Origin of the sequence: Pedobacter sp. GR22-6, from assembly GCF_037402555.1 — a bacterium.
Classification (GTDB): Bacteria; Bacteroidota; Bacteroidia; order Sphingobacteriales; family Sphingobacteriaceae; genus Pedobacter.
Genome location: NZ_JBBEUC010000001.1, coordinates 346028 through 1268773, shown reverse-complemented (window position 1 = coordinate 1268773; position 922746 = coordinate 346028). Strand labels below are relative to the sequence as shown.

At 43.5% G+C, this 922746-nt stretch carries 862 protein-coding genes, 10 tRNA genes, 2 pseudogenes and 2 riboswitches (2 of these 876 only partly in view); of the genes and pseudogenes, 373 read left to right on the top strand and 501 right to left on the bottom strand.

Annotated features, from left to right (window positions below; all coding sequences use genetic code 11):
* The 3 genes from WAE59_RS05825 to WAE59_RS05815 form a co-directional block, all read left to right on the top strand.
* Positions 1-523, top strand: the 3' portion of a protein-coding gene (locus tag WAE59_RS05825) for a KpsF/GutQ family sugar-phosphate isomerase (RefSeq protein ID WP_337854994.1). It extends 443 nt beyond the left edge of the window; 523 of the gene's 966 nt are visible here — the last part of the coding sequence; the start codon falls outside the window, past its left edge; its stop codon occupies positions 521-523.
* Positions 524-541: 18 nt separating this feature from the next.
* Positions 542-1633, top strand: coding sequence for a mannose-1-phosphate guanylyltransferase (locus tag WAE59_RS05820; RefSeq protein ID WP_337854993.1), 1092 nt, complete (start codon positions 542-544; stop codon positions 1631-1633).
* 70 nt (positions 1634-1703) lie between these two features.
* Entirely contained in the window at positions 1704-2978 is a 1275-nt protein-coding gene (locus tag WAE59_RS05815; protein ID WP_337854992.1) for an Hsp70 family protein, read from the top strand.
* On the opposite strand, the gene rlmB is transcribed toward WAE59_RS05815, so the two are convergent.
* Positions 2975-3745: a 23S rRNA (guanosine(2251)-2'-O)-methyltransferase RlmB gene (gene rlmB, locus WAE59_RS05810; RefSeq protein WP_337854991.1), complete on the bottom strand. Its 771-nt coding sequence runs from the start codon at positions 3743-3745 to the stop codon at positions 2975-2977. The two genes, WAE59_RS05815 and rlmB, sit on opposite strands and share 4 nt — an antisense overlap.
* Positions 3746-3955: 210 nt before the next feature.
* Here rlmB and dnaB point away from each other — a divergent pair, with 210 nt between their 5' ends.
* A complete protein-coding gene (gene dnaB / locus WAE59_RS05805; RefSeq protein ID WP_443147248.1) occupies positions 3956-5530 on the top strand; it encodes a replicative DNA helicase in 1575 nt (524 codons plus the stop codon).
* Between the two features lie 3 nt (positions 5531-5533).
* On the opposite strand, the gene chrA is transcribed toward dnaB, so the two are convergent.
* Both chrA and WAE59_RS05795 read right to left on the bottom strand, forming a co-directional pair.
* Positions 5534-6733, bottom strand: a complete 1200-nt coding sequence (gene chrA / locus WAE59_RS05800) for a chromate efflux transporter (protein WP_337854990.1) — start codon at positions 6731-6733, stop codon at positions 5534-5536.
* Positions 6734-6744: 11 nt separating this feature from the next.
* On the bottom strand, positions 6745-7080 hold the full coding sequence (locus WAE59_RS05795) for a tetratricopeptide repeat protein (protein ID WP_337854989.1): 336 nt from the start codon (positions 7078-7080) through the stop codon (positions 6745-6747).
* A 155-nt stretch (positions 7081-7235) separates the two neighbouring features.
* On the opposite strand from WAE59_RS05795, the gene WAE59_RS05790 reads away from it, so the two are divergent.
* The 4 genes from WAE59_RS05790 (at position 7236) to WAE59_RS05775 (ending at position 11121) form a co-directional block, all read left to right on the top strand.
* On the top strand, positions 7236-7973 hold the full coding sequence (locus WAE59_RS05790) for an electron transfer flavoprotein subunit beta/FixA family protein (RefSeq protein WP_337854988.1): 738 nt from the start codon (positions 7236-7238) through the stop codon (positions 7971-7973).
* A gap of 41 nt (positions 7974-8014) precedes the next feature.
* Positions 8015-8986 carry an electron transfer flavoprotein subunit alpha/FixB family protein gene (locus WAE59_RS05785; protein WP_337854987.1) on the top strand — a complete coding sequence of 324 codons (972 nt, stop codon included), beginning with the start codon at positions 8015-8017 and terminating at the stop codon, positions 8984-8986.
* A gap of 47 nt (positions 8987-9033) precedes the next feature.
* Positions 9034-9648: a bifunctional nuclease family protein gene (locus WAE59_RS05780; protein ID WP_337854986.1), complete on the top strand. Its 615-nt coding sequence runs from the start codon at positions 9034-9036 to the stop codon at positions 9646-9648.
* Positions 9649-9735: 87 nt separating this feature from the next.
* Positions 9736-11121, top strand: a complete 1386-nt coding sequence (locus WAE59_RS05775; protein ID WP_337854985.1) for a nucleoside permease — start codon at positions 9736-9738, stop codon at positions 11119-11121.
* A gap of 61 nt (positions 11122-11182) precedes the next feature.
* Here the strand turns inward: WAE59_RS05775 and WAE59_RS05770 are convergent, their stop codons facing one another.
* From WAE59_RS05770 to WAE59_RS05695, 16 genes are all read right to left on the bottom strand, one after another.
* Positions 11183-12187 (bottom strand): DUF4973 domain-containing protein, encoded by a 1005-nt coding sequence (locus WAE59_RS05770; RefSeq protein WP_337854984.1) that lies wholly within the window; start codon positions 12185-12187, stop codon positions 11183-11185.
* Between the two features lie 15 nt (positions 12188-12202).
* On the bottom strand, positions 12203-14290 hold the full coding sequence (locus tag WAE59_RS05765; RefSeq protein WP_337854983.1) for a RagB/SusD family nutrient uptake outer membrane protein: 2088 nt from the start codon (positions 14288-14290) through the stop codon (positions 12203-12205).
* A gap of 3 nt (positions 14291-14293) precedes the next feature.
* Complete coding sequence (locus WAE59_RS05760) at positions 14294-17428, bottom strand: SusC/RagA family TonB-linked outer membrane protein (protein ID WP_337854982.1); 3135 nt, start codon at positions 17426-17428, stop codon at positions 14294-14296.
* Positions 17429-17445: 17 nt separating this feature from the next.
* A complete protein-coding gene (locus WAE59_RS05755) occupies positions 17446-18873 on the bottom strand; it encodes an IPT/TIG domain-containing protein (RefSeq protein WP_337854981.1) in 1428 nt (475 codons plus the stop codon).
* Positions 18874-19387: 514 nt separating this feature from the next.
* The gene (locus tag WAE59_RS05750) at positions 19388-20674 is read right to left on the bottom strand and encodes a citrate synthase (protein ID WP_337854980.1); all 1287 of its coding nucleotides are present in this window, start codon (positions 20672-20674) and stop codon (positions 19388-19390) included.
* Positions 20675-20798: 124 nt separating this feature from the next.
* A complete protein-coding gene (locus tag WAE59_RS05745; protein ID WP_337854979.1) occupies positions 20799-21338 on the bottom strand; it encodes a DUF3347 domain-containing protein in 540 nt (179 codons plus the stop codon).
* Positions 21339-21502: 164 nt separating this feature from the next.
* The gene (locus tag WAE59_RS05740) at positions 21503-22024 is read right to left on the bottom strand and encodes a hypothetical protein (protein WP_337854978.1); all 522 of its coding nucleotides are present in this window, start codon (positions 22022-22024) and stop codon (positions 21503-21505) included.
* A 118-nt stretch (positions 22025-22142) separates the two neighbouring features.
* Positions 22143-22652, bottom strand: a complete 510-nt coding sequence (locus WAE59_RS05735) for a hypothetical protein (protein ID WP_337854977.1) — start codon at positions 22650-22652, stop codon at positions 22143-22145.
* Between the two features lie 134 nt (positions 22653-22786).
* Positions 22787-23725: a tRNA (adenosine(37)-N6)-dimethylallyltransferase MiaA gene (miaA, locus tag WAE59_RS05730; RefSeq protein WP_337854976.1), complete on the bottom strand. Its 939-nt coding sequence runs from the start codon at positions 23723-23725 to the stop codon at positions 22787-22789.
* Entirely contained in the window at positions 23718-24527 is an 810-nt protein-coding gene (locus tag WAE59_RS05725) for a hypothetical protein (RefSeq protein ID WP_337854975.1), read from the bottom strand. The genes miaA and WAE59_RS05725 overlap by 8 nt, the downstream gene beginning before the upstream one ends.
* On the bottom strand, positions 24518-24895 hold the full coding sequence (locus tag WAE59_RS05720) for a hypothetical protein (protein ID WP_337854974.1): 378 nt from the start codon (positions 24893-24895) through the stop codon (positions 24518-24520). The genes WAE59_RS05725 and WAE59_RS05720 overlap by 10 nt, the downstream gene beginning before the upstream one ends.
* 27 nt (positions 24896-24922) lie before the next feature.
* Entirely contained in the window at positions 24923-26800 is a 1878-nt protein-coding gene (gene topB, locus WAE59_RS05715; RefSeq protein WP_337854973.1) for a DNA topoisomerase III, read from the bottom strand.
* 3 nt (positions 26801-26803) lie between these two features.
* Positions 26804-27703 carry a histone deacetylase family protein gene (locus tag WAE59_RS05710; RefSeq protein ID WP_337854972.1) on the bottom strand — a complete coding sequence of 300 codons (900 nt, stop codon included), beginning with the start codon at positions 27701-27703 and terminating at the stop codon, positions 26804-26806.
* 1 nt (position 27704) lies between these two features.
* Positions 27705-28565 (bottom strand): bestrophin family protein, encoded by an 861-nt coding sequence (locus tag WAE59_RS05705; protein WP_337854971.1) that lies wholly within the window; start codon positions 28563-28565, stop codon positions 27705-27707.
* 100 nt (positions 28566-28665) lie between these two features.
* A complete protein-coding gene (locus WAE59_RS05700) occupies positions 28666-29271 on the bottom strand; it encodes a DNA-3-methyladenine glycosylase (protein ID WP_337854970.1) in 606 nt (201 codons plus the stop codon).
* Positions 29264-29740, bottom strand: a complete 477-nt coding sequence (locus WAE59_RS05695) for a GAF domain-containing protein (RefSeq protein ID WP_337854969.1) — start codon at positions 29738-29740, stop codon at positions 29264-29266. Before WAE59_RS05695 ends, WAE59_RS05700 begins: the two co-directional genes overlap by 8 nt.
* 299 nt (positions 29741-30039) lie before the next feature.
* Here WAE59_RS05695 and WAE59_RS05690 point away from each other — a divergent pair, with 299 nt between their 5' ends.
* The 5 genes from WAE59_RS05690 to WAE59_RS05670 all read left to right on the top strand — a co-directional run bounded on the left by WAE59_RS05690 (position 30040) and on the right by WAE59_RS05670 (position 36533).
* Positions 30040-32220 (top strand): S46 family peptidase, encoded by a 2181-nt coding sequence (locus WAE59_RS05690; RefSeq protein ID WP_337854968.1) that lies wholly within the window; start codon positions 30040-30042, stop codon positions 32218-32220.
* A 77-nt stretch (positions 32221-32297) separates the two neighbouring features.
* Complete coding sequence (locus WAE59_RS05685) at positions 32298-32549, top strand: hypothetical protein (protein WP_337854967.1); 252 nt, start codon at positions 32298-32300, stop codon at positions 32547-32549.
* Between the two features lie 343 nt (positions 32550-32892).
* A complete protein-coding gene (locus WAE59_RS05680; protein ID WP_337854966.1) occupies positions 32893-33486 on the top strand; it encodes a hypothetical protein in 594 nt (197 codons plus the stop codon).
* A gap of 176 nt (positions 33487-33662) precedes the next feature.
* Positions 33663-33866, top strand: a complete 204-nt coding sequence (locus tag WAE59_RS05675; protein ID WP_337854965.1) for a hypothetical protein — start codon at positions 33663-33665, stop codon at positions 33864-33866.
* 93 nt (positions 33867-33959) lie between these two features.
* Complete coding sequence (locus tag WAE59_RS05670) at positions 33960-36533, top strand: non-ribosomal peptide synthetase (RefSeq protein ID WP_337854964.1); 2574 nt, start codon at positions 33960-33962, stop codon at positions 36531-36533.
* 1 nt (position 36534) lies between these two features.
* Here the strand turns inward: WAE59_RS05670 and WAE59_RS05665 are convergent, their stop codons facing one another.
* Positions 36535-37623 (bottom strand): glycosyltransferase family 2 protein, encoded by a 1089-nt coding sequence (locus tag WAE59_RS05665; RefSeq protein WP_337854963.1) that lies wholly within the window; start codon positions 37621-37623, stop codon positions 36535-36537.
* Between the two features lie 80 nt (positions 37624-37703).
* A complete protein-coding gene (locus WAE59_RS05660; RefSeq protein WP_337854962.1) occupies positions 37704-38618 on the bottom strand; it encodes a glycosyltransferase family 2 protein in 915 nt (304 codons plus the stop codon).
* A 33-nt stretch (positions 38619-38651) separates the two neighbouring features.
* Between WAE59_RS05660 and WAE59_RS05655 the strand changes: the two genes are divergently transcribed.
* From WAE59_RS05655 to WAE59_RS05635, 5 genes are all read left to right on the top strand, one after another.
* Positions 38652-39194: a hypothetical protein gene (locus tag WAE59_RS05655; RefSeq protein ID WP_337854961.1), complete on the top strand. Its 543-nt coding sequence runs from the start codon at positions 38652-38654 to the stop codon at positions 39192-39194.
* Positions 39187-40338, top strand: a complete 1152-nt coding sequence (locus tag WAE59_RS05650) for a SpoIIE family protein phosphatase (RefSeq protein ID WP_337854960.1) — start codon at positions 39187-39189, stop codon at positions 40336-40338. The genes WAE59_RS05655 and WAE59_RS05650 overlap by 8 nt, the downstream gene beginning before the upstream one ends.
* Positions 40313-40648: an STAS domain-containing protein gene (locus WAE59_RS05645; protein WP_337854959.1), complete on the top strand. Its 336-nt coding sequence runs from the start codon at positions 40313-40315 to the stop codon at positions 40646-40648. The genes WAE59_RS05650 and WAE59_RS05645 overlap by 26 nt, the downstream gene beginning before the upstream one ends.
* A gap of 1 nt (position 40649) precedes the next feature.
* Positions 40650-41183, top strand: a complete 534-nt coding sequence (locus WAE59_RS05640; RefSeq protein ID WP_337854958.1) for a hypothetical protein — start codon at positions 40650-40652, stop codon at positions 41181-41183.
* Between the two features lie 156 nt (positions 41184-41339).
* Positions 41340-43412: an LruC domain-containing protein gene (locus tag WAE59_RS05635; RefSeq protein WP_337854957.1), complete on the top strand. Its 2073-nt coding sequence runs from the start codon at positions 41340-41342 to the stop codon at positions 43410-43412.
* Between the two features lie 113 nt (positions 43413-43525).
* Here WAE59_RS05635 and WAE59_RS05630 read toward each other — a convergent pair whose 3' ends face one another.
* On the bottom strand, positions 43526-44311 hold the full coding sequence (locus WAE59_RS05630; protein WP_337854956.1) for a glycosyltransferase: 786 nt from the start codon (positions 44309-44311) through the stop codon (positions 43526-43528).
* A gap of 137 nt (positions 44312-44448) precedes the next feature.
* Here WAE59_RS05630 and WAE59_RS05625 point away from each other — a divergent pair, with 137 nt between their 5' ends.
* Positions 44449-45432, top strand: coding sequence for a hypothetical protein (locus WAE59_RS05625; protein ID WP_337854955.1), 984 nt, complete (start codon positions 44449-44451; stop codon positions 45430-45432).
* Between the two features lie 12 nt (positions 45433-45444).
* Here WAE59_RS05625 and WAE59_RS05620 read toward each other — a convergent pair whose 3' ends face one another.
* The 4 genes from WAE59_RS05620 to WAE59_RS05605 all read right to left on the bottom strand — a co-directional run bounded on the left by WAE59_RS05620 (position 45445) and on the right by WAE59_RS05605 (position 49395).
* A complete protein-coding gene (locus WAE59_RS05620) occupies positions 45445-46236 on the bottom strand; it encodes a glycosyltransferase family 2 protein (RefSeq protein ID WP_337854954.1) in 792 nt (263 codons plus the stop codon).
* A gap of 8 nt (positions 46237-46244) precedes the next feature.
* Positions 46245-47150, bottom strand: coding sequence for a hypothetical protein (locus tag WAE59_RS05615; RefSeq protein ID WP_337854953.1), 906 nt, complete (start codon positions 47148-47150; stop codon positions 46245-46247).
* Between the two features lie 2 nt (positions 47151-47152).
* On the bottom strand, positions 47153-48256 hold the full coding sequence (locus tag WAE59_RS05610) for an MBOAT family O-acyltransferase (protein ID WP_337854952.1): 1104 nt from the start codon (positions 48254-48256) through the stop codon (positions 47153-47155).
* A 332-nt stretch (positions 48257-48588) separates the two neighbouring features.
* Complete coding sequence (locus WAE59_RS05605) at positions 48589-49395, bottom strand: glycosyltransferase family 2 protein (protein WP_337854951.1); 807 nt, start codon at positions 49393-49395, stop codon at positions 48589-48591.
* A gap of 194 nt (positions 49396-49589) precedes the next feature.
* On the opposite strand from WAE59_RS05605, the gene WAE59_RS05600 reads away from it, so the two are divergent.
* The 4 genes from WAE59_RS05600 to WAE59_RS05585 are packed head-to-tail and all read left to right on the top strand — an operon-like array spanning position 49590 to position 53929.
* A complete protein-coding gene (locus tag WAE59_RS05600) occupies positions 49590-50537 on the top strand; it encodes a hypothetical protein (protein WP_337854950.1) in 948 nt (315 codons plus the stop codon).
* Positions 50537-51862: a flippase gene (locus WAE59_RS05595; RefSeq protein WP_337854949.1), complete on the top strand. Its 1326-nt coding sequence runs from the start codon at positions 50537-50539 to the stop codon at positions 51860-51862. The genes WAE59_RS05600 and WAE59_RS05595 overlap by 1 nt, the downstream gene beginning before the upstream one ends.
* A 2-nt stretch (positions 51863-51864) precedes the next feature.
* A complete protein-coding gene (locus tag WAE59_RS05590) occupies positions 51865-52680 on the top strand; it encodes an alpha-1,2-fucosyltransferase (RefSeq protein WP_337854948.1) in 816 nt (271 codons plus the stop codon).
* A gap of 19 nt (positions 52681-52699) precedes the next feature.
* Positions 52700-53929 carry a glycosyltransferase gene (locus WAE59_RS05585; RefSeq protein ID WP_337854947.1) on the top strand — a complete coding sequence of 410 codons (1230 nt, stop codon included), beginning with the start codon at positions 52700-52702 and terminating at the stop codon, positions 53927-53929.
* Here the strand turns inward: WAE59_RS05585 and WAE59_RS05580 are convergent.
* From WAE59_RS05580 to WAE59_RS05555, 6 genes are all read right to left on the bottom strand, one after another.
* A complete protein-coding gene (locus tag WAE59_RS05580; RefSeq protein ID WP_337854946.1) occupies positions 53910-55127 on the bottom strand; it encodes a glycosyltransferase family protein in 1218 nt (405 codons plus the stop codon). The two genes, WAE59_RS05585 and WAE59_RS05580, sit on opposite strands and share 20 nt — an antisense overlap.
* Positions 55124-56302, bottom strand: coding sequence for an acyltransferase family protein (locus tag WAE59_RS05575; protein WP_337854945.1), 1179 nt, complete (start codon positions 56300-56302; stop codon positions 55124-55126). The genes WAE59_RS05580 and WAE59_RS05575 overlap by 4 nt, the downstream gene beginning before the upstream one ends.
* Positions 56303-56390: 88 nt before the next feature.
* Positions 56391-57833 (bottom strand): O-antigen ligase family protein, encoded by a 1443-nt coding sequence (locus WAE59_RS05570; protein ID WP_337854944.1) that lies wholly within the window; start codon positions 57831-57833, stop codon positions 56391-56393.
* 9 nt (positions 57834-57842) lie between these two features.
* The gene (locus WAE59_RS05565; RefSeq protein WP_337854943.1) at positions 57843-58997 is read right to left on the bottom strand and encodes a glycosyltransferase; all 1155 of its coding nucleotides are present in this window, start codon (positions 58995-58997) and stop codon (positions 57843-57845) included.
* 17 nt (positions 58998-59014) lie between these two features.
* A complete protein-coding gene (locus tag WAE59_RS05560; RefSeq protein ID WP_337854942.1) occupies positions 59015-61138 on the bottom strand; it encodes an exopolysaccharide transport family protein in 2124 nt (707 codons plus the stop codon).
* A gap of 44 nt (positions 61139-61182) precedes the next feature.
* Positions 61183-61884 carry a TolC family protein gene (locus WAE59_RS05555; RefSeq protein ID WP_337854941.1) on the bottom strand — a complete coding sequence of 234 codons (702 nt, stop codon included), beginning with the start codon at positions 61882-61884 and terminating at the stop codon, positions 61183-61185.
* 45 nt (positions 61885-61929) lie between these two features.
* Here WAE59_RS05555 and WAE59_RS05550 point away from each other — a divergent pair, with 45 nt between their 5' ends.
* The 4 genes from WAE59_RS05550 to WAE59_RS05535 all read left to right on the top strand — a co-directional run bounded on the left by WAE59_RS05550 (position 61930) and on the right by WAE59_RS05535 (position 70994).
* Positions 61930-62586, top strand: a complete 657-nt coding sequence (locus tag WAE59_RS05550; protein ID WP_337854940.1) for an acyltransferase — start codon at positions 61930-61932, stop codon at positions 62584-62586.
* Positions 62587-62773: 187 nt separating this feature from the next.
* On the top strand, positions 62774-67912 hold the full coding sequence (locus WAE59_RS05545; protein WP_337854939.1) for an Ig-like domain-containing protein: 5139 nt from the start codon (positions 62774-62776) through the stop codon (positions 67910-67912).
* Between the two features lies 1 nt (position 67913).
* Positions 67914-68846, top strand: a complete 933-nt coding sequence (locus WAE59_RS05540) for a PorP/SprF family type IX secretion system membrane protein (protein ID WP_337854938.1) — start codon at positions 67914-67916, stop codon at positions 68844-68846.
* A 9-nt stretch (positions 68847-68855) separates the two neighbouring features.
* Positions 68856-70994, top strand: coding sequence for an OmpA family protein (locus WAE59_RS05535; RefSeq protein WP_337854937.1), 2139 nt, complete (start codon positions 68856-68858; stop codon positions 70992-70994).
* Between the two features lie 70 nt (positions 70995-71064).
* Here WAE59_RS05535 and WAE59_RS05530 read toward each other — a convergent pair whose 3' ends face one another.
* The 4 genes from WAE59_RS05530 to WAE59_RS05515 all read right to left on the bottom strand — a co-directional run bounded on the left by WAE59_RS05530 (position 71065) and on the right by WAE59_RS05515 (position 73422).
* Positions 71065-72153: a sugar transferase gene (locus WAE59_RS05530; protein ID WP_337854936.1), complete on the bottom strand. Its 1089-nt coding sequence runs from the start codon at positions 72151-72153 to the stop codon at positions 71065-71067.
* Positions 72119-72508: a response regulator gene (locus WAE59_RS05525; protein ID WP_337854935.1), complete on the bottom strand. Its 390-nt coding sequence runs from the start codon at positions 72506-72508 to the stop codon at positions 72119-72121. Before WAE59_RS05525 ends, WAE59_RS05530 begins: the two co-directional genes overlap by 35 nt.
* 192 nt (positions 72509-72700) lie before the next feature.
* On the bottom strand, positions 72701-73177 hold the full coding sequence (locus WAE59_RS05520; RefSeq protein WP_337854934.1) for a YMGG-like glycine zipper-containing protein: 477 nt from the start codon (positions 73175-73177) through the stop codon (positions 72701-72703).
* 53 nt (positions 73178-73230) lie between these two features.
* The gene (locus tag WAE59_RS05515) at positions 73231-73422 is read right to left on the bottom strand and encodes a hypothetical protein (RefSeq protein ID WP_337854933.1); all 192 of its coding nucleotides are present in this window, start codon (positions 73420-73422) and stop codon (positions 73231-73233) included.
* Positions 73423-73608: 186 nt separating this feature from the next.
* Here WAE59_RS05515 and WAE59_RS05510 point away from each other — a divergent pair, with 186 nt between their 5' ends.
* The 4 genes from WAE59_RS05510 to WAE59_RS05495 all read left to right on the top strand — a co-directional run bounded on the left by WAE59_RS05510 (position 73609) and on the right by WAE59_RS05495 (position 77702).
* Positions 73609-73815, top strand: a complete 207-nt coding sequence (locus WAE59_RS05510) for a cold-shock protein (protein ID WP_443147247.1) — start codon at positions 73609-73611, stop codon at positions 73813-73815.
* Between the two features lie 80 nt (positions 73816-73895).
* Positions 73896-74717 carry an SDR family oxidoreductase gene (locus WAE59_RS05505; RefSeq protein WP_337854932.1) on the top strand — a complete coding sequence of 274 codons (822 nt, stop codon included), beginning with the start codon at positions 73896-73898 and terminating at the stop codon, positions 74715-74717.
* A 60-nt stretch (positions 74718-74777) separates the two neighbouring features.
* A complete protein-coding gene (locus WAE59_RS05500; RefSeq protein ID WP_337854931.1) occupies positions 74778-76166 on the top strand; it encodes an MBL fold metallo-hydrolase in 1389 nt (462 codons plus the stop codon).
* Positions 76167-76388: 222 nt separating this feature from the next.
* A complete protein-coding gene (locus WAE59_RS05495; protein ID WP_337854930.1) occupies positions 76389-77702 on the top strand; it encodes an OmpA family protein in 1314 nt (437 codons plus the stop codon).
* An 84-nt stretch (positions 77703-77786) separates the two neighbouring features.
* Here WAE59_RS05495 and WAE59_RS05490 read toward each other — a convergent pair whose 3' ends face one another.
* Genes WAE59_RS05490 through WAE59_RS05455 form a run of 8 tightly spaced genes read right to left on the bottom strand, consistent with a single transcriptional unit; the run spans position 77787 to position 85231 of the window.
* Entirely contained in the window at positions 77787-78779 is a 993-nt protein-coding gene (locus WAE59_RS05490) for a TerC/Alx family metal homeostasis membrane protein (protein WP_337854929.1), read from the bottom strand.
* A gap of 57 nt (positions 78780-78836) precedes the next feature.
* Entirely contained in the window at positions 78837-79799 is a 963-nt protein-coding gene (locus WAE59_RS05485) for a hypothetical protein (protein ID WP_337854928.1), read from the bottom strand.
* Between the two features lie 9 nt (positions 79800-79808).
* Entirely contained in the window at positions 79809-80906 is a 1098-nt protein-coding gene (locus tag WAE59_RS05480) for a toxic anion resistance protein (RefSeq protein WP_337854927.1), read from the bottom strand.
* A gap of 20 nt (positions 80907-80926) precedes the next feature.
* Positions 80927-81541 carry a TerD family protein gene (locus tag WAE59_RS05475; RefSeq protein ID WP_337854926.1) on the bottom strand — a complete coding sequence of 205 codons (615 nt, stop codon included), beginning with the start codon at positions 81539-81541 and terminating at the stop codon, positions 80927-80929.
* A 5-nt stretch (positions 81542-81546) separates the two neighbouring features.
* Entirely contained in the window at positions 81547-82101 is a 555-nt protein-coding gene (locus WAE59_RS05470) for a TerD family protein (RefSeq protein WP_337854925.1), read from the bottom strand.
* Between the two features lie 2 nt (positions 82102-82103).
* Positions 82104-82940: a phosphoribosyltransferase family protein gene (locus WAE59_RS05465; RefSeq protein WP_337854924.1), complete on the bottom strand. Its 837-nt coding sequence runs from the start codon at positions 82938-82940 to the stop codon at positions 82104-82106.
* On the bottom strand, positions 82937-83632 hold the full coding sequence (locus WAE59_RS05460; RefSeq protein WP_337854923.1) for an HAD family hydrolase: 696 nt from the start codon (positions 83630-83632) through the stop codon (positions 82937-82939). Before WAE59_RS05460 ends, WAE59_RS05465 begins: the two co-directional genes overlap by 4 nt.
* A gap of 60 nt (positions 83633-83692) precedes the next feature.
* Complete coding sequence (locus tag WAE59_RS05455) at positions 83693-85231, bottom strand: SulP family inorganic anion transporter (protein WP_337854922.1); 1539 nt, start codon at positions 85229-85231, stop codon at positions 83693-83695.
* A 30-nt stretch (positions 85232-85261) separates the two neighbouring features.
* Here WAE59_RS05455 and WAE59_RS05450 point away from each other — a divergent pair, with 30 nt between their 5' ends.
* Positions 85262-86122, top strand: a complete 861-nt coding sequence (locus WAE59_RS05450; RefSeq protein ID WP_337854921.1) for an NAD(P)-dependent oxidoreductase — start codon at positions 85262-85264, stop codon at positions 86120-86122.
* A gap of 10 nt (positions 86123-86132) precedes the next feature.
* On the opposite strand, the gene WAE59_RS05445 is transcribed toward WAE59_RS05450, so the two are convergent.
* The 3 genes from WAE59_RS05445 to WAE59_RS05435 are packed head-to-tail and all read right to left on the bottom strand — an operon-like array spanning position 86133 to position 89152.
* Positions 86133-86696, bottom strand: coding sequence for a helix-turn-helix domain-containing protein (locus WAE59_RS05445; RefSeq protein ID WP_337854920.1), 564 nt, complete (start codon positions 86694-86696; stop codon positions 86133-86135).
* The gene (locus tag WAE59_RS05440; protein WP_337854919.1) at positions 86693-86905 is read right to left on the bottom strand and encodes a heavy-metal-associated domain-containing protein; all 213 of its coding nucleotides are present in this window, start codon (positions 86903-86905) and stop codon (positions 86693-86695) included. Before WAE59_RS05440 ends, WAE59_RS05445 begins: the two co-directional genes overlap by 4 nt.
* An 18-nt stretch (positions 86906-86923) precedes the next feature.
* On the bottom strand, positions 86924-89152 hold the full coding sequence (locus tag WAE59_RS05435; protein ID WP_337854918.1) for a heavy metal translocating P-type ATPase: 2229 nt from the start codon (positions 89150-89152) through the stop codon (positions 86924-86926).
* 68 nt (positions 89153-89220) lie between these two features.
* Here WAE59_RS05435 and WAE59_RS05430 point away from each other — a divergent pair, with 68 nt between their 5' ends.
* The 7 genes from WAE59_RS05430 (at position 89221) to WAE59_RS05400 (ending at position 96140) form a co-directional block, all read left to right on the top strand.
* Entirely contained in the window at positions 89221-90486 is a 1266-nt protein-coding gene (locus tag WAE59_RS05430; RefSeq protein ID WP_337854917.1) for a multidrug effflux MFS transporter, read from the top strand.
* A 63-nt stretch (positions 90487-90549) separates the two neighbouring features.
* A complete protein-coding gene (locus WAE59_RS05425; RefSeq protein WP_337854916.1) occupies positions 90550-91578 on the top strand; it encodes a hypothetical protein in 1029 nt (342 codons plus the stop codon).
* Positions 91579-91629: 51 nt separating this feature from the next.
* Positions 91630-92280, top strand: coding sequence for a GIN domain-containing protein (locus tag WAE59_RS05420; RefSeq protein ID WP_337854915.1), 651 nt, complete (start codon positions 91630-91632; stop codon positions 92278-92280).
* 9 nt (positions 92281-92289) lie between these two features.
* A complete protein-coding gene (locus tag WAE59_RS05415) occupies positions 92290-92802 on the top strand; it encodes a DUF4833 domain-containing protein (RefSeq protein ID WP_337854914.1) in 513 nt (170 codons plus the stop codon).
* 27 nt (positions 92803-92829) lie between these two features.
* Positions 92830-93429 carry an RNA polymerase sigma-70 factor gene (locus tag WAE59_RS05410; RefSeq protein WP_337854913.1) on the top strand — a complete coding sequence of 200 codons (600 nt, stop codon included), beginning with the start codon at positions 92830-92832 and terminating at the stop codon, positions 93427-93429.
* A gap of 3 nt (positions 93430-93432) precedes the next feature.
* Positions 93433-94395 carry a FecR family protein gene (locus WAE59_RS05405; RefSeq protein ID WP_337854912.1) on the top strand — a complete coding sequence of 321 codons (963 nt, stop codon included), beginning with the start codon at positions 93433-93435 and terminating at the stop codon, positions 94393-94395.
* A complete protein-coding gene (locus WAE59_RS05400) occupies positions 94395-96140 on the top strand; it encodes an LA_2272 family surface repeat-containing protein (RefSeq protein WP_337854911.1) in 1746 nt (581 codons plus the stop codon). Before WAE59_RS05405 ends, WAE59_RS05400 begins: the two co-directional genes overlap by 1 nt.
* A gap of 10 nt (positions 96141-96150) precedes the next feature.
* Here the strand turns inward: WAE59_RS05400 and WAE59_RS05395 are convergent, their stop codons facing one another.
* From WAE59_RS05395 to WAE59_RS05360, 8 genes are all read right to left on the bottom strand, one after another.
* Positions 96151-97491 (bottom strand): hypothetical protein, encoded by a 1341-nt coding sequence (locus WAE59_RS05395; RefSeq protein ID WP_337854910.1) that lies wholly within the window; start codon positions 97489-97491, stop codon positions 96151-96153.
* An 81-nt stretch (positions 97492-97572) separates the two neighbouring features.
* The gene (locus WAE59_RS05390) at positions 97573-97935 is read right to left on the bottom strand and encodes a heavy-metal-associated domain-containing protein (RefSeq protein ID WP_337854909.1); all 363 of its coding nucleotides are present in this window, start codon (positions 97933-97935) and stop codon (positions 97573-97575) included.
* A gap of 85 nt (positions 97936-98020) precedes the next feature.
* Positions 98021-98413 (bottom strand): HYC_CC_PP family protein, encoded by a 393-nt coding sequence (locus WAE59_RS05385; RefSeq protein WP_337854908.1) that lies wholly within the window; start codon positions 98411-98413, stop codon positions 98021-98023.
* Positions 98414-98525: 112 nt separating this feature from the next.
* Positions 98526-99107: a DUF6580 family putative transport protein gene (locus WAE59_RS05380; protein WP_337854907.1), complete on the bottom strand. Its 582-nt coding sequence runs from the start codon at positions 99105-99107 to the stop codon at positions 98526-98528.
* Between the two features lie 55 nt (positions 99108-99162).
* Positions 99163-100254 (bottom strand): cell surface protein, encoded by a 1092-nt coding sequence (locus WAE59_RS05375; RefSeq protein WP_337854906.1) that lies wholly within the window; start codon positions 100252-100254, stop codon positions 99163-99165.
* A gap of 16 nt (positions 100255-100270) precedes the next feature.
* A complete protein-coding gene (locus tag WAE59_RS05370) occupies positions 100271-101374 on the bottom strand; it encodes a YncE family protein (protein WP_337854905.1) in 1104 nt (367 codons plus the stop codon).
* Positions 101375-101406: 32 nt separating this feature from the next.
* Complete coding sequence (locus tag WAE59_RS05365; protein WP_337854904.1) at positions 101407-102561, bottom strand: YncE family protein; 1155 nt, start codon at positions 102559-102561, stop codon at positions 101407-101409.
* Between the two features lies 1 nt (position 102562).
* Complete coding sequence (locus WAE59_RS05360) at positions 102563-104563, bottom strand: TonB-dependent receptor (RefSeq protein ID WP_337854903.1); 2001 nt, start codon at positions 104561-104563, stop codon at positions 102563-102565.
* Between the two features lie 154 nt (positions 104564-104717).
* A riboswitch (cobalamin riboswitch) is annotated at positions 104718-104918 on the bottom strand.
* 77 nt (positions 104919-104995) lie between these two features.
* Between WAE59_RS05360 and WAE59_RS05355 the strand changes: the two genes are divergently transcribed.
* The 3 genes from WAE59_RS05355 to WAE59_RS05345 all read left to right on the top strand — a co-directional run bounded on the left by WAE59_RS05355 (position 104996) and on the right by WAE59_RS05345 (position 111418).
* Positions 104996-105544: a lipocalin family protein gene (locus WAE59_RS05355; RefSeq protein ID WP_337854902.1), complete on the top strand. Its 549-nt coding sequence runs from the start codon at positions 104996-104998 to the stop codon at positions 105542-105544.
* Positions 105545-105718: 174 nt separating this feature from the next.
* Positions 105719-108169 (top strand): penicillin-binding protein 1A, encoded by a 2451-nt coding sequence (locus WAE59_RS05350; protein WP_337854901.1) that lies wholly within the window; start codon positions 105719-105721, stop codon positions 108167-108169.
* Between the two features lie 69 nt (positions 108170-108238).
* Entirely contained in the window at positions 108239-111418 is a 3180-nt protein-coding gene (locus tag WAE59_RS05345) for a basic secretory protein-like protein (protein WP_443147246.1), read from the top strand.
* A gap of 65 nt (positions 111419-111483) precedes the next feature.
* Here the strand turns inward: WAE59_RS05345 and WAE59_RS05340 are convergent, their stop codons facing one another.
* Positions 111484-111834, bottom strand: coding sequence for a GIY-YIG nuclease family protein (locus WAE59_RS05340; RefSeq protein WP_337854899.1), 351 nt, complete (start codon positions 111832-111834; stop codon positions 111484-111486).
* A 135-nt stretch (positions 111835-111969) separates the two neighbouring features.
* Between WAE59_RS05340 and WAE59_RS05335 the strand changes: the two genes are divergently transcribed.
* The 3 genes from WAE59_RS05335 (at position 111970) to bioD (ending at position 114575) form a co-directional block, all read left to right on the top strand.
* The gene (locus WAE59_RS05335) at positions 111970-112746 is read left to right on the top strand and encodes an XRE family transcriptional regulator (RefSeq protein ID WP_337854898.1); all 777 of its coding nucleotides are present in this window, start codon (positions 111970-111972) and stop codon (positions 112744-112746) included.
* Between the two features lie 90 nt (positions 112747-112836).
* A complete protein-coding gene (locus tag WAE59_RS05330) occupies positions 112837-113967 on the top strand; it encodes an aminotransferase class I/II-fold pyridoxal phosphate-dependent enzyme (RefSeq protein WP_337854897.1) in 1131 nt (376 codons plus the stop codon).
* Positions 113964-114575 (top strand): dethiobiotin synthase, encoded by a 612-nt coding sequence (bioD, locus tag WAE59_RS05325; RefSeq protein WP_337854896.1) that lies wholly within the window; start codon positions 113964-113966, stop codon positions 114573-114575. Before WAE59_RS05330 ends, bioD begins: the two co-directional genes overlap by 4 nt.
* Positions 114576-114635: 60 nt before the next feature.
* Here the strand turns inward: bioD and rplT are convergent, their stop codons facing one another.
* The 8 genes from rplT to WAE59_RS05285 all read right to left on the bottom strand — a co-directional run bounded on the left by rplT (position 114636) and on the right by WAE59_RS05285 (position 122601).
* Positions 114636-114980 carry a 50S ribosomal protein L20 gene (gene rplT / locus WAE59_RS05320; RefSeq protein WP_008238152.1) on the bottom strand — a complete coding sequence of 115 codons (345 nt, stop codon included), beginning with the start codon at positions 114978-114980 and terminating at the stop codon, positions 114636-114638.
* A 75-nt stretch (positions 114981-115055) separates the two neighbouring features.
* Entirely contained in the window at positions 115056-115256 is a 201-nt protein-coding gene (gene rpmI, locus WAE59_RS05315; RefSeq protein WP_048905002.1) for a 50S ribosomal protein L35, read from the bottom strand.
* Between the two features lie 26 nt (positions 115257-115282).
* Positions 115283-115852 carry a translation initiation factor IF-3 gene (gene infC, locus WAE59_RS05310; RefSeq protein WP_015807729.1) on the bottom strand — a complete coding sequence of 190 codons (570 nt, stop codon included), beginning with the start codon at positions 115850-115852 and terminating at the stop codon, positions 115283-115285.
* 12 nt (positions 115853-115864) lie between these two features.
* Entirely contained in the window at positions 115865-117790 is a 1926-nt protein-coding gene (gene thrS / locus WAE59_RS05305) for a threonine--tRNA ligase (RefSeq protein ID WP_337854895.1), read from the bottom strand.
* Positions 117791-117866: 76 nt separating this feature from the next.
* Positions 117867-118604, bottom strand: coding sequence for a (Fe-S)-binding protein (locus tag WAE59_RS05300; RefSeq protein WP_337854894.1), 738 nt, complete (start codon positions 118602-118604; stop codon positions 117867-117869).
* Positions 118605-118620: 16 nt separating this feature from the next.
* Positions 118621-119937, bottom strand: a complete 1317-nt coding sequence (locus tag WAE59_RS05295; protein WP_337854893.1) for an MFS transporter — start codon at positions 119935-119937, stop codon at positions 118621-118623.
* Between the two features lie 45 nt (positions 119938-119982).
* Positions 119983-120693 (bottom strand): head GIN domain-containing protein, encoded by a 711-nt coding sequence (locus WAE59_RS05290; protein WP_337854892.1) that lies wholly within the window; start codon positions 120691-120693, stop codon positions 119983-119985.
* Positions 120694-120708: 15 nt separating this feature from the next.
* Complete coding sequence (locus WAE59_RS05285; protein WP_337854891.1) at positions 120709-122601, bottom strand: RecQ family ATP-dependent DNA helicase; 1893 nt, start codon at positions 122599-122601, stop codon at positions 120709-120711.
* Between the two features lie 71 nt (positions 122602-122672).
* Between WAE59_RS05285 and WAE59_RS05280 the strand changes: the two genes are divergently transcribed.
* Positions 122673-125915, top strand: coding sequence for an amidohydrolase family protein (locus WAE59_RS05280; RefSeq protein ID WP_337854890.1), 3243 nt, complete (start codon positions 122673-122675; stop codon positions 125913-125915).
* Positions 125916-125923: 8 nt separating this feature from the next.
* Here the strand turns inward: WAE59_RS05280 and WAE59_RS05275 are convergent, their stop codons facing one another.
* The 5 genes and pseudogenes from WAE59_RS05275 to WAE59_RS05255 form a co-directional block, all read right to left on the bottom strand.
* Entirely contained in the window at positions 125924-126550 is a 627-nt protein-coding gene (locus WAE59_RS05275) for an ATP-binding cassette domain-containing protein (RefSeq protein ID WP_337855356.1), read from the bottom strand.
* A gap of 285 nt (positions 126551-126835) precedes the next feature.
* Positions 126836-127566, bottom strand: a pseudogene (locus tag WAE59_RS05270) (ABC transporter transmembrane domain-containing protein); the annotation flags it as partial.
* A 112-nt stretch (positions 127567-127678) separates the two neighbouring features.
* On the bottom strand, positions 127679-129376 hold the full coding sequence (locus WAE59_RS05265) for an ABC transporter ATP-binding protein (RefSeq protein ID WP_337854889.1): 1698 nt from the start codon (positions 129374-129376) through the stop codon (positions 127679-127681).
* Positions 129373-131073, bottom strand: coding sequence for a hypothetical protein (locus tag WAE59_RS05260; protein WP_337854888.1), 1701 nt, complete (start codon positions 131071-131073; stop codon positions 129373-129375). The genes WAE59_RS05265 and WAE59_RS05260 overlap by 4 nt, the downstream gene beginning before the upstream one ends.
* 13 nt (positions 131074-131086) lie before the next feature.
* The gene (locus WAE59_RS05255; protein WP_337854887.1) at positions 131087-131863 is read right to left on the bottom strand and encodes an ABC transporter ATP-binding protein; all 777 of its coding nucleotides are present in this window, start codon (positions 131861-131863) and stop codon (positions 131087-131089) included.
* A gap of 87 nt (positions 131864-131950) precedes the next feature.
* Here WAE59_RS05255 and WAE59_RS05250 point away from each other — a divergent pair, with 87 nt between their 5' ends.
* Both WAE59_RS05250 and WAE59_RS05245 read left to right on the top strand, forming a co-directional pair.
* Positions 131951-133063 (top strand): serine hydrolase domain-containing protein, encoded by a 1113-nt coding sequence (locus WAE59_RS05250; protein ID WP_337854886.1) that lies wholly within the window; start codon positions 131951-131953, stop codon positions 133061-133063.
* 9 nt (positions 133064-133072) lie between these two features.
* Positions 133073-134335 (top strand): Na+/H+ antiporter, encoded by a 1263-nt coding sequence (locus tag WAE59_RS05245; RefSeq protein ID WP_337854885.1) that lies wholly within the window; start codon positions 133073-133075, stop codon positions 134333-134335.
* A 3-nt stretch (positions 134336-134338) separates the two neighbouring features.
* Here the strand turns inward: WAE59_RS05245 and WAE59_RS05240 are convergent, their stop codons facing one another.
* Together WAE59_RS05240 and WAE59_RS05235 are read right to left on the bottom strand one after the other, a co-directional pair.
* A complete protein-coding gene (locus WAE59_RS05240; protein ID WP_337854884.1) occupies positions 134339-134983 on the bottom strand; it encodes a DUF6266 family protein in 645 nt (214 codons plus the stop codon).
* Between the two features lie 204 nt (positions 134984-135187).
* Positions 135188-136417: an NAD(P)/FAD-dependent oxidoreductase gene (locus WAE59_RS05235; protein ID WP_337854883.1), complete on the bottom strand. Its 1230-nt coding sequence runs from the start codon at positions 136415-136417 to the stop codon at positions 135188-135190.
* Positions 136418-136434: 17 nt separating this feature from the next.
* Between WAE59_RS05235 and WAE59_RS05230 the strand changes: the two genes are divergently transcribed.
* Positions 136435-137574, top strand: coding sequence for a 5-(carboxyamino)imidazole ribonucleotide synthase (locus WAE59_RS05230; protein ID WP_337854882.1), 1140 nt, complete (start codon positions 136435-136437; stop codon positions 137572-137574).
* Positions 137575-138063 carry a 5-(carboxyamino)imidazole ribonucleotide mutase gene (purE, locus tag WAE59_RS05225; RefSeq protein ID WP_337854881.1) on the top strand — a complete coding sequence of 163 codons (489 nt, stop codon included), beginning with the start codon at positions 137575-137577 and terminating at the stop codon, positions 138061-138063.
* Here the strand turns inward: purE and WAE59_RS05220 are convergent.
* Positions 138060-138623, bottom strand: coding sequence for a YqgE/AlgH family protein (locus WAE59_RS05220; RefSeq protein WP_337854880.1), 564 nt, complete (start codon positions 138621-138623; stop codon positions 138060-138062). The two genes, purE and WAE59_RS05220, sit on opposite strands and share 4 nt — an antisense overlap.
* Positions 138624-138670: 47 nt before the next feature.
* Between WAE59_RS05220 and pdxH the strand changes: the two genes are divergently transcribed.
* From pdxH to WAE59_RS05195, 5 genes are read left to right on the top strand one after another with little or no spacing between them, the layout of a single operon-like run.
* A complete protein-coding gene (gene pdxH / locus WAE59_RS05215; protein WP_337854879.1) occupies positions 138671-139321 on the top strand; it encodes a pyridoxamine 5'-phosphate oxidase in 651 nt (216 codons plus the stop codon).
* 21 nt (positions 139322-139342) lie between these two features.
* A complete protein-coding gene (locus tag WAE59_RS05210; RefSeq protein ID WP_337854878.1) occupies positions 139343-140233 on the top strand; it encodes a 3-hydroxyacyl-CoA dehydrogenase family protein in 891 nt (296 codons plus the stop codon).
* A 35-nt stretch (positions 140234-140268) separates the two neighbouring features.
* Positions 140269-141291, top strand: a complete 1023-nt coding sequence (ruvB, locus tag WAE59_RS05205) for a Holliday junction branch migration DNA helicase RuvB (protein WP_337854877.1) — start codon at positions 140269-140271, stop codon at positions 141289-141291.
* Positions 141292-141338: 47 nt separating this feature from the next.
* Entirely contained in the window at positions 141339-142514 is a 1176-nt protein-coding gene (locus WAE59_RS05200; RefSeq protein ID WP_337854876.1) for a TlpA disulfide reductase family protein, read from the top strand.
* Positions 142515-142523: 9 nt separating this feature from the next.
* Complete coding sequence (locus WAE59_RS05195; protein WP_337854875.1) at positions 142524-144032, top strand: carbon-nitrogen hydrolase family protein; 1509 nt, start codon at positions 142524-142526, stop codon at positions 144030-144032.
* Between the two features lie 58 nt (positions 144033-144090).
* Here WAE59_RS05195 and WAE59_RS05190 read toward each other — a convergent pair whose 3' ends face one another.
* Positions 144091-144339 (bottom strand): hypothetical protein, encoded by a 249-nt coding sequence (locus tag WAE59_RS05190; protein ID WP_337854874.1) that lies wholly within the window; start codon positions 144337-144339, stop codon positions 144091-144093.
* A gap of 81 nt (positions 144340-144420) precedes the next feature.
* Between WAE59_RS05190 and queG the strand changes: the two genes are divergently transcribed.
* A complete protein-coding gene (gene queG / locus WAE59_RS05185; RefSeq protein WP_337855355.1) occupies positions 144421-145356 on the top strand; it encodes a tRNA epoxyqueuosine(34) reductase QueG in 936 nt (311 codons plus the stop codon).
* Here the strand turns inward: queG and WAE59_RS05180 are convergent.
* Positions 145342-150690: a carboxypeptidase-like regulatory domain-containing protein gene (locus WAE59_RS05180; RefSeq protein ID WP_337854873.1), complete on the bottom strand. Its 5349-nt coding sequence runs from the start codon at positions 150688-150690 to the stop codon at positions 145342-145344. The two genes, queG and WAE59_RS05180, sit on opposite strands and share 15 nt — an antisense overlap.
* 81 nt (positions 150691-150771) lie before the next feature.
* Positions 150772-151776, bottom strand: a complete 1005-nt coding sequence (locus tag WAE59_RS05175) for an exonuclease domain-containing protein (protein WP_337854872.1) — start codon at positions 151774-151776, stop codon at positions 150772-150774.
* A 152-nt stretch (positions 151777-151928) separates the two neighbouring features.
* Between WAE59_RS05175 and WAE59_RS05170 the strand changes: the two genes are divergently transcribed.
* Entirely contained in the window at positions 151929-153905 is a 1977-nt protein-coding gene (locus WAE59_RS05170; RefSeq protein WP_337854871.1) for a DUF3857 domain-containing protein, read from the top strand.
* Position 153906: 1 nt separating this feature from the next.
* The gene (locus WAE59_RS05165; protein WP_337854870.1) at positions 153907-155814 is read left to right on the top strand and encodes a DUF3857 domain-containing protein; all 1908 of its coding nucleotides are present in this window, start codon (positions 153907-153909) and stop codon (positions 155812-155814) included.
* Between the two features lie 118 nt (positions 155815-155932).
* On the opposite strand, the gene WAE59_RS05160 is transcribed toward WAE59_RS05165, so the two are convergent.
* The 7 genes from WAE59_RS05160 to WAE59_RS05130 form a co-directional block, all read right to left on the bottom strand.
* Positions 155933-156445 carry a C40 family peptidase gene (locus WAE59_RS05160; protein WP_337854869.1) on the bottom strand — a complete coding sequence of 171 codons (513 nt, stop codon included), beginning with the start codon at positions 156443-156445 and terminating at the stop codon, positions 155933-155935.
* 3 nt (positions 156446-156448) lie between these two features.
* On the bottom strand, positions 156449-159061 hold the full coding sequence (gene mutS / locus WAE59_RS05155) for a DNA mismatch repair protein MutS (RefSeq protein WP_337854868.1): 2613 nt from the start codon (positions 159059-159061) through the stop codon (positions 156449-156451).
* An 85-nt stretch (positions 159062-159146) separates the two neighbouring features.
* On the bottom strand, positions 159147-159872 hold the full coding sequence (locus WAE59_RS05150; protein WP_337854867.1) for a menaquinone biosynthetic enzyme MqnA/MqnD family protein: 726 nt from the start codon (positions 159870-159872) through the stop codon (positions 159147-159149).
* A gap of 5 nt (positions 159873-159877) precedes the next feature.
* A complete protein-coding gene (locus tag WAE59_RS05145) occupies positions 159878-160489 on the bottom strand; it encodes a histidine phosphatase family protein (protein ID WP_337854866.1) in 612 nt (203 codons plus the stop codon).
* Positions 160489-161682 carry an aminofutalosine synthase MqnE gene (gene mqnE / locus WAE59_RS05140; RefSeq protein ID WP_337854865.1) on the bottom strand — a complete coding sequence of 398 codons (1194 nt, stop codon included), beginning with the start codon at positions 161680-161682 and terminating at the stop codon, positions 160489-160491. Before mqnE ends, WAE59_RS05145 begins: the two co-directional genes overlap by 1 nt.
* A gap of 159 nt (positions 161683-161841) precedes the next feature.
* Positions 161842-162360: a DUF2911 domain-containing protein gene (locus WAE59_RS05135; RefSeq protein ID WP_337854864.1), complete on the bottom strand. Its 519-nt coding sequence runs from the start codon at positions 162358-162360 to the stop codon at positions 161842-161844.
* 100 nt (positions 162361-162460) lie between these two features.
* Entirely contained in the window at positions 162461-162949 is a 489-nt protein-coding gene (locus WAE59_RS05130) for a hypothetical protein (RefSeq protein ID WP_337854863.1), read from the bottom strand.
* A gap of 117 nt (positions 162950-163066) precedes the next feature.
* On the opposite strand from WAE59_RS05130, the gene WAE59_RS05125 reads away from it, so the two are divergent.
* The 4 genes from WAE59_RS05125 to WAE59_RS05110 all read left to right on the top strand — a co-directional run bounded on the left by WAE59_RS05125 (position 163067) and on the right by WAE59_RS05110 (position 168336).
* Positions 163067-164185, top strand: a complete 1119-nt coding sequence (locus tag WAE59_RS05125) for a trans-sulfuration enzyme family protein (protein ID WP_337854862.1) — start codon at positions 163067-163069, stop codon at positions 164183-164185.
* A gap of 168 nt (positions 164186-164353) precedes the next feature.
* A riboswitch (SAM riboswitch) is annotated at positions 164354-164466 on the top strand.
* Positions 164467-164693: 227 nt separating this feature from the next.
* A complete protein-coding gene (locus tag WAE59_RS05120) occupies positions 164694-166001 on the top strand; it encodes an O-acetylhomoserine aminocarboxypropyltransferase/cysteine synthase family protein (RefSeq protein WP_337854861.1) in 1308 nt (435 codons plus the stop codon).
* Positions 166002-166027: 26 nt separating this feature from the next.
* On the top strand, positions 166028-167086 hold the full coding sequence (locus WAE59_RS05115) for a homoserine O-acetyltransferase family protein (RefSeq protein WP_337854860.1): 1059 nt from the start codon (positions 166028-166030) through the stop codon (positions 167084-167086).
* Positions 167087-167094: 8 nt separating this feature from the next.
* Complete coding sequence (locus WAE59_RS05110) at positions 167095-168336, top strand: homoserine dehydrogenase (protein ID WP_337854859.1); 1242 nt, start codon at positions 167095-167097, stop codon at positions 168334-168336.
* A 61-nt stretch (positions 168337-168397) separates the two neighbouring features.
* Here the strand turns inward: WAE59_RS05110 and WAE59_RS05105 are convergent, their stop codons facing one another.
* The 3 genes from WAE59_RS05105 to WAE59_RS05095 are packed head-to-tail and all read right to left on the bottom strand — an operon-like array spanning position 168398 to position 173732.
* Positions 168398-169738: a dihydrolipoamide acetyltransferase family protein gene (locus WAE59_RS05105; protein ID WP_337854858.1), complete on the bottom strand. Its 1341-nt coding sequence runs from the start codon at positions 169736-169738 to the stop codon at positions 168398-168400.
* Positions 169739-169788: 50 nt separating this feature from the next.
* The gene (locus tag WAE59_RS05100; protein ID WP_337854857.1) at positions 169789-171036 is read right to left on the bottom strand and encodes a competence/damage-inducible protein A; all 1248 of its coding nucleotides are present in this window, start codon (positions 171034-171036) and stop codon (positions 169789-169791) included.
* Positions 171037-171047: 11 nt separating this feature from the next.
* Complete coding sequence (locus WAE59_RS05095) at positions 171048-173732, bottom strand: putative LPS assembly protein LptD (protein WP_337854856.1); 2685 nt, start codon at positions 173730-173732, stop codon at positions 171048-171050.
* Positions 173733-173788: 56 nt separating this feature from the next.
* Here WAE59_RS05095 and WAE59_RS05090 point away from each other — a divergent pair, with 56 nt between their 5' ends.
* From WAE59_RS05090 to WAE59_RS05080, 3 genes are read left to right on the top strand one after another with little or no spacing between them, the layout of a single operon-like run.
* A complete protein-coding gene (locus WAE59_RS05090) occupies positions 173789-174664 on the top strand; it encodes an N-acetylmuramoyl-L-alanine amidase family protein (RefSeq protein WP_443147245.1) in 876 nt (291 codons plus the stop codon).
* A 34-nt stretch (positions 174665-174698) separates the two neighbouring features.
* The gene (locus WAE59_RS05085; RefSeq protein WP_337854854.1) at positions 174699-175541 is read left to right on the top strand and encodes an N-acetylmuramoyl-L-alanine amidase family protein; all 843 of its coding nucleotides are present in this window, start codon (positions 174699-174701) and stop codon (positions 175539-175541) included.
* Positions 175542-175548: 7 nt separating this feature from the next.
* Complete coding sequence (locus tag WAE59_RS05080; RefSeq protein WP_337854853.1) at positions 175549-176502, top strand: MlaD family protein; 954 nt, start codon at positions 175549-175551, stop codon at positions 176500-176502.
* 68 nt (positions 176503-176570) lie between these two features.
* On the opposite strand, the gene WAE59_RS05075 is transcribed toward WAE59_RS05080, so the two are convergent.
* The 4 genes from WAE59_RS05075 to WAE59_RS05060 form a co-directional block, all read right to left on the bottom strand.
* The gene (locus WAE59_RS05075) at positions 176571-177482 is read right to left on the bottom strand and encodes a ribonuclease Z (protein ID WP_337854852.1); all 912 of its coding nucleotides are present in this window, start codon (positions 177480-177482) and stop codon (positions 176571-176573) included.
* Positions 177482-177868 (bottom strand): STAS domain-containing protein, encoded by a 387-nt coding sequence (locus WAE59_RS05070; RefSeq protein WP_337854851.1) that lies wholly within the window; start codon positions 177866-177868, stop codon positions 177482-177484. Before WAE59_RS05070 ends, WAE59_RS05075 begins: the two co-directional genes overlap by 1 nt.
* A gap of 67 nt (positions 177869-177935) precedes the next feature.
* Positions 177936-178886 (bottom strand): phosphoribosylaminoimidazolesuccinocarboxamide synthase, encoded by a 951-nt coding sequence (locus WAE59_RS05065; RefSeq protein WP_337854850.1) that lies wholly within the window; start codon positions 178884-178886, stop codon positions 177936-177938.
* 101 nt (positions 178887-178987) lie between these two features.
* Positions 178988-179953: a PhoH family protein gene (locus WAE59_RS05060; RefSeq protein WP_337854849.1), complete on the bottom strand. Its 966-nt coding sequence runs from the start codon at positions 179951-179953 to the stop codon at positions 178988-178990.
* A 102-nt stretch (positions 179954-180055) separates the two neighbouring features.
* On the opposite strand from WAE59_RS05060, the gene WAE59_RS05055 reads away from it, so the two are divergent.
* From WAE59_RS05055 to WAE59_RS05045, 3 genes are read left to right on the top strand one after another with little or no spacing between them, the layout of a single operon-like run.
* Positions 180056-180835: an SAM hydrolase/SAM-dependent halogenase family protein gene (locus WAE59_RS05055; RefSeq protein WP_337854848.1), complete on the top strand. Its 780-nt coding sequence runs from the start codon at positions 180056-180058 to the stop codon at positions 180833-180835.
* Positions 180836-180881: 46 nt separating this feature from the next.
* Positions 180882-181385 (top strand): hypothetical protein, encoded by a 504-nt coding sequence (locus tag WAE59_RS05050; protein WP_337854847.1) that lies wholly within the window; start codon positions 180882-180884, stop codon positions 181383-181385.
* A 1-nt stretch (position 181386) separates the two neighbouring features.
* The gene (locus WAE59_RS05045) at positions 181387-181533 is read left to right on the top strand and encodes a hypothetical protein (protein ID WP_337854846.1); all 147 of its coding nucleotides are present in this window, start codon (positions 181387-181389) and stop codon (positions 181531-181533) included.
* Here WAE59_RS05045 and WAE59_RS05040 read toward each other — a convergent pair.
* From WAE59_RS05040 to rpsO, 7 genes are all read right to left on the bottom strand, one after another.
* Positions 181526-182770, bottom strand: coding sequence for a DUF1015 domain-containing protein (locus tag WAE59_RS05040; protein ID WP_337854845.1), 1245 nt, complete (start codon positions 182768-182770; stop codon positions 181526-181528). The two genes, WAE59_RS05045 and WAE59_RS05040, sit on opposite strands and share 8 nt — an antisense overlap.
* A gap of 57 nt (positions 182771-182827) precedes the next feature.
* Complete coding sequence (locus WAE59_RS05035) at positions 182828-183778, bottom strand: D-2-hydroxyacid dehydrogenase (protein WP_337854844.1); 951 nt, start codon at positions 183776-183778, stop codon at positions 182828-182830.
* A gap of 33 nt (positions 183779-183811) precedes the next feature.
* Positions 183812-184876 (bottom strand): 3-phosphoserine/phosphohydroxythreonine transaminase, encoded by a 1065-nt coding sequence (serC, locus tag WAE59_RS05030; RefSeq protein WP_337854843.1) that lies wholly within the window; start codon positions 184874-184876, stop codon positions 183812-183814.
* A 47-nt stretch (positions 184877-184923) separates the two neighbouring features.
* A complete protein-coding gene (locus WAE59_RS05025) occupies positions 184924-187326 on the bottom strand; it encodes a TonB-dependent receptor (RefSeq protein WP_337854842.1) in 2403 nt (800 codons plus the stop codon).
* A gap of 7 nt (positions 187327-187333) precedes the next feature.
* Positions 187334-188005 (bottom strand): ribulose-phosphate 3-epimerase, encoded by a 672-nt coding sequence (gene rpe, locus WAE59_RS05020; protein ID WP_337854841.1) that lies wholly within the window; start codon positions 188003-188005, stop codon positions 187334-187336.
* A gap of 166 nt (positions 188006-188171) precedes the next feature.
* Positions 188172-190310 (bottom strand): polyribonucleotide nucleotidyltransferase, encoded by a 2139-nt coding sequence (gene pnp, locus WAE59_RS05015; RefSeq protein WP_337854840.1) that lies wholly within the window; start codon positions 190308-190310, stop codon positions 188172-188174.
* Positions 190311-190461: 151 nt separating this feature from the next.
* Positions 190462-190764, bottom strand: coding sequence for a 30S ribosomal protein S15 (rpsO, locus tag WAE59_RS05010; RefSeq protein WP_337854839.1), 303 nt, complete (start codon positions 190762-190764; stop codon positions 190462-190464).
* A 145-nt stretch (positions 190765-190909) separates the two neighbouring features.
* Between rpsO and WAE59_RS05005 the strand changes: the two genes are divergently transcribed.
* Complete coding sequence (locus WAE59_RS05005; RefSeq protein WP_337854838.1) at positions 190910-191329, top strand: acyl-CoA thioesterase; 420 nt, start codon at positions 190910-190912, stop codon at positions 191327-191329.
* A gap of 182 nt (positions 191330-191511) precedes the next feature.
* Positions 191512-192936: an MATE family efflux transporter gene (locus WAE59_RS05000; protein WP_337854837.1), complete on the top strand. Its 1425-nt coding sequence runs from the start codon at positions 191512-191514 to the stop codon at positions 192934-192936.
* On the opposite strand, the gene WAE59_RS04995 is transcribed toward WAE59_RS05000, so the two are convergent.
* Positions 192933-193352, bottom strand: a complete 420-nt coding sequence (locus WAE59_RS04995; RefSeq protein ID WP_337854836.1) for a DUF983 domain-containing protein — start codon at positions 193350-193352, stop codon at positions 192933-192935. The genes WAE59_RS05000 and WAE59_RS04995 overlap by 4 nt on opposite strands.
* Before the next feature lie 82 nt (positions 193353-193434).
* Positions 193435-194016, bottom strand: a complete 582-nt coding sequence (locus tag WAE59_RS04990) for a Crp/Fnr family transcriptional regulator (RefSeq protein ID WP_337854835.1) — start codon at positions 194014-194016, stop codon at positions 193435-193437.
* A 74-nt stretch (positions 194017-194090) separates the two neighbouring features.
* On the opposite strand from WAE59_RS04990, the gene WAE59_RS04985 reads away from it, so the two are divergent.
* Positions 194091-194849: a DUF3575 domain-containing protein gene (locus WAE59_RS04985; protein ID WP_337854834.1), complete on the top strand. Its 759-nt coding sequence runs from the start codon at positions 194091-194093 to the stop codon at positions 194847-194849.
* 18 nt (positions 194850-194867) lie between these two features.
* Here the strand turns inward: WAE59_RS04985 and WAE59_RS04980 are convergent, their stop codons facing one another.
* Entirely contained in the window at positions 194868-195854 is a 987-nt protein-coding gene (locus WAE59_RS04980) for a D-alanine--D-alanine ligase (RefSeq protein ID WP_337854833.1), read from the bottom strand.
* A gap of 155 nt (positions 195855-196009) precedes the next feature.
* Between WAE59_RS04980 and WAE59_RS04975 the strand changes: the two genes are divergently transcribed.
* The 6 genes from WAE59_RS04975 (at position 196010) to WAE59_RS04950 (ending at position 200136) form a co-directional block, all read left to right on the top strand.
* On the top strand, positions 196010-196777 hold the full coding sequence (locus WAE59_RS04975) for a PASTA domain-containing protein (RefSeq protein ID WP_337854832.1): 768 nt from the start codon (positions 196010-196012) through the stop codon (positions 196775-196777).
* A gap of 52 nt (positions 196778-196829) precedes the next feature.
* The gene (gene mltG, locus WAE59_RS04970) at positions 196830-197855 is read left to right on the top strand and encodes an endolytic transglycosylase MltG (protein WP_337854831.1); all 1026 of its coding nucleotides are present in this window, start codon (positions 196830-196832) and stop codon (positions 197853-197855) included.
* A gap of 1 nt (position 197856) precedes the next feature.
* On the top strand, positions 197857-198264 hold the full coding sequence (locus WAE59_RS04965) for an acyl-CoA thioesterase (protein WP_337854830.1): 408 nt from the start codon (positions 197857-197859) through the stop codon (positions 198262-198264).
* 9 nt (positions 198265-198273) lie between these two features.
* On the top strand, positions 198274-199263 hold the full coding sequence (locus tag WAE59_RS04960; RefSeq protein WP_337854829.1) for a YihY/virulence factor BrkB family protein: 990 nt from the start codon (positions 198274-198276) through the stop codon (positions 199261-199263).
* Between the two features lie 97 nt (positions 199264-199360).
* A tRNA-Ser gene (locus WAE59_RS04955) sits at positions 199361-199445 on the top strand.
* Positions 199446-199701: 256 nt separating this feature from the next.
* The gene (locus WAE59_RS04950; RefSeq protein ID WP_337854828.1) at positions 199702-200136 is read left to right on the top strand and encodes a VOC family protein; all 435 of its coding nucleotides are present in this window, start codon (positions 199702-199704) and stop codon (positions 200134-200136) included.
* A gap of 154 nt (positions 200137-200290) precedes the next feature.
* Here WAE59_RS04950 and WAE59_RS04945 read toward each other — a convergent pair whose 3' ends face one another.
* Genes WAE59_RS04945 through WAE59_RS04930 form a run of 4 tightly spaced genes read right to left on the bottom strand, consistent with a single transcriptional unit; the run spans position 200291 to position 202060 of the window.
* Complete coding sequence (locus WAE59_RS04945; protein ID WP_337854827.1) at positions 200291-200458, bottom strand: hypothetical protein; 168 nt, start codon at positions 200456-200458, stop codon at positions 200291-200293.
* 16 nt (positions 200459-200474) lie between these two features.
* Positions 200475-200951 carry a hypothetical protein gene (locus WAE59_RS04940; protein WP_337854826.1) on the bottom strand — a complete coding sequence of 159 codons (477 nt, stop codon included), beginning with the start codon at positions 200949-200951 and terminating at the stop codon, positions 200475-200477.
* Positions 200948-201247 carry a hypothetical protein gene (locus WAE59_RS04935; RefSeq protein WP_337854825.1) on the bottom strand — a complete coding sequence of 100 codons (300 nt, stop codon included), beginning with the start codon at positions 201245-201247 and terminating at the stop codon, positions 200948-200950. Before WAE59_RS04935 ends, WAE59_RS04940 begins: the two co-directional genes overlap by 4 nt.
* A gap of 18 nt (positions 201248-201265) precedes the next feature.
* A complete protein-coding gene (locus tag WAE59_RS04930; protein WP_337854824.1) occupies positions 201266-202060 on the bottom strand; it encodes an RNA polymerase sigma factor in 795 nt (264 codons plus the stop codon).
* A 547-nt stretch (positions 202061-202607) separates the two neighbouring features.
* Here WAE59_RS04930 and WAE59_RS04925 point away from each other — a divergent pair.
* The 5 genes from WAE59_RS04925 to WAE59_RS04910 all read left to right on the top strand — a co-directional run bounded on the left by WAE59_RS04925 (position 202608) and on the right by WAE59_RS04910 (position 207549).
* The gene (locus WAE59_RS04925) at positions 202608-202784 is read left to right on the top strand and encodes a hypothetical protein (RefSeq protein WP_337854823.1); all 177 of its coding nucleotides are present in this window, start codon (positions 202608-202610) and stop codon (positions 202782-202784) included.
* Entirely contained in the window at positions 202741-202851 is a 111-nt protein-coding gene (locus tag WAE59_RS25830; RefSeq protein WP_443147244.1) for a helix-turn-helix domain-containing protein, read from the top strand. The genes WAE59_RS04925 and WAE59_RS25830 overlap by 44 nt, the downstream gene beginning before the upstream one ends.
* Positions 202852-203115: 264 nt before the next feature.
* Positions 203116-203203: transfer RNA gene (locus tag WAE59_RS04920), tRNA-Ser, on the top strand.
* 732 nt (positions 203204-203935) lie between these two features.
* Entirely contained in the window at positions 203936-205543 is a 1608-nt protein-coding gene (locus tag WAE59_RS04915; protein WP_337854822.1) for an ice-binding family protein, read from the top strand.
* A 68-nt stretch (positions 205544-205611) separates the two neighbouring features.
* Entirely contained in the window at positions 205612-207549 is a 1938-nt protein-coding gene (locus tag WAE59_RS04910; protein WP_337854821.1) for an OmpA family protein, read from the top strand.
* A gap of 159 nt (positions 207550-207708) precedes the next feature.
* On the opposite strand, the gene WAE59_RS04905 is transcribed toward WAE59_RS04910, so the two are convergent.
* The 4 genes from WAE59_RS04905 to yiaA form a co-directional block, all read right to left on the bottom strand.
* Complete coding sequence (locus tag WAE59_RS04905; RefSeq protein WP_337854820.1) at positions 207709-208596, bottom strand: YwqG family protein; 888 nt, start codon at positions 208594-208596, stop codon at positions 207709-207711.
* A 104-nt stretch (positions 208597-208700) separates the two neighbouring features.
* Positions 208701-209099 (bottom strand): type II toxin-antitoxin system VapC family toxin, encoded by a 399-nt coding sequence (locus WAE59_RS04900; protein WP_337854819.1) that lies wholly within the window; start codon positions 209097-209099, stop codon positions 208701-208703.
* Entirely contained in the window at positions 209096-209329 is a 234-nt protein-coding gene (locus WAE59_RS04895; RefSeq protein WP_337854818.1) for a type II toxin-antitoxin system Phd/YefM family antitoxin, read from the bottom strand. The genes WAE59_RS04900 and WAE59_RS04895 overlap by 4 nt, the downstream gene beginning before the upstream one ends.
* Before the next feature lie 325 nt (positions 209330-209654).
* Positions 209655-210122, bottom strand: a complete 468-nt coding sequence (yiaA, locus tag WAE59_RS04890) for an inner membrane protein YiaA (RefSeq protein WP_337854817.1) — start codon at positions 210120-210122, stop codon at positions 209655-209657.
* A 130-nt stretch (positions 210123-210252) separates the two neighbouring features.
* Here yiaA and WAE59_RS04885 point away from each other — a divergent pair, with 130 nt between their 5' ends.
* The 8 genes from WAE59_RS04885 (at position 210253) to WAE59_RS04850 (ending at position 223026) form a co-directional block, all read left to right on the top strand.
* Entirely contained in the window at positions 210253-211734 is a 1482-nt protein-coding gene (locus tag WAE59_RS04885; RefSeq protein ID WP_337854816.1) for a hypothetical protein, read from the top strand.
* 80 nt (positions 211735-211814) lie between these two features.
* Positions 211815-212405 carry an RNA polymerase sigma-70 factor gene (locus WAE59_RS04880; protein WP_337854815.1) on the top strand — a complete coding sequence of 197 codons (591 nt, stop codon included), beginning with the start codon at positions 211815-211817 and terminating at the stop codon, positions 212403-212405.
* 93 nt (positions 212406-212498) lie between these two features.
* Positions 212499-213671, top strand: coding sequence for a FecR family protein (locus tag WAE59_RS04875; RefSeq protein WP_337854814.1), 1173 nt, complete (start codon positions 212499-212501; stop codon positions 213669-213671).
* 258 nt (positions 213672-213929) lie between these two features.
* A complete protein-coding gene (locus tag WAE59_RS04870) occupies positions 213930-217433 on the top strand; it encodes a SusC/RagA family TonB-linked outer membrane protein (protein WP_337854813.1) in 3504 nt (1167 codons plus the stop codon).
* A 17-nt stretch (positions 217434-217450) separates the two neighbouring features.
* A complete protein-coding gene (locus WAE59_RS04865) occupies positions 217451-219463 on the top strand; it encodes a RagB/SusD family nutrient uptake outer membrane protein (RefSeq protein WP_337854812.1) in 2013 nt (670 codons plus the stop codon).
* 318 nt (positions 219464-219781) lie between these two features.
* Positions 219782-220303, top strand: coding sequence for a hypothetical protein (locus WAE59_RS04860; protein ID WP_337854811.1), 522 nt, complete (start codon positions 219782-219784; stop codon positions 220301-220303).
* A gap of 180 nt (positions 220304-220483) precedes the next feature.
* Entirely contained in the window at positions 220484-221260 is a 777-nt protein-coding gene (locus WAE59_RS04855) for an NIPSNAP family protein (protein WP_337854810.1), read from the top strand.
* A gap of 266 nt (positions 221261-221526) precedes the next feature.
* On the top strand, positions 221527-223026 hold the full coding sequence (locus WAE59_RS04850; protein ID WP_337854809.1) for an acyl-CoA dehydrogenase family protein: 1500 nt from the start codon (positions 221527-221529) through the stop codon (positions 223024-223026).
* A 17-nt stretch (positions 223027-223043) separates the two neighbouring features.
* Here WAE59_RS04850 and WAE59_RS04845 read toward each other — a convergent pair whose 3' ends face one another.
* The gene (locus WAE59_RS04845; protein WP_337854808.1) at positions 223044-224072 is read right to left on the bottom strand and encodes a hypothetical protein; all 1029 of its coding nucleotides are present in this window, start codon (positions 224070-224072) and stop codon (positions 223044-223046) included.
* Between the two features lie 130 nt (positions 224073-224202).
* On the opposite strand from WAE59_RS04845, the gene WAE59_RS04840 reads away from it, so the two are divergent.
* The 4 genes from WAE59_RS04840 to WAE59_RS04825 all read left to right on the top strand — a co-directional run bounded on the left by WAE59_RS04840 (position 224203) and on the right by WAE59_RS04825 (position 227432).
* Entirely contained in the window at positions 224203-224325 is a 123-nt protein-coding gene (locus WAE59_RS04840; protein ID WP_337854807.1) for a hypothetical protein, read from the top strand.
* 162 nt (positions 224326-224487) lie between these two features.
* The gene (locus WAE59_RS04835; RefSeq protein WP_337854806.1) at positions 224488-224796 is read left to right on the top strand and encodes a GNAT family N-acetyltransferase; all 309 of its coding nucleotides are present in this window, start codon (positions 224488-224490) and stop codon (positions 224794-224796) included.
* 36 nt (positions 224797-224832) lie between these two features.
* On the top strand, positions 224833-225840 hold the full coding sequence (locus tag WAE59_RS04830) for a ligase-associated DNA damage response exonuclease (RefSeq protein WP_337854805.1): 1008 nt from the start codon (positions 224833-224835) through the stop codon (positions 225838-225840).
* A complete protein-coding gene (locus WAE59_RS04825) occupies positions 225837-227432 on the top strand; it encodes an ATP-dependent DNA ligase (protein ID WP_337854804.1) in 1596 nt (531 codons plus the stop codon). The genes WAE59_RS04830 and WAE59_RS04825 overlap by 4 nt, the downstream gene beginning before the upstream one ends.
* On the opposite strand, the gene tnpB is transcribed toward WAE59_RS04825, so the two are convergent.
* Positions 227424-227711: an IS66 family insertion sequence element accessory protein TnpB gene (gene tnpB, locus WAE59_RS04820; protein WP_337854803.1), complete on the bottom strand. Its 288-nt coding sequence runs from the start codon at positions 227709-227711 to the stop codon at positions 227424-227426. The genes WAE59_RS04825 and tnpB overlap by 9 nt on opposite strands.
* Positions 227712-227744: 33 nt before the next feature.
* Here tnpB and WAE59_RS04815 point away from each other — a divergent pair, with 33 nt between their 5' ends.
* Together WAE59_RS04815 and pdeM are read left to right on the top strand one after the other, a co-directional pair.
* Complete coding sequence (locus tag WAE59_RS04815; RefSeq protein ID WP_337854802.1) at positions 227745-230267, top strand: ligase-associated DNA damage response DEXH box helicase; 2523 nt, start codon at positions 227745-227747, stop codon at positions 230265-230267.
* On the top strand, positions 230264-230899 hold the full coding sequence (gene pdeM / locus WAE59_RS04810) for a ligase-associated DNA damage response endonuclease PdeM (RefSeq protein WP_337854801.1): 636 nt from the start codon (positions 230264-230266) through the stop codon (positions 230897-230899). Before WAE59_RS04815 ends, pdeM begins: the two co-directional genes overlap by 4 nt.
* Here pdeM and WAE59_RS04805 read toward each other — a convergent pair.
* Genes WAE59_RS04805 through WAE59_RS04790 form a run of 4 tightly spaced genes read right to left on the bottom strand, consistent with a single transcriptional unit; the run spans position 230871 to position 234218 of the window.
* Positions 230871-231509, bottom strand: a complete 639-nt coding sequence (locus tag WAE59_RS04805; RefSeq protein ID WP_337854800.1) for a hypothetical protein — start codon at positions 231507-231509, stop codon at positions 230871-230873. The two genes, pdeM and WAE59_RS04805, sit on opposite strands and share 29 nt — an antisense overlap.
* 32 nt (positions 231510-231541) lie before the next feature.
* Complete coding sequence (gene bioA / locus WAE59_RS04800; RefSeq protein ID WP_337854799.1) at positions 231542-232810, bottom strand: adenosylmethionine--8-amino-7-oxononanoate transaminase; 1269 nt, start codon at positions 232808-232810, stop codon at positions 231542-231544.
* Positions 232807-233244 (bottom strand): NUDIX domain-containing protein, encoded by a 438-nt coding sequence (locus tag WAE59_RS04795; RefSeq protein ID WP_337854798.1) that lies wholly within the window; start codon positions 233242-233244, stop codon positions 232807-232809. The genes bioA and WAE59_RS04795 overlap by 4 nt, the downstream gene beginning before the upstream one ends.
* Entirely contained in the window at positions 233241-234218 is a 978-nt protein-coding gene (locus WAE59_RS04790) for a cation diffusion facilitator family transporter (protein WP_337855354.1), read from the bottom strand. The genes WAE59_RS04795 and WAE59_RS04790 overlap by 4 nt, the downstream gene beginning before the upstream one ends.
* Positions 234219-234354: 136 nt before the next feature.
* Here WAE59_RS04790 and WAE59_RS04785 point away from each other — a divergent pair, with 136 nt between their 5' ends.
* The 3 genes from WAE59_RS04785 to WAE59_RS04775 all read left to right on the top strand — a co-directional run bounded on the left by WAE59_RS04785 (position 234355) and on the right by WAE59_RS04775 (position 237746).
* Positions 234355-235548: a pyridoxal phosphate-dependent aminotransferase gene (locus tag WAE59_RS04785; protein ID WP_337854797.1), complete on the top strand. Its 1194-nt coding sequence runs from the start codon at positions 234355-234357 to the stop codon at positions 235546-235548.
* A 178-nt stretch (positions 235549-235726) separates the two neighbouring features.
* Positions 235727-237010, top strand: coding sequence for a PepSY-associated TM helix domain-containing protein (locus WAE59_RS04780; RefSeq protein ID WP_337854796.1), 1284 nt, complete (start codon positions 235727-235729; stop codon positions 237008-237010).
* Between the two features lie 22 nt (positions 237011-237032).
* Positions 237033-237746: a DUF4198 domain-containing protein gene (locus WAE59_RS04775; protein WP_337854795.1), complete on the top strand. Its 714-nt coding sequence runs from the start codon at positions 237033-237035 to the stop codon at positions 237744-237746.
* Between the two features lie 55 nt (positions 237747-237801).
* Here the strand turns inward: WAE59_RS04775 and WAE59_RS04770 are convergent, their stop codons facing one another.
* Both WAE59_RS04770 and WAE59_RS04765 read right to left on the bottom strand, forming a co-directional pair.
* Positions 237802-238059 carry a helix-turn-helix domain-containing protein gene (locus WAE59_RS04770; protein ID WP_337854794.1) on the bottom strand — a complete coding sequence of 86 codons (258 nt, stop codon included), beginning with the start codon at positions 238057-238059 and terminating at the stop codon, positions 237802-237804.
* A 213-nt stretch (positions 238060-238272) separates the two neighbouring features.
* Entirely contained in the window at positions 238273-239514 is a 1242-nt protein-coding gene (locus WAE59_RS04765; protein ID WP_337854793.1) for an ABC transporter permease, read from the bottom strand.
* 149 nt (positions 239515-239663) lie between these two features.
* Between WAE59_RS04765 and queA the strand changes: the two genes are divergently transcribed.
* Both queA and WAE59_RS04755 read left to right on the top strand, forming a co-directional pair.
* The gene (gene queA, locus WAE59_RS04760) at positions 239664-240713 is read left to right on the top strand and encodes a tRNA preQ1(34) S-adenosylmethionine ribosyltransferase-isomerase QueA (protein ID WP_337854792.1); all 1050 of its coding nucleotides are present in this window, start codon (positions 239664-239666) and stop codon (positions 240711-240713) included.
* A 79-nt stretch (positions 240714-240792) separates the two neighbouring features.
* Positions 240793-241473, top strand: coding sequence for a 2-C-methyl-D-erythritol 4-phosphate cytidylyltransferase (locus WAE59_RS04755; protein WP_337854791.1), 681 nt, complete (start codon positions 240793-240795; stop codon positions 241471-241473).
* 48 nt (positions 241474-241521) lie between these two features.
* Here WAE59_RS04755 and WAE59_RS04750 read toward each other — a convergent pair whose 3' ends face one another.
* From WAE59_RS04750 to WAE59_RS04725, 6 genes are all read right to left on the bottom strand, one after another.
* Entirely contained in the window at positions 241522-241683 is a 162-nt protein-coding gene (locus WAE59_RS04750; RefSeq protein ID WP_337854790.1) for a lmo0937 family membrane protein, read from the bottom strand.
* Positions 241684-241822: 139 nt separating this feature from the next.
* Positions 241823-242044 carry a DUF2795 domain-containing protein gene (locus WAE59_RS04745; protein ID WP_008240955.1) on the bottom strand — a complete coding sequence of 74 codons (222 nt, stop codon included), beginning with the start codon at positions 242042-242044 and terminating at the stop codon, positions 241823-241825.
* Between the two features lie 110 nt (positions 242045-242154).
* Positions 242155-242703 carry a cob(I)yrinic acid a,c-diamide adenosyltransferase gene (locus tag WAE59_RS04740; RefSeq protein WP_337854789.1) on the bottom strand — a complete coding sequence of 183 codons (549 nt, stop codon included), beginning with the start codon at positions 242701-242703 and terminating at the stop codon, positions 242155-242157.
* Positions 242704-242714: 11 nt separating this feature from the next.
* Positions 242715-243491: an ABC transporter ATP-binding protein gene (locus WAE59_RS04735; RefSeq protein ID WP_337854788.1), complete on the bottom strand. Its 777-nt coding sequence runs from the start codon at positions 243489-243491 to the stop codon at positions 242715-242717.
* A gap of 71 nt (positions 243492-243562) precedes the next feature.
* Complete coding sequence (gene gatC, locus WAE59_RS04730; RefSeq protein ID WP_337854787.1) at positions 243563-243853, bottom strand: Asp-tRNA(Asn)/Glu-tRNA(Gln) amidotransferase subunit GatC; 291 nt, start codon at positions 243851-243853, stop codon at positions 243563-243565.
* The gene (locus WAE59_RS04725) at positions 243853-244581 is read right to left on the bottom strand and encodes a lysophospholipid acyltransferase family protein (protein WP_337854786.1); all 729 of its coding nucleotides are present in this window, start codon (positions 244579-244581) and stop codon (positions 243853-243855) included. The genes gatC and WAE59_RS04725 overlap by 1 nt, the downstream gene beginning before the upstream one ends.
* Before the next feature lie 104 nt (positions 244582-244685).
* Here WAE59_RS04725 and trpS point away from each other — a divergent pair, with 104 nt between their 5' ends.
* From trpS to WAE59_RS04675, 10 genes are all read left to right on the top strand, one after another.
* Positions 244686-245684: a tryptophan--tRNA ligase gene (gene trpS, locus WAE59_RS04720; RefSeq protein ID WP_337854785.1), complete on the top strand. Its 999-nt coding sequence runs from the start codon at positions 244686-244688 to the stop codon at positions 245682-245684.
* Positions 245685-245714: 30 nt separating this feature from the next.
* Positions 245715-246329 (top strand): deoxynucleoside kinase, encoded by a 615-nt coding sequence (locus WAE59_RS04715; RefSeq protein ID WP_337854784.1) that lies wholly within the window; start codon positions 245715-245717, stop codon positions 246327-246329.
* Positions 246329-247063 carry a 3-deoxy-manno-octulosonate cytidylyltransferase gene (gene kdsB, locus WAE59_RS04710; RefSeq protein WP_337854783.1) on the top strand — a complete coding sequence of 245 codons (735 nt, stop codon included), beginning with the start codon at positions 246329-246331 and terminating at the stop codon, positions 247061-247063. The genes WAE59_RS04715 and kdsB overlap by 1 nt, the downstream gene beginning before the upstream one ends.
* Positions 247060-247602 carry a hypothetical protein gene (locus WAE59_RS04705; protein WP_337854782.1) on the top strand — a complete coding sequence of 181 codons (543 nt, stop codon included), beginning with the start codon at positions 247060-247062 and terminating at the stop codon, positions 247600-247602. Before kdsB ends, WAE59_RS04705 begins: the two co-directional genes overlap by 4 nt.
* 339 nt (positions 247603-247941) lie before the next feature.
* Positions 247942-250713: an outer membrane beta-barrel protein gene (locus WAE59_RS04700; RefSeq protein WP_337854781.1), complete on the top strand. Its 2772-nt coding sequence runs from the start codon at positions 247942-247944 to the stop codon at positions 250711-250713.
* On the top strand, positions 250710-251468 hold the full coding sequence (locus WAE59_RS04695) for a GLPGLI family protein (RefSeq protein ID WP_337854780.1): 759 nt from the start codon (positions 250710-250712) through the stop codon (positions 251466-251468). The genes WAE59_RS04700 and WAE59_RS04695 overlap by 4 nt, the downstream gene beginning before the upstream one ends.
* A 157-nt stretch (positions 251469-251625) precedes the next feature.
* Positions 251626-253242, top strand: coding sequence for a CTP synthase (locus WAE59_RS04690; RefSeq protein WP_337854779.1), 1617 nt, complete (start codon positions 251626-251628; stop codon positions 253240-253242).
* Positions 253243-253262: 20 nt separating this feature from the next.
* A complete protein-coding gene (gene yidC / locus WAE59_RS04685; protein ID WP_337854778.1) occupies positions 253263-255059 on the top strand; it encodes a membrane protein insertase YidC in 1797 nt (598 codons plus the stop codon).
* Between the two features lie 150 nt (positions 255060-255209).
* The gene (locus tag WAE59_RS04680) at positions 255210-258056 is read left to right on the top strand and encodes an alpha/beta hydrolase family protein (protein ID WP_337854777.1); all 2847 of its coding nucleotides are present in this window, start codon (positions 255210-255212) and stop codon (positions 258054-258056) included.
* A gap of 47 nt (positions 258057-258103) precedes the next feature.
* The gene (locus WAE59_RS04675; protein ID WP_337854776.1) at positions 258104-259375 is read left to right on the top strand and encodes a nucleoside recognition domain-containing protein; all 1272 of its coding nucleotides are present in this window, start codon (positions 258104-258106) and stop codon (positions 259373-259375) included.
* Between the two features lie 6 nt (positions 259376-259381).
* On the opposite strand, the gene WAE59_RS04670 is transcribed toward WAE59_RS04675, so the two are convergent.
* Positions 259382-259618, bottom strand: a complete 237-nt coding sequence (locus WAE59_RS04670; RefSeq protein WP_337854775.1) for a hypothetical protein — start codon at positions 259616-259618, stop codon at positions 259382-259384.
* Positions 259619-259795: 177 nt separating this feature from the next.
* Here WAE59_RS04670 and WAE59_RS04665 point away from each other — a divergent pair, with 177 nt between their 5' ends.
* The 4 genes from WAE59_RS04665 (at position 259796) to WAE59_RS04650 (ending at position 264443) form a co-directional block, all read left to right on the top strand.
* Positions 259796-260197, top strand: a complete 402-nt coding sequence (locus WAE59_RS04665) for an OsmC family protein (protein WP_337854774.1) — start codon at positions 259796-259798, stop codon at positions 260195-260197.
* A gap of 8 nt (positions 260198-260205) precedes the next feature.
* Positions 260206-261372 (top strand): PQQ-dependent sugar dehydrogenase, encoded by a 1167-nt coding sequence (locus WAE59_RS04660; RefSeq protein ID WP_337854773.1) that lies wholly within the window; start codon positions 260206-260208, stop codon positions 261370-261372.
* A 105-nt stretch (positions 261373-261477) separates the two neighbouring features.
* Positions 261478-262065 (top strand): YceI family protein, encoded by a 588-nt coding sequence (locus WAE59_RS04655; RefSeq protein WP_337854772.1) that lies wholly within the window; start codon positions 261478-261480, stop codon positions 262063-262065.
* A gap of 341 nt (positions 262066-262406) precedes the next feature.
* Positions 262407-264443, top strand: coding sequence for a M13 family metallopeptidase (locus tag WAE59_RS04650; protein ID WP_337854771.1), 2037 nt, complete (start codon positions 262407-262409; stop codon positions 264441-264443).
* Positions 264444-264455: 12 nt separating this feature from the next.
* On the opposite strand, the gene WAE59_RS04645 is transcribed toward WAE59_RS04650, so the two are convergent.
* The 10 genes and pseudogenes from WAE59_RS04645 to WAE59_RS04600 all read right to left on the bottom strand — a co-directional run.
* On the bottom strand, positions 264456-266210 hold the full coding sequence (locus WAE59_RS04645; protein ID WP_337854770.1) for a HAMP domain-containing sensor histidine kinase: 1755 nt from the start codon (positions 266208-266210) through the stop codon (positions 264456-264458).
* Between the two features lie 21 nt (positions 266211-266231).
* Positions 266232-267362: a sensor protein KdpD gene (locus WAE59_RS04640; RefSeq protein WP_337854769.1), complete on the bottom strand. Its 1131-nt coding sequence runs from the start codon at positions 267360-267362 to the stop codon at positions 266232-266234.
* Between the two features lie 137 nt (positions 267363-267499).
* Positions 267500-268570: a porin gene (locus WAE59_RS04635; RefSeq protein ID WP_337854768.1), complete on the bottom strand. Its 1071-nt coding sequence runs from the start codon at positions 268568-268570 to the stop codon at positions 267500-267502.
* A 267-nt stretch (positions 268571-268837) separates the two neighbouring features.
* Positions 268838-269404: a K(+)-transporting ATPase subunit C gene (locus WAE59_RS04630; RefSeq protein WP_337854767.1), complete on the bottom strand. Its 567-nt coding sequence runs from the start codon at positions 269402-269404 to the stop codon at positions 268838-268840.
* Positions 269405-269424: 20 nt separating this feature from the next.
* Positions 269425-271452: a potassium-transporting ATPase subunit KdpB gene (gene kdpB / locus WAE59_RS04625; RefSeq protein WP_337854766.1), complete on the bottom strand. Its 2028-nt coding sequence runs from the start codon at positions 271450-271452 to the stop codon at positions 269425-269427.
* Positions 271453-271460: 8 nt separating this feature from the next.
* The gene (gene kdpA, locus WAE59_RS04620; RefSeq protein ID WP_337854765.1) at positions 271461-273179 is read right to left on the bottom strand and encodes a potassium-transporting ATPase subunit KdpA; all 1719 of its coding nucleotides are present in this window, start codon (positions 273177-273179) and stop codon (positions 271461-271463) included.
* A gap of 9 nt (positions 273180-273188) precedes the next feature.
* Complete coding sequence (gene kdpF / locus WAE59_RS04615; RefSeq protein ID WP_133575248.1) at positions 273189-273266, bottom strand: K(+)-transporting ATPase subunit F; 78 nt, start codon at positions 273264-273266, stop codon at positions 273189-273191.
* A gap of 292 nt (positions 273267-273558) precedes the next feature.
* Positions 273559-274662 (bottom strand): M20/M25/M40 family metallo-hydrolase, encoded by a 1104-nt coding sequence (locus WAE59_RS04610; protein ID WP_337854764.1) that lies wholly within the window; start codon positions 274660-274662, stop codon positions 273559-273561.
* 16 nt (positions 274663-274678) lie between these two features.
* A complete protein-coding gene (locus tag WAE59_RS04605; RefSeq protein WP_337854763.1) occupies positions 274679-275296 on the bottom strand; it encodes a GNAT family N-acetyltransferase in 618 nt (205 codons plus the stop codon).
* A gap of 176 nt (positions 275297-275472) precedes the next feature.
* Positions 275473-275658: pseudogene (locus WAE59_RS04600) on the bottom strand (DUF1572 family protein); the annotation flags it as partial.
* A gap of 304 nt (positions 275659-275962) precedes the next feature.
* On the opposite strand from WAE59_RS04600, the gene nudK reads away from it, so the two are divergent.
* Positions 275963-276541, top strand: coding sequence for a GDP-mannose pyrophosphatase NudK (nudK, locus tag WAE59_RS04595; protein WP_337854761.1), 579 nt, complete (start codon positions 275963-275965; stop codon positions 276539-276541).
* Between the two features lie 676 nt (positions 276542-277217).
* Here nudK and WAE59_RS04590 read toward each other — a convergent pair.
* From WAE59_RS04590 to WAE59_RS04565, 6 genes are all read right to left on the bottom strand, one after another.
* A complete protein-coding gene (locus WAE59_RS04590; protein WP_337854760.1) occupies positions 277218-277844 on the bottom strand; it encodes a hypothetical protein in 627 nt (208 codons plus the stop codon).
* Positions 277845-277860: 16 nt separating this feature from the next.
* Entirely contained in the window at positions 277861-278085 is a 225-nt protein-coding gene (locus WAE59_RS04585) for a DUF7336 domain-containing protein (protein WP_337854759.1), read from the bottom strand.
* Positions 278086-278220: 135 nt separating this feature from the next.
* Positions 278221-278700, bottom strand: a complete 480-nt coding sequence (locus tag WAE59_RS04580; protein ID WP_337854758.1) for a hypothetical protein — start codon at positions 278698-278700, stop codon at positions 278221-278223.
* Positions 278701-278703: 3 nt separating this feature from the next.
* A complete protein-coding gene (locus WAE59_RS04575; RefSeq protein ID WP_337854757.1) occupies positions 278704-278868 on the bottom strand; it encodes a hypothetical protein in 165 nt (54 codons plus the stop codon).
* 468 nt (positions 278869-279336) lie between these two features.
* Positions 279337-279410, bottom strand: a tRNA-Arg gene (locus WAE59_RS04570).
* A 141-nt stretch (positions 279411-279551) separates the two neighbouring features.
* Entirely contained in the window at positions 279552-280910 is a 1359-nt protein-coding gene (locus tag WAE59_RS04565) for an exonuclease domain-containing protein (protein ID WP_337854756.1), read from the bottom strand.
* 115 nt (positions 280911-281025) lie between these two features.
* Here WAE59_RS04565 and WAE59_RS04560 point away from each other — a divergent pair, with 115 nt between their 5' ends.
* The gene (locus WAE59_RS04560; RefSeq protein ID WP_337854755.1) at positions 281026-281391 is read left to right on the top strand and encodes a response regulator; all 366 of its coding nucleotides are present in this window, start codon (positions 281026-281028) and stop codon (positions 281389-281391) included.
* 77 nt (positions 281392-281468) lie between these two features.
* Here WAE59_RS04560 and WAE59_RS04555 read toward each other — a convergent pair whose 3' ends face one another.
* Both WAE59_RS04555 and WAE59_RS04550 read right to left on the bottom strand, forming a co-directional pair.
* The gene (locus tag WAE59_RS04555; protein WP_337854754.1) at positions 281469-283598 is read right to left on the bottom strand and encodes an FUSC family protein; all 2130 of its coding nucleotides are present in this window, start codon (positions 283596-283598) and stop codon (positions 281469-281471) included.
* Positions 283599-283688: 90 nt separating this feature from the next.
* Positions 283689-284651, bottom strand: coding sequence for an NAD-dependent epimerase/dehydratase family protein (locus WAE59_RS04550; RefSeq protein ID WP_337854753.1), 963 nt, complete (start codon positions 284649-284651; stop codon positions 283689-283691).
* Positions 284652-284854: 203 nt separating this feature from the next.
* Here WAE59_RS04550 and WAE59_RS04545 point away from each other — a divergent pair, with 203 nt between their 5' ends.
* On the top strand, positions 284855-285358 hold the full coding sequence (locus tag WAE59_RS04545) for an Lrp/AsnC family transcriptional regulator (protein WP_337854752.1): 504 nt from the start codon (positions 284855-284857) through the stop codon (positions 285356-285358).
* 57 nt (positions 285359-285415) lie between these two features.
* Here WAE59_RS04545 and WAE59_RS04540 read toward each other — a convergent pair whose 3' ends face one another.
* Positions 285416-285592: a histone H1 gene (locus tag WAE59_RS04540; RefSeq protein ID WP_108205690.1), complete on the bottom strand. Its 177-nt coding sequence runs from the start codon at positions 285590-285592 to the stop codon at positions 285416-285418.
* Between the two features lie 173 nt (positions 285593-285765).
* Here WAE59_RS04540 and WAE59_RS04535 point away from each other — a divergent pair, with 173 nt between their 5' ends.
* Both WAE59_RS04535 and WAE59_RS04530 read left to right on the top strand, forming a co-directional pair.
* A complete protein-coding gene (locus tag WAE59_RS04535) occupies positions 285766-286560 on the top strand; it encodes a GDSL-type esterase/lipase family protein (protein WP_337854751.1) in 795 nt (264 codons plus the stop codon).
* Positions 286561-286659: 99 nt separating this feature from the next.
* A complete protein-coding gene (locus WAE59_RS04530) occupies positions 286660-287394 on the top strand; it encodes an NUMOD1 domain-containing DNA-binding protein (protein ID WP_337854750.1) in 735 nt (244 codons plus the stop codon).
* A 51-nt stretch (positions 287395-287445) separates the two neighbouring features.
* On the opposite strand, the gene WAE59_RS04525 is transcribed toward WAE59_RS04530, so the two are convergent.
* The 11 genes from WAE59_RS04525 to WAE59_RS04475 form a co-directional block, all read right to left on the bottom strand.
* Positions 287446-288618, bottom strand: coding sequence for an aldose epimerase family protein (locus tag WAE59_RS04525; RefSeq protein ID WP_337854749.1), 1173 nt, complete (start codon positions 288616-288618; stop codon positions 287446-287448).
* Positions 288619-288735: 117 nt separating this feature from the next.
* Positions 288736-289920, bottom strand: a complete 1185-nt coding sequence (locus WAE59_RS04520; RefSeq protein ID WP_337854748.1) for a glycoside hydrolase family 88 protein — start codon at positions 289918-289920, stop codon at positions 288736-288738.
* Positions 289921-289932: 12 nt separating this feature from the next.
* Positions 289933-291120, bottom strand: coding sequence for an alginate lyase family protein (locus WAE59_RS04515; RefSeq protein WP_337854747.1), 1188 nt, complete (start codon positions 291118-291120; stop codon positions 289933-289935).
* Positions 291121-291128: 8 nt separating this feature from the next.
* Positions 291129-293576, bottom strand: coding sequence for a glycoside hydrolase family 2 TIM barrel-domain containing protein (locus WAE59_RS04510; protein WP_337854746.1), 2448 nt, complete (start codon positions 293574-293576; stop codon positions 291129-291131).
* A 7-nt stretch (positions 293577-293583) separates the two neighbouring features.
* A complete protein-coding gene (locus WAE59_RS04505) occupies positions 293584-294453 on the bottom strand; it encodes a hypothetical protein (protein ID WP_337854745.1) in 870 nt (289 codons plus the stop codon).
* A gap of 17 nt (positions 294454-294470) precedes the next feature.
* On the bottom strand, positions 294471-296117 hold the full coding sequence (locus WAE59_RS04500; RefSeq protein WP_337854744.1) for a RagB/SusD family nutrient uptake outer membrane protein: 1647 nt from the start codon (positions 296115-296117) through the stop codon (positions 294471-294473).
* Between the two features lie 9 nt (positions 296118-296126).
* Entirely contained in the window at positions 296127-299291 is a 3165-nt protein-coding gene (locus tag WAE59_RS04495; RefSeq protein WP_337854743.1) for a SusC/RagA family TonB-linked outer membrane protein, read from the bottom strand.
* 95 nt (positions 299292-299386) lie between these two features.
* Positions 299387-303346, bottom strand: a complete 3960-nt coding sequence (locus WAE59_RS04490; RefSeq protein ID WP_337854742.1) for a hybrid sensor histidine kinase/response regulator transcription factor — start codon at positions 303344-303346, stop codon at positions 299387-299389.
* 240 nt (positions 303347-303586) lie between these two features.
* Positions 303587-304465: a sugar phosphate isomerase/epimerase family protein gene (locus tag WAE59_RS04485; RefSeq protein ID WP_337854741.1), complete on the bottom strand. Its 879-nt coding sequence runs from the start codon at positions 304463-304465 to the stop codon at positions 303587-303589.
* A gap of 63 nt (positions 304466-304528) precedes the next feature.
* The gene (locus WAE59_RS04480; protein WP_337854740.1) at positions 304529-305110 is read right to left on the bottom strand and encodes a tRNA-(ms[2]io[6]A)-hydroxylase; all 582 of its coding nucleotides are present in this window, start codon (positions 305108-305110) and stop codon (positions 304529-304531) included.
* Positions 305111-305174: 64 nt separating this feature from the next.
* Positions 305175-305615 (bottom strand): GNAT family N-acetyltransferase, encoded by a 441-nt coding sequence (locus WAE59_RS04475; protein WP_337854739.1) that lies wholly within the window; start codon positions 305613-305615, stop codon positions 305175-305177.
* Between the two features lie 151 nt (positions 305616-305766).
* Here WAE59_RS04475 and WAE59_RS04470 point away from each other — a divergent pair, with 151 nt between their 5' ends.
* The 5 genes from WAE59_RS04470 (at position 305767) to WAE59_RS04450 (ending at position 310264) form a co-directional block, all read left to right on the top strand.
* Complete coding sequence (locus WAE59_RS04470) at positions 305767-306267, top strand: DinB family protein (protein ID WP_337854738.1); 501 nt, start codon at positions 305767-305769, stop codon at positions 306265-306267.
* A gap of 99 nt (positions 306268-306366) precedes the next feature.
* Positions 306367-306987, top strand: a complete 621-nt coding sequence (locus WAE59_RS04465) for a carbonic anhydrase family protein (protein WP_337854737.1) — start codon at positions 306367-306369, stop codon at positions 306985-306987.
* 104 nt (positions 306988-307091) lie between these two features.
* Positions 307092-308699, top strand: coding sequence for an alpha-amylase family glycosyl hydrolase (locus WAE59_RS04460; RefSeq protein WP_337854736.1), 1608 nt, complete (start codon positions 307092-307094; stop codon positions 308697-308699).
* Between the two features lie 130 nt (positions 308700-308829).
* On the top strand, positions 308830-309717 hold the full coding sequence (locus WAE59_RS04455; RefSeq protein WP_337854735.1) for a hypothetical protein: 888 nt from the start codon (positions 308830-308832) through the stop codon (positions 309715-309717).
* Between the two features lie 130 nt (positions 309718-309847).
* Positions 309848-310264, top strand: coding sequence for an SRPBCC family protein (locus tag WAE59_RS04450; protein WP_337854734.1), 417 nt, complete (start codon positions 309848-309850; stop codon positions 310262-310264).
* Positions 310265-310321: 57 nt separating this feature from the next.
* Here WAE59_RS04450 and WAE59_RS04445 read toward each other — a convergent pair whose 3' ends face one another.
* The 16 genes from WAE59_RS04445 to WAE59_RS04370 all read right to left on the bottom strand — a co-directional run bounded on the left by WAE59_RS04445 (position 310322) and on the right by WAE59_RS04370 (position 326287).
* Positions 310322-311671, bottom strand: coding sequence for an alkaline phosphatase family protein (locus tag WAE59_RS04445; protein WP_337854733.1), 1350 nt, complete (start codon positions 311669-311671; stop codon positions 310322-310324).
* A gap of 62 nt (positions 311672-311733) precedes the next feature.
* The gene (locus tag WAE59_RS04440; RefSeq protein WP_337854732.1) at positions 311734-313188 is read right to left on the bottom strand and encodes a SusD/RagB family nutrient-binding outer membrane lipoprotein; all 1455 of its coding nucleotides are present in this window, start codon (positions 313186-313188) and stop codon (positions 311734-311736) included.
* A 13-nt stretch (positions 313189-313201) separates the two neighbouring features.
* Complete coding sequence (locus WAE59_RS04435; RefSeq protein WP_337854731.1) at positions 313202-316627, bottom strand: SusC/RagA family TonB-linked outer membrane protein; 3426 nt, start codon at positions 316625-316627, stop codon at positions 313202-313204.
* A gap of 133 nt (positions 316628-316760) precedes the next feature.
* Positions 316761-317747: a FecR family protein gene (locus tag WAE59_RS04430; protein ID WP_337854730.1), complete on the bottom strand. Its 987-nt coding sequence runs from the start codon at positions 317745-317747 to the stop codon at positions 316761-316763.
* A gap of 100 nt (positions 317748-317847) precedes the next feature.
* Entirely contained in the window at positions 317848-318381 is a 534-nt protein-coding gene (locus WAE59_RS04425; RefSeq protein ID WP_337854729.1) for an RNA polymerase sigma-70 factor, read from the bottom strand.
* Positions 318382-318390: 9 nt separating this feature from the next.
* The gene (locus WAE59_RS04420) at positions 318391-318765 is read right to left on the bottom strand and encodes a hypothetical protein (RefSeq protein ID WP_337854728.1); all 375 of its coding nucleotides are present in this window, start codon (positions 318763-318765) and stop codon (positions 318391-318393) included.
* A 115-nt stretch (positions 318766-318880) separates the two neighbouring features.
* A complete protein-coding gene (locus WAE59_RS04415) occupies positions 318881-319390 on the bottom strand; it encodes a hypothetical protein (RefSeq protein ID WP_337854727.1) in 510 nt (169 codons plus the stop codon).
* 299 nt (positions 319391-319689) lie between these two features.
* Entirely contained in the window at positions 319690-321090 is a 1401-nt protein-coding gene (locus WAE59_RS04410) for an RtcB family protein (protein WP_337854726.1), read from the bottom strand.
* A 439-nt stretch (positions 321091-321529) separates the two neighbouring features.
* Positions 321530-321670, bottom strand: coding sequence for a hypothetical protein (locus WAE59_RS04405; RefSeq protein ID WP_337854725.1), 141 nt, complete (start codon positions 321668-321670; stop codon positions 321530-321532).
* Between the two features lie 348 nt (positions 321671-322018).
* A complete protein-coding gene (locus tag WAE59_RS04400) occupies positions 322019-322996 on the bottom strand; it encodes an ABC transporter ATP-binding protein (protein WP_337854724.1) in 978 nt (325 codons plus the stop codon).
* 130 nt (positions 322997-323126) lie between these two features.
* Positions 323127-323450 carry a thioredoxin gene (gene trxA, locus WAE59_RS04395; protein WP_337854723.1) on the bottom strand — a complete coding sequence of 108 codons (324 nt, stop codon included), beginning with the start codon at positions 323448-323450 and terminating at the stop codon, positions 323127-323129.
* A gap of 104 nt (positions 323451-323554) precedes the next feature.
* A complete protein-coding gene (locus tag WAE59_RS04390) occupies positions 323555-323998 on the bottom strand; it encodes a winged helix-turn-helix transcriptional regulator (RefSeq protein WP_337854722.1) in 444 nt (147 codons plus the stop codon).
* A gap of 203 nt (positions 323999-324201) precedes the next feature.
* A complete protein-coding gene (locus WAE59_RS04385) occupies positions 324202-324654 on the bottom strand; it encodes a hypothetical protein (protein WP_337854721.1) in 453 nt (150 codons plus the stop codon).
* A gap of 28 nt (positions 324655-324682) precedes the next feature.
* The gene (locus WAE59_RS04380) at positions 324683-325135 is read right to left on the bottom strand and encodes a hypothetical protein (RefSeq protein WP_337854720.1); all 453 of its coding nucleotides are present in this window, start codon (positions 325133-325135) and stop codon (positions 324683-324685) included.
* A gap of 227 nt (positions 325136-325362) precedes the next feature.
* Positions 325363-325731: a YtxH domain-containing protein gene (locus tag WAE59_RS04375; protein WP_337854719.1), complete on the bottom strand. Its 369-nt coding sequence runs from the start codon at positions 325729-325731 to the stop codon at positions 325363-325365.
* A gap of 181 nt (positions 325732-325912) precedes the next feature.
* On the bottom strand, positions 325913-326287 hold the full coding sequence (locus WAE59_RS04370) for a hypothetical protein (protein WP_337854718.1): 375 nt from the start codon (positions 326285-326287) through the stop codon (positions 325913-325915).
* 312 nt (positions 326288-326599) lie between these two features.
* On the opposite strand from WAE59_RS04370, the gene WAE59_RS04365 reads away from it, so the two are divergent.
* Positions 326600-327157, top strand: a complete 558-nt coding sequence (locus WAE59_RS04365; protein ID WP_337854717.1) for an arylesterase — start codon at positions 326600-326602, stop codon at positions 327155-327157.
* An 18-nt stretch (positions 327158-327175) separates the two neighbouring features.
* Here WAE59_RS04365 and WAE59_RS04360 read toward each other — a convergent pair whose 3' ends face one another.
* The 3 genes from WAE59_RS04360 to WAE59_RS04350 all read right to left on the bottom strand — a co-directional run bounded on the left by WAE59_RS04360 (position 327176) and on the right by WAE59_RS04350 (position 328536).
* The gene (locus WAE59_RS04360) at positions 327176-327403 is read right to left on the bottom strand and encodes a hypothetical protein (RefSeq protein ID WP_337854716.1); all 228 of its coding nucleotides are present in this window, start codon (positions 327401-327403) and stop codon (positions 327176-327178) included.
* Positions 327404-327509: 106 nt separating this feature from the next.
* Positions 327510-327725 (bottom strand): hypothetical protein, encoded by a 216-nt coding sequence (locus tag WAE59_RS04355; RefSeq protein WP_337854715.1) that lies wholly within the window; start codon positions 327723-327725, stop codon positions 327510-327512.
* Between the two features lie 394 nt (positions 327726-328119).
* A complete protein-coding gene (locus WAE59_RS04350) occupies positions 328120-328536 on the bottom strand; it encodes a DUF4385 family protein (RefSeq protein ID WP_337854714.1) in 417 nt (138 codons plus the stop codon).
* A 115-nt stretch (positions 328537-328651) separates the two neighbouring features.
* Between WAE59_RS04350 and WAE59_RS04345 the strand changes: the two genes are divergently transcribed.
* From WAE59_RS04345 to WAE59_RS04330, 4 genes are all read left to right on the top strand, one after another.
* Positions 328652-328822, top strand: coding sequence for a DUF3606 domain-containing protein (locus WAE59_RS04345; RefSeq protein ID WP_337854713.1), 171 nt, complete (start codon positions 328652-328654; stop codon positions 328820-328822).
* 49 nt (positions 328823-328871) lie between these two features.
* The gene (locus tag WAE59_RS04340; RefSeq protein ID WP_337854712.1) at positions 328872-329042 is read left to right on the top strand and encodes a nuclear transport factor 2 family protein; all 171 of its coding nucleotides are present in this window, start codon (positions 328872-328874) and stop codon (positions 329040-329042) included.
* 118 nt (positions 329043-329160) lie between these two features.
* Positions 329161-329370, top strand: coding sequence for a hypothetical protein (locus WAE59_RS04335; protein ID WP_337854711.1), 210 nt, complete (start codon positions 329161-329163; stop codon positions 329368-329370).
* A gap of 133 nt (positions 329371-329503) precedes the next feature.
* The gene (locus WAE59_RS04330) at positions 329504-329698 is read left to right on the top strand and encodes a hypothetical protein (RefSeq protein ID WP_337854710.1); all 195 of its coding nucleotides are present in this window, start codon (positions 329504-329506) and stop codon (positions 329696-329698) included.
* A gap of 247 nt (positions 329699-329945) precedes the next feature.
* Here the strand turns inward: WAE59_RS04330 and WAE59_RS04325 are convergent, their stop codons facing one another.
* The 5 genes from WAE59_RS04325 to WAE59_RS04305 form a co-directional block, all read right to left on the bottom strand.
* A complete protein-coding gene (locus WAE59_RS04325) occupies positions 329946-330161 on the bottom strand; it encodes a hypothetical protein (protein ID WP_337854709.1) in 216 nt (71 codons plus the stop codon).
* Positions 330142-330309: a transposase gene (locus tag WAE59_RS04320; protein ID WP_337854708.1), complete on the bottom strand. Its 168-nt coding sequence runs from the start codon at positions 330307-330309 to the stop codon at positions 330142-330144. Before WAE59_RS04320 ends, WAE59_RS04325 begins: the two co-directional genes overlap by 20 nt.
* Before the next feature lie 68 nt (positions 330310-330377).
* Positions 330378-331610, bottom strand: coding sequence for a GAF domain-containing sensor histidine kinase (locus WAE59_RS04315; protein WP_337854707.1), 1233 nt, complete (start codon positions 331608-331610; stop codon positions 330378-330380).
* A 295-nt stretch (positions 331611-331905) separates the two neighbouring features.
* A complete protein-coding gene (locus WAE59_RS04310) occupies positions 331906-332556 on the bottom strand; it encodes a response regulator transcription factor (RefSeq protein WP_337854706.1) in 651 nt (216 codons plus the stop codon).
* Positions 332557-333233: 677 nt separating this feature from the next.
* Positions 333234-334124: a M12 family metallopeptidase gene (locus WAE59_RS04305; protein ID WP_337854705.1), complete on the bottom strand. Its 891-nt coding sequence runs from the start codon at positions 334122-334124 to the stop codon at positions 333234-333236.
* Positions 334125-334222: 98 nt separating this feature from the next.
* On the opposite strand from WAE59_RS04305, the gene WAE59_RS04300 reads away from it, so the two are divergent.
* From WAE59_RS04300 to WAE59_RS04285, 4 genes are all read left to right on the top strand, one after another.
* Complete coding sequence (locus WAE59_RS04300; RefSeq protein WP_337854704.1) at positions 334223-334429, top strand: hypothetical protein; 207 nt, start codon at positions 334223-334225, stop codon at positions 334427-334429.
* Between the two features lie 122 nt (positions 334430-334551).
* Complete coding sequence (locus WAE59_RS04295) at positions 334552-336489, top strand: PAS domain-containing sensor histidine kinase (RefSeq protein ID WP_337854703.1); 1938 nt, start codon at positions 334552-334554, stop codon at positions 336487-336489.
* 291 nt (positions 336490-336780) lie between these two features.
* Positions 336781-337008 (top strand): hypothetical protein, encoded by a 228-nt coding sequence (locus tag WAE59_RS04290; RefSeq protein WP_337854702.1) that lies wholly within the window; start codon positions 336781-336783, stop codon positions 337006-337008.
* Between the two features lie 39 nt (positions 337009-337047).
* Entirely contained in the window at positions 337048-337566 is a 519-nt protein-coding gene (locus WAE59_RS04285; protein ID WP_337854701.1) for a hypothetical protein, read from the top strand.
* Positions 337567-337671: 105 nt separating this feature from the next.
* On the opposite strand, the gene WAE59_RS04280 is transcribed toward WAE59_RS04285, so the two are convergent.
* From WAE59_RS04280 to WAE59_RS04230, 11 genes are all read right to left on the bottom strand, one after another.
* The gene (locus tag WAE59_RS04280) at positions 337672-338118 is read right to left on the bottom strand and encodes a TlpA family protein disulfide reductase (RefSeq protein WP_337854700.1); all 447 of its coding nucleotides are present in this window, start codon (positions 338116-338118) and stop codon (positions 337672-337674) included.
* Positions 338119-338177: 59 nt separating this feature from the next.
* Positions 338178-338912, bottom strand: coding sequence for an SDR family NAD(P)-dependent oxidoreductase (locus WAE59_RS04275; RefSeq protein ID WP_337854699.1), 735 nt, complete (start codon positions 338910-338912; stop codon positions 338178-338180).
* A gap of 81 nt (positions 338913-338993) precedes the next feature.
* Positions 338994-339563: a Crp/Fnr family transcriptional regulator gene (locus WAE59_RS04270; protein ID WP_337854698.1), complete on the bottom strand. Its 570-nt coding sequence runs from the start codon at positions 339561-339563 to the stop codon at positions 338994-338996.
* 528 nt (positions 339564-340091) lie between these two features.
* The gene (locus tag WAE59_RS04265) at positions 340092-340490 is read right to left on the bottom strand and encodes a hypothetical protein (RefSeq protein ID WP_337854697.1); all 399 of its coding nucleotides are present in this window, start codon (positions 340488-340490) and stop codon (positions 340092-340094) included.
* 747 nt (positions 340491-341237) lie between these two features.
* A complete protein-coding gene (locus WAE59_RS04260; protein ID WP_337854696.1) occupies positions 341238-342473 on the bottom strand; it encodes an endo-beta-N-acetylglucosaminidase H in 1236 nt (411 codons plus the stop codon).
* Between the two features lie 421 nt (positions 342474-342894).
* Positions 342895-343218 carry a hypothetical protein gene (locus WAE59_RS04255; RefSeq protein WP_337854695.1) on the bottom strand — a complete coding sequence of 108 codons (324 nt, stop codon included), beginning with the start codon at positions 343216-343218 and terminating at the stop codon, positions 342895-342897.
* Positions 343219-343491: an AAA domain-containing protein gene (locus tag WAE59_RS04250; RefSeq protein ID WP_337854694.1), complete on the bottom strand. Its 273-nt coding sequence runs from the start codon at positions 343489-343491 to the stop codon at positions 343219-343221.
* A gap of 175 nt (positions 343492-343666) precedes the next feature.
* Positions 343667-344572 (bottom strand): alpha/beta hydrolase, encoded by a 906-nt coding sequence (locus tag WAE59_RS04245; protein WP_337854693.1) that lies wholly within the window; start codon positions 344570-344572, stop codon positions 343667-343669.
* A gap of 205 nt (positions 344573-344777) precedes the next feature.
* On the bottom strand, positions 344778-345209 hold the full coding sequence (locus WAE59_RS04240; protein WP_337854692.1) for a hypothetical protein: 432 nt from the start codon (positions 345207-345209) through the stop codon (positions 344778-344780).
* 86 nt (positions 345210-345295) lie between these two features.
* A complete protein-coding gene (locus WAE59_RS04235) occupies positions 345296-346072 on the bottom strand; it encodes a M16 family metallopeptidase (RefSeq protein ID WP_337854691.1) in 777 nt (258 codons plus the stop codon).
* A 910-nt stretch (positions 346073-346982) separates the two neighbouring features.
* Positions 346983-347363, bottom strand: a complete 381-nt coding sequence (locus WAE59_RS04230) for a hypothetical protein (protein WP_337854690.1) — start codon at positions 347361-347363, stop codon at positions 346983-346985.
* A 116-nt stretch (positions 347364-347479) separates the two neighbouring features.
* Between WAE59_RS04230 and WAE59_RS04225 the strand changes: the two genes are divergently transcribed.
* Positions 347480-347905, top strand: coding sequence for a hypothetical protein (locus WAE59_RS04225; protein WP_337854689.1), 426 nt, complete (start codon positions 347480-347482; stop codon positions 347903-347905).
* Positions 347906-348016: 111 nt separating this feature from the next.
* Here the strand turns inward: WAE59_RS04225 and WAE59_RS04220 are convergent, their stop codons facing one another.
* A complete protein-coding gene (locus tag WAE59_RS04220; protein ID WP_337854688.1) occupies positions 348017-348421 on the bottom strand; it encodes a VOC family protein in 405 nt (134 codons plus the stop codon).
* A 977-nt stretch (positions 348422-349398) separates the two neighbouring features.
* On the opposite strand from WAE59_RS04220, the gene WAE59_RS04215 reads away from it, so the two are divergent.
* The 3 genes from WAE59_RS04215 to WAE59_RS04210 all read left to right on the top strand — a co-directional run bounded on the left by WAE59_RS04215 (position 349399) and on the right by WAE59_RS04210 (position 350951).
* Positions 349399-349599: a hypothetical protein gene (locus WAE59_RS04215; protein ID WP_337854687.1), complete on the top strand. Its 201-nt coding sequence runs from the start codon at positions 349399-349401 to the stop codon at positions 349597-349599.
* Between the two features lie 205 nt (positions 349600-349804).
* Positions 349805-349969, top strand: coding sequence for a PIN domain-containing protein (locus tag WAE59_RS25825; RefSeq protein ID WP_443147243.1), 165 nt, complete (start codon positions 349805-349807; stop codon positions 349967-349969).
* Between the two features lie 628 nt (positions 349970-350597).
* Complete coding sequence (locus WAE59_RS04210) at positions 350598-350951, top strand: hypothetical protein (protein ID WP_337854686.1); 354 nt, start codon at positions 350598-350600, stop codon at positions 350949-350951.
* Positions 350952-350954: 3 nt separating this feature from the next.
* On the opposite strand, the gene WAE59_RS04205 is transcribed toward WAE59_RS04210, so the two are convergent.
* The gene (locus WAE59_RS04205) at positions 350955-351191 is read right to left on the bottom strand and encodes a hypothetical protein (RefSeq protein ID WP_337854685.1); all 237 of its coding nucleotides are present in this window, start codon (positions 351189-351191) and stop codon (positions 350955-350957) included.
* A 113-nt stretch (positions 351192-351304) separates the two neighbouring features.
* On the opposite strand from WAE59_RS04205, the gene WAE59_RS04200 reads away from it, so the two are divergent.
* From WAE59_RS04200 to WAE59_RS04175, 6 genes are read left to right on the top strand one after another with little or no spacing between them, the layout of a single operon-like run.
* On the top strand, positions 351305-351841 hold the full coding sequence (locus WAE59_RS04200) for a plasmid mobilization protein (RefSeq protein ID WP_337854684.1): 537 nt from the start codon (positions 351305-351307) through the stop codon (positions 351839-351841).
* A gap of 57 nt (positions 351842-351898) precedes the next feature.
* Positions 351899-352189: a hypothetical protein gene (locus WAE59_RS04195; RefSeq protein ID WP_337854683.1), complete on the top strand. Its 291-nt coding sequence runs from the start codon at positions 351899-351901 to the stop codon at positions 352187-352189.
* Positions 352161-352460: a hypothetical protein gene (locus WAE59_RS04190; protein ID WP_337854682.1), complete on the top strand. Its 300-nt coding sequence runs from the start codon at positions 352161-352163 to the stop codon at positions 352458-352460. Before WAE59_RS04195 ends, WAE59_RS04190 begins: the two co-directional genes overlap by 29 nt.
* A gap of 59 nt (positions 352461-352519) precedes the next feature.
* Positions 352520-353356 carry a hypothetical protein gene (locus WAE59_RS04185; RefSeq protein WP_337854681.1) on the top strand — a complete coding sequence of 279 codons (837 nt, stop codon included), beginning with the start codon at positions 352520-352522 and terminating at the stop codon, positions 353354-353356.
* Positions 353357-353392: 36 nt separating this feature from the next.
* Positions 353393-353743: a hypothetical protein gene (locus WAE59_RS04180; protein WP_337854680.1), complete on the top strand. Its 351-nt coding sequence runs from the start codon at positions 353393-353395 to the stop codon at positions 353741-353743.
* 46 nt (positions 353744-353789) lie between these two features.
* Entirely contained in the window at positions 353790-354266 is a 477-nt protein-coding gene (locus WAE59_RS04175; protein WP_337854679.1) for a DinB family protein, read from the top strand.
* 188 nt (positions 354267-354454) lie between these two features.
* Here WAE59_RS04175 and WAE59_RS04170 read toward each other — a convergent pair whose 3' ends face one another.
* A complete protein-coding gene (locus WAE59_RS04170) occupies positions 354455-354964 on the bottom strand; it encodes an ATP/GTP-binding protein (RefSeq protein ID WP_337854678.1) in 510 nt (169 codons plus the stop codon).
* On the opposite strand from WAE59_RS04170, the gene WAE59_RS04165 reads away from it, so the two are divergent.
* The 3 genes from WAE59_RS04165 to WAE59_RS04155 all read left to right on the top strand — a co-directional run bounded on the left by WAE59_RS04165 (position 354963) and on the right by WAE59_RS04155 (position 357369).
* Positions 354963-355247: a hypothetical protein gene (locus WAE59_RS04165; protein WP_337854677.1), complete on the top strand. Its 285-nt coding sequence runs from the start codon at positions 354963-354965 to the stop codon at positions 355245-355247. The genes WAE59_RS04170 and WAE59_RS04165 overlap by 2 nt on opposite strands.
* Before the next feature lie 123 nt (positions 355248-355370).
* The gene (locus tag WAE59_RS04160; protein WP_337854676.1) at positions 355371-356078 is read left to right on the top strand and encodes a hypothetical protein; all 708 of its coding nucleotides are present in this window, start codon (positions 355371-355373) and stop codon (positions 356076-356078) included.
* Between the two features lie 319 nt (positions 356079-356397).
* A complete protein-coding gene (locus WAE59_RS04155) occupies positions 356398-357369 on the top strand; it encodes a S41 family peptidase (RefSeq protein ID WP_337854675.1) in 972 nt (323 codons plus the stop codon).
* A 25-nt stretch (positions 357370-357394) separates the two neighbouring features.
* Here the strand turns inward: WAE59_RS04155 and WAE59_RS04150 are convergent, their stop codons facing one another.
* The 9 genes from WAE59_RS04150 to WAE59_RS04110 all read right to left on the bottom strand — a co-directional run bounded on the left by WAE59_RS04150 (position 357395) and on the right by WAE59_RS04110 (position 369506).
* Entirely contained in the window at positions 357395-357523 is a 129-nt protein-coding gene (locus WAE59_RS04150; RefSeq protein WP_337854674.1) for a hypothetical protein, read from the bottom strand.
* A gap of 21 nt (positions 357524-357544) precedes the next feature.
* On the bottom strand, positions 357545-359860 hold the full coding sequence (locus tag WAE59_RS04145) for a trypsin-like peptidase domain-containing protein (protein ID WP_337854673.1): 2316 nt from the start codon (positions 359858-359860) through the stop codon (positions 357545-357547).
* 22 nt (positions 359861-359882) lie between these two features.
* On the bottom strand, positions 359883-360188 hold the full coding sequence (locus WAE59_RS04140; RefSeq protein WP_337854672.1) for a hypothetical protein: 306 nt from the start codon (positions 360186-360188) through the stop codon (positions 359883-359885).
* 1335 nt (positions 360189-361523) lie between these two features.
* On the bottom strand, positions 361524-362543 hold the full coding sequence (locus tag WAE59_RS04135; protein WP_337854671.1) for an NAD(P)/FAD-dependent oxidoreductase: 1020 nt from the start codon (positions 362541-362543) through the stop codon (positions 361524-361526).
* Between the two features lie 22 nt (positions 362544-362565).
* A complete protein-coding gene (locus WAE59_RS04130; protein ID WP_337854670.1) occupies positions 362566-363342 on the bottom strand; it encodes an SDR family NAD(P)-dependent oxidoreductase in 777 nt (258 codons plus the stop codon).
* A gap of 21 nt (positions 363343-363363) precedes the next feature.
* Positions 363364-366414: an efflux RND transporter permease subunit gene (locus tag WAE59_RS04125; RefSeq protein WP_337854669.1), complete on the bottom strand. Its 3051-nt coding sequence runs from the start codon at positions 366412-366414 to the stop codon at positions 363364-363366.
* 11 nt (positions 366415-366425) lie between these two features.
* Positions 366426-367472, bottom strand: coding sequence for an efflux RND transporter periplasmic adaptor subunit (locus WAE59_RS04120; RefSeq protein WP_337854668.1), 1047 nt, complete (start codon positions 367470-367472; stop codon positions 366426-366428).
* 5 nt (positions 367473-367477) lie between these two features.
* Positions 367478-368851, bottom strand: a complete 1374-nt coding sequence (locus WAE59_RS04115) for a TolC family protein (RefSeq protein WP_337854667.1) — start codon at positions 368849-368851, stop codon at positions 367478-367480.
* 46 nt (positions 368852-368897) lie between these two features.
* Positions 368898-369506, bottom strand: coding sequence for a TetR/AcrR family transcriptional regulator (locus tag WAE59_RS04110; RefSeq protein ID WP_337854666.1), 609 nt, complete (start codon positions 369504-369506; stop codon positions 368898-368900).
* Positions 369507-370186: 680 nt separating this feature from the next.
* Here WAE59_RS04110 and WAE59_RS04105 point away from each other — a divergent pair.
* A complete protein-coding gene (locus WAE59_RS04105) occupies positions 370187-370981 on the top strand; it encodes a hypothetical protein (RefSeq protein ID WP_337854665.1) in 795 nt (264 codons plus the stop codon).
* A 242-nt stretch (positions 370982-371223) separates the two neighbouring features.
* Here the strand turns inward: WAE59_RS04105 and WAE59_RS04100 are convergent, their stop codons facing one another.
* From WAE59_RS04100 to WAE59_RS04050, 11 genes are all read right to left on the bottom strand, one after another.
* Complete coding sequence (locus tag WAE59_RS04100; protein ID WP_337854664.1) at positions 371224-371724, bottom strand: hypothetical protein; 501 nt, start codon at positions 371722-371724, stop codon at positions 371224-371226.
* Positions 371721-372302 (bottom strand): hypothetical protein, encoded by a 582-nt coding sequence (locus tag WAE59_RS04095; protein ID WP_337854663.1) that lies wholly within the window; start codon positions 372300-372302, stop codon positions 371721-371723. Before WAE59_RS04095 ends, WAE59_RS04100 begins: the two co-directional genes overlap by 4 nt.
* Before the next feature lie 579 nt (positions 372303-372881).
* The gene (locus tag WAE59_RS04090) at positions 372882-373337 is read right to left on the bottom strand and encodes a hypothetical protein (protein WP_337854662.1); all 456 of its coding nucleotides are present in this window, start codon (positions 373335-373337) and stop codon (positions 372882-372884) included.
* A complete protein-coding gene (locus tag WAE59_RS04085; RefSeq protein WP_337854661.1) occupies positions 373330-373896 on the bottom strand; it encodes a hypothetical protein in 567 nt (188 codons plus the stop codon). The genes WAE59_RS04090 and WAE59_RS04085 overlap by 8 nt, the downstream gene beginning before the upstream one ends.
* A gap of 16 nt (positions 373897-373912) precedes the next feature.
* Positions 373913-374326 carry a nuclear transport factor 2 family protein gene (locus tag WAE59_RS04080; RefSeq protein ID WP_337854660.1) on the bottom strand — a complete coding sequence of 138 codons (414 nt, stop codon included), beginning with the start codon at positions 374324-374326 and terminating at the stop codon, positions 373913-373915.
* 3 nt (positions 374327-374329) lie between these two features.
* Positions 374330-374857, bottom strand: a complete 528-nt coding sequence (locus WAE59_RS04075; RefSeq protein WP_337854659.1) for a TetR/AcrR family transcriptional regulator — start codon at positions 374855-374857, stop codon at positions 374330-374332.
* A gap of 622 nt (positions 374858-375479) precedes the next feature.
* Positions 375480-376367 carry a M12 family metallopeptidase gene (locus WAE59_RS04070; protein ID WP_337854658.1) on the bottom strand — a complete coding sequence of 296 codons (888 nt, stop codon included), beginning with the start codon at positions 376365-376367 and terminating at the stop codon, positions 375480-375482.
* 291 nt (positions 376368-376658) lie between these two features.
* Positions 376659-377795, bottom strand: a complete 1137-nt coding sequence (locus WAE59_RS04065; protein WP_337854657.1) for an alpha/beta hydrolase — start codon at positions 377793-377795, stop codon at positions 376659-376661.
* 272 nt (positions 377796-378067) lie between these two features.
* Positions 378068-378424: a hypothetical protein gene (locus WAE59_RS04060; RefSeq protein WP_337854656.1), complete on the bottom strand. Its 357-nt coding sequence runs from the start codon at positions 378422-378424 to the stop codon at positions 378068-378070.
* A 74-nt stretch (positions 378425-378498) separates the two neighbouring features.
* Positions 378499-379506: an SDR family oxidoreductase gene (locus WAE59_RS04055; protein ID WP_337854655.1), complete on the bottom strand. Its 1008-nt coding sequence runs from the start codon at positions 379504-379506 to the stop codon at positions 378499-378501.
* Positions 379507-379737: 231 nt separating this feature from the next.
* A complete protein-coding gene (locus WAE59_RS04050; RefSeq protein WP_337854654.1) occupies positions 379738-380280 on the bottom strand; it encodes an NAD(P)H-dependent oxidoreductase in 543 nt (180 codons plus the stop codon).
* A 472-nt stretch (positions 380281-380752) separates the two neighbouring features.
* On the opposite strand from WAE59_RS04050, the gene WAE59_RS04045 reads away from it, so the two are divergent.
* On the top strand, positions 380753-380887 hold the full coding sequence (locus WAE59_RS04045) for a hypothetical protein (RefSeq protein ID WP_337854653.1): 135 nt from the start codon (positions 380753-380755) through the stop codon (positions 380885-380887).
* A gap of 132 nt (positions 380888-381019) precedes the next feature.
* Here WAE59_RS04045 and WAE59_RS04040 read toward each other — a convergent pair whose 3' ends face one another.
* The 7 genes from WAE59_RS04040 to WAE59_RS04010 form a co-directional block, all read right to left on the bottom strand.
* On the bottom strand, positions 381020-383524 hold the full coding sequence (locus WAE59_RS04040) for an ATP-binding protein (protein ID WP_337854652.1): 2505 nt from the start codon (positions 383522-383524) through the stop codon (positions 381020-381022).
* 9 nt (positions 383525-383533) lie between these two features.
* Positions 383534-383917, bottom strand: coding sequence for a response regulator transcription factor (locus WAE59_RS04035; protein ID WP_337854651.1), 384 nt, complete (start codon positions 383915-383917; stop codon positions 383534-383536).
* A 392-nt stretch (positions 383918-384309) separates the two neighbouring features.
* Positions 384310-384597: a hypothetical protein gene (locus tag WAE59_RS04030; protein ID WP_337854650.1), complete on the bottom strand. Its 288-nt coding sequence runs from the start codon at positions 384595-384597 to the stop codon at positions 384310-384312.
* 221 nt (positions 384598-384818) lie between these two features.
* Positions 384819-385421 (bottom strand): DUF4136 domain-containing protein, encoded by a 603-nt coding sequence (locus WAE59_RS04025; RefSeq protein ID WP_337854649.1) that lies wholly within the window; start codon positions 385419-385421, stop codon positions 384819-384821.
* A gap of 491 nt (positions 385422-385912) precedes the next feature.
* A complete protein-coding gene (locus WAE59_RS04020) occupies positions 385913-386473 on the bottom strand; it encodes a DinB family protein (protein ID WP_337854648.1) in 561 nt (186 codons plus the stop codon).
* 55 nt (positions 386474-386528) lie between these two features.
* A complete protein-coding gene (locus tag WAE59_RS04015; protein WP_337854647.1) occupies positions 386529-387113 on the bottom strand; it encodes a Crp/Fnr family transcriptional regulator in 585 nt (194 codons plus the stop codon).
* Positions 387114-387341: 228 nt separating this feature from the next.
* The gene (locus WAE59_RS04010; RefSeq protein ID WP_337854646.1) at positions 387342-387926 is read right to left on the bottom strand and encodes a DUF4142 domain-containing protein; all 585 of its coding nucleotides are present in this window, start codon (positions 387924-387926) and stop codon (positions 387342-387344) included.
* A gap of 218 nt (positions 387927-388144) precedes the next feature.
* On the opposite strand from WAE59_RS04010, the gene WAE59_RS04005 reads away from it, so the two are divergent.
* The 5 genes from WAE59_RS04005 (at position 388145) to WAE59_RS03985 (ending at position 391394) form a co-directional block, all read left to right on the top strand.
* A complete protein-coding gene (locus WAE59_RS04005; RefSeq protein ID WP_337854645.1) occupies positions 388145-388903 on the top strand; it encodes an SDR family oxidoreductase in 759 nt (252 codons plus the stop codon).
* 52 nt (positions 388904-388955) lie between these two features.
* Positions 388956-389105, top strand: coding sequence for a hypothetical protein (locus tag WAE59_RS04000; RefSeq protein ID WP_337854644.1), 150 nt, complete (start codon positions 388956-388958; stop codon positions 389103-389105).
* On the top strand, positions 389102-389773 hold the full coding sequence (locus WAE59_RS03995) for a DUF6766 family protein (RefSeq protein ID WP_337854643.1): 672 nt from the start codon (positions 389102-389104) through the stop codon (positions 389771-389773). The genes WAE59_RS04000 and WAE59_RS03995 overlap by 4 nt, the downstream gene beginning before the upstream one ends.
* 84 nt (positions 389774-389857) lie before the next feature.
* Positions 389858-390067, top strand: a complete 210-nt coding sequence (locus WAE59_RS03990) for a hypothetical protein (RefSeq protein WP_337854642.1) — start codon at positions 389858-389860, stop codon at positions 390065-390067.
* A 55-nt stretch (positions 390068-390122) separates the two neighbouring features.
* Positions 390123-391394: an NAD(P)/FAD-dependent oxidoreductase gene (locus WAE59_RS03985; RefSeq protein ID WP_337854641.1), complete on the top strand. Its 1272-nt coding sequence runs from the start codon at positions 390123-390125 to the stop codon at positions 391392-391394.
* 20 nt (positions 391395-391414) lie between these two features.
* Here WAE59_RS03985 and WAE59_RS03980 read toward each other — a convergent pair whose 3' ends face one another.
* The 8 genes from WAE59_RS03980 to WAE59_RS03945 form a co-directional block, all read right to left on the bottom strand.
* Positions 391415-392515 carry a glycosyltransferase gene (locus WAE59_RS03980; protein WP_337854640.1) on the bottom strand — a complete coding sequence of 367 codons (1101 nt, stop codon included), beginning with the start codon at positions 392513-392515 and terminating at the stop codon, positions 391415-391417.
* Between the two features lie 99 nt (positions 392516-392614).
* Positions 392615-393577 carry a TIGR03885 family FMN-dependent LLM class oxidoreductase gene (locus tag WAE59_RS03975; protein ID WP_337854639.1) on the bottom strand — a complete coding sequence of 321 codons (963 nt, stop codon included), beginning with the start codon at positions 393575-393577 and terminating at the stop codon, positions 392615-392617.
* An 18-nt stretch (positions 393578-393595) separates the two neighbouring features.
* Positions 393596-394402, bottom strand: a complete 807-nt coding sequence (locus WAE59_RS03970; protein ID WP_337854638.1) for an inorganic diphosphatase — start codon at positions 394400-394402, stop codon at positions 393596-393598.
* A gap of 6 nt (positions 394403-394408) precedes the next feature.
* Positions 394409-394672, bottom strand: a complete 264-nt coding sequence (locus tag WAE59_RS03965; protein ID WP_337854637.1) for a hypothetical protein — start codon at positions 394670-394672, stop codon at positions 394409-394411.
* Between the two features lie 52 nt (positions 394673-394724).
* Positions 394725-394877 (bottom strand): hypothetical protein, encoded by a 153-nt coding sequence (locus tag WAE59_RS03960; RefSeq protein ID WP_337854636.1) that lies wholly within the window; start codon positions 394875-394877, stop codon positions 394725-394727.
* A gap of 219 nt (positions 394878-395096) precedes the next feature.
* Positions 395097-395609, bottom strand: a complete 513-nt coding sequence (locus WAE59_RS03955; protein WP_337854635.1) for a hypothetical protein — start codon at positions 395607-395609, stop codon at positions 395097-395099.
* 4 nt (positions 395610-395613) lie between these two features.
* Positions 395614-396765: a zinc-dependent alcohol dehydrogenase gene (locus WAE59_RS03950; protein ID WP_337854634.1), complete on the bottom strand. Its 1152-nt coding sequence runs from the start codon at positions 396763-396765 to the stop codon at positions 395614-395616.
* 57 nt (positions 396766-396822) lie between these two features.
* Positions 396823-397326: a CinA family protein gene (locus WAE59_RS03945; protein WP_337854633.1), complete on the bottom strand. Its 504-nt coding sequence runs from the start codon at positions 397324-397326 to the stop codon at positions 396823-396825.
* Positions 397327-397745: 419 nt separating this feature from the next.
* Here WAE59_RS03945 and WAE59_RS03940 point away from each other — a divergent pair, with 419 nt between their 5' ends.
* Together WAE59_RS03940 and WAE59_RS03935 are read left to right on the top strand one after the other, a co-directional pair.
* A complete protein-coding gene (locus WAE59_RS03940; RefSeq protein WP_337854632.1) occupies positions 397746-398192 on the top strand; it encodes a DUF1810 domain-containing protein in 447 nt (148 codons plus the stop codon).
* Positions 398193-398282: 90 nt separating this feature from the next.
* Entirely contained in the window at positions 398283-398801 is a 519-nt protein-coding gene (locus tag WAE59_RS03935; RefSeq protein WP_337854631.1) for a YciE/YciF ferroxidase family protein, read from the top strand.
* 251 nt (positions 398802-399052) lie between these two features.
* Here WAE59_RS03935 and WAE59_RS03930 read toward each other — a convergent pair whose 3' ends face one another.
* Both WAE59_RS03930 and WAE59_RS03925 read right to left on the bottom strand, forming a co-directional pair.
* Complete coding sequence (locus tag WAE59_RS03930) at positions 399053-400594, bottom strand: FAD-dependent oxidoreductase (RefSeq protein ID WP_337854630.1); 1542 nt, start codon at positions 400592-400594, stop codon at positions 399053-399055.
* A 412-nt stretch (positions 400595-401006) separates the two neighbouring features.
* Entirely contained in the window at positions 401007-401192 is a 186-nt protein-coding gene (locus WAE59_RS03925) for a hypothetical protein (protein ID WP_337854629.1), read from the bottom strand.
* Between the two features lie 420 nt (positions 401193-401612).
* Here WAE59_RS03925 and WAE59_RS03920 point away from each other — a divergent pair, with 420 nt between their 5' ends.
* Together WAE59_RS03920 and WAE59_RS03915 are read left to right on the top strand one after the other, a co-directional pair.
* On the top strand, positions 401613-403847 hold the full coding sequence (locus WAE59_RS03920) for a hypothetical protein (protein WP_337854628.1): 2235 nt from the start codon (positions 401613-401615) through the stop codon (positions 403845-403847).
* 401 nt (positions 403848-404248) lie between these two features.
* The gene (locus WAE59_RS03915) at positions 404249-404659 is read left to right on the top strand and encodes a response regulator (RefSeq protein WP_337854627.1); all 411 of its coding nucleotides are present in this window, start codon (positions 404249-404251) and stop codon (positions 404657-404659) included.
* Positions 404660-404683: 24 nt separating this feature from the next.
* Here the strand turns inward: WAE59_RS03915 and WAE59_RS03910 are convergent, their stop codons facing one another.
* On the bottom strand, positions 404684-406081 hold the full coding sequence (locus WAE59_RS03910) for a PQQ-dependent sugar dehydrogenase (RefSeq protein ID WP_337854626.1): 1398 nt from the start codon (positions 406079-406081) through the stop codon (positions 404684-404686).
* 65 nt (positions 406082-406146) lie between these two features.
* Positions 406147-406347 (bottom strand): hypothetical protein, encoded by a 201-nt coding sequence (locus WAE59_RS03905; RefSeq protein WP_337854625.1) that lies wholly within the window; start codon positions 406345-406347, stop codon positions 406147-406149.
* 297 nt (positions 406348-406644) lie between these two features.
* On the opposite strand from WAE59_RS03905, the gene WAE59_RS03900 reads away from it, so the two are divergent.
* The 5 genes from WAE59_RS03900 (at position 406645) to WAE59_RS03885 (ending at position 409300) form a co-directional block, all read left to right on the top strand.
* Positions 406645-407607 (top strand): manganese catalase family protein, encoded by a 963-nt coding sequence (locus WAE59_RS03900; RefSeq protein WP_337854624.1) that lies wholly within the window; start codon positions 406645-406647, stop codon positions 407605-407607.
* A gap of 115 nt (positions 407608-407722) precedes the next feature.
* On the top strand, positions 407723-407851 hold the full coding sequence (locus WAE59_RS03895) for a hypothetical protein (protein ID WP_337854623.1): 129 nt from the start codon (positions 407723-407725) through the stop codon (positions 407849-407851).
* A 344-nt stretch (positions 407852-408195) separates the two neighbouring features.
* Positions 408196-408288, top strand: a complete 93-nt coding sequence (locus WAE59_RS25820; RefSeq protein WP_443147242.1) for a hypothetical protein — start codon at positions 408196-408198, stop codon at positions 408286-408288.
* Between the two features lie 187 nt (positions 408289-408475).
* The gene (locus tag WAE59_RS03890) at positions 408476-408685 is read left to right on the top strand and encodes a hypothetical protein (protein WP_337854622.1); all 210 of its coding nucleotides are present in this window, start codon (positions 408476-408478) and stop codon (positions 408683-408685) included.
* 360 nt (positions 408686-409045) lie between these two features.
* Positions 409046-409300 (top strand): hypothetical protein, encoded by a 255-nt coding sequence (locus WAE59_RS03885; RefSeq protein ID WP_337854621.1) that lies wholly within the window; start codon positions 409046-409048, stop codon positions 409298-409300.
* 290 nt (positions 409301-409590) lie between these two features.
* Here WAE59_RS03885 and WAE59_RS03880 read toward each other — a convergent pair whose 3' ends face one another.
* Complete coding sequence (locus WAE59_RS03880) at positions 409591-409836, bottom strand: hypothetical protein (RefSeq protein ID WP_337854620.1); 246 nt, start codon at positions 409834-409836, stop codon at positions 409591-409593.
* 20 nt (positions 409837-409856) lie between these two features.
* Here WAE59_RS03880 and WAE59_RS03875 point away from each other — a divergent pair, with 20 nt between their 5' ends.
* The 4 genes from WAE59_RS03875 to WAE59_RS03860 all read left to right on the top strand — a co-directional run bounded on the left by WAE59_RS03875 (position 409857) and on the right by WAE59_RS03860 (position 412742).
* The gene (locus WAE59_RS03875) at positions 409857-410099 is read left to right on the top strand and encodes a hypothetical protein (RefSeq protein ID WP_337854619.1); all 243 of its coding nucleotides are present in this window, start codon (positions 409857-409859) and stop codon (positions 410097-410099) included.
* A 4-nt stretch (positions 410100-410103) separates the two neighbouring features.
* Positions 410104-410433: a DUF3140 domain-containing protein gene (locus WAE59_RS03870; protein WP_337854618.1), complete on the top strand. Its 330-nt coding sequence runs from the start codon at positions 410104-410106 to the stop codon at positions 410431-410433.
* A 136-nt stretch (positions 410434-410569) separates the two neighbouring features.
* Positions 410570-411769 (top strand): PQQ-dependent sugar dehydrogenase, encoded by a 1200-nt coding sequence (locus WAE59_RS03865; RefSeq protein WP_337854617.1) that lies wholly within the window; start codon positions 410570-410572, stop codon positions 411767-411769.
* Position 411770: 1 nt separating this feature from the next.
* A complete protein-coding gene (locus WAE59_RS03860) occupies positions 411771-412742 on the top strand; it encodes a gluconolaconase (protein WP_337854616.1) in 972 nt (323 codons plus the stop codon).
* 248 nt (positions 412743-412990) lie between these two features.
* Here WAE59_RS03860 and WAE59_RS03855 read toward each other — a convergent pair whose 3' ends face one another.
* The 6 genes from WAE59_RS03855 to WAE59_RS03830 form a co-directional block, all read right to left on the bottom strand.
* Positions 412991-415228: a xanthine dehydrogenase family protein molybdopterin-binding subunit gene (locus WAE59_RS03855; RefSeq protein ID WP_337854615.1), complete on the bottom strand. Its 2238-nt coding sequence runs from the start codon at positions 415226-415228 to the stop codon at positions 412991-412993.
* A 16-nt stretch (positions 415229-415244) separates the two neighbouring features.
* Positions 415245-416261: an FAD binding domain-containing protein gene (locus WAE59_RS03850; RefSeq protein WP_337854614.1), complete on the bottom strand. Its 1017-nt coding sequence runs from the start codon at positions 416259-416261 to the stop codon at positions 415245-415247.
* Positions 416254-416766, bottom strand: coding sequence for a (2Fe-2S)-binding protein (locus WAE59_RS03845; protein WP_337854613.1), 513 nt, complete (start codon positions 416764-416766; stop codon positions 416254-416256). The genes WAE59_RS03850 and WAE59_RS03845 overlap by 8 nt, the downstream gene beginning before the upstream one ends.
* A 209-nt stretch (positions 416767-416975) precedes the next feature.
* On the bottom strand, positions 416976-417497 hold the full coding sequence (locus tag WAE59_RS03840; RefSeq protein WP_337854612.1) for a peptide-methionine (S)-S-oxide reductase: 522 nt from the start codon (positions 417495-417497) through the stop codon (positions 416976-416978).
* A gap of 12 nt (positions 417498-417509) precedes the next feature.
* Positions 417510-417836, bottom strand: a complete 327-nt coding sequence (locus WAE59_RS03835) for a hypothetical protein (protein ID WP_337854611.1) — start codon at positions 417834-417836, stop codon at positions 417510-417512.
* Between the two features lie 66 nt (positions 417837-417902).
* Positions 417903-418367, bottom strand: a complete 465-nt coding sequence (locus WAE59_RS03830; protein ID WP_337854610.1) for a ferritin-like domain-containing protein — start codon at positions 418365-418367, stop codon at positions 417903-417905.
* Between the two features lie 214 nt (positions 418368-418581).
* Here WAE59_RS03830 and WAE59_RS03825 point away from each other — a divergent pair, with 214 nt between their 5' ends.
* From WAE59_RS03825 to WAE59_RS03815, 3 genes are all read left to right on the top strand, one after another.
* Positions 418582-419073, top strand: a complete 492-nt coding sequence (locus WAE59_RS03825) for a PPC domain-containing DNA-binding protein (protein ID WP_337854609.1) — start codon at positions 418582-418584, stop codon at positions 419071-419073.
* Between the two features lie 481 nt (positions 419074-419554).
* On the top strand, positions 419555-420166 hold the full coding sequence (locus WAE59_RS03820; RefSeq protein ID WP_337854608.1) for a chemotaxis protein CheB: 612 nt from the start codon (positions 419555-419557) through the stop codon (positions 420164-420166).
* A gap of 321 nt (positions 420167-420487) precedes the next feature.
* Entirely contained in the window at positions 420488-421006 is a 519-nt protein-coding gene (locus WAE59_RS03815; RefSeq protein WP_337854607.1) for a hypothetical protein, read from the top strand.
* Between the two features lie 348 nt (positions 421007-421354).
* On the opposite strand, the gene WAE59_RS03810 is transcribed toward WAE59_RS03815, so the two are convergent.
* Positions 421355-421657, bottom strand: coding sequence for a hypothetical protein (locus WAE59_RS03810; protein WP_337854606.1), 303 nt, complete (start codon positions 421655-421657; stop codon positions 421355-421357).
* Positions 421658-421829: 172 nt separating this feature from the next.
* On the opposite strand from WAE59_RS03810, the gene WAE59_RS03805 reads away from it, so the two are divergent.
* Both WAE59_RS03805 and WAE59_RS03800 read left to right on the top strand, forming a co-directional pair.
* Positions 421830-422345, top strand: a complete 516-nt coding sequence (locus WAE59_RS03805; protein WP_337854605.1) for a DUF421 domain-containing protein — start codon at positions 421830-421832, stop codon at positions 422343-422345.
* Between the two features lies 1 nt (position 422346).
* Entirely contained in the window at positions 422347-422847 is a 501-nt protein-coding gene (locus WAE59_RS03800) for a 2'-5' RNA ligase family protein (RefSeq protein WP_337854604.1), read from the top strand.
* 3 nt (positions 422848-422850) lie between these two features.
* Here the strand turns inward: WAE59_RS03800 and WAE59_RS03795 are convergent, their stop codons facing one another.
* Positions 422851-423843 (bottom strand): phosphotransferase enzyme family protein, encoded by a 993-nt coding sequence (locus WAE59_RS03795; RefSeq protein WP_337854603.1) that lies wholly within the window; start codon positions 423841-423843, stop codon positions 422851-422853.
* A 247-nt stretch (positions 423844-424090) separates the two neighbouring features.
* Between WAE59_RS03795 and WAE59_RS03790 the strand changes: the two genes are divergently transcribed.
* Together WAE59_RS03790 and WAE59_RS03785 are read left to right on the top strand one after the other, a co-directional pair.
* Positions 424091-424447, top strand: a complete 357-nt coding sequence (locus WAE59_RS03790) for a nuclear transport factor 2 family protein (protein WP_337854602.1) — start codon at positions 424091-424093, stop codon at positions 424445-424447.
* Between the two features lie 113 nt (positions 424448-424560).
* Positions 424561-424965, top strand: coding sequence for a transcriptional regulator (locus WAE59_RS03785; RefSeq protein ID WP_337854601.1), 405 nt, complete (start codon positions 424561-424563; stop codon positions 424963-424965).
* Positions 424966-425014: 49 nt separating this feature from the next.
* On the opposite strand, the gene WAE59_RS03780 is transcribed toward WAE59_RS03785, so the two are convergent.
* Positions 425015-425545, bottom strand: a complete 531-nt coding sequence (locus tag WAE59_RS03780) for an antibiotic biosynthesis monooxygenase (protein WP_337854600.1) — start codon at positions 425543-425545, stop codon at positions 425015-425017.
* Positions 425546-425673: 128 nt separating this feature from the next.
* Here WAE59_RS03780 and WAE59_RS03775 point away from each other — a divergent pair, with 128 nt between their 5' ends.
* Genes WAE59_RS03775 through WAE59_RS03765 form a run of 3 tightly spaced genes read left to right on the top strand, consistent with a single transcriptional unit; the run spans position 425674 to position 426656 of the window.
* Positions 425674-425883: a hypothetical protein gene (locus WAE59_RS03775; protein WP_337854599.1), complete on the top strand. Its 210-nt coding sequence runs from the start codon at positions 425674-425676 to the stop codon at positions 425881-425883.
* Entirely contained in the window at positions 425883-426113 is a 231-nt protein-coding gene (locus tag WAE59_RS03770) for a hypothetical protein (protein ID WP_337854598.1), read from the top strand. The genes WAE59_RS03775 and WAE59_RS03770 overlap by 1 nt, the downstream gene beginning before the upstream one ends.
* Before the next feature lie 12 nt (positions 426114-426125).
* The gene (locus WAE59_RS03765; RefSeq protein WP_337854597.1) at positions 426126-426656 is read left to right on the top strand and encodes a hypothetical protein; all 531 of its coding nucleotides are present in this window, start codon (positions 426126-426128) and stop codon (positions 426654-426656) included.
* 4 nt (positions 426657-426660) lie between these two features.
* On the opposite strand, the gene WAE59_RS03760 is transcribed toward WAE59_RS03765, so the two are convergent.
* The 6 genes from WAE59_RS03760 to WAE59_RS03740 all read right to left on the bottom strand — a co-directional run bounded on the left by WAE59_RS03760 (position 426661) and on the right by WAE59_RS03740 (position 430903).
* Entirely contained in the window at positions 426661-426921 is a 261-nt protein-coding gene (locus WAE59_RS03760; protein ID WP_337854596.1) for a hypothetical protein, read from the bottom strand.
* Positions 426922-427033: 112 nt separating this feature from the next.
* Entirely contained in the window at positions 427034-427210 is a 177-nt protein-coding gene (locus tag WAE59_RS25815; protein ID WP_443147241.1) for a hypothetical protein, read from the bottom strand.
* Positions 427211-427387: 177 nt separating this feature from the next.
* Complete coding sequence (locus WAE59_RS03755) at positions 427388-427996, bottom strand: alpha-ketoglutarate-dependent dioxygenase AlkB family protein (RefSeq protein ID WP_337854595.1); 609 nt, start codon at positions 427994-427996, stop codon at positions 427388-427390.
* Positions 427996-428451 (bottom strand): hypothetical protein, encoded by a 456-nt coding sequence (locus WAE59_RS03750; protein ID WP_337854594.1) that lies wholly within the window; start codon positions 428449-428451, stop codon positions 427996-427998. Before WAE59_RS03750 ends, WAE59_RS03755 begins: the two co-directional genes overlap by 1 nt.
* 24 nt (positions 428452-428475) lie before the next feature.
* A complete protein-coding gene (locus WAE59_RS03745; RefSeq protein ID WP_337854593.1) occupies positions 428476-430323 on the bottom strand; it encodes a helix-hairpin-helix domain-containing protein in 1848 nt (615 codons plus the stop codon).
* Positions 430205-430903, bottom strand: coding sequence for a Y-family DNA polymerase (locus tag WAE59_RS03740; RefSeq protein WP_337854592.1), 699 nt, complete (start codon positions 430901-430903; stop codon positions 430205-430207). The genes WAE59_RS03745 and WAE59_RS03740 overlap by 119 nt, the downstream gene beginning before the upstream one ends.
* A gap of 291 nt (positions 430904-431194) precedes the next feature.
* Between WAE59_RS03740 and WAE59_RS03735 the strand changes: the two genes are divergently transcribed.
* Positions 431195-431494 carry a DinB family protein gene (locus tag WAE59_RS03735; protein ID WP_337854591.1) on the top strand — a complete coding sequence of 100 codons (300 nt, stop codon included), beginning with the start codon at positions 431195-431197 and terminating at the stop codon, positions 431492-431494.
* Between the two features lie 20 nt (positions 431495-431514).
* Positions 431515-432018 carry a peptide-methionine (S)-S-oxide reductase gene (locus WAE59_RS03730; RefSeq protein ID WP_337854590.1) on the top strand — a complete coding sequence of 168 codons (504 nt, stop codon included), beginning with the start codon at positions 431515-431517 and terminating at the stop codon, positions 432016-432018.
* 451 nt (positions 432019-432469) lie between these two features.
* Here the strand turns inward: WAE59_RS03730 and WAE59_RS03725 are convergent, their stop codons facing one another.
* On the bottom strand, positions 432470-432709 hold the full coding sequence (locus tag WAE59_RS03725; RefSeq protein ID WP_337854589.1) for a hypothetical protein: 240 nt from the start codon (positions 432707-432709) through the stop codon (positions 432470-432472).
* On the opposite strand from WAE59_RS03725, the gene WAE59_RS25810 reads away from it, so the two are divergent.
* On the top strand, positions 432621-432854 hold the full coding sequence (locus tag WAE59_RS25810; RefSeq protein ID WP_443147254.1) for a tyrosine-type recombinase/integrase: 234 nt from the start codon (positions 432621-432623) through the stop codon (positions 432852-432854). The two genes, WAE59_RS03725 and WAE59_RS25810, sit on opposite strands and share 89 nt — an antisense overlap.
* A gap of 28 nt (positions 432855-432882) precedes the next feature.
* On the opposite strand, the gene WAE59_RS03720 is transcribed toward WAE59_RS25810, so the two are convergent.
* Both WAE59_RS03720 and WAE59_RS03715 read right to left on the bottom strand, forming a co-directional pair.
* Entirely contained in the window at positions 432883-434208 is a 1326-nt protein-coding gene (locus tag WAE59_RS03720) for an AlbA family DNA-binding domain-containing protein (RefSeq protein WP_337854588.1), read from the bottom strand.
* Between the two features lie 24 nt (positions 434209-434232).
* Entirely contained in the window at positions 434233-435612 is a 1380-nt protein-coding gene (locus tag WAE59_RS03715; protein WP_337854587.1) for a serine/threonine protein kinase, read from the bottom strand.
* Between the two features lie 267 nt (positions 435613-435879).
* Here WAE59_RS03715 and WAE59_RS03710 point away from each other — a divergent pair, with 267 nt between their 5' ends.
* The 4 genes from WAE59_RS03710 to WAE59_RS03695 all read left to right on the top strand — a co-directional run bounded on the left by WAE59_RS03710 (position 435880) and on the right by WAE59_RS03695 (position 441262).
* The gene (locus WAE59_RS03710; RefSeq protein ID WP_337854586.1) at positions 435880-440220 is read left to right on the top strand and encodes an NACHT domain-containing protein; all 4341 of its coding nucleotides are present in this window, start codon (positions 435880-435882) and stop codon (positions 440218-440220) included.
* A 104-nt stretch (positions 440221-440324) separates the two neighbouring features.
* Positions 440325-440654 (top strand): MGMT family protein, encoded by a 330-nt coding sequence (locus WAE59_RS03705; protein WP_337854585.1) that lies wholly within the window; start codon positions 440325-440327, stop codon positions 440652-440654.
* Between the two features lie 100 nt (positions 440655-440754).
* Entirely contained in the window at positions 440755-441036 is a 282-nt protein-coding gene (locus WAE59_RS03700; protein WP_337854584.1) for an SMI1/KNR4 family protein, read from the top strand.
* Positions 441017-441262 carry a hypothetical protein gene (locus tag WAE59_RS03695; RefSeq protein ID WP_337854583.1) on the top strand — a complete coding sequence of 82 codons (246 nt, stop codon included), beginning with the start codon at positions 441017-441019 and terminating at the stop codon, positions 441260-441262. Before WAE59_RS03700 ends, WAE59_RS03695 begins: the two co-directional genes overlap by 20 nt.
* 5 nt (positions 441263-441267) lie before the next feature.
* Here WAE59_RS03695 and WAE59_RS03690 read toward each other — a convergent pair whose 3' ends face one another.
* Positions 441268-441459: a hypothetical protein gene (locus WAE59_RS03690; RefSeq protein WP_337854582.1), complete on the bottom strand. Its 192-nt coding sequence runs from the start codon at positions 441457-441459 to the stop codon at positions 441268-441270.
* 89 nt (positions 441460-441548) lie between these two features.
* Between WAE59_RS03690 and WAE59_RS03685 the strand changes: the two genes are divergently transcribed.
* Entirely contained in the window at positions 441549-442877 is a 1329-nt protein-coding gene (locus WAE59_RS03685) for a hypothetical protein (protein ID WP_337854581.1), read from the top strand.
* 40 nt (positions 442878-442917) lie between these two features.
* Entirely contained in the window at positions 442918-443772 is an 855-nt protein-coding gene (locus WAE59_RS03680) for a hypothetical protein (protein WP_337854580.1), read from the top strand.
* Positions 443773-443793: 21 nt separating this feature from the next.
* Here WAE59_RS03680 and WAE59_RS03675 read toward each other — a convergent pair whose 3' ends face one another.
* Complete coding sequence (locus tag WAE59_RS03675) at positions 443794-447612, bottom strand: SIR2 family protein (protein WP_337854579.1); 3819 nt, start codon at positions 447610-447612, stop codon at positions 443794-443796.
* A 663-nt stretch (positions 447613-448275) separates the two neighbouring features.
* On the opposite strand from WAE59_RS03675, the gene WAE59_RS03670 reads away from it, so the two are divergent.
* Positions 448276-449175 carry a type IV toxin-antitoxin system AbiEi family antitoxin domain-containing protein gene (locus WAE59_RS03670; RefSeq protein ID WP_337854578.1) on the top strand — a complete coding sequence of 300 codons (900 nt, stop codon included), beginning with the start codon at positions 448276-448278 and terminating at the stop codon, positions 449173-449175.
* Here WAE59_RS03670 and WAE59_RS03665 read toward each other — a convergent pair.
* The 23 genes from WAE59_RS03665 to WAE59_RS03555 all read right to left on the bottom strand — a co-directional run bounded on the left by WAE59_RS03665 (position 449172) and on the right by WAE59_RS03555 (position 477728).
* Positions 449172-450065, bottom strand: a complete 894-nt coding sequence (locus WAE59_RS03665) for a nucleotidyl transferase AbiEii/AbiGii toxin family protein (RefSeq protein WP_337854577.1) — start codon at positions 450063-450065, stop codon at positions 449172-449174. The two genes, WAE59_RS03670 and WAE59_RS03665, sit on opposite strands and share 4 nt — an antisense overlap.
* A 457-nt stretch (positions 450066-450522) precedes the next feature.
* Positions 450523-451758 carry a hypothetical protein gene (locus WAE59_RS03660; RefSeq protein ID WP_337854576.1) on the bottom strand — a complete coding sequence of 412 codons (1236 nt, stop codon included), beginning with the start codon at positions 451756-451758 and terminating at the stop codon, positions 450523-450525.
* 73 nt (positions 451759-451831) lie between these two features.
* Positions 451832-453583: a hypothetical protein gene (locus WAE59_RS03655; protein WP_337854575.1), complete on the bottom strand. Its 1752-nt coding sequence runs from the start codon at positions 453581-453583 to the stop codon at positions 451832-451834.
* Between the two features lie 6 nt (positions 453584-453589).
* A complete protein-coding gene (locus WAE59_RS03650) occupies positions 453590-454846 on the bottom strand; it encodes an aminotransferase class I/II-fold pyridoxal phosphate-dependent enzyme (RefSeq protein WP_337854574.1) in 1257 nt (418 codons plus the stop codon).
* A 135-nt stretch (positions 454847-454981) separates the two neighbouring features.
* Positions 454982-455632, bottom strand: coding sequence for a hypothetical protein (locus WAE59_RS03645; protein ID WP_337854573.1), 651 nt, complete (start codon positions 455630-455632; stop codon positions 454982-454984).
* 107 nt (positions 455633-455739) lie between these two features.
* Positions 455740-456597: an RteC domain-containing protein gene (locus tag WAE59_RS03640; RefSeq protein ID WP_337854572.1), complete on the bottom strand. Its 858-nt coding sequence runs from the start codon at positions 456595-456597 to the stop codon at positions 455740-455742.
* A 32-nt stretch (positions 456598-456629) separates the two neighbouring features.
* Complete coding sequence (locus WAE59_RS03635; protein WP_337854571.1) at positions 456630-456956, bottom strand: hypothetical protein; 327 nt, start codon at positions 456954-456956, stop codon at positions 456630-456632.
* A gap of 2 nt (positions 456957-456958) precedes the next feature.
* Complete coding sequence (locus tag WAE59_RS03630) at positions 456959-458047, bottom strand: metallophosphoesterase (protein ID WP_337854570.1); 1089 nt, start codon at positions 458045-458047, stop codon at positions 456959-456961.
* 2 nt (positions 458048-458049) lie between these two features.
* Positions 458050-458637, bottom strand: coding sequence for a DJ-1/PfpI family protein (locus WAE59_RS03625; RefSeq protein WP_337854569.1), 588 nt, complete (start codon positions 458635-458637; stop codon positions 458050-458052).
* A 127-nt stretch (positions 458638-458764) separates the two neighbouring features.
* Positions 458765-459817, bottom strand: coding sequence for a 1,4-beta-xylanase (locus tag WAE59_RS03620; RefSeq protein WP_337854568.1), 1053 nt, complete (start codon positions 459815-459817; stop codon positions 458765-458767).
* 14 nt (positions 459818-459831) lie between these two features.
* Positions 459832-460236: a hypothetical protein gene (locus WAE59_RS03615; protein WP_337854567.1), complete on the bottom strand. Its 405-nt coding sequence runs from the start codon at positions 460234-460236 to the stop codon at positions 459832-459834.
* A gap of 20 nt (positions 460237-460256) precedes the next feature.
* Positions 460257-461768 carry an alpha-N-arabinofuranosidase gene (locus WAE59_RS03610; protein ID WP_337854566.1) on the bottom strand — a complete coding sequence of 504 codons (1512 nt, stop codon included), beginning with the start codon at positions 461766-461768 and terminating at the stop codon, positions 460257-460259.
* 10 nt (positions 461769-461778) lie between these two features.
* Positions 461779-464112 (bottom strand): family 78 glycoside hydrolase catalytic domain, encoded by a 2334-nt coding sequence (locus tag WAE59_RS03605; protein WP_337854565.1) that lies wholly within the window; start codon positions 464110-464112, stop codon positions 461779-461781.
* Positions 464100-464969: an alpha/beta hydrolase gene (locus WAE59_RS03600; RefSeq protein ID WP_337854564.1), complete on the bottom strand. Its 870-nt coding sequence runs from the start codon at positions 464967-464969 to the stop codon at positions 464100-464102. Before WAE59_RS03600 ends, WAE59_RS03605 begins: the two co-directional genes overlap by 13 nt.
* A gap of 86 nt (positions 464970-465055) precedes the next feature.
* Positions 465056-465502: a hypothetical protein gene (locus WAE59_RS03595; RefSeq protein WP_337854563.1), complete on the bottom strand. Its 447-nt coding sequence runs from the start codon at positions 465500-465502 to the stop codon at positions 465056-465058.
* A 6-nt stretch (positions 465503-465508) separates the two neighbouring features.
* Positions 465509-468199 carry an alpha/beta hydrolase family protein gene (locus tag WAE59_RS03590; protein ID WP_337854562.1) on the bottom strand — a complete coding sequence of 897 codons (2691 nt, stop codon included), beginning with the start codon at positions 468197-468199 and terminating at the stop codon, positions 465509-465511.
* Positions 468200-468287: 88 nt separating this feature from the next.
* A complete protein-coding gene (locus WAE59_RS03585) occupies positions 468288-468992 on the bottom strand; it encodes a hypothetical protein (protein WP_337854561.1) in 705 nt (234 codons plus the stop codon).
* Between the two features lie 22 nt (positions 468993-469014).
* Entirely contained in the window at positions 469015-470361 is a 1347-nt protein-coding gene (locus WAE59_RS03580) for a thioredoxin family protein (protein ID WP_337854560.1), read from the bottom strand.
* Positions 470362-470370: 9 nt separating this feature from the next.
* Positions 470371-471879, bottom strand: a complete 1509-nt coding sequence (locus WAE59_RS03575; RefSeq protein WP_337854559.1) for a RagB/SusD family nutrient uptake outer membrane protein — start codon at positions 471877-471879, stop codon at positions 470371-470373.
* A gap of 16 nt (positions 471880-471895) precedes the next feature.
* On the bottom strand, positions 471896-475129 hold the full coding sequence (locus WAE59_RS03570) for a SusC/RagA family TonB-linked outer membrane protein (protein ID WP_337854558.1): 3234 nt from the start codon (positions 475127-475129) through the stop codon (positions 471896-471898).
* 428 nt (positions 475130-475557) lie between these two features.
* On the bottom strand, positions 475558-476721 hold the full coding sequence (locus WAE59_RS03565; protein ID WP_337854557.1) for a FecR family protein: 1164 nt from the start codon (positions 476719-476721) through the stop codon (positions 475558-475560).
* A 96-nt stretch (positions 476722-476817) separates the two neighbouring features.
* Complete coding sequence (locus tag WAE59_RS03560) at positions 476818-477417, bottom strand: RNA polymerase sigma factor (protein ID WP_337854556.1); 600 nt, start codon at positions 477415-477417, stop codon at positions 476818-476820.
* An 80-nt stretch (positions 477418-477497) separates the two neighbouring features.
* Positions 477498-477728: a hypothetical protein gene (locus WAE59_RS03555; RefSeq protein WP_337854555.1), complete on the bottom strand. Its 231-nt coding sequence runs from the start codon at positions 477726-477728 to the stop codon at positions 477498-477500.
* A gap of 502 nt (positions 477729-478230) precedes the next feature.
* Between WAE59_RS03555 and WAE59_RS03550 the strand changes: the two genes are divergently transcribed.
* Positions 478231-478440, top strand: coding sequence for a hypothetical protein (locus WAE59_RS03550; protein ID WP_337854554.1), 210 nt, complete (start codon positions 478231-478233; stop codon positions 478438-478440).
* Positions 478441-478741: 301 nt separating this feature from the next.
* Here the strand turns inward: WAE59_RS03550 and WAE59_RS03545 are convergent, their stop codons facing one another.
* Positions 478742-479758 (bottom strand): RES family NAD+ phosphorylase, encoded by a 1017-nt coding sequence (locus tag WAE59_RS03545; protein ID WP_337854553.1) that lies wholly within the window; start codon positions 479756-479758, stop codon positions 478742-478744.
* Between the two features lie 60 nt (positions 479759-479818).
* Between WAE59_RS03545 and WAE59_RS03540 the strand changes: the two genes are divergently transcribed.
* From WAE59_RS03540 to WAE59_RS03525, 4 genes are all read left to right on the top strand, one after another.
* Positions 479819-480871: a hypothetical protein gene (locus tag WAE59_RS03540; protein WP_337854552.1), complete on the top strand. Its 1053-nt coding sequence runs from the start codon at positions 479819-479821 to the stop codon at positions 480869-480871.
* A 23-nt stretch (positions 480872-480894) separates the two neighbouring features.
* Positions 480895-481191, top strand: a complete 297-nt coding sequence (locus tag WAE59_RS03535; RefSeq protein ID WP_337854551.1) for a hypothetical protein — start codon at positions 480895-480897, stop codon at positions 481189-481191.
* A 177-nt stretch (positions 481192-481368) separates the two neighbouring features.
* Positions 481369-481599, top strand: coding sequence for a hypothetical protein (locus WAE59_RS03530; protein WP_337854550.1), 231 nt, complete (start codon positions 481369-481371; stop codon positions 481597-481599).
* Between the two features lie 66 nt (positions 481600-481665).
* On the top strand, positions 481666-482211 hold the full coding sequence (locus WAE59_RS03525) for a GNAT family N-acetyltransferase (RefSeq protein ID WP_337854549.1): 546 nt from the start codon (positions 481666-481668) through the stop codon (positions 482209-482211).
* A gap of 6 nt (positions 482212-482217) precedes the next feature.
* Here WAE59_RS03525 and WAE59_RS03520 read toward each other — a convergent pair whose 3' ends face one another.
* Complete coding sequence (locus tag WAE59_RS03520; protein WP_337854548.1) at positions 482218-482481, bottom strand: hypothetical protein; 264 nt, start codon at positions 482479-482481, stop codon at positions 482218-482220.
* A 306-nt stretch (positions 482482-482787) separates the two neighbouring features.
* On the opposite strand from WAE59_RS03520, the gene WAE59_RS03515 reads away from it, so the two are divergent.
* The 6 genes from WAE59_RS03515 to WAE59_RS03490 are packed head-to-tail and all read left to right on the top strand — an operon-like array spanning position 482788 to position 486751.
* Positions 482788-483720, top strand: a complete 933-nt coding sequence (locus WAE59_RS03515; RefSeq protein WP_337854547.1) for a hypothetical protein — start codon at positions 482788-482790, stop codon at positions 483718-483720.
* A gap of 23 nt (positions 483721-483743) precedes the next feature.
* A complete protein-coding gene (locus tag WAE59_RS03510; RefSeq protein WP_337854546.1) occupies positions 483744-484115 on the top strand; it encodes a hypothetical protein in 372 nt (123 codons plus the stop codon).
* Positions 484063-484599 (top strand): plasmid mobilization protein, encoded by a 537-nt coding sequence (locus WAE59_RS03505; protein WP_337854545.1) that lies wholly within the window; start codon positions 484063-484065, stop codon positions 484597-484599. The genes WAE59_RS03510 and WAE59_RS03505 overlap by 53 nt, the downstream gene beginning before the upstream one ends.
* Before the next feature lie 57 nt (positions 484600-484656).
* Entirely contained in the window at positions 484657-484947 is a 291-nt protein-coding gene (locus tag WAE59_RS03500) for a hypothetical protein (protein WP_337854544.1), read from the top strand.
* Positions 484919-486124 carry a relaxase/mobilization nuclease domain-containing protein gene (locus WAE59_RS03495; protein ID WP_337854543.1) on the top strand — a complete coding sequence of 402 codons (1206 nt, stop codon included), beginning with the start codon at positions 484919-484921 and terminating at the stop codon, positions 486122-486124. Before WAE59_RS03500 ends, WAE59_RS03495 begins: the two co-directional genes overlap by 29 nt.
* Before the next feature lie 30 nt (positions 486125-486154).
* Positions 486155-486751, top strand: a complete 597-nt coding sequence (locus WAE59_RS03490) for a hypothetical protein (protein WP_337854542.1) — start codon at positions 486155-486157, stop codon at positions 486749-486751.
* 347 nt (positions 486752-487098) lie between these two features.
* Here WAE59_RS03490 and WAE59_RS03485 read toward each other — a convergent pair whose 3' ends face one another.
* Positions 487099-487608, bottom strand: a complete 510-nt coding sequence (locus WAE59_RS03485; protein ID WP_337854541.1) for a hypothetical protein — start codon at positions 487606-487608, stop codon at positions 487099-487101.
* Positions 487609-487676: 68 nt separating this feature from the next.
* On the opposite strand from WAE59_RS03485, the gene WAE59_RS03480 reads away from it, so the two are divergent.
* The 3 genes from WAE59_RS03480 to WAE59_RS03470 are packed head-to-tail and all read left to right on the top strand — an operon-like array spanning position 487677 to position 488979.
* A complete protein-coding gene (locus WAE59_RS03480; protein WP_337854540.1) occupies positions 487677-488339 on the top strand; it encodes a ParA family protein in 663 nt (220 codons plus the stop codon).
* 2 nt (positions 488340-488341) lie between these two features.
* Positions 488342-488692, top strand: a complete 351-nt coding sequence (locus WAE59_RS03475) for a hypothetical protein (protein WP_337854539.1) — start codon at positions 488342-488344, stop codon at positions 488690-488692.
* A complete protein-coding gene (locus WAE59_RS03470; protein ID WP_337854538.1) occupies positions 488689-488979 on the top strand; it encodes a hypothetical protein in 291 nt (96 codons plus the stop codon). The genes WAE59_RS03475 and WAE59_RS03470 overlap by 4 nt, the downstream gene beginning before the upstream one ends.
* Positions 488980-488985: 6 nt before the next feature.
* Here the strand turns inward: WAE59_RS03470 and WAE59_RS03465 are convergent, their stop codons facing one another.
* Complete coding sequence (locus WAE59_RS03465) at positions 488986-489693, bottom strand: energy transducer TonB (protein WP_337854537.1); 708 nt, start codon at positions 489691-489693, stop codon at positions 488986-488988.
* A 52-nt stretch (positions 489694-489745) separates the two neighbouring features.
* On the opposite strand from WAE59_RS03465, the gene WAE59_RS03460 reads away from it, so the two are divergent.
* The 21 genes from WAE59_RS03460 to WAE59_RS03360 all read left to right on the top strand — a co-directional run bounded on the left by WAE59_RS03460 (position 489746) and on the right by WAE59_RS03360 (position 507935).
* On the top strand, positions 489746-490045 hold the full coding sequence (locus tag WAE59_RS03460) for a DUF4134 family protein (protein WP_337854536.1): 300 nt from the start codon (positions 489746-489748) through the stop codon (positions 490043-490045).
* Between the two features lie 62 nt (positions 490046-490107).
* Positions 490108-490413 (top strand): DUF4134 domain-containing protein, encoded by a 306-nt coding sequence (locus tag WAE59_RS03455; protein WP_337854535.1) that lies wholly within the window; start codon positions 490108-490110, stop codon positions 490411-490413.
* Positions 490413-490739 (top strand): plasmid transfer protein, encoded by a 327-nt coding sequence (locus tag WAE59_RS03450; RefSeq protein ID WP_337854534.1) that lies wholly within the window; start codon positions 490413-490415, stop codon positions 490737-490739. The genes WAE59_RS03455 and WAE59_RS03450 overlap by 1 nt, the downstream gene beginning before the upstream one ends.
* Entirely contained in the window at positions 490696-493170 is a 2475-nt protein-coding gene (locus WAE59_RS03445) for a TraG family conjugative transposon ATPase (RefSeq protein ID WP_337854533.1), read from the top strand. The genes WAE59_RS03450 and WAE59_RS03445 overlap by 44 nt, the downstream gene beginning before the upstream one ends.
* Positions 493163-493828, top strand: a complete 666-nt coding sequence (locus tag WAE59_RS03440; RefSeq protein WP_337854532.1) for a hypothetical protein — start codon at positions 493163-493165, stop codon at positions 493826-493828. The genes WAE59_RS03445 and WAE59_RS03440 overlap by 8 nt, the downstream gene beginning before the upstream one ends.
* Positions 493829-493857: 29 nt before the next feature.
* The gene (locus WAE59_RS03435; RefSeq protein ID WP_337854531.1) at positions 493858-494553 is read left to right on the top strand and encodes a hypothetical protein; all 696 of its coding nucleotides are present in this window, start codon (positions 493858-493860) and stop codon (positions 494551-494553) included.
* A gap of 154 nt (positions 494554-494707) precedes the next feature.
* Positions 494708-495382, top strand: a complete 675-nt coding sequence (locus WAE59_RS03430; protein ID WP_337854530.1) for a hypothetical protein — start codon at positions 494708-494710, stop codon at positions 495380-495382.
* Between the two features lie 10 nt (positions 495383-495392).
* Positions 495393-496169: a hypothetical protein gene (locus WAE59_RS03425; protein WP_337854529.1), complete on the top strand. Its 777-nt coding sequence runs from the start codon at positions 495393-495395 to the stop codon at positions 496167-496169.
* 74 nt (positions 496170-496243) lie between these two features.
* The gene (locus tag WAE59_RS03420; RefSeq protein ID WP_337854528.1) at positions 496244-496837 is read left to right on the top strand and encodes a hypothetical protein; all 594 of its coding nucleotides are present in this window, start codon (positions 496244-496246) and stop codon (positions 496835-496837) included.
* Positions 496838-496931: 94 nt separating this feature from the next.
* The gene (locus tag WAE59_RS03415; protein WP_337854527.1) at positions 496932-498086 is read left to right on the top strand and encodes a plasmid transfer protein; all 1155 of its coding nucleotides are present in this window, start codon (positions 496932-496934) and stop codon (positions 498084-498086) included.
* A gap of 48 nt (positions 498087-498134) precedes the next feature.
* A complete protein-coding gene (traK, locus tag WAE59_RS03410) occupies positions 498135-498749 on the top strand; it encodes a conjugative transposon protein TraK (protein ID WP_337854526.1) in 615 nt (204 codons plus the stop codon).
* Positions 498727-499161: a hypothetical protein gene (locus WAE59_RS03405; RefSeq protein ID WP_337854525.1), complete on the top strand. Its 435-nt coding sequence runs from the start codon at positions 498727-498729 to the stop codon at positions 499159-499161. Before traK ends, WAE59_RS03405 begins: the two co-directional genes overlap by 23 nt.
* Positions 499148-500362 carry a conjugative transposon protein TraM gene (gene traM, locus WAE59_RS03400; RefSeq protein ID WP_337854524.1) on the top strand — a complete coding sequence of 405 codons (1215 nt, stop codon included), beginning with the start codon at positions 499148-499150 and terminating at the stop codon, positions 500360-500362. The genes WAE59_RS03405 and traM overlap by 14 nt, the downstream gene beginning before the upstream one ends.
* Before the next feature lie 83 nt (positions 500363-500445).
* A complete protein-coding gene (locus WAE59_RS03395; RefSeq protein ID WP_337854523.1) occupies positions 500446-501270 on the top strand; it encodes a DUF4138 domain-containing protein in 825 nt (274 codons plus the stop codon).
* A 446-nt stretch (positions 501271-501716) separates the two neighbouring features.
* Positions 501717-502031, top strand: a complete 315-nt coding sequence (locus WAE59_RS03390; RefSeq protein WP_337854522.1) for a type II toxin-antitoxin system TacA family antitoxin — start codon at positions 501717-501719, stop codon at positions 502029-502031.
* Complete coding sequence (locus tag WAE59_RS03385; protein ID WP_337854521.1) at positions 501994-502491, top strand: GNAT family N-acetyltransferase; 498 nt, start codon at positions 501994-501996, stop codon at positions 502489-502491. The genes WAE59_RS03390 and WAE59_RS03385 overlap by 38 nt, the downstream gene beginning before the upstream one ends.
* Before the next feature lie 84 nt (positions 502492-502575).
* Positions 502576-503394, top strand: a complete 819-nt coding sequence (locus WAE59_RS03380) for a hypothetical protein (RefSeq protein WP_337854520.1) — start codon at positions 502576-502578, stop codon at positions 503392-503394.
* 141 nt (positions 503395-503535) lie between these two features.
* A complete protein-coding gene (locus tag WAE59_RS03375; RefSeq protein ID WP_337854519.1) occupies positions 503536-505497 on the top strand; it encodes a type IV secretion system DNA-binding domain-containing protein in 1962 nt (653 codons plus the stop codon).
* A gap of 15 nt (positions 505498-505512) precedes the next feature.
* Positions 505513-506715, top strand: coding sequence for a zincin-like metallopeptidase domain-containing protein (locus WAE59_RS03370; RefSeq protein ID WP_337854518.1), 1203 nt, complete (start codon positions 505513-505515; stop codon positions 506713-506715).
* A gap of 3 nt (positions 506716-506718) precedes the next feature.
* Positions 506719-507513: a DUF4099 domain-containing protein gene (locus WAE59_RS03365; RefSeq protein WP_337854517.1), complete on the top strand. Its 795-nt coding sequence runs from the start codon at positions 506719-506721 to the stop codon at positions 507511-507513.
* Entirely contained in the window at positions 507513-507935 is a 423-nt protein-coding gene (locus WAE59_RS03360) for a hypothetical protein (protein ID WP_337854516.1), read from the top strand. The genes WAE59_RS03365 and WAE59_RS03360 overlap by 1 nt, the downstream gene beginning before the upstream one ends.
* 598 nt (positions 507936-508533) lie before the next feature.
* On the opposite strand, the gene WAE59_RS03355 is transcribed toward WAE59_RS03360, so the two are convergent.
* The 4 genes from WAE59_RS03355 to WAE59_RS03340 form a co-directional block, all read right to left on the bottom strand.
* A complete protein-coding gene (locus WAE59_RS03355; RefSeq protein WP_337854515.1) occupies positions 508534-508872 on the bottom strand; it encodes an SMI1/KNR4 family protein in 339 nt (112 codons plus the stop codon).
* A gap of 25 nt (positions 508873-508897) precedes the next feature.
* Entirely contained in the window at positions 508898-510001 is a 1104-nt protein-coding gene (locus tag WAE59_RS03350; RefSeq protein WP_337854514.1) for a DUF695 domain-containing protein, read from the bottom strand.
* Positions 510002-510087: 86 nt separating this feature from the next.
* Positions 510088-510654: a DUF6985 domain-containing protein gene (locus tag WAE59_RS03345; RefSeq protein ID WP_337854513.1), complete on the bottom strand. Its 567-nt coding sequence runs from the start codon at positions 510652-510654 to the stop codon at positions 510088-510090.
* Between the two features lie 105 nt (positions 510655-510759).
* Entirely contained in the window at positions 510760-511146 is a 387-nt protein-coding gene (locus WAE59_RS03340) for a hypothetical protein (protein WP_337854512.1), read from the bottom strand.
* Positions 511147-511320: 174 nt separating this feature from the next.
* On the opposite strand from WAE59_RS03340, the gene WAE59_RS03335 reads away from it, so the two are divergent.
* The 4 genes from WAE59_RS03335 (at position 511321) to WAE59_RS03320 (ending at position 513780) form a co-directional block, all read left to right on the top strand.
* Positions 511321-511905: a UPF0758 domain-containing protein gene (locus tag WAE59_RS03335; protein WP_337854511.1), complete on the top strand. Its 585-nt coding sequence runs from the start codon at positions 511321-511323 to the stop codon at positions 511903-511905.
* A gap of 242 nt (positions 511906-512147) precedes the next feature.
* Positions 512148-512522, top strand: a complete 375-nt coding sequence (locus WAE59_RS03330; protein WP_337854510.1) for a hypothetical protein — start codon at positions 512148-512150, stop codon at positions 512520-512522.
* Positions 512523-512551: 29 nt separating this feature from the next.
* Positions 512552-513028, top strand: coding sequence for a hypothetical protein (locus tag WAE59_RS03325; RefSeq protein WP_337854509.1), 477 nt, complete (start codon positions 512552-512554; stop codon positions 513026-513028).
* A 209-nt stretch (positions 513029-513237) separates the two neighbouring features.
* Complete coding sequence (locus tag WAE59_RS03320; RefSeq protein ID WP_337854508.1) at positions 513238-513780, top strand: hypothetical protein; 543 nt, start codon at positions 513238-513240, stop codon at positions 513778-513780.
* Positions 513781-513867: 87 nt separating this feature from the next.
* Here the strand turns inward: WAE59_RS03320 and WAE59_RS03315 are convergent, their stop codons facing one another.
* Positions 513868-514269 carry a winged helix-turn-helix transcriptional regulator gene (locus WAE59_RS03315; protein WP_337854507.1) on the bottom strand — a complete coding sequence of 134 codons (402 nt, stop codon included), beginning with the start codon at positions 514267-514269 and terminating at the stop codon, positions 513868-513870.
* A 107-nt stretch (positions 514270-514376) separates the two neighbouring features.
* Here WAE59_RS03315 and WAE59_RS03310 point away from each other — a divergent pair, with 107 nt between their 5' ends.
* Positions 514377-514817, top strand: coding sequence for a nuclear transport factor 2 family protein (locus tag WAE59_RS03310; protein ID WP_337854506.1), 441 nt, complete (start codon positions 514377-514379; stop codon positions 514815-514817).
* Positions 514818-514967: 150 nt separating this feature from the next.
* Here the strand turns inward: WAE59_RS03310 and WAE59_RS03305 are convergent, their stop codons facing one another.
* Positions 514968-515150, bottom strand: coding sequence for a hypothetical protein (locus tag WAE59_RS03305; RefSeq protein ID WP_337854505.1), 183 nt, complete (start codon positions 515148-515150; stop codon positions 514968-514970).
* A 409-nt stretch (positions 515151-515559) separates the two neighbouring features.
* Between WAE59_RS03305 and WAE59_RS03300 the strand changes: the two genes are divergently transcribed.
* Positions 515560-515835: a hypothetical protein gene (locus tag WAE59_RS03300; protein ID WP_337854504.1), complete on the top strand. Its 276-nt coding sequence runs from the start codon at positions 515560-515562 to the stop codon at positions 515833-515835.
* Positions 515836-515947: 112 nt separating this feature from the next.
* Here WAE59_RS03300 and WAE59_RS03295 read toward each other — a convergent pair whose 3' ends face one another.
* The gene (locus WAE59_RS03295; protein WP_337854503.1) at positions 515948-516289 is read right to left on the bottom strand and encodes a TfoX/Sxy family protein; all 342 of its coding nucleotides are present in this window, start codon (positions 516287-516289) and stop codon (positions 515948-515950) included.
* 304 nt (positions 516290-516593) lie between these two features.
* Here WAE59_RS03295 and WAE59_RS03290 point away from each other — a divergent pair, with 304 nt between their 5' ends.
* Both WAE59_RS03290 and WAE59_RS03285 read left to right on the top strand, forming a co-directional pair.
* Positions 516594-517031, top strand: coding sequence for a hypothetical protein (locus WAE59_RS03290; protein WP_337854502.1), 438 nt, complete (start codon positions 516594-516596; stop codon positions 517029-517031).
* A 49-nt stretch (positions 517032-517080) separates the two neighbouring features.
* On the top strand, positions 517081-517584 hold the full coding sequence (locus tag WAE59_RS03285) for an ADP-ribosyltransferase-containing protein (RefSeq protein ID WP_337854501.1): 504 nt from the start codon (positions 517081-517083) through the stop codon (positions 517582-517584).
* A gap of 127 nt (positions 517585-517711) precedes the next feature.
* Here the strand turns inward: WAE59_RS03285 and WAE59_RS03280 are convergent, their stop codons facing one another.
* The 6 genes from WAE59_RS03280 to WAE59_RS03255 all read right to left on the bottom strand — a co-directional run bounded on the left by WAE59_RS03280 (position 517712) and on the right by WAE59_RS03255 (position 522458).
* A complete protein-coding gene (locus WAE59_RS03280) occupies positions 517712-517981 on the bottom strand; it encodes a helix-turn-helix domain-containing protein (protein ID WP_337854500.1) in 270 nt (89 codons plus the stop codon).
* Positions 517982-518119: 138 nt separating this feature from the next.
* Positions 518120-519514 (bottom strand): site-specific integrase, encoded by a 1395-nt coding sequence (locus WAE59_RS03275; RefSeq protein ID WP_337854499.1) that lies wholly within the window; start codon positions 519512-519514, stop codon positions 518120-518122.
* A gap of 413 nt (positions 519515-519927) precedes the next feature.
* Positions 519928-520001 (bottom strand) — tRNA-Pro (locus WAE59_RS03270).
* 57 nt (positions 520002-520058) lie between these two features.
* A tRNA-Pro gene (locus tag WAE59_RS03265) sits at positions 520059-520132 on the bottom strand.
* Positions 520133-520224: 92 nt separating this feature from the next.
* A tRNA-Ser gene (locus tag WAE59_RS03260) sits at positions 520225-520311 on the bottom strand.
* 68 nt (positions 520312-520379) lie between these two features.
* A complete protein-coding gene (locus WAE59_RS03255; RefSeq protein WP_443147240.1) occupies positions 520380-522458 on the bottom strand; it encodes an HD family phosphohydrolase in 2079 nt (692 codons plus the stop codon).
* Between the two features lie 183 nt (positions 522459-522641).
* On the opposite strand from WAE59_RS03255, the gene WAE59_RS03250 reads away from it, so the two are divergent.
* From WAE59_RS03250 to WAE59_RS03230, 5 genes are all read left to right on the top strand, one after another.
* Complete coding sequence (locus WAE59_RS03250; RefSeq protein WP_337854498.1) at positions 522642-523829, top strand: acetyl-CoA C-acyltransferase; 1188 nt, start codon at positions 522642-522644, stop codon at positions 523827-523829.
* Complete coding sequence (locus WAE59_RS03245; RefSeq protein ID WP_337854497.1) at positions 523822-524742, top strand: hypothetical protein; 921 nt, start codon at positions 523822-523824, stop codon at positions 524740-524742. Before WAE59_RS03250 ends, WAE59_RS03245 begins: the two co-directional genes overlap by 8 nt.
* Positions 524743-524856: 114 nt before the next feature.
* The gene (locus WAE59_RS03240; protein ID WP_337854496.1) at positions 524857-526626 is read left to right on the top strand and encodes a peptide MFS transporter; all 1770 of its coding nucleotides are present in this window, start codon (positions 524857-524859) and stop codon (positions 526624-526626) included.
* Between the two features lie 63 nt (positions 526627-526689).
* Entirely contained in the window at positions 526690-528243 is a 1554-nt protein-coding gene (locus WAE59_RS03235) for a peptide MFS transporter (protein ID WP_337854495.1), read from the top strand.
* Between the two features lie 32 nt (positions 528244-528275).
* Positions 528276-529007, top strand: a complete 732-nt coding sequence (locus WAE59_RS03230) for a polyprenol monophosphomannose synthase (RefSeq protein WP_337854494.1) — start codon at positions 528276-528278, stop codon at positions 529005-529007.
* On the opposite strand, the gene WAE59_RS03225 is transcribed toward WAE59_RS03230, so the two are convergent.
* From WAE59_RS03225 to proS, 4 genes are read right to left on the bottom strand one after another with little or no spacing between them, the layout of a single operon-like run.
* Positions 529004-529519 carry a YdeI/OmpD-associated family protein gene (locus tag WAE59_RS03225; RefSeq protein ID WP_337854493.1) on the bottom strand — a complete coding sequence of 172 codons (516 nt, stop codon included), beginning with the start codon at positions 529517-529519 and terminating at the stop codon, positions 529004-529006. The genes WAE59_RS03230 and WAE59_RS03225 overlap by 4 nt on opposite strands.
* On the bottom strand, positions 529516-530340 hold the full coding sequence (locus tag WAE59_RS03220; protein WP_337854492.1) for a TIGR02757 family protein: 825 nt from the start codon (positions 530338-530340) through the stop codon (positions 529516-529518). The genes WAE59_RS03225 and WAE59_RS03220 overlap by 4 nt, the downstream gene beginning before the upstream one ends.
* Before the next feature lie 7 nt (positions 530341-530347).
* The gene (locus WAE59_RS03215; RefSeq protein ID WP_337854491.1) at positions 530348-531487 is read right to left on the bottom strand and encodes a cystathionine gamma-synthase; all 1140 of its coding nucleotides are present in this window, start codon (positions 531485-531487) and stop codon (positions 530348-530350) included.
* Positions 531488-531523: 36 nt separating this feature from the next.
* Positions 531524-532996, bottom strand: coding sequence for a proline--tRNA ligase (gene proS / locus WAE59_RS03210; RefSeq protein WP_337854490.1), 1473 nt, complete (start codon positions 532994-532996; stop codon positions 531524-531526).
* Between the two features lie 104 nt (positions 532997-533100).
* Here proS and WAE59_RS03205 point away from each other — a divergent pair, with 104 nt between their 5' ends.
* On the top strand, positions 533101-534048 hold the full coding sequence (locus tag WAE59_RS03205; RefSeq protein ID WP_337854489.1) for a hypothetical protein: 948 nt from the start codon (positions 533101-533103) through the stop codon (positions 534046-534048).
* 18 nt (positions 534049-534066) lie between these two features.
* Positions 534067-535584 carry an OmpP1/FadL family transporter gene (locus WAE59_RS03200; RefSeq protein WP_337854488.1) on the top strand — a complete coding sequence of 506 codons (1518 nt, stop codon included), beginning with the start codon at positions 534067-534069 and terminating at the stop codon, positions 535582-535584.
* Positions 535585-535637: 53 nt separating this feature from the next.
* Here WAE59_RS03200 and WAE59_RS03195 read toward each other — a convergent pair whose 3' ends face one another.
* Both WAE59_RS03195 and WAE59_RS03190 read right to left on the bottom strand, forming a co-directional pair.
* Complete coding sequence (locus WAE59_RS03195; RefSeq protein WP_337854487.1) at positions 535638-537458, bottom strand: UbiD family decarboxylase; 1821 nt, start codon at positions 537456-537458, stop codon at positions 535638-535640.
* A 142-nt stretch (positions 537459-537600) separates the two neighbouring features.
* The gene (locus WAE59_RS03190) at positions 537601-538080 is read right to left on the bottom strand and encodes a Dps family protein (protein ID WP_337854486.1); all 480 of its coding nucleotides are present in this window, start codon (positions 538078-538080) and stop codon (positions 537601-537603) included.
* A 171-nt stretch (positions 538081-538251) separates the two neighbouring features.
* On the opposite strand from WAE59_RS03190, the gene WAE59_RS03185 reads away from it, so the two are divergent.
* Together WAE59_RS03185 and WAE59_RS03180 are read left to right on the top strand one after the other, a co-directional pair.
* Positions 538252-539391 carry a LysM peptidoglycan-binding domain-containing protein gene (locus tag WAE59_RS03185; protein ID WP_337854485.1) on the top strand — a complete coding sequence of 380 codons (1140 nt, stop codon included), beginning with the start codon at positions 538252-538254 and terminating at the stop codon, positions 539389-539391.
* The gene (locus WAE59_RS03180; protein WP_337854484.1) at positions 539381-540019 is read left to right on the top strand and encodes a uridine kinase family protein; all 639 of its coding nucleotides are present in this window, start codon (positions 539381-539383) and stop codon (positions 540017-540019) included. Before WAE59_RS03185 ends, WAE59_RS03180 begins: the two co-directional genes overlap by 11 nt.
* Positions 540020-540030: 11 nt before the next feature.
* Here the strand turns inward: WAE59_RS03180 and WAE59_RS03175 are convergent, their stop codons facing one another.
* Genes WAE59_RS03175 through WAE59_RS03155 form a run of 5 tightly spaced genes read right to left on the bottom strand, consistent with a single transcriptional unit; the run spans position 540031 to position 545486 of the window.
* A complete protein-coding gene (locus WAE59_RS03175; protein WP_337854483.1) occupies positions 540031-540690 on the bottom strand; it encodes a CoA transferase subunit B in 660 nt (219 codons plus the stop codon).
* A gap of 12 nt (positions 540691-540702) precedes the next feature.
* Complete coding sequence (locus WAE59_RS03170; RefSeq protein WP_337854482.1) at positions 540703-541404, bottom strand: CoA transferase subunit A; 702 nt, start codon at positions 541402-541404, stop codon at positions 540703-540705.
* 51 nt (positions 541405-541455) lie between these two features.
* Complete coding sequence (locus WAE59_RS03165; RefSeq protein ID WP_337854481.1) at positions 541456-542547, bottom strand: PQQ-dependent sugar dehydrogenase; 1092 nt, start codon at positions 542545-542547, stop codon at positions 541456-541458.
* A 43-nt stretch (positions 542548-542590) separates the two neighbouring features.
* The gene (locus WAE59_RS03160) at positions 542591-544966 is read right to left on the bottom strand and encodes an endonuclease MutS2 (RefSeq protein WP_337854480.1); all 2376 of its coding nucleotides are present in this window, start codon (positions 544964-544966) and stop codon (positions 542591-542593) included.
* 19 nt (positions 544967-544985) lie between these two features.
* Positions 544986-545486 carry a DUF4296 domain-containing protein gene (locus WAE59_RS03155; protein ID WP_337854479.1) on the bottom strand — a complete coding sequence of 167 codons (501 nt, stop codon included), beginning with the start codon at positions 545484-545486 and terminating at the stop codon, positions 544986-544988.
* Positions 545487-545558: 72 nt separating this feature from the next.
* Here WAE59_RS03155 and WAE59_RS03150 point away from each other — a divergent pair, with 72 nt between their 5' ends.
* From WAE59_RS03150 to WAE59_RS03125, 6 genes are all read left to right on the top strand, one after another.
* Complete coding sequence (locus WAE59_RS03150; protein WP_337854478.1) at positions 545559-546248, top strand: YggS family pyridoxal phosphate-dependent enzyme; 690 nt, start codon at positions 545559-545561, stop codon at positions 546246-546248.
* Entirely contained in the window at positions 546245-546712 is a 468-nt protein-coding gene (locus WAE59_RS03145) for a GNAT family N-acetyltransferase (protein ID WP_337854477.1), read from the top strand. The genes WAE59_RS03150 and WAE59_RS03145 overlap by 4 nt, the downstream gene beginning before the upstream one ends.
* Positions 546709-547521 carry a DUF3298 and DUF4163 domain-containing protein gene (locus WAE59_RS03140; RefSeq protein ID WP_337854476.1) on the top strand — a complete coding sequence of 271 codons (813 nt, stop codon included), beginning with the start codon at positions 546709-546711 and terminating at the stop codon, positions 547519-547521. Before WAE59_RS03145 ends, WAE59_RS03140 begins: the two co-directional genes overlap by 4 nt.
* A gap of 3 nt (positions 547522-547524) precedes the next feature.
* Complete coding sequence (locus tag WAE59_RS03135) at positions 547525-548787, top strand: aspartate kinase (protein ID WP_337854475.1); 1263 nt, start codon at positions 547525-547527, stop codon at positions 548785-548787.
* A 1-nt stretch (position 548788) separates the two neighbouring features.
* Complete coding sequence (locus tag WAE59_RS03130; RefSeq protein ID WP_337854474.1) at positions 548789-549970, top strand: hypothetical protein; 1182 nt, start codon at positions 548789-548791, stop codon at positions 549968-549970.
* Between the two features lie 102 nt (positions 549971-550072).
* A complete protein-coding gene (locus WAE59_RS03125) occupies positions 550073-553075 on the top strand; it encodes a glycosyltransferase family 117 protein (RefSeq protein WP_337854473.1) in 3003 nt (1000 codons plus the stop codon).
* 80 nt (positions 553076-553155) lie between these two features.
* On the opposite strand, the gene WAE59_RS03120 is transcribed toward WAE59_RS03125, so the two are convergent.
* The 4 genes from WAE59_RS03120 to WAE59_RS03105 form a co-directional block, all read right to left on the bottom strand.
* Positions 553156-553791, bottom strand: a complete 636-nt coding sequence (locus WAE59_RS03120) for a peroxiredoxin (protein ID WP_337854472.1) — start codon at positions 553789-553791, stop codon at positions 553156-553158.
* A 75-nt stretch (positions 553792-553866) separates the two neighbouring features.
* The gene (locus WAE59_RS03115; RefSeq protein ID WP_337854471.1) at positions 553867-554811 is read right to left on the bottom strand and encodes a DUF72 domain-containing protein; all 945 of its coding nucleotides are present in this window, start codon (positions 554809-554811) and stop codon (positions 553867-553869) included.
* A gap of 74 nt (positions 554812-554885) precedes the next feature.
* Positions 554886-555989 carry a S1C family serine protease gene (locus WAE59_RS03110; protein ID WP_337854470.1) on the bottom strand — a complete coding sequence of 368 codons (1104 nt, stop codon included), beginning with the start codon at positions 555987-555989 and terminating at the stop codon, positions 554886-554888.
* Between the two features lies 1 nt (position 555990).
* Positions 555991-556560: an RNA polymerase sigma factor gene (locus WAE59_RS03105; protein ID WP_337854469.1), complete on the bottom strand. Its 570-nt coding sequence runs from the start codon at positions 556558-556560 to the stop codon at positions 555991-555993.
* Positions 556561-556829: 269 nt separating this feature from the next.
* Between WAE59_RS03105 and WAE59_RS03100 the strand changes: the two genes are divergently transcribed.
* Together WAE59_RS03100 and WAE59_RS03095 are read left to right on the top strand one after the other, a co-directional pair.
* Entirely contained in the window at positions 556830-557039 is a 210-nt protein-coding gene (locus WAE59_RS03100; protein ID WP_337854468.1) for a hypothetical protein, read from the top strand.
* A gap of 426 nt (positions 557040-557465) precedes the next feature.
* Positions 557466-558053, top strand: a complete 588-nt coding sequence (locus WAE59_RS03095) for an RNA polymerase sigma factor (RefSeq protein ID WP_337854467.1) — start codon at positions 557466-557468, stop codon at positions 558051-558053.
* A gap of 23 nt (positions 558054-558076) precedes the next feature.
* On the opposite strand, the gene WAE59_RS03090 is transcribed toward WAE59_RS03095, so the two are convergent.
* The 13 genes from WAE59_RS03090 to WAE59_RS03030 all read right to left on the bottom strand — a co-directional run bounded on the left by WAE59_RS03090 (position 558077) and on the right by WAE59_RS03030 (position 578920).
* Positions 558077-559222, bottom strand: a complete 1146-nt coding sequence (locus WAE59_RS03090) for a TlpA disulfide reductase family protein (protein WP_337854466.1) — start codon at positions 559220-559222, stop codon at positions 558077-558079.
* A 47-nt stretch (positions 559223-559269) separates the two neighbouring features.
* Entirely contained in the window at positions 559270-560904 is a 1635-nt protein-coding gene (locus WAE59_RS03085) for a S41 family peptidase (protein WP_337854465.1), read from the bottom strand.
* On the bottom strand, positions 560894-562771 hold the full coding sequence (locus WAE59_RS03080) for a TlpA family protein disulfide reductase (RefSeq protein ID WP_337854464.1): 1878 nt from the start codon (positions 562769-562771) through the stop codon (positions 560894-560896). The genes WAE59_RS03085 and WAE59_RS03080 overlap by 11 nt, the downstream gene beginning before the upstream one ends.
* Positions 562772-562778: 7 nt before the next feature.
* The gene (locus tag WAE59_RS03075) at positions 562779-564131 is read right to left on the bottom strand and encodes a RagB/SusD family nutrient uptake outer membrane protein (RefSeq protein WP_337854463.1); all 1353 of its coding nucleotides are present in this window, start codon (positions 564129-564131) and stop codon (positions 562779-562781) included.
* 22 nt (positions 564132-564153) lie between these two features.
* Complete coding sequence (locus tag WAE59_RS03070; RefSeq protein ID WP_337854462.1) at positions 564154-567711, bottom strand: SusC/RagA family TonB-linked outer membrane protein; 3558 nt, start codon at positions 567709-567711, stop codon at positions 564154-564156.
* Positions 567712-567767: 56 nt separating this feature from the next.
* Positions 567768-568808 carry a FecR family protein gene (locus WAE59_RS03065; protein WP_337854461.1) on the bottom strand — a complete coding sequence of 347 codons (1041 nt, stop codon included), beginning with the start codon at positions 568806-568808 and terminating at the stop codon, positions 567768-567770.
* 91 nt (positions 568809-568899) lie between these two features.
* Positions 568900-569490, bottom strand: coding sequence for an RNA polymerase sigma factor (locus tag WAE59_RS03060; RefSeq protein ID WP_337854460.1), 591 nt, complete (start codon positions 569488-569490; stop codon positions 568900-568902).
* Between the two features lie 131 nt (positions 569491-569621).
* Positions 569622-570965, bottom strand: coding sequence for an alkaline phosphatase family protein (locus WAE59_RS03055; RefSeq protein WP_337854459.1), 1344 nt, complete (start codon positions 570963-570965; stop codon positions 569622-569624).
* Positions 570965-572545 (bottom strand): calcineurin-like phosphoesterase family protein, encoded by a 1581-nt coding sequence (locus WAE59_RS03050; RefSeq protein ID WP_337854458.1) that lies wholly within the window; start codon positions 572543-572545, stop codon positions 570965-570967. Before WAE59_RS03050 ends, WAE59_RS03055 begins: the two co-directional genes overlap by 1 nt.
* 11 nt (positions 572546-572556) lie before the next feature.
* Positions 572557-573990 (bottom strand): hypothetical protein, encoded by a 1434-nt coding sequence (locus WAE59_RS03045; protein ID WP_337854457.1) that lies wholly within the window; start codon positions 573988-573990, stop codon positions 572557-572559.
* Positions 573991-573998: 8 nt separating this feature from the next.
* Positions 573999-577133 carry a TonB-dependent receptor domain-containing protein gene (locus WAE59_RS03040; RefSeq protein WP_337854456.1) on the bottom strand — a complete coding sequence of 1045 codons (3135 nt, stop codon included), beginning with the start codon at positions 577131-577133 and terminating at the stop codon, positions 573999-574001.
* Positions 577134-577317: 184 nt separating this feature from the next.
* Positions 577318-578244, bottom strand: a complete 927-nt coding sequence (locus WAE59_RS03035; protein WP_337854455.1) for a FecR family protein — start codon at positions 578242-578244, stop codon at positions 577318-577320.
* Between the two features lie 52 nt (positions 578245-578296).
* Complete coding sequence (locus WAE59_RS03030; RefSeq protein ID WP_337854454.1) at positions 578297-578920, bottom strand: RNA polymerase sigma factor; 624 nt, start codon at positions 578918-578920, stop codon at positions 578297-578299.
* 319 nt (positions 578921-579239) lie between these two features.
* Between WAE59_RS03030 and WAE59_RS03025 the strand changes: the two genes are divergently transcribed.
* Positions 579240-580514: a hypothetical protein gene (locus WAE59_RS03025; protein ID WP_337854453.1), complete on the top strand. Its 1275-nt coding sequence runs from the start codon at positions 579240-579242 to the stop codon at positions 580512-580514.
* Positions 580515-580544: 30 nt separating this feature from the next.
* Positions 580545-581555, top strand: a complete 1011-nt coding sequence (locus tag WAE59_RS03020; protein ID WP_337854452.1) for a zinc-binding alcohol dehydrogenase family protein — start codon at positions 580545-580547, stop codon at positions 581553-581555.
* A gap of 53 nt (positions 581556-581608) precedes the next feature.
* Here WAE59_RS03020 and WAE59_RS03015 read toward each other — a convergent pair whose 3' ends face one another.
* Positions 581609-582457 (bottom strand): hypothetical protein, encoded by an 849-nt coding sequence (locus WAE59_RS03015; RefSeq protein WP_337854451.1) that lies wholly within the window; start codon positions 582455-582457, stop codon positions 581609-581611.
* Between the two features lie 111 nt (positions 582458-582568).
* Here WAE59_RS03015 and WAE59_RS03010 point away from each other — a divergent pair, with 111 nt between their 5' ends.
* Positions 582569-585037 carry a mechanosensitive ion channel family protein gene (locus WAE59_RS03010; RefSeq protein ID WP_337854450.1) on the top strand — a complete coding sequence of 823 codons (2469 nt, stop codon included), beginning with the start codon at positions 582569-582571 and terminating at the stop codon, positions 585035-585037.
* Positions 585038-585096: 59 nt separating this feature from the next.
* Here WAE59_RS03010 and WAE59_RS03005 read toward each other — a convergent pair whose 3' ends face one another.
* From WAE59_RS03005 to WAE59_RS02975, 7 genes are all read right to left on the bottom strand, one after another.
* The gene (locus tag WAE59_RS03005) at positions 585097-586290 is read right to left on the bottom strand and encodes a glycoside hydrolase family 88/105 protein (RefSeq protein WP_337854449.1); all 1194 of its coding nucleotides are present in this window, start codon (positions 586288-586290) and stop codon (positions 585097-585099) included.
* A gap of 20 nt (positions 586291-586310) precedes the next feature.
* Complete coding sequence (locus tag WAE59_RS03000) at positions 586311-588224, bottom strand: alginate lyase family protein (RefSeq protein WP_337854448.1); 1914 nt, start codon at positions 588222-588224, stop codon at positions 586311-586313.
* A gap of 22 nt (positions 588225-588246) precedes the next feature.
* Entirely contained in the window at positions 588247-590061 is a 1815-nt protein-coding gene (locus WAE59_RS02995; RefSeq protein WP_337854447.1) for a RagB/SusD family nutrient uptake outer membrane protein, read from the bottom strand.
* A gap of 49 nt (positions 590062-590110) precedes the next feature.
* Positions 590111-593455 carry a SusC/RagA family TonB-linked outer membrane protein gene (locus WAE59_RS02990; protein ID WP_337854446.1) on the bottom strand — a complete coding sequence of 1115 codons (3345 nt, stop codon included), beginning with the start codon at positions 593453-593455 and terminating at the stop codon, positions 590111-590113.
* Between the two features lie 261 nt (positions 593456-593716).
* Positions 593717-594799, bottom strand: coding sequence for a FecR family protein (locus WAE59_RS02985; protein ID WP_337854445.1), 1083 nt, complete (start codon positions 594797-594799; stop codon positions 593717-593719).
* A gap of 98 nt (positions 594800-594897) precedes the next feature.
* Positions 594898-595491 carry an RNA polymerase sigma factor gene (locus WAE59_RS02980; protein WP_337854444.1) on the bottom strand — a complete coding sequence of 198 codons (594 nt, stop codon included), beginning with the start codon at positions 595489-595491 and terminating at the stop codon, positions 594898-594900.
* Between the two features lie 91 nt (positions 595492-595582).
* Entirely contained in the window at positions 595583-596740 is a 1158-nt protein-coding gene (locus WAE59_RS02975; protein WP_337854443.1) for a zinc-dependent alcohol dehydrogenase, read from the bottom strand.
* A 118-nt stretch (positions 596741-596858) separates the two neighbouring features.
* Between WAE59_RS02975 and WAE59_RS02970 the strand changes: the two genes are divergently transcribed.
* The 17 genes from WAE59_RS02970 (at position 596859) to WAE59_RS02890 (ending at position 618184) form a co-directional block, all read left to right on the top strand.
* Complete coding sequence (locus WAE59_RS02970) at positions 596859-597059, top strand: hypothetical protein (protein ID WP_337854442.1); 201 nt, start codon at positions 596859-596861, stop codon at positions 597057-597059.
* A 403-nt stretch (positions 597060-597462) separates the two neighbouring features.
* On the top strand, positions 597463-598677 hold the full coding sequence (locus tag WAE59_RS02965) for a FecR family protein (protein WP_337854441.1): 1215 nt from the start codon (positions 597463-597465) through the stop codon (positions 598675-598677).
* A gap of 273 nt (positions 598678-598950) precedes the next feature.
* Positions 598951-602322, top strand: coding sequence for a SusC/RagA family TonB-linked outer membrane protein (locus WAE59_RS02960; protein WP_337854440.1), 3372 nt, complete (start codon positions 598951-598953; stop codon positions 602320-602322).
* Positions 602323-602333: 11 nt separating this feature from the next.
* Positions 602334-603761 carry a RagB/SusD family nutrient uptake outer membrane protein gene (locus tag WAE59_RS02955; RefSeq protein WP_337854439.1) on the top strand — a complete coding sequence of 476 codons (1428 nt, stop codon included), beginning with the start codon at positions 602334-602336 and terminating at the stop codon, positions 603759-603761.
* Positions 603762-603850: 89 nt separating this feature from the next.
* A complete protein-coding gene (locus tag WAE59_RS02950) occupies positions 603851-606337 on the top strand; it encodes a metallophosphoesterase (protein ID WP_337854438.1) in 2487 nt (828 codons plus the stop codon).
* A gap of 133 nt (positions 606338-606470) precedes the next feature.
* On the top strand, positions 606471-607598 hold the full coding sequence (locus WAE59_RS02945; protein ID WP_337854437.1) for a hypothetical protein: 1128 nt from the start codon (positions 606471-606473) through the stop codon (positions 607596-607598).
* A gap of 295 nt (positions 607599-607893) precedes the next feature.
* Entirely contained in the window at positions 607894-608157 is a 264-nt protein-coding gene (locus tag WAE59_RS02940; RefSeq protein ID WP_337854436.1) for a hypothetical protein, read from the top strand.
* Positions 608150-608338: a hypothetical protein gene (locus WAE59_RS02935; RefSeq protein ID WP_337854435.1), complete on the top strand. Its 189-nt coding sequence runs from the start codon at positions 608150-608152 to the stop codon at positions 608336-608338. The genes WAE59_RS02940 and WAE59_RS02935 overlap by 8 nt, the downstream gene beginning before the upstream one ends.
* A gap of 117 nt (positions 608339-608455) precedes the next feature.
* Entirely contained in the window at positions 608456-609040 is a 585-nt protein-coding gene (locus WAE59_RS02930) for an RNA polymerase sigma factor (RefSeq protein ID WP_337854434.1), read from the top strand.
* A gap of 64 nt (positions 609041-609104) precedes the next feature.
* Positions 609105-610073, top strand: coding sequence for a FecR family protein (locus tag WAE59_RS02925; RefSeq protein WP_337854433.1), 969 nt, complete (start codon positions 609105-609107; stop codon positions 610071-610073).
* 200 nt (positions 610074-610273) lie between these two features.
* The gene (locus WAE59_RS02920) at positions 610274-613684 is read left to right on the top strand and encodes a carboxypeptidase regulatory-like domain-containing protein (RefSeq protein ID WP_337854432.1); all 3411 of its coding nucleotides are present in this window, start codon (positions 610274-610276) and stop codon (positions 613682-613684) included.
* A 29-nt stretch (positions 613685-613713) separates the two neighbouring features.
* The gene (locus WAE59_RS02915; protein ID WP_337854431.1) at positions 613714-614505 is read left to right on the top strand and encodes a hypothetical protein; all 792 of its coding nucleotides are present in this window, start codon (positions 613714-613716) and stop codon (positions 614503-614505) included.
* 11 nt (positions 614506-614516) lie between these two features.
* Positions 614517-615308 carry a hypothetical protein gene (locus WAE59_RS02910; RefSeq protein ID WP_337854430.1) on the top strand — a complete coding sequence of 264 codons (792 nt, stop codon included), beginning with the start codon at positions 614517-614519 and terminating at the stop codon, positions 615306-615308.
* Between the two features lie 186 nt (positions 615309-615494).
* On the top strand, positions 615495-616133 hold the full coding sequence (locus WAE59_RS02905; RefSeq protein WP_337854429.1) for a DUF6266 family protein: 639 nt from the start codon (positions 615495-615497) through the stop codon (positions 616131-616133).
* A gap of 435 nt (positions 616134-616568) precedes the next feature.
* Positions 616569-616949, top strand: a complete 381-nt coding sequence (locus WAE59_RS02900; RefSeq protein WP_337854428.1) for a hypothetical protein — start codon at positions 616569-616571, stop codon at positions 616947-616949.
* Entirely contained in the window at positions 616868-617491 is a 624-nt protein-coding gene (locus tag WAE59_RS02895; protein WP_337854427.1) for a peptidoglycan-binding protein, read from the top strand. The genes WAE59_RS02900 and WAE59_RS02895 overlap by 82 nt, the downstream gene beginning before the upstream one ends.
* A gap of 48 nt (positions 617492-617539) precedes the next feature.
* Positions 617540-618184 carry a DUF6266 family protein gene (locus WAE59_RS02890; RefSeq protein ID WP_337854426.1) on the top strand — a complete coding sequence of 215 codons (645 nt, stop codon included), beginning with the start codon at positions 617540-617542 and terminating at the stop codon, positions 618182-618184.
* 4 nt (positions 618185-618188) lie between these two features.
* On the opposite strand, the gene WAE59_RS02885 is transcribed toward WAE59_RS02890, so the two are convergent.
* Entirely contained in the window at positions 618189-619292 is a 1104-nt protein-coding gene (locus WAE59_RS02885) for a Fic family protein (protein WP_337854425.1), read from the bottom strand.
* Positions 619293-619587: 295 nt separating this feature from the next.
* On the opposite strand from WAE59_RS02885, the gene WAE59_RS02880 reads away from it, so the two are divergent.
* Positions 619588-619842, top strand: coding sequence for a hypothetical protein (locus WAE59_RS02880; RefSeq protein WP_337854424.1), 255 nt, complete (start codon positions 619588-619590; stop codon positions 619840-619842).
* A 119-nt stretch (positions 619843-619961) separates the two neighbouring features.
* Here the strand turns inward: WAE59_RS02880 and WAE59_RS02875 are convergent, their stop codons facing one another.
* The 8 genes from WAE59_RS02875 to WAE59_RS02840 all read right to left on the bottom strand — a co-directional run bounded on the left by WAE59_RS02875 (position 619962) and on the right by WAE59_RS02840 (position 632158).
* A complete protein-coding gene (locus tag WAE59_RS02875; RefSeq protein ID WP_337854423.1) occupies positions 619962-621041 on the bottom strand; it encodes a hypothetical protein in 1080 nt (359 codons plus the stop codon).
* A gap of 9 nt (positions 621042-621050) precedes the next feature.
* On the bottom strand, positions 621051-624248 hold the full coding sequence (locus tag WAE59_RS02870; RefSeq protein ID WP_337854422.1) for a TonB-dependent receptor: 3198 nt from the start codon (positions 624246-624248) through the stop codon (positions 621051-621053).
* Positions 624249-624437: 189 nt separating this feature from the next.
* A complete protein-coding gene (locus WAE59_RS02865) occupies positions 624438-625406 on the bottom strand; it encodes a FecR family protein (RefSeq protein ID WP_337854421.1) in 969 nt (322 codons plus the stop codon).
* Between the two features lie 62 nt (positions 625407-625468).
* Positions 625469-626083 carry a sigma-70 family RNA polymerase sigma factor gene (locus WAE59_RS02860; protein WP_337854420.1) on the bottom strand — a complete coding sequence of 205 codons (615 nt, stop codon included), beginning with the start codon at positions 626081-626083 and terminating at the stop codon, positions 625469-625471.
* A 124-nt stretch (positions 626084-626207) separates the two neighbouring features.
* On the bottom strand, positions 626208-627032 hold the full coding sequence (locus WAE59_RS02855; protein WP_337854419.1) for a hypothetical protein: 825 nt from the start codon (positions 627030-627032) through the stop codon (positions 626208-626210).
* 12 nt (positions 627033-627044) lie between these two features.
* Positions 627045-630374, bottom strand: a complete 3330-nt coding sequence (locus tag WAE59_RS02850; protein ID WP_337854418.1) for a TonB-dependent receptor domain-containing protein — start codon at positions 630372-630374, stop codon at positions 627045-627047.
* 183 nt (positions 630375-630557) lie between these two features.
* Positions 630558-631493: a FecR family protein gene (locus tag WAE59_RS02845; protein ID WP_337854417.1), complete on the bottom strand. Its 936-nt coding sequence runs from the start codon at positions 631491-631493 to the stop codon at positions 630558-630560.
* Positions 631494-631576: 83 nt separating this feature from the next.
* The gene (locus WAE59_RS02840) at positions 631577-632158 is read right to left on the bottom strand and encodes an RNA polymerase sigma factor (RefSeq protein WP_337854416.1); all 582 of its coding nucleotides are present in this window, start codon (positions 632156-632158) and stop codon (positions 631577-631579) included.
* Between the two features lie 184 nt (positions 632159-632342).
* On the opposite strand from WAE59_RS02840, the gene WAE59_RS02835 reads away from it, so the two are divergent.
* A complete protein-coding gene (locus WAE59_RS02835) occupies positions 632343-632573 on the top strand; it encodes a hypothetical protein (protein ID WP_337854415.1) in 231 nt (76 codons plus the stop codon).
* Here the strand turns inward: WAE59_RS02835 and WAE59_RS02830 are convergent.
* The 14 genes from WAE59_RS02830 to WAE59_RS02765 all read right to left on the bottom strand — a co-directional run bounded on the left by WAE59_RS02830 (position 632570) and on the right by WAE59_RS02765 (position 654472).
* On the bottom strand, positions 632570-632818 hold the full coding sequence (locus WAE59_RS02830) for a hypothetical protein (protein ID WP_337854414.1): 249 nt from the start codon (positions 632816-632818) through the stop codon (positions 632570-632572). The two genes, WAE59_RS02835 and WAE59_RS02830, sit on opposite strands and share 4 nt — an antisense overlap.
* Before the next feature lie 196 nt (positions 632819-633014).
* Positions 633015-633173: a hypothetical protein gene (locus WAE59_RS02825; protein WP_337854413.1), complete on the bottom strand. Its 159-nt coding sequence runs from the start codon at positions 633171-633173 to the stop codon at positions 633015-633017.
* Between the two features lie 221 nt (positions 633174-633394).
* Complete coding sequence (locus WAE59_RS02820) at positions 633395-635575, bottom strand: IPT/TIG domain-containing protein (RefSeq protein WP_337854412.1); 2181 nt, start codon at positions 635573-635575, stop codon at positions 633395-633397.
* 23 nt (positions 635576-635598) lie between these two features.
* The gene (locus tag WAE59_RS02815) at positions 635599-638856 is read right to left on the bottom strand and encodes a TonB-dependent receptor (protein WP_337854411.1); all 3258 of its coding nucleotides are present in this window, start codon (positions 638854-638856) and stop codon (positions 635599-635601) included.
* 30 nt (positions 638857-638886) lie between these two features.
* Positions 638887-639900 (bottom strand): fasciclin domain-containing protein, encoded by a 1014-nt coding sequence (locus WAE59_RS02810; RefSeq protein WP_337854410.1) that lies wholly within the window; start codon positions 639898-639900, stop codon positions 638887-638889.
* Between the two features lie 3 nt (positions 639901-639903).
* A complete protein-coding gene (locus WAE59_RS02805; RefSeq protein WP_337854409.1) occupies positions 639904-641226 on the bottom strand; it encodes a fasciclin domain-containing protein in 1323 nt (440 codons plus the stop codon).
* A 15-nt stretch (positions 641227-641241) separates the two neighbouring features.
* Complete coding sequence (locus WAE59_RS02800; protein ID WP_337854408.1) at positions 641242-642303, bottom strand: fasciclin domain-containing protein; 1062 nt, start codon at positions 642301-642303, stop codon at positions 641242-641244.
* 13 nt (positions 642304-642316) lie between these two features.
* A complete protein-coding gene (locus WAE59_RS02795; protein WP_337854407.1) occupies positions 642317-643552 on the bottom strand; it encodes a hypothetical protein in 1236 nt (411 codons plus the stop codon).
* Positions 643552-645285 (bottom strand): DUF4397 domain-containing protein, encoded by a 1734-nt coding sequence (locus tag WAE59_RS02790; protein ID WP_337854406.1) that lies wholly within the window; start codon positions 645283-645285, stop codon positions 643552-643554. The genes WAE59_RS02795 and WAE59_RS02790 overlap by 1 nt, the downstream gene beginning before the upstream one ends.
* Positions 645285-648725: a TonB-dependent receptor gene (locus WAE59_RS02785; protein ID WP_337854405.1), complete on the bottom strand. Its 3441-nt coding sequence runs from the start codon at positions 648723-648725 to the stop codon at positions 645285-645287. Before WAE59_RS02785 ends, WAE59_RS02790 begins: the two co-directional genes overlap by 1 nt.
* Positions 648726-648958: 233 nt before the next feature.
* Positions 648959-649990 carry a FecR family protein gene (locus WAE59_RS02780; protein ID WP_337854404.1) on the bottom strand — a complete coding sequence of 344 codons (1032 nt, stop codon included), beginning with the start codon at positions 649988-649990 and terminating at the stop codon, positions 648959-648961.
* Positions 649991-650056: 66 nt separating this feature from the next.
* Entirely contained in the window at positions 650057-650653 is a 597-nt protein-coding gene (locus WAE59_RS02775) for an RNA polymerase sigma-70 factor (protein ID WP_337854403.1), read from the bottom strand.
* Between the two features lie 114 nt (positions 650654-650767).
* Positions 650768-653530 carry a response regulator gene (locus tag WAE59_RS02770; RefSeq protein ID WP_337854402.1) on the bottom strand — a complete coding sequence of 921 codons (2763 nt, stop codon included), beginning with the start codon at positions 653528-653530 and terminating at the stop codon, positions 650768-650770.
* Between the two features lie 39 nt (positions 653531-653569).
* Positions 653570-654472, bottom strand: coding sequence for a metallophosphoesterase family protein (locus WAE59_RS02765; RefSeq protein ID WP_337854401.1), 903 nt, complete (start codon positions 654470-654472; stop codon positions 653570-653572).
* A gap of 141 nt (positions 654473-654613) precedes the next feature.
* Between WAE59_RS02765 and purB the strand changes: the two genes are divergently transcribed.
* Both purB and WAE59_RS02755 read left to right on the top strand, forming a co-directional pair.
* Positions 654614-655960, top strand: coding sequence for an adenylosuccinate lyase (purB, locus tag WAE59_RS02760; protein ID WP_337854400.1), 1347 nt, complete (start codon positions 654614-654616; stop codon positions 655958-655960).
* Between the two features lie 69 nt (positions 655961-656029).
* Complete coding sequence (locus WAE59_RS02755) at positions 656030-656581, top strand: NifU family protein (RefSeq protein ID WP_337854399.1); 552 nt, start codon at positions 656030-656032, stop codon at positions 656579-656581.
* Between the two features lie 62 nt (positions 656582-656643).
* On the opposite strand, the gene WAE59_RS02750 is transcribed toward WAE59_RS02755, so the two are convergent.
* The 5 genes from WAE59_RS02750 to WAE59_RS02730 form a co-directional block, all read right to left on the bottom strand.
* On the bottom strand, positions 656644-657435 hold the full coding sequence (locus WAE59_RS02750; protein ID WP_337854398.1) for an inositol monophosphatase family protein: 792 nt from the start codon (positions 657433-657435) through the stop codon (positions 656644-656646).
* A gap of 10 nt (positions 657436-657445) precedes the next feature.
* Positions 657446-658600 carry a prolipoprotein diacylglyceryl transferase gene (locus tag WAE59_RS02745; protein ID WP_337854397.1) on the bottom strand — a complete coding sequence of 385 codons (1155 nt, stop codon included), beginning with the start codon at positions 658598-658600 and terminating at the stop codon, positions 657446-657448.
* 31 nt (positions 658601-658631) lie between these two features.
* On the bottom strand, positions 658632-659951 hold the full coding sequence (gene mtaB / locus WAE59_RS02740) for a tRNA (N(6)-L-threonylcarbamoyladenosine(37)-C(2))-methylthiotransferase MtaB (RefSeq protein WP_337854396.1): 1320 nt from the start codon (positions 659949-659951) through the stop codon (positions 658632-658634).
* Between the two features lie 23 nt (positions 659952-659974).
* Positions 659975-660538: a UbiX family flavin prenyltransferase gene (locus tag WAE59_RS02735; protein ID WP_337854395.1), complete on the bottom strand. Its 564-nt coding sequence runs from the start codon at positions 660536-660538 to the stop codon at positions 659975-659977.
* Positions 660539-660805: 267 nt separating this feature from the next.
* Entirely contained in the window at positions 660806-661240 is a 435-nt protein-coding gene (locus WAE59_RS02730; protein ID WP_337854394.1) for a response regulator, read from the bottom strand.
* Positions 661241-661444: 204 nt separating this feature from the next.
* Between WAE59_RS02730 and WAE59_RS02725 the strand changes: the two genes are divergently transcribed.
* Complete coding sequence (locus WAE59_RS02725; RefSeq protein ID WP_337854393.1) at positions 661445-662314, top strand: AraC family transcriptional regulator; 870 nt, start codon at positions 661445-661447, stop codon at positions 662312-662314.
* Between the two features lie 30 nt (positions 662315-662344).
* Here WAE59_RS02725 and WAE59_RS02720 read toward each other — a convergent pair whose 3' ends face one another.
* Genes WAE59_RS02720 through WAE59_RS02705 form a run of 4 tightly spaced genes read right to left on the bottom strand, consistent with a single transcriptional unit; the run spans position 662345 to position 666164 of the window.
* Complete coding sequence (locus WAE59_RS02720; RefSeq protein WP_337854392.1) at positions 662345-663115, bottom strand: SDR family oxidoreductase; 771 nt, start codon at positions 663113-663115, stop codon at positions 662345-662347.
* 5 nt (positions 663116-663120) lie between these two features.
* Positions 663121-664257, bottom strand: coding sequence for a DUF4861 family protein (locus tag WAE59_RS02715; RefSeq protein WP_337854391.1), 1137 nt, complete (start codon positions 664255-664257; stop codon positions 663121-663123).
* Positions 664258-664264: 7 nt separating this feature from the next.
* A complete protein-coding gene (kduI, locus tag WAE59_RS02710; RefSeq protein ID WP_337854390.1) occupies positions 664265-665107 on the bottom strand; it encodes a 5-dehydro-4-deoxy-D-glucuronate isomerase in 843 nt (280 codons plus the stop codon).
* Positions 665108-665132: 25 nt separating this feature from the next.
* Positions 665133-666164: a LacI family DNA-binding transcriptional regulator gene (locus WAE59_RS02705; RefSeq protein ID WP_337854389.1), complete on the bottom strand. Its 1032-nt coding sequence runs from the start codon at positions 666162-666164 to the stop codon at positions 665133-665135.
* A gap of 204 nt (positions 666165-666368) precedes the next feature.
* On the opposite strand from WAE59_RS02705, the gene WAE59_RS02700 reads away from it, so the two are divergent.
* From WAE59_RS02700 to WAE59_RS02690, 3 genes are read left to right on the top strand one after another with little or no spacing between them, the layout of a single operon-like run.
* Positions 666369-667106: a (Fe-S)-binding protein gene (locus WAE59_RS02700; RefSeq protein WP_337854388.1), complete on the top strand. Its 738-nt coding sequence runs from the start codon at positions 666369-666371 to the stop codon at positions 667104-667106.
* The gene (locus tag WAE59_RS02695; protein WP_337854387.1) at positions 667106-668473 is read left to right on the top strand and encodes a lactate utilization protein B; all 1368 of its coding nucleotides are present in this window, start codon (positions 667106-667108) and stop codon (positions 668471-668473) included. Before WAE59_RS02700 ends, WAE59_RS02695 begins: the two co-directional genes overlap by 1 nt.
* Complete coding sequence (locus WAE59_RS02690) at positions 668466-669050, top strand: LutC/YkgG family protein (RefSeq protein ID WP_337854386.1); 585 nt, start codon at positions 668466-668468, stop codon at positions 669048-669050. Before WAE59_RS02695 ends, WAE59_RS02690 begins: the two co-directional genes overlap by 8 nt.
* A gap of 7 nt (positions 669051-669057) precedes the next feature.
* Here the strand turns inward: WAE59_RS02690 and uxaC are convergent, their stop codons facing one another.
* From uxaC to WAE59_RS02675, 3 genes are all read right to left on the bottom strand, one after another.
* The gene (gene uxaC / locus WAE59_RS02685) at positions 669058-670467 is read right to left on the bottom strand and encodes a glucuronate isomerase (RefSeq protein WP_337854385.1); all 1410 of its coding nucleotides are present in this window, start codon (positions 670465-670467) and stop codon (positions 669058-669060) included.
* Position 670468: 1 nt separating this feature from the next.
* Positions 670469-671665, bottom strand: coding sequence for a mannonate dehydratase (gene uxuA, locus WAE59_RS02680; RefSeq protein WP_337854384.1), 1197 nt, complete (start codon positions 671663-671665; stop codon positions 670469-670471).
* A gap of 134 nt (positions 671666-671799) precedes the next feature.
* Complete coding sequence (locus tag WAE59_RS02675; protein WP_337854383.1) at positions 671800-672339, bottom strand: 5' nucleotidase, NT5C type; 540 nt, start codon at positions 672337-672339, stop codon at positions 671800-671802.
* 112 nt (positions 672340-672451) lie between these two features.
* On the opposite strand from WAE59_RS02675, the gene WAE59_RS02670 reads away from it, so the two are divergent.
* On the top strand, positions 672452-673201 hold the full coding sequence (locus WAE59_RS02670; protein ID WP_337854382.1) for a DeoR/GlpR family DNA-binding transcription regulator: 750 nt from the start codon (positions 672452-672454) through the stop codon (positions 673199-673201).
* Here WAE59_RS02670 and WAE59_RS02665 read toward each other — a convergent pair.
* Complete coding sequence (locus WAE59_RS02665) at positions 673194-675920, bottom strand: TonB-dependent receptor (RefSeq protein WP_337854381.1); 2727 nt, start codon at positions 675918-675920, stop codon at positions 673194-673196. The genes WAE59_RS02670 and WAE59_RS02665 overlap by 8 nt on opposite strands.
* Before the next feature lie 189 nt (positions 675921-676109).
* On the opposite strand from WAE59_RS02665, the gene WAE59_RS02660 reads away from it, so the two are divergent.
* The 9 genes from WAE59_RS02660 (at position 676110) to WAE59_RS02620 (ending at position 684147) form a co-directional block, all read left to right on the top strand.
* A complete protein-coding gene (locus tag WAE59_RS02660; protein ID WP_337854380.1) occupies positions 676110-677645 on the top strand; it encodes a choice-of-anchor I family protein in 1536 nt (511 codons plus the stop codon).
* 155 nt (positions 677646-677800) lie between these two features.
* Complete coding sequence (gene sufB, locus WAE59_RS02655; RefSeq protein WP_337854379.1) at positions 677801-679246, top strand: Fe-S cluster assembly protein SufB; 1446 nt, start codon at positions 677801-677803, stop codon at positions 679244-679246.
* 41 nt (positions 679247-679287) lie between these two features.
* Positions 679288-680058, top strand: a complete 771-nt coding sequence (gene sufC, locus WAE59_RS02650; RefSeq protein WP_337854378.1) for a Fe-S cluster assembly ATPase SufC — start codon at positions 679288-679290, stop codon at positions 680056-680058.
* Between the two features lie 9 nt (positions 680059-680067).
* Positions 680068-681375, top strand: a complete 1308-nt coding sequence (gene sufD, locus WAE59_RS02645; protein WP_337854377.1) for a Fe-S cluster assembly protein SufD — start codon at positions 680068-680070, stop codon at positions 681373-681375.
* 20 nt (positions 681376-681395) lie between these two features.
* Positions 681396-682610, top strand: a complete 1215-nt coding sequence (locus tag WAE59_RS02640) for a cysteine desulfurase (RefSeq protein WP_337854376.1) — start codon at positions 681396-681398, stop codon at positions 682608-682610.
* A gap of 13 nt (positions 682611-682623) precedes the next feature.
* On the top strand, positions 682624-683064 hold the full coding sequence (locus WAE59_RS02635; RefSeq protein WP_337854375.1) for a SufE family protein: 441 nt from the start codon (positions 682624-682626) through the stop codon (positions 683062-683064).
* A gap of 1 nt (position 683065) precedes the next feature.
* Complete coding sequence (locus WAE59_RS02630; protein WP_337854374.1) at positions 683066-683383, top strand: iron-sulfur cluster assembly protein; 318 nt, start codon at positions 683066-683068, stop codon at positions 683381-683383.
* A 13-nt stretch (positions 683384-683396) separates the two neighbouring features.
* Positions 683397-683894 carry an RrF2 family transcriptional regulator gene (locus tag WAE59_RS02625; protein WP_337854373.1) on the top strand — a complete coding sequence of 166 codons (498 nt, stop codon included), beginning with the start codon at positions 683397-683399 and terminating at the stop codon, positions 683892-683894.
* Complete coding sequence (locus WAE59_RS02620; RefSeq protein ID WP_337854372.1) at positions 683884-684147, top strand: hypothetical protein; 264 nt, start codon at positions 683884-683886, stop codon at positions 684145-684147. The genes WAE59_RS02625 and WAE59_RS02620 overlap by 11 nt, the downstream gene beginning before the upstream one ends.
* Positions 684148-684159: 12 nt before the next feature.
* On the opposite strand, the gene WAE59_RS02615 is transcribed toward WAE59_RS02620, so the two are convergent.
* From WAE59_RS02615 to WAE59_RS02595, 5 genes are all read right to left on the bottom strand, one after another.
* Positions 684160-684738, bottom strand: coding sequence for a PhnA domain-containing protein (locus WAE59_RS02615; protein ID WP_337854371.1), 579 nt, complete (start codon positions 684736-684738; stop codon positions 684160-684162).
* Between the two features lie 49 nt (positions 684739-684787).
* Positions 684788-687562 carry a glycoside hydrolase family 2 TIM barrel-domain containing protein gene (locus tag WAE59_RS02610; RefSeq protein WP_337854370.1) on the bottom strand — a complete coding sequence of 925 codons (2775 nt, stop codon included), beginning with the start codon at positions 687560-687562 and terminating at the stop codon, positions 684788-684790.
* A 42-nt stretch (positions 687563-687604) separates the two neighbouring features.
* Entirely contained in the window at positions 687605-688321 is a 717-nt protein-coding gene (locus WAE59_RS02605; protein ID WP_337854369.1) for an SDR family oxidoreductase, read from the bottom strand.
* A gap of 110 nt (positions 688322-688431) precedes the next feature.
* The gene (locus tag WAE59_RS02600) at positions 688432-688671 is read right to left on the bottom strand and encodes a hypothetical protein (protein ID WP_337854368.1); all 240 of its coding nucleotides are present in this window, start codon (positions 688669-688671) and stop codon (positions 688432-688434) included.
* A 116-nt stretch (positions 688672-688787) separates the two neighbouring features.
* Positions 688788-689657: an AraC family transcriptional regulator gene (locus tag WAE59_RS02595; RefSeq protein WP_337854367.1), complete on the bottom strand. Its 870-nt coding sequence runs from the start codon at positions 689655-689657 to the stop codon at positions 688788-688790.
* A 155-nt stretch (positions 689658-689812) separates the two neighbouring features.
* On the opposite strand from WAE59_RS02595, the gene WAE59_RS02590 reads away from it, so the two are divergent.
* The 3 genes from WAE59_RS02590 (at position 689813) to WAE59_RS02580 (ending at position 692903) form a co-directional block, all read left to right on the top strand.
* Positions 689813-690178: a BlaI/MecI/CopY family transcriptional regulator gene (locus WAE59_RS02590; RefSeq protein ID WP_337854366.1), complete on the top strand. Its 366-nt coding sequence runs from the start codon at positions 689813-689815 to the stop codon at positions 690176-690178.
* On the top strand, positions 690178-691704 hold the full coding sequence (locus WAE59_RS02585; protein ID WP_337854365.1) for a M56 family metallopeptidase: 1527 nt from the start codon (positions 690178-690180) through the stop codon (positions 691702-691704). The genes WAE59_RS02590 and WAE59_RS02585 overlap by 1 nt, the downstream gene beginning before the upstream one ends.
* Positions 691705-691778: 74 nt before the next feature.
* A complete protein-coding gene (locus WAE59_RS02580) occupies positions 691779-692903 on the top strand; it encodes a glycoside hydrolase family 43 protein (RefSeq protein ID WP_337854364.1) in 1125 nt (374 codons plus the stop codon).
* A gap of 101 nt (positions 692904-693004) precedes the next feature.
* Here the strand turns inward: WAE59_RS02580 and WAE59_RS02575 are convergent, their stop codons facing one another.
* From WAE59_RS02575 to WAE59_RS02565, 3 genes are read right to left on the bottom strand one after another with little or no spacing between them, the layout of a single operon-like run.
* Entirely contained in the window at positions 693005-693757 is a 753-nt protein-coding gene (locus WAE59_RS02575; RefSeq protein ID WP_337854363.1) for a LytR/AlgR family response regulator transcription factor, read from the bottom strand.
* On the bottom strand, positions 693754-695508 hold the full coding sequence (locus WAE59_RS02570) for a sensor histidine kinase (RefSeq protein WP_337854362.1): 1755 nt from the start codon (positions 695506-695508) through the stop codon (positions 693754-693756). The genes WAE59_RS02575 and WAE59_RS02570 overlap by 4 nt, the downstream gene beginning before the upstream one ends.
* Positions 695509-695511: 3 nt before the next feature.
* A complete protein-coding gene (locus tag WAE59_RS02565) occupies positions 695512-696642 on the bottom strand; it encodes a TlpA disulfide reductase family protein (RefSeq protein WP_337854361.1) in 1131 nt (376 codons plus the stop codon).
* Between the two features lie 280 nt (positions 696643-696922).
* Here WAE59_RS02565 and WAE59_RS02560 point away from each other — a divergent pair, with 280 nt between their 5' ends.
* On the top strand, positions 696923-697870 hold the full coding sequence (locus tag WAE59_RS02560; protein ID WP_337854360.1) for an erythromycin esterase family protein: 948 nt from the start codon (positions 696923-696925) through the stop codon (positions 697868-697870).
* A 243-nt stretch (positions 697871-698113) separates the two neighbouring features.
* Here WAE59_RS02560 and WAE59_RS02555 read toward each other — a convergent pair whose 3' ends face one another.
* From WAE59_RS02555 to WAE59_RS02540, 4 genes are all read right to left on the bottom strand, one after another.
* Positions 698114-699196: a DNA alkylation repair protein gene (locus WAE59_RS02555; RefSeq protein ID WP_337854359.1), complete on the bottom strand. Its 1083-nt coding sequence runs from the start codon at positions 699194-699196 to the stop codon at positions 698114-698116.
* 21 nt (positions 699197-699217) lie between these two features.
* Positions 699218-699700: a hypothetical protein gene (locus tag WAE59_RS02550; protein WP_337854358.1), complete on the bottom strand. Its 483-nt coding sequence runs from the start codon at positions 699698-699700 to the stop codon at positions 699218-699220.
* Positions 699701-699896: 196 nt separating this feature from the next.
* Positions 699897-700301, bottom strand: coding sequence for a glyoxalase (locus tag WAE59_RS02545; protein WP_337854357.1), 405 nt, complete (start codon positions 700299-700301; stop codon positions 699897-699899).
* 8 nt (positions 700302-700309) lie between these two features.
* Positions 700310-700759, bottom strand: coding sequence for an SRPBCC family protein (locus tag WAE59_RS02540; RefSeq protein ID WP_337854356.1), 450 nt, complete (start codon positions 700757-700759; stop codon positions 700310-700312).
* 144 nt (positions 700760-700903) lie between these two features.
* Here WAE59_RS02540 and WAE59_RS02535 point away from each other — a divergent pair, with 144 nt between their 5' ends.
* From WAE59_RS02535 to WAE59_RS02525, 3 genes are all read left to right on the top strand, one after another.
* Positions 700904-701914, top strand: coding sequence for a GlxA family transcriptional regulator (locus tag WAE59_RS02535; protein WP_337854355.1), 1011 nt, complete (start codon positions 700904-700906; stop codon positions 701912-701914).
* 104 nt (positions 701915-702018) lie between these two features.
* Complete coding sequence (locus WAE59_RS02530) at positions 702019-702378, top strand: VOC family protein (protein WP_337854354.1); 360 nt, start codon at positions 702019-702021, stop codon at positions 702376-702378.
* A 2-nt stretch (positions 702379-702380) separates the two neighbouring features.
* A complete protein-coding gene (locus tag WAE59_RS02525; protein WP_337854353.1) occupies positions 702381-702839 on the top strand; it encodes a MarR family winged helix-turn-helix transcriptional regulator in 459 nt (152 codons plus the stop codon).
* 77 nt (positions 702840-702916) lie between these two features.
* Here WAE59_RS02525 and WAE59_RS02520 read toward each other — a convergent pair whose 3' ends face one another.
* From WAE59_RS02520 to WAE59_RS02505, 4 genes are all read right to left on the bottom strand, one after another.
* Entirely contained in the window at positions 702917-703669 is a 753-nt protein-coding gene (locus WAE59_RS02520; RefSeq protein ID WP_337854352.1) for an alpha/beta fold hydrolase, read from the bottom strand.
* A 165-nt stretch (positions 703670-703834) separates the two neighbouring features.
* Positions 703835-705496: an FAD-dependent oxidoreductase gene (locus tag WAE59_RS02515; RefSeq protein ID WP_337854351.1), complete on the bottom strand. Its 1662-nt coding sequence runs from the start codon at positions 705494-705496 to the stop codon at positions 703835-703837.
* 24 nt (positions 705497-705520) lie between these two features.
* Positions 705521-706921, bottom strand: coding sequence for an ATP-binding protein (locus WAE59_RS02510; RefSeq protein ID WP_337854350.1), 1401 nt, complete (start codon positions 706919-706921; stop codon positions 705521-705523).
* Positions 706922-707944 carry an LLM class flavin-dependent oxidoreductase gene (locus tag WAE59_RS02505; protein ID WP_337854349.1) on the bottom strand — a complete coding sequence of 341 codons (1023 nt, stop codon included), beginning with the start codon at positions 707942-707944 and terminating at the stop codon, positions 706922-706924. It lies immediately after the preceding gene.
* Between the two features lie 191 nt (positions 707945-708135).
* Between WAE59_RS02505 and WAE59_RS02500 the strand changes: the two genes are divergently transcribed.
* The 9 genes from WAE59_RS02500 (at position 708136) to WAE59_RS02460 (ending at position 714495) form a co-directional block, all read left to right on the top strand.
* Positions 708136-708807, top strand: a complete 672-nt coding sequence (locus WAE59_RS02500) for a response regulator transcription factor (protein ID WP_337854348.1) — start codon at positions 708136-708138, stop codon at positions 708805-708807.
* Between the two features lie 2 nt (positions 708808-708809).
* On the top strand, positions 708810-710093 hold the full coding sequence (locus tag WAE59_RS02495; RefSeq protein WP_337854347.1) for a sensor histidine kinase: 1284 nt from the start codon (positions 708810-708812) through the stop codon (positions 710091-710093).
* Between the two features lie 79 nt (positions 710094-710172).
* On the top strand, positions 710173-710604 hold the full coding sequence (locus WAE59_RS02490) for a thioredoxin family protein (RefSeq protein WP_337854346.1): 432 nt from the start codon (positions 710173-710175) through the stop codon (positions 710602-710604).
* A 7-nt stretch (positions 710605-710611) separates the two neighbouring features.
* Positions 710612-711547: an FAD:protein FMN transferase gene (locus WAE59_RS02485; protein WP_337854345.1), complete on the top strand. Its 936-nt coding sequence runs from the start codon at positions 710612-710614 to the stop codon at positions 711545-711547.
* A gap of 1 nt (position 711548) precedes the next feature.
* Entirely contained in the window at positions 711549-711779 is a 231-nt protein-coding gene (locus WAE59_RS02480; protein ID WP_337854344.1) for a DUF4266 domain-containing protein, read from the top strand.
* A 12-nt stretch (positions 711780-711791) separates the two neighbouring features.
* A complete protein-coding gene (locus WAE59_RS02475) occupies positions 711792-713000 on the top strand; it encodes a DUF3570 domain-containing protein (protein ID WP_337854343.1) in 1209 nt (402 codons plus the stop codon).
* Positions 713001-713162: 162 nt separating this feature from the next.
* Complete coding sequence (locus tag WAE59_RS02470; RefSeq protein WP_337854342.1) at positions 713163-713759, top strand: hypothetical protein; 597 nt, start codon at positions 713163-713165, stop codon at positions 713757-713759.
* A 44-nt stretch (positions 713760-713803) separates the two neighbouring features.
* Complete coding sequence (locus tag WAE59_RS02465) at positions 713804-713944, top strand: hypothetical protein (protein WP_337854341.1); 141 nt, start codon at positions 713804-713806, stop codon at positions 713942-713944.
* A gap of 17 nt (positions 713945-713961) precedes the next feature.
* Positions 713962-714495 carry a hypothetical protein gene (locus WAE59_RS02460; protein ID WP_337854340.1) on the top strand — a complete coding sequence of 178 codons (534 nt, stop codon included), beginning with the start codon at positions 713962-713964 and terminating at the stop codon, positions 714493-714495.
* Here WAE59_RS02460 and WAE59_RS02455 read toward each other — a convergent pair.
* Positions 714492-714641: a hypothetical protein gene (locus tag WAE59_RS02455; RefSeq protein WP_337854339.1), complete on the bottom strand. Its 150-nt coding sequence runs from the start codon at positions 714639-714641 to the stop codon at positions 714492-714494. The genes WAE59_RS02460 and WAE59_RS02455 overlap by 4 nt on opposite strands.
* Before the next feature lie 96 nt (positions 714642-714737).
* On the opposite strand from WAE59_RS02455, the gene WAE59_RS02450 reads away from it, so the two are divergent.
* The 3 genes from WAE59_RS02450 (at position 714738) to WAE59_RS02440 (ending at position 717560) form a co-directional block, all read left to right on the top strand.
* Entirely contained in the window at positions 714738-716636 is a 1899-nt protein-coding gene (locus tag WAE59_RS02450; protein ID WP_337854338.1) for a hypothetical protein, read from the top strand.
* A 97-nt stretch (positions 716637-716733) separates the two neighbouring features.
* The gene (locus WAE59_RS02445) at positions 716734-716961 is read left to right on the top strand and encodes a hypothetical protein (protein WP_337854337.1); all 228 of its coding nucleotides are present in this window, start codon (positions 716734-716736) and stop codon (positions 716959-716961) included.
* A gap of 53 nt (positions 716962-717014) precedes the next feature.
* On the top strand, positions 717015-717560 hold the full coding sequence (locus WAE59_RS02440; RefSeq protein WP_337854336.1) for a GNAT family N-acetyltransferase: 546 nt from the start codon (positions 717015-717017) through the stop codon (positions 717558-717560).
* Here the strand turns inward: WAE59_RS02440 and WAE59_RS02435 are convergent.
* A complete protein-coding gene (locus tag WAE59_RS02435) occupies positions 717557-718015 on the bottom strand; it encodes a GNAT family N-acetyltransferase (RefSeq protein WP_337854335.1) in 459 nt (152 codons plus the stop codon). The two genes, WAE59_RS02440 and WAE59_RS02435, sit on opposite strands and share 4 nt — an antisense overlap.
* Between WAE59_RS02435 and WAE59_RS02430 the strand changes: the two genes are divergently transcribed.
* Complete coding sequence (locus tag WAE59_RS02430; protein ID WP_337854334.1) at positions 718014-718265, top strand: hypothetical protein; 252 nt, start codon at positions 718014-718016, stop codon at positions 718263-718265. The genes WAE59_RS02435 and WAE59_RS02430 overlap by 2 nt on opposite strands.
* 41 nt (positions 718266-718306) lie before the next feature.
* On the opposite strand, the gene WAE59_RS02425 is transcribed toward WAE59_RS02430, so the two are convergent.
* Both WAE59_RS02425 and WAE59_RS02420 read right to left on the bottom strand, forming a co-directional pair.
* Entirely contained in the window at positions 718307-719632 is a 1326-nt protein-coding gene (locus tag WAE59_RS02425) for an SWIM zinc finger family protein (protein WP_337854333.1), read from the bottom strand.
* Positions 719629-722733, bottom strand: coding sequence for a DUF6493 family protein (locus WAE59_RS02420; RefSeq protein WP_337854332.1), 3105 nt, complete (start codon positions 722731-722733; stop codon positions 719629-719631). Before WAE59_RS02420 ends, WAE59_RS02425 begins: the two co-directional genes overlap by 4 nt.
* A 165-nt stretch (positions 722734-722898) precedes the next feature.
* Here WAE59_RS02420 and WAE59_RS02415 point away from each other — a divergent pair, with 165 nt between their 5' ends.
* Positions 722899-724353 (top strand): serine hydrolase, encoded by a 1455-nt coding sequence (locus tag WAE59_RS02415; RefSeq protein WP_337854331.1) that lies wholly within the window; start codon positions 722899-722901, stop codon positions 724351-724353.
* Between the two features lie 170 nt (positions 724354-724523).
* On the opposite strand, the gene WAE59_RS02410 is transcribed toward WAE59_RS02415, so the two are convergent.
* From WAE59_RS02410 to WAE59_RS02345, 14 genes are all read right to left on the bottom strand, one after another.
* On the bottom strand, positions 724524-727187 hold the full coding sequence (locus WAE59_RS02410) for a PQQ-dependent sugar dehydrogenase (RefSeq protein ID WP_337854330.1): 2664 nt from the start codon (positions 727185-727187) through the stop codon (positions 724524-724526).
* Between the two features lie 6 nt (positions 727188-727193).
* Positions 727194-728075, bottom strand: coding sequence for a sugar phosphate isomerase/epimerase family protein (locus tag WAE59_RS02405; RefSeq protein WP_337854329.1), 882 nt, complete (start codon positions 728073-728075; stop codon positions 727194-727196).
* Between the two features lie 123 nt (positions 728076-728198).
* Complete coding sequence (locus WAE59_RS02400) at positions 728199-729125, bottom strand: NPP1 family protein (protein ID WP_337854328.1); 927 nt, start codon at positions 729123-729125, stop codon at positions 728199-728201.
* Between the two features lie 58 nt (positions 729126-729183).
* Positions 729184-730737, bottom strand: coding sequence for a glycoside hydrolase family 43 protein (locus WAE59_RS02395; protein ID WP_337854327.1), 1554 nt, complete (start codon positions 730735-730737; stop codon positions 729184-729186).
* Entirely contained in the window at positions 730734-732941 is a 2208-nt protein-coding gene (locus WAE59_RS02390) for an alpha-galactosidase (RefSeq protein ID WP_337854326.1), read from the bottom strand. The genes WAE59_RS02395 and WAE59_RS02390 overlap by 4 nt, the downstream gene beginning before the upstream one ends.
* Positions 732942-732969: 28 nt before the next feature.
* Positions 732970-734169, bottom strand: a complete 1200-nt coding sequence (locus WAE59_RS02385; RefSeq protein ID WP_337854325.1) for a DUF4998 domain-containing protein — start codon at positions 734167-734169, stop codon at positions 732970-732972.
* Positions 734170-734196: 27 nt separating this feature from the next.
* The gene (locus WAE59_RS02380) at positions 734197-735387 is read right to left on the bottom strand and encodes a DUF5000 domain-containing lipoprotein (RefSeq protein ID WP_337854324.1); all 1191 of its coding nucleotides are present in this window, start codon (positions 735385-735387) and stop codon (positions 734197-734199) included.
* 26 nt (positions 735388-735413) lie between these two features.
* On the bottom strand, positions 735414-737330 hold the full coding sequence (locus WAE59_RS02375; RefSeq protein ID WP_337854323.1) for a RagB/SusD family nutrient uptake outer membrane protein: 1917 nt from the start codon (positions 737328-737330) through the stop codon (positions 735414-735416).
* 10 nt (positions 737331-737340) lie between these two features.
* Positions 737341-740709 (bottom strand): TonB-dependent receptor, encoded by a 3369-nt coding sequence (locus WAE59_RS02370; RefSeq protein ID WP_337854322.1) that lies wholly within the window; start codon positions 740707-740709, stop codon positions 737341-737343.
* Positions 740710-740916: 207 nt separating this feature from the next.
* Complete coding sequence (locus WAE59_RS02365) at positions 740917-742080, bottom strand: FecR family protein (protein ID WP_337854321.1); 1164 nt, start codon at positions 742078-742080, stop codon at positions 740917-740919.
* Positions 742081-742202: 122 nt separating this feature from the next.
* Entirely contained in the window at positions 742203-742766 is a 564-nt protein-coding gene (locus WAE59_RS02360; RefSeq protein ID WP_337854320.1) for an RNA polymerase sigma factor, read from the bottom strand.
* A 159-nt stretch (positions 742767-742925) separates the two neighbouring features.
* Positions 742926-744068: a DUF417 family protein gene (locus tag WAE59_RS02355; RefSeq protein WP_337854319.1), complete on the bottom strand. Its 1143-nt coding sequence runs from the start codon at positions 744066-744068 to the stop codon at positions 742926-742928.
* A gap of 59 nt (positions 744069-744127) precedes the next feature.
* Positions 744128-744988: a helix-turn-helix domain-containing protein gene (locus WAE59_RS02350; RefSeq protein ID WP_337854318.1), complete on the bottom strand. Its 861-nt coding sequence runs from the start codon at positions 744986-744988 to the stop codon at positions 744128-744130.
* 172 nt (positions 744989-745160) lie between these two features.
* Positions 745161-745832 (bottom strand): hypothetical protein, encoded by a 672-nt coding sequence (locus WAE59_RS02345; protein ID WP_337854317.1) that lies wholly within the window; start codon positions 745830-745832, stop codon positions 745161-745163.
* A gap of 513 nt (positions 745833-746345) precedes the next feature.
* Between WAE59_RS02345 and WAE59_RS02340 the strand changes: the two genes are divergently transcribed.
* Complete coding sequence (locus WAE59_RS02340; protein ID WP_337854316.1) at positions 746346-747821, top strand: aminotransferase-like domain-containing protein; 1476 nt, start codon at positions 746346-746348, stop codon at positions 747819-747821.
* A gap of 44 nt (positions 747822-747865) precedes the next feature.
* On the opposite strand, the gene WAE59_RS02335 is transcribed toward WAE59_RS02340, so the two are convergent.
* Positions 747866-748615 carry an SDR family oxidoreductase gene (locus WAE59_RS02335; RefSeq protein WP_337854315.1) on the bottom strand — a complete coding sequence of 250 codons (750 nt, stop codon included), beginning with the start codon at positions 748613-748615 and terminating at the stop codon, positions 747866-747868.
* A gap of 213 nt (positions 748616-748828) precedes the next feature.
* Between WAE59_RS02335 and WAE59_RS02330 the strand changes: the two genes are divergently transcribed.
* The gene (locus WAE59_RS02330; RefSeq protein WP_337854314.1) at positions 748829-749362 is read left to right on the top strand and encodes a ferritin-like domain-containing protein; all 534 of its coding nucleotides are present in this window, start codon (positions 748829-748831) and stop codon (positions 749360-749362) included.
* 358 nt (positions 749363-749720) lie between these two features.
* On the opposite strand, the gene arr is transcribed toward WAE59_RS02330, so the two are convergent.
* Entirely contained in the window at positions 749721-750134 is a 414-nt protein-coding gene (arr, locus tag WAE59_RS25805) for an NAD(+)--rifampin ADP-ribosyltransferase (protein ID WP_443147253.1), read from the bottom strand.
* A gap of 1035 nt (positions 750135-751169) precedes the next feature.
* A complete protein-coding gene (locus WAE59_RS02320) occupies positions 751170-751529 on the bottom strand; it encodes a hypothetical protein (RefSeq protein ID WP_337854312.1) in 360 nt (119 codons plus the stop codon).
* Positions 751530-751606: 77 nt separating this feature from the next.
* Between WAE59_RS02320 and WAE59_RS02315 the strand changes: the two genes are divergently transcribed.
* Entirely contained in the window at positions 751607-752050 is a 444-nt protein-coding gene (locus WAE59_RS02315) for a hypothetical protein (RefSeq protein ID WP_337854311.1), read from the top strand.
* A 51-nt stretch (positions 752051-752101) separates the two neighbouring features.
* On the opposite strand, the gene WAE59_RS02310 is transcribed toward WAE59_RS02315, so the two are convergent.
* Positions 752102-752455 (bottom strand): helix-turn-helix domain-containing protein, encoded by a 354-nt coding sequence (locus WAE59_RS02310; protein ID WP_337854310.1) that lies wholly within the window; start codon positions 752453-752455, stop codon positions 752102-752104.
* A gap of 338 nt (positions 752456-752793) precedes the next feature.
* Complete coding sequence (locus tag WAE59_RS02305) at positions 752794-753018, bottom strand: hypothetical protein (protein WP_337854309.1); 225 nt, start codon at positions 753016-753018, stop codon at positions 752794-752796.
* 158 nt (positions 753019-753176) lie between these two features.
* Here WAE59_RS02305 and WAE59_RS02300 point away from each other — a divergent pair, with 158 nt between their 5' ends.
* Together WAE59_RS02300 and WAE59_RS02295 are read left to right on the top strand one after the other, a co-directional pair.
* On the top strand, positions 753177-753311 hold the full coding sequence (locus tag WAE59_RS02300; RefSeq protein WP_337854308.1) for a hypothetical protein: 135 nt from the start codon (positions 753177-753179) through the stop codon (positions 753309-753311).
* 16 nt (positions 753312-753327) lie between these two features.
* A complete protein-coding gene (locus WAE59_RS02295; RefSeq protein WP_337854307.1) occupies positions 753328-753564 on the top strand; it encodes a hypothetical protein in 237 nt (78 codons plus the stop codon).
* Positions 753565-753939: 375 nt separating this feature from the next.
* Here the strand turns inward: WAE59_RS02295 and WAE59_RS02290 are convergent, their stop codons facing one another.
* Entirely contained in the window at positions 753940-755613 is a 1674-nt protein-coding gene (locus tag WAE59_RS02290) for an IPT/TIG domain-containing protein (protein ID WP_337854306.1), read from the bottom strand.
* Positions 755614-755622: 9 nt separating this feature from the next.
* Entirely contained in the window at positions 755623-756378 is a 756-nt protein-coding gene (locus WAE59_RS02285; RefSeq protein ID WP_337854305.1) for an outer membrane beta-barrel protein, read from the bottom strand.
* Positions 756379-756734: 356 nt separating this feature from the next.
* On the opposite strand from WAE59_RS02285, the gene WAE59_RS02280 reads away from it, so the two are divergent.
* A complete protein-coding gene (locus WAE59_RS02280; protein ID WP_337854304.1) occupies positions 756735-757247 on the top strand; it encodes a hypothetical protein in 513 nt (170 codons plus the stop codon).
* Between the two features lie 354 nt (positions 757248-757601).
* Here WAE59_RS02280 and WAE59_RS02275 read toward each other — a convergent pair whose 3' ends face one another.
* From WAE59_RS02275 to WAE59_RS02250, 6 genes are all read right to left on the bottom strand, one after another.
* Positions 757602-758786: a TlpA family protein disulfide reductase gene (locus tag WAE59_RS02275; protein WP_337854303.1), complete on the bottom strand. Its 1185-nt coding sequence runs from the start codon at positions 758784-758786 to the stop codon at positions 757602-757604.
* Positions 758786-760213, bottom strand: coding sequence for a PKD-like family lipoprotein (locus tag WAE59_RS02270; protein ID WP_337854302.1), 1428 nt, complete (start codon positions 760211-760213; stop codon positions 758786-758788). The genes WAE59_RS02275 and WAE59_RS02270 overlap by 1 nt, the downstream gene beginning before the upstream one ends.
* 18 nt (positions 760214-760231) lie before the next feature.
* Positions 760232-760945: a DUF4843 domain-containing protein gene (locus WAE59_RS02265; RefSeq protein ID WP_337854301.1), complete on the bottom strand. Its 714-nt coding sequence runs from the start codon at positions 760943-760945 to the stop codon at positions 760232-760234.
* A gap of 16 nt (positions 760946-760961) precedes the next feature.
* Positions 760962-762398: a RagB/SusD family nutrient uptake outer membrane protein gene (locus WAE59_RS02260; RefSeq protein WP_337854300.1), complete on the bottom strand. Its 1437-nt coding sequence runs from the start codon at positions 762396-762398 to the stop codon at positions 760962-760964.
* Positions 762399-762407: 9 nt separating this feature from the next.
* Positions 762408-765734 (bottom strand): SusC/RagA family TonB-linked outer membrane protein, encoded by a 3327-nt coding sequence (locus WAE59_RS02255; RefSeq protein WP_337854299.1) that lies wholly within the window; start codon positions 765732-765734, stop codon positions 762408-762410.
* 149 nt (positions 765735-765883) lie between these two features.
* Positions 765884-767278, bottom strand: a complete 1395-nt coding sequence (locus tag WAE59_RS02250; protein ID WP_337854298.1) for a TlpA family protein disulfide reductase — start codon at positions 767276-767278, stop codon at positions 765884-765886.
* 127 nt (positions 767279-767405) lie between these two features.
* Here WAE59_RS02250 and WAE59_RS02245 point away from each other — a divergent pair, with 127 nt between their 5' ends.
* Together WAE59_RS02245 and WAE59_RS02240 are read left to right on the top strand one after the other, a co-directional pair.
* A complete protein-coding gene (locus WAE59_RS02245) occupies positions 767406-768014 on the top strand; it encodes an RNA polymerase sigma factor (RefSeq protein ID WP_337854297.1) in 609 nt (202 codons plus the stop codon).
* 62 nt (positions 768015-768076) lie between these two features.
* Positions 768077-769282 (top strand): FecR family protein, encoded by a 1206-nt coding sequence (locus WAE59_RS02240; protein ID WP_337854296.1) that lies wholly within the window; start codon positions 768077-768079, stop codon positions 769280-769282.
* A 196-nt stretch (positions 769283-769478) separates the two neighbouring features.
* On the opposite strand, the gene WAE59_RS02235 is transcribed toward WAE59_RS02240, so the two are convergent.
* From WAE59_RS02235 to WAE59_RS02215, 5 genes are all read right to left on the bottom strand, one after another.
* A complete protein-coding gene (locus tag WAE59_RS02235) occupies positions 769479-770696 on the bottom strand; it encodes a thioredoxin family protein (RefSeq protein ID WP_337854295.1) in 1218 nt (405 codons plus the stop codon).
* A 56-nt stretch (positions 770697-770752) separates the two neighbouring features.
* The gene (locus WAE59_RS02230) at positions 770753-772117 is read right to left on the bottom strand and encodes a RagB/SusD family nutrient uptake outer membrane protein (RefSeq protein ID WP_337854294.1); all 1365 of its coding nucleotides are present in this window, start codon (positions 772115-772117) and stop codon (positions 770753-770755) included.
* Between the two features lie 10 nt (positions 772118-772127).
* Positions 772128-775631 carry a SusC/RagA family TonB-linked outer membrane protein gene (locus tag WAE59_RS02225; RefSeq protein ID WP_337854293.1) on the bottom strand — a complete coding sequence of 1168 codons (3504 nt, stop codon included), beginning with the start codon at positions 775629-775631 and terminating at the stop codon, positions 772128-772130.
* A 213-nt stretch (positions 775632-775844) separates the two neighbouring features.
* Entirely contained in the window at positions 775845-776990 is a 1146-nt protein-coding gene (locus tag WAE59_RS02220) for a FecR family protein (protein WP_337854292.1), read from the bottom strand.
* A gap of 135 nt (positions 776991-777125) precedes the next feature.
* A complete protein-coding gene (locus WAE59_RS02215) occupies positions 777126-777701 on the bottom strand; it encodes an RNA polymerase sigma factor (RefSeq protein ID WP_337854291.1) in 576 nt (191 codons plus the stop codon).
* Positions 777702-778107: 406 nt separating this feature from the next.
* Here WAE59_RS02215 and WAE59_RS02210 point away from each other — a divergent pair, with 406 nt between their 5' ends.
* From WAE59_RS02210 to WAE59_RS02175, 8 genes are all read left to right on the top strand, one after another.
* A complete protein-coding gene (locus WAE59_RS02210) occupies positions 778108-778572 on the top strand; it encodes a hypothetical protein (RefSeq protein ID WP_337854290.1) in 465 nt (154 codons plus the stop codon).
* A gap of 17 nt (positions 778573-778589) precedes the next feature.
* Complete coding sequence (locus tag WAE59_RS02205) at positions 778590-779027, top strand: hypothetical protein (RefSeq protein ID WP_337854289.1); 438 nt, start codon at positions 778590-778592, stop codon at positions 779025-779027.
* Between the two features lie 244 nt (positions 779028-779271).
* On the top strand, positions 779272-779601 hold the full coding sequence (locus WAE59_RS02200) for a hypothetical protein (RefSeq protein ID WP_337854288.1): 330 nt from the start codon (positions 779272-779274) through the stop codon (positions 779599-779601).
* Entirely contained in the window at positions 779588-780028 is a 441-nt protein-coding gene (locus tag WAE59_RS02195) for a hypothetical protein (protein WP_337854287.1), read from the top strand. The genes WAE59_RS02200 and WAE59_RS02195 overlap by 14 nt, the downstream gene beginning before the upstream one ends.
* A gap of 16 nt (positions 780029-780044) precedes the next feature.
* On the top strand, positions 780045-780398 hold the full coding sequence (locus WAE59_RS02190) for a hypothetical protein (RefSeq protein ID WP_337854286.1): 354 nt from the start codon (positions 780045-780047) through the stop codon (positions 780396-780398).
* 65 nt (positions 780399-780463) lie between these two features.
* Positions 780464-781129, top strand: coding sequence for a hypothetical protein (locus WAE59_RS02185; protein ID WP_337854285.1), 666 nt, complete (start codon positions 780464-780466; stop codon positions 781127-781129).
* A gap of 77 nt (positions 781130-781206) precedes the next feature.
* Positions 781207-781704: a hypothetical protein gene (locus WAE59_RS02180; protein ID WP_337854284.1), complete on the top strand. Its 498-nt coding sequence runs from the start codon at positions 781207-781209 to the stop codon at positions 781702-781704.
* Positions 781705-781932: 228 nt separating this feature from the next.
* On the top strand, positions 781933-782898 hold the full coding sequence (locus WAE59_RS02175; protein ID WP_337854283.1) for a metallophosphoesterase: 966 nt from the start codon (positions 781933-781935) through the stop codon (positions 782896-782898).
* Between the two features lie 293 nt (positions 782899-783191).
* Here the strand turns inward: WAE59_RS02175 and WAE59_RS02170 are convergent, their stop codons facing one another.
* A complete protein-coding gene (locus WAE59_RS02170; RefSeq protein ID WP_337854282.1) occupies positions 783192-783653 on the bottom strand; it encodes an Lrp/AsnC family transcriptional regulator in 462 nt (153 codons plus the stop codon).
* Between the two features lie 268 nt (positions 783654-783921).
* Here WAE59_RS02170 and WAE59_RS02165 point away from each other — a divergent pair, with 268 nt between their 5' ends.
* The gene (locus WAE59_RS02165; RefSeq protein ID WP_337854281.1) at positions 783922-785004 is read left to right on the top strand and encodes an alkene reductase; all 1083 of its coding nucleotides are present in this window, start codon (positions 783922-783924) and stop codon (positions 785002-785004) included.
* A 58-nt stretch (positions 785005-785062) separates the two neighbouring features.
* Positions 785063-786055 carry a bile acid:sodium symporter family protein gene (locus tag WAE59_RS02160; protein WP_337854280.1) on the top strand — a complete coding sequence of 331 codons (993 nt, stop codon included), beginning with the start codon at positions 785063-785065 and terminating at the stop codon, positions 786053-786055.
* 45 nt (positions 786056-786100) lie between these two features.
* On the opposite strand, the gene WAE59_RS02155 is transcribed toward WAE59_RS02160, so the two are convergent.
* Both WAE59_RS02155 and WAE59_RS02150 read right to left on the bottom strand, forming a co-directional pair.
* Entirely contained in the window at positions 786101-787132 is a 1032-nt protein-coding gene (locus WAE59_RS02155) for a methionine synthase (protein ID WP_337854279.1), read from the bottom strand.
* A 32-nt stretch (positions 787133-787164) separates the two neighbouring features.
* Positions 787165-788211, bottom strand: a complete 1047-nt coding sequence (locus WAE59_RS02150; protein WP_337854278.1) for a DUF1852 domain-containing protein — start codon at positions 788209-788211, stop codon at positions 787165-787167.
* Between the two features lie 396 nt (positions 788212-788607).
* Here WAE59_RS02150 and WAE59_RS02145 point away from each other — a divergent pair, with 396 nt between their 5' ends.
* Positions 788608-791319 (top strand): TonB-dependent receptor, encoded by a 2712-nt coding sequence (locus WAE59_RS02145; protein WP_337854277.1) that lies wholly within the window; start codon positions 788608-788610, stop codon positions 791317-791319.
* A gap of 39 nt (positions 791320-791358) precedes the next feature.
* Here the strand turns inward: WAE59_RS02145 and WAE59_RS02140 are convergent, their stop codons facing one another.
* The 3 genes from WAE59_RS02140 to WAE59_RS02130 form a co-directional block, all read right to left on the bottom strand.
* Entirely contained in the window at positions 791359-792276 is a 918-nt protein-coding gene (locus tag WAE59_RS02140) for a helix-turn-helix domain-containing protein (protein ID WP_337854276.1), read from the bottom strand.
* A 40-nt stretch (positions 792277-792316) separates the two neighbouring features.
* Complete coding sequence (locus WAE59_RS02135; protein WP_337854275.1) at positions 792317-793057, bottom strand: SDR family oxidoreductase; 741 nt, start codon at positions 793055-793057, stop codon at positions 792317-792319.
* 384 nt (positions 793058-793441) lie between these two features.
* Positions 793442-794305 carry a hypothetical protein gene (locus WAE59_RS02130; protein ID WP_337854274.1) on the bottom strand — a complete coding sequence of 288 codons (864 nt, stop codon included), beginning with the start codon at positions 794303-794305 and terminating at the stop codon, positions 793442-793444.
* Between the two features lie 371 nt (positions 794306-794676).
* On the opposite strand from WAE59_RS02130, the gene WAE59_RS02125 reads away from it, so the two are divergent.
* Positions 794677-796173: a TlpA family protein disulfide reductase gene (locus WAE59_RS02125; RefSeq protein ID WP_337854273.1), complete on the top strand. Its 1497-nt coding sequence runs from the start codon at positions 794677-794679 to the stop codon at positions 796171-796173.
* Between the two features lies 1 nt (position 796174).
* Here the strand turns inward: WAE59_RS02125 and WAE59_RS02120 are convergent, their stop codons facing one another.
* The 4 genes from WAE59_RS02120 to WAE59_RS02105 form a co-directional block, all read right to left on the bottom strand.
* Positions 796175-796342: a hypothetical protein gene (locus tag WAE59_RS02120; protein ID WP_337854272.1), complete on the bottom strand. Its 168-nt coding sequence runs from the start codon at positions 796340-796342 to the stop codon at positions 796175-796177.
* 334 nt (positions 796343-796676) lie between these two features.
* Positions 796677-797528 (bottom strand): exodeoxyribonuclease III, encoded by an 852-nt coding sequence (gene xth / locus WAE59_RS02115; protein ID WP_337854271.1) that lies wholly within the window; start codon positions 797526-797528, stop codon positions 796677-796679.
* Between the two features lie 43 nt (positions 797529-797571).
* Positions 797572-797730, bottom strand: coding sequence for a hypothetical protein (locus tag WAE59_RS02110; protein WP_337854270.1), 159 nt, complete (start codon positions 797728-797730; stop codon positions 797572-797574).
* An 84-nt stretch (positions 797731-797814) separates the two neighbouring features.
* Positions 797815-798000 carry a hypothetical protein gene (locus WAE59_RS02105; protein ID WP_337854269.1) on the bottom strand — a complete coding sequence of 62 codons (186 nt, stop codon included), beginning with the start codon at positions 797998-798000 and terminating at the stop codon, positions 797815-797817.
* A 109-nt stretch (positions 798001-798109) separates the two neighbouring features.
* On the opposite strand from WAE59_RS02105, the gene WAE59_RS02100 reads away from it, so the two are divergent.
* Positions 798110-798289, top strand: coding sequence for a hypothetical protein (locus WAE59_RS02100; RefSeq protein WP_337854268.1), 180 nt, complete (start codon positions 798110-798112; stop codon positions 798287-798289).
* A 9-nt stretch (positions 798290-798298) separates the two neighbouring features.
* Positions 798299-798532, top strand: coding sequence for a hypothetical protein (locus WAE59_RS02095; protein WP_337854267.1), 234 nt, complete (start codon positions 798299-798301; stop codon positions 798530-798532).
* A 108-nt stretch (positions 798533-798640) separates the two neighbouring features.
* Here WAE59_RS02095 and WAE59_RS02090 read toward each other — a convergent pair whose 3' ends face one another.
* Both WAE59_RS02090 and WAE59_RS02085 read right to left on the bottom strand, forming a co-directional pair.
* Positions 798641-798928: a hypothetical protein gene (locus WAE59_RS02090; RefSeq protein WP_337854266.1), complete on the bottom strand. Its 288-nt coding sequence runs from the start codon at positions 798926-798928 to the stop codon at positions 798641-798643.
* Positions 798929-798991: 63 nt separating this feature from the next.
* On the bottom strand, positions 798992-799438 hold the full coding sequence (locus WAE59_RS02085; RefSeq protein WP_337854265.1) for an Hsp20/alpha crystallin family protein: 447 nt from the start codon (positions 799436-799438) through the stop codon (positions 798992-798994).
* A gap of 370 nt (positions 799439-799808) precedes the next feature.
* Between WAE59_RS02085 and WAE59_RS02080 the strand changes: the two genes are divergently transcribed.
* The 3 genes from WAE59_RS02080 to WAE59_RS02070 are packed head-to-tail and all read left to right on the top strand — an operon-like array spanning position 799809 to position 802394.
* On the top strand, positions 799809-800666 hold the full coding sequence (locus WAE59_RS02080) for a chromate resistance protein ChrB domain-containing protein (RefSeq protein WP_337854264.1): 858 nt from the start codon (positions 799809-799811) through the stop codon (positions 800664-800666).
* Positions 800667-800713: 47 nt separating this feature from the next.
* Positions 800714-801226, top strand: a complete 513-nt coding sequence (locus tag WAE59_RS02075) for a hypothetical protein (RefSeq protein ID WP_337854263.1) — start codon at positions 800714-800716, stop codon at positions 801224-801226.
* A gap of 1 nt (position 801227) precedes the next feature.
* Positions 801228-802394, top strand: coding sequence for a chromate transporter (locus WAE59_RS02070; RefSeq protein WP_337854262.1), 1167 nt, complete (start codon positions 801228-801230; stop codon positions 802392-802394).
* Between the two features lie 185 nt (positions 802395-802579).
* Here WAE59_RS02070 and WAE59_RS02065 read toward each other — a convergent pair whose 3' ends face one another.
* The gene (locus WAE59_RS02065; RefSeq protein WP_337854261.1) at positions 802580-803647 is read right to left on the bottom strand and encodes an SDR family oxidoreductase; all 1068 of its coding nucleotides are present in this window, start codon (positions 803645-803647) and stop codon (positions 802580-802582) included.
* Positions 803648-803823: 176 nt separating this feature from the next.
* Between WAE59_RS02065 and WAE59_RS02060 the strand changes: the two genes are divergently transcribed.
* The gene (locus tag WAE59_RS02060) at positions 803824-804405 is read left to right on the top strand and encodes a Crp/Fnr family transcriptional regulator (protein WP_337854260.1); all 582 of its coding nucleotides are present in this window, start codon (positions 803824-803826) and stop codon (positions 804403-804405) included.
* 675 nt (positions 804406-805080) lie between these two features.
* Here WAE59_RS02060 and WAE59_RS02055 read toward each other — a convergent pair.
* The 3 genes from WAE59_RS02055 to WAE59_RS02045 form a co-directional block, all read right to left on the bottom strand.
* Entirely contained in the window at positions 805081-805470 is a 390-nt protein-coding gene (locus WAE59_RS02055) for a hypothetical protein (protein ID WP_337854259.1), read from the bottom strand.
* 168 nt (positions 805471-805638) lie between these two features.
* On the bottom strand, positions 805639-806529 hold the full coding sequence (locus tag WAE59_RS02050; protein WP_337854258.1) for a DUF4272 domain-containing protein: 891 nt from the start codon (positions 806527-806529) through the stop codon (positions 805639-805641).
* Positions 806530-806701: 172 nt separating this feature from the next.
* Complete coding sequence (locus WAE59_RS02045; protein WP_337854257.1) at positions 806702-807319, bottom strand: hypothetical protein; 618 nt, start codon at positions 807317-807319, stop codon at positions 806702-806704.
* 349 nt (positions 807320-807668) lie between these two features.
* Here WAE59_RS02045 and WAE59_RS02040 point away from each other — a divergent pair, with 349 nt between their 5' ends.
* Both WAE59_RS02040 and WAE59_RS02035 read left to right on the top strand, forming a co-directional pair.
* Entirely contained in the window at positions 807669-808703 is a 1035-nt protein-coding gene (locus WAE59_RS02040) for a recombinase family protein (RefSeq protein WP_337854256.1), read from the top strand.
* Positions 808704-808748: 45 nt separating this feature from the next.
* Positions 808749-809165 (top strand): hypothetical protein, encoded by a 417-nt coding sequence (locus WAE59_RS02035; RefSeq protein ID WP_337854255.1) that lies wholly within the window; start codon positions 808749-808751, stop codon positions 809163-809165.
* Between the two features lie 22 nt (positions 809166-809187).
* Here WAE59_RS02035 and WAE59_RS02030 read toward each other — a convergent pair.
* Positions 809188-809261, bottom strand: a tRNA-His gene (locus WAE59_RS02030).
* A gap of 179 nt (positions 809262-809440) precedes the next feature.
* Between WAE59_RS02030 and rnhA the strand changes: the two genes are divergently transcribed.
* Positions 809441-809914, top strand: coding sequence for a ribonuclease HI (gene rnhA, locus WAE59_RS02025; protein WP_337854254.1), 474 nt, complete (start codon positions 809441-809443; stop codon positions 809912-809914).
* A gap of 16 nt (positions 809915-809930) precedes the next feature.
* Here rnhA and fbp read toward each other — a convergent pair whose 3' ends face one another.
* From fbp to gloA2, 4 genes are read right to left on the bottom strand one after another with little or no spacing between them, the layout of a single operon-like run.
* Positions 809931-810977: a class 1 fructose-bisphosphatase gene (fbp, locus tag WAE59_RS02020; protein WP_337854253.1), complete on the bottom strand. Its 1047-nt coding sequence runs from the start codon at positions 810975-810977 to the stop codon at positions 809931-809933.
* A gap of 21 nt (positions 810978-810998) precedes the next feature.
* Positions 810999-811490: a metallophosphoesterase family protein gene (locus WAE59_RS02015; RefSeq protein WP_337854252.1), complete on the bottom strand. Its 492-nt coding sequence runs from the start codon at positions 811488-811490 to the stop codon at positions 810999-811001.
* 24 nt (positions 811491-811514) lie between these two features.
* The gene (locus tag WAE59_RS02010) at positions 811515-812219 is read right to left on the bottom strand and encodes a tRNA1(Val) (adenine(37)-N6)-methyltransferase (RefSeq protein WP_337854251.1); all 705 of its coding nucleotides are present in this window, start codon (positions 812217-812219) and stop codon (positions 811515-811517) included.
* Positions 812216-812620, bottom strand: a complete 405-nt coding sequence (gloA2, locus tag WAE59_RS02005; protein ID WP_337854250.1) for an SMU1112c/YaeR family gloxylase I-like metalloprotein — start codon at positions 812618-812620, stop codon at positions 812216-812218. Before gloA2 ends, WAE59_RS02010 begins: the two co-directional genes overlap by 4 nt.
* A gap of 114 nt (positions 812621-812734) precedes the next feature.
* Here gloA2 and purL point away from each other — a divergent pair, with 114 nt between their 5' ends.
* Positions 812735-816400: a phosphoribosylformylglycinamidine synthase gene (gene purL / locus WAE59_RS02000; RefSeq protein WP_443147239.1), complete on the top strand. Its 3666-nt coding sequence runs from the start codon at positions 812735-812737 to the stop codon at positions 816398-816400.
* A 61-nt stretch (positions 816401-816461) separates the two neighbouring features.
* Here purL and WAE59_RS01995 read toward each other — a convergent pair whose 3' ends face one another.
* The 8 genes from WAE59_RS01995 to WAE59_RS01960 form a co-directional block, all read right to left on the bottom strand.
* A complete protein-coding gene (locus WAE59_RS01995; protein WP_337854248.1) occupies positions 816462-817760 on the bottom strand; it encodes a M56 family metallopeptidase in 1299 nt (432 codons plus the stop codon).
* Between the two features lie 6 nt (positions 817761-817766).
* The gene (locus tag WAE59_RS01990) at positions 817767-818147 is read right to left on the bottom strand and encodes a BlaI/MecI/CopY family transcriptional regulator (RefSeq protein WP_337854247.1); all 381 of its coding nucleotides are present in this window, start codon (positions 818145-818147) and stop codon (positions 817767-817769) included.
* Positions 818148-818187: 40 nt separating this feature from the next.
* Positions 818188-820788: a hypothetical protein gene (locus WAE59_RS01985; protein ID WP_337854246.1), complete on the bottom strand. Its 2601-nt coding sequence runs from the start codon at positions 820786-820788 to the stop codon at positions 818188-818190.
* A complete protein-coding gene (locus tag WAE59_RS01980; protein WP_337854245.1) occupies positions 820785-821639 on the bottom strand; it encodes a GLPGLI family protein in 855 nt (284 codons plus the stop codon). Before WAE59_RS01980 ends, WAE59_RS01985 begins: the two co-directional genes overlap by 4 nt.
* Positions 821640-821725: 86 nt before the next feature.
* Complete coding sequence (locus tag WAE59_RS01975; protein WP_337854244.1) at positions 821726-824212, bottom strand: hybrid sensor histidine kinase/response regulator; 2487 nt, start codon at positions 824210-824212, stop codon at positions 821726-821728.
* Positions 824209-825021, bottom strand: coding sequence for an alpha/beta fold hydrolase (locus WAE59_RS01970; RefSeq protein WP_337854243.1), 813 nt, complete (start codon positions 825019-825021; stop codon positions 824209-824211). The genes WAE59_RS01975 and WAE59_RS01970 overlap by 4 nt, the downstream gene beginning before the upstream one ends.
* An 82-nt stretch (positions 825022-825103) precedes the next feature.
* On the bottom strand, positions 825104-826090 hold the full coding sequence (locus WAE59_RS01965; protein ID WP_337854242.1) for a glycoside hydrolase family 43 protein: 987 nt from the start codon (positions 826088-826090) through the stop codon (positions 825104-825106).
* 97 nt (positions 826091-826187) lie between these two features.
* Complete coding sequence (locus WAE59_RS01960) at positions 826188-827042, bottom strand: energy transducer TonB (protein WP_337854241.1); 855 nt, start codon at positions 827040-827042, stop codon at positions 826188-826190.
* A 489-nt stretch (positions 827043-827531) separates the two neighbouring features.
* Here WAE59_RS01960 and WAE59_RS01955 point away from each other — a divergent pair, with 489 nt between their 5' ends.
* Both WAE59_RS01955 and WAE59_RS01950 read left to right on the top strand, forming a co-directional pair.
* Positions 827532-829718 (top strand): glutamine synthetase III family protein, encoded by a 2187-nt coding sequence (locus WAE59_RS01955; RefSeq protein ID WP_337854240.1) that lies wholly within the window; start codon positions 827532-827534, stop codon positions 829716-829718.
* A gap of 87 nt (positions 829719-829805) precedes the next feature.
* Positions 829806-830990 (top strand): AIR synthase related protein, encoded by a 1185-nt coding sequence (locus WAE59_RS01950; RefSeq protein ID WP_337854239.1) that lies wholly within the window; start codon positions 829806-829808, stop codon positions 830988-830990.
* Positions 830991-830992: 2 nt separating this feature from the next.
* On the opposite strand, the gene WAE59_RS01945 is transcribed toward WAE59_RS01950, so the two are convergent.
* From WAE59_RS01945 to WAE59_RS01910, 8 genes are all read right to left on the bottom strand, one after another.
* Positions 830993-831691, bottom strand: a complete 699-nt coding sequence (locus tag WAE59_RS01945; RefSeq protein WP_337854238.1) for an SGNH/GDSL hydrolase family protein — start codon at positions 831689-831691, stop codon at positions 830993-830995.
* Positions 831692-831726: 35 nt separating this feature from the next.
* A complete protein-coding gene (gene fucP / locus WAE59_RS01940) occupies positions 831727-832965 on the bottom strand; it encodes an L-fucose:H+ symporter permease (RefSeq protein ID WP_337854237.1) in 1239 nt (412 codons plus the stop codon).
* Between the two features lie 23 nt (positions 832966-832988).
* Positions 832989-834287, bottom strand: coding sequence for a glycoside hydrolase family 71/99-like protein (locus WAE59_RS01935; protein WP_337854236.1), 1299 nt, complete (start codon positions 834285-834287; stop codon positions 832989-832991).
* Positions 834287-836497, bottom strand: coding sequence for a GH92 family glycosyl hydrolase (locus WAE59_RS01930; protein WP_337854235.1), 2211 nt, complete (start codon positions 836495-836497; stop codon positions 834287-834289). The genes WAE59_RS01935 and WAE59_RS01930 overlap by 1 nt, the downstream gene beginning before the upstream one ends.
* A 159-nt stretch (positions 836498-836656) precedes the next feature.
* Positions 836657-838810 (bottom strand): S46 family peptidase, encoded by a 2154-nt coding sequence (locus WAE59_RS01925; RefSeq protein WP_337854234.1) that lies wholly within the window; start codon positions 838808-838810, stop codon positions 836657-836659.
* A gap of 35 nt (positions 838811-838845) precedes the next feature.
* Entirely contained in the window at positions 838846-841194 is a 2349-nt protein-coding gene (locus WAE59_RS01920; protein ID WP_337854233.1) for a glycoside hydrolase family 95 protein, read from the bottom strand.
* A gap of 262 nt (positions 841195-841456) precedes the next feature.
* Positions 841457-841654, bottom strand: a complete 198-nt coding sequence (locus WAE59_RS01915; RefSeq protein ID WP_337854232.1) for a hypothetical protein — start codon at positions 841652-841654, stop codon at positions 841457-841459.
* A 190-nt stretch (positions 841655-841844) separates the two neighbouring features.
* Complete coding sequence (locus WAE59_RS01910) at positions 841845-845024, bottom strand: TonB-dependent receptor (protein WP_337854231.1); 3180 nt, start codon at positions 845022-845024, stop codon at positions 841845-841847.
* Between the two features lie 340 nt (positions 845025-845364).
* On the opposite strand from WAE59_RS01910, the gene lpdA reads away from it, so the two are divergent.
* The 6 genes from lpdA (at position 845365) to WAE59_RS01880 (ending at position 851363) form a co-directional block, all read left to right on the top strand.
* Entirely contained in the window at positions 845365-846753 is a 1389-nt protein-coding gene (gene lpdA / locus WAE59_RS01905) for a dihydrolipoyl dehydrogenase (RefSeq protein ID WP_337854230.1), read from the top strand.
* A gap of 73 nt (positions 846754-846826) precedes the next feature.
* The gene (locus WAE59_RS01900; RefSeq protein WP_337854229.1) at positions 846827-847666 is read left to right on the top strand and encodes an MBL fold metallo-hydrolase; all 840 of its coding nucleotides are present in this window, start codon (positions 846827-846829) and stop codon (positions 847664-847666) included.
* A gap of 323 nt (positions 847667-847989) precedes the next feature.
* Complete coding sequence (locus WAE59_RS01895) at positions 847990-848850, top strand: sigma-70 family RNA polymerase sigma factor (RefSeq protein ID WP_008242129.1); 861 nt, start codon at positions 847990-847992, stop codon at positions 848848-848850.
* Between the two features lie 99 nt (positions 848851-848949).
* Positions 848950-849201 (top strand): hypothetical protein, encoded by a 252-nt coding sequence (locus WAE59_RS01890; RefSeq protein WP_337854228.1) that lies wholly within the window; start codon positions 848950-848952, stop codon positions 849199-849201.
* A gap of 11 nt (positions 849202-849212) precedes the next feature.
* On the top strand, positions 849213-850397 hold the full coding sequence (locus WAE59_RS01885; protein ID WP_337855352.1) for a glyceraldehyde-3-phosphate dehydrogenase: 1185 nt from the start codon (positions 849213-849215) through the stop codon (positions 850395-850397).
* A gap of 33 nt (positions 850398-850430) precedes the next feature.
* Positions 850431-851363 carry a M28 family peptidase gene (locus WAE59_RS01880; protein ID WP_337854227.1) on the top strand — a complete coding sequence of 311 codons (933 nt, stop codon included), beginning with the start codon at positions 850431-850433 and terminating at the stop codon, positions 851361-851363.
* Between the two features lie 6 nt (positions 851364-851369).
* On the opposite strand, the gene WAE59_RS01875 is transcribed toward WAE59_RS01880, so the two are convergent.
* The 5 genes from WAE59_RS01875 to WAE59_RS01855 form a co-directional block, all read right to left on the bottom strand.
* Entirely contained in the window at positions 851370-851636 is a 267-nt protein-coding gene (locus tag WAE59_RS01875; RefSeq protein ID WP_337854226.1) for a hypothetical protein, read from the bottom strand.
* Positions 851637-851763: 127 nt separating this feature from the next.
* Entirely contained in the window at positions 851764-853404 is a 1641-nt protein-coding gene (locus tag WAE59_RS01870; protein WP_337854225.1) for a S41 family peptidase, read from the bottom strand.
* A gap of 82 nt (positions 853405-853486) precedes the next feature.
* Positions 853487-854101, bottom strand: a complete 615-nt coding sequence (locus WAE59_RS01865; RefSeq protein WP_337854224.1) for an HAD family hydrolase — start codon at positions 854099-854101, stop codon at positions 853487-853489.
* On the bottom strand, positions 854101-854421 hold the full coding sequence (locus WAE59_RS01860) for a hypothetical protein (RefSeq protein ID WP_337854223.1): 321 nt from the start codon (positions 854419-854421) through the stop codon (positions 854101-854103). The genes WAE59_RS01865 and WAE59_RS01860 overlap by 1 nt, the downstream gene beginning before the upstream one ends.
* Positions 854422-854423: 2 nt before the next feature.
* Positions 854424-855074, bottom strand: a complete 651-nt coding sequence (locus tag WAE59_RS01855) for an ABC transporter ATP-binding protein (RefSeq protein WP_337854222.1) — start codon at positions 855072-855074, stop codon at positions 854424-854426.
* Positions 855075-855312: 238 nt separating this feature from the next.
* Between WAE59_RS01855 and WAE59_RS01850 the strand changes: the two genes are divergently transcribed.
* From WAE59_RS01850 to asnS, 3 genes are all read left to right on the top strand, one after another.
* Positions 855313-856914 carry a DUF4153 domain-containing protein gene (locus tag WAE59_RS01850; protein ID WP_337854221.1) on the top strand — a complete coding sequence of 534 codons (1602 nt, stop codon included), beginning with the start codon at positions 855313-855315 and terminating at the stop codon, positions 856912-856914.
* A gap of 71 nt (positions 856915-856985) precedes the next feature.
* Positions 856986-858176, top strand: a complete 1191-nt coding sequence (gene sucC, locus WAE59_RS01845) for an ADP-forming succinate--CoA ligase subunit beta (RefSeq protein ID WP_337854220.1) — start codon at positions 856986-856988, stop codon at positions 858174-858176.
* Between the two features lie 530 nt (positions 858177-858706).
* Complete coding sequence (asnS, locus tag WAE59_RS01840; RefSeq protein WP_337855351.1) at positions 858707-860155, top strand: asparagine--tRNA ligase; 1449 nt, start codon at positions 858707-858709, stop codon at positions 860153-860155.
* A gap of 68 nt (positions 860156-860223) precedes the next feature.
* Here asnS and WAE59_RS01835 read toward each other — a convergent pair whose 3' ends face one another.
* Entirely contained in the window at positions 860224-861894 is a 1671-nt protein-coding gene (locus WAE59_RS01835; RefSeq protein ID WP_337854219.1) for an FMN-binding glutamate synthase family protein, read from the bottom strand.
* A gap of 76 nt (positions 861895-861970) precedes the next feature.
* Between WAE59_RS01835 and WAE59_RS01830 the strand changes: the two genes are divergently transcribed.
* A complete protein-coding gene (locus tag WAE59_RS01830) occupies positions 861971-862597 on the top strand; it encodes an L-threonylcarbamoyladenylate synthase (protein WP_337854218.1) in 627 nt (208 codons plus the stop codon).
* A gap of 43 nt (positions 862598-862640) precedes the next feature.
* Here the strand turns inward: WAE59_RS01830 and trpA are convergent, their stop codons facing one another.
* The 6 genes from trpA to recR form a co-directional block, all read right to left on the bottom strand.
* Positions 862641-863408: a tryptophan synthase subunit alpha gene (gene trpA, locus WAE59_RS01825; protein ID WP_337854217.1), complete on the bottom strand. Its 768-nt coding sequence runs from the start codon at positions 863406-863408 to the stop codon at positions 862641-862643.
* A gap of 2 nt (positions 863409-863410) precedes the next feature.
* Positions 863411-864592, bottom strand: coding sequence for a tryptophan synthase subunit beta (gene trpB / locus WAE59_RS01820; protein ID WP_337854216.1), 1182 nt, complete (start codon positions 864590-864592; stop codon positions 863411-863413).
* Complete coding sequence (locus WAE59_RS01815) at positions 864589-865221, bottom strand: phosphoribosylanthranilate isomerase (protein WP_337854215.1); 633 nt, start codon at positions 865219-865221, stop codon at positions 864589-864591. Before WAE59_RS01815 ends, trpB begins: the two co-directional genes overlap by 4 nt.
* Positions 865218-866210, bottom strand: coding sequence for an anthranilate phosphoribosyltransferase (gene trpD, locus WAE59_RS01810; RefSeq protein ID WP_337854214.1), 993 nt, complete (start codon positions 866208-866210; stop codon positions 865218-865220). Before trpD ends, WAE59_RS01815 begins: the two co-directional genes overlap by 4 nt.
* A 246-nt stretch (positions 866211-866456) precedes the next feature.
* Positions 866457-867272, bottom strand: a complete 816-nt coding sequence (locus WAE59_RS01805) for an SDR family oxidoreductase (protein WP_337854213.1) — start codon at positions 867270-867272, stop codon at positions 866457-866459.
* A 5-nt stretch (positions 867273-867277) separates the two neighbouring features.
* Positions 867278-867895 carry a recombination mediator RecR gene (gene recR / locus WAE59_RS01800; protein WP_337854212.1) on the bottom strand — a complete coding sequence of 206 codons (618 nt, stop codon included), beginning with the start codon at positions 867893-867895 and terminating at the stop codon, positions 867278-867280.
* 83 nt (positions 867896-867978) lie between these two features.
* On the opposite strand from recR, the gene WAE59_RS01795 reads away from it, so the two are divergent.
* Both WAE59_RS01795 and WAE59_RS01790 read left to right on the top strand, forming a co-directional pair.
* The gene (locus WAE59_RS01795) at positions 867979-869487 is read left to right on the top strand and encodes a sodium:solute symporter (protein WP_337854211.1); all 1509 of its coding nucleotides are present in this window, start codon (positions 867979-867981) and stop codon (positions 869485-869487) included.
* A 20-nt stretch (positions 869488-869507) separates the two neighbouring features.
* Positions 869508-870215, top strand: a complete 708-nt coding sequence (locus WAE59_RS01790; RefSeq protein ID WP_337854210.1) for a TIGR00730 family Rossman fold protein — start codon at positions 869508-869510, stop codon at positions 870213-870215.
* Here WAE59_RS01790 and WAE59_RS01785 read toward each other — a convergent pair.
* From WAE59_RS01785 to WAE59_RS01745, 9 genes are all read right to left on the bottom strand, one after another.
* A complete protein-coding gene (locus WAE59_RS01785; protein ID WP_337854209.1) occupies positions 870212-870805 on the bottom strand; it encodes a DUF502 domain-containing protein in 594 nt (197 codons plus the stop codon). The two genes, WAE59_RS01790 and WAE59_RS01785, sit on opposite strands and share 4 nt — an antisense overlap.
* 26 nt (positions 870806-870831) lie before the next feature.
* Positions 870832-873288 (bottom strand): bifunctional UDP-N-acetylmuramoyl-tripeptide:D-alanyl-D-alanine ligase/alanine racemase, encoded by a 2457-nt coding sequence (locus tag WAE59_RS01780; RefSeq protein ID WP_337854208.1) that lies wholly within the window; start codon positions 873286-873288, stop codon positions 870832-870834.
* Positions 873289-873307: 19 nt separating this feature from the next.
* Positions 873308-873994 carry a substrate-binding periplasmic protein gene (locus WAE59_RS01775; RefSeq protein ID WP_337854207.1) on the bottom strand — a complete coding sequence of 229 codons (687 nt, stop codon included), beginning with the start codon at positions 873992-873994 and terminating at the stop codon, positions 873308-873310.
* 129 nt (positions 873995-874123) lie between these two features.
* The gene (locus WAE59_RS01770) at positions 874124-875314 is read right to left on the bottom strand and encodes an ATP-binding protein (RefSeq protein WP_337854206.1); all 1191 of its coding nucleotides are present in this window, start codon (positions 875312-875314) and stop codon (positions 874124-874126) included.
* Position 875315: 1 nt separating this feature from the next.
* Positions 875316-876323 (bottom strand): ATP-binding protein, encoded by a 1008-nt coding sequence (locus WAE59_RS01765; RefSeq protein WP_337854205.1) that lies wholly within the window; start codon positions 876321-876323, stop codon positions 875316-875318.
* Positions 876316-876762 (bottom strand): anti-sigma regulatory factor, encoded by a 447-nt coding sequence (locus tag WAE59_RS01760; RefSeq protein WP_337854204.1) that lies wholly within the window; start codon positions 876760-876762, stop codon positions 876316-876318. The genes WAE59_RS01765 and WAE59_RS01760 overlap by 8 nt, the downstream gene beginning before the upstream one ends.
* Positions 876710-877120 carry an STAS domain-containing protein gene (locus tag WAE59_RS01755; RefSeq protein WP_337854203.1) on the bottom strand — a complete coding sequence of 137 codons (411 nt, stop codon included), beginning with the start codon at positions 877118-877120 and terminating at the stop codon, positions 876710-876712. The genes WAE59_RS01760 and WAE59_RS01755 overlap by 53 nt, the downstream gene beginning before the upstream one ends.
* A gap of 7 nt (positions 877121-877127) precedes the next feature.
* Entirely contained in the window at positions 877128-877994 is an 867-nt protein-coding gene (locus WAE59_RS01750; protein ID WP_337854202.1) for an STAS domain-containing protein, read from the bottom strand.
* A 465-nt stretch (positions 877995-878459) separates the two neighbouring features.
* Positions 878460-878999, bottom strand: coding sequence for a DinB family protein (locus WAE59_RS01745; protein WP_337854201.1), 540 nt, complete (start codon positions 878997-878999; stop codon positions 878460-878462).
* Positions 879000-879093: 94 nt separating this feature from the next.
* Between WAE59_RS01745 and WAE59_RS01740 the strand changes: the two genes are divergently transcribed.
* Positions 879094-879756 carry an HAD family hydrolase gene (locus tag WAE59_RS01740; RefSeq protein ID WP_337854200.1) on the top strand — a complete coding sequence of 221 codons (663 nt, stop codon included), beginning with the start codon at positions 879094-879096 and terminating at the stop codon, positions 879754-879756.
* A 317-nt stretch (positions 879757-880073) separates the two neighbouring features.
* On the opposite strand, the gene WAE59_RS01735 is transcribed toward WAE59_RS01740, so the two are convergent.
* Positions 880074-880147 (bottom strand) — tRNA-Cys (locus WAE59_RS01735).
* A gap of 156 nt (positions 880148-880303) precedes the next feature.
* Here WAE59_RS01735 and WAE59_RS01730 point away from each other — a divergent pair.
* From WAE59_RS01730 to WAE59_RS01715, 4 genes are all read left to right on the top strand, one after another.
* Positions 880304-881638, top strand: a complete 1335-nt coding sequence (locus WAE59_RS01730; protein WP_337854199.1) for a sigma-54-dependent transcriptional regulator — start codon at positions 880304-880306, stop codon at positions 881636-881638.
* Positions 881639-881660: 22 nt separating this feature from the next.
* Positions 881661-882152: a regulatory protein RecX gene (locus WAE59_RS01725; protein ID WP_337854198.1), complete on the top strand. Its 492-nt coding sequence runs from the start codon at positions 881661-881663 to the stop codon at positions 882150-882152.
* A gap of 136 nt (positions 882153-882288) precedes the next feature.
* Positions 882289-882361, top strand: a tRNA-Gly gene (locus WAE59_RS01720).
* A 48-nt stretch (positions 882362-882409) separates the two neighbouring features.
* Positions 882410-882494, top strand: a tRNA-Leu gene (locus WAE59_RS01715).
* 68 nt (positions 882495-882562) lie between these two features.
* Here WAE59_RS01715 and WAE59_RS01710 read toward each other — a convergent pair.
* On the bottom strand, positions 882563-883579 hold the full coding sequence (locus WAE59_RS01710; protein ID WP_337854197.1) for a WD40/YVTN/BNR-like repeat-containing protein: 1017 nt from the start codon (positions 883577-883579) through the stop codon (positions 882563-882565).
* Entirely contained in the window at positions 883579-884010 is a 432-nt protein-coding gene (locus tag WAE59_RS01705; RefSeq protein ID WP_337854196.1) for a DUF2147 domain-containing protein, read from the bottom strand. The genes WAE59_RS01710 and WAE59_RS01705 overlap by 1 nt, the downstream gene beginning before the upstream one ends.
* Positions 884011-884114: 104 nt before the next feature.
* Between WAE59_RS01705 and WAE59_RS01700 the strand changes: the two genes are divergently transcribed.
* Positions 884115-884591, top strand: a complete 477-nt coding sequence (locus WAE59_RS01700; RefSeq protein WP_337854195.1) for a hypothetical protein — start codon at positions 884115-884117, stop codon at positions 884589-884591.
* The gene (locus tag WAE59_RS01695; RefSeq protein ID WP_337854194.1) at positions 884581-885078 is read left to right on the top strand and encodes a hypothetical protein; all 498 of its coding nucleotides are present in this window, start codon (positions 884581-884583) and stop codon (positions 885076-885078) included. Before WAE59_RS01700 ends, WAE59_RS01695 begins: the two co-directional genes overlap by 11 nt.
* A gap of 2 nt (positions 885079-885080) precedes the next feature.
* Here WAE59_RS01695 and WAE59_RS01690 read toward each other — a convergent pair whose 3' ends face one another.
* A complete protein-coding gene (locus WAE59_RS01690; protein ID WP_337854193.1) occupies positions 885081-885704 on the bottom strand; it encodes a M23 family metallopeptidase in 624 nt (207 codons plus the stop codon).
* A 77-nt stretch (positions 885705-885781) separates the two neighbouring features.
* Positions 885782-886099 carry a hypothetical protein gene (locus WAE59_RS01685; protein ID WP_337854192.1) on the bottom strand — a complete coding sequence of 106 codons (318 nt, stop codon included), beginning with the start codon at positions 886097-886099 and terminating at the stop codon, positions 885782-885784.
* A 96-nt stretch (positions 886100-886195) separates the two neighbouring features.
* Between WAE59_RS01685 and WAE59_RS01680 the strand changes: the two genes are divergently transcribed.
* Complete coding sequence (locus WAE59_RS01680) at positions 886196-886888, top strand: Sir2 family NAD-dependent protein deacetylase (protein WP_337854191.1); 693 nt, start codon at positions 886196-886198, stop codon at positions 886886-886888.
* A 54-nt stretch (positions 886889-886942) separates the two neighbouring features.
* Here the strand turns inward: WAE59_RS01680 and WAE59_RS01675 are convergent, their stop codons facing one another.
* The 6 genes from WAE59_RS01675 to WAE59_RS01650 form a co-directional block, all read right to left on the bottom strand.
* On the bottom strand, positions 886943-887131 hold the full coding sequence (locus WAE59_RS01675; protein WP_337854190.1) for a cold-shock protein: 189 nt from the start codon (positions 887129-887131) through the stop codon (positions 886943-886945).
* A 154-nt stretch (positions 887132-887285) separates the two neighbouring features.
* Complete coding sequence (locus tag WAE59_RS01670) at positions 887286-887801, bottom strand: ExbD/TolR family protein (protein ID WP_337854189.1); 516 nt, start codon at positions 887799-887801, stop codon at positions 887286-887288.
* Positions 887802-887870: 69 nt separating this feature from the next.
* Positions 887871-888410 carry a hypothetical protein gene (locus WAE59_RS01665; protein ID WP_337854188.1) on the bottom strand — a complete coding sequence of 180 codons (540 nt, stop codon included), beginning with the start codon at positions 888408-888410 and terminating at the stop codon, positions 887871-887873.
* Positions 888411-888412: 2 nt separating this feature from the next.
* The gene (locus WAE59_RS01660; protein ID WP_337854187.1) at positions 888413-888889 is read right to left on the bottom strand and encodes an RNA polymerase sigma factor; all 477 of its coding nucleotides are present in this window, start codon (positions 888887-888889) and stop codon (positions 888413-888415) included.
* 70 nt (positions 888890-888959) lie between these two features.
* Complete coding sequence (locus WAE59_RS01655; RefSeq protein ID WP_337854186.1) at positions 888960-889163, bottom strand: helix-turn-helix domain-containing protein; 204 nt, start codon at positions 889161-889163, stop codon at positions 888960-888962.
* A 1-nt stretch (position 889164) separates the two neighbouring features.
* A complete protein-coding gene (locus WAE59_RS01650; protein ID WP_337854185.1) occupies positions 889165-890088 on the bottom strand; it encodes a DUF2975 domain-containing protein in 924 nt (307 codons plus the stop codon).
* A gap of 158 nt (positions 890089-890246) precedes the next feature.
* On the opposite strand from WAE59_RS01650, the gene WAE59_RS01645 reads away from it, so the two are divergent.
* Positions 890247-891368, top strand: a complete 1122-nt coding sequence (locus tag WAE59_RS01645; protein WP_337854184.1) for an aminotransferase class V-fold PLP-dependent enzyme — start codon at positions 890247-890249, stop codon at positions 891366-891368.
* Between the two features lie 264 nt (positions 891369-891632).
* On the opposite strand, the gene WAE59_RS01640 is transcribed toward WAE59_RS01645, so the two are convergent.
* On the bottom strand, positions 891633-892901 hold the full coding sequence (locus tag WAE59_RS01640; protein WP_337854183.1) for an ATP-binding protein: 1269 nt from the start codon (positions 892899-892901) through the stop codon (positions 891633-891635).
* A 111-nt stretch (positions 892902-893012) separates the two neighbouring features.
* Between WAE59_RS01640 and WAE59_RS01635 the strand changes: the two genes are divergently transcribed.
* From WAE59_RS01635 to WAE59_RS01600, 8 genes are all read left to right on the top strand, one after another.
* Positions 893013-893543, top strand: coding sequence for a TlpA family protein disulfide reductase (locus tag WAE59_RS01635; RefSeq protein WP_337854182.1), 531 nt, complete (start codon positions 893013-893015; stop codon positions 893541-893543).
* Positions 893544-893547: 4 nt separating this feature from the next.
* The gene (locus WAE59_RS01630; RefSeq protein WP_337854181.1) at positions 893548-893769 is read left to right on the top strand and encodes a hypothetical protein; all 222 of its coding nucleotides are present in this window, start codon (positions 893548-893550) and stop codon (positions 893767-893769) included.
* Positions 893770-893852: 83 nt separating this feature from the next.
* A complete protein-coding gene (locus WAE59_RS01625) occupies positions 893853-894110 on the top strand; it encodes a 4a-hydroxytetrahydrobiopterin dehydratase (RefSeq protein WP_337854180.1) in 258 nt (85 codons plus the stop codon).
* A 26-nt stretch (positions 894111-894136) separates the two neighbouring features.
* A complete protein-coding gene (locus tag WAE59_RS01620; protein WP_337854179.1) occupies positions 894137-894373 on the top strand; it encodes a DUF6965 family protein in 237 nt (78 codons plus the stop codon).
* Complete coding sequence (locus WAE59_RS01615; protein ID WP_337854178.1) at positions 894366-894818, top strand: DinB family protein; 453 nt, start codon at positions 894366-894368, stop codon at positions 894816-894818. Before WAE59_RS01620 ends, WAE59_RS01615 begins: the two co-directional genes overlap by 8 nt.
* Before the next feature lie 285 nt (positions 894819-895103).
* Complete coding sequence (locus WAE59_RS01610; protein ID WP_337854177.1) at positions 895104-896309, top strand: MFS transporter; 1206 nt, start codon at positions 895104-895106, stop codon at positions 896307-896309.
* Positions 896310-896345: 36 nt separating this feature from the next.
* Positions 896346-897101, top strand: a complete 756-nt coding sequence (locus tag WAE59_RS01605; protein WP_337854176.1) for a tetratricopeptide repeat protein — start codon at positions 896346-896348, stop codon at positions 897099-897101.
* Between the two features lie 4 nt (positions 897102-897105).
* Positions 897106-897762: an alpha/beta fold hydrolase gene (locus WAE59_RS01600; protein ID WP_337854175.1), complete on the top strand. Its 657-nt coding sequence runs from the start codon at positions 897106-897108 to the stop codon at positions 897760-897762.
* A gap of 8 nt (positions 897763-897770) precedes the next feature.
* On the opposite strand, the gene WAE59_RS01595 is transcribed toward WAE59_RS01600, so the two are convergent.
* Positions 897771-898487: a YqjF family protein gene (locus WAE59_RS01595; RefSeq protein WP_337854174.1), complete on the bottom strand. Its 717-nt coding sequence runs from the start codon at positions 898485-898487 to the stop codon at positions 897771-897773.
* A 95-nt stretch (positions 898488-898582) separates the two neighbouring features.
* Between WAE59_RS01595 and WAE59_RS01590 the strand changes: the two genes are divergently transcribed.
* Positions 898583-899215, top strand: a complete 633-nt coding sequence (locus tag WAE59_RS01590) for a DsbA family oxidoreductase (RefSeq protein ID WP_337854173.1) — start codon at positions 898583-898585, stop codon at positions 899213-899215.
* Positions 899216-899222: 7 nt separating this feature from the next.
* Here WAE59_RS01590 and surE read toward each other — a convergent pair whose 3' ends face one another.
* Positions 899223-899963, bottom strand: coding sequence for a 5'/3'-nucleotidase SurE (surE, locus tag WAE59_RS01585; protein WP_337854172.1), 741 nt, complete (start codon positions 899961-899963; stop codon positions 899223-899225).
* A gap of 73 nt (positions 899964-900036) precedes the next feature.
* Here surE and WAE59_RS01580 point away from each other — a divergent pair, with 73 nt between their 5' ends.
* Positions 900037-900951 (top strand): diacylglycerol/lipid kinase family protein, encoded by a 915-nt coding sequence (locus tag WAE59_RS01580; RefSeq protein ID WP_337854171.1) that lies wholly within the window; start codon positions 900037-900039, stop codon positions 900949-900951.
* Here the strand turns inward: WAE59_RS01580 and WAE59_RS01575 are convergent.
* The 10 genes from WAE59_RS01575 to WAE59_RS01530 all read right to left on the bottom strand — a co-directional run bounded on the left by WAE59_RS01575 (position 900948) and on the right by WAE59_RS01530 (position 911575).
* On the bottom strand, positions 900948-901724 hold the full coding sequence (locus tag WAE59_RS01575; RefSeq protein WP_337854170.1) for a tetratricopeptide repeat protein: 777 nt from the start codon (positions 901722-901724) through the stop codon (positions 900948-900950). The genes WAE59_RS01580 and WAE59_RS01575 overlap by 4 nt on opposite strands.
* A complete protein-coding gene (locus WAE59_RS01570; protein WP_337854169.1) occupies positions 901702-903504 on the bottom strand; it encodes a BatD family protein in 1803 nt (600 codons plus the stop codon). The genes WAE59_RS01575 and WAE59_RS01570 overlap by 23 nt, the downstream gene beginning before the upstream one ends.
* Positions 903505-903530: 26 nt before the next feature.
* Positions 903531-904271: a tetratricopeptide repeat protein gene (locus WAE59_RS01565; RefSeq protein ID WP_337854168.1), complete on the bottom strand. Its 741-nt coding sequence runs from the start codon at positions 904269-904271 to the stop codon at positions 903531-903533.
* The gene (locus WAE59_RS01560) at positions 904268-905308 is read right to left on the bottom strand and encodes a vWA domain-containing protein (RefSeq protein WP_337854167.1); all 1041 of its coding nucleotides are present in this window, start codon (positions 905306-905308) and stop codon (positions 904268-904270) included. The genes WAE59_RS01565 and WAE59_RS01560 overlap by 4 nt, the downstream gene beginning before the upstream one ends.
* A gap of 4 nt (positions 905309-905312) precedes the next feature.
* On the bottom strand, positions 905313-906317 hold the full coding sequence (locus tag WAE59_RS01555) for a vWA domain-containing protein (RefSeq protein ID WP_337854166.1): 1005 nt from the start codon (positions 906315-906317) through the stop codon (positions 905313-905315).
* Positions 906304-907233 (bottom strand): hypothetical protein, encoded by a 930-nt coding sequence (locus WAE59_RS01550; RefSeq protein ID WP_337854165.1) that lies wholly within the window; start codon positions 907231-907233, stop codon positions 906304-906306. Before WAE59_RS01550 ends, WAE59_RS01555 begins: the two co-directional genes overlap by 14 nt.
* A gap of 4 nt (positions 907234-907237) precedes the next feature.
* Positions 907238-908113, bottom strand: a complete 876-nt coding sequence (locus WAE59_RS01545; RefSeq protein ID WP_337854164.1) for a DUF58 domain-containing protein — start codon at positions 908111-908113, stop codon at positions 907238-907240.
* Between the two features lie 3 nt (positions 908114-908116).
* Positions 908117-909145, bottom strand: a complete 1029-nt coding sequence (locus tag WAE59_RS01540) for an AAA family ATPase (RefSeq protein WP_337854163.1) — start codon at positions 909143-909145, stop codon at positions 908117-908119.
* 307 nt (positions 909146-909452) lie between these two features.
* Entirely contained in the window at positions 909453-911159 is a 1707-nt protein-coding gene (locus WAE59_RS01535) for an ArnT family glycosyltransferase (RefSeq protein WP_337854162.1), read from the bottom strand.
* Between the two features lie 5 nt (positions 911160-911164).
* Positions 911165-911575: a GtrA family protein gene (locus WAE59_RS01530; protein WP_337854161.1), complete on the bottom strand. Its 411-nt coding sequence runs from the start codon at positions 911573-911575 to the stop codon at positions 911165-911167.
* 76 nt (positions 911576-911651) lie between these two features.
* On the opposite strand from WAE59_RS01530, the gene WAE59_RS01525 reads away from it, so the two are divergent.
* Positions 911652-912971 (top strand): HAMP domain-containing sensor histidine kinase, encoded by a 1320-nt coding sequence (locus tag WAE59_RS01525; protein ID WP_337854160.1) that lies wholly within the window; start codon positions 911652-911654, stop codon positions 912969-912971.
* On the opposite strand, the gene WAE59_RS01520 is transcribed toward WAE59_RS01525, so the two are convergent.
* Positions 912972-913658: an MCP four helix bundle domain-containing protein gene (locus WAE59_RS01520; protein WP_337854159.1), complete on the bottom strand. Its 687-nt coding sequence runs from the start codon at positions 913656-913658 to the stop codon at positions 912972-912974. It abuts the gene before it with no gap.
* A gap of 27 nt (positions 913659-913685) precedes the next feature.
* Positions 913686-915125 carry an ATP-dependent DNA helicase gene (locus WAE59_RS01515; RefSeq protein ID WP_337854158.1) on the bottom strand — a complete coding sequence of 480 codons (1440 nt, stop codon included), beginning with the start codon at positions 915123-915125 and terminating at the stop codon, positions 913686-913688.
* 52 nt (positions 915126-915177) lie between these two features.
* Between WAE59_RS01515 and WAE59_RS01510 the strand changes: the two genes are divergently transcribed.
* Genes WAE59_RS01510 through coaD form a run of 3 tightly spaced genes read left to right on the top strand, consistent with a single transcriptional unit; the run spans position 915178 to position 917025 of the window.
* The gene (locus tag WAE59_RS01510) at positions 915178-916005 is read left to right on the top strand and encodes a DUF3822 family protein (RefSeq protein ID WP_337854157.1); all 828 of its coding nucleotides are present in this window, start codon (positions 915178-915180) and stop codon (positions 916003-916005) included.
* Positions 915996-916538 carry an RsmD family RNA methyltransferase gene (locus WAE59_RS01505; RefSeq protein WP_337854156.1) on the top strand — a complete coding sequence of 181 codons (543 nt, stop codon included), beginning with the start codon at positions 915996-915998 and terminating at the stop codon, positions 916536-916538. Before WAE59_RS01510 ends, WAE59_RS01505 begins: the two co-directional genes overlap by 10 nt.
* A gap of 13 nt (positions 916539-916551) precedes the next feature.
* Positions 916552-917025, top strand: a complete 474-nt coding sequence (gene coaD / locus WAE59_RS01500) for a pantetheine-phosphate adenylyltransferase (protein ID WP_337854155.1) — start codon at positions 916552-916554, stop codon at positions 917023-917025.
* A 1-nt stretch (position 917026) separates the two neighbouring features.
* On the opposite strand, the gene WAE59_RS01495 is transcribed toward coaD, so the two are convergent.
* The 3 genes in view from WAE59_RS01495 to WAE59_RS01485 are tightly spaced (at most 46 nt apart) and all read right to left on the bottom strand, a layout consistent with a single transcriptional unit that may run on beyond the window.
* Positions 917027-917635 carry an NUDIX hydrolase gene (locus WAE59_RS01495; RefSeq protein ID WP_337854154.1) on the bottom strand — a complete coding sequence of 203 codons (609 nt, stop codon included), beginning with the start codon at positions 917633-917635 and terminating at the stop codon, positions 917027-917029.
* Between the two features lie 26 nt (positions 917636-917661).
* Entirely contained in the window at positions 917662-919848 is a 2187-nt protein-coding gene (locus WAE59_RS01490) for an alpha-galactosidase (protein WP_337854153.1), read from the bottom strand.
* A 46-nt stretch (positions 919849-919894) separates the two neighbouring features.
* A protein-coding gene (locus WAE59_RS01485; RefSeq protein WP_337854152.1) for a DUF5107 domain-containing protein crosses the window boundary here: on the bottom strand, positions 919895-922746 show its 3' portion. 484 nt of this gene lie beyond the right edge of the window; the window shows 2852 of its 3336 coding nt (coding positions 485-3336); its start codon lies beyond the right edge, outside the window; the stop codon is at positions 919895-919897.

Below are 922746 nucleotides of genomic sequence, written 5' to 3'. Positions count from 1 at the left end.
TTGCCCACACAATCTTGCCCCTACCACAAGTACTACCGCACAGTTGGCTATGGGTGATGCCCTCGCAGTATGTCTGCTACATGCACGTAATTTTAATGAAGATGATTTTGCCAGATATCACCCCGGTGGCTCATTAGGTAAGCGGCTTTACCTTAAATCCGGAGATATCGCGATTCGAAATGAAAAGCCGAGTATCCATCCAACAGCTTCTGTGAAGGACGTAATCATCGAAATCAGCAAAAACCGTTTGGGTACTGTCGTTGTTATTCAGGATGATGTCATTTTGGGGATAATTACTGACGGTGACATTAGAAGAATGCTGGAAAAACATTCTAACTTAGCCGACATCACCGCCAGCGACCTGATGAGCAAAAATCCGAAGCGAATCGATAAGGACATTCTAGCAATGCAGGCACTGGAGCTGATCAAGGAGAATAACATCACACAATTACTGGTGACCGAAAATGATCACTATTTCGGCATCATACATTTACACGACCTTCTACAGGAAGGTATAATTTAAGATACGCGATAACCCGATATGAACGAGAACAATTACGCCTTAATCATGGCTGGCGGAGTAGGAAGCCGTTTTTGGCCTGTCAGCAGAACAGAATACCCAAAACAATTCATAGATTTCTTTGGCGTAGGCAAAACTTTGATTCAAAGCACCTACGAACGCTTTTTAAAAATCTGTCCCGCAGAAAATATTTTCATCGTCACCAATGAGATCTATACTGACATCATTAAGGAACAGTTACCAAATATTAAAGACAATCAGATCCTGGCAGAACCCATCATGAGGAATACGGCACCTTGTATTTCATATGGCTCTACTAAGATCGCCCAACTGAACCCAAATGCTACTATTGTGGTGGCACCATCAGATCATACCATCACCAATCCAGAAGCTTTTGTAGCCGCTATTGAGCAATCTCTGGCAGCTGCGACTGAAAATGACTGCCTCATCACCCTGGGAATTAAACCGAGTAGGCCCGATACTGGTTATGGCTATATCCAGTACACTGAAGAAGCACTGAAGACAGACACTCAAATCCATAAAGTAAAGATATTCACTGAAAAACCAAATCTGGAACTGGCCAAATCCTTTATACAAAGCGGCGATTTCCTTTGGAACGCTGGTATCTTCATTTGGTCCGCAAAATCTATCAATAAAGCATTTTCCAGACATCTGCCAGAAATGCACGAAATCTTCCAGCAGGGCAATAGCCTCTACAATACAAGCAGTGAGCTCGAATTTATAGGAAATGCTTATCAGCAATGCACCAACATCTCCATCGACTTTGGCATCATGGAAAAGGCAGACAATGTGTATGTATTGCCTGCTGATTTTTGCTGGTCGGACCTGGGCACCTGGGCATCTATCTATGATATTGCAGAGCACGACTATGTAGGAAACGCAGTCATCCCGGCAGAAAAAGTGATGATGTTCAATTCTTCTAATTGCATGGTCAATGTCCCAAAGGACAAACTGGTAATCCTCCAGGACTTACACGATTATATCGTAGTGGAATCTAACAATACCCTGCTGATTTGCCCAAGATCTGAGGAACAAAGCATCAAACAAATTGTTGCCGATGTGAAATCTAAATTCGGCACGAAATACATTTAATACCCCATCCTTCAAAGCATAGCGGCTGCACAAAAGAGATTTTGTGCAGCCTTTTTTTACAATACGATACATGAGCAATTTTCTATACGGAATAGATTTCGGAACAACCAATTCCGCACTTTCCATCTATGATGAAGACAAAAAAGAAATCCTTACTACGATTACCGTTCCATCTATACTTTATTTCCAAGAGGAGCAGTCTTCATCTGCTCCTCTAAACTATGTGGTGGGCGACGAGGCCATTGCTGCTTATCTGGAGGATGGCATGAAGGGGCGGTTTATGAAATCCATCAAACGCATACTTCCAAGAAGCAGTTTTATCGAGACGCGGGTACACAATAAAAGATTAAACGCCTCAGACCTGGTCACCTACATACTCCGGGAACTGAAACAACGTGCGGATGCATTTATTGGTCAGGATTGTCGCAAAGCCGTGATTGGCAGACCCGTTTTCTTTGACGACGACAATACAGATAAAGATGCACTCGCGCAGAGAAGACTGAGCAAGGCAGCCGAACAAAGTGGTTTTGAAGAAGTTCGTTTTCAATTTGAACCAATCGGCGCTGCTTTTGCCTACGAAAAAACCATCAGCAAGAGAGAACGCGTATTGGTGGCCGATTTAGGGGGTGGTACTACAGATTTTACCTATCTGATATTAGATCCGGAGAAGGTAGGCAGCAAAGACCGCAGAAATGACATCATTGCTACAGGTGGCATTTATATCGGCGGAGACAGTTTTGATTCGGCCTTCATGTGGGACAAAGGCACCCCGCATTTTGGAAAGGATACACAATATGAAGCAGGACCTGGTAAAATGTTAACAGTTCCGGTATCACTCTTTGCCAACATCTGTTCCTGGGAGCAGATGAACTTCTTCAATGGGCAGAAGATCAAAAATGACATCGACAACTACTATTATTACAGCAAACAAAACCGCAAATTCAAAAACCTCCTGACACTGATCAATAACAACCTTGGTTATTCTGTATTTCAGTCGATAGAACGAACCAAGGTAGAATTGTCCAAGTCTGATCAGTCTGAATTCAAATATGCAAAGATGGATATTGAAATCGACGACAAGATTTCCCTGGAGAACTATAATCAGATCATTGAAAAAGACCTCAATAAGATCAGCAGCTACTTAGACGAATTTTTACAGAATGCCCATATAAAACCAGATGAAATAGACAGTCTGTTTCTGACCGGAGGTACCTCACTGGTTTCAGCCATTCAAAGTCTGTTTCAGGCCAGATTCCCTGATACACCGGTACATTCTGGCGACAATTTCATCAGCGTAGCTAAAGGACTGGCCTACAGCGGCTATTTATTTGAGCAGGAAAACTAATTTTGTGTACGTTGCCTGATGGCTTCATATAGGATTACACCGGCAGATACCGACACGTTCAATGAACTGATCTCTCCGATCATCGGTATTTTTGCCAGGTGATTGGCCATCCGCATGATCTCGTTAGAGATTCCCTCGTCTTCTGCCCCCATCACAATAGCAGTGGGCACAGTATAGTCGGGCACATAAATCAGGTCATTTGTCTTTTCTGTGCAGGCTACGATCTGTAACCCGCAATCCTGTAGAAACAAGGCAGTCTTTTGCAGATTCGGATGCCTGCATACGGGAATAGTAAACAAAGCACCAGCAGAAGTCTTAATTGCGTCTGCATTGATCTGAGCAGAATTTTTGGTCGGTACTACGATGGCATGCACTCCGGCGCAGGCTGCCGTCCGTGCGATAGCCCCCATATTCCTGACATCAGTGATGCCATCCAGGATCAGGATCAATGGAGTCTCCCCTTTTTCATAAATGACTGGAATGATATCCTCAATTTTTTGGAAAGAGATGGATGAAATCACCGCAATCACCCCCTGGTGATTCTTCTGCGTCATTCGATTCAATTTCTCAATTGGGACGTTATGTACAGGGGCATCTACTTCCTTAAGCAAAGCCTTAAGCTCCAGGATAATACCTCCGGTAAGACCGCGCTGAATGTAAATACTTTCAATATCCTTCCCTGCTTTAATCGCCTCTATAACAGCACGAATACCAAATATAAACTCATTATTTTCTTTAGGTCTGCCGGACCTTCTGGAATTTTCCATCTCTCGTAAATTGAACCGCAAAAATACTTCAAAATTTGGGATTAACAGCAGGTATTTTTCCCCTGCGCTATGTTTTTGTTTTTCAACATCTTAATGTTGGAAGTTTTTTAAAATTCAGGATATTGGGCTCAATTTGCAATGATTCCCCAATGTGGGAATGTGCATAAACAAAATAGCGGGGGCGTTTATTTTTAGCTATTTTTGTATCCTATGATGACGGATAACGGTACACAAGGACAGGACAAAGCAAACTTCAGCGCCCGAAAAAACAGACTGAGCAACACCATGAATATGGCAGGACGAATACCTCCTCAAGCTGTGGATCTGGAAGAAGCTATACTTGGTGCTTTAATGCTCGAAAAAGATGCATTATCGACCGTTATCGATATCCTGAAGCCGGAAGTATTTTACCATGAAGGCCATAAAAAAATCTTTGAGGCCATACAGGGACTGTTTCAAAAATCTAAACCGGTAGATATCCTGACCGTTACTTCAGAACTCCGCTCGCTAGGACAATTGGAGATGATCGGCGGTGCCTATTACATCACTAACCTGACCAATCGTGTGGCTTCGGCTGCCAATATCGAATTTCACGCCAGGATCATTTCTCAAAAATATATCCAGCGTGAACTGATCAGGATTTCTTCGGAGATCATCCAAAACGCATACGAAGACACTACTGATATCTTCGACCTGCTTGATCATGCAGAAAAGAACCTCTTCGACATCGCGCAGAATAACCTCCGCAGAGATACCCAAAAAATGGACGAGATCATCAAACAATCCCTGGCCACATTGGAAGAACTGCGCAGCAAAAGTGACGGCTTAACCGGAGTTCCTTCTGGTTTTACCGACCTGGACCGGATTACCGGTGGATGGCAGGCCTCAGATTTGGTCATCATTGCAGCTCGTCCGGCGATGGGTAAAACCGCTTTCGTATTGACCTGTGCGCGAAATGCCGCAGTACAGTTCAAGCGTCCTGCTGTAGTATTCTCCCTGGAGATGTCTTCGGTACAGCTCGTAAATCGTTTGATTTCCGGAGAAGCCGAAATCGAACAGGAGAAGATCAGAAAGGGAAACCTGCAGGAATGGGAATGGCAACAACTGCACAGTAAGATTGGTGGACTTACCGAGGCCCCGCTAATGATTGATGATACCCCGGCATTGAACATCTTTGAATTCAGGGCGAAATGCCGGAGGTTAAAAGCGCAATATGATATACAGTTGATCATCATCGATTACTTGCAGCTCATGCACGGTAAAGGTGAAGGACAAAGCGGCGGTGGTAATCGTGAGCAGGAAATCGGTAGTATTTCAAGGGCACTTAAGTCGGTAGCCAAGGAACTCAATGTCCCGGTACTGGCACTTTCTCAGTTGAGTCGTGCTGTAGAGAGCAGACCTGGTGTAAATGGTAAGAGGCCAATGCTATCCGACTTGCGTGAATCGGGCTCCATCGAGCAGGATGCCGATATGGTACTCTTCCTATACCGTCCCGAATATTATGGCATTACGGAAGATGAGCAGGGACGCTCACAAGCCGGAGTTGGTGAGGTGATCATTGCCAAGCACCGTAACGGTGAGACCGGAATTGTTCCGCTTCGCTTCATAGGTAAATATGTGAAATTTGCCGATCTGGAAGAAGATTTCTCCGCACCAAGTTCATTCTCTATAGAAAGTTCAGGTGCAGGCATGCAGCCTTCTCAGGATTTCGACCGGCCATTAGGTAATGTCATCATCAAGCCTTCGCGTATGGACGACATGCATGATGAGGATGCACCTTTCTAAACTTTACAAAAAGTAACCTAATAAAATACCCGCAAGTACAATAAATGGTGGACTGATCCTGGTAAAATTCAGGATCAGAAATGTACTGATGAGGATCACGATCGCTAGAAAATCCAGCCCAATGGGCTGAACAAGTAGAATGAAAGCAGCGATGATAAAGCCCACACTTACCGCATTAATTCCCGCCAATGAATATTTAATTCTGGCAATTTTCTTCAGGTCTTCCCAGAAAGGTACGATGAATAGTACCAGCAACAGACCGGGAAGATTGATTCCCAAAACCGCAACTGCACCTCCCAGAATCTGCCCTGTCATTCCATAGCCGAAATTCTTCATACTCAAAACTCCTACATAACTCGTAAAAGAAAATGTAGGTCCGGGCAGGGCCTGCTGCAGTGCAAAACCCGACAAAAAGCCCGAAGCATGCAGATATTGCTTCATTTGCACGAACTCTGTAAACATCAATGGAACCAGCACTTGTCCCCCACCAAAAATAAGAATGCCGTTACGGTAGAAATTCTCAAATAACCTGATGGGCAAACTAAAAGGCGAAGTCCTGTTGATAATTGCGCCCAGCAGCGCTAGCAAAAGCAATACGCCCATAAAATAAATGAGCTTTTTACGGTTGATATTGGAGAAAAGACGCACACGGATCGCGCTTTCTTCATGAGGTGTTTCCAGTGCTGAAGAGACCACTCCTCCGATGAGGATGGCCAATGGGAATACATAAGCATTTCGAAGTACTAGGGTTGCAATCACCGCAGAGACAGCCAAAAATACAGAAACCTGCGACACCAACACCCTTTTTGAGAGGTTGTATGCGCCAAACGCGACGATTCCAAGTGCAATGGGCTGTATATATTCCAGAATCTCAGAAAACTTTTGCTTTTGATCGAGTTTTGCAAAACTGATGGCGGCAAAAGTCATCACCGCAGCAGATGGCAGTATCCAGACCAGAAAGCTGAGCAAAGCCAACCGTAGCCCCCCTACTTTATAAGCAATACCTACTAAAGTCTGCGTAGAGGCCGGACCAGGCAAGACCTGCGCCAGCGCATTCAACTCAAGCAACTCCTCTTCAGAGATGAACCTGAAGTCCTTGACAAAATATTTCAGCAACAGGGCCAAATGTGCCTGTGCGCCTCCAAAAGCAGTAAATGTGAATAGGAACACATTTCTGACGAATAAAAGCTGACGTTTGTTCACTTTACAAATTGTTAATCGTCTTCATAGTCCAGGCCTGCAGCCGAATTATATGCCCCCTGCAATTCAGAGAATGCATGCATATCCCGCTTGCCACGCGCAGCAACCATACCTTTCTGGTAAATGTCTAAAGCCAGGTCTTTCTGCGCTGTTTTTTCATAAAGTTTCCCCAAATGATAATAGGTGCCCACATAGTCAGGATGGGCTTCAACCAGTTTCAAATAGTAGTCAAATGCCTTTTCAATGTCATTTGATGAATTGTATTCCGTAGCCAATGCGTATAAAACAAAGGGATCATTAGGATCGCTCTCTAAAAAGTTCAATAACTTATCTATTCGGGTACTTTGCATTTTTAATCCCTGCTTTTTTAATTAGATTTGTAGGTAGTGAATCAATATGTAAACTTACAATATGTAACTTATGAAACCGTCATTCGCCTGCAAAAACCTAAAACAATTGCGGCAAATAATCGCTTCATAAAATTAAAAATCAATTATGTAAACTTATGAAAATACTAGTTTGTATCAGTAATGTCCCAGACACGACGACAAAAATAACTTTTACTAATGATAATACCGAATTCAATACAGCGGGCGTACAGTTTATCGTCAATCCTTATGATGAAATAGCCCTGTCCCGGGCCATTGAATTGTGTGAAGGCGGCAAAGGTACTGTAACTGTAATTAATGTAGGTGAAAGTCAGACCGACCCAACGATTAGAAAAGCACTCGCCATTGGTGCCGATGATGCAGTACGCATCAATGCTGCTCCAAGAGATGCTTATTTCGTAGCCTATCAGATTGCAGAATATGCGAAGACCGTAGATTTCGACCTGATCCTTTGCGGACGTGAATCTATAGATTACAATGGTTCGCAGGTAGCCGCCATGATCGGTGAATTCCTTGACATCCCTTCTATTTCTATCATTAAAAAACTGGATTATGATGGTAGTATCGCAACCATCGAGCGCGAAATCGAAGGCGGCAAAGAAGTCGTATCGGTAACTGGAAAGTTCATCGCTAGTTGTGCTGAAGGTACAGCAGAACCAAAAATACCTAATATGAGGGGAATCATGTCGGCCCGTACCAAACCGCTGCAGGTAATTGAGGCCAAAGAGATCGAACAACTGAGTAAGATCGGACAGTTTGAAACTCCTGCCCCACGTGGTGCCGTCAAACTCGTACCGGCAGAAGAAACAGCCAAATTAATTGACCTTTTACATCAGGAAGCTAAGGTCATCTAAGCCACGGACTTCCCATTCATTTAAATTTTAATTAAGATCCTATGTCAGTTTTAGTATATGTAGAACAAGTAGAGGGCAAGTTTAAGAAATCCGTTTTCGAAGCAGTTTCTTATGCAAAAGCCATCGCAGATCAACAAAACACCAACTTAACCGCAATATCCATCGGCGATGTAGCCGAGACTGAACTCAAAGCCTTAGGCACATACGGTGCATCTAAAGTGTTAACAGTAAGCAATGATCAGCTGAAAAATTTCGTCAATCAGGCCTTCGCCTCTGTGATCGCTGAAGCAGCAGGTAAAGAGCAGGCTGAAGTGGTGGTTTTATCAAATTCCTTCTCAGGAAAAGGTCTTGCTCCCCGTATCGCAGTGAAATTAAAAGCAGGTCTGGTAGACGGCGCAGTGGAACTACCAAAAACAGAGGGTGGTAAATTTGCAGTAAAAAAGACGGCTTTCTCGGGTAAGGCCTTTGCCATTACCGAGCTGAGCTCTACCAACAAAGTTATTGCGCTAAACCCTAATGCTTTTGGTGTAAAAGAATCGGCTACAGAAGCGTCGATTGAAAGCTTCAACCCTGAAGTTAAATCTACTGACCTTTCAGCCATCGTTAAAGAGATTGTGAGGGCCACCAATAAAGTATCACTCCCTGATGCCGAACTGGTTGTTTCAGCCGGCCGTGGATTAAAAGGTCCTGAAAACTGGGGCATGATCGAGGAGTTAGCTAACCTTCTGGGTGCAGCTACTGCCTGTTCTAAACCTGTTTCAGATGCCGACTGGAGACCACATTCGGAACACGTTGGACAGACTGGTATCGCAATTAGCCCCAACCTCTATATTGCAATCGGTATTTCCGGTGCCATCCAGCATTTGGCTGGTGTCAGTTCTTCCAAAGTAATCGTCGTGATCAACAAAGATCCGGAAGCTCCTTTCTTTAAAGTTGCAGATTACGGCATCGTTGGCGATGCATTTGAAGTGGTTCCCAAATTAATTGAAGCGTTAAAGGCACATAAAGGTTAATGATATAGGGTTTTGGGGTCTCGCATCCCAAAACCCTATTTTTTCATATGAAAAAAGTAAAACTAGATATCGTTGGCTTATCTTATAGCCAAACCCAGTCGGGTGCCTACGCACTTGTGCTGGGAGAAGTAAATGGAAGACGACGTTTGCCGATCATCATCGGTGCATTCGAAGCGCAAGCTATCGCCATTGAAATTGAAAAAATGACCCCGAGCAGGCCACTTACCCACGACCTGTTCAAGACGTTTGCCCAAACGTACAACATCCAGATACAGGAAGTACTCATATACAATCTGGTGGAGGGTGTTTTCTTTGCAAAATTGATCTGCACGGACGGTGAAAACACTCAGGAGATCGATGCCCGGACTTCAGATGCAATTGCCCTGGCAGTTCGCTTCAATGCCGTCATTTATACCTACGAATTTATTCTTTCTTCTGCAGGTATCGTCATCGAAGGAAATGACTTTTTATTCTTAGAGAATATGGAAGCCATTCCCAAAGAGCAAGGTACAGAAGACATCAATCCTTCGATACCCAGTTCAAGTTACGCCTCTTTGAGCATGGATGAACTACAGCAAAAACTTCAGGAGGCCATTATAGAAGAGGCCTATGAAAAAGCAGCCAAAATCCGGGATGAGATCAACAAACGAAATTCAGCTTAAGCGATAAAACCATTTGTCTATTAGAATTTATATCAAAATAGTTCTATATTCATTTTTATATACTGGATCAACTTAGATTATTGAACTATGAACGTTAAGTTTCGCTTAACCCTGATGAGCTTTTTGCAATTTTTTGTTTGGGGTGCATGGCTCATTACCATTGCCAACTATTGGTTTGGCACCAAACAATGGGATGGCACGCAATTCGGGGCGATCTTTGCAACAATGGGATTTGCTTCCCTGGTCATGCCAACACTGACCGGTATTATTGCCGATAAATGGGTAAATGCGGAAGTGCTCTACGGCATATTGCACATTTTATATGCAGCCGTGCTCTTCTATCTCCCACAGGTAGATACACCAAATGACTTTTTCTGGGTGATGCTATTGGCGATGTGCTTTTACATGCCCACCATTTCTTTGAGCAATTCCATTTCGTATACCACCTTAAAATCCAGCCAACTGGATGTAATTAAAGATTTTCCGCCCATCAGGGTGTGGGGCACTATTGGTTTCATTGCTGCCATGTGGGCCACCAACCTTACCGGCAATAAAGCTACAGCCTATCAGTTTTACATCGCCGGCCTTGCTGCACTCAGCCTGGGTATTTATGCTTTTACCTTACCAAAGTGTCCGCCACAGCGGTTAATTAACGAAAAGAAATCCTTCATTCAGACTTTGGGTCTCGAAGCATTTAAGCTATTTACTGATTACAAGATGGCGCTTTTCTTTATTTTCTCTATGTTTTTAGGTGGAGCATTGCAACTGACAAATGCCTACGGCGACGTATTCCTTGATGAATTTAAATTATTTCCAGCCTATGCTGAATCCTATGTGATCCGTTACTCTACTATGATCATGTCTATCTCACAGGTTTCAGAAACTTTATTCATCCTCGCTATTCCCTTTTTCCTGAAGCGCTTCGGGATCAAGAAAGTGATCGTAATCGCCATGTTTGCCTGGGTACTCCGCTTTGGATTTTTCGCATTTGGAGATCCGACCACCAATCTATGGATGATCATCATGTCTTGCATCGTGTACGGTATGGCTTTCGACTTTTTCAACATTTCGGGTTCTTTATTTGTAGAGACTTCTACTACACCGAAAACAAGATCTTCTGCTCAGGGTATGTTCATGATGATGACCAACGGCTTCGGAGCTGTTTTTGGAAGTCTGGTATCAGGATGGATGATCGACAAGTATTTTACAAAATCTTATACAGACATCCAGTCGCTCGCTACCTTTGCAAACACAGGCAGCGACAATGGACATTTACTTACTTTCCTGAATAACAAAGGAATTAGTGTATTAGCAGATGGTCATTTGAGCCGTGCTCTGGATGTTAAAGACTGGCACAGCATCTGGCTTTCTTTCACAGCTTACGCTTTGATCATCACAGTAGCCTTTGCCATCATGTTTAAACACAAGCATAACAAAGCCGAGACCGCCGCGATCGAAGCTATGAATCACTAGAATAAAAAAGCCTCTGTTGAATGAACAACAGAGGCTTTTTACTACCATTCTTTATTCCTTATTACCATTGAATCTGCTGATCTTCATTTGGGATCAGTGTATTGATATCGCGTTGCATAGACAAAGTTCCTTCCACTCTGTATTTTAAACGCTGTCCCGGTATTGTAGTGTAATCCTCAAACTGATATGATAGAAAAAGGGTTATGTAGATATTTTTCAGATAAGGTTTTGTTGGATTTTTTTCCTCATTAATAGTATAGTAAGACTGCTCCCCTACTATCTTAAACTTATTTTGACTTGCATTATCACTCCAAATTTCCAGCTTTCTTTTTTGAAGATCTATACGTTCATCAGTAAACCTCATCATTACCTTGTACAGGTGGCGATCTATATAATCGATATCCCTCGTACCTGCATAAGCGAAAATAGTCTTATTATCTACCACGAATGTTCTGTGATTATTTAACGTTAGTGGTTCTGTATCGCTATCTAAGTAAATTTTGTACAATGTACCACCGTATGTACCCGAATAATCATTGAATGGTGTGATATGTAACATCGCCCTCCTATATTGCTGATTTGGGTTCGCTTTGTAATCATAGGAAGGATCATTCAGAATTTGCAGTGGTAAAACCCATTTCTCCACTTGGTCTAAGTCGTCTAGGCTAAACTCTATAGGCAAAGTAACCGTAGTTGCACCTTCCGGAATCGTGACCGTCTGAGGATAACTGTAATATTTTGGATCTAATTGCTTAAAATATAGTTCCTTTCGATGTCCATACTGCTCGCGGTTTAACCTCGCTAAGGTGTCAGGATCTAGCCCAATATGGATGGTACGGGCCTTACTGTTTGGGATCGAACCACTCATGATAATTGGCAACTCGTACCTTACTTTACCTTGAGGGGTATAACGTAAATACGTTGAAGTAACCCCTTGGTTACCAGGAACTGCCTTGAAAGATGCCATCTGTTCAAATTGCTCTTTATCTTTCCACTCATCTTTACAAGATGTTATGGAGCTGGCCAAGGTCAGTATTACAAATAATATATATATATGCGTTTTCATTTTTGCTAATTTAAATTACTCGGGTCTTGTCCATCCTGGGTTTTGAATCAGGTATTTATTGCGCCTCAACTCATCATGATGAATTGGCCAAAACCACATTTTTGTTGTAAAAATAGATGGTAACGAGGGCGTCTCTACAGGCTTATGAAAAAGGTCACGCTGATCTTTTGTAGCATACGCATTATTTCCATATACAGGAGCTGACTCTTCATCCGGTGCATCTGTCCATCTTCTCAAATCAAAGTAGCGTTGTCCCTCGGCAAATAACTCAATCTGACGCTCTCTTTTGATTTTAATCCGGAATTTATTCTGATCAGCGTACACATCCGCAGGATAGTCGGCCAACCCTGCACGAATTCTTACCGGATTAGTTCCTTTTTTAATTTCCACAATATCCCTTGATATTACATGTGTTTTGCTCCCGTCCCATGAAGGAATGTTGTGTGATGCATTCAACTCATTTAGTGCCTCAGCATACATCAGTAAAACATCTGCATAGCGTATTGCGGGATCAACCTTATCTTTTGTTCGGCTTCTATCATATGATGTAACCGCTGTATTACTAATATCGTCAGGATGGACGTACTTTTTAATACCAAAACCAGTGCGAGTCCAGTAGCTCGTATTCTTATACCCATTTGGATCACCCCTATAGTAAAATACCTGCACATTTGGTTTCTCATCGCTCGCTGGGTTTGCGTTTAACAGATGCCAGGTAGAGCCGTTATAAGAAACCGATGCGTAAAAACGGGGTTCACGCTTTGCATATTGTTTACTTACATTTGTGCCTAACGGGCCAAGCTCAGGATATTCAGGCAATTCTGAAGTTGAGACGTAACCTGATGTACGCGGTTGTGTATTTGTCCTTCCCTGATAGTTTGCTCTTCCTGCATACATATCATTCATCCCTGGAACATCACTACCATCGTTCATGTAATAGGCGTCTACTTGCTTCTGTGTCATACCATGGGAATTATATCCCTTACCTTCTAAGCGTGGTAGCTGGTGTATTACCATCACATTTATTCCTTCCCCACCTTGATTCTGTCCCCGTGTAAAAATCAGCTCTGAATTTTGTGAAGCAGGAACAGTCCCATTAAACAGTGACCTGTAAGACTCAAAAGGATCAATATCAGCCCATCCTGAAGGCCAGTTAGCATTAGAAAAATTATTATCTGGTGGAGGTGTAACTGTTATTGGATAGGCAATGTCACCAGCTGTTCTTTTATAAGCTACGTGCAATTGGTAATATCCCAGGTCCATCACATCTTTGGCAGCAGCCGCTGCTCTCGCCCATTTAGACTCATCATAAGTTGACGAAAGCAAATGCTTCCCATCCTGATTCACCAACGATGCCGCAATTTCAGCAGGAGCTTTCCCGTTAGCTAGGGGGCTGGCACCATACAATAACACCTTCGCCCTAAGTGCCAACGCAGCTCCACGTGTGGGACGCACTATTTGTTGTATAGACTGCTGCATGGGAAGTGACCTGGCTGCCTCTACCAGTTCATTTGATATATAGCTAACACATTCTTCGTACGAATTTCGGGCTTGTGCGACCTCGTCATAGCTATCTGTATAATCGATTCCTTTATCAGGTACAATGGGCACCGGACCATAGGTACGCAGCAGTATCCAATAGTAATATGCTCTCAGGAAACGTGCCTGTGCCTTCATACTAGCAATCTCTGTCGAAGAAAAGACCTTATTCACATCAATGTTTTCAAGAAAAATCGAGGCTTGCCTAATTCCTTTATAACAAGCTTCCCATATTCCCTTACTTTCTCCACCCAGCCCATTCTCCGAATACTGCCCGTATTTCCACCTTCTATACTCATCGTTTTCATCGCCGTAAAACATATCGTCTCCAAAATTAAATGGAACCGTTTTTTTACTGGCAACATCTTGTAACTCGTTCGTTCCCAAATAAAAGTAAGCTCTTGCTAACCATCTATTCGCGTAATCTGGATTTGTAAAAACTTCTTCTGTAGTGAGCCGCTCATCGAACAGGTAATCCGAATCAAGGTATTTTTTACATCCTCCAATGATTATTGTAGATGTTAATAGGCTCGTGATTAACACTATTTTTGTTCTATTTCTCATTGCTTATAAATTAACTTGTAGTCCAACTGATAATACTTTAGATAATGGATAATCTTTACCATCCGAGCTACCCAACTCCGGATCCCAAAGCTTGAATTTACTGAATGTAAGCAAGTTGGTCCCTATAAAGAAAAGCCGAACATTATTAACATGAGCTCTGTTTACTAATTTCTTAGGTAGAGAATAGCCCATGTCCAGGGTTTTTAAGCGAAGGTAGGAGCCATCCCTTAACCAAAAAGTAGATGCACGGTTATTGTTGCTGTTATTATTGTAGGTTAAGCGCGGGTACGCCGCATTAGGATCTTCATTCTCCCCTAGCTTCCAACGGCTGCCTTTAGCCATCTCATCTAAAATATTCCCCCAGTAACCCGAACTGAACATGTTCACCGTCGAACCACCGATAAAGTACGTCGACTCCCCAGAACCTTGAAATAGAACGTTTAAATCAATTCCCTTCCAGCTCACAGATGCACCGAACCCATAGATCATATTGGGGCGTGTCGTGGCGCCGATCGCCACAATATCAGTGTTATTAATGATACCGTCTCCATTGACATCCTTATATTTGATATCACCCGGCATGACTTCTCCAAAGCTTTGCTGCGGACTATTTCTTATATCATCGTAATCCTTGAAAAGTCCTAAATGAATCAGTCCACGTGCTTGGTTGACCCGATGTCCTTCGTCCAATCGATAACCATATATCGTATTTTCTTCATCCCTTTCAATAATCTTACTTTTACTATAAGTCAAATTACCACGTAGCGTAAGATCTACAGTTCCCAACTTCTGCTTCACCAAGATGTTGCCATCAAATCCCTTTGCCGTCACCTCTCCAACATTGGCAGAAGGGTTGTTCTCTAAACCTACAAATCCTGGAAGAAATTCCCGGGGCATATAAATCCCTTCTCGACGTTCAGAGAATAAGTCGAAAGTACCGCCAAATCTATCACCGAAAAAAGAGAAATCAATTCCTAAGTCTTTCTTAGTCGCGATCTCCCAACTAACTGTAGGAGAAGCTACTGATGAATAACGAATACCATTCCAAGGACGGTCAGTTGACTGATAGTCTGCAAACTGATATCCCCCCGCCGGTCTTGGCGTACCGTCTGGATACAATAGTATGTTTCCATTATCATCCCTTTGGTACATTTGTTCAAGGGTGTATAAGTAGGGAAAACGCGTACCCATTAGGTCGTTTCCAGCTTTACCATAGGAATAACGAACTTTAAACATATTTACCCATCCTAGATTCTTTATGATCTTTTCCTCGCCAATATTCCATGCACCAGAAACTGCGGGAAAGAAACCATACCTGAAATCCTTATGGAAGTTTTCAGAACCTGTACGGCCGAAATTAAAGTCTACAAAATACCGTGATTTCCAGTTATAAAAAACACGTCCTGCAAAACCTTGATTACGACGAGCAATTCCATTCTTTAAATCTTCACCAAGATTCTGAGTAAAAACTCTTGCATTTTGCGAGTATCTCGCTACCCCTCCGAAATTATGATCTGCGAAAGTACGATTATAGTGCAATTCCCATTCGAAAAACTCCCTTTTCTCGCCATCTGATTTCGAGGTTTGCTTCATCTCCTGTTGCTCCGCAACGCGTCTAAATACTAAATCTCCATTCGTTCGATAACGTTCGATATCCCAAAGCTCAGGTTGCTTATATCTATTAATTGAATTATTGTTATAGGTATCGTATCCAAATCGCCCAATAAACCACATCCCCTTCGTGACAAAATCAAGCTTCTGCTCCAGATTCAGAGTAGTTTGAATGTTATTTTGCCAATTTTCGTTATATCCCGTCATCGTACCCTGCACCCAAGGATTGAACCGATCCTTATCATTGTCTTTATTACTATCTCCATCATAATCAGCGGGAATTCTTCCATTGGAATACACCAGTGGGGACATTATTGGATTATACCCCATTAAAGCGGTCCAAATAGCATTAGATCCAACTCCGGGATCATTCTGCTTTCGCAAAGAACCAGAAACTTGCCCGGTCAGTAGCGTAGTTTTTGTCACATCCATATCAACACTCAGTCGATACGTATATCTATGGAAGCTCGCATTTGTTTTATAACCCTTTAAGGATTCATCCACCTTGTACATCCCCTCTTGATTCTGGTATCCACCAGATATATAGTATCGAGCGGTTTTACCTCCACCTCGCAAATTCAATACACTACGCTGGCTACTTGAACCATTCCTAAGTAACACATCCATCCAATCTACGTCAGGAAGAAGATCTCCATCTAGACCTAGGCGAAGTATTTCCAATTCGGTTGGCGAATACAAAGGCTCCTGGTTTCTGGTAATCTTCGCTTCATTTGCCATAGAAGCATAAGTATATCCGTCCGCAAAATTAGGTAGCTTAGTAAGTCTACTGTAAAAACCTTCTACCTTGGCATTAATTTCTACCTTACCTTCCTTACCCCGCTTCGTCTTGATCAATACTACTCCATTGGCACCCCTACTACCATAAATGGCAGTTGTAGAAGCATCTTTCAAAACGCTGAAAGACTCTACATCCTCTACATTTATCTCATTGATATCTCTTTCAAAGCCATCGACCAATACTAGAGCCGCATTACTAGCTCCAAATGTTGAGATACTCCGAATCCAAAATTCAGAAATGGATCCCGGCCGACCTGATGTCTGCATTGCTAAAACACCGGGAACTACCCCCGCTAACGCATCTACCATAGATGTACTCGGGCTTGCTTTTAATTGCTCAACATTAACCGTAGTGATCGCCCCAGTCACCGAAATCTTTTTCTGTGCACCAGTCGCTGTGATCACAACCTCATCTAATGCACTGGCATCCATTTCTTGCAAAGTGATGTTCACTACACGCTGTTCCTTAACCAAAATCTCTTGCTTTTTATAACCAACATAACTGAATACCAAGGTTTGAAAAGCAGGCATTTTTATGCTATATTTTCCATCAGCATCTGAGATGGCTCCTAATCCAGGCATGTTAGCTATAGAAATGCTGACACCCGGAATAGGTAATTTGCTCGCATCCGTAATGACTCCCGTTACAGTTACCTGCTGTTGCGCAAGTGTCTCAAAGGAAAGCCCAAATAATGCGATATAGATTAGTAGAATTAATTTCTTCATCATTAAGTTTAGGTTATTAATTATTCTTCATTTGCTATTTTCCGAATTAGCCAATTTCCGGAGTCACCTATATAGAAACATTTTTTTTGATCGTCATAAGCTATGGCCTGCGGCAAGTTAAACCGCGCTTGTGTCCTTAAATCACCATTTGCATAGCCACTTGTTCCATTATTCCCCCGTCCTGCAAATGTGCTCACACGCCCCTCGGGGTTTAAGGAACGTATCGCGTGGTTACTTCGGTCACAGAAGTAAAAGTCATATTGATCGCCCCCTGCCTGCTGATAAGCTGGGTTCTTTACAAATACGCCTTGAACCGGTTGGTTTAATCTTGCAGAAGTACCCACTCCATCTGCGTAGCCACTGGTACCCGCAGCCCCGCAAACGGTATAGGGAATTTTAAAGGTTTTGTTTGTACGATCATAATCGGTACGCATGATGAAATGCCTGTCATATTGGATCAGGTAGGCATAATCCCCGGTAGGGTGAACGACCATATATACCGCAACACCACTGTATGGATTTGAGAAAACTAATTTGTCTTCTTTTGTTTGAAAGTCATATCGACGGATATCACCTGCTCTGAACCTGGAATAATACAATTCTCCGTTCTGTGGATGAACAATCGTTCCATTAACACCTCTCGCGTATGGTCCTATAGCAGCATTTTGAGTGAAATTCGATTGTCGCGAGAAAACATAGTTGCCATATCTCGTATCACTGGAATGATTATGGCAAACGATCATGTCTTTATCTCCGTCAATTTTCCAATCCATCACAGAAACCCTATCAAAACCGGTTCTAAAATAACTGACATATTGTTTATCAAAGTCAATTAATCGAGCACTGTTGTAGTTTGCTGTAAAATATAGCTGGTTTGAATTTTTTGGATCGAAGGAAAGCCATAGGATATCTTTAAAAGCCCCGCAGTCATTAAATGGGCCTTCTTTTTCAACGAAATCTGTTGCAACAGGAAAATATTTTCCTAAAAAGGTTGATACTAATAATTTTTTGGTGTAGGAAAAGTTTTCTTTCGACTCTGCTTTGGCCAACTCCTCTTTGTTGTCGTTGAGCACACTAACTTGTATATCTCCGTCATATGACTTTTCTGGGACGATGCAATAGAGGCTGTTGCCTTTTACGCCAATAATTTTAGCAGGCATACCTCCAATAGTCACTTTAATTTTAGAGATATCGGCTCCGAAATTTTCTCCATAAACGACCAAGTTGGTTCCCGCGCCTCCAGCCTTGGGAGTAAAGTCTGTTACTACCACGGGCTTATCGGGATCAAAATCAATTTGTTCCTCTACGGCATCACTTTTACAATTCATCAGAAACACAGAGATCAATCCGAGTAACAGCCAATGGAACCGCCAGGGCATTAAATTGCTTTTTGTTCTCATATTTATATTTGGTTTAAACCGACGGACGTCGGAATATTCTACATTCAATTATTTATCCCTTCTATGGGATTCCGCTAAGATCTACCGACCTCCGGACTCGCTCCCATAGCTTATCAGCCGTCTGAAATGAATACTTTACTGGTCATACTATAAAGTTTATGATTTGGTTATTATTTGATTATGAACTGAATATGATCATCAACGAAAATCGATGCTAAAGATTCAAGCATATCGGCGCTCTAGAGGTAGCTAGTACCTAGGCGACAGGAAATATGTAATACAGCCTATTAGCTGCAAACAAATAAATTAAATGAGTAAATGTATTTTCATGTGGTGGGTTTACACTGCAACGCGTTAAAGACGTAACTGAAGCGTCCGCAGCTGGTTAATATTTGGTTTATTGAAACTCAAATTAAAGGATTCTCAGCTGTAAAATTTGTTCAACTTTTTGTCGATTTGTCTCAAACACACTCCATGATGGAAATAAAATATAGCATATACAAAAACAAAAAAGCCGGTCTGCAATTATGCAAACCGGCTTCTCTACAAGAAATATAATGGATTACCTGGTGGTAATGTCCTGAAACTCTCTGTCCGTATGTCCCACATAAATCTGACGTGGGCGACCAATTGGTTCTTTGTTCTCGTGCATCTCTTTCCATTGTGCAATCCACCCTGGCAGACGACCCAGTGCAAACAATACCGTAAACATATCTGTTGGGAAACCTAAGGCCCTGTAGATAATTCCCGAATAGAAATCCACATTTGGATACAATTTACGCTCTACAAAATATGGATCGCTCAATGCAGCTTCTTCCAGTTTTTTAGCGATCTCCAAAACAGGATCGTCAATACCCAATTTTTCTAAAATGTCATCACAGGCTTTTTTAATGATCTTGGCCCTTGGGTCAAAGTTTTTATATACACGGTGTCCAAAGCCCATCATGCGGAAAGGGTCGTTCTTATCTTTTGCTTTGTTGATCCATTTTTCAGTATCGCCACCATCTTCCTTAATGCGCTCCAGCATTTCAATTACAGCCTGATTGGCACCACCATGCAGCGGTCCCCACAAAGCAGAAATACCTGCTGAAACAGAAGCATACAGGTTACAATCCGAAGATCCAACGATCCTTACCGTAGAAGCCGAACAGTTTTGCTCGTGATCTGCATGCAGGATCAATAAAGTATTCATTGCATTCACAACTACGGGATCAATATCGATCTCTTCAGTACGCTGACCGAAGATCATATTGATGAAATTACTCACGTAATCGTATTTGTTCTTAGGATAGATCAGTGGATGACCCAATGATTTTTTATAAATAAACGATACAATCGTAGGGAATTTTGCCAGCAACTTGATCATCGTCTGGTCCATCGTCTCTTCCGAAGAATTCGCAACCAGCGATTCCGGATAGAAAGTAGACAAAGAGCACACCAGGGAGGCCAGTTGAGCCATCGGATGTGATTTAGACGGATAACCATCTAAAAACTTCTTCATATCCTCATGGATCAGCGTATGCATCCTGATCTGCGATTGAAATGCATTCAATTCACTCACATTTGGCAAATTTCCATAAATCAGCAGAAACGCAACTTCCAGAAATGTAGATTTTTCCGCCAATTCTTCAATTGGATAACCGCGATATTTTAAAATACCTTGTTCTCCGTCCAAAAAAGTAATAGCGCTTTTTGTCGATCCGGTATTTTTAAAACCAAAATCTAAAGTGATGTGACCGGTTAAATCTCTAAGTTTAGAAATATCAATAGCCTTCTCCCCTTCTGTACCTGTAATAACCGGGAATTCGTACACCTTCCCGTCAATCTTAATTTCTGCGATCTCTGACATATATATATTCTTGTATGTATAATAAACAAAACTAACTAATCCATCTTGGATTAGCATTTAATCAACTATAACAAAGCTGTTAAATTATTATTAATTGTGGGTCAAATTCCCGTAAGAATACGGTTTATTGAGCTGCTGTTTTAATTTCGTCAATCACAGCCCCACATTCCATCATTTCATCCCCATAATAAGGATTTTGGATTTTCTTTTCTGATGCCAACCACTCTCCACCATCACCGTCATTGGCCATAGGGCAGCGTTGTACATAGATAGCGCCTTTTTTTAGATCAGCATGCTTAAATAAAGCAATTACATCCGAACTCAGTGATGTAAACTCTTTCCTTTGCGCTGCAATGTCTTTCGCCCCGGCTATTTTCCCTGCCAGTAATGCAGTATTCTCACAACCTTTATAACCTTCCAAACTGATCTTCAATGTAGCTGCCGCTGTTTTAGCAGCTTCAAATTCAGTAGCTACCAGGGCGTTCTTCAATAGAATATATCCGTCATAGATACTTTGTACCTTTGTGTCCTTCAATTCGATTTCAGCAGTAGCAGATTCCTGAGCGACAGCAACCGTGCTGTCCGAAGCCACCTTGCTCGTCTTTTCAGCATTCGTACAAGAGAAAGCAATTAGTATTACCCCCGCGGCAATATATCTTTTCATAGTTTCTATTTGGTTTTTTGAATAATTATGTTGTAAGCTTTTAAAATCAGTGCCCAATTCGGGCTATTCTCAGTTTTTTGGTTAAAATACCATTTTAATTTTAAATAAAAAAGAAGGCCCCCGATTTTTTCGGGGGCCTTCCTATAATATAAGCAGTTACAGTATTATAATTTGAAACCATAAGCCAGACGCAACGCGAACTGACCATTATAAGGCTGGTAAGTGGTTGAAGTCGCATCTTGCTTGTAACCTTCATATCTTGCACTGATATCCAAACCATTGTTCCAGGCATAACCTAAACCTCCTGACCAGATCAAAGAAGTTTTAGAACCGTCTTTGATACCGAAACCAGCACCTGCTTCACCTAATAAATAAGTGCCACCGATCTGAGGGAAGATTTTGATACCACCTTTGGCAGGAATGAAATCATAATCCGCTACATTATCTTTGCCCATCAACCTGGTATAACCACCACTCGCTGTCAATGACAATTCCTTAGAAAGGTCAAACTGGAAACGAAGATCTGCACCCAAGCCATATTCAAAAGGAGAACCATGATCTGCCACTCCTCCACTTACTCCTATTCCTAAACGAACTCCGGTTGCTCTTTCCTGTGCCTGAACACCAGTAGTTGCAAATGTAACCAGAACTGCTGCAGCTGCAAATAATTTAGTAATTGTTTTCATAATTGTAATCTTAAGATTGTGTGTTTAATTTATTGTATTTTTATGAACCTACGAATAAAAACCCTGCCAAGTTTTGAGGATGACAGGGTTTTTTAATTAATTTTTTTATTTATAATCGTTACAGTTTAAAACCGTAAGCGATGCGCAGGGCAACTTGACCTAAAGACGCTCCGCTCACTTCAGCACCTTCATAACGAAGTCCGAGATCCAGACCACTGTCAAATCCGTAACCTATACCAGGAGCCCATAAGAAAGCTGTTTTAGATCCTGACTCTGTACCAAATCCCGCTCCCAGTTCACCTGAGAAATAAGCACTTTCCGCAAAGAAGATTTTAGCACCTGCTTTCACAGGAATCATTCCATAACTGCCGCCGCCATAAGAATCTTTTCTTGAAAAATTATTATAACCAGCTGAAAGTAATCCTGATACGTTTGAACTGAAATCTTTTTGTAAGCGCAAATCTCCACCAATTGCGAAGCCATAAGCATCGTTTGTCGGGATTCCTGCACTTACTCCAACGCCTAAACGCAGGGCTTTAGAATCAGCTGATTGAGCGTTAACATTTGTTGTAAAGAACAAAGCAACTGCAGCTACTGCCGAAGCCATGATTTTGATAGATGTTTTCATAATATTGATCGCTTTTTAAATTAAATAATTGACAACAATGTCGAGCAGGGAAATACAAACTTCATACCAACTTGCAAAATAGACTACATAATTTAACAGTTACAACACAATGGGGTTCCTGAAAGTTAGGGGGATTAACTCTGAGTATGAAGGTAACTACTGTAAGAATCAATCACTTGTCCGAGCTGCTGTTCTACAGTCAAGCCCGCGTCAAACCAGTGAATTTGCACCCCATCTTTTTCCATCTTCCTGAAAAAAGTCATTTGCCTTTTCGCAAATTGACAAATCGCAATCGCCAATTTTTCTTTTAATTCGGAAAAACTCAGTGCTCCCGACAGATGGGATGTGATGAGTTTGTATTCCAGTCCGTAAAATTCCAGGATCTTCGGATCGATCCCCACAGACAGTAAAGCCTGCACCTCCCCGATCATTCCTTCTTCAAAGCGGCGTTCTAATCTTTCGATTACTTTATCCCTACGAAGCGGAATTTCCGACCTGAGACCGGCTACAAATGCTTTTACAACTGGCCTGTCAGGAGCCACAAATTCATGTGTACTTAAATAGGCCGCGATCTCCAGCGCCCGGATCATCCGCTTATGGGAAGACTGGTCGGCATGCTGCACGAATTCAGCCGGATATTCCGCAAGCTTTGCCCGGAGTTCTTCTACCTGGAGTGGCAATAGCTTCGCCCTGAAAGTTGCATCAACCGGAATAGCTGTATATGCATGGTTCTGCAAAATGCTATGCACATACATTCCGGTACCTCCGCAAAGTATCGGCAAGGCACCCCGTTCCAGCACCTCCGAAAACACCTTGTAAAAATCTTCCTTGAATTCATGCACATTATAAAGGGTACCGGCTTCACGGATATCGATCAGGTGATGTGGAATCTGTAATCCCCCAAATGTATACTCCTGAAGATCCTTACCCGTCCCGATGTCCATTCCTTTAAAAACCTGCCGGCTGTCGGCCGAAATGATTTCCCCGCCTAAAGCATCGGCCAACCTAACCGCCAGTCGGGTCTTACCTGAAGCTGTTGGCCCCAGCAATACAAAAAGTGGCTGATCAGACATGCGGCAAATATAAGCGGTATTTGAGATTTCCGGTATTGTGGATCATGGTATAATTTCCCTGCGCTTTGTCTTCAACAGAAAGCCGGTGCGGGAAATGTCGCTGCATTGTGCGCTGGTCCAGCCAGATCTCCAGTGGAGGAGTTGTTTCCACAAACTTAAATCCGGAATGCACATAAGCATGGCCCAGCGACCAGTCCCTGTCGGCATAACTCATGATATCATCAGGGTGGTGCAACGAAATAAAATGCTGCAATATCTTAGTAAAACCTCCAACCACCGTATATCCGCTCAGCGCGGCAAATCGGATGAGTTCAGCGGAACGGTGTCCTTCAGCACGCTCCCGCATCAACCTCAGGTTGCTAAACGTAGCCACAGCTACCAGTTGTCCATTTTCAGTCAAAGCATACTTATACCTGGCTTTGACTGATCCTTGTAAATGATTTACATTCAGAAATAAATCCGCTTCGTCCTGACTAAGGCTTATTAACTTTGTCTTCCTGGCATGGATGCGCTGATTCTTCCCCAGAATAGAGGAAATGCGACCGACTACCTGGGCGCTCCTTTGTAACCAGATGTCTTCCCAAAGCTGTACACAATACAAACCTTCCCAGTCATACCTTTCCTGCAAAACAATTAGTGTTCCTGCTGCTGGCGGAGCATCCAGTGCAATCAGATTGACAAGCAGCGGGTATCCTTTAAAAGAAAACAATGTAAAATCCGCTGAAGCTACTGCTTCCAGTTCGAATCCCAATGCAGAAAAAACAGCAACAAAATCCTGTTGCCATGACACTTTTATACCCAAGCTTTTTCTTTATATATCCTGAAGCCATTGGCCAGTGCATTTTCGATATGCAGCAGCAGTTTTTCATCCAGTTCTTTAATGTGAAAAGAAGAATCACCCTTCCGTAAATCCAACAGCGCCGGATCAAATACCTCCCCAATTTCTTCATCTCCTGACACGGGCATAAAATCCAGTAAAACCTGGTCTTTACCGATTTCCAAAGAAGCAAAACATATTTCTGTCCGCTCCTTCCCTTCTACCAGTACGTGCCTTTCACTCCAAAGGTCATACAAGGTTTCACTATTCTCCCTGTTGATGAACCCCTGTACAGTATAAGGTTGCATTACTGCCCTTATGGTTTGGAATATTTCTATAAGATCTGTTTTCATGGCGTTGTTGTTATATCCCTAAAACGTCTAGGCCTCTATTTTAGTTTTAATTATCGCATCCTCCTTTTTATCTACCGGTGCCAGTTTACTCACCAGTCCATGCCCGGCCTGGAGCAATTCATTAGTGATGTTGCGCGTGTATTCTATAATTTCTTCCTTAAACTCCTTTACAGATGCCCCGCTACGGATTTCCTCCAGACGCTTCTCCCATTGCCCAGTCAGCTCTGCCTGGGCAATCTTCTGGTCTTTCACCACATCGTAAACTGCCAATCCCTTCGGAGTAGGCACCAGATTTCTTTTTTCACGGATGATGTATTCCCTGTTTAGCAATGTCTCTATCATCGCCGCACGTGTAGCCGGGGTACCTAAGCCACCTTCTTTCATCGCATCACGCAATTCCTCATCTTCAATGTCCTTACCACAGGTTTCAAGGGCTTTCAACAAAGAAGCTTCGTTGTACATTGCCTTGGGTTTGGTCTGTTTTTCCAGCAGGGCTTTCTTAGGAATAGGCAAGAGTTCCTCAGCCTTGAGTTTAGGGAGTGAAGGATTTTCTTCATCCTTTTTCTCATCTTCAGTATCATTGAATACTGAACGCCAGCCCGGCGTATGGATTACCGTTCCGTTGGCCTGAAACACCGTTCCGGCTTCCAGCGTGATTTTAGTGATCTCTTTGATACAGTCTTGATGGAAGGCTTCCAACATACGGCCTGCCACCATATCGTATATGGCCTGGTGATGGCCTGTCAACTGATGCGGCGACTCACCTGTAGGCAAAATCGCATGGTGATCTGTTACTTTTTTGGCATTTACACTCCGCTTGCTGAGCTTAGCGGTGCTCAGTACCTCTGCCTGCTTGCCAAAGTCGGCATGAACCTTTAGTTTTTCAATCAGCCCCGGAACACCGGCGAAAACATCATCTCCGATATACCGGCTGCCCGTACGCGGGTAAGTTACCAATTTAGTCTCGTACAGGTTCTGCAGGATATTCAGAGTCTGTTCTGCTGTGAGTCCTTTTCGCTTATTGGCCTCCTGCTGCAAACTGCTCAGGTCATGCAGGAGCGGCGGCGGTTCTTTCCTGGGCTTTGCTTCTACAGACAGTACCTTTGCGCCAAGTGCCACACCGGACTCCAGATCGCCGATCTTTGCAAAGTCAAGCTCTGCTTCTTCTTTCTTGTCGTAACTGCTGACCGACATGGCCCTGAACAGTTGCCCATCTTTATCCAGTTGAATGGCCAGTTGATAATAGATCCGGGGTACAAAATTCTTAATCTCCAGGTACCTCGCGCAGATCATTGCCAATGTAGGCGTCTGCACCCTGCCAAGAGAAAGTACAGAACGATTGCCTGCAGAAATGCTCAGCGCCTGGGTGGCATTCATACCCACCAGCCAGTCAGATTCCGATCTGCAATGTGCCGAATTAAACAAGGTATCGTAATCCGTTCCCGGCTTCAGATTGCGGAAGCCCTCCTTAATGGCCTCATCAGTTTGCGAAGAGATCCAGAGCCGCTTAAAAGGCTTTTTACATTTTAAAAAGTAATAGATGTAGCGGAAGATGAGTTCACCTTCGCGCCCGGCATCCGTCGCTACTATAATCTCGGTAGCCTCGTCAAATAATTTTTTGATGATGTCCAACTGCTTGCGTACCCCCGGATCTTCGACCATGCCATCCTTGGTCTTGATCTTCCGGATGCCCAGTTTAAACTTTGGCGGCAGCATCGGCAGATGTTGCCTTCTCCAACCGATATAACCATATTCCTGGGGCGGGGCCAATTGAAGCAGATGTCCAAAAGCCCAGGTAAAGGAATAGCCCTTGCCTTCTATATACCCGTCTTTTTTTGTTGTAGCACCGAAGACTTTAGCCAACTCACGACCCACAGAGGGCTTTTCTGCAATTACGATCTTCATATATTATCCTAAAATATCTAAACCAACTTTAAAGGTGTTGCAATGTGCATCTACAATATCCCTGATTTCGGGTGAATACCCGCCACCCATACTCACCTGCACCGGCAAACCATTGCGCTTACAAAATTGAAACACCAGCTCATCCCGCTCCCGGCATCCCGCCTTCGTTAGGGCCAGCTTACCCAATTTATCGCTTTTCAGCACATCCACACCCGACAGATAAAAAACAAAATCAGGACGGTGTCCCAGCAACCCTGGCAAAACACCCTTTAGTTTACTTAAGAACAAGTCGTCTTCGGTTTCATCTTCCAATCCCAAATCCAGATCGCTCTGCTCCTTTCTGAATGGAAAATTCTTCTCTCCATGCATAGAAAAGGTGAAGGCCCGTGGTTCTTTGTACAGAAGCTCTGCCGTCCCATTACCCTGATGTACATCTAAATCTATAATTAATATGCGACTAGCTAATCCTTTTCTCAACAAATAGTTAGTGGCAACAGCCTGATCATTCAACAGACAAAATCCCTCTCCCCAGTTACTACCCGCATGATGCGTCCCACCAGCTACATTAAAGGCCAATCCTGTATCCAAAGCGCTCAGCGCCCCATCAATGGTTCCCTGCGTAATCCGCAGTTCCCGATCTAGCAATTGTTCGGTAAGTGGAAAACCGATTCGCCGCTGTTCACGCTCCGGCAAAGTCAACGTTTTCAACTGCTCCCAGTAGTTTGCTGCATGCGACCAAAGAACCACTTCTTCCTCCACTGGTTCCGCAGCGAAGAGCTGGTCGGCCTGAATCACACCCTCATGTAGTAACTGCTCCGGGATCAACTCATACTTGAGCATCGGAAAACGGTGTCCTTCAGGCAAAGGATGTGCGTACAAAGGGTGCCAGGCAATTTTGACCATACTACCTTAGGATCTCCCCAACATGCTTCTCAATATTGTTGCAGATGTCATCTACCGGAAGGTCATTGGCATCAAAGCCAAAAGGATCTTCGATCTCCTCTGCGATGAGCTCCAAACTGGCCAGCACATACAAGATAAAAGGCACTATCGGTACTACAAAATACCCGAGACTGAACACCCAGCCAAATGGCAGTGTGATCACGTAAATAAAAATAAACTTCTTAATGAAAGCACTATAGGAATATGGAATTGGTGTACGTTTAATCCGCTCACAGCCACCACAGATATCAGTAAATTGCTGAACATCTCCATTAAGTATAATCAATTGCTCCTGGCTGATCTCGCCTTTGGCCTGCATTTCAAAAATCCGGGAGGCCATACTGGCTGCCACCTGATTTGGAATGTGTTTCCCAGCATCCACCTCTATCAATAAACTATTCTTTCCAAAATACTGCTTTTCCCGCAGATGCTCTTTCAGTGCAAATGCATATTTCGGAATGGCATAGTCAAAAAACTCCAGATGCGCTGCACTTAATTTTAAGGCTTTGATTTTAATGGCCAGGTTGCGGCTCACATTGGTCAGGGCACCGATTAACCTGCGGCCTTCCCACCAGCGGTCATATGAGGTATTGGTACGGAATACGAGCAGCATGGATATTACAAAACCCAGAAGATTGTGCATCATACCAATATTTTTTACATAGGTCGTTTCTGCCAACTTCAGGTAATTCAACTCCAAATAAGCAATACAACCCGAAAACGCAGCCACACTGAGCATCAAAGGCCAAAGGATACGAATCGTATCGGCTTTATGTATATGAAATATAAAGGTGATCCAGTCTTTGGGATTGTAGTTAATCATATTGCCTAATCAAAAATCTTCGCTTCAAACTTAAAAAAAAAGGCCGAGAAATAGTTTTCAAAGCCCGATTTGTTATCCACAACGGCTGAACAAATGAAATTTAACTGTTCGGCTTGCTGACAAATTTATTGCCCTTAACGTAGTACCTCCAGGGTAGTAAAGCATGATCTCCGGCATAGTCGACCCCTACTCTGGGCACTGCAACAATATCAGCGTTTGGCAACATCAAACCCCGCTCTTCTATCCAGATCTCGTCTCCGAGCAAGTCTTTTGCATTCAGATTTCGGTCTATCCCCATCGCCTTCGCCAGAGCACCGGGTCCGGCAGTCAGATTCGGCTTTAACACAGCCATATTCCTCCTCCGCAGCATGATGTCCAATCCCTCCAGAGGCTCGAGGCCACGAACGAGTACCGCGTGCGGCGTACCCTGAGGCGCCGTAACTACGTTGAACAAATGGTGGATTCCATAACAGAGATACACATAGGAAGTTCCGCCAGCCTCATACATGATTTTGGTACGGTCTGTAAATCGTCCTCCATGTGCATGCGATGCCTTATCTTCCACTCCTTTATAAGCCTCGGTCTCTACAATAATTCCGCCAGTCAGCTCACCATCAATCCGCGTAAACAAAAGCTTGCCCAGTAGGGCTATTGCCAAGCTGTTTACATTCTGGTCCTGATAAAATGAGAAGGGCAGCTTAGACATTGATCAAACTAATAATCTCCTTCAGATAAACCTCATCAACTTCATCAAAATGAGCCAGATATTCACTATCCACATCCAGCACTCCGATAATTACTTCCCCCCGATAAACAGGCAGCACGATTTCCGATCTTGAAGCGGATGCACAAGCGATATGACCAGGGAATTCATCTACATCCGGAACAATCAAAACCTCATTGCGCTCCCAGGAAGCACCGCATACGCCTTTACCCTTCCTAATTCGAGTACAAGCTACAGGCCCCTGGAAAGGCCCTAACACAAGCTCATCTCCTTTGACGAGGTAAAACCCTATCCAGAACCAGCCGAACTGCTCTTTTAAAGCCGCTGCAATATTAGCCAGGTTAGCAACCAAATCTTCTTCTCCGGTAACTAAGGCCTCAATCTGTGGGATCAGACTTTTATATTTCACTTCTTTGTCGCCTTGCTTTGTGATGATCAGATCTTCTGCCATAAATAATTATTGATATGCACAAAAATACAAAAGATATCAGAGAAATGGCAGACTCAAACAAGAGCCGACATGACCTGTGCGCTTTGACCGTTTCCAGCCACTTACCGTCTCCGCTCCGTCTTTTGTCCGTCTTCTGTCCGTCAAAATACGGAAAAGAGACGCTCCTAAATCATTCAAGCGCACCAACGAATCGCTACTCAGGCAAAGTACCGCTATATCACGAATGTGACAGCGGCTCAGATTAAATTAATTAGATTTGCAGGATTTAATATCCAATATCAACTTATTAACTCATTAAAATGACTAAAAAGAAACTCATAACTTCTGTACTCAGCGCTTCGCTCCTTGTAGTCGGTATCCTGCAGTCAGGGTATAAGCCTTGGGAAGAAGGCATGTTTCCGCTGAGCGAAATCCACAAAGTAGACCTGAAAAAAGCAGGGCTAAAAATCAGTCAGAACGAGATCTATAACCCCAATGGTACAAGCCTCGTAGATGCATTGGTAAATGTTGGCGGCTGTACCGGCTCTTTTGTTTCCAACGAGGGACTTATCATCACCAACCACCACTGTGCATTCAGTGCAGTACAACAAGCAAGCACACCTGAACACGATTACCTGACCAATGGATTTGTAGCCAAATCACATGAACAAGAAATTGAAGCGAAAGGATTAACATGCCGCATAACTGATAGTTATGAAGATGTATCCGATAAGGTACTTGGTGCAGTAGCACAAATAGAAGATCCCGCTTCCCGCCTGCAGCTAATCAACAATGCCATGAAAAATATTGCATTGGAAGCCGAACAAAAAGACCCAAGCATTAAAGCCGAAGTCTCTGAAATGTTCATTGGAAAAACCTATGTACTCTTTCGCTACAAAACCATACAGGATGTGCGCCTGGTTTACGTACCCAATCGCCAGATCGGCGAATATGGCGGAGAGACCGACAACTGGGTATGGCCAAGACATACCGGAGATTTTTCATTCATGAGGGCATACGTAGCACCAGATGGTTCGCCTGCCAAATATGCTAAAGAAAACATTCCCTATACACCAAAAAAATTCCTGAAGGTAAATCCAAAAGGTACAAATGAAGAAGATTTTGTTTTCATACTAGGCTATCCTGGAAGGACTTTCCGTCATAGACCTGCACAATTTATTGAATATCAGCAAAAATTTGTATTGCCTTACACTTCCGACCTTTACGACTTCCAAAACACAACAATGGAAAACGTTGGTAAGAAAAATAAAGCCACAGAAATTAAACTGGCTACCCGCATCAAACGCAATGCAAACGTGATGAAAAATTACAGAGGCAAGCTACAGGGACTGCAGGGAATTGACCTGATCGGTCAAAAAAAGCAGGAAGACGCTGCACTCGCGGAATTCATCAACAACAATGTAGACATCAAAGCCAAATACGGCAACCTGATGTCTGACATCGACAAACTCTATAAACTGATCAATGGCGATGCACAACGCGACCTTTGGTTTTCACAGATTTACAACTCCACCAGTCTACTGGGAATAGCGAAGAACATCAATAGCTTTAAAAGCGCATATGATGCAATACCAGCAGCGCAGCAACAAGCATTTTTCGAGCAAAACCAGCCAAAACTGAAGCAAAACCTAACAGCCATCTATGAATCCTATGAGATAGATGCCGACCGGAGGATTTTCAAAAGAATGTTGACAGATGCCAGTCATTTTAACCTCCTTCAAAAGGTTGCAGCAGTGGAAAAGATCAGCAACAAGGGATCAAACAGCACTACTGTAATCGATCAGTATATAGACAACACCTTCGGCATCAGTAAACTGAAAGATGCCGACTATGTATTGAACACCCTGATCAGTTCAGCGAAATCCATCAGCACTTATAATGATGGCCTGATGATTTTTGAAAGCGAGATTTCCAAACAAATGGCGGAACTGAGGCCTGAAAAAGAGCGCAGAGAAGGTCAACTGAATAAGCTCATGGGAGACTACGTCAACGTGAAGGAGAAATTCCTGAGGAAGGATTTCATTCCGGATGCCAACAGTACACTGAGGTTAACCTATGGCTATGTACGCGGCTACTGGCCTGCAGACGCCACTTACATGCGGCCTTACACCACGATCAAAGGCATTTTAGAGAAAGGCAACACCAATAATCCTGAATTCGCTTACCCGGCTCAAATCAAAGCATTGTGGCAGGCAAAAGACTTTGGTCCATTCGCCAAGAAGGATTTAAATGATGTACCCGTTTCATTCTTATACAACATGGACACTACCGGCGGCAATTCAGGCTCTCCGATCATGAATGCATCGGGTGAACTGATTGGCGTCAACTTCGACAGGGCTTATGGCGCCACAATAAATGACTATGCCTGGAACGAAAGTTACAGCAGGTCGATTGGCGTAGACATCCGCTATGTATTGTGGGTAGCCGCGAAAATCGACAAAGCCAATTTCTTACTGACAGAAATGGGCATTAAATTATAAACAAAATACCAGCAAGAAAGCGGCGGCCAATAATATGGTTAGCCGCTTTTTTTGAACTCAATAGAAAACAGAAAAAAATGAGAGTAATAGCAGAACTACCACACCCAGATTGTAAGATCACTTTGTTCAGTATGAACCAAAAATACATCATCAAATTTGAACAGGGAACCCTTGAGCAAAGCTATAAATTATCGGAGCTCGACCTCTCAGGAGGAGGGGCTAACGAAGTTTTTCAAATCCTCGATGAAGCATTTATCACCACCGTAGTCGAACGGTTTAAGAGCATGAGGGCAGATTTTTCCGCGGCCTACAAGAGACAAGAACACTAATTACATAACCACCGTAAAACACTGTAATACAGAATAGAATACAGCTAAACAAAATTTTATATTGCATTTATACGGGTTACTGCTTACATCAAACTACATTTAAATAAAGTAATTAAAGAAGTAAAATTAAATAATTACATTGATTAACAACAAATTATAACATATCACAAAATATAATTTCACGAGGTAAAATGGCCAAATTTCATAGAAGTCTGGCCATTTTCAGTTCATTTTCGGGCATTGGTTCGAAACGTAACGACCAGCGCTAATATGAAATTTCAATGATGACGATATGGATATTAATTTGAATATTTGCTAAGGTCAAATACCTAGACTATCCGACATGACAAAACACCTGCTATATATCCCCCTGCTGTTACTGGCTTTTACTTATACTTCCTGTAAAAAAGTTTCAGAGGATATTCAACGCGATGCCATCATTACAGACAGTGTAGATTTTGAGATTCCCATCCTTTCTGAAATCGATTCGGCATATACGCTTAGTGACGTTAAATTGCCGCTGAATCCCGGTGCGGCAATCTCTGCTCAGTTACCGGATTTTAATGAAAGTAATATCAAGAGTATCAAGCTCACTAAAATGAGTTTGGGTTTATTCCTCTTTAAGGGTGCTAAGGATAAGGACTCCATCGACGTGATTAACAATTTCGGAAATTTTCAAAGCATCCGCTTCACCATCCCGGGCACTCCTGCCGTCGGTAGTAGTACCGCAAGCCCACTCCTGATTGCAAGTGCAATCATCAACTCTACATCAGTAAGTGGTGCGCTAAGCATGACACCGGATACAGAACTGGAATTGAAACCTTATGTAGGCGCGAATGCAGCCAATAGTACAGTAACCATTAGGACACGCAAAGTAACGAATAAAGCAGTCAAAGTACGCGTCAGAGCATCCTTCACTGTTACAGTCTCAAAGTAAGAAGTCCGAACTCTTCGGTTTTCTGATAAAAATCCGTATATTTGCATAAAACGGGGTATCAAACATTATTCTCATTTATATTTTTAAGTCCAAATCGATCTGTTGATTGGGACACCTTTTCCGCAGCCAGCCCCCCGTTGTGGCAGGAACTATTTTTTAACTAATACATTGACTCTATGGCTAAATCTCAGGCAACCTTCATGAAGAAGCAACTGGAAAAAAACAGACAAAAGAAAAAAGAAGATAAAGAACAACGTAAATTGGAGCGCCAGCAAAACTCATCCGGCGGTGACCTGGAGAGTATGATGGCTTATGTGAACGAATTTGGGGAAATTGTTTCCACCCCACCTGAAAAACCGGCAAATCAAAATAATAAATAGTATAGCCGCTTTTTACAAACTAAAGCCGCTTTTTCAGCGGCTTATTTTTTTGGCATTGTTTTAGAATCTTTGAATTAAACAATGCCAAAAATAATGATCACATCCCTACTTCAACTGATTGACCAAGCAGTAAAACTACATTCCGGACAACCGGCAATGGTGTATAGGGACACCATCCTTACATACAAACAACTAGATACCATCAGCAACCAACTGGCTGCTTTTTTCATAAAAAGCGGAATCAAAAAAGGGGACATTGTAGGTATCCTGATAGATCGATCTGCGGAGATGCTCATTACCATGCTGGCGATCCTGAAATCCGGCGCGGCTTATATCCCCATGGACCCCGACTATCCCAGAAAGCGGATTGCATACATCCTCGGGGATTGCAATGCACAGTTACTCATTACCAATGCAAAATACAAGACCGAAGTAGAAAGTCCAGTTCCCAAACTCATCATAGAAGAGATTTGGCCGGAAATTGACAGTTTTCCGGAAACAGGTTCTTTTGCCGCACCCGGACAAGCCGATCTTGCTTACCTCATCTATACTTCAGGTTCTACAGGAATGCCCAAAGGCGTGATGATCGAACACGGCAACCTGCTAAACCTACTGCAGAGCATGCAAAAATTTCCCGGCATCACGGCTGACGACAGGCTCCTCTCAGTGACTACGGTTTCCTTCGATATTTCAGTACTTGAACTTTACCTGCCGCTCACCCTGGGTGCTACGCTATACCTTGCAGATACGGAAACAGCCAAGAATGGGGAGGCGCTGATTGATTTCATCCAGAAGAAGGAAATTACCTTCTTCCAGGCTACGCCATCTACTTATAAAATGATGCTTGCTGCCGAATGGCAGGAAAAACTCGACATCAAAGCACTATGCTGTGGCGAGCAGCTCCCGAAAGACCTTGCAGAAAAAATCCTGCCCCGTGTCACCGCACTTTACAACATGTACGGCCCGACAGAGACCACCATTTATTCTACAGGCAAACAGATCTTACCAAGCGACGAGCTGATTACTATCGGCAAGCCTATAGACAATACGAGTATTTACATCCTGAATGAAGACCAGAAGGAAGTGAAAACCGGAGATATTGGCGAAATCTATATTGGTGGTCTTGGCCTAGCCCGTGCCTATTACGGAAAACCAGAATTGACCAGGCAAAAATTCATTCAGTTTGAGCTTCCAGGACAGCTCAGCCAAAGGCTCTACAAGACGGGAGACCTGGGTAAACTGCTACCCAACGGCGAGATCCTCTGTCTGGGCAGGATTGATCACCAGGTAAAAATAAGGGGTTACCGAATAGAAACTGCGGAGATTGATTATACATTACTGCAACAACCACAACTTCGTGAAGTGGTAGTTAAACCCTGGACTGACCGAAAAGGCTACGAGGTTTTGGTTGCCTATATTGTAACAGCAGACCATAGCACACCCGGCCATAAAACGATCAATCAGTGGAAGGCCCAACTCAGGTCGGCCCTTCCCGCCTATATGATCCCTACTTATTTTGTTTCGCTGGAGCGTATACCTTTGACCGACAATGGAAAGGTAGACCGGAATGCACTGCCGGAACCTGAGTTTGGCAGTCAGACAAGTGCAGATACGCTGGCCGAAAGTGAAAATGAAAGGATGTTGTCGGACATTTGGGTTAAGGAGCTGGGACTTTCGAAAGTGGGTATACATGACAATTTCTTTGACCTGGGCGGTCATTCACTGACTGCGGTGATGATCGTTTCACAGATCAAAAAGAAGACGGGTAAAAACATTCCCCTGGGCAGTCTCTTTAAAAACCCGACCATCACTGAGCTCGCCAAACTCCTGGAAAAAACCGAGCTGGATCAATACGAGTCACTCATCCCAATAAAACCTGAAGGCAGCAAGCCCCCACTGTACATTGTGCACGGAATGGGTTCTACTGTATTTAAATTCCGTGAGCTCGCAGAAAAGCTGGATCCGGAGCAGCCTGTGTACGGGCTGCAGGCGCGGGGTCTGGACGGGCGTAAACCGCCTGCTACCAGCATGGAAGAAATGGCCGGATATTACCTGGATGAAATATTAAAACACAATCCTGCAGGCCCCTACGCCATAGCAGGTTATTCTCTCGGTGGTTTCGTAGCAATGGAAATTGTGCGTCGTCTGGAACAAATGAATAAGAAGGTCTGTTTATTTGCCTGCTTTGATACGATCGTTCTTAAAAACAACCAATTGGATGAAGGATGGCAAAAAAAGTTTCGAAAGGTTTCATTTCGAATTGCCAAGTTCTTTTACACCTTTTCCCTGCTGGTTAGAGAACCCAGACGAACCGTTTTGCACAAGATAGCTTCCCTTACAAAAGGCTATAAAAAAATGATGGGTCAGGAGATTGGCCTGGAAAACAACCTGCCCGAAAATTTCGAACAGATGAGTGATGTGATCGTTAGCAATCAGACGGCCCTTAGCAACTATAAGGTAAAGCCCTACCATGGAACTATGCATTTGTTTAAGGCGCGGAAAGCCCAGACCTACATCAGTGATTTCAAATATTTAGGTTGGAAACCCTATGTAAAGGATTTACAAGTACATATGATAGACGCCGACCATATTTTCATCTTTGACAAGGAGTACAATGCACGCTTTGCACATGCATTGCAAAAAATTCTGGACGAAGCTGTCTGCTAGGTTATTTGCGCTGGGCCTTTTCCCACATGACACTTTGTTCCCCAAAGAAAAAACGATGGAGACCCGCAAGCACAGCATAATTCATCATGCAAAAATAATAGGGAATAAATAGCAGCTTGACCCTGACTTTCTTCGCTTCGAGTACTTTGCCAAGATAGGCGGAAACATAAAACAGCACTTGTCCCAGTAGCAGCAAAGTATATAAAGCTCCCGAGTTGCTCAGCACAAGGAACACATTGAGGAGCAGGGCCAATATCATCAGAAAAGGAGTTATGGTCCAGCGCAAAACCCTGTGGCTAATGTACTGAAAAGACAAAACCGGAAACTTAAAGGGATTGAGCAAGGCGCTCAACCAGATTACCGACTGCATCCCTCCTGCCGCGATGCGCACTTTTCGCTTCAACTCCTCTTTTACATTTGCGGAAGAACTTTCCTGGGCATAGGCTTCTGGTTCATATATAATGACATAGCCCTGCTCTGCGATACGCATAGAAATCATGAAATCATCCAACACGCTATTTGCCGGCACGGGCTGATATAAACTTCGACGCACGCTGAATAATTCGCCGGCTGCGCCTACTACAGAATACAATTCAGAATCCCATTCCTTTAACTTAGACTCATACTTCCAATAAAAACCCTCACCTGCCGTTGCATCAGCCTGTTCCTCTATCATTACCCTTTTCTCCCCTGCAATAGCACCGACCTTCTCATCCGCATAATGACGGCACATCAACACCAAAGCATCGCGGTTTAAAAAAGTATTGGCATCGGTAAACACCACAAGCTCTGAGCTCACTTGTTCCATGGCGCGGTGCACCGCCGAGATCTTACCTCTTCTTTCCACGGAATGCACGAGCTTAATCTGCGGGTATTTGGCAACAAGTTCAGGAGTGGCATCTGAAGAGCCATCGGTCACAAAAATCAGTTCAAGTTTTCCTTGCGGGTAGTTGAGCAACAAAGTATTGCTGATCTTTTCCTCTATGAAATCGGCCTCATTGTAAGCTGCGACGATGAGTGTACAACTGGGCAGTTCAGCAAAGCCGTACTGTCTGCGCTTTTTAGGATTGAACAGCCTTTTGATTCTCACTAGTACATAGAGAAAAATGCCGTAGCCGAAAAACGTATAAAAAACCAGAAAAATAGAAATCCAAAATACTATAACCATAATTATTTGAGTGGGTAGCCCAAGTCTGTACTGTCTTTCGCATGGGTGATATTCCAGAAAACTGCGCTGAGCAAAACCCTGGTAAAACCAGCAGATTGCCCTTTTACATATTTCAGAATATTACGAGGCATCACAAAGGCTGCAAAGTAAAGATAAAAAAATAAGCGCTGATGCAATTTTGCATTTCTTCTGATAAACAAAATCCGATTTCTGTTCATGAAGAATTCTTTCAAGGCACTGTTTTTACCAACAGCGAGCGACTCTTTATGATAAATGATGGCGTTGGTATCCAGCCAGATCTCATATCCAGCTTCTTTAATGCGCTCACACCAGTCCATTTCTTCATAGTAGAGGAAAAAGTTTTCTGCCATAGGACCTGCTTTTAGCAATGCTTCTTTTCTGACCATCATGGCAGCACCATGAATAAAGCCAGTAGGTTTCAATTGACCGCGATACTGATTTTCATCTTTTTCAAACTGTCCGATGCAAAAGTTTCTGCAGGTATAATAGTTCATGGGTGTAAAACCCGCATACTGTATAATCGAAGGGTCATCATGATAATTGATCTGCGGAGAAATGATCCCAATTCGCCCATTGGCATCCAGACTGCCGGCCAGTTGCTCGATAAGCCCGGGTGTAACTTCTGTGTCGTTATTGATCAGAAAAAGATACTTGCCGCTGGCTTCTGCAATCCCCAGGTTGTTTCCACCGGCGAAACCGAGATTGGCTTCTGAACGTATGTATTTGATATCCTTGCAATACTGTTTAAAGTAATGTTCATTATCTGTTTTGCAGCCATTATCAACTAAAATTATTTCTATATTAGCTAGAGCATAATATTTGTTTAGAGATTCCAACAGTTCCTTTGTCGCTTGATTTTGATGATAATTGACGGTGATGACAGATATTGAGCTCATAAAATTTAGTTACACACTTCAAAGTAGACCATTTTGCCCGATAAAAACAAAATTATTCATGATCTGCAGTATTTCGAGCGACTGGATTCCAGCGACAAGGAATTGATTCAGAAACTGGATGAAGTAATGGTATTATTGGAACTGAGCAAAATAGATACTGAGAACATCCGGGGAATTAAGCTAAAGCTCAATGAAGCGCTGGACAAAAAGCTAAGTAGAAAAGACCTGATCACCGAAATAAAAGAAGTGTCGTTATCTTCGGATATGGATAAAATGGCACAACTGGATGAACTGGAAATGTTATTGAATACCCACCACCTGGATTCCAAGCAAGCTAAAGGGTTCACTTTAAGAGCAACCTTAATTAGGGGGGTTAAAGTAATGCTGGGTCTTATGTTTGTGGTGCTTGGTTTTTCCATGATAATATTGCCCGCACCGCCTTATTTTGAAATGTATGTAATCTTCAATTTCACACCCGACGATGGAGTGACTTTAATGGACGTTATTTCTTTGATTATTATCCTGGCTGGTATCTATATCATATTAACCTCCATCAAGCCAAAGCAACATGAATAAGAGGATATTACTAGTGGATGATGATATTGTACAATTAAGGCTTTTTGAAAAGCTTTTAACAAGCAATGGCTATACCTGCAAGATTGCATTGTCGGTAGACGAAGCAGAACAACACCTGACCAATGACGTCCCCGATCTTATCATATCTGATTATCAGATGCCTGTAAAAAACGGATTTGACTTCAGGAAGAAACTATTGGGCAACGATCTTTACAAAAGCATTCCATTTCTGTTCCTCACCTCAGTTAATGACGATAAATTCATACAACAGGGCTTAGACCTGAAAGCAATAGACTATATTAGTAAAGGCACCCCTTCAGCTCACATCTTGTCTAAAATAGATAACTTAATGCAATCTGTCAGGGAACACTACGAAAAATCCCTCAGTGAAATCAAAATAATTGCCGAGAAGCTAAATCTCAGAAACATGCCAAAAAGCGCACCTGAACTGAAGAATTTTGAGATCAGCTATTTCAATCAAAGTTATCAAAATCATCCTGGTGGAGATTTCATTGATTTTATTAAGATCAACGATCGATTCACTTTTGTAGTACTTGGTGATGTAATGGGTAAAAAATGGGGTGCCTGGTTTTTTTCATTCAGTTTCCTGAGTTATATCAGATCTGCAATTCGTCTTTGCGTATTCGAAGGTAATTTTTCGCTATCAGAAATTTTGGGAAAACTGAACAGAGTTATCCATTCTGACGAAATCCTGAGTGATATATTTTCGACCCTCAGCATCTTGTTGGTTGATGATGATGAAGAAAGGATAAGCTATGCCGGAGCCGGGGACCTTCCCTTGTTGAAATATGAAATACAATACGACGCTCTGATCAGCTATCAATCAGATGGGATTCTGCTAGGCTTCGCGGAAAACAGTATTTTTAACGAGATTGAACTCAGTCTTCAGGCAGATGAAGAAATTTACCTGATATCTGACGGAATGATCGACTTCGAAATAGATGGAGCTATAAAATCCGATCTAAGTTTATTAAAATCCAAGTTACATGAGCTAAAGAGTAGGAAAGAAACGACAATTGAAATTAAAAACATTTTATTTAACAAAACCAATTCGCAGGTAGACGATTGCAGCATTATCATTTTAAGGAAGAAACGTCATGAAAATAAGAAAACAGCAAATTGATGAAATAATGGCCATCATTATTGAAGAGAAGGAAGCCAACCTCTCTAAATCGGAGCATTTTAAAGAACTTGTGCTGCAGGAAGTAAATGCTGGCAGGCGCAAGCTTATTATTTCATTTGTGAACGTAGACTATATAGATAGTTCATTTTTGGGAGCCCTGGTTGCCATTTTAAAAAGCCTGTTGCCACTGAATGGTAAACTCGTCCTTTTTGGAATGAATGGTGACATCTTGAATTTATTTCAATTGACCCGTCTGGATAAGATTTTTACATTGAAGAACGGCCTAGAAGATGCTCTAAAAGAATTTTAAGATGACAAATGCATTCCCAATCATCCTAGAACTCGAAACTCCTCAAAGTGTAGACGAGATATATAGCTTCACTAAAAGCGTATTGAAAGCGGTAAACGAACATAAGGAACTGAGTATGGATCAGCAACGCAGAATAAAACTGATCCTCATAGAACTGGTGACAAATTCCATTAAACATTCGGAAGATGGAACATCACAAATCAAACTCGTAATAGATCACCCCTCACTTACTATACAAAAATTTGAAAAAGGACTACAGATTGAATTCAGTTCAGGTTCCCAGCAAATCCCATTTGAAGAAATAGACAAACGGCTAAAAATTTCATTTTCAGAAGAGAACAGACATCACATTCAAACATTGGATAAATATAAATTTAAATTCCTGAACCCTTATCTGGAAGGACTTAATATAGAGCACATGCCTGAGCATTTTGGTTTTTATATCATTACAATGGCTTCAGACAGCTTTATATACCAATACGATCCGGAGAGCAAAGAAAACCGATATATTGTCAATATCGATTTTCATGAGTAACCGTGCATTTATTTTCCCAATATGAGAAAAATCATTTCCACAAAAATACACACCCCAGTTTACCTAGCCCCCTTTTAAACTACCTGTAAAGCATTTTTGAACTTGGTATTATTTTTTCTCTACGCGCGCAGAGAACCTTAATACTTAAGTATTTTTATGAACAAAAAATTACTACCATTCTTCTTCGTCACAACTATTTTATTTGCCGGTGCTTGTAAAAAGGAAATTGCAGGAAATAACGACTCAGAAAACACAGAAAAAGCAGCTCCTGATGGTTTTGCTTATCAAACTACAAAAAAGATCGATATCAATGTCAGGCTACTAACCCGCACAAACCAGCCGGTTAGTGGTGTACTTGTTTCATTTTTCAATCCCAATGCTGTGACGGATGGAAAAGAGATTACCAAAGTCTTAAGCGACAAAGATGGTTACATCAGGGCAAAAGTCATCGTACCTGGTTACTTGGACACGCTGGTGATTGATCCTGCCTATGTTGGGCTGATTAGAAATGCCAAAGGCTTCATTAAAAACAACAGCCTTTCAGCTATCATAGGTGGTGAATTTGGCTTTAGCGGAAACATCGTCACTCAAAAAACAGCTGAATCGAAAAGAGTGAGTTCAGTCATGGGTTCCAGAATCAGCTCGATTGGTGTTAACGGAGAGCTAGCTTCCGGCTATATCTATGATAGTAATCTATATGATGAATCTGGCAGACCGAAGAATCTTGAGCCGGTAGATCAGATCGATTTTAGCGATCTGATGAGGCAGATCAATGCTGCACTCCCTGAAAAAGAAAAGGTGAAAGACAAATATATTGCAACCCAGGTCCCTACAGATCTTAAAATAGAAAAGCTAGCTGATGTATGGATCACCTTTGTGCACGAAGGCGCCGACTATAGAAATTCATTGGGATATTACACCTATCCTACCGGTCAAGCTCCTACACGCCCTGAAGACATCAATGAAATCCATCTTGTATTCCCTAATGCTTCATTAAAAGGTGGCATCGGAGAGGGAAATATGTTGCAGGGAGATAAAGTAAAAATTGGTAGATTTCCATCTGGAACATCTGTTGGATTTGTATTGCTGCAGGATGCTTACAGAAACGGAAGTACTGTGGAATATAGGGCGTCGAAATTTTATTCTACAGAAGGACTTAATCCGGAAGGCGACTCTCGCTTGAAACGCCACAACGTGGTGCTAAACAACGTAGCTCAGAGAACTTTCCTGATTGGCTTCGAAGATATAAACAGAACTCCAGGGCAAGGAAGTGATCAGGATTTCAACGATCTTGTATTTTATGCGCAGTCAAATCCGGTAGAAGCGATTTCACCCGTAGATATACCTTTTCTTGACGAAAACATCAAAGATACAGATGGAGATGGCGTCCCTGATTTCCTTGATGAATTTCCTGAGGATAAAGACAGGGCTTATAAGAGATACTATCCTAGTGAAACTATATGGGGAACTACCGCTTTTGAAGATAATTGGCCAAACGAAGGTGATTATGATCTAAATGATTTGGTTGTGAGTTATAGATATACATTTGCGATGAGTTCAAGCAATCAATTGGTTGATCTGACTGCTGAATATAAACCACTGGCAGCCGGAGCCGATTTCCAAAATGGATTTGGTGTACAATTACCATTTACACCTGCTCAGGTACAAAGTGTAACAGGTCTGAATTTATCAGTTGGTTCGGTGATTAAAATCGATGGTAAAGGATTAGAGAGAAATCAAAATAAGGCAGTTATAATTCCTTTTGATAATTACAGGAATTTATTTGGTGCGAATGCAACTTTGGTCAATACTGTTCCTGGAAAATCTAAACTGGAGAGTGAGATACTTACTGTAAAGGTTTTGCTTTCAAATCCGCTTTCAGATGATTATACCGCCTCGGTACCATTCAATCCTTTTATGATCAGTAATTTGGAAAGAGGCAGGGAAATACATTTAGTGAATCAGGTCCCTACAGATCTTGCCAATTTAAATTTATTTAGAACAGGTGCTGACTTCTCAGAAATTGGAGCTGGCAAATATTATCTAACTAAGGACAACAGGCCATTTGCACTTGATTTCTATGGTCCTTTTGAGTATCCTATAGAGAAGAGCGCAATATTTGACGTATACCTTCATTTTGCAGAATGGGCAAAATCAGGAGGACAAAGGTATACTGATTGGTATGAGAACAAAACTGACTACAGAAATTTCAACCTCATTTTCAAATAGAAGATGAATGATAAGATAGAAAAAGCCTGTTGCAGAATATGCAACAGGCTTTTTCTATTTCCATGAAACCCTTCTTTATTGTTAACAATTAGTTTGTATTCAATACATGGTGTTTATCTCTTAAATTTCGGATTTAGATGCAGGTCATAATTGTATTTAACCTGTCTGTACAACCATCTTATTAAAGAGAGAATTCCATTATTACTCTGGCGCCAATTACTTCTATGTACAGTACTTGGCTCTAGAGAAGAGTTCTCCTGAATAAACAGCGTCCTAAAATCATCAAAGAACAAGGCTTTACCTTTATTCTGAATAAATGAAAGGCACATTTCATATTCAGTTTTGTCTGATTTTATACCTTCTGTATACTTTCCAAACCTTTCAAAAAAATTGGCTCTTCTTAAATGTGGGTGGTCACTGTAGTTGTAGATCTTATTTTTGTCTATAAAAAACGGTTTATAGATCATTAGGGAATATCCCTTTTTATAAGGCTTTAAATATGGATAAGCAAAATATGCATAAAAACGGGCAATATCTATATCCTCTTCTTCCTCCATCATCTGAAGCGCATCTCTAAAATGCGGTAAGAATTCATTGGTAGGGACAAAGTCTTCCTGAACATATAGAGTGTAGGGTGTACTTACTGCCATTTGCCCCTTGTTGAGATTATTACCCAATCCTCCGTTTACATTTGCCGATACCAATGTAAATTGATACTCCTCGCTCAACTCGGTCAACCTTTGATGATGTAAAGCCATGCTGGCATCGTCAGAAACTACAATCTCTTTAAATGATATTTTCTGATCCTTAAAGGTTTTCAGTAATCGCTCCAAAGAACTACTTCTATTGTAGTGTGTAATCAATAAAGATACTTTTTCAAAAAGATGGCTATTATTCATTGATGATATTTTGACCAATATGTTCAAAGATATTAAATATAATATTTCCTAAAGATTTAATTCAGTAAAACCTAAAGTAGTTACGAAGACTTTAAGTTAGAGATTTTATATATTAGAGGATCTTTAAAAAACAATAAATGATAGACCATACTGCTTCTTTACAAGGAAAATTAAAAGGTAAAAAAATTCTGTTTATTAGTGCGAAGTTCTATCATTACAATGAAGAGATCATTTCAAAAATGAAGGCCTGCGGTGCTGAGGTAACTTTTTTTTATGAGCGGGACATTTCTTTAAAATATGGGATTGCAAAGAATATATTTCCCTCATATGCAAATAAAATTCAGGACCAACATTACGAAAATATACTGTCCCGGATTGAGGGCAAACAGTTTGATTACCTCTTTGTCATTCGTGGATATAAAATGGAAAAATGGTTTACTGAAGCAATAAAAGCCAAATATCCTTCAATAAAAACTATCCTTTATCAATGGGACAGCATCCACAACTGGGAATGCGACTACAGGCATATGATTACCTGGTTTGATGTCACCAAGACTTTCGATTATAAGGATGCGGAGGACTTGTCGTTGCCCTATGTACCCACATTTCATACCGATGATTTTAAAGTTAAAAGTGCTGACAACCCTATTTATGATTTATTCTTTTTTGGAGGTTATTCTTATACAAGATATGAATTCGTAAAACGCTTAAAGGCATATACAGAAGATCATAGGATTAAATTAAAAATACATTTGGCAATCAGCTTAAAATACTACTTAAGAGAATGGGTTTCCGGAAGAAAGTTGAACTTAAGCCTGCTTTCTTTACGCCAGCTTAGTCCAAAAGAATACCATGAAGTATTCAATCAGTCAAATATCATAATTGACTATACAAATCCCTCACAAACAGGAATTACTATGCGCTCTTTAGATGCATTGGGCGCCGGGAAAAAGCTATTGACTTCAAATGGCTACATCACAAAAGAGCCGGGATACGACAATCGGCAAATTATGACATTTGATCCTCAAAATATACACATAGATACCAAATTCCTATCACATGAATCGTTCCCCCAGCAAGACTATTCTATAGAAAAGTGGCTTGACGCTATATTTGATTAATTGGCAATCTGGCTAATCCTTTTTTGGATAGCTGACAAAATCTCTATGGTATTTAAATGTTTTATATTGCAGATAAACCTTTCGCATGGCGCGAACAAATAGATTCTGGCTCAATTTCCAATCCTGACGATAAGCAGCAGTACTAGGCTCATCAGCATTATTCAGTTGGTCGAAAAGATCGCTGATCTTAGGATAAATAAATCCCTTTCCACCATTTTTCAGGAAGGAAAGACACATATTATATTCTGCAATATCTACGTTTACACCTTCTTTATATCTTCCAAATTTATCCAGAAAACTACTCCTTTTTAGATGCGGATGATCACTGTATACGTAAAATTTCAGATAGCCAGGATACCAGAATTTAAAATTCATTTTCATAAAACCTTTCTCAAAAGGCTGAACGTAAGGATAAGGAACATAACCATAAAACCTGGCAATATCCATATCCTGACGCTTTTCCATCAATTCTAGTGCATCAGCAAAATGCATTGGAAATTCTTCTTTCGGTACAAAATCTTCCTGAACATATAAGGTATAAGGCATTGTTACCATATCCTGCCCTTTATTGATGTTGTTTCCAAGCCCTTTATTGACTGGTGTCGTAATCAATTTAAACTTGAACTCGTCACTCATCTTTTCCAATTTCTGAAGATGTTCAGGTTTACTGCAGTCATCAGAAACGATGATCTCAGCGAAGCTACAGTCCAATGACTTAAATGCATTCAATAACCGTCTTAAAGAACCGGACCTGTTAAAATGAGTAATCAATAAAGATACATTGTCAAAATTTCTACTTTGCATAAGTCTTTTTATCTAAAAATTGGTAAAATGTGTCGGGTAAAATCCTCCGCTCCCTGCCTGCTGAGATGGATTTCATTATAAAATTGCTTCGGATCATTCCCATATAAATCGCCATAGTTATAATAGCTGACACCTTTGGATCTCATAAGCTTTGCAAACTGAAATGCATTTTCCTTATAAGCTTCATCTATAATGATATCTGCAACCGGAGCTGTAAATAGAATGAGTTCAACTTTGTTTGACTTACACAATTCAATAATTTGATTCAGGAATTTATATTTTCCCTTAAGATCAAAAGTAAGGTGTCTCAATTTATCCGGTCCTTTATAATGCACATTTGGATAGAAATAATCACCATACTCATCAAAATCCTGGGGAAGAATTTTAAATTGATCTATCAGCACTTCATGAATCCCCCACAGTGTATTGTACTTAGCATATCTGTAAAAAGGGACGTAACGATAAGCATACCATTCACCCCCAAATTGCTTAAAATGATCAAATACGATATCCTCCTTTAGGTAGGGCATAAATTTAGGCACTGCAAATTCAAATATCTCCTCTGTATCAGAAGAAAAAGGATCAACCTGCAGGTATAGTTTTTTAATCTTGTTGCCATTTGCCAAAAAGATCTTTAACATAAGGTATTGGTCCGGGATTGAGCTCCCGTCTACAGAAATATTGATTCCCTTTTTACCTGTGGCCTTTTCAATTGCGGGTATATCTATTGTGGTAAAAGCCCTTGAGCTTCCGTGCATGGCATAATCGTAACGTTGGTTCTGCTTTTGATACAACCACTGGATTTTAGTGTAATAGCCTTTTTGAAATACATACGTAAAAGCTTCATCCAGCAGCCAAAAGAAAGCCAATAAAATGATCAGAAGTATAAACAGATTCTTAAAAAACTTCTTCATATCTAAAACTGGAAATAAATAAAACTACTCTGTGCTACCAACACACCAAGTAAAGCTATTAATAAGATCAGGGTAAAATAGCAGGCAAATCTAAAGGCCACATACTGGTGAAAATATTTTTGTACAAATTTAAGTTCCCAGCCTTTTTCAAAAGCAATTAATAAAATGATTAAAGGAATACCCAAGGCAAGATTATACATGTCTGCTCCTGTCATTTGTTTAACCTCAGCAAGAAAAGAATGATTGAAATCAAACAGATGACGGATGATTGTAAAAGAATCCTCAACGGTATTTGCTCTAAAGAAGATCCATGCAAAGCACACAATGCTAAATGTCCAAACCATACTTAGCACTCCCGGAAGTTTAAAAGGCAAAATCTTGAATTTACTATTTAACGCTTCAGAAACAATTAATAAACCGTGAATGGCTCCCCATATCACAAAATTCCAACTTGCACCATGCCATATACCAGAAACTAAAAAAGTAATAAATAAGTTTAAAAGCCATCTGGGAACCGGAACTTTATTACCACCCAATGGTATATACAGGTAATCTCTGAACCAAGTCGAAAGAGAAATATGCCATTTGCTCCAGAATTCTTTGATGGAATGGGAATAATAAGGTTTATTAAAGTTCTTTACCAAATCCACACCCATAGTTTTTGCCACACCTATTGCAATGTCAGAATAGCCCGAAAAATCACAATAGATTTGAAAAGCGAAGAAAATGGTCGCCAGGATCACTGCCCAGCCATGATAGGATTCAGGAGCATTGTAGACAATGTTTACAAAAAAAGCTAGCCTGTCTGCCACCACTACCTTTTTAAATAAACCCCACAATATGAGCCTTCCACCCTTCACAAAATTATCCGATTTAAGTTGGTCAAACTCCTTTAATTGAGGAAGTAAAATTTGGGGTCTATTGATTGGACCAGCCACCAGTTGTGGAAAATAGGAAACAAAGAGTGCAAATCTTCCAAAATTTCGCTCAGCTTTTATGTTTTTATGATAAACCTCCACGGTGTAGCTGATACTTTGAAAGGTATAAAATGAAATACCAACAGGTAAAAGGATCCGTGCTGCATCCAGATGTAGCGGAATATTCATCAATGAAGAAGCGGAATTTACGCTACCAATAAAAAAGTTGAAATATTTAAAGTAAAATAATAATCCAAGATTAGTCACAATGCTCAATAAGAGCAGCAATTTTCGCTTGCGTTGCACCTCCGTATTTTCAAGGGCTCTCGCTACAAAGTAATCGATCGTCGCAGGAAAGAACAATAGAAATATATACTGCCAGCGCCAGCACATGTAAAAAAATAAACTGGCGATCAATAACATGACCCATCTATATTTCTGCGGCAAAAAGTAATACAGTATTAAAACTGTAGAAAAAAACAAAATAAAGTTTAGTGAATTGAATAGCATTCCTATTGGGATTATCTTCTTAATAATGTTCTTGTCAGCCGCTTCCAGATACCTTTAACCAGTCCCCCATCGAGCTGGATTCTTCTATCAGTAGTCCAGACCAGGGCCGGGATATTCTTAACCAAATGCAACCTGCCGAAGCCTTTTTCTCTGAGTTTCAGTGCCAGCCAGCCATCTTCATTAGTGCCCGGTGGGTGATTGAAACCCTCTACCGCAAGTCCCTGTTCACGGCGGAATCCCGAATTAAAGCCATAAACATTTACCGCCTCATCTTTAACTTTTTTATTGATCCACCTTGAAAACTCTGCAACATATTCATAAAAAAAATAGATGCCCCGACCAGTAGTCCCGACCGGAATTAGAGAGAACCGACCGTAAGTCAGTGCCACTTTTGAATCATCCAGAGGCCGAACCATTAACTCTATCCAGTCTTCAGGATAAATACTATCAGCATCTGCATTCAAAATATATTTTCCTTTAGCGTGTGAAAGTCCCATGTTGCGTGACACTGTAATCCCTTGTTCGGGCTGAAATACCACTTTAACCCCACAAGAAATTGCCAGTTCCTGCGTCTTATCTTTGGAATTATTATCAACAACAATAATTTCAACGCTTCTGCTGGTTTTGTTGTGACATAAGGAACTCAAAGTAGGAACTATATTATCTTCTTCATTGAACGCGGGCATGACAATACTCACCTCTGGTTCTCCCCTACTGAGATTTTTATATGCTAGCAATGCCTGACTGCACATTTCATTTTTAGAACCAACTGGCTTTAAATACTTTAATATTTGAGCGGGAATTTCTATAGGTCTCATCAAAACATGTCTAGTATGGTAAAGTTATGAATTGTACGTTTAGTTTATTATAAAGGCCTATCTTTTTTCAATTAAATTCTATATTTACCCTCGGTAAAATGTATTTTCATGCAATATTTACTTCTTATGGTTGAGAGATATTTTAGAAATTCAGCGTGCAACGGCTATATCCCTATTCAAAACAGAGTGATCTTATGTTAAAAAAAATCTTACTAAAAATCCTTAGCCTTTACGTAATAATCAGATACCCTAATGTGCCGAAGGGTTATAGTTATTTTTATAGAGATACATATATATGCCAACTTACTCAGTGGAAATACCTGATTAAAGATTATATCATCAAAAAACCTTACAAAAAAATAAGTTTTAGCGGGGAGTTTACACCAGATCTGGCTTTTGCACTTCCCTTCGCTTATTGGCATTTAAAGAACGGGACGTTACTCGCAACAGAAGGAGCTAAATACACCAATGAAATTTATTTTTTTTCACCTGCTCACCAGGAGATTTATGAAACCAGGACTACAGAAGGAAACTATAATTTTGAAACGCCTAGGATACTTTATAGTCAGGACTACAATATGAGCAAATGGCTAGAGGTACCACTCAAGGCTACTTATGCCAATGATATATACCTTTATGAAAAGCCAATATTGATTGTAGCCAATCGCTACAATATGGAATGGGATGGTCCCCCGATCAGCTTTTTAAGTATCCAACAGCTGGAAAAAATATTTAATACATATAAAGACAAGTATCAGATCATATACAACAGGCCCAGGCCGGAGAACATCACCAATGACAATAGTGATATCTATGATCTTGATGAATATGACTGGATAGAGCAAAATTTTCCTCAAGTAATCCTGATGGAAAATTTGTATAGGGAAAATAAGGGGAAAGCCAATAATTTTAATCACCTGCAGATGATGGTATATGCTAATTCCAATCATTTTGTATCAACACATGGCGGCACTGGTGCCTTGGCAAGTTATTTTGGAGGATTAAATATCATCCTCTCTAAAAAAGGAGGTGAGCATCATTTTCATTGCTTTGATAAACTTTATCCAAAATTATCCGGAGCCACGATATTTCATGCAAAAACCGATGATGAAGTTACACAATTCCTAGAGCAGCATTATTAATGGAAAAAGATCAATATTGGCTTAAGTCAGGGATCATAAATGTGGTTCAGAATTTTTCCGGTACACTCATCAATATGCTTACGTTTATTGTTCTTGTAAGATTATTGAGCAAAAATGATTACGGGGTATGGGGTATATTCGGACAAACAGTGCTGATACTGGAAATCATCCGCGGTGGATTAATCCAAAGTGCACTGATCAAGTTTATGGCAGGAGCTGAGCAAAAAGAACACTCGGCTATTTTCACGGCTTCTCTCGTTATAAGCGGAACGATGACAATACTCTGCATTGCCTTGAATTTTATGTTTTCAGGTTATCTGTCAAGGATGCTCAAAGCCCCGGAACTTGAACAAATGTTTTATTTATATAATATTGTTTTCCTGTTCTCCGGAATTTTGTCTCAGTTTAATTGTGTCGAACAAGCAAATCTGAAATATACCGGAATCTTCGTCAGCGGATTGGCCAGGCAAGCTGTCCCCTGTCTCTTTATCTGTGTTGTCTTTCTCTTTAAGCTCAATCTAAACTTAATGACACTGGTTTACGTGCAGATTGCAAGTGTGATCATCAGTATATTTATCTCCTGGTTTTATGTAAAGAAATTCATTCATTTCAGCTTTGTATTTAGCAGGCATTGGGTAGAAAAAATATTCCACTATGGCAAATATGCTTTCGCAACATCACTAAGTTCTATATTATCGGGAACGATAGATCAATGGATGTTATCAGGAATCATATCCCCTGCAGCATCCGGATCATTCAACATTGCCGTGCGTGTTACAAACTTAATTGACATTCCAACTAACGCTGTTGCAACAATCGTTTTTCCACAGAGTGCAAAACGTATCGAAACAGAAGGAAAGCAGGCAATAAAATACTTGTATGAAAAATCTGTAGGTACAATTCTGGCTATGGTTATTCCAGCTATTATTTTTATTTATATTTTCGACGGATATATCATCAGATTACTTGCAGGAGATAAGTATGCTGATGCAGTTCCAATACTTAATATCACATTATTGTATTGCATTTTTGGCCCATTTGGCAGGCAATTCGGAGTAATTATAGACTCCATCGGAAAAACCAGGGTTACCTTTATAATTGTCGTGGTAAATACTTGTGTTATCCTCATTCTGAATTATTTCCTGATTAAAAAATATGGGACAATCGGTGCGGCATATGCTACATTGATTGCAAATATATTTGGATTTACAATTGCGCAAATTGTACTATGGAAAGAATTACGCGTAAACCCACTTATGGCATTCGTATATGCGTATAAGTTTTATCCGGAGTTTATTAATAAATACATATTAAAAAAAGGATAACTATGATTGGAGTGAAGTTTATTGGCAGACTAGGAAACCAAATCTTTCAGTATGCATTTTATCAATATCTTAAGACTAATAATACGGATAAGTCTATTTTCTTTGTGAACCCTCATCATGGTTACCTCACCAAATATTTTAATTTGGGAGCTTCTCAAAACTTCAGGCTCAGTTCTAAAATCTATTCAATTTTTGCCAGGTCGATGCCCAAACTCTTTAAATTCAATGAAATCTATATAGAGAGTATACAAGTTCCAAAAATTATTGAAGTCAGGGAATCGACCATTTATAAAGGTTTCTTCCAAACTGACTTTTATGTAAAACGGATTATCGGAGGCTTAAACATATCAATAAAAAAAGAATTTACAGATCAGTTTGAACGTGATTTTGGTGAAACGTTTCGCAAGAATAAGACAATCGTCATTCATATAAGGAGAACCGATTACCTCAGTTATGGTAAAAGAGACATATCTCTACCAATTGAATATTTTCAACGGAGGTTGGAAGCACTGGGAAATACAGATGATCATCTTATCTATTTTGTGAGTGACGATATAGAATATGTAAAATCACACTTTAAGCTAAAGTCTAATTACGTCTACTCGAACAATAACGAAATAACTGACTTCCAAATCATCATGAATGCAGATATAGCGATTATTTCCAATAGCAGTTTTGCATGGTGGGCAGCTTATCTATCCAAAAAAGACAATCAGGTTTATGCACCAAAAAACTGGCTGGGCTTCAGAATAGGAAAAGAACATCCTAAAAGAGTAATGACCGATAAATTTATCTGGTGCGACGTATTTAAGGATTGATGCAAATTCATAGAACGCGATGAAAGTATTACATATAACTGGTTTTATTACCGGTGGCGCCGGAATAGCTGTAAAGAGACTTCATGAATCTCTATTAGATAAAGGAATTGATTCCAAGGTGTTATGTATGTTTTCAGCGGATGAGAACATAACACGAGAAATCTACCCTATCAACAAATCCAAAAGCCTTTGGGAAAAGGTAACTTCCCGACTGAAAATAGATAATGCCAACAGGCTGATCGGAAACCTCTCCGGAGAATTTGAAGCCTTTACATTACCTTTCTCAAGATATAAATTACATGAACATGAGCTCGTCAGAGATGCAGATATCATTCATTTACATTGGATATCCGACTTTGTAGACTTTCCCTCATTCTTCCCAAATGTGAAGCAACCTATTGTATGGACCGCTCATGATCTCAATCCGATCTTAGGTGGCTTTCACTATGAAGAAGATGTCAGGCGTAATCCTTCCTTTGGGTCACTTGAGAAGAAATTGACTGTGTTGAAACATGCTTATATAAAAAAATCAGGTTTAAAACTCATCGGGAGCAGTACAGTAACTGTTGACAAAATCAAAGCGTACATTCCTGAAGCGAACTGTACCTACATTCCTTGCATTCTGGATACGGTTCATTTCAAACCCGTTGAAAAAAAAATTGCGAAAGCTGCATTTGACTTAGCTGAAGACTACCTGATATTGGGAACAGGTGCTGATGATTTAAAAAACTACAGAAAAGGTTATTGGTTATTACGCTCTGCCCTATCAATGTTATCTAAAGAAGACCGTAGTTTATTAAAAATTCTTTGTTTTGGCACCATGAAAGAAAATGATCAATCCAACGAAGCTCCTGAAATTATACGTTTTGAACCTGTACATAACAAGAAATTACATTCCCTTTTATACTCGTGTATGGACTATTTTGTTGCTCCATCCATTGAAGAAACCTTCGGCCTTACAGGAACAGAGGCCTTGCTGTGTAATACTCCAATCATAGCATCTAAAACCGGCGGAATGATCGATTATTCGCAAAATGAAAAAAGTAACATGCTTTTCGAACCAGGTAATGTAGAGCAACTTCTCAGCAAATTAAAAGACGCCATAACGCAGAAGCGGCTAATGAAACTAAGCGGATCAAGTCCCAGAGAGTCTATATTGCAGTGGTATGAAGAACAGGATCCCCTAAACCAGCATATCAAATTATATCAGGAGATGTATCAAAAGCAGATCAGGCCTGAGTCTTCTTGATTTCTAAAAACCTGTAAAGCAATTCCCCTAACTGCATAATTCTTTTATCCCAGGTATTTTCTGAAGCTACAGCCAGACGTGATTTTAGTGCGTTATCATCATTATTTTCCAGATAAAAACGAATCGAATCTGTAAAATCAGCGGCATTGCCACAGTAGCGTACCGTAGCTTTTGTAAATTCTTTCAGATCGAGATTAAAATCAGTAGAAATTACCGGCTTACCGGCTCCAAGGTATTCAAATAACTTTAATGGAAAGATAGTGTAGCTTACATCATCCTTTTTAAAAGGTATCATAGCGATATCGAAGCCTTTTATAACGGAAGGCATATCCTCATATGGCAACCTTCCTGTAAAATAAACATTTTTATGATCTTTAAAATCAGACGGAACAAATTCCTCTGATACCGGACCTACAAATACAAAACTCCTATCCGGATTTGATAATGCTACCTCTTCAAGTAGCGGAAAATCCATACGCCTTTCAACATGCCCAAAATATCCAATAATCGGTCTTGGAATATCTGATAACGCAGAATGAATTTTTAAATCAGGATCTAACGCCTTAGAACTATGTTTTAAGTCAGCAGCATTAGCGACAAAATACGTATTGCTATTTAGTTTAAGTTTTTCGCGATATAATTGTTTACTGGTACAAACCACTAAATCTGAATCCTTTACCAGGATCTGCTCAGAAACTTCACCATGTTTTTTATCATAATCTATAATGAGCGGATCAACACATTGATAGACGGTCAGCGTAGCCCCAAGTTTTCTTCCAATAAGTGGGTAATGAAAATTAAAAGAATTTATAAAAATAAATTCAGTAATACCATTACTTTTAAGCACCGTTTTGATTTTGGTCACAATTAGATGCTCATTATATTTCAGAAAGAATCTGTATAAAGAACCTTCCGGAAGAAAATTTATAGAAATTACGGGAGGCGTGATAACTACTTTTAGTCTTGGAAGTTCAGTATCAATAACTGCAGTACCTTTTAAATCAAAATACTTTTCCCTGGTCTTGTAATCCAGTGACTTTTTCTGTCTAAAATAATCTTTAATGGTATAGGGATAATCTACGTAAAAGACGTCATTTTCCAATGCAAGATATTTTGCAGTCGTAAAACTCGTGGATTCATAGATACCATCAAATTTTGCGGCTCCAAGTATGACAACAGTAGTATTTGTTAGCTTCATCGAATTCTACCTTTTTTAAATACAGAAAAAACCTTTTGAGAAAATTTGTCCGGCCAGTTTTTATCCATAAATGGCTTCTCAAACATTAGGAAGAAGACACTGCTTAGTGCCAGAACAATAGGAATAAATAGCACCAATTGTATTAAAAGATTAACACTGTAGTTTTCTCCAATGCTAATGTTTTTTGTGAGTCTGATGAAGAACTCCGAAAATGGCAAATGAATTAGATAAATGGTATAACACATTCCCCCGATAGACATGATCCATCGGTTTGATACAAATTGATTTACTTTATGACTTTTAAACACTGCGATAAAAAACACAAGTAAAGAGATCAGTACAGCAAATCTACTGCTGAGTTCGTAACTCCAGCTCCAGGAATAAATAAGAGATACCAGGGCTAAAATTGCGACCATGTCGTACCAGCTGCTTTTCTTAATCTCAACCCAGTCAGTTATATAAAGATCTGCCAGGATAAAACCTAAAAGAAAGTAATGTAAATGTCCTAAGATACTAAAACTGTAGGGATTGAGATATAATTTAAAATACTGCTGTATCAGCACCAGCAATATGATTAAGACCACATTTACTACTCTTCTTATATTTTTTTGTTTTATAAAGAAGAAAAAATAGGCTAAAACAGGTGCAAAAATATAAAACTGAACTTCGATCTCCAGCGTCCAGGTAGGTGGATTGAAGGGAGACCATTGATTGTAAATAATTGCATGGGTATAAGTAATATTTGCTAAATAGTGTGGCAGATATTCAACGAAAGATGCATGCATCTGGAAAATAAATGCGAGAAAAAAAATGGTCATCCAAATGATATATGGTGGCTCTAAGCGAGTAAGCCTTCTCCAAAAATAGCTTCCGATATTGACCTTTTTAGTTTGTTTAAGATGGTGAGAAGCAAAAGGAAGTGCCAACACAAACCCGCTGATGACGAAAAAAATATATACACCTAAAAATCCCCGATGCGCCAGGAAATTAGAAAGTGTGCTCTCCGGTGGATTTGTGAAATTTACGGTTGTATTCCGTTCAAAGCGTTCCGTCAAATGCTGAATAAGCACTGGTATAATCGCGACAAACCTGAGGCCATCAATTTCCCTTATCAATCTCCCGCCGGATGTAACCCTAGTCAGTCTATTAGGTATAGATTGTAAAAATTGGTACATAAATTATTTTCTATGAGTTTTATAGCCACTGATAAACCCAATGACAAAGAATAAAATAGCAGGAAAAGCGATGATTGCAAAAGGCATATTATTTTTTATTTTTTTCTCCCAAAACACCTTTATCCAGGCTTGGTGATAATATAACAAAAGACCATGACATAAACATAATAACTGAGGAAGGAAAGCCATTCATGACCTCGTTTCCATAGCTGCAAAAAAATATTCCGGCTACGCCTGAAGTTAAGGCAATGCATTTAATTCTTAAGCCATCGTCTCTGAGCCTCATCACTATCCCACTACATTTTCCGATAAGATACATATTTAAGGAAAACCAGATGACTAAACCTACTACACCATACATAACCCAGATTTTCACCCAATAACTATCTGGTGGCACCTTTGAAAGATATTTATCCGAGTTAAATTTACTGCCGTTCATCCCAATAACTCCTACACCTCCACCAAACGGCAAGCCGTCCATTACTTGCTTTAATTTAGCCTGATTGATGAATCTGGCATTCAATGATGGGTCTTTCGGATCTAGAGCTGTTCTTAGTCGCACGATCTGATACACTCCACTACCTATTGAAGTATATTTAAGTATACCCAGGAAAAGCAAGCCAAATAATGAACCTATGATTAATACTTTGAAATTCTTTGTCAGGAAAATTGCAAACACTGCCGCTACAAGCAAAGCAAATAAAGCACCCCTCGTACCTGATATGAGCATCCCATAGAATAGCAAAGCACCGGCTATACCCAATAAAACGCGCTTCCACAATTTAAATGGTCCTAAGGCAAGCACAAATGCGACAACGGACATTGCAGCCTGAGAGGCACCAAATTGGCCCGCATCTGTGTAAAAAGAAAAAATCCTAAGCCGTCCGTCCACAATATGTGTAAAATCGCCTCCGTTGTCCAGCCACATTTGCTCAGGTCCTGAGACACCTATGATCATTTGTTTTAAGCCATAAACTGCTGCCAGAACAGACAACCCGATTATCATTTTGATAAATAAGTCAAGATCCTTTTTTGTATTGAACAACAAGAACGCTATGGGAGCAATAAATAACCAATTAAGGGTCGTGAAACGAATTTCCATAAGCCAGCCCATTATACTTGCACCAGCTGGATTCAAAACCTCCAATAGGTTAATTCCGAACCATATCAGGGCTACAAAAAAATGATCATTTCTTAAAGTCTTCCAATCGTAATCCATCCTGTGAACCAGTATCGACAACCAGGTGATACCAAGAAGCACCTCCATTAAAGGTCCAAAAGGAAGACCGGTGTTTTTTAGTAAGCCTGCTATGACAAAACAATAAATCAAATAGGCTATAAATCCAATTTTAGGTTGTGCAAATAATGCGTATGTAAAGACAATTGCTCCAGTAATAAGAAAAGGTATAACTACTGCTATGAGTTCCAGTCTGACAGTTAAAAAAGCAGTAATTACCGAGAAAAATATACCGACAATAGCTATTATTAGTGCTTTTTTTGTCTCTGCTGAAGAATAACGTGACCAAATCATATAGATGTTCTACTTATTGTGTTTGGTGGCTATATTTTTCTTATTTGGCAATAAAGATTTCATTAGTGAAATCAGTTGATAAAAAATAAATACAGGAATAAATCTCAATGCTTTATAGATCCTTTCATCCGTCTTATGCGACTTAAGCGCTATGATAAACCCTAAAACAAACATCGCAAAACAAAAACACAATACCAGGCTGAAAAAAGGATTTATAAATAAATTCAGGACTACCAGTACTACCCCTAATAAAAGAAACATAAATAAAGGTGGTCTTAAAAGAATAATCCCAAACAAAAGCTGATTGATACTAAAATTGGAAATGCCTTTAAATATGAGCGAAAAACCATATTTAAAAAATCTAAACCAGGTACTGATCCACCTTGATCTTTGATTCACCAGCTGTCCCGAACTGGCCGTTTTTTGATCATATACAATAGCTTCTTTGCTGAAAGCAATTCTTTGATTTCTTCCTAGTATTTGTGCCTGTAATACTTTATCAAAACCAGCACCACTCATAGTTGATTTTTCAAGGCATTCGCGATAAAGTGCAACATCAAATGCCATTCCGGATCCAGACAGCGTCGCTGATGAGCCCAAATCAAACAAAAGCTGTCCATCATAAAAGTGATAATAAATATCTCTGGCTGCATCCAGAGCAGCGAGAGTAGTATCCAGGTTTTTCGCCTCCCTTATCCCCTGGACTGCATGGAAACCTTGATTGAATTGATCGTTTAATTCTTTAAGGAGAGTGGGATGTGCCAGGTTATCACTGTCCATAATCAATAATACTTCGTGATCTCTGGAAAAATTATCAATTGCGAAAAAATGAGACCGAATGTTACTGGCCAGCACATTAGGTGGATATAAAACGATGACCCTTGGATCATCAAAAATTAGATTCTCATCTGCGATACAATTATCTGCCACGATGTAAACCATGAAATTATGGTAATCCATGTCAAGTAGAGACCTTACTACTTCCGGAATAAAAACCGTCTGTTCATAAGCCGTAACTATAATTGCATAATCGCGTTCTTCAACATTGAACGACACAGTTTTTTGAGTTCTTCCCGAAAATCTCCAGAAAATGTACAATGTAACCGGAAGCAATAAATTTAGAGCAACTATAAATTTAAGAAAATGAACCAATATATTTATCATAGTAAAGTACTATAACATCACAACTTAAAAAGCTCTTTGTCGTGAGTATTCTTTGTAACCATATTCAATATCCAGCCTCTGAAACTACCAGAGTTTTTCATTAATGAGATGTAAGCTTTATCTAGATCAGATAATGTTGTACCGGACTTAAATACAGAAATTACATCTTTGGAGAAAGATAGCCATTCCTTCGCTTGCATCACCTCACTTAATGCACCTGTTTCTATAATGACAAGATCATATTTAGTCTTTGCATACTCTAATTTTTGCCTGATCTTCTCATAGCCCGCAAGTTCCATGATTGATACGTCTGTACCCCTGTTTCTGAGTACGGTAATACTACCTTCAGTTACCTGATCGTCCAAATCAACCTTATCCTGTAGAAAATCTTCAAGATATAGTGAAGATGAAGGAGAAGATTTGCTGATGTGCGGATTGACGAAATTTCCGTCGATAAACAATATCTTTAAATTGGTCATCTTCCAGGCAAATACCAGACTTAAAGAAAGAAAGGTTTTCCCTACCTGAGGACTAATACTGGTAACCACAAGTATTTTATCTGTCATTGCAGACTCTATTTCGTATCTCAACGACCTCAATTGATTTCTGAATTCTATGAGAGTGCTGTCGTCTAATTCATCCTGCCATAATTTCTTAAGATCCACAGATTGATTATCAATTTTGCTCACCATACCCAGAACGGGACTTTCAGACGCCTTGTATAAAGAACCGACATTAACTATACTTGAATCTGAAATAAAAATTAAAAATAATGCGAGGATACAAAATATAAAACTGATTATTCCACCCAGAATAACAAGTAATAATTTTTTAGAGGGCTGTGCCAACCCGCCAACTCCCAATTGAACCAGACTCATCTTGGATTCAAATCCAGACTCTAAGCTACTTTGATTATATTTATTTAAAATATCCAGATACTCCTTACTTGCAATATCTACGTTCATTTCGAGCGTTTGAACTTCTGCTTCTTTAGGCACAAGTTTGCGAAACTGGTTGGTTAAAGACTGAATCTTATTTTCAAGGGAATTTATACTGTACCTCGAAATATCCATCTGTATTTCCAGATTCAGTTTTTGAGTAACGAGCTCCTGCTTAGTATTGAAAGGATTCGTTACGTATTGATCAGAAGATTTATTTAACTGTTCAACCAAAACATTGTTTAAGGAATCATAGCTGTCTTTATAACGTTTATCCAGATCGCTATTGATATAAAGATTATAAAGGGAACTGAGTTCTTCTCTGGTATTGATCAGCGACTGATTAACTTTAGAAAGCTTAGATTCGATGTAACTTCTTTCTGCGGGATTGAATTTAGCATCTATTTCATCAAGTGCTCCTGCATAGGAAGCCGTCTTTTCCACTGCCTCCTGTTTTTTTGTATCGTATTCCAGAATCAATGTATACAACTGCTTGGATTGTTCTGTTAGATTCAAAACCCCATTCTTTATCTTGTAATTCCGCAGTTGGGACATCCGGTTTGCAAGCGTATCTGTCTTCTCTCCCAGTAAGTTTCTCAGAAAATTATTAGCCTTTATTTGATTACTCCTTAATAATCTGGAATAACTTTCTATAAATTCTTTAGAAAGCTCATTAACAATAAATGCTGATAAGTCTGGATTTTCTGATTCTATCTGAACGGTAATGAAATCGCTTTCTCCTGAACGGAATACCTGTAATTTGTTCTTAAGTGCGTCTGAGTGATAGTCCATAGATTCAATAACTCTATATAACCCATTCTCATCGGCATTTGAAACAGACAATTCTTCATTTTTGGCGTATTTCGCTCGATATACTGCCAGCGCATGTCCCCGTGCCTCTGCGTTCAATGACTCTAATAATTTGCTTTTTGCCTTAAAAGGCTTTTCCGAAGTAAGATCATGGATGATTAGTAGATAGGAAATCTGATTCAGTACCTTTTTCATCTTAATCATCTCCATCAGGTTACTAAATTGCTGACGAACCTGATCACCCTGTATGGTTTGAACAATTACGGACTGCTGCGTTGTTTCATCTACAATACCAGTTGAGATCTGAGCCTGCGAAACATAAGAACTTTTCAAGTTACGAACCAGAAAATAAGTGATGATTACTGTTAGAATAGGAACAATAATCAATGCCAATCTGTATTGTTTTAAGAAATTTAGGAATTTATATACTTCGCCCATTATTTTATCTCTTCTAATCTTTTAACAGTCAGTTCTTCCAATGAAATCTTCGCATTTAAATAATTCGATTCCGATTGAAGTTTAGACTGGGTAGCGGCATTTAAAGTACTTGAGGCACTATTATACTCCAGGAAAGTGGCTTCCGCCTTCTGATACTTGATTTTAATTGCATTATAATTACTTAATGCATCATTATATGCATTATTAGCCGGAACCAGGGACTTCTGATACTGAAGATAAACAATATACCTATTTTTAACCATTGTCTCCAACTGCAAAAAATATTCAGCTTGTGAAGATTCTGCAATTTTCACTTGTTCTCTAGCCTTTTTTATCTGACTGGGCTTAGCAAAAAGTGAACCTGGATTAATTGAAACTCCAAATTGATAACCGGTTAACAAATCTGCTGTTTGCAAATCCACAACTGAGTTGGTTGTTGGCTGATTCGAACGTGCAACATACTGAAAAGAAAAAGGGTCAAGCCATGATGATTTGGTACCAGCAAGATCGCTTTTCGCGATATTGATCTGGCTGGTCAAAGTCTTTATTCTCGGATAATTTGCTTTGGCAGTAGCCACCAACTTCTCCATATATAGATAAGAAACGTCACTTAATATACTTTCCTGTGCATTAGCTACATTTACTTTCGTGATCATAAGCATCAAAATAAAGAGTAGTAAGGCAAGTTTTTTGTAGTTCATAAACGAGTACGGTAAAAATTCAAATATATGGTTATGATTTAAAATATGCTAATATTGTACCATATAAAGGATAAATCGCTTTTCATGGAATCTTTAATAAAAATAATAAAAAACAGCCCTAAAATTAAAAAAATAATTCACTGGATGATCGTTCCCAGCGGTGAGGCAAGGCCTCGTCTTTGGATACGCTTGTTTATCAACCCTTTTGTTCATAAAAGAGGCAGAGGAAGCGCTGTCAGATGGAGAACACGAATGGATTTACTCCCCTTCAACAAATTTGAGCTAGGTCGCCGTTCAGTGATAGAAGATTTTAGCACACTTAACAACGGCGTTGGAAACATCATTATCGGGGAAAATACGTTGATCGGAATGAGCAATGTAATCATCGGCCCGGCCAGGTTAGGAAATAACATTATCATTGCTCAGAATGTGGTAATGAGCGGATTAAACCATAACTATCAGGACATCTCAATTCCCATAGTAGAACAAAATGTAAGTACAGCAGAAATCATTATTGAAGACGACTGCTGGATCGCAGCAAACGTAGTGATTACAGCTGGTGTAAAAATTGGAAAGCACGCTGTAATAGGTGGCGGCTCAGTTGTCACAAAAGACGTACCTCCATACTCAGTTGTAGCTGGAAATCCGGCAAAATTGATTAAATTTTTTAACCAGGAAACTAAAAAATGGGAAAAACTATAAAAAAGCCGTGGATTTTTTTCCGCTAATCGGGATCTTTTTCCTCAATGAAGCAATTAACTTTAGCGATTTTTGCTCCCTATTTATGTAAAATACTGATTTTTAGTGCTTAAATTTACATTTTCAAAGATCAAGCATAATGGCTTTATATTTGAATTATAATTATACCTGTTCAAGTTATTTCAATATTATGATAAAACCAATACGAATCGTATTATTTTTTCTAGCTATATTCTTTTTTATACCAAAAAGTTACGCTCAGTTTCCCTACGTCGAAAGTTTCCGAAACGCAACTGCATCAGGAATTGTTTTCGGCGGCGCTCCCTCTGCATTCTTAACAGCATCCGGCAATTCTCCCAGTGGCGGAACTCCTATTGATGCAATAGGATCCGGATATTTAAGGCTTACAAATGCAGAGAAAAATCAAAAAGGCTATGCTTATAGCATGTCTGATTTTCCTTCCAGCAATGGATTGAAAGTAGAATTTGAATATGCGACCTATGGTGGCAGCAGGGCTGATGGAATAAGCTTTTTTCTCTTTGACGCTACTGCCAGTCCATTTACAATTGGAGGATTTGGCGGTTCACTAGGATATGCACAGATCAATACGACTACCCCTATTTCACCAGGAGTAAGTAAAGGATACTTAGCAATAGGACTGGATGAATATGGGAATTTCTCTAATAATAATGAAGGAAGACAAGGGGGTGTTGGTTTCATTCCTGGTTCGGTTACTTTGCGTGGTAAGGGTGACGGAATTGCAATGACTCCGGATAATTACCGTTTTTTAACGACTGTACATCCAGATGAGCTTGGCGTATCGCTGATCGGGGATGGATCCCAAAGAATCAGTGACCCAACAAACATCGCCTACCGTAAAGTTGCGATTGAACTTATCCCAAATCCATCAGGAGGATATAATATTAACGTATACCTGACTAAAGGTGGCTCTCCACAGGAACGAATAAAAGTAATAGATAACTATTATTATCCGGATGCAGCTCCTGAAAAACTCAGGTATGGTTTCGCTTCATCAACCGGTGATGACACGAACTTTCACGAAATCAGGAACGTAGCGATTGATTTATATACATTAAATCCGATCGTATCAAGTGACGTTAAGCAGGCATGTGAAGGTACTACAGCTACCATTGACATTACTACAAACGACAAAGCTAATGCTACCAATACCAGCATTGATAAACTGACCATTGATCTGGATCCTGCAACTCCCGGAATTCAAAATACGTTATTCCAGGCAGGCAAAGGTACTTTCTCTGTTAATTCATTAGGCATTGTACAATTTGTACCCCTTGCTTCTTTCTTTGGATCTGCTACAGCAAATTATAACCTGAGAGATACAAATGGAACACTTTCCAATACTGCTTCGGTAACGTTTACTTATTCTGCTCCGCCGGCGGCTCCAGATGCGGGAGCTAATGATGCAATTAACATTTTTACTCCTACAGGAACTTATGCTCTGCAAGGCAGTGCAACCGGAACAAATACAGGACTTTGGACGCAGGTCTCAGGACCTAACGCTGCTACTTTTGCAGATCCGACATTAAACACCACTACTGTAAATAATTTGGTTTCGGGAATATATGTATTTAGATGGACCTTATCCTCTGCTGCCGGTTGTACAGCCTCAGATGATGTTCAGCTTACTGTAAACCATCCTCCAGTTGCCGTAAACGATGTAGCCACTACGCCTCTCAATACCTCTGTGCCCATTTCCATAGTTGACAATGATACAGACGATAATGGTAATGCAAATATCGGCAGGGGCAGTATTGTTATAAAAACTCAGCCTTCAAACGGAACACTATCTATCAACTTTACTACTGGAATAGTAACGTATTTACCAAATTCAGGCTTCACTGGTACTGACACCTTTACCTATACTGTTAAAGACGCAAATGGAGCAGAATCAAATGTAGCGACTGTAACCATTGTTGTTAATAAAACGCTGGTAGGAACTAATGACGTTACGACAACCAATGTAAATACACCTGTTGTTGTCCACGTACTGGATAATGATCCAAAAAAAGCCGGCGCTTCAGTATTGAAAAATTCTGACCCGCTCCATGGATCTATAATTGTAAATCCTGATGGCACCATTAGTTATACGCCTGTAACAGGATATAGTGGTAAAGATACATTTACCTATAAGTTGGTGAACTCAAACGGAGACGAATCTGATCCGATTACGGTTACAGTGAACGTTAAGCCCACCGGACTTACTGACACTGGCAATACAAGGTCTAATGAAGCTATTATTATACCGGTAAAAGATAACGACCCTGGAAAAAGCGGCACAACCGTGGTACCTCTTACTAGTCCTTTAAATGGATCAATTTCAGTAAATCCGGCCGGAAATGTTGTTTACACTCCTACTGTTGGATTTTCAGGAAAAGATACTTTTCAATACCTTTTAAGAACTGCGGACGGTGTAGATTCAGATCCAATTATTGTAAACATTAATGTGAAGCCAGTCGGTTCACCTGATATCATAACCACTACTCCGGATGTAGCTGTGATACTTCCGATCAAAGACAATGACCTTAGTAAAACCGGCACCACTATAGTACTGTCGACCAATCCGGTAAATGGGTTAGTTTCTATTGGCCCGGATGGGACTGTAGGTTATACGCCTAATACAGGTTACTCTGGTAAAGATACTTTTACCTATCAGTTGAGAACAGCTGACGGTCTGGATTCAGATCCCATTATTGTAAATATTACTGTAAAGCCAATGGGTTCTACCGATAATGTGATTACTGCGCCAAATACATCCACTATCATACAGGTAAAGGACAATGATGTTAGCAAACTAAATACAACCCTCACAATTACGACAAATCCACTTCACGGAGCTGCAATAGTCAATGCGAACGGAACAGTTACCTATACTCCTGCTATGGGATATTCAGGCAAAGATGTATTCACTTACACATTAAGAACTCCTGACGGAATCGATTCTGACCCTATTACTGTAAACATCAATATTAAACCTATTGGCTCTACAGATAACGTATCTACAGAAATCAGTACTCCTGTTACCATCCTGGTTAAAGATAATGACCTTAGTAAAACAGGCACTACCGTAAGTTTAACCTCTACGCCAACAAATGGCACTGCTGTAATTAATGGAACGGGTAATCCGGTATATACTCCTAATCCAGGATTTTTTGGCAAAGATTCGTTCTACTATATTCTCAGAACTACAGATGGACTAGATTCTGATCCAATTTTGGTAAATGTTGATATCAGGCCAGCTGGATCGCCTGACAATGTTAGCACTCCACCTGCAACACCGATAAATATTATTGTAAAAAATAATGATGTCAGTAAAACAGGAACTACAGTAACAATTAGTTCAAATCCTACTAATGGGGCAGTAGTACTTAACGCTGATGGGAGCACAACCTATACTCCGAATGCAGGCTTTTCTGGCAAGGATACTTTCACATATTTTCTTAATACATCTGATGGAGTACAGTCTACACCTATCACTGTGACTATTACTGTAAAACCAATTGGAGTCAGTGATAATGTCGTTACACCTCCAAATACCCCGATTACCATTTCGGTTAAAGACAATGATCCAAGCAAAAATGGGACTACGGTAGTAGTTGTTACGAATGCTGCACATGGTGCGGTTGTACTGAATCCTGCAGGACTTCCGGTTTACACGCCGAATACGGGTTATTCAGGTAAGGATACTTTTACTTATATCCTACGGACCGCTGATGGTGTGGATTCAGACCCAATTACGGTTAACATAGGAATTAAACCTATAGGGCTTGATGATATCGCCAATACAATTACAAACATCCCTGTAAACATCCCTGTGAAGGATAATGATCCAAGTAAAACAGGAACGACTACCGTTATCAATACAAACCCTGCAAATGGATCTGTAGTATTGAATACAGACGGAAGTGTAGCCTATACGCCTAACACCGGTTTTTCAGGAAAAGATACATTTACATATAGATTAACCACTCCTGATGGAGGAAGTTCTGATCCAATTACAGTAACGGTAAATGTGAAACCTACCGGAACACCTGATGCTGCCACAACAAACTCCGGAGTTGCTGTTATCATTCCTGTAAAAGACAATGATCTAAGTAAAGTTGGTACTACTGTAGTAATAGGAACAAGTCCCCTACACGGAACAGTAACTATTAACAGTGCAGGTATACCAGTGTATACTCCAGCACCAGGATATTCTGGACCGGATAGTTTTACTTACCGACTCAGAACTCCGGACGGCTTGGAATCAGACCCTATATTGGTAAACCTGACGGTAAGAGTCCCTGTGGTTATACCTGCACCTAACCTAAATATTGAAACCCCGGTTAGCAGTCCAATTACCATCAACATTCCAACTCCTACCGGAGGAACGATCACCATCACGGATCCACCAGATCACGGAACCATCACATTTGATCCTTCAGGTAAACCAATTTATACACCAAATTCGGGATATAGCGGACCAGATGACTTCACTTATATCATTACTGATCCAGATGGAAATACTTCTGTACCAGGGAAGATAACGATCAATGTATTAGTTTCTCCAAAAATTGGTCTTGCAAAAAAATTGGTAAGTGCCACAAAAAACACAGATGGCAGCTATAAAATCAGCTATCTCTTCACAGTTCGGAATTATGGAGAAGTAGGTATTGCGAAAGTGAGCCTTGTAGATGAACTCGACAGAGTATTTCTTGGAAATACAATTAAAGTTACAAAGTTAACTGCGACCGGCACGTTGAAAGCAAGCAGCAATTACAATGGCATTTCAGTTAAAGAATTGCTTGATCCAAGCAGTAGCTTAGCTGCGAACGGTAAAGAAACTGTATCGCTTGAATTCAATATCACTTTAGATCAGAAGGAAGGGGACTTTTTCAATACTGCTGTAACGAGAGGTTATAACAGCGTAGGTGCAGAAGTCACATCCGATCTTTCTACAGATGGCCTGAATCCCGACACCAAGGGTGATGGTGATGTTTCACCTTCTCTATTCACTCCTGTTAACCTGATCAAACAAAATATTTTTATCCCAGGCGGCTTTTCTCCAAACAATGACGGAGTCAATGATTTCTTTGTAGTGGAAAATGGCACAGGCAAGCAAATATCTCTGGAAGTTTATAACAGATGGGGCAACAGAATATACAAGGCTGCCAAATACGAAAATACCTGGAACGGAAAAACAACTGAAGGTATCCACATAGGCGATGATGTGCCGGCTGGTACATATTACTACATCATCACCATAGACAATAAAGATAAACGCGTTGGATACATTACAATTAACAGATAATATGAAAAGGCTTACAGGAATTATACTACTATCCTATTCGATGCTGTTTTGCAGCAATGCAAAAGCTCAGCAGGATGCAATGTATACTCAATATATGTTCAATACGCTTGCTATCAATCCCGCCTATGCCGGAAGCAGAAATGTGGTATCGGCGACCGCGTTGTATAGAAATCAATGGACAGGCATAGAAGGAGCTCCCAGAACAGGAACGCTAACGGTAGATGCTCCAATCCTCAATAAAAGAATGGGTGTCGGTGTTCAGGTATTTTCCGACAAACTCGGGATCACACAAACCAATGGCGCGTCTTTAAGCGGTGCATACCGAATCAGGATGGATAAAGCATCTTTGAGTTTTGGAATACAAGGTAACTTTAGTCAATACAGGGCCAATTTCACTGAAGTACCATTGAATAGTTTACCTGCCTACGATCCTGCCTTTGCAGATAATGTAAGTAAGTTTTTGTTTAACGTAGGGACGGGTGTATACTACAATTCAGATAAATTTTATGTAGGGCTTTCCGCTCAGGACATCATGCCCAATAAACTTACTTCCTACACCTCAAATGATATTGCTATGGGAAGTAAGCAGTCATTACATGTGTTCCTGGCCACAGGTTATGTTTTTCCTTTAAATGAGGATTTCAAACTCAAGCCCTCTGTTTTATTTAAAGGTGTAAAGGGCGCCCCTCTTGAAGCAGATATCAATGCCGCGCTTTGGATCAAAGATGTTATCAGCATAGGCGCACAATACCGCACGAGTGCAGACGTGGCTGCAATGATTGAAATTCAGGCAACGCCTCAGATACGTTTGGGCTATAGCTATGACAGAAGCACAACTGCTTTACAAAATTTCAATTCAGGAAGTCACGAGATCATGCTTCGTTATGAATTCGGATTTGAACGTGGGAAAATTTTATCACCAAGGTACTTCTAAGCATTAATCATGAAACAAAGCATACATAAATTAACAGTTATAATGATCCTTCTGCTTTTTACAAGCATGCAGCAGGTGAAGTCTCAATCGGCATCCAAAGCTGATAAAGCATTAAAAAAAGCCAATACAGAGTTCTATGCATTAAAATACATCTCTGCTATACCGAAACTTTTGGATGTACTTAAACTTGATCCAGATAATGTGAAGGCCCAAGAGATGATTGCTTATAGTTATAAAATGATCAAAAACTACGAGCAATCTTTGATCTGGTATGAAAAACTCAGTAAGCAGAAAAAGCTGGATCCAAAATGGGCTTTATATTATGCAGAAGCATTGGCAAACAGCCAACAATATGAGCGTTCAGAAGGATGGTACAGAAAATACGTTTCCCTGGCACCGGGCGACAAACGTGCGAGTTCCTTTGCAACTACAAATGCAAGTAACTTTAACAAGAATATCGGCAACTGGAAAGTTAATTTCACCAACTTAAATAGCCTTGGTGCTGACTATTCCCCTGCCTATTACAAAGATGGACTCATCTTTTCAAGCAATAGAAAAAATCCAAAACTGGCGAAGACTGTATTTGGTTGGGATAATACCCCATTCACGGATATCTACAGGGTAGCTAATTTAAAAGATGTGAAAAATATCAATGCTGATAGTTTACTTTCAGTTGGTATCGGATATTCTGACAAAGATTACAAATTTAATGATGACGATACTGCTCCTACAAGCAATGACAGCAGAACATTAGGTGAGTATACTGCCTCTATTGAAAGAGATACTCTTGCATTTCTTTTAGCTAAGAAAATCAACATTCTGCCTATGCATGGTAAAATAAACACCAAATTCCATGAAGGTGCACCTGCAGTATTTCCCGATGGTTCAATCATCTTTACCAGGAACAACCATTATAACGGCACTACACAAATTAGCGAAGAAGGAATCAATAAACTAAAGCTATTTACAGCCAGCGGACCTAATCTTGATAGAATTACTCCATTCCCTTACAATAGTAACGAGTATTCGGTTGGACATCCGACTTTAAGTAAAGATGGTACAATTCTGGTATTTGCTTCTGATATGCCTAACGGCTTCGGCGGAACTGATCTTTATTATTCTGTTCGCTCAGGAAATGGTCAATGGACCAAACCAGTAAATCTTGGAAAAAACATCAACACTGAAGGGAATGAAATGTTTCCTTTCCTCGATAAAGACAACACACTTTATTTTGCCTCAACTGGCCATCCGGGTTTGGGTGGTTTGGATCTTTTCGAAGTTGAGTTAAAGGAAATGAAACCTACCTCTGCACCAAGAAACATGGGTGTCCCCATAAATTCTCCCACTGACGATTTTGCTTTGATTAAGAGCGATGACGGTAAAAGTGGTTTCTTTTCCTCAAACAGGAGAGGTAATGATGACATTTATCGTTTCTCAAGGTCTACCTATCGAATTTTATTAGAGGGTACAGTTACAGATGCCAGAACAAGGGTACCCCTACCTGGTACGCGTATTCTAATGCGTCACCTGGACGGCACGGATACGCTACGTACCGATGCTAAAGGGCAATTCAGAAGGGAGATGCCTCGCGAAATGGACTATGAAACTACAGCTCAAAAAATCGGGTATGTAAATTCTATCGGTTTTGTGAGTTCACTGGGAATCACTCAGGATACCGTCATCAAATTGGATCTCAAATTGAATAAAACTGAAAATGCACAACAGTACGTATTGAACAATTGCGATTCCCTGAAAAAAGTATTTGCTGTTCAGAACATTTATTATGATCTGGATCGCTACGAGATTCGTCCTGATGCAAAACCTGCCTTGGATGAATTGGTTGCATTAATGAGAAGGTACCCGGAAATAACCGTATTGACGTCCAGCCATTGCGACAGCAGGGCTTCAGAAGACTACAATCGTAGACTTTCCCTTAACCGTGGTGGTACAGCCAAAGCCTACCTTGTTTCCAAAGGCATAGCAGCAAGCCGCATTAAGATTGAGTACTACGGCAAAACTAGATTGGTGAACAGATGCTTTGATGGAGTTCCTTGTTCAGAAGCTGATCAGCAGCTAAACAGAAGGACTGAGTTTGATGTCATACTTAATGGCGTCAATATCACCAGACAGAACTGCGACGATAAGTAAAAGCTATAAATGCAAAAAAAGCTGGATCATCTTAATGATGATCCAGCTTTTTTTATATAAAGATGTTTTTTTATACTTTCTCTTTCTGCACAGCCGCGGGTAGAGTCTTCAATAAGATTTTAAGATCTAACCAGAATGAATGGTTTTGTGCATAAAAATTGTCCAGCTTTTTACGTTCACGTTCCGACATGTCCGCCTTGCCCCTCCTACTTACCTGCCAAAGGCCGGTTAGTCCAGCAGGCCCCAGGAACCTCATTGTCCACTCATTTGAAGTCAGCATTTCTGCTTCATATAAAGGCAAAGGTCTGTTCCCTACCAGTGACATATCGCCGATGAATACATTGAACAGTTGAGGAAGTTCATCAATACTGTACGTCCTGATGAAACCACCAAATTTGGTGATTCGGGGATCATTTTTCAGTTTCACGAAAGTGGTGGCACCAGTTTCTGATTTATCATATTGGTTGAGGTCTGATAACTGTGTCAACTCTGCACTGGCTCCCGCACGCATAGAGCGGAACTTGTAAAAATCAAAAATCTTATAGCCCGTTCCAACACGTTTACTTTTAAAAATAACAGGCCCCTTAGATTCCAGGGCGACAATAGCACCAACAACCAAAAACAAAGGGGAAAGCATCAATAATGCTGTGCCTGAAGCCACCACGTCAAAAAGCCTTTTAGGGAAAGGAATTTTATAATTAAAATCAATAGCCGAAAGATCCGACAATTGTGGTTTGATCAATTTAAATTTAACCAGAAAAAAGATGCGTTCGCTTAAATCCTTCGCTGGTACCGGAGCTACATATAGGTCATTTACTTTATGTTTCATAGCCAGGTTCCTCACCTCAGGATTCTTATCTTTGCCCAATAAAATGATCACAAGTCCCTTTAACAATACATTTTTTTTCAATTTTGTGATGTAACTAAAACAGTTGAGCTGGTCATCCACTTCCAAAATGATCACATCCGGAAGTGTATAAATAGACTGATCGTTTATATAAGCATCCAATTCATCTATATTCGACTCTGAATGAACTTCAAAGTCCTCATTCAATCGAGGCAGAAGTTCCGCAGTAAATGATTGTGCCGAAAATAACAGCGATATCGATTTATGACGATGAGAGTTAGCTTCCGACTGAATCATATTTCCTGAATACATTAATGATTGTTTCTTTTAATTGTGTTGGATTAAAGGGTTTTGGTATGAAATCATCCAGTTTAAAAGGCATCAGCGAAACCCTTTCAGACAAGTTATTCGCCCCGGAAAGTATAATAACGGGAGTGTCACGATAAAATCCACTAATTTTCAAGTTGTAGATAAAAGAACTGCCATCAAAGTAAGGCATTTCAAGATCCGACAAAATCAATGCAGGTGAATTTCCTTCTTCCAGCCAGCTTAAGGCCTCAACGCCACTGGTTTTGATCACCAGGTCATAATCGGGAGATAAGACAAAATTGAGTAATTTGAGTATGCTGACTTCATCATCCACGATCAAAATCTGTTTCTTAGCCATCTTTTTTGGGTCAATAAGTTGGGTATCTATTAGCTATAACGAACATACGAATTTTTGTATTACATTTTTAAAGAATTAGAATAATTTCCCGAAAACCACTGGTTCTAACAAAGAAAAATGCAGTTAAAACTCAATATTTTGAGTCTCAACTGCATTGTATGAATAGGAGGTAATGATCCTATAATAAAAATGTTAATTTTTAGGCTGTACCCTACCGGATTTTCTATCCTGGTCGCGGCCAATTAAATAACCTGCTCCAGCACCGACTACACCACCAATGATGGCACCTCTTCCGTCTTTTTTATCTAGCAGTACTCCACCAAGAGCACCAGCACCAGCACCAATAGCTGTTCCTTTAGCAGCTGCACTCCAGCCTTTTTTCTTTGTAGTAGTTTCGCTGTACTGTCTTGGGGCAGGGGCTGCGTCATTCCGCTCTGAAAGCAACAACGTACGTTTCTCTTCCCTGACCTGAGCAGCTACGCGAGCGTCTTCCTGCTGTTTTGCCAAAACTTCTCTCTGCGCTACTTCTGCCCTTTTAAAGCTGTCCAATTTCAAACTATCTTTTACAGCTGCAACAGCTTGTTGTTTTGCGATTGCCTGTTCCTTTGCGTTGTTGCTGCAAGCAGATAATACTGTAGCTAGTGCTAATATTGAAAATACATATTTCATGACTTTAAAATTTAAGGTTAAAAACCATACTATAGAAAAAATGATGCCAGAAATCACTTATCGTCCAAAGGAGAATTCCTGACTTCGTCGTCCTTACTATCATTCTCTCCATCCGGATTTCCGGAAATCATGTCATTGTCGTTATTCAAAGTGGCTTTAAAATCTCCGGCTTCTGAAGAGTGGTCTGCATCTAATCCCAGATTCTGGTCTTGCTCCTGATTTTCTATTTTCCGCGTGTTATCCATATCTTTCTATTTCTTATTCTCCGTTCTTTGTCATTTTATTTAATCACAACCTAGCCACAACAACAAACAAGCCTCCCTTAAGTTTCATCTTTTAATCTACATGTAATAATCTATGCCAGACGGCAAATCGCCATTTTGTATTGACCTTTATATTACCTACTTTCACCGCGATATATATTTCACATTATGCGTACAACAGGAAAAGTTAAATGGTTTAATTCTGCCAAAGGATTTGGATTTATTACTCCGGAAGATGGAGGAAAAGATATTTTCGTGCACTTCTCCGCAATCTCAGGAGATGCCTTCAGGGAACTGAACGAAGGTGACAGCGTAGAATTTGAATTGAATGAGGGCAAAAAAGGGCCGGAAGCTCAAAACGTTACTGTACTTTAACCGTCACTCGATCCATAAAAAAGGGGTATGCATCTGCATTACCCCTTTTTTATGGAGGAAATTTATAATTTTGGAATCAAATGAATCAAATCATCAGTGTTCTTGGTTGTGGCTGGTACGGTTTACCCCTGGCTCAGTCCCTCTTGGCTGCAGGCCATCAGGTAAAGGGCTCGACTACAAGTCCCGACAAATTCTCCCTACTCCAAAAAAGTGGAATTCAGCCTTTCCTAATCGATCTGCAGGAAGGTGCCGGTACTATTAATCCTGATTTTTTCAATTGTGATGTTCTGGTCATTTGTATTCCCCCCAAAAGAAGTTCAGGGGAACAAAGTACTTATCCGCTCAAAATCGACAGTATCAGGCAGGCTGCAAGAAACAGGTCTTCAAAAGTGATTTTCATCAGTTCAACTTCTGTATATGGAGAAAACAATGCCGAAATTGATGAAACGGTATTCACTGCTGCACATACAGCCTCTGGAAAAGGTATGCTGGAGGCGGAAACCTTATTGTTACAAGAGCAAAGCTTCCCAACTACAGTGCTCAGGTTTGCCGGATTGGTAGGTCCGGGGAGAAACCCAGGGAGATTTTTTGCCGGGAAATCAGATATCCCCAATGGTCAGGCCCCGGTAAACCTCATCCACCTGACTGACTGCATCCAATTGACCATTGCTTTAATCCAACAGGATGTATTTGGTCATGTGTTTAACGCCTGTAGTCCCGACCATCCTCAAAAACAACATTTTTACACCAAAGCAGCTGCAGTTTCCGAATTGCCTTTGCCTCATTTTATCGATGAACTTGGGGACTGGAAGGTCATCCGCTCGGAAAAAAGTGCCACTGTCTTAAATTATAAATACGTGATAGACAATTGGTCAGACTGGCTTGACCGACATATGTCGTAATTTAATTCCCCCCTTCTCTCATAAAATGATATATTGCTCTTTATTATAAAAAATAAATAGATGAAACTGACCGTTTGGGGAGCCGCACAACAGGTGACAGGAAGCATGCACCTTTTGCAGACAACCGACTACACTATATTAGTAGATTGTGGCCTCGATTATGAAAAAGGAACTTATCAGGAAGAAAACCAGTATTTTCCCTTTGACCCCAGTTCCATAGACCTGGTCATATTAACTCACGCACACATCGACCATTCCGGAAATCTTCCCACGCTGGTCAGAATGGGCTTTGAAGGACAGATTTTGTGCACACCGCCCACAGCCGATCTCTGCGAACTGCTGCTCCTGGATTCCGTCAATATTTTCATCAGCAAGCAAAACAAACGCAGCAAAGGGCGCCGCGGCAGTCATTCTGAACCTAAGCCGCTTTATCTGCAAAAGCACGTGATGGACACCATGGACCGCATGGTCACTGTCGGTTTCCATAAGGATTTTCAGGTTACCGACCACATCAAGCTTCAGTTCATTCCAGTAGGCCATCTACTGGGTGCCGCAGCTGTAGTACTCACGATAACGGAAAACGGAACACAAAAAAAGATTGCTTTCACCGGCGATATTGGAAGATCCAATTATCCGGTATTGCGGGATCCGGAACCGATCCCTCATGTCGACTACCTTGTCTCCGAATCCACCTACGGTGGCAGGTTTCACACTACAGAAACCACACTTCAGGAAAAACTAATAGAGACCATCAACGAAACTTGTATCAAATTTCCCGGACGCCTCATCATCCCCGCTTTTAGTATCGGACGTACACAAGCATTGGTCTATTCACTGAATAAGATTTTCAGTAAAGGTCTGTTGCCACCTGTTAAGATTTTTGTTGATAGTCCCCTGGCCAGCTTTGCGACAGACATTTACCGAAAGCATCACGATCTTCTCAATGAAGAATCACAGGAGTTTTACCGCAGTCAGGGAGATCAGTTTGAATTTGAAGAACTGACCTACGTTCACGATAAAAAAGAAAGCCTTTCTGTCTCCAATTATCATGAACCCTGCATCATCATCTCCTCCGCCGGCATGCTGGAAGGTGGTCGGATCCAGGACCACCTCTACTATAACATCCAAAATTACTACTGCACCATACTGTTCATTGGCTATTGCGCCAAAGGTACACTCGGAGATCGGCTGTTGCGCGGAGATCCCATCATTCGGTTGAGAAACCGCGACCTCATGGTATACGCCACCATCAAGCAAACAGATCTTCTGAGCGGACATGGAGATCACAAGGACCTGGTAGAAATGGTCAGTCACCAAAATCCGGGGCAGTTAAAATCTGTTTTCCTGGTTCATGGCGAATCCAGCCGAATGAAAAGCCTTGACAAGAGTCTGAGCGAAGCAGGATACGAGGTGATCATTCCTGAAAAAGGAGAATCTTACGAGCTTTGACAGCTGGAGGACCAAGCAATACTGTATCTTATACTATACACTTTTTAGGCATTTTAACCTGATCATACCTTTTTTTATCCAATGCGACAATCTTGATTAAACAACTGATTGTGAATCGATTCTCAACTTAAACGTGCTATTTTTCCCTTTGGCAGGATTATTTCATGGAGATTAGTATCCAGATTCATTACCTGGGTTACAAAACATCTAATCTATAAAAAAATGAAATCAAAAATTACAAAAGCTGCAATGGTACTGTCCTTAGTAGGATTATCGTCGCAATTATTCGCTCAAGAAGACGCTCAAACTTCGGAAAGCTTTTCCAAAAAATATTTCCGCACATGGTCTGTTGGGCTAAACGGTGGAATGCTTACCCACTACACTCCTTTCAACAGCAGAACAAATGGCGATTTCAACACGCCATATGAAAATTGGGGTTACGGTGGTTATATCAAAAAGCAAATCGTTCCCGGATTTGGTATCCAGGCAGATTTCCTTGCAGGTAAAGTAGGTGGCGCCAATGTAATCGGAGGAACTAAAACTACTTTCACCAGCAGAATCGACTGGTCTGCAGCGGTTAGCGGTAACTTCACTGTTGCCAACCTGAGCTTAAATCAAAAACGTAACATCCTTTCTCCTTATGCAACCATCGGTGCTGGTTATATGTCCTCATCGGCAAATACCAACGATCCACGTGGTGGAAATACAAACTATGGAGAGAACTGGTTTGTACCAGTTGGAGCAGGTTTCAAACTGGGTGTATCTAAAGGTGTAAATATCGATTTAGGTTACACAGTTAATTTCATGAAATCTCAGAACTTCGACGGTGTAACTGGCGGAGCAAATGACAGGTTCTCTTATGCACATGCTGGTTTAGAAATCGCATTGGGTAGAAAAGGAACTTCTCAATTACAAAACTTCAGCCCTATCGCTGCATTGCGTGAAGAAAGTGCTGCTGAATCAGCTGCTTTAAAAGCTGCTTTGATGTCTTCTGAAGAGAAAGCATTGAGAGAAAGAGAAGCAATGGCTGCTAAATATGCACAAGAAATGGGCGATGATGATGGTGATGGTGTAGCTAACAAATTCGACAAATGCCCAGGTACTCCTGCAAACACAGTAGTAGACGGAGCTGGATGTCCATTGAAAGCACCTAGACCGATTATCCAGGAGAAAGTAATCATTACTGAAGCTGACCGTAAAGTAGTTGATGAAGCCATCAAAAACTTAGAATTCGACTTAGGTAAATCTACAATCAGACAAAAATCATATCCTACTTTGGATAGAGTTGCTGCCCTGTTGGTAGAGAAAAACTTTAGCTTGAAATTGGCTGGTCACACAGATAACACTGGTTCTATGGCTTTAAACCTTCGTTTGTCTAAAGACAGAGCCGAAGCCATCAAAGCTTACCTGGTATCACAAGGCGCTAATGCATCACGTATTGAAGCAACAGGTTACGGTCCAAACCAACCTATCGCATCTAACAAAACTGCTGATGGTCGTCAGAAAAACCGTAGGGTAGAATTCACATTGTTCTAGTCTGCAACAACAGCACAAAAAGCCCAGCCTGTATGATACAGGCTGGGCTTTTTTTATTAAAAAAATATTAGTGTCCTTCAGATTTTAGTGTCCTTCAGATTTTTCCTTTGGAACAAAGATTAAAGAAGCGATTACCGACAATACCAATACACCTCCCACTATCGACAGGGACAAAGGAGAAGAAATATGATAGATCGGAGCAATCACCATCTTGATACCGATAAAGGAAAGGATCACTGCCAAACCGTATTTCAATAAGCTAAACATGTGAATGAAATTGGCCAATAAGAAATACAAAGCACGTAAACCTAAGATCGCGAAAATGTTAGAGGTATATAAGATCAAAGGATCATCCGGCGCAATCGCAAAAATAGCAGGAATAGAATCTACTGCAAAAAGCACATCGGTAAATTCAATTACCGCTACTACCACCAATAAAGGTGTAGCTACTTTAATCCCATTCTCTATGGTAAAGAACTTACCGCCATCAAATTCTTTACTCACTTTAAAGAACTTGTAGATCAGGCGCGCGCCTGCACTCTTACTGAAGTCCTTCTCTTCATCATCGTCATCGCTGCTCAGGCCAGATTTGATACCTGCATAAACCAGGAACAAGCCGAAGATCAGTAATACGATATTGATGCGCACTTCATGGCCAAACAACGTCATTTCAGGCAAATAGGTTAGATTGATCAGACCTACTCCAGCAAAGATAAATATCGCCCGGAAGATCAATGCTCCGATAATTCCCCAAAACAATACTTTGTGATGGAGCTCTTTAGGCACATTAAAAAAGCCAAATACGAGAATAAAAACAAAGAGGTTATCTACAGACAATGCCTTTTCAATCCAATAGGCCGACTGAAACTGCGTGAATTTTTCAAACCCGGATACATAATAGATAACCCCACTGAACAACATAGACAGAGAGATCCATACGATCGACCAGATGGCAGCCTCCTTACTGCTCACTGCATGCACCTTCTTATTGAATACGCCAAGATCCAGCAGTAGCATAACTACGACCAGAACGGCAAAGCCCACGATGACCCCGGGGTGATTGATTAAATTATCCATTTTTCTTATTGTGTTTAATATATATAATTTGGGTGTTATAAATCTTGCCTAAAAATGCTAAAAAAGATCGGTCTTCAGCATGGCTTTTAGAATATTCGCCTGTACATCGAAATTATTCAGATGGTTCAGGAAATTAATGTCCGATATTTTGAGGTAATTTTCTTCCAGTAAATCCAGAATCTCCCTGGGAATGAAAGTTTTCAATGCCGCGGCACTGCTCTCCAGCTTGTCGTTTTTGTAATTAAGCTCTTGAATGATCCTACCCTTTTCTGACAAATTATTGGTCCAGTCGATACCTTCCAGTTCGCTTAGCTCAAAAAACAGGAACAGATTTCTACTCGGGAAGAACAAAAAATGACGGTCGATATCCAGAAATTTATACAATTCGATGATCAGTTGGCCCGACTTCAGCCCGTAAAAGAATTCGGTTCTGAAATCATGTTTACACAACAGGCCCATCAGCTTTCGTTGGATACTTGCATGCATGTCTATATACATTTCTGCAGGATCAAATTCGATCAACGTACCCAATTGCTCTGGGCTAATGTCGTAAAAGAAATCTTTAGCGTATCGGGAACTGAAGCTATTGATTCCCTTTGCAAAGGGAAATTCCTCAGTATGGTCAGACAAAACCTCGAACAATTTCTTAAGGGACTGGTTGATTTTCAGCGATTGCCTTTGTTTATCCAATTTAAAGGCATTTTCGGACAACACGGTGTCGCTCATTTTCCGGATCATTTCCTTGTTTAAGAGCATCTCATCGTAGATCAGCGTCACATTTTTCTCATTGCTCTTCTTGATCTTTCTGAGCAATTCGATCAGGCTAGCGGTAAACTGTACATGAAAAAGCTCCAGCTTATCAATATCCAGTTCTTCATTATTTTCAAATAGCTGATGGATGACCTGGCTTCGTAAATAGATTTTATAGACGATTTCCTCCCCAAAAAAAGCAGAGAGCAGCTGTAATCGGCTGATCTCTGCGCGGGATTCCCTCAATATATTTACATGGTGTTCATCCATTTATCGAAATTAATTTACGCGGGTAACGTTCTTTTTCAACTCTGTTTCCAAAGTTTTCAGTTCCCCATCCAATACCCTGCGGCTCTGTGCTCCGGCTTCATGAATTTTCTTCACTTCATTCAATGTTTCTATCAATGATGAAGTCGTCATTTTCAGTGTTTCCAGGGAAACTACCGTTTTCTCATTCTCCTTAGCCACATCGATACTGTTCTGTTTCAGCATCTCCGCATTCTTCTGCAAAATGGTATTGGTGGTATCCGAAACCTTCTTCTGCATCTCTACATTGGCCTTTTGCCTTTGCAAAGCTACAGCAATTGTCAATTGATTTTTCCAAACAGGAATGGTTGTAGAGACAATTGACTGCGCCTTCTCTGCAATAGAAGTATTGTTGTTCTGAACCACACGGATCTGTGCCAGCGACTGCAACATGATGAAACGAACGATCTTCATGTCTGCCAGGCGCTTATCCAGACGACTAATGAAATCCCTTAAGTCAGCGATTTCATAATCCTGGTAATCAGCAGGTCTCCCTTCCATCTCTGCCAGCTTAATGCTCAGTTCATTGAACTTCAGCTGACCTGCAATGATCAGTTCTTCCATCTGATGGATATACCCCACATTGCTGTCGAACATGGTCTGTAGGGAACTGTTGTCTTTAATTGAGTTAAGACGGCCAGCTTTGATCTTATTCGTGATCTTGTCTACATTATTGACCACCACATCATATTTCTGAAACAGCTTTTTGACATCCACCACCAGATTTTTCAGGAAGGGGATCTTGGAAATAAAAGATTTAAAACCGCTCTGTTCCAGCTCTCCCACATCGATGTAGTTCAGCTCTGTGAGCAATTCATTGATCAGTCCACCCACTTCCCCACTGTTGTAGGTCCGCACGGAAGACAGGAAATCATTACTGTACTTTTCCATAGAATTCTGGGCATCCGAACCGTAGTTCAGGATAGAATTCACATCAGAAGGCTCCAGGGATTTCCCCATTTCCTGATACTTCTGCTCATCTTCTTTCGACAAAACCGTCAAATCTACATTGCCGTCCTTATCGATCTTCGCCGGAGTCAGGCTTGGTACCGTGTTTTCGTTTGTTTCCATAGTTTTATATTGTCAACAACCTATAAATAACTCATTGTTACTGTTTTCACAGTCTCTTCCAGTTTCTTATCTTTAGTAGGCTCACCTATTGCATTGAACTTCCATTCGCCGTTTTTTTTGTAGAAAACGCCCATCACCATAGAAACATGACCAGCGAATCCAGCTTCGTTGGCGATATCATATTTTGCAAAAACCTCGTTTACCCTTTTCGGTGTCCCCTCGTAGATGCGAATAGAAGCAAAAGGAATGGTCCCAAAATCATGACCGCGGAAACTGTTCAGCACAAATGCCACATAATTTACAGCAGGGTTCAGACGGGAAAAGTCTAAAGTGATTACTTCATTATCCAAGCCATCATCACCGCTCATATCACCGGTCAGGTCATCGCCGCTATGACGTACAGCGCCATCTTTAGAACCCAGGTTACCAAAATAAACCACTTCAGTCAATTGCTTTTGCTCATTGTACATCGCGCAGCTACCATCCAGATCCACAGCCTCTTTGGTCTTACCGAACCCAAACATCCCTTTTTTCTCTATAGCGCCCCAGTTGATGCCTACGCAAACACTCTGCAGTTTACTACCATTGCTTTTTTCAAGACTGATCCGTTGTCCTTTTTGAAGATTAATTGCCATAATACTTATTGATATTTGTTTAAATAATCCTGCAGACCGCCTTTCATTCCCATGCCCACAGCTTCAAATTTCCATTTATTATCACGTTTGTAGATCCTGCCAAATTCAATTGCAGTCTCGATAGAGAAATCTTCCTCCAATTCGTATTTCAATAGCACTTCATTGGTAGAGGCATCAAAAATACGGATAAAAGAATTCCTCACCTGTCCGAAGTTCTGTCTTCTGCTCTCTGCCTCATGAATTGTCACCACCAGGCAAATCTCCGATACATTCGGACCTGCCTTGGTCAGATCTACTTTAATTTGCTCATCATCACCATCTCCGTCTCCGGTCAGATTATCACCCGTATGCTCTACTGCCTCGTCCGGCGATTTTGTATTGTTGTAAAACACCAAATGCTCATCGGAAACCAATTTTTTATTCTCATTCAATATAAAAGCCGAAGCATCTAAGTCAAAGGCAGTTCCGGTTGTAGAACTGTTGGTGTCCCAACCCAAACCAATTGTAAATTTTGGGGCATCAATGTTTTCTCTCTGCCCTTTTTGTAAGTTAATGGCCATATTTAAATCAATTTATAGTTCTTATTATTTAAGTAGTTCTTGATAAAATTCAAATTCTTCGAATAGCTTTCTATAGTGTGGTAACTATTGCCAAGTGAAAGGTTATACAGTTCGGTGATGAACTCCTCCGTCTGGCGTTCCATGAACAACAGGAAGCTATTGAAATCGCAATTTAAGATATATTTAACAATCCTTGTATTAAAACGGAAATTACCGCTTTTGATCACTTCATCCAGGTCAGCTATTGATTTGATCTGGTGGTAATTTAGGTGGTTTTCTATATTCGGATGAATGTCATGATTTACCAGCTCAGCAAAGTACAGCATGAAAATGTCGTTTTTAAGGCCATACTCCTTCACCATCTTCATGATCATTTTTTCGTGGCTCCCGGTGATCTTGATGTCGTCCAGAAAAAACAGCACTTTATCTTTTATGAAGTCTTTGTCGATATGAAAAGAGTCATTTCCAATCAGTTTAAGTCGGTCCTCGGCACTCAAAGCACCATAATCTTCCTTATAGGTAATGGTTCGGTGCACTTTCGCTTCCTGTACGACCATACGGTTGTTTTCCACCAACCAATGGTTCAGGCGGTAAACAAAATAGTTCTTCATCGCAAAAGTAGCTGTCGGGATAAAGCAATACGGACTGGAGATCACAACGATCTGCTCTCCCTCCAGGTTGTCTTCCAGGAAGTTCCTGATGAAACCATCGGCGAGGGCTTCGCCGAAACGCCTGGCCACTTGGTCGTCGCCAAATTTGAATCTGCTGTAATCATCCGGATCGAAGCCAAAACTTCGTCCATCCTGAATGTGGTGTAGAGAATAGGTATAAGGTATCATAGTAGTAGATGAGAGATGGTTAAGTGATTGGAATTGATCAGGAAGCCTTTGATGCCCATCGCTTCGGCCCCACGCAAATCTGCATGTGGATTATCTCCGATATGGATTACCTCATGCAAACCCAGTTCCAGGTGCTTTTTGCGGTCTATGGTATCCAGCATCAATTGAAAGAATTGCTGGTTGGGTTTAGATAAGCGCACTTCGTCAGAATACAACTGAAAATCGAGCAATTGATCTAACCCATGGTGTTTTAGCACCTTCCTAAGCGTTACGCCTTTGATGAACCCTGTATTGCTGAGCAGGCTCAATGTACTGTTGCCATCGGCTTTCAACTGTTCCAGTACGCCAATACTGCGGTCGCAATAGATCAGGGGCATGTGCTCCAGCACCAAAGCTTCCATACGCGTGTAAACTGCTTCAATGTCAATGTCCTGGAAAGCTGTGGAAAAGTCATTGATGATACTGATCACCATTAAGTACATTTCATCGGCATCGATGTTCTTGCCGGTTTTCTCATTGATGCTGTTCACCATCAGGTCTACCTGACGGAATATCGCATTGACCTCCTCCAGCGATTTACCTGTAACATTGTAGTGATCATGAAAATACCGGGCTCTTTCCGACTTAAACGAGGGGTTGGATTTGATGAGTGTCAGCCAGAGGTCGAAGGAGTAATGTTTATATATGGGCATCTGAGCGCTCTTTTTTTGGGTATATGATCAAACTCTATGCCCAATGTTACAAAAAATCTCTCAATTTTTATCCGTTGCCACACGATAATCAGGGTCTTCCTGAATGTTCACTTCTATCACCTCGGCAGCGTTTTCAAGCAGCTGACGGCAGTCGGCACTCAAGTGTTTCAAGCGAAGCAGCTTACCTGCCTGTTTGTAACGTGCTGTAAGTTTGTTCAATGCATCTATGCCCGACATGTCGGCTACCCTGCTCTCTTTAAAGTCAATGACTACTTCCTGCGGGTCTGTTGCCACATCAAACTTTTCCTGAAAAGCAGCTACAGAACCGAAGAACAATGGCCCGAAAATTTCATAATATTTGATTCCATCCGCTCCCACATATTTCCTTGCTCTGATGCGTTTGGCACTTTCCCAGGCAAATACCAGGGCAGAAATGATCACACCCACCAGTACTGCCAAAGCCAGGTTGTGCAGCCAGACAGTAATCACCGCCACCAGTACACCCACAAAGATATCCTGCCGCGGCATTTTATTGATGATCCTGAGGCTCATCCACTCAAAAGTACCGATCGCCACCATAATCATCACACCCGTCAGCGCTGCCATCGGCACGCGCTCTATCACCGGCGCCCCGATCAGGATGATCAGGAGAATGGTGAATGCGGCGATGATCCCGGATAACCTTGCCCTTGAACCGGCCGAAAGGTTAACCAGCGTCTGCGCAATCATTGGGCAACCGCCCATCCCGAAGAAGAAACCATTGAGGATATTGGCACTGCCCTGAGCTATACATTCCTTATTTCCACGACCTTTCGTACCCGTAATCTCATCTACCAGGTTCAGTGTCAGCAATCCTTCAGTAAGCCCTACTCCGGCCATGATCAGCCCGTAGGGAAAAATCACCTGCAGCATTTCGAGGTTAAAAGGAACTGCCGGGATATGAAATGGAGGCAGTCCGCCCTTTACAGAGGCAATATCCTTCACCGTTTTAGTGTCTATTCCAAAAAGGAGCACAATAGCAAAGACCACCAGAATAGCGACTAAAGAAGCCGGAACCTTCTTGGTGATCCGAGGTAATCCGAGCACAATGGCAATGGTAAGTCCCACCAGGCCCAGCATCGTCCATAGCGGGGTACCCGAAAGCCAGGTTAGTTCGCCATTAACTACCGTTTTGAACTGCTCCATTTGCGCCATAAAAATCACGATCGCAAGGCCGTTTACAAAACCAAACATCACTGGTTGCGGAACGAGCCTCACAAATTTCCCCAGCCTGAACAGTCCTACCAGAATTTGAAACACACCTGCAAGCACAACCGCGGCAAACACATATTCAATGCCATGTGACTTCATCAAGGCAATGAGCACAATCACAGTTGCCCCTGCACCACCGGAAATGAGTCCTGGCCTGCCGCCAAAAACAGCCGTCACCAAACCCATGATAAACGCAGCATACAGTCCCACCAAGGGCGGCAAACCAGCTAGGATAGCAAAAGACAAGGATTCTGGCATCATGGTCATGGCCACGGTAAGTCCGGCAAGAATTTCCGTTTTATAATTGATCTTTTGTGAGAAGTCGAACAAAGGAGTAGTGTATTTCATTTCCGCGATAAAGGTAATTATATTTGGAGCATGGCAGATAAAAAAAACAGTCTCGTTGGATGGATAGGTCTCGGAAATATGGGCTATCCTATGGCAAAAAATCTGGAGAAAGCTGGATTTCCACTAAGCGTATACAATAGAAATCCGGAGCGATCTGAAGATTTTAAAGCAGAATCCGGAGTAGCCGGCAGCATTGCCGAATTGATAGGCAATTGCGACATCATCTTTACGATGCTGACCAACGATCAGGCCGTACAGGCGGTTTACGATCAGATCCTGAGCGTTGGGAATCTGGAAGGCAAGTTGTTCATCGATATGAGCACGATTTCACAGCAACTGTCTATCGCTACTGCTGAAAACATCCGTTCAAGGGAAGCTTCCTTTATTGACGCACCAGTAGCTGGAAGTACGAAACCCGCTACCGAAGGCACGCTGATCATCATGGCTGGTGGTGCTACTGAAGATCTCGACCGCGCTCAACCCTATTTCGAAAAATTGGGTAAAACAGTGAAACACCTGGGTAAAAATGGAAATGGTATCGCAGCAAAATTATGTGTCAATTACTTCGTTTCTATCTTATATCAAGGTTTAGCTGAAACAGTTTTATTCGCAGAGCATCAAGGTATAGAAAGAGCTGACATATTAGATATCATCAATGAAAGTGCTACCGGAAGCGGCGCAACTAAAGTGAAAACGCCTTCATTACTGGCCAACGATTATCCGGCCGCATTTGCACTTGACCTGATGCTAAAAGACATTCTGCTGGCCAAAGACAATGGAGCCAATTTCCCGTTAACAGAGAGTCTTGTTCAAGTTTACCAATCTGCGCACGATAACGGATTGGGTGAGCAAGATGTGATGGCGATCATCAAAAACATCAGTAAGCAGTAATTACGATACACTATACCTTATCCAAAGGCTTCCGATCCTTCAACGCGGAAGCCTTATATTTACTTGGCGAGATTCCCGTGACTGATTTAAATTGAGTAGATAGATGAGCACTGCTGCTGTAGCCCATTTGGTAAGCGATTTCATTAAGATTCAGCTCTCCATATTCCAACAGCTCTTTCACCTTCTCGATCTTTTGCTGGATCACATACCGCTCTATCGTGATACCTTCAGCATCTGAAAAGAGGCGACTGAGGTAAGCATAGTCCTTATGTAGTCGTTCAGCTACCAGCTGCATTAGACTTTGGTTTAGTTCATTAAGCGCTGAATAATGCACCAAATTGATTACTTCTGTTTTCACACGCTCGATCAACTGGTCTTTTTCTTTATCGATGAGTTCAAAGCCCAGCACCTGGAAACTGGCAGAAATCTGCTGCAATTGTATCGGGTTTGGATCGGGAGCCAGCTCCACCTGGCCTAAAGAGATTGCAGCTACCTCGAAGCCCTGAGCTTGCAACTGCTGCCTGACGATCATCACACAGCGGTCGCAGACCATATTTTTTACATGGAGGATCATACCAGTTCGGCTTTATAACCTGCCTTTTCCAGGCTTTCGATGACTTTAGCCACACTGAGTTCTTCGTCAGCAGTGATTTCCAGTAATTTATCAGCCTGATCAGTAGCTACTTTCCAGCTTTTTATTTCAGGTAAAGCATCCAGGTGCGGGGTAACCGCAGCAATACAGCCAGCACATTTGATATTGGTTTTGAATTCAAGAGTTTGCATAGGATGTTAAATTAAGTATTAATTGAGTTTTGAGAATTTTAAACGTAAACTATTGCTTACGACTGACACGGAACTGAGTGCCATGGCTGCTCCGGCAATCATCGGATTCAATAAAAATCCATTGAATGGATACAAAATCCCCGCAGCTAGCGGGATACCGATCAGGTTATAAATGAATGCCCAGAAGAGGTTCTGGCGAATGGTTTTCACCGTTAGCTTCGACAAGCGAAGGGCTTTGGGCACCTGCCTCAAATCCGAAGAGATGAGCGTCATTTTGGCCACATCGATGGCTATATCTGAACCCTTACCCATGGCGATGGAAACATCGGCCTGTGCCAGTGCCTCACTGTCGTTGATGCCATCGCCGATCATGGCCACCACTTTACCTGATGCTTGCAACGCCCTGACAAATGCGGCTTTGTCACTTGGCAATACCTCTGCTTTGTAATGATCAATACCAACTGCTTTAGAAACTGCCTCGGCAGTCTGCGCATTGTCACCAGTTAGCATATAAACTTCTATACCTCTGTACTTTAAAGCAGCTACTGCCGCTGCAGAGCCCTCCTTCAGCTGGTCGGCTATGGCTACTACGGCCAAGACTTGCCTTGTATTCGCAAAGTAAATAACGGTTTGGGCTTGTTCTTGCAAGGCTTTGGCGGCGGACTGAAGATCAGCGGAAATGCTTTGCCCTTTCAAGATCTTGTGACTACCCGCCCAATATTGTTCGCCCTTGTAACTGGCCGTTACGCCCATCCCTGTAAGGCTTTCAAAGGCCTCGACAGGTAAAGGAGACAAGCCTTTTTCTTTAAAATATTGGTAGATGGCATCGGCCAGAGGATGTTCAGACTGTTGTTCAAGCGCTGCAAATATTTGCGCCATGACCAATTGATCTGTTGGCAATTGAGCATCCCAATTTAAAGTAGTTACTTTAGGTTTTCCTTCAGTGATGGTACCTGTTTTATCCAGCACAATGGCATTGACCCGGTGGCCCAGCTCCAGGGCCTCTGCATCTTTGATGAGGATACCGTGCTCTGCTCCTTTGCCAATGCCCACCATGATGGCGGTGGGTGTAGCCAGGCCCAGCGCACATGGACAGGCGATGACAAGTACCGTCACCATGGCCAGCAATCCCTGGGTCAGGGCATGTGTTCCGCCAAAGAGCAACCAGATGCCCAAGGTAAGGATGGCTATAAACAACACCACAGGCACAAAAATACCGGCTACTTTATCGACCAGTTTTTGAACAGGTGCTTTTGAACCCTGCGCATCCTGTACCAATTGGATGATCTGGGCCAGCAAAGTTGCCCCACCGACCTTCTCCGCTACAAAGCGGAAACTGCCTTTCTGGTTAATGGTTCCGGCAAATACCGCATCACCAGGCTTCTTGGCTACAGCCACTGGTTCACCGCTGATCATACTTTCGTCGACAAAAGAACTGCCTTCGTATACCTTACCGTCTACGGGGATTTTCTCTCCTGATTTCACCAGGAGTTGATCGCCAGCCTGCACTTCGGCTATTGGCACTTCTGTTTCAGTATCGCCACTGATCCTGATCACGGTTTTTGGTTGCAGGCCGATGAGTTTTTTTATGGCAGATGAAGTATTGGATTTGGCACGTTCCTCCAGCAATTTGCCGAGCATGATGAACACGATAACAACCGCAGCCGTTTCGTAATATACATGAGGGTGCAATCCGCGCTGGTGCCAGAATTCCGGATAAAAAGTATTGAAGATGCTAAAGATAAAAGCGATACCAGTACTGAGCGCTACGAGGGTATCCATATTGCTCTTACCATAGCGGGCCTGTTTGAAGGCATTGATGAAAAAGCCTTTGCCAAAGTAAAAGACAACCGGAGCACTGAACAGCAACATGAGGTAATTGGCATAAGGTACATCCATCAGAAACATGCCAAAAATCACCACAGGAATGGTTAAAATAGCTGCTGCAAGCACCCTGTTTTTTAAAGCTTTATAGCTATTGGCCTTGATCTCTGCCTGTTTCTCATCCGCATGATCTGTATCTATGATCAAGTCGTAACCAACGCCTTGCACCGCTTTCTGCATAACCTCCGGTTGAATGAGCTCAGGATGATATACGACCTTCAGCTTCTGACTGGCATAGTTGACCTCAGCTTGTTCCACACCCTTCTGGGCGGCCACCATAGACTCCACACTGCTTGCACAGGCGGCACAGCTCATCCCCAGGACCGGCAATGTAATGGTTTTTGTACTTTCTGTTGAGGCCATATCTTGATGATTTAATAAGACAAAAATACGACAGTCGCGAGGACTATCCCTTATAGAATCTGGCTTAAATGTTATATAATTTTGGTACTTTTGCGCCTTCCATCACCATGACAAAAAAGCGATATTTCTTTCTGATCCTGATCCTCGGTTCCCTTACTGCCCTGGGTCCTTTTTCTATAGACATGTACCTGCCAGGTTTCAAGGCTATTGCCCAGGACCTCAGCACTACTGAAGGCAAAGTGGCCTGGTCACTGTCCAGTTATTTCATCGGCATCTCCGGCGGTCAACTTTTATATGGTCCCTTACTGGACCGTTTTGGCAGGAAAAAACCTTTGTATATCGGTCTCTTAGTGTATATACTGACTTCCATACTTTGTGCTTTTGTGGGCGACATTGATACTTTCATCGGTCTCCGACTCATACAGGCGGTAGGTGGCTGTGCTGCTGGTGTGGCTTCCATTACCATGGTTAGGGATCTCTTTCCGGTGGAAGACAATGCCAAGGTTTTTGCATTATTGATGCTTGTATTGGGTGCTTCACCTATGATTGCGCCTACTCTGGGCGGTTATATCTCTGTCGCTTTTGGCTGGCATACGATCTTTCTGGTACTTGCCGGATTAGGTGTATTTAACCTCATTGCCAGCTGGCTCTGGCTGCCAAACAGTTATCAGCCCGACACTACGATGTCGCTAAAACCCAGACCGATCCTCAATAATTTCTTGCTGGTGCTGAAAGAACCCCAGTTCTACACCTATGCTTTTACAGGTGCGCTGGCCTTCGCCGGCTTGTTTGTTTATGTAAGCGGTTCTCCTATCCTCTTCATGTCCATCTTCAAAGTCAAGGAAGAAACATACGGTTGGATCTTTGCGGGCCTGTCGATCGGATTCATAGGCGCAAGCCAGGTGAACACCCTGATGCTCAAAAAGTACAGCAGCGAACAACTGATTTATGCGGCACTGATCGCACAGACACTTTCTGCGCTGATCTTCCTGATCGGAAGTCTGAACGGATGGTTTGGCCTCACAGAATCCCTGATCATGCTGTTCTTTTTCCTGTCTTCACTCGGCTTTGCCAATCCGAATGCGGCTGCCCTATGCCTGGCACCTTTTACTAAGAATGCAGGTAGCGCTTCGGCATTGATGGGTGCTTTTCAGATGGCCATTGGTGCTGTGGCTTCGTCCTTTATTGGCTTTTTCGAGCAGCATAGCGCAGTTCCTATGGTCGCCATCATGACCTGTACCACTGTTCTGGCTTTAGCGATTCTGCATTTTGGCAGAAAGACCATCAAAAAGCAGGTAGAGGCTGTTCCCGGAACAGCTAATAATTTTCATTAATTTTTTTTCAGGCGCGTAGGGGTAGAATCAAATCTTGTTGTCACAGTTTAAAACAAGACAACAATGAAACGATTCATCACATCAATTTTATTACTTGCGGGCCTGAATGCAGCAGCGCAAAAACAACTTCCCGGAAAAGTTCATTTCGGACTCGTATATCCTGTAAGTACCAATGGCACACATGCCGCTCAGGATACCAACAGCTTCTCGCTAAACCTGATCGGCGGCTTATCTGCTGCTGAGCGTGGACCTGTAATAGCCGGCCTCAGTAACGTAGTCATTTATGATGTAAAGGGCCCAATGATTGCAGGCTTCTCCAATCATGTCGGTAAAACAGTAGATGGCGCCTTATTCTCAGGCTTTTTGAATACCTACGGTGGTGGCCATAATACTACCATCGGGGGCTTTGCCAATGTTGCCTCCGCCCCGCTTAAAGGCGCGCAGTTTGCAGGATTCGCTAATATCGCCAAAGAAGTCAGGGGCTTGCAGGTAGCGGGCTTCATCAATACGGCCAAAGACGTTAAAGGCTCGCAGTTCTCCGGTTTCATCAATATCGCCAAAAAAATAAAAGGTGCACAGATTGCAGGCTTTATTAACATTGCCGACAGCAGCGACTTCCCGATCGGGATCATCAACATCATCAAAAACGGCGAAAAAAGTATGGGGCTGTCTATAGACGAAAACCAGACTACCATGCTTTCTTTTCGTTCCGGTGGCAGAATTCTCTATGGGATCCTTGGCCTGGGCTACAATTTCAAGAATGACGATGCGGTTTTTGCCGCCGAGGCCGGACTCGGTGCACACCTGCTAAACTTCCATCCTTTTAGATTAAATACTGAACTGGTAGCCAGCTCATTATTCGACTTTAAGCGCGGAGATTACTTTAAGTCATCTCTCCGGGTGATGCCTGCCATTAAACTGGGTCAGTACCTGGAAATATTCGGTGGCCCCAGCTTAAACTTTGTGACCACCAATACCCTGGAAGGTGAAAAGCTACGCAAAAAATATATTGAGACCTGGGAACCGAGATGGGACGAGGATTTCAAAGGACTATACTTCGGCTACACTGCAGGCATTACATTCAGTTTCTAATCTTAAACACACATCAATATGAATACTAGTATCAAAAAAACATTCCAAGCCATGAAAGATTTTGCAGCATTGGCCATTTTAAGTGCCTGCCTCATTTCCTGTAGCAAAGACAGGCTGACCGCCAGCGGCGATAAAAGCACTGAAACACGAACTGTGAAACAATTTACAGGAATTGAATCCAGCGGTGCAAACGACATCCACATCAGTTACGGGACAGAATTTAGGGTAATGCTGAAAGGCTCAGATAACCTCCTTCCCTATTTCAAAACTGAAGTATTGGGCAACACGCTCAGATTGGGCTACGAAAGGGTAAACGTAAAACACGACGATGTGGAGATCTATGTGACCCTCCCTGCCCTAAACTATATCTCCCTGAGCGGCAGTGGAGACGCAACCATCAGCGGCAGCTTTCCTCAATTGAATGTATTGCAGGTATTGATCAGTGGCAGCGCGGAGCTTGAAGCAGAAAACAGCTTACAGACAGATGAACTACTGGTCAAAATATCCGGTTCGGGAGAAGTAGACCTCAAAAGGGTACAGAGCAATTCCGCAGAACTGAGCATCTCTGGTAGCGGAGAAGCAAAAATAGGCGCTTGTCAGCATTTGAAGGCCAGGATCAGTGGGAGTGGAAAAGTGTATTATACAGGGACTCCCCTAATCGATTCCCAGATCAGCGGTTCAGGTAAATTGCTCAAACTTTAACAGCAAAACATGCTATTGGCCTTGCTCCTTTTCTTTAGTCAATTGACTTGGGCAACATTGGAAACACTCCCTGTACCTGCTGAAAACATACTTTTCTTTATGCAAAAGGACGGGGATGCCAATACTGTAGTTTACCTTCTTAACTTTGACCAGAAGGGAAAGCTCAATCCTGAAAAGCCGATCTGTGCCATATGGCTCAAAGATCTGGTCAATGGAAAAGCTCCGGCTTCTTACAGAAAACCCGAGTCCTCACTATATGGCTTTGAATGTAAACCGATGGCTGATGAGCAGTTTGAGATCAGGCTAAATGCCTGCGAAAAAATGCCGCTTTACCTGAAAAGGCTTGCTGAAAATGGGAAATACCAAGTCTACATCAGGGAGGAAGACCGGGAATACCTGTTGAAGCGCATCTATATGCGGGTGGCCGGTCGAAAAGGTAAATCTGCTCAGGTACAACACCTGGATCTGGTCACCGTAAACAGCCTTTCAGGGATAGAATTTCTGAAACGAATTAACATTTAAAGAATATATTTGAAGCAATAAAGCAAATTGGAATTGACTATAGCTACTTTAAGCCCTACTGCAACAAATTACGACGATCAGGCTTTTGAACAACTGTTTAAGGCACATTACCGCGGTTTGCATGCCTATGCAAATACCATCCTGCGGGACGATGACCTTGCAGAGGAAATGGTGCAGGGCATGTTCCTGAAATTCTGGGAAAAACGGGAACTGCTGAACATACAGAGTTCCATAAAGGCTTACTTATACCGATCTGTATACAACGACAGTATGAACTACCTGAAACACCAGAAGATCAAAACAAAATATCAGGATTTTACCCTGCACAGCATGGATACTTCACATGAACCCGCCTCGGCAAAGGTAGAGCTGAGCCAGCTGGAAATGAAATTGAAGGAAGCCTTGAATGAGCTGCCCGAACATTGCCGCACAATTTTTCAGATGAGCCGTTTCGAAGAATTGAAATATAGGGAGATTGCAGCGCAATTGGGACTGTCGATCAAAACGGTGGAAAACCAGATGGGAAAAGCATTGAGGATCCTAAGGTTGAAACTGGCAGACTATGTGACGCTCCTGGCATTGTCACTCCCTGCTTTAATCATGTATTACAGAAACTTTTTTAAATAGGAAATGATGACAGATGAATTATTGATCAAGTTTCTTTTAAAAGAAACCAGCGATGCAGAAAGCGAGCTTGTATGCGACTGGATCGCTGCCAGTCCGGAAAACCTAAACCATTACAGTCAGTTTGAAAAGATCTGGACAACCAGCAAAAACCTGGCAGCAGATCGCCCTGTGGACGTGGAACAGGCCTGGGTCAATTTCCGACAAAAGGCTGCTGGCGGTAGTAAACCTGTAGTAATGCTTTTAAATCCATTGGCAAAATGGAGCAGAATTGCTGCAGTATTTGCACTGGTACTGGGCGCATGGCTGGCTTATACCGTTTTGAGACCTGAAAATTATAAAGAGATACTTGCAGGAAATACGGTAAAAACGGAGCTCCTCCCCGATGGTTCTGAGCTAACCCTCAGCAAACGTGCTTCCATCAGCTACGCCGAGGACTTCAAAGATAACCGGCACCTGAAGTTTCAGAAAGGAAGTATCTTTTTTAATGTGGCACATGACAAAAGCCGGCCTTTTGTGATCGATATTAACGAAGTGGCAGTCACAGTAGTAGGTACCTCCTTTCACATCAGGCATCTGGAGGGGGAAACTGAAGTCATCGTCGAAACCGGCATTGTGCGGGTAAGCCGGAATGGAGAGGAACTGGAACTGCGTCAAGGAGAAAAAGTACTGATCGCCGAAACGACGGCTGAACTCGTCAAAGCCCGGAATACAGACCAGCTTTATAATTATTACCGCAGCCATTTGTTCATTGCCGAAGGAATTCCTCTGAAAAGACTGACCTCAACACTAAACGAAGCTTACAATGTCAATATCCAAATCCCGGATGAACAATTGGCTGCTGAACCCATCTATACCACCCTAAAAGCTGAAGATGGCTTAGCAGAAAACATAAAGACCATTTGCCGTACGCTTGATTTAAAGGCAAGCATGAATAAGGACCAAATCTCACTGTCGAGGACGAAATAATGAAAACGATATTCACGACAGCTCTTTTTTTCGCCTTCTACTACCATTGTCTTGCCCAGCATTCCATGAACAAAGCTGCTCCGCACCACCTGGACAAATTGATCAGCATGAACATCAGAAATGAGCGGGTTTCTGATGTGCTGGGCAAAATGAGCAAGGCGGGTGGTTTTTATTTCTCTTACAGTGGACGCTTGTTCAGCCAGGATTCGGTGCTGAGCATCAATACACACAACCAACCTGTACGTGATGTGCTGGACCAGCTGTTTTCCGGAAAGGTAGACTACAAGGAATTCAACGAACACATCATCCTGCGCTATGCCGCGCATCATTTCACCATCGAGCCGGAAAATATCACCAGTGCCGAGGGCTTGTACATCATCAGCGGTTGGGTGGTAGATACCGAGACTGGAGTTCGTGTGAAGCAAGCCAGTGTTTATGAAAAACGTTTGCTACCTTCTACCCTGACCGACCAGAACGGTTATTTTACCCTGAAATTTAAAGGTGAGCACAAGGAGGTGATCCTGACCGCCAGCAAGGAAAACTACCGCGATACCTCCCTGGTATTTCTGGCAGACATCAAGGTGAAGCCAGAAGGTTATAAGGACAGTAAGGAGACTGCAGGAAATTTCCAGAATGGCGTAGAGACTTCAGGTTTCAGCAGGTTTTTCATTTCTTCCAGGCAACGCATCCAGAGCATGAACATTCCAGATTTCTTTGCCAATATGCCGTATCAGGCTTCCCTTACTCCCGGCTTGAGTTCACATGGACTAATGAGTTCGCAGGTGGTCAATAAGTTCTCCCTGAATTTAATTGGCGGCTATACAGCCGGTGTAAATGGTATAGAGTTGGGCGGGATGTTCAACATCAGCAAAGGCGAAGTCAAGAAACTACAGGCAGCAGGCTTGTTCAACGCCATCGGTGGCTCCGTAGAAGGCATACAACTTGCAGGTCTTCTGAATGATGTGCGCACTGATGTAAATGGTGTACAGGCAGCAGGCTTGTTCAACTCGGTACGGAAGAAAATGAGCGGCGTACAGATTGCGGGATTAGCAAACCTTGTTTTAGATACCGTAGGTGGTACGCAAGCCGCAGGGCTTTTCAATATCGCAACTCAGGAAGCTGCCGGGGTACAAATCGCAGGTATCGGCAATATCTCAACAAAGCGTTTCAGCGGAACACAGATTGCCGGTGTTTTCAACTATGCGAAGGACATGCATGGCATCCAGATCGGACTGATCAATCTTTCGGAGAACAACGATGGCGTAAGTATCGGCCTGCTCAACTTCGTGAAGAATGGCTACAATAAGATCAGCCTTTCTTCCAATGAGTTGATCAACACCAATGTGGCTTATAAGATGGGGAATGCCAAATTGTACAACATTTTGTTTGTCGGAAAAAACTTTTCCAAAACAGAACGGATGGAGACTGTAGGCTTCGGCTTTGGTCATGATTTCCTGTTTAGCAATCGCTTCTCCATTGGCGGAGAGTTTTCCTCGCAGTACATTTACCTCGGGAACTGGGACTATGCCAACTACCTGAACCGCTTCCAGGGCAACTTGCAGTATCAGTTGCTGAAGGGGATCACCCTGTTTGGCGGCCCCGTTTATTCCGTATATACCAGCGAGGCTCCGGTGGGTTCCAGTGCAAAGGGTTATAAGCAACAAGTATATCCCAACAAACGCCACGACTACAGCGCAAGTATCAAGGGCTGGTTTGGCTGGAATGTTGGGATTACCTTGAATTGAGTTTATGCAATTACATTTTCATCAAAGCTGGATAAATCCTGATGAAAACCTGACCGGATATGGGGTTCTTTCCATACAGAAAGTCCAGGCGGCTGTCGGCTTCATATCCGGTGAGCTGTGCACCACCTGCTACGCGAAACTTACCCATGCTAAAGAGGTCATAATTCGCACCTAAAGTTAGCGCATTGACTTTAAATACCGCATGGTGGTCAAAGTTCTGTTCCAGATCAAGCTCTTCGGCCGACTTCTGTGTCCACTCGTAGCGGGTATACAGGGCCAGTTTTTTCAATCGTAACGAGGCTTCAAACAGCGCGGCATGCTCTCCCCTGGCTTCTTTGGTTTTGTTCAAACCCCAAAGCGCCGTTGCATTTAGTGATTTTTCTTCACCAAATGGCAGACTATAGATGGCCGATGCGGTCGTGCGTTTCACATCCTCATTTTCATGCAGTTCCTCCGGACTTTCGATCCAGCCTTGCGAAACCTGGAAAGCCCAGTTTTTGGTCGGGTTATAAGAAAGACGGGCACTGTAGGAATCAAAACGTGGTTTATCGAAATCGTAACGGTTCTCATCAGGTTCTCTGCCGGTAAAGGATGACGCCTCTATTTTGAATTTATCGTAGCGGTAACCGAGCGTAGCTACACCAAAAGTGATGTGTGTGCCATCGTTCCAATGGTGGCTGATCGGTGCATCCGGATTGGCCAATGCCGAGGGGCGGTGCATGAAGGCAACAGAACCCAAGGCCGGTTCTCCGGGATAGCCTAAATAAACAGACAAGTCAGATTTTTTGGATAACGAATAGGTATATCCTATAGAAAGTTCGGAGAACACATCATGGGGATGCTGGCGGTCTACCAGAGGCTTGCCTTTCCAGCTTTCTCCTGACTGAAATAGCAAAGGATATCCATCTCCACCTTCTGTGAACCTGTCCAGGGAAAGCATTGCACTGATGTGCAGCAGACCCCGCTCTCCGATCTTCCGCTGTCCCATTCCCATGAACCAGTTTGGCGCACCAAATGCATCTCCACCTCGGGAACCTTTACCATCGACATCCTGCGTGATGTACCGGGGCGCTACATTTCCATGGAGCATGTACATCCATTTTTTGCTGTGCAACATGATTCCGTACATGGGCGAAGCGTCGGGAAGCCAAGAGGTACCCGAGCCGTTTCTGCTCATTGGGAGATTTAGGGAATAAGAATGACCCATTGGCGGCATCTCTTCGTCCATTTTCATATGGCTGTGCTCGACCTTGCTTGTATCTTTCTGTTGTTCAGTATGGTGTTCGTGTTGTGCCTGTGCAGCGGTAGAAAGGCTGATGGCAAACAGTATTGCTAAATATTTTAATTTCATGTTGTTCCTTCTTTTTTATCATTTTAAAAAGACTGTCTGAGCTATCTCCTGAGTCGAGATGACTCAGACAGTCATTTCCTGTTAGTGTCCGCTATGTTCTGCTGGTTCGGCTTTGCCTTCACGATCATACTGGCAGCATTCATGCAGTTTATTGTAGACTGCATCTGGAGCCTTAAATTTTGGGGTATCATATCCCACGGCCGCCACTTTTTGTTGTACCTGATCCAGTGACACTTTTTTCGGATCATAGTTTACAGTCAGCATTTTGGTTTTTACGTTCCATTCTGCTTTGCTGATCCCTGGCGCTTTCAGCGAGGTTTCAATTGTTTTTTTGCACATGCCACAATTGCCAGATACTTTCAAACTGTCTGTTTTTGACTGGGCAGATGCCGCAGTTCCTGCGAATGCCAATAAAGCAATCGCTAAAAATTTCAATGATTTCATAAAATAATAATTTTAAAAATGAGGATATAAAAAAGGCCGATAATGAATGGACATTATCTTACACGAATGTGCGATAGGAAAAGGATCAGATCCTGTAGGTACAGTTGCGGATAAAGACGGGAATGCTGGTCTGATCCGGTGGGGCATTGATCAATGATGCTTTGCCGATTTCAGTAAGTACTACTGGTGCATCAGTGCCGGAAAAAACCAGGACTGCTCTGAACAAGGCGACTTGTTCAAACTGATAATTGAATTGCTGGGCCTTTTGAGACTGATCAACTTTAACCTGTTTGTAATCGTCTTTGCAGCAGGATTTCTTTGCCTGCTTGGTTTTACCACAATAGCCGCAGCGCTCCTGCTTTTGTTCGGCAACTCCCCATTTCACCAATTGCCCCATGCAATAATGAAAATGCATGGTGAATCCACTGGATAAACCCAGGTAGAGGACACTTAGCAATATGAGGGCTACTCTTTTCATTGATGTACAAATATTGGAAAAATGACTGAAACTGCTTTTATATAATTCCGTACTTTTTTTACAAAAAAAAGAGGGCACCGATGGCGCCCTCTCAAATATATTGCAGATAGCCTTAGGCTACTGTCGTTTTGTTTAAACTCAGATAAGGGTATTTTGCTTTGAGCAGTTCAAATGAGCCAAACATCAGCACTCCGTATGCCAATGAACCGTATACGAAATTCAGTTCATAAGGAATGGCCGCTACCAGACAAGTCAGGTAACCTGCAAATGTAGGCTCATATAAACCGGGCACATACATCGCACTGATGTCAGATACGATCCAATGGATCAGGATCATGACTACATTGGCAAATACAAAATTCTGAACGTTTACTTTTTTCAGCATGACTTTACCCACAAATACCATCAGAATAAAGGCAATGTATGTCCAATACCATCCACCATAAAAAAAGCCATAACCTGATGTTTTTGCGATAAATACATCACTCAATAAGAGTATCAGCAATGGAAAGCCGAAGGCCTTAATGTTGTTGTTAAAATAAGCTCCACCGAACAAAGCAATGGCTCCTACTGCTGAAAAGTTGGCAATCTCTTTGAAATTGTCAGAGAACGGAGCGGCAACACGGATGATGCTGATCAGCACAATGATCAATAAAAGAATGGCAGTACGCGGATTGAATTTAGACTCTGACATGTTTGTATTTTATAAAGCAAAGTTAGGTTATTTCTTCTGTTTAAAAAAGTAATGCCTATTTCACCAGACTCAGGTCGGCCACCCCTGCCACTTCAGTGGACAATTCGCCTAGTATACCCAGGTTGGCCTGGATACCTGTCTGGATTTTCACGAAATCTATACCTGCGAGCGATACTGATTTCCCGTCTTTATCTATTGCATTGGCAATATCCAGTTTATCTCCACCTACAATATTATCGGCATAACCAAATGCAAACGGCATACTGGTGATCAATCCTGAGCTGCTTAGCCCTGTTTTAGGTAAAATAGAGCCTTTCAGGGTGTATTCCGTACCCGCTTGCCAGGTAGGGAAGGATTGGAACGTAGCACTTGAGATATTCACTGTTCCGGTATTGCCTTTGTTGTCCTTCCAGGCTACACTACCACCGACAGCAGGTTTGGTATAGGTCACTTCATAATTGCGTTCGTAACCAGCCTTACCAAACTCGCTCCCTTTCAATTCATACCAGGTGTCATCAGGTTTGCCATTGCCATTTTCATCCTGCATTACCCAAACGATTCCGGGTTCAGCGAAATTGGATTGCGGGTTACCATAGACAATAAGATCGTCTTTTCCTGTTTCATTTACTACGGTATGGTCGAAACCAAGCACAATATATCCACCCCAGGCTCCCAGGGAAACCAATCCCTTTTTACCTTCCAGTGTTTTTGCAGCAGTGAGGATCCCAAGCGCTTTATTCGTATTCTGACCAGGCGCAGGCAGGAACTCAAACATAGTGGTTACGTAGGGATTGCTGTTTGGTGATATGGGTACAGTAGGAACACCTACATTAATTGTGTATTTATGGGTAAAGGTCCCGCCTTTACCAGTCGCAGTATATTCAACTACATAAATTCCTGATTTAGGGGCGGTGAAGTTGTACACGGATGCAGTACTGATCACTTCATCGTTCAATTTCCACTCCTGATCATAAAGCATTCCATAGACATTAACGGCTTCTAGCGAAAGATTTTCATTGACCTTTCCATTCAAGGCTGTAGATTCAACAGCCATTCTAACGATAGGCATTTGTTCAGGACGATCCTTTGTACAGGCCGAGAAAAGCGCTAAAATCAGGAGCAATAGGGTGTATTTATTTTTCATCATTATTATGTGTTGTTGTTTATTTATAAGTATAGTTGAATACAGCAATTTTAGGTGCTGTTCCTGTAGCGAATTCAAATTTTTTCTTACCTGCGGTATCAAAGCAAAACAATTTACCATCACCAACGTAATTTGTTGCATCAGCAATGAAGAGGTTATGATCAAGCGGATTTACAGTCAAACCATAAGCCGAATTGAGGCTTGTTGTTTCTGTGATAAAATCAGCACCCAGCAATCCAGTACTAATGTTTAGCAGTTTAATTTTAGCAGGATAATCATTGGTAATCACATATCCGCTATTTCCATTAACGGCTATTTCAGAAAGATCATGTGTGAAAGTTTGTGTCTTTGTATTGGTTAGACTATTAATTTTTTCGAATGCAGTGGCCACAAAAGGTGAAAAACTTCCACTTGTGATCACGTATACATCGCCATTTGCTGTTGCCGCAAGTTTAGTGGGATTGAAACTTACAGGAATGTCAGTTACCTTAGTGAAGCTAGCAATATCGACCACAGAAACGTTGGAATTGTTTGCATTCACGTAAAATGGGTGTGAAGAGTTGGCTGCAAATATTTTTCCATTGACAATGGCAATACCTTCCAAAGCCCCACCGACAAGAATTCTGGATTCAACTGTCAGACTCGCCGTATCTATTTTACTTACATAACCATCATAGCCAGTTACGTATGCCTTGTTTTGATAAAATGCAATGTGTCTTGGTGCAAAATCTTTGCTGGTATCATAAAAAGGTATTCTCTTGATGGATTTGCCGGTAGCAATATTGATCACTTCGATATATGCATCCTGTGCTACATCCTTAGAGCCTGTAACCAAGCAATACATTTTACTTCCATATTGTTTAAGGTCGCTGGCATCAGTTCCCAATCCAGCGCCATTTTTTGTTCTGAAATAATCTTTGTCGACTGTGGCCTTGGTAACATCATAATACGTTATAGAGCTGTTGTTCAGTTGACCGAAAGCACCTTCACAAAGTACATAGACACCTGCTGTGGCATGCGGGATTGGGTCTACCTTTATCCTGTCTTTTTTACAAGCATTTAGAAAGACCATTGTGGTCAGTAAACCGGAGAGCGCCAGTCTGTTTAAGTTAGATTTTTTCATTTTTTTTGGTGTCATTGATAATTTGTATTGGGTTATTTATAGATAAATGCAAAATGCGCTGGAACATCGCCAGTAGTTACTGACCATTTCTTCCTGCCGTTGGTATCAAAACAATAAAGCGTTCCCGGAGTAAGGTAATCCTTCGCGTCAGTGATCAAAACCTCCTTAGTCACAGGATGAATTGCAATTCCATATGGCGTCATGATATTCTTGTCCGTTCCGTCAGTGATGAACTTCCTTTCCATTATAGTCTCATCCTTCACGTTGAGCATTCCATAGGTATACTCAAATTTGTTGCTGGCCGGATTCAAAGCAGAAGCCCAGAAATAAGCAAGGTCGCCATCGATAGTCAGATTACTTACTGCAAGATCAAAGGTCTTTTTCAATTGATCAGTCTTGGTATCGATCACGAACATTTTTGAGGGAATATCGAAATAATTGCCTCTTGACGTTACATAAAGATCACCGTATTGATCCGCCTTAAGGCGATGTAAGTTGATGGCAACATCAATATTTTTGATGACAGTAAAAGAATTCAGATCAATCACGGAGACCGTCTTTTCATAATCCTGCGGACTATATCCACCTGAATTGGCTACATATAGTTTCTGCCCTACGATAACCAGTTCTTCGGGTTGCCTGCCCACTTCCACCCTTTTTTCCTCTGCCAGGGATAAGGTGTCTATCTGAGCAACGATTCCTTTTGTGGCATTAGCATCTCCCGCTGTGCCCAGATAGGCAGTTACATAAGCTTTACCATCTTTAAAGGTAATGTACCTGCAATTGGTGATGTTGATCTGTTTGATGCGTTTACCCGTGCGAACATCCAGCACTTCGACTTTATTCGAAATGTTGACCACAACATATAATTTGGAGCCATATACACCAATGTCGTTCCCTACATCACCTAATCCCTTAACCACCTCAGGGTTAACTTCATTGTAAATATTTCTCCTGTAAATCCCTTTCGTATAATCCAAGTAATCGAGTGAGGCTTTGTTCATGTTCATATTGCCTTCATTCACCAGATAGAATCCCTTTACTACAGCATTTGGATCTGGTGGCAATAATGTCTCCTGCTGTTCAGGCACTGGTTTCAGGTCTTTTCTACAGGAGTATAATACAGAAGCTACTGACAAAAGGATTGCCAGGTAGCTTAGGTTAAATAACTTCAGTGATTTTTTCATATTAGTTGATAAAATAGGTGAATGAACAACGATAATAACGGCCAGGCATGGGATAATTTGACACGACTTCATAGGCCTGGTTGAATAGATTGTTTACCTCAAGGCTCAATTTCGCATCCCTTTTGTAAAGTTTTGTCTGATAATGAAATGCAACATCATGTGTATACCAAGGTCTTACATAATTATAAATGTTGTTGGTGCTTTGATTATAACGTTCTCCCGTGTAGATGTAACTATAGTTGAATGAAAAACGCTGGTATGTGGCACTGGTGATGAATGAAAGGTTGTGCCAGGGAATGTAAGGAACCTGATCCCCATAGTTCATCGAGCTTGGGTCGGCATCAACTGCTGTTTGATAAGTATAATTGAGCCCGGTATTTAAGCTGAGTTTCCGGCCAAGTTGCCAGTTCGTTTGTACATTTACATCAATTCCTTTGATCTCCACCCTACCGAGGTTTACTACGCTCCATATGCCTAAACTTCCCGGAATGGATATGATTTTGTTTTTTACTTGATTGAGATATACATCGCTCTGTACGGAAAACTGACTGAGCAATTGATTTTCGTATCCTTTGATGTAAGTAAAACCCAGATCATATTGCCTCGTATACTCCGGCGCGATTAGCCTAGTTCCATAAAAAGTATAATACAGGTCATCGAAGGTAGGCATCCGGAAAATACTTTTGTAAAAAGAACGTAGCCTGAACTCATTGAATGCAAAAGGCTGCCAGGAAACCATCACCGTTGGACTCAGTTCATTCTGATCTTTTAAAACAGCACCATTTTGCACTTTTTCTTTCACAACTGTACCTAGTAAGTTTGCCTGAAGCTCCAGACGTTCCCAATGAAACTGCGTTGCTATTGCGGTCAGCCAGGTATTTCTTGTTGGATAAGCGAAGCGGTAAAGATTGGCATTCAGGTCATTTAATTGGTAATCTGAAGACAATACTAAATCCCAGTAAGCATTTATCCTGAGCTTATTGGATAGCGAGAGATAAAGCTCCTGCTCGTGATATCGGTTATCCTGAAACCCAGTTGTAGTCACCACCTCGGGATTAAGGTATCGTCTGTAATTATTACTGTATTTTACAGCAGCCATCAGGCTATAAGGACCGATTTCTTTTTCATAGTAAGCCTGTCCGAAGAAGTTTTTATTCCAAAGGCGTTGACTAAAGCGCCACACATTATTGACTACCGCTCCGGGAATTCCTTGTTCATCAGCATAACCATACAGTTTGAGGTTCCATTTGCTGCTGTCTGCAAGCAAGCCATGCAATCCCAGTTCCAGTCGCATCGACTCAAAATCACCGTCTTCCCTGACCGCTGTAGTATCATAAACTCCATTGGTAGACCTGAACTTGTATCGGCCATCCGCATATTTGTAAGCTGCACTTACTGAGCTGGAGATGCGGTCTGAAAATTTACTTTGCCAAAGTAATGAAGGATCAATCAACCCAAACGAGCCCACCTTAACTGCCGTACGTATTTTCTGGATATGCCCCGTCTCAAATTGTGGCTGCTTTGATTTTAAGTAAAGCGAGCTTCCTGAGGCGAAACCTTTTGCCGGCTGAAATATAGTACTCTTTTGTCCATTGTACAGTTCTATCTCTTCTATATTATCAAGGGAAAACTTACCCAGGTCAACCTGTCCATTCTGTGCATTTCCCAGCTGCACGCCGTCATAAAAAACAGCAGTATGATTGGTTCCCATGCTACGGACATTAATGGTTTTTAAACCACCAATGCCCCCATAATCCTTTAATTGCACGCCTGAAAAGAAACGAAGGGCATCTGCCACAGAAAGGCTATTTAGTTTTTCAAGATCTGTACCCGAAAGGATTTGTAGCGGCGTAGAGGAAGATTGCCTCCTGCTGATCTTTAACTTTCTGATCCGGACTTCATTAAGCTGATTGACCTGATCCAGCGAATCAGGATGCTTTAGGCCTCCCTTGATTTCTTGTCCACAAGAATTTAAGGGCATACTCACGCTACACCAAATCATGGTGAATAGTAAAAAAACACATTTTATGCCCCTGGAGGCACTTTTGTTTCTTATCATTTTTGATGTGAGTTATTTACCCACAGCAAACAGTTAGATCAAGGAAATGAAATACAATAAACAAGCACTCACTCCAAGCTTCAATCCCCGAAAGCTATGAAATATACCACTTTAGGCAGGTCTTCTGACTTACTCCCGGTATCCTGCCTTCCCAATCGTTTTCCCGGGGGATGCAGAAAAGTGGCTTAGATTAGTATACCGTTACAGAGCTTACAGCTGCGGGACAGTTACGGAATTACACCGTATTCCCTTTTAATCCCGGTCTGTATGACCGGGAACCAAAAGCGCTGCGAAGATACTCAATATTCTTGCTTCGAACAAACTTCATCATATTTTCAAAAACTTTTACCAGTCGCGTTCAGTTTATTCATTATTATGAATCTGAATAAATTTTATATTGCATTGGCACTCGGTGCAGGGGCCATTGCACTCAACGCTGCATGTAAAGTATCAATCCCCAAAGGTGCCAGGGCCGTAAAACCTTTTGATGGCGATAAATACCTGGGAAAGTGGTTTGAAATCGCACGTATGGATTTCAAGTTTGAAAAAAATCTAAGTAATGTAAGCGCCCGCTATACTGCCGGTGAGGAAGGTCTAATCCAGGTAGAGAACCGCGGATACGATGTCCTGAAAAAAAAGTGGAAACAAAGTAATGGTAAGGCCAAATTTGTAAGAGATCCCCAGGAAGGGAGATTGAAGGTATCTTTTTTCGGCCCCTTTTATGCGGGTTACAATGTCATTGCAATCGACGAAGCCTATAAATATGCATTGGTAGTGGGCAATGACCTCCGCTACATCTGGATATTGTCCAGGGAAAAATCTGTCCCTGACTCGATTAAATCCACTTATCTGAATAAAGCTGCTGAGCTGGGATATGATGTCGGGCAATTGGTATGGACCAGTCAGACTGACCTTTCCGAATAAATTGGGTATTAGGAGCGCAACCGTAACGATTAGATCGTAAAAACAGGATTCTGAAGGGTATAAAGATTAGCTTGTTGGCTAGCTACATCAACCAGATTATTTTCTTTAATTTGTAGCATAAGTTTTAACACTATTTAACACTAACAGTTTTACGTTTTTTTTGATCTTTATCACATGTTTAAAGAAATTCGCAATAAGTACATCCGTTATTCAAGCATAGTCCTTTACAGTATCATTATCTTCTTTTGTGCATTGCAACTAAACTTCTTGTGGTTGTTCGGTTACTCCCCTTCTTATAAAGATATACAGATGCCTACGCTCCGTGTGGGATCTGAATTATACACTGCTGATGGAAAGCTGATCGGTCGTTACTTTAAAGAAAACCGAACCCCTGTCAATTTCAATGAAATCTCCAAAAGTGTGATCAACGCATTGGTAGCAACTGAAGATGTCCGTTTCTATCAGCACATGGGCATCGATTTCAGGTCGCTGCTTTCCAGCGGTATCTCTACAGCTACCGGCGATAAACGCGGTGCAAGTACCATCACCCAGCAATTGGCCAAAAACCTCTATCGGACACGCTACAATAAGTCACAGGGCTTTTTGAGCCGTATTCCTCTTGTACGCACCATCATCGCTAAGCTCAAAGAATGGTCCACTGCTGTAAAACTGGAATCCAATTACAGCAAGAATGACATCATTACCATGTACCTCAATACGGTTTCCTTTGGAAACAATGCCTACGGAATCAAAACTGCTTCCCGGATTTATTTCGATAAGGAAGCAAATGAACTGAATGTCCCTGAATCTGCTCTTTTAGTGGGTATGCTCAAAGGAACAAGTTTATACAACCCCATCAAAAACCCGGAGAAATCTTTAGAGCGGAGAAATGTCGCATTGGCCCAAATGAACAAGTATGGCTATATCAATGCAAGCCAGCTGGCCGAGTTTAAACAAACACCGCTCAAACTGAAAGAAGGACGTGTAGATGATGGAAGCGACGGAGATTCCTACCTTCGTGCTGCTGTAGATAAGTACCTGGAAAAATGGTGTAAGGATAACAATTACGATCTGTATGAAGATGGACTGAAGATTTACACTACCATTGACTCCAAATTGCAGGGATACGCTGAGGAAGCTGTACAGGAACAGATGAAGGTCATTCAAAAGCGCTTTTATAATGTATGGGGCAATGAAGACCCTTGGGAAGACTCCGAAAAACATAAAGTTGACTACCCGGGCCGCGCCATGAAAAATCTCCCTGTTTATGCGTTGCTACAAAAGAAATATGCAGCTACTCCCGATTCTGTTGAGGCTTATTTCAACCGGAAAAAAAAGATGAAGATCTTTACCTGGAAAGGTGATCGCGACACATTATTTTCTACTCTCGATTCTATCAAATACTATGGTAAGATCATGAATACAGGCATGATGACCATGGATCCATTTAGTGGAAAGATTAAAGTATGGGTGGGTGGCGTAGACCATAAGTTCTTCAAATATGATCACGTAAAGCAGGCAAAGAGACAGGCTGGATCGACATTTAAACCATTCGCCTACCTCGCGGCGCTCGAAAGCGGCATGAGCCCATGTGACAAATTTACGGACAAACCTGTAAGGATTGAATATGAGGAGAAGGGCAAAAAAGAAGTATGGGAGCCTAAGAATTCCGATTGGAGTATCAGCTATCGCGAAATGTCCCTGAGATGGGCAATGGCCAAATCGGTCAATACCATTACTGCACAAGTTACGGAAAAAGTCGGCGCAGAAAACGTAGTCAAATGGGCGCACGAATGCGGTATAGAAAGTGACCTGGCCTCGGTCCCATCTGTGAGCCTTGGCCCTAATGATGTGTCGGTATTTGAAATGGTCAGGGCCTATAGCACCTTCCTGAACGAAGGTGTGCGTACTGACCCCATCCTTGTAGAAAAAATCACCGACCTTGATGACAACATCATTGAAGAGTTTACGGCGAAAACCAAGCGCGTACTATCAGAAGAGATTGCCTGGCTGATGCTGTATATGTTCAGAGGCGGTATGGAAGAACCGGGAGGGACTTCACAGGCACTGTGGGAATGGGACCTTTGGAAAAACAACAACCAGATTGGAGGTAAAACCGGAACTTCTTCTGATTACGTAGACGCCTGGTACATGGGAATCACCAAGGATTTGGTCACAGGTGTGTGGGTCGGTTGCGACGAACGTACTGCTCATTTCAAAAACGGGGAAACAGGAGAAGGTTCAAGGACCGCCCTGCCGATCTTTGCCAAATTCATGGAAAAAGTCTATAAGGACAAATCTACCGGATATACAGAAGGACCATTTCCCAAATGGCAGGGCAAGCTTAGCCGGGAGATCAACTGCCCTACGCCAAGATATGAAGTGGATACCACCAGCACCGACAGCCTGGCTGTAGATTCTACGGATTTTGAGGTGCCTGATATGGAAGCTACTCCCCTACCTGTAGAGGAACAATCAGTTAAGCCTGCGGAGAACAAAAGTACTGAACCGGCCAAACAACCTGCTGCTGAAGCTCCTTTGACTAAAAAAGAAGAGCGTCAACTCAAGAGAAAACAACGTCAGGAAGAGAAAGAAAAAGAAAAACAGCAAAAAAACAATGGATAATCAGTCGCTAAACTATTCTATTGATTTTTGCGTAAATTTAAAAGACCAATTTCTAAACTATATCATACTATGATCATGAACTTTACATTCTGGAGAAGGTTAAGCTTGCTATTCATTATCTTCATGGTAACAGCCATTTCTGTTCAGGCCCAATATTTTGGCCAAAACAAAGTGCGCTACAAAAATGAAAAGTTCAAAGTATTGCAGACTCCCCATTTCGAGATCTACTATTACTTGAAAAATGAGAAAATGATCCAGAAATTTGCGCAGGATGCAGAGACCTGGTACAAAATGCACCAGGAGATTTTCCGGGATACCTTCCTGAAGAAGAATCCGATCATCCTGTACAACAACCACCCTGATTTTCAACAAACTACTGCTTTACAAGGCGAAATAGGCGTTGGTACCGGTGGTGTTACCGAATCCTTAAAAAACAGGGTCATCATGCCCGTTATGGAACTCAACAACCAGACCAGGCATGTATTGGGTCATGAGTTGGTCCATGCCTTCCAATACCACATCCTTCTGGAAAAAGATTCAGTTGGCATGGAAAGCATCAGTCAGATCCCCCTTTGGATGGTAGAGGGTATGGCGGAATACCTCTCCGTAGGTAAAACTGATGCTTTCACTTCTATGTGGATGAGGGATGCCCTGCTCAACCGCGACATACCTTCCCTGAAAGACCTTACCAATTCCAATAAATACTTCCCATATCGGTATGGGCAGGCATTCTGGACTTTCGTAGGCTCGGTATATGGGGATACGACCATTGTACCGCTATTTAAAGCCACAGCAAGGTTCGGTTACGAAAATGGCTTGAAGTATACCTTTGGATATGACGACAATACCCTCTCTGGTCTTTGGAAAAATGCGATCGAAAAGCATTACCGTCCAATGCTCAAAGCAGATAGTTCCCAGATCAAGATTAGTGGAACTAAGATCATAGATAATAAGAACTCAGGAAACATGAACGTAGCCCCTGCAGTAAGCCCTGATGGAAAATACCTCGCCTTCATGTCAGAGAAAGACCTTTTTGGAATAGACTTATTTCTCGCAGATGCCAAAACAGGCAAAATTCTAAGAAAATTAAGCAGTCAGATTGCCAATTCCCACATCGACGAATTCAACTTTTTGGAATCAGCCGGTGCCTGGTCGCCAGATAGCAAACAATTTGCTTTCAGTATTTTCAGTAAAGGTAAAAATCAGTTGATGATCATCAACATAGATAATGGCAAGGTAACCCTGCGTGCGGATATGGCTAATGTAGCACAATTCGGTAACCTCACCTGGTCACCGAATGGCGATGATCTGGCTTTCTCCGGTATGGTAGAAGGCCAAAGTGATATCTTTTCTTACAATCTCAAAACCAAACAAGTCACACAGATCACCAATGATGCTTATTCAGATTATGCGCCAACCTATTCGCCTGATGGTAAGTTGATCGCATTTTCTTCTGACCGTGCCTCGATCATGAAAGGCGGCATTGATGCTGTACATCCGATCAACCTGACTTTATATGATATCGAAAGCAAATCACTGAGCAACGTTCCGGTTTTCCCTGGAGCGAACAACCTTAATGCACAGTTTTCAGGTGACAGCAAACGCTTATACTTCTTATCGAACCGCGACGGATTCAGAAATTTATATGAATATACACTGGCAGATCAGAGTGTAAAACAAATGACGGATTATTTCACTGGTATCAGTGGGATCACCGAATTCTCACCCGCCATTTCCGTTTCCCGCAACGACGATATCGTATACAGCTATTATCGCTATCAGCGATATACGCTGTACAACTCGCCGGTAAGCAATTTCAAATCTAAACCCGTTGATGCCAATTCGGTAAACTTTGATGCAGCTGTGCTGCCTCCAATGGAAACCAACGGTGTAGACCTCGTCAATTCCAATCTTGGAAATTTCGAACGCTTTGAAAAAACTACAGCGGACTCTATGAGGTTAGTCCCTTATAAACCTAAATTCCGACTCGACTATCTGGCCAATAGCGGCGTAGGTGTTTCGACCAGTCGCTTTGGAACAGGTGTACAGGGTGGCATTGTGGGTATGTTCAGTGATATTATCGGAAGGAATCAGATTGTTGCCAATTTATCCGTAAATGGGGAGATCTACGATTTTGGAGGCCTGGTTGGTTACATCAATCAACAAAGCAGGATCAATTGGGGTGTTGCCATATCTCACATCCCCTACATTACCGGTCTGAGAGATTTGGTCGCAGATCAGATAGAGATCAATAACAAAATGGTAGATGTCGTTGCAGACAGAACTTACCTGATCAGGACATTCGAAGATCAGGCACAGCTTTTCGCTTCTTATCCTTTCAATAAAGTACACAGATTTGAGGCTGGGGGTGCTTTTTCAAAGTACAGTTATCGGGTCGACAAAATCTCCAATTATTATGAAGATCTAGGCAATGGTGCTATTGGATACTATATCGGTTCCGATAAAGAAAAAGTTGCCAGTTCTGAGGCAGCCCAGCAATTGGGTGTTCCACTTAATTCGTTCTCTATATTTCAATTGAATGCCTCTTTTGTAGGTGACAATTCTATTATGGGAGTTACCGCACCTTTGGACGGTTTCAGGTATAGGATTGGCGCAGAGAAATATTTCGGGGATTACGAGTTTTCTGCAGTTACAGTTGATGTAAGAAAATACGTGCGCCTAAAGCCCATCACTCTCGCAGCCAGAAGCTACAATTATATCCGGATCGGAAAACAAGGTGAAAACCTATATCCTTTGTTTATTGGTTATCCATACCTGATCAGGGGATATGAAGCCAATTCATTGTACAACAATACAAGTTCTAGCACAGGATTCGACATCAATCAATTATCGGGAAGTAAAATCGCAGTAGCGAATTTTGAAATCCGCCTGCCCTTCACCGGGCCGAAGAAACTGGCTCAAATCCCATCAAAATTCCTGTTTACCGATCTGAACCTTTTCTTTGACGCAGGTTTGGCCTGGAACCAGGGATCAAAAGTAGTGTTTAAGAGCCAGCCGGAAAACAACATGAATCCCCTTTTAAATGATCAGGGAATGGAAGTGAAGGACAGCAATGGAAATACTGTTTATACCACCACCAACGAGCGTGTTCCAGCACTTAGTGCAGGTATATCGGTAAGGGTAAATGTATTCGGCTATTTTGTACTGGAACCTTATTATGCATTTCCATTCCAGCGTACAGACGTAAAAGGCGGTGTGTTTGGTCTTACTTTTGCCCCAGGATGGTAATCAACTGAAAGAATCAAAATCTTTATTCAAAGGCATATTGAGTTTCAATATGCCTTTTTTATTTTTTAGGAAGCCATTCCAAAAGGAAGGTTTACCTGAGTGATCAACTTCTTGCTCGTGATGATGTGCTCAAAATCCAGTCCGATGGTCAGATCTACCCAATCAGGGTTACAAGACCTCACCAGTCTTTCCTTCTGCATACGGGTAAAACGACTTATAGTTTTAAACCTGCTCAGCGCCTGCTCTTCCGTTTTCAACTCTTCAAAATAAATCAAACGTGTCAGTTGCTGCGCATTGTCAAAAAACAAACTTGGCATTTGCTTGTAAAATTCAAGCGTCTTCAATAAATCAGAACTCATTCCAACATGTAAAGTAGTACGGTTTCTGTCTGTCACAATGTATACGAACTTTTTCATTTCTCTACGGTTTAAATTTTATAAACTAATTTAATTAGTACTCCTTTTGTATATTCAAATAAATAATACTAACTTTATGAGCACAATAATACTAACTATTTTAGTAAAAACAAATAAATATTAAATTTTTATTTTATGTCAAATATTTCATCTAACCTAAAGTACCTAAGGAAGAAAAAAGGCCACACACAGCAGCAATTCGCTGATGCTATGGGTATTAAAAGATCACTCATCGGAGCCTATGAGGAAGACAGGGCAGAACCAAAATACGATTTACTAAAAAGAATAGCAGAGTATTTCGATTTAACCATCGATGAGTTCATCAATGAAAACATCAATCAAGACTGGAAACCTAAGCCAAAAAGCCAGGGTTCTAACCTCCGGGTACTGAGCATTTCCGTCGACAAGGACGACAATGAGAACATTGAGATGGTTCCGGTAAAAGCAAGCGCCGGCTACCTGAACGGTTTTTCTGACCCTCAATACATTAAAGAGCTCCCCAAATTCCAATTACCGCTTCCTTTTTTAAGACAGGGTACTTTCAGGGCATTTGAGATCATGGGTGATTCCATGTTGCCAATTCAGCCGGGCAGTATCATCCTTGCCGAATACCTCGACAACTGGAATGACGTTAAAACCGGGGAAACTTACATCATCATCAGCAAAAATGAAGGTGTAGTATATAAAAGGGCAGGCAACCGATTCAAAGAAAATAAGGAACTGAAGCTGATTTCAGACAATAAGGTTTACGATCCGTATACGATCCCTGCAGATGATATCCTGGAAATCTGGAAAGCAAAAGCCTATATATCTTCTACCCTACCGGATCCAACCCCGGAACCGACCATCGAGACCCTGACCAGTATGATGTCCCAAATGCAAAAATCTATTTCTCAACTTAATAAAAATTAGCACCATTTTCACAGGGCACACCTAAGTACCCTGGAGCAAGGTCGATAAAGAAAGCGGATATTCAGTCCGCTTTCTTTATTTTTGAAGCAGATGAACACCGCAGAACAATTCCTGGCCGCCCGGCTAAGCGCCAGAAAAGAAAATGGCTTACTCAGAACATTGAAAACTTCAGTGATGCCTGTAGATTTTTGTTCTAATGATTACCTGGGATTTGCACATTCTACACAGCTGAAAGCAAATATTGAACATGCATTATCTAAAATGCCCTATGCAAAAAATGGTGCTACAGGTTCAAGATTATTGAGTGGCAACCATAGCTTTACAGAAGAGACCGAACAATTCATCTCTGCCTTCCATGAAGCCGAAAGCGGACTGATATTCAACTCGGGCTACGATGCCAACCTGGGGCTGCTGTCTTCCATTCCTCAGCGTGGCGATACCATCATCACAGATGAACTCATTCATGCCAGTTTAATTGATGGGGCCAGGCTAAGCCATGCGAACAGGTATACTTTCAAGCACAATGACCTGCAGCAACTGGAATCCAAATTAAAAATTGCCAAAGGCAATATATATGTAGTGGTAGAAAGTGTGTACTCTATGGACGGAGATCTCGCAGCCTTAACAGAGATCAATGAATTATGTAAAACTTATCACGCTGCACTGATCGTAGATGAAGCTCATGCCGTAGGTACTTTTGGCGAGCACGGAAAAGGTCTTGTCCATGAACTTGGTTTGCAAGACCAGGTATTTGCCAGAGTTGTTACCTTTGGAAAAGCGCTGGGAACACATGGTGCAGTTGTTTTAGGTAGTCATTCCCTGCGGCAATACCTCATCAATTTTGCCAGATCGTTCATCTATACTACCGCTGCCGCCATTCACAATATAGTAGCGATCAAATGTGCTTACGAACAATTAATCAAACAAGATCATGCCATATTGATCAGACAAAAAATTGAACGATTTCATCAGCTGACTACACAGTCAGGTCTCTACTATGGGGCCACAACAAGCCCGATACAAACCGTAATGTGTTCCGGCAATAAAGCTGCAATAGAGGCAGCTGCAACACTCCAGCAAGCAGGACTGGATGTCCGTCCTATCCTTAGCCCAACTGTCCCTGAAGGTAAGGAACGCCTAAGGATTTGCCTGCATGTATTCAATAACGATGAGGAAATCAACAAACTCGTCGACATACTCCAATTACTTTCAAAAAAATGAAGCAAACCTATTTTATTACAGGCATAGGCACAGGGATCGGAAAAACCATCACCAGCGCTATTATTACCGAAAAATTAAAGGCAGACTACTGGAAACCGATACAATCGGGTGATCTGGATGTCAGTGACAGCCTCCTGGTCAGTCAACTCGTCAGCAATTCAGAAACAAAAATCCATCCGGAGCGCTATCGCCTGGGCCAACCACTTTCTCCCCACCTCTCTGCAAAGATCGACGGAGTAGAAATCCGTCTCGGAGATATTCAGCTACCCGATACCACCAACGACCTGATCATTGAAGGTGCCGGAGGCTTGATGGTACCACTCAATGACCAGGAACTGATCATCGACCTCATCCAAAAAACGGAAGCGAAAGTGATTGTGGTGAGTCAGAATTACCTGGGCAGCATCAACCACACCTTGCTGACACTGGAGCTACTCAAACACAGACAAATACCTGTAGCGGGCATCATCTTCAATGGAAAGGCCAATGCAGAAACAGAACGTTATATCGCCAATTACAGCGGTCTTCCTATCCTGGGCAGAATTCCCTCACTGAGTGTCATCAACAAAGAACAGATCCTGGAAGCGGGAAATTACATCACTTTATAAAAATACGGACACAAAAAAGGGAGCTTGAGGCTCCCTTTTTTAATATAAGTTGAATTATATCTATTTTACTGCATCAATTACAGCTTTAAAAGCTTCTGGATGGTTCATTGCTAAGTCAGCCAAAACTTTACGGTTCAAACCGATGTTTTTGCTAGCCAATTTACCAATCAATTGAGAGTAAGATATACCATGCTGACGTGCACCAGCGTTGATACGCTGAATCCACAATCCGCGGAATTCTCTTTTCTTAACTTTACGGTCACGATATGCATATTGCAAACCTTTTTCTACCGTATTTTTAGCAATGGTGAAAACCTTGCTTCTTGATCCCCAATAGCCTTTGGCTAAATTTAAGACCTTTTTCCTTCTTCTTCTCGAAGCTACTGCGTTTACCGAACGTGGCATGTTTTAATTGTTTTTGATAAACGGTGTTGCGTTTTACAGCAAACTTATCTACCGGTTACCTGGTTTAAAATTTAATTATTTACCGATTGCAAGCATACGTTTAACGTTGCCCATGTCAGCATCAGACACCATTGAAGTCTGACCTAAGTTACGCTTACGTTTAGTCGACATCTTTGTCAAGATGTGGCTTTTGTAGGCATTCTTCCTTGCGATTTTACCTGTTCCAGTAAGCGAAAAACGCTTTTTAGCACTGGAATTGGTTTTCATTTTTGGCATAACCTGTGTTTATTTATGTAATTTATTTATTTTTTTGCAACTTTTGGTGCAAGTGTAAGAAACATACGCTTTCCTTCCAACTTAGGCAGCAATTCTACTTTACCTATATCTTCCAGTGCCTGCGCAAATTTCAACAGCAGGATTTCTCCCTGCTCTTTGTACACAATTGCCCTACCTTTAAAGTGAACATATGCCCTTACTTTTTCTCCGTTTTCCAGGAAACTAATGGCATGTTTCAATTTAAACTGAAAATCATGATCGTTCGTATTAGGACCGAATCTGATCTCCTTAATAACAGTCTGCTTCGCATTGGCCTTGATCTCCTTCTGCTTTTTCTTCTGCTCGTATACAAACTTACTGTAGTCGATGATCCTACAAACAGGAGGAACAGCATTTGGAGAGATCTCCACCAGGTCCAACTCCAGTTCGTCAGCAAGTGCCAAAGCTTTTGCCAAAGGATAGATCCCTGGTTCAACATTATCCCCAGCTAATCTCACCTCTTGAGCCCTGATAAACTGATTAATATTATGTTCTGCTTCTTTTTTCTTAAAAGGAGGACGTGGTCCCCTATTAAATCCTGGTCTGCCTAATGCCAAATTTGTATCCTGTTAAACTGTTATTTCTTTAATTAATAATTCACTAAACTCTTGCAGTGTCATTTCTCCTAAATCTCCCTCACCATGTTTCCTCACCGATGCCTTACCTTCTGCCATTTCCTTCTCTCCGATGATCAACATATATGGTATCTTTTTAACCTCTGCGTCTCTGATTTTCCTTCCGATTTTTTCATCTCTAAAGTCAATCAGCCCGCGAATATCGGAATTATTTAGTTCATCTGAAACTTTTTTTGCATAATCTTCATACTTTTCAGAAATAGGAAGAATGATAAATTGTTCCGGAGAAAGCCACAATGGGAAGTTTCCGGCACAATGTTCGATCAAAACCGCAATAAAACGTTCCAAAGAGCCAAATGGCGCCCTGTGGATCATCACCGGCCTATGCTTCATATTGTCACTTCCGGTATATTCCAGTTCAAAACGTTCCGGTAAATTATAATCTACCTGGATTGTACCCAACTGCCATTTCCTGCCTAAAGCGTCTTTCACCATGAAATCGAGCTTAGGCCCATAAAATGCAGCCTCTCCGTATTCTACCACAGTAGGCAAACCTTTTTCTGCAGCAGCTTCGATGATTGCAGATTCTGCCAGATGCCAGTTCTCGTCACTTCCAATGTATTTCGATCTGTTTTCCTGATCTCTCAGGGAAACCTGCGCAATATAGTCATTGAAGCCTAAGGACTTAAACACATACAGTACCAGATCAATCACCTTCTTGAACTCTTCCTTTACCTGGTCGGGTCTGCAGAATAAGTGTGCATCATCCTGAGTAAATCCGCGTACCCTGGTCAGCCCATGCAATTCCCCGCTTTGTTCGTACCTGTATACGGTACCAAACTCTGCGAAACGCAAAGGAAGATCCTTGTAAGAACGTGGTTTGGTTTTATAGATCTCGCAGTGGTGCGGACAGTTCATCGGCTTCAGGAAAAACTCTTCGCCTTCCTGAGGTGTCTTGATCGGCTGAAATGCGTCTTTACCATACTTCTCATAATGACCTGAAGTGATGTACAGGTTCTTATGTCCGATATGTGGCGTAACTACCTGATCGTAGCCAGCTTTAGACTGGGCTCTGGTCAGGAACTGCACCAAACGTTCACGCAATGCGGCCCCCTTAGGCAACCACAAAGGCAAACCCATACCTACTTTCTCTGAGAAAGCAAAAAGCTCCAACTCCTTACCCAGTTTCCTGTGGTCGCGTTTCTTTGCTTCTTCAATCATATGAAGGTACTCGGTCAGCTCACTTGCCTTAGGGAAAGTTACCCCATAGATCCGGGTCAGCTGTTTCCTGTTCTCATCTCCTCTCCAATAAGCTCCGGCTACATTCATGAGCTTTACAGCTTTGATGAAGCCGGTATTCGGGATATGCGGTCCACGACAAAGGTCAGTGAACTCACCTTGTGTATAAAAAGTAATCTTTCCGTCTTCCAGACCTTCCAGAAGGTCCAGTTTGTACTCGTCTCCTTTTTCATTAAAATACGCTACGGCATCTGCTTTAGATACTGCCTTACGTTCAAAAACTTCTTTTTGCTTGGCAAGCTCCAGCATTTTGGCCTCAATCGCCTTGAAATCATCCGAAGAAAATTCACGGTCGCCGAAATCTACATCGTAATAAAAGCCGTTTTCTATAGCCGGACCGATACCAAATTTGGTTCCCGGATACAAAGCTTCCAATGCTTCAGCCATGATGTGTGCGGAAGAATGCCAGAAAGTCGCCTTACCTGCTGTGTCATTCCAGGTCAGCAATTTCAATGTCGAGTCAACTTCGATAGGTCTGGAAGAATCCCATACCTCACCGTTTACCTCGGCAGCTAAAACGTTACGGGCCAGGCCCTCTGAAATGGATAATGCAATCTGATGGGCAGTAGTGCCCTGCTCGTACTGACGACTGGAGCCGTCAGGTAATGTAATGTTAATCATCTACAACTATGATTTAAAAATTAATAAAAAATATACATTCAATCACCTACAATGTGATCATTAAAAGCAAAGTTAATCAATATTCTGTACTTTCCAGCCATCCGTTTGCCAATACATCTGCCAGGTGCATGGTTTTTAACGGAATCTGGTTTTTCTCAATGTAGCCCTGTAAATGCATCAGACAGGACAAGTCTGTAGAAATGATATACTCCGCCCCCTGCTCCAATGCATTGTTCACTTTTTGCTCGGCCATAGCCGATGAGATGGCATCAAACTTAACTGCAAAGGTACCGCCAAATCCGCAGCACATATCCGTGTCCTTCATTTCCACCATCTCCAGTCCATGTACTTTCGACAACAATAATCTTGGTTCTTCCTTAATCTTGCATTCCCGCAGTCCACTGCAAGAGTCATGATACACCGCCTTGCCCTCCAGTTCTGCCCCAAAATAGTCGCGTTTCAATACATTGACCAGAAAATCCGACAATTCGAAGATGTTCGTCTGGATGTTCCTGCATTTGTTATGCACCGTGGTATTCGTAAACAAGTCATTATACCCGCCTTTAACCATCCCAACACAGGATGCCGAAGGGGCTACAATATAATCTGTTTCAGAAAAATCACTCAGAAATTTATGTCCTATTTCTTTAGCCTGCTCCCAATAACCCGCATTATAAGCAGGCTGACCACAACAGGTCTGCGCATTGTTGTAAAACACCTCACATCCGGCTTTTTCCAGCAATTTAATGGTATTAAATGCAGTTTCCGGATACAACTGGTCTACAAAACAGGGCACAAATAATTCTATTCTCATCTATCTCTCTTAAAATCTAGGCCGCAGCCTTTACCGACTTGGGTTCTACTCTCCTGAGCAGCAACAAAAATACCAAACCTAATACAAAAAATATGGCCAGCGCGATCACAGAGTTGCGCATACTGCCGGTAAATGCTTCAATATAACCAAAACTAAAGGTCCCGACTACAATGGCCAATTTCTCAGTCACATCGTAGAAACTGAAAAAAGCCGTATGGTCCGGGCTTTCCTGGGGTAAAAACTTAGAATATGTCGACCGCGAAAGCGACTGTACACCACCCATGACCAGGCCAACTACAGCCGCCAGACAATAAAACTGCCCGGCCGTGGTGGTATAATAGGCGCCGAAGCAAATCCCAATCCAGACCACCAATACGCCCATCAGCACCAGCACATTCCCAAAAAAGTTCTTTGAAAGATAGGACATCAGCATAGCGCCCGGAATGGCCAGCAATTGCAATAACAGCACCACCGCGATCAGGGTTTCTGATGGTAGCCCCAGTTCCTTTCCGCCAAACAAGGTAGCCACCAGCATCACCGTTTGTACACCCATCGAATAAAAGAAAAAGGAATACAGAAAGCGTTTAAGATATGGCATTTGCTTCACCTGTTTCCAAACCTTATTTAACTCCCTGAAGCCACTGGTCATAACATTTGACTTCCCTTCTCTAAAATTCGGACTTCCTTTCGGTAATTTCCGGAAGGGAATCTGTGCAAAAAGCATCCACCAGAGCCCCACCAGCAAAAAAGAGAACCGGGATGCATGGGCTTTGCCTGCCAAACCGAAAAATTCCGGAAAAAAAACAAAAACAAAGCACAGCAACTGAAGCAGGATACTACCGATGTACCCATAGGCATAACCCTTGGCACTTACCGCATCCTGCTGGTCTACTGTCGCAATCTCAGGCAAATAGGAATTATAGAAGACCAGACTTCCCGAATAACCAATCGCAGCAATGATAAAAAACAACATGCTGACCTGCAATGTATCAATCTCGAAGAAGTAAAGTCCGCAACAGGAAAGTGCTCCCAAATAGGTAAACATCTTCATAAAGATCATCTTATTGCCCCTACTATCGGCTATCGACGATAAAATCGGAGAGGCAATGGCGATCAGCAGAAATGCAAAAGCGAGTGCATAACTATACAATGCGGAGTTGACAAATTTTTGTCCCAAAAAGCTCACGTAATCTACGGTCCCCGGATCGGTATCGCTGGTGATTGCAGTGTAATAAGCCGGGAATATGGTAGTTGTGATGACGAGATTATAAGCAGAATTGGCCCAGTCGAAGTATGCCCATGACCGGATCGTCTTTTTGTCGTTCTTTTCCATGTATGAATTAATGCACTAAAGTAGCTAAAAAACGGAAAAAGCCAACTAATTTACTTTTTCCAGCTTCGCTGCTCCTGATTTTTTTTCATCTACTTTTTTAGGATTCCCTTTATAATAGATCTCTGTAGCGCCTGAAGTCTTCACCTTCAGTTCATTCAGCACATTGACATTTGCTTTGGCTGTTCCGTCCATATCAATATCATATATCCCGGCCACGAAATCAAATGCATTGATCTTCACCGTCCCCTTGCTGTCCAGGTCATGTGTCCCAGCCTGCCCGATCAGCTTCAACTCTGCGACGCCGTCTATTTTGGTCTCCAGTTTACGCACACTTAAGTCGAGCGACACATTCGAAGTTCCCGAAAATTCAAATTTCAGGTCATCTGCATAAATGCGCCCCTCGCCTGCTACTTTTACTGCCCCTTCTGTATCCAATTCTTTCAATACGCCGATGCCTGCGTATACGATGATGGAATCGGTTCCGCAATATTTCTTATCGCCCAACTGAACCTTCAACTCTCCTCCACTTACATCTGCCCGAACGTGTTTCATAATCGCCGAATCGGCCTGGATCCTGATCTGATAACTGCTATCCTGTGTCAACACCAATTTAAAGGCACCTTCCACCTTGATCTTATCGAAGGGCTTCACCACAGTTCCGATCGTGATGTTCTTGCCTGAGTCTTCTACACAATTGGAACTACAACCGGCCAGCATAACCGGGATAAAAAGCGCAATTTGTACTAATGATTTCATAGGATAGGGTTTTAATTAAAGATAGTAATTTTTACCATCGGTTTTTATTTTACCTGCATCAAGCAATTCCCTGATGCGGTTGATTCTTTCATTTTCTGAACCTGTTTTGACTGCGTTAACGAGCTCTGCCAAAGCATAAGGTCCGGTTTGCAATAGCGTAGCTATCTCAAAATCGATCTTATCGGGGAGCTGCGCTTCGTCATCTGCTTTTTTCTCGGCCAGGCAGACATCACAAACACCACATTTATCGGCTCCAGGCTCATCGAAATAAGCCAGCAACTGTATGCTCCGGCATAAATAAGTACCTGTATATTTCAACACGGCCTCCACTTGTTCCATCTGCACCTTTTTCCTCAGTTCAATATATTTCACATCCACATCCATATGCAATAAATCCAGACGCGGCAATACATATTGCAACTGCGGCTGATCAGTCTGTGGCAGATAGGACAACAAACCCTGCTCCTGCAAAAACAACAGGTTTTTCTGCAGTTCCTTAAAAGACATTGCCAGTTTTTTGCAAAGATCTGACTCCTGTATTTTCACATATTGTTCAAATGCGCCGCCATAAGACCTCAATATGGTCTTCAGCAACCTGTCGAAACCTGAGTTTTCAATCTGGTAACGGTACACATCTTCATGGCCGACTATAAACAACAACCTCGAGGGCAGGAAAATGTTTTCCGACAGGGTGATATATCCGTCATGCTCCAGGAACTTCAGTGCCGCCATGGTCTTGATCACGCCCAGATTAAAGCGTTTGCAGAAGTCTGCGATATCAAAACCAAAGCTCAGTCCTTCCCCACTCCCAAAGGCCAGCTGAAAATAATTGCCCAGGTAATGGTAGACTTTTTTGATCTCATCCGGTCCCGGAAAACTGTCTTTATATTTACCTTCCAATGCAAGCTGATCGCTCTTATTGGCCAGCAGAACCCCATAGGCCCTATTCCCGTCGCGTCCCGCGCGGCCGGCTTCCTGATAATAGGCTTCCAGACTGTCGGGTAAATCCAGATGCACCACAAAGCGCACGTCGGGTTTATCGATGCCCATCCCAAAGGCATTAGTGGCCACCATCACCCTGATCTTATTCTGCTTCCAGAGCTCCTGCTTTCTGAAACGTTCTTCTTTTTCTACCCCTGCATGATAAAAATCTGATGCCACACCGTTACGCTGCAGGAAAAGCGCTACTTCCGAAGTCTCTCTTCGGTTGCGTACATAGACCAGTCCACTGCCTTTTACATTATTTACAATGCTCAGCAGCTTCCGGTGTTTATCGGCATCCGCAGCCACCACATAACTGAGGTTTTTACGGGCAAAGCTCTGCACAAAGACCTTCCCATTTCTGAAAGCCAGCTTTTCTACAATGTCTTTCCTCACAAAATCGGTAGCCGTAGCCGTAAGGGCGAGTACCGGTGCTTCCGGTGCCAGTTCCCTCAATGCACTGACCTGAAGGTAAGGAGGCCTGAAATCATAACCCCATTGGGACACACAATGTGCCTCATCCACGGCAATCAGGTTTACATTCATATAGGAGATGCGCGCCCTTACAATTTCAGATAACAAACGTTCTGGTGAGAGGTAAAGGAACTTGATCTTCCCATAAATACAATTGTCCAGGAGGATATCAATTTCCCGCTTCCCCATCCCTGCATAAATCGCAACGGCATCTATACCTTTACTTTTTAAATTCTCCACCTGATCCTTCATCAGCGCTACCAGTGGCGATACCACAATGCAAATGCCTTCCTTCACCATAGCCGGAACCTGGAAGCACAGCGACTTCCCCCCACCGGTCGGCAATAAGGCCAAAGTATCATTTCCATTTAAAACGGAACCGATGATTTCATCCTGTAAAGGCCTGAAACTGTCAAATCCCCAGTATCTTTTTAATATCTCTGCTTCGTTCATAAAAAGGTAGTCCTCAAAACTATAAAAATGAACTGAGATTATTAAATTGCGCAGCAATAACCGCTTCGCGTATGAGATCATCACATTTACTACTAGCCTTACTGTTTACCACTTACATTTCTGCAGCCCAGGAAAAAAACTGGGACATTGAAAAGTACCGTGGCACAACTAATACGTTTTCCATCAACACGGATGAAGGCACCTGGATGAACCTGGATGTGAGCGCCGACGGCAAGGATATTGTTTTCGACCTTTTGGGTGACATCTATATCATGCCGATTGCCGGTGGAACAGCCACTCCTCTTAGCGAAGGGATTGCCTGGGATATCCAGCCTCGGTTCAGTCCCAATGGGAAATACATCTCCTACACCAGCGACAAAAGCGGAGCCGACAACATCTGGATCATGAACCGTGACGGCTCTAACAAGAGACAGGTGACCAAAGAGACATTCAGATTGCTCAACAACGCAACCTGGACACCCAACAGCGAATACCTCATTGCCCGCAAACATTTCACCGGAAGCCGGTCCCTTGGTGCAGGTGAAATGTGGATGTACAGCATCTATGGCGGAGAAGGCATCCAGCTGACCAAAAGAAAAAATGACCAGCAGGATGCCGGCGAACCGAATGTCGATCCCAATGGCCGCTTCCTTTATTTCAGTGAAGATGTTTCACCAGGCCCCAATTTTGAATACAGCAAAGACCCGAACGGCCTGATCTACGCGATCAGACAATTGGATATGACCACCGGTAAACTGACCAACCTCATTGCCCAGTCCGGTGGCTCGGCCCGACCACAGATTTCACCCGATGGAAAAATGATGGCTTATGTAAAACGCGTACGCCTCAAATCGGTGCTTTTTGTACAGAACCTGAAAACCGGAGAAGAATGGCCCCTGACGGAAGACTTATCCCATGACCAGCAGGAAACCTGGGCCATATTTGGGGTATATCCCAATTATGCCTGGACACCCGATGCCAAAAACATCGTTTTCTATGCCAAAGGAAAGATCAAAAAAATCGAACTGGCTTCATTGATCACTTCTGATGTGCCTTTTCAGGTAAGCAGCAAACAGACCGTACAGGAAGCACTGCATTTCCCACAACAGGTACACAACCCGGAATTCACTGCAAAAATGATCCGCCAGCTGACCACTTCTCCCGACGGAAAGTTTGTCATCTTCAACGCAGCGGGTTTCCTTTATAAAAAAGACCTGCCCAATGGCAACCCGGAAAGGGTAACCCAGGGTATCGAGTTTGAATTTGAACCCAGCATCAGTCCCGATGGCAAATCTGTCATTTACACCACCTGGAGCGATGAGTTTAAGGGAGCAATTAAAAAAAGCGACATTAAGTCTGGAAAGACGGTAACCCTGACCGAAGAAAAGGGTTTCTATTACTCGCCCAGTTTTTCCAGCAAAGGCGACAGGATCCTTTTCCGCAAAGGCATCGGCAATGATGTGCTGGGCTATGCCTATGGACGTGGCACAGGCATTTTCCTGATGTCTGCCAATGGTGGTCCTAAGACCCTGATTTCCGAAAACGGCATCAAGCCGCAATTCAGCGCAGATGACAGCCGCATCTATTTCCAGGGAAATGAAGGCGGCAAAAAGGCATTGAAGAGCATCGACCTCAATGGTAGCAACGAGCGCACGCATTATACCTCTACTTACACCACCCAGTTTTCCCCCAGTCCGGACGGCAAATGGCTGGCATTTACAGAACTATTCAATGTATACATTACCCCAATGGTTACCGTTGGTGCCCCATTGGAGCTGTCCGCATCCAACAGAAACCTGCCCCTGAGCCGGATCACCCGGGACGCAGGGACTTATATACACTGGAGTGGTGATAGCAAAAAATTGCTTTGGACACTGGGCGACCAATATTACAGCAGGGAAATCAAAGATGCGTTTGGCTTCCTGGAAGGTGCACCGAAGGAATTGCCTAAACCGGACAGCACTGGAATTGCCCTCAACCTCCGACTGAAAAGCGATAGCCCCAGCGGACTTACGGCACTAAAGGGCGGCAGAATCATCACCATGAAAGGCGATGCGGTTATCGAGGAGGGCACCATCCTGATCGAGAATAACAAGATCATTGCCATGGGCAAAGCAACGGAAATGGTAATCCCCGACGCTGCAAGAGTCATTGATGTAACTGGAAAAACCATCATGCCAGGCATTATTGATGTCCATGCCCACCTGCGTACCAGTCCGGACGGCATCAGTCCGACCAACGACTGGTCGTACCTGGCCAATCTGGCTTTTGGTGTAACCACAGCCCATGACCCTTCCAGCAATACGGAAATGGTGTTCAGTCAGGCCGAGATGATCAGGTCTGGCCGCATGGTTGGTCCGCGCCTATACTCTACAGGCTCTATCCTATATGGTGCAGATGGCGATTTTAAAGTAGTGATCAATAGTTTGGATGATGCCCTTTCTCACCTGCGCAGGTTAAAAGCTGTGGGTGCTTTTTCTGTAAAATCTTACAATCAGCCCCGCCGCGATCAGCGCCAGCAAATCCTGGAAGCAGCCCGTCAACTGAAGATGGAGGTGGTACCTGAAGGGGGTTCTACCTTCTTTACCAATATGAACATGGTGGCCGATGGCCATACCGGAATAGAGCACAGCATTCCCGTGGCCCCGGTTTATAAAGACGTTATATCATTCTGGAACAAAACCAAGGTGGCCTATACCCCTACACTGATCGTGAGCTATGGTGCGCAATGGGGCGAGAACTACTGGTACGACCGCACCAATGTATGGGAAAACGAAAGACTGCTGAATTTCACCCCAAGAGCTATAGTAGATGCCCGTTCGCGCCGGAGAACAACTTCTGAGTATGGAGATTATGGCCATATTGATGTCTCCAAAGCTACCAAGCAAATTGCAGATGGCGGTAATACGAAAGTGAACCTCGGTGCCCATGGACAGATTCAGGGACTAGGCGCTCATTGGGAACTGTGGATGCTGGTTCAAGGCGGTATGACACCCCTACAGGCCATCCGCTGTGCCACTATAAACGGTGCCAATTACCTGGGTATGAATCGGGAAATCGGCTCCCTGGAGGTAGGCAAACTTGCCGACCTCGTGATCATGGATGCCAATCCCCTGGACGATATCCGAAATTCTGAAAAGATCAAGTATGTGATGATCAACGGGAGGATTTACGACAGTCTATCCATGAACGAAATCGGCGGACACGAAAAACTCCGGGGAAAACTCTGGTTTGAAATGGGCAAAGGAATGGTATATAGCTTTCCTACCGGTGTAGCGGAAACCTGGACCTACACGATACCAAACTGCGATTAAGAGCGCGTTTAAGACAGTCTTTTGCCATGGATCAGTTTTTCCATGGCATCCTGAAACGAACCCGCCTGCTGCATCTCGCCTGAATTCACAAAGAAAATCTCATCTGCATTTTCTATGGTATTCAGGCGATGTGCGATCACCACCAAAGTAGTACTTGACGGTAGTTTCGCCAAAATTCCTTCCAGTAATTGCTCGGTAAGCGTATCTATGTTGGCTGTTGCCTCATCCAGGATCAGGAGATCCGGTTTGCGCAGGAAAGCACGCATAAAAGCGATCAACTGCCGTTGCCCAAGGCTCATGCTTTCAGCTGCAAAGGAAACCGCCGTTTCCAAACCATTTTCAAATACAGACAACAGTTCCCGCAGCCCCTCCGATTCCAGTGCAGTCAGCAATGCTGCTGCTTCCATGCCCTGGTACTGTTCGTTGCCGTAAAGAATATTTTCCTTCACCGTACCGCTAAACAAGAAGGGTTCCTGTAAGATGAAACCGATCTTTTGTGAACGCTCCGCTGCCGTATACGTACGGATGTCTCTGCCGTTCAACAACACCTGTCCTGCAAGTGGATCATAGAGCCGGGCCATGAGCGAAGCTGTAGTAGTTTTCCCACCACCTGTAGGGCCTACGAAAGCATACATTTTTCCTGCTTCTAAACGGAAATTGATGTCGTGCAGGATCTCCCTCCCCTCCGAATAGCCAAAATGCACCTGCCGAAATTCAAGTACAGGAGGAGCAGAAGTTAACGTATCAGCACCCTTTTCCAACTGCACCAGGTTGTTGTCCATCGTCAGCATCAGAGAAATCCTGTCCCATGAGGACAGCGCTGTTTGGAAACTCGTCCACAGGGAGGCCAGCTGCCGGATGGGATTGTAAAAATTATTGGCGTATGCGATGTAACTGATCAGCAGACCAATACTGAGTGTCCCTTGCCCTATCAGATACACGCCGTAAATCAGGACCAGCAATTGCGCCAGGTTGGAAAATAAACTGAATACGGGAACAAACACGGTATTGGCAATCCCCGCTGCAATCGCCGATTGATAATTTTGCTGATTTGCCGCATCAAAGCGTTTGCGGAAATAGTCCCTCCGGTTGAAAGCTACCACTACCTTAAATTACTTAGGCTCTCCTGAATCTCGGCACTCAGCAAACCGGTTTGTTTCATATTAATGGCATTCTTCTTCCTTACCCAGAGAGACAGCCTATTGACAAACAACCAGATACACAGGGCGGGCGCTATGGCCACAAGTCCGAGTTTAAAATTGATGAACAGCATAAATGCACCTGCAGCAATCAGCATAAAAATGCTGCTTAGAAATTGCAGCAGCGCTTGCGAAAAGAACTGGTTCAAGCGGTCCGTATCGGTATTCACCCGGGAGATCAGGTCCCCCGCCTTATTCTGGTTGAAAAAAGCTACGGGCAAAGCCTGAATTTTATGGAATACGGCATTGCGCAGGTTGAAAACGATCCGCTGTGCCGCGCCGCCCATCAGGCGCGTCTGCACATAGCTGCCACCAAAAACGACACAGTACATCAGCAGCAGGATACCGGAAATCATCAGCACACCATTGAAGTCTTTCGTCTGTATATAATGGTCTATTGTATAACCAATGATCAACGGTCCCGAAAGATTGATCCCGGTATTCAAAAGCATGATCAGCAAAGCCACCACCATATTACTGTACTCTGCCTTCGCTACGCTCAGGAGTTTCCTGAGTTCCTGGTAAACCGGCTTTTTTACCTGCTCTTCTTTTTCTGCGCTCAGGTTATAGTTCATAGTCGCTGGTGCTTTGTTGTGTATGATAGATCTGCACATATTCCGGGCTCCGGAGCATCAGCTCCTCATGCCTGCCTTTGTCCAGCACTTCGCCCTGCATCATCAGGACAATCTGTTCATAATGTTGTACTGCTGCCACTTTTTGGGTGACGGAGATCAAAGTGAGGTCGGGATAATTGCGCTGCATATTTTCCAGAATCTTGCGCTCCGTCTGCTGATCTACCCGGGCGGTAAAATCGTCCAGCAGCAGGATTTTAGGATTGATGGCCAGGGCACGTGCCAGCATGATGCGTTGCTTTTGTCCGCCCGAAAGGCTTAGTCCCCGCTCAGATACGAGCGTATCCAGTCCATTGGGAAGGGAATCAATCAGGCCTCTCAATTCTGCACTCTCAATTGCCCGGTTCATCAGCTCATCGGTCACGGCTTCGCTAAAAGCGATATTTTCCCTGATGCTCATGTTGAACATCACACTATCCTGCGACACAAAGGCCAGCTGACGGTAAAATGCCTCTGTTTTGATTTCACTGATCGGATGTCCGTCAAAGCGAATCTCGCCACTATCGGGCTTTACCATGCCCGCGAGCAATTGAAGCAGTTGTGTTTTACCAGCCACGGTGGGTCCCACCACCGCTACCTTTGAACCAGGCTGCACTTCAAAATTAATGTCTTTCAGGACTTTTTTCCCGGCATAACTTAGGTTAACTGCCTCCAAACTGATCGAACCACTCAATGCGATATCCAGCGTACCGGTATCGGGCAGGTCTTCCGCTTCCAGTACCTTGCGGATCCGGCCATAAGATACTGTAGCCTGCACGATCACATTACTCATAAAGCCGATCACAATGATTGGAAAAATCAGCATGGCGAGGTAACTGTTGAAAGCTGCCAGATCACCGATGCTCATGCGCTCATTGATCACGAGGTGCCCGCCATAAAGCAAAATCACCAGTGCCGCGATATTGGCGGTAAAGGTGATGATAGGGATCAGCCAGGCAAAGAGACGTAAGATCGAAAGCCCAATGTCCCGCCCTTTTTCACTGGCCTCCAAAAACTTATTGTATTCCAGGCTCTGTGAGTTGACTACACGCACCAGAAATGCCGCCAGGATGCTCTCATTGATGACCTTGTTCAGCCGGTCCAGTATTTCTCTTCCCTTTTTGTACAGTGATTTTACACGGCCCAGCACGAGGTAAAACGTAAGGCCTATGGTGGAGGTAAGACAAATGACGATGAGTCCCAATTGCCAGTCGATTCCAAAGAGCAATATTGCCGCTCCGATAATGACCACCAATGAAGATACCATAGATACGATGGCCTGAGACACAAATTGCTTGATCGCATCCACATCAGAAGTGAGGTTCGTCAACAACTTCTCTGCCTGCTGTTCCGCGATAAAGGCAAAGCTCTGACGGGAGATCTTGGCGACCAGCTGCGTACGCAGGTCCCGTGCCACATTTTCGGAAGCACGGATCTGAATGATGGTCTGAATGTAGCCCAGCAGGAAGACCAGAAAGGTAATGCCTCCAAACCACAGCATCGACTGCTCCATGGAAAAATCAGGCTTACCAAGTCCATCGATCACCCCACCTATAATTTTTGGAAGTACCAAACTTAAACCATTGCCTGCTAGTGCCAGCAACAACAAGATACCAATCGCCCACTTATAGGGCTTCAACAAGCTGATCATAATTCGTCAATCTCTATATTTTCCCAGGTTTGCCGTTTATAATAGTGCAACATTAACCAAAAAATGACAAAAACAACCGGCAGCAGTCCCCAGATTACCCCTTCCCATCTGGACAGAAAATATTGACCATAACCTGCGACAGCAATGAAAGCAATAATGACCAGGGATGTGATTACACGCCCCCCTGATTGTTTGATCAGCACAGGTTTGGAAAATGGCAGGCCCTTTACCATAAACAAGGCCATCAGTATACCGAAGATCATCCCCACAAAAGTAGCCAACAGGATATCGTTGATGGATTCAGGTCCCCAAACAAATGTGCTGATAAGCGCTATCAACACGCAATAAGGCAGATAATACAACATGACTACCACCTTGTACATGCCCGATAGTATTTTACCAGGTTCGGTGATCGGCAGCGCATAATAGATCCAGGCCGGCTTGTATTTCTCAGAGAAGGAAATGTGCTGTAAAACAGTAGACATTACAAAAGTGCAGAGGTATACCAAAAAAATATATCCCTTGCCGTTCTGTAAATCAGACAATCGCTCATCAAGTGGTCCGCTACCACGAAGTGATTCGTACAAAAAGAAAATCGGAACATATGCAAAGGAAGGATATACTTTGATCTTAAACTCCCTGGTCCGCGCGGCAAGTTTCCAGGTGATGCGGAAGCCGGCGTTTTCCAGCGGATCTTTGGCAAAGATATTGGATAAACGCGCAGCCAGATCAAATTTTTGTTTCCTTACTTCACCGGAAGCCAGTGGCCCAAGTGCTGTGCTATCGGAGCCCGCAGCTGCCGAGAGCTTTTTATTGAAACCAGGGGCGAAAACTTTGGCCACTAGCCATAAGCCTGCCAGCGGCGCCAGGAGCCCGAGAATAGCCATTCCCATTGTCAGGAAGCCCGCCCTTGCGGGATGCAGCAAAGCCTCACTCAGGGCAGCGATCCATACCGGCGGCAAAAAGCAAGACCAGGCATGGTCAAGGATATTCACTTTATTCAGCAGTGCGGTATTGATCAGGCGGGGCAGCAACTGATAAGCACCAAAAATCAGGATAGAAAATGCAATCTGGAAGTAGCTAATGATATCCTTAAATTTCTGCGGGGATACCAATTTCATCAGCAGTAAATACATGATATTCACCAGCAGAATACTCAAAAAAGACACCTGGATAATCTGCAGAAAGAAGACAGGAACGGCCAGTATTCCTTCAGTAAAGCCGATGATCACCAGTCCGGCGAGGCCCTGCAAAAAAGCCAGGCGGAATACGTAGATACTGATGTGCATGATCCGGGAAACAGCCAATGTACGGTCATTTACGGGACGTGGCATCAGGATGTACTGATCGCGTACATCCAGCAGCACTGTTGTAAAATCTGTGATCAATGTCAGCGACATCAGCACCATAAAGACACTGAAATATAAAGTCTGACCCAGCATAGGCGCATCAAACAACAATAATGTCATGGCAATAAAAACGCCCATGAGCACCGTCAAAAAAGAAACTCTCCAGGAGCTCCCTGTTTTACCGCCGCTGCTTGCAGCACTTTTACGTGTTGCCATCAGACTGCGTGGCCTTCTGCTGTCCATCAGCAGTTTTACTTTCAGGATATGATAGAGCTGTTCCTGGTCTACACCTGTCTTTGCCAGTATGGGCATAAAGAGGCTGACGAGTTTAAATAATAATTTATCCACAAGCTGTCCGGTCTTAATTGAATGCGTTGATGATGGCGTCCGTTTCGCTATCCGATTCATCCCGCCCGGTCAGCTTCGCGAATACACGTTCCAGTGTGTCCGCATGGTTTTGCTTCAGGGATTCAAATGTCCCATCCGCTATGATTTCACCTTTATTGATCAGCAGAATGCGGTCAGAAACTTTCTCTACCACGTCCATCATATGCGAACAGTAGAAGATGGTTTTACCTTCCTGGGCTAGCCGCAGGATCAACTCCTTAATCATGATCACCGCATTGGCATCCAAGCCCGACAGGGGTTCATCAAGGATGATGATCTGTGGATTGTGAATGATGCCGGAGATCAGCAATACTTTTTGCTTCATCCCTTTAGAAAAGGTATCCATCCGATCATCCATATTATTGCCAAGTCCGAAAGCACGCAGCAGACGGCTACTTCTTTCCCGCAGCATGGCCTCTTCCATCTCGTAAAGTTTGCCTACAAAATCCAGGTACTCCATCGGTGTCAGTACATCGTAGAGTTCTGCGTTTTCGGGCACATAACCGATGCGCCTTTTGATTTCCTGGGGATCCTTCTGCATGCTGATGCCATCTACGATCACTTCCCCTTCAAATTCGGGGATTAAACCCGTGAGGATTTTTACCGTGGTGGATTTTCCGGCACCATTGGGACCGATGTAGCCGATCACCTGTCCGGGATAGATGTCCAGGGAAAGATTTTTCAGGGCTTGTTTAGCACCGTAGTTCTTCGAAAGGTTGCGGATTTGTATAATTGGGGTATCAGTGGTCATAAAAGCATTAATTTTGATCAACAGTACAAGTATAAGGATATATTAGCTTATTGCTATATTCGTAAATCAGCAAAAAACCGGATCCACATGCGCCAACGATACCAAGTACACTTTTACATCCTTTGCCTGTCTTTGCTTGTACTGCCTTCCTGCAAGATCGGACGTTTCATCTTTTATAATTTTGCAGACATCCAGGACCATAAAAAATTTCCTTCAAGGCCGGTTACAGCTTCATCTGAGCCTTTCAGTTTCATCAGCACAGGGCAGACTAAAGTGCCTAAAGACATCACAAGCGGAACGGCGGACCCGGTCCCCTTCGAAAAATACCTGGAAGACAACAATACCGTGGCTTTCCTGGTGATCAAGAACGATAGCCTGCAGTATGAAAAATACTTTAGCGGATACGACAAAACCAATATTGTCCCCTCTTTTTCCATGGCCAAATCTGTGATTTCTATCCTGATCGGCTGTGCCATAGACGAAGGACTGATCAAATCTGTACAGGAACCGGTTACCGCCTACCTGCCTGAACTCAAAAAAAATGGCTTCGATAAAGTCAGTATAGAGCACCTGCTCCAAATGACTTCAGGACTGGATTTTAAAGAAAGTTATTTCAATCCTTTCGGTGAAGCGGCCAGCTATTATTATGGGAGAAACCTGCGGAAAATGATTCCTAAACTGAAACTCAAGCGTGAACCCGGCAGGGCATTCGAATACGTCAGCGGCAATCCACAGATCCTGGGCCTCGTCCTGGAGCGTGCCCTCAAAGGCAAAAGCGTGACCGACTACATGCAGGAAAAACTCTGGCAGCCTCTGGGGATGGAATACGACGGCAGCTGGAGCATCGACAAAAAGAAAAACGGTCTGGAAAAGACCTTTTGCTGCATCAATGCCAGGGCAAGGGACTTCGCCAAAATAGGCAGGCTTTACCTCAATAAAGGCAATTGGAACGGCAAACAGCTCCTATCATCAAACTGGGTAAAACAATCGACGAAAGTAGATACGCAAAACGGCTCCGCATGGTACTACCAGTACCAATGGTGGCTCCCCAACAAAAAAGGGGATTTCATGGCTGCCGGCATCCTGGGTCAATACATCTTTGTGAGTCCGGCCAAAAACCTCATCATCGTAAGATTGGGTAAAAACAAAGGAAAAGCCAATTGGGACGCGGTTTTCCAGCATGTGGCGGCAGGTTATTAGCACGAGATTATGGAAAACTACAGCATCGTACTGATCATTCTGGCCATCATGATCGGCCTCTCTGCCATCGCCGACCGCATCAGGCTGCCCTATCCGATCCTGCTGATCTCTGCGGGCATCGCCATTGGCTTCATCCCAACCATGCCTACCATCGCGCTCGATCCGGAGATCGTATTCCTGATCTTTCTGCCGCCCTTGTTGTACGACGCGGCATTCAACATTTCATTTCCCATATTTAAAGCCAACATCAATACCATAGGAACGCTGGCCATTTCTCTGGTATTCCTGACTGCATCTGGCATAGCAGTCATTGCTTATTACCTGATACCGGGGATGACCTGGCCCCTGGCCTTTGTTTTGGGCGCGATCCTCTCAGCCACAGATGCTGTGGCCGCCATGAGCATCACCAAGGGACTGGGGCTCTCGCACAAAACCAATACAATTCTGGAAGGTGAAAGTCTGGTCAACGATGCCTCTGCCCTTGTAGCCTACCGCTTTGCAGTGGCCGCAGTGACAGGCACAGCCTTCAAATTCTGGACTGCCAGCCTGGAATTTGTGATCCTGATGGCAGGCGGTGCAGCTGTGGGCATATTGATGGGCAAAGCCCTGGCCTTCATCATCAAAAGAATTCAAAAAGATAGCCTGGTGACCATCAGCTTTATGCTGCTGATGCCTTTTGTCACCTACCTGATCGCCGAAAACCTCCATGTTTCCGGAGTTATAGCAGTGGTGGTACTAGGACTTGTGATTTCGCGTTTCAGCAACAAGGTATTTCCGGAGCGCCTGAAACAAGAGTCCAGATCGATCTGGGACATCATTATCTTCCTGCTCAACGGATTGATTTTCATTCTGATCGGCTTACAATTCCCCTATGTGGCCAGGAACATCAGTGAAGCACAGGTCTGGCCTTTCGTAGGTTATGCACTGATCATCACGATAGTGGCCCTCGCGCTGCGCATGGCCAGGGTATTCTGGCAAAAAGCCAACCTGCAGCGTGCCTACGACAAAGGCCACAGGAAGGTTACAGAACTGGCTTTGCTCGATTTTAAGAATAGCCTGATCATCAGCTGGTCGGGCATGCGGGGCATTGTTTCCTTGGCCATTGCGATCGGACTTCCGGTGAAACTCTCCAACGGCAGCCCCTTTCCGCTGCGCAATGAAATTATTTTCATCTCCGTCGTGGTCGTCCTCTTCACCCTGATCGGGCAAGGGCTGAGCCTGCCATGGATCGTAAAGCGCCTGCAAACCGAAGATGAAAAAGCGGAACTTTAGCAATCAGATTTTAGGCACAAATACCTTTCCGAGGTACACACTGTGTGCCTGGGCAGACCTGTCCTGGGATACAAAACCCAGATAAACCTCAAACTCCTGATCTTTCTTTGATTTGGGTAAGGTCAATATATCCGTACCATCCATCCGGAAGGCCCCGGTCACTTTACTGACTGCCTTTTTTCCGGATACATTATAGGCAAGGAGCATGGCCTGATCGTAAGCACTGCAAAGCCCATCGGTATTGATGTCCCAGCTGAAGCGCAACTGATTTCCGGCCTCCAGCAAGACTTCTGAAAATTCAGGAAAGTACAATTCCCCGCCACTCACGCGGACCAGATAAGGATTGACCAGGAAGTCCGGATAAGCACCGCTTACCGCATTGTTGAGGGCGTAAGAGACTGCAGCGGTCAAGCCGCCCCTTTTACTGCCATAGTTTTTAAAGCCAACTGCCAGAAAGGCCTTCAGGGGTTTTAGAAAATTCTGCACACAAGCAAAACGTGCCTCATTAGCAATGACCTTTGCCGTTTTCCTGCGCTTCTTCTTTTCAGGTAAAGAGCGTGCGATATATTCTCCATTCAGCAGGTAATAGGATACATTCCCTATTTTTCCTGTAACCGGACCATGAGGTCCATTGGGTGCTTTTGCCATATTTTTTTCTTCATTAGGTATAAAACAAAGATAATAAATATTCAAATTTTAGACAAAATACAATCAATATAAAAACAGTGTTTATACAGTTTTTTACTGTACAAACACTGTATGAACACTGTGTAAAAACTGTAGTAAAACTGTATAAAACTTTTATCTTTCCACACGCTTGTCCTATCCCTATTTTTTTAGTTAAACCAGAAATTACAAGTTTTGAGCGATCACGAAGCCGCTGGCCCAGGCCCATTGGAAATTGTAGCCACCCAGCCAGCCCGTAATGTCTACACATTCTCCGCCGAAAAAGAGTCCGGGTACGCGCTTACATTCCAGTGTTTTGGAAGAAAGCTCGCTGGTATCGATCCCGCCGCGCATCACTTCGGCCTTATCATAGCCTTTGTCGCCTGCCGGCTTCACTTTAAAAAGATGGATCCGGTTGTGGATCAGTTCAATTTCCCCACGTGTAAGTGAGGCTACCTGCTTTTCTATGGGCAGGAACTTGCCCATCGCCTCAGTAAATTTCCTGGGATAATGCCTGTTAAGCACCGTAGAAAGCAGTAGTTTTCCGTTACTGCTCCGCTCCTGCTCCAGCTGCTCCGTAATGTTTTGTCTCGGGAGCAGGTCAATGTTGATCTCCTCGCCCCGCCTCCAATAGGAAGAGATCTGCAGAATGGCCGGACCGCTCAAGCCCCAGTGGGTGAATAGGATGTTCTCTTCGAAAGTGATCTGGTCGTTACTGACTTCGCAGAAAACGGAATTGCCCGACAGCTGGGCATACCACTCTTCATCCTTTCCGGTGATGGTTAGGGGCACCAGTGCCGGAGCTGTTTCTATAATATTGAGCTGATGCTTCCTTGCAAAGCGCAATGCAAAATCTGTGGCCCCCATTTTGGGGATGGGCAAGCCACCCGTAGCGATCAGCAATTTGGGTGCTTTCAACTGACGGCTTTTTCCCGCCCTGGTATATTGTATGGTAAATTCGCTTTCAGCGACAACAATGTCATTGACCTCAGCATCGCAGATGATCTGCTGACCAAAATCGGCACAGATTTCGGTGAATACCGCAACTACATCTTTGGCATTCTTGCCATCGGGAAACAGTTGACCCAGCGTTTTTTCCTTTCCACTGATGCCATAGGTCTCGAAAAAGCCGACCGTATCTTCCACGGTCCACTGGTTGAAGGCCGATTTGATGAAGTGTTTATTGGCAGAGATGAACTGCTCATCGCTGGCAAAGAGATTGGTGTAATTGCAACGGCCTCCACCGGAGATGAGGATTTTAGCTCCTGGTTTCTCGCTCTTTTCCAGCAATATAACTTTTTTCCCAAGGTAACCTGCCTGTACCGCACACATCAATCCGCAAGCCCCGGCACCAATAATTATAGCATCTGCATCCATCAATCCGTTTATATTGTTATTTTTGTGCAAAATAAGCATAACTTTTTCATATAGATATGGCAAAACAAATAAGTGATTTAAAGTTGGGTGTATTGGGCGGAGGTCAACTGGGCAGAATGCTGATCCAGGAAGCCATCAATTACAACCTGAGCACCCTGATTTTGGATCCGGATACCAATGCCCCTTGCAAAAACATCGCTAATTACTTTGAATGCGGTTCCATTACAGATTTTGATACCGTATACAATTTTGGTAAAAAAGCAGACATCATTACCATAGAAATCGAAAAGGTAAATATTGAAGCCTTAGATCAACTGGAGAAAGAAGGTAAACAAGTATACCCGCAAGCCCGGGTGATCCGCCTGATTCAGGACAAAGGTGTACAAAAACAGTTCTTCAAGGAAAACGACATTCCTACGGCACCTTTTCAATTGGTGAATACGAAGGAAGATATTTTAAACAGTGATTTTGCTTTTCCTTATATCCTTAAACAGCGCCGCGATGGCTACGATGGTAAGGGTGTGATGAAGATCAATAACATCGCTGAAATAGAAAATGCCTTTGACGCGCCCTGTCTGATCGAACAACTGGTCGATTTCGAGAAAGAGATCGCAGTGATCGTGGCCAGAAATCCAAACGGCGATGTGAAAACATTTCCCATGGTGGAAATGGAATTCAATGCAGAGGCCAACCTCGTAGAATTCCTGATCTCCCCTTCTACCTATCCGGAATCGGTACAGCAGAGGGCAGAAACGATCGCTAAAAACATCGCTGCTGCACTGAATGTGACCGGCTTACTGGCAGTGGAAATGTTCATCACCCGGGATGGTGAGATTTTGGTCAACGAACTGGCCCCACGCCCGCACAATAGCGGTCACCATACTATAGAAGGCAATTATGTTTCCCAGTTTGACCAGCACCTGCGTGCGATCTTCAACCTTCCTCTGGGAGATACCCGCTCCATCAGCAATGCAGTGATGATTAACCTGTTGGGAGAAAAGAACCATGACGGTGTGGCCAAATATCAGGGGCTGGAAAAGATCATGGCCATAGAAGGTGTGTATGTACACCTGTACGGCAAGAAATACACCAAGCCTTTCCGCAAGATGGGACACATTACTGTGGTAGACCAAAACCGCGAAGCGGCAATTGAAAAAGCAAACTATATCAAAAATACATTAAAAGTAATATCATAAATGAGCGTACAAGTAGGCATTATAATGGGTAGCAAATCGGACCTTCCGATCATGCAGGATGCTGCCGATGTTTTTAAAGCATTCGGGGTTGAATTTGAAATGACTGTTGTTTCTGCTCACCGCACACCGGAAAGGATGTTCGACTATGCAAAAGATGCAGCCGGGCGCGGACTGAAAGTGATCATTGCAGGTGCCGGTGGCGCTGCACATTTACCAGGTATGGTGGCTTCCATTACGGTATTGCCCGTGATCGGAGTTCCGGTAAAATCTTCCAATTCCATTGACGGATGGGATTCTATCCTATCGATCCTGCAAATGCCCAACGGCATACCTGTCGCAACGGTAGCCTTAAATGCAGCAAAAAATGCAGGCCTGCTGGCTGTACAGATTTTGTCGACCGCCGATGCTTCGCTTGCAGCAAAGATGCAGGATTACAAAGATGATCTGCGTAAGAAAGTAGAAGAAAGCGCTGCTGAACTGGAAGCCTAATTTAAATTTGGGTTCTGGGGAAAATTGCTGACGTGGGCGTATTTCGGTCCCAGATTGATGATCACCTCACGCCAGAGCTCCTCTTCATTATCAGAAAACACCACATCAGGATGAAATTGATCAGATACGATCCAGGTATTCTCTTCAATTTCATCTTTTAATTGCTGCTCTCCCCAACCAGAATAGCCAATAAAGAATTTGATCTCCTCCGGACTGATGCTGTTATTGGCGATCAGGATCTTTAAAGCCTCAAAATTGCCTCCCCAATAAATTCCTTTGGCAATTTCCTCACCATCATTTAGTTTGTCATAGCAGCGGTGAATGAAATGTACCGTGTCTGTAGCCACCGGTCCACCGATGTAAACCGGGAAATCCGCCTCCCCCATTTCCGGGATCAGGTCTTTCAGCAGCAATGCACTGGGATGGTTCAGAATGAACCCTACTGTACCTTCTTCACCGTGTTCCGTGAGCAAGACTACGGAACGCTTGAAGTTGGGATCCATTAAAAATGGCTCTGAAATTAACAATTTACCCTGTGATGGCGCGATTCGACTTAACATTTCGGAAATTTAAAAAAAATAAATAAAACTAACCTTACTTTTGAAATATGGAACTGACAAGAGAAAATATACAAAACTTACGCCAAGATTATCGTTCCGCTCAACTTTCTGAAGCGGATGTAAACACCGATCCGATCCAACAATTTAAAATATGGTTTGGCGAAGCCATAGCTGCACAACTATACGAACCCAATGTAATGACCCTGGCTACGGCCGACCGCGACGGCAATCCTTCAGCAAGAATTGTACTCTTAAAGGATTTCGATGAGAACGGATTTGTATTTTATACCAATTACGAAAGCAAGAAAGGTCGGGAACTGGCTGAGAATCCAACGGCCGCACTGGTCTTCTTCTGGCCGGAACTGGAACGCCAGGTTCGCATAGAAGGTTTGGTCAGGAAAGTAGATGACGAAACTTCAGCAGCGTATTTTCATTCACGTCCCGTAGGAAGCCAGATTGGTGCCACAGCTTCCCCGCAGAGCCAGGTGATCAGTGACCGCAGCCTTTTGGAAGAAAAAGTGGCGGAACTGAGCGCGGCCTACGAAGGAAAAGAAATTCCAAGACCCCTTCATTGGGGGGGATATGTAGTGGTACCTGATTTTATGGAGTTTTGGCAAGGCCGATCCAGCAGGTTGCACGACAGAATTGCCTACGATTTGGTGGAGGGTTCATGGATTATCAATAGATTAGCACCCTAAAACTAACCGAAATATAAAATCATGAAAAACATTGCAGTAATAGGCTCGGGTACGATGGGCAATGGCATTGCCCATACTTTTGCCCAGTTTGGGTACCAGGTGAACCTTGTAGACATCAGTGACGACGCACTTTCCAGGGCATTGAATACCATCAGTAAAAACCTGGACCGTCAAGTGGCAAAGGGTAGTATTTCCGAAGCAGATAAGGCAGCCACACTGAGCAACATTACTATATATACGGATTTGAAGGAGGGCGTAGCTCAGGCAGACCTGATCGTAGAAGCCGCAACCGAAAACCTGGAACTCAAGCTTAAAATCTTTAAAGATATTGCCGGTTTTTCAAAACCGGAAGCAATTCTGGCCAGCAATACCTCTTCCATCTCCATCACTAAAATCGCTTCCGTAACTGGCCGTGGCGACAAAGTGATCGGTATGCATTTCATGAACCCCGTGCCGGTGATGAAACTGGTAGAGGTAATCAGGGGTTATGCGACAAGCGACGAAACCACTCAGGTGATCATGGATCTTTCCAGGCAACTGGATAAAGTTCCTGTGGAAGTGAATGACTACCCGGGCTTTGTAGCCAATAGAATTTTAATGCCGATGATCAATGAGGCTATCTATACTTTATATGAAAATGTAGCGGGTGTAGAAGAAATTGACACGGTGATGAAGCTGGGTATGGCCCATCCGATGGGGCCACTTCAACTTGCAGATTTTATTGGCCTTGATGTGTGCCTGGCCATATTAAGGGTACTACAGGATGGCTTCGGCAATCCGAAATACGCTCCTTGCCCATTGCTGGTCAATATGGTAGCTGCCGGCAATAAAGGTGTGAAATCCGGGGAGGGATTCTACAACTATGCGGATGGTCCGAAGGCAGCAAAAGTTGCTAGTAAATTTAGCAAATAGGCGGATTTTGCATGGTTTTATACTAACTTTACCCCATGAACGAAAATCTTGATCCTTCTTCAGAACACTTATCGCCCATAGAACGTGATATCGAAAAGGTGCTGCGCCCGCAGGCCTTTGAAGATTTTACCGGTCAGGAAAAGGTAATGGAAAACCTGAAGATCTTTGTGAAAGCTGCAAAATTACGTGGCGAACCCCTGGATCATGTCTTGCTCCATGGTCCTCCGGGACTGGGGAAAACCACCCTTTCGCTCATCATTGCCAATGAGATGAATGTAGGGATTAAGGTCACTTCGGGTCCCGTGCTGGACAAGCCCGGCGATCTGGCAGGTCTGCTGACCAATCTGGAGACAGGAGATATCCTCTTTATTGATGAGATCCATAGATTGAGTCCGCTGGTGGAAGAGTACCTGTATTCGGCCATGGAGGACTTCAAGATAGACATCATGCTGGAAAGCGGGCCCAATGCCCGCTCTGTGCAGATATCACTGAATCCTTTTACGCTGGTTGGTGCTACTACGCGTTCCGGTTTACTCACCGCGCCTCTGCGGGCCAGGTTTGGGATCAATTCACGTCTGGCCTATTATGATGCCAAATTACTCACGACCATTGTATTGAGGTCTTCCGAAATCTTAAAAACGCCCATTACCGATGAAGGGGCTTATGAGATTGCCAGAAGGAGCCGTGGTACCCCACGGATAGCCAATGCTTTATTGCGCAGGACAAGGGATTTTGCCCAGATCAAAGGCAATGGAGAGATTGATACCGCCATTGCACGCTATGCATTAGATGCCTTAAATGTAGATGAACATGGCCTGGATGAAATGGACAATAAGATCCTGACCACCATCATCGATAAATTTAAAGGCGGACCAGTAGGACTCAAAACCATCGCTACTGCAGTTGGCGATGATGAGGGTACCATTGAAGAGGTCTACGAGCCTTTTCTGATCCAGGAGGGTTTCCTGATGCGTACTTCACGTGGAAGAGAAGCTACTGAAGCAGCATACAAACATTTAAAAAGGAATTTCCCCGGACAAACCGGAAAATTATTTTAAATTTAGATGGGCCCATCGGTGGAGCTCCATCTAAATTTAAAAAGAACATGAAAATCATTAACGTCCTCGTATTGATGTGTCTTTGTATTTCTGCATCATACGCTCAGCAATCGCCTTACGAAATCAATGGAGAAGTTAAAAACCTGCCGGCAAAATGGGTATACGTCCGGGTCATGAAAAAAAATGCTGAAGGCAAACTTTACTGGCCGTTAATCGATTCAGCGAAAGTAGATAACGGCAAGTTCAAGCTACACAAAGACACCATATTGCAGGATCCTGCATGGGCATCAGCGCTCAGTTACAAAGATACCATCAGCAATAAATATGTAGAGTTTTCTTTCATCAACCCATTAAAAAAAGACGCTGAAATGGGTAGCAAACATGGCAATTTCATTTTGGAAAACGCAAAACTAAAGGTCACTGGTGAAGGAGCCCTGCTTCGGCTTACCGGCTCCAAGGAAACAGATTACAACATGAAATACGGTCTGATGTTTACTCCCTCCCTAAGGGGTATCAATAAGAGAATAGACTCTTCACAGGCATTATCCAGGGATGCTGAGTATCAAGCGGCAGTTGTAGAACGTAAAGTAACAATCAGGAAATATAAAGATGAATTCATGACAATGGTGAAGGAAAACCCCTCCACCTGGATGGCAGTCTTAAATGTTTACCAAAATGCTGCGGCATTTGATCCGGAGGATCTGGAAGCTATGGTTGCTGTATTTGACGAGGGGCTGATGGCCACCGCTAAAGGAAAGGCGCTTGCCAAACACATTCAGCAAAGTAAGCTTTTGCTTCAAAACAAGTCCTTTCCGGATTTCAACTATGTAAGTTCAGACAATAAAAAATTCCAATTGAATCGGTTGAAGGGAAAGAACGGTACATTGGTCGTATTTTGGGCCAGTTGGTGCGGCCCATGCAGGGCAGAGATCCCCGAACTGAAAGCCTTTTATCAATCTTATAAAACAAAAGGCATTTCGCTGATCAGCATTTCAACTGATCAAAATATCAGCGACTGGAAAAAGGCGCTCGAAAAAGAAAAGATGCCCTGGCCCAACCTGGCAAACCTACCCGGAAATGCAAAAGAAATCAACGCCAGGTACAACATACAGGCCATCCCGGCAATGTTTTTGTTGGATAAGGACAACAAAATTGTATTGGCAGACCCTAATGACTTCGATATCGTAGTAAAGAAAACAGACGAGCTGGTCAGAGGGATATAAAAACAAAATATGAATATAGAAACCAGAAAACTGACTTTAGAAGATTATGAAGACCTCAAAGAATCGATGCTACAGGCATACGATACCCTTGGCGGTCAGATCTGGAGTAAATCGACTATTGCCAAACTTTTAACGCTCTTTCCTGAAGGCCAACTTTGCATCGCGGTGGATGATAAAGTTGTGGCCTGTTCACTCTCTATCATCGTAGATTACGACGAATATGGCGACAAACATACTTACAAAAACATCACCGGAAATTACGGTTTCAGTACGCATGATGCCAATGGAGATGTATTGTACGGAATCGAAATCTTCGTACACCCCGAGTACCGCGGTCTGAGATTGGGCAGACGCTTGTATGAAGCCAGAAAAGAACTCTGCGAGACTTTAAACCTGAAAAGCATCATTGCCGGCGGCAGGATTCCCGGATATCATGCCTATGCAGATACATTGAGCCCGCGCCAGTACATCGATAAAGTAAAGGCGAAGGAGATTTACGACCCCACGCTTACTTTCCAGATCTCCAACGACTTCCACGTGAGGAAGGTATTGAAGAATTACCTGCCCGGCGATCATGAATCTAAGGAATTTGCCACGCTCATCGAATGGAACAACATTTATTACCAGGGAATTGACGCCTCTGCACGTTCTGCCAAAACCATCAGGCTTGGTCTGGTGCAATGGCAAATGCGCCTGTTTCCGGACATCGAAGCCTTTTATGAGCAGGTAGAGTTTTTTGTGGACGCAGTGAGCGGCTATAAATCCGATTTCATCATGTTCCCCGAGTTTTTCAATACGCCTTTGCTTGCCCCCTATAACCATCTTCCGGAGATGGAGGCGATGCGCAAACTGTCTGAACTCACCGCTGAAATCGTGGAGCGCATGCATTCACTTGCGGTTTCGTATAATGTGAACATCATCTCAGGAAGTATGCCCATCCTGGAAAACAACAAGCTATATAACGCCACCTACCTCTGCCATAGAAGTGGAAAAACAGATGAGTTCCGCAAGATCCACATCACACCGAACGAACAGAAATACTATGGCATGATCGGTGGTGACAAAATCCAGGTATTTGATACCGACTGTGGCAAAGTAGGGATACTGATCTGCTACGATGTGGAATTTCCCGAACTCAGCAGGATCTATGCCGACCAGGGCATGCAAATCCTCTTTGTTCCTTTCCTTACAGATACCCAAAACGGCTATACCAGGGTAAGACACTGTGCACAGGCACGGGCGATAGAAAATGAATGTTATGTAGCCATAGCCGGATGTGTGGGCAACCTGCCCGGAGTGAACAACATGGACATCCAGTTTGCACAGTCGGCCGTATTTACCCCATCTGACTTTGCCTTCCCGACCAACGCAGTGAAGGCAGAGACGACCCCAAATACCGAAATGATGCTGGTGGTTGATGTAGACCTGCATCTGCTGGATGAGCTGCACCACTTTGGTACCGTGAAAATATTGAAGGACAGGCGAAAGGACTTATATGAAGTCCGATTGCTGAAATAGCGCACATAAAAAAGGGGAATCATTTAGATTCCCCTTTTTTATGTCATTATAAATACTTCTAGTGCCTGAAGATAAACCAATACACCAGCAATACCACCACGAGGATCGGGATCAGCCATTTCATCACCGGCCCTGCCCCATTTTCATTGTACTCTTTTACAGCCTCAGGCGCCGGTCCCGGATCTGCCTCATGTTTGGCATAGTCATGCTCAATCGGCTTATGGGGCTTATCAGGATTTTCTGTATGTCTTGCTTCTATATCTTTTAAGCTATCTTCGTGTTCCGGGTTGTTATTTTGATTTTCCATGATCTTTAAGAATTTGGTTTGCTTATATAACAGCATGAGAATTGAAAATGTTTTATGGCGAAAGGTTATCTTTGCGCTGGAATGTACAATAACCCGGCAAAATACAGCAAACTCATCAAAGATGAAGCCCTTAGACTGGGCTTTATGCAATGCGGTATTGCCCGGGCCGGATTCCTGGAAGAGGAAGCTCCAAGGCTGGAAAAATGGTTAAACAACAATTACCATGGTCAGATGATCTATATGGAGAACCACTTCGATAAACGCCTGGATCCGCGCCTGCTGGTAGAAGGTGCAAAATCTGTGATCTCGCTGACGCTGAATTATTTCCCGGAAGAGCGCCAAAGTGATCCTGATGCGCCCAAGATTTCCAAATATGCCTATGGCATGGATTACCACACCGTAATCAAAGACAAACTCTTTGAACTGCTCAATTTCATTTCAGAAGAAATAGGCGAAGTGAGCGGCAGGGCTTTTGTCGATTCTGCACCTGTACTGGACCGTGCCTGGGCCAAGCGTGCCGGAATTGGCTGGATTGGCAAAAACAGCAACCTGATCAGCAAAAAGAGTGGCTCTTTCTTCTTCCTTGCAGAACTGATCGTGGACCTGGAGCTGGAATACGATGGCGCTTTTGAAACCGACCATTGCGGTACCTGCACCAAATGCATAGATGCCTGCCCCACCGAGGCGATTCTCAATCCATTTGTGATCGATGCCAAGAAATGCATCTCCTACCTGACCATAGAACTGCGTGAAGAAATTCCAGATGGCTTCAATGACAAAATGGACAACTGGATGTTTGGTTGCGACATTTGTCAGGATGTATGCCCCTGGAACCGCTTTTCCGTGCCGCATTCAGAGCCGAAGCTGCAGCCCAGCGAAAACCTGCTGAGCATGAGAAAAGAAGACTGGCTGGACATTACCGAAGATGTCTTTAAAGTTATCTTTAAAAATTCTGCGGTCAAACGTACAAAATTCAAGGGCCTGACCCGCAATATCGATTTCTTAAAACGGCTGTGAGTAGCGCAAACTTCCTATCCCACCTTTAAAATCAGCCCCTTCTATAGTGATCGTATAATTTCCTTTGATGTCCGAAGTATAGAAAAATACCCTGGCCCGGCCGTTGGCATCGGTGATCACATTAGGCTCCCAATAGAGTGTAGAACGGTAATCAGGCTCAGCCTCATCCGCTGACTTCGCAGCATATTTTGGACTATAAAACTCTGCTGCTTTCATCAGAGGTACAGGCCGGTAGGTTGCAAAATCCGGACGCTCATTCTTGAACCAGCCTCTTTCATTGCCTGTAGTAATACCGACCACCGCAATCTCACGAACCTTATTGGTCAGCACATTGACCCGTGCTTCCAAATAACCACCGCGGTATCCCGACTTGTAAAAAGGCCCGTCCAGATCGACTTTTCCTACACCAGGCAAGCCTTCTGGCTGATAAAATCCGGAACCTGTACTGAAAGCAATTTCTGAATTTGCGATCTGCTCGCCTTTAAAAGGTTCTCTAGGAGGAGGAAAGGCATAATTTCTCATGAAGTCCCTGCTATACATCACCTCCATTCCTTTAAAAGTTGCAATCTGGAACTGACTCAATTGCGCTATCAATTGTTCCCGCTTAAAAGGTACATCCAAATCAATGGGCAAACCGCCACCATCTACCTCCACCACAACCATGTAATCATTGAGTTTCAGCGTTGGAAAACCATCTTCATAAACGACTTTAAGACCAGGCAACTTTTGCCTCATCAATTCATAGAGGTTCAGCACCGCTGATTCCTTAATGTCTTTCTCGTCGAAGATCAGGTCTGCTTTTCCCGGCCCATTCCTGTTCATGCTGTTTTTGATGATCTTCTTGCTGGTTATTTTTACTTCATTCAATGCAATCCCTGATTGCTTCAGGGATTCCTCTTTTAGTTTAGCCGCTTTGAGCTTCACATAGTTGAGCATGGTCGTATCATTATTGACGTACCAGGGCAAAATCTTATCCCGGTACGTCTCTGGCACCTCTGGGAACTGCATGCGTTCCAATTCTACCGCACCGAAATTCTTAGTTTTACCAGCCGCGGTTTTTGCTTGTATGAAGAAAGAACCAGAGTCTATTTGCGGTAGGTTTCTAAAAGCAAAATGACCTTCTTTATCAGTAAATACAGTATGAATGAAACTGGGCTTTTGTGAAGAAATGAGCACTTGTGAATTTGCCACTGGCTTTTTGAGCAGGTTAGTAACCCTGCCGGCAATCTCCTGCTGCTGCTCTGCTTTGAATTTTGGCTGTGGTGGATTAAAAACATCCTTCCAGTCGTAGCCTGTCCATCCCTGTGTAAGCATCAGGTGATCTAGTGCCTGCCAGGTCGTGCTGTCTTTTCTATTCAGGTAATATCCAGGATGCTCTATCTTTCCTTTTAATTCCGAATTGACCAATAAGCTGGCCATGATTCCATAATCGCCCTGCTCATCCGCTTTCAGCTGGCTATCGTCTGTGATGGCAATGGAAAAATTTCCATTTACCGGCATCCCGCTCTTGTCTTTCACTTCTATGTCCAGGGCTACGCTATCCCTTTTTTGATAGCTACTTTTCTGAGGCTTCACAGTAATCTGAAACTGGTCCTGGTGATCAATAAAAACCATACGCTCATTTAGTGGCTGCCTGCCCCGCAGCAAGGTAAACTTTGTCACGCCACTGGGGAAGCGCATTTTTGGAATCTCAAGCTTAGCTTCAGGATCAATTAATTTTTCTGCATAGCTCAGCAATCCCCGCGACATCCCGACCAGATAGTAAGTGCTGTCGGCATGTAATGCATTGGGCGAAGCCGAAATATTGATTTCAATGACATCACGCCGCTGCTCATTTTTAATGTGTAATACGGTACCTTCCCCAACTACCGCAGGCAGTTCAAAAACAGTTTCTACACGCTCAGGCTGGAGCAGTATTGCAGTGTACTTTTCGCTGACTTGCGGGATAAAGTTAAAACTACCCATTCCGTTTGCCAGACTGCTAAATACCGATACGTCATTTCCTTTTTTGTCGAGGATCCGTCCGCTTACCTGCTTTGCTTTTCCATCCTCTCCTATTGCTTTAAACCCCATAAGCGTATTGATACCGGCAACTATATGCCCTCCTTCGGGAAGAAACTGCAGGTCGATTTTTTGATGACGTTCTACGAGTACAGGGACGGTCAGCAACTGCCCGCCATCTGCCTCATGCAGGCTTTTCAGGACTACCCGCAGGTTGTTCACATCTGTTTTCTCTTTCAGCAGTTTCGCAAAACTGAGGGTACCTTCAGCAGAAGTTTGGAGCTTTTCTTTGTACAGGTAATGGCTACCTTCATAAATCAACACTTCGAGGTCCCGCAGGGCTACCGGAGATTGATCTGCCCTGGTTAATCTCAGGTCTACCTGGAGCTGATCTGCATGCTGAACCCTGGTTATTTTAGGACTTGATTTGACCAGCCAGTTTTGTTCCCCGGGCAGGCCGAGGTACAAACGTTTTTTGAATTCGTAATCGCTGCCAAAATTCTGTTGCCAATTGGTATACGCCCTGAGCGTATAACCACCTTCGCGAAATATTTTAGCTGATAATGGAATCTGTGCCCAGACATTTCCGTTCTTCACAGGCACGCTGATCCTCCTCACCACCTCAGCACTGTCATCATATAGCTCCACATACAGCAGGCTACTTTGTCTGGACGCACTGAGTCCTGCAGCATCAAGCAGATACGCTTTAAACCAAAGTGTATCTCCGATATTGTAATGGTGTTTATCGGTATGCAGGTATATTTTCTCGGCTGGCAACTTTTTACGGAGACTGTCTGTGGCAGCCCTCAGATGCAATACCTCTTTGGCAAAACCCGGTTGTTTTGCAGCAGATTTCCCGGCACTTACGGCATAGCGGTATACAGTCCTCCCCAACTCTCCATCTGCATTGATCCCTTCAATCGTTACCTTGTAATTTCCGGGGCCGTCGGCATTGAAAAAACCAAGGGTTGCTTTACCTATTCCGTATGTTTTTACATTGGGGTTCCAATAGACGGTACTCCGCTCGTCTGGCGACGAACTTGTGCTGCCTGGCCTGTCATAGCGCGGGCTGTAAAATTCCCTGACTTTGTTGAAGCCTTTGTGCATAAAGTTGATGACACTTGGGTCATCAGATTTACGGACAAGGCCACGGCGCGTATAAATCATGATGGAGGGTTGACCTAACAGACTGATCAGGGCCTGGTTGGTCCTGACCACCTCTATCTTTACAATGTCTTCAGGAAGCAGTGTCGCCTGATCAAAAAGATCCTGTACATCTATGTCGTTTGACAGCAAATTTCCGTCGAGGATCACCTGCATCTTGTCGCCCCTCGAAGTAAAAGGATAATTCGCTACACTACCACTTTCTTTAAACACAACGCCATGGAGCATCCCCTGCAGGCAGCCGAGAAGCGAAACACAGCGTTCTGCATCTTTAAATACGAAGGTCTGATCGGAATGTCCATCTGGAATTCTGAATAAACCCTGACTGGCATAGGCAGCTTCTTTTTTGGCCGTCTTGATGTTCACTTCCCGCAAGCGCTGAACAGTGCTGAGCTGGACAGACTTTTCCCTGACACTATCAAGGCTGTTCCTTGCTGTTTTGTAAATTTCTGGAGTTTCTTGTAACGGTACAATGCGGTTTCCCATATCAGGCCTTTTCCCCGGAAGCTGCTTCTGCAGGCTGTCCAATAGGAGGATGACCTTGTTACTGTTTTTATCTGTACGGGCCTGAAGTGTAAAACGAATGCTATCGCTCAGCACCAGATCTTCGAAACTGAAATGTCCGTTTGCATCTGCCGTCCGGCTTTCCAGGATTCCGGCCTTGTTGGCCATCAACATCACCTTAGCTCCAGCAGCAGGTTTATTGTTGAGTGTCAATACCCGGCCGGATATGCTGCTGCTTAACTTTTCTACCGGGTACAAGGGCTTTATGCTACTATCCGGGAGTCCTGCTTTCCAAACCAGTTGACGATATCCCTGGCTGAGCATCAGGTTGTCCAGGGCCGCTACAACGGTATCATTTTCATTTATAAAATACGAGTTGGCCTGTTCAATATATCCCCTAAGCTCCGAACTGAGCAGCAGGTAGGAGAAAATAGTGCTTTCGTCGCGTTCATTTACTGAAACCTGGTCTTCATTGACAACCGAGATGGAGAAAGTGCCTGCTGTGCCTTTTCCTGCGCTGTTTCTTGCATCCAGTTCCAATTGCACCGGTTCTCTACCACTGTATTTTTGCTGAGGGGCACTGATCCTGAGTTTCATTGCATCATCCTTCCTGATGAAAAGCAGGCGTTCATTCAATGGTTCCCCGGATTTCCCAAGCAATGTAAACCGGACGATTCCGGAAGGAAAATTGCTTTTGTCCAGCCAGATGGAACTTGTTCTTTTGGCAATATTCAGTTTTGCGTCGAAAAGGATTTCCTGACCGGCCTGAACCATCAACTGCACTTGTTTTACTTCCTGATTCTCTGCCGTCAGATGAGCCGAGGGTATATTGATCCGGACCAAAATGCTGTCTTTATTGGGCTGATAGACTCCGAGTACATAGCCCTCATCTGAAGCCGCCGGTAGCGGCATGTTTTTTTCTGAACCATCACTGAACATCAGTCTGGCTACATAACTTTTATCATGTTCAGGAGTGAATACAAAACTCCCCATCCCGAGACGCAGCGTTTCAAATTTATTGATTTCCTTCCCCGATTGATCGGATAAGATTCCCTTGAGCGGAAGCCCTAAGCCATCCGTACCAATAGCTTTAAATGCCATTCTGGTGCTGATCCCATTGACCAGGCTTCCTCCTTCAGGAAAGAATTGAACATCGGCCAGGGCGCTCAGTTGCGTAGCTGCAGCAGGCTGGTTTTTTGCAGGTCCGGCAGCAGATTGTCCGGAAGGTGGCGATGTAGTGCCGGCCGGGCCATCTACGCGGAGCAGCTTTTCAAAAAAACAGGCCTCGCCCACATTGCGCATCCATTGCGTATAGGCCCTGAGGCGATAGTTGCCGGGCGGATCATTGTGGTCAAGAGAAAAGTCGCCCATGCTCGTCCCTGCACTGATAGGTAGCTTTAGTGATCTAAGCAGCGAATCTTTCTGATCGATCAGCTCTACGTACAATGCACCGCTCCATGCTGAAAGCTGATGCTGGCTTCCAAGGGTAACATAAGCTTTAAACCAAATGGTATCACCGGGTAGGTAAAAAGGTTTATCCGTATGCAGATAAACCTTTTCTAAAGGATTCTGTGCTTTACTGGGTGTAGTAAAAAATGCACCCAGTAAGGCGCAGCAAATTATAAATAGTAAATAATGAGTTGAAAAGCGTTTGAAGATCATCATATTATACCTGGCTAGTACTCTTCAGGAAGAGCTAACAACCAAGATAATCATAAAGACTTCTGCTTCAAACAAATCCTCGGTTTATTTTCCGAATTTCATCTTCAATTGTTCGAGCATGTCATTGGTCACATCCACTGCTGGCTTTTCCTTTTTAGGCTGGGGCTTCTGAAAGCCCGGGGTATTCGGTCTGGCAGGATTCGCTGCCGGCTTTGGGGCAGCAGTACCAGCGTTTACAGCTGCAGATGCTTGTTGTTGTTGTTTCTCCAGCTTGGCCTGATCTTTCTTTTTGCTCCAGCGCTCCCAGATTTCGGTAAGTTTTTTCTTGGTATAGAGTGGAAAATCCCCTTGTTTCATCCAGGCATAGTAGCTAGGCTCAATATCGAATACCTGCTCTACGGTCTTGCCTTTATGCTTACCAAAATTAAAGATCTCTTCCTCCTGTTCGTTGAAAACCATCCTTCCGGCGAAGTCAACAGGTTTATTCATGTTGGTAAACGCATGTAGGGCATCTACGTCATTTTTTACCGGCTTAGAAAGATTTCCCTGCTTATCTTCAAAATCTACATCCTTATAGCGCTCGATCTGGGCAAGTAACACCTGGTAAGTGGCTACAATATCCGCCTCTGCAGAGTGGGCGTTGATGATGTCTTTATCACAATAGAACTTATAAGCTGCACGCAAGGTACGTTGTTCCATTTGATGAAATATATTCTGAACATCCACAAATCTGCGGTCGGTCATGTCGAAATCTACTCCTGCCCTAAGGAATTCTTCCAGCAATACGGGGATATCGAAACGGTTGGAATTGTATCCTGCAAGATCTGCATCTCCGATGAAATCAGCAATTTCCTGAGCAACAGTTTTAAAAGTAGGCTGATCGGCAATGTCTTTATCGTAAATTCCATGGATCAGCGAAGAATGCAATGGAATGGGCATTTCAGGATTGATGCGGAGCGTTTTTATGATTTCAGTGCCGTCTGGCATGGCTTTTAGAACGGCAATTTCTACGATACGGTCTGAACCTACGTTGACGCCGGTAGTTTCTAAATCAAAAAAAGCAAGCGGACGGTTTAAATTTAATTTCATCTTGAACAGTTTGTAATGTTTCAAAAGTCGTAAAAAGGATTCGTTATTCCTTAACTTATTTGACAATCCCTTGTGCCCGCACAATTGATTTTCCTTTTATTTTCAATACTGAGAATACTGGATTATATTGCAGCAAATTTGATCCGCTCGATATGAAACGCTTTTTAGCCACTCTTTTATTACTAAGTACTATTGTTTTTTCCGGCATTGCCCAGGATTTTGAATATGGAAAAATTACCGGAGCCGATGTTAACCTGAAGAACACGGTGCTCGATAGCAATGCGAATGCCATGGTCATCAGGGAATTTGGAACCGCAGCTATGCGCTTTGATGATGTAAATGGCCGTATGTACATCGATTTTGAATACCATGTAAAGATCAAAATCTTCAACAAGAATGGTTTTGGCAGTGGCAATATTGTGATTCCCAGAAGAATCTATCAGGATGATGAAGATGCTCTTAAAGAATTGAAGGCTACAACGACCAACTATGTCAATAATGTGCTGGTGAGGACTGAACTGGATAAAAAAAATGTATTTACTGAAAAACGCAACAAATACGTCACCCTCACCAAATTTACCATGCCCAACCTTGCTGAGGGAAGTATTGTTGAATACAGCTATCGCCTCTATCTTCCATCCATATTCAATTTCAAAAGTTGGGACTTTCAGTCCGACATTCCCAAATTACACAGTGAATACATTGCCTATATTCCGGCCTTGTACAACTACAATGCCTCTCTAAGGGGACCGGCAAAATTGACTTCAAGCAATGCAGAATTGCAAAAGGAATGCCTGAGGGCGGGTGGTTACAATGCAGATTGTTCCAAACTGACCTATATCATGAAGAATGTTCCTGCATTTGTAGAGGAGGATTATATGACCTCGGCGGACAATTTCAGGTCAGCCATCTACTATGAACTTTCCGACTATTATACCTCGACCGGAGGGAAAAAAAATGTGACCAAGACCTGGAAAGACGTAGATTATGAACTCATCAGCGACAAGTCGTTTGGCGGTCAGATCAAACGCAAGGAGGTTTTCAAAGACCTCTTACCGGAGATCACGAAGGGATGTACAGATGATTTGTGTAAAGCCAAGGCAATTTATGCTTACATCAAAAAGAACATGAAACGCAACGGCTTTATCGGCATTCAGTGTGAAAGTAACATCAAAGCGGCGTTGGAGCGGCATGGAGGAAATACAGGAGACATCAACCTGGCTTTGATTGCAGCTTTAAATGCAGCTGAACTGGATGCTGAAGCTTTAATCCTGTCAGTCAGGTCTAATGGTACGGTCAATACGCTTTACCCCGTGCTGAGTGATTTTAACTATGTGGTTGCCAAGGTAAACATTGCTGACCAGAGTTATTTACTGGACGCTACAGAACCCCTGCTTCCTTTTGGCTTGTTGCCATTTCATTGTATGAACGGACAAGGAAGGGTACTGAGCCTGAAAAAACCTTCCTATTGGTATGACATTAAAGCGAGTCAAAAGGAACTCACCAGATATACGTTAAATGGAGAACTGACAAAAGAGGGCTTGATCAAAGCACAACTGATCACCTACTCTTCAGGTTATGCCGCACTGAAAAAACGCACGCAGATTAAAGCCGCAAATTCTATAGAAGAATTTGTGGAACACCTGGATGAACAAATGCCAAAAATCAGCATCACAAAACACGACATACAAAATCTGGACAGTCTGGATAATCCGCTAATAGAAATCTATGACATTGAGATGAAGGGCTATGACAACCTTGACAAAGATCAGATTTACTTTAATCCCTTCATCATCAATCCTGTTAAGAAAAACCCTTTCAACCTCAATGAAAGGACTTACCCCGTAGATTTTGGGGCAATGCGTGAAGAGAGGGTCAGCATATTTCTTAAACTGCCAAGCACCTACCTCATATCAGATAAACCTAAAGACATCTCCATGGCACTTGCTGATGGCGGAGGGAAATATATGAATACCACCACGATAGACGGGGACACCTTCATTTCACAACAAGTGCTACAACTAAACAATCCCGTATACGCGCCTGAAGAATACCTCTCGCTCAAAGAATTTTTCAGCAGGATGATCCAGCTCCAAAAAACCGATATTGTTTTCAAGAAGGCTAAATAACATGAAACTAAAACAAACTTTGCTGCTATTTTTCTTTCTTGTCGGATTGAAGGGCTACTCACAATCCTTCTTTCAATACGATACAGATAAAATCCCAACCGCACTGAAATCCCGCGCGACGGCAGTGATCCGGGACATGGAAACAGTGCTGGACATGCGTAGCCCCGAAAATGTGATCATGAATGTCAGAAAAGCGGTTACAATCCTGAATAAAAATGCCGATCAAAGGGCAGCACTCGCCATTTACTACAATAAAAGTACTGTCATCAAAAGCATCAAAGGAACGGTGCTGAATGCCGCTGGCTCCGTGATCGGAAAATTTACCCAGGCGAATTTTACTGATGAAAGTGCTTCCAGCGACTATTCTTTATTCGAGGATGCAAGGATCAAAAGCTATGCCCCGACTGCACTCTCCTATCCGTATACCATCATCTATGAATACGAGATCAGGTACAAGCAAAATCTGATCATTCCGGATTGGTATGCGAATCCGTATCCCGACCTCGCCGTAGAAAAAAACAGCTATACCTTCATTTGTAAACCGGATGATCAGTTTCGTGTGAAATCCGTTAACTTTAACGGTAAGCCTGAAGAACTTAAGACTGAAAAATCCAAAAGCCTCACCTGGAAAGTAGAACAACTGAATGCTTTCAAAAAAGAACCCTACGCTCCCGATCCGGATAGTTACCTGACCTACATCAAGATCGCACCGGAACATTTCAGCTATTATGGTTATAAAGGCAGGTATCAAAACTGGAATGACCTCGGAAAATGGGTGTATGATGACTTGATCAAAAGCCGCCAGGTTCTGGCACCGGAGGTCATCACTGAAGTGAAACAATTGGTACAGGGACTTGAAGAGAAAGATAAAGTAAAGAAGATCTATGAGTATGTACAGAAGAAAACCCGATACATCAGTATACAGGTGGGTATTGGCGGCTTCCAGCCCTTTCCGGCGATGGAAGTGCAGCGACTGTCTTACGGCGACTGCAAGGCACTTGTCAACTACACGCAAAGCCTTTTAAAAGCTGTAGACATCAACAGTCTATATTGCGTAGTGAACGCAGGGAGCCTCAAAAAAGACATGTCGGCTGATTTTGCGAGCATGGACCAGGGTAACCACATCATTCTCTGCGTACCCCTGAAAAGCGACACAACCTGGCTGGAATGCACAAGTCAGGACACTCCTTTTGGCTACCTGGGTACATTCACAGATGACAGAACCGTATTTGCCTGTACAGCTGAGGGCGGAAAGCTGCTGAAGACACCGGCGTTAACGGCAGCTGCCAATCTGCTTAAAAGAAATGCAAAGCTGGACATCAGCGCTGATGGAGACATCAACGGGGTTTTGCAAACTGAACTAAGCGGTTCGCAATTTGACAATTATCAGCACATCATCAATGAGCCTTATTCAGAGCAATTGAAACTCCTGAAAGGAGAATACGACATTGACAACATCAATTTCAGTGATTTTAAACTGAGTCAGCGAAAAGATGAGCACCCACTGACAACAGAAAAAATGAAACTGACGGTCGATAAATATGTTCCAAAAACACAAGGCAGACTCTACCTGATTCCCAATATTTTCAGTCAGTCCCAAACCATTCCAGAGGTAAAAAACAGAACCCTACCGGTTTACATCAACCGGGGATATACGGATGAGGATGAGATTAATTACGAATTGCCAGCTGGCTATACATTAGAGTACAAGCCAGAGAACAGGTTCATTAAAACACCTTTTGGTACTTACCGGATTTCCATAGAGGCTTCCGGCAATAAATTACTATACAAAAGAAGTCTGATGATCAATAATGGCAACTTTTCAGCCGATCAATATGCTGCGATGGTAGACTTCTATAGTACCATTACTTCATTGGACAGAGAAAAAGTAGTATTCAAAATGAATTAACTTAAAATAATGATTCCCAAAGCTATGCCAATGATCATGATGAGGTACATGAGGATTTCAGTAGTGGCAAATTTCTTGTATTTGGTCCAGAAGGAATCTTGTTGGGGATTTTCCATTACTAATCTTTAAATGAGCCGGATTTGACCATTGCTTTTTGATACACGGGTAAGCTAAGGTCATCTACAATGACCCCTCTGGTGGTAGAAGCATGAACGAAATAATTGCCGTTAAGATAAATACCTACATGGTCTACCTCTCTGCCACCGAAAGAAAAAAAGATCAGGTCTCCCTCCTTAAGCTGACCAAGGCTTTTTTCCCTGACTGTTTCTGCCTGGTCCCTGGATCTCCTTGGCAGACTATTGCCGTAAATGTCTTTTTGCAGGAGTAAAGCAAAACCAGAACAGTCGATACCTGATTTGTCCAATCCCCCAAGCCGGTATTTCACACCGCTCCAATCGGTAATGAAACGGTACAACTGTTTACTTTTTAGGTGTGACATTGCATCTGCCATTTTAGAAGCAGAAGTACTGGATTTCACTGTAGCTTTTCTGGATCCGCATGATGCCATAAAAAGAGCTAAAAACAACATCAGTACTTTAGCTCCGGAGCAGTATCTTTTTAACACAGTCATAGCTTATTGTTTGATGATTCGTTGGATTTCATCCAGTTTTAGTAGTGCCTCAACCGGTGTCAGCACATTTACATCCAGGTTATTCAGGGTATCCCTGATCTTAACCAGGATAGGATCATCTACAGCAAACATATGCAGCTGGTAGGCCTGATTCTGAACCTTCTTGATGCTGTCTTTGATACTCTGCCCTTCCGTACGGTCAATCTCCAGTTTTTTGAGGATTTCATTCGCCCGATTGATCAATTTAGCTGGCATACCGGCCATCTTGGCCACATGGATACCGAAACTATGCTCACTTCCTCCTGGCACCAGTTTCCGAAGAAAGATCACTTTATTCCCTACTTCCTTAATCGATACATTGAAATTCTTGATCCGGCTCATGGTATTGGCCAGCTCATTCAACTCATGGTAATGCGTAGCAAACAAAGTTTTTGGCCGTGCATTGGGATGGGTATGCAGAAATTCGGCGATTGCCCAGGCAATCGAAATACCGTCGTAAGTACTGGTTCCCCTTCCGATCTCGTCCAACAGGATCAGACTATTGTCGGAAATATTGTTCAGGATACTTGCTGTTTCATTCATCTCCACCATAAAGGTACTTTCCCCGGAAGAGAGGTTATCCGAAGCCCCTACCCTGGTAAAGATCTTATCGACCAAACCAATAGATGCGGCCTTCGCAGGAACGAAACAGCCCATCTGCGCCATCAGTACGATGAGGCCTGTTTGCCGCAATATCGCAGATTTACCGGACATATTGGGTCCTGTGACGATGATGATCTGCTGGGTTTCATTGTCTAGAAACACGTCATTGGTGATGTATTCCTGTCCGATCGGCAAACGCTTCTCGATAACCGGATGTCTTCCTCCCTTAATATCCAAAGCTTTACCCTTCGCCACCTCAGGTCTTACATAATGATTCTGAACGGCGAGTTGTGCAAAACACAACAATACATCCAACTGCGCAATCTGGAAAGCGTTCAGCTGGATCTGCTTGATGTAAGCCGCGACCTGATACATCAGTTCATTGTATAACCTGAACTCAATCACCTGGATTTTCTCTTCAGCACCCAGGATTTGTTCTTCATATTCTTTCAGTTCCGGTGTGATGTAGCGCTCCGCACTCACCAGGGTTTGTTTGCGGATCCAATCTGCAGGAACTTTGTCCTTGTGGGTATGGGTAACTTCCAGATAGTAGCCAAAAACATTATTGAAGGCCACTTTTAAGGATGGAATGCCGGTAATTGCTGCTTCGCGTTTCTGAATCTCTACCAGGTAATCTTTACCTCCAAAGGCTATTTTGCGCAAACGGTCCAGTTCCTCGTCTACACCATCGGCAATCACGTTTCCTTTGATGAGTAAGGCCGGAGGATCCTGTTGCAATTCTCTTTCCAGCTTCTCGCGGATGGTTAAGCAAGGGTTTAGCTGGTCGGCCAGTACAGAAAGGAATGGATTTTTTATTTCCTCCGCGATTTTCTTAACAGCTTCTATATGGTAGAGTGACTTTTTCAACTGACAAAGTTCTCTTGGTCCTACTTTTTGGAGACCCACTTTGGAAATCAGTCGCTCAAGATCACCAATCTGCTTAATATGTCCTAAAAATTCCTGTACCAGCGTTTCATCTTTTACCAGAAAATCGACCACACCCAGGCGTTCCTGGATAGGCTTTAATTCTTTCAGCGGCATGATGATCCATTTATGCAATAGCCTGGCACCCATGGGTGTAGAAGTCTGATCAAGCACTTCAAACAACGTAACTGCGTTTTCATGGGCAGAGCTCACCAGTTCCAGATTGCGGATGGTAAAGCGGTCAAGCCATACGAACTTGTCTTCTTCCAACCTGGAAATGGAAGAGATGTGCTTTAAGTTTCTGTGTTCAGTCTCATTGAGGTAATGCAGCACCACACCTGCCGCAATAATTCCGGTCTGTAATTTATCTACCCCAAAGCCTTTTAGTGAAGCCACCTCAAAATGCTTGGTCAGTATTTCATTGGCATAATCACTGGTAAAGGCCCAATCGTCGAGGTGAAAGGTATAAAACTTATCACCGAACAGCTCCATGAATTCTTTGCGTTTTGTCTTTTGAAAGACAACCTCAGTCGGCTTAAATCCCTGCAGGAGTTTATCAATATATTCAGCATCTCCCTGTGCCACGAGAAATTCCCCGGTAGAAATATCCGCAAAAGAAACGCCTATGGAGCTTTTATCGAAATAGACGGCAGCCAGGTAATTGTTGGATTTCTGGCTCAGGATGTTGTCATTGTAAGCAACTCCGGGTGTCACAAGTTCCGTCACACCACGTTTCACAATTGTTTTAGTAGTCTTGGGATCTTCCAGCTGATCACAAATGGCCACCCGCTGTCCGGCCCTTACGAGTTTGGAAAGGTAGTTATCCAGGGAATGGTGTGGGAAACCTGCAAGCTCCAATGCACCGCCATTTGGTCCGGTTCCCCTTCTGGTCAATACGATCCCTAATATCTGGGCTGTTTTTATGGCGTCTTCGCCAAAGGTTTCATAAAAGTCGCCCACCCTGAACAGTAACAATGCCCCGGGATACTTTGCTTTTATCGCATTGTATTGCTGCATCAACGGGGTCTCTTTCGTAGTATCTTTAGCCAAAATGATTCTGTTTACAAAATCCTAAAGATACTACCTTGACCAGTAGGCTTCATGATTTGTTGAAAATTAAAATTTGTGAATTGTGCTAGAGTTTTTCAATGTAGGATAGAAATAATGCCAAAGCCTCTCGCTTTTGAGCGGTAAGTTCAAAATCAAGCTTGTGCATCAGATAATCTTCCAGATCGAAATCAGGATGTTTAGGCAATTCTTTCAGCAATTCTCCTCTATGAGCCAAGCCCATCGCCAATGCCGTATTGAATTCCGACAGGAAATCTTCCGAGATATCGGTATTTGCTACCCAGGCGGCATAAACGAAAGGCAAGCCGGTGAAATTCATCCACTCTTCTCCCATGTCATACGCAAAAGCATAATGATCTTTTTTACCAAAAGTGCGGTCACCGATCAACACAATAGCGTCGGTTTCTTCAGCAGATTCAGTACTGAAACTCACTTCCTGCTTCCAGTAAAATTTCAACAATACCCTGGCCAGGTTGTTAGAGGTACGGGAATGGCTGTCTAAACGCAGCGTACGGATTTGCTCAACGGGAACACGGCTGAAAATGAATACAGAATTAACTGCCCCTACGGATCCGATACAGTAGTCGGCCACAATTTTTGCATTTGGTACCTGTGGAATTGCAGCTACCGGTATCAACCCTATATCTACCTGTTTGTTAATGAGCTTGGCAGCACAATCTGAAGGGATATCTAAACTTAAATCTATTCGGTTTGCAAGGTCTGAATGCTGGATACCAAATAGAAAAGGTTTGGTATTCGTATAGGAAACCGCAGAAATCTTAATCTTGTTCAAGGGTATTATTTTAGATGATCGGTATTGTTGAAATCGATGATCGTAAAATCATCGCCAGTCAATTGCAACCGGTATAAAGTAGTATTCAGGTGAGGGAAATCGCCCATTTCAGCAAGTGGCTTTTTCATCAGCAAGCATAGCAACAGACGCATGGCCCTGCCATGCATACAGATCAGCACCAATTTCTCTTCTTTTTTACTTTTGATGATTTCCATCGCTTCGGCAAGCCTGGCCATTACCTGATTCGGACTTTCGCCACCGGCGAAATGAGCATCATAATCTCCGCTGTCCCAGGATTGCATAATGGTTTTAAATGCCGTGATGGCATGCTCGTCATTTGGTTTGCCTTCCCATTCTCCCCAGGCCAACTCATCTAAACCAGACAATTGTTCCCATGGAAGACCGGAATCGATGAAACCTTTCACTGTCTGATGCGTACGCACCAGGTTTGAGGTATAGACTTTCTCAAAAGGGACATCTTTATAACGTGCAAAAAATGAAGCCGCCTGAGCCCTCCCGGTATCATTAAGGTCGCTGTTTACACCTCGTCCCTGTACAATGCCTAATTTATTGAGTTCTGTTTCACCATGTCTGATGATATAAAGTTCTTTATCCATTAATTGACTACGGGAAGTTTATAATATTGTGGTTTCTTTTCATTTTCAAATACAACGTCGGTATAATCCGTAATGACATTGTATAGGGTATCACGCTCAATCGGCTTCCTCTTTACCTGTTTGATCAACTCGGCTACTTCCTGGGTACTCATGACCGGGGTTTGTTCTTCCGCTCCCGCCATGGAATAGATTTTAGTCGTATCATCCAATGTACCGTCGATATCGTCAACACCAAAGTTGAGTGACAACTGTGCAGTCTGTCTGCTGATCATTGCCCAGTAGGCCTTTATATGGTCAAAATTATCCATATATATCCTGGATATCGCATAGTTCCTCAGGTCTTCAATGACGGAAACTTCCGGCACCTGATCCATTTGGTTATGCTGATTTCTAAATTTGAGCGGAATAAAGGTCTGGAAACCACCAGTACGGTCTTGCAACTGACGCAATTGTTCCATGTGATCTACGCGGTGTTCGAATTTCTCAATATGGCCATAGAGCATAGTAGCGTTAGAGCGCATACCCAGTTTATGCCATTCCTCATGGATTGCCAGCCATTGCTCAGCGGTACATTTATCTTTGGCTATGACCTCGCGGACTTCAGGATGGAAAATCTCTGCTCCTCCTCCAGGCATCGACTCGAGTCCTGCTTCCTTCATGAGCTTCATTCCTGCCGCATAATCTATTTTCGCCTTCTTGAAAATATAGTGATATTCTACAGGCGTAAGGGCTTTTACATGAAGTTCAGGCCTGTGTTTTTTGATCGCAGAAAATAACGCCGCATAAAAAGAAAGGTCGTACTGAGGCAATACACCACCTACGATATGCACTTCTGTAACCGGCTCATTGTCATATTTTTTAACGATGTCCAGCATCTCCTCCATCGTCAGCTCCCATCCCTCTGCCTTTTGCTTGATCAGGCGGGAGTACGAACAGAATTTACAATCATATACACAAAGATTTGTGGGTTCCAGATGAAAGTTGCGGTTAAAATAGGTATTGTCACCATGCCTTCTTTCCCGGATGTAATTTGCCAGAACACCAAGATAGGCCAGTTCTCCTTTTTCGTAAAGGTATACACCTTCTTCAAATGTGATCCGCTGCTGGTTTTGTACTTTTTGCGCTATATCACGGTGTGTCTGAGGTAGATCCGGATCATTTATAATTAACGCTAGTTTTGAAGTAGTATCCATCTATAGAGTATAATGAACAAAAGTAAGATTAAAATCGACAGAAACAGGGTTTTCAAGCCTTTTTACCTGTCAGCCTTCTGTCAAAGACCATTTCTCCTGATAAAAAGCACAAAAAAAAGCCTGTTGCAAATGCAACAGGCTCCCTTAATTTCCTTGAATTTACTTTACTGTGAAAGGCACAGCGATATCTCCCCAAAGCAGGGTTACTTTTCCGGATTTATCGATGGTGAATGTCATTTTTTCAGTTGTTGCCGGGGCTTTTCCTGGTTTTACGACAACACGCAGGGCATCGTCTGCTTCGGTGTATTTGTAAGAACCCCATTGATCTGCTGTTTTGTTAAATATGATCGTCCATTCTTTTTCCGTTGGGATGGAATGCAAAGAATATGTTCCGGCCGGAAGTGGTTTACCCTCCACCTTTACCGCTTTGTCGACTTTAAAAGTCGTTGCTTCATTCGCGCCGGTACGCCATACTTTGCCGTAAGGAGCAAGCTCTGTACCTATTTTCCTTCCTTTCAGTGAAGGCTGACTGTAATCAATGGTCAACGTGGCTCCTGATTTAATGGTTTCTTTCGCCACCGCTGGTGGACTGGGTCTCTTACTCTTATCTTCCTGTGCATTTACGGTAGATGCAGCGAATATACCTGCAACCAGTGTGAGGATGAATAGTCTTTTCATAATGTATTGTTTTTTTGTACTAAGATAAACAATTATTTGGCATCAATAAAAAAGGGACTCAAATCCTTGAGCCCCTTTTTTCTAACCAAACTAAACCAAATTATTTTGCTGCTTTCGTGAAATTCAGCACGATGTAAGCAGGATTACTTCCATATTCCACCGGGGATTTAATGACCATGTTATTGCCATCTGTTGAAGACAATACCAATCGGTAACCCGAGGTTACATTTTTTGCTTTGTCCCCTTCAAAGATCTTTTTAAATTGAAAAGTCTGATCAGCTGGACTGGCAGACCAGAAAATAGTCTGCGTTTTTGCGGCACATGATGCACCTCCGGCCAAGGTATAACTACCATTACCGCTATTGGTGAGGTTCCAGGTACTACCTACGAAGCAGGTATACGGCCCATCATCAAACAAAGATTTTACAGCCGACTGAGGCAAACCTTCAAAAGTAATGTCATTCAACACCCAGTTACCAGTCACATTTCCCCTCTTTAAAGCCACAGTAGTACCAGCTTTCGGAGAACAACTTTGCAAAACCATCAATGAACTGCATAAAATGGCTGCTATCAGGAATATTCTTTTCATATCAATTCTTTATTTGTGATTTCAATTACATAAATCTTGCCAAAACCATCACAGATTTCCTTTATACTTTTAACTTTGTCGCACTAGCCCCTAAATTTTACATTTAAACCCGTAATAATGAAGCCGGAAACAATCGCTATCCATGCAGGAAATTTATCTGAAACAGCTACGAATGATGTGACATCGCCCATACATCTATCTACGACATTTTTACGGGATGCGGACGGTGGCTATTCTGGCGGACACATGTACAGCAGGGTCAGTAACCCCAATCGTTCCTCACTGGAAAAGGTACTCGCTGAACTGGAAAATGGTTTTGAAGCCTGCGCATTCTCTTCCGGCAATACAGCGGGGATGGCCTTATTCCAGGCATTGAAGCCAGGAAGCCACATCATTGCTCCTGATGACATGTATTGGGGATTCAAAAAGCAATTGCAGAACATATTTTCAGAAACGCTGGAAATAGACTTCATAGACCTTACGATTCCCGAGAACATTCTGGCTTTTATCAGACCGAATACGGTGTTGATCTGGATAGAAACACCGTCCAATCCACTCCTTAAGATCACTGATATTGCTGCAGTGGCGAAGGTGGCAAAGTCACATGGACTGACCCTTGCCTGCGACAGTACATTTGCCTCGCCCTGCCTTCAAAGCCCGATAGCCCTGGGTGCAGATATCGTGATGCATTCTTCTACAAAATACATCGGTGGGCATAGTGATGTATTAGGTGGAGTGCTGATCAGTGCTGAAAAGACGGAGCTTTGGGAAAAAATCAGAAATATACAACAGGTGGGTGGTGCAGTACCCTCACCTTTCGATTGCTTTCTGCTACTGAGAAGCATCAAAACCCTAAACTACAGGATGCAGGGGCATTGCCTAAACGGTATGGCATTAGCGCTTCACCTGGAAAAGCACCCAGCGATAACGCAAGTATTTTATCCCGGGCTAAGCAGCCATCCGCAACATGAAATTGCCTCTAAACAGATGTCCGGATTTGGAGGAATGCTGTCTATACTCGTTAAAGGTGGCGCAGACGAAGCCAGGAAAGTAGTGAATAAAGTTAAGCTTTTTGCTCAGGCGACCAGCTTGGGTGGTGTAGAAAGCTTAATTGAGCACCGCGCCTCAGTGGAAGGGCCCGACACTAAAACGCCGCAAAATTTAATTCGGATCTCGGTGGGTCTGGAGCACATAGATGACCTGATTGCAGATATCGATCAGGCTTTGAGCCAATAACTGAATTATAAACTATTTTAAAAAGGCTTAAAATCAAAATTATAATACTGTAAAACAGAACTTTAAGATTTTATCAGAATAATATTTTGGTAATTTTGATGCGTAGCTATACATTTGCATCATGTTTTAGCAATAGGCTAAACAAAGTCAACCCTCTTATACAGGTTTGATTTATAAAGAAGTGGCGAGAGACAGGCTCATTGACCCACTGGCAACCCTCCCGAATGGAGAAGGTGCCAATTCCTGACCAGTAGACATGGTGTCTTTTGGAAAGATAAATTGAAACAAATGAAAACATTACAAAGAATTCTGCATCTCTCTGATTTTTACTGTTCGCTTAGGCAGAATAACTGTATGTGCTGTTGCATGCGGTAAATCTAAAAATCTTCCTTTTACATTAGATATCAATGACCTGGAAGGTCCCGAACCATCGGGATACGCTAAACCGCTATATACCATTGTGTATTAGCTGATTCTAAGTATCAAACCTCTACTAACTTTAAATTTTATGTCAGCAAATTATAAATTCGAGACACTCCAAATACACGCAGGCCAGGAAATTGATCCAACAACCGGATCCAGAGCAGTTCCTATTTACCAAACTACATCTTACGGCTTCAAAAACTCTGAGCATGGTGCAAACCTGTTCGCGTTAAAGGAATTCGGGAACATCTATACCAGGATCATGAACCCGACCACGGATGTCTTCGAAAAACGCGTAGCCGCACTTGAAGGTGGAGTAGCTGCGCTGGCAGTAGGCTCAGGCCAGGCTGCTCAATTCATTGCCTTAAATAATATCTTACAGGCCGGCGACAATTTCGTTTCCTCCACCCACCTTTATGGCGGTTCCTACAATCAATTCAAAGTGGCCTTCAAACGTCTGGGCATAGAAGTTAAGTTTGCCAATGGCGATGACACCAATGATTTTGAAGCCAAAATTGATCACAATACCAAAGCGATTTATTTAGAAACCATCGGTAATCCGGCCTTCAGCATTGCTGATTTTGAAAAAATTTCCGCCATTGCAAACAGACACGATCTTCCTTTAATTGTAGACAATACCTTTGGAGCTGCCGGATACTTGTTCAAGCCAATCGAGCACGGCGCACATGTTGTCGTACAGTCGGCCACCAAATGGATTGGCGGACACGGAACCAGTATCGGTGGAGTAATTGTAGACGGCGGAAATTACAACTGGGGAAATGGGAAATTTCCACAATTTACGGAGCCCTCTGAAGGTTACCACGGTCTTGTATTCAATGATGTATTTGGAGCGAATGGTCCTTTTGGAAACATTCAGTTCATCATCCGCGCACGCGTAGAGGGCCTAAGGGATTTTGGCCCTGCCATCTCCCCTTTCAATTCGTTTCTGTTGATCCAGGGATTAGAAACTTTATCCTTACGTGTGCAAAGACATGTAGATAATGCACTTGCCCTCGCCACCTGGCTGGAAAACCACGAAGCAGTGAAAAAAGTGAATTATCCCGGACTGGAAAGCAGTCCTTATCATGCCAATGCTAAAAAATACCTCCAAAATGGTTTTGGTGCAGTGCTTTCGTTTGAATTGCATGGTGACAAAGAACAAGCTACTGCATTGGTCGACAACCTGAAACTCATCAGTCACCTGGCCAATGTAGGCGACGCGAAAACATTAATCATCCAACCTTCTGCTACTACCCATCAGCAACTCAGCGAAGCAGAACAAAGCGCCGCCGGGGTATCACCAAACCTGTTGCGCATTTCTGTCGGGATAGAACACATTGATGACATCAAAGCCGATCTCGAGCAGGCTTTTAACACTATAAATAAAAAATAACAGCTGATTAAGCTACCACATCACTAATGAGTACGCACACAACATACACACATACTAAACTCTTCAAACTGGAAAGTGGCAAAAAGCTCCGCAAAGTGGAGCTTGCCTATCAAACTTATGGCAAGCTTAATGCTAAGAAAGATAACGTCATCTGGGCATGTCATGCCTTGACAGCAAATGCTGACGTGCTGGACTGGTGGAAAGGATTGTTTGGCCACAATGCGTTGTTTAATCCTGAAGAGCATTTTATCATTTGCGCGAATGTTGTGGGTTCTCATTATGGAAGTACCAACCCACTCAGCCAAAATCCTACTACAGGGCAACCGTATTACCTGGCTTTTCCTGAATTTACGATTAGGGACCTGGTTCAGGCGCACCGCTTGCTTGCAGCTCATCTGGGAATTGAGCAGATCAAAGTACTCATAGGTGGGTCACTTGGGGGTCAGCAAGCTGTAGAATGGGCGATCATTGATCCTAAAATTATTGAGCACCTGATCCTGGTGGCAACTAATGCAGTACATTCTCCGTGGGGAATTGCATTTAATGAAAGTCAGCGACTGGCCATTACTGCCGATCGTACGTTCTATGCGCAGCAGCGTGATGGTGGTACCAAAGGATTAAAGGTAGCCAGAAGCATCGCATTACTTTCATACAGAACGTATGATGCCTATGTAGCCACACAATTGGAAAGTGTCAACGATAAAACAGGGGGATTCCGGGCTTCTTCCTACCAGAACTATCAGGGCGAAAAGCTTTGTAAGCGGTTCAATGCCTATAGTTACTATTACCTGACCAAGGCCATGGACAGCCACAATGTCGGCAGGAACAGAGGGAGTATCACAGATGCCCTTGGTGCTATTAAAGCCACGACCTTAGTGATTGGTGTAGAAAACGACGTGCTTTTTCCACTGTCGGAACAGGAGTTCCTGGCAAAAAACATACCTGATGCTTCCTTTAAAAGCATCAAGTCTGCATATGGTCATGATGGCTTTCTGATAGAAACGGACACATTAACCAACATCATTGGCACTTTCCTCAAGGAAAGCAGCAACAAAAAGATAATCAAATTACATAAAACAGCATAATTTTTAAGATGAGTAAGAAACTTAAGATCGGTTTATTTGGTTTTGGTGTAGTCGGGCAAGGCCTGCATGACATCATTCGCGGACAAGACCTGAACCTTGAAATCGTTAAAATAGCTATTAAAAACCCGGAAAAGAAACGTAGTCTGGATGCACAGCTCTTTACTACCGACCATGATGAGATTTTAAACAATCCGGAGATCAATACCATAGTAGAACTAATAGATGATGCTGATATCGCCTTTAACATTACTAAAAGAGCACTCAGCAATGGCAAAAATGTAGTTTCTGCCAATAAAAAAATGATTGCCTCACACCTTGCCGAACTGGTAGAGCTGCAGGAAAAAAATGGCACATCACTATTGTATGAAGGTGCGGTTTGCGGAAGTATTCCAATCATCCGTAACCTGGAAGAGTATTACGACAACGAGTTGCTGCACGGAATCAGTGGTATTTTTAACGGCTCTTCAAATTACATCCTTTCTAAGATTTTCAACGAAAACCTGGAATATGGTGTTGCGCTGAAGCAAGCACAAGACCTCGGTTTTGCCGAAACCAACCCAATTCTTGATGTGGGAGGATATGATCCGAAATTTAAACTGGCTATTGCTACTGCACATGCCTACGGACTATTTATCAGCCCGGATAAAATCCTGAACGTAGGTATTCAAAATTTATCTGAGAATGACATCCGCTACGCAAGGGAAAAGAACTTTAAAATCAAACTGGTACCGACTGCCCGCAAGATCAGTACAAAACAGATTGTCACTTACGTATTGCCTAAATTTGTGAAATCTGATGATTTCCTTTACAACGTAGAGAACGAATACAATGGCGTAACGGTTCAGGCGGCTTTTGCTGATAAGCAATTCTTTTTCGGAAAAGGTGCAGGTGGTCACCCTACTGGTGCAGCTGTATTGTCGGATATCGCTGCTTTGAGGTACGATTACCGTTATGAATACAAAAAGTACCATCAACAAAATGGATTAATCCATACCGATAATGTAAACATCGAAGTCTACTTAAGGTATGTACATGAATATACATTGGAAAAACTACAGATCGACAACATCATTGAGCGCTTCAGCCGCAACGATTACAAATATGTGATCGGTAATGTAAGCCTCAAAACATTATTGGCCAACCGCGATCTGCTTGAGCAAAAAGATGTCTTTATAGCTCATACGGGCCGATATACCTACACAGAGCAACAGATTCAGATTGTGTCTGAAGAAGAAATTCTTTTTAACTAGTTAGTTCTTTTTATTTTGTTTTGATACGTAAAAAGGCCCCGAATGGGGCCTTTTACATGATTTATATTTCTCTGTTGACATCCCAGTTTTCCAGGTAATCGGCTACCCTTCGTACAAAAGAGCCACCCAATGCCCCATCTACAACCCTATGGTCATAGGAAAGGGAAAGAAACATCATATGACGGATTGCAATGACATCGCCAAATTCAGTTTCCAAAACGGCAGGCTTCTTTTTTATTGCGCCAACGGCAAGTATTGCTACCTGAGGCTGATTGATAATCGGTGTACCCATTACATTTCCAAATGAACCGACATTGGTCAGCGTAAAGGTACCATTCTGAGTCTCGTCCGGTTTCAATTTAGAATTCCTCGCACGTTTGGCCAAATCATTTACCGATTTGGTCAAGCCCACCAGATTGTACTGGTCAGCATTCCGGATCACTGGAACAATCAGGTTACCGCTCGGCAATGCCGCAGCCATTCCTATATTGATATCTTTCTTTTTAATGATCTGCGTTCCGTTCACCGTAACATTGATCATTGGAAAATCCTTGATGGCTTTGGTTACCGCCTCAATAAACAGGGGTGTAAATGTGATCTTCTCATTTTCCCGTTTTTCGAAACTGCCTTTCACTTTATCTCTCCATAAAACCATATTGGTCACATCTGCCTCTACGAAGGAAGTAACATGGGGCGAAGTATGCTTACTCATCACCATGTGTTCCGATATGAGTTTGCGCATCCTGTCCATTTCGATGATTTCATCTCCCCCGCCCACACTGGCCAAGGGTTTCGTCTGCACGGAAGAAGGAACTTCCGAAGCTTCAATCGGAGGAGCAACTAAGGGCTTTGATTGCGTTACTTCAGGCTTCTGCAAATTACCGCTTCCCTTTTTATTCTGGATATAAAGGAGCAGGTCGTCTTTAGTTAATCTTCCTTCAGCACCTGTACCTGAAATACCATCTAGTTCAGTGAACGTAATGTTTTCCTGAGAAGCGATGCTTTTCACCAAAGGGGAATAAAAACGCTCAGATCCTTCATTTGAAGATTCTGCTGGTTGCTCTGCAGGCAATAATTGTTCAGTACCTGGAATATTTTCTACGATCGCAGTCACCGTTTCCTGAACAGGAACCTGCTCTTGCGAAGTGTTTTTCTCTTCTCCTTCAGTCTCTATAATGGCAATGACTGCACCAACTTGTGCAACTTCGTCTTCTTTAAACAACTGCTTTATCAACTTACCTGCTACGGGCGATGGCACCTCAGAATCAACCTTATCTGTAGCGATCTCCAGGATTGTATCGTCCATCTCTATCCGGTCACCAGGCTGTTTCAGCCACTTGATGACAGTTGCCTCAGCAACGCTCTCCCCCATTTTAGGTAACAGTAATTCGTATTGAGCCATTTTTTATTTCATGATTGATATTGGATGCAAAAGTAAAGTATTTCGAAGACTTAAACCTCATCTTGGCCAAGTTCATTCAAAATCATCGTCAGTGCCGCTATAGCAGACCGTTCAATATTTTGTGCCCTTTTGGCCCCAAAACTGAATTTCTTTGCACTTACCTTACTTCCATTTGCAACTGCAATCCACACAGTACCAACCGGTTTATCCTCGGTTCCACCATCAGGGCCAGCAATACCGGTTACCGCGACTGCATAGTCCGTATTGAATTTCGAAACAGCCCCCAATGCCATCTCTTTAACCGTCTCTTCACTCACTGCACCAAAATCCAGCAGAGTCTGGCTGCGCACACCTAAGATAGATTGTTTTAGTTCATTGGAATACACTACTGCCCCACCCATAAAGACAGCGGAACAGCCCGGATGTTGGGTGATCAGATGCGATATATATCCTCCGGTACAACTTTCTGCTGTAGAAAGCGTAAGTCCACGCGCTTTCAAACGCTCAATAAGTGCTCTCTCCAGGGCGATATCTTCTTGTGCAATGACATATTTACCGATACGTGCTGCAATTTGCTGCGCATGAAAATCTACCTCTTCCTTTAATTTTACTTCATCAACGCCCATACCGCTCAACCTCAAACGTACCTGTCCAAGCCTGGGCAGATAGGCCAGTTTAATATGTGCCGGTAAAGCATCCTCTTCTGCGGCGATCTCCGCCGCCAGGAAAGACTCTCCTAATCCCGCAGTAAGAATCGTCTTATGCAAAATATAAGGCAGTTTAAATGCGTGCTTCAATCTCGGAAGGATCTCTTCCTCCATCAAGTACATCATTTCAAAAGGTACACCGGGCATGGAAACTATAATCTTATGCTGATGATCAAACCACATACAAGGTGCAGTACCATTTTTATTTTTGATCACGGTACAGTTTTCAGGAACGTCAGCCTGCTGATTGTTCGCCTCAATCATCGGCCGGTTCAGGCGTTTGAAAAAGGTCGTGATGTGTTCCAGGGTTTCCTGATCTCTGCGTAGGCCAACATTAAAGTATTTTGCTAATGTCAGTTTGGTGATGTCATCTTTAGTCGGCCCCAGTCCACCGGTAATCAAAATCACATCTGCCCGTTGCTCCGCTAATTTTAAAGCTTCAGTAATATGGGCTGCATCATCCGATACTGAAGTGACCTGCTTCACCTTAATGCCTATCAGGTTCAGTTGTGTAGCCATCCAGGCTGAATTGGTATCCACAATTTGTCCGATCAGGATCTCATCCCCAATGGTAATAATTTCAGCAAGCATAATCAAAAATTTTAGTAGGTGGTGTAGTAATTCTTCCTTTTGCTCAATTTCAGATCCTGCAGTACGGAAGCCTTCACTTTGATGTCTATTGAGTAGGACTGATAAGTTCCAAATGGTACCCAGCTGACACTCATGTCCCAGCAATGCAGGTCACGGTAGATTGCAAATGAGGTCTGTGAAAATGTACCGGCCTTAAAATCCCAACCTGAGTTGAACTGCACCTTCCACTTAGGGGTAATGTTTGCATCCCCGTTAAAGTTGAGGGTATTGGTAATGTTGCTGTTTGTTCCCACCTCAGTTGTAGAATATTGAAAGCTGTAGCTAAAAGAAAAATTCCATGGGATGTTGAAATCCACGAATGCATTTGGATCCCTGCTGACCAGACGCAATGCTTCTGCCTGCTCAGGAGTCATGCCCGTCTTATTGGCCTGTTCCTTCAACTTATCCTCATTGGCAATCTTCTTCTTTAACGCTTCAGGGTTCAGGCTGTAGTTAAATGAGAATCCAAAGCTGGTCAGTCTCGGAAATTTACCATCCTGCCAGGTATACCTGTCCTTCAGGTATTTTACCCTCGGACTATTGACGTCACCGGTAGTAGAAAGCGAATCTGCGACTACGTAGGGGTTCAAGGTACCACTGTAATTAATTCCCAGCTTGTCGCTGAACTGCGACCTTCCTGAGAAGCCCAGACTTCTGGACAGCTTAAAACTCTCTGCCAGGAAGTTATAACTACCAGATATGGAAAGTCCCTGGATAATTGGGATTTTCTTTTCCCCTTTTCCTGTAGTATCATTGGGTGTCAGCACTTTCGCCTCCACTGTATTTTCCAAACTGAAATTGATTGCTGCGCTCCGGCCCAAGCCAGGTCCGCCGTATAGTGTTCCCTCAAAGATGGAATACTTTTCTGCCACACCATTTCTGATTACCTCTGTTCCATCCGTATACCTGGCATTCTTGTAATAGCCTCTCGCCAGATCAGAGAAATCCGGACTATAGCTAAAATTGATGCTCGGGGTCATTACATGGCGCAAAGCCTTGAAATTGCCAAATTTATTGAACTGTGCTGTACTGTAAATCTTAGTAGATACACCACCGCCGACGCTATACTGTCCGTTTCTTCTGAAACCAGGTATGGTATCTATTATAGGCTTGTCTGCCTGGTTCAATACTTTCAGGTAAGACTTTTCAATGGTCTGGAAATGCCAGCGCTCGGTGTAAGAAATATTGCTGTTAAAGTTAAAATACTTCAATACGTTGAAAGACATACCTACCGGGATCTGGTGCTGCACACCATTACTGAATTTCTTCAAACTTGAGCGTTTAAATAATTCACTTTCTATGGTATTGATGCTGTTGCTCGCAGACATGCTATAACCGACAGTGATTTTCTGATACCATTTTTGCTCCCCCACACGATCTTTCGAATCAAAAGGGTTGAAGGTAGGTACACTTAAACTCACGTCAGGCAAGCGCAAACTCACTGTTTTATTTTGTGTCTCCTGAGAACCATCAGCAGCAATCCCCAACGTGATTCCATTTCCAAACACCCTTCCGTAGGAGATACTGGAACGCAGTGTATTCTTAGTGATCTGGTTTGGATCGTATGTACTTCCACCGGCAGTATTTCTGTTGAAACTGGACGTTCCCGCATCCACGGATGCAGAAAAGTTTGTCCCGGGCTTGGCATTGGCATTCTGGCTGTGTGACCAGGTCAGGTTAAAGTCTTTTACCGGATTGTACTCAGGAGTTCCTTCCAATCCATACCTCGAATTGGAATACCTGAAATTGACAGTCCCATTGTATTTGTACCTTTTGGTGTAGTTGGACAATACCGAAGCTTCATAAGAACCCCTGGTGTAAATTGTACCCAATAGCTTTGCGTCCCAGTAGTCATTTAATCCCAAATAATAACCACCTTCCCGAAGAAAGAATCCCCTTGTCGCATCCTCTCCGGGACTCGGCAAAATGACACCGGAAGATTTTTTATTTGGTTTGGGGAAGAAGGCGAATGGCAAACCCAAAGGCATGGGAATATCCTCAAATTTCAGGTAAACGGGCCCTGTAATGATCTGATTTTTGGTCACTATACCCTTCGTGATGTAAATTCCAAAGTGTGGATGGGGTAAATTACAGGTACTGTAAATCTGTCCTTTACTATGGATTTCATCGTCCGGCTGCTTCTTTGCGATACCACCGGAGAAAAATCCGCCTTCCTGTTCAGTAAAGACCTGATAAATTTTTCCTGCACCGGTTTCAATGTTATAACGCAGCGAATCTGCTTTCGAGGTGCTCTGCCCTTCCATCTTAAAGATGGGGCGGCCGACGTACTTCCCCTTGGAGTTCATCATCCCGCTGGCAAACAGCACGTTTGTATTTTTATAATAGACGATATAATCGGCATCCAGCTCCAGTCCCTGGTAAACAACCCTGGCCTTTCCATATAGATAAACGATGCTGCTATCTGCACTGGTTACGATAGAATCCTGGGCTGCATACTCCACTTTTTCGCTTAAAGTTGTATCTTTTGGCGCACTTTGTGCGTTACCTAGAGGACTGCGCCCCTTTTTCGTAGTGTCTTGTTGCTGGAGGACTTCCTCTTGTTGCCAGGATAAAGCACTAGACGCCAGTACCCGACTACTAACAGATGTTAATAAGCAGATGACGTTAAAAAAAATGATATACCGTAAAAGTTTCAAATTCGTGTGTGAATGTTATTTTTGCATTAATGTTTAATCCAAAACGTTCAAAATTAATGAAAAATATACCATTGCTTAGGCCAAATGTTATTTTGATCGTATTTATTTCTACGGCAATCAGTATCATATCTAGTTTTCAAGCATTTACACAAGAATACAAAATAAAAACTATTGTGATTGATGCAGGTCACGGAGGCAAAGATGGAGCTACCCACGGACTGTATTCAACAGAGAAAGATGTCGCCTTAAAAACGGCATTGCACCTGGGGGAAGCCATACAGGCGGCCATGAAAGATGTTAAAGTGATTTATACCCGAACTGAGGACGTATTTATCCCTTTATACGAGCGTATAGCCGTTGCCAACAACGCCAAAGCAGACCTCTTCATTTCCATCCATTGTAACGACATGCCGGTTATCCGGTCAACCGTGACTACAGGCTATAAAAAAGTAAAAGGTAAGCGCGTTCCCATTAAGCAAACTGTTTCCAGAAAAAGTACTTCAACAAGGGGGACAGAGACTTTCGTATCCGGTATGGGCAGGGTCAATGAGCAGGACGAAGCAATAAAACGGGAAAATGCGGCTATATTTCTGGAGGACAACTATAAGGACAATTATGAAGGTTTCGATCCCAGCAACCCGGAAAACTTTATCATACTTTCCTTAATGAAGAATACGTTTAGGACCCAGAGCTTAAAGTTGGCTAAACTGGTTCAGGACCAGTATGTAAATGTTGGCCGGATCGACCGTGGAGTTCAGGAAAAAAGTCTGGCTGTACTGGCACGTGCCGGTATGCCCGCGATACTGACCGAAATTGGCTTTATCAGTAATCCCCAGGAAGAAGATTATATGAATTCCGAAGCGGGACAAAAAGAAATTACAGACTGCCTCCTCAAAGCGATCGAAAATTACAAGAAAAGCATTGAAGGCTAATTAGTACATTTATTTAAATAAATACAACATATAGATGAGAGTGAAAAGCGCCGTATTCCTGTTGCCATTTTTTTTATTATTCAGTTCAGAAGCTTCCTTTTCCCAGTCATACAAGGTAAAAACCATAGTTATCGATGCCGGACACGGCGGAAATAAGCCAGGAGCCAAAGGGACTTACTCTTACGAGAAGAACGTTGCCCTGAAAGTAGCGCTCAAATTAGGCAAGAAGTTTGAAGAAGAAATGCCTGAGGTGAAAATTCTGTACACCAGGAAGACCGATGTGGATGTTGATTTTTACAAACGTGCAGCATTGGCCAATGACAATAAAGCAGACCTTTTCATTTCCATACACTGTAATTCTATGCCTGATAAAAAAGTAGTTGTTGGCTATACCACTAAAAAAGGGAAGAAAACTCCCCGCTATGGTTATGTAAAAAACACAACTACACGTGGCACTGAAACTTTTGTAGCCGGTTCACATCGCCTAAACGAGCAGGACGTAGCCATAAGAGAGAACGAGGACATCAAATTGGAGAAAAACTACAAACAGAATTACGATGGTTATGATCCAAATGATCCTCAAACATTTATTCTGCTATCTTTGTTTAAGAATCTGTTCCGTGACAAGAGTATGAAACTGGCAAAACTCATGCAGGAAAACTATACAAATGACGACAACAGGGTAAACAGAGGTGTGAAAGAACAAGGTATCCTCATCCTCCAAAGGTGCGGCATGCCAGCAGTACTTACGGAAATAGGCTTCATTTCCAACCCTAATGAAGAAGAATACATGAATTCCGAAAAAGGATCGGCAGAAATTGTCAACTCTATTTTCAAAGCAGTAAAAACATTTAAAAAAGAAACTGAAACAAACTAAGAGATTAATGAAGATCGCAAACGAAACAAAAGTAGGCATACTGGCAGCCTTTTCCATCGCCCTGTTAATTATTGGATATAATTTTCTGAAAGGCAATGCCATATTCTCCAGTGAGACTGTACTGTATGCCCGCTATTCCCATGTAGATGGTCTTGCCGTATCTAAACCCGTCCTGATCAATGGCTTTCAAATTGGACGTGTAGATAAGCTCCAGTTACAGCCTGATGGCTCTATCCTGGCCACTTTAAAAATCAAGGGGAAATATGAAATTCCTACCAATAGTATCGCCAAATTGGAAAGTACCGATTTGTTGGGCAGCAAAGCGATTGTCATGCAGCTTGGAACCGGAAATGTATTTGCCCAGGACGGTGACACACTTAATGCCAATGTATCTAAGGGTCTTTTGGAAACAGTAGAACCGGTACAGAAAAAAGCCGAGGTGATCATCGCGAAAATGGATTCTATCCTTACCAGCGTCAATACCATACTCAACCCAAATTTCCAGAAGAACGTAGACAAAAGTTTCAACAGCATTGCCTCTACGCTTTCTTCTCTTGAAGCGACTTCGAAAAAAGTAGACAACCTCGTCGGTTCGGAAGGCTCCAGGATCTCAGCCATATTAGCTAACGTGGAGGCGATTTCCAATAACCTGAAGCAAAACAACCAGAAGATTTCTTCTATCTTAAATAACGTCAATTCCATTACTGATCAGGTTGCGGCTTCCAATTTCAAGCAGACCATAGACAATGCCAATAAAGCCATGTTGGATCTGCAAACCATCGTCGCCAAAATCAACGAAGGACAGGGTACGCTTGGATTACTCGTAAACGACACCAAAATGTACGAAAATCTGAATAATGCTTCCAAGAATCTGGACAACCTGATGATAGATCTTAAAGCAAATCCTAAACGTTATGTACACTTCTCTGTATTTGGGGGTGGCAATAAAAAAGATAAATAAACGAATGTTTACTTCATAAAAAAGGCCTTAGTGTACAAACGCTAAGGCCTTTTTTATGAAGTAATAATTTATATCGTATAAGTCACACCCTCTATCGCCAGCTGGGTGTGTTCAAATACACCGAGTGCTTCGTCCAGAAGGGGCTGTAAGGTTTTGTAGCGCGAGGAGAAATGCCCGATGAGCAATTTACCTGCCCCGTTGACTTTGGCTACTTCAGCAGCTTGTAATGCGGTGGTATGATGCGTTTGATTTGCCCTGTCCAGCATGTCATGCAGAAAGGTAGCTTCATGGTAAAGTGTGTCACAATTCTGGATACTCGCAAAATAACTTTCATCAAATAAAGTATCTGAACAATATCCATAGCTTTTCGGCGCATCAGAATCCGTTGTATAATCTTTGTTCAGCAAAACCCTACCGTCTGGTAAAGTCAGGTCTACTCCCCGCTTCAGCAAAGGAAAATATTCGACTGCAATCTGCTCCGCTTCCAGTTTATCTACAATCAGCTTGCGCAGTCTTTTCTTCTGCGTAAACCGAAATCCTGTACAGGGAATCCTGTGATTGAGAATGACAGTATGAACAGTCAGATCATTATTTTCAAAAATTTGAAGAGGCACATCAGCTGTGGTCGCAACAAACTCGATCGGATAGCGGATCACCGTCTCCGAATGTTTAAACTGAAGGCTGAGGATTTCCATCAGTGCTGCCGGAGCAAAAATCTTAATCGGTTTGATACGGCCATTCAGGTGCATGCTCGACAGTAAGCCAATCAGGCCAAAATAATGGTCGCCATGCAAATGACTGATAAAGATGTAATCGATTTTACTCGCCTTAAAACCATATCTGATCAATTGCTGCTGCGTACCTTCTCCGCAATCAATCAGGTAAAACTTTTCATTGCAATTTAAAAGCTGCGCAGTCGGATTTCTATTGTATATCGGTGTAGCAGAACTACTGCCTAAAATAGTAACCTCAAACTTCATTAGCCCTTATCTACGCTTCCTAATAATTCTTTTTCAATTTCCTCCATAAAGATCAGGTCAGTGGCTTCGTCCAGTTTGGAGACAATAGTCAGCGACTGATCCAGATTGGACATTTCCAGTAAGCTGGAAACACAATCGTTCAGCCCGGTAACGATGAACAGCCCTTGTGCAGATTTACACAACCTGTCGCCAACCAAAAGGCTGCTCAAGTCCTGCGAATCGTCACATTGTTTAATGGACGACAAATCCAGCACGATGTTGCAATAGCCTTCTGCATTCAATAGAATGAACTCAGATTTCAATTTGGGTGTATTTTCGTTCGTAAACTTCGTTTCTTTAAGTTTCAGAACAACATACTTATCATGTTTATCTACTGAAAATTTCATAATATTGGTTGAGTTAGTTAGCTACGAAAATAATAAAATTAACGTGATTTCACGAGTATTTCCCTAATTATGCCAGCAATTGAACCAGTGCCGTACCTACATTTTGTTCTATCCTCGTCAAAACATCCCTGGTTTCATTTTTCATAAAGGCGTCTCCGGTGATCTGTTCATACAATTCGATATAACGTTCAGATATCGAATCTACAATCTCTGGCGTCATCTCTGGTATAACTTGTCCGTCCTTACCCTGAAAATCATTCTCGATCAACCACTTGCGCACAAATTCCTTGGACAGCTGTTTTTGAGGCTCATTGGCGGACTGGCGTTCAGCATAGCCTTCTGCGTAGAAATATCTCGATGAATCCGGTGTATGTATTTCATCAATCAGGTAAATCTCATCTCCCACTTTTCCAAACTCATATTTGGTATCCACCAGGATCAATCCACGTTCCGCAGCCATCTCGGTGCCTCGTTGATATAAGGCATAGGTATACTGTTCAAGCAAGGTATAATCAGCCAGTGAAACAATACCTTTCGCTAAAATATCAGCCCTTGAAATGTCCTCATCATGTCCTACCGATGCCTTAGTGGTAGGTGTAATGATCGGCTGGGGCAATTGATCATTCTCTTTCAGTCCTTCCGGCAGTTCCACACCACAAACACTGCGCCTGCCTGCGCTATATTCTCTCCAGGCATGTCCGGCCAGGTATCCACGCACCACCATCTCCACTTTAAAAGGCTCACAGATCCGCCCTATCGTAACCATTTCATCCGGCACATCAATGACCCAGTTTGCTACAATATCTTTCGTTGCGGCCAAAAACTTAGCTCCGATCTGATTGAGCACCTGACCTTTAAACGGTATAGCTTCAGGCAATACCACATCAAATGCTGAAATCCTGTCTGTCACAACCATCGCCATAAACTGGTTATCGATGGTATAAACGTCCCTTACTTTACCTTTATAAAAATTTGTTTGCTTCGGAAAGCTGAAATTTGTTTCTTTTATTGCTGTCATTTTAATTTAGTCTTTAGTACGGAGTATCGGGTATTGCTGAACTTTCAGACCACATGATGAAACAGGTCTTGATGCCCGACACGAATACGTACTACTTATTATTACTGAATATCGCCGTAGGCTTTCAATATACGTTTCACCAATTTATGTCTCACTACATCCTCTCCCGTCAGGTAGATGATATCTATCCCTGGAATACCGTCGAGGATCCGCAGCGCATTGTGCAGTCCGGACATCTGCTTTTTAGGCAAATCAATCTGGGTCACATCCCCTGTCACAATGAATTTAGCTGAAGGCCCCATCCTGGTCAGGAACATCTTCAACTGCAGGTCAGTCGAGTTCTGCGCTTCATCCAGGATCACAAAACAATTGTCCAGCGTCCTACCGCGCATAAATGCCAGTGGCGCAATTTCAATCGTACGGTTTTCAATGTAAAGTTTCAATTTTTCTGCAGGGATCATATCATCCAGTGCATCATACAAAGGCCTGAGGTATGGGTCTACCTTTTCCTTCAGGTCACCCGGCAAAAAACCAAGGTTTTCACCTGCTTCAACAGCCGGCCTCGTTAAAATGATGCGTTTGATCTCCTTATTTTTCAAAGCACGTACGGCCAAAGCAACTGCTGTATAGGTTTTTCCCGTCCCGGCAGGACCAATAGCAAACAAGACATCGTTCTTATTGATGCTATCGACCATCTTCCGCTGATTGGCTGTCCTGGCTTTCACCATTAAACCATTGGTACCGAATACGATGACCTCTCCACCGCCTCCGGTATTGGGTTTTTCCGGACTTTCTTCGGCTGAGGATGCTGTTTTTTTAGAAACTAAAATCGACTCCACATCATTCGCCGTAAGGGAACTGTACTTTTCCAGATGGGCAATCAGCTGATTGAATTTTTTCTCAAATCCTTTCAGTTCCTGCTCATCGCCCAGCACCTTTACTTCGTTACCTCTTGCCACAACTTTTAGCTTGGGGAAAGCGCTTTTAATCAACTCATAGTGCTCATTATTGGCACCCCAAAACTGTACCGGATCTACCGATTCTACTGTTAATTTTAGTTCGTTCAAAATATTGTTTTTTTGCTAAGGGTGTATATTTTGATATAAAAATTGAATATTTGTACGCGATTTGCCGCTTACGCAAGATTAAGAATAAATATTCAATTTTTAATGGCCATTATTACTTTAACAACAGATTTAGGTTCTAAAGATTTCTATCAGGCTGCCCTCAAAGGTAGTATCCTGAGCATCTTGCCTACAGCTAATATTGTTGATGTAACCCATGAAGTGCCCTCTTTTAATATCTCCTATGCAGCTTTCGTTTTAAAGAATGTTTACCCCTATTTCCCCAAGGGTACGGTACACCTGATCGGGATCGATTCCGTCTTCAGTGAGAACACCAGGTACATCGCCCTGAAATACCGCGACCACTTCTTTGTCGGGGCAGACAATGGTATATTTTCCCTGCTTTTTGATGAACATCCGGAAGAGATCGTGGAGCTCAGCATCATGCAGGACCTCAAGTACCTCCACTTTCCACTGGTAGATATTTTCGTCAAGGCAGCAGTAGCCCTGGCCAAGGGTGGCAAGCTCAAAGATGTGGGCATCCCTACAGATGGCATCGAAGAAAGAATGCTGCTCAATCCCGTCATTGAGCGTGACATCATCCGTGGAAGCGTGATCTATATTGATACTTTCTGCAACGTCATCACCAATATCACCAAAGACCTCTTCACCAGGATTCAAAGAAACCGGGATTTTACCCTGTATTTCAGAAAAAGTGAAACCATTACACAACTGAGCTGGCATTACAATGAGGTTCCGGAGGGCGAAAAACTCTGCCTTTTTGGAATCAGCAACCACCTGGAAATTGCCATCAACAAAGGCAAAGCCAGCGGACTTCTTGGTCTTCACCTGAGCGATATCATACGCATTGAGTTCCATCCTTAAGCACAGGGCATGGAGTTTGCTGTAGATAGGGCAAACGTAATGTCTAATGAAAAACCTCCTGTTTCTGTTCCTCGTATCGATTTGCCTGCCTGCTTTTGCATTCAGGGCTGATTCTTCTGCCTATCAAACCCAGCGGCTCAAAGTAAATGCACTGCTGAAAGAAAGAAGTGCAAAATTTGGCCAATACGACCAAAGCCTCGATAGCCGTACTGGTTTTTTTGGCATGCAAACGAAGGAAGACATCAAAAAGTCCAATGAAATCCTGAGGCAGATTGTATTGACCGACAATAATGTATTCAAGGAATTAAAGATTCTAATGGACTATAAAGACCAGGAACTGAGCAACTCACAAAATGAATTGACAACCATCCAAACTGCTACGGAAAATTACAAGCGCTCTGTTAAAAAACTACAGGATGAAAATCAGCAACTGACAGAACAGGTCAAAGGCTTGGGTGGAGGGAACTTTGCCTGGGTCATGGTGGTCATTCTCGCCATCGCCCTACTCCTTGCTATTTTTCAACTGCGTAAAAAACCTAAAGCAATTTAATATGAAAAAGCATTTTTTTAAACTACTGTTGAAAGTCAACAATGCCATACTTCCCAGTCTTCATAAAAAAGACCCTTTAAAACTCAGTCCTTTACAAAAAGCCATATTGGGTTACAGGTACTGGGTACTCACCCGTGCACTCAATTAAAGTAGCTGGTCAGCAGACCTACCAGAAACTTCGGCTCTACCCAGGTAGATTTAGGAGGCATTACGCCATTGGCATCAGCCACATCCATCACCTGCTCAACAGAGGGTGGGAACAAGGTAAATGCCACAGCGAACAAACCATTATCTACGCGTTTTTGCAGTTCAGCTATGGCGACCCGACCACCTTCAAAAGTAATCCTGGCATCGGTCCGGGGATCTTTGATACCCAGGATCGGACCTAAGATATGCTCTTGCAAAATACTCACATCCAGCAGGGCTACCGGATTGTGCTCATCAAATAAACCAGCAAGGGGACGGATGACATACCACTGTTTCTCTATATACATCCCGATCTCATGGAAGCCAGCTGGCTTTACGGCTTCATCTACTTTACGGAGTTCAAATGAAGCTTCAAGTGCGGAAATAAATGCTTCCTGGCTCAAGCCTTTCAAATCTCTGACCAGGCGATTGAACTCCAGGACCTTTACTTCCCTGGTATTCATGTATACGGTGGTGAAATAATTGTAGGTTTCAGACCCTGTATGCCTTGCCACATTCAGGGCTTTCTTCTGCAAACCCATTTTGACCATAGAAGCGATCCGGTGGTGGCCATCTGCAATGTAAACTTCGGGTATCTCTTCAAATGCAGAAACGATCTGCTTTAGGTCTTCATCTGCTTTTATGGCCCATACCTGGTGATGCGTGCCATCTGCAAAACCAAAGTCCAGACAGGGTGTTGCAGCCACGTACCGTTCAATTAGTGCATCTATGATTGGATCCGGATGATAGGTGATCAGTACAGGATTGGCATCCAGTCCGGTTTGTTGCAGGTAATCTGCCAGCAACTGCTCCCTCCGTTCTACGGTCGATTCATGTTTTTTGATCCGGCCTTCCAGGTAATCGTTGATATGTGTAAGTGTCCAGATGCCCGTCTGCACCATTCCATCGTGGATCACACGGTAGACATATACTGCCGGCTTATCTTCTTTGACTAGCACACCATCTTCAATGAAATGCTCTACATTTTCGCTGATCTTTTTAAAGATCAGTTCCTGTCGTGAACCTCTCAGGTAATAATGATCGAGTTCAGGGTCTATCAGATGGAGAAAGCTATAGTTATTCTCCGAAGCGATGAGCTTTGCCTCGCCTGTACTGTAATTTTCAAGCGGACGCGTCACCACGTTCGATTGTAAGTGTGCAGCAGGCTTCAGCGCGCAGAATGGTTGTATACGAGGCATACTTGGTATAGAAATAACAAAAGGGGAAAAGGAAACTCCTTCTCCCCTTCTATGATGTTATTGATTAAAATGCGCAATAATCAGTGAGGCCAGTTCTGTACCGATCCGCTCCTGAGCTTCGTTAGTCGCTGCACCGATATGTGGGGTCAGCGAGATTTTGCTATGCTGCAAGATCTCCGCTCTCGGCGTCGGTTCGTCATCAAATACGTCCAGCCCAGCAAAGGCAACTTTTCCACTGTCCAGTGCTTCGATCAGCGCCAGCTCATCGATCGTTCCACCTCTTGAACAGTTGACCACGCCAACGCCAGGTTTCATTTTGGCAAACTCTGCTGCGCCTAAAATAGGCTGATCAGCAAAAGGCGTATGTAAACTGATGAAGTCGCTACCTGCAATCACCTCTTCCAGCGAAACTGTTTTAAAAGGGATCTCTACAGAAACACCGCCTGAAAAAGTCAGGGGAAGCGTACCTTCAGCAGGATAAAGATCGTAAGCCAATACGTTCATACCCAATCGCAAAGCAACCTTAGCGGTTTCGCGACCGATACGTCCAAAGCCAATGATCCCCATCGTTTTACCCTGCAGCTCTACACCACCGGCATAGGCTTTTTTCAGGGCATTGAATTTAGTAGCACCTTCAACAGGCATTTTTCTGTTTGAATCCTGCAGGAAACGAATTCCTGTAAATAAATGTGCAAATACCAGCTCTGCAACTGAAAGAGAAGAGGCCGCGGGTGTGTTTACCACAGCAACTCCTTTACTGCGGGCATACTCCACATCGATATTGTCCATACCTACACCACCTCTGCCAATCAGCTTGATGTTAGGTACCTGGTCGATCAATTCTTTACGCAATTTGGTCGCGCTTCTTACGGTGATGCCATCGTAATTTTTCAAAGCCTCAACCAATTGATCTTGTGGTACGGTTTCAGTATCCACCACAAATCCAGCATCTTCTAATAATTTCTTTCCGATCGGATCAATCCCATCGTTAGCAAGTATTTTAATCATTAATTTAATTTTTGGTATATTGTAATTTAGGTTTTATGCGTGTTTTTCTGCAAAGTTCTGCATCAGTTCGATCAAAGCATGTACGCTGGTGATCGGTAATGCATTGTACATCGAGGCTCTGAATCCACCCACACTTCTGTGGCCTTTGATGCCTTCAATGCCGTTTTCCTCGGCGTATTTCAGGAAAGGTTTTTCCAGTTCCGGATTTTCCATCACGAAACAAACGTTCATTCTGGAGCGGTCTTCCACAGCGCAGGTACCTTTAAACAATGGATTTCTGTCGATCTCCCTGTACAGCGCATTCGCTTTGGCAAGGTTCTCTTTTTCAATCTCAGCTACGCCACCTTTAGATTTTAACCACCTCAGGTTCAACATGGCTACATAGATAGAAAATACTGGTGGGGTATTGTACATAGAACCACCTTCGATATGCACTTTATAGTCCAGCATGGATGGGATCTTCCTGTCTGCTTTTCCTAAAATTTCATCTTTAACAATCACAATCGTCAGACCGGCAGGACCAATATTCTTTTGTGCACCCGCATAGATCAGGTCAAATTTACTCACATCGATCACGCGGCTCATGATGTCAGATGACATGTCACAAACTACCGGAACACTGGTTTCCGGGAAATCAAATATTTCCGTACCATAAATGGTATTGTTCGAAGTGCAGTGGAAATAAGCACTGTCTTCAGGAATGGTATATCCTTTTGGCACAAAAGTAAAGTTCTCCGATTTTGAAGAAGCTACGATGTTAGCAGTACCAAATGCAGGCACTTCCTTGATCGCCTTATTTGCCCAAACACCTGTCTCCAGGTATGCCGCCGTTTTGCCTTGAGGCAAGAGGTTCATAGGAACCATTGCAAACTGCAGGCTTGCTCCACCTTGCAACAATAAAACAGAATATCCGGAGGGCACATTGAGTAATTCTTTAACCAATTTTGTAGTCTCTTCAACCACAGCTTCGAATTCTGCTGTACGGTGAGAAATCTCAAGAATCGACAATCCGTCTTTAAAATCTAAAACTGCTTGAGAAGCCTGTTTAAATACTTCCTGAGGTAAAATGCAGGGGCCTGCGCCGAAATTGTGTCTCATTTTTTTTGTTAAATTTATATGTGGTAAATGTAATATTTTTATGTTATTTATCGTTTCGAATTCTTGAACTTTATAAGCAATTTTAAATTTAGTTGCCTGCCAGTTAAATAATTAGGTATAGCATATTGTATGTTATCTATATCCTTAAGCCATAAATACGAGACTGTATTATTGATATTCAGCAAATTAAATACTTCCAAATGCGCTGAGAACGAACTAAAATATTTATCCAAAAACAGGGGTTTTCTGGCCGATGCATCGTCTAAAAAATCTTTAGAAAATCCGATATCTACCCGCTTGTAGGCCGGGATATTAAAATCATCTGAATAACGCTGCTCCAGAGGTGTGCCAACCGGCAACCGTGTACCGTACAGCATATTAAGATGTACCTTGTAGGTCGGACTATTCAGTAGCCGGTCCTGGAAATACACAGAGAAATTCAGGCGCTGGTCAGTAGGCCTTCTCAACGCACCTAGCCCATCATTTAAAACATCCTGATTGGCCTTCATGGTCGACACCCTGAAATAAGACAGCAGATCTTTTACAAATTCCCCGCCTATGCTAAAATCTGCACCATAGGTATAACCGGTTGCCTCGGCATCTGACAGGTACTTGATCCTTACGTTATCCATCATATAAGGAATCAGGCGGTCCTGATACTTAAAATAAAGCTCAGTTGTCAACTTCAGCCGCGTCCCAAGACCATCAAATGCATAATCCAGTCCGAGGGAACTGTTGTATGACCGCTGGGCCTGCTGCTTCATATTCAGCACACCGTTAAAATCCCTGATACTCCGGTAATCCGGTGCTTGCTGATACACACCGGCTGTGAACCTGAAAATCTTATTGTCCTGCTCCGGGCGATAAGCCAGCAGCATCCTCGGGCTCAGCAATAGTTGCCGGCTCAGGCTATTGTAATTCGCACGTACCCCAAGCTGCAGCTCTGAGTTGGGTGATATGCTATAGCTATCCTGTATGTAGGCCGTGTAATACTGAATGCTCAGCCGGTTGCGCACCTCAATATTGTTGTCCTGATAAAAATTCTGATTTCCTTTTTCCAGGATATAACCGGCCGAATCTATCAGGCTGTATTCCCTAAGGTCATCCTGGTATTTTTTCAATTCGGCACGCATGCCCCAGGAAAAAATATGACTGCCAAAATTCTGGTCTACCTTGATCTCCGAACTCATGCGCTGGGATTCCAGGTTGTTACGGGCATAGTTCAGATAACCTCCTATACCCTTATTGGTACGGATCGTGCCAAAGCCTCCGGTACCAAAGTCATTGTTGATTTCATTGAAACGGTAGCGTCCTTCAATATCAATACGTTCCCTTTCCAGACTGCTGAAATAACTGTTGATCCATTTCACAACCAAATTGGATTTCAGGAACCAACTGGCGGTCAAGGCTGCACCGGAGGTCTGATAGTCGTCTATTTCCTTGCCGGTATATTCGGTATTCAAACGAAGTACGGCATTTAATGTCCCAAACTGGGTTTCCCTGCTCTCAGGGATCAGTTTAAATATTCCGCTGTTGTAACTTCCCAGGAAACCTAAACTGAATTTACTGGAAAAATTATACTGGTAGATCAGCTGCGCATCGGTAAAATTTGGTGCATAGCTCCCCTTATTGTCCTGTGAATTGAGCAGACTGGTATTGTTTTTATACCGCAGTCCGGCAAGCAGGTAACTGTCTTTGTTCCTGATTCTGGAACTGAAAGAAGCACCCTGAAAGCCCAGGTTCAACTGTGCCTGGGTACTGTCGGGCTGGTCATAGCGAACGTCCAGTACGGAGGAAAGCTTATCACCATACCTGGCTTCAAATCCCCCGGCCGAGAACTTCGCACTGCTCAGCAGATCGCTGTTGATGAAGCTCAAACCCTCCTGCTGGCCATTGCGGATCAGTACCGGCCGACTGATCTCTACATCATTCACGTAAACCAGGTTCTCATCAAAATTTCCGCCCCTGACACTGTATTGCGAGCTCAGTTCGTTATTCGTCGAAACACCGGGCAAAGTCTTCAGGATGACTTCAAAATTACCGGAAGCCGAAGGCATCGAGGAGATGTCGGTGATATTGATCAGACTGGTGTTACTCAGCTGATTTTGCCGGGTAGTAATGGTCACCTGCTCCAACTCGTTGCTGTTGCTCGTGAGGCTGACATTCTGAACCAGCCTCCCTGCCTTATCCTGCTTGATTTCCAGTACCACTGGCTTATATCCCAACAGATTATACTTAACAGAAAATGAAATGGTAGAAGAATAAATATTATAGACGCCAAATTCATCCGTTACCGTCGACTGGCTCTGCCCCAAAACAGTGACCGTAACCTTCGCCAGCGGTTTTTTGAAGTCATCCGTTACCGTACCTGTCACCTTAATCAGGGGTTGCGCATTTGCATACGTAAAGCCTGACAGCAGGATAAACAACAACAGTCGGTATGTAGACATGATCAACCTATAAAGTCATCGTACCTGAATCTAATTGTTTCATTGCAGCAATCATATCCAGAGGAGAATCGGCAGCAAATATGGCATTTCCTGCTACCAGCACATTGGCCCCTGCCTGTACCAGTTCAGCGATATTCAGGAGACTTACCCCTCCATCTACCTCAATCAGCAAGTCTGGATTGAGTTGATTCGCCATTGACCTAAGTTCCGCTATCTTTTTAAGGCTATTGGGGATGAACTGTTGACCGCCAAAGCCCGGATTCACCGACATGATCAGCACCATGTCCAAATCCTCCAGGATGTCCTTTAATAGGGCGACCGGCGTATGCGGGTTCAATGCCACGCAGGCTTTACAGCCCGCTGCATGAATCAATTGTACTGTCCTGTGCAGGTGTGTACAAGCTTCGTAATGAACTGTAATTACCGAAGCTCCGGCTTCCGCAAAACGATCAATATAGGCATCGGGATTTACAATCATCAAATGCACATCAAGTGGCTTGGTCGCATATTTTTTGATTGCAGCCATCACCGGAAAACCAAATGAAATATTGGGCACAAATACACCATCCATCACATCTACATGAAACCAGTCTGCAGCACTGGAATTGATCAGTTCAATATCACGCTGAAGGTTGGCAAAATCGGCAGAAAGTACGGAGGGTGCTATAAGGTGCTTCATATATTGGCTGTTATCGACAGATCGCATCTTCACAGATGAAATGCAACGCGAAGTAAATATAAGTAATTACCCCCCTTATCACCAAAAAAGCCCCACATATTGCGGGGCTTTCGGATTATTTTGATGCAATATCTACACTAAGGCAGATCCGCATTCGATATGTTGCTTACTGAGCAGGAGCTGCTTCCGGTTTCGGTGGACGAGGCAACAAAGCTTTTCTTGAAAGTTTCATCTTACCTTGTTTATCTACATCCAGCAATTTCACCTCTACTTTATCACCTTCTTTAAACACACCGTCCATCGTTTCTAAACGTGTCCAGTCGATCTCAGAAATGTGCAGCAGACCATCTTTACCTGGCATGATCTCTACAAATGCACCAAATGGCATGATAGATTTCACTTTACCCTGGTAAGTAGCACCGATCTCTGGCTTAGCAGCAATGGCATTGATACGGCTTACCGCAGCGTCAATTGCAGCTTTGTTATCTGCGAAGATCTCAACGATACCTTTGTTGCCCACCTCTTCAATAGAGATAGAAGCACCAGTTTCACGTTGCATCTCCTGGATGATTTTACCGCCTGGCCCGATTACCGCACCGATAAATTCTTTGTCAATGCTCAACGAAACGATACGTGGCGCATGGTCTTTGTAATCCTCACGAGGTGCAGAAATGGTTTTCTTCATCTCATTAAGGATGTGCAAACGAGCCTCTTTAGCCTGGTTCAAAGCGTTAGTCAACACTTCCCATTTCAAACCATTGATTTTCAAGTCCATCTGACAAGCAACGATACCTTTTTCAGTACCAGTTACTTTAAAGTCCATATCACCTAAATGATCTTCATCACCCAAGATATCTGAAAGGATCGCATATTTACCAGTTTTCTCATCAGTGATCAATCCCATAGCAATACCCGATACCGGAGCTTTGATTTTGATACCAGCATCCATCAATGCAAGTGTACCTGCACAAACAGTAGCCATTGAAGAAGAACCGTTAGATTCTAAAATATCAGAAACGATACGGATCGTGTATGGATTTTCTTCCAATCCTGGCAAAACTTTCTTCAATGAACGCATAGCCAGGTTACCGTGACCGATTTCACGACGACCAGCACCTCTGTTCGGACGAACCTCACCAGTAGAGAAACCAGGGAAGTTGTAATGCAACAGGAATTTGTTGTATCCATTGATGAAAGCACCGTCAATCATTTGCTCATCGTCTTTAGAACCTAAAGTAACGGTAGTCAAAGATTGGGTTTCACCACGTGTAAATACAGCCGAACCGTGAGCAGCAGGCAAATAACCTACTTCAGACCAGATCGGACGTACGGTACGTACATCACGTCCGTCTAAACGGATTCCTTCGTCCAATACCAGGTTACGGATGGCATCATACTGTACATCGTGGAAATATTTTTTAGAAAGGAAACCAGTTACATCATCAATGTCTTCGCCCAAAGTAGCGATGAAATCCATCAATACTGCACCGAAAGCATCGCCACGCTCACCTTTGCTGGTGTTGCTTTTTGCGATTGCATATACTTTATCGTAAGTAGCAGCGTAAACCTGCGCTTTCAACTCAGGGTTGCTGTCTTCGTGAGAATAAGTACGTTTTACAGTTTTACCTACCAGTTCAGTCAATTCTTTCTGAGCCTGAACCTGTACAACGATGGCTTTGTGTGCAAATTCGATCGCCTCTACCATTTCTGATTCAGAGATCTCATCACATTCACCTTCTACCATCACGATGTCGTTTTCAGTACCTGCTACCAAAAACTCCATATCGGCACGCTCCAAATCACTTACGTAAGGATTGATGACAAATTTACCATCGATCCTGGCAACACGTACTTCAGAGATCGGTCCGTTAAAAGGGATATCCGAAACTGCGATTGCAGCAGAAGCGGCCAAACCTGCTAAACAGTCAGGCATTATATTTTTATCGGAAGAGATCAGGGAAATCATCACCTGTGTATCAGAGTGATAATCTTCCGGGAACATCGGACGCAAAGCCCTGTCTACCAAACGGGAGATCAAAACCTCATAATCTGACAACCTGGCCTCACGACGAAGGAAACCACCAGGAATACGGCCTGCGGCAGCATATTTCTCCTGATAATCTACAGATAAAGGTAAGAAATCGACACCCGCCTTTGCACCTACCGTAGAAACTACAGTGGCCAATAACATGGTATCGCCCATTTTTACTACTACAGAACCATCAGCCTGTTTAGCCAATTTACCTGTTTCGATTTCGATTGTTCTTCCATCGCCCAAGTCGAACGATTTTTTTATTACATTCATTTAAAAGTTGTTGTGGTGTGTTTTCCTCTTTTCACACACCGGATTTATATATATTGTGTACTGAATTTCAATTTCAAAAACCCTCCGGGTTTTATTGCTGAACTAAAAAAAGCCATTCCCTAAAGAATGGCTTTCCTTGATATTATTACGATTATTTGCTGTCTCTTGAGCCCAAAGGTTTGATGATGTCCCTTAGTCCTAAGTTTTTGATGATAGCACGATAACGCTCGATATCTTTTTTGTATAGGTACGCCAAAATACCGCGACGTTTACCTACCAATTTTTGTAGTGACAACTGAGTAGAGAAATCTTTACGATTTTTCTTCAAATGCTCTGTTAAGTGTGCAATGCGGTAAGTGAATAACGCTACCTGACCTTCTGCAGAACCCGTGTTTGTTTCTACTTCGCCGTGTTTTTGAAAAATCTCGGCTTTCTTTTCTTTACTTAAATACATTCTTGAATGATACTAAAGTGTGTATAAATTAATTAATTGCTGCAAAGATAGTTTAAGTTTTAAATATTAGCAAGTATTGCGCATTTCATCCGGATAATCTTTTATTGGATTGTAAAGCTTATTTTTGTCGTCCAATTAGCTCAGCATGGAAAAGACGCAATACAGCATATTTGAGAGTGAACTGAGGGTACGCCCCGACGATATCGACATGTTCAATCACGTACACAACAGCAAGTATTTTGATTATGTACTGGCCGCAAGATACGACCAAATGGCAGAATTCTACAAAATGCCTATGGAATCTTTTCTGGAAAGCGGATTTGGCTGGGTAGTACGCACAGCGATGGTCGATTTCAAACGCCCATTGGTACTGGGTGACGTGATCATTGTGAGCACCGGCATCCTCACCATAAATGAAAAAGGCTGCCGCGTACAGTTTGAAATCAAAAACAAGCGAACAGGAAAAGTGGCTTCAGATGGCTGGTTCGATTATGTGATGATCGACACCCGCAGCGGAAAAGGCTGTAAAGTGACCGAAGAAATGATCCAGGCCTACTCTATATAACCAAAAGTAAACTCATTTAATCCAGGGTTATACTAAGCCTATAACTTCCATATTGGTAACAGGGAGCCAACAGGGACATAACAGGGGGATAACAGGGGCATTTAGCCTAAGTAAGGCCTGTTAACTTCGAATTAAATACTACCTGCCTATTTTTTACGGCTATTTACTTTAGATACTGATCTATGTCAACACATACACCAACAACCGGAAACATCACAAAGCTCATTGCGCTGATCCGACAGTCGATTAAAGGCGAAGAAATGGACTTCACAGAAGGGAGCATCCGTAAAGCAGTCGTGCTGCTGGCCATCCCTATGATGCTGGAAATGGCCATGGAATCCGTTTTTGCCCTGGTAGACCTTTATTTCGTAGGGCACCTGCACAACAGCAGTCATGCCATACAAACTGTCGGTCTCACAGAATCGGTACTCACGATTATTTATTCCCTGGCCATCGGCATGAGCATGGCCGCAACAGCAGTTGTTGCCCGCAGGGTTGGCGAAAAAGATCCTGTAGCCGCTGCAAAAGCCGGTATGCAGGCCATATTATTGGCTGTAGCCGTCAACCTCAGCATCAGCATTGCAGGTCTGATCTATGCCACCGACATCCTACTCCTCATGGGGGCATCTGCAGAAACAGCAAGTCAGGGCACTCCCTTTATACGCATCATGATGGGCAGCAGCACGATCATCGTTCTCCTGTTCCTGATCAATGGAATATTCCGGGGTGCCGGAAACGCAGCCATTGCAATGAAGAGCCTCTGGATCGCCAATATTGCCAACATCATCCTCTGCCCGCTTTTGATCAATGGGCTGGGACCTGTACCTGCATATGGACTGACCGGAGCAGCTATAGCAACCTGCATAGGTCGTGGACTGGGCGTTTGTTATCAAATCTATCACTTAGCCAACGGAAAAGGTATACTTAAAATCAAACTGAGCTATTTTAGTCCACAAATCGAACAAATCAAAGCACTATTGAAAATTGCTACTCCAGGGATCTTTCAATTTGTAATTGCCTCCTGCAGTTGGATCTTCCTGGCGCAACTCGTGGCCAGTACGGGCAGCGACCATGGTTCTGCCGGTTACCAGACCGCTTTGAGGCTGATGATGTTTTTTATGTTGCCGGCCTGGGGCATGAGCAATGCTGCCGCCACATTGGTGGGACAAAATCTGGGTGCAAAAAAGCTCGACCGTGCAGAACAATCGGTGATGAAAACCATGAAATATGTAGTGATCTATATGGCTACGGTCATGCTCATTACTTTCTCCCTCTCCCATTATTTTATCTCCTTCTTTACTAACGATGTAATGATCAGAACAGTCGCGCAGCAGGCCCTGCACATCATGAGCATTGGCTACATCCTGTATGGCCTGGGTATGGTATTGATGAGTACATTTAATGGCGCCGGCGATACCTGGACCCCAACCTGGGTCAATTTCTTTGGCTTTTGGATGTTCCAGATCCCCCTGGCTTATTTCCTGGCAAAGTATATGGAAATGGGTCCCATAGGAGTCTTTATTGCCATCCCCACAGCAGAAACAGGCATAGCTATCACTGGCTATATCCTCTTCAGAAGAGGTAAATGGAAAAGCATCAAGGTTTAAGATGCCTGAGTTCCAACAGCTCCTTTTTCTGAAAGCTCCGGAATGAATTTCATTCCCGGTGTCAGCCAATGCAACAGAAATACACGGGAAAAGCGATAGTTGATCGGGGCGAATAAAAATACGCCAACCACTATGATCGCTACATAAACCCATAGGTTTTCATAAGTAAGCGCTACACCCAATACATAGGCCGCCACACTGATCGAGATCATTTCTGCCACATTCATCGCATAGCTAATGAACATCGCGACATAGAAGAATCCCGGCTCTCTTTCAAAGCGCAGGTTGCAATGTGAACAATATTCATTTGTCACCTGACCTTTGAAGGAATAGGTACTTCCAGAGAAGATGGGGCCTTTGCGACATCTCGGACATTTGCACTCGACTATGGCCTGAAATTTAGATATTGCTTTCATAATGGAACAAAGTTAGGACATACATTTTTGTCAATTTATGATCCAGGTCACAATTGGACATTTACAGCTGCTTTAGCTACATCTAAACTTTGATGAGCTTTCCCCTGACCAGCTTTAATTCTGCCTGTGCGGCCAGCTTTTTTATGGTACGGATCACTGTCTCTACCCGGAGGCCTGCCATATCGGCCAGTTGTTGTCTCGTGACCTTCAGTTCTGCGTCTTTATCAAGGTCTTTGAAAAGATAATTGAGTAAGGTACGGATCCGGTGTTCAGCCTGTTCGTTGGCCAGTTCTTCCAGCATCATCGACTTATAGAACAGCCTTTCACTGAGGTTCTGGATGAGTTTCCTGCTAAAGACAGTATTTTCGTCCAGAAATTTGAAGAAAGTATCCCGGTACACGGGAATGATCTCGCAGTCCTGCATCGCTATGGTATAGGCCAGGTAAGGTTTGTTCAGGATCAATGCCGGTTCACCGAAATAGTCATTTGCCTTAAAGATACCCTGGATAAATTCCTGTCCCTCCGCGTTGACCGTCACCATTTTTACTTTTCCGGATTTGATAAAATAAACCGCACGGGGAGCAGCATCCGGGGGATAGATCACCTCTCCCTTCGCATAATCATGAACCTTAAAACCATTGGCTAATAAATAATTGACTGTCATTATTTAAAGTATGTCCTTTACGCGGGATTTTTAAGTAGTTTTGAAAAAATCAAATATAACGAAATTACAAGTGTATGAAACAAACCTTTACCAAATCCATGTTCACAATGGCATTGATGCCATTGCTATTTTCAGCTGGTGCTGTACTGGCCCAGGAAACGAGTCCGGCTGAACCGGAATACAAAAATCAGGTAAAATGGAACGTACCCGCAGCATTTTTGAAGAATTTCACGTTTCAGTATGAGCGTGCGATAGCTAAAAAAATATCCGTTGGTGTTCATGTACGTTTTGCATCTAAGTCTAAACTGCCTTTTCAGGGGACCATCGAGAGCCTGATTGACGACAAAGAGGCTTACGACCGGATTAAAGATTTCAAGACAGGCAATTTCTCTATTTCTCCTGAAGTGCGGTTTTACCTGGGTGAACAGGTATTTAAGGGCTTTTACCTGGCGCCTTTTGGAAGTTACAGCAGTTACAATGCCTCCGGTCCCTTTCGTTTCCAAAGCTCACAGGGTACGCTTGACATGCCATTGGAGGGAAACATTAAAACCATTTCCGGCGGATTGTATATCGGTTCGCAGTTTAATGTCAGCAAACGAGTGGGTTTAGATCTGTTCATAGGCCCAAATTTTGGTGCATTATCCGGAACCATCTCAGGGAAGAAAACATTGAATACGGACGAGCAGAATGGCTTGAGAAGTGGTCTTAACGACCTGGAAGAAATTCCGATGGTCAAAAGCAAATACACCGTTGATGGAAATGGGGCTTCGGTTGACCTCGACGGCAATTGGCCTGGTCTTCGGGCGGGCTTGAGTGTGGCCTTTAGGTTTTAAAGGCCACACGATGGTGTCTTAACCGATCGTTTCTGTGACCAGCTTGGTATAAAAGTCACTCAGTTTCATATCCATAGCAGCTACTTGCTGGGGTATGAAACTGGTTGCAGTCTGACCAGGTATGGTATTGATCTCAATGAAATAGAATGCCCCCTCGTCGCCGGTCAGGATAAAATCTATGCGCACTACCCCGCGGCAGTTCAGTTTAATATAAACCTGCTTCGCAATTTCTGCTACACGCAGACGGGTTTCTTCCCTGATGGGAGCCGGTGTCGTTTCCGTGGCCACGCCAGGGGTATACTTGGCTTCAAAATCAAAAAACTCCTTTGCTGTTTCCACCTCTGTGGCAGGCAGCACCCTGATTTCTCCATCCAGCTTCACCACCCCTACTGTAAATTCCCTGCCGGAAATGAACTCTTCAATGAGGATTTGGCTATCTTCCTGAAATGCGCGTTCCACTGCTGCTTCCAGATCAGCAGCTTCATTGACCTTAGTCATGCCAATACTGCTTCCACCATTATTTGGCTTCACAAAATATGGGGTCTTTAGTTCTGTTTTCAGTAAGCCCAGATCGTAAGCGGCGTCTTTAAAAATCTGCGCAGATTTGGCGACGTGCAATTCAGGGATGTCCTGCACGATGGCCTTGGTGTACCCTTTGTTCATCGTGATGGCCGAAGTGAGCGCGTCACAAGTGGTATAAGGCAAGCCCAACATGTCGAAATAGCCTTGCAATTTGCCATCCTCGCCGGGAGAACCATGAATGGCGATAAACACACCATCAAATTTGATTTTCCGGCCTGCAATGTTCAGGGAGAAATCGTTTCTGTCTACCTCAATCTTTACCGAGTCTGCCGGTTCATAAAACCAGCCCTGTTTGCTCAGCATGATCTTGTACACTTCAAATTTTTCCGGGTCGAGGTTCTGTGCTATGGTTGCGGCACTTTTCACTGAAACCACCCATTCACCTGTGGTTCCGCCAGTTAGTAAAGCGATTGTTTTTTTCATGCTATTGTTTGTTCATTGGGATACAGCAGGCAAATATAATTGAGTTGATGAATGATGTGATTTTAATTCCAATAAAATATTTTTTTAGCCTAAATTTGAACGATATCCTTATCAGTACATAAAAAGGGACAAGCAAAACGCAACAGCACAACAGCATGGGCAAATTCATCGCATATTTAAAAACCAAATCTTTCAGAAACAACTTATTAGCAGCGGTCAGCACCGTTGCCATCCTGTTGTTCATCGCATTCTTCAGCTTGCGGTATTACACCAAGCATGGTCAGGGACTGAATGTACCTGCCCTGAAAGGGCTATCCTTTACGCAGGCGGTAGGTAAGCTTGAAGAGCTGGGACTGCGGTTTGAAGTGGATTCCGTGTACGTGATGGACAGCCCTCCCGGAGTGGTACTGGATCAGGATCCCAATCCGAATACCTTTGTAAAGGACAACCGTACCATTTACCTGACGGTAAGTATGAACACTGCACCAAATGTAAAATTCCCCGACATCGAATTTAAGACTTTGTTACAGGCAAGGGCAATCATTGAAAATTTTGGTCTGAAACTTGGGGATACCAGCTACAAAGCGGATCCTGCGAGAGATGTGGTATTGGAAGCTTCTTACGGTGGTAATCCGCTCAGCGTTGGACAGGTCATTCCTAAAGGTTCCAGAATAGATTTTGTACTGGGCGACGGAAAAGGCAACGAAGAAGTGGACATTCCGGAATTGGTGGGACTGACCAAGGATGAAGCATTGTTCTCACTGAGAGGTGCGGTGCTGAACCTGGGAATGATCAGTTATGAAGGCGAGATCACCGATACGGCAAATGCAGTGATCGTGAGACAAGAGCCTTTCCGCACGGATTCCCTGAGCAAGGTGAAAAAAGGGACACCAGTGAACATAACCCTTTCCAACAAAAAATAAGATACGATCATTCAGTTATATGTCAAACGAAACAAATCAGAAAAAATCAGGCATGAAGTCAAAGGTAATATTGGGCGTCTTATTCCTCATTGTGGTAATTGGAGCTTATTTCGGATTCCAGTTCTACACCACCTATTTTGCAGCCAATGTGAGTGGAAAAGAAAAATATCTTTATGTCAGGACCGGATATAGCGCAGATGATGTCTATAAAGAGATCCGTATGAAAAATGCATTGAACGATATGTCCTCTTTTACAAAGGCGGCCGGAAAAATGGGTCTTGCCCGTTCACTAAAACCAGGGCGTTATAAACTTTCCAAAGAGATGAACAACCGAAGCCTGATCAATATGCTAAAAGCAGGCAACCAGGATCCTGTAAAACTTAAATTCCAGAACATCAGGAAAAAAGAAAATTTCGCAGGCTACCTGGCCAAAAACCTGGAGTCTGATTCCCTCACTTTCATTAAGCTACTGGATTCTGCGGGACTGATCGAAAAGTACGGCTTCAACCAGGAAAACATTTACACGATGTTCATTCCAAATACTTATGAAATGTACTGGAACATCACTCCTTTAGAATTTTTCAACAGGATGCAAAAGGAGTATGACGGATTCTGGACCCCTGCACGCAAACAAAAAGCAGCAGCCCTCAACCTGACACCAGTGCAGGTGTCTGTTTTGGCATCTATAGTAGATGCGGAGGCTTTGTACGACAAAGAAATGCCGATCATTGCGGGTCTGTACCTCAACAGGCTGAATAAAGGAATTTTACTGCAGGCAGACCCTACGGTGATCTATGCCAACAACGACTTTACCGTAAAACGAGTTACCGGCCCCCTGCTTAGGGTAGATTCCAGGTACAACACCTATAAATACGCAGGTTTGCCTCCCGGTCCCATCATGATGCCTAGCATCAATGCAATTGATGCGGTACTGAACAAGGACAATAACAATTACATTTATATGTGTGCAAAGGAGGATTTTTCAGGCTATCACAATTTTGCGGTGACCCAGGCAGAGCATGAAGTCAACGCCAGAAAATACAGAGAGGCACTCAATAAACGCAACATCTTTAAATAATATGTATACCAGCAGCTGCAAAATAAGGGTGAGGTATGGAGAGACGGACCAGATGGGTTACGTTTATTATGGCAATTACGCAGAATACTACGAAGTGGCCCGTGTAGAGATGCTGAGGAGCCTGGGCATGGATTATGCAGCGATGGAGCGCAGCGGGGTCATGATGCCCGTACTGGAACTCAACTGCAAATACATCAAGCCGGCTTTGTACGACCAGGAACTGACCATCAAAACCACGATTGAAGAACTTCCCGGGGTACGCATCCATTTCAAGTATGAAGTGTTCAATCCGGCTGAAGAACTGATCAATATCGGGAAGACCACATTGGTATTTGTTGACATGGAGAAGAACCGGCCTTGCCAGCCACCGGCGGATTTTATGGGTAAATTAAGTGTATTTTTCGACTAAAAAGAACAGATGGAGTGGGTACATAAGCAGCTTTTACGGATCAGAATCTATGCGATGTTCATCGACTGGACGAAGGTCTGCATATTGCCTGGGTTTAGCCCCCTGCCCCTATACACTGTCGCTTCTTTTTTCTTTAAAGAGATTGGCAAAGATTCTTTGGTCAACAAAGCATCTTCGCTAGCATACAACTTCATGCTGGCCATTTTTCCCGCCATCATCTTTTTATTTACGCTGATCCCTTTTATTCCTAAAAGGATCGGTTTTCAGGATAAACTGCTCCAGCTGATCACCCTGGTGCTACCGGCCGATGCCTATCAGGCTTTCAGCGACACGCTGGATGAGATCGTCCACAAACAAAACCGTGGTTTGCTTTCCGTGGGTTTCTTTTTATCGCTCTTTTTTGCCACAAACGGTATCCACAGCCTGATGATGGCCTTCAACAAGTCATCGCTGATCATAGAGACCCGCAGCTGGTTTAAGCAGCGCATGATGGCCATTTTGCTGACCTTGGTGATTGCCTTATCGGTAATTGTTTGTATCACCGCCATGTTCGTAGGTGAACTCGCTTTGGGTTATATAGATAGTGAACTTAAAGTAAAAGATGGCCTGATGTCATTTGCCATTGACCTTACGAGGTGGGCATTGCTGGGCATTCTCTATTTTGTAACGATTTCCATCCTCTACAAGTATGGGCCTGCACATGCCAAAAAATGGAGGTTCCTGAGTGCGGGTTCCTGGCTGGCTACCATCCTGGCCTTCCTCACCATCTGGGGCTTTTCTTTTTACATCAACAACTTCAGTGCCTACAACAAAATATACGGTTCTATAGGAACATTGATCGTGATTATGATCTGGTTGTACCTCAATTCGCTGATACTTCTGATCGGATTTGAGTTGAACGCCAGCGTAGATCTTTCGAAACGCAGTGTAAAAATCATCAAGCCGAACTTCAACATGTTCAAAAAAAGGGCTTCAGAGCCTGATGAAGCCGAGAGATAACATTTTTTTCCAACTCATTTTTAAGCGGTTATAAAGTTTTCATGAATTAATTGGTATCATTATTTGCAGAACCAAGCTGTATTTGTACTTTTGCGGCGGAGAGTTGGCAGAGTGGTCGATTGCGGCAGTCTTGAAAACTGTTGAGTGTAATAGCTCCGGGGGTTCGAATCCCTCACTCTCCGCAAAAGTGCAAAAGCGCGTGTTTTTAGAACATGCGCTTTTATTTTTATATGGCATAATTCATACTTCAGAATTTTATCGACCATGTCATTGGCCATCTGTTCACGAAGGTTATTTGGCGATATATCATTTGACTCTACTGACTTGTTGACTATCGGTATGATATGGGTTTTCCTTAACAGTCGACATGAAGATATTTTTATGTTAAACACTTTTTTTGCTTAATTTCAAATAGCAAACCATTTAACTATAAAAACTATGAAAGCAATTAATCCCTGGATTAACTTCAATGGAAATGCTGAAGCAGCATTCAATTTTTACAAATCAGTTTTTGGCGGAGAATTCACAAAAGTTGTTCGTTTCAAGGACCTGGCAAACGATGAATTTCCAGTCTCAGAAAATGAAGCAGATAAAATCATGTACATATCCCTTCCCATCGGGAAAAACAATGTATTGATCGCCAATGATGTTCCCGAAATCATGGGGCCAACAAACGAAAATGAGAACAGGTCAAAAATAGCTGTGAGTGCAGATAGTCGTGAAGAAGCGGATAAGGTGTTTCATGGACTTTCGGCAGGAGGAGCTATTGAAGGTGCCATTGGCGACACGCCCTGGGGTTCATATGCCGGAATGTTTAGGGACAAGTATGGCATTGAATGGATCGTGGAATTCGACCCAAATGACAATGGCTAGATTTTATCGCCAACCTGTATAGCTGGAGCAGGACAAGACAAGTTAACTTATAATTAACGCCCATAACGCGGCTATTCTGCGGATATTCTGCGGACATTGTGCGGACTAAGCCGATCAGCAGCCGGAAAACAACCAATAATACAGCGACAAATTATTAACGAATTATAAAACACTGCCGCTTCACCTTCAAGACAGCCAGCAAATCCTGTACCTTGGCATAGTACAACACCAGCACCACCCGCTCCCGCTCAGATAGCCGCTCTGGTTCCATGGACTGGGCATAGTGCAGGAACTGGCTCAGCAGGAAATGCGCTTCATGCACAGCTCCGGCTTCGGTGTTATGATGCTGCGCTTTCACGGGCCAATGATTTCTGGTAAGGCCTGATCAGGCGGTTCAGGTTAAACTCCTCCGTCCAGTACTCTTCCCCGCTCCCGTAGGCATAGGCTTTGAAATGGGCGATGCCACCTTTAGTGACCAACAATTGCTCCGCTTCCAGCCTGTTCCCCTGCCGCTGCAGCGCATCCAGTTCCTCAGCATCCAGAGTGATGAAGGACTGATCCTGATGTGCCGGCATCAGGTCATGCTCCAGGATCTGCTGATCAGGGATATGGAAATAACCCAAAGGCGCATCCCAATAGCTCAGGCAGTGGAAGTCCTGCCCTGCGTAAAACTCCTCGATGGTATATAAGCGGTAGCTGACCAGTTCCAGCCATTCGGGGCTGAGCTGTATGATCGCATAATTGATCGGGTCATACTCAGCTCTTGTATTGGCCTTTATGAGCAGGTAAGGTTTAGGTTGTTTAGCTCTTTTCATATTTTTTTCTCTTTTTGATACGCTTCCCAGCTGTTGAGGGCAAACAGGTACCTGCCCACCTTCATACTGGAAATGCCCAGTTGAGCGCCAATCTGCGTGTGTGTCATTGTTTTTAGATCGTGTAAGTGTTTAATTTCAAAGGCCATCTCATAAATCCGGGGTTTCAGCGGTTTGGGCGGAGGCAATGCAGAAGTATCCGCTTTACGCTGTCTTAAACTGCCGTTTTTGGGAAGGTCTTTCGTGTAATAAAAGGCCGTAGAAAGTTTGACCCCCAGTTGCTTTGCTATTTCCGTCATGCCCATCGTCTTCTGCCGTTAAAGCCGGATCACCTCAGACCGCATACTTTCCTTTTTGGGCTTTGTAGTCCTGACTATGGGGTTCTTGGTCCTAGTAATGAGTTTCTTGGGTCTCGCAACGGGATTCTTAGGCCTGCCAGCCCTTCGCTTCAATTTTGGAGCTTCATTTGGCAGCTCCATTGCAAGGCTGATCTCGGCCAGGCTTCTATAGCTGCTGGACTGAAGCCGGCGCTGTGCTTTGGTGATCTTGCGCCGAACAGTCCGCAACCTGTCTTCATCAAAATAGCTACGCAAATGTGCTGTTGCCTTTCTTAGACGCGTCTTTATAGTGCCCAGAGGTATCGCCAGCTGCGCTGCCGCTTCCAGATGGGTATATCCCTGGAAATATACCAGTTCCAATACCTCCCGCTGCTTTTCTTCCAGCTTTGCTACGATTTCCCTCAGGCCGATGGCGTCGATATTCAAGCCCCTGGATTTAAACTGTTCCAGGCATTCCGGATGATCCCCAAGACACATTGATCTGCTGAAAACCCTGTAAGCTTGGGACCTGTAGGTATCTATTGCCGTGTTGCGCGCGATGTTCAGCAGCCAGGTATACACCCTGCCCTTGCCCGGATCATAGTTCCTGCCCTCCGACCATACCTTCAGCCATACCAGTTGCAGGGTATCTTCGGCTATGGCCCTGTCTTTGATCACCTGAAGAACCACATTCAGCAATGCCCTGCTGTACATCTGGTACAGGATGCCCAGCCCTTTGGATGCTCCGGTCTTCAATACGGCTACGAGTTCTTCTTCTGAAAGTATGGTGTGCATAGCAGAGGTCTTTTTATATGGTTTGGGCATGGCGATGCCATTACGCGTGGTCGATTTGTTTTTTAATGGTTATAGAAAGAAAATGGGTTCAGCTTTTAGGCTGGATGATGAGGGATGGCTTAGATTGGATTTTTAGGCTTCTTGGCAAAGAGGGATGCCTGGCGGCTGAGGCCGAAGGGAGGGTTAAGGAATTGAACGGTTAATTGCTTCATCTCATCAAACATTAGTGTTTAAATAAGCCTATGAAAAGAGTACCAAGCAAAATGACGTGAAGCTCAATTCATCGTACTGGAGGTACTGGTATACCGGGACACGACAAAAAGAGCCCACGCCATTTAGCGTGAGCATCTTCACCGTCGCCTTGTGTCCTTTCGAATTACCAGTTTTCCAGTACAAGACTCTAGTGTAATGCTTCTAACATTTTCAGAAGAATTACAAAAATAACATTACCTATATAATTTTTGTTGTTTCATAATGCTAAGATACTAAAATCAAGTGGTACACCCAACTATACCAAATCTTTTTTCTACAAAACTGATCTTTCACTATGAATACAGGTGATTTAGAATCATTGAGGGATCAGTTAGGAAAACGTATAAAATACTTGCGTGAAAACAAAGGTTTCGGTGTGAGGCAATTTGCGTTAATAGCTGAAATAGAGCATCCCCAACTTATCAATATTGAAAAAGGGAGAGTTGATTTTAAAACTTGCAACAATTTATAAAATTGCAAAAGCATTGGAAATGGAAATAAAAGATCTATTTGATTTTATACCGAACCAAGAAAAATAATTATTTCCACCACTCATAAATAGACGGCGTATCAATCTGTCTCCTACCCCTTATTGAAATCTCTAAGATTATGCGTTGTTTAACGCAAAAATAAAGGAGACTTTTCGCTACTACTTCTAAAATCTGCGAATTGTTGTTTCTACGATAAAACATAAGCCATTTACAGTAAAAGACTTACATTATACTCCGTAAGAAACATTGATAAATATTCAAAATAAGCCATTTTGAATTTGCAAAATCGGATCGTATTCGTACTTTTGCGGCGGAGAGTTGGCAGAGTGGTCGATTGCGGCAGTCTTGAAAACTGTTGAGTGTAATAGCTCCGGGGGTTCGAATCCCTCACTCTCCGCCAAAATGGTGTCAAAAACAAAAAAGCCTGCAAATCGTATGATAGCAGGCTTTTTTGTTTTTGAAATACATCAAAAAGCATATGTTTTCTCACATGATAGGTAAGTTACTCGGAGAGTTAACAGCAAAAGGTGAGTTAATGGTTACATAAGTCTATATAGCTGCAAACCAACAATTTCAATCGTTGAACATTTTAATTTGATTAGCCTGCAATGCTAAATTTGTTTCACCCTTTAATGTTAAATCATTATGAAAACCAATTTCAGCTTGCGCTTTTTTCTAAAAAAAACCTAAAAATCATCAGGGAGGCCCATTGCCTAATATAAAATTCTACCTTAAGTTACTTTAAGTTAATATGCCCTGTAATTAATACAAAGTTAGTCATACAACTACAGATTTTTAGCTTATAGTTTAATTCTGATAAGCCAAGTTTTTTTTTTGATGAGGCATTAAGTACATCTGTTCGCTTGTGGGTTGCTAAATCAACCCTAATGCTAATTGCTTAGTTGGTAATTAAAAGTAACGGCATTTGCTTTGCAAGATAGGGTTGTATAAAAGCACCTGACTAGTCTTTACTGCCCAATGACAGCAAAGCCTAAGTTGTAAAAACTTAGTTTAGATCCTACCCGAAAGAGCCCGTAACCTGCAGTTTATTTACTCCCATAACACCTACTTATTTCGACTTTACTCCACGTAAGTTAACGCCCAAATTTCACAAAATACTTAAACACCAATTATGAATTTAAATCTTTCCTTTTTAAGGAATAGCACTGCTGCGCATCAAAGCCGGGGCTATTCTAAGGTACATGCTACCTTCCTATTATTACTAACCGCTCTTGTAGTTTTTATTGCGGGTTGCCAGAAAGACGATTTTGGTGGTGAAATTTTCGGCAATTGCCCAGTAGTAACTACCGATCCTATTAACGGCGCCATAGATGTGCCAGTAAACAAGGTTATCGGATTAACTTTTAATACCGATATGAAGGGTTCTACCGTGAACGCAACAACTGTTTTGTTAAAGCAAGGCAGTACTGCAATAGCAGGTATAGTTGGACCCGCAGCAAATGGGAAATTGTTTAGTTTTGACCCGACAGCAGACCTCCTACCCTTTACCACCTATACCGGAACGGTTACTACGGGTGCGAAAGACACTTTGGGAACAGCAATGGCGGCAGATTATGTATGGACTTTTACTACTATACCTCGTATTACTATAGTAGCTAACCCTGTTTTAGGCGGAACAACAACTGGTGCGGGCGATTTTACCCAAGGTTCATCAGTTACCGTAACTGCTATACCAAATGCAGGTTACACATTTACCAATTGGACTAAGGTAGGTGCGCCAACCGTAGCACTTTCATCTAACCCAAGTTACCAGTTTAACATGGCAGGTAATATTGATCTGGTAGCTAACTTTAGCCAGGTTGCAACGTTTACAGTTCTTGTTACACCAAATCCTTTGGCAGGTGGAATAACAACTGGATCAGGCACATACGCTTCAGGAACTTCTGCGACAATCAGGGCCATAGCTAACAGTGGTTTTACTTTTATTGGCTGGAGCGGAGATGCTACGGGATCTACCAATCCATTAACCTTAACTGTAAATTCAAATAAGAACGTTATTGCAAACTTTACCGCTGGTGGTCCGATTGTTGGTGCAGCTAATGGTCCAATCCTTCCAAGTCTAGGTGGTGCTGCTAATTTCTCTATATTGACAAAAGCTGGTATATCTACTACGGGGATCACGCTGATAAATGGTGACATTGGTGTAAGTCCATCTGCGGCAACTTCAATTACGGGCTTCGGCTTAATTATGGACGCAAGTGGACAGTTTTCACGCTCGCCTATTGTAACGGGCAGAATTTATGCCTCTGATTATGCCGCACCAACACCAGCTAATCTAACTACTTCGGTATCCAATATGGAAACTGCTTATACCACCGCAAATGGTTTAGTTACACCAGCTCCGGTACTTGAAAGAGGTGCAGGAAATATCTCTGGTTTAAACTTGGCACCTGGTTTATACAAGTGGAGCACGAGCGTATTGATAGATCCTAACACAACAGTCACCTTAACTGGTGGGGTCAACGATACTTGGGTATTCCAGATTACACAAAATCTTACCGTTAACAACGGAGCGAGAATCATCCTTCAAGGTGGTGCACAGGCCAAAAATATCATGTGGGTAGTTGCTGGTCAGGCGACGTTCGGAACAACTACAAACTTTAGTGGTAATATTTTGAGCAAGACCTTAATCTCTACAAACAACGGTACCATCATTACTGGTAGGCTATTGGCACAAACTGCGGTTACCTTAATCGGAACCATTGTCATACAACCCTAACAAAGCATGCCCGCCAACTGGCGGGCATCTTTCATTATTAATTAGCTAAATATTAATTTAAAAACATTATGATGTTACTTATAAATAAAAATAAAGCAGCATTGATCATCTGCTCGCTACTGATCATTTTGAGCCAAAGTGCTGCTTTTGCTCAATATACACAGCCCAAATGGTGGTTCGGTGTATCAGGTGCGGCAAACCTGAACTTCTATAGTGGCACAACACAGCGTCTAGACAATTCCTTAATCGTGCCCACAGCTTTCCATAAAGGTAATGGCGTACGCCCGTTTGGCTCTATATTGATAGAATATCGCCCTGCCAGCGTATTAGGTTTTATGCTAAACCTGGGATATGATGGCCGAGGTGGCAAGTTTGACGATGTAGTGGCGCCATGCAATTGCCCAGCTACATTAGAAACCAACCTTAGCTACATTACCGTTGAACCTAGCTTACGCTTGGGAATTCCGAAATCGAACCTGTTCTTTTTTGCCGGCCCACGTGTGGCATTCGGATTGCAGAAAGGGTTTGAATATACCCAGCTTAAACAAGAAGATAAAGAGGGAGATTTTAGCGAAATGAACACCACTGTTTTTTCTGGACAGGTTGGAATGGGATATGATTTTCCAATTACTTCGGTAAACAGCAAAATAAGCGCTTCCCTTTCCCCTTTCGTTTCTTACCATCCATACTTTGGTCAGGATGCACGTAATATAGAAAGCTGGTCAGTATCTACCGTTAGAGCAGGTATTGCTTTAAAATTTGGAAGAGCTGTAAAGGTAAAGGAGCAAGCTCCAGTGGCAGCAGTGCCGGCGCGTGATATTACGTTTACGGTACGTGCGCCTAAATCAATTCCTTTAAAACGTTTGGTAAGTGAAACATTGCCACTTCGTAATTCGGTGTTCTTTAATGAGGGTTCTACTTCAATCCCTACTCGTTACGTATTGCTTACAAATAGTCAGGCATCAGCCTTTCAAGAGGTTTCTTTACAAAACGAACAAACTCCAAATATCGATGGCCGTTCCGCCAGACAGTTAAACGTGTATTATAACATCCTTAACATTTTGGGTGATAGAATGAGGGCTAATACTAGTGCTACGATTTCATTAACGGGATCTTCAGCCAATGGACCAGCAGAAGGTAAAGTATTTGCAGAAACGATTAAACAATACCTGGTATCGGTATTCGGAATTGATGCTTCGAGAATGGCTACTGTTGGACGCACTAAACCAGTAATCCCATCAGAACAACCAGGCGGCACAAAGGAATTGGTGCTACTTCGTGAAGGGGATCGCCGTGTAGATATTACCAGCGCATCACCCGAATTGTTGATGGAAGTTGGTGGCGGCATGATGAAGCCAGTGCAGATTTTAGCCACACAGGTTGATCCTCTGGATAGTCATGTGATCTTCAATGTGAATGGTGCTAATACAGTGCTCAAATCTTGGACGCTAGCCCTTACCGACGAAAGTGGAACCATGAAGCGTTACGGGCCATTTACACGTGAGCAGGAAAGTATGACTGGAACTTCAATCTTGGGAAGCAACAAATCAGGCACCTACAAAGTGGTGATGGAAGGTGAATCGAAAAGCGGGTTGCCGATAAGAAAAGAAGCTACAGTGGCATTGGTTCGTCAGGAGGAAACGATAGATAAGGGATACCGTTACAGTATATTGTTCGACTTTGATAAATCAACCTCAATTGCTTCATATGACAAGTTTTTAACCGAAGTGGTTTCACCTTTGATTACTTCAGGTTCTACGGTTATTGTACATGGCCACACTGATGTCATTGGAGAAGAAGAATATAATCAGAAACTTTCAACCAGCAGGGCAACGGCAACGCAAAGGGTCATTCAAAAAGCCTTAACAAATGCGGGCAAAATCAATGTCACTTTTGAAACCTTCGGTTTTGGGGAGGATGTAAACCGTACACCGTTTGAGAATAACTTCCCTGAGGAACGCTTTTACAACAGAACCGTGATCATTGATATCATTCCAGGCAAATAATTAATTATTAAGTAATGATAAATAGGCCAATCGTAAGACTGGCCTATTTTTATGATACTAAAAAAGCGTTTTATGGATATGGGTTCAATTCCCCCACTCTCCGCATCTTTGTTTTAAAACCTGCTACATGCAATCCATGATGGATCACCTGTCTTTGTCTCAGTGACAGTCCCAGTTGTATAGTATTTTTGAAAAATCCTTGTTCGAAAGAGCAACCGGGTCGATAAAAAAGTTGCCAACCCCAACATCTCCCCACATGATATGGTCATCGGAATCCATCTGGAAAAGCAGTGTGTAATCCCTAAACTTAGACTCCTCATCACGAGGATCCCATTGGGTAAAATAAGCATAACCACCAAGCTTATGACCAACTGGAGAAAAGTTGCCAAATATGGCGTCCTCGATCTCTCTTCTCAATTGTGGGTGATCAGCTATGATGTCGTCCATTTTGAAGCCAGCTTCATCACCGCCCTTTACGTCCCCCGTGCCTACGTATTCTGTTTTAAGTTGAAACGCTAAGGAATGAGGCTTGTAGACTGGCGAATAGTCGCCTTTCAGTACTCCGTCTAAAAATCCCATATCTTCCCGGGGATCTCCCAGCTCAGCTTCTTCAAAAAACATCACCTTGAATTCGCTCGGAACATCCTTTTCAAAACTAAGCCCGTAGGTATCATCAGCTGCAATATAAAACTGCAGATAGCCCGAAGAGGGAAAATGCTCCAGGTGTGGAAGCTCGCTGAAGTTGATCTGCGCCAGGGGATAAAGGAAATTACCCTCCCTGTCCTTTGGGTATTCAAAACCTTTCGGGACACATGGATAATGACCAAACTTGCTCTGGCGTAAGGAAAGGTTTTCATCAGGTGTCGCCTTAATGGCTATAGTCTCCCTTTTAGTCGGTTCTATCTGATCCATGTGATCGGCCAGCACTCTGGGCAAAGTTAGTGAGGGGCTAATTGACACCGGTTCCAGCAATACATTTTTTGCAGCTTGTTCAGCACTCTGATTTTCCACTTTATTTCCGAATAGCCGGTTCAAGAATGATTTCATAACCTAAAGATATAGAAAGGAAATATTCCAAAGGAGAAAATTTATGCCTGAAAAAGCAAGCGATAATTTCCTTGAACTGTTTTTCCGTTGTTAATGGGTCGGTACTACCATAATTGCTTAAGGCCAACAGATTTATACAGCGCGATATTTTCGTCTTTGCTTAAAAGCGTGAGGTTATTATTTATAGCTTGCCAGATCAACATTCTGTCAAAAGGATCACGGTGCCAACTTGCATTTAATTTATGATACCCGGCCGACTCAACCGGCAATAGCGGCAACAAACTGAATCCAGTTTCTTCAGAAAGCTTTGGAAGATCCTCAGGAAGAATGTTATTTAAATTCAACTTTCCCAATCTATATTTTAAAGAAATTTCCCAGAAGGTAACGGAACTAACAAAGACCTCATGGGTAGCGTCTTCAAGAATGCCTATCACCTTTTTAGAAAGCTTCTTATGGTCGGTAATGGCCCATAATAAGGTATGGGAATCGAGAAGAAAACTCATCCAATCAAGTCCTCCTCAGACATTTTAAAATCATCTTTAAATACTACTGTCGCCTTTCCTTCTAAAATGCCAAGCTTGCGTGCGGGCTTTTCAATCAGGGATTCCGGCAGAAAATAACCAACGATTTCTTTTTTTCTCCCATAAGTAACTGCAAAACCAATACCTGCTTTTACCTGCTCCAAAACTTCAGCAAAATGAGTTTTAAATTCTCCAACTGTCAGTGTCTTCATTTCCTACGACTACAAATAGTTTGTATATGTAGCTATACAAATATACAAACAACTTAACAAGTTGACAAGTTGATTTAAGTTTTGAGCGATTGATCCTGACAGATTTAATTGTGAGGCGACGGTAGATGATTGACAAGGCAAAAGGGGCGCAGTATTGCTACATTGCCCCTAATGCTAATCATCCCTATTGAGAGCGAAGATATTTATTTTTCAATATTCAGCCAAACCCTAATAAATTTAAGTGAAAAATACCCAATAACGGTGAGGTATTATATAAACCCCGCAGGCTTGCCAGGCAAGACGCTGCGGGGTGGCAACCGCTACGTTACAGTTCCTTATCCTCCAGCAATTTTGCGTCACGGGTATTCTTTTGTACGGCAATAGCCGAAAACATGCTCAGGCAGAATGCCATGGCATAAAAGCCTTTTTCACTTAGTGCAAGATCTGCGTTCCACAGTCCAACCGTTAATAGTACCATTGCTGCGATAGTGGCAAACCAACTCAAGCTGTAGTAAAGATCCGTAACGGCGAGTCCTTCAGCCCTGTCCCTGACGCTTTTTTGTACAGAGATCACGGCAAATAAGCCAAATAATAAAATGGTGAAATAATAGCCTTTTTCGTTCAGTTCCATACCTGCATTCCATAAACCGATGCAATAGCCCACTGCCCCTGTTAATAAGGCAAACCAGGAGGCCCCAATAAATGCAGCAGTCGGTTTAAAGGGATTTCTAAGCGTGTCACTATGTTTTACGATGGTTGAATTTTCTTCTGTTCTTTGTTTTAGCGGTTCCATATTATTTTGTTTTTAGATTAATATGAATGCTAATGTCGGAGGTAAAACAACGCTAAAAAAGCAAGAATTTTAAAATTACTGACGATATAGTTTTGTAATTATCGTAATTTACATCCATTAAATTAACCATATGGATGCAATAAAGGAGTTGATCAACCTACTCAACAGCACAGACAAAAAGCTCTTCAGGCAGTTTCTAGCGCGCAAAAATAAAAGAAGCGATGTGAAAAATCTGCATTTGCTAGATTTGATAGAAACTGACGATATAGATGGCTTAAATAAGCTTTATGAATCCGAGAATAATGATGCATACCATGCTTTGCGCAAAAGACTACAGGATAATTTGCTGCTATTTTTGTCGCAGAAAACCTTTGAAAGCAATCATTCTGAGACCTATGATGCATTGCGCCTGATTGTGGTAGGCCGCTTTTTGTTGGAAAATGATGTGGTCAAGATCGCATTCAAATGTTTGAATAAGGCCGAACGCCTGGCTGAACATCTGGAGCAATTCAACTTACTGAATGAGCTCCTGTTATTGAAGATACAGTATGCCCACCTGCCTGGAGCGGAAGAACTTGAAGCGCTGACCGCACGCTTTCTAAGGAACCAGTCGGATATGCAACGCGAGGCTAAGCTGAATATCGCTTACGCATTCTTGAGGCAGGAACTACAGGAGATCCACCTGAAAGGGAAAATCGTGAATTTGACAGCCCTGATATTGAAGACAGTACGGAAATACAAGATTTCCATCCAGGACCTGATGACCTATAAATCAATTTACCAAATTCTCTTCATCGCCAATGAATACGCAGCGATACAGCAGAACTACGGGCTGATCGAGCGTTACGTCAAGCGTACGAACCGATTCATGCAGAGCCAGAGGGATACAAAACAGTCTTATCTTTTTTACCACATCTCCATCTTGTATTTCCTGGCAAACTTCCATCTTCGGCAAAAGGATTTCTCTGGAAGTGTATCCCATCTCAAAGACATGATGGATTTAATGCTAAAGGATAGTAGATATTATACGCTCTTCTATTTGCGCCATCAGTTGCTCTCCGGACTCAACCTGTTCTTCACGGGCTCCGCTGAAGATGCGACCGCTCTATTGCAGGATTCACTCTCAAAGGCAAAGCATACAGATAAGCCGGAAGATATAGAGGATTTGCGAATCTGTCTGACCATGTTTTTAGCACTATGTAATGACCGGGGAAGTTTGAAACAACTGGCCTTACTAACACGGAGCGATGCCTGGTATGAAAAAAAGATGGGTATGTTATGGACCATTCGAAAGCACCTGATGGAAATCCTGGTCCATGCACAGTTTTCCAACATCGAGTTGGCCATGTCCCGGCTAAGCAGCTTCCGACGGCGGTACAAAAAGTACCTATTGAAAACTTCTGAGGAGCGTGTGCTTGTGTATTTAAAGTTAGTTGAAAAATATTTATTGAAACCAAATGTAGCCTTTGAAGCGTCCTACAGGAAATCCGTTTTAGAGCAGCTGGACAAGTCAGAAAATAACGACATCTTCACATTGAGCTTTATCACATGGCTGGTAGCGCGCTGGGATAAAAAGACAGCCTATGAAATCGTTCTTCCACTCCTGACATAACCGGATTTGAACCATAAAATGCCAAAATTATTTATCATTAATGCTAATATTTCTTAATATTACACAAAAACGAGTAACTGATGAGGAACAGGGAGCTTTTAGACGAGAGTGTTCTGCTGGCGAGGATCGCTATTGGGGATGAGCATGCGTTTAGAAAGGTTTTTGAGCATTATCAGGCTAACATGTATACTTTCGCACAAAAAATAACCCGATCCAATTCAGATGCAGAAGAGGTAGTACAGGATATATTTATGAAGGTTTGGTTTGATCGGAATCATCTACTCAGCGTTGAGAATTTTGGTGCTTACCTCAACCGCCTGGTCAGAAATCATGCCTTAAACCTGTTGCGCCATGCAGCAGTAGTGACCAAAGCGAAAGCGGCAATAGAACTCAGCAGCAGTGATAACGATCTCGGCACCCAACAGGCCCTCGATTATAAAGAAACAAAAGAACTCCTGGACAACGTACTGAACCGCCTGCCAGAGCAGCAGAGACGGGTATATGCCTTGTGCCACCTTGAAGGACTAAAATATGATGAAGTCGCCGCACAACTGAACATTTCTTCAGATACGGTACACTACCACATGAAGCTGGCATTGGCGACAATCCGTAAGCATTTTAAGCAACATGCACTGGCCTATCCGGCACTCCTGATGCTTTTTTTAAAATAATTTAAAAATTGACTACCCCCTGCCCTTCCTGAAGTGTCAATGTTATTGAAGTAAGGCAAAATTACTTTAAACCAAAACTAACCAAATAGACACATGAACAACGATCAGCGCCGCGTTTCTGACCTATATCATAAATATTTATCAAAAAACATCACAGAAGAGCAGCGGCTTGAATTTTTGGGTTATGTACAACATCCGGATTATACCGACTTTATACAGGAGTTGATTTCCGAAAGCTATGAACATCCGGAAGTACTCAACAGTTTGAGCCCTGAGACTAAAGACCGGATTTTTCAAACCATAGTCAATAAGCAGAAAAACAAAATAGCTAAAGTACTTCCTTTATGGACACGCATCGCAGTGGCAGCGGCCCTTACTGCCGTCATTTTTGGAGCGGGTCTTTTTTACATGCGCAATGCCCCCCACCAGGAACGATCAAACAGAATTACTTATAAAAATGATGTACTTCCGGGTACATCGGGAGCCACACTGACCCTTTCAAATGGAAAGAAAATCAGGCTCAGCGACACACAGAACGGTGAACTGGCCAAAGAAGCTGGTGTGATCATTACAAAAGCCAAAAACGGAGAAGTGATTTACCAGGTAAAAGGCGATCCGGCTGCACTCAGCAAACTCAATACCTTATCGACTACAAAAGGAGAAACTTATAAAATACGTCTACCCGATGGTTCCTACGTTTGGCTAAACTCTGCCTCAAGCCTCACCTACTCCACCAAACTTATTGAAAAAGGCAAGCGGATGGTAAAACTTCAGGGCGAAGGTTATTTTGAAATTGCTAAAGACAGGTCCCACCCTTTCGTCGTGACTACCGATAAACAGACGGTAGAGGTATTGGGTACGCATTTTAACATCAATAGTTATCCTGATGAATCAGTTGTGGCCACAACGCTGATAGAGGGGTCTGTGAGTGTAAATTCAGGAAAATTCAAACAAGTAATTAAGCCAGGTGAACAGAGCATCAACAACGGCACTGACATCAAAGTGAATGCTGTGAGTACTGAAAATGTGGTAGATTGGAAAAATGGCGATTTTAACCTGGACGAGCTTGACTTCAGGGTAGCCATGCGCAAAATAGCCCGCTGGTATAACATAGAAGTGATCTACGATGCCTCTGTACCGCAGCATATGAAATCCGGAGGCTGGATTTCCCGCAACAGAAGCCTTTCAGCAATACTCAGACATATTGAATCCTCCGGACAGGTTCATTTTGAAATCGAAGGACGGAAAGTTTATGTTGCCAAATAGAAACAAACATATAGTCAAAAATTAAAAGGAGATGAGAAATATTTACTAATGAAACATTGATGTAAAATAAGCAAACCAGAAGTGTAGCACTCCTGGTTGCGTTTGGAACAATTTATAAATCACAAAGTGTTAACGCAGCAAGCCAACAGTTTTCGACCGCCGAAGGCAGACTGCTTTAGAACCAAAACTAACCAAATGTACCGAATTTATACTAAATCCAGTATAACGAGCAAGTTATACCCTAAACTATGGCTAATTATGCGATTGACCACCGTCATTCTGATAGCATCTTTACTTCAGGTAAGTGCTACAACTTTGGGCCAGCGGATCACTATTGAACAGAGCCGCATCACATTAAAATCTGTCTTTAAGGAAATCAGAAAGCAAAGTGGCTATGATTTCTATTATGATGGCGGAATTATATCCAACAATGAGCTAAAGAATGTGAAGTTGACTGACGTCACCGTAGAGGAAGCATTAAAAACCATACTGAAAGATCTTCCTTTTACTTATCTGATTGAGGAAAGAAATGTAACGATAAAAAGAAAGGAAGATGCATCCTTATACCATCTTTTCAACAGACTTCAGTTAATTGATGTAAAAGGTAAAGTCATGGACGAAAATGACCTGCCGTTAGTTGGCGCTACGGTAGCAGTAAAAGGCAAGGGAAGGTCTGTGAAGACAGATCAGAACGGTGCCTTTTACCTCGGCAACGTCACTGAAGCAGACAAGCTGGTCATCAGCTACGTAGGCTATCAAAACCTGGAGGTCAATGTAGCTTCCGACCTGGGCAATATCAAACTGACAAGAGAGGTAAGCGACCTGAGCGAGGTAGTGGTGATCGGTTATGGTACGGCACAGAAAAAAGACCTGACTGGGTCTGTGGTGCAAATCCGTCCCGATAAAATCGCTAACGACAACCCGAAAACTGTTCAGGATATCCTCCGCGGTACTCCGGGAATCCGTGTGGGCTATGACCCTTCTGCTAAAGGAGGAGGCGGAATGGAGATCCGTGGACGCCGCTCCGTATACAATGACGGTAACCACAATGAACCTCTACTGATCCTCGACGGTATGATTTTTTATGGCGAGTTGTCTGAGATCAACCCCGACGACATTGACCAGATCAACATCTTAAAAGATGCCTCAGCCGCTGCCATTTATGGCGCCAGGGCCGCAAGTGGGGTAATCATCATCACCACAAAAAAAGGTAAAATAGGCAAACCGGTCATCAACATGACCATGAATACGGGTGCTACTGAAAGAAGTACTTTCCGCGACAGGTTTAGTCCGGAGGAATACCTCCAGCACCGGGAAGACTGGCTTACAAAAAACACTTACGGGGTAAACCCAACTACGGGTGCATATGAAGCGTACCAATCTGGCGCTACGCAGAAAGGCTTTTATGTAAGACCTGACCAGCTTCCCGCTGATGTCTCTTTGACGGCCTGGCGTGCTTATAGCAACAATACTGCCGGTGACTCCGATTTGAGTATTTGGGCAAAACGTTTAGGTTTTACCGGAAATGCGCTTCAAAACTTCCTGGATGGAAAAACAGTAGACTGGACAGATAAGACTTTCCGAGTCGGTTACAACCAGGATTTTAATGGCAGTGTGAGTGGTGCAGCAGATAAAGTGAATTACTATTTATCGATGGGCTATCTTAAAAACCAGGGGGCAGTTGTTAGCGACAATTACAGGGCAGTACGTAGTAACCTGAAAGTAGAAGCGAAAGTAAACAAATGGTTCGAACTGGGCGCCAATGTGAATTTCCAGGACCGTTCGGACGGTAATGTCGACATCCAAATGGATGAAATGATGCGCAACAGCCCTTATGCCGATTATACTGATGCCTCCGGGAACGCGCTACAGTTTCCATTAAGCAGTGAATATAGCCAAAGGGGTTATAATTATGCATTTGACAGACAATACCTCGATTTGGAGAAAGGCTTTACAGTCCTCAACACCATTTTAAATGCTAAAGTGAAACTGCCTTTCAACATTACCTACAGCTTCAATGCATCGCCTCGTTACCAGTTCTTCTATGACCGCTATTTTATGTCCTCGCGGCTGCCAGGCTCCAATCCGGCGGCAAGGGGTGTAAACCGGGAACAATCGAAGCGCATGGATTGGTCGCTAAACAATACCCTATCATGGGACCAAACTTTTAAACAGAAGCACCATTTCACGGTTACCCTGGTACAGGAAGCAGAATCTCTAACCTCCTGGCTAGACCGTATCGAAGCCAGAAGAATTTTACCATCTGACGCTTTGGGTTTCCATAACACCGGAAACGGCGATAAAATAGACAGTAAATTTCTAAGTGAAGATAACCGCCAAACTGCTGATGGCTTGTTGGGCCGTTTATTTTACTCCTACGATGACCGGTATTTGCTCACTACTTCGATCCGCAGGGACGGTTATTCTGCCTTTGGTACTTCTAACCCATATGCAGTTTTTCCTTCAGCGGCATTGGCATGGAACTTTACCAACGAGAAATTCTTCAAATGGAGCAATGTCATGAACAGTGGTAAATTGCGTGTATCCTATGGAGAAAATGGCAATCGTTCATTAGCGAATCCGTATGTGGCTTTAGCAAACTTAACCGCTGGTGGCGATAAGACACAGGGCTACATCAATTCCTCTGGCACAATGGTACAGTATAAATACCTGATGTACGACAGGCTTGCGAATCCGGCCCTTCAATGGGAAAAAACTGCTTCATGGAACTTTGGGCTTGATTTCGCCTTCTTGAATAGCAGGATCAGCGGAAGTCTGGAATATTACAGCATGAAGACCAATGACATGATCATGAACCAGCGCCTGCCTAGCTTTACAGGATTTACCAATATTACAACAAATCTGGGCCAGGTAAACAACAATGGTATTGAGCTCTCTTTAAATACCTTAAACGTCAAAAATAAATTCCTGGAATGGTCCAGCACCTTCGGATTGTCTTACAACAAGAACAAGATCGTGCACCTCTATTACGATTATAAAGATGTACTTGATGCCTCAGGAAATGTTGTTGGCAGAAAAGAAAGTGATGACATTACCAATGGTTGGTTTATCGGACAACCGATCGGAGTGATCTGGAACTACCGCGTGACCGGAATCTGGCAGGCAAATGAAGCTACTGAAGCTGCAAAATACGGACAAAGACCAGGAGACCCTAAGGTACAGAACACCTATACAGCTGATGATGTAGTGAATCCTGATGGTTCGACCAAACCAGTGTATAATGATAACGATAAACAATTCTTAGGTCAGACGACAGCTCCTTTCCGCTGGGCTTTCCGTAATGATTTTACCTTCTGGAAAGACCTCACGCTTTCTGTGAACATTTACGCTTACACAGGATACAAGAGTTTGGCGAATTTCTACCTCAACAATGATGACGACGGCGGCCGCATGCAGTATGCAATGGCCAACCTTCCAAGGAAAGAATACTGGACACCAAATAATCCTACCAACGATTATGGACGCATCGAAGCTAAAGGCCCCACAGGTGCAGAAAGCGCTTCCAAATTGTATGACCGTTCCTTTATCCGTCTGGAAAACATTTCTGTTGGTTACACCCTACCAAAGAAATGGACATCAAAACTAGAGATTGACCGGATTAAATTATATGGAACAGTCCGCAATGTTGGGCTTTGGACGAGAGAATGGGAGTTTGGAGACCCTGAAACTCAGAACAATGACAACAATGCTTTTGGATGGGCTACGCGCGTCTACACCTTGGGACTAAATGTTGTTTTCTAACCTAAAAAATTGAAAAAATGAAACAGATGATTCAAAAATTCATTCCTATAAATAGATATGTCATACTGCTGAGTGCAATGGTATTGGCAACTGGTTGCAAGAAAACATTTCTAAACCCAGATCCCCTGTCTTTCTACGAACCTAATGCAACATTCAGTACCTTATCCGGTCTGCAGGCATCAATGGCGATCTGCGACAGGCACCTCAAATTGTACTGGGCAACCGACCATAATGAAATGCTGACTTTGGGAACAGAGTATATCTTCTCTGACATGATGGTGGCCGCAGCAACTGATAAGCGCAACATGCTTTGTGATGTTGCCAATATGCTTACCCCTACCAGCGATGACAACACCCTGCAAAATCTCGATCGTACCAATAGCATTTGGTATTTTTGGCAGGAAACCTATAAAGGTGTCATGTATGCCAATACCATCCTCAAATATGTGGACCGTGTAGAAGGCCTGGATGAGGCTGGTAAAAACATGTACCGTGGCCAGGCTTATTTCCACCGTGCTTATAGGTATATGGCCCTTACTTCTCAATTCGGTGACGTGCCTTTGATCACAACCATACTTGAAGCACCTAAATTGAACTACCGCAGTACCAAACGGGATGCCATCCTGCAAATGATCACCAGGGATATGGAACTGGCTGTGCAATGGGTACCGGAACAAAAAAACATGGCCCTGATCGGTATGGTCAATAAGGGAGCCTGTCGGATGCTGCTTGCAAAATGCTATTTGGCCATCGGTGAATATGCGAAAGCTAAAGAACTGTTGGATGTCATCATCAACCAGTCGGGGTATTCATTGATGCAAAGCAACTTCGGAACCTTCAATCCCGGCGGAGAGGCACAAACCTGGCCAATTACCCGCAATGTGATCTGGGATCTGCACCGTCCTGAAAACAAACTGATCGCAGCCAATACAGAGACGATCATGGGGATGCCGAATCGCGGTGCGAGCGCTGCTGCTTTCGTTCCGATGCTGACCATGAGAATCCTCTATCCTTTTGTCTTCGATAACAGGGTGCAGACCAAAGATGGCAAACAAGCTTTGCTTAACATCAGAAGGGACAATCCTGCCAACTATAATCCGCTATACGACTATATGCGGTCCTTTGGTAGAGGTATCGCTACATTCCGTCCTACATCCTTTGCCACTAAAACGGTTTGGAATGTGAACGGCGTAATGGATGCGACCGACCTGCGTCACAGTTCTGCCACTGGCAACTGGATCCGTATGGAAGACTACAAAGTGAACAACAAAGCTTCTTCAGAGTTTGGAAAGCCACTCCAGCTATTTGACAATGGAAAATTGCTATGCAGCGATACCATTCGCCGATGGTTCGATGTACCGCATTACAAACTGTTCTTAAATGACCCTGTTAATGAAGCCAATATCGTCGGGTCAGATGGTTTGAGAGGTGCTACCGACGGCAGTAATGCAGACTGGTACCTCTACCGCCTTGCCGAAGCTTATTTATTAAGAGCAGAAGCCAAATATTACTTGAACCCAGGTGATCCAAGTATTAAAGATGACATCAACATCATCAGACAACGTGCGAAATGTACCCAATTATATACCGGTACCGTTACGATAGGCGACATCATGAATGAACGTGCCCGTGAATTGTATTGGGAAGAATGGAGAAATGTGGAACTTAAGCGCGTGTCGTTGTGTCTCGCCCGCAGTGGTAGACCAGATGAATGGGGCAATACTTATACTTTGGAAAACTTTGACAAACAAAGCGGTACAGGCGCGGCAGGAGGAAGTTACTGGTATCAACGCATCAACCGTTATACCATGTACAACAAGGGTCCCATTCAGATCAATACTACGGGTAATAGTAACCCTAACTATACCATGGACAAAAAGAACATGTACTGGCCAATTCCAAATGCAGCCATTACGGCCAACAACCGAGCGAAGCTGAGCCAGAATTATGGCTATGACGGCTATGATCCAAGTGTAAGCAAATGGGACAAATGGGAAGACGCTGTTGCAGACGAAAGTAAAATAAATTAATCAGCTCCCCGGACTATCTAAACTCTATATAAGAGATCCGGATATAATGCTAAGGTGTTCTTTTTAAGAACACCTTTTTTTATGCTTTAACTTTCAATGTCTGATTTTATTTAAAAAATGTATATTTGTCAAAAAAATAAATCATGCTACGTCAGATACATATCCAGATTAACCGCTGCAACCAGTCTTCCTGGTTGAGGGCTGCTGGTATGAAATAGTGCCCCGCCCCTAGCTCCGGAGTGTTACTCCGAATTCATTCAATTTCATGTATCATTTTAGAAGGGAAATTATTACCGACTATCATTATTTATAATCCTTATGGACATTTTATACTCTGTAGACGAGAAATATCTACAGGCAATGGAGGAACTGAGGTATGGCGAACTGCCAAAAGCACTTCATTTTTTCAACACCATCATCGAATTAGATCCAGACTATGCAAGGGCATACTATCAGTTGGGCAGTTGTTATTACTATCAATTTAGAAACTACCAGACAGCTGGCTATTACTACAAAAAATGCATCGATCTGGAGCCCTTGTTCCCAGACGTTTACGTACATTATCTGAAATTATTGATCACCTTGAAGATGCACAAAGCCATCGATGCTACAGTTCAAAAAGCGTTGGCTGTGCCAGGCATCTCCGAGACAGAGGTTTACGAACTTCTTGGAAATTATGCTGAGCAGCAACTTGATTTCGACGCCGCAAAAGCGCATTATCAAAAAGCAAGCCTGGCCAGTTCAGATCAGGACGAACATGCCAGCTTTCAAGGCCATGTGAAACGCATTGCGCAAAAAGAGCATTCCAGAAAAAAAATGGTCTATGCTTATCAGGGCTGATCACAACGACTGGAGGTGCTTTTCTGAAAATCTCCTGCAACTGAGTTTGCAGGAGATTTATTTATTCATGGCGTTCTAATTTCGACAAGCTGGTTCCAATAAGGTTTGTAAGAATTAACACACGGAAAAATCAAAAAAGCGATATATTGCAGCATTATACATTGAAACCAGATTAAACCGATGAAAAAAGCATTTCTATTTTTGACCGCCATCATGGTCCTCCATAGCCTTTATACATTCGCCATGGTAGCTTCCAGGGAATTCTATCAGATCAAAGTCTATCACCTGAAAACGACCGATCAGGAACAAGTGGTAGATGACTTCCTTAAACAGGCCTACCTCCCAGCACTGCACCGTGCTGGAATTGCTAAAATCGGTGTATTCAAATACAATGCACAGGATCTGCAGGAAAAACTGATCTATGTGTTCATTCCTTTTAAATCCTATAAAATCTTTGAAAAACTGGAACCTGCACTGGAGAAAGACCTGCAGTTCCAAAAAGACGGTGCCAATTACCTCAATGCGGCGCACAACAAACGTCCTTATGAAAGGATGGAATCTATTCTCCTGAACGCATTTTCCGGCAATCCGAATTTTAACTTGCCAAAGCTCAGCACACCTTTATCGGAACGTGTATATGAGCTGAGAAGTTATGAAGGTCCAACTGAAAAGCTCTTTAAAAATAAGGTAGATATGTTCAATAAGGGCGACGAAATCGGGTTGTTCAAGCGCCTGAATTTTAATGCCGTATTTTATGGAGAAGTGGTAGCTGGAAGCCGGATGCCAAACCTGATGTACCTAACCACTTTTGAAAATAAAGCGGACCGTGAAGCACATTGGAAGGCCTTTGGAGAAGATGCTTACTGGAAAAAACTATCTGCAATGCCAGAATACCAGAACAATATGTTGCGCAATGATACCCGCCTGCTGACCGTTGCAGATTATTCCGACTTTTAAACATACAGTTTTGTGGGAATCCGCCAGTAATAAAATTTGTATAATTAAGCGGGATATTGTAACATTGCAGCTGTTTATACTTATTCTAAATAAGAAACAAACCCTCTGCATTTGCCAATAAAGTGACGACAATCAATTTAAGTTGTGACCTCGTTATTATTTTAGCTGAAAAACTTAATGTAAGTTTGCAGCCAATAAAAACAATTCACTAAGGTTATTGTAATAAAAGGGTCAAACTACGACATAGCTGTTATATTAAAACATACATGAAATTAAACAACACTGCATTTTCTGAATTCATTTCTAATTTTGAACAAAACTTAAGTCATCTTTTTCATGAACAATATAACATCGATCAACTGAGCCTGAGCAGGGGTCTACCTCCTGAATTGCTCAAAGGGATCATGGACATGCGCCCCCTTTCTGTAGCCATCCCAAGTGCATACGGGGGCCGGGGCAGTATCGTCAAAGAATGTTTGGCTGTACTTGCGGCAGCTTCTTATGAATCACTCCCCCTATCCCTGACTTTCGGGATCAACATTGCCCTCTTTCTGGAACCGATTTCCAAATATGGTGATGACTCCATTAAACAAGGTGTGTTTGACCGTTTTCTCGACCAAAACAATATGGGTGGTCTGATGATCACCGAACCCGACTATGGCAGTGATGCACTGAACATGAAGACGGTAAATAAGGAAACAGCTAATGGTTATCACATCAAGGGCACTAAGCACTGGCAAGGCCTCACCGGCATGGCCGATTTTTGGCTGATCGCTTCGAGAAGCGAGAATGCCAATGGCGACTTATCCAGAGATATCGACTTTTTCATGTGCGACATCTCTAAAGAAGGCCAGGAAATTATTGTGGAAGAGTTATTTGAAAATGCGGGATTATACATGATCCCCTATGGCTTGAATAAACTGGACATTCATGTTCCTGCTAATTATAAATTGAAACCTGAAAGTACCGGCATTAAAATGATGCTGGATATCTTACACAGGAGCAGGATGCAATTTCCAGGTATGGGTATGGGTTTCATTAAACGCATGCTGGATGAGGCTATGACGCATTGCCAAAACAGGAATGTAGGCACAGGAAACTTGCTTGCAATGGACAATGTACAGTTCCAAATCTCCCGTCTGCAATCTGCTTACACCATTTGCTCTGCCATGTGTGCGCACAGCAGTCAGATCAGTGGAATAGACCACAACCTGGCCACAGAAGGATTGGAAGCCAACACAATGAAGGCCGTAGTAACCGACCTGATGCAGGAATCTGCTCATTTACTGGTTCAATTGTCCGGCGCCAATGGTTACCGGATCACCCATATCGGCGGGCGTGGTATCATGGACAGCAGGCCTTTCCAGATTTTCGAAGGATCCAATGAAATGTTATATGCCCAGATTGCAGAAATGGTCGTAAAGCTCATGAAAAAGCAAAAATACCAAAACCTTTTTGACTTCCTCTGCGGATTCAAACCAGCGGCAATTTCAAGTGCTTACTTCAAAAATGAACTGTCTTTCAACTTATCTGAGCAATTGCCGCAGCGCAAATTAGTGGACCTTGGAAAGATTATAGCCAGGGTGATCTGTGCCGGATACGTTTTAGAATTACAGGGCAAAGGGTTTAGGAAAGATCTGGCAGATGCCGCTATACTTACCCTGAGACAGGAAGTTTCTTCCCTGATCTGCAGCTTTAAATTCGACAATACCCTAAGTCCAATTCAGGATTACCAGGCAGGAAGTGCCTGGCTTGATTTCGCCTAAATATATTTAATGGGAAGCTATTTCTTTAGAGATTTGCTTCCCATGATATTGTACCTGATCCCAAATGCCTGCTGACTATCAACTACACCCTCCAGAAAATGGAAGGACAAGGTAAACTGCCCCTCAATATTTTTATAGATTTTTGGCCTCCAGCTCAGGTCAGTCCTGTTGTACTGTTTTGCTGTGTAGAACTGGTCGCCAAAGTTAATGTGATGCCCCTCTCCCGTGTAGAAGGAGTTCGTGATACCAAAACGTTTGTATTCCATTTGCATTTCCAGCAATAACCCTTTAGGTGTCTGCCAGCCTCCGATCGTTCTGGTGCGTTCAAAGGACATCAGTCCACCGACGTTTAGGGTCAGGGAATCCAGGAAGGTACGTTTGGAAAGATCAAGTCCGGCTTTGACAGCCAGTGCCCCATTATCTTGTATATGGTCACCTGGGATATCTATCGCAGGTCCGGCATTGTGCAGCATCATTGCATAATGAGATGCAAAAAAGATACCTTTCTTAAAGCGTCCTGATAAACCGAAGATAAAGTTTTCACGGTCGGTGGCCGTTTGCCTGCTCGTCCAGTCGATAAACAGCAACTGACGCCAATTTTGGTTTTCAAACTTGAGCAGCATCCCTTCCACATTTGGACGGTAATAGCTTAACGTGTCTGTGAGCACAGCTCTTGGAAAATCTGACAACAGTTTGTGCCTTGGAAAAACCCCCATATAGAAGTTCCAATCCTGTTTCTGGTATTCGTAATAAACCACAGGTGCCACTTTATTAGCAAATTTGGGCGAACCAAACTCATGAAGGGCATTGAATCCGAACCTGATCCTGTGCACGCTGTCGAGCAACAAGCCTACTTCAGGAGAAAACCTGACACCGAAAATGGTCTGTGAAAAGCGCTCAGATTTATTGTACTCCCTGTTGTCGGCAAAAGTATGCAGGTTGAGGTTGCCTTCCAGTTCCTGAGCCTGGAGACTTCCTAAAGTCATTAAAGAAGCAATTAAAGTAAGCGTGCAGCGGATGTAGATGGATGTTTTGCTGATGATCATTTAAGTAGATATATGGGGTTATAGAAAAGCCTTCCAGAAGTCGGCGTTTTCAGCAGCAAATATTGAATAAATTCGTGTGATTAAAAAACAAATCCAGGTAATAAAAGTTATAACTCAAATAACAAAGCTTATGAAAACGCCAAAAACAAAAACGACAAAAGCAGAGATTACCGATCAAAAGAAACCGAAGGGTGCGGAACCTGAAAATCAGACTGCTGCAAAGGACGCAAAAAAAGTGAAGACTAAAAAATAGCTTTAATTTTCGCATCGTTTCTTCTACTTTTTCAGTTTCGTTTTTTTAACGCCTTAGCATAGCAGATCATTTTTATGGTATTTTAACAAAATGTTGATCTGGATCAATTTTTATTAGGTGTAATTATCGATATATTTGGTAAAACCCTAATGACGCTGCATTATGAACGCTGAATATCTCGAATTACCGCTAATTAAAAATGAAAACCTGCACCAGTTTGAACTCAACATCGACGGCTATACGGCCTTAATTGCCTACAAGGAAAGGAGTAAAAAAATTTGGCTGATCCACACTGAAGCTCCCGAAGCATTAAAAGGTAAGGGTGCGGCTACAGCTATCATTGAAAAAACTTTGCAATACCTGGAAGATCACAACTATAAGCTGATCCCGCTCTGTGTTTTCGTTGTGGCATATCTTAAGCGTCACCCGGAATGGAACCGCATACTGGATGAAAGCGTAACCTCCTTTTAGTTGAAACTTTCCTTGCTCAGTCGATGTTGTTAGCACATGGCATTGATCAGTTTTACGAACAAGGGAATTTATTGTAAACAGGGGGATTTCTACATCGACCCCTGGCGTCCGGTCAAATTGGCTGTAACTACACATGGTCATGCAGATCACGTGAAATGGGGTAATGACGCCTATCTATGTCATGAACTCACGAAACCGATCCTGAACCAAAGACTAGGCACAGACCTCAAGATCGAAACGCTTCCCTACAATAGGGAAATTAGCATCAATGGCGTTAAGGTCAGCCTTTTCCCCGCCGGACATGTCATTGGCTCTTCTCAGATCCGACTGGAATACAAAGGGGAAGTCTGTGTTGTATCCGGAGATTACAAAGTAGAATATGACGGCATCAGCACGGCCTTTGAGCCGGTTAAATGCCACACTTTCGTATCAGAAAGTACCTTCGGACTCCCCATTTACAAATGGCAACCACAGGAACTGATTTTTTCACAGATCCGGGACTGGGTGTCCGGCAACCGCGACAAACACAAAACCAGTGTGCTAGTAGCTTATAGTCTTGGAAAGGCACAGCGGCTCATCAATGGGCTTGCAGGTTATGGACAGATTTACGTACACCATTCGATAGCCAACCTCAACGAAGGCTTTCAAAAAGCCGGCGTAGCGCTGCCGGAGACTACGCGAATCACTGCGGAGATCGGAAAGGAGGCAATGCAACAGGGAATCGTGATCGTACCCCCAGCACTGGCAGAAGGGCGTTGGATCAAAAATCTGACTAATCCTGCTACTGCAGTATGTTCCGGATGGATGCAGGTAAGGGCTGGCCGCAGGTGGCGAAGTGCAGATGCAGGCTTTGCCTTAAGCGACCATGCAGACTGGCCTGGGCTGCTCTCCGCCATCAAAGCAACTGAAGCAGAGAAAGTATTCGTTACACATGGTTTTACAGCAACATTTTCCAAGTATCTGAATGAAATCGGCATCGCCTCAGAAGAGGTAAAAACCCAATATGGAAACGAAAATGAGGAAGAAGAGGAGGTGGTCACATGAGGCGTTTTACTGAACTCATCCATCAATTGGAAATGAGCAATAAGACCAACGATAAGATAGCGGCATTGGTCGATTATTTTAATGAGGCCGACGAAAAAGACAAGCCTTACGTGATTGCCATGTTTACAGGAAAGCGGCCCAAAAGACCAGTAAGTACCGCATTGATCAAACAATGGGCTATCGAAAAAAGCGGCATTCCCGAATGGCTGTTTGCGGAAAGTTACCATAGCGTGGGCGACCTGAGTGAAACGATTGCCCTGGTGCTGCCACCGCCCAACGAGTTACAACATAGAAAGCTTGAGGAATGGATTTCAGACCTGGCAGCTTTAAAGGGAAAAGACGATGCCTTTAAAAAAGAATTCATCCTCCATGCCTGGGATAGTTTGGAAAGCCAGGAGCGTTTTATATTCAACAAGCTCATCTCCGGAAATTTCAGGATAGGTGTATCCAATAAAATGCTGGTCAACGCACTGGCCAGGCAAAGCGGTACAGACAGCAGTAAAATCATGCACAGCATCATGGGCAAGTGGCAACCCGATGAGGTCAGTTACGAAGAGCTGATGGCCGGTGCCCATGTAAACACAGATAATTCATGGCCCTACCCTTTTTGTTTGGCCTACGCTCTGGAAGCATTACCGGAATCATTAGGTGAACCTGCTGCCTGGCAGGCAGAATGGAAGTGGGACGGGATCAGAGGCCAGATCGTCAAACGCAATGGTGAACTCTTCATTTGGTCCAGAGGTGAGGAATTGGTGACGGATCAGTTTCCTGAATTACATTTCTTGCTGGACGAATTAGAGGACGGCACTGTGCTCGATGGAGAGATCCTTTCTGTGAAGGAGGGAAAAGTACAGGCTTTCAGTATTCTTCAGCAGCGGCTGAACAGGAAAACAATCAGCAAAACCCAATTGAAAGATGCGCCCATCGGCTTCTACACCTATGATCTGCTGGAACATGAGGGAAGAGACATGCGGGAAGAACCTTTAAAAACACGCAGAGCGCTTCTGGAAAAACTGGTTGATAAACTGAAGCAGAAAGAGATTGTAGTCATTTCTCCGGTAGTGGAGTTTACCGACTGGGATCAGTTGGCCATCATTCGTCAGGACGCAAGAAGCCTCAACAGTGAAGGGCTCATGTTGAAGAAGCTGGACTCGCTATACCACTCGGGCAGGAAACGGGGCGATTGGTGGAAATGGAAGATCAATCCTTACACCGTAGACACAGTAATGATCTATGCCCAGAAAGGCAGCGGACGAAGGGCCAACTTTTATACCGATTATACCTTTGCAGTACGCGATGGGGAGCAATTGATCACAATAGCGAAAGCCTATTCCGGACTGACCGACAAGGAGATCAAGGAAGTGAATTCATTCGTATTGAAAAATGCAGTGGAAAAATTTGGCCCTGTACGTACGGTGAAACCAGAGCTGGTGTTTGAGATTGCCTTTGAAGGCATTGCGGAAAGCAAAAGGCATAAGGCCGGACTGGCTTTAAGGTTTCCCAGAATCGCCAGGTGGCGAAAGGATAAAAAGGCAGATGAGATCAATACACTCGACGACCTCAGACAATTGCTTCAGAGTACGCTAACTTAGATCCTGCTGAAAAACCCGCAGTACTTCTTTTGCCTTGACTCCCCCAAGGGTTTGCACAAGGGGTCCGAAGGACTCGAATGTAAGTAGTTTCAGGTATTTTCTTCCTTTCACAACAAACACAAATACATCGTTTGCGCGGGGATCATTTCGGATAGACATCGAAACCACCAGGCTGTTTAACCTGCTGAAATTTTCCTTCAGATCGATTTCCTGCGGGTAGAGGTGGTACCTCTTTATGGTCGTAAACGGAAATACAATCAGGTTGTCTTTAACAGTCATGTAAACTGGCTTTCTATTTGTTAGCTATTTCCTATGATATTCAGCAGCAGCAAAGGCTACAAACAGGTAATCAAATGGTTAAAGCAAGGTAAGAAAAAACCCTTTAAATTTCAGACGGATGCCTGGCAGTATTATGCCGAGGGCTATTCCGGACTGGTGAATGCACCTACCGGATTTGGAAAAACCTACTCTATCTTCCTTGCTGTAGTCATAGATGAGCTGAATAAAAAAGCTTCAAAGGAAGTTAACAAGGCAAAAAGCAGTAGCAAAAAAAAATCCGGCACGGGTTTAAAGCTCATTTGGATCACTCCCCTCCGATCCCTGGCCAAGGATCTGGCAAGGGCAATGCGGGAGGTTTGTGACGAACTCGAACTGGATTGGATGGTCGGTGTACGTAATGGTGATACCTCGCAGGGAGAAAAACTAAAGCAAAAAAAACAAATGCCAGAAGTGCTAATCATCACTCCAGAAAGCATGCACCTGCTCCTGGCTCAAAAAAGTACATTTAATTATTTTGAAGATTTACAGTGCATCGTTGCCGACGAGTGGCATGAACTGATCGGCAGTAAACGTGGGGTGATGGCAGAACTGGCCATCTCCAGGATTAAGGGGATGGTTTCCCGCCAGCACCCGGAACGTCTGCTCAGGATCTGGGGCATTTCCGCCACCATTGGCAACATGGAGCAGGCGATGGAGGTATTGGTTCCCTATGAGGACGTGTTAAAAACGATCGTCAAAGCAGATATAGAGAAGAAAATCCTGATCAAATCTATCCTGCCAGACCATATTGACATGCTGCCCTGGGCCGGCCATCTCGGACTCAAGCTCGCCCATAAACTTTTACCCATTATTCACAAAAGCAAGACTACACTGATATTTACCAATACCCGTGGACAGGCAGAACTCTGGTACCAGACCCTGCTGGCACAGGATGAAAACCTGGCAGGCCAGTTGGCTATCCACCACGGATCAATAGACTATGAGCTGCGAAACTGGATTGAAGATGCCATTCATACCGGTGTCTTAAAAGCTGTTGTCTGCACTTCCTCCCTGGATCTGGGCGTAGATTTTAAACCCGTAGATACAGTAGTGCAGATTGGATCTCCCAAGGGTGTTGCCAGGTTCCTGCAGCGCGCGGGAAGAAGCGGGCACTCCCCTTATGAAACCTCAAAAATCTATTTTCTTCCCACACATGCACTCGAACTGGTAGAAGCTGCAGCCATTAAAGAGGCCGCAAAGACGCAAAATATTGAAAGCAGGGAACCTATTGTAATGTCTTTTGACGTGCTGATCCAATACCTGGTCAGCCTGGCTGTCGGTGACGGATTCGATGAGGAACAGGTATTTTTTGAGGTGAAACAAACTTACGCCTACCGTGAACTGCTGCCCCAGGAATGGAACTGGATCATGCAGTTCATCACTACAGGTGGCGAGAGTCTAACCGCGTACAACGAATTCAGTAAGGTCAGCAAAGATGAAGATGGCTTATGGAAGGTCAAGAACAGACAGATTGCCATGCGCCACCGTCTGCACATTGGTACCATCGTAAGTGATGCAATGATCAAGGTCAAATACCTTTCCGGTGGTTTCGTAGGGATGGTGGAAGAATCGTTCATATCCAGGATGAAACCAGGAAGCAGCTTTACCCTGGCAGGCCGTGTGCTGGAATTTGTGATGATCAAAGAGATGATGGCGCTGGTCAGAAAAAGCAAGCAGAAACAAGCCATGAGCCCAAGCTGGATGGGTGGCCGCATATCCCTTACTGCGAATCTGGGTCAGATCCTGCGCAAAAAATACAACGAAACCCTCGACAGGGAACACGATGATGAAGAACTGGATATTATTTTTCCTTTGTTCCAGCGACAAGCTAAGGTTTCACATGTACCTAAAAATGACGAATTCCTCATTGAGCTCATCGACACCAGGGATGGTTACCATTTCTTTGCCTATCCTTTTGAAGGCAGGCAGGTGCATGAGATCCTCGCAGCACTCATTGCCTACCGCCTCGGCCGGCTAAAGCCCATCTCCTTTTCCATTGCCATGAACGACTATGGTTTTGAATTGCTCACCGAGCAGCCGATCCCATTGGATGAGGCAAACATCAAATTGCTCTTTACACCCGAGAATCTGGCAGCAGATATCGTAGCCAGCATCAATGCGACAGAAATGGCAAGACGAAAATTCAGGGATATTGCCTGTATCTCCGGTCTGGTCTTTCAAGGCTATCCGGGAAAATATGTGGCCAACAAGCACTTGCAATCTTCAGCCGCTTTATTTTTCAACGTTTTTAGTGATTACGACAAACATAATTTATTATTGCGGCAAGCTTACGATGAAGCTTTCTACCAGCAGATTGAAGAGCCAAGGCTGGCGGCAGCGCTGCACCGCATACAGGCCAGTAAAATAATAGTTGTGAAAACAGACCGTTATACACCATTGTGCTTTCCCATCAAGGTAGATAGCCTGAGGGACAACATGAGTACTGAAGAACTGAGCCAGCGCATCGTAAGGATGACTGCAGAAGCTGAAAAAAAGAATTTAAGGAGTAAAAAATGACCATTAATTGCAAGGGAGAAGAACTGATATTGACTGTAGAAAGGGCAATTTACTGGCCAGCGAAAAGTATGCTGATCATCAGCGATGTGCACATTGGAAAATCCGCACATTTTAGAAAATCCGGTATTCAGGTCCCCGATACCGTGGGACATACTGACCTGCAGCGCCTGACCGCCTTGATGAAGGAATTCCAACCGGACATACTCCTGGTAACCGGGGACATGTTTCACAACAACATCAACAGCGATGCAAATGCCTTCCTGGATTGGAGAAAGACCCATGCCGAACTAAAAGTAGTGCTCATCAAAGGCAATCACGACGCACTCAAAAATGCAGATTATGAAGCACTAGGTATTGAAGTCCATACCAAAGAATTGCTTTGCGCGCCTTTTCGCTTCATTCACGACAAACCAAAGGAATTTGACGAGTACTACAACATCACGGGGCATATTCATCCTGGGGTGGTCTTATATGGTCGGGCCAGGCAGCGGCTCAAATTCCCCTGTTTCTATTTCGGAGAAAACTGTGCAGTACTGCCAGCCTTTAGTGTCTTCACGGGTCTGGCCATATTGAAACCGGAAAATGGCGACCGGTTCTACGCGATTACGCCAGGAAAGGTTGTGCAGGTTTAAGCCCTACAATGCTCCCAAGATTGCTGATCCAGTCCTCAAACATTTGCTGTTCAATTTTAATGACCAGTTCCGCATGTTGTTCCCAATCTGCAGAGAAAGATTTCAACTGGTTGAGCATTTCTTCCAGATGTCCCTCCTCTTCGAGGATGATGGATTTTACAGTCACTTTACTTCCTGCCGCAGTCAATACCTCCTGGTATACCGGATACAGCTCATCGGCACGGACTTCAATTGCATAGGTCACGAAAAGATAAGCTGCGAATTTCAGCTCATGTCCGCTAAGCCTGAATTCTGATTTCAGGTAACGGCAAACCGCTACATCCAGGGCATTGAGGTAAAATTTAGTATGGTTAGGGCTTAGCAGTTCCTCATTCCTGTAAGTCTTGCACGATTGCCCTTCTTCCAGTTTATCCAGCTGTTTTTTCAGGTAGTAAGCATGGCGGTGTTCCTCAGCCGCATGTTTTAAAATGATAAGGTTCACATTTTCTTTATGTTCTGAAGCGGAAATCTTTTTGGCTCCGGCATTCTCCATGTAAGAAAGGGTATTTAACCATTTAGCGTGGAGTAGATTGTCGCTAACTATATTTTCTAAAATCGGTTTGATGTCCATCTGTTTCAATTTTTTAAGCAAAAGCAGAGCTGTTATATTTCAGCAAGTGCTTCCGTTATGGTTTGGTAAATATACTCCAGATCTGCATCACTGATGATATATGGAGGTAAAATATAAATGATATTGCCAAGTGGCCTTAGAATGATGCCTTTATCCAGAAAATAAAGGTACAGCCGGTTCCTCAGTCCGTTCAAATAAGAGGTATCGCTGCCCGTTTCCCATTCCATCACCAGAATTGTGCCTTTTTGCCTGACCGCTCTCAACTTTGGATGACCTTCAAGTTGAGCTGCAAATGCCTCGTGCCTGCTCCTGATTCTTTGGATATTGGGCAGTGTTTCTTTACTGAGCAAAATGTCCATACTGGCCAAAGCTGAAGCACAGGCCACCGGATTTGCAGTAAAAGAATGTCCATGATACAAAGTTTTAAGTTGGTCATCGCTCAGAAATGCATCAAAGATCTTCTGGTTGCAGGTCGTGACCCCAAGCGGCATGGTTCCTCCGGTCAGTCCTTTGGAAAGGCAAAAAATATCGGGCCGATGCTGCAGCTCCTCTGTGGCGAAATATTGTCCGGTACGTCCAAATCCAGTCATTACTTCGTCGGCAATGGTTAAGATCTGGTGTTTCTGACAGGCGGCGATCAGTTCGTCGAGGTATTTCGCCTCATACATCAGCATTCCTCCTGCGCCCAAAACAAGCGGTTCAAAGATGAAACAGGCCACCTCGTTGCTCAGGTAGTTGATCTTAGCCTTCAGCTGCTCTATATTTTGTTCGTTCGGCAAATCGATGAATTCCACATCGAACAGCAATGCATTAAAGGGATTGGTAAAAATACTGCGTGCACTCACTGACATGGCCCCGAAAGTATCACCATGATAGGCGCCTTTGAAAGCAATGATCTTGGTTCGCACCTGCTTGCTGGTATTCGCCCAGTATTGCAGACACATCTTCAGGGCGACCTCTACCGCAGTAGAGCCATTATCAGAGTAAAATACTTTAGCCTGTTCACCCGGAAGCAATGGAAGCAGACGCTCTGCAAGCCGGACTGCAGGTTCATGTGTAAAACCCGCGAAAATGACGTGTTCTAACGTTTTTAATTGTTCAGAAACTTTTTCTGCAATGTGCGGATGCGCATGACCATGTATGTTCACCCACCAACTGGACACGGCATCAATGTATTTCCTGCCTTGCTCATCAAACAGATATACTCCCTCCCCCCTTACAATCGGGATATTGGGCAGTGCATCTTTCATTTGGGTATAGGGATGCCAGATCAGCTGCTGATCACTCTCGCTCAGGCTCATTTTCTTCGGTTTAAAAGTAATTCAATCACAGTCTGGTCTGTCCTAAAAGTGACATCTGCGGTACTAAGTTGGTCTAGTGGCACCCACCTGAAGGACTGCAAAGTCCCTTCATCGAAATCAAAAGCCAGGGTCTTAAAATGGAGCTCCAGAGGCTTCAGCTCCCTGACCAGGTAATAGATACTGATGATCTGACTATCATTGAAGGAGGACTGTTCATAAAAATCAGTCGTGTAAAGGTGTTCGATCACCTGGATTTCTGCATTGCATTCCTCCATGAACTCCCTTTTCAGTGCATCGATCAGCCCTTCACCCAACTCTAATCCACCACCTGGGAATTTGCTGAAGGTTCTTCCCCCAGATTGTTCATCACTGATCAGGATCTCATTATTTTCATTGATAAGTAAGCCATAGACCCTTACATTAAAGTAGCTCATTGGTCAAAGTGTTTTTGGTTTTTTGTTGCATTCTCTATCGTCCACCTGATCTCTCCACGGAAAGGCTCCTGCCTGACCGGGCATGCCTTCATTTTACAATAATTGCAGCAGGCCGGAAGACAGGGGTCTGCATGTATGAAAAGTTCTGTTTTATGCTGGGCCTCACCATTGATCAGCCGGTCAATTGCAGAAATTTCATGGTGGACCTGATTGAGGTCAAAGTAATAAGGGAGGGTAAGGTGGCAGTCGATATGAAGATCTGCCCCATACTGCTGGGCGCGCAGGTTGTGTACATCGATCCAGGGATCCTTACGGTTCTGCTGCAAAATAGCAATGATGTCATTGACCAGCTCTATATTGCTTTCATCCATCAATCCGCCAACCGATCGACGGGTAAGCTTGTAGCCATTGTAAACAATATATAAACCCAGGAGGATGGAAATGACACTATCCAGCCAATAGACCTCTGTTAATTTGATCAGGATCACCCCCACTACCAGCCCGGCGCTGGTCACCGCATCCGTCAACAGATGCTTACCGTCCGCTTCCAGCGTAATGGAGCGTTGTCTTTTTCCGGTACTGATGAGGTAATAGCCAACGATCGCATTGACGATGCCAGTTGCCCCGATAATAATCGCCCCCTCAAAAAGCTTAGTGATCTGCTTTGGGTAGATCAGGTCGTAGCCAGATTTAAAAATGATGATTACTCCGGCTATAGTGATGAGCGCACCTTCCAGAAAAGCAGAGAAAAACTCTACTTTACCATGTCCGTAAGGGTGGTTTTCGTCTTTTGGAATGGTGGCCAGGTAAATGCTGTAAAAAGCAAAGCTACTGGCCAGTACATTGACGATACTTTCTGCAGCATCGGTAAGTATGGCATTGGACTGGGTAATGAAATAAGCTACAAACTTTGCCAGCATCAGCAGTATGCTTACACATAAGGCCAGGAGTATCGCTTTCTTCTTTGGTTGCAAGTTGATCTGATTTAGCTTCCAAAAATACATGATCAACATGGGATTATAGGAAAAAGTATTTTTTTTAGCCTTTAATCCAGTCAGGTTCATATATTTGCGTTCGCACAAAATTTTATTTGCCCCCGCAACAATTATTATGACATTTTTATCCAAAAGAATCAACAACCTATCTGAGTCGCAGACCATTAAAATGGCTAAGTTAGGAAGAGAACTGTCCGCAAAAGGGATAGACGTTATCAACCTGAGTTTCGGTGAACCGGACTTCTTTACTCCCGAATTTGTCAAGGAAGCAGCAAAGACCGCAGTAGACGAGAATTACTCTTATTATACCCCGGTTTCGGGTTATCCTGACCTGCGTAAGGCTGTTGCTGAAAAATTGCTAAGGGAAAACGGATTAAACTATAGTTTTGACCAGGTAGTAGTTTCTACAGGAGCGAAACAATCACTGGCAAATGCAGTGATGTGCCTGGTAGATCCGGGAGATGAGGTAATCGTACCTACTCCTTACTGGGTTTCGTATTCTGAGATGATCAAGCTTGCAGAAGGCGAAACGGTCTTCATCAATGCTACCGTCGAAAATAACTTCAAAATTACCGGTGCTGAACTGGAAGCCGCAATTACACCTAAAACCAAACTGTTCATGTTTTCTTCGCCATGCAATCCTACCGGATCTGTATACAGCAAAGAAGAACTGGCTGACCTGGTGGCTGTATTTGAAAAATACCCGAATATCTATATCATCTCTGATGAGATCTATGAACACATCAACTTTGTAGGTAAACATGCCTCAATTGCTGAATTTGATTCTGTGAAAGACCGTGTAATCCTCATCAATGGTTTTTCTAAGTCTTATGCTATGACGGGTTGGAGAGTGGGCTATATGGCCGCCAATAAAGAAATTGCCAATGCATGCGATAAATTACAGGGCCAGATCACCTCAGGTACTTCTTCCATCGCACAGCGCGCTGCTTTAGCCGCTTACCAGGGTGGATTGGAAACCGTAAATCAGATGGTTGCTGAGTTCAAAAAGCGCCGGGATATTGTCCATGCTTTGCTGACTGAAATCCCTGGAGTAAACGTAAACCTTCCGGACGGAGCTTTCTATTTCTTCCCGGAGATCAAATCTTATTTTGGTAAAACTGATGGCGCTACAACCATCAATACCGCTGAAGATCTTGCTTTGTACTTATTGAACGAAGCACATGTATCTACAGTTACGGGTGAAGCTTTCGGCAACGAAGACTGTATCCGGATTTCTTATGCTGCTTCTGAGGAACAGCTTAGAAAAGCGGTATCGAGGATCAAAGATGCCTTGTTGAAATTGCAGTAAACTTTTCTAACCAATAAAATGCCTCCCCACTGTACACACAGTGGGGATTTTTTTTTGCCCTACCCACAAAGTTTTCTTTGTCATTGAGATTTTTTTTCAAAAAAGCAGTCTTCTCCTTGCTTAGTATTTGGACTGAATCTAAATAAACCTATATTTGCAACAGAAAGCAAACAAATCAATGACAGCAACAAGGAACATACCGGTAAAGAAGAAAATTAAAGATTCTCTTTTTACAAGAATTAATAAATGGCTTCACCTTTGGTTGGGCCTCGCCTCTGGCATCATTGTTCTCATCGTCTGCTTAACAGGTTGTATCTGGGTTTTTAACGAAGAAATTACCGGCCTTATGGAGCCGGAAACGAAAGTGGAAAGACAGGATAAACCTGTACTTACACCCGCTCAGCTGACAGCCATTGCGGCGAAATTTTATCCGGACAAAGTTCCTGCTTATGCCAACTACCAGCAAGGCCGCACCATTAACCTCAATTTAAAAACTGTTGGTGAAAAAGGCAGAAGAGGTGGTGGAACCCAATTAAAAATCAATCCTTATACTGGGGAAGTGGTCAGCACAGTTGTACATAAAAAAGGCGAAACTGATTTCTTCAGGTTTATCCTGAATGGTCACCGCTTTTTATGGATGCCGTATGAGATCGGTCGACCGATCGTCAACTACGGTACTATGGTCTTTGTCGTATTGCTGATCACCGGACTGATCTGGTGGTATCCTAAAAAATGGAACAAATCAACACGCGACAAGAGTTTTAAGATCAAATGGGGAGCGTCATTCAAAAGGGTAAACCTGGATCTGCATAATGTACTTGGTTTCTACTCCTTGCTATTTTTGTTGGCTATAGCACTAACAGGAATGGTATACGGTATTAAATGGTACAGTGAGGGCCTCTATTGGGTAACGTCCGGAGGCGAAACCCTGGCAGAATACAAACGTCTGGAATCAGATTCTCTTCAGGCGAATAAATACTATACACCAGTGCAGGCAATGGACCTGGCCTGGAACAAAGTAATTGCCAAACATCCTAAATCAGCAGGCTTCTATTATAATTTTCCTGATACTGCTGAAGCAAAAGCGGCAATCAACATTACAGTTTATCCAAGTCCGGGTCAGTTTTACAATAGTGAAGGATACACATTTGACCAGCACACACTCCAGGAACTGAAACGTGAAGACGTTTATTCTATTTCCTACGCTGAGGCAGGTTTTGGTGGAAAACTGAGAAAAATGAACTACGATATCCATGTCGGTAGTATCCTTGGATTTCCAGGTAAAGTACTGGCCTTCCTCGCTGCACTGATCGGCGCTTCTCTACCCATCACAGGCTTTCTGATATGGTATGGCCGCAAATTTAAAAAGAAAGGCAAAAAATCTGCTTCAGATCAGTCTGCCGCAACTAAAAACAACAAAGTACCAAAGGTTACAAAACCTCAATTAGAAGAAATCATTTAACTACAAATAATCCTATAATCAGATGAACAAATTTAGATTAATACTTTTAAGCGCTTTTTTTTGCCTGCTGGGCAGTCAGGTTTTTGCACATGCACTTTGGATTGAAACTCCTTCATCCGGAAAGGTCGGACAGGTTCAGGCCGTGAAAGTATTTTATGGTGAATATGCCGCCAACGAACGTGACAGTGTGAGCAAATGGTACTCAGATGTAAAGGAGTTCACACTTTGGCTGGTGGGTCCGGATCAGAAGAAAACTCAATTGAGCCTGAATCCTGGTGTCAATTATTTTGAAAGTAAATTTACACCGGATCAAAACGGTGCATACACGATCATGGTGAGCCATGAAGCCAAAGATCTGGGCGGTACCACAAAGTATCACTTTCTATCCAGCGCAAATGTAACAGTTGGCAAATCGCTTCCTGTTGTGGCTAATAACAGCAATGTACTGAAATTGCACCTGGACGATCTTACCGCTGCTAAACTGAATAAATCACTTCAGGTAAAAGCATTCTTAAAAGATGCTGCAGCCAAAGGTAAAACGGTTTCTGTTTTTTCTCCAAATGGCTGGTCCAAAGAGCTGACTACTGATGAGAACGGAGTTGCCGAATTTACACCACTATGGGCAGGAAGATATGTGGTAGAAGTAAGCGATACCGACAAAACACCGGGGCAGCACCACGGTGTAGACTATAAGTCTACCTGGAAAGGCGCTACTTATAGCTTTGAAGTCAAATAAAACTTCTTCATTTTGAGTTAGAAAAGCCAGTCCTTAAAAGACTGGCTTTTTGCATCTATAGCAGCCCCAGGCGTTCCGCAATGTCGTATAGGGTACCAATATTAAAGACATAGGTCCCGCTAAGCCAATGCCTGACTTCAGAGGGATCTGCCCCCATCATGTCGGCAAACTGGCGGTTACTAATGTTGCGCTTTGTCAATACATTCTTAATGGCGTCAGCCAGTTCCATGGAAACCCTCATACGCCTCATTTCAGCTGGAGAAACATTGTCTTGCAGCGAATATTCTTTTGAATCATTACTTTTCCTTCTCATAATTAATCCTATTGCTTGCTATAGAATTTCAATAAGATGACCAGAACTACCCCAATATCCCCTCAATGGGATCTTTGCCAGACGAGCAGGCATTTTCCATGGCTGAACACTGAAAATCAACTGTTAAAAATAAAAGGGCAGCGGAATAGTCTGCCGCCCTTCTTGAAAAATATGAGGTATAAGTTCAACTGGTTGAGGATTTTAATTCCTCAATTAGGAACGGATCGCTTCTACAGGATCTAATCTTGAAGCCGCATAAGCCGGCCAAAAACCGGAAATGGTACCAATTGCGAGCGACACTCCGATTCCGAGGACAATATTATTCATAAACAGGATCACCTCAAATCCGCCAGCTTTGGTAAGCAGCGTCACCAGGTAAACCAGGAACAGTCCTAAAAGCCCGCCCAATAAACACAATGCTATAGACTCAAATAGAAATTGCAGCATGATAAAGTAATTTTTCGCGCCCAGTGATTTCTGGATACCGATAATATTGGTACGTTCCTTTACCGATACAAACATGATGTTCGCTATTCCAAATCCACCAACCAGGATGGAAAATATCCCGATCGCCCAGCCACCCGTATTGATCATCGTGAACATCGTATCCAATTGCTGAGAAGCAATGGTACTCTTATTCAAGGCAAAATCTTCCTCTGCTCCGGGCCTGGTTCTCCGGATCGACCGCATCGCTCCTCTGATCTCACTTTCTATTTCATCCAGGGAGATGTGCTCATAACCCCTCACGGTAATTGTTGGGTCATACCGGTCGCTTTCAACATCCATAATCCCTTTCGCAAAATTTAAAGGCATTACAATGTTTTTATCCTGTGACATCCCCATCATGTCTTCACCTTCCTTCTTAAACACCCCCACTACATTGAGACGACGCCCCATTACTACAATCGATTTACCAATTGCAGGCTGTCCGTTAAAAAGTCCCTCAGCAATATCTGCTCCTACCAGAGCCACAGGTGAGCCTGCTCTGCCCTCGTTTTCCGTAAAATATCGGCCTTCCTGAAAATCCAGCGTCCAGGTCTTATTGAAGTCCTGTGATGCAGCGCGGATGCCGGCACCTTCTACTGAGTTTGCTCTGTATTTCACCGTGCGTGAATTGGCAGATATTTCATAAGAAACACCTTCTGCATATTCCAAACGGTCCTTTAACAACTGATAATCCCGCAGCGAGGGTTCCGGTCTGTTGACGTATTTCCACCAGGGATAGTCCCCAAAACCACCCCAGGGCCACTTCTGTACAAAAACAGTTTTAGATCCGAGTTTATCTACGCTTTCCTGCAATTTCGCACGGAGGGAATCAACTGCCGAAAACACAAAAATGATGGTAAAAATACCAATCGTGATTCCCAGCAGGGAAAGCATGGTGCGGAGTTTGTTTTGGCGAAGTGCATCAGATGCAAACCGAAAACTTTCGCCTATAAGCCTTAGAATAATCATAATTGTAGTTTAGACCAAAAGTACCGAAAAAGGTTACAGTAAACCCCGCGTGTAATTTAAATAATTCATTAGATTAGGACCTAATTTTTAATTATAATTAAAAGATTTTATTTCGTAAATTTGCGCCCTTAATTATCACATCGAACAATATGAAGTTATCTCAGTTTAAGTTTAATTTACCTGAATCATTAGTTGCCAATAATCCTTCAGAAGAAAGGGATGAAGCCCGTTTAATGGTTTTACACAAAGATAGTGGCAAAATTGAACATAAAATATTCAAAGACGTATTAGGTTACTTTGATGATAAAGATGTCATGATATTAAACAACACCAAGGTATTCCCTGCCCGGCTCTACGGAAATAAAGAGAAAACCGGTGCCACCATCGAAGTTTTTCTGCTGCGTGAGTTGAATAAAGAATTACGTCTTTGGGATGTCCTGGTAGATCCGGCCCGTAAAATCCGTGTTGGGAACAAGTTGTATTTTGGTGACGACGACCTTCTGGTTGCAGAAGTTGTAGACAACACAACCTCTAGGGGACGTACCATTCGGTTCCTTTTTGATGGCACCGACGAAGAATTCAGAAAAAACATCGAAATTTTGGGTGAAACACCCCTGCCTAAATACATCAAACGCAAGGCTACTGCGCAGGACAAAGAACGTTATCAGACCATCTTTGCAAAACACGAGGGTGCTGTTGCAGCGCCTACAGCTGGTCTCCACTTCAGCCGCGAACTGATGAAACGTCTGGAATTGAAAGGCATTAACTTCGCTGAAGTTACGCTTCACGTAGGCCTTGGTACATTCAGGTCCGTAGAGGTTGAAGATTTAACCAAACACAAAATGGATTCTGAACAATTCATCATCGAACAGAAAGATGCAGATATTGTCAACAAAGCCATTGAAGAAAAAAGAAAGATTTGTGCAGTAGGCACCACTTCTATGCGAGCAATTGAATCTGCGGTATCATCTAACCGTACTTTGAAAGCAGCGAACGACTGGACAAGCAAGTTCATCTTCCCTCCATATGATTTTAGTATTGCCAACTCCATGATCACGAATTTCCACACTCCTGAATCGACATTGTTGATGATGATCAGTGCTTTTGGAGGTTATGACTATGTAAGAAATGCTTACGATGTGGCACTGAAAGAAAAATATCGTTTCTACAGTTATGGTGATGCAATGTTGATCATCTAACACCTGAAATAATCATGAGAAATAGGAGATTGGATCTGTAGGATTAAATCTCCTATTTTTATTTAAAGCTTATTTTCCTATGAAATATTACGCCATAATTGTTGCAGGAGGATCCGGAAACAGGATGCAAACAACCATCCCCAAACAGTTCCTGCCTTTGAGCGGCAAGCCGGTATTAATGCACACCCTCGAGGCATTTCATAGCTGCAGTTTGAAACCTCAACTTATTTTAGTCCTAAATAAGCAGCAACAGGCCTACTGGAAAGAATTGTGCCAAACTTATGATTTTCAAGTTGAACACGAAATTGTCGACGGAGGCGAACAACGTTTCCACTCCGTAAAGCAGGGTCTTCAGATCATCAGGGGAGAAGGAATTGTAGCCATTCACGATGCAGTCCGGCCATTGGTCTCAGCAGAGTTGATCCTGAGTTGTTATCTGGAAGCGGAGAAAAAAGGCAACTGCGTGGTTGGCCTGACGCCCACAGACTCAATCAGAAAGATCGATACAGAACAGGGTAGCATCGCAGTTAAGCGGGATGAATTCGCACTCGTACAAACGCCCCAGACTTTCCATACTGACGTACTCAGAACAGCTTATGAACAGGATTACAGATCTGAATTCACAGATGATGCTTCTGTGGCAGAATACAGCGGCTTCAAAATCAATTTAATAGAAGGAGAACGGGAAAACATCAAGATCACCTGGCCGGAGGATTTTGAAATTGCTGCTATATTAGCAAAAAAAGGCCGTAACAATTAGTTACGGCCTTTTTTTGTCTTATCTTTTATTTCTTTTCAACAACCTGGCTTATGCAGCCCTGTTGATGACTTTGAGTATGATTGCAATGACTGCAATGACCAACAAAATGTGAATTAATCCGCCTACATTCGGACCGAAGCCTTGGAAGAAGAATCCGATGATCCATAAGATCACCAATACAACAGCAAGAAGATAAAGTAGATTTCCCATAACGATTAATTTTTAGGTATATAATTTTTAGATAGATGTAAGGAAGTACAAACACTTCCATGACAAAACCTAAACAATCATCGTTCCAAAAATGCAGAAGGCCCCGTTTTTATCGGGGCCTTCTTTATGTTATGCTGATCTAGTATTCGTCTTCGTTGAAGAAAAAGTCATCCTTGGTAGGATAGTCCGGCCAAATCTCCTCTATGGTTTCATAGGGTTCGCCATCATCTTCCAGCGCTTGTAAATTCTCGATCACCTCCACAGGTGCACCGGAACGGATACCGTAATCAATCAATTCATCTTTTGTTGCAGGCCATGGAGCGTCTTCCAAATGCGATGCGAGTTCTAATGTCCAATACATATTCTATACTATTAAGGTTATTCTATTTTATTCGCAAAAGTATATTAAAAAACCTGAGCAAAACAAACTTTTTTTTCCACTTTTACTACTCCATTCACATTATTACCAAATTACAGTCTGGGTAGCCAGATATTCTCGGCGGTTCCCGCATCAGAATTCAGTTTCCGTGCCAAAACAAATAAATAATCGCTTAATCGGTTGAGATAAATAGTCATTTTTCCGTCAACAAAGCTATCTGCGGCCAATTGCACAGTTAGCCGCTCCGCGCGCCGGCAAATGCATCTTGCGATGTGACAATAAGATACCACTGTATTTCCGCCGGGAAGTATAAAATGTTTCAGTTCTGGCAATAGTTCATTCATCTGGTCCATTTCAGTTTCCAGCAATTGGATATCTGATTCGTGCAGGTCCGGAATTTTCATTCTTGAATGCTCAGGATCTGCAGCCAGCGCTGCTCCAACTGTAAAAAGCCGGTCCTGAATTTCTTTCAGGAGCAACTGATACTTCGCGTCGATATCCTGGCACTGGATCAATCCAATATAAGAATTCAATTCATCTATTGTGCCATAGCATTCAATCCTCAGGTGATATTTTGGTACACGCGTCCCCCCAATTAAAGAGGTAAGCCCCTTATCGCCTGTCTTTGTGTAGATCTTCATCTGAAATAGATTTAGTCAATTTTCTCAAAATCACTACCGGACTTCTCCAGTTTGGATAGACGCGGGGATACCGTTTTGATATCTGTGTTCTGATAATCTTTCTCAATCAGTCCATCCCGCATCCTAACGATCCGATGGGCATGCTGCGCAATATCTTCTTCGTGGGTGACCAGGATAATGGTATTTCCTTTACTATGGATTTCCTCCAACAATCCCATGATCTCTATGGAAGTCTTGGTATCCAGGTTTCCTGTCGGCTCATCTGCAAGGATGATTGAAGGATTATTGATCAGCGCCCTCGCCACGGCCACACGCTGACGCTGTCCACCGGAGAGCTCATTGGGTTTATGTCCAACCCTGTTTCCAAGGCCTACATTTTCCAATGCTTTTTGCGCCCTGGCATCCCTTTCTTTTTTATTTGCTCCGGCATAGATCAGGGGCAATGCCACGTTATCGAGTGAAGTAGAGCGGGGCAATAGGTTGAAGGTCTGGAATACAAAGCCAATTTCCTTATTACGCACTTCAGCAAGTTCATTTTCCGTCATCTGGCTCACATTGATGCCATTCAATACGTATGCTCCTTTACTTGGTGTATCCAGGCAGCCTAATATATTCATCAATGTGGATTTACCAGAACCTGAAGGCCCCATCAATGCTACAAATTCACCTTTATGGATATCCAGGGATACAGATTTCAGGGCATGGATCACCTCCGCGCCGATCACATATTTACGACCTATGTCATTGATTTTAATTAAGGCTTCTTCGCTCATTAGGGCTTTCTCCATGGCTCATTTTTTTCTTAGACTTCTCTATCCCGGGGATGTTACAGGAAGGAAGGATTATTGACCCTTGCAGGCTATTTTTCGATGATCTTCGGCACAAAGAAATAATGATCATTGTGCATGGCCGAATTTTTCAGTCCATCTTCTACAGAGATCTCCTGTTTCACAACATCTTCGCGCCATACATTTTCTTCCTCATTCATGTAAACCAATGATTGTACACCGGTAGTATCCAGTTCATTGAGCTTTTCCATGAACGTCAATATCTTATTCATATCGGCAGTAAGTGCTTCCACCTCATTATCGGCTACAGCGATCCTTGCCAGATCGGCTACTTTGTTTATCGTTTGCTTATCTATGGTCATTAATGAATAAGTTTACTGTTTATCAGGTCAAAAATACGGTCTTTTAACAAATCTGAGTCATCAATATTTAATTCTTTAGTAGAAAGCGGGCGGTGTACGTAAATTTCACAGATACCAGGACTGGTTCCGTACTTAGCACCGTCATCCCACATCTTCTGCCAGACATTCGTCATGCTTACCGGAACTATGGGAATGTTCTTTTCAATTGCCAACCGGAATGGTCCGTTTTTAAAGGGTACGAGTTGAGGCGGATAATGGTCATCGATCTTCCCCTCAGGAAAAATGACCAGGCTCATGCCGTTTTCCAGATTCTCCCCTACCTTCTTAAATGCCCGGAATGCGGAGATTTTACTGTCGCGGTTTACGGGAACATCTATGGTCTGAAAAAAGATCTTCAACACCGGGTTGTCCAGCAGTTCCTGTTTACCCATAAAATGAAAACGCCCCTTCGCCAGCACACAAAGAATCATGATGTCCAGGTTCGAAGTGTGATTGGCGCAATAGATATAGGTCTGCCCTTCCTGCAGCGGCACTTCAAACCTGAACCGAAAGAAAACACCGATCAATGTACTGCACAATAAGCTGTTGATCTTGCGCAATTGGTTCAGCAAAGCATATCGCTCCGGTTTCCTGGATGCAAAATAATAGAATGGGTAAAATGATACAGATAAAATCAGAATGATCAGAACTGAATAGTAACGATGAATTTGCCTGAAGAGAGTAATCATGTAAATCAAACATACAAAAAAGATGGATTGATGTGTAAAATGCTTTGTTTTTTATTAATTTCGGCCCAATTAAACCATATTGGTTTACAGTAAAATCAACAAAAATGAAAGAAACGGTAGTTAGTGGCATCCGTCCGACAGGACAGTTGCATTTAGGGAATTATTTTGGGGCGGTCACCAATTTTGTAAAGATGCAGTACGATTACAACTGCTACTTCTTCATTGCCGACCTTCACTCACTGACCACACACCCTACCCCTCAGGACCTCCACGGTTATGTACGTCATGTATTGGTAGAATACCTGGCTTGCGGGATCAATCCTGAAGAAACTACAATTTACATACAGTCTGATGTCCCTGAAGTCGCAGAGCTTTACCTCTACCTCAATATGAACGCTTACATGGGTGAGCTGGAACGCAGCACCTCGTTTAAGGACAAAGTGCGCTCCCAGCCAGACAATGTCAACGCCGGTTTGCTGACCTACCCTACTTTGATGGCGGCAGATATATTGTTGCACAGGGCTACGAAAGTCCCTGTAGGAAAGGATCAGGAACAACATCTGGAGATGACCCGCACCTTTGGAAACCGCTTCAACAGACTATATAACAACGAGTACTTCCCGGAGGCATTTGCCTTTAATTATTCGGAGAACCTGGTAAAAGTACCTGGTCTGGATGGAAAAGGAAAAATGAGCAAATCAAGTGGTGACGGAAATTGTATTTACCTCGCAGACAGTCCGGAGATCATCAGAAAGAAACTGTCGAGGGCAGTTACGGACGGCGGACCTACTATTGAATATCAGGAAAAGCCTGAGGCAATCCAAAACCTGTTTGACCTGATGAAAATCGTTTCAAGTGCAGATACGCTAACACATTTTGATGAGTTGTATAATAAAATGGCCATTCGTTACGGAGATTTCAAAAAGCAACTGGCAGAAGACATGATCCTGTTCAACTCCCCGATCCGCGAACGCATAGACGAATTGTCCAAAGACAGTTCCTACCTGCGCCAGGTGGCCAAACATGGCGCATTGAAAGCCAGGGAAAGCGCTCAAAAAACAATTAAGGAGGTACGGTCACTAATTGGCTTCAAATCATTTTAAAAACAAAAAAATAATACTACCTTTCTTGATATGCACATAGCCATCGTTGGAAATATAGGAGCCGGAAAAACCACACTTACCGGATTATTGGCGAAACACTACGCCTGGGAAGCTTTATACGAAGCGGTAGACAACAATCCTTACCTGGAAGATTTCTACAGCGACATGAAAAGGTGGAGTTTCAACCTTCAGATCTACTTCCTGAACAGCCGTTTTCAGCAGATTGTCGACATTCAAAACTTCAACAGGAACGTGATCCAGGACAGGACAATTTATGAAGATGCGCACATATTTGCAGACAACCTTCATGAAATGGGATTGATGACCACCAGGGACCACCAAAACTACAAAGCTATTTTTGAAAATGTGACCTCCTTCATCAAGCCCCCTGACCTTTTGGTCTACCTCCGCGCTTCTGTGCCAACATTGGTAAACAACATCCAGCGCCGCGGACGTGAGTATGAGGCCAGTATCCGCATCGACTACCTTTCTAAACTGAATGAAAAATACGAAGACTGGATCAAAGATTATAAACTGGGAAAACTGTTGATCCTCGATAAGGACAAGCTTGATTTCACAAACAATCCTGAAGATCTCGGAATGATCATCCAATCTATCGAAGCAGAAATAAACGGATTATTCTAATGAAAGTACTTGGAATCATACCAGCCAGATACGCCTCTACGCGCTTCCCAGGAAAGCCTTTAGTGCAGATCCATGGCAAAAGTATGATCCAGCGCGTCTACGAACAGTCCAGTAAAGCGGCCGGGCTGTCAGAAGTCATTGTGGCCACTGATGACGAGCGGATTGCTGAGGAAGTAAAAGGGTTCGGAGGAAATTTCATCATTACGGGACACCACCACCAGAGTGGCACCGACCGCTGTGCAGAGGTTGCTGCAGCATTGCCTGATTTCGACGCAGTGGTCAACATCCAGGGTGATGAACCATATATCGATCCAAAACAGATTGAACTGCTGATCTCCTGTTTCGAAGATCCGGAAGTTCAACTGGCGACACTCATCAAAAAGATCCAGACAGAAGAAGAACTGTTCAATGTAAATATTCCAAAAGTGCTCCTGGACAACAGGCAGCAGGCCATTTATTTCAGCAGGCAGACCCTGCCCTACATCAGAGGGGCTGAAAGAGAAAGCTGGATGGAGCAGTTCCAGTTCTACAAACACATTGGAATTTACGCCTATACCTATCGGGCACTCCAGGCCATCACAAAATTGCCCCCTTCTCCGCTTGAATTGGCAGAAAGTCTAGAACAACTGCGCTGGATTGAGCATGGCTACCGCATACAGACCCGCATCACCACCATTGAGACCGTTGCCATTGATACCCCGGAAGACCTGAACAAAATAAATGTCCAGCTATGATAAAAACGACCATCCACCTGATGTTGCTTGCTTTTCTGATTGCTTCCTGCAGCGGTTCCGGAACTGAATCAGAGAAAATGGCTGATAGCTCAGTAAAGACGATGGTCAAGCCTTTCAGCGATTCGTTAAAGGCTGATACTTTTCAGGTCAGACGTTCCAGCAATGCCGCAAAAGAAACCGAACTGCTCTTTACGATCAGATCCCATGAAGGAAAAGAAATCTACAGGGAAGAGATCAAAGCGGATGACCTTTTCAAAAACTATGATGCGACGATCGACCTGAAAAAGAAAAAGAACCAGGTAAAGTTTTTGAATGAAGAACTTTCCCGTTTTTTTGATGAGGAAAATCTAATGGAACCGGCCATTACCGAACAGGAACAACCAGATCAATATGTTCCGGACCGCCAATTTTATGAGGAGCTAAAGGCAAGCCAGCTCAATGGCTTCATCTATCGCCTGGGTAAAGAGAACAAAGTATACATCGGCTGGTCGGCAAAAGCGCAGAAAGTTAAAATATATTACCACTGCTGCAAGCAATAATTCCTTGCTTTCATCGTTTAACTCCTCTTCTATCCAAAATAATTCAAAAAATAAAATCCTTCTTTTTAACCGGATAAAAGCATTTAGCGAAAATTATCTGCAAAATATTGAAAATAATGTTTTGATTATTTCAAATATTGTGCTATGTTTAAATAATGAAACAAAATGAACCACGTCATCATATTTCATAAATCAACCTGAATATTCTAACCAAATATACTTTAACGAAGCGCCCGGATCATCTCCGGGCCTTTTTTTTGCTCCTCCGGAGGAGATTTCTAAATGATCATTATAAATGGTATTTTCGTTCCTCTGATACGCTCAAACAACACCGATACTATGTTAAAAAAGTGCTTGCTGCTTCTTTTATTGATTACCTCCTACCTATCAGCCGCGGCCCAAAAAGCAAGCATCAGCGGCAAAGTCAGTGATGCCTTCGATCAAAAGCATTTACCGAACAGCAATGTATTGCTCATCCGGGCTGCAGATTCTATATTGGTTAAGACCATCCGGACAGACGCAAAAGGCGAATTTAACCTCCCTGGCCTCGAAAAGGGAGATTACACCTTATTGATCTCCTATCCGAAAATGGCCGATTTTGTCAAAAACCTGAAACTATCTGACACGGCTGCCATTAACTTGGGAAACGTACAGATGGAGCTGAAATCAAAACTGCTGAAAGAAGTAGTGATACAGGCCACAAAGAGCGCGGTACGCATGCGCGGCGACACCCTCGTCTTCCAGGCCGATAGTTTCGCAGTACGTTCAAATGCCAATGTCCAGGAGCTCCTTAAACGTCTTCCCGGATTCGTGGTCGATAAAGACGGAAAGATCAAAGCCCAGGGCAAGAAAGTAGAAACAGTACTGGTAGATGGAGACGAGTTCTTTGGCGACGATCCCCTGCTCGCAACCAAATACCTGAAAGCAGCAGCAGTGGATGAGATACAGGTTTACGACAAGAAAAGCAAAAATTCAGAACTTACCGGAATTGACGACGGGATTAAGAATAAGACCATCAACATCAAACTGAAGGAAAACGCAAAGAACGGCTACCTGAGCACCTTAGATGCCAACGCCGGAACGGACTATTTCCAGGATTATGGGGGGATGTTTGGCATCTTCAAAAACAAACTCAAGGCGGCGGTATTCGGAACTTACTCTACATTGGACAATCAGTCGAAGATCGCCAATTCCATGAGGAAGCTCAAGGGAGAGGAATACGATGTCATCCAGGTGGGCGACGATGGCAGTTCCATCATGTTTGCTACCGGCATGGATGAAGATGACGATTTCAGCTCTGCCGGATCAGGACTGCCCAATAACCTGAACCTGGGGATGCACTTCTCGGATAAGTTCCACGACAACAAAATGGGCATTAAAATCAATGCTAAAAGTTTCGACTACAAAAGCAAAAACCTCGAAACTTCCAATTCCCGTGAAAAACTCCCAAGCGGCGCTGTCTTCGTCAGTTCCGGCAGCAACGATGACCGTTCCAAAACCGCTGGAGAAAACATAAAAACAGGTTACAGCTACAATATTGACTCGCTGACCGTTCTCAAGCTTTCTGTTGCGGCCCGGAAAACAAGGAATACCCAGAATGCCTCCGGCTATAACGACACCCAGACTGAAAACGGCTTCTTTGTGAGCGAAAACAACCAGATCAATACCGGAAAGGGGACATCGGAAGGTTTCAATGGCAACATCAATTACGCACGCCGTTTCCAAAAAAAGGGACGTACTTTATCGATAGACATACAACCGGAAAGCCAGCAAAATACCAGTTTTGAAAAAAGCCAGAACATCACCCGCTATTTCAACGACAATGGAGAGGAGAACCGCAGAGAGGATATCAACCTGTATACCGACAATTCTGGCAGCAAAAACTCCATAGGCACCAGGATCAGCTATACCGAACCGCTGTCGAAAAGATGGGCCATGGAAGCCGGCTATAGCTTCAAAACCATATCTTCCAGCAGTTACCGGTCTGTATCCGATCAGAATATCCGCAAAATCGACTCACTGAGCAACAATTTCAAATTCATCAATTTCTCCAATGTCGGAAAAATGGTATTCCAGTACCGTGTCAACAAATTTTCGATATCCTCCGGAATGGAGGCTACGCGCACAAGTTTTGAGTTGAACGACCTCGACCGCAATAAAGACTTCGACAGAAACTACCTGAACCTGGCTCCTAGCACTAATATGAACTACAGGATAGACAATGGAAAAAGCCTGTCGCTGAATTACAATGGCTACATGCAACAACCCAGCATAGAGCAACTCCAACCGGTCCGCCAGCTCAGCAACCCTTTGTTGCAAATAGTGGGAAATTCATCGCTGAGGCCCTCATTTACCAACAATTTTTCCCTCTACTACAGTGGCTTCCAGTTTCAGAACGATGAATTCATCTCAGCAAGTTTCAATTACAGCTTCACCAATAATGCCATTGTGAATACAGATATCGTAGACGATTTCAATAAAAGGATTTCGAGTTTTACCAACCTCAATGGCAGCAACTCCATGTCCGGCAATATCTCCTATTCCAAAGGCTTTTCAAAAACACACCTCAGACTTGGTGGCGATCTGGGCTTCAATACATCTAACCGACTGTCCATCATTAATTTTACTACCAACAAAAGCAGGAACAACCAATACAATTTAAGGGGATCATTCAGTTACTATACCCCTAAGATAGACCTCAGCTACTCCCCTTCTGCCAATTTCATGTACGGTTCATCATCTATAGGTGAAATCAATGATGGAAAAAGTCTGAACCACAACCATGAATTTTCCGGCACACTGCAATTGCCCTACCGACTCGAGTTCAATACTACCCTGTCGCTTTCGTACAGACCGGCAAACGCTTCTTTTGACCGGGACCTGGATATTGCAATCTGGAACTGCTACCTGTCTGGCAAACTACTCAAAAATGAGTCCCTGGAAATCAAGTTCACTTTAACTGACATCTTAAACCAAAAAATAGGTTACGAACGTTATGTAGGCGGAAACATCGTCAGCGAAAATACCTACAGCTATATCCCGCGTTATGCCCTGATTGGGGTCAATTGGAATTTAAGTGGTAACTTTATGAAAAACACGGTCAAAAAATGATAAAGCAACTTATGATCGGCATGTTCCTCTGCTTGTGCTGTCTGGCGAAAATCCGGGCACAGCAACTGTTCATTCCCAACGGAAAGATCAGCTTCGAGAAGAAGGTAAATGTGCAACGGAGCATGGAGGGCTGGGACATCCCTGACGAAGCAAAAGAAAAGATGCAAAAATACAACCTCAGTACCTGGGAGCTCTTTTTCAACAGCAGTATTTCTTCCTATAAACAACAAAAAAAAGAAACTGAAAATACGGACAATATGTTCGGCTTCAACATGCAAAACAATAATGAGCTGTATGCCGATTATGCAGCTTCCCGGAGGATCTTAAAGAAGAATTTCTTCAATGATACCTACCTGCTCAATGACAGCATCCCTAAAGTCAATTGGAAAATCATGCATGATGTCCGCGAAATTGCCGGCTATGAATGCAGGAAGGCCATTGGAAGGATCAACGACACGGTGTATGTCGTGGCCTTTTACACGGACGAGATCCTGTTGAGGGGCGGTCCGGAGGGCTTCAGCGGATTACCCGGAATGATCCTGGGACTGGCCATCCCAAGGTACAATACCACTTGGTTTGCCACCAAAGTGGAAGCCTTCTCCATTGCCGACACCGACCTGAAACCACCAAGCGCAAAAAAGACGGACACCGACAGGGAATTGAAGAAAATCATGGAAATCTATAGCCGTTTCGACGGAAACCAAAAACAAAAACCGGAAGAGGTCCGGAAGCAGATTTACGGTTTTCTGCTCTAACTTTTTAAAGAATAGCACCTTACACTACCTTGATCAAGCTGCGTATTATTTAAAAAAATAGCCTTAGTGCTTTCGTTTTATTTGCTAACTTTGTATCCCGTACAAAAACAATAAGGGCAGTCCTAAAACTGTACCTTATGATCACAAATTCACAAACATGACTAAGTATATTTTTGTTACGGGCGGTGTTACTTCCTCATTAGGTAAGGGCATCATCTCCGCTTCATTAGCCAAATTATTACAAGCACGCGGCTACAGTGTAACCATCCAAAAGTTCGACCCTTACATCAACATTGATCCGGGAACCTTAAATCCTTATGAGCACGGTGAATGTTTTGTAACTGAAGATGGTGCGGAAACCGACCTTGACCTTGGTCATTATGAGCGTTTCCTGAACGTTCCAACTTCTCAAGCCAACAACATCACTACAGGACGCATTTACCAGAATGTAATCAACAAGGAAAGACAGGGACAGTACCTTGGAAAAACAGTACAGGTGGTTCCCCACATTACTGATGAGATCAAAAGGAACATGCGCATCCTGGGCGAAAGCGGAAAATATGATATTGTCATCACCGAATTGGGAGGAACTGTAGGTGATATTGAATCTTTACCTTTCATAGAAGCTGTACGCCAGTTCAAATGGGAAGAAGGTGCCAACAATGCGATCGTCATCCACCTGACACTAGTACCTTACCTTGCAGCAGCAGGTGAGCTGAAAACCAAACCTACACAACACTCTGTAAAAGCCTTGCTCGAATACGGAATTCAGCCGGATATCCTGGTTTGTCGTACCGAACACCACATCACCCAGGACATCCGTAAAAAAATCGCTTTGTTCTGTAATGTCAATGTAAATGCGGTGATTGAATCTATAGATGCTTCTTCTATTTATTCCGTTCCGCTATTGATGATGAAAGAGCAACTGGACAAAACAGTACTGAGCAAACTAAAACTTCCACAAAAGAACGAGCCGGACATGGAAAGCTGGAAAGACTTCCTGGGCCGATTGAAAAACCCTACTGCTGAAGTGACCATCGGTGTGGTAGGTAAATATGTAGAGCTTCCTGATGCCTATAAATCCATCACGGAATCCTTTGTACATGCAGGAGCTAAAAATGAATGTAAAGTACGCGTACAGTACATCCACTCTGAAGAGGTCTATCCTGACAATGTAAAAGAGAAATTAGGACACCTGGACGGACTGCTTGTTGCGCCGGGCTTTGGTAGCCGTGGTATTGAAGGTAAAATAGATGCCATCAAATACGTGAGGGAAAACAACGTTCCTTTCTTTGGTATCTGCCTGGGCATGCAGTGTTCTGTCATTGAATACGGCCGGAATGTGCTCGGACTTGCAAAAGCAAACACGACTGAAATCGATGAAGAGACCGAACATCCGGTGATCAATATGATGGAAGAGCAAAAAACCATCACTGATAAAGGTGGCACCATGCGTCTGGGTTCTTACCCATGCGACCTTAAAAAGGGTACAAAAGCATTTGCGGCTTATGGTAAAGCGCACATTACAGAGCGCCACAGACACCGCTATGAATTCAACAACAGCTACCTTAAACAATATGAAGATGCAGGGATGATCGCTTCAGGTGTCAATCCTCAAAGCGGTTTGGTAGAGATCGTTGAGTTGAAAAACCATCCTTTCTTTGTTGGTGGTCAATTTCACCCTGAATTAAAATCAACAGTTGCTAATCCTCACCCACTTTTTGTTAAATTTGTCGCCGCTGCGATGGAGTTTGCGAAGAAGAAAATCAAATAATACGCGTTTAATTAACAATAATGGATAGAAATACGTTTACAGGGTTATTCCTGATCATGATCGTTTTGGGAGCCTGGTTTTATTTTATTAAGCCAAGTGACGCTGAGATCAAAAAAGAAAAAGAACGGATTGCTGCAGATTCTTTAAAGAAAACTGCTGGAAATCAGGCTGCAGTCAGCACTCCTGCAGCTACCCTCCCGACAGTAGATTCGGCAGCTTTAAAAGGCCCTTTCGGTGCCAATATCACTGGAACGGAGCAAACTTCAGTTTTGGAAAACGAAGCTTTGAAACTTACCTTCAGCAATAAAGGTGGTAAAATCCTTTCTGTACAAGTAAAAGGCCAGCAGACATATGATGGCAAACCGGTGATCCTTTTCAATGGCAATGAAAACAAGTTCGGACTGAACCTGAACATTGGCGGCAAAATGATCCATACCAATGACCTGTATTTCACGGCGGTAAAAAATGCGGATCAACTCAGCATGCGTGCCAACTATGCCGGAAACCAATATATAGAATTCCTGTATGACCTGAAACCAAACAGCAGCAATGTCGGCTTCAACATCAACCTGAATGGTTTGAACCAGGTGATCCAGGGCAACAGCGTCAGTTTAAACTGGGAAGCTACATTATTGGAGCAGGAAAAATCAGGAAAAAAAGAGCAGGAGCATTCTGCACCCTACTATAAATACGTCAATGAAAGCCCTGATCACTTAAACGTAGCCAAAGATGTCAAAGAAGAACTGACCGAAGGAAAAATCGAGTGGTTCTCTTTCAAACAGCACTTTTTCTCTGCAGTACTGATTCCTGCGGTTCCTTTCGATAAAGGTAACCTGGAGGTTAAAGTAAGTACGGAGCCTGGTAAGATCAAATGGTACGGTGCCAACATGCAACTGGCATTCAACCAGCTGGCTACCCAGAACTATGCCATGAAATTCTATTTCGGCACCAATAAGTTCTCTACCCTGAAAGCACAGGGCCAGGAAATAGAAAAACAGGTAGACATGGGTTATTGGCCTTTGAAATACATCAACAGGTTTGTGGTGCTGCCGGTATTCAACTTCCTGGAAGGATTCGGATGGAACTATGGCCTCATCATTCTGGTCCTGACCATCATGCTGAAAGTAGCCATGTCGCCATTGACCTACAAGTCTTACCTGTCTATGGCCAAAATGAGGATCCTGAAACCGGAAATGGACGAGATCAAAGCCAAAGTTGGCGAAGACAACCCTACATTATTACAACAGGAATACCTCAAACTCTATAAGCAGGTCGGTGTCAATCCACTCGGGGGCTGCTTGCCCATGTTGCTGCAATTGCCTTTTGTAATGGCCTTCTTCTTCTTCTTCCCGAACTTGTTCGAGCTGAGGGGCGAGAGCTTCCTTTGGATGAAAGACCTTTCTACTTATGATGATTTCATCAAATTTGGCTTCAGTGTACCTTTCATCGGAGACCACCTGAGTTTAATGTGTGTGTTGATGACAGCTTCTACCCTGATCTATACTTATTTCAATAACCAGATCTCAGGAGCCAGCGGGCAGATGAAATACATCGGTTACATCATGCCTATCGTATTCCTGGGTGTACTGAACAGCTATCCATCTGGTCTGAATTATTATTACTTCCTCGCGAACATGCTGACCTTCGCGCAACAGTTCCTGATCAAATCAATGGTAGACGACGAGAAGATCCACAAAACGTTGCAGGACAACAAAGCAAAACCAGTGGAACAAAAAAAGAAATCTAAATTCCAGGCTCGTTTAGACGATTACATGCGTCAACAACAACAAGCCCAGATCCAACAAAAGAAAAAATAATCCAAATGGATCAAAAAAGGGAGCATCAGAACGGTGCTCCCTTTTTTTTGTGTAAAAATTTGGCTTGTATTATTGATATATGCCCAAATTTTACAATTTTTAGGAATTAGGAAGCGGATACACCACACCAACAAATTTTTAACACACACTATGAGGCATAATTACCTAACCTTAGCATTCCTGTTATGTTCAGGACTTACTTTCGGCCAGAAAAAACCAATAGACCATACTGTATACGACAATTGGGAATCCATCGTTTCCAAAAAGATCTCTAATAACGGGATCTGGGCAGGCTATGCGATCGGCAAACAGGAAGGAGACGCGACTCTATACCTGAACAACCTGACATCCAATGCGAAAATAAAAGTCAGCCGTGCCGAAAACGTACTGTTCAGTGCCGATTCCAAATTTGCTGCCTTTGCCATCAAACCTTTCTATGCAGCAATAAGACAGGACAAGATCAAGAAAAAGAAAGCTGAAGAAATGACCAAAGATACGCTGGGAATTGCCAACCTCAGCAGCCTCGCCATTGTCAAGATCGCAAGGGTAAAATCTTTCAGGATGCCTGAAAATGGATTTGGATTCCTGGCTTATCAACTGGAAAAACCATTGGATACCGCTAAAAAAACAAGCGTACCGGCAAATGGAACTGCACCTAAAAAAGATTCAGCTGCTTATTTCGCTGACGAAGATAGTAATGCAGCTTCAAAAGAAGGAACAGACCTGATCTTTCGCAACCTCCTGACCGGACAGGAACGGATTTTTAAATATGTCAGTGAATATGGTTTCAGCAAAAATGGAAAGCAATTGATCTTTGCGGTCACCGGCTCCAAGAAAGACAATACCGTAAAAACTGGCGTTTTTTTACTGAATACAGAAAAAGGCACGCTGAAGACCCTGGTCAGTGGAAAAGGAAGCTTCAAAGGTTTTACCTTTGACAAAGAAAGTGAATCTGTAGCCTTCCTTGGTGAGCGCAGTCCGGAGAAACAGGAGATTAAAGATTACTTCATTTATTACAACTCCCTGTCGCTGGATACCGCACAGATATTGGTCGACAACGAAATCCCTGGTTTACCTGCCAAATGGGCGGTAAGTGCAGAAGGGAAACTGAACTTTAGCAAAGACGGCAACAAGCTTTTCTTTGGAATTGCCCCAATCAAAAAGCCAAAAGACACTACCCTGATCGATTTTGAAAATGCAAAACTCGACATCTGGGGATATAAAGACGACTACCTGCAGCCTATGCAGCTGAAAAATGCGGAACGTGAGTCCAAGCGGACCTACCTGACGGCCATAGAAATTTTCAACAGCGATGTCAAGATTGTACCGCTTACGGACGTGAAACTACCGGATGCCAGCATCATCGATGAGGGCAATGCCAACCTGGTACTCGCATCTACAGATTTCAGCAACCGGGTGCAATCGCAATGGACAGGCAATTCTATCCGCGACTTTTACCTGGTCGACACCAAAAATGGCAGCAAGAAGAAAATCATTGAGGCTTTATCAGGCAATGCCTTTTCATCGCCTGCTGGCAAATATGTAATCTATTTTGATAAAAAAACCGGCAACTGGTTTACCTACAATGTAGCGACAGCCAAAGTTGTGCAACTGAACAATGGCATGAGCCAGAAATTTGTGGATGAGGAGAACGATGTTCCGGACGAACCTTCAGCATATGGCATCGCCGCATGGACAGAGGATGATAAATCTGTGCTGATCTACGACCGTTATGACATCTGGGAGTTCCAACCAGATGGAAAAGCTCCGGCCAAAAACGTCACCAATGGATTCGGCCGCCAAAATGGCATCACTTTCCGTTATCAAAAAACCGATCCGGAAAGCCGCTTTGCAGGAAAAAAGGAAACCATATGGCTGGATGCCTTCAACAATATCAGCAAAGAAAATGGCTTTTATAAAACCAGCATCGGCAACAGTAAGAACCCGGAACTGGTGGTAATGGGCAAAGTAAAATACTCCAGCCTCCTGAAGGCAAAAGACGCAGAGCGTTACCTGTACGACAAAGGCAATTACAGCAGCTCGCCGGATGTCTATGCATCAATAGACCTCAAAACCGAACAGAAGCTGAGCAATACGAACCCGCAGCAACAAAACTACAACTGGGGAACAGCCGAACTGGTCGGCTGGACTACACCGAAAGGTTTCAAATCACAGGGCATCCTGTACAAACCTGAGAATTTCGATGCCAGCAAAAAATACCCGATGATCGTTTATTTCTACGAAAAACTATCAGACGGACTCTACACTTACCAGCCCCCTGCGCCTACACCGTCTAGGTTAAATATCCCTTATTTCGTCAGCAACGGATACCTGGTATTCGCTCCGGACATCAGCTATGAGCAAGGTTACCCGGGCAGGTCAGCAGAAGAGTTCATCAATTCAGGAGTCGAAGCTTTGAAGAAAAATACATGGGTAGATGGCAGTAAGATCGGCATCCAGGGACAGAGCTGGGGCGGTTACCAGGTTGCACACCTGATCACACGCACCAATATGTACGCTGCTGCATGGGCAGGCGCACCTGTGGTCAATATGACCTCCGCTTACGGTGGCATCAGATGGGAAAGCGGCATGAACAGGCAGTTCCAGTATGAAAAAACACAAAGCCGCATCGGCGCCACCCTTTGGGAAAAGCCAGAGTTATATATCGAAAACTCTCCCCTGTTTTCTTTACCTAAAGTAAGCACGCCAGTGGTGATCATGGCCAACGATGCCGATGGTGCCGTACCATGGTATCAGGGCATTGAAATGTTTACAGGCCTTCGCCGGCTGGGTAAACCGGTATGGATGCTGAACTACAACAATGAGGCCCATAATCTCATTCAGCGCCAGAACAGAAAGGACATCCAGATCCGCGAGCAGCAGTTTTTCGACTATTACCTGAAAGGTGCCAAAGCACCTTCCTGGATGGTCAATGGTATCCCTGCTACAGAAAAAGGAAAGACCTGGGGTTTCGAACTTGTCGACGAAAAGCCTTAACCAAATGCTATTTAAAATCCCTACATTAACAGCTTAAAAAACAAACAATGGCATTAAGTAGAATCTGGTCTGCATTCATCATCGTCGCAATCGTGGTGGCCAGCATCAAGTGTTTCTTTTTCGGGCAAACGGAGATTTTCAACTGGATGGTCATCGGCAAAGCCGATGATGCAGCAAACCCGCTGAAAGTAGACGGCGTGATTGAGACCTGCTGGACCGCGGTAAACATCTGCTTAAAACTGATCGGCATTATGGCCTTGTTCATGGGCTTCATGAGCATTGCCGAGCAAGCCGGAGGCATCAGGCTGCTGTCGCGGGTCATCGGACCATTCTTTGCCAAACTTTTTCCGGACATTCCTAAAGGACATCCCGCTACGGGGCACATGGTGATGAATTTCTCGGCCAATTTACTCGGTCTGGACAATGCAGCTACACCATTCGGCCTCAAGGCTATGGAAAGCCTTCAGGAGCTCAATCCCAGCAAAGACACTGCTTCCAATGCGCAGATCATGTTCCTCTGCCTGCATGCGTCCGGACTTACGCTCATACCCGTCAGTATCATTGCCATCCGGGCTTCACTAAACTCTGCCAATCCTACGGAGATTTTTATCCCTTGCATGATTGCCACCTTCGTGGCCACCATTGCAGCTATGTTTATTGTTTCCTTCAAGCAAAAGATCAACGTGTTCCAGCCCGTCATCCTGGCCTGGGTACTGGGCATTTCGGCGGTAATTGCCATATTGGTACTTTACCTGGTCACGCTCAATACTACAGAACTACAATCGTTCTCAGGAATCCTCAGCAATGGCCTCCTGTTGCTGATTTTCTTTTTGATCGTACTTGGCGGTGTTTATAAAAAAATAGATGTGTTCAATGCCTTTATTGATGGGGCAAAAGGAGGCTTTGAAACAGCCGTACGCATCATTCCTTATTTGGTAGGCATGCTCATCGCCATCAGTCTCCTGAGAACCAGCGGCACTTTCGAAATTGTAATCGATGGCATGAAAAGCATCTGTGCATTCTTTGGTGCCGATTCTAAATTTATAGATGGCATCCCCACTGCGCTGATCAAGCCTTTAAGTGGAAGTGGTGCAAGAGGTATGATGGTCGATACGATCACTACGCACGGCGCAGATTCCTTCGCCGGCAGGCTGTCCAGTATTTTACAGGGCTCATCAGATACCACTTTCTACGTCGTGGCGGTATATTTCGGTGCAGTAAACGTCAAAAATACGAGGTATGCTATTGGCGCAATGCTGCTGGCAGACCTCGTTGGGGTCTGTACAGCAATCGGTCTCTGTTATATGTTTTTTGGGTAGAGGATCTTAGCTGGATTTGCTCAGCGAAAGCTTATCAATGATTTGTTCCAGTACCGTAGGCTCTACACTGGCATTTCTGGATGTCCTCCAGGTGGCACTGGAATCCAGCCAAACGCAGAATGAGTGGTAACCATCTAAGATCACCGCATAGGTTTCATGAAAATCATCTTGTATTTGCATGCAAAAGCCCTTTACTGGTTTGCCTTGCACATCGAACTGGAGATTGAGATAGCTACTTAACATATCGATACCTGGTTAGTTAATACCTAAACAAATATCCATTTAAAAAGTTTGCCCGGTTTTAAGAAACTGATATGTTATTGTTATCAACAGGTTATGAAATGCTGTCTGTATTTTCTTTAGCTGCACTTCTGCATCTTGCCTTAATTTATTGTAGCTTTAAACCTAAAAAACCGGCACATGTCTACCAGTCAGATTACAGCAATTACAGAACTCGACCGATCACATTACAAAACCAAAGTATACGCAGGCGGACATTTTATCTACGCCGATGAACCTGAATCCCTGGGTGGCACCGACGAAGGTATGAATCCAGGCGCCCTGCTGCTCGCCAGCCTGGGCAGCTGTACGGCCATTACCATCAGAATGTATGCCGACCGTAAGGAATATCCCCTGGAAAGCATCAGGATCAGTCTGGCCATTTGCGAAGAAAAAGAGATTTCCGCTGAGACCGTCATCAGCAGGGAAATTGAATTCACAGGCGAGCTGAGCCAGGAGCAGCGGGAAAGGTTGATGCAGATCGCAGACAAATGCCCCATCCACAAAATATTGAGCAATCCCATTAAAATACAAACCATTTAATCCACACAATGAACCTTAAATCTTCTTTTTCCATTTTGCTGACCTGCCTCCTGGGCAGCTCCGCTTTTGCGCAAAACGTCAAACTAAAGCTCATTTCCGATCAGCTTTCGCATCCTACAGCCATGGCGGTAACGCCAAAATCGCCCAGCCTTCTTTTTGTGTGCGAACAGGAAGGTCGCATCAGGATCATCGAAAATGGCAAGTTGCTGCCTGGCCCATTCCTGGACATCAGTAAAGAGATCATCAAAAGAGAAGGATACGAAGAGCGCGGCCTGCTTGGCTTGACTTTTCACCCCAACTATGCCAGCAATGGAAAGTTCTATGTGTTTTGCAGCAGCCCCTCTTCCGGGGTAAAAGGGAGGGACCATATCAGTGAGATCAGGGAATACACGGTATCGAAGGGAAATCCGAAACTCGCCGATGCTACCAGCAAAAAACTCATCATCTCGGTAGATGAACCACAGTCCAACCACAACGGAGGCGATCTGAAGTTCGGCCCGGATGGCTTCCTCTACATCGCCCTGGGCGATGGCGGAGGCCAGAATGACCAGCACGGGCAATACGGTAATGCGCAAGACCTCAGCAACCTTCTGGGCAAGATCATCCGTATAGATGTCAACAAAACGCCTTATGCCATTCCGGCCGACAATCCATTCGTCAATAGCCCGGGAGCAAAACCTGAAATTTATGCCTATGGCTTCAGAAACCCATGGCGTTTTAGTTTCGACAGCAAAACCAAGGCACTTTTTACAGGAGATGTAGGTCAGGACAAATATGAAGAAGTAGATATCGTGACCAAGGGTGGCAATTACGGCTGGCGGGCTATTGAAGGGTTGCATGTACACAGGCCATCAGATCCCCAGCCTAAAGATCCGATCGCCCCCATCACAGAATATCCGCATACCGAAGGCATCAGCATAACCGGCGGATATGTATACCGGGGAAAAGCGGTTCCGAAATTGGCAGGGAAATATGTTTTTGCCGATTTCATGGGTCCGGTTTGGAGCTTAACCAAATCTGCGGACAACAAATGGACTAGAAGTAAAATGTCGATTTCCAAAGATGCCGGAGAATGGCACGTGTATAGTTTTGGTGAAGACCTGAAAGGCGAGCTGTACCTGCTTACTGTATTGCTGGAAAGCGACAAGGGTGCCCTGTACCAGATCGTACCTTAACCAATAATTTTGCTGCAATTTAAAATCTTATCATACATCAATAACCGGGAGCAAAGCAGCGCTTAAATTTGCAGTAGTTAAAAAAATTAGAAACCCATCATGAACATGAAATCAAAAATCAACGCAGTGCTCTTACTAGTAGCAGTCGTAGCATTATCTGCTTTTAAAAACCCTGGAAAACCAGTAACTTATACTGTAGATGCAGCAAAATCTAACATTACCTGGCTTGGAAAAAAAGTAACTGGTTCACATAACGGTACCATTTCTTTAAAATCAGGATCATTGAACATCAACGGAAAGAACGTTACAGGCGGTACATTTGTGATCGACATGACTTCGATCAAAGATGCTGACGGAAGTGAAAAACTGGAAGGACACTTGAAAGCAGACGATTTTTTCGGTTCTGCCAAATTCCCGACTTCCACTTTCGTGATCACTAAAGTAACCGGATCAGGTGCCAATGTAAATGTATCAGGAAACCTTACCATCAAAGGCATCACTAAGCCTTTGAGCTTCCCGGCTACAGTAACATTGAACGAAGATGGTACAGCTTCTGCCCTTGCTGGAAAGATCACCGTAGACAGAACTAAATACGACATCAGATACGGTTCAAAATCATTCTTCGACAGCATTGGCGACAAAGCCATCGACGACAACTTTGAAATCGGTGTTAAGTTGACTGCTAAGAAATAAGCAATCCATCAACACAAAAAAAGACATGCCCGATTTGGACATGTCTTTTTTTGTGTTTGTTCCTCAGCTATTGCTCAGTCCAATTCCCCGACAAAGCTGCTGCTACTCAGCATGCCGTTTCCTTCTTATATAAAGCACACCTGTTCTTGCGACTGCAGCCTGAGATTTTTAAGCTATGTCTGTAATTCAAATCCCTTTGAACTAAATTATTGGTCTTATTTTAAGATCCGAATCAACGCTTTTCATAGCTTCAATGGACTGGATTGTAACCTTCCCGCAACATTAGCACATGCCTCGCACTCATTCTATCAAATGAGCCAATAATTCGTACTTTTATCCTTATGAAATTAGAATCCATCAAAAGCTATTTTGCTGTTCTGGCTTTGGTAGCCACCAGCTATTCCGCTAATGCCCAGCAGATACAAAAGTTTATTGATCCGGCAAATATGGACCGCTCTGTAAAGCCTGGAGATGATTTTTATCAATATGCCAGTGGCAACTGGATTAAAAACAATCCTGTTCCTGCTAAGGAAACCCGCTGGGGGAGTTTCAATGCCCTCCGCGATTTCAACATCAATGCCGTAAAAGGCCTTGTAGAAGCGGCCGCAGCAAATCGTACTGCTGCCCCGGGTTCGGTGGAGAAACGGGTAGGCGATTTTTACGCTGCTGCAATGGACAGTCTGGCCATCGAAAAAATGGGCTATACCCCCATCAAAGCTGATCTGGAAAAGATCAGGCAACTGAAAGACCTGCAAGGCATTCTGGATCATGCGGCTTATTTGCGCAGTTCAGGAATTGCCGCGCCAATGTTCAACTTTGGGGTGGGCCAGGACAATAAGAATGTAACCCGATATATTGCACAGTTTGGACAAGGAGGCACTACCCTCCCGGACCGCGATTATTACCTGAAAGCAGATACCCGCAGCCTGCAGATCCGCACAGCGTATATCAACTATATGCTGAGCCTCTTTAAACTGACCGGCGCTTCGCCTGCCGAAGCGGAAAAGAAAGCCGCGGCAGTGATGGCCATTGAAAAACAATTGGCCGAAGTTCAAATCCCCAGAGTAGAAATGCGGGATCCGGATAAAACCTACAATAAATTTACCGTAGCTGCCTTCAGCAAAACAACGCCAAACCTGAACTGGGCAGATTTGCTCAGCAAGTTCAAAGTCAAAGGACAGGATACGGTCCTGGTTTCGGCACCTAAATTCTTTGTTGGATTGGATTCCATGCTCAAAACCGTATCGGTAAGCGACTGGAAAACCTATCTGGAGTGGAACGTGCTCAAAGCTTCCGCAGCTCAACTGAGCTCGCCTTTTGTATCGGCAACCTTTGCTTTTAACCAGGTGCAGAGCGGACAAAAAGTGCAGACCCCAAGATGGCAGCGCATGTCCCAATTGACCGATGGAACCATCGGCGAACTGCTTGGACAGCTGTATGTGGCCAAATATTTCAAACCCGAGGCCAAAGCACGCATGACCGAACTGATCGATAACCTGAGAAAAGCATTTGAAATCAGGATCAAAAGCCTGGACTGGATGAGTGATGCGACCAAGGAAAAAGCCCTGGCCAAATTGCATGCCTTTGTTCCAAAAATCGGTTATCCCGATAAATGGAAAACTTATGAGGGACTGAACATTTCCAGGAACAGCCATTTCCAAAACCAAAGAAATGCTGCTCAATGGGCATACAACGAAATGATCGCTCAATTGGGCAAACCGGTAGACCGCAGCCGTTTTGGAATGACCCCTCCTACCGTAAACGCCTATTACAGTCCGACTATGAACGAAATCGTATTTCCGGCAGGCATCCTCCAATTCCCCTTCTTTGATCCGAATGCCGACGATGCCGTAAATTATGGCGGTATCGGTGCTGTGATCGGTCATGAGATGTCCCACGGATTTGACGATAGCGGCAGCAAATACGATCAATATGGCAACCTGAAAAACTGGTGGACTGATGAAGACCGCCAAAAATTTGAAACCAAGACGAAAGCATTGGGTGAACAGTTCGATGCCTATACGGTACTGGATACGATCCATGTAATTGGCAAACTGACCATGGGAGAAAACATCGGCGACCTTGGCGGATTGAATGCGGCTTACACGGCTTTTAAATTGACCAAACAAGGTCAGTCCAATGAGAAAATTGATGGTTTTACGCCCGATCAGCGCTTTTTCCTGTCATGGGCAGAGGTCTGGAGGGGAAATATTTTACCTGAAACTGCTGCTCAGCTGATCAAAACTGATCCGCATTCCCCTGGCCCGTACCGGACCATCGGTGCGCCAGTGAATATGGATGCCTGGTACCAGGCTTTTGATGTAAAGCCCGGCGATAAATTGTATAAAAAGCCTGAAGATAGAATCAGAATGTGGTAGGCTAATTACTCATCATTCCGCTATAGGGAGCAGGAAACAAAACCTGCTTCCTTCACCGATCTCACTTTCTACCCAGATCCTGCCGCCTTCAGCTTCGATAAAATCTTTGGAAATGGCCAGCCCCAAGCCTGATCCGGACTTGTTGTTTCCATCTGTAGGTACCTGGAAATAGCGGTCAAACAGGCGCTTCTGGTACTGGGGATCTATGCCTTTGCCAAAATCGCGTACAGAGAACTCAATACCGTCAGCTGTTTTCATAATCTGTATGACGACCTTTGACTTCTGAGCACTATAACGCATGGCATTACTTAAGAAATTAACCAATACCCATGCAGTTTTCTCCGTATCTACGTTCACCTTTGGAAGATCATTGCGGGAAATGAGTTCCAGTTCGATGGTCTTCTGTTCTGCCTGGAACCTGACGGTATCCATTGCATAAATGGCGATCTTGCGTGGATCAGATTTGACAAAATTCAGTTGCAGCTTGCCGGTCTCTACCTGGGAGAGGTCTAACAGTTCGCTGGTGATCTTGAGCAAGCGCCCGCAATCTTCCTTAATGTGTTGTACCAATTCCTTTTGTTCCGGATTCATGCTCCCTACCCGCTCATCATCGAGCAATTTCACACTCATCTTGATAGAAGATATTGGTGTTTTTAATTCATGGGAAACAGTGGCGATAAAATTAGTTTTGGCCTCATCCAGCTCCTTGTATTCAGTGACGTTCTTCAGTACATAAACTTCTCCGGCTGCCCTCATCGATTCTTTGATGACGCGGTCCTGCTGGTCTTCATAAACAGGGACCATGATCTCACGACGCTCGAGTTTGAAGTAGGATTCCTTGCCGTCGGCATAAATTTTCATCGGCCCGGCACTGGTATCGGTTTGCATCAATGCTTTGAGCAGGTCATTTCTTTTCATCAGTGTTGCTGCATCTGCGCCGATCACATCCTTCTCGTTCAGGTTGAGCAACTGTCCGGCCACCTGATTTAGAAATAAAACCTCATTCCTTTCATTTAGGCCAATGATGGCATCCTGCATCTGGCCGATGATGGCTTCGATCCTTAATTTCTCTGACTGAAGTTTGGCCAGGTTACTGTTCTCCCATTTATTGAGCTGGGCGGTCATTGCATTGAACTCTTCTGCAAGTTCAGAGAATTCATCATTGCCTGCGAACTCAAGCCGCTGTTTGTAGTTCTTTCTGCTAATGGCCTTGATCGCTTCAGAAAACTCCCTTAGTGGATTGGCCACAAAACCCGGAAAGTTCAGACTGAAAGAAAACAGGATAATGAAACACATCGAAGCGGCAAAAATCAGGTAAGTTGCCGCTTTTTCCACGCTGGCCTGTGCCGCATCGTTCTTCCTGACAATGGCCTTCATATTCAGTTCATCGATGATCCTCAGCTGCAGGTGCATACGGCGTAGGGCTGCACGTTGGATGTCCAGGTCTGCTCCGGGCCTGCTCAATTCGGCAAAAGCTTTTGCCAGTGCCGCGGCAGCTTCCCCCTCACCTTTCTCTGTGATGTTACTTTGTTCCCGCCGCAACTGGGCTGCCATTTCATCTTTAGTATTTTGGTTTAATGGCAACTCATTGTCATCCAGCAGCGTTCGCATCAGCCGAACGTACCTCAGGCTTTCATAATTGTCCTTCAGTATCACCCTGGAGCTGACCGAGATCTTATTCATATAATACAGGGATATGGCCCCGAATAGTATGACCACCACAAAGAGGAATCCGAATCCGAGACGTAGTTTTGTTTTTATTTTCATGATTTCATGCTGTTAATGGGCTTAAGAGAGGATAACCAGATCGGTTTCTGTTTCGGAGATGTTCTTTAAAAGTTTATTGAATATAGCAGTACGCATAATGACCTGGAATAAGTTTAAATGCGGCTTACCGATACAGATCGTAGTAATCTCCCGTTCCACTGCGATCCTGGTAATGGTAGTAGTCACATCCTCACTCTTGACTTTAAGGACTTCCCCACCCAGTTCTGTCGCAAGTTTAAAATTGTTGATCAGGTGACGCTGCAGATCCAGTTTGATCCTGTCGCCACCTTCGCTGCTGCGCTGTACATACAATACGATCCAGGGTGAGCGGTAGTAAGAAGCCAGCCGGGCGGTCTTACGGATGATCACTTTAGCCGTCTGGTGGTTGGTAGAGATGCAGGCTAGGAACTTTTCGGGACGGAGCTTGATCTGTTTAGGTACTTCCACATTGATCTTTCGCTCCAGATGATGCGCAACTTCCTTCAATGCCAGTTCCCGAAGCTGCAAAATCCTTTCGGGCTGGAAGAAATTATCCAGCGCCCGTTTAATCTTGGCCGGGTCATAGATCTTTCCTGCTTTCAAACGCTCGATCAGTTCATCAGCAGTCAGATCGATGTTGACGATCTCATCAGCAGTCTCCAGGATCTTGTCCGGTATCCTTTCGGTGATGGGGATGCCCGCAATGGTCTCAATCTCTTCATTCATGCTTTCCAGGTGCTGGATGTTGACCGCGGAGATCACGCTGATCCCTGCATCCAGGATATCAGCAACGTCCTGCCAGCGTTTCCCGTTTTTACTGCCTTCTACATTGGAATGGGCAAGTTCATCTACAATCACGACTTCGGGACGTCTGTTGATGATCCCCTGGACATCCATTTCTTCCAGTGCTTTACCCTTATAAAAGATGTTCCTGCGTGGAATGAGCGGAACGCCATCTAAAAGCGCATGTGTTTCCGCACGGTTATGGGTTTCAATATAGCCGATCTGAATGTCGATGCCATTTTTCAATAGGGCATGGGCTTCCTGCAGCATGCGGTAGGTCTTACCTACACCTGCACTCATCCCAATGTACACTTTGAATTTCCCCCTTCTGGACTTTTTGACCATGTCTAGGAATTTCTTTACAGATCCCGCTTTATCTTCTTCTTCCATAAACGTCTTAAACTACCACTTTAAAATTACATAACCTTGTTGGATCAAATAGCATATCATCAGGAAAATTAATCCCGCGCCGAAGCACAGGATCAATTTAACTAAAGGGTTCTTGAAAAAATCAGGTGCCATGATTGCTAAAATGAGACCGCAATACTGGCGGTTAAAGCCGCATTATTAGCTACCGGCTGCGCTGACCTCACAAAGATTTTATCCCTGCTGCTGTACATCTTACCCTCCAGGCGTAAAACTGCATTGCTGACCGGCGCATAATCTACATTCAAAGAATATCCAGTGGTTTTAAATCCATTTGGCGTACCCGTAGCGATAAATACGCCGTTTTTATCTTCATAGTATTCAATCCTTCCGGCCAAAGCCCACTTATTGCTGATCTTGTACTGGGCTATGGCCAGGGGTGACAGCACTTCATTTTTCTCATCGCTGCCTTTTGCCTGTTGTTGGGTACCATAGTCGAACCCAACCGTCAGGCCAAACTGGTCAGTCAGCTGGAAGATGCCATATACGTTATGGTAGCATCTGCGTACACGTACCGAGTCTGCTCCTTCTGTCCCGAGGTAATTGCTGTAGTTGACTGTTATTTTGGGACCAGGTTTCCAGCTCAGCTGCAAACCACCAGCGGGCTGACTGTTGCCGTTCTGACGGGCCATTCTTTGCCAGCCGTTCAGATATAAAACAGCAGCTGTAAACTTACCATCGTTGCTGCCGTAGGTAATCTTTGCACCGGATTCGTAATAAGGCGTATTTTCGGAAGAGATGTTCCTGGTCAGCACCCAGCAATCTTTAGAGATCGCACTTTCAAAACCGATATGAGAAGAGAATACCCCTGCATCAAGCCATAAATTGGATGATTTCGAAAGTTTGAGTCCGGCATTCGCTTCAAAAATATTCTTCAATACACCCGGTTCCGCAGCAAGGTTGGCATTGGCATAAGTACCTGCCATTACTGCTAGATTGGCACGTATGCTCCCATCGTCGTAGTTGCCTTTGATAAAACCAAGATTCAGGTTTACCTCATTATGTCGGTTGTGCGCGTAAATAAATCCCGGCCTGTTGTTGTCGGCGGGTTTATTAAAATCGTAACCAAAATAGGTTTCCAGGTATCCTGATACTTTGACCTTTGGCGCTTCCTGAGCCTGCGCACATAGTCCTGTTGATAAAGCTGCAGCTAATATTAATCGTCTTTTCATTTTAATTGTTTGTGTAGTATTATTTTAATATGCCCGTTATGCTTCAGAGCGATCGTTCTTTAGATCTACCATCATTCTTTAAGCGGTCGTCATCGTTTAGAGCGACCGTCATCCGTTAGAGCGACCGTCATCCTGAATTTATTTCAGGATCCCACACATGCAAAAGGCTCTTTCTAATTCGGGATCCTGAAATAAATTCAGGATGACGTGGTGTAGGCATGGTGCAAACATGGGGCAGACGCTGTGTATACATGATAGATAACATTCCTATTTTTTCAGTTCGTCTAAAGCGATATTCAATTTCAATACGTTTACTTTCGAGGGGCCTAAAAGGCCGAGCAGGGGACCTTCTGTATGCTCTACCACTAGTTCCGCTACTTTTCGCTCATCCAGGCCGCGTGCGGCCGCAACTCTTTTGATCTGGATAATGGCGCCCTGTTCAGATATATTGGGATCAAGTCCGCTGCCCGAGGCCGTAACCATATCAGCAGGAATATCTGCTTTTTGTACAGTCGGGTTGTATTTTAACAACGTATCGATCCGGTCAGACACCTGCTGTAAATAATCCGGATTGGAAGGACCTTTATTGGAACCTCCTGATCCGGCAGCATTGTAGCCTACGGCAGATGGTCTGCCCCAAAAGTATGCTTTGCTGGTAAAGGATTGTCCGATCAAAGCGTAACCCACTACCTTGCCATTTTTGCTGATTTTTTCCGCACCGCCACTCCCTTCAGAAAAACTTCCGGCAAAAGCAACGATTAAGGGATAGATGACGCAGAGCAGTACCATAAGTACTGCGGTGAGGCGGATAGATTGTATGATGTACTTTTTCATGATGCTATATTTTAAATTGCTTATACAAATAAGCCTACCAGTAAATCGATTATTTTGATGCCAATAAATGGTGCGATTACACCGCCCAGACCATAGATCAGCAGGTTCCTGCGCAGCAGCGCACTGGCACCAATAGGCTTATAGGCAACGCCCTTTAAAGCCAAAGGGATCAGGATCGGAATGATAATGGCGTTAAATATTACGGCCGAGAGTATTGCACTTTCCGGACTGTGCAAACCCATGATGTTCAGGCTTTGCAAAGCCGGGATAGAAGCAATAAACAAAGCAGGGACAATGGCAAAATACTTGGCCACATCATTGGCAATGGAGAAGGTGGTCAGCGTGCCACGGGTGATCAGCAGCTGCTTTCCAATCTCCACGATCTCAATCAGTTTGGTTGGATCATTGTCCAGGTCGACCATATTTCCAGCTTCCTTGGCCGCCTGTGTGCCACTGTTCATGGCCACACCCACATCTGCCTGGGCCAGGGCCGGTGCATCATTTGTTCCATCGCCCATCATGGCTACCAGTTTACCCAGCGCCTGTTCTTCTTTGATGTAGTTCATCTTGTCTTCGGGCTTGGCCTCTGCGATGAAATCATCCACGCCTGCTTTTTCTGCAATGAATTTTGCAGTGAGCGGATTGTCACCGGTGACCATCACTGTCTTTACACCCATTTTTCTCAGGCGCTCGAAACGTTCACTGATTCCTGGTTTAATGATGTCCTGAAGTTCGATAACACCCATTGTTTTTTCATTGACCGACACCACCAAAGGTGTACCGCCGTTGTTGGAGATCGCTTTAACCTGCGCCTCGGTCTCTGCCGGAAATTGATTTCTTGCAGTAAGAACGATATTTCTGATCGCATCGAATGCACCTTTACGGATCCTTTTACCCGCTGTAGTATCCAGTCCGCTTGAACGTGTTTCGGCTGTAAATTTGATGAAAGTGGAACCGGCAGGCGCAGTTTGTATTTGATATCCCTGTTCCACTGCCAATTCAAGTATGGATTTACCCTCCGGAGTCTCATCGGCTAATGAACTCATCACACAGGCTTCTATAAAGGCCATGGTGTCTATACCCGGAGCAGGGTAAAAACTGGTGGCTTTACGGTTACCGATAGTGATCGTGCCGGTTTTATCCAGCAATAAGACGTCGATATCACCTGCAGTTTCTACTGCTTTACCCGATTTGGTAATCACATTGGCCCTTAGGGCGCGGTCCATACCCGCAATACCGATGGCCGAGAGCAGGCCACCGATAGTGGTAGGGATCAAACAAACGAAGAGCGATATTAGTGCGGCAATTGTTATTGGGGTGTTCGCATAATCTGCAAATGGTTTTAGGGTCACACATACAATAATGAATACCAATGTAAAACTTGCCAGCAGAATGGTCAAGGCAATTTCATTGGGTGTTTTTTGGCGTGAGGCACCTTCAACAAGGGCGATCATTTTATCAAGGAAGCTTTCGCCGGGCTGGGTATTCACCTGAACTTTGATCTGATCTGAAAGCACTTTAGTGCCGCCTGTTACGGATGACTTGTCCCCTCCCGACTCACGGATTACCGGAGCTGATTCGCCGGTGATCGCAGATTCATCAATAGTGGCAATGCCTTCGATGATCTCGCCATCGGTAGGTATGGTATCACCAGATTCGCAGATGAAAACATCCCCTTTTTTCAACAGGGATGAGGAGCGGGTTTCTATTTTGCCATTTGGCAGGACCACTTTAGCTGGTGTTTCCTCACGGGTTTTCCTCAGGGAGTCTGCCTGTGCCTTACCCCTGGCCTCAGCGATGGCCTCGGCAAAATTGGCGAAAAGCACGGTCAAGAGCAGGATAAGAAAGATGATGAAGTTGTAAGTAGCGGAACCCTGACCTGTATTACGCATGGAATAGATGGTAACATAGGCCATGATCAATGTACCGACCTCTACGGTAAACATGACGGGGTTCTTGATCATCACCCGCGGATCAAGCTTGATGAATGACTGCTTAAGTGCCGTTTGCACCAGTGCAGGTTCAAATAATTTATTGGAAGATTTCATTTTTAAATCTATTTAAGCATGGTAAAATATTCTGCCAGCGGGCCTAAAGCCAGTGCAGGAAAGTAAGAAAGGGCGTTCAGTACAACGATCACGGCAAAGGTCATCAGGCCAAAAGTCAGCGTATCCGTTTTTAATGTACCGGCCGATTCAGGAATGTATTTTTTAGCACCCAGCAGACCAGCGATGGCAACCGGACCTATAATGGGTAGGAAACGGCCCAGTAGCAATACAAATCCGGTCAGCACATTCCAATGTACATTGTTGTCGCCCAGCCCCTCAAAACCAGAACCGTTGTTTGCATTGGAAGATGTTATTTCATACAGCATTTCTGAAAATCCATGGAAACCAGGGTTATTCAACCAGTTTTTCGGTTGCACCGCCCATGCTGCATCAGCATGATTGCTGAAGACATAACTGGCAATTGCAGTTCCCGCCAGTATGAGAAACGGACTTAGCAGAGTAATGATGGCTGCAATCTTAACTTCCCTTGCTTCAACCTTGTGCCCGAGAAATTCCGGTGTTCTTCCCACCATCAGTCCGGATATGAATACCGCGATGATCAGGTAGATGAAATAGTTGAGCACACCCACGCCACAGCCGCCGTAGAAGGAATTTACCATCATCCCCAGCAATTGCCATGCGCCGGTCAACGGCATGGTACTGTCGTGCATGCTGTTCACTGAACCAGTAGAGATGATCGTGGTCACCGTGCTCCAGTAAGCGGAGATAGCCGGGCCAAAACGGACTTCTTTACCTTCCATCGCACCTGTAGCCTGGGAGATCCCCATTTTTGCCAGTGCAGGATTTCCAGCAAGTTCAGAACTGATGCTGGGAATGAGCAATAGGAACATGCCTATGGTCATCACCCCAAAAATGATCCAGCCCAGCTTTCTGCGTCTGATGAAAATACCAAATGCAATCACCATGGCAATGGGGATGATCACCTGTGCGACGAGTTCGACCATATTGGTGATGTAATTGGGGTTTTCTAAGGGGTGTGCCGAATTGGCACCAAACCAGCCGCCGCCATTTGTACCCAGGTGCTTGATGGCAATCATGCCGGCAGCAGGACCTCTCGAAACGTTAACGGTATCGCCCTGAAGGGAGATAAACTGGTCTTTTCCCTCATAACTGGTTGGGGTCCCATTGAAGGCAAGAATCAGCGCAACCACCAGCGATAATGGCAATAAAAGCCTGGTGATGGACTTTACGAAAAACTCCCAGAAGTTGCCTAACTTTTCACTGGTCTTATCCCTGAAAGCTTTAAAGAAAACAACCGCAGCAGCAATACCTGTAGCACAGCTGACAAACATCAGGAACATCATGACTACATGCTGGGTTAAATAAGTAACCCCGCTTTCACCTGAATAATGCTGAAGGTCGCAGTTGACCACAAAGCTGATGATCGTATTGAAAGAAAGATCAGGACTCATCCCGGGATTGCCATCGGGGTTCAGGGGTAGCCTGTCCTGAAAGATCAAGATGAAGAACCCATAGACCAACCAGACCAGATTGATGGTCAGCAATGCTTTCATGTGCTGCTTCCAGTTCATCTCTTCCCTGGGATTGATGCCTGAAAGCTTATAAATGACGGTTTCAATAGGTTTTAAAAAGTCTGTCCAGACCTTCTCGCCGGCAAATACCTTGGCAAGGTATCTGCCAAGCGGAATAGCGATCACCAGCGTGAGCCCGTAGGTGGCTATAATTCCAAATAATTCTGTGTTCATGTGGTGTAATTAAAATTTTTCGGGTTTGATGAGCACGTAGATCATGTAGATAAATACGGCAACAGCGATAATGAATAATGCGATCATAATTGTTAGATTTTTTCGAACCAGTCGATGGATTTGTAAACTACCCAGCAGAGGATCAGCAGGGTCAGAAATAATACGATTGTTAACATGATATATTTGTTTTTGACAGGCTTATGCCAATAGGGATGCCGAATTCTCAGACACAAACACAACAAACTGACAGACAGTACACTAACTCACAATAAAATTAAAAATGGCTTTCTTTAAATAAAAATACCCTTCCATTTTGAAAGGGTATTTATCATTTTGGGGCTACCTGGAATAAGATCTGTCCCTTCAGGAAAGAGGTGGGTTATTGGATTGAGTGCGTGGTTTCTACTTTGTGAGCTACTGTCAGATGCGGAAATAGTTCATTCAGCAGGTCGATGTAAATGGTGATACCGTCACTGATCTCCGCGAGATAAATGTATTCATCTGCGGTATGCGAACGGGCTGATTCCCCAGGCCCCATCTTTATAGAAGGGATATCCAGCCAGCCCTGATCGGAACTGGTTGGGGAGATATAGGTCTTTCTCCCAATGGCCAGGCCGGCCTTTACGATCGGGTGCGTGATATCAATTGAAGAAGGAGCCAATACATTCGCGCGCAAGTTGGTCTCGCAGAAAGTATGGTTTTTAATGGTATTGAGAATCTCCCTGCAAGTATAGTTGTGATCAAACCTAATGTCGATGGTAAAACTGCATTCCCCCGGAACGATATTATGCTGCAGGCCGGCATTGATCTGGGTCACTGTCATCTTTACCGGATTTGGAAGGCCATTTTCTATAGGAAACTGATAACTGGAGAACCAGCTGATATCCTTTATGGCTTTATAAATTGCGTTATCCCCCTCCTCTCTTGCGGCATGGCCCGATCTACCGGTCGAAAGGCAGTCCAGTACCATTGATCCTTTTTCAGCGATGGCCATCTGCATATTGGTCGGTTCGCCCACGATTGCGAAAGCTAGCGGCATAAGATCATCAAGAATGGACCTGATGCCCTTCTGACCGGAGTTTTCTTCTTCGGCGGTGACGGCCAGACAAAGGTTGAATGGCAGGTCAGTTTTTTCGTAAAAATAACTGAAAACAGAAATGAGTGATACCAGCGGGCCGCCGGCATCATTACTGCCCAGGCCATAAAGCTTGCCCTCTTTGATGACAGGCCGGAAAGGATCGTTTACATACTGTGAGTTTGGCTTTACGGTATCTATGTGTGAATTGAGCAGGATAATAGGCTTCGCAGGATCAAAATACCGGTTGTAACACCAGGTATTATTAAATTTTCGGATAGTGGATATCCCCTGTTCATTTAAGAAGCTTTCGACATGATTGGCCGCGAAGCTTTCTTCACCGCTGAAGGATGGTATTTTGATCAACTTTTCAAGCAGCTGCACTGCTTGTTCATATAAGGCTTTCATATAAAATAATTTAGGATTAATGATTGACGAGAGTACTTTCCTGAAGATACCTCTGTGAAAGGTCTTGTCCGGTGGGGATGCTGTGGGTAGCCATCACCATGGGGTCGAAGAGCATGGCCGTACACAAGCAGTTGCATTTTTTCTTGCGCTCCAGGATGTCATGATTCGGACAGCTTTTACATCCTTCCCAGAACTGCTGGTCATGGGTGATCTCCGAAAAAGCTACAGGCTGGAATCCAAGCTGGGTGTTCATTTTCATTACGGCTGTTCCCGATGTGATGCTGAAAATCTTTGCTCTTGGGTACATCCTGCGCGAGATCTTAAAAATCCGGTCCTTGATCGACCTGGCCACTCCCGAATGGCGAAATTCCGGGGCGACAATCAGACCTGAATTGGAAACAAAATCCCCCTGTTCCCAAGCCTCAAAATAGGAAAAGCCAACCCAGCGTCCTGAACTTGTTATAGCGATAACGGCCTTTCCGTCCCGCATTTTTTGGGCTACCGATTCCAGACTGCGTTTGGCAATCCCAATACCTCTGGCGATGGCAGATGCTTCTGTTTCTTCGATAATTTCAGCTGCGTATCTGATATCGTTTATGGTAGCGATACGTACAAATATCATTTGATTGTTCATTTTTCATTTATTGAATGATACGCCCGTTCCAAAACCAGTGCCCGAGTCGGTAATGAACCAAAAAAACAGCTTGCAAGCTCGAAAAAGAAGACAAATAAATCTAAATGTAAAAAATGGGGCAATCGTACCCTTTCAAAATGGTAGGGTAATTTCTCTTTTGAAGGGAAAATGAAAAACTAGTTACCATCCGTAAAATGTCGCCTGGCCTTCTGCTGACTGAATTTGCCGGCATTGTAATGCTCGGATTGGTTTTTAGGAATTGAAAGACTTGTCCAGTCTTCTCCCTTCAGCATCTTGGCGATGACTACGATCTGTCCGATGTGATAAGGATAGTGTGCCACTTGTCGGTTGATTGCCTCAGTGACCGTATCACTGCCAGAAAAACTGCTCGTCGCCTATGTTTTCCACAGCACGCTCTGCGAGCGTTTTATAATATTCAAACTGCTTAATTGTACTCGTTAGGAAACTGTCTTTCATTTTAAAAGCTGAACTAACCATAGTTAAAATTAAGGATTGCAGTTGTTGGAAATCGTTTTTCGCCTATTCCACTAAGTTTATATGACAAACGGAGCTGTGAAGTTCTTTTGGATCTTATTTCACATGAATTACCAGACCACCGGATTGCTATATTTGTGGCTTATCCATAAAAAGCCATATCACATTCAAATGATCAATAACATCAAAATAGTAAAAACCGAGGTTCTTTCTGACAACTGGTATGTACTTAGAAAAATAACTTATCAATACACAAAAAAAGATGGCACCACGCTCACCCAAAGTAGAGAAGCTTATGACAGGGGAAACGGCGCGACCATTTTGCTATACAACAAGGTGCAAAGAACCGTGATCCTGACCAGGCAATTCCGCCTTCCTACATTCATCAACGGAAACGAAAGCGGCATGCTGATTGAAGCTTGCGCCGGACTATTGGACAAAGACAATGCAGAAGATTGCATCAGACGGGAAACCCAGGAGGAGACAGGATATCAGGTAACAGCGGTCCGAAAAATATTTGAGGCCTACATGTCCCCGGGCTCGGTAACTGAGATTTTGCACTTCTTTATTGCCGAATACACCAAAGCAATGAAAGTAAGTGAAGGAGGCGGCCTGGAGGAGGAGGAAGAAAATATTGAAGTTTTGGAATTCGGCATTGACCAAGCCCTGAGCATGATTAAAAATGGCGAAATAAAAGATGCCAAGACCATAATGCTCTTGCAATACATAAGAATGAACAGTATCCTCTGAAGGTAAAAAATCCTTGTATACTTAGGTGCCTATCCTACGAATTCTTTCATAAACGACATGAAAAAAATCGCTAATATCCATCATTTTCAAGCGAATTCGTGATGAGAAAGTTATCTCATCCGAACTTTATGATCGCATATCAATTTTTCAACCTCAGTGTAGAATTTCCATTAATTAAACTCTACAGCAATTACCCTGATGTATACAAAGATCAAATATTATTGGACTGTATGACTGATATAAAATTGACCTTCTATAAAACATATGTCAACCCATACCCCACTGAAGATAAAATCATCGTAAACAATACCATTCCTATTGAGGTCTTAATGCTTATCATTTTCAGGCTTTGTTTTTTGCTATAACCATTATTTGCCTTAAAATGTATAGACAACAAAAACCCTAGAGTACTATCAATAAGGCCTAATAATCCATTAATTATTAAAGCGGTTGTCAAATCAACCTTTTTTGATATCAAAAACCCAAGTACACAATATAGGATTCCGGATATCACGCCTAAATTAGCGTAATTAAAACTTAGTTTTCGTGAAAGAATAGCTCCATATGTACTTATTAAAATAATCACAAACAGTCCAACTACTAAAGAATATAAAGTGAGCAAATAGTTCATATAAAAGATGCCAAATATATTTTGAATATAGCTATTATGGTTTTATTAAAAGGCAACTAACTTTTCATCAACCAGCTCTGTTAAACTTTTAACACCATAGTCTTCAGCAACTAAACTATTTTCAGGTAATATTTTAAAACTCATACTTTCGATATTTCGTCCATGAAGACAACAACTTTTTACGCGCGCCCAGAAAGCTGATGAATTATACCCTACAAGCTCTGCATCAATCCTTTTTCCGTTTACCCGCTCAACAATTGGTTTGGTATACGTTTTTTTAAATGTCCATTCATTTAAGTAACCAATGCCGTTACTATCAACCACTAAAATATTTTCTTCAATATTAGAGCGAACTAAGTTAATTTCGCCTGCATAATTATCTGGGACAATTATTTTCAATGTCGGAGAGTACAATTGATAATGAAAAATCAAAAGGGAGACAGATGTTGTAATCGTGAATAGAGTCAAGAAAGAGGTGAATTTAAATATTAATTTCAGGATACTTGCCAATACCACACATCCAATTAAAATTCCTACAAGCAGCATTCCTCCTATAAAAAGTCCCGATAAAATCATCCCTCCAGGAACGTAATTCAGTTTTATAATCAAGGTACACAGAAGTAACACTGAAGCAGTTCCAAATAAGATTTTAAGTTTATTATCAATTGTCATACTAAATAAGATTTATTTAGGAGAACTGAGTGACGAATCCCTCAGTCCAGCTATCTCTATCTAATGTATAAGTAGAAACGTCGAATCCATCTTTATGATCCTTGAACCCCTCAAAGGTCCGTTTCCGTTCCATAGCAGAGTTAGCTTCATCAATTGAGCTATAAACTCCAATCAGCTTCACATCTTCACCACCATCAAGTCTTTCATCAATATGAGTGTGCCACAATAAATATACTTCCATCTTATAAAAAGATTAATTATCTAATCTTAAGTAGTTATGTTTCCTGTTTGACACCCAAAGGCTTCCGAAAGTTTTGCAACAAAAAAGGATTCGTAAACTAAAAGGGCTGCAGGCCTTTTGATAAAATGTATCGAACTAAGAATTATCCCGTAACTTTCGGATCTGTTCTAGTGCTGCTACGTCAATCTGATCTTTCGGCCGATTAACAACCTTCTTATTTTCAATTAGTTGATTAATATGCAAAAAAGGAACGTTCACATTATCAATATCTGCAACAGAGGCCATTTCTAAACATTCGTCAAAAGTGTAGCCCTCAAGTCCCTTCATTTCAATGAGTATATCTAAACGGAGACCATTGTTAAGATGAAAGTCAGTCCAACCAGGTACAAACTGCATATAATCGATCATCGGATAATCACCCATATCACATTTTATAAAAGCTTTACGCAATTGCTGCCTATTTTCTAAGGTATCTTTTAACCATATATCAATATCACCTGTGAAACGCTGGTAACCATGTAAATTGGTAGCATAACCACCAACCATGATATACCGAACCTTATACTCCTGAAGTGCTCTCCAAAAATCTAATATACCTTCATCAAAGACATCCACAAATTATTTGCTGATAAATGGTTTATGGGATATAGAAGCCTTACTCATGGTTTGTTGTATTTTATACAAACGAGTAGCCATTTCAAAGCGTTCTTTATAGCTTCGGTTTAAACCTTCTTTTAAAAGTTCCAATTCAGCCTGATCAAATGTTTGTTTCCTTTTGTCCATTAAATATTGACCTTAAAACTATCTCAAATTTACATAAAACGCTTCTCATTAACAAGGCATGAGTCAGCAGATAATGTATAATATTATAAGGGCTGCAAATATTTAATCTGCAGCCCTTATAATAACTTTTCCTAAAAAGTTTTAACACTATACTAACACAGTGTTAAAATATGTACTCCTAGGTGGAGGTTTCGGCAATACTGTCCACCGGATTTCGGAATCCGCGGTTCTTCCCCACTTTTGGTGGTCGGAAGATATGGAAATATAACCGAGCAGCAGAGTCGCTGTCAAATTGGGCTTCTTTGTATTTATTCGCTGCTAATTTTTAGTAGATTTTATTTTACCATCAAAAGTGGGGAAGAACCACTATCTCTGAAATCTCCAGACAGGTACACTAGGTAAAAAATCCTTAAACAAAAAAAGACGACGTCTGGAGCAACGTCGCCTTTAATTAAGGATAAATCCTTGTACCCTGGAAGGGATTCGAACCCCTGACCCACGGTTTAGAAAACCGTTGCTCTATCCAACTGAGCTACCAAGGCATCTTCCTTTCGGAGCGCCAAAGATATAAATAACTGCTTACACGCACAAATCTAATTTGATAATTTTTAAAGGCATTTTTTCGCTCAATTCAGGCCATCGAAAATAAAAATATAAGGTCCTATAAATGAAAAGAATACCTATCAGATCGCTATTTTCTTATGTGGAAACTGAGCAGCATGTGACAATACCAGGTGCATGATATAGTCATTTGAGGGATAAACTGTCAATGCCGATTTCAGTTCTGAGGCCCTGCCGACCTCGGCAACATAACCCATTCCATAGAATCTCCCATGCTCAATCAGCATGCAACTCTGCTCCTCTTCATTCCTCCCCTTATCGATCAATGCAAAACTGGGCAGCATCTCCTTGAGCTGTTGCATGGCAAACTTAACCCTTACATTATAAGATGCCGCAGATTCCTTCCCTACACATGCCCCTGAACAGCCTCCTTCCTCATGCGAGGTGCAGGCTACCCTGTTCTTTTGAATGCAACATAATTTTTCGCAAAGCAGGTGCTCCTTGATCAGCATCCTCAACAAATTGTGTCCCTCAAGGAGGGTATCGAAACTATACAGGGGTTGCGGATGGTTTTTATATTTGTCAATGCCCAACCTAATGTACCCCTTTTGATTTTCAAAGGCATACAAGGCGTATTTCTGCTGAAATTTCTTTAAAGCCCTGTTGTGTTCAGGCCAAAGCCTTCTGATCTCAACAGCTTCCAGTACAAAAGCCATCAGCTCTGTTCCGCAGATCTCAAAATCAAGGCTGTAAATGTCCTTTAGGAAATTCTGACGCTGTTTACCCGGATTATTTCCGCTAAAATGTGAACAGATTCTCTTCTTCAGGTCCTTGGCCTTGCCAATATAGATTACCTTGCCTTTTTGATCTTTAAAATAGTACACACCGGGGCATTGTGGAACTTTGTCAATTTCAGATTTTGGCAAATGAGGTGGCAATACCTGTTCCTTAGAGCCCTTGGAAAGGGACTTAAGGATGAAGCCCTCCGTATCGGCTTTCAAAAGTTGTTCAAGCAGCGTCACCGTGGCCGCCGCATCTCCGCCCGCCCGGTGTCTGTTGCTGATTTCAATCCCCAATGTATTGCAAAGCTTCCCCAGACTATAGGACGGATGACCGGGCAATAATTTTCTGCTCAAACGAACCGTACAAAGCTTTTTACACTGCAGTTCAAAGCCTGAAAGGGAAAGTTCATGCCTGATGAAAGAGAAATCGAAATTGACATTATGCGCCACAAAGACATTATCCTGCAACAAGTCAAATACTTCAGCTGCAACCTCCTCAAATAAAGGGGCATCAGCTACCATATCGTTGCTGATGCCGGTAAGCGCCTCGATATAGGCTGGAATTTCCTGTCCCGGATTGATCAGGGTTTCAAATGTGCGGACTACCGACACGCCATCATAAACCTGGATACATAGTTCCGTGATTCTATTCCCTGATGCAAATCCTCCCGTGGTCTCAATGTCTACTACTGCGTACATGATCTTAAAATTTGAAACAAATATCTGTTAAATATACTAATATATTTAGCAAAAAATCAATTTATAAAAAATGGCATGTAAATCGCATAACCGTTATTAGATAAAACACAATGAGATGTCACGGAAAATATTAGCAGTGGATGATGACAACGATATAGTTGATATTATTAAGATTATATTAGAAGATGAGGGCTATGAAGTTTCTACACTTACCAATGGCAATAACGTCCTGAATGAAATTTCCAAGTTCAGGCCTGACTTGATCCTGCTGGATGTAATGCTCGGTGGAATAGACGGGAGAGAGATTTGTAAAGCAATTAAGACACACAGCTTGTTCAAAAACATACCGGTAGTCATGATTTCAGCAAGTCACAACCTCCATAACCTGCTGAAGTTACCTGGATCGCCAAATGACTTTTTAGCTAAGCCTTTTGATATCGATCACCTGATCAAAAAAGTAAAAGCGCAATTTGCAGCCTGAAAACGATTGTACTAATTTGTAATCGCTAGTACTAAATTACGTATACTGCCCCCCTCATCTGTTGCGGGGATGAAATATTATTTGAAATAAATTCTCAACTGCCTGGACAGCGTAACCAGCAAACCCAATTGATGGGACAGTAACCCGGCGCCATCGTCCTCTTTAATCATCGGATCAGCATTCAGCTCAGCAGCGGAAGTACCATGCTCCATTGAAATACTTCCCTGTATACAATAGGACAAATGATCCAGCGCTTCTTGCCCCATCTGGCTACTTCTCTCAACAACCATAGTTGATTTTGCAGATAGTGCTAATGAAGAGATGATGGCATTGATGCGGTAGCTCAGAATTTGAATGGCATGTACCCCTGAAAGATCGGCCTTCTTCATATGGGGTTCCAAAAGCGTGTATTGTAGTCCCTCAGCGAGACGGGCCAATTTGAGATAGCTGTTTTTTCTGGCCAACTTGATTTCTGCAATACCTGGCTTTGCACCCCAAAATTCAGCCTGAACCTTACTGAGGTAACTAAAATTGGCTTCCAATACACTTCTGATCAGAGATTTCAGCTGGGCGGCTTCCCATACCGGAAAGAGATAAGCCGCCGCAAACGCCATTATACAGCCCAAAACAGTGTAGTAGATCCTTTCAGAGATGATGTCGTTCACCCCACCGTTGTAAATGCTTAGGCAGATGATCACCATTGGCGTAATGCACATGACACTGATGGCGTATTTAATCCGGTTGAAGGTAAAAAAACCTAGTAGAAAAATTGAAGACAGCAGCAGCAATAAAAACTGTTGTGCGATCAGGGTCACCAATATCAGACCGATGGCAACTCCTGCGAAAGTTCCGGATAACCGCTCTAAATTTCGCTTCCAGGTAAGCCCAAAACGCGGTTTTGCCACAATCACTATAGTGAGTATCAACCAGTATCCGTACCTCCCCATATGGAAGAAACCAGTCATGAGGTAAGCCAGCAGGCACAGCAAGGCCAAACGCAGCGAAAAGCGGAATACAGCTGAACGGAATGAAAAATGTGATTTCAAAGATCCGGGACTAAAAACCTTTGGTGATAGGAAGTCTGTGTAAGGAAGCGACTCTGCTTTTTGACCCTCCTGCGATCTTGTCAATGTACCTTCTGACATGATCTCCCGGATGTGGACAGCAATGTCCTCCATATTTTTGATCACCTTAAACAGGATGTAAGCGTTGCCCTCACCCTCCCGGGCTGCAACCGCTTTGAGTTGTGCTATTTCAACTGCAAACTCCGTCAGACCGGCTGACTGCTTGCGCTGACTGGGCGGCAATAAGAAAATGCCACCTATCGTTTCCAGTTCATCTGCCAGGATCTCAATCAGACGAATGATACGGTTCAAAGAAGATTGTGTATCCAGACTGCTCCTCACAAAGGCATAGTCGTAATGTATGGCCGTTACTTGCTCATATAAATCGATCAGGTGTAACGCAGTATGCAGCAGACGCCTTCCTTTTTGGTTCTCCGGCTTCATTGCTGAGCGGTCACTGAGCAGCAGGGTACGCATCAGCTCCTGCTTTTCGCTGACCCGGATGTGCATGGCGATGGTTTCACGGTAACAATCGTCTAATGGAACTTCCGGATCGTAGGCACTTGCCTTGGCCCGGAGAAAAACTGCTGTTGCAGAGATGCACTCAAAGATTGCCTGATGGAGCGAGCGATAAGGCCTGAGCAGCGTTTGGATAAGACTGACAAGGTAATACCAGCTGCCACCAAGCAGGATATACCAACTGAACAACAATGGCTCATGCGGTTGTAAGCCTATGACAAAGATGGCCAGAATAATGGCCATGGTTCCGGTCAGGGCCAACCTGCTGCCAAAGATGGCCAGCATGGTACAAAGGAAGGTAATCACAAATAAGCTGGCTGCACCGAGCCAAAAGTTGACCAGACTATAGGAAATGAGCAGCGCAGCGAAGAAAAAGATAGAAATGCTGTTTGCTGCTGTGATCCATTTATGGGCCTTGTGCCCGGGACCGTCTGTGAGACTGATGAGCAAAGCGCCCACCCCCAGGCCAAGGGCTGCCTGAGCCTGACCCAAAAAGAACAATAGTCCCACGGGCAATACAATCGTAAGGGTATTCCGCAATGCGTCGCTAAAGTATTCGCCATATACCAGATAGCTCAAATTCAACCTGATTTCCCTCCATTTCGGCAACCTATCTTTAAACATGGGACAAAGCTATGTAATTTCAGATTAGCTATAGCTTAATAACAGCAAAATCCTTATCCAAGAAATTTTGCTGTTCTAACCTAAATTTAACTAAAATGAGTGTGGGATGAGTATTTTAATGGCAGACAGCATTTCTGCAGTCATGCGCTCAAGGTCATAGGCCGGTTTCCAGTTCCAGTCTTTTCGGGCAGCACTGTCGTCAATACTCTGCGGCCAGCTATCGGCAATCTCTTGCCTGAAGTCCGGTTCATAATTGATCTCAAAATCGGGAACGAGTTTTTTAATCTCCTGGTAGATCTGATCTGGCGTAAAGCTTAAGGCAGCAAGATTATAAGCAGTACGGACCGACAGCTCATTTGCCGGCGCCTCCATCAGTTCCAGGGTAGCACGGATGGCATCGTGCATATACATCATCGGCAAGGCGGTTTCCGAACTTAAAAAACAGGTATAGGGTTCTTCCTTCGCTGCGCTATGAAAAATATCCACAGCATAATCGGTGGTGCCACCGCCTGGCAAACCTGCGCTGATCAAACCCGGGTAACGCAGGCTCCGAACATCCAGCCCGTGTTTTTCAAAATAATACTTACACCAGTTTTCTCCGGCTGCCTTGCTGATGCCATAAATGGTCGTCGGCTCTGTCACACCCTGCTGCGGACAGTTTTGTTTCGGTGAATCTGGTCCGAAGACCGCAATGCTGCTTGGCCAGAATACTTTTTTTACACCCCGGGCCAGGCATAGATCCAATACACTCAGCAAACTCCCCATATTGAGCTCCCACGCAGCCTGTGGATTTCGTTCGCCACTGGCAGATAGCATAGCCGCCAGGTGGTATACCTGCGTAAACTGTTTGCCTTGCATCAGTTCTGAAAGTGCCGGCTTATCCATCACATTCAGCTGGGCATAGGGCTGCATTTCTGGATCTACTGCTGAAGCGGGCCTGATATCGGTAGCCAATACCTGCTCTGTTCCAAATTTCTTGCGCAGGGCCTTTGTCAGTTCAGATCCAATCTGCCCACAAGCGCCAATTACGAGTATGTGTTCTGGTGTATTCATCGCCTCAAAATTGGATTAATACGCTTAATTTACATTGGGTTATGATTTTTAATGGAATTTTTTAAATTTACAGGAGATTTAACAGCATTTAATTTTGTAATCACCGCAGCACTGGCATAAAATTCAAAATATTCTATGTTAGAATTTGGTGATTAAAAATTTATAGGTTCTATTTGCAAGGGATATGATTCTTTTTACCGCGTATGGATAAAAAAACTGAAATTTTAGATCAACTGGATTTGGATATTCTCCGCTTATTGCAACAGGATGCCACACTTTCTACTAAGTCACTGGCACTTACCCTGCGCAAAGTCAACACTACGATCATCAGTCGTGTAAGCCGGATGAAAAAACTCGGTTACATTACGGGAAGTGTGACCCTGATAGACCGCAGGAAATTCGGCGAAATCTTAATTGCCTACACGCAGGTCCATGTCAATGACCATAGTACCCAAACACTTACTTCCTTCCAGGAAGAAGTGATCAAATTTCCGGAAGTCATGGAATGCTACCACATGACCGGCGCTTTTGATTTTCTTCTGAAGATCATCGTCAACGATATGGTAGGCTACAACAACTTCCTGGTTAAGAAACTCGCCGGTATCAAGAACATCGGTGCGCTCCAAAGCTATTTTGTGATCAATGAGAGCAAGAGGAACCTTTCTTATCCCCTGGAGGGATTAGATGGTGCTTTGGGAGCACAATAATCGCCATAAAAAAAGCCCCGACGGTTGTCAGGGCTTCTCTATATAATTCAAATAATACTACTTAGCATTTTTCTTCTCAGTCACCTCAGTACGGATGTCCTGAGCCAGACCTTTTAAATCTTGCATTGCTTTACGTACGCGGGTACCAGCAGCACCATTACCTGAATTATAAAATTTGTCTGCATCAGCCTCAATGCCAGCAATTAATTCTTTCAGTTTTGAAAATTTTTCCATGTTTTTCTTCGTTAAGATTTTAAATTATAAGATATAACGGTTTAAAGTTAGTAAATATTGGATTTGCTCCAAATGAATCGCCAACAATATTTCGCTGTTTTTTCCACATCAGGGCGCATATGTTAAGAACTTCAGGCAATAAATCCACAAACAATACTATTTCGTAAGTCGTAATGATGAGAGCAATTGTGGTATTTCTGAGTTTATTTCTGATCCTTGCCTGCAAAAAAGCAGAACCCAAAATCATGGAAGACAATGTGCTGCCTGTTGACTCTCCTATAAAACCTGTGGATACCGCAAAAAAACCGGCAGATACAGTAAAGAAGCCCCCTGTAGTAGTTCCAATAGATACCAACAAAGGGCGACAACTCAATTACCTGGCACTTGGCGACTCCTATACTATAGGAGAATCGGTCGCGCGCGACCAGATCTTTCCTGCCCATCTCGTCAGGGAGGTGAGGGTGCATGGCCGGATCATCAATCCACCCACCATTATTGCACAGACGGGCTGGACTACCGGCGATCTGAAAGCAGCCATTAAAGAAGCGGCTATCCTCCAGAAATTTGACATGGTTACACTGCTGATCGGGGTCAACAATCAATACCGGGGCGGCTCACGGGAAATTTACCGCAAAGAATTTAAAGAATTGCTGCTTACTGCCATTGACTTTGCCAAAGGAAATAAAAATCACGTATACGTCATCTCTATCCCTGACTGGGGTGCCACTCCTTTTGGGCGGCAAACGGGCAACCAGCAAGCTATTGCAGCCGATATCGATGCATTTAACCTCACTAATAAAGAGGAGAGCCTGGCGATGGGTGTCAGCTATACCGACATCACCCCCGCGTCCAGACTGGCTGCAAATGATGATAGCCTGGTGGCCTCAGATGACCTGCATCCTTCAGGAAAAATGTACCTGGACTGGGCATCTAAGCTGGCTCCGATAGTGGTAAAGTCATTTAAGTAAATTTTTTATTTTTATTTTCATCTTGTCTGATCGGCATTCTTTCGTTATTTTTGTTATAACCAATTATAAAAACGCTTGTAATAATTTTAACAATCTCATATGTCAGACACCTCTATCGTGAGCCGATACTCACTAAGCGGAAAACTTTTAGAAACGTACCCAAACATCAAATTGGCAACAGAAGCCATGAATACAGCCAGGGGTTTCATCGCAAAAGCTGCCGACGATTCCAGTAACATCCATACTGCCTGCGGCTATTTATGGCGATACGGAAAGGCCCCGGAAATAGACATGAAGTCTGTGCTGAAGAAAAAAAAATATTCAGGAGGCTCCCCTCTGGCGGAGCAACAGCACACCGTAGGACAATATGACCTCCAGGGCAATCTCGTAGCTACTCATGTCAATAGCCTTACGGCAGCCAAAGCTGTTGGCGTGCATTGCAATGGCATCCGAAAAGTAATGAATGGCCGTGCCATGACCTATGGAGGATTCATCTGGAGCTGGTCCACCAAAAAGAAGATCACTGTAGATCCTAAAATACAATTGCTCAAGTCTGGTATCTCACAATATGACCTGAATGGACGCTGGATGCGCTCGTTCAAAAGTGGTTTAGAGGCAGCAAGGATCACCGGGATCGGTAATGATAATATTTCACTGGCCATTAAGGGAACCACACTCACCGCTGGAGGATTCTTATGGCGCAGGGGTCAGGCACTCAGGATCAACATCAGTGAACTCCGCAAACATCCTCATTTTGCCGGCTCTGTCCTGGGGTCACACATCAAAGCAAAACGACAGCAGAACCTCGAAAAGATGGGCCAGCTGGCCGAATAAAAAAAGCCCTGTTGCAATTGCAACAGGGCTTTTTTGTGCTTTCTAATATTATTATTTACTGTTGAAAGTGTAAATAGAGGAAGTCTTGTAAGTTTGACCCGGGCTCAACACAGTTGAAGGGAAAGATGGCTGGTTTGGTGAATCAGGAAAATGCTGAGTCTCCAATGCCAATGCAGTTCTGAAATCGTCCTTAGCACCGCCTTTGAACACATTTTTACTCTGCATGAAGTTACCACTATAGAACTGGATACCAGGCTCCTGCGTATAAATTTCCATTACAATACCGGATTTATCTCCTTTTACTGTAGCAGCGTGCGTCATACCCATTGCTTTTGTACCGTTCAGCACATAGTTGTGGTCATATCCTTTTCCAGCTTTCAGTTGATCGTTGTTTTCCTCAATGCGTTTACCGATAGTGGTTGCAGTAGTGAAGTCAAATGGAGTGCCTTTAACCGCAATGTTTTTTCCCAATGGAATCAATGTAGTATCTACAGGGGTGAACTGATCTGCATAGATCTGCAAGCGATGTCCCAAGATATCGCCGCTACCTTCACCATTCAGGTTGAAGAAAGCATGGTTGGTCAGGTTACATACCGTTTTTTTGTCGGTAGTTGCCTCATAATCCATTTTCAGCTCATTGTTATCGGTCAGCGTGTAGGTTACTTTCACTTTCAGGTTTCCGGGATATCCTTCTTCCATATCCTTCGAAAGGTAAGACAATACCACTGTATTGGAATCAGGCTGTACAGCATCCCATACTACATCCTGAAAACCTTTTTTACCACCGTGCAGGGTATTTTGTCCATTGTTCAGCGCCAGGGTATATTCTTTTCCGTCCAGGCTGAACTTGCCTTTTGCAATCCGGTTGCCGTAACGACCTATCGTTGCTCCGAAATAAGGTTCGGTAGAATTTTTAAAGCCTTCGACACTGTCAAAACCAACAACCACATCAACCAGTTTGCCGGTACTGTCCGGAACCAGTAAACTCACCAGTCTTCCACCATAGTTGGTGAAATATGCCTGTATATTGTTTTTATTTTTTAGCACATAGAGATTGGTCTTTTTACCATCGATCTCTTTCTGAAATTTGGTGCTGTCCAGTTTAACTGTAGTAATGGTACTATCGCTTTGCGTTGTAGAAGCGTCCGTTTTTTTACTGGGTTCGCAGGCAGCAAAAGAGAATAACATTGCTGCGGCAACTGATAGTTTTAATGCGTTGTTCATTTATTAATAAGGTTTTTTAATGGTTAGAAAATGAAGTACTATTTTACCGGAAACCAAATTAGCGCTTTATTTCTAAAAACCATAAATTAATCAATTTTAATCTAGCCTTCAATATGGCTAACTCCTCCTTTTATACCGGAGCAAAGCTTCGAGATAATAGTAGTCTGCATAGGATAGCGGAACGTCAATTTCTGAATTGGCAGGTTTGGAACCTGTGCTGTGTGCCAGGATAAAGCCCTTATTATCTCCTGCCGGGGAGGCATAGTTTTTACCAAGGCTGTAGAGCATAAAATTCGCTTTCTTAAGGTACCACTTCCGATAATTGCTGTAGTCACTCAGCTCATAAAGTGCTGAAGCGATAACTGCCGCAGCAGATACATCACGAGGTTCATTTGGAATTCCCGGGGCATTGAAATCCCAATAAGGCACCAGGTCTTTTGGTAAATTTGGGTGGCTCAGAATATAGGAAGCCACCTGCTCTGCCTGTTTCAGATAACGCGGGTCTCTGGTATAGCGATAGCACATGGTATATCCATATAATGCCCAGGCTTGCCCCCGCGACCAGGCAGATTCATGGCTATACCCCTGGTGTGTATTCTTTTTCAGCACTTTTCCTGTTTTGGGGTCATAGTCGATCACATGGTACGAACTGTAATCGGGCCTGAAATGGTTTTGCATGGTTACATTCGCATGGCTTACAGCAATTTGGTGAAATGAAGAATCTCCGCTCAGTCTCGTGGCCTCAAAAAGCAACTCCAAATTCATCATGTTATCGATGATGACCGGATTTACCCATTTATCGGTATTATGGTCCCAGGAACGAATGACCCCGGTCTTAGGATTGTAGCGTTTGACCAGCGTGTTGGCCGACTCCAAAATCACATCCTTGTAGTGGCTGTCTCTGGTCAGTCTATAACCGGTACCTACGCTGCAAAAAACTTTGAAGCCCATGTCATGAGTTCCGGAGTTTAACTTTTCCTGTTCGATGGGGCTGGTAAAATTTCTTGCCAAATCCAGCCATTTTCTTGAATTATCAAATTCGTAAATGAACCATAGTACTCCAGGAAAAAAGCCACTGGTCCAGTCCTTTGAAGCTACCATTTTTAGCTTTCCTTTATATAAAGTTCTCGGTGAAACCAAATCTTTGGACAAACCCGATTGCTGAATTTGCCCGATTTCCGCCAGCATAATTTGTGTTTGGGCAATGGCCTGCTCAAAGGAGCGTTTGTAATTCGGCTTCTGAGCCGATGCTGAAAGGGCCAGACTCAGCATCAATAGCGTTATAACAATTTTTAACTGCATAAGAAAATTTGTTTATAGCCAGATTAAAGGGTTTCTTACCGGCAGGTTCCGGATCACTTCTTCTACTTTCGGGTCGTGATCCAGCTTCCGCCATATGTCAAACCACCCGGAATTTTGATAAGCCTTAGCCCCAAACAGCAGAAAGGGCTGTGCAACCGGCCAGTCGGCCCAGTACATGACGTCAGGTTTTAAAGTCCATTTGTGCTTATCGGCAACATATGGACTCAGGTATTGAATCCCTTTTGCAATGGAGCGCCCCTCAGGACTTTCAAATGTCCATAGGTTATCCTGCTCGGTACTCAATAGTTGGCAAATGGTCGCCATGGCATCCAGGTTGAAAATCGAATAGCCATAGGGCTTGGTACGGCTCAGCTCCTTAGGGAAGCTGCCATCGCTCGCCATTTGTCCCGGAAGCAGTACTGTTTTGTAGCGCTCCCTGCAGAAGGACAACAGACTTTCGTCGCCGGTCAATTTCGCAAAAGACGCAACCTGCATCACAAAACAGGTACCGTGGTTATTTAGCGCCTCCATTTCTGCCTTGCCATAAGGATGAGTCATCAGCCAGTCCAGGTAACGACGAAACCATTGCTTTGCCGAGGCGACTACTTCAGTACTCATCGCTTTTTCCATCAACAAGATACCCTGTGCTACCTCCATCAATTGTATAGTATCTATAATGCCTATGCCACGCCCCGTGAACCTTCCTTTTATGGCTTGGGCATATTGCAGATCGGGATTCATTCGGGTCTCTTTGTCCATGAACCAGGCTTTGACATGCAGCATGGCTTGCGCTACATATTTAGGCTCTCCGGAAATTTTATAAGCCGAGGCCAGCGCGCCAACAATTCTGCTAAAACGAATCATCGCCATACGGTGTGCAACAAAATTGTCAGGATTAGTCATGCCATCCCTTTGTACATAAGGGGCATTGGGATCTGCAGGATCGGGCCACCAATAGTCGCCTTCCGAATAAAAATCATGCTTCCCTCCTGCTGTTCTCGCTGAACTCGCTGCAGTTACGGTAACCGGCATTTGGCTCATCGCCCAGTCTGCCTGTGCCATGACTGTAGACCGCAGCACTTCAGTGACCCGGTCTTCAATTTTTAAAACATCCTGCCGCTTTACGGTAGCACAGGAAGAATACAGCAAAAGACAACAGCTGATGAGGCCTGGAAAATAGAATTTACGGAATGTGTTCATTTCAATTTTTATAAACTTAAAAATACGGTTTCTAATCCCTTGCCCTGAACCGCTGCAATGTTTTTTGCCCCATTCGTATACAACCTGATGATGGCCCTGCCATTGTAAGCCGAAACTTTTCTAGATCCAGATGAAGTGCCTTGGTTATCAATTAACTTACCATCACCAACTAAACTAAAAGTTAAGAAATCTGAAGCGTCCAGGCAAAGTACTCCATTTGCATCCAACAGCCTGGCTTCAATAGTGGCGATGCCATTCTCCTCTCCTGTTTTCGTCAACACGAGTTTCGTGGCTTTGCCCCATTTAGCAGTCTGATACTCCTGTACAATCTCATCGGTCACGACCACTTTACCTTTTCTGGCGAGCACCCTGAGGCTATTTTTACCTTCGGCATATTGCACTTGCCAGCGTAGCCCTGCCGCAGGAAAATCCTGACTGTTGCGCTTCTTCACCCCCTGGCTCCTGCCGTTGATAAACAATTCTGCTTCATCGCAATTTGAATATACCTTAACCATTTTGGCTTCATTCTGCTCACCCCATCTTACAGGCCAGGTATGCCCATAGATATGCGCCATCGGTTTTTCGGTCCAATAAGACTGAAAGACATAGAAAGATTCCTTCTTAGTGAAATCGTGCTCCACTACACCTTTCTGATTCATGTAGGGAACAGGGTTATCCGGTCTTACCGGTGTAGAAAAATCCTTAAATGGCCAATAAGCTGTGCCGGTCAGGCTGGGCATAGTCTCCTGTTCCTTGAGGTGCCAGTCTATTAAATTCACGATGTAACTTTCGCTCCAGTCGCCATCTTTTGAAACCCTTGCACTTCCACCAAACAGAGACGCATCTCCTGCTCGTTCATCTCCCCCACCTCCAGGTTTGATGATCGACAGGGCCTTGTCCGGATTTTCTGAATGTCTGAGCGCATGGCTATCGCCGCCCCATTCTACATGCAGAAAATGCTTCACCTTTGACATCTCCTCCTGAGTGATCTCTTTATATTCTGTATAAACGCCCCGGTACCAGCCTGCCCAAATGGATGGAGAATATACATCTACAATATCCTTACAGAAATCACAGCGCCGTATTGCTGTCTTCCTGCTTGGGTCCAGACGGTGCGACAGGTCATTTTGTTCCTTCATAAAGTCCCGGATTTTTTCTTTATCAAACTCCGGAAAATCGTTTGGCCAGTCATTTTCATTACCTAGCCCCCAGATGATGATGGAAGGGTGATTGTAATGCTGTTCGATCATATTGGTCATCATGCGCTGGGCCTGGGCTTTATAAGTAGCACCTCCCAAGCCTCCCCTGCACCAGGGCTCTTCCTCCCAAACCAAGAGACCTAAACTGTCGCATAGATCCAAAATAATGCGTGACTGCTGATAATGTCCCAAACGAATGAAATTGACACCCATTTCTTTCATCATCAGCATTTCTTTACGCATCATTTCTTCGGTCATAGCTCCAGCCACACCTGCGTGGTCTTCGTGACGGTGTGTACCCTTTAACAGTAGTCTTTTGCCGTTCAGTTTAAAAGGACCTTCCTCTACAAATTCAAAATTCCTGAAGCCTACCCATTCAGTAAAGCTATACTGTCCCATAGTCAATTTCAGCTGATAGCGATGTGGCTGCGTGGTAGACCACAGGTAAGGCTGGTTTAGTTTAAATACTGCAAGGTCTTTATCTGTCGATAAATCACTGACTGAAAATGTTTTTTGCTGCACCACCTTACCTTTTGGATCAATCAACTGGATATTTCCTTCAGCGCTGGTCAGGCCGCTAGGATTATAGAAACGTGCCTTTACTTCCAGAGTCCCCTGTTTGCCCGCAGCATCAACCTGACCATTGGCAAATAACTTATCTATCGACAATGCCGGTTCGTATACCAAATTTAAATACCTGTAAATGCCGCCATAGAGGTTAAAATCCGACAAATCAGAAGGGATCATTTCCAGGTCCCGGGAATTATCGGAACGGATAGCAATCGGGATTTTACCATTGAATTGCTTGCCCTTGAAGACTTCTGTCTTTTTAAAAGCAGCCACAGCATCTGTAATGTCTACCGTCCACTCATCATAGCCCCCTACATGGGAGCCCACCTTGGTGGTGTAGACATATACCTCTGTTTTCTGCCCAGCCCCTTCAAAATGAAGCAGCGTTCGTCCATTCTCATAAGGATTGTCGATGCTGATATTGCTCCGGTACCATCCTGGTCCCTGGTAGTAATTGACATCCGGATCTACCGCATCCTGTGCGTTAAAGCAATGCGGAAGGCTCAGCTTTTCCCAAAGAGGTACACTTTCGGGGTCTCCGGCTTTCACTGGCCGTACAGCTTCCCAAATGCCGCCCAGATCTTGTCTCACAAATTCCCAGTTGTCATTTAAACGCATTTTTCGCTGTGCAAAGGCCTGCTGAATAAACACCATTAGCGCTAAAGAAAAAATTAATTTGAATCTCATATCCGCATTAGTATCTAAATGGATATACCGGAGCGGGAGTGGTACCTCCTGGTGCGTATACATGAATCTGTCCATTAGTGGCGATGAGCCCTGATGTCGTCAGCGTATTGAAGTCATTGATCTGCAAAGGCGAGTAGTCACCGTTGACCACCTTCAGGTTGATTTTACCTTCCGGATCAAAGCCATACTTCTGGCCGGGCTCCCTCGCAGCCACCTGAGTGATGATTCTGGCACCTACTTCGTTGAAGTTTGGCACCAGGCCCACCTGGTAAAAACCCAGTCTTGAGGAATCGCTCGCCGAAGTACTTGCCGGGAGCAAGGTTTCTAAACTTGTATTGTTTACCCCGCCATTGTTGAAGCCATAATCCCCCAGGGCAATCAAATAAAGAAAATATTTCCTCACATCCGCTTTACTGTAATCGGACCAGCGAACGGCTGGCTTCGATTCTACAATTCCACTGGTCACTTTGAGGCTGCCATCCGGATTTCTCTGGTTTATAGGAAAAGTAAACCACATTCCTGCAGTGGGAACATTACTGGTGGTCACGACTACACCGGCTGTGGTCCGTGTAGGTAAAATGCGGATCGCCGCATTGCTCAGAAAAATATAAGTGCGGCCGGGCTTCTCAAATTCTCCCAGACTGATGTCGGCATATTCCAATCCCAACTGCATCCATTTGAAAAGGGTATCCCCCGCCACGACAGGATTTTTGCCGCGCTCTTCCAGGTACTGTCTGGCTGTTTTATAAATATGCGGGTCCAGCACCGATTTCTTGTAATCATAATCTTCTTGTAAATCGAGGCCAAACATAGAGCAGGAACTTACGAATATAGACAGGCTGCATAATGAGACCCATATGGTTTTTGATCGTTTCATGATATTTGGTTTATGTCTTAGTAAGGTTGATTTTGAACTAATAAACTATTGGAAAACAGCACCCTTGTAGCCAATGGCCAGTAGTAACGGTTTTTATCGCTTCCCCATCCCACAGCCGGGTTTCCGGCCGCGGTCTGCCGTGCGATCAGTATGGGATCCATCACTTCTTTGACCCGATCGGTACGTACGAGGTCAAACCACCTAACCCCTTCACCGATCAGCTCGTATTGGCGTTCCTGCAGGATGGCCATTTCCAAAGCATCGGCTGAGGCAAACTGCGCAGTACTTACCGTAGGCACTCCGGCCCGCGACTTGATGAAATTCAAATACTTCACTGCGTTGAGCTGGTCGCCGGTTTTGTTCAAGGCTTCCGCATACAAGAGATACATACCACTCAGTCGATACATAGGTATGTAGACATTCGTTTCGGTAGTGTAGGGTAAACTGCCTGAATAAGATGCAGTAGGCAAAGTGAAATTATATCCTGCCGTTGCCGTGGCCGCTGTGAAGGTTCCGGCATAGAACTTCCAGAAGCTCCTGTCCCTTATCGGCTGACTGGTAGCTGACGTAATGTTGTAGGTTTGCTTTACACGCCTGTCTACCGTGGCTGTTATGGCTCCATAAGTAGCAGTAGCCACGGCGGGCCAGTTGGTCCATAAAGGGTCTGCCATTCTGATCATCGGCTCATTGGTGGTACGGGATACGCCAGCCATACAGGCACAGCCATTGGATATGTTGTCCCAATGGATATTGAAAATAGTTTCTACACTGTTCATTGGCGTGATGAACTGCGCATTCCAGGTGGGGCCCGACTGCAGATCAGCCACATCTCCCCCTGTTCCGTTGGCTGCAACACCTGTGGCATTGTACACCTTTCCTGTCGGGGCCTTAGCCGCAAACAAGCGCCTTAACCATACCAGTGCCTCTGTATAGTCTGCATTATTTTTAGTAGTCCCAGCCCTCCACATGTACGCATCCGCCAGAATAGCGGCTATTGCTGCTTCACCCAGGTACCAGACCGGAGCATTTGCCCCCTTTACAGTCCGCTCATAGGCCTGTGTAAGATCGGAAATGGCCTGCTCAAGTACTTTAGCTTTAGGATCCCTCGCCTGCTCCGCCTGCTCGTCTATGCTTAAATAGGGTTCTGTACGGATAGGCGCATCTCCCCAGACCCTGGCAATCCAGAAATAACAGAGACCGCGCATGGCCAGCGACTGTGCCATATAACTGCTTTCCAAAGCAGGGGTTAAAGCCCCTACGGTACCCACCGGGGTAAATTGTTTAATCTCCGGCAGCCTTTTAATCAATAGATTGGCCCTGCCTATGGTACTGTATAAAAAGCTCCAGTCTGCATAGTCGTTGATTTCAGTAAGGCCATTCAGGTCAATTTCATTGGTTGCATTTACGGTATAGGTCAATCTGCGCTCCCAATTGTCAGACCTGGCTTCTCCCCACCAGGTCATTCGGTTACGGTACTGTCCATCGCCAATCATGGTTTGCTGAAATTCGCCGTACATTCCCGCTATAGCGGCATCGGCTTCAATTTTATTGTGCAGAAAGTCTTTCAAAAGGCCCTCTGATATCGGTTGTTCGTCTATCGCTTTTTTACAGCTGCCCAATAGCAGCAATAGACTAAAAACAGTAATGCTTAATATCTTCTTCATCGCTATAAATTAAAATCCAATGTTCAAACCAAAACCAAGCTCTCTTCTCTTCGGGTACCGACCGGTGTCATCACCCGGAGTCAAACCAGATGATGAGGTAAACTCAGGATCGTAGCCGGTATAATTGGTATAAGTCAAAAGGTTTACGCCGTATACATAGGCCGACAAGTTCCTGGCTTTAATCTTCTGCGCATATTTGCTGTCCAGGTTATACGTTAACCTGGCATTAGAAAGCCGGATGAAACTTGCATTTTCCAGGAAGAAGCTATTACCACCACCGCGCTGACTGCCCCTGGTATTCTTATCTGGATAATAGGGATAGGTAGCTACATCCCCCTGCCTGGTCCAGGCGCCATAGATGGCTTCAGGAAGGGATGGATTCCCGTTATTCGCGAAATTGGTCAGGTTCTGTTTAAACTGGTTGTAAACCTGTCCACCTATGGTAGAGTTGATGATGAAAGACAACCTGAACCTCCCGTAGGTGAAATTATTGACAAAACCCAGGTAGAGATCCGACTGGGAATTGCCGATCACACGCCGGTCGCGCTCATCGATCAGTCCATCATTGTTCACATCTTCCCATTCCGTATCTCCACCCAGCAGCACAGAGCCGTCGCTATTCTTTTTCTTTAGTACTTCTCCAGTATAGCGCTGCCCGTCAAGTGTATAATATTCTGCTGTAGATGCAACAGGATCTGCAGAGGTTCCCCTCACCGGATACTTTACGGTCACATTTACCGGCGTTAGCTTTCTGCCATCTGAACTATAGGCATTGGACGCATCATACTGGTAAACACCGAGGTTCTTCCAACCATAAAAATCGCCGATTCTGCCTCCTTCACGAATCAGGTAAGTAGCGTTGCCCCCACTGACACCTCCCGTACCTACAGCAATGAACTGCTCAGCCTGATTGAGTTTCTGGATAGTTCCGCGTTCAAGCGAAACGTTGGCATTGACTTCCCACCTGAATTTATCTTTTGCGATCGGCGTACCTCCTATGGCAAACTCTAAACCTTTGTTCTGGATGCTACCCACGTTTACCTTAATGGTATTATACCCTGTTTCTTTCGGCATCTGACGGTCGTACAGCAGGTCATCTGTAGTCCGCACATAGGCATCAAACACGAAAGTCAAGCGGCCTTTCAGGAAGGTCAGGTCCAAACCCAGGTTTTTAGTATAGGTAGTTTCCCATTTCAGATCGGGATTGCTGAAGCTCGAAGTGGTGGCCGCACCAGCGACACCATTGTAACTGTTGCCCCCTAATTCCACCCGCGGGATGGATTCGTAATCGCCGATAGCATCATTACCACCACTACCATAGCTAAACCGCAGTTTACCATCCTGTAAATACTTTTTACTCCATTTCATGAATCCCTCATCCGTGAAACGCCAGGCTGCCGAACCGGCCAAAAAGCTGCCTGAGCGGTTATTTGCCCCAAACCTGGAGGAAGCGTCATTTCGGTACACACCCTGAATAATGTAACGGCCCTGGTAACTGTAATTGGCCCTTCCAAAATATGAACCTGTAGAGACCGCACTGGCCGTCGTGCGCTGTTGCGTCAAGTTGGTCAGGTTGGAGCCTGAAATGGTCTTGATGTTTTCAAGGATGAAATTGGTTCCATAAAGAAATACGTTATCATTCCTTACCCTGTCCCGGGTAATACCTGCTGTTGCAGTAATGGTATGGTCTTTTATGCTTTTATTATAGTTCAGGAAGGCCTGTGCTTCATAATAAAACCTTTTGTTCCAGAGATTGGAAGCAGAGTTATTGTCTCCGTTCTGGTTTTGCAGGTATCTGGGAGTAAATGTAAAACGCTGGCCATCGTCCAATTGGGTATTTAAAGCAACGGTAGCCCGCAGATCCTTGTAAAAATCGTAGTTCAGTGTAGAAACAAACTGCGCTTTATACTCCTCCCTGGTATTCGTTTCCAACAACGCATTCGCTATTGGATTTCTTTTGTTATTGATGTAACTGGTCAACTTCCCGTCGGGATAATAGATCAGGTAACTGGAAGGCCGGTCGAATACCGGTCGGATGGAATTGCCAATACTGGCAAAATTACCCGTTTGCCGGTAGAACGACATATTGGAAGTTACCTTTAGTTTAGTTGTGGCCTGATAATCTACGTTGATCCTGGATTGAATCCTTTTTGCATTGGTGTTGAGGGCAATCCCTTTATCATCCAGATAATTAATACTGGCTGCATAAAGCAAGCCTTTTTGTCCGCCTGCCAGTGAGACCCTCACATCGTGCTTCTTACCGGTATTGCCCAGCAGCAGTTTCTGCAGGTCATTTGCCGAATTGAGGCCCGGGTTCAAAGAATCGGTAAGCACACTAAGCTGACCCTGAAGCTGACGGTAGCGCCTGATGTCTTCTGAATTGGACTGCTGGATGCTATGGGCAATCTTTCCCAGAGTATATACATATTGCAGGTCAAGTCTGGGCTTTCCCTCTACTCCGCGCTTAGTGGTGATGAGGATCACTCCGTTGGCGGCACGCGAACCGTAAATGGACGCTGAGGCAGCATCTTTCAATACCTCTATACTTTCGATATCACTGGGATTGATGGATGCTGCGTTTTGTGTAATTACACCATCAACAACGTATAGGGGATTGGTGCCATTTCCATCGGAGGAAAAAGTAGATGGCCCACGGACCGTTATGGAACCTTCAGCACCTGGTTCGCCATTGTCGTTCACGACCAGCACCCCTGCCGCCTTGCCCTGTAACGCATCGAAGAGGTTTAAAGGCTGACGCTCGGCAATGTCTTTGGCAGATACTGAGGAGATAGATCCTGTGATGTCCCGCTTTTTCACTTTCTCGCCATAACCCGTTACCACTACCTCGTCCAGTTCGCTCTGGTTTTCTTCCAGGACAATATTGATGAGCTTCCTGCCGGCAACTGCAGCTTCCTGTGTTACCATGCCGATATAGGAAAACACAAGAACAGATTGGGCATTCGGAACCGCAATGGTATATTTTCCATCGTTGTCGGTCTGGGTAGCTACTTTAGCGTCTTTCAGCCGGATACCTACACCCGGTATGGTTTCACCTTTGCTATCCTTTACCGTTCCCGAAATTTGGACCGTCTGTGCAAAGCCTGCCTGCCCGAAAAGCAAAAGCACAATGAGTATCGCCGGAAGCGATAGCTTGTTTGAGTAATAAATCTTCATACTAGTTTGATATTTGGTACTGCTAATCTATGAGGGCTCCCGATTATAAAGGGGCTAAAATCTTAACGAAATAGGGTCATTTTCTTAAAAAAAGCCTAATCCCGGGCCGTTACATAATCTGAGGGGCTACGTGAAAATTGCTTGGCAAATTCTTTACTGAAATATTTGCTGCTGCTAAAGCCAACCATATAGGCAACTTCATAAACGGTAAAAGTTCCTTGCTGCAGCAATTGGGCTGCTCTTTGCAAACGCACCGACTTGATGAAATTATTGACCGTAAAGCCAGTCATGGCTTTTACTTTTTTATAGAGAATGGGCGTACTCATTCCCAGTTCGGACGCGAGCTCATTCACACCAAAGGCTTCATTGCTCAGGTTTCCTTCAATCAGCGTCATCATTTTATTGAGAAAATCCTGATCAGTAGATTCTATGATCACATTGGAAGGCTGCAAAGTCATCTGCTGACTAAATTTACGTCGCATATTGACCTGCAGGTTCAGTAGGTTATTGATGTTCAACTGTAGTGTATGGATACTAAAGGGCTTGGTGACGTAAGCCTCCGCTCCTGTTTTCAAACCCTTCAACTCATGGATATTTCCAGATCTGGCGGTAAGGAGTATCACAGGGATATGGCTGGTCCTTAGGTCGGTTTTAATGGTCCTGCAAAGTTCTAAGCCATCCATATTGGGCATCATCACATCACTTACGATCAGGTCCGGGATCAACTCCAATGCCTTCGCCAGTCCCTCAAGTCCATCGCGGGCTTCTATAACCCGAAAATAAGGCGACAATGATCTGGAAATGAATGTCCTGATTTCATCATTGTCTTCTACAATCAAAATACTTGCAGCATTGGCCTTATACTCAGCCAAAATGTCCTCCTCTGCTAAAGGTTCTATTTCTTCCCGGTAATGTATGGCGGCTTCTATATCTACAAAATCTTCGGCTAAATCATCCTTTTTGAAGTGCTGACTACCCAGTTTCAGTTTGAGGGAGAAACAGGTATGCATCTCCGGATCGCTCAGCCGCTCGTCGGGCAGCAGAATGAGCGAACCGTGATGTAATTTGCTGATCTTTTCTGCCAGTGCCAGTCCTATACCTGTTCCGGTATTCCCTGATCGGTGTTCCCTGACCTGGTAAAAATTGGTAAAAATCTTGTCCCTGCTAGCCTCGGGTATCCCGGTACCGCTGTCGGCAACCAGAACCTCTACACTGTCGGCATTTGCGGAAATCTGCAAACGGATGCTTCCCTGATCAGGCGTAAACTTAAAGGCATTCGAAAGCAGGTTAAAAAATACTTTTTCCAATTGCTCGCCATCGAAATACACTTCAATGACTTCTGCGCTGCAGTCAAAAGTGTAAGTGATTTGTTTCTGCAGGGACAGGTAACCGAATGACAAAAAAATCTCCTTCGCGAAACTTACAATATTGGCTGGTGCTACGTTCAGCTTCAACTTGCCGGATTCCGCCTTTCTAAAATCCATAAGCTCAGTAACCAGGCGCGTCAGACGACCTGCATTCCGTTTTACATCAAGCAGCTTACGGTGTAACGCGGGAGATTCCTGGCTCTCCTCCACCAGATTTTCCAGCGGACCTACAATCAGTGTCAGTGGGGTCCTGATTTCATGGGAAACATTAGTAAAGAAATCCAACTTCATTTGAAAGACCTCGTGCTCCCGTCTCAGTAGTGCCCGAATCCATAAAAACCTAAGCACCAGGAAAATTAAGCCCATGATCAGGACGACATAAATGAGATAAGCCCACCAGGTTTTCCAGAGCGGCGGCTTCACATGAATGATCAGTCGCTCCGGTTTTTCTGTCCATACGCCATCGTTATTAGCACCCTTAATCAATAAAGAATAACTCCCGGAAGGCAAATTGGTGAAGGTTGCTGAGGGCGTACTGACATAGTTCCAGTCTTTTTCGAAACCTTCCAGCTTGTAGGCATACCTGTTTTTCTCCGATTTAATGTAGTTGAGGATCGCGAAATCGATGCTGAAGATGTTCTGGTCATAGGAAAAACTGATTGCTTTGCTCAGGTGAATGCTTTTGGTTAGTAGTTTACTTTCATCATTAATAGCCACTGCTTTATTGAACAAGCGGAGTTGGGTAAATACAGCACCGGGACTCGTCGTATTCCTTTTGATCTGTTCCGGAAAGAAACTCACAAGGCCATTGTAACCTCCAAAAAACAACTCGCCCTTCGCATCCTTGAAAAAGGAATTGTAATTGAATACATTTCCGGTAAGGCCGTCCTGTACGGTATAATTGATAAAAAAATGGCCATTGTATTTAGCTAATCCATTGGACGTGCTGATCCAGAATTCGGCCTTGTCGTCTTCCAGCAGCCCCAGTACATTATTTGCAGGTAAACCCTCCCGCATGGTAAAGAACTGGGTGTGTTGGTTGGAAGGGGTATGTTTGATCAAGCCAGACTGATAGCTACCCATCCAGATATTGCCTTTAGTATCCTCCCTGATAAAATTGATGTCATCAAAAGCAAAATCAGTCTGAGGATTACTGAACTGAACCAGGCGACTGGCTCCTTTTTTAAGCACAAAAGTTCCGGAATTGGTACCAATCCAGAAGTTGTGCGCGGCGTCTTCAAAAAAGCAACGCACGAACTTCAATTCGTTGGAATACCTGGGATCTTCGAAAACAGTAAAATTGTTTTGCTGCTCGTTATACCAATAGATGCCATGCGAGCGGGTACCTATCCAGATCTTCCCGGTATGGTCCTGACTCAGGCAGACAATCCGATTGGAGTGTAATGAATTGGGTTGATCGGCAGGCCGGTAATGGCTGAATTGCCCGGACTTTGGATCGTATTTATCCAGTCCTCCTTCGTAAGTCCCCAACCACACCTTCTGCTTTTTATCAATCAAAATTGCCTTGACCAGATTGGAGCTCAGCGAATTTGGGTTGTAGATATCGCTTTTAAAATTACTGAACTGACCGGTACTTCTATTGTAATAGTTCAAACCCTCCGCTTCCGTTCCGATCCACAAATTATGACTGGCATCTTCGGTAATTACACTGATGACATTGCTGCTGATGCCATTTTTCCCCGGACTTGCCCTGTATTTTTTAAAAGGTGTGGAGTTGGCATGAAAAACATTGATCCCCCCATAGTATGAACCCAGCCACATGGAACCTGCCCGATCCAGCATGATGTCATAGATCGAGTTTTGATTGAGGCTGCTGGGATCTTCCGGATTGTGCACATAAGCGGTAAACTTACGGGTATGCAAATCCAGGATATTCAAACCGTTTAAGGTAGAAATCCAAAGCCTGCCCTCGTGATCCATTTTCATTTTCCGGATGACATTGCTCCGCAAGCCATCATTTTGTCCTTTCTTCAAACTAAAATGCGTAAAGCTTTGGCCCTTTCGGTCAAACAGTTCCAATCCATTGTTGTGTGTGCCGATCCACAAGTTTCTAAAGTGATCTTCATAAATCGTTGTGACATCATTGTTGATGATACTGCGCTGATTTCCGGGATCATGGAAATAAGACTTAAATCGATAGTTTCCATGCCGAAGCTCCATACTGGTAAGGCCGGCACTACCTCCCACCCAAAGTGTATTTTCAAAATCCTGATGAATGGTTTTGATCAATGAGTTGGCCAGATTTCCACCTTTATCCTTACCGTAGAAGCGCCGGAACTTCCCGGAAGGAAGCATCTGATTCAGACCTTGTTCGGTTCCCACCCAAAGATTCCCCTGTCTGTCCTGGTATAGACTTCGGATCACATTGTTGCTGATACTCTGCGGATCTGCTGGATCATGTAGAAAATGTTTGAAGTTGTTGCTTTCCGGAATATATAGGTTTAACCCATTTTGTGTAGCGATCCACAGTTGGCCTTTGCGGTCGGTAAGTAACGCATTAATATTCTGACTGCTGCTGATGGAATTCGGATCCTTTTTATTGTGCCGGTATACTTCAAAACCCTGGGTATTGAATTTATTGAGACCATCTTTGGTACCAAACCACATGAAACCCATGCTGTCCTGAGCAATGGAAAAAACGGTGCTCTGTGAGAGGCCATCCTCCACCGTGAGGTGACTAAAATTAATTTTGGGAGTTTGGGGAAAAGATACTGTCGAATAAAAACATAACAATATCCACAAAAAGCAGAACAGCCGGCTGTTTTTGTAGAGGTTGACAATCATCGGGGTTTATTATTTGGTTCAGACCAATAATAAACAATTTCGATGGATTTTACCACATTAAACCCAGATTATGGGCATAAAAAACGGGCAGCTCATGGAACTGCCCGCTAAAAAAATCTTTATTTATTTTTTGGCAACCAGATTACGGAAGTTGATTACACTTGCCGCTACATCCGCGCTGTTGCTTTGCCAGTTGTACTCATATTCTGCAGAGATGGCACCTTTAAATTGTTGTCTTTTCAATTCTGCGATCACGCCGGGAATATCGGAAACACCCTCACCCCAATGCACATCATGTCCACCTTTTCCTTTTTCATGCAGGTCTTTCATGTGTGAATGCAGTACGTGACCTTCAAGTTTTTTCAGACAAGCTACAGGATCTAAGCCCGAACGCACCCAGTGACCGATATCTGCACAGGCACCAATGCGTTTGCTCTGACCTTTTATGGCATTTAAGATCACATCCGGATTCCAATAGTGCGAAGGATTCGGGTGATTGTGAATGGCTACATTAATCAAATACTGATCAGCAAGTCTCGACAGCAAAGGAATGTCTTTTTCATTAGGCTCTGAGGTAATGGTATGGATCCCCATAGATTTGCAGAACTCAAACAATTTGATCCAGTCTGCTTCGCTATTGGCGCCTGTAACTCCAAATGCAACTACCTTTACATGATTTGCTTTCAACATTTCCAGAACCGCTTTCCTTTTGGAATCGTCCATATCAGGGCCCATTTTCCCCGATATCCCGCCACCAATCTCTTGTCCTGGAAAAGCCTCGACAAACCTCAGATCACAACTATCGATCTTTTTGATGGCCTGGGCAAAAGTAAACAGTCTAAAAGTGTAGGCTTGAGAACCGAGTTGCCAACCTAGCTTAGCTTCGGGATGCTGCCCTGTTTTTACGGTACTACCCGTCCGGCTTTTACAGCCAGCAATGGCCAAAAGCGCGATCAACCCGATCTGCAGGCTTAAACGGAATTTAGTTTTTAAATAGTTCATACTGTGTGTTTATTTTTTAATGCAAAGTAGCAAATCCATCCTGTAAATAAAAACCCTTCTTCCTTATCCGTGAATGGCCTCTTTGTTGCCGTAACTCTGGATGAGCTTCCCTTCAAAGTCCAGCCACTCCTTCCACCGTCGGTCTACATCAATATCAACGGTATATTTACGCGCAAAATTTAAGAAAACAGTATAATGTCCGGCCTCTGATACCATCAGCTCATGATAGAATGTAGCAAGTTCCTGGTCTTTAATATTTTGGGACAATACGCGGAACCGTTCACAGCTCCTGGCCTCAATCATCGCGGCGAACAACAGCCTGTCAATAAATGCAGAATTCCTGCTGCCGTCCCTGCGGCTAAATTTCACCAATTGCCCGACATAATCATCTTTACGTTCACGACCCAAAGTATAGCCCCTTTTTTTGATGATGTCAACCACCATTTGAAAATGCTGCAGTTCTTCCAGTGCAATCACGGTCAATTGCTCCACCAATTCCATATGCTCTGAGTTATTGGCGATAAGCGTAATCGCATTTGTAGCTGCCTTTTGCTCGCACCAGGCATGGTCAGTGAGGATTTCTTCCAGATTCGATTCAGCGATATCCGCCCAGCGCGGGTCAGTCAGTAGTTTTAGTCCAAGCATAGTATGTGATGTTCTTCGGCTCAAAATTAATAAATTGCAGCCATTTAAATTGGTGATGTTGATTTCAATGGAGTACCATATTGAGTATGGGATATGCCTTGCCTGCGGCATCCTGATCAAACCGTGCTATACTTACAAAACCCAAATGCCGGTAAAATGCTACCGCTTCCTGGTTTTGCTCATTCACATCGACACTATTGACCCCAAATTTTCCACGGGCATAATTGATTAAGGCCCTGCCGATTCCCTTCCCCCTGCGCTCAGGATCGACAAATAACATTTGGATCAATTGTTCATCAATTCCAATAAAACCAGCGATCCTGTCTCCCTCTTTCAAACAGAACAGCTCAACCTGGTCGAAATATTCGTTCAATATCAATGGTTTATAATACTGTATATCCGCTTCTTTCAAAAAGTGATGTGTAGCGCGGACAGATTTTTCCCAGAGGCGGATGAGTTCTGTGTAATTTTCGCGGCTTGCGGGAACAATAACAGGATAGTGCATTCCGCAAATATAGTCATCTGCCTTCAACCACAGTAAAAGCCAACAACGATAGCTTTACCATTCCTGATAAATTAATTAAACTAAATATTTTAGCATTCTTTTTTTATTTACATTTGTTCATTGGACATTTTATTCTTTTAATTTCGCGACTATGTATAGAGGTATCGAAGATTTCATTAAAGACTGGGAAGCTGAATCTGCAGGAACATCCAGGATTTTCGCAGCGCTGACCGATGAATCGCTAAACGTTAAGATTCATGAAGAGATCCGTTCACTTGGACGCTTAGCCTGGCATTTAACACAGACAATTACGGAGATGGGCAAACGTGCAGGCTTATTTGCAGAGGATGAACTTGAAGACAAGGAGATTACTTCCTCTGCTGCTGAGATTTTAAATTGCTATCAGCAATATGGTGTTTTATTGAGCAGGGGCCTTCGCTTAAAATGGACAGATTCAAGTCTGGAAGACCAGGTGGAGATGTATGGCGAGCACTGGGAGAAAGGTAAAGTTTTAAGGGTGCTGATCGCACACCAGACCCATCACCGGGGACAGATGACGGTAATCATGCGGATGTTGGGGCTCCCTGTTATTGGATTACACGGCCCTTCAAAAGAAGAATGGGCTGCATTTGGAATGACAGCACCGGAATAATGCATATATTCAATGACGATGAAATCTGCAAATGCCAATTAACACCTGTTTCGGAAATACTGGCATTTAACTTGATCGGCTAAATAATTAAATTTCATTATGCGTACACATTCAAAAGAAACTCAAGAAACATTAACCGCTGACCTGGCCCTGGATATTCTAAAAGAAGGAAACGAGAGGTTCGTAAACAACCTTAAAGCAAATAGAAACCTCCTGCAACAGGTCAATGACACTTCCGCAGGTCAGTTTCCTTTTGCCACTATTCTGAGTTGTATGGACAGCCGTACCTCTGCCGAACTCATTTTTGACCAGGGTCTTGGAGATATATTTAGCATCCGGATCGCCGGAAATGTCCTCAACGAAGATATCCTGGGCAGTATGGAATATGCCACAAAGGTGGTAGGAACCAAAATCGTCCTTGTTCTCGGCCACACCAAATGCGGAGCAATTATCGGTGCCTGTAATCATGTGGAATTGGGAAATCTCACGGGATTGCTTAAAAAGATTAGTCCGGCAATGATCCTGGAGGAATCCACTTCCTCAAATAGAGATGGTTCAAATCCAGATTTTGTAAATAATGTAACCCGGATAAATGTCCAGTTGACGATCGAACGCATCAGGAAGGAAAGCCCAATTATAGCTGGTCTTGAACAGGAACAAAAATTGAAGATCGTAGGAGGCGTTTACGACGTAGACAATGGAAAAGTGAACTTCTTTTGAGGCATGACTAAAACTATCCTGATCCATTAAACGAACTATTTCCCGCAACCATTGTTATTAATAGTGTATCATCTTAGGGGGATTGTATCCCCCATTTAATAACAATGAAAGTATCAACTCCGCAATACCTTTGGTGGCAAAGGACAATCATCTACCAAATTTACCCACGATCCTTTCAGGACAGCAATGGGGATGGAATAGGCGACCTGCAAGGTATCATCATACGTCTGAATTACCTGCAGTCGCTTGGCATTGAAGCGATATGGCTTTCACCAATATTTCCCTCACCGATGGCGGACTTTGGATATGACATCTCAGATTATACCGGGATCGAGTCTTTGTTTGGTACGATGGAAGATTTTGATCAATTACTTTCCGACATACACGAACGCGGAATGAAACTGATATTGGATCTGGTACCCAATCACAGTTCTGATCAGCACCCATGGTTCCTGGAATCCAGATCCTCGAAAGATAACCCAAAGCGGGACTGGTACATTTGGCATGATGCAAAAGCAGATGGCTCTCCTCCCAATAACTGGTTGAGCGTCTTCGGTGGTGGTGCCTGGGAATGGGACCATACCACTAATCAGTATTACTATCATGCTTTTCTCAAAGAACAACCCGACCTCAACTGGAGAAATCCGGAGCTACAGAAAGCGATGCTGGATGTGATGCGCTTTTGGCTGGATAAAGGGGTGGATGGTTTCCGGGTGGATGTGATGTGGTACATGATCAAAGATCAGGAGTTGCGTGATAACCCGGTAAACCCACATTATGAGCAGCACAGGCCTACAAGCGAACAATTAATCGATGTTTACTCTACAGATCAGCCAGAAGTTCTCGAAATCGTAAAAAGAATGCGGGAAGTACTGGATGAATACGATGAGCGAATGATGATCGGTGAAATATACCTTCCCATAGAACGCCTCATGAGATATTATGGTAAGAGTAATGACGGCGCCCATTTACCTTTCAATTTCATGCTGCTTAGCCTGCCCTGGGATGCCGAAAAAATCGCCGCAGCAATAGATGAATACGAAGCGGCCCTTCCTCCTGATGGATGGCCCAACTGGGTGTTGGGAAACCACGACAGACTCAGGCTTGTCAGTAGAATCGGATTGAATCAAGCCAGAATCGCGGCAATGCTGTTGCTCACCTTACGCGGGACTCCAACGATCTACTATGGTGAAGAAATCGGAATGCAGGATGTCAACATCCCTTTTGAGGAAATACAGGATCCCCAGGGATTGAATATGCCCGACAAGAACCTTAGCCGAGATCCTTGCCGTACACCTATGCAGTGGAATAGCAAAGTCAATGCCGGATTCAGTTCAGGCAAACCATGGTTACGCCTGAGCCCCGATTTCAGCACCAATAATGTGGCTGCTCAGCGGGACATTCCTGAAAGTATGCTGTTTTTTTACAAACGCTTAATTGCATTACGTAAACATGAACCTGCCTTAGCAGTGGGTGATTACCTTAGCGTATACGCAGGTAATGGTCTTTTGTCCTTCGTAAGATCTTTTGAAAGCAAACCAAAATTTCTGATCCTGCTGAACCTGAGCCCGACCCCGGCATTTTTCAAAACTGAACATTCAGAATGGAAAGGGACAATTATACTCAGCACAAATCCGAAATTAGAGGGATTGCGGATGAAAGGCAGCATGGAAATAAATGGTGATGAAGGAATGATTATAAGCCTCGACTAAGACTTTATCCGGATTGCCCGACTGGTCTATCCGCAAGTGTGCTACTTTGTCGTGGAAATTTATGTCAAATAAAATAAAATCACTCCACAAACAAAATTAAACACACTATTTTTACGATATTTTTTAGCTGATGTCCATACCTGTACTTACAGAATCCGATTTAAAAGCCTATCAGGATAAACTCATGAATCCTGCCAGTCCCCGCTCAGGGATTCTTTCTGACCTAAAGAATTTATACCTCAGATTTCAACAGAATGAACAAAACCTGGCCGACTTCAAATATGGTTTAGAAATTGTACACCTGGAAAATGAATACAGAAAAGAAAAACAGGGCTTTCAAAGCAGATTGGCGGAACTAAAAACAAAATACAAATTGGTAGATGAGCGAATTGCACATGTAGAATTACAGCTATACCAGGGCATTCCTGAAGATCTGGATCTTATGGATCAACTCATTACAGAGCAGGAATCCATCATTAAAGACCAGGAAAAACTAAACCTTCATGAAGCAACAATTACACAACAGATCAGCCAAACTGATATAAGTTATGGGAAAAACAGGGAACAATTGAAGCAAAAGCACTTGAATCAACTTTCTCCCCTGGCTTCCAGATTCAATGTATATATAAACGCGCTCAGCAAAGCGGGCACTAAAATCAGAAAGAAAGCACGGCTCTACGCATTGATCCCGATTCTCGGTATACCAACAGGAATTGAATTATTAGCTGGTATCGCTGGAGTTCCACTCAGCGGCTCAAGCACAGCACATCACCTGGCAATATTTCATCCCGTTTTTTTTATTTCACTCGTCTTTGTAGAGATTTTCCTGGCCGAACGCAGTAGAAACACCCTTTACTCCTTCTTCGCGCTGCGTTTCGCCAAAGATGCTTCAACGGAGCTGATGAACTTGCTACAAATTAACCTGCAGCACATCGCCGAATTAGCGCAGAATTCAGGACTAAAACAAGAAGAGATTTTTGATTACCTTTCTGCTAAGGGGGTTCATCCGGCAAATTAGCTATGATCTTGAATCTACCTGGTCTGTTATTTGTCACAATTCACCCCCAAAATTGCCGCATTCACAACATCTATCAATGATGTCCTATTGTATCTTTGACTATAGAAATCAACTCAACAAAATAATTCAAATGGCACTAGCAAGAATCACAGTAGAAGCAACAGTAAATGCACAGGTAGTAACAGTTTGGAAACTTTGGAATAACCCGGACGATATTATGAAATGGAACACTCCCGATCCCAGTTGGCATACGCCCAGCAGTGAAAACGACCTTAGAGTTGGTGGCAAGTTTAAGAATAGAATGGAGGCTAAAGATGGAAGTTTCGGTTTCGATTTTGAAGGTATTTATGATAGCGTAGTTTTACATGAAGAAATTACCTATACCATGGGTGATGGGAGGCAGGCGACCACCACATTTACCGAGCGAGATGGTAAGACCTACCTGGCAACTACTTTTGATCCTGAAACAGAAAATGACCCTGAATATCAAAAGCAAGGATGGCAGGCAATCCTAAACAACTTCGTGAAATACGTGGAATCGAATTGATAATATGGGAACTGCTAATCGTAAAAAAGCAGGAAATCGCGTTTTCAATATCATGCATCATGAAGCTCCCTGGTGCTGGGGAGCTTCATGATGCAAAATCTTGCAAGCCATGTTGTACATATGAAGGCTGCTGACTTCTCTTTTTAAGAACTGAGCCTCACAATTATTTTTGCTGATCAAGTATAACCCCCTGTTGGCTGTGTTCCCAGGCGCTTCCAATACCACTTTATAGAATTTTGAAGGATATTTTGTCACATCAATAACGAAGTGTTTCTTACTTACCGGAACCTCCGTAAGAAGATGGTAATCGTCTTTTTCCCCTGTTTTAAAATAATTAGTAGTTGCTAACCAAACCTTTACCATGCCATTGTTATTCAATACCTTCCAGCTTAAGTCAATATATCCGTTAATGTAATTGGCTTCCATTGCTGCAATTGATACATCGCCAATCAAAGGTATTCCATCGACTTCCCTGGCAATCTCCGTAGGCAATACCACGCCCAGGTAGCTTGCTAAAGTGGGCATAATGTCTATAATTGCAGGCTTAAAATAACTTGCATAAGTGTTTAATTTAGGATAATTAGATACCATCCAGGTGCTTCGCTGCCTGTCCGACTGCCCGCCGTGGTGCTTACCTGTTTGTTCATCTCTTCCGTGATCTGTAGTGATAATTAATAACCAATCTTCATTATGACTCTTTTTTCGATATTCAATGGCATCGTATAGCTTTCCCAGCTGCACATCCAATTTCTTTATGGCAGCCTCAAATTGCGGGCTATCGCCATACATATGCCCCATGTCATCAGTATACTCCAAATACACCCAGGAAAGATCCGGGGCATCTGTCCTCAATGTGTTTGCTGCTTGATTCACCACCTGCTCATCTATACGATGCATAAAATCGCGTGCCTTATCATGTTTGAACTTCAGGGTATCAAGTTCGTAACCATCAAAGTATTGATCAACTTCGAGGTTTCCAGCTGCTGCAAGCTTATGTCCCAGCAATTTCGTACGATTGTCTGTCCAACTGGAGAATATCGCTGTCTTTTTCCTGGGATATTGGGTCTTCAGTAACCTGAAAATATTCTGATAATTATAATTAGGCGCTTTAATATCGTTATCCGGCACATTATGCTTATTAACCCAGGTTCCGGTGAGCAAGCTGTTGTATCCAACAGCTGATATGGTCGGAGTTTGGCTATATCCGCCTTTTTCTCCCCCTACATACATCCTTGTATAACTTCCCTTATCTGTTATCCTTTTTACATTGGATAAATTCATGCGCTCCAGCACATCCGCAGAGATCCCATCGGCTATAACAAAAACGGCCTTTTTAGTTTTTTGCGCCAGGCTATTAAGACTTGCAAGCAATATTACCGATAATAAAATGTGTTTTGGTAGGTCCATTTTGTTGTTCTTTTTTGCAAATAAAAATCCCAGACCAAACCTGGCCTGGGACGCTTTGGTTTTTAAGGTTTGATTAACCACATTAGCTGATTGATTTCATCTCCTGCAGTATATTGGCGTGTTATTGCTTCAGTAACGTTAGCCTGATTTAGCCTCAATTCCGACTCGGGGTACATCCAACGTTTAGGAATTCTTTTATTGTTTAATACACCTGAACCAGACACATCAAACGCAGGAATACCTGTACGGCGCTGCTCATAAAAGGGCTGCCAATCGCTGTTCATAAATGACGCAATATATTTCTGTGTGATAATCTGATTCAAAGGAGTCTGGCTAAGTTGAACAGCGGGTTGCCCAAGATAGGTGTTGATTACATCTGGCGCAATATTATAGAAGGACATTGATGCACGGATACCACTTTGATAATAATCGTTAACACTACCAGCGATCCAGCCTTGTACCACTCCTTCCGCTAAGATAAACTGCAGTTCTGAGTATCCTAAAGCAATACTTGGCTCATTAACCGGGTTGTTGTAAAAACGAGGGTTAATCTTGGAGACTTCTCCTGCAACTGTACGCGCATTGTTTTCGTTTACAGCTGCACTTCCCTTGGCTCCCCCATAGGCATTAAAATCTGTTGAAGGCAGTGCCGAAAATTTGGGTGCCTTATCTGCAAAACTGAACAGGCGACTATCTTTCAAACCTTTAAGGAGATCAACAAAGGTTTCCTCCATGTAAAATGCAGTCTGGAAATCATTGTTGTTGAAATATGGATACCTGTTTCCCTGCAAATCATAAAACTTCAATTGAACATTATCTGCATTGCCTGTTAATACGGGGTACTCAGCGGCATTATTGACAATATCGGCAAAACGCTTCTTTATCTGGAATCTGGCATCGCTTTCTTTCAGCGACAAGCTTATTAAAACTCTTAACGACAAACTATTGATCGCTTTTTTCCATTGCTGCATATTCCCGTTATATACAATATCACCCTTTACAGCAGTTGTGCCGGTAGTGATCATCTCACCCGCTTGCTTCAACTCATCTAAAATATTCAAATAGATGTCCTCCTGTTTGTCATAAACAGGTGTGGCTATATTGTCATCGCCTTTCAGGGCCTGACTGTATGGAATATCTCCAAACATCTGCGTCAATTGAAGGAAATACCAGGCTTTAAAGAATTTTGCGAGTGGCAGATATTCCGCCTTATTCTGTGCGATCGCGGCCTGCTCCAGTTTAAGTACCTGGCGAAGGCTGTTGTAAGCATTATAACTACCTCTTGTCCATCCATAATACTGTGTCTGCCTCACTGCATCAGTAAATACCATTTGACGCGACACAAGTGCAACATCAACATTTGAAGATTGAAAGGCCGACTGTGCAATTGTATTCAATAGTAGATCGGGGGTGGCCACTGTAGATTTATTTGGGTCTGTTTGAAATTCTTCAAACTTCTTACAGCTTGTCTGAATTACTGCCACTGTAAATAGTATCGCTAGTATTTTATTTTTCATATCCGTAAACAGGTTAAAATTTAAGATTAGCATTGAAACCAAATGATCGGGTAGATGGGGTTTGTAAATTATCCACTGCCGGATCTGGATCAACATTTGGCATTTTAGAGAATAGCAATAGATTACGGCCTACAATAGATAAGTCAACACCTTTAATGAAGGATTTACCAAGCATCTTACCTGGCATCTGCCAGGCTAGCGTAACTTCTCTTAGCTTTAAAAAAGTCTGAGAAAAATAGTTATAGTTGTTGTAGGCACCATTACTGGTGTTGGTCATATAATCGATATAATTTACCCCTTTTGTATTTGGTGCAAAAACACGGGTATCAGATATCACATTCCCGTTCGCATCGTACGTAGCTTGTCCACTCGTGACCACCACTCCTTCTCCAATAAAAGTTGAAAGCCCTGCGTTGGCATCGATCCTGTACTGGTTGACCGTTCCCGGATTGGTACCGCCCCACCACATTTTTTGGTTCGTAGTAGAGTACATCATACCTCCAATGCGACCATCTACCAGAAACTTAAGGGTAAAATCTTTATACCGGAAAGTATTTTCTACACCATAAGTCCAGTCTGGATCCTGATTTCCAACAAATCTTTGAAACGTATCCGATAATGGAAATCCATTGCTGCCGTAGATCACCTGTCCCTGCGCGTTTCTCTGGTAAACACTGGTAAAGATCCTATCTGTGCGGTCACCCGAATTAAGGTAGTTCAGCGTCTGCGCGTTGCCGTAAATCTCTTTCAGGTAACGACGGTACTGACTAAAGTTTGCGGCGACATCCCAACGGAAATCGTTATCCTTAACTACAGTTCCACCCGCAACTATTTCCAGCCCTCGTCGCTGATAAACGTTTCCGTTGGCCAGCTGACTGCTGTAAGCGCTGGTGATCGATGTTGGTATCGAAACTATATTATTGAAATCGCGTGTTTGATAATAAGTGGCCTCAAGATTCAGCCTGTTCTGAAAAAACTTCGTCTCCAATCCAATCTCCCAGCTATCCGACGTTTGGGGTTTCAGGTTGCTGTTCAATAAAGCGTCACCAAAGTATAAAGAAGGCTGGTTATTCCATATCACCCCTTTATTAAATGATGGAAGATAACTGTAAGTGTAGTCATTGTCGTTCAGTGTAGCGCTGGAAACGCGGGACCATGACCCACGAGCTTTTAAATAAGTAAACCAATCTGGTAGTTGCATCAGTTGAGATACGACCACCGAAGTTGTAACTGACGGATAGAAAAAGCTATTATTCTGAGTGGGCAACGTAGAAATTATGTCATTCCTGCCGGTAGCAGACACATAGATTCCGTTTAAAAACTCTAAATCAAGCACACCATAAATGCTGCTTGTTCTGCGTTCTTCTACTGCATTGGTTGCCGTAATCGGGCTAATGGAATTACTTAGATTATAAAATCCGGGAACAGTCAACCCGTCTGTAGTAGCTGATCCATATTTAAAATTACGGTAGTAGTTCGCTCCACCTAACTGGGCATGAATCTTGAAATCCTCTGTAAAAGTATGGTTGAAATCACCGATTAAATCCGTTGCAATATCAAAATAGTTCCCTGTAGAAACAGTAAACTGTCCCCTTGATTTATTGCCATAACCGATATAGCTTTTCGGCTCTTTAAATGTCCGGTTTAAACCGTAGGCATTGATGCCATTTCTAAACTGTACGCTGAAGGCAGGACTGATTTTATAATTCAGGTTCAATGCCCCAAAAGTGTTGTCTTTCTGATACCCCCTTAAATATTCATAGGCCTGAAAATAGGGGTTATTGTAGTACGAATTATTGTAATTGCGCTGCTGCAATCCTTCCTGACCTACTTTCCAATAGTTTCTTAAATCCTGAACGCTTACGTCCGCTCCCGTCCATAGTACCAGATTATAAAGGTAATTTGTCGGACCATACCCAGTTTCCGGAAAATTCTTGGTGTACTGGCGATTGTAATTTAATCTCGCATCCATCGTAAAAGCATCAGACAACTTGTAATTTCCTGATACATTGAAAGAAGTATTGTTCAAATCGGTATTTGGAACCACACCACGCTGGTAAGTATGTGATGCCGAAGCCCTGAAAGCTCCCTTGTCTGAACTCTGCATGATGCTGATATTACTGCTGGAAATCAAACCCGTCTGGAAAAAATCCTTTACATTGTTTTTTCCTCTTGAAATAAACGGCAGAGGAACCAACTTATTCGTGTTGGGATCCAGCGGGCTATTGAATTGGGGTGTTTCGAAAAATCCACTCGGCGTCGAAGGATCCAACTGATCTAGCTTTGGTCCCCATATCCATCCTGAGCCCTCCGGACCCCCGCCCGATCCGTCTACATAGGTATATTTGCCTTTAAATCCTGCACCATATTCTGTTTGCACTTCCGGTATCCGGATAAAGCTTGGCTGGATCTGATTGGAGGTATTTACATCAATGCTTAGGTCTTTTCCTTTACCACGTTTTGTAGTGATCATGATTGCTCCATTCTGACCAATTGAACCATATAGTGCAGAAGCACTTGCACCTTTTAGGATACTCATTGTTTCAATGTCATCAGCGTTGATCTTGTAAAGATCGGCCGACTGGTCAGGGATACCATCAATAACGATCAGCGGTTTTCTTCCTCTTAAGGAGATTCCGGGATCTTGAAACAGGTCAGTGGAGTTTTTGATGTTTAAGCCTGCTACTCTTCCCGTTAACGAATTGATTACGTTTGGCTCCCTTGCCTTAACCAGACTTTCTCCCTGTACCTCCTGGGTTGCGTAGCCCAGCTTCGCTTTTTCTTTTTTAATACCTAATGCGGTCACCACTACTTCAGATAAGCCCGTAGCATTTTCTTCCAGTTCAATCGTGTAGGCGTTTGCTGAGCCTACTACAACTTCCTGGGCGTTAAAGCCGATATAACTCAATACCATCACATCACCATCATCTGCTTTTATAGCAAAATCACCCTGCTGATCGGTTACTGTTCCCCGATTTTTGCCTTTTAATGCGACCGATACTCCGGGAAGCGCCAGCCTATTATTATCAGTAACGTGTCCCTTGATCAGTCGCTCTATAGTTACACTAGTAACTTCAACTATCGGCTTAACAATAATCTTGTGACTGATTTGGCTGTACGTAAAAGGTGCTGATGTTGAAATCTTTTTTAGTACTGCTTCCAGGTTGCTGTTTACAGCGTTGATACTGATTTCCTTTTGCAGGAACCCGCTTCTGTCTACACACACAAAACTGTATTGCGTCTGCTGCCTGATCAGGTTAAAAATTTGCTCCAACTTCTGGTGGCTGGCATTTATAGAACACTTGACATTAGCAAGGTTTTGCTCTGTTTTAACAACCGGAGCAGCATAAAGGCTACTGAACAAAGCCAGCAGTAAGCTGATTATCAGTAAGTTCCGTGATAAAGAAACTAAAGACGATTTGTAGATCTTTTTTTTCATAAATTAGCTATTTCGTTATTTAAATATTCACTGTTTAAAAAGGCGATTTTTGACCGGCATCTCGTAAATGCCGGTTTTTTTCATTCAGACCATGCCTGGCAGATCCTCGTGATGTATCGTAGCGTTTTTTAGGTCATTTCTTGAAGCTTAAATAAATTTTATTTTGGTCATTATGGTATTGCAGGTTCCCACTAGCACAGATGATATCCAGCACATCCTTTAAACTGTCATTTTTAAATTGTGCGTAGACCCGCGTATCAGCAGTAGCCTGGCTTTCGAAAACTAATTTCACCCCGTACATCTTTTCAATTTTCAAGGCAGCATCACTCAATTTCTCATTGCTAAACACCAAGGTTCTCGACATCCATCCCAATACGGACAAACTGTCGAGTTGATATTGAAATACCTGGCGGTTTATCCTATTGAACGATAGCTCCTGGCCTGGTACCAACATGTATTCTTCGTTGTTATCGTCGGTGATATTGACCGCAACTTTTCCTTCCAGCAGAGAAACAGTTGTTGAACGTTGATTTTTACCGGCATTCACATTAAAATGGGTTCCCATAACTTTTACATCAAGCTCCGCCGTGCGCACGATGAAGGATTTGTGAGCCACTTTACTCACCTCAAAATACGCTTCTCCTGACAACCTCACGACTCTAAGCTTACCTTCAAATGACTGCGGATAGATCAGCGTACTTTTTGGACCGAGACAAATTTTTGTTCCATCGCTCAGCTTTAATGTTTTCATTTCACCGGAATTGGTCACCAACTGTTGCTCGTGGTTTACAACTTTAGCTTCTTGCGCAAAATAGAACAACCCAGCACTGAATACCAATATCACCGCGGCAGCTGCGATATAACTACGTTTGAAAGATAATTTTAAACGGCGCGGCGCTGCATTCTCCTCCTCAATCCTGATCTTTAGTCTGGCAAGTGCCGCTTCTCCCATACTATGCTCCGCTTGTCTCGTCGATAGCCAGACCATTTTTATCGTTTCAAACGTCTGTTCGTTTTCCACAGATTCCGTAAGCCAGTCGGCCAGCATTTCATTTTCTGCTGTGCTGGTCTTATTGGATAAATATCTTGTAATTAATAAATAGCTTTCTCTGTCTTCCAAAATCATTACTGTTTAGAGAGAAGACGCATTATAAAATCAATATCCTTACGTCATTCACACGAATTAACAGAAAGGTAATACGGTTAATATTGGCTTAATGTTAAATCAAGGAATTGTACCGTTCAAAAGCCTCTTTTAGAAATTTAATAGCACGGTACATGTGCGTTTTTACAGAGTTTACAGAGATCCCAAGCAGCTGGGCGATTTGCTCGTAACTCAGTTGATCTTCACGGCTCATCCTGAATACCAATTGAGTCCGCTCGGGCAGCAGGGCAATCATTTGGTCGACATCCAGATGTAACTGTTTAAACATCAGTAACCGATCGGGTTCCAGATAATAGTCCGCCTGCTGATCATCAACAAAGTCAACCGGATCGTAAGTAGTAATTTTCTTTTTACGGTACAGATCGCATATACCATTTTTTACCGCGGTATATAAATAAGACGCCATACCGGTATGTATGGCTACGCCCTTTCTTCGTTGCCAGAATTTCAAAAAAACATCCTGAACAACATCTTCAGCTTCAGCCTGACCAGAGTTCATTAATGATTTACTGAACCGAACGAGCCCAGGGTAGTACTTAAGAAATAAGGCATCAAATTCTCTTTGCTCTTCAGAAATATTTCTACTCATGATGGAGCGCTAGTTGTTTTTTACACGCTTACCTGTAATGACCAGGTCGCCCTGTGGGGTGATGATTTTGCCAGCAATACTATCTTTAACCTGAATCAATATTGCCTGCAGCAGATGAGAGCTTACTTTCAGATCGTAAGTTAAGGTATCACTTGATACTTTGAGATTATTCATAGGGAAAGTGCCAGACCCTGTGATCATCTCACCTTGAAGTGAACCGTTCTTTTCAATTATTTCAATCGTCCCTTCATTATAACCCTCAGGCGCCTCATTAATATTGAAACTCCAGATACCTGATAATTCATGAGCGCTATTATAAATGAAAGAAAACAGCGTTAACGATAAACAAACAAGGCTTAAGTTTAGAATCAGTTTTTTCATCATTTGAGTAAGTTTATGATTACTCAAAATTAGCTTGGCAATGCTACCAAAAGTTTAGATTAATGTTAATTGTTTATCTAACTGTGGGTTTCGTAAATAGTGGTCAGCTATCTTTTCATCATGGCTGAAACCTTACGGTATCACCATCTGATTTGATGTAGTAAGTTGGTATTGTTGGGTCAGTGAGCTTGTACTCTCCGCTGGCACTGACGGCATGTCCAAATTCGCAATCTCCCTGCTGGTCGACATGGAGACTTTTGTCCTTAAAGCTAAATTTGACATGGCAGTCGTTATTTTTGTATTCTGCTGTTCCGTTTTTTAAAGCGATCTTTCCAGCAAGCTGGCCCATGTTATAAGAGGGAGCTCCCCTGTTGACATCGATATAGAACAGGATAGAGTCAGCTCCCAATGGGTGAATTTTGACCATACCAATGGGGCCTTTTTCTATATCTTCTCCGAATTCGTAAGTTCCGCCCACACTTGTTTCTGATGGAGCGTCTTGTGCCGCTTTACTGTCCTGAATTTGGGTACTATCCATTTTTTGGCTTTGCGTGTTACCACATCCTGAAAGGCTGATTCCTGTGATGAGGCTCGCTGAGAGCAGCGTTGTTAGGATTGTATTTTTCATAGCTGGATTTTGTTTGGAAATACAAATTCCTTGCCAGTCCCCTGATTTGTTAATCTTGTGAAGCAGTCCATACCCATATCGGTCTGGATAAAGAGCTGGTGCATCATCCGATGTCACCAGCTTTTAACTTAACTAAAAACTAAACTATCTTCCAAAATAGTTCGGTCAAACTTATATGACAAGCCATGTGCCGCATTTAAACCACCTCCGGAAGCCCGAATTGGCCTTGATGAAATCTTTGATGTTCAGTTTCGAACAAACTTGTTCGAATCCGAACGTTCTATGAAATAACCTTACTACTAATCCTTATTCATTCTAACAATACGTGGATAAAATTTACCTTGTATATCCACCAAATCGTGTTGTGCAGCGATAACGGTTTCAATATCCTTATAAGCTAGCGGGTTTTCTTCAACCGTCCCTCCAATTAAGTGAACACAGGCATTGGCAAGTATCTTTTTCATGGCAGATACAGTCATACTATCTTTAGCTTTTTGTCTGCTCATCACCCGGCCAGCACCATGTGACGCAGAGCATAATGCATCGTTGTTTCCTTTACCCGACACCAGATAAGCCGGTGTGATCATGCTGCCGGGAATGATCCCCAGCTCACCTTTATGCGCAGGAGTCGCGCCCTTACGATGTACGATCACTTCCCTACCATCAATTAATTTATCCTTCCAGGCAAAATTATGGTGGTTTTCCACTACGCAAAGCGCTTTTAACCCCAATGCTTTTAACAGGTTTGCGTGTATGCGATCATGACAAGCTTTAGCGTAATCACCGGCCAGTGTCATAGTGAGCCAGTATTCCTGCCCCGCTTCGCTGTTGATATCTAACCAAGCCAGCTGTTGTGTGTGCCGCGGCAATTTACAGCTATCCATAGCTATTTTTGTGTAGTGTTTAGCTATAGCTGCACCTAAACCACGGCTTCCCGAATGTGTTAATAATGCAGTGTACTTCTTAGCAGGTAATCCGAAGGTATTATTGGCTAACAGCTCAATTTCGCCAAACTCTACAAAGTGGTTACCATTGCCCGATGTTCCTAATTGTCTTACTGCTTTACCTCTTAATGGTTTCAAAAATGGTATTTCATTGAACACCGAACTATCTAAAACTTCATGTTCTTGCCGGATATCCAAGCCACCTTCCATTCCAAAATGAGTGTTATTTTTTAATGCCTGCTTGATTCGATACTCAAACCTTTTTATAAAACTATCACTTTCGTCAATGATAGAAAGTGCCATTCGGCAACCAATATCCATGCCTACTGCGTATGGGATCACTGCATTATCTGTGGCCAACACACCGCCAATAGGTAGGCCAAACCCCAAATGTGCATCTGGCATTAAAGCGCTTTGTACGCTTACCGGCAACAGACCCGCGAGTTCCATTTGCTTTTTGGTTGATTGTTCAATACCCTTACCTCCATATGTTTTACAGAATACAGGCTCATCGCGCAACTCATAGGTTTTAAAGGTTGCCTCTTCCACTTTGCCTATTATCTTCTCCGCGATCTTACTCGTAAATTCATTATCCAAAAATGCTTTCGGATCATTGTTAATATCCACCAACAGATCAAGCAATTGTTGTTTACTGTAGTGTTTGAAATTTTTTGAGGCTAAGCCAATAACCAGGCTTCGCAACTGATTATTATGGTAACCTATTTTACTTAAATCTTTTGTTCTTAAATTGCCCATATGGGTTTATGTTTCTAAATCCAGATAAGCCTCTTTTGGACTGTACCTGGATATATTTTTAATTTTGTTAATGTATTTATTACGCTCGCAGTTAGAATATGCCCAATTAAAAGCGCTTAGAAAAATCTCATGAATTGGTCCAGGCAGACATTGCAGAAGTTACCTATGCAATCGTTAATTATTTAAAAAACGAGGGTTTGACTGCCTAATTAGGCAATGAGCGAAAGGGGCGATATGTAGATATACTTTGTCATGATTCCTTGATATTTAATGGTTAACAAATCAGGAATTGGATGCAAAGATATATCTTTTTTTTATTCCAAAGAGCGTAAAAATTCAGTAGACTATGAGCTTACAGGATAAGGATATCCATTCGGCGCTTAAGGGCTATCTAATAGGAGAATGTTATTGATCTGGCCTAGGAAACTACCTAAATCTTTCAGAGCACATCTGGCAGTAAGACCAAAGCCTCAGCAGCATACACCTGCTGGCTTTTGTTTAAGCCGAAGAAAGAGGGAAACAGCAGCAGCGAGATCATCAGTAAAGTCTCAAGCTTCGCTATACCATGTATTGTGCTCATCGTTCCATTTTGTTTAAAAATGCAAATGGCCGCAAGCGGCCATTTATTTGAAGTTTAGGCTAACTGCTCTGCCTTGAGGTCTGAGCCGACTGCCTTGGCTTTTTCCAGCCATTCCGGAGCTTGCTCCCTAATTTCGTCGAATTTGGATTGCCCCAGGGCATCCTTTTTAGTCAGGTATTTGACAGCCTCGTAAATTGCGATGCCGACAATGGCGTTTTTAATGAATCACATAATCTCTGTTTTCTGGTTCTAACACAGGTAATTTGGTTTTAACTGAAAATGAAAATTCCGGCTATTAGAAATTGCTATCGCCCAAGATTCACTAAATCTAACATTATGCTTGGGATGTTACCTTCGTTCGCCAGCCTGCTGGCGCCACATAGCGTAATATAGCCCCTTTTGGTCGATCAATTCGTGGTGCCGACCCATTTCTGAGATTTTCCCTTTTTCCAGCACATAAATGCGGTCAGCACGAAGGATCGTAGAGAGCCGGTGTGCGATGAGTAAAGTCATCTGTTTACCGGAACCGGAGATTTTGCGGATGGTGCCCGTAATCTCCTCTTCGGTCAGCGAGTCCAGGGCGGAGGTAGCCTCATCAAAGATCAGTAAATCGGGCTGGCGAAGCAGCGCACGGGTAATGGAAATCCGCTGCTTTTCACCACCTGAAAGCTTCATTCCTCCTTCTCCCAAATTCGTGTTGATCCCATGTTCCGCTTTAGCAATGAGCTTATCTGCTGCTGCCTGATGCAGTGCATCCAGCAACTCCTGTTCAGTTGCAGTCGGTTTGGAAAACAGCAAATTGTGCTTGATCGTACCCGCATACAATTGCGTATCCTGGGTTACAAAGCCGATCTGCCTCCTTAAAGGGTTGTACCTGATGGCTGTAGAAAGCATATCGTTATAATAGATCTGTCCTGAGACCGGACTGTACAAACCAACGAGCAGCTTAACCAGCGTTGATTTACCTGAACCTGAAGGTCCCACAAAAGCGATGGTCTCGCCGGAAGCGATGCGGAAGGACAAGTCATCTATCGCATTATAACCCGCAGTTTTGTGCCTGAACACTACATTTTGAAACTGCAGAGAAGCCAGTGGACCGAGCTCCACGGAATTTTCGGGGCGCTGCTCCACCGGCTTGTGCATGATCTGATCGAAGGTTTGCAACGACGCATTGGCTTCCCTGTAAAGAATGATCATGTTGCCGAGATCCTGCAACGGCGTAAATATCGCCACCGAAATGAACTGCATAGCAATGAGTTCGCCTGTACTGAGTACATTCCTAAAAATCAGCCAGAGCAGGATAAATAGAATGGACTGTTTCAGCACCGCCAGCAGGACACCCTGAAAAAAGTAGCTGCTCTGCCTTCCCTAACCGGTAGTACTTCTCCAAACCTCTAAAATAAAAAAGCCATCTCATGATGATGAGATGGCTTGTCCAATCAAGGGAATTCCTGCCTTAGTTGACCTGTTTGGCTAGTTTATCGGCCAGTACTGACTTTGCTACGGCACCAACCTGTTTATCAACCACCTCTCCGTCCTTGAAATATAGTACAAGTGGGATATTCCGGACGCCAAAGCGCACCGCCGACTGAGGATTCAAGTCTACATTCAATTTCCCTACCAGAGCTTTCCCATCATATTCTTTAGCGATTTCCTCTACCCCCGGTCCGATCATACGGCATGGCCCACACCATTCTGCCCAAAAGTCGATTAGTACGGGCTTGTCTGATTTCAACACCAGCTCTTCAAAGTTCTCATCAGTGATTTCTATAGTTGTCATATTTTTTGATTTCGATTATACAACAAATTTAGAGAATCATTCAAATACTTGTTGCATTTTGCAACAAGTATTTGATTTTATTGACATGAAAATTACAATGGTATTTATTTGCCTGGATTAATGCCCAATTCAGTATCACGTCGTTTTCTCAATTTTCGGATAAAGGTTTTGATCGATGCCTGATCGCTTCCTTTTAGTTGCTGATATGCCGCATTGTTGTATCCGTCCTCTTCCGAATGCTTTTCGGCCCAGCTAAATAAAGCCAGGAAAACAGGTAAGAGATCAATTGCTTTATCGGTGAGTGAGTATTGGTATTTTACTTTATTGGAAGTAGAAGCTGTTTTGATCACGAAGCCCTCGGCATCGAGCATTTTCAACCTGCTGGTCAGTATATTAGAAGCTATTTTTTCCGCTGAGGCTTTGAATTCGGTAAAAGTGTGTTTACCTTCAAATAGCAAGTCCCGTAAAATAACAAGTGTCCATTTGTCCCCCAAAAGGTCAAAAACACTGGTAGAGGAAGAATCTGTTGGTTTTGGATCAGCTTTCATTTATAAATATAATTTGCAAGATTTAGGTCAAATGGCCTTAAAGCTACAAATCCTTCGTGAAGCTCCGCGTTTTAAATTATAAAAAGCACCAGTTTACATGCAGTTATATCAATCATTCCGGGGTTAAATCGCTTTGTGAGGTTCAAAAAGGCCACTTTGGAGTGTATTGGAAGGCTCAGCTTACGGGTTAAATAACAGAAAGCTTAGCGGGTGGTACTAACAGCACACATTTGTTGAAATCCCCAGCTTTTCAGAAGCTTATAAAAGATAAAAAAAGTAATGATCGCTCCTGCTGTAAGATAAGGGAAGGATTGCAGTAGCACAGCTAACAATTCGGCATCAGTACTATATGAGCTCCAGGAAGACTCCCTGTCCTGAAATAGATTAAAGTTATTAAAAAATACGGCAATGAGGAAAACTGATGCAGTAGTCAACGACATTACCACTATACTTAGCCTGGCCTTCTTCTGTACCAAAATCAATAAGGGAACTACAAACAGCGAAATGAGGGAAAAGAAAAAGACATCTTTCAGGTAAGCACAATTCAAACACGATGACGATGGTTGCAAAGACAAATATTTCATTGATAAATAAGTGGTGATGAACACAAGCGTAAAGAATACTGCACTGCCAATTGCTGTCTGTATGTACTTCATATTATTTGATAAAATGCTAACCTAATATCTACTTGAGAGCCATTTTCAAAACATTGTTATCAGAATCAGGAATGATCTTTCCATTAACTTTTGCAGTGGAAACCCGGCATATCTTATTTTTTTTATGATTCGAACCATTCAATGCTATTTCGGTTAAATTCTTAAAATCATAGATTTTATAAACTTTTGATTTATAAGCAACCGATAACGTATCACTTAGTTTTACACGATCAGTGATGAAAAAGCCGGTTTTTACAAGTCCAATTTCTTTGCTTTTTGGAGTTATCTTACCTTTGTTGAGGGTAAACGTAAGTTCATCATCTTTCAGATCTTCCGCATAAACATCAAGCCAGAATCCTTTATTGCCTGCGACATAAGTCTCACAAATCTCATCATTCGTTTCGCTCAGCGTGTTCTCACAGGAAATCAGAATCGGAAAAATAATCAGATATGCGATTTTATTTAACCCAATTGTAACCATAATCGCTTACAAAACGTTTCCATATTGCTTTAGGTTTTTAAAATGTACCGCATTTGTGTGCTGCCTTTCCAGTTGGTCAGCAGAATGGTTGCTTCTGCTATCTCAACGAATGCGACATTCATTTTCAGCAGGCATTGTATAAGAAAGCGACCTGAGCCGCATTTCTGTTTTATCTTTAAGTATGTGAACAAGCCTGAAAGACCAAGCCCCCCTCTTACTCTTGCTTACTAATTTTGGTGCAAAGCTGGATCGCTTGAAATATGGGCCTGATGAATAATCTCCCGAATGTCCGATTTTGGCTTCTTAGTATTCGCATGTGGGCGCTCAGCCCCGTTCTGATAATGATCGACCACAGTTTCCCCTTCCGCAGTTGTACCAAATTTTGCTTTTATCGAATCCATAAGTTCTGATAGACTGCCAGCTGCTTTGGCCGGAACACCCGCAATATCTCCCCGCAGCTCAACGCCTTTTTTTGGCGCGAAAAGTACTGCAAGTGCCGCACCAACTGCTACGCCACTTAGTAATGCAACTGTTACCAGGGTGCTGTTACTCCTGTTTTGATTTAGGATGTTTTTAATTTGTTTACCGTATTTCATAGCTGTATATTTTAGAAACTTAACAGACTGATCTTAAAATTGTTCTGTAATCTTACTATGGACTTACAACTTATTTCTATTCGGTTGATAACCTTTTATTGTTCAGTCCAGCCTAAAATTCAAACCATGTCGAACATTAAATTTCCACGATCAAAATATTGGCATAGCTTTTTCCGGCATACTAAAAACATTTGTAGGTATGGCTACTGACTTTATAGTCACTGGCTACGAAATACGAAACGGCGCAAGGACCATCAGTCCTTTGCTCGTTCACTTTAAAATTCAGCACAACATCCGCTTTTCCTTTTACCGAAATTTGGTAATTGGGTTCAGAGGCCTTCTGAAAGGGAAGTACAATCTCCACTGCTCCATGCAAATCTGGTAAAGGTTTATTGAGCATCAGCCGCCAGCTTTTCACAGCAGCACCATTTGACAAATCCTTTGTAATGATGTCTGACTCCAGGATCTGGCCAGCACTCACCAGGCTCTCGCCGCTCGCTGTATCGACGAACTTTAACAGTACCCTGTCCGGTTGCCGTTCAGAAAGGAACTGCACACAGGCATTGATGTCCGGCTTTTGTTTTTTACAGCCAGAATTGATCAGTAGGAAAGCCAGAAGGGCGATGGAAATGTTGTTTTCATTTGTTAGGTTTATTCATTGAAGGATCCATGACTGGATGCTTTGTACATCACATTTGAAGCCATTGTATTCGTATTACTAAAACTCAAAAAAAACAACTGATAGCAATTATGGTTTGGCCTGGACACCTGCTGTTCTACTCACTCGTCCAATTTATCGGAGGACAAGCAATATGCCCTTGCATGCGTACCAAAAAACAAATCCCTATCGTAACAGGTTTATCAGGCTATGAAACGTATCCTATTTTTTGGAGACAGCCTGACGGCGGGCTACGGCCTAAACAAACCTTCCCAACAATCTTTTCCTGCATTGATTCAAAATAGGATCAACACTGCAGGACTGAAGTATGAATGCATCAATGCCGGGCTCAGCGGAGATACGTCCGCTTCGGGACTGAACAGGTTATCCTACTGGCTCGGTCAGACGATAGACGTATTTGTGCTGGCGCTGGGTGCAAATGACCTGATCAGGGGATTGGCACCGACAAACACACAATCCAATCTCCAGCAGATCTTTGATCAGGTCAGATTCAAACATCCCGATGCGAAGTTCCTGCTACTGGGCATGCAGCTGCCATTATGGGTTCCGGGACAGCGAGCCGCTGAGTACCGCCAGCTCTACCAAAACCTGGCAGGGCAAAACCAAATTCCCCTGCTCCCCTTCCTGCTGGATGGTGTAGCGGGAATCGCCCACCTCAACATGCATGATGGGCTGCATCCGCTGGCAGAAGGCTATCAGATTATCGCTGCAAAAGTATGGCCAGTTCTCCTGCCCCTGCTGGAATGAAGGGCTTATGGAAAATTTCTACGACAAGATACTTCTGGATCCTTCGCTGGAAATGGCCGCACCGATTAACTCCACGTCCTGCCGTTCCATATCGCCCTCCAGGAGTTGCCAGCAATGGTCGGCATCTCGAATGAGTACGGCCAGCTGCTCACTGTCTTTGTCCCTCGTGATTTTGAACACCAGCTCATGATCAGGGCTAAGTGCTGTGTTTTTTTCAGCGATAACCGTCAACCTCGTCGGTTCCATCCCTTTGTTAATTTGTACCGTGACTTGAAATGTTATTTCCTGTTGTTCCATGGCTGCTGATTTATATAAGCAAAACACTTTAGTACGAGATTTGTTATTCCTAATTTCAGTGGCAATCAGTTCCAATTGAGGGAAAAGCGTCAAAGCAGCAAATGACGATTACTTCTTTTTGGACCTCTGCCTGTACACATGGAGCAGATGGCTGAGCCTGGTTCTTCCCATATCTAGACCGCTCAGGGTCATATCCACCGATCCCCCGGGGCAACTGTAGATCAAACGATAGCTCGTTGATTCCCGGAACCCCTTCTAACAATTTTTTCATCAGAGATCTCATTCCAGCGATAATACATACCGCCGAGTCTTTTTATTCCCCGGCTACCGATGACCAGTTGCGCATCCCGGTTGAGGAAGTCTTGCACCGTAATCTAAATATAAACGCTACCAAAACAGATAAATAACGTGCCGAATGTATAACTCCAGATCGAACTCAAAGAAAGGGGGTCCCCCTTTGGAAAGATAACCCAAAGCCCACCGACCCCAATGATAAGTAATGCAAGAAAAATACAGAAAGCCTGTTTCCACCTGGAAAATTTGACCACGGTCTCCTCCGGAACATCCGGATCAACGATATTCTGCCTGTTTAAATTATCCATATATTTTTTCCATTCCCCTTTCAATTGGCTATATCTAGCATCCGCCTCGGCCACTTGCCACTTTTAATAAAAGATGGCAGCTGATTCGGCCTTCTCAATTTCTCCCGTCCCACGCTCCAATTGCTTATAATCATCGTTCTTATCATATTTTTTCCCGCCCTTATAATTCGGATACCTCCTGGCACGGGTATAGCCCATCTGTAAGAATTTTCTGGCCATATCAGCGCCAACGAAATCGTTTTTGTCCAGGTATTCATGAAAAACTTTAAGAATAAGCTCACTGCTTTGCATAGCGATCTCCGGCGTTTTAAAGCGCCAGTGCTGACCAATCTCAGATTTGTACGGCTCGCAGATCGATACTCCTTGCTCTCCCTTTCCCACCCAGTACAGCTCGGGAAATTTGTGGTAATCAACATCAGGCTTCCAGGGATAGCTTTCTTTATCAAAATTCAGGTAAGAAGGTTTTCTAGCGTCACTCATCCCTCATTCAACAAAATGGGCGGCATAAAAGTTCTGTTTAACAGATTACGGTGGTTTGGCGAAACTACTTCGGGATGAATTTGTTGAGTTGATAGCGTAAACGAACAATAGCCAGATGAAAAATCCAGAAAATTTCGCGGATGCAGAACGCATTAATTTAGATAATGATTACGAACTACAGCATTGGACCAGTCAGTTGAAAGTGACCAATGATGAACTCAAAGAAGCGGTAGCTGAAGTGGGAAATGAAATCGGGGCGATTAAGGTGTTTTTAAACAAATCCTAATGGGAAACTATAAACAAATCTTGGAAAACGCGAATGCGGCGATCAGGTCTTGAAGGGAAAAGACGCGGTACGCCAGTATATTGCCGAGGTGTATACCGAGCCACCAACATTCAGCGTTGAAAACCTGGTAGTGGAAGGGAATTTTGTCATCGCCACCGATAGAATCAATCTAAAAAATAAGGAAGTTGTCCCTGTCGACTATTCTTATTGCGATGTCTGACGCTTGCGTGAGGGCAAACTGCATGAGTTGAAAGCCTATGTTGTCGAAGGCAGCTGATTCAGCTGGCAATCAGGAAGCATTAGGTAAAACCTAATGCCCACCATGTTGTTTACATCATATGGAATCATTTGAAATACAACTATCAGAAGACCACTTTATCATTGAACCGCTCCAAAACGGGCTTTATCGCATCCTGGAAGGTGAAATCAAAGTCGGCGTGATCTTTCCTGAGCCCGATGGCGATCAGGTAAAATGGACAAGCCAAGACGACCTGGAGGAAGGATTTGTGGAGCAGGTTGGCAAACTGATCACCGAACACAATAGGTAATGAAAACTCTTTTCCACTCGGTACGCCCTTTGTCTATAGGTAGCTCCGGCTATGTAAATTACCGGAATGCCTTCCTGTTTAAAATTTAACAGGGGATGAATGCCGGGATAATCTAGGCTGTTTAATTTTGTGTATGAGATCTTTAAGAATGAGAATGTCCTGGGCGGGAATGTTGGGTATAGCCGGGGTTATATTGGGTACCATCTTACTGGAATTTACGCCCTACAAGGCGTATGGCAATGTGGTATTGATTATTGCTTCGTTGGTTTTGGTCAGTACGATCCTGTTGTACATGATGGGTAAACGCAGGCGCTTGAATCGCTTTTGACATGGCATTGATCTGATTTGGCCTTCTAGATATTTTACATCCGGTATATGCTGGTTCATGTAGCCAATACCTACATTGCCTGGATCAATAACTTTGCACTCGGGGGAGATAAGGCATACTTCGCTGAACTGGAGATTGCAGACCTTTTTTCTACAGTTCTTCCACCGCTTGATCAAAGGTTCCTCAGTTGTATGTGCGACAATTGGCCCGAAGCCCATCCTTGTAATGCATTTCTCCATGATCAGCTTTACTGTTTGGTACCACCCTTTTTTCTAATGGGAAACTTGTGTGCCTTTTCAGCATGGTCAATCATCGAGTTCAGGCCATAGATAAGTACATTGGCCTTCTCTAATGCCTTCTCCAGATCCTTTATCCGCTTCTTAAGCTCAGCGGCATCTTTGGTCTTCGGCTTTCCATGGGAGCTAAAGTTACGGCTCCTTTCTCTAAGTTTTCTTATAAACAATAATCCAGTTGGTGAGGATGTAGGTATTTACCAGACCGTACTTTTTAGCTACTTCTTCTTTTGAATAGTTCTGGTAAACCACCAGTTCTATTAGTTTTTCCTTAAGTTCATCAGGACAATCAATTCTTGCAATTGCTTCTTCTTTCATTGACAGTGAATGATTTATCCAAAAGCTGTAAAGCTATGAGGGGCCAGGGATAAATATGGATACAATAATTAAGCGTTGCCCTGGGGGATCAGGATGTTAAATACAGTGCCTTGGCCAGGCTCTGAGGTAATTTGCATACTGCCCTTAAGACCGTCTACCAAATGCTTTACTAAGGAAAGCCCAAAGCCATAACCAACTTCTCCAGAGGTACCATTGCTGCTTTCGGCAGTACCGTTCAGGATTTGGTCTATAAGCTTCTGCGACATGCCCGTTCCAGAGTCAGAAACTGTAATGGCCAATACATTTTGATGGGATTGCACAATAACATTAAGTACGATATGGATACGGCCATTTCTGGGGGTAAACTTTATCGCATTGGAAAGTAGGTTTCCAGCTATCTGTACTAGTTTATTTTTGGAAATAGGAATATGGTCTACTGATTTTACCACATCTACATCCAGAACTACACCCTTATTAATGGCCTGAGGATCATACAGCTTGTGAAGTTTGTCTGCGAACATGGCTAGGTTAAACTCGTTGCCAGCAGCTGCATTCCGGGCGGTTTCATCTACCAATATCTCATCCGCAAGCTCTAAAACCGACTGACTGCTTTTATGGATAAGGTTAATAAAATCCATTACCTCATCCAGGTTTGCAGATTTGCCTTGTTCAGCTATGATCTGGGACAGCCCGATGATTCCGGCCAGTGGCCCTCGTATATCATGTGCCACTTTCTTCTTTGATTCGTTGGCGTCTTTAACTTTGCTTTTGAGCAAGGCTATAGCCTGATAAGCTTTCAAACGATTGACAACCTCATCAGCAATAATTTTTAAAAGTTCTACTTTCTCGGGCGTGAGCGACTTGGTTTTGGTATCAAGTACACATAAAGCGCCAAAATTTACGCCGTCTGAGCCTTTATCTTTTAATGGTACGCCGAAGTAATAGCGTAGCGAAATGGGGTCTTTTACATAGAAGTTATTCTGGAACCGCTGATCGGTAGATAAATCTGGTACCTCAAAATGGTCATCACCCATGATCGTGTATTGACATGCTGATTCCTCCCTGGTCATCTGTTCCAAGTCTATTCCGTGACTACCTACAGTCCACTGGGTAAAAGAATCGATTATATTTACAAGGGAGATATCAGTACCCGATATCCTTGCGGCTAAGTGTGTGAGGTCTTTAAAGTTGTCAGATAAGCTTGAATAGTCAAGATCCAGTTCAGATAATCGGATGATCCTGTCCATTTCATTTGCTGGTATTGGATGTATAACGTTAGCCTCGTGATTTGCTTTGTTCATTTTCAGGGATAGATGTTTAACCAGTTAAAAATAAAAGAAATATTGGTATTGATCAAAATTCATCAATATTAATATTGCGATAAAAACTTCTGCTCCACTCCATTATAAAAAAGCCACCAGGCATAGGAACAACAAAATGCAGGAGCGAAAATATTACTGACAGCTGTCCACAATTTCTTTAATTACCGCTCCAATTGATCAGCTGACGGCTGCAACATAAACAATATGAACAGTTATTGGTTATTCTTTGGTGCTGCCGCCGATGCCATCAATTATCTCTTACGTAATGCATGCATTAGCTGAGCATACCCGCGCGCATTGAAAGGCATACCAGTTCAGCAGTGTTATGTACCGCGAATTTATCAATCAGGCTCTGCCTATGTCCTTCAATAGTCCTTTTGCTCAAAAATAATTTTTCAGCTATTTCCATATTCGTCATGCCCGTTGCAATCAGTTCAAGTACTTCCATCTCCCTGGGGGAGAGCTCGATATCACCTGAATGTGCTAATCTTGTTTCTGAAGTTCTTTGCATGTTCATCGAGAGCTGATCTTTCATGAGGGACGAACATACATATTGTTTTCCTGAATACACATGTCGCAGGGCAAATACCAGTTCTTCAATAGCGGCAGATTTGAGCAAATAGCCATCAGCGCCGGCACGAAATGCATCATAAAGGTAATTTTCCTGTTCATGCACAGACAGCAGCACGACTTTAGCTGCGTAACCACGTGCTTTGATTGCTCTGGTCAACCCGATTCCGTCCAACTCCGGCATATTGATATCCGAAAGCACCAGGTCTACCTCCTCATTTTGTTCCAAAAAGTCAAGGGCCTGATGGCCATCTGCTGCTTCGCCCACGATGGTCATATTATCATTCGTTTCCAGCAACATTTTTAGTCCGTTCCGTACCACGGTATGGTCATCGGCTATAAATATATGTAGCATATCGATCGTTTTAATCTACAACAATATTCCTGACAGGAATGTTTTGTGGATGGGATGGTTTGGAAAAGGGGTTGACGCAATAAGAATTGACCCCCGGGTATAGTGTGTGTTATTCTGTTAGGTTAAGTGACGCTGGAGAATTACTCCAGGTCCTCAGCAGGGTACTCGCTCCATTGCGCCAGGAAATCCTGCTCAACAGATCTTACTTCTTCGCTGCGTTGTGCGCTCACTTTCTGCTAGCAAAAAACCAAATCGCGCTTAAAAAGTTGCTGGTAATTCCTTATCAACCGATACCAGCCGAGTATTAGCGAAAACAGCTCCCAACTGGAACAGTATAGATTTCAGTTCTGCGACGCAAACTGATGCTGACATTACAGACACTGAGATCCAGACACCTGGTGGCGGCAGTTATACCATTTAAGTGCTTGGGGAGAATATCCTGTTTCCATCTGCTGGAAATGACCTTACTGAGAAAGGCCTACAAAAATTACAGCACTCAGGCATTATGCAACCTCCTCTGTGCTTTACCCGAATCGTTTTTGACCGGTAACAGCAGCAATATATTCAGTGCCGTAATGGGCTGAAACACGCAAAAGAACTGATCTCATCTGGACAAAATCCTGTCGCTATCTTTGTAAAAAAACGGCGCACTGTATCTTTCAGTGCACCGTTATTTACTATTTTGGATATATTTTACGGATAAAGCTTTTGTCCTTAGCAGATAGCGTCCAGTTTACCCCAACTGCCTGGCCGTCTGTTGTAAGCGCAGGATCGACGGGATAATGCATGATTGACAGCGGATCATATCTTGTATTGCGTACATCTCTTGGTTTGTACTTATTAAGTACCTGCTCATTCACTTGTTTGCGGGTCCAATTATTCGGTGGGCCCATATAATAATCGTACACTTTAGGCTTATTCCAGTTGATAGTATTGACCGGACTGAGATGTTCATGGGCTAAACCAATAGCATGTCCAAATTCATGCACTGTTGTTCTAATCAACTCGGCCTCGTCAGTCTTCTTATTAAACCAGCCAAAATTCATGGTTTGTTTGCCTTTGCGATAACGATCCGCGTCTTTTCCAAAGTATGACCAGGAGCCTTGATCCCCATTGATCTTGAAACCTACGCGGATGTCGGATTCTGCTTTGTTTTTGGTAACAGCAAAATGAATATTAGCATGATTGGCCCACTTCCGCGCATGAGTGATCACTTTATTTCTCAGATAAGGGCTCCCATTCATAAAAAATACTTTTAAGGTCTTTCCATTCGCCCACTTTGTTCCTTTGAGCAGGACAGCTCTTGCGTTTACGTCGTCACTTTCATCGAGGATGATAGGGTCACTGTCGGTAAACTTATAAACACAAACCCGCGGGGTCCTGGCATCGGTGTCGAAATCACTTTCGTTCTGCTCATCTGTTCTGGTTGCAGCCATCTCCGAGTCCAGGGAGGCAACTGCAGAACTATCAGCATCAGCGGTTATTTCGATTGGATTTTGTTGGTCTTTTTTACAGCTGAACATCATTGCGCCCAGTGTTGCGATTATTAAGCATTTCTTGTACATCATGATATTTATAAGTAGGTGTTTTATTTTAACAAACTTTTCTGGCATTGGTTTGCATGCTGTTACCTGGGTGCCGGCACCTTCTATCAAAATGTTAATAAGTGAAGCATAGCCTATCATACCAGGCTGAAAACCGACTGGAAAAAGCGATCAGGATAAAGCACGAACAAATCTCCAACAGTAGGTTATCTACCCTTATCGTCGCCGCCATGCTTTGGGTCATGACAAAGGGAAACCAGACCTTACGCCATAAGGCCATTTCTCTGACCGCACAAAGCCTGAGATCCTGCACCAACAGGAAGTCCTAAAACACCAGTGAACCATTACAGATACAGCAACCTGACATTATTTGATCAATGTGGCCAGAAAGCAAAGATATTTTCATTAATTCGTGTTACGAAAAACAAATATAATTTCCGACCACTACCGAATGAATGTTCCTGATCCTCATATTCTTGCCGGCCTTATTGAAGGCTCACCGTATCCAGTCTACCTCATTGTAGGAGAGAAACTTCGGGTAGCCCTCGCCAATGCAGCCTGCCTTAGGGCCTGGGGAAAGGACAAAAGTGTAATCGGCATGCCGTTTTCACAGGCGCTGCCAGAACTGGCCGGTCAGCCTTTTGAAGCTCTATTAAAACGTGTCCTGGCGACAGGGGAACCTTATTATGCAATCAATGACAAAGCAGAACTGATCATAGATGGGAAACTTACTACCTCCTATTATACTTTCAGCTACCAACCCGTAAAAGATGCCACTGGGCGGAATACAGGCGTAGTCTGCTACGCCACCGACGTTACGGAACTGGTCAACTCCATAGCGGACGTACAGCGATTGAATGAGCAGGAGTTTGCCGCAAATGAATTACTAGCCGAAATCAATGCAAAGCTTATTGCAACCAACGATGACCTCGAAAATGTCAACAAGGAATTACACAGTTCATATGATCAGCTGGAATCCAGCGAGCAACGGTTTCGAAACCTCATACAGCAGGCACCCTTCGCCATATGCGTCATCCGGGCATCTGATTTAATTGTTACCGATGTCAACGACCGCTACCTGGAGCTGGTGGGAAAAAACAGGGCTCAGCTGGATGGCAAAAGGATTTGGGACGGCGTTCCCGAGGCCGCTAAAGTCTACGCGCCGGTAATGCAGCAGGTCATCAGCACGCATATCCCTTACACTGCAAAGGAAGCGCAGGTCCCATTGCTTCGCCATGGCATCCTCGAGCATTTATTCATTGACTTTGTCTATGAGCCTGTCCTAAGCCTGGAAGGTATCGTTACCGCGATCATGGTCATTGGTATAGACGTATCAGAAAAGGTCAATGCCAGAAAATCAATTGAAGAAATTGAAGAACGCATGAGACTGGCTACCCAGGCAGCAAACATCGGCATTTTTGAATTCCGGTACGAAGCTGAAACGCTAACAACCTCAGAACGTTTCGATGAAATATTCGGCCTGCAAAATGCAGATCGCAAAACACTGCTGTCGCTGTATCATCCCGAGGACCTGCACCTGAGTGATCGCGCACACCAGGAGGCCAGCATTACCGGGAATATATTTTACGAGGCCCGAATCTTTCCGCCTCAGGGCGAAATGAAATGGGTCAGGTTCCAGGCGCGCGTATTTTTTGATGCGGCCGGGGTTCCTGAACGGGTAATCGGAACCGTAGTAGACATTACCGAATATAAGACACTGCAGCAGCAGAAAGACGATTTCATTTCGATCGCCAGCCATGAATTGAAAACCCCGATCACTACACTAAAGGCATCCCTGCAAATGCTGGATCGCATGAAGCACAACATCAATCCCGTACTTTTCCCCAAGCTGATTGAACAATCCACACGGAGCATCAGTAAAATCACCGACCTGGTGGATGACCTGCTGAATGTGTCAAAAATGAGCCAGGGAGAAGTGCCGCTCCAGAAAGAATGGTTCAGGGTAGCAACCCTGCTTGACAACTGTTGCAGCCACATACGGGAATCCGGAAATCACGAGCTCATCCTGACAGGAGACCAGGAACTGAAAGTTTTCGCAGACGAACACCGCATAGACCAGGTCGTGGTCAACCTGGTCAACAACTCCGTAAAATATGCCCCGCTTTCCAGGGAGATCTACCTGCACATTGAAAAACAGGACGACTTTATAAAGATCAGTGTCCGTGACCAGGGCCCGGGCATTCCCTCTGCCAAAATACCCTACTTGTTTGACCGGTATTTCCGGGCAGATGACTCAGGAAACCAGGTTTCCGGATTGGGCCTGGGCTTATACATTTGCGCAGACATCATCGCACGTCACGGCGGTGAAATTGGCGTAGACACCGAACTCGGAATGGGCAGCACATTCTGGTTTACCTTACCTGCCTAGTGGCCCTAAGCGTCATACGTCTTTCCTCCTTAAATTGATTTAATGATTAAAACTTATAATTAATTAAACGCTGAACTTCATGTCCGTGAAGGAGATATCGACCAATATTCTGTAAGTCGACTTGACTGAACATTTTTCGAACCATTTTTTACACGATCTGAAGCTTCTGGTCAATTTATAGCTCTATCAGGCCAACGACGCACTATGCGCGATGTAAACTCAATTATGGTTTAAACATATTGTAGTTAAGAATCTAGTTTATATAACTTTGGAAATCCAGACAACGATCTCATGAGTAAAGCCTATTCCTTATCAGAAGCCTACGAATTCCTTGGAAAATATCAATTGTCTGAAAGTGTATTGCTCATTGGCGCCGTAAATGCAGCTACAAAATATCACCAAACCCACCTGCAAATGGAAGGAATACCTGAAGAAGTAAGGATATGGCTCAAGGGCCATTCTGCTGCTCAAGCAACAAAAAATAAGCACCCAATTCCTCAGCTTACTGGTAACCAATAGCGAAGACTGATAAATCACCCAAAATTAACACCTATCCATATGTTTGAAAAACTTCCCCCAACTGAAATCCTTAACCAGATCCCAAAAAGGAACGCCCCCCTAAAAAACTTGCGCAAACTACCCGAACTGGATCCGGCCTACCTAAACTTCCTGGCAATGCACGAAGGCCTGGAAATTACGCCGGACTTAAAATTATCCAGTTACGAAGCCGCCCTCACTGAAAACCGGGTACTGGCGCTTCAGAGCCCTAAAATTGCCGGCACACTATGGCTGATAGGAAGAACGGGTCAGGGCGATGAATGGTTTATCGATAAAAATAACGGTCACATTTTATTTTTTGACCATGAACAGGGTGAATACGCAAATCTATCCCAATTTAAAGACTTGGGAATTTCATTTATGGAATTTTTACAAATGGGCTTTCTTTACCAGGAACTTGAGATACTGATGGACGAAAATGATGATCAGCTAAACAAAGCCTACATTGAAGCATTTCAAGCTGCAATTAACTCCATCCATCCAGAGCTAGCGGACCTTTACCCATTTTCATACTTTTAAACCGCAACTGAAATTAAGCTTCTCTAGCCGCATGAAGGCAAGCTCAGCATGCCACCAGTCAGGCTAAGCAAGACAAAAGGTAACAATTGGGGCATCAATTTTACTTTAAAAAAGAGATGCGACCTTGTCCGACATTTCCTTCATGTCATGGGTATTCAGGATCAGCTTTCCGGAAGAATCGATGAGCATATAAGTGGGTATCGTTTGCGTATTGAAGGTGACTGCATATTTCCCAGTCATACCTTTGAGATCCGACAAGTGCAGCCAATTGGTTTGATCTGCCTTGATGGCCTTTATCCAGCTATTTTTGTCAGTATCGAGTGAAATGCCTACAAACTCCAATTTCTGCGCATGGAACTTCTCATAAAGTTCCAAAAGTGCGGGGTTATTGGCCCGGCAGGGCGCGCACCAGCTTGCCCAGAAATCGAGCAGCACATATTTGTTTGAGGCCCGGATTGTTTTCACACTGACCATATTTTTTCCAGTGGTATCAGGCAAAACGATGTCAGGCAGCACATTCCCGGGAGTGGTGACCTTGTGCCCGGCGATCAAACCGGCAACTTTAGTATAGATATCTCCGAAATCTCCACCTTACCCTTATATTTCCTGGATTACCACGGGCACTCTTGAGTTTCAGGATCATGGTCTTTGCTTACAAATGTGCCTGTCGCTACACTTTGGTCTAAAATTGTTTTCACAATCGTGCTGGCAGCTTCATCAGGTGTGCCATTTCCCTGATTATTAGTGAGGTCGGTTCTTACAAATCCCGGATCAATAAGATTAACTCTAAACCTTGGAAGTTGATTGCTAAGCGAAATGGAATACATATTAAGTGCAGCTTTTGAAACTGCATAAATCATAAAAAGATTCGCATTTTCGTAATATTTCCAATTGGTGTTGCTGTGAAGCGTTAGTGAACCTATACTTGAACTAATGTTAATAATGTGTGGTTGTTTAGATTTTACTAGTAAATCTTTAAATGATTGAACGACCCTCAGCGTTCCGTATAAATTAGTATTGAAAACGCTTTCAAATTCTGAAACTGTTGCATTCAGGGCATCTTGCGGCATATTTCCGGTAATGCCTACGTTATTGATTAATACGTCAAGTTTTTCTTCTCTTTTACCTAGTTCAGTTCGGGCGTTTTTCACAGACTCATCACTGGTAATGTCAATTTGAAGAACTTCGGCATTAGTCAATCCTTCTGATCTTAATTGTTCGAGAGCCTGCAAACCCCGCTCCTGGCTGCGACAACCAAGATACACATAAAATCCCTTCTGCAAAAGTCGTTTTGCAGTTGCAAAGCCAATTCCTTTATTGGCGCCTGTAATGAATACTTTTTTCATATTTTTTATTGATTTGAAACTTCAACCTCGCAAAGGTCCCTCAACAAAAAATAAAATCCTTTCACATTTGTGAAAAAGTGATCAGCGAATATTTTTTCTCACTCTACTTAATGATTGTTGTTTCATACCTAGATATGACGCAACAAAGGATAAAGGAATACGATTGACAATGTTTGGATACTGTTCCAAGAAAGATAGATATCGCTCAGTTGTATCTTCTGAAATTAACGGACTCCTTCTTTCCAGTTTTTTTGACTTATGCTTTATAATTACTTTTTGAATGATGTCATTTAATTCAAAAATAGACTGTAATAATTCGTTCCAGTCCTTTTTTAAGAATCCAATAAAATAGCAGTGGGTAATTGCTTGTAGATTTGCGATAGGTGTGACGCTTTTATCTAAATTATCCCAATCTGAAAGCCAATGATTTTCGTCAACGAAATAATTTGTAACTTCTTCTCCCTTATCGTTGTCATAAAAAACTCGGAGAATTCCATCTGTAATAAATCCCACGTATTTTGAGGATTTCCCAGCTTGCCAAAAAAAATCGCCCTTTTTGAGTTCTATATTTATTGATTTGCTCATAATTAAGTCCATCTGCTGTTGATTCAGATTTCCAAATTGCAACAAGAAGTCTATAAATGCTTTCATTCTGCAAATTTATCAAATTCAGTATGTTGCCTAGTAAACAATAAAAAATATCATCAATTGGAAGAACCAGTAAGCATTGACCCCTTTTAACGAAAATTAAGTTGCCTTCTTTTTTATGGACAGTCAGTCGTTTGATTTTGTTCCTGAAATCAGCAAGAAGAGTCAACGCAATTAGGTTGTCCAGTCAAGAGTACCGAAGTCATTACACTCGTCAATTTGGCTAAATAATGCCCCGATTTCACTACGTGGGGTTGTCGAATGCTAATGAAGTTTGTCTTATCAAAATTTAATAAATAATAAAATGAAACAGTCACGCATTGTAAATGGGGACAGGGAGGTAAACCTGATGTTCTCCGATGTAAATAATTGGTGTGCGGATGCCTATTAACAAAGTCCCGGACCGAAGGACTTACTGACCATGTTTTAACGTTAACTAACGCATCAGGCCCACGGCGTGCTTAGTGCAGAGGAGGTCAATTTATCCGAAACTTACACCGCTCACACCTATAGCCTATTCTGAGACAATATTTATAAACAATCGGAAAGCTTAACGACACGCTTAAGTGGATGGACTAATAGCGTCCATTGAAGTACATTCTCACTTTTTAATGAAAATCTAAGATCGCGCAAAAGTGTATCTAGAAATTTCAGATCTTTATATTGAACTGAAAAAGATTTTATTTCCTTCCCATCAAAAAACAATTCGATTATTGATTTTTCCGACTCGCTATGGTTGTATGAAAGCTCGTACGGCGTATCATCAAAGTAGTTGTGAAAATAGATCTCGTGAAATCTCCTGCCCTTCCTATTTAAGAAAAGTGTATCATCATCTTTATCATCCAGTTCAGTTTCCTCATAAACCACCAGAAATTCCCTAAAGAGGTCGATCAAAGACGCTTCCGCTGTGAAAATAGGTAGTACTTCCATTTATTCTTTTTCAAGATTTTGTTAAGATTGATTTCGTTTGCGGCCAGAAAGTTGAAAATTTCCCCATATGCTAATAGATGAAGTGCCTTTGAACCTGTGATAACATAAAATAATTCTAACTAATATACCGTTTATCGACATTAATTGCCATCAAAGACAACAAAACTACTTAGTTTCGCCAAAATGTAATAGCACCATCTTCCCTATAGGACTCTACACAAAATAGCATTTTTACTGGAAACCAAAATTTATAAGCTGTTCATCTATAATGAACTTGTCGCTGTCCGATGGGAAATTGGGTGACAAACCCGCGAAAATTCCCGGTATTGTTAACTATCTGTGGTGGATGTCTAGCTCGGCTGGGAGTTCCAACAAATGCAAGTAATTCTACTGGCGAGCTACAGATCCAGGTTGATTTCCCAGAAAAAGTCTTGGGGAACTGAGTATGATTGAATGGCGTAGCCTCATTTCCACGAATCACGAGCGCTGAGTTTTGTCCGTCAATTTAAGTGCTGGACTCCCCATTCTATGTCGTGCAAAAAATGACTGCGCGCCAGAAAAAAGCCATATTCACGTCACCAACTGTTTGAAAGGCATTAGAGCAATAATTCTATAAAAATCCTGACGACAAATTTTATTAATTAGAGCATGACCCCCTTTCTTTACTTGAATGAGAAACAACTGATAGCACAACCTTTTAAATTCTTCCGCAAACAAGTCAATTTTTGCGGAAGAATTAGAAAGAAACTATTGGATTTTAATGGATGATACCAAGTCATTCGCATTGGGAGATAGCTGGGTAAAATTGCTATGACCGGCTGTCAGCTGCCAGGATGTTCCTGTAAAGTTGTCATCGCTGTAAAGCGTCACCGTCCAGCCTGCCGGAATTTTAATGGATGACGCCCAGTCATTGATAAAGCCATAGTTTTCCAGCTGGGCAAGCGTATAACTTCCTTTCGGAATGCCATTGGTGGTAACCCCTCCATAATTCGCATTTTGGTAGAGGTTCACTCCTGTTGTGCCGCCAGCTCCGCTATCGAAAAGCGTATTGGTATTGTACAAAACATTGGAAATGCTGGAGAGATAGGCCTGGGAGTTGGCATCAGGTAAATTATAATAGAGGAAAGTGCCGTAACTGCTGTTCTTTGTTTGCGTCGCCAGGTTAGCTGCAGTGGCCGCACTTGTGGATTGAATATCCACAGCGGCTGGCCCCAGGTTGCTGTTTGGAAGGCCCGGGACATTTGGAACCGAATACGTTCCGTACATGGCATTCCAGCTATAGTCTACTTTAGAGCCCACCGTCACCCCATTAAAAGATAGCCTCGAAGCTGCCGGGCCGTAATAATAAAAAGTGATGAGCTTATTGGGTAGCAATTGTCTGAGTGCAGTTACCAGGTAAACAAAGGAACTGGCGTTAGGCTGACCTGTTCCGTTAGCGCCATAATTGGCGTACTCGTCGTCGAAATCAATACCATCCAACTCATAAAGATTAACAGCATCTGCGAGTTTTTGTGCGAACTCCTGAGCTGCCGCCTGATTTGGAAAGTTACAAATTCCAGCTCCCTGATGATTTCCCAGAATCGAGAGTAATACCTTGATTCCCTTTTCTTGTAGCGGCTTGATATAGGTATTCTTATTGTTCAATACATTGGTGACCTGAGTGTTAAAATGTAGAACGGCCTTACTTGTAGAGGTATTATAATTGATATTGGCAGCAAAAATAATGGCAATATCAAACAACCTCTTGCCACCGGCATTCAAGGTGTATTTACCGACATTACGTAAATCTGCATAGTTCACCTCCACGTAACAGGCACCTATCGGGCCATTTTTAACATTAGGGATTGAAATGGCTGAGATCATTCGCTCCCGGGAACGACCGGTTTCAGGTTGATGCGTAACGAGCTCATCTTTCTTACAGGAAGTGATTGTGGTGGCTATGACCAATAGGGCCAAATAGCACAGGTTTAGTTTTGTGTACATAAGGGATTAAATATTTGGTTAACAATAAATTAAATATAATATTTCCTCCTCTCTATTCCAACTGAAATTAAATCGTTTTATCACTGGAATGTTTGACTGGTTTGAATTCTAAATTCTCTCCCCGGATTCTAGTGGAGTTGCAAATGATTCTCTTCTAAATTCCGGCGCAAGACTAAGTAATATCCCAGGGAAAAGTTGAGCATCCTTTTTTTTAAACGCATGAATATTATGCTGTTTAAAACCCAGCATTCTGTTGTTCTTTTTTCCGGGTCCACCGGGGGAAAACTTCTCTCTGCCTAGAAAAAGTGTCGGTTTTTCTAATAATATTAAATGAGCTTTTGCTTACCGCGATCACTCATCGTCTGCTCAATTCTAAAAATCGTTAATTTGCTCTCACCTCACTCATGGTACATTGAGCTATTCAACAGAAACACATGTTGAGTTTAATTACTGCATCCGCGACGGTTTCAGCTTCCTTTGCATTCATTCGGGTCTTACCACGGTCATAAATTGCATCAGGCAGATGATGAAAGGACAATCCCATTCTGTATTTAGAACCCGGACTGGGAAAAATCACCAGTTTGTTTTCATAAAACTCGCGGTTCGACAAACTGATCAATGACTCATGCCCACTTCTATAGTGCCAGCGCAACATACGCTGAGGTGCACCCTGGCTGTCGGCCATACCCAAAATACTCTGCATATCGGCGGTTACATTGTCCACGTCCTCTGTATCTGTATTCATTTAATCGAAGAAACTCGCCGGCGGAAGTTGCTTAGTGTCACCGACTACAACCAGCTGTTTTCCCCGCAGGACCGCACCTAGCGCCCCAACTGGGCGAACCTGGCTGGCCTCATCAAAGATGACAAGGTCAAAATCAATATCTCCAGGGGGCAAAAAACTAGCAATCGACATCGGACTCATCATAAATACCGGTTTGATGGTCTGTATGGCCAGTCCCGCTTCCTGCATCAGTCTGCGGATGGGCATATGCCGGGCCTTTCGGTTAAACTCCATTGATTGGATCAGGTAAGCAACGCGTACAGACTGTCAAGTGGTCCGCTGAAATAAACGCGATCCTGCTTGCCTCCTGATCCAATATGTGCAAGTTCGACTTATTGAGTCTTATTTGCCATTCATTTTCCATCACGGATTTGTAGAACAACTCACACGCTATTGCGAGGCTGAAAATCTAATTAGACTTGCTGTAACAAGCCCGCAGAAAACTAAACCAGGCAGGAATACCCCCTGTTAGGTGAGTCTCCAATGGAATGATCTCACTGGAAACCTGCAGACCCGGCAAGGGCTGTAATGAGGTTTGAGCGAGCAGCTCACTGGTACCCCGTGCGGTAAGCCATTGATAAGGACTTAAGTCGGCTAATTCGCGAGCGCCCAATGTGACATGCAGCCCTCTACCCGAAAAATCTATTTTGGAGGCTATTGCTTCCTCATAGAGTTTGGAGATATAGCTGTCCTTCCCAACAATACCTGGGCTTCCCGCTCCAATTTTTTTGAAGATGCTGGATCCCTTCAGCGCTACATAAGACGTAAAAAGCCCCCCATAAGAGAATCCCCACAAGCCTACATCATTTTGGTCAATCCGAAAGGTTTGTGCTAACAGAGGATGAAGTTCGTTTTCCAGAAAACTCAAGTATTTATCACCGGCAGGCTTAGAGAACATTGCACGATACACATCACTTTGATCCTGCGAGATGAGGCCTGTCTGAACAGAACCATCCAAAGTTTGATAAAAAATTTCTGGAACAACATCTCCAGGGGGCACTAAGTCTCTGACACGTAGCCAGTCCCATTTATGACTTTCTTCCTGCGAATAACCTATGGAAACCAAAATAAATGGCCTTAACGTGGACATCACGTCCCCATGGGTAGCAAGATGGAAGGGTGCAGTCGAGGGAAAGTATAGGTTGGCGTCTATTTGGTAAACAATAGGAAATGATTCGCTATTTTGTTGGTCGTACCCTGCTGGGACAGTAACCGAAGCAGAGAAACGGTTTCCAGCAACTTCGGAATCTATCTCGAAATAACGGGTCTGCGGAAAAACTGTTTGAAATGAAGGTATAATCTCTTCTAACCACATGGTTGGGGATGATGCTTGTTTTTGCTTTAAGACTTCTTATTTTAAATTTGAATATTTTTTTTTCATGGGATAAAATTTACCTGCGCGAAATATAAAAAATTGACTAGGGGTTGGTGCAGAATGCTTTACCATTTTTTGTTAAGAATAGCATTGATTTCTAATTGTCTAATAAATATGAGAACATATCAGCTAAGCAAAGTTCAGACTATTCGACATTGCCCTTATAAACCAATTTACCATCCGCATATAAAAGCGATTTATCCGCATCGTACTCATAGGTCTCATTTGAAAAGAGCAATTTTCCGGATTTATCTAAAAGAATCGAACGAGTTGTACTGTCAGGTAAGAATAGCTCTACCTTTGACTGATCATTATTCATTAGTACAAAAGCGCTAACTTCCTCTTTACCCTTTTCAAGCACTACGGGATTTAACCTAAATCCCTCATTAAATACCTGGATGCAATCATTTTTTATTTCACTCCAAGTATATCCTGGAGAGCCTTTACATCCGTGTCCATCTTCATCCGTACCAACTTTTAGAGTCTCATCGGTTACCTTGTCTTCCGACTCACTGGCCGGTCCACTACAGGCCGCAAACATTAATAGGCCGATTGCCATCAGATTTAGTCTTTTCATATACTATAATTTATAATAATTAAATATTCAATAAGTATGCCATGGCCCGTGAGCAGTTAATAATAGCCATTTTCTCCGTTAGTCCCCTATTCGGAAAAGAGTACCAATTTAATGTAGTTTTTCTCACTCAAATAAAAATTCGCAGCATCTTTAATGGCCTCTGTCGAGATATTCTCCACCAGATCTTTATAAGCATCTACCGGTTCGAACACGACGTCATTTTGTATATGAGAGGTGATTTTTGCCAACCAGTAATAATTGGTTTGTCGTTGGGTTTCTATGGTACGAAAGAATTCAGCCTTCCATTTCTGAACAAGTGTTTGGGTAGGTTCGTTCGTTTTTAACTGCTGAATTTCATCCAGAGTAGAAGCAACGAGATTTTCGACGTTTTCCGGTGCACACCCGAATGTAATCTGACATTGGTAAACAGATCTTGGATATTTACTTCCCGACACAATGACCTGTGGGGTATAAACCCCGCTTTCCGCTTCACGCAGGCGTTCCAAAATCCTGATCTGCAGCACCTCCTTCAGTGCTTCCAACTCCAGCATCCGTTTCGTTGTATAATCATATTCCCCCGAAAAGACTAAATTCACTGTTGCTTTCTCTTCCCTACCCTTATACACTGTTTTTTCGATTCTTCCTTTCACCGGAACGATACCAAGATCTTTGAACTGCGCGTTGCTATTTGTGCCGGGCAGACTCCCTAAGTACTTCTCCAAAAGCGGCCTTATCGTCAGTGTATCTATATTTCCTACAAAAACAAAGGTAAAACCGGAAGCGTCAGCAAAACGTTCTTTATAAATGTCAAAGGCACGATCCGGATTGATTTGTGCCAGCTTTTCCAGCGTTGGGCCTCCCATTCTGGGGTGGTTTCCATAGACAACAGCTTTGATAAAGTGGCGGTTCTGAAGCAAAAGGAGGCTGAAGAATTCAGTAACAATGCCGGACTTCAGCACATCCTGCTTAAGGCGGGGATCTTATCTAAATAATTGTTAAATGGCAAAACTGGAAGTGGCGGCTACTAATCTCCTTGCACTGGGCTTTAGCTCTGATCTTACAGATAAGATCAGAGCTAAATCGCTCAATCTTTCCGCACTCTAAAGTACGGTGGAGATTTCGGAAATAGTGCTTCTTCCCCAATTTTGGTGGTTTTTGACTAATCTAATTAAACTAAAATTGTCCAAATCTATGGCTTGAATATAGCTTAATGGCACTTACGACAATTAGATTTAAAGGTTAGGATATTTTATCTAAGTATTAGTCTAAGATGTAGTTGATCTATCTAACATAAGGTAGCTTATTGTTCCATTATACAATGATTGCGATTGTTATGCTAGGATGTACCTATGTTCCTTACCACCAAAATTGACAGAGGGACTTTAACCATAGGGCCTTTCCAGATGGCAGACTTGAAAGTAGCGTTTTATATCTATGCCCTACTCTTCCTGAGTACCCTACGAAATCAAAGATTCTCGACAAAAAGCATTTACGGAGTGTCCATACTCATACCTACCTTTTCTGCCAAGACTACAACTGCTTCAGGAAATGTCTTCCTCTGATTATACATCACAAATGGTTGGGCTCTTAAATATGGAATAAAGGGACGATGGACGGATGCCATTTTTTACTACTGAAGAGAGATATATGTAAATCTATTGCTATAAATTATATGAGCAGTAAATTTTAAACACCAGATAAAACTCTTAACGTCTGATTTCAGCCCTCAATAGCAGCACAAATATCTTGCTAATAACAACTTTAAAATGAAGTTTAACGAGTAAGAGAGACCTCCGTAAAGGTATAATCGATTAGGCTGAATTTACATTTAGTCTCATAGGATGTGATATGCGGTGTCAAAAATACAACTATCTGCTGATCATTTCCTTCAACATACCACATGCTGTATACACCCTCTACTTTTGTATCAAATGCAGGCACCGGCGGATTTGCGATTAATTTACCACAAGCATCGTATATGAAAAGGTTATTGGGGCCACATTCTTGGGGATCCGCTATCACTAGAAATTGTTGTCTATTCGAAATATATGCTGCCTGAAAAATTTTGTACTGAAAGTTGAGGTCAAACCCATCCCCTTGATTCATCCAGGAGATATGACGATCTTTAATTTCTATATTGATGATGCTGTCCATTTTTTTAACTTCTCAATATCAGATTAACAGCGATGGCCGCATAATGTTGCCCCAAAATTTTATTAGCCAAATATGGAACGCAGATTGCACAATTACTGAAGATCAATTTAATGCAAATGACCCTTAAAATCATCATCTATATTTTCTATGTAATCGTATTTACCTATTGCTATTACTTCCTGAATAGGAAACTCACAAATAAATGGATTCTGATATTATATCCCCTATTTTTTGTGGCTTCCATATACCCGATCAAACTGTGGTTTGACTACATCAAACCCATCTACGGAGAGCGCTTTTCTGAAAGCTGGCTCAAAATTATCTTGATGAGCGTCGCAGGCTTTACCCTATTCAATTTTTTTTACGGTATCGTCAACCTGATGGTCAATGCACAAGTTGATTTTCACCAGGCTTATGGAAAACCATGGCTGAACCCAGTAAAATATGATATCGAAAATTCGACGAACATCAAGGCGATGTTTCACTTTTTCTTCTTTATAGGCGGTATCATTTTAATCGGAGTTGCTTTTCTAAAGTACTAATTCCACAATTTTTTTTGTTTTTATCCAAAATGAGCCTTTTAGGTCACCATATTAAACAACTCGGGGGTGATGATTTTACGTTTTAGACCAGCTGGTCATAACTGAAGCGATCTACATGCCCGTTTCAATCAATAACACATTGAACCGGTGTCCGTCCGGATCGGAAAACACGAACCAGAAAAAACCCTGATCGTCCCTTGCAGGCTCGCGTTGGATCGTACCACCAGCCCCTTTGACATTTTCCAGCCATTGATAAACTGCTCCTTCAGTTGTAACTGATATTGAAAACATAATTTCATTACCCAGGCTTAGGTCAGCGGTTTTCATCCCAGTATTGTGTTCAAGTTTCGACTTCTCAAAAAAGTGGATAACGAACTCGTTTTCAGCGAAAAAAAAGCTGACCAAATCTGTAGAATCGCCAGTTCCATTCTTCTTAAATCCCAATGCGCTATAAAATTCAGCAGTTATTTTTAAATCTTTAACGGCCAGGTTGGCCCAAATCTGTGTTGCATCCATAGCTAAACAAGGCATAATCAATTAAAAATGTTTTACATCAACAGAATGAAATTTAGACCGGCAGCTTGGAAATAGTCATATTTACTTAATGAAATGGACAAATCTTTTATTTTACATGCGACAGCCAATCACTAAAGGGTCTTAGAATTGACAACCACGTAGTTTGTACTTCAAACTGTGTATTTCACTCAATATATACCCGCATTTACGCGGTAAAGTAGTCGCTTGATGCTGCCGGCGGTAGGAAAAAAAGGTCCCTCAAATTTACCAATCACCCAAACATGATCTGATCATCACACAGAAACGCAAAAACTGCGCTATTCTGTACTCAAACTGAGTTTCTTAGCATCCAACCCCTTCCAGATGCCCCAAAAAACTCCAAAATCATATTGAAGCAACAGAAGCCGGGGATCTTGAAGCGGGTTAAAGGATTCCTCAGCAATTGTTCCAAAATGTGCTCCAGAGCCTTTATTGCGGCCACAGAAAGGCTTTCTCAATGGAACCGCGAAGACTGGAATTGAAGATCAGAAATTCAAAACGACTACTTTGCCGCGGAACTCGGGGCTAGTTTGAAGCGGAATGAAGGTCAGCTGAATTGCGGAAAAAAGAGTCACATTCGCCGAAATACCCAGTCTACGACAGCAGAAAGCCCAGATCGTCATCCAGTCTTACTACGCCGCCATAGGCATAGAAGTCAGCATACCCCACGCCACAGCCCTGGTCCGCTCCGGCGAACTATTACGTTGAACCTGATTACTAATTCGTCCATCGTTATTACTTCATTACGGGTCATCCTGAACTTGTTTCAGGATCTCTTGCCTACCAGCACAATAGTACCCAGCTGCCCTCCACTTTACGTCATCCCAGCAGCGGACGGATCTTTTGAACTATCGTAGCATCCAAAAAGAGATCTTAGGGCAACAGGTAAGTTTTGTACCGCGCTCAGTATTTAAAAAATTATTATGTAAGTTTGTACTATGACAAGCTTAACAATAGAAATCACAAATGAAAAGGCTTTGAAGCTGCTTCAGGATCTAGAAGATCTGAAGATCATTCGTGTGATTAAAAATCAAGCTAAACTGTCATCATTACGGGGTAAGTTCAACACTAAAATATCCAATGATGATATTGATGATCAAATCAATAATCTTCGTGGAGAATGGCGGAGAGATATTTAATTGATACTTCCGCGGTAATCAAATACCTCAATGAAAGCTTGCCGGAATCCGGCTTAGACTTCATAGATCAGGCACTTGACACTGACTCTTCCATATCTTCATTACAGAGGTCGAACTTCAGGTTTGGGATACACCCGACCCAAAGAATGCTTTAATATGCAGTCAATTTATTGCAGGCTCTTTCATCCATGGAATTGATAACGCCTTGATATCTGAAACCATTCGGATTCGTAAAGAATCGAAGGTGAAATTACCAGATGCATTCATCGCTGCAACATCAATCATTCATGATTTAACTCTGATTGCTGACAATGATAAGGACTTCCTGAAGGTTCCAGATTTAAAATATGTTAACCCAACAAGTTTGTAATTGTAACCATCTGTAAGTCTCCTAGGGCAACATATCGTGAAGAATTTGTTTTACATTTGTCTTGACATTAAGACAGGATAAAAGTCTGAGTGGCCCTGCAAAAGCCAAGACAACATTCTGAGTAGTCTTACCCCCCTTAATTGGGGGTTTTGTTTTTTGCTGTGTTCCCATTAGGTTAAGTACTTAACTGCTTAGAATTGACTCATGAAAATAGGAAGCGACATTCTGGAATTATTCCGTGCTGTACTGACAATATTAATATTTGCTTGCGCAGTGTTCCTATCCGCAATTTTCTCCGTTTCTTTTTTAGGAACACAATATAGTTCTCACCAAATGCTTGCTGAAAATGGGGTCTTATATTTCCTGTTCACCAGGCTTATAGTTGTAACCACAATAATGCTAATTGCATTTTCACTGTTGTATTTAGTCGGGTGGTTGTGTGAGAAAAAGGTAAGTAAGATAACTTATTTAATCGTATTTATGAGTTGTCTGAGCATTACAATATGGATGACCATCAATTTTCTGAACGATAATTTATGAGAAGAAAAACCGCAAGAACTATTTTGCGGCTGGCTGGCAGAACGAGCTCGGGGCTTGGAAGATCCGCAATAAGTATTTTAAGGCCTGTTTGGGCAAGAAAGCGATCACGATGATTTCCCGGGACCCAAAGAAGCTGGTGGTTTTCGAGGGTTACATGAATTACCTGAGCTGGCGTAAGGGGAACCCCTCTTCCAATGCTTCAGCCTTGGTGTTGAACTCACTGGCTTTGCTGCAGTCTGGTTTGGAAAAGGCAAAGGCCTTCCCTGTGATCGATGTATATTTGGACCGCGACCCCTCAGGCTACACTGCCCTTAGCACCTGGATGAAGGCTCTGCCCTACTCCACCGACCGCTCTGAGATTTATAAAGGTCTGAATGACTATAATGACAAGATCATCGCAGATTTGAAAAGGGAACGTAAGCTGCAGAACCCGGTCCGCTGAGGGTTAGTCCTCAGCAAACACTTTATGCAGGAAGATATTTTTCCTGATGGAGTTTAGTATAGGTAGGTCAAGCGTACATCCTTTTGTCTCGCAATGCTGGTGGTTCTCCTGATCGATCCTGATCTCTCCTACCATTTCATTTTCTTCATTGAAGATTTGATACCACTGGTTGCCCAGCGCTTTGAGCCTGAAGGTACGTTCTTTGACGTCGTCACTGGCATTAATTTCAAATTCCTGCATAGTATAAGTTTTTGCTGGAAATCAACAAGGATGCTGGTTATTTTGTTTGACAAAGGCAACCCGAAAACAGGCCTTTGCTTATCAGCACCCTGTTTTGACTTTTACTTTGCAAGATGTCTTCTTGTCCGACAGAAATTGCTGCGCAACACCTTTGGCCCAGAAGTGATCTTGCCTTGGCATCTTCCCATCAGTCGATATTCAGGGAGTTCAGTCTGCTCGCAACTCACAGACTTTTTATGGATGATAAAAAAAAGCGGCTGGCTGGCCGCCCGGTGATGAAGTCAGGTAAACGCAGCAAGAAAATCGAAGCCAGGTTTACCGAAGAAGAGTTTGATGCTATTGTTGCAATGGAGAAGTACTACGGGATCAGCAGGACCGATTTGGTACGGCTGAAGCTGCTGAGCAGCTCCGGGCATTTAATTGTGAATGCGGCGGCGCTATTGCAGCCACTCGATGCTATAGGTGCCGAGCTGGGGAGAAACGGCAACAACATCAATCAACTGGCCAAATACGCAAATACACTGGCGAAACGGGGAATGCTCTCTCCCCAGATCATCGAAAGGTTTAATGTGTTGCTGGCTGCCCATGGGCTCATTCAGCAAAAGCTGGAAGTGTCCCTTCGAAAAATCATCCGCTCAATGGGCCATTAGTTCACCTGCTAATTACTTAGTATTCAACAAATCAATTATTCACCAATTCAACACATCATGAACTCACAGATCATCATCGATTTTCCCATCCTGGCTTCCGGGCTTTTTATGTATTTCGGCATCAAGGGAGCTCATAAGGTTTTATGTTACTTCCTTCCTGAGCACTGCTCGCCATGGCATTCAGGCTACATTTCCGGCCATAATGCACTGGCAGATCAACTTCGGCCGAAAATTGACAAACTGGTTAAACAATGGGAGCAACTCCAGGCACATCAGGAGCAAGCACAAAATGGTACGGAATATAAACCCATGAAGAAGGATGATTGTCAAGTTCCTGGCCAAGAGTAAGACCTTCAAAGGCGTCCGCTACAATACCAATAAGGTGGAGAAAAATAAGGGTGAACTGATGAAGGTCTCTGGATTCGGCATTTTACAGGGAATGTCCCAACTGATGCCCCAGGATTACATCGATTACCTCCAGTCAATTTCTTCCCGTAATAGGCAGGTCATCTACCCTCAGCTGCATGTAGTCATCTCCGCTAAAGGCAAGGAGAATTCAAAGGAGGAGCTGGCAGGTATCGCCGGAACCACCATGTCCACATCGTCTCTTCAAGGGTAGACAAGTTTTCCGGCAAGAAAATCAGCAGTGCATACGAAAAGGTCCGCGCCCAGACTGCAATGAACCGGATCATGAGACTGGATGAAAAACTGACCGCCAAAGCTGATTTGGATAAGGCCATGAAATTTAACTTCCAGAGCAAGGCGCAGTTCATGATGATCCTGGAAAGTAAAGGCTATACTTTGTTTGAGAAGGATGGAAAAATGGATTTGGTTCGGTTCGGAAAGAAATTGCTCGAAGTTGATCTTGCCTTTTTGAAGGAACGTAAAGGCAGTTACCAGTTGGATCAGGCGAGGGCTGGTCAGATCACCGCACAATTGCATAAATTCCGGGATAAATATGCTGTTCAACTCAGGCCCCTTACAGAATCAATGCCTGGAGGAGCAGACAAAATAAAGCATGGATATACCTGCGATCTTGCTGAAGAATTTCACAGGAGGTTTGGCATCCAACTGATCTTTCACGGTGCGCCGGGTAAAGCTCCTTATGGTTACAGTATTTTAGACCATGCTTATGGAAATGTGTTCAAAGGTGGAGAGATCATGGATTTAAAAAATCTGCTCGCTCAAAAACCGGCTACCGTATCCCTTCAAGATAGCCTGTGTATCAATACTGATCCGAAGAGTCAGCATGGCAGAATTAAGGAGGACGTTAAGATAAAGGTCGGTGTTGAGCAGGTACTGCCTAATCAATTCAACTGTTCAACAGATCCACTAGTCAATACTTCAACTGTTAGCTCCATCAACAATTCAGATGCTCAGCAAGTCAGCAATGAATCAGCATTTGTGGCTTTTGAACAGGCCGTAACCATTGACATCTCAGACGATATCGATGATGAAGCCATTCACGGAAGAAACAGGCAGCGGAAAAGACAGGTTAGAACGAACACCAGGTAAAATCTATTCCTTACATTTGGGTCTGACCTGATCATTTTGAAAATTGCCGCTTATACCTTTATTGTGCTTTTGCTGAATGCCTTTGCTTTCATCTTTTTGGGAATGACATTCCTGGTTAGTGGTACAGCAGATGAGTCCAGTCCCAATTATCTGTCTGAGTCCGAAGTGCTGGTACGAAAAGCAATTTTTATCATTGTCTTAGCCCTGGTTACTTCGCTGTCGGTCAAATACCTGAGCAGATGGTGCCGAAGGGAGATGGAATATTCTGATAGAACGATCCGTCGTATTTTTTGGATTCAGTTTCTATTGATCGTAGTGGTCTACATCCTGGCCGCAGCTTTTATCATTGCAAGATTTGACCTTTGGAAAGTCGGTAGCCCGGTTTAATTGCCATTGTTCAGTAAAGGGGTGCAGATTATTTATAAATTAGGGTATGCAAAATCTATTGATCCATCAATATCAACTCATCAAAGAATCCCGTGCAGTGGTGTTTCAGTTTTTGGAGTCGAAGGTCAGGGATGATATTTTCTTACCAGTCGCCTCTTTCAATGACAAGAGCATACGGTATATGCTGATCCATGTGGCCAATACCTACCTTGCCTGGGTTAAGAATTTCGCGTTCGGCGGAAATAAGGCTTATTTCGTTGAAGAAGAGATTGCTGACATTGTAAAGCTTCGAGGAATTTTTCTGGAAGTGGATGGTTTTATGGATGACTTCTGCAGGAAATATGCTGAATACCCTTTTAAACCGGTAAACGGTTATAAATGGCCAGATAAATATATTGAAACAGACGGTTATAGTATTTTTACTCATGTCATTACACATGAATTCCACCACAAAGGCCAGTCAATGACCATGAGCAGGCTGCTCGGCCATATCCCTGTGGATACTGATGTGATGAGGTTCTGAATGTCCAGTAATAGTTTTTAGGAATGATCAATAACTATTCATTGTACTCACCCCAGGAAAGCCCTTCATCAAATTTGGAACCATCGCCCATACCTCAGTCGATGTCTTACCGGCGGTCATGATGAATTTGCAATTCTTACCCTGATCACTCCTTGGCCTACCGGACTTTATCATAGTCACATTGGAATTCAGCTCATTCCTCTTAAAACCTGATCCTTACGTTGTAAAGTCGTGCCGGAAACTTCTATCACTTCTATGTCGAAATCCGCTATCCATTCCTTTAGAATGTCATCAACTCTGAGTCTAAGTTTTGGAAAATTTGATTTTTGCCATGGGATTAAATCAGGATCCTCTATTGGCACGAAAACGATGAGGTCAAGTTCAGCAATTACTCTCTGCATTTCTCTGAAGTAGTTCTGAAGATCACGTGTAGGATCGACAGCATGAACATACGCTAAAATATCAAAAGGACATCTGTCAAATATGACGTCCTTTTCAAGCGTGGCAATCTGTTTCAAGGCATGTTCAAACTGCATCACAAAGTCAACTGCATCGGGCATTTCCGAGAATTCATATCCTGATTCAGTCAGTTCATGATAGGGTTCCATGGTCAGCGTATAGCCGGGAAGGGAATCCGAAAGTAATTCAGCTAGTGTCGTTTTACCGACGTTATGGGCACCAACTATTGCAATTCTCATGATGTGTTCTCCTCGCAAATTTATTCAATCTAAACCTATTTTTTATGATCATACTTATTGGAAACCAGAAAGGAGGCGCTGGAAAAAGCACTTTACCATGCTGCTGGCCAATTACCTGACCTTGTACCGCCGGTGTAAAGTGACGGTGATCGACATGGATTACCAGCAATCTATAGCTCAGAAATATCAGCGTGCGAAATTGCTGGAGAACGTTGAACCCTATGAGGTCATCGCTGCTGGCCTGGAGGATTATCCCAGACTTCTTCCGGTGCTTAGCCTCTGAAGAAATTCAAGCTTTCGGGTTTCGTTTTTTATAGCCCTTTCTAATCTCTCGATCAGGTTTACAAAAGTAATCAATTTCAAAATTAAAGCATGATTTGTATCTATTTTTCGGTACTCTTATGCCATGGGCTTTTTATCTAAGGCACAACAAATTCCGGCGACAGCTCGTGCAGCAGCAATCAACGCCGGCACACTTCAATCTCATATACCTTATGCCAGTGCGGCCAGTAGTCAAGGATTACCAAATTACGTTGGTTTTTCAAGCCCCGATCTTCTACATAAATTTGTGCTTTCAGACTCCGCCATCGTTAGTATAGGACACTGTGAAACAGAATTCGCGACCGGAATGTATTTGATTAATTCATCCGGATTCATCATTACCAATGCAGGTGAAAATACTCCGTTATGCTCCCGTAACAGATCTTCTATGGTCAACACTTTAGGCCCGGGCACCTATTATTATGTTTTAAGTAAAAGAAGTGGCGCAGGCTTCGGTCTGATCAGATTAACCATAAATTTACGACCACTTCCAAAAAGTCTTTCAGAACAGCTCTCGGAAGTCTTTGGCTCACTCGAACTGAGCAGAGTGCCTTATGGCTTACTAAGGGATATCGCAATTGAACAGGCAGAATTGAGCAATCATCAAGGAGCCCTGTTAGGTGACAGCACCTTGGTAGAGCAGGTGCTATTTAATTCACTATACTCAACTTTGATGACATCCAGAGTCGATAATTCAGCATATAATTTTCAGGATGTTTCCAAGATTGACAGTATCGCCCTAATAAACAGGCAACCCGGGCGCGTATTAATACACTTGGTCAAAGGCAGTTGATCTATAAAAATTTCCAAGGCAAAATAAATTGCCAAAATCGGACTGAAGCATGATTCCCCATTGCTTTAACTTTCAACAAGCCATTGCAAAATCTAACCTAAGCACAGGTTATAATTTAAGTTCATTGCAACCTATTTAATTTACCATCGTCTTATCATCAATCAGGTTTGCTTAGCATCTCATTAAGAAATTTGACAAGCTGGCTGGATACCTGTACTTTGTCACAGATGAACAACCTGTGATAGCTTTAACATTTATGATAGATTACATCTCATCAACACCAATCGAAATAAAATGAATAGATTAAAAATTATGACCAATGAGAACAAATAGGACTATACATATCTTATTTCTTGCACTCCTGCTTCCGCTGGGAATACATGCACAGCAGGATATATCAAAATTAAAGAAGGAAATTTCTTCAATAATAAAAAAAAAGTCCATGTATCGTGATTCGGTAGATTGGGCCAGGGTTACAAAAGAGTCGGCAGCACTAAAGTTTACAGAAAATGACAGTATCAACAAAAATATTTTATTTGATTTCTTCACAAAAAGACTAAGGGAGGCAGGAGACAAACATTCGTTCTTTATTTCTAAGAAATCTATATCCAAAATCCTAGAGACACCAATACACGAAAAGCCCGAAGCTGATTATCTGGGTGAAGCGATTGGATGGGTTAAAGTTCCCGAATGCTTAACATTCGACGCAGAAAAAGACAGATCCTTTGCAAATACGATCCGATCTGAAATAAAGCGAATTGATTCTGCCCGCAATATTTTAGGATGGATCGTGGACCTGCGTCACAACGGCGGAGGAAATATGTGGCCCATGCTTGCAGGACTAAATGCGCTCAGTGAAGATGGAACCGTAGGCTACTTTGTAGACCCCAAGTCAAAGAAACAGCAGCCCTGGACCATTCAAAACGGAAAACTATTTTCATCAAACATCAATAGCTACAAAATTAAGAACACGAAAATTAAAATTGCTGTCCTTATAGACTCACTGACAGGAAGCAGTGGAGAAATGACGGCGATCTCTTTCATCGGACTGCCTAACGTAAAAGTCTTTGGGCAACCTTCTGCAGGTTACACTACAGCTAACAACAGTTATTTCCTCTCCGATGGGTCTCAACTTTTGCTCGCAGAAAGATTCGCCGCTGACCGAACCGGTAAAACATATGAAGATAAAGTTATTCCCAATGTAAATGTGAATGATTCGGCTAACACAAAAAACGATACAGTGGTGTCCGAGGCAAAGAAATGGTTATTAGAAGGTACTATTCGTCGATAGCTCCAACTGTAAAGGGAAACCCGTATCAGACCAACTGTAAAGCTATAGGCGTATAAGACCCAGCGGATTCCGAAATCAGGTGGATAGTATTGCCGAAACCTCCAACAAGAGCGGAACTGTCGATCGGACCTTCGTTCCGCTCTAGTCTGATCATTGATTTGCTAGGGTTTCGCGGCTAATGGCTAATTACAATTTGTCTCTTGATCATATTCCCGTATCCCTTAAGATGCAAAAAATATTGTCCGTTTGGAATATCGCTTACATTCACTTTTGTATTATCCGTGTCGTTAAGGTTACCCTCACGAACCACTATACCTTGGTCGTTCAGGAGGCGGAAGGATCGTTTTTCGGGAATTCTATTTTCCGCATCTTTCAAAAACCTATCAGTGTTAACACCCTTAATTCCAACCTTTTCTATGATAAAGTCATTTTGATTTTCTTCATTTGAAATTTTTCTTTCAGCTATATTTAGTTCAGTAGACGCTGGGTTAGGAAAGACGCTTACTGTCAAAGGGTTTGCGTTAGATGAGTAACAGCTACGAATAACATTAGAAAATCCTGGTGTCCAGTCTCCCCAACTCCCACATTTGTTCTTTACTCTGCAGCGGGCTGTTACGTAGTACGAAGAGCCCATTACCGGAAAAGTAACACTAACTCCACCCTTAATTACTGAAGGACAATTAAATGAACCAGAATTATTAGCAACAGTGTAGCTGTAAGGCGTGTAGAATTGCCACTCCACCTCAGCGATATCCGAATTAGAGTAGATCGCACATCCAGAATTTCCATCTTGTCTTGCCCCGTAAGATAAGGTTATGTTTGAACTGGTGGAACAGGAAGGTCCGCTGTAAACTACTTCCAGAGATGAATTACTTGGTCCATCCGTCCAAACACCTTTCGCCTTGGTCAATGTCCGAGAAATTCCCGTCGCGCTAGTTATTGTTACTGATATTGTTCCGTATGGTGGATCTGATATACTTCCATTCCTACTGATGTTAATCGACCTAGTTCCCTGACCTGAATTTATGGAAATACCCGAACTCACTGTCCAAGCGTAAGTACAACCATATAATTCTGGCACCCCATATGTTGCTGATTGGCCCACACACGGGAGTAAATTCGGCCCATAGATTTCAGTGTCTGCTAAGTTTATTGTGTTTTGCTGCCCAAGGTTAAATCCCGGGGAAATATGACTCTGAATTATTGGCCAGATTTTATCAAATCTCGTAAAGTTATCCGAAAAGTCAGTAAAGATACAACTTGAGGCACCATGGGAAAGGACCCCAACAAGCTGATTGTTTGGATTGATCAGTCCGGATCCTGAGGAGCCTTTCCACACAACTCCGATGCTAAAATTTACATTCCAGTATGGGAAACCAGCCGGCATATCATTTACTGAACTGCTAAAAGAAATTTTCATAGGTTCACCCAATGGATGATGTAAAATATAGCATCCGTTATCTGAAGGTTCGGAAGTGCTACGGTTCCAACCTGAGAAGGTAACTCCATCACCAAGTCCTGGTGGCTGAGTCATTTCCAGCAAAACGATATCATGCAATTCGTCCTGAACAACGAGAGTCGATCCGGTGAAGTTTAACGTAGCATTTTCGATGGAACCGGTACACTCTGTAAACCACCTTTGGAATCTAAAACTAGAGTTGGAGAGTCCGGAAATTTCGCTGACTTGGAGTACACCATCATCATCGGCATCGATGAGGTGAAAGGCAGTAAGCACATAAGCCTTACCATTATTTGCCTCGGAATTTATCAATGTCCCTGTACCCGTATATCCATTGACAACTATTTGCATTACGGCTCGAGCTTGGTTGATCTTATCAGAATAGCACATGAAGTTTGGGATGCAATTAGTAGTGTACTCCAAGAGCCTATTCTGCGTGCTACCCTGTTGCTCAATTATCCCAGCCTCAATTGATCTGATCGTAAATGAGCTCTTCAGTTCACCACTGTTCCCCTTCTCAATCAAGAAGATAAAAATGCTTTGTCCGTCGAATACGGGTATGGATAGTACGTCAGTATTTCTAAAACTTGATGCCGTAATTGCGCTGTCCAATAAAGTCATCTGCTCGTCAAAAATATACATCTCAGCGTCGTCAGCTAACTTGAGTTGATTAAAAAGCAGTCCGATACCTTTGGCATTTGGTACATTTAACTTCAAAGCCCAAGTTGCGCCGCTGGCAGTTTTCAATGGCTTTATAGACTTACTATCAATGTTTACTGGAATGTATTCAGAGGTTTTCAATACTTTAGGATCCTGTAGCTGACCATTCTGCTGTCGAACACCCTTTTTTAGGTTTATCTCTGAAGGACTAAACTTAAAACTTGCTACAGGAATGCTCAATTTCGATTTCTCAAAGCTGGGTATTATCGTGTTAAGGGTCTTTGAATTTGTACTTATCCGTTTAAACTGAGCTGTACCGTTAAAAAAAAAGCACATGGATATGCAGATGAAGAAAAGCGTTAATCTGTTCATGAAATATAGAGGTTTAAATTAATTAAAGTCGCTCGGAAGCAAGGATAGGAATTTCGTAGACTTCGTACTGGACGGGGCTTGAGACATCGCATACATTAACCAAAACACGTTTTGAGCTAAGTACGTCATAACCTATCCTTAAATGTTGTCCAGTTTTTTTTAAGTCGTTGGGAAGCCCTTTTGTTTTAACGACGTGCTTGTACAGGATTCCACCAACTTCCACCTCATCGCCAATTACCTTACCGTCAGCCGGCTCTAATTCCAGAAGCCAATAGTCGTTATTTGGATTTGCATAACAATTTTCCTTTCCAATAACGGTCGCGTCCACGCTTAACAACTCAAGTTTAAATGGCTGCTTGTTATTACAGGAATTTAAAAAAATTAGCAACAAAACCAAGGAATTGAAGTGATATTTACTCCGAAAAAAATTTGATATCGGAGATTTAAAAATTGGCCTGACATCTTGTACCATGATGAGAGTCGAATAGGTTTGATTGATTATTATTAAAGTTGCACTATTAATTTAGGAAGTCAAATTTTTTTTAATAATATTAAATGAGCTTTTGCTTACCGCGATCACTCATCGTCTGCTTAATTCTAAAAATCATTAATTTGCTCTCACCTCACTCATGGTACATTGAGCTATTCAACAGAAACACATGTAGAGTTTAACTACTGCATCCGCGACGGTTTCAGCTTCCTTTGTGGAGGTTTCGGCAATACTGTCCACCTAATTTCGGAATCCACTGTCCAGCCATTTCGCTGCAAAATGTCACCAATTTCAGCCAAAGTATCCACTTGAATGATTTTAAAGGCTTTGAATCATCATTTACATGGGGTGGGCGTTCCTGTTCTGCTGAGCAGTTTCAGAAGGCTCAGTGAACTGAAAATGGGGTAAAATCTGGATTCTAAACACAGACTTATAGACAACTGAATTAGGGACGCTACTAACGCTAATCTAAGCGAATTTATCGGGCAGAAATACCTAGCGCCAGGTCCAGGGGATCCAGAAAGCGTTGGGTGAAAATTGACTGGACACTTTGGCCCGAAAAGAGGTGGATACTATCTCCGAAATCTCCATTTTGGGCCACATATTATATGATAATATTCAATATCAGACATGTAAGCTAAAACGAAAAAAGGCCTCAAATCATAGATTTAAGGCCTTTTAAGTAGAAGTGTGACTTCTAGTTGTCGGGGTGGCAGGATTAACCGCCATCTTTATATCTATTTGATAGTAATATTTTTATTAAAAATTTTTAACCTTAGGTACCTCAAAAGGTACCTCACATTTTTGATTAAAAATTGTAGGGGGAACACCCCGATTTTTTCTCGAAAATCAATGAACTTTGTTTACATAAATATACCGTTTTTATCGGAAAATTATCTGGACGCTTCACAAAAAAAATCAAACGGCAGTTTGAAGAAATTAGCCTAAAATTTTGGGTACTAATTGGAGTGCACTGTCAGGCAGAGGAGTAGGAGGTTTAAAATCGTTCAACTTAGTTCCTAAGACGTTGGTACACCGTAGAACGAGGGATGACTTGTTATTGAGTCACCCTCCAAAACGTCGACCACTTTGCTGGAAAAACACCGATTAATGCAGATTTATTGTCAGCCGATATTTCTTCAAAACTATATTCCACCAAGCTTTTATTGATATTTAGAATTCTTCTTCGGTTATCATGTTATTTAAAAATACACCGGTATTGTTCCCTGTTGATACGGCATATGATACAGCACGTAAAGGATTGGCATTGTCTCCACAGGCGAATATATTATTAACGGTTGTCCTCTGAAATGCATCCACCTTGATAAGGCCCTGTTCTGTCAGTTCACAGCCTAATAATTCGGGGATTTTACAGTGTTGTTCATACGGGGGTCTTGAATAGATGACTTTTAATTGAAAAGTTGAATTGTCTGAAAAAATTATATCTTCAACTACTCCGTCTTTGTGTTTCAATGAGGTGATTTCCTTTTCAACTATTGCAATATTGTGTCTTTTGATTTCGTCAGTTTGCTCTTGTGTCAATTCCGACTTTCCATTGGTAAATATCGTTAAATCCTTTGTCCAGTTACTAATGAGACGAGCTAGATGATACGCACCATATCCATTCGCAAAAATCCCTGTTTTTTGATTCCTTACCTCATATCCGTGGCAATAGGGACAATGAAGCACTGTAATTCCCCAGCATTCAGAAAAGCCCTGGACCTTTAGCATCTTGTCTTTTAAGCCTGTTGCAAAAACTAGTTTTTTAGCAGAAAATATTTTCCCTGATTGGGTTGAGATCTCAAATCCCCGATCAGTTTTCTTTCCGCTAAGGGCAAGATCTGATACGAATTTTACAGTGTCGTACGCTAAAACTTCTTTCTTTGCTTTATCTGCGATAACTGCTGGTTTTATTCCGTCCTGCGTTAAGAAGTTATGGGAATGGGGTGTTTGCCGGTTACATGGCAAACCGCTGTCAATGATCAGTACATTTCTCAATGCCCGTCCCAGAGCCATTGCTGCCGAAAGCCCTGCATAGCTTCCGCCGACTATAATTACGTCAAAATTTTGGTTATCTGTCATTTCGTTAAAATTTGAAAATGCTGTTAATGGTAAAGGTAGGGCTATAACTGATAGGGCAAGTCCACCTTGTTTAATTAATTCTCGTCTTGATATTTTTTTCGTTCCAATCATTTGATTTTAGAATTGTGTAATATCAATTTGCACTTGCCAGCTTCATCTTTATTTTCATCATCACCGAGTCAGGCAATATTCCTGCTAAAATGGAATTGAAGCGGTTTTGAAAACCAATAATCTTCTTTCCTTTTCCGTGTAGCAGGAGGTTTACTCCTTCCGTAGCCACTGTTTTTACGGGGCTGGGTTTATTGGATTTCAGTAGATTAATCTCCCGCATCTGCTCAGAAATAAATGCTGTTTCTGTAACGCCAGGAGCAAGCGTGGTAACCACTACACCGGTTCCTTTGAGTTCGGCAGCGATGGTTTGAGAAAATGCTAAGACAAAAGCCTTGGTAGCGGAATACACCGACTGGTATGGGAAAGGCAAATATGCAATCACCGAGGACACGTTCATGATTCTGCCCGACTTTCGGGCTGCCATGTCTCTCGCGAACAATTTGGTCAGGATAACCAAACTGCTGACGTTAAGGTCGATCATGTCTAATTCCTTTTCCAGTGGGGTTTCCAGGAAACTTCCATATTCACCAAAGCCTGCATTGTTAACTAAATGGGAAACCAGGTAGCCGGAGTTTTTAACGTGATTGAATAAATGGACCGCTTGCGCTTTATTGATCAGGTCAGTGGCTATATGGTGCACTGTTATTCCGTATCTGGAAGTTAGTTCCTGCTGCATAGCCACCAATTTATCCTCGCTGCGGGCAGTGATTATAAGGTTGTATTCTAAAGCCGCGAGTTGTTGGACCATTTCGTAACCAATTCCTGATGATGCTCCGGTTATTAAAATATATTGTTTCATTGTACTCTATTTTTTAAATGATTAAATACTGTCAATGGAAGGTGGTATTAGCTTGTACATAACAGGGGTCACAATTCTGGAAAGAATGGTTGAACTGATCAAGCCACCTATCAACACAATGGCCAAAGGTGCGATGAGTGGATTGGGATTCCAGGCAAGTGGAATCAGTCCGCAAATTGCTGTTATAGACGTGAGTACAACAGGTAAAAAACGGGTCTCTCCTGCTTTATTGATTGCTTCGTCTATACTGTATCCCTCAGTCCGCAACTGGTTGGTGAAATCAACCAGTAACAGCGAATTCTTGACCTGTATGCCGGATAAACCAATGAAACCAATGATAGAAACTATTGACATCGGATGGCCGGTGATCAGCAGCATGACCACGCCACCCAAAATCCCTAACGGAATAATCGATAATACGATGATGATGCCTTTAAACGTTTTAAATTGCAGTAACAGAACGCCGACAAAAAGGAATGTACTCAATAGGATCACCGACAGAAAATTCCCACCCAGGGTATCACCTTCCGATTCCGCTTCACCCGATAGCTTGTAATAATAGCCGGCCGGCATTTGCAGTTTGTCCAGTTGCGGAACAATATCCTTCAGTACATCGTTCGCATATACATTCTCCTTGGTCAGGGAGGTAACCTTGGCGAAACGGGACTTATTGAAATGGTTGATGGCTGTGGGTGATTTCACAAATGAGATGGTTGCGATCTGGCTAACCAGTACCGGCACACCTTGTATATTATTTACGTATAGATTTTTAAACGCATCTAAGTTGGAAAATTTATCCCTGGCAAGCGTTAAAATGACATTGCGTGAATCGCCCTTGTCATCTATATAGTCACCAACGGTTAGTCCAGCGACGGCAATTCTAATCACCTTATCAACATCACTGGTAAGCACACCAAGCGTACGGGCTTTTTCCTTATTTATTTCTATTTTAACATCCGACTTATAGGTATTCAGTTCATTGTTGATGTAAACGGTTCCTGGATGATTGCGCAGCAAATCTTCCACTTTGAAGGATAGCTCACGCAACTTATTCGGGTCTTCACCAAAAATCCGAACTACGATATTGGCTTCTATCGCAGGGCCTTGTTCAAAATCCTTCACTTCAATTTTGGCGTACGGAAAATCTTTGAACTTTTCCCTTAGCTGCTTAACCAAGCCTGTTTTTGACTGAGGACTTGCTCCATCCTCCATCTGTACAAAAACCTGGGCAAAGTCGGGCTTAATATCCTGTTGGTGAACGTTGTAATATATCTGAGGGTTTCCCTTTCCAACATTGCTTGTATAGTATACGATCTCTTTGTGTTGCTTCAGTTCATTTTCTACAAGTTTAGTCACACGGTCACTTTCGGGAATGTCAGCCTGTAATGGCATTTTGATATTGATCAGGAACATGGGCTTTTCCGAGGTGGGAAAAAGTTTGAATCCCGCTTTCGTAAATAGGAAGAAAGCAAAAACACTAACAGCCAATGATATTCCAATGGTTATTTTAGGATATTTTAAAGCTCGGGGCATAATACCGCGATAACTGTAGGTAAGAAATTTTTGAAGTTGTTTCAGAAAATAATTGCCTTCTCCATCTGTATGCGTTTTCAATAACCTGCTTCCCATGAAAGGAACAAGTGTTAAGGCCACGATCATTGATGCCAGCACACTGGTAATTACGGCCATGGGCAGGCTGCGCATAAATTCACCGGCCGAATCCGGCAGGAAGGCAAGTGGCAAAAATGCGATTACCAGGGTCGCGGTACATCCAACGACTGCTACACCTATTTGTTTGGTGCCCTTTAGTACAGCATCCATCCGTGAATGTCCCTCTCGTAGCCATCGCTCTATGTTCTCTACCACGACGATACTGTCATCCACCAACAATCCCAACGCCACTACAAGACCAACAATACTGAGCTGGTTTAATGAAAATCCCAATAAATTCAGTGCAATCAGTCCCAATGCTAAGGAGAGTGGAATAGAAACCATAACGATGAGTGAGGCTCTAAATCCTAAGGGTAATAAGGTAATGACAACCAATACAATGGCCAAGGTAAAATCAAATCCAAGGTGTCCCAATCGCTGAGAAACCATTGTGCCCTGATCAAAAGTTTTGATAAGCTCAATATTCGCAGGTAATCTTTTAGAGAATTCTTCGAGTATGGGAAGAAACTCTTCCTGTACGTCTGCGATGTTCACATTGTCCTTCATTGCACCAGTAACCAGTACACAACGATGGCCATTCAACCTCGTAATATGGTTGACGGTTTCGCTTCTATAACTGACTACGGCCACATCCCTCAAATACACGATTTTTCCATTGGCGTTGTAGATAACGGTGTTGGCAACGTCATCAATGGTCTTGAACTTACCGCTGGTCTTAACATTAAATACCTTACTCTCCAAGTTGATGCTTCCACCAGGAATGTCCGCTGCTTCACTTTGCAGACTGCCGACAACGACACTTAGCGGAATTTTCATTTGTGCCAGCTTATCCACTTGCAGATCAACCCGGATTTCCTGCTCTGGCATTCCGGCATATCCTACTTCCTTAAGATTTGTTATTTTCTCCAGGCGGGTTTTAAGCATATCTGCCTCATCCCTCAACAATTTATCGGAAGCATTGTCCGAGATCAATGCCACCTGTAGAATCTTGACGTCAGAAGAAGAAATCTTTTGTATTTTGATCAGATGTATATTTTGCGGAAGGCCACTATTTTTTAGCGCATTTATCTCTGTGGAGATCTCCTGGTATTTATTGTCTATATCAACGCCGTATTTAAATTTGACCTTGAATGCCGCTACACCATCCTCAATTGTGGTCAATATCTTATTAATGTTCTCCAGACCGTAAATCTTATTTTCAATTGGTTTCACCACCTGCTCTTCCATGTCTTTTGGACTGGTGCCCGGATAGATCACGGTGATGAGATATTCGGGCGGATGTATGGTGGGGTCTTCCGAACGGGGCATCGTGAACAAGGTAAGTACACCGACCACCGCAAACAGCAGGAATATGATGAGGGTGAACTGATAGTTTTTGACGGCAAAATTTGTAATCTTCATTGCTGTAATTATTACCTGATGATTTTTATGGTGGATTTTTCGTTGAGATAGGCACTGTTGGAAACCACGATTTCTTTCACGCCCTCAAGTCCATCCTTTAGATAAACCTGCTCATTGTCGAATCTTGAAATGCTTATGGGAATTTTCCTGACCTTATTGGCTCCATGAGGTGTGAATATGAATGCCTTATCACCATCCGCCTCGACCAATGATGCGTATGGGATGACCCTGACATTTCCTTCCTGGTCTGTAGCTATTTCCGCTTTGCCAAACATGCCCACTGCCGGTTTTACGTCGTTTAATTTCAATTTCAGTTCTACCTGAAAGGAGCCGAGTGTAGGATCCGCCGCTTGTGACTTACGGAACACGAAAGCGTCGAATTTCTTATCGGAATATCCATCCAGGGAAACTGTTGCCGTTTGCCCAGGATTGATTGTTGCCCACTCACGGTCAGTTACCCCGACTTTAAGCAGGTAGTTGTTATTTTGCTGTGTTTCGTTAATGGCCAGCACTGGCATACCCGGGCCGATCACCTCCCCCTCGCTGACGATTTTTCGGCTCACAAAACCATCAGATGCCGCATGGATTTGGGCGTAACGCAGGTTGAAGGCAGTTGCCTCACTTGTTTTTTTTGCCACATCCAGTGCTGTTTTGGTATTCTGCAGCTGTTCAAGCGTAAAGACACTGTCCTTGTAGAGGTTCAATGCTCTGGTATAATCCCGTGAAGCCTTTTCTACGCCCATATTTGCCTGGGCCAGGCCGGCAGAGATTTCGGTAGTGTTCAGCGTGGCAAGCAACTGCCCCTTGTTAAAGAATTGTCCCTCATCAACAAGGATACGGCTGACTACCCCACCAATTTTAAAGGAATAGTTGGCTACGTTCTCTGTAACGATCAAGCCTGTGGCCTGAATTAAATGGGTTGAACCAATGGAGGAAACTGGTGCAACCTTCACCGAAATGATGTCCGGTTGACCTGGGGGATTTGTATTTTTTGGCTTTTCTTTGCAGGCGAACAATATGGATGTAAGCGCAATTAATGTAAGTTGGATCTTCTTCATGATATTTATTGTAGGTTAAAGCTGGCATTCGCACGCTCAATTGCCGCGAAAGATATCCAGGTATCAAATAATGCAATGTTGGATTGTAGTTGAGCATCCACCCACTGGTTCTGGGCGTCGAGCAGCTCAATATAGATGGCCATCCCCTCCTTATAAAGTTTGGTCATATCATTATAATAGGTCCTGCTGGTCTTCAGCTGAGACTCTGCTGCTTTATACTGTGCAATAGCACTTTGAAGATTTGCCCTGCGGACATTCAGTTCGGTAAGCAGCTGTTGTGTCACGTGATCGGTCTGTGCCGAAATGGCCTGTTGGTTGGCAATGGATTGATTGATCTTATGGCTGTTTCGTCCAGAGGAGAACAGGTTCCATTCCAATGAAAGCCCCAGCAGATAATATCGGTTCCTGTCGTTAAACTTCCAGTCGAAACCCTGCGAGCCCAGGTCAAGTGAAGTACCCATCTTGGGGATCAGGTAGGACTTGGCAAGACTAGTAAGGTTTCGATTGATTCCCTTGGCGATCTCCAGTTTTGACAGCTCCTCACGGCCGCTTACATCACTGATTGGCGGGTTGTCCTGTGCTGGTACGGACGGAACATCATCTATCAGTATTGCCTCGGTTAAGGGCCTGTTCAAAAGGAAATTGAAGTAATATCGGGCAGATTCCTCTGTTTTTTTGGCGGCCGTAAGTGAGGCATTAATTTTTGAGACTTCGTTCTGGCTACGTATCACTGCCGTACGGTTGATCTTGTTGTTTTTGAACAGGCTCTGGTTTACCCGTTCCCCTTCTTCGAGCAGTTTCAGAAATGATTGATAGATACTGATCGCATTGGTAGCCTTTATGTAATTGTAGTAAGCCGTTTTGATTTCCTTTACCAATTCACGTTTATACATCAGCACTTCTGCCTTATGGATATCCACCTGTTGGGATTTGATCCTCTTGTTGTACACCAGTTCTGCATTTAAGATGGGAAGGCTGGTGCGAAACTTGGCATCGTAGAAGTTATCTGGGTTCAATAGGATGCGCTGATTCTGGAGCTGTGGAAAGGAGTTACTCCCGGTAAGCTGATTCAACGTGGCGTAAGCAGCGTTAAAGAGATCGCCTGTGGGAAAGTCTATGGTTCTTCCTCCATCCGCCTTTGTATAGGTAGTAGAAAAGGTAACACTTGGAAAGAACATGCTTTTTGCCTCCTGGAGCGCGTAAACGCTTCTATGTAGCAAAAATTCCTGCTCTTTGATACTTTGGTTCGAAACTAGCCCCTCCCGGATATAGCTGTTCAATTGCTCCTGTGCGCTTGTTTGTTTGGCGTTGAAAACCGTGCAAAATAGCAGCAGGCAGAAAGTTGTTGTGTTTTGTAGAAAATTAAGTTTATTAATCATTGTAATAAAATATAACAGTGTTCAATTATTAAGCAAAAAAAAAGGGCTACCCTTTTTCTAACAGTGCAACAAAGCACGCGTATCCGTTCTCCATCAGTTCCTCATTGGTCTTGTTTTCGAAACTCGTCGTCTTGTCCTTACAGAACAGGGCGCAGATGCCGTGCATAGCTGACAGTATCATAAAGGTTAGATACTCGGTATCCATATCCTTGAAGCGGCCGGTATGTTGGCATTCTATAATCAGATTGCGTAAATACTTTAATGCTTCCTCTGCAATCTGGAAACCGTTTTCCTCTGATTTTTTCAAAGGTTCTTCTACCAGGAACATCAGGTTATAGTAATCTTTATGATCTTGCGCAAATTTAATGAGCACCATGCCCAGAGCTTTCAGGCGTTCGAAAGGATCTTTAACGGCGTCGAGCACCCGAAATTGTTTGAGTAATAAAATAAATCCTTCATTATGAAGCTCCTGAAAGATTTCGCTCTTGTCCTTGAAATGAAAATAGATCACTCCCGCGCTATAATTAATCTCAGTGGCGATATTACGCATACTGGTCTGCTGATAGCCGTTCTTAAGAAATACCTTTCTAGCACCGTTCAAGATGCGTTGACGCATTTCCTGTTTCTCTTTTTGCTTTCTTTCCGTTATGCCCATGGATATAATAATTTTTAAAGATAGGGATCGAATCTAATAAACTCACCATTCATCTTCAACATGCAAAAGTATTTGACACAACAAAAATATTGAACGCCGTTCAAAAAACAAAAGATTGATGTATAACAGTATCGCATTTTACGTGATCTTGACAAATTGCCACAATTTATCAAGATCAGGCAATGCATAAATCATAGTAATTTCGCCATGATCACTAATTTATGCCTGATTAATAATTACAGAATCTGTAGCGCACAACACACCGACCTCATAACCACTAATGGTCGGGTGTCTCGTCTTGCTATAGCTTATCATCAATCCGTGTCAAAATGAAAGCAAAATCAGTAGTAGCCAAGCATTCTACATAAAAATGTTAAATTACACCTCCATGATTGACCCTTTCCAGCCAAATTTTAAAAGGAATTATCGCCATCCCTCTGCCGGAGGTTCCATTAAGTTTATCGAATAACGCATAAGCACTGCTGATGGCATTGAAAAGCCAAACAACACCGGTCAAGCATTGCGTTCTTCAATCTTCGACGCAGACGTAGATCAATCGGATGGGAAGTGAAAGCAGGCTTCCTTTTCCTTGCTCTGCAAAAATTCCGATCCTATCCGAGATTAATTCTTAACTGTTAGAATTTGAACACATCCAATAATCATCAATAGATACAACTAAAATGGAAGAACGTTATCACAATTTTGACCACTCTCGCCAAAACACTGAAATCCAGCAACCAATTCAACCAAAAAAGAAGAGAAGAACCATTCTTTGGGTCATGTTGGTCCTATTGCTCTTGATCGGAGTTTCAGGCTTTGCCTATTTTTATGGCAGCTACCAGGCTCGGAAAGATTTTTATCAGACCGGCGATGATGTTGCGTATCCAGCAGACAGTGTTTACGTGGATGGCTGGGCCAGCCCGGCGGATTACGCCAACTGGAAAGATGCAGTCTTTACCATTCCGCAATACGACGACATCCCTGTATCCTTTAAAAGAGGAATAGTAAAGATTTTTATGGACAATGACTACTTGAATAAGGAGTCCTCCGAGATATATTTCTTCACCAAAATTAAAGACCGTGCTTACAGGGTAATCGCCTATGGAAATTTTACGGGACAAGGCGAACGTGAAATGGCATTTTTACTTGAAAGTGCGGATTATGAGAGCAGCGCCATTTTCATCATTCCACAAAAAGGAAACGTACTTTATTGGAAAAAACTACCTGGTGAGCTTCCTACCATCAAAAGCTTTAAAAAGGGCGACTTGATTTACATGGACAAAACCGAATTGGTGCCTGCACCGGTAGATGGGATTATCAGACAAACTAAAAGTTCAAAATACGTACTTATTTATAACCAGCAAACTAAAACTTTCAGCGAATATTATCAATATACAAATGAAGACATTAATAATATCCGCGAGGAAAGATCTGCTGAAGAAGAAGAAGTACCAGATTCGACGGATGCTGAATAGTAAAATGTACGGACCGTAATCCTTCCTTACCTTTTTAAGTCTGCGCTGTTGTGCTTAACCTATACCCCGATGTCTTCTGTTAACATAGGTTACAGTTTAGAAATAAATTAATTTCAAAAATGAATAAACACATTTAAATTCTACTAACACAAAGACAGTATAGTGGAGGTTTCCTCCCCGCTTTTGGTGGTAAAATAGAACATTAGTCAAATTACAGTCAACTACTTTCAAAGAGTTCCCATTTAAGGGCAATTTTTCTGTGCAATTTTACCTTCAACTCTTCCGACCACCAAAAGTGGGGAAGAGCCAGGTTTACTCCCGAGCCATGTACCATAAAACATCAGTACGGCGCCGAGAAAAAAGAACATTTTTATCCCTGTTTTGATATTGATGTGGTTCTTCATAACAAAGTTGACGGGAAACCTGTTTAAGTTGCCCGCATTGTGCGCCTGGTGAAATCCCAGCACCCTGTCTACCATATAGGCACCGATGATGATCATACAGTTTAAAAGCAATACAGTCAACACAGAGAGCACAACAGAGAAAAATGTGTTTTTAAAATGGGCAGATGGAACATGACCTGTAGCCTTGATCACCAGGGCGCTGAGGGCTGCAATGGCAAACACAACTGGAATGGCAATGGCCATATACTTTAGGTACTTAAATTTCATCGCCCCTTCAGGAATCTTCAAGACCATGGCAAGGTGGATGACAGTAAACAAAATGAACATCAAGTATCTCATCTATGCAGTTTTTTGGTAAGAAATTTAGCTTGTTTTGCTTTGAGGTCTGCAGTATACGCCTGATTTACAAACTGGTCATTTATTTGACCCTGCGGATTTAGGTATTGCTTCGACAATTCTGCCCTGGCCATCTGGGACAGCTCATTCCAGCTTGCAGGCTGGTTGCCAGACCGAGGGAATATCAGGTTGGGGAGCCCGGCAAAATAAATATTCCAATGTTTTTTTTCCAAGGCAGCATACATGACGTAAACATAATCCAGTTTTGCACCTTCCAGGTCGTCCTGGATGAGCAGCAACAGGTATGCACGGTCTTTCTGCGAATTGAAAAACACTGCCTCATCTATTTTCCACGGACATTCTGTCAATACCTGGGTGTCTTCTATTCCATCAGCAATCCAGGATCGCAATTGTTTTTTTACAACATCCTGCAGCACCTGGTAGCTGGGATGCTGCTCGTTTGCCTTCAAAGTATTTTCTAACATTGGAGCAGATTGGTCGGTGTTACTGCAACTTACAAAGGAAAATGCAAGCAGCATCAGAAAATAAATATACACTTTGCGACTGAGCGTTATCTTCATACCTATTAATACAAATATGGAAGCTGGTTGGTTTTGATCTGCAGTCATTTGCATTCAGGTTCATAGGTCGGTCTTTATTTACTTGTCGGCAATGTGCCTGATGATCCCGTTAGAGATGATAGAATGAAAAGGCAGTACTGCATACTAGTATAGACTACCGGCGATGCCAAGCGGTCGAAATACAGCAGTTTGCTGTATTTCATAGCCGATAATTTTAAATTCCAGCCAGGCCTCACAGGGCATTTTCATTTCGGCGTAACTGTCGCTTGTGGAGTAGATATTTATTTGGCGATGAATCTGCATCTAGGGGACCGGTTTTCATAAATTAGCTGTACATTGGATGATCTAGTTCAGTAAGAGAGAGTATTATGACCATCCAAACATTGCCATTTGTCAACCTGATATCTATTGACAGAGCTTCGGTAATGCAGTTATTTGATAAATGATTTGTTCACCCGAACTTTGCGAAATCAACAGCTCTCAATTGAATACCACGTCCCGGTATTTGCTCCATGGGGTCTTATTACCTCACAGCCTTTAAGCTCCCTCCCAATCGTGAGGAGCGGCAGTGGATCTGACTCAGCGGCCTTTCCGATTTCTGCTCAGGAAAACTGACTTTCGTAAAAATGCAAAACCATTTGTTAGCCGATGTTTTTTCGTAATGACTGGGATACTCAAGATAGCTAGAATCGATATGCAGGCAGATGCGCCCAGGGCACCGCCATACCCCTGAAAAAATTTACTTGCATTCAGAAATATAATGCAAAATAGAATCCCAGCGACTCCAATGAGCCAATAGTTTCTGATTAGGCGATTTGAAACCATTCCTATAAACGAAGAACCAATACAAACAAGTGGAATATTTTTTATTAGGTATGGGTCGATACCGAAGTTAGAAAATCTAAGAAGCAAACCCACAGAAAGGGATAGCATGGCCGATGAACGCACAGGCCCCTGTTTCAATTCTTCATTAATATAAAATGTAATGATAGCGCCCATAAACCCCACGCCGATTAGTATTAATAGGTTAAGCATATCTTGAAATAAGATAATAGATAAATGAGGTAGTGACCACTCCTGCAAAGGCTAAAGTGCCGAGCTTTCCTCCTACCCCCGAGAATAGACTTTTCGAAACTAAAATTAAAACAGCGGTAAAAAAACTTGCTGTAAGGACAAAAACCAGGTTGGGAGCTACGTTTGTACTAGACATGCCGATAAACGCACCACAATATATGGCGCTAGGAAGCTGTTGAAGGTAGGTCGATAGTTTCTTGAAATTCGGGATAAAAGAAGCTACTAGCCCAACGGCAGAAGCAGAAATCACCGGCCCCATTTCCAAATAATGATTAAGATAAAAAGATGTCACTGCTCCTATCGGAATCCATGATACAACCAGAATATGCTCATACTGATGTTCGTGATGATGAATTTTCCCACTCGTATACGCCACTAGTATCAGAATACTGATGATAGCGATCGAAATGAGAATTCCCGTAGACTGAAGATTTTCTCTAAAGATCGAGAAGAGAAAAATAATTTGGATCGACAGCATAAACATGATGGATGCTTTTCTGAGGAGCTTGTGTTTTTTCATTTAGTGGAAGGTAAAACTATTTTATTTTCCGCTGGTCTTCACTGATGGCTAAATTATTAATACTTGCATATCTCTTGGCCATTAAACCATTTTCATCAAACTCCCAATTCTCATTACCATACGCCCTAAACCAGTTGCCATCTAAATCCTGGAACTCATATTCGAACCTTACAGCGATGCGATTATCGGTATGAGCCCAATACTCCTTTTTAAGTTTATAGTTTAACTCTTTCTTCCATTTATCGGACAGAAATTCTACAATTTCTGCTCTTCCATTCACGAATTGATCTCTGTTTCTCCATTCACTGTCAACAGTGTAGGCTTTAGAGATTTTCTCAGGATCCTGTGAGTTCCAGGCATCTTCCGCAAATTGAATTTTTTGTAACGCGCTCTCCAATGTATATGGAGGTAGGGGAAATTTTTGTTCCATGATTTAATTGATTAAGTTATTTATAATTGACTTTGAACGTTCTATTAATTGATTTGACTTGAACATTTTACTTTCCGTAATGCAGCTCTCGAAGAGCAGGTAAACGTGATCCGAAATAGCCTCATCTGCAATCAGAGATTTAAAGAACTCCCTTAAATCTTCCTTGTGTCGTTGGATCGGATTTAATAGCTTAAGATTATCACCAGGTATTTCAGACAAAATATTCAGGAAACTACAGCCTCGAAAATTCTCTTTTGCATTCATATGGATCAAAAAATCAAATGATGAAACGACCTTGGATTTCAACCCTTCCGCCTTTTTAATGTAATCATACAATTCATTAAACCAGTACTCATGTCTTGCATCCAGGAAGGCTACACACAAATCCTCCTTTGATTTAAAATGCTGATAAAAACTTGCCTTGGCGACATTAGCCTCAGCAATTATTTGATTAATTCCTGTGGAGTTATAACCCTGACTTGCAAAGAGAACAGAGGCTGTCGCTAGAATCCTTTTCTTTGGTGATGACATAAAATCAAAATTTACTTATGCAAAAGTAGTAATAAAAATTACATAAACAGACAAGTCTGTCTATTTTTTTATAGTCTAATTTTTTATGCCGGGCGGTCCTTCAACTCCAGACATCCATTACCTTCACAGAATATGTTTTAAAAGACCAAATAGCAATGCCCAAAACCCGATAATACAACCCAAACCTAATTAGATATCATAAGACCCAGATCGCGAGTCATGATGACTATATTTTGTTTTCATGATTTAAACTTCGCGGCTTTTCCCCACTTAGAATATTGGGCTAAATGAAAAATGTTTTTCGAACCGTTGAATTAGGCTTTTCATTATTTAGGGTTCCGAAGAATCGCCAGTAAAATCCTGCCGCAATGGGGTGACTAGGGTGTTAGAAATGACAACCCTTGCGCCAATCCAACTTCGCTATGAATCCATTCCGATTATGGAAGTGGTAGATTCGGCAGCTGTATCAGCTCTTTCAAGTATGAATGACCATTAAAAGCTAAAAAGCGGATGAAAGTCTATCCGCTTTTTATATAAACGCTCTTGAGGCAAATTAAGGCAAAGCAATTAGGCACCTCAAATAAAATTCGGTGCCAGTATTATTCTGAAGTTTTCAGCGATATTATTTTGGATAAATTCTGCGGATAAAAGTTTTGTCTTTAGAAGACAAGGTCAGATTTACCCCAACTGACTGGCCATCTGTGGTCAATGCGGCATCAACCGGGTAATGCATGATCGATAACGGATCATATCTGGTATTGCGAACGTCTCGGGGCTTGTAGGCGTTCAACACCTGTTCGTTGACTTGTTTTCTAGTCCAGTTGTTTGGTGGTCCCATGTAGTAGTCATAGACTTTGGGTTTATCCCAGTTGATGGTGTTGACCGGGCTCAAATGTTCATGCGCTAGCCCAATGGCATGTCCAAATTCATGAATTGTTGTTCGCATCAATTCAGCCTCATCCGTTTGTCTGTTGAACCATCCGAAATTCATGGTCTGCTTGCCTTTACGATAGCGGTCTGCATCCTTTCCAAAATATGACCATGAACCTTTGTCTCCGTTAATTTTAAACCCGACGCGTATATCAGATTCCGCTTTCTTTTTGGTGACCACAAAGTGCAGGTTCGCATGGTTGGCCCACTTACGTGCATAAGTCATCACTTTTCCTCTCAGGTATTCACTTCCATTCATAAAAAAAACCTTCAGGGTTTTGCCATTAGCCCATTTGGTGCCTTTAAGCAATACCGCCCGCTGATTAACTTCGTCGCTTTCATCTAAGATAATTGGGTCGCTGTCGGTAAATTTATAAACGCAAACCCGGGGTACCCTTGCATCGGTCTTGAAATCAGTTTCATTCTCTTCATCTGTTTTGGTAGCGGCCATTTCCGCATCTGTCAAAGCAACAGCAGCGCTGTCTTCAAAGGCGTTGGTTTCGCTTTGGATCTCCTGATCCTTTTCGCAGCTGAGCAACATGGTAGCCAGCAGCAAAATCGTCAAGTACTTCTTGTACATCTTCATGGTTTTAAGGCATGTGTGATCAATAGGATTAATTCAGGGGCCATGAGTAATCAATCTTCTGGCTTCCTGACTTTTAACAATCCTGCATAGAAATGGTTTCAAGACTGGAGCTAAAGTCATATCCAGAGACAATTCATTTTCATCGCCTAATCTTGATCCCGACATAACGATTCCCTGCCGGAAAATAAAAATGCTCCTGGAAAAGGGGCATTATCGCAGCTCGGGGCAGCCAGACAACGCGACGCGAAGTCAAGCCCCCGGTGCCTTTCACCAGAGGCTTAATAATTATTTTAACGCGGATTTGAGCTGTCCTGCGCCATAGGAGAGCGCCTCTTTGGCCTGTGGAACAATTGCGCCCATTCCAAAAAATTCATGGGTCACCCCATCATAATTTTTATCGTCCACTTTAACCCCAGCTGCACGGAGTTTATCTGCCAGTAACATACCGTCACTCTGCAGCGGGTCGATCTCCGCAGTAATGATGGTCACCGGTGGAAGTCCTTTCAGGTTGGCAGCCACCAGGTTGATCCGCGGATCCTTAGCTTCGGACATGCTGTTTAAATAGTTTTTCACAAACCACATCATCATCGGTTTATCCAGAGGTTTAGCCTTGGCATTAGCCTGATAGGATTTGGTGTTCATGTCAGATCCTGCAACAGGGTAGACCGCCAGAATAGCCGTAGGAATCATCAGTTTATTGTCTCTTGCTTTGATTGCAGTATTGATCGCCAGGTTTCCTCCTGCACTTTCTCCTGCAAGTGCTACACGCTTAGGATCTCCCTTAAAGGAAGCTGCATTTTTCAGCACCCACTCATAAGCCGCATAGGCGTCATTATGCGCTACCGGGAATTTATGTTCAGGTGCCAGGCGGTAAGCAACCGAAACTACTATCGATCCGGTCTGATCAGACAGTGCTTTCGCTGAAGCATCGTACACATCCAGGTTAGCAATCACAAAACCTCCTCCGTGATAATAAACAATCACCGGAAAGGTACTTGCTCCTGTCTTCGGTGTGTACATGCGCAGATGTATATTACCTCCAGAAACCGGAATGTCTTTTCCCATGGTGTCCACATTCATTACCGGCGCTGGAATGTTGTTTTCCTTCATCAGATCCATCACCGCATCAGTAGGTGTATGGTTTTTTCTGGCCTGTACTGCGGTCAGCTCCGGAATGGGTTTGTCACCATAACTTGCCAGCTTCTCCATCACCGCCTGCATCTCAGGTTTAATACCCGGTGCCCAGGCAGGAGCAGGTTCCTTAGGTTTGATTTGTTTTACAGCAGCGACGCTGTCGTTGGTCATGGTGTCAGTTGCCGACATCGTGCTGTCAGCGGAATCCGAACCGGTTTTACCGGACTGGCAGGCCTCCAGACTGAACAGTCCTGCAATGGCCATAGCAATAAATAATTTAGTTTTCATAATTGGTAGATGATAGTTTTTCAGCTACCCTAACACACCTAAATTTTGGTTGTTTTCAAAGTAAATCAAATAAAACCAAGGGTTGTAAGGTTTTCAAAGTATCTGTGTTTTAATTCATCGAATTTTCCTCTGAATTAAAAAAAGTCAAGTACCCCGTTTGATCAGCGGTTAGACAAAATGATGAGAAAAAAATTTTTATGGAATTAACAAACACAGCCCCGCCTCAACTGGAGATTTATCCTTGATGAAAAATTTTCTTAAACCTGCTCTTGCTAGCTTTTCTGGTTCCAGTTGGTGAGCAGTACTGTCGCGCCGGCAACGCAGGTAAAAGCGATATTGAAGATCAATTCTTTTCTAGATTTCCTAAATGCCGGCAATAAACTTTGCAGGGCAAACTGTGCAATGTTAAACGGATCAATTTTTCCATGAGTCTTGAAAGGAATAAGCTTCTTTATAGCCAGAGGCTGCCTGGTCATGGCAATATAGGGCAAAGGTACCAACGCCTCGGTATTGTAGATCTTTTTCACCTTTTTATTCATTCCCAACACTCTGGGTAAAATCAGCAGGCTACCTGCCAGGGCATAATCGATCAGCGCATGTGCTTTCGGAGAAATTGGTTTTGTATCCATAGGTTTATGCTGTTTATATTCATTCCCTGCGCACAGCGTGCGGCAGGGAATGAACTTTCATGAGATGAAATGACTTAAGGTTGTCCTCCCCCGCCCATAGCGCCGTATACCTGGCCATTGGCATAGCTGGCGTCGCTTGCAGCCAGCTGGACATAGATAGAGGCAAGCTCCACAGGCTGTCCCGGTCTTCCCAGTGGCGTGTCCCCCCCAAAGCCTTTCAGCTTTTCCATCGTTGCACCACCACTTACCTGCAGAGGTGTCCAGATTGGACCAGGTGCGACGCCATTGACACGGATACCCTTTGGCCCGAGCTGTTTTGCCAGCGAACGTACAAAGCTTGTATTGGCAGCTTTAGTCTGGGCATAATCAAACAGTTCTGCAGAAGGATCGTTTGCCTGCTCAGAAGTGGTCGAAATGATGGATGAACCAGGCTTAAGATGTGGCAGGGCAGCTTTTGTCAGCCAGAAAGGGGCGTATATATTGGTTTTCATGGTCCAGTCAAACTGCTCATTACTGATGTCCAAAATAGATTTATGCGTTTGCTGCCTGGCGGCGTTGTTCACCAGGATGTCCAATCCCCCAAGCTGCTTAACGGCTTCCTCCACCAGTTTTCTGCAAAACGCTTCGTCTCGCAGATCCCCCGGAATGGCTACAGCTTTACGTCCGGCTTTTTTGATCAGATCGATGACCTCTTTTGCATCTGCCTCTTCATCGGGAAGGTAGTTGATCGCCACGTCTGCACCCTCCCGGGCATAGGCAATGGCAGCAGCCCTGCCCATTCCGGAATCACCACCAGTGATGAGTGCTTTGCGACCTGCAAGGCGGCCCGAACCTTTATAGCTCGTCTCCCCGTGATCAGGTCTGGGTTCCATTTTCCCCGCCAGACCCGGCCAGGGCTGTGACTGCTCCTTAAAAGGAGGTCTGGGATATTTTGTCGTTGGATCTTCCAGTGAAAGTTGTAATGCAGACCCACCGGTCGTATTACCTGTGCTGCCAAACACCGGCGATGCCGCAAGTGCTGCAATGCCCATGCCCAGACCACCGATCGCCTTTCGGCGGTTCATCTTATTATCTTCATTCATGATCGTAATTTTAAAGGTTTATATTATCCTTCACAACAGCCTTTTGCTGTTCATATGGTAACTGTACCTAAACGAACATCCTGCGAAAAAAAAAGTTTTTTGATTTTGGTCTGGGAATATTATCTGCTGCGTACACATTCAGCAATGATTTTGAAGAAGGCTTTAATCAATTGCGGCCAAAACTGATCATTTTTAAGACGATAAAGCAGCTTTGTATGCCGTCAGTGATAATTAAGTTCCCAATAAATCCAGATAATCCCGGTATTCAACGGCGCTTTGTTCAATCCGCCCGGCGGTTCCCTGAAATTCCAGGCCGTAAAGAATAAAGGGCGGACGGTAATCTGCCCGTACGTATTCTACAGTCAACTGGAAAGGTGCCAATAACTGGTTCATGGTGTATTTGTATCTACCCTCGGGCTGATATCCCTCTTCCGAAATTCCCGCACTCACAGCAAATGAGATTTTCTTACCCATGAGTTTGAAATTGCCCTGCTCACCGAAAGCCCAGCCTTCAGTCAACACCTCATCAAGCCACGTTTTGAACAGGGGCGGACAATTGAACCAGAAAATAGGAAATTGAAAGACGATCGTATCATGGGATTCCAAAAGCCGCTGCTCCCTTTCTACATCGATCCGGGCATCCGGATAGACTGCATGCAGGTTATGGACAACATATTTATCAGGAAATTTTCCCAGCTCCGCGATCCAGCGCTTATGAACCTTGGAATTTTCCAGATCCGGATGGGTAACGACAATCAATATTTTTGCAGACATGATTAATAAACCAAATTAACATCAAAAAAGTTATCCCGTTTAGCTCTTTTGTAATCAGAGACTGCAGCTGTGCTTTCCTAAGTCCGGGAGCTCAGCGGGATTCGGTCGAATCATGGAGGCATCAGACTACAACTTCCAAAAACCAAACCTTCCAATAACAACAACTTCAACTTGAATATTCCGGCCTATTATGAAATCCCGAAAGTCCTGAGTGATATCTTTAAAAAAATGCCTGCTAGTTCTTAAGAACCGCCCAACCAAACATCAACCACGAACAGTGACCCAAATTCCTGCTCCTTTTTTAATTCTGAGTCGCAGGGGCAATATCGATTTTCATTCCAACCCGCCTGCTAGCATATTTCCTTATTCATATGGTGGAATTCGTATGAACTCGTTCGTATGAAAAAGCATTGTATTTGACTTAAAAACTTTTTCTAAACCAGGATTGTTATCTCTTACCTAACAAATTGATATGAACAGTTTCACAAACGCGCATTCCGCACAGCTGATCGACTTTTCTGAACACACGCAGCTCACGTATTGGTCTCAAAAACTTGACACAAAACCAGAATCTTTAAAAAACGGCGGCCCGGGCTTGCTGCAGTAACGCAGTGGAACAAATTGCCGACTATCTGAAAAGCAAAAGCAGGCAGAAATAGCCATTAAAGAAATGAAAGTCGGCATCAAGTCACTTTGATTGACTCCCGGGCATTTCATGATTACCGGGCGTCAACCACGGTCAGTGTCTTTTAGGAAGGGTAAACCAGAACGTGCTGCCCCTTCCCAACTCGCTTTCCACTCCGATTTGGCCACCATGCCGCTTAATAATTTCCGAACTGATGTACAGTCCCAGACCAAGCCCTGAATACTGAGCACCACTGTAGTCCGCACGGTAGTACCTTTCAAACAGGTGCGCCATCTTATCAGCAGGCACGCCGGGACCGCTGTCCCTGACGGATATTTTGACCTCATTTTCTAAATCTTCAATGATCAGATAAATCTCTTTGCTGCCCGGAGCATATTTCGCGGCATTGTTCACAAAGTTCACCACAACCTGATCTATTCGCGCTTCATCCGCTTCGATTTCCAGCTCAGGCGGTCCCTGAATGATCAACTCATGTTTGTCCCCCATGCGAATATGCGCACAACAAGCATCCAGCATGGCCCAGATCCTAAAAGTTTTATAGTTCAAATGAAGCTGCCCTTCGTTCGTTCGGGTCGTGTTCAGCAGATCGTCCAGCAGATTGGTAATTTTTTCTACACTCACGCTGGCCTGGTCAACCAGACGTGGCACGCGTGGATTGTCTAGATTGTCGCGGTACCGGGTCAACAGTTGAATGGAACCTTTCAGCGAAGTGATCGGAGTTTTTAGTTCGTGGCTGGCAATGCTCAGAAAATCGTCTTTACGCTGTTCCTCCAGTTTCCGCTGGGTGATGTCCTGTACGGTGCCTGTAAAATTTGGGGAATTACTGATCTCGTTTTTCCCATACACTTTTCCGGTCGCCCTTACCCACCTGATCACCCCGTCCCTGAAACCCTTAATCGGGTATTCCATTTCATAACTGCTTCCATTCATGATGGCCTCATCGACTGCCCTGATGACCTCCTCCCTGTATTCTTCCAGGATCTGATCGGTTGCCGCAGTATAAGGCATATCTTCATCTGTATAGAAGCCAAAAATCTGTTTCAGCCTTGCGGATGGAACGAACTCCCCCGTCAGCACATCCATGTTCCAGGTGCCCAGTTCGGAGGATTCAATGGCCAGGCGAAGCTGCGACTCAGCTTCCTCGATCTGCATTCTGGACCGTACCTTATCGGTCACATCCAGCACAGTGGCCAGTACACCAATACGGTTGCCGTTGATATCTGTTAAAGCCTGGTAGTAATAATCCACATAAAAAGGCTTATCCTTACCCGTGATTTTATCTTTGAAAATGACCTGGCCTTCCCGGTTGATCACCTGCTCTCCGGTTTCCAGGACTTTTTTCCAGAGTCCAGGAAAGGGCTGATTGACCAGCTCTGGAAAGATCTCCAGCATCGGCCTGCCCAATACCTCTTCTTTGGTACGGTCCCAAAATCTCAACAGCGCCTCATTGGTCGTGGCAACGATCTGATTTGGTCCCATTAAGACCACAATCGGGGCCGGAAGTTCACTGAGGATCTTATCCAGGCGCCCTTCACTTGCCCGCAGATCCCTGTTGACGGCAAGCAGGCGTTCCTGAGATTCACTGAGCTCTTCATTGATCACCGTCAGCTCCTCATTGAGCTGCTGAACCCGGTGCCTGGCGGCTACCTGCTCAGAAACCACACTGGCAGTCAGCATGATGCCCTGTGTTTCACCATCCTCATTCTTCAAAGGCTGGTAGACAAAATTAGAATATACTTCTTCCAGTTTTCCATTCTGTTCCAGCATTGCCTTGACCTCATATCCGTAAAAAGGCTCCCCGGAGGTGTATACCTGGTCTAAAATCCCCAAAAACTCCTGGCCAACCAATTCAGGGACGGCAACATGAAGCGGCTTGCCAACAATATCTGCTGACTTGCCCCAGGCCTCCAGTACTTTTTTATTGACCGATTCGATAATGAGTTCCCTTCCCTGGAAAACGGCAATCGCAATTGGTGCATCCGACAATAGATAACGAAGCCTGCTCTCCGACTGTTTCAAAGCTGCAGTCCGTTTTTCCACCCGGGCTTCCAGTTCAGCATTCAGGGAATTGAGATTCTCCTGCACGGTCTGAAGTTCCTCATTGGTGGCAAACAAATCCTCGTTGGAGGCAGCCAGCTCCTCATTCAATGCCTGCTCCCGCAGAAGGAGTGCTTCCTTTTCCCTTGCTTTTTCCAGGGCTTCCTCGTTATAAACCTTTTCGGTCACATCTTTGGCTGTATGCATGATCGCGTACACCTCATCCTTTTCATCTTTGATGGCCAGGTAGGCATAATCAAAATAATACAGCTGGAGTTTTCCGTCCACAAATAATTCCGCAGGAATGGCCTCACCCACATTATCGATCCCAGTATTCCATACCTCTTGCAACATCTCTACAAAGGGCTGGTCAGAAATTTCCGGCAAGGCTCCAGACAGCGTCTTTCCGACCACCTCAGGGCCCCTGCCCCAGGCTGCCAGCATTGCAGAATTCGCGAATTCAATCAGGATCTCCCCTCCGGTATAGACCGCTAACGGGTTTTCAGACCGGCATAAGATCTCCAAAAGTTTTTTTTCACTAAGTCGGTTCAGGCTACCCATACAAGCGTGTTATGCGGTTTGGGCTTGATTGTTTCTATTCACGAGCTGATTGATCCTGCCTGCCAGGTCGTTGATATCAAAAGGTTTGGCAATGAAATCGTCCGCGGTTGAGCGCTCCCGCATTTTAGCGATCTGCGTATTGGCCGTCATTACGATAACGGGAATATCACTGGTGTCAGGTGAATTCTTAATGGAATCACAGACTTCCAGCCCGTTGCCGTCGGGAAGCATCACATCCAGCAGGCAGAGCGCAGGTTCAAGCATCCTGAAACTGCTGATAAATTGGGAGACCGTTCCAAAACCATACACTTCATAATTCTCATCTTCCAGGATGATACGAACGATATCGAGGATTTCCTCATTGTCCTCGAGGACACAAATGCGTTTTTTCATTTAACTGTTTGTCTATTTGGCCGGCTGAGAGGACCCAGCGCTGAAATAACGAAACATAAACCAGCCTCCTTTGTTTTGGAAATTTAAAATTGCAGGGTTAGCTGACCCAGGTCAGGAAGTGCGACAATTTCATCTTCATCCGCTTACGCTATGCTCCGGTCTGGGGGTTGCTGCGAACAGTTTAAGTTTTGTACATCTCCCGAATTGTCAAGGCACAAAAAAGGGAGAACACACATCCCTTTGTTCCCCCCTCTCCTCTTAATCAACACCCTCTGTGTACCATAGGGCTATAGGCTATTGTTATCGAATCCCGATACAAAAAGAAATTCGGGTACCATTACCTGAATGGAAGACAAAACCTGCTTTGCTAATGCGCTAATTCCGCATCATGCTTATAAATCCTGCCCGGGTTTTACTGAAGCTGCTCCCCCGGAATCCTGATCTGCATCTGAGCCTTCCACTTCTTCTTGCATGTTATCCTCTTCTGTCAGCCCGGAATCCCTGTCAGCGTCTGAGCCATCCATCTGCTCCTCCAGCGTGTCGTCATCAATGACCTCCGGATCGTCCTGCTCATCGCCCTCCTCATCGCTAAAGCCGCTCTGGGGCTCAACATTCTTTTTCACCTGGGCATCCTCATCCTGCCTGATCTGATCTTCGTTACCATTACCGTTGCTGTTCATCGCTTTGAATTTATTTGGGCTGCATTGCCCACTATCAATAAGCGTCGGAACCCGCATTTGTTCTCTTTATTTTGCCAAGCACTTAAAAACAGGTAGTTAAACCGGTCTAACACATTAAATACGCGGGCCTCGCAGAAATACGCAATCAAAGAAAAAAAAGGCAGGCCCCTTCCGGGAAACCCGCCCTTAAAAAATTAATTAATTATGGTGTGTTGGTTAGATTAACGTGCAGCCAGGGCCTGTCCCGGAAGTTTCTTAAAAATATTCTCCACCACCTTTGGCAATTCATTCAGCGCCTTTTCAGGGTTGGTAATTTCACCTTCCGCCCAGCCCCTCCAGATTACTTTTGAAGTTTTCCGGTCAATCAGGTCCAGCATGACGCTGCCTTCCTTCACCCGAACATTTCTCATTTCACTGCCGACATAAACCGGAAGCGGGTTCCAATAAGAATAATACAGAAAAGACCTGCCCCGGTAGTAACCCAGTCTCGGACTGAACCGTGCCGGCGCATTATAATACACGGGTTCATTCACTTTTTTCACCTCCGTATTGACCACCGCTGTGTAACGTACCAATAGATCCGGTTTTTTATTGTCCAGCACCAAGCCACGGCTTTCGAGTTGTTTAGCCGTAGCTTCAACAATCCTGTCGGTAGCGATGTCATTGTCATAAATCTTAGATGCTTTGGATTTTCCCTCCGGAATCCAGGCATAGCTCTGGTACCCGCTCAGCGGTTTGTTGCTAACCGAATAATAGTTGTAGGAAGAGCAGGAAGAAAGCATTGCACTTAATCCTGCAATCATTAATATTACTTGCTTTTTCATTTGTGTATGTGTTTTATGTTAGGTAACATTCACTGCATAGCGCTCCCTTTTGTTTAGTAAACGAAGAAATAAGTTAGACAGATTTAGGGTGCAGCCAGGTTTACAATTGATTGACCTTAACTCAACAAACCTCTCTGAAGGTTAATATTTTGTCGAACTTTTTGGTGTAAAATCATTCGCAAAAATAAGCCGGTCGTCTCAACTTTGATCTGTTCCTGATATACCTGACCTGCTTATCGTAGCTATACACCGTTAGAATCATATATCCCTTGGGATAGAGCGTAAAGATACTTTTCAAACGGGCCGGCTGCTGTTCCGGCATTGGCCCGGATGGCTGATTTTTCGTACAGGTGCTCAATAAAACGCCTAAGCTAAAGATGAATAACTTGGAAATAATAAATAACGAAGGGCTGCATGCATCTATGAAAGGGAATTCGGTTTAGCTCAGACTTGAGGATTGACCATGTCAATACACGCAAATTATTTAAATTTTAATTCGAGGCTAGATTCCTGTTGCCCTGGCGAATGTGGCGCTCGTTGTGCAGGACAAGAAAGCTGAGTGTATCACTCAAACGCAGACTGATCCAAGGATGAATTGAGGATTGAATGCGGATGCAGTTGATGTTTTTTGTCGCTAATTTTTCCAGCAGGCTTTTCAGCTCACGGCTGTGCCGGATGAATTCTTCAATTACCTCAATGTTATCCAGCTTGCGTGCCGGATGATGTTTTTTCATCGCTTTGTACCTCTTTGGTCCCCTGTCCGGATCAATCATTTTACAGAGGTATTTACCCAGCCAGCCACTTTTAACCATACCGATATGCTGATCCGGATTTTCAGCAGCCGGCGCAATGCGGGGCAAGTAATGCTGGTAATAACTGTTGAGGTGATCCAGGCATTGGACAATATTCCAACCTTGAGTCACTGATGGCTTTTCCAGCGCTGCCGTAGGCAGCTGCCGATACACTCGCTCTGCTTGTTCCAACTGTTTTTCCAGGCCCTGGTATAGTTCATTGAAATAGACAGCGACATCCGATATTTGATTAGCATTCATGGAACGCAAATTGCCAATTTGCCCGGAATATCATGTTGGTATTTTCCATGATTTTTCAGATGTGCTGGTTGTTAAGGAACTTGCTGAAGTTGCTTGCATCAATACCCAGGTAATTGGCGAGGTATTTATGGGGCACCTGATTCAGCAACTGCGGACTTCTTTGAAACAGAGCCTGAAATTTTTCCTGAGCGCTAAAACATTGAAGCTGCGCCATGCGCGTCAATAAACCGGCAAAGGCCCTGGTTAACGATTTCAATACAAATTCCTGGATTGCAGGATGGCTTTTCTGAAGCTCCAATAAAGCTGAAAATGGGCAGCGTAGAAAACGGGAGGTGGTTAAGGTCTCGTAATAGTAGCTTGAAGGCTCCTGCTGGAGCATCGCATCCAGAACACCACCAAAAGAGGGAGCGTAAGTAAAGACCAGCGTCGCTTCACGACCTTCTGCATCCAGATAAAAAACCCGTTGAGCACCCTCCAGCACGAAATAAAGGTAACGTTCCGTTTGGCCCCTCACCGTAAGCATCTCTTTCCTCTTTGCCTGATAAGGCTCCCAAATTGCCGCGAAACCCAGCCAGTCCTTTTCCGAAAGAGGCTGCACCAGTCCAATATAATGTTTAAGTTGCTCAAAACCCTGATCCATCAGTTCAAATAGACGAAATTAGCTGCACATTAGCAAGAATCGACACAACGGCTTTCCAGGTCCCCTGAACCTTATGCAGCCAGTAAGCTCGCAAAAATGCGACCAGTAGCAATAAGATAAATCTTACGTGTACTGGCCTTCATTTTTACCACAATGGGAAAGTTCATCGTACCGATGAAAAGTTGACTTCTTCTGTCAACATCATTATTGGTGTTTGATTTCGGAAGTTTATTTCAATTGAGCCTGGATGGCATTGATCATCTCCAAATGATGCTTTACCACCGGCGCAGTTTTAGCCGCAAAGCCTTTCAACTCAGCATCTCCCAGGTTTTTGCTGCCTTCTTCCATCAGCGCCAATGTTTTCTGATGACCTTCTACCATTGCAGCCGTGTAGGCTTTGTCAAAGTCAGCGCCCGATTTAGATTTGAGCTCCTCATACTTTGCCTGGTGCATGGCATCCATCGCAGTTGGTAACATAATGCTTTTAGCGGCAGCGATGGTCTTTAGTTCTTCATTTGCTTTGCTGTGATCTTTGACCATCATCGAAGCAAATTCTTTTACTTTGGCATGGCTTCCTTTCTCCATAGCCAATTTGCCAAATTCTACTTCTGCCATGCCACCGATGGCCGCTTTATTCGTAAAAGCAGTGTCAGGGCTTTGCGTGCTTACCTGAGCCGGATCGTCTGAGATCATCGTGTCAGTAGCCATAGCGGAGGTATCTGCGGATTCCTCTGCATTTTTTGAACTGTTACTGCAACTCTGGAAGCCGATTACAGCTCCCGAGATTGCGATTGCATAAAGTAATTTTTTCATAGGTTTTTGTTTTTCTGGTATCATCAACCATCTGCAAAGAGATTTGTTTTCGATGATCAAAATTTCGATAACTTGCTGCTTATGCGGTAAATACGCAAAATCCTGGCGAAATACCCGAACAGCTATGTTGTCAAGCTTTTCAAGCCAGGAACAACAAACAGTTCCTGGCTTCAGCTGTTTTATCATTCAGTTTATTTTGCTTTAAAAATCATCTACCTATGGAAAACTTAAAGGAATATTTACCGGAAACCATTCAAGGAAAAAATGTGCTAATTACAGGGGGAACCACCGGGATTGGAAGGGCAATTGCAATCCTGCTTGCTGCCCAGGGGGCGAGGGTTGCTATCTTCGGGCGCCATGAAGCGGAATTAGCAGACGCCCTGGAAGCGATCAACGCGCTCGGGCCTGCACAGCGCCCTTTCGGATTTATAGCCGACGTGGCCACGGAAGAAGGGATCCGGAATATCTTTGAACAGACAGATGCCTACCTGGATCGCCTTGATATTTTAGTCAACAACGCAGCGCTGGCTTTTGACAGTGTAACTTCCGGTTCATATAAAGACTGGAAATATGTAACGGACACCAACTTGCTAGGATATATGGCCTGTGTCCACGAAGCAGTGAAACGCATGAAGCCTAATCGGAATGGCCACATTATAAACATTGGTTCGATCAGTGCGGATGAACGCGGTAAGGACAGCTCGGTTTATGTTGCCACAAAGGCAGGGATTCAGGGCTTTTCTGAAGCCTTACGAAAGGAAGTCAATGAGTTAGGCATTAAAGTTTCGCTGATTGAGCCCGGACTGGTAGGTTCGGACATGATCGAAGTGTCCCCGGAAGATCAACCGGCGGAAATCGAAGCCTTAAAAATGCTCAAAGCGGAAGACATTGCAATGAGCGTACTCTATTGCCTTTGCCAGCCGAAACGAAGCGATATCATCTACCTTCAGATTCGACCGCACTTGCAGATTCTTTAGTCATCAGCCACTGGAGCTGAGTACTTATGTTTATCCTTAAAATATACCTGTTATGCCACGTAAAAAATCATCCTCTAAAAAACAACAAAATAAAAAGCCCGATACCGGTGCATTAGTCGCCGCACGGAGTTCGAGTGTTTCCTTTCAGCCGGTTTTCAGTGCCAGTGAACGCAATAACATTGGAAGATCGGAAAGCATATGAAACCTGGTCGCCAATCCAAGTCTTTCCTCTACCGGAACGGCTTAAGCCTGGTCTTTTTCACTTTGTTCCTGGTAACCCTGAGCGCGCAAGCCTTAACTGGCTGGAACAAACACAACCAGGATCTAAAAGATGATAACCAGCCGGAAATTGGAATTGGGACGTACCTTCAAAGCGGACATTTCATATCAGCCACATTCGAGAACTTTGAAAGTGAATTCCTGCAAATGGCTTTATATGTCTTGCTGACGGTTTCCCTCAGACAGATCGGATCTGCTGAATCTAAGAGCCTGGATGAATCGGAAGAGGTAGATCGTGAACCATCTCCTGGTCCGGATGCTCCATGGGCAGTCCGACGTGGGGGTTGGATATTAAAAATCTACCAACATTCCCTTTCCATAGCTTTCGGCATCCTGTTCTTTGCCAGCTGGGGATTGCACCTCTATGGCAGCTGGCAAAACCATAATGTGGAGCAAAGTGCCAGGTCTTTGCCGACAGATACCGTATTGGGCTACCTGGGACAATCTGAATTCTGGTTCGAAACTTTTCAAAACTGGCAGAGTGAATTTCTCTCAGTTTTTGCAATCGTTTTCCTGACCATCTACCTTCGGCAGAAAGGCTCTCCGGAATCTAAACCAGTTGATGCTCCTGATATGGAAACGGGTAAATAATCGGTGTTAAGCGAAATTAAAAAATCCAAAACCACTGATCGTTAAAGATGTTAGCCTATTAATTAAGATTAAAATATCATACCTATGAAAAAACTAATGATGATCATGCTGCTTGCAGGTTTTAGCCTGACAGTAGCTGCGAGTCCTTTCCAGGAAAGGCAAGACACAACAAAAACGCGTCAGGACACAACTAAAAAACACAAAGACAAGTCCGACAAAAAGAGAGACAAAAAGAAGGACAGCAAAAGGGACACGACCAAACGTGATACCACTATGCGTCCACCAATGAAGTAAATCTTTAAAGCACCCCGATTGGGTGCTTTATTTTTTAAACTGTAATCCTATTCTAATGGCCTTAACAAAAATTGTCATCGTGGGTGGAGGCTTCGCCGGACTGAATCTGGCAAAAAAGCTGGAAGATAAACCTGGTTATGAAATTACACTGGTGGATCAGAACAATTACCATTTCTTTCCCCCGCTCCTTTATCAGGTTTCTACCGCTTTCATTGAAGCGTCCAACATCAGCTACCCCTTTCGTCGGATGTTTCAGTCTAAAACTCATTTCAACTTCCACATGGGTAAACTGAAACAGATTCATCCGCACAGGAATTCAATAGAAACTGACAAAGCGGAACTGAGTTACGATTTCCTGGTACTGGCCATGGGTACAGAAACCAATTACTTCGGAATGGACAATGTAAAGCGCGCAGCACTACCTATGAAATCCATTGACGATGCGCTGGAACTCCGCAACCATGTTTTATTGAGGCTGGAAGAGGCTGCGGGTAGCGAAGATCCTTCCGAGCGTGAGCGGCTTGGTAATATTGTGATTGCCGGTGGCGGACCGACAGGCGTGGAGATTGCCGGCATGCTCGCGGAAATGGGTGGCAACATTGTAAAAAAAGATTATCCCACAGCAGCAAGGAAAGGCCTGGGTAAAATTTACCTGGTCGATGCCTTGGACCGTTTGCTTACACCGATGAGCGAAAAATCCCAGCAAGAAGCTGCCAAAGTGTTACAGGGGCTCGGCGTCACGATCATGCTAAATACAGCCGTAAAAGATTATGTGGATCAACAGGTGATCTTTAGCAATGGCGAAAGTATTCCAAGCGCCACACTGATCTGGACTTCGGGCGTGATTGCCAGAGAAGCGCCCGGCCTGCCCGCGGACAGCACGGCAAAGGGACGAAGGATTAAAGTAGATGAATTCAACAGGCTCCCAGGTCTGTACAATGTATTTGCTATAGGAGATGTTTGTATCCAGGAAGGCGATCCTAAATTTCCACAAGGGCATCCTCAACTGGCCCAGGTGGCCATTCAACAAGGGACATTGCTGGCTGAAAACCTAATGCAGCTTACTGAGAACAAAACGATGCGGCCGTTCCGTTACAAAGACAAAGGATCCATGGCGATCATCGCTAAGTACAAGGCTGTAGTTGATCTGCCAAAAGGCTTTTTTAAAGGCTTTTTTGCCTGGCTGGTATGGCTGTTCATTCACATCATACCGATTGCCGGCTTTAGAAATAAACTGAAGCTAGCTTTTAACTGGTTCTGGAGCTTCGCCACCAACGACCCAACCCTGAGGTTAATCATCCGGCCCGAAAAAGAACAGAACCATTGAGGGTTCCTCTTAGCAAAAATTCAATCACTGACCGGTAGGGACGCGACAATTCTCCCTTTCCAGTTCGAAGATTTGAAGAGATATTGCTGCACCGCCATGCCGCTGATCACCATGAAACTCAGCATCTGGAGCGGATGTAACATCACATTGCTCCGCCAGTCTTCCCCGGCAAGCTTTGAGGTATAAATACGGATCATTGAAATGAACAATAACATTGAAAAGATCTGAAAATGATCTCCCTGATAAATGACAAGCAGTGGGCCCAGCAACAGCAGGCATACAAAGGGAATAAATAAGCTTAACCGGTAATCAAATGGGGCGATAAAATTTTTACTGAAGCCCATAATGGCCTCGCCAAAAGAGCGGTACATCCGACAGCTGATCAAACCATTGGACATGAGTGCCTCTCCTCTCAAGCCCATCTCTTTAACCGCCTTCATGATACCCAGGTCTTCGGCAACCCGCCCTCGAAGACGTTCATGCCAGCGGTAACGTCGGTATTCAGCTGCCTTAAATAACATAAACTGCCCGCAGGCAGCTGAAAAGATGGCAAAAGGGTGCTTAAGTATCAGCTTCAGCGGCAGTAAAGTCAACAGCAAATAATGCATTAAGGGGACCGTACTGCGTTCTCCCAGGCTCAGCATATTTTGTTTGCTAAACAAAGATAATAAAGACAGGTCCTGATCCTTTAAACGATATAAAGCACTGGACAGCAAAAGGGGATCTAAACATACGTCAGCGTCGACGAACAGCAAATATTCGCCTCGGGCAGCCTCGGCCAATTGTCCACAGGAATAATTCTTACCCGTCCAACCCGCTTTGAGGGCTTTGCTCTTTAGTACCCGAATTGTGGCGTGCCTAGAGGCATACTCAGAAGCAATACGGTATGTCCCATCCTCAGAATGATCGTCCATCACAATAACTTCATAGCGAACACCTTGTGTTCGAAGTATGGAATTCAGAATTATGGGCAAGTTGGCCGCCTCATTTCTGGCAGGTATGAGGATGGAAACCAATTCAGATCCGGCATTTTGTTTGACAGAAAGCCGGGGATTAGAATGATAGTTGTATACAGACACAGCCAGGCGGCTGATCAGAAAAATAAAGATGACTAAAATCAAAAGTTCCAAGGGTATGTTTATGCTTTGAACCGCTAAATCGGCTTTTAGTTTTCGTAAGTCAGGATTTTAATTAGGTATCAGTCTGGTAACCCTGTTCAATTAGCGTAGCGCAGGCAGGACCATATCCCCGAAATCCCGGATAAATCGTTCCTGCGAGCGGTTGACATTATGTAGGATGATCCGTTCAAAGCCTAGCTCCATATCTTTTTTCAACCAACTGATGTGGCGCTGTAAATTAGCTGAAATCCGTACCATGCTTTTTAGGTCTTCGGGTTTTACAAATTCCGCAGCTGCGTCAAAATGCGAAGTTGTGGGCAGATCTCCCAGAACAGTACCTTGAAAGATATTGGTACGCCATTGGTCGTATGCTCCTTGCAAAGCCTTCTCATCATCTAAATCATAAGACAACTGCACCTTCAAATGAACGGGTTTACCTGCTCCACCCGAGTCACGGAAAGCATCAACTACTTCCTTGAGTTCCTCATGAGGCCGGTGTACAGTGATCAGCCCCTCCGCCCAGCTACCTGCCCAGGCGGCTGTTTCCTTACTAACAGCTGCACAGAATATTCTCGGCGTTTTTTCGGGTAAAGTGTAAAGCTTCGCAGTTTCTACATTGACCAGACCGGTTTGCGTCACCGTCTCGCCTCCCAGCAGCTTGCAGATGACACCTGCGGATTCCAGTAGCCGTTGGTTTCGGCTAGCTTTATCCGGCCATTTATCCCCGGTAATGTTCTCGTTTAAGGCCTCGCCACTACCCAAGGCAATGTCAAATCTCCCGGGGAACATCTCAGCAATGGTCGCCAGTGCCTGTGCAACGACCGCCGGATGGTAGCGTTGGCCAGGTGCACAAACCATGCTATAGGGAATCGAGGTTACTTGCATTGCTGCACCGAGCCAGGCAAAGGAAAATCCACTTTGTCCCTGCCGCTCGCTCCAGGGATGAAAATGGTCAGAGGAGCCGACGGCATCAAAGCCTACGGTTTCTGCCAGCTGTGCAAATCCAATCAAGTCGCTTGGCCTAAACTGTTCGTGAGATACCTGGTAAGCAAACTGGGTCTTCATATACGTGTATATTTTGTGTTAAATTTTACTGATAGGGCTGCAGGTGATTAGGATGTCCTCCTGGCGGAACTGTCTCATGAGCGAGGTTTTCAACTTCTTCCAAAACTCTTCTTCAATTGGCCCGGACAGGACTTCATGGACCAGCATGGCTTCTTTTATTGTTTTGGATTCATTTTTCCAATAGCCTTCAGCTGGATTACGCTGATAAACCGTCAAGCCTCCAAATTTTTCTATCAGTTTTTCATGAACTTTAGCGTAATGACTAGCAGGAAAGACTTCGCCATTTTCATCCTGTAACGGAAGCAATAATTGGATCAGCAGGCTGGGCTGGTCGGTAACTCTGGCCTGTTCAACAAGTTTCAAAGCTGCCTTCAGGCCAATTCTGCTCAGAACTTCGAATTTTTTACCGGCTTGTTCATTATAGGCGAAGAAGAAAGCTTCAATTTGTGCCAGGAGATGTATCGGCAGTTCCCCAATCGAATTTACGTGCGAATATACACTGGAAACCAGCGGTATAGCAAGCAGACGATCATTACGCATGCGCTGCCCATCACGCCCCTGCTGTAACACTTTCAACGCTCCAATAATTCGGCAGTCTACAACGCAGCCACTGAAGGTTTCTATTTCCGAAATCAGGAGCACATCCAAAGGATCTCCGTCCCCACCCCTGGTTCCCGGAATGAATCCAAAGTCAAAAGGAAAAACCATACCGGCTGGCATCACTTTTTTTAATTTAAATAAGCCTGAGGCCGGATCAAAATCAAATTTTGCGCCTTTACCTTTTGGTGTCTCAACGATGACGGTATGAATGTTCCCGATGGTCATTCAGGGTTAATTGTTACCTTCCTGACGGCTAGCCTTTTGACGCTTGGTATCAGTCGTATCTGTCCCTGTTCCATTGCTTCCAGACATACTGCCAGTATTGGTCAGCGTGTCTGTACCGGCAGCATCGGCTTGGGTGCTGGTTGTGGTATCAATGGTTTTTTCTGCCCTGGATTCCGGAGAAGCACAGCCTGCAACGAGCAATAGTGATAATAGGCCCTGACCCAACAGAACTGCTGAGATGCTTTTGATTTTTTGAACTTGAATTTTCATAGTATGTTACAAATTTGTTAACGGCTTGTCGCCAATTAGGTTTCTGAGTGTACTACAACAACTGTAGCAAATAATTTGGTCGCTGAGCTGGTTTGGGCCGCTTGGCCGAAGTCAACTGCTCCTCTGCCTGGTTCAATTGTTTGGTCTCAACGGTACTCCCAGGTTTTTTAACCAGGGGACTTAATTTTTCTTTCTGGGTTTTCATAGGAAATGATTTACAGCCATAACAAGCTCCGGAATGCTTGGTTTAATGAAAATTTAAATCGGGTAAAAATCGCCAGCATTATACGTATAACGCGCACCCTACTTCTGATGCCAATCTTTCCCAGGCAAAACCGGCGTAAATCGGTTCTACTATTACCTGTCCAAATAAAATCAGATTCAATCAGATAGACATGCCCGGAAGTACCGGGCATGCTACTGATCATTTGAACAATGAGGCTTTCCAGCTTTTTTTCTTTTTGGATCGTAGGGATAGGTACAACAGCAGGCCCAACCCAGCGGCCACAATCACCTTAGTTGCCATACCTTTAGGATTGTGCTTCCATTCAACTTTCCAGCCCCTTTCGGCCGCAATGTTCGGGAAGTGTCCCTGGCCGATGTCTTCAATGAGCCCCTCCACTACATTAATGCGGTCAGCCAAAATAAGTGGAATCCAGTGCCGGTAACGGTCTTCACTATGTTTGAAGGCATAGCGCCTGACCATGCCACTCAAGCCTGTGGGTGGAACCGAAGTACCATACACCCGGGTCATTGCGGGACGTTCATTCGACATCAGGACTTCCATATCAATGGGCTGCTGATCCGCTCGCGCATAGTTGATCCGTTGGTGGTCATCCCCGGTATAATTCTTCATCGGGTAGTTCGGTTCGTTTTCCGGATCGGCATCCATGCCCCATCCCGGAATATCCTTATAATTGAATTGATTATTTTTCATGATTTTAATGTTTTGCTGAAGGTATAAGTACAGTTTTGATGCAATTGTCTAGTTTCGAAGAAAAAAGCCGGTATGCATCAGCAACCTCTTCCAGAGGTACCCGATGTGTAATCAGACCTTTAGGATTGAGTCTGCCGGACTGAACATGTTCAATGAGTTTGGGCAACAGCCTTTTTACTGAAGCCTGGTTTGCCCGGAGCGTAATGCCCTTGTTGACGACATTGCCAATCGGAATCAAATTAAATGGTGGCCCATAAACACCTACAACAGACACAATTCCACCTTTTTTCACTGAATTGATCGCCCATTGCAGCGCAGTTCCCGATCCTGCCTGCATCAGCATTACCCGGCCACTGAAAGTCTGCAGCGTATTTCCTTCGGCCTCGCAACCTACACAGTCAATGCAGACATCCGCCCCATACCAGTCTGTCGTTTTCTTCAGAAATACGACCGGATCTTCCATGTCCTTGAAATTATAGGCCTCGCATTTGGCGTAGTTCTTCGCAAATTCCAGCCTGTAATCAACGTGGTCGATGATGATCACTCTCGAGGGACCAAAAAACCAGGCACATCGAGCTGCCATTATCCCAATCGGTCCGGCACCAAAAATGACCACGGTGTCTCCTTCTTTGATACCGCCCATTTCTGCAGCTTGATAGCCAGTGGGTACTACATCAGTAAGCAAGACAGCATCATCAGGATCCATATCAGCAGGAATCACTGTCGGCCCGACATCAGCATAGGGTACTCTCACGTATTCTGCCTGTCCCCCGTCGAATCCACCGGCAGTATGGGAATACCCAAATATCCCGCCCACCGCTGTTGCCATCGGATTAGACTCATGGCAGTTGCCGAAAAGCCCCTGCTTGCAAAAATTGCACCTGCCACATGCAATGTTAAAAGGCACCAGCACCTGGTCGCCAACTTTTAACTTTTGGACCAGGGGGCCAACCTCTTCGACTATTCCAGTAAATTCATGTCCGAAGGTGGAACCCACGCGTGTATCAGGCACCATACCGTGATACAAATGAAGGTCAGATCCGCAAATGCAGGATCGCGTGACGCGGATGATCGCATCTTCCGGATGCAGGATTTCCGGCATCGGCTTTTCAGTGGTACGGACCCGGTAGGGGCCGCGATAATTCATTGCTAACATATAGTTTGGGATTAGGGGTGAATAATCAATCTCAAGGTGCTAAATATGAGTTCTGGTTCAGGATTGCGATCCAAGTTCCCTTACTAGCAAATCTGCCGTCCAGCGGACTGTTTCAAGAACAATATGCTGATGGTCGCCCTGGAAAACCCGGCGCTCTGCCAAAATCTGAACCCCGTCTTTAACGGCAAACAGGAACATTGTTCCCACCGGCTTTTCGGCGCTTTCACTTCCACCCGGACAGGGCAGCCCAGTGATGCCTACATGGATATCAGCAGGAATTACCTTGCTCAATCCGCGGGAAATTGCTTCAGTGACTTGCATCGATTCCGGCGTATACTTTCCAATCATAGCAGGAGGCACATCCAGCAACGCTGTCTTCAGCTTTGCATCATAACAGACAATCCCCCCACTTAAAAACTTGCCCGCATTACAAGCCAGTGAAAACTCTGCAGCGACGCGGCCGGCAGTAGCACTTTCCGCAAAAGCGATGGTAAGGCCGTGTTTAAGCAGTACACCTGCGGCCCGATCGATGGACACTCGTAATTCTTTCTCTGTCTTCATAGGTCATTATTGAAGTTAACCTCAGGAACTCATTGACCAGATAACAATCCAAAGAGAGAATGGTTACTGAAGATCCCTTCCCAATGAAAAACACGTATTAATCCTGGAAATACGTATTAATCCTCGGCATAAAACAAAAGTGGAAAGGGATATTTACACTCTAGTCCCACATCAGCTCAAATTTACCTGTCTAATATACCTTGGTCTGGGACAAAAGTGGCGTCTGATGATGCAACCTGTATGCACAGGCTAATTTGCCACCCTGAGTTTCCTGCAACGAAGTCTTCATCCCCGTCTGGCAGAATCGATCACATAGGTTACGTTCAAATTATCATGTCCACTAGTTCTTGAAAACCAAATTCACTTTGAAATGGTTATGGATCCGTTATAGAGTAGTTGAAACGATAAACCCTTAAGCCATGGATAACACTAATATACAAGGACTAGACCGGTTCATTTTGGCCCAGGAAAGAGATTTCGAAAGGGCATTAACTGAAATTAGTTACGGCAGGAAGCAAACACATTGGATGTGGTACATCTTCCCCCAGATCCAGGGTCTGGGCTTTTCCGATTCAGCCAAGTATTACGCTGTTAAGGATTTGAAAGAAGCGGCAGCATATGTCGCCCATCCGGTTCTGGGTCCACGCCTGCTGACCATAGCTCGGGAATTACTCAAACATAAAGGCACTTCCGCTCAGCAAATCTTTGGCAGTCCCGATGACCTGAAACTGCGTTCCAGCATGACACTTTTTGCTGCATTACCAAATGCTGATCCCATATTCATGGAGATAATCAACCAATTTTTCCAGGGAGAAATTGACCAGAAAACGGAACGCATTTTAAATTTACAAGCTTACGGAAAGTAAGGTCGGGTAAATGGCCGAGAGAAAATTTCAAGAAACCATGTCCACAGATAGTTGTTTTCTTTACAATCATTAACCTTAAAAAATAAAAATATGGCAAATTCAAAGAACAGTTCCGCTCAAATGCCGAACGGACACCTACACGAATTATTCGTTGATGAACTGAGAGACATTCTCGGCGCTGAAAGGCAGTTGCTGAAAGGGCTGAAGAAAATGGCTTCTGCTACTGAAAGTGAGACGCTAAAAAAAGCATTCGAAACGCACTATACGCAGACCGAAGGACAAATTGAACGTTTGAAACAAGTCTTTGCCTCTATTGGCATGTCTGCCAGAGGCAAAAAATGTAAAGCGATGGAGGGACTACTGGAAGAAGCGGACGAGATTGTTGAGAGCTTCCAGGATCAGCCTGAAGTCATCGATGCAGCATTGATTTCTGCGGCTCAAAAAGTAGAACATTACGAAATCGCCAGCTATGGCTGCCTGGTGACATATGCAAAACTGATGGGTCATACTGAAGCGGAAGAGTTACTCGCTGCGACGCTGACAGAAGAAAAAGAGACCGATAACCTGTTGACAGAAATCGCACTCTCTGAGGCAAATGTTCCCGCCTAAAAACATAGCAAAACAGGCTGAGCATGTTTATCAGCCTGTTTTCAATTCAAATATTGCTACTTTTCCCCAACCTTTCCTTGCTCAGTTTAATGAGCGTCTTTGAATTCTGAGCTGCAAATCCCCGTACATCATTATTGAAATCATATACGCAAGCTTGAAACCTGACTTGCTTCCCACCTGCCCCAGCAAGTCAGCGAGTTGCTGCTCAGGATATTCAGAGGCGTAAGGTTGCGCTCTGCCAGGCATACGAGCTATCTTCTCAGGTTGACCTGCTTTAAATCCTTCTGCGGAGGCCCGCTGATGACTTTCCCGGAAGTATCAAAGCGCCCCCCGTGACAGGGACAATCCCAGCTTTGCTCAGCCGCATTGAAATTCACTATACAACCTGCATGCGTACAAACCGGACTGACTGCCGTCACTCGGCCCTGATCATCTTTAAAAATAGCTAGTTTCTCACCCTGAAACTCAGCGATCTTACCCTCCCCCTTCTTGAGTTCGGAAAGTTTTTCGAGCTCATCTGCACCAAACCGATCAGCCAGGAAATGCCAGGCCACATCTGCATTCTCTTTCACAAACTCCGAAAATCCGGCTACTGGTTTCAATCTTGAGGGTGCATACAAACCGCTGTACCTGTTCTCTACACCCAGAATTTGGTCAGAAATGATCTTGCCGGACAAAGTTCCGAACATCATCCCATTACCATTGAAGCCCGTGGCAATATAGGTGTTGTCGCCTGACGTTAAAGGCCCGATATAGGGCAATCCGTCAACAGGGATGTAATACTGGGAGGACCATCGGTAAGCAACGGAGTCGACGGCATAATGCTCCCGAGCATATTGCTCAAGATTTACAAATGCCTGTTCTGGATCATCATGACCAGTTTTATGATCCTCTCCACCCAAAATTAAGTAAGGATGTCCATCTATACGGTGCGTCCGGAAGTAATGATAAGGCTCCTGCATATCATAAGCAAGGCCTGTTGGGTAGTGATCATCTTTGAGCTTAATTCCCAACACATAACTCCGATAGGGTGCACAACGAAGACTATAAACAGTAATACCCGGCGGCATGTGGGTCGCATAAACCAAGCTTCTACCCTTCCATGTTTTCCCCCCGCCAAAAATGTTAATTACGCCTTCAGACTCCTTCCTGTCACTGACGAAACAGTCTTCTAAAATAATTCCTCCTAAGTTGATAAAGGCGGACGTCAAGCCCTCGAGGTATTTCAAGGGGTGGAATTGACCCTGATGGGCAAATCGGATTGCTTTATCGAAAGCGACAGGAACATCATTGGTATCTGATTCAGCTACTGCTATCCCCGCCCGACGGGAGGCTTCCAAAATCTCCTGCAATTGCTTACTCTCCTTTTCATTTTCAGAAAAGAGGTACCCATCTTTATATTCCAGGTCACAATCAATCTGGTATTCTTCGACCAATGAGGCGATAATCGACATCGCTTCTTTACCTGAGTCGGCTACTTGTTTAGACTGCTCTTGTCCGAAATCGCTTTCGATCTCTGGATAGGTGGCATCAAAGAACGTATTCAAGTGTGCACTGGTTCCCCCTGTAGTGCCAAAGCCGACTTTACCAGCTTCAAGGATCAGGCATTTTTTACCAGATCTCTGCAGCATCAGCGCGGTAGTAAGACCAGTGATCCCAGCCCCCACAATAACCACATCATAAACGGTTTCATGAGCCGCAGATTCCTTCTGCGTAATTTTTCCGGGAGAAATGTTTTGCCAGGGGCTTAGGCTCTGCGCATCCCTGGGATTAAGGTTAAGATTATTTTCCATAGCTTCAATTTATCACATCGTTTTCAGCTGAAACACAAAAGGATCAAGCTGCTCCTTTGCAAAGGCTAACTCCTGAACACGTTCGGCTGAAGAATGTTCACGCAGATTATATATTGTGCTCCAATAGATCGCCATACTGAACGACCTAACCTGAAACATTTCGGCAGCAAGCCAATTGTACTAGAGTTCCCTAAGCTAAACCACTCCTGTCCCGACCCGGGATGTCCAGCTGATATTGTAGATAACTGACTATACGCGAAATACTGTAACTGCAACAAGCACCCACAGCCGCTTTCACTGCAAGCGGGTTTACCTTGAACCTGTTGAATAATGGTTTGACCTGCCACCAAAATACCATAAGCCGGCTCTTCATAGCGCAGTCGGACTCAGGTGAACATCTGCCTTTTGGTGATTAAAGTCCACGATTATTAATCAGGTATTCCCTGATTTTCTCTTCGTCATCGCCAACTGCCTCGCGGGCCTCATCAATGGCTGCCTGATCAACGTTTACCTTATCTTTTAATTCCCGCAGATTCAGGTTCAACGCCTGGGCCTTGCTGATCTCTCCATGGGAGCTGTTATTTGAATTCTCTTCCATAATTTCTTTTTTTCGGAATAACACCTTGTCGTATAAAAGGTTCTATAAAAAGGCCTAACCGCGGAGAGGTTACGGCAAATACTTATTGAATACTGGCTGATACGCGTTTTCTGGAAATCAAAAACAAATATTCCCGAAAGGAGTAATAGTATTGAATCCTTAGTTTATGAATTATTTTGACAATACATTCCCAGCTTTCAAACATGATGCTAAAGAAAAAATGAATGATGCCCAAAGGGGGGTTAGTTCATTGGATAACATCATTTCTTATAGTAAATCCAAGGCTGCAACCAGAAAGCACTCAGATCAAAAAATCAATGCTTCCTGGAAAAAAGCCGAATCTTGGCTGTTCAGGATGAGGATAAACAAAAATTGTAACAGCATGTTTATTGTAAATTGTTGCATTTAAACTCTTATGTTATGAATGGAATATCACCATGGGCGGCGGCTGCCGCCAGCGAACTGGCCGGGGCGGAACAGGCAATTTATACACATTCTACCGGTTCATATCATTTTAAAATCTTAAACACTAGTGATGCTGTATGGATAGTTGCAGAAATGCCAGGGTCTGCTAAGATGGCTTTCCGTGCTGTCTTCGGTGCGGGTTCGTCCTTGGAAATTAATCGTATTAAAGAAAACGACAGGGGTGTCGAGCTTTGGCTTAGCAGCGAGGCTGGCACGTTTGAAACTAACATCAGCTTTGAAGAAGGCGGGGTTCCTGTACTAAGATATACCACCACCCTTAGACCGGAGAAAGACCTTTACATTCCATTCTGGCCCAGAGATATCCTGATAACTACCAAAAATGGTAAGGCTGAAAATACAACCGGCCAGATTCACGCCAGTCAATGGGGCACCCGCTCAGGTTTTATCTATTTGAGTATGACGCGCCCAAAATCTGGAACTGTATTGTATCTGCAAAATTTGACTGCGATCAATGATTATTGCGAGCAAACCGAAACATCGCTTTCCGACAGTGTTGGCGGCAACTGGCCAGAACTTGGCTTTGCCCTACCTGTTGCAAATCACAAACCGATACGTGCGGGTAAAAAGGTGATCATCAATGACGCCTTTGTTGCGTTTGAAAATAAAGTGCCTGAGACGGAGCCCGAAATGATCGGGAGCTATCTCGATCTGCTCGCAAGAATCTATTTATGTTTTCCAGTCCCTGAAACTAAATATGAGCCCTGGCCCGAAGTGTTGGATCAGGGATTAAAGGACCTCATCGACAGTCCAGGCTGCTGGACACAGGTCGCAGGACACCAGTACTTTAATGCCTATGTGAGCGATTACAATACCCCACCGGAAATTATGGTACAGCTTGCCGTACTACTACCCCTGCTTGACTATGTGGAGTGGAGTAAACGTGATCTGGAAGTAATGAAAACAATAAAGGAAGGTCTTCCGGCCTTTTTCGACGAAAAGCTCGGAACGATCACCCGCTGGCTTCCCGCCGCTGAAAACAAGCTCGAAGGTGAGGAGGAACAAAAACAGCTAGGCGTGATGGACAGCTGGTACCTGCATCATCCCTTACTGAATTTATCCAGGCTGGCGCTAAAGGGAGACAAGGTCTGTGAAAAGCTTTTCGTAGACTCATTGGATTACGCCATAAAGGTAGCTCAGCACTTCAAATACCAGTGGCCTGTATTTTACAAAATGGATACCCTGGAAATCATCAAAGCAGAAACAGCCGAAGGCATGGGCGGGGAAAAAGATGTAGCCGGCATTTACGCCCACGTCATGCTACAGGCATGGGAACTAACGAAAGAAAACCGCTACCTTAATGAAGCTGAGAAGGCTGCTGAGACCTTACAGGGTATGGGCTTTCAGATTTTTTATCAGGCCAACAACACGGCTTTTACTGCCGGAGCGCTGCTTCGGCTATTCAAGATCACCGGAAAAACACTTTATTTGAATTTAAGTTACATGTGCCTGGCGGGAATATTCCGGAATACCCAGCTTTGGGACTGTAATTATGGCTATGGAAAAAATTTTCCCACCTTCTTCGCCCTTTTCCCATTGAATGACGCACCGTATACAGCCGCATACGAAGAGCAGGAAGTTTTTTGTGCTTTCCACGATTACCTTAAGCATGCTGAAGATGTCGATATTCTGCCTTCAGTGAGGTTGTTGATTGCCGAATATATACGTTTTTTAGTGAATCGCGCGGCATTCTACTACCCGACCAAGCTCCCTAAAGACATGCTGGAAGAAAAACCAAAAATAGGAGAATTGGATCCCAATCTATGGATTGCCCTGGAAGATTTGCAGGATGGATGGCTGAAATCAGGTACCGTCGGTCAGGAAGTCTATGGTGCTGGTAATGCTTTTGGCATCCTGCCACGACACTATCTTCAGGTCCCAGGCGAAGAATTTCTCATCTACATAGACTACCCAACAATAGGATTCACTGCAAGAAGAGGAAAAAACATACATTTTTCTATCTTGGGTGACGAAAGGTTGACCTGCAGGATGATGATAATTGGCACTGGAAGCGGAAAGCTTCCAGCCTTCGAAGTAATTGGAAGCAGTCTAAATGAGCCTCTGATAGCAAATGAAGTAAAAGCAGGATGCCTAGAATTTACCATTAATGGAAACCAGCAGATTACAATTCGTTGGCCAAATCATAAAAAGCAGTCAAGTCCACATCGATAGATTACTAATGCCATCTTCAAAGAGGGACGTGCTAATTGCAGGTTCAAGCTATTTATTGTAGTGCTTATTTGCATCCTGTATTTTCGTCCATGCCTAAAATTGTTAGGTAAATGAGTTCCTGGATCGTAGCCTAATCGAAGCCAGCTCCTTGATTAGGCTATAACTATGCTTCACGCGATCTCAGACTACCAAGATTTAGCTGACTTATATATCTGGCAACAAAAAACATAACAATTAAACATCATGGCTCTGCTTCGTTTCCGGCGGCGATTAATACTTCAATAGCCGACGTAATTCTGCTTAAGAAGCCGCAGTATTTTACATCCACTCAGACTGATCAACGGGTATTTTTACGCTTGATATGACTAGATCTGCAATTTAATTTTGCAGAAAATCCCGATATGTTGATAGAAGATTTAAATCCCCCATTAAAGGGTAGGAATGAGCAGGCAAGTATTCTGGTGATTGAGGATGACTTGATGATTTCAGAATTGCTCGAAAGTTTTTTCGATATGAATGGTTACAATTGCACTACACTATCCCGTGCTGATGACATCTTTCAAGTACTTTCTATGCATAAGCCCGATTTGCTGATTATAGATTACATGCTGCCCGGACCCGATGGTGGGACGCTGTGTCGGAAATTGAAGGACAATCCCAGTACCAGCCAGCTACCAGTGTTGCTCTACTCTGCCCTACCTGAAACGCTGTTACCCATTGAAAGCTTTGGCTGTGATGCTTTCCTGGCTAAACCCTTCAGTCTCGATGACTTAGGACAACTGGTTCAAACTCTGCTATCGAAGGGATTGTGATATAAACTGTAAACTGAATTCCGCTCAAGGCTTCAACTTAAATTCCAACAAACAACCACGAAGGCTCGTGGCTTTCGGATTCTCCTCTGTTGGACCGGAAGTAATCGCTGAGCTGTCTGTGACCAGGTAGATCCTTGTGCCATCCCTGGAAACCGTCACATCCCTGTATCTCGCCCGCGATGCAAAACATTCGCTTACTCGCTGATCGACTGATCCATCAGCTTTTAACTTTAGACGCAGTAGCTTACCCTGCTTCAGGGAAGTGACCAGTATTGATTGATCCCAGTCTGGAATTACTTTTGAATGGTAGATTGCGATACCTGACGGAGCATATGCATTCCAATCTGCTTTCTCACCACTTTGAACTGCGGTAAACAAGTTGCTCAATATCTGACGGCCGGTAGGATAAAAACTGTAAATGGGTTCCCTGAAAGTTTTGCCAATGGAATCCGAGTTTCGGCGTTCGGAGCGAATAAGCGGATAGCTGGTATGCCATCTCCCCGGATAGCTTTTCTCGGTCGACACCGAGGCGGCAAGTCCGTCATAATTCCCGTCGGCATAGCCAATCACCAGGGGATGACCATAATTACCTCCCTTAATCACTTCATTAATTTCGTCATCAGAATATGGTCCATGCTCAGATGAGTAAAGCTTGTCCTTACCGGCAAGGCTGGTGAAAGCAAGACCTTGAGGGTTCCTGTGTCCCAAAGACCAAATAGCACTTTTTTCACTTATCGGGTTATCTCGGGGTATCCAGGCTCCTGAAGAAGACGGACTGAGACCGAAACGCAATATTTTTCCTTCATAGCTATGCGGATTCTGGGCTTTATTCTGCCTCCCTCCATTGGAAAACTGCCCGGCACCTTGATCCCCTACCGCATAAAAAAGATAGGGTGTTCCCTTCACCGGGGCAATGACCATTCTGCCACCGTTATGGTCATTACTCGCCGGCACCGTATCGCAAATGACCTGTTTGTTACTGAGTTTGTTAACAGCTGGATTGTAACGGTACCTGGCCAGCCTGAGTAAAAAATGGTTGCCCTCCAATTGCCGGTATACATAGGCCAGGTAAACGTAAGGTTGCCCGCTGCTAAACTGCGGATGCAATGCAAGTCCCATAAGTCCTCCCTGCGGAGTCGCCTGTTTGACCTTTTTCAGCAAATCAAAATCAGGAAACTCCCTTTTTGCACTTAAATCCAAAACGACGATCTTTCGACCGGTAGAGGGATCAATTTTTAGGACACGGTAACCTTTGGATTCGTTCACCCAAATACTGCCATTCGGATCAATCGCTACAGCCCAGGGATCACTGAGCCCTGAGGCAATGATTCGCCTCTCAAACTGTGGCTCGGGTGCTACTGCCGATGAGAAGACAATGCAAATGAGCAAAAATAATGAGGCTGGAACTAGATAAGCTTTCATTAGGTTTCGGTTTAGCTTGCTATGCGAATAAGGCTAGCTTGCGGAGTACCTTCTTTTAAAGATAATCACCTTCCAATTGTGTCAACTGTCGCGGCAGGTGTACCAGTGTTGGCTCCCCTCCCAATGGCGGTATCAATCGGGGTAGCCAGGGAATCGGTGGAGGTGTTTGAATCAGTTACGCTGGATTGCGTGGAATCGGCGGAACTTGCACCTGTCTTATCCGAGCCGCAGGCGGCAATAAATAAGCTGAGCGCGGCGATTGTCATTAATGATAATTTTTTCATGAGGGATGAATTTGTGAACGAATTATTTGAACTGTCGTCACCAAGGACATCTGGCAGACAAGATTGTTTTAGAAAAAACAAATTTTCAGTTTAGGTCCTATTATGCCATATCTTAGGTATTAACATCACACATAATATTTTCTAAATAGTATAAATTTTAAGTATTTACACCCTAAAACCGGGTATATACCTGATCTGCAAAAAGCCTAAACACTTTGACCGATTGTTAGTTAGTTAGCAAAAAGGCCTACGCCACATGTATAACCTAACTAAAAAAATATGTTTTATCACGTTCAAAGTTTGATCAATCCTATAGTGGACGACCAGCCGGATCCATCGGCAGCAAATGCCTTACAGGAAGGCTTAGGTGGGCAGTTTGGTGAAATGCGCACCATGATGCAATATCTGTTTCAAAGTTTTAATTTCCGGGGGGACGGGATTCCGTACCTGGATCTTATTCAGGGAATAGGTCTCGAAGAAATCAGTCATGTAGAGCTGATTAGCAAAACCATTTCTCGTCTCTTAGATGGTGCACCTGAGTACCATGGTGGAAAATTTGATGTTCCCGGTGCGGGTGGTGATCCAGTGATGAATATGGCAAAAGAGCAACAGAATCCGCATCATTTTATCCATGGCGCTCAGGGTGCGCTACCTGTAGATGCTGCAGGGAACCCATGGAGCGGCTCTTATGTACATAATCATGGTAATCTGGTGCTCGACTTAATGGATAATTTGGTACTGGAATCAACAGGACGGTTGCAGAAATGCAGGATTTATCAAATGTCCTCTAATAAAACGCTTAGAGCTACAGTTGCCTTTCTGATCGCCCGTGACGAAGCGCATGAGATGGCTTTCGCTAAGGCACTGGAAACACTGGGGGTTAACTGGGGCAAAATCCTGCCTGTTCCTAAATTTGACGCTTCACAGTATCCTGAAGTCAAAAAGCTGATTGATGCAGGTATCAACCGCGAACAATATACTTTCCGATTAGACGGCTCGTTGATGGGTCAGATCTTCCAAGGATCCTCACCTGCCAATGACGGAACTGATTTGGTGACGTTAAAAGAGCCTAAAGAATCTTATCCGATTCCACCCGCACCGGAAAGACCAGAAGAGTTTGCCCCGGGATTAGATCCTGAACTCCAGAAATTAGCGGACGCTTTCAGTGAGTTTAAAGAAAAAACCCTAAAGGAGATGGAAAAGAAAGCTGGCCCGAACCCAAGAAATAAAAAAACAAAATAATATATGACGGCTGGCCGTATCCATTGAATCTGTTTGATCCAATACTTTATTGTAAATAACTGTTATACATTAGAACATCCCTATCAGAAATATTGTTGAATACAAAAACGATCATATGCTACATATATTTATCGCCGATGACCACACTGTGGTGCATAACGGGCTGAAGATGTTACTGGAGAAGAATGACAGTATTACCATCGTGGATGAAGCAGCAGATGGAAATCAGGCCCTGGACTTTTAGCGCAAAGTGAGGAGTAAACCTGGTTCTTACCGATATCAATATGCCGAAAATGGACGGAATGGCCTGACTAGGGCTATTAAAGCGCGCGGTTACGCAACCAAAGTCATCTTTTATCCAAGCATGAAGAGGAAACTTATCTTCATGAGGCATTTCTTGCAGGTGCAGACGGCTATATGCTCAAATCTGCCCCTATTAAAGAACTTGTATTTGCCCTGCAACATGTGCATTCGGGGAAACAATATTTATGTTCTTCCCTCATGAAGGACCAGCTTTCAATGAACATGGAAAGAACTTAGCAGACAACAGTTGCAAACTCATGCGACATCGAAGTCTCCCCCGGGCAAATGGAAGTACTTGAGCTGCTTTCGAAAGGCCTAACGAATATGGAAATTGCCGAAAAACTGCTTTTGAAGTCAGCATCGGGAAGAGCGACGTAATCCCCTGAGCGTAAGAAACTGAGAAGTGAAGTCATGGGATGAACTTAAAAAAGAAGAGGGCGATGATGGTATAGCGACTGAACTTAAACCCTTAAAGGATTGTAGACGAATCCTCGGTCACACGGTACTGAGAAAGCGGTCAAAACATTTTTACGACCTCCCTGTTTACTAAAAAAAACCTATTGATATGATTAGTTATAACTTACACCTGCCTGCGTCGAACCTAACGATAGAGCCGCAGGGCGACGGACGTTACCAAATTCTGGACGGCGATGACAAATTAGGCGTCATATTCACTGAAACAAGCGATAAGAGGATGAACTGGGTAACGAACGATCCTTTGAAGAAAAAGTTTGTTCAGAAAATGGGCGCATTGATTAAGGAACACCAGATCTGATTGAATCAAGGTATAGTGGCTGATTTGTCTTCATTCAGCAGCATACAGATTGCCGATTGAAGACCTTAATTGAAGCTTCCTTTTAACTGGTGCTCTTTGCGAACTATGAACCGGCGCTGAGGCTAATCATTCGGCCTAAGAATAGCGAGTGGGCTGCCTCGCTTTAATCACGTAAATTATTAAATTAAGGGCTTGGTGAAAATATTGCAAATGGCTATGGTTGTAAACAAATATTCGGGAAGGCGTTTCAACTTCTTAGGCGCGGTATCACGCCTGAAGAATCGTTCATTCGTTATTGGCTATTGCAGTTTAGCGGTCATTTTGCCAATGATACACAGCGCTGCATAATATATAAAATATATGAAAAATAAAAAAACACCCCAACCAGGAGAAGAGGATTATCCGCTGAACCAACCGCAAAATCTCAATATCCCAAAATTTAACAGTTCAGGAAAAAAAGACTTGACTGATGATTTGCCACCAGTGGAAAACATGAATGATCTGCAAATAGAAAAGAATGCCGATCATGAAAGTTATGACGACCGACCGCTGACTGATCTCGGAAATGAACGGTCAGACAATGAGGAGGAAAAGGAACGCATCATCAGGCGCTGATAGTGTGTTCGCTTCACCATGAAAAGGGACTGCTCGATGGCAGTCCCGAATACGCAATTGGAAGAGCTCATTTAAGATTTGAAAAAACAGCAGGAAAAACGCTTTATGTTTAATAACATAAGCTGACTGCGCTTTTGTCTTACTGATGAAAACTAAAATTTTGCACTGGCGTTCCCCTTATTGACCCATTGGTCTTTTACTACGTGCACAGCTCCAACATGCGATCTGGTTCATAAATCTATCCTAATACTTTTAATAAAGTGCCTCTAATACGCTCATCATGATAAATATCAACGGTCTTTTGTCTCAATTGCCTCACCGATCTTTATTACCACGTCTTCTGGAAGTTCATCACTGGAAAACCAGCAAAGCCCTTCCTCGATACATTCCGACCATACCGTTCCCAAGTAGTCATCTTCATTGTACAGCTTATATTTAGTTTCAACTCCAGCCTGAGCAGGCAGTACCCTTAGCTCTTCCGGCAAACCCTCCAGACTCAGACGGATTGTAAATTCTTCGTTGTTATCAGACATCATATCCATTGAATTACCTTTATATGAAACAAGCCTGCCCCAAGCTTGTTTCATATAAAAAAGGAGGAATTATGCCATGGCCAAAAGGAGAATACCCGGCATCTTATAAAAACCAGCCCAAATATCTCAGGGAAAAGGCAACAGAAATCGCAAACGGCGTACTGGCCGAAAGCAATGACGAAGGCATCGCGATCGCCACCGGACTAAAAAAGGCAAGGGAATATTTTAAAGACCACCCGGAGGAAAAAAGGAAAGCCAAAAAATAGGACTATGGAAAAAGAAGAAATGCAGGAAATATACACGGAATTCAAACACACCGTAAATATGAGCGCCTCAGCCCTGGAAAGATGGCTAAAAACCGAGGCCTCTAAATCCGTGGGTTGGGACAGCGGTGACGGAGAATCTATAGGACATAAATCTGGGGAAAGAATCATTCAGATCCTGCACAAGAAAAAAACAGACTTAACTAGTGCCGACTACAAGCACATGCAAAAAGTGAATGCCTATGCCAAAAGGCACCTGGCCCAAAAACCTGAGCATCCAAAAGACTCCAACTGGGAATACTCCCTAAAAAACTGGGGCCATGATTACCGCAAATGATGATGCCATCTGTCTATTTTTAAAAAACGACTGTTGGCTATCGGTTTGGAAAGTTCAGATCAATTAAGAATGGAGCAGTCGTTTTATAAAACCATATCATAGCCGGGCTGTTTACACAGCAAATACCTAAATGCTTATGAAAAACAATAAATTACTCTGCTCGGCCATAGTGGCCTTAACGCTCAGCGGGCAATATGTGCATGCCCAACGTGGCATACCCCCTAAAGAGGTAACCAAATCCTTATCGGTAACCAAGTATGCTCAGGTGATGGATTTCAAACCGGAGATGCTTAAACTGCTTAAAGTACCCTCAGGCTGGCAAGTAAGTCTTGCGGCTTCCGGTTTGGGTAAACCAAGGATGCTCTACACCAGCCCTCAGGGAAATGTCTATGTCACCCGGCGTGACGGTGGTGATGTCCTGCTCTTACAGGATAAGGACGGGGACAGCAAATTTGAGAACCTGGTCACTGTAGTTTCCAACTTTAAGGGTGTGCATGGCATTACCATGAAAGACAACTGGATGTACCTTTGCAACAGCAACGAAGTCCGCAGATACCCGGTAAAACCCGACGGAACCCTGGACGCCATGGCTGGAGAAACCCTAATCAAAGATCTTCCTGACGGCGGACAACATCCCAACCGTACCATGGACTTTGGCCCTGACGGGATGCTATATATCAGCGTGGGTTCCTTATGCAATGACTGTAAGGAAAGCGACAAAGAAACAGCAGCCATGCTACAGGTAGACCCAAAAAACTGGTCACGCAGCATCTATGCCAGCGGACTGAGAAATACCATTGGGTTTGACTGGCACCCGCAAACCAGAGAGCTGTGGGGTATTGACAATGGTGGAGATGCCAAAGGCAGCGAATGGCCACCTGAAGAAGTCAACCAGATCAGCCAAGGCGGAGATTATGGCTTCCCATATGCTTATGGTAAACAGGAAGTAGACAAAAGTCGTGAAGATCCGGCGGGAAATACCAAGGAAGCGGTCGTTAAAAACACCAAACCATCCGTTCTGGAGTTGACCGCGCACATGGCACCTATCGGGTTTACATTTTTCAGGGGCGCTGCAAACATCCCCCAGGAATGGGCTGGTGACGGATTAGTCGCCTGGCATGGGTCATGGAATGCAGAGAAACCTGTCGGGTTCAAAGTGCAGCGGATCCATTTTGAAAATGGTAAGGCCGTAAAAGCGGAAGATTTCCTGACCGGCTTTTTGCAGGGTGAATCCCGCTTTGGCAGACCAGCAGGAATTACAGTAACCAAAAACGGTACGATCTACATTTCAGATGACGCCGGAGGAAACATTTACGCAGTTAAAAAAACCAATTAAAATGAGACTACTGAAATACTCCGCGATAGCGATAATCGCCATTACCGCTATTGCCGCAACAAGACCAGAACCATCACCAAGAATAGAATTTGACGCCCTGGAAGCATATCCTGAAGGCATTGCCTTTGACAAAGCGGCTAACCTATATTATGTATCTTCAGCCAGGCTGGGCCATATTGGCAAGGTAAGTCCCCAAGGTGCTTATACTGTCCTCCACGCAGACAGCACCTTGAGATCCACCTACGGATTAAAAATACATCCTGACGGCAAGCGCCTTTTCGCCTGCGTATCTGACGCCAATTACAGCAAATACACCAATCCTGCCACCAGAATGAAAATGGCCAGACTTATCAGCATTGATTTAAAAACCGGAAAAAGGCTTTCAGATACCGACCTGTCCTTGCTGGTACCAGGGAAACATTTTGCCAACGACCTGAGCTTTGATCCCCAGGGCAATGCCTACATCACTGATAGTTTTGCGGGTGCAGTTTATAAAGTTGATCCCAGCGGAAAGGCCAGCATTTTTGCAAAAGACGAACAATTTAAAACCGAAGGCGTAGGTCTAAACGGAATCGTCTACCATCCTTCCGGGTACCTTATTGTAGACAACAGCTCCAAAGGACAGCTTTTCAAAATAGAGCTGAAAGACCCTAAGAAAGTAACCAGAATTGCCGTTGATCAATATTTCATGGGGGCCGACGGCTTATTGCTAAATGACAACAATACCTTAACCATGGTAGTTAACGGCGGAACAGATAAGATCTTCCAGCTAACTAGCAGCGACAACTGGCAATCGGCAAAGGTCACCGCCTCAACACTGGTGACTGACAGGTTTACTTACCCAGCTACAGCAACCCAAAACGGTAAGGACATCTGGGTAATGAATGCCCAGTTCAACCAGTTGGTCGACAGCAACTCTGTACCGGTAAAAAAATTCGCCATCCAACAAGTGGTGTATAAACCGTTGAACTAAACACTTGGAAAAGTTAATCGGCATGAACACGTAAATCCAATAATGGCGATTGAATTCGTCTGATTATTATTCGCCTTAATTACCGACAATAACCGGGTGAAATACCCCGGTTTTTCAACTTTACAACCATGCATAAAGAAATAGATACTTGAAGCACTGGTATAACCAGCACCTAGGTTGACCTTATGCTGCAGCAATTGACAGTCACGATGACTGGCATCTGTGATGACCTCAGTCCGCTGTGATTGCTACAACAGCTTATCAAAATGGATTGGCAGCTGGTTGATCCTTTTTCCTGTGGCATGATAGATCGCATTGGCAATCGCCGGCGGCATACCTACCAATCCAATTTCCCCGATCCCTTTGCTTCCCAACTGGTTGACAATCTTATCCTCCTCTTCCACAAATATTACATCCAGTTCATGGATATCCGCGTGAACAGGGATATGATATTCACCTAAATTCTGGTTCATATATTTACCCAGTGTATGGTCTGATATGCTCTCCTCATACAGGGCCTTACTGATCCCCCAGACCATCCCCCCCAAGATCTGGCTCCTGGCCGTCTTCGGGTTAATGATCTTTCCCGCGGCCACCGCAGTCAATGCTCTTTTTACGGTAATTACCCCCAGCTCCTCATCAACCTCCACTTCTGCAAAGGCAGCGCTATGCGCCGCCCTGCTATAGTCTTTTAGTTTTAGCAAGTTGGGTACATTGAAGTTCTTAGTTTTGATCGGCTTACCTCCGTTCGCGTCGATAATTTCTCTCAAAGACACAGCCAGCTCAGGCTTTTGCTTAAGCTTTATGAAACCTCCCTCAAATGATACTTCCTCTGGCTTCAGGCATTTGAAAAAAGAACCTTCCATCTTTTGAGCTGCGCTCAGGATCTTTTTACGCAATGCCTTCCCAGCCACCATAATTGCGGAACCAACTGTAGAAACGGTGAATGAGCCTCCCTGGATCGGTGCGAAGGGCATCTTACTGTCTCCGTACTCAAAACTAACATCCTCTAATTTAAGCCCCAGTTCATCTGCGGCTATCTGGGTCATCACCGTAAGTGTACCTGTACCGATATCCGTAACCGCACTTTTGACCACAAGTTTTCCCTCAGGACTAAGGATTGCTTCAATCCTGGCAGGAACAATCATAGATTCCCAGATGCCAGTCGCCATTCCATAACCTACTAATTTATTTCCCCTTTTCATGCTTCTCGGCTCTGCACTGCGCTTGTTCCATCCAAACTTTTCAGCTCCCTGCAGGTAGCATTCCCGAAGTTCCTTACTGGAATATGGCCTACCAAGGCTCTCGTCTGTATCCGCGTAGTTGATGAGCCTGAATGCTATCGGATCGATGCCAGCAGCATAGGACAGCTCATCAATCGTGCATTCTATTGCATGCGCACCCGTAGATCCCCCGGGCGCCCGCATGTCAAGGGGAGTATGGACGTCCAGCGGCACAAGTTGATAGGTCATTCTGGAATTTGCAGAAGGATAGAGCATCGGTGCCCAATTCACCACTACCTCGGTATAATCTTCATAACGAGAGGTTTCTGCAATTGCCCCATGGTAAAGTGAAGTAATCTTTCCAGCTGCATCGGCGCTAAAACGCGTAATCTGCGAGCTGGGCGGACGGTGCCCGATGGTAAACATTTGACTGCGATCCAATGTCACCCGAACATTTCGTTTAAGCTCGAGTGCCGCGAGCACGGAAAAGAAAAGCTGGTATTGCGGCCGCAGACCTGATCCGAAGGCACCGCCCACGTATGGGGAAATCACGCGTACATTTTTAAAATGTAGTCCAAAAACATTCCCAACGTATAAAAGGCAATTGACCGTGCCCTGGGTCTTATCGTAAATGGTCAGTTTTCCCTTTCCTTCATAAACCGTAGTCGTTGTGAAAAGTTCCATCGGGTTGTGGTGTTCGGTGCCATGGGTAAAATAACCTGACGCCTGTGCCGGCGAATTTTCAAATGCCTCCCGGGCATCCCCCTTATCTTTCGGCGGCAATGGTTTTAGGAAGGTAGCGATCCCCGGTTGAGGATCTCTTGCTAAGGAGAGGTTTGCTTCAAGGTCGGTTACAAATTCTTCCGTTTCATAATCGATCCTCAAGATTGAGGCAGCATACCTGGCCAGCTCAAAACTTTCCGCGACAACCAGCGCGATCGGCTGACCGTTGGAATAGATCTTTTCATCATGCAATGGCCGGAACGGGGAACCCGGAGGCGCATCCATATCGGAATACTGGAAATCAAACCAGGCCAGTGAAGGTCCGTTTTCATGGCTGAAAACGGCAGTTATGCCATCTATAGCTAAAATCTCCGAAGCATGAATCTTCAATATTTTCCCTTTGGTGATGGTACTGCTGACCACATAGCCGTAAAGCAGTTCGCTAACATTATATTCGCCAGCATATTTTGCATCGCCGGTAACCTTTAAGGTTCCTTCTAAGCGGCTGACCGGCTGGCCTATCATTGGTTCTTTAGACATAAGGTCTTTTGTTAGGTTATTTGGAAGGCTGAGCGCCGGGTAATTGTGAAGCAGGATCAAGCGCCATCATACAGTTGCGCACAATTGCACGTTTGGCAAGTTCGATCTTAAAGCTGTTGTGTTCAAAACCTACAGCCCCTTGAAGAATTAGTTCTGCAGCGCCACTGAAATTTTCCCGATCCGGGGTCTTTCCTACAAGAAACTGCTCCGCCGCTTGAACGCGCCAGGGCTTATGGGCCAGGCCTCCCAACGCAATCCGCGCCGCTTTGACCAAACCATCAGCCAGCTCAAGTCCTGTCGCTACCGAAACCAGTGCAAAGGCATAGGAGCTCCGGTCACGCAGTTTTAGATACGAATAATTTTGAGAGAAGCCCTCAGCTGGCAACTCAATTCCGGTGATCAGCTCAGCAAACTGCAGATTATTGTCGATCTCTGGATGATCTCCGGGCAACCTGTGAAAGTCTGAAAAGGGAATGCTCCGTTTCCCATCCGGACCCTGAACATGGACAATAGCCGCTAAAGCGGCCAATGCCACGCACATATCTGATGGAAACACGGCAATGCAGTTTTCGCTGGCACCTAATATTGCCATGTTACGGTTGTAACCTACAATTGCCGGACAGCCGGAGCCCGGTTTTCTCTTATTGCAGGGCGAGTTGGCGTCATAGAAATAATAGCAGCGCGTACGCTGAAGCAAGTTTCCCCCATTAGTAGCCATGTTACGAATCTGCGCAGAAGCCCCAGCCAATATGGCCTTACTCAACAAAGGAAAATGTTTTTCAATCAAGGGGTGATAAGCAGTATCAGCATTCGCAGCAAAAGCATCCAGCATCAGCCCACCATTTTCCATAGGGGATACCGCCTCAGCCTTCAGCTGGTTAACGTCGACCAGTTCATCGACTTGCATTAGGTTGTATTTTAAAAGGTCGATCAAATTGGTACCACCCGCTACATATTTCGCGCCCGGGTTTTCAGACATTTTTTTTACAGCTTCTGTAAACTCTGCCCCTATATTGTAATTGAAATCATTCATGACTGCCTCCGTTTTTAACCTCCATGATCGCCGCGATGATATTCGGGTTTGCCCCGCATCGGCACAGGTTTCCACTCATCAGGTCTTTCACTTCCGCTTCGGTATTTGCTTTACCTTCCTTCAGTAACCCTATAGCACTGCAGATCTGGCCGGGGGTACAGTATCCACATTGGAAAGCATCATGTTCGATAAAGGCAGTCTGCAAAGGATGAAGTCCGTTCTCGGGGGCAATTCCTTCAATGGTAGTAATTTCAGCGCCGTCTCTCATTACCGCAAGTGTCAGGCAACTCAGGATGCGTTTATCATCACAGAGCACCGTACATGCGCCGCATTGACCATGATCGCAACCCTTTTTTGTTCCTGTCAGATCGAGTTCTTCCCTTAGTAGATCCAGCAAAGTGACCCAAGGCTTGACCATTAGAGAATAAGGGATGCCATTTATCTTCAGTCTGAGCTGCTTAGCATTATTACGGATTAAGGGCGGATTAGGTGTCTGGGTTTGCATAGGCAAGTGTCTAAGGTCTTAGGAAGCTAACAGCGCCGGAAAAAAAAGGTTTCACATTTCACACTTTACCATCCGCAACGCAGCCTCCAAGCTCAGAGAAACAGGTGATCTGGTTACAGGCTTAATCGGGAAAGGAATTGATAATGGCTGCTGCCATCGCAAAAGCCAGGGAAACTTTCGGCTAAGTCAGAAAAAGCAGCTCGATGGATTCAGCCCTTTGTCTGCGAACTGCGCAGGTGACGCAGTTTATCCGGATCCACATGTGCAGCAAAGTCTTTCAGCAACTGCAACAATTTCGGATTGACAATGTTGCGGCAAAAGGGTTTCTCAGGATCACTGTAGTAATAGTTTAAGTATTCAGACTGATTCAGCTTAAAAGCCGAAAATTCCAGCACTTCTGTAATGATGCTTTCCTCGAAGTCCTGTTGTAATCCATGGATAATCGCCAGGGCAAGCGCCTGTTGGGCGGCACTGTGACAATACACCGCAGAGCGGTATTTACTGCGCATGCTGTGCGATGAGGTCGCACTGTGGGTGTGCAGGTGCACTGTGATGAGCATTTCCAGTGGAATCAGCTCCGGATCGAAACAAACAATTACCGCTTCTGAGAATATTGATGGCGCATCGGATGCAGCGATCCATCCCTGGCGTACTTCAACAACGCCCCGCAACGACAGGAAAATTGCCTCAGTACACCAGTGACAGCTGCCGCCAAATCCAATCTCTTCCATGCCGGAACGATTTTAGAGGGTACTCTCGTCATCGTCTATCCCATCTAGAGCCCTAAGGTCTTCCGCTGTCACAGTGGTCTCGTCTGCATCCAAATCGATCTCACTGACCGGATCAAAGGCAGTGGAAGTTCCCATATCTGTTTCCCGGTCATCCAGCTGCTTGATGTTGCCCTGCTCCCCTCCTTTATTATACTCATCCGGTTCGGGCGTGATACCTTTTTCAGGTTCAAGCGTAAATGATCCCGCGCTGGCGCCAGTTGCCTGATCCAGTTCTTCTCTCTGATGTGGCTCCTGCCCTGACAGCAGCGATCCGCTTTCTTTATTTTCCTCGTTTTCCATGATATATAATTTTAATTGATGTGCTGTGATGATTTACCAAGTCCAGCGAAAAGCTTTCAGCCCCTGCTATTCATTGATGTTTTCCAGGCGGTGGTGATAGGTCTGGATTTCAGACAGTGCTTCACGAATTGCAGTTCTCTGGCGCTGCAATAGCTCAATATGATCAGCATGCGTTTCCGGATGGTCCAGCACCGCATCAAACTTATCGATAGCTGCCTGTTCCCCGGTTTCAATGGCGCCAAGAATTGCTGAATCCTCTTTACTGCTCAAGGCTTGTTTGATGTCAATCCAGGTACGGTGCAAGGCACCCAGTACCCCGCCGCTTTCATTTTCCGATTCCCCGCCATGCGCGGCAAGGTGGGCTTTCAGTTCCTCTGCAAAGGCAGAACGCTGCGCCGCATAATTCAAAAACAGCCCCTTAAGTTCCGTACTTTCCGTGGTATCGCTGGCCGAAGCATATCCCTCTTTGCCATCATTCAAAATGTTGATCAGCCCTTTCAGCTCGCTGGTAATCTCTTTATCGTTTTCCATGATAGATAGTTTTGAATTGATAACCAGTTTGATAAAGGAAAGTTTTCAGCAAATGCGGCAGTCACATTTTCTTACTGCCAATATTGTGAAGATTTCCACCCATTAGATACTCCCATTCCTGAGAGATATAAAAATTTCCAGAAACAATCGCAAAAGCCCTGCTGTTCCTTAAAAGAAGGTAAATAAATGCACAGCTCATTAAAATAACTAAACAATGAAAAAATACCCCCTACTCTGGTTGCTCCTGTTTCTCGGTTGTAGCGTTACGGCCCAGACTACCGATACCGCCCGTTATGTAAAAACCCCTACCGGATACCTGATGGTCCTGCGTCAGGGAGACGATGTGTTTAAAGAAATCGAGAAATTCGCCATTGCTGAAAAAATACCCTCCGCGAACTTTACCGGAATGGGCTTTATCAACGCACGCTTTGGCTTCTTTGATTTCAAGACCAAGGAATACAAGCCGAAAGATTTCAAGGAGGTAGAAATGGCCAGCATGACCGGTTCCATCGCATGGCAAAAGGAGCTTCCATCCTTACACGTTCATGGCATAGTCACCGACGCTTCCTTCAAAGCCTGGGGCGGACATTTGCTGTCAGCGACCGTAAGCACAGGCTCACTGGAGATCAACGTGACCGTTCATGATAAAAAGCTGGAGCGAAAAAGGGAAGAACCATTAGGTGCGAATGTCTTGCAACTGCAGTAGATGAGTAGCTAACCTTCAACAAAGTGCTTAATTCAGGGTTAATTTCCTCTCCTTGTAAAGGGTGCGTACCAAAAAACCCCAATATATAGGTCTAGGTCAAAGCCTTGTGTTCCTAGAATATTGATGATTGTTCTAAAGTGCCTGACGGGCTTGCTGCTGCATAAAAATCGTTACATTCAAACTGTCCCCCTTAGTTTTGTAAAGGCCTTTGAGCAAAGTCGCCGCCTGGTCTGAATATCCTATGGTCAGTTCAAAAGATTTGTCTTCGTAAAAACTACATCGCGAGTAATTGAATCGCAGATACCGGAGGAGACGCATCAAAAAACGAATTCCCCCTACTCAATCTCAGGGTTAGTAATATTAGCCGATAAAATTTAGGAAGATTGATTGACCTGAAAATTCAAACCTAGGATTCAGCCCTGACCAACGACTGTAAACTAAAATCCCAGCAAGTTGTTACTAAAAAGCCAGAATTAAACCAATGGAGAAAACATTTTATACCATAGCCATCGGATCCTCCCTAGGTGGACTCCAGGCATTAAATGAATTTTTTGATCACCTTTCTAAAAAAGTAGATGCAGCCTTTGTCATCCTCAGTCACCTAGAACGCGGCAGAAGAAGCATACTTGATAAATTGCTATGCGAAAGAACAGATATCCCTGTAATCAGGGTAGAAAGTGATACCCAGTTGCAACCAGGACATGTCTATGTGCTGATAGAAAATACCACTTTGATTGTAACAGAGGGTTGGCTGCGCGTGCAATCCCGTGACTCCCAGGTCCGCAACTCCTCGGTCGACATCTTCTATGAATCACTTGCCCGGGACTTTAAAGGCAAAGCCATAGGAATCATCCTTTCCGGGGGCGGAAAAGACGGGCTGAATGGCGCCCTAGCCATCGCAGCAAACGGTGGAAAAGTGCTTGTTCAAGATCCGGAGACCGCCAAAGCAGCAGGCATGCCGCAAGCCATCGTCGACCTAGACCACCCCAGGTACATTCTCAATCCCACCAAGCTTGCCGAACTTATCAACAAATGGTGCAGCCAAGGGGATTTCAGCCATCCTGCCGAGCAAATACAAGAAAACAAAAATTAAAGTGCTTGTAAAAACGACAGCTAATAACTAAGCCCGCGAAATCTCTATTTGATCCTTGATTTCATGAATAACAACCGCGAGATATAGTTACCCAAGCCAACCAGTCAAACAAAAATCAAAAGATAAAATACCAGTATCCTCAAGCAATTCAGCAATGTATGATCTAAACACAATGGTACATTTTTAGGTAGAGCAGTTTAGAATGATCGCTGTTATTTTGTCGCATTAGCGCGGTTGAACCCCCAAATACGGATATCATTTACGATTTGATTTAGACAACAACCAAAGGGCTCACCGTTTGTTTTCCTAATAAAAATGAGAATGAAGAACCGATCCAGAGCAGGGCAGAAAGTAAAAGAAGCCAGGCAGAGAGAAAAAGATGGCGATCTAAAAGCCGCAGAAAAGTTGTACCAGAGTGTGCTGAAGATCAATTCCGACGAACATGTTGTTTACGATCGCCTGATGATCATCTATCGCAGGCAGAAGAATAGCCAGAAAGAAATAAATATCATTAAGCTAGCTATCAACAATTTTAAAACCAGTTATCTGGAAAAACAAAAAGCTTGGATCGAAAATAACGAGATCATCGCGGGTTTATCAAAAGATCTAGCGATCAGTCTGGGACTTATGGATAAAGACGGCCTGCCCCTGAATGCCGATCCTCTTTTGATCAAATGGGAAAAACGCTTAACCTTACTCGAACAACGCATGGAAAAGAGAAAGCCGGGCAACAGGACGACCGCTGCAAAATCAACAGGTACAACAAAGCACAAAACGAAATCTATAATAGGTCCCAAAGGCAAAACAGAAAATCAGAAAAAAATCAAATCACGTGCCTAAAAGTCAGGGTCAGCTTGGCCCCCATTGCTTTAGTGGACTTCGCCATTCTATGCGCTCAGTTCTGTTACAGATTGCCCTTCATAGCCATCCTGATTATCGGCATCTGCAACGACCAGCTCACCGCTGGATGGCCCTGAAATCCTGAACCTATTTACGACATCCATTAGTTGCTGAGGCCTGAGTACAGAAGTATCTCTGCGGTAGACGGAGAAGCCTAAAAGATGCTCATGATCTTTCTAAAACTTGCCTAAACGCCATTTCGCAGTATTGCTTGTGCCTTGTCTGGTTACACATATATCAGCCGAACCATTTATATTTCTTATTGAAACTACAAAAACGAATTTGGACTCAGTGTAGAACCTGCATAACCACGGTTGGGGTCTCAGCAGCAGTCAGTCCGGTGATCCTTTGCAGTCGGTGATACGATGGCCATTGCCCCGTAGCCCCACGATACAGTAAAAATCCACTAGTTGCCAGTCCCTGTAATCCGATGACAGGGAATTTGGCCATTTTCTTTAAGCTTTGATATAGGAGCCAGCCCCCAGCCAAAAAGGAAAGTGTCCGCTCTACTCTGGCAACCTCTGGCTGGTTATTTACAGGCACAATCTGAGCCTGCGGAGCACTTAAGGGCAATATTATCTTATCTTTCATAGGGTCGATTTATAAAATTTTAACAAGAGAGGGGTGTGAAAGTTTTTAGAAATCCCAATTCCTCGCTCGGTTCCGAAGTTTGAAAATTGCGTGTCCTGTAGGAATTTAGATCTGATGACATTAGATGAGTAACCATCTATCAACAAACTCCTGAATTCACTGTTAGTCTAATATGAAGGAACTCCTGTTTAAAAATTGGGAAAGCGTATGGCATGTAGCCCTATGCTCGATACTGGCCTATTTTATCTTATTTCTGTTTATTCGGATATCGGGCAAAAGAACCCTCGCTAAACTGACCGCATTTGATTTCGTAGTCACCGTAACGCTCGGTTCTACCTTATCTTCCATGATGCTGGGAAAAGTGACCATGCTGGAAGGAACGGTCGCAATGGCCATCATCATAGGACTGCAATATCTGCTGGCCTGGACGGCACGCGAATCCGAAACGCTGGAAAAGGTGATCAATTCTTCCCCTACGATGGTCTTCTACCGTGGGGTATTCCTGGAAGAAGCCATGAAAAAGGAAGTCCTCACGCATGAAGAAATTTACGCCGAAATCAGAAAGTTCCGCATGCTCGATGTCGACCAGGTCGTAGCGGTCATTATGGAACTTAACGGGGAATTAACGGTGATCAAAAAAACTGAAAGCTCGAACCACACATCGCTGGACGACATCCAAAAACCTTAAAATGCAACAATTCGAGCCAGCCATGATCCTGACTGTTCGGCTCGACGAGCAGTCACAAGCGCATTTTGACAAACTTCGAGAAGCACATTTTCCGCCGGAACGAAACTTTCTTAAAGCGCACCTAACCTTATTTCATAAACTTCCTGACAGTCCTGAGACCGCAGAACTAATTGCTGATCTAAAGCACCCCAGATTCAACATGCAGGTCAGTAAACTCATCCACCTTGGCGCCGGTGTCGCCTACAAGCTGGAAGCCCCGGAGCTCAGTTCCCTGCGCAACGGGATAAAAGTCAAATTCGAAGCGGCACTCAGCGCCCAGGACAGAAAGGGATTCAGGGCGCACATTACCATTCAAAATAAGACCAGCCCTGAACAGGCCAGCGCCCTGATGGCAGAATTGTCAAAGGACTTTACTCCTTTTGAAGTGAAAGCGACCGGACTTGATTTGTGGAACTATCTTGGAGGGCCCTGGTTGCACAAACAGTTTTTTCCCTTCGCTTAGTGATCAACTGTCCCAGTAGGTTTTTACAATGTGCTTCAAAACTCCGATGTAGGCTTTTACTTGCGATGGCTGGCTAAAAGTGTAAAATTGATCGTGAGTGGTATGAAAAGCCATATAGAAAAGCCAAAAGCCAATTGCGAGGTAAGGCACCGTGGACAATTCCTGTTCGCTGACTGACCGATATTGGCGGTATGCTTTAATGAATTCGCTGTAGGCTGCATCCGCCGCGTCTTGTGTCATTCGTCCTGTAAATACATCGAGTGTAAGATGTTGCCAGAAGGTCATGATGTCATTTACCAACCAGCCATATCCCATAAAATCAAAGTCAAAAAGGGTAACACGATCATTATCGAAATGAAAATTTTTAGGTAGAAAATCAAAATGGCAATAGCCTTTTGAGAAGTCTAGATCATTTATCGTACTTAATTTCGTTTCAACCTGTGCTACTGTATGTTGTAACCATGCATATGCTGAGGGGTCATCTGCAAGTGCAGGTTGTAATATCGCTAAGGGTTCTTGAAGCGTTGTTTTGTGATTAAAATGCCATCTGGCCCCTCCCAGACTAATGGTGGATGACACATTGTGAAACTGTGCCATCTCTCGGCCAAGATTGCTGAGCTGGCTATCGTTCAATAATTTGACTGCCTTACCCGGAGCATAACTAAATAGCATCCCATATCTTAATCCTTCGGCCGCTTCCAACTCTATAATCTCTTTCCCTGATCTGTCCGTGATGGGATAAGATACGGATACCTTTTGCTGCTCCAATGCGAGTAATAATTTCACTTCCTCTTGTATCTGCGGCAAAGTTCTATGGGTAGCGCGGTAGATTCGAAGTATGAACCTGTCTTTTGGTGATTCCACAAGGTAGGTATCACCTACACCTCGTACCAGGAATTTACATTTCACAGTACCTAAATCGTAACTCTCTGAAATCAGTGAGGAGAGTGCGTTTGGACAAAGGGTAGAATATAGGGCAGGAAAAGAGGATTTCATATGACCGAAGATAAGGTTTGGAAGAGATTTACCGCTCTTATTGAAAATATTTTATCCCCCCTGGCTTCCATATCAGATTTTCTTTTGCATTTTATTAAGAGAAACTGATCGTTTCCGAAAGATAGATAAGGTTCAATACCTCAGCAAGGTCATGGCGCATTACCCCCTGTATAATGACGCATTCAGCAAGCTTCCTTAAACCAAAGCTCAGCTATATTTGTCTTAGTAATTGCTAAACAATTGACATATGGAAAATTTATTGGGCGTAGCACGGCTGTTCTCTGGCGGAAAATTCGCTGAAGTTGCTGACCGGCTTGCTGACGAAGTCGAGTTCCACATTTATGAAGACCGAAAACATTTGATCGGAAAAGCGCAGGTAATGGAATTTTGCAAAGGGATCGCCGACTATTTCTCCAGCATTGAAACCGACTTCCGGGAAGGCGGAAGCCTGGTTGCTGAGGGCAAGGTGGTGATTTACGGTTACGGTGAATTTAAAAGGGACGGAGAACTGGTTAATGCCGTTCACTCCTGCGACGTCTATGAATTCGACGCCATGGGTAGGATCCGGACCATTCACTCCTACTGTAATTCCGGGCAGCAATAAACAGTTGCCGGGATAACCTTTCCGAAGCTGATAAATATCCACCATCCTGGCGAACCAAAAGGCACGAACCTTTAATGGGTACTGATCAAGCGAATAAAATGAACATAACGACGATGGAAAAAATAACGATTGCTACAGACATCAAAGTTTTCTGCGTGGACGCAGAAAGCTTCCCCGAAGGCATTTTGAAGGCACATCAGAAACTCCATGCCCTGGTGCCATTTTCTGAAGAACGGAAATATTTTGGTGTATCCAGAATGGAAAACGGAGGGATCATTTATAAAGCCGCGGCAGAAGAGCTGCAGCCTGGTGAACTGGCGAAGCATGATCTTGCTCCCCTGATCCTACCCTCCGGTGAATACCAATGCATCCTGATCAGGGATTTTATGAAAAATATTGAAGCCATTGGCGCAGCATTCGAAGAGCTTACCCAATTACCTGATATTGATCCGCAGGGCTATTGCCTAGAATGGTACGTTTCGGATAAAGATGTGCGCTGTATGGTCCGGGTGGTATAGCTCAAACAGACACAGCAGGGAGCTAACGGATAGCCGAATCAGCTGGCAATCAGGAAGGTGGATTTCTGCTCAACCAGGGCTTTAGAATCTTGGTAATCAAGGGCATCACTACCCAGGTCAGCAGGCCAACCATCAGCATGCCTGTGATCAGTATCCTCAGCGGAGCGGGCAAACCAATCAATAACCAACCTGTAAAATAATATAAAAGAAGACTGGTTGGAAAAACTCCACATAGTGTCGCGATGGCCATTTTCCAGCGTGGTGGAGGGCTTGCAGAACGAAACCAGGCCTCTAGCCCTGTCAGGTCCCTATACACAGGCGTTTCAGTAAGTGTGGACGCATAAGCTTCCCATCGCATAAACTGCTCAGAATTGTAAAAAGCGTCCCGTTCCTGAATATCTTTAAAGGTCCTTAAAATCCCGATTTCATTATCCTCCGCTCCGGGAAACGAAGAAATAATTGCGGCACCATGTACGCCACCCTGCGCAAAGGATTCCCCAAGAAAGTTCCGAAGGGATGCTTTAAATTCCTCTTCCTTCCCGGGAAGGATTTTGCGGGTGATTGCAACGTGTATCGCCATAGCTTATAATTCATTACGAATTTAATAAAATGCCGGTATCCTTCAAACCGGATTCATTTGCAACATTCATTTCCATACCTCAGGTTGTATCAGCTAAAACCTAATGCTCAGCATGTTGTTTACATCATATGGAATCATTTGAAATACAACTATTAGAAGACCGCTTTACCATTGAACCGCTTGAAAACGGGCTTTACCGCATCCTGGAAGGTGAAATCAAAGTCGGCGTGATCTTTCCTGAGCCTGATGGCGATCAGGTGAAATGGACTACCCAGGACGAACTGGAAGATGGATTTGTGCAGCAGGTTGGCGAACTGATCACCGAACATAACATGTAATGAAAACTTTTTTCCATGAAATAGAACCCTACCAGATCCAGGCCTCAGGCATGAGGCTCAGCGTGCTGCCTATGGAAGACGGCGTTTACAGGGTCAGTCATGGGAATAAGTTACTGGCAGACCTTTACCCCGAGATCACTGCAGCAGGAATATTCTGGAATGGCTTTGGCCAGCTCCCTGTCCGGGTTGCCGAAGAAATCGGGCAGCAGATCTACGCCCATGAAATCTAGAAATATTAAGCAATGGAAAGCAAAGCTGAAATATACAACTTCACAGATGACGGAACAATTCCCAACAGTAAGTATCCGGTGATCGTTTATCATACCAGGCTTGACCTGGAGGATAAAACAGCAGCTGATTTCCTGGAGAACAGGTTTGCTGAAAATGGCTGGAGTAATGCTTTCCGCTGGAGGGTCTATGATTTTCACCACTACCACACCAATACCCACGAAGTCCTGGGGGTTTACGCCGGAAATGCAATCCTGCAGCTCGGCGGACCCGAAGGAGAAAAACTGGAGGTACATCCCGGCGATGTGATCATCTTACCTGCGGGAACCGGTCATATTTCCTTGAGACATACGGAGGATTTTGCAGTGGTCGGTGCCTATCCCGGTGGAGAAGAACCGGATTTGATCAAGCTCAGCGACCAGCGGCCTGAAGGTGTTTGCGAGAAAGTGGATGGCATTCCTGTACCGGAGAACGACCCTTATTTTGGCAGCGGACCGGATGGGCTCCTTCAATCCTGGACGGAGCGGGAAAACAGGGCGAAATGAAAACTCAGCTGAGCTGCGCGCTTGCCTTGCCTTTATGATCCCAATGGTCTTTCAGCACGATACCCTCCGTATTTTCCAATAACCTTCGGGCATAACGTTCCCCTTTAATTTTACCGGAAGCATCCTTCTCCCCTATAAAAAGTAAGATCGCCCTGCCCTTTGTATCCGTTTTAAAGGCTAGGTCATAACGTTTGAATTTCATTTCTATCATCGTATCAGGCTGATAGATTTTATTCAGGATCTTTAATATCGGTTCTTTCAGCATGTTCAAGTCTTTTGTTTATTTAACAAGTATCAGGCAAACCTGGTTTTTGAACTTTCCTCAGCAACAGGCCTGACCAGATAGACCGGCTTAAGGGATTCTGAAATCCGGAAAGTCAGGTTGATTCTTGGGCCGACCGATCTCGCCGTTTTCGGCACATGATGCGCATAATGCGCCTGCATCGTATCCCCATGAGCAGCAAGCTGCCATGGGTGAGCGGAACGTCCAGCGGCGAAATGTCTTTCTTGGACTTATGGCGAACTTTAAAAATCTGCGTATCCCCGAAAGTCACCGAAGCAATAGTACCAATACAGAAATTAGCGGTAGAAAGTAACCCTGATCATTAGCTGTATATTACATTGAATTAAGCGAAACTTACAATGAGGGGCTCATTTGAGCCCATATTTCACTATTGTTGCAATGCTATTTCCAAAAAGTCCTGGATCAGATGTCTTCTAAAAGACAAAAATCAAATCACCACCCTAAAAGTCAGGTTGACGCGGGCCTTCATCGGATGAGTGCTCTTCGCGATCCGATGCTCCCAGTTTTGTTGTAAATCTCCCTTCATAATCATCAATGCCCCGCTTTCCAGTCGTATCGAATATTTCTGACTATGGTCCGCCTTATTGCGGATATCAAAGCAACGAACCTGACCGAAACTTACAGAAGCAATAACCGGATGAGTACCCAATGCCTTTTCATTATCACTGTGCCAGGCTACCGAGTCATTGCCATCACGGTAATAGTTCAACAATACAGAATTAAAGCGGATACCAGCAATAGCTTCCACCTTGTTCCGGATCATTTGCAGCTCAGGAGTCCAGAGATTGGGTGCTGACCTTCGCAACGAGGTATAGTCATAAGTTTCTCCATCGGCATACCATGCGGTCCATCTTGGTGTAATGACTTCCTTATCATACATTCTGACGATCTTTTGCTTCCAGGGGGAATTGGCGATAAAATGATTTAATAAGATACCACTCTCGTTTTCAGTAAATAAACCCGGATGATATTCCAGTAATTCTTCAGGTAGTCCGGGGCTTTGCCCCGCTTCCTTAAACATGCTGAGTTGTTCCATCAAGCCTTCCCTCTTTGGACGGTAACCTCAAAATCTTCGCTCATTTCCGCATCGTATATTTTAAACAGGATTGCCCATTCATCCTTTAACAAATGCGGAACATAGGCGGCAAATACCTTTACAAATCTTTCTAAATCTGTTTTCGGCTGGCAGATGACCAAATATTCGGCATCATTTATAACAATGACTTCAAGCACTTTTCCAGGCCAGTGTGTTTTGATTTCTTCTGGAAGCTGGTTAAACTGTTGAGATTCGATCAGCATTGCCAAATCCTTGCACATGCCTTCAGGAATATCTCCCTGACAGCGCAGTTTCCAGAGGCCCTGCATTTGCTGAAGTTCGCCGATCAGCTCATCTCCATCTACGATCTGCCAGGGCTCGCCACGTCGGGGCTGGATCAGTTGATAAGCTTTTTTCGAATTCCCGGCTTTAGAAAAATAGATCAGTTCAATCATATCAATTGTAATTCTTTGTTGTTATCAGTTCATTACTGGATTTGGTTGTATTTCCAGCTTGGCAAATTTCTGTACTTCTATACTGGGGAATCCAAAATCCTCAACTACCTTTCCCTGGATCAGGTAGCAGCCCGTACCCCGGAACGGATAGATCGGAGTCGTATTGGAGAAATGCGTGGTATCAAAGAATTCACCGCCATGATCCAGGAAAGTGCCAAACCACATTTTTTTGTTGTTCTTTGTGCGAACCGTCTTTTCGCAAACGTACAAACCAACCATGCGTACGGTCTTACCAATGCAACTGGGTAAGTCCTTCGAGCTCACTTCCCCCCTATAATTCGTTTTTAGCAGATCAAACATGGATAAGCTCAAGGGATACCCAAGGAGTTCCAGCTCATGATAAGCGTCTTCCAGTTTGGTATTGACCAATTCCGGAAGTACAAATTTCCTGGCTTCTACCTGAAAAAGCTCAGCATGGTTATTGGGTTTGATCTTCTGTCCAAGCAGCGCATGAACTTCCCAAAGTAAGGTCTTTTTACTTTTCCCGGTAAAACGCAGTGTACCGCAGCGGATGAGGATGATCATTTGCTCCAGACCGATCTCCAGGCGTTTCACGAAATCCTCCAGATCCAGGTATTCCCCATTATGCTTCCGTTCCTCAGGTATAGCCTGGATCAACTTTCCTTCCAGGCCCTGGATTCCCACAAAGCCCAGGTAAGCATCTTCTCCTGAAATGGAGACTACTGAGGAACTATGGTTTACACAGGGCAAATGAACTTTTGCTCCAGCTTTTTTTAGTTCATGTACATATAGCCACCGCGTATAAAATCCACCGTAATTGTTCAATACGCCCACCATGAATTCTTTAGGATAATAAGTCTTTAAGAACAGGCTTTGGTAGCTCTCTACTGCGAAACTCGCCGAGTGGGCTTTTGAAAAACTGTAGCCTGCAAAACTGGAGACCTGCCGCCAGATCTCTTTGGTCACTTCCTCGGGTCTACCCAAAACTTTGGCCCCTTCATGGAACTTTTCTACCAGTCGGTCGAACTCTACGCGGGATCGGTACTTACCACTCATCCCGCGTCTTAAGATGTCGGCATCAGTTCCGTCCATCCCGGCGTAATGGATGCAAACTTTGATCACATCCTCCTGGTATACCATCACGCCAAAGGTTTCCTTCATCTGTTCTTCCATCACCGGATGCAGATAGACTACCTGCTCAGGCCGATGAAAATTCTGGATATAAGTTTTCATCATACCCGATTGCGCGACACCAGGGCGGATGATGGAACTTGCGGCCACCAGCGTCAGGTAATCCCCACAAGTGAGTTTGGTCAACAACTGCCGCATTGCAGGGGATTCAATGTAAAAGCAGCCTATGGTATTGCCGGTTTTAAGCCTTGCATTGAGGTTCGTGTCTTTCATGAATTCCTTTACCTGGTGGATGTCGATCCGCTTCTGCTGGTTTTGTTCCACCAGCTTTACCGCTTCTTTGATGTGACCAATGCCGCGCTGGGAGAGGATATCATATTTATCATAGCCGATCTCTTCTGCCTCGTACATGTCCCACTGTACCGTTGGCATTCCTTTAGGCGGCAGGTCCAAAGCAGTATAATAGGTGATTGGTTCCTCTGAGATCAATACTCCACCGGCGTGTATGCTGCGCTGGTTGGGCATGTCACTCATCAACTCATGGATCATCATGATCTTTTTAAAAGTCTCGTTATCACCGTTCAATGCAGACCGGCTTGGGTCAGTGAATCCATCTATCTCTGATTTGGGCAATCCCATCACTTTTCCGATCTCCCGGATCACCGAGCGGTCTTTGAAAGTGCTGGGATAGGGTATAAATCTTTTTAATGCCCATATCACTGAGTTTGACAAAGGTCTTCTCTCCCAGCCCGGGGATTTTCCGGATGGACAAAGGGTTGATGAAGGGCTGCACTTCAGGCTGCGCAACATTGAGTTCACCATTGGGCTTGCACTCATTGGTGGCCATTTTAGAAACCGTCTTATTTACCGAGAGTCCAAAAGAAATGGGCAGGCCAGTTTCTTTGATCACCAATGCCCTGAGTTCATGCGCATACTTGTGGGTGGAATGGAATCGGTCCATACCAGTCATATCGATGTAGTGTTCATCAATACTCGCTTTTTCTATGAGTGGTACGCGCTCTTTCAGAATGGCGGTGATCTCATGGGACGCCTTGGAATATTCATCCATGTTGCCCCGGAGAAACACTGCATGCGGACAGAGCTGCTTGGCCATCCGTGATGACATCGCAGAGTGCACGCCGAACTTACGAGCCTCATAACTGCAGGAAGCCACCACTCCCCGATCTGAACTTCCACCGATAATGACGGGCTTTCCGATCAGGCTGGGATCTTTCTTTACTTCCACAGAAACAAAGAAGGCATCCTGATCCATATGGATAATCTGTTTCTCCGTTGACATGATGATAAAATTAGGTTACAGCTGCAAAGTTAGTCTAAACTGAAGCGCAATTCCAAATTAAATACTAATTATATTAGTATTTAATTTGGCGATTAAAATGATTAAACTAAATAATTTAGTTTATAAATTAAAGAATTACATTTGCCTCAGGTAGATTTATTATTTTAAATTCGCAGCTATGTACAGAAGCATTGAAGATTTTATCAAAGACTGGGAACTTGAATCAGAAGGAACGGCAAAGATTTTTTCGGCTTTAACCGATGAGGTGCCGGTTTATTCAGCGAGGATGAATTGGAAGATAAAGCAGTTCCCGCATCTGTTTCCGAAATCCTGGATATCTACAAACAATATGCGGTTCTATTGAGCAGATCGGTGCGGCTGAAGTGGACCGACTCCAGTTTGACCGATAAAGTAGAGATGTATGGTGAAAGCTTGGAAAAAGGCAAAGTATTGAGTGTTTTGATCAAGCATCAGACCCATCATAGAGGCCAAATGACAGTGGTCATGCGAATGCTGGGTTTACCTGTCATTGGGCTATATGGTCCTTCCAGAGAAGAATGGGCGGAGTTCGGGATGGCAGCGCCTGAATAGCTTTTTGACCAAAGGAAATTATGATCAATAAAATTGGATTTGGTGGTAGTTGCCATTGGTGTACGGAGGCGATCTTTCTCTCGCTGAAAGAAACTTTAGACGTGCAGCAGGGCTGGATTGCTCCTGATAACGATCCCGATTCGTTTTCAGAAGCGGTCATTGTACAATACGATCCGGAAGTCATTACAATGGATACTTTGATCGCCATTCACCTGCATACCCATAGTTGTACTTCAGCGCATGGCATGAGAGCCAAATACCGTTCTTCCGTTTATACTTTCGATCAGGCACAGTTTGAACTGTCCAGTCAGATATTGCTTGAATTACAACCGGATTTTTCTGCGCCGATCATCACACAAGTACTTAAATTTTCTGACTTTAAATTGAATAAGGCGGAATATCTAAATTATTACTACAGCAATCCTGAGAAACCTTTTTGTGAGAACATCGTCAATCCTAAGCTGAGGGAGCTAATCAAACGCTTTTCCCAGCAGGTTGATTTGGATAAGATGGCTCATCTGTAGTTTAGTCGACGGAGTACATAACAAGATTTGCATATAAACAAACTATGCTTGCATAATATTTTCAAATAATTTTGCAGGATAAAAACTCATTGATATCTTTGTGGCGAGAGCGTTAATTTTGAACGGGGGTGAGTCGCCAGATTCATCCCCGTTTATTTTTTGAATTGGAGCTAAGATTAGTTTAATGACCTCGCTCCTTTTCGTGCTCATTGAGATGGAGCATGATAACACATCTCAATGGATGTCGCCCTATATTTTAAATTCAATGTTTTCACTAGAATAGCTTTCCGCTATATATTCTTGAACCCAATAAGCACCTTTTTCTGAAGTAACAAGATAAACATACCCCATTTTGGTGTTAGGCTATTGATATGATTTGACCATTCGCCCAGTGAATGGATATCAAAATAGACCTTGTCCAATTCGGCTTCTTTGGGAATTATAACATCCATCAGTTCTGAAAGAACAATCCAGTAGTCCAGCTCATCTGGGTCACCGATATTCGACAAATCCACAGTAAAATCATGAGCAAGATCAGTGAGCCTTCCAAGAGATCATTCCAAAGTTCCGTAGTTAAATTCCCCATCTCTTCCACATGTTTCATGATCATTGTATTACCCATCTCATCCATATCTTCATTTTCATTGAAAAACTTAAAATCCGCAAGGTGTCCCAGACATACTTTTGCCACGATGATGCACGACCTTGGAGCTTCGATGATGACAATTAAAGATGTTATTGGGCACGAGGATATTAAATCTACGCAGCAATACATCGGACCAGACAGCAAATCTAAATTGTTAGATTTTCAGGAAAGATTATTGAGTTCAAAATAGATAACAGTAACAAAATGATTCTTCAAGCTTAGTGTTGGAAGGTGCCTCCCAACCAATCTTTTTGCCACCCTAGGATCATTTCAGGTGGAGGATTATAGGCAAACTTATCCAAAACTGATAGTATAAATTGGTTTCCAACTGCTAAGCCATTAGTTAAAATCTCGTCAGGGTTTAAATTTTGTGTAAGAGAAATTTGTTCTGCTCCAGTAATACGATCATAGCTGAATGGCATTCTACCCAAAGCATCTATCCGCAATTTTCTGTCTTTTAAATTGTAAAGTGTCATTGAAACTTTAACCCCATCCTGAAATAGTCCATTCTGATAAAGTCTTGAGAGGAACTCAAACGTCTCTGTGATCAAAAAGACAAGAGAACTATAGATGGTCAAAGTTACTCCAGCTTTACGATCCTTTGCCAACTCAGACCTGAAAGGATCTTCCGCATACCAATCTTCAATTAGCGCCCTATACATCAAAAACTGTTCTGACTGATAAAGCCTCCAATATTCCTTTCTCGCGCCAAGATCAGACTCCATTTCGTAACCAGATTCCAAGGGTACAACTTTTTCACTATTATTATTATTTGGAGGCACGTGAGGAAAGTCCCAATTCAATCGGGTTCTGGAACGGCTGACGATATCTAAACATTCTTTTACGGTTGGAATATCTCCAAATTTTACCGGTATAAACTGTATTTTCCAATAACCCCGCCTCATTATGTTCTTCAAGAGTTCCCCAGGTTCAAATTCAGCTTCCTTCTCTAAATTAATACGCGTTTCCTCAGCTTTGGCAACTTGTTCTTTGGGATCAGATTTAGCTAAAACTGATGGAGCTATAGTGAAACCAGCTTCCAAACGTTTTTGCATCATCTTTACAACAGCAGTCTCGATGATATCACGTAAGTCATTGGAATTTGAAACCGGAGCACTTTGCCAGCGTTTATCGGTATTTCTATAGTAAATCGTATGTGCATTGATCTCTTTCGGAATCGACACTCTGCTAATGACTGGGATTTCTCTAAAAGGCAGAACCTTAATGACGACATATTTGTTACCACTCTTGTCTGTAGGGAAAGTAACTTTAAAATCCACAGAAGGATCCGTATAACTCGCCAATTTGTCCTTCATCTCGTCAACCTTATAAGTCTTTAGATTCTCCTCACAAACACCGGTCGCAATAAATCCTTCCTCAGATTCACCTACACCGATTACAATCGATCCGCCGTCCCGAACATTCGCCATAGCAATAAAATCTTTAACCATGCTCGCAGGACTCCACGGAATGTCGGCTTTGAAATCCAAGTTTTGGCTTTCTGTCTGGCCTTCAATTACACTTTCTAATTCTTCAGTAGTCATCTTTACATTAATTGAAGCATAACATCAAATCGAATCAAAATCTAAATCTCCACTAGCTGAGGCTGTGGGTTGGACTTTATAAACGTCAATAACATTTCGAATTTCGACGTGTAAGTCCGCATAAGGAAGTTGGTCTATCCGATCAACGAATGCCTTCGCCTCTTCATGCAGCATTTTAGCGACATTCTTAGCTTCAGCGTCATCTTTAATTTTAGTTAAGATACTGTCAAATACACCCATCGTATAATATCTGTTGAAATACCAACCTGCTTTCAAAATGTTCCGCAATGCATTTGTCTTAACTTCTATGTCATTGGAACCATAGTAAACAGCACTCATGAGATCGGCAATTTTTTCAGCGTACTCAAAACTCTTACTGTACTCACCTAAATATGTTTCAAGATTTGCGTCGTAATAATGAAGAACTTCCTTACTTTGGGAACTGAAATCTGAAACCATTTTAGTAACAAGATCATAAGGTATCTTGTCAAACATATCGAAAAACTGTTTAATATCTTTCTCACCCGCCTTCAACGATGAGATTAGACTTGCAATTAACGTTTCATCATAACTTCCCCTTTTAGCTAAGTCTGTAGCCGCAGTGATATAAGCTTCAAAAGCCTTCATTGGGTGAGCCTCTAAATTTAGTGAAGCCATATAATTATTGATTGCATCAATTAATTCATCAACCGATTGGTAGCGATCATCAGGTCTATCTTTGGTAGCTTTTCTGATTATATATGTGAGGGACGGAGGAAGTATCGAATCATTAATCAAAATTGGATTTTCTCCTGTGAGTATGTTATATAACATCTTGCCCAACTGGTAGACATCTCCCCTTCGATCAGCATTCTTTGTACCACCGGGGATCTTATACTCTGGGGGAATATATCCTTCAGTACCCATATAGATATTTGACGATGTAAGAATAGTGCTATCTCTGGCTTCAAATACTCCCAGACCCAGGTCAGACACAACCACTACATTATTATTTAAAACCAACACATTAGATGGTTTGATATCCCTGTGAAACTGACCAGCAATATGAATAGCTTTAACGCCTTCACAGACAAGCAGAAACGCCCTTAATGCAAATAAGTGATCTTTAATTAATCTTGGCAGGTATGACTCTAAAGTTCCTTTAGCCAATTCCATGGTGAAATAAAACGGCTGAGCCGTTAAGTTTAAATCCAATAGTTTGACTACATTTTGGTGACTTACACCTGTCATTAATCGAACCTCACGGGCAAATCGCCTTAGATGATCAGGGTCAGAGGAAGTGCAAATTTTCAGGGCTTTCATCTCTTCCGTAGCAATCTCCTTAACCTGGAAGACTTGCCCAAAGCCTCCAGCACCCTTGGATGCTAGCACTTCATATTTTCCGTCTATTATTGTACCAATCATACTATTATTATTTTCTTGATAAAATCGCAACCCAGACTTCCTTCAAGTCGGCTCACCTTGAAACAAATATAACTAAATCGCAAAATGTACACTGGTTGGAAATCAACCAATTTTTTTTCTCTTAAATATATCGCGTCGTTATTTTAGAGTACCAGCCGTTATACGTAATAACGATAGCAAAAACACCAGTTATCTTAATTATTGGTTGCGTTCTGCCTAAAAAGTTTATTAAATTACAATTTTGTATAAGCACGAATCCGATAATATATGATTACCATCAGCAGACCAAAAGCAGTGGCGCCGAAAAAGAGATATTCAACATCCCAAGGAAAGGCATACAACCTCGCTCAGATGAACTCAAATGATTTTGCAAATATGATCTATTGGGTATATAAAACTGAGGTAAACAACGGTTCCTTTGCGAAATTGTACGATGACATCGCAATTATGAGAGCGACCAGGGATTTTGGCCGTGATTGTGTGCTTTACCAAAATGGTGTCATGAAAGGAGCCATTCAGTGTAAACATACCACTTCAACCGCTACAATGACTGAAGATGTGTTTCTTAAAGAATTTTCCAAGTTCATCCTATATAGTGTAAAATTCCCCAGCAAAGTTGCATTAGTCAAGGATTTCGTTTATTACGTTGCTAGTTCCGGTGGCTTTGATGAAAAAGTCATTAATTTGATGAAGGATCTTAATTCAATTTGCATACATCCTAAGTTTAAAAGATTCGCGAAAGAAAATATCAAGAGCCATATGGGGTTGAATGGCCTTGTCTACACTAAAATCAGCCAGCAACTGACTGATGCTGTGAAAATTCTTAAATTAGAGCGAATCGATAGCGCCGGCATCAACATATTACTGCATCAAAATGACCATCTAGCAGTTGTCAAAACGTTTTTTGATGTTAAAATGGTCATTGATGAAGAATCGGCAACAGAACTTAAGGATGGCAATAAAGAACTTATCAGGAAACTTAAAGACATCAAAAAACAAATAAACCCTAAAATACCCATTCAGCCCATTCAGCTTCCTCAAAGCCCAAATCGAATTCCAAGAACAATACAATCTCCCAGGTTCAGTTTTGCAGATATTTTTGACGAACAGCAGGTTACATTATTTGACAGTATTTTGGAACACAAGCACATTGCATTTTTGGGGTGGGGATTGAGCGGAAAATCTGTAGAACTAGCTCATGCTGCTCATCTGCTCTCCGAGCCTAGTTTAGGAAATCATGTTTTTTTTACAGAACTAAAATACTACAAAGGTCAGGACATTACGGAATATGTGCCAGAATTTGAACAACGAGAACACACGAGCCTCATCGTATTTTTAGATGGGCTTGATGAAGTGCCTCCAATACACTACGCGACAGCACTATCAAGTATTCAACTGTTTCATAAAACTTATCCGGATGTGCGGATGATTGTATCATGCCGAGTAAACTTCTATCTTGAAGATGAAAATCCTGACCATAACACTCTACCAGGATTCAGCATTATTAAACTGAAAGATTTAAATGAAAGTACCGTTAGCAATTATCTTAACGCACTTTCAAATTTTGATGTTCAAGGATTTGAAAAAAAAGTTTACGATGCTAAATTAGAAAACTTAATCCATATCCCTTATTACCTCATACACTTCACAGAGCGATTTGCTGATACAGGCAACATTTATGCTGATAAAGGCGAAATGTATGAAGACATCATTAATAAAGCAATTAAAAAAGATATTGACAAGTACCATAAGACTCAGGCATTAAATAAGAGGAAAGAAGCCAGACCTGCCCTAGAAAAAATAGCCTATATAACAGAATTACAAGGCAAAAACATCTTCACTACTGCGGAACTTGAAACTATTTTCCGTTCTGACATTGTCGAACTCATTCTGCAGTGTGGCGAACTAATCAAAGGAGACGCTTCCAAAGGTGAATGGAGCTTCTTTCATCAAAATGCTCAGGAATATTTAGCTGCGAAAGTACTTTCAAAAAAAGGATACTCTTTTATAGAACCACTCCTGATTAATGGTAGCTCTAATAAAGCTATAAAGCCTGCAATGATCAATACGATATCCTTTCTGGTAGGAATTGCAGGCAAAAATTCAGAAATGCGAACTAAATTGATTGAATTGCTAAGCAGGAGTGAACCAGCAGTTTTAATGCAATTTGAAGCGGGCTATCTTGATGATAGTATCAGGGAAACAGTTTTTCAAGACATTTTCAATTATTACAAAAGTTCAAAAAGAGAAATCAATCAGACTCGCTTTGCGATCAGACAGTTAGCCGCTTTTTCGCAGACGGAAAACAATATCGATTTTTTGATACAGGTAGTCCAGCAATCTGAAGAAATTAATGTCAGGAATGCACTGGACGTACTTGTACACTATGAATTAGCTGAATACCCAATTCAATTCGAAAGGCTTGAAAATCACATTAAGTCACATCTATCTACTGCAAGTAACGACATCAAGTTTAAGATGGTCTTTTTACTAATCTACCATAGAGATTTTGACAAAGTATCCTTTCAATACATCTTCGATGAGCTTGCCTCGAATCCGTATACACATTTAAGAGCTTTGCTTTTCACTGCGATTGACAAATTTCGACTGGAGTTGATCTACCGTGATTTTATTATTCGTGAGACAGCATTTCTGGTAGATGAAGAATGGAAGAGATATTCCAGCAATAACACGGATTCACGTTCCGGAACTGAATCTCAAATGCTCAAAAATATATGGATAAATCTTACCGACGCCGATTCAGTGAATAAACGAATGGAACTTATAAAAAACAACTATGAAGCATTTGAACATTCGATAATCTTTAAAGAATTTATAAAAAATGCGCTGGAACAAGCTACAAAGTACCCTAATAATTTCAACCTTTATAATTTTGCTTCCGAAATCTATATTGAAAACTTTATTACAATTAGTCATAATTCCTATATAAATGATAGCTGGATACAATATTTTTCGAGACTTTGTAAGCGATTGGAAACCTGTAAAAGACTTGTTAAGGCATATCACACTATTAATTATCAGACTGCAAAAGGAGTAGCTGAACTGTGCGACGAAGAATGCATAGAATATTTCGCAAAGCAAGTGTCGAATGGATTTATACAACCTCAAGAAGCCGAAACACTTCAGTGGCGACTCGGAAATATCAATGAGAATCTTGCAACACGCTTCAATAATGCCCTCGACCCGTCAATTCAACTTGCTTCTTATAAGGTGGTCGATCACAATAAATTTGCTGAAGAACTTCACAAATTGAAAGCGGAAACTTTATTTACTAAAAGCAAGTTACTATTCGAGATCCAAATGCTCTTCCAAATTGCTGGAAAACAAACGATATCCTATGATGATTTACATTACCTTTCACCCGGAAACCATTTACTGAGTCAATACTATTATTGGTTATTCTCATGTATTGATTACAAAGGGTTTGGATCACCGGGTTATACCTTTTCCGCCATTCAACAGTTTGAGAGTCTAAATAGCTATAAACTTTTCCCAAGTAGAGTTTATGACCTAATGCATGACAACCCAAAAGCTAAATTCAGCGATGCGCAAATTGCGGAGATTCAAGAATGGTGTTTATTTAAAGAGCAGAGTTTAGATTTCACTAGACATCCGTCCCAAACCAATTATGGAGTGATTAAACATTCAGATGAAACAGCTTTTGTATACTTTATTCGTAACCTACCTATCACCGGATTTCAAAAAGTGACATACTTAAATATGCTCAAGTTTTATGACAATCAGGGTAAGTCAGAAAAGCTTTATGAATTCTTAACAAAATTTATCCCTATCACGGCGATGAAAACACAAGTTCTTAAAAATCTTTCCGATATAAATTTATCTAGATTGGTATTGCCAGATCATGTTGAGTTCGCCGTAAAGTATAATCTGAAAACCGCTGTAAAAGCTTTACTTAATCAATTAAAAACTGGTTACAGTTCCAAATGGGAAGATATGCTTTCCGCTTATATTGTTCTAGAAGGAGATGTAGAAGAACTTTACCAAATGTTGGCGACAACTGACGTGAACAATAGGCATCACCTCTATAAGGCTTTGAAAAGTATTGACACAGACAAACTTCATGCTGAGCTAAAAAATCTATTTAACAGATCAAACACGGACAAAAAAAATGAATTAACATCCATTTTAGTAGAACTAGGTGACACAGAAGCTTTTGCACATTACGTAGATTTAATAAAAACATCAACAAAACTTCCGGAAATATTGCATGTACACCACAAGTTCAGAATGGGCTATACAAGAAGATTTACAGCCATTGCATTGGAATTGTTGGAATTTAGTTTCTTGAGCCCATTCCAGTCAAATTTCACTTATTCGCCATTGGCCATAGCATACGGAGTTTTGGGATCGATAGCTCGAGACTTGAAAAACTACCCTGAATTCATTGCGCAGTTTAAAGAATTCATCGACTCACTACGACAGCAACAGTCGCCAAACATGACAAAGTTGATTGAAAATCTTGAACGTCGTCAGGAGGAATGGGATCACATCTACCTCCAAAATAATACAGTAGCCCTCACATTTGATGAGGCAATTGATAGTTTTAATGCACTAACTAAAATTTAGTAATGTTAATCATGGAAACCTAATAGAATTTATCAAAGTAATCCTGTAAAACCAATCATTACCTTAGTCAATGCGATTTCTAACGATGTCAACCAAGATAAAAAATGACTCCCGATACCTTCTACTATAAGGTGTATGAAATTGTCCGGCTTATTCCTATTGGAAGGGTAACCACCTACGGTACACTTGCAAAAGCACTGGGAACCGCTCGGTCCTCCAGTATGGTTGGTACAGCAATGATCCAAGCCCATGATCCAAGACTTCAGGTGCCAGCTCACCGGGTGGTGAATAAAAATGGATTGCTTACCGGAAAACACCATTACGAGACCCCTACTCAAATGCAGGAACTGTTGGAAGCAGAAGGGATCATCATTGAAGACGATCAGGTAAAGGATTTCAAAAAGGTATTTTGGAACCCTCTGCTTGAATTGTAAAACGATAGCTTCTATCATTAATCTTAGTGCCAAATTTGATATTGATGCGCTTTAGCAGGCCGCATTTCCTTACCTTGGCCAGCAACCTATCAGGTTTGAAATGAAAGACATCTTATTAGCAATCTCTGCCCTGACTATTGAAAATGCTGATGTTCCCTATACCGAGGAACAAAAGGATAGTGGATGGATTGGTTTTGGCGCTGCAACTACGGAAGAAATCTTTTTACTGGAGCAAAGCCTTGGATTATCCCTGCCACAGGACTATAAAGATTTCCTGGCTTTGACCAATGGATTTTCAGCGGTGAATGATTCCACCGAACCAAACTTTTTTACCGGCCGATCAGGTAAACTACCTGATCAACATGGACAGAGATCTTATTGATCTATGGTTGGAACACGGCGTTCCGGAAACAGCTGAGATTCTGTCCAGCAGTATCCTCATAGGAGGGTTTCAGGAAGAACAGCATTTCATGCTTGTTCCACCGTCATCAGATCATATCGAATGGAGATATTGGAAATTTGCCAGCTGGATTCCCGGCGAACAGCCTTTTGATAGTTTGAATGCTTATTTTTCGGATGTACTTATTTTTTTAAAGCAGGAGTCTTGAGGCTTTTAAACTACTTCGTCCATTGTACCTGGCTGTAGAACAATTTCCGGGATACTCGCGCATAAGTGCTTATTGAATTGTTCTATCGTGTATTTGGCCAACAGATGTGCACCTGTTCCGTCATGTCGGTGCACGATAAAATAAACTTTCTCCAAACCACTGCTCAGCCATTCCTTCAGCCTCAGTAGTTTACACAAAGATTATTGCCGCCACATTTAGGATGATATTGAGTAGTCATTATATGCTGAATTCGAAGAATTAGCAAAGAATGAATAAATTCGCTATTATGAATATTTTAGAAATAGGAGATGCGTCAGGTTATCGATACTCGACACAAATTGGGTACATGTCTAACAACTACTTTTTAGATGCGGACCTATTGGTAATCGATCTGGATAATGTCTATTATGAATTGTATAAAGAATTTGTCAATGTCAATCTTGGAGAAAAGATATTAAGAGTAGAAAAATATCAAAAATTCCTAGAATATGTGGAGAAACGTAAAATTGAACTGGCAAAATACCTCGGAGATGGAGGGAATCTATTGATTTTTCGTGGCGAAGATATGATTAGAACATTCAAGGTAGTTGACGACCAAAGAGAGTTCAAAGAGACTTTCGACCTCATGAATATCCTTGATCTCGACTCGACAAAGTTTCAAACCAAAACTTTATCTGGCACTAATGTAACTCAGGATCAAGAACATTTTGTTGATTTTTTTTCATACTTCAAATGCGACTATAAATTTATCTACACTTCATTTGCAGGATACCCAATTGTAACCATTACGAGAACAGGGGAACCAGTTGCTTTATGTATCCCAAAAGGTAAAGGAAATATCATCATTTTACCGGATATCGAGCTGTTTTACTTAGAAGATGACAATGATTACGACAGGAATGAAAGAATTTTACAGGCATTTGAGGATTTGGATGAGGCTCTGAAGAAGCTGCCCCCTATTGTTACGCCAAGTAACGTCCCGGAATGGACGAATTCCTACATGTTAGGCGATGAGAAGCAGGAATTGGCCAAACTTCGGGATTTAGAAGAACAGGCACTTGAGATTGAAAAACAGATCAATGAGCAAAAGGGAGCGCTATCAATCTACCAGGGTCTTAAATCCCTTCTTTTTGAATCCGGAAAAAATTTAGAATTCATGGTTGAAGAGGTTTTCAAAGCTTTTGGCTATGAAATACTGCCAACACAACAAAATCGCGATGATCTGATCATTAAACACAATGATCAAGTAGCGGTAATTGAAATCAAAGGAGTAAATGGATCTTCCGCCGAAAAACAGGCTGTACAATTGCAAAAATGGGTTACGGAATATCATCTTGAACATGATTTCCAACCTAAGGGAATATTGATTGTCAATACCTTTCGGGAAAAACCATTAAGCGATCGGAAGGGGGATGATTTTCCTAACCAGATGATGAAATATTGCAATAATCAAGGATTGTGTCTGATGACATCTGCGCAGTTGTTGGAATTATTCCTAGGGTTTTACGCTGATGAGCTGGCTTTTGAAAAGATACATAACTTGCTTTTTAATACTATCGGGAAATTACAAGTTCCTTCTTCCTACATTGAGAAAGTTGAGAACGAAGAATCATAATTGAAATATCACCCACCATCTATAAAGGTCTATTAAAACTATGACGGAACGGCTATTTACACCTCAGGAAATTGAAAAAATCGTCAAGGAAGCGACGCATCGTGAAAAAAGGTATCTTGACACTACTGTCATCGACGGGAAGGCAACACAAATTTCTATCTTCACCATTTCACCCATTAAAAAGGTAATTTTTACAGAAGGAAATGAACATACTGGCTATCAACATTTACGGGAACGTCACGGTCACTATGTCTACAAAAGTTACTGGACGACAGCGGAAGATGGAATAATTAGACTGGATCGGCCCAGTAAATTCCGACCTGACACTACTCCGATACATTACAGAAAAATAGTAGATGCCATTTTTAGTCCTGAAAATAAAAACATCACCCAAAACCACCGGCCGGATCTCTTTGACAAATTTACCGGACTTTATGCCCATGAAAATCACCCTGCGGAAAAAGTTCACCTCCTCACATATAAGGACACCAAAATTGTACATACCATGTATCCGGACAAGAAAAGGCACAATCTGAAATCAGTTGCAAAGTTTGCCAAAGGGCATGTAGAATCCAAACGGGTATTTCCAGGTGACTATGCAGATTTGATTGTACCCTACGAAGATCAAAATGGAACCATCAGATATTCCATTCTCATCCGCAAATTCTATCAGGAACAGGTGGAACGCGTGTTCATTCAAGAACATGATGAAAATGGTGAACCTGAATATCTGATTTTGTTGGGGGAACGTGAAATTAATGACTTTAAATCTTTTGATCACCCAATTTTGTCCTATTTCCAGCACCGTGATTTGATCGATTATGAAAAGGTGATCAACCAACTTGCTGAGGGCACAGAAAACATTCAGATCGATCCTAAAACTTTTAGGTGGTGAAGCACGATAACCACATCAGGTTCATCCAGCTTCATCTTTTTTCTTCACCGATCTGCGGTAAACCAACTGCCGGACGTTATTAAACCTAGAAGTTTTCGCGCTTTCAAGCCACCAGTTTATAGCTTCATTCTCAGGATCGAAGGGTTGAATTCCATAAGCAATCAATACTAGTTTTTCTTCAACAAATGCCACGTCTCCGTCAACGAGCGGGTTTAACCAGTATTTTCGGAGGATGCTAATGACAGCTTCCTTCATTCCTATGTAAGTAAGCAACTCTGTACTCCGATTTAGCCATGCCGCCACATAACTTATACTAGCTTCTAGGGCTGGTTCTGCTTGCATGACGCATTTATTCACCACTAGCTGCAACAAATTAAAATGATATTCCCCATTATTATACATCTCACCCAATGCGCTCAGCGCCCAAACCACATCTGCACTTTCGGCACTGAGTAAGCCGTCTTCTATCGAATCATAGTTTACCGTGTCGCTGTAGATCTGGGATGAAAGCGTTCTGCATTCTTCAAAACCCGGTAATTCCGAAAGCTCAGGCTCAAAACGTTTTAAAAACCAGTGGATTTCCTGGATCAATACATTGAAATTAAAAAAGTTGTCTCTAGTCCTATGCTCTCCGTGAAATTCAATGAGCGATTTGTGCATAGCTTCAAATAGGCTGCTGATTTCCTCCTGGGTCCAGATAATTCCTTCATCTGATTTTTCTCGTTCAGCACTGAATTGACTGATTTGTATCGGATCCGAACTCGTCCAGCTTTTAACATCTACACGGCCCGTATCCCATAAGCGTCTATTAGTTAAAATTGCACTTTTAATCGAATCGACCGTTTTCGCATCATCTTTTGCGTATAAATACAAATACCGCCATGCGCGCGAATCCATAATTTGTGCAAAATCAAATGTTTTGATTTTCTCGCCGATATTCACGATTTGGCTTGGTTTAAGTAACCTTCGAGTATTGTTCAATAAATAAAGGTGGTCCAGTTTGTCAAATCCCAGGGAATCGATAAGCTTGTCAATATATGCTTCGTTTGCATAATCATTGGCAAGTCGCTTATAGTGCACATTTCTGTCCAGATAATACGTATAGTTAATTCCGTTTTCACCTTTCCCTTCAACTGTATCACGGAAAACATCTTCCAGCACTTCCCGAATATTTGCCTCCTTTTCCAGATATTGAAAAGCAAAATGACAGAGTTCACTCATTTGATTCAGATGGGTTTCAGCGAAAGCACTACCGTCATTCACACTTTTTCGCCAAAGTGACATGAATGGCTCCTCCCAAATTTTTGGACTGACTCCCTTCAGCATACGAGATAGAAACAACTCAATATGATTGTTATAGGTCTCTGGTGCATTTGGTATGGCTTGTAGCAAATTTTTGGCTATTGTATTCAGGACTTCAGTTTCAAGCACATTACTGAAAGCATATTCTTCTCCAAGGCGCTTTAAGTAGTTGGCATCGCTGAACTGCAAGCCATAAAACAAAAATGCATGGGGGTAGGCTTCAAATCCCAATCTGCTGATTTTGTACCATTTCTTTTCAGATAACCATACCGTACTCCTGACACGAAATTGAAAGCCGGAATGACTAAGCAACATGAGATACTTCAGCGCATGCTCCTGGTTTCTCATTGAACTATTATTTTTTCCTCTTGCCACGGAATACCTGCCTGCGCCTCTTGGCTCCGGGCGGTCCCGGTCCTTCTCAATTTCCTCTAAAAGGTATTCAAAGTTTTTGTACAATGGGTTGAATCCCGCCTGTTCGTAAGCTTGGCGCAAACGTGTTAGTTTACTGCTGGATGAGTAATCCGTTGCTAAGGTTAAAAATCTGAGGTGTTCAATCAGGTGAAGTCGTTGTTCTGCACTAAATTTGTTATGGGATTTAAGCTGATCTTCCAATAACACCTTGGCCTTATTTGCATCAAATAAGGATAAAAAGCCTGCTTTGATATTCACTTCTGAAACATCCGGCTCCCAGGTTTCTAAAAATAGTTCCAATTCATCAAAACTGAAACTATATGCCAATCGCAACAATTTGTGAAAGCCTGTGGCATTTGTCGATTCTTTTTCAAGTGACATCGCGTGATCCAGACCCACAAGGTCGTCAATTTTTGAGATGACTGCCTCTTGAGTTCTTAATTTAGCTATCCCTGTCGGTTCCATTGCCTGGCTAATGGGCAAATAATAATCCTGAAGCGCGTAGGTCAGTAAATTAGCTAGATCCTCATTAATTTCTTTATTCGGATGTCGCCTGTTATCATAATAAAAAGTGTTGATTAAGTTTTGCTGCCCGTAGGTTTCTCTAAAATCAGGCACAGAAATTTTATGTCGTATCCTATCAAGACGGTCAACTCTTTCTTGGACGCTGGAATGCTTAACCCAGAATTTCTCGGGCAGCCTGATATTTTTCCAAATGTCTTTCCACTCTGTTTCATTGGATAAATCCACACTCGATACTACAGGTTTGATTTCATCATGATTTCCAATGTAATTCAAAAACAAATCCAGTGCTTCCCGGATTCCATATGCAGAGTTGGATTTCGAATGGAGATCGTTTACCATAATTTTTATCACCTCTTCACTGGTGACCGGTATGCGGATGATGTTGTAATTTTCATAAAATAGTAACCGATCCGCAGGAGTTTCCTCTGTATTTACATCAATGAGGTAAATTTTGTAAGATTTATCAGTCTGCGTTTCTTTTGTACGCTTTAGGATATCTCTTACCCATCCAATCCAGGCATGAAAATTAGGGTCATCTCCAGAAAAGCCGATCAGGCAAAAAGACTCCTGCAATAATGAAATTCGCATCAACTGAGTAAATGCCTCATGTTTCTGAGGATAAGTTTCATAGTCTTCCCTGGAGATGACATATTGCTTTTTATTATCGCCATCAAATTCGAAGATGTGTTTTTCCTTTTGCTCAGGACTTCGGAGTGATCCGTGAAGTTTAATGATATTGTTATTTCGCTTTAACTTTAGGGACGTGGCCTCCGTCACTACATTATAGCAATTTGGAATTGCATTCTCTTTGAGTTTAATTAACGATCTCTTTAATTCTTTGCTGGAGAAAATTCTGCTTCGCTCCTCCCTTAAAGCTGTGCGCCTATCACTTATCAGTACAGATTTAGCAGTGGAACCATCGGGTCTTGGTATTTCATCGCTATCTGAAGCACGAAGTATGTCTGTGCTTTCAGCAGCCTCTTGCTGATCTAAAACTTCATTTTCCTTAGTAATTTCATCTAACCGGCGATCTAATGCCTCAATTTCTTTTGTGAGAGTTTTGATTTCTAACAGCAATCGGCCATATTCATCTTCGTCTATACAAAGCTCCAGCAACTGGTCATAATTGGTAGTGTATATATTGTTCCAGGGAAGTGAGACAATAGCCCTGTGAAGGCCCAGGCATTCATCTTTCACCTCTTCCTCCTGATTTCCAATTGCCATCCACAATCTCTTTTCCTGATCGGTTCTGATATATGGAGTCCGCGCTTCTATGTAGGTAGCAATTGATTCTGTATGATTGGTACGCAGAAAATCCGAAACCACATCAAGGTAACCACGTTGTCTAATGATCTCATTACATGAGTTTCTGACAAAAGAACCCTTATCTAATCGCTTTCCTTTTAAAAGCCTGGCTGTCTCAAAGAATTTATCATTAATTTCTGATCGGTATTGTTCATGAACAAGATCCTGCAAAAGTTCATTCCATGTTGGAAATTTCCTGCTCGCATTTTTACTGAAGCCAGAGCCTACCATTACAGAAATATTTTTATTAGCTAATTTGGATCTGAGTGCTTCGAGGTGTTTTTTATAATCCATAATTGAGAGTATATGGTAAATATATGCAATACTTAATCAATCGATAAACCTTACAGTTGTAGCCCTGGAAAATAATCCTGATACATTTACGTGCTGAAATAGAGTCTGCTATTGTCGAATATTGTTTGATAGCATCAGAAACGCGCTTGACTATTTGATCTTGCTTAGGATCAATAAGTAGATCACATCTCTCATTCCAAAGCCATTTCTTTGTAATTTAGAATCAAGCAAGCTTCATATTAACAGAAAAATCATTATATTCGCTATACTAAAGTATATATACTTTAGTATATTACGTCACATAATCACACTCTTGCCTCACAATTCATTTATAGTTATGATCATTGGCACTTGACATTGTGAAAAATAAACATTAACTTCGTTATACTAAAAGTATATATACTTTTAGTAATTATGATCACATCATTTTTATGAGTTGCCTGACAATATAGGTAACTACTATATCGTCTAATTAAGTTCCTCAATTACATTCTCCGCAATAATAATAATCATTTGAAACAAAAAAACTAAAAAGGTGTTAAGGTATATATACCTTAACACCAAAATATACGTAACATCCTTTGCCCTACCCGGACTTGACAATGTCATAAAAAACCATTACCTTCGTAATACTAAAAGTATATATACTTTTAGTAAATATAAATGGCAGGTATATCACGCTTCAATTCTTCGCTTAAAGAGATTTCCAGATTATTTGCAGGAAGCAAAAGGTCGGTTTTCACCTATGCGGAGATGGAAGAAATCTTTGAAGAGAACAGACAAGTATGGCGACTGCCGCAATCCATGAATACAGACAGGTTCGTGTTAAGGCTAGTTGAAAAACTAAATTTCAGGGAGATTGAACTGAACTTCGCCGGGCTACAATCCCGCAGGCTTTATGCCCAGGGAAATCCTGAAAAAGAAGAAATAGCGACTGCAGCATTCCCTCGTGCTTACCTGTCACACTTCACTGCTTCCAGCATCAACGGCCTGACTGAGCAGATACCAAAAACCGTCTATCTCACGGTAGAACAGTCCGTAAAACAGCATGCCGATACCCAGGACGCGCGGAACAACCTGATACAAGAAAATATAGACAAAGCTTTCCGCAAACCGCAACGACTATCCGAAGCAGTTGCAGAATGGGATGAGGTGAAATATGTCCTATTAAGAGGGAAAGCAACCGGAAACATGGGTGTCAGGACTATTGGTGATGTAAAAAATGTACGAGTGACGGATCTGGAGCGAACGCTGGTAGACATAACTGTACGTCCCTCTTATTCTGGCGGCGTATTCGAAGTACTTAAAGCCTATCAAAATGCTGGGGAATCAGGCAAGTTCTCTGTAAACAAACTACTCAGTTATCTGAAAAGAATGGACTTCATTTATCCCTATCAGCAGGCTGTAGGATTCTACATGGAACTTTCCGGAGCATTTAAACCACAGCAGGTTGCACGGTTGAAGGAATTAAAAACCGACCTGAACTTCTATCTGGCCTATGACATGAAAGAAACGGATTACGCTGAAGACTGGAACATATATTATCCAAAAGGTATACGCTAATCCAGAATGTGCTCAAACATATCCAGCACGTAATCAAAATAAAACTCAAAGCCATTTTTAGCGGCATCTTTGTCATTGATGGTATCGACCAAACCCAAAAAATCAAGCCGGTGTACTTCTTTCATGGATCGTATCCTTTTCAGGTAATCGTAAGGAACCCTCTTAGCATCAAAAACATGCCTCAATGCTTCTTTAAAGGAATCCGTAGCAGGATCAAAAGCGGCGTACTGCGTTAAAATGTAAATGTCATAAAAATCCCTGGCCCTTGCCCGTTCCTTATCCGGTTTACTTTGTTTGAGGATATCGGTAGTGTACTCAGGTAGCTTTTGACAGAGTGCCCTTAGTTTTTCTGCAACAAGGAGTTCCGGGGCATACAATTGGTAACTGATGTGATCGATTTCTTTGGTGACCACATGCCCGCCAATGTATTCAAATTTGCTGATGTCTATGCTGAATTTTGGTGAACCACTGGGATTGAGACGAAGAGCATGTTTAGAGCGGGCAGCATCCAGATCACCGTTTATTTTTCTGAACTCTGATTCTTCAATGAGTTTAAATAGAATATTATAACCACCCCAAAAACTCTCATTTTGGGTTTGGGTACGTGGGCGATCAACAAATTCATAATCAAAACATACATAGCCATTAGCTGCAAAACCTTCTTCAAGCAGCTCCCTGATCCTTGCTGCGACCTGTTCACGGTCGGGAAAATCCTCTTCCAGCGAATAATCCAGGTCATAAGATGCGCGGTCTTCCAGGCCATAACCTAAACTAATCGCATTACCCCCTTTTAAGATCAGCAGTTCATACAGATCATCATCTGAAACCAGTGAGGTGATTACGATGCGTTTTATTTTATTGATAAGATTCAGATCAACCTGAGCGGCCATAATTTATAGATTAAATTAGTTTATCAAAGTTACTCAATTCGGTGGTGAGAATTCAGATACATAAGGATACAATTAATGCGTGTAATTGAGCCTGTTTTATATTCAAGAAAAGAAATAAACATCCTCCCCCTTTTTGAGTGGCCTTTGAAATCCGGGATTCTCAAAAAAAAGCATTTACAGTGTGGCCGATACTCAGTCTTGCTTTTTTTTCCAAGCGAGGCCTTTTTACGCATTATTTATTTGGTCAGCCACTGTCCAGTCCTGAATTTACTTGTCGTTCATCTAATTCATTAGTTAAACACTAATTAGCGATTTAATAAGCTACATCTCAAAAAAACGAGTATTAATTAGAATAAGCTAATTGAAATCATATAATCCATCGCACACTAGTCGGCCTGCAAAATTTTTCTCAGATTCTTGCTTTGCATTTACGGTGAAAAACTGACAAAGAAAAAAACTATCCTTCTACCAATTCTTCCGTCTTACTTCCCAACCCCATCATATAGCTCAGCAATTTCTCCGGATCACGTTCCCTGATCTCATCCAGGTGATACATTTGGATCTCCGAGAGGTCCAGCAGATCTGCGCAACCAGCCTCGGTAAACAAAGCAACCAATCCCTCATCTTCCTGGATCTTCAATCCCAGAAAGCCTGACAGGGAATCAATTCCCAGATACTTCTTATCCAGCCGCTCCAGTTGCGTAAGCTCCGACAACTTTTTACCCTCTGGCGTACCATCATTGGTCAGGAACAGAAAACTCCGGATCACGATCTTTTCTTCAACTAAGCTGCAGACCAGGTATCCCAGTTTTCTCTCCCACAAGCTAAACCTGACCAGTACAGAAGGCCCTTGCCGAAACCAGGTAAGCTCATTCCTTTTCAGCATTTCAAGGATCGCATGATGCACCACGCCCGGTATCAGTCCCAATCTTTCCTCCAGGCGCTGCAAGGCATGCCCCTGTATATAAACATCAAACAATTGCTCAGGCTTATACGATCTGTATCCGATGGAAATTGGAGAAAGCTTTACATATTCTATATTTCCATCAGTTTCGCTCCAGCACAATCGGACGACTTCCCTATTGATGCCGTCAAATTTTACGTTACAGCTTTCCGGTTTGATTAGTTCCGCAACAGCACTGTTATCATTTGCCATGGAATCCAGGGCAGCAAGTCCGGCTACGGAATAGACAAATACTGAACTGGACCAGTCGGTCAGCAGGATACTCATCTTATGCAAAAGAAAAACAACTTCAGCTACCGGCTTTCTTAACCATTCATCAGTATTGTACTGACCGAACAATTTTTCCAGTACCTGTATATGCGGCATAGATTCCTGTTTCATCGCACCGGTATAAATGAGTAGCCCCAACCCTTCCCTGAGGTAAAGCGATACCGGCATTTCAATCTCCTGGATGGTAGTGAAGGTCAGGCTGTTCAACTGGCTGGAAAATATCTCCTGGTAGTATTTCAAAGAATTTCTTTTTGGCGCAATACCGGGTTTGAACTTCAACTTTACCGCTGGAAAGCGATGGGCCAGCAGCCTGGCCCTGCACAGATCGCTGAATTTATGAAAATGACCAGGTCCTATCATCAGCTCACAAGCTCTTTCAAATCTGGCCAGGGCATTGTTCTTGATCTGCGCGGCCGAGAAGACCCCGGGTCTGATACTTGATTTCTTCTTCTTACTCATAATTGTAAATGCTGTAAACGGAACCGGCACCGGGCCGTCGCCTGGTGCCAGTATCCAACCAAACCGCCGGCCCTTAACGCAGGAACCGGTCAATGTCCTCTTTAATTTTACTCACGCATGCCTGTAAAGTCTGGTAGATCTCCCGCTCCTTACCATATAATTTAGAACGGACGCTGGCGCTGGATGGCCGCATCCCCCTTTTATTTTTGAAGTTATGGGATACTTTATCGGTAAACTCATCCACACTGCCCTCGGTGTACATTCCGGCATCCAGCTGCAGCTTTTGCCAGCAGGACAATTCAGCAGTATTCAAGGTTGTGTTCAGGCTGTAATCCACAATGGTGTTTTCTCCGCTAAGGGGCAAATTCTCCCCTCTCTTTTGCTCAGCAGCGATCCACTTTTGCAGGTCTTCGATCACGCCGGCCTTTCCAGGAATAAATCGCATATCTGTCCTGGAGGTCGCCTGAGCAACTGCGGTAAAGGCCTTTTCCAAAGCAATTACCCTGCTCGCTTCATCTAATCCCTTCAGTGATTTTTTGAGGGCAGCCGTGTAGAAAGCGCTGAAGCGGGTATGGTTATAACCCAGGCCGATCATCAGCTCGAACAAATCTTCCTGGCAGGTGATGAAGCCCTCTGCTTCAGAATCCAGAACGGAAAGATAGACTTTGAGGTAACGGAAATCATACCACCTGACTTCGACCTCAGGGCTGCTCAATCTGCTGATGGGAAAATAAATGGCGTCGATCAAAAACGGATCAATATTCACCTTTTCCAGCTTTTGTTTCAGGTTTTGCCAGCGCAGGTTGATCTCTGCCGCTTCGTGGATACAAAACCATTTAGGCAAAACGACCTCATCTGGCAGCACATCAAAGAAGTGCCTGATCACGGTTTTTAATACGTCCACGATCAGATCTGCATCTGGATGCTGACTGTGTTCAGGCCGGTAAAGATCTTCAATGATCTCCGAAAGTTTTGTGACCACAACTTTAAGGTAGGTGCGGATCTGGGTTTCATTATTCAGGCTGAGTACATGGTTGGGGATGGAACGTTTGAGTTTTCTGGCCTCACCCACCAGGATAATGTTGGCTGTAGCTGCCGGCTCATCCTGCGTTAATAACTGACCCACTATGGTATCCAGCGTGTCAAATTGGTTGTTCATCATAGGTATGGATTGTGATATTGTGTCATTATTGTTTGCTGCCGTACAAGCCCATCCGACCATTTGGCCTACGGTCTTTAGCAGATCGATCTGGTCTTCCTCACGGTCCAGATCAATCCCGCAGACCACGCTGTTCCGGGTTTTAGTTTGCAGCACCATGTAATAGATCCCGCCTAATAATAGCCCAACTACCATTCTGAAAGTGACATTGGTATTTTTGAAGGCTGGATCGCTAGCTTTGAATAATTTCTCTCCTTCCGCCTCACGTGCCTTGGAGACCTCGGAAATGATCGCGTTAAACTCGCTGATCTGCCAGATGATGAGTTTCTGCATTTCCGCATTGCTGTAGAAAGACCTGAAGTTCTCCTGCAACAGCACGGTAAAGGTTGCTTGAATGTCTTCAATACTGTCTACGTCGGAAAGGGTAAAGCGTTTTAAAAAGGGCATCCAGTAATCTTTTTCCCTGATGTAGGAACGCTGGAGTCCTGCAAGCCCGGTAAAGTACCTTCCGATCAGCGCCCTGCTCCGCCCACTCTGTTTAGAGATATTATTTACTTTCAGCCCTGTATAACCTTCCATTTTCAGGATGCTGCCCACAGCATTTATAAATTCCTGCATGGTAGTCAACTTGTTCTTTTTTCCTTTCTGACGCGGACGTACTGCCATAATCGCTTATTCGAAGTTCTTAATGTTTGATTTGGTGACTACCCATTCCCAGGCATTCAATACCGCATCCAGATTTTCATAGCTATGTGTAGCCATGACGCTCATCCGGATGCGGGCGTCCTTCATAGATACTGCAGGGTAGTTGATTTGATTGGTATAGATGCCAGCATCCAGCAGCAGCCTGCAGATCTGTGCATTCTGCGTAATGCTGCCGATCTTGACCGGGATGATGGCGGATTCAGTGATGCCGGTATTCAGGCCCAGACTTTGCAATCCGGATTTAAGGTAGCTTGTTTTCTCGCTGAGCTGCTGCATCCATTGTGGTTCCTGGTCCACGAGTTCAATGGCTTTGATCACACAAGCGGCAGCGGGCGTACTGGAGGCAGAAAACAAATGCTGACGGGACTGAAATTTCAAAAAATTGATCAGTTCAGCACTAGCTACCACATAGCCACCGATATGGGCGAAAGTTTTACTGAAGGTGCCTGTGATCAGGTCCACTTCCTGAAAAAGGTCATCCAGCTCAAGTGCTCCCCTGCCGGTTTTGCCGATCACCCCGGTACCATGGGCATCGTCGACCACCGAGTAAGCGCCATACTGTTTGCAGAGTGCAATGATCTGCTTAAGCGGAGCGATGTCCCCGTCCTGGGAATACACTCCGTCTACGATCACGATCATGGTGCGGTATTTTCCCTTAGAGGCCGAAAGAACCCGCTCCAGTGCAGCCAGGTTGTTGTGCGGAAACCGTTTCATGTTGGTCATCAAGCAACCTTCATAAACACTGGCATGTACAGCCTGGTCGACAATGGCCAGGTCGGCTTTGCGCAGTAAACATTGCAGGGTGGCAGAGTTGGAGGTGTAACCGGTCGTATAAATGATCGCACTGTCTCTTTTAAAGAATCTGGCGATGGCCTGCTCCATTTGTTCATGGAAATCCATATGCCCACCTATGGCCGGAGAGGCACCTACACCGCTGCCGTACTTTCTGATCGAGCTGATCGCTGCCTCCACAACCGCAGGATGCTGGGTAAAACCCAGGTAGTCATTGGAGACCATGCTGACAAAACGCTCGCAGCTGACCCCGGGAATCTGCAGGGTGATTTCCGGTCCGCAACCTGAGAGTGCCAGCTGCCGGTAATTCATTTGCCCGCGGCCTCTTTTGTAAATGGAATACTCATTGAATAATGCGGCACGTCCGAATGGATCCATGCCTTCGATGTCCTCGAAGTCCTTAAAACTTGCTTTTTCGAAATCAATTGTCATATCAGTTTTTTTTGATGCTGCGAATGTATACTTCCGCAAATTCCTCATAGGGAACATCCGCACCGATACTTATTAACATTCCTCCTGGCTCTAAAAACATAGCAAATAATTAGATTTGACCTGCAATTTCGCAGCTCAGGCAATCCGTTTTTTGACCCTCAAAGTTGCCGGATTGATCAGTCTGCCACTGGCGAAATGCGCAGCCCGGTGTTCGCGTAAAGTCCTTTCTGAAATGCGCAAGAAGGAGGCGATCATACCATCCAGCAGGACAGCGCCGGGCTCGGTCATATCGGGATAACTTTTGTAAAACTGGTAGACCAGATCTCTTCCCTTATTTTGCAGCATTCCGCGGATCCGTGCATCTTTCAGGTTGTGTATGGATACGATCAGCGTGGCAAGCTCCTGTGCTTCCGGGAAGCGCTGGTAAACTTCTTTCAACTGCTCGTAGGTGATGAAAGCGATGTAGGTCCCAGCGGTGGCTTCGATCAAAAATTCAGATTTGTTATTGAACATAAAATCAGGTCCGGCTTTGATCTCGTTCTTTTCATATATATTCAGCAGGACTTTCTTTTTTCTGATCTGGGAACTTCGGGTGATGAAACCTTCGGATATGAACATGGCGCGGGTGACCTGCTCACCGATCTGGTAGATGACGGTGTCTTCGGCATAATACTGGCCCTGGTATTTCATCACCTGCAGCAGGTGCTCATAAAATTCGGGCTTCTGAGGTTTGATCCTATCCATGATTTTAAACAGCTGTTTCAGGATGTTTTCTATGTTGTGCATGGCATTGTTAAATTGTAAAGCAGCAGCTCCATCCGGAAACTGCCGCTAATTATGAAACCTAAACTATTTTGCTTTTGGGTGCCTTCCATCAGATGATTGAACCTTGCTCATTTACCCCGGGATTTAGAGATGATGTACTCCCCGGGGACATAGCCCAGCTCCTCCTCCATTTTTTTGGAAACTGCATCGCGCATCTGGTCCAGAAATGCTAAGGGATTCATGACTTTTCGCGATTTGATGTCACTATAAATCCGATAAGGTCCCTGCACATGAACCTGGAAGCAATCTTTAAGGCATTTGAGAATGTCTGCAAGAGAGGCCCGACCATTGTTTATTTGGGCGGTCTCCTGCAATCCATAGGCGAGTTCGACCAGGTTGACCAGTTTCCCTGTCCACATCAGTTCCTCACCCCGTCCGCTGAGTTGAACCTGCTTGATCCGGCCTTCGGTGTGCCGCAAGCGGCAGATCAGATCCTCAAGCAAATGTTCATAGCCAAAAAAACGGATCCGCAGGTCATTCTCATCCGCAGAAGATAGTTCCTCATCAAATAAATTATTCCAGTGTAACTGTTGGTCTGAGGGCATATCCTCAGGCTCAAGTTCCATGAGTTGTATTTTGTGGCTCTGGTACTGAGTGGCATGACGGCTAAAAAAATGCCGGATAAAGGCAATCTGTTTTTTATAAAATTCGGCGAGTTCTCCGTCTCCGAGGATGGGCTGATGACAATATATCCAAAGCAGTTCCTTGTAGTAGAACTCCATGCCCGATATCCGGTCATGATACAGTCGATCGGCCGGCAGATCCTGATCCTGTCCAAGACAGGATTCAAAAGATTCTTCCTGCGCATTCCTGATGAGCCGGAGTGCAGCTTTGGCGTTTTCAATGGAAACTTCTGAACTGCTTAATTCCAGCTCAATTTGCTGCTGGAGTTGTTCGTAGCGTTCTTGCATGTTTGTAATGTGCATAGTGAGGGATGATTGTTTAAAGGGTGATTGATTTATGTTCTGTAGCGTATGCCCTGTTGAAAGGTTTGATTCAATTCCTGATGGGCCGGCGCGCTTTCCTGCAAAGATTTGGTGATGCGTTTCAAGCGCATAATGCTGGCCAACTGGAGCTCACTGGGATACTTTATCTGACAAAGCTCCTCCAGTTTGAGGGAAGCATTTGCGCTTAACATTTGAACCTGCTCTTTCTGGTCTGCAAATCCAGCAGCCTCCTGAAGAACCCGGTTGATGACCTGAGTGTCGATTAATTCGTGCTTTTTTATATCTGGCCGGCTCAAAACAGCGATGATGTGCTCCAATTCTGTGATTGCGTTTTCCATATTTAGCGTCCACTGGCCTTCAGTTCTGTTCTTTCTCCTTTATCATTGACTTTGTACCATTTCCCGGTTTCATATAACGCTGCCTGATGGTCATGCACGTGGTGGTTCACGTCGATACCCATTACTTTAGTGCCATAATAGAAATTCACATTCCCCGCTACGATGGTATGACCGACTACAATTCGCTTGACACCATATAACTTCAGGGTTTCATCGACCTCGGCTTCTGTAGCTTTTGGTTCCATGAAATATCCACGGTACCAGAATGGAGAACTGTTACCTGAGAAAAACATAGAGACACTTTCGCCTGCCGCTTTAATTTCGGCACTGGCCTTATCATAATACGGCCTGCTGAGCGCATTGATTTGCTGGAGTGATAAACCCAGCTCATTGATCTGAGGGGCAATACCGGCATGTGCACAGAGGTTGTCTCCGATCTTTTCGATGGTGTTTTTTGTTCTCAGCCAGCGGCCAAGTTCGGTATTCACAGTAAACAGACTCATGTAATCTAGGCCCATGAGTTTGGCACTCTCCAGATACTTGGGCTGCAGGTAACGCAAATCACCCGATAAATTCATGATGTCATGATTACCCAGGATCGTATGCAGGTAACCACCTGCTGCTTTGGCGCTTTGCTCTAGTTTGTAGATCAGCCAAATGCTTTCAGGTACGTTGGATCCCCTGTCGAACAGATCCCCGCAGATGACCATATGCCCTTTGCCAAACGTCCAATTGTAATGCTCGTCAATTATTTTACTGGAAATCAATAGCTTTCGGAAGCCTTCAAATTCTCCTTCTACGTCAGAGATGAAAAACAACTTTTCCGGTTGCGCAAATTCCGAAGGCTCTGTTAACATGTCCTGGCGCAACTTCACCTTAAAATCCCATTCCGGATGGGCCGCAAAACGTACCGGAACTTCCAATTCCCCTTTTTTAGTTAGGGGATAACCATTCCGAATCGCAGTACCCCGTACCACTGAATTTAGAACTACTGTATCCCCGCAATAAAGGACATACGGCCCATCATTCAATTCCTGAGCATTTGCTCCTATACAAAAAAGGCTTATAAAAGCTAAAATCAATTTTCTCATAACTATTTTTTATTGAAACCCATGAGTTCCCTGACTAAATTTGCATTCTCTATTGAAGTTAAATTTTCCAGGAGTTCAAATGCTACGTCCAATGCAGTCGACGGGTTCCAAGATGTGATCACATTATTGTCAATAACAATAGGCTCTTGAACGACTATGGCACCAAAATCCGCAAGAGCCCCCTGCCTTTCAGGGTTCAGGTTGTAAGTCGTTGCTCTGCGGCCGATCAAAATACCGCTATACGCAATTGGAAGAGCACCAGTACAAATAGATGCAATCGTTTTCTTTTGATAATTGAAATTTTTGATGACATCAGAGAAAGACCTGCTGTAGGCGTCAGTATAAAATCCATAATTTTCAAACCCACCGGGTATGGCTAAAGCGTCAAAATCATCAAAATCAATCTCATCACTGACAAAATCCACAACCATCTTTTGTCCAAAAGTGCTCGCAACTTCATGAGTAATCCCGCATGTAAATAATCTTGTAGATTTATCACCTTCTAAATAATTCCAGCCGATCACATCTATAAAAGCGCTTGCTTCAAATATTTCGAAACCATTAGCAAGGAGCAGTAAAACCGTTTTCATAAAGCCATTTTTATAATGTCAGAAATTTTACAATTTATATCATAAAAGCCTGCGCCCCATCCGGGCGCGCAGGTACTTAACCAAATATTAGCGTGCACAAGGCACGCCCGTATGAAAATCCTTCCGCTCATTTCCCTGAGCTCAATTTCTTAATCAAAATCGTTTCTTCCAGTAGATACGGACTTCCATCCTTTTTAAAAATGTCGTGGAACCACAGCCCAGGTTCCCCCGTTCCCCAGTTCTTTTCATCCCAGGCATATTTCGTCTGCGTCTTCCCGTCTACCAGTCCCCAGTTGATCGCCCCGATGTTTTGCTTTTTCAGCATCGGCAGGATCGCAGCAAAAGTACTCCCCCGTTTACGCGCCATGTATTCCGTACAGATCATCGGCCGTCCGCCGGACACTTTCATCAAAGAATCAATCCTTCTCTGGTGAACCTCCGGTTTATCATAACTGTGATACGTGATGATATCAGAATTCCTGATCTGGAACTCAGTCAACTCCCGTTCATTGTCATCATGTACACCGGCCGACAAAGGCTGGGACACCCCAACTGATCTCGCCCATTTGAACACATTGACCAGCAAAAGCATACTTTTGCTGTGCTGCTCAAACTGCCCCGGCTCATTGTACAAATCCCAGAGCAATACCCTTGGATCATACCTGAAGCTCCGCAGTACATCCTTGACATAGCGCTCCAGCGTATCCATCAGTTTCCCCTGATTCTGAATGCGGTTCCCCGGATCTTTCAGCCAGCCGCTGTTGTGTACTCCCGCCCTCGGCAAAGGCTGTTTCCCGGCAGCATAAGTATCCGTCCAGCAATCATCAAAAAACACGAACATCACCTTGATCCGGTGCTTGACCGCAACTCCAAGAAAATCCGAAATTCTTTTTTTGAAGCCCTGTGGATCCTGTTTCCAGGCCACATGGTGCAGGTATACCCGCATGCAGTTCATGCCGATACCTTCCGCCAAAGCAAATTCCCTGTCAATGGCAGCAAGGTCAAAGGTTTCCTTCTGCCAGAATTCCAATTGGTTGACCGCATAGGCAGGCGTATAATTCGCCCCGACCAACCAGCCTTGTTTCCCATACCAGGCTTTAGCTTTAGCCAGCGACCAGACCTGCGCCCGGACGCTGACACCAAGCATCAATAAAAAAAGGCAGATGTTTATTCTTTTCATATTTTTAATTCCTTTTAGATACCACCAAGCTCTCCCGCCATGATGTTATGGCTATTGTAAAAAGTATACAATTCCTCCAGCTGCACGATCATCATTGAAACCGAAAAAGTCCATTCCACCTTAGGCTGGTACTTTTTCGCATTCTCCAGGGAAAGTGAATAATGCTCGCTTTTCAGCCGCAACAAGCGGCAGATCAGTTCGGCACAAGTCAGCTTCAGCATGGTCATATCCATCAGCAGGAAAAAAGGCTCTACCAGTACCCGCATCTGCAATCCATTGAGCAGAATTTCCGTATACTCCATCAGTTCCTGCACCTTGTCCTGACGGTCAGTATCCTTGTCCAGTTCCAGTTCTGATACAAAAGCCGCATAGACCTCCAGATCTACCAGAAGCTGTGATTTATTGAGTCCGTTCATCATTTTTTAGATCAGGTTATTATTTATTTGACCGCCAACTGCACCACACTCTTCGCCGGCATGACCACATTTAACACCCCGGCATTCATTGAAGCCCCATAAAAAGCCGCCGGCTTCACCGATGCCGCCATACCGAAATCATTAAAAGAATTCACCTGAGCCGCAGTCAATACCTGTGCGGAAAGTACCGCCCCGGAAAGCGGGATAGTAACCGTCACCGCCTTATTCGCATCCATATTCACCAGGGTGATGTTCGTTACACCAGCCGCATCCACTGAAGCCGAAGCGTTCACCGCCTTGATCGAGCTGCCTCCGAAACTGTAGTCCGGCGAAGCAATTGACAGCGGGATCAGTTTGGCATCCTGGTGCGCCTTCATGAAATCAAACACATGGTAGGTCGGGGTCAGCACCATCTGCTCCCCCTTAGTCAGGATCAGTGAGTGGATCACATTCACCGTCTGGGCCAGGCTGGCCACTTTTACCCTTTCCGCATGGTTGTTAAATATATTCAGCGTAGTGGCGGCAATCAGCGCATCACGCAAAGAATTCTGCTGGAACAACCAGTCCTTGGGCTGATCAGGTTCCTGGGCCGTCCAGATGCCCCATTCATCCACCACCAAAGCCACCTTCTTTTCCGGGTCGTATTTATCCATGATCGCCGAATGTTTGGTTACTATCTCCTCCATGCGCAGCGACTGCTGCATGGCATTGAAATACTCCGATTCCCCGAACACAGTCGCCGAACCTGAAGGCGGCCAATTCCCACCCAGCCAGGTATAATAATGCAAAGAAAGCCCCCACATCAGCCTGCCCGGAATGTTCTTCATGCAGACCTCCGTCCAGTTGTAATCATCCGCATTGGCTCCAGATACGATCCTTTTCAAAGGCGTACCCGGGTAATCGTGGCAGTACGCATTGTACTGGCGGTACAGGTTCGCATAATAATCCGGGCGCATCGAACCGCCACAGCCCCAGCTCTCGTTACCAATTCCCCAGAAGGAAACCTTAAAAGGCTCAGGATGCCCGTTCTTTGCCCGCAGATCCGTCAAGCGGCTTTTGCCATTGAAATTCAGATACTCCAGCCAGTCGCTCATCTCCTGCGGTGTACCCGTACCCACATTCCCCGCGAAGTAGGGCTCACAGCCGATCATCCCGCAGAGTTCCAGAAACTCATGCGTACCAAAAGAATTGTCCTCGGTCACCATTCCCCAGTTTGCATTCACCGTCTTAGGACGTGACAACTTCGGCCCGATCCCATCCCTCCAGTGGTACTGATCAGCAAAACAGCCGCCCGGCCACCTCAGGTTCGGGATCTTGATTTTTTTCAAAGCCGCAGCGACATCCGTACGGATCTTACCGTTGCGTACAAAGCCATCATAAATACTGCGGCCCAGGTGCTCGGCAAACTGCCCGTAAATGTGCCGGCTGATCTGCGGCGCATCCTTATTGGGTTCCAATTTAATTTCGGCCTTTTGGGCAAATGTCATACCGCCATACAGCAGGCAACTCACCATCAGTGTAAATCTTTTTCTCATTTATATTTGGTCAATTTAATTTGATCTTCATCCTATGCCTTCCCGGCCCCAGTTCCCGCTTATATCCTTTTACCTCAAAATCCGCCAATGTCCCCTCAGGTACCAAAACCTCCACACTGATCCCGTCCACTTTTCTTTTCCAGCTCAGCTTAATCGCACCAAACCTGGTTTTATGCTCAACTGCAATCCAGTTCAGCCCTGCGGGAAAGACCGGACAGACGCTAAAGCACTTAAATCCAACCCCCGCTTCATCCGGGCGGATACCCGCCAGCCCACGGTAATACCAGGCGTCGAAATCCCCGAAGAACACATGATTCCAGCTCTGGTCTTTGGGCTCCCAACCCTCCAGCAAAGTCGTATGCCCATCCGCAATCCATTTGCCCCAACCTGCATTCGGATTAGAAAGTAACCGGAACGCCTCATCTGCATAGCCGTGATCCGATAGCGCTGACAGCACCCACCTGGTACCCAATACTCCAAAGTCAGGCGCATAATCCCGTGCCACTACACCAGCAGCCAGCTCAGCCGCTACAGAAGCCTCAAAGCCCGAAGGTACCAGACCATTGACCAAAGCCCCCGAAAGCGCGGTCAAAGTCCGAACCTTGTATTTCCCCGCAGCAGCATCAAAAAATTCCCTGTTAAAAGCAGTCTTCACACTATCGGCCAGCACAGCATAGCGCTGCTGATCCGAAGAATGCCCCAGCACAGCAGCCATTTCAGACAGCAGTACCGCATCCTCAAAAACAAAAACCGTCGAAGTGAAGGCCTTTGGTGTAGATTCCACCGCCAGGAAATCAGCCAGGCCAGTCCGGTAGAGATAACCCGAAGCCCTGGCCCTTCCCGCCAGGAAATCCACATATTTTTTCACCGCCAGATAATTCTCCCGCAATACCGAAGTATCCCCCGAAAAGCGGTATACATTCCAGGCAAGGATCGGCAAAGCCGAACCCCATGCCGGCCCCATATCCCGGTCATCCGGATCAATCCAGTTGTAGCCGATGCCACTGGTCGGCGCTACCCCCGGCAGCCGCCCGTCCTCCAGCTGCACGTCCCTGATGTCAGCCAGGAACTTCCTGTATCCCGAAGCCGCATCAAAATTGTACAAGCCCAGTTCCGAAATCACATGCGCATCGGCCAGCCAGCCCATCTTCTCCCGTTGCGGGCAATCCGTCGGGATGCCCACATAATTGCTCCGGTAGGATTGGATCGCAGCCCCATGCAGTTTGTTCAGCATTTCAGAGGAACTCGAGAAAGAACCTGCAGGTTTAAAGTCCGTGCTGTAAAACAGCCCTGTAACCGATCCCAGATCAAGCCGGATATGCCCCGGCTCCCTGAGCAACACATACCGAAAGCCATGATAGGTAAACCTCGGCCTTAACACCTCGATACCCGAACCCCGGAGCACATACACATCCGTCGCAAATTTCGGATCAGAGGCCTCCCCAATCATATGCCCCGCATTTTGCAAAGCATCAAAAGAACCATCCGCATTCAGCTTCTCGCTATGCTGCAAAACCACTGTATCACCAGCCTTACCGCTCACACGCAACTCCACCACCCCGGCGAAGTTCTGCCCGAAATCATACAAAAACGAACCCGGCAGCCTCTTCACCGACACCGGCCTGAGCTTACGGATCACACGCACCGGCGGCATGGCCTGCGCCTCCGGCACACCTTCCGGAGGCGACGCGACCATCGCACTAAACCATTTCTTATCCTCAAAGCCAACCGCTTTCCAGCCCATAGGCTCTTTCCCCGCATCGTAAATTTCTCCCGCAATCAGGCTGTTGAACTGACTGCCGCCAGTACTCCACTTCCAAGTGCTGTCACTGCTGATCACCTCCGTCCTGCCATTCCGGTATTCTAAAACCAGATCCAGTAGGAATCTCGGCGACTTCCGCCAGTCCACCCGGTCAAAACCCCAGATCGTTTTACTCTGCACATTGAACCAGCCATTGCCCAGCTCAATACCCATGCAATTCCTACCCGTAACCAAAAGCCTGGTCACATCATAAGTATTGTACAACACACGCTTATCATAACGCGTAAAAGCCTGCTCCAACACCGCATCCGAAACCCGCCTACCATTCACATGCAGCTCATACAAACCAAGTCCGGCAACCATTAACGTCGCCTTTTTGAGCCGCATCCCATCCCCATAATGCCTACGGGCAGCCGAAGTCTGAAACTCCTTCCTGAAAAGTGGTGCCTCCCGCAGATTAACATCCTCATTCCCGCAAATCCATTTTCCTTTAAAAACATGCTGTGCCTTTATACTGCAAACTGAAATCAGTAAGCAGATCAGGAGAAAGAATCGCCTCATCAAAAGCATTATCTTTTCCATCGATCTTTCGTAATCCAATCAATACAATCATCAATCCACTGCAACTTCGCTTTTAGATTGAACACCCCGTAGCCATGATCACCTTTCTCATACAGGAAAAGCTCCACCGGCACCTGGTGCTGCTTCAAAGCCGCCGCGAAATACAAACTGTTCCTGACATCCACGATCCTGTCATCCATACCCGAAGTCAGATACGTCGGCGGCGTTTGACCGGTCACCTGCAATTCATTAGAATACAAAGCAATTTCGTCAGCAGTAATCTCAGGCCCAACCAAATTCATCCTTGAGCCCTCATGCGTCAGCGAATCCGAGAAACTGATCACCGGATATACCAGCACCATAAAATCAGGCCGCAGTGAAGTGCCCTTGGGATTATCCAGCAAAGTAGAAGATAAATGCGTCCCCACCGTTGACACCAAATGCCCGCCCGCAGAAAAACCCATGATACCCAACCGGCCAGCATCAATTCCGTAGACCTTCGCATTTTCCCGAACATATTGGATCGCACGCTGCGCATCCGTCAAAGGCACCACTTCCTTCCGCTCCATCCATTCCGATCTCGGTACACGATAGTCCAGTAAAAAAGCCGTAATTCCCGCCTCAGCCAGTTTACGGCAAGCCGGGCCGCCCTCAACCGAATTCGCCCTGCCTCCATAAGAACCACCTGAACAAACAATCACAGCCGTACCCCGAGAAAAATCTTTCGCGGGCCTAAAAACCGTTAAGCGAGGTACCTCAGCACCATCCTTCGCAAAAGGAATTTTGTAGTCACTATACAGAGGAATCACCTCCTGAGCCGAAACTCCAACGCCAAAAAGACAAAGCAAAGCAAGCCCAATAAATTTCATGTTATTCATACTTAATATTTGGTTCCGCCCTGCACGGCACTGGCTAATACATCAAACCAGCGCCCATGCAGCAGACAGATTAGAAACTTAATCTATTATTTCTGATTCGCTTTGATGGCCTCTTCATGCTTCTTACGATCAGCTTCAGAGAGGTGCGAACCATACTTCTCAAGTAGCCTCTTAGCCAAAGGCAAATATTCAGGCCATTGCTTCATCTGCATCGAGATTCCAACTCTAGTTACCAAATAAGCTTCCTCACCAACATCGCCATATTTACTTTCCAAGGTTTTACTGATCTCATCCCAAGTTTTTGCTTCTGCGAACATAGGTTCTATGTCGCCTTTAAAAATCAACCTACTCAGGCGCGAGTGATATTGACTTGCACCAATTTCTTTTTTTATGACCACGGAGTCTTTTTGTATTTTCTGAAAGTTTGGGTCTTTACTGGTTTTCACCACAGCAAATAATTCCGACGTCCTTTCCTGAGCCATAACAGCTCCTGTCATACTGCTCAAAAGCAGCGCAAATAATAATCTTTTCATCAAATTTTATTTTTTCTTTTCTTCAATTAAAGGTCTTAGCTTTTCGGAAAACGGTATCTTGCTATACTCATCAATTTTCTTTTGCTCTTCAATACTGTTGATTCCAGGGCCAGGTTTTCTGTTCAAACTGTCCAATTCATACCCTGGTGTATATTTCTGATCATTATAGCGCTGTCCTTCTATCATCCACAGCGGTGCAGGTGCACCTTTTAAATAATGGTCAAAAAACTGCGTTGTACGGATTGTGTAATCTTTAAGATTTTCAATATTCTCAATTACATGTCCCTCTCCTTCATATTCAAGTAACCATGACGGCTTACCTAATCGACGCATTGACATAAAGAAGTCCAAACCATTTTGAAAAGGACATGCACCATCATTCCTATTATGCATGATCAACAATGGGGTCTTCACTTTATCCGCATAAAAAACCGGAGTATTTTCAACAAACCTATCTGGACGTTCCCAAAGTGTAGCACCTATTCTAAAAGAGAGGGGCCTTTCAGTTTGATTCTCTGCCAAAGTACGACCGTTAGGCATACACGTACCAACTTCACTGGTATAAAAACTAACTAGATTAGATATTCCCGCCTCGGCCAAGGCAGCAGCAAAGCGCGTAGTGCGGGTAACGATATGGAAAGTTTCAAACCCTCCAAAACTGTGTCCGTTAATCCCAATTTTTTTATCATCAACGTAGTCCAATTTTACCAATCCATCCACCGCAGCGTTCACACAAGCTACTGCAGACTCTCCGGTGAAGCCAAGCTTATAATAGATATCTGGTTTCAGTACTAAATAGCCTCGACTTAAAAACCAGGGAACGTTGATATTAGCTCCAGAATAGCCTGGAGGGAGATATGTGTTTTTACCGTCGGCGATTCCCTCATAATAGTTTATTATGACAGGATATTTTTTTGAGGGATCGAAATTCTTAGGTTTGTACAGAATAGACTGAACTTGTTTACCATCCGGGAGACTAGAATCCAATATCTCCGAAGTAAACCAAACGTAGGATTTTTCAGGGTAGTTATCACTGACTGGAGTAAATGCTTTAAAATTCTTGGTCAGGAAAAAATTTACCGAGGCATCTATTGCCTCTCTGGCGACAAGCCATGATTTCCCATCTCTTGAAGATTTCGGAGTTCCGTATATATTATCACTGAACGTATATTTTTCAAGACCTTGAGAATTCGAAACATTACAGCTAAAAAAACCTTGCTTTTTATTTTGAGTTCCAAATGCCTTCAGCAGAAACTTTCCATTGAAATACAATGGCTTGCCATCCACTGATTCAAAACTGAACCTGATGTCGTTTTTTTCACCATAACCGTTGGTAAGGCATATTGGTTTTCTGCGGCCGTTAACATCCAATGACCAAACATCGTACTTATCCATAACCAGTAGCACATCATTCGCGACAGACAAATATTGCCAAAGAGAAAACCTACTGCTATCAGTATCTTTACCAATGGTTTGGAGATCAATGGACATAGCAGACTGCTTTTTTACATCGTAGCGAAAAAGTCTATTGCCATAAGGATAGATTAGTGAATTTCCATCTGTAGACACACTATGAAGATTTTCAATAGTATTTTTGCTTGGAAGATTTTTTAGAATCTTAATTTCTCCGTTGGTTGCTGACAAAAGGAAGCTGCTATCAGCCATGCTACAACTATACCAACCATTATTTATTTCAAAAGTCTTCAAATCGTTAGCTTCGAGCATTTTTATTTTCCCTGAACTGGTAAATAGCAGAGCTTTATAAAACTTCTTTAGCGACTTAGGAATCAAAGGCTTTTCGGGCGCTCTTTTAACATCAGTATAGCTCCATATTTTAACCTTTGCTGGTAGGTTTCCAGTTGCGACAAAAGGATTTGTTAATTTGACAAGTGATAGTTCGATAGATTCTACATTGCCAGAAATCCTATTTATTCCTTCAATATTCAACTGATCTCTACCATTTAATTCCTTGTCGCTGAAGACTTCCGAAACCCCTGTTTTATCCTTTTTGAACCATTTGACCTTTGATACTTCCGCCGTCCTTTCCAAGAAAACAAGATCTCTGTGGGAATCAGTCCATATATGTACCGGATAAGTACCGCCAGAGGCAATCTCTACCACTTTGAGTGATAAAAGGTCAACCCACACCAATCTTTCTTTTTGAGGGGCAACTGATGAACATATTATTACATCCACATTGTTATTGGCAAGCTCGAAACTATTCACGCGCCCCAAAGAAATAGGTTTGCTCCCCGATATTTTGGCAAAAACCAAGTCTCCCGATCTTGTGCTATAAAGCGCCCTATCGCTATAGTTTCCTTTAGGGATGACAATCCTATCAACGTTCGTTATATATCGACTTTTACTACTAAGAAGGTTAATCGCACAAATGCTGTCCGAGCCATTTCGATAAAGAAAAAAATTATTATCGTTGGTAAATCCGACGACATCGGTAATTTTTGCATTGAGTATGGTTTCCGAATTCTTCGTTATATCTTTGAGGACCAACTTTCGGTCGACTAACCATCCCCCGGAAAGTATCCTAGACTCATATGCTACATAACGTGCATCATTGCTCATAATGGCATCGTGCCCAATTACCGGCCATTTGGCCAGAGTGTCGAATTCTATTTTCTTTTGGGCCCAGGACATATGTGAAAGCACAGCTAACACAAAAAACATTTTTATTCTTTTCATTTTTATTTGTGTGTGTATATTTTGCAATCGAGGCAAAGCAGTGGCTAGGATGTGTTAAAAAACACACCCAAAAGGCCACAATTTGAAATTAATAATGTGGAAGTACTACTACACCAAAAGCCTTATCTCCTGTTCCACCATTTACGCCCTTGACCGCAACTGTTATATTTCGATGTCTCGAAGACGAGGTACTTACTGTACCAAAATCAGGCATATCATATGTTGTTAAGATATTGCCACTGGCATCTCTTATCTGGAACAGTTTCCCACCATCTGGCAGTATTGTAGGAAATGGTATGGTTTTAAATTCACTCACCTGCTTATACCCAATATTTGAAAAGACATTTTCTGTTGGCTTATTCCCTAGAGTAAGACTTAATGGAACGCTTTCTGGTACAAGGTTAATTAGTCTCACATTTATTACCTCTTCTGAGGGGTACTCCGGAATTGTCTCTTTAATCAATACCGATTCTGGGGAGGAATGAGTGCCTGTAAGGAACAAAGAGTAGATATCCCCAGACTTCGCCCGTAGGCTTTGATTATAGTAGGTAATCGACTGCAAACCGCTCGCGTACAACTTTAACGGGCTATCATCTTTAGCTAGGATAGAAAAATGCTTATAATCCATATTGAGACAACTATCCCTCAATGCTGTATTCAATCTGGCGACCTTTCCGTCAATCACTACATTTAATACACTAACGGTTGCCAAAGCTTCTCTTTTTATTTCATTTTTCTTACAGCCTGAAAAAATAATTAGGACCGTTGCAAAAAGATATATGTTTTTTTTCATTTCTATTTAGTTTAATTATAGTCTATTCAACTCTCAACCAGATCGGCTCACCCTTCTTCATCTTCTCTAGTGTCTTAATAAATCCAAGAAATGGTTCTTCATCGCCTCGCTTAGCTTCTTTTTCCTTTCTAGCCTCAATGGCCTTTTCCTGCCATTTAATCGCTTCCTGCCTATTTCCAGATCTGTATAATAATGCGGCGTATGTATCTATGTAGGTTTCAATAATTTTACCGTTCTGTATTTTAGCTTGTTTAATAGCTAATAACTGTAGTGCAGCTGCACGGCGTAATATTCTTTTATTGTCTACATTAAGAAAAATCTCCCACAACATGTCATTTACGCCAGAAGGATTGAAGGTTTCGCGGCTGATGTAATTCTTTTCAATATCAAGAAAGTAAAGGTCAGATAGTATCTCCCAATCAGGTTCAGATATCTGATACCATGCTTTTTTGGTATTTAACAACAACTCTTCAGTTCTACTCGAGCCATACCTTTCTGAGAACTCTGCTTTAATCTGATTCCAGTTTGGGTTCTTGATTTTTGGCTTTCTAAGATCGTTATCCTCAAAAAGCCTAGCATTGAGATCTTTGCTCATAACAGATCGTATGATCGCCCGAGACGTACCCTTGTGATTAATCAACGAATCTGTCAGATTCCCATTAGCTTCCGGATAAAATAGAGTTAACAGTTTTTTGTCCTCTGGCAGGATGTAGGGGCCAACTGCACGTAAAATATCTGCATTATATAAGGCTTTCCCTTCTACTCTGTTAACGTAGTTGACAATGCAATCACGAGCTATTGATGAAGCCAAAGATTTGTCATTCAACCTTTCTGCCCTCAATATCATAGATGGCGCTAATGTATAATCTTTCCTCCCACGATTCCAGTCTAACAACTGGATGGCATATATCCTGCCTTCATCTAATGCCTTATTTGAGACAGCAAGAAAATCATTCACCACTTTAGCTCCAGTATCATGGTAAACCAAATTTCCTTCTGGGGAGAAAAACAAATAAGTGGGAAAAGCTCTAACTCCGTACCTTTTTGCGGTCGCCTTTGCAAATTCACGCAGATTTCTAACAGCTTCGTTATCATTTGAGGTGCTATCCATTTGTAACTTTAGCGAGATAAAATTGACATTTATCATATCATAAACTTTAGGCTGATTGTAAACTTCATCATCCATCTTTTTACAAGGCAAGCACCATGTCGCCATACAATCCACAAAAATTAATTTGTTTTCAATCTTAGCTTGTAGCTTTATCTGCTCCCAATCTTTTTTTGCTGTCCAAATTATGTTTTGACAAAAACTAGTCGTAGCAAAACATAGCAAACCTAACAGCAATATATTCTTAAAAATAATTTTCATAACACTAAATTATTGATAACCGGGATTTTGAATTAGTAATGGATTTTTCAAAATGTCTTCCATCATAATTGGATAAAGTGACTGGTGAGGTTTCCAATCCTGACCGCTTTTCCGTGGTGTAATTGTAGACATCACCTCATTAACCTTACCTGTTCGTTTTAAATCTAACCAACGATCGCCCCATTCTGTAAAAAGTTCCACCTGACGTTCATGTGCTATAGCTTTTGTTAAGTCAGCGTTTGGTGAAATATCAGGCAATACCAAGTTATTACCATTTCTGGCGCGAATACGAACAGCATTTAAATCCGCTGCAGCTCCAACTAAATTATTCTGCATCAGCCGAGCTTCTGCACGGATAAGATACTGTTCAGAAATTCTCAATACCGTCATATATTCGGTCATCGATTGATAAGAGTTCACGCTGCCATCCACTTCAGCTCCCTTCTTATATTTATATGGATAATAATAAATATTGCCACCGTTCACGATGCTCCCCGTCCAATTCAACTTTCTGGGATCTCCAGGTTCGAAGCTATTTAAAAGAGATTCATTTAAGAAGAAAGGTTTTGGATAACTTGTAAAGTTGATTGTAGGACTCCCAGTCAAAATAAAATATCTACCCCAAGCAGTATTCCATCCACTTCTGACAGGTTGAAGTTGCCAAATGGATTCTTTGGTGTTTTTTAAAAACGATTGATCCAGAGCAGTAAGGCCAAATAAACTGGTATTTTGTATAATTTCTGTAGCATTGCTTTCTGCTTTCGCGAAATCATTACCCTGATATAAATAAACTCTAGACAATAGTGCTGCTGCAGCCCAACGAGTTGGTCGAACTCGCTCAGAAGAAATAGTAATAGCATCGACACCTGTAAAGTTTACGTTTAAAAGTTCTTTTGATTCATTTAGGTCTATAATAATCTGCTTATAAACATCCGACTTAGGTGACCTAGGCAATTTAGATGCCTCATTGAAATTGCTATTTAAAATCAATGGAACATCTCCATAGAGGTTGACTAAATAAAAATAGCAAAAGGCACGGATGAATTTTGCCTCTCCGAGAAGCTGCTTCTTAACCGGTAAAGTGAGATTACTAGCACTTTGCACGTCTTTTGTAGGTTGTGCATTCAAACCTTCGATTGCATATGTAGCCGCATTTGCTATTCCAAATAACGGACCCCAAGACGAAAATCCAGAAACCCTAGTGTCCTCAGACAATTGGTTTTTGAAGTAACTCTGCAAGTTTAAATCAGTTTGACCGGGCAATATTGCTAGTTCATCCGAACTCAACCCGGCAAAAAAAGAAATTCCTATTATAGATCTACTGTCTACATCATTTTGATTTAACATTTGAGTGTAAATCCCTGAAATCACGCTTGTAGCAGTTATATTATCAGCGAAAACGGCCTCAGATGTAACCGAAGATAATGGAGGATCTACTTCTACTAACTTTTTGCAGCCGAAATTTAACAAAGCAACTACAAGGAGCCAAAGCATTGAGGTATTCTTAATGTGTTTCATTTTCATCATTTTAAAATTAAAAACCAACATTTAAACCAAGAGCTATAGTTCTAGGAAGCGGTAGAGCACTGGATCCAGTTTCTGGGTCAAGACCAGAATAGTTCGTAATCGTCCATAAATTTTGCATTTGGACATTCAATCGCAACTGTCTAAGATGAATTTTTTCAATCCATTTTGAAGGTACATTCCAAGAAAGCGCTACATTTTTAATTCTTATAAACGACGCGTCCTCGTAGCCAACGTCTAAGCGATTGTAGGACTGTCCAGTATTTCCCGCTCTGATGAAACTGGTTACGTCGCCCGGCTTCCGCCACCTATCTAATACAAAAGTTGAGGCATTCTCTCGGGCAATACCATAGTCAATTCTAGGCAGATAACGCGCTAGATATTGTCTCTGAAACTGCAGGAACACATCCAGACTTAAACCATTATAGGAGAATGTATTCGACAATCCACCGCTATAACTCGGCATAAGATCAATAAAAGAAGTTTTGTCTGCAATATTATCAGAGGATGTTGACGGGTTTCCATTTTTGTCTGAAACAATTAGTCTACCAGTTAGAGGGTCTACTCCATAAAAATGGTTTAGCCGTACTGCACGAATACTTTGGCCAACTTCCAAATTAAAAGTACTCGCACCAAATCCACTGATTTGAGATGGGTTTGTTAATGACTTTAAAATATTAGAAGATTTCGTTATTTGAAAATTTGTCTTCCAGCTAAATTTGGCTTTCTGAATATTCTTTGTTATCACGCTTAGTTCAACACTTCTATTTTCTACCAAACCAGGAAAATTAATGAATGTCAATGCGTTAGAAATTCCCACTGCAACGACTTCTGGAAGAACTATAGGTTGCAGTAAATTGTCACTACGATTAATGGCATAATTTCCAGAAATAAAAATCTTGTCCTTGAAAAACCCTAGATCAACCCCTAAGTTAAGCTTCCTAGTCCTCTCCCATTGAAGATTCTGATTATATAAACCACTATTTATCACCGAAGCTCCTCCCAAATAACCTATACTTGTTGAATAATTATTATAAAGATTAAGATAAGTGTAATCCCCAATCTGATCATTTCCTGTTATTCCATAACTAAATCTCAGCTTTCCAAAACTGACAACAGGAAGGTTTTCCTTTATCCAATTTCTTTCCGTAAATATCCATCCAGCACCAACTGCAGCAAAATTTTCAAAACGACTTTCAGGGCCAAAACGACTGCTACCATCTCTCCTGATAGTTAAGTTTAATATAAATTCGTCGCTCCTATTTATATTTAAACGGGCAAAAGCCGCATTGTAACGATAGACCCTAGATACAAATCCATTTATATTTCTATTGGTAGCTATTGGCAAGTTGTCCATTTGAGCATCGCTTGGAAAGCCATAAGCAACATAACTGAGTGCTGAATTATCAGATCTCTGAATAGTTGTTCCTAAAAGTACATCAAGTTTATATTCTCCAAGTTGCTTATTATAATTCAGTTGTGGTTCAATCAAATAATTACTTGAACGACTTGTACCTAGGTCGGTTTGTCTAAAAAAACTATATTGTTTATTGATTGGTTCAATAGCAGTCAACGGAGCCTTGCTAACATTGTCCATATCTGTTAAATTATACCCCAAACTTGTGGTAAATTTGAGCCTAGGTAAAAGCTCATAGCTTAACAATAAATTAGTATTTAAACTTTTTGCCTTACTTCTATTTGTTCTTTCTAATGTTGCCATTGGATTGATCCAAGACGCATACCCCCATTGATCTAAAGCCCAATTAAGTGTACCATCAGCATTATACAAAGCTGGACTATTTGGCGGGAGATAAATAATATCGTTTATCGGATTCGTGTATGGTAATCTATTATCATTAAACATACCCATAAGAGATAGCGACATTGTAAACTTCCTATTGATGGAAGCAGTGTTTAAGTTTAGTCCAAGGGAAATCTTCGTGTCATCCATATCATTACCAAAAATGCCATCCTCTTTTTGATAACCTAAGTTTACTCGATAATCTGTTGTCCCGGTACCTCCAGATAAAGCCAACTGAGCATTTTGATTAGCGACAGCTTTATGTAAAATCGAATTTTGATATTCTCTATTGATCGAAACGCTTCCCCACAAACCATTCAAATCATAGTCCCAATCATAAATGGGCTCGTTATTGTTTCGTTTTGATTCCAGACGCAGCTGAAGATATTGATCATAATTTAAAAAGTCTATAGATCTAGTTACCTTATTAATACCAGTCCTTACAGAAGCATCAACCTTCATTGGGCCGGCTTTGCCCTTTTTTGTGGTGATGATAATCGCTCCATTCGCCGCCTTAGATCCATAAATAGCTGTCGCATCTGCATCTTTCAGCACTTCTATACTTTCTATATCTGCGGGGTTAAGATAGTTTAATGGACTACCACTACTTTCACCGCTAAGTCTATTAACATTTTCTGCAACAGCCTCGGGTGCTCCCCAAACACCATTCATTCTACCATTTGCCTGAACAGTGTAAGAGTTATAGGGCACGCCGTCAACTACGTAAAAAGGATTCGCTCCCCCATAATTTGTATTATACCCCTGAATACGTACCGTAACGGTTCCTCCTGCAAAACCGGAAACTGGTGTCACAACTAGCCCAGGAACTCGACCCTGAAGCGCCAACAGAGGATTACTTACGGGCTGCTTTTCTATGTCCTCTGCCCTTACTGTTGTTATGTTAGAGGTCGTGAGTCTCTTTGAAGTTACTCCATAAGCCTGTACCTGCACAGCATCCAATTCATTAGTCGCCATCGTCAATCTTACAACTCCTACTTCCTTCATAGCAGCGATTTCCTTCGGTTCATAGCCTACGAACTTCACAACCAGCATCTCCCCCTCTTCAACATTCTTCAAATAGAAGTTACCATCAGACGTAGTACTTACACCCTTGCCTGTAGCCTTCACAATTACCGAAGCCCCACCTATCGGCTGCCCCGTCTCATCCACCACCTTACCAGATACATCAATAGGTGCAAAATAACCAGATACCCGATCAACCACCTTATCCAGGAAAGATGATTCTTCCTTCCCTTTCACAATCACCGTCTTACTATTGATCTCAAAGGCAAAAGGCTGCCCTTTAAAAACCTCAGTTAAAACCAGATCCAGCTCTGTGTTTTCAACTTTAATTGTTACCGGGTTAAACTCCGCCAATAACCTTTCTTTATAAACAAAATCAAACCCCGTCTGCGAACGCAGCTCTTTAATGATCGTCTTCAATGACGCATTGGTTTTATTGATGCTCACTTTCTGGGCCTTCGTCGACGCCGCAAGCTGCATGAGGGATGCTATCAGTATAACGGTGGTAAGTCGCATAACAAGCAATATTTTATGGTACAGCCGTTTAGGCCTACCTAATTTCTTTCTAAATAAGTACATTTGTTCGGTTTGGTGTTTGCAGAAGCCCCCTGCTTCGAAACTTGTGGCAACTGCGATTAAACATTAATTTTAAATTGATCTCCAAACAACCAATCAGAGGTGTTTCCGCACTTCTGGTTGGTTTTTCCTCCGGCTACTCACCATGTGGTTCCCTTGAGCAACCGGAATCCGGCCTTAGCCGCGCCGTCGTAAAATTTCTCTCATCCCCATAAGTTTAAAACGATTCATATTCTGTTAATTAGCCCTCAATAGAGATGATTAAACCCTTATCATGATTTGGAAACATATAGCTTCCGACCTTCCAACCTGAAATGAATATCCCCCGCCGCTTCCAGGATCTTCAGCACACTTGAGATATTGTCGAACCGAGATACCGAACCACCCAGATTATCCGTAGGCACCGGCCCCTGATAGATCACCTCCACATTATACCAGCGCTCCAGCATCCGCATGATCGTACGCACATCCGTATCCTCAAAAATAAACTTGTTGTTCACCCAGGCCACCGCCACATCAGGATCAATCTCCTTCAGCAAGAAACGATCATCCCACATTAAAGCCTGCTGACCGGGCTTCAGCACCAAACCCTTCCTTTCACCTTGAGAACCAAACGCATTTAGCCTCACACTTCCTTCCAGCAAAGTTGTACGCACCACCTGCTCATCTGTATAACTGTTCACATTGAAATGCGTACCCAAAACTTCAATGTCCTGCTTACCCGTGGACACCACAAAAGGATGCTCCTTATCTTTTGCCACTTCAAAATAGCCTTCACCCGCCAACTTGATCTTCCGAACCCCGCCCTCAAGCAAACCAGCCGAATAAGTCAGACTCGAAGCCGCATTCAACCAGACCAAAGAACCATCCGGCAAACGCAAACGGTAAGTCTCCCCCTTCGCCGTACTCAGCGTATTCACCGCGGCCAAATCAGTACCAACAGCTGAAGAACTTTCCAATTCGTAGACCAATTGGCCGCTAGCCAACTTCGTCACCTTCACCCCAGCCTGCCTGGCCAGTTCACCATTCGCCGCATCCGACAAGCGGATCTTTTTACCATTCGCTAAAGTCAATGTCGCACCCTGCTTACCCGGAGCCACGTCGTTGGTGCTGCTGATATTTTGGGTGTTTTGTGAGTCTTTATGATAGTTGAAGAAATAGGCTCCTACAACAATGGTCGCAACTGCAGCAGCGATCGCTACGATCTTGGGCCATAATTGAGTTTGTTTCTTAGGCTCGATCAGTTTGAAATTTGCTTTTGTTGCTATATTTAAATAGATGCGTTTCTGCAATTCTTCCTTGCTAACTGCATTGCTTACTTCCAGTGGTAGCTGATCATCGCTGATCAGCCAGGAGTAGTATTCCTGCAGTTCCTCATCGCTAATGCTTTGATCTGCGATCTTTTGGCTAAGTAAGTCTATTTGCTCTTGGGTCATTCCTTGGCTATTTATTACATAGTCAAATCACAGGGAGCGAAACCCTACCTTCTTGGAATATTTTTTTTATTTATTTTTTGATGGGAATTTTTCTGGCTATTTGAGCAGTTCATGAATGGTGATAATGATCATGGCACTTGGTCCCAGGTTTTCCTTGAGCACTTTAAGGGCATGGGTGACATGCTTCTCAACGGCCTTTTCAGAGATACCGAGTTCTGCGGCGATCTTTTTATTGGTATATTCTTCACTCCTGCTCATTTTAAAGACAAGCTGGCATTTTGTTGGTAATGTTTGTACGACTTTATCGAGCCTGGCTTGAAGCTGCTCAAAATATTCCTGGCTGAGGTCAGGTAGTTGGCTGAGCTTGATTTCTTCGTCTGTGGCTTTACCAAGCTTTTGCTCGATGATGGCCCTTCGAATGGCTTTTTGTTTACGGTTAATGATCTGGTAATGGGTGGCACTGACCAGGTAACTTTCAAAGTTTTCTTTAAGTTGTAACTGGGCTTTATTTTCCCAGAGTTTCAGAAAGATATCTTGAACGGCCTCTTCCGCTTCATCCTGGTCTTTGAGTTTTTTGGCGGCAATATAAAAGAGCTTGTCCCAGTAGGTATTGTAGACTTGGGTAAACGCGAGCTCATCGCCTTCCTTTATCAAAAGGAGCAATTCTGCGTCTGTAAGTTTACCATAAAGTTCCATAATATATTAGCTATTAATTACTCCGCTTTTACTGTTATAAATTTAATAAATTCTCTTTTTATTTCCATATAAATTTCTGACTACCAGTGATCAACATGATTACCAAGACCATTTTGCTCTAGGTAGTTCACGTACTCGTGAACCAGTTGAATGTTAAAACCTGGCCAGCTTTGAACCTGGTCAGTTCGGTGCTGGCATAGTTGCCTCAGTGTTTTGATCCCGGCAGCATTTGCTGCCCTTTTTAATTCCCCGCTTAGCTTAAGCTGCTGCATCGGAAAATCTAGGATCTGATCTTGTTTTGGAGATGTCATCTCTAGGTTTTATGTTGCCGGGCCCGACTCAGCAAATCCTATAAAACAAAATAGCGCGGGACACAGCCAGAATTCCGTCTTAGAGGCTGTGGAAAGCCTAGGGAACAGAAAACAGCCGCGCCCGCACTATTCGTGCAGGCGAGCAGCATAATTTTCTCTTGTTCCCATTAAAACTTCCACATTTCTAAGACAAGATCAAATAGCCGTCGCTATAATATTTTTACAATGCAAACTTACTTATTTTCTTCCTCAATAACCAGAAATGTACTGTTGAGTTGTTGATTTAAATGTATCTCAGGAGTTACTTCTCAAACTGTCAAATAACATATTCATTGCTTTTAGGTCGCCTTATATGTTTGTCTATCAGTTTCTTATGGAATAGGAAATTACCTACAATGCGCATACACTTTTTTAGTGTTCGGTACTGGCTTTACTTTGCGTCGTTGATTTTTAGAGCTCATGTACAATTGAGTTTTTGAGCAGATGAGATCAATTAATTGTGATGAAAAGAACTGATGATTTTTTGAATATACTTGATGCATCTCCAGATACATTGACCAAAGCTGAGGCTTACCGTTTATATGGTAAGGACAAAGTGAGGTTATGGTGCAGTGAAAACCTGATCCATCCGGTGGGTATGCAGGGTTCTGGTAAGAAAAAATTCATCGATAGGTTAAAGCTGGAGGCTGTTGCCCGGGCGGATAACCGATGATCCTTTGCGTTTTGCAATGGATTTGATAAAATAAAAAACCGGGCTGATGCCTGGCGTACATTGTCCTATTGGGGTGAAGCGTTTTCCGGGTGACCGGAGAATTAAAGTGCAGGGCTTTTCTCGTCTTAACGGTTACGTGTAACCAATACGGTGAGAAAATCCTGAACCATAGGCAGTCCGTTTGGGCAGGTATGTAGTTACCGACGTGGGTAACCCCGGATAATTAGTTAATTTTTAAAGGGAGGCAGTTTTCTGTCCTCCCTTTTTTTATGTCTTTATTTATTTATCTCATACGATTGACTTAAAAATCACCTGGACCAAATGCATAATCATAGGTAACCTTTTTAAGCAATATTCTATTGACTCCAGAGGACTCAACGACTCCATCCCTAACAGGCCTCCCGAACAAACCGATATTTTTCACAACTTCTTCTGAACTGTGGATCCTGCTGAAATACGACGGATACAAAATTCCGTCAAATCCTTTATTTCTGGCAGCCCGGGCTACAGCGCGGATGATCTCATAGGAATGTGCGGGTGCACGAAATACCATATGGATAGCCAAACTCAAACTTTCAAATTCCGTTATTCCAGGTTCCTCAGGCCATGCAGTTAGGTCTAAAAGTTTTTGACTCTTAACTACCTTCATGTTACAGAGATAAAGTTCTTGCTCGATAGTTACTCGACATTCATGCAGACAGGCTTCAATGTCAAACGAACCATATAAAATAGGGAGATCAATGCTATCAAGTCTGCCGCTGCCTAAGAATTTTTCAGGCGCGCTGTCATATTCTGTTGGATCCATCTGATTTGTGGGATCAACCCTTAGACGGTAGAAATGAGTGCCTTTCTCCAAAATGGTCTCTGGATAGTGGTTCATGATAGCTTCAATGACCTCATCTCGCTGATCAGGTTCCTGCAGTGCATTTAAGGGTTCAATTTCCCCAACCATCCATAATCGTGGCCCATATAGAAAAAAACCAACACCAAGAATATCGGCGATGAGTTTTGCATCCACGGCTAAATCTTCTGGAAAGGCAACATCCCCGATTCCCTCATGATAATCGTTAAATTGTATTGCAACTGCTCCCCCATAGTCTGTCCTGATTCTTGAACCATTGACAAAAAAACTGTGACTTAAATCTTCCAGGTTTTCGTTACTGAGTTTCGCACCGTCTAATGATCCGCAGTTTGGGCATGCGCCTTCCTTCGATTTACCTAGTCGGAAGGCGTCCAGCCTAAGGCCTGGGTCACGAAAACAATTTGAACAGGCTCTAATTGTTTCTAATTCAAGCATTATATCTGAGAGTGAATCCATTAGATCAAAAGAATTTCCGGAAAGATACATTTTTCAAACTCAAACTTTACGATGAAATCAATGAATCAAAGCGAACTAAGCCGTATTGATAGGGCTGTTGCGGATAACATTAAAGATATCCAACGTTCCTTTGGTTCGCAGTCTGGGATTGTTCAGGATTTTATTGTGTTCATCTCTCGGCGTCTGAAGACGGATTTGTTTGGGTATACTCGATTTACTTTGCAGGAGTTTTGCAAACAGACCGGGCGAAGTCGGCAGGATCTGTCTCTGGTCTGTGCGGATTTTGCTTCCGGGCGGTTTGCTGCTCCTGTGATTGAGGGCTTTGCGTTTCAGACGGTGTTTGATTATGCTTTGTATTCCATGATGGAACGGAACATCATTTTTTCTTCACGGTATGAGGTAAGGGAGAAGGAATCGGTGATTGCGATGCATAATTTTCCGATTCTGAAGGATTTGCGGATGAACTTTGGCCGGGTACAAAATGAGCTGAAGGTGTACGAGGTGCGGCTTTCCGATGAGCTGCTCCAGGGTTTTTTGAGTAGGTATTATACGGTGAATACCGATAGTTATAAGCTGGTGGGTAAAGGCCGTGGCGGGGATTCCCGTAAAAAGTTATTGTTGTACCTGTCTAAACTCAGTCACATTGTGCAGACAACAGGTCAGCTGGAAACGATGGTTCCTTTGGACCGGCTTTGTGAGTTCGCGGATATTATGGATGCCCGGCCTTCGCATAAGAAGCAAAACCTGTCGCGGATCTTCAATCATATTATAGAGACCGGAAAGTTTGGGTTCAGATATTCATTTACCTCCAGGAATGGCTACATGGTAACACTGTTGTTTGAACCCAGCTTATCCAAACGTGCTTTGCAAAATGAGCATGGCTTTTATTTCCGCTTGTTTTCAGCGCTCCGCGCTGTGTTTGATAGCCGGAAGAGTGGTATTGCTGTCCATGGTTTTGATAAGGATCCTTTTCAATCCTGGCTGGTTGATCCGGATTTGGACGTAGAGGCAAAGGCCCAGGTACTCTCGCAGGCTTACTACGCGGGAATGGGGATTTCGGTTTCCTTGCCACATGCGTTGTCTATGGTCAGGTCTGGTGTATTGAGCTTATGAGGTTTTATAAGTATTTGTTTTGATTGGGATCTGCTGTTGTTGTCGGGTATTTCGGCACTGCTGTCGAACGTTTTGATTTTGCTGTCAGGTATTTTGATCTTGATGTCGAACAATTCGGCTTTGCTGTCGGGCTTTTTGATCTTGTTGTCGGGTATTTCGGCTTTGCTGTCGAACATTTCGGCGATGTACATTTGCTGTCGGATATTTCGGCAAACGTCCCTTATTCTTTAGGCCGCCAGCGGCCTTTGCTGTCGAACGTTTCGGCTAATATTATATATAAATATACCTTATACGGGAATTGGATATTTCGGTACGGTTGATTGATTTGTACTCCGGCTTTACTGAAAAAAAATGGCTGGTGATTCCTTGCTTTTGCTTGCTTGCGTTTTTATGATAGCTGGTTCCGGTTGGATTTTTTTGTTGGTCAGCATTTTGTAAAAGCAGATTTCTTTACTGTCTTTTCTGCTTTAAGGCACATCATTTGTGCTTAGCGGGCTATGAAGACTAAAGAAATTTCAGATCAGCTTTTGGATTGTGCGATTGATCTGGCGATGTACTCCCTGCCAGGTATGATGGATACCGATAAGGATGCGCGCCAAGCCTACCGGATTCTGGCTTCTGAGCTGATTTTGTCTCAGCCGAAATTGCGCTTAAGGCGTTTGGTCAATTCAGGGATTCCTGTTTTAGGCTGTCGGTTCAAGTTGAACTCACTGAGCAAATTGAACTAGGATGTCTGAATTCTTGTACACTCCGGTTGTTATTGGTTTTTCTGATGTTGCATTAGTAGGCCTGATATGATCAGAGCAATTACTTTCGAAACTGACCGCTTTTTGATCCATGGCTTCCGCGCTGAGGAATTGGGGCGTTTTGACAGTCTGGCTGCTGAAGTGTTCAGCATCTTGTCAGATGACCATACTTTGCGTTATTTACCTTCAAAACGTTTGTGGAATGTGAATGAGGCAAAGGTTTTTCTACAGGGAATGCTGTTGAATTTTCATGCTGGACGCAATTTCCTTCATTTCATTACCGATAAAGCTTCGGGTAAGGTGGTAGGGATGATCGATCTGATCTCTCCTGCCCTTGCGATGGAGCATTACCGGATACCACGTTATCCATTTTTCCTGGAGTTTTATTTGGGCAGCTTCGCTACTGGCTGCTACCTGATGACCGAGGTATTGCCGGCAATGGTATCGGAATTCCTGGATCAGGGGATCGATTGTATCGGCGCTGTAGTGGACAGGCAAAACATCCCGGCAAAAAAAGTGCTTAAAAAAGCGCGCTTCTCACGCAGCTGTAGTTTCGACACCCTGCAGGATCTTTATGAGTTAAATGTCGCCTAGGCTCTTTTAAGTATCCGCTTCGATCATATAGCTGAGTAGCTTGCGCTGATCTATTGAGTTATTCAAATAAATCGTGTGATCCTGGATCCGCTGGATCCAGATCAAATGATGAAGCTCTCCTATCTTTCTTTTTGTTTGGGTTTCAGTATCTATCTCTACCAATCGAAAATAACTGCTGAAAAGCTTTTTCTCCAGCCTGGGAATATATAGGTACTTCCCATCAATTAAAGCTGGGCCTGTATACCGTCCCTCCAGCTTTATGCCATCCATTGTAATCTGACCGACTTGTGGACTTCCCTGCGCTATTTCTAATAGCTCGCTGTACTTAATTTCAATGCCTGATACAGTAATCAGGATATCAAAATCCTGAGGGCTTTGCAGATGTAAAAGGTGTCTGGTGATGTTTCAATAGTTGTGACTGCTAGAACTGGGTCATGAATCTACAAAGAATATTTTGTACTGAGTTACTCAATTATTGTTGGCGTGTTGAAGTCATTAAATTTTGTGTTTCGATGGAAAGCAACAATGGCTATTAGCCTTTTAAAAGAAAATCATTTATCTATTATAAAATCAGCTATGAACCCACTTACTGAAAAAGCGAAAGTGCTCAAAGAGCAAATCTCCTTTACCGACTTCCTATCCCGGCTCGGCTATGAGCCAAAAAGGACCAAAGGTCATGAATCGATGTATATCAGTATGGTCCGGGATTCGGACACAGATGCTTCCTTTAGTGTTAATGAGAAACTTGGTGCCTGGTATGATCATGGGATGGGTAAGGGCGGGAACATTTTTGATTTTGGGAAGCTATACTGGCCAGACCTGGATTTTGCTGAGATTGTGGACAAGGTCCGGCAGATTTGTGACCTCAGCATTGATCTGCCGGAAGGTGCGCAGCGCAAAGCATCCCGTCCCAGGATCAGGGAGGCGGTCAAAATCCCTAATTATAAGATCGAAAAGGTTTTGCCTTTTGGGAGTTCTGAGGGGATCAATACTTATTTGAAAGGTCGCGGGATTTTTGAGGTTGCTGCTGACCGGCTGCAGGAGATCCATTATTATGTCGAGGATGAGAAGAAATTACGTAAGCGCTATTTTGCTGCCGGATGGCAGAATGAATCAGGGGGATGGGAGATCCGCAACAAGTATTTCAAAGGCTGCCTGGGTAAAAAGGGGATCACGATGATCCCTGGAGATCCAAAAAAACTGGTGGTGTTTGAAGGCTATATGAATTACCTGAGCTGGCGCCGGGAAAATCCTTCTTCCAATGCTACCGCATTGGTCCTGAATTCACTGGCCTTGCTGGAGCGGGGTTTGGACAAGGGGAAGGCTTTTCCGGAGATCGATGTTTACCTGGACAGGGATAAGTCGGGATATACGGCTTTAGCTGCCTGGATGAAAGCACTGCCCTATTCTACCGACCGTTCTGAGCTCTATAAGGGGATGAATGATTACAATGACAAGATCATTGCCGATATCAAATTAGCGCGGAAGTTGCAGAACCAGGTCCGCTAGGCTTAGTCCGCTGCAAAGACTTTATGCAGGAAGATGTTCTTTCTGATGGAGTTGAGAATGGGAAGGTCAAGGGTACATCCCCTAGTCTGGCAATGCTGATGGTCCTCCTGATCAATCCTGATCTCTCCTACCATTTCATTTGCTTCATTGAAGATCTCATACCACTGGTTACCCAGCGCTTTGAGCCTGAAGGTATGTTCTTTGATGTCGTCACTGGCATTAATTTCAAAATCCTGCCTGGTATTAGTTTTTGCTGGAAATCAACAAGGATGCTGGTTATTTTGTTTGAGGCAAACAGGCGTTTTGCTTATCAGCACCCTGCTTTGACTTTTACTTTGCAAGATGTCTTCTTGTCCGACAGAAATTGCTGCGCAACACCTTTGGCCCAGAAGTGATCTTGCCCTGGCATCTTCCCTTCAGTCGATATTCAGGGAGTTCAGTCTGCTCGCAACTCACAGACTTTTTATGGATGATAAAAAAAAGCGGCTGGCTGGCCGCCCGGTGATGAAGTCAGGTAAACGCAGCAAGAAAATCGAAGCCAGGTTTACCGAAGAGGAGTTTAATGCTATTGTAGCGATGGAGAAAAAATACGGGATCAGCAGGACCGATTTGGTACGGCTGAAGCTGCTGAGCAGCTCCGGGCATTTAATTGTGAATGCGGGGGCGCTATTGCTGCCACTCGATGCCATAGGTGCCGAGTTGGGGAGAAACGGCAACAACATCAATCAACTGGCCAAATACGCAAATACACTAGCCAAACGGGGAATGCTCTCTCCCCAGATCATCGAAAGGTTTAATGTGTTGCTGGCCGCCCATGGGCTCATTCAGCAAAAGCTGGAAGTGTCCCTTCGTAAAATCATCCGCTCAATGGGCCATTAGTTCACCTGCTCATTACTTAGTATTCAACAAATCAATTATTCACCAATTCAACACATCATGAATTCACAGATCATCATCGATTTTCCCATCCTGGCTTCCGGGCTTTTTGTGTATTTCGGCATCAAGGGCGCTTATAAGATTTTATGTTACTTCCTTCCTGAGCGCTGTTCGCCATGGCATTCAGGCTACATTTCCGGCCATAATGCACTCGCAGATCAACTTCGGCCTAAAATTGACAAACTAGTTGAACAATGGGAGCAACTCCAGGCACATCAGGAGCAAGCACAAAATGGTACGGAATATAAACCCATTAAGAAGGATGATCGTCAAGTTCCTGGTCAAGAGTAAGACCTTCAAAGGCGTCCGCTACAATACCAATAAGGTGGAGAAAAATAAGGGTGAACTGATGAAGGTCTCTGGATTCGGCATTTTACAGGGAATGTCCCAACTGATGCCCCAGGATTACATCAATTACCTCCAGTCAATTTCTTCCCGTAATAAGCAGGTCATCTACCCTCAGCTGCATGTAGTCATCTCCGCAAAAGGCAAGGAGAATTCAAAGGAGGAGCTGACAGGTATCGCCGATAAATGGATGCTGGCTATGGGCTATGCCGATCAGCCTTACTTGGTGATTTTCCATAAAGATACCCGGAACCACCATGTCCACATCGTCTCTTCAAGAGTAGACAAGTTTTCCGGAAAGAAAATCAGCAGTACATACGAAAAGGTGCGCGCTCAAACTGCAATGAACCGGATCATGAGACTGGATGAAAAACTGACCGCCAAAGCTGATTTGGATAAGGCCATGAAATTTAACTTCCAAACCAAGGCGCAGTTCATGATGATCCTGGAAAGCAAGGGTTATTCGGTAGCTGAATCGAGTGGAAAAATGTTTCTGAGCAAGTTTGGTACAAACCTGCTGGACTTTGATCCCTCTTTTCTCAAAGAACGCAAATCCAACTATGTGGTCAATCAATCAAGGGCGAGCCAAATCACGGCCTTAATACACAAATTCCGGAAGCAATACTCGGCAGTCCTCCGGCTAGATACCATCCCATGCCCAGGCAAGACGGGAAAGATTAGCGATACTTATACCTCAGACCTTGCCGTACACCTGAAAAAGACCTTTGGCATCCAACTATTATTTCATGCCGCTGAAGGCAAAACTCCATATGGCTACAGTATCGTGGATCATGCTGATGGGAACGTCTTCAAGGGGGGTGAAATTATGGACATCGCCGAGTTGCTGGATGGAAATGCTAAAGATCTCAGCAGTTCTGCAGCTCATCAGATCAAAGACAAAGAGTCAATAGATCACGCCATCATTGAATCATCCGATCAAGCCCTCACAAATTCATCGCCTCAACAACTCAACGGATCATCAGATCAACAGCAGGGCAATGAGGAAGCATTTGATGCTTGCTCACAAAGTATCCGAATTGACATTTCAGACGATATCGACGACGAAGCCATCCATGGCAGAAATCGCCAACGGAAACGACAAGCCCGAACAAATAAACGTTAAGAATTCTGAAATTTATTTTATCTTTCACCAATGAAATTAACGCTGATTTATACCCTCCTAATAGCCTTAAGCGTTAATACAGCTTCCAGTCAGGAAAAAATCTGGACCAGGCAATCAAACATTTCCGAGGTCATTGCTTTTGAAAAAAAGATCAATCCGGAAGCGAAATTTCTGAATCAGGATGTTTTCCTATCCAAGGATCACTATCCATTGGCAGACAAGTACAAAGTTACAAATCCGGTGATTGTGTATAGGGAAGCGATGGGCTACCTTCCAATTTATGCCGAGTATTTCTATACGCCAGGTGATTCTGTTTTAAGATTGGTATCTTATGACTGGGAAAAGGGGCGTTACGACAACTTTTTTGATAAACAGAAAATGTGGCAGGAAGAGAATAAGAAATTCGACGCCTACAATGAGGAATATGAAAGAATTAAAAAAGACCTGATCGACAAACTCGGGAAACCAACATCTGATGACAAGTCAGCAAAATCCATCAAAAACGAAGGATCTTCCTATCTCAAAAGAAACACATTGTGGGATACTGATAGCATATACACTGAACTGAATATGATCTTTTCAGCAGGTACACACCGAATTAGACTGACGCTTTACTGGAAAAAATGACCGGGCAATAAATATCATGATTGGCGTGTTGAAAACTGCATTTTACACTTTTCTTGTTTTATTATTTAATGGCATTGGCTTAAGTCTATTTCTTTTCTCCTTTCTCACGTCAGGAAGTCTGAAAGCTGATGGTGTGTTTTATATTTTCCATACAGAGCATATATTTAGTAAAATCATGCTGATAGTCATAACTAGTATAACAACAGCCCTTCTCGTCCAGCAAATCAGCAAATGGGTAAAACCATCAATGGGATATGCGCTAAGGGATATTAGGAAAATATTTTGGCGGCAACTGTACTTTTCAACAGTCGCCTGCATAGCCATTTGGTTAATGCAAATTTTATAGGCTATTCCTCGTGAAATACCGGAGGTGCTGCTTTTTTAACAACAAGTGCCTTGTTAAATTCCGGAAAAAGCTGCTTGAGCTGAGTAGAATTCAGGTTGGAAAGTGTAATGAAAGTCCATGTCTTACCATTATCACCGCTGATCCCAAGCAATTGACTGTCGGTTGTCAGGTAACCGCCTTTAACACCCATGATCAGGTTTTGATCAACGGTGCAATGAAGTTCTTTTCCTGATGGATATATTTTTGAGACTTTACCTATTGTTCCACTGCGAAACGATGTACCAACTTCTTTCATTTTCTCCGTGCCGGTTTTAATCATGCTCATCATTTTCGCCTTACCACCCATCATGGATACAACTTTAGGGTAGGTATAATTTACCAGCGTATTAAGGTCTCCCTTGAGAAAGGCGGTTAGCATAATCTGCGCTTGTTGTTTTACAATTGCTGTATCCTGGGCTTGAACAGCAATTCCCCATGTAATAAAAGCGATTAAAAACAGCGTCTTTTTCATTTGAATATTTTAAAGCCAAGCTACTCAAATAACCGATCACATACAATCCAATTTTAAAATAAAACGTCATGATCATACTCATCGGAAACCAAAAGGGCGGCGCAGGAAAAAGCACTTTCACCATGCTGCTGGCGAACTACCTGGCCATCTACCGGCACTGTAAAGTCACGGTGATTGATATGGATTATCAGCAATCGATATCGCAAAAGTACCAGCGGGCAAAACTGCTGGAAAATGCGGAACCCTATGAGGTGATCGCCGCTGGTCTTGAAGATTATGCTGGCCTGCTGAAGGTACTCAATGATAATCCGGAAGATCTGGTACTGATCGATCTCCCGGGGAAATTGGATGATGACGGCTTGATACCGGTATTCCAGTCGGCAGACCTGGTGTTTTGTCCATTCTCTTATGATGAGTTCAGTTTTGAGTCAACAGTGCTTTTTTCGGTGGTATTGAATAAGATCAATCCGGAAGTCCAGGTCACTTTTATTCCCAACCGGATCAAAGCGAATGTGCGGTACGAAACCCAGCAGGAGGTGGATCAGCAGCTTTCCAATTTTGGGATGGTGACCATGGCCATTCCTGACCGGATCGATTTTCAGCGGGTCAATACTTTCCGAACGCCGGAATCGCTAATTCCGGTTTTGCAGCCGGTACTGGATCAGCTTTTTGTCAATCACCTTGCTTTCCTGCTCGAGGATTTCGGTGCAGGCGAATTCAATGAATACTAAATATGAATGAAATCAAATCTCTTGCCGATCAGCTCCGGCATAGCATGGCTTCTAAGCCGCGTGACAATCTGGTCCCGGTTACCAAAACCGGGAAAAAAGGGGCTGCTCTAAAGTCATCGTCCAACCCTGCGCCACTCATATTACAGGAAATCCTGGATTATGATGCCTCTAAGAACAAGGCCATGGTGCATGTCAAACTGGATGAGGAAACTGCCAGGTTACTGGGCCATTTTAAAATGGCAACAGGCATTGACAACATCAAACTGGTTGCTTTTGCGGTCCGTCACCTTTTTGCCAGCCAGCCCGAGCTGAAAACTTACATCAAAAACTTCATTTTAAACTTTGACTTATGACCTGGATTAATTTTTTGAGCTTTCTCGGTATGGGATATGCTGCTTATTACGGCCTGCTGATCTTACTGGAGCGCAAATCCGCTCCCGGTAAGGCTGATCCGGTTTCCCCGGTGCTTACTTTCACTGAATTTGTAGTGCCGGAAAAGATCAGCCTGGAAGATATCGGGCTGAGCTCCCCTGCTGCTTCATCTCCAGCATCTATTGCCCTCGGCGGGGTATCTATCAAAGAGCTGTTCGTACTGGCAAGAAAAGATGCCATTGAGTTCACAAAATCAGTGAGCTTCTAGTATTAATTAGTTCAGGCTAAATTTAAACTGGTATTGAAACCTAACTGGTACCGCCTTACCGTCGAGATAGACCGGTAGCCAGTCTTCCTGGGGCAGTAGTTTGAAAACCCGCAATGCTTCTTCTTCCAGTCCATAGCCGAGTTTACTTTCCAGCTGGATGTCCTTGATTTCTGCTGCCGCTGTAAGCGTTGCACTGATCAGGACTGCGCCCTGGACGTTATATTCCATGGCCTTAACCGGATAACGAACTGCGGCGACCATGATCGAAAGCATTTTATTGTTTCCTCCCATATATAGGTTTTGAAGGGGTAATTCTTTCAATGCATTGCCCTGCTCATCGATCTGGGTAATTTTGGTAATTAGCAGCGGGGCTTCCTGCTGGAGAAATTTCCTGTTGCTGAAGTCGTATTTATACCTAAGCTCGCCTTTCCAGTAACTCTCCCAGATCCCAACGCGCTGACCGTTGTCGTAATTTCCCGTTTCGCGGTAGCCTGAGATCGAGGCGGTATAAGGGCCATGCTTCAAAGCAGGATCTGATTTAAGGACGCTGTAACTTTCACTTATCTTAAAACCCTCCCCTTTTTTAGTTTGTGAGATTTTTTTGGTGTCTTGCGCGAATCCCTGGATAGCAGATGAGCAGAGTACCGTGATGGAGAGCACAAGAGAGAAGGACAGCGAGCGCGTCGGGAATTGCAGTTGCAGATGGCGTTTCATATATGTATTTAAGGCCGCTAAGTTAATCATCTTTACACATGTTGTGCATCCTATGAATTATCGATCATCATTACTGGCACTTCTGTTCCTCCTTTTTAGCGGCACCCTATTGGCGCAGCCCGGCATTGCAGAGATGAACCAGGCTACCGGCAATTTGCGGAGCACATTCTTTTCCGCCCGGGATGCAACCCTGGTGCTGGCAGGTTTGCTGGGCATCTGCGGGGCAGTCAACATCTATTACAACTGGCAAATGGGCCGCGATAAGGTCGATCTGAAAGTGGCAGGTTGGTTTTTTGCTGCATTTTTTATGATCCTGATGGGACCTTTTCTACAGGTGTTATTTGGGATATAGTTTTTTTGTTTTTCTATGACAGGCCGGAACGGGCCTCCAAAGCATTCGATTTATGTTACAAATTGAGACGTACCAAACATTTACTGGTACTGGCGATGCTGATCGCCATTACCCAAACTGCTGCTTTTGCCCAAAGCGGCGTCACAGGCCTGAATACGGCCACAACAACCCTTAAAACTTATGTCGGTCCGGTCACCAATGTGACCCTTGTAATCGGCGGAATCGTCGGACTGGTCGGTGGCCTGCGGGTCTATTCCAAATGGAACTCCGGAGATCAGGACATCAACAAGGAGCTCATGGGCTGGGGCGGTTCCTGCCTTTTCCTGGTGCTCTCTTCGCTGATCATCAAAGCTTTCTTTGCGCTGTAATGGAAAGGACCTTTAACGTATACAAGGGGCTGCAGAGGCCCCTCGTATACCGGGGTTTCTCCGGGAAATTCATTTACTGGGCTTTGGCTTCGGTATTATGCGGGCTGGTGCTGGGCGCTTTAAGCATAGCCCTGTTCAGCATGCTTTTCGGCGTACTGGTCTTGGCCGCATGTATTGCGGGCGGTATGTATTATACACTTTCTGAACAGAAAAAGGGCCTGCACCAAAAATCCCGGTTTAAGGGAATTATTCATCACCAATCTCAGATCAATCCTAAAGTATATGTCAAAGCACAACGCATTTCAGATGCCCTATATCGGTATTGATCAGTACCAGGATATGGATCTGCTATACGGGCTCAATGGTGAGTTCTCCGTCGTGATCAAAATGGTCAATCCGGTATTGCAATATTCCGGCTCGAGGGATGCTTACCTGGAGCTTCATAGCGTATTCAGCAATATCCTGAAGATCATCGGTAAGGGATATTTACTCCAGAAGCAGGACATCATTTGTAAATCCCCCTATCCTTACAGGCCGGCAAATGAATTCTTGCAGGACAAGTACAACCGGCATTTCGAAGGCCGAATGGCTACTCAGATCCAGTCCTACCTCACCATAACCCGGCAAGTCAAAAAGGGTGCCTTCTACACCTTTGATCCCCAAACACTCTCAGACTTCCGCCAGATGGTCATCAAAGTGATTGGTATTCTGGAAACCGCAGGTGCCGGGCCCAAACTATTGGCTGAAGCCGATGTCAAACTGCTGATCAAGCGGATGCTTGGCCTCAATTTTACCGGGAAATCGGTTAGCCTGAATAACATTTCAGCTGCTGACCAGCAGCTCAGCATGGGTCAACTTTCTCTGCGCAGCATCAGCCTGATAGATATCGACAAGATTGAACTGCCGCAAAAAGTCAGTATCCACACGGAACTTAGTGATACCGATACCATTCGCGGCTTTCCTGTGGACCTGCTGTCTTTTTTGATCCGCACACCTGAATACCACTGTATTATATTCAATCAGCTGATCGAAATCCCTGAACAGGCGGGAATATTGCGGAAACTGACCCTGAAACGAAAACGGCATTCCGGCATTCCTGATCCGGCCAATAACTTGTGTGTAGACGATATTGATGCCCTGCTGGATGATGTTGCCCGGTATAGCCAGTTGCTGGTGAATGCGCACTTTAATATTATGGTGGCAGCGCCGCACGAAAAGCTGCAGGCTGCCTGCAACTTCATCGAAAGCGAACTGTTTAATCAGGGCATTACTCCTAGCCATAATGCTTACAATCAACTGGAGCTTTTCCGCACGGCCATCCCCGGCAATGGTGTAGAACTCAAGCCCTACGACTGGTTTCTGACGACGGGTGATGCAGCACTTTGTTTCCTGTACAAGGAATCCCTGCCTGTAGATGATCCTTCTGATTTCCTGATCCGTTTTGCCGACCGGCAAGGAATTCCTGTTAGTATTTGTCTATCCGATTTCATGATGAGCAGCGGCAGGATGGTTAACAGGAACCGTTTTGTTCTGGGGCCCAGCGGTTCGGGCAAATCCTATTTCGTCAATAACCTGATCGAGCAGTATCTGCTATATAATATGGATGTGGTCATTGTGGATGTCGGCCACTCCTATTCCGGTCTGTGTGCCTATTATGGTGGCAAATACATGACCTACAGCGAAGAGAAGCCTATCACCATGAATCCATTCGCGATTTCGGAATCCGAATACAACATTGAAAAAAAGGATAACCTGATCACTTTGATCTGTTTGCTATGGCGGGGCGCTGAGGGAACGGTTTCTAACGTAGAACGTGACGTGATTTCCCTGGTGCTTTCGGCATACTACCGACAACATTTTTCGACTGAATCTAGATCAGCTTCTTTTTTGAGCTTCAATTCCTTTTATGAATTTGCCATCGAACACATTCCTGGCATCAAGGCCCAGGAGCGCATCCCTTTTGATCTGGAGGAATTCGCCTTTTTGCTCAAAAAGTTCTACAAGGGAGGGGAATACGAGACCTTGCTCAACGAAGCGGCTGATCAGTCTCTGCTTTCCGAACGCCTGGTGATCTACGAAATCGACAGCATTCAGTCCAACAAAATTCTGTTTCCCATTGTCACGGTGATCATCATTGACCTCTTCATCCAGAAGATGCGGCAGCGCAAACACCAGCGTAAAGCTTTGATTTTGGAAGAAGCCTGGAAGGCGATCACAAGTCCCCTGATGGCTAATTTCTTGCTGTATTTGAACAAAACGGTGCGTAAGTTCTGGGGTGAGATCATCGAGGTGACCCAGTCGCTTTCGGACGTGATCGGTAATCCGATACTGAAAGATTGTATCATCAGTGAATCAGATACAGTGATCCTGCTGGATCAAAGTAAATTCAAGGACAAGTATGATGAGATCGCGGCCTTGCTGTCGATCAGCGACACCGAACGCAAAAAGATCTTTACCATCAATCAGCTGGACAACAAGGCTGGCCGGGGACGCTTTAAAGAGGTTTATATCCGCCGCGGAAAGACCGGTGAGGTTTACGCTACGGAGGTCTCGATCTATCAGTACCTCTGTTATACCACGGAAAAGCCGGAGAAAATGGCCGTAGAAAGCTATGTCCAGCATTACGGGAGTTATCCTGAAGCACTGGAGGCTTTTGTTGCCGATATGAACAGCAGTGGTTTGACTATGGGAAAGTTCGTGTCAGAGATCAACCGCTTAGGTTCAGTATTTCGTCAAAAAACAACTGCTTATGAGTAGATTTTCATTCGTATTTCTCCTTTTGCTGCTAAGCAGCAGGGTCTGGTCCCAAACTTTATATGTGGATCCGGCAGTTTCTGCCGCCATGTATTCCCACAGCGCCACCATCGACGGCCAGCTGAACCGCAGCAACAACAACCTTACGCTGATCCAACGCGGGCAAATGGCGGTAACCGGCCAACTGGTGATCGTCAATGACCTCCAGGACAGGATCTATCGCGGACTTTCTGAAGTCTCCGGAATTTTGCATTCCCTGACGACCATTAAGGAGATCAGCGAGATCGGCATTGATATCGTTGATGACGTTTCTCAGGCGGTCAGTATAGCCCGGTCCAATCCGGTACTCTTACTCTTCGCAGAAGAAGGAGCCCGTGAGTTTAAGCTGCGTGCCACTAATCTGGCCTTGGAAGTCAGTAGTTTCGTATTGCGCGGGGGCGCAAACAATTTGATGGATTCGGGTGAACGCGCTAAGCTTTTGAACCACATTGCTTCCGAGCTGCGCATTCTGCGAGGCGTAGCCTACGGGATGCACCGTGCCATGTACTGGGCTAAGATGCAGGGCATCTGGCGCGCGCTCAATCCCTGGCAAACCTGGATCAGCAACGATGTGCAGATCGCTAACGAGGTGATCCGTCAGGCCAAATACCTCAAAAAATAATTAACCCAATCACCTATTTAATATCAGTCATGATCACATTACGTATACTGGCTCCGGCGATGAGGTTTAGCACCTATATACTGGTCTGCCTCTGCTGCTTTTCAGCTAAAAGTTATTGCCAAAAGAAGGCTTTGAACATCGCTGGCATTCACCAGCTGGTGGCCGATTCTAAATCTGAATACGGTCTTCAGAATGCAGCCCGCGATAAACAGGCCATTACTACAGCAAACGAGCAGGCCAACAAAACCATGCTTGCCCGGCTGAAAAACAAATACCGGGAGCTGCAGGAACGTTATCATACTTTGGGCGCCCTGATCAGCGCTGCTAACATTGGTATCCAGGCTATGCCTATGCTGAACCAGATCATCCGCAACCAGGCTTCCATTTACAGGATGGCTTATGATCATCCGATGCTGATCGGACTGGCTTACCAGACTGAAATTGAGTTTGTCAGCAAAGCCAGGTCACTGGTGAATTACCTGATCGGGCTCTGCGCAAGCATCGGCGCTGTGAATCAGATGAAGGCTTCGGACCGTAAAGTGCTTTTTGACTATGTACTTTTGGAGCTGAATACAATCCAGTCCATGTCGGCAAACCTGTTGAATTCCATGTATTACGCAAACCTTTCGGGAGGCCTTCGATCTTTGAATCCATTTCAAACTTACATTGATCAGGACAAGGCATTGGTGCAGGAGATCATTGGAAATGCAGCTTATTTAAAATGATAAAAGTAATAACTGAACCTTCTTTCTAAATAATCCCGCCAAACGGTTAGGGCATGCGCTATGCCAGCTAGAAACCTGCTTTCTGAGCCTGGATCACTGAAAGCAAAACACTTTGAGTTCGGACCCAAACAGAACATCCTTAATTATCCCTGAAATGAACCGATCACACTGTACCATGATCTCGCTGCTGATGTCAGCCGGACTCCTCAACCAGGCTGATGCACAACGCGTAGTCTATGACAAGAAACACTTCCAATCAGTCAATGAGAATGCGATAGCGCGGCATGCGGCTGAGCTCAACCACAACCAGTACCTGGAAAAGATCGATCAGAACCTGCAGCGCATCAATCTGAATGTTGGCTCGGTGGTGACTGCTCAGACCATCATTTACGATGGTTTGTCCAATGTCAATTCTGCTTTGAAAAATGGCCGCGCCGTGCTGCAGATGGGAAGCATCATTGCTGATCTGCTCCATTACAGCAACCAGATGCTGAATATGGCAAGGGAGGAGCCTTTCCTGCTGCTTTTTGCAGAGGACTTCGCCCATCAGATGAAAGCCAGATCAACCCGGCTGGTGATAGATGTTTCCGGCTTTATCCTGAAAGAAGGCAGCAATGTACTGAGCGATTACAACAACCGGGATCAGCTGCTCCGCCAGGTCAGCCAGGAGCTCCAAATTATTTCTTCGCTTGTTTATGGTGCCTGGAAAGCCATGTTCTGGGCAAAGCAGCGGGGCATCGTTCACTCACTGAACCCTTATAATGATTTCATCAATCAGGACCGGCAGCATGTCGAAGACATCATCCGGACTGCCAAATACCTTAAATAAACTTATGCTTATGAAAACTCTTTTTATCATCATCACCTTTATGCTACTCGGGCATTATGGTTTTGGCCAGCGGGCCATCGAAGACGAGGCCATTCGTTACCAGCAGGAACGAATGGTCTTTAAGCAATGGGATCGCGGGAAGTTTGAGCCTGGCTCAGGCTGGCTGGGCATCAATCCTTATTACTGGCTCACCTGGGGATTGCATCCAAATTACCCGGACACGGACCGGCGACCGCTTTCGGCCTGGGGACCGCAGACCCAGCGGCTGGGTATGGTTGGGCTAATGAACAGCGCGAGCGATGCTTACAAACTGGAGGCGGATACCCTGCGAAATACTTCGCTGCTGGAGGTCAGTAATTTTAGCGGGGCACTTTCTGCTGCCGATCCGCTTTGGATCTTGTATTACAGCAAAGAACTCAAGCCAGTTATGGAACATAATGTCGCTGAAATTCTGGCTGCTGTGCCTGCACCTGTTCGCGGGAAGATCCTATCGGAAGAATTGTTTGATTGGTACAAGAATGAACTGGAGATCCTTAGGGAACGTGTCAACGGGGCAAGAACTGGCAACATGGATCGTGGCTCGAGGATTTTAGCTTACCACAGGCTTTTGGGGGAATACCGAACGCTCGCAGCAACCTGGGCGACCCGAACGGCAAATGCTGAGCACAAGCTTAAACTCGGCAACACGCCTTTAAAATTGAAGAATGGCGAAGTTAATATCAACTCCTGGACATCCAGTTCAGATGTAGGAATTGCCCGGGAAGTGATCCGCTCCCGCAAATATTAATGCCTATTTTGATGCTTGATTACCTGCTTAACATTAGAATTATCACTATGTTTACAACATAAGGACAGGCAATCATGAGCTTATTATTCCAAAGATTCTTGAATTACTTCAAATCAGGTAAGCTCATTACTCGAAGTTACATACCGATGTTGTGGGAAGATGACTATTGCCAGGTAGAATTGGTGCCAAAGGAAAACCTGCCTTTTTTGCAACAGCAGATGAAGGAACTGGAATTGTTTGACCAGGAGCACCGTACGGATTACGGCTATACAGATATTGTTCAGCGTGAAGATCATCCGGTTAAGACAATTTCCTGTGAATTCCGTGCAGACTATTTAAAGGTTGCCCTTTCATCTTTCAAACTCCCTGAATTGCATCACATGCGATACGAAGCCGGGGAAATCAGGTCGCTAAAGAAATCTAAAACTAAAGCATATGGCTTCGAATCCTTCACACTTTTCTTTGAAATTGAAGAGGAATATGTGGCGACCATCTGGCTGAAATTCCATTTGATTACCTCAGTCACTGAATATGACATCATCCTGGATGCGCTCTATCATCTTGGAGAGGAAACCAACCTTCTGCTTGTTGACTGGAATGCGGTAGAGATCATTGATCTTAGCAACAAGGTACAGATTAACGGCTACCTAAAAGGTTGGTGGAAATAATTAGGGTATAATCTCCCTTGGTTTTCTTTTTTTAAACATCAGGCATCTCTGCCTGAATTAATTTATTGTTCATCAAATTTTTAACATGCTAACCATGAAAAAACTACTTATAGTGGCAATTCTGCTGCTAAGCGGTACTGCTATGTGCTATGCCCAGGGCCCTCCGCCCGATTATAAAAAGTCGCTGGAATTCCTACAGGGCAATGGCATCTATGAAGAAGGGATGATGACTTTCCTAGCCGGAATGAAAGATTCCATCTGGACGCATTTTGATTTGTTCATCTCTGATGCCAAGGCCCTGGCCGCTATTTTTATGATCATTTTCTTTGCGATCAAGTCCTATGAAATGATGTCGGGGGATAAAACATTGGAGGTAATGCCGCTGCTCAGGCCTTTCGGTTTGACGATGATCATCATCTGGTGGGGCGCTTTTGTTCGAATGGTAGCCTTCCCGACTGACCTGGTGGCGCTCAGGACCGAAGAGATGTTCAAGTCTGAACAGGCCAATGTCAATAGCCTGCGCTTTGACCGTGCGGAGTACATGTATAAAGTTGCCAATGCACTTTACTCCTTCCAGGCGGAATCCGAGGTCGCCGAAAAAGAATCCGATACCTGGTATGGCCAGGCCTGGGATGCGGTAAGCGGAACGGTTAAAGAAGGGATCTCCGCTGTGGTAGCGCCACTGGTAGAGTTAAAGAACCGGCTGGCGGTTGGCATGCAATTGCTATTGACCCAATTGCTGGAACTCCTGGCTTTATGGATCTTGCGCCTGGCAGTTTATGTGATTTTCATCATCCAGATCATTTACTCCAGCATTCTGATCATTCTTGGGCCTTTTGCCGTGGCCGTCAGTATTCTGCCTGCCTTCCGTGATAGTTTTAGTACCTGGATCGCCCGCTTCATTGCGGTGAACCTATATTCCGGAATTGCCTACCTGGTGATGTACATCATGGCGCTAATGCAAAAATATGCGCTAAGCTCGGAGATCAGTAAGTACAAGGCGTTGATCGGCCCTACCGGAACTGACGGGGAATTTATGGCCAGGCTCACCATTTTCGCTACAAACGGTGTGCTTTCATTTGGAACGGTGATCATCGTTTTTCTCATTGGTGCCTGTTGTATGTTCACGGTGCCCAGCATCTCGACCTGGATCGTTTCCACCTCGGGCATTACTTCTGCTGCATCCAGCTTTGGACGAGGCTCATCAACTGTATTTGCAGCAGCTAAAAAGGCCGGTAAGTTCTTTTAAAGCCAGCTTTTAATTAAACGCTCCATTAAACCTACAATTTATTCATTCATGCTGATCAAAAGTATTGAAAGCAAGATCCGCCTGGCAACTTATGTTGCGTTGGGAAGCATCTTGTGCTCCCTTTTTATTTCCGGCTTTGCTTTATTTTTCGCCTACCGGCAGGTCGTTAGTGCCCGAAAAAGCGTATACATCCTGGCGGGCAATGTCCCGATCCTGGCCCGCCAGACAGATATGCAGATGAACCGACCTGCAGAATTCAGGGCACATGTGGACCTTTTCCATTCCTTTTTCTTTTCGCTGACCCCTGACGACAAATACATCCAGTACCAGATGAAAAAGGCCATGTACCTGATCGATGAATCGGGGGTACAGCAAATGCTGAATCTGAAAGAGAAAGGGTATTTCAATTCGATCCTTTCTTCCAGTTCGGTGCTCACGCTGGAAACGGACTCCATTGTGCTGGACATCCCGCGCAAGTATTTCCGGTTCTACGGAAAGCTGAAAATTGACCGTCGCAGCGCGACCTTATTGCGCTCTCTGGTAACCGAAGGTTACTTGAAAGACATCCCAAGAAGTGATAACAATCCTCATGGCCTGTTGATCACCGGCTGGAAAACTTTAGAAAATAAAGACCTAGAAAATGTTCAGAAAAATACACTCTAACCGAAAACCCGGGGTTACGGTCTGGTCTTCCCTAACTGAGGAGTTCCAGGTTTACCTGGACAAGCTCAAAAGCCGCCTTCGATCCCTACTGATTGCCTATCCTAAACAGGCCTTTGCATTGATGATCGGCCTTATTATAGCCTCATTGATCTTTAGCTTAACCGGTGTCGAGAAGCCAAAAGCGACGGCAGCTGTCAGTAAGAGGATCCCAGTAATCCGGCCGGTTGAAAACGGTCTTTCTCAAATCTTGACCCAGGCCGATGCGCTCCGGGAAAGCGTCCGGATCAAAGAGGAGATCCTGCTCATGCTCGACAAAGATTCCCTGACGGCAGCAGATAGTGTCCATCTGGAAAAGGCAATTGACCGCCTGCATCAGCTCACCATTACATCCAATCCATATGACCAAAATTAAATTCAATCAGCCAAAATATGTCATTCCGATCATCCTGCTGCCCTTCCTGTGCCTGTTCTTTTATGTGTATCAATTGATGGCATCTAAGCCAGAATCAAATGCGCAGCAAGAGGAAGGCATTCAGGGCCAGATCGGCAATGTTTCTGCTGAAGTTCGGAAAAAGGATTTCGAGGATAAACTTGATGCCTTCAATCAGCAATATAAAGAAGCAGACGGGAATACCGCAGTGAATCCCATTCAGGATGATGCGCAGCTGGATTCCATTGACCGGATGATGAAAGCCCGGTTTATGGCAGGAAGCGTTCAAAGCGCTTCAGGCAGCTATCCGGCAGATCCTGTTGCCTATCCAAATATGGGCAGCACAAGGCAAGACCAGGAACTTTCCCAGGCGCTGGCTGCTTTGCAAAACCGGCAGGGCCTGCCAGGTAACGCTTACCAGCCTGCTAATCCTTATGCGGTCTATCCACAGGCTGTCCAAAATCAAATGCCAGCTCTAAAGGAGAAAGACCCGATGGAATTGTTCAAAGCTCAAATGGCTTACATGGATAGTGTGAGCAAGGCTGCTGATCCTGAATATAAGGCAGAAAAGCAGCGCCAGGATGCGATTGACAAAGCAGAAAAGGTTAGACAAAATACCCCAAAACTGAGCGTGCAAAAGGATGTGGTCTATTCTGCGGTTTTTAATACGGTCAAGCCTGAAAAGACGGACAACTTTATCACTGCGGTGATAGATGAGAATGTTACCGGTTATGCCGGCTCCAGAATCCGATTGCGTTTGCTCGAGGATATCCGGGCTGGGAAGGTTTTGGTGCGTAAAGGAACTTATTTGTACGCGCTGATCACAGGTTTCGGCGATCAGCGGGTGACTTTAAGTGTGCGTTCCATCCTCCAGGACGGCAGGATCCTGCCGGTCAAGCTGGACCTGTATGACACCGACGGACTGGCTGGGCTTTATGTTCCGGAATCTGCTTTCCGTGAATTTACCAAAGACCTGGGTGGCAATTCCATGCAAGGGTTGAACATTCAGGGTAACAGTACGGATGCCAACCAGTTTTTAATGTCTAGTTTGGATAAGATGTTCCAATCGACATCTTCGGCAATCGCTTCACTGATCCGCAAGAATAAAGCCCGTATCAAATACAATTCCTACATCTACCTGATCGATGCTGAAGACCTGCAAAAAGCTCAGCAGGATTATTAGTAGTGTATCACTGATTCAAGTATTCAATCCATCAACCGCTCCATAGTTCAATCATTCCTCAACTCAATTCATCATCAACTCCTATGCGATTTAATTTCATCACCTGGATGACCTTACTATTTTTCAGCTCATCCATTCAAGCGCAAAAACTGCCCATCATTGACCTTCCTGAAAATCTGTCTTTTCATTTTGTCTCACCTGAGCCGATCCAATATGTTGATATCTCGGTAAAATCCATTTCCGGTGACCTGCCGATCAAAAATGTACTGCGAATCAAACGAAATGCGGATTCGGCTCGAGCTGCTAAAGATCTGCCAGCTTTAGTTCCTGAAGCGATCGTTACCATCGCCGGTGAAAGTTTCATTGCTCAATACCGGATCCGTTATGTACCTGAGCAAGCCGGGCGCGAGTATGCAACGCAGATCGAAGTTTTGCCTGATCACATGAAACCTTTGGAATCAGGTCCGGCCTTGAACAAACTGCAGTTAGAGAAACTGGCCTCTGCCCTGCTTTTCAAAAAGCAACATCGAAATATTGCGCATGCAAAAGCATTTGGAATCGAAGGAAATATCAACAATCTAGCTACCTTCGGCGACTATATCTTTTTAGATATTGGGTATGAAAATAGGACCAATCTGAAGTATGATACTGATGAAGTTAGGTTTAAGATCGAAGACCAAAAGATTAATAAGGCTACAACCGTCCAGGCCATCGAACTCAAACCTGAATTGGTATTATTTAAAAACCCTGCTTTTAAAAAGCATTCCAGGAATGTTTATGTCTTCAAAAAATTCAGTTTTCCTGGCCACAAGATTTTAAAGATTGAACTTAATGAAAAGCAGATCACCGGGAGAGTGATTGAAATGAGTTTGAAGTATAAGGAACTACTGGACGCGGATTCACTTTAGTGATGGAGCAATTCTCCTATTAAAGTTAGCTGAAATCAATATTCAGATAAATTTGTTAAGTACGGTAATTATACGTACATTTGTTTTGCTGATATGAACCGAGGTCGTATAGTTAATGACCACTATCAAAAAATTAAAACAACATTTCAAAAAAAAACAGACAGTACTAAACATTAAACAACAGCTATAAAAATCAAAACTTAAATGATTTTCAGATCAAATGTATCACCTCTCAGATTAGTTCTTTTTACTTTGATCGATTCATGAACACACCAATTGGTGTGTCGCTTATGAGATAATTAACATGTTCAACTAAATACATACAGGCAAAAACAACGTACATACGAGCGATTAGGAAGTAGAAAATGTAAGCTCGGCACCTCATTGGACCTATTTCTACTTTATATTTTTCTTATATATTTTTCAATTTTATTACAGATAAACACATGGCAATCACAGTTAACGATAGAATCGATGTTCGTATCAGCAAAGAGCAGAAGGAGTTAATTAAGTACGCCTCAGAGCTAAGTGGTTTCAAAAGCCTTTCTGAATTTATTGTTTATCACGTCCAGGCGCAAGCCCAGAAGATCATCAAGGACAGCAACACGATCCTGAGTTCGATGGAGGACAAAAGAATATTTTTGGAGGCCATTCTGAATCCTGCGGAACCAAATGACGCACTTAAGAAAGCTCGATTAAATTACAACAAGTTTAAAGAAGCGAATGGAGAAGAAAATAGTACTGTTACAAAAACACCATGATAAGGCAAATTTCAATAGCGAAACTCCTTTACTGGACAATTATATTATAAAACAAGCCTCACAGGATGTGAGGAAAGATCTTTCAGCTTGTTATGTACTTGCTGATGAAGAAAATAAAGTATTGGGTTACTATACATTATCGAGTAACTCCGTTTCAAGGGATGATATGCCGGAAGACCTGATCCGGAAATTTCCGGCGAGTTACAGCGATCTGCCCACAATTTTGCTGGGTAGGCTCGCAGTTGATATCGAAAGCAAAGGAAAAGGTTATGGTGTTCATTTACTGATGGACGCGATGGAACGATGCCTTGCGCTTTCTGAGCAGCTGGGGATACTTGCCCTGGTGGTTGATCCGCTTGATCAAAGCGCCGTTCAATTTTATAGGAAGTTTGGCTTTATCCTGATCCCTGATACTGGCAAGATGTTCATTGCCATGCAGACGATTCGAAAATTAATTTAAATTACAAATGCCTGGTTCCAGTAACCGGGCATTTCTTTTACAAGACACGTATTCATTCATTGTGATTAATCACTACATTCAATTATGAAAACTGAGAAAGCGCTAAAATCCAAGCCATTTCCCGAATCTCTAAAACAGCATTGGGAAAATAACGATGGCGTAGATTTCGCAATTGCATTAGCCCGCCTTACAGGCTGGATGCTGCAGGTAGATTGGCTTACTGGTCATGAACATGCTGAAATTAAAGATATGATCCCGGTACGTGTTTATGTCGAAACCAATCGGGATATAGTATTCGACTTTATGGGCAAAAAAAGCGTCATGGCCTACAATCAACATATCATCAGGAAAATCGCAATGAAACGTGTTAAAGGTGACAAGCAACATATTGCAACAAGGTGTTACACTGAAGAGGCTTTACGCGAACTGCCATTACGGGTTAGGGCAAGTGAGCATGGTATAGAAAAAGCGACTGCTGCAATTTTGGCTAACAGGGATTTTTTGGCGCTAATCCCTGTAAGGCAAAACCCATATATCTCAGGGCATGATGCTTCTCAGTTCTCTCACGGTAATTGTGTTCCTTATGCCGAGGCACTACACGATTTGACAGGCTTGACCCCTCTAGGAATTGAAGTTTCGAAATATTCACAGGATTGCGGTAGCAAACTCGGATTCTGTCATGCAGTAATTTTGCACGCTGATGGAAATGTAGAAGACTCCTGGGGCACACAGCCACTGTCTGTGATTCTTGAACGATTTTATATCGAAGAGTACCAAATCAATGAACAGATATTTCTGGATGCCAAACAAAGGCAGCGTCGCGATTACTCCGATAGATATCAGGCGGCCTACGACAAAGCCCTCTATCTATTGAAAGAGCACCGGCTGAATACCGCCGAATAGAAAATCCCCTCAAGTTAAAGTTCGGCAAATTGAATTGTCCGCCATTCTAGGTGTTCTTTCTTACAAGAATCTCTCGATAAACTACTTCCCACTCCAGATGCACCTTTTTTCTGGTCTTCCGCAATTCATAGCATTCTTAAAATGGAAGAAACTCAAGCTCAACAGAAACTTCATGGTTTCCTCCAGTGTACCATCTACCTGATGGTCATTATCGAAATCATGATCTTCGTTTATGCGAAAGCCCCTTTCCTGGGGCTTTTCTCGTATGTGCTGGATCGGTTGGCGCTGATCCCCATTTATCACAATTTGCTGTATAGCAAGTTTGCCACCCTTACCCTGATCTGCCTGGTCAGCATTGGTACGCTATCTAAAAAAAAGGTCGATCTGGACCCCAAAAAGCACATTTTGTTGCCGCTGTTTGCCGGGCTGCTGATGTTCTTTGGAAGTCTTTGGCTTTATGGCAAGTCTTCGGGATTGGTATTTGCTTACACTAGTTGGTACAACCTGGCTTACATGAGCTGCTCTTTGCTCGGTGCGCTGGTACTCAGTATTTCGATGGATAACGTCTCTAAGATGATCCGCTCTGGCTTGGGTAAAGACAAGTGGAACATCGAGGAAGAAAGTTTCATGCAGGCGCAGGATCTGGTTGCTACCGATTGCTCAGTGAACATTCCGACGCTTTTCTATTATAAGGGGAAGGTCAGGTCTGGGTATATCAACTTAACCAACATCTACAGGGCAACGATGGTGATCGGTACCCCTGGCTCAGGTAAGAGTTACGGGGTGATCAATCCCTTTATCAGGCAATTGTTGGCCAAGGAATTTACCATGTGCCTGTACGACTTCAAGTATCCGGACTTAGGCCGTATTGCTTATCACCAATTTTTAATGGGACGGCAGCATGGCAGCTTTTCTGGGTTTGGTTTCCATGTGATCAACCTGGTCGAAGTGGAGAAAAGCCGGCGGATCAATGTCTTTAAACCAGCATACTTGCTTACTTTGGCTGATGTGACTGAAACTGCGGAGGCATTGGTTGAGTCCCTAAAAAAAGGTGACAGCTCGGGTGGTTCAGACCAGTTCTTTACCCAGTCCGCGGTAAACTTTTTGACTTCTTGCATTTACGCGGTAAGCCGTTTTGAGGAAGGGAAGTGCTCTACATTCCCCCATGTATTGTCTTTTCTGAACCGGGAATACGCGGAGATCTTTGCGGTGTTGTTCCATTATCCGGAGCTGCATTCCCTGCTGAGCCCTTTTAAAAGTGCTTATGACCGCAAATCTTTCGATCAGTTGGAAGGTCAGGTGGGCACGCTGAAGATATTCATTTCCCGTCTGGCGACCCTGGAGACATTTTGGGTATTTTCGGGTGACGATTTTAACCTCAAGCTTTCGGATCCTTCTTCTCCTGGGATTCTGGTCCTGGCCAGTGACCCCAATACGCAGAACATCAATTCAACTTGTTTTGGAGTGGTGATGAACCGGCTGACCAGGCTGGTCAACAGCAAAGGCAACCTCCCCTGCGCTCTGATCGTGGATGAGCTACCGACTTTATACTTGCATAAAATTGAGAACCTGATCGCTACGGCCCGTTCCAACAAAGTTGCGGTTGTGCTGGGCTTACAGGAGCTGACCCAGTTCCGCCAGCATTATGGTAAAGATGCCTCTGCGACCATTGTTTCGGTTGTGGGTAATGTGCTGTCCGGTGCAGTTCGGGACAAGGATACGCTGGACTGGCTGGAAAGACTGCTTGGCAAAAGTGTTCAGATCTCAGAAAGCTTGAGCATCGACCGCAATAAAACTTCCACTTCTTTAAACGAAAAGCTGGAAAGCCTGGTGCCCGCAGGTAAAATCGCTTCATTGAACACTGGAGAAATGGTCGGGCTGATTGCCTCGGAGCCTAAAGTCAACTACGACGGCCAGTTTGAGACCTCAGCGGTCAATTGCCGCATCAACCTTGATGCAAAGGCCATTTCGACGGAGGAAAAGCAATACCGGGAATTGCCGGTTTATTACGATTTCAATGGCAAGAAACAGGAGATCCTGCTCCAAAATTTCCTGAAGATCAACCAGGAGATCGACGCACTTGTCAAATCATTTATTCATTAATCAAAATCATTTAATATGTCCAATTACAAACCTTTCCATGAGAAAGTAGCGGAGCTATTTATCAAAAATCTGGAATCCGAAAATTCCATTTTCCGCACTCAGCCTGCCTATCGTCCGGCCCTTTTCCAAACGCCTGTCAATGCCAGCACCGGTAAGAATTATCGCGGCATGAATGCCATATGGCTGGCAATGCAGGGGCAGCAGGATCCGCGCTGGATGACCATGAACCAGGCCAATAAAATGCAGATCAAGATCCCCAAGGGAACATCTGCCACCATGATCAACATTGTAAAAACCGCTGAGACCTTTCCCATGCTGGATGATGAGGGAAAGCGGATCAAAGATGAGCATGGTAAAGCCCGGTTTACCACCATACCCCTGGAAACACCCACTGAAGAAACACATTGGTTATTCAATGCCGCTCAGCTTGCCATAACACAAGATGCAAAACTAAATCAGCAGCCCGAAACAGGCATAGACCGCCTGAACAAGTTCATTGCGGCTGCCGGAATCGAAATCGTAGCCAGTAAGAAAAATGTCGAAGGCTTTGATCGGTCTAAAGACCAAATAACTTTGCCCAAAAGCCCGGATCACTATGAGACCAAAATGGATTATGCGGCGGCAGTACTGCTGCAACTGACAAACTGGACAGCTCACCCCGATCGGCTGAACAGGACTCCTGCAGAGGAAATATCTAACGCTGACTATGTTGCGGAGCAACTTTCAACCGGTATCGCAACTGTCATGCTGGCTTCAGAAACCGGGATCAGCAAATATCCAACAAAACATTTCGAACGGTTCATTCCCGAATGGATCAATATGATCAAGGCAGAACCTGCTGTTCTGGCAAAAGCGGTGAATGAAGCACAGAAAATCACGGATTACGTGCTGGAAGCAGAAAGCAAGCTGGGATTGAGGAAAGACCTTGCTCAAAAGCCGATGAGACTGGACCTGTTTGTTGGGGATCAAATCAATTACAACCACACAACCTATAAAGTCCTGGACAGGATCAAAGGTGACAGGATCAAAATAGAGGATGTCAACAGCGGAGCAAAAATACCGATCTCCCCTGCCGACGGCCTTTACCGGTCCTTGGTCCAGGCGAAATACAGGGGCGATAAACCTGCCGTAGAAATTGAAAGGGATACATCCAAAGTGGAGGATCTGGGCAACGATTTGAACGAGGAACGATCGGAAAACAAGAATTTAAAACGATAGCACATGGAAAAGAAACTATATGAGGAAAAAGATCTGCCATGGGCCGATCTTGAAAAACTCGGCCTGGCCAGTCAGGGTAAGTTGTTAATGTCACAGGCAGATCAGGATGCCCTCCTTTCCGGCAGACGCAGCTCTTTGCAAAAACTATCGGACATTGGGGATAGTCACCTGCACATCAGCGAGATAGATGTCAAACTATCGCTAACGCGGGATGATACCGGCAAACTCCAGCTTCGGGCGCATCCCATAAACAGGTATGCCGAAGCTCCTGAAGGATTGGAGCAGCATGAGGCGGCGCAGTTGATCTCTGGAGAAAAAATGAGCATTTATAAAAAGCTGAAGGAGCCTGAGATCAATTCATTTGACGCGATCTTTGAGTATGATCCGGAAACACGGGAGTTCATCAAAACTGATCCCCAGAAGATCACCGTTCCCGAGCGGGTCAATGGCGAAGAGCTGAGTGCAAGCCAGCGGGAGCAGTTCCGCAAAGGTGAGGTCGTTGAAATCAATGACGGCACTAAATTCCGGTACACCGGAGTAGATCCTGAACCACTACGTGCCGACAGGATGCTACTCATTGCCTCGATACTGATAGATGGTGGCTTGACTTATGTGGCCTATCATGGCTTGAAAACCCTGGCGGGCCTCCTGAACAAGGATCCAAAAGCTACTCAGAAAACTGAGGCCTATCTTAAAACAGAGGCAGAAATGCAAAGTCAGAAGGCAGCTCATCAGTTCAGTAAAACTGAAGATAGCGAGCAAAGCCGAAGTTATACCCGCTCAGGCCGTTCCAGATAATGACCATCACCTGCCATCCATTTAGTCACCTCATCCTGGCACCCTCTGAAACTGCTGCAATGGAATTCTTGGCCTTGCAGCGCCACAGCTTTTCCGATCCGGAAAGGCTGTGGTTTTTCTACTATGGCTCTCAGCCAAATGAGGCTCAGTTTAATCCAATGATGAAATGTCATGATAAAAAAAAGATCATCCTGTTACATGAGGATGATCTGCTAGGCAGAGTCTCTGCCATAAAAATTGCATGCTGGCTAAAAAAAAGGGCCGTCAAGATTACCTACCAAAGCGGCGAAACGATCCGCCTGGAATATAGGGACAAACGCTATGACTTCCCAGAGCATCAACTCAGCCTGAACCGATTTGAAAAATGCAGTGGTTTCAGAAGCCAGATCAGAACCTACAAGCTGCCAAAACAGGCATCCTGAATCTAATTATATCGGCGTTGATGCATTTCCCGAATGTAATGCCACTCTTTTCTCCAGCGCGCTTCTCTCCTTCTTTTGCGGTATCCAAGCACCCAAACTGCAAATGCCAGACATCCCCAGGCAAACCAAAACATTGGTACGGGGTTCTTCATTCCCAAACCCGCATAACAGGGTAAACAAAACACCAAACTCAGAAAAACCAATTTAAATAGAAACTTCATCTCAAAGGAATTTGAGGGTTAATTAAATGTGATTAAACCTAAGAATCAGGTTCATACGGTACACATCGGACCACTTAGAAGACCTTACAAAGGTACAAAAAAACAGATTGATATAAAATGTAATACCACTAAAATATTTACCCGGGAGTTGACAAACAGAGCATTGGATAGCCTATAAAGCAAAAGGCAATTTCTTGTTGGACAGCATCATGAATCTCGAGCTAAAAAGCATATGGTCGATGGTTATTGTTGCGTATCAGCTTTTACTTCCGTTTGCCACTCATACAAGCCGCCTGGTTCACACACACTGCCACTGAGTGCGCGTACGATAAAATCAGCCAGGGAACTGGTCAGGATAATTTTCTCAGCATCATGGCTTAAACATATATCCGATATTGACCATCGTCAGTGTAATCTATTTCAAGATACCAAAGATCACTATAGATCATAAATTCTGCTATCGCGGGACGCTTATCATCTTTACTGTTGCTGATCATTTCATCCAAGGATATCATGTTGAAAATATCCTCATCGATCTCAAAGCCATTTGTAAACCGGTAAAAAGATTTAAAGTCTTCAGGCAGTTGAGTATCATATGCTTGCTCTACTGCATGGATCAAGGCTTCACTAGCAGCAGGATGCAATATCAATTCGAATGGACCAGAATACGAATTCAGTAGCGCTATTGCATCATCTATTTTCATCTCACTGTTCATATTGATAACCGGATTCGATGGCTTTCTACAGCACCTCTGGAATAAACCGGTCAAAAGTTTGCCAATATTTATCTTTATAAATTTCATAGCTGATGTTGAGCTTTCCTGCGAATTCCGAAATCATTTGATCCATGACCCGGACAGGCTTACGAAAGTCTGCGCAGGCAAAATAAATGATCCTGCTTCCATCTGCTGTTTGGCGTCCAATGTTGAGATGGCCGTCTTTTGGATCTAGCAAGCTCAGCAGCTGATCTTCGAATTTATCCATTAGCTCGTAAGTATTATTTTCAGGCATTCCGTTATGAGCTGCTCCGTTGTATTTGATCTCAATCGCCATTATCCAGGGATGTGTGGCCTTACCGTCCCAATCCAGCACAGAAGAGTTGATTATGGCGATCAATGGTTTGCCGTTTTCCAGCTCCGCTTCCAGGCTATTGAAATTATCTTCTTCTTCCAGGTATCGGAGTGCTCCGTATTTCTCTATGAATTCCTTTTCGCGCCAGATCAGGTAGTCTTTTAGTTTTGAGATTGGAATCAGGTCAGCCATTGCTTCCTCTTTTCCAACAATACTCAGCTCATCTATCATGGTGACCATATTTAGTTCTCCCAAGTAATTATCCAGGAATATAAATATCCCATTACTGAAGTTGGAACGTTCTGACTCCTGGAAATCGGTATGAACGATGACCAGGTCTATTTGATCGGGAGCATTTGGATGTTCATTTGCGTAGAAGAAAAGTTTGTCTTCATTAAAGGTATGTCCAGCCATGTTTAGCCCAAATCCATCTATTTCCATTGCGGGCTTTAGGGCGGTAAACTTCCATCCAGTCAACGCTGGTGCTGCATTGATCAGATCCTCAATAAAGGGGATATTTTTTACAATACCATCTGCCGAAAGTACCAGTTCTGCCGTTTGCGGGTTCTGCATTCCGACCAGAAATAAAATTCCTTCATGTAGCTGGTCCAGCATCGGGGATAGTTTGGTGAAAAGATCCTTTTCAATATTTTTCCCGCTTTGAATGATCTTAAAGAAAGAAGCTTCGTTTTTACTGAACCAGGTCCAGAACTCTTCTGGAGTTTTGATTGCTGGTGTGCTGTTTTTACCAAATAGAGAGGAGAGTATGCCCATTTAGATTGCTCGCTGTTATTTTTTTGAATATAGTAAAATCCATGACAGGAATCCCATGTCATAGAGATATTGCATCTGTGATTTATTTAGTTTCGGGAGAGATAAGCATATAATAGGGTATCTTCTTCATCTGGCTTGTCATAGGCATCCGCTTCTGTCAAATGTCCGTCCTGATCACTGATACGGGTGAGCATCTTTCCTTTTCTGAATACCAGTTGCAGCCCGTGCTCCTGTTCCCAATCACATTCTGCGGTAATCGACAGGTAAATATCCTGGTCCCTGCGGTGTCGCCTGTTCAGGTAGATATCCGTGGAATGTACATGTTTCCATATATCGTTAACATCCTTAATGTGCCAAAGTGCTTCATCAGCGGGATCATAGCCGATTTCATTTAAAAAGCCCATACAGTTTTCGTATACCAGTTGAGAGATCGCATTTCTATCCTGGACATTCAAACTTAAAAAGTTTGACAGCGCGTCATCGGCTTCAGGGATAAACTGCAGATCAGCCTCAGGTTCGAGATCCATAAATGTTACAGGCAACTCGAAACCTTCAAGGAATGGGATAGAAACTTTTTCACTAGTCCACCAGTCCTGGAAAGTTTTGTCCTGGTTCAATTGACCGATTACTTTAGATAAAATGTGCTTGCTCATTGAGTCTTTAAATTTGAATATACTAAGATAGTTTACTGCTGATATCTTAGGCATTGGCCTTTGATTTATTTAAAGTTTCAATCGGGTGCCTTCCAAAAAGTTTATTTAGAGATCTTTGGTTACCAGTAATACCATGCCTTCGCTGAGTTTGAGGTAACCTTGATTAAAGCAATAGTGGTAGGTATCCCCTTTTTTGGTAACGTGATAATTGGTGAGGTGTTCAAAATCAAAGCCCATTTGGATCATCTTCTTTTCCGGGACGACAATCTTCCCTTCAGGATTAAGCTTGCATAGGATGCTGTAGTTGTTGGTGAGAGAGTCTAGGATCGCTTTGGCCGATTTGGGCAATAACATTTTATTTGCCTTCTTTTTGGCGTTGTGATGGTTGATCCGGCAATCGTCTTCGCAAAATATTTTGTCAATCCTGCCCACCTGTATCTCTCGGCCGCAGTACATGCACTGCCTTTTGGTTCCTTCTGTATTGATGATCATGGCGTTAATCTTGAAAGTACCTGACTAAAATAATTATTTCCAGATTTCGACGGTAATTTTTGAAGCGCTTTATCCGTGTAAAAAATTTTACACGAATAATAACGGTTAATACACATGTATTTTTCGGCTAACCAGGCAAGGGATTAGACTTTTGGGAGAACAAATCCGAAAAGAATGAAAAAGCAGATCCTGGAAAGCCAAAGCTTCGGCGATGGAAAAAGAAATTACTTCATAGACTTCGCAAAGTCCAAAACCAATACGGAATACATCAGCATCAACCGCTCCGACCGGCAACAGGATGGTACCTATAAACGCCAGTCCGTGGTCATCTTTGAAGATGATTTTGAGTTTCTGATCGAGAGTTTTTCTATGCTATTCACCAGTGTCATCTATAGGAAGGAAACACAGCACAAGCATGCATCCCAGCAGCTACCCAGCCGTGGGATCAAAAGCTGGCAACCGGAAGAGCGTCCTCGCGAGAAATTAGTGGCTGGTGGAGCACATGCGCTATCAGACGCTGAGCTGTTGGCCACATTGATCGGATCAGGCACCAGGAAATTGACAGCGGTTGACCTTGCCCAGATGATTCTGAACAGCGTTGGTGGAAAAATTTCCGGACTGTCTAAGCTTACTTACCAGAAACTGATCCGATTCCACGGGATCGGAGAGGCAAAAGCAGTGAGTATACTCTCAGCAGTAGAATTGCTAAAGCGAGTAGAGAAAACCGCTACGCTCCCTTTCAAACTTAAAGTAGGATAGTGGAGGGAGGCGATAGCCTCCCCTTGCTGTCCGGTCATATGAATAGGCTGCAAAGATAAAGGCCTTGCTCAGCTAAGCACCCATAATGCCTTCTTTAAAAGGCACCCTTCGGGACTTATAGTGCTCAGCGAATCACAAGACCTCTCCTTTTTCCGCTTTCTTTTCATCCTCCCGGACAGCAAAAAAGGGCGGGCAAAAAGAAAAGAACAAATAAGTTTTTTAAACCCTTAAACAGTTCTTTTATGAAAGCACTACAAAACTTTACCAATGTGGACAAAGCGAAAATGATCCACGAATTATTTCCCCAGGAGATGCCTGCGCTGATTGATTTCATCAAGGGCATGTGTGTGTCTATTAAGGCCAATGAAGCCAAATGCAGGTCTGAATTTTGGGAAGGCCTATTTACTTTTGATTACTGGTTGCATTTACTAAAACTTGTGGAAGATGTGATTGATAACCGAAAAAAACTTCTCTGCCGGAGCAGCAAGGCTTTTTCTAAGCTATTATTTGAGGGCTACCTGGCTTGTTTTTCTAATCACTGTGTACAGGTGTATACCAGCCAGTTTAAACATCCCAATCAGAAGTTCAATCAGGCTATCGAGCTTTTTTATTATTAACCCTATTCGGAAATTTAAAGCATAAGACAATGGCAAATTGGTGCATGAATACTGTGGAATTTATCGCAGATGAAGATAAATTGAAAGTTCTGGAACAATACTTCCTGGCCCTGAGCAAAATGGAATTTGAAAGTGGCTTTGGCCAGCTTCCAGATGTTGCGCTGGAGGAACGGGGAGTGATGTTCGATATCGAATTGGAGGCAGGCGTCCTCCAATACAATACCAAATGGTCACCCAATACGATGGTAATGGTGGCAGTTGCCCGGCATTTCCAGGTAGGCTTTAAGCTGAGTTTTCAGGAATACGGCAATCAGCTGTTTGGAGAGGCTTTTTACGAACATCATGTACTTAGGATATTTGAATTGGCACAGGACGAATTGAACTTGATTGACTTCGATGAGGAGAAAGAAACCTATAAGTTCGAAGGGACTGAATATGAGTTGATCGACGAAATCACCGAGACAATGATCTACCGCAAAAAAATATCGGCAATGAATAAAACCTGATCCCCTAAAATTCCCCTGTGCGTTTCGTACAGGGGAATTTCGATATGTAGCAATTTTGCGATTGGGGATTAAACAGGCTGTTGCTCCTGATTCCATTACGTTAAAGCGGATTTTTTAATCAAATGGCAGTCTGTGAGGTTTAAGATAAGGTCTGGATAGTTATAGCTTGTGTGAGCTTTTATTTAGAAATTTATAATTATTTTTAAGCCGTGGAAGCTTTATACCTGTTAACCAATTTTATCAATGACATTTTTATAAAAAGTCTTTTCATCAGTATTCTATCAATAATTTTAGTAGGTAAGGTTTTTAAAGCAGATAATCGCAATGCATTTATAATTACCAAGGTGATTATCTTAATTTATGCTGCGTTGAATACTATTTGTTATATAGCAGTCTACTTTTCGCCTGCTGCAATGGAGAGCTTTGTGGCTAGAGCGACAGGTCCCTACCGTTCCGCCTTCTATCTTATGTTAGTCCCCAACACCCTTCTCCCTTTATCACTATTGTTCAAAAGACTCGGCCGTAATAAATACGTGCTATTAATCTTGTCGGTTCTAATGAATATCGGGTGGATATTTGAGTTATTAACTATTTATAGCACAGATATGCACAGAGATTATGCGGCTACTCGACTATCATTTAATCCTTTGTGGTTCATTTTATTGAACGGAATTTTCATTGGCTCAGTTATTTATGCCGTAGGTAGAGCCTTTAAAAATAAAGCACCAAATATTGATCCCCAAATATCTTAAATTCCCACTACCCAGTATAAAGGCTAATGGCAACCAACATCGAGCAAGCAAAAAGAGCATATAGTTTGTCTGCCAGCAAATGTAATTTTATCTTTTTTTATTTCTAGATTCAAGAGCACTTTCATTTCTGATTTTTTCACGGTGCTGCATCCCCCATTTGGTCATCGCAGTAACGAGTTCTTCCAGTGTCTGGCTATAGGGAAGCAGTTCGTATTCAATGGTAACCGGGTAACTGGCTGTAACTTTCTTTATGATGAACCCATTGGCTTCCAATTCCTTGAGCTCACTGGACAGGACCCGTGCCGAAATTCCAGTTACCTGGCGTTGGAGTTCGGTAAACCTACTATTTCCCCTCGCCATGGCAATGATAATCATAAGTTTCCATTTACCCCCAATCACATAGAGCGCATCACTTACGGCTAGCAAAACCTTTGTGCAGTCCTCGCTAAACTCTTTTCCCTTGGTGGTTTTTGTAATGTTCTTTTCCATAAGCTTCATATAAATAAGCTCCTAACCTTTAGGTAAGGACTAACAAATTGTTAGCAAACATACATTAGTTTTGATCTTACTAAAAAATAATTCAAAAAATAATTGCCATGACATTAGAAACTTTAAAAACCAAAGAAGAGTTAAGAAACTTGATCGATGCATACGCCTCCCTGGGTGACGAGAAAAAAATTTCAGAACAGATGGCTCTGTTTACTCCAGATGCGACGTACAAGGTCTATATGAACAATATACTGGTGGCAGATATCGCAGGTACAGCCGCACTTGAAAATGAGTTCGATGGGCACGCTGCCCAAGTGAAAAGCTATTTTACTTTGAATGGACAGCATACTGTCAAGATCAACGGTGATTCTGCTACGGGCATTTCTTTTTCACAGATTAAAATGATCAGAGAGTCAGACGGGAAACATGTCCTTTCTGACTATAGCGTGAAATATGAGGACGAATACGTGAATCAGAATGGAAGATGGTTCATCAATTCACGAATAGGGCATTTCCTCATCATTGAAGCCAGGACGCTGGAAGCCTAAGGCATTTCGAAAAGCGATGCTGAAACTGAAAAACATTGCCCAGAAAATCGGCAATGAGGTTACCGCTAAGTGAAGTAACACCATGTTTTTTTTGATAAATCCCCTGATCGCTTTGATCAGGGATTTATTCCTTACTCATAATATTACGAGCTATTCGTTTGTCGGCTTTCCATCCACCTCAGTAACGTGTACGAGGTCTACGACTCCAGAATCGCCAATGATTAGATCATACAATATTTCGGTTAGGTGATGAAGAATGTCTTCTTCAGAAGGCAGAACTTTACCTTCCAGTGCTGAAATATTGAGTTCCAGCTTAATGTGAGTTGAGTGCATTTGATAAAATAACTTAGATAGCTGATGATGGACCTTCCATTATTCTGTAGTAAATATAATATTTTCAATTATTACTGACACAGATCTTACATTAAGAAGACGAAGAATCACCACTAGCCTCAATTTTTGGATGATAGATCGGGTGATTCTGTATAGTCTATATAGAAGGAAATTCTAAATAGATTTAACTACCCTGGACCTAATGGCATGGGTAATCAGGACTTAAAAACCAGCTAAAGCACATCATGCGTCCGCGTGCCGGATAGGTATTTGAACTTTTCTCCATGATTATTTTTTATGCAAAGCTAAAATCCGTCCTATTCCAGTAAAGGGTAAATTAACGGTCGTGCCTCCCGCCCTTGACTGACAGGACCTGAGATTTTAAACGCTCTCAAAAAAAATAATCATTATGGAAAAGTACAAAATCATGGAATGTCTTGAAAAATTAACGGTAAGTGAATACCGGATCATCATCAAAGTGATCCCCAAACTGATCGGAAGATCTAATAATACTTTCTGGAACTACACGAAGATTGACATCAATTCTAAAATGGACATCCCCTATATGGTAGTGGTCAAATTAGAGCGGTTATTCAAACTGGAACCGGGTGAACTTATTAATGTGTCAATCGACAGTAAATCGATTGATGAGATCATCGTTGAACATTGGCGCCAGCGCCAGTAGATTAAGAAACACTGAGGGGAATGCTTCCCCTCAGTGTTTCTTAATCTTTTCTTGAATCAGAATCCTGTTATAAAATCCCGGCGGATCCTAGTCTCAGTTTTATTTTTTTTAGTTATTTCTTAGATGCCTTTGCGATTGGATTGAAATCCAAACATAAACTTATCCAATGTTTCAGGCGTTTTTGGTCTGGAATCTCAATCAAGTCTACATAAACAAAGTCCTTACTTACCCGGCCATTCATCATCATTGGTCTGCAGCTCCCCAGCTCCGATTCTTTTTCGACCCGCTCCTGCCCTATTCTGCACAGCAGATCTTCTTTGGTTACACAAATGCACATCTTATCGTCCACCATAAAACACAGACCATTGAACATTTCCTTTTCAACAACGTTCTTTTGCTCTACTAACAACTCCCTTATCTGGTCAGTAACCTCCTGGTTGTATTCTCTTTTCATATGATGAATTCAGATTAATCCCGATACTAAAATAAGTAATCGATCCAGATTCAACAATCTGGAATTGCTGAAGGCGGTTAAGCTCCTTATATCAGCTGGCGTTAAAAAGGCTGCGAATATCCACTCTTCCAGCATTGCGAACCCATAATGCTGACCGGTTCCCGATCATCACCCTGCGGGACTTATAGTTCTCCTATTGCTTTGGCGACGTGGTCTTCTCCGCTTTCTTTTTAACACCAGCTGAAATAAAGAAAGAGCTGGCAAAAGAAAAAATTAAAAGAGTCAAAATTTAATTATCAAAGCTATGAAAGTAACAGAAAAACCCAGCTCATTTATTCTTCTAAAAGCCAGAACAGCAAGCGAATGGGACAATTGTGAATTCGCCATCGTCAAAATTGACCAGCAGTGGCTAAATACTGCGAAAGAACGCTTAGAGAGCGTGAAATCCTTCAAAGGTAACCAGTCCTTTTATTGTCATGTGTATTGGGACGCTCCTATCGGATATTTTACTGATTTGGACGAAATCATCTGTGCACAATTACAGGGTTCGGAATTCGATTTCCTATACGTTGAACTTGAAGAAAATGAAGTTGAGACGATGCAGACACCTGAGAGCAAACTGGATACCCACATGCTCAAGATCACTCAAGAAGGGCAATGCAGCTTCAAGGCATACGGAAAACACACGGGTGAAGAGTTCTGGACAGAAAGCTTTCCCCTAATCAAAGTAGTCAATTCTTAAAAACGCCATGCGGCATGCTCAGGTGTGCCGCTTCAAATTCATATATATCATGTCAACTCACGACTCCTTATTTATTCCCCCTGTGCTGTATCACGGCACAAATGCCGATTTCAGCGATTTCGACCTACGCTTCAAGGGCAGTAATACCCAATGGCATAATACGATTCATGGTTTTTTCTTTATCGATACTCTGGAACATGCGCAGATGTTTGGTGACCGGATATTACAATGCGAACTCAAGATCGTCCAACCGATAAACATTGAGATCCATGCGATTTTTTCAATTGAATCTCAAGCAAGTGTAATATGGGAAATACTTTCCGGCGAAATTCTAGAGTCAAAAATGGCACTTCGAACGCTCAATGAAGAGATAGGTCTGGGAGAAATTGGTGATCTATATGATTGCCTCCATTCAGAGGATGGACATGACCTAATGGTTCATTATGGTTTCGATGGAATGATTTCACACTTTGGAAATGATCAATTGGAGTATGTGGCATTTGCTGTAGAGCAAATTAAGATTAAGAATTCTATATCAAGTGTTAGCTTATGACTTGCTTTAACTTTAAATCTCCTTAATAGGTATTTATTTAAGAAACAAATCCACTGCTATTTGAAATCAAAGCAGTGGATCTGTACAGGCTTAGCTACTAAGTTGAATATTGCATTTTTATCTGCTCCTATTCAACATATCCCGCTTCTAACAAACTGTTGATATCTTCAGGCTTGTAATACAATATGCCTCCAACTTTTGTAAATTTTAGCTGGCCGCTAATCCGAAGATTCTGAAGACTGGCGGTCGAAATTTTAAGGATGTTTTTGACATCCGCAGATTTCAACCATTTCTTTGTAGAACCCCCATCCTCCTGGAGGATTTCTCTGATCTCATTTAGTAATTCTGTTTTGAATACTTCGAGATCATTTTTAGTAATTAATTCGACTGTGATCATTGGTGATAAAGCTTTATGTGTAGTTATGAGCTACATATTAGCCTGACGCAGCGCAGGTTGATCAGAATTGATCAAACCGCATAGGTATGACATGACAAATATAGCTCTGGATTTAAGATTTCACAAATAGTTTTGGTGCTAAGATTTATTATTGAGTCTGATTATTGATTTTTCGATCCGTTTTGCTTTTCGTTTCGGAATATTGGGCCAAACAAATTCTTCTTGTTCTTCAATACTGTCTTCAACTATTTCGTCTTCCTGGTCCTTAACTACCCTGAGTCCATAGGACGCAGGCTTACTATTCTGGCTCATGAGTAGTTCCTTCAAATTGGTCATGTCAGCTGATATCTTAGATTCTACAACTCTTGCATAGATCTGGGTAGTGGAGATTTTCGAATGGCCTAACATTCTGCTTACCGTCTCAATTGGCACGCCATTACTCAAGGTTACAGTAGTTGCGAAGGTATGTCTTGCGGTATGAAAAGTGATGTTTTTTGTAATGCCGCATAGATCTGCGATTTCTTTCAAATAACTATTCAATTTTTGATTAGACAAAGACGGTAATACATTACCCGTAAATCTGACTTCAGGTGAATTCGAATATTTCCTGATTATTTGTGAAGCCACAGGAAGAATCGGCACTTTTACGGGAACGGATGTCTTTTTTCTCCAGGACATGATCCACATCGCCCCATCAACTCCGGTTGTGAGATCGCTACTTTTTAGGTTAATTACATCTATATATGACAAACCTGTATAGCAGCTAAATAAAAACAAATCCCGCACCATATTTAGCCTGCTAATATTAAATCGCCTTGATTCAATCGCCTTCAGTTCTTCTGCGCTTAAATATGCTCGGTCTACTTTTTCAAATTTTGCCTGATGTGCCGCGAAGGGATACTTATCAAGCCATTCTAATTTAACAGCGAGGTTGACCATCTTGCAAAGCCTTTCAAGATGCTTCATAACTCCATTGTTCGCCATTGATAATTCTCCTCGCTTGTTTTTATGTTTCCTAAGAAACAAATGAAAATCCGTAAGAAACTGATAGTTTAAATCAGCTAGGTTGTAATCATCATAGCCATATCGTTTCTTAATGAAACTGAGCAGATATTTCTGGCTAGTCATGTAATTTTTCATAGTTCCCCACTCCAAGAGCTCGCTCTGACTTTCATTATGATATTCTATGAGCTTAACAATGGTCCATGTCCCATTAAATTTGCCTTCAATGACTATTTTCAAATCCTCTAAAGTCATTAATTTATTCTGGACATTTAAACGTTCATAGGCTTCGGAAATTCTTGTATGAAAGTTTGCTAGAAAATTATTGAGTCGCGCAACCTCAACTTTACTACCCTTAGCAATTCCTTTTACTCCATTCCATCGGCTCTCCTCTATTACCTTACCTGTTGAAAACTGAAGTCGTTTTGTGTTTAGCGTAATTCGCGCTACAATCGGGCTTTTCCCCTCCTTATTTACCTTCGTTTTGTTAAGGTAAAAGTTTACTGATAATGTGTTTTTTACTGTCTTCATTTTATGTCATTTAATCGGTTTAAATCGATCAGTTTTGACATGAAATCCGGCACCCTATTTTCCTTCCGAGGGACCCTAAAAAAACAGCCTCTAAGCTATTTTAAACGAAGATTTTTTCATTGTTAGGGAAAATCTGTTTTTCAAATAAGGGACCCTTTTCGGGACCCTATTTTGCTTACAAAATTTGGTCACCAAAAAGCTTCACTTCACGCAAATCTGTGAACACAGTTGCATTGATGATCGAGACATGGAAATGATTTCGAGGGACCCTAAAATGGAAAAACCTCGATAGGGTCCCTCGTAGGGTCCCTCAATACTTGAAATTACGTTATATCAGAGGATATAGGATTTAAGCAAAAAGGCCTCAAATCATAGATTTAAGGCCTTTTTAACAGAAGGGTAAATTCTGTTCGTCGGGGTGGCAGGATTCGAACCTACGACCTCCTGCTCCCAAAGCAGGCGCGATACCGGGCTACGCTACACCCCGAACTGGTATCTTCTTTTTTACTGGTCAATTTAAAACCAACTTTCCAATTGGTTTTTGTCGGGGTGGCAGGATTCGAACCTACGACCTCCTGCTCCCAAAGCAGGCGCGATACCGGGCTACGCTACACCCCGAACTGGTATCTTCTTTTAACCCTTTTTCGAAGGGAGTGCAAAGAAACGATTTTGAATCGACAAAAACGAACTTATTCACTTTTATATTTCAGCGGAGAGGGCGGGATTCGAACCCGCGGTACCGTTGCCAGTACGACAGTTTAGCAAACTGTTCCTTTCGGCCACTCAGGCACCTCTCCTTTTATCATCAGCTATCCTCGCTGAGGGAGTGCAAATATAGCAATTCATCTATGTTTGCAAAAAAAAATTACACATTTTGCAAATAATCTATTCTTACATGATAAATGCTCATCAGCATCGTCTTGAATATCAACTTTATAGTCTCAAGATCTTTTAAAGTCAAATCGCAGTTGTCCAACTGATTTTGTTCCAGTTTATAATTAATAATGCGTTCTACCAGGTCACTGATCCCTTGAGCATCCGGATTTTTCAGGCTTCTTGAGGCTGCTTCCACCGAATCGGCCAGCATCAGCACACCTGTTTCTTTAGAAAAAGGAATGGGTCCTGGATACCTGAAAATGTTTTCGTCCACAAATTTCTCCGGTGAATTCTTTAAAAATGACTGGTAAAAATAATCTACCCTTGTATTTCCATGGTGCGTTCTGATGAAGTCGATCACGCTTTCCGGCAATTGGTGCCTTCTGGTGATCTCTATTCCTTTATGCACATGCTTAATGATGATCTGTGCACTCTGTTCATAGGGCAATTTATCATGGGGACTACCGCCAATATTTTGGTTCTCTATAAAATACTGCGGATTCTCTATTTTACCAATGTCATGGTACAAGGCACCCGCCCTCACTAATAGGGAATTTCCCCCGATCTTAAAAATGGCAGCTTCCGCGAGATTAGCTACCTGCAGCGAATGTTGAAAGGTGCCCGGAGCTTTAAAAGCAAGCTCTCTCAGCAATTTATTATTGGTATTGGTCAATTCGATCAAAGCAATATCTGAAGTGATGCCAAACAGGCGTTCAAAAGCATAGATCAGAGGATAAGCCAGCAATGACAACAATACACTTACGACAAATGGCATAAAATTGCCCCATTCAATCTGACTAAAAGAACCTTCCCGCAACAGGGCGATCCCAATAAATGAAATGAAATAAGCAGAAAGGATAAATAACGCTGACAACAACAATTGCTCGCGTTTGATCAGGTTTCGGATACTGTAGATGGCTACCATACCTGAAGTCACCTGGTAGAACACAAACTCGAAGCTATTGGGCACAAAAAAGCCAGCAATGAGGATGACCAGCAAATGCAAATATAAGGCGAGCCGCGTATCAAAAAGGATCCGGATAATGATCGGGACTATACAGTATGGGATATAATATAAACTGGGCAAATTGAGCTTGATCGCCCAGGTCAGGGAAAGCAGCATCGTAGTATTGACGAGTAAGATCAGCGACAGTTGACGGTTATCGGCAAATATGTCCTTTCTGAATAATTTCAAAAAGAACATCAGCAAAGTCACTACAAAACCAACCAGCAGGATTTGCCCCAGGTAAACCAGTTTGCTATCCCCTATAGTCTTGGTCTGCGCTTCATAAGTTTCTTTAAAGGATTGTAGCTTCTGATACACTTCATCATCAATCACACCGTTTTTTGCAATGATCAGCTCGCCCTTTTGCACCATGCCCCTGGTAGTAGAAATACTGTTCAGCGTATTTTCCTGTACTATGCCGGTCAGTTTTTCATTAAAAATAATATTGGGTTGCAGGTGGTCTTCAATCAAACTGAGCACCATTTCCTTTACTTTTAAATTGATGTTCTCAAAATGATCTTTACTGTATTCCAATGCGGTCGCAACCGTAAACAAATCCTGAGTGCTTACTGTCCGGGTCACATTGTTACTGATCAAGGAAAGATCAAAGTACTTATTCCCCTTATTGTGTTTAGGATCGGCTGCAATGATCCCCTTATCGTACATTGATTTCAATAATTTGAATGAACGCTGCCTCACCTCCGCCTTATCGTTCTCTGGCAAGGCATTGCTGCGCCACTTCACATCAAATTCACTGAGATAAGCGTCTTCTATATTGCCAATCATTTCTGAATTCAGTGTATAAATTGGCAATATATTATTTAGCGCTTCTGTCTTGTCAGTTGTGACCTGTGGGTTCGTTTTCAGGATTGCAAATCCAAAAGGGGAAATCAGGTCTTTGTTCTTCCAGATCTCCCCTTTTTCAAACTCGTACCGGAACCGTGGTTGTTTAGGCAGGAATACCGTGATGATCAACACGGAGAGTACCATCATTATGTATTTGATGTTGGAAGAATATTTCCTGTAAAGGACCTTGTGGGAATTTCGTTTGATCTTAGCCAAAGTGATTAATTTGATTTCTAAATCAAAAATAGCATAAAATTTAATTAGAACGGCCCTATATCTTTTTTACGCTCCCGCATACTTAAAACGAAATTTCGGTGTTGATATAAAATACATCCCACCCGATGAAGTTCCAGTAACTGCAATTGTATAACTTTGCAGCAACTAACATATAAATCATACATGAAGGAAGTAGTCATTGTATCCGCCGTAAGAACGCCAATAGGCAGTTTCGGCGGCTCATTATCAGGATTTTCAGCCACACAGCTAGGCGGCTTCGCCATAAAAGCGGCAGTGGAAAAAGCAGGCATTCAAGTTTCCGAGGTACAGGAAGTTTACATGGGCAATGTGCTTTCAGCCAACCTTGGTCAGGCTCCCGCTACCCAGGCAGCCAAATTTGCGGGTTTACCGGATGTACCGGCCACCACCATCAATAAAGTGTGTGCATCAGGAACCAAAGCCATTATGCTTGCCGCTCAGAGCATTGCCCTGGGGCAGGCTGACGTTGTTGTTGCCGGTGGCATGGAAAGCATGAGCAACGTACCTTATTATCTCGACAAAGCCCGTACAGGCTATCGCCTGGGCCACGGACAAATCACCGACGGATTGGTTAAAGACGGTCTTTGGGATGTATACAACGACTACCATATGGGTTCTGCGGCTGAACTGTGCGCTACCGAATGTGGCATCAGCCGCGAGGATCAGGACACTTTCGCGGTCAGCTCTTACCAAAGGGCACAGTTTGCTCAAAACGAAGGCAAGTTTGACCAGGAGGTCATTCCAGTGGAGATCAAAGACCGCAAGGGCGATGTAAGTCTGATCACTAAAGACGAAGAACCTTTCGCAGTAAAATTCGATAAGATCCCGGGATTAAAACCCGTGTTCAAAAAAGAAGGTACTGTTACTGCAGCAAATGCATCTACCTTAAATGATGGTGCAGCAGCACTGGTATTGATGAGTGCCGACAAAGCGAAGGAACTCGGATTGAAACCTCTGGCAAAAATATTGGCCTATGCCGACGCGCAACAGGCACCGGAATGGTTCACTACCGCTCCTTCCAAGGCCATTCCTCTGGCACTTCAGAAAGCTGGAAAAACTCTTGATGATGTTGATTATTTTGAAATCAATGAAGCTTTTTCCGTAGTTTCACTGGCCAATAACAAAGAACTGGGTTTGAGTCCGGATCATGTAAATGTAAATGGCGGCGCAGTAGCCATAGGTCACCCGCTCGGCGCTTCAGGTGCACGTATTGTAGTCACGCTGCTCTCTGTGCTCAACCAGAACAATGGAAAAATCGGTGTAGCCGGGATCTGTAACGGTGGTGGCGGAGCCAGTGCGATCGTGATCGAAAACTTATTTAAATATGAATAAAAGGTTTATACCTGTAATGATCATCCTACTGTGCTGCGCCCTGAGCAATCTCATGGCGCAGCACAGCTTTAGTTTCAATAGTGGTCCGGCCATGAGCCGTTACCAGGATTCCCTGATAAAGATCAGCGAACAGATGTTCAACCTGCCTGAGAATAACGAACGTTATGCAAAGAATGCTGAATTCATCAAAACACTGGTCAATTCTCTTAAAACACAGGGATCTTTTGCCTACCCTTTTGATTCTCTCAAAAAAATTACAGTCCTGAAATCACCGGACAATTCTTTCCGGATTTTCTCCTGGGCGCTCCCGGTAGACGATGGAAGCTACCGCTTTTTTGGCGCCATCCAGATCGCTACCAAGGACGGAAAACTGAAACTGCTCCCACTGATCGATGAAACCGCCAGCATCAGCAATCCCAACCTGATCACCGATAATAAAAAATGGTATGGGGCCAGATATTATGAGGTAATTCCTGTTCTCAATAACGGAAAACCTGCATATTATGTACTCCTGGGCTGGAAAGGCCACAACGCCAGGACTTCTAAAAAAGTGATCGAGGTTCTGTCTTTTGACAAAGATCAGGCAGTTTTCGGAAAACCTGTCCTTGAAGGCGCCAAAGGTAGTACCGTAAAGAACAGGGTCATTTTCGAATACAATAAACTCAACTCCATGACGCTAAGCCTGGATAAAAGCACAAATATGATCGTATTTGACCATCTGGCGCCCTTTTCTCCGGACATGGCCGGCAATTTTGAATTCTACGCCTCTGATTTAAGCTTTGACGCTTATAAATTAATCAATGGCAGACTAAAACTGGTGGAGAACGTAGAATTGAAGAATGACCCCAACGCGATGGACGAGTTTTATGCAGATCCTACAGACAAGAGCATCAAGCCTGTAAAGAAGCTTTAAGTGTATTTAGTACACGTTTAGGGCGATTAAAAAATTTGGGAGTTTGCCTGCATGTACCTATCTTGCGCGCTGAACTAACTAAACCATCGATAAATAATACACACATAAAAAAACATGACTACACAAAATTTGGATACTCCAAATAACTTTTTTGAGAGTAAGGTTCTTGGACATCCGGCCGGGCTGTTTGTTTTATTCTTTACCGAGATGTGGGAACGTTTTTCCTACTACGGTATGCGTGCCCTCCTGGTGCTTTTTCTTACCACCACATTAACGGATGCCAATCCGGGTTGGGGATGGCCACGCGAACATGCACTCGCAATCTACGGATCCTATACCGGTCTGGCATACCTTACCCCTATTTTGGGTGGTTATATTGCCGACAGGATCATCGGCTACCGCTGGGCGGTGATTGTCGGGGCATTATTGATGACCTTAGGCCACCTTTCTATGGCCATAGAGATTGACCATTTGTTCATGTACCTGGGCTTAGGTCTTCTTGTGATCGGTAACGGTTTCTTCAAACCAAACATGACCTCTATCGTAGCTCAGATGTATAAAAACCATCCGGAGAAAAAAGATGGTGCCTACACCATTTTCTATATGGGTGTGAATTCTGGTGCATTCCTCGGAATGTTATTGTGTGGTTACATCGGAGAAAGTCCGGAATGGGGATGGAGCTATGGCTTTGGTCTGGCGGGTATCTTTATGTTCATCGGTATGCTCCAGTTTTACTTCACTCAGGGCATTTTCGGAGACATCGGTTTGAAACCGGTTGCTGATAAAATCGACGATGAATCTACAGATCTGGAAGAATCTACGAGAAACCCTTTTTCTAAATTCGATCTGGTACTCATTGCCCTGATCTCTGTGATCGGCCTTTCCTGGATCATCAATGATCCGGTTTCCAAGATCACCAGCATGAACCTTTTCAACTTCCAGGTAGGAAGCATGGAAGGCAGTAGCTTTATGATCACCATTGCCTTATTGCTATTTGTATTTATCCTGATAAAAAGGATTTCTCAATATACGCCTAAACTGCGGGACAAAATGATTGCCGTAGTTGTGCTTGGTTTCATCACCGTATTCTTCTGGGCTTCTTTTGAACAAGCAGGCGGCTCCATGACGATCTTTGCCAAAGACTATACTGCAAGGGTGCTCACCGGCGATTCAAAGGTGATCTTCAATGTGGTAAACACGCTGATTACCGTGATCCCTTTGGTGATCATTTCTTATGTACTTTTCAAACTCTTCTCCAAAACATTTGCAAAATATGCATTTGGTAACATTATCCTGGCGTCAGGTTTTGTGATCATCTGGGGAATTGTCATCTACATGCTTTCTAACCAATACAGCGAAGTAAAATCAGAAGTTCCCGCCACCTGGTTTGGTATTCTGAACTCGCTGTTCATCATCAGTCTTGCTCCGCTCGTATCCAAGATTTGGGAAAGCAAATACAATCCTGCCGCGACTGTTAAAAATGGTTTGGGCATGATTCTGCTGGGTATTGGTTTCGCCGCATTGGCTTATGGTGCAAGCACCATTCCTCAGGGAGCTACAGTGGCCCAGGTCAGCATGATCTGGCTGGTTTTGGCATATTTGTTCCATACCCTGGGTGAATTGTTCATTTCTCCTGTAGGTTTGTCTTACGTAAGTAAACTGGTTCCGGGACGTATGATTGCCATCATGTTTGGAATCTGGTACCTGGCCATTGCCATCGGTAATAAAATCGCTGGTACAATGGGTGGAATGATCGACGAGATCACTTCTAAATATTCCATGACCACCTTCTTCCTAATCTTTACCTTAATACCTGTTGGTCTGGGGGTGATCATCATCCTGCTGACTCCGGTAATGAAAAGGTTAATGCACGGCGTGAAATAAAACATACGAAGCCTCCCGATCCCATCGGGAGGCTTTTTTAATCAAAGAAATCAAACTTCAAACATGCCTCAAAACCTCAGTCTGCAGGAAATTCAGAATTTCAACGGTAAATACCCGAAACAACTTTGGGCCCTTTTCTTCTCGGAAATGTGGGAACGTTTCTGTTTTTACGGAATGCGCGGAATGCTCACCTATTTCATGGTTTCTCAATTGTTCATGAAGGACGTAGATGCCAACCTGCAGTATGGTGCAACCCAGGCCTTCGTATATGCTTTTACTTTTATAGGTGGACTGTTTGCCGATAAAATCCTGGGCTTTAGAAAGTCGCTGTTCTGGGGTGGAATCCTGATGATTGTCGGAAGCGGAATCCTGGCTTTTGACCCACACCAGTTCTTTTTCCTGGGCATCAGCTTTACTGTAGTCGGAACAGGTTTCTTTAAACCCAATATCTCGACAATGGTAGGTAAACTCTACAAAGACGGGGACGCGAGGCGCGACGCAGGTTTTTCGGTGTTTTATGCAGGAATCAATATTGGTGCGTTACTCGGGGGCTATGCCTGTATCGCCATCGGGAAGGAATATTCCTGGCACCTGGCATTCGGATTGGCAGCAATCGTCATGACCATCAGTTTGGTCACTTTCCTATTTACCCAAAAGAGTCTTGGCCCGATCGGACTTCCTCCAGGACAGGATGAAGAAGTAAAAGACATTGCAGTAAGTGGCATCGACGAGAAAGTTCAAACAGAACCTGCCCTGATCACTGTAAAAGCAGCCAATAAAAAATGGTACGACTACGCAGTCTATGCCGGGTCTCTGGCTATCATTCCGGTAATCATGATCATGGTGGCGAAAACGCAATACACCAATTGGTTTATGGCCATTGTTGGCCCAGCTACGCTCTTATACCTCATCTTCGAAATGTCTAAATATGGATGGGCGGAACGTAAAAAGCTCCTCGCAGCCCTGGTATTCATCCTGTTCTCCATTATCTTCTGGGGCATTTACGAACAAAGCGGCGGTTCACTGGCTTTATTTGCTGCGAGAAACCTGGATAATAAAGTTCTCGGTGTGCTCACATTGGATCCCAATGGGGTCAACAACTCTGCGAACTCTCTCTTTGTGATCATATTTGCCTTCGTTTTCAGTGTCATCTGGATTGCCATGGCAAAAAAGAAAATAGAGCCAAACACGGTGATCAAATTTGGTCTGGCATTCCTCTTCCTCGCCGGTGCATTTTTTATTTTCTACAGTACCCGCTTTTTTGCGAATGGAAGCGGCATTGCATCCCTGGATGTTTTTGTCGTGGCTTACCTGGTCATGACCTTCGGGGAATTGTGTCTTTCACCAATCGGACTTTCCATCATGACCAAACTTTCCCCCGTCAAATTGCAGGGTGTAATGATGGGAATGTGGTTCCTGGCGAGTGCATACGGCCAGTATGTAGCCGGATTGTTGGGTGCCGGACTTGCAGAAGCCGGTGAAAACGACACGCCCTTACAGAAATTGATGTCTTACACCGAAGGATACAAACAGCTGGCCATTTACTCGCTCATCGCGGGTGTGCTACTGATCCTGATCTCGCCAATTGTCAGGAAACTGATGCAGGAAGTAAAATAAAATCCATAATTTCGCTGAATAATTCAATTTACGTGTCAGACAGTCTAGTTATCATACCCACATACAACGAAAAAGAAAACATAGAAAAGATCATCAGAAAAGTCTTTTCACTGAATTACTTTTTTGAGATACTCATTATTGATGACGGATCTCCGGATGGTACTGCTGACATTGTAAAACGCCTGCAACAGGAATACCCTGCGCTCCATCTGGAACAGCGTAAAGGCAAATTGGGTTTAGGAACTGCATACATACATGGCTTTAGATGGGCACTGGAAAAGGATTACGAATTCATATTTGAAATGGATGCCGACTTCTCACACAATCCCGATGACCTGATCCGCCTGCGTCAGGCTTGCCTGAATGGTGCAGACGTAGCGATAGGTTCGCGATATGTGAATGGCGTCAATGTGGTCAACTGGCCAATGAGCCGTGTACTGATGTCTTATTTTGCCTCTGTATATGTGAGGATGATTACCCGGATCGACATTCAGGATGCTACTGCGGGCTTCAAATGCTTCCGAAGGAAGGTTCTTGCTACCATCCCTATGGAAAAGATCAAATTCGTGGGTTATGCTTTCCAGATCGAAATGAAGTTCACCGCATTGAAATATGGATTCAAAGTGATAGAGGTTCCCATTATCTTTACCGATCGTACAGAAGGCAGCTCTAAAATGAGTACCAAGATCTTCAGGGAAGCCTTTCTAGGTGTGATTCAGATGAAGGTATGGAGTTGGTTCAGAAAATACGATAAGCTTGCTTAAAGCTTAGTCTCTCCCTTTCCTTCCCGCATCATTTCTCCGAAATCCAGGCCTCTGTCCATTGCAGAGACAATCTTCACCAGCCTCTTGGTACGTGTGGTTTCTGTTTTTGCACTGTTCAGCCAGTTGATGTACCAATTGCGGTGCGACATGGGCATTTTCATGAAATTTTCCATCAATTGGGTTTCGTCCGACAAACAGAGTTCCAGGTCTTCCGGCAGCTCAATCTTAAAATCTTTGTCCTCCTCAAGTTGAACTTCAAGCACAGCACCGGCTTCCTTTCTCAATTTCTTTCTTAAAGCGGCTTTTAGAGCAATAATGAAATCCCCCTCTCCCATTGGTGTAGTCGCCATGCCGGAAATCTCGACCTGATCCAATTTACCTTTTATCCGAAAACTTTTCCGGCAATCCTTCTTGATCTGGTCTGCCAGCGTATGCGGAATAAAAATATAACTCCAGCCAGTCTTCTCTCCCATTTCTCCGAATTTCTCAATCTCTGCTTTAAATGTAATCATAGGATAATTGATGATAGTTTTTCTTCTACTCCCATTCCAAACAAGGCAAAATCATACTTTACAGGATCGAGCGGATCAAATTTACGGAGTTCTTCCGTTAGTTCTACTGCAGTGCGCCAATCGGTTTGTTTCCTTTCGATCAGGTCCAGTCTGCGGGCTACACGGTCTACATGAACATCGCATGGACAAATCAGGTCGGCCGGTGTCAAACGGCTCCAGATTCCAAAATCTACACCATGCTCATCCTTGCGCACCATCCACCTGAGGAACATGTTCAGCCTTTTACAGGTTGATTTCTGCAAAGGTGAAGAAATGTGCTTAATGGTCCGCCTCGGAAAATCCGGCAGCGAAAAGAAATAAGAACGGAAATGGTTCAGGGAACGTTCGATCAAGGGCACAGTTTCTACCTCTGCTCCGGGTATGTATGCTATCTGAGACTCAGCTCCGGGAGCTAAAAATGCAGTTTCTAATGAATCTGACACTTGATAGTGCTGCTGAAAAAAAGCCACAAAATACAACAGGTCGGTATCATTGAAGGTACGGTGCTTAAAGCCCAGCAAAGATTTCAGTTCTTCTTCACTGTGTCCACAGATGAAATCATGTGGCGAATTGTCCATACGGTCCATCAGCTCATTGCATTTATTGATGATCGTCTTGCGCTGGCCCCAGGCTAAAATAGCCGCAAAAAATGCGGCTATTTCAATGTCCTGTTTCTTTTTAAAACCATGGGGTATGCAAATGGGATCATTCGCGATGAAATCCGGCCGGTTATATTGCGCCGTCTTCATCTCCAGAAAGTCCTTAAGTGCTAAAAATTCCAAATTGTGTTTATTTAAGCGCCTGTTCCAAATCTTCCAAAAGATCGTCAATATCTTCTACACCTACACTAAAACGCAGCAAGTTATCGGTTACGCCAACCTTTTCTCTTTCTGCTTTTGGAATGGAACCATGAGTCATGGACACCGGATGGTTGATCAGCGACTCTACACCGCCCAAAGATTCTGCCAGGGTAAATACCTTGAAAGAAGAGGCAATGCGGAAAGTTTCCTGCAGGTCGGCATCCTTTAATGTCACGGACACCATTCCGCCAAAACCCCGCATTTGTTTCTTCGCGATGGCATGGTTGGGATGATCTTCAAAACCAGGCCAGTAGATTTTATCGATCTTCGGGTGGTTCTTTAAAAAATGTGCAACCTTCTCACCGTTCTCACAATGTGCTTTCATCCTCAGGTGAAGGGTCTTGATGCCCCTCAGCACCAGGAAAGCATCCTGCGGTCCTGGTGTAGCGCCACAGGCGTTATAGATGAACCAAAGGTCTTTATACAACTGGTCATCGTTGACGAGTAAAGCCCCCATCACTACGTCGGAGTGACCGCCGATGTATTTCGTTACCGAATGCATTACAATATCGGCTCCCTGATCGATTGGATTTTGCAGATAAGGAGAAGCAAAGGTATTGTCGACCGCCAGCAGCAGCTTGTTCTCCCTGGTGATTTTTGCCACCCCTTCAATATCAATGATGCGCATGGTTGGATTGGTTGGGGTCTCTATCCAGACCAGCTTAGTTTTTTCGTTGATATAAGGCAATATATTTTCAGGGCTGGACAGGTCCAGGAAATGAAATTTGATGCCATATTTCTCGTAGACTTTGGTAAAGATGCGGTATGAACCTCCATAAAGGTCATTACCGGTGATCACCTCGTCACCCGGTTGCAACAACCGGAGCACAGCATCAGTTGCGCCCATTCCACTGGAGAAAGCCAGACCATATTTGGCATTTTCCAGGGCTGCCAGACAATCCTCCAAAGCCTTACGCGTTGGATTGGTACCTCTGGAATATTCAAATCCCTTGTGCGCTCCCGGCGATTTCTGCCAATAAGTGGAGGTTTGGTAAATCGGGGTCATGACTGCTCCAGTAGTAGGATCAGGTTCCTGACCGGCGTGAATGGCTTTGGTTGCGAATTTCATATAATAAGTATCAAGATGTAAATAGTCAACAATAAGTTAATAAGCCCTGGCAAACAGCACCCTTTGGGTCGAAGGCTTGCCGGAATAAATGCAGACACCTTCTTCAAGCTTGTTATCCAATGGAACGCAGCGAATGGTCGCTTTAGTCTCTTCTTTGATCTTTTGCTCAGTTTCCGGTGTACCGTCCCAATGTGCAGCGATAAACCCAGCCTTACCATCCAGCAACTCCTTGAATTCTTCATAAGAATTGGCTTCCGTAATGTGCGCATCGCGGAAGTTCAATGCTTTATTGAAAATATTCTGCTGGATGTCTTCCAACAATTGTGGAATATAGATTTCCAGGCCTTCCTGGTTCACGGTCTGTTTCTCGCGCGTATCTCTCCTGGCAAGTTCTACTGTACCATTTTCCATGTCACGGGCACCAATGGCCAAACGTACCGGTACACCTTTCAGTTCATATTCTGCAAATTTAAAGCCCGGACGCTGAGAATCACGATTGTCGTATTTGACCGAAATCCCAAGACGCTTCAATTTTGCACTGAGGATATCCACGAAGGAGGTGATTTTGGCCAGCTCCTCATCAGTCTTATAGATCGGAACAATCACAACCTGTATCGGTGCCAGTTTTGGTGGCAGCACCAGTCCCGCATCATCGCTATGCGCCATAATCAAAGCACCCATCAGACGGGTAGATACACCCCATGACGTGGCCCATACGTGTTCCTGTTTGCCTTCCTTACTGGTGAATTTTACATCAAATGCTTTGGCAAAATTCTGCCCCAGGAAATGGGAAGTTCCAGCTTGCAGGGCCTTTCCGTCCTGCATCAGGGCTTCTATGCAATAAGTGTCCAATGCACCTGCAAAACGTTCATTTGGCGTTTTCACCCCTTTTACTACAGGTACAGCCATCCAGTTTTCCGCAAAATCTGCATACACATCCAGCATCTGTTTGGTTTCAGCTATCGCCTCCTCTGCGGTAGCATGTGCTGTATGTCCTTCCTGCCACAGAAATTCTGTAGTGCGAAGGAACAAACGCGTACGCATCTCCCAGCGCACCACATTGGCCCATTGGTTGATCAGCAAGGGAAGGTCGCGATAAGATTGGATCCAGCCTTTATAGGTATTCCAGATGATCGTCTCAGAAGTTGGACGTACGATCAGCTCTTCTTCCAGTTTAGCAGTTTCATCTACGATGATGTTGCCATTTCCGTCATTTTTCAGACGATAGTGTGTCACAACGGCACATTCTGTAGCAAAGCCGTCAACGTGCGAGGCTTCCTTTGAAAAATATGACTTAGGAATGAATAAAGGAAAGTAAGCATTGCTGTGACCTGTATCTTTAAACTTTTGGTCTAAAACCGCCTGTATCTTCTCCCAAATGGAGTATCCATAGGGTTTTATCACCATACATCCTTTTACGGAGGAGTGCTCTGCCAGGTCGGCTTTTATAACAATGTCGTTATACCACTGGGAATAATCTTCGTTTTTACTTGTAATACCTTTGCTCATAAGTCCTTGGAACGTTTTTTGTGTTAAATGTCTTGTATCGTAGGCTACAAATTTATAAATTTATACCTACAAAAAAATCGCAACACACAAACAACACATAAGTTATGAAACCTAACCATTTATTCACAAGTATGCTCGCGTTGGCAACGATAGTTGTAACGTCCTGCTCTGCCCCAAGATTGGCGCAGCAAAGCAACAATGATGATGATGTTTACAACAGTGTGGCCCAGGCTAAAGTGTACACGCCTGCACCAGTACCGGTACAACAGACTCAAAATAATGCCAGCAATCAGTACAATGAAGATGATTACTATGGCACCAGTGATCCTTACTACGATATGGATTACTCTTCACGCATCAACAGATTTTACTACTCCAGTCCATGGAGGACCTATTACGATCCTTACTTCGACAACTGGTCGATGGGAATCGGATTTGGTTCTTATTATGGCGGATGGAACACTCCATATTCAGGCTGGGGCTATTTGAGCTCACCTTTCTGGGGATGGAACAATTGGGGCTTCAACAATTGGGGATGGAATAACTGGGGATGGAACAATTACTACGGCGGCGGCTATTACGGTGGCGGCTACTATGGTGGTGGATTCCTCGGAGGAGGTTACGGAGGCGGTGGTTATTATACAGGCCGTACCACCAATGTACCTCAGAGCGTGAGACCTGCTAGGGGAAGCAGAGATGGTTACACACCTGGCAGGAGTTCAACTGCAGCCGGAAGCGAAGCCTACTTGTCACCAAGAAGCAGTGCCGCAAGGGCAGCAAGACAAAGTGGCAGCACGAATACTACCGATCCACGTAGTGGCACAGTCAGCAGACCATCGAGAACATCCACGACACAATCCAATACCCCAAGCAGAACGGAAACTGCCAGGCCATCAAGAGAATCTTACACCCCGCCTACTTACAGTCCTCCTCCAACCAGGAGCAGCTCTGGAAGTTCAGGTTCATCCGGTAGCTCAAGCTCAGGTAGCAGCGGAAGTTCAGGTGGCGGTGGTTCTACAGGTGGTGGAAGAGCAAGCAGAGGCGGCAGATAATTTTAGCAAGATACTTAGATGAAAAAAATGATACAGATGCTGGTGGTGGCTATAGTAGCCACTACCGGTACTACATATGCACAATACGCTGGCGATGCTATTCGCTTCGGAAATACCAACTACGGCAGTTCAGCAAGGTTCAAAGGTATGGGTGGTGCACAGATTGGTGTAGGTGGGGATATGAGTTCGCTGGGTGGAAATCCAGCCGGCTTAGGTTTGTTCACCAGATCAGAATTCAGTCTCACACCGGAATTCAACAATGCAACTTCTAAAGCAGATTTCCTCAACCAGCGTACCAGCGATTCACAAGACAAAATGAACCTCAATCATGTTGGGGTGGTCTGGTACAGTCCGAGTTTAAGGGCCAAAGGTCAGGACACACAAAAAGGCCTGATCAGTACGGTATTTGGTATCGGCTATAACAGAAACAACGATTTTACGCAGCGTTACAGTTACGAAGGCACCAATGATGCAACTTCCATGCGCGATTATTTCGCAGAACTGGCCAATAGCTCTAAAGATGGTTCAGGTGTTATTCCTGCCAATACGCTGGAAGACATGGCTTTTAATGGCTACCTCATCAATTTCAACTCACCTGGAAATCTGAACAGCTATACCGCAGATCCTTTCACTTCCAACAGACAGTTGAAAACAGAAACCACTTCAGGATCTACATCAGAACTGAATTTCTCGGGTGCCTTCAACATTTCCAATCAGTTCTATATTGGTGCAAGTGTAGGGATCGTCAATCTGCGTTACATCAGTGATGCTGAATATACTGAAAAAGGTACAGTCAACCCCTATGATCCGACTGATGGCTTCACCGGCATTGAAAACTACAACCTCTCTTTTGTTCAAAGTCAGGAAACCAAAGGATCGGGTTTCAACGGACGTCTTGGGGTGATCTTCAGGCCTGTTCCTGAATTCCGCCTGGGTGCCACCTTACAAACACCGACCTGGCTGTACATCGATGATTCTTATGCAGAAGTACTGAACAATACACTTTCGGGAAAAACACCGTTCAGTACCAACCACCGTTTCAATACAGATGATTTCTCCTACCGCTTAAAAACCCCAATGAAAGGTTCCTTAGGCGCAAGTTACGTCATTGCAGGAACTGCAATCATCTCTGCTGATGTGGATTTTGTAGATTACGCCAGCACCCGTTTTTCAGCACAGAACGGGAATGGCAACGCAACGATCCGCAGCAACAACAACGACATCAAATCCCTATATACTTCCACCATGAATTACAGGATTGGCGGAGAGTACAAAATCGATCAGTTGAGCCTGAGAGCAGGTTATGGCATCAATGGAAGTCCTTTGAAAAATGACAATGACAACATTTACCAGAGAAAATATTACAGCGGTGGTCTGGGTTACCGGATCAACGAATATTTCTTCGATATCGCTTACCAGCGTTCGGAATCAGAAAACAGAATGAGTTCTTATGTACTGGCTGCTGGCGGCGAACCACAAGCCATCGTAAAGAATGCCAACAACAATGTATTCCTGACATTCGGACTGAGATTCTAAAATATTTTCAGCTAAAAAAGGCGGTTCATTCATTTGAACCGCCTTTTTTTATATCATAAGCCCGCGTTCTTTAAAATTTGTGCTGCTTTTAGTTGCACTGCTTCGTCCATAATAAGCTCTGGTGCATGGTGTGGCTTCTTGCGGGCATCAATCACCACCGGTCCGGTACAGCCCCAATGTTTATCTTTGATGAAGGCACCGATACCATAGATATCTGTAGCTGGATTGCTTCTGGTGAAAGTCACCCACACCAGGTTATTGATATTGGAAGCGGTAAACGTAGCATCGTCACAAACTACAATCAGGGCGATTCCCGATAAATCCCGTTTCTTTAAATGTTGGTTCAGGAGTTCATGCTCATCATCCGCAGCGCTTTTACTTAAGTAAACGGGTGCTGTGACCACCAAAACTCCGGGGATCACAAAGGCCGGTGTATGGAATGGCTCCGGCAAATCAAAATCTGCGGGTAACTGTGAACTGAGTTTTCTTTTTGCATCACCCGCCGCAGCAAATACCACTTTAGAACCGCTATTCAGTCCCTCTCCACTATAATCCAATGTATCTATCGTCGTCTGGGTGTGAAAATGCAGGTCTCTGCTAAAATCCATCCGCGCCAGCACGTGTTGGATGAAGGAGGAAAGATCATGCGTATCCAGGTTTTCATCGTCTTCCCTGGCGGCAATAAATAGATATTTGGCCAGGCTCAATTGGTTCTTTCCTAAAATATGATTGGCAATGGTCAGGATTTCCTGGGGACGTCTTTCTTTTAAGTAAGGGGTATAACGTTCGCTCCCGATGGCAAACAAAAGTGGGTGCACCCCCGCTGCATCTACAGCATTGACTTCCTTCAGACCATGGATTTCTTTTGGCAGGGCCGAACCGGCAATTTCATGAATTAAGGCCCCAAAACTGGTATCTTCCTGCGGAGGTCGGCCTACCACTGTAAATGACCAGATGGCATCTTTGCGGTGGTATACGTTGTGCACCTTCATCAGTGGAAAAGGATGTGTCAGACTGTAATAGCCCAAATGGTCCCCAAAAGGCCCTTCTGGCTTATTGTCCTGTGGATAAACAGTACCAGTGATCACAAAATCAGCATCAGCGGAAATACAAAAGCCTTCATCGTCGTAAAAGTAGCGAAAACGTCTGTTGCCCAGGGCACCTGCGAATGTCATTTCGGATAAACCTTCGGGCAGTGGCATTACAGCGGCAAGCGGATGCGAGGGCGGACCACCAACAAATATGCTCACTTTCAGCGGTTGTCCCTTGGCATTGGCCTTGGACTGGTGCACACCGATCCCCCTATGGATCTGGTAATGCAAACCAATTTCTTTATTCAGTTCGTAATCATTTCCAGCCAATTGGATCCGGTACATTCCCAGGTTGGCATTCAGGATGCCGGGTTTATCTGCGTCTTCTGTATATACCTGGGGCATGGTAATGAAGGGCCCGCCATCCATAGGCCAGTTGACGATCTGTGGCAGTTCACTGATGCTGGTCTTACTAAAGGCATTTTTAAAAAGCTGTTGCTTCATTGGTAAAGCCGTCAGTGCACTAAGTCCGACCGAAGGAAGTTTAAGTGGGTTCTTTAGTGCTTTTACGGGATCAGAGCGAAGGTTGACCAACTGCTCTACTTTAGGAAGGCTGTCCCTGAACATAAATTTTGAACGTTCCAGCGTGCCGAAAAGATTAGATACCGCAGGAAATCTGCTCCCTTTCACCTTTTCAAAGTAGAGGGCCGGTCCCTGTTGCTCATACACCTTTAAATGTATTGCAGCCATTTCCAGATAAGGGTTCACTTCTTCTTTAATTCGGATCAAGTGTCCGTGCTTTTCCAGATCTGCTACACAATCTGCTAAACTTTGATATCCCATATAGTCAAATTTTCAACGCTCAAAGATATCAAACAACGGCATAAAACACGTCATGCTGAAATAAATTCAGCATGACGAAATTTGTTATGATGTAATATTAAATACAGTATTACTGACTATTTCTTGCCAGCAAAATTACTGACTATTTTTTACCGGCAAAAGACCTTAACATCCAGGTATTCTTCTCTTTAAACTGCATAAAACGGTTCACCATATCATTGGTACCGTCATCACTTGCAGCATCAGAAGCTTCTAATAATTCGCGTTCCAGTTGGATCAGTGTAGCCATGTCTTCCAACACCGCGTCTACCATATCCAGGTCTTTAAGGCCTATCGTATCGATTTCCTTGATCGTAGATTCTTTGATGTAATCTGAAAAGCGACTATGAGGTGGCTTACCCAGGGTCAGCACACGCTCGGCAATCTCATCTATTGTCAGTTGTGCGTTGGTATACAATTCTTCAAATTTAACATGCAAAGTGAAGAAATTCTGCCCTTTGATATTCCAGTGACACCCTCTTAACTTCTGATAATGAACATGGTAATTCGCCAGGTAATCATTCAGCAAATCCACTACAGGCCTTACTTCTTTCTCATTTAAACTAATTTCTTTTGCGTCCATTGTATATATTTTTTATTTTGTGATTCTACGGCTAATATAACAAGGGAAATCTGGATTAGTTTATAAAACATTGTCATGATACAATAGTATTTTACAATGCGCGTTTATACTTACAACTCAGGGCTTATTGATATTATTCGTATTATTGCTAAAATTTTTGAACCGAGATTAATGTATAAATATTATATCGTATCCATCTTTGCTGCTGTTTTAAGTGTAAGCGCAGCGAGTGCAGGTACAAGGGATTCTATAGGGGTAGAAAATAAAAACGGAAAAAAGGTGATCATCCATCAGGTGCTAGCCAAAGACACTTATTACTCTATTGCACGCAGGTACAATGTGGTACCTAAGGATGTCATGAATTTTAATGACAGCAAATTTCTGAGCATCGGCATTACCATTAAAGTCCCCACCAACTTACCTTTTACAGACAATAAAGTCAGCACCACACCAGTAGCAACTGCTAATGGTACAGATGTGCAAAACCTGACCGAACATGTGGTCCAGAAAAAGGAAAACCTGAACATGCTGGCCGAAAAATACGGTACTACCGTAAACGAGATCAAAAAAGCCAATAACCTGACCAGCATCAACCTTCAGATCGGACAAATCTTAAAAATACCGGCAAAGGTAGTTGCAGAACCAGAAAAAACAGAGGTAATGGTAGCTAAAATAGATCCTCCAAAGCCTGTTGTAGTTGTAAATAAAAAGGAGCCCATTGCGAAACCTGTTGAGCAGACTGCTGACGAGGAATTTATTGAGCATACTGTAGCTTCAAACGAAACCATGTATTCTATTGCCACCCGCTATAAGATCAGCATGGATCAGCTGAAAGCAAAGAATAACCTGAAAGACAATGCTCTGAGCGTCGGACAAAAGTTGCTGATCAAAGGCCAGTATCCCGCTAAAAAGCCTTTTACTCCTCCTGTGACCACAACAAGTACCAGCACAGATCCCGACAGCAACAATACCATTAAAGATCCTTCTTTGAAATATGCAGCAAGCCGTTACGGTCTAAACCAGGTTGATGAAAAAGGCACTGCGGTATGGATCGCTGATGCGGACCTTGATCCCTCAAAAATGCTGGTATTGCACCGCACTGCACCCATTGGAAAAGTAATTAAAATTACCAATCCAATGACCAACCGCACTACTTTTGCCAAAGTCGTAGGAAAATTTACAGAGAACGAGTCGACAAAAGATGTAATTATCGTCATGACCAAAGCTGTTGCAGATGCATTGGGTGCTTTGGATAAGCGTTTTTACTGCAATTTAACTTATGGACCAGACCCGGTAGAGAATGAACAATAACAAGCCTTTCATCATCGGTATCGCCGGGGGCAGCGGTTCCGGTAAAACATTCTTCTTAAACAGTTTCCTTCACCACTTTAAACACGATGAGGTCACACTGGTCTCCCAGGATGATTATTATTTCCCTGCCGGAGATATGACGCAGGAAGAAAATAAACTATACAATTTCGACCTGCCTTCGACCATCGACAATGAGCAGTTCCTCCTGGACATCAAAAAACTCGTAAAAGGTGAAGTGGTCTATAAAAAAGAATACAATTTCAATAATCCGCTGGCGGTTGTTAAAATACTGGAAGTAAAACCAGCCCCGATCATCATCGTTGAAGGGCTCTTCATTTTGCATTTCCAGGAAATTGCCGCAATGCTGGATCACCGCATCTTTGTAGAGGCGGAAGAATCCGTAGCACTCCAGCGCCGCATCAAACGTGATGGTATGGAGCGCGGTTACCCTGAGGATGATGTACTGTATAAATGGCACAACCACGTCGTACCAGCCTACAAGGAATTCTTACTTCCCTACAAGGAAATTTGCAATACCATCGTCGTCAATAACAACGATACACCGGATGACATCATCAGGATTACCGAAGAAATTTCCATAGATCTGAAAAAAGAATACTGCAGATAGATGATGGAATTTTAATCCATCATCATTTCGGGTACATCTTCATCAGCATACAATTTACCAGAGGTAACCTCACGAATATACGCTACACTTACACCGGGTGCCCGCTCCAGCAGTTTAAAACCACCTTCAGGCAGTACATCCAGCACAGCAAGTTCAGTCACGATCTTTTTGATACATTTCACACCCGTTAACGGTAAGGTGCATGCAGGCAATAGTTTACTTTCCCCTGCCTTATTCACGTGCTGCATCGCAACTATGATGTTTTTGGCTGAAGCTACCAGATCCATCGCCCCTCCCATACCCTTCACCATTTTACCTGGAATTTTCCAGTTGGCAATATCTCCATTTTCGGAAACTTCCATCGCACCTAAAATCGTCAGGTCGATCTTCTGACTCCTGATCATCCCAAAACTCAGGGCCGAATCAAATATAGAAGAGCCAGGAAGCGTTGTGATCGTTTGCTTCCCTGCATTGATCAGATCTGCATCTTCCTCCCCCTCAAAAGGAAAAGGCCCCATGCCTAGCAATCCGTTTTCCGACTGCAGGACTACATTAATCCCTTCCGGGATATAGTTGGCTACCAGTGTTGGAATACCAATTCCAAGGTTGACATAATAGCCATCTTTTATCTCTTTTGCGATGCGTTTCGCAATTCCGTTCTTATCCAGCATATTTGGTCAGGCTTAATTTTTGGTTCTTACTGTGCGCTGTTCTATCCGCTTCTCATAATCGGCTCCCTGAAAGATCCGGTGTACAAAAACACCAGGCGTATGGACCTGATCAGGATCAAGTTCACCAGCTTCTACCAGCTCCTCTACCTCTGCAATCGTTACCTTTCCGGCCATCGCCATCACAGGATTGAAGTTACGACTCGTCGACCTGTAGATCAGGTTTCCTGCAGTATCACCTTTCCAGGCCTTAACCAGGGCAAAATCCGCATCAAAAGCATACTCCATCAAATAGTCTTTACCATTAAAATTACGCACTTCCTTGCCTTCAGCCACTTCTGTTCCCACCCCTGCAGGAGTGAAAATAGCAGGCATACCATAACCCGCAGCCATACAACGGGTAGCCAGCGTTCCCTGAGGAATCAACTCCACTTCAAGTTCTCCACTCAGCAACTGTCGCTCAAATTCCGCATTTTCCCCAACATAAGACGAAACCATCTTTTTTACCTGGCGCTGCTGTAGCATCAGCCCGATTCCAAAATCATCCACACCTGCATTGTTAGAAATACAGGTCAGGTCTTTTATTCCCTTCTTTACCAGGGCAGCAATGCAATTCTCCGGGATACCGCAAAGCCCAAAACCTCCCAACATGATGGTTGCACCATCCGGGATATCCCTGGTCGCTTCTTCAGCCCCTGAAACCACTTTATTGATCATATCATAATAAGTTTGCGACTAAATTATACTATAAAATGTGTTTGAACCAACTTATTTAGATATTTCTATGATTTTGTCATCTGAGCCATTGCTGCTGCCCAGGAAAATCTTTCCTTCCGGCGACTGACAAATGGCACGTAAACGTCCATAGGCGTTCACGTAGAAATCTTTCTGACTTTCAATTTGATCTCCTGCAGCATTAAGCTTGAGCTGCACCAGCTTGGAGGCTTTCAGCGTGACCAGTAGCAGGGAGTTTTTAAACTGTGGGATATAATCTGAATTGTAATAGCTGAGGCCGCTGGTGGCGATGGTGGGTGTCCAGGCTGTTAAAGGCTCTACGACATTGTTCGCACTGCAAAAAGCCTGTTCAGTGGTCGTATTGCAATAACCTTCTACATTGGGCCAGCCGTAATTCCTGCCTTTTGCAATCAGGTTGATCTCATCATCGTTGTTCGGGCCATGCTCAGAAGCGTACAATTTACCATTGGCTTCTACCAAACCCTGGGCGTTGCGGTGACCAAAGCTCCATACCCTGCTGCCGGCCGTCGGATTATCGGAAGGGATACTTCCGTCGAGGTTCAACCTCAAGATCTTGCCTGACAATGAGTTTTGGTCCTGTGCATTGGCAGCCACACTGGCGTCCCCTGTAGTCACAAAGAGCTTCTGATCACTGCTGATCATCAAACGGGATCCGTTGTGGATATTTGCTGCCGGGATTTGATCAAGGATCACCAGCGGCGAAGTAAGGGTACCACCGGAATAGGTAAAGCGTACGACTTTTTCTTTATAGGGAGAACCGTAATTGTACACCACATAAACCCATGGGCTGGTACTGAACTGTGGATGTAAAGCCATGCCGAGCAAGCCGCCCTCGCCATTTGATACCACTTCCGGAATGGTATAAACAGCTGTCTTGGCTCCGGTTTCAGGATTTATCCGACTGATCTTACCGGATCTTTCTGTGATCCAGATCTGCTGATCTGGGCCATAAACCATTTCCCATATGTTCGACAAGCCAGAGCTGACTACGCGTGCCTTAAGTGTTACATCTGGCAGCTCTTCTTCAACAGAACCATCGTCATCCTTTTTACAGGCGCTGAACGCAAAAGAGAGCATGAGCAGGGTGTACAATAACGTTTTCATAAGAGAAGATTTTTCTCTTATAACAGGCTAATTATAAATATGTTTAAGAATTAAAGTAAACATAAGTAATGCCGTCGCCGCCCCTGTCGGCATGCTCATCTTCCATTCGGTTCACCTGACTGTATTTCTTCAGGTACTCCCTGATCAGCTTCCTTAAGATCCCGTCGCCTTTACCATGAATAACCTTAATGAAAGGAAAACCCAGCATGATCGACTTGTCCAGGTATTTCTCCAGTTCATGCAAGGCATTCTCCCCACGCATACCGCGCAAATCGAGTTCTGCATTGAAGCTGGATATGGCCTCTGAAATGCTACCGGTATAAGAGCTGCTCTGCGCTGCTTTTTTTGCCTGCTTGTTGCTGATCTTATAGACCCTGTTCTTTTTCAATACCGAACGCAGGTCGCCAAGTGCCACAACCAGATTATCACGGTTGATCTCCAATACCTGACCGGTAGTTTCACTGTTGTTCAGTTGCACCCAATCGCCCACTTCAATCGGTGTATTGAGCGGCTTCACTATCTCTGGCTTCTTCTCTTCCTTCACCTGGTTTTGTACCAGTTCTTTGTTCAGGCTTTGTCTCAGTTGTTTAGTAACTACCTTATCGGCTTGTTTTTCCTTGATCTCTGCAATGGTATTTTCTACCAGCTTATTGGCATTTTTGATGATGGCCTGTGCTTCCAGTTTGGCTTCCCGGATCAATACTTTTTTATTCTCGTCCAGGAACAGCTTCAGTTTTTCGTTTTCAGCCACCAGGTTCTTCACTTTGTTCTGCTGGTTAGAGAGGTTTACTTTCGTATCGTAGATCTGTTTCTTTTCTCTTTCCAGGTCTACCAGCAAACTGTCGATCCTGTTCTGGTTGGTACCCGTCTTTGCCCTTGCAAGTTCCAGTACCTCTTTTTGCAGTCCGATGTTCTGGGCGATCTCAAATGCATAAGAACTTCCGGGTTTACCGATCTCCAGGACATACATGGGTTTCATGCGGTCATTATCAAACAGCATGGAAGCATTTTCCAGTCCGGGCGTATTGCCTGCAAATAGTTTCAGGTTAGAATAGTGGGTCGTAATCACTCCCCTTACCTTCTTATTGTTCAGCACTTCCAGTACTGCCTCAGCCATAGGCCCGCCAAACTGTGGATCAGTTCCCGTACCGAACTCATCAATCATGACCAGCGATTTTGGAGTCGCATGTGCTACGAAATACCTCATTTTGGTAAGGTGGGCACTGTAGGTACTTAGATCGCTTTCTATCGACTGATCATCTCCAATATCGGCAAAGATCTGGTCAAAGATCCCCACTTCGCTGGATTCATGGACGGGGATCAGCAGGCCGGTCTGTACCATGATCTGCAAGAGCCCGACGGTCTTCATGCAAACAGATTTCCCTCCTGCATTTGGTCCGGAAACCAATAGTACCCTCAGATTTTCATTGATATGGGCATTGAGTGGTACCACCGTTTTATGATCCTCTTTAAAGGACAGGAACAGTAGCGGATGCCTGGCATTTACCAGTTTGATCTTTGCTTCTTTGATGAGGACCGGCATGTCTGCTTCCACTTCTATAGCGAACAGGGCTTTAGCCCTGACAAAATCGAGCTTGGTCAGGAAGCCATGGTAACTCAGCAATAATGGCGTGTAAGGTCTCAGTTCTGTCGTCAGTGCAATGAGGATCCTGATGATTTCCCGACGCTTGTCAAACTCCAGGTCACGCAGCTTATTGTTCAGGGAAAAGACCTCTTCCGGTTCAATGTAAACGGTCTGCCCGCTTGCCGACTCATCATGTACAAATCCCTTTAATTTGCGTTTATTCTCTGCCAGCACCGGAATACACATTCTTCCATCACGTATGGTCAGGCTGCCATCGGCCACCCAATTGTTGCTTATGGCCTGTTTATAGATGGAATCCATGCGTTTACGCACGTCCTGTTCTGTTTTGGCAATATCGCCAATGATGTTCTGTAAAGCAGGAGAAGCATTGGGCTTGATCTTCCCTTTAGGGTCCAGTACAGACTCGATTTTTTTCAGGATGTTCTTCTCCACTGGCAGGTGCTCAAATAAAGCTTCCAGGTTGGGATAAATTTCCTTTCTTTCATCAAAAAACCTCAATACCGAGAATACCGTCTGCAGGGAAGCATACATCTGGTGCAGCTCCTCTTCTACCAGGTAAGTACCTTCCACCCTGATCTTATCGGCCAGGCTCTTGATGTCAAAAAATGTACTGATCTGCAAAGGCTCCTGGTTCTCCAGGATGCTTTTAAACTCCCGGGTCTGCCTCAGGAATTTATTGATCTGGTCAAACTTGGTCATGACCTGCATTTTGGCCACCATTTGCTGGCCCATGGGGCTCAGGCAGTGCTTATGAATCAGTTGTCTTACCTCATTAAATCCCAAACGCTCCAAACAATTCTCCGGATACAACATATGATCGTGTTATTCTGTATTATCTTAAATATTTATAAATCAACCTCGGTTGAATGATGTCTTTTTTGCGCGTAGCGGTATCCCTCAGCAACACAGTCTTCCAATAAATGGAATCTGCAGTACGTGTAGAGTCCCTGCGCATTTTTTGCCTGATGTCGTTGGCAATCTTTGCCCCCGCAATGGAATCAGCCTTCACAATGGCCGTTTTACTGGCATTGAGGTCGGCCAGAATTACGGTATACAACTTATCCAGCTCCCTGGGATCTTCCTGGTAGTAATTCAGGCTTTTAGTGTACAATGCGGAATCGATCCCGTATTTCTTATATACGCCTTTATAATAGCTGGCTGCCTTTACTTTCGTAGAGTCCACATTGGCAAGTGTACCTACGTAAGCATCAACCAGGTGGATATCCTGCAATACCTCAGCCATTTCCTCGGGTTGTATAACATCTTTTGGGACACCCGGCTTGCAGCCTGCAATCAGTAAAAATAAGAGTGTGACGTATGTAAATTGCTTCATTTCTGGGTAAAACCTCATTATTTCTTAGACAAAATTCGCTAAGGTTGTTAATTTTACCAAAAATACTGATAAATGAGTATAGCAGATAACTTATTAAAATATAAAAAAGAATTGACAGCAGAACAGGTCGAACTGATCGCTGTTTCTAAATACCAGGATACGGATGCCATCCTGGAGGCCTATGAGGCAGGCCAAAGAATTTTCGGAGAAAATATTGTCCAGGAGATGGTCGATAAACAAGCTAAACTCCCTCAGGATATCCAGTGGCACCTGATCGGTCACCTGCAGAGCAATAAGGTCAAATACATTGCGCCATTCATCACCATGATCCAGTCTGTCGACAGCCTCAAATTGCTTGTAGAGATCAACAAACAGGCAGCCAAACATAAAAGAGTGATCGACTGCCTCCTGCAGATCTATATTGCTGATGAAGATACAAAGTTCGGGCTTGGCTTCGACGAAGCCATAGAATTGCTGCGCTCAGAAGAATTTGCCACACTTAAAAATGTACGCATTACCGGTTTAATGGGCATCGCTAGTAATAATGCGACTGAAAAACAGACCAATGATGAGTTCACTGAACTTAAGGTTTTATTTGACGGCATTAAACTGAGCTTCTTCCGTAAAGAAGATTCTTTTAAAGAGATTTCGATGGGCATGTCCGGAGATTATAAACTGGCCATCGAAGCAGGGAGCACAATGGTCCGTATCGGCAGCAGCATTTTCGGCAAACGCATCATCAAACATTATAAAGCAGAATGAGCATCCACATCAGGGTAGCAGAGAAGGCCGACTGTGCCCGGCTGCTGGAATTGGTACATGAACTGGCCCTATATGAAAAAGCACCACAGGAAGTAACCGTGCGACTAGATGAATTTGAGGACGCAGGTTTCGGTGAGCACCCGGTATGGAAGGCTTTTGTAGCGGAAACAGAAAACAAAATCGTTGGATTTGCCTTATATTATGTAAGGTATTCCACCTGGAAAGGTTGTCGTCTGTACCTGGAAGATTTCATCGTCACCGAAGACTACCGCGGCAAAGGCATCGGAAAGCTTCTTTTCGACAGGATAGTTGAGGAAGCGAAGGAAAAGAATTACAATGGCATGAACTGGCAGGTGCTCGACTGGAACCAACCGGCCATTAATTTTTACGACAAATATGCCGCTGCCTATGAAGCCGGCTGGCTGAATGCCTCTTTTACTAAAGAACAATTAGCAGAACTATGAAAAAATTAGCATTATATGGATTGGCACTGGGCTTCATTGCCTGCCAGGCCGCTTGCCAGACTGAAAAAAAAGATGCCGGACAGACCGATTCAGCTACTTTTACCGCGATAGATACACTGACCTATACTTACGACTCAGTAAGGGTATATCCAAAGCAGCCAGTCTCCAAAAACCCGGCTGTAACAGATACAGCTAAGGCAGTCATCTCCTACCCCGTTTTTAAGGATAGCTCCCTGAGCAGCTTTGTGCTGAAAAAAGTACTGGCTACGGCAGATGAAGGCCGGTCTTATTCAAGCTATCAGACTTATGCCGAGGGTTTCACCAAAGAATTTGAAGATTTTTCAACACAGCAAAAAGACTACCAGCAAACCTGGTTCCTGGACATCAGTACCAAAGTATTGCGCCAGGAAAAAGGATACATCGCCTTACAAACCAGATTTGTAAGTTATATGGGCGGTGCACACCCAAACAGTGTATTCAGCTACCTCAACTATGATCCGGTAAATAAACAGGAAATTCTGCTGGATTCGCTCATTTTACCCGGATCAATGGATAAGTTAAACAGCATTGCGGAAGGCATTTTTCGGAAAAATGAGAAGCTTGCCCCAGGCAGCAACCTGAAAGAGGGGTATTTTTTCGAAAATGACAAGTTCAGTCTAAACCGCAATTTTACCATCACAGAGAAAGGTCTGCAGTTCCTATACAATCCTTACGAAATCAAAGCCTATGTGTATGGCACAACGACCTTATTGATCCCATTCAGTGAACTGAAAGGCATCGCAAGACCCAATTCTTTAATCAGTAGATAATTAATGAAAGTATATAAATTTGGAGGCGCATCTGTGAAAGATGCAGCAGGAGTCAGAAACATCGCAAAAATCATTGCAACGTGTGAGCAAAACAACCTGCTGATCGTAGTCTCCGCAATGGGAAAGATCACCAACAAACTGGAGGAGCTCAATAATGCCTATATCAACGGCGATGACAACAGCCAGGAAATCTTTGAATCAGTTAAAGCCTTCCACTTTGAAATCCTGAACGAATTGTTCCCCGACCATCATCATCCGGTTTATGACGATATCGCCAATAGTTTTGTCGAGGTCGAATGGCTCTTGGAAGAGGAAGCCAATGATGCGGCAGATTATATTTACGATCAGATCGTCTCCATCGGTGAAATCGTCTCCACAAAGATCATCGCAGCTTTCTTAAACGAATCGGGATGCAAGGTGAAATGGATCGATGCCCGTAATTTCATTCATACCGACAATACCTATAAAGAGGGAAAGGTCAACTGGGAGAAAACAGAACAGGAAATTCAAAAACAACTGGTTCCACTATTGGCCAATACCATCGTCCTTACCCAGGGCTTCATTGGCAGCACGAGTGAGAATTTCACCACCACACTTGGCCGGGATGGTTCAGACTATTCTGCAGCAATCTTTGCAGCAGGCTTAAATGCCGGCTCGGTGACCATTTGGAAAGACGTGCCGGGAGTGCTGAACGCAGATCCAAAATGGTTCGATGAAACGGAACGCATTCCGCAACTGTCTTATCATGATGCCATTGAACTGGCCTATTACGGCGCAACCATCATTCATCCCAAAACCATCAAACCCATCCAGAATAAAAACATACCACTGTTTGTAAGGTCATTTATTCAGCCGGATGCCCCAGGTACAGATATCACAGGCACCAACAATCACCTGCCGGTTCCCTCTTTTATTTTTAAAGTCAACCAGGCACTGATCTCTATCTTCCCGAAAGACTTCTCCTTCATCATTGAGGAAAACCTCAGTGACATCTTCAGCTTGTTCCACAAACACAAGGTGAAAATAAACACCATGCTCAATTCGGCCATCAGTTTCTCGGTGAGCTTCGACCACGATGCCAAAAAACTCCAGGAACTCATGGCAGACCTTTCCCTGCACTACAAAGTAAAATACAATACAGGACTGGAATTGGTAACCATCAGGTATTACAACCAGCAAACCATAGATCGGGTAACGGTCAACAAAAACATCCTGCTGGAAGTGAAAAGCAGAAATACCTGTCAGATCGTAATGAGGGATAAATAATTTGAATACACACCTCCTGGATAGCGAAGCGCAAGCGTACATCAATAGCCACCTGAATGCTGATGTACACCATATTGCCATGGCCAAAAGCCCCATTGCACAGGTGGAAGCACGCGAACTGGCAGCTCAGATTGCAGCAAAACAAAAAGCAATGAAGAAGCTCCCGACCTGGTACCACCAGGAAGGGATCTACTACCCCTCAAGCTTGTCCGTTGAGCAAACTTCTTCAGAGACCACTGCCCTTTATAAATCAAAACTGGCGGTCGGCGATGATCTGATCGACCTGACAGGGGGCTTTGGTGTTGACAGCTTTTTCTTCGCAAAGCGAATCCCGGCCGTCACCCACTGTGAAATCAATCCCGAACTGTCTGAGATCGCGGCACACAATGCAAAACAACTTGGGAGCCACAATATCAATTTCATTGCCGGAGACGGACTCGAATACCTTAACAACCACGACGGGCAATTTGGAACCATCTACATTGACCCCGCACGGAGAAGCAGTCAGGGCAAGGTTTTTAAACTTGCCGACTGTACACCCAATGTCGTACAACACCTGGACTTGCTGCTAGAGAAAGCCGACAGGATCATCATCAAGACCGCTCCCCTGCTGGACATTAGTGCAGGATTAAAAGAACTGAAGCATGTCGCTGAAGTCCATATCGTCAGCACTAAAAATGAAGTCAAGGAACTCCTCTGGATCATCGAAAGGGAAATTCCCACACAAGTAAAAATTGTTGCCGTAACGCTAAATGAAGCGGCAAAAAGCTTTAGTTTCTTCCTGAATGAAGAAGTCAGGGCAACCACCTTCGCTACGGCTCCCCTTTCCGGATATGTATATGAACCCGACACAGCAGTGTTAAAAAGCGGGGCCTTCAACCTGATTGCAGAAAGGTATGGGCTTCAAAAACTGGATCAGCAAACGCAACTGTATGTTGCAGAAACATTCAAGCCTGAGTTCCCGGGACGCATATTTAAAATCGGCGAGGTGATGAATGCCGGAGAACTTAAAAAGCAAAAAGACCTGATTGGCAACGTCATTTCGAGGAATTACCAGGAAAGGGCAGAAAATCTGGTCAAAAAATATAAGATCAAAGCCGATCAGCAACGTTTTCTCCTCTTCACACAAAGCAAGAGCCTGGGCTTTATCATCATTGCTGCCGAAATCGAACAGCATTATTAAATACTTCCAGAGTGCTTTAACATTTTTTAACTTACTTTAACATTTGCAAAAATCTATTGTACAAGGTTTTAATTATTTTTGATTAAACCAACAACAGAACCTATGCACCTGGATCAGTACAAAAAGATCAACAATTGGACGGGCTTCCTGCTTTTTGCAACAGCGCTCATTGTCTATACCCTCACGCTCGAACCCACGCTCAGTTTCTGGGATTGCGGGGAATTCATTACAGCCGCAGATAAACTCCAGGTAGGACATCAGCCGGGTGCTCCGCTATTCCTGATGATTGGTAAACTATTTGCCCTCCTCGCTGCCGGAGACACCGCTAAAATCGCCTATTGGATGAACTTCAGTTCAGCCCTGTTCAGCGCAGCTACGGTCATGTTTTTATTCTGGACCATTACCGCCCTTGCCTCCAAATGCTATCCGGGAAAACGTTCTATGAATGAGCGTCTGGGCATCATTGCCAGCGGCGCCATTGGTGCACTGGCCTTTACATTTTCCGATACCTTCTGGTTTTCCGCAGTCGAAGCAGAAGTCTATTCTCTTTCCATGTTATTTACTGCCATGGTGTTCTGGGCCATCCTGAAATGGGAAAACCAGGCAAACGACCGCTGGCTGGTACTCATCGCATTCATTGTCGGACTTTCCATTGGCGTACACCTGCTGAGCCTGTTGGCCATCCCAGCCATTGTCCTGGTTTATTATTTCAAAAAAACAAGTTCCCCAAGCCTTCCCGGAATTGCCAAAGCCATAGCCGTATCCGGACTCATCTGGGCTACAGTACAGTTCATTATCGTACAATATTTTGTGCTCTTCGCAGCCAAACTCGATTTACTTTTTGTAAACACCTTTGGCCTCGCTTTTGGCTCTGGTGCAATCAGTTTCGTTGCCTTGCTTGCAGCCGCAATTGTCTATGGAATCCACTACTCTATAAAGCACCGGAAATACAAGCTCAATCTCGGTCTGATTTGCCTAAGTTTCGTGCTGCTTGGCTTCAGTTCTTATTTCCTGATCATCATCAGGGCAAATGCAAAACCCAGCCTCAATCTCTCCAGTCCTGATAATGCCTATTCCTTATACAATTACCTGGGACGGGTAAATTATGGACAAACACCTTTTCTTTATGGTCAGACTTTCGATGCGGAACGTACCGATATCAAGGAGACAGGACTCGAGTACCGTCGCGGTAAAGAAAAATATGAAGTATCCGGGAAGTCCATGAAGGTCATCTATGACAAAAACATGCTTTTTCCCCGTACCTATAGCGATAAACCTCAGCATGTGGATTTCTACAGGAACTGGCTTGGGCTTGGAGAAAATGAATCTCCTTCCTTCGCCAAAAACCTGAAGTTCTTCAGTTCCTACCAAATGGGATTCATGTACTGGCGTTATTTCCTCTGGAATTTTGCAGGACGACAAAATGACGTCCAGGGACAGGGAAGCAATGATGAGGGCAACTGGATTTCGGGGATAAAAGCCATAGACGCAAGCCGCCTGGGCAACCAGGCCAAACTTCCGGAAAGCATCACCGCTAATGAAGGCTATAACCGCTTCTATTTCCTTCCCCTCCTCATGGGCATAGCCGGACTGATCTTCTTATACCGGAAGAACCGGAACGACGCCCTGGTCGTCCTTACACTGTTTGTATGCACAGGTCTGGCCATCATCGTCTACCTCAACCAGGATCCGCTGCAGGTTAGGGAAAGGGACTATGCCTATGTCGGCTCATTTTATGCCTTTTCCATATTGATCGGGTTCGGAGTAATGGCCATTAAAGCCTTACTGGCAAGAATCAATGCCCCGCAATTGAGCCTGATTATTGCAACTGTCGCCGGACTGATCGCTGCTCCTGGCATTATGGGCTTTGAGGGCTGGGACGATCACAACAGATCCGGGAAGACTACAGCCCTCGACTGGGCTTCCAATTACCTGAATTCATGCGCTCCAAATGCCATCCTGTTTACCAATGCCGACAATGACACCTTTCCTTTATGGTATGCACAGGAAGTTGAGGGCATCCGGACAGATGTACGTGTGGTCAATATGCAGTACCTCTCCGACGATGCCTATATCAATCAGATGAAACAGCAACTGAACCAGTCGGCACCGCTCCCCATCAAAATGGATGGCGATAAATATGTAAAGGGTGTCAGAGATTACCTGTATTATATAGATTATGGTTTCACCGACAGTGTGGAATTGAAAGACCTCATGGCAGTGCTGACTTCTGATCATAAAGAGGATCAAAAAGAATTTACGGATGGAGATTACGACAATTTCCTGCCTACCAAGAAATTCAAGATCACGATCGATGCAGCTCAACTGCTCAAAACCGGAACGATCAAGGCTACCGAGAAAGACAAACTGGCTTCAGAGATGGAATGGACCTACAACAAAAACTATGTCCTGAAATCCGATCTGGCTTTATTCGATATCCTTGCCAACAACAATTGGGAACGCCCCATTTACTTTGCTACTTCCGTTTCCGAAGACACTTACATTGGCCTCGATAAATACCTGTACCTCGAAGGCTATGCCCATCGCCTGCTGCCTTTCAAAGTTGATCCAAACGATGAGCGGGATAAAATGGAACGGACAAATTCGGAGCAGATGTACGACAACATCATGCACAAATTTAGTTTCAAGGGTTTCAAAACTGCAGCATACCTGGATCCGGAGAGCCGCAGGATTGCACAGGGAACCTGGCAATTGAACAATACCCTGGCCAGCAACCTCATTGCCGAAGGAAAACCTGAAATGGCCCACCAGGTTCTATTAAAAAATATTCATGAATTTCCATCAAAAAACTATTCCATTAATGATACCGTCAATAAATTTCTGACGATCCGTAGCCTCTATCAATTGAATGACCTCAGCAATGCCAATCCGCTGATCAGTCAGACCATCAGTTACCTGGATCAGGAACTCAATTACATCACCTCGCTGGATCCCCGCATGCTCCCCGCCTACACCAGGGATATTAAGATCAGTCTTTCCATGCTCTACGAGCTGGATAAAATGACAGCAGAGAAAAAACAAATGCCGCTCAACCAGCAGATCAGGGAGCAATACCAAAGGCTGGAAGCGCGGCTCAGCAGTTAACACATGCGCTCACACAAATAGTAACCCAAGCAAAAAGCCATCCCTTATCAGGATGGCTTTCGCTATTGTAAACCTTTCGTTTATTTATTCGGCTGAGGTGTAGTCCTCAGGTAAGGTTTGATTACCTTGTGTCCTTTCGGAAACTTCGCCGGAATGTCTTCTGTTTTAATGCTGTTCATTACCACTACATCATCGCCATCCTTCCAGTCAGCCGGTGTAGCTACACTGTAGTTTGCGGTCAGCTGCAGCGAGTCGATCACCCGCAATACTTCGTTGAAGTTACGACCAGTAGAAGCAGGGTAAGTCAGCATCAATTTCACTTTTTTATCAGGAGAGATGATAAACAAAGAACGCACAGTAAGTGTCTCCGAAGCATTCGGGTGAATCATATCGTAAAGATCGGCTACCTTTTTATCTTCATCCGCAATGATTGGGAAATCTACTTCCGTATTTTGAGTTTCGTTGATGTCTTTGATCCATCCCTTATGCGATTCTGCAGAATCTACACTCAAGGCAAGTACTTTCACATTTCTTTTTTCAAATTCGCCCTTCAATGCAGAAGTACGTCCCAGTTCTGTGGTACATACCGGGGTATAATCTGCCGGGTGTGAAAACAACACCCCCCAGCTATCACCCAGAAATTCATAAAAATCGATATGACCAATAGAGGTGTCTGCCTGAAAGTTTGGCGCTACATCGCCTATTCTTAAACTCATAATTTTATAATTTTAGTTGTCAAATAATAACCTTTACAAGGTAAAAAATAATGTCTACAAATTAAGTATACTAAATTAAAATAATTCTCCTTGATTTGTAATATCTTCATCCCCACCCAGGAAATGAATCTCCGGCACATTTGCCCCCAAATGCTTGTTGAATTGCTGAATGGTGTAATTGGCCAGGATCGGAGTATCCTTCTCATCATGCTGGTGCAGGAAAAAATATACCTTCTTCAGACCTTGATCCAGCCAGCTTTTGATACGTACGGTCCATTCATCTATCCGGGCGAAATCTGAATCCTTAAACTCCTGACCATTCCCTACAAAACGGATAAAAATTTCCGGAATCGTCAGTTCCATATGTACGCAGTCCCTCCTGCCGCTGGCATCGGTAATGGCCGCTCCTTTTTTTAGCCTGTTAAGCATTGCAAAATAGCGTTGCCTGATCTCAGCATCAGCATACCAGTCCGGATGTCTTACTTCAACAAAAACTTCCAGATCCTGGGGTAGTTTTTCCAGATATGCCTCCAGTACTTCAAAATTGTTTGGCCCAAAATTGTCGCCCAACTGAAGAAAACAAGGTCCAAGGAAAGGGCCAAACTCAGATATACTCGACAAATACTGATCAGTTGCTTCTTCGGCATTTTTCAAACGTTTAATGTGGCTGATGGTTCTTGAAAATTTAGGACAAAACAGGAAATCATTGTCTGAATTTTCTTCAACCTTGAGCCTCCATTTACGGATCAGATCAGCTTTAGGAATGCTGTAAAATACAGCGTTAAGTTCGATTGAATTAAAATGCTTTACATATTGATCAAGAAAATCAGCTTCTTTAGTCTTTTTTGGATAGATCATATCCAACCATTCTTTTCTCCCCCATTTTGCACAGCCAATATAAAAGCCGGGCTTTTCCCCTACTTTTAAACCAGACAGCGTCAACGCGGTCTGCGCACCATCTGCCGGCAAAGTGAAATCTACATGATTTACCTGTTCAGCAGGTACTTTTCCAAAATCCATAATCAAAAACGTATAAAACAAAAACGCCGAAACTTAGTAAAAAGTTTCGGCGTTTTCTGCTTTAAGATCCGGTATTATTTAAACACCTTCACCATGAAGACATAATCTTTCAATTTTTCCAATTGCTTGGTCCTGCTCAGGCCCTGCAACGAATTCCTTTTATTAAAGGCAACCTTTTTACCTAAAGAATCTTTAGATATGGAATTCAGTGCCTCTTGTATGTATTTCGATTTAATGGCAAAGGTAGCACCATCTATCTGGTTCAGCTTTGCACTGATCACACCTATGATGTTTCCATTTTGATCCAACAGAGGTCCCCCGCTATTTCCTGGATTTACATCAATACCCACCTGATATTGCGTAGAATCATAAGAGTTGTAACCGGTTTTAGAACTTACATAGCCAAGACCGTATACCGCTTCATCTTTAGGGAAACCCAGCGTATACACTTCATCACCCATGCTGATACTATTCTGTTTCAAGCGATAAGGTAAGTTTGGAAGTGATTTAAAAGACTCACTCTCTATCTTAAGAATAGCCAAATCCCGCTGTGACTCTATAGGGATGACCCTTACTTTATATTCATTTCCTTTGCTGTCCTGCACATAAACAGAATCTGCACCCTCAATCACATGCTGGTTGGTCAGGATGTACCCATTAGAAGTCAAGGCAAAACCTGTTCCTCCATAGTTGGCTGGTTTAGTAGCTTTTGGCGTATTTGCAATCACATTACTTGAATGGATCTTACGGATCAGGTCGCTTTGGTCACGCCTCACTTTTGCAAGCTGTCTGCTGACCAGCTCCACATCCCCTATCTGCTTCGTATTTTGGTTGATGGAATAAACCGTAACCGCAGTCAGTAGTATAAAAGATGCAGCCACTGCGATCGCCGCTTTGTTTTTACGCCACATGTTGACGATAAAAGAAGGGTGCGGTCCAAGCTGTCTGCTTAAACCAGCTACATCAATTTGTTGATGCGCATTGTCCATCCTCTGTTTCAGGTCCATCACCTCAGCATAATCTGCCATTGCCTCCATAAAAACTTTATGCGTCACTACCTTATGATCCACCGTAGAATCATTCAGCCGTAGTTGCTCAAAAGCCTTTACTTCCGCTTCAGTAAGTTTACCATTCAGGTAATCTTCAATTATACCTTCTAACTCGATCTCGTTCCTCATTTCAAAGTGATTGAAAAAATAATTTCTTTAACCTTTGCAGGCATTTGTATTTCTGTGTCTTGGCGTTATCCGTATTGGTATAGCCAAATTTTTCACAGATGTCCTGCATCGACAAATTGTGTATGTAAAAATCCTGAATAATGGTTTTGCAGGGTTCACCCAGATGAAGCAGTGCCGATTGCATTTTCTCAAACTGCTTGTCTTTCTCCTCGTGCTGCTCTACTTCCTCTTCAACTGCCATGACATCTTCAAAATCGGAGATGTTGTTTGACTTTTTACTTTGCTGCGCCAGCTTTTTGAGCCAGATGCGCCTGCATACTGAGTAGATATAGGTTTTTAATTTACTGCTTAACTCAAAATTTCCGCTCTTAATTTTGTTGTATAAGACGATGATTCCTTCCTGGTAAACATCTTTTGCGTCGTCTTCATCACCGTTGTTATTCAAAATAAACTGTAAGATCATCGGAAAGTACCCCGTATACAATCTATTTAGCGCATCTTCTGAGTTATTTAAGATCCCTAAAACTACCTCTCTATCTGTTGGAACTGAACTGCTTAACTTATTACTCACCAATTAATACATTTATACGTGAATGGTAACCCAATGTTAACTAAAAAAAATAATCTTTTTAGGATTTACCCTTAATACCGCCCAATTGGCGTGGGTAACCCGATAATCTTTTTTTTATTTCACTTGATTATTTACAGGTAAACAGTACATTTGCGGCCGGTAAAAAGAGGTAAAAAAATTATTTTTATTTTTTTTGAAATACTTGGGTTACCTTTTAAAGTTTACCGTATTAAGTGTAAAATTAATTAATTATTTAAAACAGAATTAGAATGAAAAACGCATTTAAATTTGGCTTTTTAGCTTTAGCAATCTCTTTATCAGTAGCAGCTTGTTCATCTGAGAAAAAAGCAGAATCAACTGATACAACTGTAGTTGACTCTACTACAACTGTAACTACTGTTGACACTACAGTAACTGACTCAACTGTACAAGATACAGCTGTTAAAACTACTACTGAGACAACTGCTCCAGCTCACTAAGCTAAGTTGACTTTTTAAAAAAAGGCTTCCGAGGTATACCCGGAAGCCTTTTTTATTGCATACCACTTTCTTTCCCAGATCAGATTTTCTTCGATCTAAGCTCCAAGGATCGACGCTCATTCCAAATTCAGCCAATTTATTTTCTATTAAAGTCAAATGGAACCAAACCGCTGGTCTCATCCCAGACTGCAGGATTTCGCATTTCTATTGAACACCTCAGCGGCATCTGATTCAGATTTACTTCGGTTCCAATCGAAGCAGATGCGAAAGAGATGTGTGACAGAGCCCTATCAATTCCCTCTTCTCCTAAGACGCATCATTGTTAACAAAAATTTAATCAAAAAATTTTAAGGCGAATTTGAGTATTATTCTCAGAAATGCATACTCTTGCATCTGGATTTCATATATTTAGAATAAGGGAACATTATGATCGCTCACAGTGCGCTTTCTGATCAGGAGTTGACCGCTTTGTTAAAGCAGGGAGACCGCATTGCCTTCACTGAAATCTACAACCGCTATTGGCCACCGCTTTTCCTCCATGTACGGAAAATGCTATCGGATGACGACCGCGCACAGGATGTGGTTCAGGAATTATTTACCTGGATCTGGCTAAGGTATGAACAACTTGAACTCAACACTTCTCTTGCAGCCTATCTGTACAGTTCCGCCAGAAACCGGGTACTGAATGAATTCAAGCATGAAAAAGTTAAAATAGCGCGACTGGATGAAATCCTGGCTTTCATTCAAAAAGGTGTCTATGAAGCGGATGAAGCTTTACGCCTGAAAGAGCTTGGACAGCTCATTGAAGCTGAAGTAGAAAAAATGCCTGCACGGATGCGTGAAATCTTTGAACTTAGCCGAAATGAACACCTGAGTCATAAAGAGATCGCAGAGCGGTTGAACATTTCTGAGCATACCGTTCGCACGCAAATCCAGCGTGCCCTCAAGCTACTGCGGCTGAAACTCAATGTCCCAGCCGCGGTAATGGCCATCATCATGACGGCTTTGAAATAAAAATGACGGCCTAAATCTAGGCCTTATTTTTTATTAAAAATCTCCTGAAGTTTTTTATCCAGCTCCTCGCCACGTAAATACTTTCCAATGATCTTACCATTAGGATCAATCAGGAAGTTCATCGGAATTGCTGTTACTTCGTAAAGCAATCCTGCTTCATTATCCCAACCTTTAAGGTCACCAACCTGTTTCCAGCTCAGTTTGTCATCCTGGATCGCTTTAAGCCATTTTGCTTTATCGGCAGCCTTATCCATTGACACACCAAGGATTTCAAAACCTTTGGCTTTATATTCGGCATAGGCTTTTACAAGATTTGGATTTTCGCGTCGACAAGGAGCACACCAGGAAGCCCAAAAATCTACCAGTACATATTTCCCTCTGTAATCGGATAGTTTCACCATCTTACCATCCTGATCGGGCTGTGAAAAGTCCGGTGCTGCTACCCCATCCTGTGTTTTTTTCACCTTCGAGATCCGGGCCTCCAGTTCTTTGCCCAGGTAAGTATTCCTCAGCTTTTCGTCGATCCCAAGAAATACCTTTTCCATGGCCAGCGCGTCGAACTCCTTCCCCAAAGCAGAATTGAGCGCCATCACTGCCATATATTGTTTAGGATTCTTCTGCACATAGTCTAACTTGGTGGCTATGATCTGCTGCTCTATAGCTTCCGCACGTTGATCCAGCGTCTTTAGATAGCTCTTATCCTGTTTCTTTGCTTCCGGTTGCGCACTGAACTCTTTGTTCAATGCACCATATTGATCGTAGATGGGTTTTAGGAAGGCATCCACACGTTCACTTTCTGTGTTGAGCGGCGAACCCGTGATCACTGCATTTTTAACTGAATCTTTTGCCATCAGGACCATTTGCTCATTGTTACCCAACAAGAAAGCTCTGATGTCCATCTGAGATTTTTTCGAGGGATCCACAGGCCGAGCATCATGGATCACCCTGATGTTTGCTTCAGTAATAGATTCCAAACTTCCTTTAAACTCAAATTTACCGTTTACGATCATGGTTGAATCCATTTTCGAGGTATTACCTGTTTTGATTAAAAGATAGGCTTTTGCCGGCTTGTTCAACTTTCCTACCTGAGCTTTTATACTGTAATTATTTTGCGCATGTATCGCACATGGCGCCATTAAGGCCAGCATTCCTAAAATTATTTTTTTCATATCTTAATCTTTAATGTAATCTTGTCGCCAACATGGCCGATGTTATTCTATTTGCCCTTTTTCCTTTGTAAGCCATTGCCCCTCAACAAACGGTTGTACTGCGACTGATCTTTTAACACATCCACCGCTGCAAGGAAAGCTTCGTTGGCCTCATTGCGTACCCTCAGTTGAAAGTCTCTTCCTGCATAAAGCAAAGTAGCCATATCGGCTTTCATCTCTACCTTAAGGCTCTTTCTGGCTGTCTGATCTGATTTGGCGGGAAGCCCTTTGAAGCGTGCCGATGCCTGGTCCAGGATTTGATCAATCATCACGTCATCAACCTGGAAACGGGCATTGAACGCTGCGAAGTCGGGATATTGCTTCAGCAACTCTGCACGGTGCTGTTGTACATGCACAAACCCTGCTTTCGTAGCAATGCCACTGCTCATGATTGCATTCATCCAACCACTATAGACATTGGTATCTATTGGGACAAAGCGGTCCGGCATAATTCCGCCCCCGCCATACACCGTTTTTTTATTGATCAGCGTACTGAATTTTAAAGAATCGGGAAAGTTCAAATGCCCAGGCTCCTTCAACTCTCCAGAAGCCAGTCTCCGGTTAAAATCTTCAAAATAATCCGCCTTGCCTTTTACGTATGGCTTTTGAATGGAACGCCCCGAAGGAGTATAATAACGTGCTCCCGTCAGTTGAAGCACAGATCCGTCAGTCATCACCACTGGTTTCTGCATCAAACCTTTACCGAAACTTCTTCGTCCGATGACTACAGCCCTGTCCCAATCCTGCAAGGAACCGGTCACGATCTCACTGGATGAAGCTGTAGATTCGTCGATCAGAACCACCAGATCACCAGTCATGAACTGGCCAAAACCACCTGTTGCATAATGATCTTTACCACCGTCATGGCCTACTGAATAAAACACCAGGCTTTCTTTTGGCAGGAATTCATCTGCCACACCGATGGCCGACTGCACGTAACCACCTCCGTTGCCCTGAAGATCCAATATCAGTTTTTTCATGCCTTGTGCTTTCAGGTCTTTCAAGGCTGTATCCATCTCGCGGCGCGTAGACTCACTAAAGATTCCCAATGAGATATAGCCGATTTCCTTGTTTACCATATAGCTGGAGCGGATGGAAAAACTTGCGATCTGCTCACGTGTTACCTTCACAGTCACAGGTTCAGCAGCCCCGGGATGTAGCACCATCAGGCTAACTTCCTTGCCTTTTTCTCCACGTAACATCATCATCACCTGTTGATTTTTTAAATTTTTACCGGTGATCTGCTGATGATCTACTCTCAATATGCAATCGCCCTGACGCAGGCCTGCTCTCATTGCTGGTCCATCAGGATTTACGTCCGTCACGAAGGTGCTGTCATTGACCATTGCAAAAGTAATTCCTATTCCTGCAAAGCTCCCGCTCATGGACTGGTTCATGGCTTCTGCATCTTCGCGACTGATGTAATTGGAATGGGGATCCAGATCGCCAACCATCGCCTTTATGGCCACATCTACCAGTTTTTCATCATGCACGGGGTCTACGTAGTTTTCCTGGATCAGCTTCAGGGCTTCCTGTAGTTTTACCTTGGGATTCATCTGGGCCTCAACTGAAAACGATAGCATCATGGAACCGATAGCCATCAGGGCTATTTTAGAGGTATATTTTATCTTTCTATTTTTCATTTCTCAATATTTCAATGGCCATAGACAATTCATCCATCAGTTGGCTCGGACTGCCAGAGTAACCTTCAGAACTATACCTTACTTCACCGGTTTTAATGATGATCTTGCGCGGGATTCCGGACGAATTGAACAATGGGATCAAACTTTTGAATACTTTATTCTGCTCTCCTTTATCTCCTATTGCATCGTGCAGTAAATTGAAACGGAAGCCTTTGCTCTTCACATAATTGACAGATTTTTCTTTATAATCGCCAAACTGCATGGTACCGATCATGTATACCCCAACCGTAGGGTCTTTAGCGTATTTATCGATCAATAACTGCATACCGGGAAAGGCCATAATGCAAGGTCTACACCATGTGGCCCAGAAATCTATGACTACGATTTTACCTTTCCAATCTTCAGAATTCACCATTTTGCCCTCTGCATTTTCCAATGAAAAAGGGATCAGTGGGTGATGTACCATATTGGCCATTACATGCTCACGCAGGGCTCCAATGGCATCTGAAGACTTCAGCGAAGCCAGATATTGCTCATAACCTTTTGCGATACCATCGTGTTCCGCAAGGTAGACCGCCTTCAATTTGTCGAACATCAGCGGGGTTACAGCATTTTGTTTTACAGCTTGTTCCAGCAGCGGCTTTATCTTTTCCTTTTCTCCCAATTGCTCCAACAAGAAAAGGTGGGTCTCATTCAGATCTGCATTGTCATAACGCTTGTGATCAGGCAGGTATTGGAAATAGTCTGCCCCCTCACGAAATGCCCCTGCCGCTTTACAAAACGATACGTGCGTTGCAATTCGATCTGCAATCTGCTTGTCCATATTCTCGTTCTCCAGGGAATCGTTGCCTCCAAAGTCCTCTTGATAAGAACCATCATTTTTCAGCTTCAATAAGTAAGGCATGATTTTCTGGCTCAAGGGCAGCATCGCTTTCTTGTCCTCTTCTTTTCCCATGAGGTCTATTTTCGTCAGGTTCCAGCGGTAGGCTTCATTTGCGGTTTTGAAATCGAAATCCTGGAATAAGGCAATGAATTTGTCGTAGGCCTTGTTGTCGAAGTAAGCAGTCGCCAGTCCACGGTAAACCGTATAATAGATGTAGGATTGCGTACCGGGCTGCTTTCTCCATTCTGCCACTGGAAAGTCCTGAAGGAAAGTTTCCAGGGCTACTACATACTTCGCAGGGTCTTTTTCCTGTAGTGCTTTCTGAAAGCTGATAAACCTGGCACTCGTGCCTTTTGGAAACCTTGATTTGATCTCCGCTGTCAGTGATTCCGCCCTAAGGTCATCTTTCAGCGTGAACTGATAATAACGCTGTACTTCTGCCAATTGCGCTTCTGAAAGACCTGTGGCCGACAACTGCGTTGCTTTCTTCAAAAGTTGCGCTGCCCGCTCCCCATCCTTTTGAGGACTGGCAAAAAGCCTGAGTTCTGCATTGCCCATCATCAGCATCAATTCACCCAGATAATAACCTGTCGCTGGTTTTTTCTTCATATTCAGCACCGGACTGTAAAAACCACGGCCTTCATTATTGTCTGCAGCTTCAGGACGGCTTTCTTCTCCCTGAAAAAAACGGATCGTAAAGAAATCAGCATCTGCGGGCAACAGCAGCGTACCGGTCCAGAACTCTGACCCTTTAGTAAGTGTTACGGGGCTTGCAACCCATTTGAGATCGCGGAACAGCATGGCCACAGCCTTTACCTCATCACTAAATTCCAGGTCGGTACCTTTCGCATTATAGCTGAGCGAAATGGTTTTCCCCGCTACCGGGGCACTGGGTTTCAAAGAAAGCCTTGAGGCTTCCTGTTGTCCAAAAACGGTGATGGACAACAAGAAGCATAAGGCGAAAAAAAATGGTTTTTTCATCATGATTAAATTATCTAGGGCTTTGTTGTATTTCCGGGTTGAGGTCGAGCAAGCCAGGTGCAACGGGGAAAATGTAGCGGTTGCTTCCCGCTGTAAGTGTGTAACTCTGGTTCTCGAAAGTCCGGGTTACCGGCTTGGTAATGCCGGGATCGAGGCTGTACCTTCTCTGGTCAAACCAGCGAAGTCCAGTTCCCATGAACTCGCGGCGGCGCTCATTGACTACTGCAGGGAGCAGGTCAGTGGCACTGGCAATCACCAGCGGCACATAGGTGGCGGTGGTAAAGCGTTTTTCCCGCAGCTTGTTCAGAAACTCCTGGGTCTTGGCAATGTTACCTGCCCTGGCATATACTTCTGCTCTGTTCAGGATCATTTCCGGGACACTCGGACCGGCATAGATCCCTTCAAAAGTGAAGTTGGGGCGTACAAAAGCACGTCCGGGTACGCCTGACTGTGTACCTGTATACAAAGTGTAGCGCTGATCTCCAGTAGCGAACAGGGCCAGCAGTTCCGGGTTCAGCTCAGAGCGGAAAGTACCTGCGGTATTTTTAAACAGCAATATTTCAGGGTCCTGCAAAGAACGCGGAAAAGCAGCGGTATTCCCTACATAGGTACGCAGATCCAGTAAGGTGGATCGGAGTGCCAGGGATTTATCTGCATATTCTCCCGCCAGATCGTAATTCCGCATGTAGAGATGCGTTCTCGACAACAGTGCATAGGCTGAAGCCTTGTCAGGATGCCCGTTGTTGGTGCCTGCATTCGGTAGCGAGGGAAGGGCCTCTTCCAAATCTTTAATGACCTTATCGTAAATGGTCTTGAGGCTCGCCCTGTTGAGCGGCTGGTAAAGGTCTGGCGTAAGAAGTAAAGGAACCCCGATCTGTGTGCCCGCGCTGGCAGGATTGTAGATCTCCCCATACTGATTGACCAGCATAAGGTAGGCGTAAGCACGTTGTACAAGTGCTTCTGCATATATTTCTTTTTTCAGGGCTTCTGTGCCGTTTTTGCTGGACATCACGCCATAAAGTACCTCATTACTGGTATAGATTTGTTTGTAGAGGTTATTCCAGCCCACGTCCATTTGGCCCTGCACATAATATTGCTCTGCCCATATATAGGCATTTTTGATCTCAGAACCCCAGGTAGCCTGGTGGGATGCAGTAACTGTAGCCATATCGTCATTTACGACAGTAGGCAAAATATAGCCGAGCTTAAACTCATCCCGGTTGTTCATCAAGAACTGATAGTCTGTAGTATTGATTAAAGTTCTAGAACTATATTGCTGTACTTCCACATATTTGCGGCAAGAAGCAGTGAGCATCAGAAGAAAGATACCTCCGAGCCAGAATTTAACTATCGATGTTTTCATTGTTGTCATTTTTGTTCAGCGGTTAGAAGGAAGTATTGATACTGATAAAGAATGCTTTAGCTGGCGGCAGGTTATTGTAGTTGTTTGTAAAAACATAACTTGGATCTACCCCATCTTTATTTTTCGTCCAGATCAAGCCCAGGTTTCTCGCACTAGCACTCAGACTTGCGGATTTAAAAGGTGTACCCTTCAGCAGACTTAGCGGAGCAGTGTAACCTAATGAGATCTGCTGTAAGCGGATATAACTTCCGCTGATCGTCAGCAGGTCTGAATTAATATATCGCTGCAAGCTATTGAAGGATATGTTCTTCAATCCCGGAACATTGGTGAAAGCTTCATCACCTTCCTGTCTCCATCTTTTATCTAAATCCTGTTGTGCGCCGATTACTCCCCTGTAGCCTATGTAATCCGGATAATTCTGAACAGAAGGTCTTCTCAACACATTGCCCATATTATAAGCGATACGAACACCCAGATTAAATTGTTTATAGCGGAAATCATTATTGAAAGCGCCGAAGTAAGGTGCAGTGGTACGGCCCTGATAGACTAAATCATCAGCAGAGAGCATATTGTTACCCACAGTAGAGGCTACGATCTCGCCATTTTTATTGTACACCTGGGATTGTCCTTTATTGTCAAGCCCCGCCCAACGGTAAGCATACATATAGTCCAGGGGAAGACCTATAGCATAAGATCCACCGTTGACCAAACTCGTGGTCGTATTCTTGATAAAGCGATCGTCCGTCACTTCATTGGTGTTGTAAGAGAAATTGAACAAACTGGTCCATCCATAAGACCGGTCTTTGATCACATCCATTTTCACACCCAGTTCGAAACCTTTCGATTTCATGGAAGCGCTATTGAACTCCAAACTCGACCAACCGTAGGTCGGATTGAAAGGTAAACGATACAAGATGTCAGACATGCGCTTCTCATATACGTCTATGTTGAAAGAAAGGCGATTTTTCAGTAATGCAAAATCCGTCCCCAGGTTGAAAGTCCTTACCTTTTCCCAGGAAATCTGGTTGTTAGCAGGCGAGGAAATCGACCCGATCTGCTCATTGGTATTGTTATCTGTGCTCGTGTTTAGCACCACAACATTTCCGATAGAGGTAGGCATTGTTCCAGCTACACCGTAGGTCATTCTGAAAGCAAGGCCGTCTAACCAATTTACATTCGATAAAAAGGCCTCAGACTTAGCATTCCACTTTGCACCTGCCGACCAAAGCGGTTTACCACGTTGATTTCTTGCTGCTCCGGTTAGGGTATAATCATCGAATCTCAAACTACCCGATAGTACATACTTATCGTCAAGTAACGAGAGCCCCACATTCGAATAATAAGAAAGCGCTCTATTGACGTTTTTCCTGAGGTTATCGTTATAGCTGATCGTCGAACTCCAACCCTCAACATTGGTATATCCAATGGTAGGGTTTACGACAAGATTGGAATAAGTATCCGGGTTGAATCCATATCGTACCTGACTGGAAGATTGGAAGCGGGTCTGACGAATTTCAGCACCTCCAATAAAATTAACTTTCAAAAAGTTAGTGACACGCTTGTCCAGGTTCAGTTGCGAACGCAAATTGTATTCCCAGCCACTGTAATTGGACAGACCAAGTGTACCTCCCATTGGAACACCATATACCCTCTTGCCGGCCGTATTGATGGTTGTACCATAGTTCACCATATCACGGACATAGTAACTTTCTACCTTATTGATGTTCTCTGTCGATTCTATGTTGCGCTGTAAAGAGCCCAGGAGGGAGAATGTGATTCCTTCCAGCACCTTTACATTGGCATCCATATTGAACCGCAAGCGATTAGAGCTAGCCTGGTTGTCGAGGGCGTTCAACTCGTCGAGCGGCGAATAAGTCCAGGGCAAATAACCCTTATTCAAAAAATCCTGACTCACTTCATCCCTAAAACGAATTGACCTCGCAATGTTGTTGCCATTTGCATCCTGCAAAAGCTCATAAGGTCTTAGTCCATATACCCCCGTGCCCAAAGTATTGGCACCAGTTGGATTGTTTGAACTGTTGGCATAAGTGTAGTTGATGCCTGTATTTAAGGTCAATCGGTCATTGAAAAGCTTGTTGGACAAGTTTGAAGTTAAAAAAGCGCTCTGCGCCAGGTTTTCACGAAATACCGGAAGATCCCTGGTATAATTACCGGAAATATAGTAGGTACTCTTATTGGCACCACCGGACAATGACAAATTGTATTGCTGAGTGACGGCATTTTGCAGCATCAAATCACGAATCTGCCCCTTATTATCAATTTGAGAAAGGCGCGCCAATTCAGCATCGCGTTGAGCGGTCGTGGCTGTTCCACGGTCTACTTTAAACATCCATTCCAGCGCCTCACCCAAAGGAGCATTACTATTGAAAGTCTGCCAGCTTTGCTTAATTGCCGGATCGGTCAGAAAACCCAGGGCCTTTACTTCCTGTTCCAAATTGATATATTGAGCGGACGACATGACATTGAGTTTATCTAAATCTGCGGGGGAAGACATACTTAAATTAGTACTAAAGTTGATGGTCGGTGGACCGTTCCTGCCCTTTTTAGTTTCGATCACGATTACCCCGTTGCCCGCTCTCGCTCCCCAGATAGAAGCTGCAGCGGCATCTTTCAGAATCGTGATACTTTCAATGTCTTCCGGATTGTATCGGTTTAATATTGCTCCGCCACTCACATTCGAGGTTAGATCAGAAAGATTTCCAGCCCGGTCAGAAGTCTCCATTATAGGAAAGCCGTCGACTACGATCAAGGGGGAAGCGTTGGCCGTACTGAAACTATTGGCCCCACGAATCCTGATGGTATTTTTTCTGAGGTCAACCTGTACACCTGGAGTAATGTTCTCCAAACGTTCCAGAATATTCACGGCAGGCACCTCCTTCAAGTCTTTGGCCGTGACTAAATTGGCAGCCCCGGTGAAACCTGGAGTGGCTAATTTTGTATAACCTAATGATATCACAGATACCTCTTTCAATAGATTCACGTCTTCATCCATACTGACGTTGACCGTATTGCCGCTGCCTAAGGGAATTTTTTTAGGTTGCATACCTACGTAGGTAACCACCAGGGCAGACACCTCCTGCAACAGTCTGAGTGTGTAGGATCCGTCACTGCTGGTAATGCTTCCATAGCGTATGCCCTGACCTTCCGGGATAATGGTAGCGCTGACAAGTGGCATTCCTTTGGCATCAGTAACTTTCCCTGTGATGGTCCTGTAATTTGGCACAGGAATGTTAGACCGTGCTGCATCAGTAAGAACTTCTTCTGTGCGTGTATCGCGGATAATCGTGTAGTAGTTTTCCTGTACGTATAAGAACAGCAATTTATTCGGGTAGAGCACCTGCTTAAGCGCTTTTTCTACAGAAGCGGTTTTGGAAAGTGGCGTGGTCAATGTCGCCTGCATCCCATCTATGAGTTCAGCCTGATAAGCAAATTTTGTCCCATAGGTCTCCTGAATCACTGAAAGCGCCTTCTTGAGACTCATCTTCTGCTGTGCGAAGCCGGAATTTAAAAAACCTACACAGAGCAATAATGCCATGGTGGTGAGTAGTTTTCTTTTCATTTAGTTTGTTTTATGGTTTACGGTTAATTGATTCTGGATGAATTTATTCTTTCATTTTATCTTCGCTTATTGATGATTAATTCCTGATTACGCTGTACAACTTCGATGTCAAATACCTTTTCCATGACGAAAATGATGTCTCTGCCACTGGTTAAGGGAATTGTGCCCGACAAACGCCTGTTGAGCAGATGAGGTGCATTCATGGTAATGCGGTAGCCATAACTGTCTTCCAATACATGCAGCACATCCTGTAAAGTGCCTCCTTCCAGTTCCAGTTCTTTTCGGATCCATGACTGGATGGCTTTGGTTGTCCGCTGCCTGATTTTTACCAATTGACGTCCATCATACCGGTAAACATCACCAGGTTTCATGATTTGTGTAAATGCAGTTCCATCTTTTTTATCGATGCGCAAACTACCCTCTATTAAGGCGATTTCTGTCTCTCCACGTCTATCCTTTACATTGAACTGGGTACCCAGTACAGTGAGCTCAAGGCCGTTTACGTGTACTTTGAAGGAATCTGCCTCTTGAAACCTGTTCCTCACCGCCACATGCTTTACTTTAAAGCTGGCCTCCCCTTCGAGCCACATCTCCCGGGGTTTGTCAGAACGCCAATCGCGATTGTAATAGATCCGGCTATTTGCATTTAAAGTGGCTACCGATTCATCTGGAAAATTCACATTGCGCAGCTCCCCGTACTCAGAACGAAAACTCTGACGGCCCAACTGCATGAATTCTATAACGGCAAAATAAACCAGAAAGACAGCCGCCACACCAGATAGCCATTTTACGCTGCGTTTAAGTGGTATAATATAGGTCGACTGAACCCGATCATGGCGCCTCATCTTTTCGCTGATCTGTTCCCATGACTCGGCCGTTTGGCGATTCGGCTTGTACAGGGGTTGGGTATTCAGCAGCAGGATCCAGGCCTTCGCCTCTTCCAGCGCATTGCTGAGTTCAGGGTGTTGTTGCTCCAGCCCTGACCAGAAGTCGGCCTCACTCTCAAGGGGATGCAAAACATACCTGATGTAATGTTCATCCTTGAAAAAATCCAATGCAGCAAAGCCTATGTAGTCGGCGATTTTCAAATTATTCATGATTTATTAATGTTATATACACACGTCTTTCACATTTTACCCCACGAGATTTTTTTTTCTTGCGGTTTTTTTTAAAATAAAATGAAAGCGTTTATTTACGGGAGAGATCCAGCAAGTAGAGAATGACCAGGTAATCGAATTTTGGGAGGTGTAATTTCAGGGCATCGATGGCTCGATACAGCAATTTGTAAGTAGCTTTAGTAGACAATTGCATAATATCTGCAATCTCGTCGAATTCCAATTCCTCAAAATAGCGGAGGTGAATGACCTCACCTTGTCTTGGCGTCATTTTTTCCAGCGCCAGGGACAGGTTTTGCTGAATGCGTTTTGTACGCTCGGAACTGATCATCCTGTGATCGTGGCCGAGTTCTATGTCAAACTGTATTTTGTCTTCGGCGGCCGGGAAGGCCATGATTTTAGGTGCATAATCCAGTTTACGGATTAGTCTCCGGCGGAAGGCTTTATAAATATAATTTTTAACTGAAGCCGTTTCCTTTATTGCAGAGCGGTCTGCCCATAATTTGACAAAGAGATCCTGGATCACATCTTCAATGATGTGGTCATCAGGCGTAAACTTGTGTCCGTAATTAAACAGCAGGTGGTAATAGGTATTGAATATAAACTTTAGAGCCCCCTCATCGCCATACCTAAATTCATCCCATGCCTCTTGCTCAGTGGTCATATCATCATAGCTAATTACAACAGATTCAGGGAAGAATGTCCAAATATAAAAAAAATTGGAACTAAGCAAAATAATAAGCTGCCTCAACGATTCGATGAGACAGCTTATTTTGAGTCAGTTATGCGCAGGCGCTATTGCTTAACCAAAGTTTTAATCGCTTTACCATCAGGTGCATTAAACCGGACTCCCAGTAATGCGGCAGCGGTCGGGGCGATGTCTTCCAGATTAACTCCTTCGACCAGTTGCCCTTTTTCTATGCCAGGACCAATAGCGATGAAGCCCGTTTGGATTTCAGGAATATCCGGAAAATAACCGTGCGCACCACCTTTGGTAGGTCCAAGCAAAGGACCCGAATCTTTGTCCTGGATATACACGCCTTTTACAGGAGCCAAAGCAAAACTCGCATGTGGATCAGCGCCAATTTTATCCAATTCTGCACGCTCCACGATCCGGAACAGCGATTTGTACATTTCAGGAAGTTCAGCCAGTTTTTTACGAACTTTAGCTAAAAGTTTCCCGTCTTTTTGATCCTTTAAGTGGAAAAATGCTGCACCACCCGCAGCCTGGAACTTCGCTATGGGCTCTTCAGTGCCGACTTTGCTGTCAATTCCCATTTCTTTCAGCCAGACATTTGGTGCAAGCACCTTATTGATGTCCACGAAACCATGGTCGCCAGTCACGATCACAGTAGTACTGTCCTTTATTCCTGCTTTAATCAGGGCATCTATGATGTTTGCGACAGCATGATCGGCAGAAGCAACAGCTTTAGAAACACCTTCTCCCGAACGACCTTCCTTATGTTCAGCACCATCCACACCTGCGATGTGGATGCTCAGGAATTCGGGCTTGTATTTGCGGATGATGTAAGCAGCAGCACGGCTATTGTTCTCATCCATAGTCAGGTATTGCAGGTTGAGGTCGTTGATTTCAGCCTTACCGATTGCATACTCTTCGATTTCAGAGAAGAAACCCTTTGGCGTTGCAAACTCCCTGATGGCCGATCTGCGGTCCGACATGTTTGTTTTCGACCAGATTTCAGGCAGGTTGTAATCGATCTCAGCACCTACCGAGATGGGCCAGGAAATCGAAGCCGATTTCATACCCGCTTTTCTAATTGCCTGCCAAAGCGTTTCCGATTTGATCTTGCGGCTATCTGTAGTCCATTCATATACATGCTCTTCATTTGGCATTGTATTGTAGGTGATCCCGTGGCGTGCAGGAAGTGCACCCGTGATGAGCGTCGTATGCGAAGGGTAAGTCACGCTTGGAAAAATACACCTGACACCTTTTGCATGTGCGCCCTCCTTCATCATGGCCTGCAGGGTTGGTGCAGGCCAGGCTTTGTCAAGGTAAAAATCAGGCCGAAATCCATCAATACTGATCAGGATCACGTGTTTGGAACTTTGGGAAAACAGCGGTAAGGCCAGTCCCATCAGGCCTGCGAACAGCAGTGCCTTTATTTTTTGTATCATCATTATAATTCTTTAGGGTTTTCGATTCTGTACGTACTTTTTTGTGTGTGGACCCGACCATAGCGGTCTTTTGCCCTGACCTCCACTTCATGTGTACCGATTGGAAGATCCGTTGCGATCGCAGTTCTCCACAAATGAGGACTGTCCGTCGCATTTGTAGGCCTTCTTCCAGCCAAAAGTTCTTCAGAAGTATCCCAGGGATGCAGTTCGGCGAGGTAAGCAGGATCTGCGGCACTCACCGGAGTCATTTTAGTCCATTTGCCATTGTCGATGCGGCATTCCAATAAGTCCTTTTGGTGGCCCATAAAGAAGTTCGCATAAATACCAGCCCTGGTACTTTTGCCCTGTCCCACGACCTTAGGGTGGAATACTTCGATCTGGTAAGATTTGTCTTTACCTGCTACTTTATAATCGATGGTATACTGATTGCCTTTGATGTTGAGGAAAGCATAACCTTTTGGTGTACCATCACGCATTGTCGCCGCAGGAACACCCTGCTCGTTCAGCTGACCAGAGTACCAATCGCCGGAAGTGGTACCCGCATTGTACTCATGGTGTGGTTTTTCCTGAAGCCAGCCCGCTTCCTTTCCATAGAAAATCTGTGACTGTGTGTGCATGTGCGCCGAGAGCGACAAAGTATTTGGAAAATCCTTCAGGAGATCAAATAAGCGCTGGCGGTCTTCCGGACGAAATACATCACCATTATTATGTTCCAGCGGAATATGGAATGCCAATACAATCAGCTGATCCTTATCTACAAACTTCAGGTCATTTTCCACAAAATCCAGTTGCTCCTTACGGAAGCCACCCAGATAGCCCTTTCCTGTGCGCGGATTGGGGTATAAAACATCATCCAGAACGATATAATGTGTGTTTCCGTAGTTAAAAGCATAGTTTGCCGGGCCGAAATTTGCCTCATAGGTTTCATCCGATAAGGAGTCCGCCTTCACGTCGAAGTTCATGTCGTGGTTGCCGATCAGGTTGTACCAGGGCAGGCCAACCTTTTTCACTGCTTTGATATAGGGTTGGTGCAGGTTGAGGTCGTTGCCCACCAGATCACCCAGGCTCAAACCAAATGCAACACCTTTAATTCCAGCCACTTCAGCGACCACACCTTTCTCAAAGAACTCCATTTCCCGGGCGGTATACGCCTGGGGATCGCCGAAAAGCAGCGCTGTATAATCATCACTTTCCTGTTGTGGCAGCAAAGCAAAATCAACCGATTTTGGAAGTGGTCCGGTTGGCGCTACCCCTTTGAATTCCAATGTAGCAGGAGAACCCTGAGGTTTGTGCAGGTAATAGAATTTAGGCAGGTTATCTGCGTTTAGCGGAACTTTATAGCCTCTCGGTTTGATGACAAAGATGCCGTTGTCCTGTCCAACCGGCAACTCATAGTAACCCTTTTCATTGGTAAGCGTTACCTGAACACCATTACTTACCGCCACTTTGGCAATTCCAGTTTCCTTAGCTTCCCGTTTCCCATTGTTATTAACATCGCTGTAAACGAAGCCTTTAACCTTATCCTGAGCAAATAGCCCCGTACTGAACAGGGAGGCTATTGCAATTAATTTTAAACTTTTCATGATGGGCATATTTAATTGATGAAAGGCATGATCCCGGCAGCCGTCTTGTTCTGTACCAACACTTTGTTCATGTCGTGTTTCATGGTCACTACACCCGTCGCAGTGTTGATTTCAAAATCATCCATTTCGCGGTTTTTAGGAATAAAAGCAGGCATGATTGCTTGCGTGTGTTCAGGTTTAACATTACTATTTCCCAGCTGTTCGCGCTCGGAAACCGGGAAGCGGATTCCAAGATCCGTCATGCGGCGGCCCTCCGACATGAAGATTTCCTGTCTTAGCAGGTAAACTAAATATAATAATGCATCCTGCGTGCTTGCCGCATCGATCTCTGCAGCGGTCACTTTAGTACCAGAAACCTGGTAGGCCGTGATGTTGCCCGTTTGTCTATTGAGGATATAACCATCTTTTTCAGCAGAGGCTGCATCAAATTTCACTTTCATTGCGGTTACAGGATAGACTTTATTGCCCCCGTTACGTGTTTCCGCCTTATCGCTGAGACTGGTAGTCGCCCTTTTGGAAACGCAGTCCGTCAACATGGCTTTCAGGGTCGTCCTTGCTCCGCTCAGGTCATTTGAAGACACCATTGCTTCAGCAATGATCAGGTAAGCCTCTTCCGCTTTGGCGATGGCGATGGGTTTTTGATCCAGGGCCGCTGTAGCGTTGGTATTGAAATATTTAGGATCCAGGAAATCGAGTCTTGGAAGTGGGGCGAAGGCATTGTTGCCACTGGTGACAAAAATATTGCCCTGGAAAGTATTGGAAGGACCGTTAGCCGTTCCGTACATGACTTGTCTGAGCAAAAGCGGATTCTGGATAGCGGTAGTCGCTTCAGTACGGGCCTGAGCGGCGTTACCTAAACCATAGTAGGCACGTGCCCTCATTAGTGCACAAACCAGTTTATCGTCGGCGGAGCTGAAAAGTGGTTGAGCCTCGTTCAGCAACGCTATAGCTGCATCGCGATGAGCCTGAGGGGATAGCACCTCTCCCAGGGGCTTGCTTGGGGCAGCGATAAAAAGATCAGCAAATAGCAGGTGCGCATATGCTTTATACATCAATAATTCCGCTTTCTGAAGATTCGTTGATGCAGCATCTGCAGGAAGTACCTTTGTGAGTCCATAATCCGTCATTTCCATCAGGCGATGAATACCTGCTTGCAGATTCGCGACATCCTGATCAAAGAAATTGATCTGAGGGATATCGAATACTTTACTACTGGCTGTATAATTATTGAAATAATTGTCGGAAACCAGTTCAATAAACTCTGTATTAGAAGCCACCATTACACTCATTTGACGGCGCATACCGTCTGTCCATTCCACTGCCGAATTAGGGGCACCAAGGAAACGATCTTCGATCAGGTTAGGATTTTCCACCTCAAACAGTTCGCAACTGCCCAGCATTAAGACCATCGCCAGTGCAGGATAAATTATATATTTTTTCATCATTATAAACATTAGAAATTAACTTTAACAGAACCTAAAAATTGGCGCGGTGCGGAATAAGTAGCATAAGAAACCCCACCGGTTGTTGCCCTGCCCTGTCCCTGTGCACTACCACTGGTGGTATTCTCCGGATCGAAGGCAGAAGATGCGAAGTTCAATGGATTAGTGACGCTGAAACCGAGGGTCAAGTTTTTGATCGTTTTACCCAGTTTAGGACCGCGGAAAAGGTAGCTTGCACCAATTGTCCTTACTTTGATGAAATCTGTTTTCTCCACGAACATATTGGTAAAGTTGAGCCAGTTGGTTCTGCCATTTTTATCGATTTCGCCCTGAGGAATCCCTTCGTTACCTGCGCCGTAGTTGAACCTGAACTGCTTATCCCAGTTACTCGCATATGCACCGGACTGATAATCTGCATTGGCGAAGAAATTGAAATCTTTAAACTGGAGGTTGAGGCCCATGCTACCGTAAAGGTCTGGAATGGTGCTTCCAAGGTACTGCAGTGGTGTTGTTGAATTCATCACTCCGTCAGCACCAAAGGTACCAGAACCAGCACGGATGAATCCAACAGGAAATCCTTCCTGAACTACCGTCTGAATGGTACGCTCACTGAATCCGTTTAGATTGAAAGGCGCGCTGCCCATCGAACTCAGCACCCTGTTGTATGAAGTGTTTGCAGACAAGTTAACAGATAGCGAAAGGTCCTGAGTTTTCAGGGGAGTAGCATTTAAACTAAATTCCAGACCGCGGTTTAAGATCTTACCTACGTTTCTTATTGTTGGAACTTCACCTGTAGAAGGTGTGGCAGGTACCTGGAAAAGTGCATCATTGGTGATGCTGTGGTAGAAGCCCGCTGTGATTACGATGCGGTCCTGCAACAAGCCCAGATCCATTCCGGCTTCTAAAGTAGCTGTTTTTTCGGGTCTCAGGTCAACTTCCGGATTACCAAAAGAAGCGCCCAGTGTACCCAGGTAACTTGAAAAGGAAATCGTCCGCTGGTTCATAAACGGAGGAGGGAAATTACCTGCCAAACCATAGCTGCCCCTAAGTTTCGCTGAAGAAACGAATGGAAGTGCATCTTTAAAACCAGGTTCCGCTGTCGGGATGTAAGCAAAACCAACTTTAGGGTAGTACTGCACGCCAACTTCCTTACCGAAGGCTGTGTTTCCGTCGCCCCTCAAACCAAAATCAATAAAGAACTTGTTCCTGTAACCCAAATTCTCCTGGATATAGAGTCCGTAATTGACAACTTCAGTAAATATTTCATTGGAAGTAGACACACCTACCGACCGGATGTCGCGCATACCGTCTCTTACGTTAGTGCCATTATAGGCGACCTGACGGTCCTCATTGCGAAAAAGCTGTCCTCCAAAAGTTGTCACAAAGGAGAAATCACCCAGTTCAGCTTTATGCTGACCGTTCAACTCCATTGTTAAGCCCCAGTATTTTCTATCCGCATTATTGATACTTCCACCAGCCGTGCTCGGGTTGCCAGTGGTGTGCGTAATGTATTGATTGGTGGTGATTACCTTGTTCCTAGTTGTGCGGTAATCGATCCCTCCTACAGCCTTGATCACGAGGCTTTCCATAGGACGGTAGTTGAAAGTCTGGGAAGTCTGGAAGCGATTGACTACGATCTCATTGTCCTGGAGGCGTTCCGCTTCTCTCACATAATCTTTTAATTTCTGAAAATCTTCATCATTGAGGTCGTCGATCAGGGGATTTTTGACCGGTCCGCTAATTTTCGAAGCTCCACTTTCCAAAAACCAAAGACCAGTGTAACCACCCTGGTTGCCATTCCTGCTTCTTTTGAAACTGTTGTTGACGAAAGTGAAACTGCTCTCGTAAGTAACCTTGTCGCCAATATTAGCTCTGAAACCCGAACGCATGTCGATCCTTCTGTTTGCATTTTGATCCATGATCTGCACGCCCGAGCTATTTAAGTAGCCGCCAGTGAAGCTATATCCCAATCCGCCTTTGCTTCCGTTGATGCCCAGGTTATATTTTTGAAAAGTTCCTGTTTCGAACAACATGTCCTTCGTTCTTTTGAAATGCAGGAAATCATTTGTAGAAACTTCAGGGCCTGCTTCAGCATTTACAGTGATGGCCGTACGTTCAGAACCACCCTTTTTAGTGATGATCTGGATGACGCCATTCGCTGCATCAGAACCATATAAGGTTGTAGCGGCACCCCCATTGATGTATTCGATTTTCTCGATGTTATCCATAGGGATATCAGCCAAAGCACTTACACCTGCGCCGGAAGCAGAACCACCGCCTAATGCAGAAGGTGTATTCAGATTGTCCATCCGCACGCCGTCTACGTAAACCACCGGAGTAGAGTTCATGAATGCAGAAACCACGCCACGGGCACGGATAATGGACGTTGCACCCGCCTGTCCGCCGGTCAGTCTGATCTGTGCGTTCGGCAATTTAGCCTGTAACAACTGGTCAATCCTGCTACCAGGAGTTTTTTCGATATCCGCACCACTAATGCTCACTACATTCGTAGAAAGACGTCGTTTACTTACATCGATACCCTGGCCGGTTACCACCACCTCGTCCAGTCCCAGACGATCCTCTTCCAGTTGCACATTTTGTGTGATGCTTGTGGCAGAGCGCATCATGTTGAATTCCTGGGCTTTATATCCGATATAAGATACCACCAAGGTAAAGTTTGCGCGTTCTTCCTTAACAGAAAGGTTGTAAGTACCGTCGATATCAGTTTGAGTACCGATGACTGTACCCTTCACCTTGATACTCACGCCGGGAATGGTCTGACCTGTTCTTTTGTCCTTTACCACACCTGAGACTACAGTAGGGACAATGAATCTTTTCGGATTGATGATGATGTATTTATCGCTGATCTGTTTGATCTCGATGCTGGCTGGGGCCATCACTTCATTCAAAATCGCGGCGATAGATTTCGCTTTAGCATCAATGGTTATCTTTTTACTCTGCAGGGCTTCCATAGTTTTGTAACCGATGACAAAATGGCTTTGCTTTTCGATCAGGCCAATCAGCTCCTTTAGGGGCATATCTTTGGCAAACAAATTGATCTTTACCTCGTGCATCGACTGGCCGGAGATCGGGCCAGCGTAAATGAGGAGGTTGGAGAAAAAGAGAAGGGCTATTGTTAACTTCATTTTTAGGTTAAAAAGTGACCATAGCGGGTATTTGCAACCCGGGTAAAATTTTTGCATATTTGTTTTGTTTTTAATGTTTTACGAATTCATTGGAAATACCGGAGCACTGCTACAGCGCTCCGTCTAAAACCGGGAATGTTAGCGCATATCCGGTTTTTTATTTTTCTATCTTTTACATGACATTTTATTTAATGGTGATCTTGTTGTTGGTATATCGGAATTCCCTTTTGGTCAGCTGAGTTAATATTTCAAGCACCGCTTTCATCGATTCGCGATTGAAACGAATGGTGTAGCGGTCAGTTTCTTTCGCCCTGCTAAGGTCCTTCACCTCCAGGTGATAGAAACCCTGCAACAGTTCAGCGATATCCTGTAAGGAAGCATTATCGATGTACAATTTATTGTCGCGCCATGAGGTGATCAGGGAGGCGTCTTCCGTATTCAATTCGACCCTGCCTGTTTTCCTGAAAAAACTGATCGTTTGGTTGGAGCTCATGCTTTCAGCCAGTATGGTATCGGTTTTCGCTCTCGTCTCCGAGACCTGCACACGCCCTGTCAGCACAGAAACCTTGATTCGTTCCCTTTCCGGATAAGCGCTGATGTTGAAGGAAGTGCCTAATACCCGGGTTTTGAGTTGACCCGAACGGATGATGAAAGGCCGCCCTGCATCTTTGGCCACTTTAAAGAAAGCCTCCCCCTTCAGTTGCACCTGTCGCTGTTTTTCTCCAAAATCGCTGCTGACGACCAATTCAGACCCCGTATTGAGGATCACTTCCGTACCGTCCGATAATTTCAATTGTTTACGCTCTGTTTTTGCGGAGCTGATGAGCAGGTCCTTACCTTGCACGGTGTTTTTAGCATTGAAAAACCATACTGAAGTAAAAGCCAGCAGCAGGATTGCAGCGGCGGCAGACCAGAACCTTAAACGATGTCCCCTCCTTTCCCTAACCAGGGGTTCATTTGTTTCCCCGACGAAAAGCTGTGCGGTCGAAGCCTCAAAATCAAGTACATCGTACCAGCGGTCGACGGCTTCCATTTCAGCCGGTGTCGCCTGATTGTTTACATATCTTTTCAGGATTTCTTTGAGTTCCTGTTCTCTTTTCTTGTCTGACATCACTACAATACCTATCACAGCAAAAGCCTTCAGGTACTTTAAGTGAATGTTATCAAAAGATCAATTCATACTGATTTAATAAGGTAACAGCAGCGATGATGAGGATGATGGTTGGATCAGAATTGTACTGACCTATCCGGAAACGGATGCGTTGGATTACAGCAGAGATGTTATTTTTCACCGTCTGTTCAGAGATCGAAAGATAAGCAGCGATTTCTTTAATAGACATATGTTGCTCACGGCTGAGGCGGTAAGGAACCACGAGGCGCTCGGGCAGTTCACTAAGTTCCGCATCTACGACGCTATGGAGTTCTTTCAGCAGGATTTTTTCATCAGATTTTGTCGCAGTCGGATAAGCGAGCATTTGCTCCAGCACCTCCATGCCTGCGATGGTGATTCCGGGTCTGCTGAAATAATTGATGGCTGCATACCTGGCAGCTTTAAAAAGGTAGGATGAAAGTCGGCCCTGCTCATCGCAGTGAATACTGTTGCGGTTTTTCCAGAAGCTGAGGAAAATTTCCTGAACCATATCCTGTGCATCTTCCCCATTTTTAATTTTGAGACGCAGGTGCTTGAACAAATCCTGCCAGTACCGCTGCGTGATTTCAGCAAAAGCTTTATGATCATCTAACTTGAGAAGCGTTAATAAATCCCTATCAGATAATTGTTTCATCATAATCTGTGACAAAAGTATCTTCAGATTATGAACTTCATATTAAGCCGGCGTTATAAACAACGTTACGGGTTTAAAAAAAATCAGGGAAAATCAATCCTGATTTTCCCTGATTAACCAAATATAAATTAAAACGAGCTTCGTGCTTCACAGCAGGAATAAAAGATCGGGTTGCAATGAGTAAACAACCCGCTGGGACAAAAGTAATAAATACTACTAAATTAGTAGTATTTATTTTAAAAAATATTTTCCGCACTAATCATCGGGGGAATTTTGGCTTTGTGCATGTATTTTGCATAATTTTGATCAAGCCCAATCAGGTATGGACAGGAAGAAAAAGAAATTAGCCGCCAGTAAAACAGCAGCACTTTTAGAGCAGCAGCGTAAGGCCATGAAGGAACGCTTCATCAGCCGGACGAAAGCCATCATTGAAATGATCGGTGGAAGTACCCTACTGGAAAAATTCCCGGAGATCTATATTCAGAAATTATACGAGTGCCGTTACCCCAGTTTAAAGGCCAAAGCAGCACCTGGTTCAGAGATTTCAAAGACCAGGGCTGTTCAATTCCATAAGCTGTTGCAACAGCTCATGGAAGGGATTGAAATTCCCCTTACCGGAACAGCTCAGATTCCCTTAGCCTGGTACCTTTCTGAAGCGCAAACCCTAATAGATGGCATCAGCACGCTGGATGCGGCAGGTGACCCCAGATTGCTGGAGATCAAGGCGGCATTTGCCCCCTATCATCCTGAAAGCGAGCTCCATCACAATATCCAGGAACTGCTGCATGAGCTGGTTACGGAGACCTGTCGCTTTCTGAGTGATTACAACGACCGCATCTATAGGGCTGATATCTCCATGACACCGTATTTCGCCGCTTTCAATCCCCAAAATGACATTCTGATCCATGCTTTCAAGCCCCCGATAGAAAGGGTTGAGACGGCAAAAGGACCTAGAGATGCGATCAGGCTGGGTTGGGCCAACCCTGATTTTAAATGGGAAAATTTTAAAGTAAAAGCCTCTGCCCTGGGTTTTAAAGTGCAGGGCCTGGACATCCCCCTGGACCTGTATATTACGAAGCATGCGCTGCAGCGGTTAAATGAAAGGATCAATGTTACACCCGGAATTATGCATGAGATCCTGCTGCTGACTTTCCTTCAGGAGCGCATCCCCCACCACTGGAATGGTTATGAAAGTCAGGTTGACTACCTGGTCGCAGATGAGAAAGTGGGTTATTTCACAGTTAAGTTATATGAAAACAAACTCATCCTGCATACATTCCTCTTCCTGACCAACAACGATACACCCGAGGGTGAAAAGCTGAACCGCATGCTGGAGGTAGAAATGGTGGATAAAAAATACCTGTCCATCGACAAGCTTCCGGACTTCAATTCCTATCACATTGATCAAAATGAAAAACTGAGCAAGCTGTTTAAGGATGCAGGATGCGGATCCTTGTTGAAACTGGGGCATATCCAGGCTTTCACCCTTAATGAAGTTAAGGATAAAGACCCTGAGTCCATTCTTAAATATTTGGCAGACGCTCCGTATTTTAGAAAACAAATGACTTCTGCTCCACACGATATTCAAGCAGATTAAATAAATTGGGCTTCAAATTGAAATCAAAATATGAAAGCTATAGGTTTTAGAAAATCCCTCCCAATCACGGAATCAGAAAGTTTTATTGAATTTGAAGTCGAAAAACCAAAAGTTGAGGGTAGAAATATACTGGTAAAGATACAGGCAATCAGCGTCAATCCTGTTGATTTTAAGGTTCGTCAGGGAAGTGCAAAAGACCAGGCCCTGGAAGTACCCAAAATCATCGGCTGGGATGCAGTCGGTGTTGTAGAAGAAATTGGTCCCGAGGTCAGCCTTTTTAAAAAAGGTGATGCCGTCTACTATGCCGGGGACATTACCAAAAGCGGTTGTAATGCAGCATACCAGTTGGTAGACGAAAGAATTGTGGGTAAAAAACCAACAGCTTTATCCAATGCCAAGGCCGCAGCCATGCCCCTTACCGTTTTAACAGCCTGGGAAATTTTGTTTGACCGGATCCGCATCAACCAGCAGGACAATGGAAAGTCGATATTGATCATTGGAGGTGCAGGCGGTGTGGGCTCAATTGCGATACAGATTGCGAAAAAGGTCGCCGGTTTGGTGGTCATCGCAACAGCGTCCCGCCCTGAAAGTGCAGCATGGTGTAAGGAGCAAGGTGCGGATTTTGTGGTGAACCATAACCACCTGGTTGAGGAAGTTAGAAATGCCGGATTTGAGCAGGTAGATTTCATTCTGGATTTTGTGGATGTCAACCAATACTGGTCGGCAATGGTTGAGCTCATCAAGCCACAGGGCAGAATCGGTTCCATCAGTGATCCTGCAGAAAGTGTGAACCTGCGCCAGTTGAAAGGCAAGAGTGTCAGTTTTCATTGGGAGCTGATGTTTACACGGGCGATGTTCCAGACAGCAGATATGGTCGAGCAGCACCACATACTGAATACGGTCGCGGAATTGCTTGATGCAGGGACGCTAAAATCCACTTTAAATCATACTTTGACAGGCTTCACAAGCGATAACCTGAAGCAAGCGCACCAGTTGCTGGAGAGCGGAAAGGCTATTGGCAAAACGGTGATTGAGTTTTAGGAAGAACGGGTTTCTACACTGCTCAAGAAAGGTATTTACTGAATGTTTGCAGGCTATTTCCTGTACAAAGGACAGCGTTTCAATAAATATTCCAGGGGGCTGGTGTAGGAGCCGTCGGTATTAGACAAGAAGGCCTTATGACTTTGGTTATAGATGCTCGCGTTATTGTCCATGTAGATGTGCAGACTTACTGAAACATCATAACGCTGGACAGCATTGCTGGAACTACTACCATAGGTGGTGATGCCTTTCAGATCTTTGTCGCCGTCGCGTTTCACTTTTGCGGTTGAAGAGGCTGTACTGGAACTGGTCTGATAACCCTTATTCTGCGTCACAGATCCATCTATGACGTATTCTACGCCCAATATGTCACAAATCTCTTTCATACTGAAATTCACCATTTTGTCCCGGGTTACGCCCGCTTTGTTCAGTAAAGAATTGGCTGTCCTCGGATCAATCAAAGTATAACCGGCTGAGTTTTTCGAAAGAAAACTATAGGTATCTTCCTGGGCTTTATATCCAATGGCATCTGCACCAGGCTGGTTGTCCATCAGGTAGGTAAATGGGAGAATGGCAATTTTATTATGGTGATCTGCGGGAGAAGCGGACATCGCGACTGCATCATTCTGACGCTGTTGTGCAGCTGATCCGGCCTGACTGATCAACTCTACCCTGCCGCTGGAATGCACGATTCTCAGGATATCCGATTTTTTGAAAACATATTCAGCAGTCTCGCCGGAATACACGAAAGTGATATCGGAATCAGTGATCCTGATCACTTTACCTTTCATCTCTTCGCCGTTTGTTTTTTGAAGGATGTCATCTTTTGAAGAGTTGCCTGTTTGGGCCTGAAGGCCTGCGGAAAGCAGTACCAAAATAAAAAGGGCGTAAAGTTTTTTCATAGGATTCTGATTTATATCAAATATAACAATATCGATTTAAATGTCCCACAAAGCAATTTTATTTTTATAAATTGGCTCTAGTGCTTATTTTGCATACTGCATTCTCCTAACATGAAAAGTTTCTCTTCTTACCTATTGATTTTCTTACTGAGTTCCCTGATGGGCCTATCCAGCGCAGCTCAGCAAGCAAAGGCGCGGCCAGACAGCCTACAGGCCGACAGCAGTAAAAATTTCGTGGCCAAAATGCAGGGCCTTTCAAAAAAATATGCGAGAGAAAGTTCCGCAGAATTTGAAGCCGATAAAGCCACGATCGTGCAGATCAAGGTATTTGAAGAGATCAACAGGACGATGCAAAAAGCCAAGATCTATTTAAGATCGCATGCAGATACGGTCCGAACAAAAGCAGCCCTCCATTTGATTGAACAGGATTTTGTTGCCGCCAGCGATGGTGTACTGAGCAATCCGGGGAGCGGACAAACCTTTAGAAACCTGACTGCTACCTCAAAGATACTAGGTCAATTGCTCAACAAAGCAGTATCCCTTAAAGCAAATCTGGACCTGCATCAGGAAGCCCTTAATACCTATCGTTATCAACTGGATTCTTTACTCAGCGTACCCTCACTGTTTAAGTTTCCGACAGACTCGGCAATACTGATCAAATACCTTCAGAAAATTGCAGTTGCTTCCTATGAGGTACATCCTATCGACAGCACATTAAAGCAATCGAGCATGACCGCTCAAACGCTGCTCAACAGCGCAAATATTTTGGTATTGAAATTACAAACCGGGCTTGATGAGATTGCCGTATTCCAGAAAGATATGGCGGAAAATAGCTTAGGTCGTGATTTTGGAAACATCTGGGAACCCGCAGCCGCTTACCGTCCTTTCGGGGAAATCCTAAAACAGGCCGAGACAAAAGGCTGGCTGACATTGATCTTCTATGCAGAAAACAACTCTGGGAAACTAATCATCCTTTTACTGCTGACCCTTTGCTCTTGCTATTACTTACGTTCCCTAAAGCGCATATACGAAGAAAATGAGCTGTTGACCGGAGATTTCGACGGGCAACTGGTTTTACGCTATCCACTACTCTCTGCGATTGTTTTAGTCATCAATATATTCCAGTTCATTTTTCTATCGCCCCCATTTATACTCAGTGTGATCTTCTGGATGATATCCTGCATCAGTTTGAGCATCATGTTTCATAAATTCATCACCAGGTACTGGATGCGTGTATGGCTGTTGATGGTGGTCCTTTTTTTAGTAACGGCTTTTGATAACCTGATCCTTCAGGCTTCCCGGATTGAGCGCTGGTTTATGCTCGGGCTGTCTCTCACGGGAACCATCAGTGGCATTTTCATCCTGATGACCGGCAAGAAGCAGGAACTGAGGGAAAAAATGATTGTGCTCTCCATTGGCTTTATGGTCGTGTTAGAGTTCCTTTCTATTCCAGCGAATCTGTTTGGAAGATACAACCTCTCGAAAACACTACTGATCAGCGGCTATCTGAATGTAGTTGTGGCTATTCTCTTCTTGTGGACCATAAGGCTCATTAATGAAGGCCTTTATCTGGCCTTCAGTGTTTATACACAACAGGATAAGAAACTATTTTACCTGAACTTTGATCGGGTCGGCAAAAAGGTTCCGGTATTGTTATATGTCATGCTGATCCTGGGCTGGATCATTCTATTTGGGCGGAACTTTGCAGGATTTGACTACCTCGCCGGACCACTGCGGGATTTTTTCGGTCGCGACAGGACTTTGGGTAATTATACATTCAGTATCAACAGCCTTGTGTTGTTCTTTGCGATTATGGGTGTAGCAGTGATCGTCTCAAAAATTGTATCCTTTTTCGCTTCTGATGCGCATCTTGTTCATGACAAAGAAGATAAAGACAAGAAACGCGGTATCGGCAGCTGGCTGCTGCTGGTCCGGATCACCATATTGGCTACCGGGCTGTTTTTGGCCATCGCAGCGGCAGGAATACCTGTGGACAAAATCGCAATCGTGCTGGGTGCATTAGGTGTGGGTATTGGATTTGGCCTTCAGACTATGGTAAACCATTTAGTCAGCGGGCTCATCATTGCTTTTGAAAAGCCCGTAAATGTGGGCGATATCGTTGACATTGACGGGCAGGCAGGAACCATGAAATCCATTGGATTCCGCAGCAGTGTGATCACCACCTGGGATGGTGCCGATGTAGTAATGCCTAATGGAGACCTACTGAATTCACACTTGATCAACTGGACCCTTGGCGGCAACCGCAGGCGAATGTCCATTGTTCTGGGCATTGATTACGAGGCAGACCTGGATCAAGTGAAGACCATTCTGTTGGAGATTCTGGAGGCGGATCCCCGGATTTTGAAAAAAACAGCTCCAGTAGTGCTATATGAACAGTTTGACAGCAGTTCCATTAATGTTAAGGTGTATTTCTGGGCAAGAGATTTCAGGGAAGCCGGGACGGTCAGGAGCGATATGATCGTTGCGATAAACGCAGCCTTTAAAAAGCACCAGGTCAAGATCCCTTTTCCGCAACACGACATTCACATTCAGCACAGTCCTGAGCCAAAAAAAGGCTGAGCTATGTATTGGCAATCAGGTCGAAGTAATCATCATCTTCGTTCTTCCCTCCATGGACTTTACCTATGGCCTGGTTTGTACGTACGCTGCCGGTGATTTAGTTCATTTGAGTAATAGCAGTGGACAGGATGTTTTTTTGTGAATTTATACAGCTCAACACCGGAGAGTAAAAACGCCCCGACACCATAAACTTCCGTACTATTGGCATCAACCTTAGCGGGGCTGGCCCCAATGGGTTGAACATAGCCCAACTTACCATCCGGCTGGACAGCAGAGGTCAAGGCCAGCCAGGACTTCATTACCACAGGCAAATAAGTCTTTTCAGCAAGTAAACCCTGGTTCAGTCCCCAGGCCATTGCATAACAAAAGAAACCCGTACCGCTCATTTCTTTAATCGGGTAGCTTTCCGGATCCAGCAATGAAGCATGCCAGCTTCCATCCGCTTGCTGCAATTCGGCAATCCTGCCCGCCATGTCCTGAAATAATTTCACAAACCTCTGCCTATCCGGGTGTTTTTCAGGCATATTTTCCAACACGCGCACCAAACCGGCCAGCACCCAACCATTCCCCCTGGACCAGAAAACCCTGGCACCGTTCTTTTCTTTTTTCTTGAAATAGCTTTCATCCCTGAAATAAAGCTTTTCAGCGGGATCGTATAAAAAATCAGTCGTCTTCCACCAAAGCTTACTGGCCATATCCAGGTATCGCTGCTCGCCGGTAGCCGTACTCAGGTACGCCAGAGATGGAGGCCCCATGAATAAGGCATCGCACCAGGCCCATTCCCTGTGCTGAATGTTATTTTTCCAATTCAGCGGTTCATTATGAGAAGCCCTCACAATACTATCCGCCAGCAGTTTGAAAGGCAGGATCATTTTCTTTTGTTTATACTTGCTGTAGAGCTGCGCGTAAGTTTGCCCGACACAGTAATCATCCGCATAAAATCGAATGCGTCCAGTATTCCATCCCAGGTCATTGCCTACATCGATCAGCACTTTATGATATTTCGAATTGCCTTTAATGTTCCCAAAAGCAACAAATCCCGTATAGCAGGCTCCGTTAGTCCAATCTACTTTGCGATGGTTGAAACCTTTTGTATTCCAGGTATCAATTTGCCAATCAGCCACACGCTTCATCATGCTGTAGATTGCCGCGGGTTTAAAAGCAGCAGCGCGCGCGTTCTGGGCGCTGACCGAAAATGCAAAATGGATCAGCGCGAACACGAACACTGCTGCAGAGAAAAATTTATATTTCATATTGTCATAATTGCAGAACACTATTTTTGGTACACCCTGATGTAATCCACCTCAAACCGCGCAGGAAATGAGGTATTAGCAGGGCTTCCGCCCTGCTTACCCCCAATTGCCAGATCCAGCAGCATGTAATGCGGCTGTTGGAAGGGATTGATATGAGTTCTATCCTGATTGACTAATTTGCTCATTTCTAATTTATTGAGCAAGTGATCGTCCACATAAAGTGCAATTCCCTGCTCGTCCCAGTCCATCCGCCAAACATGGTACTGCTTTGCCCATTCCGTACCGCCCATCTCTTCGATGTCCTTTTCTGTACTGAACCATGCATCCTTACCATCACTACCCATGTAAGCAATGTTGGCCAATAAACGTTTGCGATAATATTCCATGATATCGATCTCCCCTGTAGCCGGCCATTTCCCTTTGATCCCCAGGGTCCACCAGGCAGGCCAGATTCCGTCGCGTATGTCGATTTTGCCCCTCATGATGAAACGTCCGTACAACCAGGTATGGAGTCCCCTTGTTTTGATACTTGCAGAGGTATATTCAGCCTCCTTCCTGTTCCTCTTCCAGTCATTGCTGTCACCCACATAATTGGGATTGAGTTTCCTTTCCTTTCTGGCTTCCAGGATCAGATTCCCATTTTCACACCAGGCATTGTCTTCCTGGTACCATTGCAGTTCCTCATTTCTTTCAAATCCCTTTTCAAAAATCCATTTTTTTGGATCAGGAGCCCCTTTATAATTGAACTCCTCTGCCCAAACCAGCTTAAAATCATCACTTTGCAGCTTTGGTGGCTTAGCGGCCGCCTGTTTTTGAACCTGCTTAAATCCCGTCAAGCTCAGCGGCATCAAGGTCGGGAATGTCCAGGCATAGTCATGCTTAGGGTACATTACAGGACGATAAGTGGATACAAAGCGTTCATATTCAGCGCCATGATAGATGCCATTCATGGCCTCCAGTAAATTTGCAGGCCAGGGTCCGGTTTCTGTATAGATCAGGTTTGTTTCTGGATTTTTGGCATATTTCCATTCCGCCGGGTGCTGATTGTAGTATAACAGGTAATCCAGTGCTTTTTTGATGGATGCGCCATTTCTTTCCACCTTAAATAGATCTTCAGCAGTTTGCGTGTAAATCACCCAACTGGATGCCGTTAGGGGTGCAAGAGAAAAGTAGGTATACCAGATTCCTTTCACCTGGCGCTTTACTTCCTCTACCATATGGCCATCCGGAGCGATCTTGTCAAACAGATCTTTTTTGATGAGTGCCACATTCTGTTGAAAATCCTCCTGATCATTTAAGTAAACGTCGGCCAGCAAGGAGGCAAAGCGCGACCAGTCGCCAGAATTGTTATTTCTGTAGCGGATGCTGTTGGCGGCATGGCGGAATACATTCCTGGTCCAGGTCCGAAACAATTCCTGATCCGCCGGTTTCCAGGCCTTATCTGCTTTCAGTAAATCCGCAGCAATCATAAATGTAGTTCCCGAGTAGGACATCACCAGGGAACCGTCCAGCTGGGAATACTTTTTATTGACTTTTGCCCAGGCATTTAAAAAGAAGAGCGCTTTTTTCGCATATTTTTTCTCCCCGCCAAGCCGGTAGGCCAGGGCGCAGCTGTATGCAGAGATGCCGTCAAGCTGGAAGGCCAAAGAATTCTTTTGGTGGCCTATCTTATCCTGATAATATCCCGGTATGCTAAAATCCTCGAGTGCATGGCTTTCCAATGCTAAAGCCGAGTCTGCCTTTTTAAGGAGCATCTGATAAGCTGAAAGGTAGGGCTCATTCCTGAGCCGGATTTGATTTTTGACAAAATCTATTTGGGGCCGGGGATGCATGCCGCCGCCAATCCCCTGTGTTCTGCCGGCTTCGGCAAAAAACACGATAAGCAGCAAGCATGCTAAATAAGCCCTGACCCAGCGTTTATGGTATCTATTCATTTTATCTATATATTCATTTATTTTACCATTCAGGGTTCTGTACCAGTTTATCATTCCGGTCCATTTCAGATTGCGGAATTGGCCAGAGCATGTGCTTCTTTTGAAAAACACGGGATTCGGCGACTGTACGTTTATAGAAATTGAGGTCCGTAAAACTTGTTCCTGCGGTCACATTCATTCCATAGATCGGTGCAGCATCCGTTTGTTCAGCAATTTTCCAGCGTTTGGTATCCCAGAAACGGTGCTCTTCGAAAGCCAGTTCGATCTTACGCTCATGCCAGATCCGTTCCCTAAGCTGCTCCTGGTTCAAGCCCGGAGGGATTGCCGGCAAACCGCCCCTTTCACGGATCAGGTTGATGTAAGTGTAGATGTCCGGATTCGTCGGCTCGTACTCGTTCAATGCTTCCGCATAGTTCAGGTAAGCCTCCGCTAACCTGAAGAAGATCCAGGATTTCAATACGTGCTTGGTGTTCCTGACGTCGCTCTCCGGGTGGATCATTTTGGTTGTGGTATATCCGGTATTGGAATGGTCATTGGAACCATTGTAGCCGTCCCTTCCCGTTGCATAAAGCTCTACGCGGGTATTCGTCTTGCCATCCGCGCCCTTATATAACCAATCCATGCCGTTATAACCAATGGATGCGTAAAAGCGGGGTTCCCGTTTTACATACATGTTGTGGATTCCAGCCTTGGTATATTTTGTTGCGACCGTTGAAAAGCCCGTTTCAGAATAACCTGATGCAGGATTGATGACCGGAACTGCTGTTGTACCAGCCGCTGTAAAAGGACGCAATCCATTTTCCATTTCATATTCATCGACCAGTTGCTGGCTTGGTGCAAGTCCGATATAGCCATTGAGCTGTCGAGGTGCAGCACAGCGCTCGTAGCGCAGCACATCCCCTGTCATCGGTCTGGCCCAGATCACCTCCTTATTCCAGCGGTCGAGGAAAAGGTACTGATAAGAAAGGAATGGATCAAAAGTTCCGTCAGCTGCATTTTTTTTATAAAGACCATCAGGCATTTTATCGATCACCGCTTTTGCTGCCGCTGCCGCCTTGCGCCATTTGTCCTGGTTATAGGTCTGGTTGACCAACTGTTTGCCATCCTTATTTTTAAAGCTTGCATACGCTGTATTTCCATTCCATTGCGGACTGGCGGCATAAAGTAATACCCTTGATTTCAAAGCCCTGGCCATGCCAATGGTCGTCCTGCCATAATCGCTGGTATTCAAGGCTTCCTCCGGTAATACTTGCTGGGCCTTATCCAATTCCGAAACGATGAAATCCACACATTCGTCATAGCTGTTCCTGGGTAGCTGAATTTCAGATAATGGCGCGTCTATTGGCAGCGGGACATCGGGTAAAATCGTCACCGGGCCATATTGGCGAATCAGGAGAAAATAATAGTAGGCCCTGAGTATCCTGGCTTCTTCCCGGTAGCGTGTGGTGATGCCCGCATTGAGTTCATCACATTCCTTACATTCTGCCACCCTATTGATAAAGGTACTGGCGGCCCTGATGCCCTTATAATATTTTCCCCATATGTCATAAGGAGCGGAAACGGGCGACCAGTTGCCGGTATTGATCTGCTGGTGCGGCCAGTTGAATACCCAGTCGGCCTCATCCGACATTGGTGTATAATTGGTACCATTGCAAAGCAGTGGATCAGGAATGTAACTGTATACATTGGCCAGGTACCTTTCGGTTTCCTGCCTGATGGCGAATACCTGATCGATGCTCAGCATGTCGTTGGGTTGTTTGTCCAGGAATTTTTTGCAGGACAAGAAGCTCATTGATGACAGGAGCAGGAATATATATGTTGATTTGTTCTTTAACATGATGTTTCTGATTTAATGTACATTTTAAATTCGGTTAGCGAGATGCAAACTATAAGTTCAGGTTCAAACCAAAATTGAATGTCTTTTGGATCGGGTAAGCACCACCGTTTGCGCTGCCCAGTTCAGGATCCCAAAAATCAAATTTACTCCAGGTAAATAAGTTCAGTCCATTGGCATAAATGCGCAGGGTATTGATCTTCAGCTTCCTGGTCAGTGATTTCGGAATGGTGTAACCCAGCTCCGCGGTTTTCAGCCTGATGTAACTGCCATCGCGCTGCCACCAGGTAGAAGTCTGGAAGTTATTGGAATTTGCTCCGAAGGACAGGCGTGGAAACAAGGCGTCCTGTCTTGGATTTTCCGGTGTCCACCTGTCCAGGCTATTGACGTTGAGGTTGCCGATCAATCCTCCACCCTGGAAGGGATACCAGCCTGTGCCTCCGAGCGTAAAGCTTGCCGAACCGTTGCCCTGGAAAAATACAGAAACATCAAAACCTTTAAAGGCCAGTGTACTGCCAAATCCGTAGATGGCCTGAGGCACTGCGGGGTTGCCAATGGCAACCTGGTCAAAGGAGTTCACCACACCATCATTGTTGTAATCCAGGTATTTGATATCTCCCGGCCTTACGGTACCAAATTGCTGTACGGGGGAGTTGGTGATGTCATCCTGATCTTTAAACAAGCCTGTCGCAATTAAGCCGAATGGCTGGTTGAATCTTTTGCCAACCCTGTTCTGGTAAGTATACATGTAGTCAGGCTGGTCGGTATTCAGCAATTTATTACGGGCGAAAGTGTAGTTACCTCTGAACGAAACATCCAGTTGACCAAGCCGGGCCCGGTATTCCAATGTGGCTTCAAATCCCTTATTCTCAAACTCACCTAAATTTCCATAGGGATTGTTCTGTAGTCCCAGCATGGCAGGCAGTGAGGCACGTTGCAAGAAGATCCCTTCACGATGGCGTTTGAAGACATCAGCCTGGAGGTTGAATCCCTTCAGGAACCTCATTTCAATACCCAGATCGACCTCCCGTTCCTTTTCCCAGGTCAGGTTAGCACCCCACTGGTCTTCGCCACGTCCACCGAAACCATTGTTGGCATCCAGGCCAAAAGTGTAACCACCGTTGCCACCACCAACTGTGGTCAGGTAGGCAAATCGACGTCCACCAATCTGGTCGTTTCCTTTTAGGCCCCATGATCCGCGGAATTTCAGGTATTCAATCCCTTTGACGTTGTTCTTAAAGAAGGGTTCTTCAGAGGCGATCCAACCGACAGCAACAGCAGGGAAAAGTCCGTAGCGCTGACCATCGGCAAAGTTTTCCGAACCATTATAGCCTGCACTGACCTCCAGGAAATAGCGACTGTTGTATCCATAAGAAAGGCGTGATACCAAACCCTGAAGCCGGAAAGGCAGGGAGCTGATGGCATCATTAGCATCCGCATTCTGATAATCCTGCTGGTTATACAACAACAGCCCTTTCACATCATGTTTGCCGAAGCTCCTGTTGTAGTCGATGTTTGCCTGCAAATAGATCCTACGGTTACCCCCTGAGGCTTTGGAAAAACCAAGGTCGGCCTTTCCGGTGACCAATCTGGTCAGTACCAGGTTACCGTTCGCATCACGGCCCGTAGCAAAATATTTATCGACCTGGTCGCTATTTGCAGCATAAGACCTGGTTTGATTAATGTTGTGGTAATTGTAACCGTCGAAAGCAAATTTACCCTGTACGTTTAAACCCTTTACAAACCTGGACAGGTCATGTTTCAGTGTCAGGTCAGACTGTATATTGTTGCGCCATTCTGTGACAAAGCCCGTTCCGGTCAGTTGCGCATAAGGATTGATCAGGCTGCTGATCCCGCCATAAACAAATTTGTTAGGGTTTGCCGGATCAGGATAAGTAGGTGAATAACCTATGGGCGTATTGTTCTGGATGGTGCTCCAAATGTTTCCGGCACCCACGCCAGGGTAGTTGGATGTCACGAGAATCCCGCCCAGTCCCAGGCTAAGCTCGGTATCCTTGTTCAGGTTCATATCGATATTGGCGCGGAAGTTATAGCGTTTGACCTTCGCATTCGTATTGTAAGTATTCAGGTTGTCACCCTTCCAGATCCCATCTTCCTGGTAATAGCCCGCAGACATGAAATACTTCGCCATGTCGCTGCCCCCGGTTACGTTCAGATTGGCCCTTTGGTTAGCCGCGTGATTCTTCAGCATCATGTCCAGCCAATTGACATTAGGATATAGGTAAGGATCCTCGCCGCTACGGTATTTTTCAATGATTTCAGGTGTATAGGGTGAAATAAAGGCAGGGTTGGTGGCCAGTTGCGCTTCATTGTATAAGGTCAGCCAGGTTGGGCCATCGACATATTCCTGCAGACGGGTAGGTCTGTTGCTGCCATTTTCCAGTTTGAAGCTGACGCTCGGTTTTTGCCTTGCGCCTCTCCTTGTCGTGACCAGTATCACACCATTTGCGCCACGCACACCGTATACAGAAGTTGCGGCCGCATCCTTTAACACAGAAAAGGTCTCAATTTCTTCCGGTTCAATATTGCTGATGGGACGTTCCACACCATCTACCAAAACCAAAGGACTGGCGCCCGCACCGAAAGTACTGATGCCCCTGATCCAGAACTGAGCATCATCGTAACCAGGTTCCCCGCTTCTCTGCACAGAGATCAGACCAGATACCTTACCCGCGAGGGCATTGGTGAGGGAACGCGGAGCAGCCTGTTTCACATCCCGAACATTTACGGTAGAGATGGAGGCCACCACACTTTCCTTCTTTTGCGTACCAAAGGCCACCACTGCAACCTCATTCAAGCTGCTGACGTCAGGTTCAAGGGCAACATTGATCTTTCTGCGTGTATCCACGGCGATTTCCTGAGTTTTGTAGCCTACATATTTAAAGACCAGGACTTCATTCCCATTGGGCAGGAGGATCTCGTAATTTCCTCCCGTATCCGAAATGGTCCCTTTATCTGTTCCCTTAATGTACACCCCTACCCCAGGGATAGGATCCCCTTTCTCATCGGTGATCTTCCCTGAGACCTGCATCTCGATCAGGCGCTGAGCTTCTGTCAGGGCTGGCTGGCTTCTGTTCTGCCGGGTCAGATTCCTGATCACGATGACATCTCCAGAAACTTCATAACTTAGCTTGGTATTGTATAAGATATTTTTGAGTACCTCTGCGAGCGGCCTGTTCAAAAAAGAAGCATTAATTTTAGTTCCGATATCTATCAATTCCGGACTGTACACAAAATTGATCTGGTACCTTTTTTCCAGTTGGTTCAGAACAGTTTTAAGTGCTGCGTCCGATTCATTTATGCTCACTTTTTTTTCCAGGATAGGTTGAGCGTGGCTTTCTTTTGCAACGCCGCTACCTAAAATGGTTAAAGCCATTATTAACTGTAAAAAACTTATTTTCATAATTTTTACTAGTAAAGGTTTATATTTCATAGTTTTGGTTTAGGTTAATATTTCAGTGTTAACTTGACAATAGAAGCCCTGTCCCAACCTTTATGGCTGAGTTAAATGGCGCGAATCATTTAAAAGGGCTTAAATTAATGGCCGGCCATACGCGAATATTGCCGGTCATTTTTTTTGGAGCGCTATGTATTTCTTTTGATCATTGTTGAAATTGAGTTTAGTTTATACCTGGTTTTATTGAATCTTTTCTTTTTCGATGATGATGTTTCCATTGCTGAAGTCGCAATTGGCATTGATGGCCTTGCAGAGCAGCTTTACTTTTTCGTCCAGCGGCAGATCCGATAACGAAGCATTCAGCACAGTGCTGCCCAGCTGATCTTTGTCATACTGGATCCGGACGCCGTAAGCCATTTCCAGTTTGGTTATAATTTCAGACAAGGGCCGGTCAGAGAATGAAAACTCCCTTTCGCTTACATCTTTACTGAGCAGCGTTGGCGTCGATAATCGCTTTTTCTCAAAAGAGGTGCTTGCAGGCTGAAAAGTAAGCTCCTCGTTTGGCAACAGTAGAACAGACTGCTTCTCCAGCCTCTGCTGTTTTTCCTCGTATACCTGCACTTTTCCTGTATTTACAATTACTTTAAAAAATGAGTCGCGTTTAAAAGCCCTTACCGTGAAACTTGTTCCCAAGACCCTGGTAACCATTCCATTGCTATGCACCAAAAAAGGCTTTTCCTTATTGTGTGCTACCTCGAAGATGGCTTCGCCGGTCAAGTAGACGGTTCTCGTTGTGCTGCTGAATGTTTTGGGGAAACGCAGATTAGAACCAGGCTTTAGCAGGGCTAAGCTTCCATCAGAAAGCCGGACCATCTTTGAAATGGTCGAATTGTTGACCGCTTCATACACATCAGGCTCAACGGTGATCTGCTGGTAACCATCACTGGAATGGCCAGCAGGACTTTTGTAGAAAAGGAGGGCAAAGCCTGTGAGCAACACAATCAATGCAGCGATACGGAACCAGGTACTTTGATACAGCTTAAGCGTACTTGCTTCCTGTTTGCAGGATGGCATGCTGGTCTGATCCTGTACGTAGGTCAGCATTGAAGCAATTTCCGCTGCTGATAAGGGCTTAGCAGGATCATCGATCTTGATGGAAGAAAGGAGCTGTGCTGCGTCCGTTATCGTCTTTCTTTTTTCCGGATGCTGCAAAATCCATTGATTCCAGAAGGTTTCACTTTCCGGATTTTTGTGAAGTACCCATGCGATGAAGAAATCATCGTAAATAAAGTCCTCCACCTGGTATTTCTCGTAGCTGTTCATTGGCCTGCTGATATTTGGTTTATATAACTATGCAGAATGCCCGGCTATATTACCCTCCAAAAACAGAATTATTTTACATCAACCTGAATGACAGTAAATTAAAATTTAGCCTCGCCCATCAACAACAACAGAAGCAGTGTATTCCACTCTCCTCTGAAGTTGTGGTAAGCTTTTTGGAGCAGGTTGTGAACAGATTGCCTGCTGATCTGCATGATCTCGGAAATCTGTTCAAAATCCAGCTCCTCATAGAATCTGAGGTACATAATTTCCCTTTGCCTGGAAGGGAGTCCATTTAAAACAGCTTTCACTTTAGAGGAAAGTTCCTGAACTTCCAGATCGGCTATGAGCCTGCTCTCAATATTGAATTCAACGGTAAATTGGTAATCGTCGTTTAAGCTTTCATTTCTGCCCCATTTTGGGAGCTCACGAAAAATCCTGAGTCTTACTGCTTTAAACAGGTACCATTTAACAGACTGCGTTTCGTTAATTGTCGAGCGTCTGTTCCAGAGCTCGATGAACACCTCCTGCACACAATCCTTGACAAAATCTCTGTCCGGGCAAATTCTGTATCCGTAGTTGAACAGGGGGTTGATGTAGGCAGTAGTAATCTGCGTGTAGGCCGTCCTATCCCCTGCCCGAAAGCGGTTCCAAAGTTCTGATTCAGCAGTGATATTTGGTTTCCTGGTATCCATTTCCTGGCGAACAGATTATGATATCACATTCGCGTTGTAATATCGAAAGTACATAATCGAAAAGAACTTTTACCAATTTACCATTCGTTTTTTAAGGTTTCAATACCACTTTAACACAATCGTCTTCTTTCTCATCAAAGATTTTGTAAGCATGAGAAACTTCGCTAAGGGGCATCACGTGGGTAATGATGTCATCCAGTACGACTTTCTCCTCTTTAACGAGTTGAATTAGGGTATCGATATGGTTTAAGACCGGTGCTTGTCCCTGTTTAATGGTCAGGCCTTTATCAAAGATCCGGAACAGCGGAAAATTGTCGTATGGGCTGCCATATACACCGAGAATAGAAACCGTTCCGCTCCTTCTTACGGCCTCGAAACACATATCCAATACCTTCATACTGCCTTTTTCAAAATTGATGGTGGCTTTTACTTTATCCAGAAAACCGCGTTCCGGTTCAAATCCTACTGCATCGATGCAGACGTCGGCTCCACGGCCCTGCGTCATTTCGCGGATGGCTTCTACCACATCCACTTCATGTGGGTTCAGGGTATCTACTTTGTTGACTGCTTTTGCTTTTTCCAAACGGTAATCCAGTGGATCGATGGCAATAACCCGGCTCGCGCCATGCAGCCATGCCGCCTTTTGGGCCATTAACCCTACAGGTCCCGATCCAAAGATCGCGACTACCTCCCCCCCTTTTAGCTGCGCCCAGTCTACGCCAGACCAACCAGTCGGAAAGATATCCGTAAGAAACAAGGCCTGTTCATCGGTGATGTTATCCGGAATGATCCTTGGGCTTACATCTGCGTAAGGCACACGGACATATTCAGCCTGTCCGCCGGAATAGCCTCCGTAAAGATCTGTATAGCCAAATAGTGCCGCTCCTTTTTGATCCATCATATCGCCATTTGGGCCATAATGTTTGTAATTGGAATTCTCACAGCTTGGTGAGGCACCATGGTTGCAAAAAAAGCAAGATCCGCAGGCTATTGGAAAAGGCACGATCACCCTGTCCCCCTTTTTCAGATTTTTGACTTCTGCGCCAACTTCTTCTACAATCCCCATGAATTCATGCCCCATTACCATATCTGTAGTTTGGGGCACGGCACCACTTAGGATGTGCAGGTCGGAACCGCAAATTGCGGTCGAGGTAACTCTTAAAATGATGTCTGTTGCCAGTTCAATGCGCGGATCTGCAACAGTTGTGTAACTGATGTCGCCGGGTTTGTGGAATACTGCTGCTTTCATAATTGCTGTTTTAATGGGTTGGATGTCCCTCAGCAACACCTTCAAACATAAAAAGTTTCAGCAATCATTTATCAAACAAGTTTGCTTTCGGGCTGTTTAAATATCAATAAATCATGCTATGGCAAAGAAACTCATCACTCCATCTACACCGATAGGTCCGAAAGACGGACTGGACAATACAGGCACACAGGGCTATGACTCGTTGAGCGACGATGGTTATACAGGATCACCGGAAAAAAAACCTGAAAATCCAGGTGACGATGAAAGCCATACCGGCAGTTCTTCCGAGGATTTTAGCGAGGGTGACCAAGCGGAATAACGTTGCAGGTTTTATTTTTTTTAAATTTTCGATTTCCTGATCGAACATAAGATCATTATTTTTATCAGATAAATCTACGTAAAATTTTAAGAATCTCATTAACACCAATCTTTTATCTCCCGGCATTTTTCTAAATACCAGTTCTCTGGCCAATTTGATTTTCATAGCCAGAAGGAACTTTTCCCGTTCTTCCGCTTTAATGGCCTTGCTATCGACGACAGACTTGGCGAGTTCCTGCAACAGGAAAGCCGGTGTTTTTATGAGTAACTAGTATGACATATGTGATGCTTTCGGTGAATCTAGCCGCTCTTGCGGAAAAAAACCAAATCCAAAAAATATTTTTATTTCCTGTACTCTATACCCCGCCTACTGTTGTCATGTATTTATAAATGGCAAAGTAAACATGACAAAGACCGGAATAAAGGCATTGATTGATAAATACCAGAATGGCAATGCCAGTGCAGAAGAGCGCGGTTTGCTGGAAAGCTGGTATAATCAGGATGTGCGGCAGCGGAATGAAATGGACTTTCCAGAAGACCTGTGGCAGCGTCAGGAAGAAAGTCTGAAAATGATCCTTGGAAAAGAAAAGACCAGGAGTCTGTGGCCAAGGATTGTGGCAATAGCCGCAGCGGTAGCCGCGATTGTATTTGGGATCTGGTTTTTTACAGGCGAGCGAGAGGTCCTGAAACAAGTTCAGGATGACGTGGCGGTGAATGACATAGCTCCAGGGAAGAACGGTGCGACGCTTACCTTATCTACAGGCGAGGTGATTACACTGGATGGAACTAAGAATGGCGTGATCATAGGGGATGAATTGAAGTATAGCGATGGAGAGATCCTGAAACAAGTTCAGGATGACGTGCATATTCAGGATGATGTGCATCCCCAGGATGACGTGCATACTCAGGACGACGCTATAGCCCGTCATCCTGAACTTGTTTCAGGATCCCGCACTAATGACGCGAAATACACCGCTGCCACAGCCAAAGGACAAACTTATATGGTGATATTGCCGGATGGCAGCAAAGTATGGCTTAACGCAGCCAGTACCCTCAAATTCCCTTCAAGCTTCAGTCGCAAAGTATCCCGGACTGTAGAATTGGCGGGCGAAGCCTACTTTGAAATATCCAAGAATAAATCACAAGCTTTTGTGGTGAAAACCAAAAAAGGTGATCGTTTCCCCGAACAGGAGATAAAAGTACTTGGTACACACTTCAATGTGAGCGCCTATGAAGATGAAGCAACTGTGAGGACTACTTTATTGGAAGGTAGTGTGGATGTTGGCTCAGTGGGTGTCGGGCGCAGCCGGCTGAAACCCGAACAGCAGGCCGTTCTGAGCAGGAATGGGATAAAAGTGCAGGCAGTGCGTGCCGAAGACGCAATTGCCTGGAAAGAGGGCTTGTTTATATTTGAAGACGAGCCCCTGGAGCAGATCATGAGGCGAATCGCGCGCTGGTACAATGTAGAAGTGGTTTATGATGACGGCGTTGACCGCAGCAAGCGTTATTGGGGCAGTGTATCCCGTTATGAGCAAGTAAGCGGAGTATTAGATATTATGCAATCAACCAGGAATATACACTTTAAGGTAGAAGGAAGGAGGATCAGGGTGATGAAGTAAGTATACCAGACACAGCAACATCAGTATTTTTTGACCAACCATCCTTTGCCCTGTGGGTAAAGAACCAGATCCCGGCAGGAACCGGGACCTGGTTGAAAGTTCTGATCTATCATCCCTAAGCGGAATTGTTTTTTAAAAAACGCGGCTGACTGTCAATTTTCGACGAGAGTCAGGCAGCTGCAGATCAATCAAAACAGCAGTAAAATTATGAAATTTATTCATCTATTCAGATGCAATATTCCATATGTCGCATCTGAACAAATGTGGCGTATTATGAGAATTACCATCGTCATTATGACGGTTTTCCTGGTCCAGGTGAGCGCCGCTTCGGTAGCGCAGCAACTGAGCCTAAGGAACAACAAGATCACCTTGAAAGAGGTCTTTACACAAATCCGGAAGCAAACGGGCTACACGGTCTTGTGTGAATCTGACCTGATGGACAGCAAAGGTCCGGTCAGTGTAAACTTTGACAAAACACCTTTGGAAAAAGCCATCAAGGAATTGCTCAGCAAGCAAAACCTCAGTTACGAAATTAAGAAGAAGGCAATCATCGTCACAGAAAAAGTGCCTTCCTTTCTGGACAAGATGGTGGATGCCCTTACTCCTCCTATTAATGTTAACGGTGTTGTATATGACGAGAAAGGCCTGCCGCTGCCTGGTGCGACGGTGAAAGTGAAAGGCTTTAAGCAATCTGTTGTAACTGACAAGGACGGGAAATTTTACCTGCCGGGGATTGACGATAAGGCCGTTCTCGTGGTTTCTTATGTTGGCTATGCAGATAAAGAGGTTTCAGCTAAGGCTGAGATTTCAGTATTGATGGAACAGAAATCGGATGAACTGCAAGAGGTGGTTGTAGCTTATGGTAAGCAGGAACAACGGGCGATCACTGGTGCAGTGACGGTGGTTAAGGGTGAGCAAATTGAGAATTTACCAAACCGTAGTTTTGACAAAAGCTTGCAAGGGTTCGTTCCGGGGCTTTTGGTGACTCAAGGTAGCGGTCAGCCAGGTAGCGGTTTAGGTAATTTTGTACTCAGAGGTATTTCCACGGGTGGTTCGCTTTTCGATGCTACTGGTAACTTCTCTACGATAAGAAATCCATTGATCGTGATGGACGGCATTCCGGTACAGCAAGATGATGCTCAGGCAACAAATTCAAATTTGATTAATAATAATCCAATGGCTCAACTGAATCCGTCAGATATTGAGAGTATTTCAGTTCTCAAAGACGCTTCAGCCATTGCACTTTATGGATCCAGAGCTAGTAATGGTGTGATCTTGGTTACAACAAAAAAGGGTAAAACTGGTAAAACCGGTTTCAATTTTCGTCACCAGACAGATCTTTCTAACCGCTTGGCCAGCTCTATTAAACCTCTTAGTCAGCAGGAGTATTTAGAACTGCTCTATGAAGGCTATCGGAATTCTGTTGCTGGGATTACTGATGTAGCGATCCTAAACGACTTGTCGATCAGATTTCCAAATTATAAAGATGAAGCTGGAAATATTCGGTTTTATGCGACACCGGATTGGAAAAATGAATTGTTCAATAAAAATGCAACTACTTTTTCTAACGAACTGTCCATTTCAGGAGGGAATGAAAAAAGCAATTTTTACTTAAATCTGGGATATACCGATCAAAATGGTATCCAGAAAGAGACTGGCTATGACCGGAAATCTATCCGTTTGAATTATGAAAACAGACCAGCAGACTGGTTTAAGCTAGGGTTGAACACAACCCTTTCTTACAGTATACAAGACTATTCTTCCGGAGCATCAGAAAGTTTGCTGCAAGTGATTTCCCCTCTGAATGCCGTTAGGGATCAGAAGGGCGACTATATTCCTCTGTACTATTGGGGAATGGGGTATGCCCAGAGTCTTGATCCGGCAGGTATAGGTTCTTTTCCAAATCCTGCACTTAGTGCTCAGCTAAATAACAACAGGAATACCGCTTACCGTGGCTTGACAACACTGAATGCAGAGGCCCGCTTCTTAAGATACCTCACACTCAGTACCAGTCTTGGGGCTGACTTTATGCTGAATGAGAACCTGGAAACCAAACACCCAACATTCTATGATGTTACGGTTACAAGCGCTAATAAAGGCAGCATTCTGCGGGGCGATATCCGGACTTCGAGCCTGATCACTACAAATGTACTGAGGTATGACCGGTCATTGGGCTTGCACAATTTCAATTTGCTTGTTGGTCAGGAAGCGCAGCTCATCTCTTCAGACAGAATCACAACGGAAAAATTAGGTACGACGAGAAATCCTACTGGTGATCAGTTAAACTCTGCTGCAACAATGTTCCAAATAAAAGGTGCGTCTACTAAACAACGTCTGCTGTCTTATTTTGGACAGGCCAATTATAATTTTCGCAACACCTATTATCTGACAGGAAGTCTCAGAACAGATGGTTCCTCACTTTTTGGGGATAACAGGAAGTTTGGCACCCACTGGTCAGTGGGCGCAGGTTGGGTGCTTTCTGAGGAAAACTTTTTGAAGAGTTTAAAGAACAGTATTAACTACCTGAAATTACGTGGAAGTATGGGTTCTGCAGGAAACTCCAGCGCAATTTCCAACACCACCAGATATGATATTCTATTTTCTTCGAACTACAACGGCCAGCCTGCACTTTTGCCTACGCTACCTTCAAATCCTGATGTTCGCTGGGAGAAGACCTTCAGTTGGGATGCGGGTTTGGAACTGCGCCTGCTTAAAGAACGGATAAATATTACAGCAGATTTTTATACAAAAAAGACATCCAATCTGATTTCGACAGTGAACCTACCAATGGGTACCGGATTTACGAGTATTCAAGCTAATATTGGTGATATTAAGAACAGGGGCGTTGAGTTGTCTGTATCTGGGGACCTGCTGCGATTGCAACCTTTCCGGTGGAATCTGAATACAAACTGGAGTAAGAACAAAAATACCCTGACAAGTTCATTTTTTCCGCTTGAACAGGTGCAAGGTACCCAGATCGCTAGTGCGCCTGGCGAGAATTACAATTCCTTTTATATGCCGGTTTGGTTAGGTGTAAACCCTGATGATGGACGTCCGCAATGGAAAGGACCGGATGGAAACCCAACGAGCGACTACAGTGTGGCAAGGAATGCCAGGGAATTCGTGGGCAAACCTCAGCCTGATGGTTTTGGGGCATTGACTAATACTTTTAGTTACAGATCATGGGAACTTTCTGCTATGCTATATTACCAATATGGTTTCAAAGTATTCAATCAGCTGGGGTCTCGCTTCTTGAATGATGGCTCAGATCCGTTTGTCAATCAGGATAGAAATGCTTTGGACCGCTGGCAGAAATCTGGTGATGTAACTGCAAATCCAAGGAGACTTTTATTCAGCAGAGATGCTAGTGGAATATCTGATGACGGGATAGGGTCGTCTACCCGCTATTTGTATGATGGAGATTTCATTCGTCTTTCAAATGTGTCACTGTCCTACAAATTTGCATCTGATTTATTAAAGAAATACCATCTAAGTGGCGTGAGGCTATTTGTACAAGGGCATAATCTTAAAAGCTGGACCAAATATAAAGGACAGGATCCGGAATCCTCCAACGCAGCAGGTTATGCAGGTAGCAGCTATCCCCTTCAGCGTTCGTTCACTGCTGGTTTTAATCTCAATTTTTAAATTACTTAGTCATGAATCGTAATCAAATTAAATACCTGTTGTTTTTCTTCCTATTAACGGGGGCTTGTAAAAAAGATTTCCTGGATATAGAAGACAATACTTTTTTTTACCGCCAGCAATATGTAAAAAACTTAGCAACAATGTCGGAATTCGTGAATGGTATCAGTATGAATTATACCATATTAGCGGAAACCGGATATATGTCTGCTTATCCTGAAATCACTGCTGATAATCTTAAACCCACGGATCTAATCTCTGGGCGGTTAATTCCACAGTACTTATGGAAGCAAGTAGCAGACGAAATCTCCGAAAGCTCCTTTAATTCTGCATGGCAAAATGGCTATAAAATCATCCGATCCTGTAATTTTGTAATAGAAGAGATAGGTCAATACCAAAGTGAAAACCCTGAATTTGCGGATGATCTGTTAGCACAAGCCCACTTTTTTCGTGCCTTAGTCCACTTCAAACTGGTCAATATATTCGGACAGCAATATAACTATACCGCTGACGCGGCCCACCCCGGAATTCCTTATATCACTGATTCAGACATATCGAAGCCATATCGTCGAGAGACGGTTGCTGTTGTCTATGAGAAAATCGCTGCCGATTATAATAGAGCTATAGAATTATTTTCGGCTCAAAACACTGACGTAAAACGTCCAAATCGCTTGGCTGCTAAAGCTTTGTTAGCACGTTTCTATCTGCAAAAGCAAGATTTTCCAAAGGCACTCGCATATGCGAAAGAGGTAGTGAATGAAAGGCCATTGATGAGAATAGCTCAGGGATACCCGGAAAAGTTATTTCATTTTATAAAGGATCCGTCAGAAACCGAAGTATTATTTCAGTGTAGTCCTAATCCACGAAGCGCATTTAATGGATCAACTTTCCTAGGTTTTCATTTAGGCGTATTAGATCAATTTCATGCCACAAACGATATAGCGCAACTACTTACAGAAACAGCAGACGATGTAAGAAAGGTCTGGATCAGCGGATCAAACGGAGCATACAAGATAAAAAAGTTTCCTTCTTTAGTACCTGACGTTCAGGGAACTTTTTGGGTTGATGCAGCCTATTATCAATGTGTAGTGCGATCTTCAGAGATGTACCTTATCATCGCAGAAGCCGCCGCCAGAACCGGTGACGAAACTACTGCAAAAGATTATGTTACTCAGCTTCGTCAGCGCGCTGCTCCTTCTTCGGCAGTGGTAAACGAAACTGGGCAGGGACTGCTGGAACTGATACAGAAAGAACGGAGAACAGAACTGTGTTTTGAAGGGTTCCGCTTGTATGATCTTTTGCGTTGGAAAAAAGGAGTCAACAGGATCGATGCTCCGATAAGCTCTGCTAAAGATCTACCGTATCCTAGTGACAAAGCTATTGCTCCTATTCCTTTGCCAGATGTGAATCTAATGGGTATTCCTCAAAACAAAAGCTATTAACAGATTTCTGATTTCAAAATACACAAATGAAACTTATAAGGTCGTTTTTATTATGTGCACTATTTTTTCACTGTGCTGCAAAATGTTCAATGGCACAGCAATCTCATCGAGAGATAATCATTGAAATAAATAATTTGAACAATGCTGATATCCCAGAAGTCCAATACCATAAGATTAACTTTGTTGGAACAGTGGAGTGGCAAACTCTACTGCCCGTAAGGAGTGGCAAAAAAAACAGCTATTTAATACCAGTAAAAGAGCCCGTGGCTCTTAAGATTAAAAATATTGGCCATTTTCTTGCAGAGCCAGGAGATAGAGTATCACTAGAATTGGTTCCTGGAGGGGTTAAAGCAAAGGGCTTGGGTGCATCAAAGTATGAACTGATTGATAGTGTAAGAAAAATAAAGATTAGTTTTAAAAAGCCAGCGAATATCAGTAAGAATATCACTAAATCGGAAGCTGACTATTTAGAATGGCATGAATACCTTACAAATCAAATTATGTTGACGATACCGCTGATAGATAGCTACAGAAACAAACTGTCAGTGTTTGCATATAACTATATTCGCTCAACAACTTTAGACAGTAGTTTAGATGCTTACTCCGATAAATTTGCAACGATCTGGTGGCATTACAGCAGCATAGGTATAACAAGGGAACGTTCTTTAGAATTATTTGATTCTAGATACAAACCACTAGTTGATAAATATTTTCCTTACATAGCCCAGCACCTTGCGGGTACCTGGAAACCACTCAGATGGCCCATAGATAGAAAATATATTTTTCAGGATACAAATATAGATTTCAATACGAAGCTCAAAAGAAAACTTCTATACCTTGAAGAAGCCAAAAAAGTATATCAAGGTCTTGCGAGGGAAAAGATGATTTTTGAAATTTTATTTGATGAGTTGGTTGTGGAAGAAGGACTTGTGCCTGAAGTTGAAGTAGCTTTGGATGTATATTATGCAGAGTCGACCTTTCCCGAATGGAAAGCATATATGAAATCAGAAGTACTTAAAGTCAGAGAACGAAGAAATGCGAGATCAGCGCCGGATTTCGAATTGATTGACACAAAAGCAAAAATGATTACCAAAACTGATTTTAAAGGAAAGTTGGTGATTTTCGATTACTGGTTTACGGGCTGTCAAGGGTGTATCCAAATGGCATCTGCTATGCTTAAAATGGAAAAGGAATTTAAAAGCGATAGCAATGTCGTATTTGTGAATCTCTCCATAGACAAATCCAGGGAGGTGTGGATGAAAAGCATTCGACAGGCTAAATATACTTCTGGATCGGGTATCAATGTATACACCGGAGGTATTGGCGACCAACATCCGATGGTGAAATATTACGGTGTTACAGGCTATCCTTCTTTAGTGTTACTCGATGGTTATGGCAGGGCTATCAGCGTTTTGCCTAAGCTTGATCCTAGAAGTGAACAGGGCTACAAAAGAATGCGTGATTTCGTAAAAAGGCAACTGGTGGAAATGAAGGATGGCCCATATATGATGAATGAAGATAATAAACTCATTGTTTATACCTTCAACGGATCAAAGATGGGACAGGAATCATATGAAAAAAATGCTTTGAAGTCTATTAAAACAAATACACATGAGTTGGATAAACAGTTTGAAGTTATCCTGAAAAACAAACTCATCCATGAACCAGCCCTGCATCCGGAAGCAGAAAAGCTTCTGGTATTATCAGATATCGAAGGGAATTTTGAAGCCTTTGCTAAGTTGCTTCAGGCAAACAAAGTGATTGATAAAGACTATAACTGGATTTTTGGTAAGGGTCGATTGGTATTCGCTGGTGATATGTTTGATCGTGGTGAGCAGGTTACGGAATGCCTTTGGATGATGTATGCTTTGGAGGAAAAAGCGATAACTGCTGGAGGTTACGTCCATTTTGTGCTGGGCAATCACGAGATCATGAACCTGCAAGGGGATGATCGGTATCATCAGCCAAAATACAAGGCGAACGCAGAAAAGATGGGTAAAAAGCTAAGTGAAATCTATGGTGAGGATTCAGAGTTGGGTCGCTGGCTAAGAACGAAGAATATCGTAGAGAAAATAGGAGATTTGCTGATTGTCCATGGCGGCATTGGATTAGAGTTTGCATCTGCTGTAAACCTGCCTATTCAGGAAATCAATAACTTAGCAAGGCGTAATTATGCTAATGGAAAAGCTACAAGTTCCCCTGATCTGAATATGAAAATGATCTTTGATGAAAAGTGGGGGCCGTTATGGTATAGGAATTATTATGGAGAGGATTCCCACTATATTGGTACTAAAGATACAACACTAAATGTTACGGTAAGGCATCCGAGTCAACAAGAACTCGAAGATATTTTGGCTAAATACGGAGCTAACCGTATTATTACTGGACACACTATCGTAGCAGACACCATCAGCGTACTCTACAATACTCGCGTGATCAATACAGATGTTCCACATGCCAAAGGTAAATCCGAAGCATTATTGATCGAAGGTAAGTGTTTCTATCGCGTCAATGACAAAGGCGAGCGGAAACTACTATTCAGAGATCCCGAAGACAATACAAAAACCAAAAAGTAAAAGCAAACTAAAATTAAGTAAAACATGCGCAGCGCTCCGGTCCTGCGCATGTTTGTTCCGTATTAAATTTCAAATTTCTGTCAAAACCAGCAAAATAAATTAATCAATCTCAAGCTTATCTAAACTAAACCTCATGAAGTATCATTTTAACCTCTTAGAAAGGACAGTTGCAACTATCCTATACGGAATTACCGAAAGTGACCACACTAAATTCCTAACTACTCTCGAAAAACTCAGCTATGCCTGCCATAAGTCTCTAATTAGCGACATACTACAAGAAGCCAACGAAAAGCAAAAAACAAGCTCATTTAACCTGCACATGCGGCAACTCGTGATGATGGCAGACCAGCTTTACCAACATGATCCTATTCAAGCGCAAGAATACTGCGCTCCCCTACTCCGATTGATCAGCAAGCTGAAACATTCGCTACCAGAAATCCTGGCACCAGATCTCTCACTTCCAAAAGCTTTTCGTGCAATACAGTTTAACCTATTCAAATCAAAACTGGGGGAAATCCTCTTATCCTGGGAAGCAATAAATCTTGATCCGTCTTTTTTAGACATCGTAAAATTGCCCATTGAAGAGTTTGGTCATTCCAGGCGTAATTTTAAATGGTTCCATTTTTCCTGGTTGAAAAAATACCTGGCTGCCCTGGAGGAACTGAAACTGGTCAATTTTGATCCCAAAGCCGGCCCGGAATACCTGGTGATGAAAGTGATGATCAAAATGGATTTCAACCATGTACGCTTTGTCAATTATTGCAGCGATTTTTTAAAAATGAGGGCTGAAGCACTTGTAGGTATGGAAGAGCATTTATACATGCTGAACCGCGCAAAAAAAGAGATTGGCCAGTTGCACATGCTGAGCAACCTCCCCTATTATGACGACCTGCGCGGTTTAAGAGAAGAACTGATCCACTGGCTGAATGAGGAAATCACTTTCAAAGAACGTTTTGACGTGGAACAGTTTGAGATAGAAGGCAAGAAAGTTCCCCTGAACAGGAACAAGCTGGTATTCAAATGGAAGGCAGAGCAGCTGGCTTTTTGGGAGAAACTACAACTGGACCATGGGATCTATGAGGAACCGAGCCTGGATGTATTTTGCAATAAAATAGCCTGCAATTTTTCGACAAAGCATAGAGAGAACCTTTCCGGCGGAAGCATTAAATCCAAGCTGTACCTGAAAGAGCCGGAACTCCTGGAACCGCTGAGAAATGCAGCAAAACGTATGTATGAGGACTTGAATGTGTTTTTTGATTAGCATACACCCGTTTACACTTGTGAATAGCTCCATTGAGGGGCTATTTTTGTTTTGAAATCAACGCTCCTGATCACAGCGTGAGTTTTTTCTCCCTGGGTTAACAGGTCATCCCTCTGCAGAATACAGACAAGTAAAACCTGTATGCCAAATATTAACCAGTTTCGTCTTTATGACCGAGCCTTTATTTTTAAATTTTCAGATCTATGAAAGTTCTACTGCCAGTTTGACTTTAAAAACAAAAAACAGGAAATGTAAAATTCACAGTTTTAAAAACTACCTCCCTTTCCTCGGGGAAATGGAACAAAATTGCCGGGCAATAGAAGCCGGAGCCAACCAGGATTTTAAGTATACTTTAGAAACCACACGCAAGAAGACCTGGAAACTGAACTGCCGCTACGATGGCGAACTGGTAAGACTGGGTGCATGGGAGCTGTGTAAAAGTTTGGATTCAGGAGATTCGAATTTTGACTGGAGCAATACGCCCTATGAATTTAGAAAAGCCATCAATGGAATGATGCTGACGGCAGGCTGTGCTGTAAATCCAATAGGCCATGGCTAGACTATTTCTGAGTAATAAGGACGTGCAGCGGCTGAGCGGAAAAGCGGCTACAGCAGCGCAGCGGCTGATCAATGAGGTCAGGAAAAGTTGTGGCAAGGGAAGGTATCAGCAGATTACGGTGCAGGACTTTGCAAAGTTTACGGGATTGGATCCGGGCTTGATCATGGAGCAGTTGATATAGGAGTCCGGGTCAGGAAGACCCGGACTAAAAGCAATTAAAGAAGCTATAGGCAGTCGTTAACGAATGGTTGACATAAACTTAACACTATAGGGCTAGTGCATTTTGTAGTTTTGCTTTATGAAAAAACTGTCCGATCCAGAACTGCTGTCCCTTATGAGGGAGGACAGCGAAAGGGCGTTTTCATGTTTGGTAGAGCGATATAGCGCGGTTTTGACCAGGCACGTGACCAGGAGGATCAAATCTGAGGAAGATGCGATGGAGATCCTTCAGGATGTATTCCTATCCTTATGGAACAAAAGATTTAGCATAGCCGTTGAAGAGAGCGTATATCCCTACCTTTTTAAAGCGGTCAAATACGAGACCATAGATTGGATGATCAAAGCAGAAAAGCAGGTGGCGAGAGCACAATTGTTGCTATTGGAAGCTGAACCTTATGAGTTTCCCGCAGAAGATGTGCTGATCGCACAGGAGCTGAACGAGCTGCTTTATGCGGAAGTGAACAAAATGCCGGCGACCATGAAAACGATCTTTTACATGAGCAGGGAAAACTCGCTTTCCGTAAAGGAAATTGCAAATGCGCTTTCGCTTTCAGAACAGACGGTAAAAAACAACCTCAGCTCCGCGCTGAAAAGACTTCGCCTGACGCTCAGCAGGGAACATTATCTATTGGTCGCAACAGGCATCCTCTGTGCTTTACGCTAAGTTAACAAAACAACAATCATTTCTTAACGGTACCACTAGCCCGATATAAGGGTTATAGGGGTGAATGAAAACAACAAACAGCCAGGAACAGGCAAAAGCCCTGCTAAAAAAATACAAAGCAGGGAATTGCAGTCCTGAAGAAGAAAAACAGGTATTGAACTGGTATTATTCCTTCAATGCGGCGGATGAATCTATCCCGGAGGAAAGGCTGAGCAAAATGGCAAAGCGCCTCAGCAAAAATGTGGCTCAAGCCATTCCCGACAGCGGGAGCTCAGCGACAGTGATCTTAGCTTTCATCAAAACATGGGGCAGTATGGCTGCGATCCTGACCATTGCAGTTTCCATCGCCCTGTTGTTCTATCGGGATCGCCTCAAACCGGAGGTTCCGGTAGCCCTCCGTTACCAACAAGTGAGCACCCTTCCCGGGGAACGGAAAGTGATCAGTCTTTCTGATGGCTCCAAGGTTTGGCTGAACAATGCCAGCACACTCAAATACCCCGAAGTTTTTGCAGACAGCGACCGGACTGTTCAGCTACAAGGGGAAGCTTTTTTTGAGGTGAGCAAACGCAAACATAAACCTTTCATCATCCATACCCCAGAGTTGAGGGTAGAAGTATTGGGTACCTCTTTCGATGTGAAGGCATTTGAAAATGAGGCTCATGAAACAGTGACTGTAGCCACTGGAAAAGTGGCCGTGAGCAGTCCCCATAGTAAACAGAAGCTGATATTGTTCAAAGGAGAGCGCGTGCAATACCGCAGGCAGGATCAATACCTCAGCAAGACCAGCGGCGATGTGGCGGAAAGCAGGAACTGGCAAAACAACATTCTGGCATTTAAGTACGAAAGCCTGGAGAACATTGCCAGGGAACTGGAAAGGTGGTACGGGGTAAAATTCGTATTCAGAACTAAAATGCTGCTGCATAAACGGTATACGCTGAAACAAAAGGATGAAAGTCTGAACACCGTGATGAAGGCACTAAGTGCAGGGGAATTCAATTACAGCATCAGGAACTTCACCGTTACGGTGTGGTAGGGATCAATAAAGGGAAATAAAACAAAAAGGAGGACAAACTATGTAGAGAAAATCACTCTAACAAGGCATAAAAAAGCGAAAGTGCTACCAACACTTCCGCTCTGAATAGCCATCAACAATTTATAATAGCGATATGACAAATCATTAAAAAGACTATGTACAATTTTACAAAAAGAAATTTAATTAAACGACTATATGTTATGACCAGATTTGCCTTTATGGTAACCACAGTCATCCTCTCCCTGGCGGGAACACTTCAGGCTAAGAAAGCGAATTCGCAGGGCCTGAAAGACTATACCGTTTCCCTCCGGTTCAAAAACGTGAACCTGGAAACCGTATTCAATGCCATTGAAAAACAAACTGATTTTACATTTGCCTACAACAAAGAAGTAGGTACCGGCATTTCGGTGAGCATCTCTGCCAGCAAAATCAGCCTGTACGATGTGCTGAAACAACTGGAAGGCAAGGGCAATATCCATTTTGAGCAGGTCAGCCGCATGATCAAAATCACCCGCTCTGCCAGCCAGCAACCCGGCCGCATCACCGGAAAGGTGCTCGATGAGCGGGGCGATCCCCTTCCAGGCGCTACTTTAAAGGTTTTGGAGAGCGGTGAGAGCTTACAGAGTAATGTAGACGGCAGTTATGTGATCAATATCAAACCAGGCATTTATACTCTGGAAATCAGCTACATTTCTTTCCAAACCCGCCGCATCACCGGAATAACAGTGAGCACAGGAAAAAATACAGCACTGGATGTGGTGATGAAAACAGACTCTAAAGGCCTGAAGGAGATCGTAGTCACTGCCGGATACAAATCGGCCTCAATCGAAGGCTTATATGCCCGACAGAAGAATGAAGCCGGCATTTCGAATGGACTGAGCCGTGAGCAGATCTCCAATCTGCCGGACAAGAATGTTGGGGAAACACTCAAACGCATCTCGGGAGTGAGTACCAATGACAACCGGCGTGTGGTGGTGCGCGGCATTGCCGAGCGCTACAATCTGGCGATGATGGACGGCGCTGTGCTGCCCAGTACTGATGTGCAGGTACGCGATTTTGAATTTGACATTGTACCCAGCAACATGATCGACAATGTGATCGTTTCCAAGACTTCTACCCCCGACATGAGCTTCGGATTTGGTGGCGGCCTTGTGCAGATCAACACGCTGGCCATTCCGGAAAACAACTTCAACACCTTTAGCTTTGGCAGCAAGTATACCAATGGCAGTACCGGTAAGGATTTTCTCGGTTACGGACGGGGTAAAAATGATTATTTGGGTTTCGATGACGGCAGCAGAAGCCATTTTCCCGATGGCCTGATCACCTTAAGTTCACTGAACTACAACCCTGCGAACCCCTATGCCCCTCCATCGCCGAATTTCCCTCATGTGACGCCAGCCATGATCGGTGAACAAAACAGGCGGATCGGCGGCTTTGAGCGGCTGGGCACCAGAGTTTATACCGCCGCACCCGGACAAAACTACCAATTGAGCCTGGGCCGCAGTTATCAGCTGAAAAACAGCCGTCTTGGCTTTGTGAGTTCCTTAAGCTACCGCAATGAGCAGGTGATAGACAACATCTCCGATTTCGAGCGTGGCGACTGGGAAAAAGACGGTGAAGGGACTGCCTATGATGCCATTACCGGCAAGCCCCTTCTGCCGAGTGTATCACAGCAGTATAATTTTAACACCAGTTGGGGAGCACTGCTGAATGCAGGCTGGAACTCCAAGAACCACAGCATCACTTCACGCAACTTCTATTCCCGGATGTTCAGTAACCAGTTTTCGCGGCTCATCGGCTGGGGCAATGATTTTGGCCGTGAGAACAGTCCTGCAATAAGGGAATATGACAGGCCAAAGTTCGTAGACCTGTTACAAAACCGCATCAATGGCGAGCACCGTTTCGGCGCCTTCCGTCTGGACTGGAACGTATCGCGCAATAAGCTGAAAAACCTGGAAAAAGATGCAACAGAAGCCTGGCTGGCACCAGTTCAAACCGTCAATGGCATAGTTTATAACGTGATGGCCAATCCCCTGTCCAATCCGGGTACGGGCACTTTCAACAGAGCCCAATATGACTACCAAGAAAGCAACAGGATTGCTGAGGCTGCACTGAGCTACCAATTTAATCTACTGGGACAAAAACAAAACATCAAATCAGGCTACCAGTATATGAAGCGCAACGGCTTTTATGACTGGTTCGTATTGCCTATCGGGAGCCAGCAGGGTACGATATTTCCCTATGTTCCTGTGCAGGAATGGGGCCAGTTCCTGGACTTTAAAAATCCGCTTACAGACCTCATGTATTATCCCGCCAGCTTTTCCCGGAGCGGCTACGAAGGTCAGAATACCAATCAGGCTTATTATGCCATGTTGGACAACCGGTTCAACAGCTGGTTGCGCCTGGTATGGGGCCTGAGGGGCGAGTATTACAAATATGAAAGGATAAGGAACGGATCTAATGACCTCCTGATCAGTACCCTGATTGAGCAGGGAGCAGCGAACCAGTATGTAGATCCCGAGAGCGGAAAAATTGTACAGCCTTTTGCCGATGCAGAAACCGAAGAAAAAACCTGGCGTTACCTGCCTTCCGCCAGTTTGACAGCCAGCCCTCTTAAAGACCTGAATATCCGCGCTGCCTATGCACAGTCGGTCGTAAGACCGGCATTGATCGAGAATTCAAGAATGCTTCGTTATGATCCGGCAGTAGGCAGTTACCGCCGTAATGAAGGTGTGCTTTCTACCCTGATAGACCACTATGATTTCCGTGTAGAATGGTACCCCAAACCAGGAGAAGTGATTTCTGCCGGCTACTTCTATAAATATTTTGACCAGCCGGTGGAGCTGTACCGCAATATGCCGGATGCTACAGGCCGGGTGTACCTCTACACCCAGAATTCTGATTGGGCCAAGGTGCATGGCTGGGAATTTGACCTGCGCAAGAGCCTGGGCTTTATTTATGGTGGTTGGAAATTCCTGGACAACATTTATGTAAACGCTAACCTGACCTTACAAAACTCGGAAGTGCAGGCCAGCATCTTTGAGGGAAAATCTATAGCCAATGATATAAACAACAACAATTTTTCTTACCGCAGCAAAGTACAGCAAAAACAAAAGCGGGCACTCTATGGTCAGATCCCTGTAGTGTATAACATGGGGATACAATATGACGGCAATCGCCTCGGGGCCAATATTGCCTATAACCATATGGGCTATAAGACATTTACAACAGGTCTGCAACCCGAGATCGTGGAGTATGAACGGCCGCGCAACCAATTGGACGCCCAGTTGAGCTATAAGTTTCTGAGAGAAAGAAAGCTGGGTGTAAGACTAAATATGAGCAACCTGATGAATAATCCGTACCGCTTCTATACGAATAGCACCGCCACCTATAAACTCAGGGACCAGTGGAAAGGAATGTCGCTGAGCCAGATTCCGGCCAGGGAATGGAACGACATCTACGAATGGAAATACGGATTTTCTGACAAATATGAAGAAGGGTATTATGAAACATCCGCTGACGGGAAGACCAAGACGAGGATCGGTGACAAAAATACCTTCAGCCGCAGGGTGGGGAGCTCATTCAGTCTCTCTGTTTCCTATACTTTTTAACACATGATTAGCATTTAAAAAACAAGAAAATGAAAACAAATCAGCTATATCTTTTACTCAGTACTGCCCTGATTATGCTCTGCAATGCCTGCAAAAAAGAAGACAATTTTCTTTACAAGGGCGATATTCTTCCTGTGTCCATTACCGGTTACAATGCCAGCAGTGAATACCTGCTGGTAAAACTGGATACCTTTTCCTTCAAATCAGAACTCAGCCCCAACACGATGATCAACCTGAGCGATGCCTATACATTCTGGGGAGATCAGGAAAAAGTGAACCTGACGATCAGTGAAAAAAGTACCGGAAAAAAAGTATTGGAAAGAGCGCTGAAAAAAGGTGATGGACCGACCACCGTCAACCTTTTCTACATGAACGGAGAGGTGAGCGAACTTCCACAGAAACCCGCAGTAGAGGAAGGTAAAAACTCGGTCATCTACATGTTTAAGCCCACGATCACCAAATATAGCGGAGCCGTAGACATTGCACTGGGGAAATTTTATGTGACGCCGAGGGTATTTGAAGAGCTGGGCAGGATCAAAAATTTGAAAGCCAACGAATTTTCGGCAGCAGTAACTGTACCCAGTTTCTCTACCGCGGCCGGTCAGCTCTACAACGGGCAAGCTACTTCTGTTTCATTCAGGGCGAGGATCTACAAAGCAGGAACCAACGAACTGTATACCGAAGGATCTGCCTATACCTGGAATGTGCTCTCGTCAACGGCACCCCTGCCCCCGGCATCGAGCTCCGCATCCAAACTGTATATCTTTGAAGAAGCCCCTTCCGGCGTCAACATGCTCTTTACGAAAAAACTTGAACTCTAGAAAACAAAGCGATGAACTCGATAAAAAAATACACCACCCTATTGCTGATGCTGTTTGTGACTGCATTGACCGCATGTAATAAAGAAGAACTGAATGAAGGGAAAGTCATGCATGTGATCGTTAATGGCTATAACGGCAGTGACCATGAACTGGAAATCACCCTGGATACAACCGTTTATAAAAAAAGCATACGTAACGGCGATCTGCTGATCAAAGCCCGCACGATATCAACGTTTAACAGGGCCTATGTGTATTACACACCGGAGGCCAAAGGGCAAATGACGGTCAAAGACCTCAGCAGCGGCAAAGTAGTTTTCAGCAGGCCCCTACCGGCTAAGGATAAAGCCGATTTCAACTTTATCTACCTGGATGGTAAGGAACTGGAAATACCAGGCATAGCAGCAAATCCTGGCAGCAATAAGCTGGGGTTCTACCTGCATTACACAGAAAGCAATGACCCTATCGACATCTTTCTTTATAGAAAAGATGCCAGTACCGGTCAGGAATACCGGCATTACCTTGCAAAAAATGCAAGACCAGGAAGCTGGTTGTCCGTTGATTATGTAGCAGCGGCAGATTTCAGTACTGTAAATGCTATGCAAGCCGCAAACCTCTATTTTACCAAGGCAGGAACTACAGATCAATGGGCGTTCCGCGATAATGAAACCCTCAGCATGACCAGTGCAAGAAGCCAGTTTTTTCCGCTTGCGGGAGAAAATGGCCTGGTACAGTCATATTTTATTACGCCCGGTATTAACCAACTCGACTGCGCACGTTTATTTTTCTACCCAGGCCGAATTTAGTGTCGGTCTTGTCTTAGAAAGCAAAAACGCCCGTCATAGGGCGTTTTTGCTTTACCGGATTTTGCCGCTTTCTTTCCTAAAACACCAGGCTGCAGGGTATTCCGGAAATCTGTATTTACATTTGTTTCATCAGCGGTTGAGCTTCTGCTTTAGGTGCTGATCAAGGATAATTTCATCAATAAAAAAATGGCGTTTTTAACTGGAGGTCCCTACTACGATATGATCGGTAGGGCCGGGAACAACGTGGGGCGTAAGGTAAAAGGCAGGAATGTCTTCTCGATGCGCCCATCAAAATCTAACAAGCCGGCAAGCCTGCCGCAACTGAACCAAAGGAACAAATTTGGCCTGCTTACAGGCTGGACGGCCAATCTGAATCTTTTTATAGATGCAGGGTTCAGGCACTATGACGCTAAAATGTCGCCCATGAATGCCTGTATTTCCTACAATTCGAAAAGGAATGTAATCGTAGGCAGTACTGCCCCATTTACGATCGATTATTCGAAAATGGTGCTGAGCCGTGGTAAACTGGCCGGAATCTCGCTACCTACTGTGGCCACAGGAACCGGCATCAGTGTGGTGTTTGACTGGGGAGCAAACCTGGGTGAAAACAATGCTGAACCGGACGACAAATTGTCTTTTGCAGTGTATGATCCGACAACAGATGAATTTGCGATTGCAATGAAGGTCGTGAACAGATCGGCACTGAGCTATGAGCTGCTGCTGCCAGCAGAATTTAGCGGAAATATGGTGCAGGTATGGCTGATGTGTACGAGTAACGAGTTGGTGAGTGACAGTGTGCATTTGGGGCCCGTGCCGGTAGGCTAAGTTCTGAAAAATTGATGGTGATCTCTTCCGGACTGCATAATTTTTCGCCCTGCGGGCTTCAAAATGACGCTGAGGTCCGTCAGAGACACCTCAATTTTTCTCCAGCGAACTAGCCTAGCGGAAAGGCCAAATGACACACTGGTTAGAGGGGAGGTCCGGCCTGGGCGCAGAGGGGATGTTAAGAAAGGGTTTGAGTTTGACTGCAGAATGTTTGATTAAGTGTGGGGGTGTTTGAAGAAACGATTCGAGTTTGATTGCAGAGCGTTTGGGGCAGGTAAGTTGGTTGAGTGTGGGGGGTCGAGTTTGATTGCAGAGCGTTTGGAGCAGGTAAGTTTGGTTGAGTGTGGGGGGTCGAGTTTGATTGCAGAGCGTTTGGAGCAGGTAAGTTTGGTTGAGTGCGGAGAATGTTGTATAGGAATTTAAAAAAAAGAAAAAATGAGAATGATAGGAATGACCGTGAGGTATTGGGGGCTGTATGTATTGGAAGGGCTTAAAAAGGAGCATTTGTTGGTTGGATTACTGATTTTTGGTATGGCTTTTTTGCCCGTTTCCATGGATGATCCAGAACAGACGGTGATGTATATTTTGAGGCAGATGCTGCCATTGGTTTTGGTGGCTTTGATGGCTTATGTATTGTTGCTAGTATTGGTTTACTGGCTGATAAAGCGACTTTTTGAAGCATTGGGATTGGCTGGGCTGAAGGCTCTGGGTTTACAAATTAAAGAATTGCCGGTATGTCAAAGACTGGGTTTTTATTATGCCTGTTTTGCAATCTTGTTGTTTGCAGGACTGGGTTCGCTGGCGGCGGTATTATAGGTGGTGATCAAAATAGAAATGAATATGAAAGAATTATTGAAATCGCCCGAAAAGAAATCGGGGTTCGGGAAAGTGGTGGTCAAAATTGCGGTCCGCGTGTTGAGGCGTATCTTGCTTACGCTGGTGCTCGGAAAGGGTCGCCCTGGTGCGCGGGATTTATAAGCTGGGTATTTGGGCAAGCCGGATATAGGAAGCCACGCACAGCCTGGAGTCCGGCCTTGTTTCCGAAGAACAGGGTTGTGGAGATTGCTTCGTTGCCTCGCAACAACGACCGATTCACACCCTTATTGCGAGGTCTGAACCGAGCCAAAGGCGAGTTCAGCGCAGCTAACCAACCTCAAGTCAAAGGGCTTGTCCTGGGCATCTACTTCCCCTCCCTCAGGCGAATCGCGCACGTTGGCCTGGTAGAGTACCTACGGGGGGACTGGGTAGGCACTATAGAAGGAAACACTTCGGTAGCGGGTGGCCGTGAGGGTATTGGTGTATTCCGCAGGCTGAGACACCGCAGGGCGGTGCACTGCTATAGCGATTGGATTCGATGAAATTCAAAAACATCAAAAAACAGGATAATCCCTAAAAAACTAAAGTATATGGGAATTTTAAGAAACGGACTATTGGGTGGAGTTACCGGAAAAGTGGGCAATCTGGTTGCATACCGGGTATTGGGTAAAGAGGTGGTGCGGCTGAAGGGGCAGATCAAAACCCCGGCTACAGAAAAACAGCTGATGAACCAGCAGGACATGGCTGTGGTGATTACTTTTCTGAAGCCCATTTCCGGCTTTATCAAACTTGGCTTTGCAGCCGCAGCACAACAACAACAGATGTACCCTCATAACAAGGCGCTTTCCTATCACAAGAAATATGCACTGATGGGCGAATACCCAAACCGGAAAATTGATTTCAGCAAGGTACGACTGAGCGAAGGCAATCTGCAAGGAATAGACATTGAGGACATACAGTTGCAGGGGAACGGACTGCAGATCAGTTGGCGGCCTATGGAAAATGTCAACAATGGAAACCGGAACGACCGCGTGATGGTATTGGCTTACTTTCCTGAAACTGAGCCGATGCAAGCGCATTACTGCCTGAATGCTGCAAAGCGCAGTGAAGGGCAATGTTTGCTCCCGCTTCCTTCCGGTCTCTCTGGTTTTCTTATGGAAGTCTATGTGACGGTGATGGCCGAGGATTTAAAAAAGGTATCTGACAGTCAGTATTTAGGCCGATTGAATCCCTGAAATTTCAGATGTTTAAATGGTAGCGAACTGATCTTCCGCCCCCCTCCTGAGTCATCGCAGCAATTTCGTATAACTGTTGTAAATCGCGTGTGGCCGTCGCCTTGGAAATCCGGGTGATGGCCATATATTTTGCTGCGGTCATGCCGCCCTGGAACCCGTCAGAACCTTTTTCCAGCATCTTATTCATCACTTTCAATTGCCGCTCATTGAGTTGATCTTTATATCGATCATAAAAATGCGCTTTTTTCACTGTAAACTGAGCAGTTATCTTAGCCTCGCGCTGCGCTTCCAGAATTACCCCGGCGAAATAGCTTAGCCAGTCTGTAACCACTAAAGTCTGCTGAGCCTTTTTCAACTCCTTGTAATAAGTCTTTTTATCCTTTTCAATCACTTTGGATAAGCTTAGCATAACGGGTCTTTTTAACGAGATAGCTATTGCCTTTTCTGAGATGGCGCGACCAATACGCCCGTTACCATCCTCAAAAGGATGTATGGATTCAAAATAAAGATGGGCGAGTGCAGATTTAAGAATCGCCTCGGCCAGATCACCTTCCAACTCAAATTTGACCGTGTTGAACCAATGGATAAACCGATCCATTTCCTTAGCCATCTGATCTGAGGGCGGTGCTTCATAATGCACGGTTTCCCTGCCATGGGATCCCGAGATGACTTGCATAGGAGCTGCGCTGCTTCGCCAGACCCCGGGTGTGATGCCTCTTGCATGCTCCATAAGCATGAAATGCCATTGTTGTAACATCGAAGCATTTAAGGGGTCCTGATATGTCTTCCTAACTTCTATCATTAAATTGGCGATACCCGATGCACGTCGGTCTTTAACACTGATGGGCTTTTCATTTAGTCCCAGATTATTCCGAATAGATGACGTGACATCCTCCCTGCTGAGGTATTCACCTTCTATTTCAGAGGTTTTTACAGCCTCTGAAATCATCAACTGGATTAAAGCCTCCTCCTGTAAGGATTGTGGCAGGGATTGAAGAATGCCGTTTACTTCGCCAACTTCTTTTGCGAAATCAAGCATAATAGACTGTAGTCCAGCAAAATCATAGCTGAACGCGGGCCAATCAGGAAGCTGCCAATTGTAGGTCATGAGCCGATTAGTAAATTATTCGGCTCAAATATAAGCGAATTTTGAGCCGATTAGTAAATTTATTCGGCTCAAAATGAAAAATCAATTTGGGAAGAACTGGATAAGTGTTATTTTAAAATTAAATGAATGTTACCATTATGTTAACAACTATTTCACAATGTTAGATCCAAGGCTCCTAAAGCGGTTTGTGTTCAAGGAATTATGGGCAAGTAGATTAAGCTTATGTTATGAGATTTGATATGCCATTACAAAACGATAATTTTAAGTAATTATTAGTTCATGTAATTTTGGCCTTATGAATTATCCAGTCTTTATCTTCCACGAACTTACTTACAGACTCTCACAGATCAGTCCGAACATCGGGACTTTCGATACCAGTTTTGTCCGCAATGATTCCTTTGTGATCCATACGACAAAGGGTGAATTGGAGGTTGACAGCGAGACTATTGCAAAACAGTATCAGAACCCGGGATTGCTTACCAGGGAAGATCTGGATCTGCTCTTGCAGAAATTCCATGCTTCGGATAAGCGCGCGTTGGCTTTTCATTAGCGATTAAGCGAACTGAAAAGTCCAAGTCAGGAAGAATCGATTAAGAGGGAAAAGTCCAAGTCAGAAAGACTTGGACTAAGAGCGAAGACTTGGGCTAAGCGCTGTTTTTTATGAATTCGTTACTGGAAGTATTGCGATAAATCCGTAAAAGTTCCTGATAAAGCAGTACCTCGCGGGGTTCCGATCAGAAATCTGGAATCACGGAGTACCAGAAGTTTTGATTTTCCTGCTTCAAACTTAAGTTCGCCAAACCTCCCCAGATTGGGTGTAAATGGAAATCCGTTCGTAAGAATCGGCGGTGCCAGATTGACATATGGTATTTGATCGGTACCTTTTTCCACGATATCGTAGCTGTAAATGTAGTTGGCAGGGATAGGTGGAAGTTCTATAGCATTAAAACTGCCATCTTTAGATAAAGCAAACCTGATCTCAGGACTGGTTTTTACTGCTGCAGCATTGGTTCTGGGATCTTTCGTATACAATACCAATTCCACATCGACCCCTTTGAAATTTGCTGGCCACTGGGTTTCGAATTTAGCCTTAACCATCATATTGGCAGGATCTGCCGGTGGATCAAGCTTGACATTATCCACTATGGCTTTGCCATCAAAAAAGAAATTTACGGACTGTTGTGCAGGAAGAGATTGGATTGTCCTGGTCAGCAAAGCTGTCGCCTCTCCTTTTTTCCTGATCTGGAATTCCCGGATCATTCCTTTATCCATTAAAACTGCAGTTCCATTGCCGGTATTGTTAATGATGCCTGTGCCGGACAAAACCAGATTGCCATCTAATAAAAACTCCAATTCACCGGATAAGACGTAACCTTTGATCAGCAGTGTGACCAAATTGTCATAGATTTTGCTGCCATCATAGTAAACTGTAAAATCCTGATTGTAGCTTGAAGCTGAAATCACATTGCTTTTCAAGATCCCGGCACTTCCTTTTTTCCTGATCTTAATTTCTGCATCCTGTCCATCTACCGACAATAAAGTGTTGAGCTCAAATGCGGGCAGTGTTTTTGTTTCTGCAATTACTTCATCTTTATAAACAAACTCCAGCTGTTCCGTAGAATTCCCCTTAACGGTTAATTTAACTACTTTTCCTTCCTCGGGAAGGGCCAGTTCCTTTTTATTGCAACTTATACACAGCATGAACAACAGCATGCTGGCAAGGCCCGATTTTACTATCATTGATTTCATATTTTTCTTTTAAAAATTATAGGATATGGAGGTACTGTAGCTGCGTCCGAATTTTTGCCTGAACCTGATCTGATCTTCTTTTTCATATTTGTCGGTAAATCCAGGTTTCAAACTCAGCCCATTGTCGCTTTGTCCAACCTTTGGACCACGATCGTAACTACCCGTATTGACATAAAATACGGATGCGCTGTTCAGTAAATTCCCGGCGTTGAGCTTAACTTCAAATCTTTTGCTAAAAAATTTATAGCTGATCTGTGCGTCAACCTGTTCCCTTGGCATTTCGTATTCGATCTGGTCAAAATTGAAACTTACGATGTAGGTTTTGTACCCGGACTTGTTATAGGCTACATTGAAGCCCAGGAGATCACCCGTATACTGAAGCCCTGCATTGATGAGGTAAGGAGACTGTCCATACATGGACCTCTCCTGCTTAACCGGAACCCGTATATATCCACCAACTTCTTTGTCCGGGTTTTCTATCCTATAATTGGACAGTACCCGTGATTTTTGCAAGGTAAGGTTACCATATGCGCTGAGGTTACTCAGCAATGCAGTCTGACTGATGAAGCTAAAATTCTTCCGAAATTCGAACTCGAGTCCATATACTTTTGCGTTTGCAGCATTTTGGATGTAGTAGTTGATGTTGCCTGTAGCGATACTAAATGTAAGTTCTGTGGGTTTATCGAATTTTTTGTAAAAGGCACCTACTGAAATAATTTCGCCTAAGCCAGGAAAGCACTCAGCCTTCAGGTCATAACTATCGACCCGGGTACTGGTGAGCCCCTGGTTGCCAAACTGTGCACCAAGAATGGGACTGTACTTGAAAAACTGGCTGTTGTCCATTAACTCCGGTCTTACGATGCTGCTGGAAACTGCGGCCCTGAGGTTGAGCTGTCCGATGGGGCTATAGGTGAGGTTTGCAGAGGGCAGCCATTGCCAGGCCTTTTCTTCCGGTAATTTGAACTCGCTTCCCCCTCTAAGTACCTGGCCATTTTTGATCTCTGTGTACTTGTAATATTCGGCCCTGATGCCCCATACCAGGCGCAGCTTTTCCAGGGGGCGACTGTCAAACATCAGGTATCCCGCCTGTGTCTGGCTCTTCCCTTTATATTCATCCAAAAAATACTGCGTGATGGCATAATTATAACCATTGGCACCGAAGTTGGCAGGATTCAGCATTTCTTTCAACGGAATAAACCTTAAACTGTCGGCCCTGTTTGGGCTATATACAAAAGAAGCAATCTGCCAATCAAAGCTCGCGCTTTTATGAACGCCAAAGTATCCGGCCTTTACCGTATTGCGAACAGCTCCCAGGTTCAATGGTGCGGTTGCATCCAGGTTCCAGGAGTAATGATTTTCGCGGTTGTGGTAATTGTGGCGGGAAGTTGGGTCGATCCTGGCTTCAATCTGAGTAGATGCCTGATAAAAATAGCGGTATTCCTTTCCAATCAAAAAAGGCATGCTGGCGGCTATAGAAAGGTCTTTCTCTTTGCGATCTATTGCAGTGCTTGCCACATTCCATTCCAGCTTTACCTTGTTCAGCTGATGCTGTCCACCCAACTTGTTCTGCAATAAGCTGGTAAAAGTAGGATCATCTGCTTCCTGTATACGGTTGGGCGGCACACCATTTGCCAGGTCATCCGTGCCACTATCATTGTCGTAGCCAGTGATCCTTACGAGCGCATTGTCATAGAGATGCGTATAGGTATTGCGCAAGCTGAAACGGTTGTTGCCCAATTGAATTCCCACATTCAATATGGCACCCAGGGTGGTGTTGAAACCATAACTCCCTCCGTGATTGTTGAAGTTAAAATTCCAGTCACTTCTGCGCATTTGTTCGATCTCATTGATGGATTGCGTATTGCGATAGCTTATGGCCCCAGTGAAGCCCAGCCTATTTTTGCTATTGGTATCCAGGCTGATTAGCCGGCCAATGGTAAACTGGTAATTTTGTGAAGGCGCAGCCTTATACTTATAGAGTGTAAAATTATCCGTTTTGAATTTTTGGCTCTGCTGATCTACCTTTTGCTGAAATTCAGCAGCAGTTAACGTGATATTTGGTTCGAGTCCCCTAACCGTATGTACGAGGTCTGTAGGAAAAGATCTTCTTCCGTCGTCAAAACCCAGATAATCATATTTGCCACGTTCGTGACTAAATAAATCCTTTCCGGTGGTCTGATCATTGTATGAAGTACCTACGGTGAAGCCCATGAAGTTCTCGTTTGGAATATCCCTGGTATTGATCTGGATCAGTCCGCCACCAAAACTCGCGTTCATGTCGGGAGTAACCGTTTTGCTCACCACCACATTATCTACAAGATTGGCCGGAATGAGATCGAAAGAGAAATTCCTCGTCTGCGCCTCAGTGCTGGGCAGGAGCACGCCATCCAGCATGGCCGAATTGTAACGCTCGCCGATCCCCCGTACCAATACAAATTTATTGTCGAAAGTACTCAGTCCACTGATGCGCTTCAAACTTTCGCCAATGTTCTTATCCGGGGTTCTTGCGATCTGTTCCGCACTGATCCCATTGCTGATCTCCGATGCGTTCTTTTGGCGGGCCAGCAAGCCAGCTGTCGAAGCCTTTTTATAACCCGCGGTAACCACTACTTCCTCTAATCCTCTGGAATCGGTTTTTAGTGACACGTTTAGTGAGGTATTGTTCCCTTCGCTAACAGACACACCAGTAACCCGCTGGGTCTGAAATGAGAGGTAGCTGAATTCCAGGGTGTAGATACCAGGTTGGATGCTAATGCTGTAAGTACCGTCTACGCTGCTCTGCAGGGTTTGTCCGGTTTCAATTAATTTGACTGTGGCACCGGGAAGAGTTTCCCCTTTTTCATCCATGATCTTTCCGGAGATGCGGCCTGGCTTTGCGGGGATGGGCAGTTCGCTGATGGCGATGAGGCTACCCAATTGTGTGAATTTCAATCCTTTGGATCTGCTGAGTTCCCTGAGCAATTCAGCCATTGCTTTTTTATCCGCATCCAATTTATTGATCCGCAATTCCCCCACCTTCCTGGACCAGGAAAAAGTAAAGCCGGATTGTTTCTCCATCGCTTTCAATAAATCAGTTAATGTAGTACCTGTCCTGGAATGAAATGTAATTTTAGCAGATTCCAGGTCCTGCGACCTGACTTCTGCCCCTAATAAAACACCTGTCAGGGTCAGGGAGACTAACGTTACCATAAAGGTAAATCTTGTCATAGCAAATAAGAGTTTTGTTAAATTTCTTTTTGTATAATTGTTCATAGTTTATTTAAAAATGATTTGTTGCCGAAAAATGATGAATCAGAAAGCTATACTGAGCGGAAGTGTACCACCACTTTCGCTCTACTTTATGATCCAGCCAATACTTGTTGTGCTGTTTCTATTTACATAATGTCCCTCCTTTTACTACCATAAGGTTACGGTATCTTTTTCTATTTGATATTTGAATTCACCCGGGATGCTTAAAGCCTTCATGACAACATTTAAGTTTTCATTTTTGATCTTCAGGTTCAGCTCCCTGTCCAGGAGCGCTTTGTTCCTGAAGACAAATTTTACTTTGTAAGCCTTTTTAAGCTGCAGGATAATATTTTCCAGGCGTTGATTGTTAAAAACGAGCAAGCCCTGTTTCCATGCGGCGTTATCCAGAACGTCGACAGGTCCGTGTTTAAACTTTCCCGACAGGTGGTTGAAAGAAAGTCCTTCACCAGGTAACAACATGTAAGTTTTTGCAGTGTGGACCTTTGGCGCCATTACGCCGACTTTTCCTGTAACGACCATCACATCTGAGACCGGGTCTTCCGGGTAGGCTTTTACATCAAATGATGTTCCCAGTACCTGCACATTCAGCAGCGCAGTGTGCACTTTAAAAGGTTTGTTTGCTTTGTGTGCTACCTCAAAAAACGCCTGGCCAACAAGCGTCACTTCCCTTGTTGTTCCTGCGAAGACATTAGGGTATCTCAATTTACTCTCGTGGTTTAAAGTGACCCTGGTTCCATCGGTCAGGACGATGGTCTTGATCTCCCCTGTATTTGCGGTGAGTTCGGTGTAGGTAACAGGGTTGCGTACAGGAGCCTGGTATTGTAGTTTAAAAAGAATGACTCCAAGCCCTGAGATCAACAGTACCGCAGCAGCAGACCGCAGCCAAAACGAAAAGCTGAGCGGCGCAGGTTTAGACTTTGTGCTGGGGAAAAAGTATTGCCTCAGCTGCGCTCTGGAAGATACCTCCCGCTGTTCAAGTTCATGTTGAGGCAATAAGTCTTTTTTTAAGTCCAGCTGGATGAGCCATTGGGCGATCAGCTCCTTCTCTTCTTCTGTAACCTGGCCTTCCTGATAATTTTTGAAAAGTGCTTCTAAATGTTTCTGTTCTTTCTGCATTCTATATATAATAAGCAGCAGGAAGCAAAAAGGCCCAGATGTTTTAAGTTAAGCTTATGTTACTAATGTGTTAACCAAACTAAGATCAGTAACTGAAGTGCAGAAAGCGATTCATCGCTGGTAGCCTGACGAATTCTATTCATAGCGATATTAACTTGATTTTTAACCGTTTTGGGAGAAATATTGAGCAATTGGGCAATTTCCGGGATGGAATACTGATTGCTGCGGCTCATTAAAAATACCTCCCGCATTTTATCGGGCATTTCCTCAATTGTCCGGTTGATGACCGACATGACCAATTCATATTGCTGGTCCATTTCACGGATTTCGAGCGTATCCAGATAGGGGCTATTGCCCTCTTCGGCCTGCAGGAAAGCAGCAAAATTCCGGAAGTGTTTCTCTTTAAAACCTTTTGTACGGAAATAGCCGGAAAGTTTGAACCAAAGTCTGTTTTTCAGGTAATTGGCTAAAGGATTTTGAATGTTGAAATTTTCCCGTTTGTCCCAAAGCTCTATGAACATGTCCTGAAGGAGGTCATAGGCTTCATCTTCATCGCCAATCTTCCTGATGGCCAGGTTTAGCAAGGACTGGTAATGACGGCGGTGAAGTTCTTCAAAAGCCGCATAATCTGAACCCCTGATTAAAGACAATAATTCCTGTTCGCCTAAATGTTCCATTGTTGTTGGTATCCCGAAGCTAAATTGCTCCGAAGATACCAATACAATGTTAGCTAAATGTTAGTATTTGACTCAATAGTCTATTCAGTTAGAAGGGACTATGAGGGGTTCCTTTTGTGCGGTATTAGCGTGGGAACAGCTGAATAAGTTCATATTGCTCCAGAAAATCAGTGGCTGGGGCGACTGCCTTTTTTGCAAGAAATATGCTTTGAACTTTACCTGGAGAAACTCCATCGTAGGGTAGCTCCACAGTTATTGTACTCTGGTCTCTGTTCTTATTGATGTAATATTCTTTGGTCTTCGCATTTCTTACTACCGCAATCGGATATAATTCAGTGCCGGATTGCGTTGGTGTGACCGTAGGTACTGGGATCTTAGCATAGGACGTCCATGTACCAGGCTGCACATTTTGAGCAATAGGAAAGCTTGTGGTATTAACTACGACAATGGGATCTGGCTTAGTATCATCATAATAATACTCCAGCACATCGACCATTATATCTACCGGATCTTTGCCTGAAGAAGGATCCAGATAAAAATTAACGGTATAATCATTTCCCTGCGGACTGGGATATGAATACTGATTACTGAGTTTCGATCCATCAAAATAGATTTTAATGGCTTTACTTTCCTGATCATTGATGTTGAATTTTTGCTGATAAACGATCTGTCCGGTGCTTTTCCTTTTCAGTTCCATATTGATTTCATCCTTCTCAAAAGCGAGTTGGTTGATGGCTCCGGTAGTCCTCACCCGTCCATAATATTCGCGCATTTTTTTCCCGTCAAAGTATTGTTCTATTGTATCTCCCAATACAAATCCAGAAATGTCGAATGTGTTATTTATTGACTTTATAGTTGGCATCACATAAGTTCCGTCCTTTTCGCAGGCACTCAACAGGAATACAGGCAGGATCGCAACCAGATAGATGAATTTAAGTTTATTGTTCATGATGTGCTTAGATTAAAAATTATAGGATAAAGAAAGACTGAATGTACGCCCAACGTAGCGTGTAAAAGTTTGTCGGTCACCTACCCTCCTATTGGTAAACTTATCGGTATAACCTTCTTCGAATTTCTCAGAAAAGCCAAATTTATATTCGTACTTATCGTGCCACTCCAGATTCAGTCCACCCTCAGTTCCAGGCTTTTGCTCATAGGTACTGGGATCGTTGATGAAATAACGGAAAGGTGCATCCAGCAGGTTGCTCATGTTCAGTTTGGTTTCCATCTTTCCTTTCAAAAATTTATAACTGATCTGGGCATCCATTTGAGATCTCGGCCTTTCATATTCCACGAATCCGGGCTCTATGGCTGTAATAAAAGTCTTATAGCCCGCATGGTTGTAGGTTAAATTCAGTCCCAATTTTTTGCCAGCATACTGAATCCCCGCGTTATACAGCAAAGGAACCTGTCCGTAAAGCGCACGCGGATATTTCAGGTATTTATAATACAGAGAATCTGATTGGTCGGCAGCTTTGCCATACTGTATTTCCCGAGCCCGTACTTTTGAGTTCTGTAACGTAAGGTTACCGCTCAGGTATACGTTCTTCAGAAAAGGAAGGCCGTCGTAGACGAAGCCTAAACTTTTACGGAGCTCAAATTCCCATCCCTTTACGATGGCCCAATCTGAATTGGAAATCGTGATGTAACCAATTCCATTATTTTCGTTGTCCAGTCTGTAATATTCTGCTGGTTTGTCGAAGAATTTATAAAAATAACCTGCCGAGATCAGCTCGCCTGCTCCTGGAAACACCTCTATTTTCGCATCCAGGTTATCGATAAGTGTACTGCTCACACCACTACTGCGGATATCTGTCCCATAATTCGGATTGTAACGGGAGAACCTTGAACTTTCCATAAGTCCTGGTCTAACGGCCGATTTGGCATAGGATGTCCGCAAATTCATGTCCTTAAAAGGAGAATAGGTGATGTTGGCCGAAGGCAGAAAATACCAGTCTTTTTTCTCCTCAAAGAAAATCCTGCTGATTTTATCTTTCAGTAAGCTGGCAGAATTGACAATTGTATCTAACTTGAAGTATTCAGCGCGTAGGCCCCAAACCATGCGCAGGCTGGGAAGCAATTTCTGGTCTAACATTACGAATGCGCCCTTGTTCTCACTTTTGGCCTCAAATTTATTGGAACCATAATCTTGTTTGAAATAGAAGATGCTATTTCCTGTATTCTCCATACTCATATAGTTGCCCCAGTCCTGGATTGGTATCGTAACTAAAGGGACCGTACCATTGCTTCCCATTGCGATAGGGAGAATCTGCCAGTCGTAGTACGCATGTTTTTTAAGGTAATTGGCACCCGCTTTCAAAGTATGTTTGGTATTACCTAATTTAAAATCATAGGCCGCAGTCAGAGTACCATCAAAGTTATTCTCTTTATAGATGTATTCATCTCTGTGCGTAGCTCCAAAGCCCGGATCCGTGGTGGAACTGGTGCCATAGGTATACAGTACCCTATTGCCAATTTCACGACTACCCAGAGTTGTTGATACAGCATCCTGTTCTAAAGATTTAAGCGATGTCCTGGCCAAACTCCATTCAATCTTTAAGGGTTTGATCCGGTGAACACCACTTACCTTATTCTGCAGGAGATCCGAAAACTTGGGTCTGTCATCTTCCTTGATGCTGGGGAATTTTCTTTCGGACTCATCTTTAGGATTGTTCCAGTCCCAGCCACTGAAGCGACTGAACCTGTTGTCGAAGATCCGTGTATATAAATTGTAGGTATTGATCTGGTGCATTTCCGTCTTGAACCCACCATTTAGCAACAGTCCCAGGGTAGTGTTGAAACCGTAGACATTACCCGTGTTGATGTCGGTAGGATCATCTCCGCGAGTAGGCTCCCGGGTCCAGTCTCCACGGCGCATGGTAGAGACATAATCGTTGCTCTGCGTATTGCGGTAGCTCAATGAACCGACAAAGCCCAGTTTACGCTCAGCCCTGGAACTTAAGGAGTAAACTCTCCCCAAGTTAAACTGGTAGTTTTGCGAAGGCATGGACTGAAAATTGCGTGTTCCCAAGCGTTCAGTTCCACCGATGCGCTTGTTTTGCTCAGCCACTTCTGCAAATTTAACCTCGTTTTGGGCATCGGTTTTCGTAGGATCAAATTTCCCTGCGAGGTTCAACAAATTCTTAGGGAAATGGTCCCGGGTACCATCATCAAAACCCAAATAATCGTATTTACCACGTCCATACCCCAGAAAATCCTTGCCTGTGGTGCGGCTATTGAAAGAAGTACCTGCGCTGACGGACAGGAAATTGCTTTCGGGTACAGACTTGGTCGTAATCTGGATTAAACCTCCTGCAAAACCATAAGGCATATCGGCAGTGATGGATTTGGCCACAACGATATTTTCTACCAGATTGGTCGGGATCAGGTTAAATTCAAAATCCCGCTCCTGAACATCTGTACTGGGCAAGCTACTTCCGTTGAGCAAAGATACATTATAACGTTCAGCGATGCCTCTCACCACTACCTTTCTATTTTCATTGGTAGATACCCCGGTAATCCGTTTTAAGCTTTCACCTACATGTTTATCGGGAGTTGCAGCAATCTGTTCTGCAGAGATACCATCAGAAAGGTTGGACGTATTTTTTTGTTGCGCATACAGGCCGGCCACGGATGCTTTTTTATAAGTGGAAGTGATGGTCACTTCTGACAGTCCTTTCGAATCCGGTTTCATTGAAATATCCAGCGTTGTATTTTCGCGTGACCGGACCATCACATCGGTAATCCGCTGCTTCTGATAAGAGATATAGCTGATTTCAAGAGTGTATGTGCCTGGTGCTATGCTGATGCTGTACTTTCCATCAACCGTGGTTTGCACCGTTTGACCAGTCTCTACAATCTTAATTGTAGTACTGGGCATGACTTCGCCCCTATCGTCGGTTATTTTACCCGTGATGCGGCCAGGCTCTGCAGGTTTGGGTGCCGGTTTGGCCCGGCCAATCACGACATTATTATTGATGACTTCATAATCATAGCCCGTTTGTTTCAACAGTCTTTTGAGCACTATGGGAAGAGATTCCCCACGAAAGAACTGTGGAGAAGGCTTTAATTTGCTGAGTATATTTTTATCATAAGAAAATGCGATACCGGTACTTTTTTCAATTCTGGCCAGTACATCGGCCATGTTTTCATTTTTTATGTTGATGGTAACCTTGACTTCATCCAGTTTCTGTGCCCTGCTATCGCTGGCGTAGATCATACTGGTTAAGCTTATTAAAATTCCTAATGCAACTGTCGTGACTCTCATGATCGCCGTGACGTTTTTTTTCATGTATTTTTTATTGTACAAAAGATAGTCAGCCCATGCGTCCGAATAAATCGGGAATTGCATTGCCAATCCGCATAGCTTTACTATTTTTGATTGTTGTTAAATGGTTTATGCCTTTAATTACACAGCGGGACTAACGAACTTTCGACGGGGAGTTAGCCGCTGTTTCTTTTTATGTATCCTTATCTATTCATAGAGTGTGATTATATGGTCCCTGATGCGGTAATTTGCATCCGTCATTTTGCTGATTGTTTTCATAACCTCTGTTATTTGATTGTGTGTATAAAATGTAGTTTTAAAATTCGCTGCTGCTAACCTGTTGCTTTTCGTTTCGAGTGTAAGTCCCCATGTATTTTTGATGACCAGGGCGAGTTCAGAGAAGGGGGCGCCGTCCAACTTGATGACACCATCTCTCCAGGAGCTGACCAGCCGGGCCGGAATTTCAGTGGTGGTAAAATCCCCGGTATTTTTCTCGAAACTGATCTGCTGGTTGGGGTAAAGGAAAGCCAGCGTTTTACCGGCAGTAGTGACCCCAACTTTTCCTGTAGCAACGCTCACCGCAATTTGATTTAGTTTGGCGTATGCCCTGATGTTGAAGGATGTGCCCAATACTGTGGTGGACAGCTGAGCGGTAGAGACCACAAAAGGCTTTGTTTCATTGTGTTTTACTTTGAAAAACGCCTCACCATCTAAATAGACCTGTCTTTTAGGGCCATTAAACTGAGCTGGATAGCGGATCTCCGAGCCCGAATTCAAGGTAATTTCCGAGCCGTCGGCCAAGATCACTTTCAGCATCTTACCTTGCCCGGCCCTGCTCCTGCTCCATTGAATCGTGTTTTCAGTTTGTGTGGAACTGCTGCTCTTCTTCAAGTATTGGTACATGGAGAAGCTGCAGATTAAAAAGGCCAGAACTGCAGCAATTTTCATCCAACTGGCGTAGGGCTGGAATAGCGGGAAGATCCTAAGGTTAGTACCGGGAATTCGGTCAGTAATGCTATTTAAGAGCCGAAGCCGTACTTTTTCTTCATGTTCAGCGTCGGCAAAAACCTTCAGGTCTTCGTCAGCATGATCGAATGCTGCGTACCAATGGTCTAATATTTTTTTCTTTTCCTGCTCGTCCATATGATGTCCTTTGCCTATATAACCGAACGGGTATGGCACTTGTCCCAGAGCAAAATAAAACTTAATACAACCGGTATGTTCTGTTAATGTTCGCTTAACAACAAAGCCGCTATTGTGATGATCAGGGTAAGGGAAGCTGGCTTAGGTTCAGCTGATCCATAGTTGCGGATGGTAAGCCTGATCCGGTTTAATGCTGTACTCAATTGGTTCCTGACGGTTTTACTGGAGATGTTCAAGCGACTGGCGATTTCTTCATTAGAAAGCATTTCCTCTCTGCTGAGCAGGAAGATTTCTTTCATTTTTTCAGGCAGTTTATTGATTTCCTGCAGGACAACAGATTCAAGTTCGCGGTTCATCAAACGATCGTCACTGGAATGCGGATCGACTTCGGTCTTAGATGCTTCCTGATTTTCGAAGTTCATCTTTAAGAGCGCTCTTCTAAAAAAGTCGATGATGCGGCTTTTCAACCGGGTATGGAGCAAGGCACGTACGGCATTTTCATTTTCCAGGTCATAATCGCCCTCGAGCAAGGAGAGAAAGAGGTCCTGCAAAATGTCTTCTACCTGTGCCTCGTCCCGCAAGCGGCGAAAGGCGACGACATACAACTCCTTCCAGAACTTGTTGTACACAGTTGTGATGTATTGCTTTTTTGCCTGCTGCTTCAATTGAATTTTGGAGTGTGGCAACAAAGCTAGCAAGAACAATATTAACGGCAGGTTAAGAATTCAGGCAGACATTGCTTTGAGCTAGCGAATGTTTAAGAAAATGCAGTCAAAAGATAACGAAACAACACCATTGGCTTAAAATGATTTGTTTTGCTTTGCTGCAGGTAAAAAAATAGGTATCCTAATGAAAACGACAGCAATCAAAATCAGTTCAGACCTGCAAATCTTCATCGATAAATTTGCTCCAACCAAATTCAAACTTATGGCCAGGGGAATTGAAATCAGGGGCATTAACGACATGCACAGAAACCTTGTGCAGGCCAGAGACCTGATTGAGCGTCTAGAGCTAAATCTCACCGTGTCGCACAATGCAGAGATGCTGAGCTACGGTGGTTTTGAAGTAAATAATTCTTAACGGGGCGTTGCAGAGGTATTCGGTTTAAAAGAACCGAGCAACAAGTTCAGGTCAGCGGGCGCAACTGATTCGGGATGATGGAACTGCTGATCCAACATGGTATCAGGAAACTCCAGGCTTCCTGTAGTCGTTTGCACTTTGATTCCCGCACTGATTTTTTTGTAAGATAAGTACTCCCCTACTGCAGGATTAAGTTCCTGCAGGCGAATGAGCAACTCGTAGATCACATAGACCGATAATTGCATACACAAAAATACAAAACATTAATTCAACACTAAATTATCATTAAGTTAACAAAAATATAACAACAACCATGTGCTTAACATGCGATTAAAGAAGTTCCTGTCAGTAAATGACAAACCAAGTCAGGAAGACCTGGAATAATCTGAAATAATTAGCGTGTCAGGGAAAAGATTAAGTTTAGGCTCGATTTTGTGCTACTCAAATCCGATCCTTGTCGTGTTTGTCAGTGATGGTGTCTGTTTGATTCACTTCCTTCTCAAATTTTTTCGCATCTCTTTTATTTCTTCTGATCAGGAAGAGAATCAATACCAGGACAGCAAATACTACGGGGACTAAAATATTATAATTGACTTCCATGAGCAGTGTTTTTGAGTAAATATAAAGAAAAAAAGCCCTGACATCCATCATGGCTTTTTTTATCAACTAAACCTAAACGTATTATAAATACTAACCAAATATTTATGCTGCAAAGCTAAGGCTCATGTGTTAAGAAGATGTTACATATACGTTATAAATAAACAAAAAAACCGGGCCGACAACAGTCGGACCCGGTTGAGCATAATCAAAAATGAAAAAACTTATTTCAGGAAGATTTTACGTATTGCTTTATTGTCTGCATCCAGAATATAAATATTACCATCTTTATCAACAGCCATATCATCCATAGACGCTAATTTTGCTGCGGATAACGTACCATCTACAAAACCTGAACCCGAGCTGAATTTCACGAGTGTTGAAGCCTTTTTACTCGCAATATCAATCTCTCTGATGGCGTAATTATACCGGTCGCCTGCGATCATCTTACCGCTGCCATATAAAAACAATCCTCCGGAAATGTTATTAAATCTCACCTGCGTACCTGCTCCATCTGCATAACCCGGATCTGACCAGCCAATCCAATTGATCAAATTCGTACCACCCGCAGGTATATTGGAAATGGCATGGTTACTACTTGATCCTGAATCTACATAATACAGGTTACCAGCTGCATCGACTGCCGGACGGGAAACAGGCCAAAGTGGCCCGGTAACTTTAGAAAAGCCACCTGCTACATTTACTTTGTTCATCCCTGCAAATGTGGCATTGATATTTACATAAAGATTTCCTGCCTTGTCAAATGTCATCCTTCCAGGTGCAAAACCAGATGCATAGACTGTATTTTGTCCCGTAGGGGTAATTTTTCGGATTTGGTTAGTGCCAATATCTGATACATACATATTGTTTTGTTTATCGAATACAATACCGTAAGGTGTTCCGAAAATAATATCTGCACCATTTGCCTGCACTGTAGTTACCGTACCATCTTCTGCAATTCTCTTTACAACTTTATTCTGGTAATCGGTTACATAAACAACACCATTATTATCCAGGGCCATTCCTGCCATAAAACGCCCAAACGTAGTGCTATTAGGACCGCCCGCCAATGTCATCACTCCGGCTCTTCTAAATTCCTGCGGTGCTAGCGCTTCCTCAGTTCCCACAACAACTTTCAACTTACCCGTGCTTAATCCTGCAGGCGCGTCTAAAACCAGTGTATTTTCAGTAGCTGTATTTACAGCTGTTAAGACCCCATTAAAATAAACTTTGTTATTTGTTATTGTGCTGCTAAAACCAGACCCTTTGATGGTAACTGTTGTTCCTGCCAAACCATTATCAGGGCTTACAGAAATAATTCCCAGTGTCTGATCTTTAAACTGAGGGCCATCAGTAGCCTGGTCATTCACCACTACTTTCACCAAACCGCTTCCTGTACCACCGGGTATAACAAGCTTAATTTGGTTTTCATTAACAGATTGAACGGGAATTGCCACACCGTTGATGAACACTTTATTTTCGTCCAGCACAGGACTAAAGAAAGTACCTGTAATGGTCATTTGGGAATCCTTTGGTCCACTCAGTGGCGTAACCACCTGTATGGATGGCGGAGCGACTACTGTAAATATTGGCCCTGTAGTTTTCTGTCCGTTGATATTTACAGAAAGCGGACCCGTGCTCACTCCGTCAGGAGCGGAAACTACCAGTTTTTCTTTGGAAGCTTCCAGTACTGTAGCGCTGGCTCCGTTAAAATCTACTACATTTCCTGCTGCCAGTTCTTCAAACCCGACACCGGTAATGGTGACTTTGGTGTTTTTCCCACCGGTTAGGGGTTTAATCGTACTGATAGACTGATAGGTAAAATTCTGCCCCTGGGCTTCTTTACCGTTCACCTTTACCACTATCGGCCCGAAGCCCGCATCTACAGGTACTTCGGCAACGATTATTTTATCAGACACACTAACTACCAATGCAGCTTTACCATTGATAAAAACTGTAGCTGGCGCGCTTATACTACTAAAACCCTCTCCTGTAATCCTAATTTGAGAACCAGCAGGCCCATTGGCAGGGGACACTATTTTTACACTTAAATCCTGGTAAGTATACTGTCCCACATCAAAGTTCTGCGCAGCATATTTTAATCCGAGCGTACCTGTAGCGCCTCCTTCCGGCATCCTGATTACCAGTGAAGTTGCCGTTGCACTAATTACCTCTGCCGCTTTTCCCGAAATACTGGCGGAATACAAACCAATGTCGGTACCAAAGCCTTCTCCTTCTATGGTCACCAAAGTACCTGCGTTACCGCTATTTGGATAATAGCTCTCTATTTTAAACGCTACAACAGGCTGTTCTACCTTATCTTTTTTACAAGCGCCAATAAACAGCAGGAAACACAGCATCATACCGATGCCTAAATTCCATTTATGTTGAATGATCGTATTCATATTCTTCTAATTTAATTTGTAGACTAAAAACTATACCTTAAGCCTAATTGCATTTGCGTTCTGGATCCAACGTAATCTATGCTATAAGGTTTTCCCGGATTTCGGAAAGTAAAAGCCGGGTAATTACCTGCATTTTGCTGGGCGCTAAGCAAGGGAGGGGTTAAACCCACACTGCTGGTTGAATTGAACGTATTTGGCGAAAAATACTGAACGCCCCAGTTTTTGCTGATCAGGTTGCTGATGTTCGTTACATCTGCAGTAAAACTTAATGAACGGGTTTTACCTTCGTTTACAAATAACTCATGCGAGAGGTGTAAATCTGCCTGTACATTCCAGGGTGTACGCCCCTGGTTACGTTCTGTGTACTTCCCCCTCCTGCTGCTCAGATATTCATTACCATCAATAAACGCGTTAAACGCTGTTGCCTGTTGTACCGCCGTTTGTGTTGGAATGTCTTTAAAATAGCGAATACTCTCCTCATGTAGAGGAATGTAAGTTAAACTAACCTGCTGTGGTAAGCCCTGCGTACTTGCGTTTACAATACCGTAAGTAAAAGGACTGCCCGACTGTGCGCTAAAGAACAAACTTATATTTGTTTTGCCTGCCTTAAGCCAGTCGTGGTTATAACTGATGCTGGACACAATGCGGTGGCGGATATCAAAATTACTGTAACTTAAGGTTGGGTTGTTGGGCACCAGCGACTGGTTTAGCTGCCAGTTGCTTTCCATCGAGTTACGTACACCATTACTTAAATCTTTTGATTGTCCGTAGGTATAAGAAGCACTCACATTTAAAGAATTTATAAACGTTCTGGCAACAGTACCAGTAAGGCTGTAACGGTAACCATCGCTGGTATTGCTTAATAAGTAAATGTTAGAGAAACGTGGATCAACAGTTCCACTGTAAACAGGCTGCTGTTTTTCCTTGTCATAACCATAATACAAGGGATTATCTTTTGTATTCAGCTGCTGAAACAATACATCTTTTATATTCTTGGTATACATCCCTTCCAGGGTAAAACGCCAGTCATTTTCTGTTTCATAATCGAGTCCCAAACTACCACGTAATACTTTTGGCATTACAAAGTCATTGTCCACCAAATCTATCTGGGTACGCCCGCTATTTGGATTATTGATCACTGTTCCGTTTTGACCAATGAAACCAGCTATACCATTAGGGTTTGGTTTAACAGGATCTACACCTGGCACAAAAGGCTGCTGATCTGCCCGCTGGTCTATGGCACCAAAGCTGTCGCCCGTGTTGTAGTAGGCATAGGCCAGCCAGGCAAAAGGAATACGGCCGGTAAACATCCCGATTCCTCCTCTAAAAATCAGCTTCTGATCGCCCAGAGCATCGTATCTGAAACCTAAACGTGGCGAAAGCTGTACTTTGTTTAAGAATTTATTTTCAATCCGGTTTAGCGGCGTGTAAGTATAGGTATTCCCGAAATTCGGGTCGGCCATGATACTGCGTACCTTATCACTTAAAACAGGCATGGTCGGTAAGTTCACCATATCGGCACGCAAACCAGGTGTAATCCGCAACTGATCGCTGATCCTGATTTCATCCTGTACATATAAACTGTACATGTTTACATTAAAATCTGCCGCTGGATTGTTCATTAAATAATCCCTGTCGTTATTGGTATAACCGTAACTTCCCCTTACACGGTACGGATTGTTGTTGGTGAAATCTTCTATGCTCTGGTAATCTACACGACCGTTCCAGGCATTTACAAAACCATACTGGATGCCATACAATTCGTTGTGCGTACCCAGCAAAATTTTGTGACGGCCTTTGCTCCAGTTTAAATTCCCGGTAAACTCCCAGGTTTTCTGCTTCATATTAAAAATGCTGGCCTCACGGTCGGTACCCAAATAAATAGTGGTACCCGGCGTGCGGCCCATAATCTGTACCTGTGGCAGGGTCGGATCGCTTAGAGGGTCACGGCTATCACTAACATGTGTAAAACCAAGCACTACATTGGCCGAAAGTTCATTATTGAAACGACTTTTCAATTCGGCAACAGTGCTGCTTTGGTTGTTTTCCTGTAAAAAAGCCATGCTACTGAAACGGAAATCCTGCTGATCACGGTCCATGTGTGTAGCCTTGCTAAAAATGGTATTATTCCTGACAGCCAATTGGTGTTTATCGCTGATGTTCCAGTCCAAACGGTTAAAAAACTTCTGTGATTTGCTCCAGTTGGTGTATGCATCTGCAGTTCCCGCATCAAAAATATTTCCGTAGCGGCTCTTTACTGTGTTTTTTATAGATTGGGCATCGGCTACACTAAAAATAGGACTGGTTTCTGGCGTACCTACCAGCAGTTGTGTGGGATCCTGCCGGCGGGTAATTTCCTCATTGCTAAAAAAGAACAGTTTGTTTTTAATGATTGGGAAACCGATGCGGAAACCTGTCTGGTAATCATAAAATTCGCTGTTCATTTTGCCCAGGCTGCCTACACGGTCATTACCGGTAAGGGCTGCATTTCTGCCGAAACCGTACACAGAACCACTTACGGTGTTGGTACCACTGCGGGTAACCGCATTGACGGATCCACCGGTGAAATTCCCGATTTTCACATCAAAGGGTGCAAGGTATACCTGCATGTCTTCTATCGCATCCAGAGAAACCGGATTGGTCCTGGTGCTACTGCCATTCATACCGGATGTTCCGGTCTGCCCCCCATTAGAGGGACTAAAACCAATGGCATCATTGTTAACAGCACCGTCTATAGTGACATTGTTGTACCTGAAGTTGGTACCACCGAAACTGTTATCCCGACTACCCTGAGGAGTGAGGCGGGTAATATCGGTAATGCTGCGGTTAACCGTAGGCATGTTTTTAACCTGTTCACTACTGATGTTCTTTCCTGTCCCATAGCTATCTGCTTTTTGACGGGAAATGCTTTTTGCTGTGACCACTATCGTATTCAGCTCCTGCGCATTATCATCCAGGACGAAGTTGATCTGCTGCGTACCTCCAAGGCGAACGGCAATGTCATTACGCATGACATTTTTCATCCCTATAAAGGATACCGTAAGTTCATAAGGCGAACCAATCCGGAGGTTATTTAAAAAATAACGGCCATCTGCATCGGCAGAGACGGCATAACGTGTGCCTGAAGGGGTGTGGATCGCAATAATGGTTGCGCCTGGTATGACTACCCCTTTGGCATCTTTAACCTGGCCGCTTAGCGAGCCGCTTGTTTCTTGCGCCATGCTGTATATCGACACCAGTAGCAGGGCGCAAAGCACAACGATTGAATATATGTTCTTCATGAATTTAATTTTAATTGCTTGTACGCCCTGTTATTGGGTAATCCGTAAAGCACCGTCAATAATATGTAGCACCCCATTTCCAGCCAGGATATCTTGTTTACCGCCAACCAGGTTAACTGGAGTAACGTTTCCAACTCCCTTTAATGTAATCCCGCTAAAGCTACCCGGAGCATTGGCGTCTGATTTCAAAGTGATGGTAACCGAATTGCCGTCGAGCATGGCCTGTCGGCTGGTGTTGGTCGATCCCGTACTTAAGATATAATCGTAGATAAACCGCCTGTCTTTAACAATATGGTAGTTTACCAAACGCTTCAATACCTCTGCATTGGTATTGCTAATTTGTTCAATGCTGGTATAGCCCATAGTCTGCATTGCTGCATTATTAGGGGCAAAAATGGTGTATGGGCCTTGTTCTTTAATCGTTTCCAGTAAACCAGAAGTTTTTAAAGCCTGCGTAAATAATGTAATACTGGATTCTGCTGCTATGGCATCACCCAGTAAATCGTGCAGGTAAGGCGTGAGTACGCGGTTTATTACCTGTACCAATCCATTTGAAGCAGGAATGTTCTGTGAAATCACCCTTGAACCATTGATCGTAAGAATGGTGTCCGTCCCTTTGATCCAATGCGTTGCATATAACCTGCCACCACGCGATTTAAGCTCCTGATTGAATAGAAACGGCAGCTTGTTCAATTCATATTTACCATCCAGGGTGTGGTAATTGGCTATCCTTGAAATTGTACTGGGGCTACCCGTTAAAACAGCAACAGGCCCGGAATAACCGCCAGCACTAAATGCGGCATCTGAAGGGACCAGGGCAGTGTAAGGTCCTGCACCATCCTGAAGATTTTTATCTAGTCCGCTCAATCTTAATGCTGCACTGAAGGCAGATAGATTAAAATTATCAGCGATCACCAGGTTAATTTTATTGTTATCGTAATCGCTCAACTGATTTTCTTCTTTACTGCAGGCGGTGCCCAATACGGCAATGAGCAGCAAGAAAAATAAGGTGTTTTTTTTATATAAATTAATTCTTTGCGCCATGTTTTAATTCAATTTAAATCCTTTAGGAATAAACAGGTGGTCCACCACATGGATAGGCCCGTTTAAAGTATTGATGTCTCCTTCAATTACGTTAGCCGCAGGATATTCGGAACCTTTGACCTTAATTTGAATGCTGCTGTTATTTACCGAAAACTCCAAAGGCATTTTGTAAGCATATTCGATAGATGGATTTCCACCTGCACTGACGAGGTATTCATTTAGTCTTGGGGATAATTCATTGCTGTAAAATACAGTAGCATTACTGATCGCCTTATCTCCTCCAACGGTTACAGGCTGAAACATCCTTCCCCAATTGCGGTGGTAGTTGTAAATGGTATCCATGGGATAAGCCCCTTCATCTGTAAAGGTCATGTCACTAAAATGAATACTCGAAGCGCCACGTTCATTGAATTTCAAGATATCAGCCACAGTTTGAAAGCCAGCTTTGTGAAAAGCTTCATCTGTTGGGGCAAACAAAGTTGATATCGTAATGTTGGTACCATACCCCGGATAAGGGCTCAGAATATCCCAGTCTTTCTGATAAAAAAGACGCTGGGTTGCATACATCATTGTTTCTTCGGGATCTGGCTTGTATCCAAACAAGGGCTCCATATCTGAGGCAATTTTATCCAGGTACAATTCATCGGCAAGCCGTTGCGATTCAAGAAACATCGTAAACCTTCCATCTGCCCTTAGCGCTTCAATTATAGTTTTAGTAGGTTTTTCCAGCGTTTTTTCCATAAGATAAAGTCCGCCATTGGTAGCCGGCAAATAATTAAGCTTACCCATATTTTTACCATTAACCAGTAAGGCATCGCCCTTTAGGCCAACATAAAGCCGGTAAGCGTAATAATCGAACTGGTTCGATTCGGGGTTTTCATAATATTTTACATAAAGATCCCGGTTCTCCAGAAGGGTTTTAACCATAAAATTATCGCTCTTCAGTTTAAGTTCATCGCCAGTTACTTGTCCAATCGTGGCAGAGAATAGTATAAAGTCATCCAGTTCTGCTGCGGACATTTGATCAATTTTACTGGCAGTTAATCCAGCAGACTGCATAGCCGCATCATTTGGTACAAAAGCAGTATACAAAACTTTGCTCCCTTTTTGGTTCAGCACATTTTTGATATTGCTCTTTTGCCATGCGCTGTAATATAGTTTTGCAGGCGAAGCAGCCAGCAACTCTTCTACAGTTTGCGTGGCATTACTTTGAAAAGGAACCTGAGCCCCTTCAGGATCCGGCAGGAATTCTGTTTTAGTACAAGCGGCGGTAAACAAAAGACTTGCAAACAAAATGACCCCGCTCAATTTTTTTAAATTTCTCATATTCATCATGATTTGTTATCTTTTTATAGCTTCTTCCGGTCTGACTAATCCACCCGCTAGATGGTGGACCAGGCCATTGCTGCATAAATTGTCATTTTTTGCGGTGATGTCACCGGATACTGCGACGGGGGGATCATTGGATGTCGGTCCTGTACGTAATACAAGGGAGTAAGCGAGTTTAAAGCTGGGGTACATTTTTCCGGCACCAAAGGTCATGTAGTAAGTGGTATTTTTCGGATAATAATTATATGAGCCATTAGAATTAATGCCGGCAAACACCTGTCCATCTGAGGTAAAAAAGTGTCTATCGTATAAAATATAGACTCCAAAAAGCAAATCACCCAGGTATTTACTGGCATCCATAGCGCTTAAAGAAAGTTCGGTAATACCCAGATCTTCCATTGCCTTATTATCGGGGGCAAAAATGGTGAAGGGTCCCTGCACAGCCAGTTGCTCCCAAAGGCCAAACTTTTTCAGGCCCGAAACAAACACACTATATTCTTTATGCTGTGCCAGCCATTGCTGGATGGTTTTGCTAAAATTGGGCTTCATGACCTGGTTCAGCACATGTAAGGTACCGTTGGCCATTGGTACATCTTTTCGGGTAGCCTCTACCCCACTAAAATAAAGCTCATCCAATGCCCCCCCATTAGGATTCAGGGAAGCTGCAGAAGCATACAGCGCGGTACCCTCTAAAGTGGCGTAACGTACATCAATTCCATTGCTTGGAATATCAGCAACCCTTAGCCGGCGCGGCAGCACGTGATAGCCGATCACTTTTTTCAGGCTATCTGCATTCATTTTGTCAAAATCTGCTGCAGTATAAATGCCCAGGTTGTTAAAAGCTTCGTCAGTAGGTGCCAGTACGGTAAAAGGACCCTTTCCATTTAGCTGATCTACATAACCCACTTTTTGCAGCGCAGCGTAAAACAAGCGCATCTCATAATTATTTTTCACGAAATCTGCGGCGGGACGAACATTTTCGTTGGGCTTTGCCATTGATAGATCGTCATGCTTGCAGGAAGCAAAAAACAGAAGCGATAAACCAACCGCAAATAAATATGTTAATTTCTTCATTTGAATCTTATTTTTAATAAACAGGCGGTGCATATTTTCTCTGAATGGTGGTTAGATAAATCCTTCCATTTACCACTTCAATGCTATTTACTGTGGCAAATGTTGCAGGATTATGGATACCAGAATGAATGTTGACCAATAAATTGGGCAGCATTGCAGCATTGTCATTGAACTGCACCCTTGCATTGCCATTTTGCATGCAATTCACCGAAACCCAGTTTCCACCATTTTCAGTAGAGCCCTGATAAAATGGATTGTTTGTGATGTCCATACCGGGAGTAAAGAAATCAAACCTTTGCCACATATTTGTGGTAATGCCATTGGTAGCCTGACTGGCCCAAATAGGGAAACTTACATAGGGGTTAACTACCCCGGTGCTGGTATTCAGCTTTACATTGGCCAGGTATTTCCCATTATAACCTGCTATAGCAGGACCTTTTTGAAGGAGATTACTCTGGTTTTCATACAGGCTAAGAAAAACATTCATATCGTCTTTCATCCCTCCCTGAAAACTCGCCAGCAGAAAATTATCTGCCTTAAGCGACCTGTCTGCTTCCCAGTATCCCTTACTACTCATATTGTAAAAGTTCACGTAGGTCAGTGAATCAGATAAAGGAAGTTTCTGAAAGATCTCCTGCCTTAATAAAATTCCAGTTCTTTTACTTACAAAGTCCTTTTGCAGTAGGTGCAAAGTATATACTTCCTTACTGGTCAGGTTAATGGTGGTATCTATCAGGATATCCTTTTTTAACTCATTTTCCAGCTGGAAGAACGGTACCGTATTTTTAGGACGGTAGGCAAACATAATCCGCACTTTCCCGGATGGCACCTGGGCCCAGCTGCTCAAATCGAATCCATTTAAGATAGGGCCTACCAACACATTCTCCTTTCCCGGATATTCCGGATTGTTTACAGAAATACTACTGCCAATATGTGATGGATAAGGTGGCGCATAGGCATCACGCTGGTCTAAAAAATCACCTACAATTTCTGCACTTACAGGCATGCCACTAGCATCAACCACAGGGTTAATGAACATACAGAAAAATGGGACTTTATTATCTTTGCTGCCAAGGGTCTGTATGTAATTCAGGTTATTAAATACCCTCAGATACGCAGGATCCTCAATTTTACTGTATTCTACTTTGACACAGCCTGAAGCCAAAAGCAATAAGCTAAAGGCTAAAAGCCAGGCAGAAGATTTGAAACTGCCAAATATATTTCTCTTGTATAAGCTCTCGTTCTTCATTATTTATTATGTTTTACAATGATCATTCTTGCTTTATTGGCAGTGGTACTACCCGTTCCGGATTGTCCGATAACACTTACCGTATAAATACCGGGTTCCTGAACAGGCAATGCCCTTGATGCTTGCTGATATAGTGCTTTATTGGCAATAAATGCATCATTTTTAAGTAAGACTATGTCATTGGCCCAAACGCCGGGTACCACATTGGGTTTGGATCGATAGGCCATAATTTCAAATGCATTTTGCAAGTGTGCACTGCTTACATATGGACGCTCAAATAAGGGTAAACCTGGCTGCAGGTTAATTCCGGCATTCGCATTGTCATTACCTGTCGCAATAGATTGTCCGTTGTTCAGTGTAAAAGTGAGGTAAGGATTGCCAACAGAAAGATTTAAAAATCTTTTAAAGAAAAAATAACGGTACTGATTTCTTGAAAATGTGGCATCATCCTCTGTACCGCCGCTGTAGGTAGCACCGCTCAAATCATTGGCAACCATCAGCAATTTTGCTCCACCACTGGCATCAGGATAAAGCCAGGCGGTATAATTCTGAGCCGGGCGAAACACCTGATTTGCTACGGCAATTACTTTCCCCGAAGCATCCATGGCTTCAATGGTATGGTTACCCTGAATAAAGTTGCTGTAATCTCCAGCTGCTCCAAAACCGAGATTGGCAGCTATTGCCTTACCATCTACCCTAAAGCTTATATTTTGGGTATTCCATGCGTTAAAGGCTTGTACCCTAAAATAAGTATTATTGGCGGCCGGACTATTGTCATTAATGACCTGAAATGAATTTTGATAAGTCTCAGAAGTCTCAGAATTTTCATTGATCAAATATTTGTAACGCTGTGGCGCAATCAAAATGGTATAAATGCCACCGGGCTGATAGGTTTGAATGGGTGCATAAGTAAGGCCTGTGGAATTCATCATGTCTTTAGGAATGGTAGATGTTGGTGGATCCAACAGGGTAAAGTCATACAGTTCATTTCCAATTGCCGGCATCTGCCTTCCATCCTGCATCAGTATTTTAAACTGATAGGTTCCATAAGGCAGTTCTACATATTCAGATGTTTTTTGTGCCGAACTGATGTTATTCGTTGCTGAACTTACCAGCGTACCATCAGCATATGCCAAGGATACAGCCCCTGTTAAATCTTCCTGTAAGCCACTACCATTGTTAGCCCGATTTTTAATACCACCGGAAAGGTTTACAACCCGAATTTTAAAATGATCGGGTCTTGAAGGCGCTGAAATACCCCGTTTAACCGGTACCACTTCAGGCTGTCCATCCATAAAAAGCGTAGGCATCAAATAATAGTCGGTTGGATTGGAGTAATCATTTTTGACATCAAGCTTGATGTCTGTCTCTATGGCCTGAAAAGCCCTGGTCATGAAATCCAGTTTTGCAGTTTCCTGCGCATTAAAAAGATCCTGGGGCACATACCATGTTTTACTCAATTGTCCGTTGGCAGGAAAATAAGATGTTCCCGGATACTGATAACCGGTTGATGTATTTGGGTTCAACACCACAAAATTTGTTAAACTGTCCCCATTGGCAATCACCTGGTTAAAACCACCAAGATTAATGATCCGGGCGCTTGAGTTAGCGCGATTTTCTGTTAATGCACGGTTATCCCTTGCAAGGTCAATTTTATCCTTTTTACAGGCCTGGAGCAAGAGTATGGTGCTCAGGAAGAAAAGACCTAAGCATTTATATTTTATCTTATTCATTATTTAAAGAGATTATAAGTAAAGCCTACCATAATTTCGGCACCACGTTTAAAACTTCTATTAATGTATTCGTTGCCGTACCATTTACCACCGGTTTGGGGGTTGGCATATACAGTTTTGATGGCCGGATCGAGGATATTTTTCACATAGCCCTTAAACTTGATGCTTTTGCTTAGGCGCTGACTAAATACAAAATCCAAAAACGGTACCGGCATGGTATATAAATCGGGTTCACCCGTTAGGTTAATTTGTACCAAACGCTCGCCTACCATATTAAAAGTCAGCGTAAAATCAGAACCTGATTTAGGATTTTCATAATTTAACCAGGCGTTGATGGAATAAGGTGCCTGTTCAAAAAGCGGACTGTTCTTGGGTGTATACCGATCCAGTGAACGGATGGCTTCATACCGTTGTGGTGTTTTTTGAATTTCACTTTGGGCAAGCAACAAGTTAGAGCCCAGGTAAAAGTTTTTTAAAGGATCAAACATGGAACCTAAACTTTTTACCAGTTCCAATTCAATTCCATACACCTTACCTACATTCGGATCATTCTGAAACTGAATGGTCGGGAATTCCGGATAAGTTGCAGCTAAACCTGCTGTTTGCAAACTGAATACCTTTACCAGTTGGTTTTCTATGCGTTTGCCAAATGCAGATACCGCAATTACCTCCCCTTTTGCCGGAAACCACTCCCACCTGAAATCCAGGTTTTGGGTGAACTGGTTTTTCAGGTTGGGGTTGCCCACAACCAGTCCCATTTGAAAGGCATCAAATTCAAAGACATTGGTAATTTCTCTCAACTCCGGCCTGGCTAGCGTAGTGTTATAGGCCGTACGGAAATTCATATGATCATTTAAAGTATAGGTAGCATTTACAGAATAAAAAGGCTTATAACCTGTTTTATATACCGAATTTGGGTCAATGGGGTTTAATGCAATCTGGCCGCCATTTGCACCTCCTGCAGTAAGTGAAGGGTCTAAGAACACCCCTGAGGTATCTACAGAAGAACCGATATTGGTCATTTCAAAACGTACTCCACCAGCAACACGCAGTTTTTCTGTGAGTTTTAAATCTACCATTCCGTAAAGGGCATTGGTTTCAAAATAACCGGTGTAGTTGTTAGGAGATTTCTGACTGTTGTACAAAAAGCCATCTATTGGCATCATCCCTTCTCCCTGGCTACCAGTAGGAAGTTTAACACCGATAATTTCGCTGCTTACTAAACGGTTCAGGTTACCCTCTACATCATATAAGGGTACCGCCTTATTGGTCGTAAAGTTGGACCCGGGTAAAAACAGCTGGTTTTCGCTAAAGGTGCGGTCCCTGAACAGGTAATTTACACCTGTTTTCAATTGCTGTATTTGTCCAAACAATTTAAAGGGAATATTCAGGTCAGCTTTGTAATTGTAATTTTGCTCATCCAGATTACGCCACCTGCGGCCGTTTGGTTCGGCCTGTATAATGCCAAAAGGACCAAATCCATTTACATATCCGGAAGTAAGCGCATATAAATGTTTGCTATAAGTTGGCGTACCGGCCGTGCTTCCCGCACCTACCGTTGGCCTGGTATACCAGCCGCCAGCTCTCGGTGTGTAATCTGCTAAACTCGCAAATCTAAAATCAGGATCATTTTGTTTTGACCTGGAACTGGCCACATTATAACTTAAGCGTGGGGAAAGTTCCTTGTCGAAGAATTTATGCTCGCCCTGTAAATTAAAGGTATTCAGGTTTCTGAATGTCTGCTTCAAAGAATAGGTACTCGTATTTACCTCTCCCGGCAGACCAGTGTATTCATAACGGCCGGACAAATTACTGGCCTTATTTTCGCCACCCCAGCTACCTAAATATTGCATACTGATTTCATTTCGACTATCAAAACGATAGGTTAATCCAAGCAGCGTTCCATAGTTCAAGGTCTCGATGCCTGTATTTTCTTTGTAGGTTTGGTATTTACCCATAAAGAGGCTATTGGGTGTGATGTAATTCGGAATGTTCCGCGGACTGTATACATCTGGATTACCGGTAACCACCCCCTGATAAATACTATATTGGGTTAAGTCGCCGCCACTAATGTCAGTAATGCGACGATAGTAGTTACCGCCCATAATCAAACCAATTTTATGTGTTTTAAATACTGTAAAGCTATTGCCATAGGTAGCAGAGTACAACTGGTTTAGAGGTGCTTTTTTGTATTGGGTAGTCATCACCGGATCAAAAGACTGCATGATGTTATTGATGCGGTTCACTTCCTGGTAAGCCGTTGGACTGTAATTGCTATTTGCAATCATGCTTTGTATAGAACCAAGTCCGTTAGGGTATTGTGTAGCCAGGTTTTTAAAATCCTGACTCAGGTTCTTATCATTTATTTTATTCCCGAAAGCGCCCATATCGCTATTGTAAAAGCTATTGTACTGACCTCCAACACCTACGTTAGTATTTAAACCACTTTGCATGATGAATTCAAAAGTCTCCTTTTCAGGTACAGATTTGGTTTTTAGCTCTACAATACCAGCCGCTGCATCCGCAGGTTTATCCGGTGTTACGGTCTTATAAATGGTGATGTTATCCAATAACGAAGCAGGTACCAGATCTAAAGGAATGGTACTTCTGTCCGGATCTGAAGAAGCCAGACGTACACCGTTCAGCTGGCCAATTACCGAGCGGTCACCCAGACCGCGAATAGCAACATATTTATCGTCGGTCACCGTCACTCCGGAAACTCTCTGCAGCGCCTGCGTAGTAGTGATGCTACCTGTGCGTTCGATGAGTTGCGAAGATATCGCATCCTGGATGATGGAAGCATTCCGGCGTTCGTCCAGCACTGAGGCATCGGTATTGGCCTTCCTTCTGGCCTGAACAGTCACCTCCCCTAATTGTGTAGCCGAAGCGCTAAGCAGGACATTGAGCTGCTTCATATCCGGGCTTACCTTTACTTCTTTGCTTTGGTAGCCGATGTACGAAAATACCAGTGTAGCACCCTGTTCAGGTATGCTGATGCGGAAAGCCCCGTTCAGATCTGTAGACGTGCCTCCTGAGCCGGCTTTGATTTTAATCCCTACACCGATGAGCGTCTCCCCCGTTTTTTCATCCTTTACCGTTCCGGTAATCACGATGGGAACTGGCTTGGTATCCACCACCACATAGCCTTCTACCAGTTTGTATTGTAAACCCGTATTCGCTAAGAGCTGACGAAGGGCTTCCCTCACGCTAATCTTAGCATTTAGAAGCGTGACTTGCTTTTTGACAGTCTTCATCGACTGTTCTCTTACCGAAAACCTGATATTGCTTTGCTTACCTATAGCGGTAAGCCCTTCTGAGACGGAAACATTCTCCAGTCGCAGGCTAATCTGTTGATCAAGATCCTGACTCTTCACATTGTTGGCCAGCAGCATACTGATGAAGGTCAGCTGGGCCACAATGAGCATAAATGAGCATTTCATAATAAATCTGATTGAAGGATAATGTTTTAATCCTTTTTGCATATTTTTGGGCATTATGGGTTAATTCGCTGCGAAGCGATGATCTGTTATAAATGCCGGATCGTAAGATCCGGATGAATTGTAAACCGTACGGACGTCGAAATTCACACGGTTTTAAGCATTTGGTTCCCTGCCACCGGCGGGGAACTTTTGTTTTCTAGTAGCTGATTTACATATCTTTCCTTTCCCTGTTGTTATTTAATATTCACCTGTTTACCGGATATTTTGTATGTGAAATGCCCTGTAGCGGCAAGCACATTCATCATCTTATTGAGTGGGGTATCCACCTGAAGCATCACAGAAATCTTTTCATTGGCCTTGGCTGGCTTGGAATAGCTGATGCGCACATCGTACCAGCGCTCCAGTTCAGCAGTGATCTCCCCCAGCGTCTGGTTATGAAAATTGAGCCTGGCTTTTTTCCAGGACTGCAATTCCTGTATGTCTGTTGTACTGACCGAAGGACGATTCTTGAAATAGGACAGCATCTGTCCCGGAATTAACATTGCCAAAGCCCTGGAACCTACAGCGCCTATCTCATCAACCCGTACTTTTCCGGTTGCAACTGACACCGTAAGGGCCTTGCCTTTAAAAGCTTCTATTTTAAATGATGTACCGAGTACCCTGGTTTGTACCTGGCCGGTATGAATGATGAAGGGCTTTTTAGGATTTTTTGTCACTTCAAAAAAGGCCGAGCCCTCTAAACGTACCTCCCTGCTGCTCGCGCCAAATTGTTCCGGGAAGGATAATTTACTATCTGCACCCAGATACACTTCTGAACTGTCCGGCAGAAGCACTTTGGAGCGTTGCCCTTTCGGATTCATCAATTCACGCATCGCAATGCGTACTTCCTGAGTGGACTGAGGCTCATTGAATTGAAAAATATACCATCCTGCACCGATCATCAATACCGCCCATATCGCCGCATATTGAAAAAGGTTTCGCCTGTTTAGCCTACGCAATATTGGCTTTTTAGGTTCAACAAGATGTTTCTGCTTTTCTTCTTCCTGTAACCTGGAGTAAAAATTCTGCAGATCACGATTGAACGCTGCTTTATCCAAATCTTGCGCCACCTCCAATCCTGTCCAGCGCTCGGCCAGTACCTGGTCGAAAATACCAGCAGACTCTGGCTTTGCCATGAGTTCCCTGATTTCCTCCCATTCCCCGGCTGTATAATCGCCAGAGATATATTTTCGGATCAGCTCTTTATTTTTATTTTCTGAGTGCATATAAATTGTGATTCAATAAGGGAAACACAATTTTGGTGGGCGACCACCTATGCGAAACAAAAAAAATTAAAATATTTTTAAGAAGATGGCCAGGATGATGCTTAGATCAGCATGTTCCTTTAAATTCTTGCGAAAAAAGGCGAGTGAGGCCACCATGTAATTCTCTACTGTATTTACAGAAAGGTTCAGATCTTCAGCGATTTCGCTATAGCTCTTATTTTCCAGGCGGCTCATTTCATATACCCTTCGGCGTTGCGGGCTCAGTTTTTCCAACTGTTGATTGTAAATGCGCTGAAGTTCTTTAACCTGTAAGTCGTGGTCTGCTGCCTGGCTGCTCAACTGGGGACGCTCTGATACCACATCCAGACTCACTGTCTGCAATGCCTTTTTGCGGTAGTGGTTGTAAATGGCATTTTTAATCGATCTATAGAGGAAGGGCTTCAGGTCAGCCTGCACCTCCACTGCACCTTTATTCTTCCACAACCCAAGCATGACATCCATAGACAGTTCCTCCGCCATGAAAGCATCCCGAACATTCTTTTGTGCATAACACTTGATTCCATTATAGTAGCGTTTGAAGAGCACATTAAAAGCCGCAGCATTACCATCCCGAAATTTTTCGAGTAGAGTTTGATCCGGTAAATCGTTAAGTGTTTTTGACATGCTGTACCATTAGGGAATTCCCAGCCACAAAACTAGCCGCACAAACACATGAAAACATTAAGCCTGCATTAACTTATCAATAAGAGTCAGCCTTGCAATGTATCACCTTAGTTCTTAATAACTCCGGCTTTCCCAAACCTGAGACAGCACCTTCATCAAGGCCGGAATGTCCAGCGGTTTAGACAAATAATCATCCATTCCAGCAGCGATACACATCTCTCTATCCTCGATCATCGCGTTGGCAGTCATTGCAACTATTTTCGGCTGCACGATTTCCAGCGCCCTGATTGCCTGAGTAGCTTCTAAACCGTCCATTTCCGGCATTTGCACATCCATCAGCACAAGATCGTATCGGTGTTGTGGCACCATTTCCAATGCCTCCAAACCATTTTCTGCCACCATAGGCTGATAGCCTAACTTATTCAAGATCCTGATGATCAGTTTTTGGTTGATTTGATTGTCTTCTGCAATCAGAATAGATAGCGGATACTGGCTCGCAAATCCTTTATCCAGCAGCACCGTTTTGGCGGGTTCTGTTTCCAAAACCTGGGAGACTTGCTGGAGTGCCATTTGTATGACCCGGCACAGTTGCTGCTGCTTCACAGGCTTGGTCAGGACTGCCGCAAAAAGATGAGGGTACTTGTTTCGGGTTTCATCGCCAATGGAACTAAGCAGGATGACTGGCAGCAAGGCATTTTTATCGCGGATCCAGGTAGCCAATTGTACTCCGTCCATATCCGGCATCTGCATATCTGTCACCAGAAGATCGAAGCCCCGTTCATTGATGATGGCCATTGCTTCAGCTGCAGATGCTGCCATAGTGGGGATCAGTTGCCATTGTTCCAATTGAATCTGGAGAATTCTCCGGTTGGTCTGGTTATCATCTACTACTAAGACCTGCTTGTGCTCCTGCCCAGTCATCATGCATTTTGCCTGATGCCGCATTTGCTCATGGCTGATTCCAGCACGCAACTGGAATTCAAATGAAGTTCCTTTTCCCAGACTACTTTTCACTGCCAGCTTGCCTCCCATGAGTTCGACTAGCCTGGTACTGATGGCCAATCCAAGTCCGGAGCCGCCGTACTTCCGGGTCGTGGAGGAATCCACCTGGCTAAAGGCCTGAAATAGATCATGAAGCTTATTTTGAGGAATCCCAATTCCGGTGTCGCTAACCTCAAACGAGAGAAATAAGCCATCTTCCTTCAAATTATTTTTTAAAGAGCAGACACTCAATACAATTTCTCCCTCTTGTGTAAACTTGACCGCATTGCCAATCAAATTGATCAGAACCTGTTTCAGGCGCAGGCTATCTGCCACCAATTGCAACGGTATGTCTTCGCTGATCTGATAAATGAGGTCGATTCCACTGAGCGCAGCTTTTCCTGCAAACATATCCATCACTTCTTCAATGCAAAAGCGCAGATTGAAATCATGCGGATCCAGCTCTATTTTCCCTGATTCAATTTTGGAGAAATCGAGTACGTCGTTGATGACGTTCATCAGGGTTTCCCCGCTGCTGCGGATGGTCTCTACATATTCTGCCTGTTCAGTATTGAGCGCTGTTTCATGTAACAATGCGGTCATTCCTAATACACCGTTCATAGGCGTCCGGATTTCATGGCTCATGGTGGCCAGAAAAACACTTTTCGCCTGATTGGCTTTTTCCGCTTCTTCCCTAGCTATGTGTTCCTGCTGCTGCTGAACACGCAATTCCTCTGATTGAGAAATAAGTTCTTCCGATTGTACCTGCAGCTCTTCATTTAGTTCCTGTAATTTCTCAGATTGCTGGATCAACTGCTCATTGCGTTCCCGTAAATTGGAAATGTGATCTGCCAGTGTACTTTTTAGCAAATTGAAATCTGCATACAACTGCGCGGTTTCACTGCTGGCGGGTTGGAACGCTAAATCCTGTGCCGAGTGCCTGAATCCTGAAAAAATAAAGCCTGAGACGCGGCGGTTCAGCTCTGTGATATCCCTTGTCAGGTATTTTGAAAGCGACCAGCTCAACAGGATGATGAGCAACAGTGAAATGAGTGTAATGGCAATAATAAACGTTCTGAACCTGCCATTGAGGTGCTCAGCTTCATTGTTTGAAAATTGACTCATACTTCTGTACAACTCATCAAACTGTCGGATGCTTTGCAGTGTCTGCGGCATCAATCCGCTCGAATTTTGGATACCCAGTTCTTCTGAATCATCAACCAACTCGAGAAAGCATTTGTTGTAATTCATTAATGCCTGGTAAGTCCTGCTGTCCTCTGGCAGACCTTGAAGACTCAGCTTCATTTGTTGGCTAAACATCCGGATGAAACGTTGCTCACCGCGTAGCATATAATCTTTTTCGTGCCGGCGCAACTGCAACACAGCCGTTTTTGAAAGTGTTGTAGAATCTTCAAGGAAATGTGCATAGTTGCGCATCTTTCCCTCCAAACCATGATCCTGAAAACCACGTTTATGATAAAGGTTTCTCAAAGCAATTCCCAGCTCCTGCGTGCTTTTGTTCATCTGCTGAAGACTGTCAAGCTGGCTGGTCAGTTCTATACCACTATCGCTAGAGGCCATTTCTATAGCTTTCAATTCAGTCGCAATATCCCCTTGCAAATGCAGGAACCTATCTATATTGTGTTGTTTGCCACTGGCGTAAAATTCCTGTTCATGATAGCCTCTGAGCATAAAAAGCTGCAGGTCTCGTGTACTCTCCAGATACTTCAACTGAGCAGCAGCCAGGCGGGACGAAAAAGCACTGATTTTGCGCTGCTGCCGACCAACGAAAAGATAGACCGTAGCCCAAACCAGGATGACGACTATGAATGAAAAAAAACTTAAAAGGAGCTTTGCCCTGTATGACCGGAGCCATGAAAATTCAGTAAAACGCACATGCAATAATAGAGAACCAATGCTAAGTGAATGTTAAATCTAATAATTTACGTAACGTTCTTCAAAAGTTCCGTCTGCGTAAAGGTCAATTAATCCATATCCGGGAGCTGTTTGCCTGCGATTGCCCTCCCACCAGGCACCTGAAACTGCACCGTTGCAGAGGTAGGTCACATTATTGTAGACCACCTTATCGCGCATGTGCAAGTGGCCGCTTAAGCACAACTTGACATTCGGATATTGATAAAAGAGATTGATGATCTTTGAGGTATCGGTATGCATGTCCCCCCCAAGCATTTCCCAGCGGTTCACGATATTATCTTCAATCATCAACAATGCGGTCAGGATAGGAATGTGAGACATCACCAATACCGGTGTTTTCGGGTCTGTCACCTTAAGTTCCTGCTCGAGCCAGCTGAATTGCTCATCGCCTAGTTTACCAATGTACCAAGTCCCGTCGATATCCAGGTGGACACTGTCCAATATAATAAACTTCCAGCCTCCCTTGATCATGCTGTAATAAGGCTTAGACAATTCCAATCTTTCCATTGCATAATTTTTACCATAAAATGCCTGTTTCCTATCCTCTTCCTGCCACCAGATGTCGTGATTGCCAAGGCAATAATGCACTGGCAAACTGCATTCTGACTTCATGGTTTTCTCGAGCAGTTCCCACTGTGCATTGATTCTATGGAGATTTTCCTTGTTCATGTCGAACACGATATCCCCACCATTTAGGACGAAATCTACCTTAGGCGTTTGAGACTGGAGATGATGCAAACATTTTGCAAATTTCCCGGGTGCGCCGAATTCATCTTTCAGGTGCACATCAGTGAGGTGTGCAATTCTTAATGCAGGCTTGCTCAGCGCTGGTTTAGCAGCAAAAGCAAGAGAGGGCAGCAAAAATAAACTGCCGATACCTTTTAATGCAGATCTTCTTTCCATTGGATAATTTTCCGCCTAAGTTAAAAACGGAATGTTTACTTGATGTTAACTGTCGGGTCAGGAATGAACATTCTGGAGGCTAAATTGAATAACAGCTATAAATATGTTAACTTCGCGTTTTATTAATCACAGTTAAAATAAATGAATTTATCTCCTCTTCAAGCCATATCCCCGGTTGATGGCCGTTACAGAAATACAACAGAAAGCCTTTCAAAATATTTTTCGGAATCTGCATTGATCAAATACCGCGTTTACGTGGAGATAGAATACTTTATTGCACTGTGCGAAGCTGGTCTTCCCGGCTTAGCAGATTTTGATAAAGCGAATTATGAGAAGCTTAGATTAATCCATGAGCAATTTGATGACAGTCATGCGCAGGACATCAAGGACACGGAGAAGATCACCAACCATGATGTGAAAGCAGTAGAATATTTCATCAAGAAACAATTTGACCTGCTGGGACTGGAAGCTTATAAAGAGTTCATTCATTTTGGACTGACCTCACAAGACATCAACAATACTGCAATTCCATATACATTTAAACTGGCCCTTAACGAAGTATACTACCCTAAATTATCGGAATTGATCGATAGGATCAGGGAACTGGCGAAAGACTGGGAGCAGGTTCCATTGCTGGCACATACACACGGTCAACCCGCTTCACCTACTAAATTGGGCAAGGAATTTATGGTTTTTGCAGAGCGTCTGGATATACAACTGAACAACCTGAGAAGCATTCCAAACAGCGCCAAATTTGGTGGCGCGACGGGAAATTTCAATGCCCATCACATTGCTTATCCGGGCACCAACTGGGTAGATTTTTCCAATCGTTTTGTAAACGAAACCCTTGGTTTAGAGCGGGCGCAATATACTACCCAAATCGAACATTACGATCAATTCGCCGCACAGTGTGATGCGCTAAAACGCATCAACAACATCATCATTGATCTGGATCGCGACATATGGGCTTATATTTCTAAGAATTACTTCAAGCAAAAAATCAAAGAAGGTGAAGTAGGTTCGTCAGCGATGCCGCATAAGGTAAACCCAATCGATTTCGAGAATGCGGAGGGTAATGCAGGAATTGCAAATGCTTTGTTCGAGTTTTTTGCAGCAAAATTGCCTATCTCGCGCTTGCAAAGGGATTTAACAGATTCAACGGTACTTAGAAATATAGGTGTACCGATGTCGCACACCGTCATCACCATTGCCTCCACTTTAAGGGGTCTGAATAAATTATTGCTAAATGAGGAAGCGATCCATGCTGACCTGGAAAACAACTGGGCAGTTGTTGCGGAAGCCATCCAGACTGTACTGAGAAGAGAGGCCTATCCTAATCCATACGAAGCCCTAAAAGACCTTACCCGTACGAACCAAAAGATCACCGCTGGTACAATGGCCGATTTCATTGATGGTTTGAATGTTAGTGACACTGTGAAAGCAGAACTGAAGCAGATTACACCTTTCAATTACACTGGTGTGTTCTAATATATAATGACCTAATTCAGACATCTATTGATTGATGAATTATTTATTTTTGTAAGAAAAAGAAAGACAATGACGATCAACGTATATACAGAACAGACACCCAATCCTGCTACCATGAAATTCATGGTGAATAAACTACTGATCAATGGCAGTGAAGATTTTGCTACGAAAGAAAGTGCGGAGCACTCTCCGTTTGCAAAGGAATTGTTCAAGTTCAACTTTGTAAACGGTGTTTTTTTCGCAAGTAACTTCGTGACCATCACTAAGACAGAAGATGCTGAATGGGCTGATATAGAGGCTTTACTGAAAGATTTTGTAAAAGGTGCTGTGGAATCTGAATATAAGATAAAAGAGGATTCAAATGCTGAAGCACCTGCATTTGAAGGTAGCGACATAGAAATTAAAATCCAGCAAATCCTGCACGACTATGTACGTCCTGCTGTAGAACAGGACGGCGGAGCGATCAGCTACAAGTCATTTGATGAGGGGGTGGTAACTGTAGAATTAAGAGGCTCCTGCAGTGGTTGCCCATCCTCTACCATTACCTTAAAATCCGGTATCCAAAACCTTTTGCAGAGAATGGTACCAGAGGTGAAAGAAGTAGTTTCGGAAGCGCTTTAAAACTTGACCCGTTTTAAGTAATAAGTATTGAGACCGGAGTAAATCCAGGTACTTAAGACTTATTACTTAAAATGCTTTTTCATTAGATCCAGAATCTCCTGATCTATCTTTCCATTTGTAGCCAGGATCTGGCGTTTCTCAATAAACTCTTCAGTTCCCTCGAAATTCATAATTTGTCCACCTGCCTGCTGGACGATATATGCTCCGGCAGCAACATCCCAGGCATTCAGGTTATATTCAAAAAAGGCATCAAAGCGACCACAGGCTACATAGGCCAAATCTACAGCAGCAGAACCTATTCTTCTTAAACCATGGCATTTCTGCATCATTTCTGCGAAGAGGTTCATATACTGCTCCTGTTGATCGAACTGGTAATAAGGGAATCCAGTAGCCAGAAGACATTCTGAGAGTACGGGCCGCTGAGATACCCTAATTTCCTTATTGTTGAGGTAGGCTCCGCCACCTTTATAGGCTGAGAACATCTCGGCCCTGTTGATCTCATAAACTACCCCAACAACCGGTTGATCGTATTCATACAAAGCAACACTAACTGAATAGGTTGGAATGCCATGGATAAAATTGGTCGTGCCATCCAGGGGATCTATGATCCAATTGTAAATCTCACCTTTGGTATTGATAGTTTTTTCTTCGGTGGTAAATCCAGCTTCCGGAATCAGTTTGGACAGATTCCTTACCAATTGCTTTTCTGCTGTTTTATCTACATAGGAAACCAGGTCATTCAAACCTTTAAACTCAATCGCAGTAGCATCGAAACTCATCGATTCCTTTCGTATAAAATTGCCAGTTAACCTAGTGATGGCAATCACCTTGGTACAGAGTAATTCGTAATCCATGAAAAAATGATTAGTAGGTTGCCAGTTTTGTTTTATTCTTTTGAGAATAGAACACCAAAGCAAGGCCTGACAAGAACAGTAAAAGGGAAATCAATTCTGCTTGAGTAAATTGTATACCTGCGACATCATATTTCGTATTGACCCTGATCAATTCCACAAAGAAGCGTTCTGTACCGTTCATCATCAGGTAGATACCAAACATAGTACCCGGAGATTTGATCAAATGACGCAGGCGCCAAAGGATGAGAAACAAAATAAAAGCCACGATGACTTCATAGATTGGCGTGGGGTATACTGGCAGAGGTAATTCATTGCAAAATTTACCTACACAGCCTGCGATAGGATCCCCTTCATTCGCTACATTATTTGGATAAGTATAGGCCCAAAGCCAGTCGGGCAACCAATTGAAGGGTTTTGGATTCAGATTGGCAATACCCCAGTCGCCATCACCTGACATGTGACAACCAATTCGACCGACACTATAAGCCAGCATCATGCCGGGTCCGCCGATATCCAGCATATGGAGGGGTTTTATACCATTTCTACGGGCAATTATCAGCACAGCTGCACCTCCGCAAATCAAGCCGCCATAAAAGGTGAGTCCACTAAAGGAAAGTAAGCTACCGATCGGATCTTTCACAAATGAATCCCAGTGTTCCAGGTTATCAAATATCTTAGCTCCTAAAAAACCCCAGACCGCAGCCCATACGATGAGTGTACCCATGAGTTCATAAGGATGTTGGGTAACTTCGACCGTTTTTGGCTTCGGTAATTTATGTGCATTCTTTTCTTTGTGGTCCCAGTAAGCAAACAGGCCTGCGAAAAACAAGCCGCCAAGGATGTTTCCTTTCAAAGAAAGTAAGACAGTCTGAGCATCACTAACGAAAAGCTTGTAGTTTAAAAGTGCATAAACGAGTTTATAGCCGATTAGGAAACCAAATATGGCATTTGAGGCCAATTCAGCAGTTGTGGCGGGTTTGCCTATGGTCACCATTTTCTTAATGGGATGTAGTAAGCCCAATGCTTCCTTACGTTTAAATTCCTGGGTAAAGGCCCAATAACCGGCGATGAAAGCAAGTGCTACGAAAACGCCAAAAGTATTGAACGGGAGCGGAACTTGTACACCAAAAAGATATTCTATAAAATGCGATACAGTAGGAAACATACGTATAAAAAAGTTTTATGCGAATATAGGATTAATGCGCTAATACTTCTTCTGTTTCTGTAACTTCTACTTCTCCCTCAGCGGTGATTGCGGTGAGTTTAACCATTTTGATCTCGTTGACCATTACCGGATCATATTTGGCTTTCACCTTTACATAATTCTTAGTGAAACCGTGCATGAAGCCATTCTTTTGATCGTCTTCAAAAAGCACCTCAGCAGAGCTTCCAATTTGCGATTCATAAAAAGCCCTGCGTTTTTTTTCAGAAAGAATGTGCAGCATTTTACTTCGATCGGCGCGTGTACTACCCGCTACCCTGCCTTTCATTTCAGCTGCAGGAGTCTGTTCGCGTTCCGAATAGGTAAAGACGTGCAGGTAAGAAATGTCCAGTTCGTTGAGGAACTGATAAGTATCAATAAAATCTTCATGGCTTTCGCCTGGGAAGCCCACAATAACATCCACACCAATACAGCAATTGGACATGACCTCCTTAATTTTTGCTACGCGTTCTACATACAGTTCCCGTTGGTAACGTCTGCGCATTAAACCAAGGATTTTATTGGACCCTGACTGCAGCGGGATATGGAAATGTGGAACAAACCTTTTGGAGGTTGATACAAACTCAATGATTTCGTTGCTGAGTAAATTTGGTTCTATGGATGAGATCCTGATGCGTTCTATACCTTCGACTTCGTCCAATGCTTTGACCAGGTCGAAGAATTTATCTTCGCGCTGACCATTCCTGATCCCAAAATCGCCGAGATTGACCCCTGTCAATACAATCTCTTTCACGCCACTTTCAGCAATTTGTTTCGCACGGTTGATCACATTCTCGATGGTATCACTTCTGCTTCCCCCACGTGCCAGTGGAATAGTACAATAGGTACAAGGATAGTCACAACCATCCTGCACTTTGAGAAAGGTACGGGTCCTGTCGCCAATAGAATAAGCAGCAATAAAATTGTGGTTTACTTTTTCAATGTTCTGCTGATGAACAATTGCTTTAGGCTGCTTGGTGAGGTCGGTAATGTACTCGACAATGCGGAATTTTTCTGCAGCACCCAAAACCATATCTACCCCTTCAATCTCTGCGATTTCCTGTGGTTTTAGCTGTGCATAGCAACCTACAATGGTTACATAGGCATTCGGTGAATATTTCAATGCCTCTTTAACTACCTTACGGCATTTTTTATCGGCATGTTCAGTCACCGAACAGGTATTGATCACATACACATCTGCACCTGCAGTAAAATCAACTACAGTGTAACCGGCATCTGTAAATAACCGGCCGATCGTTGATGTTTCTGAGAAATTCAACTTGCAGCCTAAGGTATAAAAAGCAACTTTGTTCATGGAAGGACAAAGATAAGAAAAAACTATTCATTCCACCGATAGCTCTCCTGCTCCAGTCCAGCGAGATCGACGACCCGACTGACCACCGTTTGTGCAAGCTCTTCAATATTTTTAGGTAAGGAATAAAAGGAAGGATTTGCAGGGCAGATAATACCGCCGGCTTCGGTAACGACCTTCATATTGTTGATATGGATTAAATTGAAGGGGGTATCACGTACGACCGCTATCAATTTCCGTCGTTCTTTGAGGATCACATCTGCCGCTCTGGAGATGAGGTCATTAGAAATTCCATGCGCAATTCTACCCAGTGTTCCCATCGAACAGGGAATAATAATCATAGTGTCAAATTTTGCGGAACCGGAAGCAAATGGTGCATTGAAGTCCATTTTGGAATAAAAGTCAAAAGGATATTTATTGTAATCTTCATGGCCAAGCTCAAAGCGCCAAACTTCTTTTGCGTTGTCGGACATCACCACAGCTACCTTATCCAATTGCTCAGATAAGTCCAACAGATTATCCAACAATAACTTAGCATAAACAGATCCACTGGCTCCTGTAATGGCAACGACAACTTTCTTCTTTTTCATAGACCTGTTAAAGATACGGAACCTGGCTCAACAAAAAAGGGCCGAAAAATTAATTTTCGACCCTACATCTACCTATGAAAAACATACCCCCGAAAGGGTAAGCCCAAATGTAATAATCTTTTTATATAAAATGAAAGTTTAAACACACTTTTTTATTGGTGAAAATCACAGTTTTTTGAAAATCTCACAAGTCACTGTTATTCTGAGTGTTTAGTGCAAAAGAAACCGTTAAGAATGAAAATCAATGCAGGTTAGCGCAATCGCACATTAAATAGGAAATGCCTTTTTTTTCTGCTCGATCTCAAACACTTTTCCGGGGTTCGCTAAACATTCCCTGACTTTAAAAAGAAGATCTTTCATATCGAAAGGCTTAGATATAAATGCATTACAGCCATAACTGCCCAGTGAAAGTATTACAGGGGCGTATGCTGAACAGATGATAACAGGTATGTGTTGGGTTTCCGGTTCCCGCTTAAGTTGTGCACACAATTCTCCTCCGTTGATGCCCGGCAACATATAGTCCAACAATACGATGTCCGGCTTAAAACCCGCAACCAGTTCAAAGATATCATCTGAATCCTGATGTGACTGCACGCTAAATCCCTCATAGCCAAATAAATCCTCAAATACACCCAAGAGGCTTTCATCATTTTCTACAATGAGGATTTTTTTCGTCGTCTGATCCTTCAGTTCTATTGACATAGTCATTCTTTTAATTTAACGGCCTATGATAACAAACGGACAAAGAATAGGTTTTATTTTTATTAGAAAAAAAATTTAGCAATCAAGGCTTCGAACATTCAGTGATATTGACATACATACAAGTATTTTCAGTAGAGCTTATGTATTTTTCAATGATTTTTATATTTTAGCATTTGATCTAATGATTGCTAACCAAATCACACCATGAAGCCACAACTGCTAAAAGTAGCGAACAATCCTGTAAATTCTTTCAGCGCAAGACGGGACAATGTCCCTTATATCAACAACCGCTGGCATTACCATGCCGAAGTAGAACTTATTTATTTTAAGCGGGGCAATGGTACACAATTTATTGGCGATAGCATCAAACGCTTCCGTTCCGGCGATGTAGTTTTAGTGGGAGCCCATCTTCCACATTATTGGAAATTTGATGAGGTGTACTTCAACGATACCGAAAAAAACAATGCAGATGTGGTGGTGGTCCATTTCTGCGAAAACTTCTGGGGCAGTGCTTTTCTCGCTCTGCCAGAGAATAAAGCCTTGAAAAATATTCTGGAAAAAGCGCAACGTGGTATACAGGTTCAGGATAAAAGCCGAAGACAGATAGGTGAACTTATCGAATCCATTCTAGTTTCCGAAGGGCCTAAACGCATTATCGCCCTTATGGAAGCACTGTTATCCATTGAGCACTGCAGCAACAATATTACTTTGTCATCAATTGGTTTCCGGCACAATTTTGAAGAAACAGAGAATGACAGGATCAACGCCATATATAATTATTCCCTGACCAATTTTAAACGCAAAATCCAGATGGAAGAAATGGCTGCTGTAGCTAATATTAGTCCTAATTCCTTTTGCCGTTATTTCAAATCAAGAACCAGGAAAACTTATACCCAGTTTATCAGTGAGATCAGAGTAGGACATGCTTGTAAATTGCTGATTGAAGACAGCATGAATGTGAAACAGATTTGTTATGAGAGTGGCTTTCATAACTTTGCAAGTTTCCACAAGCATTTTAAAATGATCACCGGCAAAAGTCCCCTAGCCTACCAAAAGTCTTATCTTCATAAGTAGGGAGATCCTCTGCCGGTGAAATCCCGTTAATTAACGCCCCATCCAGCCTCCATCTACGGTCATGACCGTTCCATGCATGTAGCTTGATGCATCTGAAGCCAAGAACACGACAGGCCCTTTAAAATCGTCGGCTTCACCCCACCTTCCTGCGGGAATACGTTCCATAATGGAACGGCTACGATTTTCATCTGCCCGTAAGGCGGTAGTATTGTCTGTGGAAATATATCCAGGGGCAATTGCATTTACATTTACCCCTTTACCTGCCCATTCATTAGCGAAGGCTTTGGTCAGTTGTCCGATAGCACCTTTACTTGCGGCGTATCCAGGCACGGTAATCCCCCCCTGAAACGTCAATAAAGACGCTGTAAAAATCACTTTACCGCTGCCCCGAACAATCATGTCCCGTCCTATCTCCCTTGTAAGGATGAAAGGTGCCGTCTGATTGACTGCAATCACTTCATCCCAGTATTCGTCGGGATGCTCGTCAATAGGTTTTCTTAGGATAGTTCCAGCATTATTTACCAGGATGTCGATCACCGGATGTTCATCCTTAACCAGGTTACAAAAAGCGGTAAGAGACGCTCTATTGCCAAAATTGCATTGATAGGCGTAAAACTTACGACCCAGGCTTTCTACCGCCTGAGCGACTTCACTACCGCTCTGTTCCAGGTTGGCAGAAACCCCAATGATATTTGCACCTGCTTCTGCCAGAGCGACAGCCATTGCCTTCCCTATGCCTCTTTTACAACCTGTAACGAGCGCTGTTTTTCCTTCTAAATTGAATAAATCAAGTACTGCCATTGCTATTAATTTAGTACCACCGTGATGGGATGGGCCAGTTTTTCCTTAAAATTGATTAAATAATTGAACCATTGTGTTGCGCTGCTGATTTCCTTCGCCTTATCCCACACAGATCCGCTATAGTATATTACTGGTTGGTTATTCTTTGCGGTAGTGTAGGTCAGGAAATGCAATTGATCAGCTCCCATATTAATTTTGTCACCTAAAACGATAGTACCTACGCCTGTAGTTCCATCGGCACCATGCTGAGGCTCCCAATAGCCCAAAATGCCCTTCTGTTCCTCCATCAAGATTAAACCAGGCTCTCCCCTTTTGATAATTCCTATTGCAACAGGAAGATCTGCACTGTTGTTGTATTGATATACTGCTTCTATCCTATTCATTTGTGAACCAGCATCTAACGAAATCCTTTTGACCACCTTTACTGCTTTTCCTGCCACATTCCATTCGTCGTAACCCAGTTCAAATGTACTGCGTAAAGGACCATTGTCCAGAATCTTCCAGTGGTGATAATTTTTTGGATATACAATAGAATCTTTAAGTATAGGGGCAATATCCCCTCCTCCTAAGGTAAAGCCAACATGATAATAATCCATGCCTTCTCCGTGATCGGTATGGTAATCATCCTTTTTATACCAATCATTAAGGATTAGTTTATCTGTCTTTTTGGACCAGTGATCCATTCCAAAAGCATTGTCCTTTCGGGTTTCCAATGCCTTACCGTACATACGGAAGGCAGCTTTGTCATTTTCCCAGGCAAAATCGTCAAAACGTTCGGGAACGAAACGCGCGTAGGTTTTTGAGGGCACATTTGCAGGTTTTCCTGCGAGAACATTGAGTTTCACCGTCGCTTTAGCTTTCAAAGTCAATTGAAGCAACAGGTTCTGGATTCCAGGTTGTCCCTTGTGCTCCAATTGGAAAGGGATTTCTTTTTTCGTAGCCGCATCCAGTACTTTAAAATTAGCGGTATCAATGTCCGGATACCTGGACAATACGCTGGCCCAACTGATGCTGATCACTTCGTTACTTCTTTCTATCCCTAATGGGTTGCTCAGGGTAATACTTGCCTTAATGCTACCCTGTGCCATTGCGGAAATGGAACCGGTAGCAAATAATAGTAGAAATCCGACTGTTTTTTTCATTTCGTTGTTATTTTAAGTCATTAATCGCACAATGATCCATGTCACCATAGTCCAGGTTCTCCCCAGCCATGCCCCAGATAAAAGTATAGTTGCTTGTTCCGGCACCAGAGTGGATGGACCAATTCGGCGAGATCACTGCCTGTTCATTTTGCATCCAGATGTGCCTGGTTTCCTGTGGTTCTCCCATAAAATGACAAATACTCTGTCCTTCAGGAACCTCAAAATAGAAGTACACTTCCATTCTCCGGTCATGCGTATGTGCAGGCATGGTATTCCAAACACTACCACTTTTTAGTTCAGTCATGCCCATCTGCAACTGGCAGGTCTGCAATACACTATTGACCAGCAATTTATTAATTACACGATGGTTGGCCGTTTCGGGGCTACCTAATTCTACGATATCTGCCTCTGCTTTTGAGATTCGGGTTGTTGGATAGACCCGATGTGCCGGGGCCGAATTTAGATAAAACTTGGCTGGATGGTCAATATCAGTTGTTTTAAAAGTAACTGACTTAGTTTCCCTGCCGATGTATAAGGCCTCTTTATAGTCAAGTTCATAAAGCTCACCGTCAGCGATTACTGTACCTTTTCCTCCAACATTGATAATACCCAACTCTCTTCTTTCTAAAAAATACCCAGCTTTTAACTCGTCAGGGTTTGACAGTTCCACTGCTGTGTTTACCGGCATTACCCCTCCAGTTATGTACCGGTCGAAGTGTGACAATACCAGATGGATCCGATCTGCTTCAAAGATTTTCTCTATTAAAAAATTATTGCGCAATCCTTCAGTGTCCATACTTTTGGCTTCATTGGGACTTATCGCATAGCGGCTTTTAAAAGTTGTTTGCATGCTTGTATTTTATTTTATTTAAATTTCAGGTAGACATTCTCCGGATAAGTTCAATAGGCATGGTGATCGGCGAAACTATAGTAGTCGAGGCACCAGTTTTTTTCAACAATTCGATCAGTACCTCTACTACTTTTTTTCCTACTTCTGTGGGGAACTGTTCAATAGTTGTGATAGAAGGACTAATGATAGATGTCCTGGGATCATTAGAATAGCCGACAATTTTTAAATCGGCAGGAACGTTTAAACCCGCTTCTTTGGCGTATTCCAATGCTGCTATTGCACTGGAATCATTATCGGTAAAAATACCGTCGGGTACTTCATCGCTTTGGAATAACTTTTCCATGGCTATACGTGCATTGACGGGGGTTAGTTCCTGATGAAAAATCCAGTTTTCATTTACCGGCAAGCCATATTGTTCCATTGCTTTCAGAAAACCTGCAGAACGGTTTTGATACAGATTTGAGGTAAGCGGACCGGAAATATGTGCGATTTTCCTGCAACCGACCTCTATTAAATGAGATGCAGCCATATAGCCCCCTCTAAAATCATCGCCTTTAATGACGACGGCACCAAGATCTTTCAGAGGCACCCGGTCATAAAAAATCACCGGTGTCCCATTTTCTAGCAAGCGGTCGAAATGTACAAAATCAGTGGTAAATAAAGTACATGAAGCGACAAGTGCATCAACCCTTGAAGCGTAAAGAATTTCTGTCAATTCTTTCTCCATCAGTACCGAATCATTGGACTGGCAGATGATCAGGTTGTAACCATGTTTGTGCAGTCCGTTTTGGATCACAGTAATCACTTCCGCATGAAAGAACATAGAAATCCTTGGAACGATAAGCCCCACTGTATGTGTTTTATTGCTTCGAAGACCGGAAGCCATGTTATTACGCCTGTAGCCCAGCTTGGCTGCCATCTCCAATACATCGTTCTTTGTCTGTTCTTTCACATGCGGATGACCATTCAAGGCACGTGATATTGTTGCGGGAGAGAGCTTCAATGCTTCTGCAATATCAAGTATCGTATTTTGTTGTCCTTTTTTCTCGTTTGCCATTTTTATACTGGTCTATTCCTAATCGCGAGGCGCTGTTTGTCACCTCCTCAACGAACTTATCCGTGAAATGAATTGCAAGCTAAGCAATATATAGCAAACATGAAAACGTTTTCATAAAAGTTGCAAAAGGCCTCTCCCTTCCTACAGTACAGGATGGTTCAATTGTTTAAAAACTCTATATTTAGCTGTAATAACCATTTATACATGACTGTAGGCCTATTTATACCTTGTTATATTGATCAATTCTATCCTAATGCGGCCATTGCGACTTTAAATCTATTAAGCAAACTTGGCATAACAGTAAAATATCCTGTCAACCAAACTTGCTGTGGCCAGCCAATGGCCAATTCTGGTTTTGAACACCTGACTAAAGGCTGTAATGAGTTGTTTGTTGATAATTTCGCTGAGTTCGACTATATCGTCTCCCCTTCCGGAAGCTGTGTGCTGCACATCAAAGATCATTTGCATTCCGAGGGTCATGAAGGCAAAGCAAAAAGTATACGTAAAAAAATCTACGAACTTACGGAGTTCCTCACCGATATAGTCAAAGTGGAAAAGCTGGAAGCCAGGTTTCCACATAAGGTGGGAGTCCACCAAAGCTGTCACGGACAACGTGGCCTCATGATGTCGCAAATGACAGAGCTGGTAGCGCCTTTCTACTCCAAACCCCTGCAATTGCTAAATATGGTTCAAGATCTGGAACTCATTAACCTAAATCGCCCGGATGAGTGTTGCGGTTTCGGTGGCACCTTTTGCGTAGCAGAAGAAGCCGTCTCTGCGAAAATGGGTAAAGACCGTGTGGCAGACCACCTTAACAATGGTGCGGAATACATCACGGCGGCCGACATGTCCTGTTTGATGCATATGGAAGGAATCCTGAGGAGACAGGAAAGTGGTGTAAAAGTGATCCATATTGCAGAAATATTAAATTCAGAAGGATAATGAAAGACCACGCACAATTATCAGACACCTTTAATGCCGACGAGGCGAGGGTCAACTGGCATGATGAGACCCTTTGGTTTGTTAGGGCTAAGAGAGACAAAGCGGCTCATGGTCTTCCGGAATGGGAGCTCCTTCGCAGTACAGCCTCTCAGATAAAGGACAATGTGTTGTCCAATCTTCACGACTATCTCATTGAATTTGAATCCAATGCACAGAAGAACGGCATTGAAGTCCATTGGGCTGCAGATGCCAAAGCACATAACGCAATTGTTGCAGGCATCCTCAAAGCAGAAGGTATCGATCAGATCGTAAAAAGCAAATCGATGCTCACGGAGGAATGTCACCTCAATGAACATTTGCAACATAGCGGTATAGAAGTCATTGATACCGACCTGGGCGAGCGCATTGTGCAACTGGCCAAGGAACCCCCAAGTCATATTGTACTCCCCTGTATCCATAAAAAGAAAGAAGAGATCGGCGAGCTGTTCCATGAGCACCTGGGTACCCCGGAAGGAATGTCAGACCCAGTATTCCTGACCGCAGCGGCACGTGAACACCTTCGCGAGAAATTCATCACCAGGAAAGCAGCCATCACAGGAGTCAACTTTGCCGTGGCAGAAACCGGAGAATTTGTAGTTTGTACGAATGAAGGAAATGCCGACATGGGTGCGCACCTGGCCGATGTACACATCGCCTGCATGGGTATAGAAAAACTGGTTCCTCTGCGCGAGCACCTTTCTGTATTTTTAAGGTTATTGGCCAGAAGTGCTACCGGACAACCAATTACCACCTATTCCAGCCATTTCAAGAAGCCCAGACCAGGTCAAAAGATGCATATCGTATTGGTAGACAACGGGCGGAGCACACAGCTGGGCCGGGAAGATTTCCGCAATTCCTTAAAATGCATCCGTTGTGGTGCCTGTATGAACACCTGTCCGGTATATCGTCGAAGTGGCGGACATAGCTACCACACAGCTATTGCAGGCCCAATTGGTTCTATTTTAGCACCTAACCTGGACATGAAGGAATATGCTGATCTTCCTTTTGCTTCTACACTATGTGGCTCCTGTACCAATGTATGCCCAGTAAAGATCAATATCCATGAGCAGCTTTACAAATGGCGGCAGGTGATTGTCAAAGAAGGGTATGCTGAGCCCAAAAAAGCGATGGCCATGAAGGCTATGGAGTTTACCCTGAGCAAACCTACAGTCTACAGAACCGCGGGAAAAGCAGGAAGATGGGTACTGAAATACATCCCTTTTGTAGTAAATAACAAAATGAACCTTTGGTATAACCACCGGGAGATGCCGGTAAGCCCAAAACAGTCTTTTGGCGAGTGGTATAAACAAAATATAAAAAATGACTAGCAGAGCAGAGATCCTCTCCAAAATAAAACGAAACCAGTCCGAACCAACACCGCTCCCGGCGAAATTGAGTACCATGTACCCAACGGAAGACCTCTTAGCGCAGTTCAGCACAGTGCTGAAAGGCATTGGAGGTGCAGTCGTGGAAATAAAAGACAGTTTAGAAATAGTCAACTATTTGAAAGAACACTATGGTGATGGTCAACGTATCATTTCTACCTTGCCTGACTTGGCAGTCATCAGCGAGCAAGGCTGGCAGCAACAGCATCCGCATAGCTTTGAGGATGTGGATCTGGCGGTAATCACTGCGCATTTTGGTGTAGCTGAAAATTCTGCCCTATGGATTACCGAATCACTAATGCAACAGCGGGCAGTACCCTTTATTTGTCAGCAACTGGCGGTTGTACTGCAAAAGCAAGATCTTCTTGCAACGATGCATGATGCTTATGAGCGAATTGGCAATTCAGACTACGGCTTTGGTGCCTTTATCGCTGGCCCTTCCAAGACCGCCGATATAGAGCAGTCATTGGTACTTGGTGCCCACGGCCCCAAGGGAATGACGGTATTTATAATGGGTTAGCCTATAGCTAACCCAATCCAAAATAATCTTCCGCGTTGTAATAACAGATGTCGCTGATGATTTTGCCGATCCAGGCTTCGTCATCTGGCAACTGTCCATTTTCCATCTCTGTTCCAAATAAATTGCACAAGATCCTGCGAAAATACTCGTGACGGGAATACGATAAGAAGCTACGGGAATCTGTCAGCATTCCAACAAAGTTGCTGACCATTCCGAGGTTTGACAAGGTATTCAATTGCTTTTCAATACCATCTTTTTGGTCTAGAAACCACCATCCAGAACCGAATTGTAGTTTTCCTTTTACACTTCCGTCAGCAAAGTTTCCTGCCATAGCCGCAAAGACTTCATTGTCAGCGGGATTCAGGTTATAGATAATGGTTTTAGTCAATTGATCGGTCAGGCTCAGGTTTCCGAAAAAGGCAGACATTCTTTCTGCATGGCGGAAATCGCCAATAGAATCATAGCCTGCATCTGCACCCAACCGGGCAAACATCCCTAAGTTGTTGTTGCGAATTGCTCCAAGATGGAATTGTTGCACCCAGCCCAATTCGTGGTACAATTTAGAAAGTTCCGTCAGAACATAACCAGCAAAAGCATCAGGGTTAGAAAATACAGCATCATTTGTTTTTAAAAACGACTCAAACTCACGTTTCTCCGTGTCAGTCAACGAATAGCTGAAAGGCAGAGCAGACAAGCCATGGTCTGATATACTGCACTGATGATCGGCAAAATACCTCACCCTGCTTTTGAGCGCTGCCAGCAGGCTATCGATGTCAGTGATCGCTATACTGGATGCCTGCGCCAGCTTTGACACATAATCCTTAAACTGTTCTTTCTTCTCGATCACCAAAGCTTTGTCTGGCCGGAAGGAAGGTTTCACCTTCACTTCAAAGTCGCTTTCAGCAATCTGCCTATGGTATCTTAAGTCATCACAGGGATCATCTGTAGTGCCAACCATCTTCACTTTATAATGGTTAAGCAGTCCTTGGGTGGAATACGCATCCTGTGCCAGCACTGCATTGCAATGTGAATAGATCAAAGGTGCAGAGGCTTCATTTAAAAAAGTATTGATACCGAACGGGTTTTTCAACTCCATATGTGTCCAGTGGAAAAGCGGGTTTCTTACCGTAGCGGGTGCGACTTTGGCCCAGGCCATGAACTTTTCCTCATCAGAGGCTGTACCGGTGATCAGGTTTTCATGAACGCCCAGCGCACGCATTCCGCGCCATTTATAGTGGTCGCCCTTCAACCAGATTTCGGTCATGTTGGCAAATTTCTTATTCTCAGCAATCTCCTGGGGCGGCAGGTGGTTGTGGTAATCGATTATGGGCAGATCTTTGGCATAGCCATTAAAAAGACGGACCGCCCTGTTGTTGTTCAACAAAAAATCTTCGGGTATTACATTTCCTTCTTTCATCCTATTTACGCGATAATTCGTTTACGATTCCAAATTCAAGGCCTCTCAATTCTGCCAGGCCTTTTAAACGGCCGATGGCCGAATAACCAGGATTGGTCTTTTTGTAAAGGTCGTCCAGCATCTGGTGGCCGTGATCTGGTCGCATCGGGATGCTGATTCCCCTGCGCTGTTGCAACAAGAGGATCTCCCTGACCACACCGTACACATCTACATCTCCCTCCAGGTGGTTGTCTTCGTAAAAATCACCATCTGCATTGCGCTTTGTACTTCTGAGGTGCAGGAAATGGATCCTGTCGCCAAACTGCTGTATCATTTCCACCAGGTTGTTATCGGGGCGTACCCCAAAAGATCCTGTACAAAAACACAAGCCGTTATTGAGCGAAGGCACTGCCGTAAACAGCCTCTGTACCAGTTCAGCCGTACTCACAACACGCGGAAGCCCAAAAATCGCATAAGGTGGGTCGTCAGGATGGATAGCCAGTTTGATGCCAACGGCATCCGCTACCGGAACAATCTCCGAAAGGAAATGGATCAGGTTGGCCGATAATTTATCTTCATCTATACCTTCATATTTATCCAATGCCTGCTGAAACTGTGCCAGCGTGAAACTTTCTTCACTGCCGGGAAGTCCGGCGATGATATTGCGCTGCAAAACCAGGCGCTCGTCCGCTGTCATCTGATCAAAACGTTGCTTTCCTGCTTCCAGTTCAGCAGCCGTATAATCGGCAGCTGCACCTGGACGGTTGAGCATGTGTACGTCAAATGCAACCAGTGCCGCACGCTCAAATTTCAGGGCCCTGGCGCCATTGTCCAGTTCGAAAGCGAGATTGGTCCTTGTCCAGTCGAGCACCGGCATAAAATTATAAGTAACCACCGTTATGCCACAAGCTGCAAGATTTTGCAAAGAAAGTTTATAGCTTGCAATATACTGTTCAAAGCCTTCGTCCTGGGTCTTGATGGCCTCATGAACAGGTACACTTTCCACAACATGCCAGTCTAGCCCGGCAGCATTGATGGTTTCTTTATGTTTTGTGATTTCTTCTATTGTCCACACTACGCCATTAGGAATGTGGTGAAGGGCGCTGACAACGCCTGAACAGCCTGCCTGTCTGATATCTGAAAGACTCACAGGGTCTTTTGGACCAAACCAGCGCATGGTCTGGGTCATTTTATAGATACTCTTGTCCGTATTCATCATTATATTTAGTAATCCCTTTTGGTCTGCAGTATCGGTACTGCCAACAAAATAGGAGAACTAAATATATAGCTTGTCTGGCATATAAAAAGCATCATCCGAGCCATTTATTACCGAAAACGTTTGCGCAGGAAGCCCTATGCGGGCACTTCTTCTGCTGCAAGAAAGGCCAGTACATCGTTCCAGTTGTCTACGCGTTGGTGGTGACTGTGGTTTACATTGTGTGCGGCAGTATACATGATGGCTTTTCCTTTACAGAAATCCAGGTTTTTGCAATGGTCATCAATCAGGTAATCAGTCACAACCACGCGCTTATCGCCGCAAAAGATCATATTTCTCCAGCTGATGAAAGGAAAATGTTCCTGCAGCCATTCGCGTTTTTCTGAGAGGCACTGTGGGAACTCCATCGCTGCAGAAACAATGTATACCTCGTAGTTTTCCATCAGTTTTTTAACGGCCTCAACAGCGCCCGGCATCACAGGAATGGTCCTGAAAAAACCAGGGGTGTGCACATAACGCCCTACGGCGGTCTTGTCTGGAAAACCGTCCGGCTCCAGTACACCGAGCATGGCAGACCTGTCGACCTCTACACCATGCTCCCGCTCGTACCAATTAATGAAATGCATCTCAATATCGGCTAGCACCCCATCCATATCTATTCCAATTGTTTTCTTCATATCCGTATGTTAAAATCATTTCATACATTTGAAATAACCTGCAACAAAAGTAGACATAAATGCAATATATTGCAAAATAATTTTACTATTATTGCATAATATTGCAAAAAACATGATGAAAGCAGAACGAAAACAGGCAATCATAGACCACATCAGCAGGGAAGGGAAAGTACTTCTAGGTGATTTGAGTGCAGCACTTAATGTCTCTGAAGACACCATACGAAGGGACATCAAGGAACTGTCTGACGAAGGCCTGCTCAAAGCCGTACGCGGAGGGGCTATACTCCACTCTCCTATCCCACTGCATTACCGGGAGCGGGAACATCAGGACATTCGTCATAAAGAGATCATTGCAGACAAAGCGCTTAAATTTATCAAAGACGGACAGGTAATCATCTTTGATGCCGGTACTTCGGCCTTAGCTGTAGCAGCCAGGTTACCCAAGGAACTGAGGATTACGGTAGTGACCAATAGTTTCCCTGTAGCCAACATTCTGGAAGATCATCCTAATGCGGAAGTGATTTTTATTGGCGGCCGACTATATAAGTTTGCATTTTCAACCATGGGTTATGAGGCTATTCAGTCACTAAAAAACATAAGAGCCGACATCTGCTTTCTGGGAATCTGCAGTATAGATTTAAATATCGGGGTTACAGGTTTGAATTATGAAGATAGCCAGATGAAGAAGACGATGGTGGAAACCTCCAAACACATCATTGCATTATCAACCTTCGAAAAACTGGATACTGCAGAAAATTATTACATCTGCGCTACCAACGAGATCAACACCATTATTACCGATGTTGATCCCGCTGAAGGCAAACTGCAACATTACACAGATGCAGGAATAGCTGTTATTTAACTTCGTACTGGTATACTTGTCGGCCCAGCAAACCATCAGCATCAATACCTTCTACCACTACACGGTATTTTCCAACACCATCGCTATTGAAGAAGGTCATTTTTGCTTTACCATTTTTATCCGTGATAATTGATGGGTTCCAGTAAACAGTGGTGCGCAAATCTGTCACAGGGTTACTGTCTTCCACATCATATTTAGGAACGTAGAATTGTTTTGCATTACTGAAGCCTGATGGACTAAAACTCACCACAGATGGATCATAATTGTTACCTACACCCCTTGTTTTAGTGATGATCACCAGCGCCGGTCCACCAATTCTGGAAATCAGTGCCTGATTGGACCTAACCACCTCGATACGTTCAACATTATCTGCATTCATTTGCAGGAAATCAGAGAATTCACAACCACTAATGAGTCTGCCATTGAGGACAACCTTCATTTGCTCATTACGTGAAAAAGGCAACTCTACAGGCCCACATTCCTGGGTATTGATCAACCTGAAATCAACCTGCCTGATGCTGCGTCTCAAACAATCCATCATATCTATGCAATTTCCGGCATCCGCAAATTTTACGGTTTGGTCAGAAGCACCTTCCATTACTGTGATACCAAAACTGCCTGTAGGTTTTTTCTTAGAACGGATCACAACCTCTCTCAGTTCCTGAACACGGCTCAAACGACCAAAACGCTCCAATTCCTTATCTTGCTTCCTATTATTTTCCAGAATGTTAGCCATACTTTTACTAATGCTTACATTCAGGTCACCAAGGTTGAAACTGCTGGAAGGTGCTTGTCCCGGCACTTTATCCAGTAAAACTTCTACTTTTTTACCATCGTTAGCTGTCCGCCCTTGTAAAGTAAGCACAACACCCGTAGTCACCAGCAGGTTCCCAAATTTAAAACGACCGTCAGCATCAGTGATCTGATCCTCATTTAAGCCCAATTTCACATTAAACAACTTAATTTTCCCGCCGGCCAATGGTTTATTCCCAAGCGTCATTAATCTTCCGCTCACCTCCGTAACCAATTTTTCAGGCTTGAATTTAGGCTCCGCAAATTTATCTGCAAGCAAATCTTTCCATATGAACCTTCTGTAGCCCTGGGTCAGCATCAGTGCGTCAAGTCCGGCCCTGGTTTCCTCAGAGGGGTTGATGAAATAATAGTTTGGATTTTCGATATATCCATTAATGTCTGAGCTCAGCAGCAAATGTGACAAGATCGTATGAGCTTTTACATCATCAGCGGCTACTACATTGTCATTAATTACGGAAGCAGAGAAATTTCCGATGATCGGTGTACCTTTACTGTCTTTCGCATCCAGATCAATTTCTATTTTTTCACGTTTGGCGTATACTTTTTTTGCCGAACTCAGGCTCAATTTCGCCTGGTCATTATTCTGTATAAAAAATATACGCTCGTTCAAAGGTTCATTCGTGGCAGAGAAAAGTGTAATCTGCGCAATACCGCTTGGAACATCAGCAACTGGAATTCTCAGGGAGATTGCCGGTTTATTGATATTTAGTTCAGATGCGTACACAACTTCGCCTCCCGCATGAGCCAGTAGGGTGAGACGTTGCGCAGCATTCTGGTAAACAGAGGGATGTGCGCTTACCCTTACAAGAATAGTATCAGGATTATTGTAAACTGCCAAAGAGTAACCCGAGTCTGTAGCTGCAGGCAGAGGAACAACATTTTCTGTTCCATCAGGATAAGTCACTTTAGCCTGGTAAGTTTTACCTGCTTCAGGCAAGATCAGAAAATACCCCATACCCAGGTGCTGAGTCTGTAATTCCGCAACCTGATTGTTTTGATTGTCGAGCACAACACCTTTGACCGGCACCCCTAAACCATCGGTTCCGGTAGCCTTAAAAGCAATCTTGCTACGCACACCGTTTACCAAAGAGCCTCCTTCCGGGAAAAACTGTACATCCGTATTTAAAGAGGCCACTTTAATTGGAAAAGTTTTAGTGACCACATCGGTCTTGCTGGCCTCAATACTGGTATACATATGTGTATTGCGTAAAGCAGATCCTTTAGCCGCTTTAAGAATTACACGAAGTTCACCCTTAGCATCCGTCTCACCACGGCCTTCCAGTACCACAGCTCCTTTTTCTCTAAGTGCGTACTTCACAGTCTTTCCTACATAAGGTTTACCATTTTCATCTTCATAGCCCAGTACCGCAGTAACCACTGTTTCTTTGCCTTTGGTACTGTATTCGTAGTTGATGTGCGTATTCACCGCGCTGACCACAGAATTTCCAACGGTGAACACTTTATCATAAAAATATTCAGGACCGGCGTTTCTCATCCATTGGGTATAAGCGCGTATGCGGTAATTCCCTTCGCGCATTGTACTGTCGGGCAAGATAAATTCCCCCATGGCCATTCCAGCAGTGATCGGCAGTTTTATGCTATTTGCTATCGAGTCTGATTCTGTGATCAGATCTACATATACTCCCCCGCTAATAGCAGAAAGCTGATGAGTAGGTCCGGCCGTAACGTAGGCTTTAAACCAGATGGTATCGCCTACTACGTAATGAGGTTTATCAGTATGGAGGTAAACTTTTTCGACCATTGCTTTATCGGTCCACCGTTGTAATGCAGTAACCAGCTTTTCTACAGGATCCATACCCGCAGGTATAAAAGCCGAGATAGCTGCAAGAGAAGATAAGCCGGAAACTAAGAGCAGTTTCTTGACAAGAGTGCGTTTCAATTTCATAGAATATTGATTATTTAGATTTTATTTGGTTAATCACCTGATATCAGGAGGCTAAATATACTGAAAAATAGCAATACTAAACCAATTTAGTAGCCTTAATAATAAGATAACACCGGTTAACAATTACATAACCATTTCCTTATATCACACTAATTTCCGGCAGATATTTTCGTGGTTTAATTAATTCGTATGAAGAAAATTTTACTATTCGGGCTGTTGGCCCTCAGTTTACACAGCTGTAAAAAAGACACGCCACCTGCTGAAGAAGCTGAATTCTTTGTCAATGAAGATGCAGCCAGCTTTGCCGAGATCGGCTCACTGGATATTGGCGATGCAGGTGCCGCTGAAATATCCACCTTTGATCCAGCGACGAACCGTCTTTTTGTGGTGAGAAATGAGAATGAAGGAACAGCAAACCAGCTCAATCGCATTGAAGTGATCGATTTTAAGGATCCATCAAAAATGACCGTTATAGGAAATATCAGCATGACCTCTTTTGGAGGAGTAGTTAATAGCCTATCTGTAAGCAATGGCAAACTTGCTGCTGCCATACAGGCCAATGATAAACAGGCAAATGGCAAGGTTGCAGTATTCAACACCAGCGATTACAGCAAAGTAGCTGAAGTAACTGTGGGTGCGCTTCCAGATATGGTGACCTATTCACCTGACGGCAAATTTATCATGACCGCCAATGAAGGTGAACCAAATGACCTCTACACTAATGACCCATCCGGAACGATCTCTATCATTTCAGTAGAAAACAATTACAGCGTGGTAACCCTCGATTTCTCTACATGGGCTGCTAAAAAGAATGAACTTGTACAAAAAGGCTTCCGTATTTTTGGACCCGGCCTGAACTTCATGAAGGACATTGAACCAGAATACATCACCATCTCTGCTGATTCCAAAACGGCATGGGTAACCTTGCAGGAAAATAACGCGATTGCTAAAGTCGACATCCTCACCAAATCGATCACTGACATCTTCCCGTTAGGATTCAAAGACTACAGTGCAGCCAGTAGTGAAATTGACCCTACAGATGATGACAAAGTTTATGCAGCCGCCAAATGGCCAGTTAAAGGAATTTACATGCCAGATGCGATCGCGGTGATGGAAAATAACGGCACACCATATTTGTTCACAGCCAATGAAGGTGATTCGCGTGAATACGCAGGCTTTGCTGAAGTGAAACGCGTAAAAGCCATCACACTAGACCCCACTAAATTTCCAACCTGGGCAGATCTAAGAAAAGACGGTCAATTGGGTAGACTAAATATCACAACTACGCTAGGTGATACCGATGGAGACGGGGATTTTGACGAGCTGTATTCCCTGGGTGCACGCTCTTTTAGCGTATGGAACGGCAACACCGGAGCGCAGATCTTCGACAGCAAAAATGAGCTAGACTTAAAAACATCTGCTGTAACGGGAGTATATGATGATGGCCGTAGCGACGATAAGAGTATAGAGCCTGAAGGAATTGCGCTGGGAAAAGTAGGCAATACAAATGTAGTTTTTGTAGGCATGGAAAGAGCGGATGCCGTTGCTATTTATGATGTAACGAATCCATCTGCGCCTAAATTCCTTCAACTTCTGAAATGCGGAGATGCACCGGAAGGTGTACTATACATCCCGGCCAAAGACAGTCCAACTAAAAAATCATTATTGGTTGTGAGCAGCGAAAATGATGGCGTAGTGAAAGTATTCACACCGAAAAGCATATAAGCTTTTTTTACCATTAGGTAATAAAGGGTGGCTTTCGAGTCGCCCTTTTGCATTTAAACCAATCATGACACTATGCTGTTTATACTATTTTGTATAAATAAGCCAAAGACGGTATCTTTGTATCAGATTCAAATCTTTCAAAAAACCAACACCCCATGAAAGAAAACCAAGATACCCTGGACCTGGCTGTACAAAATGAGTATAAGTATGGCTTTGTCACAGAAATAGATACCGATGCGATACCTAAAGGATTGAGCGAGGACGTAATTCGGCTGATATCCAGTAAAAAAAACGAACCGGAATGGATGCTGGACTGGAGGTTAAAAGCTTACAGACACTGGCTCAAGCTGGAAGAACCAAATTGGCCTAATGTGCAATATCCAACCATCAACTATCAGGACATTATCTATTACGCTGCCCCGAAACCAAAAAAACAACTGAATAGCCTGGACGAAGTAGATCCCGAATTACTCAGCACTTTTGAGAAATTGGGCATATCTATCGCAGAACAAAAACGCCTGAGCGGTGTCGCGGTAGACGTAGTCATGGATAGTGTATCTGTTGCAACTTCCTTTAAAGCACAACTTGCAGAAATCGGCGTAATCTTTTGCTCCATCAGTGAAGCCATACAAGAACACCCTGAGCTCATCAAAAAATACCTGGGTTCAGTTGTACCGATGACCGATAATTTTTTCTCTGCGTTAAACGCCGCGGTATTTACTGACGGTTCCTTTTGCTACATTCCAAAAGGTGTACGCTGTCCAATGGAGCTATCGACATATTTCCGCATCAATACAGAAAATACCGGACAGTTTGAACGTACACTTATTGTGGCCGAGGATGAAAGCTACGTAAGCTACCTGGAAGGTTGCACTGCGCCTATGCGTGATGAGAACCAATTGCATGCTGCTGTGGTAGAGCTAGTAGCCATGGAAAAAGCGGAGATTAAATATTCGACTGTACAAAACTGGTATCCTGGCGATAAAGATGGTAAGGGAGGGATTTATAATTTTGTGACCAAACGCGGGCTTTGTAAAGGAAACCATTCTAAAATCTCCTGGACACAGGTGGAGACAGGCTCGGCAATTACCTGGAAATACCCAAGTGTGATCCTAAAGGGCGACAATTCCATTGGTGAGTTTTATTCTGTAGCCTTTACCAACAATTATCAACAGGCAGATACCGGCACTAAAATGATCCATCTGGGTAAAAATACCAGAAGCAGAATTGTAGCTAAAGGAATCTCTGCAGGTTTTAGTCAAAACAGTTACCGCGGATTGGTGAGAGCTGGAAAAAACGCACTGAATGCCCGCAACTATTCACAATGCGACTCCTTGTTGTTGGGGGATAAATGTGGTGCACATACCTTTCCTTATATAGAAGTCAAAAATAAAACGGCCATTGTAGAACATGAGGCCACTACTTCTAAAATCGGTGAAGATCAGTTATTTTATTGCAGACAACGCGGTATTGATCCGGAGGAAGCAGTCGCATTGATTGTCAATGGCTTTGCAAAAGAAGTCATGAACCAATTGCCTATGGAATTTGCAATAGAAGCACAAAAACTGCTGGCGATCAGCATGGAAGGAAGCGTTGGGTAAATCATCCGCGAAAGCGGTATACCAAATCAAATTATACGAAAATGTTATCAATAAAAAATATACACGCAAAAGTAGAAGACAAGGAAATCCTTAAAGGGATCAACCTGGAAATCAAAGCAGGCGAAGTTCATGCGATAATGGGCCCAAATGGCTCTGGTAAAAGTACACTTTCTTCGGTTCTGGCCGGACGTGAAGAATATGAAGTCACCGAAGGTTCTGTAGAATTTCTGGGAAAAGATCTGCTGGAACTTGCTCCCGAAGACCGTGCACGTGAAGGGCTGTTTCTGGCTTTCCAATATCCGGTAGAAATCCCTGGTGTAAGTACCACAAATTTTATCAAAGCTGCTGTCAATGAAAAACGTAAATACCATGGACAAGAACCATTGGATGCAGTTGCCTTCCTGAAACTGATGAAGGAAAAAATGGCAATGGTAGAAATCAACCAATCATTGTTGAGCCGCTCTATCAACGAAGGATTTTCCGGCGGAGAAAAAAAACGTAACGAAGTGTTCCAAATGGCAATGCTGGAACCTAAGCTGGCTATACTCGATGAGACCGATTCCGGACTGGATATTGACGCCTTACGCATTGTAGCCAATGGCATTAATAAATTGCGCCAGCCTGACCGTGCGGTATTGGTGATCACCCATTATCAGCGTTTACTGGATTATATACAGCCAGATTTTGTTCATGTACTGTACAAAGGCAGGATTGTAAAATCCGGCACGAAGGAACTGGCACTGGAACTGGAAGAAAAGGGTTACGATTTCATCACAGAAGAGATTGATCTGGCTGCTCAACAGCCTTTATAAAAAAATAAAATGGATTTAAATTATTTTAAAGACCGTTACGAAAGTCTTCAAACCGAGTCCGAAGGAAATGTACTGGCTTCGCTGAGGTCGCAAAGTTTCGCCGCCTTTGAAAAGGAGGGCTTGCCAACGAACCGTACGGAGGAATGGAAATACACCGCTATCAGTAATCTGTTTGACGTTGATTACGGAAATTCAAGCTTCCGCCCTATTGTGGATTTACCAGCCGGGGATCTGGAAGATATGCGCATACCCGGTTATCATAAAGCCAATCAGTTGGTCTTTGTCAACGGGCAATATTCCGCAGGTTTGTCTTCCATCCTTTCTGCCCCTTCAGAATTGGTGATCATGAGCTTAAAGGATGCACTATCCGGCAGCTATCATGAGCTCGTGACTGAACATCTGGATAAAAGCAGTGATTATATAAAGGACGGTATCCATGCATTGAATGGAGCAATGCTTAGTGACGGCCTGTTCATCTACGTACCTAAAGGCAAAGAGGTACAGCACCCTGTATATGTGTACCATATTCTGGATGCTAGAGTTGAGCCCGTATTGGCACAACCGCGCGGTCTGGTTTATGTTTCCGAAAACAGCAAACTACAATTGATTGAAACCTACAAAACAATCGGTAATGAGGATTCTCTGATCAATCAGGTGTTGGAGATCGTTGTTGCTCAGGACACACATATCGAATACTATAAAATTCAAAACGATAAGACAAACGCCAGCCAGGTCGGTACTACACACATTACCCAAACGGGTAAAAGCTATGTCCACACTGTCACTGTGACACTAAGCGGAGGTATATTGCGCAACAATGTAAATCTGATCCTGGACGCCGCAAACAACGAGGCGCATTTATACGGACTTTACCTGCTGAAGGGTAAAACCCATGCAGACAATCATACCCTGATTGACAACAGACAACCTGGTTGCTTCAGCAATCAATTGTATAAGGGCATTGCCGATGGTGCATCTACTGCAGTATTTAACGGAAGGATCATGGTGCAGCCCGATGCACAGAAAACCAACGCCTACCAGTCGAATAAAAACATTCTACTTTCGGACCATGCCACGATTAATGCGAAACCTCAACTGGAAATATTTGCCGATGACGTCAAATGTTCACATGGCTGCACAGTAGGACAACTGGACCAGGAAGCCTTGTTTTACCTTCGGGCCAGGGGTGTACCAAAAGACCAGGCAGAAGTGTTGCTCTTACAGGCATATTCAGCGGATATTGTCGCACAGATCAAACCAATGGCGCTCCGTGCTTTTGTAGAAAAACTGATCTTTGATCATTTATCGATTTCTTAATAAAATTAGTATCAGTTCCAATGAATGTAGCAGAGATAAGAAAGCAATTTCCAATATTGGAAAGAACGGTGAAAGGCAGGCCACTGGTGTATTTCGACAATGCCGCAACTTCACAAAAACCTTTACAGGTAATTGAGGCACTCCGGCATTATTATTCGCATTATAACGCCAACATCCACCGTGGTATCCATACCCTTGCAGAGGAAGCTACAATGGCCTATGAAGCCACACGTATGGCGGTTAAAGATTTTATTGGCGCTGCTTCTACGGAAGAAATTATTTTCACGAGAGGTACCACAGAAGCTATTAATCTTGTGGCTTATACCTGGGGCAGACAGCACATCAGCAAGGGCGATGAAATCCTGATTTCCGAAATGGAACATCATTCTAACATAGTGCCCTGGCAATTGTTATGTGAGGAAAAGGGGGCATCGTTAAAAGTTATTCCTGTAGAAGAAGATGGTTCGCTATCGATCAGCGCTTTTAGAGAACTATTAACCGAACGCACGAAACTATTATCTGTGGTCCATGTTTCTAACGCGCTTGGCACCGTAAACCCAGTAAAAGAGATGACCGATGCGGCCCATGCTGTCGGAGCCAAAGTACTAATAGACGGTGCACAATCGGCAGTACATCTCGATATTGATGTACAAGACCTCGACGCAGATTTTTTTGCTTTTTCCGGACATAAAGTCTATGGTCCAACCGGTGTAGGTGCATTATATGGCAAACGGGAATTGCTGGAAAGCATGCCTGTATTTCAGGGAGGCGGGGAGATGATCAGGGAAGTTAGTTTTGAAAAGACGACGTACGCGGATCTTCCTTACAAATACGAAGCTGGTACTCCGAACATTGCGGATACTATTGCCTTAAAAGCAGCTTTAGATTTTATCAGTGAAATAGGAAAGGTAAACATCAGGACGCATGAGGAAACATTGCTTAATTATGCAACGGAACAATTGAAGACTTTACCCGGTCTTAGGATCATCGGTGAAGCCCAGAATAAAGTCAGCCTGGTATCTTTTGTGATCGAAGGGATCCACCCTCAGGACCTGGGCGTATTGCTTGATAATATGGGCATTGCAGTACGTACAGGTCACCATTGTACACAACCCCTGATGAAACGTTTCGGAATACCGGGTACGGTACGTGCCTCGTTTGCGCTATACAATCAGAAAGAAGAAATAGATAGTTTAGTTGCAGGTTTACAAAAAGCCATTAAAATGCTGTTATAGGTCACAGAAATAAATGAATACGAAACCGATTACAGAAATAGAAAAAGAGATCATTGAGGATTTCGCATTGTTCGATAGCTGGGAAGATAAGTACGAGTACATCATCGACCTCGGCAAAAAGCTTCCGCCACTGGAAGATCGTCACAAAGTAGATGAGCATAAGATCAAAGGCTGTCAGTCGACTGTGTGGCTAAATGCCTCCTACGAAAATGGACTGATCTCGTTTAAGGCAGATAGTGATGCAGTGATTGTAAAAGGTTTGATCAGCATGCTCATCAAAGTATTGTCAGACCATACACCGCAGGAAATCCTCGGCGCCAAAATGGAATTTATTGCAGAGATCGGAATGATGACCCACCTGGCCCAGACCCGCTCTAACGGTTTGCTGGCAATGATCAAACAAATGAAGAACTATGCATTGGCTTTCGAAGCTATAGGACAAAGAAAGGACTGATATGATGGATAAAGAAGTATTGAAAGAAAGGGTAATCGACACCCTGCAGACCATTTACGATCCGGAGATCCCGGTCAGTATTTATGAGCTCGGCCTGATCTATGAGGTGAATATCTTACCACCGCTCAATAATGTAGAAATTATTATGACCTTGACCGCGCCCGGATGTCCGGCAGCACAATCCCTTCCTGTTGAAGTCGAAGAAAAACTGAAAGCCCTGGGCGGTGTAAATACAGTCTCTGTGGAAGTCGTTTGGGAACCTTCATGGAACAAGGATATGATGAGTGAAGCTGCCAGGCTGGAACTAGGAATGATGTAAAAACAGTAGCAAGATGAAGATAACCGCACAGGAAGAATACGGATTGAGAATCCTGCTGAGAATTGCCAGAGATGGAAATACCGATGGTATCAGCATTCCCGCCCTGAGTGAAACGGAGGGTTTATCGACTGCATATGTAGGTAAACTGACACGCAGCTTGCGTATGGCTGGCTATATCAATAGTACACCGGGTTACAAAGGCGGGTACGTACTCGCGCAGCCAGCAGATCAAATCAACATCAATCAGGTCATGAAAACACTTGGGGGTTCACTATACAGTAAAGAATTTTGCGGGGATTATTCCGGTGGAATGAAATTCTGCACCAATAGCATAGACTGTTCCGTTCGATCTTTATGGCAGATGATTCAATTTTCTGTAGATCAATTGCTGGACAAGCTCAATCTGCAGGATTTGATTGGCAATGAAGCAGAATCAAATACCCAGATCCTCGATAAATTAACTCATCTTAAAGATCAGATCAACCACATCGTTTTACCAAATGGCAACTGAAACCAATAACCCTTATGTGCTCTTCAATGCACAAATCCTAAAAGACTGGAAAGATAACGGTGTCGACTACGTTAAAGTAGTAGAGCTTGAGACTGACCTCTCCATTAAATTTTTCGAGCTAATTCCCGATTCGGAAATTCCCGATGCGGGTGAAACCATCTATCATATTGATTCGGAAGATATCACTGAGCTATTGGAACCGCTGAAACATGCTAAGTTTCTGGTGCATGAAATTTACCTTGAAGAAGAATAGAAAAGCAGGACTTTAGACGCCCTGCTTTCTGACATATTTGGTGAGGATCACGATAGTCTGTCCCTCAATTTTACCTTCTATCTGATCGGTATTGTTATCCACCAACCGGATATTTTTCACCACTGTACCCATTTTCGCGTTCAATTGCGAACCTTTTACATCCAATGACTTGATCAACACTACGGTATTTCCTGTCTGCAGGACCGCACCGTTGCAATCCTTATGAACGTCTTCTGCAGTATCATTATCGTCCTCCAGACCGGTCTGGGCCCATGCAAGTGTTTCCTCATCGATATACATGGCATCCAAGCTGTCTGCGGCCCAAGCTTCCGTTTTCAGCCGGTTCAACAACCGCCAGGTTAACACCTGTACGGCAGGGACCGGAGACCAAATGCTTGTCCGTAAACATCCCAGATGTTTGGTGTCCAGATCCGCAGCAGGTGCTAATTGTGACAGGCATTTTTCACAGAGCATGGCGCAGCTATCTTCCGATACACTCGCCGGGGATTTTACTTCATATAATTTGAGTACCAAAGAGGCCTCACATAATTCACATTTATTGCCGCTTCGTTCTAATAATTGCTGTTCCAAAGAATAAGGTATTTAATAAAAATCGCGGCAAAGGTAATTAATTTAATGACTAAGGGTTGATAAAATCAAAAACCAGGTTGATGTTCAAATATCCATCCAACACACGCTTGAAGTCATATTGATAATTAGATGACTCTGGACCAAGCGAATTTGGCGCACTAAACTTATTGCCAATTGCGGGAATACCGTTCAGAAAGGAAAGGTCGCCTGCGGAATTTTTTGTGATGGCATTTTCAGGACTCGGACCTGCCAGTGGATTAAATAGCTTCATGAACACATCTTCTGTACTACAATATACCCTAAACGACTGCCCGCTTTTCAAAGCGATTTCGGCCCAATACAAGTTGGCATGATAACCTTTAAATTCAGGATATATAAAGCCTGCACTGCCGGTCAGCGTATTGTTGTATGCCTTTTCCCATACATTAAAATTCACTCCCTTCAGCCTGTTTTTCCAGACCCTGTAAGGCCCATCACCCATCCATCTGACTTTGGTAACGTCTGATTCTGGCAGGGAAAAATCTACACCATATGAGCTGGCATTACCTTTAGGCTGATACTTGACATCCAGATACACAAGGCCATCCGGTTTGATCGTCCAGATTATTTTGGTTCGGTTACGCTCATAGTTCATGATTATCTGATGAACCCCAGCATTCTCCTCATGACTGATATCGGTCAAGGGATAACCTTCGGCGGCCATCACAGGCCCTTTGCTAAGTGGCAGTAGTCCTTTGGCATTGCTAACTTGCTGTAAAAGTCCCTCCTTTTTATCGATAGCGATCTGCAAATCTTTTACTTTAAACCTAAATGCATCATCATCTTCGGTAAACTGTACAACACTATTAAATTTAGTACCAGACAATAAGTTTTTAGTCAGAGCCACCGGACTTTTAACCGGAAACGTCCAAGTATAAATGTGTCTTCCATGCGGGTCTGTAGCTTCCAGCTCCAGTACATCAGCTTCCTGCCAATTGATCGGGAGGCCTACTTTCAGAACTCCCCGTTCCATAGGTGCAAGATTTTTAACGATTGGCATGCCCTGGGCCAGCAATGTTCTGGATTTAGCAGAAGGCGTCGGTAGCTTAACCCATCGGTATGCCAACTTGCATTGTGACAGATTGGTATAATTGAAGCGATTTTCAATGTTCAGTAGACCATTGAACTCAGGAGTAATGTATTTGTCTTCTATAAAGACCGGCGACCAGATTTCTTTTACAGTATAAAAGCTGCCCTCCTTTTCATGATAAGGTCCAACAATACCGTCAGGTGCATGATTGCCGTCGCCATCCAATACTTTGGTGTCTGTCCTCATGATGTCCTCATCGGCCAGCACCCAAAGGAAACCGCCGGCACAGAGCGGATTGCTCCACATCTTTGTCCAATAGTCATTAAGTCCTGCGCCAATACCGCCATCATACAGGCCATGAAGAAACTCTGTAGGGAAAAATATCTGACGATTGGCGAAGTTATCACCCGACAGGTAATTGTAGTCAATGTAGTGTGCCGTAACCGTTTTCCCAAATGCTTCCCATGGATGTAATACTTCCCGCTTCTGAATGTCCTGCTCCGCAAATTCATGGTCATAATCACGGTTCCAGCCTCCTTCATTGCCATTGTCCCAGAACAATACAGATGCATAATTTACGTCACGTTTGATGAGTTCCCTCAACAATTTACGCCCAACTACTGCATCATAACTGGGTGCCTGCCAGCCGGTAAGTTCATCCAGCACAAACAAGCCTAAGGAATCGCATGCATTCATAAAATGTTTATCGTGGGGATAATGAGACATACGCACTGCATTCATGTTCATATCCTTGATCAGGTTTACAGTCTCAATGCTAAACTTCTCAGACGAAGTACGTCCGAAGTCGGGATGAAAAGTATGGGCATTCACACCTTTAAACTTGATCTTTGCCCCATTTACGTAAATTCCGTCCTGGGCCCTGACTTCAACAGTGCGGAAACCGATTTTCTCTGTCCTTTTGTGCAGGACTTTACCTGCCTTATCCAGTAAAGTATAAACAGCCAGATAGCGGTTCGGAAATTCTGCTGACCACAACTTAGGGTTAGGGAATTTGTGACTGGTGTGGAAAATACCTGACTTTCCATTAACCGGATCACTAAAAGCAGCAAGTACCTTTCCTTTAAAATCCTGAATCGACAACTGTACTTTTGCTGTCTGTTTTAAATTACTGACCGTCACATCGGTCTTTATACTGCCGTCAGCGCGAGGATCAATGGCCAGGTGCTCAATATATTCTTTTGGGTTCACCTGTAAGTATACAGGTCTGAAAATACCGCCGAAATTCCAGAAGTCAGCTTCCAGTTCGGCCTGATTGATCGATTTGTTATCAGAGCGCTTTTTTACCTTAACCTCCAGGAGATTCTTCTGACCATAGTTCAGAAAAGCGGAAACGTCAAAATTAAACTCATAGAAGCCGCCTTGATGCTGCCCCACGGATTTCCCATTCAGCAAAACCTCGCAGTCTGTAAATACGCCTTCAAAAAACAATTGCACATTTTTTTCTTTCCAGTCGGCAGCCGCAGCAAATTCGTGTTTGTAATGTCCTTGTTCGTTGAGGCGCTTATTTAACGGAACATGGCCATAATTGTATTCCCCAAAGCCCTGCTGTTCCCAGCAGGATGGCACCTGAATCTTAGTCCACTTCTTACTGTTCATGCCATCACTGCAGTAAAAATCCCAACTGACTGTGCGATCTGCTCCCGTGCCTGAGAGGTATTTGATTTGAGATTGGGCAACAGCGAGGCTACTAAGCAGTAGCAATGCAACGCAGAGCGTGCTTTGGTATCTATTCATTGGTGTCAAAAGTTTGGTGTTCATTTGTTACCATGAAGATAATTATAATAGCGAAGTTCTTAGCGGTCTGATTTCTATTTTACTAGGTAAAGTTCGCGTTGGCATGTTCAGTAAATCTACCACTAATCGTCCCATATCTTCAGGTTGGATTTTCCAGGCATCCTTTTCGGCATCCGGTTCATGGTCATTGAAATGAGTAGCTACAGAACCAGGCATGATTGTACTAACTTTAATGTTGTATTTTCTCAAATCGAGCATGATTGCCTGACTAAAGCCAGTTAAGCCAAACTTACTGGCATTATAAGCAGAACCTCCGGCAAAGAAGTTAGTTCCAGCCAGACTTGATATCGTAAAGATGTATCCCTCAGAGCGTTTCAATGCTTCCAATGAAGCTTTGATACTGTAAAATACCCCAGTAAGATTCGTGTCTATGGTATCCTGCCATTGCGCTGCGTCCAAATCCTCAATTGACGCAAAATGCCCTACTCCGGCATTGGCAACCAAAACATCTAATCTGCCCCATCTGGCCAGGACTGTAGATACAGTATGACTTTGTGAGTCCAGACTTTTTACGTCTGCTGCGATGCCCATAACTTCGCCAAATGCCTGTAAATGTTGAACAGCTTCATCGGCGCTATGCTGACTACGGCCAGTGATCGCCACCTTATAACCATGCTCGAGCAATGATTTTGCAATTCCAAATCCTATACCTTTAGTACCTCCTGTAATCAGGGCAATTTTTTCGTTTTCTTTTTCCATGGTCACAATTTAAGTAATAATATCTGTTTATCGCAGCAAAAAACAGTACAGTTACACTTATGTTTCTGAATGGAATTTACTATGTAAAAAAACGTGCAGGAAAAACCGTTTTATACCGACAAGTGCCTGATTGTAGTAATGAGCTGTTCTGCACAAGACGCGGCTACATCCGGAATAGCGTTATGGAGCAACCAATTTCTGAAAGAACTGATATCAGCGGGTGAATAATGGATCACGTGTCCATCTTTCAGCATAATAGAAAAAAATTCAATGGTTTCTTTGAACCTGATAATTTCTGTGGCGGCGTAGTCGAATCCCGGAAATGAGATTCCAGCGAGCGTATTATTCATGGCAATAGGTTGGGTTGAAAGCTAATTTAGAAAAACCTTTCGAATTTCCGGCAAGATAGCTCTAAAAAATATATTTTACATCCAAGACAATCATACTGGATCTTACATTCCTGTCATCAGTTGTCAATTACGGTATACTTTCTCAGGTATTTTTTTGGAGACATTCCTTTAATTGCTTTAAAAGTACGGTTGAAATTCGACACCGTATTAAAGCCGACCCTGTAGGCCAGATCCACTACGTTTATTTTCCGATCACTAGTCAATAGTTGTAAGCAGACCTGTTCAATTCGTAATTCTTGTACGTATGAAACCAATGTGCGTCCGGTTGTCTTCTTGAAATACCGACAAAACGAATTTGGCGTCATACAGGTCATTTCCGCGGCCTGCTCAAGTGAGATCTTTTCATCGTAATGCTGGTTCAGGTAATCCAATACCGGATAAATCCGGTCGGATTTTTGGAAAACGTAATAAATACGCGCACTGTCAAACAGAACGGACTTTTCAATCCGGTATAACGCTCCAATCAAGCCGGTAAATGTCATCATTAACTTGATTCCGGAGCATTCCTCCATTTGCAAGAGCTTCGATCTGATAAAATCTATCGAGTCATTGGGAACTTTTACACAGGTATTGGTCATTAATATCCCAGCTTCCGCCACTTTCATTTCGGGAAGATTGAAGAATCCTTGCATTTCCAGCCTGGGATCAAAATAAACCGAACAAGTCCTGAGGCCAGCTATTGCAGTGTTTTCATGTTCACTTTTAACTTTAAAATAATGTCGACTTCCACCCTGAATCAGGAAAATATCTCCGGTTCGAAATTCATAACTGCTTCCTCCAACGTATAATCTACCACTACCCTCTTTAATATAGGTTATTGAAAATTCCCTATACTCATAAATGAACGGATAACTCCTCTTAAATTCTATACTTTTATAATGTAGGCTATGGGACACCTCAGCAGGTTTGGAAATATTTGGTTGCATGCAAAAGAATTTCCATAAATATAGCAATTTCCTTTAAACGTCTAAATGACGTTTAAAGGAAATCACATGTACTCCCAAGCGATCATACCTTACAAATAAGGTTAATAACTTAAAAATAAGTTGTATAACTGAAAAATAAGTTTTACCTTTAATCTATGGAAGAATTAACTAGAGCAGAAGAGCGGATCATGCAGATCGTCTGGAAACTGAAAAAAGCATTCGTGAACGACATCATTGAGGAAATGGAAGAGGAGCCAAAACCTCCATATAACACCATTTCATCTATCGTCAGGATTTTGGAGAAAAAAGGATACCTGAACTACAAGGCTTATGGAAAGACTTATGAATACTATCCCGCAATCGGCAAAGATGCCTATACCCGCACGACTTTTTCTAAACTTTTTTCCGGTTATTTTGACAATTCACCAGTTAATCTATTGTCATTCATGGTTAAGGAGCAGACATTGAGCGAAACAGACATTGAGGAACTGAAAGCATTGATCAATAAAAATGAAAAGTAATGGAATGGCTTAGCTATCTTCTGGAAGTAAGCGTTTGCATGGCATTCTTTTACGCATTCTACTTTATCGCCTTACGCAAATTGAGTTTTTTCAGCTTCAGCCGATACTATTTATTGTCCAGCCTGATCGCTAGTCTCCTAATCCCAACTTTGCAGATGAAAATCGAAAGCCGGGTAAATTTACAGCAGCATGTGAGTACCACTGATTCTCCTATAAAGATGAACCACACCAGCAGCACAGCTTCCACTCTCCAACAAAGGGTCGTCGGTTCTACAGACTACAAATGGCTGGATTTCCTGCCTTTGGTTTATTGGCTGGCAGTGATGGGTTGTTTTGTTGCTTTGTCATATAGGTTTATCCATCTTGCCAGGCAATTTAGAAAGCCCGACGACAGGCTTGGACAATTAAAGATCGTTTATAAATCAACTGGGTTTACCAATTGTTCTTTTTTTAACTATGTTTTTGTAGACCATCACAGCCTGAGTACTGATGAACTGGATGTGATCCTTAGACACGAAAGCATCCATGCAAAAAAATTCCATTCCCTGGACAAAGTCTTTATTCAGTTCATTCAGGTCATTCTTTGGTTCAACCCCTTTGTTTACCTATTTGGAAAGGCACTGGAAGAAATGCACGAATATGAAGCAGACCAGGAAGCCTCCAGCGCGGTAGGCAACACATTTTATGCGAAAATATTACTGTCTATTGCTATCCAAAAGCACCACCCTGCCCTATTACATAGCTTTGTAAGAGACCAGGTCAAAGCAAGAATCAATATGCTATTCACCAATCAATCAAAAAATATGAAAAAGTTAATGTACCTATTTGCCCTACCCATGGGGCTTGGGCTAGTTGCACTATTCGGCGTAGAAGTGGTTTACGCGAAACCAGTGACCGCCTTATCGAAATCTGTAGAAATTACCCGGATTAAGGACAAACCGGAAGACAAACTTCAAAAGGTGCAAACGCCTGTAAAAACGGTAAAATCATCAATTGTGATTTCTCCTCAAGAAAAGGACCAGGACACCATTAGAATGATCGGGCGTGATCTGGGGCTAAACCCAAAAGTTACCATAGATGGCACAAATTATCCATCAGATATACTGACCAGGATTAGTCCGAGATGTATCCACACAACTAGCGGTTCTTCCGATGGCATTAACATCACCACCCATGGCAACAAAATAGAATATGCCACAAAAACGGATATTGAAAATGTAAAAACAGAAATTAATGCTGAAAAAAGCACAGCACCTTATATTCGCTACACTTTGAAAAACGAAGGTGGGGAAAAATTTGACAGGGTAAAAATCAGAACGAAGAGCGGTTCAGCTTCCTTAGATCTTCCAAAAAATGCAAAAGTTCTGATCCTGATCGAGGGTAAAATACATTCGGAAAAGGATGCAGCAAAATTGAACCCAGCTGATCTAGAAGGGATGACCACTATTAATGCTTCCGGTTCTCTAAGCAATTACGCACAGTATGGCACAGATTATCATGGCGTCATTGAGATCAAAAAGGAATAAAACGAATATAATTGACTGGCCACAGGGAAAAATAACATTGAAAAAGTATATTTATGCCACTAATCAAATATATCATGAAGTTTAAATTTTCCCTTGGCCTGGTATTTTTTTGTCTGCTGTCAGGCTATCTATCTGCACAAGACAAAACCACTTTAAAAACCTATACAAATCCATTGCCCGTTTCATTTGGCGACCCTTATATCCTTTTCGATAAACCAAGCAAGACCTATTATATGCATGGCACCGGAGGAGGTGCGAAAGATGGCTTTGGCAGCTATTCGTCCAGCGATCTGGTCAATTGGAAAAATGAAGGACAGGTTTATTTTGGAAAGCAAAAAGGCGCCTGGGGCATCGGCGATTTCTGGGCACCTGAAGTATATCATTACAAGAACAAATACTACATGTTCTACAGTGCGCAGTGGGGACATAATCCTGCTAATGAACTGGAGAACTTTAAAATTGGTGTAGCTGTGGCAGACAAGCCGACTGGGCCTTTTATCGATATGACCGACAAACCGCTGTTTGACCCTGGTTATCCGGTAATCGATGCAAATGTCTACTTTGATCCGAATGGCAAATTATACCTGTATTACTCCCGTTGCTGCTACAAAAATCCAGTAAAAAGTGAGGTTGCGGACTGGGCAAAGGAAAAAGGCTGGTTTAATGAAATAGAAGAAAGCTGGGTCTATGGAGTAGAGTTGAAACCTGATTTAAGTGGGGTTATTGGCAGTCCCGTTTTACTGTTACGCCCTCCATTGAAAATGGATGATCCTCAAGCAGAATGGGAAAGCCGCTCGGTAACCTCTAAAGAAGTCAACAGGCGCTGGACAGAAGGTTCATTCACATTTAAAAAGGGAAATACTTATTATATGATGTATTCTGCCAATTTCTTTGGTGGCGAGAATTATGCTATCGGATACGCAACGGCCAAACACCCATTAGGCCCCTATAAAAAAGCCGATAATAACCCAATTCTGCAAAAAAACACAGGTCAGGGAGGCGGAGTAACCGGCACAGGCCACAACAGCATAGCTTTTTCTCCAGATGGAAAACAGATGTTTTGCGTCTATCACGGCCGAACAACGGCTTCAGGTTCCAAAAGGGTGGTATTCATTGATCGAATGTATATCAATACTGATGGAAAGATCGTAGTGGTCGGACCGACCACTACACCTCAGCCCATGCCTCTGACTAAATAAAGCTGGTTAAATGGTTTTTATCTATTTTTATTTGGTTGCAATCGATCTAAAATAAGCCACGATGATGCATACCTGAGCTGAGGATGACTGATCCTAAAAAATCACAACTGGTTCAGTTCTTTTAGCAGATGCCTACGCTGTCTGCTTACAGGCACACTCATTTTATTATTCATCACCAAATACCCACCATCAGCCTTTTTAAACGACTCAATGTGATTTCTATTCACCAGCCAGGACTGATGAACCCTAACAAAACCATATAAAGAAAGTAGTTGCTCATATTCAGATATCGACTTAGATACGATCAATACTTTATCCGAATTGGTCATATAAAAGCTAGTATAACTATTATCGGCCTTGCAGCAAATTATGGAATCTATAAGCACATACTTCACCTCGTGCTGATCAGGGATCGCAATTCTCTTTTGCATATTGAATCTTTGGTACTCATAAGATTGCAGCAACATGGTGATCTGCTCCTCCTGATTGTTTCTCTGTAGACCGACCTTATGAACTGCATTGACAAGTTCGTCCGGACGGACAGGCTTCAGTAAATAATCAGTAGCGGAGAATTTGATGGCCTGTATGCCATATTCATCATGTGCAGTAACAAATATGATATGAGCAGCGCTGCGAGGAAGTATTTTTAGCAAATCGAAACCGGTTTCCTGCCGCATCTTAATGTCTAAAAACAAGATATCAATTGTGCTCGCATTTAGAAAATTCAGCGCCTGATCAACAGTATTTGCACTGCCAGCAATAGTGAGTGCAGGGCAATACCGCTCAATCAATTCTGTAAGCGTAGCAATAGCACTGGGTTCGTCATCAACAATAAAACAGCTAAAATTCCTCATGCCAACCAATCTTTAAACGCAAAGGTAGTGAATGTTCCCTGTTCTGAAACGTAGCGAACCTCCATCTGGATCGACATGCCCTCCAGCCGCTCGTTATAAACGGCGATCCTTTTCCTGGTCAATGAAAGTCCATGTCCGAATCTTGCACCTTCAATATCCCAGCGATTTCTGCCATTATCTGAAACCTCAATGACCAAGTTTGCGCCTACTTTAGACAGGGTTATATTCAGAATGGGACTCTTGTGGTCCAAAGCAAATGCATGGCGGACGCTGTTTTCAAGTACCGGCTGCAACAACAATGGTGGAATATCAATCTGCGAGGATTCAAGATCCGCGGCAACATGAATATGGAATATAAAATCCCTTCTCTCCTGTTCCAATTTCAGATAACCAGACTCCAGCAGGAGTTCTTCTTCAAGCGAGATAAATTCCTTCTTGCCATTGTCCATCACATCACGCATAAATCCCGCCACGTTGCCGATATAGTTATATACCCTATCTGGATTGCCACTTTTCAGCGTCCCTTGTATGGCATTAAGCGAATTGAATAGAAAATGGGGGTTCAACTGACCACTCAATAAAGCAAGTCGTGCCTCGGCATCTTCCTTTTTTTGCCTCAGTTTAGCCAACTTTCTTTTGTTGGCTTTTTGCCAAAAGTAGAATGCAAGACCAGCCGCGGCCAATAATGCGCAACTGCTGGCAGCGATCAGCATCCAGGGAATACGGAGAGGCTTCTGTTTAACTTTAATCGTGATCTTGTGGATCGTTTCAGGCTGACTCTTGAAGCGCAAGTAAATGTCCTGATCCTTGCCTGCCTCCATATCATTTCCCAGAACCAGGAAAAGCCCATCTTCTGAATTTATACCGCCGATTGTCTTCCAATCCTGAGGCTCGGCTTTAAAAGAATATTGTACTTGCTCATTTTTATTTAAAAATAGAAATCTAAGCAAACCGATAGCCGCAGGATCTTTCTCAAACACATTTATGGTATCTCCATGATATACCTTAAAAGCCTTTGCGTTGATATTCAGCACATCCTGTAGATTAATACTAAAAGTACTGCTGGTCACCGGAATCTGATAGTACAAGAATTTTGTAGCCTTGTCCTCCGCCCGAAAAATGGAAATGTCATGCACTATCTTTTTGGTGAGGATGTTGCGTATAGTGATCACTACTGTATCAAGGACAGCCAGATGAAAACTTCCAGCAAAAAAACTGCGGTTCCAAGGTACATAGGCATTCTGATCAGCGCCACTTTTCCGGCCTAGGATAGCAAAATCTTTAGGTTGCCCTAAGCTGCTGATCGCGGTCCATGAACGAATTATTTTGCCGTTTTGACTGGTCAGAAACTCCAGTTTACTGTAATCCAGCCCCCTGAGTCTATAAAGCTGTGTCCGCTTTCCCTTTTCTTCCAGGAAATCAGGCACAAAGCTAAGGCTGATGTCAGGGCCGGAGACGATCAGGCTCTGGCCTCCCGCTACAGGCGTCCCAACACTATCTCGCAAACGAGAAAGACGCCAGGGAGTTCCACGAGTCCCAGTCAAAACGAAGCTACAAGATACACCATCATGGTGATGGTAGAAATCGAACACACAAGTGTCGCAGATGATGCCCCGATCTTTTTTCCTGACCGTAACCTCCTTAAAAATAGGCTCCTTGTTTAGATTTACGGAAGATTTCTGCCTGCAATATGCCAACTCCGTAACTGCACACATGAAGAAAATTACCAGATAATAGGTCCGCATGTTCATCTTTTATAGTTCTTTTTTTATCGCCTGTTCCAATTTCAGCTCCGTATCCTCGCCCAAACCCACCTCGGTCATTTTCACCTTACCCTGCCGGTCCAACACGAATGTAGTGGGAAATGCCACCAATTTATAATTCGATGACAACTGTTGACCTGCCTGATAGAACTGCCGATAGCTAAAATGCTTTTCATCCAGATACTGCTGAATCTGTTTTGCATCTGTATCCCTGACATTAATTCCAATCACTAATACCTTATCTTTCCCAAACTTTTCCTGGAGCTTCTGTAGTTTCGGCATGAGCGTCCGGCATGGCATGCAGGAAAGATACCAAAAATCCAGGACTACAATCTTGCCCCTGAAACTATCCAGGCTGAGTACCTGATCCGTTTTCACATCCCTCGCTGTAAAATTGGCCGCGATACTGCCAATTTTAAGTGATTCGAAACGGTCTTTTTCCTCCAACGGCGCAATCTGAAAAAAGTCTTGTTCATTAAAATGATGAGGATCAGGATTAATCACCGCCGAGAAATCGTAACTATCTACCGCTTCTTTTCCATCTTGCAAGCTCTTCCCATACTGTAGTCTCCTGATCGGGAGCATACTTTTCTTATCGATATAGTATCTGCTGTACCTAAATAGGCTTTGAATTTCATCCGAATCATACTTTATCTTGTACACGACATGTATGGTATAAAATGAGGCATTTTGCTCATCTGGTACAAATTCCATTGAAACCGTATTGTCACCTATAGCCGGACGTTCTGAGCCAAGTATGCTGTGAATATTACAGGCTCCTATTCGATGTCTGTCCCAATCCGTACTGAAAGTTACTGCTGCATCGGGTTTTTCCTTTCTATAAAGGGTATCACCGCGGACGAGCATTTCCAAATTATTTTCGAGACGAACATGCCAATAATCATTCTTTTTTACAGTTCCGTCGAGACTGATCCAGTTGACCGTCATGTGATTTGCACGGATCATGGTATCTAATGTTTTCATCCGGTAGCTGATGTTTTCCATTGCGTTCAGTTTGTCCCAGGACTTTTGCATAAGATGCAGTGCAGCGGTGTCAATAGTTTGACAGAAACTGCAGAAGGCTCCGAGGAGTATTGTAATTGTGATAATTGATTTCTTCATTTTGCTTGATTTTTCAACAAAAATGGGCTGTAGTAGGATGGCTTACTTACCAAAAACTGAATCCGGTAGGAATCACCTTGAATCCGGTTCCCGTTGAACAAATTCTAATGCTGAAGGCGAAAAAAAAACCTCTCCCATTTTACTTCATTTTCAAAAAAATATGGGATTTCCCCAAATCAAGTCTCAGGAATGTTTCCCGCGCAACCTGGAAAAACTCGCGTTAGGAATATGGAATTTCTTTAGTTCTAGCATCTATTCCATAAAACAAAATATTCAGCCTATGAAATACCTCCTATCTTTCCTGTTGTTCCTCAGTTTTAATGCTCAGGCCCAGGTCGATACCCTCAAATGGATCAACAAAAATGCTCAGGTATTAAGTTCTGATGCGCGCACTGATCAATCTGACTTATCCTTTTTAAAAAAGGACCTAAAGGGAAAAAATATCGTTGGACTTGGAGAGGCGTCACATGGAACTCACGAATTTTATGTCTATAAAGGGCGCATCATTAGTTACCTTATCAAAAATTGCGGGTTTAGTGTAATTGCATTTGAAGTCCCTGATTCTATAATGCTCCGGATCAACTCATTCGTGCAGCATGGTCAGGGGAACCTCAACGAGGCCATGCAGGGCTTGGGATTATATAGCACCGAAGAAATACGTGACTTATTTTTAAATCTTCGGGATTACAACAAAAATAAAAAATCTGATAAACAGGTGAGGCTGACTGGCTTTGATAGCAAGGATTACTGGGTAGATCCTATTTCCCGTGATCGCTTCATGGCCGAAAATGTAACTAAAATGGTCAGGGCTAAGGATGACAAAATCATTCTCTGGGCACATAACGTTCATATACTTAAGGACACAACGGCCAAATTTATGAGCATGGGTGGATACTTAAGAAAGGATTTTGATGATCGATATTTTGCCTTGGCGCTGGACACCTATGAAGGATCGGTAAACGTATTGGATCAGGATCGAAAATTTGAATCGCATAATTTCCAGACAAATGAACATACACTTTCAGGCTTGATGTCAAAAGCAAAAGCTAGCCGTTTTTACTTAAAATTTGATGAAAAAACCAACCCATCCCGCGCCAACATCAGTTTAATCACCAATATCTATTCCAATTGGCAAAATCTTAAACCTCTTCCTATACGTCCGGGAAGAGATTTCGACGCGGTGCTTTTTATCAAAAACACAAAGCCTTCTATCGAATTGAAGCAATAAAATAAGGTCAAGTCTTTCTACTTGACCTTATTTTTGTCCATCATGTTTTTTGTATAAGCCCTCTAATAAGAGAACGTGCCTACGAATGGCATATATCTTGCTTACCAGGCTTAAAAACTCTATTATGTTTAAGCTGTTTTCTCCCTTGGATTTATTACTCATTGTAATGTTTATCGTCGTGACCCTGATGCTTTTTACAGGCAACATGGTGCCTTAATGGCTAGAAGGTTTCCAGGATTTTACTTACACAAAGAGATCAAAGCTAGTGGTAGACATCGTCTGACCATTTATCATAATTTCAAGTAAATGCTTACCTCCGTAGTGTTTTCTGGTAGTAAAATCTTTTATCACCTGGCTTTTTGCCAGGCTAATGCGCTGACCTGGCTCCAGCGCTATTTCCTTCAATTTGAAGACTTTTCTGGAAACAGATCCTGCCGACTTCGGGTAGTGAATGGCATAATCCACTACCAGTTTTCGCTGTACAGACTCTTTACTATGGAGTGTGAAACTAAATGTTAAGGTTTCACCGAGTTTCAACACATCGCTTTTTAAGCCCAACTCTTCCAGTTCTACCTGCGCCCCTCCCCCAAAGCCAAACAGTTGCAATACTTCTGGAGCACCTTTTTTGATGAGCGAGCGACTGGCGTGTTTCATGATCCATCCAGTATGGCTGTGGTTCAGATCCCAACCCTTAAGCAGCGCAAGTAAATAGTCAACGTTATCTTTCGAGTGATCATTCAAGTGGTTCGCTACAGATTTACGTACATACAACTCCTGATCCGCTTTCAATTCTTCCAGAATGTCGCGGGTAAGCGAGGGGTCTTGAATGATTGCATCGAGCTTGAAAGACCATGGCAAACGAGGCCTGCTTCCTTCGGAAGCCAACCGTCTCACATGTACATTTGGGTCCTTTGCCCAATGTTGCATGATTTTCAAGGCTCTTTTCGGATCAGCCTTAATGAAGGTCCTGACAGCAAATTCAGAGGAACCCATAGCAGTAAAATCTCTAAGGGCCTGCATAGATGCATCGAAATGCTGCTGACCATATAAAGAAACAAAATCTGGCAAAACCAATGCGGTATAACCATGTGGTAATAGCGGCGCTGCTGCATAAAGAACCGATAATGCATTTTCAAAGTCCTTAGCCAAATAATGATGAAGCACCAAAGAAGTATTGCGAAGTCTACCATTCAAAGATAAAGCAGCCATATTACCAGTTACTTTATCGATAAAATCTTCTTCGTTAAAATTGGGATCTGCATTTGAAAAAGCATTTGCAAACTTTCGGTAAAAACCTTCGTTGAACATTTCTTTAAGTGGCTCCATCCGGTAAAAATAAGGTAAATATCAATTCACTTCCGTCATTCGCTCGTATTGTGTTAAGGAAATATTCAAATAAGATGCGATATCGGCAGGCTCTGCAATTCTAAATACCCAGGGCTGTCGTTCCATAAGGTCAAAATACCGTTCAATTGTATTTTTTTTTCGACGTTCCGTCTCAAATAGTTCTTTCTTTCGCAGATAGTCCCTCTTAACTTTCCTGTGAATTTCTACTATTTCAGGATGTTTCCTGAACAATTTAATAACCTTTCCATAAGGCAGCGTGATGATCCCCGAGCGGTTCAGTATTTCTATTTCATGGGCAGAATTCAGCCGGAAAATAAATTGGTTGGGTCCAAAAAAGCGAATTACCCTGCGTTTCCCATTCACAATCTTAAATTCTAGTGCATTTCCATCTAACAGGAAGAATAAAGGCAATTTTGTCTGATATTTTTCAATAAGGATGCCCTCGAAGGCATGAGCGTTAAGCAAAAAAGAGTCGATATCCATTAATTTATTTTAAAAAAGTTATTTATTACTGCGAATCTGTCCTATTTTTTGGAAATAAACCAAATGATATAGTGCTTTTTTTTTAAAAAAATTCACCAAAGCTATTGTATTGCTCTTTATAACGTTTTAGCTTATCAGGCATGCAAATGGCCGCTTCAGCAAGGAATGCCGACTTCGGAAATAAAACTGACCTTAGCTATTTTACACTCAGCAACCAGCGTACTTGAAAGACATCCACAATTTCAATCAAAACCTGGTCCTCTTCATAGGCCACAGGCAGAGGAACGCAGCATCCCAACAACTGCTCCGTCAACCTTTTCCTTTCCGCATTATGCGCACAAGTAAAGATTATAGCGATATGGTTACCAATTTTCCTTCCTTCATCCTGCACTAAATCCGAGCCCTGGATGAAGATCCTGTCTGAAAGCAGCGAACCAATGACAATAGGGCGTTCAGGATACCCCGGTAGGCTTTGGTTCAAATTTTCAAAAAAGAGCTGACCACCAAAGCACGTTTGGTATAAGGTCAGCGCCTTTCTGCAATTTCCGGAAAATGTAATAAAGATACCTGCTCCTGAAGTATACCGGTACTGCTCATCCATAACTTAAATCAGGCGTCAGGGATCACCGGTTCAACCAACCTTTTTAATTTGTCCAGGCATTCCTGCCAGCCCAGGTAACACATTTCCACTGGAATGGCTTCAGGAATACCTTCCTGCAATATGCTGAGCTCTGTACCACAGGAAACTGGTTTTAGCCGTACGGTGGTGGTAATTTGCCCTGGCAGATTGGGGTCTTCAAACTGATCGCTGTATTTAATCAAGGCATTAAGCGCTATTTCTAGGTATTCCCCGCCAAATGAATGCCCATTCCACGTCCCGAAATTGATAAAAGTCATTCTAAACTTCCCCCCCACCTTGAAGTCCATTTGGTGAACCTGACAGACAAAACCATAGGGAGGCAGCCAGCTGGCATGGGCAATAGGGTCTGAAAAAGCGCGGAAGACCTTCTCCGGGCTTGCCGTTAATATCCGATGTAGAGAAACTGAGTTGCTGTTCATAATTGATTGATTATTATAGGTTCATATTATTATTTCTTAGGTTACATCACAAAGTTGGGCAAAACTACCAGTTCTCATCTGTTGTAAAAGCGACAACCTAAGGGGCAGATTACGCCAATTATATTTATCTTCATAAAAAAAATTATGCGAATTTCCATTTTTGTTCCTGAACATGGAACCATAGAGGGCATCACACCCCCATTCAGATCCTTTCAAACCGCCAATGAATTCCTGACCGCCTTTGGAAAAAAGCCGATTTTTGAAGTGGAATACGTCGGTTTGAATCAACATGTGAAAGCGAATAACGGAGAGTACACGGTTCAGACCAACAGGCTGCTCAAAGACGTAAAGGAAACTGATTTGCTCTTTATCCCACCTGTGTTCGGGGATATTCAAAGAGGAATCCAGGCCAATGCAGCGGCAACGGCTTACTTCAAGGCACTGCATGCAAAAGGTTGCGGTCTGGCAAGTTTATGCGTAGGTGCCTTCCTGCTGGCAGAAACCGGTTTACTGGAGGGCAACAAATGCTCCACACATTGGGCACACATCCAGGAGTTCAAACAGCGCTATCCGGGAGTTCTGGTTGAAGACGGCGCAGTAATCACCGCACACAACAACATTTACACCAGCGGTGGAGCCAGCAGCCTTTGGAATCTGATCTTGTACTTACTGGAGAAATTTTCTGACCGGCAAACGGTCATCATGATCTCGAAGTATTTCGCCTTAGATATCGGCAGGGACAGTCAGTCCCAGTTCGCCATTTTCAAAGGGCAGCGGAACCACTCAGACCCGGAAATACAAATGGTACAGGATCATATAGAAAAACATTACGAGGAAAAGATCACGATCGACGATATGGCCAAACTCATCAGCGTGGCACGCAGAACTTTTGAAAGAAGGTTCAAAGAAGCGACACATCACACGCCGATTGAATACCTCCAAAACGTCAGAATAGAGGCTGCTAAACAGTTCTTTGAGGCCTCACGAAAAAATGTCTCAGAAGTAATGTTCGATGTAGGTTACACGGACACCAAAGCATTCCGGGACGTTTTCAAAAAGATTACAGGCCTTAGCCCCATTGAATACAGGAATAAATTCTCGAAACGTCTGCCGGAACTGAACTCCAGGCCAGATTTGATTTACAATGAAACATAAAGCACTGGGAAATTCATTCATACCGCTGAGAATAATTAAACATATAAACACTTGCATATTGTTGTCACTAATACTATATTTGCGACAACAATAAAACAAAGAACATGAGAAAATTAGTTTTTGCTTCCCTCCAAGTCAGAGATTTAGACATTTCAAAAGACTTCTACATCAGCAAATTGGGATTTGAGATAGCAGTCTCGACACCAGAGGCCTGTATTTTTAGCTATAACCAGGGCGAGGCCAGCTTTGCGATCAGAAAACCCATAGGAAACCTGGAAGGAAAAGAACTCGGCGTTGGCGCATCGTTATGGTTTGCCATCGAGGGAAATATCGAGGATCTGGAAAAACAGCTTATCTCAGAGGAAGTGCCGGTTCTGGGATCTATCAACAACACTCCATTCGGAAGGACACTGATCGTAAAAGATCCCGATGGATACAACATCACCTTACTACAGCCCAACTAACGATGGCTAAGAAAATAGAATTCCATTTTAAGAGTCCACTGGACAGTCCAGGCTACCTGCTCGGCCAACTAACCATGCTATGGCAGCGCAAACAGAAACGTGTGCTCGATCCCTTGGACCTGACTTCTACCCAATTTGTATTGCTCTGTGCACTGGCCTGGCTCTCCAGGGAAAGCGACGAGGTTACCCAGGTTGACATAGCCAACCAGGGTAACGCAGATAGAATGATGGTCTCAAAGGTATTGCGTACCCTGGAAGAGAAAAAATTCATAACCAGAAAGGAGCATAAAACTGATACCCGGGCAAAGACCATCAGTCTGACCCAAAGTGGGGAGACGGTGCTTCAGAAGGCTATCCTCTGCATAGAGGCCGCTGACCTTGAATTCTTCTCCACCCTGGAAAAAGAGCTCCCCAACTTTAATTCCAGCATGGCTTCGCTAATAGAAGCTAACAAAGATTAAAGCCAGTTGTACCTCGACCAGGCCATCGCCTCCAACCAATTAAATAGAAATCAACATAAAATCGAACTACCTCGACCTTAAGACTGGATAAACTCCAAAAGGTCTTTATTGATCGTTGCTGCTTCTGTAGTCGGCATCCCATGGGGAAAGCCCGGATATGTAATCAATGTTCCATTTTTCAATAACTTAGCCGATTTAAGCGCCGCGTTCTGATAAGGCACAATCTGATCGTCCTCTCCGTGTAACACGAGTACAGGAATGTCAACTGCTTTTAAATCTTCAGTAAAATCTGTTTCTGAAAATGCCTTGATACCGTCATAATGCGCCACTATCCCGCCCATCATTCCTTGTCTCCACCAGTTCCGCTGCACACCTTCTTTCAGCTCTGCACCTTCCCTGTTGTACCCGTAGAAAGGAATGGTTAAATCAATATAAAATTGCTGCCTGTTGTTCAATGTCTGCTCCCGGATGCCATCAAAAACAGACAGGGGAACACCATCCGGATTGCTGTCACTTTGCACCATAATAGGCGGAACTGCACTGATCAGCACTGCTTTTTTGGCCCTGCCTTTAGCATACTTGTTCACGTAACGAATTACTTCACCCCCACCTGTAGAATGGCCGATGTGAACAACATCTTTCAAATCCAGAAATTCTACCAGTTCTGCGGCATCAGCAGCATAAGTTTCAATGTTGTGGTTATAGATATTCTGACTGGAGCGGCCATGACCCCTCCTGTCGTGACTGACCACTCGATAGCCTCTCTGTAAAAAGAAGATCACCTGCGCATCCCAATCATCGGAAGATAAAGGCCATCCGTGATGAAACATCAATACTGGTCCTTCTCCCTGATCCTTGTAAAAAATTTCTGTCCGTCTTTTAATTTTAATGTACTCATGGTTTTAGGGTTTTGGTGGTTTGTATGAATTGGCTGTTTTAGAAAATATTTTTCACTGAGTTAAATTTACTTTTTATTTCCGAGGATCGTATATCATTTACACTTCAGCCAGGTACTTATGCACAAAGCTGATTGCCATAGATCCCTCACCAACAGCAGATGCCACCCTGTTCATCGCCCCGGACCGAACGTCACCGGCTGCAAAAATGCCCGGGCAACTGGTTTCCAGCAAATAAGGGTCACGCTTCAGCTTCCATGTTTTATCAAATTCGCTGTACCGCTTTAATTCACGCCCGGTTTCAATGAAACCCCTCTCATTTTTCACAATGTCAAGTTTTAACCAGTCAGTAAAAGGCTTAGCACCAATAAAAATATACAGTGCACTGGCTTCCTTAACCTGGGTTTCTTTGGTATCGACATTTATTAAAGTCAATGTCTCCAGTGACTGACTGCCTGAAGCATTGATCACCTCCGTATTTGCCAGCAACTCAATATTCGGTGTAAGACCGATCTGGTCTATAAGATAAGAAGACATCGTGGAAGACAGATCATCTTTCCTGATAATTATACCCACGTATGAGGCAAATTTCGAAAGGTACATCGCAGCCTGTCCGGCTGAATTCCCGCCGCCGACGACATACACCTGCTTGTCCTTGCAGGCCGATGCTTCAGTGGTTGCTGCGCCATAGTAAATTCCTGCTCCCGTAAATGTCTCTATTCCTTCAACCTCCAATTTGCGGTAATCCACTCCGGTAGTGATGACTACTGTCCGGCTGACAATCTCAATGCCATCCTCCAGTACAATCATTTTATAGCCATCTTTTTCCCGGATGTCACTGACCGTTTGCGGCGAAAGGAAATCAGCTCCTAAACGCTTCGCCTGGCTGATTGCTCTCCTCGTCAGGTCTGCCCCGCTCAAACCCGAGGGAAAGCCTAAATAATTTTCTATCCTAGAGCTTGTTCCAGCCTGGCCACCGGGAGCTTTACGCTCGATCATCAAGGTCTTCAGACCTTCAGAAGCCCCATAAACTGCAGCCGCCAACCCAGCTGGCCCGGCTCCTATAATGACTACATCGTAAATATCATGAACAAGTTCAGCGTTTTTCCCAATTCTTGCCGCGATCTCCCTGATGGAAGGCTTGACCAAAAATGTTCCATCTTCAAACAACACAAAAGGAAGGTCATCCTCCGCCTGGCCATTTAATGCTAAAAGGCCGGATGCATCCGGATGGGTCTGGATATCCATCCATTGATAGGGAATAAGATTACCGGCCAGATAATCTTTGATCAAATGCGACTGCGGAGAGAATTGAAACCCGATCAGTTTTACTCCCCTGAACTCCGGAACATATCCGCTAAGCCAGTCGTCCAGGAGCTCATTCAGTACAGGATACAACTTCTCCTGTGGAGGATCCCAGGGCTTAATCAGGTAATAATCCAGTTTCACTTCATTAATGGCCCTGATTGCAGCATCCGTATCCGAATAAGCAGTGAGGAGCACCCTCTTGGCATCGGGAAAAATAGTCATTGCTTTTTCCAGGAAGGCAACCCCTTCCATTTCCGGCATCCGCTGGTCGCAGAGAAAAAGTGCGACAACATCAGCATTGTTTTTCAGGTCTATAAGCGTTTCTAAGGCCTCATTTGCAGAGGTGGTACTGAGAATTTTATAGTCCGTAGCATATTGCATTTTCAGATCACGGCTAATGGAGCGTAAAACTTGCGGGTCATCATCGATCGCTAAAAGTATTGGGAGTTTCATATTCAAGGTCTTGATAAACTAATTTTAATTGTCAAAAGGAAAACAAACAATGAATTCGGTACGTCCCGGAACAGAATTTACCTTTACAACACCGTTATGCTGACGGACGATGCGTTGCACCACCTCCAATCCCAGGCCTGTACCCTTACCCATCGGTTTCGTGGTATAAAAAGGATCAAAAACTTTTGAAAGTAACTCCGGACTGATTCCTTCGCCATTATCGATCACAGACACTTTAATGAAGTCGTCCTCAGTTATAATTTTTATGGTCAACACGCCTTTTTGGTTCTGAGACATGGCATCCAGGGCATTATCGATTAAATTCGTCCAGACCTGGTTCATTTCACCGACGTACACCCGTACAGGTGGCATAGGGTCAACAAACTCCTCAACGATCTCCACATTACCTTGCCTGATTTTGTGACCCAGCATGGTGATTGTATTTGCAATACCTATACGGATATCAGTAAACTGCTTATCCTGTGCCCGGTCCATATGGGTAAAGTTTTTTATCGAACTGACCAAATCAACGATACGTCTGGAAGACTGTAAAATATCTTCAACCATCCTATCCGTCTCCAGCAAACTACTCAGCAAACTAAAAACTGGAGAAAGTTGCTCCCTGGGCAGGTTTTTTACCAGTTCGGTGAGCTGCTCTGTTCCCAAATTATAATCTGCCAGGGTTTCTGCCTGCATTTGCGCATTCTGTACCCCATGTGCATCCAACCAGTCTTCAATTTCAGCTTCTAATGACATCCGCTGCTTTAAACTCAAATATGAACGATCTGTTCCTGAAGTGACCCGGGACAATAACGCCATTACCTGATCAGCGATGCCCGGATCCAGACTGGCCAGGGTTGCTGCATGACTAACCTGGCGCCCCGACTCCAAACGTGCCTTAAGTAATGAAGTATCCCTCAATATCGCTGAGGCAGGATTGTTCAGCTCGTGAGCAAGTCCAGCTGAAAGTTTACCCAGGGCCATCATTTTATCAGCATGCTGCTGCATCACTGCAAAGTTCCTGACACGATTACTCATCACATGTACAAGTGCCTGTGTAAGCTCAAAATGGGATTTAATCATCTCCGGAACAAAACTGGTCGGAAAGCTGAGTAGTTGCAATTCGCTCAGGGCTCTGGCAAAGCCAGAGGAAACATTTGCCCGGGAATATGGGAGATAGCCAGTGACATCGCCACTGATGAAGGTACTGTATTCTCTTTTGCTGCCATGCTGTTCCATATAAAAACTCAGCTCACCCTTTACCACGAGATGAGGCCCGGTTATGGGCATGCCAGGTTCGAGTATGAACTCGCCCTGCTGATACAATTTATTTTCACTATGATTGATCAACCATTGCAGTTGTACTTCGGGTACTTCAGCAAAAACATCCAGAGACTTAAGCCAGGCAAGTGTAACTGTTTCCATTTAAGCAAACTTACTTAATAAAGGAATAACCTCCTTGCCAATTAACTCAATTGACTGTAATAATTGTTCATGACTGAGACCGGCATTGTCCATTTGAAAAGTGAAGCGGTCGATGCCACCCAATGACTCGCTATGCCGCAATAGCTTTTCGGCGACCAGCTCCGGACTTCCCAGCATCAATACACCTTTAGGACCACTGAGCTGATTGAACTGTGTCCTCGTCACCGGAGGCCAACCGCGCTCCCTGCCAAGTTTCGTCCATAGTTCTGAATAACCGGGATAATATTCCGCTATGGCCTTATCATTGCTGCTTGCCACATAACCAGGCGAGTGCAGGCCAACCTTCAACTGTTCAGGCTTGAAACCTGCCTGTTGCCCCGCTTCACGATACAGATCAATTAATGGCCGAAACCTCTCGGTTTCCCCTCCGATTATAGCCACCATCAGTGGCATTCCTAGAGTTCCGGCGCGCGCAAATGATTCTGGTGTACCGCCTACGCCCAGCCAAACTGGCAATTTTTCCTGTAAAGCTCTTGGATAAATTGGCTGATTGACCAGTGCTGGCCTGAATTTTCCCGCCCAGGTAATCGATTCCTGATCACGGATACGGAGCAATAAATCCAGCTTTTCTTTAAACAAGGCATCATAATCTTTGAGTTCAAATCCGAAAAGCGGATAAGATTCCACTGCAGAGCCTCGACCTACCACAACTTCGGCCCTGCCCCTGGAAATGAGATCCAGCGTAGCAAAATTCTGATAGACCCTTACCGGATCTGAAGTGCTGAGTACGGTCACCGCACTACTCAAACGTATCCTCTTCGTTCTCGCTGCAGCTGCAGACAAGATCACTGCCGGAGCAGAATCCAGAAATTCTTTTTTATGATGTTCACCGATACCAAAAACGTCCAATCCGGCCTGGTCAGCCGCAACGATCCTATCCAGTAGTTGTTCCATTGCATCTACACTGCTCAGTGTTGTGCTCCCATACATCGCCGAGGCGAAACTATCAATGCCTATTTCCATAACGTCTAAACTTTATCGGTCAAAAGATCTGCTTTAAATTCTGTTTAGCCAAAAATAGCCCTTCGATGCATAACAAGCGACGACATATGATTACAAATTTTCACACAGACTTACAGCTAAAATCCTTTATTTTTCATCACTAAACAAACCAACTTCAACTTCTCTTCAGATTTTAATCGGATATTTAAACTATGAAGTTGCTAATTATCGAAGATGAAGAAAGTCTGAGAAGGAGTATCCTACAGTATCTAACTGCTGAAGGAAACGTTTGCGATATGGCCGCAACGTATGATCAGGGTATAGAAAAGGTTAGCCTCTTTGATTACGACTGTATTTTGCTGGATTTAGGCTTACCGGACGGCGAAGGACTGGAGCTCCTCAGATACCTCAAAAAAAACAAAAGGCAGGACGGGGTATTGATCATCTCAGCCCGTGATTCCATAGCACAGCGGGTAGAAGGACTAAGCCTTGGAGCAGATGATTATCTTGTGAAACCATTTCACCTTTCCGAACTTAATGCCAGGATAACCGCAATTTTCCGGAGAAGAAGTTTCAATGGAAATGATCAGTTGACATTCCAGGAAATTGAAATTGACATCAGCTCAAAAGAGGTAAAAGTAAACCACAATCCTGTCTATCTCACCAAAAAAGAATTTGATCTGCTACTGTACTTTGTAACCAACAAATCAAAGGTGATCTCCAAGTCTGCGGCCGCGGTGCACATTTGGGGTGAAGAGGCAGATATGGCAGACAGCTTCGATTTTATGTATACGCACATCAAGAATATCAGGAAAAAACTGACAGATGCTGGTGCCAAGGACTACTTCCACTCCGTTTACGGCATCGGCTATAAATTTCAGTGAACATGAAGCTGCTCAGTCGTTACAATAGAATTTTGATGTTTGCCAGTGCCATCGGGCTGATTGGTATCGGCTTCCTCTTTTACCGTACCCTAAGCTTCTACCTCAATAAACAGATCGACAACAATTTAGTTGAGGAACTCATGGAGGTAAAAGATTTTACACATAGTCGCAACATCGCTCCTGCACCTGAACAATACCTGGATCTGGTGATCGAATATAAAAGAACAGGGTATTCAGATACTCTAAAAAGATTCGCTGATACGGTATTTTACAACCCGAAAAAGAAACTTTTGGAAAGTGCAAGGTACCTCCGTACCGGAATAACCATTGACGGTTCGCATTACCAGGTGTTGATCTTTACCTCAAAAGTGGAGCGGGAAGAACAGATCAAAAGCATTTTTCTGGCCATCATTTCACCGGTACTACTACTGCTGGTTGCTTTGCTGCTCATCAACCGCTTAATGATCCGCAAACTCTGGCAGCCATTTAGACTAATATTAGAAAATCTTAAAACATTCAATCTAAATCAGGAAAAACCATTTGAAGTGATTAAAAGTCCTGTTGAAGAATTCCGGGAACTGAATCAGGCTATTTTGGACATTTCACTCCGCATACGCTCAGACTTCCGTGAGGTTAAGCTCTTTACCGAAAATGCTTCACATGAAATGATGACCCCACTGGCCGTCATCAATTCCAAGCTGGATATGATGCTGCAGTCGGATCGGCTGGGAAAAGAAGAAAGTGAAACACTGGTTGATCTCTATAAAGCTACCTCAAGATTGACGAAGCTAAATCAGAGTTTACTCTTGCTGGTAAAAATAGATAATAACCTTATCAGTGAACAGGAAGAGGTCGATGTCTCCGCTTTGCTGGTCGAAAGGCTATCTTATTTTCAGGAACTTATCCAAAACCGCAATCTAAGTGTCATCACCACCCTGAATCCGGTAATTCATAAAACGAACCGGTATTTGCTGGAGACATTAGTCAATAACCTGCTGAGTAATTCGATCAGGCACAATTACGAGAATGGGAATATAGAAATCAGTTTGACAGCAGAAAGCATCATCTTCAAAAATACAGGAAGGCCCCTGGCACTCGATGAGCATAAGATCTTTGACCGTTTTTATAAGGATCACCATTCCGAAGGAACAGGTCTGGGCCTGGCCATTCTGAAGCAAATCTGTAACCGTCAGCATTTTAGCTTTAAGTATACCTATACTGAAAACCTCCATTGCTTTGAGATCCGTTTTAAATTGCAGTCTGCTGACAATGCTTTGGCCGATTAACATTTTTTAACGTTCAACTTCATAATGTCTCCAGAATTCAGTTGGATATTGCCTTCAGGATTAAAACAAGTTGTATATCATGAAAGTATTACTGATCTCCTTACTTTGGTTAATTGTACCTCCACTGAACTGGATGGGCAAATTTGATGAGGCTTTGAAACAGGCTGCTGAAGTGCATAAACCCATCCTCATCAATTTTTCAGGTTCAGATTGGTGTGGCCCCTGCATCAGACTTAGCGCAGAAATCTTTGAAAGTGATGTGTTCGAAAAATATGCAGGCGAGCATTTGCTGTTGGTACGCGCAGACTTCCCCAGACAAAAAAAGAACAGGCTGTCCGCTGAACAGACCAAACTCAATGAGGCTTTGGCTGAGCGGTACAATCCAGAGGGAAAATTCCCCTATACCGTACTTGTAGATGAAAAAGGTAAAGTAATGAGGAGCTGGGAAGGATTTCCCGGAGAAGGCCCCGAAGCCTTTATTGCACAGATTGCCAGGTCGGGATCAAAATAGCAAAGAAATGGCCATTGTAAAAGCATTTAAGGAAATCGTAAAGCTGATGGGAAACCGCTTTGAGTTTACCGCTGTCACTGATGATCATGCAATGGGACCAAAGGCTATTGCAGCAGCAATTGCTGAAGTGAAACGTATAGAAGAATTGCTAAGCACATTTAAGGAAAGTAGCCAGGTCAATGAGGTCAATAGGTTGGCCGGTGTCAGTCCGGTGAGGGTAGATGAAGAAGTGATTGGCCTGGTTGTCCGTTCGCAGAAGATTTCATCCATTACCCAGGGTGCTTTTGACATCACCTATGGTTCGGTCGACAAAAGTTTGTGGAATTTCGACCAGAACATGACTGCATTGCCTAACAGAGAATTGGCGCTAAAATCAGTTGACCTGATCAATTATGAGCATGTACTGGTCAATGTTAAAAAATCAACTTTGATGCTAAAGCACAAAGGCATGCGCATTGGATTTGGTGGAATTGGTAAAGGCTATGCTGCAGACCGTGCCAAACAGGTGATGATGGGTATGGGGATCCAAAGTGGAATTGTAAATGCCGCAGGAGATTTGGTAACCTGGGGCACGCAGCCTGGCGGTCAGGCCTGGACCATCGGTATTGCAGATCCTAATCATAAGCAGCAGGCTTTTTCAGCATTGAGCATCAGCAATATGGCCATTGCCACTTCTGGAAATTATGAGAAATATGCAGTGATTGACGGTAAGAAGTACTCCCATACCATTGATCCGAAGACCGGTTTGCCAGTGACGGGAGTTAAGAGCGTCAGCATCATTTGCCCAAGTGCTGAACTGGCGGATGCGCTGGCCACACCGATTGTAGTCATGGGTGTAAAGGTTGGACTGGACCTGATCAATCAATTGAATAATGTGGCATGCGTGGTGATCGACGACGATGACAGGCTCTATGCCTCAAAAAATATTAATCTAAAATACTGATATGAAATCTTCGAAAAGCCTGGGTACCTCATTAGGTACGGGATTCCTGTTGCTGGCTTTATTAACTGCCTGCAGCACGGTTAAGCCCTATCAAAAGAACAAATTGAATGATTCGGAAATGAGCCTTTCATCCAGGAAGGTGCAGAAGTTTGAGCAAAGCTTTCAGCTCTACAGAGAAGCTGCATCTGGAGCGAACGGCGGTAAAAGTGGCGGTGGTTGTGGTTGTAACTAATCTGATTAAATCATGAGAAAGATCTATCTGCATGTGATCATGCTTTTCCTGGGTGTGCTAAATGCTCAGGGACAAATCAAACTAAAATCCAATCCTTCTGATACCAGTGCTTATCAGAGCCGGAAATTGAAGATCGATGAAATGAACCTGGTCTCGGCCTACTATAACCAGGCTGGCAACAACTCTGCGGTGACGGGCGGTATAGGTACTGAGAAGCTCAGCGATCTCGCCAATACATTTGATCTTCAACTGTCGAAATTCAATAAAAATGGGAAAAAGAATACTTTCCTTTTTGAACTGGGCATAGATCATTATAGTTCAGCTTCCTCGGATAAAATAGATCCAACCACCATTTCTTCTGCATCAAGTGCTGACACCAGAATTTATCCCTCACTGAACTGGACGCAATCCAATGAATCCACCGGGAATTCTTTTGGATTTACCGGGTCTTATTCCGGCGAATACGATTATCAATCTTTCGGTGCAGGATTCAACCTTACGCGTTTGTCAGCCAATAAAAACACCCAGTTTGACTTTAAGCTTCAGGCTTTTCTAGATACATGGACAGTAATTCTCCCCATTGAACTGAGGTCGGGAAATGGACACGAGCCGAAAACCGAGGGTTCGAGCCCGCGTAACAGCTTTAGTTCATCTTTTTCAGTTTCCCAGGTGATCAACCAGAAGCTACAGGCAGAGATCATCGTAGAACCCTCATTTCAAAAGGGGCTGCTGGCCACCAAATATCAGCGCAACTACTTTACAGATGGTTCGCTGCTCGCAGAGACGCTTCCAGATAAGCGTTTTAAGCTACCTATCGCTGCGCGCTTAAATTACTTCGCTACTGACCATATCCTGCTGAGGACTTTTTACCGTTACTATATGGACAACTGGGGAGTCCGCGCGCATACCGCCGAACTGGAAGTACCTGTGAAATTGAGTTCATTTGTTTCCATCAGCCCTTTTTACAGGTACAACAAACAGACAGGAACGCGCTATTTTGCCGGTTATGGACAGCACGCTCCCGGTAGCACCTATTTTACCAGTGATTATGACCTGTCTACATTAAATAGCAACTTCTATGGTGCGGGAATCAGGCTTTCGCCACCGAAGGGTGTATTTGGCTTGCAGCGCATCAGTATGTTGGAACTGAGGTACGGACATTATAGCAGATCCACCAACCTGGCTTCGAATGTGATATCCTTGAATCTTAAAATAAAATAATTAAGATTGTGACACAATAGAGTAGACATGGAATTGGAAGAATACGAATGAGAAATCTATGAGACCCTGACCTAGCCTTAATGAAGACTGACTCATCATAATATGAGTACAATTACCAAATTCACTGCCGAAACATACTCAACCATTTTTTGTTGAATAAACATGATACCGAAACGACTGAATACCCCACTGATCTGCTGTGCCCTCCTATTTCAGGTCTTGTATACTCAGGCTCAAAATAATTCAAGCCCATTACCTCCCGACGTTAAAAAATACATCCCTACAGGTTATGCCGTATTGGAAAGCAGTAAGGGAGACCTGAACCGTGATGCCTTCCCTGATTTCGTACTGGTACTGCACAAACCTGATGAAAAGGAAACATCTGAGGTCATTGAGCACCCTACAAAAAGACCATTACTGATCTTTACCGGCACTTCAGCTCAAAATTTCCGACTCATGGCCAGGAACGACAACGCGGTATATTGTGTCGACTGTGGTGGGCAAATGGGCGATCCATTCACTGGCATCACGATCAAAAACGGCTACTTTTCTGTAGAACATTACGGAGGCAGCGGATGGAGATGGACACGCATCATCACCTTTAAGTATTCTCCGAAGGAGCAAAACTGGTTTTTGTACAAAGACGGAGGGGAAAGCTACCATGCCAGTGATCCGGAAAAGGTTAGCGAAAAAGTCAAGACCAGCAAAGTCTTTGGAAAAGTGCCCTTCTCTAAGTTCAACATCTACAAAGAGGAATGATGATAGTTCAGGCCGGCATAAGGATTTTTTGTTATTTTAGCCCTATGAATCCCAACGTCACCCAGTTTCTAGACCAGTTGAATCATCCCCTGCGACTTCGAATCGAAGCGTTGCGCGCGATCATACTCGCAGCCCAGACGGAACTGCAGGAGCTCATCAGGACTTGGTTATCTGTACGTGTATAATCTATAAATACCGATCTATGTGCAAAACGAAGAATCTATTTATACTCACGGTCTCCTTATTGGCTTCCGGCTGTGTCAGAGATAGCGCAGGCAACTCTGATCATCTTCATGCGGATACTGTAGTTAAGGCAAAAAAAGATTCCGGGGTCGCTGTCGGTTCTGAACTGCAGGACAGCAGCAAAAAACGCCCTTACACCCCACCTGAAATCAGTGAGGAGGCGATGCAAAGGGCCCTGATCAGAAGGCGTGACAGTAGTTTTAACGTGTACAGCAATATTCGTGCAGACTACCGGATCATAGGTTATGAAGCACCAGATACCAATACCCGAAAAATGATATTGTTTTCTGTATTCACATCTGATGTGGAAAAAAACCCTTTTGAATGTCCCTACGGTTCCTATTATGATTCAGCACAAGGTGATCGGCTGGTTCTTAAATATATCGGTGAGCATGGATCTTTTATTGAAGCCCACATTAGTGGATCTCAGAGGAAACCGGCAACAGTGTATTTCCAAAAGAAATGGGTAGAGTTTGACGACGAGAGGGATTAGTTTAAACTATGCTGAGCTGCAGGCTGCTGGTTGATACTGACCATATCTTTAGCATCATGCCGATTCAGGGCAACAAATATTCCCACTACAAAAAGTCCGATCAACATGCAGATCAGCGCCCACTCGAATGTATCAAATCTCTTCATATATTTAGCTAACCGATGTATGGGAAAAATGTTTTGAGAATTCGAACAGTGGCATGAAATTTAGGATGATAAAGATCAAAGAAAAACACCTGATCAATGAGAAAGTCGCTCCCGGTTATACTGATTTTATTTTACCTAGTTCAAACAAGTTGCTCACCAAAAAAATCGGATAAAAATAGATCTGTTGAGATCGAGGCTGCTGAAAGTGTAGCTGAGGAAAACAATTTCGAGCGCATAAACAACAACCTGGATAATTTTACGATCCGCAATGCCTCCGAGGATATGGAGACGTTCCGGCTGAAGAAACCTGTCTACTCCATCAGGTATTACAAAGCAGTAAAAGAGAAAAATGACAATAAAACAGTTAAAAAAATCGAGGGCAAAGATTTTTACCTGCAAACCTATACCGAGTATCTCAAAGACGGGCGCAAGCGCTACAAGGAATATGTTTACGATAACGGTAAGCGTGTAGAGCGGTACCATTATGATGCACAACTTCAAAACCTGTTGCTGTTCCACAGGATGGAACCTGATCCAGGAAATGAAAAAAACTACTATCACATTTTAAAATACCATCCCAACAAAGTGCTTAAAGAAGAACTGAAGTACAGGACCTACAACGGCAAAAAATTTGACTTCGAAGGATATACCTCTTACAAGTTTCAAAAACACAATGACACGAATATCGTCAGCATCGAAAATATTGGCTACGACAGTATTCCGGACCCGCAAGAGAAATATAGCTTTATTGACGACCTGCTCATCAAGTATAAACCCCTTTACCAGTCAAAGAAACAGCACTTTAAATGGATAGTGTCCGCTTATAAACCGATTAAGACAGAAGGTTACATTTTTGATGACCGAAAAGTCGACTATACTTACGATAAGAATGGGTTTATAACCTCCGAAACCTGGATAAAGGCCGGTGCTTTAGAAAACAAAACGGAATATGAATACCATGCCAGTTACGCCGAACGCATTCAGCAGGATTACCACCAGCTTGGGACGGAAAAATCCAGCCGACACCTGAGAAAATACAACGCACAGGGCGACCTGGTTTTTGAGCAAATTAGGGAATACACGGGAAACGAGCTACAGCCCTACATTTTTGAATATGTATATGATGAAAATGACAATTGGACCGACAGGAGAAAATACAGCCTCAATGTAAAAGAGGGCGGCAAGAAAGAGTTGCTGGAACATGAAAAGCGTGAGATCAGCTATTTTGAAAGCGGTTCTAAAATCCGCAGCTTTGATTTCCCTGTCCTCTCAAAAGAAATTAACAAAGTAAGCGCTTCAATTCCAAAATCGGCCGGACAAAAACAACAGTCTATCGATGAGTTTAACAATGCAGTGGAGAAAGGGAACTACGATACGGAAATCACAAAAACAGAAGCCAAAGAGATAAAAGACTTCACACCGAAATTCTGGAAGTTAAAAGCGACCGCTTTCGGCGATTTGGACAAGGTAGCCGGGGATGAAGCTGTGGCCGTATTTGAAACACCCATGTTGATTGACCCCGGTTTTGAGCAGGTACTGGCAGTATTTAAAAAGTCAGGAAACAAATGGACACTCTGGCACCAATCTTCCTCAGCGTTAATGGGTACACAGGATGGTGGCATGATGGGTAATCCTTTTGATGGAGTAGCTATTCAAAACCGCACCATCATCATTAGCCATTTTGGCGGGAGTCGCGAAAAATGGAGTTATAATCATATTTATCGCTACCAAAATAACGATTGGTATCTGATCGGTGCCAGCATACATTCCGGTGCACCTTGTGATTATTTTGCTGATCTCGACTACAACTTATCAACCGGAGATGTGGTAGCGAAGTATGCTCAGGAAAGTTGTGACGACAATGCTGGAAAAGGGGCATTAAAAAACTGGACAGAACACTTCAAACTAAAAATCCCCCTGCCAAAAATGAATGCGTTTACTCCGGGCGACAACAAAATAGAAATCCCAAATCAGACGTACGAAATGTATTATTAGAATTTTCTTCTTGGAGATAATCGTCAATCCTTTGTCAACTCTAACGAATATTAGATTTCCTGAAAATCAGGGCACAGGATTTGCAATCACACGAGATATGAAAACAAAGGAAATTTCAGATCAATTGGTTGACTGTGCCATTAATATCGCCATGTATTCTTTGCCGGGAGGACTAGACACTGACAAAGATGCATTGCAGGCTTATAAAACTCTTGCGACAGATATGTTGTTGTCAAAACCTCGCAAACAATTGAGCAAAATCAGGCCTTTCCGTTTTCTGCACCTTGGGTCAAAAAGACAGGACAAGCAAAAATTGACAGCATAGTACTAAATTTAAGTCAACCATCTAAGCCCAATCTCAAAATACCCGGTCAAATCATGATCCAGCCTATTTCCTTTGAAAACGAAAAATTCCTGATTCATTCCTTCCGACCTCAAGACCTTCATCGTTTCAATGACCTTGCCCTCGAAGTTTTTAGCATTCTTTCTGATGACCATACCCTACGCTATCTTCCTGCAAAAAGACTAGATACCCTGCACGATGCAGAACAATTCCTGCAAGGCATGCTCCTGAACTTTTACGCTGGCAGGAACTACCTGCATTTCATCAGTGATAAGAAGACTGGGAAGGTTGTGGGCATGATCGACCTCATCTCTCCGGAACTGGCGCGTGAACATTACCACATAGACCGCTACCCTTTTTTCCTGGAGTTTTACCTGAGCAGCTTCGCCAGCGGATGTTACCTGATGACGGAACTGCTTCCCCCTGCTGTGGAGCAATTGCTGAACCAGGGCATTGCGCATATCGCTGCCGTGGTCAATAAGGAGAACATCGCCGCTAAAAAGGTGTTGAAAAAAGCCAGGTTTCAGAAGAAGCAAGCCTTTGATGTGCAACAGGACTTCTACGAGGTCAGGGTCGCTTAGAGATCAGGCTGTGTGTTTCCTCTCAATTTCCAGACTTCAGCAGTCATTTCAAATTTGATCTCCCCATTTGGATACACCCCCACCTGGTTCCAACCTTGAAATTCATAGAATTTTTCTGCACGGGTTCCGGCTGCAGTTCCCAGCCTGACAGTCTCATTAGTCTGGGCAAAATACCAGTCCAGCATTAAACCGTGCAATATTTTCCCTACCCCTTTTCCTTCGTAGATGGGGTCGACAAATAAGGCCCAGATGCTATGGGCCAGGAGATCAGCGATGGAAAAGCCAATAATTTTTCCCTCTGCCTCACATACCCAGCCTCTCCCACGTTCGCTAATATAAAGTGCGACATCATCATCAGGTACAAGTGATGGATCACTCAGCGTATTTTCCTTCACAAAGTGACGTACCACCTGCATCCCCGGGATGTCGGTTAATTCTGCCTGTCTGAATTGCATGACCGAAGATAAATCAAATTTGGTTTACACTGAACATATTAAAGATCCTATTTACTTTTTCAAAATCTTCAACTGGTTGAACTTTTTTGTCGACTCGGCCGACGAGCTTTGTGGTATGGAAAATATAAAAACTAAGACAGTCGTAACAATTCCGGAAACCGTGCAAGGTACAGGGCCGGTACTGATGTTGAATATGCTCAAATTTGCGGACCGCCGCCTGTATATGGAGGAATACCTTCCGCCTTCCTAAGCATGATGCGAAAGGAAAGCGGCGTTTGATTTCAGGGGTAATTACATCAGCATCTTTACAGCAAGCACATGCTTGCAAATCCCTCTTTTGCCCTGATAAGCAGTAAACCAATCGCAGGTACATCTTTGCTCTTCATTATTGATGACCACCCTATGCTGTACTCCTGTACCCTTCACATTTGCTTCCACGTAATTACCTTCTTTTTTCAGGATTTGGACATCTGCATTGTCCACAAGCTTTTTGGCATTTTTCAGCCTTGGGTTCAGGCTCAATATCCGCTCGGTCTTGAAAGGCAGTTGACGGTAAAAATGCTTGCCTACGGTCAAGTCATAACCAAGCAAACCAATTGAGGACAGGCTGGAAGTCAGCTGGTCCATCGTTCCGAATCCGATATCATGTTCTATAGACAGCAAGCTCGGATCAAATGTTTCATTGGCTTTCAACAAGCTGTTCAGCCCATAGACCCACTCCAAGGGTAGGTCTCCGGTCATATTTTCCAATACTTTCCCTTCACCTGAAAATCCCCGGTAAGCATCGGGTGAGAATGCCATCAATAATTGCATCTTTCCAAATTCGCCTACAACAGCACAGCTTTCCTGGTCAGGAGATGCATATACAAAGATTTTATCCACTATAGAAAGGATGCTTTCCAGGAGTCGTAACCTGTGGATTCCGCCTATGCGTACGCCATCATTGGTTGCCATCGTGGATAACATAAATTTGCCCGCCCTTTTAGTAATGAAAAAATCGCTTCTGACATTTCCTTTGGGCAGCGTCTGAAAAAGCTGCAGGGTCTGGATCTTGTTCAGTTCAAATTTCTGCTCCATATCTGCAAGGTATAGCTGCACGCTGGTCAGGCCTTTAATCCAGCGCAAGGGCAGACTCACCTTCTTCTCTTTCACCGTCGTTTTTGAAGTGATGACCTGAAGCTCGCGCTGCCCTACGGCAAGTGTCACCTTTTCATTTTTCTGAATGGAATTCAGTGCATTCAGCATGGGTTCATTGAAATCCACATTTGTTGTTCCATTGGCAATAAATTCTCCGTCTATAGATTCAGGCTTCATGTCCAGTCTTACATACACCCCATTACAAGAAGAGAAGCCTTCAAACCTGATCCGCTCGGTTCCTGCAGATACTATCGGATCGCGTAGGCTGGGTGGTATAGGACCAAAGCTGGAACGCACTACTTTTGCAATCGTCGTCCAGCATTTCGCGGTTACATAGGGATCAGTAAGGCTTCCCCAAAAAAAGCAAGGGATATCGTTTACAGCCTCGATCTCTGTCTGGTGGGCTAAGACCAGGCTGTTGATGCCTTTTACTTTGGTATAGGTAGAAACACCATTGTATTGATATTGCAGGTCTGTCATGTCTGTTGATTTAAAATTTGTTTCGTCAGCGTTTTTAGCGAGGCGCTGTCCTTGTATTTTTCAAAAAAAGCAATGGAATCCGGAGAAGCTCGTTGTCTTGTACGGTAGAGCAGGTCGACATAATGCTCCACCATTCGTTTAAAATTAACCGGTAGCTTCTCTCCCATATCCAATTTTCCGAAAATGCTTTCCATGAGTTGCAGAAATGCCGAATTGTGCAGTTGAGATACGTCTTTTAACATGGCAAGGCTCTCCACCAGCCTGGAGAAAACTCCGTATTTATTGGAGGCCAGGTAGGCTGTTTTTTCAGCAAGCAGAACGACATCCACGGTTCTTTTTTCGATGAGGTTGATCAGTACCTCCGCGGCCATGATCCTGATCTCTTTTTTCTCCTGGAAGAATGCGCAGGCGAAAACCAGCATGGTGATTTCTGAAAAACGGAAGCCGGCTGAATTGATCACATTCATGAAGCCCTTCAGTGCATCACTGCCACTACTCGCATTCATACAGGAACCGCGCAGTAAAAAATAGCCTAGCGGATCATTTTGCTGAGGCATCAGGCTATTCCAGTAATAAACATCGCCTTCGGTCAACTGATACTCCCACCCTTTTTTTGAGCCATAGAGATCTTGTGCAAACAAATAATGACTGGGGACCACCTTATAAGCGGAGAGGTCTAAATTGAGTTCATACCATGACGGCGTTCGCTCCATCTTGTTGGTCTTGTAATTTCTGACTTCATTCCAGCGCTCTTCTATTCTCGATTGGGGCCTGAATGGCGAAACAGCGAAGTCCAGGTTTTTTAACCCGCTTTGCTCAAATTCATGAAAGTCCTCCTCCGGATAATAAGTTCTTGCGGCCACTGCCCATACGTACTTCAGGTCCTCCGGCGCCGGTCCGGCGATCTTGGAAAACAACTTACCGATCAGCGATGCTGATTTGATTGGAATTTCTTTACTAACACCCAAACAAAATGCCATCAATGCTTTCAATTCACCGCTCAACTGGTCCAGGAGTACAATGGCTTCCTGCGTTTCTTCACGCGGCATTCTGCTAATGGCGACGCTGAGGTCCAGTCTATCTATTGGTTCATCGTACTGCTGCCTTGCGATGAGTCTTTCCACTAAAACTTTGGGCGCTACCCAATGCGGCCTGTGTGTGGGAAAAGAAAGTAAGGGCGACTTCAGTTCGCGCATCATCCTGGTATCGGCAGCTTCGAGCAGCTCCTTACCCAGCAATAAGGTTTTGATCTTATGGTATTGATTGATCCTGACCCTGAAAGGGCTATTGTAGTTCCCTATTTTTTGACGGAGAAATACGTCCACATAGGCTTTATATACATTATTTAAGTATTTTTTCTCCAGTTGCTGCTGATAGGGCTGCAGCTGCATGGTATAATCCGGAGGAAATAAACTGGTTTGCATGATGAATGCGTTGCTCAGCATTTCTGCGTCGGCAACCTCATCAGATGCAATGAACTTACCGAAGAGGTAAAGGATATCATTCCAGTTCCGGGGCAGCTCGACAGGAATTGTCAGTACCGGTTCTTGTTTTGGCGCACACACGTAAGGCTCTCCTTCATTGTTGTCTGCCGAGCCTGCTCCCCCAACTAAAAAACGATCTAAGCTGGAACGGATATTCCCCTGCATGAGTGGAATATAGCTGGACAGCTTCTCTTTTAGCGCATTGTCTTTTTCGGAGGCTATTTTCAGAAGTATTTTGCTCGCTCTTTCCTGAAGGTTCATATCAGGAATGACAAATACATCTGCAATCCGATCAACGATTTTCCTGTTGAATTTCGGATATAACTTGTTTATTTTTTCTAGGAGTGATAAGAGATTTTTTACAGCTGTCTTATTGTCCGCGCTCATCATTACTGGCTCCAGCCAATCGAGAAATGATGATGCTGCGAATTTTTGATGCTCGTACATCTTTTTAGCCAGGTCCACCGCAAAATTGGTAACAGGGAGCAGGGAATTGTGCAAACAGGAAAAGATGTTTTCCTGATGTGTCACAAGCTCATCTGCGGTCGGACTCAGTTCCGTCAGCCTCTTCCGAAAGAAAGACCTGAGGTTGCTGTTCCAATCCTTGGTCTGGATCAAAATGACCTGCTCAATAAAGTAGTCCCGATTCATTTTACCTTCCTGCAAAAGCATGGTATAGATAATCTCCCAGGTATTGTAGGCATTGTAAGGTTCATCCTTGTGGTCCCTGAAATAATGGACGTGCAGATCTGTTTCATAGTTGAAAAGTTCAGGAACATCCCGCTCATAAGCCAATGGATCATTGAGCACATTGTGGATAAAATCCCTGCATTTCATTTTTCCATTGTATTCATTGAAACCGGCTAAACAAATGGCAAATAGTTCAGGCTGATAGGCAACGAGTGATTCTTTTTCCAAAAGACGTAAGGTGGGATAACTAAAACGTCGCCATAGATTTTTTCTGGCCTGATCCAGCAGGTAGACCTCAATCCATGGGGGATTCGCCCATTTCAGGATGGCCAGGACCGGAGCTTCCATTGCATTGCTCAGCACCTCAAATGCTTCATCCCAGGACATGATTTCCGTTTTATTGAATGTTGCGACCGCACTGAGGCCTATGATTTCCCGTTGGTACGCATTTCCACGTATTCCCCAGCTAGAGCTGCTGAAGGGCTTAGCGTCAGGTTCTTTACTGAGGTCTATAAACTCCAGCCAGTACTTCTTGTTCTTCCTGATCTGCTTTTTAAGTGCTTCGAGATTTCCTTTAGTGTTCCGCTCTAAAAATGGTAAAAGTGCTCTCACATCCCCAACCTTCACGATCGTATCGTAACTGCGAAGTACCTCCCCGATATCGGTAGTTTGGCTTTTCCCTGCTTTGGTCACTTTTGCCGCTTCAGTTTTGACCACTTCGCCGCTTTCAGAATAGCCCTTTTTAATCTTTTCAGCTAAAAGTTTTTCTGCTGTTTTCAGACACTCGGCATGATCTGCAAATTTTTTAGTCTGTGAGACACCAGCAGTGCCATTCCTGCCGTAAGTAACAGTATACGAATCATCAGCGACTTCAATCTGCCAAAATTTATCCGAACCGCTGTCAATGTATTTAAGGTGTTTCTTCATATGCTATGAAATGCTACAGCGGCTGTGAGTTCGCAAAACGAGGAGGCGCATACTGTAAAAATATTAAAAATCGATAAATTTCAAATACTAAAAATTGCCAGCCATTTCTTCTTTGTAACTTTAGCTCACAAGCATTGTCTTATATCACAAGAATCCCATATAAATATGTACAAAACCATAAGTCCAACATTGCTGCTCCTACTTCTCTTAATTGCTGTTTTTAACCAGACTCTTGCCCAGTCCGGTGTCGAGCAACGAATCAAACAGGTCGAGAACAACCTCACTGAAAATATTCAATTTGGTGAATCGGGGCCAATGAACCTTCAGCAGCGAATGGCACATTACAAAGTGAAAGGTCTGAGCATTGCCGTCATTAAAGATTACAAAGTTGATTGGCTGAAATCTTATGGATTCGCAGATTCCGAACAAAAAATCCCTGTTACCGACAAGACCTTGTTTCAGGCCGCTTCTATCAGCAAATCGCTGAATGGCCTGGGCGTCATAAAGCTGTTCAAAAACAGAAAGCTGGACATGTATGCCGACATCAACACTTACCTAAAAAGCTGGAAGTTCCCCTATGATTCTTTGTCCAAAGGAAAAAAGATCAATACCGCAAACCTGCTCAGCCATACCGCCGGCCTCAGCGTACATGGTTTTGCCGGCTACGAACCGGGAACCGCAATTCCAACGGTAATCCAGATTCTGAATGGCGAGCAGCCAGCAAATTCCGCAGCAGTACGTTCGCTCTTTGAACCGGGCATCCGGCCACAATACTCGGGAGGAGGAACTACCATTACCCAATTAATGGTCACTGACCTTACAAAAAAACGTTACGAGGACTACATGCGAGACGAGGTTTTAAAGCCTTTAGGAATGCAGAACAGTACCTTTGCACAGCCTCCTGTTGGCTTAAAACCAGGAATGCTGGCAACAGGTTACGATGTTGAAGGAACGGAAATCAAAGGGAAATACCACATTTATCCCGAACAGGCCCCTGCGGGTCTCTGGACAAACCCGGGCGACCTGGCCAAATACATCATTGAAACGCAGCTTGCACTGGCAGGAAAATCTGCAAAGCTGCTCGATCAGGAGTCAACCAAATTGCGGCTCAGTCCCTATATGAATAAAGAATCGGCGCTGGGCGTCTTTGTCGAGGATTACAATGGCATCAAGTATTTTGGGCATGGCGGATCTAATGAAGGATTCCGGTCGGGTTATTACGGCAGCTTCGAAGGAGGCAACGGATTGGTAATTATGGTAAATTCAGACAACGGCGAGATTATCCAGGAACTGATCAATAGCATCGCCCATGTTTATGGCTTTACCGGGTTAAATAAAACCAGGAAGATCGTACTGGCAGATGTCTCAGATCAGGAACTGGACAGCTACCTGGGAAACTATCAGCTTACACCGGACCTGGTACTCAGCATCAGCCGGGAAGGTAAACAGGTCTACGCACAGGCAACCGGCCAATCCAAAATCGCCGCTTATGCAGAATCCAGTACCAAATTCTTTTTCAAGGTGATCAATGCTAAAATGGAATTCATTAAGGATGCGCAGGGTAAAGTGAGCAAAATGATATTTACCCAGGGCGCGACAATCGAAGCTAAGAGGCTTTAGGTGATCATAATAACCCTCTTCACCAGAACTGTAAAAAATCAATAGACTGCTATGATAACAAAAATAATCCATAGCACATTAGCGATTCTACGCGTCGAAACAGAGATAGGTACATCAAAAGAAAAGAGGAAGTACCTCTGGATCTTCCCTCTTTTCTTTTGATGTCCGAATCATCGGTTATTCCATGTAAATTCTTTTATTTTCAGACCCCGCTGTGTAAATACCAGGTAGAGGTTTTGTCTACCTGCTGTGGGAACTATAGTTGTGGAAACGACATTTCCATCAGATAAAGCTGCTGTTCCAATCAGCTTGCCATCAACAGCTCCAATGCGAACTTCGATGTTTCCTGAAGCAGTTTCAGCACCGGGATTTATTGACAGGCTTTTTAAACCGCTTAGGTCTATATTCTTAATCAAGAGGTAAGCCCCAGCTTTACCTGAAGTAGCGATGCTGTGATCATCATTGAAGGTCAGTTCAGCAGAAAGATCTGCATTGTTTACAGGTATGGTTGGATTTTTCAGGATGATGATATCTTCTCCTAACTGGGCAGGAGCAGAATTTGCACCTCTATCCTTGTATGCTGCTCTGAAAATGAAACTTCCCTTATTCGTTGCATTTGCCGGAACTTTAGTGACATAAGTTCCGGTTACAGGTAGGCTTTTCTGACTGGCTTGTTTGTTGCCCAGGCTCAGGATATATTTCACGATCGCACTGATTTCTGAGCTTGGCATCGTAGAATGTGGCGGCATCATGGCATCTCCCCATACGCCGGAGCCCCCGTTTGCAATCTTTTTCACTAAGAAATTCTGGGCTGTGTTGCTTCCTTTGTATTTAAAGGCGACCTGGGTAAATGATGGCCCCAAAGATTTGGTATTCAGTGCGTGGCAAGCGCTGCAATCACTCTTCCTGATCAGTCCCTTTGCCAATTCGTGTTGGGCAGATGCATCGAACGTATTTTGCTTCTGCGCAACAACGGTCATGTCATATCCTTCAGACAAGTAATTAATGGAAACCGAAACGGCAGAGGGCAGAATCCGCTTATTGGTTAGACTTCCATCCTCTTTATCAGTTACTGTCACGGAATAGCGTATCGTATTCCCGGGAAAATAAAAGCTCGAATTTCCCTGCGTAAAATTAAACTTCACTTTTGGAGCTTCATTACCAGCAATAATTTCCAATGATTTACTGTTTTTTGCACCACTTGGATCGGTCACCGTCAGCGTAGCTTTGTAAATACCCGGTGAATTAAGTGCAATCTCAGGGTTTTCTTTAGTACTGCTCTGCTTAAGTACTCCGGCCCGGCTGATCTTCCAGTCGTATTTCAAGGCATCTCCATCGGCATCTTTTGTGCCTACTGAACTCAACTGAATTTTCAGTGGGACTGCGCCTGCGGTCTTATTCGCCGAAACCAGTACAGAAGGTTTACGATTCCCGCCGTTATATTCAATTTTTATCAATTCTGCTTCAGGGTTGTCCCGGAAATATCCGTTTCCGTATTCCAAGACATATAAACTGCCATCAGGGCCGAATTTCATGTCTATTGGTCCCTTTAAAGTCAAGTTGGGCAGGAACCTTTCCATTGAAACGTAGTTGCCATCCTTGTCCAGGGTGACTGCTAAAATCCAGCCTCTAACCCAATCCGTAATCAGCCATTTTCCTTCATAGTAAGCAGGGAATACATGATTTGCTCCTTGGAAGTCATCCTGATGAAAGATAGGCCCGCCCACGGCACTTCTTCCGCCGCTGCCCATTTCAGGAAACTCGGAACTGGCGGCATAGGGATACCAGATTAGCGGATGGATAACCGGTGGAAGGACATTCAACCCGGTATTGTTCGGAGAATTATTGACAGGTCTCTGCGGATCATACCATGCACCCGATTCTTTGGTCGCGAAATTATAATAACGGTAGCCCTCTTTTCCATTGAAATAAGGCCAGCCGTAGTTCCCCGCCTGTTTAGCCAGGTTAAATTCGTCATAGGACCTCGGTCCTCTTAAATCTGAAGCGTTAGAGCCATCAGGTCCAACTTCACCCCAATATAACCAGTTCGTTTTACTGTCCACGGTCAATCTCCATGGGTTTCTGTTTCCCATGGTATAGATTTCAGGACGGGTTTTAGGCGTTCCTTTCGGGAACAGGTTTCCTTCAGGTATGGTATAAGATCCATCTGGCTCCGGATGTATGCGCAGAATTTTACCTCTTAAATCATTGGTATTGCCAGAAGACTTTTGTGCATCTCTTGGTGCTTCTCCCGGCCTTTCGTCTATCGGTGTGAAACCGTCGGATGACCTGGAAAAGGTATTGTCACCCGTGCTCAGCAACAAGTTCTTATCTTTATCGAATACCATTCCTCCACCAACATGGCAACATTCTTCACGCTGTACAATAACATCCAGCATCTTTTTTTCCGTGGCCATATTTAGCTTACCTCCGGTCCAGGTGAACCTGGAAAGTCTGTTGACTGAAGCATTTTTTGCGGAATAAAAAACATAGATCCAATGATTCTTAACATAATCTGGGTGCAGGATCACACCCTGTAAGCCGTCCTCACCTTCTTCCCGCTGACCGCTTTTGCTCACATATTCCCTGCTCACCGCAAATTCGGCAATGACATCCATTTTTTTCTTTACCGGGTCGTATAGTTTTAGTTTGCCTTTACGCTCCGCATACAGGACCTTACCGTCGGCCAAAATCTGGAATTGCATGGGTTCTTCGAGCTTTTGTTGCAAAACAACTTTTGTGAACCGGTTTTCATCGGGTCTTGAAAGGGGTTGCTGGGCTTTTACCAGTCCGATGCCTGTGACTAATGTGAACAAAAATATTCCTCTCTTCATATCTTATTATTTACTGCTGATTATCTTGCGGAAATTGACCACGCTAGCGGCCACATCCTTACTGTTTTCTTTCCAATTGTATTCGTATTCTGCTGAAATCCCCCCTTTGAAATTCTGGCGCTTCAATTCTGCAATCACACTCGGGATATCGGATACGCCTTCTCCCCAGTGTACATCGTGGCCTTCTCTGCCTTTCTCATGTAAATCTTTCATGTGCAGGTGAAATACCCGGCCTTCTAGAGTTTTCAGGCAGGCTACAGGATCTAATCCGGATCTGACCCAATGGCCGATGTCGGCACATGCGCCAATGCGTTTACTTTTTCCTTGAGAAGCTTTCAGTACAATATCCGGGCTCCAGTATTGTGAAGGATTGGGGTGGTTGTGAATGGCCAGGTTGATCTGGTATTTGTCACATAGAGTGGAAATGAAGGGCAAAAATTTCTCATTAGGTTCTGAAGTGATCGTTTGGATGCCCATCGCCTGAGCAAATTCGAATAATTTAGTCCAGTCTGCTTCTGAGTCTGCTCCGGTGACACCAAAAGCCATCAATTGGACATTTTTTACTTTGAGTAATTCCAGAACTGCCTTTCTGGTGGACGCATCCATATCAGGCCCCATTCTACCAGGAATTCCGCCGCCTATGGTCTGGCCCGGATAGGCCTCAACGAATCTCAGATTACAGCTGTCGATCTTAGCAACAGCTTCTGCAAAGGTAAATTCTTTAAATGTGTAGGCCTGTGATCCGAGTTTCCACCCGAGTTTAGCCTCTGGATAGACCGATTGTTTGGATTTGTTCCCTTTTTGAGCCACCTGGCAGGCAGAAAGTACAGCCAGTCCGAAGAATAGTAACCCCAGGCCGACAGTTTTTTTAAAGTGTAATTGTTTCATATGTTGTGTGTTGATTTGCAAAATGGATGTAAATGTATATTGTAAAAATGTCTGTTTGTAGGGCTTCACCTCTCACCCTTAACATATTGTTAAGGCCGTACCATAAATGATACGGCCCGTTTGTTAAATACCTCCTAACTGCGTTCCAGAGGGATAGTTACTCTGACTGCATCCATCTGTACCTGTAATGCCGGCACTTCCGTTACAAGATGAAAAATACCAGTAGTCGCGGTAGCGATATAGTGGCCCTTTGCCAATCGTACCGAAATTCCCGTTGAAGCTGAAGTAGCTGCTCTGGCAGGTCATTTCTGTCAAATTGGTATTCCATGTTTCGACGAAATCATTGGACCCACTTGGGTTTCTGTAATCGCCGTAGTAAGTACAGTCGTATCCGGGAAATGAGATTGAATTGGAATTGTGGTAGGAACCATGGGCCTTTTTACCCACAAATACCTGCGGCCGTGTGCCTGCGGCTACATTTTGCCAGTTTCTGGTATACCAACCTGAATGTTGAAAATAGGTGACAGTAACGATGCGATTGGTCTGTGTATTTACCTGTACAACTACATGCTCCCAATCATAATCGTGTCCGCCCAGGTTGGCGAAACAGGTAGTCTGGGTTTTATAAGTCCACCAATAGTCGATAAATATCCTGTTGGAGTTGTTTGGATGACGCTGAACTTCAAAATAGGTGGGAAAATTTTTACTCCTTGGCGCATTTCTATTCGTCATGATTAAAGTTCCGTTGCACACGATACTGGCTGGATTTGTACTTGCCCAAATGTCTTCAATGCTAGTCGGATAATCGGGTGCCGCCTGGTCGAACTTGAGTATCGGCGCAAAGTTCCAGGCCAGGTTATAAGCTTCGGAACCGGTAATCTTGTACCAGCTTTCCTGGCAATCTGCGCACATGGTCGCATGCGCCTGAACATCTGCGGTCTTTCTGACTTTTTCTGCTGTTAAGCCGCTCTCCATTTCATTCTCTTTGGTGCATTGGGTGAATACCAGGCATGCCATGGCAATCACGAAGTGAATTGGTTTTCTTTTCATTGGGTTTTATAATTGGTTAATAAATGCGAATGATAGAGAACAAAAGCCCATATTGTTGTTAGTATGCTACATGAAAATAGTCGAATAATGCGGCGCCTTGTTCATCCTTGGTATAGGAGAACAGCGCTGGCCTCACGGCTTTCCAGTAGTTGTGCCCGGATAGATTACACCTCTCGCCGATACCCAGATACTCCTGCCCATTCAAACTGTATTGCAGGTAAGTTTCCGACCGGTCCAGGTCATATACAATCCGGAGAAAGACGTTCTCCTGGGAGATATCTGCGCTTAAAGTTTGCTTTCCCTCATTATCTGCGAATAGAGTCAGGCGACCATTTCTTTTGATGATACCAACTTCGTGTATATTGTTTCCGATCAGACTAAGACCGGCTTTTTGTCCATTCTTCATTTCCTTACACAGCAGCAGCGTAGTAATGGTTCCCGAACTGCCCATCAGTTTCTGACTGAGGGTGTTTCTGGCAGCTTTGTTGTTTTCTGCCTTTAAGGCTTCCAGCCTCAGATAACCCTTATTCTTACTCAGGGACCATTTCGCATCTACAGGGTTGTGGTTCCATTGCCACTGTAATCCAAGTGATGCCTGATTAAATTCATCAGCAGCTTGAGGCAGAAAAGATTTACTTTTTCCGCTGGGCTTCTTCCAGTTTGTAACAGGTTCTCCGATCCCGTTATGGTCGTAATCTACGCCCATAACCGGCCAGTCGTTTTCCCATTTTACTGGCTGTAAATGACATACTCTTCCAAGCGTGCCGACCGATTGAAAGTGCATGAACCAGGAGTTACCGTCAGGATCTTCTACCAGGCCACCCTGGTGTGGGCCATTGATGGTTGTGGAACCTTGCTCTAATACAATTTTCCGTTCGTAAGGCCCGTAGATGTGTTTAGATCGTAATGCGGTTTGGTAGCCGGTACTGACACCTCCTTCAGGAATAATGATGTAATAGTAGCCATTTCTCTTGTAGATCTTGGTTCCCTCAGCGGTTGGTCCCTCATAAATTGTTTTTCCCTCGTCTATCAACTGCTTTCCATCCGGACTCATTTTATGCAAAATAATCGGTCCGCCTCCCAGCTTACTGTGGCCTAAGTAAGCCTGTCCGTCGTTGTCCCAAAATGGATAGGGATCTTCCCATCCGGCGATCCTTTTTACTTCGATAATCGGTGACCATGGCCCCGAGGCTTTGGTTGCAGTACTCAGGTATAATCCCTCGTCGGGTGTGCAGAAGTATACAAAGAACTTACCATCATGATAACGGATACTGGGAGCCCAGCTACCACTACCGTAAGCATTCATCGAATCATATTTGTCACTTATGTCAAGTCTGTGGTAGACCTGGCCCACAATTTTCCAATTGACTAAATCTGTAGAACTCAGTACCGGCATACCCATGAAATGGAAATCAGAACATACCATATAATACGTTTCTCCCACCCGGATCAGATCAGGATCAGAATAATCTGCATTGAGCACGGGATTGTTGTAGGTTCCATTACGCTGATCTCCCCAAGCCAATGCGCCTGACTTTTTTTGGGCCCTTGCCTGAAACTGAGTGGCCACTACCAGTAATAGAAATAAGTAATGTTTAAGTTTGCTCATCATTGTGTTGCAAAGATTTTAAGAATGACACTGGTTCTGTTTGAATTCAAATCGGGATTAAATCCGATATTCATCAGAAAATCGCCACTATAACTTAACGGGGACAAAGTTGAGCTCTGCCCTGGATAGAGGTTGACTTCCTGGATCTGGTATTGTTTATTGACGTCCAGGCCTTTGAGTTTGATGGGCAATTTACTACCGGATCCATACCGATAGTCTACGAGGTAATTGAACATCACGGCATTATTTTTAGCCTGGTCAATATACAGCATGGACGCTACACTACCTTCACGGGGATTAGCCAGTCGGTACTGGTCGCCCTGCCAGATCACAGAATTAAGCTGATTGTAGGTTTTTATAGCTTCCTGGCAAAACTTCAGGTCCTTTTCAGGTAGATGACTGACGACAATGTCAAATCCCAATTTTCCCATCATGGCTACATCTGTACGGAATTTGATCGGTTGCTTCCCCCAGTCTGTTACATGGTTTGAACTGGCAATGGCGGGGTAGAAATAAGAATATTCCCATTGCATAAAAATCCTTTCCAGTGGATCGGTATTATCACTTGGCCAGAATTCCGTAAAATACTGTAATGCGGCATAGTCAACACGTCCGCCGCCACCTGAGCATAGCATCATGGGCACTTTCGGATATTTAGCACGGGTTCTTTCCAACACGTTGTATAGACCGCGAACATATTCGATGTAAAAATGCGACTTGTCTTTTAAGTGTGCCGAATATGCATTGTAGATAACGGCATTGCAATCCCATTTGATGTAAGCCAGCTCCGGGTTTTCGGTAAACAAACCGTCTACAATGCCGAAGACAAAATCCTGAACGTCGGGATTACTCAAGTCCAGGGCAAGTTGATTTCTGAAATAGAACTCCTCCCGGCCTGGTTGTTTCACGACCCATTCCGGATGCCGCTCATACAGGGCACTCTTAGGGTTGACCATTTCAGGTTCAATCCAGATCCCAAAACGTGTGCCTGCATTGCCGGCTTCTTTTACCAGAGAGGCGATCCCATTTGGCAGTTTCGTTTTGTTTTCTTGCCAGTCGCCCAAGCCCGCCCGGTCATCATTCCTGGGGTATTTGTTTCCAAACCAGCCATCGTCAAGCAGGAAGAAGTCCACTCCCAGCTTTTTAGTATCTTTTAACAATTCTGCCAGTTTTGCTTCATTGAAATCAAAATAGGTAGCCTCCCAGTTATTTAATAAGGTGAGTCTATTTCCTTTCCCATCTAACAATTTATGGTTCCGGGCCCAGTCATGCATTTTCCTGCTTGCCCCACCTCTTCCTTCATCAGATAAGGTGAACAAGAATGCGGGTGTTTTAAATACTTCTAAAGCTTTGAGCCTGTAAGCAGAAGCATAGTTGCTCATACCAGCGATCACCCTGAGGTTATCCTGATAGTCGACTTCCAGGTCAATTTTGAAATTGCCGCTCCATTCCATGGCGCCATAGATCACGCTTCCTTCATCTTCTGTAGCTGGCTTGTCCAATGAAATCATAAATACCGATGGCTGAAACAAATTTGCTCTGGTACCCAGCTTACTATCCAGGGTCTTGATGCCATGGCTCAGCCTGGTTTCTTCGGGCTGCATCTCCTTAGCCCAGTCGCCATGATATTGATTCAGCCAGAAAGCCCCAGCTCTAAGGTAAAGGTTGGCTGAAGCGAATTTATTAAGTTGCACAGCACCCTTTTCCTGGTGTCTGATTTCTGCCCAGGTCTCGACTACATCCTGTTTGTAAAAGGTTCTGTAAAACAGTGTCACTTCAAAAGGATATACCGGATCTTTTAAACGGATTTGTAAAAGTGTTACGTTTTCTGCTATTTTCTTTTCAGTATGATCTACATATTTTAGATCCAGAGAATTGTTTCCATCCACATGTGTTACGCTTATGGCAGGCTCCAGAAGGTTACGAGAACCTGAGGGAGTATAAGCTGAACTGGACAGGCCCGTATAATCGCCGCCCTGACGATAAGCAGAATCCAGCCTGGCATATTCACTGACCGCCTTCAGCTTTTTCCCAAAATGTATGATGTTAAGATCATTATTGGCGTTTACCTGCAGTACCAGCGCGTTGTTTGCGGTGGCAATTGGGATGATGCGACTTTGCGCATACACCCCAGCACCAAACATTTGAGCGAACAGAAATAGATTGAAAATGGTAAAGTTCAGTACGGACTTATTGTAGTTGAGCATAGGATTGGTTTATTCCTACAGCAAGGGACTAAAATCCGCTTGCTGTAGTTCTGATTCTGACGGATTTAAATTGGAGGTAAACATATTGACCGGTACTTACGACCCATCCGATGGATACGGTTGTGGGAACAGCTAACTCGAACTTGACATCGTGAGTACCCGAAAGATTGTTTTTATTGCCATGAAATACCGCTAATACATTCGTTGAAATCCCGATATTTGGAAGGCTTGTGCCGCTGGCGACCATTTCCTCTACGGTGTAAACATCCCCGCCGTAGGAACCAGTTTCAAACGATACCGTATAGTTGCCGGCAGGCAGCAGTACCGTTTGCCATACCTTTCCATTGTTTACACCCTCTCCTCCCCAATCTTTAGTTTCAAAATGAATGACACCACCATTGTCTGTGGACCAGCCGCCACCCCTTCCGTTATTTTGATTGGTCGCTGCTGAGTTAAACTGCCAGTCCCTGGGTGTTCCCCATTTGCCCGTCTCCGTGTCTCCTCTGAGTATAGGGGCTCCGGCATTTTTGAGATAAGCGTTTGTCACATCTTCCGCTACACCGATTTCCTGAATACTAGCATAAAAGGTGTCCACGGCCATAGTATCCGGCAAAAACACACTTTGTAGTTTGAATTTAGTAGCGCTTTTGTAATTTGTCAGTTTAACAGTAGGAAGATCATTTGTTACTTTCAGTGTATGTTCCTTATTGTCTGTTCCAGTATAGGTCAACCTGGTATACGGCGAATTATCAGAGCCACTGAAAAAGTCGACTGTAACCTCTGAGCCTACTTTTTCTGCACGTTTAATTGGCCGGTTCTGGACAGATTCCTGGTAGGATGTACCGTACGAGGTTCCTGAAGCCAGTACAGTAACTGAGGAGTTCCCAACTGCATCGTAAGTCTTAACTTCGAAATTATAATTACCAGGTGCCAGGGGAATGGGCACATCCAGTTTATCGACACCAGGCCCGCGTTTAATGTCGACGATCAGGGAATCCTGACGGAGGTTCCAGAAAATCTTGATCTTGGTGATTTTGGGATCAGAGACCAAAAGACCACGAAGCACCACCCTGTTGATCCCTGAATGGGCCACCAGTGAATCTACTCTGCCTGTATATAGCAGTTCCTTACCACCGGTATATTTCAGATAATCGTCCATTTTGGAACACGATCCGAGTGCCAGTATTGCCAGTGGCAAAAGGATGGCGAGATATTTTATATTTTTCATCTTTTCCATTGAAATTTTAGACTGACATTATTTATCATTTCCCCAGAAGGTCATTTCGGAAATACACATATTGGTATTTCCAGACCAGTTTTGAAGACAGCGAATCCTGATGTACCTGACTTTCGGCATGTCCACCGGGATGTTGACTTCATCTCCAATACGACCGGCAACACGGTCATCTTCTGTGAAGATACCGGTCGGCAATCCGGAGGGTTTGACGTTGGTGACTGTAGCAAGTTTGGTCCAACCATCAAAAGAGCCATTGGTATTGTACTGGTTTGTTCCCCAGATCTCGTATCTTCTCAATGATACGTCGTTATACCAGTGCCGTTCGTCCTGGATTGTTTGTTGTGAAAATCTGCTCAACTGCGCCTGTACCCCCAAATCAAATGTGATATATTTTGGTATACCAGTGCTCGCATTTCCTGTATGAAGTCCGGCGCCCCTTTGATCAGGAACTGCTTTTCCATCCCAAGCGAAGGGCATAGCGCCGTCCCAGAAATTGCATACCGCATCACCGGGGAGAAACATTTCCCGGAACTTCTTCTTATCCAACTGAACTTCATAGATTGGAGTCAGTTCCTTGCTCAACACTTCTGAACTGTTTCCCCATTTGTCCCGAACAAAGATGTTAAAGACACGAGATTCAGAGGCATAACCCCTGAGCGAGAAGTTGGCACTGTCGCGGGCAGTATAAAAAGTTCTGGCTACGCGCATTTTACCCGTTGAATCAGCTGTGGACACCACAACTGCGAGTTCCGCTTTGTTCAGGTTTTTGAAGCTAAAGGAGGCACCGCCAAAATCTGAAACTACCTGCAGCGACTTATAGGCTGTCAGATACGGTGGTGCTTTGGGTGTTACCGACACTGTTGTTACTGCAGATCGGTTGCCGCTCTTGTCTACCACATACATTTCCACATTGTGTGCAGCCGAGTCTGCGAATCCTTCCACAACAATAAAGTTGCTATAGTAGGAAGATTTAAATTCCACATTTTGACCAGCCTGATTCTTATAACTGGCCTGAACATATAATATATCCGGGTCTCCGGGCAAATTGTAGGTGATTTTTGCGGCTCCAGCCAAGCTTTCTACCGTAGGATTAGATAAGGTACCTGGCGCTGTACCATCTTTTTCAATGGGTTTGAGTTCCGTTTCCTTGCAGCTGCTAAATGCGCTGAGTACGATACCAGTGAGGATTAAAATCTTTAATGTTTTCATCTGTTCTATGATTAATGAACGGTATACTACCAACCTGGATTCTGTACCAGTTTGGGATTAACAATTAGATCAAACTGTCTAAGCGGAAAAAGGTAGTCACGGGGGGCCACGAAACGCTGGGTGAAAAGTAGTTTGGGGCGGTAATAGCCTACTGCTGCTTCCTGTTCTATGCTCCAGCCATGAATGCCCTGATTGAGCACCCTGCCTGCTGTCTTCCATCTCCTCAGATCCCAGAACCTGCTGTTTTCGAATACCAGTTCGATCCCTCTTTCCTGTTGGATAATTTCCCGAAGGCCCTCCTTAGTCATGTATTTTCCCGGCTTGTTGGAGAAATTCGTCCAGGACTCCTGAACTCCTTTAAGCCCGGCGCGGGACCTCACTTTATCCAGCCAACTGATGGCTTCCGCGCTGTTTCCTGATTCGTTAAGTGCTTCCGAAGTCAGGAGGTACAAATCTGACAAACGCATTTCCGGCCATGGATAAGCCTCGTAAGTTGCATCTCTTTCGGTGATGACAAACTTCCAGTTGACAAGTTTTTTTGCCCATAAACCTGTAATCGACACATTGCTTTCTCCAATGCGTGATTGCGGTTGACCTGTTTTAGCCTTTACTACCCAGGTGTTTTCATCTGAACCGCTTCTGCTATTGTTCATGTACCAAACCCCACCATCAAAACCCAAATCCGCATAAAACCTTGGTTCCCTGTTGTATTGAATCGAAGCAGACTCATAACCTTCGATCAGGTTGAATCGTTCTTCGTGACTGGCGGTACGCATGTCGTATCTACCTGAGTAGTTGAAAGTTTTGTCCTCATTCATCGGCACACCCTTATCGGTATAAAATAGGTTAGCGATTTCCAAAGTGGGTGTCATCAACTCTTTAGAACCCCAGATGTTCAAACTATAGTTTGGATCTAGTCTGGCCATTACCTCCTTCTGGAGGTCTCCAACCTGTCTGCCCGATAATCCCCAAACTAATTCGGTGTTCCATTTCTCTGTCACGCTGTTTCGGATGCTAAGCTGTGTAACAGTGGTGTCGCTCAATTTGGTGAATGTTGAGAACTGATATAAAGATATTCCGCCCTGGTCGCATGCGGTCAGCGCCGCTTTACATGCTTCTACGGCTTTGTCCCATTTGGCAGCATCAAAGGAGGGGTTAAACAAGACTACTCCATCCTTGTCTCTGAAGTTCGAAAAATCAGTGTTCCCATTGAACAGCGGACTTGCGGCCGTCACCAATAATTTAGCCTTAAGCATCAGTGCTGCAGGTTTGGTCACTCTACCGAGTTCCGTGGAACGGTTAGTAATGATGTTAGGAAGATCTGCCGCTGCGATATCCAGCAAGCTGGATATGTATGCTACAGTTTCGTCAACTGTAGAACGCTTAACCTCCAGTTCCTGACCATCAGCGGTTACAGGGAAATTTTTGTCGGCCAATACAATTGGACCATACATCCGAAAGAGGTAGAAGTGATAGTAAGCTTTAAGGAAAGTCACCTCGGCAAGCCACCTCTTTCGCATGGTGGGTGTCAAATCGAACACCTTATTCTCATCGGTGACATTTTCCAGGAAAATATTACAATCCCTAATGCCACGATAGAGGGCCTGGGCACCATTCCGTCCTCCCCAGAAGTTCATGTATGGGTCGTTTACATTTTGGTTCCCACGACTGATTTCCCAAGAGGAATAGTTATTTACACCGCTGCGCTGGGGGAACCAGGTCCATAATTCGTCGGCACCCGTTAAACCGATATTTCCAAAGCCGTTTTGATGTAAAGGAAGATAAGAATAACAGGTAAACAAATATTTTTCCGCCTCAAGACGGTTGGCAAATGCGTTGTCTAATGTAGCCACATTATCTGGTACAAGATCCAGGTAATCCTTGCAAGAGGACAAAGAGAACATGGTTAAGCACACTATAATAAAGGTTTTAAATTTCTTCATTGTTGTCGTATTAAAATTTTACTTGTACTCCAAAATTGAAAACTTTTTGAACCGGGTAGCCCAAGCCGTTTCCACCCATTTCTATATCCCACATTTTAAATCCACTTAGCAGGAACAGGTTATTTCCACTGGCATAAAACCTCGCGGAGGAAAGAAATAGCTTCTTGCTGACGTCCTTAGACAGGGAGTAACCCAGCTCCAGGGTTTTTAATCTCAGAAAAGCGCCATTCCGCATAAACCAGGTGCTGTATTGGCTGAGGTTATTTCCATTATACTTTGGGTCAAATCGTGGCCACATTGCGTAGAGATTCCTGTTTTGCTCAGACCAGTGGTCATCGGCATATGCTTTTAGTAATGGGATGTCATTTTGAAAGGGCGATGTATTACTTCCGTCCAACCAGAAGGTTGATCTTGCAGAGCCCTGAAAAAATGCGGAAAGGTCAAAGCCCTTGTAGCCAGTTGAAAAACCAAATCCATAAATGATCTCAGGAACCCTTGGAAAACCGATAGGCACTTTATCCAAGTCAGTGATTTGGCCGTCTCCATTCATATCCCTGTATTTGATGTCTCCGGGGCCGTACTCACCGTAAGTTTGTCTTGGGGAATTATTCACATCGTATTGGTCAACGAAAAGTCGCTCAGCGAGCAAGCCAAATATTTGGTCTATCGGCTGTCCTACATGCAGGAGATATTTTTCATTATATGCAGGCTCTTCATATTGAAGGTACTCGCTGTGTGCGTAGGTAAAATTGCCACGCATTTGCAGCCAAAGGGAATTGTTAAAGCTTTTATTGTAATCAAGAGACATATCCAGGCCATTTGCTTTTGCACGCCCTACATTCGCCCTTGGATTGGCGGCCAGGCCAACACTTGCTGGAATCGAGGCGCGATCCATCAGGATATTCTCTCTTGTTTCGGAGAAATAATCTGCCTGGAACTCGAATCCCCGCAGAAATCCGACCTCTATCCCTATATTGGTTTTGTAGGCTTTTTCCCAGGAGATGTCCCTGTTCTCATAACGATTTATGGTAAATCCATTCTTCGTATAGTCGTAATTTTCCCCGAAGGTATACGCCTTTCCGCCATCGCTGGTATTCAGTTCCGAAAGGTAGAAGAAGCGATCATTTGCATCGCCAATGGCATCGTTACCCACTAAACCGTAGGTTCCTTTGAGTTTGAGTTTTTGTACGACTTCTTTGATTCCGGTCCAGAACTTCTCATTGGAAACTACCCATCCACCGCCGATTGCAGGGAAAAAACCATAACGGTGACTACGGTCGAAGCGCTCGGATCCGTTGTAACCGAAAGTCATCTCTAGAAGATACCTGTTGTCGTAGCCATAAGTGAACCTGCCCGACAAGCCCTGATTACGGTAAGGCAAGGATTTTTGTAAGGTTCCCTGATTTGCCAGTAATTGCTGTCTGCGTTGGAAAACGAGCAAACCACTGAGGTCATGTTTGCCCGAAAACTGTCGGGTATACATTAAATTGGCCTGAAGGTACAGCGTCGTGCTGATGTCTTTGCCACCCTCGTTATAGTTCAGATATTCAGTTGGGTTATTAGCCTCATTTAGCAAGGAAAGGGTATATTGATTGGTTTGAGGCTCGTAATAGCTGATGTTATAAAAATATGGGTTGTAAAATCGATTCACATCAAAATAGGAATACCTTGAAGTATTGAACATCCCGCTCGCTGAAAAACCCGGGGTCACAAAATCAAGGTTTTGTTTCAACTCAAACTGGGCTTCCAGCAATGATTTTGAGGAATCTTTGTACCCTTTAACCAAATCTGCATATGGATTGGAATAGCTGGCTCCGGAACTGGCATCACCACGACTGGCGTTTCCGAAGAGGATGTGTTTGGTAGAGGGCATCATTGAAGCCGGATAGAATGCTGGGAATAAGACTTGGTTAGACCGCATAATTTTCTTGTATGTGGCCTCACCTCCGTCGACCGGACCATTGTAATCATCAAAACTGCCAGCCAGTCTGGCAATGATTTCTGTCGTTTTGGTTACGTTGATATTCACGTTACTACGCAACTGATAGGATTTTAGGTTGATGTTATTATTGAAGTTGGCAGTTTTATCTACCTTCAGGTTTCCGTTATCCTGGTTCAGCGCTCCGGATATGTAATACCTGGCAATCGCACCACCGCCGCTCACACTCAGGTTGTATCGCTGATTGGCGGTTACATCCTTGATGAGCATTTTACGCCAATCAGTAACTGGATAGAGCAGTGGGTTTTCTCCAGAAATAGTTCCATCTATTTTCTCCAGGCTATAAGCATAACCGGAAAGCGGATCCCGGGTCAGGTTCGCTTCATTGGCTGCTCTCATAAAGGTAACCGGATCCGCGAGTTCAATATCCTTAGTGTTTGACGAAAAAGAGTTTTCAGCCCTGAATGAAATGACTGCACTGCCCTGAGCGCCTTCTTTGGTAGTCACCTGAACCACACCATTGGCACCCCTGGCACCATAAAGTGCTGTTGCCGTGGCATCCTTCAGGATGGAAAAAGCTGCAATATCATCTACCTGTAGCCTGGCCAGCTCCTGCGTAGTTGTTTCCACACCGTTTATTAATATTAACGGATCTCTTTTATAACCGAAAGTAGTAACTCCCCTAATGAAAAAGTCCGCATTATCCCTTCCAGGCTCACCACTTCGCTGGTAAGCGATGACACCGGAAAGACGGCCTGCCAATGCTGTGGTTAGATTGCTGGACGGTACTTTTAATTCTTTAGGGTTGATGGTCGTAATAGAACTCACCATACTGGATTTCTTTTGCGTCCCAAAAGCTACAACCGCTACCTCATCTAAGGCGTCAGAATTTTCTTTCAGAACGATATCCAGGATTTTGGAATCTCTTACTGTGATCTCCCGGGTAATGAAACCAACATAGGAAACGACAAGAACACTTTCAGGACCCGGTACCACAATACTGAACCTACCATCGGGATCGGTACTGGCTCCTCTTGAAGTTCCTTTTATTTTGATACTTACTCCGGGTAGTCCTTTTCCAAGAGTGTCCCTTACACTTCCCGATATAGAAATTTGTAAGCTATAGGGCCTGCTATCTATGTCAATCGGGATCGATTTTTTCGCCGAGTTTTTGATCTCCCTGACAATGACAGCTTTGTCTTCGATAGAATACTCCAGGTTTTGTCCTTTAAAACAGAGGTCGAGCACTTCTTCCAACTTTCTGTCCGTAACGTTGATATCGACGGGGGCTTTTTCACTGATTTTCTTCGCGTCATAGAGAAAATCGTAGCCGGTCTGATTGTGAATTTCCCTGAAAAGTTTTCCAAGGCTTGCTTTTTTATGTGAGAGCGTAACCCGCTGGCCGTAGCCCGCCGCACTCACCTGAACCATAAAAAGCATTAACAGTAAAGTTGTTAGCCGCATAATACGTAGAATTTTTTGAACATGCCAATTAGGCGCACCAAGGTTCCTGGCGGAATTTTCATACATTTGTTTAGTCTGGTTAGAAGTTATAGAATGGTATTTATTTTCTTTTGCCGGATCGTTAAGGCCAGTTGTGTTGTCGCACACTGGTCTTTTTTCAGCAATAACTTTAAGTAGAATTGTCTAGTTCGTTACCAATATCCTCCTTCCCTCGATCTTAAAATGAACTTTACCTGTCAGCGCAATGAGCTTCAGCACAGCAGAGATATTTTTGCTATTGGAGATAAAACCTCCCAGTGAGATGTCTTTAGGTACAGATTCGTCGAATATGATTTCTACATCATACCAGCGTGCAACCTTACGCATTTCTGTTCGAAAGTCGTTATTGGTAAAAATAAATTCACCATTTTTCCAGGCCATTTCTGTCGACAGATCAGCAGTTTGTACATTCAGGGAGCCTGACTGAATAATCGCCTGCTCGCCCGGCTTTAACAGCGCATTTTTTCCATTCATCGAGCCTATCCGTACGGATCCTTCTAGAAGCGTTGTTTTAACCTGTTCCTCGTCATCATAATTATTGACATTGAAGTGTGTCCCTAAAACTTCGACGGTTTGCCGCTCGCTGCGGACAAAGAAGGGCATCCGCTTATCATGAATCTTCGCTACTTCAAAATAAGCTTCTCCGCTCAATTCAACACTCCTTTCTTTTCCAATAAACCGTGTGGGATAACGAAGCGTGGAAGCGGCATTCAGCCATACTCTGGTACCATCAGGCAGGCTCACCAAATAAGTCCCCCCCCGCGGAGTTGCGATGGTATTGATAGTTACCGGCAGCGCAGCAGACCGATCGTCCTGGAGTGCAGTATAAAGTAACTCTCCCTCTTTGGTTTTACTTATACTTACTCCAGACTCCGTAGCCAATTGCCCTTGGCTTTGGTCCGTCAGTTTGATTTGTTTACCATTGGCCAGGGTGAGTATAGCTGTATTTTTAGCAGGAGCAAAGTCAGGCACTGAGACCAACAAATCCTGACTGCTATTCCCGGATGTAAATAAATAAAGGCCAATTGCGGAGGTAACTAACACAGCCACTACTGCTGCCCAGGTTTTCCAGGCCGGAGCATTTAGTTGGTGTACAGGGGCAGACCTTAAGGATTCCACCGCGGTTGTTTTTACCAATCGTGCGCGGAGTTTCGCATCTATTTGTTCTTTTAACTGCATTTCTGCTGAATGAATCACCACTTTCCTATCATCGAAGGTATGATACCAGTCATCTACCAGCTGCTTTTCAGCCGGTGAAGCCTTACCGTTAATATAATTTTCAATCGCTGTTAACAGCGGTGTCGACATCCCCATTTATACTCGTTTGTATGTTAAGTACAACTTCTCGCCCATCACACCTACGCCAAAATGAAAAAAAAATAATTTAGTTATAAAATTGGCGCAAATGCAGCCCGGGAGGGTGCTTATGCCTAAAAGAAAAAAGAATTCAGGTTTTTAAGGACGAGACGCAATCTGCTCAGGGCCTTGTTCAACTGGTTCTCGACCGTACTTTGAGAGATGTTCAGCTCGGAAGCAATTTCTTTTGCCGATTTATTCTCGTTGCGACTGTATTTAAAAATCAGTTTGCAACGTTCTGGAAGGTTTTCTATTTCTTCCTCCATCAAACGGAGTATATTTTTAAAATGCAACGCTTCACTGGCATCATTAAAATTTCCAGGGTACGCTGATGGCGCCAGAAGCTCAAATGTACTAGCGAGCTTTTCCCGGCGGATGAGTTCAATAATGCGGTATTTGATCGACACGGCGAGATAGGATTTTAAATTTTCAATACTGACTTTCTCCCGGTTGATCCACAGACTGGCAAAGGTATCGTGTACCAGATCCTGCGCGGATTCCAGATTCCGCAGCCTGTTGTAGGCAATGGAATAGATGGTTTGCCAGTACCGATTGTAGATTTCGGTATAGGCACTTTCATCACCGTCCTTCAATAAGGAGCACAGCTCTGTATCACTGAAGGTCTTATAACTATTCATCCCGTAATTGCATATGATACCTGGTTATGAATGCAAAACTATATAATTAAGTTGATTTAAAATAAGTCAATTTCCTGCAGCCTTTATTTACAGCAAAAGCGCTTCAGGCAATTGCTTACCAGATCGCGCTTTGACTTTGAAGAACAAATAACCGATTGCTCAATCGAAACTGATGGTGTCGGCAAGCGGGAAATCGACTGGAACCGCTGTAGCAGCAAATACGTAATTGGTAAAGCTACGCAGGGTAATGAGTCCGATCAGTTCAATCAGAGCCGCTTCAGTATAACCAGCCGAGAAAAAATTGTCTTGCAGAACCTGATCAGCTGCGCCTTTATTTTTCGCGATTGACTGTGCCAGAAGTACAATGCTGCTCAGTTTAGGCTCGGTCACCTCGGCCTTACGTATCGCTATCGTATCGTCTTTACTAAAGCCTTTCATCAGCGCCAAGGCGGTGTGGGCGGCCAAACAGTAATCACAAGAATTGACCTGCGAAACGATGAGATTGACCGCTTCCCTTTCTTTAGCAGTAAAGATGCTGCTGGCACTTAACCTGTCCTCAAATTCCAGCATACCCTGAAGTGCATGAGCGGAATATCCAATAACTGCATACAGGTTTGGAACTTTGCCTAATTTTTTTTGAATTTGTTCAAAGATGGCTTGGGATTCGGTACTTACCTGCGCTTTGGCAGGTACTTCAATTGTTTTCATGTTTTTTGATCTATCGTTTAAAGTTTTTTTTTGCTTCTGGCGATCCAGGTATAATCGGGCCGACTGACTCATGGTGACCAGTGCTCCTCCAAGGATAACGACGTCCTTAATCACCAGCCTTCCCCGGCCGGACAAATAAGGAAAGCCCCAGTGCTCATCGCCAAGGCTTGGGACCCAGGATTCTGGAGTGGTCAACAGGAAGGATAAAGTACCCAAGGTCATCAGGAATACCAGGATACTCCCAACCATGCTCAGTAATGGAGCCACAGGATGTAAAGCAACAAGTATGGAGGTTCCGATAAGGAAAATGCCCAATCCATAAGCAAAACCATAGGTGTTGTTTCTTTTATGCCATTGGTGATTGCCCCTGATCATTTCGCCCTCTTTATTCTGATGTGACTTGTAGTCTGAAGGATGATTGTAAAAGAATGACATGAATGGACTGTTGGCCACAAAGGGCACAATGCCATCTGCCTCATAAGTAAAAAATTTGAGGCTTCCTATCCAAATAAACACGATGACTATGCCAAGTCTGATGGCATTTTTGCCGAAACTGTCGAGCGCCGCAATGCTGAAAATAAATGTATTTTTCATGCTGTTGTTTTTTATCAAAACTACGGCAAGCCATCGTTCCAGACCATGGACAACTCCGGCTAATAACTGGACAAATCCGCCACTATCGAGATTCCAGTTTGATCACGAAATGCCTGAGGGGATACCTGAGTTAGCTTTTTGAAGAACCGGCTAAAATAAAATTCATCCTTAAATTTAAGGTTGTACGCAATCTCCTTAATGCTTTGACGCGTAAGATGCAATTGTTTTTTGGCTTCCAGAACCAAGCGCTCCTGAATCAGTTGTGAGGGTGATTTCTTGAAATATTTTGTACAACGCCGGCTGAAGTTATCGGGTGACATGGCCAGCAGGCCCGAATAGTCTGAGGGTTTATGAAGGATCAGGTAGTGCTCATCCAACAACAGCCGAAATTTTTCCATTTGATCATCTTTTTCCAATTGGTATACCTGTGCTCCCAGAATTCTCTGTTTCAAGGTGCTCGCTTTGGCCAGAAACAGCTGCAGGTAGGCACGAAGTACAATCTCTGATGATGCACTCTGGCTGCACTCAACAGCTATTTGCTGCATCAGGCTCTCGAAAAATTGAGCATCCTCAGGACTAAGCGAAACTGCCGGATCAATGTATATATTGTTAAAAAGTAACCCATTGCATGCCACTTCTTTTCGGTGGTATTCAATGCAATAAAAATCGCCATGAAATTGCAGCATCCTGCAAATCAAATTGCTGCATTCCTGCATGTGTATAACCTGTAATGGGGTAGCAAAAAGCAACACCGGAGTCTCAAAATTGAATATACCAAAATCAGAATGGAATTTCCCATTACCTTCAGAAATAAAAAAGACGGTATATTGATTAAATTGTGCCGGAAGACACAGTTCCTTTTGGCTTACACTTCTTAGTGAAATGAGATGTTCTCCTGAGGTTGCGCTAATGTCATTCATACCTGTCGTAATAATACCTGTAAAAGTAGCATGATTATTTTAAAGCTTATAAAGTAATAACCTTCAAAATTCATGTTCATTGACAAATTCAATCGCCGCGAAAATTTGAACTCTCCCATTTTTCAGAAACACTAAACTCGAAAGTCATTTGGTCTTGTAAGGACTAGAATGCTTACTCTGATTTTTCCAGATGCAGCAAGTGCTGTTCCGCGAACTTCCGAAATCGAACCACCTTCTCCTGAGCAATATAGATTTCGATATCACGAATTTGCTCTTCCACGGGCTTATTTTCGCCAGATCTCGTCAGCTCAATAAAACGTTGCTCCGCCAGCTTCAATTCTGACTTTAAAAACCTCACAGCTTCACGAGCATCCATATTTTCGGGGATTTTGATTCCCAACTCATCGGATGTCTGACCGATGTGTACTTGAAAATCTGTGATTGACGCTGAAGGATCTAAGATATTTGTAGCAAACCAATTTAATATATTTAACTTGAAAGTTACATCAGTTTCTTCCCTGAGTCTTGTCTCCAATAAAGAAATTGCATCTTTTTGTCTATTAATTTTCAGATATACGTCAGCGATCCGTCTGGCGTAACCAGAACGAAGTATGGGGTTTTTATCATATAGGCTTCTTAATTGATCCAATGCTCCATCATACCTTTTCAAGTGAAAAAGAACGTCAGCCCTCAAAGATTCAAATAACCCGATCTGTTCCTCGTTGGTAGTGTCGGCATTTATAGCGCTCAAAATTTGATCAATTTTTAAAAGTTGGGAATCAAGATCAGTACCGCTGGTCACAGCGGCCTGTATATTAAAATACTCGTGCATTTTATCTTCCATGTTAGCTAAACCCTCCCAAGCCAATTAATGACAAGCTAAACCAACATTTCTCGGGCAAAAATTTAATTCTATTCATAAGAGTGTAAGGGATAGTTACGTTGACGCGAACATAACTATTTAATTTAATCTTACAATAAAAATAATCCTAATTAAAAATTGGCTACGCCAGGTTTTGGCGTCAGTGGAGGTTCAGCAAGAGTCCTTATATGCCAGTTTAATCTTTGAAATCTTTTGATTTTAAATTATAATGAGGAAAATAGATCCTTAAGCAGATCGGATCCGCAGATTGCGGTGGAAGTATTAATTAGTTAGACAGCTAAATCAACACCCTTAAATAGAAAAAGTTTCAGCATAAATCCCCGAAACAAGTTCATACTGAGCTATCCAAGAACATTAACCTCAGACCAGAAGACAGGTTTACACAAATTATCCAAAACACGTACATGAGCAACATCTGGAATTTCTTAAAATTAAACGTAAATTGGATGACCTAGTTCAGTAGAAAAGATTGTTATGACCATCCAGACATTGCCTTTTGCGAACCTGATATCCATTGATAGAACTTCAGCTACGCCAATCTTCAACCAATTAGCAAATGGATTAACGAAACTTATCAGAGAGGGTAAAATCAGGGCCGGAGATCAGCTGCCCTCCAGTCGGGATATGGCATTTATAATCAAACTTAACCGTACAACCGTGATCGCCGCCTATGATGAATTGAAAGCTCAAGGCTGGTTAGAAGTGATAGGAACAAAAGGCGTCTTTGTTTCCAGAAATTTACCAGTGATGAATCCAATAAGTTTTAAATCAACGCATTCCTTAAGTCGAAATGCACAGGTTCTGCCAGATTTCTATCACCGGATAAGCTTTGACCCACCACCATACCGGGAAGTGAAACCTTATCACTTGATGATCAATGATGGTCAGCCAGACCCAAGGGTCGCGCCAATCCATTCTATACTCAACCGCTACAAAGCCTTATCGAACAGAACGGATTTACATCGGCATTTTTTGACTGGTAGCCCAGCGGGCAATGCATCATTGTGTACTGAGCTTGCCAGCTTCTTATCAAAAACCAGAGCCTTAAATATAAAAGCTGATCAGGTTTTAGTCACTCACGGCGCGCAACTTGCCATTTATATAGCAGCAAGTATGATCTTAAAGCCAGGGAGCAGGATAATCGTTGCCGAGCTCAACTATATCCTGGCCGATAAGCTATTTGAGCAATTAGGCGCGAAACTAGTTAAGGTGAAGGTAGACCGGTATGGTATCGATGTAGACCAAATCGAGGAGATTTGTAAAAAATCCCGACCTGACCTGCTCTACATCATTCCTCACCATCATCACCCAACAACGGTCACTCTGAGCGCTGAGAGGAGAATGAAGCTTTTAGAGATAATCCGCAGATATCAATTGCCAGTGATAGAAGACGATTACGACTATGATTTTCATTATAACAACAGTCCAATTTTGCCTTTGGCCAGTGCGGAGCATGGTGGTTATGTACTTTATGTCGGCTCTGTCTCCAAAACCCTGTCATCCTCTACACGACTTGGTTACCTAGTAGGAAGTATCGACTTTATACAGCAGGCATCAAGGTTTAAACAACTTGTGGAAATACGGGGCGATGTTTTGTTCGAAGCTTCTGTAGCGCACCTTTTCAGTAACGGTGAAATGCAAAGACATTTAAATAGATCGGTTAAATTGTACCGGCAGCGACGTGATAGATTTTGCCAGCTTTTAACAGCATCGTTAGGAGACCTAGTCCAATTTTCCATCCCACAGGGAGGAATGGCGGTTTGGCTCCTTTTTCCCGAGGAATATTCCATAACTGAACTGTCAGGCCGGCTATATAAGAAAGGCATTTATATGAATGACGGAAGCATTTACCGGTATTCAGAAACCGTAAATGGTATTAGGTTGGGTTTTGCATCTCTCAACGATGATGAGATGGATAGATTTGCAGCGGCGCTAGCAGAACTGAAATAACCAACAGTAGGTTACCACGTAACCTACCTCGGTGATCTATATACCTAGCTTGAATATACATCAAGCCAGTCACTAAAACTGATCTGACCAGACCTATATTCGGCAAGTGGAACCAAAAGATCTTTAGGGATCTCAAAAAACATGTACTTATTGTCATCATCTTGAACAAGTTTTTTCCCGCTCTTAATGTGCTCAAGATATTGCTTAACGAAATCAGTCATTAAGCTGCGTTCCGGACCTGCGATCTCGACCAAACCGTTCTTAGGTTCTTCCAATGCCAGTTTGACCACCATATCGACTACATCAGTTGCAGCGATAGGCTGGTAATCGACTGTCGAGATATTTACCTCCGTCTCAGTGCCCTGAACGGCAACTAAAGTAGTCATGTGTTCATGAAATTGAGTGGAGCGGATGATGGTATAGGGTATCCCAGAATTCTTGACGATATCTTCCTGTTCCTTTTTCGCCTGTAGGTACCCGATATAGGTGGCCCTGTCTGTCCCAACGATCGACAGCACCAGGTGATGTTTCACGTCTGCTTTCTTTTCATGAGATATAAGGTTTTCCCCTGCGGCACGGAAAAAAGTCAAAGCCGTTTGGTCATCTGGTGATGCGGAATTAGAAAGGTCAATGACTACATCCGTCCTTTCCATAGCTTTGACAAGACCTTCACCAGAAATTACGTCAACCCCACACGAAGGTGATCCAATGATTACCTCATGCCCTGCTGCTGTCAATTTTTTGCTGACGTCTTTACCAATCAGCCCCGTTCCCCCTACTACTAAAATTTTCATACATAATGTGATAAAAGTGATTAAACAAATTTGCTTGTATGCCTTATGCCACATGGCTAATCCAGGTCATACTCAAGCAAAGACCTAGAGCGTGTTAGCGCCTACGTTGACAAAGAAAGATAATCCCCTAAAAATCTCGATCATCCAACCTTTACTATTCAGGCCATCCAGAGGCCCCAGATCCATCAATAGCTTCACGCCTAATTTTTTGAAATGCCTTTAGCCAAAAAAGTAAACTTTTTCCCGGATGGAAGGTTATCACAAACAAAAAAGAGCAATACCATGGAAGACAACAAAACAATCATCAGCGACCTGAAAGGCCTGATCAATATCCTAAACGATGGTAAAGAGGGCTACGAATCTGCGAGCGAAACCACTGAGAGTATAGAACTGCAAGGGCTATTCCTGAAATATTCCGCCCAGCGCGCGGCTTTTGCCGATGACCTCAAAGCACACCTGGAACAACACGGTGGTGAATCTGAAAATGAAACTGGGGGAATATTGGGCGCACTGCACCGTACCTGGATCGACATCAAACAAGCTTTGACCAGCAAAGAAGATGTTGCCATCCTTAACGCCATTGAAACCGGAGAAAAAGCAGCTCTCGAAAAATTCGACCAGACACTGGATGACCCTGCTACCCATGCCGACCACATCGAACTGCTGCAAAGACAGCGTACCGGCATCCGCGAGGCTTTGAGTGAAATTGAGACCTATCGCTACCGTCTGGAAAATATCAGCGAATAAAATACCTACCTATGAAAACAAGGCCGGAGCAATCCGGCTTTTTCATTTGATCCTGCGTTTCTAATGTTCAAAAACCATTTCCACACGAATAGGGTTAACCTGGTAGCAAAACCAACAGATGCATGAAATACAGCAACTTTCCTCCCTGAACTTCGACACAGTTTCCTATCCTTGGAAGTGGGCAAAGCCGTTCAGATAAATGAGCCACCGTTGTTTGTCATTTGCGGCAAATGCCACGAAAAAGAGTGTCTTGGACGATTGAGAGCAATCCTGATATGTCGGATGAATTAACCATCCCATGCAAAGCACTGAAAAAGAACTATAATACGAGCGCTAATCCAACACCAATAAAAAACCATTAATTGATAATTTCATCTTTTTGGCCAGCGAACCGGTCGCGAATCCGCTGTATTTGTTCTGGCGTTGTTCTCTGCCATTCACTCAACTCCCCAATAATCTTCAGGGCTTCGCCACTCCGGTAGGAACGCGTCGGATTGCCGGGGAATTTTAGATTAGTCACGTTGGGATCATCCTCAAAGCCGCCTGTTGGTTCAACAATATAAACCCGTTCCGGATTTTCTCCCGGTGCTAGTGCAGCAGCCAGGCCAGCTCCACTAGCCAGGGCAGTAAAGTAAATATGGTTCATCACTACATCTGACTGATAATTGGACACCCGGCCGGGATTCAATAAATCACCAGTACTCAGCTGCGCCCTGGTTCCATGGTAAAACGGTCCCCTATCCTCAGGCTGGCTTAAAGAAGTTATTGCCAGCTCTTGGTGTTTGGCGGCTTTCTCCAAATCTCCGGCTTGCTGATAGCAGCTTGACAGGTGATTGTGCAAAGAAGAGAAGGCACTGATTACAGCCTGATTACCCACCTTCAGCGCCAATTCTAAAGCCCTTTCATACCACAAAATCCGCTCAGAAACAGCAGGCTGCACCCTTGCAAGAAACCAGGCGGCAAGAAACCTATCAAAGTCACTGACAGCGTTGTCCCAGGCCTGAAGAAAAAGAACGCCTGCCTCTCCATTTTGCCCCTGTTCTTCAAGCCTTATACCTTTGATGCAGCACCTCACAATCGAATTATCTGGATGAAAATCTGTACTCATAATCGTTAAATTTTCTCAAAAGTAGTACCTCCGTGTGATAAAAAATCGCTTCTCAGAGTATATTTTCTCCCACATACAAACGACGCAATTTCCGCGTTATACATACAACAGATCAGTTAAAATCACAAAAAAAAGCCCTGCCTAAAAGGACAGGCCCGTTTCCCAAAACACCAATTGATTTATTTGCTGCTCTTTTTCTCTGAAACCTCTTTACACGCTAACCCAGCTTTTAATTGAAAAAACCTTTTAGAGTGACGAATACTTGAACAACCGTGCTGCAAGTTTGCTCATAAATACTGCAAAGCCAAGTTGAAGATCAGACCATTCTGGTCTCCTGAGCAAACGCTGGATTAAGGTAAATGTTAGATTAAGCCAAATATCATTTGCTGATTATCTGCTGATTTCACCCAGCCGCTGGGCAAAAGAAAAAATTCCACAACAAATTGTAGTTACCGCAACGCAGCATCGCTTCGATGCGCAGTTTCTGTTCCTGCCCGCATTCGCCGGTAGCGGTAACCACCGGCCTATTGCCGTCTTTGATCGAGCCGATCAACTGCGGCGCTTTTTTGAGTGTTCCAGTTCCTTCGCCATATAAAAGGCCAGATGTATTTGGATGGCTTGGGGTTCAGCAAATTTTAACTGCACCGCACTGAACAGTTCCTGCAATATCTCATAATGTACTCTTTGATTCGGTGAAATTTATAAATTAATATAGCATGCCTCTACTTTTTGGAAAAGTTCATATAATAAGTTCACAGTAGTATCCGCATCCGGAGGTTTAGGATATCGATCGGCATACTTATATATATAGGCTCCATAAAAATTTCCGAACGTCTGTCCGTACTCAAAGTCAAAAAAAGAGCTGGTATTCAATTGGATCAATGCGTCCAGCGTTCCCATAATGTGCACGTAAACCCATGCAGTGTGCCAGGGTTCAAATTCCTGATCTGTATCCCAGATAAAGGCTTGGTATACCTTCATGGCCATTTTTAGGGCATCTGCATCTTTTTCACAAGCGGCTTCTTTCAAATTATAGAGCAGCAAGTGAAGAACTATCATTTTTAATAGGAAAACGCAATAAGTACTTCTTTGAATTACTGGATCCAACGGAAAAGGACAAGCTGAAAACAGAACAGTTGGATATATTGCCCAGCATCCTCCAAATTTCCATTCAAAACCTCGTACCCAATGACCTAAAGCCTGGTGAAGAAGTCATCCTTCATGCATCAAAAAAAATCTCTGCGACAAAAATAGTTTACAAACACCGTGTCCATTTTGCAGATGGCACTAAATCGGCAGAGATCATATGGAGCAAAAAGTCAATCAAAGGTGAGCGTAAGCAAGTAAATGAGGCTTTGCATGCTATAGTTTTGGCGCTTTGCCAGGAAGGTTACTTCGACGGCGATCGGAATGCGTTGGAGTTGTTTTTAAAGTTAAAAAATAAGAAAGAGCTTTCTTTTACACCAGCCGATCTCCAAAAATCACTTGCCGTATTGATGAATAAGAAACGGCAGGAAGCCCCATTGTTGACGTGTAAAACAGAAAATGCCAGATACATTTATACCAAAACAGGCAGTTGATGGAAACTAGCCATTAATTCAATCCGCTTACATAGCCAAACGTGACGGTTACTACTCCAGCAATGGTTCATTGGCTAATGTAATCAACTTATTAACCTTTAAAAGAGTAATCCTGCTGCCTTTGGTACTAATCAGTCCTTCTGCTTTAAAAGCACTTAGAAAACGGCTGATATTTTCTTCTGCAATGTCAATCAGATTGGACAAGTCTTTCCTGGAGATGCTGACCTCCAGGTTTTCTCCAAGCTGACCATAACTGAGCTTATAAGCAAGCACAACCAAGGTCCTGGCTAAACTGGCTTCTGAATGTCCTGATTTGCCCAGAGAAGCAAAATTACCAAAGACAACCAGCTCCTCTCCCAACATCTCGGTATAAGCATGCTCAAAACCTGTTGACTGACTTGCCATACTTTTAAACGCTCCTATAGTGATAAAAAGGATTTCAGCCCCCTCCATAGCAATGGCAGAATCAGGATAGGGTTTGCCTGAGTAGAACGTGTGATAGCCTAACAATTTACCGGCTGTGGCAATGTATAAGACCTTATCTTTTCCTCATACCCTTGTGGATCAGGAAATCGTACTCAGCATCAGATAAGGTATCCATGAGCTTTAACCCTATCTACGGAGATTGCCAGCCGGCATTTTAGAACTTTTCGATGATTGTCAATTAGCGAAGGTGAGCAAGTTTGAAAACTTGCCCTAAAAGAGGAAAACTTGCCCTAAGAAAGGGCCGTCTTTATTATCTATCAATTCAAATAATCACGTTTCTCACCGGAAGGGCTTTTTGGTAACTTATTGAGCAATTCCTCCCCTTTTTGACTAAGTATTGGTTCGACCTCCACGCCATGAGATTTTGCGATCTGAAAAAGCAATGATTTGGCTTCTTCGAAGGTTAAGCCCAAATGCTCCATTAAACTGTCTGTAGTCAGATCTGCTACTGGAGTTACGATTTTGTTTTTATCATCTTTCATATAAGCGATTTGCGCTAAATATATATAAAATCAAAGAAATAGTAAATCAAGCGTAAGCTCTAAATTTCGATATACATTGTCCTACCTGGGAGTTTCAAGGATAGCATTCTCAATGACAGCTTGGTTATTGTGAGAGAAAACTAGTATATTTGCATATAATGACAAACAAAGCATTACATATCAAAAATCCTTCTCAAGGACTATTGGACTTGGTCAGAAAACTTCAAGCAGAAAAAGATGCTAAGAAGGAAGCCTTGCTTGCATCTAAAACTAAGTACTTTCCTAAAAAATAGTGCGCTTATTTGATTGATGGCACTAGATCAGGTAATACCTCTTACTACTAAAGAAGGACATCAATATCTAATAGAGTTTTTTATTACCAGTGAGTTAATACTGCTTCCTGAGTCAATCGATGCTAAAATAGCAAATGTTGCTATTACTTTGGTTAGCGGGGCTGGAATGAATAATGCAAGTACATTATTTCAGATATCAGGAATCATGAAGGAGTATCTAAACCAAAATGACATTTATGGGTATGTAAAATAAACTGTGTCAGGGCGGTGAGTAACGCCCCAGTTACTTAATGGCATTGTTCACTTTTGGCTGATGTTTTTATGAGCCAGGTAAATTAGTTTTAGTAATGCCATATCCCATCTGAAATAGCAATTCTGCGGCATCTTCCCTATTCAGACCCAATTTCCCCATCAAGTTGTCTACACTCAATTCAGACACTGTTATAAATTATTTTTTCCCTCGTCCATAGTAAATAATTTTAGCAAAACTGTATATAAAATTTCAAAAGCGAAACATGGCGACTAAATTTTACGCGCATGAGTTAGCTCGTAAGGAAGGCTTAATACAAGAAGCATGAGGTTTGCCCAAAAAGAGAAAACCTCATGCTATCAATTATTTAAACAAGTGTTAATTAGTAGCAGTGAAATTTGCGTCAGCCATAATTTCCTGTCCACCGGTTACAATAGTCAGCCTCATTGCACCAGGGTTCAGGTTAGACGGCACAGCCACGGTAATGGTATTCTCAGTTACCTTGATCGCCTGGATCGAGATGGTGCCAAACTTAACAGTGGTGTAGTAATCACCGGGATAAAATCCAGATCCTTTGATTGTAATGATGGTTCCAGCTATAGCAGCCGTAGGAGAAAATGAAGTTATCGATGGACCGTTAACCTCAAACTCTCCGGGCGCTGTAAACCTTTTGTTTCCAAGTTGAGCAGACAACTTTACCTTTCCTGCATTTATTCCGTTTGGAACCGCTGCACGCAGATTGGTTGCCGAAGTAGCTTCAGCATAGACTTGGGAAGCACCAAAAAACACATAGTAACCAGTTCCTGTCCTGAAGTTGCCCGTAATGTTAACCACAGATCCCGGGGCCCCGGTTTGAGGAGAAAAACCACTAACTGAGTAACCCCTAACTGTGATTTTTTGAGGTGCAGCCAGTTCAGTTGAACCAAGTTTTAGTGTAAGTATATGCGATCCTTCAGGAGTATTCTCAGGTACACTAAAATTATAATAACCCTGATAGTCATAATAGGCATTTTCATAAGCTGCATTACCTAGCTTAACCATCGGATTGCTCTCGTACGAATTTTGCTGAGTGGGGAAGTTAGTTCCGTAGATCCGGAGTACCTCTCCCGGCATCACTGTTTCCGGTGTCACCCTGCTAATTTCTGAAGGAGATATTGTGAACTCACCAGGTAAGAGCAATTTCTGACCATTATAGGCTATAGATACCTGTGTTTTACCACTCAAACCTGAAGGAACTTGCGTCTGCATCTGGGATCCGTACACAATTAATGCTTGCTTTTCTCCAAAATGAACTACAAAGGCATTGCCATTGCTGTATTCTGCCAAAAGATTATCGCCCGTAAAGGAAATCATCGTACCTATAGGACCAGATTTTGGAGAATAATCCTTAACATTTGCAAGAATGGTAAAACTACTGGATGTAATCACAGGAATATTTCCAATAGTTACCGATACACCAATTGTATAACCATGTCGGGCAGGGATTCCAGTCGGGATTTCTACCGCGATTTCAGTATCATTAGCAGAGATTACTTTGGCATTTATATTTTGAAAAGCAACTTTTACGTCTGATAAATTCGGACTATAGAATTTCCCGTTTATCGTCACCACATCACCAGACTTACCTGATGAAGGCTGGATATTACCTGCTGAAGGGCTTGGCAAAGTTACATTCACTACTGCACCAAAAGCGGTTCCTTTTTCGTCTTTAACATACGCACGCGCAAAAATAATATTCTGATAACTATTGTAATTATTGATTTTGAGCGCATTTACAGTTTTAGTAAAATTCCCTTCTGAGATATCAGCACCTAAAGATACTATGATCCCAGTGGTTTCGTCCAGCGTATTGGTGTTGTTGGAATAAATGAAGCCATGGTCAATAACCTTAGGTTTTCCTACTTTGGTCAAATTACCAGTAAATACCACGGTTGTAGGCGATAGTGCTGTCAATGACACCGTTTGAACCTGAGGACCGCTAAAGTCATCTGATTTTTTGCAACTGCTGGCAATAGCCAGCAACACTGCCATACTTAAAATAAATCTTTTCATGTCCGGGCGTTAAAAAGCGTAACCAATTCTGATACCATTCATCAATGAGGTTCCGAACGTAGAACTTTCGTTGCTCCCCTCCATTGGCGCCGGATTGTTCTGAACATTGCCAGTCACCGTGGTTTCAGGAATTTTATACTTGGTATTCATGTAACTCAGGTTGAACTCATAACCAATAAAGAAATTCTGGGCCATGTAGAAATCAAATCCGGCCACTGCTGTAAGTCCAAACTTGCGATAGGCAGTTTCTACAGCTTGTGAGACATAATACGGCGGGTTTCCGCTCGTATATACAGATTGCATCCAGGCATTTTTGATATTGTAGGTAATTTGACTGTTTACAATCTCCTGGCTTGAAGACCTACTGCCAAATGTGACATCAGCACCCAGATAAGGGGAAAGTCTGGAGGTTCCTTTAAAATGTTTTTCAATACCAAGGTTTATTGCAAAAGTAGAGCTCTTTCGGTCATCTTTTACAAAGTTACTTTGTGTTCCATAAGGTGTTCCTGTGTTGATTGAGGTATCCCTCGAACTGACATGAACACCCAACCTGATGGCCAGCTCATCTTTTACAAAATACCTGACTTTAATTTGATTGAGGGAATTGTTGAGACTAAGGTTTCCTTTAAAGGGGTTAAAATTGAGTTCGGTTGCAAATGATCCGGCAACAGGTTTAAAGGTTTTTTCTGAGTCTGTGGTTTTCTCCTGAGCGCTAGCTGAGAGCGTAGCAATTGCGAGAGCAAAGCTAAAAAGCGTTTTCTTCATATATTACGTTAATTTGGTGCAAACATATATAAAAAAACAATCTTGCAGCAGGTCAATTTTAACATATAACCAACAAAAAAAACTTTACCTAAATGTTACTGCTACTGGGCACCAAAATTTTCTTGATTATGTTTATGTTTGTGAAACTGTAAGTTTCGGAGAAAAAAACTGACCACCCTGTTTCGGGACATATTGACCAGTTCCACTAGATGCCAAAGCTGAGCGCTAAATTCCATACTTTTATCGTAAAAACATGACTGAACCACGCTCTTTTTTCTACAGCGAATTTATTGAGAAATACCGATTTGTCATCGGCACCCTCATTTCATTGCTTTTTCTTGCCTAAAAACTCTTTTATGAATATTCGGAAATTATTCCTCATCATTTTCCTATTTGGATCCCAGCACGCTTTTGCACAAAACCATGAAATGAGCAAAGTGGTTTCGGACTGCCTAGATTATGGCAAAGGCGGAGGAGTATCGTTGCTTTCTATAGAATATATGTTCTTTGGTGTCCCGATCGATGAGAGGTCGACCTTGTTTTCAATAGTGATTGAAACCAATCAAAACGGAGTTATAGAAAAGGTAGCCTTTACCCAGGGAGCTGCCAATTTAGATAAAATAGTTTCTTTAAAGAGTGTCTCAACTTATTTGAAAACAAAAAAACAAGTAACCTTCAAACCTTATAAAAACGCTTACATCATAATTCCGGTCTGGGTAATGGCACAGGAAAACATAACATTTAAGGCAACTCCAGCTGCCTTGGAAAGTTTCAAAAATCTGATTCCCGATACCAAAAACAGACGTTCGAATAAAAAACTTCATGTGTTTCCCACCGTTACTTATGGCATTTATAATCCTAGAGTGTAGTTGCCGACCAACTGCATAGGCTCACAAATTGGATCTTTGTGCCCCATCAATGACCAATGTTGCTGCCTTGCCTATCAATGACCTTATATCTGCGTCATCACCATTTTCGCTCTTCCGAAGCAAAAATTTAGGCCAAGCATGGCTTTCAACTATTTTATATGTACTTTGATATCTGTTAATCCTGGTTAAGATGCATAAAAATTATTGGCTACTGCTGTGCTCCCTTTTCGTGAATGACATAATTGGATTTGCGATTTGATATTTCCCAAGCCCGAATCGGCTTGGGAAATAAATGGCAATTAACTAACGATTTTAACCAACGTACTAAACTTAAAAGGCTAGATATTGTGCACCTCAACTTCCTTTACGAGCTAGCTCAATCATTGCCCTGATTTCTGGAATGGCCCTGTCTTCCTTGATCAAACCGACACTTCTCACCTTGATTACACCATCTTTATCGATAACCAATTTGGTGGGCAAACTTTTAACATTAAATTGCTTTGCTACAATGCTATTTAAGTCCATGTACACGTCAAACCGGTATTTTTTATCTTTTACGTAACGCCTAACTTCTTCTGTAGCATTGGGCACCCTTTCATAAGAATGGACAAATAGGAAAACTACAGAGGAATCATTTTTATAATAATCGACGGCCTTCTGCATGCCCGGAAAGGAATAGACGCAAGGTCCGCACCATGTTGCCCAAAAATCGATGAATATGGTCTTACCACGTAGAGCTTTCAGCGATACTATCCTGCCGTTCAAATCCTTGAGTTCAAAATTGGGAGATGCCTGGCTGATGGCCATCTTCGCCGCATGTTCATCCATTATGCTGCGTTGAACTACCGAGGTGGAGTCAAAAATAGCCGAGAGTCGGGATGCAGTTCCAAATTTCTTTCGAAATTTTTCTTTAGCAAATTCCTTGAGGTTATCGCTTAAATAAAGCTGGTTGGCAACTATTTGACTAAACTCGTTAAAGACCTGGTCCGAAAAGCCTGAGCTTAACAGCGCAGTTGCATAACGTTCGGCCCCCTCTCCGGTACTTTCGAAGGCAGGCTTTAACAAAGGCAAGGATGCTGCGAATTTACCCTGCTCGAAAAGGAGCTCGCCACGTAGCACATCGAGCTTATTTTTCTCTAAATTCGAAGTCACTACTTTAGCAGCCAAAAACTGCTCCGCCAAATCGGTACGCTTAGCAGTCAGTAACTCTTTCATCACCGTAGCTATTGCCAAATTAATTGTAGAACGTTCATTGCATCTGTCCAACCAGTACATAGATTTTTCTAAATTTCCTTCACAGGCATAGGCAATGGCCACAGACTTACAACATTGGTCCGTTTGTCTATCTTTTTTATCAGCAACCTTCGACATGAAAAGCTCGGTCATCATTTCCATGCGTTTGGCATCGGTAGCAGATTTCACAAAGTTGTAGATCCCGGATAAGGAAGTATCGGCTGCTAAAGTCTGCGCTGCTAATTTCAAATTGACCATAGACAGACTCACTTGCGCGATCAAAGCATAATAAAGTTTTTTTCTCATTATCTTGAATTTACACTTACAATATCCCCAAAACCCTTAAAGGTTTTTACTGGTGAATTACCGACAGCTGCTCCTAAATTATCAAGGTCGAAATAGTGTACTTCACCTTCAGATGCACTTTTCGACACTCCCAACACCAGCCTCTTACTTGTACTACGATCCATTTTCATATCTTTAATGACATAACCTAAAGGATAGGTATAAACTAACCTCGAAGAGTTAGCAAGCATGTCGTATACATATAGTTTATTTGCAGAAGCGTAATAAACATGTTTAACGAGCTTGGAAGCTGCTATAACAGTAGCAGTACCTATGTCTGGACTATTTCCAATTATTTGATATAAATTGGGTGTTGTATTTAAAGTTCCTAAAAGATAACGAACCCCGGCAGCGTTTTCCATCAGGTAATAGTATTCATTGGTAGCTTGTCCAGCATCTGAACTAATCAAGGTCATTTTTACATCAGCTGCATTGAATACAGACGTTAGGCTGGCTGGAGCGATAGTTAGGTTTCGGCCTTGCGTAGGGCAATACATAAATCGCTTAAACTTATTATCATAGAACATCGTAGTCGACGACGTAACAAAAATGCCACTATAAAGTGAATAGTCGCCTACCAGCCGTGCAGAAAATGGCGCTAAAAGCAAGTTATTTCCATAGAATGAAGCCATAGTACTTCCAATGCCTACATGTAGATCACCGTCGCCCATCATGAACACCTCCCATGCTGATGCCCCGTCGCCATAGGCTATTGGTGCGCGACTAAACTTTTTTGCACCATCCATCACTTGTGCATCTCTGCCATTCTCCAGAAAATCGTTCGCAGTAAAGCGATAAATGCCCTGGTCAGTAAAATAGCATACCAAAGTTCCAGTAGCAGCACTGTTATCGGCGAAGAGGGCTTTGCCAGGATATGTTTTATTGCCATTTACTTCTTCTGGTGCACTGTAAAAAATCATGTCATCACTTGCCCTTATAAAAGATAGTTTCCCCTGATTCCCCACATTGCTGGTTACGTAGTAACCTGCATTAAATGGAGATATCACCGATACCATGCCCTGATAAGTAAAAATCTGACCGGTTCGTTTATTGGTGATCTTAAAACCTAAGTAATAAGACCCCGCAGGAATATCAATTTTAGCTTTTAGGTCCTTTGACTGTGAGATTACCCAAAACTTAGGTGTTATCTGCTCGAGAAGACGCCATTCATATTCAAATTCGTCGTTACTCGGATTGGTTTCCGCAATAACTGGTTCGATTTTTAGCGTATCATTGATAACTACTGTAAATCTGTTATTTACAGCAGAGGTACTGATTTTAATATCGTCAATTTTTTTATAATTGTAAGGTTGATCGTATTTTTTGCAGGCCAACAATACCATCAATATGGTGAAGAACCCCGGGCTTAAAATTTTATATTTTTTCATGCTATTCTTTAAATCATGTTAAAAAGTAACGCGCAATCCATTTTCATCGATTAACGGTCCGTTTGTGGCTTCATAATCAGCTAAAGCCTGCCTAAGTTTGACGGGCAGGTTAAATTGCTGATCTACGGTAAGTGTCGAAAAATCGCTCATGCCGAGAACGCCGATCATGAACTTAAGCTTTATCTGACTAAAAGCACCAAAAATCCCCTGTACACCTGGCCAGTACGCTGGCTGTATAAGTCTGTTGGTTACCGAAACTTTAACTCTGAGTTTGTTAATGGTTGTGGTATTGTTAAATACTGGTAACTGGCCAATGGCTCCCAAAATAAAATCGTTGTTTTCTGCCGCATCAGCTACGATGTCGAAGCTTCTAGTGGTCATTTCTGATGAATTTAGCAAGATAATTGGGTATTTGAGCTCGAGCTTACCTGCTGGCAGTTTAGTCTCGGGCAACAAAAAATCCACACCTAACCTTGCAGTGGTTCCCGGACCAGCAACTACTTTTACTATGCGATCGTGGTCAGTTTTACGTCCGACTACCCGCATATTGAAATAGACCGTGTCACGAACTTTCGGCGTAACGTTGAAGGCAAAAGAATAGGAAGTAGAATCTGCACCCTCAACAGTACTGGTATAAAATGCAATACCGTCCTTTTCCGAATAAAAAGGTACTTCTTCCTTTTTACAGGCAAACAACAAACAAGCTAATGCAATAGCGATTAAATATCTCATAATTTTTGAATCATTATCATTTATAAGTTGGGTTATATTCTAATTCTAGTAGTGGAATGGGCAGGGTATAAATGGCAAGGGAGGGAATATCCGCTGTCATAAACTGCATACGCATCACATTTTTACGCTTATAATAGTAAAATAGCTGTCCTTCCGCGTATAAATCCTTCCTGTATTCTTTTTGAATTTCGGCTTCCAGGTAGGAGGCTGTGCCCGTTGTAGCAAGCGCAGGCAGCCCCCTCACTTGCCTTACCGCATTTAAATACCCAATACCCTCACTTACCGTTCCCGCTGTTTCGGCAAGTATATAGTTCATTTCTGAGAGTCTGATCACTGGCACCAATTGGCTAAGTCGGTTGGTATCTAAAGTATTTGCTATAGTTACACTATTGGTTTGCCAATACTTAGAAGGAAATTGAAAACCACCATCCAGTTCAACACGATATAGATACCTTAGATCGGTCGCACCGCCTGAGGCGGTTTCGTAAAGTGAATTAAAATTAGCCTGACTGGTGGTAAATTTATCATTAATGGTCGTAAAATACCTGAAGTACGTAGAAGTACCATTATCTGCCCAGCTTGCGATGTCGCGTACCCTGAACATCAGTACGAGTTCGGGAAGGTAGAGCCGATCTCTGGAACCTGCTGCTGCCGACGCTGCCGTAGAAGTTACGAACGGGAATTTTCCTGAAGAAACTACTTCTAAGGCAGCCGTTCGGGCACCTGTTCTATCACCAACATACATGCGAATTCTAGCTTCAAGTGCTTTCACTGCATAATAGTTCATCACGCTTTTCCGAGCCTTTGTATTGGTGACAATAGGATCCGCGGCCTTTAAAAGTGTGGCAGCCTCGGCAAGATCTGCCAAAACCTTGTCTATTAGCACTTTTGTAGTAACCGCCGGTAAGGGTAATTGGCTCACTTTATCCACATAAGGAATTGCCTTTTTATTCTCTCCAGCCGTGTATTCGGGACCAAATAATCTTAACAAATCGAAATGCATTAATGCACGCATTCCCAAAGCTTCTCCTCTGATCGTTGCATAACTTGTGTTGCTTAGCAACGATCTTTTGCTCTCGGTAAACGAGATGATCTTGTTGGCACCAGCGATCAGGTTGTAACCGCTTGTCCAAATGCTATTGGTTGTCGACATTACTGCAGCTGCTGTGTAGGAAAAAGTTTTTGCCTCGCGGTGCGTCGCACCTGTTGCCGTTAACAGGTAATCCTGCTCTAATGCAGATACAAATCCCATGGTAAGGTTATCACCATATAGGCTACGGCTTGCCGCTTGTGCATAGATACCATTCAACGCCTGCTGGAAACCTGCTTCAGAAGCAAAAGCATCTTCTTCTGTGAGCTGAGTAGCGGGCTTAACCGTTAAAAATTTCTTGCAACTTACAAAGCTCATCAGCAATGCAAGGAAGCCTAAGAGATAAATATTTTTTTTCATCATGTTTTCAAATTATAAACGTGCACGTAAGGTGAAGTTGTAGCCTCGCGAGAAAGGGTTCGCAGTACCACGCTCATATTGTACGCTACTAAAACGAACAGCTTCATCCTGTAGACCGGCTAGCAGGTCTAAAGAAGCCAGCCCAAGCCTTTTAATTAAACTACTGCTGGAAAAATTGTATCCCAGGTTAAGTGTGCTCAGCACAATGGTGTTGTCCGTTTGCACAAACCTAGAGGTTAATTGAGTTCCTCCCGAAATTGCTGATATCCGTCTATATTGTGTTACATCACCTGGCTGGGTCCAACCAAGTTCATAGGCTCTTCGGTCGACATTATTTCTTGGATTCACATTTTCCACTCGGTTAAGCAAAGTTGAGTTATATAGTTTGGCTCCAAAACGGTACCCAAAGTTTACGTTTACCGTCCATCCTTTGTACATCAGGTTACTTCCAAAATTTCCATTCCATTTGGGGTTGGTATCACCAACAGAAACTTTATCTGTACCCGACCAAACATAAGTACGCTCCCCGCTCAATGTCTTAAACACTTCCCATCCTGTAGCAGGATCGATCCCCAAAGAAGGTACGACATACAATGCAGACATCGACTGTCCAACCTGGAATTGCTGATTGGGAACATTCTGGGCAGCGTTGTTCCTTGTCAATATTTCATTGGCAATGCGCAGTGCATCCGACATTTCTTTTAGAATGTTCTTATTTCTCGATCCATTTAGGCTAACAGTCCAACGAAGCCGATTTTGGGCATTATTTAAAATTTGATAATTGACGGTGAACTCAAAACCCGTATTTTGTGTTGTCCCGATATTTTCGGCGTAATTTGTGAAGCCCGTAGAAGGAGCTATGCTTACCGCCATAATGGCGCCTTCGGTATTGTCGCGATAGGCATCCAAAGTCAGGTTGAGTCTATTTCTCAGTAACACTGCATTTAATCCCAAATTTAGGGTCTTGGTTTTTGACCAGGTTAAATTGGGATTGGCCATGCCCGCTAAGGTAGAGCCTATTGCGCCATAGTAACTCGTTCCGGTGCCTAAATTATACCTGAATTGAGATGCAGAAGCATCTTGATTCATCGATCCTCTATATCCATAATTAGTCCTAAGCCTTAAGATGTTTATCAGGTCTTTATTGGTAATAAATTTCTCATTATGTAAGTTCCAGCCAATTCCGGTAGACCAAAAAGTACCGAACTTATTGTCCGTTCCATAGGTAGATCCTCCGTCGCGCGTCAAACTAGCGTCAACAAATAGTCTACTATCAAAGCTGTAATTTCCAGACCCTGTGAAAGTAAGGTTTCGGACAATGGATTCGAAGCCAGTGGGACGGCTGTTAGGCTGATATTGCGCAGCAAACAAAATGTTATCCAATTGATCAGTCGGGAAACCTTCGGCGACCATAGTATTGGAAGCTCTGGTGTTACTGCTGACAGCCGCCCTTCCACTTAGCGTAACTTGGTGGCGATTAAAATCTAAGACAAGGTTGGCTACTGTATTATTTGCGATATTTGTACTTGTTGCGTTGCCTATTGTATATGAGCCTCTCCTACTCAAGTCAGTTTGGCTGGCAAACTGCGAGTCAAGTCCCGAGAAGAACTGATCCGACCCATTTTTTTCACGTCTAAGGCTAAGGCTCGTTTCTATAAAAAAATTTCTGCCGGGTATAAACCTCATCGAAGTATTGTTGGTTACCGATAGGCTATTTGCAGAATTGATTGAATTTAAACCTGCATCGTATAAGGGATTCGCTGTTTGGTACAAGGTATTGGATAAAACCTCGTTTTCTACATAACGTTTCATGCCTCCATCTTCGTCATATGGTGTCCAATAAGGGTTCATGGTCACATAATTAGAAAATGAACGGTATGGAGACTCGTTTGAAAATGTTTGGGTGATGTTGGTATTATTGCTCAACTGGATCTTCTTTACATTATAGGAGAGGTTCATATTTCCCTGATAGTTTTTTCTATCCTGGCCTTTCATCACTCCACTCATCAGATCGGTGGTCAGTTGTACATTGTAGCGCACTACGGCATCTCCACCTTGCAAATTGAGGGATGTTCTATTGGACGCGCCATTTTGTACAGGGTAATAATACCATTTAGTATCAATTCCTCTAGCTACATAATCACTGCGCAATTTATATAACTGGTCATCCAACAACATTAGCCTTCCATTAGCCCCGCTACTATATAAACCTGCTCTCCGCTCAAAATCAAGTTTCTCCTCACTATTCAACATATCATACCCCGAAAGTACAGGCGTATTGAGTCTGAAATCATGCGTCAGCGAAACGATCAGCTTTCCCGGTTTAGGTGTTATCGTTGTGACCACCATAACACCATTGGCACCCCTGGATCCATATATAGATGTGGAAGACGCATCTTTAAGCAAGGTAACCGATTCGACCATATTCATATCGAGGTTAAATACGCGATCCAAAGAAACTTCAAAACCATCTAAAACAAAAAGGGGAAGATTGGGATTCACATCAAGATTAAAATTGCTTCCCAAATTCGGCAACTGATTTTGACCCCTTATCTGAATATTAGGAAGAGTATTGATATTACCACCAGCTATATTGTCTTGAAGTATCCTAAAAGAAGGATCCAAGGCAGAAATACCAGCAAAAATATTGTTCGTATTCATCGCCTTTAGCTCGCTACCTGTAATTGTAGTAGCGGCACCAGAAAAGGTACCAGCCTTTTTTACAATCCCGGTACCCGTTATCACGATGTCCTTCAATGTTTGCTGATCTTCATCCATAGCCACGTTGTAGTCGGAGTTAGGTCCGATCGATACTTCAACCGTTTTATAGCCAACTTTACTAAAAATAAGCGCTGCAGCACTTGTGGGTACTTTGATACTGAACCGGCCATCGTTCTTGGTTTCGACTGCCATGTTGGTACCCTTGACGGTTACATTCACCCCGCTGATTGCAACCTTCCCGTTTTTCGTTCCAACAAAGCCGTTAATGACCTCTTCCTTTTTGATGGCATTGTTGGTTTTTGCCTTATTATCGGTAATTACAATGGTTTTATTTTGAATCACATAGCTAATCTGCTGATTAGCAAATATATTGTCCAGCAAATCAGTGAGCTGTGCACTTTTTGTTTTGACAAATACTTTTTTAGCACTGTTGAACTGGGGGGTTGTAAATATAAAATCGTAATTATTCTGTCTTCTGATTTCCGAGAAGAGTTCGCTAAGCGTATACTCGTTCTTCGTTAACGTAATTTGCTGTGCACGCACAGTATCCGTTAAAAGGAACAGAAATACAGCTAGATATAGTAGGTGTCGAAAAATCCTTCTAAGTGATAGGTTCATTAAGAGTTTGGTTTAAGTTGATAGCTTATTTGTTTACTATGTTGATAGGTGGTTGCCTATCTGTTGTAGGTGTAGTAATAATTATGTCATATCTGCTCCCTTTCTTTTTTAGTTAGTAATTATTAAAATGACTTCTAGCGATAATTAAACTATTTGCCCACGACCTTCTTCGAAAGCTCGATCATGCTGGAGAGTTCAGCCACCGCAAAGTCTACGTCGGTGCTTGCTCCTTCCATCTTAAATCTGATATCGCCATTCTTATCGATCACAAACTTTGCTGGTATACCCTTAACCTTAAATGCACTTACCGCCGGATTAACCTTACTCGCATTTTGTAAATCCATATAAATTGGCAAATTTTCGTAGTTGTTATCAGCAAAATATTTTTTAGCTGCAACAGTTGCATTGGCCTCTTTGCCCTTTGCTTCCCAGGTATGGATAAATAAAAAGGCTACGCTAGAGTCATCTTTATATTTATTAACGGTAGCCTGCATGCCTGGTAGGGCTCTTTTGCATGGACCGCACCAAGTAGCCCAAAAATCGATAACAACGGTCTTATTTCTAAAATCCGAAAGTGACACAGTTTTACCGTCGGCATCAAGTACAGTAAAAAATGGGGATTTTTCTTTGATCATTAATTTTTCTACTTCATGGAGCATTCCCTCATTCATTTTATTCTCAAGGCTTGCAAAATAAGCCTCAACATCTTTTTCACGATTGACACGTTGGTATGCAGTTCTTAATTCCTTCTTCATCGGATCGCCACCAATCCTGGCAAGTACGGCCGCCTCCAAATGGGGAAGTGCCTCCGAATACCTTCCTATCTTACTCATCATGAGGTAGTAACTAGCTTCTATGTAAGGTGTTCTTTTTGATGTTTGGTTATAATAAGTTTGAATAGACTCAAAAGCTTTTTGATAATCACCAAGCTCACTTAATACGTTACTTTGCGATAAGAGCAGCGACATTCGGCTCTTTTCTGATAGACTTCTTTTATTCAGCTCACTGGCCAAATAAACTGAGGTTGTTTTAGCATCGAATAGACTAGCCATGCTGATGGTCATATCGATAGCATTAGACCTCGCCTGCTCAGACATCAGGTCCAGGTATTTAAATGCACTAGGAGCGTTTTTTTCTTCCAGAAAACTCCTTACAATGTAAGCATAAAACTTGTCTAAGTTTTGGTTAGGAAATTCGGATTTTAGCTCAGCTAAAGCTTTTTCTTGCTGAACGATATCTTTACCGATCATTTTTCTAGATGCAACATTTAGGGCGACAGTACCCTTTGGAAATTTATCTATAGCGATCCGTCCGACCGAGTCGGCCAGATGTCGGTTAGTAAGTTGATAATAGGTGTAAAGGGTGTTGTAGTCTTTTTCCTGACCAGAAGCGCCCAATTCGGCCAAAGTGGTGTGGAGTTGGTTTTGATCTTTTATACTCCGCAATGCGACGACTTCGGGAGTTTGATTAATTACTTGCTGAGCTTGGGCGCCCACTGAACAGATGGTAATGGTAACCGCAAGAAATGTGCTTTGAATTTTCATTTCAACTTTGATTATTGGTTAGGTTATTAGTTTTGGTTTTCTTTTGTTAAAGACAATACCAAAATTGAGATGGGGGGGAGACAGGTTAATTTTACCTTAGTTATTTATAAATATTATATTTGGCCCTATGCAAACATTTAGTACAGATGAGGTTAAAAAGCTTTTGATTCAGATTCAGCAAGGAAACGAATTTGCTTTTACAACCTTGTTTGATCTATATCGACCAAAAATATACACCACGGCACTTCGCATTACCAGAGATGAATGGACCGCTGAAGAAATACTGCAGGATACTTTTGTAAAGATCTGGAAGGTCAGAGAGAGCCTCGGCGCAATTGATAATTTTGACGCCTGGTTGTATACTGTTGCGCGTAACGTAACTTTTAATGCATTAAAGCTTAAGGACCGAGAAAAAGTCAACTACGACCAGATGTTACTGGACAGGACTGTTACATTGTATTCGCCGGAGGCCGATGTTGACCTACAAATGAAGGAATTCCAACAGATTTTGGAGCAGGCTGTAGCACGCTTGCCCCCTAAACAAAAAGCGACCTATCAACTCATCAGGGAGCAGCATTTAAGTCGCAACGAGACCGCTACGGCGCTAAAAGTTTCGCCCGAAACGGTTAAATGGAATTTAGACCAGGCAATGAGAAGTATACGGGCCTACTGCATGATGCGCTTGAGTGGAATACCTCTAGTTTTTATTGTTCATTTTTTTTCGAAAATATATTAAATCCTTACCCCCCAAATGATGCGCCCTATTGTCATACCCTATAAACCTCTACCCTACATACAATGACCAAAAACGAGCGATTAGCTTATTTAATAGAAAAATTAATGGCTGAGCAGGCCAGCGATGCAGAACATACTGAAATGTTGCAACTGATTCAGGATCCTGCAAATGAATTGGATGCCAAACGCACATTATTGCATGCTTATCAAACGTCCACCAATTTGTGTGACCTATCGCCAGAGAAACAAGAGCAAATTCTAACTGCAGTTCTGCAGTCGGATAAAGAAGATATCGCACAAACGGTCAAATTAAAATTATTCAGTCTAAAAAACCTGGCGGTGGCGGCCGTCTTGCTGATCTGCACTTCCATTGGATTTTACTTTTTAAAGCCAGTTTCCTCTCGAAGTGATCGAAAGATTGCTCAGCAAGAAGATGTGCTACCAGGCAGGAAACAGACTACATTAACCCTGGCAGACGGAAGCGTAATTTCATTATCCGAAGCTAATAAAGGAAAGATTGCAACTGAAACAGGTTTAGTGATTACAAAACAGGCAGACGGAAAGCTAGTTTATGAAGTGTTAGATCATGGCAGAGGTCCTATTTCCGGTTTCAATACGATTGCAACACCTTATGGTGGAAAATATGAAATTACACTACAAGACGGGACAAGGGTTATCTTAAATTCGGGGTCTAAAATCACCTATCCGCTTTCGTTTGCAAAGGAGAATAGAACAGTTATTCTTACAGGAGAGGCCTATTTTGAGGTCGCCAAAGAAATGAACAGGCCGTTTATCGTACACACGCCTTCCATAAATGGTATATCTGGCCAGGATGTAAGGGTATTAGGAACGCATTTCAACATCAATGCCTATCCAGACGAACAAGCATTTATAACCACATTGTTAGAGGGAAGCGTAAAAATAGAAACTGAAAATACTATCGAAGGGAGGTTGCTCAAGCCCGGACAGCAAGCTACAATAAAACAAAGCATCGTAGTTAGCTCAGCCAATGTAGATGCCGCAATTGCTTGGACCAACGATTTGTTCGATTTCACAGACCTTCCGTTAAAGGATATGATGCGTAAATTGGCAAGGTGGTATGATATTGAAGTGGTTTATCAGGGCGAGGTAGCGCCAATTGGCTTTTGGGCACAAATATCAAAAAACAAAAAATTATCAGAGGTGCTAGCATCAATTGAAACGACCAACAGTATCCACTTCAAAATTGAAGGAAAAAAAGTAATCGTTTCCCAGAAAAAAATCGAGTAGAAAAGTTCACTTAACCCCTAGTTTGAGCGTCTCAACAACAGTTTGCGTCGCCCCAACTGGTGGTAAGGATTCGCATAGGGATACTTGACGATTACCCATGTCCGCTGCTGAGCATTAAAAATTCCCTGAGCAGCTGATGCCGCTCAGGGAATTTTCTATTCAACAAATGCAAAAAATCAATAACCTATAAAATTGATCATTTACCTTTCATCATCCAATCAAGTATGGCCGCGTATTTTGCTTTGCTATCCCCGGAAACCAGCCTGACTGCAGTTTGCTCCATAGCGATTGCTTCCTCTTTTTCTCCCAGCTGATATAGGAGCTGGGCATACGTATCCAGATAGACAGGTTCTTTACGCTGTGTCTTCTCTACGCTGCTTTTGCTCCAGGTCATTGCGGCAGCTATACTGGCTTTTTCATTGCAATTTTCTAACACTATCCTTGAAAAGTAGTTTAGTGCACTGGGAATCAACTCTGAGCCATATTTGTTCATATAAGATAGAATTGCCGGTTGGAATCTGTCCCATTTTTTTGTGAGCTGAAAGAACAGGATTTTCACCATATCTGTAGATTTGCTGATATCTACAGCTGGATATTTTGCCTGCACAGCACTGACCAGAGAATCTACATCCGAATGAGTATTGCTGAAAACAGGATTTATGCTTTCCCTGACAATTACACTACTCAGAATTTCGTTCGCCTTCCCTGGCCCAAGAATAGAATCGACCTTTGTCATATTGTTCAGCATCAGCTCAAATCCCTTTGAATTACTTTTTTGAACGAACCTGCTTAAGAATTCCATATTGTCCTTTGTATAGAGTTCCTTCTGCGTAGCCAGGTAAGCATCTGCAAATTTTGTTGCATTTTCCTGGTCGCCGGCACCATTAGCTGCTAAAGCCAGCTGTCTTAATTGCTGGGGAGATGCCAGACCAGATTCATATTTTTTTATCAACGTATAGTACTGTGCTTTAGGATCAAGTCCGATTTTTGCTCTGGCAATAAAATCGTCAGCAGTGCCCCCACCAACAATTCGGTGCACCAACTCCCCCTTTGGCGAGAAGATTAAAAACGTAGGATAAGCAGTAATTTTAAATTCACTGTTAATTGCTTTAGCGTCTGCATACCAACTTTTTACTTCTCCACTATCATCCTTTGTTTGATCAAACTGTACTTTTACATTAATAAAATTTGTGTTAAAGAAATCGCCAACCTGCTCTTGTGTGAAAATCTCAGTGGCCATTTTTTTACAAGGTGCGCACCAGGTAGTGTAACAATCTACAAAAAGGTATTTGTTTTCTCTTTTTGCTTTCTCTTTTACCTGCTGCCATGAAAGGCCATGTTCAAAGTAGATGCCCTTTTCCTGCGCGGTACCTGCAAAGGGCAACAGCAGCAATATTAAAAATAGTTTTTTCATTTGGGTTGTTTTTTTTTATTGCATAATTATATTTCCAAAGACGGCTTAATTTATCATTAAGGGTTTTGTGCCATGTCGGGATTAAATTGAAGTACCTGTAACGGAATTTTAAGTGTGTAGCCCGGACTGTGGGGCTGAAGCGTTGCAACAACATTTCCTTTAGCGTCAAAGCGTGATACCGTGAGCATACGGTCCTCTATATCTAACCGGCGCATATCAAACCAACGAAGCCCATGAAATGGAAATTCAAAAGTGCGCTCTCTTAGCACCCAGCCCAGCACCACATTGGCATCTGTTGACTGTAGTGCCTGGTAGACAGCAGGAAACCGTTTAATTCTTATTTCGTTTAGTTGCTGAAGTGCAATCGACAACTCATTATTACGTGCCGCTACTTCTGCAATAATCAATTTCATTTCCTGTACTGATGTACCGAAATTTGCATAGGTAAAAAATGGAAAAGTGATAAACGGGGCAAAAAGTGTATTTCCTCTGGCTTTATACGCATCAGTAGTCCTAAACCATTTGAAGCGTTGATCTTGACGGTCGTAGGTATTAACGAAATCTAATGTGGGCATTGGGGTAGCTACCACACTCCGTCCGTAAATGACATCTGCTTTTAAGGCAATTGAAGTATTTTTTGGTTCATTGGCCGGCAAGGCATTATAATCCAACATGGTAGCACCGGTCTTTTGCAAGGCGAGCTGAGCATTTATCCTGGCGTTTACGTAGTCTCTCTTATAAAAATACGCCCGAGCTAAAACACTGTAGGCTGCAGCAACATCGGCACGGAAACGGTTCTGTGTATTTTGTGCGGGCAGCATTGGTAAAGCCGCATTGATATCTGATATGATATGGTCATAAACTTCCTTTACGGTTGATCGTGGAGGAACTTTCTGGGTAACCTGATGCGAGGTAACAAAAGGGACGCCCAAGTCTGTATCGGCCGTTGTAGCGTCATAAGGTTTTCCATACTCATTGATTAGATAAAGGTATTCAAATGCCCGTCCTACAAGGGCTTCGGCCCTAAGACTATTTTTTTGCTGGTCTATGCCTCCAGTTGCTTGATCTATACCCTCAAGTACGGTATTGTATTTGTTAATGTTGCCATAGTGAGCTCCCCAAAAACTTGGTGGTATGGTTAAGTCGGACGTAAATTGCTCTCCCCAGGTATAAATCAGCTCAGTTACAGTTGAGGCAGGCGTTCCAATCGACGGAATATCAGCATTGTCACCCAAAATATCCAGTTGGGTAGGTAAATTAATAGCGGTAGCGGCGTCATTGAGCCATTTGTCATAATCTTCAACTGTTTGGAGCAAGGTGTAGCCCTTTGGCGTAACGTCCAGATACTTGTCGCAGGCGGAAAATGTGGCACTTACAAAGAGCAGTACAACAAATTGAGGTATATATCGATTTAATTGCATGGTTGTCAGATTAAAAATTAGTAAATAAACCAAAAGTGTAGGTCGGACTGATATAGCTTTTTGCGTAGCTCCCTGTAGCCAAACTGTAGTTATATTTGTTTAAACCAACCGTTAATAAGTTAGAGCCCTGTGCTTTTACCTCCAGATGGGAGAGCCCAAGGTGATTTAAAAGGTCGTTCTTTTTAAAGCTATAAGAAAGAGTTACGTCTGCTAGCGTAAGGTAGTCACCATTTACAACATGGCTGTCTGCATAGTTGTAAGCAAAGCCTGGTCCACTGTTAGAGAAACCTGAAAGTAACATCACATCTGTATTTTGTTCGTCTCCCGGTTGTTTCCAGTAGCTAGACGCACCTTCTAAAGGCCGTATCGCTGTTGGATTTGCCCTTGGTGCAAACACTTTAAATCCGCCGTAATAGTTAACCATACAATAGAAATAAAACTCCCCAATGTCCAAACGGTTACTCAATCCCGCATTAATGGTAGGAACGGAAGTACCTACATATCGGAAAGTACCAGCAGATGGAGTTGTTACGTAACCCAGACCAGCAGTTGTATTGTCGACCTGATATATGTTTCCTTTTTCGTCGGCAACTTGTGGATAGCCGGTTGGAGCAAGGCCCGCAGACCGATAAGCGAACAAGGCACCCGCAGGATAACCTTTGATATATCCTAGGGGATTGATTACTGCGGGGTAATTATTCACACTTTGGTAGACATCGAGCACTTTACTGGTATTGCGCGAAAGAACAAATCCAGTATTCCAATTGAAACGCGAGTTAGCTATCCAGTCTCCCCGAACGCTGATTTCCAAACCTTTATTACGGATTGATCCGCTATTGATCAGTGTGGGACTGGTGCCGATCGTAGGATCGATAAAGGCACTGGCCAACAAATCCGTACTCTTTTTAATGTAATAATCGACACTACCACGAATGCCTTTGAATAGCTGATAATCTATACCAAAATTGGTATTGTGTGTCTGCTCCCAACGTAAACTACTGTTTGCGTAAGACGCTACCTGAAGGGCAACAGAGTTTGGTTGGGTATAGGTATTGTTCACGCTCCTGGCAATAACCTGCGGAAGCGACATCTTGGCTACGTTCCCGTTAAAGCCATCAGCAGCACGTAACTTGAGCTGTTGTATCCAAGTTATGTTATCCATGAATGGCTCCTTATGGATATTCCAGGCAAGTCCCACTGACCATAGGGGCTTATACTTATATTTAGGATCTGTTCCAAACAAGTTCGACTGGTCAATCCTGATACTCCCTGTAGCAGAATAGGTATCCTTGAAAGAATACACCACATTAGAATAAGCAGATATATAGCGATTGTCTACATATTTCTGATTGAACAAGCTATTATAATCTAATGTGCGATGTCTGGTCACGTTTTTTGATACTGTATTGTTAACAATATTTGACCAGTTAACCGATTGCTGAAGCAATGACTGATCGTTATAACCAAAATAGGCGGCAGAACCACCTTTGTCGGTTATTTTACGCATTTCTCCACCAACAATCGCATTAATAGAATGATCAGCAGTGATGTATTTATTGTAGGTTAGCTGCGCTCTTGCAGTATAACCATTGGTAGTTGCATTTTGCTGCTGGAGAAAACTACCTTTTGGGATAGTGTAAGAAATGCTGGTTCCTGTTTGGGTGGCATAGGAATTGACAAACTGCCGAGCCTCTGAAGAATTTCCGGATGCTAAATGGCGCAAATCTGCACGCGACATTTCGTAAATCCCTCCAAATCCCAGATTAAATCCGTTACCAATCTTATAGTTGAAATTTGCCGTTGTGCGGTTGCTAACGATTTGACGTTCGTCAGTAACCTCTTTTTGATCTACCAAGGGGTAATAAAGATGATCTTCTAATCCCAGGTTCATGATCGTACGGTTATAATAAGGATTCATTCCTGAATTCAGGAAAATTGCTGAAGGGTTGCCATCAGCATCTTCAAATCTTTCGTAAGGATTAATGCTGTTTATATTTGGCGTAACACCTGACTTACTTCGTTCTTCCAGATATTCCGTATTCAGTTCCAGTGAAAGTTGTTTTGAAAAGTTTATCATTGTTCGTCCTGCCAACATATAGCGATTGTTTCCATTGTGGTTTTCTTGCAAGACATTATTGGTGTAATTGGATGTGATGTAGTAAGTAGCCCGATCCGATCCGCCAGAAACATTAAGATTATAGCTCTGGGTGGCAGCATTACGCAAAAACAAACGACTAAAATCTGATGAATTATTGTATGCTTTCATCTCTGCAAACCTGGCATCAGCATCTGTAATGATACCAGCCGCCTGCTGGGCAAGTACATAGTAGGTCGGATCATACCCCTGACTACCAGCAAAAGTTGCCAGGGTATTAAATGTGTTGGCGTTAACACTTGAACCATACCTGAAACGCTGATAATCGACACTAATTGTGGAGGCATCATCTGCCCAACGGTAGCGGCTATAATCTTCTTTTGGCCTCAATCCTAAGTTAGCACGAAATGTTACCTGTGGCTTACCAGGGTTGGCCTGTTTCCGCTCGATAATGATCACTCCGTTCGACGCACGCACCCCGTAAATGGTAGATGCAGCAGCATCTTTAAGAATGGTTACAGATTTAATTTCATTGGGATCAATCATATTGAGAGAGAGCTCAGTAGGATAGCCGTCGACAACAATTAGCGGATTCTGGTTACCTGTCATGGTAGAAATACCACGAATGTTGAATAAGGTCCTGCTCGAGGTGGTATTGTTCATCGTGCTGGTAAAACTTACATCATTATTTATCATGAGCCCTGGAAGCCTGTTGACCAGCCCATCTAAAAAATTAGTACTAATGCGGGACTCATAATCCCTCGTTGTGATGACAGAAACGGCGCCTGTGCTTTGTTCAGGTTTAATCTTCTGATAACCAGTATTCACGGTCACCCCTACTTCCTGCAAGGTTGCTGTTGCTATTTCTAGCTGGATCATAAGCGGTGTTGCTGTATTTGCAACCGTAATCTCCCTCGATGTGTAGCCAATAAAACTGATGACCAGCTGATCACCTTCTCCAATATTTCCTAGAAAAAATGCCCCATTCTGATCAGTTTTCACCGACCTGCTCTTACCTCTTACTGAAACCGTAGCACCAGCTAAGGGCTGCCCGCTATCATTCAGGACTTTACCCCGGACATCAATCGCCCGGAAACTTTCGACCAGGTGATCAAAAAAGCCCTTTTCTCTGGCCTTCACCACCACCGTCTGGTCCTCAATGGAGAAAGAAACCGGCTGATCTGCAAAAATTTGCTCCAGCACCTGATCGAGCTTGGTGTTTTTTACATTAATCGACACCAATCTGGTTCCATTCAGTAAATCACTTGTAAAAATAAAATTGTATCCGCACTGGTCGGAAATGCGGTCGAAAATCTCCCTCATTGTCGCATTTTTTTCGGAAAGCGTGATGCGCTGTGCAAAGGTAGCTCCACTTACCTGCATTATGGCCATGATTAAGATGACGGTTGTTAACCTCATAATCAAAAGAATTTGACGGACGATACCCTTGGGTACGCCCAGTTTTTCAATAATATTTACGTACATTGGTATTTGGTTTGGTTGAGCAGCAAGCCATTGCCTCGAAAACAGAAGGCCTGCTGCGAATAGTTGATTTAGTTTTAAAGCTGCAATGCCAAACATCATCCAAATCCCGACGCTAATCGGGATTTGGCGTTAAAGGCTGTTTAGTAATTATTTACTGACGATAATTGTCCTCCCTTCTACCTTAAAATGAACGGCCCCTGACTTTTCTAATATGCCCAAAACATCCCTGATGTTGGTATACTTATCAATCCTTGCATTGAATCCAACTTCCGGTAATAGCCCGGAAAACTCCACTTCTACATTATACCATCTTGATACCTTCCGCATCACTGATGCAATGTCCTCATTATAAAAACTGAAGTATCCCTTCTGCCAAGCCACAGCCTCATCCGGATTCACCTCGGTTATTTTTATGCCTGTGTTGTCTAAAGTACTTTGTTGGCCGGGCTTTAGGATTTTCTCGAGGCGTTCTCCACTGGAGGAAGCCGGGGAATTAGAATGGATCATCACCTTTACTGAACCTTCCAGTAAAGTCGTCTTTACAGCCTTTTCATCCAGATAAGCATTGACGTTAAAATGCGTGCCCAAAACTTTCAGGTCCTGCTTAGCCGTCGACACTACGAAGGGCTGAGCTTTATTTTTAGCAATTTCAAAATAACCCTCACCACTAAGGCTCACGTTTCTTATTGCCACTTTTGCGAAATTGGTGGGATACCTCAATGAAGAAGCTGAATTTAGAAACACAAGGGAACCATCGGGCAAGCGCAGCTGCATATGTTGACCGCGTGTAGTAGTTAATGTGTTATACTCGACCTTACCGATACCTTGATCCGTCAATTCGTAAATGATCTGACCCTCCTTTGTTTTCGAAATCTTAACACCCGATTGACTGGCGATCTCCCCGTCCAGTGCATCAACGATCGAAATCTCTTGCCCGTTTGCTAAAGTAAGTGTCGCGCCGTTCTTACCTGGAGCAATACCTGCTATTGAACCGATATCCTTATTGTCTGTTCTTGAAAACGTTGACCTGAAGAAGTAGGCACCGATCACAATAAACGCAATGGCAGCTGCGATACCAATTTTTGGCCACAGGCGAACTGTCTTTTTATTCAGCACCCTCTTTTCCAGGAAGCTCAGCATCAATTGCTCATTTCGGTCTATCATTTCTGCATCAGGCCGCTGAAAAGCCGTAGCCTGTTGCAGGTACCAGTCTTCTATTAATGCGCTTTCCTCGGCAGTACATTTTCCGTCCAGGTATTTTTGTAGAAGCTGTTTGATTTGCAGGTTATCCATTTTATCAGTTTGTAAGGCTTGATAAATGGTAAGACGGCGAAGGGGTAACGGATGTCCCGCAGAAAATGAAAATAAATTTTAAAACACCTGATGAGGGGAATATGACATGTCCAGAATTGGGTGTTGACTATCGCTTTAGTTACTGAACAACAAAAACAAATATACCAAAATACCCAGTTTGGTGCGCAGTTCTTTCATAGCCTTACTGACTTGATTTCTGGCCGTTTTCTCCGAAATGTCCAGCTGTTCAGCGATTTCCTTGTGGCTGAAGCCTTTTCTGCGCAACTCAAAAGTAGCCCTAAGGTGAGCTGGCAGCATCGCAATCTCTTTTTCGATGAGGGCTTCCAGCTCCTTTGTACGCAACAGATGATCAGTTTTGGCTTCTCCTTTTGCAAAAAAATCCTTAATGGAATTCAGGTACTTCTCAGCTACTTTTCTGTGAGCGATGCTATCGAATACTCTGTGCCGAATCATGGTATAAAGAAATCCTGAAAAATTAGTAGTAAAAGTTGTTTCCGAACGCCTGTCCCAGAGTAATGCAAACACATCCTGCACAATATCACGAGCTTCCTCCTCGTCACCAGACAAGTGAAAAGCATGGACAAATAATAACCGATTGTATCTTTTAAAAAGTTCAGAGAATGCTCCGGCATCCCCTGCTTTTAGTAAAGTGGTTAACTCCTCTTCCGTAAAATCACTGTAGCTTTTCATGCTGTTTCCCTTGTACCAATTTACGGTAATTCAGTACAATGATAGCTATAAAAGTCAAATCATATGCTAAAGCCTGGCCCATCTTTATGAAACAAATCTCAATTAATTCAGGTAATTACGCTTTATTGTTTTTTTTCCTTTTTCGTGTAAGCGATTTCTGTCATATATAAAATCAAGAAAAGGATAAACGGACTCATCGTGGATTTTTAGGTGATAGATTTTTAACTTGGCAGAATGGCCGAAAGATAGTGTAGATACCAGAAATTACCGATAACTTACATAGTGCTGCTGTTTCTGATTAAATGCTACACGCTTTATTGTGCTACTGATTCTTCCAATGACTATGAACAACTTCCTTATTGTCGGACTAATATATTGTTTATCAGTAGTTTCAACACAACAACAAATGAGTAAAATTGCTTCAGCAAGCCTTCCTTCCGGAGCAAAAAGAGTTGGTATTGAACAAGTTTCAGTTGCTGAAAAGAACGGATTTAGGCGCCCTTTTAATGTGAACGGATCGAACAATATTTTCAGATTACCTCATATGCTAATTTCATTTCAAGATTATGAGTTGCAGAACAATGAAAAAATTGATTTGGAGCAAATCAGAGAACGTTTATTAGGAGAAGTAGAAGAGATTAAAAGTAGAGGAACTAAGGATGAGGTAAAACTAGTTACCGTAAATGGCACAAAATATATGATCCACAAAATGTATTATGGAGAAGATTGTACCACCTCGTTCATTTCAGAACAAAAGGGTAAAAATGGTCTTAAAGGTCAACTTTTGTTTAAGAAACAGAATAGCACTGAGGCTGAAAAAGTTCTAAATGAGTTTCTAAATGGCATCAAATTCTTTAATATCAATGATTAATTTACGACAAGAGAACGATGAATAAATTACTGCTATTTAGCTTTTTATCCCTTGTGGTATTTTCAAATTGCTGTCATGCGCAGAAAAACAGGAAAAAGAACATTTACATATTTTTTGATACTGCTAAAAATGGATCACATAAAATACGGAGGGGAACAGATAGTCCGTCAGCTTATGATATCTATATTTTTAATGTGATAGACATCAGAAATGGAAAACCAAGAAAAATTGTGCTAAACTCAGTCGATTTGACCAAATCTAAAATTGAAAATGAAGTTTTCGCTAAGGAGAATGGAAGATTTATTACTGATTTAGAGCTCATCAAGGCATTTGATTATGACACATTCAATGATGTAAAGTTTCCTTTTAAAAAGGTTTATATCCTCGAATTTCAATCGAAAAATGTGTACAAAGTAACAAATGTAGTTACTTACATCGGCTCAGATTTTAACTAAATCGAGCTAAGAAATCCGCTTGAATGTACCCTCAAATGGAAGATTCAGGTTAAGCTGAAAATCTTTTAAAAATGATTTTACTAAGGTATATATTTGTAATTAACACGCTCTATACCTGTCATTAGTTAGCTATATACTTCCCGGTAGATTCCTGATGTTATCCACCGGAGAGAAATACTATTCTTGAAATTTATTTTGGAAATCGGTATGTTAGTAAACTAACAACACTAAAGCTAAACGCTCCATGCCCCCTCAGAAGTCGACCGCCATTTTATACGCCGTAGCCATACTGTATGTTTTTACAGCCTGGATGAGTTCCGGCTATTACCATTGGGATGAGCATTACCAGATCGTAGAATTTGCGAACTATAAACTGGGGAATGCTGCGATCGACGACCTCGCATGGGAATACAAAGCTTGCATCCGACCGGGATTACAGCCTGCTTTATGCTTCATCATCTTCAAATGCCTCAGTACACTCGGAGTGACGAGTCCATTTCTACTAACACTGTGCCTGAGAATACTGACCGCAGCCACAGCCATCTACCAACAAATTGCTTATGAAGAATTTTGAAATATTGATACTCTTTTTTGCTTTTGTAACTTACTCGAAAGATGGTAAAAGTCAGGAGGTTAAAATCAAACCTACTGTGTACTTTCTTGCAGATACAATTAGTGTCGAAAGAAATAATCGAGTGATGGAAATAGGGAAACTTCCAAATAATGGAATTTATTATGCTTTTTTCTGCAGATGTATTTCGCCTTATCATTTCTATCCAACATTTATTCGAAATAAATCCTTTAAACCGGAGCTTACCAAGGATAAGCCGAATGGGAATTACCTCTCTTGGGAGGAGTTAGCTAATTTGCTTAGAAAACATGGAAATGAATTTGTAAAACAGTATAATTTTATTATCGTAGAAAAGTTGCCAGATAGGTCCTTCCAAGTTATTGAGAAGTTACATTGGGTGGATCAGGAGCCAATAACAACATTAAAATAGCGTCTGGGAATCAAAGATGGCATGCATAAAAGTAAAGCGCTTAATCTATCAAATATTCTTTGGCTTATTTTTAAGCGTCGCTGTCAGCGCACAGTCGGTCAGCAAGATAAAATTTGACGTAGGTAACCACCCTTTAACCACTGACAAAAATTTAGTATCGGTTAGTACCTCTATTGCGACCAAACAAGCTTACGTAGATGGGATTCATTTCAAGCTTATCGTCGAAAATAATTCAGGTAAATCTATTGGTAGTTTAAATGTTGCTAATCGATTAGCAGTTGGCTTGTTTAACGAACGCGGATATGATATCGCGATACGTAATAATGCGGGCTTTAGTACTCCATTTATTAATATTGATTATTCCAAGTGAGAATTCGATATAATCTCGTACCTTCACCTTAATCAGACCATCGCTTATCTTAACTAATCGAAAATATGAAAACATCGCTCTCAATCTCTCTAATATGTTTTGGCTTATTTTTAAGCACCGCCCTCACCGCACAGTCAGTCAGTGAGATAAAATTTGACTTTAGTGACCACCATTTAAACACCGCCAAGAATTTAATATCGGTTAGTACCTTTATTGCTACCAAACAAGCTACTGTAGACGGCATTCACTTCACGCTAGTCGTAAAAAATAACTCTGACAAATTTATATCGGTTAAAAATGTAGCTGAGCAACTACAGGTTATACTAACTAATGAACGTGGACTTAATATTTCTGTGCCTAACAATTCGTCAATAGAACTTCAGATTAATAGGCGGGTAAAAAATGTAAAGTGGAAGTTTAGCTCAGAATCAATAGTTCCAGATCAGGCTTTTATTAATGGTAGAAAGGATAACGTCGATATCAAAGCCCAGGAATATACACAGATTCCTGCAGGTGGTGATTGGAAAATCAACTTGACACTTAAGAATGTAAAACAAGTTAATACACCAGAGGATGTCATAAATAGAGGTTTGAAGCCCACAAAAATCCTGTCACCGGGTAAATATATCCTACGGTTAATACTGCCTATAATTTCAGCCGAGCAAAATAAATCAGAGGGATTTAATGGTCAATATATAAGTCCATTTATTAATATTGAATATATGAAATAGGTATTGGATATATTCCCGCAGGGATCTTGATTTTACTAAAAATTAGAATTTGGTTTTACAAAAACACAATTAAATACATGGACGCTAACTCAAATAAATTCATCTCCTGCAAAGCGTATACCGACAAACTGTCTATATTGAAAAAGACTCGCAAACTTTTAACCATTGCTTGCTTAAGTGTATTTTTCATTCACACAATTAGTGCTCAAGAAGTTAAGAAGAAATCAACAATATATTTTTTAGCAGACACTGTAGATATCCCTAAGAATAGTCGAGTATTGGAGATTGGTATTTTGGAAGGAGTGATAACCTATTATGCATTTTTTTGCCCGTGCAAATCGATATATAATTTCTACCCTATGTTTACCGTGGCAAAAGAGAGAATTAAGCTTGAGAAAAGCGCGACTTTACCTATTGGTAACTATATCTCTTGGGAAAAGCTCGTTGGTCTATTTTCTAAGTATGGCAATGATTTCCCCAATAACTATGAGTTAATCATCGTCGAAAAACAACCTAATCGAACTTACCAGACTGTCGATAGATTGAATTGGTCAAGGCGCAGACCTCCTGAGTAAAAATATATTCTCGTACCTTCATAGTAACCAGATCATCGCTTGTCTTAACTAATCTTAAATATGAAAGCATCGCTCTTAAAGAATCAAATGTATTTTGGCGGAAAAATAGTAACCAAGCACCCCATGTCCACTCGATTGCTATTAATGATTATTGCTTTACTGGTTGGCTCTACCATGTGTCTTTCACTAAAATAGGTTTACAGTTTTTGAGGTAAATTTATTTCAAAAATGAATGAACATATTCTAAATTTACTAACACAAACAGTCTTGGAGCAGCTTTGGCCTCTTCCTTCCGAAGCAAAAGAGTTGGTGTTGAACAAGTTACTGTTGCTGAAAAGAACGGATTTAGGAAACCTTTTTAAAAATGAAATTTTACGAAGTATGAGAATATCCAGAAGGTTGTTTCTAACACGATTCATGACAATTCTTTCGGGAGTTGTTTTCATTGATGTGCTCTTCGAGCGGTTTTCCATCAAGTTTAAGGAGTATCATCTCAATAGTAATCCGGAAATTACTCATTTGAAAGCCATTCAAATATCCGATTTGCATCTAAAGAAACTAAGATTTCACCATGATGCCATGTGTAAACAAATAGAAAATAGTCATCCCGACTTACTACTGCTTACAGGCGATTTAATTGACGATGCTAAAAATTTGCCCGAACTGGAAAGCTTTTTAAAATTACTACCATTAGCAACTCCAAAATTTGCCGTGTTAGGAAATTGGGAATATTGGGCAGGAATTGCCATAAGTGAATTGCAATGTTTATATGCCAAATATGGGTGTAAACTATTGATAAATTCTCAGGAAAGCGTAGTTCTTAAGGGACGAAAGATCACAATAACTGGAATAGATGATTTCGTTGCAGGCAAGGCAGATATAAAAAAAGCAACTGAAAATTTTTCAAAGTCCGATTATCATCTGGTATTAAATCATTGCCCGCAATATAGTGAACAAATCTCTTTCGAAGTTGATGAGAAAATTCCAGTAGACTTAATTTTGTCTGGTCATACTCACGGTGGTCAAATAAACTTTTTTGGATTTGTGCCTTTTCTTCCCCAGGGAAGTGGCCGCTTTGTTGGTGGATGGTATACTGTTGGCAAGCATAACCTGTATGTTTCAAAGGGAATTGGCACAAGCATATTACCAATAAGATTTGGCGCAAGAGCGGAAATAGCTATTTTCAACTTCTAACACTGGCTTGACCAGATAACTGAAATCATGTTTGATTTTAAATTATTTTTCAAATAGCTTTATACCTAAATAAACGCTCCATACCTGACGTATCTCAAAATTAATTCCCTAATGTTTAGGCTCTTTTTCTCTATATTTTTATTTGCCTTTCTCTATATCACCTGTCATGCGCAGACTGCAGGCGATTTTTTAAAAGATTCGATCAGCCAATTCATTTTGTTGCTTGGAAACCTTGGGGTAGTTTAATGGCAAGTCCTCGACATGGTGAAGATATCAAGGTAGGCCCATGCCGGTCACAGGCTGATGTTGTGTGTATTTTTGATCTCTGCCATCACAAAGGTGCTATGCGTACTACCTATGCTCTCTACCGATCCCAGCTTGTTGAACACGAAGTCCTGATAGTGCTTCATGTCCCTGGCATATACCTTTAGGATGAAGTCATAATCTCCTGATATGTTATAGCATTCCACTACCTCATCGATCATCAGGATGTCGGACACAAAATTGTGCCCGATCTTCTTATCATGCTGCTTGAGTCTGATGTTGCAGAAGACAATAAAGCCATGGTCGAATTTTTCAGGATCCAATATGGCGATGTATTTCTTTATATAGCCGCTGTTCTCCAAACGCCTTACACGTTCAAAAACCGGAGAGGGAGAGAGGTTTACCAATTTGGACAGTTCCTTTGTGGTATACTTTGAATTCTGAGCCAATAACTTCAGCAACAACAGATCTATTTCGTCTAAGCCTCCCATAGAATAATTTTCTTTTATCGGTCTAAAACTACAATAATAAAAGAACAATAAACCGAATTATCAGATAATTCAGCGTTTTTTTCTTAATATTCTGTTTTTGCAAGTTTAATAATCCACCATTTTATCTTTGCACCAGTTAAAAGACTGAATCATTTATTTTCATGCAACTGTAAGGAAGCAATGGCTTCTGAATGACGGCAGAAAAGTTTCTAAATGAGGTTGACCTGCCAGTCTTTGACCGATAGTAACAATTTTGAAAAATAGCCATATGAAACTTTTAGAAAAATCGCAGCTAGGTAATGTCAAACTAAGAAACAGCATGGCCATGGCAGCGATGACCAGGGGCCGCGCAGACAGAGATGGCCTGGTAGGTGATATGACAATATCCTATTATGCCCAAAGAACGGGCGCAGGCCTGCTATTTACCGAAGCCATCAGGATTAGTGAAGAAGCAACTGGAAGTCCGCTCACCCCAGGTATTTTCAGTCCCCGACAGATAGAAGCATGGAAAAAAGTAACAACGGCAGTACACGATAGCGGCGGTGTAATTATCGCCCAGCTTTGGCACACCGGTCGCCTGGGGCATTCTGTGGACAGGAACGGCAGGCTCCCTATTGCACCATCACCCTTGCCTGTAAGGGGAATGAAACATTTTACCTCCCAAGGCCTGAAGGACTACGAGATCCCCAGGGAAATGACAATCCCGGAGATTGAGCAGACCATAAGGGACTATGGCCAGGCCGCAAAAAATGCCATATCGGCAGGGTTCGACGGGGTTCAGCTTCACGCTGCCAATGGCTATCTGCCCAATCAGTTCCTGGCTGAAAGTGCCAACCAAAGGACAGATGGTTATGGCGGCAGCATCCCCAACAGGACCCGTTTTGTACTGGAGGTAATTCAGGAATTGATCAGTGCGGTGGGAAGTGAAAAGGTGGGGATTAAAATATCCCCTTTTCATACCTATGGCGATATGGTACTGGATGACCCTGCCGGAACCTATACGCACCTGATTGAAGAACTGAACAAACTTGACTTTGCCTATGTGGAACTCATGAGGCGAAGCCCCTACCCTCCTTCGTCTGGAGATGATTCCATTAACAACGAGATTGAATTCTTTGGCAGTAAGATTAACCAGACGGTTATTGCCAATGCAGGCTATGATAAGGATTCCGCTGAAGCAGAACTCAAAAAGGGCATTGCAAAGCTTATTTCCTTTGGCAAGCTATACATTGCAAACCCCGACCTGGCTGAACGGTTTGAAAAAAATGTCGCGCTCTGTGAGCCGGACAGGGCAACAATGTACGGGGGCGGGAAACAGGGTTATATTGATTATCCACTATGGAACGGATAGAATTCTGCATCGATATTTTTTTTATTTTGCCACAACAAAGAAATTTATTAAGAACACATTGAAGAAGTTATTAGCATTATTAAGTAAAGCAGGTTTCGATAGTTTCCTGCTAATGATAGGCATTATGATCCTGCTGGCCTATTTTTTCCCGCAGCCAGGTATGATCAAAGAACCTGTTTCGCTGGAGCAGATTGCCAATGTAGGCGTGTCGTTTATTTTCTTATTTTATGGGCTGCGGTTGAGTGCCGGGAAGTTGAAAGCCGGGCTTGCCAACTGGAAAATGCACATTATCGTTCAGTTGACAACCTTTTTGTTTTTCCCCCTCATCGTTCTGGCATTCCGCCCCTTGTTAGTCGGCACTGACTTCGAACTGCTTTGGTTGGGTGTATTCTTTCTGGCGGCTTTACCGTCCACAGTTTCCTCTTCGGTGGTCATGGTTTCCATCGCCAAGGGCAACATACCCGCAGCCATTTTCAATGCAAGCATTTCCAGTTTGATCGGAGTAATAGTTACGCCGCTCTGGGTTGGGCTGTTCATCGCTTCTGCAACAGGCGATTTTAATGTCACTGATATCGTCATAAAGTTGACCCTTCAGGTCTTGTTGCCTGTCATCATCGGCATCAGCCTCAACCCGCGCTTTGGCACCATTGCCGAAAAACATAAAAAACACCTCAAATATTTCGATCAAGCCATCATCCTCACTATCATTTATACGTCTTTTTGCAAGTCATTCTCAGAACATCTTTTTGAAGGCTTTACCGCCCTTGAACTTGCCGGACTGGCCGCAGGGATGATGGCTTTATTTTTTGCTGTATTCTTTTGTGTCGGACTACTCAGTCGCTTCTTTGGCTTTTCAGATGAAGATCGAATTACTGTCCTATTTTGTGGGTCTAAAAAGTCGTTGGTACACGGAACGGTCATGTCGAAAGTGCTCTTTCAGCACAGTACCATCACCGGCATCGTATTGTTGCCGCTCATGCTTTACCATGCACTGCAATTGATTGCCGCCAGCATCATCGCCCAGCGTATGGCTCGACGAAAAGGCGTATAATTTGGAATTTTTCTTAAAACTGTAAGCCATGGAGATCTATTGAAACTAGTTCGCAAATTCTTTGCGTATTATTTCTGCCCCTGCGCTCAAAGCACTTAGTTTTCCTCTTGCGACGTTTCGGGACAGGGGGGCCATGCCACAATTTGTACTCGGGTAAAGATTTTCGACAGCTACAAACTCAAGGGTTTTGCGCAGGGTATCAGCTACTTCCTCGGGGGTTTCGATAGTGTTGGTTGCAACGTCAATTGCACCCACCATCACTTTTTTCCCGCGGACAAGTTCTATTAAATCTAAAGGCACATTTGAATTATGGCATTCGAGGGACACCATACCAATATTGGATTTTTGAATTTTAGGGAAAATTTCTTCGTATTGACGCCACTCTGAACCAAGTGTCTTCTTCCAGTCATTATTAGCCTTTATTCCATAACCATAGCAAATATGTACCGCAGTTTCGCAGGTCAGACCTTCAATTGCCCTTTCCAATGCTGCCATTCCCCAATCGTTGACCTCATCAAAGAACACGTTGAAAGCAGGTTCATCAAACTGGATAATATCTACCCCCGCATCCTGTAGTTCCCTTGCTTCTTCATTGAGTAATTTCGCGAACTCCCAGGCCAATTTTTCCCGGCTTTTGTAATGGTCATCGTATAACGTATCTATCATTGTCATCGGTCCTGGTAAAGCCCATTTTATAGGTTTATCAGCCTGTTTACGTAAAAATTTGGCATCATCCACAAAAACTGCTTTTTGACGTGCAACCTCACCTACAACCATAGGGACACTCGCCTCATAACGGTCACGGATTTTTACGATTTTACGATTTTCAAAATCTACGCCACTGAGGTGCTCGATGAAAGTGGTTACGAAATGCTGGCGTGTCTGCTCACCATCACTGATGATGTCCACACCCGCCAACTGCTGTTCCTGCAAAGCAATGCGCAAAGCATCTTGTTTCCCTTCAAACAACTGATCGCCCTCCAATGTCCAGGGTGACCATAGTTTTTCGGGTGGTGCCAGCCAGGAAGGTTTGGGCAAACTTCCAACAATTGAGGTTGGCAATAGTAATTTTTTCATTATAGAATAATTTTAATGTGTGTTTGTATCAATTAAAGCGTGAAATTGGCAGACCACTGGTCGAGGATACTTTTGTAAGGTTTAATAAAATGCTCTTCTGCAAATTTACCCTGCTCAATTGCCAGCTGGCTGCGTTCTTCCCGGTTGTAGACAATTTTTGTCAAGGAATGGTCCTGATTTTTCAACCTGGGCTTATATGACAGCCCCGCAGCAGAATTTGCATTATAGATTTCAGGTCTATAGATCTTCTGGAACGTTTCCATCGTACTAATGGTACTGATTAGTTCGAGATTTGTATAATCGGCAAGTAGGTCGCCAAAGTGAAAAAACGTCAAAGGTGCAATGCTATTTGGCGGCATAAAATAACGTACCTGCAGGCCCATTTTTTTGAAATATTGCTCTGTTAAAGAAGAACTGTCGGGTGCATATTCAAAGCCTAATACCGGGTGGTGGTTTCCCGTACGATGGTACGTTTTATTGTCTGATACGCTCAAACATATAACAGGCGCTTTTGTAAAGTGCTTCTTGTAGCATTCTGAATTTACAAAATGCTTAAATATATTGCCGTGCAGGTCACCAAAATTATCAGGAATGCTAAAATGATCCTTGCCCTTATTATGCGCTAAAAGCAATACGCTAAAATCATAATCGCGTACGTAAGATGAAAAGTTGTTTCCGACAATCCCTTCGATGCGTTTGCCCATTTTATGATCGATGATGTGCGTTTTTAAGATTTCGATTGAAGGAAATGTTGTACCACTGCCATCAATATCTATGTCAACAGAAACAATTTCCAGTTCAACCGAATAGCGATCGTTATTGGGATTATCCCAGCTCGCTAAGGTGTTAAAACGATTGTTGATCATATCAATGGTGTTGCGCAGATTTTCCTGACGACTTTCTCCCCTTGCCAAGTTGGCAAAATTTGTTGTTGTACGCGTACTGTTGGACGGGATGTAGTTTTCGTTGAAATAGATACTCTTTAGTGTGAATGCAAAACCAGTCCTGGCAGTATTCCCTGTGTCTTCCGTAAATTTCTTTTCGGTTATTATTGAATCTTCTGTTGTGATCACTTTCATTAATTAAATAAAGTTATTTTATCCTGCAAATTGCACATTAAAAGATAAATTAATTTAATTAATGAATAAATCAGATAATTATTCTTTTTTCACCACTTTGAAGGATAATTATTCTTTTTCAGCCTACTGATATTAATGGAAACAGATGATTTTTCTTAATAGCGCTCCGGAATTGGGTTAGTAGAAAGATTACCTTTTGAAACATTTGTCTACAGAAAAGGCGGTTTAAGACCATTACAGTCTAGCTGGAAGCGAAGGAAAGCGTCAGTCTGGTAGGCCTGGGAGATATAAGGTGGTTATAGAAGGGATTGGAGAATATGGGCTCTTAGGAAGGCAAATTATCAATTATTCAGTAATTTAGTATAACTTGCTAACCAAACAACGTGCTCCGCTCTAATGAAAAAATTTTACTTATTGGTATTGCTTTGCTGTACCACATTTACAATTACCCTTGCTCAAAATACAGCCTCCATCAAAGGGAAAATCACCGATTCACTCAGCAAAAAGCCCCTGGGCCTTTCTACCGTTGCTGTGGTGAATGCCGGTGATACCTCGCTGGTCTCCTATACGGTCACAAAAGATGATGGTACCTTTCTCCTTTCCCGGTTGCCAATAGCCAGATCATTGAAGCTTATCGTAACTTATGTTGGCTTCAACACCTTCCGTAAAGACTTGGAATTGAAACCGGGCCTGCTTGATTTTGGCACTATTGAATTGAAGGGCAGAAGTTTAGAAGAGGTGGTAATCAACGGGGCAAGGTCTCCGGTGACGGTTAAAAAGGACACCATTGAATTTAGCGCAGAAGCCTTTAAAACCCGGCCCAATGCTGCGGTAGAAGAATTGCTTCGACTGCTACCAGGCGTACAGGTGAATCAGAACGGAGGGGTATTGGTCAACGGGCGGGGCACCAGTAGGATATTGATTGATGGTAAGGAATTTTTTGGCACCAATCAGCTTGTTGCCCTCAAAAATCTGGATGCCGAGCTGATTGATAAGATACAGGTTTATCTCGACAGGGAGAATGATCCTGATCGGAAAGTCAATGAAATCGACCTTCAGAACGTCATCAACCTGAAGCTAAAAAGTGCGGTAAAGAAAAGTACAATTGGAAGGTTTAGTGCCGGAGTCGGAACCAGGGAGCGTTACGCGACCAGTGGCATCGTCAGCAATTTCCGGGATACCCTGCAAGTGAGTGTCATGGCCAACGCCAATAATTTAAACAGTACAGGGTTTAGCGAAGATGAGCTGTATGGCATGGGTGGCTTTAACCGCTCAGGTACTGAGCAGATCGATGGCGGGAATTTTGGCGGAAACCAATCGGGCGGACTTACGAATGTGAAGTCGGGCGGACTGAACTTAAACAATGACTATGGTAAAGAATTAAAGCTAAACCTGGCCTATTTTTATGGCAATACGATTAAAACCAACCGGACGAAGAATTTGAATGAACAATCGTTACCAAACAGTGCGGTACTTAATTCTTTGCGAACAGACCAGTCCCGCAACAATTCCACCACGCATTCTATTGGTGGCCTCCTGGAATGGAAGCCGGATACCAATACGACCCTGCGCTACCGGCCCAACCTTTCATTCTCTCCGGCCAGGTACAATCAAACCAGTTTTTTGAACCAGTATAATGATCTGAACAATTTAACTGAAACCGAGGGCAGCTACAAGACTAAGTCTTATAGCGACAATTTCTCGCATAACCTGAATTTTTACCATCGTTTTAAAAAAGGGAGATCGCTCACGATTAATAATTTAGTGACCCTAAATGGCGGGGGTAATGACAGTTATAATTTTAACCAGTTGAATTCCTTTTCCCAGGATATCCCTTCTTCACTATTTGACAGGTATGTTCACTCAGGGAGCAAAACCAAATGGACTGGATTGTCCATGATGTATAACTTGCCACTGACCAAAAAGCTTACAGCGGAGTTCTTTACAAACAGCAGGTATTATTACTGGTCAGAACCTGTGTATACTTACGACAAGAACGCGGGTACAGCGGCTTATGATCAGTTCGTCAGCAACCAAAGCAATGGGTTTGTGCGAACCGGTTTTTTCCAGAACATCAAACCTTTGTTGAACTACCAGATCACGAACAAACTGAGGCTTAGACTGGCAATAGATCTGGAAATCCAGGATGTGCACAACAAGTTTGATGCTGCTGCACCTGACTTGCGCCAGCGTTTTGCGGTCTGGTTACCTTCATTGGCAATCGATTACGATGGTTTCTCGATAAATTACAGTGAGTGGATAGACCTGCCTTCACTTTATCACATGCAACCTCTGGAGCGGCAAACCTCTGCCCAATATACCTTTTTGGGTAATCCCCGGTTAAAGGCAAGCAGGGTCAGGAATTTACGAGGTAATTTTTATAAGCACATCAATGCCCGGATGTTAAGCATAAATGGTTATGTCAATTTCACCTTTTATAACAATAGTTTTGTACAACGTACTGTTATTGACACCAACGGTTTCACAAATGCTACTGTGATCAATAAGGATGGGAGCAATAATGCCAATGCCGGTTTTTACCTTCGGAAGCAGTTTAAAAAAACAAAAGACTGGCAGCTTGGACTGGGAACTGGTGTAAGCGGATATTTCCAGAATTATATTGTTTATCTGAACAATGCTGAAGCCCGGCAAAAATCAGCCTCCGTTACGTTTAATCAGGATTTCAATATGAACTACAAATCGGCGGTCATGATCAATGCCTATTACAGCTTTAACCGGTATAAATTGGGTTATGACAATAAAAGCTTCTCCGACATCGTCAACCAGACCCATTACCTTGGTGCTACGGGTACTTTCAGGTTTCCAAAACGAATTGTCCTGGAGCCTAACTACTATTTCAGGTACAATTCTCAAATTGCGCCCGGCTTTCCGAAGAGTTCGCACATCGTGAATATTGCCCTTTCTTTGCTCACACAAAAGAAAGATCGCGGAGAGGTGAAATTATCGGTATATGACCTGCTGAATCAAAATATTTCTGTGAGCAGGTATGGAAACCTGAATGCGATTATTACCAATGAGCAACAGATACTCAGGCGTTATGTCATGTTGAGCTACCGGTACAAATTCAATGTTTTAAAGACGATATAAAGCATGAAGACAGCCCATATAACTATGAAGGTAGTTCTGTTAATTGGGATGTATGCGCTTTCGAAAGGCTACCGGAGATAAACTTGTCTTTTGTTTGAACAGCTTATTAAATGACTGCGGGTGCTCGAAACCCAATTGATAAGCTACTTCAGCAGTTGTCAGCATAGGATTACTTAACAAAACTTTAGCCTTTTCAATAAGAAAAAGGTGGATATGTTGCTGGGTGGTTTTTCCTGTAAGTGATTTTAGCATATCCGATAAATACCGTTGAGATACTTCCAATTGTGCAGCCAGATCATGTGGAGATGGCAGGCCATTATTCAACGAATTTCCGGAGTCGAAATACAGTGATAGCCTGGCGCTCATCCGGTCAATCAGATCATGATGTTGTTGCCTTCTCGTTAGAAACTGCCGGTTATAAAACCGATTGCTATGGTTTAGCAAAAGTTCGATCTGTGAGACGAGCACATCCTGGCTGAACCTGTCGATATAGTTGTTTAATTCGGTCGCTATCGCTTTAAAAACAGAGGCGATCACTTCCTTCTCCTGCTCAGACAAAAAGAGCGCCTCCGATACCGTATAGGAAAAGAATCCAAATTGTTGTATGCGTTTCGCCATGGGATATTGGCTGAAAAGATCAGGATGAAAATATAGGACATACCCGGTAAAACCTTCAGGATCGGCTGACATTTCAACTAGCTGATGGGGAGCGAGGAAAGCGAGTCCCCCTTCTTTAAAATCATAACTTCCCGGACCGTAAGGTATGTTGCCTATGAAATCATTTTTGAATGATACTTTATAGAAGTCGAGCAGGAACCAGCTTCCTGCATCTGCGAGATTGACCTCCTGCTCGTCATAATTGACCAGTGTAATCAGCGGGTGCGTCGGCGCTTTCAGCCCAAGCCGGCGCATGAGGTCTGTGATGTTATCAAAGGACAATATAGTTCGGCTTTCCATCTTCATCTTTGTAAATCAACTCTAAGCTACAAAAAGTAGGTCAGCCCTGAACAGTCGGACGGATAACAATGTCTCCAACATCAACATTGCCAGGTTGCGCTATAGCATAAACAATCGCACTGGCAATCGCTCCGGCGGGAATAGCCATTTGGTCTGCCTGTGCCTGAATAGTAGTTCTGATCTGCTCGTTTTTGATGTTGCTGGCAAATTCTGTATTCACATAACCGGGAGAAATGCCCGTAACGCGCCATCGCCCGGCAGATTCCTGGCGTAATGCTTCACCGATGGTTCGCACAGCATTCTTGGTTCCTGCATAAACTCCCATGGTTGGGACGATGCTGATACCTGCCGTAGAAATGACATTAATGAAATGGCCGGAACCTTGGCTGATAAAGATGGGCAATGCAGCTGCTATCCCGTAAAGCGTACCTTTTAAATTCACGTCGATCATCTGTTCCCAGCCCTCTACATCAAGTTCTTCCATCTTTAACAGCTGACTAATGCCCGCATTGTTGATCATCACGTCCAGTCTGCCAAACTTATCCAATGCGAATTCGGCCAGCGCAAGCAAATCACCCCGTTTGACAACATCCACTTCCATGTAAACTACATTGCCACCGGCTTTCTCAATACGAGCTGCCACAAGCTTTAACCGCTCCGTTCTGCGAGCGGCCAGAACTACTTTTGCACCTCTTGTTGCCAGCATTTCTGCGGTTGCCTCACCAATACCGCTACTCGCACCTGTGATCACTACAACTTTTCCTTTTATTAAATTTTCCATACCTGAAGTTTTACACCTCAAATGTCGGAAGTGGTAAGAAAATAAGTGTAGCCAGTCCGGCTCAATGTGTAGCCAAGATGGTGGAGTGTAACTTCAGGACGATTTTCAGTGACAGATCTGAACGCTGGATTAGTTAAGCACAGATTACCAAAATGTTATCTTTACATAAACAGGCAATAATAAGCAAATTGCTTTGTATATTAGGTTACTAAACAAAAAAGCCCTGACATCCATCATGGCTTTTTATATCAACTAAACCTAAACGTATAAATACTAACCAAATATTTATACTGCAAAGCTAAGGCTGTGCTGTTAACGATTTGTTAGCAGACTATGATCAAATCTGCATAACGCACATCTGATTTTATAGTTGACTACAATTCGCTAGTCCTGATCAAAAGCCCCTTCTATTTTTCGGTAGTGTATTGTAAATGCCAATGTTGTGCAAAGTAATATACTGGCCCAAACACGTTCAATGAGATAATAATCGGTATCTGTCATAAACAAAAGACACAACAAGGGAAAACTCAATAGCGAAGTAACAAAACAAGTTCCGCCGATGCCAGACAAAACAACCTTACCGAAACCATTAATTTTAGTGCCAATGACTGAGAATAGAATACCCAAAATCGGCATTCCAAAAAAGATAAAAAGAACGAATGCCGTACTTTTCTCAATCTGCTGTTTAACTGGCGCAAAAAATAAAAAATAGTTCACGGCGAGGTACATTAAAATAAAATAAGGTATGAGGTACTTAAATACTTTGAAGGATTTCTTCGTTTTATCTTCAAAATCGGGCGTAGCAATAAGCAATGGCTGGTTGTCCTGTTCGCTTAATTCAAACTGATGGTTGCTGTTTTTATTGGCATAACCCAAAACGCTTATCAAATCTCCATTTTTCAGGGTTCTTTCGGTATAGCGAATGTCATCTACCGCATATTTGATGCTGTGTAAAGTATCTGTTTTGGCTGACAAAAGGGCAAGGTTAATTTTATGGAGAATCACCTTTATTTTACCTGTTGGGTTGGTTAAATAAAAATCCTGAAACTCTTCTTCTGTAGTTACGCTGTTCTCACGCTCGGTATTGTCTTCACTATCGTAGCTAATATCTGCTTTTCTATAAGTATAAGCAATACATTCCTGCTTGAAATGAGGTGTTACGAAAGTTTTAGACGCACTTACTGTTCCCTGTATTTTAATCCAGCCCCCGGCAATCTCGTAAATGGGTGTTGTCGCTGTTTTAATCAATTTGCGCTGGGTTTTGGTGGTGTACCAAACCAGGAGCCCAACAATAATTGGAAACAATGGAACGAGAATTCGGCTAAATGACAAAGCGATATACAGCGTTATACCAAGCCCAATTAAAATTAAACAACCTGTTTTTAAGCCTATAGTTTTTATTTGCATTAAGAGTTGTCTTACTTTAACATTCTTTTTTCTTTATCAAAATCCATGCTGTAAGTTTCGATTCGTTATTTTCCTGATAAAAGTTTTTATTTAGAAAATGCTAATCATGTACAGTTCATCACATTTATCAGGCTATTCATCACATTTGTTACTTCGCTGTTATAGACTTGATTATTCTTGCAACAATTCAAATTTGTTAATTCTTCCAGCACATGAAAAAGTTAGTTTCCTTTTTGATCCTGTTTATTTCCGTATTTGATTGCGCTGCGCAGTTCCGCCTGAGCGGACAAATGCCAGTCCTCGTCGATGATACACTGAGGCTAAACATTCCGCTTGACTACGGGTTGCCGGCCGATCAGGACATCCTGATTCTGGCTAAACCAAACGGAGGCTTTGAACTTGACCTGGGGCTCGAAGAAAAAAAGTTGGCAACGCTGAATCATCAAGGCAAAAAGTACTTCCTGCTTCTTAGTCCAGGCAAAAATCTCTGGATACAGTTTTCCTCCGATAACATGCCACATTTTTCAGGAACCGCCGCCGCTGAAAATGCGCAACTCCAAGACCTGGATCTACTGAAAATTCCCCATTTCAGGACGCCTGATTTCATTACCGGACTGAAAAGTACCGCCCTGGACAGCCTTGAGGATCAGGTGATCAAGCCCTGGCTGAGACTTCGTAACAGGCAGCTGTCTGCCATAGCAGCAACTCCAGGGATGTCTGTTGACGATAAACTTCTGCTCTCGCAAGAAATTAAAGCTAACGCGATTGCGCAGCTGAGTTATTTTGCCCGCAGGGATCTGCAACTAAACCGGACGGATCTAATGACTTACCTCATGCATGTTTACCGAGAAGTATCGGTGAAGCCTGATATTTTTCCTGCCGGGCCTTTGTACTATGACTTTGCGGATACTTACCTCAGTTACCTGGAGGCTGCATCCTATAAGGACTTCCTGGAAAATGGCAGCAATACCAAAAGGCCCATGAAGTATTATGGAGTATCCATTGACAGTTCCAATACCCTGGTTTCGAAAAAGGGAAGGTCTTATCTGAACTGGCTTGCGGTCAAATCTGAATTTGATCCGAGGGTTGCAGAGGCTATGCTGGCCCGGGACATCGCAAGATTGCACCTGGCCAAAGACCTTTCCATGATGAGGCCGCTGATAAAAGAATTCAAGACAGTTTACCCTAAGAGTAAATACCGGAGGGACCTGGAAGACAGGATGGCTGAACTGGAGCATCGTCTGAACGCTAACCGGAACAATAGTGCTATTCAGATCCTGGAAGATTACAGGAAGGTCAGCTCAATTCATGAGGTCATAAAGCGGTATAAGGGTAAGGTTGTTTGCCTCGAAATCTGGGGTACCTGGTGTGCGCCATGCCGTTATGAATTGGGGTTCAATCCACAGTTGAAGAGCCGGTTTAAAGACAAGGGTGTGGTCTTTTTGTATTTGGATATGGATGAGGATGATAAAGACGGTCATTGGAAGGAATTCATCAGCGTGAATCAGATGACTGGCTTGCATTTGCGTAAAAACAGAACGGAGATGCAAAAGTTCTGGGAGGAATTGCAGCCGGATAAAAGCAAGCAAGGCTTGTACCCCAGTTATTTTATCTTTGACAGGAATGGGCAACTGGTACCTGAAACCGCGAGACGTCCCAGCCATGGCGAAGATCTCTACAAACAGCTGGAGAGATATTTATTTCCCTAAACTATCCAGCCTCCAGTTCATCCTGTGTAGCCCACTTCACTGCGTCACCATCAGGCTCCGGGAAGATCACGCCCACTTTATCTTCCTCTTCCATGATCCGGTACAAACCGTTTTCCAAAGGTTCAATTTTAAAGCGGTCTTCTAACAATTGTATTTCAAATGATTCCATATGACTACAACAAGTACCTGAGGTATAGATTTCTGAGAATATCAATTTGCAAAGCATCTTTAGTTCATTAAATTAGTAAGCAATTCAACTTTATGGCTATACACGTTGCAATTACCCGCAAAATCCTCCCCGGAAAAGAACAGGAGTTCAAAGAATCCTTGCGAAGTTTCCTCGGTCAATCATTCCTACATGACGGCGTACATGGAGCGGCGATCATCTCCTCCTTCCCTGGCGCAGACGCTAATGAGATCGGAATCTTAAGAACCTTTAAAGACTGTCCGACCGTCATGCAAAGAAACTACACCCTAAAACTTACCTCGAAAACTATAGTGTTTTATTTTTTAGGTTTTCTATCTTTCGTTTTCACCGGAGCTTTCTTGACACCAGATTCCACCTTAGTAACCTCTTCCCCTTCTTCAGATAGTTCAATCCAAACCGGCGCATGGTCGCTGGACTTCTTCCAACCACGGACTTGCTTATGCACACCGCCTGATTTGAGCCGCTCTGCAAGGATCGGGTTCAATAAAAAATGATCCAAACGCAAACCGGCATCACGCTCATAAGCTTTACGCAAGTAATCCCAAAACGTATAAATCCGTTCCCCAGGATAAAGCTCCCGGATCGCATCAGTCCAGCCCTGATTCACCAGTTCAGCGTAAGCTTTCCTGATCTGCTTTCGAAAAAGCGCATTGTCTTTGTACTTCTCGGGTTTATAGGTATCCAGCTCTGTTGGCATCACATTGTAATCCCCGATCAGCATCACCGGCAGGCCCGTGTCAAGCAGGGTCTGGCCATGCGAAGAAAGTCTTTCAAACCACCTAAGCTTATACTTAAACTTTGGTCCCGAATAAGGATTCCCATTGGGCAGATACAAACAACCAATTACCATCCCGAAAGTAAAACCTTCGATGTACCGGCTGTGGGTAAAAGCCTCATCCTCCCCAGGCAGGTCATCCCGTAACGGCCGTATCTCCTGCTTAGATAATATCGCTACCCCGTTCCAACTTTTCTCGCCTTTCCAGATCGCGTGATAGCCGGCATCGGCAAGCGCCTTTTCCGGGAACTTAGAACTTTCACACTTGAGCTCCTGCAAACACACCACATCAGGCTGCGCGTCTGAAAGCCAGCGCAAAAGCACCGGCAGTCTACCGTTAATCCCGTTGATGTTATAACTAGCTATTTTCATATCAAAACCTGGCGGAGAAAAAAAGCCCCTTGCGGGGCTTATGTTATTTTACTTTCTTTTCAATGTCTTTTCTCTGATTGGATCCGCCTTTTTTAGCGTCTTTGACCGCCGATGGCTTTACATCTAGTTTATCAGCTTCATACTTGATCTCGTGTGGCTGATTCGATACCGAATTCCTTTCCACTTTTGTTCCTCTAGGCATAATTTTCCAATTTTAAGTGAATGTAATCCTATAACAAATCCCCCTTGGGTTTGGTTTCTGCTAAAGGAAAACCTTTGATGTTAGTTATAGTCCCCGGTTGTTGATCAGGTATTCTCTAATCTTTTCTTCATCATCGCCAACCGCTGCCCGCGCCTCATCAATAGCGGCCTGGTCAACATTGACCTTATCTAACAAGCCGTCCAGCTGTGAACGCTCGGCTTCTGTTTTTTTGATTTCCTCAGGAAATGCGCTGTTTAATTCTTGCTCCATGGTCTTGTGATTTGCTAGGTGAACACCGTACCTTGTTAAAGGTTTCAATAAAACATTTAAATAGGTATTTCGCATCGGATCACATCGTTACCAATGTGGAAAACACAAAGTGAAGAAACTCAGCATCATCCGGCATGGCAAAAAGCTAAAAGGAAAATTTACCCTGGTCAAAACCTACGGCAAAGCGGAAAATGGATGGCTGCTCATCAGAGCTAAAGATTTCCACAACCGATCAACCACTCCCCAAAGTATCCAGAACCTTTATGGTTTGCTGCTGTTGTTGAGATAAACAATCATCATGAGCGAAAATAACAACAAGTCCAGGGAAGAAACGTCAGTAAGTGTACTGAAAGATGTCCATCAAAACGTAAAGGAAAGTCCGGAATCCACGTTACCTGACGATGGACAGCCCAGCGCTGAAGAAGCAGCCGAACAATTAAAAGGCAGCGATGCCGATGTCGACCGTAGTGTAGGCTTTGACGATCAGCCCGACAGCGAAGAGGCAAAAGAACAGGAAAAGGGTACTGATTGAGCTCCTCGACAATTAGGATAGTCAGCCCGTACAGCAGCCTTGCCACTGATCAGTCAGTGCTTTAAAAGATAACATCGAAAATGCCAAACATACCGGTCAGCGACAACACTAGCTTTCCAGGTTCAGTTTTTTAAACAACTCCCTGGTGATAATTTTCACGTTTTCAGCCAGCTGTTCATAGTTACAATGGCGCATACCCAAAGGAAAAAGCAGGCCGTTTTCCCGTTTTGCCAGATCAATAGTAATGACTGAATCCGGTAAGAGCTGCTCATTCCCTTTCAGGGAACCATAAAGCGAAGCCGCAAATTCTTCGCTGGCACCGACATTAAAACACCCATAGGTTTCTATGCCTTTCAGTGTTTTCATATTCAATGAAATTTCAAATATTAGTTCCATATCGGGTCAAATAAAAGAGCCGCCCGAGGCAGCTCATATTTAACAATCTTACGCATTAAAAGATTATTTGATTTCGATCTGGCGGCTCTGCACCTTAGCCTCCTCACGTTTTGAGATATTGATGCATAAAACGCCATTTTCATACCTGGCCTCTATGCCATTCTCATCGGCAGATTCAGGCAGTGTAAATGAACGTACAAATGAACTGTAACTGAATTCGCGTTTGTTAAAGTTACGTTCCTGTGCATCGTCCTGAGCTGTTTGCTCAACAGAAATACTCAATACGTCCCTTTCCAGGGAAAGTTTAAAATCCTCTTTTTTAAGCCCCGGAGCAGCAAGCTCCACATGGTATTGGTCCTTACTCTCGCTAATGTTGGCAGCCGGAACACGGCTGATCATACGATCTGAAAAGAATGTGTCGTTGAAAATCGAATCGAACACATCATTAAAGCCTGGCATCAAAGCATTCTTTTGAACATTTCCATTTGGATTAAATTTAACCAGTGTCATAGGTCTTTCCTCCTTAAAGTGATTTAATGATTAAAACTTATAATTAATTAAACGCTGAACATCCTGTTCAAAGAGACTATATCTAATGTTATGCCAGTTGGGAAAAAAGAAATTCTGAAATCCTGAGTCGCGATTTAAACTGAAAAAATTTCAGAGATGCTGAATTTTTTTCAGTGGTGAAATGTCAAAAATTCATTTCATGATATCAGCCAGACAGAATGGGCTCCGGGAAGAACTTAAAAAAGAGATTATTGAACAAAATTCGGGAGCAAAAGGACGAGGCTATCCATTGTTGGATAGATTGGATCAATGTTAATCGAGAAAATCAATTTTGATTATTACTTTTATCGGTAATCATGATGGAACAAAAATGAAATGGATCACCCGCGAACGCCCCAAAATTGACCGCATTGCCTGCCCATGGCTGATATTGCGTTTCATTGATCCCAATGCCGAAATCATCTATGTGCCGTATACAGAGGTGCTGGAGAAAGCCGCTGAATATCATGCAATACCGTTCGATTTGCCCGGAGTAGAATATTCCCATTATGATGATCGCTGCACCTTTGACTATTTTATCAAAAAACATGGCTTGAAAGATGAAGCGCTAAACCGCATAGCAGCAATCGTTCGCGGGGCAGACACAGACCGCCATGACTTTGCGCCTCAAGCGGCCGGACTGGAAGCCATATTTTCGGGGCTTTCCACTCAGATAGCGGATGACCAGGAATTGCTGAAATTTGGTCTGACCATTTATGATGGACTTTATATATGGGCACAGAAGTTATACCAACTTAAACACACACAAGCAGGGCCGGTCGAGCAATTATTGTTACAGGTATATCAGCAATACCTCAAAACCGAAAAAGGCAGGAAAGCACCAGTGTGGGCTAAAGCGTTAAAGGAAATGATCCAGGATCAGTTGGATACCAATATGGCCTTCAGTTTACAACAGGCATCGGAAGAATTGGAAATCAATCCAACCTATCTCTCCAGAGAATTCTCAAAATATTTTGACAATCTTTCCTTTGGCGAATATATGCGAAAGCTTCGGATAGATAAGGCTATACAGCTGATGGCCGAAGGTGATTATTCACTGACCGAAATTGCCTACCTGACCGGTTTTTCAGACCAGAGCCATTTTAACCGAACCTTCAGGAAGCAGACAGGCTACAATCCACTGCACTATCGGAAAAATATCCTCCCTGGTAAAAAAGATACAAATTAGTCAAATCCGTTCTATTTTCCGGGCTCAGATCGGGCTAACATTGGCTTATGAATTTATTTAGAATTTTAGCCATTTTTCTGGCCATGAGTACAGGGTCCACTTTTGCACAAGTTACTACTCCGCTACAGTCCTATCCAAAGATCACAGGATATGTCGGCATCCTGCACCCGATCGCTACTTTCAGTAGTGCCGGTACTGATCTGAATTTCAACGGCCATTATGTGGTCGGTATGCCAACCGGTATAAATATCTGGAAAAGCGCAAAGATCGGCTTTTCAGCAGAGTTTGTTCCAATAGTCAGGGTAGAAAACGGGATAAGTAAAATGTCCAATTTTATGTTTCATCCGGGCATTCTGATGGCGCTGGGTAAGGGCTGGATTTTTGCCAGCCGTGCCGCATTTGAGACCTCTGGCAGATATGGGCTAACACCGGTGCTGAATAAAACGCTGATTAAAGGAAAGTCCAGCAGTATGTTTGCGGCTTTACCCATGCCTGTACGGTTTGGTAATGAGCGTCCTGCAACATTCAGCATTGGATTTCAGTTTGGCATCGCGTTCTGATATGGAAAGTCGGAAATACACCTTGAAGGAGATCACCCTTTATTTTCTTAGGCTGGGAGCTTGGGGATTCGGGGGACCGGTAGCACTAGTCGGCTATATGCACCGTGACCTTGTTGAGCGACAACAATGGCTTACAGAAGAAGAATATAAAGAGGGCCTGGCCCTGGCCCAATTAGCTCCCGGCCCACTGGCAGCGCAGTTAGGCATCTACATTGGCTTCGTACATTATGGTCTGCTGGGCGCAACGCTGACCGGACTTGCATTTGTACTGCCATCATTTATCATGGTTGTGCTTTTGGGCATATTATACCAGCTGTACAGCGGCATGACTTGGATGAGGGATGTGTTTTACGGTGTCGGTGCGGCAGTCATAGGCATTATTGCAATAAGTGCATTTAAGCTTACGGTAAAATCAGTGGGAAACCTGACCATTCCCTCTCTTAAAGCCAACTGGCTTTTGTGGTCATTTTACATCCTGGCTTTTGCAATAACGGTAATCACTCAAAAAGAACAGGTTTTAGTGTTTATAGCGTGCGGATTAACTTACATGTATATCAAATCTCCTCCAAAGCAGCTGATGACATCCATGATATTACCATTGTTTGAATCTACGGGAGCCGGTTTCTGGAGCTACTCAAAAAACACCCTTATCGACATCAGTCTGTTCTTTCTAAAGGCCGGCACATTTGTATTTGGCAGTGGCTTGGCTATTGTCCCCTTCCTGCATTCTGGTGTGGTTAATGATCATCACTGGTTAACTGAAAATGAGTTTGTAGATGCAGTTGCTGTAGCCATGATCACTCCGGGACCAGTTGTCATTACCGTTGGCTTCATTGGTTACCTGGTCAATGGTTTTCCAGGGGCTGCTGTGGCTGCTTTGGCTACATTTCTACCATGTTTTCTGTTTACCATTGTATTGGCGCCGTTTTTTAAGAGGATAGCTAAAAACCCGAGCATCAAATCCTTCGTTGACGGTATTACCGCAGCTGTAATTGGCGCATTGGTTGGATCGGTTGTCATCATTGCGTCCAGATCAATTATAGATATTCCCACTGCGGTTATTGCATTCACGAGTGGCTTAGCACTGATCTACATGAAAAGATTACAGGAACCACAGCTGATTGTCATTGCGGCCATTTTGGGCCTAGTCATCAAAACAGTTATTTAAACGGTGCATTCATTATACGCTTTAAGTAAGAAACTCTCGAAGGTATGATACCTCTCCATCATGGCTAAGAAAGAACACAAACTATATTAGTTAGAGCACGCTTACCTTATCGCTACAGCAGCCCTTCATCACCAAGTGAGAAATGTGTATAATTTTTGCACTTTCAGACGGCCAATACATTTTGACTAAGGAATTAATTTTGCTTGCTTCAGTTGCTCAAAGAGCTCGTAAAATGTATCTTCCGTATCCTGATAAACAAGGAAACCAAGTTTTCTGCTCTTAGACATGTTGGTCATCACCTCTATCGGTCGCCCGAGATCCAGGTCTGTATGCCAAGCAGTTGCAACTCGACTTAACATATTCTCCTTTAATTTGTATTTATCGGCTATTGTATTCCATGTTGCTGCATCATTGGCCATTTCTCTTTGCAGTGGTTCAATTTGATTGCCATATCCTACGGCTTCAATATCAAAATAGGCTGCTATACGTTTCCATAACCTGCTCCAACGAAATACATCACCGTTAACTACGTTAAAAGCTTCATTTCTTGCAGCATCAGTAGTGGATGCCCATATCAGGTGTTCGGCCAGGAGTCTTGCATCGGTCACGTCAGACAAGCCATTCCATTGTGCAGCAGATCCAGGCCATATGAAAGGACGCTCCTCCTCTTTACAAATTGAGGCATACACTGCTAAGGTAGTCCCCATGTTCATGGCATTACCTACAACTTTGCCAATAACTGTATGTGGACGGTGGATGCTCCAAGTAAAACCGTCCCTTTTAGCGGCAGCATAAACCTCATCTTCTTGTGCGTAGTAAAAATTCTCCAAATCTAATCTCGGATGTTCCTCCCTTAGAGGCGTTTCTGGGAAAAACCCCTCCTTTGCATAAGCTTCAAATGGACCCAAATAATGTTTCAGTCCTGTAACCAGTGCAACATGTTTTACCGATCCTTTAGGAGAGAGCGTGTCAAGGATATTCCGAACCATTAAACCGTTCACCCGAATATTCTCTTTTTCGGTCCCGTTGCGCATCCAGGTGGTGATGTACACATGGGTAGGCCTCACCTCCTTTAAAGCCAACTTCAGGTTTTCCAAATCCAAAAGATCGGCTGCTATCGGCCTAAGACCACTGTCTTCAGTATTTGGGTTTCTGGCAAGGCCATAAGTTTCCCAACCCAAAGATACCAGTTGCGCTGTCAAATTACTTCCAATAATGCCACTGGAGCCTACTACTAATGCTATTTTATCCATCCTATTTATTGTTATTGATATGCTAATTTTTTAATACTACAAAAATAGATTAGCTTCGAATACTGCCGAATGACCTGAATCAACAAATACGCTTAACCTAAGTCAAGTCTTTTATAGCTTTAGCGATAGTTATTGAGGATGAATAAATTATATTTGATGGGAAGAAGTTGAGGATCATGATCGAAATACTCTTTAAGCATATCGAAGAAAAGGTAAGCCTTACCGCAACCGATAAAGAAATGATTAACACTTTCTTTATAAGGAAAAGAATACGTAAGAAGCAATACTTACTTCACGAGGGAGATGTATGCAAGTACCTTTCTTTTATTGCCACTGGATTAGTCAGAACCTATAATGTTGATGAAAAAGGCGACGAACACATGAGTGTTTTTGGCTGGGAAGGATGGTGGATTTCTGATTTTAACAGTTTCCTTTCCGAAGTTCCTGCAATGTTTTATATAGATGCAATTGAAGATTCGGAGGTATTGATGATTTCCAGATCTGATTATGATACACTCACGATCCAGGTTCCTATAATGGACCGTTATTTTAGAATATTGTTCCAAAACAGCCTGGTTACGAAAGAGCGACGTTTGATGAGCTCCATTACCCACAGTGCGCAACAAAAGTATGTACAGCTACTTAATTCTAATCCTGAAATTATTAATAGAATACCTCAAAACATGGTAGCGTCCTATCTGGGTATCGCACCCGAAACATTAAGCCGTATCAAAAGAAATCTCACTTACAAAAAATAGACTTGCCTGGATGTTTTCTACATGCATACGTTTACAGTTTATTATCGCCAAAAAGAAATACACGATTGCACAGCTGGAACCTATTCTGGATGATGCCACTTTTACGTTTACAAGATCATTTCCGATTTTTAAGGAACCTGCGATTAATGATAAGAGAAGGCTGATTGATTCAATGTTCCCCGAAATATGCGATTTCGAAACCCTAAAACATTGAACCGCTTTATTGAGCGAGACACTTGAGCGCATATACTTGGTAACAGGAAATTAGAAGAAAAAAAACGAGGCAAGAGACTTTTAAAAGTCTCTTGCCTCTTTACGGGTGGCCCCACTTGCTTTTGTCTACGGATTTTATGTACGATTTAATGCGTCTAGCGAACCTAAAGGGGAAAATGATGGAGATTGATCCGCAACTTTCAGAGAGGAAGTTGGGTCTTTAGTATGTTTTAGTCGCATGCGCATAACTTCAATCAATTTTATCCCTAGTAGAGAAGATGGAAGTTCTCTACTAGGGAATATTTCGATTAAAAACTATCTAGTATTGAGGAGCAGTATGTTTACTCTATACGGTTTTCAGTTTCCCCGTTTGCACAGTCATTGATTTGCAACTACGCCTACTTCAGTTTTTAAGTCTAAAGTAGAGTAAACGTATAGATTGAAAGTTGTTTCCGATTGTGGTCATTGCTCATTGTTGAATTGGTTGTCATACGCTTTTACGTGATGGGGAAATTCCTCTTCATAGAATGGATATGGAACACCTTCTAATGAAATTTCAAATTCATCGCTGTCCATACCACTAATTTGATTTCCTACTCCTTTGATTTCTATTCCCACTTCATTTTTAACTGCTAAATTATTTATCGTCCGAGTAAGTATCAGTCTGTCTTCGGGATAGTCAGTGACTAATTCAATGTCGTTTGTTACACAATAGGTTTTAAAGAAGTCATAACCCGAAGAAATATTTATAAAAGTTATTTTGCCAAAAACACCGCCCATAGATGCATCTCCCTTTTCAAGTTCAGTTGTCCCTATTTTATTGTTGTCCAGAAAAATGTCGTATAGTTTCATTGTTATAGTTTGGTGTCTTGCTAAAGCGACGCATAAGGTTTATGGGCGTTGCGTTCGGGTGGGAATTGGAGCACGAAACTGTCAGCCAGTACTCAACTTAAATAAAAGCACAAAGCTCCAAATTTGCACTTCGACCCGCCTAACGCAAAACCTGTGTTATGCCCAGTTTTATGTCGAAGTGTCTGTGTAGTCCCATTCATTTATACCTTGAAATTTCCTTATCCAATTTAAAGTTTGGTGTCTTTCAAAACTTACCACTCTATCAATTTGTGTTTCGTCTGATTTACCACTAAACATCAAGTCTCTAAAATATGTCGTTGCTAATTCGTTAAGCAAGTTCTCTTCATAAATTTGGTCTAGTGGTCTGAATTTTAAATCTCTCAAAAAATCTTTTGTCTCTGCTCCGAGCTCGGGGATTTTACTTTCAAAAGCATCCATTACTTCATCTGAACATTCTTGGGTAATATCGTGAAGATTGTCAAATAGATTTAACACCCAGCCCAATAAGATAGAACTTTCAATTTTCCAAGATAAATCCAATAAAACATCTTCATTTGGCTTACTCTGATTTAAAAAGTTGATTTCATTTTTTGATACTTGTTCCCAAAGTTTTTCCTTTTTTAACCATTCAATAATTTTAGGCCTGTCATCTAAGTTGTGAACTGAATAAGAGATTGAATTTAGGATAATTAGTCTGCAACCAACGTCATAAGGTCTTTGAAATTCTTCTTTTGAATAGTCTAGATAGGGTAAGTGAGATACTCTGTAATTTTTAATACCTAATGAAATTAATCTTTCTTCAAGTTTTTTCTTTCTTTTCTTTAACTCTGCAATTTCAGGTGTGTCTGGCTCTTTAGGAATTGAACTGTCAAAATACCAGTCATTGTGAGGCGATGACTTACCACAACCTGGGCAACTTGTTGTCTCCCATTGAGTATTGCATTTTGGACATTTTGCTCTTGTTTCAAAGGTATTCCAAGAGTATCCGCAAGTACAAGTCCAATGAGATTCTCTGTCTGGTTGCCAATTACAGGTTGGACATTCAATTACTGTTGTCATTTTTGATGTATATGTTGTCTTTTAAAATTGGGCATAACGTTTTGGGACTTTGCGTTCGGCGGGAAGTAGAAGCACAAAAGCCGATATTATTACTAAATTTCAATTGAAAAACTGCCGTTGAACTTTGCACTTCAGCCCGCCTGACGCAAAACCCTTGTTGTAGGCAGTGCTTTTATGGTTTGTACGGTTTTTCTTTTTCGTTGTCTTTATAGTATTCGGAAATGATTGAAAACTGTTTGTCTGTTAAAAGTATTGTCTGTAAATCATTGCCACCGTAAAGCAAATAAAATTGTTCGTCTATATTTTTGGTTTTCAGAATTTCATTTATTTTCTTAAAAAAATTTCTTGGTGCTGTATCCCAAAATGTTTGATTATCAAGTTCTTTTTTTGTGTAAAGATTTAATTTTTCACCGTTGATTATTATGTCATTTGTTTTTTCATAATCATCTGCCGATTTTACGGTTAAACTCACGTTTCTTTTTTTCAATATTTTATTTAGTTGCGGAAGGAAAAAGTCAAAACTAAATTCGGCGAGTTCTTCTGCGTCAATATGAGCTATTTTGAGATTATCGTCATCATGAATGTCAAAGTTGCTTATGAGTTGTGCTTTTAAACTGTCAATTTTTGAATTGTCCGCATATTTTAGGAAGTCACTGTCAATAAGTTTTTCTCCATAAATACTATCGGACTTTTCCACATTCACATTTGACTTGCTATTATTTTGTGTCTGTGCTTTTCGGTTACAACTGATTAAAAATATCGAAAAAAATAAAATCGTTAATTGTTTCATTCGATGTCGTTTTTTTAGCATTGCCTACAACTCTGTTTTACCAGCCATAAACATTCTCCAATGCAGCTCAAAATAGTTGTATTGGAGCCATAGATTTGCTGGTTATGCAATGCTAATATATTAAATTAATAGCTCTCAAGACGACTTTTATCTCTTGTTTGTTTTGGCTGTTCACATACCTTTAATTTCAGCCAAAATGCTGAAGCATTCTCTTTTATAATCGGCTATAAATATACCTGAGTACATATTATTTCTCCCTACTAAAGTATTTCCCAATCCAATATATCTTAATCTTGCCAAGATTTGGCAAATACCCATCGCTGTATAATCATTGCAAGAAAATTAAATTATGAAAACAGCAATTTTATACCTCCGTGTAAGTACCGATGAACAAGCATTAAGGGGTTATTCATTAAGAGCTCAGCAGGAGTTGCTCACTAACTATTGTAAACTACATCACATTAGTATTTTAAAGATTTTCACGGAAGACCATTCTGCAAAATCTTTCAAACCACCAGAATGGATTAAGTTTATTACCTATTTGCGTAAACACCGGTCTGACTTTCTCTTCTTTACCAAATGGGATAGATTTAGCCGCAATACCTGTGATGCTTATCAGGTGCTGGCAAACCTAAAAAGGATGGGAACTAATCCACAGGCAGTAGAACAGCCTTTGGACTTAAATGTCCCTGAGAACAAACTAATGCTTGCATTGTATCTGGCTATACCGGAAATCGAAAATGACCGACGAAGCTTGAATACCCAAATGGGCATGAGGCGTGCGAAAAAAGAAGGACATTGGTCTGGCAGGGCGCCACTTGGTTATAAAAACAAGAGTTACGAAGATGGGAAGAAATACATCTCACCAGAAGAGCCTTACGCTTCTGCAATCAGGTGGGCATTTCAAGAGCTTTCCTTAGGTATGTCTTCAATGGCGGCAGTTCATAGAAAGGCATTTAAACTTGGGCTTACCTGTAGCATTAATAACTTTCATTCGCTTGTCCGCAATCGGATGTATTGTGGAAAGATCAGAGTTCGCGAAATAGATGGAGAAAAAGAACACATTATAAAAGGTCTGCATGAACCATTGATAACCGAAAGGCTATTTGACAAAGTTCAAAATGTATTAAAAGGAGAGATTAAACCTAAAAGGCCTGCAATTGCTACACCAGAAGATTTACCGCTTCGAGGCTTTTTAAAATGTCCTAGCTGCCATAGAATGCTTACAGGAAGTGCTTCTAAGGGCCGTAAAATCCATGTTACTTACTACCATTGTAAATCTCCATGCAAAGTAAGGTTCAATGCCAATCAGGTAAATCAGGATTTCATCGAAGAATTAAAACTCTTTAGGATTGCCAAAAGAGATCAACCAAAATTCTTATAAGAAATTATCAGCACTTATAACGAAGTGAGAAAAACGGCTTCCGCCATGAGACAGGACTATATAGACGAACTGCATATACTAGATGATCAGATTATTAATGCTAGAGAACTTTTGCTCGCCGGAAAGATCGAACCATCTGATTTTAAAATCTTGACAATGGATTACGATAATAAAGTAAATGCAATAAATATTCGTTTAACAGCACTTAAAGAGCGATTTAAGGATAAAATTAATATTCAACCTATGGTAATCAATGCAATAAAAACACTATGCAATCTTCCTCGTCTTTATCAAACAGCTGTTATTGAAGACAAAAGATACCTAGTAGAGACAATTTTTAATGGAATGTTAATTTACGACAAAGATGGGTATCGAACCACAAATCTCAACCCGATTGCAGAGTTAACCTACCTGAAAAACAAAGAGTTAGAAGGGTATAAAAAAGGGGAAAAGTATCTTTAAAAGACTCTTTTCCCCAACTAAGGGTGGCTGATGGGGCTCGAACCCACGACCCTCGGCACCACAAACCAATACTCTAACCAACTGAGCTACAGCCACCGTGTGTTTTTCAACGCTACAAAAGTACGATTAAAAATATTTTATTCAAATCTTTTTATTTTTTCATGAACACATTTCTTTTAACCCTTTATATTTCAGCGAGATTAATTTTCAGACAGGCACAATAAAACTGGTTGAAGTTGCTTTTACAGCTTAAAAAGCTAGATTTGCTACAGATTATGATTGAGATTTATACTGATGGAGCTGCAAGCGGAAACCCCGGACCTGGGGGTTATGGTGTGATTTTACGTTCCGGCGCACACTATAAAGAGCTGAGTGCAGGATTCAGGATGACTACCAACAACCGCATGGAACTGCTGGCGGTCATCGTAGGTCTCAACGCACTAAAAACTCCGGGCCAGGAAGTCACTATTTTTTCCGATTCCAAGTACGTCATCGATTCTGTAGAAAAAAAATGGGTATTTGGCTGGCTCAAAACTGGCTTCAAAGGCAAAAAAAACAAAGACCTCTGGATGATGTTTCTCCAGATCTACAAGCAGCATCACGTGAAATTTGTTTGGGTAAAAGGGCACAACAACCATCCTGAAAACGAACGTTGCGATCAACTGGCTGTAGCGGCTTCCAAAAATCGGTCTGCCCAGGGCATCGACTTTCATTTTGAAGCAGAGAAGGACAAGCCTTCCCTGCTGTAACGGTATTTGGTTTGGTTTAGGCTGTCTTTTTTTCTTCAGATACCCTGGTATCTTTTTCCGGAGAAAACTCCTGCATCATTCCAGCAGCTACTTCGACCATTTTAGGAGAACCGATGAAAATAGCGGTACGCTGATGCAACGCTGTAGGTTCGATATCCAGGATCCTGCTGAAGCCATCTGTGGCTACGCCCCCCGCCTGCTCTATAATGAAAGCCATGGGATTGCACTCGTAAAGCAAACGCAGTTTGCCATTCGGCGAACTGGAGGTGGTGGGATAGATGTAAATCCCGCCTTTGATCAGGTTCCGGTGGATATCGGCCACCATAGATCCAATATACCTGGAAGTATAGGGCCTGTTGCTGTCCTTATCTTCTACCTGGGCATATTTTAAGTATTTCTTGACCCCCTCTGGAAAATGTACATAGTTCCCCTCGTTGATAGAATAGATACTTCCTTCTGCCGGAACTTTTATATTGGGGTGCGATAAGCAAAACTCCCCGATGGAAGGATCCAGTGTAAAACCGTTAACTCCTTTTCCTGTGGTATAGACCATCATCGTGGAGGAACCATAGATCACATAACCTGCAGCAACCTGCTGTGTCCCCTTTTGCAATACATCCTGCAAGGTGGCCTCCCCATTCATACTTTTCCTGCGGTAGATGGAAAAAATGGTGCCTATCGCTACGTTGACATCAATATTGGAGGAACCATCCAGGGGATCTATACAAACGATGTATTTCGCATTCTTGGAAACCGGTGAATCGATCTGTACCAGGTCATCCTCTTCTTCAGTAGCGACCACACAGCACTCTCCCCCACTCGTGAGGGCACTGATGAACTGGGTATTTGCAAATACGTCCAGTTTCTGCTGCCCCTCTCCCTGTATGTTGATGGTGCCGGCTGCGCCAAGTATGTCGACAAGCCCTGCTTTGTTGACCTCGCGGTTCACAATTTTAGCGGCAATGCCGATGTCTCTTAATAACCTGGAGAGTTCGCCCTTGGCGTAAGGAAAGTCTGCCTGTTTCTCTATGATAAACTGACCTAATGTTTTGATGCCCGACATATACTTAGTGTATTTTATACGTTATCTATTGCCTATTTCTATGGCGACTAAGTTATGTATTTTTTCTCCTGTAACACAAAATTTAATTAAGGTCTTTATGCGATGCCAGCCTGAATTTCCCGCTGCACCCGGATTTATATGCATACAATCTATCTTTTTATCGTACATCACTTTGAGGATATGTGAATGTCCGGAGATAAATAACTTAGGGGGCTTAGTGTATATTTCACTCTTTATATTCGGTGCGTATTTTCCGGGATATCCGCCGATATGGGTGATCCAAACATCCAAATTTTCACAGCTAAATCGTAAATGCTCCGGATATACGCTACGGATCTCTTTACCATCGATATTTCCGTACACTCCCCGCAGCGGCTTAAAGGCGGACAGCTTTTCTGCCACATCAGGTCCAAAATCACCTGCATGCCAGACCTCATCACAGTCTTCAAAATGCTTATACACTGCATCATCTAAAAATCCATGTGTATCTGATATTAATCCTATCGTTTTCAAAGGCTATGGTATTAATTGTTGATTTTAGTAGGCCAGGAAGAAGTCTTTCAACAAGTCCCGGTAGGCCAAGGTATAGACTTTTTCGCGCTCGTAAATGTAGAAATGTTCCTTTTCCGAAGTTTCCGGACCAGAGCCGAGGCAAATGATGCTTCTGAAGGCACCTTTATTTTCATCGGAATGCAAATCGATCTGTTTGAGTGCGCTCAATTTGTACAGTTTTGCTTTTTCCACCAGCTGTTCTGCCTGCTTGAGCGGTAGTATGAACCAGAATTGCCCTCCAGGACTCAGTAGTGAAGCTACTTTATGAATGAGTTCGTCAAAAAATACGGAACTGGCATGCCTTGCAATCCCTTTCTTTTCTTCCTGGTTCTTCAGGTCGTTGACAAAGAAGGGCGGATTGGAAAGGATCAGGTCGAAGCGAAGTGCGGTATCGTATTGCTCAATAGCGATGTGTTCAACACTCATCCGCTCACTAAATATAGAGTTGCTAAAATTTTCTGATGCCCGTAGTGCCGCCTGTTCGTCGATCTCTACTGCATGAATACGTGCTGCTTCAAAGCGTTGCGCCAGGATCAGTGCGAGCACACCCGTACCTGTGCCGATATCGAGGATGTGTCCAGGGGCTTCGGCCTCTGCCAGCAAAGCCAGTAACACACCGTCCGTATTGACCTTCATGGCACAACCACGCTGATCTACTTCAAAGTGCTTAAATTTAAAAACCGAACTCACTTTTGACTTTTAAAGGAAGTAGATTCATACAGCTCGAGCGGCAATCCATCAGGATCGTTAAAAAAGGTAAAACGCCGGTCGGTAAACTCGTCTATGCGAATGGGTTCGGTAGAGATGCCTTTTTCATGAAGATCAGCAATCACCTTTTCGATGTCATCTACCTCAAAAGCCAGGTGCCGCAGTCCCGCAGCTTCCGGACGTGAAGGCCTGGGTACGGGATTTTCAAAAGAGAAGAGTTCAACCTGGTAGGTACCGTTGACGGATAAGTCTAATTTATAGGATTTCCTTTCCGAACGGTACACCTCGGCCAGAATTCCGAAACCCAGTTTATGGACATAAAAATCTTTAGAGCGCTCATAATCTGTGCATATGATGGCAATATGGTGGATTCGATTCAGCATAATTCTCTTTTTTGGACATTCAAAAGTAATCAAAACAAGGGAAAACAGATTACATGCGTTTTTGATAGGCGTTTTAAAATTTTAACCTTAAATTTGCACTTTCAAAAAAAGAGCATGATCTATTTTTTCTTAAGCCAATCTACCACGGTTTTCGCTGTACAAATTGAACGGGAACTGAGCACAACTGATATTACAAAACTCGAATGGCTGTTTGGCGGAGCCAAATTGCAACAGGAAAGCACTTTAACGAGCTTTTTTGTTGGCCCCCGCGCAGCAATGATCACCCCATGGAGTACCAATGCAGTGGAAATCACACAAAACATGGACATCCAGGACATCATCCGCATCGAGGAATTTAAACAGGTGGCTGAAGATTTTGCAGGATATGATCCCATGCTCTCTCAGAAATATGCGCAGCTGGATCAGGAGATCTACACGATCAACATCCAGCCCGAGCCTATCCTGCAGATCACTGATGTGGCTGCATACAACAAACAGGAAGGCCTTTCTTTAAGTGATGAAGAGGTAGCATACCTGGACGGACTGGCAGAAAGACTGGGCCGACCGCTTACGGATTCTGAAGTTTTTGGTTTCTCTCAGGTGAATTCTGAACATTGCCGCCACAAGATCTTCAACGGTAAGTTTGTGATTGATGGTGTGGAACAACCTACTTCCCTATTTAAACTGATTCGTAAAACTTCGGAAGCGCATCCCAATGATATCGTTTCTGCCTATAAAGACAATGTTGCCTTTATTAAAGGCCCCACAGTTCAGCAATTTGCCCCTAAACGCGCAGATGTGCCAGACTATTATACGACAAGTGATTTTGAATCGGTGATTTCCCTGAAAGCGGAGACCCATAACTTTCCTACTACTGTAGAGCCTTTCAACGGTGCTGCTACAGGTTCTGGCGGTGAGATCCGCGACAGGCTGGCCGGCGGACAGGGTTCTTTACCATTGGCAGGTACTGCAGTGTACATGACTGCGCTTTCCCGTCTGGAAGAAGGACGTGCATGGGAAAATGGTGTGGAAGAAAGGGAATGGCTATACCAGACTCCGATGGATATCCTGATCAAGGCTTCCAACGGAGCGACAGATTTTGGCAATAAGTTTGGCCAACCGCTCATCACAGGTTCAGTACTGACTTTCGAACATGAAGAGGAAGACCGTAAACTGGGATTCGATAAAGTGATCATGCTGGCAGGTGGTGTAGGCTACGGCAAAGCAAGCCAGGCACAGAAACACAAACCTGCTGAAGGTGACCAAATCGTGATCCTGGGTGGTGAAAACTACAGGATCGGTATGGGTGGTGCAGCGGTTTCTTCTGCGGATACCGGTGCCCTGGGTACTGGAATCGAGCTGAATGCCGTACAACGCTCTAACCCTGAAATGCAAAAAAGGGCTGCCAATGCAGTTCGCGGCATGGTGGAATCGGAGCACAATGCGATCATCTCCATCCATGATCACGGTGCTGGTGGTCACTTGAACTGTCTATCCGAACTGGTAGAAGAAACCGGCGGTAAGATCGACCTGGATAAACTCCCTGTGGGCGATCCTACCCTATCCTCAAAAGAAATTATCGGTAACGAATCACAGGAGCGTATGGGCCTGGTGATCGGCCAAAAAGATATTGCAACATTACAAAAGATTGCCGATCGCGAACGCTCCCCTATGTATACGGTGGGTATAGTGACCGGCGACCACCGTTTTACATTTGAATCGGCCACAACCGGTGTAAAACCAATGGACCTGGAACTGAAAGACATGTTCGGAAGTTCCCCTAAAGTAGTAATGGAAGACCAGACGATAGACCGTAACTACGAGCCTGTAATCTATGACATCGCTAAGCTCTCTACTTACCTGGAGCAGGTATTGCAATTGGAAGCGGTAGCTGCCAAAGACTGGCTGACCAATAAGGTAGACCGATGTGTGGGTGGCCGTGTAGCTAAACAACAATGCGCAGGACCACTGCAATTGCCGCTCAACAACTGCGGAGTAATGGCATTGGATTTCCAGGGCAAGGAAGGTATTGCGACTTCAGTGGGTCATGCGCCAGTTTCGGCCCTGATCGATGCCGCTGCCGGAAGCCGTATTGCGATTGCGGAATCCTTGTCCAACATCCTTTGGGCTCCGCTAAAAGATGGACTGAAAAGCGTATCGCTTTCGGCCAACTGGATGTGGGCCTGCAAAAACGAGGGTGAAGACGCCAGGTTATACGAAGCGGTAAAAGCTTGTTCTGATTTTGCCATTGAACTGGGCATCAATATCCCAACGGGAAAAGATTCCCTGTCGATGAAACAGAAATACAAAGATGGCGATGTGATTGCACCAGGTACGGTGATCATTTCTGCAGCGGGTAACTGTGATGACATTACGAAGGTAGTGGAACCAGTCTTGCAGAAAAACGGTGGCTCGATCTATTACATCAACCTTTCTCAAGACAGTTATAAACTGGGAGGATCTTCTTTCGCCCAGATCTTAAATAGAGTAGGTAACGAAACTCCGGACGTGAAAGATGCTGCGCAGTTCAAGGCCACTTTTGACACTTTACAATCATTGATCAAAGCAGATAAGATCCAGGCGGGCCATGATATCGGCAGCGGTGGTCTGATAACCACTTTGTTGGAGCTTTGCTTTGCTGACCGCCAACTTGGCGCTTCGCTTGATCTGTCTTCATTAGGAGAGGCGGACCATGTGAAATTGCTGTTTGCAGAAAATATCGGTATCGTATTCCAGGCCGACAGCAGCGTTGAAGCTGTATTCGCTGAAAAGGGCATTACTTATCATCTAATCGGTGAGGTGAACGATACAGAGACCCTGAGCATTAAAAACGGAACAGAAACACTGAGCTTCGACATCACTCATCTGCGCGATGTCTGGTTTAAAACCTCTTACTTGCTGGACACTAAACAAAGTGGACCTGTAAAGGCTAAAGAGCGTTATGAGAACTATAAAAACCAGGCCCTGAAATATACCTTCCCTGCTGAATTCGATGGTAAAAAACCGGTGATAGATAACACTAAGCCAAGGCCAAAAGCAGCCATCATCCGGGAGAAAGGAAGCAATTCTGAGCGTGAACTGGCGAATGCGATGTACCTGGCTGGATTTGATGTAAAGGATGTACACATGACCGACCTGATCACAGGCCGCGAAACTCTGGAAGACATCCAGTTTATCGGTGCCGTGGGTGGATTCTCGAACTCTGATGTATTGGGCTCTGCCAAGGGATGGGCCGGTGCTTTTATGTATAATGAAAAAGCCCGCGTTGCTTTGGAGAATTTCTTCAGTCGTCCGGACACCCTCTCCGTAGGTGTATGTAATGGTTGCCAGTTGTTCGTTGAACTTGGCCTGATCAACAAGGACCATGAAGTAAAACCAAAAATGCTCCACAATGAAAGTCATAAGCATGAAAGCATCTTCACTTCATTGACCATTGCTGAAAACAACTCTGTGATGTTGTCTACACTTGCCGGCAGTACTTTAGGTGTATGGGTTTCACATGGTGAAGGCCGTTTCCAATTGCCTTATGCTGAAGACAAATACAGTATCGTGGCTAAGTATGCTTATGAAAGCTATCCTGCAAGTCCAAACGGTTCGGACTACAATACAGCCATGATGTGTGATGCCTCTGGTCGCCACCTGGTGATGATGCCGCACATTGAGCGTTCATTGTTCCAATGGCACTGGGCAAATTATCCGCAAGGACGCAAAGACGAGGTAACGCCTTGGATGGAAGCCTTCGTGAATGCGAGAAAATGGATTGAAGCAAAAGAAGCTTAAAATAATATACAGCGAAACGCTGATCTGAACTCCGGTAACCGAAAGCTTACCGGAGTTTTTTTTATTGCTGAGCTTTAAGTGCGGAGGATTTTTTAGATAGGATCAATACCACCCCATTTTTACCACTTTCGCCATATTTTTCTATGGCAGATTGCCCCTTAAATACATGGATCGCTTCAATCTTATCGGTAGCGATCGCGTTTATAGAGAGCACAGGTACACCATCCAGGAGATATAAAGGCTGAGGAGTTGCATTCTCAAATATAGTTTGGGGTTGTCTTTGGATACTTGAAGAATCAAGGACTGCCAAAGCAGGTGCAGCTGTAGGTACCTGCAATTCCTGCCGAGGGGCAATCAGGACCGGCTTTTTTACCTTTACTTTTGCGACCTTCTGCGCTTTCGGTTTTGCCCCGGCTTTCATTTTTTGTTCAGTTAAGGTATCCGGCTTTGATCTGGAAGCTGTAAAGGCTTCCGCAACCGGCACCATTTTAACAAGCGGCTGTGCCAGCACATACTCCGGTTTCGCAAAAAACCAAACCAGGAAAAGAAGACCTGGCAGTGCAGCCAGCGCTGCCAGTTTTCTGAAAGCGGAAGATTTTGGACGCATCATCATTTTGATCCTGCTCATTTTATCCAGGTGTGAAAATGAACTCGCCAGGGCGAAAACCGGAAGTCCTAAAGCATGATTGATCAGCGTAGCGCGGTACACTGCTGCTGAGTTTCCCTGCTCCAACACCGCGGCATCTGCTAAAAACTCATGGTTTTCTTTGATCAGTCTTTGGTAAAACCAGGCAAGGGGATTGAACCACTGCAGGCTGCAGAACACCTGAGCGACCAGCAGGTCGAACCAGTGGTATTGCCTGACATGCGCTTCTTCATGCGCAAGGATCAGGTCTTGTTCCAGCTTTGTATTGTCTGGTGAATGGTGAATGATGATGTAGTTGAATACCGAAAAAGAAGTTTTAAAAAGATTTGTCCTGACCAGTTTATAACCATTCAGTTCAACATGGCCGAGGGCATCAATGCTACGCTTTAGTTTCGCCAATGCCATTACCTTGCTCAGCAGGAAGATTACACTGACCAGCAAATATGCCGACAGGGCGAAATCTGCCCAGCGTGTTGCACCTGGTTTGATTTCAGCGGCAGCGACAGGAAAGTCCATGCTTTCTGATAAACCAGGTACGCTGACCTGATAAGTATAAGTATAGAAAGGCAACGCAATTGCACATGCAAGTCCTGCAAGCAAGAAATACCTGTTAAACCGGTAAAAGGTTTCTCTTTTAAAAAAGACCAGGTAGAGTGCAATAAACACAGCAAGACACAAGGTAGATTTGAGGAGATACAAGGCCAGCTGTTCCATAATCATCTATTTTTCTTTATCAAGTTCATTTTGAGTATCCCGGATGAGGAGATCCAATTCTTCTATGGTATAGTTGTTCTCTTTGGCAAAGAAAGAGGCCATTGCACCGAATGAATTGTTGAAATAGTTTTTCAACAACCCAGAAAGCTGTGTCTTAGAATAGGCCTCTTTTGCCACCAGGGCAAAATAAACATTGATCCTTCCGTTCGCCTTATGGTCGGCAAAACCTTTGTTTTCGAGAATGGTAAGGACAGTTGAAACAGTGGTACGGGCGGGTTTCGGTGCCTCAAGAAGATCGCGGATCTCCTGTACCGTACCTTCTCCCAGCGACCATAAAACCTGCATGATCTGCTCTTCTGCCTTTGTCAATTGCACTGATTTTTCCATAACGATTAAATGTATGACTATTTATATAGACAAACAACATTTATTTGATTTTGAACCTGACCTTCATCAGCACCTGCGCAGGACGCAGGTTATAACTGCTGTAAAATGTACTGATGTCGCTATAAGTGGCCATCACATATTGTTTGGTATTCAACAGGTTGTTGTATTCCAGGTTGAATTCCATATGCTTCCAGTTGAATTTGGCACCTGCATCGGCAAAGTTCATCGACTGCGCTGCACCGCTCAAGCCGCCATTATAAAAATGCTCGAAAGCCAGATTGAGGGTCAGCTTTTTAGTTGGGAAGACATTTAGCTTTCCTCTGTGGACCTGATTGTCGATAGCAGCGCGCCCCTCTGCAGCCCTGATCTTGCTGAGGCTCCTGGAATAATTCCAGTTGTAGCTGAAACTTCCCCATTTACTCAATTTGGAAGATGTTCCGGCATTGAGGCCATAGCGGTCTGCAGAGAAGTCAATCAACTCGGACTGACTGATCTGTGAAGCCCTGGAATTGCTATAGTTCAAATCCAATGTAAAGGTACTCTCCAGAAATTGGATTGCCTTACTGAACTTGCCGTAAAAGACCATAGTACGACTTTCATTGGGGATTTCATAGCTCAACCTGGAGCTCCGGATTCCGGAATAGTCGTAGCCATATAATATGCTCATCTGGTTAATGGAATAACTGGCTCCAAAATTCGTGAATACGGCATGTATGGGATGACGGTACCCGATATCCAGGTTGTAGGCCTGACTTTGCTTCTTGGGAAGGCTGCCATCGTTTCTGGTCAGACTGCGATAACTTTGCATGATGTATGACCTGTATCCATTCTCGAGTCCGCCAATATCGCTGTTGTATTTCGCAGCTGCATTGAACTGCCAGAGGGGACTGAGCTCGTACCTTGCGCTGAGCGATGGATTGAAAAAAATATTGTTCCGCAATGAAGCATAACTTAGGGGAAGATTGAGGACCATCCTTAATTTATTGGTGTGATAGGTATAGTCAGGACTGAAGTATACATCTAATGTATTCCATTGCAGGTCATTGCGCAGCGAATCCGCTGCCAAACCTAATTGTCCGGCAGCGGACCGCGCCTGGAGCGTAGAACTAAAATGAGTGGCATAGGCATTCATCCCCATTGCATAGTTCTGTATAAGCTGCTTGCTCGTCCAGCCATAGCTGATCCGGTTCTGTGTACTGAACTTGTTTTGTGCTACATTTTGAACCATGGCGACTGAGGATAAATCCCCTCCAAATAAATCCGGATATAGCAGCGGATTGATCAGGAGTGTCTGATCTGCCTGACTATAGCTTGTAAAGGAAGAGAGTTTGATGGTTTTTTTCCCAAGGTTGCTAATCACTGAAAAATTGTTGCTGAGGTTGATCAGCGGTTTATCCAGTTCCTGTTTCAGATCTGTTGCAGTGAGCACAGTGCCCTCCTCCATGATCCAGCTCCCGCTAAATTTGAGGGCATTGTCGAGATAAAACTGTTCTCTGTTGGCATTCAATTGCAGGCTTGCATCCAGTTTGTTCACTTGCTGCTTTGCGCTCAGTTGCTCTGTAATGCTCAGCAGGCTATCACCAGGAAGGTAGTAGGAAGACTGTGAATAGCTTTGCTGGTCTTTATGGTCATTCAGGTAGTTGACATTTGCGGTCAACTGGTAATCTTTTCCATAAGACCAGAGCTGATTTAAGCTCGCGGCATGGGAGCGGTTGAACAAATACCGTTGCTGGCTGATTCCGGGTGCTGCAGGCGCCTGTATAGATAAGCCCGCAGCCTGCCCTGGAGCTTGCGAGCCACCATAGAAGGAGAGCTGTTCGGCTGCTGCATCCTGGCCGGTATTGTTGCCCTTATAGACGTTCATCAGCTGCTTGTTCTTGTCGAAATACATGGAGGACAATTCGTTATTCCATAGCACAGGCGAGACTCCTGTACCCAATTGCCCGGTGGCGGTCAGGACTCCTTTCGCACTGTCTTTGAGTTTCAAATTGATGGCACCTTCGTCAGTAAATTCCTTGTTCTTTAAAGCCTTGACCGGCTGATGGTTCTCCAGCACCTGTACACTTGCCACATCCTTCGCCTCGATATTATTGGTTGCGATACCATAGCGTCCTTGTAGCAGGTCTTTATTTTCGATGTAAAATTTATTGATCGGTTTATTGTTATACAGGATGGAACCATCGTCCTTGACCACAATTCCTGGCATCTTTTTCAGCACATCTCCAATAGTACGGTCATTCTGATCTTTAAAAACATCGACCAGGTAGTTTAAGGTATCTCCAAGCTGACGGATCTTCGGTGGGTTTACCTTGATTTCTTTCAGCTTGATGGCTTCATTGACCAATTGAAAATCGGCTTGCTGACTTTTATTGAACAGCATCCTGCTTTGCCTGGCGATGCTGAAGCCCGAGACAGTCAGCAATAAACTGTCCGAATTGCTTTTGAAAGACAGTTGATAGCCTCCCTTTTCATCACTGATCGCAAACAGAAGTACCGTCGAAATCCCTTTTTCCCGCAAACTGACATTCAGTCCGGCCATTGCCTTGCCATCTGAGCCGCGGAGGCTGCCTTTTATTAACGTCTGCCCCTGGAGCCTGTAAGTGAAAAAAATCAGCAAAACCAGGATAAAGACACGGCTCATTCCTTTTCCATTGGGATATAGTCGTACTTCACCGGATTCTCGGCAATGATGACTGCACCATTGTTGAAATTGATCTGCATTCCATTCCCTTGTTTCAGTTTTTGCTGTTCAAATTCGGCCCTTGTGCATTTGATGCTCTTTGTATCATCCACCACTATCGGCAATGGGCTTTCCAGTTGTTTAAGTCCGATCAGCTCAAAGGAAAACAAGGTTTGGCTATCTTCTATCTTAAGGATGAGACCGGGAAGCCCTGAGAATTTCCATGGCCCATCGTTCATTGGGATATCTTCAGTAAACCATGCAATATAGTCTCTGCCCCGAAAACTGAGATTGGCCTTTTGGCAGGTATAACCGGCAATGGTATCCATTTCATTAGTCATTTTCCAGAACCAGGTTCCCGGATCATCTTCATAAACAAACTGGTCGCTCATTACGCTGCCATAATCCAGCACCCTGATCTTCTGGTTCTTTTTGTTTTTGATGATCTGATAACTCTCCCCTTCTGCAGTACTGGAAGCTATGGTTCCAGGCATACCGGAAAGATCTTTGTTGGCGCTCGCCTTGAAAACATTGATGCTCTTGATACCAGCAGAATTCATTCCTTTCATTTTTGCACTCAGCATCGAATCCCTGCCCAACCTCGCGGGATCATAGAATTTGGAAAACTGCGTACCAATGTCGAGCACCATCGTATCTGAACGAAAGGCCTGGGCTGCCCCTTCCTTCTTTTTACTAAAAAGGTAATAGCACCTCAAAGTTGCCTGGTCAATGATGTTTTTGTCTGCCTTTTGCTGAGCGGAAAGGGAAGTTCCGAAGGCGGAAAAGATTAAAATATAAAGTAACTGCTTCATGCTGAAAATATTTACATGAGCAATCTACGTCTATATTTTTAGACAATCAAGAAAAAGCATGAATTTTGTCTAAAAATATAGACTAACTAATTTTCCTTCCTTCCGAGGATTTCAGATTTCCATTGATTGAACTTAATCGCAAAGTTCTCCGTATCGAAGGGTTTGGTGATGTAATCGTCCATTCCTGCATCAAAACACTCCTGCTTGTCTTTTTCAAACGCACCGGCAGTCATGGCGATGACCACAGGTCTTTGTGAACCATACCTGATGATCAGTTCCCTTGTAGCCTGTAATCCATCCATTTCCGGCATTTGGATATCCATGAACACCATGTCGTAGGGCTGCCTTTCCAGTGAGGACAAGACCTCCAGTCCGTTGGCTACTACATCACATTCATAGCCCATGCTCTTTAAAGTCTTGATGACAATTTTTTGATTAATGATGTTGTCTTCGGCCACAAGGATGCTCAGGTGCTGCTCTTCGGCAGGCAAAATCACTGTCGGTAATGTTTTTTCTGAGATCAGTTCTTTTGCTGCCTCTACTGGTTTGGACAATACATTCAGCAGCATTTTATTGAAATAGGACTGCTTAATGGGTTTGTCCATAATGGCTGCAAAAAGCTTACGGTCCTCTTCATGTCCCGAAGGGAAATGTCCGGCAGAACTGAACAGGACCAACGGAGTATCGTTGATCTTTGAAATTTCCCTGGCTACTTCTACACCATTCATATCCGGCATGAGCAAATCGATGATAACGACATCATAACTGCGTTTCGATATCGCTGCAAGCCCTTCTGCCCCACTTATGGCCAAATCTGCATACATGCCCCAGAGCTCGCAATGTCCCTTCAGAATTTTTAAGTTGGTGATGTTGTCGTCGATCAGCAAAGCCGATTTTTCCAACAGTTCTTTCTGTACGCTGAGCGGTTTATATTGTTTGATTTCGGCACTGACCTTCAGCTTGATCGTGAATTTAAAAGTCGTCCCTTCACCATACTCGCTCTCTGCCCATATTTTTCCGTCCATGCGCTCCACGAGACGCTGACTGATGGCCAAACCTAATCCGGTGCCTCCATATTTTCTGGTTGTAGAGGAATCTACCTGGGAAAAAGAGCTGAACAGCTTGTGCATTTTATCTGCCGGGATCCCTATCCCTGTATCTTTTACTGAAAACTCCAGTTCGTAATGAGCTTCCTTTCTTTCCAGCAGCCTGATTGAAGTCAGTATCTCGCCTGAAGGGGTAAATTTAATGGCATTACCAACCAGGTTCACCACAATCTGCCTCAGGCGGGTGAGGTCGCCGATCAGTTCTGCTGGCACCTGATGGTCAATCCAGTACAGGAGATCGATGTCTTTTTCAGCCGCCCTTACCGACAGGAGGTCATAAGTTTCCTCTACCACCTTATGAATGAAGAAAGGGTGCTCTTCCAGTTCCAGTTTGCCGGATTCTATCTTTGAAAAATCCAGGATCTCATTGATGATTTCCAGGAGCGAATCGGCACTCAGGCGGATGGACTCCACAAAATCGAACTGTTCTTCATCCAGTGTGGTATTGCGCAGGAGACTCGTCATTCCGATCACACCGTTCATTGGTGTTCTGATCTCATGGCTCATATTTGCAAGAAATTCCGATTTGGCCCGGTTTTGTTCATCTGCCAGCCTGCTTTTTTCTTCCAGCTGAACATTAAGTTCTTTGAGGTGCTCATCAAATAGATACTGACGTGTAATGTCGTCAAATGTCCAGAGCATGCCACTGGAGTTTTCTGAAACTGTGGGGCGACAGCATACATTCAGCACCAGTTTTTCAGGCTGATCAAAGATCCATAGCCAATTGTCGATCCGTTTGTCGGCCGACTTGAACAGCTCCATGCCCACTCTGAAAATCTCTTCCTTATTTGAAGCGCTGTTGCGCAGTGACTGCATGGCCGCAGAAAGTAGCGTAGGCTGTACGTGGCCACTCTGCAGGTCAAAAAGTTTTGCAGCGTGATCATTGACCCAACTGTTATTGCCGCTATCGTCGATAAATACAATACTCTGTGGTACGGTCTGCAGAATGGAATTGAAACGGGCTTTCAGCTCTTCCAATTCGTAATGCGTATTGGATAACTGAGCAGTTTCCCTGATCTTGTCGTAACAAGCACTTATAAATTCCTTAAATTCTATACTAAAATCAAAATGATATTGCCAGGAAAGCATCAGCACCCCGCTAAGTCCGGTTTCTTGCAGAGGGAGGACTACTAAAGCGGCCGGATTTTCAAACTGGCAGAGCAGTTCAGCAGCAAGCTGTTCGAAAGGGCTGGTAAAATACTGCGGACCATCACCAAATACATCCAGAACCCCCGGATCGATGTATATTTTATCATTGACTGAAGACTCCGGATTAACGATCCTGGCTGTAAGGCCATCTTCTTTTTTGACAAATAAAACTTCTGCTGCAGAAGATGCCTGTTTAAGTTCCAGCATGCTCCTCCTGGCAATTGCACTCCAATCTTCGAAGCGGGTCGCTATTCCTTGTGTCGCAATAAACTTCAGGGCTTTCCTGGCCCAATTGATATGTCCTTCTTTTTCTTTCAATTTACGAGGAAAGGTTTGATGTTATCGATTACCTGAGCGGCAGCGCTGATGTGTGGAAAATGTCCTTCAGCATCTACCGTTTTCAATATACTCCCCTGGATATGCTGATTTAAATAAACCGCTACCTCATCCGGAACGGCAACATCATTATGTGCCTGAAGGAGCAACACCGGCTTATTCAACTTAGAAAGTTCAGTGCGAAGGTCTGATTCAAAGATCAGTTTAGATACCGACAAAGCGATATCGGGTCTGATTTCCAATAAAGTGCTGGCAAAATACTGGCCCAGTTCCGGACGGTCGGGATTGGCCATCGCCATGTTAGAAAATCCGCTTACCCAGGCATAGTAATTGTTCGTCATCTCCTCATACATGTCATCCAGAACCGGCTGAGTAAATCCACCCGTATAGCCGGCACTTTCATCATTGAGGTACCTTGGTGAAGCCCCGATAAATACAATTCTCGAGAAATATTCCGGTGCTTTAACTGCCGCCAGCAGACCAATCATGGAGCTTACCGAATGTGCGACAAGAATGATGTCCTTTAATTGCAGTTCCTTTAAAATACCCAGCATATCGTCTGCATAGGTCTTTAAGGTATTGTACTTAATTGGACTGTAAGCCTCGGGGTCCGCTTTTCCCCCACCGACATTGTCAAACAGTACCAGACGGTATTCTGCTGCAAAAGCAGCCTTGACTTCTTTCCATGCGGTTTGATCAGTTCCAAATCCATTGGCAAAAACCATAGTTTCCGCAGCTGCAAAATTACCTTCGATACTGACGTTGTTCTTGAGTAATGGGGATTGTGTCATGTTATAATGCGTTGTCTTTCTTGTTACGAACGAAAATAGGCAAACCAGTAGTATGAACGGTATTTTTTAATTAACGAATTTGTTAATTTTTTACCGGGATTCCAAAATTGGGGCTGCCATCTGCATTCCAGCTAAACCGTTGTGCCCTGGGCGATCGTTTACCCCCGCATCCCTGTCCGGGAGCTGAATTGGCATGGTATAAGATCCAGTCTTCTTTTCCATCCGGGGATTTAAAGAAAGAATTGTGCCCCGGTGCATAGACCCCGTTCTCCACAGACTGTTTAAAAACCGGATTTGGTGATTTGGTCCAACTGGACACCTTCATTGGATCTGCACTGGCATCTGCCGTCAGCATTCCCAATGCATAAAAATCTGTCCAGCAACCACTGGCAGAGTAAATGACAAACATCTTCTTTCCTCTGGCCAGGAACTGAGGACCCTCATTCACATTGACATGTGGTGGGTTGCTGTTCTTACCAAGATCTCCATGTTTTTCCCAGTCGTAATCAGATCCTGAAATTTTCATCCTATCGCCGACAATAGTCCAGGGATTCTTCATCCTGGCGATGTATATGTTCTGCTGTCCGTTCTGATCTCCTTCCCAGCCAGACCACATCATATAGAGCTTTCCTTTGTGTTCAAACACATCTCCGTCTATGGCCCATTTATCGGAAGCATCACCCACCTGACCTTTCAAGGTCCAATCGCCTTTCATCGGATCCAGCGAAGCATTCTCCAGCACATACATGCGGTGGTCTTTACCTGCCTCCGTGCGGCCGGCAAAATACATGTACCATTTGCCTTCCAGAAAGCTGATCTCCGGTGCCCAGATGGAATGCATCTGATGCGGTCTGGCCAGCCAGATGGTCTTTTTCTCTGCATTCTTTAGCTCAAACAGGCTTTTTGTTTTCCAGATCACCAGCTTATCGCCAGTGGTATGGGTATAATAATAAAAACCGTCTTTAAAAGTACTGTAAGGATCTGCGCCAGAAGGTAAAAGTGGATTTTGTTGAGCAGCTGCATTAAAAAACAGCAGCGCGCATAAAGCAAAGAGGAAAAGTCGTTTCATGGCCACAAGTTTACAAAAAAAGGGCTGTAAAATAAATTACAACCCTTAACCCTCATCCATCTATCCATTCGATACAGAGAGCGTACGAATATTTTATTTAAGGAGCGATGTTAAATGAAAGCGGCATATTATACCTCACCCTTACGCTTTGTGAATTTTGTCGGCCAGGTTTCCATTTTGGTGATTTTTTGATCACCCTCATGGCTTCTTCATCGCAGCCGCCCCCGATTCCGCGGACTACTTTGACATCCGTTACTGAACCATCTTTCTCGATTACAAAGCTCACGAATACCTTACCTTGTATACCTGTCTCCTGCGCCATTTCAGGATACCTGAGGTTTCTTCTCAGGAATTTCTCCCAACCTTTCATTCCTCCCTCAAACTCCGGATAGATCTCTACCCCTCCTTCATAAATGGTATTGTCAGGCGCGGTTCCTTCAGCACCGTTCGGACTACCTCCTGTGCTGCCATTACCATCGCCTGTGGCGGGTACAGAAGCAATATTGGTCTCCAATCCATCCTGGGTAAGCGGGCCAATGGCAGCATTTTTCACCTGCTCGATTGTCGGAGGATCTATAGGGGCCAATTGATCATCCACTACAATAGGTCTGGAAGGTAGAGCCACTGTTTTAATTTTCTTACTTACCGGCTCTGCTTTCGGCAGTTCTATCTTTTCCTCTCTGGGTTTCTGCAATTCCTTTGGTGGAGCGAGCTGAGCCAGGTCAAGAGTAACCGTTCTGTCGGCCGGGGCGTCTGCAACCGGATGAAGTCGCTTATAGATCATCGGACCGGCAAACAAAAGGATAAAGACAGGACCCGCAATCAACAATGCCCTGGTCGTAGTCCCGGCCGATTCAGCACGCAAGGCATAAGCACCATAATTCTTGTTCCGGTTTTTGAAGACAAGATCGAGCCACTCGGACTTGTACAAATTTGATGAGACGTTCAGCATAGCTTTAAGTATTAGTTTAATCAGATGATGAAGATGACATCCAGTTTCCATACACAAAAGCAAAATTTATTTTTTGCCTTACAACTGAACAACAATGGACATATTCACAAAAAAATCATTTTCAAACAAATTATATTTTGAATATTTTTAAAAAAATGATGTTTTTCTAAAATATGGCATATGAAATCCTAAGTTGATCGAAGGAGCTTTTAATAATTTACAGGCGCATAAAAAAAACTGATATATTTTTTAATATTCTCAATTTAACAGCCCTTAAAGCGTCGTTATTTGCTGTTCTCATAAAAAAAATGAAATAAGCCTTTGCCGTTGATTTGCAGAAATTTTAAAAGATTGTCAGTATTCTGTCTTTCATACAACTAAAATTCTCAAAATTTCTTTGATTAATTATCGACATTTGTATTTTTACAAACAATTGGAGGGAAAAAATTAAATAAATATCCTATTTTTGATAAAATTTTAAACAAATAAATGAAAAGCTTAAGGACAATTGCATTAAAAGAGGCGCAAACAAGAATTTCACCAGAGGTAAAGTCTCCTTCGACTAAAATTTCTGAGTTTTTTGGCGTTAACGTTTTTGATAAGAGAAAAATGAAAGATTTCTTATCAAAAGAGGTTTATGAGAAACTGGTATCTGCCATTGATTCAGGTGATCTGATCAATCAGGAAGATGCCAACCATATTGCTACGGCTATGAAAAGCTGGGCTATGGGAAAAGGTGCTACACACTACACGCACTGGTTTCAACCTTTAACCGGAACGACTGCTGAAAAGCACGATTCATTCTTTGAGCCTAGCAGCGACGGTGCAATTGAGAAATTTGCCGGAAGTGCTTTAGTTCAGCAAGAACCTGATGCTTCAAGTTTCCCTAACGGTGGTATCCGCAACACTTTTGAAGCACGTGGTTACACTGCATGGGACCCTTCTTCTCCTGCTTTCATTATGGAAAGCAAAGCTGGTAAAACACTTTGTATCCCTACTGTTTTCGTTTCTTATACTGGTGAGGCACTGGATTACAAAGCTCCTTTGCTGAAAGCATTGGCTGCTATGGATAAAGCTGCTGTTGATGTTTGTCAGTTCTTCGACAAAAGCATCACTAAAGTTAATGCTTCTTTGGGTATTGAGCAGGAGTATTTCCTGGTTGACCTTGCCTTATACAATGCACGTCCTGACTTGGCTTTAACCGGCCGTACTTTATTTGGACATATGTCTGCTAAAGGACAGCAATTGGAAGACCACTATTTCGGATCTATCCCTGAGCGTGTATTCACTTTCATGGTAGACTTTGAAAACGAAGCTTTGAAATTGGGTATTCCCTTGAAAACCCGTCATAATGAGGTTGCTCCTTCTCAATTTGAGTGCGCACCTATTTATGAAGAAATCAACCTTGCAATTGACCACAACCAATTGTTGATGGACTTAATGGAGAAAGTTGCTTTGAGACACAAATTCAAAGTGCTTTTACATGAAAAACCATATGCTGGCATCAACGGTTCAGGTAAACACAATAACTGGTCACTGATTACGGATACTGGCAAAAACCTGTTGTCTCCAGGAAAAACACCTAAAAACAACCTGATGTTCTTAACCTTCTTTGTGAATACCATCAAAGCGGTTCATGAGCATGCAGATTTGTTGAGAGCATCTATCGCTTCTGTAAGCAACGATCACCGTTTAGGTGCAAACGAGGCTCCTCCTGCGATCATTTCTATCTTCCTGGGTTCACAACTGGCTGAGGTATTGGATGAGATCGAATCATCAAGAAGCATCATCAAGAAAGTTAAAAACGAAGATTCACTGTGGTTAGGTATCCCTAAAATCCCTCAGATCCTTTTAGACAATACTGACCGTAACCGTACCTCTCCTTTTGCCTTCACTGGTAATAAATTTGAGTTGAGAGCGGTAGGTTCTTCTGCCAACTCTTCTGCACCTATGACTGTATTGAATACCATCGTAGCAGACCAGTTGTCTAAATTCAAAATTGAAGTGGATAAAATGATCAAAAAAGGCGAGAAAAAAGATGTTGCCTTGCTTACAGTGATCAAAAAATACATTAAAGAATCTAAAGATATCCGTTTCGAAGGAAATGGTTATAGCGATGAGTGGGCTGCAGAAGCTGAAAAACGCGGTCTGTCTAACATCAAAACTACTCCGGTAGCCCTTGATGCTTACGTAAGCGAAAAATCTACCGAGCTGTTCACTAAGCTGAACATCTTCAACGAGCGCGAATTACATGCACGTCACGAGATTCTTTTAGAAAGCTATTACAAAAAACTACAGATCGAAGCAAGGGTAATGGGTGAAGTAACCAACAGCATGATCATTCCTGCGGCAATTGCTTACCAAAACTCTTTGATCGAAAATGCAAAAGGCCTGAAAGAACTTGGTTTAGGTGAAGCTGCTTTGGCAACGCCATTGGCCATCATCAACAAAGTTTCAGAGCATTTGAACGTAGTAAAAACCAGCATTGATGCGATGCTTGAGCAACGTAAAGTAGTCAACGGACTGGAAGATACACGTGAGAAAGCCATTGCTTATGACGAGAAAGTAAAATCATACTTCGATGAAATCCGTTACCACACGGATAAATTAGAACAAATTGTAGATGACAGCGTATGGCCTCTACCTAAGTTCAGAGAGTTGTTGTTTTTGAAATAACCTAAACAACTCATACTAACCAATTTTTTTTAGTTTTATAACCCCTGCTTTAACTAGTAGGGGTTATTTTTTTATCTTTGCAGCAACATGAGTGATAACAGGTATAACCAGCGCGGCGTTTCTGCCTCGAAAGAAGATGTGCACCAGGCCATCAAGAACATAGATAAAGGTATTTTTCCACAGGCTTTCTGTAAAATCATCCCTGATATCCTGGGAAATGATGAGGCTTTCTGCAACATCATGCATGCAGATGGCGCGGGCACCAAATCTTCCTTGGCTTATGTTTACTGGAAAGAAACCGGCGACATTTCCGTCTGGAGAGGTATTGCACAGGATGCCATCATCATGAATATTGATGACCTGATCTGTGTAGGTGCCACTGACAACATCCTGTTGTCCTCCACTATCGGAAGGAACAAAAACCTGATCCCCGGAGAAGTTATTGCTGCGATCATCAACGGTACAGAAGAGATTCTGGCTGAATTGCGCGAACAAGGCATTTCCATCTATTCCACTGGTGGCGAGACTGCAGATGTGGGCGACCTGGTACGCACGATTATTGTAGATTCGACCGTAACCTGCCGCATCGAACGCGAAAAAATCATCAGCAATGACCAAATACAGCCTGGCGATGTCATCGTAGGCTTATCTTCATCCGGTCAGGCCACTTATGAATCAGAATACAACGGTGGAATGGGATCGAATGGGCTCACCTCAGCACGTCATGATGTATTTGATAAATCTGTTGCCGATGCCTTTCCTGAAAGCTATGACCCTTCAGTACCTTTTGACCTGGTTTTTTCAGGTGGCAAGAAACTGACTGATCCTGTTCAAATTGACGATGCAGGAACTACTGTAACAGCAGGCAAGCTGGTATTGTCACCAACACGCACCTATGCACCTGTGATCAAAAAAGTATTGGAAGGCTATCGCTCGCAAATTCATGGCATCGTACACTGCAGCGGCGGTGCACAAACTAAGGTCCTGCATTTCGTGAACGACAATGTCCACATCATCAAAGACAATTTATTTCCGATCCCTCCGCTTTTTAAACTGATCCAGGAACAATCCGGAACAGACTGGAAAGAAATGTACAAAGTATTTAATATGGGTCACCGTATGGAGCTCTATGTGCCTGGGGAAATCGCTGCTGACATCATTGCAATCGCAAAAAGCTTCAACATTGACGCTCAGATTATCGGCAAGGTTGAAGCTTTTGGTCAGAAACAGGTAACGATCCTGACGGAGAACGGCGAATTTGTATATAACTAAGCTTATTTGAGCTTTTGTTTCAAGGCTTTTGCGATAGCCTGTTCTACCAATGGTTCCATGATGGCATATCCTTCTTTATTGGGGTGTATGCCGTCTTTAGCCAGGCGCTCAGGTAATCCATTTCTTTCATCCTTCATGGCAGAAAAATAGTCTACATAGGTCAACTTATGTTCTTCTGCGTAGGCTTTAATCCATTTGTTCAGTTCGATCACCTTATTCGCGGGCTCCAAACCCTTTCTCCAGGGAAAATCGAAAGCTGGAAGGACAGAGGAAAGGACTACTCTAATCTTATTTGCCCGTGCGATTTCGGCCATAGCGGCAATGTTGTCCTCAATCATTTCCAGCGTTGAAGGACCGGTATTACCGGCGATGTCATTAATTCCGCAGAGCATCACTACCACTTTTGGCTTCAGGGCAACTACATCCTGGTGGAAACGAATCAGCATCTGGGGTGTGGTCTGACCGCCGATCCCGCGGCAAATGTATGGATGTTCAGAAAAGAATTCTGGATGGGTGCGTTTCCAGCCTTCAGTAATTGAGTTGCCCATAAAAACTACACGGTTTTCATTGGCTGCAGGAGCGGTTAATTTCGCATTCTCTTCCTGATACCTTTTTAGATTAGCCCAGTCTTGCGCCTTCAAAAACTGCGAAGGCAAGATCAGTGCGCTTAAAATCAATAAATTTTTGATTGTTGAATTCATGTTTATTTGCTTGTTTATTATAGTAAAGATAAAGACTAATGTTTGACTTTATAGAACCTGAAAGCGAATAGAAAAATAATCAGGTAACAAACAATTGGCGTATAATATGCGTGTGCTGTACCATATTGATCTGCGATGAAGCCCATCAGAAATGGAAAGAAAGCACCGCCCACAACCCCCATAGAAATGAAAGACGAAGCCTGCTGTGTATGTGCTCCAAGGTTTTTAAGTCCGAGACTGAATATCGTAGGAAACATGATACTGAAGAAGAAATTGATCATCAGGAGGGCAACAAAAGATACCATTCCAAATCCCTGTGCCACAATAACACACATCAGGATATTGCCGATAGCAAAAGCAGCAAGGAGTTTGTTGGCTGCTACAAAGCGCATGAGAAAGGTACCAATGATACGTCCGGCGAGCATCATTCCCATGAAAAAGAATCCCATGTAATAGGAAGCTTTGGAATCACTAAGTCCAATAATCTCATGTGAATAATTGATGAAGAATGCCCAGGTGCCTGCCTGTGCGGCTACATTAAAGAACTGTGCAATAGCTGCCCAAACAAAATGTTTATGTTCAAAGAGGCCTTTACCCGGTACAGTGTCAATATTTGCAGCTTCGGAATCAGGCGCTACCGCATGTGGATCCGTTAAGGCAGGGACTTTAACAAACGAGAAAGAAATAGCTACGATCAAGATAACCGCGCCAATAACAGTATATAAGGTTTTCACGGAGCCGAGATCTGTGCTGCCCTCTACATTGTTGCTCAATAAAAAATATCCTCCAATCACCGGACCTATCATAGCACCTACCGCATTAAAAGTCTGCGCAAAATTAATTCTAAGGTCGCTGGTACGCTGATCTCCCAGTGACGCGACAAAGGGATGCGCCACGGTTTCTAAGGTAGACAAACCGCAGCCAACGATGAACAGAGCTATTGCGAAAAATGCGAATGAGGAAATGTTTGCTGCAGGGACAAATAGAAATGCACCTAAGGCAAACAACGAAAGGCCTAACAGCACTCCTTTTTGATAGCCAAATCGCTTCATAAATAGTCCGGCCGGAATACCCATTACTGCATATGCGCCAAATACCGCGAACTGTACGAATGCGGACTGCGTTTTAGAAAGACTCATGGTGTGTTGAAAATGCTTATTCAATACATCTGCCATGGTGATGGCAATTCCCCAGAACATAAAGAGGGAAGTGACAAAAATGATGGTGACCAGGAATTTCTTCTCGGTAAAGGGAACTTTAATATTATCGTTCATATAATTTGGTTTTTGGTTTATTGTTATTTGTATTTTATTGCAGGAGTTGTCAGTTGTAAAGGAATTTTCTTTTTGAGCATCTTTCCTGCCAGTCCCGTAAGGTATAGGTAATGGTCAGTGGGGATATCGGGTTCAAACGTCACGAATTTACTTGCGCCTATGGGTGGATTTTTAGAAATTTTAAAAATTGCAGTTCCCTCATCTATTTCATCAAACATGGCTACATACAGCATTTCTGCACCGTTGCTAATGGCAGTACTGAGTTGCTTCCAAAAGAAATCACCCCTGTTCCTTGAAATTTGGTCGAAGGGCGATCCGGGATTCATGTTGTGCCAGCTAAAGCCCGGGAAAACCACAGCCACATAATCTACCCGATTTGCCCGGCACCATTCCAGATCCTTACGCTGAACTTCAGCGTACCTATTGTAATCCCTTTCAGTGCTGTAGCGACCGACGGTCCAGGGATGTACAATATCGACCTTCCTGATCAAGTCATGTAAAGCCAGATCCTTTTCCGTATCGGCACCGAATTCACGCCAATAAGTTGGGAGCCTCAGCATCACTGAACAACCGCCATAAACCGGGTCATTTTTTAGAAAATCGACCATTTTGCCTACATCTTTTAAGGTATATTTCCTGTTGTCATTAAATCCAACTCCCCAAAGTACGACTAGAGGTTTACCGTTATGATACAGATAACTCTGGTCATTTCCCCGGCTGGTGATGTGCATGCTATCTACGAGATCCTTCCAGTCCTGAATAAGTACGGGTACATCCACGCTGTCCCGGCATCCGGAGAGGTCATACATGACCGAGATGGCGCGGCCATATTTGCGTGATGCTGTCAAGGCACTTCTCAACACCTGATTGAAATGGTTGCGGCCGGAACTTCCCCTGATTTCTCCAACGAAACGCTGCATGAAAACTCCATCTATACCATATTCCTTCATCCAGCGAAAATGTACATCTACAGTAGAGGCATCATAAGCGCTCTGGAGGTACGCCGGACTTCCATCAGCAAGTATAAATGGGCTTTTATATAATTTAGGATATTCGCTGGTTTCCGGCCAGAGATCGATATTCGTACTGCCGGGTTCAAATTTACCTTTAGATTGATAGTGATACCAACCCCTACCTGCCCCGTCTTCCGGAGTATTGTGCCATCCCTGATAACCAGCCATGACCAGGCTCTTATAAGAAGGGAATTTAGAGCCTTTAGCATGCTTTCGCTGTGCCGACGCAGTAATGTAAAGTACCAGGACTGCTGAAACCAGCAGTAGCATTTTTTTGGCCCCGCCAGTCCTGATGTTTATTGTGCTCATTATTTAGAAATTCCCCAGCTTTTATTCGGCTTAGGTCCCATTTCTAATTCCAACTTACCTCCTGCCATCAACTGTTCATGCGTGAACCATGGGGTATCGATCAATTTGCCATTGAACTTTGCACTTTGGATGTATTTGTTCTGGGCAGATGACTTAGCTGCCAACACCTGAAACTGCTTTCCATTTTGAAGATTGACTGTGACATTTTCAAAAATGGGACTACCTATGGTATATACTGGCAAACCAGGAGTAACCGGGTAAAAACCCATCGAAGAGAAGACTACGAAAGCCGACATTCCTCCACCATCCTCATCACCAGGAATTCCAAAGACATTATCCTTGAACCAGGTGTCCAACAGGAAACGAATGCGCTTTTGAGTCTTCCAGGGCGACTTACTGAAGTTATATAGGTAAGGGATATGAAAACTAGGCTCATTACCCATAGAGAACTGCCCGGTGATACCTGTGAAATCAGGAAACTTGGCCCAAAGTTCATATTTACTCCGGCCAAGCGGCTCGCGGTACAATTGATCTAGTTTGTTCTCAAAGTTCTGTACACCGCCAAATAAACCGATCAGACCTTTCACATCGTGCTGTACCTGCCACATATAAGTCCAGCCATTGTTTTCATCATAATAATCGCGACCGCCCATACCACCGTCAAACTTGGGATCGATCTTGATCCAGTTACCTTCTTTATCTTTAGGCATGAAGAGCTGAAGGTTGTTGTCCCACAAGTTTTTGTAGTTATTTCCCCTGGTATTGAACCTGGTATAATCTTCCGTTTTATTCAACTCTTTTGCAAATTGGCCCAATGCCCAGTCGTCATAACTGTGCCCTAGCGTAATGGCCACCGCCTGGCGTTTTTCAAATCCGTGCACAGCTTTCACAGTCTCCTGTTCACCTGGCTTTAGCGCAGGAAAAAATCCCTTTTCATAGTAAAAATCTTCCAATTCAGTTTTCGGACCGTTCTTCCATGGGAGCATAGTAGCTTGAGTTGCATTTTTCAACATGCCTTCATAAGCCACATTCAGGTCGTAATTACGGATGCCTTTTCGGTAGCCATCGAGAAAAGTCACCGTTGAATGGAATCCATTCATACAGGGGTTATCTCCATACAGCAAAGGGAAGGTAGGTACCCAACCACTCTGCTGATACATGAGTACGTAGGAATTCAACATATCTCCTTCCTGTGCCGGATCCAGAATGGTACGCAGGGGATGATGAGCCAGGTAGCTATCCCAAACCCAGTCATCAACGTAAAAAGGACGCGTGGTTTTATGCACCTGCTTATCGTAGCCGCTATAGTACTGCCCGTCTTCGGTGATGTCAACCATTCGTTCATAGCAACGGTAAAGCGCAGTATAAAAAGAACGCTTTTGTGCTTCTGTACCGCCAACAGCCTGAATCTGGTTGATTACTTTAGACCAGGCCGATTCACCAAGCTTGACTTGTTGTTCAAAAGTTGTCGCCTTCAGTTCATTACTGAAATTCTTTTTTGCCTGCTCAGCACTGATAAAAGACAAAGCATACTTGAGTTCCAGGGTCTTTATATTTTTATCAGCAAAGCTCAACAGCAACTTTTTCCCATTTTGCTCCGCCGTAGCAGGTGCATTCAACATACCATAGAAGTATACTTTTACGCCCGACCAGGTTTCTATGCCACCAACTTCTTTAGGAGAAATAAGTTTCAGTTCCCCTTCACCACCATTATAGCGGTCAAATATAAGTGCCTTACTACTGTTCTGCGGAAACTCAAACCTGAAGATTCCAGCTTTTTTCCCCGGAGTGAATTGCACTGTGATGTCCTGGTCGACCAGGTAAGTCGAATAATACCAGGGGCGGTTGATCTCCAGGTCATGGTCATAGGTCAGCCGCTTGCTATCACCAGCCGACAGTGCCGGCTTTACTGCAAATGCCTGCCCGTTACGGTGTGACACCACTGTGAGCGGAAAACTGGAAATCTGATCGTCCATATAATCCCCTCTTTGAGGCGTCATTCTGATCACTTGATTGGGCAACTGGATTGTCGGCCTTGTAGGTTCCAGAATTGCCCCGACATTGCCAATGCGGGGATCTACATATTTGAGGTTACCCTCTCCGTAATTTTGCTGTTGCGCCAGAACAGTTGTACTAGTCAGCAACAACACCGCGGAACAAGCGATCTTGAAGCCTGAACTGAATGTTCTATTGAGAATAAAAGACATCATTTGGTTATCGTTAAAGTAATTCTATTTGTGTGTGTGTATGGTTAAAGATATAAAAACTATTATTAAAAAAAGGCCATTTTTAGTTTACTAAACCCTTATAGCAAAAAACCGCCTTGCTTTTACGCAAGGCGGTCCCAAGACATTCAGTGAAGAAAAAAATTATTTCTTAGCGCTGGCTTTCTTTGCCACCGGAGCATCTTTACGGATGTCCAATTCCGCGATCAGGTTCTTTGCGCCACCTAGCACATCGATGCACCACAAGACATAGCGTACATCCACGCAGATCGTGCGTTTGAACTTTTTATCAAATGCAATGTCACCACTCATCGCCTCCCAGTTGCCATCGAATGCCAGACCGATCAACTCACCGTTGCCATTGATCACAGGAGAACCGGAGTTACCGCCTGTGATGTCATTGTTAGTGATGAAACCTACAGTCAGGGTTCCATCCTTACCATACTGGCCAAAGTTTTTCTTATTGTAATTTTCGATCAGGTTGGCAGGCAGGTCAAATTCATCATCGCCAGGCACATATTTCTGCATAATGCCGTCAATGGTTGTAGTTGTCTTGTAGACAATACCATCCTTTGGTGAGTAATCCTGAACATTACCATAAGTAAGCCTCATGGTCGAATTGGCGTCTGGATACATCATTTTTCCTGTATTCTTTTCCAGAACAGCTTTGAGGTATAGGTGATCCAGTTCCGCCTTTTTAGTTTCGAAATCTGCCACTGCCGAACCAAAATTGGTACGGATATAATCAGCGGGGATCAGGTTAACTGCATATTTGTACGCCGGATCCGATTTAATGGCATCCGCAGAAGGATTCCCGGCCAAAAATGCCTTCAATTGCTCGGGCTTGATCAGCTTGCTGTTTTCCCAAAGGTAATCTGTATACTTTTGAAAAGTGCTTTCGGGATTTCCCGTCCAGTATTTCTCTGCGATCTCCGCATAGAATTTAGGCTGGGATTTCACCGGGACATCCTGATAAAAGGAAGCAAGGATCTGTGCAAAAATCTTCTTATCGGCTGTTTCATTGTAAGTGGACTCATAACTTGCTATTGCTTGATCTATTGCGGCTTTATCCGAAGACCTGGCAATGGTAAGTACCGTAGGTACAAATGCCGAGGCCATAAATCCTTCATTGATGTAAGTACGTTGAATGGCAATGGGATCGTAGTTTTTATAAATCTGGTCATATTGCTCCATTAAACCTGCAAACTCCGTTTTTTGAGTTGCCCAATCGCTGAAAGTTTTTTCCTCATTACGCTTGTTTTCTGAGACCTTTAATCGTTTCAACTGCTCCGTTTGTCCGATAAAGTATTTCCAGTAATTGGCGATCTGCGCATATTTAGAAGACAATTTCAAACGTGTATCTACACTCTTATCCATTTCCGCTTTCCAGGCCTTCAGTCGGATGTCCCTCAATTTTACAATAGTAGGGCTTACTTTCTCTGTAGCCAAATCTACCCCATAAGAAGTCAGATATCGATCTGTACGGCCAGGATAACCATATACGATAGAGAAGTCGCCATTCTTCACCCCTTTAATAGAAACAGGAAGAAATTTTTTGGGTTTGTAAGGCACGTTATCCACCGTGTATTTAGCAGGGGCATTATTTTTTGAAGCGTAAACCCTGAATACAGAGAAATCCCCGGTCTGTCTTGGCCACTCCCAATTGTCGGTATCACCGCCAAACTTACCTATATTCTGAGGTGGCGCACCCACCAGGCGTACATCATCAAAACGCTCGTAAACGAAAAGGATGAATTGATTGGATTTGTAGAAATCTTTTACATTGGCCTCAATGGTGGGACCACTAACTGCAGCTTTTGAGATTGCCTCAAATGCCTGCAGCATTTTAGCTTCCTTCTCTGCACCTTTCAATCCCTGGGTTGCTGCATTTACTTTCGCAGTTACATCTTCCATTCTCGACAAAAAGCGTACAAACAAGCCATTGATCGGCTTTTCCTCTCCATAGCTTTTGGCGTAAAAACCATTGTCCAGGATATTGTTCTGAGCGGTTGAATTCGATGCAATCGCATCATAACCACAATGGTGGTTGGTAAAGATCAACCCTTTGTCGGAAACGATCTCGCCGGTACAAAATCCGCCAAAATGAACGATAGCATCCTTCATACTGGAACCATTGGCATTGTAAAGGTCTTTTGCAGTCAGCTTAAAGCCCTGTTTTTTCATTTGCTCATAGTTTTTACCTATCAGCATCGGGATCCACATCCCTTCATCTGCTTTTACTGTATTGCCGAAGGAAAGTACCATCGCGCAAAGCAGCAGATAAATTGTCTTTTTCATGATCGATTAATTAATTAGTTAGTGATGTGCCAAAGTTAAGGAATAACTTTGTACACCAGGCCAGCTTTGGTTTTAATCTGTCGCTTCTGCCCATTGATGGAAAGCTTCAGCATATTGCCCAATTTGGAGGTTATGCTGCAACTCTGGACCTTGCCTTCTGACCAGGTCATATCAACGACAAAACCGCCCCTGGCACAAAGCCCCTTTACCGAACCCCGGCTCCAGGCTGCAGGAATGGCCGGCAGCAACCTGAGGTAATCTTCATGAGACTGGATCAGCATTTCTGCAATGCCTGCAGTTCCGCCAAAATTGCCATCGATCTGGAATGGCGGATGGTTATCGAAAAGGTTATTGTGAGTCGATTTCTGCAACAGGGCCATCACATTCTCGTAGGCCTTCTCCCCATCTAGTAGCCGCGCATAAAAATTGATGATCCAAGCTCTGCTCCAGCCGGTATGCCCGCCCCCATTGGCCAGCCGGCGTTCGAGTGTTTTTTTCGCCGCAGCAAAAAGCTCAGGCTTAGCCGGAGTAATCAAATCGGTGGGATATAAAGCCAGCAGATGAGAGATGTGGCGATGCCCTGGTTCGGCCTCCTCATAGTCCTCTATCCACTCCTGGATTCCACCTGTCCTCGGACTGATTTTCAGCGGAGGCAGGCGTTTTAATGTACTGCGAAGTTCAGATACGAAGGCTTTGTCTGTTTTCAACAAGCCCGCCGATTGAATACAAGCATCATATAAAGCCATTATGGTTTCTACATCGATGGTCGGCGCATAGGTAATCTCCGTAGTTCCTCCTCCGGGAAGTTTAAACGCATTTTCGGGTGACATAGAGGGCGCGGTAACCAATTGCCCTTTTTTATCTGGTATCAAAAAACTCTGTACAAATTCTGCCGCTTCCCTGAGGATTGGGTAGCCCTTCTGCCTGAGAAAATCCAGATCACCTGTGAAGCGATAATGCTCCCACAGATGCAGTGATAACCAGGAAGCAGCTAAAGGCGAAGTGCCGTATTGAATTTCTGCATTGATCCCTGTTTTGCCAAAGATATCTGTCGCATGGTGCATGGTCCAGCCTTTAGCACCGTACATCCCTTGTGCTGTAGCTCTTCCCGGCACGCGGTAGGCATCGATAAAATTAAACAGAGATTCGTTGCTCTCTGAAAGATTGGTTACTTCAGAGGCCCAGTAATTCATCTGCAGGTTGATATTCGTATGGTAATCTGATTGCCATGGCGCATCATAAAGGTCGTTCCATACCCCCTGAAGATTGGCCGGAAGCACGCCCCTACCCATAGAACTGCTCATCAGCAGATATCGTCCATATTGAAAATAAAGTTCTACTAAATCTGGGTCAGCACCTCCCTTTTTCAGGGCATCCAGTCGCTTATCCGTAGGAATTGAAGACTGGTCTTCACCTCCAAGATCCAGGACCACACGGTTGAATATCGGCTGGTAAAAATCCAGTTGGGCATTTTTAAGTTGTTCATAAGATAGACTCGAAGCTTTCTGCAGAAGTTCTTCACACAACGCTTTAGGATCCTTGTTGCGATTTAAATCTAACTTGTTCAAATCATAATCGGAAGCTGAGGTAATCAGCAGGGTTACCGTACTGGCATTTTTCACAAGGATGGTATTGTTGATCGCCTGAATGCTTCCCCCCTCATGCTTCGCATTCATCAGTACATTAAAACGCATATTTACACCGCCTTCCCCATTTACTGCATCGTCAAGGTCAACGATCTGACCATTCATTAGCAAACGATGATCGCCTTGGGCAATCACGGAAGCATCTTTTTCTCTACTGAGGTTTACTTTGCATTGAATGGAATTAGGTTGATCTGCACTGATGCGAACCACGATACAATCGTTAGGTACTGAAGCGAAAACCTCCCGGATATAATTTACGCCTTTGATCTGGTATTGGGTACGTGTAATTCCCGTTTGAAGATCCAGTTCACGACTATACGTCGCTGCGCCTCCCTGATCTCCGGCATCAATGAAGACATCGGCCAGTGTCTGATAAGATCGGAAACGAGCAGGTTTTGCAAGCATGTATTTTGTACTGAGCTCATAGGCTTTTTTGTTTTCGCCGTCTAATAATAACTGCTGGATCTGTTTGAGGTTTGCTGCTGACTCAGGATTATCGACATCCATTTTCTTTCCTGCCCAGATGCTTTCTTCATTTAATTGAATACGTTCATTGGCTACCTTTCCAAACACCATTGCTCCCATTCGACCATTGCCCACAGGCAATGCATCTGTCCATACCGCAGCAGGTTGCTTATACCATAGGTTCAGTTTTTTGTCCTGCGCAATAGAAAATAGCCCGGACGACAGCAATAACAGAAAGAGTAGTGTATTCTTCATCAGCATATAGAAATTCATTTGGTTTTAAGGCTGGTTTCATTTTTTATTAAATTACGGAGATTCCTGGTTTCATCTATTCAGTTTCACTGACAAAACAATAAGTGATGTTAGCTATCCCAAGAAGAACAGTTAGAGACAAGGCCTTACATAAAACACACCTGGGACACATTTCCTTCACAAAAAGGTACCTTTTTGTGGCCTATTTGTGAACAAGGTGTGAAGAAAGTGTGAAGGAGTTATATAGTGTTTAGCCTGAGGTTGTGGAGCGATGAGCCAGAAATTAGTTGACTTTTGCGATGTTTCTCTCCTCAAGCAACTCCAAAAACTCTTTAAATTCCTCAAAACTGATCAACATATTGATCCTTTCGTTCTGATCGACATGTAAAGCTGCGTATTGTGCCCAGCCAGCGAATAATTTGGCCAGAAATTCGTTCATTTCTGCGAAGGTTTTCTCATTAAAGAGTTCTTTGGTTATCATCCCTGCGTTAAATTAAGATTACTAATTTCAAATCTAATAAAACTAGTTGAAGAAAACCAAGGAATTAAGCAATATATATTTGATAATCAACGATGTAGGTAATCTCAAAAAAATTATATAGAGATCAGGAAGCAAAAAAGCCTCATTCCATGATGGAATGAGGCTTTTTGGTATTTTTATAATATGGCGACTAGTTAAATAAATACCTAACACCAAATTGAGCTTGCCATCTTGATGCGAACGGGGCATCAGCATAAGCAACACCTGTTGCCGGCGCTCTGAATGTAAAACCACCTCCTGATGAAGCAGAATAATTGATTAAAGCATACGAAGTATTGTTGATGGTATATTGTCTTCCCCAGTCCTTATTGATCAGGTTACCAACATTGATTACATCAAGGGATAACTGGATTCTATTTTTAGTTCCTTTGAACAACACACCTAAATCTTGCATAATCCTGGCATCAAACTGATGCTCCCATGGCATCCTGGCACCATTTCTCTCCGCATATTGGCCCCTTCTACCTTTCAGATACTCATCATTGTTAATGTAGTTATCTAAAGCAGCCCATTGCTCTGCCGGAGTTATAGCAGCTATGGCTGGTGTAGTAGGTGTTGCCGCTACTGCAGGAATAGTGACCAGTTTAATCTCCGACGCACTTCTAGGGATATAAATCAAATCGTTACCAGTATTACCTGAAGATTGCGAGTTGTCACCATTCAAATCACCATTGTAGTAATAAGAGAAGGGAGTTCCTGATTTACCTACGTAGAACAATGAGAAGGTAGTTCCTGAAGTTTTGTTCTTACCATAGTTGATGCTATAGTTTAATGCACCAACAATTCTATGGCGCAAATCGTAGTTTGAATACGTTAAAGGAGGATTACCAGCATCTTGTACAATCATTGCACCACCAAATCCTGAACCAGCAGTACTGCTAAATCCTGAGTTGGAATCTTCAGATACACCGTAAGTATAAGCTATTGAAGTATATAAGCCCATGCCGAAAGATTTCTGCAATTGTGCGGTTAAGTTATACGCAGATCCTTTATTCGTATTTTCAATTAGGTAAACATTGGTGAAGTCTGTCCCGTTAACACGTCCTGCAGTGGTATTCACATATAAAGGCCGTAAATCTGCTCCACCTGACAAAGAAGGATTGATTGTAGCAACAGAAGGCTTTATATTCAGGTTCTTATAGTTGATGTTGTTGATGGTTTTTGTATATAAACCTTCTAGTGTAGCCTGAATTCCTGCTGGTAATTTGAAATCAACTGCGAAGTTACTTCTGATTACCTGAGGTAATTTGAAATTCCTATCGATGAGGTTAATCTCAGAAGTTGTTCCTGCTACACCACCTGCAGCCGACTGGTTGTTTACATCAGGAATAAAAGTTCCAGTACCGTCAGCGGCACTAACTGCTGACGTCAACAAACCGTTATTACTAAATTGATTCGAAATCCATACAAATGGGGCACGGCTGGACAAGATACCAGTACCACCTCTCAATTGAATAGAACGGTCTCCGGTTAAGTCCCAGTTGAAACTCAAACGAGGAGAAACCAAAATACGTTCCTGAGGAGTCATGTCTGTTCTGTAACCTGGGAACGAAGCAGCTACTTTAGGGTTAGCTAAAGGAGTGTCAAACAACAAAGGCACATCTGCTCTTAGGCCAGCGATTAATTTAAATCCTGGAAATGCATCAATCTCGTCCTGAAAGTAGAAACCTAGCTGCGCTGCAGAGAACTTTGCAGATGGTCTTGGATCTCCAGGAATTTTAGAAGTTGACGTATTTGCGGCGGGTTTTGTATTCGCTTCAAAATTTGCCAAACTACTCCAAGTATAAGCTCCCCGCATATTGTTGATAAAAAGGTTGCGGATCTTATAGAACTCATTGTGAGTACCGATTGTAAACGTATGTTTGTTTGCAACAATTTTGAAATTATCTGTAAACTCGAAAATATCCTGATCCAGTTCATTTGCTGTTGAAGAGGCCTCAGAACCAAATGTCGCAGTCCTGTTACCCGTCAATCCACTAATCCTAACTTGCGGGAATGGGGTACCCTCCGCGGCTCTTGCATCTCTGATTCTTGAATATCCTACAATTAGGTTATTGGAAAGTGTAGATGATATTGAGCTTCTCAATTCCATTACAGAATTGTTTTGAACATCATTGAAGCGATATAGGTTGCTTGAAAAAGAGAAAGCATTAGCCGCCCTTGTCAATTTATCATCATATGCATCAATATAATTATGACGTAAAGTCAGTTGGTTCTTTGAATTGATGTTCCAGTCTAAACGAGCAAAGATCTTAGTATTTCTAGTCTCTGTATCAAAAGCACCAGATCCACCAACATCATAACCATAGCGATCCCTAGCTACTTTAGCGATACGTTCAACTTCATCTAAAGTAATTGAATTTGCATCTCCGGCATTATTGACAGTCGGTTGAACAACACTTTGTCTCTCAGCGTTCACGAAAATAAATAATTTGTCTTTAACCAATGGAGCACCAAATCTAAAGCCGTAAGTAGAATTGTGGAACGGCAAAGCTTTTGTCTTTAAACCATCGACACTTTTACCCGTGATATTCTCATTTCTATTTAAAAAATAGGCCGATCCTTCAAAGATATTCGAACCAGAACGTGTTACTGCATTCACACCGCCACCCACTGCATTTGCATTGGTTACGTCGAATGGAGCAAGAACAACCTGAATCTCCTGAATTGCATCTAACGAAATTGGTTGCGTATTAGCCTGGCCACCTGGAGCGCCTGTACTTCCCAAACCAAAAGCGTCGTTATTTACAGCTCCGTCGATAGTAAGACCGTTGAAACGGTTGTTGATACCTCCGAAGTTGTTTCCGTTTGCCTGAGGAGTTAATCTCGTAAAATCCTGCAAAGAGCGTGATAAACTAGGTAATTTCTCTAACTGCTCTTTAGAGATATTTGTAGAAGCTCCTGTTTTTTTGCTACTGAAAGTCCCATCTCTTTTTCCAGAAACAACCACCTCATTGAGTTGGTTGCTACCGTCGTTAAGTTTGGCATTTAAAGCATAGGGCTCTCCTAATTTTAGGTAAACATCACTAACTTTTTCCGCTTGAAACCCTACATAGGTAATTTCAATGGTATAAGGACCACCCGGACGCATGTTGGTGATTGTATATCGACCAGTAGCATTTGTCGTAACATTATAAACAGTTCCGGTAGGAACGTGTACAGCCTTGATACTGGCACCCGGAAGTGGGGCTTTTTCATCGACTACTGTACCTGTAATTGTGGAAGTAGTCACTTGAGCTTGCAATTCAGACATGAAGCCTGCAAAAGCAAAAATCAAGACTACTAGCTTGGATAGTAAAGATTTCTTCATACTTTTTTTGATTTTTTGTTTTGTTTATGATAAAATATTTGGGTGTTAGCAAGTATTAACGGCAAAGGTAGATATTAATTTAACCAGCATACTGAATTTCATGTTAAATAATTATTAATAACGTCAGTTTTTTTCAACATTTAACACTTAAATTAAACAGACAACCAGCAGTTTACCAGCATTTTGTTTTAACTAGGATAAATCAACTAGTGTATAACACACACTATATCTCCAAATTATAATATAATTATGACAAGAGCAAAAATCTATAAAGGACTTATTAACCAACATTTTTTTTATTTTTGGCACTTGATCAATTAAAATTCCTTTAAATAAAGATATGAACTACGATGTAATTGTAATAGGCAGCGGTCCCGGTGGATATGTAGCCGCAATCAGAGCTTCTCAGTTAGGTTTGAAAACTGCAGTTGTGGAACGTGAATCATTGGGTGGAATATGCCTGAACTGGGGCTGTATCCCGACAAAGGCCCTCCTTAAAAGTGCGCAGGTTTTTGAATACATCAACCATGCAGCTGAATACGGCATCAAAACTGCTGAAGCTGAAGCTGATTTCGCTGCTGTGATCAAACGCAGCCGTGGCGTAGCCGATGGCATGAGCAAAGGTGTTCAGTTCCTAATGAAAAAAAACAAGATTGATGTGATCATGGGTACCGGCAAAGCCAAACCTGGAAACAAGGTAGAGGTGAAAGGTGCTGATGGCACTCAAAAAGAATATACGGCAACCAGCATTATCCTGGCGACCGGTGGCAGGTCAAGGGAATTGCCTAACCTGAAACAGGACGGCAAAAAAGTGATTGGCTACAGACAAGCGATGGTATTACCTGAGCAGCCTAAATCAATGGTTGTTGTAGGTTCAGGTGCGATCGGTGTAGAATTTGCTTATTTTTATGCAACATTAGGCACCAAAGTAACCGTGGTTGAGTTCATGGACAATGTAGTTCCTGTTGAGGACGAAGACGTGTCTAAACAATTATTGCGCAGCTTCAAGAAAGCGGGCATCGAAGTGATGACCTCTTCAAGTGTTGAATCTGTAGATACCAGCGGTAATGGCTGTAAAGTGCAGGTAAAAACTGCGTCTGGTATGCAAACTTTGGAATGCGACATCGTGCTTTCTGCTGCAGGCGTAGTAGCCAACATCGAAAACATCGGTCTGGAAGAAACAGGTATCAAAACTGAAAAAGGTAAGGTTGTTGTAGATGAATTCTATAATACTTCAGTAAAAGGTTATTATGCAATTGGCGATATCGTGGGTGGACAGGCATTGGCACACGTTGCTTCTGCTGAAGGTATCATCTGTGTAGAGAAAATTGCAGGTCACAAACCTGAACCACTGGATTATAACAATATCCCGGGATGTACTTACTGTTCACCGGAAATTGCTTCTGTAGGTTATACTGAAAAAGCTGCCAAAGCAGCTGGTTATGAGCTTAAAATTGGTAAATTCCCTTTCTCTGCATCTGGTAAAGCTAGTGCCGCAGGAGCTAAAGATGGTTTTGTAAAATTGATCTTTGATGCCAAATATGGCGAACTGCTGGGTGCACACATGATCGGTGCAAATGTTACTGAAATGATCGCGGAGATTGTTGTAGCCCGTAAACTCGAAACAACTGGTCACGAAATGATCAAATCTGTACATCCACACCCTACGATGAGTGAAGCTATCATGGAAGCCGCTGCTGATGCATATGGCGAAGTGATCCACTTATAGTCTTTATAGAATTTACAAAAAGGCCGCTCATGAGCGGCCTTTTTTATTTACTTTAATCCAGTAACTTTATCGCATGAATCTACACACCATAGATACCGGACTTTTTAAATTGGATGGGGGCGCTATGTTTGGCGTAGTACCCAAATCCATCTGGCAAAAAACCAATCCAGCTGATACCAATAACATGTGCACCTGGGCCATGCGCTGCCTCCTCATCGAAGATGGAGACAGGTTAATATTGATAGACAATGGCATCGGAAATAAACAAGACGCAAAGTTCTTGAGTCACTATCACCTCCATGGTGATGACACCTTAGATAAATCTTTGGCCGCGAATGGCTTTAGCAGAGATGACATTACCGATGTCTTCCTCACCCATTTACATTTTGACCATTGTGGTGGCTCTGTTGAGAGAATTGATGGCAAACTACGCCCGACATTCAAAAACGCTTTCTATTGGAGCAACGAAAAACACTGGAACTGGGCAGTAACCCCCAATGACCGGGAAAAAGCTTCATTTTTGACGGAAAATATCCTACCTATCCAGGAAAGCGGACAACTTCGCTTTATAGAAGACAAAGACGGAGTAGCTTTTCACGAAGGCATCAATATCCGCTTTGCATATGGGCATACGGACGCCATGATGCTGCCTCAAATTCAATACAAAGAAAGAACGCTGGTCTACATGGCAGACCTGTTGCCTTCAGTAGGTCACATTCCTTTGCCCTATGTGATGGCTTATGACATGTTTCCTTTACAAACCCTGAAAGAAAAGAAGTCGTTTTTAGAGGAAGCTGTAGCAGGTAATTACATACTCTACCTGGAACATGATTCCATTAATGAGTGCTGCACGCTGCATGCTACAGAGAAAGGTATCAGAGCACAAGACACTTTTGATTTAAGTTGTCTGTAAAATTGACCGCAGTGTTCAATTTTATTGACAAGGTAAAAAAACGCATGTACTGTTTTTTCGCTACAGAAATATTATTTCCATTTTTACGTCATTTATTTAGTATCAAAAATACACTTCAAGTCTCTGAACAATAAGCAATTGATCAACAGCCAACACTCCTGTCACCTACACTGACAAATGTGTTTTGGAATAATTTTTGCTGTGGAATTATGATATAAATAACAGGTGTAAAGTGTAACATTTTCAGCAATTTATGTTTAAAATTGCCGTTATATTCGTACTTTTGCACGTTCAAAACAAATAACGAGTACCAAAGCATATAGATGAGACAACTCAAAATCACGCAATCAATTACCAATCGCGAAAGTCAGTCCCTAGACAAGTATCTTCACGAAATTGGTAAAGTAGATTTAATAACAGCCGAAGAAGAAGTAATATTAGCAAGGAAGATACGCGAGGGAGATCAGGCCGCATTAGAACGTTTGACAAAAACAAACTTGCGTTTCGTAGTCTCAGTCGCTAAACAATACCAGAATCAGGGCTTGACCTTAGGGGACTTGATCAACGAAGGCAACCTGGGTCTTATCAAAGCGGCAAAACGCTTCGATGAGACTAAAGGTTTTAAGTTCATCTCTTATGCCGTTTGGTGGATTCGTCAATCTATACTTCAGGCAATTGCTGAACAAAGCCGTATTGTACGTTTGCCTTTGAATCAGGTGGGTTCTTTGAGTAAAATCAGTAAAGCATTCTCCAAACTGGAACAAGAATACGAACGTGAACCTTCTCCAGAAGAATTAGCCGATATCCTCGAAACGACCGTTGATAAGATTTCTGACACCTTAAGTAATTCCGGACGTCACGTATCTATGGATGCTCCTTTTGTTCAGGGTGAAGAAAACACATTGCTTGACGTATTGGAAAATCATGAACCCAATACAGACAGTAGCCTGATCAATGAATCACTATCAGAAGAAATTAAAAGGTCACTATCTACTTTAACAGAGCGTGAGCGCGAAATTATTGTCTTGTTCTTTGGATTGAGTACAAATCACCCGCTTTCTTTGGAAGAAATCGGTGAGAAATTTAACCTCACTCGTGAGCGTGTTCGTCAGATCAAAGACAAAGCCCTTCAACGTTTACGTCATACTTCAAGAAGTAAAATATTGAAATCATACTTAGGCTAATTTCGTAGCCACCTGTGTATCAGGAAAAATAATTAAAAAAGATTGGGCAAACACCCGATCTTTTTTATTTTTGTGACACCCTAACCAAATATTTCCGAAATGCTAAACAAGTACCAATCTGAGTTTCAAAACTGGATTGAAAAAGAAAAAAAAGCAATTGAACTCATTAATGTCGTAGGCCAGCTCTGGTTCGACAGATCCATAGAACTCGTACTTTTCCGAAAACCCTTATTTGATGTCGGTAGTAGCGAAATCCTCACAAATCATCAATATGCCAAAGAAATCAGTGGTAAAGACATCAGCATTTACCAAACCCTCGAACTCGCGGAGACTATTGTAAAAGCAACCTAGCCCCCTCCCGAATAGATCTCGGACGCCTGGCCTCCGAGTGGCTTCAGGACAATAATCATTATGCCTCGATTCAAGATTTTGTACTGAGCAGACTACATAAACATGTCGGTAGAGATAAAATCAAGCTGAAACCAAAAGACGTAGTATTGTTCGGCTTTGGTCGCATCGGAAGGATCATCGCACGAGAACTGATATTGCAGGCGGGAAAAGGAGAACAGTTGAGGTTACGCGCCATCGTGACAAGAAGTTACAGTGATGAAGAACTGATCAAAAGAGCCGAATTGCTGCGTACAGATTCGGTACACGGACCATTCAGCGGAACTGTACTCGAAGATTTTGAAAACAAAGCCTTGGTCATTAATGGACAAACAATATACTTTATCGCAGCAGCACAGCCTGAAGACACAGATTATACGGCATATGGAATTGAGGATGCGCTGCTAATTGACAATACCGGCATCTTTCGCGACCGAAATGGACTGAGCAGGCACCTGCAGGCAAAGGGCATCAGCAAAGTACAACTAACTGCACCGGCAAAGGGCGATGTCCCAAATATCGTAACTGGGATCAATGATATCATCACCAACTTTGAAACAGAACAAATCTTTTCAAATGCTTCTTGTACAACAAATGCCATAGTACCGGTACTTCAACTGATAGATGATGCATTCGGCATTGAAAAAGGACATATAGAGACCGTACATTCTTATACCAATGACCAGAATCTACTGGACAATTACCACAAAAAATACCGGCGTGGAAGAGCAGCCGCACTCAATCTCGTGATTACAGAAACAGGTGCAGATAAAGCAGTTGCAAAGGTCATTCCACATCTGGGCGGAAAACTAACAGGAAATGCTGTACGGGTACCCACTCCAAATGTTTCCCTGGTGATACTGAACCTTTCGCTAAATAAAGTAAGCAGTAAAGAAGAAGTCGCCGACATACTCAGACAGGCTTCATTATTTGGAGATCTATCGGAACAGATCGAATATTCTATTTCCAACGAATTGGTAAGCAGCGACCTGATTGGCAACAGCCACGCAGCGATTATAGATGGCCCCGCTACGATACTTTCAAAGGACAAAAAATCGCTCATTCTCTATGCATGGTATGACAACGAATATGGATACGCCAGGCAAGTATTGCGCCTGACAAAAAAACTTTCGGGAGTGTTGCGTTTGACTTATTACTAGTATCTTAGCAATAGATCATCTTAAGATTCATCTATGAAAGCCTACTTATTATTATCGCTGGCCCTACTGATAAGTTGCACTACTGTCAAAAAAACAGATGCCCAGCCCGGAAACCAACTGCTAAAAGACGTTGAAATCCTTTCTTCTGACGCTTATGAGGGAAGAAAAACTGGTACCAAGGGTGCTGAAATGGCCAGAACTTACCTCAGCAGCAGATTTAGCGAAAGCGGGATCAAAGTATTAGAAAGTTTACAGGGCTACGAACAAGCTTTTACATTCATCAATGGTAGCGAAACGATAAACGGCAAAAACTTGCTGGGATATATACAAGGGACTACCGATAGCATTATTGTGATCTCTGCGCACTACGATCATATCGGAATCATCAACAATGAAATCTATAACGGCGCAGACGATAATGCTTCCGGTGTAGCCGGCCTGCTTAAAATTGCGGCCCATTTTTCAAAGCAAAAGCCCAATTACACATTGCTATTCGCTGCTTTTGACGCTGAAGAAATGGGACTTAGGGGAGCGAAAGCTTTCCTGATCAATCCGCCTGTAGTTTTGTCCAAAATAAAATTGAACGTCAATATGGATATGATCAGCCACAATGATAAAGGCGAACTCTATGCATGTGGAACTTTCAAATACCCTGAGTTAAAAAAATATTTCCATACCAGCAGCCCGAACGTAAAGGTGCTCTTCGGACATGACGATCCAAAATTGGGACATGATGATTGGACCAATCAAAGTGACCAGGGCGCATTCAACGAAAAGAACATCCCCTTTATTTATTTTGGCGTAGAGGATCACAAAGATTACCACAAAACCAGTGATGAATTCAAAAATATCAATACCGCATTTTTTATCGATGCTGCTCAGTCAATCCTGGAGATTGTAATCAACATCGATAAAAAAAGGGATATCAAAAGTCTTTCAGATGAAAAACGCAGAATGATCAAATGATCAATTCTAGAAATCGATATCTATCAAACTGTTCAATGGAATGTGTATCCCATTCTTAAGCTGCAGATACCTCTCGGTCACTGACCATACAGTCGTATTTACGGTCTTTGCTCCCCTTCTGGTGTTAAATGTAATGTCGGCCTTAGATTTGAATTCATTACCCAGCCTCTGAGCAGAGTTGAGTTTACCCCTTAATTCTTCTGAGTGATTTTGATCGGCTGGTATAATTTCACTAACCACAATTGATTCTTTCGCTATTAATTCCCCTATCATAATATAATACTGTTTCTTACTTAAATATGCATTTTATCTACTAAACTAACAATAGCATATAAAAAGAGTGACACAAAAAAGACCTGCAGGTTTTGCAGGTCTTTTTTGTGTATTCCTAAGATCAGAATCACTTTCTGGGTGTCCTCCTGTCTTCGATCATCCCAATAAACTCCTTATTTGTATTGAACTCCGCAAATTCACTTTTGAGTCCTTTCGACAGACCGGAAACGCTCAACACCTTCTCTCTCGAAGCCACACTCGTAGCCCCCGCATTGGGAACCAGCACCTTTATGGCCTGTGCGAGTAAGGACTCTGAAGGATTGCCAAAATCAAAATCACCATAATCTTCATCCAGCGACACATCCGGGGCCATTCCACTGAAATAACCTCCCTGGTCGAGCGAGTTCTTGGTCTCAAACATGGAGAAAAACACATCGTATTTATTCTCAATTCTGACGGGAAAGAATCCAATCGGCTTACCATAAGTCTTCAAACCTACCAATTTCACGTTCATTTTTGGCTTTAAGCTGTTAATGACCAGCTCGCTTGCAGATGCAGTGCCTCCAGATACAATAAACACAACATTAGTGACATTTGTCAAATTACCCTTCTTGTTAAACGAATAGGTGTTATTTGCCACCGAATAATCTTCATCATCAAAATAGTTCAGCATACGTCCATTACTGTAACGAACCTTATCATTGGCATCAAGCATCGGTTGGTTCTTCAATATGGTTGCTTTTTTATTCTGCATGGTCGAGTTGAAATATTCCTTATACATCACTCCGGTGGCGGTAGTAGGTGCGATCAGATTCACCAGGTGTTCTGCGGTACTTACGTACCCTCCCCCGTTGTAGCGGAGATCAACTACCAGGTCGGTGACGCCTTGGGTATAAAAGTTATTAAATTCAGCCGTCAGTGCAGAAACAGAATTAGCTGAGCTTGAAAATCTCGCATAAGCGATATAACCTATCTTCTTTCCACCCACCGTAAGTACATTCGTTTTATAGATCGGGTTGCTTTTGTAGGAAGTCTTATTTAAGGTAAGATCGAATGCTGTACCATCTGTTTTAAATCCAGCTATAGATAGCGTAGCAGGATCACCAAAGATTGTAGAATTGATCAATATGCGTTCTGTACTGAAGTTAGCTGTAGAGCCAATACTGGTACCATTGATTCTGGTGATATAAGCTCCGCGCGTAAGACCACCGACATCAGCAGGAGAACCCTTATCGACCGCCAGAATATATAGCTTATAAGTCGGAGAATTGTTTACCGATACAGCTTTTACAGAGTAAATTCCCTGATCGTTTCCGTTTCCTTCCAGATCAACGTCAGACTTTTCATTCGGAACAGCGGTCACGGCCACAGGATTTCTTGTGGCAATATCCTCGATATAAGAATATTTCGGATAAGAGGGATTAGCAGTACGGTACTCATATGGCTTTCCGGTTGCTGGATCTAATTTAATCTGTGTAAGTGTAAACAACTCGTTCTGATAGTTGGCACCATACTTTCTTGGTTCGAAATCGTCGTAAGAAGGCAGTGCGTCATTCCAGTAGTAGACATGTTTGGCATACAAGAACAAAGAGTCATTGCTGAGCTCTGTACGATTAGTGGTAGTTGTCTGCTTAACATTGGATCCGGAAACCGACGGATCTACCGGCTCCGGACTGGGCTGTGACTTATTTTTCTTACATGCACTAAACAGTGCTGTAATCACCAACGCAGCAACAACAGAGTGGTTTTTATACCTAAAGCTTTTCATCAGAATGAGTTTTGAATTAAGAGAGTGGGTCAATTTGGTTTTATGGAATACAATATCCATATAATTAGCTGTATTAACGTAATTAAGTTAATAATAGTTCATTAACATTTAAAAATTCAATCCCTGCTTTTGATGCACAAGTTCTGTCAAGATCAGACTGTCCGACATATAAGACTTCATTTTTTTGTAATCCATGTTTGGAGACCAGCAGTTCAAGACCATCAGCTGATGGTTTCGAAGCCGTTTCCGCAGCAAAATAAACTGTCAGGTATTTTTCCATACCATTCCATTCAATTTGCTTGATCTTATTGAGCTGCATCGCCGGGTCGCCATCAGTAAATAAAAATAATTGCTTACGTTCCACAACTATAGCTTGTAATAATGCAAGTACTTCGTTGTACAACAATAATTTCAAGGGTAATCTTGCTCCCAGTAAAAGTAAGTCAAAATTTACTTTGTATTTCCCTGGAATCCGCAGACGCTCTGCAGTTTGCTCGAAAAGCGCTTCTTCACCCCTTTCCAGATAAATTTCCTGCATGACGTTCAGGATTTCTGTTGCGCTAATTTGTTCTCCATATTCAATGAACTGTGCAAACAGATAGTAAACCTGCAACAAATAATCCTTTTTTGGAAATAGCACATCGTCCAATTCAAATACAAAAGCCTTTTTCTCCTGAAGGTATTTTTCTATTTTCATTACCCGGATATTACCTGTCCTTTTTCAGGTACTAAAATGTTGATATTAAACTCCTGGAACAGGACACTGGATTTGATAACCTCTTCAATTTCAAAATCATAGAGCGGCATCAGTGTATCTACAGCCTGATCAAGACAAATGGTTAATAAATTATGTGCTATAATGGTATCATTTCGTTCTCCGATAGAAATGAAACAGTATTTATCCGAAGGAAACTGAGGGGCATCACCATAATCGGCCAACACCACATCGCTGTCATTAAAAGTATTTTTTATTTTTAGGGCCTGGATAGATTTCCCGCCAGTGATAAGTATTTTCAAATTTATATAATTAACCCGTCTTTCATCGTCACCACCCTATCGCTGATCTTTGCCAAGCCTTCGTTGTGCGTAACGATGACGAACGTTTGTTTAAAATTGTCTCTTAATGTAATAAAAAACTGATGCAGGGAGTCGGCATTGGCAGAATCGAGATTACCTGATGGTTCATCTGCCAGGATAATGGCCGGCTTATTAATGAGCGCCCTCGCCACAGCAATCCGCTGCTGTTCTCCACCGGACAGTTCATTCGGCTTATGGTTTGCGCGATCTGTCAAACCCAGGAGCTCCAGCAATTCTGCCGCCCTTTTCTCGGCATCCTTCTTTGCAATCCTGGCTATAAAAGCCGGGATGCAAATATTCTCCAGTGCAGTAAATTCAGGCAGCAAATGATGGAACTGGAATACAAAACCAATATTTCTGTTGCGAAATACGCTAAGCAGCTCACCCGACAATGCGCTTACTTTAGTACCATTCAACTCCACGCTTCCCTCATCAGGCTTATCCAAGGTACCCAGGATATGCAACAAAGTGCTTTTCCCTGCTCCGGAAGCGCCTATAATACTTACAATCTCCCCCTTCCCGACTTCAAAATCAACTCCTTTTAATATGGGTAGATTCCCATAAGATTTTTTAATACCTGTGGCCTTTAGCATAACTGCAAACTTAATAAAAACATCAGACAACCTTAAATATTAAGGCCGTTCTTAAAAATGTAACCATAGGATTTGCTTTTCAGAAAATAATACATAGCTTTGAAAAACAAAGTACTTTTGTTTACGCAGCCGAAAGGCTTATTTTTTGATTCACTTACTTTGAAAAACAAAGTTCTTTTACGAAAAGACACAAACCCTAATAGAGCATATTCATAATAATCTCAACATAAAACAATACATGAAAAAGCAAATTAACTTACACCTTTACGCCATTGTCTGTGGCGGGCTTCTTTTCAACTACCTTTTTTGGATGGAGAAACAAGCGATTAATCTGATGATCTATTCTCTCTTCATTCTGATCGTGATTTTAATAGACAAAGAGAAGCAGAAAAACAAAAAAGTTTACCTGGCTATGTCCGCACACGTGCTCAGCGCACTTACTGTGGTAATGAATCAATCAAACTTAACGGTTATTGCCTGGTATATCAGTTTGGCCATACTGACGGGTGTCGTCCATTTCTCCTTATTAAAAAGCACCTTTGTAATTGCCTTTGCCGCCTTCCTTCAATTCGTTACGGCACCTGTAAACCTTTTCAAGGAAATCGCAAACACTCATTTCGGGGGTCTTTCCATCACTCCATTGCTCAAAATCTTCAAATATGTTTTCATTCCTATCATTGCAACTTCATTGTTCTGTATCCTCTACAGTATCGCCAGTCCTGTTTTCGCGAAGTACCTTCAGCAATTTTCTGCATCACTTGGCACCTTGTTGAGCCAGTTATTCACATTCCTGTTTGCAGACCTCAGTTTTAACAGGCTACTCCATATCGTATTGGGGATTGTGATCACCACAGCAGTCCTGCTCAAGCTAAAAGACAATTCCCTGGAAAAGGCAGAATTGGGTCTTGACGAAGAGCTGAAACGAAAAAGAAGAAGCAACATCAATCGCTCAATAGGCTACGAGATCATGTCGGTTTTTGCAGGGAAACTATTGAAGAGAAAATTGGCTCTAAAGACAGAAAACATCATCGGCATCCTCTCCTTTCTGGCACTGAACTTACTGTTGCTTTTCTTAAATAGTATAGATATAGCAACCCTTTGGCTCGGCGAATTGAAACAAGGCACAAATTATTCCGCTGAACTTCATGAAGGCACCAATGCTTTAATCATCAGCATCATTATGGCAATGGTAGTCATTCTTTATTTCTTCAACGGAAACCTGAATTTTTACAGCAAAAACAAGACAATCCGCGTATTGGCTTATTTATGGATCATTCAAAATGCGTTTTTAGTATTATCTGTAGCACTCAGGGATTTTCAATATATTGATGCACATGGCCTTACTTATAAACGAATCGGGGTATTGATCTTTCTTATATTATGCAGTGTCGGACTGCTGACGGTTTACCTGAAGGTAGCAAAGAAAAAAACATTATTTTACCTTTGCAGGGTCAATGGTCTGATCTGGTATCTGCTGTTGATCCTATCGGGACTTGTCAACTGGGACCTCCTCATCATCGGGTATAACCTGAATAACCGGAATAATATAAGTCTGGATTTTGATCACCTGATGGGCCTATCAGACAATACGCTCCCGCTCCTGGATCAGAACAGGTTTTTGTTAAATAAAATCCGCCGCTCTGCGTCATTTCTTCCCTACACAAATCGAAGTATTTATGTAGCTACCCATGAAGACCAAAAACTACAAACCGAAGCCTTCAACAAGTATCTGGACGACCGCATCAGGCATTTTGAGGAACAATACAGCGAGACCACATGGCTTTCATGGAATTACCGTGATTGGCAGACACAGCAGTATTTCCTTAAAAACAAAAAATAGTGTAACAATCACCGTCATTGCTTTGTATAAAGACTCGGAAGTTGTAGATTTGGATCAAATTTTTTCAGCGAATGAATATCCACGAATATCAAGGTAAAGAAATACTTAAAAGTTTTGGAGTAGCCGTACAGGAAGGTATAGTTGCCGACACGGTAGAGCAAGCTGTAGAAGCTGCTAAAAAAATGAAAACTGACTACAATTCAGACTGGGTTGTGATTAAAGCTCAGATCCACGCAGGTGGCAGGGGTAAAGGCGGTGGTGTAAAACTTGCCAAAAACCTTGATGAGGTTAAAGAGAGAGCCACTGCAATCTTAGGAATGCAATTGGTTACCCCACAAACAGGCCCTGAAGGCAAGAAAGTCAACAAGATTTTGGTAGCGCAGGACGTTTATTATCCTGGAGCTTCGGAAACTAAGGAGTTTTACATCAGTGTACTATTGAACCGTGCAAGCGGAAGAAATATCATCATGTACTCTACCGAAGGTGGCATGGACATTGAAGAAGTGGCAGAACACACGCCTCATCTGATCTTCAAGGAAGAAATTGATCCAAAAGTTGGCCTTCAAGGCTTCCAGGCAAGAAAGATTGCTTTCAATCTGGGCCTTAGCGGTGCTGCGTTCAAAGAAATGGTCAAATTTGTATCTGCACTATACAAAGCTTATGACAGTACTGATTCTTCGATGTTCGAGATCAACCCCGTATTGAAAACTTCAGATGATAAAATCATTGCAGTAGACGCGAAGGTAGACCTTGACGAAAATGCATTGTTCCGTCACCCAGACTATGCAGCAATGCGTGATAAACTTGAAGAAGATCCTACAGATGTGGAAGCAAGCGAGTCTAACCTAAACTATGTTAAACTTGACGGAAACGTGGGTTGTATGGTTAATGGTGCAGGCCTTGCGATGGCAACTATGGACATCATCAAAATTGCAGGTGGTGAGCCGGCTAACTTCCTGGATGTGGGTGGTACTGCCAATGCACAAACTGTTAAGGCCGGATTCAACATCATCCTTAAAGACCCAAATGTAAAAGCTATCCTGATCAATATCTTTGGAGGTATCGTTCGTTGTGACCGTGTTGCTCAAGGTGTGATCGACGCTTATAAAGAAATGGGCAATGTGCCAGTTCCTATCATCTGCCGTCTTCAAGGCACCAACGCCGAAGAAGCTAAAAAACTGATCGATGAATCAGGATTGAAAGTTTATTCTGCAATTGCATTAAAAGAAGCTTCAGATTTAGTAACTAAGGTATTGGCCTAAGTCAACTAAACTATATTAAAAAAGGGTATCCAAATTGGATACCCTTTTTTTTTGCCAAAAAAATTACATAATAAAATTGTCCAAAAACAAGAAGAGGCATACAACTATCCAATTGTATGCCTCTCTAACCAAATATAAATTAAACGAGCATTACAAATATAGGTACTTTTATTACATTTCACAATATATCTCAATAAAAATTAAAAAAATATACTAACAAATTGATTTTAAACTATAAAAAATTGAAATAACACACATAAAAACGAATTGAAACCTGAATAAACAGTAAAAACAACAACAATACAACACCAAATTCACCTAAAAAATCAATAAAATAAACAAAACACACAAAATAAACACGCAAATAAACAATCATACTAAATAAAATCCACAAAAACACATATCAAAACCGGACATAACCCAAAAAAAATCACTGCAAAACTCAAAAACCACTCAAAACGCAGACATTATACATTAATCCTTATTTATTGATGGAAATCCTTATTTTTGACCTGCTCCACAATAAAATCATGATTAAAAGAGAAAAAGTTAAAAGTCTGTTAGAGACAAACGAGTTTAACAGGGAAGTTACTGTTATGGGTTGGGTGCGAACCTTTCGCAACAACCAGTTTATTGCTGTAAATGATGGTTCCTGCATAGGGAATATCCAGGTTGTGGTCGACTTCAATAATACACCGGAGGAATTATTGAAGCGCATTACTACCGGCGCTGCAATAGCTGTTACTGGAACAATAGTAGAGTCGCTAGGAAAAGGACAGCGTGTAGACATCAAAGCGGAGTCTATAGAAATCCTCGGTGATAGTGACCCAGAGAAATTCCCCCTGCAACCTAAAAAGCACAGTCTTGAATTTTTAAGGGAAATTGCACATCTCCGTTTCCGGACTAACACCTTTAATGCGGTATTTAAAGTACGTCATGCGCTTGCCTTTGCGATACATCAGTTTTACAATGAACGAGGTTTTGTGTACATGCACACGCCGGTGATTACTGCTTCAGATGCAGAAGGCGCAGGAGAAATGTTTAAAGTGACCACACTGGACCTCGACAATCCTCCCCGCACTGAAGAAGGTAAGATCGATTTCTCAGAAGATTTCTTTGCCAGAGCTACTAACTTAACTGTTTCAGGCCAACTGGAAGGAGAGCTGGCAGCAATGGCGTTTGGACAAATTTATACTTTCGGACCAACATTCAGGGCCGAAAACTCCAACACCACCCGCCACCTGGCGGAGTTTTGGATGATTGAGCCTGAAGTAGCATTCGCTGATCTGGAAGACAACATGCAGCTGGCAGAAGACATGCTGAAATATGTCATCGACTATGCGCTGAAAAACTGCAAGGAAGAACTGGAATTTCTAAACGGACGTTTGCTGGAAGAAGAAAAATCGAAACCACAAAACGAACGCAGCGAACTTTCACTCATCGACAAACTCAATTTCTGTCTGAGCAATGATTTCGAACGCATTACGTATACGGAAGCAATCAGGATCCTGAAATCCTCTAAACCCAACCAGAAGAAACAGTTCAAATACTTAATCGACGAATGGGGTGCCGATCTTCAATCTGAACACGAACGTTTCCTGGTAGAGAAACATTTCAAAAAGCCTGTAATCTTAACGGATTACCCGGCAGATATCAAATCTTTCTACATGCGTCAGAACGAACCTGACGAACAAGGGCGTCAAACCGTTGCGGCCATGGACATCCTGTTCCCAGGCATCGGCGAGATCGTTGGAGGCTCACAGCGTGAAGAAAGACTGGATCGCCTTACCAAGCGTATGGAAGATATGAACATCCCTCAGGAAGAGCTGTGGTGGTTCCTCGACACCCGCAGGTTCGGTTCCGCCCCACACTCCGGTTTCGGACTGGGCTTCGAAAGGCTTGTGCTTTTCGTGACCGGCATGACCAACATAAGGGACGTAATTGCATTCCCACGTTTCCCAAGAAACGCGGAATTCTAAAAAAAGTCTTATAAAAAAAAACAGGCTCCCGGAAAAATTTCCGGGAGCCTGTTTTTTTTTATAAACACTTAAGGCTTACTCTTACCTTCGTCCAACTGATCTGCATAAGAATTTGCATGCGCATAATCAACAAGAGATACTTTATAATCGCTAGGATTGAAACTTGAGGAAACACTCAACGCCATTCCCAACTCAAACCTCAAGGGATAAGGCGTCTTCAACAAACTTCCTTCAGGTATATAAGGGAAACTCTCCATGTACGACTGCATGACGTTTGGTGCAATCCTACGATTGATGTAAGCCCTGGTCAATTGATAAGGATGGTGAAGTCCCGCAGCACCCAGCAACTCCACAGCGCTTGCCACGGTCAACCTATGGAAATTAAATACCCGCACCGTTTTATCTTCAACCACCAAACCCTTCATCAGGCTTGGATCCTGTGTAGCTACTCCGGTCGGACAAGTATTACTATTACATTCCAACGCCTGAATACAGCCTAACGCAAACATCATACCTCTGGCCGAATTACAGAGATCGGCACCAAGGGCGATGTTCTTCACCAGGTCAAATCCAGACGCAACTTTCCCGGAAGCAATGATCTTAATGTGTTTCTTGAGGTCAAAACCAGTCAGCACATCGTACACAAAAGCAATAGCTTCACGTAAGGGCATGCCCACCGCATTCGAAAATTCCTGGGGAGAAGCACCCGTTCCACCTTCACCCCCATCCACAGTGATGAAATCTACATAAATACCGGTCTCTACCATCGCTTTGCAGATCGCAAAGAACTCACTCCTTCTACCAATACAAAGCTTTATGCCAATTGGTTTACCACCTGACAAATCCCTCAACTGCTTTACAAAGGCCATCATCTCCAGAGGTGTTTTAAAAGCGGAGTGCGCAGGCGGAGAAATGACATCAAAACCCTCTTTCACCAATCTGATTCTGGCGATCTCCGGAGTCACCTTACGTGCTGGTAAAATCCCGCCATGACCAGGTTTAGCACCCTGCGACAATTTAATCTCAATCATTTTTACCTGCTCCGTTTTAGAGCGCTTGGCAAAAGCCTCCGGATCAAAGGATCCATTATCGTGATTTCTGCAACCGAAATACCCGGTTCCAATCTGCCAGATCAGATCTCCACCTGGATTAGCATGATAATCACTGATCCCGCCTTCACCTGTATTGTGTGCAAAACCTCCCATTTTCGCACCCCCATTCAAGGCCATAATGGCATTCTGGCTCAGAGAACCGAAACTCATCGCCGAGATGTTGTAAATACTGGCCGAATAAGGCTGTGCACAATCTGGCCCGCCCACCAGAACCCTGGGATTTTCATTCAGTTCGTGATGACTGATCGCCGAAATGCTATGGCTCAGCCATTCATACCCGTTTTCATACACATCCAATTGTGTACCGAAAGGAATGGTATCATTTTCCATCTTAGCGCGCTGATAGATCAGGGACCTGCTCAGGCGGCTGAAGGGCTTACCATTCGTATCACTTTCTACAAAATATTGATATACTTTAGGCCGCAGGTCTTCCATAAAATACCGCAACCGACCCACTACAGGATAGTTCCTCACAATACTGTGTTTAGGTTGATATAAATCGTAGATACCCAACAAGATAACAGGCCCTACAAATAGGTAAGCCCAATAAAAAGGCGGCCAGGCCAGACTGATCATCAGAATAGCTGAAACCAGAAATGCAGCAACTGCAACAAATGCTTTTCTCATAACCCTTAATTTAATAAAAAATATGCCATTAAAAGGAATTCAGGGAGTTTAGGCGCAATAATTGCTAAATTTACATATGCTTGTCAAAATCTATCCGGAGAATCCAAATCCAAAAGCAATCGAACAGGTTGTAGAAGTCCTGAAAAAAGGGGGGATCATCATCTATCCTACTGACACAGTTTATGGTCTGGGATGCGATATCACCAACCAAAGGGCAATCGAGAAGATATGCAGATTGAGAGGCATCAAGCCCGAAAAGGCCAACTTTTCGTTCATCTGCTCTGACCTCAGGCACATTTCCGATTACATTAAACCGATTGACACAACAACATTTCGGGTATTGAAAAAGGCTTTGCCAGGACCTTTTACTTTCATCTTCAATGCCAACAATAATGTACCGAAACTCCTAAGCTCTAATAAGAAGACGGTAGGTATCAGGGTACCAGACAATGCCATTGCCAGAGAAATTGTACTGCAATTGGGCAACCCGATTCTATCTACCTCCATCCACGACGATGATGATGTGATCGAGTATTCTACCGATCCGGAACTGATCCACGAAAAGTATGAGGAAAGCGTTGATGTGGTGATTGACGGGGGGTATGGCGACAATGAGCCTTCTACAGTGGTCGACTGTACTTCTGGCGACTTTGAGATTATCCGCCAGGGCAAGGGAGATTTGGAAAGCATTATAGGAGATTAATATAGGGGCTTCAGGCCTGGCAGACCTGAAGCCCCCTAAACAATTATGCTTTAAACTTTTGCATAAAATTCCTTACACTTCCCTTGATGTCCATGGCATCCAGGCTTTTTACGAAAGCACTACCGATAATTGCACCGTTTGCGTACAGGCAAGCCTTATCAAATGTCTCCTTGCTACTGATTCCAAATCCAATAACCGTAGGATTTTTCAATTGCAACGCGGCTATACGCGAGAAATATGCTTCCGTTTGATCGCCAACCTGTAAATTCTGTCCGGTAGTTGCCGAAGAAGACAGCAAGTAAATGAATCCGTTACTCAAGCCGTCAATTTTCTGAATCCGCTCCGGCGAAGTCTGAGGGGTAATCAAAAAGATATTGCTCAAGCCATATTTTTCAAATATCGGCGCATACAACTCTTCATATTCTACCATTGGCAGGTCCGGCACGATACAGCCGTCTACACCAATCTCCGCACAGGCTTTACAGAAATTTTCGACACCGAACTGCAACACAGGGTTCACATAACCCATCAGCAACACCGGAATTTTCACCGTTTTGCGCAGGTCCTTCAACTGCTCAAATAGAAGCTTAAGGTCCATCCCATTGTCCAGCGCAGCCTTACTGCTTGCCTGGATCACAGGGCCATCTGCCACCGGATCAGAATAAGGAAAGCCAATTTCCAGTAGATCTGCCCCGGATTGTTCCAGCGCTTCCGCAATCGCCATGGTATCATTCAGGCTGGGATAACCTGCAGTAAAATATATAGATAATATGTTTTTCTTTTCCTGAAATAACCTTTGTAAACGTCCCATTCTTATAAATTAAAATATTTCATATACGTATCCATGTCTTTGTCGCCCCTGCCCGACAAACAGACCACTACATTCTCGCCACCTTTAAGCTCCATCTTTTCCAAATAGGCCAGCGCATGCGCACTCTCTATTGCTGGGATGATGCCCTCCATCTGGGTAAGCAGCAGACCCGCCTGTAAAGATTCATCATCGGTAATAGATACATACTGACCACGACCTGTTTTAAACAAATGGGCATGTTGAGGACCAATACCCGGATAGTCCAGCCCTGCCGACACCGAATGTGGCTCTACCACCTGCCCGTCGTGGGTTTGCATCAGGATGCTCCTGCTGCCATGTAGCACGCCTTCCTTGCCTAAGCTGGTAGTGGCAGCAGAGAAACCGCTGTCCACACCTTTACCTGCAGCTTCCACCGCGATCAGCTTCACCTTTTCATCATCCAGGAAATGGTAGAACATCCCCATCGCATTGCTACCGCCACCTACACAGGCCAACACATAATCAGGCTGGTCAGTACCGGTCTGTTCGATCAGTTGTTTTTTTGTTTCTTCAGAAATGATGGACTGAAAGATCGCCACCATATCCGGATAAGGATGTGGACCTACCACAGAACCGATGATGTAATGAGTATCTACGGGATTGTTGATCCAATCGCGCATTGCTTCGTTCGTCGCATCTTTCAGTGTTTTACTTCCTGAAGTTGCCGGCACCACTTTAGCCCCCAGCATCTTCATGCGTGCCACATTGGGTGCCTGGCGTTTGATGTCCACCTCACCCATATACACCACACATTCCAATCCGCGGAGTGCGCAAACAGTTGCCGTAGCCACGCCATGCTGACCCGCCCCTGTCTCTGCAATGATCCTTTTCTTACCCAGCCTTTCTGCCAGCAAAATCTGACCGATGGTATTGTTGATCTTATGTGCACCGGTATGGTTCAAGTCTTCCCTTTTCAGGAAAATATTCGCATTGTATTTTTTAGACAGGCGCCTGGCCAGGTACAGCGGTGAAGGCCGCCCCACATAATCCTTCAGCAATTGATGAAATTCCTTCTTGAAATCTTCATCTGCTATAATTTTCAGGTAGTTTTCCCTAAGTTCTTCTACATTTGGATACAACATTTCCGGGATATAAGCCCCTCCGAAATCTCCATAGTAACCCTTTTCATTCACAAAATAGCTCATAGTTGTGTTTTAAAAATCTTCAATCTATCTATATCTTTCAATCCCGGTGCCAGCTCAAATTTACTGTTGACATCTATCGCGTACAAGCGGGGATCATTTATCGCCTTCAGTGCAGCCACATGCTCCGGTCCAATTCCACCACTTAAAAAATAAGGCTTATCGAGTTGGTATCCCCTAAGGAGTTTCCAATCAAACTGCTTTCCTGATCCACCATGATCCGGGGTTTGGGTATCGAACAAAAAATACGCTACACAGGATGCATAAGCAGCAAGCACGGAAAAATCAAAGTGTTCATCTACGCCAAAAGCTTTGATCAGTTCAATTCCCGTTTCAGCCAGGAGGCCTTTCAGCGCCATACAGTACTTTACCGGCTCCTTCCCATGCAGTTGTATAGCCTCCAAGCCATACAGCAAGGCCATTTCTGCTACCTTATGGAGTTCTTCATCTACAAATACACCTACTTTTTTAATCCCCGGAGGCAGATCCTTCACAAATGAGGGGGTTAGCCCATCGATGAACCTTTTAGAAGGCCGGTGGAAAATAAAACCGATGTAATTCGGCTGCAGCGATGCCAGGGCCAGGATATTATCTGGTAGTTTCATCCCGCAAACTTTTAATTGTGCTGTCATGCTCTGTTGGTTAATTTATTGAAGCTTTCCAATGCTTTTTTGCCGATCAGTGAAGCTTCCGCTTCATAGTAACAGTCGGAGAAAGATTTGCTGCTGTCGATAGTCTGTATGGCCAGGGCCGCATTGCAGAGCACTACATTTTGCTGCGCATCAGTTCCCCTCCCGCTGATCACGTTCATAAAAATTTCAGCCGACGATTCTACCGTATCGCCACCCTTGATCGCCTGTTCATCGATCTCAGAAAAACCAAGATCCGATACTTTCAGTAAAGCCTCCCCTTTTTTACTAAAGGTCTTTACATCGCATGTCAACGAAACCTCATCAAATCCATCTACTGCATGAAGGATCGTATAGTTTTTGTCCGTATCCTGGTACAGATAAGCGTACAACCTTGCAAGCTCCAGGCTAAATACGCCCACGATCTGATTTTTAGGCTGCGCCGGGTTTACCATAGGGCCCAGCATATTGAAAAAAGTTTTCACGCCGAGCTCCTTACGGATCGGCGCCACAGTTTTCATTGCGGGATTGAATAAAGGCGCATGGATAAAGCAGATTCCAGCTTGGTCCAGACTGCGCTTCAATGTATCCTGGTCATTGCTGAAACTATAGCCGAGGTATTCCATCACGTTTGATGATCCACAGCCTGACGACACCCCATAATTACCATGCTTTGCCACATTGTGCCCCGCTCCTGCGACTACAAAAGAGGCAAGGGTAGAGATGTTGAAAGTATCTTTACCATCCCCTCCCGTGCCGCAAAGGTCTACCAGCTCATAGTCTGAAAAGTCCAGCTTAATACAGAGGTCGAGCATCGCATCCCTGAAACCCTGAAGCTCCTCCACCGTAATGTTGCGCATGCCATAGGCGGTGATGAAAGCTGCAATCTGAGAAGTATTGAACTCACCCAGTGCGATGGAGGTCAGGATTTTCTGTGCTTCAGCACGGCTAAAGGTCTTGTTTTCAAATAAGTGATTTAATATCTTCTTCATGTTATGCTACGCTCATCCAGCGGTTTTCAAAAGGTTATAAACAAAAAAAGGGCTGCTTTAAAGCAACCCTCATGTATATTTTCTATATAAAATAAAACGTCCAAAACAGGGTTACACTACGCAATTGCGTTGTGCCACCACCAGTTGTTAAGTCCGTTTGTTAGTATCATCAAAAGCAAATATGGAATTGTTTTTGCAAAGCAGCAAATCTTTTCCTAAAAATTTTGAATTTATTTTGAAAGCAAGCTATTTGATCAAGGCGTTCTTTTCTTTGGTAAAATGATTGAACACCAGTTTATCTGCCAGCGACGGCAACAATTTGTTCAACCAAACAGTGAGTTTGCCCTGCCCTGTGATCACAAGGGTACGTTTTTTAGCGGCAATGCCCTCAGCAATCCGGAAGGCTACCTCTTCCGAAGTCATCATCTTGCCTTCTTCCATGCTGGTTTCGCCATGCGACAGACCATCTTTCGATAACGCCGCAACCCGGATATTGGAAGTGGTAAAACCAGGACAAGCGACCATCACATGCACCCCGGTTTTCAGTAACTCTGTTCTCAGCGATTCCATAAAACCATTCATAGCAAACTTGGAGGCCGAATATCCGGTACGACCCGGTAATCCCCTGTAGCCAGCAATGGAAGATACACCTACTACGGTCCCTTTGCTTTTCAAAATCTCTGTCAAAGCATATTTGGTACAATAAACCGTTCCCCAGAAATTAACGTCCATCAGGTTCTTTAACACAGAAAGCTCAGTTTCATTAAACAGCGCACGCATCGATAGCCCTGCATTGTTCAGCAATATGTCGATCCGGTTGAAAGTCACCAGGGCCTGTTTTACGATCAGCTCACAATCCGCAGCTACACTCACATCAGCCTGTACTGCAACTGCTTTTATGCCATACTGTTTTTCCAGCTGGGCAGTAATTTCACATAGGGTCACATACTGTCTGGCTGCCAGCACCAGGTTTGCTCCTCTTTTGGCAAATTCCTCTGCACAGGCCTTTCCGATACCAGAAGATGCACCGGTAATGATGACTACTTTATTTTTAAAATCCATTGTCTTTATTTAATTAAGGAATTTTCGTAAGGTACCCTCGTAACAATGGACCTTCCCAGGGTGATCTCATCCGCATATTCCAGTTCACCTCCAAAGGCGATTCCCCTTGCAATAGTGGTAATCGGGATCTGAAAATCTTTGAGCCTCTTGTACAGGTAAAAGAGGGTGGTATCCCCTTCCATCGTGGCACTCAGCGCCAGGATCACCTCCTTCACCGGGGTAGTCGCCACCCGCTGTACCAGCGAATCGATGTACAGATCAGATGGTCCCACCCCATCCATCGGGGAGATAAGGCCGCCCAGCACATGATATACACCAAAATACTGCGAGGTATTCTCTATGGCCATCACGTCCCTGGTATCTTCCACCACGCAAATCACTTCTTTGTCCCTTTTCTGCGCAGCACAGATCTCACAAATCTGCTGATCAGAGATGTTGTGACAAATTCCGCAGTGTTTGATCTCCCTCCGCAACCTCACAATGGCATTTCCAAACTGCTCTACTTCTTCCTGCTCTTTGTTCAGCAGGTGCAGCACCAGGCGCAAAGCAGTCTTCTGCCCCACACCCGGCAACTTCGAGAATTCGTTCACTGCATCTTCAAGCAATTTGGAGGAAAAGTTCATCCTGCAAACTTAGATAATTTTATGTTTTATGAAGGTAAATTCATCATGGTTTCTTACATTTAGCATCTTAACCGACCAAAATCATGAGTCCAGCAATACTCCTTTCCTTCCTAATTGGCTATTTCCTGCTGCTGATCATCATCGCATTCGCAACTTCAAAAAAGTCCTCGGACAATTCAACTTTTTTTATTGCCAATAGGAATTCGAAATGGTACCTGGTCGCTTTTGGAATGATCGGTACGGCGCTTTCCGGCGTCACCTTCATATCCGTTCCCGGCGAAGTCGGTGCACCTGCCGGAAACCAGTTCCAATACTTCCAGTTTATCCTGGGCAATGCAGTGGGCTTCATTGTCATCGCTACAGTCCTGCTTCCGCTTTATTACCGCATGAACCTGACCTCTATCTATGGCTACATAGAGCAGCGGCTGGGTCATTATAGCTATAAAACTGCAGCCTCCATTTTCCTGATCAGCCGTACCATCGGCTCTGCCTTCAGGCTATATCTGGTGGTCATCGTCCTGCAACGCTTCATATTCGACAGCTATGGCATTCCCTTCTGGGCCACCGTGCTAATCTCCCTACTGCTGATCTGGTCTTATACTTTCAAAGGTGGCTTGAAAACCATCATCATTACCGATACATTGCAGACCTTCTTTCTGGTACTCTCTGTATTCCTCACTTTGTATTTCATCTGCAGCAGCCTTGGCCTGGATATTCCACAAACCTTTGAAACCATCAAAAACAGCGGATATTCCAAAGTCTTTTTCTTTGAAGATTTCCTCACCAATAGCTTCCATTTTAGCAAGGCATTCATCGGTGGTGTCTTTGTGACCATTGCCATGACCGGCCTGGATCAGGATCTGATGCAAAAAAACCTGAGCATGAAAACCATTGGTGAAGCCCAAAAGAACATGTTTACCTTCACCGGAATTTTCGTGGTGCTGAACATCTTCTTCCTCAGCGTAGGGGCACTTTTATACATTTACGCTACTAAAAATGGCATAGAGATCCCATTAGATCACGTCACAGGTAAACCCAGAACAGACTTTCTCTTTCCGGAAATCGCACTGAACCACCTGACGACTGTTCCTGCCATTATTTTCATGCTGGGCCTCACCGCAGCTACTTTCGCTACTACCGATTCTGCCCTAACGGCACTAACTACCTCTTTCTGTGTTGATTTTCTGCAGATGAATAAAGGAGAGAACCAGAATTCCGCAGCTTCCGTCAACAAAAGGCATGCTGTTCACGTAGGCTTCTCCATCCTGATGTTTCTGGTCATCATCATTTTCAACGCATTCAACGATGAGTCTGTAGTAAAAGGGATATTTAAGGTAGCTTCCTATACCTATGGGCCTTTATTGGGCCTATACAGCTTTGGCCTTTTTGTGAGAAAAAGAGGCTTGCACGACAAACTGGTTCCTTTGATCTGTATTGTCTCTCCGGCCATATGTTATGTACTGAACAACAATTCTGCAGCACTGCTCGGCGGCTATACGTTTAGTGTAGAACTGATCCTGGTCAATGGACTCATTACCTTCATCGGTCTACTCCTGATCAGTAAGAAAACAGATCAGCAAACCAAATTCTAAGACATTTAATACCTATAAGCATGACAAGTGAAGAGAAAATAAGAAGCGCTTTTGAAAACAAAAACTGGCAGGAAATCAAAGTAACAGACTCCTGGCAGATCTTTAAAATCATGGCCGAGTTTGTAGACGGCTTTGAGAAACTGGCGAAAATAGGCCCTTGTGTCTCCATCTTCGGGTCTGCCAGAACAGCCGAGACCAATCCTTATTATGAGATCGCCGTAGAATGCGGACGGCTCCTGACCGACCGTGGTTATGGCGTCATCACCGGAGGTGGTCCGGGTATCATGGAAGCGGGTAATAAAGGGGCACATATGAACGGTGGTAAATCCGTAGGACTTAATATTGAGCTGCCTTTTGAGCAGTTCCACAACAAATACATCGACCACAATAAACTCCTGGAATTTGACTACTTCTTCATCCGTAAGGTGATGTTCATGAAATATTCGCAGGGATTCATTGTACTTCCAGGGGGTATGGGTACTATGGATGAACTTTTTGAAGCCATTACCCTCATCCAAACCGGGAAGATTGCGAGATTCCCCATTGTATTGGTCGGTAAAGATTACTGGGGCGGACTGCTCGACTGGATCACCAATACCATGCTGAAAAAGGAGCACAATATTCATGAAGAAGATCTGAACCTGTTCCGCTTGGTAGATACTGCAGAAGAGGCTACAGAACACATCTTCAGGTTCTACGACAAGTATGTACTGAAACCAAATTTCTAGTTCAAATGACTTACGCCTCCTGATACCACGAGTTTCATGGCTTCAGGAGCGCTCATGTCCAGAGCTTTGATCTTCTCGTTCTTCACCACATAAACCTGTCCTGCAAAAGAATAGGAAAAAGGAAAATACACGATCGATTCACCCGGGAGTCCGATTGCAGAAAGGTCGCCCTGTGTCAGGAAGCCGATCCGTTTCAACTCCCCTTCCACTTCGACCAGCACCGGATTGTTAAATTTCTTCTCATCACCCACAAAGGCCTCGGTGAGGTCTTTTATAGAAGAATAAATGAAATTGAGAATAGGCAAGCGGTCCAGGATCTTTTTGAACCAACGGTACATGGGTTCCGTGACAAAATTGGTCACAAATATCCCTGCCATTAGAATGATCGCAATTACCAGTACAAGGCCCAGTCCGGGTATATTTCTACTGGCGCCCGTATGCGGATCTACGCCGAGGATGTTATTGATGTTCAGCCAGCTGTCTACTGTAGTGACTGCCCAAATGACAATAAAAATACTCAGTGCAATAGGAAGCACAATCAATAAACCCTTGATCAGGTAATTCAATAAGGCTCTACCAATTCTATTCATGCCGCAAACTTAGAGAAAGTTAGCCGCTATTCATAAAAATAGACGCGTTTTACACGTTGTGAGATATTCGTCAATATTTCATAAGGGATGGTGCCGATCTGCTCAGCCAGTTTTGCGATGGTCAGTTGCCCATCAAACACGATTACCTCATCTCCAGTCTTCACGTTCAAACCCGTCACGTCCAGCATACACATGTCCATACAGATCACACCCACAGTGGGCACCTCTTTTCCATTGACCAGCATCTTCCCTACCCCGTTTCCAAACTTTCGGTTATAACCATCCGCATAGCCTATTTTTACGGTAGCGATCGTTCCACCATCGGGCAGCATACCCTTTCGGCTATAGCCTACCGTTTCATTCGCCTTGATCTGTTTCAGCTGCGTGATAGTCGTTTTCAGTACAGCCACAGTTTGCAGTCCCTTATTATTCAGCAGTGCTCCGTCGAAACCGTACAGTCCTATACCGATTCTCACCATATCCAACTGCGCTTCGGGGTGCCTGCTGATGCCAGAGGTATTGGAGATGTGGCTGATAAAATCGTAACCAAGGCCAGCCCTTACCGTTGCTGCTATTGCGCTGAAGCGTTCCAATTGATGTGCCGTAAAACCGTCATGTTCAGCGGCATCGCTCGCTACCAGATGAGAAAAAACAGAAGCCAGCTTCAGCTTTTTGTTTTCCGAAAGCTCCTTCATCAATTCAGGAAGATCGGGCTCTTCAAATCCCAAGCGGTGCATACCGGTATCTATCTTTAGGTGGACCGGGTAATCCTTTTCCTGTTCATGCAGTGCGGCACTGAAGCGCTTCAGGATTTCCAGGTTATAAATCTCCGGTTCCAGTTTATACTTTACGATTGCATCAAAAGCAGAAGGCTCAGGGCTCATCACCATAATTGGCATCGTGATCCCCGCTTTCCGCAATGCCAGCCCTTCATCTGTATAAGCTACAGCCAGGTAATCAACCTTATGGTACTGCAATAAATTGGCGATCTCAAAACTACCGCTGCCATAGGAAAAGGCCTTCACCATGGCCATCACCTTCACACCCGGCTTCAGTTTATTTCTATAAAACTGCAAGTTGCCCGACAGCGCATTCAGATCGATCTCCAGCACCGTATCATGAATCTTCTGCACGATCAGTTTACTGATCCGCTCAAATTCAAAACGCCTGGCACCCTTCAGCAAAATGGTTTCATTGTTGAAATGCAGGGCAGGGAAATCATCTATAAATGCCTGCGTGCTCTGATAAAACGAACACTCCAGGTCAAACAGGGCCGCTGCTGCCGAAAGGTGTTCCCCAATACCGATCAGCCTGTTTACATTTTTCTGTTTCAGCAGGGCAGCAATCTCAGCATACAAAACCGCATCGCTTTTACCCGTCTCATAAAGATCAGAAAGGATCAGGGTCTTTTTAGGATGCTGGTTTTGCAGGTTCAAAAAATCCAGCGCAATGGCCAGAGAAGAGGTATCGGCACTGTAAGAATCATCGATCACCGAGCATTGGTTGATACCGGTTTTCAGTTCCAGTCGCATGCTCACCAGTGTTAGTTTCTCCAATCCGGCATCTGCCTGGGCCGGCGTATAACCCAGGGCCAGCAAAGTTGCCCAGCAAATGATGCCGTTTTCCAGCGAAGCCCGGTCACTGAAAGGGATCAGGCACTCGATTTCCTCGCCTTTATAGATTGCCCGAAGGTAATTGCGTCCCTCTATAGGCTCAACAAACAGAATCTTCAGATCCGCCTGCTGCTTCATACTCCAGGAAAACTTTCGCTTGCCCGGCAGCTCATCTGTTTTGAGCCCTGCCGTATATTCCGGGGAGTAGACAAACAGGTCCGTATCTTTGAAGAGCTTTAACTTTTCCAGCAATTTCTCCTGGGTAGAAGCAAAACCTTCCGCATGCGCTTCACCTATATTCGTGAGTATACCCACTGTTGGCCGGATCACTTCGGCCAAAGCCTCCATCTCTCCCGCCCGGGAAATGCCCGCTTCAAAGATGCCCATGGTATGGGCGGCGCCAATCTGCCAGACAGAGAGCGGTACTCCGATCTGGGAATTGAAACTTTTTGGGCTGCGTACAATATTATAATCCGCTGCCAGCAACTGGTACAGCCATTCTTTTACAATTGTTTTCCCATTGCTACCTGTGATGGCCAGGACTTTCAGCTCATGTTGTGCCCTGTTGAAGCCGGCCAGCGTCTGTAATGCTTTCAGTACATCTGGCACTAAGAGCATATTGGCATCAGGATAGCGCGCTACATATGCAGGATCGCTGATAACGAAGCTCTTGATGCCATTTGCATAGGCATCGGACAGGTATTCATGTCCGTCACGTTTAGCACTCAGCGCAAAGAATAAAGATCCCTCGGGATCGATCACACTACGGCTATCGATCACCAGTTTACTGATCCGTGTTTCCTCAGAAAGAAAGGCTTTGGCTTGTAAAATTCCGGCTATGTGCTTTACAGAATAGATGAATTCGCTCATGCCACAAAATTAAGCAATTTTAGAACTGCACATCTGCAAACCACTTTTTATAAATGGTCTGGTAAAGGCCATTTTCTTTCAGGGTACTCAATGCCTGATCGAACTGGGCTTTCAGCTGCACATCCCCTTTTTTCATGGCAATGGCATACTGGGAATCGGTATTGGGCAGGTACATCCCTACTTTCAATTTCGGATTCTTCTGCAGGAACCCTCCTGCAATGGGAGAATCGTCGATCAGCATGTCAATCTTTCCCGCCTGAAGTTTGCGGTACAGCTCCCGGTTGGTTTCTGCATGCACCATATTGTTGGCCGGGAAATTCACATGAACATATTTTTCTGCCTCCGTAGCTTCACGGATCCCTATGGTCTTATTTTTGAAATCGGCAATTCCAGACAGGTTATCGCCGTGATTGATTACAGCGCAAAGCCGGAAATGCAAATAAGGATTGGAGAATTCCAGGATATGACGGCGGGAATCAGTCACGGTCACGGCAGAGCAGATCAGGTCGAGTTCACCTTTAAAAAGCTTCTCCAGGATATTAGACCACAAAGAAACTTCATATTCCAGTTCAAAGTCGAGTATTGCTGTGATGGCCTTCATCAGGTCTACCTCAAAACCCTCAAAAACTTCGGCATTGTAATCTGAATGCATTGGAAATGGAGCTGCAGAATCTAATCCGACTTTTAGTGTTCTTTTATGAGCCATATAAGGAGCTGATGTAGATGGTTCCCGATGGTGCCAATTTACATCTTTTCAACAATAATTTAACATAAAACCCATTTTAAAAATATTCACAACCATATTCGAGCCCCTTTCTTGTGAATCCGGCATGGGCTACCTGGAAAGCGGAATGGTAAAATAAAAGGTTGAGCCTTTGCCATATTCACTGTCTACCCAGATCTTTCCACCATGGTCTGAAATGATCTTAGAGGTAATATAAAGTCCCATTCCAAGCCCGGGATGTGTATTGCTCACTTCCTGCTGCCGGTAAAATTTCTCGAAGATCCGGTCCAGATTTTCAGCGGACATGCCGATTCCACTATCGGATACAGCAACCTTAACATGGTCCTTGTCCAGGGAACTCTTTACACGGATCAGGGAATTTTTAGCGGAGTATTTCGAAGCATTACCAATCAGGTTACTGAGTACCTGCTCCATACGCAATTTGTCCATGCTTACCGAGACTTCCTGACATGCACTGATCTCCACTTCATTCGAAGGATACACATATTTCAGTACAGACAGAATATCATCGATGAATCCATTGATCCCAACCTCTTCGTAGTTGTATTCCAGACTGCCATTTTCAACCTTGGAGACATCCATTAGCTGATTGGCAAGATAGGTTAGTTTAATTGTTTGCCCGTTGAGCTTATTGATGATCTCATTCGCACGATCGCTACAATCTGCATTCAAAGATTTCAGCATCTGTGCATAGGCTTTAATGATCGTAATCGGTGTTTTGATTTCGTGACTGGCTATGGAAATAAACTCACGCTTTTTCTCATCAATAAACTTTGCTTGCCGGAGTTCTTCTTCCTGTTCACCAGTGATCTTGCTGAGCTGAAAATTACGCTTTTTTATTTCTTCGTAAGCGTTTAAGGGCGGCTCATGATCAAAGTAGTCCTTAAGTAGTTTTATCTTTACGGGGTCGAGCTTTAAAGAGCGGGGAATGCCGATCTGCATCGTGATCAGGCTTTCGGAACCGGATGTGCTCAGGTTAAACTCAGGCACCAGTTTTTGGGCATAGTAAAAGCCTTCATCTGACCTGCTGAAGCTGACCTCACTGTCAAAAACAAGGTGTGCCGTCAAAGCATAGCGCGGCAGGCTGCCACTCACATAAATGCTCAAAATACCGCTGTCAGTATGCTCTATAATGGTACGTGCCGCTTCAGAGACAGCGGTTGCAAAGGTAGTTTGGGTTGCGACTGTCAAGCCCAGCTTCTCCGCAACCTTCATGGTGCGTTTGTGCGAAAGCACAAGATCCATCTCGTTTTCCAGTGATATGGCTATGATTTCAGTCATTCTAATTCAATTTAACAATAATCACCGACATATCATCGGTCCGGCGGGCCTGGTCCTTATAGAGCGCTGCACATAAGATTGCAGGATCACACTTCTGGATCATAGGATATTTACTCAGCTCCCAGCGGGTCTTAATGCCATCTGAACAAAGGATGACCTGATTGTATTCCATGCTGCTATATTGTTGATCATTCATACTTCCTGGGATGTTGTGCCCCACAATACCGTTATAGCTCATGTGATTTTTATTGGTTGTAGGCCCTATCCAGCGCGCAGCGATATTACCGATCCCTGCCGAGGTCCAAAGCCTGGTCTTGAAATCATAGGTTACAAGTGCAGCGACCATACCCCGGGTCTTTTTAATGGAGCCGTGTATGAACCGAAGTATCTCTGTGGGACTATTGTCGGGACATACCCTAAAAGCCATTGCAGCTTCATTGACAGCTTTATTGGCTTCCGGTCCGTGACCCAGCCCGTCGCAAAGCAAAAACTGGATCTGGTCTTTATTTTTTTTATAAACCAGCCCATCGCCACTCATCGTCTCGCCTGGTTTGGCCACAACAAGTGGCCTGATGGTAATGGCCGATTTTTTTGCCGGAACCTGCTTCAGGTAAATCCTGCTGAGCAGGATCGTTCCCCAGCCCACTTGGGAGTAAATGTCAAAAGTATCAGATAAGCGCTGAATGCTGCCCAATCCGTGTCCCATGGTATTACTGGTAGAAACACCATCAATCAGCATCCTTGAAGGATTCTGTATTCCTGGTCCACTATCTATACACAATAATTCCAGGTATGGCGCTTCCTGGTCTTGTACAATACCGAACAGCAGTTCCCCATTATCCGCATATTTAAACAGGTTGCTGGTCATCTCTGCAACAATGATATCCAGTTCTGCCAGCCTGGTCGGTGCCAGTCCGGCTTCCGATGCGCGTTGGTGTATGTCTTTTTTCAACAAAGAGAAATAACTCCTGTCGTTAGCGGCAAGGCTTATGTGTGTAGCATCAACCATTGGCCCATTTCAATATCATCACGATAGTTCCCTCTCCAACTTTACTTTTTATGTCAAATTCATTAACCAGTCTTTTAGCACCGGGAAGCCCCAGTCCGAGGCTTCTGCCCGTGGAGTAGCCGTCTTTCATGGCAAGCGCAAGATCCGGGATCCCTGGGCCCTGATCGGTAAAAGTAAGCCTAACGCCATTGTCGCGTCCCCGGGACACGATCTCAACCAGGCAGCTTCCTCCATTACCATACCTGAGCATATTTCTCAACAGTTCGCTGGCCGCTGTGATCAACTTGGTCTGGTTCACCAGCCCCATCTTGATTTTTACCGCAACTTCTTTGACACGGTTTCTCAACAGAACAACATCCTGCTCCCGCATGACCTGAATGTTGTCTTTACTCAGCGACAGAATCATCGTCCTCGTCGTAAATGTCCCCGGCTTCTTCATCACTGCCGATCATAGATTTCAGCAGTGTCATTCCACGATCCACATTCAAGGCGGTATGCACCCCTTTTAAAGGGAGACCAAGTTCAATCAGGGTAATGGCCACAGCTGGCTGCATACCGACCACCACAGTTTCCGCATCCAGGATTTTGGACATGCTGGCAATATTGCCGATGATCCTGCCCATAAATGAATCTACTATGGAAACCGCCGAAATGTCAATCAATACACCTTTTGCACTGGTCTTATTCACCATTTGTACCAGATCTGCCTCCAGATTCAGCGCAAGCCGATCATAAAGATCAACCTGGATCGTGACCAGCAAAAAGTTTCCCATCCTCAGAATAGGAATTTTATCCATAACGTTATTATAATTGGTTCTTACTTGTTAAATTTTGTCTCCGCACTTCCAGTTTGAGCACCTTGAAGGCATAAGCCAGCGCACTGGCTAAACTCGCCTTCGTAATGATATTGGAAAGGTCTATTCCCAGATGCACAACGGTTTGGGCAATTTCGGGCCTTATACCGCTAATGATGCATTCTGCCCCCATGAGTCTGGTCGCACTAACTGTCTTGATCAGGTGCTGGGCAACCAGCGAATCAACGGCAGGAACTCCGGAAATGTCCAGAATTGCGATGCTGGAACCTGTTTCCACTATCTCCTGCAAAAGGTTTTCCATAACGACCTGTGTCCTCGAACTGTCGAGTGTCCCAATAATAGGCAAAGCAAGAATACCATCCCAAACGCGGATTACCGGTGTCGAAATCTCTGCAATTTCATCCGTCTGTCTCAGGATCACCTCTTCACGGCCTTTGATAAAAGTCTCGAAAGTAATGATGCTCAGGTTATCCATCACTCGGTTAATTTTTGTCGATTCTTCAAAAAGAACTTTACCGTCGGAAACCTCATTCTGCAATATGGTAAGCAAAGCTTCCTTCAATGAAAATACAAATCTGCCGGTTTCTCTTGGGCTAAAGCCCTGTCTTGCCCTCGTAATGGCAATGCCACCCAGGATTTCAATCACAGGGTTCCAGTTGTCTCCTTCCACATCATCAAGATCATTAGAAGAAAGGTTATCGATAAGTGAAGAAATAAGCTCTTCAGACTGAACCCTGAGGTCCTCATTGCTGATCAGGTCTTCACGTAGACCATCGTCTGCCAGTTGATTTTTCATCCAGAGTTCAAGGATGTTCTTTTTTTGTTTTTGTAGCAATTTGTGGGTGTTAGATGACATTTTTGAATGACGGGTTAAGGTTTTACGCTAGACTCAGCACACGTGAATATATAATTTGACAGACAAGGTAATCATATATAAATGTAAAAGAGAAAAATGTGAAAATTAAACAAAATATACGTATTTATCTCTAAACCTCAGATTTGGCAGCTGAATTTCCTCTGTATCAATAATATTGAGAAAGCCAAAATTAGCACTCTACAAATCAGCACCTTAACCGATGATTGACCCGCTTCGAGCCTTAATGTTATTGTAGACCATTGATAGTGCTCATTCCGCTGTTAGGGGAGCCCCCTGATCTGGAAAGTATATGACCCGTATCCGGTACTGAGCACCTCCATGGTTGCTATATCACGGCCAGAAGTACAGATCTCCCTCATAGGAAAGGGATAAGAAGGAATAACCTTCCAGATCCTAATCTATCCCTATGATTAGGCTATATAATTGATATCCATTGAAAGGCTATTAGTTACCCATGGCTATTTTAATATGGGCTAAGTGATGTTTTACATGCCAGGCAGACATCGCAACGGCTTGCACTTGATTGATATTAAATGCCCTAACGGGGTGGTAATAGGAGATGCTTAATTGTTCTTGAGATAAGGATCTGATTAGAAAAAGATATCTTTTAGTGATGCCTTCAAGCATGACTAAGGAATCTTCAATAGGGGCGCTAAAGCCGTCTTTTGTATTGGCCCATCCGTTTATATCGACAAGAGTTACTTCTTTATAATCAGGTTCTGTAATTGCCCTTTTCATCCTGAAAAAATGAAGTAATTGCATATCTGCGACGTGATGAACCAATTGCTGTATATTCCAGCTCCCGGGACGGTAAGTTTTCAAAAGATCTGCTGCATCAATGCCTTGGATAAGGTCTTTATAAACAGCAGGAGCACACTCTATATCGCTGATGAGTGAACTTAACTCATCATAACTATATTCATCCTTTTTCGTAAAAGGTCCAATTGGAAATTTAAGGTGGTTTGTATCGTCGTTGTTTTCCATGCGCTAAAACTAATGGTAATCGGCTTGATACGCGATCACTGCTTTGTAAAATTAGCACGTTGAATTTTGTATCTTTCGGGCAAAAAGAGTAAATATGAGAAAACCTGAAGCTTTTATTTTTGACTTGAACGGCACGATGATCGACGACATGGAGTATCATGCCATTGCCTGGAGTACTGTACTGAATGATGATCTGAAGGCTGGTCTTACTTATGATCAGGTTAAATTGCAGATGTATGGCAAAAACAGTGAGTTGCTGGATAGGGTGTTTGGGAAGTCGCATTTTACACCGGAACAGGTTGAGGAGATCTCAATGGCTAAGGAGCGTCGTTACCAAAAAGACTATTTGGAGCACATGAAGCTGATTGAGGGCTTATCGGATTTTTTTGAAAGGGCTGTCAAAGGTAATGTCCGGATGGCTATTGGTTCTGCAGCCATTCCTTTCAACATTAATTATATTTTAGACAACTTGAAGGTCAGAGATTATTTTGCTGCAATTGTGAGTGCAGATGATGTGGTGATTAGTAAGCCTGATCCTGAAACCTTCCTGAAAGCGGCTTCTTTATTAGCTGTTGATCCTGCTGCTTGTATTGTATTTGAAGACGCACCCAAAGGTGTAGAAGCAGCACAGAATGCCGGAATGCAAGCTGTTGTGCTGACCACCATGCACGAGAAAGAAGATTTTAGCCAATACACAAATGTCTTGGCCTTTGTTTCTGATTACAACGATCCTCAGCTAGCTGTTCTTTTTAGCTAACGGTTTTTTGAACGCCTATAAAAGCTAATCCAGTAACTCCATTGCTTTCTTATTATAATCTGATAAACTTCAAACCACAACCATATTTATTTTGATCTTCATGGCATTAAGGTATATTTTTTTGCAAAGAATGTGTCGCACAGCCACTTTGGGTCTGCAGAAAGTTAAAAACCTTTCATTTTGAAAAGGAAGATTTCCATTTTGGAGCTTAAAGCAGTAAAATCAGAAAAGCCAGGTCATCCAACCTGGCTTTCTTTTTAAACAAAACTTAGATCTAACCAAACATCTAAAAGTTCAGACAATTATGAGAACTGTACTGGACGTCAAGGGCGGATTCGAACCGCCGTCAAAGGTTTTGCAGACCCTCACCTAACCACTCGGCCACATGACTATATGTTGTTTCAAATGCAGCTCCCTGCGTTTGATAATACAAATATACATATAAAGTCTATTAATTTACTAGACTTTTTTAAAAAATATTTTTTGCCTCTTGGATTGCCGGTGGATATGGCTAAATAATTGCTAATATTGTCGCAAATACCCTGCTATGCAATACACGGTTTTAATAATAGACGACGAAAAAAAATTGTCCGGCTTGATGGCGAGGATTATAGAATTAGAAGGGTTTAAAGTATTTCAAGCATATACTGGAAAAGAAGGCCTCAAAATCCTTTCCGCCCAGGAGATCTATGTAGTGCTTAGTGATGTAAAGCTGCCTGATGTAAACGGTGTGGAACTGGTCAAAGAAATCAAAAAGATCAAACCCCATGTGGAAGTGATCAACCTCACTGCATTTGGTACCATCTCCGACGGTGTAACTGCAATGAAAAACGGTGCGTTTGATTACATTACTAAAGGTGACGACAACGACAAAATCATCCCCTTGCTGCATAAGGCTCTGGATAAGGCCAAATTGCAATACCGGGTGACAGAACTGGAAGGGAAAGTATTGAAAAAGCATCGTTTTGAAGGAATTCTCGGTCAGTCGAAGCCGATCAGGGAGGCTATAGATCTCGCCCGGAAAGTGGCTATTACGGATACGACTGTACTTTTGCTGGGTGAAACGGGGACGGGAAAAGAAGTATTTGCCCAGGCGATTCACTATGCAAGCCCGCGACAGCAGAAGCCCTTTGTAGCAATCAATTGTAGTGGTTTCAACCCGGAACTGCTGGAAAGCGAACTATTTGGGCACAAGATCGGGGCATTTACAGGCGCAGTAAAAGACAAAAGAGGTCTCTTGGAAGAAGCCAATGATGGAACGCTATTCCTTGATGAAATCGGAGAAATGGGACTGGAACTACAGGCCAAGTTATTGAGGGTACTGGAAAACCAAACCTTTATTAAGGTTGGTGATACGCAGACCAGCAAGGTCAACGTACGCATCATAGCGGCTACGAACCGGAATTTGAAACAGGAAGCGGAGGCTGGCAAGTTTAGACTTGACCTTTATTACCGACTTTCGGTATTCTCCATAGAACTCCCTTCCCTGTCGCAACGAAAAGGAGATGTGTTACTAATTGCAACACATTATCTGCAGCAGTTTGCTGAAAAACTGAATAAAAAAGGGATGGAGATGGAGGATGAATTTGCAGATTTGCTCCGTGCTCATCCATGGAAAGGAAATATCAGGGAGCTAAAAAACGTAATGGAACGTGTGATGATCCTTTCTGATGGTCCGGTACTAAGCGCAAATCTCTTACCTTATGAGTTTCATCATCCGAATGAACATGAAGCAGACCTCATGAAAATGGAGGCTATGGAAAAATACCATATCCAAAAGGTATTGAAGCACACTAATGGTAATAAGACTGAAACAGCCCGTTTACTTGGGATTGGCCTGACAACATTATACCGTAAGCTGGAAGAATATAGGCTTAGTTAAATCGAAATTTTAAATTATCCAGATGTTTGAATCCTCAAAAAAATCCAATGTAAAACTCGATAAAAAAGCCGCCCTCGCTAAGGCTGAGCATTATTGTGCGTATCAGGAGCGGTCCCAGCAGGAAGTAAGGGACAAACTATATGAATGGGGTCTGTGGAGTAATGAGGTTGAACAGACCATTTCGGATTTGATCCAGACCAATTTCCTGAGCGAAGAACGTTTTACACAAGCCTATGTATCTGGCAAATTCAACATCAAAGGATGGGGTAAAAACAAAATCAAACAGGGGCTTAAGTTAAAGAAAGTACCGGATAAAATGATCAGCAATGCCTTAAAGGCGATCGACCATGACGATTACCTGAAGGCAATCCTGTCTGCTGCAGAGAAAAAATCGAAAACGATACAGGAAAAAGACGCTTACAAAAGAAAGTATAAGCTGGTTAGCTACCTTTTAGGAAAAGGTTTTGAAAATGATTTAATTTTAGAGGTACTGAAAAACAATAACTTAACATAGAACGCTTAATTTTTATTAAAAATAACTTGACAGCAATATAAATCTGCTTATATTTGCATTCCCAAACGGAAACAACGGGTTGTCTTTTAGAAAGCCAATTGAAGTTAGGGAAGGTATCGGAGGATGCCAATATCATGCGAAAGTAGCTCAGTTGGTAGAGCACGACCTTGCCAAGGTCGGGGTCGCGAGTTCGAATCTCGTCTTTCGCTCTAAATGCCTTCACTAGAAGGCATTTAATTTTAAAAGGTTATTCACCTGCTCAGATGGTGGAACTGGTAGACACGCAGGACTTAAAATCCTGTGACCTTAAAAGTCGTGCGGGTTCGATTCCCGCTCTGAGTACATTCAAACAAAAAGCCTGCAAAAAATTTGCAGGCTTTTTGTTTTCAACAATGATTTCTCATTCTATATTAAATCCTCAACTGGTAAATTTGCCCTTTATTTCCCGCAAGCAGAATCAGGCTTCCCTGCTTAGATTTCTTGATCACATTGAAACTCAGGTCTGAAATGTGGTGCCAGACTTTACCACCATCATTGGATACATCAGTTCCCGAAGTTCCCGTAGCCAAAAGCACGCGGTCATTCACATAGATGACACCTGACCTGAAGCCAGCTACTGGTTTGGACGGCTTTGACCATGTTTGACCTGCATCGTTGCTCAGCAGTACGTTATTTTCATTTTCCTTGTCCCTGGTATAGTCCCCTCCTACGACTACCCCCGTCCTTTCATTCAGGAAAGCAATGGAAAAAGGTCCCGTGCTATTTTGACCCTGAAGTATGGGACAAGCTGCAATCTGCCAGGTGGAGCCATAATTGCTGGAATAATAAATATTGGATACCGTACCACCTGTCGCAATCCACACTTTGCCTTCTCCCAAGGCACAGATGGTCGTTCCACTAGCCGCAAAAGAAGCCTCTCCCAATCCCAATTTGGCTTGCATGGTAGCGGAGATGTCAGTCCAGCTACGTCCACCGTCCAGGCTGCGCAGCAATTGCATTTTGCTATTGATGGGGTCGCCAAAAACGATTCCCCGGTTGTTGTCCCAAAAATCCATTCCGTCCAGGAAGATGGCAGAATCAACATTTTTATAAGTCTCTTTCCAGGTCTTACCTCCATCTTCAGTTAGCAAAATATAAGCGGGTGAACCCGCGTTCACCACAATCGCCTTTTCTGCACTAAAAGCTTCTATATCCCTAAAGTCAAGTTGCTCATAACCTGCAGGTTTTATCCATTCCCAGGTTTTACCTGCATCAAGGCTTCGGCCTATGGTCCCCGCATTGCCACTTACCCATACGACCTGTTCAGAGACAACCGACATTCCTCTAAAACTGGCGTTAGTTTCCGCATTGAGCGGTAAAAAATCGTAATTCTGTCCGATACTGAAAAAAGGCATCAACAATAGGCAAACAATCAAGTGTATTCTCATTATTTCACCTTTTTCCAGGTTTCAGATCTGCCCAGTAGTGAAACACCGATGTAACCACGCATATTGAGGTCGCCATTGCTTTTCAGGTTCATATTGCAGCTATAAGTCTTGCCTGATTTCGGATCATAGATTTTTCCATCCGTCCATTTGTCTTCATCAAATACAAAGTCCTTCAATATCTCCAAGCCCAGGATGGGTTTGCTACGCAGATTAGCATCTGGATTTTTGAGGTCAGTTTTCACCAAGCCTTTGGCATCTTTTGGTTCCTTCAGCCAAACGATCTTGCCAAAATATTTGTCACTGCGCTTGCTGATGTCGATGTGCGCCTCACCTGTAGAGTTCACCCATTTTCCAAGGATCGCGTCTTTATTCTGACTGAAAGCAGAACAGGAAACTGCCATAAAAAGAAGTAAGAATGATAAGTATTTCATAACTGTAGATTTTGGTATATAACGTTACTATTTGCGTAATAATACTAAATAAAGTTTTTAATTTCGTCAAGTTTTTATAGTTTAGTCTATAGCTTTTAAAAAATATGCTCAGAACTGACAAACAGTTGTACATTGATAACAAGCCTAACCAGATCAGAAGTCTTTATGAAAAGTACGCGAGTATGCTTCTGGGTTATATCATAGGCGTTGTCAAAGATCAAAAAATAGCCGAAGACTATCTGGTGATGATATTTGCTGAGCTATCTCAGCAATCTGACAGCCAGGTCTGGGAGAGCACCAATAATTGGTGTCAGTTACTTCGTTTTGCCAAGGACCAATTAAGAGAAATTGCGAATACGACAGCGATTAAAAAATCAGAACTATCTGATCTGTTCATACAGAATACACAAGACAAATACCTTTCCGATCTCAATGAGGAACAAAAAAAGGTATTTACCGATACCTATTACTTGGGTAAAAGCACCAATGCCATTTCAATCGAGCTAAATAAACCAGAAGTTTCCATCAGAAAGACACTAAAAGAGGCTTTCGCTGTAATTAAAAAAGGCTGTGAAAATTAACGAGTATATAGAAAGCGGAATATTGGAAGCCTACGTATTGGGCGCGGCCTCAGAAACTGAAATCAGTGAACTACTGGATTTAAAGGCCAGGCATCCGCAAATAGGAGATGCTTTATACGAACTGGAAACTGATCTGGAGCGCATTGCACAACATATGGCCATTACTCCTCCTCCAGAGATCTGGACCAGAATAGAGGACAACATCAGTGAACTTGCTACCAGACCACATGTCGGCAGACTAAGAATAGATACTAGTCCCCCAAAAGAAGGTCAAAGAGGAAAGCAGAAAAGCAGCCAGTTCATCGAAGTGGAATCGCAATCCAATCATATGCGCATCCATAAAGTGTGGAGGTGGGTATTTGCAGCTGTCTTCATCCTAGGCAAGATTTTTCTTGGCTTTGCCATTTATTTCTACCTGGCCAACCGTCAATCTGAAGAAAAGATCATTGAATTGAAAACAGAACTGAGACAGCAGAAACACTCATAAGACTATAGTTTTTGCTTCAGAAAGCTTATCGGATCGTAAAACCGCAGATTGAGCTGGGTTTTATTCATCGTCAGCCAGCTTGCGCAGCCGTAATCGTCGAAAGATTTGCGGATTTCCAGGTGCAGGTGATGGTAGTCGCCACCGTATTTTTTAGATTCCTGTACTGTAAACAAGCGCGCGAGTTTGGTCGACTGATCTACCTGCTGCCCGTGGCTTACATAAACTTCTTTCAGGTGTTTATACGAAGTATACATTAGCGTTCCGTCTGGGAGTTTGTGTTTCAGTACTACCGTACGCTGATTTTCTCCCAAATGAATAGAGCAGACTACGCCTTTTGCCATGGCATATACCTTTACCAGCTTATCCGTGGTACTCCTGGGATTGAGGTCTATCGCGGTATGGATGTGTCCCCTAAAGTAACTATCCCTGTGATCACCGAACACACTGATGATTTTGATCTGTTTCATATCCTTCCGCCTGGTCAAATCAAAAGGCAAATACCAATCAGCTGCCACTGAAGCCGGCGAAGTTGATACATAGTAAGGCTTCCAGCGTTCACGGTCAGTTTCTATCGTCGGGTTCGCGAGATTAAAACTGCACAATAACAAGCATAACAGAAATTTCATATTTATAGTCTGACATTAGAGTCAAACTATAAAAATAGTTAAGTTTCCTGTAAAAACCTCATTTTATTTTAAGAAGTTTATGGGCTTACGGTCTCGATGTCCGGAGCACCACCATCTTTTTTATCTTCAGACGGAGCTCCCTCCTCTTCCAGTTCTGCCTTTGCAGTGTCCTCACCGTGCTGATCCTCATCACTTTCATTCTCAGCTACTTCCTCTGTACTTTCCTCAGATTTTTGTTCAACCTCGTCCTCCAACCGCTTATTGTGTTTCTGGTCATTCGGCAGACCTTCCTTCTCCGTATCTGGCGTTACCGTCTCTATCTCCAACTGTATTTCCTCATTCGCCTTTGGATGCTGATCTTTGTTTGTTTCTTTATTTTCTGTTGAATCTTCCATCTTATATTGTTTATCTCTATATTAAACACTGGATATGCTCAGTTGTTTAATGATTATCATTATCACAGCTTCATCAACAAATAAAATCATATGCCCATGAAAAATATAGTAGTACTGAGCGGCGCCGGTATCAGTGCAGAAAGCGGAATCAAAACATTTCGGGATGCCGACGGTCTGTGGGAAGGACACCGTATCGAAGATGTGGCTACACCGGAAGCCTGGAAGCGGAACCCAATTCTTGTCCAGCAGTTTTACAACGAACGCCGAAAAGCCGTACTCGCAGCCGTTCCAAATGCGGCCCACCTTGCTCTGGCTGCTTTGCAAAGCCATTTTATTGTACATATCATCACGCAGAATGTTGATAATCTCCACGAGAGGGCCGGTTCTAAAAACGTATTGCACCTCCATGGCATCATCACCAAAGCGCAATCAGATTTAGACTCGTCCCTCACCTACCCTGTAAACGGATGGGAGCTCAGTTTCGAAGAAAAATGCAAATATGGCCAGCCATTGCGACCGCATATCGTATGGTTTGGAGAAGAGGTCCCGAATATGGTACCAGCTGTAGCTCTATGTAAAAAGGCAGATATTTTTGCTGTGATCGGAACTAGTCTTCAAGTATATCCCGCAGCAGGGCTCGTTCAATACGTACCAAAAACGGCAATCAAATATGTCATAGATAAGAAAATTCCGGAAATCAGCGGAGGGAATATCCTGAAAATAGAAGAACCTGCAACCATCGGAGTTCCAATGATGGCGGAAGAGCTGATAAATAATATTGCTGTTTAAGCGCCAAGGCATGTCCGGCTTTGCCAGACATGCCTCTAAGCGGATTGCCTAAGATTAAGCTAACTTAACTTTAACTGCGTTCAATCCTTTTTTGCCTTCCTGAACTTCGTATACTACACGATCGTTTTCACGGATCTCATCGATTAATCCTGTTACATGAACGAAGATTTCACTTCCGCTCTCTTCTTTAATGAATCCAAAACCCTTTTCAGCGTTGAAAAATTTTACTGTACCGTTTTTCATAATAATTTAAATGTTGTCAAAGGTAAATTTTTTTTACCCTTTTAAAAACCTCAAGTTAAAGAAATAGTTTTAAAATAATCAAGGCTTTTCAACAAAAAAATACCAAATCAAAAATTTTCATAAAAACATTGCTTAAAAAAGGTAGAGCATATGCCTATATCTTGTTTTTCACCATAAAATCCCGCTCTGAGTCCAGGATATGATCATCGTCAATTGCAGGCGCAAGTTTCAGGTCAGCAAGGCTAAGCTCATCCATGATGTCTACGAAATTTTCAAATTTAGAACCCGGTGTGGGTTTCACGATTACGATCAGACCTTTTTTTGGATCTGCCGCATTGGCCAGGGCCAGTTTCTTTTTATTGGCCAATATCGACTGCCTTACGGTGTTCATTCCTTCGATAACCGGCTGACTTTTATCTGCCTCTCCCATATACCAGGCTACCTTATTGTCTTTACCCAATAATATGGTCATTGTTCTCGATGCCGGTACCGGCATCAGATCATCATCGGACAAGGGTTCATCGGGTTTAGCGATATCCATAGCTACCGGCTTGGAAAGCGAAGTAGTGAGCATAAAAAAGGTGATCAGCAAAAATGCCAGATCTACCATAGCAGTCAGATCTACTTTAGGAACTGCTCTTCTGTTTCGGGAAATACTTAATTCGGCCATCTTGTTTTTGTTTTAGTTAAAAACAGGATGACTCAAACTTACCGATTCCATAAGTTAAGACCTCCAATATTAAAATTCACTAATGCGCAATTCCAGCATGTTGATTCGCCTGGACCAAATACGGCTCAACATCCACACCTGAACCAATACCAATATCATCCCTGCAGCCAATGCATAATATTTAGTGGCACTAAAGCTGACATTATAACTGAAGAAAAAAACTAGCCCGGTAAAAAACAGTACTCTTGAAAAAATGGAGATCAGGGCATAGTGCTTCATTTTTGACAAATAGTGCTGCAAGGAAATCAGCAGAGTTTCACCTGGCCTCAGGTTTTTGGAAAGACGGTAACCCCAAACGTTATGAAGCAGCGAGAGCATCACTGAAGCAACAAGTACCAGATTGATATACACCGGTTTCTGGTCGCCGTCAAACATGGTGTAATAACAAAGAAGAAAGACCGACCAGCCAGTAATCTCTATGGTTAATTGCCTGCGGATCCCCTTGAGCACGGGATGCCTGTTCTCGCTGAGCATCGCTTTCAGTTCAGTTATATTTTTTTCTGGAGTACTGATGTTGTTCCATCCAGATTTCAATTGTTCTAATTCCATAGTCATTTACTTAAACGTTGTTGAATTTTGTTTTTAATCCTGTTCAGTTTGACACCGACATTGCTTTCAGTGATACCCAGGATATCAGCAATCTGCCTATAGCTGTGTTCTTCGAGGTACAGGGTGATGATGGCCTTCTCTGCATCATTGAGCTCCTTCAGGATAGCGAAGAAACGCTCCTGTCGTAGGGCTTGTTCCTCATTTTGCCCTTCCTCAGGATAGTCGGGCAAGACTGACTCATATGCAACCTGCGGTCGTTTTTTGCGAAAGGAGCTGATGGCGGTATTTAATCCGATCCGGTACATCCATGAGCTCTTTTTTGCTTCTTTCCGGTATCCTGGAAACGCTTTCCAAAGCTGATACGTAATCTCCTGAAAAAGATCTTCCCTGTCTTCGGGGGTATCACGGTACAGCCGGCATACCTTGTGAATGATGCCTTGATGCTCGCTTATCATATCGAGAAAGACTTGGTCATCCATTGCTGTTTTTTATTGAAATATACATAATCTGTTTACCCAATAAGTAGCTGGAAAGTGAAAAAACTTACAACTATGACCGATATTCCAGAATATCCCCTGGCTGGCAATCCAGCGCTTTGCAAATCGCCTCCAGTGTTTCTATGCGGATAGCCTTTGCCTTCCCAGTTTTAAGGATGGAAAGGTTGGAGATCGTAATCCCGACTTTTTCACTCAGTTCGGTGAGCGACATTTTCCTCTTTGCCAGCATCACATCTATGTTTATAATTATTGGCATCTTAAACGGTTAGGTCGATTTCATCCTGCAGCTTTTTCCCTTTTTTGAAGGCAAAATACAGCGCAACAAATATAACACTTAAGACTACAGGCTTGGTAAATTGCCGCCAAATTCCAGTATTCAGTATGATGTCGCTGGTGAAGTAGCCTGCATACACCAGACGTCCGAGTAAATTAATCAATAATTCCAAAACGGGCAGAATCAAAATATTAATGGCAATCGTCCTAAGTCTCCTCACATTTTTTTCTGAAAATGGATCGCCATATGCGATGTCACGGAGAAAGTTCATGAAAACCAGTAGCACAAAATAAAGCACTAAAATCAATATACCTACTATATAGATATAGGAAACCCACTGCATAACCTGATGCGCATTCTCTGAAATGGGGATCGCTATTCTATTTTCTCTCAGATCGTACCTGAAAGGTACTTTTCGATCTATCTCTTTACAATCCCTTACCTCTTGTTCTGGATTTTTGCTGGTATTTGGTCCGCAAATACTCGAACGCAAATAGGACTGCCCCTTTTCCACGAAATAAATTGGAACATGGGCGAACTCGTTTTCTTTTTTCAATTTCCACCAACCCAATAAAAGAACATATTCCCTTTCTCCGTTACTGTAGGTCTCATGATTTATATGTTCAAATTCTAGCCAGCCTAAGCCCAGGGATCCCACCGCGGTGTAATTCAATCGGCCATTTTTCGTATCACGATCACGTTTTAGGCTATCCGATAGCCGCTTATATTGCCTATGTGGTAAATCCTCCGAAACTTCCGGATCAATCGGTTTTAAAGGATGATCAATATTAAAAATACCGGTGTTCGGATAATTGTAAGAGGAATTATAGGCGATTGGCAGTACGATGATACCTATAAAACCACCAACTACAACCAAAATACGTCTAAAGTCAATCTTAATTTTCATAGCTCATTTTTTTACTAAGATAAAACAATTATTTATTGATTTACAATAAATAATTACTGTTTAATCGCTAAAAAATCTTTAAACATGGTCAATAACGGCTATGATGCCCGGAAAGCTGTACTTTAGCATGAAAGTTTTTCACTTACATTATATCAAATATGATTCCCCGAGGTAAGCTGGACATTTCCTGGTCTGCATTAGGTACCGGGCTTCGTTACTGCCTGCAAGATCTGCTGAGTACGAGCAAACCCTCGCCCGCGCCCATAGATGAACAAAATACGATCCACTGCTTATCCGTACGAACCGGACTCGATCTCTGCCTCCGGGCACTAAAGCTTGAGCCTGGTTCGGAGATCTTAGTAAGCAACATCAATATCCCTGACATGTTTTCCATCATTGCAGCCCACCAATTGATTGCCGTGCCACTCCCTATTGATAAACAAACACTCGATTTATCCCTGAGTGATGTATCGGCAGCAATCAATACCAAAACAAAGGCCATCCTAATCACCCATCTTTTTGGGGCCATAATGGATGCAGACTCCGTGATCAGGTTTGCCAAAAAGCACAACCTCATTGTGCTTGAAGATTGCGCACAGGCATTCGACGGAATTTACAAAGGCCACCCACTTTCCGATGTGGCACTGTTTAGCTTCGGGCTCATCAAGACCAATACCTCTGTTACCGGAGCACGACTCCATACAAACAACCCGGAATTTAAGGGCATACTTCTAACGCTCAATTCAGCCCTGCCGACTCAGGAGACAAGCTTATACTTTAAAAAATTGCTCAAAGCAGGTCTTATTAAAATACTGACCACCAAATTTTGCTATACACTCCTTTATCGCTGGTCGCAGATAAATGGAAAGGACTTTGATGCCATCCTGTCTGGCTTTTCTAAAGGTTTTCCTGGTGCAGAAGTCATGCATAAGATTCAATACCGCCCCTGCATGGCCAATCTTCGGTTAATGCAAAAACGTACCTATGAATTCTCCATGGCAGATCTGGAAAGGAGAAAGCTAAACGCAAAATGTGTTATGAGGCAGATTCCTGTGAAGATGCATATCGGCGCACTAAACCCATTGCATAGTCATTGGGTATTGCCTGTAGAAAGCAGCAATCCGGAATCGCTCATAATCCGGCTTCGCAAAAACGGTATAGATGCTACAGCAAAAGCTTCCAGCCTGACTAAACTTCCTTCCATTGTAAAAGAAAATGACCTGACCCTGGGTAATCTGGTATATGTTCCGATACAAATAAGCAAGTTTCCTATCGAATAAAGCTGGAAATAACTGAACAGCTAACTTCCCCAACGTTTCTTTGAACATGTTGGCCCAATATCAGACTCCACTACCTGGTTAGTCAGCGAAATGTAAAGCTCTAAAAAGATGAAATCTGTTTAAACATCTATTGCGTTTATTAAATCAGAAGTGGTTGAGGCGCGGTTGATTGGTGAAGGAGAGTGAGGTGGCATTTTGAGAATGCACAGATGGAGGGTGATTTGAGGGGGTGCCCGGAACGCGAAAGCATTCCGGGCTTTTTATTTAATTTTCAATTACTTCGGCCAGTTCCATTCTTTCCTCTTCCTCCAATTCGATGATGCTCCCAAATATATTCGCCAGCTGTTCCCGCTGATGCGAACGCAATACTGCATCCAGCAAAGTGATCATCGTCTTTTTCTGATCTATACTCAGGTTACTAAACAACTTAGGCTGAATCTCATAGAGTGATTTCAGGGTATTCAGCAAATCTGATTTCCTTTTCGGATCCACATGTTCCCCGGCAATCAGACCTAGTACACCTTCTTTTTCATAACGTTCCAGCAGCCTGGCGGAATGCGCTTTTAAAAAAGATTTACGCTTTGTCTGCAACAGCTCGTTGACCCCTTTAGCCAGGAATTTATATTCAGGAGAAGATTTGCTGCGACTGTATAAGTTTGCCTGGGTATCGAACTCTGTACCGCTGAAATCAAAATCATTGAAGAATTCGCTTTTGACATAGACACTGTGAAAATACTCGTCTGCTTTCTTATTCAGGGTGGTATATTCTTTATGAAGTTCCTCAGCATTCTCATTCATAAAATAAGCCTTGGACAGTTCCTTATGCTGAGATGCATTCCACTGTACAAATTTCAGATGGAATACGGTATTGCTCTCCTGGTAATTGAGGATCAGATCTTCCTCATAATCCTGGATCAGGTCACTGTAATCCAATACAGTTCCGTTGATCAGAATCTGAAAACCTTTGGCTTTATTCAGTTCCAGAAACCAGCAGAACTCGGATTTAAGAAAGGGAATAATCTCCTGCTCCAGTTGATCGGAACTGATCTTTAGATTGGAGAACACCACGCGTGTACCTGTACTGTCTTTCAGTGGCTGCTCCAGTTGCCTGGCCTGGTAACTGTTCAGCGCAGTTACACCAATACGGATGGTACCACTTTTAAGCTGACTGCCTTCCAGGTAGGTAGTATGCCACTCCGCATCATTGGCAAAACGAAAAAAAGTAAGACGCCCAACCCCATTTTTACCGTGCATGGTAGAGCGGTTTTTATGTACAGCCAATTGCAATGCCTTTTCGGATTCATAAAAAGGATCGAACTTCATGGCTAGTCGATCAAAATTAATACCATAGCCATTATCAGCTACCTCCAACCCATCTATGAAACCCAGTTCGTTGTTCTGATAATTGAGCTCTACCAAGCTGGCTTTTGCATCAAAACCGTTCCAGATATATTCCGCAAGCGCCTGTTTTTCATTATAATTGCGCAATACTTTCTGTATTCCGCCCGAGGTGATGTTCACTTTCTCTGCCATGTATTTACTAAAATTATTAGCCAATATAAGGATTAAAAAAGATTTCTTTGACAACGATACAGACTAAAAAATATGTTGTAAATTTATTTAGTTAAAAAAACCTGAAATCACATGAAAGTATTAAAATTAATGACTCTGCTTTTTTTGTTACCTTTTGTGCTTACCGCACAGGAAGACTCCCCTACACTAACCAAAATTGGCGATTCCGTTGCCAACTTCTCTTTCGAAATTGAGAAAGGAAAAACAGCAAACCTAAGTGATTATAAAGGAAAACTGATACTCATCAATCTTTTCGCCACCTGGTGCCCACCATGCAATGAAGAGCTTCCGCAGGTACAAAAACAAATCTGGGATAAATATAAAGATCATCCAAACTTTGCTTTTTTTGTGTTTGGCAGAGAAGAAGGATGGGACAAACTGGAACCTTTCAAAAAGACTAAAGGCTTTACCTTTCCTATTTTACCTGATGCCGACCGTGGCATTTTTAAGAAATTTGCCACCCAATCCATTCCAAGAAATATCATCATTGACATGGACGGCAAAATCGTCTACCAGTCCATTGGCTATTCGGTGGAGGAATTCGACAAAATGGTTAAGCTAATTGAAACGAAATTAAAACCGGCAACGGCTAAAACCCGTTAGAATTATGCAGGAGTTGATCATCGTTGCAGGTCTTTTCCTTGCAATAGGCCTGCTTTCCTGGAATCTCAGTCCAAATCAAAAAAATAAGAACAGCATAGGAAGTGCTGATGCTGAATTTGTCGATTTCAATAACCCGCAGCCTTGGAACACCGGCGATTGGGAAGATGGTGACTACGCTGGAGACAGTGACTGTTCCGGAGATGGGGGTTGCGACGGAGGAGACTAATTGAAAGCCTAATCACAAAAGCGCTAAACTAATTCCCTCTTGTTTTGTTGGTTCCAGAGAATGAGTTCATTAATTATTCGGATATGGAAAATGTAATTCAAAAAACCTGGGAAGAGATTGACAGGAAACTTTATAAAGTATTATTGTTTAAGGATTTCCAGGAAGCTTTTGCTTTTATGGTGCGTGTAGCCTTTGTTGCGGAAAAGAGCAACCATCACCCCAGATGGACTAATGAATACAATAAGGTAGAAATCTGGCTGAGTACGCATGATGCCGGAGACATTGTCACTGAAAAAGACCGCTTACTTGCCAAACAGATCGATGCCTTATTGGGCATTTAAAATGCCTTTTTTTATATCTTTGCGCTATGGCTAAAAAGAATGAAATCGTTAAGAGCGCGGAGGAATACGAGGCAGCGTTCCACGGAATTGAAATACCAGCATCCTTCGAACTGGATACCGGTGTTCAAGTGCCTGATACAAAGGAATTCATTGAAAAGTCAATCTATATTTTGAAAACCGGCGGCAACCGAGTTGCCACTCCGGTGCGCTGGAGGCTTGATAAATTATTGGAAATCATCAACCGCAATAACCAAAATGAATGATCCGATCTATCAATTGTTCCTCTATAATGAATGGGCCAATAAAACACTCATAACATCACTTAAAAGACAAGCTGAAGCTATTCCCCCAGTTTGTCTGAATCTGATGAGCCACATTGTCAATGCACAGATGATCTGGTCGGGCAGGATCAATGGGGAAAAAGCTTCTGTAGGTGTATGGGAACTCCATACCCTTGAGGCATGCGAAGCCTACCATGACCAGTCTTCAGCAATTCTGCAGCAAAAAATAAAGCGCACCGACAGTCCCAAACCTACAATTGTAAATTATACCAATACAAAAAACGAGAGCTTCAGCAATGCTCTGCAGGACATTTTGCTGCATGTATTCAACCATGGCACCTACCATCGGGCACAAATCGCAACGGAACTGAAGAAGAACGGCATTAGTCCGGTCAATACAGATTACATCACCTTTGCAAGGAAATAGTTATGGGTAAGCACATGTGTTAAGGATGCACTCAGGTCTGCAAGGTATCTCCCTTATGACTGCTTTATGTTTTCCTCATCCCAGGATAATGCAAACATAAAGCAGTCATAAGGGAGATACGCTTCATACATATCGCAGAACCAAACGCATCCTTAACAAACCCGCTGCTACAGGTTCGTTCCTTCTGAAATCTCACTGACAACAACTAAATTACAATCCCATGTTTTTAGCATACCCTGAGATTTCATTCTTAAGCCTAAATTGCGGCCTTAAATTGAACTCGTTTTGAATCCTGCTAAAACTTTGAATCCCCGTCATCAGGGCATATCTACTGTACTGGCCTTCAGCCTGATCCCGCTTTCTGGATTTGCGACAGACATCTACATTCCCTCCCTGCCTACCATGGCCGCTACCTTGCGGGTGACCGATATACAGGTGCAGATGACACTCAGTCTATTCCTGATCAGCTATGGTGTAGCGCAATTGTTCGTGGGCAGTTTGCTCGACAGCTTCGGCCGCTACAGGATCAACCTGATCAGCCTTGTTGTATTTGCACTGGCCAGTATCGTCATCGCCAATACAGGCAGCATCTATCTCATCTACGCCATGCGCATCATCCACGGGATTACAGTAGGGGCCATAGTGGTCTCTAAAAGGGCTTATTTTGTGGATGTGTTCTCCGGCGATCAGCTGAAACATTACCTCAGTATGTTTTCCATCATTTGGGCTACCGCCCCGATCATCGCACCCTTCGCAGGTGGTTACCTGCAAAGCTATTTCGGCTGGCAGGCCAATTTCTATTTCCTTGCCGGATTTGCCATCATCATATTGGTGCTGGAAATGATCTTCAGCGGGGAAACCATCAGACAGCGCATGGCATTCAATATCAAAACGATCAGCATAGTATATGCGGATATGATCAGGACACCCAGCTTCACGCTGGGCATCGTGATGCTTGGTCTGGCCTATTCTATGGTCATGATTTACAACATGACCGGTCCTTTCATCATTGAACACCAGTTGGGCTTAAGTCCGATTGTGGCTGGATACAGCTCGTTGATCCTTGGCGCTGCAGTGATGGTGGGTGGATTGATGGGCAAAGCGACGATCAACAAACCTTTCAATAAAAAACTTTTCATCAACCTGGCACTGCAGTCGTTTTTCGGAATCGCCATGCTGCTGAGCCTCGACTACCTTTCTGGCTTATATGCCATGATCTTCTTTGCATTCCTGATCCATGCTTCTTCGGGATACACCTTCAACAGCTTTTTTACTTTTTGCCTCAGCAGGTTTCCGAAGAATGCGGGTATTGCCAGTGGTCTCACTGGCGGCATCAACTATGTGATCGTTTCCTTCCTCAGCTACGGAATCATTTACCTGATCCCGGCGAAAGACGAGCGGAACCTAAATTACAGTTACCTGATTCTGATCGCACTTTCTGTATTGGTGATGCTGGGTATTTATAAAATGACCAGAAAATCGGCAGTTTAATTTTGAATAAATATTACCTTTAATAAAAAATTAAATATGTTCTCACTTTTTGGGCTATTAGGCAGTTATTACTACATCGCTTTGATCTTTCAGGTGCTGACCATCTACCATGCTTTTAAAACAGGCAGGCGACAGTGGATATACCTGCTTATCTTTTTACCGGCGATCGGCACCCTCATCTACTTCTTCTCAGAATTATGGCCCGAGATCAGAAGGGGAACCTTCGGGGCCAACTTTCAGCGCTATATTTTCCCCAAGCAGAAAATTAATGAATGGACACGCAAGGTTCAGATCTCTGATAATGTGACCAATAAGCTAGGCCTTTCCCAGGCCTATGCGGAGCAAAAACAATATGATAGAGCAATAGAACTTGCCAAAAGTTGCCTATATGGCCTCTATGCTGATGATCCTGCGATCCACCTCCAGCTGGCTAGACAATATTTCCACAATGGGCAGTTTAAAGAAAGCCTGAATCATTTTGACACCCTCAACGGGATCAATAAAAACAGGTTCGGCGTCATGGAAGATGAACTGATGTACGTACAGGCACAGGACGGTTTGGGCATGAATGACCTTGCTGATGAAGGTTACAGGCGCGTGATTCGTAACCATCATTCGCTGGAAGCAAGGTATCATTACGGCCTTTTCCTCAAAAAGCAACAAAAGAAAAGCGAAGCCCGCGAGCAGTTTCAGGTCATACGGGAAGAAATCAAACTGCTGCCAAGGTACCTGAGGAGGCGCTATGGGCAATGGTCCAGAAAAGCGCTGAAAGAGTTACTCGCTTCAAAATAAGTTCATGCGCGGCAGAATCTACCTGATCAGCGGTTTGGGAGCAGACCGGCGTGCTTTCAGAAAGTTGACTTTTCCGGCTGACTTTGAAATTATCTATCTGGACTGGATCCCTCCCCTTACGAATGAGTCTTTAGAACATTACGCCTTAAGAATGGCGGAAGCTATTGATACTGCTTCTCCTTTTTACCTGGTAGGGCTGTCATTTGGCGGCATGCTGGCCGTAGAAATTGCGAAGAAATTGAAGCCTGTTCACACTTTCCTCATCTCTAGTACACCGATATACAAACAACTCCCCTGGTATTTTAGATCAGCAGGTGCCCTGCGTTTGGAAAAACTGGTACCTATACAGTTGATGAAACGCGGAAATAGCCTGGGACTGCGTTTTCTTGGCGCCAAAAGCAAAGATGAAAAACGGCTCCTCCGGCAGCTGGTATTGGATAGTGACCCTGTTTTCATGAAATGGGCATTGACAGCCATCCTGTCCTGGAGAAATACGGAAAAGCCTTTAAAGCTAACACACATACACGGCAACGGAGATTATATTTTACCCTCCCGCTATTACAAACCCGATCTGATCATCGAAGGCGGCAGTCATTTTATGGTTTACGCCAATGCTAAGGAAATTTCCGCAGCGATAAAGGCAGTGATCGAAAAGCACTGATCTGCCACCTATTTCCTGACAATCACACTTTTCTTTTCGACAGAGACTTCTGAACCTTCTGCAAGCATCACAGATACAGGCTGCTGCTGATTCAGGAAAGCAAAATCTGCTCCGTATACCAAACCAAAGTCCACGTCGATCTCATGGCTCGTTACTTTATACTGCGCCCATTTCGGATGCTTCACTTCATATTCATTGGTCTTGGTAGCGCTGTATCGCGCATAGCCCCAGTAATGTTCGGTAATAAATTCTGCTTCAGAGCCTGGCACGATCTCCGAAAGCGCAGAATGGGCTTTCAGGCTGATGCGCTGCCATTGACCTTTGTACCGCCATTTGTACCCGACTTCACGCTCGCCCTCCCCCTCATTCCAAACATGGCTCATCGGCATCGCTTCGTAGTTTTCATTGTAAACCGTATTGGCGACTACTGAAAGTGCAAATTTCGGAACGATTTCCTTCACAAATACCACTCCCCTTTTCCAGTTACCGTTGTCATTATACCGCACGTAAAACCGCAGGTTGACTTCCTCAAAATTGGCATGAAAGGGGATGCTGAAACCCAGTAAGCGGGTGTTCTTAAATAAGAAACCAATCAGGCTTACATAGCACTGGCCATTCCATAGGTCCAGTTCTGTTCCAACGGGAAGATATGCGCGCAATACCCCGGGATCGATTGTGTAATTGGCTATGGCTAGTTTTCGCCACTCTGCGGTTAGGAAACTCATGTGGTAAAATAGCGAGAATTTTTTGAAACCATCACGCCAGCATCATAAAATTTAAATGCGCAGGGAGAATTCATCACAAGCTTTACATTTGAATTATGAAAGTAGACATCTGGTCGGACGTACGCTGTCCGTTTTGCTATATTGGAAAAAGAAAATTTGAAACCGCATTGGCTCAGTTTGAAGGGAAAGATGAAGTAGAAGTAGAGTGGCATAGTTTTGAACTGGATCCGAATGCGGAGACTTTACCAAATGTTCCGGCTGCAGAATACCTCGCCAACCGCTATGGCAGACCTGTGGAATGGGCCGAAGAAATGCAGGCCGGTGTAACGCAGACTGCTGCTGAAGTGGGCCTGGTATTCAACCTGGACCGTTCGGTGGTGGCCAATTCTTTTGACGCGCACCGCCTGATTCAACTGGCCAAAACCGAGGGCCTGGGCGATCAGATCGAAGAGGCACTTTTCCTTGCTCATTTTACCAATGCCCGCGACATCAGCGACCACGATACGTTAATCGAGATTGGCCTTTCTGTCGGACTGGAGCAATTGAGCATCGCCGCAATGTTGCGTGGAACAGACTTTACTGATGAGGTGCGCCATGACGAGCAAACGGCACAGCAAATCGGCGTGAAGGGCGTGCCTTTCTTTGTGTTTGACCAGAAACTGGCCGTATCTGGTGCACAGGCACCTGAAACGTTCCTGGGGGCCATGCGACAGGCCGCCCAGGCATAGTTTAATTTTAGTCCTGCGAAACGGGCTTGCTCAGGTATTCGAGCAGCTCGCTCTCGTTGGTCAGATCGAGCCTCAGCGGGGTGATCGAAACGAGGTCATTCTCTACCGCCCAGCGGTCGGTTCCCTCCTCTGCTGCTTCCAGTGGTGAGACGGTGATCCAGAAATGTTTACGTCCCATCGGATCTTCTCCCGGAACTACATTACCATCGTAGAGCCGCACAGATTGCCTGGTCCAGCGAAGGCCTGTAGGTTTTTTCGGAAAGTTCACATTGTATAAACCCAGTGAATTGTCCTGCAGCAACAACTTCAAAGATTCCTCGACATAAGCATCCAGGCCCTCAAAATCGGGCTCTGTTTTTCCTACCGGGGTACTCAGCGCAATGCCTTTAACTCCCAGGAGTACCGATTGCTTAGCGGCAGCCAGCGTTCCGGAATGCCACATGGAATTTCCCAGATTCGGCCCCATATTGATCCCGGAAAGCACCACTTCAGTATCGGGGTACATATGCAGGCCCAGGGCTACACAGTCGGCCGGTGTTCCGTTTACCCTGAATGCTTCTATTCCTTCAAAGGTAATGGGCGATTTTTTATAACTTAAAGGACGGGAATGCGTGATGGCATGTCCCATAGAGGACTGCTCTACATCAGGGGCCACAATGCGGACTTCCCCAAACCTCAGTGCAATTTTCGATAGTGCGGCGATTCCCGGACTATATATACCGTCGTCATTCGTAATCAGGATCTTCATAACTCCATATTTTAAGATTTCATCAAATTAACCTGTATTTAAAACCTTGGGGATCGAATATTGTTCAGTGATTATGAAAATAGCGCAAAAACTGGTCAGATTAGTCTATAACCCGACAGCAGGTGAAGGTGAACATTCTAAGGATACGCTCATGAACCTGATCGAGAAAAAAGGATACGATTGTGAGTATTCTTCCTCCAAAAAAAAGATCCTGAAAGCGATTGATCCGCGAACCGACCTGATCGCCATAGCCGGTGGCGACGGTACCATACGTAAAACCATCGTCAGGCTTCTGGATAAGAAGCTGAAATTCAAGCGTCCTCTTGCCATTTTACCTTATGGCACAGCCAATAATATTGCTACTTCTTTGAAAATAGAGACCGATCCCGCCAAAAACATTGCATCCTGGGCATCTGCCGACATTCGTCCATTCGATGTAGGACAGGTAATCGGACTGGAAAAACCGGAATTCTTCATTGAGGCCTTCGGCTTCGGACTCTTCCCGAAACTGATGTCGGAACTCAAAAAGATAGATACCTCAGACAACGATGGTCCGGAAGATGAGTTTAAACTGGCGCTGGCCAAACTGTACGAGTTGCTGCATCATTATAAGCCTGTCAAATGTAAAATAGAACTGGATGATAAAACCATTGAAGAGGAATGCCTGATGCTGGAAGTGATGAACATCAGCAGCATGGGTCCGAAAATGAAAATCAACGGTAGTTCAGATCCCGGGGACGGTTTTTTTGAGCTGATCATGGTGAAGGCGAGCGACCGGGATAAAATAGCGGATTATGTGCAAAGGAAGCAACGTGTAGAGAATCCCGCATTTCCGATCAAACCGATCCGGATCAAACAGGTAGTGATCCAATGGGCGGGTGAAGATGTGCATATCGACGACGAGGTGCTCTTGCCCGGAGCACACGAGGTCTTTAAGATATCCGTACTGGAAAACCTGCTGCAGATCCTGAAATCGAAAACTGCTTAGATTTCCCTGACCTCAGCGGAACCGATCCAACCTTCATTCCCATTGGGAAGCGTGACCCTGATCCAGTTGTTTTTTCTGGCTTTGATGCCGACTTTGGTGCCTTCATGAATGACCAGCAGGGTCTTTTCCCCCGCAGCGGGACCGGCTTTGACCGGTACGGTTCCGCTAAAGACAATGGCTTCGTCATGCGATTCGAAATGGCGATGCTGCAGGCCCGACATCATCAGACTGAACAGTCCGGCGAACACCAGGACAATCCCGGAATAAAATGCCGATTTCTTCAGGGGCAGTACTAAGGCAAAGAGGTAAACGATCAGCAATACCGAACCCAGGAAAATACAGGATACACTGATGACGGACCAGGTGTCGGCCGAGAAATGCAGTACCCATGCGTTCCACCACCTGCTTAGGAAAAACTCCGGAAGGGCTTCAAATTTGTCGGTGATTTTGGAATTGGCCAATTGTAGGTTCAGCCGAATGTCTTCATCTCCGGGCTCCAGCTTCTGTGCTTTTTCATAATTCAAAACCGCAGCCGGCATCTCTCCCATTTTATAATGGGCGTTTCCCAGGTTATAATACAACTCAGCATTCTGGTAACCTTTATCAAGCACTTCCTGATAACTTTTCAATGCCTCCTCATACCTGCCCTTTTCATACTGGACATTACCCTTCTTAAATAAACTTGTTGCCTGATCATCGGCAAGTGCCAACAGCGGCAATACCAGCGCCAATAGCAGTACAATCCATTGCTTATGCATTCGTCTCGATCTCATTGATGGTATTTTTTACTTTATCAAACACTTGTTGCTGGGACAAACCGGACACAGGGGCATATCTGGCCATTTCACAGAGCTCCAGGCTCTCGGTCAGTTGACGGATCAGGCTTTCATCTACATTCCTGGCCTGCAATTGGGCCACAATGTGTTCCTGATTCAGATTGGCCGCATCGATGTTGAGCTTGTCGCTCAGGTAGCCGTAAATCCCCTTATAGACTGCTTCATAAAAAGCCTTTTGGTTGCCTAGCTCCAACTGCTTTCTGGCTTCGGCCAAGTGCTTATTGGCCATCTTACCAGCCCTCTTGCTTTTCAGCCCAACCTGATCACGATGCTGTTCGCGGTACCATTTGCGATAGCCCAGAGCGAAAAGGAAAAGTACAGGCCCGCTGCCCAGCAATACATAATATAGTGGGGATTGGTCAAATTCTTCTACGGAACGGGACAGTTCAACTTCGTCGGTCTTGATGTAACGAATGTCTGTTGCCAATGACTTGACATCCTGTTGTCCTCCTGAGAACGCCGTAACATTATCACCGGCCAAGCCTTTGGCCACCTGCAGTTCGAAGTCTTTGGTACTCAGCGTGACGTACCTTTGTGTGGCCGGATTGAAATAGGAAAACTGATAGGGCTCTATTTTATATTTACCTTCATGTCTCGGGATCAGCAGATAGCTGTATTCCCTGCTGCCGGATACACCGCTCATGCTTTCGGTAATCTGGTCGTTTACCTTAGGATCATACTTCTCAATATCTGCGGCCAGGTCCAGCACCGGTGCCTTTAGCAGTTTAAGGTTTCCCGATCCGGAAATTTTAAGGGCATAGTTGATGGCTTCGTTGGCTTTGAGGGTCGACTTATCGAGGGAGGCCGCAATGGAAAAATTACCTACCGCACCCTGGAAACCGACCGGTTTGCCCGACTCAGGTAAGGGTTTCACATTAATCGTGATGGGCTGACTTTTGATCTTGTATTTTTTGTCTTCATAGGAGCCACCAAACATCATTTCAAAGGGATCGTTGCTAGCGACAGGAACCCTCACCAGGAAGGTAAGCCCCAAGGGATCAAGGCTCAGTTTGCCGGAACGCTCAGGAAAGAGAATGATCTGCTTCAATACCGCAACATTGTAACGTGTTCCGTTCAGCACTTCGGTACTCCATTCTACATTCGGATTTTTATTTTTTATTTCCTGGCTCCAGAAACCGTTGAAATCAGGTAGTTTATCCAGCCCGTTGTCTACCAGCTCTATATTGGTATATAATTTATAAGTGACAGCCAGCTGTTCACCCTGGTATACATTGGTCTTATTCGGAACTGCACGGATGAACAGGCGCTTGGAAATGTCAGTCACTGCCCCTGATGCGGGATTAGCAGGCCGGCCTGATCCCGCCTTTGGCTGCCTGCCTGGCGCAGCCCCTTTGACTACCTTCACTTTAACCGGATTCGAACGGTATTGCTTACCCGCTACCTCGATCACAGCCGGTCCAATGGTATAATCTCCCGGCCGTTCCGCCACCAGAATATAACTCAGCGACATGCTCACAGAGGTATTGCCATTGATGGAAGTCATGCTGGAGGACTGATTGGGCCCGGATAAGACCTGGAAACCGTTGAAATTGGGTGCACCAAATTTCTCAATATTTGCGTTTACCGAAAAGCTCACTTCAAATTGCTCTCCTGCAGCTACCGGGTTACTGCTGACACTTGCGCTGAACCTGATTGGATCTGCGGCGAGCAAAAAATTGCTCCACAGTAATAAAAACGTCAATAAATAGTGTTTCATGCTGTTCAAAAATAAGAATACTTTGTTTACCAATCTTTAACGATCTTACCTTTTACGCCCTTGGCCTTTTTGTTCTTTAGCTTGTCCTGGGTATTCTTTTCTTCATTATTCAAGGCTTCCAGCATTCGCTCTGCATCTTCCTTCGACAACTGATCCGGCTGTGGCTTCTGATCCTTTTGCTGATCCTGCTTATCTTTTTTATCCTGGTCTTTCTGATCTTTGTCCTTTTTTTCCTGGTTCTTCTTGTCCTTGTCCTGCTGATCTTTGTTCTGATCTTTCTTATCCTGGTCTTTTTTATCCTTATCCTTATTGTCTTTATTCTTGTCCTTATTCTGCTGTTGCTGCTTCAGTTTCTCCTGCGCGTAGGCCAGGTTATACCGGGTCTGGTCGTCTTTAGGATTGTTCATCAAAGATTTTTTATAGGCTGCAATGCTTTCCTCCAGTTTTTTCGATTCCAGTAACGAGTTGCCTAAATTGTGATAAGCTTTCGCTTTTACGGTTTTGTCATTTGAGGCGTTCGCAATCTCTGTAAATTTCTGTACAGCTGGCTCAAATTTCTTCTGTTTGTAAAGTGCATCTCCTAGGTTGAAATTACCTTCCAAAGAAGATTTAGACTGGCCTACGGACTTTCTATAGGCAGCTTCTGCTTCTGCAAACTTCTGCTGTTCATACAGTTTATTGCCATTGTGTACGTATTTCTTTTCCTTCTGTGCAAAAACACCTGTAACCTGCAAAAGGAATACTAAAATGATAAAGTGCTTTCTCATGATTTCCTCACCTCAAATATATTCAGCCCACTTAATTTTAAATTCTTCCGGTTGGAGATGAAAAACTCCAGCAAGAGCAACAAAAAGGCAAAGCCGATAAAAAACTGGAAACGGTCTTCATAGTTTTTAAAAACCTTACTGTCATAACTTTTTTTCTGCATTTTATCAATCTGGTCCCGCACGATGTTCAGCCCGCTATTGGCGTTGGTAGCTCTCACATACGCTCCCTGACCGGCTGCAGCAATCTCCTTGCACATCTCCTCATTCAGTTTACTCATAACGGTCTTTCCAGCCTCATCGGTATGAAAGCCTACCGGGTTTCCGTCCTTGTAAATTGGAATAGGAGCACCCTCTGGTAGTCCCAATCCGATCACATGAACCGATACATCTTTTGAAACCGCTCTTTTTGTCGCGGCAATGGCATCGTCTTCATGGTTTTCTCCATCCGTCATCAGGATCATAGCCTTACTGGTACCATTCACGAAATCGAAGGATTTCATTCCCATATCAATGGCCGCACCAATCGCTGTACCTTGCGTTGGAACAATGCCGGGATTGATGTTATTCAGGAAGAGTTTCGCTGCCGAATAATCCGTTGTGATCGGCAACTGTACATAGGCCTCTCCCGCAAAGATGATGATACCGATCCGGTCATTGTGCAGGTTGTCAATTAACTGGGAAATCGCTCTCTTGGCATTTTCCAGGCGATTAGGTGCCAGATCGCCTGCCATCATGCTGTTTGATACATCCAACAGGATCATCAGGTCGGATCCACTCCGTTTTCCTTCTTCTATTTTAGTTCCGATCTGTGGATTGGCTAAGCCCAGGATCAGGGAAGCGTAAGCGCATGTAAATAACGCGAACTTCCATGCCGGCCGACTAAAGGATACCTCAGGAATCATTTTCCTAACGGTCTCCTGGTTCCCCAGTTTATGGAGTGCCTTCTTTTTCCAGCGCCGGAGCATCAGGAACAGCAGTATAAAAACTGGTACTGCTGCCAGTCCCCATAAAAATTCTATATGTGCAAAACGTAACATAGTTTTAAGTTAATGCTCCTTTCAAAAGGGTGTTCCGGAGCGCGAATTCCAGTAAAAGCAATACCAATGCAAAAATGGCAAATGGCAAAAAGCGTTCGGTTTTTTTATGGTATTGGGTAACGGCGATCTTGGCTTTTTCCAACTGATCAATCTGCTGATAGATGGCTTTCAGCTTCTCGTTGTTCGTAGCCCTGAAGTATTTTCCACCGGTAATCTTCGCAATATTGCCAAGTACAGCTTCATCAATGGTAACCGGTACCTGCTGGTATTGGATCCCGAAGGGTGTCTTCACCGGATAAGGGGCCTGTCCGCGTGTACCCACGCCTACAGTATATACCCTTACATTCATCTTTTTTGCGATCTCTGCGGCAGTAATCGGAGGAATGGACCCGGTAGTATTCGAACCGTCCGTTAGCAAAATGACCACCTTACTCTTCGCTTCACTTTCCTTCAGGCGGTTTACTGCCGTAGCGAGTCCCATACCGATCGCTGTACCATCGTCGATCATTCCGTTATTGATGTCTTTGAAGAGGTTAATGAGCACATCATGGTCGATGGTCAGGGGACATTGCGTAAAGCTCTCACCACTGAAGACCACCAGACCGATGCGGTCATCGGGCCGGTCCTTGATGAAATCAATGGCGATGTTCTTGCCCGCCTCGAGCCGGTTGGGCTTCAGGTCTTCCGCAAGCATACTGCCTGAGATATCCGTAGCGATCACAATGTCGATCCCTTCTGTAGTGGAATTTTCCCAGCTGAGGGCCGACTGTGGTCTGGCCAGTGCGGTGATCAGCGCGATCATGGCCAGGCAACGCAGGACCAGCATCGCATGTCGCAGGTATTTGTAATTCGTCTTTTTCAGTTTCAGGAAACCCTGTAAAGCCGAGACCTTCAGTGCACCCTGTAGTTTTTGACCACGCCAGATATACCAGGCGATCATCATCGGTACCGTGATCAGCAGCCAGAAGAAGCCCGAGTTCGCAAATTCGATTCCTTTAAACAGTCCCATTCACAAATCCAATTGCATTGTCCATACTCAGTTCATTGTCGGTATTCAGCGGTTTCGCTTTGGCAAACTTGACAAGGTCGGCCAGCAGGAGCACCTGGCGCAACCTGTTGCTGTCCTCACTCCGTATTTCCATATGCTTCAGCGCAGATAGAATTTCTTCTGAGGTCTGTTCCATGGCATTGATCCGGTATTTCTTTTCCAGGTATTCCCTGATGATGTCACTCAGTTCGCTGTAGTACTCTTTCACCGCGTCCTGCTGCCATAACTTTTTGTTCCGCAAAACCTGCAGCTGTTCCAGGGCCAGTACATGTGCCGGAACTTCAGGTTTCGCAGGCTCAACCACTACCGGCTTCGCCTTGCGCATCTTTTTATAATAATACCAAACCGCTGCGAGCATGACCAGGATCACCAGTCCGAATACCAGCCAGTGCCAGTTGTCGCGCAGCCAGTCCATAAATGTATAAGAAACAGCAATAGGCTGCTTGATGTCGAATATCGCTTTGGTGGTATCTACTTTGACTTCCTTCACCTCCAGGGGCAGCGCCGCGGTACTGAAACTACCCGCTTTTCCGGTAAACAGAAATGCAGGAATGGCATGAACTCCCGGATCGAAAGAGGTGATCGTATAACTGCGAACGACCGTATGCATTCCGGGATTGGCCGCATCCTTCAGCGTATCTGTTTTTCCCATCTCCACGATCTGGATTTTGGAAGAAATGGTATCCGTCAATGCCGGAAAATTCAGCTGTTCCCTGACCGGCAATTGTGCGGTCAGCCTCAACACCGTCTGATCGCCTAATGCAATGGTACTTTTATCAAGCTTTGCGCTGACAGTGATTTGTTGGGCATTGCTACCTAAGGCAAAAAAGCTCAGGCAAATCGCCACACACCAGCTCCTGTTAAAATATCGTTTCATCTGCTTATCTTCTCGCTCCACGTTTTTTAAATAAAGTCATCAGTGGTTTTACGTACGACTGATGCGTTCCGATTTTAGTAAAATCCACTCCTGATTTTTTAAATAGGTTGTCCAGACGGCCATTACGTTCTAAAGCGGCCGTTTTAAAAGCAAACCTTACTTTTTCATCTGCGGTATTGATCCATTCCATCTGTCCACTTTCTTCATCCAGCACAGGAATTAACCCCAGATTCGGAAACTCTTCTTCATGAACATCATATACACGAAGAGCCACAAGATCATGTTTAGTATTCGCAATCTTCAATTCATTTGCAAAATCACCACTCATAAAATCGGAGATCAGAAAGGCTGTAGAACGTTTTTTGATTGCGCCGTTGAAGAAATGCAGGGCTTCCGCGATGTTGGTGCCTTTATGTACAGGTTTGAAGTGAATCAGTTCCCTGATGATCATTAAAATATGTCCACGTCCTTTTTTAGGCGGGATGAACTTCTCTACCTGGTCGCTAAAGAACAGTACACCTACTTTGTCGTTATTCTGAATAGCGGAAAAAGCCAGTACTGCACAGAGTTCCGTAACCAGCTCCTGCTTTTGCTGGATCTGAGTACCAAAATTCTTGGAACCACTGACATCTACCAGTAACATCACGGTCATCTCCCGCTCTTCATCGAATACCTTCACATAAGGATGGTTGAAACGGGCGGTTACGTTCCAGTCGATGGTACGGATCTCATCACCGACCTGGTATTCCCTGACTTCGCTAAAGGCCATCCCCCTGCCTTTGAAAGCCGAATGGTATTCCCCTGAAAAAATCTGGTTACTCAGGCCCCGTGTCTTGATTTCAATTTTTCTTACTTTCTTTAAGAGATCTTTGGTATCCATAGCCTAAGGAACTTCTACCGCATTCAATATTCCGGTGATGATGGTTTCTGTAGTGATCTCCTCTGCTTCGGCTTCGTAAGTTAATCCAATCCTGTGCCTCAAGACATCGTGGCACACGGCCCTGACATCTTCCGGAATTACATAACCCCTTCTTTTGATAAAAGCATAAGCTTTAGCAGCAAGTGCAATGTTGATACTGGCCCTTGGTGAAGCACCAAAGCTGATTAGGTGTTTATAATCATTCAGTTTATATTGGTCGGGGAATCTGGTAGCGAAAACAATATCAATGATGTATTGCTCAATCTTTTCATCCATATATACCTCCCTGACCACTTTTCTTGCGCGAAGGATATCATCTGTAGTTAAGATCGCATTGGGTTTGGCCATACCCTGAGGAGCAATATTGGCCCTCATAATTCTTTTTTCCTCTTCTTTTTTCGGATAGCCTAACACCACCTTCAGCATAAAACGGTCTACCTGTGCTTCTGGCAAGGGATAAGTTCCTTCCTGCTCAATCGGGTTTTGCGTAGCGAGTACTAAAAAAGGTTTTGGCAGGGGAAAAGTGTTGTCGCCTATAGTGACCTGGCGTTCCTGCATGGCCTCCAGCAAAGCACTTTGCACTTTCGCCGGGGCACGGTTGATCTCATCGGCCAGGATAAAATTCGAGAATAAAGGACCTTTACGCACTACAAATTCTTCTTTTTTCTGGTTATAGATCATCGTACCCAGCAAATCGGCCGGCAACAGATCAGGAGTAAACTGGATGCGACTGAATCCGGCATCTATTGTTTTTGCCAGTGTATTGATTGCCAAAGTTTTTGCCAATCCGGGCACACCTTCCAGCAGGATATGTCCATCAGCCAAAAGACCGATCAGCAGGCGCTCCACCATATAGCGCTGACCTACTATTACCTTATCCATTTCCAAAAAAAGGAGGTCTATAAATGCACTCTCCTTCTGTATCATTTCGTTCAATGCACGGATATCAGTACCGTACGACGAATTCTCAGTAATCATATTTGCTTCTTCCATTTTAGGACCCTGTGTTTAATTGGCGAAAATTAGACAAACCTTCATTTTCTCGCAAATGCCTGTGGCTTTGTATGTGTTAAAATATGTTAAAATTTTAAAATTAATGGTGGCGTTTTCGATCTGAGCTGCGTAATGGAGTATAGACAGGCCATATCCTGTCGACCAAACAGATGAAGATACTAAATTTATTGCTCCTCACTACAGTGTGGTTACTACTAGCTCCAATACTCCTGCTCCTATTCTGCTATGCTATTGTCAGTCTGCCATTTTCAACCATTCCTCAACATCAGGAGATCTATGACTGAGCTCATTTGATTTCAACGCTGATCATGTTGCTATTTCTACTTCCGGAAAAAGGTTCGGTTCTTAAGGAGAAAATGAGCTTATAAGCGCCCGGCAAGTCGGGCAGTACAATACGCGCAGGAACATTGACAGTTCCGCCTGAGGGGATGTTGACACTTTCCAAATCGCAGGAAACAGCCTTAAAATCGCCAAACGCTCCATCCTTCCGGAATCCGTACTCCAACGTACAGGCCCATTTCTGACCAGTATTTCCCAACCTTACCGGCTCCCCATAGGGATTGTAGATCTTAAGATTTAATGAAATCTGTGCTCCCCTTGTCCATTTCAACGGGAGCGGGTCAGGATTGACTGTCATCTTTTGATAGGTCCGCAACCCCTCAATCCATCTGCCGTAAAAATCGCCCTTGGTGGTATGAATGGTATCCTGAACAACATCACCTGCGTGTGGGCTGGACAAGACATAATACACCCTTTTGTTTCTTAAACTATCTTCCAAAGGCCAGATATCGAACTGGTTCTTTCGGTAATTGCGGCTGTCATAACCAAATCCCCTGGTACTTCGGGTATAATAGTTGTACCTGGATGGCACCTGGAACGAATCACTAAAGATCACACCTGCATTGCCTGCCTGTTCTTGAATCTGCTTTGCCCAGGTCTCTGTGCCAAAGTAATAGTTCAGGATCTTGATGTTCATCAGTGCAGGCACCGGAACGATCAGGATCGCTCTAACCAGCAGAATCAGCGAGGTATTGATCAGTGTAACTTTGTTGAACCATTTTGGAATTTCCCTGCTGCTCATGGCAATATAAGCCAACATAAACAGGCAAAGCATCGCGGGCAGCGTCCAATGCGCTTCTACCCGGCCTTTCAGTGTACTGATCAGAAAGAATACAAAAATACCATAGCAATTGAACTTCAAGGCCCGGATAAATGTATCAGTGGCAGGTAGTTTTATAGCTGACCGATAAAAATACCAGCCAACCAGCGGCCCGGCCAGCGCCAGTTGGGCCAGCAGGTATTCGTAGGTAAATTTGAACTGATAAAAAGCAGCATTCCTGTCAATCACATGGTAATAGAAAGAAGGATAGTTGTGCTTTACCTGCCACCAGATATGTGGGAAAAACAAAGCGAGCACCAGGATAACAATCATCCAGAATGATGATCTTTTCAGCAACTTCAAATTCGAAAGGATGGTGAAAAACAAGATCAGTATACCGTGATATTTACTGTACAGTAATCCAGCAATAACCAGAGCAAGCAAGATTGCCCATGTCCACTTATCTTCCGATAAGTAGCGCTGATAAGCGTAAAAGAATAAAACGCTAAAGAAGAACAGGGGTGAGTCCGGTGTGGTAATGAAACCATAAACATGAAAAAGCACCACAGCGCTGAATACTGAGATGAAAAGATTGACATTGGCGTTGTAACGGCTCAATATTTTCCAGAGTAAATAAAGTGAGCAAGTACTGCTGATTACGCTCAGCAATCGTAGTCCAAGACTATTCTGCAACAGCGCATCACCAATTCTGATAAAAATCGCTACCATCGGCGGATGGTCGAAATATCCCCAATCCAGAAAACGCGAATAAACCCAATAATAAGCCTCATCGGCATGAAGTTCCACAAAGCTCGCCTGGATCACATTCAGTAATGTCCAGATGCCTAAAAAAAGATAAAGCAGTCGCGCCGGGGATTTTGAAGTTTGCAGCATGAATCTCAGGCAGTAAAGGTATACAAATAATTGGCGAAGAAATTCCAGAGGGACACCAATACAATCGCGCAAACTTTAGCAAAATAGAAGTTCCATTTTAATTTCTCGTGTAACAGAAAGATCAGGCTGTTACTGATTGCAAGCCCCACTAAGGAAACCACAAAGAACTTTCCAAACTGAATCACGGTATTGGGGTCATGGTTATTAAAAGTCCAGTAGCGGTTCAGCGTAAAATTGCTTCCGGTAGCCACTAAAAAGCCCAATGAATTGGAAATGTATTTGGGAATGCGCAAGCGTTCCTTACACAGGTAGGTGACGCCAAAATCGACTAGAAGTCCGGAAAAACCGACCAATCCGAACTTAATAAACTTAAAAAAGAAAGTACGGTTGAATAGGATGTCGGCGATAAGGGGCATATGCTCGTTTTCAGCAAAAATAATAATATAATTATACTTCTTGGTTTCTTTAAATTATTTAGAATAAATTAGCGTCTTGGTAACCTTATTCAAATATAAAACACCGGGACAATACGCAGAGGAATTCGAGGAAGCACACAGCCGTCTCAATCTTAGGCAAATTAAAACCCTGAGCATCATGCTCATGTGTATTTCGGGCATGGTAAGGATCATTGGTACTATCTACCATAATGAACTCAGCGCATTACCACGCTTCGATGATTATGAGCTGAGTAATGTAATACAGATATTTGGTTCCATAATTTTCTTTTCTTTGTCTTTTTTTGCTTCACGTTCGGTAAAGCTGAAAAAAACGTACAGAAATTTACTCACACTGGTTTTTATCATTTATGTCCTGGCCCTGACTTTTAATGTCAGTTATATCTACTCTTTTCATAACGTGAAGAATAACCTGGCTGTCTTTCTGCTGGGCATTGTAGTGGTCAGCATTTTTTTCACTCTGAAATTTAAGCATGTCTGCATCATCGCTGGCTTCGTAGTACTGCTCGTAGTCATCGGAATGCTGAATTCTGATCTTCCGATTGCTCAGAAGCTTGCCAATTTCATTGCAGGTATCATCCTCGCTTTCGTACTTTATTCCTGTTCCAGATACAACTATTTCATCAAGTCGCAACATTTCGTACAGATTAAACAACTGGAAGAAAAGAACAGGGAAATCCAAACCCTCAACCACCAAAAGGGTGAAATACTCGGTTTCGTAGCGCACGACCTTCGTAACCCGCTGAATAATATTGAAGCATTGAGTACATTGGTGCTCGGCGAAGACCATAATGCCAACACCACTGAGATACAGCTTATCCTGGCTTCAGCACAACATGCCAAAGACATCATCAACGACCTTATTGAAGTCGTGCAGGAAAAGAAACCGGTACTGAAAACACAAGACATTGATTTGGTAGGTTACCTGAAACAAACCTGTGATAACTGGCAAGCCAATGTGGAAAAGTCAAGGAAGATCAATTTCTTTACTGCTGACAAAGAATTGATTGCCTGTATCAATCCTTCCAAGTTTGCCAGGGTGGTCGATAACCTCATTGGCAATGGTCTCAAGTTTTCATCGCCCGAAACTCCGATTAATATTGAGTTGATGACCACGGAAAAAAATTGTTCCATTAGGATCAGGGACTATGGAATCGGCATTCCTGATGAACTGAAAGACCTGTTGTTTGACCAGTTTTCAAAGGCTGGCAGAGTGGGACTGAACGGTGAAAAATCAATGGGCCTTGGCCTCCACATCTCCCGTGATATCATCGAACAGCATGGTGGAACGCTAAATGTAGAAAGCAGGGAGAACGAAGGAACCACATTCATCATTTCCGTACCCCGCAGCAAATAATTAATTTAAGTGAAAATTTTCGTTGCTGATCTTCACCAGATTAGAAGTGAACACAATACCAACGATCAGTACCCCGATCAGGATTGCCAATGCAACTTGCAATGTCGAATAAAGTTTGCTGCCTGAAACCATAAACTCTGAATCTTTAAGTAGTTCCTGCCCCACCATTTTCTGGGTCCGCATCAGCACAGAGAGCTGAGCAACTGCCTGCTTAGACGCCTGTCTTCCAGAGCTTTCAAAAAGCCTTCTCGCAGCCTCCCCCTGTTTTTCGGAGATCAGGCGAACAGTGCTGCTTTCTAGTTGTTCCGACTGTAACAGCCTTCTTTTCAACTCACGCAATTGATCTTTTTCTTGTCTTACCAATAAAGTTTTTTCGTATTTTGACATCAGCGAATCAATCGCTGCATCATAGCCAGCCATTTCCTTAGGAATGTCAATTCCCCGCTCCCCTCCTTTTATTGCATATAGTTCCTCCTCAATCAGCGACCTTTTCTGCTGAACATGTTCAGAGATATAGAACAGGTCAGTTGCAGGGATCAGCCGGTCGTTGTACATGGAAACAAAAGATTCATTCATATCTTCCACGCTTTTATCTTCGAGCATCCGGATCAGGATGCTGCAGGCCATCACAGCAAACAACAGCATAGCGACCCTTATTTTTTGTTTTACAGAATAGGCAAATCTCATATTTGGTCAGTATAAATGGTACCGAACTTATTCTTCTTCAGGAGAGCGGAACAGGTTCTGGGCAAAATTTACTAAAAATAATTCTCTTTTCGCCCTGGTTACCCCAGTATATAACCACCGTAAAAAATCGAGGTCGACCATTTCATCGGTAAGATAGCCCTGGTCTACAAATACCGCATCCCATTGCCCGCCTTGAGCTTTATGACAGGTAACTGCATAGGAAAACTTAATTTGCAGGGCATTGTAATAGGGATCCTCCTTTATAGCCTGGTACCTTTCCCGTTTATTGCTGATGTGGCTATAATCTTCATTCAAGCCTTCAAAAAGCTGGTTGCTTTGTTCAGAAGAGAGATTTGGTGTTTCCCCGGTAAGGGTATCGAGCAAAACTTTACAAGTGATGACACCAGCATCCGGAAAATCTAGGAATTCCAGGTTGACCTCGCAAAAGCGGAACCCATAGCGCTCTTCTGTACGCCGTACACGGACTACTTTTGCCATGTCTCCATTGGCAATAAATGCCGCCGATTCATTATCGGGCAACCAGAAATAATTGTTGCGTACCACCATGATCTGGTCCCCCCCTGTCAGCTCCTCCTCCCGATACAACAGACGTGCCCTGATCTGCTGATTGTATACATTTGCCGATTTATTGGAACGGCAGACCACCAATGAATTTTCAATCCCGAATTTATGGTAAGCATATTCCAGACCTTCCACCAACTTCAGCCCGGTCATCCGGAAAATATCTTTAAAGTTCTTGGTGAGAAACTTTGGAAGAGTTACTGCTTCCAATTCCTGTGCTTCTTCAGCATCGTTGATCAGTTTCCTGAGCATCGTGGCATTAGCCAGTATGCCTGACTTTTTTTCCTGCCTTACTACCTCTTTCAATTCAACCATGCTGACCCCAATTGAAAAATTGGCCAATAGGTGTGCAGGGTTGAGTGCCGGACTATCGATACTACCTACCGGAGGCAATTGAGCTGTGTCGCCTACGAACACTACTGCACAGTTTTTACGGTTGTACACAAATTCCATAAGGTCCTTCAGCAGTGAAGATCCGGTCTGCGTATTCCATTCGTCAGCAATCATGGAAGCCTCATCTACAATAAAAAGAGTATACTCCGCCAAATTTGGCGCCAGTTGAAAAGACATATCCGTACCTACTGCAGATCGTTTCCGGTAAATCTTTTTGTGAATGGTCAATGCCTTCCGGCCAGTATAATTGCTCATTACTTTTGCTGCGCGACCGGTCGGGGCTAGCAGAATAGCGCGCAATCCAAATTTAGGCAAAGCCTTTACCAGGGCGCCAACTGAAGTCGTCTTACCTGTACCCGCATAACCCCTCAGGATAAAACATTCCCGATTGAGATCAGCCGATAAAAAGGACGTGACTTCCCTGCAGAAATCCAATTGCTCCTCTGTCGGCGTAAATTGATAGCAGCCCGCTATAATCGATGCTTTATCCATTTAACAAATATGCAATGGTGATGTTATAGAAAAAAGGTTTAATTTTGTTAACATGAACAGCAAAAATAGCATATTATTAGTTGATCCCGAATTTGATCCAAATACCGCGGAAAACTGTAACCTGTTGATCAAGATCACCTCCGATAGTTTCTCTTATGCCATTATCGACAAAATCCATCAGCAGATCAAAGCGGTGTACGATCAGCAAGAATGCCATGATGTGCCGGCCGAGCTTGCTGAACGGTTAAAGCACGATAGCTACCTTATGCTTACTTATAAGGAGATCAAAATCTCCGTCTATACCGAGAACACCATTGCTGTTCCTAATGAAATCTTTGAGGTAGAAAACCTCGATCAATACGCCAGGTTCTTTACAGAAACACAGGGAGATAAACTATACATTCAGCCTTTTGCCACTTACGGTTTCACTTCGATTTTCAGCCTCCACAAATTTATAGATGAGCTGCTGAACACCTCACTGGAATGCAGCAAATTTTTTGACCATGAATCACCAGTGCTTGCACTGGCCGGAGGGAAAAAGAAAGTTCTGCAATTGGACTTCAGTGCCTCCTCCTTCAACGCACTGTATGTCAACGACGGAAAGTTGATTTTCAGCAATTACTATCAGATCGAAAACAGTGAGGAGTTCAATTATTACCTGCTCTTCATCGTTCAGCAACTTCAGATCGACACGGCACATACAGTGTTATCTCTAAGTGGGATCATTCACCAGGGAGATGCTCATTATGAGTGTGTCAGCAAATATTTCAGTCATATTGAATTCAGTACCGCCCTTAACGAAGGGCTGGACGGCCGCATTTTAGAAGATATGCCTAGCCATTATTACAGCAGCCTACTAGCACTAGACCTATGCGGATAATTGGCGGAAGGTTAAAAGGCATCCGGTTCAACGCCCCTGAAAGTTTACCGGTAAGGCCTACAACGGACATGGCGAAGGAAGCCCTGTTCAACATTTTATACAACACTTACGACTTTGAGGAATGTGAAGTACTGGACCTGTTTTGTGGAACCGGCAACATCAGCTTTGAATTCGCTTCCCGGGGGATAAAAAAAGTGACCGCAGTAGACAAGCATTCCGGATGCGTGTATTGGGTAAAATCGGTCATAGCAAAACATCAACTTCCCGAAATCGAGGTTCATAAGGCCGATGCGTTCAAATACTTGCAGCAAGCCAGTGGACCTTACCAGATCATCTTTGCAGATCCACCTTACAACCTGCCCAACATCCCACAGATTCCTGAACTGGTGATGCAAAACAACCTATTGACGGAAAATGGAATGCTGATCGTGGAACACCCCTCTTTACTAAAACTAAATGGTCTGGCCGGATTTAAAGAGACGAGACGATATGGCAATTCTTCTTTCAGCTTTTTTGAACCAATTACTCCATAATCAGTATCCCAACATGAAAATTGCACTTTTCCCAGGCTCTTTCGATCCCATAACCATCGCTCATGTAGACATTCTGAAACGTGCCCTCCCGCTATTTGATAAAGTGGTATTGGGCATCGGCCTCAACAGCGCTAAACAGGGTTTCCTTTCTGCAGAAAAACGCGAAGAGATTGTGAAAACCATATTTGCAGATTATCCGAATATTGAGGTGCAGCTATATGAAGGTCTTACAGTTGACTTTTGCCGCAAAATCGGCGCGCAATATATGATCCGGGGAGTTAGATCGGTTGGTGACTTTGAATATGAAAAAGCCATTGCCCAGATCAATCAGACCATGATGCCGGAAGTGGAAACGATCATTATCCTGAGCAAACCGGAATATTCAGCAGTCAGCTCGACGATTGTGAGGGATATCCTGCGCAATAATGGCGATGTGAGTCCTTTTCTTCCGCAGGAAGCCATTCCTTTTTTAAAAGCTAAAATTTAGTTTATAGTAACATACCTTCCTCCAGTACCTGGATGATGGAAGGGTAAGTGTTATTGACCACAGGTTTGAGTTCTTTTGGACCCAGCCAGACAGCCTTAGTAATACCTTCTTCTTTTTGAGGGACTAATTTCGGCTCTCCCTTAACTGTCATGGCATACCAATTGGTTTTCTTCAATACCAATTTATTCCCCAGGGCATAGACGTGATAGGTCTTACAGATCTTTTCGTTATTACTGTGGATTTTCACGCCACACTCTTCTTCTACCTCCCTAAGACCAGCTTCTTTCATCTTTTCCCCCTTCTCTACCTTTCCTTTGGGCAGGTCCCACTTTTTGTTCCTGAATATGAACAAATAGTTGCCTTTGGCATTTTTTACAAGGCCTCCTGCCGCTTTAATGAGTTCACATGATTTCTTGATCTTTTTGAACACCGATTTGGGATCCTCAGTCAACAATAAATACTGCTGGTCAGCCACCTTATGCAAGTCTCGGAAAAAGTCTTGAAAATCGAAATTCAGCAGCTCAAGCTGCTGAATTTCAAGAATATCTATCGGAAAAGAACTCCGGATGTGTAAAGTATTGTCGTTGATGTAGATTCTGTAATTGCTCATTAACGCATAAAAGTAGAAAAATATTTTTATTTCAGTTCTTCTATTTGCAATACCACACTGGTACGACCAGAATTGACAACAGGATTAAAACCAATTTTCATCAGGAAATCTCCTGAGTAAACTTTAGTCCCGTCTACTGCAGAGCTGGTACCCGGATAAAGGTTCAGTTCTTTAACCGCATATTTTTTCGACGCATCCAGGCCTTTAAGTTTGATCGGCAACTTACTTCCCTCGTCATAACGGTTATTAACCAGGTAATTGAACATCACTGCAGCCGTTTTACCGGAATTGACGTACAGCATTGAAGCTACACTGCCTTCCTTTGGATTGGCCAACCGGTACTGATCTCCCTGCCAGATCAGCGGTTTGATCACATTATAGGTTTTGATTGCATCCTGGCAATATTTCAGGTCATTTTCTTTCAAATGACTCACCACGATATCAAATCCCAATTTACCCATCATCGCTACATCTGTACGGAATTTAATGGGTTGCTTACCCCAATCAGTGACATGATTAGATGATGTAATCGCAGGATAGAAATAAGAATACTCCCACTGCATAAAGATGCGTTCCATAGGATCGGTATTGTCACTTGGCCAGAACTCAGTAAAGTACTGCAGCGCTGCATAATCTACACGGCCACCGCCACCCGAACACAACATCATCGGTACTGTTGGATACTTCGTACGAATGCGCTCCAACACTTTATACAATCCACGCATGTATTCAATATAGAAATGGTTCTGGTTACCGAGGGTAGCCGAATAGGCATTGTAAATCACTGCGTTACAGTCCCATTTGATATAAGCCAATTCAGGATCTTTGGTAAACAGGTCATTCACAACACCAAATACAAAGTCCTGCACCTTTGGATTACTCAGGTCCAGCACCAACTGATTCCTGAAATAATATTCTTCTCTTTTAGGTTGTTTGATTACCCAATCCGGATGCTTTTCATAGAGATTACTCTTCGGATTTACCATTTCCGGTTCAATCCAGATCCCGAACTTCACTTCATTATTTTTCGCTTCCTTCACCAATGAGGCTACCCCATTCGGTAGTTTGGTTTTATTCTCTTCCCAATCCCCAAGTCCGGCAACATCGCCGTTGCGGGGATATTTATTAGCAAACCAACCATCATCCAGCAAGAAAAGATCTACACCCAATTTTTTAGTATCTTTCAGCAGGTCAAACAACTTACTTTCATTGAAATCAAAATAAGTAGCTTCCCAGTTGTTCAGTAGCGTCAGACGCTGTCCCTTGCCATCCAATATCTTATAATTTCTGGCCCAGTTGTGCATATTCCTGCTCGCATCTCCCTTGCCGGTACTGGAAAGGGTATACAGGAAGGCAGGTGTGGTAAACGCTTCGTTTGGCTTTAGTGTGTAGGCTGAGGCATAGTTATTGATCCCGGATATGATCTTGAGGTTGTTCAGGTAATCCAGTTCAAGATCGGTTCTGAAATTGCCACTGTATTCCAGTGCTCCATACAGCACAGTGCCTTCATCTTCCGTTGCTGGTTTATCCAATGAGATCATAAAGACAGAGGGTTGGAAGAGGTTGGCGCGGGTGCCCAATTTGGTATCCAGCGTTTTAATGCCATGGGTGATCTTACTTTCCTCCGGTTGCATCTCCTTGGCCCAGTCACCATGGTACTGTGTCAGGTAGAAGCCGCCTGCTTTCAGGTATAGATTTGCAGAAGCAAATTTCTGAAGGGTCACATTTCCCTTCTCTTTATGTTTGATCACGCTCCATTGTTCGATCACATCGTCTTTATAATAGGATTTATAAAAAAGTGTGACCTGAAAATCATATACCGGATCTTTCAGTAGAATACTCAGCAAACTCACATCGTCACTAAGCTTTTTCAATTCATGGCTCACATAGCGAAGGTCCAATGAATTATTCCCATCTGCATGGCTCACACTGATCGCAGGTTCCAGCAGGTTCCTCGACCCTGAAGGCGTGTAAGCGGCGCTGAGCACGCCGGTATATTCACTGGATTGTTTGTATTGACCAGTGATCTGCTCATATTCAGCGGCACTTGCCAGCTTCTTGCCCAGGTATAAAGTGTTCAGGTTCTTTTTAGCATCTGCCTGCAGGACTAGTGCATTGCTTCTCGTCTCTACAGAAATATTAATATTTTGAGCTTGCAGTTGACCTGTCAGCAAACAAAGCGACAGTGCGGATAATCGGAAAAAATAATTCATTGTAAATTTATAAGTGGCTATCAGTTTCAAATGTAAGGCTCATGGTTCAAACTTTTTTGTATTCAATTGGCATATTGCTATGAGTTTTTGCCCCTAAATGCGCAGCATCCAGTTCGAGAACCTTGTCAAATATGGCGTTCGCAGCATCGCTATTTTCAAGTCCGAGGGAACCAAGTCCTTGTAGAAAATAACAGTGTATCTGGTTGCGCAGATCCAAATCGTCTTCAAAGACCAGTAAGTTCGGTAGCGATACAGCAAAGTAATCCAGCTTTACCTCATCGTGCAGGTGTTGTTCTCCATATTGGATCAACTTGTTAAAGATATGCATTGCTTTTTCTTTCTCGCCCAGTTTTTTCCAGGCCAGTCCCTGATAAAAAATCTGATCAGGCTGCTGGTCATTGTAGAACATGGCGGCCGAGGGCTCATCCAGTCCGATCGTCGCCTTTCGGAAGTAGCCATTTGCAGTCTCCATATCTTCCAGTCCTTCGTAGGCACAACCGAGCCAATAAAATATGTCATTCTCCTGTGCTCCTGAAAGCTTCCCTTCTCCAAGGTGCTCCGGATAAGACTGTGCCTGTTCCAGTAAAGCGATTGCCGAATCATAGTTCTCATCCAAAATATGGGCCTTGGCAACCGAGATTAGGCTATAGACATACTGGCCTGATACCCGTCCTTCTCCACCCTCCCATGGATGGAACTGCCTTTCTTTGATCAGCTTAAGCGCCTGTTCGTGCTGCCCCATAAAATTGAGTACAGCAATCCGCTCCAGATACATATCATCCCGCTCGACAAGGGTCTGCAAATGTTTCTCGAGAAATAGACCGCGCTCCTCTGGACTTCTGTTCATTCGCTTATACAGTTGGTCCAGCTCCATCAGGATCCTGGCATCACTGGTATCCAGTGCAAATGCCTGCTCAAAACAGCTGAGCGCTTTCTCAGGGTCATTCTTTTTATTGAAATAAGCTATCCCCAGGTTTCTCCATGCTGTGGCAAACTGAGCGTCTGCCTCCACAGATTGCTCCCAGTAATCAATGGCCTCTGCATATTGTCTTTTATCATAGAAAAGATTGCCGAGATAGTAACTTGCCTTCGCATCTGAAGGGTTCAGCTGAAGTGCGAGCTGCAACGCATTTACTTCTTCCAGACGATTGGGAAAACAAAGGTATGGATCTGCTGTTGCTGCCGCCGCCAATTTTTCCTGCGCTTGTGAGACATTTCCCAGCTGGTGCTGGAAAGAAGCCAGATGATAATAGACCATCGGATGCGTTTCCTGTCCTTTTTCAGCATGTCCAAGTAAGTCTGCTGCTTCTGCATACATTCCTGCTGAGGCGTAATCCAGTGCATAGGCAATTAAATTTTGCGCATATCCCCTGGACAGTTCCAATAATGCATTCAGCGCTTCGGTACATTCCCCGTGCTTCGCCAGGGCACCGTAACTGCAACACAGTTCATACTGTGCCCCCAGATTGAAAAGATCCCTCTCCAATGCGCCTACTGCAATTTCAATCGCCTTTTCCGGATTTCCGGATTTACGATAGGCCGCAGCTTTGAGCACATAAGCTTTACTATTGGCCGCATTGCTGTCCAATGACTGCTGAATGTGCTGTAAGGCAAGTTCATAATCGCCCCTGGCCATGTCTATCTGTGCCACCGCAAAGAATCCACTATCTTTCCAGGCTTTTCCCCAGGTCGATTTGTAAAATGCTTTGTAAGCCTCATCTTCATGTCCCTGCAATTTTAAGCTCAAGCCGAGGTTGTAATAGGTCTCTGTATCATAAGGATTTGGATTACGCTGAGTACTCGTAGCTATCGACTTACGGAAATAGCCTTCAGCTTCCGCAAACTGTCCTCTTCTAAGGAACCATAGGCCCAGGGCATTGTTACATCTCACATCCTTCGGATCTCTTTTCAGCGCCTCTTCATAATACGGTACCGGACTATAGGTGGCGTGTCTGTACTGCTCCAGGTGTTGCGCAGTTAAAAACAATTGTTCATTGTTCTCTGTCGCCTCCGGCGAAAGTGCTGGTTTGGCAGGCTCAGGGATTTCATTGATTTTATTGGATGCTGGTTCATAACGCAGCAACTCCCTGCCTGTGTAGGAATTGATGATCAGCAACAGTTCTTTTTCATCCAGTTCAGCCGGCACAGTCAGCTGTTTTTCATACACCGCTTTAGGATCTACGGTTAGCTGTTCTTCAAACAGCAGATGTCCGCCCTGGCTCAGTCTCACCCGGATGTCTTTTTGCAGTCCGGTCACATATATTTTTAGTGTAACCTGGTCAGCCTTTTTATCCAGGGCCAGCAAGATGTCTTTGCTGGCATTCTTCAATACACCAAGCTCGCGGTAAGGCATAAAGTATTGGGTAAAGGATTTCTCTTCATTTGGCAGCAACCAGGTAAAATCAGGTTGATTGTCGGTAAACATACCGGTCATCAGCTCAATGTATGGCCCATCTTCATCTGTCAGGTTCCTGTCCCAGGCCTGTCCAAAATCACCATGCCCCCAGGTCCATTGTTTCTTTCCAGGCGATACATGGTGGTTGGCCACATGCAATAGTCCTGCCCGGCTGTCATGTTCATACCCGCCTACAAAATCATAGTCGGAGTTGATGGCCATATAAGAAGTTGGTACAGGAATGTTCTTATACATAGAAATATCGGTTCCGGGGGAATAATCTACTTTATAGTATGTTCCGGTTGCAATCGGAAAAGTAGAAACGTCCCGTTTTCCATGGTCAAATACCGCATTTACATCAGGTGGGAATACCGACTGATAATGGTCATTTACCTTCACCGCCGGATTGGCCCACCAAAGAAAAGTCTGTGGAAGACTGGATCTGTTCAGCAGTTTTGCTTTAATTTCTATATAGGCCTTATCAGGATGCAATGTAAATCCAG

Bases quoted from the DNA above. Each gene is read 5' to 3' on its own strand.
- WAE59_RS05350 (WP_337854901.1), top strand. From the start codon at position 105,719: ATGTTTAAAGAAATTCGCAATAAGTACATCCGTTATTCAAGCATAGTC.
- WAE59_RS04975 (WP_337854832.1), top strand. From the start codon at position 196,010: ATGGGCAAATTCATCGCATATTTAAAAACCAAATCTTTCAGAAACAAC.
- WAE59_RS03135 (WP_337854475.1), top strand. From the start codon at position 547,525: ATGAAAGTATATAAATTTGGAGGCGCATCTGTGAAAGATGCAGCAGGA.
- WAE59_RS04000 (WP_337854644.1), top strand. From the start codon at position 388,956: ATGCCACGTAAAAAATCATCCTCTAAAAAACAACAAAATAAAAAGCCC.
- WAE59_RS04505 (WP_337854745.1), bottom strand. From the start codon at position 294,453: ATGAAACGATCAAAAACCATATGGGTCTCATTATGCAGCCTGTCTATA.
- WAE59_RS02395 (WP_337854327.1), bottom strand. From the start codon at position 730,737: ATGATGAGCAAACTTAAACATTACTTATTTCTATTACTGGTAGTGGCC.
- WAE59_RS05255 (WP_337854887.1), bottom strand. From the start codon at position 131,863: ATGACCACTGATACCCCAATTATACAAATCCGCAACCTTTCGAAGAAC.
- WAE59_RS04075 (WP_337854659.1), bottom strand. From the start codon at position 374,857: ATGTCATCACCAAAGAAAAGGATTCTAGCGACAGCCTCTGTTCTCTTT.
- WAE59_RS03435 (WP_337854531.1), top strand. From the start codon at position 493,858: ATGATCACATTACGTATACTGGCTCCGGCGATGAGGTTTAGCACCTAT.
- WAE59_RS03530 (WP_337854550.1), top strand. From the start codon at position 481,369: ATGAAGACTAAAGAAATTTCAGATCAGCTTTTGGATTGTGCGATTGAT.
- WAE59_RS02815 (WP_337854411.1), bottom strand. From the start codon at position 638,856: ATGAAGAACATATATTCAATCGTTGTGCTTTGCGCCCTGCTACTGGTG.
- WAE59_RS03545 (WP_337854553.1), bottom strand. From the start codon at position 479,758: ATGGATTCACTCTCAGATATAATGCTTGAATTAGAAACAATTAGAGCC.
- WAE59_RS04690 (WP_337854779.1), top strand. From the start codon at position 251,626: ATGACTAAGTATATTTTTGTTACGGGCGGTGTTACTTCCTCATTAGGT.
- WAE59_RS05455 (WP_337854922.1), bottom strand. From the start codon at position 85,231: ATGAAATACACTACTCCTTTGTTCGACTTCTCACAAAAGATCAATTAT.
- WAE59_RS05700 (WP_337854970.1), bottom strand. From the start codon at position 29,271: ATGTCTAAGCTGCCCTTCTCATTTTATCAGGACCAGAATGTAAACAGC.
- WAE59_RS02905 (WP_337854429.1), top strand. From the start codon at position 615,495: ATGGCGTTTTTAACTGGAGGTCCCTACTACGATATGATCGGTAGGGCC.
- WAE59_RS01660 (WP_337854187.1), bottom strand. From the start codon at position 888,889: ATGGATGACCAAGTCTTTCTCGATATGATAAGCGAGCATCAAGGCATC.
- WAE59_RS01995 (WP_337854248.1), bottom strand. From the start codon at position 817,760: ATGGAACAGCTGGCCTTGTATCTCCTCAAATCTACCTTGTGTCTTGCT.
- WAE59_RS03195 (WP_337854487.1), bottom strand. From the start codon at position 537,458: ATGGGATATCAAAGTTTAGCAGATTGTGTAGCAGATCTGGAAAAGCAC.
- WAE59_RS05025 (WP_337854842.1), bottom strand. From the start codon at position 187,326: ATGTCTACATACCGACTGTTGTTGTTTATCCTGCTGTCAGGCTTTACG.
- WAE59_RS04380 (WP_337854720.1), bottom strand. From the start codon at position 325,135: ATGGTTACAATTGGGTTAAATAAAATCGCATATCTGATTATTTTTCCG.
- WAE59_RS03055 (WP_337854459.1), bottom strand. From the start codon at position 570,965: ATGATGATACAAAAAATAAAGGCACTGCTGTTCGCAGGCCTGATGGGA.
- WAE59_RS04105 (WP_337854665.1), top strand. From the start codon at position 370,187: ATGGAAGAACGTTATCACAATTTTGACCACTCTCGCCAAAACACTGAA.
- WAE59_RS03640 (WP_337854572.1), bottom strand. From the start codon at position 456,597: ATGCACATTACAAACATGCAAGAACGCTACGAACAACTCCAGCAGCAA.
- WAE59_RS01605 (WP_337854176.1), top strand. From the start codon at position 896,346: ATGTTCTCACTTTTTGGGCTATTAGGCAGTTATTACTACATCGCTTTG.
- WAE59_RS03140 (WP_337854476.1), top strand. From the start codon at position 546,709: ATGAAAAAATTAGCATTATATGGATTGGCACTGGGCTTCATTGCCTGC.
- WAE59_RS05695 (WP_337854969.1), bottom strand. From the start codon at position 29,740: ATGGCAGAAGATCTGATCATCACAAAGCAAGGCGACAAAGAAGTGAAA.
- WAE59_RS04250 (WP_337854694.1), bottom strand. From the start codon at position 343,491: ATGGAGTTTAACCGAAAGGCCCGGCATATGCCCATCCGCAGACTGATG.
- WAE59_RS02200 (WP_337854288.1), top strand. From the start codon at position 779,272: ATGCCCCCTCAGAAGTCGACCGCCATTTTATACGCCGTAGCCATACTG.
- WAE59_RS01780 (WP_337854208.1), bottom strand. From the start codon at position 873,288: ATGAGCGAATTCATCTATTCTGTAAAGCACATAGCCGGAATTTTACAA.
- WAE59_RS04545 (WP_337854752.1), top strand. From the start codon at position 284,855: ATGGATAAAAAAACTGAAATTTTAGATCAACTGGATTTGGATATTCTC.
- WAE59_RS04875 (WP_337854814.1), top strand. From the start codon at position 212,499: ATGAACAACGATCAGCGCCGCGTTTCTGACCTATATCATAAATATTTA.
- WAE59_RS02690 (WP_337854386.1), top strand. From the start codon at position 668,466: ATGACTAGCAGAGCAGAGATCCTCTCCAAAATAAAACGAAACCAGTCC.
- WAE59_RS05465 (WP_337854924.1), bottom strand. From the start codon at position 82,940: ATGATACCTTATACCTATTCTCTACACCACATTCAGGATGGACGAAGT.
- WAE59_RS02310 (WP_337854310.1), bottom strand. From the start codon at position 752,455: ATGGCAAGTCAGTCAACAGGTTTTGAGCATGCTTATACCGAGATGTTG.
- WAE59_RS05600 (WP_337854950.1), top strand. From the start codon at position 49,590: ATGTTAAAAAAAATCTTACTAAAAATCCTTAGCCTTTACGTAATAATC.
- WAE59_RS03880 (WP_337854620.1), bottom strand. From the start codon at position 409,836: ATGATGTCTGATAACAACGAAGAATTTACAATCCGTCTGAGTCTGGAG.
- WAE59_RS02590 (WP_337854366.1), top strand. From the start codon at position 689,813: ATGGAAGAATTAACTAGAGCAGAAGAGCGGATCATGCAGATCGTCTGG.
- WAE59_RS25820 (WP_443147242.1), top strand. From the start codon at position 408,196: ATGGAAGTACTTGAGCTGCTTTCGAAAGGCCTAACGAATATGGAAATT.
- WAE59_RS05165 (WP_337854870.1), top strand. From the start codon at position 153,907: ATGAAACTAAAACAAACTTTGCTGCTATTTTTCTTTCTTGTCGGATTG.
- WAE59_RS03705 (WP_337854585.1), top strand. From the start codon at position 440,325: ATGACTCCCGATACCTTCTACTATAAGGTGTATGAAATTGTCCGGCTT.
- WAE59_RS02105 (WP_337854269.1), bottom strand. From the start codon at position 798,000: ATGGAGCAAGAATTAAACAGCGCATTTCCTGAGGAAATCAAAAAAACA.
- WAE59_RS04035 (WP_337854651.1), bottom strand. From the start codon at position 383,917: ATGAAAAAACGCATTTGTGTCCTCGAGGACAATGAGGAAATCCTCGAT.
- WAE59_RS02725 (WP_337854393.1), top strand. From the start codon at position 661,445: ATGAAGCCACAACTGCTAAAAGTAGCGAACAATCCTGTAAATTCTTTC.
- WAE59_RS05125 (WP_337854862.1), top strand. From the start codon at position 163,067: ATGAAGCCGGAAACAATCGCTATCCATGCAGGAAATTTATCTGAAACA.
- WAE59_RS03775 (WP_337854599.1), top strand. From the start codon at position 425,674: ATGGAATCATTTGAAATACAACTATTAGAAGACCGCTTTACCATTGAA.
- WAE59_RS05240 (WP_337854884.1), bottom strand. From the start codon at position 134,983: ATGGCAAAAGCACCCAATGGACCTCATGGTCCGGTTACAGGAAAAATA.
- WAE59_RS03245 (WP_337854497.1), top strand. From the start codon at position 523,822: ATGAATAAAAGGTTTATACCTGTAATGATCATCCTACTGTGCTGCGCC.
- WAE59_RS04080 (WP_337854660.1), bottom strand. From the start codon at position 374,326: ATGGAACAAAAATTTCCCCTACCTCCATATACATTGGAGAGCGCGTTA.
- WAE59_RS01550 (WP_337854165.1), bottom strand. From the start codon at position 907,233: ATGAAACGATATTTTAACAGGAGCTGGTGTGTGGCGATTTGCCTGAGC.
- pdxH (WP_337854879.1), top strand. From the start codon at position 138,671: ATGGAACTGACAAGAGAAAATATACAAAACTTACGCCAAGATTATCGT.
- WAE59_RS03740 (WP_337854592.1), bottom strand. From the start codon at position 430,903: ATGTCAACGGAGAAACAGATTATCCATATGGATCAGGATGCCTTCTTT.
- WAE59_RS03225 (WP_337854493.1), bottom strand. From the start codon at position 529,519: ATGATTACATTTAAAGCAGAGATTGAGAAATTCGGAGAAATGGGAGAG.
- WAE59_RS03005 (WP_337854449.1), bottom strand. From the start codon at position 586,290: ATGAAATATAAATTTTTCTCTGCAGCAGTGTTCGTGTTCGCGCTGATC.
- WAE59_RS02500 (WP_337854348.1), top strand. From the start codon at position 708,136: ATGAAGTTGCTAATTATCGAAGATGAAGAAAGTCTGAGAAGGAGTATC.
- WAE59_RS05265 (WP_337854889.1), bottom strand. From the start codon at position 129,376: ATGATCAGCTTGTTGAAGCCCTATAAGTGGGCGATTGGTATCTTGTTG.
- WAE59_RS05290 (WP_337854892.1), bottom strand. From the start codon at position 120,693: ATGAAATCATTAGTACAAATTGCGCTTTTTATCCCGGTTATGCTGGCC.
- WAE59_RS01850 (WP_337854221.1), top strand. From the start codon at position 855,313: ATGAAAAAGCAAATTAACTTACACCTTTACGCCATTGTCTGTGGCGGG.
- WAE59_RS03115 (WP_337854471.1), bottom strand. From the start codon at position 554,811: ATGGATTTTGGAAAAGTACCTGCTGAACAGGTAAATCATGTAGATTTC.
- dnaB (WP_443147248.1), top strand. From the start codon at position 3,956: ATGATGACGGATAACGGTACACAAGGACAGGACAAAGCAAACTTCAGC.
- WAE59_RS04960 (WP_337854829.1), top strand. From the start codon at position 198,274: ATGGAGTGGGTACATAAGCAGCTTTTACGGATCAGAATCTATGCGATG.
- WAE59_RS05610 (WP_337854952.1), bottom strand. From the start codon at position 48,256: ATGAATATTCCGCTACATCTGGATGCAGCACGGATCCTTTTACCTGTT.
- surE (WP_337854172.1), bottom strand. From the start codon at position 899,963: ATGAAGATCCTGATTACGAATGACGACGGTATATATAGTCCGGGAATC.
- WAE59_RS02670 (WP_337854382.1), top strand. From the start codon at position 672,452: ATGATGAAAGCAGAACGAAAACAGGCAATCATAGACCACATCAGCAGG.
- WAE59_RS02385 (WP_337854325.1), bottom strand. From the start codon at position 734,169: ATGAAAAATATAAAATATCTCGCCATCCTTTTGCCACTGGCAATACTG.
- WAE59_RS04185 (WP_337854681.1), top strand. From the start codon at position 352,520: ATGAACCGGATCATGAGACTGGATGAAAAACTGACCGCCAAAGCTGAT.
- WAE59_RS02610 (WP_337854370.1), bottom strand. From the start codon at position 687,562: ATGAATAGATACCAAAGCACGCTCTGCGTTGCATTGCTACTGCTTAGT.
- WAE59_RS03165 (WP_337854481.1), bottom strand. From the start codon at position 542,547: ATGAAAACGTTATTGTACACCCTGCTCATGCTCTCTTTTGCGTTCAGC.
- WAE59_RS04565 (WP_337854756.1), bottom strand. From the start codon at position 280,910: ATGTACGCAGTAGTAGACATTGAGACCACGGGAGGATTTGCATCAGGG.
- WAE59_RS02635 (WP_337854375.1), top strand. From the start codon at position 682,624: ATGAATACGAAACCGATTACAGAAATAGAAAAAGAGATCATTGAGGAT.
- WAE59_RS04660 (WP_337854773.1), top strand. From the start codon at position 260,206: ATGAACCTTAAATCTTCTTTTTCCATTTTGCTGACCTGCCTCCTGGGC.
- WAE59_RS03425 (WP_337854529.1), top strand. From the start codon at position 495,393: ATGAAAACTCTTTTTATCATCATCACCTTTATGCTACTCGGGCATTAT.
- WAE59_RS04695 (WP_337854780.1), top strand. From the start codon at position 250,710: ATGATAAAGCAACTTATGATCGGCATGTTCCTCTGCTTGTGCTGTCTG.
- WAE59_RS03995 (WP_337854643.1), top strand. From the start codon at position 389,102: ATGAAACCTGGTCGCCAATCCAAGTCTTTCCTCTACCGGAACGGCTTA.
- WAE59_RS04995 (WP_337854836.1), bottom strand. From the start codon at position 193,352: ATGAAAGCAATATCTAAATTTCAGGCCATAGTCGAGTGCAAATGTCCG.
- asnS (WP_337855351.1), top strand. From the start codon at position 858,707: ATGATTAAAAGAGAAAAAGTTAAAAGTCTGTTAGAGACAAACGAGTTT.
- WAE59_RS05275 (WP_337855356.1), bottom strand. From the start codon at position 126,550: ATGTATGCTTTCGTAGGCCCTACAGGTGGTGGGAAAACTACTACAGCT.
- WAE59_RS04150 (WP_337854674.1), bottom strand. From the start codon at position 357,523: ATGATCAGACTAGAGCGGAACGAAGGTCCGATCGACAGTTCCGCTCTT.
- WAE59_RS04715 (WP_337854784.1), top strand. From the start codon at position 245,715: ATGCACATAGCCATCGTTGGAAATATAGGAGCCGGAAAAACCACACTT.
- WAE59_RS03540 (WP_337854552.1), top strand. From the start codon at position 479,819: ATGAATCAAAGCGAACTAAGCCGTATTGATAGGGCTGTTGCGGATAAC.
- WAE59_RS03505 (WP_337854545.1), top strand. From the start codon at position 484,063: ATGTCTTCTTGTCCGACAGAAATTGCTGCGCAACACCTTTGGCCCAGA.
- WAE59_RS04365 (WP_337854717.1), top strand. From the start codon at position 326,600: ATGAAACGTATCCTATTTTTTGGAGACAGCCTGACGGCGGGCTACGGC.
- WAE59_RS02250 (WP_337854298.1), bottom strand. From the start codon at position 767,278: ATGAAAATTCAAAGCACATTTCTTGCGGTTACCATTACCATCTGTTCA.
- WAE59_RS03940 (WP_337854632.1), top strand. From the start codon at position 397,746: ATGGATAACACTAATATACAAGGACTAGACCGGTTCATTTTGGCCCAG.
- WAE59_RS04265 (WP_337854697.1), bottom strand. From the start codon at position 340,490: ATGGAAGTACTACCTATTTTCACAGCGGAAGCGTCTTTGATCGACCTC.
- WAE59_RS03010 (WP_337854450.1), top strand. From the start codon at position 582,569: ATGAAAAGTTTCTCTTCTTACCTATTGATTTTCTTACTGAGTTCCCTG.
- WAE59_RS02065 (WP_337854261.1), bottom strand. From the start codon at position 803,647: ATGGATAAAATAGCATTAGTAGTAGGCTCCAGTGGCATTATTGGAAGT.
- WAE59_RS05040 (WP_337854845.1), bottom strand. From the start codon at position 182,770: ATGCCTCGTATACAACCATTCTGCGCGCTGAAGCCTGCTGCACACTTA.
- WAE59_RS01835 (WP_337854219.1), bottom strand. From the start codon at position 861,894: ATGAGAAAAGCATTTGTTGCAGTTGCTGCATTTCTGGTTTCAGCTATT.
- WAE59_RS05760 (WP_337854982.1), bottom strand. From the start codon at position 17,428: ATGATGAAGAAATTAATTCTACTAATCTATATCGCATTATTTGGGCTT.
- WAE59_RS02410 (WP_337854330.1), bottom strand. From the start codon at position 727,187: ATGAAGAGAGGAATATTTTTGTTCACATTAGTCACAGGCATCGGACTG.
- WAE59_RS03190 (WP_337854486.1), bottom strand. From the start codon at position 538,080: ATGGACGCAAAAGAAATTAGTTTAAATGAGAAAGAAGTAAGGCCTGTA.
- WAE59_RS05145 (WP_337854866.1), bottom strand. From the start codon at position 160,489: ATGGATAAAGAACTTTATATCATCAGACATGGTGAAACAGAACTCAAT.
- WAE59_RS02995 (WP_337854447.1), bottom strand. From the start codon at position 590,061: ATGTTAAAGAACAAATCAACATATATATTCCTGCTCCTGTCATCAATG.
- WAE59_RS03700 (WP_337854584.1), top strand. From the start codon at position 440,755: ATGAAAGACATCTTATTAGCAATCTCTGCCCTGACTATTGAAAATGCT.
- WAE59_RS04540 (WP_108205690.1), bottom strand. From the start codon at position 285,592: ATGGAAAAATTTTCAAAACTGAAAGAATTAATTGCTGGCATTGAGGCT.
- WAE59_RS04895 (WP_337854818.1), bottom strand. From the start codon at position 209,329: ATGAAGACACTGACAGTTGGAGAATTTAAAACTCATTTTGCTGAAGTT.
- WAE59_RS04010 (WP_337854646.1), bottom strand. From the start codon at position 387,926: ATGAAAAAATTACTTTATGCAATCGCAATCTCGGGAGCTGTAATCGGC.
- WAE59_RS04985 (WP_337854834.1), top strand. From the start codon at position 194,091: ATGAAACAAACCTTTACCAAATCCATGTTCACAATGGCATTGATGCCA.
- WAE59_RS03035 (WP_337854455.1), bottom strand. From the start codon at position 578,244: ATGTCAGACAAGAAAAGAGAACAGGAACTCAAAGAAATCCTGAAAAGA.
- WAE59_RS04835 (WP_337854806.1), top strand. From the start codon at position 224,488: ATGAACGCTGAATATCTCGAATTACCGCTAATTAAAAATGAAAACCTG.
- WAE59_RS05425 (WP_337854916.1), top strand. From the start codon at position 90,550: ATGAAACGATTCATCACATCAATTTTATTACTTGCGGGCCTGAATGCA.
- rnhA (WP_337854254.1), top strand. From the start codon at position 809,441: ATGATTGAGATTTATACTGATGGAGCTGCAAGCGGAAACCCCGGACCT.
- WAE59_RS02705 (WP_337854389.1), bottom strand. From the start codon at position 666,164: ATGGCAAACGAGAAAAAAGGACAACAAAATACGATACTTGATATTGCA.
- WAE59_RS05555 (WP_337854941.1), bottom strand. From the start codon at position 61,884: ATGAACTACAAAAAACTTGCCTTACTACTCTTTATTTTGATGCTTATG.
- WAE59_RS04865 (WP_337854812.1), top strand. From the start codon at position 217,451: ATGAAACAGATGATTCAAAAATTCATTCCTATAAATAGATATGTCATA.
- WAE59_RS04195 (WP_337854683.1), top strand. From the start codon at position 351,899: ATGAACTCACAGATCATCATCGATTTTCCCATCCTGGCTTCCGGGCTT.
- WAE59_RS02440 (WP_337854336.1), top strand. From the start codon at position 717,015: ATGATCCAGCCTATTTCCTTTGAAAACGAAAAATTCCTGATTCATTCC.
- WAE59_RS04850 (WP_337854809.1), top strand. From the start codon at position 221,527: ATGAAATTAAACAACACTGCATTTTCTGAATTCATTTCTAATTTTGAA.
- WAE59_RS05530 (WP_337854936.1), bottom strand. From the start codon at position 72,153: ATGTATTCAGGAAATATGATTCAGTCGGAAGCTAACTCTCATCGTCAT.
- WAE59_RS03200 (WP_337854488.1), top strand. From the start codon at position 534,067: ATGAAAAAAATGATACAGATGCTGGTGGTGGCTATAGTAGCCACTACC.
- WAE59_RS04635 (WP_337854768.1), bottom strand. From the start codon at position 268,570: ATGAAAAGACGATTAATATTAGCTGCAGCTTTATCAACAGGACTATGT.
- bioD (WP_337854896.1), top strand. From the start codon at position 113,964: ATGAAGCAAACCTATTTTATTACAGGCATAGGCACAGGGATCGGAAAA.
- WAE59_RS05500 (WP_337854931.1), top strand. From the start codon at position 74,778: ATGAAACTGACCGTTTGGGGAGCCGCACAACAGGTGACAGGAAGCATG.
- WAE59_RS04900 (WP_337854819.1), bottom strand. From the start codon at position 209,099: ATGAGTTTTCTTCTCGATTCCCATACCTTATTATGGGCCATTACCGAC.
- WAE59_RS01755 (WP_337854203.1), bottom strand. From the start codon at position 877,120: ATGGATAAAATTCCTATTCTGAGGATGGGAAACTTTTTGCTGGTCACG.
- WAE59_RS03305 (WP_337854505.1), bottom strand. From the start codon at position 515,150: ATGCACTCAACTCACATTAAGCTGGAACTCAATATTTCAGCACTGGAA.
- WAE59_RS04290 (WP_337854702.1), top strand. From the start codon at position 336,781: ATGAGTAAAGCCTATTCCTTATCAGAAGCCTACGAATTCCTTGGAAAA.
- WAE59_RS05690 (WP_337854968.1), top strand. From the start codon at position 30,040: ATGACTAAAAAGAAACTCATAACTTCTGTACTCAGCGCTTCGCTCCTT.
- WAE59_RS03170 (WP_337854482.1), bottom strand. From the start codon at position 541,404: ATGATCAATAAAGTGGTTTCAGGGGCTGAAGAAGCGACCAGGGATATC.
- WAE59_RS03460 (WP_337854536.1), top strand. From the start codon at position 489,746: ATGAATTATCGATCATCATTACTGGCACTTCTGTTCCTCCTTTTTAGC.
- WAE59_RS03900 (WP_337854624.1), top strand. From the start codon at position 406,645: ATGTTTTATCACGTTCAAAGTTTGATCAATCCTATAGTGGACGACCAG.
- WAE59_RS04700 (WP_337854781.1), top strand. From the start codon at position 247,942: ATGTTAAAAAAGTGCTTGCTGCTTCTTTTATTGATTACCTCCTACCTA.
- WAE59_RS05245 (WP_337854885.1), top strand. From the start codon at position 133,073: ATGGAAAACTACAGCATCGTACTGATCATTCTGGCCATCATGATCGGC.
- WAE59_RS01915 (WP_337854232.1), bottom strand. From the start codon at position 841,654: ATGATAACCAAAGAACTCTTTAATGAGAAAACCTTCGCAGAAATGAAC.
- WAE59_RS02850 (WP_337854418.1), bottom strand. From the start codon at position 630,374: ATGAAAAAAAACGTCACGGCGATCATGAGAGTCACGACAGTTGCATTA.
- WAE59_RS02215 (WP_337854291.1), bottom strand. From the start codon at position 777,701: ATGAAAAGCTACAGTGATTTTACGGAAGAGGAGTTAACCACTTTACTA.
- WAE59_RS04990 (WP_337854835.1), bottom strand. From the start codon at position 194,016: ATGACAGTCAATTATTTATTAGCCAATGGTTTTAAGGTTCATGATTAT.
- WAE59_RS03645 (WP_337854573.1), bottom strand. From the start codon at position 455,632: ATGCACAACATAGAAAACATCCTGAAACAGCTGTTTAAAATCATGGAT.
- queA (WP_337854792.1), top strand. From the start codon at position 239,664: ATGAAGTTATCTCAGTTTAAGTTTAATTTACCTGAATCATTAGTTGCC.
- WAE59_RS01880 (WP_337854227.1), top strand. From the start codon at position 850,431: ATGAAAGCCTACTTATTATTATCGCTGGCCCTACTGATAAGTTGCACT.
- WAE59_RS04415 (WP_337854727.1), bottom strand. From the start codon at position 319,390: ATGAAAAATACAATCCTAACAACGCTGCTCTCAGCGAGCCTCATCACA.
- WAE59_RS05520 (WP_337854934.1), bottom strand. From the start codon at position 73,177: ATGAAATATGTATTTTCAATATTAGCACTAGCTACAGTATTATCTGCT.
- WAE59_RS03325 (WP_337854509.1), top strand. From the start codon at position 512,552: ATGGCAAATTGGTGCATGAATACTGTGGAATTTATCGCAGATGAAGAT.
- WAE59_RS03920 (WP_337854628.1), top strand. From the start codon at position 401,613: ATGAATGGAATATCACCATGGGCGGCGGCTGCCGCCAGCGAACTGGCC.
- WAE59_RS05525 (WP_337854935.1), bottom strand. From the start codon at position 72,508: ATGGCTAAGAAACAGATTTTGATCGTGGATGATGAAGTCAGCATACTC.
- WAE59_RS03085 (WP_337854465.1), bottom strand. From the start codon at position 560,904: ATGAAAAATAGAAAGATAAAATATACCTCTAAAATAGCCCTGATGGCT.
- WAE59_RS05370 (WP_337854905.1), bottom strand. From the start codon at position 101,374: ATGAAAAAATCTAACTTAAACAGACTGGCGCTCTCCGGTTTACTGACC.
- WAE59_RS04350 (WP_337854714.1), bottom strand. From the start codon at position 328,536: ATGAGTGACGCTAGAAAACCTTCTTACCTGAATTTTGATAAAGAAAGC.
- WAE59_RS01590 (WP_337854173.1), top strand. From the start codon at position 898,583: ATGAAAGTAGACATCTGGTCGGACGTACGCTGTCCGTTTTGCTATATT.
- WAE59_RS04605 (WP_337854763.1), bottom strand. From the start codon at position 275,296: ATGAACAATCAAATGATATTTGTACGTATCGCTACCATAAACGATATC.
- WAE59_RS05330 (WP_337854897.1), top strand. From the start codon at position 112,837: ATGAACACCGCAGAACAATTCCTGGCCGCCCGGCTAAGCGCCAGAAAA.
- WAE59_RS01740 (WP_337854200.1), top strand. From the start codon at position 879,094: ATGAGAAAACCTGAAGCTTTTATTTTTGACTTGAACGGCACGATGATC.
- WAE59_RS02270 (WP_337854302.1), bottom strand. From the start codon at position 760,213: ATGAAAAAATATAAAATTTTAAGCCCGGGGTTCTTCACCATATTGATG.
- WAE59_RS01910 (WP_337854231.1), bottom strand. From the start codon at position 845,024: ATGAAGAAATCTTTACTATCCAAGCTAGTAGTCTTGATTTTTGCTTTT.
- WAE59_RS04355 (WP_337854715.1), bottom strand. From the start codon at position 327,725: ATGAAAAAATTGTTAGAAGGGGTTCCGGGAATCAACGAGCTATCGTTT.
- WAE59_RS01990 (WP_337854247.1), bottom strand. From the start codon at position 818,147: ATGGAAAAATCAGTGCAATTGACAAAGGCAGAAGAGCAGATCATGCAG.
- purE (WP_337854881.1), top strand. From the start codon at position 137,575: ATGAGCGTACAAGTAGGCATTATAATGGGTAGCAAATCGGACCTTCCG.
- WAE59_RS02860 (WP_337854420.1), bottom strand. From the start codon at position 626,083: ATGGAACATTTAGGCGAACAGGAATTATTGTCTTTAATCAGGGGTTCA.
- proS (WP_337854490.1), bottom strand. From the start codon at position 532,996: ATGAGCAAAGGTATTACAAGTAAAAACGAAGATTATTCCCAGTGGTAT.
- WAE59_RS02040 (WP_337854256.1), top strand. From the start codon at position 807,669: ATGAAAACAGCAATTTTATACCTCCGTGTAAGTACCGATGAACAAGCA.
- WAE59_RS05535 (WP_337854937.1), top strand. From the start codon at position 68,856: ATGAAACAAAGCATACATAAATTAACAGTTATAATGATCCTTCTGCTT.
- WAE59_RS03355 (WP_337854515.1), bottom strand. From the start codon at position 508,872: ATGAACAGTGAGATGAAAATAGATGATGCAATAGCGCTACTGAATTCG.
- WAE59_RS02165 (WP_337854281.1), top strand. From the start codon at position 783,922: ATGAAACTTTTAGAAAAATCGCAGCTAGGTAATGTCAAACTAAGAAAC.
- WAE59_RS02400 (WP_337854328.1), bottom strand. From the start codon at position 729,125: ATGAAAAGAAAACCAATTCACTTCGTGATTGCCATGGCATGCCTGGTA.
- WAE59_RS03710 (WP_337854586.1), top strand. From the start codon at position 435,880: ATGATTACCATCAGCAGACCAAAAGCAGTGGCGCCGAAAAAGAGATAT.
- WAE59_RS03985 (WP_337854641.1), top strand. From the start codon at position 390,123: ATGGCCTTAACAAAAATTGTCATCGTGGGTGGAGGCTTCGCCGGACTG.
- nudK (WP_337854761.1), top strand. From the start codon at position 275,963: ATGATCAATAACATCAAAATAGTAAAAACCGAGGTTCTTTCTGACAAC.
- WAE59_RS02375 (WP_337854323.1), bottom strand. From the start codon at position 737,330: ATGAAGAAATTTAAAACCTTTATTATAGTGTGCTTAACCATGTTCTCT.
- WAE59_RS03780 (WP_337854600.1), bottom strand. From the start codon at position 425,545: ATGGCGATACACGTTGCAATCACCCGCAAAATCCTTCCCGGGAAGGAA.
- WAE59_RS02460 (WP_337854340.1), top strand. From the start codon at position 713,962: ATGTGCAAAACGAAGAATCTATTTATACTCACGGTCTCCTTATTGGCT.
- gloA2 (WP_337854250.1), bottom strand. From the start codon at position 812,620: ATGCTGAATCGAATCCACCATATTGCCATCATATGCACAGATTATGAG.
- WAE59_RS02965 (WP_337854441.1), top strand. From the start codon at position 597,463: ATGACAAAGACCGGAATAAAGGCATTGATTGATAAATACCAGAATGGC.
- WAE59_RS05300 (WP_337854894.1), bottom strand. From the start codon at position 118,604: ATGAGAATAGAATTATTTGTGCCCTGTTTTGTAGACCAGTTGTATCCG.
- WAE59_RS03930 (WP_337854630.1), bottom strand. From the start codon at position 400,594: ATGGAAAATAATCTTAACCTTAATCCCAGGGATGCGCAGAGCCTAAGC.
- WAE59_RS05210 (WP_337854878.1), top strand. From the start codon at position 139,343: ATGAAAAACATTGCAGTAATAGGCTCGGGTACGATGGGCAATGGCATT.
- WAE59_RS05420 (WP_337854915.1), top strand. From the start codon at position 91,630: ATGAAAGATTTTGCAGCATTGGCCATTTTAAGTGCCTGCCTCATTTCC.
- trpA (WP_337854217.1), bottom strand. From the start codon at position 863,408: ATGGGACGTTTACAAAGGTTATTTCAGGAAAAGAAAAACATATTATCT.
- WAE59_RS01625 (WP_337854180.1), top strand. From the start codon at position 893,853: ATGGAAAATGTAATTCAAAAAACCTGGGAAGAGATTGACAGGAAACTT.
- WAE59_RS03120 (WP_337854472.1), bottom strand. From the start codon at position 553,791: ATGAGTTTAAGAATAGGCGATGTAGCGCCAAACTTTCAGGCAGACACC.
- WAE59_RS04745 (WP_008240955.1), bottom strand. From the start codon at position 242,044: ATGTATTGGACATTAGAACTCGCATCGCATTTGGAAGACGCTCCATGG.
- WAE59_RS05200 (WP_337854876.1), top strand. From the start codon at position 141,339: ATGAAAATCATTAACGTCCTCGTATTGATGTGTCTTTGTATTTCTGCA.
- WAE59_RS05505 (WP_337854932.1), top strand. From the start codon at position 73,896: ATGAATCAAATCATCAGTGTTCTTGGTTGTGGCTGGTACGGTTTACCC.
- WAE59_RS03730 (WP_337854590.1), top strand. From the start codon at position 431,515: ATGATCAATAAAATTGGATTTGGTGGTAGTTGCCATTGGTGTACGGAG.
- WAE59_RS05615 (WP_337854953.1), bottom strand. From the start codon at position 47,150: ATGAAGAAGTTTTTTAAGAATCTGTTTATACTTCTGATCATTTTATTG.
- WAE59_RS01675 (WP_337854190.1), bottom strand. From the start codon at position 887,131: ATGAAAAACGGTACAGTAAAATTTTTCAACGCTGAAAAGGGTTTTGGA.
- WAE59_RS02885 (WP_337854425.1), bottom strand. From the start codon at position 619,292: ATGACCTACAATTGGCAGCTTCCTGATTGGCCCGCGTTCAGCTATGAT.
- WAE59_RS04425 (WP_337854729.1), bottom strand. From the start codon at position 318,381: ATGAGTAGAAATATTTCTGAAGAGCAAAGAGAATTTGATGCCTTATTT.
- WAE59_RS03610 (WP_337854566.1), bottom strand. From the start codon at position 461,768: ATGAGAAAAAGATTTACACTGATGGTGAGTTGCCTGCTGTATGGCGGT.
- traM (WP_337854524.1), top strand. From the start codon at position 499,148: ATGACCAAAATTAAATTCAATCAGCCAAAATATGTCATTCCGATCATC.
- kdpF (WP_133575248.1), bottom strand. From the start codon at position 273,266: ATGATCGCATTATTCATTATCGCTGTTGCCGTATTTATCTACATGATC.
- WAE59_RS03955 (WP_337854635.1), bottom strand. From the start codon at position 395,609: ATGAAAAATAATCAATTCAATTATAAGGATATTCCGGGATGGGGCATG.
- WAE59_RS01670 (WP_337854189.1), bottom strand. From the start codon at position 887,801: ATGGCCGAATTAAGTATTTCCCGAAACAGAAGAGCAGTTCCTAAAGTA.
- WAE59_RS05785 (WP_337854987.1), top strand. From the start codon at position 8,015: ATGTCAGTTTTAGTATATGTAGAACAAGTAGAGGGCAAGTTTAAGAAA.
- WAE59_RS03670 (WP_337854578.1), top strand. From the start codon at position 448,276: ATGGCAGGTATATCACGCTTCAATTCTTCGCTTAAAGAGATTTCCAGA.
- WAE59_RS03695 (WP_337854583.1), top strand. From the start codon at position 441,017: ATGGACAGAGATCTTATTGATCTATGGTTGGAACACGGCGTTCCGGAA.
- WAE59_RS04550 (WP_337854753.1), bottom strand. From the start codon at position 284,651: ATGAATACACCAGAACACATACTCGTAATTGGCGCTTGTGGGCAGATT.
- WAE59_RS02820 (WP_337854412.1), bottom strand. From the start codon at position 635,575: ATGAATACGATCATTCAACATAAATGGAATTTAGGCATCGGTATGATG.
- WAE59_RS04555 (WP_337854754.1), bottom strand. From the start codon at position 283,598: ATGTTTAAAGATAGGTTGCCGAAATGGAGGGAAATCAGGTTGAATTTG.
- WAE59_RS03090 (WP_337854466.1), bottom strand. From the start codon at position 559,222: ATGAAAAAAATAATTTTAGGAATGCTGGCCTTAATGGCGCCATGTGCG.
- WAE59_RS03025 (WP_337854453.1), top strand. From the start codon at position 579,240: ATGGACAGGAAGAAAAAGAAATTAGCCGCCAGTAAAACAGCAGCACTT.
- WAE59_RS04060 (WP_337854656.1), bottom strand. From the start codon at position 378,424: ATGGATACAAAACCAATTTCTCCGAAAGCACATGCGCTGATCGATTAT.
- WAE59_RS04525 (WP_337854749.1), bottom strand. From the start codon at position 288,618: ATGAACAACGCATTAAAACTATCAGTTGCCGCAGCAATGTTATTCTCT.
- WAE59_RS01750 (WP_337854202.1), bottom strand. From the start codon at position 877,994: ATGTCATCTAACACCCACAAATTGCTACAAAAACAAAAAAAGAACATC.
- gatC (WP_337854787.1), bottom strand. From the start codon at position 243,853: ATGACCATAGATAAGCAAACGATAAACAAAGTAGCCGATCTGGCAAGG.
- WAE59_RS03750 (WP_337854594.1), bottom strand. From the start codon at position 428,451: ATGATTGAACTGATCTATTTTTCTAAAGCCGGGAATTCGAAAAAAGCT.
- traK (WP_337854526.1), top strand. From the start codon at position 498,135: ATGCTGATCAAAAGTATTGAAAGCAAGATCCGCCTGGCAACTTATGTT.
- WAE59_RS05345 (WP_443147246.1), top strand. From the start codon at position 108,239: ATGATCATGAACTTTACATTCTGGAGAAGGTTAAGCTTGCTATTCATT.
- WAE59_RS03110 (WP_337854470.1), bottom strand. From the start codon at position 555,989: ATGAGGAACGAGATCGAGTTAGAAGGTATAATTGAAGATTACCTGAAT.
- WAE59_RS02450 (WP_337854338.1), top strand. From the start codon at position 714,738: ATGAGAAAGTCGCTCCCGGTTATACTGATTTTATTTTACCTAGTTCAA.
- pnp (WP_337854840.1), bottom strand. From the start codon at position 190,310: ATGAATGTAATAAAAAAATCGTTCGACTTGGGCGATGGAAGAACAATC.
- WAE59_RS04630 (WP_337854767.1), bottom strand. From the start codon at position 269,404: ATGAAAAAGTACATCATACAATCTATCCGCCTCACCGCAGTACTTATG.
- WAE59_RS03825 (WP_337854609.1), top strand. From the start codon at position 418,582: ATGAAAAAATACCCCCTACTCTGGTTGCTCCTGTTTCTCGGTTGTAGC.
- WAE59_RS02570 (WP_337854362.1), bottom strand. From the start codon at position 695,508: ATGAACATGCGGACCTATTATCTGGTAATTTTCTTCATGTGTGCAGTT.
- WAE59_RS03160 (WP_337854480.1), bottom strand. From the start codon at position 544,966: ATGTTGTATCCGGAGAATTGTTTGGAGCGTTTGGGATTTAATGAGGTA.
- WAE59_RS02805 (WP_337854409.1), bottom strand. From the start codon at position 641,226: ATGAGAAATTTAAAAAAATTGAGCGGGGTCATTTTGTTTGCAAGTCTT.
- WAE59_RS04235 (WP_337854691.1), bottom strand. From the start codon at position 346,072: ATGGGAGGCCCAACGCTGGAAAAGCTGGCACAAATCAATCCGGATCGT.
- WAE59_RS02155 (WP_337854279.1), bottom strand. From the start codon at position 787,132: ATGAAAAAATTACTATTGCCAACCTCAATTGTTGGAAGTTTGCCCAAA.
- WAE59_RS03935 (WP_337854631.1), top strand. From the start codon at position 398,283: ATGGCAAATTCAAAGAACAGTTCCGCTCAAATGCCGAACGGACACCTA.
- WAE59_RS05640 (WP_337854958.1), top strand. From the start codon at position 40,650: ATGACAAATGCATTCCCAATCATCCTAGAACTCGAAACTCCTCAAAGT.
- WAE59_RS01900 (WP_337854229.1), top strand. From the start codon at position 846,827: ATGAATCTACACACCATAGATACCGGACTTTTTAAATTGGATGGGGGC.
- WAE59_RS02515 (WP_337854351.1), bottom strand. From the start codon at position 705,496: ATGAAACTCCCAATACTTTTAGCGATCGATGATGACCCGCAAGTTTTA.
- WAE59_RS05090 (WP_443147245.1), top strand. From the start codon at position 173,789: ATGAAAAATATACCATTGCTTAGGCCAAATGTTATTTTGATCGTATTT.
- WAE59_RS04050 (WP_337854654.1), bottom strand. From the start codon at position 380,280: ATGTCTGCAAAAATATTGATTGTCGTTACCCATCCGGATCTGGAAAAT.
- WAE59_RS05070 (WP_337854851.1), bottom strand. From the start codon at position 177,868: ATGAAATTTTCAGTAGATAAACATGATAAGTATGTTGTTCTGAAACTT.
- WAE59_RS05580 (WP_337854946.1), bottom strand. From the start codon at position 55,127: ATGAAGCTAACAAATACTACTGTTGTCATACTTGGAGCCGCAAAATTT.
- WAE59_RS02190 (WP_337854286.1), top strand. From the start codon at position 780,045: ATGGCATGCATAAAAGTAAAGCGCTTAATCTATCAAATATTCTTTGGC.
- WAE59_RS05160 (WP_337854869.1), bottom strand. From the start codon at position 156,445: ATGACTGTGTTAAAAAGATACTGCTCCGGAGCTAAAGTACTGATGTTG.
- WAE59_RS02660 (WP_337854380.1), top strand. From the start codon at position 676,110: ATGAAGAAAATTTTACTATTCGGGCTGTTGGCCCTCAGTTTACACAGC.
- WAE59_RS03030 (WP_337854454.1), bottom strand. From the start codon at position 578,920: ATGATGAAACAATTATCTGATAGGGATTTATTAACGCTTCTCAAGTTA.
- WAE59_RS04885 (WP_337854816.1), top strand. From the start codon at position 210,253: ATGGATGCAATAAAGGAGTTGATCAACCTACTCAACAGCACAGACAAA.
- WAE59_RS02520 (WP_337854352.1), bottom strand. From the start codon at position 703,669: ATGTTTCATCACGGATGGCCTTTATCTTCCGATGATTGGGATGCGCAG.
- WAE59_RS03720 (WP_337854588.1), bottom strand. From the start codon at position 434,208: ATGACTACTGAAGAATTAGAAAGTGTAATTGAAGGCCAGACAGAAAGC.
- WAE59_RS02150 (WP_337854278.1), bottom strand. From the start codon at position 788,211: ATGAAAGTGATCACAACAGAAGATTCAATAATAACCGAAAAGAAATTT.
- WAE59_RS02600 (WP_337854368.1), bottom strand. From the start codon at position 688,671: ATGAATAATACGCTCGCTGGAATCTCATTTCCGGGATTCGACTACGCC.
- WAE59_RS04830 (WP_337854805.1), top strand. From the start codon at position 224,833: ATGGCATTGATCAGTTTTACGAACAAGGGAATTTATTGTAAACAGGGG.
- WAE59_RS04200 (WP_337854684.1), top strand. From the start codon at position 351,305: ATGTCTTCTTGTCCGACAGAAATTGCTGCGCAACACCTTTGGCCCAGA.
- WAE59_RS02640 (WP_337854376.1), top strand. From the start codon at position 681,396: ATGAATGTAGCAGAGATAAGAAAGCAATTTCCAATATTGGAAAGAACG.
- WAE59_RS01805 (WP_337854213.1), bottom strand. From the start codon at position 867,272: ATGGATTTTAAAAATAAAGTAGTCATCATTACCGGTGCATCTTCTGGT.
- WAE59_RS01705 (WP_337854196.1), bottom strand. From the start codon at position 884,010: ATGAAATACTTATCATTCTTACTTCTTTTTATGGCAGTTTCCTGTTCT.
- WAE59_RS04375 (WP_337854719.1), bottom strand. From the start codon at position 325,731: ATGAAATACGGTAAACAAATTAAAAACATCCTAAATCAAAACAGGAGT.
- WAE59_RS03885 (WP_337854621.1), top strand. From the start codon at position 409,046: ATGAAAAATAAAAAAACACCCCAACCAGGAGAAGAGGATTATCCGCTG.
- WAE59_RS02970 (WP_337854442.1), top strand. From the start codon at position 596,859: ATGGCAAAGAAACTCATCACTCCATCTACACCGATAGGTCCGAAAGAC.
- WAE59_RS02545 (WP_337854357.1), bottom strand. From the start codon at position 700,301: ATGGATGAGCAGTACCGGTATACTTCAGGAGCAGGTATCTTTATTACA.
- WAE59_RS02550 (WP_337854358.1), bottom strand. From the start codon at position 699,700: ATGGATATCGACTCTTTTTTGCTTAACGCTCATGCCTTCGAGGGCATC.
- WAE59_RS04705 (WP_337854782.1), top strand. From the start codon at position 247,060: ATGATAAAAACGACCATCCACCTGATGTTGCTTGCTTTTCTGATTGCT.
- WAE59_RS01710 (WP_337854197.1), bottom strand. From the start codon at position 883,579: ATGAGAATACACTTGATTGTTTGCCTATTGTTGATGCCTTTTTTCAGT.
- WAE59_RS05285 (WP_337854891.1), bottom strand. From the start codon at position 122,601: ATGAACGAAGCAGAGATATTAAAAAGATACTGGGGATTTGACAGTTTC.
- WAE59_RS04095 (WP_337854663.1), bottom strand. From the start codon at position 372,302: ATGAAGATAACGCTCAGTCGCAAAGTGTATATTTATTTTCTGATGCTG.
- WAE59_RS02120 (WP_337854272.1), bottom strand. From the start codon at position 796,342: ATGGAATCATTTGAAATACAATTGTTAGAAGACCGCTTTAAAATTGAA.
- WAE59_RS04030 (WP_337854650.1), bottom strand. From the start codon at position 384,597: ATGAACAGCAACGGTAATGGTAACGAAGATCAGATCAGGCAGGATGAG.
- WAE59_RS02415 (WP_337854331.1), top strand. From the start codon at position 722,899: ATGTACAAAACCATAAGTCCAACATTGCTGCTCCTACTTCTCTTAATT.
- WAE59_RS04905 (WP_337854820.1), bottom strand. From the start codon at position 208,596: ATGAAATCATTCTTGAACCGGCTATTCGGAAATAAAGTGGAAAATCAG.
- WAE59_RS02425 (WP_337854333.1), bottom strand. From the start codon at position 719,632: ATGACAGACCTGCAATATCAATACAATGGTGTTTCTACCTATACCAAA.
- WAE59_RS05415 (WP_337854914.1), top strand. From the start codon at position 92,290: ATGCTATTGGCCTTGCTCCTTTTCTTTAGTCAATTGACTTGGGCAACA.
- WAE59_RS04925 (WP_337854823.1), top strand. From the start codon at position 202,608: ATGAATACAGGTGATTTAGAATCATTGAGGGATCAGTTAGGAAAACGT.
- WAE59_RS05435 (WP_337854918.1), bottom strand. From the start codon at position 89,152: ATGGCCTCAACAGAAAGTACAAAAACCATTACATTGCCGGTCCTGGGG.
- WAE59_RS02910 (WP_337854430.1), top strand. From the start codon at position 614,517: ATGAACTCGATAAAAAAATACACCACCCTATTGCTGATGCTGTTTGTG.
- WAE59_RS05595 (WP_337854949.1), top strand. From the start codon at position 50,537: ATGGAAAAAGATCAATATTGGCTTAAGTCAGGGATCATAAATGTGGTT.
- rplT (WP_008238152.1), bottom strand. From the start codon at position 114,980: ATGCCACGTTCGGTAAACGCAGTAGCTTCGAGAAGAAGAAGGAAAAAG.
- WAE59_RS04825 (WP_337854804.1), top strand. From the start codon at position 225,837: ATGAGGCGTTTTACTGAACTCATCCATCAATTGGAAATGAGCAATAAG.
- WAE59_RS04815 (WP_337854802.1), top strand. From the start codon at position 227,745: ATGATATTCAGCAGCAGCAAAGGCTACAAACAGGTAATCAAATGGTTA.
- WAE59_RS04175 (WP_337854679.1), top strand. From the start codon at position 353,790: ATGCAAAATCTATTGATCCATCAATATCAACTCATCAAAGAATCCCGT.
- WAE59_RS05110 (WP_337854859.1), top strand. From the start codon at position 167,095: ATGAGTAAGAAACTTAAGATCGGTTTATTTGGTTTTGGTGTAGTCGGG.
- WAE59_RS01615 (WP_337854178.1), top strand. From the start codon at position 894,366: ATGAATGATCCGATCTATCAATTGTTCCTCTATAATGAATGGGCCAAT.
- WAE59_RS03125 (WP_337854473.1), top strand. From the start codon at position 550,073: ATGCACCTGGATCAGTACAAAAAGATCAACAATTGGACGGGCTTCCTG.
- queG (WP_337855355.1), top strand. From the start codon at position 144,421: ATGTACAATAACCCGGCAAAATACAGCAAACTCATCAAAGATGAAGCC.
- WAE59_RS02205 (WP_337854289.1), top strand. From the start codon at position 778,590: ATGAATAAATTACTGCTATTTAGCTTTTTATCCCTTGTGGTATTTTCA.
- WAE59_RS04515 (WP_337854747.1), bottom strand. From the start codon at position 291,120: ATGAACACATTCCGTAAATTCTATTTTCCAGGCCTCATCAGCTGTTGT.
- WAE59_RS02280 (WP_337854304.1), top strand. From the start codon at position 756,735: ATGAATATTCGGAAATTATTCCTCATCATTTTCCTATTTGGATCCCAG.
- WAE59_RS05190 (WP_337854874.1), bottom strand. From the start codon at position 144,339: ATGGAAAATCAAAATAACAACCCGGAACACGAAGATAGCTTAAAAGAT.
- WAE59_RS04915 (WP_337854822.1), top strand. From the start codon at position 203,936: ATGAATTTAAATCTTTCCTTTTTAAGGAATAGCACTGCTGCGCATCAA.
- WAE59_RS04855 (WP_337854810.1), top strand. From the start codon at position 220,484: ATGAAAAAAGCATTTCTATTTTTGACCGCCATCATGGTCCTCCATAGC.
- WAE59_RS02485 (WP_337854345.1), top strand. From the start codon at position 710,612: ATGGCCATTGTAAAAGCATTTAAGGAAATCGTAAAGCTGATGGGAAAC.
- WAE59_RS02350 (WP_337854318.1), bottom strand. From the start codon at position 744,988: ATGAATGACATTAGCGCAACCTCAGGAGAACATCTCATTTCACTAAGA.
- WAE59_RS05230 (WP_337854882.1), top strand. From the start codon at position 136,435: ATGGCAAAACAAATAAGTGATTTAAAGTTGGGTGTATTGGGCGGAGGT.
- WAE59_RS03895 (WP_337854623.1), top strand. From the start codon at position 407,723: ATGCTACATATATTTATCGCCGATGACCACACTGTGGTGCATAACGGG.
- WAE59_RS05460 (WP_337854923.1), bottom strand. From the start codon at position 83,632: ATGCCCATATATAAACATTACTCCTTCGACCTCTGGCTGACACTCATC.
- WAE59_RS01505 (WP_337854156.1), top strand. From the start codon at position 915,996: ATGCGGATAATTGGCGGAAGGTTAAAAGGCATCCGGTTCAACGCCCCT.
- WAE59_RS02605 (WP_337854369.1), bottom strand. From the start codon at position 688,321: ATGGAAAAAGAAAACGAAAAAATTGCCCTGATTACAGGAGGTACTAAA.
- miaA (WP_337854976.1), bottom strand. From the start codon at position 23,725: ATGTCTGATCAGCCACTTTTTGTATTGCTGGGGCCAACAGCTTCAGGT.
- WAE59_RS05430 (WP_337854917.1), top strand. From the start codon at position 89,221: ATGTTATATAATTTTGGTACTTTTGCGCCTTCCATCACCATGACAAAA.
- WAE59_RS04270 (WP_337854698.1), bottom strand. From the start codon at position 339,563: ATGAAAGCATTTATAGACTTCTTGTTGCAATTTGGAAATCTGAATCAA.
- WAE59_RS04575 (WP_337854757.1), bottom strand. From the start codon at position 278,868: ATGGACAAAAGGAAACAAACATTTGATCAGGCTGAATTGGAACTTTTA.
- WAE59_RS03385 (WP_337854521.1), top strand. From the start codon at position 501,994: ATGGAGAAGAAAATAGTACTGTTACAAAAACACCATGATAAGGCAAAT.
- WAE59_RS02265 (WP_337854301.1), bottom strand. From the start codon at position 760,945: ATGAGATATTTAATCGCTATTGCATTAGCTTGTTTGTTGTTTGCCTGT.
- WAE59_RS05400 (WP_337854911.1), top strand. From the start codon at position 94,395: ATGAAAACGATATTCACGACAGCTCTTTTTTTCGCCTTCTACTACCAT.
- WAE59_RS05440 (WP_337854919.1), bottom strand. From the start codon at position 86,905: ATGCAAACTCTTGAATTCAAAACCAATATCAAATGTGCTGGCTGTATT.
- WAE59_RS01790 (WP_337854210.1), top strand. From the start codon at position 869,508: ATGACAAGTGAAGAGAAAATAAGAAGCGCTTTTGAAAACAAAAACTGG.
- WAE59_RS03390 (WP_337854522.1), top strand. From the start codon at position 501,717: ATGGCAATCACAGTTAACGATAGAATCGATGTTCGTATCAGCAAAGAG.
- WAE59_RS05795 (WP_337854989.1), bottom strand. From the start codon at position 7,080: ATGCAAAGTACCCGAATAGATAAGTTATTGAACTTTTTAGAGAGCGAT.
- WAE59_RS04765 (WP_337854793.1), bottom strand. From the start codon at position 239,514: ATGATTATTCTAAGGCTTATAGGCGAAAGTTTTCGGTTTGCATCTGAT.
- WAE59_RS03685 (WP_337854581.1), top strand. From the start codon at position 441,549: ATGAATATTTTAGAAATAGGAGATGCGTCAGGTTATCGATACTCGACA.
- WAE59_RS02245 (WP_337854297.1), top strand. From the start codon at position 767,406: ATGCAAACATTTAGTACAGATGAGGTTAAAAAGCTTTTGATTCAGATT.
- WAE59_RS05295 (WP_337854893.1), bottom strand. From the start codon at position 119,937: ATGGAAAAGAACGACAAAAAGACGATCCGGTCATGGGCATACTTCGAC.
- WAE59_RS04675 (WP_337854776.1), top strand. From the start codon at position 258,104: ATGGCATTAAGTAGAATCTGGTCTGCATTCATCATCGTCGCAATCGTG.
- WAE59_RS04320 (WP_337854708.1), bottom strand. From the start codon at position 330,309: ATGAAAGAAGAAGCAATTGCAAGAATTGATTGTCCTGATGAACTTAAG.
- WAE59_RS04285 (WP_337854701.1), top strand. From the start codon at position 337,048: ATGTTTGAAAAACTTCCCCCAACTGAAATCCTTAACCAGATCCCAAAA.
- WAE59_RS02825 (WP_337854413.1), bottom strand. From the start codon at position 633,173: ATGGAAGTCAATTATAATATTTTAGTCCCCGTAGTATTTGCTGTCCTG.
- WAE59_RS02835 (WP_337854415.1), top strand. From the start codon at position 632,343: ATGAAAACGACAGCAATCAAAATCAGTTCAGACCTGCAAATCTTCATC.
- WAE59_RS04935 (WP_337854825.1), bottom strand. From the start codon at position 201,247: ATGACGGAAATAGCAAAGCAACTGGGGGTCAAACTTTCTACGGCCTTT.
- WAE59_RS03475 (WP_337854539.1), top strand. From the start codon at position 488,342: ATGAATGAAATCAAATCTCTTGCCGATCAGCTCCGGCATAGCATGGCT.
- WAE59_RS03615 (WP_337854567.1), bottom strand. From the start codon at position 460,236: ATGATGAACGGACTCAATAAATCACAGCTTCTGGTAGATCTGGAGGTC.
- WAE59_RS01575 (WP_337854170.1), bottom strand. From the start codon at position 901,724: ATGAGATCGAGACGAATGCATAAGCAATGGATTGTACTGCTATTGGCG.
- WAE59_RS02720 (WP_337854392.1), bottom strand. From the start codon at position 663,115: ATGGCAGTACTTGATTTATTCAATTTAGAAGGAAAAACAGCGCTCGTT.
- WAE59_RS03350 (WP_337854514.1), bottom strand. From the start codon at position 510,001: ATGGGCATACTCTCCTCTCTATTTGGTAAAAACAGCACACCAGCAATC.
- WAE59_RS01955 (WP_337854240.1), top strand. From the start codon at position 827,532: ATGAAAAGCTTAAGGACAATTGCATTAAAAGAGGCGCAAACAAGAATT.
- WAE59_RS04005 (WP_337854645.1), top strand. From the start codon at position 388,145: ATGGAAAACTTAAAGGAATATTTACCGGAAACCATTCAAGGAAAAAAT.
- WAE59_RS02095 (WP_337854267.1), top strand. From the start codon at position 798,299: ATGAGCGAAAATAACAACAAGTCCAGGGAAGAAACGTCAGTAAGTGTA.
- WAE59_RS03180 (WP_337854484.1), top strand. From the start codon at position 539,381: ATGAACAATAACAAGCCTTTCATCATCGGTATCGCCGGGGGCAGCGGT.
- WAE59_RS03915 (WP_337854627.1), top strand. From the start codon at position 404,249: ATGTTGATAGAAGATTTAAATCCCCCATTAAAGGGTAGGAATGAGCAG.
- WAE59_RS02890 (WP_337854426.1), top strand. From the start codon at position 617,540: ATGGGAATTTTAAGAAACGGACTATTGGGTGGAGTTACCGGAAAAGTG.
- mqnE (WP_337854865.1), bottom strand. From the start codon at position 161,682: ATGGATACTACTTCAAAACTAGCGTTAATTATAAATGATCCGGATCTA.
- WAE59_RS03990 (WP_337854642.1), top strand. From the start codon at position 389,858: ATGAAAAAACTAATGATGATCATGCTGCTTGCAGGTTTTAGCCTGACA.
- WAE59_RS04775 (WP_337854795.1), top strand. From the start codon at position 237,033: ATGAACAAATTTAGATTAATACTTTTAAGCGCTTTTTTTTGCCTGCTG.
- WAE59_RS03550 (WP_337854554.1), top strand. From the start codon at position 478,231: ATGAAAAGAACTGATGATTTTTTGAATATACTTGATGCATCTCCAGAT.
- kdpA (WP_337854765.1), bottom strand. From the start codon at position 273,179: ATGAACACAGAATTATTTGGAATTATAGCCACCTACGGGCTCACGCTG.
- WAE59_RS02300 (WP_337854308.1), top strand. From the start codon at position 753,177: ATGACAAACAAAGCATTACATATCAAAAATCCTTCTCAAGGACTATTG.
- WAE59_RS02915 (WP_337854431.1), top strand. From the start codon at position 613,714: ATGAAAACAAATCAGCTATATCTTTTACTCAGTACTGCCCTGATTATG.
- mtaB (WP_337854396.1), bottom strand. From the start codon at position 659,951: ATGAACAAAGTTGCTTTTTATACCTTAGGCTGCAAGTTGAATTTCTCA.
- WAE59_RS03925 (WP_337854629.1), bottom strand. From the start codon at position 401,192: ATGGAAGAGAATTCAAATAACAGCTCCCATGGAGAGATCAGCAAGGCC.
- WAE59_RS05745 (WP_337854979.1), bottom strand. From the start codon at position 21,338: ATGAAAAGATATATTGCCGCGGGGGTAATACTAATTGCTTTCTCTTGT.
- WAE59_RS04160 (WP_337854676.1), top strand. From the start codon at position 355,371: ATGGGCTTTTTATCTAAGGCACAACAAATTCCGGCGACAGCTCGTGCA.
- WAE59_RS03835 (WP_337854611.1), bottom strand. From the start codon at position 417,836: ATGGAAAACGAGGAAAATAAAGAAAGCGGATCGCTGCTGTCAGGGCAG.
- WAE59_RS03280 (WP_337854500.1), bottom strand. From the start codon at position 517,981: ATGATCACAGTCGAATTAATTACTAAAAATGATCTCGAAGTATTCAAA.
- WAE59_RS04410 (WP_337854726.1), bottom strand. From the start codon at position 321,090: ATGGGCAATTTAAGAACAAAAGATTTAAGTAAAATAGGTTACCATAAT.
- WAE59_RS02170 (WP_337854282.1), bottom strand. From the start codon at position 783,653: ATGGGAGGCTTAGACGAAATAGATCTGTTGTTGCTGAAGTTATTGGCT.
- WAE59_RS02405 (WP_337854329.1), bottom strand. From the start codon at position 728,075: ATGAAACAATTACACTTTAAAAAAACTGTCGGCCTGGGGTTACTATTC.
- WAE59_RS02755 (WP_337854399.1), top strand. From the start codon at position 656,030: ATGACGATCAACGTATATACAGAACAGACACCCAATCCTGCTACCATG.
- thrS (WP_337854895.1), bottom strand. From the start codon at position 117,790: ATGATTAACATTACATTACCTGACGGCTCCAGTCGTCAGTACGAGCAG.
- WAE59_RS05720 (WP_337854974.1), bottom strand. From the start codon at position 24,895: ATGAAAACAGATCTTATAGAAATATTCCAAACCATAAGGGCAGTAATG.
- WAE59_RS04155 (WP_337854675.1), top strand. From the start codon at position 356,398: ATGAGAACAAATAGGACTATACATATCTTATTTCTTGCACTCCTGCTT.
- WAE59_RS04090 (WP_337854662.1), bottom strand. From the start codon at position 373,337: ATGCTTAACCTATTAATACTAATCGGCGTGGGGTTTATGGGCGCTATC.
- WAE59_RS03630 (WP_337854570.1), bottom strand. From the start codon at position 458,047: ATGAGAAAATTGATTTTAGCTTTTATAAGCCTTTTTTGTATAGGAGCA.
- WAE59_RS05585 (WP_337854947.1), top strand. From the start codon at position 52,700: ATGAAAGTATTACATATAACTGGTTTTATTACCGGTGGCGCCGGAATA.
- WAE59_RS02925 (WP_337854433.1), top strand. From the start codon at position 609,105: ATGAAAACAACAAACAGCCAGGAACAGGCAAAAGCCCTGCTAAAAAAA.
- WAE59_RS03590 (WP_337854562.1), bottom strand. From the start codon at position 468,199: ATGAAAAGAATAAAAATGTTTTTTGTGTTAGCTGTGCTTTCACATATG.
- WAE59_RS01580 (WP_337854171.1), top strand. From the start codon at position 900,037: ATGAAAATAGCGCAAAAACTGGTCAGATTAGTCTATAACCCGACAGCA.
- WAE59_RS05100 (WP_337854857.1), bottom strand. From the start codon at position 171,036: ATGCTTGCTGAAATTATTACCATTGGGGATGAGATCCTGATCGGACAA.
- WAE59_RS05485 (WP_337854928.1), bottom strand. From the start codon at position 79,799: ATGGATGAACACCATGTAAATATATTGAGGGAATCCCGCGCAGAGATC.
- WAE59_RS01540 (WP_337854163.1), bottom strand. From the start codon at position 909,145: ATGGAAGAAGCAAATATGATTACTGAGAATTCGTCGTACGGTACTGAT.
- WAE59_RS03465 (WP_337854537.1), bottom strand. From the start codon at position 489,693: ATGAAACGCCATCTGCAACTGCAATTCCCGACGCGCTCGCTGTCCTTC.
- WAE59_RS03760 (WP_337854596.1), bottom strand. From the start codon at position 426,921: ATGCTGAAAGAACCGATATTAAAGATCCTGAATAAAATCTATCAGCCT.
- WAE59_RS03785 (WP_337854601.1), top strand. From the start codon at position 424,561: ATGGAAAAAATAACGATTGCTACAGACATCAAAGTTTTCTGCGTGGAC.
- WAE59_RS01620 (WP_337854179.1), top strand. From the start codon at position 894,137: ATGGCTAAAAAGAATGAAATCGTTAAGAGCGCGGAGGAATACGAGGCA.
- WAE59_RS03285 (WP_337854501.1), top strand. From the start codon at position 517,081: ATGTCAACTCACGACTCCTTATTTATTCCCCCTGTGCTGTATCACGGC.
- WAE59_RS03865 (WP_337854617.1), top strand. From the start codon at position 410,570: ATGAAAAACAATAAATTACTCTGCTCGGCCATAGTGGCCTTAACGCTC.
- WAE59_RS05365 (WP_337854904.1), bottom strand. From the start codon at position 102,561: ATGAAAAAATCACTGAAGTTATTTAACCTAAGCTACCTGGCAATCCTT.
- WAE59_RS03910 (WP_337854626.1), bottom strand. From the start codon at position 406,081: ATGAAAGCTTATCTAGTTCCAGCCTCATTATTTTTGCTCATTTGCATT.
- WAE59_RS02785 (WP_337854405.1), bottom strand. From the start codon at position 648,725: ATGAAATGCTCATTTATGCTCATTGTGGCCCAGCTGACCTTCATCAGT.
- WAE59_RS04610 (WP_337854764.1), bottom strand. From the start codon at position 274,662: ATGAAAGCCTTATATGAACAAGCAGTGCAGCTGCTTGAAAAGTTGATC.
- WAE59_RS05680 (WP_337854966.1), top strand. From the start codon at position 32,893: ATGACAAAACACCTGCTATATATCCCCCTGCTGTTACTGGCTTTTACT.
- WAE59_RS02875 (WP_337854423.1), bottom strand. From the start codon at position 621,041: ATGAAATCAATGATAGTAAAATCGGGCCTTGCCAGCATGCTGTTGTTC.
- fbp (WP_337854253.1), bottom strand. From the start codon at position 810,977: ATGTCGGGCATCAAAACATTAGGTCAGTTTATCATAGAGAAACAGGCA.
- lpdA (WP_337854230.1), top strand. From the start codon at position 845,365: ATGAACTACGATGTAATTGTAATAGGCAGCGGTCCCGGTGGATATGTA.
- WAE59_RS05475 (WP_337854926.1), bottom strand. From the start codon at position 81,541: ATGGCAATTAATCTTCAAAAAGGACAACGGATCAGTCTTGAAAAAAGC.
- WAE59_RS03855 (WP_337854615.1), bottom strand. From the start codon at position 415,228: ATGTCTAAAGAACCAATGATAGGCCAGCCGGTCAGCCGCTTAGAAGGA.
- topB (WP_337854973.1), bottom strand. From the start codon at position 26,800: ATGAAGATCGTAATTGCAGAAAAGCCCTCTGTGGGTCGTGAGTTGGCT.
- WAE59_RS02790 (WP_337854406.1), bottom strand. From the start codon at position 645,285: ATGAATAAGATAAAATATAAATGCTTAGGTCTTTTCTTCCTGAGCACC.
- WAE59_RS02055 (WP_337854259.1), bottom strand. From the start codon at position 805,470: ATGAAACTATACGACATTTTTCTGGACAACAATAAAATAGGGACAACT.
- WAE59_RS01855 (WP_337854222.1), bottom strand. From the start codon at position 855,074: ATGCTAAAGGCCACAGGTATTAAAAAATCTTATGGGAATCTACCCATA.
- WAE59_RS03655 (WP_337854575.1), bottom strand. From the start codon at position 453,583: ATGGCAGTACGTCCGCGTCAGAAAGGAAAAAAGAACAAGTTGACTACC.
- trpB (WP_337854216.1), bottom strand. From the start codon at position 864,592: ATGAGCTATTTTGTGAATGAAAAGGGTTACTATGGAGATTTCGGAGGG.
- WAE59_RS03345 (WP_337854513.1), bottom strand. From the start codon at position 510,654: ATGAGCAAGCACATTTTATCTAAAGTAATCGGTCAATTGAACCAGGAC.
- WAE59_RS03810 (WP_337854606.1), bottom strand. From the start codon at position 421,657: ATGAAAGATAAGATAATATTGCCCTTAAGTGCTCCGCAGGCTCAGATT.
- WAE59_RS01520 (WP_337854159.1), bottom strand. From the start codon at position 913,658: ATGAGATTTGCCTATTCTGTAAAACAAAAAATAAGGGTCGCTATGCTG.
- WAE59_RS02630 (WP_337854374.1), top strand. From the start codon at position 683,066: ATGATGGATAAAGAAGTATTGAAAGAAAGGGTAATCGACACCCTGCAG.
- WAE59_RS03575 (WP_337854559.1), bottom strand. From the start codon at position 471,879: ATGAAACACATTAAGAATACCTCAATGCTTTGGCTCCTTGTAGTTGCT.
- WAE59_RS03975 (WP_337854639.1), bottom strand. From the start codon at position 393,577: ATGAAGACCCAGTTTGCTTACCAGGTATCTCACGAACAGTTTAGGCCA.
- WAE59_RS05280 (WP_337854890.1), top strand. From the start codon at position 122,673: ATGAGATCATCACATTTACTACTAGCCTTACTGTTTACCACTTACATT.
- rlmB (WP_337854991.1), bottom strand. From the start codon at position 3,745: ATGGAAAATTCCAGAAGGTCCGGCAGACCTAAAGAAAATAATGAGTTT.
- WAE59_RS03395 (WP_337854523.1), top strand. From the start codon at position 500,446: ATGCGATTTAATTTCATCACCTGGATGACCTTACTATTTTTCAGCTCA.
- WAE59_RS04650 (WP_337854771.1), top strand. From the start codon at position 262,407: ATGAAATTAGAATCCATCAAAAGCTATTTTGCTGTTCTGGCTTTGGTA.
- WAE59_RS04640 (WP_337854769.1), bottom strand. From the start codon at position 267,362: ATGGAAGAAGAAGATAAAGCGGGATCTGTAAAGAAATTCCTAGACATG.
- WAE59_RS04475 (WP_337854739.1), bottom strand. From the start codon at position 305,615: ATGCACTATCCTGTTATTGTTCCCGCAAGCCGCGAAAATTACACAGAA.
- WAE59_RS01665 (WP_337854188.1), bottom strand. From the start codon at position 888,410: ATGGAATTAGAACAATTGAAATCTGGATGGAACAACATCAGTACTCCA.
- WAE59_RS02935 (WP_337854435.1), top strand. From the start codon at position 608,150: ATGGCTAGACTATTTCTGAGTAATAAGGACGTGCAGCGGCTGAGCGGA.
- WAE59_RS05710 (WP_337854972.1), bottom strand. From the start codon at position 27,703: ATGGTCAAAATTGCCTGGCACCCTTTGTACGCACATCCTTTGCCTGAA.
- WAE59_RS02260 (WP_337854300.1), bottom strand. From the start codon at position 762,398: ATGATGAAAAAAAATATTTATCTCTTAGGCTTCCTTGCATTGCTGATG.
- WAE59_RS03370 (WP_337854518.1), top strand. From the start codon at position 505,513: ATGTCCAATTACAAACCTTTCCATGAGAAAGTAGCGGAGCTATTTATC.
- WAE59_RS02175 (WP_337854283.1), top strand. From the start codon at position 781,933: ATGAATGAACATATTCTAAATTTACTAACACAAACAGTCTTGGAGCAG.
- WAE59_RS02530 (WP_337854354.1), top strand. From the start codon at position 702,019: ATGAGAAAATTAGTTTTTGCTTCCCTCCAAGTCAGAGATTTAGACATT.
- WAE59_RS01725 (WP_337854198.1), top strand. From the start codon at position 881,661: ATGTTTGAATCCTCAAAAAAATCCAATGTAAAACTCGATAAAAAAGCC.
- WAE59_RS05815 (WP_337854992.1), top strand. From the start codon at position 1,704: ATGAGCAATTTTCTATACGGAATAGATTTCGGAACAACCAATTCCGCA.
- WAE59_RS04330 (WP_337854710.1), top strand. From the start codon at position 329,504: ATGAGATCTTTAAGAATGAGAATGTCCTGGGCGGGAATGTTGGGTATA.
- WAE59_RS04655 (WP_337854772.1), top strand. From the start codon at position 261,478: ATGAAATCAAAAATCAACGCAGTGCTCTTACTAGTAGCAGTCGTAGCA.
- WAE59_RS03315 (WP_337854507.1), bottom strand. From the start codon at position 514,269: ATGGAAAAGAACATTACAAAAACCACCAAGGGAAAAGAGTTTAGCGAG.
- WAE59_RS04465 (WP_337854737.1), top strand. From the start codon at position 306,367: ATGCGTACACATTCAAAAGAAACTCAAGAAACATTAACCGCTGACCTG.
- WAE59_RS01765 (WP_337854205.1), bottom strand. From the start codon at position 876,323: ATGGTTGATGCTACACACATAAGCCTTGCCGCTAACGACAGGAGTTAT.
- WAE59_RS04015 (WP_337854647.1), bottom strand. From the start codon at position 387,113: ATGGATCAGGGTTTTGAGCAACTTAAACATTATATTGGACTGGTGCAG.
- WAE59_RS03600 (WP_337854564.1), bottom strand. From the start codon at position 464,969: ATGAATAACATGAAATTTATTGGGCTTGCTTTGCTTTGTCTTTTTGGC.
- WAE59_RS03490 (WP_337854542.1), top strand. From the start codon at position 486,155: ATGAAATTAACGCTGATTTATACCCTCCTAATAGCCTTAAGCGTTAAT.
- WAE59_RS05105 (WP_337854858.1), bottom strand. From the start codon at position 169,738: ATGGCTCAATACGAATTACTGTTACCTAAAATGGGGGAGAGCGTTGCT.
- WAE59_RS01930 (WP_337854235.1), bottom strand. From the start codon at position 836,497: ATGATGTCTTTTATTCTCAATAGAACATTCAGTTCAGGCTTCAAGATC.
- WAE59_RS03625 (WP_337854569.1), bottom strand. From the start codon at position 458,637: ATGAAAACGGTTTTACTGCTCCTTGCTAATGGTTTCGAAATATTTGAA.
- uxuA (WP_337854384.1), bottom strand. From the start codon at position 671,665: ATGATGAATACGGACAAGAGTATCTATAAAATGACCCAGACCATGCGC.
- WAE59_RS01570 (WP_337854169.1), bottom strand. From the start codon at position 903,504: ATGAAACACTATTTATTGACGTTTTTATTACTGTGGAGCAATTTTTTG.
- WAE59_RS02490 (WP_337854346.1), top strand. From the start codon at position 710,173: ATGAAAGTATTACTGATCTCCTTACTTTGGTTAATTGTACCTCCACTG.
- bioA (WP_337854799.1), bottom strand. From the start codon at position 232,810: ATGAGCCTGAGCGAGAGTGATCAGCAGCTGATCTGGCATCCCTATACC.
- WAE59_RS02585 (WP_337854365.1), top strand. From the start codon at position 690,178: ATGGAATGGCTTAGCTATCTTCTGGAAGTAAGCGTTTGCATGGCATTC.
- WAE59_RS04130 (WP_337854670.1), bottom strand. From the start codon at position 363,342: ATGAAACAATATATTTTAATAACCGGAGCATCATCAGGAATTGGTTAC.
- WAE59_RS05480 (WP_337854927.1), bottom strand. From the start codon at position 80,906: ATGGAAACAAACGAAAACACGGTACCAAGCCTGACTCCGGCGAAGATC.
- WAE59_RS03605 (WP_337854565.1), bottom strand. From the start codon at position 464,112: ATGGAAAAGATAATGCTTTTGATGAGGCGATTCTTTCTCCTGATCTGC.
- WAE59_RS03045 (WP_337854457.1), bottom strand. From the start codon at position 573,990: ATGATGAAAAAATATATAATTTATCCTGCACTGGCGATGGTCTTAATG.
- WAE59_RS05820 (WP_337854993.1), top strand. From the start codon at position 542: ATGAACGAGAACAATTACGCCTTAATCATGGCTGGCGGAGTAGGAAGC.
- WAE59_RS04440 (WP_337854732.1), bottom strand. From the start codon at position 313,188: ATGAAAAATAAAATACTAGCGATACTATTTACAGTGGCAGTAATTCAG.
- WAE59_RS04225 (WP_337854689.1), top strand. From the start codon at position 347,480: ATGACCCTTAAAATCATCATCTATATTTTCTATGTAATCGTATTTACC.
- WAE59_RS04940 (WP_337854826.1), bottom strand. From the start codon at position 200,951: ATGAAAAGAGCTAAACAACCTAAACCTTACCTGCTCATAAAGGCCAAT.
- WAE59_RS02455 (WP_337854339.1), bottom strand. From the start codon at position 714,641: ATGAAGAGATTTGATACATTCGAGTGGGCGCTGATCTGCATGTTGATC.
- WAE59_RS02525 (WP_337854353.1), top strand. From the start codon at position 702,381: ATGGCTAAGAAAATAGAATTCCATTTTAAGAGTCCACTGGACAGTCCA.
- WAE59_RS01535 (WP_337854162.1), bottom strand. From the start codon at position 911,159: ATGCTGCAAACTTCAAAATCCCCGGCGCGACTGCTTTATCTTTTTTTA.
- WAE59_RS04215 (WP_337854687.1), top strand. From the start codon at position 349,399: ATGACAAGCTTAACAATAGAAATCACAAATGAAAAGGCTTTGAAGCTG.
- WAE59_RS03970 (WP_337854638.1), bottom strand. From the start codon at position 394,402: ATGACCATCGGGAACATTCATACCGTCATCGTTGAGACACCAAAAGGT.
- WAE59_RS03150 (WP_337854478.1), top strand. From the start codon at position 545,559: ATGAGTATAGCAGATAACTTATTAAAATATAAAAAAGAATTGACAGCA.
- rpe (WP_337854841.1), bottom strand. From the start codon at position 188,005: ATGAAGCACCTTATAGCACCCTCCGTACTTTCTGCCGATTTTGCCAAC.
- WAE59_RS02900 (WP_337854428.1), top strand. From the start codon at position 616,569: ATGAGAATGATAGGAATGACCGTGAGGTATTGGGGGCTGTATGTATTG.
- WAE59_RS02365 (WP_337854321.1), bottom strand. From the start codon at position 742,080: ATGTCGACACCGCTGTTAACAGCGATTGAAAATTATATTAACGGTAAG.
- WAE59_RS04275 (WP_337854699.1), bottom strand. From the start codon at position 338,912: ATGAAAAAAGTATTCATTACAGGCGCCAATAAAGGAATTGGCTTTGCA.
- WAE59_RS04840 (WP_337854807.1), top strand. From the start codon at position 224,203: ATGAAAACGCCAAAAACAAAAACGACAAAAGCAGAGATTACCGATCAA.
- WAE59_RS04725 (WP_337854786.1), bottom strand. From the start codon at position 244,581: ATGATTACTCTCTTCAGGCAAATTCATCGTTACTATTCAGTTCTGATC.
- WAE59_RS03635 (WP_337854571.1), bottom strand. From the start codon at position 456,956: ATGGAAAACGCAATCACAGAATTGGAGCACATCATCGCTGTTTTGAGC.
- WAE59_RS05540 (WP_337854938.1), top strand. From the start codon at position 67,914: ATGAAAAGGCTTACAGGAATTATACTACTATCCTATTCGATGCTGTTT.
- WAE59_RS03155 (WP_337854479.1), bottom strand. From the start codon at position 545,486: ATGAAGCAATTTACATACGTCACACTCTTATTTTTACTGATTGCAGGC.
- WAE59_RS04110 (WP_337854666.1), bottom strand. From the start codon at position 369,506: ATGGGCATAACGGAAAGAAAGCAAAAAGAGAAACAGGAAATGCGTCAA.
- WAE59_RS02980 (WP_337854444.1), bottom strand. From the start codon at position 595,491: ATGGATACCAGGAAACCAAATATCACTGCTGAATCAGAACTTTGGAAC.
- WAE59_RS05050 (WP_337854847.1), top strand. From the start codon at position 180,882: ATGAAAAACCTCCTGTTTCTGTTCCTCGTATCGATTTGCCTGCCTGCT.
- WAE59_RS03660 (WP_337854576.1), bottom strand. From the start codon at position 451,758: ATGAGTAAGAAGAAGAAATCAAGTATCAGACCCGGGGTCTTCTCGGCC.
- kdsB (WP_337854783.1), top strand. From the start codon at position 246,329: ATGAAAGTACTTGGAATCATACCAGCCAGATACGCCTCTACGCGCTTC.
- WAE59_RS03715 (WP_337854587.1), bottom strand. From the start codon at position 435,612: ATGATTGGTACAATAATAGACGGAAAATATGAAGTGCTAGCATCCAAG.
- WAE59_RS02555 (WP_337854359.1), bottom strand. From the start codon at position 699,196: ATGGAGCCACTTAAAGAAATGTTCAACGAAGGTTTTTACCGAAAGTTT.
- WAE59_RS04785 (WP_337854797.1), top strand. From the start codon at position 234,355: ATGACATTTTTATCCAAAAGAATCAACAACCTATCTGAGTCGCAGACC.
- WAE59_RS05175 (WP_337854872.1), bottom strand. From the start codon at position 151,776: ATGAAATTAAATTTAAACCGTCCGCTTGCTTTTTTTGATTTAGAAACT.
- WAE59_RS04255 (WP_337854695.1), bottom strand. From the start codon at position 343,218: ATGAATACAGATACAGAGGACGTGGACAATGTAACCGCCGATATGCAG.
- WAE59_RS01775 (WP_337854207.1), bottom strand. From the start codon at position 873,994: ATGGCTCATAAAAGAACACTAAAAGTCGGATTAGATTCTGCAGCTCCA.
- WAE59_RS01935 (WP_337854236.1), bottom strand. From the start codon at position 834,287: ATGAGCACAATAAACATCAGGACTGGCGGGGCCAAAAAAATGCTACTG.
- WAE59_RS05340 (WP_337854899.1), bottom strand. From the start codon at position 111,834: ATGAAAAAGTTCGTATACATTGTGACAGACAGAAACCGTACTACTTTA.
- yiaA (WP_337854817.1), bottom strand. From the start codon at position 210,122: ATGGAACCGCTAAAACAAAGAACAGAAGAAAATTCAACCATCGTAAAA.
- WAE59_RS03495 (WP_337854543.1), top strand. From the start codon at position 484,919: ATGATCGTCAAGTTCCTGGTCAAGAGTAAGACCTTCAAAGGCGTCCGC.
- WAE59_RS03250 (WP_337854498.1), top strand. From the start codon at position 522,642: ATGAAGGAAGTAGTCATTGTATCCGCCGTAAGAACGCCAATAGGCAGT.
- WAE59_RS04585 (WP_337854759.1), bottom strand. From the start codon at position 278,085: ATGGAAGTATATTTATTGTGGCACACTCATATTGATGAAAGACTTGAT.
- WAE59_RS03065 (WP_337854461.1), bottom strand. From the start codon at position 568,808: ATGAATAATTTGAAAATCGCCGACTACATAGGCTTTGCTGCATTGGAT.
- WAE59_RS03080 (WP_337854464.1), bottom strand. From the start codon at position 562,771: ATGATGAAAAAACCATTTTTTTTCGCCTTATGCTTCTTGTTGTCCATC.
- WAE59_RS02295 (WP_337854307.1), top strand. From the start codon at position 753,328: ATGGCACTAGATCAGGTAATACCTCTTACTACTAAAGAAGGACATCAA.
- kdpB (WP_337854766.1), bottom strand. From the start codon at position 271,452: ATGAAATCTTCCAATAAATTATTTGAACCTGCACTGGTGCAAACGGCA.
- WAE59_RS02050 (WP_337854258.1), bottom strand. From the start codon at position 806,529: ATGACAACAGTAATTGAATGTCCAACCTGTAATTGGCAACCAGACAGA.
- WAE59_RS02290 (WP_337854306.1), bottom strand. From the start codon at position 755,613: ATGAAAAGATTTATTTTAAGTATGGCAGTGTTGCTGGCTATTGCCAGC.
- WAE59_RS05650 (WP_337854960.1), top strand. From the start codon at position 39,187: ATGAATAAGAGGATATTACTAGTGGATGATGATATTGTACAATTAAGG.
- WAE59_RS02480 (WP_337854344.1), top strand. From the start codon at position 711,549: ATGAAATCTTCGAAAAGCCTGGGTACCTCATTAGGTACGGGATTCCTG.
- WAE59_RS03430 (WP_337854530.1), top strand. From the start codon at position 494,708: ATGAACCGATCACACTGTACCATGATCTCGCTGCTGATGTCAGCCGGA.
- WAE59_RS04085 (WP_337854661.1), bottom strand. From the start codon at position 373,896: ATGAAAAAACACAAGCTCCTCAGAAAAGCATCCATCATGTTTATGCTG.
- WAE59_RS02625 (WP_337854373.1), top strand. From the start codon at position 683,397: ATGAAGATAACCGCACAGGAAGAATACGGATTGAGAATCCTGCTGAGA.
- WAE59_RS02715 (WP_337854391.1), bottom strand. From the start codon at position 664,257: ATGAAAAAAACAGTCGGATTTCTACTATTATTTGCTACCGGTTCCATT.
- WAE59_RS03275 (WP_337854499.1), bottom strand. From the start codon at position 519,514: ATGAAGACAGTAAAAAACACATTATCAGTAAACTTTTACCTTAACAAA.
- WAE59_RS04345 (WP_337854713.1), top strand. From the start codon at position 328,652: ATGAAAAATCCAGAAAATTTCGCGGATGCAGAACGCATTAATTTAGAT.
- WAE59_RS03875 (WP_337854619.1), top strand. From the start codon at position 409,857: ATGAAACAAGCCTGCCCCAAGCTTGTTTCATATAAAAAAGGAGGAATT.
- WAE59_RS03485 (WP_337854541.1), bottom strand. From the start codon at position 487,608: ATGAAAAAGACGCTGTTTTTAATCGCTTTTATTACATGGGGAATTGCT.
- WAE59_RS02075 (WP_337854263.1), top strand. From the start codon at position 800,714: ATGAATTTATTTAGAATTTTAGCCATTTTTCTGGCCATGAGTACAGGG.
- WAE59_RS05170 (WP_337854871.1), top strand. From the start codon at position 151,929: ATGAAACGCTTTTTAGCCACTCTTTTATTACTAAGTACTATTGTTTTT.
- WAE59_RS02045 (WP_337854257.1), bottom strand. From the start codon at position 807,319: ATGAAACAATTAACGATTTTATTTTTTTCGATATTTTTAATCAGTTGT.
- WAE59_RS04500 (WP_337854744.1), bottom strand. From the start codon at position 296,117: ATGAAGAAGATATTAAGCATTACTGTTTTTAGTCTATTGCTGCTATTG.
- WAE59_RS01530 (WP_337854161.1), bottom strand. From the start codon at position 911,575: ATGCCCCTTATCGCCGACATCCTATTCAACCGTACTTTCTTTTTTAAG.
- WAE59_RS03365 (WP_337854517.1), top strand. From the start codon at position 506,719: ATGGAAAAGAAACTATATGAGGAAAAAGATCTGCCATGGGCCGATCTT.
- WAE59_RS04795 (WP_337854798.1), bottom strand. From the start codon at position 233,244: ATGAGCTACTTTAATGTAAGGGTCTATGGCTTACTTATCAATGAAAAT.
- WAE59_RS02430 (WP_337854334.1), top strand. From the start codon at position 718,014: ATGACCGAAGATAAATCAAATTTGGTTTACACTGAACATATTAAAGAT.
- WAE59_RS05005 (WP_337854838.1), top strand. From the start codon at position 190,910: ATGGAAAAGACGCAATACAGCATATTTGAGAGTGAACTGAGGGTACGC.
- WAE59_RS04735 (WP_337854788.1), bottom strand. From the start codon at position 243,491: ATGGAGAAAGCCCTAATGAGCGAAGAAGCCTTAATTAAAATCAATGAC.
- WAE59_RS04240 (WP_337854692.1), bottom strand. From the start codon at position 345,209: ATGAAAAGACTAAATCTGATGGCAATCGGCCTATTAATGTTTGCGGCC.
- WAE59_RS02335 (WP_337854315.1), bottom strand. From the start codon at position 748,615: ATGAAAATTTTAGTAGTAGGGGGAACGGGGCTGATTGGTAAAGACGTC.
- WAE59_RS04770 (WP_337854794.1), bottom strand. From the start codon at position 238,059: ATGAGAAGGAAAAGTAATGATTCAAAAGAATATTCGCTGCAAGACAAT.
- WAE59_RS03830 (WP_337854610.1), bottom strand. From the start codon at position 418,367: ATGGAAAACGATAAAGAGATTACCAGCGAGCTGAAAGGGCTGATCAAC.
- WAE59_RS01650 (WP_337854185.1), bottom strand. From the start codon at position 890,088: ATGAAAATTAAGATTGACTTTAGACGTATTTTGGTTGTAGTTGGTGGT.
- WAE59_RS05660 (WP_337854962.1), bottom strand. From the start codon at position 38,618: ATGAGCTCAATATCTGTCATCACCGTCAATTATCATCAAAATCAAGCG.
- WAE59_RS05605 (WP_337854951.1), bottom strand. From the start codon at position 49,395: ATGAGACCTATAGAAATTCCCGCTCAAATATTAAAGTATTTAAAGCCA.
- WAE59_RS05035 (WP_337854844.1), bottom strand. From the start codon at position 183,778: ATGATTAAAATACTTGCTAACGATGGGATTGATCCGATCGGAAAGAAA.
- WAE59_RS04670 (WP_337854775.1), bottom strand. From the start codon at position 259,618: ATGTTAAGTAGCTATCTCAATCTCCAGTTCGATGTGCAAGGCAAACCA.
- WAE59_RS01985 (WP_337854246.1), bottom strand. From the start codon at position 820,788: ATGAGCCGTGTCTTTATCCTGGTTTTGCTGATTTTTTTCACTTACAGG.
- WAE59_RS01545 (WP_337854164.1), bottom strand. From the start codon at position 908,113: ATGGATACCAAAGATCTCTTAAAGAAAGTAAGAAAAATTGAAATCAAG.
- WAE59_RS02355 (WP_337854319.1), bottom strand. From the start codon at position 744,068: ATGAAAAATACATTTATTTTCAGCATTGCGGCGCTCGACAGTTTCGGC.
- WAE59_RS02255 (WP_337854299.1), bottom strand. From the start codon at position 765,734: ATGAACCTATCACTTAGAAGGATTTTTCGACACCTACTATATCTAGCT.
- WAE59_RS03755 (WP_337854595.1), bottom strand. From the start codon at position 427,996: ATGGAACAACTCAGCATGTTTAAGGAAGCGGGGCAAAGCCCCGGACTA.
- WAE59_RS05115 (WP_337854860.1), top strand. From the start codon at position 166,028: ATGAGTACGCACACAACATACACACATACTAAACTCTTCAAACTGGAA.
- WAE59_RS05065 (WP_337854850.1), bottom strand. From the start codon at position 178,886: ATGACAGCAATAAAAGAAACAAATTTCAGCTTTCCGAAGCAAACAAAT.
- WAE59_RS02240 (WP_337854296.1), top strand. From the start codon at position 768,077: ATGACCAAAAACGAGCGATTAGCTTATTTAATAGAAAAATTAATGGCT.
- WAE59_RS02320 (WP_337854312.1), bottom strand. From the start codon at position 751,529: ATGATAGTTCTTCACTTGCTGCTCTATAATTTGAAAGAAGCCGCTTGT.
- WAE59_RS05220 (WP_337854880.1), bottom strand. From the start codon at position 138,623: ATGTTAAGTCGAATCGCGCCATCACAGGGTAAATTGTTAATTTCAGAG.
- WAE59_RS02695 (WP_337854387.1), top strand. From the start codon at position 667,106: ATGAAAGACCACGCACAATTATCAGACACCTTTAATGCCGACGAGGCG.
- WAE59_RS03480 (WP_337854540.1), top strand. From the start codon at position 487,677: ATGATCATACTCATCGGAAACCAAAAGGGCGGCGCAGGAAAAAGCACT.
- WAE59_RS03100 (WP_337854468.1), top strand. From the start codon at position 556,830: ATGAAAAACGCATTTAAATTTGGCTTTTTAGCTTTAGCAATCTCTTTA.
- WAE59_RS02865 (WP_337854421.1), bottom strand. From the start codon at position 625,406: ATGCAGAAAGAACAGAAACATTTAGAAGCACTTTTCAAAAATTATCAG.
- WAE59_RS02845 (WP_337854417.1), bottom strand. From the start codon at position 631,493: ATGGACGAGCAGGAAAAGAAAAAAATATTAGACCATTGGTACGCAGCA.
- WAE59_RS05630 (WP_337854956.1), bottom strand. From the start codon at position 44,311: ATGAATAATAGCCATCTTTTTGAAAAAGTATCTTTATTGATTACACAC.
- WAE59_RS02950 (WP_337854438.1), top strand. From the start codon at position 603,851: ATGGCACAGCAATCTCATCGAGAGATAATCATTGAAATAAATAATTTG.
- WAE59_RS02185 (WP_337854285.1), top strand. From the start codon at position 780,464: ATGAAAACATCGCTCTCAATCTCTCTAATATGTTTTGGCTTATTTTTA.
- WAE59_RS01770 (WP_337854206.1), bottom strand. From the start codon at position 875,314: ATGACTGAAATCATAGCCATATCACTGGAAAACGAGATGGATCTTGTG.
- WAE59_RS02145 (WP_337854277.1), top strand. From the start codon at position 788,608: ATGAAAAAATTTTACTTATTGGTATTGCTTTGCTGTACCACATTTACA.
- WAE59_RS02110 (WP_337854270.1), bottom strand. From the start codon at position 797,730: ATGCCTAGAGGAACAAAAGTGGAAAGGAATTCGGTATCGAATCAGCCA.
- WAE59_RS02305 (WP_337854309.1), bottom strand. From the start codon at position 753,018: ATGAAAGATGATAAAAACAAAATCGTAACTCCAGTAGCAGATCTGACT.
- WAE59_RS02090 (WP_337854266.1), bottom strand. From the start codon at position 798,928: ATGGAACTAATATTTGAAATTTCATTGAATATGAAAACACTGAAAGGC.
- WAE59_RS03525 (WP_337854549.1), top strand. From the start codon at position 481,666: ATGATCAGAGCAATTACTTTCGAAACTGACCGCTTTTTGATCCATGGC.
- WAE59_RS03235 (WP_337854495.1), top strand. From the start codon at position 526,690: ATGCCTCAAAACCTCAGTCTGCAGGAAATTCAGAATTTCAACGGTAAA.
- WAE59_RS04230 (WP_337854690.1), bottom strand. From the start codon at position 347,363: ATGGACAGCATCATCAATATAGAAATTAAAGATCGTCATATCTCCTGG.
- sufC (WP_337854378.1), top strand. From the start codon at position 679,288: ATGTTATCAATAAAAAATATACACGCAAAAGTAGAAGACAAGGAAATC.
- WAE59_RS05765 (WP_337854983.1), bottom strand. From the start codon at position 14,290: ATGAGAAATAGAACAAAAATAGTGTTAATCACGAGCCTATTAACATCT.
- WAE59_RS02210 (WP_337854290.1), top strand. From the start codon at position 778,108: ATGAGTAAAATTGCTTCAGCAAGCCTTCCTTCCGGAGCAAAAAGAGTT.
- WAE59_RS05790 (WP_337854988.1), top strand. From the start codon at position 7,236: ATGAAAATACTAGTTTGTATCAGTAATGTCCCAGACACGACGACAAAA.
- WAE59_RS01830 (WP_337854218.1), top strand. From the start codon at position 861,971: ATGCTTGTCAAAATCTATCCGGAGAATCCAAATCCAAAAGCAATCGAA.
- WAE59_RS01515 (WP_337854158.1), bottom strand. From the start codon at position 915,125: ATGGATAAAGCATCGATTATAGCGGGCTGCTATCAATTTACGCCGACA.
- WAE59_RS04930 (WP_337854824.1), bottom strand. From the start codon at position 202,060: ATGCACACCATACTTTCAGAAGAAGAACTCGTAGCCGTATTGAAGACC.
- WAE59_RS05670 (WP_337854964.1), top strand. From the start codon at position 33,960: ATGATCACATCCCTACTTCAACTGATTGACCAAGCAGTAAAACTACAT.
- WAE59_RS02330 (WP_337854314.1), top strand. From the start codon at position 748,829: ATGCCTTTAGCCAAAAAAGTAAACTTTTTCCCGGATGGAAGGTTATCA.
- WAE59_RS04740 (WP_337854789.1), bottom strand. From the start codon at position 242,703: ATGAAGATCTACACAAAGACAGGCGATAAGGGGCTTACCTCTTTAATT.
- WAE59_RS02340 (WP_337854316.1), top strand. From the start codon at position 746,346: ATGACCATCCAGACATTGCCTTTTGCGAACCTGATATCCATTGATAGA.
- WAE59_RS02465 (WP_337854341.1), top strand. From the start codon at position 713,804: ATGAATCCCAACGTCACCCAGTTTCTAGACCAGTTGAATCATCCCCTG.
- WAE59_RS04665 (WP_337854774.1), top strand. From the start codon at position 259,796: ATGTCTACCAGTCAGATTACAGCAATTACAGAACTCGACCGATCACAT.
- WAE59_RS02880 (WP_337854424.1), top strand. From the start codon at position 619,588: ATGAATTATCCAGTCTTTATCTTCCACGAACTTACTTACAGACTCTCA.
- kduI (WP_337854390.1), bottom strand. From the start codon at position 665,107: ATGCAAACAACTTTTAAAAGCCGCTATGCGATAAGTCCCAATGAAGCC.
- WAE59_RS02735 (WP_337854395.1), bottom strand. From the start codon at position 660,538: ATGAAAAAGAAGAAAGTTGTCGTTGCCATTACAGGAGCCAGTGGATCT.
- WAE59_RS05625 (WP_337854955.1), top strand. From the start codon at position 44,449: ATGATAGACCATACTGCTTCTTTACAAGGAAAATTAAAAGGTAAAAAA.
- sufD (WP_337854377.1), top strand. From the start codon at position 680,068: ATGGATTTAAATTATTTTAAAGACCGTTACGAAAGTCTTCAAACCGAG.
- WAE59_RS01595 (WP_337854174.1), bottom strand. From the start codon at position 898,487: ATGAGTTTCCTAACCGCAGAGTGGCGAAAACTAGCCATAGCCAATTAC.
- WAE59_RS02580 (WP_337854364.1), top strand. From the start codon at position 691,779: ATGAAGTTTAAATTTTCCCTTGGCCTGGTATTTTTTTGTCTGCTGTCA.
- WAE59_RS01555 (WP_337854166.1), bottom strand. From the start codon at position 906,317: ATGGGACTGTTTAAAGGAATCGAATTTGCGAACTCGGGCTTCTTCTGG.
- WAE59_RS05075 (WP_337854852.1), bottom strand. From the start codon at position 177,482: ATGAAGTTTGAGGTTACTATTTTAGGCAGTAGTTCTGCTACACCGATA.
- WAE59_RS04360 (WP_337854716.1), bottom strand. From the start codon at position 327,403: ATGGAACCGACGAGGTTGACGGTTATCGCTGAAAAAAACACAGCACTT.
- WAE59_RS03335 (WP_337854511.1), top strand. From the start codon at position 511,321: ATGAAAAAGCAGATCCTGGAAAGCCAAAGCTTCGGCGATGGAAAAAGA.
- WAE59_RS01965 (WP_337854242.1), bottom strand. From the start codon at position 826,090: ATGAAACGACTTTTCCTCTTTGCTTTATGCGCGCTGCTGTTTTTTAAT.
- WAE59_RS01960 (WP_337854241.1), bottom strand. From the start codon at position 827,042: ATGCTGAACGTCTCATCAAATTTGTACAAGTCCGAGTGGCTCGATCTT.
- WAE59_RS03790 (WP_337854602.1), top strand. From the start codon at position 424,091: ATGGAAAATTTATTGGGCGTAGCACGGCTGTTCTCTGGCGGAAAATTC.
- WAE59_RS04645 (WP_337854770.1), bottom strand. From the start codon at position 266,210: ATGAAAATAAAAACAAAACTACGTCTCGGATTCGGATTCCTCTTTGTG.
- WAE59_RS04315 (WP_337854707.1), bottom strand. From the start codon at position 331,610: ATGAACAAAGCAAATCACGAGGCTAACGTTATACATCCAATACCAGCA.
- WAE59_RS03840 (WP_337854612.1), bottom strand. From the start codon at position 417,497: ATGGAAGAGATTGGATTTGGCGGCAGCTGTCACTGGTGTACTGAGGCA.
- WAE59_RS04045 (WP_337854653.1), top strand. From the start codon at position 380,753: ATGAACAGTTTCACAAACGCGCATTCCGCACAGCTGATCGACTTTTCT.
- WAE59_RS03300 (WP_337854504.1), top strand. From the start codon at position 515,560: ATGGAAAAGTACAAAATCATGGAATGTCTTGAAAAATTAACGGTAAGT.
- WAE59_RS04385 (WP_337854721.1), bottom strand. From the start codon at position 324,654: ATGAAGTACATACAGACAGCAATTGGCAGTGCAGTATTCTTTACGCTT.
- WAE59_RS03555 (WP_337854555.1), bottom strand. From the start codon at position 477,728: ATGACATCTCCAAAACAAGATCAGATCCTAGATTTTCCGATGCAGCAG.
- WAE59_RS01785 (WP_337854209.1), bottom strand. From the start codon at position 870,805: ATGAATAGAATTGGTAGAGCCTTATTGAATTACCTGATCAAGGGTTTA.
- WAE59_RS03965 (WP_337854637.1), bottom strand. From the start codon at position 394,672: ATGAAAATTCAAGTTCAAAAAATCAAAAGCATCTCAGCAGTTCTGTTG.
- trpS (WP_337854785.1), top strand. From the start codon at position 244,686: ATGAAAGAAACGGTAGTTAGTGGCATCCGTCCGACAGGACAGTTGCAT.
- WAE59_RS05445 (WP_337854920.1), bottom strand. From the start codon at position 86,696: ATGATCCTCCATGTAAAAAATATGGTCTGCGACCGCTGTGTGATGATC.
- WAE59_RS05515 (WP_337854933.1), bottom strand. From the start codon at position 73,422: ATGGATAACACGCGGAAAATAGAAAATCAGGAGCAAGACCAGAATCTG.
- WAE59_RS04805 (WP_337854800.1), bottom strand. From the start codon at position 231,509: ATGGACATCAAACCGATTTTAGAAAATATAGTTAGCGACAATCTACTC.
- WAE59_RS01510 (WP_337854157.1), top strand. From the start codon at position 915,178: ATGAACAGCAAAAATAGCATATTATTAGTTGATCCCGAATTTGATCCA.
- WAE59_RS03950 (WP_337854634.1), bottom strand. From the start codon at position 396,765: ATGTTAGCAATGAATTATCGCGGCCCCTACCGGGTCCGTACCACTGAA.
- WAE59_RS02225 (WP_337854293.1), bottom strand. From the start codon at position 775,631: ATGAGGTTAACAACCGTCATCTTAATCATGGCCATAATGCAGGTAAGT.
- WAE59_RS03650 (WP_337854574.1), bottom strand. From the start codon at position 454,846: ATGACAATTGATTTCGAAAAAGCAAGTTTTAAGGACTTCGAGGACATC.
- WAE59_RS03680 (WP_337854580.1), top strand. From the start codon at position 442,918: ATGACGGAACGGCTATTTACACCTCAGGAAATTGAAAAAATCGTCAAG.
- WAE59_RS02895 (WP_337854427.1), top strand. From the start codon at position 616,868: ATGTCAAAGACTGGGTTTTTATTATGCCTGTTTTGCAATCTTGTTGTT.
- WAE59_RS02235 (WP_337854295.1), bottom strand. From the start codon at position 770,696: ATGAAAAAACTATTTTTAATATTGCTGCTGTTGCCCTTTGCAGGTACC.
- uxaC (WP_337854385.1), bottom strand. From the start codon at position 670,467: ATGAAAGAAGGAAATGTAATACCCGAAGATTTTTTGTTGAACAACAAC.
- WAE59_RS03310 (WP_337854506.1), top strand. From the start codon at position 514,377: ATGACATTAGAAACTTTAAAAACCAAAGAAGAGTTAAGAAACTTGATC.
- WAE59_RS01970 (WP_337854243.1), bottom strand. From the start codon at position 825,021: ATGACACAATCCCCATTACTCAAGAACAACGTCAGTATCGAAGGTAAT.
- WAE59_RS01685 (WP_337854192.1), bottom strand. From the start codon at position 886,099: ATGGAAGATTCAACAGAAAATAAAGAAACAAACAAAGATCAGCATCCA.
- coaD (WP_337854155.1), top strand. From the start codon at position 916,552: ATGAAAATTGCACTTTTCCCAGGCTCTTTCGATCCCATAACCATCGCT.
- WAE59_RS04025 (WP_337854649.1), bottom strand. From the start codon at position 385,421: ATGAAAAAGCAAGTAATATTAATGATTGCAGGATTAAGTGCAATGCTT.
- WAE59_RS03960 (WP_337854636.1), bottom strand. From the start codon at position 394,877: ATGAAAACCCAGAAAGAAAAATTAAGTCCCCTGGTTAAAAAACCTGGG.
- WAE59_RS04295 (WP_337854703.1), top strand. From the start codon at position 334,552: ATGAATGTTCCTGATCCTCATATTCTTGCCGGCCTTATTGAAGGCTCA.
- WAE59_RS03075 (WP_337854463.1), bottom strand. From the start codon at position 564,131: ATGAAAACATCGATAGTTAAATTCTGGCTCGGAGGTATCTTTCTTCTG.
- WAE59_RS01925 (WP_337854234.1), bottom strand. From the start codon at position 838,810: ATGAAAAAGACAATTTATCTGCTGCTTTGCGCGATGGTACTTTCCTTC.
- WAE59_RS02285 (WP_337854305.1), bottom strand. From the start codon at position 756,378: ATGAAGAAAACGCTTTTTAGCTTTGCTCTCGCAATTGCTACGCTCTCA.
- WAE59_RS02955 (WP_337854439.1), top strand. From the start codon at position 602,334: ATGAATCGTAATCAAATTAAATACCTGTTGTTTTTCTTCCTATTAACG.
- WAE59_RS25810 (WP_443147254.1), top strand. From the start codon at position 432,621: ATGATCATTGTATTACCCATCTCATCCATATCTTCATTTTCATTGAAA.
- WAE59_RS02560 (WP_337854360.1), top strand. From the start codon at position 696,923: ATGAAATACCTCCTATCTTTCCTGTTGTTCCTCAGTTTTAATGCTCAG.
- WAE59_RS03470 (WP_337854538.1), top strand. From the start codon at position 488,689: ATGACCTGGATTAATTTTTTGAGCTTTCTCGGTATGGGATATGCTGCT.
- WAE59_RS02945 (WP_337854437.1), top strand. From the start codon at position 606,471: ATGAAGTATCATTTTAACCTCTTAGAAAGGACAGTTGCAACTATCCTA.
- WAE59_RS04125 (WP_337854669.1), bottom strand. From the start codon at position 366,414: ATGAAGATTACAAATTTTGCCGTCAAAAACTATCAGTTCACCCTCATC.
- WAE59_RS05120 (WP_337854861.1), top strand. From the start codon at position 164,694: ATGTCAGCAAATTATAAATTCGAGACACTCCAAATACACGCAGGCCAG.
- WAE59_RS03295 (WP_337854503.1), bottom strand. From the start codon at position 516,289: ATGAAAAGAGAATACAACCAGGAGGTTACTGACCAGATAAGGGAGTTG.
- WAE59_RS03440 (WP_337854532.1), top strand. From the start codon at position 493,163: ATGAGTAGATTTTCATTCGTATTTCTCCTTTTGCTGCTAAGCAGCAGG.
- WAE59_RS03560 (WP_337854556.1), bottom strand. From the start codon at position 477,417: ATGGAACTTTATGGTAAACTTACAGACGCAGAATTGCTCCTTTTGATA.
- WAE59_RS01875 (WP_337854226.1), bottom strand. From the start codon at position 851,636: ATGATAGGGGAATTAATAGCGAAAGAATCAATTGTGGTTAGTGAAATT.
- sufB (WP_337854379.1), top strand. From the start codon at position 677,801: ATGAAAGAAAACCAAGATACCCTGGACCTGGCTGTACAAAATGAGTAT.
- WAE59_RS04390 (WP_337854722.1), bottom strand. From the start codon at position 323,998: ATGAAAGCTGATCCAAAACCAACAGATTCTTCCTCTACCAGTGTTTTT.
- WAE59_RS03770 (WP_337854598.1), top strand. From the start codon at position 425,883: ATGAAAACTTTTTTCCATGAAATAGAACCCTACCAGATCCAGGCCTCA.
- WAE59_RS04405 (WP_337854725.1), bottom strand. From the start codon at position 321,670: ATGAGCACAATACATGGTATAGCGAAGCTTGAGACTTTACTGATGATC.
- WAE59_RS03815 (WP_337854607.1), top strand. From the start codon at position 420,488: ATGAAGAACCGATCCAGAGCAGGGCAGAAAGTAAAAGAAGCCAGGCAG.
- WAE59_RS02870 (WP_337854422.1), bottom strand. From the start codon at position 624,248: ATGACAAGATTTACCTTTATGGTAACGTTAGTCTCCCTGACCCTGACA.
- rpmI (WP_048905002.1), bottom strand. From the start codon at position 115,256: ATGCCAAAAATGAAAACCAATTCCAGTGCTAAAAAGCGTTTTTCGCTT.
- WAE59_RS02060 (WP_337854260.1), top strand. From the start codon at position 803,824: ATGATCGAAATACTCTTTAAGCATATCGAAGAAAAGGTAAGCCTTACC.
- WAE59_RS03595 (WP_337854563.1), bottom strand. From the start codon at position 465,502: ATGAAAAGATTATTATTTGCGCTGCTTTTGAGCAGTATGACAGGAGCT.
- WAE59_RS02135 (WP_337854275.1), bottom strand. From the start codon at position 793,057: ATGGAAAATTTAATAAAAGGAAAAGTTGTAGTGATCACAGGTGCGAGT.
- WAE59_RS03820 (WP_337854608.1), top strand. From the start codon at position 419,555: ATGGAGAAAACATTTTATACCATAGCCATCGGATCCTCCCTAGGTGGA.
- WAE59_RS03405 (WP_337854525.1), top strand. From the start codon at position 498,727: ATGTTCAGAAAAATACACTCTAACCGAAAACCCGGGGTTACGGTCTGG.
- WAE59_RS03675 (WP_337854579.1), bottom strand. From the start codon at position 447,612: ATGGATTATAAAAAACACCTCGAAGCACTCAGATCCAAATTAGCTAAT.
- WAE59_RS05570 (WP_337854944.1), bottom strand. From the start codon at position 57,833: ATGATTTGGTCACGTTATTCTTCAGCAGAGACAAAAAAAGCACTAATA.
- WAE59_RS05360 (WP_337854903.1), bottom strand. From the start codon at position 104,563: ATGATTTGGTGTAGCGTGAGTATGCCCTTAAATTCTTGTGGACAAGAA.
- WAE59_RS04220 (WP_337854688.1), bottom strand. From the start codon at position 348,421: ATGGATGCAACACAGATTTGGGCCAACCTGGCCGTTAAAGATTTAAAA.
- rpsO (WP_337854839.1), bottom strand. From the start codon at position 190,764: ATGTATTTAAGTAAAGAAAAGAAAGCCGAGATTTTTCAAAAACACGGC.
- WAE59_RS01680 (WP_337854191.1), top strand. From the start codon at position 886,196: ATGAAAAATATAGTAGTACTGAGCGGCGCCGGTATCAGTGCAGAAAGC.
- WAE59_RS03805 (WP_337854605.1), top strand. From the start codon at position 421,830: ATGAAGGAACTCCTGTTTAAAAATTGGGAAAGCGTATGGCATGTAGCC.
- WAE59_RS02370 (WP_337854322.1), bottom strand. From the start codon at position 740,709: ATGCTTTTTATGGTTCAGGTGAGTGCGGCGGGCTACGGCCAGCGGGTT.
- trxA (WP_337854723.1), bottom strand. From the start codon at position 323,450: ATGACAACTATAGAAATCACTGATGAGAACTTTGAAGAGCTGGTGTTG.
- WAE59_RS04485 (WP_337854741.1), bottom strand. From the start codon at position 304,465: ATGAACTATTTAAAAACTAAATTCCGTTTAAGCCTGCAGATCGGGTTG.
- WAE59_RS03145 (WP_337854477.1), top strand. From the start codon at position 546,245: ATGAGCATCCACATCAGGGTAGCAGAGAAGGCCGACTGTGCCCGGCTG.
- WAE59_RS04780 (WP_337854796.1), top strand. From the start codon at position 235,727: ATGACAGCAACAAGGAACATACCGGTAAAGAAGAAAATTAAAGATTCT.
- WAE59_RS03580 (WP_337854560.1), bottom strand. From the start codon at position 470,361: ATGAAAATTATTTTTAAGAATATATTGCTGTTAGGTTTGCTATGTTTT.
- WAE59_RS04880 (WP_337854815.1), top strand. From the start codon at position 211,815: ATGAGGAACAGGGAGCTTTTAGACGAGAGTGTTCTGCTGGCGAGGATC.
- WAE59_RS05390 (WP_337854909.1), bottom strand. From the start codon at position 97,935: ATGAAATCATTGAAATTTTTAGCGATTGCTTTATTGGCATTCGCAGGA.
- WAE59_RS04560 (WP_337854755.1), top strand. From the start codon at position 281,026: ATGTCACGGAAAATATTAGCAGTGGATGATGACAACGATATAGTTGAT.
- WAE59_RS01815 (WP_337854215.1), bottom strand. From the start codon at position 865,221: ATGACAGCACAATTAAAAGTTTGCGGGATGAAACTACCAGATAATATC.
- WAE59_RS04205 (WP_337854685.1), bottom strand. From the start codon at position 351,191: ATGCAGGAATTTGAAATTAATGCCAGTGACGACGTCAAAGAACGTACC.
- WAE59_RS05770 (WP_337854984.1), bottom strand. From the start codon at position 12,187: ATGAAAACGCATATATATATATTATTTGTAATACTGACCTTGGCCAGC.
- WAE59_RS01865 (WP_337854224.1), bottom strand. From the start codon at position 854,101: ATGAAAATAGAAAAATACCTTCAGGAGAAAAAGGCTTTTGTATTTGAA.
- WAE59_RS02540 (WP_337854356.1), bottom strand. From the start codon at position 700,759: ATGAACAGCAACTCAGTTTCTCTACATCGGATATTAACGGCAAGCCCG.
- WAE59_RS04870 (WP_337854813.1), top strand. From the start codon at position 213,930: ATGCGATTGACCACCGTCATTCTGATAGCATCTTTACTTCAGGTAAGT.
- WAE59_RS02125 (WP_337854273.1), top strand. From the start codon at position 794,677: ATGAAAAAGTTAGTTTCCTTTTTGATCCTGTTTATTTCCGTATTTGAT.
- WAE59_RS02085 (WP_337854265.1), bottom strand. From the start codon at position 799,438: ATGACACTGGTTAAATTTAATCCAAATGGAAATGTTCAAAAGAATGCT.
- WAE59_RS05685 (WP_337854967.1), top strand. From the start codon at position 32,298: ATGAGAGTAATAGCAGAACTACCACACCCAGATTGTAAGATCACTTTG.
- WAE59_RS05180 (WP_337854873.1), bottom strand. From the start codon at position 150,690: ATGATGATCTTCAAACGCTTTTCAACTCATTATTTACTATTTATAATT.
- WAE59_RS04470 (WP_337854738.1), top strand. From the start codon at position 305,767: ATGTATAGAGGTATCGAAGATTTCATTAAAGACTGGGAAGCTGAATCT.
- WAE59_RS01950 (WP_337854239.1), top strand. From the start codon at position 829,806: ATGAGTGATAACAGGTATAACCAGCGCGGCGTTTCTGCCTCGAAAGAA.
- WAE59_RS04450 (WP_337854734.1), top strand. From the start codon at position 309,848: ATGGCACTAGCAAGAATCACAGTAGAAGCAACAGTAAATGCACAGGTA.
- WAE59_RS02780 (WP_337854404.1), bottom strand. From the start codon at position 649,990: ATGCACTCAGAAAATAAAAATAAAGAGCTGATCCGAAAATATATCTCT.
- WAE59_RS05750 (WP_337854980.1), bottom strand. From the start codon at position 20,674: ATGTCAGAGATCGCAGAAATTAAGATTGACGGGAAGGTGTACGAATTC.
- WAE59_RS04165 (WP_337854677.1), top strand. From the start codon at position 354,963: ATGATGTGTTCTCCTCGCAAATTTATTCAATCTAAACCTATTTTTTAT.
- WAE59_RS02345 (WP_337854317.1), bottom strand. From the start codon at position 745,832: ATGGAAGATAAAATGCACGAGTATTTTAATATACAGGCCGCTGTGACC.
- WAE59_RS04245 (WP_337854693.1), bottom strand. From the start codon at position 344,572: ATGTGGTTAGAAGAGATTATACCTTCATTTCAAACAGTTTTTCCGCAG.
- WAE59_RS04950 (WP_337854828.1), top strand. From the start codon at position 199,702: ATGAAAGCAATTAATCCCTGGATTAACTTCAATGGAAATGCTGAAGCA.
- WAE59_RS05775 (WP_337854985.1), top strand. From the start codon at position 9,736: ATGAACGTTAAGTTTCGCTTAACCCTGATGAGCTTTTTGCAATTTTTT.
- WAE59_RS05080 (WP_337854853.1), top strand. From the start codon at position 175,549: ATGAAGATCGCAAACGAAACAAAAGTAGGCATACTGGCAGCCTTTTCC.
- WAE59_RS05545 (WP_337854939.1), top strand. From the start codon at position 62,774: ATGATAAAACCAATACGAATCGTATTATTTTTTCTAGCTATATTCTTT.
- WAE59_RS04055 (WP_337854655.1), bottom strand. From the start codon at position 379,506: ATGAATGAAGATAATAAGATGAACCGCCGAAAGGCGATCGGTGGTCTG.
- WAE59_RS02380 (WP_337854324.1), bottom strand. From the start codon at position 735,387: ATGAAAACATTAAAGATTTTAATCCTCACTGGTATCGTACTCAGCGCA.
- WAE59_RS01980 (WP_337854245.1), bottom strand. From the start codon at position 821,639: ATGAAGCAGTTACTTTATATTTTAATCTTTTCCGCCTTCGGAACTTCC.
- WAE59_RS05780 (WP_337854986.1), top strand. From the start codon at position 9,034: ATGAAAAAAGTAAAACTAGATATCGTTGGCTTATCTTATAGCCAAACC.
- WAE59_RS01795 (WP_337854211.1), top strand. From the start codon at position 867,979: ATGAGTCCAGCAATACTCCTTTCCTTCCTAATTGGCTATTTCCTGCTG.
- WAE59_RS02445 (WP_337854337.1), top strand. From the start codon at position 716,734: ATGAAAACAAAGGAAATTTCAGATCAATTGGTTGACTGTGCCATTAAT.
- WAE59_RS02745 (WP_337854397.1), bottom strand. From the start codon at position 658,600: ATGTTTCCTACTGTATCGCATTTTATAGAATATCTTTTTGGTGTACAA.
- WAE59_RS03500 (WP_337854544.1), top strand. From the start codon at position 484,657: ATGAATTCACAGATCATCATCGATTTTCCCATCCTGGCTTCCGGGCTT.
- WAE59_RS04495 (WP_337854743.1), bottom strand. From the start codon at position 299,291: ATGAAGATTTATTACTCAAACAAGCTATCGCTTCCGGCGATACTCATT.
- WAE59_RS03585 (WP_337854561.1), bottom strand. From the start codon at position 468,992: ATGAAAAAAAACATATATCTTTTTGCAACGGTCCTAATTATTTTTTCA.
- WAE59_RS04305 (WP_337854705.1), bottom strand. From the start codon at position 334,124: ATGATGTACAAGAAATGCTTAATAATCGCAACACTGGGCGCAATGATG.
- WAE59_RS02495 (WP_337854347.1), top strand. From the start codon at position 708,810: ATGAAGCTGCTCAGTCGTTACAATAGAATTTTGATGTTTGCCAGTGCC.
- WAE59_RS02800 (WP_337854408.1), bottom strand. From the start codon at position 642,303: ATGAAGAAATTAACATATTTATTTGCGGTTGGTTTATCGCTTCTGTTT.
- WAE59_RS01560 (WP_337854167.1), bottom strand. From the start codon at position 905,308: ATGTTACGTTTTGCACATATAGAATTTTTATGGGGACTGGCAGCAGTA.
- WAE59_RS05195 (WP_337854875.1), top strand. From the start codon at position 142,524: ATGAATATAGAAACCAGAAAACTGACTTTAGAAGATTATGAAGACCTC.
- WAE59_RS04115 (WP_337854667.1), bottom strand. From the start codon at position 368,851: ATGATTAATAAACTTAATTTTCTACAAAACACAACAACTTTCTGCCTG.
- WAE59_RS04980 (WP_337854833.1), bottom strand. From the start codon at position 195,854: ATGAAAAAAACAATCGCTTTACTAACTGGCGGAACCACAGGTGAATGG.
- WAE59_RS05355 (WP_337854902.1), top strand. From the start codon at position 104,996: ATGAATCTGAATAAATTTTATATTGCATTGGCACTCGGTGCAGGGGCC.
- WAE59_RS03800 (WP_337854604.1), top strand. From the start codon at position 422,347: ATGCAACAATTCGAGCCAGCCATGATCCTGACTGTTCGGCTCGACGAG.
- WAE59_RS03380 (WP_337854520.1), top strand. From the start codon at position 502,576: ATGAAAACTGAGAAAGCGCTAAAATCCAAGCCATTTCCCGAATCTCTA.
- WAE59_RS02775 (WP_337854403.1), bottom strand. From the start codon at position 650,653: ATGTCAAAAACACTTAACGATTTACCGGATCAAACTCTACTCGAAAAA.
- WAE59_RS02535 (WP_337854355.1), top strand. From the start codon at position 700,904: ATGCGAATTTCCATTTTTGTTCCTGAACATGGAACCATAGAGGGCATC.
- WAE59_RS02855 (WP_337854419.1), bottom strand. From the start codon at position 627,032: ATGAACAATAAACTTAAATTCATCTATCTGGTTGCGATCCTGCCTGTA.
- WAE59_RS02985 (WP_337854445.1), bottom strand. From the start codon at position 594,799: ATGAACAGCTACGAGAAATACCAGGTGGAGGACTTTATTTACGATGAT.
- WAE59_RS03040 (WP_337854456.1), bottom strand. From the start codon at position 577,133: ATGAAGTTAACAATAGCCCTTCTCTTTTTCTCCAACCTCCTCATTTAC.
- pdeM (WP_337854801.1), top strand. From the start codon at position 230,264: ATGACCATTAATTGCAAGGGAGAAGAACTGATATTGACTGTAGAAAGG.
- WAE59_RS01895 (WP_008242129.1), top strand. From the start codon at position 847,990: ATGAGACAACTCAAAATCACGCAATCAATTACCAATCGCGAAAGTCAG.
- WAE59_RS04260 (WP_337854696.1), bottom strand. From the start codon at position 342,473: ATGTACACAAAACTAAACCTGTGCTATTTGGCCCTATTGGTCATAGCC.
- WAE59_RS03415 (WP_337854527.1), top strand. From the start codon at position 496,932: ATGAAAAAACTACTTATAGTGGCAATTCTGCTGCTAAGCGGTACTGCT.
- WAE59_RS05550 (WP_337854940.1), top strand. From the start codon at position 61,930: ATGCTAATATTGTACCATATAAAGGATAAATCGCTTTTCATGGAATCT.
- WAE59_RS01645 (WP_337854184.1), top strand. From the start codon at position 890,247: ATGATTCCCCGAGGTAAGCTGGACATTTCCTGGTCTGCATTAGGTACC.
- WAE59_RS02360 (WP_337854320.1), bottom strand. From the start codon at position 742,766: ATGAATAGTTATAAGACCTTCAGTGATACAGAGCTGTGCTCCTTATTG.
- WAE59_RS04100 (WP_337854664.1), bottom strand. From the start codon at position 371,724: ATGAGATACTTGATGTTCATTTTGTTTACTGTCATCCACCTTGCCATG.
- WAE59_RS03215 (WP_337854491.1), bottom strand. From the start codon at position 531,487: ATGAAATTCGCAACCAAAGCCATTCACGCCGGTCAGGAACCTGATCCT.
- WAE59_RS03290 (WP_337854502.1), top strand. From the start codon at position 516,594: ATGAAAGTAACAGAAAAACCCAGCTCATTTATTCTTCTAAAAGCCAGA.
- WAE59_RS02730 (WP_337854394.1), bottom strand. From the start codon at position 661,240: ATGTCAATAGAACTGAAGGATCAGACGACGAAAAAAATCCTCATTGTA.
- WAE59_RS04510 (WP_337854746.1), bottom strand. From the start codon at position 293,576: ATGAGATTCAAATTAATTTTTTCTTTAGCGCTAATGGTGTTTATTCAG.
- WAE59_RS02700 (WP_337854388.1), top strand. From the start codon at position 666,369: ATGACTGTAGGCCTATTTATACCTTGTTATATTGATCAATTCTATCCT.
- WAE59_RS02930 (WP_337854434.1), top strand. From the start codon at position 608,456: ATGAAAAAACTGTCCGATCCAGAACTGCTGTCCCTTATGAGGGAGGAC.
- purL (WP_443147239.1), top strand. From the start codon at position 812,735: ATGATCTATTTTTTCTTAAGCCAATCTACCACGGTTTTCGCTGTACAA.
- WAE59_RS01565 (WP_337854168.1), bottom strand. From the start codon at position 904,271: ATGAGAAAGCACTTTATCATTTTAGTATTCCTTTTGCAGGTTACAGGT.
- WAE59_RS03850 (WP_337854614.1), bottom strand. From the start codon at position 416,261: ATGAATGATTTCAATTACAATATAGGGGCAGAGTTTACAGAAGCTGTA.
- WAE59_RS02390 (WP_337854326.1), bottom strand. From the start codon at position 732,941: ATGCTCAACTACAATAAGTCCGTACTGAACTTTACCATTTTCAATCTA.
- WAE59_RS02140 (WP_337854276.1), bottom strand. From the start codon at position 792,276: ATGGAAAGCCGAACTATATTGTCCTTTGATAACATCACAGACCTCATG.
- WAE59_RS05000 (WP_337854837.1), top strand. From the start codon at position 191,512: ATGTCAACACATACACCAACAACCGGAAACATCACAAAGCTCATTGCG.
- WAE59_RS05705 (WP_337854971.1), bottom strand. From the start codon at position 28,565: ATGATTAACTACAATCCCAAAGACTGGATCACCTTTATATTTCATATA.
- WAE59_RS04520 (WP_337854748.1), bottom strand. From the start codon at position 289,920: ATGCAGTTAAAAATTGTTATAACGCTATTGATGCTGAGTCTGGCCCTT.
- WAE59_RS03795 (WP_337854603.1), bottom strand. From the start codon at position 423,843: ATGAAATCCTCTTTTCCTGCCCTATATTCTACCCTTTGTCCAAACGCA.
- WAE59_RS02795 (WP_337854407.1), bottom strand. From the start codon at position 643,552: ATGAAGAACGAGAGCTTATACAAGAGAAATATATTTGGCAGTTTCAAA.
- WAE59_RS02750 (WP_337854398.1), bottom strand. From the start codon at position 657,435: ATGGATTACGAATTACTCTGTACCAAGGTGATTGCCATCACTAGGTTA.
- WAE59_RS02230 (WP_337854294.1), bottom strand. From the start codon at position 772,117: ATGCAATTAAATCGATATATACCTCAATTTGTTGTACTGCTCTTTGTA.
- WAE59_RS01920 (WP_337854233.1), bottom strand. From the start codon at position 841,194: ATGAATTTCTATATGCTGATGAAGAATACACTACTCTTTCTGTTATTG.
- WAE59_RS02990 (WP_337854446.1), bottom strand. From the start codon at position 593,455: ATGGCTTTAACCATTTTAGGTAGCGGCGTTGCAAAAGAAAGCCACGCT.
- WAE59_RS03175 (WP_337854483.1), bottom strand. From the start codon at position 540,690: ATGCTGGATAAGAACGGAATTGCGAAACGCATCGCAAAAGAGATAAAA.
- recR (WP_337854212.1), bottom strand. From the start codon at position 867,895: ATGAACTTTTCCTCCAAATTGCTTGAAGATGCAGTGAACGAATTCTCG.
- WAE59_RS01745 (WP_337854201.1), bottom strand. From the start codon at position 878,999: ATGGAAAACAACGACGATACAAACCACCTTAAATTTCCAATTGGACCT.
- WAE59_RS02920 (WP_337854432.1), top strand. From the start codon at position 610,274: ATGACCAGATTTGCCTTTATGGTAACCACAGTCATCCTCTCCCTGGCG.
- WAE59_RS05510 (WP_443147247.1), top strand. From the start codon at position 73,609: ATGCGTACAACAGGAAAAGTTAAATGGTTTAATTCTGCCAAAGGATTT.
- WAE59_RS03060 (WP_337854460.1), bottom strand. From the start codon at position 569,490: ATGACCACTGAGCAAGAGGCATGGGATGAATTTAGGTATGGCGATGAG.
- WAE59_RS03845 (WP_337854613.1), bottom strand. From the start codon at position 416,766: ATGCAAACCCAGACACCTAATCCGCCCTTAATCCGTAATAATGCTAAG.
- WAE59_RS03185 (WP_337854485.1), top strand. From the start codon at position 538,252: ATGTATAAATATTATATCGTATCCATCTTTGCTGCTGTTTTAAGTGTA.
- WAE59_RS02220 (WP_337854292.1), bottom strand. From the start codon at position 776,990: ATGGATAACCTGCAAATCAAACAGCTTCTACAAAAATACCTGGACGGA.
- WAE59_RS05575 (WP_337854945.1), bottom strand. From the start codon at position 56,302: ATGTACCAATTTTTACAATCTATACCTAATAGACTGACTAGGGTTACA.
- WAE59_RS05675 (WP_337854965.1), top strand. From the start codon at position 33,663: ATGGCTAAATCTCAGGCAACCTTCATGAAGAAGCAACTGGAAAAAAAC.
- WAE59_RS02975 (WP_337854443.1), bottom strand. From the start codon at position 596,740: ATGAAAGCAGCAGTATTCCACAAACCCGGCGACATCAGTTACACAACT.
- WAE59_RS05395 (WP_337854910.1), bottom strand. From the start codon at position 97,491: ATGAAATTAAAATATTTAGCAATACTGTTTGCCATCAGCCTTTCTACC.
- ruvB (WP_337854877.1), top strand. From the start codon at position 140,269: ATGAACGAAAATCTTGATCCTTCTTCAGAACACTTATCGCCCATAGAA.
- WAE59_RS03050 (WP_337854458.1), bottom strand. From the start codon at position 572,545: ATGAAAAGTTTAAAATTAATTGCAATAGCCTCCCTGTTCAGTACGGGG.
- WAE59_RS01640 (WP_337854183.1), bottom strand. From the start codon at position 892,901: ATGGCAGAGAAAGTGAACATCACCTCGGGCGGAATACAGAAAGTATTG.
- WAE59_RS04170 (WP_337854678.1), bottom strand. From the start codon at position 354,964: ATGAGAATTGCAATAGTTGGTGCCCATAACGTCGGTAAAACGACACTA.
- yidC (WP_337854778.1), top strand. From the start codon at position 253,263: ATGGATAGAAATACGTTTACAGGGTTATTCCTGATCATGATCGTTTTG.
- WAE59_RS01890 (WP_337854228.1), top strand. From the start codon at position 848,950: ATGCTAAACAAGTACCAATCTGAGTTTCAAAACTGGATTGAAAAAGAA.
- WAE59_RS01760 (WP_337854204.1), bottom strand. From the start codon at position 876,762: ATGAAGAAGCCGGGGACATTTACGACGAGGACGATGATTCTGTCGCTG.
- WAE59_RS04480 (WP_337854740.1), bottom strand. From the start codon at position 305,110: ATGCTTGGACTAAAACTACTGACTGACCCGCGCTGGGCGGATATCGCT.
- WAE59_RS03520 (WP_337854548.1), bottom strand. From the start codon at position 482,481: ATGGATGGCATAAAGCTGGAGGGACGGTATACAGGCCCAGCTTTAATT.
- WAE59_RS02620 (WP_337854372.1), top strand. From the start codon at position 683,884: ATGGCAACTGAAACCAATAACCCTTATGTGCTCTTCAATGCACAAATC.
- WAE59_RS05055 (WP_337854848.1), top strand. From the start codon at position 180,056: ATGGCCATTATTACTTTAACAACAGATTTAGGTTCTAAAGATTTCTAT.
- WAE59_RS02070 (WP_337854262.1), top strand. From the start codon at position 801,228: ATGGAAAGTCGGAAATACACCTTGAAGGAGATCACCCTTTATTTTCTT.
- WAE59_RS03905 (WP_337854625.1), bottom strand. From the start codon at position 406,347: ATGACAATCGCCGCGCTCAGCTTATTTATTGCCGCCTGCGGCTCGGAT.
- WAE59_RS04190 (WP_337854682.1), top strand. From the start codon at position 352,161: ATGATTGTCAAGTTCCTGGCCAAGAGTAAGACCTTCAAAGGCGTCCGC.
- trpD (WP_337854214.1), bottom strand. From the start codon at position 866,210: ATGAAGAAGATATTAAATCACTTATTTGAAAACAAGACCTTTAGCCGT.
- WAE59_RS02765 (WP_337854401.1), bottom strand. From the start codon at position 654,472: ATGGAAAGAAGATCTGCATTAAAAGGTATCGGCAGTTTATTTTTGCTG.
- WAE59_RS02035 (WP_337854255.1), top strand. From the start codon at position 808,749: ATGAGACAGGACTATATAGACGAACTGCATATACTAGATGATCAGATT.
- WAE59_RS01700 (WP_337854195.1), top strand. From the start codon at position 884,115: ATGCTCAGAACTGACAAACAGTTGTACATTGATAACAAGCCTAACCAG.
- WAE59_RS03515 (WP_337854547.1), top strand. From the start codon at position 482,788: ATGAACCCACTTACTGAAAAAGCGAAAGTGCTCAAAGAGCAAATCTCC.
- WAE59_RS04065 (WP_337854657.1), bottom strand. From the start codon at position 377,795: ATGAAAACTAAATTATTTATTGCTATGGCCATTGCAGGACTGTTCAGT.
- WAE59_RS02435 (WP_337854335.1), bottom strand. From the start codon at position 718,015: ATGCAATTCAGACAGGCAGAATTAACCGACATCCCGGGGATGCAGGTG.
- WAE59_RS04120 (WP_337854668.1), bottom strand. From the start codon at position 367,472: ATGAAGAAGATCCAACTTACATTAATTGCGCTTACATCCATATTGTTC.
- WAE59_RS02940 (WP_337854436.1), top strand. From the start codon at position 607,894: ATGGAACAAAATTGCCGGGCAATAGAAGCCGGAGCCAACCAGGATTTT.
- WAE59_RS02665 (WP_337854381.1), bottom strand. From the start codon at position 675,920: ATGAAATTGAAACGCACTCTTGTCAAGAAACTGCTCTTAGTTTCCGGC.
- WAE59_RS05495 (WP_337854930.1), top strand. From the start codon at position 76,389: ATGAAATCAAAAATTACAAAAGCTGCAATGGTACTGTCCTTAGTAGGA.
- WAE59_RS04460 (WP_337854736.1), top strand. From the start codon at position 307,092: ATGAAAGTATCAACTCCGCAATACCTTTGGTGGCAAAGGACAATCATC.
- WAE59_RS05635 (WP_337854957.1), top strand. From the start codon at position 41,340: ATGAACAAAAAATTACTACCATTCTTCTTCGTCACAACTATTTTATTT.
- WAE59_RS03510 (WP_337854546.1), top strand. From the start codon at position 483,744: ATGCAGGAAGATGTTCTTTCTGATGGAGTTGAGAATGGGAAGGTCAAG.
- WAE59_RS05250 (WP_337854886.1), top strand. From the start codon at position 131,951: ATGCGCCAACGATACCAAGTACACTTTTACATCCTTTGCCTGTCTTTG.
- WAE59_RS03665 (WP_337854577.1), bottom strand. From the start codon at position 450,065: ATGGCCGCTCAGGTTGATCTGAATCTTATCAATAAAATAAAACGCATC.
- WAE59_RS04535 (WP_337854751.1), top strand. From the start codon at position 285,766: ATGATGAGAGCAATTGTGGTATTTCTGAGTTTATTTCTGATCCTTGCC.
- WAE59_RS04680 (WP_337854777.1), top strand. From the start codon at position 255,210: ATGAGGCATAATTACCTAACCTTAGCATTCCTGTTATGTTCAGGACTT.
- sucC (WP_337854220.1), top strand. From the start codon at position 856,986: ATGAATATCCACGAATATCAAGGTAAAGAAATACTTAAAAGTTTTGGA.
- WAE59_RS01490 (WP_337854153.1), bottom strand. From the start codon at position 919,848: ATGAATTATTTTTTCCGATTATCCGCACTGTCGCTTTGTTTGCTGACA.
- WAE59_RS01690 (WP_337854193.1), bottom strand. From the start codon at position 885,704: ATGAAATTTCTGTTATGCTTGTTATTGTGCAGTTTTAATCTCGCGAAC.
- WAE59_RS05740 (WP_337854978.1), bottom strand. From the start codon at position 22,024: ATGAAAACAATTACTAAATTATTTGCAGCTGCAGCAGTTCTGGTTACA.
- WAE59_RS02675 (WP_337854383.1), bottom strand. From the start codon at position 672,339: ATGAAGAAAACAATTGGAATAGATATGGATGGGGTGCTAGCCGATATT.
- WAE59_RS03095 (WP_337854467.1), top strand. From the start codon at position 557,466: ATGATCGCTCACAGTGCGCTTTCTGATCAGGAGTTGACCGCTTTGTTA.
- WAE59_RS01630 (WP_337854181.1), top strand. From the start codon at position 893,548: ATGCAGGAGTTGATCATCGTTGCAGGTCTTTTCCTTGCAATAGGCCTG.
- WAE59_RS01655 (WP_337854186.1), bottom strand. From the start codon at position 889,163: ATGCCAATAATTATAAACATAGATGTGATGCTGGCAAAGAGGAAAATG.
- WAE59_RS02830 (WP_337854414.1), bottom strand. From the start codon at position 632,818: ATGCAATTATCGGTCTATGTGATCTACGAGTTGCTCATTCGCCTGCAG.
- WAE59_RS03205 (WP_337854489.1), top strand. From the start codon at position 533,101: ATGAAACCTAACCATTTATTCACAAGTATGCTCGCGTTGGCAACGATA.
- WAE59_RS03070 (WP_337854462.1), bottom strand. From the start codon at position 567,711: ATGAAAAGAAAACTACTCACCACCATGGCATTATTGCTCTGTGTAGGT.
- WAE59_RS05645 (WP_337854959.1), top strand. From the start codon at position 40,313: ATGAAAATAAGAAAACAGCAAATTGATGAAATAATGGCCATCATTATT.
- WAE59_RS05380 (WP_337854907.1), bottom strand. From the start codon at position 99,107: ATGTCAGAGTCTAAATTCAATCCGCGTACTGCCATTCTTTTATTGATC.
- mltG (WP_337854831.1), top strand. From the start codon at position 196,830: ATGAAGTCAAAGGTAATATTGGGCGTCTTATTCCTCATTGTGGTAATT.
- WAE59_RS03565 (WP_337854557.1), bottom strand. From the start codon at position 476,721: ATGACCCAAGAGCAAATAGACTTACTTAGCCAAAAGATCGCAGATCAA.
- fucP (WP_337854237.1), bottom strand. From the start codon at position 832,965: ATGAACGATAATATTAAAGTTCCCTTTACCGAGAAGAAATTCCTGGTC.
- WAE59_RS05375 (WP_337854906.1), bottom strand. From the start codon at position 100,254: ATGATGAAAAATAAATACACCCTATTGCTCCTGATTTTAGCGCTTTTC.
- WAE59_RS04310 (WP_337854706.1), bottom strand. From the start codon at position 332,556: ATGCTACATATATTTATAGCCGATGACCATACCGTGGTACGGAACGGA.
- WAE59_RS02565 (WP_337854361.1), bottom strand. From the start codon at position 696,642: ATGAAGAAATCAATTATCACAATTACAATACTCCTCGGAGCCTTCTGC.
- WAE59_RS05045 (WP_337854846.1), top strand. From the start codon at position 181,387: ATGAAAAAGCATTTTTTTAAACTACTGTTGAAAGTCAACAATGCCATA.
- WAE59_RS04860 (WP_337854811.1), top strand. From the start codon at position 219,782: ATGGACATTTTATACTCTGTAGACGAGAAATATCTACAGGCAATGGAG.
- WAE59_RS03890 (WP_337854622.1), top strand. From the start codon at position 408,476: ATGATTAGTTATAACTTACACCTGCCTGCGTCGAACCTAACGATAGAG.
- WAE59_RS04335 (WP_337854711.1), top strand. From the start codon at position 329,161: ATGGAATCATTTGAAATACAACTATCAGAAGACCACTTTATCATTGAA.
- WAE59_RS02080 (WP_337854264.1), top strand. From the start codon at position 799,809: ATGAAATGGATCACCCGCGAACGCCCCAAAATTGACCGCATTGCCTGC.
- WAE59_RS03445 (WP_337854533.1), top strand. From the start codon at position 490,696: ATGTCAAAGCACAACGCATTTCAGATGCCCTATATCGGTATTGATCAG.
- WAE59_RS02810 (WP_337854410.1), bottom strand. From the start codon at position 639,900: ATGGCGCAAAGAATTAATTTATATAAAAAAAACACCTTATTTTTCTTG.
- WAE59_RS04445 (WP_337854733.1), bottom strand. From the start codon at position 311,671: ATGGACCTACCAAAACACATTTTATTATCGGTAATATTGCTTGCAAGT.
- WAE59_RS02505 (WP_337854349.1), bottom strand. From the start codon at position 707,944: ATGGAAATAGGCATTGATAGTTTCGCCTCGGCGATGTATGGGAGCACA.
- WAE59_RS03015 (WP_337854451.1), bottom strand. From the start codon at position 582,457: ATGAAAAAACTTTACGCCCTTTTTATTTTGGTACTGCTTTCCGCAGGC.
- WAE59_RS05085 (WP_337854854.1), top strand. From the start codon at position 174,699: ATGAGAGTGAAAAGCGCCGTATTCCTGTTGCCATTTTTTTTATTATTC.
- WAE59_RS05235 (WP_337854883.1), bottom strand. From the start codon at position 136,417: ATGCTTATTTTGCACAAAAATAACAATATAAACGGATTGATGGATGCA.
- WAE59_RS05335 (WP_337854898.1), top strand. From the start codon at position 111,970: ATGTCAAATATTTCATCTAACCTAAAGTACCTAAGGAAGAAAAAAGGC.
- WAE59_RS04910 (WP_337854821.1), top strand. From the start codon at position 205,612: ATGATGTTACTTATAAATAAAAATAAAGCAGCATTGATCATCTGCTCG.
- WAE59_RS05735 (WP_337854977.1), bottom strand. From the start codon at position 22,652: ATGAAAACATCTATCAAAATCATGGCTTCGGCAGTAGCTGCAGTTGCT.
- WAE59_RS02470 (WP_337854342.1), top strand. From the start codon at position 713,163: ATGATACCGAAACGACTGAATACCCCACTGATCTGCTGTGCCCTCCTA.
- WAE59_RS03375 (WP_337854519.1), top strand. From the start codon at position 503,536: ATGGAAGAAACTCAAGCTCAACAGAAACTTCATGGTTTCCTCCAGTGT.
- WAE59_RS04590 (WP_337854760.1), bottom strand. From the start codon at position 277,844: ATGACAATTGATAATAAACTTAAAATCTTATTTGGAACTGCTTCAGTG.
- WAE59_RS02595 (WP_337854367.1), bottom strand. From the start codon at position 689,657: ATGCAACCAAATATTTCCAAACCTGCTGAGGTGTCCCATAGCCTACAT.
- WAE59_RS03000 (WP_337854448.1), bottom strand. From the start codon at position 588,224: ATGAATAGATACCATAAACGCTGGGTCAGGGCTTATTTAGCATGCTTG.
- WAE59_RS04455 (WP_337854735.1), top strand. From the start codon at position 308,830: ATGTCCATACCTGTACTTACAGAATCCGATTTAAAAGCCTATCAGGAT.
- purB (WP_337854400.1), top strand. From the start codon at position 654,614: ATGAATTTATCTCCTCTTCAAGCCATATCCCCGGTTGATGGCCGTTAC.
- WAE59_RS01600 (WP_337854175.1), top strand. From the start codon at position 897,106: ATGCGCGGCAGAATCTACCTGATCAGCGGTTTGGGAGCAGACCGGCGT.
- WAE59_RS05590 (WP_337854948.1), top strand. From the start codon at position 51,865: ATGATTGGAGTGAAGTTTATTGGCAGACTAGGAAACCAAATCTTTCAG.
- WAE59_RS02960 (WP_337854440.1), top strand. From the start codon at position 598,951: ATGAGAATTACCATCGTCATTATGACGGTTTTCCTGGTCCAGGTGAGC.
- WAE59_RS02420 (WP_337854332.1), bottom strand. From the start codon at position 722,733: ATGAAGAAACACCTTAAATACATTGACAGCGGTTCGGATAAATTTTGG.
- WAE59_RS01730 (WP_337854199.1), top strand. From the start codon at position 880,304: ATGCAATACACGGTTTTAATAATAGACGACGAAAAAAAATTGTCCGGC.
- WAE59_RS02475 (WP_337854343.1), top strand. From the start codon at position 711,792: ATGAGAAAGATCTATCTGCATGTGATCATGCTTTTCCTGGGTGTGCTA.
- WAE59_RS01495 (WP_337854154.1), bottom strand. From the start codon at position 917,635: ATGAGCAATTACAGAATCTACATCAACGACAATACTTTACACATCCGG.
- WAE59_RS03450 (WP_337854534.1), top strand. From the start codon at position 490,413: ATGGAAAGGACCTTTAACGTATACAAGGGGCTGCAGAGGCCCCTCGTA.
- WAE59_RS05385 (WP_337854908.1), bottom strand. From the start codon at position 98,413: ATGAAAAGAGTAGCCCTCATATTGCTAAGTGTCCTCTACCTGGGTTTA.
- WAE59_RS05470 (WP_337854925.1), bottom strand. From the start codon at position 82,101: ATGGCCATTAACTTACAAAAAGGGCAGAGAGAAAACATTGATGCCCCA.
- WAE59_RS01635 (WP_337854182.1), top strand. From the start codon at position 893,013: ATGAAAGTATTAAAATTAATGACTCTGCTTTTTTTGTTACCTTTTGTG.
- WAE59_RS04020 (WP_337854648.1), bottom strand. From the start codon at position 386,473: ATGAATGCTAATCAAATATCGGATGTCGCTGTCTATTTCAATGAACTA.
- WAE59_RS05565 (WP_337854943.1), bottom strand. From the start codon at position 58,997: ATGATAAATATATTGGTTCATTTTCTTAAATTTATAGTTGCTCTAAAT.
- WAE59_RS04040 (WP_337854652.1), bottom strand. From the start codon at position 383,524: ATGGGTAGCCTGAACCGACTTAGTGAAAAAAAACTTTTGGAGATCTTA.
- WAE59_RS05135 (WP_337854864.1), bottom strand. From the start codon at position 162,360: ATGAAAAGACTATTCATCCTCACACTGGTTGCAGGTATATTCGCTGCA.
- WAE59_RS03340 (WP_337854512.1), bottom strand. From the start codon at position 511,146: ATGATCATCAATACAGAAGGAACCAAAAGGCAGTGCATGTACTGCGGC.
- WAE59_RS05130 (WP_337854863.1), bottom strand. From the start codon at position 162,949: ATGAAAAGAATATTCCTGATAGCAGCCATTTTATGCAGTTCATTGATG.
- WAE59_RS03420 (WP_337854528.1), top strand. From the start codon at position 496,244: ATGAGCTTATTATTCCAAAGATTCTTGAATTACTTCAAATCAGGTAAG.
- WAE59_RS02180 (WP_337854284.1), top strand. From the start codon at position 781,207: ATGGACGCTAACTCAAATAAATTCATCTCCTGCAAAGCGTATACCGAC.
- WAE59_RS04755 (WP_337854791.1), top strand. From the start codon at position 240,793: ATGAAATATTACGCCATAATTGTTGCAGGAGGATCCGGAAACAGGATG.
- xth (WP_337854271.1), bottom strand. From the start codon at position 797,528: ATGAAAATAGCTAGTTATAACATCAACGGGATTAACGGTAGACTGCCG.
- WAE59_RS03765 (WP_337854597.1), top strand. From the start codon at position 426,126: ATGGAAAGCAAAGCTGAAATATACAACTTCACAGATGACGGAACAATT.
- WAE59_RS04845 (WP_337854808.1), bottom strand. From the start codon at position 224,072: ATGATCATCAGCAAAACATCCATCTACATCCGCTGCACGCTTACTTTA.
- WAE59_RS03020 (WP_337854452.1), top strand. From the start codon at position 580,545: ATGAAAGCTATAGGTTTTAGAAAATCCCTCCCAATCACGGAATCAGAA.
- WAE59_RS03330 (WP_337854510.1), top strand. From the start codon at position 512,148: ATGAAAGCACTACAAAACTTTACCAATGTGGACAAAGCGAAAATGATC.
- WAE59_RS04145 (WP_337854673.1), bottom strand. From the start codon at position 359,860: ATGAACAGATTAACGCTTTTCTTCATCTGCATATCCATGTGCTTTTTT.
- WAE59_RS04435 (WP_337854731.1), bottom strand. From the start codon at position 316,627: ATGAAAAAAAAGATCTACAAATCGTCTTTAGTTTCTTTATCACGGAAC.
- WAE59_RS05450 (WP_337854921.1), top strand. From the start codon at position 85,262: ATGGCAGATAAAAAAAACAGTCTCGTTGGATGGATAGGTCTCGGAAAT.
- WAE59_RS03240 (WP_337854496.1), top strand. From the start codon at position 524,857: ATGACTACACAAAATTTGGATACTCCAAATAACTTTTTTGAGAGTAAG.
- WAE59_RS03620 (WP_337854568.1), bottom strand. From the start codon at position 459,817: ATGAAAAGAATAAACATCTGCCTTTTTTTATTGATGCTTGGTGTCAGC.
- WAE59_RS04135 (WP_337854671.1), bottom strand. From the start codon at position 362,543: ATGATTGGAACGAAAAAAATATCAAGACGAGAATTAATTAAACAAGGT.
- WAE59_RS01870 (WP_337854225.1), bottom strand. From the start codon at position 853,404: ATGAAAAGCTTTAGGTATAAAAACCACTCTGTTGTTGCTGCGTTGGTG.
- WAE59_RS03860 (WP_337854616.1), top strand. From the start codon at position 411,771: ATGAGACTACTGAAATACTCCGCGATAGCGATAATCGCCATTACCGCT.
- WAE59_RS02510 (WP_337854350.1), bottom strand. From the start codon at position 706,921: ATGGAAACAGTTACACTTGCCTGGCTTAAGTCTCTGGATGTTTTTGCT.
- WAE59_RS05620 (WP_337854954.1), bottom strand. From the start codon at position 46,236: ATGCAAAGTAGAAATTTTGACAATGTATCTTTATTGATTACTCATTTT.
- WAE59_RS03870 (WP_337854618.1), top strand. From the start codon at position 410,104: ATGGAAAAAGAAGAAATGCAGGAAATATACACGGAATTCAAACACACC.
- WAE59_RS05490 (WP_337854929.1), bottom strand. From the start codon at position 78,779: ATGGATAATTTAATCAATCACCCCGGGGTCATCGTGGGCTTTGCCGTT.
- WAE59_RS04420 (WP_337854728.1), bottom strand. From the start codon at position 318,765: ATGATGAAAAAACTGATTCTAAACTTAAGCCTTGTTTGTTTATCGTTA.
- WAE59_RS03360 (WP_337854516.1), top strand. From the start codon at position 507,513: ATGACCATCACCTGCCATCCATTTAGTCACCTCATCCTGGCACCCTCT.
- WAE59_RS04965 (WP_337854830.1), top strand. From the start codon at position 197,857: ATGTATACCAGCAGCTGCAAAATAAGGGTGAGGTATGGAGAGACGGAC.
- WAE59_RS02195 (WP_337854287.1), top strand. From the start codon at position 779,588: ATGAAGAATTTTGAAATATTGATACTCTTTTTTGCTTTTGTAACTTAC.
- WAE59_RS03945 (WP_337854633.1), bottom strand. From the start codon at position 397,326: ATGAAGACAGAGAAAGAATTACGAGTGTCCATCGATCGGGCCGCAGGT.
- WAE59_RS04750 (WP_337854790.1), bottom strand. From the start codon at position 241,683: ATGGGAAATCTACTTTATCTTCTTGCTGTTGTATTGGTGATCTTATGG.
- WAE59_RS05405 (WP_337854912.1), top strand. From the start codon at position 93,433: ATGATGACAGATGAATTATTGATCAAGTTTCTTTTAAAAGAAACCAGC.
- WAE59_RS02275 (WP_337854303.1), bottom strand. From the start codon at position 758,786: ATGAGAAAAAAACTTTATTATGCTTTGATCGCGCAAGTGAGTCTGTCT.
- serC (WP_337854843.1), bottom strand. From the start codon at position 184,876: ATGAGACACAATTTCGGCGCAGGCCCCTGCATTTTACCTCAGGAAGTA.
- tnpB (WP_337854803.1), bottom strand. From the start codon at position 227,711: ATGACTGTTAAAGACAACCTGATTGTATTTCCGTTTACGACCATAAAG.
- WAE59_RS02575 (WP_337854363.1), bottom strand. From the start codon at position 693,757: ATGAGGAATTTTAGCTGTTTTATTGTTGATGACGAACCCAGTGCTATT.
- WAE59_RS01945 (WP_337854238.1), bottom strand. From the start codon at position 831,691: ATGAATTCAACAATCAAAAATTTATTGATTTTAAGCGCACTGATCTTG.
- WAE59_RS04530 (WP_337854750.1), top strand. From the start codon at position 286,660: ATGTCAGACACCTCTATCGTGAGCCGATACTCACTAAGCGGAAAACTT.
- WAE59_RS04070 (WP_337854658.1), bottom strand. From the start codon at position 376,367: ATGTACAAGAAGTACTTGACGATTTTGCTGCTGGCTACCATGTTGCTC.